General features: G+C 64.7%; 865 protein-coding genes, 12 tRNA genes, 1 other RNA gene, 4 pseudogenes and 2 riboswitches (1 of these 884 cut by a window edge). Of the genes and pseudogenes, 419 read left to right on the top strand and 463 right to left on the bottom strand.

Translation table 11 applies throughout. The features are described from left to right. A partial coding sequence (locus tag OXR00_RS05850) for a hypothetical protein (protein ID WP_267387097.1) occupies positions 1 to 457 on the bottom strand: 457 nt, incomplete at its 3' end. Between the two features lie 176 nt (positions 458 to 633). Here OXR00_RS05850 and OXR00_RS05845 point away from each other — a divergent pair. The 4 genes from OXR00_RS05845 to OXR00_RS05830 all read left to right on the top strand — a co-directional run bounded on the left by OXR00_RS05845 (position 634) and on the right by OXR00_RS05830 (position 3,566). Then, entirely contained in the window at positions 634 to 879 is a 246-nt protein-coding gene (locus tag OXR00_RS05845) for a substrate-binding domain-containing protein (protein ID WP_267387162.1), read from the top strand. 92 nt (positions 880 to 971) lie between these two features. Then, the gene (locus tag OXR00_RS05840; RefSeq protein WP_267387096.1) at positions 972 to 1,820 is read left to right on the top strand and encodes an acyltransferase; all 849 of its coding nucleotides are present in this window, start codon (positions 972 to 974) and stop codon (positions 1,818 to 1,820) included. Beyond that, entirely contained in the window at positions 1,745 to 2,119 is a 375-nt protein-coding gene (locus tag OXR00_RS05835) for an acyltransferase family protein (RefSeq protein WP_267387095.1), read from the top strand. Before OXR00_RS05840 ends, OXR00_RS05835 begins: the two co-directional genes overlap by 76 nt. A gap of 340 nt (positions 2,120 to 2,459) precedes the next feature. Next, complete coding sequence (locus tag OXR00_RS05830; protein WP_267387094.1) at positions 2,460 to 3,566, top strand: hypothetical protein; 1,107 nt, start codon at positions 2,460 to 2,462, stop codon at positions 3,564 to 3,566. On the opposite strand, the pseudogene OXR00_RS05825 reads toward OXR00_RS05830, so the two are convergent. After that, positions 3,513 to 3,773: pseudogene (locus tag OXR00_RS05825) on the bottom strand (hypothetical protein); the annotation flags it as partial. The gene OXR00_RS05830 and the pseudogene OXR00_RS05825 overlap by 54 nt on opposite strands. Before the next feature lie 151 nt (positions 3,774 to 3,924). Between OXR00_RS05825 and OXR00_RS05820 the strand changes: the two are divergent. After that, positions 3,925 to 4,437 (top strand): GAF domain-containing protein, encoded by a 513-nt coding sequence (locus tag OXR00_RS05820; protein ID WP_267387093.1) that lies wholly within the window; start codon positions 3,925 to 3,927, stop codon positions 4,435 to 4,437. Then, positions 4,434 to 6,488 (top strand): EAL domain-containing protein, encoded by a 2,055-nt coding sequence (locus OXR00_RS05815; RefSeq protein ID WP_267387092.1) that lies wholly within the window; start codon positions 4,434 to 4,436, stop codon positions 6,486 to 6,488. Before OXR00_RS05820 ends, OXR00_RS05815 begins: the two co-directional genes overlap by 4 nt. A 452-nt stretch (positions 6,489 to 6,940) precedes the next feature. On the opposite strand, the gene OXR00_RS05810 is transcribed toward OXR00_RS05815, so the two are convergent. Then, the gene (locus OXR00_RS05810; protein WP_267387091.1) at positions 6,941 to 7,303 is read right to left on the bottom strand and encodes a hypothetical protein; all 363 of its coding nucleotides are present in this window, start codon (positions 7,301 to 7,303) and stop codon (positions 6,941 to 6,943) included. Between the two features lie 350 nt (positions 7,304 to 7,653). On the opposite strand from OXR00_RS05810, the gene OXR00_RS05805 reads away from it, so the two are divergent. The 3 genes from OXR00_RS05805 to OXR00_RS05795 are packed head-to-tail and all read left to right on the top strand — an operon-like array spanning position 7,654 to position 12,118. Then, positions 7,654 to 9,093: an aldehyde dehydrogenase gene (locus OXR00_RS05805; RefSeq protein WP_267387090.1), complete on the top strand. Its 1,440-nt coding sequence runs from the start codon at positions 7,654 to 7,656 to the stop codon at positions 9,091 to 9,093. 23 nt (positions 9,094 to 9,116) lie between these two features. Then, positions 9,117 to 9,953 (top strand): p-hydroxycinnamoyl CoA hydratase/lyase, encoded by an 837-nt coding sequence (locus OXR00_RS05800; RefSeq protein ID WP_267387089.1) that lies wholly within the window; start codon positions 9,117 to 9,119, stop codon positions 9,951 to 9,953. Between the two features lie 35 nt (positions 9,954 to 9,988). Beyond that, complete coding sequence (locus OXR00_RS05795; protein WP_267387088.1) at positions 9,989 to 12,118, top strand: acetate--CoA ligase family protein; 2,130 nt, start codon at positions 9,989 to 9,991, stop codon at positions 12,116 to 12,118. 88 nt (positions 12,119 to 12,206) lie between these two features. On the opposite strand, the gene OXR00_RS05790 is transcribed toward OXR00_RS05795, so the two are convergent. From OXR00_RS05790 to paoA, 4 genes are all read right to left on the bottom strand, one after another. Next, positions 12,207 to 12,812, bottom strand: a complete 606-nt coding sequence (locus OXR00_RS05790) for a cysteine hydrolase (protein ID WP_267387087.1) — start codon at positions 12,810 to 12,812, stop codon at positions 12,207 to 12,209. A gap of 99 nt (positions 12,813 to 12,911) precedes the next feature. Continuing rightward, complete coding sequence (gene paoC / locus OXR00_RS05785) at positions 12,912 to 15,128, bottom strand: aldehyde oxidoreductase molybdenum-binding subunit PaoC (RefSeq protein WP_267387086.1); 2,217 nt, start codon at positions 15,126 to 15,128, stop codon at positions 12,912 to 12,914. Positions 15,129 to 15,132: 4 nt separating this feature from the next. Then, positions 15,133 to 16,092: a xanthine dehydrogenase family protein subunit M gene (locus OXR00_RS05780; RefSeq protein WP_267387085.1), complete on the bottom strand. Its 960-nt coding sequence runs from the start codon at positions 16,090 to 16,092 to the stop codon at positions 15,133 to 15,135. Beyond that, positions 16,089 to 16,742 (bottom strand): aldehyde dehydrogenase iron-sulfur subunit PaoA, encoded by a 654-nt coding sequence (gene paoA, locus OXR00_RS05775; RefSeq protein WP_242153747.1) that lies wholly within the window; start codon positions 16,740 to 16,742, stop codon positions 16,089 to 16,091. Before paoA ends, OXR00_RS05780 begins: the two co-directional genes overlap by 4 nt. Before the next feature lie 342 nt (positions 16,743 to 17,084). Between paoA and OXR00_RS05770 the strand changes: the two genes are divergently transcribed. Further along, positions 17,085 to 18,275: a Gfo/Idh/MocA family oxidoreductase gene (locus tag OXR00_RS05770; RefSeq protein ID WP_267387084.1), complete on the top strand. Its 1,191-nt coding sequence runs from the start codon at positions 17,085 to 17,087 to the stop codon at positions 18,273 to 18,275. A gap of 19 nt (positions 18,276 to 18,294) precedes the next feature. On the opposite strand, the gene OXR00_RS05765 is transcribed toward OXR00_RS05770, so the two are convergent. The 9 genes from OXR00_RS05765 to glpK form a co-directional block, all read right to left on the bottom strand. Continuing rightward, on the bottom strand, positions 18,295 to 19,137 hold the full coding sequence (locus OXR00_RS05765; protein WP_267387083.1) for a hypothetical protein: 843 nt from the start codon (positions 19,135 to 19,137) through the stop codon (positions 18,295 to 18,297). 11 nt (positions 19,138 to 19,148) lie between these two features. Next, positions 19,149 to 20,042, bottom strand: a complete 894-nt coding sequence (locus OXR00_RS05760) for a VOC family protein (RefSeq protein WP_267387082.1) — start codon at positions 20,040 to 20,042, stop codon at positions 19,149 to 19,151. A 128-nt stretch (positions 20,043 to 20,170) separates the two neighbouring features. Further along, a complete protein-coding gene (locus tag OXR00_RS19755) occupies positions 20,171 to 22,294 on the bottom strand; it encodes a right-handed parallel beta-helix repeat-containing protein (protein ID WP_267387081.1) in 2,124 nt (707 codons plus the stop codon). A gap of 175 nt (positions 22,295 to 22,469) precedes the next feature. Continuing rightward, positions 22,470 to 24,335, bottom strand: a complete 1,866-nt coding sequence (locus OXR00_RS05750; protein WP_267387080.1) for a sodium:proton antiporter — start codon at positions 24,333 to 24,335, stop codon at positions 22,470 to 22,472. A 96-nt stretch (positions 24,336 to 24,431) separates the two neighbouring features. Next, complete coding sequence (locus tag OXR00_RS05745) at positions 24,432 to 25,037, bottom strand: class I SAM-dependent methyltransferase (RefSeq protein ID WP_267387079.1); 606 nt, start codon at positions 25,035 to 25,037, stop codon at positions 24,432 to 24,434. Beyond that, complete coding sequence (locus OXR00_RS05740; RefSeq protein WP_267387078.1) at positions 25,034 to 25,681, bottom strand: PIG-L family deacetylase; 648 nt, start codon at positions 25,679 to 25,681, stop codon at positions 25,034 to 25,036. Before OXR00_RS05740 ends, OXR00_RS05745 begins: the two co-directional genes overlap by 4 nt. Further along, entirely contained in the window at positions 25,678 to 26,658 is a 981-nt protein-coding gene (locus OXR00_RS05735; protein WP_267387161.1) for an acyl-CoA dehydrogenase, read from the bottom strand. The genes OXR00_RS05740 and OXR00_RS05735 overlap by 4 nt, the downstream gene beginning before the upstream one ends. 2 nt (positions 26,659 to 26,660) lie before the next feature. After that, positions 26,661 to 27,737 (bottom strand): glycosyltransferase, encoded by a 1,077-nt coding sequence (locus OXR00_RS05730; RefSeq protein WP_267387077.1) that lies wholly within the window; start codon positions 27,735 to 27,737, stop codon positions 26,661 to 26,663. A gap of 192 nt (positions 27,738 to 27,929) precedes the next feature. Then, on the bottom strand, positions 27,930 to 29,450 hold the full coding sequence (glpK, locus tag OXR00_RS05725; protein WP_267387076.1) for a glycerol kinase GlpK: 1,521 nt from the start codon (positions 29,448 to 29,450) through the stop codon (positions 27,930 to 27,932). A 160-nt stretch (positions 29,451 to 29,610) separates the two neighbouring features. Between glpK and OXR00_RS05720 the strand changes: the two genes are divergently transcribed. Together OXR00_RS05720 and OXR00_RS05715 are read left to right on the top strand one after the other, a co-directional pair. After that, positions 29,611 to 31,485, top strand: a complete 1,875-nt coding sequence (locus tag OXR00_RS05720) for a glycoside hydrolase family 2 TIM barrel-domain containing protein (RefSeq protein WP_267387075.1) — start codon at positions 29,611 to 29,613, stop codon at positions 31,483 to 31,485. Between the two features lie 113 nt (positions 31,486 to 31,598). After that, the gene (locus OXR00_RS05715; RefSeq protein ID WP_267387074.1) at positions 31,599 to 32,606 is read left to right on the top strand and encodes an NAD(P)-dependent alcohol dehydrogenase; all 1,008 of its coding nucleotides are present in this window, start codon (positions 31,599 to 31,601) and stop codon (positions 32,604 to 32,606) included. A 50-nt stretch (positions 32,607 to 32,656) separates the two neighbouring features. On the opposite strand, the gene OXR00_RS05710 is transcribed toward OXR00_RS05715, so the two are convergent. After that, positions 32,657 to 32,845: a hypothetical protein gene (locus OXR00_RS05710; RefSeq protein ID WP_267387073.1), complete on the bottom strand. Its 189-nt coding sequence runs from the start codon at positions 32,843 to 32,845 to the stop codon at positions 32,657 to 32,659. Between the two features lie 157 nt (positions 32,846 to 33,002). Between OXR00_RS05710 and OXR00_RS05705 the strand changes: the two genes are divergently transcribed. Next, a complete protein-coding gene (locus OXR00_RS05705) occupies positions 33,003 to 33,545 on the top strand; it encodes a TetR/AcrR family transcriptional regulator (RefSeq protein WP_267387072.1) in 543 nt (180 codons plus the stop codon). Positions 33,546 to 33,603: 58 nt separating this feature from the next. On the opposite strand, the gene OXR00_RS05700 is transcribed toward OXR00_RS05705, so the two are convergent. Genes OXR00_RS05700 through OXR00_RS05690 form a run of 3 tightly spaced genes read right to left on the bottom strand, consistent with a single transcriptional unit; the run spans position 33,604 to position 37,698 of the window. Then, entirely contained in the window at positions 33,604 to 35,064 is a 1,461-nt protein-coding gene (locus tag OXR00_RS05700; protein ID WP_267387071.1) for an efflux transporter outer membrane subunit, read from the bottom strand. Next, on the bottom strand, positions 35,064 to 36,608 hold the full coding sequence (locus tag OXR00_RS05695; RefSeq protein ID WP_267387070.1) for an MDR family MFS transporter: 1,545 nt from the start codon (positions 36,606 to 36,608) through the stop codon (positions 35,064 to 35,066). The genes OXR00_RS05700 and OXR00_RS05695 overlap by 1 nt, the downstream gene beginning before the upstream one ends. Beyond that, positions 36,601 to 37,698 (bottom strand): HlyD family secretion protein, encoded by a 1,098-nt coding sequence (locus tag OXR00_RS05690; RefSeq protein ID WP_267387159.1) that lies wholly within the window; start codon positions 37,696 to 37,698, stop codon positions 36,601 to 36,603. Before OXR00_RS05690 ends, OXR00_RS05695 begins: the two co-directional genes overlap by 8 nt. A gap of 342 nt (positions 37,699 to 38,040) precedes the next feature. Between OXR00_RS05690 and OXR00_RS05685 the strand changes: the two genes are divergently transcribed. Beyond that, positions 38,041 to 40,794, top strand: a complete 2,754-nt coding sequence (locus OXR00_RS05685; RefSeq protein ID WP_267387069.1) for a Tat pathway signal sequence domain protein — start codon at positions 38,041 to 38,043, stop codon at positions 40,792 to 40,794. An 87-nt stretch (positions 40,795 to 40,881) separates the two neighbouring features. Here the strand turns inward: OXR00_RS05685 and OXR00_RS05680 are convergent, their stop codons facing one another. The 4 genes from OXR00_RS05680 to OXR00_RS05665 form a co-directional block, all read right to left on the bottom strand. After that, positions 40,882 to 42,273, bottom strand: coding sequence for a glycosyl hydrolase family 28 protein (locus OXR00_RS05680; protein WP_267387068.1), 1,392 nt, complete (start codon positions 42,271 to 42,273; stop codon positions 40,882 to 40,884). Then, positions 42,270 to 43,397: a PKD domain-containing protein gene (locus tag OXR00_RS05675; protein ID WP_267387067.1), complete on the bottom strand. Its 1,128-nt coding sequence runs from the start codon at positions 43,395 to 43,397 to the stop codon at positions 42,270 to 42,272. Before OXR00_RS05675 ends, OXR00_RS05680 begins: the two co-directional genes overlap by 4 nt. Positions 43,398 to 43,549: 152 nt before the next feature. Beyond that, complete coding sequence (locus OXR00_RS05670; RefSeq protein WP_267387066.1) at positions 43,550 to 46,603, bottom strand: TonB-dependent receptor; 3,054 nt, start codon at positions 46,601 to 46,603, stop codon at positions 43,550 to 43,552. 45 nt (positions 46,604 to 46,648) lie between these two features. Further along, complete coding sequence (locus OXR00_RS05665; protein ID WP_267387065.1) at positions 46,649 to 47,980, bottom strand: oligogalacturonate lyase family protein; 1,332 nt, start codon at positions 47,978 to 47,980, stop codon at positions 46,649 to 46,651. 193 nt (positions 47,981 to 48,173) lie between these two features. Between OXR00_RS05665 and OXR00_RS05660 the strand changes: the two genes are divergently transcribed. Further along, positions 48,174 to 49,487, top strand: a complete 1,314-nt coding sequence (locus OXR00_RS05660; protein WP_267387064.1) for an MATE family efflux transporter — start codon at positions 48,174 to 48,176, stop codon at positions 49,485 to 49,487. A gap of 1,081 nt (positions 49,488 to 50,568) precedes the next feature. Here OXR00_RS05660 and OXR00_RS05655 read toward each other — a convergent pair. After that, a complete protein-coding gene (locus OXR00_RS05655; RefSeq protein WP_267387063.1) occupies positions 50,569 to 53,847 on the bottom strand; it encodes an NACHT domain-containing protein in 3,279 nt (1,092 codons plus the stop codon). A gap of 229 nt (positions 53,848 to 54,076) precedes the next feature. On the opposite strand from OXR00_RS05655, the gene OXR00_RS05650 reads away from it, so the two are divergent. After that, positions 54,077 to 54,661 carry a recombinase family protein gene (locus OXR00_RS05650; protein WP_267387062.1) on the top strand — a complete coding sequence of 195 codons (585 nt, stop codon included), beginning with the start codon at positions 54,077 to 54,079 and terminating at the stop codon, positions 54,659 to 54,661. Here OXR00_RS05650 and OXR00_RS05645 read toward each other — a convergent pair. Next, entirely contained in the window at positions 54,658 to 54,879 is a 222-nt protein-coding gene (locus tag OXR00_RS05645) for a helix-turn-helix transcriptional regulator (RefSeq protein ID WP_267387061.1), read from the bottom strand. The two genes, OXR00_RS05650 and OXR00_RS05645, sit on opposite strands and share 4 nt — an antisense overlap. 154 nt (positions 54,880 to 55,033) lie before the next feature. Here OXR00_RS05645 and OXR00_RS05640 point away from each other — a divergent pair, with 154 nt between their 5' ends. Further along, positions 55,034 to 55,651: a hypothetical protein gene (locus tag OXR00_RS05640; RefSeq protein ID WP_267387060.1), complete on the top strand. Its 618-nt coding sequence runs from the start codon at positions 55,034 to 55,036 to the stop codon at positions 55,649 to 55,651. A 598-nt stretch (positions 55,652 to 56,249) separates the two neighbouring features. On the opposite strand, the gene OXR00_RS05635 is transcribed toward OXR00_RS05640, so the two are convergent. The 3 genes from OXR00_RS05635 to OXR00_RS05625 form a co-directional block, all read right to left on the bottom strand. Then, entirely contained in the window at positions 56,250 to 57,647 is a 1,398-nt protein-coding gene (locus OXR00_RS05635; protein ID WP_267387059.1) for a hypothetical protein, read from the bottom strand. A gap of 258 nt (positions 57,648 to 57,905) precedes the next feature. Continuing rightward, positions 57,906 to 58,172 (bottom strand): hypothetical protein, encoded by a 267-nt coding sequence (locus OXR00_RS05630; protein ID WP_267387058.1) that lies wholly within the window; start codon positions 58,170 to 58,172, stop codon positions 57,906 to 57,908. Then, positions 58,169 to 58,366, bottom strand: coding sequence for a helix-turn-helix domain-containing protein (locus OXR00_RS05625; RefSeq protein ID WP_267387057.1), 198 nt, complete (start codon positions 58,364 to 58,366; stop codon positions 58,169 to 58,171). Before OXR00_RS05625 ends, OXR00_RS05630 begins: the two co-directional genes overlap by 4 nt. A gap of 300 nt (positions 58,367 to 58,666) precedes the next feature. On the opposite strand from OXR00_RS05625, the pseudogene OXR00_RS05620 reads away from it, so the two are divergent. Next, a pseudogene (locus OXR00_RS05620) lies at positions 58,667 to 59,605 on the top strand (tyrosine-type recombinase/integrase); the annotation flags it as partial. A gap of 160 nt (positions 59,606 to 59,765) precedes the next feature. Here OXR00_RS05620 and OXR00_RS05615 read toward each other — a convergent pair. The 14 genes from OXR00_RS05615 to hisB form a co-directional block, all read right to left on the bottom strand. Continuing rightward, positions 59,766 to 59,841, bottom strand: a tRNA-Phe gene (locus tag OXR00_RS05615). Between the two features lie 31 nt (positions 59,842 to 59,872). Next, entirely contained in the window at positions 59,873 to 60,076 is a 204-nt protein-coding gene (yacG, locus tag OXR00_RS05610; protein WP_267387056.1) for a DNA gyrase inhibitor YacG, read from the bottom strand. Continuing rightward, positions 60,076 to 61,023, bottom strand: a complete 948-nt coding sequence (locus OXR00_RS05605) for a ribonuclease (RefSeq protein ID WP_267387055.1) — start codon at positions 61,021 to 61,023, stop codon at positions 60,076 to 60,078. Before OXR00_RS05605 ends, yacG begins: the two co-directional genes overlap by 1 nt. After that, entirely contained in the window at positions 61,016 to 61,591 is a 576-nt protein-coding gene (locus OXR00_RS05600) for a nucleoside triphosphate pyrophosphatase (RefSeq protein WP_267387054.1), read from the bottom strand. Before OXR00_RS05600 ends, OXR00_RS05605 begins: the two co-directional genes overlap by 8 nt. A gap of 46 nt (positions 61,592 to 61,637) precedes the next feature. Further along, positions 61,638 to 61,856, bottom strand: a complete 219-nt coding sequence (gene infA / locus OXR00_RS05595; RefSeq protein WP_003049127.1) for a translation initiation factor IF-1 — start codon at positions 61,854 to 61,856, stop codon at positions 61,638 to 61,640. 572 nt (positions 61,857 to 62,428) lie between these two features. Beyond that, positions 62,429 to 63,997, bottom strand: coding sequence for an amino acid permease (locus OXR00_RS05590; protein ID WP_267387053.1), 1,569 nt, complete (start codon positions 63,995 to 63,997; stop codon positions 62,429 to 62,431). Between the two features lie 104 nt (positions 63,998 to 64,101). Further along, positions 64,102 to 64,482 (bottom strand): HIT domain-containing protein, encoded by a 381-nt coding sequence (locus OXR00_RS05585; RefSeq protein ID WP_267387052.1) that lies wholly within the window; start codon positions 64,480 to 64,482, stop codon positions 64,102 to 64,104. An 84-nt stretch (positions 64,483 to 64,566) separates the two neighbouring features. Then, a complete protein-coding gene (locus OXR00_RS05580; protein ID WP_267387051.1) occupies positions 64,567 to 64,884 on the bottom strand; it encodes a phosphoribosyl-ATP diphosphatase in 318 nt (105 codons plus the stop codon). A 5-nt stretch (positions 64,885 to 64,889) separates the two neighbouring features. Next, positions 64,890 to 65,069: a hypothetical protein gene (locus OXR00_RS05575; RefSeq protein ID WP_242153702.1), complete on the bottom strand. Its 180-nt coding sequence runs from the start codon at positions 65,067 to 65,069 to the stop codon at positions 64,890 to 64,892. Positions 65,070 to 65,097: 28 nt separating this feature from the next. Beyond that, a complete protein-coding gene (gene hisF / locus OXR00_RS05570) occupies positions 65,098 to 65,868 on the bottom strand; it encodes an imidazole glycerol phosphate synthase subunit HisF (protein ID WP_267387050.1) in 771 nt (256 codons plus the stop codon). Next, positions 65,865 to 66,107: a hypothetical protein gene (locus tag OXR00_RS05565; RefSeq protein ID WP_267387049.1), complete on the bottom strand. Its 243-nt coding sequence runs from the start codon at positions 66,105 to 66,107 to the stop codon at positions 65,865 to 65,867. Before OXR00_RS05565 ends, hisF begins: the two co-directional genes overlap by 4 nt. Continuing rightward, positions 66,104 to 66,838 (bottom strand): 1-(5-phosphoribosyl)-5-[(5-phosphoribosylamino)methylideneamino]imidazole-4-carboxamide isomerase, encoded by a 735-nt coding sequence (gene hisA, locus OXR00_RS05560; protein WP_267387048.1) that lies wholly within the window; start codon positions 66,836 to 66,838, stop codon positions 66,104 to 66,106. The genes OXR00_RS05565 and hisA overlap by 4 nt, the downstream gene beginning before the upstream one ends. Before the next feature lie 10 nt (positions 66,839 to 66,848). After that, positions 66,849 to 67,454: an imidazole glycerol phosphate synthase subunit HisH gene (gene hisH, locus OXR00_RS05555; RefSeq protein WP_267387047.1), complete on the bottom strand. Its 606-nt coding sequence runs from the start codon at positions 67,452 to 67,454 to the stop codon at positions 66,849 to 66,851. Beyond that, positions 67,455 to 68,042, bottom strand: a complete 588-nt coding sequence (gene hisB, locus OXR00_RS05550) for an imidazoleglycerol-phosphate dehydratase HisB (RefSeq protein ID WP_267387046.1) — start codon at positions 68,040 to 68,042, stop codon at positions 67,455 to 67,457. Positions 68,043 to 68,149: 107 nt separating this feature from the next. Here hisB and OXR00_RS05545 point away from each other — a divergent pair, with 107 nt between their 5' ends. Next, positions 68,150 to 68,632: a ClpXP protease specificity-enhancing factor SspB gene (locus OXR00_RS05545; RefSeq protein WP_242153694.1), complete on the top strand. Its 483-nt coding sequence runs from the start codon at positions 68,150 to 68,152 to the stop codon at positions 68,630 to 68,632. Between the two features lie 259 nt (positions 68,633 to 68,891). Here OXR00_RS05545 and pncB read toward each other — a convergent pair whose 3' ends face one another. Beyond that, the gene (pncB, locus tag OXR00_RS05540; RefSeq protein ID WP_267387043.1) at positions 68,892 to 70,196 is read right to left on the bottom strand and encodes a nicotinate phosphoribosyltransferase; all 1,305 of its coding nucleotides are present in this window, start codon (positions 70,194 to 70,196) and stop codon (positions 68,892 to 68,894) included. A 123-nt stretch (positions 70,197 to 70,319) separates the two neighbouring features. On the opposite strand from pncB, the gene OXR00_RS05535 reads away from it, so the two are divergent. Continuing rightward, on the top strand, positions 70,320 to 70,913 hold the full coding sequence (locus OXR00_RS05535; RefSeq protein WP_267387042.1) for an isochorismatase family cysteine hydrolase: 594 nt from the start codon (positions 70,320 to 70,322) through the stop codon (positions 70,911 to 70,913). Between the two features lie 4 nt (positions 70,914 to 70,917). Here OXR00_RS05535 and OXR00_RS05530 read toward each other — a convergent pair whose 3' ends face one another. The 5 genes from OXR00_RS05530 to dapE all read right to left on the bottom strand — a co-directional run bounded on the left by OXR00_RS05530 (position 70,918) and on the right by dapE (position 75,914). Continuing rightward, positions 70,918 to 71,652 (bottom strand): dienelactone hydrolase family protein, encoded by a 735-nt coding sequence (locus tag OXR00_RS05530; RefSeq protein ID WP_267387040.1) that lies wholly within the window; start codon positions 71,650 to 71,652, stop codon positions 70,918 to 70,920. Beyond that, positions 71,645 to 72,898 carry an MFS transporter gene (locus tag OXR00_RS05525; protein WP_267387157.1) on the bottom strand — a complete coding sequence of 418 codons (1,254 nt, stop codon included), beginning with the start codon at positions 72,896 to 72,898 and terminating at the stop codon, positions 71,645 to 71,647. Before OXR00_RS05525 ends, OXR00_RS05530 begins: the two co-directional genes overlap by 8 nt. 5 nt (positions 72,899 to 72,903) lie before the next feature. Beyond that, complete coding sequence (locus tag OXR00_RS05520) at positions 72,904 to 73,293, bottom strand: MarR family transcriptional regulator (protein ID WP_267387039.1); 390 nt, start codon at positions 73,291 to 73,293, stop codon at positions 72,904 to 72,906. A 251-nt stretch (positions 73,294 to 73,544) separates the two neighbouring features. After that, positions 73,545 to 74,699, bottom strand: coding sequence for an SET domain-containing protein-lysine N-methyltransferase (locus OXR00_RS05515; RefSeq protein ID WP_267387037.1), 1,155 nt, complete (start codon positions 74,697 to 74,699; stop codon positions 73,545 to 73,547). 78 nt (positions 74,700 to 74,777) lie between these two features. Then, positions 74,778 to 75,914, bottom strand: coding sequence for a succinyl-diaminopimelate desuccinylase (dapE, locus tag OXR00_RS05510; protein WP_267387036.1), 1,137 nt, complete (start codon positions 75,912 to 75,914; stop codon positions 74,778 to 74,780). Positions 75,915 to 75,926: 12 nt separating this feature from the next. Between dapE and OXR00_RS05505 the strand changes: the two are divergent. After that, positions 75,927 to 76,249, top strand: a pseudogene (locus OXR00_RS05505) (cupin domain-containing protein); the annotation flags it as partial. 97 nt (positions 76,250 to 76,346) lie between these two features. Here OXR00_RS05505 and OXR00_RS05500 read toward each other — a convergent pair. The 6 genes from OXR00_RS05500 to rpmH all read right to left on the bottom strand — a co-directional run bounded on the left by OXR00_RS05500 (position 76,347) and on the right by rpmH (position 80,419). Then, entirely contained in the window at positions 76,347 to 77,009 is a 663-nt protein-coding gene (locus tag OXR00_RS05500; protein ID WP_267387035.1) for a glutathione S-transferase family protein, read from the bottom strand. A 168-nt stretch (positions 77,010 to 77,177) separates the two neighbouring features. Continuing rightward, complete coding sequence (gene yihA, locus OXR00_RS05495) at positions 77,178 to 77,828, bottom strand: ribosome biogenesis GTP-binding protein YihA/YsxC (protein ID WP_267387034.1); 651 nt, start codon at positions 77,826 to 77,828, stop codon at positions 77,178 to 77,180. Continuing rightward, positions 77,825 to 79,585 (bottom strand): membrane protein insertase YidC, encoded by a 1,761-nt coding sequence (gene yidC / locus OXR00_RS05490; protein ID WP_267387033.1) that lies wholly within the window; start codon positions 79,583 to 79,585, stop codon positions 77,825 to 77,827. Before yidC ends, yihA begins: the two co-directional genes overlap by 4 nt. Before the next feature lie 42 nt (positions 79,586 to 79,627). Continuing rightward, positions 79,628 to 79,840, bottom strand: coding sequence for a membrane protein insertion efficiency factor YidD (gene yidD, locus OXR00_RS05485; protein ID WP_267387031.1), 213 nt, complete (start codon positions 79,838 to 79,840; stop codon positions 79,628 to 79,630). A gap of 67 nt (positions 79,841 to 79,907) precedes the next feature. Next, positions 79,908 to 80,261, bottom strand: coding sequence for a ribonuclease P protein component (gene rnpA, locus OXR00_RS05480; RefSeq protein WP_267387030.1), 354 nt, complete (start codon positions 80,259 to 80,261; stop codon positions 79,908 to 79,910). Between the two features lie 23 nt (positions 80,262 to 80,284). Continuing rightward, complete coding sequence (gene rpmH / locus OXR00_RS05475; protein ID WP_083224946.1) at positions 80,285 to 80,419, bottom strand: 50S ribosomal protein L34; 135 nt, start codon at positions 80,417 to 80,419, stop codon at positions 80,285 to 80,287. A gap of 178 nt (positions 80,420 to 80,597) precedes the next feature. Here rpmH and OXR00_RS05470 point away from each other — a divergent pair, with 178 nt between their 5' ends. Next, on the top strand, positions 80,598 to 82,106 hold the full coding sequence (locus tag OXR00_RS05470) for a YifB family Mg chelatase-like AAA ATPase (RefSeq protein WP_267387026.1): 1,509 nt from the start codon (positions 80,598 to 80,600) through the stop codon (positions 82,104 to 82,106). An 11-nt stretch (positions 82,107 to 82,117) separates the two neighbouring features. Next, a complete protein-coding gene (locus tag OXR00_RS05465) occupies positions 82,118 to 82,528 on the top strand; it encodes a DUF805 domain-containing protein (protein ID WP_267387025.1) in 411 nt (136 codons plus the stop codon). Here OXR00_RS05465 and OXR00_RS05460 read toward each other — a convergent pair. The 3 genes from OXR00_RS05460 to OXR00_RS05450 all read right to left on the bottom strand — a co-directional run bounded on the left by OXR00_RS05460 (position 82,512) and on the right by OXR00_RS05450 (position 85,200). Beyond that, positions 82,512 to 82,973 carry a GreA/GreB family elongation factor gene (locus OXR00_RS05460; RefSeq protein WP_267387024.1) on the bottom strand — a complete coding sequence of 154 codons (462 nt, stop codon included), beginning with the start codon at positions 82,971 to 82,973 and terminating at the stop codon, positions 82,512 to 82,514. The genes OXR00_RS05465 and OXR00_RS05460 overlap by 17 nt on opposite strands. 75 nt (positions 82,974 to 83,048) lie before the next feature. Continuing rightward, complete coding sequence (locus OXR00_RS05455; RefSeq protein ID WP_267387023.1) at positions 83,049 to 84,164, bottom strand: metallophosphoesterase; 1,116 nt, start codon at positions 84,162 to 84,164, stop codon at positions 83,049 to 83,051. A gap of 58 nt (positions 84,165 to 84,222) precedes the next feature. Beyond that, positions 84,223 to 85,200, bottom strand: a complete 978-nt coding sequence (locus tag OXR00_RS05450; RefSeq protein ID WP_267387022.1) for an SDR family oxidoreductase — start codon at positions 85,198 to 85,200, stop codon at positions 84,223 to 84,225. A 104-nt stretch (positions 85,201 to 85,304) separates the two neighbouring features. Here OXR00_RS05450 and OXR00_RS05445 point away from each other — a divergent pair, with 104 nt between their 5' ends. Further along, positions 85,305 to 85,817, top strand: coding sequence for a TetR/AcrR family transcriptional regulator (locus OXR00_RS05445; RefSeq protein ID WP_267387021.1), 513 nt, complete (start codon positions 85,305 to 85,307; stop codon positions 85,815 to 85,817). Positions 85,818 to 85,883: 66 nt separating this feature from the next. Next, positions 85,884 to 88,271, top strand: coding sequence for a membrane-bound PQQ-dependent dehydrogenase, glucose/quinate/shikimate family (locus OXR00_RS05440; protein WP_267387020.1), 2,388 nt, complete (start codon positions 85,884 to 85,886; stop codon positions 88,269 to 88,271). 4 nt (positions 88,272 to 88,275) lie between these two features. On the opposite strand, the gene OXR00_RS05435 is transcribed toward OXR00_RS05440, so the two are convergent. Next, a complete protein-coding gene (locus OXR00_RS05435) occupies positions 88,276 to 89,133 on the bottom strand; it encodes an oxygenase MpaB family protein (protein WP_267387019.1) in 858 nt (285 codons plus the stop codon). Between the two features lie 142 nt (positions 89,134 to 89,275). Between OXR00_RS05435 and OXR00_RS05430 the strand changes: the two genes are divergently transcribed. After that, positions 89,276 to 90,148 (top strand): type 1 glutamine amidotransferase, encoded by an 873-nt coding sequence (locus tag OXR00_RS05430; protein WP_267387018.1) that lies wholly within the window; start codon positions 89,276 to 89,278, stop codon positions 90,146 to 90,148. A 14-nt stretch (positions 90,149 to 90,162) separates the two neighbouring features. Here the strand turns inward: OXR00_RS05430 and OXR00_RS05425 are convergent, their stop codons facing one another. The 5 genes from OXR00_RS05425 to OXR00_RS05405 all read right to left on the bottom strand — a co-directional run bounded on the left by OXR00_RS05425 (position 90,163) and on the right by OXR00_RS05405 (position 94,725). Further along, positions 90,163 to 90,735: a DNA-3-methyladenine glycosylase gene (locus OXR00_RS05425; RefSeq protein WP_267387017.1), complete on the bottom strand. Its 573-nt coding sequence runs from the start codon at positions 90,733 to 90,735 to the stop codon at positions 90,163 to 90,165. An 11-nt stretch (positions 90,736 to 90,746) separates the two neighbouring features. Continuing rightward, positions 90,747 to 91,172, bottom strand: coding sequence for a MerR family DNA-binding transcriptional regulator (locus tag OXR00_RS05420; RefSeq protein ID WP_267387156.1), 426 nt, complete (start codon positions 91,170 to 91,172; stop codon positions 90,747 to 90,749). A gap of 133 nt (positions 91,173 to 91,305) precedes the next feature. After that, on the bottom strand, positions 91,306 to 92,964 hold the full coding sequence (locus tag OXR00_RS05415) for a long-chain fatty acid--CoA ligase (protein ID WP_267387016.1): 1,659 nt from the start codon (positions 92,962 to 92,964) through the stop codon (positions 91,306 to 91,308). A 15-nt stretch (positions 92,965 to 92,979) separates the two neighbouring features. Beyond that, positions 92,980 to 94,278 (bottom strand): outer membrane protein transport protein, encoded by a 1,299-nt coding sequence (locus OXR00_RS05410; protein WP_267387015.1) that lies wholly within the window; start codon positions 94,276 to 94,278, stop codon positions 92,980 to 92,982. Positions 94,279 to 94,323: 45 nt separating this feature from the next. Next, the gene (locus OXR00_RS05405) at positions 94,324 to 94,725 is read right to left on the bottom strand and encodes a DUF2147 domain-containing protein (protein WP_267387014.1); all 402 of its coding nucleotides are present in this window, start codon (positions 94,723 to 94,725) and stop codon (positions 94,324 to 94,326) included. 184 nt (positions 94,726 to 94,909) lie between these two features. Here OXR00_RS05405 and OXR00_RS05400 point away from each other — a divergent pair, with 184 nt between their 5' ends. The 6 genes from OXR00_RS05400 (at position 94,910) to OXR00_RS05375 (ending at position 101,986) form a co-directional block, all read left to right on the top strand. Beyond that, positions 94,910 to 96,046 (top strand): thiolase family protein, encoded by a 1,137-nt coding sequence (locus tag OXR00_RS05400; RefSeq protein ID WP_267387013.1) that lies wholly within the window; start codon positions 94,910 to 94,912, stop codon positions 96,044 to 96,046. Continuing rightward, a complete protein-coding gene (locus OXR00_RS05395; RefSeq protein WP_267387012.1) occupies positions 96,043 to 98,364 on the top strand; it encodes a 3-hydroxyacyl-CoA dehydrogenase/enoyl-CoA hydratase family protein in 2,322 nt (773 codons plus the stop codon). The genes OXR00_RS05400 and OXR00_RS05395 overlap by 4 nt, the downstream gene beginning before the upstream one ends. A gap of 12 nt (positions 98,365 to 98,376) precedes the next feature. After that, positions 98,377 to 100,167: an acyl-CoA dehydrogenase C-terminal domain-containing protein gene (locus tag OXR00_RS05390; RefSeq protein WP_267387011.1), complete on the top strand. Its 1,791-nt coding sequence runs from the start codon at positions 98,377 to 98,379 to the stop codon at positions 100,165 to 100,167. Continuing rightward, positions 100,164 to 101,060 carry a nitronate monooxygenase gene (locus OXR00_RS05385; RefSeq protein ID WP_267387155.1) on the top strand — a complete coding sequence of 299 codons (897 nt, stop codon included), beginning with the start codon at positions 100,164 to 100,166 and terminating at the stop codon, positions 101,058 to 101,060. The genes OXR00_RS05390 and OXR00_RS05385 overlap by 4 nt, the downstream gene beginning before the upstream one ends. Then, positions 101,057 to 101,491, top strand: coding sequence for a PaaI family thioesterase (locus OXR00_RS05380; RefSeq protein WP_267387010.1), 435 nt, complete (start codon positions 101,057 to 101,059; stop codon positions 101,489 to 101,491). The genes OXR00_RS05385 and OXR00_RS05380 overlap by 4 nt, the downstream gene beginning before the upstream one ends. A 410-nt stretch (positions 101,492 to 101,901) precedes the next feature. Beyond that, positions 101,902 to 101,986, top strand: a tRNA-Leu gene (locus OXR00_RS05375). A 106-nt stretch (positions 101,987 to 102,092) separates the two neighbouring features. Here the strand turns inward: OXR00_RS05375 and OXR00_RS05370 are convergent. Further along, the gene (locus tag OXR00_RS05370; RefSeq protein ID WP_267387009.1) at positions 102,093 to 103,952 is read right to left on the bottom strand and encodes a M1 family metallopeptidase; all 1,860 of its coding nucleotides are present in this window, start codon (positions 103,950 to 103,952) and stop codon (positions 102,093 to 102,095) included. Between the two features lie 180 nt (positions 103,953 to 104,132). Between OXR00_RS05370 and OXR00_RS05365 the strand changes: the two genes are divergently transcribed. Together OXR00_RS05365 and OXR00_RS05360 are read left to right on the top strand one after the other, a co-directional pair. Next, a complete protein-coding gene (locus OXR00_RS05365) occupies positions 104,133 to 104,543 on the top strand; it encodes a hypothetical protein (protein ID WP_267387008.1) in 411 nt (136 codons plus the stop codon). Between the two features lie 108 nt (positions 104,544 to 104,651). Beyond that, the gene (locus tag OXR00_RS05360) at positions 104,652 to 105,779 is read left to right on the top strand and encodes an energy transducer TonB (protein ID WP_267387007.1); all 1,128 of its coding nucleotides are present in this window, start codon (positions 104,652 to 104,654) and stop codon (positions 105,777 to 105,779) included. Positions 105,780 to 105,908: 129 nt separating this feature from the next. Here OXR00_RS05360 and OXR00_RS05355 read toward each other — a convergent pair whose 3' ends face one another. The 3 genes from OXR00_RS05355 to OXR00_RS05345 are packed head-to-tail and all read right to left on the bottom strand — an operon-like array spanning position 105,909 to position 108,642. Beyond that, the gene (locus OXR00_RS05355; RefSeq protein ID WP_267387006.1) at positions 105,909 to 106,286 is read right to left on the bottom strand and encodes a nuclear transport factor 2 family protein; all 378 of its coding nucleotides are present in this window, start codon (positions 106,284 to 106,286) and stop codon (positions 105,909 to 105,911) included. Continuing rightward, the gene (locus OXR00_RS05350) at positions 106,283 to 106,741 is read right to left on the bottom strand and encodes a YaiI/YqxD family protein (RefSeq protein WP_267387004.1); all 459 of its coding nucleotides are present in this window, start codon (positions 106,739 to 106,741) and stop codon (positions 106,283 to 106,285) included. Before OXR00_RS05350 ends, OXR00_RS05355 begins: the two co-directional genes overlap by 4 nt. Before the next feature lie 38 nt (positions 106,742 to 106,779). Beyond that, positions 106,780 to 108,642, bottom strand: coding sequence for an ATP-binding cassette domain-containing protein (locus OXR00_RS05345; RefSeq protein ID WP_267387003.1), 1,863 nt, complete (start codon positions 108,640 to 108,642; stop codon positions 106,780 to 106,782). Positions 108,643 to 108,804: 162 nt separating this feature from the next. On the opposite strand from OXR00_RS05345, the gene OXR00_RS05340 reads away from it, so the two are divergent. Beyond that, positions 108,805 to 108,951 carry a hypothetical protein gene (locus tag OXR00_RS05340; protein ID WP_267387002.1) on the top strand — a complete coding sequence of 49 codons (147 nt, stop codon included), beginning with the start codon at positions 108,805 to 108,807 and terminating at the stop codon, positions 108,949 to 108,951. Positions 108,952 to 109,028: 77 nt separating this feature from the next. On the opposite strand, the gene OXR00_RS05335 is transcribed toward OXR00_RS05340, so the two are convergent. The 3 genes from OXR00_RS05335 to OXR00_RS05325 all read right to left on the bottom strand — a co-directional run bounded on the left by OXR00_RS05335 (position 109,029) and on the right by OXR00_RS05325 (position 111,838). Beyond that, the gene (locus tag OXR00_RS05335; protein ID WP_267387154.1) at positions 109,029 to 110,333 is read right to left on the bottom strand and encodes a HAMP domain-containing sensor histidine kinase; all 1,305 of its coding nucleotides are present in this window, start codon (positions 110,331 to 110,333) and stop codon (positions 109,029 to 109,031) included. Positions 110,334 to 110,374: 41 nt separating this feature from the next. After that, positions 110,375 to 111,094 (bottom strand): response regulator, encoded by a 720-nt coding sequence (locus OXR00_RS05330; protein ID WP_242146905.1) that lies wholly within the window; start codon positions 111,092 to 111,094, stop codon positions 110,375 to 110,377. A 90-nt stretch (positions 111,095 to 111,184) separates the two neighbouring features. Further along, positions 111,185 to 111,838: an EF-hand domain-containing protein gene (locus OXR00_RS05325; RefSeq protein WP_267387001.1), complete on the bottom strand. Its 654-nt coding sequence runs from the start codon at positions 111,836 to 111,838 to the stop codon at positions 111,185 to 111,187. Positions 111,839 to 111,988: 150 nt separating this feature from the next. On the opposite strand from OXR00_RS05325, the gene OXR00_RS05320 reads away from it, so the two are divergent. Further along, entirely contained in the window at positions 111,989 to 112,141 is a 153-nt protein-coding gene (locus OXR00_RS05320; RefSeq protein ID WP_242146901.1) for a DUF2256 domain-containing protein, read from the top strand. A gap of 53 nt (positions 112,142 to 112,194) precedes the next feature. On the opposite strand, the gene OXR00_RS05315 is transcribed toward OXR00_RS05320, so the two are convergent. Both OXR00_RS05315 and OXR00_RS05310 read right to left on the bottom strand, forming a co-directional pair. Further along, positions 112,195 to 113,463 (bottom strand): MFS transporter, encoded by a 1,269-nt coding sequence (locus OXR00_RS05315; protein WP_267387000.1) that lies wholly within the window; start codon positions 113,461 to 113,463, stop codon positions 112,195 to 112,197. A 13-nt stretch (positions 113,464 to 113,476) separates the two neighbouring features. Then, positions 113,477 to 114,262 (bottom strand): sulfite exporter TauE/SafE family protein, encoded by a 786-nt coding sequence (locus tag OXR00_RS05310; RefSeq protein WP_242146897.1) that lies wholly within the window; start codon positions 114,260 to 114,262, stop codon positions 113,477 to 113,479. Between the two features lie 367 nt (positions 114,263 to 114,629). Here OXR00_RS05310 and OXR00_RS05305 point away from each other — a divergent pair, with 367 nt between their 5' ends. The 5 genes from OXR00_RS05305 (at position 114,630) to OXR00_RS05285 (ending at position 120,328) form a co-directional block, all read left to right on the top strand. Beyond that, complete coding sequence (locus OXR00_RS05305) at positions 114,630 to 115,874, top strand: membrane dipeptidase (protein ID WP_267386999.1); 1,245 nt, start codon at positions 114,630 to 114,632, stop codon at positions 115,872 to 115,874. Between the two features lie 262 nt (positions 115,875 to 116,136). Continuing rightward, positions 116,137 to 116,892, top strand: a complete 756-nt coding sequence (gene otsB, locus OXR00_RS05300) for a trehalose-phosphatase (RefSeq protein ID WP_267386998.1) — start codon at positions 116,137 to 116,139, stop codon at positions 116,890 to 116,892. Continuing rightward, complete coding sequence (locus OXR00_RS05295) at positions 116,889 to 118,685, top strand: glycoside hydrolase family 15 protein (protein WP_267386997.1); 1,797 nt, start codon at positions 116,889 to 116,891, stop codon at positions 118,683 to 118,685. Before otsB ends, OXR00_RS05295 begins: the two co-directional genes overlap by 4 nt. Then, on the top strand, positions 118,682 to 120,055 hold the full coding sequence (locus tag OXR00_RS05290) for a trehalose-6-phosphate synthase (RefSeq protein ID WP_267386996.1): 1,374 nt from the start codon (positions 118,682 to 118,684) through the stop codon (positions 120,053 to 120,055). The genes OXR00_RS05295 and OXR00_RS05290 overlap by 4 nt, the downstream gene beginning before the upstream one ends. Before the next feature lie 105 nt (positions 120,056 to 120,160). Then, a complete protein-coding gene (locus OXR00_RS05285) occupies positions 120,161 to 120,328 on the top strand; it encodes a hypothetical protein (RefSeq protein ID WP_242146887.1) in 168 nt (55 codons plus the stop codon). Positions 120,329 to 120,346: 18 nt separating this feature from the next. Here the strand turns inward: OXR00_RS05285 and OXR00_RS05280 are convergent, their stop codons facing one another. Next, positions 120,347 to 121,636 (bottom strand): MFS transporter, encoded by a 1,290-nt coding sequence (locus OXR00_RS05280; protein WP_242147178.1) that lies wholly within the window; start codon positions 121,634 to 121,636, stop codon positions 120,347 to 120,349. 136 nt (positions 121,637 to 121,772) lie between these two features. On the opposite strand from OXR00_RS05280, the gene pgsA reads away from it, so the two are divergent. The 3 genes from pgsA to OXR00_RS05265 are packed head-to-tail and all read left to right on the top strand — an operon-like array spanning position 121,773 to position 123,021. After that, complete coding sequence (gene pgsA, locus OXR00_RS05275) at positions 121,773 to 122,324, top strand: CDP-diacylglycerol--glycerol-3-phosphate 3-phosphatidyltransferase (RefSeq protein ID WP_242146885.1); 552 nt, start codon at positions 121,773 to 121,775, stop codon at positions 122,322 to 122,324. 2 nt (positions 122,325 to 122,326) lie between these two features. After that, positions 122,327 to 122,584, top strand: a complete 258-nt coding sequence (moaD, locus tag OXR00_RS05270; RefSeq protein ID WP_267386995.1) for a molybdopterin converting factor subunit 1 — start codon at positions 122,327 to 122,329, stop codon at positions 122,582 to 122,584. After that, complete coding sequence (locus tag OXR00_RS05265; protein WP_267386993.1) at positions 122,581 to 123,021, top strand: molybdenum cofactor biosynthesis protein MoaE; 441 nt, start codon at positions 122,581 to 122,583, stop codon at positions 123,019 to 123,021. The genes moaD and OXR00_RS05265 overlap by 4 nt, the downstream gene beginning before the upstream one ends. A gap of 196 nt (positions 123,022 to 123,217) precedes the next feature. On the opposite strand, the gene OXR00_RS05260 is transcribed toward OXR00_RS05265, so the two are convergent. The 11 genes from OXR00_RS05260 to OXR00_RS05210 form a co-directional block, all read right to left on the bottom strand. Continuing rightward, on the bottom strand, positions 123,218 to 123,910 hold the full coding sequence (locus OXR00_RS05260) for a fasciclin domain-containing protein (RefSeq protein WP_267386991.1): 693 nt from the start codon (positions 123,908 to 123,910) through the stop codon (positions 123,218 to 123,220). An 88-nt stretch (positions 123,911 to 123,998) separates the two neighbouring features. Next, positions 123,999 to 124,901 carry a hydrogen peroxide-inducible genes activator gene (locus OXR00_RS05255; RefSeq protein ID WP_267387153.1) on the bottom strand — a complete coding sequence of 301 codons (903 nt, stop codon included), beginning with the start codon at positions 124,899 to 124,901 and terminating at the stop codon, positions 123,999 to 124,001. Between the two features lie 97 nt (positions 124,902 to 124,998). Then, positions 124,999 to 126,591, bottom strand: a complete 1,593-nt coding sequence (gene ahpF, locus OXR00_RS05250) for an alkyl hydroperoxide reductase subunit F (RefSeq protein WP_267386990.1) — start codon at positions 126,589 to 126,591, stop codon at positions 124,999 to 125,001. Positions 126,592 to 126,679: 88 nt separating this feature from the next. Continuing rightward, complete coding sequence (gene ahpC, locus OXR00_RS05245; protein ID WP_267386989.1) at positions 126,680 to 127,243, bottom strand: alkyl hydroperoxide reductase subunit C; 564 nt, start codon at positions 127,241 to 127,243, stop codon at positions 126,680 to 126,682. 224 nt (positions 127,244 to 127,467) lie between these two features. After that, a complete protein-coding gene (gene queE / locus OXR00_RS05240; RefSeq protein ID WP_267386988.1) occupies positions 127,468 to 128,100 on the bottom strand; it encodes a 7-carboxy-7-deazaguanine synthase in 633 nt (210 codons plus the stop codon). Next, positions 128,100 to 128,783: a 7-cyano-7-deazaguanine synthase QueC gene (gene queC, locus OXR00_RS05235; RefSeq protein ID WP_267386987.1), complete on the bottom strand. Its 684-nt coding sequence runs from the start codon at positions 128,781 to 128,783 to the stop codon at positions 128,100 to 128,102. Before queC ends, queE begins: the two co-directional genes overlap by 1 nt. Before the next feature lie 160 nt (positions 128,784 to 128,943). Further along, positions 128,944 to 129,354 carry a DUF3617 family protein gene (locus OXR00_RS05230; protein ID WP_267386986.1) on the bottom strand — a complete coding sequence of 137 codons (411 nt, stop codon included), beginning with the start codon at positions 129,352 to 129,354 and terminating at the stop codon, positions 128,944 to 128,946. Between the two features lie 106 nt (positions 129,355 to 129,460). Then, a complete protein-coding gene (locus tag OXR00_RS05225; protein WP_242147174.1) occupies positions 129,461 to 130,366 on the bottom strand; it encodes an Hsp33 family molecular chaperone HslO in 906 nt (301 codons plus the stop codon). 176 nt (positions 130,367 to 130,542) lie between these two features. Continuing rightward, complete coding sequence (argF, locus tag OXR00_RS05220; protein ID WP_267386985.1) at positions 130,543 to 131,466, bottom strand: ornithine carbamoyltransferase; 924 nt, start codon at positions 131,464 to 131,466, stop codon at positions 130,543 to 130,545. A 75-nt stretch (positions 131,467 to 131,541) separates the two neighbouring features. After that, positions 131,542 to 132,738, bottom strand: a complete 1,197-nt coding sequence (locus OXR00_RS05215) for an aspartate aminotransferase family protein (RefSeq protein WP_267386984.1) — start codon at positions 132,736 to 132,738, stop codon at positions 131,542 to 131,544. Between the two features lie 99 nt (positions 132,739 to 132,837). After that, positions 132,838 to 133,692: an ABC transporter permease gene (locus OXR00_RS05210; protein ID WP_267386983.1), complete on the bottom strand. Its 855-nt coding sequence runs from the start codon at positions 133,690 to 133,692 to the stop codon at positions 132,838 to 132,840. A 62-nt stretch (positions 133,693 to 133,754) separates the two neighbouring features. Between OXR00_RS05210 and OXR00_RS05205 the strand changes: the two genes are divergently transcribed. Continuing rightward, positions 133,755 to 134,474, top strand: a complete 720-nt coding sequence (locus OXR00_RS05205) for a GcrA family cell cycle regulator (protein ID WP_267386982.1) — start codon at positions 133,755 to 133,757, stop codon at positions 134,472 to 134,474. A 625-nt stretch (positions 134,475 to 135,099) separates the two neighbouring features. After that, positions 135,100 to 135,369: a hypothetical protein gene (locus OXR00_RS05200; protein ID WP_267386981.1), complete on the top strand. Its 270-nt coding sequence runs from the start codon at positions 135,100 to 135,102 to the stop codon at positions 135,367 to 135,369. Positions 135,370 to 135,423: 54 nt separating this feature from the next. Here the strand turns inward: OXR00_RS05200 and OXR00_RS05195 are convergent, their stop codons facing one another. After that, on the bottom strand, positions 135,424 to 136,581 hold the full coding sequence (locus OXR00_RS05195) for an N-acetyltransferase (protein WP_242146859.1): 1,158 nt from the start codon (positions 136,579 to 136,581) through the stop codon (positions 135,424 to 135,426). Positions 136,582 to 136,773: 192 nt separating this feature from the next. Between OXR00_RS05195 and OXR00_RS05190 the strand changes: the two genes are divergently transcribed. Continuing rightward, complete coding sequence (locus OXR00_RS05190) at positions 136,774 to 137,814, top strand: fatty acid desaturase (RefSeq protein ID WP_267387152.1); 1,041 nt, start codon at positions 136,774 to 136,776, stop codon at positions 137,812 to 137,814. Between the two features lie 18 nt (positions 137,815 to 137,832). Here OXR00_RS05190 and OXR00_RS05185 read toward each other — a convergent pair whose 3' ends face one another. The 15 genes from OXR00_RS05185 to OXR00_RS05115 all read right to left on the bottom strand — a co-directional run bounded on the left by OXR00_RS05185 (position 137,833) and on the right by OXR00_RS05115 (position 153,464). Beyond that, entirely contained in the window at positions 137,833 to 138,132 is a 300-nt protein-coding gene (locus tag OXR00_RS05185; RefSeq protein WP_242146857.1) for a putative quinol monooxygenase, read from the bottom strand. A 5-nt stretch (positions 138,133 to 138,137) separates the two neighbouring features. Next, positions 138,138 to 139,235: an LPS export ABC transporter permease LptG gene (gene lptG, locus OXR00_RS05180; RefSeq protein ID WP_267386980.1), complete on the bottom strand. Its 1,098-nt coding sequence runs from the start codon at positions 139,233 to 139,235 to the stop codon at positions 138,138 to 138,140. Then, positions 139,232 to 140,428: an LPS export ABC transporter permease LptF gene (gene lptF, locus OXR00_RS05175; RefSeq protein WP_267386979.1), complete on the bottom strand. Its 1,197-nt coding sequence runs from the start codon at positions 140,426 to 140,428 to the stop codon at positions 139,232 to 139,234. The genes lptG and lptF overlap by 4 nt, the downstream gene beginning before the upstream one ends. 106 nt (positions 140,429 to 140,534) lie before the next feature. After that, positions 140,535 to 142,514 (bottom strand): ATP-binding protein, encoded by a 1,980-nt coding sequence (locus OXR00_RS05170; RefSeq protein ID WP_267386978.1) that lies wholly within the window; start codon positions 142,512 to 142,514, stop codon positions 140,535 to 140,537. A 51-nt stretch (positions 142,515 to 142,565) separates the two neighbouring features. Then, on the bottom strand, positions 142,566 to 143,828 hold the full coding sequence (locus OXR00_RS05165) for an aminotransferase class I/II-fold pyridoxal phosphate-dependent enzyme (protein WP_267386977.1): 1,263 nt from the start codon (positions 143,826 to 143,828) through the stop codon (positions 142,566 to 142,568). Positions 143,829 to 143,877: 49 nt separating this feature from the next. After that, the gene (locus OXR00_RS05160; protein ID WP_242146848.1) at positions 143,878 to 144,120 is read right to left on the bottom strand and encodes an acyl carrier protein; all 243 of its coding nucleotides are present in this window, start codon (positions 144,118 to 144,120) and stop codon (positions 143,878 to 143,880) included. A 64-nt stretch (positions 144,121 to 144,184) separates the two neighbouring features. Then, positions 144,185 to 145,090, bottom strand: coding sequence for an NAD-dependent epimerase/dehydratase family protein (locus tag OXR00_RS05155; protein ID WP_267386976.1), 906 nt, complete (start codon positions 145,088 to 145,090; stop codon positions 144,185 to 144,187). Positions 145,091 to 145,145: 55 nt separating this feature from the next. Beyond that, positions 145,146 to 146,252: a glutamate 5-kinase gene (gene proB / locus OXR00_RS05150; protein WP_267386975.1), complete on the bottom strand. Its 1,107-nt coding sequence runs from the start codon at positions 146,250 to 146,252 to the stop codon at positions 145,146 to 145,148. A 21-nt stretch (positions 146,253 to 146,273) separates the two neighbouring features. Further along, positions 146,274 to 146,966, bottom strand: coding sequence for a phosphate regulon transcriptional regulator PhoB (gene phoB, locus OXR00_RS05145; RefSeq protein WP_242146843.1), 693 nt, complete (start codon positions 146,964 to 146,966; stop codon positions 146,274 to 146,276). A 4-nt stretch (positions 146,967 to 146,970) separates the two neighbouring features. Then, positions 146,971 to 147,672 (bottom strand): phosphate signaling complex protein PhoU, encoded by a 702-nt coding sequence (phoU, locus tag OXR00_RS05140; RefSeq protein WP_242146841.1) that lies wholly within the window; start codon positions 147,670 to 147,672, stop codon positions 146,971 to 146,973. A gap of 10 nt (positions 147,673 to 147,682) precedes the next feature. Continuing rightward, positions 147,683 to 148,462 carry a phosphate ABC transporter ATP-binding protein PstB gene (gene pstB / locus OXR00_RS05135; protein ID WP_267386974.1) on the bottom strand — a complete coding sequence of 260 codons (780 nt, stop codon included), beginning with the start codon at positions 148,460 to 148,462 and terminating at the stop codon, positions 147,683 to 147,685. Beyond that, complete coding sequence (gene pstA, locus OXR00_RS05130; RefSeq protein WP_267386973.1) at positions 148,459 to 149,733, bottom strand: phosphate ABC transporter permease PstA; 1,275 nt, start codon at positions 149,731 to 149,733, stop codon at positions 148,459 to 148,461. Before pstA ends, pstB begins: the two co-directional genes overlap by 4 nt. After that, positions 149,726 to 151,102, bottom strand: coding sequence for a phosphate ABC transporter permease subunit PstC (gene pstC / locus OXR00_RS05125; RefSeq protein ID WP_267386972.1), 1,377 nt, complete (start codon positions 151,100 to 151,102; stop codon positions 149,726 to 149,728). Before pstC ends, pstA begins: the two co-directional genes overlap by 8 nt. 6 nt (positions 151,103 to 151,108) lie before the next feature. After that, positions 151,109 to 152,164 (bottom strand): substrate-binding domain-containing protein, encoded by a 1,056-nt coding sequence (locus tag OXR00_RS05120; RefSeq protein WP_267386971.1) that lies wholly within the window; start codon positions 152,162 to 152,164, stop codon positions 151,109 to 151,111. Positions 152,165 to 152,246: 82 nt separating this feature from the next. Next, on the bottom strand, positions 152,247 to 153,464 hold the full coding sequence (locus OXR00_RS05115) for an ATP-binding protein (protein ID WP_267386970.1): 1,218 nt from the start codon (positions 153,462 to 153,464) through the stop codon (positions 152,247 to 152,249). A gap of 128 nt (positions 153,465 to 153,592) precedes the next feature. On the opposite strand from OXR00_RS05115, the gene OXR00_RS05110 reads away from it, so the two are divergent. The 4 genes from OXR00_RS05110 to OXR00_RS05095 are packed head-to-tail and all read left to right on the top strand — an operon-like array spanning position 153,593 to position 156,150. Beyond that, complete coding sequence (locus tag OXR00_RS05110; RefSeq protein WP_267386969.1) at positions 153,593 to 154,003, top strand: hypothetical protein; 411 nt, start codon at positions 153,593 to 153,595, stop codon at positions 154,001 to 154,003. Between the two features lie 4 nt (positions 154,004 to 154,007). Then, positions 154,008 to 154,298, top strand: coding sequence for an HPr-rel-A system PqqD family peptide chaperone (locus OXR00_RS05105; RefSeq protein WP_267386968.1), 291 nt, complete (start codon positions 154,008 to 154,010; stop codon positions 154,296 to 154,298). Then, on the top strand, positions 154,295 to 155,155 hold the full coding sequence (locus OXR00_RS05100; protein WP_267386967.1) for an HprK-related kinase A: 861 nt from the start codon (positions 154,295 to 154,297) through the stop codon (positions 155,153 to 155,155). Before OXR00_RS05105 ends, OXR00_RS05100 begins: the two co-directional genes overlap by 4 nt. Next, the gene (locus OXR00_RS05095; protein WP_267386966.1) at positions 155,152 to 156,150 is read left to right on the top strand and encodes a nucleotidyltransferase family protein; all 999 of its coding nucleotides are present in this window, start codon (positions 155,152 to 155,154) and stop codon (positions 156,148 to 156,150) included. Before OXR00_RS05100 ends, OXR00_RS05095 begins: the two co-directional genes overlap by 4 nt. Before the next feature lie 36 nt (positions 156,151 to 156,186). Here OXR00_RS05095 and OXR00_RS05090 read toward each other — a convergent pair whose 3' ends face one another. The 3 genes from OXR00_RS05090 to OXR00_RS05080 form a co-directional block, all read right to left on the bottom strand. Next, positions 156,187 to 156,552: a DUF4440 domain-containing protein gene (locus tag OXR00_RS05090; protein ID WP_267386965.1), complete on the bottom strand. Its 366-nt coding sequence runs from the start codon at positions 156,550 to 156,552 to the stop codon at positions 156,187 to 156,189. Positions 156,553 to 156,625: 73 nt separating this feature from the next. Next, positions 156,626 to 156,982, bottom strand: a complete 357-nt coding sequence (locus OXR00_RS05085) for a hypothetical protein (protein WP_242146822.1) — start codon at positions 156,980 to 156,982, stop codon at positions 156,626 to 156,628. Then, a complete protein-coding gene (locus tag OXR00_RS05080) occupies positions 156,979 to 157,644 on the bottom strand; it encodes an HAD-IA family hydrolase (protein WP_267386964.1) in 666 nt (221 codons plus the stop codon). The genes OXR00_RS05085 and OXR00_RS05080 overlap by 4 nt, the downstream gene beginning before the upstream one ends. Positions 157,645 to 157,705: 61 nt before the next feature. On the opposite strand from OXR00_RS05080, the gene glmU reads away from it, so the two are divergent. Continuing rightward, positions 157,706 to 159,073 carry a bifunctional UDP-N-acetylglucosamine diphosphorylase/glucosamine-1-phosphate N-acetyltransferase GlmU gene (gene glmU / locus OXR00_RS05075; protein ID WP_267386963.1) on the top strand — a complete coding sequence of 456 codons (1,368 nt, stop codon included), beginning with the start codon at positions 157,706 to 157,708 and terminating at the stop codon, positions 159,071 to 159,073. 47 nt (positions 159,074 to 159,120) lie between these two features. Continuing rightward, positions 159,121 to 160,944, top strand: a complete 1,824-nt coding sequence (gene glmS, locus OXR00_RS05070) for a glutamine--fructose-6-phosphate transaminase (isomerizing) (RefSeq protein ID WP_267386962.1) — start codon at positions 159,121 to 159,123, stop codon at positions 160,942 to 160,944. 122 nt (positions 160,945 to 161,066) lie between these two features. Here glmS and OXR00_RS05065 read toward each other — a convergent pair whose 3' ends face one another. Further along, the gene (locus OXR00_RS05065; protein ID WP_267386961.1) at positions 161,067 to 161,474 is read right to left on the bottom strand and encodes a hypothetical protein; all 408 of its coding nucleotides are present in this window, start codon (positions 161,472 to 161,474) and stop codon (positions 161,067 to 161,069) included. Between the two features lie 247 nt (positions 161,475 to 161,721). Between OXR00_RS05065 and OXR00_RS05060 the strand changes: the two genes are divergently transcribed. The 3 genes from OXR00_RS05060 (at position 161,722) to OXR00_RS05050 (ending at position 165,848) form a co-directional block, all read left to right on the top strand. After that, positions 161,722 to 163,626: an EAL domain-containing protein gene (locus OXR00_RS05060; protein ID WP_267386960.1), complete on the top strand. Its 1,905-nt coding sequence runs from the start codon at positions 161,722 to 161,724 to the stop codon at positions 163,624 to 163,626. Continuing rightward, positions 163,626 to 165,500, top strand: a complete 1,875-nt coding sequence (locus OXR00_RS05055; protein ID WP_267386958.1) for a CHASE4 domain-containing protein — start codon at positions 163,626 to 163,628, stop codon at positions 165,498 to 165,500. The genes OXR00_RS05060 and OXR00_RS05055 overlap by 1 nt, the downstream gene beginning before the upstream one ends. 183 nt (positions 165,501 to 165,683) lie before the next feature. After that, positions 165,684 to 165,848 carry a hypothetical protein gene (locus OXR00_RS05050; protein WP_242146805.1) on the top strand — a complete coding sequence of 55 codons (165 nt, stop codon included), beginning with the start codon at positions 165,684 to 165,686 and terminating at the stop codon, positions 165,846 to 165,848. 219 nt (positions 165,849 to 166,067) lie between these two features. On the opposite strand, the gene rpsU is transcribed toward OXR00_RS05050, so the two are convergent. Further along, entirely contained in the window at positions 166,068 to 166,268 is a 201-nt protein-coding gene (gene rpsU / locus OXR00_RS05045; protein WP_130159038.1) for a 30S ribosomal protein S21, read from the bottom strand. Between the two features lie 178 nt (positions 166,269 to 166,446). Between rpsU and OXR00_RS05040 the strand changes: the two genes are divergently transcribed. Continuing rightward, entirely contained in the window at positions 166,447 to 167,049 is a 603-nt protein-coding gene (locus OXR00_RS05040; RefSeq protein WP_267386953.1) for a twin-arginine translocation pathway signal protein, read from the top strand. 171 nt (positions 167,050 to 167,220) lie between these two features. Here the strand turns inward: OXR00_RS05040 and OXR00_RS05035 are convergent, their stop codons facing one another. The 3 genes from OXR00_RS05035 to OXR00_RS05025 form a co-directional block, all read right to left on the bottom strand. After that, positions 167,221 to 169,743: a hypothetical protein gene (locus OXR00_RS05035; RefSeq protein ID WP_267386951.1), complete on the bottom strand. Its 2,523-nt coding sequence runs from the start codon at positions 169,741 to 169,743 to the stop codon at positions 167,221 to 167,223. Positions 169,744 to 170,335: 592 nt separating this feature from the next. Beyond that, a complete protein-coding gene (locus OXR00_RS05030; protein WP_242146800.1) occupies positions 170,336 to 170,812 on the bottom strand; it encodes a vgr related protein in 477 nt (158 codons plus the stop codon). After that, positions 170,812 to 171,249 carry a copper chaperone PCu(A)C gene (locus OXR00_RS05025; protein WP_267386948.1) on the bottom strand — a complete coding sequence of 146 codons (438 nt, stop codon included), beginning with the start codon at positions 171,247 to 171,249 and terminating at the stop codon, positions 170,812 to 170,814. The genes OXR00_RS05030 and OXR00_RS05025 overlap by 1 nt, the downstream gene beginning before the upstream one ends. A gap of 162 nt (positions 171,250 to 171,411) precedes the next feature. On the opposite strand from OXR00_RS05025, the gene dnaK reads away from it, so the two are divergent. Both dnaK and dnaJ read left to right on the top strand, forming a co-directional pair. Continuing rightward, entirely contained in the window at positions 171,412 to 173,310 is a 1,899-nt protein-coding gene (gene dnaK, locus OXR00_RS05020; RefSeq protein WP_267386946.1) for a molecular chaperone DnaK, read from the top strand. Positions 173,311 to 173,373: 63 nt separating this feature from the next. Further along, positions 173,374 to 174,501, top strand: coding sequence for a molecular chaperone DnaJ (gene dnaJ / locus OXR00_RS05015; RefSeq protein ID WP_267386944.1), 1,128 nt, complete (start codon positions 173,374 to 173,376; stop codon positions 174,499 to 174,501). Positions 174,502 to 175,137: 636 nt separating this feature from the next. Here dnaJ and purB read toward each other — a convergent pair. The 3 genes from purB to radC all read right to left on the bottom strand — a co-directional run bounded on the left by purB (position 175,138) and on the right by radC (position 179,048). Beyond that, complete coding sequence (purB, locus tag OXR00_RS05010) at positions 175,138 to 176,451, bottom strand: adenylosuccinate lyase (protein ID WP_267386942.1); 1,314 nt, start codon at positions 176,449 to 176,451, stop codon at positions 175,138 to 175,140. An 83-nt stretch (positions 176,452 to 176,534) separates the two neighbouring features. Further along, positions 176,535 to 178,331: a tetratricopeptide repeat protein gene (locus tag OXR00_RS05005; protein ID WP_267386941.1), complete on the bottom strand. Its 1,797-nt coding sequence runs from the start codon at positions 178,329 to 178,331 to the stop codon at positions 176,535 to 176,537. A gap of 33 nt (positions 178,332 to 178,364) precedes the next feature. After that, positions 178,365 to 179,048, bottom strand: a complete 684-nt coding sequence (radC, locus tag OXR00_RS05000) for a DNA repair protein RadC (protein WP_242147169.1) — start codon at positions 179,046 to 179,048, stop codon at positions 178,365 to 178,367. Positions 179,049 to 179,118: 70 nt separating this feature from the next. Between radC and OXR00_RS04995 the strand changes: the two genes are divergently transcribed. The 10 genes from OXR00_RS04995 (at position 179,119) to OXR00_RS04950 (ending at position 190,493) form a co-directional block, all read left to right on the top strand. Then, positions 179,119 to 182,289, top strand: a complete 3,171-nt coding sequence (locus tag OXR00_RS04995; RefSeq protein WP_267386940.1) for a YdbH domain-containing protein — start codon at positions 179,119 to 179,121, stop codon at positions 182,287 to 182,289. Positions 182,290 to 182,336: 47 nt separating this feature from the next. After that, positions 182,337 to 182,519, top strand: coding sequence for a YnbE family lipoprotein (locus tag OXR00_RS04990; protein WP_242146787.1), 183 nt, complete (start codon positions 182,337 to 182,339; stop codon positions 182,517 to 182,519). After that, positions 182,519 to 182,890, top strand: coding sequence for a YdbL family protein (locus OXR00_RS04985; protein ID WP_242146785.1), 372 nt, complete (start codon positions 182,519 to 182,521; stop codon positions 182,888 to 182,890). Before OXR00_RS04990 ends, OXR00_RS04985 begins: the two co-directional genes overlap by 1 nt. A gap of 237 nt (positions 182,891 to 183,127) precedes the next feature. Further along, on the top strand, positions 183,128 to 183,415 hold the full coding sequence (locus tag OXR00_RS04980; protein WP_267386939.1) for an AtpZ/AtpI family protein: 288 nt from the start codon (positions 183,128 to 183,130) through the stop codon (positions 183,413 to 183,415). Then, positions 183,412 to 184,191, top strand: coding sequence for a F0F1 ATP synthase subunit A (locus OXR00_RS04975; protein ID WP_242146783.1), 780 nt, complete (start codon positions 183,412 to 183,414; stop codon positions 184,189 to 184,191). Before OXR00_RS04980 ends, OXR00_RS04975 begins: the two co-directional genes overlap by 4 nt. 59 nt (positions 184,192 to 184,250) lie before the next feature. Further along, entirely contained in the window at positions 184,251 to 184,463 is a 213-nt protein-coding gene (locus OXR00_RS04970) for a F0F1 ATP synthase subunit C (RefSeq protein ID WP_010164404.1), read from the top strand. 16 nt (positions 184,464 to 184,479) lie between these two features. Further along, entirely contained in the window at positions 184,480 to 184,974 is a 495-nt protein-coding gene (locus OXR00_RS04965) for an ATPase (RefSeq protein WP_242146782.1), read from the top strand. Continuing rightward, complete coding sequence (locus OXR00_RS04960) at positions 184,967 to 185,518, top strand: hypothetical protein (RefSeq protein ID WP_267386936.1); 552 nt, start codon at positions 184,967 to 184,969, stop codon at positions 185,516 to 185,518. The genes OXR00_RS04965 and OXR00_RS04960 overlap by 8 nt, the downstream gene beginning before the upstream one ends. Before the next feature lie 188 nt (positions 185,519 to 185,706). Continuing rightward, positions 185,707 to 187,623: an excinuclease ABC subunit UvrC gene (gene uvrC / locus OXR00_RS04955; RefSeq protein WP_267386935.1), complete on the top strand. Its 1,917-nt coding sequence runs from the start codon at positions 185,707 to 185,709 to the stop codon at positions 187,621 to 187,623. 77 nt (positions 187,624 to 187,700) lie between these two features. After that, positions 187,701 to 190,493, top strand: a complete 2,793-nt coding sequence (locus OXR00_RS04950; RefSeq protein WP_267386934.1) for a DUF3857 domain-containing protein — start codon at positions 187,701 to 187,703, stop codon at positions 190,491 to 190,493. 10 nt (positions 190,494 to 190,503) lie between these two features. On the opposite strand, the gene OXR00_RS04945 is transcribed toward OXR00_RS04950, so the two are convergent. Together OXR00_RS04945 and OXR00_RS04940 are read right to left on the bottom strand one after the other, a co-directional pair. Beyond that, entirely contained in the window at positions 190,504 to 191,613 is a 1,110-nt protein-coding gene (locus OXR00_RS04945; RefSeq protein WP_267386933.1) for an NADH:flavin oxidoreductase/NADH oxidase, read from the bottom strand. A gap of 98 nt (positions 191,614 to 191,711) precedes the next feature. Next, positions 191,712 to 192,014, bottom strand: coding sequence for a UBP-type zinc finger domain-containing protein (locus OXR00_RS04940; RefSeq protein ID WP_267386931.1), 303 nt, complete (start codon positions 192,012 to 192,014; stop codon positions 191,712 to 191,714). 91 nt (positions 192,015 to 192,105) lie between these two features. Here OXR00_RS04940 and OXR00_RS04935 point away from each other — a divergent pair, with 91 nt between their 5' ends. The 7 genes from OXR00_RS04935 (at position 192,106) to OXR00_RS04905 (ending at position 198,432) form a co-directional block, all read left to right on the top strand. Continuing rightward, positions 192,106 to 192,696, top strand: coding sequence for an NAD(P)H-dependent oxidoreductase (locus OXR00_RS04935; RefSeq protein ID WP_267386930.1), 591 nt, complete (start codon positions 192,106 to 192,108; stop codon positions 192,694 to 192,696). Positions 192,697 to 192,749: 53 nt separating this feature from the next. Beyond that, a complete protein-coding gene (locus OXR00_RS04930; protein WP_267386929.1) occupies positions 192,750 to 193,235 on the top strand; it encodes a GAF domain-containing protein in 486 nt (161 codons plus the stop codon). A gap of 139 nt (positions 193,236 to 193,374) precedes the next feature. Then, positions 193,375 to 194,439: an RcnB family protein gene (locus OXR00_RS04925; protein ID WP_267386928.1), complete on the top strand. Its 1,065-nt coding sequence runs from the start codon at positions 193,375 to 193,377 to the stop codon at positions 194,437 to 194,439. Between the two features lie 71 nt (positions 194,440 to 194,510). Then, the gene (recO, locus tag OXR00_RS04920; protein WP_267386927.1) at positions 194,511 to 195,242 is read left to right on the top strand and encodes a DNA repair protein RecO; all 732 of its coding nucleotides are present in this window, start codon (positions 194,511 to 194,513) and stop codon (positions 195,240 to 195,242) included. 58 nt (positions 195,243 to 195,300) lie between these two features. After that, positions 195,301 to 196,353 (top strand): 3-isopropylmalate dehydrogenase, encoded by a 1,053-nt coding sequence (leuB, locus tag OXR00_RS04915; RefSeq protein WP_267386926.1) that lies wholly within the window; start codon positions 195,301 to 195,303, stop codon positions 196,351 to 196,353. Further along, entirely contained in the window at positions 196,350 to 197,453 is a 1,104-nt protein-coding gene (locus OXR00_RS04910) for a glycosyltransferase family 2 protein (RefSeq protein ID WP_267386925.1), read from the top strand. Before leuB ends, OXR00_RS04910 begins: the two co-directional genes overlap by 4 nt. 19 nt (positions 197,454 to 197,472) lie before the next feature. Continuing rightward, positions 197,473 to 198,432: a 2-hydroxyacid dehydrogenase gene (locus OXR00_RS04905; protein ID WP_267386924.1), complete on the top strand. Its 960-nt coding sequence runs from the start codon at positions 197,473 to 197,475 to the stop codon at positions 198,430 to 198,432. Between the two features lie 12 nt (positions 198,433 to 198,444). Here OXR00_RS04905 and OXR00_RS04900 read toward each other — a convergent pair whose 3' ends face one another. From OXR00_RS04900 to OXR00_RS04890, 3 genes are read right to left on the bottom strand one after another with little or no spacing between them, the layout of a single operon-like run. Continuing rightward, complete coding sequence (locus OXR00_RS04900; RefSeq protein WP_267386923.1) at positions 198,445 to 199,395, bottom strand: glycosyltransferase; 951 nt, start codon at positions 199,393 to 199,395, stop codon at positions 198,445 to 198,447. A 26-nt stretch (positions 199,396 to 199,421) separates the two neighbouring features. Further along, positions 199,422 to 201,065 (bottom strand): lipopolysaccharide biosynthesis protein, encoded by a 1,644-nt coding sequence (locus OXR00_RS04895; protein WP_267386922.1) that lies wholly within the window; start codon positions 201,063 to 201,065, stop codon positions 199,422 to 199,424. Positions 201,066 to 201,125: 60 nt separating this feature from the next. Next, positions 201,126 to 202,433, bottom strand: a complete 1,308-nt coding sequence (locus OXR00_RS04890) for a phospholipid carrier-dependent glycosyltransferase (protein ID WP_346731979.1) — start codon at positions 202,431 to 202,433, stop codon at positions 201,126 to 201,128. Positions 202,434 to 202,512: 79 nt separating this feature from the next. Between OXR00_RS04890 and OXR00_RS04885 the strand changes: the two genes are divergently transcribed. The 6 genes from OXR00_RS04885 to OXR00_RS04860 are packed head-to-tail and all read left to right on the top strand — an operon-like array spanning position 202,513 to position 206,048. Beyond that, positions 202,513 to 203,721 carry an aminotransferase class I/II-fold pyridoxal phosphate-dependent enzyme gene (locus OXR00_RS04885; RefSeq protein ID WP_267386921.1) on the top strand — a complete coding sequence of 403 codons (1,209 nt, stop codon included), beginning with the start codon at positions 202,513 to 202,515 and terminating at the stop codon, positions 203,719 to 203,721. Positions 203,722 to 203,732: 11 nt separating this feature from the next. Next, positions 203,733 to 204,131: a Co2+/Mg2+ efflux protein ApaG gene (gene apaG, locus OXR00_RS04880; RefSeq protein WP_242146755.1), complete on the top strand. Its 399-nt coding sequence runs from the start codon at positions 203,733 to 203,735 to the stop codon at positions 204,129 to 204,131. Between the two features lie 16 nt (positions 204,132 to 204,147). Next, positions 204,148 to 204,939: a LysR family transcriptional regulator gene (locus OXR00_RS04875; RefSeq protein ID WP_267386920.1), complete on the top strand. Its 792-nt coding sequence runs from the start codon at positions 204,148 to 204,150 to the stop codon at positions 204,937 to 204,939. Continuing rightward, positions 204,936 to 205,463, top strand: coding sequence for a GNAT family N-acetyltransferase (locus OXR00_RS04870; RefSeq protein WP_267386919.1), 528 nt, complete (start codon positions 204,936 to 204,938; stop codon positions 205,461 to 205,463). The genes OXR00_RS04875 and OXR00_RS04870 overlap by 4 nt, the downstream gene beginning before the upstream one ends. Beyond that, positions 205,460 to 205,720: a hypothetical protein gene (locus OXR00_RS04865; RefSeq protein ID WP_242146749.1), complete on the top strand. Its 261-nt coding sequence runs from the start codon at positions 205,460 to 205,462 to the stop codon at positions 205,718 to 205,720. Before OXR00_RS04870 ends, OXR00_RS04865 begins: the two co-directional genes overlap by 4 nt. Then, entirely contained in the window at positions 205,713 to 206,048 is a 336-nt protein-coding gene (locus tag OXR00_RS04860) for a hypothetical protein (RefSeq protein WP_242146747.1), read from the top strand. The genes OXR00_RS04865 and OXR00_RS04860 overlap by 8 nt, the downstream gene beginning before the upstream one ends. A 42-nt stretch (positions 206,049 to 206,090) precedes the next feature. Here OXR00_RS04860 and OXR00_RS04855 read toward each other — a convergent pair whose 3' ends face one another. The 3 genes from OXR00_RS04855 to parE all read right to left on the bottom strand — a co-directional run bounded on the left by OXR00_RS04855 (position 206,091) and on the right by parE (position 209,193). Then, positions 206,091 to 206,459 carry a hypothetical protein gene (locus tag OXR00_RS04855; protein ID WP_267386918.1) on the bottom strand — a complete coding sequence of 123 codons (369 nt, stop codon included), beginning with the start codon at positions 206,457 to 206,459 and terminating at the stop codon, positions 206,091 to 206,093. Further along, positions 206,428 to 207,045, bottom strand: a complete 618-nt coding sequence (locus OXR00_RS04850; RefSeq protein WP_267386917.1) for a division/cell wall cluster transcriptional repressor MraZ — start codon at positions 207,043 to 207,045, stop codon at positions 206,428 to 206,430. The genes OXR00_RS04855 and OXR00_RS04850 overlap by 32 nt, the downstream gene beginning before the upstream one ends. A gap of 162 nt (positions 207,046 to 207,207) precedes the next feature. Continuing rightward, on the bottom strand, positions 207,208 to 209,193 hold the full coding sequence (gene parE, locus OXR00_RS04845; RefSeq protein WP_267386916.1) for a DNA topoisomerase IV subunit B: 1,986 nt from the start codon (positions 209,191 to 209,193) through the stop codon (positions 207,208 to 207,210). Between the two features lie 271 nt (positions 209,194 to 209,464). Between parE and epsC the strand changes: the two genes are divergently transcribed. Together epsC and OXR00_RS04835 are read left to right on the top strand one after the other, a co-directional pair. After that, positions 209,465 to 210,145 carry a serine O-acetyltransferase EpsC gene (gene epsC, locus OXR00_RS04840; protein WP_267386914.1) on the top strand — a complete coding sequence of 227 codons (681 nt, stop codon included), beginning with the start codon at positions 209,465 to 209,467 and terminating at the stop codon, positions 210,143 to 210,145. Next, positions 210,145 to 210,498, top strand: a complete 354-nt coding sequence (locus OXR00_RS04835; protein ID WP_267386913.1) for a DUF2794 domain-containing protein — start codon at positions 210,145 to 210,147, stop codon at positions 210,496 to 210,498. The genes epsC and OXR00_RS04835 overlap by 1 nt, the downstream gene beginning before the upstream one ends. Positions 210,499 to 211,032: 534 nt before the next feature. Here the strand turns inward: OXR00_RS04835 and rpoC are convergent. Next, positions 211,033 to 215,319: a DNA-directed RNA polymerase subunit beta' gene (gene rpoC, locus OXR00_RS04830; protein WP_267386912.1), complete on the bottom strand. Its 4,287-nt coding sequence runs from the start codon at positions 215,317 to 215,319 to the stop codon at positions 211,033 to 211,035. Positions 215,320 to 215,523: 204 nt separating this feature from the next. Beyond that, a complete protein-coding gene (gene rpoB / locus OXR00_RS04825) occupies positions 215,524 to 219,705 on the bottom strand; it encodes a DNA-directed RNA polymerase subunit beta (protein ID WP_267386910.1) in 4,182 nt (1,393 codons plus the stop codon). Positions 219,706 to 220,063: 358 nt separating this feature from the next. Here rpoB and OXR00_RS04820 point away from each other — a divergent pair, with 358 nt between their 5' ends. The 4 genes from OXR00_RS04820 to OXR00_RS04805 all read left to right on the top strand — a co-directional run bounded on the left by OXR00_RS04820 (position 220,064) and on the right by OXR00_RS04805 (position 222,753). Further along, complete coding sequence (locus OXR00_RS04820) at positions 220,064 to 221,212, top strand: hypothetical protein (RefSeq protein ID WP_267386909.1); 1,149 nt, start codon at positions 220,064 to 220,066, stop codon at positions 221,210 to 221,212. A 74-nt stretch (positions 221,213 to 221,286) separates the two neighbouring features. Then, a complete protein-coding gene (locus OXR00_RS04815) occupies positions 221,287 to 221,808 on the top strand; it encodes a DUF2975 domain-containing protein (protein WP_267386908.1) in 522 nt (173 codons plus the stop codon). Position 221,809: 1 nt separating this feature from the next. After that, positions 221,810 to 222,025 carry a helix-turn-helix transcriptional regulator gene (locus OXR00_RS04810; protein WP_242146728.1) on the top strand — a complete coding sequence of 72 codons (216 nt, stop codon included), beginning with the start codon at positions 221,810 to 221,812 and terminating at the stop codon, positions 222,023 to 222,025. Further along, positions 222,022 to 222,753 (top strand): hypothetical protein, encoded by a 732-nt coding sequence (locus OXR00_RS04805; RefSeq protein ID WP_267386907.1) that lies wholly within the window; start codon positions 222,022 to 222,024, stop codon positions 222,751 to 222,753. Before OXR00_RS04810 ends, OXR00_RS04805 begins: the two co-directional genes overlap by 4 nt. 176 nt (positions 222,754 to 222,929) lie before the next feature. Here OXR00_RS04805 and rplL read toward each other — a convergent pair whose 3' ends face one another. From rplL to OXR00_RS04790, 3 genes are all read right to left on the bottom strand, one after another. Beyond that, positions 222,930 to 223,307, bottom strand: a complete 378-nt coding sequence (gene rplL, locus OXR00_RS04800; RefSeq protein WP_242146724.1) for a 50S ribosomal protein L7/L12 — start codon at positions 223,305 to 223,307, stop codon at positions 222,930 to 222,932. Between the two features lie 65 nt (positions 223,308 to 223,372). Next, positions 223,373 to 223,900 (bottom strand): 50S ribosomal protein L10, encoded by a 528-nt coding sequence (gene rplJ / locus OXR00_RS04795; RefSeq protein ID WP_242147164.1) that lies wholly within the window; start codon positions 223,898 to 223,900, stop codon positions 223,373 to 223,375. A gap of 530 nt (positions 223,901 to 224,430) precedes the next feature. Beyond that, positions 224,431 to 224,637, bottom strand: a complete 207-nt coding sequence (locus tag OXR00_RS04790; protein WP_267386905.1) for a hypothetical protein — start codon at positions 224,635 to 224,637, stop codon at positions 224,431 to 224,433. 102 nt (positions 224,638 to 224,739) lie between these two features. On the opposite strand from OXR00_RS04790, the gene OXR00_RS04785 reads away from it, so the two are divergent. Continuing rightward, on the top strand, positions 224,740 to 226,656 hold the full coding sequence (locus OXR00_RS04785; RefSeq protein WP_267386904.1) for an AsmA-like C-terminal region-containing protein: 1,917 nt from the start codon (positions 224,740 to 224,742) through the stop codon (positions 226,654 to 226,656). Positions 226,657 to 226,746: 90 nt separating this feature from the next. Here the strand turns inward: OXR00_RS04785 and rplA are convergent, their stop codons facing one another. Then, complete coding sequence (rplA, locus tag OXR00_RS04780; RefSeq protein ID WP_267386903.1) at positions 226,747 to 227,445, bottom strand: 50S ribosomal protein L1; 699 nt, start codon at positions 227,443 to 227,445, stop codon at positions 226,747 to 226,749. Between the two features lie 4 nt (positions 227,446 to 227,449). Beyond that, positions 227,450 to 227,881 carry a 50S ribosomal protein L11 gene (gene rplK / locus OXR00_RS04775; protein ID WP_242146715.1) on the bottom strand — a complete coding sequence of 144 codons (432 nt, stop codon included), beginning with the start codon at positions 227,879 to 227,881 and terminating at the stop codon, positions 227,450 to 227,452. Positions 227,882 to 228,124: 243 nt separating this feature from the next. Here rplK and OXR00_RS04770 point away from each other — a divergent pair, with 243 nt between their 5' ends. Both OXR00_RS04770 and OXR00_RS04765 read left to right on the top strand, forming a co-directional pair. After that, entirely contained in the window at positions 228,125 to 229,189 is a 1,065-nt protein-coding gene (locus OXR00_RS04770) for a catalase family peroxidase (RefSeq protein WP_267386902.1), read from the top strand. Continuing rightward, entirely contained in the window at positions 229,186 to 229,779 is a 594-nt protein-coding gene (locus OXR00_RS04765; protein WP_267386901.1) for a cytochrome b/b6 domain-containing protein, read from the top strand. Before OXR00_RS04770 ends, OXR00_RS04765 begins: the two co-directional genes overlap by 4 nt. A 32-nt stretch (positions 229,780 to 229,811) precedes the next feature. Here the strand turns inward: OXR00_RS04765 and OXR00_RS04760 are convergent, their stop codons facing one another. Next, positions 229,812 to 230,072 carry a hypothetical protein gene (locus tag OXR00_RS04760; protein ID WP_267387149.1) on the bottom strand — a complete coding sequence of 87 codons (261 nt, stop codon included), beginning with the start codon at positions 230,070 to 230,072 and terminating at the stop codon, positions 229,812 to 229,814. Positions 230,073 to 230,092: 20 nt separating this feature from the next. After that, positions 230,093 to 230,169, bottom strand: a tRNA-Arg gene (locus tag OXR00_RS04755). An 80-nt stretch (positions 230,170 to 230,249) separates the two neighbouring features. Here OXR00_RS04755 and OXR00_RS04750 point away from each other — a divergent pair. Together OXR00_RS04750 and OXR00_RS04745 are read left to right on the top strand one after the other, a co-directional pair. Then, the gene (locus tag OXR00_RS04750) at positions 230,250 to 231,023 is read left to right on the top strand and encodes a queuosine precursor transporter (protein ID WP_267386900.1); all 774 of its coding nucleotides are present in this window, start codon (positions 230,250 to 230,252) and stop codon (positions 231,021 to 231,023) included. 128 nt (positions 231,024 to 231,151) lie between these two features. Then, positions 231,152 to 231,994 carry a GGDEF domain-containing protein gene (locus OXR00_RS04745; protein WP_267386899.1) on the top strand — a complete coding sequence of 281 codons (843 nt, stop codon included), beginning with the start codon at positions 231,152 to 231,154 and terminating at the stop codon, positions 231,992 to 231,994. Positions 231,995 to 231,998: 4 nt separating this feature from the next. Here the strand turns inward: OXR00_RS04745 and purQ are convergent, their stop codons facing one another. The 3 genes from purQ to purC all read right to left on the bottom strand — a co-directional run bounded on the left by purQ (position 231,999) and on the right by purC (position 233,921). After that, on the bottom strand, positions 231,999 to 232,667 hold the full coding sequence (gene purQ / locus OXR00_RS04740; protein ID WP_267386898.1) for a phosphoribosylformylglycinamidine synthase subunit PurQ: 669 nt from the start codon (positions 232,665 to 232,667) through the stop codon (positions 231,999 to 232,001). Next, positions 232,664 to 232,894, bottom strand: coding sequence for a phosphoribosylformylglycinamidine synthase subunit PurS (purS, locus tag OXR00_RS04735; protein ID WP_242146704.1), 231 nt, complete (start codon positions 232,892 to 232,894; stop codon positions 232,664 to 232,666). The genes purQ and purS overlap by 4 nt, the downstream gene beginning before the upstream one ends. 247 nt (positions 232,895 to 233,141) lie before the next feature. Next, positions 233,142 to 233,921, bottom strand: a complete 780-nt coding sequence (purC, locus tag OXR00_RS04730; protein ID WP_242146702.1) for a phosphoribosylaminoimidazolesuccinocarboxamide synthase — start codon at positions 233,919 to 233,921, stop codon at positions 233,142 to 233,144. Positions 233,922 to 234,082: 161 nt separating this feature from the next. On the opposite strand from purC, the gene parC reads away from it, so the two are divergent. Then, positions 234,083 to 236,338 carry a DNA topoisomerase IV subunit A gene (gene parC / locus OXR00_RS04725; protein ID WP_267386897.1) on the top strand — a complete coding sequence of 752 codons (2,256 nt, stop codon included), beginning with the start codon at positions 234,083 to 234,085 and terminating at the stop codon, positions 236,336 to 236,338. A gap of 154 nt (positions 236,339 to 236,492) precedes the next feature. After that, positions 236,493 to 238,160, top strand: a complete 1,668-nt coding sequence (locus tag OXR00_RS04720; protein WP_267387148.1) for a bifunctional diguanylate cyclase/phosphodiesterase — start codon at positions 236,493 to 236,495, stop codon at positions 238,158 to 238,160. Here OXR00_RS04720 and OXR00_RS04715 read toward each other — a convergent pair. The 4 genes from OXR00_RS04715 to OXR00_RS04700 are packed head-to-tail and all read right to left on the bottom strand — an operon-like array spanning position 238,130 to position 241,047. Further along, complete coding sequence (locus tag OXR00_RS04715) at positions 238,130 to 239,329, bottom strand: CCA tRNA nucleotidyltransferase (protein ID WP_267386896.1); 1,200 nt, start codon at positions 239,327 to 239,329, stop codon at positions 238,130 to 238,132. The genes OXR00_RS04720 and OXR00_RS04715 overlap by 31 nt on opposite strands. Continuing rightward, positions 239,317 to 239,919, bottom strand: coding sequence for a CoA pyrophosphatase (locus OXR00_RS04710; RefSeq protein ID WP_267386895.1), 603 nt, complete (start codon positions 239,917 to 239,919; stop codon positions 239,317 to 239,319). Before OXR00_RS04710 ends, OXR00_RS04715 begins: the two co-directional genes overlap by 13 nt. Beyond that, positions 239,916 to 240,500 (bottom strand): DUF1285 domain-containing protein, encoded by a 585-nt coding sequence (locus OXR00_RS04705; RefSeq protein ID WP_267386894.1) that lies wholly within the window; start codon positions 240,498 to 240,500, stop codon positions 239,916 to 239,918. The genes OXR00_RS04710 and OXR00_RS04705 overlap by 4 nt, the downstream gene beginning before the upstream one ends. A gap of 37 nt (positions 240,501 to 240,537) precedes the next feature. Then, positions 240,538 to 241,047 (bottom strand): N-acetyltransferase, encoded by a 510-nt coding sequence (locus OXR00_RS04700; RefSeq protein WP_267386893.1) that lies wholly within the window; start codon positions 241,045 to 241,047, stop codon positions 240,538 to 240,540. Between the two features lie 172 nt (positions 241,048 to 241,219). Between OXR00_RS04700 and OXR00_RS04695 the strand changes: the two genes are divergently transcribed. Further along, complete coding sequence (locus OXR00_RS04695) at positions 241,220 to 241,591, top strand: dihydroneopterin aldolase (protein WP_267386892.1); 372 nt, start codon at positions 241,220 to 241,222, stop codon at positions 241,589 to 241,591. 11 nt (positions 241,592 to 241,602) lie between these two features. Here the strand turns inward: OXR00_RS04695 and OXR00_RS04690 are convergent, their stop codons facing one another. Further along, positions 241,603 to 242,259, bottom strand: a complete 657-nt coding sequence (locus tag OXR00_RS04690) for a hypothetical protein (RefSeq protein ID WP_267386891.1) — start codon at positions 242,257 to 242,259, stop codon at positions 241,603 to 241,605. 400 nt (positions 242,260 to 242,659) lie between these two features. On the opposite strand from OXR00_RS04690, the gene OXR00_RS04685 reads away from it, so the two are divergent. The 4 genes from OXR00_RS04685 (at position 242,660) to OXR00_RS04670 (ending at position 245,199) form a co-directional block, all read left to right on the top strand. Next, entirely contained in the window at positions 242,660 to 243,325 is a 666-nt protein-coding gene (locus OXR00_RS04685) for an energy transducer TonB (RefSeq protein WP_267386890.1), read from the top strand. Positions 243,326 to 243,386: 61 nt separating this feature from the next. Next, entirely contained in the window at positions 243,387 to 244,151 is a 765-nt protein-coding gene (locus tag OXR00_RS04680) for a MotA/TolQ/ExbB proton channel family protein (protein ID WP_242146681.1), read from the top strand. A gap of 90 nt (positions 244,152 to 244,241) precedes the next feature. Continuing rightward, on the top strand, positions 244,242 to 244,727 hold the full coding sequence (locus OXR00_RS04675; RefSeq protein ID WP_267386889.1) for a biopolymer transporter ExbD: 486 nt from the start codon (positions 244,242 to 244,244) through the stop codon (positions 244,725 to 244,727). A 46-nt stretch (positions 244,728 to 244,773) separates the two neighbouring features. Next, complete coding sequence (locus OXR00_RS04670; protein ID WP_267386888.1) at positions 244,774 to 245,199, top strand: biopolymer transporter ExbD; 426 nt, start codon at positions 244,774 to 244,776, stop codon at positions 245,197 to 245,199. Between the two features lie 292 nt (positions 245,200 to 245,491). Here the strand turns inward: OXR00_RS04670 and dcd are convergent, their stop codons facing one another. The 4 genes from dcd to OXR00_RS04650 all read right to left on the bottom strand — a co-directional run bounded on the left by dcd (position 245,492) and on the right by OXR00_RS04650 (position 247,950). Then, positions 245,492 to 246,046: a dCTP deaminase gene (gene dcd / locus OXR00_RS04665; protein WP_267386886.1), complete on the bottom strand. Its 555-nt coding sequence runs from the start codon at positions 246,044 to 246,046 to the stop codon at positions 245,492 to 245,494. 257 nt (positions 246,047 to 246,303) lie between these two features. Continuing rightward, complete coding sequence (locus OXR00_RS04660) at positions 246,304 to 246,747, bottom strand: cytidine deaminase (RefSeq protein WP_267386884.1); 444 nt, start codon at positions 246,745 to 246,747, stop codon at positions 246,304 to 246,306. Between the two features lie 26 nt (positions 246,748 to 246,773). Beyond that, complete coding sequence (locus tag OXR00_RS04655) at positions 246,774 to 247,466, bottom strand: GH25 family lysozyme (RefSeq protein ID WP_267386882.1); 693 nt, start codon at positions 247,464 to 247,466, stop codon at positions 246,774 to 246,776. Position 247,467: 1 nt separating this feature from the next. Beyond that, entirely contained in the window at positions 247,468 to 247,950 is a 483-nt protein-coding gene (locus OXR00_RS04650; protein ID WP_267386881.1) for a UPF0262 family protein, read from the bottom strand. Positions 247,951 to 248,068: 118 nt separating this feature from the next. Between OXR00_RS04650 and OXR00_RS04645 the strand changes: the two genes are divergently transcribed. Beyond that, positions 248,069 to 249,562, top strand: a complete 1,494-nt coding sequence (locus OXR00_RS04645) for a replicative DNA helicase (RefSeq protein WP_267386880.1) — start codon at positions 248,069 to 248,071, stop codon at positions 249,560 to 249,562. A 13-nt stretch (positions 249,563 to 249,575) separates the two neighbouring features. On the opposite strand, the gene OXR00_RS04640 is transcribed toward OXR00_RS04645, so the two are convergent. The 8 genes from OXR00_RS04640 to OXR00_RS04605 all read right to left on the bottom strand — a co-directional run bounded on the left by OXR00_RS04640 (position 249,576) and on the right by OXR00_RS04605 (position 256,807). Next, entirely contained in the window at positions 249,576 to 250,334 is a 759-nt protein-coding gene (locus OXR00_RS04640; RefSeq protein ID WP_267386879.1) for a phosphoadenylyl-sulfate reductase, read from the bottom strand. Next, positions 250,315 to 250,755 carry a DUF934 domain-containing protein gene (locus tag OXR00_RS04635; protein ID WP_267386878.1) on the bottom strand — a complete coding sequence of 147 codons (441 nt, stop codon included), beginning with the start codon at positions 250,753 to 250,755 and terminating at the stop codon, positions 250,315 to 250,317. Before OXR00_RS04635 ends, OXR00_RS04640 begins: the two co-directional genes overlap by 20 nt. A 45-nt stretch (positions 250,756 to 250,800) precedes the next feature. Continuing rightward, positions 250,801 to 252,432, bottom strand: coding sequence for a nitrite/sulfite reductase (locus OXR00_RS04630; RefSeq protein ID WP_267386877.1), 1,632 nt, complete (start codon positions 252,430 to 252,432; stop codon positions 250,801 to 250,803). Between the two features lie 65 nt (positions 252,433 to 252,497). Continuing rightward, positions 252,498 to 252,788 (bottom strand): DUF2849 domain-containing protein, encoded by a 291-nt coding sequence (locus OXR00_RS04625; protein WP_267386876.1) that lies wholly within the window; start codon positions 252,786 to 252,788, stop codon positions 252,498 to 252,500. Beyond that, positions 252,785 to 253,576, bottom strand: a complete 792-nt coding sequence (cobA, locus tag OXR00_RS04620) for a uroporphyrinogen-III C-methyltransferase (protein WP_267386875.1) — start codon at positions 253,574 to 253,576, stop codon at positions 252,785 to 252,787. Before cobA ends, OXR00_RS04625 begins: the two co-directional genes overlap by 4 nt. A 141-nt stretch (positions 253,577 to 253,717) precedes the next feature. After that, positions 253,718 to 253,933 (bottom strand): hypothetical protein, encoded by a 216-nt coding sequence (locus tag OXR00_RS04615; protein ID WP_267386874.1) that lies wholly within the window; start codon positions 253,931 to 253,933, stop codon positions 253,718 to 253,720. Positions 253,934 to 253,974: 41 nt separating this feature from the next. Then, positions 253,975 to 255,390, bottom strand: coding sequence for a succinylglutamate-semialdehyde dehydrogenase (gene astD, locus OXR00_RS04610; RefSeq protein ID WP_267386873.1), 1,416 nt, complete (start codon positions 255,388 to 255,390; stop codon positions 253,975 to 253,977). Between the two features lie 55 nt (positions 255,391 to 255,445). After that, a complete protein-coding gene (locus tag OXR00_RS04605; protein ID WP_267387147.1) occupies positions 255,446 to 256,807 on the bottom strand; it encodes a protein adenylyltransferase SelO in 1,362 nt (453 codons plus the stop codon). A 37-nt stretch (positions 256,808 to 256,844) separates the two neighbouring features. On the opposite strand from OXR00_RS04605, the gene OXR00_RS04600 reads away from it, so the two are divergent. The 5 genes from OXR00_RS04600 (at position 256,845) to OXR00_RS04580 (ending at position 262,277) form a co-directional block, all read left to right on the top strand. After that, positions 256,845 to 257,717, top strand: coding sequence for an alpha/beta hydrolase (locus OXR00_RS04600; protein ID WP_267386871.1), 873 nt, complete (start codon positions 256,845 to 256,847; stop codon positions 257,715 to 257,717). A 33-nt stretch (positions 257,718 to 257,750) separates the two neighbouring features. Then, positions 257,751 to 258,509, top strand: a complete 759-nt coding sequence (locus tag OXR00_RS04595; RefSeq protein WP_267386870.1) for an SDR family oxidoreductase — start codon at positions 257,751 to 257,753, stop codon at positions 258,507 to 258,509. 4 nt (positions 258,510 to 258,513) lie between these two features. Beyond that, on the top strand, positions 258,514 to 259,626 hold the full coding sequence (locus OXR00_RS04590) for a glycosidase (protein WP_267386869.1): 1,113 nt from the start codon (positions 258,514 to 258,516) through the stop codon (positions 259,624 to 259,626). A gap of 41 nt (positions 259,627 to 259,667) precedes the next feature. Continuing rightward, complete coding sequence (locus OXR00_RS04585) at positions 259,668 to 260,804, top strand: glycosyltransferase family 4 protein (RefSeq protein ID WP_267386868.1); 1,137 nt, start codon at positions 259,668 to 259,670, stop codon at positions 260,802 to 260,804. A 69-nt stretch (positions 260,805 to 260,873) separates the two neighbouring features. After that, a complete protein-coding gene (locus tag OXR00_RS04580; RefSeq protein WP_267386866.1) occupies positions 260,874 to 262,277 on the top strand; it encodes a nitronate monooxygenase in 1,404 nt (467 codons plus the stop codon). Positions 262,278 to 262,320: 43 nt separating this feature from the next. Here the strand turns inward: OXR00_RS04580 and OXR00_RS04575 are convergent, their stop codons facing one another. Both OXR00_RS04575 and OXR00_RS04570 read right to left on the bottom strand, forming a co-directional pair. Beyond that, positions 262,321 to 262,605 (bottom strand): hypothetical protein, encoded by a 285-nt coding sequence (locus tag OXR00_RS04575; protein ID WP_267386864.1) that lies wholly within the window; start codon positions 262,603 to 262,605, stop codon positions 262,321 to 262,323. Between the two features lie 106 nt (positions 262,606 to 262,711). After that, positions 262,712 to 263,506, bottom strand: coding sequence for an RNA methyltransferase (locus OXR00_RS04570; protein WP_267386863.1), 795 nt, complete (start codon positions 263,504 to 263,506; stop codon positions 262,712 to 262,714). A 112-nt stretch (positions 263,507 to 263,618) separates the two neighbouring features. Between OXR00_RS04570 and OXR00_RS04565 the strand changes: the two genes are divergently transcribed. Continuing rightward, positions 263,619 to 264,587, top strand: a complete 969-nt coding sequence (locus tag OXR00_RS04565) for a magnesium and cobalt transport protein CorA (protein ID WP_242146654.1) — start codon at positions 263,619 to 263,621, stop codon at positions 264,585 to 264,587. A gap of 68 nt (positions 264,588 to 264,655) precedes the next feature. On the opposite strand, the gene OXR00_RS04560 is transcribed toward OXR00_RS04565, so the two are convergent. From OXR00_RS04560 to gltX, 3 genes are read right to left on the bottom strand one after another with little or no spacing between them, the layout of a single operon-like run. After that, a complete protein-coding gene (locus OXR00_RS04560) occupies positions 264,656 to 264,865 on the bottom strand; it encodes a hypothetical protein (RefSeq protein WP_267386861.1) in 210 nt (69 codons plus the stop codon). Further along, positions 264,855 to 266,138: a citrate synthase gene (locus OXR00_RS04555; protein WP_242146652.1), complete on the bottom strand. Its 1,284-nt coding sequence runs from the start codon at positions 266,136 to 266,138 to the stop codon at positions 264,855 to 264,857. Before OXR00_RS04555 ends, OXR00_RS04560 begins: the two co-directional genes overlap by 11 nt. Positions 266,139 to 266,156: 18 nt before the next feature. Continuing rightward, the gene (gene gltX / locus OXR00_RS04550; RefSeq protein ID WP_267386860.1) at positions 266,157 to 267,599 is read right to left on the bottom strand and encodes a glutamate--tRNA ligase; all 1,443 of its coding nucleotides are present in this window, start codon (positions 267,597 to 267,599) and stop codon (positions 266,157 to 266,159) included. 27 nt (positions 267,600 to 267,626) lie between these two features. On the opposite strand from gltX, the pseudogene OXR00_RS04545 reads away from it, so the two are divergent. Beyond that, positions 267,627 to 269,201, top strand: a pseudogene (locus tag OXR00_RS04545) (ComEC/Rec2 family competence protein); the annotation flags it as partial. Positions 269,202 to 269,772: 571 nt separating this feature from the next. Here the strand turns inward: OXR00_RS04545 and lexA are convergent. The 6 genes from lexA to OXR00_RS04515 form a co-directional block, all read right to left on the bottom strand. Next, positions 269,773 to 270,453 carry a transcriptional repressor LexA gene (gene lexA, locus OXR00_RS04540; protein ID WP_267386858.1) on the bottom strand — a complete coding sequence of 227 codons (681 nt, stop codon included), beginning with the start codon at positions 270,451 to 270,453 and terminating at the stop codon, positions 269,773 to 269,775. Between the two features lie 69 nt (positions 270,454 to 270,522). After that, positions 270,523 to 271,707 carry a gephyrin-like molybdotransferase Glp gene (gene glp, locus OXR00_RS04535; RefSeq protein WP_267386857.1) on the bottom strand — a complete coding sequence of 395 codons (1,185 nt, stop codon included), beginning with the start codon at positions 271,705 to 271,707 and terminating at the stop codon, positions 270,523 to 270,525. Continuing rightward, a complete protein-coding gene (moaC, locus tag OXR00_RS04530; protein WP_267386856.1) occupies positions 271,708 to 272,193 on the bottom strand; it encodes a cyclic pyranopterin monophosphate synthase MoaC in 486 nt (161 codons plus the stop codon). Then, positions 272,190 to 272,975 (bottom strand): indole-3-glycerol phosphate synthase TrpC, encoded by a 786-nt coding sequence (gene trpC / locus OXR00_RS04525; protein WP_267386855.1) that lies wholly within the window; start codon positions 272,973 to 272,975, stop codon positions 272,190 to 272,192. The genes moaC and trpC overlap by 4 nt, the downstream gene beginning before the upstream one ends. Further along, entirely contained in the window at positions 272,972 to 273,967 is a 996-nt protein-coding gene (gene trpD, locus OXR00_RS04520; RefSeq protein WP_267386854.1) for an anthranilate phosphoribosyltransferase, read from the bottom strand. Before trpD ends, trpC begins: the two co-directional genes overlap by 4 nt. Further along, the gene (locus tag OXR00_RS04515; protein ID WP_267386853.1) at positions 273,964 to 274,548 is read right to left on the bottom strand and encodes an aminodeoxychorismate/anthranilate synthase component II; all 585 of its coding nucleotides are present in this window, start codon (positions 274,546 to 274,548) and stop codon (positions 273,964 to 273,966) included. The genes trpD and OXR00_RS04515 overlap by 4 nt, the downstream gene beginning before the upstream one ends. 135 nt (positions 274,549 to 274,683) lie before the next feature. On the opposite strand from OXR00_RS04515, the gene OXR00_RS04510 reads away from it, so the two are divergent. After that, positions 274,684 to 275,196: a hypothetical protein gene (locus tag OXR00_RS04510; protein WP_242146644.1), complete on the top strand. Its 513-nt coding sequence runs from the start codon at positions 274,684 to 274,686 to the stop codon at positions 275,194 to 275,196. Between the two features lie 58 nt (positions 275,197 to 275,254). Beyond that, positions 275,255 to 275,638: a hypothetical protein gene (locus tag OXR00_RS04505; protein WP_267386852.1), complete on the top strand. Its 384-nt coding sequence runs from the start codon at positions 275,255 to 275,257 to the stop codon at positions 275,636 to 275,638. 26 nt (positions 275,639 to 275,664) lie between these two features. On the opposite strand, the gene trpE is transcribed toward OXR00_RS04505, so the two are convergent. Together trpE and OXR00_RS04495 are read right to left on the bottom strand one after the other, a co-directional pair. Continuing rightward, positions 275,665 to 277,290 (bottom strand): anthranilate synthase component I, encoded by a 1,626-nt coding sequence (trpE, locus tag OXR00_RS04500; RefSeq protein WP_267386851.1) that lies wholly within the window; start codon positions 277,288 to 277,290, stop codon positions 275,665 to 275,667. Then, the gene (locus OXR00_RS04495; protein WP_267386850.1) at positions 277,175 to 279,133 is read right to left on the bottom strand and encodes a peptidylprolyl isomerase; all 1,959 of its coding nucleotides are present in this window, start codon (positions 279,131 to 279,133) and stop codon (positions 277,175 to 277,177) included. The genes trpE and OXR00_RS04495 overlap by 116 nt, the downstream gene beginning before the upstream one ends. A gap of 134 nt (positions 279,134 to 279,267) precedes the next feature. Between OXR00_RS04495 and tpiA the strand changes: the two genes are divergently transcribed. Further along, the gene (gene tpiA / locus OXR00_RS04490) at positions 279,268 to 280,017 is read left to right on the top strand and encodes a triose-phosphate isomerase (protein WP_267386849.1); all 750 of its coding nucleotides are present in this window, start codon (positions 279,268 to 279,270) and stop codon (positions 280,015 to 280,017) included. Positions 280,018 to 280,024: 7 nt separating this feature from the next. Here tpiA and OXR00_RS04485 read toward each other — a convergent pair whose 3' ends face one another. From OXR00_RS04485 to rimO, 4 genes are read right to left on the bottom strand one after another with little or no spacing between them, the layout of a single operon-like run. Beyond that, positions 280,025 to 281,413: a leucyl aminopeptidase family protein gene (locus tag OXR00_RS04485; protein ID WP_267386848.1), complete on the bottom strand. Its 1,389-nt coding sequence runs from the start codon at positions 281,411 to 281,413 to the stop codon at positions 280,025 to 280,027. After that, the gene (locus tag OXR00_RS04480; protein WP_267386847.1) at positions 281,410 to 282,807 is read right to left on the bottom strand and encodes a serine hydrolase domain-containing protein; all 1,398 of its coding nucleotides are present in this window, start codon (positions 282,805 to 282,807) and stop codon (positions 281,410 to 281,412) included. The genes OXR00_RS04485 and OXR00_RS04480 overlap by 4 nt, the downstream gene beginning before the upstream one ends. Further along, on the bottom strand, positions 282,804 to 283,454 hold the full coding sequence (locus OXR00_RS04475) for a YiiX/YebB-like N1pC/P60 family cysteine hydrolase (RefSeq protein ID WP_267386846.1): 651 nt from the start codon (positions 283,452 to 283,454) through the stop codon (positions 282,804 to 282,806). The genes OXR00_RS04480 and OXR00_RS04475 overlap by 4 nt, the downstream gene beginning before the upstream one ends. Continuing rightward, entirely contained in the window at positions 283,451 to 284,782 is a 1,332-nt protein-coding gene (rimO, locus tag OXR00_RS04470; RefSeq protein ID WP_267386845.1) for a 30S ribosomal protein S12 methylthiotransferase RimO, read from the bottom strand. Before rimO ends, OXR00_RS04475 begins: the two co-directional genes overlap by 4 nt. Positions 284,783 to 285,294: 512 nt before the next feature. Here rimO and OXR00_RS04465 point away from each other — a divergent pair. Further along, the gene (locus tag OXR00_RS04465; protein WP_267386844.1) at positions 285,295 to 285,861 is read left to right on the top strand and encodes a DOMON-like domain-containing protein; all 567 of its coding nucleotides are present in this window, start codon (positions 285,295 to 285,297) and stop codon (positions 285,859 to 285,861) included. Here the strand turns inward: OXR00_RS04465 and OXR00_RS04460 are convergent. After that, entirely contained in the window at positions 285,858 to 286,304 is a 447-nt protein-coding gene (locus OXR00_RS04460) for a DUF4126 family protein (protein WP_267386843.1), read from the bottom strand. The two genes, OXR00_RS04465 and OXR00_RS04460, sit on opposite strands and share 4 nt — an antisense overlap. 217 nt (positions 286,305 to 286,521) lie before the next feature. On the opposite strand from OXR00_RS04460, the gene OXR00_RS04455 reads away from it, so the two are divergent. Continuing rightward, complete coding sequence (locus OXR00_RS04455; protein WP_267386842.1) at positions 286,522 to 287,724, top strand: DUF1343 domain-containing protein; 1,203 nt, start codon at positions 286,522 to 286,524, stop codon at positions 287,722 to 287,724. A gap of 397 nt (positions 287,725 to 288,121) precedes the next feature. On the opposite strand, the gene OXR00_RS04450 is transcribed toward OXR00_RS04455, so the two are convergent. Further along, a complete protein-coding gene (locus tag OXR00_RS04450; protein ID WP_267386841.1) occupies positions 288,122 to 288,679 on the bottom strand; it encodes a CHAP domain-containing protein in 558 nt (185 codons plus the stop codon). Between the two features lie 105 nt (positions 288,680 to 288,784). Here OXR00_RS04450 and OXR00_RS04445 point away from each other — a divergent pair, with 105 nt between their 5' ends. Then, the gene (locus OXR00_RS04445) at positions 288,785 to 289,048 is read left to right on the top strand and encodes a hypothetical protein (RefSeq protein ID WP_267386840.1); all 264 of its coding nucleotides are present in this window, start codon (positions 288,785 to 288,787) and stop codon (positions 289,046 to 289,048) included. Between the two features lie 174 nt (positions 289,049 to 289,222). Here the strand turns inward: OXR00_RS04445 and OXR00_RS04440 are convergent, their stop codons facing one another. The 5 genes from OXR00_RS04440 to OXR00_RS04420 form a co-directional block, all read right to left on the bottom strand. Then, entirely contained in the window at positions 289,223 to 289,879 is a 657-nt protein-coding gene (locus OXR00_RS04440; RefSeq protein WP_267386839.1) for a hypothetical protein, read from the bottom strand. 106 nt (positions 289,880 to 289,985) lie between these two features. Then, entirely contained in the window at positions 289,986 to 290,858 is an 873-nt protein-coding gene (locus OXR00_RS04435) for a hypothetical protein (protein WP_267386838.1), read from the bottom strand. Between the two features lie 144 nt (positions 290,859 to 291,002). Beyond that, on the bottom strand, positions 291,003 to 293,033 hold the full coding sequence (gene rpoD, locus OXR00_RS04430) for an RNA polymerase sigma factor RpoD (RefSeq protein WP_267386837.1): 2,031 nt from the start codon (positions 293,031 to 293,033) through the stop codon (positions 291,003 to 291,005). After that, positions 293,033 to 294,925 carry a DNA primase gene (gene dnaG, locus OXR00_RS04425; protein WP_267386836.1) on the bottom strand — a complete coding sequence of 631 codons (1,893 nt, stop codon included), beginning with the start codon at positions 294,923 to 294,925 and terminating at the stop codon, positions 293,033 to 293,035. The genes rpoD and dnaG overlap by 1 nt, the downstream gene beginning before the upstream one ends. A gap of 49 nt (positions 294,926 to 294,974) precedes the next feature. After that, positions 294,975 to 295,427, bottom strand: a complete 453-nt coding sequence (locus OXR00_RS04420) for a GatB/YqeY domain-containing protein (RefSeq protein WP_242146627.1) — start codon at positions 295,425 to 295,427, stop codon at positions 294,975 to 294,977. A gap of 166 nt (positions 295,428 to 295,593) precedes the next feature. On the opposite strand from OXR00_RS04420, the gene carA reads away from it, so the two are divergent. The 4 genes from carA to greA all read left to right on the top strand — a co-directional run bounded on the left by carA (position 295,594) and on the right by greA (position 301,004). Further along, positions 295,594 to 296,760 (top strand): glutamine-hydrolyzing carbamoyl-phosphate synthase small subunit, encoded by a 1,167-nt coding sequence (gene carA, locus OXR00_RS04415; RefSeq protein ID WP_267386835.1) that lies wholly within the window; start codon positions 295,594 to 295,596, stop codon positions 296,758 to 296,760. Continuing rightward, positions 296,757 to 297,116 (top strand): ribonuclease E inhibitor RraB, encoded by a 360-nt coding sequence (locus tag OXR00_RS04410; RefSeq protein WP_267386833.1) that lies wholly within the window; start codon positions 296,757 to 296,759, stop codon positions 297,114 to 297,116. The genes carA and OXR00_RS04410 overlap by 4 nt, the downstream gene beginning before the upstream one ends. Next, a complete protein-coding gene (carB, locus tag OXR00_RS04405) occupies positions 297,116 to 300,436 on the top strand; it encodes a carbamoyl-phosphate synthase large subunit (protein ID WP_267386832.1) in 3,321 nt (1,106 codons plus the stop codon). Before OXR00_RS04410 ends, carB begins: the two co-directional genes overlap by 1 nt. A 91-nt stretch (positions 300,437 to 300,527) precedes the next feature. Beyond that, positions 300,528 to 301,004 (top strand): transcription elongation factor GreA, encoded by a 477-nt coding sequence (gene greA / locus OXR00_RS04400; protein ID WP_242146623.1) that lies wholly within the window; start codon positions 300,528 to 300,530, stop codon positions 301,002 to 301,004. A gap of 136 nt (positions 301,005 to 301,140) precedes the next feature. Here the strand turns inward: greA and OXR00_RS04395 are convergent, their stop codons facing one another. Continuing rightward, positions 301,141 to 301,359: a DUF4170 domain-containing protein gene (locus tag OXR00_RS04395; RefSeq protein ID WP_242146622.1), complete on the bottom strand. Its 219-nt coding sequence runs from the start codon at positions 301,357 to 301,359 to the stop codon at positions 301,141 to 301,143. Between the two features lie 106 nt (positions 301,360 to 301,465). Next, entirely contained in the window at positions 301,466 to 303,199 is a 1,734-nt protein-coding gene (locus OXR00_RS04390) for a DUF885 domain-containing protein (RefSeq protein ID WP_267386831.1), read from the bottom strand. A gap of 117 nt (positions 303,200 to 303,316) precedes the next feature. Between OXR00_RS04390 and OXR00_RS04385 the strand changes: the two genes are divergently transcribed. Continuing rightward, the gene (locus tag OXR00_RS04385) at positions 303,317 to 304,225 is read left to right on the top strand and encodes an alpha/beta hydrolase (RefSeq protein ID WP_267386830.1); all 909 of its coding nucleotides are present in this window, start codon (positions 303,317 to 303,319) and stop codon (positions 304,223 to 304,225) included. 100 nt (positions 304,226 to 304,325) lie between these two features. On the opposite strand, the gene OXR00_RS04380 is transcribed toward OXR00_RS04385, so the two are convergent. Further along, complete coding sequence (locus OXR00_RS04380; protein WP_267387146.1) at positions 304,326 to 304,652, bottom strand: septum formation initiator family protein; 327 nt, start codon at positions 304,650 to 304,652, stop codon at positions 304,326 to 304,328. 69 nt (positions 304,653 to 304,721) lie between these two features. After that, positions 304,722 to 305,999, bottom strand: a complete 1,278-nt coding sequence (gene eno / locus OXR00_RS04375) for a phosphopyruvate hydratase (RefSeq protein WP_267386829.1) — start codon at positions 305,997 to 305,999, stop codon at positions 304,722 to 304,724. A 142-nt stretch (positions 306,000 to 306,141) separates the two neighbouring features. Here eno and OXR00_RS04370 point away from each other — a divergent pair, with 142 nt between their 5' ends. The 14 genes from OXR00_RS04370 (at position 306,142) to OXR00_RS04305 (ending at position 325,834) form a co-directional block, all read left to right on the top strand. After that, on the top strand, positions 306,142 to 306,660 hold the full coding sequence (locus OXR00_RS04370; protein ID WP_242146618.1) for a hypothetical protein: 519 nt from the start codon (positions 306,142 to 306,144) through the stop codon (positions 306,658 to 306,660). Positions 306,661 to 306,683: 23 nt separating this feature from the next. Beyond that, entirely contained in the window at positions 306,684 to 307,031 is a 348-nt protein-coding gene (locus OXR00_RS04365) for a phage holin family protein (RefSeq protein WP_267386828.1), read from the top strand. Then, complete coding sequence (locus OXR00_RS04360) at positions 307,028 to 307,342, top strand: DUF3618 domain-containing protein (RefSeq protein ID WP_267386826.1); 315 nt, start codon at positions 307,028 to 307,030, stop codon at positions 307,340 to 307,342. Before OXR00_RS04365 ends, OXR00_RS04360 begins: the two co-directional genes overlap by 4 nt. Continuing rightward, positions 307,339 to 307,809, top strand: coding sequence for a hypothetical protein (locus OXR00_RS04355; protein ID WP_267386825.1), 471 nt, complete (start codon positions 307,339 to 307,341; stop codon positions 307,807 to 307,809). Before OXR00_RS04360 ends, OXR00_RS04355 begins: the two co-directional genes overlap by 4 nt. A 184-nt stretch (positions 307,810 to 307,993) precedes the next feature. After that, positions 307,994 to 310,108 (top strand): BamA/TamA family outer membrane protein, encoded by a 2,115-nt coding sequence (locus tag OXR00_RS04350; protein ID WP_267386824.1) that lies wholly within the window; start codon positions 307,994 to 307,996, stop codon positions 310,106 to 310,108. Next, a complete protein-coding gene (locus OXR00_RS04345; protein WP_267386823.1) occupies positions 310,108 to 314,373 on the top strand; it encodes a translocation/assembly module TamB domain-containing protein in 4,266 nt (1,421 codons plus the stop codon). The genes OXR00_RS04350 and OXR00_RS04345 overlap by 1 nt, the downstream gene beginning before the upstream one ends. 432 nt (positions 314,374 to 314,805) lie before the next feature. Then, positions 314,806 to 315,444, top strand: a complete 639-nt coding sequence (locus OXR00_RS04340; protein WP_267386822.1) for a CerR family C-terminal domain-containing protein — start codon at positions 314,806 to 314,808, stop codon at positions 315,442 to 315,444. Beyond that, the gene (locus OXR00_RS04335; protein WP_267386821.1) at positions 315,441 to 316,667 is read left to right on the top strand and encodes an HlyD family secretion protein; all 1,227 of its coding nucleotides are present in this window, start codon (positions 315,441 to 315,443) and stop codon (positions 316,665 to 316,667) included. Before OXR00_RS04340 ends, OXR00_RS04335 begins: the two co-directional genes overlap by 4 nt. 2 nt (positions 316,668 to 316,669) lie before the next feature. Then, positions 316,670 to 318,271 (top strand): DHA2 family efflux MFS transporter permease subunit, encoded by a 1,602-nt coding sequence (locus tag OXR00_RS04330; protein ID WP_267386820.1) that lies wholly within the window; start codon positions 316,670 to 316,672, stop codon positions 318,269 to 318,271. Then, positions 318,268 to 319,764, top strand: a complete 1,497-nt coding sequence (locus OXR00_RS04325; RefSeq protein WP_267386819.1) for an efflux transporter outer membrane subunit — start codon at positions 318,268 to 318,270, stop codon at positions 319,762 to 319,764. Before OXR00_RS04330 ends, OXR00_RS04325 begins: the two co-directional genes overlap by 4 nt. A 72-nt stretch (positions 319,765 to 319,836) precedes the next feature. After that, complete coding sequence (gene argE, locus OXR00_RS04320) at positions 319,837 to 321,003, top strand: acetylornithine deacetylase (protein WP_267386818.1); 1,167 nt, start codon at positions 319,837 to 319,839, stop codon at positions 321,001 to 321,003. 599 nt (positions 321,004 to 321,602) lie between these two features. Next, entirely contained in the window at positions 321,603 to 322,847 is a 1,245-nt protein-coding gene (locus tag OXR00_RS04315) for an EAL domain-containing protein (protein WP_267386817.1), read from the top strand. 54 nt (positions 322,848 to 322,901) lie between these two features. Further along, a complete protein-coding gene (locus tag OXR00_RS04310) occupies positions 322,902 to 325,382 on the top strand; it encodes an ATP-binding protein (protein ID WP_267386816.1) in 2,481 nt (826 codons plus the stop codon). A gap of 62 nt (positions 325,383 to 325,444) precedes the next feature. After that, positions 325,445 to 325,834, top strand: a complete 390-nt coding sequence (locus OXR00_RS04305) for a response regulator (RefSeq protein WP_267386815.1) — start codon at positions 325,445 to 325,447, stop codon at positions 325,832 to 325,834. Between the two features lie 103 nt (positions 325,835 to 325,937). Here the strand turns inward: OXR00_RS04305 and OXR00_RS04300 are convergent, their stop codons facing one another. Further along, the gene (locus tag OXR00_RS04300) at positions 325,938 to 326,771 is read right to left on the bottom strand and encodes a methyltransferase domain-containing protein (protein ID WP_267386814.1); all 834 of its coding nucleotides are present in this window, start codon (positions 326,769 to 326,771) and stop codon (positions 325,938 to 325,940) included. Between the two features lie 42 nt (positions 326,772 to 326,813). Here OXR00_RS04300 and OXR00_RS04295 point away from each other — a divergent pair, with 42 nt between their 5' ends. The 5 genes from OXR00_RS04295 to OXR00_RS04275 all read left to right on the top strand — a co-directional run bounded on the left by OXR00_RS04295 (position 326,814) and on the right by OXR00_RS04275 (position 329,225). After that, complete coding sequence (locus OXR00_RS04295) at positions 326,814 to 327,539, top strand: ComF family protein (protein WP_267386813.1); 726 nt, start codon at positions 326,814 to 326,816, stop codon at positions 327,537 to 327,539. Between the two features lie 35 nt (positions 327,540 to 327,574). Continuing rightward, the gene (grxC, locus tag OXR00_RS04290; protein ID WP_267386812.1) at positions 327,575 to 327,832 is read left to right on the top strand and encodes a glutaredoxin 3; all 258 of its coding nucleotides are present in this window, start codon (positions 327,575 to 327,577) and stop codon (positions 327,830 to 327,832) included. After that, positions 327,829 to 328,650 carry a carbon-nitrogen hydrolase family protein gene (locus tag OXR00_RS04285; protein WP_267386810.1) on the top strand — a complete coding sequence of 274 codons (822 nt, stop codon included), beginning with the start codon at positions 327,829 to 327,831 and terminating at the stop codon, positions 328,648 to 328,650. Before grxC ends, OXR00_RS04285 begins: the two co-directional genes overlap by 4 nt. Continuing rightward, positions 328,647 to 329,099 (top strand): DUF1178 family protein, encoded by a 453-nt coding sequence (locus OXR00_RS04280; RefSeq protein WP_267386808.1) that lies wholly within the window; start codon positions 328,647 to 328,649, stop codon positions 329,097 to 329,099. Before OXR00_RS04285 ends, OXR00_RS04280 begins: the two co-directional genes overlap by 4 nt. A 49-nt stretch (positions 329,100 to 329,148) precedes the next feature. After that, a tRNA-Arg gene (locus OXR00_RS04275) sits at positions 329,149 to 329,225 on the top strand. A 72-nt stretch (positions 329,226 to 329,297) separates the two neighbouring features. Here the strand turns inward: OXR00_RS04275 and OXR00_RS04270 are convergent. Then, on the bottom strand, positions 329,298 to 329,573 hold the full coding sequence (locus OXR00_RS04270; protein WP_242146599.1) for an SWIB/MDM2 domain-containing protein: 276 nt from the start codon (positions 329,571 to 329,573) through the stop codon (positions 329,298 to 329,300). Positions 329,574 to 329,923: 350 nt separating this feature from the next. Here OXR00_RS04270 and folE point away from each other — a divergent pair, with 350 nt between their 5' ends. The 3 genes from folE to OXR00_RS04255 are packed head-to-tail and all read left to right on the top strand — an operon-like array spanning position 329,924 to position 331,699. Then, positions 329,924 to 330,544, top strand: a complete 621-nt coding sequence (folE, locus tag OXR00_RS04265) for a GTP cyclohydrolase I FolE (protein ID WP_267386804.1) — start codon at positions 329,924 to 329,926, stop codon at positions 330,542 to 330,544. Between the two features lie 5 nt (positions 330,545 to 330,549). Beyond that, entirely contained in the window at positions 330,550 to 331,314 is a 765-nt protein-coding gene (locus OXR00_RS04260) for an SDR family oxidoreductase (RefSeq protein WP_267386803.1), read from the top strand. Next, positions 331,307 to 331,699 (top strand): dihydroneopterin aldolase, encoded by a 393-nt coding sequence (locus OXR00_RS04255; RefSeq protein ID WP_267386801.1) that lies wholly within the window; start codon positions 331,307 to 331,309, stop codon positions 331,697 to 331,699. The genes OXR00_RS04260 and OXR00_RS04255 overlap by 8 nt, the downstream gene beginning before the upstream one ends. Before the next feature lie 40 nt (positions 331,700 to 331,739). Here the strand turns inward: OXR00_RS04255 and leuA are convergent, their stop codons facing one another. Then, positions 331,740 to 333,401 (bottom strand): 2-isopropylmalate synthase, encoded by a 1,662-nt coding sequence (gene leuA, locus OXR00_RS04250; RefSeq protein WP_267386800.1) that lies wholly within the window; start codon positions 333,399 to 333,401, stop codon positions 331,740 to 331,742. A gap of 259 nt (positions 333,402 to 333,660) precedes the next feature. Between leuA and OXR00_RS04245 the strand changes: the two genes are divergently transcribed. Next, positions 333,661 to 334,059 carry a BLUF domain-containing protein gene (locus tag OXR00_RS04245; RefSeq protein ID WP_267386799.1) on the top strand — a complete coding sequence of 133 codons (399 nt, stop codon included), beginning with the start codon at positions 333,661 to 333,663 and terminating at the stop codon, positions 334,057 to 334,059. On the opposite strand, the gene OXR00_RS04240 is transcribed toward OXR00_RS04245, so the two are convergent. The 6 genes from OXR00_RS04240 to miaA form a co-directional block, all read right to left on the bottom strand. After that, complete coding sequence (locus tag OXR00_RS04240; RefSeq protein WP_267386798.1) at positions 334,047 to 334,673, bottom strand: TMEM175 family protein; 627 nt, start codon at positions 334,671 to 334,673, stop codon at positions 334,047 to 334,049. The two genes, OXR00_RS04245 and OXR00_RS04240, sit on opposite strands and share 13 nt — an antisense overlap. After that, positions 334,673 to 335,299, bottom strand: a complete 627-nt coding sequence (locus OXR00_RS04235; RefSeq protein ID WP_267386797.1) for a YceI family protein — start codon at positions 335,297 to 335,299, stop codon at positions 334,673 to 334,675. The genes OXR00_RS04240 and OXR00_RS04235 overlap by 1 nt, the downstream gene beginning before the upstream one ends. Before the next feature lie 173 nt (positions 335,300 to 335,472). Further along, on the bottom strand, positions 335,473 to 336,492 hold the full coding sequence (gene ilvC, locus OXR00_RS04230; protein ID WP_267386795.1) for a ketol-acid reductoisomerase: 1,020 nt from the start codon (positions 336,490 to 336,492) through the stop codon (positions 335,473 to 335,475). Positions 336,493 to 336,597: 105 nt separating this feature from the next. Continuing rightward, positions 336,598 to 337,113, bottom strand: a complete 516-nt coding sequence (ilvN, locus tag OXR00_RS04225; protein ID WP_242146591.1) for an acetolactate synthase small subunit — start codon at positions 337,111 to 337,113, stop codon at positions 336,598 to 336,600. Positions 337,114 to 337,121: 8 nt separating this feature from the next. Next, the gene (locus tag OXR00_RS04220; protein ID WP_267386794.1) at positions 337,122 to 338,879 is read right to left on the bottom strand and encodes an acetolactate synthase 3 large subunit; all 1,758 of its coding nucleotides are present in this window, start codon (positions 338,877 to 338,879) and stop codon (positions 337,122 to 337,124) included. A gap of 77 nt (positions 338,880 to 338,956) precedes the next feature. Continuing rightward, positions 338,957 to 339,898 carry a tRNA (adenosine(37)-N6)-dimethylallyltransferase MiaA gene (miaA, locus tag OXR00_RS04215; RefSeq protein ID WP_267386793.1) on the bottom strand — a complete coding sequence of 314 codons (942 nt, stop codon included), beginning with the start codon at positions 339,896 to 339,898 and terminating at the stop codon, positions 338,957 to 338,959. Here miaA and serB point away from each other — a divergent pair. Continuing rightward, positions 339,897 to 340,778 (top strand): phosphoserine phosphatase SerB, encoded by an 882-nt coding sequence (gene serB / locus OXR00_RS04210; RefSeq protein ID WP_267386791.1) that lies wholly within the window; start codon positions 339,897 to 339,899, stop codon positions 340,776 to 340,778. The two genes, miaA and serB, sit on opposite strands and share 2 nt — an antisense overlap. A 100-nt stretch (positions 340,779 to 340,878) precedes the next feature. Here the strand turns inward: serB and OXR00_RS04205 are convergent, their stop codons facing one another. Further along, the gene (locus OXR00_RS04205; protein ID WP_267386790.1) at positions 340,879 to 342,048 is read right to left on the bottom strand and encodes an SPOR domain-containing protein; all 1,170 of its coding nucleotides are present in this window, start codon (positions 342,046 to 342,048) and stop codon (positions 340,879 to 340,881) included. A 172-nt stretch (positions 342,049 to 342,220) separates the two neighbouring features. Between OXR00_RS04205 and OXR00_RS04200 the strand changes: the two genes are divergently transcribed. The 3 genes from OXR00_RS04200 to OXR00_RS04190 are packed head-to-tail and all read left to right on the top strand — an operon-like array spanning position 342,221 to position 344,665. After that, positions 342,221 to 342,934: a ParA family protein gene (locus OXR00_RS04200; RefSeq protein WP_242146586.1), complete on the top strand. Its 714-nt coding sequence runs from the start codon at positions 342,221 to 342,223 to the stop codon at positions 342,932 to 342,934. A gap of 1 nt (position 342,935) precedes the next feature. Continuing rightward, the gene (locus OXR00_RS04195) at positions 342,936 to 343,376 is read left to right on the top strand and encodes a hypothetical protein (protein ID WP_267386789.1); all 441 of its coding nucleotides are present in this window, start codon (positions 342,936 to 342,938) and stop codon (positions 343,374 to 343,376) included. Further along, positions 343,373 to 344,665 (top strand): SPOR domain-containing protein, encoded by a 1,293-nt coding sequence (locus tag OXR00_RS04190; protein WP_267386788.1) that lies wholly within the window; start codon positions 343,373 to 343,375, stop codon positions 344,663 to 344,665. The genes OXR00_RS04195 and OXR00_RS04190 overlap by 4 nt, the downstream gene beginning before the upstream one ends. A gap of 110 nt (positions 344,666 to 344,775) precedes the next feature. On the opposite strand, the gene OXR00_RS04185 is transcribed toward OXR00_RS04190, so the two are convergent. From OXR00_RS04185 to OXR00_RS04160, 6 genes are all read right to left on the bottom strand, one after another. Next, complete coding sequence (locus OXR00_RS04185) at positions 344,776 to 346,002, bottom strand: amidohydrolase family protein (RefSeq protein WP_267386787.1); 1,227 nt, start codon at positions 346,000 to 346,002, stop codon at positions 344,776 to 344,778. After that, entirely contained in the window at positions 345,999 to 346,982 is a 984-nt protein-coding gene (locus OXR00_RS04180; RefSeq protein ID WP_267386786.1) for an aspartate carbamoyltransferase catalytic subunit, read from the bottom strand. The genes OXR00_RS04185 and OXR00_RS04180 overlap by 4 nt, the downstream gene beginning before the upstream one ends. Before the next feature lie 702 nt (positions 346,983 to 347,684). After that, on the bottom strand, positions 347,685 to 349,229 hold the full coding sequence (locus OXR00_RS04175; RefSeq protein WP_267386785.1) for a methyl-accepting chemotaxis protein: 1,545 nt from the start codon (positions 349,227 to 349,229) through the stop codon (positions 347,685 to 347,687). After that, on the bottom strand, positions 349,226 to 349,519 hold the full coding sequence (locus OXR00_RS04170) for a hypothetical protein (RefSeq protein WP_267386783.1): 294 nt from the start codon (positions 349,517 to 349,519) through the stop codon (positions 349,226 to 349,228). Before OXR00_RS04170 ends, OXR00_RS04175 begins: the two co-directional genes overlap by 4 nt. A 119-nt stretch (positions 349,520 to 349,638) precedes the next feature. After that, the gene (gene ruvX, locus OXR00_RS04165; RefSeq protein WP_267386781.1) at positions 349,639 to 350,100 is read right to left on the bottom strand and encodes a Holliday junction resolvase RuvX; all 462 of its coding nucleotides are present in this window, start codon (positions 350,098 to 350,100) and stop codon (positions 349,639 to 349,641) included. Between the two features lie 51 nt (positions 350,101 to 350,151). After that, a complete protein-coding gene (locus OXR00_RS04160; protein ID WP_267386778.1) occupies positions 350,152 to 351,252 on the bottom strand; it encodes a DUF3089 domain-containing protein in 1,101 nt (366 codons plus the stop codon). A gap of 102 nt (positions 351,253 to 351,354) precedes the next feature. Between OXR00_RS04160 and gatC the strand changes: the two genes are divergently transcribed. From gatC to OXR00_RS04135, 5 genes are all read left to right on the top strand, one after another. After that, on the top strand, positions 351,355 to 351,642 hold the full coding sequence (gene gatC, locus OXR00_RS04155; RefSeq protein ID WP_242147146.1) for an Asp-tRNA(Asn)/Glu-tRNA(Gln) amidotransferase subunit GatC: 288 nt from the start codon (positions 351,355 to 351,357) through the stop codon (positions 351,640 to 351,642). Then, entirely contained in the window at positions 351,639 to 353,123 is a 1,485-nt protein-coding gene (gatA, locus tag OXR00_RS04150; RefSeq protein ID WP_267386776.1) for an Asp-tRNA(Asn)/Glu-tRNA(Gln) amidotransferase subunit GatA, read from the top strand. The genes gatC and gatA overlap by 4 nt, the downstream gene beginning before the upstream one ends. 198 nt (positions 353,124 to 353,321) lie before the next feature. Continuing rightward, the gene (gene gatB, locus OXR00_RS04145) at positions 353,322 to 354,797 is read left to right on the top strand and encodes an Asp-tRNA(Asn)/Glu-tRNA(Gln) amidotransferase subunit GatB (RefSeq protein WP_267386775.1); all 1,476 of its coding nucleotides are present in this window, start codon (positions 353,322 to 353,324) and stop codon (positions 354,795 to 354,797) included. After that, positions 354,794 to 355,426 (top strand): peptidylprolyl isomerase, encoded by a 633-nt coding sequence (locus OXR00_RS04140; RefSeq protein WP_267386774.1) that lies wholly within the window; start codon positions 354,794 to 354,796, stop codon positions 355,424 to 355,426. The genes gatB and OXR00_RS04140 overlap by 4 nt, the downstream gene beginning before the upstream one ends. Beyond that, on the top strand, positions 355,423 to 356,022 hold the full coding sequence (locus OXR00_RS04135; RefSeq protein WP_267386772.1) for a hypothetical protein: 600 nt from the start codon (positions 355,423 to 355,425) through the stop codon (positions 356,020 to 356,022). Before OXR00_RS04140 ends, OXR00_RS04135 begins: the two co-directional genes overlap by 4 nt. Before the next feature lie 46 nt (positions 356,023 to 356,068). On the opposite strand, the gene OXR00_RS04130 is transcribed toward OXR00_RS04135, so the two are convergent. Together OXR00_RS04130 and OXR00_RS04125 are read right to left on the bottom strand one after the other, a co-directional pair. Then, positions 356,069 to 356,272, bottom strand: coding sequence for a hypothetical protein (locus tag OXR00_RS04130; RefSeq protein WP_267386770.1), 204 nt, complete (start codon positions 356,270 to 356,272; stop codon positions 356,069 to 356,071). Next, positions 356,269 to 356,445, bottom strand: coding sequence for a hypothetical protein (locus OXR00_RS04125; protein ID WP_267386768.1), 177 nt, complete (start codon positions 356,443 to 356,445; stop codon positions 356,269 to 356,271). The genes OXR00_RS04130 and OXR00_RS04125 overlap by 4 nt, the downstream gene beginning before the upstream one ends. A 134-nt stretch (positions 356,446 to 356,579) precedes the next feature. Here OXR00_RS04125 and OXR00_RS04120 point away from each other — a divergent pair. The 5 genes from OXR00_RS04120 to clpX all read left to right on the top strand — a co-directional run bounded on the left by OXR00_RS04120 (position 356,580) and on the right by clpX (position 361,669). Beyond that, a tRNA-Leu gene (locus OXR00_RS04120) sits at positions 356,580 to 356,664 on the top strand. Between the two features lie 60 nt (positions 356,665 to 356,724). Then, complete coding sequence (tig, locus tag OXR00_RS04115) at positions 356,725 to 358,365, top strand: trigger factor (RefSeq protein ID WP_267386766.1); 1,641 nt, start codon at positions 356,725 to 356,727, stop codon at positions 358,363 to 358,365. A gap of 62 nt (positions 358,366 to 358,427) precedes the next feature. Then, positions 358,428 to 359,369 (top strand): glycosyltransferase family 2 protein, encoded by a 942-nt coding sequence (locus OXR00_RS04110; protein WP_267386764.1) that lies wholly within the window; start codon positions 358,428 to 358,430, stop codon positions 359,367 to 359,369. 86 nt (positions 359,370 to 359,455) lie between these two features. Further along, positions 359,456 to 360,175 carry an ATP-dependent Clp endopeptidase proteolytic subunit ClpP gene (gene clpP, locus OXR00_RS04105; protein WP_267386761.1) on the top strand — a complete coding sequence of 240 codons (720 nt, stop codon included), beginning with the start codon at positions 359,456 to 359,458 and terminating at the stop codon, positions 360,173 to 360,175. A 225-nt stretch (positions 360,176 to 360,400) separates the two neighbouring features. Further along, positions 360,401 to 361,669, top strand: a complete 1,269-nt coding sequence (gene clpX / locus OXR00_RS04100) for an ATP-dependent Clp protease ATP-binding subunit ClpX (protein ID WP_242146571.1) — start codon at positions 360,401 to 360,403, stop codon at positions 361,667 to 361,669. A gap of 178 nt (positions 361,670 to 361,847) precedes the next feature. Here clpX and OXR00_RS04095 read toward each other — a convergent pair whose 3' ends face one another. Together OXR00_RS04095 and OXR00_RS04090 are read right to left on the bottom strand one after the other, a co-directional pair. Further along, positions 361,848 to 361,979 carry a hypothetical protein gene (locus tag OXR00_RS04095; RefSeq protein ID WP_267386758.1) on the bottom strand — a complete coding sequence of 44 codons (132 nt, stop codon included), beginning with the start codon at positions 361,977 to 361,979 and terminating at the stop codon, positions 361,848 to 361,850. A gap of 418 nt (positions 361,980 to 362,397) precedes the next feature. Next, positions 362,398 to 364,101: a M1 family metallopeptidase gene (locus OXR00_RS04090; protein ID WP_267386757.1), complete on the bottom strand. Its 1,704-nt coding sequence runs from the start codon at positions 364,099 to 364,101 to the stop codon at positions 362,398 to 362,400. A 100-nt stretch (positions 364,102 to 364,201) separates the two neighbouring features. On the opposite strand from OXR00_RS04090, the gene lon reads away from it, so the two are divergent. The 3 genes from lon to OXR00_RS04075 all read left to right on the top strand — a co-directional run bounded on the left by lon (position 364,202) and on the right by OXR00_RS04075 (position 367,265). Then, positions 364,202 to 366,628: an endopeptidase La gene (lon, locus tag OXR00_RS04085; protein ID WP_267386756.1), complete on the top strand. Its 2,427-nt coding sequence runs from the start codon at positions 364,202 to 364,204 to the stop codon at positions 366,626 to 366,628. Between the two features lie 151 nt (positions 366,629 to 366,779). Further along, positions 366,780 to 367,052: an HU family DNA-binding protein gene (locus OXR00_RS04080; RefSeq protein ID WP_242146566.1), complete on the top strand. Its 273-nt coding sequence runs from the start codon at positions 366,780 to 366,782 to the stop codon at positions 367,050 to 367,052. A 138-nt stretch (positions 367,053 to 367,190) separates the two neighbouring features. After that, positions 367,191 to 367,265, top strand: a tRNA-Val gene (locus OXR00_RS04075). Between the two features lie 31 nt (positions 367,266 to 367,296). Here OXR00_RS04075 and OXR00_RS04070 read toward each other — a convergent pair. Beyond that, positions 367,297 to 370,059, bottom strand: a complete 2,763-nt coding sequence (locus OXR00_RS04070) for a glycosyl hydrolase 115 family protein (RefSeq protein ID WP_267386755.1) — start codon at positions 370,057 to 370,059, stop codon at positions 367,297 to 367,299. A gap of 191 nt (positions 370,060 to 370,250) precedes the next feature. Continuing rightward, positions 370,251 to 370,919, bottom strand: coding sequence for a 2OG-Fe(II) oxygenase (locus OXR00_RS04065; protein ID WP_267386754.1), 669 nt, complete (start codon positions 370,917 to 370,919; stop codon positions 370,251 to 370,253). A 142-nt stretch (positions 370,920 to 371,061) separates the two neighbouring features. On the opposite strand from OXR00_RS04065, the gene OXR00_RS04060 reads away from it, so the two are divergent. The 13 genes from OXR00_RS04060 to OXR00_RS04000 all read left to right on the top strand — a co-directional run bounded on the left by OXR00_RS04060 (position 371,062) and on the right by OXR00_RS04000 (position 382,477). After that, positions 371,062 to 371,904: a type II secretion system protein N gene (locus tag OXR00_RS04060; RefSeq protein WP_267386753.1), complete on the top strand. Its 843-nt coding sequence runs from the start codon at positions 371,062 to 371,064 to the stop codon at positions 371,902 to 371,904. Continuing rightward, positions 371,901 to 374,126, top strand: a complete 2,226-nt coding sequence (gene gspD, locus OXR00_RS04055) for a type II secretion system secretin GspD (RefSeq protein WP_242146562.1) — start codon at positions 371,901 to 371,903, stop codon at positions 374,124 to 374,126. Before OXR00_RS04060 ends, gspD begins: the two co-directional genes overlap by 4 nt. A 62-nt stretch (positions 374,127 to 374,188) precedes the next feature. Beyond that, entirely contained in the window at positions 374,189 to 375,706 is a 1,518-nt protein-coding gene (locus OXR00_RS04050; protein ID WP_276592918.1) for an ATPase, T2SS/T4P/T4SS family, read from the top strand. A gap of 77 nt (positions 375,707 to 375,783) precedes the next feature. After that, entirely contained in the window at positions 375,784 to 377,010 is a 1,227-nt protein-coding gene (gspF, locus tag OXR00_RS04045; protein WP_242146560.1) for a type II secretion system inner membrane protein GspF, read from the top strand. Between the two features lie 30 nt (positions 377,011 to 377,040). Next, on the top strand, positions 377,041 to 377,478 hold the full coding sequence (gene gspG, locus OXR00_RS04040) for a type II secretion system major pseudopilin GspG (RefSeq protein WP_267387144.1): 438 nt from the start codon (positions 377,041 to 377,043) through the stop codon (positions 377,476 to 377,478). Then, on the top strand, positions 377,453 to 377,956 hold the full coding sequence (locus OXR00_RS04035; RefSeq protein WP_267386752.1) for a GspH/FimT family pseudopilin: 504 nt from the start codon (positions 377,453 to 377,455) through the stop codon (positions 377,954 to 377,956). The genes gspG and OXR00_RS04035 overlap by 26 nt, the downstream gene beginning before the upstream one ends. Then, complete coding sequence (gene gspI, locus OXR00_RS04030; RefSeq protein ID WP_267386751.1) at positions 377,949 to 378,362, top strand: type II secretion system minor pseudopilin GspI; 414 nt, start codon at positions 377,949 to 377,951, stop codon at positions 378,360 to 378,362. Before OXR00_RS04035 ends, gspI begins: the two co-directional genes overlap by 8 nt. 77 nt (positions 378,363 to 378,439) lie before the next feature. Continuing rightward, a complete protein-coding gene (gene gspJ, locus OXR00_RS04025; RefSeq protein ID WP_267386750.1) occupies positions 378,440 to 379,087 on the top strand; it encodes a type II secretion system minor pseudopilin GspJ in 648 nt (215 codons plus the stop codon). Beyond that, a complete protein-coding gene (gene gspK, locus OXR00_RS04020) occupies positions 379,080 to 380,066 on the top strand; it encodes a type II secretion system minor pseudopilin GspK (protein WP_267386749.1) in 987 nt (328 codons plus the stop codon). Before gspJ ends, gspK begins: the two co-directional genes overlap by 8 nt. Next, positions 380,063 to 381,160, top strand: a complete 1,098-nt coding sequence (gene gspL / locus OXR00_RS04015) for a type II secretion system protein GspL (protein ID WP_267386748.1) — start codon at positions 380,063 to 380,065, stop codon at positions 381,158 to 381,160. The genes gspK and gspL overlap by 4 nt, the downstream gene beginning before the upstream one ends. Next, positions 381,157 to 381,633: a type II secretion system protein GspM gene (gene gspM / locus OXR00_RS04010; RefSeq protein WP_267386747.1), complete on the top strand. Its 477-nt coding sequence runs from the start codon at positions 381,157 to 381,159 to the stop codon at positions 381,631 to 381,633. Before gspL ends, gspM begins: the two co-directional genes overlap by 4 nt. Next, on the top strand, positions 381,630 to 382,352 hold the full coding sequence (gene gspN, locus OXR00_RS04005; protein ID WP_267386746.1) for a type II secretion system protein N: 723 nt from the start codon (positions 381,630 to 381,632) through the stop codon (positions 382,350 to 382,352). Before gspM ends, gspN begins: the two co-directional genes overlap by 4 nt. Before the next feature lie 48 nt (positions 382,353 to 382,400). Next, positions 382,401 to 382,477: transfer RNA gene (locus OXR00_RS04000), tRNA-His, on the top strand. Between the two features lie 60 nt (positions 382,478 to 382,537). On the opposite strand, the gene moaB is transcribed toward OXR00_RS04000, so the two are convergent. The 3 genes from moaB to OXR00_RS03985 are packed head-to-tail and all read right to left on the bottom strand — an operon-like array spanning position 382,538 to position 385,438. Further along, entirely contained in the window at positions 382,538 to 383,065 is a 528-nt protein-coding gene (moaB, locus tag OXR00_RS03995) for a molybdenum cofactor biosynthesis protein B (RefSeq protein WP_267386745.1), read from the bottom strand. After that, the gene (locus tag OXR00_RS03990; RefSeq protein WP_267386744.1) at positions 383,055 to 384,839 is read right to left on the bottom strand and encodes a lytic transglycosylase domain-containing protein; all 1,785 of its coding nucleotides are present in this window, start codon (positions 384,837 to 384,839) and stop codon (positions 383,055 to 383,057) included. Before OXR00_RS03990 ends, moaB begins: the two co-directional genes overlap by 11 nt. After that, positions 384,836 to 385,438 (bottom strand): uracil-DNA glycosylase, encoded by a 603-nt coding sequence (locus OXR00_RS03985; protein WP_346731978.1) that lies wholly within the window; start codon positions 385,436 to 385,438, stop codon positions 384,836 to 384,838. Before OXR00_RS03985 ends, OXR00_RS03990 begins: the two co-directional genes overlap by 4 nt. A gap of 259 nt (positions 385,439 to 385,697) precedes the next feature. On the opposite strand from OXR00_RS03985, the gene OXR00_RS03980 reads away from it, so the two are divergent. The 6 genes from OXR00_RS03980 (at position 385,698) to OXR00_RS03955 (ending at position 393,231) form a co-directional block, all read left to right on the top strand. Next, the gene (locus OXR00_RS03980) at positions 385,698 to 387,359 is read left to right on the top strand and encodes an electron transfer flavoprotein-ubiquinone oxidoreductase (RefSeq protein ID WP_267386742.1); all 1,662 of its coding nucleotides are present in this window, start codon (positions 385,698 to 385,700) and stop codon (positions 387,357 to 387,359) included. A gap of 66 nt (positions 387,360 to 387,425) precedes the next feature. Continuing rightward, positions 387,426 to 388,259 (top strand): 4-(cytidine 5'-diphospho)-2-C-methyl-D-erythritol kinase, encoded by an 834-nt coding sequence (locus OXR00_RS03975; protein WP_267386741.1) that lies wholly within the window; start codon positions 387,426 to 387,428, stop codon positions 388,257 to 388,259. Positions 388,260 to 388,525: 266 nt separating this feature from the next. Further along, positions 388,526 to 390,247 (top strand): dihydroxy-acid dehydratase, encoded by a 1,722-nt coding sequence (gene ilvD / locus OXR00_RS03970; protein WP_267386739.1) that lies wholly within the window; start codon positions 388,526 to 388,528, stop codon positions 390,245 to 390,247. Beyond that, entirely contained in the window at positions 390,234 to 390,632 is a 399-nt protein-coding gene (locus tag OXR00_RS03965) for a hypothetical protein (RefSeq protein WP_267386738.1), read from the top strand. Before ilvD ends, OXR00_RS03965 begins: the two co-directional genes overlap by 14 nt. Then, positions 390,629 to 392,050: an NAD(P)H-hydrate dehydratase gene (locus tag OXR00_RS03960; RefSeq protein WP_267386737.1), complete on the top strand. Its 1,422-nt coding sequence runs from the start codon at positions 390,629 to 390,631 to the stop codon at positions 392,048 to 392,050. The genes OXR00_RS03965 and OXR00_RS03960 overlap by 4 nt, the downstream gene beginning before the upstream one ends. Further along, positions 392,047 to 393,231 carry a class I SAM-dependent RNA methyltransferase gene (locus OXR00_RS03955; protein ID WP_267386736.1) on the top strand — a complete coding sequence of 395 codons (1,185 nt, stop codon included), beginning with the start codon at positions 392,047 to 392,049 and terminating at the stop codon, positions 393,229 to 393,231. The genes OXR00_RS03960 and OXR00_RS03955 overlap by 4 nt, the downstream gene beginning before the upstream one ends. A 9-nt stretch (positions 393,232 to 393,240) precedes the next feature. Here the strand turns inward: OXR00_RS03955 and truA are convergent, their stop codons facing one another. Beyond that, positions 393,241 to 393,981: a tRNA pseudouridine(38-40) synthase TruA gene (gene truA, locus OXR00_RS03950; RefSeq protein WP_267386735.1), complete on the bottom strand. Its 741-nt coding sequence runs from the start codon at positions 393,979 to 393,981 to the stop codon at positions 393,241 to 393,243. Then, positions 393,978 to 394,880 carry a methionyl-tRNA formyltransferase gene (gene fmt / locus OXR00_RS03945; RefSeq protein ID WP_267386734.1) on the bottom strand — a complete coding sequence of 301 codons (903 nt, stop codon included), beginning with the start codon at positions 394,878 to 394,880 and terminating at the stop codon, positions 393,978 to 393,980. Before fmt ends, truA begins: the two co-directional genes overlap by 4 nt. Positions 394,881 to 394,935: 55 nt before the next feature. Between fmt and recR the strand changes: the two genes are divergently transcribed. The 3 genes from recR (at position 394,936) to rmuC (ending at position 397,772) form a co-directional block, all read left to right on the top strand. Continuing rightward, positions 394,936 to 395,532 carry a recombination mediator RecR gene (gene recR / locus OXR00_RS03940; protein WP_267387143.1) on the top strand — a complete coding sequence of 199 codons (597 nt, stop codon included), beginning with the start codon at positions 394,936 to 394,938 and terminating at the stop codon, positions 395,530 to 395,532. A 44-nt stretch (positions 395,533 to 395,576) separates the two neighbouring features. Next, complete coding sequence (gene def, locus OXR00_RS03935; RefSeq protein WP_267386733.1) at positions 395,577 to 396,116, top strand: peptide deformylase; 540 nt, start codon at positions 395,577 to 395,579, stop codon at positions 396,114 to 396,116. A 114-nt stretch (positions 396,117 to 396,230) separates the two neighbouring features. Beyond that, positions 396,231 to 397,772 carry a DNA recombination protein RmuC gene (gene rmuC / locus OXR00_RS03930; RefSeq protein ID WP_242147138.1) on the top strand — a complete coding sequence of 514 codons (1,542 nt, stop codon included), beginning with the start codon at positions 396,231 to 396,233 and terminating at the stop codon, positions 397,770 to 397,772. 3 nt (positions 397,773 to 397,775) lie between these two features. Here the strand turns inward: rmuC and OXR00_RS03925 are convergent, their stop codons facing one another. From OXR00_RS03925 to OXR00_RS03915, 3 genes are read right to left on the bottom strand one after another with little or no spacing between them, the layout of a single operon-like run. Further along, a complete protein-coding gene (locus OXR00_RS03925; RefSeq protein ID WP_267386732.1) occupies positions 397,776 to 398,306 on the bottom strand; it encodes a hypothetical protein in 531 nt (176 codons plus the stop codon). A gap of 38 nt (positions 398,307 to 398,344) precedes the next feature. Beyond that, positions 398,345 to 401,797: a transcription-repair coupling factor gene (gene mfd / locus OXR00_RS03920; RefSeq protein ID WP_267386731.1), complete on the bottom strand. Its 3,453-nt coding sequence runs from the start codon at positions 401,795 to 401,797 to the stop codon at positions 398,345 to 398,347. 43 nt (positions 401,798 to 401,840) lie between these two features. Next, positions 401,841 to 402,107 carry a succinate dehydrogenase assembly factor 2 gene (locus OXR00_RS03915; protein ID WP_267386730.1) on the bottom strand — a complete coding sequence of 89 codons (267 nt, stop codon included), beginning with the start codon at positions 402,105 to 402,107 and terminating at the stop codon, positions 401,841 to 401,843. A 75-nt stretch (positions 402,108 to 402,182) separates the two neighbouring features. On the opposite strand from OXR00_RS03915, the gene recG reads away from it, so the two are divergent. The 3 genes from recG (at position 402,183) to dapA (ending at position 405,576) form a co-directional block, all read left to right on the top strand. Continuing rightward, positions 402,183 to 404,240: an ATP-dependent DNA helicase RecG gene (gene recG / locus OXR00_RS03910; protein WP_267386729.1), complete on the top strand. Its 2,058-nt coding sequence runs from the start codon at positions 402,183 to 402,185 to the stop codon at positions 404,238 to 404,240. A gap of 129 nt (positions 404,241 to 404,369) precedes the next feature. Continuing rightward, positions 404,370 to 404,648: an acylphosphatase gene (locus tag OXR00_RS03905; protein ID WP_242146535.1), complete on the top strand. Its 279-nt coding sequence runs from the start codon at positions 404,370 to 404,372 to the stop codon at positions 404,646 to 404,648. Between the two features lie 43 nt (positions 404,649 to 404,691). After that, complete coding sequence (dapA, locus tag OXR00_RS03900) at positions 404,692 to 405,576, top strand: 4-hydroxy-tetrahydrodipicolinate synthase (protein ID WP_267386728.1); 885 nt, start codon at positions 404,692 to 404,694, stop codon at positions 405,574 to 405,576. Between the two features lie 3 nt (positions 405,577 to 405,579). Here the strand turns inward: dapA and OXR00_RS03895 are convergent, their stop codons facing one another. Continuing rightward, entirely contained in the window at positions 405,580 to 405,738 is a 159-nt protein-coding gene (locus tag OXR00_RS03895) for a hypothetical protein (RefSeq protein WP_267386727.1), read from the bottom strand. A 358-nt stretch (positions 405,739 to 406,096) separates the two neighbouring features. On the opposite strand from OXR00_RS03895, the gene smpB reads away from it, so the two are divergent. The 7 genes from smpB to OXR00_RS03860 all read left to right on the top strand — a co-directional run bounded on the left by smpB (position 406,097) and on the right by OXR00_RS03860 (position 414,237). Beyond that, complete coding sequence (gene smpB, locus OXR00_RS03890; RefSeq protein WP_242146532.1) at positions 406,097 to 406,579, top strand: SsrA-binding protein SmpB; 483 nt, start codon at positions 406,097 to 406,099, stop codon at positions 406,577 to 406,579. Further along, positions 406,579 to 407,109, top strand: coding sequence for a DUF2062 domain-containing protein (locus tag OXR00_RS03885; RefSeq protein ID WP_267386726.1), 531 nt, complete (start codon positions 406,579 to 406,581; stop codon positions 407,107 to 407,109). Before smpB ends, OXR00_RS03885 begins: the two co-directional genes overlap by 1 nt. Positions 407,110 to 407,185: 76 nt before the next feature. Next, complete coding sequence (locus OXR00_RS03880; protein ID WP_267386725.1) at positions 407,186 to 409,240, top strand: M13 family metallopeptidase; 2,055 nt, start codon at positions 407,186 to 407,188, stop codon at positions 409,238 to 409,240. 38 nt (positions 409,241 to 409,278) lie between these two features. Further along, positions 409,279 to 411,693 carry a response regulator gene (locus tag OXR00_RS03875; protein WP_267386724.1) on the top strand — a complete coding sequence of 805 codons (2,415 nt, stop codon included), beginning with the start codon at positions 409,279 to 409,281 and terminating at the stop codon, positions 411,691 to 411,693. Positions 411,694 to 411,709: 16 nt separating this feature from the next. Beyond that, a complete protein-coding gene (locus tag OXR00_RS03870; protein WP_267386723.1) occupies positions 411,710 to 412,066 on the top strand; it encodes a response regulator in 357 nt (118 codons plus the stop codon). A 243-nt stretch (positions 412,067 to 412,309) separates the two neighbouring features. After that, positions 412,310 to 413,398, top strand: a complete 1,089-nt coding sequence (recA, locus tag OXR00_RS03865; RefSeq protein ID WP_276592857.1) for a recombinase RecA — start codon at positions 412,310 to 412,312, stop codon at positions 413,396 to 413,398. Between the two features lie 212 nt (positions 413,399 to 413,610). After that, positions 413,611 to 414,237, top strand: coding sequence for a glutathione S-transferase (locus OXR00_RS03860; RefSeq protein WP_267386722.1), 627 nt, complete (start codon positions 413,611 to 413,613; stop codon positions 414,235 to 414,237). 27 nt (positions 414,238 to 414,264) lie between these two features. Here OXR00_RS03860 and OXR00_RS03855 read toward each other — a convergent pair whose 3' ends face one another. Continuing rightward, entirely contained in the window at positions 414,265 to 415,581 is a 1,317-nt protein-coding gene (locus tag OXR00_RS03855) for a dicarboxylate/amino acid:cation symporter (protein ID WP_267387142.1), read from the bottom strand. A 95-nt stretch (positions 415,582 to 415,676) separates the two neighbouring features. Here OXR00_RS03855 and OXR00_RS03850 point away from each other — a divergent pair, with 95 nt between their 5' ends. The 4 genes from OXR00_RS03850 to OXR00_RS03835 all read left to right on the top strand — a co-directional run bounded on the left by OXR00_RS03850 (position 415,677) and on the right by OXR00_RS03835 (position 421,033). After that, complete coding sequence (locus OXR00_RS03850) at positions 415,677 to 416,945, top strand: Xaa-Pro peptidase family protein (protein WP_267386721.1); 1,269 nt, start codon at positions 415,677 to 415,679, stop codon at positions 416,943 to 416,945. A gap of 97 nt (positions 416,946 to 417,042) precedes the next feature. Beyond that, complete coding sequence (alaS, locus tag OXR00_RS03845; protein ID WP_267386720.1) at positions 417,043 to 419,700, top strand: alanine--tRNA ligase; 2,658 nt, start codon at positions 417,043 to 417,045, stop codon at positions 419,698 to 419,700. Positions 419,701 to 419,892: 192 nt separating this feature from the next. Further along, positions 419,893 to 420,114 carry a hypothetical protein gene (locus tag OXR00_RS03840; RefSeq protein ID WP_267386718.1) on the top strand — a complete coding sequence of 74 codons (222 nt, stop codon included), beginning with the start codon at positions 419,893 to 419,895 and terminating at the stop codon, positions 420,112 to 420,114. 34 nt (positions 420,115 to 420,148) lie between these two features. Next, positions 420,149 to 421,033 (top strand): bestrophin family ion channel, encoded by an 885-nt coding sequence (locus OXR00_RS03835; RefSeq protein WP_242146523.1) that lies wholly within the window; start codon positions 420,149 to 420,151, stop codon positions 421,031 to 421,033. Positions 421,034 to 421,345: 312 nt separating this feature from the next. Here the strand turns inward: OXR00_RS03835 and rplI are convergent, their stop codons facing one another. The 4 genes from rplI to OXR00_RS03815 all read right to left on the bottom strand — a co-directional run bounded on the left by rplI (position 421,346) and on the right by OXR00_RS03815 (position 423,171). Continuing rightward, the gene (rplI, locus tag OXR00_RS03830; protein ID WP_267386716.1) at positions 421,346 to 421,942 is read right to left on the bottom strand and encodes a 50S ribosomal protein L9; all 597 of its coding nucleotides are present in this window, start codon (positions 421,940 to 421,942) and stop codon (positions 421,346 to 421,348) included. 12 nt (positions 421,943 to 421,954) lie between these two features. Continuing rightward, positions 421,955 to 422,179 (bottom strand): 30S ribosomal protein S18, encoded by a 225-nt coding sequence (gene rpsR / locus OXR00_RS03825; RefSeq protein ID WP_010543816.1) that lies wholly within the window; start codon positions 422,177 to 422,179, stop codon positions 421,955 to 421,957. A 13-nt stretch (positions 422,180 to 422,192) separates the two neighbouring features. Beyond that, entirely contained in the window at positions 422,193 to 422,636 is a 444-nt protein-coding gene (gene rpsF / locus OXR00_RS03820; protein ID WP_242147133.1) for a 30S ribosomal protein S6, read from the bottom strand. A 163-nt stretch (positions 422,637 to 422,799) separates the two neighbouring features. Beyond that, positions 422,800 to 423,171 carry an RcnB family protein gene (locus tag OXR00_RS03815; protein WP_267386715.1) on the bottom strand — a complete coding sequence of 124 codons (372 nt, stop codon included), beginning with the start codon at positions 423,169 to 423,171 and terminating at the stop codon, positions 422,800 to 422,802. A 171-nt stretch (positions 423,172 to 423,342) separates the two neighbouring features. Here OXR00_RS03815 and fabD point away from each other — a divergent pair, with 171 nt between their 5' ends. The 5 genes from fabD (at position 423,343) to mltG (ending at position 427,757) form a co-directional block, all read left to right on the top strand. Next, positions 423,343 to 424,278: an ACP S-malonyltransferase gene (gene fabD, locus OXR00_RS03810; protein ID WP_267386713.1), complete on the top strand. Its 936-nt coding sequence runs from the start codon at positions 423,343 to 423,345 to the stop codon at positions 424,276 to 424,278. A gap of 37 nt (positions 424,279 to 424,315) precedes the next feature. After that, a complete protein-coding gene (gene fabG / locus OXR00_RS03805; protein WP_267386712.1) occupies positions 424,316 to 425,053 on the top strand; it encodes a 3-oxoacyl-[acyl-carrier-protein] reductase in 738 nt (245 codons plus the stop codon). A gap of 86 nt (positions 425,054 to 425,139) precedes the next feature. Next, positions 425,140 to 425,376 carry an acyl carrier protein gene (locus tag OXR00_RS03800; protein WP_069207325.1) on the top strand — a complete coding sequence of 79 codons (237 nt, stop codon included), beginning with the start codon at positions 425,140 to 425,142 and terminating at the stop codon, positions 425,374 to 425,376. Between the two features lie 149 nt (positions 425,377 to 425,525). Next, on the top strand, positions 425,526 to 426,785 hold the full coding sequence (gene fabF / locus OXR00_RS03795; protein ID WP_267386709.1) for a beta-ketoacyl-ACP synthase II: 1,260 nt from the start codon (positions 425,526 to 425,528) through the stop codon (positions 426,783 to 426,785). 6 nt (positions 426,786 to 426,791) lie between these two features. Continuing rightward, complete coding sequence (gene mltG, locus OXR00_RS03790; protein ID WP_267386708.1) at positions 426,792 to 427,757, top strand: endolytic transglycosylase MltG; 966 nt, start codon at positions 426,792 to 426,794, stop codon at positions 427,755 to 427,757. Positions 427,758 to 427,778: 21 nt separating this feature from the next. Here the strand turns inward: mltG and OXR00_RS03785 are convergent, their stop codons facing one another. The 9 genes from OXR00_RS03785 to OXR00_RS03745 all read right to left on the bottom strand — a co-directional run bounded on the left by OXR00_RS03785 (position 427,779) and on the right by OXR00_RS03745 (position 435,580). Then, on the bottom strand, positions 427,779 to 428,216 hold the full coding sequence (locus OXR00_RS03785) for a DUF2501 domain-containing protein (RefSeq protein ID WP_267387141.1): 438 nt from the start codon (positions 428,214 to 428,216) through the stop codon (positions 427,779 to 427,781). A 29-nt stretch (positions 428,217 to 428,245) separates the two neighbouring features. Next, positions 428,246 to 428,854 (bottom strand): bifunctional 4-hydroxy-2-oxoglutarate aldolase/2-dehydro-3-deoxy-phosphogluconate aldolase, encoded by a 609-nt coding sequence (eda, locus tag OXR00_RS03780; protein ID WP_267386707.1) that lies wholly within the window; start codon positions 428,852 to 428,854, stop codon positions 428,246 to 428,248. Then, complete coding sequence (gene glk, locus OXR00_RS03775) at positions 428,851 to 429,819, bottom strand: glucokinase (protein ID WP_267386706.1); 969 nt, start codon at positions 429,817 to 429,819, stop codon at positions 428,851 to 428,853. Before glk ends, eda begins: the two co-directional genes overlap by 4 nt. Then, positions 429,819 to 431,633 carry a phosphogluconate dehydratase gene (gene edd / locus OXR00_RS03770; protein WP_267386705.1) on the bottom strand — a complete coding sequence of 605 codons (1,815 nt, stop codon included), beginning with the start codon at positions 431,631 to 431,633 and terminating at the stop codon, positions 429,819 to 429,821. Before edd ends, glk begins: the two co-directional genes overlap by 1 nt. Before the next feature lie 109 nt (positions 431,634 to 431,742). Beyond that, a complete protein-coding gene (gene pgl, locus OXR00_RS03765; RefSeq protein WP_242146512.1) occupies positions 431,743 to 432,450 on the bottom strand; it encodes a 6-phosphogluconolactonase in 708 nt (235 codons plus the stop codon). 56 nt (positions 432,451 to 432,506) lie between these two features. After that, positions 432,507 to 433,976, bottom strand: a complete 1,470-nt coding sequence (zwf, locus tag OXR00_RS03760; protein ID WP_267386704.1) for a glucose-6-phosphate dehydrogenase — start codon at positions 433,974 to 433,976, stop codon at positions 432,507 to 432,509. A gap of 44 nt (positions 433,977 to 434,020) precedes the next feature. Further along, on the bottom strand, positions 434,021 to 434,950 hold the full coding sequence (gene argC / locus OXR00_RS03755; protein ID WP_267386703.1) for an N-acetyl-gamma-glutamyl-phosphate reductase: 930 nt from the start codon (positions 434,948 to 434,950) through the stop codon (positions 434,021 to 434,023). After that, positions 434,947 to 435,135, bottom strand: coding sequence for a hypothetical protein (locus tag OXR00_RS19750; protein ID WP_346731977.1), 189 nt, complete (start codon positions 435,133 to 435,135; stop codon positions 434,947 to 434,949). The genes argC and OXR00_RS19750 overlap by 4 nt, the downstream gene beginning before the upstream one ends. Before the next feature lie 88 nt (positions 435,136 to 435,223). Further along, positions 435,224 to 435,580: a MarR family transcriptional regulator gene (locus OXR00_RS03745; protein ID WP_242146508.1), complete on the bottom strand. Its 357-nt coding sequence runs from the start codon at positions 435,578 to 435,580 to the stop codon at positions 435,224 to 435,226. A 228-nt stretch (positions 435,581 to 435,808) separates the two neighbouring features. On the opposite strand from OXR00_RS03745, the gene secG reads away from it, so the two are divergent. Beyond that, positions 435,809 to 436,219: a preprotein translocase subunit SecG gene (gene secG, locus OXR00_RS03740; protein ID WP_267387140.1), complete on the top strand. Its 411-nt coding sequence runs from the start codon at positions 435,809 to 435,811 to the stop codon at positions 436,217 to 436,219. A gap of 112 nt (positions 436,220 to 436,331) precedes the next feature. Further along, positions 436,332 to 437,966, top strand: coding sequence for a CTP synthase (locus OXR00_RS03735; protein ID WP_267386700.1), 1,635 nt, complete (start codon positions 436,332 to 436,334; stop codon positions 437,964 to 437,966). 61 nt (positions 437,967 to 438,027) lie between these two features. Here the strand turns inward: OXR00_RS03735 and OXR00_RS03730 are convergent, their stop codons facing one another. Together OXR00_RS03730 and OXR00_RS03725 are read right to left on the bottom strand one after the other, a co-directional pair. Further along, positions 438,028 to 439,413 (bottom strand): RNB domain-containing ribonuclease, encoded by a 1,386-nt coding sequence (locus tag OXR00_RS03730; protein ID WP_267386699.1) that lies wholly within the window; start codon positions 439,411 to 439,413, stop codon positions 438,028 to 438,030. A 120-nt stretch (positions 439,414 to 439,533) separates the two neighbouring features. Continuing rightward, a complete protein-coding gene (locus OXR00_RS03725) occupies positions 439,534 to 440,013 on the bottom strand; it encodes an Hsp20 family protein (protein WP_242146505.1) in 480 nt (159 codons plus the stop codon). 262 nt (positions 440,014 to 440,275) lie between these two features. Here OXR00_RS03725 and OXR00_RS03720 point away from each other — a divergent pair, with 262 nt between their 5' ends. The 6 genes from OXR00_RS03720 to dnaE all read left to right on the top strand — a co-directional run bounded on the left by OXR00_RS03720 (position 440,276) and on the right by dnaE (position 449,729). Next, positions 440,276 to 442,717, top strand: coding sequence for a TonB-dependent receptor (locus OXR00_RS03720; protein ID WP_267386698.1), 2,442 nt, complete (start codon positions 440,276 to 440,278; stop codon positions 442,715 to 442,717). A gap of 435 nt (positions 442,718 to 443,152) precedes the next feature. Continuing rightward, positions 443,153 to 444,403, top strand: coding sequence for a lipoprotein-releasing ABC transporter permease subunit (locus OXR00_RS03715; protein ID WP_267386697.1), 1,251 nt, complete (start codon positions 443,153 to 443,155; stop codon positions 444,401 to 444,403). Beyond that, positions 444,396 to 445,067: an ABC transporter ATP-binding protein gene (locus OXR00_RS03710; RefSeq protein ID WP_242146503.1), complete on the top strand. Its 672-nt coding sequence runs from the start codon at positions 444,396 to 444,398 to the stop codon at positions 445,065 to 445,067. The genes OXR00_RS03715 and OXR00_RS03710 overlap by 8 nt, the downstream gene beginning before the upstream one ends. A 17-nt stretch (positions 445,068 to 445,084) precedes the next feature. Further along, positions 445,085 to 445,669: a GNAT family protein gene (locus tag OXR00_RS03705; protein WP_267386696.1), complete on the top strand. Its 585-nt coding sequence runs from the start codon at positions 445,085 to 445,087 to the stop codon at positions 445,667 to 445,669. Continuing rightward, a complete protein-coding gene (locus OXR00_RS03700; protein WP_276592856.1) occupies positions 445,666 to 446,145 on the top strand; it encodes a glutathione peroxidase in 480 nt (159 codons plus the stop codon). Before OXR00_RS03705 ends, OXR00_RS03700 begins: the two co-directional genes overlap by 4 nt. A 101-nt stretch (positions 446,146 to 446,246) precedes the next feature. Beyond that, positions 446,247 to 449,729: a DNA polymerase III subunit alpha gene (dnaE, locus tag OXR00_RS03695; protein ID WP_267387138.1), complete on the top strand. Its 3,483-nt coding sequence runs from the start codon at positions 446,247 to 446,249 to the stop codon at positions 449,727 to 449,729. A gap of 26 nt (positions 449,730 to 449,755) precedes the next feature. Here dnaE and OXR00_RS03690 read toward each other — a convergent pair whose 3' ends face one another. Then, positions 449,756 to 450,826: a PA0069 family radical SAM protein gene (locus OXR00_RS03690; RefSeq protein WP_267386695.1), complete on the bottom strand. Its 1,071-nt coding sequence runs from the start codon at positions 450,824 to 450,826 to the stop codon at positions 449,756 to 449,758. A gap of 52 nt (positions 450,827 to 450,878) precedes the next feature. Here OXR00_RS03690 and OXR00_RS03685 point away from each other — a divergent pair, with 52 nt between their 5' ends. From OXR00_RS03685 to OXR00_RS03645, 9 genes are all read left to right on the top strand, one after another. After that, positions 450,879 to 451,229 carry a VOC family protein gene (locus OXR00_RS03685; RefSeq protein WP_267386694.1) on the top strand — a complete coding sequence of 117 codons (351 nt, stop codon included), beginning with the start codon at positions 450,879 to 450,881 and terminating at the stop codon, positions 451,227 to 451,229. A gap of 52 nt (positions 451,230 to 451,281) precedes the next feature. Next, entirely contained in the window at positions 451,282 to 452,004 is a 723-nt protein-coding gene (ccmC, locus tag OXR00_RS03680) for a heme ABC transporter permease CcmC (protein ID WP_267386693.1), read from the top strand. 114 nt (positions 452,005 to 452,118) lie between these two features. After that, positions 452,119 to 452,553: a cytochrome c maturation protein CcmE gene (gene ccmE / locus OXR00_RS03675; RefSeq protein ID WP_267386692.1), complete on the top strand. Its 435-nt coding sequence runs from the start codon at positions 452,119 to 452,121 to the stop codon at positions 452,551 to 452,553. Positions 452,554 to 452,634: 81 nt separating this feature from the next. Beyond that, entirely contained in the window at positions 452,635 to 454,596 is a 1,962-nt protein-coding gene (locus OXR00_RS03670) for a heme lyase CcmF/NrfE family subunit (protein WP_267386691.1), read from the top strand. Next, the gene (locus tag OXR00_RS03665) at positions 454,593 to 455,111 is read left to right on the top strand and encodes a redoxin family protein (RefSeq protein ID WP_267386690.1); all 519 of its coding nucleotides are present in this window, start codon (positions 454,593 to 454,595) and stop codon (positions 455,109 to 455,111) included. Before OXR00_RS03670 ends, OXR00_RS03665 begins: the two co-directional genes overlap by 4 nt. Beyond that, on the top strand, positions 455,108 to 455,515 hold the full coding sequence (locus OXR00_RS03660) for a cytochrome c-type biogenesis protein (RefSeq protein WP_267386688.1): 408 nt from the start codon (positions 455,108 to 455,110) through the stop codon (positions 455,513 to 455,515). The genes OXR00_RS03665 and OXR00_RS03660 overlap by 4 nt, the downstream gene beginning before the upstream one ends. Beyond that, positions 455,515 to 456,141, top strand: coding sequence for a hypothetical protein (locus tag OXR00_RS03655; protein WP_267386686.1), 627 nt, complete (start codon positions 455,515 to 455,517; stop codon positions 456,139 to 456,141). Before OXR00_RS03660 ends, OXR00_RS03655 begins: the two co-directional genes overlap by 1 nt. Positions 456,142 to 456,166: 25 nt before the next feature. After that, entirely contained in the window at positions 456,167 to 457,537 is a 1,371-nt protein-coding gene (locus OXR00_RS03650) for a deoxyribodipyrimidine photo-lyase (RefSeq protein WP_267386685.1), read from the top strand. 42 nt (positions 457,538 to 457,579) lie between these two features. Further along, positions 457,580 to 458,848, top strand: coding sequence for a cyclopropane-fatty-acyl-phospholipid synthase family protein (locus tag OXR00_RS03645; RefSeq protein ID WP_267386684.1), 1,269 nt, complete (start codon positions 457,580 to 457,582; stop codon positions 458,846 to 458,848). 32 nt (positions 458,849 to 458,880) lie between these two features. Here the strand turns inward: OXR00_RS03645 and OXR00_RS03640 are convergent, their stop codons facing one another. Together OXR00_RS03640 and purF are read right to left on the bottom strand one after the other, a co-directional pair. Beyond that, complete coding sequence (locus OXR00_RS03640; RefSeq protein ID WP_267386683.1) at positions 458,881 to 459,594, bottom strand: SDR family NAD(P)-dependent oxidoreductase; 714 nt, start codon at positions 459,592 to 459,594, stop codon at positions 458,881 to 458,883. 58 nt (positions 459,595 to 459,652) lie between these two features. Next, complete coding sequence (gene purF / locus OXR00_RS03635) at positions 459,653 to 461,119, bottom strand: amidophosphoribosyltransferase (RefSeq protein WP_242146489.1); 1,467 nt, start codon at positions 461,117 to 461,119, stop codon at positions 459,653 to 459,655. Positions 461,120 to 461,361: 242 nt separating this feature from the next. Between purF and hisI the strand changes: the two genes are divergently transcribed. Together hisI and OXR00_RS03625 are read left to right on the top strand one after the other, a co-directional pair. Next, positions 461,362 to 461,724: a phosphoribosyl-AMP cyclohydrolase gene (gene hisI / locus OXR00_RS03630; RefSeq protein ID WP_267386682.1), complete on the top strand. Its 363-nt coding sequence runs from the start codon at positions 461,362 to 461,364 to the stop codon at positions 461,722 to 461,724. Between the two features lie 8 nt (positions 461,725 to 461,732). After that, complete coding sequence (locus OXR00_RS03625; RefSeq protein ID WP_267386680.1) at positions 461,733 to 462,227, top strand: hypothetical protein; 495 nt, start codon at positions 461,733 to 461,735, stop codon at positions 462,225 to 462,227. 60 nt (positions 462,228 to 462,287) lie between these two features. Here OXR00_RS03625 and OXR00_RS03620 read toward each other — a convergent pair whose 3' ends face one another. From OXR00_RS03620 to OXR00_RS03610, 3 genes are all read right to left on the bottom strand, one after another. After that, positions 462,288 to 463,574 carry a cell wall hydrolase gene (locus tag OXR00_RS03620; RefSeq protein WP_276592855.1) on the bottom strand — a complete coding sequence of 429 codons (1,287 nt, stop codon included), beginning with the start codon at positions 463,572 to 463,574 and terminating at the stop codon, positions 462,288 to 462,290. Positions 463,575 to 463,820: 246 nt separating this feature from the next. After that, positions 463,821 to 464,741, bottom strand: a complete 921-nt coding sequence (cysK, locus tag OXR00_RS03615) for a cysteine synthase A (protein WP_267386678.1) — start codon at positions 464,739 to 464,741, stop codon at positions 463,821 to 463,823. Next, a complete protein-coding gene (locus OXR00_RS03610) occupies positions 464,738 to 466,042 on the bottom strand; it encodes an MFS transporter (RefSeq protein ID WP_267386677.1) in 1,305 nt (434 codons plus the stop codon). Before OXR00_RS03610 ends, cysK begins: the two co-directional genes overlap by 4 nt. A 210-nt stretch (positions 466,043 to 466,252) precedes the next feature. On the opposite strand from OXR00_RS03610, the gene pdhA reads away from it, so the two are divergent. Further along, the gene (pdhA, locus tag OXR00_RS03605) at positions 466,253 to 467,299 is read left to right on the top strand and encodes a pyruvate dehydrogenase (acetyl-transferring) E1 component subunit alpha (protein ID WP_267386676.1); all 1,047 of its coding nucleotides are present in this window, start codon (positions 466,253 to 466,255) and stop codon (positions 467,297 to 467,299) included. Position 467,300: 1 nt separating this feature from the next. Then, the gene (locus OXR00_RS03600) at positions 467,301 to 468,722 is read left to right on the top strand and encodes a pyruvate dehydrogenase complex E1 component subunit beta (RefSeq protein WP_267386675.1); all 1,422 of its coding nucleotides are present in this window, start codon (positions 467,301 to 467,303) and stop codon (positions 468,720 to 468,722) included. Positions 468,723 to 468,828: 106 nt separating this feature from the next. On the opposite strand, the gene OXR00_RS03595 is transcribed toward OXR00_RS03600, so the two are convergent. Continuing rightward, the gene (locus tag OXR00_RS03595; protein ID WP_267386674.1) at positions 468,829 to 468,987 is read right to left on the bottom strand and encodes a hypothetical protein; all 159 of its coding nucleotides are present in this window, start codon (positions 468,985 to 468,987) and stop codon (positions 468,829 to 468,831) included. A gap of 246 nt (positions 468,988 to 469,233) precedes the next feature. On the opposite strand from OXR00_RS03595, the gene OXR00_RS03590 reads away from it, so the two are divergent. Beyond that, positions 469,234 to 469,953: a squalene/phytoene synthase family protein gene (locus tag OXR00_RS03590; RefSeq protein WP_267386673.1), complete on the top strand. Its 720-nt coding sequence runs from the start codon at positions 469,234 to 469,236 to the stop codon at positions 469,951 to 469,953. 65 nt (positions 469,954 to 470,018) lie between these two features. After that, entirely contained in the window at positions 470,019 to 470,495 is a 477-nt protein-coding gene (locus OXR00_RS03585; RefSeq protein ID WP_267386672.1) for an EF-hand domain-containing protein, read from the top strand. Between the two features lie 48 nt (positions 470,496 to 470,543). Here OXR00_RS03585 and trmFO read toward each other — a convergent pair whose 3' ends face one another. Further along, positions 470,544 to 471,866, bottom strand: a complete 1,323-nt coding sequence (gene trmFO, locus OXR00_RS03580) for a methylenetetrahydrofolate--tRNA-(uracil(54)-C(5))-methyltransferase (FADH(2)-oxidizing) TrmFO (RefSeq protein WP_267386671.1) — start codon at positions 471,864 to 471,866, stop codon at positions 470,544 to 470,546. A 79-nt stretch (positions 471,867 to 471,945) separates the two neighbouring features. Here trmFO and OXR00_RS03575 point away from each other — a divergent pair, with 79 nt between their 5' ends. Continuing rightward, positions 471,946 to 473,208, top strand: a complete 1,263-nt coding sequence (locus OXR00_RS03575) for an MFS transporter (protein WP_267386670.1) — start codon at positions 471,946 to 471,948, stop codon at positions 473,206 to 473,208. Positions 473,209 to 473,317: 109 nt separating this feature from the next. Here the strand turns inward: OXR00_RS03575 and rsmD are convergent, their stop codons facing one another. Both rsmD and OXR00_RS03565 read right to left on the bottom strand, forming a co-directional pair. Continuing rightward, the gene (rsmD, locus tag OXR00_RS03570; RefSeq protein ID WP_267386669.1) at positions 473,318 to 473,860 is read right to left on the bottom strand and encodes a 16S rRNA (guanine(966)-N(2))-methyltransferase RsmD; all 543 of its coding nucleotides are present in this window, start codon (positions 473,858 to 473,860) and stop codon (positions 473,318 to 473,320) included. After that, positions 473,860 to 475,161 carry a pseudouridine synthase gene (locus tag OXR00_RS03565; protein ID WP_267386668.1) on the bottom strand — a complete coding sequence of 434 codons (1,302 nt, stop codon included), beginning with the start codon at positions 475,159 to 475,161 and terminating at the stop codon, positions 473,860 to 473,862. The genes rsmD and OXR00_RS03565 overlap by 1 nt, the downstream gene beginning before the upstream one ends. A gap of 141 nt (positions 475,162 to 475,302) precedes the next feature. On the opposite strand from OXR00_RS03565, the gene OXR00_RS03560 reads away from it, so the two are divergent. Then, complete coding sequence (locus tag OXR00_RS03560) at positions 475,303 to 475,734, top strand: response regulator (protein WP_267386667.1); 432 nt, start codon at positions 475,303 to 475,305, stop codon at positions 475,732 to 475,734. A 121-nt stretch (positions 475,735 to 475,855) separates the two neighbouring features. Further along, a complete protein-coding gene (locus OXR00_RS03555; protein ID WP_267386666.1) occupies positions 475,856 to 477,514 on the top strand; it encodes an MFS transporter in 1,659 nt (552 codons plus the stop codon). A 250-nt stretch (positions 477,515 to 477,764) separates the two neighbouring features. Here OXR00_RS03555 and OXR00_RS03550 read toward each other — a convergent pair whose 3' ends face one another. The 12 genes from OXR00_RS03550 to OXR00_RS03495 all read right to left on the bottom strand — a co-directional run bounded on the left by OXR00_RS03550 (position 477,765) and on the right by OXR00_RS03495 (position 486,422). Further along, positions 477,765 to 478,196, bottom strand: a complete 432-nt coding sequence (locus OXR00_RS03550; protein WP_267386664.1) for a DUF6628 family protein — start codon at positions 478,194 to 478,196, stop codon at positions 477,765 to 477,767. A gap of 59 nt (positions 478,197 to 478,255) precedes the next feature. Further along, positions 478,256 to 479,602, bottom strand: a complete 1,347-nt coding sequence (locus tag OXR00_RS03545; RefSeq protein WP_267386663.1) for a folylpolyglutamate synthase/dihydrofolate synthase family protein — start codon at positions 479,600 to 479,602, stop codon at positions 478,256 to 478,258. A gap of 63 nt (positions 479,603 to 479,665) precedes the next feature. Then, the gene (accD, locus tag OXR00_RS03540; RefSeq protein ID WP_242146472.1) at positions 479,666 to 480,523 is read right to left on the bottom strand and encodes an acetyl-CoA carboxylase, carboxyltransferase subunit beta; all 858 of its coding nucleotides are present in this window, start codon (positions 480,521 to 480,523) and stop codon (positions 479,666 to 479,668) included. Then, complete coding sequence (gene trpA, locus OXR00_RS03535; RefSeq protein ID WP_267386662.1) at positions 480,520 to 481,335, bottom strand: tryptophan synthase subunit alpha; 816 nt, start codon at positions 481,333 to 481,335, stop codon at positions 480,520 to 480,522. Before trpA ends, accD begins: the two co-directional genes overlap by 4 nt. Positions 481,336 to 481,422: 87 nt before the next feature. Continuing rightward, complete coding sequence (locus tag OXR00_RS03530) at positions 481,423 to 481,614, bottom strand: hypothetical protein (RefSeq protein ID WP_267386661.1); 192 nt, start codon at positions 481,612 to 481,614, stop codon at positions 481,423 to 481,425. A gap of 115 nt (positions 481,615 to 481,729) precedes the next feature. Then, positions 481,730 to 482,959: a tryptophan synthase subunit beta gene (gene trpB, locus OXR00_RS03525; RefSeq protein WP_267386659.1), complete on the bottom strand. Its 1,230-nt coding sequence runs from the start codon at positions 482,957 to 482,959 to the stop codon at positions 481,730 to 481,732. Between the two features lie 51 nt (positions 482,960 to 483,010). Beyond that, positions 483,011 to 483,241 (bottom strand): hypothetical protein, encoded by a 231-nt coding sequence (locus OXR00_RS03520; protein WP_267386658.1) that lies wholly within the window; start codon positions 483,239 to 483,241, stop codon positions 483,011 to 483,013. Between the two features lie 167 nt (positions 483,242 to 483,408). Continuing rightward, positions 483,409 to 484,047, bottom strand: a complete 639-nt coding sequence (locus OXR00_RS03515) for a phosphoribosylanthranilate isomerase (protein ID WP_267386657.1) — start codon at positions 484,045 to 484,047, stop codon at positions 483,409 to 483,411. Positions 484,048 to 484,145: 98 nt separating this feature from the next. Then, positions 484,146 to 484,652 (bottom strand): GNAT family N-acetyltransferase, encoded by a 507-nt coding sequence (locus tag OXR00_RS03510; RefSeq protein WP_267386656.1) that lies wholly within the window; start codon positions 484,650 to 484,652, stop codon positions 484,146 to 484,148. Between the two features lie 13 nt (positions 484,653 to 484,665). Further along, positions 484,666 to 485,340, bottom strand: coding sequence for an orotidine-5'-phosphate decarboxylase (gene pyrF / locus OXR00_RS03505; protein WP_267386655.1), 675 nt, complete (start codon positions 485,338 to 485,340; stop codon positions 484,666 to 484,668). Continuing rightward, positions 485,337 to 485,678 carry a hypothetical protein gene (locus tag OXR00_RS03500; RefSeq protein WP_267386654.1) on the bottom strand — a complete coding sequence of 114 codons (342 nt, stop codon included), beginning with the start codon at positions 485,676 to 485,678 and terminating at the stop codon, positions 485,337 to 485,339. Before OXR00_RS03500 ends, pyrF begins: the two co-directional genes overlap by 4 nt. Positions 485,679 to 485,726: 48 nt before the next feature. Further along, a complete protein-coding gene (locus OXR00_RS03495; RefSeq protein WP_267386653.1) occupies positions 485,727 to 486,422 on the bottom strand; it encodes an endonuclease/exonuclease/phosphatase family protein in 696 nt (231 codons plus the stop codon). A gap of 114 nt (positions 486,423 to 486,536) precedes the next feature. Here OXR00_RS03495 and OXR00_RS03490 point away from each other — a divergent pair, with 114 nt between their 5' ends. Continuing rightward, positions 486,537 to 487,052, top strand: coding sequence for a flavin reductase family protein (locus OXR00_RS03490; RefSeq protein WP_267387136.1), 516 nt, complete (start codon positions 486,537 to 486,539; stop codon positions 487,050 to 487,052). 4 nt (positions 487,053 to 487,056) lie between these two features. Here the strand turns inward: OXR00_RS03490 and OXR00_RS03485 are convergent, their stop codons facing one another. From OXR00_RS03485 to serS, 3 genes are read right to left on the bottom strand one after another with little or no spacing between them, the layout of a single operon-like run. Next, the gene (locus OXR00_RS03485; protein ID WP_267387135.1) at positions 487,057 to 488,154 is read right to left on the bottom strand and encodes a M23 family metallopeptidase; all 1,098 of its coding nucleotides are present in this window, start codon (positions 488,152 to 488,154) and stop codon (positions 487,057 to 487,059) included. Between the two features lie 39 nt (positions 488,155 to 488,193). Next, positions 488,194 to 488,958, bottom strand: coding sequence for a 5'/3'-nucleotidase SurE (gene surE / locus OXR00_RS03480; protein ID WP_267386652.1), 765 nt, complete (start codon positions 488,956 to 488,958; stop codon positions 488,194 to 488,196). 25 nt (positions 488,959 to 488,983) lie between these two features. Continuing rightward, positions 488,984 to 490,255: a serine--tRNA ligase gene (gene serS / locus OXR00_RS03475; protein ID WP_267386651.1), complete on the bottom strand. Its 1,272-nt coding sequence runs from the start codon at positions 490,253 to 490,255 to the stop codon at positions 488,984 to 488,986. Positions 490,256 to 490,791: 536 nt separating this feature from the next. On the opposite strand from serS, the gene OXR00_RS03470 reads away from it, so the two are divergent. The 3 genes from OXR00_RS03470 to OXR00_RS03460 all read left to right on the top strand — a co-directional run bounded on the left by OXR00_RS03470 (position 490,792) and on the right by OXR00_RS03460 (position 492,860). Beyond that, positions 490,792 to 491,463, top strand: coding sequence for a hypothetical protein (locus OXR00_RS03470; RefSeq protein WP_267386649.1), 672 nt, complete (start codon positions 490,792 to 490,794; stop codon positions 491,461 to 491,463). 459 nt (positions 491,464 to 491,922) lie between these two features. Then, positions 491,923 to 492,408: an RNA polymerase-binding protein DksA gene (gene dksA, locus OXR00_RS03465; RefSeq protein WP_267387134.1), complete on the top strand. Its 486-nt coding sequence runs from the start codon at positions 491,923 to 491,925 to the stop codon at positions 492,406 to 492,408. Between the two features lie 77 nt (positions 492,409 to 492,485). Further along, entirely contained in the window at positions 492,486 to 492,860 is a 375-nt protein-coding gene (locus tag OXR00_RS03460; protein WP_267386648.1) for a PilZ domain-containing protein, read from the top strand. Positions 492,861 to 492,909: 49 nt separating this feature from the next. Here OXR00_RS03460 and OXR00_RS03455 read toward each other — a convergent pair whose 3' ends face one another. Beyond that, positions 492,910 to 493,065 carry a DUF465 domain-containing protein gene (locus OXR00_RS03455; RefSeq protein WP_267386647.1) on the bottom strand — a complete coding sequence of 52 codons (156 nt, stop codon included), beginning with the start codon at positions 493,063 to 493,065 and terminating at the stop codon, positions 492,910 to 492,912. A 205-nt stretch (positions 493,066 to 493,270) separates the two neighbouring features. Between OXR00_RS03455 and OXR00_RS03450 the strand changes: the two genes are divergently transcribed. The 3 genes from OXR00_RS03450 (at position 493,271) to OXR00_RS03440 (ending at position 494,653) form a co-directional block, all read left to right on the top strand. Continuing rightward, on the top strand, positions 493,271 to 493,468 hold the full coding sequence (locus tag OXR00_RS03450) for a DUF465 domain-containing protein (protein WP_242146457.1): 198 nt from the start codon (positions 493,271 to 493,273) through the stop codon (positions 493,466 to 493,468). Between the two features lie 79 nt (positions 493,469 to 493,547). Next, the gene (locus OXR00_RS03445; RefSeq protein WP_267386646.1) at positions 493,548 to 494,009 is read left to right on the top strand and encodes a DUF1465 family protein; all 462 of its coding nucleotides are present in this window, start codon (positions 493,548 to 493,550) and stop codon (positions 494,007 to 494,009) included. A 248-nt stretch (positions 494,010 to 494,257) separates the two neighbouring features. Further along, positions 494,258 to 494,653: a BLUF domain-containing protein gene (locus OXR00_RS03440; RefSeq protein WP_267386645.1), complete on the top strand. Its 396-nt coding sequence runs from the start codon at positions 494,258 to 494,260 to the stop codon at positions 494,651 to 494,653. 653 nt (positions 494,654 to 495,306) lie between these two features. Here the strand turns inward: OXR00_RS03440 and OXR00_RS03435 are convergent. The 3 genes from OXR00_RS03435 to moaA form a co-directional block, all read right to left on the bottom strand. Then, positions 495,307 to 495,381: transfer RNA gene (locus OXR00_RS03435), tRNA-Asn, on the bottom strand. 56 nt (positions 495,382 to 495,437) lie between these two features. Next, complete coding sequence (locus OXR00_RS03430) at positions 495,438 to 496,226, bottom strand: NAD kinase (RefSeq protein ID WP_267386644.1); 789 nt, start codon at positions 496,224 to 496,226, stop codon at positions 495,438 to 495,440. A 1-nt stretch (position 496,227) separates the two neighbouring features. Beyond that, positions 496,228 to 497,223 (bottom strand): GTP 3',8-cyclase MoaA, encoded by a 996-nt coding sequence (gene moaA / locus OXR00_RS03425; protein ID WP_267386643.1) that lies wholly within the window; start codon positions 497,221 to 497,223, stop codon positions 496,228 to 496,230. Positions 497,224 to 497,414: 191 nt separating this feature from the next. Here moaA and OXR00_RS03420 point away from each other — a divergent pair, with 191 nt between their 5' ends. After that, a complete protein-coding gene (locus OXR00_RS03420; protein ID WP_267386642.1) occupies positions 497,415 to 499,415 on the top strand; it encodes an EAL domain-containing protein in 2,001 nt (666 codons plus the stop codon). A 65-nt stretch (positions 499,416 to 499,480) separates the two neighbouring features. Continuing rightward, the gene (locus tag OXR00_RS03415; RefSeq protein WP_267386641.1) at positions 499,481 to 500,833 is read left to right on the top strand and encodes a glycosyl hydrolase family 28 protein; all 1,353 of its coding nucleotides are present in this window, start codon (positions 499,481 to 499,483) and stop codon (positions 500,831 to 500,833) included. Here the strand turns inward: OXR00_RS03415 and OXR00_RS03410 are convergent. Next, the gene (locus OXR00_RS03410) at positions 500,830 to 501,828 is read right to left on the bottom strand and encodes a D-glycerate dehydrogenase (protein WP_267386639.1); all 999 of its coding nucleotides are present in this window, start codon (positions 501,826 to 501,828) and stop codon (positions 500,830 to 500,832) included. The genes OXR00_RS03415 and OXR00_RS03410 overlap by 4 nt on opposite strands. Before the next feature lie 141 nt (positions 501,829 to 501,969). Between OXR00_RS03410 and OXR00_RS03405 the strand changes: the two genes are divergently transcribed. The 4 genes from OXR00_RS03405 (at position 501,970) to OXR00_RS03390 (ending at position 503,963) form a co-directional block, all read left to right on the top strand. Next, a complete protein-coding gene (locus tag OXR00_RS03405) occupies positions 501,970 to 502,410 on the top strand; it encodes an SH3 domain-containing protein (protein WP_267387133.1) in 441 nt (146 codons plus the stop codon). Positions 502,411 to 502,505: 95 nt separating this feature from the next. Next, on the top strand, positions 502,506 to 502,760 hold the full coding sequence (locus OXR00_RS03400) for a hypothetical protein (RefSeq protein WP_242146448.1): 255 nt from the start codon (positions 502,506 to 502,508) through the stop codon (positions 502,758 to 502,760). Next, entirely contained in the window at positions 502,753 to 503,508 is a 756-nt protein-coding gene (locus tag OXR00_RS03395; protein WP_267386638.1) for an A24 family peptidase, read from the top strand. Before OXR00_RS03400 ends, OXR00_RS03395 begins: the two co-directional genes overlap by 8 nt. After that, positions 503,505 to 503,963, top strand: coding sequence for a hypothetical protein (locus OXR00_RS03390; protein ID WP_267386637.1), 459 nt, complete (start codon positions 503,505 to 503,507; stop codon positions 503,961 to 503,963). Before OXR00_RS03395 ends, OXR00_RS03390 begins: the two co-directional genes overlap by 4 nt. On the opposite strand, the gene OXR00_RS03385 is transcribed toward OXR00_RS03390, so the two are convergent. Both OXR00_RS03385 and OXR00_RS03380 read right to left on the bottom strand, forming a co-directional pair. Then, on the bottom strand, positions 503,935 to 504,396 hold the full coding sequence (locus tag OXR00_RS03385) for a c-type cytochrome (RefSeq protein WP_267386636.1): 462 nt from the start codon (positions 504,394 to 504,396) through the stop codon (positions 503,935 to 503,937). The genes OXR00_RS03390 and OXR00_RS03385 overlap by 29 nt on opposite strands. A 5-nt stretch (positions 504,397 to 504,401) precedes the next feature. Then, positions 504,402 to 504,788, bottom strand: a complete 387-nt coding sequence (locus tag OXR00_RS03380; protein WP_267386634.1) for a cupin domain-containing protein — start codon at positions 504,786 to 504,788, stop codon at positions 504,402 to 504,404. 198 nt (positions 504,789 to 504,986) lie between these two features. On the opposite strand from OXR00_RS03380, the gene OXR00_RS03375 reads away from it, so the two are divergent. Beyond that, positions 504,987 to 505,307 (top strand): hypothetical protein, encoded by a 321-nt coding sequence (locus OXR00_RS03375; protein ID WP_242146443.1) that lies wholly within the window; start codon positions 504,987 to 504,989, stop codon positions 505,305 to 505,307. Positions 505,308 to 505,618: 311 nt separating this feature from the next. Beyond that, positions 505,619 to 506,332: a phosphatase PAP2 family protein gene (locus OXR00_RS03370; RefSeq protein WP_267386633.1), complete on the top strand. Its 714-nt coding sequence runs from the start codon at positions 505,619 to 505,621 to the stop codon at positions 506,330 to 506,332. Here the strand turns inward: OXR00_RS03370 and OXR00_RS03365 are convergent. Further along, entirely contained in the window at positions 506,322 to 508,634 is a 2,313-nt protein-coding gene (locus OXR00_RS03365; RefSeq protein WP_267386632.1) for a UvrD-helicase domain-containing protein, read from the bottom strand. The genes OXR00_RS03370 and OXR00_RS03365 overlap by 11 nt on opposite strands. Before the next feature lie 160 nt (positions 508,635 to 508,794). On the opposite strand from OXR00_RS03365, the gene OXR00_RS03360 reads away from it, so the two are divergent. Then, positions 508,795 to 510,438, top strand: a complete 1,644-nt coding sequence (locus OXR00_RS03360) for an inorganic phosphate transporter (RefSeq protein ID WP_267386631.1) — start codon at positions 508,795 to 508,797, stop codon at positions 510,436 to 510,438. Positions 510,439 to 510,561: 123 nt separating this feature from the next. Further along, positions 510,562 to 511,188, top strand: coding sequence for a peptidylprolyl isomerase (locus OXR00_RS03355; protein WP_267387132.1), 627 nt, complete (start codon positions 510,562 to 510,564; stop codon positions 511,186 to 511,188). On the opposite strand, the gene OXR00_RS03350 is transcribed toward OXR00_RS03355, so the two are convergent. The 4 genes from OXR00_RS03350 to OXR00_RS03335 are packed head-to-tail and all read right to left on the bottom strand — an operon-like array spanning position 511,175 to position 514,948. Further along, positions 511,175 to 512,320, bottom strand: a complete 1,146-nt coding sequence (locus OXR00_RS03350; RefSeq protein WP_267386629.1) for an aminotransferase class I/II-fold pyridoxal phosphate-dependent enzyme — start codon at positions 512,318 to 512,320, stop codon at positions 511,175 to 511,177. The genes OXR00_RS03355 and OXR00_RS03350 overlap by 14 nt on opposite strands. Before the next feature lie 55 nt (positions 512,321 to 512,375). Further along, positions 512,376 to 513,161 (bottom strand): SDR family NAD(P)-dependent oxidoreductase, encoded by a 786-nt coding sequence (locus OXR00_RS03345; protein ID WP_267386627.1) that lies wholly within the window; start codon positions 513,159 to 513,161, stop codon positions 512,376 to 512,378. A gap of 12 nt (positions 513,162 to 513,173) precedes the next feature. After that, a complete protein-coding gene (locus tag OXR00_RS03340) occupies positions 513,174 to 514,361 on the bottom strand; it encodes a zinc-dependent alcohol dehydrogenase (protein WP_242146437.1) in 1,188 nt (395 codons plus the stop codon). Continuing rightward, positions 514,361 to 514,948: an SRPBCC family protein gene (locus OXR00_RS03335; RefSeq protein WP_267386625.1), complete on the bottom strand. Its 588-nt coding sequence runs from the start codon at positions 514,946 to 514,948 to the stop codon at positions 514,361 to 514,363. Before OXR00_RS03335 ends, OXR00_RS03340 begins: the two co-directional genes overlap by 1 nt. Before the next feature lie 414 nt (positions 514,949 to 515,362). Between OXR00_RS03335 and OXR00_RS03330 the strand changes: the two genes are divergently transcribed. Further along, the gene (locus OXR00_RS03330; protein WP_267386624.1) at positions 515,363 to 517,639 is read left to right on the top strand and encodes an FdhF/YdeP family oxidoreductase; all 2,277 of its coding nucleotides are present in this window, start codon (positions 515,363 to 515,365) and stop codon (positions 517,637 to 517,639) included. A 123-nt stretch (positions 517,640 to 517,762) separates the two neighbouring features. On the opposite strand, the gene OXR00_RS03325 is transcribed toward OXR00_RS03330, so the two are convergent. Continuing rightward, positions 517,763 to 519,844: a catalase gene (locus OXR00_RS03325; protein ID WP_267387131.1), complete on the bottom strand. Its 2,082-nt coding sequence runs from the start codon at positions 519,842 to 519,844 to the stop codon at positions 517,763 to 517,765. 297 nt (positions 519,845 to 520,141) lie between these two features. Here OXR00_RS03325 and OXR00_RS03320 point away from each other — a divergent pair, with 297 nt between their 5' ends. After that, positions 520,142 to 520,333 carry a hypothetical protein gene (locus OXR00_RS03320; RefSeq protein WP_267386623.1) on the top strand — a complete coding sequence of 64 codons (192 nt, stop codon included), beginning with the start codon at positions 520,142 to 520,144 and terminating at the stop codon, positions 520,331 to 520,333. 376 nt (positions 520,334 to 520,709) lie between these two features. Here OXR00_RS03320 and OXR00_RS19745 read toward each other — a convergent pair whose 3' ends face one another. Genes OXR00_RS19745 through OXR00_RS03285 form a run of 6 tightly spaced genes read right to left on the bottom strand, consistent with a single transcriptional unit; the run spans position 520,710 to position 528,237 of the window. Then, complete coding sequence (locus OXR00_RS19745; protein ID WP_346731976.1) at positions 520,710 to 522,791, bottom strand: NAD-dependent epimerase/dehydratase family protein; 2,082 nt, start codon at positions 522,789 to 522,791, stop codon at positions 520,710 to 520,712. After that, positions 522,788 to 523,876, bottom strand: coding sequence for a glycosyltransferase (locus OXR00_RS03305; protein ID WP_267386622.1), 1,089 nt, complete (start codon positions 523,874 to 523,876; stop codon positions 522,788 to 522,790). The genes OXR00_RS19745 and OXR00_RS03305 overlap by 4 nt, the downstream gene beginning before the upstream one ends. Further along, positions 523,873 to 524,979: a glycosyltransferase gene (locus OXR00_RS03300; protein ID WP_267386621.1), complete on the bottom strand. Its 1,107-nt coding sequence runs from the start codon at positions 524,977 to 524,979 to the stop codon at positions 523,873 to 523,875. The genes OXR00_RS03305 and OXR00_RS03300 overlap by 4 nt, the downstream gene beginning before the upstream one ends. Then, complete coding sequence (locus OXR00_RS03295; protein ID WP_267386619.1) at positions 524,976 to 526,076, bottom strand: glycosyltransferase family 4 protein; 1,101 nt, start codon at positions 526,074 to 526,076, stop codon at positions 524,976 to 524,978. The genes OXR00_RS03300 and OXR00_RS03295 overlap by 4 nt, the downstream gene beginning before the upstream one ends. Then, positions 526,073 to 527,125 (bottom strand): SDR family NAD(P)-dependent oxidoreductase, encoded by a 1,053-nt coding sequence (locus OXR00_RS03290; RefSeq protein WP_267386618.1) that lies wholly within the window; start codon positions 527,123 to 527,125, stop codon positions 526,073 to 526,075. The genes OXR00_RS03295 and OXR00_RS03290 overlap by 4 nt, the downstream gene beginning before the upstream one ends. Then, positions 527,122 to 528,237 carry an NAD-dependent epimerase/dehydratase family protein gene (locus OXR00_RS03285; protein WP_267386617.1) on the bottom strand — a complete coding sequence of 372 codons (1,116 nt, stop codon included), beginning with the start codon at positions 528,235 to 528,237 and terminating at the stop codon, positions 527,122 to 527,124. Before OXR00_RS03285 ends, OXR00_RS03290 begins: the two co-directional genes overlap by 4 nt. 276 nt (positions 528,238 to 528,513) lie before the next feature. On the opposite strand from OXR00_RS03285, the gene OXR00_RS03280 reads away from it, so the two are divergent. The 6 genes from OXR00_RS03280 to OXR00_RS03255 are packed head-to-tail and all read left to right on the top strand — an operon-like array spanning position 528,514 to position 533,104. Then, positions 528,514 to 529,110: a histidine phosphatase family protein gene (locus tag OXR00_RS03280; RefSeq protein ID WP_267386616.1), complete on the top strand. Its 597-nt coding sequence runs from the start codon at positions 528,514 to 528,516 to the stop codon at positions 529,108 to 529,110. Next, positions 529,107 to 529,904, top strand: coding sequence for a TIGR04290 family methyltransferase (locus OXR00_RS03275; protein WP_267386615.1), 798 nt, complete (start codon positions 529,107 to 529,109; stop codon positions 529,902 to 529,904). The genes OXR00_RS03280 and OXR00_RS03275 overlap by 4 nt, the downstream gene beginning before the upstream one ends. After that, entirely contained in the window at positions 529,901 to 530,914 is a 1,014-nt protein-coding gene (locus tag OXR00_RS03270; RefSeq protein WP_267386614.1) for a glycosyl hydrolase, read from the top strand. The genes OXR00_RS03275 and OXR00_RS03270 overlap by 4 nt, the downstream gene beginning before the upstream one ends. Then, entirely contained in the window at positions 530,911 to 531,168 is a 258-nt protein-coding gene (locus tag OXR00_RS03265; protein ID WP_267386613.1) for a hypothetical protein, read from the top strand. The genes OXR00_RS03270 and OXR00_RS03265 overlap by 4 nt, the downstream gene beginning before the upstream one ends. Further along, a complete protein-coding gene (locus OXR00_RS03260; RefSeq protein ID WP_267386612.1) occupies positions 531,168 to 532,121 on the top strand; it encodes a zinc-binding dehydrogenase in 954 nt (317 codons plus the stop codon). Before OXR00_RS03265 ends, OXR00_RS03260 begins: the two co-directional genes overlap by 1 nt. Further along, the gene (locus OXR00_RS03255; protein WP_267386611.1) at positions 532,118 to 533,104 is read left to right on the top strand and encodes a Gfo/Idh/MocA family oxidoreductase; all 987 of its coding nucleotides are present in this window, start codon (positions 532,118 to 532,120) and stop codon (positions 533,102 to 533,104) included. The genes OXR00_RS03260 and OXR00_RS03255 overlap by 4 nt, the downstream gene beginning before the upstream one ends. Positions 533,105 to 533,110: 6 nt before the next feature. Here the strand turns inward: OXR00_RS03255 and OXR00_RS03250 are convergent, their stop codons facing one another. Beyond that, a complete protein-coding gene (locus tag OXR00_RS03250; RefSeq protein WP_267386610.1) occupies positions 533,111 to 534,334 on the bottom strand; it encodes an NAD(P)/FAD-dependent oxidoreductase in 1,224 nt (407 codons plus the stop codon). Positions 534,335 to 534,490: 156 nt separating this feature from the next. Between OXR00_RS03250 and OXR00_RS03245 the strand changes: the two genes are divergently transcribed. The 16 genes from OXR00_RS03245 to OXR00_RS03170 all read left to right on the top strand — a co-directional run bounded on the left by OXR00_RS03245 (position 534,491) and on the right by OXR00_RS03170 (position 550,593). After that, positions 534,491 to 534,826 (top strand): DUF2934 domain-containing protein, encoded by a 336-nt coding sequence (locus tag OXR00_RS03245; protein ID WP_267386609.1) that lies wholly within the window; start codon positions 534,491 to 534,493, stop codon positions 534,824 to 534,826. A gap of 244 nt (positions 534,827 to 535,070) precedes the next feature. Next, positions 535,071 to 535,301: a hypothetical protein gene (locus OXR00_RS03240; protein WP_267386608.1), complete on the top strand. Its 231-nt coding sequence runs from the start codon at positions 535,071 to 535,073 to the stop codon at positions 535,299 to 535,301. Further along, the gene (treZ, locus tag OXR00_RS03235) at positions 535,298 to 536,998 is read left to right on the top strand and encodes a malto-oligosyltrehalose trehalohydrolase (protein ID WP_267386607.1); all 1,701 of its coding nucleotides are present in this window, start codon (positions 535,298 to 535,300) and stop codon (positions 536,996 to 536,998) included. Before OXR00_RS03240 ends, treZ begins: the two co-directional genes overlap by 4 nt. Then, positions 536,995 to 539,400, top strand: a complete 2,406-nt coding sequence (gene treY / locus OXR00_RS03230; RefSeq protein ID WP_267386605.1) for a malto-oligosyltrehalose synthase — start codon at positions 536,995 to 536,997, stop codon at positions 539,398 to 539,400. The genes treZ and treY overlap by 4 nt, the downstream gene beginning before the upstream one ends. A gap of 130 nt (positions 539,401 to 539,530) precedes the next feature. Further along, positions 539,531 to 540,133 (top strand): cytochrome c3 family protein, encoded by a 603-nt coding sequence (locus OXR00_RS03225; RefSeq protein ID WP_267386604.1) that lies wholly within the window; start codon positions 539,531 to 539,533, stop codon positions 540,131 to 540,133. Next, positions 540,121 to 542,820 carry a molybdopterin dinucleotide binding domain-containing protein gene (locus tag OXR00_RS03220; RefSeq protein ID WP_267386603.1) on the top strand — a complete coding sequence of 900 codons (2,700 nt, stop codon included), beginning with the start codon at positions 540,121 to 540,123 and terminating at the stop codon, positions 542,818 to 542,820. Before OXR00_RS03225 ends, OXR00_RS03220 begins: the two co-directional genes overlap by 13 nt. After that, positions 542,820 to 544,178 carry an NrfD/PsrC family molybdoenzyme membrane anchor subunit gene (gene nrfD, locus OXR00_RS03215; RefSeq protein ID WP_267386601.1) on the top strand — a complete coding sequence of 453 codons (1,359 nt, stop codon included), beginning with the start codon at positions 542,820 to 542,822 and terminating at the stop codon, positions 544,176 to 544,178. The genes OXR00_RS03220 and nrfD overlap by 1 nt, the downstream gene beginning before the upstream one ends. Beyond that, positions 544,175 to 544,687, top strand: a complete 513-nt coding sequence (locus OXR00_RS03210) for a quinol:electron acceptor oxidoreductase subunit ActD (RefSeq protein ID WP_242146414.1) — start codon at positions 544,175 to 544,177, stop codon at positions 544,685 to 544,687. The genes nrfD and OXR00_RS03210 overlap by 4 nt, the downstream gene beginning before the upstream one ends. An 8-nt stretch (positions 544,688 to 544,695) precedes the next feature. Beyond that, positions 544,696 to 545,175, top strand: coding sequence for a cytochrome c (locus OXR00_RS03205; RefSeq protein WP_267386600.1), 480 nt, complete (start codon positions 544,696 to 544,698; stop codon positions 545,173 to 545,175). Continuing rightward, complete coding sequence (locus OXR00_RS03200) at positions 545,172 to 546,035, top strand: hypothetical protein (RefSeq protein ID WP_267386599.1); 864 nt, start codon at positions 545,172 to 545,174, stop codon at positions 546,033 to 546,035. The genes OXR00_RS03205 and OXR00_RS03200 overlap by 4 nt, the downstream gene beginning before the upstream one ends. Beyond that, positions 546,028 to 546,315 carry a hypothetical protein gene (locus tag OXR00_RS03195; RefSeq protein WP_267386597.1) on the top strand — a complete coding sequence of 96 codons (288 nt, stop codon included), beginning with the start codon at positions 546,028 to 546,030 and terminating at the stop codon, positions 546,313 to 546,315. Before OXR00_RS03200 ends, OXR00_RS03195 begins: the two co-directional genes overlap by 8 nt. Then, positions 546,312 to 547,067 carry an SCO family protein gene (locus OXR00_RS03190; RefSeq protein ID WP_267386596.1) on the top strand — a complete coding sequence of 252 codons (756 nt, stop codon included), beginning with the start codon at positions 546,312 to 546,314 and terminating at the stop codon, positions 547,065 to 547,067. The genes OXR00_RS03195 and OXR00_RS03190 overlap by 4 nt, the downstream gene beginning before the upstream one ends. Further along, positions 547,064 to 547,978, top strand: a complete 915-nt coding sequence (coxB, locus tag OXR00_RS03185; protein ID WP_267386595.1) for a cytochrome c oxidase subunit II — start codon at positions 547,064 to 547,066, stop codon at positions 547,976 to 547,978. Before OXR00_RS03190 ends, coxB begins: the two co-directional genes overlap by 4 nt. A gap of 49 nt (positions 547,979 to 548,027) precedes the next feature. Further along, positions 548,028 to 549,698 (top strand): cytochrome c oxidase subunit I, encoded by a 1,671-nt coding sequence (ctaD, locus tag OXR00_RS03180; protein ID WP_242146408.1) that lies wholly within the window; start codon positions 548,028 to 548,030, stop codon positions 549,696 to 549,698. Then, positions 549,695 to 550,315 (top strand): cytochrome c oxidase subunit 3, encoded by a 621-nt coding sequence (locus tag OXR00_RS03175; RefSeq protein WP_267386594.1) that lies wholly within the window; start codon positions 549,695 to 549,697, stop codon positions 550,313 to 550,315. Before ctaD ends, OXR00_RS03175 begins: the two co-directional genes overlap by 4 nt. Next, positions 550,312 to 550,593, top strand: coding sequence for a cytochrome C oxidase subunit IV family protein (locus OXR00_RS03170; protein WP_267386593.1), 282 nt, complete (start codon positions 550,312 to 550,314; stop codon positions 550,591 to 550,593). Before OXR00_RS03175 ends, OXR00_RS03170 begins: the two co-directional genes overlap by 4 nt. Before the next feature lie 3 nt (positions 550,594 to 550,596). Here the strand turns inward: OXR00_RS03170 and OXR00_RS03165 are convergent, their stop codons facing one another. The 6 genes from OXR00_RS03165 to OXR00_RS03140 all read right to left on the bottom strand — a co-directional run bounded on the left by OXR00_RS03165 (position 550,597) and on the right by OXR00_RS03140 (position 558,990). Beyond that, positions 550,597 to 551,664 carry a carotenoid 1,2-hydratase gene (locus OXR00_RS03165; RefSeq protein ID WP_267386591.1) on the bottom strand — a complete coding sequence of 356 codons (1,068 nt, stop codon included), beginning with the start codon at positions 551,662 to 551,664 and terminating at the stop codon, positions 550,597 to 550,599. After that, complete coding sequence (locus OXR00_RS03160) at positions 551,661 to 554,150, bottom strand: ABC transporter permease (RefSeq protein WP_267386590.1); 2,490 nt, start codon at positions 554,148 to 554,150, stop codon at positions 551,661 to 551,663. The genes OXR00_RS03165 and OXR00_RS03160 overlap by 4 nt, the downstream gene beginning before the upstream one ends. Next, the gene (locus tag OXR00_RS03155; protein WP_267386589.1) at positions 554,150 to 554,824 is read right to left on the bottom strand and encodes an ABC transporter ATP-binding protein; all 675 of its coding nucleotides are present in this window, start codon (positions 554,822 to 554,824) and stop codon (positions 554,150 to 554,152) included. The genes OXR00_RS03160 and OXR00_RS03155 overlap by 1 nt, the downstream gene beginning before the upstream one ends. Before the next feature lie 2 nt (positions 554,825 to 554,826). After that, a complete protein-coding gene (locus tag OXR00_RS03150; RefSeq protein WP_267386587.1) occupies positions 554,827 to 556,215 on the bottom strand; it encodes a PepSY domain-containing protein in 1,389 nt (462 codons plus the stop codon). Positions 556,216 to 556,227: 12 nt separating this feature from the next. Beyond that, positions 556,228 to 558,423, bottom strand: coding sequence for a TonB-dependent receptor (locus OXR00_RS03145; RefSeq protein ID WP_267386586.1), 2,196 nt, complete (start codon positions 558,421 to 558,423; stop codon positions 556,228 to 556,230). A 114-nt stretch (positions 558,424 to 558,537) separates the two neighbouring features. Further along, complete coding sequence (locus OXR00_RS03140; RefSeq protein ID WP_267386585.1) at positions 558,538 to 558,990, bottom strand: DUF2946 family protein; 453 nt, start codon at positions 558,988 to 558,990, stop codon at positions 558,538 to 558,540. A gap of 933 nt (positions 558,991 to 559,923) precedes the next feature. Here OXR00_RS03140 and OXR00_RS03135 point away from each other — a divergent pair. The 3 genes from OXR00_RS03135 (at position 559,924) to OXR00_RS03125 (ending at position 561,237) form a co-directional block, all read left to right on the top strand. Beyond that, the gene (locus OXR00_RS03135; protein WP_267386584.1) at positions 559,924 to 560,607 is read left to right on the top strand and encodes a TIGR02281 family clan AA aspartic protease; all 684 of its coding nucleotides are present in this window, start codon (positions 559,924 to 559,926) and stop codon (positions 560,605 to 560,607) included. Positions 560,608 to 560,683: 76 nt separating this feature from the next. Beyond that, entirely contained in the window at positions 560,684 to 560,971 is a 288-nt protein-coding gene (locus OXR00_RS03130) for a UvrB/UvrC motif-containing protein (RefSeq protein ID WP_267387129.1), read from the top strand. Then, positions 560,968 to 561,237 carry a DUF3253 domain-containing protein gene (locus OXR00_RS03125; RefSeq protein WP_267386583.1) on the top strand — a complete coding sequence of 90 codons (270 nt, stop codon included), beginning with the start codon at positions 560,968 to 560,970 and terminating at the stop codon, positions 561,235 to 561,237. The genes OXR00_RS03130 and OXR00_RS03125 overlap by 4 nt, the downstream gene beginning before the upstream one ends. 65 nt (positions 561,238 to 561,302) lie before the next feature. Here OXR00_RS03125 and OXR00_RS03120 read toward each other — a convergent pair whose 3' ends face one another. Both OXR00_RS03120 and OXR00_RS03115 read right to left on the bottom strand, forming a co-directional pair. After that, positions 561,303 to 561,815 carry a YdcF family protein gene (locus OXR00_RS03120; protein WP_267386580.1) on the bottom strand — a complete coding sequence of 171 codons (513 nt, stop codon included), beginning with the start codon at positions 561,813 to 561,815 and terminating at the stop codon, positions 561,303 to 561,305. Between the two features lie 149 nt (positions 561,816 to 561,964). Beyond that, positions 561,965 to 564,046 (bottom strand): hypothetical protein, encoded by a 2,082-nt coding sequence (locus OXR00_RS03115; protein WP_267386578.1) that lies wholly within the window; start codon positions 564,044 to 564,046, stop codon positions 561,965 to 561,967. Between the two features lie 307 nt (positions 564,047 to 564,353). Between OXR00_RS03115 and OXR00_RS03110 the strand changes: the two genes are divergently transcribed. Continuing rightward, positions 564,354 to 565,061: a dienelactone hydrolase family protein gene (locus tag OXR00_RS03110; protein WP_267386577.1), complete on the top strand. Its 708-nt coding sequence runs from the start codon at positions 564,354 to 564,356 to the stop codon at positions 565,059 to 565,061. Positions 565,062 to 565,428: 367 nt separating this feature from the next. Here the strand turns inward: OXR00_RS03110 and OXR00_RS03105 are convergent, their stop codons facing one another. Next, positions 565,429 to 565,941: a DUF3237 domain-containing protein gene (locus tag OXR00_RS03105; RefSeq protein WP_267386575.1), complete on the bottom strand. Its 513-nt coding sequence runs from the start codon at positions 565,939 to 565,941 to the stop codon at positions 565,429 to 565,431. Between the two features lie 361 nt (positions 565,942 to 566,302). On the opposite strand from OXR00_RS03105, the gene OXR00_RS03100 reads away from it, so the two are divergent. Further along, positions 566,303 to 566,464: a DUF6771 family protein gene (locus OXR00_RS03100; RefSeq protein WP_267386573.1), complete on the top strand. Its 162-nt coding sequence runs from the start codon at positions 566,303 to 566,305 to the stop codon at positions 566,462 to 566,464. A 144-nt stretch (positions 566,465 to 566,608) separates the two neighbouring features. Here OXR00_RS03100 and OXR00_RS03095 read toward each other — a convergent pair whose 3' ends face one another. Next, positions 566,609 to 567,202 carry a TetR/AcrR family transcriptional regulator gene (locus OXR00_RS03095; RefSeq protein ID WP_267386572.1) on the bottom strand — a complete coding sequence of 198 codons (594 nt, stop codon included), beginning with the start codon at positions 567,200 to 567,202 and terminating at the stop codon, positions 566,609 to 566,611. Positions 567,203 to 567,303: 101 nt separating this feature from the next. Between OXR00_RS03095 and OXR00_RS03090 the strand changes: the two genes are divergently transcribed. The 4 genes from OXR00_RS03090 (at position 567,304) to OXR00_RS03075 (ending at position 573,700) form a co-directional block, all read left to right on the top strand. Continuing rightward, complete coding sequence (locus tag OXR00_RS03090) at positions 567,304 to 568,491, top strand: efflux RND transporter periplasmic adaptor subunit (RefSeq protein WP_242146392.1); 1,188 nt, start codon at positions 567,304 to 567,306, stop codon at positions 568,489 to 568,491. 6 nt (positions 568,492 to 568,497) lie between these two features. After that, a complete protein-coding gene (locus tag OXR00_RS03085) occupies positions 568,498 to 571,704 on the top strand; it encodes an efflux RND transporter permease subunit (RefSeq protein WP_267386571.1) in 3,207 nt (1,068 codons plus the stop codon). 6 nt (positions 571,705 to 571,710) lie between these two features. Next, positions 571,711 to 573,291 (top strand): efflux transporter outer membrane subunit, encoded by a 1,581-nt coding sequence (locus tag OXR00_RS03080; protein ID WP_267387128.1) that lies wholly within the window; start codon positions 571,711 to 571,713, stop codon positions 573,289 to 573,291. Between the two features lie 100 nt (positions 573,292 to 573,391). Next, positions 573,392 to 573,700 carry a hypothetical protein gene (locus tag OXR00_RS03075; RefSeq protein WP_242146390.1) on the top strand — a complete coding sequence of 103 codons (309 nt, stop codon included), beginning with the start codon at positions 573,392 to 573,394 and terminating at the stop codon, positions 573,698 to 573,700. Between the two features lie 217 nt (positions 573,701 to 573,917). On the opposite strand, the gene OXR00_RS03070 is transcribed toward OXR00_RS03075, so the two are convergent. Beyond that, the gene (locus OXR00_RS03070; RefSeq protein ID WP_267386570.1) at positions 573,918 to 574,871 is read right to left on the bottom strand and encodes a polysaccharide deacetylase family protein; all 954 of its coding nucleotides are present in this window, start codon (positions 574,869 to 574,871) and stop codon (positions 573,918 to 573,920) included. A 197-nt stretch (positions 574,872 to 575,068) separates the two neighbouring features. Between OXR00_RS03070 and OXR00_RS03065 the strand changes: the two genes are divergently transcribed. After that, positions 575,069 to 576,076, top strand: a complete 1,008-nt coding sequence (locus OXR00_RS03065) for a cupin-like domain-containing protein (RefSeq protein ID WP_267386569.1) — start codon at positions 575,069 to 575,071, stop codon at positions 576,074 to 576,076. A gap of 23 nt (positions 576,077 to 576,099) precedes the next feature. Here OXR00_RS03065 and OXR00_RS03060 read toward each other — a convergent pair whose 3' ends face one another. Genes OXR00_RS03060 through OXR00_RS03045 form a run of 4 tightly spaced genes read right to left on the bottom strand, consistent with a single transcriptional unit; the run spans position 576,100 to position 581,756 of the window. Beyond that, positions 576,100 to 577,122 carry a cupin-like domain-containing protein gene (locus tag OXR00_RS03060; protein WP_267386568.1) on the bottom strand — a complete coding sequence of 341 codons (1,023 nt, stop codon included), beginning with the start codon at positions 577,120 to 577,122 and terminating at the stop codon, positions 576,100 to 576,102. A 28-nt stretch (positions 577,123 to 577,150) separates the two neighbouring features. Beyond that, positions 577,151 to 578,770 carry a tryptophan halogenase family protein gene (locus OXR00_RS03055; RefSeq protein WP_267386567.1) on the bottom strand — a complete coding sequence of 540 codons (1,620 nt, stop codon included), beginning with the start codon at positions 578,768 to 578,770 and terminating at the stop codon, positions 577,151 to 577,153. Then, on the bottom strand, positions 578,767 to 580,239 hold the full coding sequence (locus OXR00_RS03050; RefSeq protein ID WP_267386566.1) for a tryptophan halogenase family protein: 1,473 nt from the start codon (positions 580,237 to 580,239) through the stop codon (positions 578,767 to 578,769). Before OXR00_RS03050 ends, OXR00_RS03055 begins: the two co-directional genes overlap by 4 nt. Beyond that, a complete protein-coding gene (locus OXR00_RS03045; RefSeq protein ID WP_267386565.1) occupies positions 580,236 to 581,756 on the bottom strand; it encodes a tryptophan halogenase family protein in 1,521 nt (506 codons plus the stop codon). The genes OXR00_RS03050 and OXR00_RS03045 overlap by 4 nt, the downstream gene beginning before the upstream one ends. Before the next feature lie 435 nt (positions 581,757 to 582,191). On the opposite strand from OXR00_RS03045, the gene OXR00_RS03040 reads away from it, so the two are divergent. Continuing rightward, positions 582,192 to 585,464, top strand: a complete 3,273-nt coding sequence (locus OXR00_RS03040) for a TonB-dependent receptor (protein WP_267386564.1) — start codon at positions 582,192 to 582,194, stop codon at positions 585,462 to 585,464. 82 nt (positions 585,465 to 585,546) lie between these two features. Here OXR00_RS03040 and OXR00_RS03035 read toward each other — a convergent pair whose 3' ends face one another. Continuing rightward, positions 585,547 to 586,638 carry an endo-1,4-beta-xylanase gene (locus tag OXR00_RS03035; RefSeq protein WP_267387127.1) on the bottom strand — a complete coding sequence of 364 codons (1,092 nt, stop codon included), beginning with the start codon at positions 586,636 to 586,638 and terminating at the stop codon, positions 585,547 to 585,549. A gap of 234 nt (positions 586,639 to 586,872) precedes the next feature. On the opposite strand from OXR00_RS03035, the gene OXR00_RS03030 reads away from it, so the two are divergent. Continuing rightward, entirely contained in the window at positions 586,873 to 587,925 is a 1,053-nt protein-coding gene (locus OXR00_RS03030; protein WP_267386563.1) for a LacI family DNA-binding transcriptional regulator, read from the top strand. A gap of 208 nt (positions 587,926 to 588,133) precedes the next feature. On the opposite strand, the gene OXR00_RS03025 is transcribed toward OXR00_RS03030, so the two are convergent. The 5 genes from OXR00_RS03025 to OXR00_RS03000 form a co-directional block, all read right to left on the bottom strand. Next, a complete protein-coding gene (locus tag OXR00_RS03025) occupies positions 588,134 to 588,838 on the bottom strand; it encodes an NTP transferase domain-containing protein (protein ID WP_267386561.1) in 705 nt (234 codons plus the stop codon). Then, the gene (locus tag OXR00_RS03020) at positions 588,835 to 589,929 is read right to left on the bottom strand and encodes an inositol-3-phosphate synthase (RefSeq protein WP_242146379.1); all 1,095 of its coding nucleotides are present in this window, start codon (positions 589,927 to 589,929) and stop codon (positions 588,835 to 588,837) included. The genes OXR00_RS03025 and OXR00_RS03020 overlap by 4 nt, the downstream gene beginning before the upstream one ends. Next, a complete protein-coding gene (locus OXR00_RS03015) occupies positions 589,926 to 590,801 on the bottom strand; it encodes a CDP-alcohol phosphatidyltransferase family protein (RefSeq protein WP_267386560.1) in 876 nt (291 codons plus the stop codon). Before OXR00_RS03015 ends, OXR00_RS03020 begins: the two co-directional genes overlap by 4 nt. A 677-nt stretch (positions 590,802 to 591,478) precedes the next feature. Beyond that, positions 591,479 to 592,159: an alpha/beta hydrolase gene (locus tag OXR00_RS03010; protein ID WP_267386559.1), complete on the bottom strand. Its 681-nt coding sequence runs from the start codon at positions 592,157 to 592,159 to the stop codon at positions 591,479 to 591,481. A 657-nt stretch (positions 592,160 to 592,816) separates the two neighbouring features. Next, positions 592,817 to 593,152: a PilZ domain-containing protein gene (locus tag OXR00_RS03000; RefSeq protein WP_242154852.1), complete on the bottom strand. Its 336-nt coding sequence runs from the start codon at positions 593,150 to 593,152 to the stop codon at positions 592,817 to 592,819. Positions 593,153 to 593,566: 414 nt separating this feature from the next. Between OXR00_RS03000 and OXR00_RS02995 the strand changes: the two genes are divergently transcribed. From OXR00_RS02995 to OXR00_RS02985, 3 genes are all read left to right on the top strand, one after another. After that, positions 593,567 to 593,755 (top strand): hypothetical protein, encoded by a 189-nt coding sequence (locus tag OXR00_RS02995; RefSeq protein WP_267386557.1) that lies wholly within the window; start codon positions 593,567 to 593,569, stop codon positions 593,753 to 593,755. Between the two features lie 197 nt (positions 593,756 to 593,952). After that, positions 593,953 to 594,144, top strand: a complete 192-nt coding sequence (locus OXR00_RS02990; protein WP_267386556.1) for a hypothetical protein — start codon at positions 593,953 to 593,955, stop codon at positions 594,142 to 594,144. Further along, entirely contained in the window at positions 594,144 to 594,776 is a 633-nt protein-coding gene (locus OXR00_RS02985; protein ID WP_267386555.1) for an SOS response-associated peptidase family protein, read from the top strand. The genes OXR00_RS02990 and OXR00_RS02985 overlap by 1 nt, the downstream gene beginning before the upstream one ends. 99 nt (positions 594,777 to 594,875) lie before the next feature. Here OXR00_RS02985 and OXR00_RS02980 read toward each other — a convergent pair whose 3' ends face one another. Further along, entirely contained in the window at positions 594,876 to 595,166 is a 291-nt protein-coding gene (locus tag OXR00_RS02980) for a hypothetical protein (RefSeq protein ID WP_267386554.1), read from the bottom strand. Between the two features lie 381 nt (positions 595,167 to 595,547). On the opposite strand from OXR00_RS02980, the gene OXR00_RS02975 reads away from it, so the two are divergent. Continuing rightward, entirely contained in the window at positions 595,548 to 596,147 is a 600-nt protein-coding gene (locus tag OXR00_RS02975; RefSeq protein WP_267386553.1) for an FxDxF family PEP-CTERM protein, read from the top strand. A gap of 175 nt (positions 596,148 to 596,322) precedes the next feature. Here OXR00_RS02975 and OXR00_RS02970 read toward each other — a convergent pair whose 3' ends face one another. From OXR00_RS02970 to OXR00_RS02795, 36 genes are all read right to left on the bottom strand, one after another. Further along, complete coding sequence (locus OXR00_RS02970; protein ID WP_267386552.1) at positions 596,323 to 596,961, bottom strand: PEPxxWA-CTERM sorting domain-containing protein; 639 nt, start codon at positions 596,959 to 596,961, stop codon at positions 596,323 to 596,325. Between the two features lie 129 nt (positions 596,962 to 597,090). Continuing rightward, positions 597,091 to 598,200, bottom strand: a complete 1,110-nt coding sequence (locus OXR00_RS02965; protein WP_267386551.1) for a cellulase family glycosylhydrolase — start codon at positions 598,198 to 598,200, stop codon at positions 597,091 to 597,093. A gap of 280 nt (positions 598,201 to 598,480) precedes the next feature. Next, positions 598,481 to 600,604 (bottom strand): hypothetical protein, encoded by a 2,124-nt coding sequence (locus OXR00_RS02960; protein ID WP_267386550.1) that lies wholly within the window; start codon positions 600,602 to 600,604, stop codon positions 598,481 to 598,483. Further along, positions 600,604 to 601,131, bottom strand: a complete 528-nt coding sequence (locus OXR00_RS02955; RefSeq protein ID WP_267386549.1) for a hypothetical protein — start codon at positions 601,129 to 601,131, stop codon at positions 600,604 to 600,606. Before OXR00_RS02955 ends, OXR00_RS02960 begins: the two co-directional genes overlap by 1 nt. A 141-nt stretch (positions 601,132 to 601,272) precedes the next feature. Continuing rightward, entirely contained in the window at positions 601,273 to 602,040 is a 768-nt protein-coding gene (locus OXR00_RS02950) for a hypothetical protein (RefSeq protein ID WP_267386548.1), read from the bottom strand. Next, a complete protein-coding gene (locus OXR00_RS02945) occupies positions 602,033 to 602,476 on the bottom strand; it encodes a glucosaminidase domain-containing protein (RefSeq protein ID WP_267386547.1) in 444 nt (147 codons plus the stop codon). Before OXR00_RS02945 ends, OXR00_RS02950 begins: the two co-directional genes overlap by 8 nt. Before the next feature lie 15 nt (positions 602,477 to 602,491). Then, the gene (locus tag OXR00_RS02940) at positions 602,492 to 603,013 is read right to left on the bottom strand and encodes a hypothetical protein (protein WP_267386546.1); all 522 of its coding nucleotides are present in this window, start codon (positions 603,011 to 603,013) and stop codon (positions 602,492 to 602,494) included. After that, positions 602,998 to 603,408: a hypothetical protein gene (locus tag OXR00_RS02935; protein WP_267386545.1), complete on the bottom strand. Its 411-nt coding sequence runs from the start codon at positions 603,406 to 603,408 to the stop codon at positions 602,998 to 603,000. The genes OXR00_RS02940 and OXR00_RS02935 overlap by 16 nt, the downstream gene beginning before the upstream one ends. Beyond that, on the bottom strand, positions 603,408 to 606,083 hold the full coding sequence (locus OXR00_RS02930) for a cellulase family glycosylhydrolase (RefSeq protein WP_267386544.1): 2,676 nt from the start codon (positions 606,081 to 606,083) through the stop codon (positions 603,408 to 603,410). The genes OXR00_RS02935 and OXR00_RS02930 overlap by 1 nt, the downstream gene beginning before the upstream one ends. 74 nt (positions 606,084 to 606,157) lie before the next feature. After that, the gene (locus OXR00_RS02925; RefSeq protein WP_267386543.1) at positions 606,158 to 606,748 is read right to left on the bottom strand and encodes a hypothetical protein; all 591 of its coding nucleotides are present in this window, start codon (positions 606,746 to 606,748) and stop codon (positions 606,158 to 606,160) included. Continuing rightward, positions 606,748 to 606,933 carry a hypothetical protein gene (locus OXR00_RS02920; protein ID WP_267386542.1) on the bottom strand — a complete coding sequence of 62 codons (186 nt, stop codon included), beginning with the start codon at positions 606,931 to 606,933 and terminating at the stop codon, positions 606,748 to 606,750. The genes OXR00_RS02925 and OXR00_RS02920 overlap by 1 nt, the downstream gene beginning before the upstream one ends. Continuing rightward, entirely contained in the window at positions 606,933 to 609,245 is a 2,313-nt protein-coding gene (locus OXR00_RS02915) for a hypothetical protein (protein ID WP_267386541.1), read from the bottom strand. Before OXR00_RS02915 ends, OXR00_RS02920 begins: the two co-directional genes overlap by 1 nt. After that, positions 609,242 to 614,056 carry a hypothetical protein gene (locus tag OXR00_RS02910; protein ID WP_267386540.1) on the bottom strand — a complete coding sequence of 1,605 codons (4,815 nt, stop codon included), beginning with the start codon at positions 614,054 to 614,056 and terminating at the stop codon, positions 609,242 to 609,244. The genes OXR00_RS02915 and OXR00_RS02910 overlap by 4 nt, the downstream gene beginning before the upstream one ends. Before the next feature lie 16 nt (positions 614,057 to 614,072). Further along, positions 614,073 to 614,483 carry a hypothetical protein gene (locus OXR00_RS02905; protein ID WP_267386539.1) on the bottom strand — a complete coding sequence of 137 codons (411 nt, stop codon included), beginning with the start codon at positions 614,481 to 614,483 and terminating at the stop codon, positions 614,073 to 614,075. A gap of 17 nt (positions 614,484 to 614,500) precedes the next feature. Further along, positions 614,501 to 614,923 (bottom strand): hypothetical protein, encoded by a 423-nt coding sequence (locus OXR00_RS02900; protein WP_267386538.1) that lies wholly within the window; start codon positions 614,921 to 614,923, stop codon positions 614,501 to 614,503. A 107-nt stretch (positions 614,924 to 615,030) separates the two neighbouring features. Further along, entirely contained in the window at positions 615,031 to 615,477 is a 447-nt protein-coding gene (locus OXR00_RS02895; protein ID WP_267386537.1) for a hypothetical protein, read from the bottom strand. 64 nt (positions 615,478 to 615,541) lie between these two features. Beyond that, positions 615,542 to 615,730, bottom strand: coding sequence for a hypothetical protein (locus tag OXR00_RS02890; protein ID WP_267386536.1), 189 nt, complete (start codon positions 615,728 to 615,730; stop codon positions 615,542 to 615,544). Positions 615,731 to 615,744: 14 nt separating this feature from the next. Then, the gene (locus OXR00_RS02885) at positions 615,745 to 616,146 is read right to left on the bottom strand and encodes a hypothetical protein (protein ID WP_267386535.1); all 402 of its coding nucleotides are present in this window, start codon (positions 616,144 to 616,146) and stop codon (positions 615,745 to 615,747) included. Then, a complete protein-coding gene (locus OXR00_RS02880) occupies positions 616,143 to 616,667 on the bottom strand; it encodes an HK97 gp10 family phage protein (RefSeq protein WP_267386534.1) in 525 nt (174 codons plus the stop codon). Before OXR00_RS02880 ends, OXR00_RS02885 begins: the two co-directional genes overlap by 4 nt. Further along, on the bottom strand, positions 616,667 to 617,020 hold the full coding sequence (locus tag OXR00_RS02875) for a head-tail adaptor protein (protein WP_267386533.1): 354 nt from the start codon (positions 617,018 to 617,020) through the stop codon (positions 616,667 to 616,669). Before OXR00_RS02875 ends, OXR00_RS02880 begins: the two co-directional genes overlap by 1 nt. Beyond that, positions 617,020 to 617,604 (bottom strand): head-tail connector protein, encoded by a 585-nt coding sequence (locus OXR00_RS02870; protein WP_267386532.1) that lies wholly within the window; start codon positions 617,602 to 617,604, stop codon positions 617,020 to 617,022. The genes OXR00_RS02875 and OXR00_RS02870 overlap by 1 nt, the downstream gene beginning before the upstream one ends. Before the next feature lie 22 nt (positions 617,605 to 617,626). Next, positions 617,627 to 617,893 carry a hypothetical protein gene (locus OXR00_RS02865; RefSeq protein ID WP_267386531.1) on the bottom strand — a complete coding sequence of 89 codons (267 nt, stop codon included), beginning with the start codon at positions 617,891 to 617,893 and terminating at the stop codon, positions 617,627 to 617,629. A gap of 65 nt (positions 617,894 to 617,958) precedes the next feature. After that, positions 617,959 to 619,329, bottom strand: coding sequence for a phage major capsid protein (locus OXR00_RS02860; protein WP_267386530.1), 1,371 nt, complete (start codon positions 619,327 to 619,329; stop codon positions 617,959 to 617,961). 11 nt (positions 619,330 to 619,340) lie between these two features. After that, positions 619,341 to 620,330, bottom strand: a complete 990-nt coding sequence (locus tag OXR00_RS02855; protein WP_267386529.1) for a head maturation protease, ClpP-related — start codon at positions 620,328 to 620,330, stop codon at positions 619,341 to 619,343. Then, positions 620,327 to 621,463, bottom strand: a complete 1,137-nt coding sequence (locus OXR00_RS02850; protein ID WP_267386528.1) for a phage portal protein — start codon at positions 621,461 to 621,463, stop codon at positions 620,327 to 620,329. The genes OXR00_RS02855 and OXR00_RS02850 overlap by 4 nt, the downstream gene beginning before the upstream one ends. A gap of 196 nt (positions 621,464 to 621,659) precedes the next feature. Then, positions 621,660 to 623,270, bottom strand: a complete 1,611-nt coding sequence (locus OXR00_RS02845) for a terminase TerL endonuclease subunit (RefSeq protein WP_267386527.1) — start codon at positions 623,268 to 623,270, stop codon at positions 621,660 to 621,662. Between the two features lie 106 nt (positions 623,271 to 623,376). Further along, the gene (locus OXR00_RS02840) at positions 623,377 to 623,790 is read right to left on the bottom strand and encodes a hypothetical protein (protein WP_267386526.1); all 414 of its coding nucleotides are present in this window, start codon (positions 623,788 to 623,790) and stop codon (positions 623,377 to 623,379) included. Positions 623,791 to 624,069: 279 nt separating this feature from the next. Next, complete coding sequence (locus tag OXR00_RS02835; protein ID WP_267386525.1) at positions 624,070 to 624,417, bottom strand: HNH endonuclease signature motif containing protein; 348 nt, start codon at positions 624,415 to 624,417, stop codon at positions 624,070 to 624,072. 334 nt (positions 624,418 to 624,751) lie between these two features. Continuing rightward, positions 624,752 to 625,336: a hypothetical protein gene (locus OXR00_RS02830; RefSeq protein ID WP_267386524.1), complete on the bottom strand. Its 585-nt coding sequence runs from the start codon at positions 625,334 to 625,336 to the stop codon at positions 624,752 to 624,754. Positions 625,337 to 625,386: 50 nt separating this feature from the next. Then, positions 625,387 to 625,854 carry a hypothetical protein gene (locus tag OXR00_RS02825; protein ID WP_267386523.1) on the bottom strand — a complete coding sequence of 156 codons (468 nt, stop codon included), beginning with the start codon at positions 625,852 to 625,854 and terminating at the stop codon, positions 625,387 to 625,389. A 561-nt stretch (positions 625,855 to 626,415) separates the two neighbouring features. Next, positions 626,416 to 626,637, bottom strand: coding sequence for a hypothetical protein (locus OXR00_RS02820; RefSeq protein WP_267386522.1), 222 nt, complete (start codon positions 626,635 to 626,637; stop codon positions 626,416 to 626,418). A gap of 68 nt (positions 626,638 to 626,705) precedes the next feature. Continuing rightward, positions 626,706 to 626,900, bottom strand: coding sequence for a hypothetical protein (locus OXR00_RS02815; protein ID WP_267386520.1), 195 nt, complete (start codon positions 626,898 to 626,900; stop codon positions 626,706 to 626,708). After that, positions 626,897 to 628,021, bottom strand: a complete 1,125-nt coding sequence (locus tag OXR00_RS02810) for a hypothetical protein (protein ID WP_267386519.1) — start codon at positions 628,019 to 628,021, stop codon at positions 626,897 to 626,899. Before OXR00_RS02810 ends, OXR00_RS02815 begins: the two co-directional genes overlap by 4 nt. Then, the gene (locus OXR00_RS02805) at positions 628,018 to 628,203 is read right to left on the bottom strand and encodes a hypothetical protein (RefSeq protein WP_267386518.1); all 186 of its coding nucleotides are present in this window, start codon (positions 628,201 to 628,203) and stop codon (positions 628,018 to 628,020) included. The genes OXR00_RS02810 and OXR00_RS02805 overlap by 4 nt, the downstream gene beginning before the upstream one ends. Positions 628,204 to 628,242: 39 nt before the next feature. Then, a complete protein-coding gene (locus OXR00_RS02800; RefSeq protein ID WP_267386517.1) occupies positions 628,243 to 628,713 on the bottom strand; it encodes a hypothetical protein in 471 nt (156 codons plus the stop codon). Then, positions 628,710 to 628,865 (bottom strand): hypothetical protein, encoded by a 156-nt coding sequence (locus OXR00_RS02795; RefSeq protein WP_267386516.1) that lies wholly within the window; start codon positions 628,863 to 628,865, stop codon positions 628,710 to 628,712. Before OXR00_RS02795 ends, OXR00_RS02800 begins: the two co-directional genes overlap by 4 nt. 85 nt (positions 628,866 to 628,950) lie before the next feature. Here OXR00_RS02795 and OXR00_RS02790 point away from each other — a divergent pair, with 85 nt between their 5' ends. Next, complete coding sequence (locus OXR00_RS02790; protein WP_267386514.1) at positions 628,951 to 629,271, top strand: hypothetical protein; 321 nt, start codon at positions 628,951 to 628,953, stop codon at positions 629,269 to 629,271. A gap of 6 nt (positions 629,272 to 629,277) precedes the next feature. Here the strand turns inward: OXR00_RS02790 and OXR00_RS02785 are convergent, their stop codons facing one another. Next, positions 629,278 to 629,490, bottom strand: a complete 213-nt coding sequence (locus OXR00_RS02785) for a hypothetical protein (RefSeq protein ID WP_267386513.1) — start codon at positions 629,488 to 629,490, stop codon at positions 629,278 to 629,280. Between the two features lie 99 nt (positions 629,491 to 629,589). Between OXR00_RS02785 and OXR00_RS02780 the strand changes: the two genes are divergently transcribed. From OXR00_RS02780 to OXR00_RS02750, 7 genes are all read left to right on the top strand, one after another. Continuing rightward, complete coding sequence (locus OXR00_RS02780; RefSeq protein WP_267386512.1) at positions 629,590 to 630,276, top strand: S24 family peptidase; 687 nt, start codon at positions 629,590 to 629,592, stop codon at positions 630,274 to 630,276. Positions 630,277 to 630,327: 51 nt separating this feature from the next. After that, a complete protein-coding gene (locus OXR00_RS02775; RefSeq protein ID WP_267386511.1) occupies positions 630,328 to 631,239 on the top strand; it encodes a hypothetical protein in 912 nt (303 codons plus the stop codon). Positions 631,240 to 631,460: 221 nt separating this feature from the next. Further along, positions 631,461 to 631,826 carry an HIRAN domain-containing protein gene (locus tag OXR00_RS02770; protein WP_267386509.1) on the top strand — a complete coding sequence of 122 codons (366 nt, stop codon included), beginning with the start codon at positions 631,461 to 631,463 and terminating at the stop codon, positions 631,824 to 631,826. A 199-nt stretch (positions 631,827 to 632,025) separates the two neighbouring features. Beyond that, positions 632,026 to 632,337, top strand: a complete 312-nt coding sequence (locus OXR00_RS02765; RefSeq protein WP_267386508.1) for a hypothetical protein — start codon at positions 632,026 to 632,028, stop codon at positions 632,335 to 632,337. Then, on the top strand, positions 632,334 to 632,765 hold the full coding sequence (locus OXR00_RS02760; protein WP_267386507.1) for a hypothetical protein: 432 nt from the start codon (positions 632,334 to 632,336) through the stop codon (positions 632,763 to 632,765). Before OXR00_RS02765 ends, OXR00_RS02760 begins: the two co-directional genes overlap by 4 nt. A gap of 133 nt (positions 632,766 to 632,898) precedes the next feature. Beyond that, entirely contained in the window at positions 632,899 to 633,252 is a 354-nt protein-coding gene (locus OXR00_RS02755) for a hypothetical protein (protein ID WP_267386506.1), read from the top strand. After that, positions 633,249 to 633,374, top strand: a complete 126-nt coding sequence (locus OXR00_RS02750) for a hypothetical protein (RefSeq protein ID WP_267386505.1) — start codon at positions 633,249 to 633,251, stop codon at positions 633,372 to 633,374. The genes OXR00_RS02755 and OXR00_RS02750 overlap by 4 nt, the downstream gene beginning before the upstream one ends. Before the next feature lie 148 nt (positions 633,375 to 633,522). Here the strand turns inward: OXR00_RS02750 and OXR00_RS02745 are convergent, their stop codons facing one another. Then, positions 633,523 to 634,089 carry a nucleotidyltransferase domain-containing protein gene (locus OXR00_RS02745; RefSeq protein ID WP_267386504.1) on the bottom strand — a complete coding sequence of 189 codons (567 nt, stop codon included), beginning with the start codon at positions 634,087 to 634,089 and terminating at the stop codon, positions 633,523 to 633,525. Between the two features lie 14 nt (positions 634,090 to 634,103). Between OXR00_RS02745 and OXR00_RS02740 the strand changes: the two genes are divergently transcribed. Beyond that, positions 634,104 to 634,340 carry a hypothetical protein gene (locus OXR00_RS02740; protein ID WP_267386503.1) on the top strand — a complete coding sequence of 79 codons (237 nt, stop codon included), beginning with the start codon at positions 634,104 to 634,106 and terminating at the stop codon, positions 634,338 to 634,340. Beyond that, entirely contained in the window at positions 634,340 to 635,629 is a 1,290-nt protein-coding gene (locus OXR00_RS02735; protein WP_267386502.1) for a hypothetical protein, read from the top strand. The genes OXR00_RS02740 and OXR00_RS02735 overlap by 1 nt, the downstream gene beginning before the upstream one ends. Positions 635,630 to 635,779: 150 nt before the next feature. On the opposite strand, the gene OXR00_RS02730 is transcribed toward OXR00_RS02735, so the two are convergent. The 6 genes from OXR00_RS02730 to OXR00_RS02705 form a co-directional block, all read right to left on the bottom strand. After that, positions 635,780 to 635,855 (bottom strand) — tRNA-Lys (locus OXR00_RS02730). An 86-nt stretch (positions 635,856 to 635,941) separates the two neighbouring features. Then, positions 635,942 to 637,054: a rod shape-determining protein RodA gene (rodA, locus tag OXR00_RS02725; protein WP_267386501.1), complete on the bottom strand. Its 1,113-nt coding sequence runs from the start codon at positions 637,052 to 637,054 to the stop codon at positions 635,942 to 635,944. Beyond that, positions 637,051 to 639,135: a penicillin-binding protein 2 gene (gene mrdA, locus OXR00_RS02720; protein WP_267386500.1), complete on the bottom strand. Its 2,085-nt coding sequence runs from the start codon at positions 639,133 to 639,135 to the stop codon at positions 637,051 to 637,053. Before mrdA ends, rodA begins: the two co-directional genes overlap by 4 nt. Continuing rightward, the gene (locus OXR00_RS02715; RefSeq protein WP_346731975.1) at positions 639,132 to 639,494 is read right to left on the bottom strand and encodes a rod shape-determining protein MreD; all 363 of its coding nucleotides are present in this window, start codon (positions 639,492 to 639,494) and stop codon (positions 639,132 to 639,134) included. The genes mrdA and OXR00_RS02715 overlap by 4 nt, the downstream gene beginning before the upstream one ends. Before the next feature lie 146 nt (positions 639,495 to 639,640). Next, entirely contained in the window at positions 639,641 to 640,528 is an 888-nt protein-coding gene (mreC, locus tag OXR00_RS02710) for a rod shape-determining protein MreC (protein WP_267386498.1), read from the bottom strand. Between the two features lie 115 nt (positions 640,529 to 640,643). Next, positions 640,644 to 641,690, bottom strand: a complete 1,047-nt coding sequence (locus tag OXR00_RS02705; RefSeq protein ID WP_242146373.1) for a rod shape-determining protein — start codon at positions 641,688 to 641,690, stop codon at positions 640,644 to 640,646. A 157-nt stretch (positions 641,691 to 641,847) separates the two neighbouring features. Here OXR00_RS02705 and mutL point away from each other — a divergent pair, with 157 nt between their 5' ends. Continuing rightward, on the top strand, positions 641,848 to 643,665 hold the full coding sequence (gene mutL / locus OXR00_RS02700) for a DNA mismatch repair endonuclease MutL (RefSeq protein WP_267386497.1): 1,818 nt from the start codon (positions 641,848 to 641,850) through the stop codon (positions 643,663 to 643,665). Between the two features lie 117 nt (positions 643,666 to 643,782). On the opposite strand, the gene OXR00_RS02695 is transcribed toward mutL, so the two are convergent. Together OXR00_RS02695 and OXR00_RS02690 are read right to left on the bottom strand one after the other, a co-directional pair. Next, complete coding sequence (locus tag OXR00_RS02695) at positions 643,783 to 645,555, bottom strand: cation:proton antiporter (protein WP_267386496.1); 1,773 nt, start codon at positions 645,553 to 645,555, stop codon at positions 643,783 to 643,785. Positions 645,556 to 645,683: 128 nt separating this feature from the next. Further along, positions 645,684 to 646,907 carry an NADP-dependent isocitrate dehydrogenase gene (locus tag OXR00_RS02690; RefSeq protein WP_267386495.1) on the bottom strand — a complete coding sequence of 408 codons (1,224 nt, stop codon included), beginning with the start codon at positions 646,905 to 646,907 and terminating at the stop codon, positions 645,684 to 645,686. A 123-nt stretch (positions 646,908 to 647,030) separates the two neighbouring features. Between OXR00_RS02690 and OXR00_RS02685 the strand changes: the two genes are divergently transcribed. The 21 genes from OXR00_RS02685 (at position 647,031) to OXR00_RS02585 (ending at position 668,214) form a co-directional block, all read left to right on the top strand. Then, positions 647,031 to 647,759 (top strand): phosphatidylserine decarboxylase, encoded by a 729-nt coding sequence (locus tag OXR00_RS02685; RefSeq protein WP_267386494.1) that lies wholly within the window; start codon positions 647,031 to 647,033, stop codon positions 647,757 to 647,759. A gap of 27 nt (positions 647,760 to 647,786) precedes the next feature. Next, the gene (locus tag OXR00_RS02680; RefSeq protein ID WP_267386493.1) at positions 647,787 to 648,599 is read left to right on the top strand and encodes a phosphatidylcholine/phosphatidylserine synthase; all 813 of its coding nucleotides are present in this window, start codon (positions 647,787 to 647,789) and stop codon (positions 648,597 to 648,599) included. Between the two features lie 400 nt (positions 648,600 to 648,999). Further along, positions 649,000 to 649,848 carry a 30S ribosomal protein S2 gene (gene rpsB, locus OXR00_RS02675; RefSeq protein ID WP_267386492.1) on the top strand — a complete coding sequence of 283 codons (849 nt, stop codon included), beginning with the start codon at positions 649,000 to 649,002 and terminating at the stop codon, positions 649,846 to 649,848. Positions 649,849 to 649,935: 87 nt separating this feature from the next. After that, on the top strand, positions 649,936 to 650,874 hold the full coding sequence (tsf, locus tag OXR00_RS02670; protein ID WP_267386490.1) for a translation elongation factor Ts: 939 nt from the start codon (positions 649,936 to 649,938) through the stop codon (positions 650,872 to 650,874). A gap of 221 nt (positions 650,875 to 651,095) precedes the next feature. After that, positions 651,096 to 651,767 carry a UMP kinase gene (pyrH, locus tag OXR00_RS02665; protein ID WP_267386488.1) on the top strand — a complete coding sequence of 224 codons (672 nt, stop codon included), beginning with the start codon at positions 651,096 to 651,098 and terminating at the stop codon, positions 651,765 to 651,767. Between the two features lies 1 nt (position 651,768). Continuing rightward, positions 651,769 to 652,326 carry a ribosome recycling factor gene (gene frr, locus OXR00_RS02660; protein WP_242146364.1) on the top strand — a complete coding sequence of 186 codons (558 nt, stop codon included), beginning with the start codon at positions 651,769 to 651,771 and terminating at the stop codon, positions 652,324 to 652,326. 26 nt (positions 652,327 to 652,352) lie between these two features. Further along, on the top strand, positions 652,353 to 653,063 hold the full coding sequence (locus OXR00_RS02655) for an isoprenyl transferase (protein ID WP_267386487.1): 711 nt from the start codon (positions 652,353 to 652,355) through the stop codon (positions 653,061 to 653,063). 35 nt (positions 653,064 to 653,098) lie between these two features. Beyond that, the gene (locus OXR00_RS02650) at positions 653,099 to 653,854 is read left to right on the top strand and encodes a phosphatidate cytidylyltransferase (RefSeq protein WP_267386486.1); all 756 of its coding nucleotides are present in this window, start codon (positions 653,099 to 653,101) and stop codon (positions 653,852 to 653,854) included. Next, positions 653,854 to 655,011, top strand: a complete 1,158-nt coding sequence (locus OXR00_RS02645; protein WP_267386485.1) for a 1-deoxy-D-xylulose-5-phosphate reductoisomerase — start codon at positions 653,854 to 653,856, stop codon at positions 655,009 to 655,011. The genes OXR00_RS02650 and OXR00_RS02645 overlap by 1 nt, the downstream gene beginning before the upstream one ends. After that, the gene (rseP, locus tag OXR00_RS02640) at positions 655,008 to 656,141 is read left to right on the top strand and encodes an RIP metalloprotease RseP (protein WP_267386483.1); all 1,134 of its coding nucleotides are present in this window, start codon (positions 655,008 to 655,010) and stop codon (positions 656,139 to 656,141) included. The genes OXR00_RS02645 and rseP overlap by 4 nt, the downstream gene beginning before the upstream one ends. Before the next feature lie 247 nt (positions 656,142 to 656,388). After that, positions 656,389 to 659,013 carry an outer membrane protein assembly factor BamA gene (gene bamA / locus OXR00_RS02635; RefSeq protein WP_267387126.1) on the top strand — a complete coding sequence of 875 codons (2,625 nt, stop codon included), beginning with the start codon at positions 656,389 to 656,391 and terminating at the stop codon, positions 659,011 to 659,013. Further along, a complete protein-coding gene (locus OXR00_RS02630; protein ID WP_242146359.1) occupies positions 659,013 to 659,735 on the top strand; it encodes an OmpH family outer membrane protein in 723 nt (240 codons plus the stop codon). Before bamA ends, OXR00_RS02630 begins: the two co-directional genes overlap by 1 nt. 8 nt (positions 659,736 to 659,743) lie before the next feature. Then, positions 659,744 to 660,220: a 3-hydroxyacyl-ACP dehydratase FabZ gene (fabZ, locus tag OXR00_RS02625; protein ID WP_242146358.1), complete on the top strand. Its 477-nt coding sequence runs from the start codon at positions 659,744 to 659,746 to the stop codon at positions 660,218 to 660,220. 8 nt (positions 660,221 to 660,228) lie between these two features. Next, positions 660,229 to 660,447, top strand: a complete 219-nt coding sequence (locus tag OXR00_RS02620; protein WP_267386481.1) for a hypothetical protein — start codon at positions 660,229 to 660,231, stop codon at positions 660,445 to 660,447. 82 nt (positions 660,448 to 660,529) lie between these two features. Then, entirely contained in the window at positions 660,530 to 660,763 is a 234-nt protein-coding gene (gene rpmE / locus OXR00_RS02615) for a 50S ribosomal protein L31 (RefSeq protein ID WP_242146356.1), read from the top strand. Between the two features lie 82 nt (positions 660,764 to 660,845). Then, on the top strand, positions 660,846 to 661,169 hold the full coding sequence (locus OXR00_RS02610) for a PilZ domain-containing protein (RefSeq protein WP_267386478.1): 324 nt from the start codon (positions 660,846 to 660,848) through the stop codon (positions 661,167 to 661,169). 219 nt (positions 661,170 to 661,388) lie between these two features. Then, a complete protein-coding gene (locus tag OXR00_RS02605; RefSeq protein ID WP_267386477.1) occupies positions 661,389 to 662,681 on the top strand; it encodes an amidohydrolase family protein in 1,293 nt (430 codons plus the stop codon). Positions 662,682 to 662,959: 278 nt separating this feature from the next. Beyond that, entirely contained in the window at positions 662,960 to 663,481 is a 522-nt protein-coding gene (locus OXR00_RS02600) for a 2Fe-2S iron-sulfur cluster-binding protein (RefSeq protein ID WP_267386476.1), read from the top strand. Continuing rightward, complete coding sequence (locus tag OXR00_RS02595; RefSeq protein ID WP_267386475.1) at positions 663,478 to 664,461, top strand: xanthine dehydrogenase family protein subunit M; 984 nt, start codon at positions 663,478 to 663,480, stop codon at positions 664,459 to 664,461. The genes OXR00_RS02600 and OXR00_RS02595 overlap by 4 nt, the downstream gene beginning before the upstream one ends. Next, positions 664,461 to 666,713 (top strand): xanthine dehydrogenase family protein molybdopterin-binding subunit, encoded by a 2,253-nt coding sequence (locus OXR00_RS02590; protein WP_267387125.1) that lies wholly within the window; start codon positions 664,461 to 664,463, stop codon positions 666,711 to 666,713. The genes OXR00_RS02595 and OXR00_RS02590 overlap by 1 nt, the downstream gene beginning before the upstream one ends. A 103-nt stretch (positions 666,714 to 666,816) precedes the next feature. Further along, entirely contained in the window at positions 666,817 to 668,214 is a 1,398-nt protein-coding gene (locus OXR00_RS02585) for a methyl-accepting chemotaxis protein (protein WP_267386474.1), read from the top strand. Between the two features lie 37 nt (positions 668,215 to 668,251). Here OXR00_RS02585 and OXR00_RS02580 read toward each other — a convergent pair whose 3' ends face one another. From OXR00_RS02580 to OXR00_RS02560, 5 genes are all read right to left on the bottom strand, one after another. Further along, positions 668,252 to 668,743: a hypothetical protein gene (locus tag OXR00_RS02580; RefSeq protein WP_267386473.1), complete on the bottom strand. Its 492-nt coding sequence runs from the start codon at positions 668,741 to 668,743 to the stop codon at positions 668,252 to 668,254. Next, positions 668,725 to 669,171, bottom strand: coding sequence for a hypothetical protein (locus OXR00_RS02575; RefSeq protein ID WP_267386472.1), 447 nt, complete (start codon positions 669,169 to 669,171; stop codon positions 668,725 to 668,727). The genes OXR00_RS02580 and OXR00_RS02575 overlap by 19 nt, the downstream gene beginning before the upstream one ends. A 25-nt stretch (positions 669,172 to 669,196) precedes the next feature. After that, entirely contained in the window at positions 669,197 to 669,550 is a 354-nt protein-coding gene (locus tag OXR00_RS02570; protein WP_267386470.1) for a hypothetical protein, read from the bottom strand. A gap of 41 nt (positions 669,551 to 669,591) precedes the next feature. Then, entirely contained in the window at positions 669,592 to 670,047 is a 456-nt protein-coding gene (locus OXR00_RS02565; RefSeq protein WP_267386468.1) for a LuxR C-terminal-related transcriptional regulator, read from the bottom strand. 322 nt (positions 670,048 to 670,369) lie between these two features. Beyond that, a tRNA-Ser gene (locus OXR00_RS02560) sits at positions 670,370 to 670,459 on the bottom strand. Between the two features lie 226 nt (positions 670,460 to 670,685). Between OXR00_RS02560 and OXR00_RS02555 the strand changes: the two genes are divergently transcribed. The 10 genes from OXR00_RS02555 to mazG are packed head-to-tail and all read left to right on the top strand — an operon-like array spanning position 670,686 to position 679,558. Further along, on the top strand, positions 670,686 to 671,666 hold the full coding sequence (locus OXR00_RS02555) for a lytic murein transglycosylase (protein WP_267387124.1): 981 nt from the start codon (positions 670,686 to 670,688) through the stop codon (positions 671,664 to 671,666). After that, complete coding sequence (locus OXR00_RS02550) at positions 671,666 to 672,610, top strand: SPOR domain-containing protein (protein ID WP_267386467.1); 945 nt, start codon at positions 671,666 to 671,668, stop codon at positions 672,608 to 672,610. Before OXR00_RS02555 ends, OXR00_RS02550 begins: the two co-directional genes overlap by 1 nt. Before the next feature lie 25 nt (positions 672,611 to 672,635). Then, complete coding sequence (locus OXR00_RS02545) at positions 672,636 to 673,799, top strand: D-alanyl-D-alanine carboxypeptidase family protein (protein ID WP_267386466.1); 1,164 nt, start codon at positions 672,636 to 672,638, stop codon at positions 673,797 to 673,799. A gap of 4 nt (positions 673,800 to 673,803) precedes the next feature. Continuing rightward, the gene (tmk, locus tag OXR00_RS02540) at positions 673,804 to 674,445 is read left to right on the top strand and encodes a dTMP kinase (protein ID WP_267386465.1); all 642 of its coding nucleotides are present in this window, start codon (positions 673,804 to 673,806) and stop codon (positions 674,443 to 674,445) included. Next, positions 674,442 to 675,434 (top strand): AAA family ATPase, encoded by a 993-nt coding sequence (locus tag OXR00_RS02535; RefSeq protein ID WP_267386464.1) that lies wholly within the window; start codon positions 674,442 to 674,444, stop codon positions 675,432 to 675,434. The genes tmk and OXR00_RS02535 overlap by 4 nt, the downstream gene beginning before the upstream one ends. 9 nt (positions 675,435 to 675,443) lie before the next feature. Further along, positions 675,444 to 677,018 carry a methionine--tRNA ligase gene (gene metG / locus OXR00_RS02530; RefSeq protein ID WP_267386462.1) on the top strand — a complete coding sequence of 525 codons (1,575 nt, stop codon included), beginning with the start codon at positions 675,444 to 675,446 and terminating at the stop codon, positions 677,016 to 677,018. After that, positions 677,018 to 677,794, top strand: a complete 777-nt coding sequence (locus tag OXR00_RS02525) for a TatD family hydrolase (protein WP_267386460.1) — start codon at positions 677,018 to 677,020, stop codon at positions 677,792 to 677,794. Before metG ends, OXR00_RS02525 begins: the two co-directional genes overlap by 1 nt. Then, positions 677,791 to 678,555 carry an MBL fold metallo-hydrolase gene (locus tag OXR00_RS02520; protein WP_267386459.1) on the top strand — a complete coding sequence of 255 codons (765 nt, stop codon included), beginning with the start codon at positions 677,791 to 677,793 and terminating at the stop codon, positions 678,553 to 678,555. The genes OXR00_RS02525 and OXR00_RS02520 overlap by 4 nt, the downstream gene beginning before the upstream one ends. After that, positions 678,552 to 678,767 carry a hypothetical protein gene (locus OXR00_RS02515; RefSeq protein ID WP_267386458.1) on the top strand — a complete coding sequence of 72 codons (216 nt, stop codon included), beginning with the start codon at positions 678,552 to 678,554 and terminating at the stop codon, positions 678,765 to 678,767. The genes OXR00_RS02520 and OXR00_RS02515 overlap by 4 nt, the downstream gene beginning before the upstream one ends. A gap of 38 nt (positions 678,768 to 678,805) precedes the next feature. Then, positions 678,806 to 679,558 (top strand): nucleoside triphosphate pyrophosphohydrolase, encoded by a 753-nt coding sequence (mazG, locus tag OXR00_RS02510; protein ID WP_267386457.1) that lies wholly within the window; start codon positions 678,806 to 678,808, stop codon positions 679,556 to 679,558. A gap of 20 nt (positions 679,559 to 679,578) precedes the next feature. Here the strand turns inward: mazG and hflX are convergent, their stop codons facing one another. The 7 genes from hflX to dusB all read right to left on the bottom strand — a co-directional run bounded on the left by hflX (position 679,579) and on the right by dusB (position 688,565). Beyond that, positions 679,579 to 680,865 carry a GTPase HflX gene (hflX, locus tag OXR00_RS02505; RefSeq protein WP_267386456.1) on the bottom strand — a complete coding sequence of 429 codons (1,287 nt, stop codon included), beginning with the start codon at positions 680,863 to 680,865 and terminating at the stop codon, positions 679,579 to 679,581. A 10-nt stretch (positions 680,866 to 680,875) separates the two neighbouring features. Beyond that, positions 680,876 to 681,442, bottom strand: a complete 567-nt coding sequence (hfq, locus tag OXR00_RS02500; protein ID WP_267387123.1) for an RNA chaperone Hfq — start codon at positions 681,440 to 681,442, stop codon at positions 680,876 to 680,878. Between the two features lie 33 nt (positions 681,443 to 681,475). Then, a complete protein-coding gene (locus OXR00_RS02495; protein ID WP_242146335.1) occupies positions 681,476 to 682,849 on the bottom strand; it encodes a sigma-54 dependent transcriptional regulator in 1,374 nt (457 codons plus the stop codon). 3 nt (positions 682,850 to 682,852) lie between these two features. Beyond that, entirely contained in the window at positions 682,853 to 685,063 is a 2,211-nt protein-coding gene (locus OXR00_RS02490; RefSeq protein WP_267386455.1) for an ATP-binding protein, read from the bottom strand. 88 nt (positions 685,064 to 685,151) lie between these two features. Then, the gene (ntrC, locus tag OXR00_RS02485; protein ID WP_267386454.1) at positions 685,152 to 686,570 is read right to left on the bottom strand and encodes a nitrogen regulation protein NR(I); all 1,419 of its coding nucleotides are present in this window, start codon (positions 686,568 to 686,570) and stop codon (positions 685,152 to 685,154) included. Further along, positions 686,567 to 687,664 (bottom strand): ATP-binding protein, encoded by a 1,098-nt coding sequence (locus tag OXR00_RS02480; RefSeq protein WP_267386453.1) that lies wholly within the window; start codon positions 687,662 to 687,664, stop codon positions 686,567 to 686,569. Before OXR00_RS02480 ends, ntrC begins: the two co-directional genes overlap by 4 nt. Continuing rightward, positions 687,633 to 688,565, bottom strand: coding sequence for a tRNA dihydrouridine synthase DusB (dusB, locus tag OXR00_RS02475; RefSeq protein ID WP_267387122.1), 933 nt, complete (start codon positions 688,563 to 688,565; stop codon positions 687,633 to 687,635). The genes OXR00_RS02480 and dusB overlap by 32 nt, the downstream gene beginning before the upstream one ends. A gap of 166 nt (positions 688,566 to 688,731) precedes the next feature. On the opposite strand from dusB, the gene OXR00_RS02470 reads away from it, so the two are divergent. The 3 genes from OXR00_RS02470 to OXR00_RS02460 all read left to right on the top strand — a co-directional run bounded on the left by OXR00_RS02470 (position 688,732) and on the right by OXR00_RS02460 (position 690,949). Then, positions 688,732 to 689,880: a bifunctional 2-C-methyl-D-erythritol 4-phosphate cytidylyltransferase/2-C-methyl-D-erythritol 2,4-cyclodiphosphate synthase gene (locus OXR00_RS02470; protein WP_267386452.1), complete on the top strand. Its 1,149-nt coding sequence runs from the start codon at positions 688,732 to 688,734 to the stop codon at positions 689,878 to 689,880. Positions 689,881 to 689,969: 89 nt separating this feature from the next. After that, positions 689,970 to 690,419, top strand: coding sequence for a hypothetical protein (locus OXR00_RS02465; protein ID WP_242146330.1), 450 nt, complete (start codon positions 689,970 to 689,972; stop codon positions 690,417 to 690,419). Between the two features lie 2 nt (positions 690,420 to 690,421). After that, on the top strand, positions 690,422 to 690,949 hold the full coding sequence (locus tag OXR00_RS02460) for a CinA family protein (protein WP_242147097.1): 528 nt from the start codon (positions 690,422 to 690,424) through the stop codon (positions 690,947 to 690,949). Here the strand turns inward: OXR00_RS02460 and OXR00_RS02455 are convergent. Continuing rightward, the gene (locus OXR00_RS02455) at positions 690,883 to 691,368 is read right to left on the bottom strand and encodes a type II toxin-antitoxin system RatA family toxin (protein WP_267386451.1); all 486 of its coding nucleotides are present in this window, start codon (positions 691,366 to 691,368) and stop codon (positions 690,883 to 690,885) included. The genes OXR00_RS02460 and OXR00_RS02455 overlap by 67 nt on opposite strands. Positions 691,369 to 691,386: 18 nt before the next feature. Beyond that, positions 691,387 to 692,343, bottom strand: a complete 957-nt coding sequence (gene lipA / locus OXR00_RS02450) for a lipoyl synthase (RefSeq protein WP_242146328.1) — start codon at positions 692,341 to 692,343, stop codon at positions 691,387 to 691,389. 121 nt (positions 692,344 to 692,464) lie between these two features. Between lipA and OXR00_RS02445 the strand changes: the two genes are divergently transcribed. Beyond that, the gene (locus OXR00_RS02445) at positions 692,465 to 693,094 is read left to right on the top strand and encodes a carbonic anhydrase (RefSeq protein ID WP_267386449.1); all 630 of its coding nucleotides are present in this window, start codon (positions 692,465 to 692,467) and stop codon (positions 693,092 to 693,094) included. 36 nt (positions 693,095 to 693,130) lie between these two features. Here the strand turns inward: OXR00_RS02445 and OXR00_RS02440 are convergent, their stop codons facing one another. From OXR00_RS02440 to aspS, 3 genes are read right to left on the bottom strand one after another with little or no spacing between them, the layout of a single operon-like run. Then, positions 693,131 to 694,144, bottom strand: coding sequence for a cell wall hydrolase (locus tag OXR00_RS02440; protein WP_267386448.1), 1,014 nt, complete (start codon positions 694,142 to 694,144; stop codon positions 693,131 to 693,133). 36 nt (positions 694,145 to 694,180) lie between these two features. Continuing rightward, positions 694,181 to 694,963 (bottom strand): polyphosphate kinase, encoded by a 783-nt coding sequence (locus tag OXR00_RS02435; RefSeq protein ID WP_267386447.1) that lies wholly within the window; start codon positions 694,961 to 694,963, stop codon positions 694,181 to 694,183. A gap of 51 nt (positions 694,964 to 695,014) precedes the next feature. Then, entirely contained in the window at positions 695,015 to 696,808 is a 1,794-nt protein-coding gene (gene aspS, locus OXR00_RS02430) for an aspartate--tRNA ligase (protein WP_267386446.1), read from the bottom strand. Between the two features lie 113 nt (positions 696,809 to 696,921). On the opposite strand from aspS, the gene rnd reads away from it, so the two are divergent. Further along, complete coding sequence (rnd, locus tag OXR00_RS02425; protein ID WP_267386445.1) at positions 696,922 to 698,103, top strand: ribonuclease D; 1,182 nt, start codon at positions 696,922 to 696,924, stop codon at positions 698,101 to 698,103. Positions 698,104 to 698,115: 12 nt separating this feature from the next. On the opposite strand, the gene OXR00_RS02420 is transcribed toward rnd, so the two are convergent. From OXR00_RS02420 to OXR00_RS02405, 4 genes are read right to left on the bottom strand one after another with little or no spacing between them, the layout of a single operon-like run. Next, complete coding sequence (locus OXR00_RS02420; protein ID WP_267386444.1) at positions 698,116 to 699,600, bottom strand: Ppx/GppA family phosphatase; 1,485 nt, start codon at positions 699,598 to 699,600, stop codon at positions 698,116 to 698,118. Between the two features lie 2 nt (positions 699,601 to 699,602). Then, a complete protein-coding gene (locus OXR00_RS02415) occupies positions 699,603 to 701,780 on the bottom strand; it encodes an RNA degradosome polyphosphate kinase (protein ID WP_267386443.1) in 2,178 nt (725 codons plus the stop codon). Then, positions 701,780 to 702,412 (bottom strand): DnaA/Hda family protein, encoded by a 633-nt coding sequence (locus OXR00_RS02410; protein WP_267386442.1) that lies wholly within the window; start codon positions 702,410 to 702,412, stop codon positions 701,780 to 701,782. The genes OXR00_RS02415 and OXR00_RS02410 overlap by 1 nt, the downstream gene beginning before the upstream one ends. After that, positions 702,409 to 703,671 carry a heavy-metal-associated domain-containing protein gene (locus OXR00_RS02405; RefSeq protein ID WP_267386441.1) on the bottom strand — a complete coding sequence of 421 codons (1,263 nt, stop codon included), beginning with the start codon at positions 703,669 to 703,671 and terminating at the stop codon, positions 702,409 to 702,411. Before OXR00_RS02405 ends, OXR00_RS02410 begins: the two co-directional genes overlap by 4 nt. A 62-nt stretch (positions 703,672 to 703,733) precedes the next feature. Here OXR00_RS02405 and purM point away from each other — a divergent pair, with 62 nt between their 5' ends. Genes purM through OXR00_RS02385 form a run of 4 tightly spaced genes read left to right on the top strand, consistent with a single transcriptional unit; the run spans position 703,734 to position 706,417 of the window. Beyond that, the gene (gene purM, locus OXR00_RS02400; protein ID WP_267386440.1) at positions 703,734 to 704,825 is read left to right on the top strand and encodes a phosphoribosylformylglycinamidine cyclo-ligase; all 1,092 of its coding nucleotides are present in this window, start codon (positions 703,734 to 703,736) and stop codon (positions 704,823 to 704,825) included. Between the two features lie 28 nt (positions 704,826 to 704,853). Beyond that, positions 704,854 to 705,420 carry a phosphoribosylglycinamide formyltransferase gene (gene purN, locus OXR00_RS02395; protein ID WP_267386439.1) on the top strand — a complete coding sequence of 189 codons (567 nt, stop codon included), beginning with the start codon at positions 704,854 to 704,856 and terminating at the stop codon, positions 705,418 to 705,420. After that, the gene (locus OXR00_RS02390; protein ID WP_267386438.1) at positions 705,417 to 705,794 is read left to right on the top strand and encodes an MmcQ/YjbR family DNA-binding protein; all 378 of its coding nucleotides are present in this window, start codon (positions 705,417 to 705,419) and stop codon (positions 705,792 to 705,794) included. The genes purN and OXR00_RS02390 overlap by 4 nt, the downstream gene beginning before the upstream one ends. Further along, the gene (locus OXR00_RS02385; RefSeq protein ID WP_267386437.1) at positions 705,791 to 706,417 is read left to right on the top strand and encodes a hypothetical protein; all 627 of its coding nucleotides are present in this window, start codon (positions 705,791 to 705,793) and stop codon (positions 706,415 to 706,417) included. Before OXR00_RS02390 ends, OXR00_RS02385 begins: the two co-directional genes overlap by 4 nt. A gap of 41 nt (positions 706,418 to 706,458) precedes the next feature. Here OXR00_RS02385 and ndk read toward each other — a convergent pair whose 3' ends face one another. From ndk to OXR00_RS02370, 3 genes are all read right to left on the bottom strand, one after another. Then, complete coding sequence (ndk, locus tag OXR00_RS02380) at positions 706,459 to 706,881, bottom strand: nucleoside-diphosphate kinase (RefSeq protein ID WP_267386436.1); 423 nt, start codon at positions 706,879 to 706,881, stop codon at positions 706,459 to 706,461. 130 nt (positions 706,882 to 707,011) lie between these two features. Next, positions 707,012 to 707,452, bottom strand: a complete 441-nt coding sequence (locus OXR00_RS02375) for a DNA polymerase III subunit chi (RefSeq protein ID WP_267386434.1) — start codon at positions 707,450 to 707,452, stop codon at positions 707,012 to 707,014. Between the two features lie 19 nt (positions 707,453 to 707,471). Beyond that, on the bottom strand, positions 707,472 to 708,944 hold the full coding sequence (locus OXR00_RS02370; RefSeq protein WP_267386433.1) for a leucyl aminopeptidase: 1,473 nt from the start codon (positions 708,942 to 708,944) through the stop codon (positions 707,472 to 707,474). 227 nt (positions 708,945 to 709,171) lie between these two features. Here OXR00_RS02370 and lptD point away from each other — a divergent pair, with 227 nt between their 5' ends. The 4 genes from lptD (at position 709,172) to rsmA (ending at position 714,705) form a co-directional block, all read left to right on the top strand. Beyond that, entirely contained in the window at positions 709,172 to 711,409 is a 2,238-nt protein-coding gene (gene lptD, locus OXR00_RS02365; RefSeq protein WP_267386432.1) for an LPS assembly protein LptD, read from the top strand. Positions 711,410 to 711,537: 128 nt separating this feature from the next. Beyond that, on the top strand, positions 711,538 to 712,875 hold the full coding sequence (locus OXR00_RS02360; RefSeq protein ID WP_242146310.1) for a peptidylprolyl isomerase: 1,338 nt from the start codon (positions 711,538 to 711,540) through the stop codon (positions 712,873 to 712,875). Positions 712,876 to 712,891: 16 nt separating this feature from the next. Next, positions 712,892 to 713,887, top strand: coding sequence for a 4-hydroxythreonine-4-phosphate dehydrogenase PdxA (pdxA, locus tag OXR00_RS02355; protein WP_267386431.1), 996 nt, complete (start codon positions 712,892 to 712,894; stop codon positions 713,885 to 713,887). Further along, entirely contained in the window at positions 713,884 to 714,705 is an 822-nt protein-coding gene (gene rsmA, locus OXR00_RS02350; RefSeq protein ID WP_267386430.1) for a 16S rRNA (adenine(1518)-N(6)/adenine(1519)-N(6))-dimethyltransferase RsmA, read from the top strand. Before pdxA ends, rsmA begins: the two co-directional genes overlap by 4 nt. Before the next feature lie 37 nt (positions 714,706 to 714,742). Here rsmA and OXR00_RS02345 read toward each other — a convergent pair whose 3' ends face one another. From OXR00_RS02345 to guaB, 3 genes are all read right to left on the bottom strand, one after another. Then, the gene (locus tag OXR00_RS02345) at positions 714,743 to 715,246 is read right to left on the bottom strand and encodes a tetratricopeptide repeat protein (RefSeq protein WP_267387121.1); all 504 of its coding nucleotides are present in this window, start codon (positions 715,244 to 715,246) and stop codon (positions 714,743 to 714,745) included. A gap of 27 nt (positions 715,247 to 715,273) precedes the next feature. Then, entirely contained in the window at positions 715,274 to 716,467 is a 1,194-nt protein-coding gene (locus OXR00_RS02340) for an RsmB/NOP family class I SAM-dependent RNA methyltransferase (protein WP_267386429.1), read from the bottom strand. A gap of 167 nt (positions 716,468 to 716,634) precedes the next feature. Then, complete coding sequence (guaB, locus tag OXR00_RS02335; protein ID WP_242146305.1) at positions 716,635 to 718,092, bottom strand: IMP dehydrogenase; 1,458 nt, start codon at positions 718,090 to 718,092, stop codon at positions 716,635 to 716,637. Positions 718,093 to 718,338: 246 nt separating this feature from the next. Between guaB and OXR00_RS02330 the strand changes: the two genes are divergently transcribed. The 7 genes from OXR00_RS02330 (at position 718,339) to OXR00_RS02300 (ending at position 723,364) form a co-directional block, all read left to right on the top strand. Next, complete coding sequence (locus OXR00_RS02330) at positions 718,339 to 719,046, top strand: response regulator transcription factor (RefSeq protein WP_267386428.1); 708 nt, start codon at positions 718,339 to 718,341, stop codon at positions 719,044 to 719,046. After that, a complete protein-coding gene (locus OXR00_RS02325) occupies positions 719,015 to 720,583 on the top strand; it encodes an ATP-binding protein (protein ID WP_267386427.1) in 1,569 nt (522 codons plus the stop codon). Before OXR00_RS02330 ends, OXR00_RS02325 begins: the two co-directional genes overlap by 32 nt. Further along, positions 720,580 to 721,002, top strand: a complete 423-nt coding sequence (locus OXR00_RS02320) for an HPr kinase/phosphatase C-terminal domain-containing protein (protein ID WP_267386426.1) — start codon at positions 720,580 to 720,582, stop codon at positions 721,000 to 721,002. The genes OXR00_RS02325 and OXR00_RS02320 overlap by 4 nt, the downstream gene beginning before the upstream one ends. Continuing rightward, the gene (rapZ, locus tag OXR00_RS02315) at positions 720,999 to 721,937 is read left to right on the top strand and encodes an RNase adapter RapZ (RefSeq protein ID WP_267386425.1); all 939 of its coding nucleotides are present in this window, start codon (positions 720,999 to 721,001) and stop codon (positions 721,935 to 721,937) included. Before OXR00_RS02320 ends, rapZ begins: the two co-directional genes overlap by 4 nt. A 16-nt stretch (positions 721,938 to 721,953) precedes the next feature. Continuing rightward, on the top strand, positions 721,954 to 722,361 hold the full coding sequence (locus tag OXR00_RS02310; RefSeq protein ID WP_267386424.1) for a PTS sugar transporter subunit IIA: 408 nt from the start codon (positions 721,954 to 721,956) through the stop codon (positions 722,359 to 722,361). Continuing rightward, a complete protein-coding gene (locus OXR00_RS02305; RefSeq protein WP_267386423.1) occupies positions 722,358 to 722,633 on the top strand; it encodes an HPr family phosphocarrier protein in 276 nt (91 codons plus the stop codon). The genes OXR00_RS02310 and OXR00_RS02305 overlap by 4 nt, the downstream gene beginning before the upstream one ends. Positions 722,634 to 722,779: 146 nt before the next feature. Continuing rightward, positions 722,780 to 723,364: a hypothetical protein gene (locus OXR00_RS02300; RefSeq protein ID WP_267386420.1), complete on the top strand. Its 585-nt coding sequence runs from the start codon at positions 722,780 to 722,782 to the stop codon at positions 723,362 to 723,364. A 45-nt stretch (positions 723,365 to 723,409) separates the two neighbouring features. Here the strand turns inward: OXR00_RS02300 and secA are convergent, their stop codons facing one another. Next, entirely contained in the window at positions 723,410 to 726,139 is a 2,730-nt protein-coding gene (gene secA, locus OXR00_RS02295) for a preprotein translocase subunit SecA (protein ID WP_267386419.1), read from the bottom strand. 112 nt (positions 726,140 to 726,251) lie between these two features. Then, a complete protein-coding gene (locus OXR00_RS02290) occupies positions 726,252 to 726,515 on the bottom strand; it encodes a hypothetical protein (protein WP_267386418.1) in 264 nt (87 codons plus the stop codon). A 141-nt stretch (positions 726,516 to 726,656) separates the two neighbouring features. On the opposite strand from OXR00_RS02290, the gene argJ reads away from it, so the two are divergent. Continuing rightward, a complete protein-coding gene (gene argJ / locus OXR00_RS02285; protein WP_267386417.1) occupies positions 726,657 to 727,886 on the top strand; it encodes a bifunctional glutamate N-acetyltransferase/amino-acid acetyltransferase ArgJ in 1,230 nt (409 codons plus the stop codon). A 92-nt stretch (positions 727,887 to 727,978) separates the two neighbouring features. On the opposite strand, the gene trxA is transcribed toward argJ, so the two are convergent. From trxA to OXR00_RS02240, 9 genes are all read right to left on the bottom strand, one after another. Beyond that, positions 727,979 to 728,302: a thioredoxin TrxA gene (gene trxA, locus OXR00_RS02280; RefSeq protein ID WP_267386415.1), complete on the bottom strand. Its 324-nt coding sequence runs from the start codon at positions 728,300 to 728,302 to the stop codon at positions 727,979 to 727,981. 75 nt (positions 728,303 to 728,377) lie between these two features. Continuing rightward, the gene (gene addA, locus OXR00_RS02275) at positions 728,378 to 731,833 is read right to left on the bottom strand and encodes a double-strand break repair helicase AddA (protein ID WP_267386412.1); all 3,456 of its coding nucleotides are present in this window, start codon (positions 731,831 to 731,833) and stop codon (positions 728,378 to 728,380) included. Further along, a complete protein-coding gene (addB, locus tag OXR00_RS02270) occupies positions 731,817 to 734,795 on the bottom strand; it encodes a double-strand break repair protein AddB (protein ID WP_267386411.1) in 2,979 nt (992 codons plus the stop codon). Before addB ends, addA begins: the two co-directional genes overlap by 17 nt. Then, entirely contained in the window at positions 734,788 to 735,549 is a 762-nt protein-coding gene (locus OXR00_RS02265; protein WP_267386410.1) for a nucleotidyltransferase family protein, read from the bottom strand. Before OXR00_RS02265 ends, addB begins: the two co-directional genes overlap by 8 nt. Then, positions 735,546 to 736,511, bottom strand: a complete 966-nt coding sequence (locus OXR00_RS02260; RefSeq protein WP_267387120.1) for a phosphotransferase — start codon at positions 736,509 to 736,511, stop codon at positions 735,546 to 735,548. Before OXR00_RS02260 ends, OXR00_RS02265 begins: the two co-directional genes overlap by 4 nt. Then, complete coding sequence (gene tsaE, locus OXR00_RS02255) at positions 736,508 to 736,960, bottom strand: tRNA (adenosine(37)-N6)-threonylcarbamoyltransferase complex ATPase subunit type 1 TsaE (RefSeq protein WP_267387119.1); 453 nt, start codon at positions 736,958 to 736,960, stop codon at positions 736,508 to 736,510. The genes OXR00_RS02260 and tsaE overlap by 4 nt, the downstream gene beginning before the upstream one ends. Before the next feature lie 2 nt (positions 736,961 to 736,962). Continuing rightward, complete coding sequence (locus OXR00_RS02250) at positions 736,963 to 739,323, bottom strand: PAS domain-containing sensor histidine kinase (protein WP_267386409.1); 2,361 nt, start codon at positions 739,321 to 739,323, stop codon at positions 736,963 to 736,965. A 146-nt stretch (positions 739,324 to 739,469) separates the two neighbouring features. Further along, on the bottom strand, positions 739,470 to 740,885 hold the full coding sequence (gene ahcY, locus OXR00_RS02245; protein ID WP_267386408.1) for an adenosylhomocysteinase: 1,416 nt from the start codon (positions 740,883 to 740,885) through the stop codon (positions 739,470 to 739,472). 296 nt (positions 740,886 to 741,181) lie between these two features. Further along, complete coding sequence (locus tag OXR00_RS02240) at positions 741,182 to 741,742, bottom strand: YqgE/AlgH family protein (RefSeq protein ID WP_267386407.1); 561 nt, start codon at positions 741,740 to 741,742, stop codon at positions 741,182 to 741,184. Between the two features lie 96 nt (positions 741,743 to 741,838). Here OXR00_RS02240 and OXR00_RS02235 point away from each other — a divergent pair, with 96 nt between their 5' ends. From OXR00_RS02235 to OXR00_RS02220, 4 genes are all read left to right on the top strand, one after another. Further along, positions 741,839 to 742,318, top strand: a complete 480-nt coding sequence (locus OXR00_RS02235; protein WP_242146287.1) for a peroxiredoxin — start codon at positions 741,839 to 741,841, stop codon at positions 742,316 to 742,318. Positions 742,319 to 742,389: 71 nt separating this feature from the next. Next, the gene (locus OXR00_RS02230; RefSeq protein ID WP_267386406.1) at positions 742,390 to 742,737 is read left to right on the top strand and encodes a hypothetical protein; all 348 of its coding nucleotides are present in this window, start codon (positions 742,390 to 742,392) and stop codon (positions 742,735 to 742,737) included. 62 nt (positions 742,738 to 742,799) lie between these two features. Then, positions 742,800 to 744,248: an AMP nucleosidase gene (locus tag OXR00_RS02225; RefSeq protein WP_267386405.1), complete on the top strand. Its 1,449-nt coding sequence runs from the start codon at positions 742,800 to 742,802 to the stop codon at positions 744,246 to 744,248. A gap of 61 nt (positions 744,249 to 744,309) precedes the next feature. Then, entirely contained in the window at positions 744,310 to 744,768 is a 459-nt protein-coding gene (locus OXR00_RS02220; RefSeq protein ID WP_267386404.1) for a hypothetical protein, read from the top strand. A 48-nt stretch (positions 744,769 to 744,816) separates the two neighbouring features. Here OXR00_RS02220 and OXR00_RS02215 read toward each other — a convergent pair whose 3' ends face one another. From OXR00_RS02215 to ffh, 13 genes are all read right to left on the bottom strand, one after another. Further along, positions 744,817 to 746,637: a M2 family metallopeptidase gene (locus OXR00_RS02215; protein ID WP_267386403.1), complete on the bottom strand. Its 1,821-nt coding sequence runs from the start codon at positions 746,635 to 746,637 to the stop codon at positions 744,817 to 744,819. Positions 746,638 to 746,696: 59 nt separating this feature from the next. Further along, the gene (locus tag OXR00_RS02210; protein ID WP_267386402.1) at positions 746,697 to 747,467 is read right to left on the bottom strand and encodes an alpha/beta fold hydrolase; all 771 of its coding nucleotides are present in this window, start codon (positions 747,465 to 747,467) and stop codon (positions 746,697 to 746,699) included. Next, the gene (locus tag OXR00_RS02205; RefSeq protein ID WP_267386401.1) at positions 747,448 to 747,912 is read right to left on the bottom strand and encodes a GFA family protein; all 465 of its coding nucleotides are present in this window, start codon (positions 747,910 to 747,912) and stop codon (positions 747,448 to 747,450) included. The genes OXR00_RS02210 and OXR00_RS02205 overlap by 20 nt, the downstream gene beginning before the upstream one ends. Positions 747,913 to 747,916: 4 nt before the next feature. After that, positions 747,917 to 748,942, bottom strand: coding sequence for an aspartate-semialdehyde dehydrogenase (locus OXR00_RS02200; RefSeq protein WP_267386400.1), 1,026 nt, complete (start codon positions 748,940 to 748,942; stop codon positions 747,917 to 747,919). A gap of 61 nt (positions 748,943 to 749,003) precedes the next feature. Further along, a complete protein-coding gene (locus tag OXR00_RS02195; protein WP_267386399.1) occupies positions 749,004 to 749,720 on the bottom strand; it encodes an MgtC/SapB family protein in 717 nt (238 codons plus the stop codon). Positions 749,721 to 749,724: 4 nt separating this feature from the next. Continuing rightward, positions 749,725 to 751,917, bottom strand: coding sequence for a S9 family peptidase (locus OXR00_RS02190; protein WP_267386397.1), 2,193 nt, complete (start codon positions 751,915 to 751,917; stop codon positions 749,725 to 749,727). 230 nt (positions 751,918 to 752,147) lie between these two features. Next, a complete protein-coding gene (locus OXR00_RS02185; protein ID WP_267386395.1) occupies positions 752,148 to 753,494 on the bottom strand; it encodes a DUF418 domain-containing protein in 1,347 nt (448 codons plus the stop codon). Between the two features lie 89 nt (positions 753,495 to 753,583). Then, complete coding sequence (locus OXR00_RS02180; protein WP_267386393.1) at positions 753,584 to 754,156, bottom strand: manganese efflux pump MntP family protein; 573 nt, start codon at positions 754,154 to 754,156, stop codon at positions 753,584 to 753,586. A gap of 267 nt (positions 754,157 to 754,423) precedes the next feature. Further along, entirely contained in the window at positions 754,424 to 754,816 is a 393-nt protein-coding gene (gene rplS, locus OXR00_RS02175) for a 50S ribosomal protein L19 (protein ID WP_242146275.1), read from the bottom strand. Between the two features lies 1 nt (position 754,817). Beyond that, a complete protein-coding gene (gene trmD / locus OXR00_RS02170; RefSeq protein ID WP_267386391.1) occupies positions 754,818 to 755,549 on the bottom strand; it encodes a tRNA (guanosine(37)-N1)-methyltransferase TrmD in 732 nt (243 codons plus the stop codon). A gap of 10 nt (positions 755,550 to 755,559) precedes the next feature. Further along, positions 755,560 to 756,060 (bottom strand): ribosome maturation factor RimM, encoded by a 501-nt coding sequence (rimM, locus tag OXR00_RS02165; protein ID WP_267386389.1) that lies wholly within the window; start codon positions 756,058 to 756,060, stop codon positions 755,560 to 755,562. Further along, positions 756,060 to 756,479: a 30S ribosomal protein S16 gene (gene rpsP, locus OXR00_RS02160; RefSeq protein WP_242146272.1), complete on the bottom strand. Its 420-nt coding sequence runs from the start codon at positions 756,477 to 756,479 to the stop codon at positions 756,060 to 756,062. The genes rimM and rpsP overlap by 1 nt, the downstream gene beginning before the upstream one ends. Positions 756,480 to 756,524: 45 nt before the next feature. Then, complete coding sequence (ffh, locus tag OXR00_RS02155) at positions 756,525 to 758,039, bottom strand: signal recognition particle protein (RefSeq protein ID WP_242146271.1); 1,515 nt, start codon at positions 758,037 to 758,039, stop codon at positions 756,525 to 756,527. A gap of 232 nt (positions 758,040 to 758,271) precedes the next feature. Here ffh and OXR00_RS02150 point away from each other — a divergent pair, with 232 nt between their 5' ends. The 4 genes from OXR00_RS02150 (at position 758,272) to OXR00_RS02135 (ending at position 762,883) form a co-directional block, all read left to right on the top strand. Next, positions 758,272 to 759,888, top strand: coding sequence for an EAL domain-containing protein (locus OXR00_RS02150; RefSeq protein WP_267386386.1), 1,617 nt, complete (start codon positions 758,272 to 758,274; stop codon positions 759,886 to 759,888). A 61-nt stretch (positions 759,889 to 759,949) separates the two neighbouring features. Beyond that, the gene (mtaB, locus tag OXR00_RS02145) at positions 759,950 to 761,293 is read left to right on the top strand and encodes a tRNA (N(6)-L-threonylcarbamoyladenosine(37)-C(2))-methylthiotransferase MtaB (protein ID WP_267386384.1); all 1,344 of its coding nucleotides are present in this window, start codon (positions 759,950 to 759,952) and stop codon (positions 761,291 to 761,293) included. Continuing rightward, positions 761,290 to 762,231 carry a signal recognition particle-docking protein FtsY gene (ftsY, locus tag OXR00_RS02140; protein WP_267386383.1) on the top strand — a complete coding sequence of 314 codons (942 nt, stop codon included), beginning with the start codon at positions 761,290 to 761,292 and terminating at the stop codon, positions 762,229 to 762,231. The genes mtaB and ftsY overlap by 4 nt, the downstream gene beginning before the upstream one ends. Beyond that, on the top strand, positions 762,224 to 762,883 hold the full coding sequence (locus OXR00_RS02135; protein ID WP_346731974.1) for an inner membrane-spanning protein YciB: 660 nt from the start codon (positions 762,224 to 762,226) through the stop codon (positions 762,881 to 762,883). Before ftsY ends, OXR00_RS02135 begins: the two co-directional genes overlap by 8 nt. Before the next feature lie 11 nt (positions 762,884 to 762,894). On the opposite strand, the gene OXR00_RS02130 is transcribed toward OXR00_RS02135, so the two are convergent. The 3 genes from OXR00_RS02130 to pspF form a co-directional block, all read right to left on the bottom strand. Beyond that, the gene (locus tag OXR00_RS02130; RefSeq protein WP_267386381.1) at positions 762,895 to 763,290 is read right to left on the bottom strand and encodes a hypothetical protein; all 396 of its coding nucleotides are present in this window, start codon (positions 763,288 to 763,290) and stop codon (positions 762,895 to 762,897) included. 115 nt (positions 763,291 to 763,405) lie between these two features. Next, positions 763,406 to 764,017, bottom strand: a complete 612-nt coding sequence (locus tag OXR00_RS02125; RefSeq protein ID WP_267386380.1) for a superoxide dismutase — start codon at positions 764,015 to 764,017, stop codon at positions 763,406 to 763,408. Between the two features lie 96 nt (positions 764,018 to 764,113). Next, the gene (pspF, locus tag OXR00_RS02120) at positions 764,114 to 765,136 is read right to left on the bottom strand and encodes a phage shock protein operon transcriptional activator (RefSeq protein WP_267386379.1); all 1,023 of its coding nucleotides are present in this window, start codon (positions 765,134 to 765,136) and stop codon (positions 764,114 to 764,116) included. A gap of 168 nt (positions 765,137 to 765,304) precedes the next feature. On the opposite strand from pspF, the gene pspA reads away from it, so the two are divergent. The 8 genes from pspA to OXR00_RS02080 all read left to right on the top strand — a co-directional run bounded on the left by pspA (position 765,305) and on the right by OXR00_RS02080 (position 768,315). Beyond that, complete coding sequence (gene pspA, locus OXR00_RS02115; RefSeq protein ID WP_267386378.1) at positions 765,305 to 765,973, top strand: phage shock protein PspA; 669 nt, start codon at positions 765,305 to 765,307, stop codon at positions 765,971 to 765,973. A 1-nt stretch (position 765,974) separates the two neighbouring features. After that, positions 765,975 to 766,247 (top strand): envelope stress response membrane protein PspB, encoded by a 273-nt coding sequence (gene pspB, locus OXR00_RS02110; protein ID WP_242146263.1) that lies wholly within the window; start codon positions 765,975 to 765,977, stop codon positions 766,245 to 766,247. Between the two features lie 3 nt (positions 766,248 to 766,250). Beyond that, on the top strand, positions 766,251 to 766,631 hold the full coding sequence (pspC, locus tag OXR00_RS02105) for an envelope stress response membrane protein PspC (RefSeq protein ID WP_242146262.1): 381 nt from the start codon (positions 766,251 to 766,253) through the stop codon (positions 766,629 to 766,631). Positions 766,632 to 766,659: 28 nt separating this feature from the next. Next, positions 766,660 to 766,956, top strand: coding sequence for a hypothetical protein (locus OXR00_RS02100; protein ID WP_267386377.1), 297 nt, complete (start codon positions 766,660 to 766,662; stop codon positions 766,954 to 766,956). Between the two features lie 83 nt (positions 766,957 to 767,039). Next, positions 767,040 to 767,165 carry a hypothetical protein gene (locus OXR00_RS02095; protein ID WP_267386376.1) on the top strand — a complete coding sequence of 42 codons (126 nt, stop codon included), beginning with the start codon at positions 767,040 to 767,042 and terminating at the stop codon, positions 767,163 to 767,165. 28 nt (positions 767,166 to 767,193) lie between these two features. After that, a complete protein-coding gene (locus OXR00_RS02090) occupies positions 767,194 to 767,463 on the top strand; it encodes a hypothetical protein (RefSeq protein WP_267386374.1) in 270 nt (89 codons plus the stop codon). A 26-nt stretch (positions 767,464 to 767,489) separates the two neighbouring features. Next, on the top strand, positions 767,490 to 767,732 hold the full coding sequence (locus OXR00_RS02085) for a hypothetical protein (protein WP_267386373.1): 243 nt from the start codon (positions 767,490 to 767,492) through the stop codon (positions 767,730 to 767,732). 172 nt (positions 767,733 to 767,904) lie between these two features. Then, on the top strand, positions 767,905 to 768,315 hold the full coding sequence (locus OXR00_RS02080; protein ID WP_267386372.1) for a SufE family protein: 411 nt from the start codon (positions 767,905 to 767,907) through the stop codon (positions 768,313 to 768,315). 4 nt (positions 768,316 to 768,319) lie between these two features. Here OXR00_RS02080 and OXR00_RS02075 read toward each other — a convergent pair whose 3' ends face one another. The 13 genes from OXR00_RS02075 to OXR00_RS02015 form a co-directional block, all read right to left on the bottom strand. Continuing rightward, positions 768,320 to 768,739 (bottom strand): hypothetical protein, encoded by a 420-nt coding sequence (locus OXR00_RS02075; protein ID WP_267386370.1) that lies wholly within the window; start codon positions 768,737 to 768,739, stop codon positions 768,320 to 768,322. 5 nt (positions 768,740 to 768,744) lie between these two features. Further along, entirely contained in the window at positions 768,745 to 769,095 is a 351-nt protein-coding gene (locus OXR00_RS02070) for a hypothetical protein (RefSeq protein WP_267386369.1), read from the bottom strand. Then, entirely contained in the window at positions 769,092 to 769,634 is a 543-nt protein-coding gene (locus OXR00_RS02065) for a J domain-containing protein (protein WP_267386368.1), read from the bottom strand. Before OXR00_RS02065 ends, OXR00_RS02070 begins: the two co-directional genes overlap by 4 nt. 80 nt (positions 769,635 to 769,714) lie before the next feature. Then, positions 769,715 to 770,099, bottom strand: an RNA gene (rnpB, locus tag OXR00_RS02060) — RNase P RNA component class A. Positions 770,100 to 770,109: 10 nt separating this feature from the next. Continuing rightward, entirely contained in the window at positions 770,110 to 770,799 is a 690-nt protein-coding gene (locus tag OXR00_RS02055; RefSeq protein ID WP_267386367.1) for an N-acetylmuramoyl-L-alanine amidase, read from the bottom strand. A gap of 45 nt (positions 770,800 to 770,844) precedes the next feature. Then, positions 770,845 to 771,702, bottom strand: coding sequence for a protein-glutamate O-methyltransferase CheR (locus OXR00_RS02050; protein ID WP_267386366.1), 858 nt, complete (start codon positions 771,700 to 771,702; stop codon positions 770,845 to 770,847). Beyond that, positions 771,699 to 772,763, bottom strand: coding sequence for a chemotaxis-specific protein-glutamate methyltransferase CheB (gene cheB / locus OXR00_RS02045; RefSeq protein WP_267386365.1), 1,065 nt, complete (start codon positions 772,761 to 772,763; stop codon positions 771,699 to 771,701). The genes OXR00_RS02050 and cheB overlap by 4 nt, the downstream gene beginning before the upstream one ends. A gap of 14 nt (positions 772,764 to 772,777) precedes the next feature. Then, entirely contained in the window at positions 772,778 to 773,143 is a 366-nt protein-coding gene (locus OXR00_RS02040) for a response regulator (RefSeq protein ID WP_242146250.1), read from the bottom strand. 70 nt (positions 773,144 to 773,213) lie between these two features. Then, a complete protein-coding gene (locus tag OXR00_RS02035) occupies positions 773,214 to 773,639 on the bottom strand; it encodes a chemotaxis protein CheW (protein WP_267386364.1) in 426 nt (141 codons plus the stop codon). Then, a complete protein-coding gene (locus OXR00_RS02030; RefSeq protein WP_267386363.1) occupies positions 773,639 to 775,939 on the bottom strand; it encodes a chemotaxis protein CheW in 2,301 nt (766 codons plus the stop codon). Before OXR00_RS02030 ends, OXR00_RS02035 begins: the two co-directional genes overlap by 1 nt. A 54-nt stretch (positions 775,940 to 775,993) precedes the next feature. After that, on the bottom strand, positions 775,994 to 776,638 hold the full coding sequence (locus OXR00_RS02025; protein ID WP_242146247.1) for a histidine phosphotransferase family protein: 645 nt from the start codon (positions 776,636 to 776,638) through the stop codon (positions 775,994 to 775,996). Positions 776,639 to 776,707: 69 nt separating this feature from the next. After that, positions 776,708 to 777,391 carry a lysozyme inhibitor LprI family protein gene (locus OXR00_RS02020; RefSeq protein ID WP_346731983.1) on the bottom strand — a complete coding sequence of 228 codons (684 nt, stop codon included), beginning with the start codon at positions 777,389 to 777,391 and terminating at the stop codon, positions 776,708 to 776,710. Beyond that, a complete protein-coding gene (locus OXR00_RS02015) occupies positions 777,391 to 777,798 on the bottom strand; it encodes a M67 family metallopeptidase (protein WP_267387117.1) in 408 nt (135 codons plus the stop codon). The genes OXR00_RS02020 and OXR00_RS02015 overlap by 1 nt, the downstream gene beginning before the upstream one ends. Before the next feature lie 20 nt (positions 777,799 to 777,818). Between OXR00_RS02015 and OXR00_RS02010 the strand changes: the two genes are divergently transcribed. The 7 genes from OXR00_RS02010 to OXR00_RS01980 all read left to right on the top strand — a co-directional run bounded on the left by OXR00_RS02010 (position 777,819) and on the right by OXR00_RS01980 (position 785,650). Beyond that, positions 777,819 to 778,766, top strand: a complete 948-nt coding sequence (locus tag OXR00_RS02010) for an RluA family pseudouridine synthase (protein ID WP_267386361.1) — start codon at positions 777,819 to 777,821, stop codon at positions 778,764 to 778,766. 57 nt (positions 778,767 to 778,823) lie between these two features. Beyond that, entirely contained in the window at positions 778,824 to 779,726 is a 903-nt protein-coding gene (rpoH, locus tag OXR00_RS02005; protein WP_242146243.1) for an RNA polymerase sigma factor RpoH, read from the top strand. 112 nt (positions 779,727 to 779,838) lie between these two features. Continuing rightward, on the top strand, positions 779,839 to 780,513 hold the full coding sequence (gene mtgA / locus OXR00_RS02000; protein ID WP_267387116.1) for a monofunctional biosynthetic peptidoglycan transglycosylase: 675 nt from the start codon (positions 779,839 to 779,841) through the stop codon (positions 780,511 to 780,513). Between the two features lie 74 nt (positions 780,514 to 780,587). After that, on the top strand, positions 780,588 to 781,829 hold the full coding sequence (locus OXR00_RS01995) for a putative DNA modification/repair radical SAM protein (RefSeq protein ID WP_267386359.1): 1,242 nt from the start codon (positions 780,588 to 780,590) through the stop codon (positions 781,827 to 781,829). An 8-nt stretch (positions 781,830 to 781,837) separates the two neighbouring features. Next, positions 781,838 to 783,214, top strand: a complete 1,377-nt coding sequence (locus tag OXR00_RS01990) for a UdgX family uracil-DNA binding protein (protein ID WP_267387115.1) — start codon at positions 781,838 to 781,840, stop codon at positions 783,212 to 783,214. 299 nt (positions 783,215 to 783,513) lie between these two features. Beyond that, positions 783,514 to 784,764: a D-amino acid dehydrogenase gene (locus tag OXR00_RS01985; RefSeq protein ID WP_267386358.1), complete on the top strand. Its 1,251-nt coding sequence runs from the start codon at positions 783,514 to 783,516 to the stop codon at positions 784,762 to 784,764. 13 nt (positions 784,765 to 784,777) lie between these two features. After that, on the top strand, positions 784,778 to 785,650 hold the full coding sequence (locus OXR00_RS01980; RefSeq protein ID WP_267386357.1) for an NAD(P)-dependent oxidoreductase: 873 nt from the start codon (positions 784,778 to 784,780) through the stop codon (positions 785,648 to 785,650). 103 nt (positions 785,651 to 785,753) lie between these two features. On the opposite strand, the gene msrB is transcribed toward OXR00_RS01980, so the two are convergent. The 3 genes from msrB to OXR00_RS01965 all read right to left on the bottom strand — a co-directional run bounded on the left by msrB (position 785,754) and on the right by OXR00_RS01965 (position 787,258). Next, positions 785,754 to 786,200 carry a peptide-methionine (R)-S-oxide reductase MsrB gene (msrB, locus tag OXR00_RS01975; protein WP_267386356.1) on the bottom strand — a complete coding sequence of 149 codons (447 nt, stop codon included), beginning with the start codon at positions 786,198 to 786,200 and terminating at the stop codon, positions 785,754 to 785,756. Between the two features lie 67 nt (positions 786,201 to 786,267). Continuing rightward, positions 786,268 to 786,588, bottom strand: a complete 321-nt coding sequence (locus OXR00_RS01970) for a DUF2218 domain-containing protein (protein WP_242146237.1) — start codon at positions 786,586 to 786,588, stop codon at positions 786,268 to 786,270. An 82-nt stretch (positions 786,589 to 786,670) separates the two neighbouring features. Further along, positions 786,671 to 787,258 carry a PadR family transcriptional regulator gene (locus tag OXR00_RS01965; protein ID WP_267386355.1) on the bottom strand — a complete coding sequence of 196 codons (588 nt, stop codon included), beginning with the start codon at positions 787,256 to 787,258 and terminating at the stop codon, positions 786,671 to 786,673. Positions 787,259 to 787,366: 108 nt separating this feature from the next. Here OXR00_RS01965 and OXR00_RS01960 point away from each other — a divergent pair, with 108 nt between their 5' ends. From OXR00_RS01960 to OXR00_RS01950, 3 genes are all read left to right on the top strand, one after another. Next, positions 787,367 to 788,686 carry a replication-associated recombination protein A gene (locus OXR00_RS01960; RefSeq protein ID WP_267386354.1) on the top strand — a complete coding sequence of 440 codons (1,320 nt, stop codon included), beginning with the start codon at positions 787,367 to 787,369 and terminating at the stop codon, positions 788,684 to 788,686. Continuing rightward, the gene (locus OXR00_RS01955) at positions 788,676 to 789,536 is read left to right on the top strand and encodes a hypothetical protein (RefSeq protein ID WP_267387114.1); all 861 of its coding nucleotides are present in this window, start codon (positions 788,676 to 788,678) and stop codon (positions 789,534 to 789,536) included. The genes OXR00_RS01960 and OXR00_RS01955 overlap by 11 nt, the downstream gene beginning before the upstream one ends. Before the next feature lie 74 nt (positions 789,537 to 789,610). Next, positions 789,611 to 789,683 (top strand) — tRNA-Thr (locus OXR00_RS01950). A 31-nt stretch (positions 789,684 to 789,714) separates the two neighbouring features. Here the strand turns inward: OXR00_RS01950 and OXR00_RS01945 are convergent. Then, positions 789,715 to 790,038, bottom strand: coding sequence for a hypothetical protein (locus tag OXR00_RS01945; protein ID WP_267386353.1), 324 nt, complete (start codon positions 790,036 to 790,038; stop codon positions 789,715 to 789,717). A 133-nt stretch (positions 790,039 to 790,171) separates the two neighbouring features. Between OXR00_RS01945 and OXR00_RS01940 the strand changes: the two genes are divergently transcribed. Both OXR00_RS01940 and OXR00_RS01935 read left to right on the top strand, forming a co-directional pair. Continuing rightward, positions 790,172 to 790,570 (top strand): hypothetical protein, encoded by a 399-nt coding sequence (locus OXR00_RS01940; RefSeq protein ID WP_267386352.1) that lies wholly within the window; start codon positions 790,172 to 790,174, stop codon positions 790,568 to 790,570. A gap of 41 nt (positions 790,571 to 790,611) precedes the next feature. Continuing rightward, positions 790,612 to 791,451: an SDR family NAD(P)-dependent oxidoreductase gene (locus OXR00_RS01935; RefSeq protein ID WP_267386351.1), complete on the top strand. Its 840-nt coding sequence runs from the start codon at positions 790,612 to 790,614 to the stop codon at positions 791,449 to 791,451. Positions 791,452 to 791,614: 163 nt separating this feature from the next. On the opposite strand, the gene OXR00_RS01930 is transcribed toward OXR00_RS01935, so the two are convergent. Further along, positions 791,615 to 793,027 carry a YbhB/YbcL family Raf kinase inhibitor-like protein gene (locus tag OXR00_RS01930; protein ID WP_267386350.1) on the bottom strand — a complete coding sequence of 471 codons (1,413 nt, stop codon included), beginning with the start codon at positions 793,025 to 793,027 and terminating at the stop codon, positions 791,615 to 791,617. Positions 793,028 to 793,142: 115 nt separating this feature from the next. On the opposite strand from OXR00_RS01930, the gene OXR00_RS01925 reads away from it, so the two are divergent. Beyond that, entirely contained in the window at positions 793,143 to 795,812 is a 2,670-nt protein-coding gene (locus OXR00_RS01925; RefSeq protein ID WP_267386349.1) for a glycosyl hydrolase, read from the top strand. Positions 795,813 to 795,851: 39 nt separating this feature from the next. Here OXR00_RS01925 and OXR00_RS01920 read toward each other — a convergent pair whose 3' ends face one another. Further along, positions 795,852 to 796,469, bottom strand: a complete 618-nt coding sequence (locus OXR00_RS01920) for a DUF4142 domain-containing protein (protein ID WP_267386348.1) — start codon at positions 796,467 to 796,469, stop codon at positions 795,852 to 795,854. 164 nt (positions 796,470 to 796,633) lie between these two features. Between OXR00_RS01920 and OXR00_RS01915 the strand changes: the two genes are divergently transcribed. Next, positions 796,634 to 797,038 (top strand): DUF3597 domain-containing protein, encoded by a 405-nt coding sequence (locus tag OXR00_RS01915; protein ID WP_267387113.1) that lies wholly within the window; start codon positions 796,634 to 796,636, stop codon positions 797,036 to 797,038. A 40-nt stretch (positions 797,039 to 797,078) separates the two neighbouring features. Here the strand turns inward: OXR00_RS01915 and uvsE are convergent, their stop codons facing one another. Beyond that, positions 797,079 to 798,242, bottom strand: a complete 1,164-nt coding sequence (gene uvsE, locus OXR00_RS01910; protein ID WP_267386347.1) for a UV DNA damage repair endonuclease UvsE — start codon at positions 798,240 to 798,242, stop codon at positions 797,079 to 797,081. Continuing rightward, complete coding sequence (locus tag OXR00_RS01905) at positions 798,239 to 798,841, bottom strand: YbhB/YbcL family Raf kinase inhibitor-like protein (protein WP_267386346.1); 603 nt, start codon at positions 798,839 to 798,841, stop codon at positions 798,239 to 798,241. The genes uvsE and OXR00_RS01905 overlap by 4 nt, the downstream gene beginning before the upstream one ends. An 89-nt stretch (positions 798,842 to 798,930) precedes the next feature. On the opposite strand from OXR00_RS01905, the gene OXR00_RS01900 reads away from it, so the two are divergent. The 4 genes from OXR00_RS01900 (at position 798,931) to OXR00_RS01885 (ending at position 802,398) form a co-directional block, all read left to right on the top strand. Next, positions 798,931 to 800,226, top strand: coding sequence for an MFS transporter (locus OXR00_RS01900; protein ID WP_267386345.1), 1,296 nt, complete (start codon positions 798,931 to 798,933; stop codon positions 800,224 to 800,226). Positions 800,227 to 800,314: 88 nt separating this feature from the next. Next, positions 800,315 to 801,175, top strand: a complete 861-nt coding sequence (locus tag OXR00_RS19740) for a glycoside hydrolase family 75 protein (protein ID WP_267386344.1) — start codon at positions 800,315 to 800,317, stop codon at positions 801,173 to 801,175. 5 nt (positions 801,176 to 801,180) lie between these two features. Continuing rightward, positions 801,181 to 801,501: a hypothetical protein gene (locus tag OXR00_RS01890; RefSeq protein ID WP_267386343.1), complete on the top strand. Its 321-nt coding sequence runs from the start codon at positions 801,181 to 801,183 to the stop codon at positions 801,499 to 801,501. A 117-nt stretch (positions 801,502 to 801,618) separates the two neighbouring features. Further along, complete coding sequence (locus OXR00_RS01885; RefSeq protein WP_242147081.1) at positions 801,619 to 802,398, top strand: FadR/GntR family transcriptional regulator; 780 nt, start codon at positions 801,619 to 801,621, stop codon at positions 802,396 to 802,398. A gap of 23 nt (positions 802,399 to 802,421) precedes the next feature. On the opposite strand, the gene cobU is transcribed toward OXR00_RS01885, so the two are convergent. The 10 genes from cobU to OXR00_RS01835 all read right to left on the bottom strand — a co-directional run bounded on the left by cobU (position 802,422) and on the right by OXR00_RS01835 (position 811,100). Then, positions 802,422 to 802,928 (bottom strand): bifunctional adenosylcobinamide kinase/adenosylcobinamide-phosphate guanylyltransferase, encoded by a 507-nt coding sequence (cobU, locus tag OXR00_RS01880; RefSeq protein WP_267386342.1) that lies wholly within the window; start codon positions 802,926 to 802,928, stop codon positions 802,422 to 802,424. Then, positions 802,925 to 804,385, bottom strand: a complete 1,461-nt coding sequence (locus OXR00_RS01875; RefSeq protein ID WP_267386341.1) for a cobyric acid synthase — start codon at positions 804,383 to 804,385, stop codon at positions 802,925 to 802,927. The genes cobU and OXR00_RS01875 overlap by 4 nt, the downstream gene beginning before the upstream one ends. Next, positions 804,373 to 805,311 (bottom strand): adenosylcobinamide-phosphate synthase CbiB, encoded by a 939-nt coding sequence (cbiB, locus tag OXR00_RS01870; RefSeq protein ID WP_267386340.1) that lies wholly within the window; start codon positions 805,309 to 805,311, stop codon positions 804,373 to 804,375. The genes OXR00_RS01875 and cbiB overlap by 13 nt, the downstream gene beginning before the upstream one ends. Beyond that, positions 805,304 to 806,254: an aminotransferase class I/II-fold pyridoxal phosphate-dependent enzyme gene (locus tag OXR00_RS01865; RefSeq protein WP_267386339.1), complete on the bottom strand. Its 951-nt coding sequence runs from the start codon at positions 806,252 to 806,254 to the stop codon at positions 805,304 to 805,306. Before OXR00_RS01865 ends, cbiB begins: the two co-directional genes overlap by 8 nt. Before the next feature lie 26 nt (positions 806,255 to 806,280). Beyond that, positions 806,281 to 806,982 (bottom strand): adenosylcobinamide-GDP ribazoletransferase, encoded by a 702-nt coding sequence (locus tag OXR00_RS01860; protein ID WP_267386338.1) that lies wholly within the window; start codon positions 806,980 to 806,982, stop codon positions 806,281 to 806,283. After that, positions 806,979 to 807,548 (bottom strand): histidine phosphatase family protein, encoded by a 570-nt coding sequence (locus OXR00_RS01855; RefSeq protein WP_267386337.1) that lies wholly within the window; start codon positions 807,546 to 807,548, stop codon positions 806,979 to 806,981. Before OXR00_RS01855 ends, OXR00_RS01860 begins: the two co-directional genes overlap by 4 nt. Beyond that, entirely contained in the window at positions 807,548 to 808,555 is a 1,008-nt protein-coding gene (gene cobT / locus OXR00_RS01850; protein ID WP_267386336.1) for a nicotinate-nucleotide--dimethylbenzimidazole phosphoribosyltransferase, read from the bottom strand. Before cobT ends, OXR00_RS01855 begins: the two co-directional genes overlap by 1 nt. Next, the gene (locus tag OXR00_RS01845; RefSeq protein WP_267386335.1) at positions 808,552 to 808,956 is read right to left on the bottom strand and encodes a DUF1636 domain-containing protein; all 405 of its coding nucleotides are present in this window, start codon (positions 808,954 to 808,956) and stop codon (positions 808,552 to 808,554) included. The genes cobT and OXR00_RS01845 overlap by 4 nt, the downstream gene beginning before the upstream one ends. A gap of 167 nt (positions 808,957 to 809,123) precedes the next feature. Continuing rightward, positions 809,124 to 809,317: riboswitch (cobalamin riboswitch) on the bottom strand. A gap of 20 nt (positions 809,318 to 809,337) precedes the next feature. Further along, on the bottom strand, positions 809,338 to 810,114 hold the full coding sequence (locus OXR00_RS01840; RefSeq protein ID WP_267386333.1) for an ABC transporter ATP-binding protein: 777 nt from the start codon (positions 810,112 to 810,114) through the stop codon (positions 809,338 to 809,340). After that, the gene (locus tag OXR00_RS01835) at positions 810,108 to 811,100 is read right to left on the bottom strand and encodes an iron ABC transporter permease (protein WP_267386332.1); all 993 of its coding nucleotides are present in this window, start codon (positions 811,098 to 811,100) and stop codon (positions 810,108 to 810,110) included. Before OXR00_RS01835 ends, OXR00_RS01840 begins: the two co-directional genes overlap by 7 nt. 50 nt (positions 811,101 to 811,150) lie before the next feature. On the opposite strand from OXR00_RS01835, the gene OXR00_RS01830 reads away from it, so the two are divergent. Next, the gene (locus OXR00_RS01830; protein WP_267386331.1) at positions 811,151 to 811,978 is read left to right on the top strand and encodes an ABC transporter substrate-binding protein; all 828 of its coding nucleotides are present in this window, start codon (positions 811,151 to 811,153) and stop codon (positions 811,976 to 811,978) included. 83 nt (positions 811,979 to 812,061) lie between these two features. Here OXR00_RS01830 and cobO read toward each other — a convergent pair whose 3' ends face one another. The 3 genes from cobO to OXR00_RS01815 all read right to left on the bottom strand — a co-directional run bounded on the left by cobO (position 812,062) and on the right by OXR00_RS01815 (position 816,566). Next, on the bottom strand, positions 812,062 to 812,670 hold the full coding sequence (cobO, locus tag OXR00_RS01825; protein ID WP_267386330.1) for a cob(I)yrinic acid a,c-diamide adenosyltransferase: 609 nt from the start codon (positions 812,668 to 812,670) through the stop codon (positions 812,062 to 812,064). After that, a complete protein-coding gene (locus OXR00_RS01820; RefSeq protein WP_267386329.1) occupies positions 812,670 to 814,565 on the bottom strand; it encodes a TonB-dependent receptor in 1,896 nt (631 codons plus the stop codon). Before OXR00_RS01820 ends, cobO begins: the two co-directional genes overlap by 1 nt. A gap of 180 nt (positions 814,566 to 814,745) precedes the next feature. Beyond that, positions 814,746 to 814,957: riboswitch (cobalamin riboswitch) on the bottom strand. A 67-nt stretch (positions 814,958 to 815,024) separates the two neighbouring features. Next, positions 815,025 to 816,566, bottom strand: coding sequence for a DUF4403 family protein (locus OXR00_RS01815; RefSeq protein WP_267386328.1), 1,542 nt, complete (start codon positions 816,564 to 816,566; stop codon positions 815,025 to 815,027). 163 nt (positions 816,567 to 816,729) lie between these two features. On the opposite strand from OXR00_RS01815, the gene OXR00_RS01810 reads away from it, so the two are divergent. From OXR00_RS01810 to OXR00_RS01795, 4 genes are read left to right on the top strand one after another with little or no spacing between them, the layout of a single operon-like run. Beyond that, a complete protein-coding gene (locus OXR00_RS01810) occupies positions 816,730 to 817,170 on the top strand; it encodes a hypothetical protein (protein ID WP_267386327.1) in 441 nt (146 codons plus the stop codon). Beyond that, positions 817,167 to 818,618, top strand: coding sequence for a PepSY-associated TM helix domain-containing protein (locus OXR00_RS01805; protein ID WP_267386326.1), 1,452 nt, complete (start codon positions 817,167 to 817,169; stop codon positions 818,616 to 818,618). The genes OXR00_RS01810 and OXR00_RS01805 overlap by 4 nt, the downstream gene beginning before the upstream one ends. Then, entirely contained in the window at positions 818,612 to 818,944 is a 333-nt protein-coding gene (locus OXR00_RS01800) for a DUF3325 family protein (RefSeq protein ID WP_267386325.1), read from the top strand. The genes OXR00_RS01805 and OXR00_RS01800 overlap by 7 nt, the downstream gene beginning before the upstream one ends. A 56-nt stretch (positions 818,945 to 819,000) precedes the next feature. Continuing rightward, complete coding sequence (locus tag OXR00_RS01795) at positions 819,001 to 820,368, top strand: L-serine ammonia-lyase (RefSeq protein ID WP_267386324.1); 1,368 nt, start codon at positions 819,001 to 819,003, stop codon at positions 820,366 to 820,368. 79 nt (positions 820,369 to 820,447) lie between these two features. Here the strand turns inward: OXR00_RS01795 and OXR00_RS01790 are convergent, their stop codons facing one another. Beyond that, positions 820,448 to 823,612: a TonB-dependent receptor gene (locus OXR00_RS01790; protein WP_267386323.1), complete on the bottom strand. Its 3,165-nt coding sequence runs from the start codon at positions 823,610 to 823,612 to the stop codon at positions 820,448 to 820,450. 198 nt (positions 823,613 to 823,810) lie between these two features. Here OXR00_RS01790 and OXR00_RS01785 point away from each other — a divergent pair, with 198 nt between their 5' ends. Together OXR00_RS01785 and OXR00_RS01780 are read left to right on the top strand one after the other, a co-directional pair. Then, positions 823,811 to 825,724, top strand: coding sequence for a rhamnogalacturonan lyase (locus OXR00_RS01785; RefSeq protein ID WP_267387112.1), 1,914 nt, complete (start codon positions 823,811 to 823,813; stop codon positions 825,722 to 825,724). 275 nt (positions 825,725 to 825,999) lie between these two features. Beyond that, the gene (locus OXR00_RS01780; RefSeq protein WP_242146207.1) at positions 826,000 to 826,182 is read left to right on the top strand and encodes a CsbD family protein; all 183 of its coding nucleotides are present in this window, start codon (positions 826,000 to 826,002) and stop codon (positions 826,180 to 826,182) included. Between the two features lie 494 nt (positions 826,183 to 826,676). Here OXR00_RS01780 and OXR00_RS01775 read toward each other — a convergent pair whose 3' ends face one another. Further along, a complete protein-coding gene (locus tag OXR00_RS01775) occupies positions 826,677 to 828,557 on the bottom strand; it encodes a YhjD/YihY/BrkB family envelope integrity protein (RefSeq protein WP_267386322.1) in 1,881 nt (626 codons plus the stop codon). Positions 828,558 to 828,654: 97 nt separating this feature from the next. Then, positions 828,655 to 829,941 (bottom strand): glycoside hydrolase family 130 protein, encoded by a 1,287-nt coding sequence (locus OXR00_RS01770; protein ID WP_267386321.1) that lies wholly within the window; start codon positions 829,939 to 829,941, stop codon positions 828,655 to 828,657. On the opposite strand from OXR00_RS01770, the gene OXR00_RS01765 reads away from it, so the two are divergent. Together OXR00_RS01765 and OXR00_RS01760 are read left to right on the top strand one after the other, a co-directional pair. Beyond that, positions 829,919 to 830,302: a DUF2945 domain-containing protein gene (locus tag OXR00_RS01765; RefSeq protein WP_267386320.1), complete on the top strand. Its 384-nt coding sequence runs from the start codon at positions 829,919 to 829,921 to the stop codon at positions 830,300 to 830,302. The genes OXR00_RS01770 and OXR00_RS01765 overlap by 23 nt on opposite strands. A gap of 68 nt (positions 830,303 to 830,370) precedes the next feature. Continuing rightward, positions 830,371 to 830,838: a DUF3429 domain-containing protein gene (locus tag OXR00_RS01760; protein ID WP_267386318.1), complete on the top strand. Its 468-nt coding sequence runs from the start codon at positions 830,371 to 830,373 to the stop codon at positions 830,836 to 830,838. Positions 830,839 to 830,880: 42 nt separating this feature from the next. Here the strand turns inward: OXR00_RS01760 and OXR00_RS01755 are convergent, their stop codons facing one another. From OXR00_RS01755 to OXR00_RS01715, 9 genes are all read right to left on the bottom strand, one after another. Further along, on the bottom strand, positions 830,881 to 831,081 hold the full coding sequence (locus OXR00_RS01755) for a hypothetical protein (protein ID WP_267386316.1): 201 nt from the start codon (positions 831,079 to 831,081) through the stop codon (positions 830,881 to 830,883). Positions 831,082 to 831,192: 111 nt separating this feature from the next. Then, the gene (locus tag OXR00_RS01750; protein WP_267386313.1) at positions 831,193 to 831,768 is read right to left on the bottom strand and encodes an alpha-ketoglutarate-dependent dioxygenase AlkB; all 576 of its coding nucleotides are present in this window, start codon (positions 831,766 to 831,768) and stop codon (positions 831,193 to 831,195) included. A 47-nt stretch (positions 831,769 to 831,815) separates the two neighbouring features. Further along, positions 831,816 to 833,513 carry a cation acetate symporter gene (locus OXR00_RS01745; protein ID WP_276592890.1) on the bottom strand — a complete coding sequence of 566 codons (1,698 nt, stop codon included), beginning with the start codon at positions 833,511 to 833,513 and terminating at the stop codon, positions 831,816 to 831,818. Between the two features lie 5 nt (positions 833,514 to 833,518). Beyond that, positions 833,519 to 833,845 (bottom strand): DUF485 domain-containing protein, encoded by a 327-nt coding sequence (locus OXR00_RS01740; RefSeq protein WP_267386310.1) that lies wholly within the window; start codon positions 833,843 to 833,845, stop codon positions 833,519 to 833,521. Between the two features lie 72 nt (positions 833,846 to 833,917). Further along, positions 833,918 to 835,285, bottom strand: a complete 1,368-nt coding sequence (locus OXR00_RS01735; protein WP_267386309.1) for a HAMP domain-containing sensor histidine kinase — start codon at positions 835,283 to 835,285, stop codon at positions 833,918 to 833,920. Further along, positions 835,282 to 835,947, bottom strand: a complete 666-nt coding sequence (locus OXR00_RS01730) for a response regulator transcription factor (protein ID WP_267386308.1) — start codon at positions 835,945 to 835,947, stop codon at positions 835,282 to 835,284. Before OXR00_RS01730 ends, OXR00_RS01735 begins: the two co-directional genes overlap by 4 nt. Before the next feature lie 131 nt (positions 835,948 to 836,078). Further along, positions 836,079 to 836,501: a hypothetical protein gene (locus tag OXR00_RS01725; RefSeq protein WP_267386307.1), complete on the bottom strand. Its 423-nt coding sequence runs from the start codon at positions 836,499 to 836,501 to the stop codon at positions 836,079 to 836,081. 78 nt (positions 836,502 to 836,579) lie between these two features. Continuing rightward, positions 836,580 to 837,713, bottom strand: coding sequence for a PHB depolymerase family esterase (locus OXR00_RS01720; RefSeq protein ID WP_267386306.1), 1,134 nt, complete (start codon positions 837,711 to 837,713; stop codon positions 836,580 to 836,582). A 138-nt stretch (positions 837,714 to 837,851) separates the two neighbouring features. Continuing rightward, a complete protein-coding gene (locus OXR00_RS01715) occupies positions 837,852 to 838,958 on the bottom strand; it encodes an aromatic ring-hydroxylating dioxygenase subunit alpha (protein WP_267386305.1) in 1,107 nt (368 codons plus the stop codon). 108 nt (positions 838,959 to 839,066) lie between these two features. On the opposite strand from OXR00_RS01715, the gene OXR00_RS01710 reads away from it, so the two are divergent. Beyond that, complete coding sequence (locus OXR00_RS01710; protein ID WP_267386304.1) at positions 839,067 to 840,023, top strand: LysR family transcriptional regulator; 957 nt, start codon at positions 839,067 to 839,069, stop codon at positions 840,021 to 840,023. A gap of 19 nt (positions 840,024 to 840,042) precedes the next feature. On the opposite strand, the gene OXR00_RS01705 is transcribed toward OXR00_RS01710, so the two are convergent. The 5 genes from OXR00_RS01705 to OXR00_RS01685 form a co-directional block, all read right to left on the bottom strand. Next, entirely contained in the window at positions 840,043 to 840,978 is a 936-nt protein-coding gene (locus tag OXR00_RS01705; protein ID WP_267386303.1) for a BadF/BadG/BcrA/BcrD ATPase family protein, read from the bottom strand. Continuing rightward, positions 840,975 to 842,117, bottom strand: a complete 1,143-nt coding sequence (locus OXR00_RS01700) for an SIS domain-containing protein (RefSeq protein WP_267386301.1) — start codon at positions 842,115 to 842,117, stop codon at positions 840,975 to 840,977. The genes OXR00_RS01705 and OXR00_RS01700 overlap by 4 nt, the downstream gene beginning before the upstream one ends. After that, on the bottom strand, positions 842,110 to 843,399 hold the full coding sequence (locus OXR00_RS01695) for a D-tagatose-bisphosphate aldolase, class II, non-catalytic subunit (protein ID WP_267386300.1): 1,290 nt from the start codon (positions 843,397 to 843,399) through the stop codon (positions 842,110 to 842,112). Before OXR00_RS01695 ends, OXR00_RS01700 begins: the two co-directional genes overlap by 8 nt. Positions 843,400 to 843,471: 72 nt before the next feature. Beyond that, positions 843,472 to 844,386, bottom strand: a complete 915-nt coding sequence (locus OXR00_RS01690) for a DMT family transporter (RefSeq protein ID WP_267386299.1) — start codon at positions 844,384 to 844,386, stop codon at positions 843,472 to 843,474. Beyond that, a complete protein-coding gene (locus tag OXR00_RS01685; protein WP_267386298.1) occupies positions 844,383 to 846,464 on the bottom strand; it encodes a glycoside hydrolase family 36 protein in 2,082 nt (693 codons plus the stop codon). The genes OXR00_RS01690 and OXR00_RS01685 overlap by 4 nt, the downstream gene beginning before the upstream one ends. Positions 846,465 to 846,598: 134 nt before the next feature. Here OXR00_RS01685 and OXR00_RS01680 point away from each other — a divergent pair, with 134 nt between their 5' ends. Beyond that, positions 846,599 to 847,702: an amidohydrolase family protein gene (locus tag OXR00_RS01680; protein WP_267386297.1), complete on the top strand. Its 1,104-nt coding sequence runs from the start codon at positions 846,599 to 846,601 to the stop codon at positions 847,700 to 847,702. Positions 847,703 to 847,755: 53 nt separating this feature from the next. Here the strand turns inward: OXR00_RS01680 and agaR are convergent, their stop codons facing one another. Together agaR and OXR00_RS01670 are read right to left on the bottom strand one after the other, a co-directional pair. After that, complete coding sequence (gene agaR / locus OXR00_RS01675; protein WP_267386296.1) at positions 847,756 to 848,574, bottom strand: transcriptional repressor AgaR; 819 nt, start codon at positions 848,572 to 848,574, stop codon at positions 847,756 to 847,758. Positions 848,575 to 848,642: 68 nt separating this feature from the next. Continuing rightward, complete coding sequence (locus OXR00_RS01670; RefSeq protein WP_267386295.1) at positions 848,643 to 850,472, bottom strand: NPCBM/NEW2 domain-containing protein; 1,830 nt, start codon at positions 850,470 to 850,472, stop codon at positions 848,643 to 848,645. A gap of 364 nt (positions 850,473 to 850,836) precedes the next feature. Between OXR00_RS01670 and OXR00_RS01665 the strand changes: the two genes are divergently transcribed. The 4 genes from OXR00_RS01665 to OXR00_RS01650 all read left to right on the top strand — a co-directional run bounded on the left by OXR00_RS01665 (position 850,837) and on the right by OXR00_RS01650 (position 855,618). Then, on the top strand, positions 850,837 to 853,752 hold the full coding sequence (locus OXR00_RS01665) for a TonB-dependent receptor (protein ID WP_267386294.1): 2,916 nt from the start codon (positions 850,837 to 850,839) through the stop codon (positions 853,750 to 853,752). Between the two features lie 158 nt (positions 853,753 to 853,910). Further along, positions 853,911 to 854,453: a DUF1003 domain-containing protein gene (locus tag OXR00_RS01660; protein WP_267386293.1), complete on the top strand. Its 543-nt coding sequence runs from the start codon at positions 853,911 to 853,913 to the stop codon at positions 854,451 to 854,453. A gap of 99 nt (positions 854,454 to 854,552) precedes the next feature. Then, on the top strand, positions 854,553 to 855,287 hold the full coding sequence (locus tag OXR00_RS01655; protein WP_346731982.1) for a Crp/Fnr family transcriptional regulator: 735 nt from the start codon (positions 854,553 to 854,555) through the stop codon (positions 855,285 to 855,287). 88 nt (positions 855,288 to 855,375) lie between these two features. Continuing rightward, positions 855,376 to 855,618: a hypothetical protein gene (locus tag OXR00_RS01650; RefSeq protein WP_242146181.1), complete on the top strand. Its 243-nt coding sequence runs from the start codon at positions 855,376 to 855,378 to the stop codon at positions 855,616 to 855,618. 104 nt (positions 855,619 to 855,722) lie between these two features. Here the strand turns inward: OXR00_RS01650 and OXR00_RS01645 are convergent, their stop codons facing one another. Further along, complete coding sequence (locus tag OXR00_RS01645; protein WP_267386290.1) at positions 855,723 to 857,519, bottom strand: thiamine pyrophosphate-requiring protein; 1,797 nt, start codon at positions 857,517 to 857,519, stop codon at positions 855,723 to 855,725. 184 nt (positions 857,520 to 857,703) lie between these two features. Between OXR00_RS01645 and OXR00_RS01640 the strand changes: the two genes are divergently transcribed. Continuing rightward, complete coding sequence (locus OXR00_RS01640; RefSeq protein ID WP_267386289.1) at positions 857,704 to 860,370, top strand: M1 family metallopeptidase; 2,667 nt, start codon at positions 857,704 to 857,706, stop codon at positions 860,368 to 860,370. 67 nt (positions 860,371 to 860,437) lie between these two features. Here OXR00_RS01640 and pip read toward each other — a convergent pair whose 3' ends face one another. From pip to OXR00_RS01625, 3 genes are all read right to left on the bottom strand, one after another. Continuing rightward, positions 860,438 to 861,529, bottom strand: coding sequence for a prolyl aminopeptidase (pip, locus tag OXR00_RS01635; RefSeq protein WP_267386288.1), 1,092 nt, complete (start codon positions 861,527 to 861,529; stop codon positions 860,438 to 860,440). A gap of 168 nt (positions 861,530 to 861,697) precedes the next feature. After that, positions 861,698 to 862,159 (bottom strand): hypothetical protein, encoded by a 462-nt coding sequence (locus tag OXR00_RS01630; RefSeq protein WP_267386287.1) that lies wholly within the window; start codon positions 862,157 to 862,159, stop codon positions 861,698 to 861,700. 44 nt (positions 862,160 to 862,203) lie between these two features. Further along, the gene (locus tag OXR00_RS01625) at positions 862,204 to 863,583 is read right to left on the bottom strand and encodes a glycoside hydrolase family 47 protein (RefSeq protein ID WP_267386286.1); all 1,380 of its coding nucleotides are present in this window, start codon (positions 863,581 to 863,583) and stop codon (positions 862,204 to 862,206) included. Positions 863,584 to 863,746: 163 nt separating this feature from the next. Between OXR00_RS01625 and OXR00_RS01620 the strand changes: the two genes are divergently transcribed. Next, complete coding sequence (locus OXR00_RS01620) at positions 863,747 to 864,592, top strand: transglutaminase family protein (protein WP_267386285.1); 846 nt, start codon at positions 863,747 to 863,749, stop codon at positions 864,590 to 864,592. Between the two features lie 112 nt (positions 864,593 to 864,704). On the opposite strand, the gene OXR00_RS01615 is transcribed toward OXR00_RS01620, so the two are convergent. Beyond that, complete coding sequence (locus OXR00_RS01615; RefSeq protein ID WP_267386284.1) at positions 864,705 to 865,712, bottom strand: alpha/beta hydrolase; 1,008 nt, start codon at positions 865,710 to 865,712, stop codon at positions 864,705 to 864,707. A 186-nt stretch (positions 865,713 to 865,898) separates the two neighbouring features. Here OXR00_RS01615 and OXR00_RS01610 point away from each other — a divergent pair, with 186 nt between their 5' ends. The 3 genes from OXR00_RS01610 (at position 865,899) to OXR00_RS01600 (ending at position 872,687) form a co-directional block, all read left to right on the top strand. Next, complete coding sequence (locus tag OXR00_RS01610) at positions 865,899 to 866,324, top strand: MerR family DNA-binding protein (protein ID WP_267386283.1); 426 nt, start codon at positions 865,899 to 865,901, stop codon at positions 866,322 to 866,324. Positions 866,325 to 866,745: 421 nt separating this feature from the next. Continuing rightward, positions 866,746 to 869,880 carry a TonB-dependent receptor gene (locus OXR00_RS01605; protein WP_267386282.1) on the top strand — a complete coding sequence of 1,045 codons (3,135 nt, stop codon included), beginning with the start codon at positions 866,746 to 866,748 and terminating at the stop codon, positions 869,878 to 869,880. A 200-nt stretch (positions 869,881 to 870,080) separates the two neighbouring features. After that, the gene (locus OXR00_RS01600) at positions 870,081 to 872,687 is read left to right on the top strand and encodes a glycosyl hydrolase 115 family protein (protein WP_267386281.1); all 2,607 of its coding nucleotides are present in this window, start codon (positions 870,081 to 870,083) and stop codon (positions 872,685 to 872,687) included. 53 nt (positions 872,688 to 872,740) lie between these two features. On the opposite strand, the gene OXR00_RS01595 is transcribed toward OXR00_RS01600, so the two are convergent. The 3 genes from OXR00_RS01595 to OXR00_RS01585 form a co-directional block, all read right to left on the bottom strand. After that, positions 872,741 to 872,816: transfer RNA gene (locus OXR00_RS01595), tRNA-Ile, on the bottom strand. A gap of 46 nt (positions 872,817 to 872,862) precedes the next feature. Then, positions 872,863 to 873,876 (bottom strand): polysaccharide deacetylase family protein, encoded by a 1,014-nt coding sequence (locus OXR00_RS01590; RefSeq protein WP_267386280.1) that lies wholly within the window; start codon positions 873,874 to 873,876, stop codon positions 872,863 to 872,865. A 3-nt stretch (positions 873,877 to 873,879) separates the two neighbouring features. Further along, positions 873,880 to 875,637 carry a HAMP domain-containing sensor histidine kinase gene (locus OXR00_RS01585; protein ID WP_267386279.1) on the bottom strand — a complete coding sequence of 586 codons (1,758 nt, stop codon included), beginning with the start codon at positions 875,635 to 875,637 and terminating at the stop codon, positions 873,880 to 873,882. A gap of 183 nt (positions 875,638 to 875,820) precedes the next feature. Between OXR00_RS01585 and OXR00_RS01580 the strand changes: the two genes are divergently transcribed. Then, on the top strand, positions 875,821 to 876,288 hold the full coding sequence (locus tag OXR00_RS01580; protein WP_242147073.1) for an Lrp/AsnC family transcriptional regulator: 468 nt from the start codon (positions 875,821 to 875,823) through the stop codon (positions 876,286 to 876,288). A 98-nt stretch (positions 876,289 to 876,386) separates the two neighbouring features. Here OXR00_RS01580 and OXR00_RS01575 read toward each other — a convergent pair whose 3' ends face one another. Beyond that, positions 876,387 to 877,697, bottom strand: a complete 1,311-nt coding sequence (locus tag OXR00_RS01575) for a hypothetical protein (protein ID WP_267386278.1) — start codon at positions 877,695 to 877,697, stop codon at positions 876,387 to 876,389. Positions 877,698 to 877,873: 176 nt separating this feature from the next. Here OXR00_RS01575 and yaaA point away from each other — a divergent pair, with 176 nt between their 5' ends. The 6 genes from yaaA (at position 877,874) to dinB (ending at position 884,306) form a co-directional block, all read left to right on the top strand. After that, the gene (gene yaaA / locus OXR00_RS01570; RefSeq protein ID WP_267386277.1) at positions 877,874 to 878,626 is read left to right on the top strand and encodes a peroxide stress protein YaaA; all 753 of its coding nucleotides are present in this window, start codon (positions 877,874 to 877,876) and stop codon (positions 878,624 to 878,626) included. Continuing rightward, entirely contained in the window at positions 878,623 to 879,318 is a 696-nt protein-coding gene (locus tag OXR00_RS01565) for an SDR family NAD(P)-dependent oxidoreductase (RefSeq protein ID WP_267386275.1), read from the top strand. Before yaaA ends, OXR00_RS01565 begins: the two co-directional genes overlap by 4 nt. Positions 879,319 to 879,417: 99 nt before the next feature. Then, positions 879,418 to 879,696, top strand: a complete 279-nt coding sequence (locus OXR00_RS01560; protein WP_242146165.1) for a hypothetical protein — start codon at positions 879,418 to 879,420, stop codon at positions 879,694 to 879,696. A 254-nt stretch (positions 879,697 to 879,950) separates the two neighbouring features. Further along, positions 879,951 to 882,710 carry a DNA gyrase subunit A gene (gene gyrA / locus OXR00_RS01555; protein WP_267386273.1) on the top strand — a complete coding sequence of 920 codons (2,760 nt, stop codon included), beginning with the start codon at positions 879,951 to 879,953 and terminating at the stop codon, positions 882,708 to 882,710. Further along, entirely contained in the window at positions 882,707 to 883,060 is a 354-nt protein-coding gene (locus OXR00_RS01550; RefSeq protein WP_267386271.1) for a DUF952 domain-containing protein, read from the top strand. The genes gyrA and OXR00_RS01550 overlap by 4 nt, the downstream gene beginning before the upstream one ends. Before the next feature lie 163 nt (positions 883,061 to 883,223). Beyond that, on the top strand, positions 883,224 to 884,306 hold the full coding sequence (gene dinB / locus OXR00_RS01545) for a DNA polymerase IV (protein WP_267386270.1): 1,083 nt from the start codon (positions 883,224 to 883,226) through the stop codon (positions 884,304 to 884,306). 111 nt (positions 884,307 to 884,417) lie between these two features. Here dinB and OXR00_RS01540 read toward each other — a convergent pair whose 3' ends face one another. The 3 genes from OXR00_RS01540 to OXR00_RS01530 all read right to left on the bottom strand — a co-directional run bounded on the left by OXR00_RS01540 (position 884,418) and on the right by OXR00_RS01530 (position 886,276). Then, complete coding sequence (locus OXR00_RS01540) at positions 884,418 to 884,885, bottom strand: hypothetical protein (protein WP_267386269.1); 468 nt, start codon at positions 884,883 to 884,885, stop codon at positions 884,418 to 884,420. 171 nt (positions 884,886 to 885,056) lie between these two features. Then, positions 885,057 to 885,263, bottom strand: coding sequence for a hypothetical protein (locus OXR00_RS01535; RefSeq protein ID WP_267386267.1), 207 nt, complete (start codon positions 885,261 to 885,263; stop codon positions 885,057 to 885,059). After that, a complete protein-coding gene (locus tag OXR00_RS01530; RefSeq protein WP_267386265.1) occupies positions 885,260 to 886,276 on the bottom strand; it encodes a bile acid:sodium symporter family protein in 1,017 nt (338 codons plus the stop codon). Before OXR00_RS01530 ends, OXR00_RS01535 begins: the two co-directional genes overlap by 4 nt. A 254-nt stretch (positions 886,277 to 886,530) precedes the next feature. Here OXR00_RS01530 and cysD point away from each other — a divergent pair, with 254 nt between their 5' ends. Genes cysD through tyrS form a run of 6 tightly spaced genes read left to right on the top strand, consistent with a single transcriptional unit; the run spans position 886,531 to position 893,698 of the window. After that, positions 886,531 to 887,433, top strand: a complete 903-nt coding sequence (gene cysD / locus OXR00_RS01525; RefSeq protein WP_267386263.1) for a sulfate adenylyltransferase subunit CysD — start codon at positions 886,531 to 886,533, stop codon at positions 887,431 to 887,433. Continuing rightward, entirely contained in the window at positions 887,433 to 889,358 is a 1,926-nt protein-coding gene (gene cysN / locus OXR00_RS01520) for a sulfate adenylyltransferase subunit CysN (RefSeq protein WP_267386262.1), read from the top strand. Before cysD ends, cysN begins: the two co-directional genes overlap by 1 nt. Then, the gene (locus tag OXR00_RS01515) at positions 889,355 to 890,080 is read left to right on the top strand and encodes a 3'(2'),5'-bisphosphate nucleotidase CysQ (RefSeq protein WP_267386261.1); all 726 of its coding nucleotides are present in this window, start codon (positions 889,355 to 889,357) and stop codon (positions 890,078 to 890,080) included. The genes cysN and OXR00_RS01515 overlap by 4 nt, the downstream gene beginning before the upstream one ends. 37 nt (positions 890,081 to 890,117) lie before the next feature. Next, on the top strand, positions 890,118 to 890,957 hold the full coding sequence (locus OXR00_RS01510; RefSeq protein ID WP_267386260.1) for a CoA ester lyase: 840 nt from the start codon (positions 890,118 to 890,120) through the stop codon (positions 890,955 to 890,957). Continuing rightward, complete coding sequence (locus tag OXR00_RS01505; protein ID WP_267386259.1) at positions 890,954 to 892,444, top strand: AMP-binding protein; 1,491 nt, start codon at positions 890,954 to 890,956, stop codon at positions 892,442 to 892,444. The genes OXR00_RS01510 and OXR00_RS01505 overlap by 4 nt, the downstream gene beginning before the upstream one ends. Positions 892,445 to 892,456: 12 nt before the next feature. Beyond that, on the top strand, positions 892,457 to 893,698 hold the full coding sequence (gene tyrS / locus OXR00_RS01500; protein ID WP_267386258.1) for a tyrosine--tRNA ligase: 1,242 nt from the start codon (positions 892,457 to 892,459) through the stop codon (positions 893,696 to 893,698). Positions 893,699 to 894,084: 386 nt separating this feature from the next. Here tyrS and greB read toward each other — a convergent pair whose 3' ends face one another. The 3 genes from greB to ettA all read right to left on the bottom strand — a co-directional run bounded on the left by greB (position 894,085) and on the right by ettA (position 898,467). Beyond that, on the bottom strand, positions 894,085 to 894,576 hold the full coding sequence (gene greB, locus OXR00_RS01495; RefSeq protein ID WP_267386257.1) for a transcription elongation factor GreB: 492 nt from the start codon (positions 894,574 to 894,576) through the stop codon (positions 894,085 to 894,087). Positions 894,577 to 894,591: 15 nt separating this feature from the next. Continuing rightward, positions 894,592 to 896,589, bottom strand: a complete 1,998-nt coding sequence (locus OXR00_RS01490) for a lytic transglycosylase domain-containing protein (RefSeq protein ID WP_267386256.1) — start codon at positions 896,587 to 896,589, stop codon at positions 894,592 to 894,594. Positions 896,590 to 896,787: 198 nt separating this feature from the next. Continuing rightward, positions 896,788 to 898,467: an energy-dependent translational throttle protein EttA gene (ettA, locus tag OXR00_RS01485; RefSeq protein WP_242146149.1), complete on the bottom strand. Its 1,680-nt coding sequence runs from the start codon at positions 898,465 to 898,467 to the stop codon at positions 896,788 to 896,790. Positions 898,468 to 898,673: 206 nt separating this feature from the next. Between ettA and OXR00_RS01480 the strand changes: the two genes are divergently transcribed. The 6 genes from OXR00_RS01480 (at position 898,674) to OXR00_RS01455 (ending at position 904,699) form a co-directional block, all read left to right on the top strand. Next, positions 898,674 to 900,089: a M20/M25/M40 family metallo-hydrolase gene (locus OXR00_RS01480; protein ID WP_267386255.1), complete on the top strand. Its 1,416-nt coding sequence runs from the start codon at positions 898,674 to 898,676 to the stop codon at positions 900,087 to 900,089. A 141-nt stretch (positions 900,090 to 900,230) separates the two neighbouring features. Continuing rightward, positions 900,231 to 900,500, top strand: coding sequence for a hypothetical protein (locus tag OXR00_RS01475; protein WP_242146148.1), 270 nt, complete (start codon positions 900,231 to 900,233; stop codon positions 900,498 to 900,500). 105 nt (positions 900,501 to 900,605) lie between these two features. Beyond that, positions 900,606 to 901,355, top strand: coding sequence for an HAD-IIB family hydrolase (locus tag OXR00_RS01470; protein WP_267386254.1), 750 nt, complete (start codon positions 900,606 to 900,608; stop codon positions 901,353 to 901,355). A gap of 435 nt (positions 901,356 to 901,790) precedes the next feature. After that, positions 901,791 to 902,315 (top strand): gamma carbonic anhydrase family protein, encoded by a 525-nt coding sequence (locus OXR00_RS01465; RefSeq protein ID WP_267386253.1) that lies wholly within the window; start codon positions 901,791 to 901,793, stop codon positions 902,313 to 902,315. 204 nt (positions 902,316 to 902,519) lie between these two features. After that, the gene (locus OXR00_RS01460) at positions 902,520 to 903,686 is read left to right on the top strand and encodes a pyridoxal phosphate-dependent aminotransferase (RefSeq protein WP_267386252.1); all 1,167 of its coding nucleotides are present in this window, start codon (positions 902,520 to 902,522) and stop codon (positions 903,684 to 903,686) included. A 182-nt stretch (positions 903,687 to 903,868) separates the two neighbouring features. Continuing rightward, positions 903,869 to 904,699, top strand: a complete 831-nt coding sequence (locus OXR00_RS01455) for an MOSC N-terminal beta barrel domain-containing protein (RefSeq protein ID WP_267386251.1) — start codon at positions 903,869 to 903,871, stop codon at positions 904,697 to 904,699. A 145-nt stretch (positions 904,700 to 904,844) separates the two neighbouring features. On the opposite strand, the gene OXR00_RS01450 is transcribed toward OXR00_RS01455, so the two are convergent. The 4 genes in view from OXR00_RS01450 to hpnK are tightly spaced (at most 16 nt apart) and all read right to left on the bottom strand, a layout consistent with a single transcriptional unit that may run on beyond the window. Next, complete coding sequence (locus OXR00_RS01450) at positions 904,845 to 906,215, bottom strand: hypothetical protein (RefSeq protein ID WP_267386249.1); 1,371 nt, start codon at positions 906,213 to 906,215, stop codon at positions 904,845 to 904,847. Beyond that, the gene (locus OXR00_RS01445) at positions 906,212 to 907,201 is read right to left on the bottom strand and encodes a lysylphosphatidylglycerol synthase domain-containing protein (protein ID WP_267386248.1); all 990 of its coding nucleotides are present in this window, start codon (positions 907,199 to 907,201) and stop codon (positions 906,212 to 906,214) included. Before OXR00_RS01445 ends, OXR00_RS01450 begins: the two co-directional genes overlap by 4 nt. Further along, entirely contained in the window at positions 907,198 to 908,091 is an 894-nt protein-coding gene (locus tag OXR00_RS01440; protein WP_267386247.1) for a ferritin-like domain-containing protein, read from the bottom strand. Before OXR00_RS01440 ends, OXR00_RS01445 begins: the two co-directional genes overlap by 4 nt. A gap of 16 nt (positions 908,092 to 908,107) precedes the next feature. Beyond that, positions 908,108 to 908,656 carry the 3' portion of a hopanoid biosynthesis-associated protein HpnK gene (hpnK, locus tag OXR00_RS01435; protein WP_267386246.1) on the bottom strand. The gene runs 276 nt beyond the window's last position, so only the last 549 of its 825 coding nucleotides appear in the window; its start codon lies beyond the right edge, outside the window — the gene reads right to left on this strand; its stop codon occupies positions 908,108 to 908,110.

Raw genomic sequence — 908,656 nt, 5'->3', positions numbered from 1 at the left:
TGAAGCATACAACAGTAAGTCGTATAGTTTGTCCTGCCAAGGCGTTGCCAGTGTATGTCGAGTTGCTTGCCGTATATTGAAAATCTACTTGGTGCTTGGCGTAGTTTATGCCGTAGATGTCTATGAGTCCTGATCCGTCCTGCGTGTCAGCGACATTGCTAATGTTGAAGTGCAGATCTTGGAAGGTGCCACCGGGCGTTATATTGTCGTAGAAGTTCCCGGCGGTACTAATAGTGTCAGTTCTAACGATCCCATCCGCATCCGTGATCGAATAGCTTCCCGTCACAGACGTGACATGATAAGCAGTGGCATAGCCCGTATCGCCGCCAACATAGAGATTTGTCGAAGCGTTTTCGTTGTAAGTGACTGTGAAATTCACCTCCCGTCCTCCGGACGCAAGGGGCATATTGTTGAGATCCAAGTACGTTTGGGAATAGTGAAACTGTATCTCGCCCATGGTCTATCCCCAGTAACGCGCACAAGCGGCCGCCAGCGCATTTAGATCCTGACTGTAGAGAGTGTAAGCCACGCTTCAGAATACGCAATCGACAAGCGGCGCGCCGAGAATGTCTGGTTCTGGGCGACTGCGGAAGGGCAGCTTTGTCGTCCGAAAGCAGTCACTGCGTGGCTAACATGGCAGCGGGCGCACTTTGGGCCGCGCATCGGCGAGGTCTGCGCTTGCCGCAGGATCTAGCCGTCACGGGATTTGACGACAGTCTCGTCGCCAGTCGCGTCTGGCCGGCATTGACGACGGTTCGCCAGCCCATCGATGCAATGGCGGCGTGCGCTATTGAAATGCTGTTGGAAAGCCTGGCTTCACCGGAAACGCAGTCACCCCCCAACAGTGCGAGACAAACTGTTCGATTTTATCTTGATTGAGCGAGCCTCGACAAGAGTCGAAAAAGCGCTTGTGCTTTAGATTTAAATCACTGAACTGGCCTCTCCACGTGCTATCTGCGCGAGGAGAGATCATGAATACATCATCGGCTGCGACCTCCACTTCCGCCGTGGCGCCGGGGAAAAGCCACTACGTCGTGCTTGATGGTTTGCGCGGCGTGGCATCGCTGCTTGTGTTGACATTTCACATCCTGGAAACCTTTTCGAATAACGATCCGACCAAGCAGATCATCAACCATGGTTACCTCGCCGTGGGTTTCTTCTTTCTGCTTTCAGGCTTCGTGATCGCCTATGCGTATGATGATCGCTGGGGCCGCATGACCCAGTGGCGGTTCTACAAACGCCGGCTCATCCGCCTGCAACCTATGGTGGTGCTGGGAAGCCTGTTCGGCGCAGCACTCGTCTACCTCCAGGCAAGCTCCGTCTTTCCGAAGATCGGCACGACGCCCGTCTGGGAAATGCTGCTGGTGATGCTGCTGGGCTGCACGTTGCTCCCGCTGCCCAAGGCGTTTGACATCCGGGGCTGGAACGAAATTCACCAGCTCAACGGCCCCGCGTGGTCGCTCTTCTACGAGTACCTCGCTAATATCGGCTACGCGCTGGTATTCCGAAAGTTATCTGTCCGCTGGCTGGCTGTTTTGGCCGCCTGCGCTGCGGCCTTGCTGCTGGAGGTCGCGCTCGGCGGTGAGCGCCGCGATCTTATCGGCGGCTGGGCGCTCGTCTTCGACGGTATCCACGTCGGTTTTGCCTGGCCGTTGTACCCATTTCTAGCAGGCATGCTGCTGATGCGAGTGGGTAAGCGCATCGCAAGCCGCCACGCCTCGCGATTAGCAGCCTGCTGCTGGTCGTGGCGTTGGCGCTTCCGCGCTTCGGCGACACGCCGCACCATTGGAGCAACGGCTTGTACGACGCTCTATGCGTGATCCTGCTGTTCCCGCTGATCGTGGCGATCGGTGCCAGCGACAAGCGGGCAGATGGCACCACCGTGCGGATCGCCCGCTTCTTCGGCGATCTATCGTTCCCGCTCTATATAACCCATTATCCGCTGATCTACCTCTACACCGCCTGGGTTGTGGAAAGCCATCCGTCTGCGGCTCAAGGCGTAGTTTGGGGCGTAGCGCTGCTCATCGCGGCGGTGACGTTCGTCTATGCCAGCCTAAAGCTTTACGACGAACCAATGCGGCGATGGCTCAGCGCCCGGTTCCTCAAACGGCAAGCCTGAACCTGCCAAGCGCGGCTCCACAGCCGCGCTAAGCACAGAGTTTCGACGATCTACCTCCACCGGGAGCTCGCGACGTCCTCCCATCTAAGAAGTGTTCAATGTCTGAAACCGCAGCAGGGTCACGCCTCGCCACTCGTCTAGCCTTTCTCGTTTCCGGCTTTGCCCTCGCATGCTGGGCACCGCTCATCCCGCTCGCCAAAGCTCGGTTGGAGATCAGCGATGGCACTTTGGGGGTTCTGCTACTCTGCCTTGGCCTCGGGTCGGTCGGTGCGATGCAACTAGCTGGGCCGCTGACCGATAGGCTGGGTGCTCGGCCAGCGATCCTGATCGGGGGATAGGTTTGATACTGCTGCTGCCATGTCTCGCACTTGCACCGACTTTGCCGACGATGGCGGCAGCATTGTTGGTGTTCGGCGCATCCCTTGGTTTGATCGAAACCGGCATGAACGTGCATGCGGTCGAGGTGGAAAAGCGCGCCGGCTGTCCACTTATTTCAGGGTTCCATGGCCTGTTCAGTGTTGGCGGTTTTGCCGGCTCGCTGTCGCTTACTGCCGTCCTTTCAGCCAAAGCGAGCCCGATTACCGGCACTGTTGCCGCGTCGGGGCTCATGCTCGCGGCGCTGATCGTCGCCGTACCGCGCCTGGTCGCCACGCCGAAAGCAGAGGACACTTCACTGTTTGTGATGCCGCGTGGCGTAGTTGCGGTACTTGCTGGGATTACCTTCCTGAGCAAAGGCGCCATGCTCGACTGGAGCGCGTTGCTGCTGAGTGGTAGGAATCTGTTGCCGATCACGCAAGCGGGCATTGGCTATAGTGTCTTCGCCGTAGCGATGACGGCCGGTCGCTTGTCTGGTGACACGATTGTCGCGCGTCTCGGCGATATGCGGACGATGGTGTGGGGCGGCCTGCTCGCGATCACCGGCTATGCCGTCATCCTGCTGGTGCCATTCGCCTCGGTCTACTGCTGGGCTTTTCCCTTATCGGGATTGGCGCCTCCAACACCGTGCCGATCCTATTCCGCCGGGCCGGAGCGCAGACCGGCATGCCTGCCGGCCTCGCAATCGCGTCAGTCACTACGGTCGGCTATGCCGGTGTTCTCGCAGGGCCTGCCGGCATGGGTTTCATTGCACAGGGAATTGGATTGCCAGCAGCGTTCTGGCTGTTGGCCGCGTTGCTCTGCTCCGTTCCGCTCTGCGCTCGGGTTGCTACATCCAGCAGTGAAAAAGACTAAATGCGAGGTCTTGACGCCACAACTCCTCAGCAGTTGTGACAGGAAGCATGAGGCCGTCCCAAATCCGGTCGGACTATGCTGCTTTACCAGCGAAGCGAAGGCCTGGAAGGTCCGGAGGTGGGGGCGCTGCCGTCGGTCTGCGTTTCGACGGACAGCAATCCGGCTACCCGCAGATACGAGGAGCCGATGCCGGATCAGACCTGACGTCCGCTGCTAAAAACGAGAGCATCTTCACATCCGCGCTAAGGTAATGGACGGCGTTTTCATTCTTGGCATGCCCGGACAGGGCTTGCACCGCTCGCAGGCTCCCCGAAGCCTTGTAGATGATCGACACCTTGGTTCGTCGAAGTGAATGCGTCCAATACTCTTCTCGGCGTAGGCCTTCCCATTCATCAACAAGTCGGGCGTACTGACGCGTGCTGAGTGAGCGAGCATGATCCGACCGACGCGGAGGCACTGAAACGGCTTCAGTTCGTGGTGAACGGAACGGTGGCACTCAAAAGGGTGTCTGAATAGGAACCTTCTTTAACGGTTTTGCGACAATAACGCTTGGGATTGTGCACCGTGGCGAACTTATGCTGAAAACCCTTTTCCAGGAGCGAAAACGCACTCAGGCTGTACGTGGCCTCAGTATTGTCGGTTCGGCGTCCGAACCGATATATGATCGCTTCGTTTCCGCTGCGGCTCGTGCGTTCGACGCGCCGATCGCGCTGCTGTCGTTAATCCACAACGATCAGCAATGGTTCAAGGCCGGTCACGGCTTGGTCATCGACTGCATCCCACGCGATAGTGGGTTTTGCAGCTTCACGCTTGATCGTCCCGAGGTTCTGGAATCGATCGACCCCGAAGACGACCCGAGATTTGCTCAGCTTCCGGTTGTTGTGGGTGAACCGCATGTCCGATACTACATCGGGGCGCCGCTACGTCGAATGAACGGCATTGATGTCGGTGCACTGTGTGTCTTGGACACGAAGCGCCGCTTACCGGCTTCAGCAGATCAAAAGGCCTATCTCATCGGCCTAGCTCGCCAGGCGTCCACCGCGATGGAGGCTCGTTTAGATCTGTTGAACAGGGGAGATGCGGCATGATGCGGGTCGCGCTATGCATCGCTCAAGAGCATGATCTGCGTCTGGTGCTGCTGGCTTTGCTGATCTGCGTCATCGGCTCTGCAGCCACGGTCCAGCTTTTCAGCCGCGTGACGGCAAGCGCTAAGCGTAGCCGTATCGGTTGGATCGTGCTGACGGCGGTTGCAACCGGTACGATGGTGTGGGCCACCCACTTCGTCGCGATGATGGCGTTCCGCACAACGGCACCCGTGATACTCGACCCTATTCTAACATTGTTCTCGCTTCTCGCGGTGATCTTCCTGGCTATTCCCGGCCTGTCGATCGCTGCACGTCGTCGTCGCTGGGGCGGTGCGGTGGGCGGTGCGATCATCGGCGCTGGGATTTCGGTCATGCACTATGTCGGTATGGCGGCGTACCGCGTTGACGGCATCGTCACATGGGAGTGGGGCTACGTCGTTGCCTCCGTGATACTCTCCAGCGTGCTCGCCGCGTTCGCGTTCCACGTACTCACTGGCCGCGGGAGAACCCGAAGCATCAAGGCGGCAGGCCTTCTATCCACAGCCGTAGCCGCGCTACATTTCACAGGCATGGCAGCGATGGACATCACCGTGCTGCAAACTGGACAGGGTCTATCCCACGTTACGATGGTGGCGCTCGCGGTCACCACGACCGTTGCGACCTGCATCATCGTGGGATGCGCGGCGATCAGCGCCCTGATCGACGGGCATACCCAAACGGAGGCCTATCGCCGGCTGCGACGTATGGCGATGCACGACGGCTTGACCGACCTTCCCAATCGCACCAGCTTCATCGAAGAACTGGAACAGCGCTTCATGATAAAAGGCGGCTATGCTTGCATGGCCGTCATCATGATGGACCTGTCGCGCTTCAAAGTGGTCAATGATACGTATGGTCATCAGGCGGGCGATCAGCTTCTCGTCGCACTCGCCGCGCGCATGGCGGCATTGCTGGAGCCCGGCGAATGCGTAGCGCGCCTCGGCGGCGACGAGTTCGCGGCGGTCGTGTCATATCACAACGACAATGAGCTTACAGGCTTCTTGAGCAGATTGCAGGCCGCTTGCACCGAGACATTCGTCTTCGATCGGTTCAGCGCGGCAATCAGCGCCAATATCGGGGTGGCACTCGCCGTTCACGACGGTTTCGACGCTGACGTTTTGCTCGCCAAGGCAGATCTCGCAATGTACCGGGCGAAGTCGGCGCACTCGGATACGCCGTGTTTCTACGACAGTCAGATGGATGATGCAGTTCGAGAGCGTCGTGAGCTGATTGCCGACTTGCGCAAGGCGCTCGACACATCAGCGCTTGAACTCCATTTTCAGGTACAAGCCGCGATACCGTCTGGTGACATATCGGGCTATGAAGCTCTCGTGCGCTGGAAGCATCCGGTCAGGGGCATGGTGCCGCCCGGTGTTTTCATTCCTTTAGCCGAAAAGAGCGGCGACATCGTTCCGCTCAGCATCTGGATACTGCGACAGGCGTGTTTTGAAGCGGCGTTATGGCCAAACCGGCATCCCGTTGCCGTCAATATTTCGCCGATACATCTGGCTGATCCCAGGCTGGTCGAGACGGTAAGGTCAGCGTTGATCGACAGCGGCCTTCCGCCCGAACGACTATCGCTCGAGCTGACAGAGAGCGCGATCATTCATGATCGCCGGTTCGCGCTGCAGCAGCTCACCGCGTTGAAAGCGATGGGAATCGCGATCGCACTGGATGACTTTGGTGTCGGCTACTCTTCGCTGGATGTCCTGCGGTCATTTCCCTTTGATCGCATCAAGCTGGATGCGTCTTTTGTTGCCGAGATCGATACGGACGAGCAAGCCGTCTCGATCTTGCGATCGGTGGCGGCGTTGGGAACCGTCCTCAACATGCCCGTTCTGGCGGAGGGTGTTGAACATCCGGCTCAACTGTCGATCGTGGCCCGGGAAGGATGTTCAGCCATCCAAGGCTATCTGGTTGGCAAACCGTCGCGTGTGCTTGCCGACCCAGAACACGTTCGCAGAATCGTGTCGCTGAAGCCACGGAGCATTGAGGCGGATGCTGCCGTGGCATGATCGTGGCGTTTGGCGCTGCCGCGAGCCGCTTGGTTTGCAATGTGTAAGGGCGGCGCTCGATAGCGTTGTATCGAGCGCGACCGGCTCAATCTTCGCCGCGCGTTAAGTATGCAGCGCGCCGCTTCTGCGCGCCTTGGTGGCGACCACGGGATTCCTTCTCCCTCCCAGGCTTCTGGCCCATAGTGCAGCGTGTTTTCCGGCTATGTCCCGCGTTGTCGACACCGTTTTGTTGTTCGAAGTCCGTGATGCGCGTCAGTTCGGCAATTATGGGATTCAAGCGGTACACGCTGCGGTGATCGAGCTCCGGTTCGGCCAGCGCGCCCTGGCTCGGCATGGCGATGTTTAAAGATCGGATCGGTGAACCAGAGCGATCCGCCAGGCGCCACTGTCACGTCGAGCGGCGCGTTGAGGGGATTGCCCTCAAAGTGTGATGACCGGCTTGGGGCCACCCGTCAGATGTGCGGAGGAGCGGCTGATACGGTGACGGCCCGAGACCAAGCCATCAGGCGCGACAGCGTTATCGTTCGTGGAACCAGGTCGCGTCGATCGAGACCCTCCACTCGGCCGTCGTCTTCATACCACGCGTTCAGCCGGCGGTTTGGGACTTTGGAGAACAGGAGACGGCCGTGAGACGCCTGCCACGCCGATCCCTCGGCGCGGATTGTCGCTTCGTGCAACACGAGCAAGGGCGCGTCGGGGGAGAGCACCTCCGCAAGCTCAGGATCATCAATTTGGCCGCCTCGAAAATAAGCGTCTCGCTTTATCAATTCGAGCTGCCGCAGCAGGCGGCCAGGCAGGAGGTCAACGTCGCTCACAGCAACTCCTTGGATGTCGGTGCCGATGCTAAAACTGACTCATGCAGCAGCTGGCAGAAGTGCAACCTTTGGATTGATTTGGGAACCTCAATGCGGAGGAACGGGTCCGCAAACCCCGGGTAACGAGAAGATGAGGAACCGTGGAGGCTGCCATAACTGCAAACCTGCGCAGGGTTTAGAGCGCGGACACTGCGCGGTGACTCGCACGGCCGCAGTGAGGAACAGCGATTCCAGATAAACCGGCAGGTGTGACCGATCCGAGCGCCTTTCCGACAGATGTTTTGCCATCGCCAACCCTTGCGAGGCCACAAACATTAAGCTATGGAACATAGCAATAAAAGGAGAGGGTAATGACTGAACATCACGCGCTTGCAGAGCGCGCAGATAGCGCTGCGACCTTCGATCGCCATGACCCGGTGACGGGCGTGCTTGCGAGTACGACGCCCGCCGCAACCGTGGCGGACGCCGATGCTGCTTGCGCCGCCGCCGCGAAGGCGTTTCCCGCATGGGCGGCGCTTGGCCCGAATGCGCGTCGCGCTATCCTCAACAAGGCGGCCGATGCGCTGGAGGCGCGTGCTCCCAAATTCATCGAAGCGATGATGGGCGAGATCGGCGCCACGCAGGGCTGGGCGGCCTTCAACTTAATGCTCGCTGCGGGGATCGTTCGCGAAGCTGCGGCGATGACGACCCAGATCGGTGGCGAGGTCATCCCCTCTGACAAGCCGGGCTGCATCGCGATGGCGATCCGCGAGCCGGTGGGCGTAATCCTCGGGATCGCACCCTGGAACGCGCCGATCATCCTGGGTGTGCGCGCGATCGCGATGCCGCTGGCGTGCGGCAACACGGTGGTGCTGAAGGCGAGCGAGCAATGCCCGCGCACGCATGCGCTGATCGTGGAAGCGTTCGAGGAGGCCGGCATGGGCGAGGGGATCGTGAACCTCGTCACCAACGCGCCGCAGGATGCGGCCGAGATCGTCGGTGCGTTGATCGACCATCCCGCCGTTCGGCGCATCAACTTCACCGGATCGACTGCCGTCGGCAAGATCATCGCCAAACGTGCGGCCGAGCATCTGAAGCCCGTCCTGCTCGAACTCGGCGGCAAGGCCCCGCTCATCGTGCTGGACGATGCCGATCTCGACGAAGCGGTGAAAGCGGCAGCGTTCGGTGCGTTCATGAACTCGGGGCAGATCTGCATGTCGACCGAGCGCATCATCGTGGACGAGCGTGTTGCCGATGCCTTCGCCGCCAAGTTCAAGGAAAAGGTCGGCGGTATGGCGGTCGGCGATCCGCGCGAAGGCAAAACCCCGCTCGGCGCGGTCGTCGATCAGAAAACCGTCGATCATGTCCGTGCCCTCGTGGACGACGCGCTTGCGGCGGGTGCGCAGGCGCTCGTCTCCGGCAGTGGGGACGGGGTACTGATGCCCGCTCACGTGATCGATCACGTCACGCCGGCGATGAAGCTGTTTCGCGACGAAAGCTTCGGCCCTGTGGTCGGCATCAGCCGCGCCAAGGATGAAGCGGATGCGATCGCGCTTGCCAACGACACCGAATACGGCCTGTCGGCGGCGGTGTTCACGCGCGACACTGCGCGCGGTCTTCGCGTTGCCAAAGCGATTAAGTCCGGCATCTGCCACATTAACGGCCCGACCGTGCATGACGAGGCGCAGATGCCGTTCGGCGGCACCAAAGCCTCCGGTTACGGCCGGTTCGGCGGCAAGGCCGGGATCGACAGTTTCACGGAGTTGCGCTGGATCACCATCGAGACCCAGCCGGGCCACTACCCGATTTAAATCCATTCGTTCGAGGAAAATTCATGACCGAAACATCTACCAACAGCACTGTCGCCTATGATGTCGCCGATCGCATCGCCTGGGTGCGCTTCAACCGGCCGGAAAAGCGGAATGCCATGTCGCCGACGCTCAATCGCGACATGATGGAGGTGCTCGACCTGCTCGAATTCCGAACCGACGTCGGGATTCTGGTCCTATCGGGGGAAGGCGTCGCATGGTCCGCCGGCATGGACCTGAAGGAGTATTTCCGCGAGACGGAAGCCAAAGGCATGGGCGCGACCCGCCAGGCACAGCGTGAGAGCTATGGCTGGTGGCGGCGGCTGCGCTGGTATCAGAAGCCAACGATCGCGATGGTCAACGGGTGGTGCTTCGGCGGCGGCTATGGCCCCTTGTTCGCCTGTGACCTTGCGTTCGCGGCCGAGGATGCGCAGTTCGGTCTCTCCGAAATCAACTGGGGCATCCTCCCCGGTGGCGGGGCGACCAAAGTCGCGACCGAACTGATGCCGTTCCGCAAGGCGATGTACCACGCCATGATGGGCGAAAACGTCGACGGCAAGACGGCCGCCGATTGGGGGCTGGTCAACGAGGCGGTGCCGCTGGCGGATTTGAAAGCGCGCGTGACGGCGGTTGCCGAAGTCCTGCTCAAGAAAAATCCGGTCGCGCTCAAGGCCACCAAGGACGCGGTTCGGCGCGTCGGCGTGTTGAGCTACGACGATGCCGAGGATTATCTGATCCGCGCGCAAGAAGCCGCCAATTCCTACGACAACGAGGGTCGCAAGGAAGGCATCAAGCAGTTCATCGACGACAAGACCTTCAAGCCGGGCCTTGAGGCCTATGATCTGAACAAGCAGCGCGGCTGAACGCTGCCACGCAACATACGGCGAGAGGATGAGGGATGAGTGGAAATACGGCTGGACGGGCGCCGGTGCGGTCGCTCGAGCGACTGTTGCGTGCGCGCTCCATCGCGATCGTCGGCGCTTCGGAAAAGCCGGGGGCGCTGGGCAACGCGGTGTTGCGCAATTTGGAACGGCATGGCTTCGCCGGCGATATCCACCTCATCAATCCTAAACGTCCGGTAATCCGCGGCCGCCAGGCTTGGGGGGCAATCACCGAACTCCCTGACGGCGTCGACGCCGCGGTGCTCGCTGTTCCGGGGACGGCGGTGCTCGACACGGTCCGCCAACTGGCGGCAAAGCATGTCGGGGCCGCCGTGATCTTTTCGGCAGGCTTTGCCGAGGGCGGCGAGGCGGGGCTGGCCGCGCAGGTAGAGGTGGCAAGGCTGGCGGCCGAGTCCGGAATGGTGATCGAGGGGCCAAATTGCCTCGGCATGGTCAACTATGTGGACGGGGTGCCGTTGACCTTCGTCGAGACGCCCGTCCGCCGTCCGGAGGGCAAACCCGCCATCGGTATCGTCTCGCAAAGCGGCGCTATGGCGGTCGTGCTCGGCACGACGCTCATGGCGAAGGATCTTGACATCTCCATGTCGATCTCGACCGGCAACGAAGCCGCCTCCGGCGTAGAGGATTATGTCGAGTATCTGCTCGACGATCCCCATACCCATGCGATCGGCATGATCGTCGAGCAGTTTCGCGCGCCCGCGCGGTTCCTCGCACTGGCGGCGCGGGCGAGGTCTGCCGGCAAGCCGATCGTGCTGCTACACCCGGGCAAAAGCAGCGCCGCGCGGGAGTCCGCCGCGACACACACTGGCGCCATGGCGGGTGATTACGCCGTCATGCGTGCCAAGGTCGAACGGGCCGGGGTATTGCTGGTCGACAGCCTCGAAGAACTTGGCGACGTTCTCGATCTGGTGTTGCGTTGCGGTGGCGTTTGGGCGGGCGGAACCGCCGTGCTGACCGAATCCGGGGCGTTCAAGGCGCTGGCGCTTGATGTGTGCGAAGCGCTGTCGCTGGATCTTCCTGTTATGGCGACCGAGACCGCGGCGGTAATGCGCAGCGCCATCCCCGACTTCATCCCGGTCAGCAATCCCATGGATCTCACCGCGCAGGCGCTGGTCGATCCCGACCTGTATCGGCGGACCCTGGCGCCCTTGCTGGATGACCCCGCGTTCGGCAGCATCGTTCTCGGCATCATCCAGACCGATGAAGCGACGGCGCGGCTAAAATTCGGCCCGATCATAGAAGCGGTGCGACAGCTGCGACCGGCCAAGCCGGTGATCTTCGCCGGACTGGATGACGGGGCCGATGTGCCAGCGGACTTCATACGGGACCTGCGCGGTCTCGGCGTGCCGTATTTCCCGTCGCCCGACCGTGCGTTCCGCGCGATTGCACAGCTTACGCGATGTGCGAAGCGGGACGTTGTCACCGCGCAGGCGGCGGCGGTCGTGGCCGAACTGCCAGCCGGTGGCGGCGTGATCCCCGAATACCTCGCCAAGACGTTGCTTGCCCCATTGGGCATACCGTTTCCCGAAGGTGGATTTGCGCGCAGCTCTGCCGAGGCCAACGCCATCGCGGCGCGGGTCGGCTATCCGGTCGTCCTCAAGGCACAGGCGTCCGCCTTGCCGCACAAGAGCGACGCCGGCGGCGTGATCCTGAACCTGGCCGACGAGGCGGCGGTCGAAGCGGGGTGGGCGCAATTATACGCCAATGTCGCGCAGCGCGCGCCGCACGTCACGCTTGACGGTGTGCTGGTTGAGGCCATGTCCACACGCGGCACCGAGTTGATCGTCGGCGCAAAAAACGATCCCGAATGGGGCGCGACGATCCTTGTCGGTATGGGCGGCGTGCAGGCGGAGGTATTGCAGGATGTCCGGCTGCTGGCGCCCGACCTTGCGCGCGCGGCGATCATCGCCGAACTCGGCAAGCTCAAAAGTGCGGCAATCCTCGCAGGCTATCGCGGGTCGCCCCCGCTGGATGTGGCGGCAGTGGCAGACATCATCGTCGGCCTCGGGCGTGTGCTGGCAGGTACCCCGGCGATCCGTGAAATCGATCTCAACCCGGTGATCGTGTACCCGGTGGGGCATGGCGCGATGGCGCTCGACGCGTTGATCCTTGCTGATCCCGCCTGACGAGACAGCCGGACGCGGCGGCGTCCGGCTGACGTGGCGGTTGGGTGCTGGACGCGGAACTCGCTCGCGCCCAGCGGTGTCGCGAGTGTCAGGCCCGGCTCAGCGCGTTGAGGAAGACATCATGCGTCATCGGACGCGAGAACATGGGAAAGTTCTTGGCGACAGACGCCTGCTGCTCTTCAGGACTGAGCGTTGCGGTGCAGTCGGTTAGCGTCACCACGTCATAGCCGCGTTCATAGGCGGAGCGCATGGTCGACTCGACGCAGCAATTGGTCAGGAATCCTGCGATAGCGAGATTGGTGATGCCGCGCTGGCGCAGGATGAAGTCGAGGTTGGTGCTGGCGAAGCAGTCGAGCCCGCGTTTTCCTTCCACAACGATATCGCCCGTGGCAGGCATCATCTCGGGTGCGAATTCGGCACCCCAACTGCCTTTGCGAAAGGCCTTGGCGGCCACGATCCCGGCGAGAATGCCATAGGCGTCGGTGCCGATTTCAGGATAGCCGTCGGCAAAGCTGATCGGCGCGTGCAGGATCGTGGCACCGGACTTGCGCGCCGCCTCGACCAATGTCTTGCTGTTGGCCAGCATCTTCGTTTGCGCCATGACGTTGCTGACGGCATCGTGCTGTGCCCCGCCATCGCTGACGAAGTCATTCTGGTATTCAATTAGCAACAGCGCAGTCGTGCTCGGGTTCATGGCGTTTCCTTCCCGTTGTTGCAGGATGACAGCAGGCGCGCATCTCCATACCGCCCAGCGATATCGCGAGATGGCCCTGCGTAATCGTCCCGCGTGAAATCAGGCGGCCGTCGGCAGGTGCTCAAAATGCTTGTCGAGCGTGATCGGATAATCACGCACCCGGACACCTGTCGCATTGTAGACCGCGTTGGCGACGGCCGCGCCGACGCCGCACAGGCCGAGTTCGCCGACACCCTTTGCCTTCATCGGGTTGGCGAGCGGGTCGGCTTCTTCCAGGAAAACGACCTCCTGATGCGGGATGTCGGCGTGAACCGGCACCTCATACTGGGCGAGATCGTGGTTGATGAACAGGCCGAACCGCGTGTCCACGGCCAACTCCTCCATCAGCGCGCCACCAACGCCCATCGTCATCGCGCCGATCACCTGGCTGCGCGCGGATTTCGGGTTGATGATCCGACCCGCTGCGCAGACCGCCAGCATGCGCCGCACGCGGGTCGCGCCGGTGAAGCTGTCGACGCCGACCTCGACGAAGTGCGCGCCAAAGGTTGAGAGCTGGTACGACTTGTCGATGTCGCCATACTCGATCTTGTCCTCGGCCATCAGCTCTCCCGACGCGGCCGCCTGGCGCAGGTCGGCGGAGCGATTGCCGCTCGTAACCTTGCCGTCCGCAAACACCGTATCGGCCGAGTTGAAGCCGAGCCGCTGCGCAACCTGATCGCGCAGCTTTACGCACGCGGCATATACGCCTGCGGTCGAGTTGGCGGCGCCGAACTGACCACCCGAACCGGCCGATACCGGGAAAGCGGAATCACCTAGCTTCACCAACACCGCTTCGGCGGGAACGCCCATCATCTCGCCCGCGGTCTGCGCGATGATGGTGTAACTGCCGGTGCCGATATCCGTCATGTCGGTTTCGACCGTTACCACGCCATCCTTGCCGAGCCGAACGCGCGCGCCGGACGTCATGTTCATGTGGTTGCGAAATGCGGACGCCACACCCATGCCGACCAACCACTTGCCATCGCGAACCTGGCCTGGCTTCGGGTTCCGTTTGGACCAGCCGAACCGCTGTGCGCCCTCCTGCAAGCAGCGCACCAGCTGACGCTCCGAGAAGCGGCGCTCCGGCTTTTCAGGGTCGACCTGCGTGTCGTTCTTCACGCGGAAAGCGACAGGGTCCATGGCCAGCTTCTCGGCCATCTCGTCCATCGCGATCTCCAGCGCCATCAGGCCGGGTGCTTCGCCCGGCGCACGCATCGCGTTGCCTTCGGGCAGGTTGAGCACCGCAAGCTGCATCGAGATCTTCCGGTTGGCGCCGGCGTACAGCAACTTGGTCTGGCTCGTCGCGGTCTCGGGCTGGCCGTTCGGCTGGTCGCCGGAACCGCTATGATGCGCGATGGCCGTGATCGTCCCGTCCTTTTCCGCGCCGATCTGGATGTGCTGCGCGGTGGCTGGGCGATGCGTGGAATTGTTCGGCATCATCGGCCGGGTAATAGCGACCTTCACCGCACGCCCGGCCGCCTTTGCGCCGAGCGCCGCCATGACCGCGTCGGTACGCAGGAACAGCTTGCCGCCGAAACCGCCGCCGACATAGGGCGACATGAAGCGGATCTTTTCCTTCGCTATGCCGAGTGTCTTGGCGAGATCGCCACGGCCCCAGTCGATCATCTGGTTCGACGTCCACAGCTGAAGCTCGTCGCCGTTCCACGCCGCGATGGAGGCGAACGGCTCCATCATCATGTGGCTCTGGTCGGGTGTCGTATAATGCTCGTCGAGTTTGACCGGCGCGGCCGCGAAGGCAGGCTCGAAGGTGCCGACGCGATCGATCGCGGGCGAACCGCTGCCTTCCTTGCTGGAGCCGCCGGTCAGCGGCGCAGTCTTGAGCGCTTCCGCCAAGTCGAACTGGCCGGGCGTACGAGCATAGTCGACACGCACCAGCATCGCCGCGCTGCGGGCTTGCTCGAACGTGTCCGCCACCACGATCGCGACTGCCTGGTGGTAGTGATCGACATCCGGCCCGGCGAGCAGCTTCACCGTGTTGAACTTGCCCTTGCCGAGCTTGCCCGCGTCCTGCGCGGTGACGATGGCGAGCACGCCCGGTGCCGCCTTTGCTGCCGCGAGATCGATCGATGTGATCCGGCCCTTGGCGATCGCTGAGCCGACCACATCGCCATAGGCTGGCTTGGGAGGATCCTGATGTTCATAGGCATAGGGAGCGGTGCCGGTGGTCTTGAGCGGACCGTCGATCCGGTCGTGCGCGCGGCCTACGACCTTCATGCGATCGATCGGGTTGGTACCGGCGGGAGTGTCGAACTTCATGGGATCAGGCCCCGATCTTCTGTTGCGATTCGGCGATGACGGATGCCAGCGCACGGGTGGCGAGCGGCAGCTTGAACTTGTTATCTTGCGTCGGCGTCGCGCCCTGGAAAGCGCGCGCCGTCACCGCCGCGGCACCCTGTGGTAGCAGTGCGTCGGCCGCTTCGACCCGCCACGGCCTCGGCGCTACGCCGCCAAAGGCGACCCGACCGGTGCCGTCGGGCTGGATCACCGCCGCCACGGAGACGAGCGCATAGGCATAAGACGCCCGATCACGTACCTTCTCATAGAAGTGCTTGCCGCCAAGCGGGCGGGGCAGCGTCACCGCCGTGATGAGCTCGCCCGGCTTCAATACGGTGTCCTGCTCGGGATGGTCGCCCCACAACCGATGGAACTCGGCGATTGGGATGGAGCGGTGCTGGCCGGTCGCATCGACCGTCTCGACCGCGGCATCGAGCACGCGCATCGCCACGGCCATATCGCCGGGGAAGGTCGCGATACATTTGTCGCTCACGCCGATCACGCCGAGCTGGCGCGAGACCCCGCCAATCGCGGCGCAGCCCGAGCCGGGCTTGCGCTTGTTACACGGCATGTTGATGTCATAAAAATACGGGCAGCGCGTCCGCTGTAGCAGGTTGCCGGCGGTCGAGGCCTTGTTGCGAAGCTGTCCGCTTGCCCCCGCAACGATGGCGCGGGTGAGCACGGCATAGTCGCGGCGCACACGAGTGTCCGTCGCAAGATCGGTGTTGGTGACGAGCGCGCCGATGCGTAGCCCGCCATCCTTTGTGTTCTCGATCTTGTCGAAACCCAGATTCTGTACATCGACAAGGTGGGTCGGGGTCTCGACCTCGATCTTCATGAGATCGAGCAGATTGGTACCGCCGGCAATGAACTTGGCGCCCGGCTGTGCCGCCGCGCGTGCCGCAGCGACGGGATCGTGCGCGCGTTCGTAAGTGAAGGCCCTCATGCCCGCTGCTCCCTGAAGTCGTCTCCAGCCACTTCCGCCATCGCATCCGCAATGTTGGAGTAGGCGCCGCAGCGGCATATGTTGCCGCTCATCCGCTCGCGCATTTCGATGTTGGTCACCTGCGGCTTTGCGCCGACATCTGCCTGAACGTGGCTGGGAACCCCGCGCTTGATCTCGTCGAGCACTGCGACTGCCGAGCAGATCTGCCCGGGCGTGCAATAACCGCACTGATATCCGTCATGCTTCACGAACGCGGCCTGCATGGGATGAAGCTTCTCGGGCGTACCCAGTCCCTCGATCGTGGTGACGTCGTCGCCCTCGTGCATCACGGCAAGGCTCAGGCACGAATTGATCCGCACGCCGTTGACCATGACCGTGCAGGCGCCACACTGTCCGTGGTCACAGCCTTTCTTGGTGCCCGTGAGATGCAGATGTTCACGCAGTGCGTCGAGCAACGTCGTGCGCGGGTCGAGCGACAGCGTCTGTTGCTTACCATTCACCTTCAGGCGAAGCGGTAACGCGGGCGAAGCCTCGGTGCGATGCGCCGGCTGCGACACGGCGGACGCGGGCGCGGCGGCTACCATCGCAGTGGCAGCGCCCCCCGCAAGAATGCCGCGCCGCGACAATTCGAATTCGGACGTATCCGACATCAAAGATTTCCTCGTTGAACGACTTGGCGCCGAATTGCCGCGCAGCGGCGCTCCGGATCATACCCCTAACGCTTGTGTAAGCTGATCGGACCCACCCTACAACGCATTGAAACGATGATAATGCTTCAATGACACGATGATAATGCTTCAAAGTCGGCGTAATCGACGGGCTTCCGATTGTAGAGCCAAGGCCGGTTTGCGCGTGACGCCGTCGCCGGAGCCAGGTTCCCGCAGCATTTCGCAGGTCACGGTGGTGCAATGTGGTTCTTTCCGGCACCAAGCTGCGTTACACCGCCGGCACGTAGGAAGATAAACGGCCGACGTCACAGGATGGAGGATGCGATGGAGCGCGAAGTAACGAGACGCGGCGTGATCGAACTTGGCATGGGCGCCGCTCTGGCGATCCCGGCCGCCGGCGCGATGGCGGATGCCGCGCAGGCGCAGCAGAAATCGCCCGGATCGGTCGGCTATGCGGTGGTCGGCTTGGGCAAGCTGAGCATCGGGCAGATCCTGCCCGCACTGAAGCGAACCAAGAACGCACACCTTGCCGCCTTGGTGAGTGGAAGCCCTGAAAAGGCGAAGCGGCTCGCCGCCGAATATGGCCTGCCCGAGACCGCGATCTACAGTTACGACACGTTCGACAGCATCGCCAAAGACCCCAACATCCAGGTCGTCTACATCGTTCTGCCGAACTCGATGCATGCCGACTTCACCGTGCGCGCGTTCAAGGCCGGCAAGCATGTGCTGTGTGAGAAACCAATGGCGGTCACGCTGGCGGAATGCGAGCGCATGATCGCTGCCGGCAAGGCCGCGAACCGGCAGTTGATGATCGCCTATCGCTGCCAGTACGAGCCCGTGAACGTCACCGCGATGCAGATTATGCGCAAGGGCACGCTTGGCACGCCGCGGTTGGTGAGTGCGGTGATGGGCAAGCAGACCGACCTGTCCGATCCATCCGACGTCTGGCGGCTGGACATGGCGATGTCCGGCGGCGGCGCGCTCGCCGACATGGGCATCTACGGCATCAACGCCACACGGTATCTGCTGCTGGAAGAACCGGTCGAGGTGCGCGGCTGGGCACGGACCGACCGGAACGATCCACGCTTCAAGACGGTCGACGATCTGATCGCGTGGCAGATGCGGTTTCCCTCCGGCGCAATCGGGGAGGGGTCGTCCTGCTTCTCGCAGCCGGGCACGATGTCGTGGCAGGCGATCGGCAGCGATCGTCGCATGGTTGCCGATCCGGGATGCTTTTACGGCGGCAATTCCCTGCGCATCGTCGGTGGCAAGAACGACCCTCAGCCGCAGGTAAAGGAGATGGATCAGTTCGGCAATGAGATGAACTGGTTCGCAGACGTGGTGCGCGGCAAGTCGCCCAACGTCTCGCCGGGGGAGGAGGGGCTGCAGGACATGCGGATCATCCACGCCATCCAGCAGTCGGTCGCGAACGGCGGTGCATCGGTGAAGATCGCCGGCGGCTACCGGCGCGCGTATGATCCGGCCACGACCGTCGGCATTCGCACCTCGGTATGATGCGGCGCCGGCCGCGTGCTCAGTGCACGCGGCCGGCGCGGTTCTCCAGCACCACGTTGGACAAGGTCGCCGTTTCCGCAACACCGGGCAGGTGCGACGAGAAGCCGATGCCGACATAGAAGGGTGCGGTGATGTCGAGCGTGATCGGCGCACCGAACTGATGCATTGGCTCACCCTGTTCGCTTACCCACAAGGTGAACTGGTTGCCCTTCTTTTCGATGCCGATGCGCTTGGCGTTGAGCGTAACCAGGCTGTCGGGCGACTTGCCGCCGGGCAGGCCGCCGCGACTGCCGATGCGATATTCCATGTCGCTGATCCGCCGGCCGGGCTCCGGCCGCTGCGCGAGGTGGAACATGCCATCGCCGTGCAGCGCAACGAACGCTTCCTTGGCATCGTCGTCCAGCGACTGGCGGATGACGAGCAGCGCCTTGTGATCGCCGAAGCCGCCGTTCGGGTAAGCGATGTCCGCCGCCAACGAAACATCGCCAGACATCTTGTTGAACAGGAAGCGGAACTCGTCGCGCGTGTACCACACGTTATAGCCGGCCGAGTGGATCGTGTAGGTGCCGTTCGCGAAGGTCGCGCTGCCGGGTGCGACCGCCCCACCGACATCAGCCTGCGCGGAGAATACACCAATCGCGCGATTATCGACCCGGGTCGGGCGGTGAAAGCCGGGCGCAGGCCCAACCTGATTGTGCACTGTCGATTGCGGGTACGCCCAATCGGGCGCGATCGGCGCACCCGGCGGGCTGTTGGCGACGGAACTGCCGGGAACGTCGGCATGCTCCTGCGCGCGTGCGGGGGTTGCAGCAGGCGCGGCACCGATCGCCGCGATTGCTGCCAGGCTCAGGATCTTGCGCATAGACACCTCGCTCACTTTTCGGGATCGGGCGCGGCGAAGGGGGAGCAGCACGGCTTGCCGATCGCGTGGAACTCCATCAACTCCGCGCGCGTGCCGTCCGGATCGAGCAGGTTGAGCTGCCATTTCGCGTCACGACCGATCTTCGGAACCTGATCCTGCCCCTGTAACCGGTCGCCGTTCCACAGCAGGGTATAGGCGGTGCGCGTGTCAGGCACGCCCAGCGCGAAATGGTTGAGTACGCCGAGATTTGCCGCACTCATGTCGGCAGGAATGCCTTTGGTGTCAGGCGTGCCGACGACCATATATTCGATCCAGTCGCGCCCGTCGGGCAATTGGAGCGAGATCCAGGTCGGGTGATCTTCCTTCATCCCGCCCTCCCAATAAGGTTTCAGGCGAAGGATGCCCTTGTAGAAGCGATCCTCGTTGGCGCGATTGTGGACGATGAAGCCGAAGTGCATGATGTGGCTCGACAGCGGGTTGACCGGCACCGTCGGCAGCTTGGCGGGCGGCTGCATGAACTGCACGACCGTACCCTCGGGATCGGTGACCGAGAACCAGCGGCTGCCATCGGGCGCGGTGCTGAGCGCGGCAGGCACCGTGACGCCGTGTGCGGCCAGATACGTGCGCATCTGCGCGGCATTGGCGGTGCTGAAGGCGACGTGCGCGAGCCGGTTGATCGAATGGTCGCCGGCTGGCAGCGGCAACACCTCTACGAACTGGGTGGGGGAGAAATAGTAGCGCGCGCCGGAGGATTGTTCCGGGTCTGGCTGTTTCACCGCGCCGAGATCATGGACGTAGAACCGCTCGCTCTTGGCCGGATCGGCGGCATAGACCGCGATGTGCGAGACGCTGGCGAGCGGCGGTCGTGCCGGCCCTTGCGCCGAACTCGCGGTGGGCAACAGCATGGCAAATGCCATGCCGGCGCAGGCTAATGAACGTCGTTTCATGGTCTGCTCTCCTGGATTGCGCTACTTACGCTTGGTGTAACATCAGATGGCGAGTGCCGGACGCCGTGGTGTGGGGGCGAAGGCCGTCAGGATTGTCTGCGCGGGTCGATTGGTCGCGATCGTACCGCGCGCAGGCTGGCGAGCGGACCCGCGACCCGGACCGCGCCGGTCGGTTTGCCAAGCATGTCCGTCTCGCCTGCCGGTCCCGCAGCGGATCGCGGCAGTGGCGCTTCGGACGAGAGCGTCAGCGTCAGCGCATCGGGATCGAACGTGATCCGCAGGTCGGCGATCACGGAAGTCCGGTCCCAGCCATGCGCCGCGCGCCAGCCCGCCAGGGTCTCGTAGCGGATGTAGCGCCACGCGTCCGGCAGGCGGGCGGTGGCGGGCATGCTCGTCAGCAGACCCTGGAAGGCGTCGGGCATATCGACATAGACGTTGCCGTCCGCCGTATTGTTGGTGCTGAGAAAGACGATCCCGACCTTGCACTTGGCGAAGATGTTGCCGGAGATGGTATTGCCCTCCGCGACCGGCCGGCCGCGATCGGGTCGGACGATGGTGAAGACGCCGGCATTGTCGCAGCGGCCGATCAGATTGTGCGCGATGACGAGGTTGCTGGTGGCATTGTCGAAAATGCCCGAACCCGCACAGCCGCGCTGCCCGGGCGTGCCGGGTTCGGCATTGCGCACGTCCCAGATGATGTTGTTGTCGATCATGTTGCGCGCCGGGTTCATCTCGAAATGCACCGCGGCGCTGACGGTCAGCACGTCGGTGAAGACGTTCTGCGTTACCCGGCAATTGTCGTTGCCGACGTCCCACCAAGCGGCGGCACCGTGGCGAATGTGGCGGATGACGTTGCGGCGGAACAGCATGCCGCGCGCGCGGTGGAACTTGGCGCCGGCCGCCTCCCAGCCGCGTTCGGCATCGGCCCAGCCGCACCACTCGATCAGATTGTCCTCGATCAGCGCGTCGCTGGTGCCCATGCCGCCGATCCCCTCGACACCGCAGTAGCGTAACGTGTTGCCGCGCACGATGATCGCCGTGCCGGCCCGCGGCGCGCCGGCGCTATCGCCGTCGCTGCCGATATCCAGGCCGATGCCGTTCGCCCACTCCAGCACGTTATTCTCAAGGATCCAGTGGTCGCCGCCCGCCAGCGACACCATGCCGAACTGCGGGAACGGGTAGGCGTTGCCGACCTGCTGTAAGGTGAGGCCCTTCACCCGAATGTAGCCGGTGCCGCTCTGCGCCGGGATGAAGGCGTGTTGACGGGTGGTCACCTCCATCATGTGATCGGCGGGGGTTCCCGCCGCGAGCCGCACGTAGATCGCAGTGCCGCTATGATCGGTCCAGCACCGTGCGGTCGGCGTGCCACCGATCTCCTGCATGATCGGACCGCCGCGACGGCGTGGCGGCAGCCCGTTTTGCGGCTTCGCAGGTTGGGTGAAATCCGGCATCGGCGGCAGGTCGGGCATCACCAGTTCGCGAAGCTGCTCCATCGGCTCCAGCGGCTTGCCGTCGGCGAACACCAGCCCGCGCCGCCGCAGATAGGGGCCGAGATCGGTGGTCGCGCCGTCCAGCCACTCCCACGATCCCATGATGCTGGGCAGCGCGAACGGGTTGTAGCCGTCGGGGAACAGCGTGCCGGGCAGATCGTGTCGCCACACCGCGACATCCGACGCATCGCTGGCGCCCCACGCCGGGCCGCGTGGAACTGCCACCCGCCGCCAGCCATCGCCAAGCACTTCCGAACCACGGATGCAGACCTTCGCGCCGGGTGCCGCCTCGTAACTGATCATCTCGCCTGGGCCAGTACCGCCGCGCGCCGGGCGGACGCACTCACGGTACACGCCGGCGGCGATAACGACGCGCTCGCCCGGCTGCAGGATTTCGGCGGCGCGACCAATCGTGCGGAACGGTCGTGCGGCGTCGCCCGGGCCAGCGTCGTCGGCGGACCGGGACGCGATGTCGACGTAGTAGGTTTTGGAAAAGGTAAGCGGCTGTTCCCAGCGGGGGAAGGCCGTCCCGTCGGGCAAGCGCGTGTCGGTTGTGGCGCTGCCGTCCCGCGCGGTCGCCGTGCCGGTCGTGCCAAAGCCGAGGCCGGAGGCGGCGGTTAGCCACGCGGCAGTTCCGATAAAGGCGCGCCGGTCACAGCCTGTTTCGGGGCCGTTCGACGCCGGCTGTCTCTGCGCCGATCGTTCCTGTCGTGCCGCCACCGTCCCGCTCCTGCTTTCGCGTTCCTACGTCGAGCTTGCTGCCCGCCGTTGACGCGGCGCCAAGATGCCGATGTAAACGGGTTTAAGGCAAGTGGTTTGTCTGAGTAATCGGTTCTTCTTCAATCTATCACCGGCGCTGCCGGTGCTGTCGGCACCTTAGCCAGGCGCCAGCCGGTCAGGCGCCGTGTTTCTGTTCGCGCGGGGCCGATCGCAGCCGGCCCGTGAGCAGGGTGATGAGCCTCCGCTTGCGGTGTACCGGTTCGACCGCCAGCACCGGTTGATGTAGCACCACCACCAGACCGTCCGTGGGCGGCGGCGCTTCCTGTTCGGGGCTCACCAGCGTGAAGTCTCCGTTGGTGGCGATGGTCGCGACGACCCAGCTATGCTCGTCGTCACCCGAGCGTTGATCGGCGGGCTCGACGAGAAAGGATGCACCGGCCTGCATCAGGTCGGACAAACGCGCGTGCGCCATGTCCATGGCGACCGCGATCTTACCGCGCCATTCACGCGCAGAGGCGTAGCGCCCGGTGCTGTCGTCCGGCGCGATCTGGCAGACCCGCTCGCGCCCAAGCTCCGGCGCGAAGCGTGTGCAGACCAGCGCGTTGTAGGCGTCGTCGGGCGTGGCGGCGAGGAGATGCTCGTAATCGCGCAGGTCGACCACCTCCTCGCCGATGACGGACAGGATTTCGACGCGGAGGGTCTGGAGGCCGGCAAGGCGCGCCGCCCGCAGCGCGTTGGCGGAACGGTCGACCAGCAGCACCGGTATGCCGGCACCGCGCAGCGCCTCGCCAAGGCCGATCGTCCAGGCGGACGCGCCGACGATGAGTACACCGCCGCGACCGCCGCTGGCGAGCTTCAGCCGGCGGGCGAGCGGAGCGAGTGACAGGCCGTGGAGCAGGACGGTGGACGCGATCACCGCAAAGACGAGCGGCAGGACGAGGTTGGCGTCCGGGTAGCCCGCCTTGGCGAGCCGTTCCCCCGCGACACCGGCGATGGCGGCGGCGACGACGCCGCGCGGCCCGATCCAGCCGACGAGGAGACGCTCGGACCAGCTCACCTTGGCGCCGAGCGTGGCGAGACCGATCGCGAGCGGGCGTGCCACGAACAGGATCGCTAGGGTCGTGGCGGCGATCGGCCAGCTCAACATCATCACGGTCTGCCGGTCGATATTCGCGGTCAACAGGATGAACAGGCCCGACACCAGGAACACCGTTAGCGATTCCTTGAAGCGGCGGAGTTCCTGAAGCCCGGTGACGTCGATGTTGGCCAGGACTACGCCGAACAGCGTCGCGCCCACCAGACCGGTTTCCGGCTGGATCGCCTCACCAGCGGCGTAGACGCCCAGCGCGCCGGCGAGCAGGATCGGCGTTTTCAGATACTCAGGGGCGAGATCCCGCCGGAACAGCGTGCGGATGCCGAACGGAACCGCCAGCCCGAGCGCGGCCGCGATCCCGCCGCCGAGCAACGTCCGCCACGCAAGCTGCAGGACGGCGTCGGTGTTGCTCATCGTTGTCGATAACGTCAGGAAGCTGAGGACGAGCAGGGTGATGGTCGCGCCGATCGGATCGTTGACGATCGCTTCCCATTTCAGGAACGCGGCGGAGCGCGGTTCCAGCTTCGCCTGCCGCAGCAGCGGCATGATGACGGTCGGGCCGGTCACCACCAGGATCGCCCCGACCAGAATCGATACCTGCCACGACATGCCCGCCACGAAATGCGCCGCCAACGTACCGAACAGCCAGTTGAGCGGCAGCGCGACCGCGACCAGCCGCAGTACGCCCGAGCCTGCCGACCGAAGCTCACGCAGGTTGAGGTTCAGGCCGCCCTCGAACACGATGATCGCGACCGCCATGCCGATCGCCGGACGCATCACCTCGCCAAGCGCGACCGATGGTTTGACGATTCCGGCGATCGGCCCGGCAATCGCGCCGATCACCAGCAGCGGGATGATGGCGGGAAGCTTCAGCCGCCAGCCGAGCCACTGGCCGAACACGCCCGCGACGGCAACGCCGACGACCAGCAGCAATATCGTGTCTTCCAAAGGTTTATCTCCGAGCGAGCGCCTCGCCTAAACGGCGGGCGATCCATTTAGTCGCGTGTCTGAAGCAGGAATGCTGGGTCGTTCGGCTGACCCGCATCAGCGATCGGCGGCGGGTTCCTGCAACCGGGGTACGGGGGTTGCCACGATGACCTGCCAGCGGCGGCACGACCGCACCCGCCTGATGTGCCAGCCGCCGCCGGCGAACCGCAGGAACCGTTCCTGTATGCCGCTGGCGTGCTGCGCGAAGTCGTAGAAGTCGATCGCGTGGTGCGCCAGCACCAGCCGGCCACCTGGGCGCAGTGCGGCGGCGACATCCTTCGCCACCCGCGCCATGTCCGCCGGCGACAGATAATAGAGCAACTCCGCGACGATCACCGCATCATAGCGGGTGCGGGGCAACCGGCCCGGCAACGGTAGCATGATCGCGCGTGCACCCGCGTAGTCGCGGATCGCCGCAGCGGTCAGGCGCGTGCCCTCGGCGGTGCCCTCCGTCGCGTCGAGGCGCAGCGCGCGCCGTGCTAGCGCCCTGCTGTTCGACCCGTTGCCGCTGGCCAGTTCCAGCACCCGCCCGACCGGCCCGGGGCCGAGCGCGTGCAGGATCGCCGCGCGTTTGACGGCCTCGTCCCGGTTGGTGAAGGTGTCCCAAGGGTCGTCGCTTTGCGCGAACTTGTCCGCGAAACCGTCAAGACCGATCGCCTTCATCGGCGCACCTCCACGAAGGTTTCGAGCGGATGCGCGAACGCGGCGAGTTCGTGGCGTGCAATCGCGAACCCGGTGGGGTCGTCGGTGATCGCGCCGAGTTGCGTGCGGTACAGGCGGAGGAGCGACCGTTTCGCCGCATGCCCCCCCAGCATCGGCACGGTCCGCGCCCGTGCGATCGCACCGGCGCGGGGCGGCCAGACGTGGTAGCTGAGCTGCCGGACCGCGCCGAAGCCGCGCCCAAGCGCCATCGCCACCGCGCGATGATCGGGATGCGCGTCAGTCTCCGCCGGGCCGACGATCAGGTCCTGGCCCAGTCCCACCGCGCGGCGGACGCGCTGTCGGCAGCGGGGCAGGTGCTGGGGTAGCGCCCCATCGGGCAGGCCGAGGAAGCGGACGTCGCCGGCCGGGATGCCGAGGCGGCGGAGCGCGAGCAGACTTTCACGCCGCCGCGCACCGACCAGTCGCTTGGCCGGCCATAAGCGGCTGCCGGGATGCGATGCGGCGCCGTCGCTGACGACGACGACCCGGACCCGCGCGCCACGTTGCTTCAGCGCGAGCATCAGACCGGCCGCGCCGATGATCTCATCGTCCGGGTGCGGCGCGACGATCACGGCGCGCCGTACGCGCGTGATATCGAGCTTCACAGCGCCGGCACCAGCAAACCGTCCTTCACCGCGCGCCCGACGCGGAGCCGCTGCGCATCCGGCGCGGGTTGCCGCAGATAGACGGACAGATCGGTAATCATCGCCGCCAGCGGATGATCGACGAAATGCCCGGCAAGGCCCACGGCGTTCTGCGCGATATCGATCGCGCGTTCGGCGGCTTGAGCGACCGCCATGCGCGCGGCGGCGACTCTGGCGAGCCGTTCCTCGCCATCGGTTTCGAAGAATGCGACGGCAGCCCGGCGCACGAACGACGCGGCGGTATCGGCCAGCCAGAACAGTTCGGCCAACCGAGCCGTCTGAAACGGATCGTCCGCGCGGCCGGTGGCGACGAGATGGTCGCGGGTACGGTCGCACAGCCCCGCGATGCCGCCGGCGTGGACCGCCACGAAGCGCAGCGCGCCGCCGCTGAAAAACGGCTCTGTCGCATAGACGTTGGCGTCACCGATCTGGCCTGCCGCGTCGATGACCGCGTCCGACCAACGGACCTGATGCGTTTCGGAGCGCTGCATACCCGTCATCCGCCACCAGCTTCGGTCGATTACCGGTGGCGTGGCGGCGAGATCGACCAGGATCAGCCTCGTGCCGCCAGCCTCCTGCGCGGTGACCAGCGCGTGCGTCAGCACGCCGGCGCCCGACGCGTAGCTTTTGCCGCCGTTCAGCAGCCCTCGCTCGAGCAGCAGCGGTTCGTCCGGCAACGCGGCGTTCCACACGCCCAGCATCGCGCCGCCGGCCAACGCCTGTCGAAGCGCGCCGATCTGCGCGTCGTTGCCGTAGCGCTGCACGATCTGCGTGGCGTCGACATGCCCTTCCAGAAGCCGGCCGAGCGGCAGATCGGTTCGACCCTGTGCGTACAGCGGTTTCAGGATCGCCATGCTCTCCTCCGCTGTGCGCGGGTCGGCGGCCGGACTTTGCGCCCAGCCTGCGGCCGCGATCGCCCCTCGCAGTTGCGCCGCCATCTTCACGCCGCGATCTCGCTGGCGCCGGTTTCAAGCGCCAGAAGTGCCTCCTCGGCGGCGGCGAGGCTGACCACGCCGAAGCCGGCCGGTGCGGCGGGCACGATCCGGATCGCGAAGGCTTCGGCATTGGGACAATCCCGCGCAACGCCGAGGACATGATCGACGGTGAGGTCCAGGCGGGCAGCCAAGCTCTTGCGAACGTCAGGGGATCCGATCGTCGCGAAGGCGGCGCGGGCCGCCGCGTGCGCTTGCCACTGCCATGCTGCTCCACCAGGATGGGCGACGTGCGGCGGCAGACCGGAATCGAGCGCGAGCAGCGTGCTCGCCAAGCCGCTGGACGCGCGCCCGATGCGCCGCGAGGATGTTTCGACCACCATTGCGGCGTCCCGGCGCACCCGCAGACCGGCGCGTGCCGCTTCGTCGAGGATCGTGGCGTCTTCGCCCGAGGGCAGGGCCGGAAACCCGCCGAGCGCGCGGTAGGCGGACGCACGAAACGCCATGTTCGCGCCGCCCGTGAAATGATGGGTGTCGCGCGCTTCCCACGGGATCGGATCGAGCAGGCGGCGGTACCGATACAGACGATCGTAATATGTCTCGATGCGGCACTGCGCGGGATCAGCGGACCCGTTGCGGCGAACGATCCGTCCCGCCACGGCGTCGGCTTGCACCAAGGCGGCGTAGCCGGCCCGGATCCAGTCATGGCGCGGTCGGCTGTCCGCATCCGTGGTGAACAACAGACCCTCGGCGTCGCCCAGGACGGACAGCGCCATCGCCATTGCGGCCCGCCTTGCCGCACCCGCGTTTTCCGCGTGTTGGGTCGGGCTGCCCGCGATGACGAGTTCGAACGGCAGCCGGCCCGCAGCCTGTCGCAGCAGGGTCTCGCTGCCGTCGCTGCAACTGTCGAGATAGATGCAGACGATCAGCCGTCCACCCTGAACATCCAGCGCGCAAAGTGCCTCGAGCAGCGCGGGGAACAACTGTTCCTCGTTTCGCGCGGGGATCGCCACTATGGCGGGAGCAGTGTCAGGCAGGTTTGCTATCACGGTTTTCAGGCACTCCGGGCGCAAACGTATCTGCAAGATCGACATCGGCGTTTAACCCATGCGATCCCGAGCGCCAGCGGCTAATGCGCTGATTTGGATCAAGTGGTATGATGCTTGCGGCAAGCACACACTGTGCAGCGGAGCGTCGGGCGCGGAGCTAGGGTTCGATCTTGTCGGATGGGTGAATGGAGCGGAACCGACCGGTGCGAACAACACCGGTGGTGATCGCTAGCGCATTTCGCTTTGCCGCGGCGGCATCACGGGAGACCCTAACGTGCGATGCAGCGCGTCGCGCCATCCTGCGACCAGTGTTTCGCGGTGCTCTGCCGTCATCTTCGGTTCGAAGCAGCGGTTTCGCGACCACAGCCCCTCAAGCTCGGTGAGGTCCGTCCACAGCCCAACCGCGAGGCCCGCGAAAAAGGCAGCGCCGCGCGCCGTGGTCTCCAGGTCGCCGGGACGCTCCACCGTCGTCTCGAGCAGATCGCCGAGGAACTGGCAGAGCCAGTCGTTCGCGGCCATGCCGCCATCCACGCGGATCACGGCGGGGCGGGTAGCACCGTCGGCGATCATCGCCTCCAGCAGGTCGCGCGTTTGGTAGCCGACCGCTTCCAGCGCGGCGCGCGCGAGATGCGCTGCCCCCGCGCCCAGCGTTAGCCCGTGGATCGCGGCGCGGGCGTTGGGCTCCCAGTGCGGCGCGCCGAGGCCGACGAACGCCGGCACCATGTAGACGCCGTGATTGTCCGGCACCTGTGTCGCCATGTCGTCGGTCTCGCGCGCATGGGTGATTACGCCGAGCCCGTCGCGCAGCCACTTCACCGCCGCGCCCGCGACGAAGATCGATCCCTCCAGCGCATAGGTGGTTTGGCCATCAAGCCGGTAGGCCGGGGTGGTGAGCAGGCGATTGGTCGAGCGGAGCGCGTCGCTGCCGGTGTTGAGCAGCATGAAACACCCGGTGCCGTAGGTGGATTTGGCGGTGCCGGGCGCGAAACAGGCCTGCCCGAACAGCGCCGCCTGCTGGTCGCCGGCCATGCCCGCGATCGGGATGGTGGTATCGAACAGGCCGGGCGCGGTCTCGCCGTACAGGTGCGCGTTGTCGTGCACCTCGGGCAGCATCGCCATCGGCACGTCGAACAGGCGGCATAGCTCCGCGTCCCAACATCCTTTGCGGATATCGAACAGCAGCGTGCGCGCGGCGTTGGTGATATCGGTTGCGTGGCTCCCGCCGCCGGTCAGGCGCCAGAGCAGGAAGCTGTCGATCGTGCCGAAGGCGAGTTCGCCGGCTTCGGCCCGCGCGCGGGCACCCGGGATCGCGTCGAGCAGCCACGCGATTTTAGTCGCGGAGAAATACGGGTCGAGCAGCAAGCCGGTACGGTCGCGGACGAGCGGCTCCGCGCCGGCGGCCTTCAGCGTCCGGCAGCGATCGGCGGTGCGACGGTCCTGCCAGACGATCGCGTTGTGAATCGCGGCGCCGCTCCGGCGATCCCAGACCACGGTGGTTTCACGCTGGTTGGCGATGCCGATCGCGGCGATGCCGGCTGCACCCACACCGCTTGCCGCGATCGCCTCGCGCGCGGTGGCGAGCGTGTCGCGCCAGATGTCCTCCGGGTCGTGCTCGACCCAGCCCGGTTGTGGATACTGCTGTGGCAACTCGCGGTGCGCGGACGCCATGCGGCGGGCATGGCGGTCGAACACGAGGCTACGGGTCGACGTCGTGCCTTGGTCGATTGCCAGGATATGTGTTCCGGTCACCTGGTTCTTCCTTGCTGCATGTTCGACAGTGTCGCGTTTTCGCACGCCCGTTCAACGTCGAATTGCGCAGATCGGTGCGTCGGGAAGGGCTTCCGGTCAGGCGGAGCGGCTGGCATGATGTCCGATACGCAAGCCCGCCATGACGGGTCGGGAGGAAACCATGACGACGCTGCTCCGCACGATAGCCCTGTTGATTCCGGCGACGATGGTGGTCGCTCCGCTCGCCGCGCAGGACACGCCGTCCGCGTCTCCGGCATCCGGCCCGGTGCTGGTCGCGGCCGATCTGCGCGCCGGCACCGACCTGTCCGGGCCGTGGCATTATTCGATCGATCCGTTTCGATCGGGCATCGCCGGTTTTCACGGCGAGGCACCCGATAAAGGTCAGCAGCGTTGGCTCGACATCGATCCGCGCGCGGCGATGGCGACCGACAACCGCGTGCTCTACGAATTCGATCTTGGCCATTCGCCCGTCACCACGCTGCCCTCGTCCTGGCTGACCGAGGCGCCGGAGCTGCGCCATTATCAGGGCCTGATGTGGTACCAGCGCACCTTCCCGGCGCCGGTGCAGCGCCGTGGGCGATATTTTCTGCGCTTCGGTGCAGCCAATTATTCTACGGTCGTGTATCTCAACGGTAAGGCGGTCGGGCGGCATGAGGGCGGGTTCACGCCGTTCGCCTTCGAGGTGACCAAATTGCTGCGCGATGGCGACAATCAGGTCACGGTCGGCGTCGATTCGCAGGCCACCGAAACCACCGTGCCGCCGCCGGTGACCGACTGGGAGAATTATGGCGGTATCACTCGGCCGATCCGGCTGATCGCCACGCCGGACACCTATGTCGACGATGCGTGGGTGCGGCTGCAACGCGACGGCAAGCTGGCGGTGGACGTGCATCTCGACGGGCCGCAGGCGGCGAACCAGGCGGTGCACCTGAAGGTCGCCGAACTGCACCTCGACCGCGCCGGTGTCACCGACGCGCATGGCGACTGGCGCGCCACCGTCGCCGCGCCGCGCGCGCTGGTGCGCTGGTCGCCGGAGCGGCCGAAGCTGTACGACGTCGCGGTTGATGCCGGCGAGGACCAGTGGCACGACCGCATCGGTTTTCGCACGATCGAGACGCGTGGGGCGGACATCCTGCTCAACGGCAAGCCGATCTTCCTGCGTGGGATTTCGATGCATGAGGAAGAACTCGGCACCGATCCAACCCGCGCGATGACACCCGCGGCGGCGCGCGCGCTGCTGAGCGAAATCAAGGATGGGCTGCACGGCAATTACGTGCGGCTGGCGCATTACCCGCATGCCGAGGTCACGCTACGGCTCGCCGACGAAATGGGTCTGCTGGTGTGGAGCGAGGTGCCGGTCTACTGGCGCGTCGCGTGGGGAAATCCGGACACGCTGGCGCGCGCGCGTGCGATGCTGGCGGAGAACATTCGTCGCGACCGCAACCGCGCGGCGATCGCGATCTGGAGCGTTGCCAACGAAACGCCGGTGACGGACGCGCGCAACGCCTTTCTGCGCACGCTGGTGGCGGATGTCCGGCGGCTCGACGATACCCGTCTGGTCAGCGCGGCGTTGCTGGTGGAACGCGACAAGACGGCCGACCACCCGGTGATGGCGCTGGCCGATCCGCTGGCGGGTGCGCTCGATGTGCTGGCGATCAACACCTACAACGGCTGGTACACGTCCGACCGGTTGAACACCCTTGCGACCAGCGAATGGCGCGTGCCCGCCGACAAGCCGCTGATCTTCTCGGAACTGGGCGCCGACGCACGCGCCGGCTTCCACGATCCGGTCAAGGAGCAGAAGTTTTCCGAGGAGTTCCAGGCCGACTATTACCGCGCCACGCTCGGCATGGCGGACCGTGTGCCGACCCTGCGCGGCCTCTCACCGTGGATCCTCAAGGATTTCCGTTCGCCACGCCGGCAGAATCCGGACTTCCAGCAGGGCTGGAACCGCAAGGGGCTGATTTCCGAAACCGGACAGCGCAAACAGGCGTTCGACGTGCTCGCCAACTATTATGCCAACCGTGCCAAGTAGCGGCGTGTAGCGGCCCGTCGGCGACCAGTTGGGCTCACAAAAACGCTGTCACGCTCGGCGCTAACTCGCGCCGCCGCGCGTTCGTGGGCCGCACACGTGGAAGGATTTTCAATATGAAGGCAATGGTGCTGCGCGCGCCGATCGATCTCGATCGGCTGGTTATGGACGATCGCGCCGATCCCGGCGATCCGGGGCCGGGCGAGATCCGGGTGGCGTTGCACGGCAGCTCGCTCAACTACCACGATCTCGGCGTGGCGACCGGACGGATGCCGACCGAGGACGGCCGCATCCCGCTTGCCGATGGTGCGGGCGTGGTCGAGGCGGTCGGCTCGGGCGTAACCGAATTCTCCATCGGCGACATGGTGGTGTCGTGCTTCTTCCCCGACTGGCAGGACGGCACCCCGACGGTGGGCGACTTCAGCCGCACGCCGGGCGATGGCATCGACGGCTTCGCGCGCGAGTATGTCGTCCTGCCGGCGACGGCCTTCACGCATGCGCCGAAGGGCTTCGACGCGGTGGAAGCAGCGACCATCACCACGGCCGGGTTGACCGCATGGCGCGCGCTGATCGTCGACGGCAAGCTGAAGGCCGGCGACACGGTGTTGTTGCTCGGCACCGGTGGCGTGTCGATCTGGGCGTTGCAAATCGCCAAGTTGATGGGTGCGACGGTGGCGATCACGTCGTCGTCGGACGAGAAGCTGGAGCGCGCGCGTGGCCTCGGCGCGGACTTCACGCTCAACTACCGTGAGCAGCAGGGCTGGGGCGCGGCAGTGCGGGACTGGACCGGCGGACGCGGCGTCGATCACGTGGTCGAGGTCGGCGGGCCGGGTACGCTCGCCCAATCGATCGACGCGGTGCGGGTCGGCGGTCACATCTCGCTGATCGGCGTCTTGACGGGCGCGAGCGGCGAGGTGCCGACCGCGGCGTTGATGGCAAAACAGGCACGCTTGCAGGGGCTGATCGTCGGCAGTCGCCGTGAGCAGCAGGATTTCGTCCGGGCGCTCGACAGCGGCAAGATACGCCCGGTCGTCGACCGGCGATTCCCGCTCGATCAGCTTGCCGAGGCATTCCGTTACGAGATGGCCGCCGGGCACTTCGGCAAGATCGGCGTCGAATGGTGAGGGCGTCCGGCGCGGCCTGTCAGGTGTTGGCAGGCCGCGCCGGGTTTACCTCATGAACTTCGCGGCGCCCGCTCGATCAGTCCGCCGGCCCATTCGATCTCGCCCGCGTCCGGTGCCTTCACCGTCTGTCCGTTACCGGATGGATCGGCCGTCTGATCTTCGGTAGCATCCGCCTGATCCTCTTCGGTGCCCTGCACGCCGCCGATGGCGTTGTCGATCTTCTCTTCCGGGGTGTCCATCGTCCGTCTCCTTCTCCAGCCGGATCAACGCGCGAGTCGATGAATCGGTGCGTCATCGCCAGCGCGCCGGGCGTGCCGCGCCCGCACCCCCTGGCGTGCGGTTGCGCGACGCGTTGGAATGCGCAAAAGGTGGATGCAAGCGAAAGAAGGTACTTACATGCGACGCGACGCGCTCGAACGCCGTGAGGCGCTGATCCGCGCGGCGGCGGCGTGCTTCGCCGAAAGCGGCTATGACGTGCCGCTGGAGGACATTGCCGATCGTGCCGGGGTCGGGCGGGGCACGCTCTACCGCAATTTCCGCGATCGGCTCGACCTGCTGCTGGTGATCTTCGAGCGTGAAATCGATGCGATCGGCGCCGAACTCGATCCTGCGGCACCGCTGCCGGTGCTGCTGCGGCAGATCGTGCGCAGGACGCTGGGCACGCGGCTGCTGTTCGCGCGGCTGACGCTGGATCTGGCGAAAGACGACGCACACTTCGCCGCCTTCCACGCGCTGCACGGCCGAATGACGGCGATCCTCCACCCCTTTGTCACACGTGCCCGCGAGCGCGGCGAAATCCGCGCCGACGCCACCACCGAACAGGTGATGCTCGGCATCCGCATGATCAGCGCACTGCTGAAGTCTCCCTTGGCGGAGCGCGACCCCGATGCGCTGATTACCGAGGGGCTGGACCTAGTGTTGCGCGGATTGGCGCACTGACGCGGCAGCCGGAACGAACATCCGCCGCTGCCGGCTCCGCCCGGTCCAACCGCCCCGATCAGGGTGCCGGCGACGTGGCCGGTTCGCTCCAGCCGAGCCCGAGACTCTTCTGCACACCGATATAGGCGTTGGTCAGCTGCGCCTTGGCCTGCGCGACCGACAGCGCGGCGGAGAGCTGCTGTCGGTCGATATCGAGCTGGTCGATCAGCGTGCTGGTGCCGGCCTGATAGCGCTGCCGGTTGAGCAGCGCCGCCTGCGCCGCGGTGCGCTCCGCCTCGCTTAACTGGCCGAGTTGCTGGCGGACGTTGCCGAACAGCGACAGGTTCTGCTCGGCATCCTGTAACGCCTCCAGCACCTTTTCGCGGTACTGCGCATCGGCCTCGTCGCGCTGCGCTTCTGCCGATCGGATCGCCGCGCGGGTGCGGCCGAAATCGAGGAACGACCAGCTCAGCATCGGCGCGGCCAGCGTGGTGAGCATGCTCGGATCGAACACGTTGCCCGGACTGGTGCCGCCCAGCCCGATGATGCCCATGAAGTTCAGCTTCGGGAACAGCTTGGCCTTCTGCACGCCGATATTGGCATTGCCCGCCGCCAGCCCACGCTCGGCGGAGCGGATGTCGGGGCGGTGCGACAGGAGCGTGGCCGGGTCGCCGATCGGCACCTGCGCGGGCGGGAGCGGCACCGGCGCGGGCGTATCCAGTGTCGCGTCGAGCGACCCCGGCTCGCGCCCGGTCAGCATCGCCAGTTGATCTTTATATTGGTCGATCTGCGCGGCGAGCGGCACGTTCTGCGCATCGGTATTCTGCGCCTGCGTCTGCAAACGCTGCACGTCGAGCAGCGAGGCGGTGCCCGCCTGATAGCGCTGCCGCGTCAGGTCGAGCGCCTGATGCTGCAACTTGCTCGATTGCACGTTGATCTGCTGCCGCGTCTGTACGTCGCGCAGATTGACGTACGCCTGCGCGACCTGCGCCGACAGGCTGACCTGCGCATCGGCGAGGTCGGCGAAGCGCTGGCCGACGGTAGCGCGCGCCTGTTCGATGCCGCGCCGGCCGCCGCCGAACAGATCCGCCTCCCACGAGACTTGCCCGCCGAGATTGTAGAAGTTCAGCGACGAGATATCCGACCCAGAACCGCTGGTGTCACCACTGTTCGAGGCGTTGCCGACGCTGGTGCCGGGCAGCTCGGCATGCAGATAGGTGGCGTTGGCGCTGACGCTCGGCAGTTGGCCGGCACGACGCGAATCCACCTGCGCGCGCGCTTCGCGGATGCGCGCCTGTGCGAGGTCGATGTTGGGGCTGTGCGCCAGCGCATCGTCGACAAGCCGGTTCAGCGTCGCGTCGCCAAGCGATTCCCACCAGCGCGCGAGGCCGGGTGTCGGCGTGAACGCGGTGTCCTTTGCACGCACGAACGTACCGCGCGCGACCGCATCGGACGCGGCCTTGGGCGGTCCGGCATAATTCGGCCCGACCGTACACGCGCCGAGCAATATCAAAGCGGCAAGGGGGGAAGTTTTCAGCATCAGTGCATCGCCGCCGGTTCGGAGTGTTTCGGCAGGGGCCGAAGGAACAACACGAGTGGCAGCACGATCAACGTGCCGCACGCCATGATGAAAAAGATATCGTTATAGGTCATCACCAGCGCCTCGACCTGGATCTGCCCGCCTAATTGCCGATAGGCCGCCGCCATGCTGCCGGCGCGCTGCGCGCTTCCGGCCATATAGTCCTGCACCATCACCGAATTGGCGTTGAGCGTTTCCTCCATCCGCCGCGAATGGAACCACGTGCGCTGATCCTGGATGATCGAGATGCCGGCCAGCGCGAAACTGCCGCCGAGATTGCGCATCGCGTTGAACAGCCCGGAGGCGTCACCCGCATCCGCCGGCGGCACCGACTGCACCGCCGCCTGGCTGAGGAACAGCATCGCCAGGATCTGGCCAACGCCGCGCAGCAACTGTGATTCGGTAAAGTCGCCGCCGGTCGCGAACGCGTTGAGGTTCGCATCGAAATACGCCGACATGCCCATGATGAGCAGCCCGCCGCCGACCGCGATGCGGATATCGATCCGCCGCAGCAGGATCGGCACGATCGCCATCAGCATCAGGCTGGGGATACCCGACAGCATGACCACCTTGCCCGATTGCAGCGAATTGTAATCGGCGATCGAGGCGAGGAACTGCGGGATCACATAGGAGGTGCCGTACAGCACGATGCCGAGCACCACGCCCATCAGCGCGACCGAGCCGAACTGCCGGTCGAGCAGCAGGCTGAGCTTGATGACCGGCCGCCGCGCGACGAACTGCCCGGTGAACAGGCAGATGAAGCCGATTGCCGAGATCGCCGCCACCGTGCGGATCAGGCTGGAGGCGAACCACAATTCGCGTTGCCCTTCCTCCAGCATCACTGTCAGCCCGCCAAGACCCAGCGCCAGCCCGATAATGCCGAGAAAATCGGCCTGCGCGAATTCGCTCAGCTTGGCCTTCTGGTGCGGCAGCCCGATCAGCAGCAATCCGACGAGGAGCGCACCGATCGGCAGGTTGAGGAAGAAGGCGTAATGCCAGCTCACGTTCTCGGTCAGCCAGCCGCCGATGACCGGGCCGATCACCGGCCCCATGATCGCGGTGACGCCGAACGCGGCAATGCCGACCGGCTGCTGGCTGCGCGGCAGCCGCTGCGCGATGATGGTCTGCGCGGTCGGGATCAGCGCGCCGCCGGTGAAGCCTTGCCCGACGCGGCCGATGATCATCTGCGTCAGGTTCGTCGAAATGCCGCAGATCATCGAAAAGCCGGTGAACAGCACCACCGCGATCAGCAGGAAGGTGCGCAAGCCCAGCATCCGCGTCAGCCAGGCCGACAGCGGGATGATGACGATCTCAGCGACGAGATACGCGGTCGCCACCCACGTCCCCTCGGTGCCGCTCGCGCCGATCTCGCCCTGGATGGTCGGCAGCGAGGAATTGACGATCGAGATGTCGAGCGTCGCCATCAGCGCGCCGAGCGTGCCCGCCGCCACCGCCAGCCACGCCGCCGCATCTGCACGTTCGGGCGCGGCGGGGGTATCAGCCATGTTTACGAGCCTCGTCGCGCTGCTTTTCCTGCCGCTGGATCTGCTTCAGGTCGTTCTTGGCGCTGATCGTGTCCACCGACACCGTCACCGACAGGCCGGGGACGAGCAGGCGCCGCGCAGCGGGCGTCGCCTCGATCGAGATGCGGACCGGCACGCGCTGTACGATCTTGGTGAAGTTGCCGGTCGCGTTTTGCGGCGGCAGCAGCGAGAATTGCGCGCCCGTTCCCGGCGACACGCTCTCCACCCGGCCATGCACGTCCGTTCCTTCGAGTGCGTCGACCGAGATCGTCGCGGGCTGGCCAGGACGCATCAACGCAAGCTGCGTCTCCTTGAAATTGGCGGTGATGTAGAGCCGGTTGAGCGGCACCACCGACATCAGCCGCGTGCCGGCCTGCGCATACTGGCCGATCACCACCGTCTTGTCGCCGATCCGACCGTTGATCGCCGAGCGGATCAGCGTCGCGCCGACATCGACCTGGGCGGCGGAAAGCTGGGCGCGCGCGCCTTCACCCTGCGCGCGTGCCTGACCGACCTGCGCGCGCAACGAGGCGATCTTGCGCTCCTGCGCCACCAGCGTGGCGGCCTGCGCGCGGGCATCGTCGGCGGACTGGCGTGCGGTGACGGTAAGCTGCGCGAGCTGCTGGCGGGTTTCCGCGCCGCTCGCCGCGAGCGGGGTGTAGCGGGCCACCTCGGCGGCATCGTGCGCCGCCTTGGCGCGCGCGGCCGCAAGCTGCGCGCGGGCCTGTTCGATCGCGGCATATTGCTCGGCAATCCCGGCGCGCGCGTTCTGCACGCTGGCATCCGCCTGGGCGATCTGCGCCTGCGCCTGTTCGGACTTGGCGCGGTAATCGCGCGGATCGATCCGGACGAGCGGATCGCCCGCCTTTACGTCCTGATTGTCCACCACCAGCACTTGTTCGACATAGCCGCTTACCTTTGGCGCGACGACGACCGCATCGGCCTGGATCGTCGCGTCGTTGGTCGATTGCAGGTACTTGCCGGTCGTCTGGTAGTGAATGAACCAAAGTACGCCGACGACGATCAGCACCAGCACCACCACGATCAGCACCAGTTTGACGACCGGGCTCATCTTCTTCTTCGGCTTGGCGTCCTTTGCGGGCGCGGGATCGGTACCGCCATCGCCGTTGCCCTGTGGCGTCTCGGACGTTTCGATCCGATCCTCGTCATTCTGGCTCATCGCTGCACCCGGAAACTCACAAGCGGACACTATGTCCGAATCTCACCATCCCTAAGCAGAAATCGTCACGGTGATCCAGCGAATACCGCAGTGCACAACAACCTAGGCAGAACAATCCCAGATAATGTGATGTGAACTCGTATGTTGTAAGTTCCAGTCACGTCGTGCGATGCTGCGACAGCCGGAGTCGCCAGCGGTGCGCGCCGATACAATGATGATGAGGGAGAGGGTTCGATGAACGGCACCCGTTTGCGACGTCGCGACTTTCTGGCGAGCGCCGCCGCCACGGTGACTCTGGCGACCTTCCCGGCGCGCGCGTTCGGCGAAACGTTCGCAGCGGTCGGCGGCGACGACGTGGCCTGGCTCGACGAAACACTCCCGACCGGCCACGAAGGTTTGAGCTGGGGACAGCCGTGGCCGCGCGGCACACGCTATCGCAGCGGCGGTTATGCGTTGGCGGGTGAAGGCGGCGCGCGCGAGGCGCTGCAGAGCTGGCCACTGGCATGGTGGCCGGACGGGTCGATCAAATGGACCGGCCACGCGCTCGCCGCCGGTGGCGGTCGCGCGAAGGGACTGAAGATCGTTGCCGGCATCAGCCCACGGTCCCGCGACGGGGTGAACGTGCACGAAACCGCCGACGCGATCGAGGTGACGGTCGGCGATGTGCGCTGGCAGATCGGCAAGCACGGCGAGGCGGTGATCCGCTCCGCTGAGGTCGGCGGGCGCGAGGTGATGCGCGCGGTGCGCCTCGTCGCCAGCGCACAGGACCGGTCGGACGACGACGCCGATGGTGCAGCCACGTTGTCGCACGCGAGCAGCGCGATCCGAACCGCCACGATCGAACAGCGCGGGCCGGTGCGCGCAGTGGTGAAGCTCGACGGCACGCATCGCGGCAGCAGCGGCGACTGGCTCCAGTTCACCATGCGCCTCTATTTCCACGCCGGTTCCGCCTCGGTGCGGATCGTCCACAGCCTGATCTTCGATATCGACCCGGCCAAGCTGTTCGTGCGCGGTCTCGGTCTGGAGGGGCAGGTGCCCTTGAGCGACCCGCTGCACGACCGCCACGTCCGCTTCGCCGGGGAGAACGGCGGCCTGTGGGGGGAGGGCGTCCGCCCGCTCACCGGCCTGCGCCGCGACCCCGGCGCGGCGTTCCGCGAAGCGCAGATCGCCGGCCGCGCCACCCCGCCGCTCGCTTCGGCGTTGCCTGCGGTGCGCGACGAGGCGCAGTATATTACGCCGTGGGGCGAGTTCCGCCTGCGCCAGCCCAATGCGGACGGCTTCGCCATTACCAAGCGCACTGGTCCCGGCCATGGCTGGATCGACGTCGACACCGCCGGTCGCGCGCCCGGCCTCGGCTATATCGGCGGTGCGACCGGTGGCGGCGCGGCGTTCGCGATGCACGATTTCTGGCAGCGCCCGCCGGTCGGTCTCGATGTGGCGGGTGCCACCGGGGACGCCGCCACCTTTACGCTCTGGTATCATGCGCCCGACGCGCCGGCGATGGACCTGCGCTTCTACCACGATACCGAAGGCATGGCGGATTACGCGCACCAGAACCTCGGCCTCGACATCACCTATGAGGATTTCGAGCCTGGCTGGGGCGACGCGCACGGCATCGCCCGCACTACCGAATTCCGGCTGTGGGCGCTCCCCGCCACGCCGGAGCGCGCCCGCCTCCTCGAGATGGCCGCGCAGGTCGCGCAGCCGCCGCGCCTCGTCGCGCGGCCCGAGCGCGTCCACGCCGCCGAGCTGTTCGGCATCTGGGGACCGGTGCAGCAGGGCGGACCCTTGCGCGCGAAGATCGAGGGCCGCGCCAAGCGGGAGCTCGATTTCTACATCGGCCAGGTCGACCAGCGCCGCTGGTACGGCTTCTGGAACTATGGCGACGTGATGCACACCTACGATACCGATCGCCACGTCTGGCGCTACGATATAGGCGGCTTTGCGTGGGACAATAGCGAACTCTCCACCGATCTATGGTTGTGGTACGCCTTCCTGCGCACGGGCCGCGCCGACGTGTTCCGCATGGCCGAGGCGATGACGCGCCACACCGGCGAGGTCGACGTGTACCACACCGGCCGCTTCAAGGGGCTGGGCACGCGTCACGGCGTGCAGCATTGGGGCGACAGTTCCAAGCAGCCGCGCGTTTCGAACGCCGCCTTCCGCCGCGTCTATTACTACCTCACCACCGATGAGCGCTGCGGCGATTTGATGCGTGAACTGATCGACAGCGATCGCGCGCTGCTCACCGTCAACATCGGCCGCAAGGTCGAGGATCGCATCGGCGACAATCGCCCGCCCGGCGGCAATGCCGCGGTGTCCGCCGGGCAGCTGCCCGCGGGCCAGGTGTTCATGTCGTTCGGCACGAGCTGGGCAGCGCTGGTCGCGGCATGGCTCACCGAATGGGAACGCACCCGCGACCCGCATTGGCGCGACCGGATCGTCGCCGGCATGCGCTCGATCGCGGCGCTGCCGAAGGGCTGGTTCGCGGGCGGCGCGCCGTTTGATCTGGCGAGCGGTCGCTTCGTCGGCGGTGGCACGGAGGTCAGCATCTCGCACCTGAACGGCGTGTTCGGCGTCTTTGAGATCACCGCCGAACTGCTCAGATTGGTCGACGTACCGGCCTACCGCGAGACCTGGCTCGATTACTGCGCGTTCTACAACGCCCCCGCCGACGCGTTCCGCGCCAAAACCGGCGCCAGCGGCAAGGGACGCGGGCTGACACAAGCGCACTCGCGCTTTACCGCCTACGCCGCCGTCGAGCGCAAGGACCCCGCGCTGGCGCAGCGCGCGCTGGCCGAGTTCCTCGGATCGGGTGACCGCGCCGCGCGCGACCCGTGGCGCACGCTGCACCATGTCGAGGGTGCGGTGGTGCTCAAGCCGGTCGACGAACTGAGCGACGTCTCCACCAACGATGCCGCGCAATGGGGCCTCGCCGCTACCGCCAACCTCGTGCTGCTCGGCGATCTGATCGACAAGGCGCGTTAGGGCGAAGGAGTGCTGACGTGGCCTGTGGCGCTTTGACCTTGTCCACCATCTACCTTCCCCGGTGCGCCGGGAAGGTCGAAAGGCGTTTCACTCCCGTACCACCGCCGTCATCCCGGCATGCGCCGCGCCACCAGCAAATCCCGGCAGCGTCAGCCCGGTCACATTCACCGCCTGCACCGCGTTGGAGAAGCCCACGGGCGGTCGGTCCCACGCCACCCGGCAGCGGTCCAGCACCACGCGATCGACATGCCGCAGGAAGAACCCCGGCGTGTCATGCGGCTCCTCCGCCGCTACCGCGCTGGTCGGCCGGTTGTCGAACACCCCGCCGGGATAGCGCGTCCACCGCCCCAGCGTCACCGCCACCTGCCGGAAGGTGATGTCATGCGCGCGTGCGCCCGCGCTGCCCTCGATCCGCACGCTGTTCTCCGCGCGGCCGGTGACGCGCTCGACGGTGATGTGGTGCAGCGTCCCCACCCGCGTGGCGGGGTCACGAGGAATGGCGGTGAAGGAGATCGCCTCGCCGCGCCCCCACCATGGCGCGGAATAATGCCGCGCGGTAAAGCGGATATCGCGAAAGGTGATGCCATAGACGTTGCCCGCGTCGCGCAACTGGATGCACAGGCCGCGACTGGACGTGACGATTTCGCAGCGTTCGAACAGTACGTCGTGGATGTCCTGCACCGTCTCGGTGCCGATCTTCAGCCCGGCGTCCTGCGTCTCCAGCACGCAATCATACACATGGATGTTGCGCGACGGGCCGTACCGCTCATGCCCGCGCGTAGTCTTCACCACGATCGCATCGTCGCCGCAGCGGATGTGGCAGTTTCTGATCACCACGTCCTGGCAGTGATCGGGGTCGATGCCGTCGCAATTCGGCACATCGAGCTGGTTGTCGATACGGATGCGCTCGATCAACACTTTGCGGCAGCCGATCATGTGCACCGTCCAGAACGGCGCGCGGGCCAGCGTCAGGTCGCGGATCGTCAGGCCGGCGCAATCCTCCAGCACGAGCAGGCGCGGGCGAAACGCCTTGGGCACGTACCATTCGCCTGCCGCATCATAGCGTTCCATGAAGGCGGGCGACTGGCCGTCGATCGTTCCCGTGCCGGAAATGGTCAGGCCGGCCGCGCCGTTCGCGTGGAGCAACCCGGCGAGCGGATCGGCATAATCCTCCGCGCGCGTGGCGGCGAGCAGGGTGCCGTCGACCCGCAGCTCCATCCCGCCCTTCAGCGTCACTGGCCCGGTCACGAAGCGCAGCCCCGCCGGCACCAGCACGCAGCCGCCCGGCGCGGCGGTATCGATCGCGCGTTGCAGGGCGGTGGTGGCAAGCGTGCGGCCATCGCCGACCGCACCGAAATCGCGAATGTCGAGCGGGCGCCCCGCCGCGCCCGCGCGCGTGGCGATGCCAGCGGCGGCGAGCGCGCCGGTGGCGATCAGGCTACGACGGTCGATGGCGGGGGCAGGGGCGGGGTTGGTCACTTCGGCGGATCTCCTGCGAACGAGACGTCCCACACCTTGGCAAGCGTCGACGTCCCCGCCGGCCCGGTCGCGCGCAGGCTCACCACGAACTTGCCGGGCGTGGTGTAGCTGTGCACCGGGTTCTGTTCGGCGGAGCGGGTGCCGTCGCCGAAATCCCAATCCCAGCGGTTCCGGGTTCCGAGCGTATCGTCATGGAACGCCACCGTCCGCCGCGCCCGGTCGAGGATCGCGAACGACCAGTCCGCCTTGATCGGCGGGCGCTGGTCGCTTTCCAGCGGCATCAGCCGGAAGCCGCACAGTTCGGACGCCTGGCCGTACATGGTGTGATGCGGCGACAGGTTCCAGAACTGGCTCTTCTTGTCCGGTCCGTCATAGTCGATCACCGCCCATGACAGGCCGATCACCTTGCCCTCGCTCAGATCGCTCTCCACCGAATAGGCCGCGCCGCGTGCATCGGCATGGTCGAATGGGGTGATCCAGAACTCGGCGGTGAGTTTGCCCGGCTGGCCGGGTTTGAAGCTGTACTGGTAGGCGATGTTCGATGACGGCAGCCGCTTGATCCACGCCGCCTGCGGCCCCCATGCCATCGCCCAGTCCTTATCCTTTGCGGGCGTGAAGATGTGGTAGTTCTGCGCGTCCTGGTTCTGGAAATCGAACCATGCCTGATCGTCGCTCACCCCCGGCCCGGTATCGCCATCGCCGGCTTTGAGCGGGTGGAACCGCGAGATGAACGGCCCGCCCGAACGGTTCCCGTCCACTGCAATTTCGAACGTGTCGTTGTGCAGGCCGGGGCCGGCGAAATCCCAATAGTCGTCATACGCTTCGTACAGGACATAGAGCCGGTTCAGCCCCTTTACCCAGCCGACCTTCACCGAAACGTCGAGGCTGCGACGGTCGGGCTTGGTGCCGCTGCCGGTATCGGCGGCAAGCGCATCGGTGCCGATTGCGTAGCGCGCCGGCACCTTCGCCCAATCGTCCGCGCTGCCGTCGATGCGCGGAATGGCGTCGGCGGGGAACTGATAGATCGGATAGCCTGCCGCCGGGCAGCCTAGCCCAAAGGTGGGAAGCGGTAGCCCCGCGCAGACTGCCGCCAGCATGACGCCTGGCGTGCGTAGCCACGTCACGCGTGACCACCTTCGTTCGCGAAAGGCTTCACATCTTGCCACGGTTCGCCCCTCTCGAGCGCAGATACAAAAGCGCCGCCCGGCATATGTGACGGACGGCGCAAGTGGGAGGGAGATCGCGCCGCCCGATGAGGAGCGGCGCGAGGATCACGTCAGAACTTGTACCGAGCGCCGAAGAAGAACTGCCGGCCCGTCGAGCTATAGGTCTGCTGGTCGCGACGCTCTTCACCGTCCCAATAGCTGGTCGGCTGATTGGTGAGGTTGATCGCGTCCACCGTCAGCGTGACATGCGGGGTGAGCTTGTACGAAGCCGACATGTCGAAGTTCGTGCTCGAATACGAACCGGCCGTATCGGCGTACCCGGCGCGCAGCGGCACCGTCCGCAGATATTCGTCACGATACGCGAGCGAACCGCGGATCGAGAACTTGTCATCCTCGTAATACAATGTCGCGTTTGCCGAATTCGGCGAGACGTTGACCAGCGGCGCGCTGAACGTCGGGCCGGCCGCATTGGTGGTGAGAATGTAGCTGATGTTCGACTTGATGTGCGTATAGTTCAGGATCGTGCCGAAATGCTTGAGGAAGCCGGGCAGGAACGTAAACGGCTGCTGATACTGGATCTCGACACCCTTGATCTTGCCGCCTGAAGAGTTGGCGTAGGAGGTGACGGTTGTCGTCGTATTCGGATCCTGCGCTGCGGTCAGCAGCTCCAGCGGCAGTCCGGCGGCGGCATAGGTCGTCGTCGAGCTGATCTGCTGCACGAAGCTCGACACGTCCTTGTAGAAGAACGACGCCGACAGCAGCGCGCCATGCTGGAAATACCATTCCACCGACGCATCGAGGTTGGTCGCTCGGTACGGATCGAGGTTCGGGTTGCCCACCGTCGCCGAGAACGGCGGGTTGGCGGTGGAGATCGAGCCGCCCGGCGTCAGGAAGCTGAGCGAAGGGCGCGACATCACCTTGGCAGCGGCGAACCGCGCGGTCAGCTTCGGCGTGACATCGAGCGCGAGGTTCAGCGCGGGCAGCCAATCTTCATAGTTGCGCGTGAAGTTGACCGCCGTGCCGATGCCGACATAGCCTTCCGAATATTGATGCGTGTGCGCGTAGCGGATGCCGGCATCGCCGCGCAGCGCCATGCTGCCGAGATCCATGTTGAAGTCGAACTGGAGGTACGGGCTGACGTCCTCCTCCTGCACCGCGCGGTTGTCGCCCTGCGCACCGGTGCCGAGGCTGCCGAGGCGGAAGTCGCCGTACTGGTTGACGCAGTAGCAATCGACCCCGAAGGCATCCATGATCTTGCCGATGTTCGGCACGATAAAGCTGGAGGTCGATCCGTTCGACAGGCCGATCGTGTCGATGTTGATCGGCGCGGTGCTGACGTCGCCGATCGTCAAGCCAGCGGAAGACAGCGACGGAACCGTGCCGGTCGAGGCGATGCGCTGCTGCCGGCGCGAGATGAAGTTGAAGCGTTTGTACGCGCCGCCGAACTTCACCGTGAACTGGTCGTTCACCTCCCACTTCAGGTCACCCTTTACCGTGTGCAGCCGGTTTGTGACCTTGTTGGTGTATTCGCGGATCTGATCGTAGCCGTTGAGGAACTGCCAGTTGTTCGGATTGGTGGCGTCGAACCCATAATTGAGGATCGGTCGCGTCGGGTTGGTGCGCGCGTCGTACACGAAGCCATCACTGTCGAAGCGGCTGAACGTCACGAGCCGCGAGTACGGATTGTCGAAGATCGATTCGCTCTGCCCGTATTGTAGGTGCAGATTGACCTTCTCCCCGATCTTCTGATCGATGTTGATGCCGGCCTGATAAAAGCTGGTGGTCGAGCGGTTCTCGCTGTTCGTCACGCTGAAATCGGTGTCGTCGAACACCCCGTAGACCAGCTGTCCGCTGGCATCGACCTGCGCATCCCGGATCTTCATGTTGGGGCGGCCGGTCAGCTGCGCGGCGGTCAGACCCGCCGTCGCCGTGCCGTTGGCACGATTGAGGCTGATCGGGTTGGTGGCGAGATCGTTCTGATCCTGCTTGTAGCGCGCGTACACGCCGTCGATCGTGATGAGCGTCGTGTCGGTCGGCTTGGCTTGGAACGTACCCGCGAAGCCCATCCGCTCTTCGCGGTCGAGGAAGCGGCCATAACCGGGCAGCTTGGGCACGAATACGTTGGGCTGGTTGACCGTGTTGTACGCCGACGGGGTCGAACCGGGATATTGGCCGGTTGCGGGGATGCACGGGTTGGTGACCGGCTTGGAGCCGACCAGCGGATCGACCGGGGTGACCGGCGTGTTCGGCACCACCGGGCAAAAGCCGCCGTTCACGCCGCCGAAATCCGCGAGCGCGGTGTCGGAATAGGCGTCTTCCTGCACGTTGCGCTTGCTGTAGGCGCCCGACAGCATGATGCCGATGCGACCATCCGCGAACGTCTTGCTGACCGATCCGGCTAGACGCGGTTCGACGTTCTTGTTGATATCGTAATAGGCGGTTTGAGCCGAGAACGCCGCCTGCCAGCCCTTGGGCAGATCGAACGGCCGCGCGGTCTGGAGATCGACCGTCGCGCCAAGCGACCCCTCGTCAATCTCCGCGGACTGCGTCTTGCGCACGACGATCGAGTTGAACAGCTCGGACGCGAGCACGCTGTAATCGAAGCTGCGCCCCTTGTTGACGCCTGCGCCCAGCGTCGAGCCGGTCGTTGCGATCGTCGATTCAAGGCCATTGAGGCGGGTGCGGCTGAAGTCGCCGGACAGGCCGCGCACGGTGATCTGGCGACCTTCGCCACCGTCACGCTCGATCGAGATGCCGGGAATGCGTTGCAGCGAGTCCGCGAGGTTAGCGTCCGGAAAGGAGGCGATGTCGGACGCATTGATCGCATCGACCACGCCGTTCGACTGTTTCTTCACGTTGAGCGCGGAGACGAGGCTCTGGCGATAGCCGGTGACGACGATGTCCTGCACCGGCGCGGCCGTGGCGGGCTGCGCGGCGGGGGCAGGGGCGCTCGAAGCTTCGGCTGGCGTCTGCGGGGTCGGGGTTGGTGTCGTCGTGGCCGTTGGCGTGGCGAGCGGGTCGGCGCTCGGCTGCGCGGCGGTGGCGGTCGCGGGGGCGGCCGTGCTTTGCGCGAACGCCGCGGCCGGCATCGCGAGCATACCCGCCATCGCCAGCGTGGAGGTGCATGTCACCAGACTTTGCCGCGTCGCGAAGATCTTCGTCATCTCGTTCTTCCCTGCACTGATTCTTGTACGAAACCGGCGGTCGGTTCACTTCGCCTTGGCGATTTCAACCGCGTAGACCTGCGTGCCGCCGTACATGTTGGAGCGGAACACCAGCCATTTGCCGTCCGGCGTGAAGTTGCCGTTCGGCTCCAGGCGGTAATCCTGCTTTGCCATGTTCACGAGCTTCTCGGAGGTGAAGTAGCCCGGCTTGATGAGCGAGGCGGCACCGGGCGCATGGATGCCGGCGACATCGGGAATGCCATGCGGCGTGAACAGGTAGAGGTACTTTCCGTCCGGTGCGTGCGCAACCATCTCGGGATCGCCGCCGTCACCGGAGAAGTGCTGACCGTCGGGTGCGCTGTGGTAATGTACCGACCATTCGTTGCGCTGGAGGTGGTAGCGCGTGCGCGCACCGGTCGCGACGTCATAGCCCGCCACCCAGAAATCCTCGCCACGCGGCGTTTGCAGGTCGTACCAGATCGTCTTGCCGTCCTGGCTGAACCATTCGTGCCCGGCAATTTCCATGTTCATGATGCGGTGGTGGAGGGCAAGCGGCGGCGTCTCGGGATGGTCGAGCCGCATCAGCCATAGCCGGTCGACCTTGTGCCATGGCCCCTCGTGGCAGAACATCAGCAGCTGCGGATCGGTGGGCGAGAACTGCAGATGGTTCAGCCAGTCGGTCGCGCGGTGGATCACGCGCTTTTCACCGGTGCGCGTGTCGATGGTGAACATCGTCATCGGGATCTTGGCCTCGAGGCGCTCGTTCATGCGCACCTCCTTGGACTCGGCGTAGCTGAGCGGTTTTCCGTCCGGGCCGTTCGCCTTGTAATCGGCCTGATCGTAGCGGGTATCGCGCTTCTTGAATGCGTCGAGTGCGCCGCTGGTCGAGGCGGGATCGGTGTCGACGCCGGCCAGCAAGGTCTCGTCCGAATTGATCGTCTGGATGTCGCCCCGGTCCAGCGTCGCGACCTTGCGCACCTTGCCGCTATCCACATCGGCGGCGAACACCGTCTTTGGGCCGGTGCCGTCGGCGGATTGCGTCTGGTAGAATGCGGTGCGGGTGCGGTGGCCGACGAACAGGAAACGGAACGGCGTGGCGATCTTGACGAAGGTCGTCAGCTTATGAGTCTTGAGGTCGACCCTGGCGAGACCTTGCGGTGTGGAAATGACGAGCTGATCGCCCTGTGGGGTGTAGCCGTTAAAGTTGAAATAAAGGCTGGAACTGCCCGGTTCGTCGGACAGGCGGACGACGCGGTGCCCGGTTGAAGGGTCGATCCACGCGCGCGGCACATTCTGCGCCTGCGGCTGTGCGTGCGCGGCGATGGGGGCAAGCGCGATGATCGTTGCCGATATCATCCGTTGCGAGATGCGCCCCATGATCGATCCTCTCATATGTTCATATTATGGGACGATCTTCTATATAATGCCTTACTTATTGTCAACCCAGATTGGCGGTATTTGATGTACCGGGTCGCCGAAACTTGCGCTTGCCGTTCCATCCGGCTCCGTTCATCGCCGGATGATGCAGGCGTCGGGGGATACACATTGGTGGTGGCGCGAAGTGCGTGCGATGGTCGCGCTCGCGTATCCGCTCGTTCTGACCAATCTTGCACAGGCGCTGATCGCAACTACCGATGTGGTGCTGCTCGGCTGGGCCGGGGCGCACACGCTGGCGGCGGCGTCGCTCGGCGTTAATCTCGTCAACGCCTGCGTGTTCTTTGGCACCGGACTGGTCAGCGCAGCCGCGCCCATGATCGCGCAGGCGCTCGGTGAGCGGAGCAATGCGGTGCGCGACGTGCGGCGCACGGTTCGGCAGGCGATGTGGGTGTCGGTCGCGCTCGCCGTGCCGATGTGGCTGTTGCTGTGGCAGGCCGAACCGATCCTGCTGTTGTTCGGCCAGCAACCGGATCTCGCGCACGACGCGGTTCGGCTGGTGCACCCGATGATGATCGGACTGCTGCCGCTATTCTTCTATTACGTGCTGCGTGCGTTCGTCTCCGCGCTCGAACAGCCGATGTGGGCGTTCGTGATCGGCGCGGTCGCGGTGGTGCTCAATGCGGTGCTTAACTACGCGCTGATCTTCGGGCGGTTCGGCCTGCCGCCCCTCGGCCTGTTCGGCGCGGGGTTGGGGAGCGCATTATCCAATCTGTTCATGTTCGTCGGAATGGTTTTGGTGGTGACGCGGCAGCGCCGCTTCCGCCGCTTTCACCTGCTCGGCAACTGGTGGCGGGCGGATTGGGCGCGGTTTCGTGGATTATGGCGGATCGGCCTGCCAATCGCGGTGACGGTCGGGTTCGAGGTGACGATCTTCAATTGCGCGGTTTTCCTGATGGGGCTGATCGGTACCGCCGAACTCGCCGCGCACGCTATTGCCATCCAGCTTGCCGCCTTGTGCTTCATGATCCCGCTCGGGCTTGCTCAAGCGGCGACGGTGCGGGTCGGGCTGGCCTTCGGGCGCGGCGATGCGGCGGGCGTGTCCCACGCCGGGCGCGCGGCCTTGGCGATCACGATGGTGGTGATGGCGGTGACCGCATCCATCCTGCTGGTCCTGCGGTCGGAACTGGTTGCTTTGTTCCTTGAGCCGCATAGCCTCGCGGAACAGCGCGTTGCCACGCTTGCGGTGTCGTTCCTCGGCGTTGCGGCGCTATTCCAGTTCTTCGATGGTGCGCAGGCTGTGGGCGCGGGGATGCTGCGCGGGCTTCAGGATACCTTCGTGCCGATGCTGCTCGCACTGGTGGGGTACTGGATCGTTGGCTTGGGAACGGCGGTGGCGCTTGCATTCTGGTGGGACTGGGGCGGCCTTGGGGTTTGGATCGGGCTTGCCGCAGGGTTAGCATCGGTAGCGGTGCTGATGGTGGGCCGCTGGACGCTGCGCGTACGTTGATACCGCTACCAGTTGCAATCTTTGCAACCGGTAGCGTGGTGTTCGCACTTGCAGCATGATCCGCAGCGCCGCATGTAAACGGTGCCTTTCAGGCATCCTCTCCTAAAACTTACAAAAGCCGGTCCTTTTGGGGATCGGCTCTTTTTTTGCTCGCGCCGCACTAGTAGATCGCTCGGCAGGCCAGCTTGGGGCGAGCGATGCGCTAGAGCTTCTACTGCTCCGGCTTCATCATGCCATGACCGTGTAATCCCGATCCCGGCCTGCCTGCTGCCCGCGCTGGCTTTGCTAACGTGCAGGATCACAGTTTTGATGGGGGGGGGGGGTGCCCGAGGACGGAGTCGAACCGCCGACACTGCGATTTTCAATCGCGGACGAGGATGTTCCCGGCGCATCCCAAAACTTCCTAAGTCTCTATAATGATGAAGAATTGTGATATTTATCAAGTTGACCGCTTACCCGGATTGGCCCTCCATTTCCTCCAATTTCCCGGCTTGATTACACAGGATTTACACACGATCGCGTACGAGAGCCGCGATACGAGGGGGTATGCTGTACGGAACGGATGCGCGGAAACGCTACGATCACGCATCGTAAGCAGCGGCTTTGAAGACACAGCGTTGCGCATCGCTATGTCGTGTTCAGGTTAAGCGCATGGAGAAGCTGCAACGCAACCCACCCTGGTCACGCGATGAATTTATACTGGCGCTCGACCTGTACTTTACGAACCCCGCTAGCCCGCCTGAGAAGGGCAGTAGCGCGGTTGCCGAGCTCCGCGATCCTCAACAAGCTTCATCGGTTAAATGGTGTCAGCGGCGCTCCTACGCTTCGTAACGAAAACGGCGTTTATCTTAAGATGATGAAACTGCGCGCACTGGACCCTGCCTACACCGCACAAGGCAAGGTGGGGATGCAATCGGGTGGCGCGCTCGAAGAGGTTGCATAGGCTGATTACAAGGGCCAAAGGGCTCTCAAGGCAAAAATTGCGGCACTCATCTACGAAGTGTGATCGACCCATGAGGCACGCACAAGCCGTCCTACAATAAGGAAAAGCGGGCCTTGAGAGGTTTGGCAGTGTTAATTCTTAAACATGAGACACCTTGACACCCGGCTTGCCATTTAACTCACTAATTTGATGCTGATATCCAAGAGAGATGGATTTCAGGTTCGGAGAGTCTACTAAAAACCTCAAATCTGCTTCTTTACTTATACTCAAAGTCAATTCTTGCAAACTTTCAAGTTCTTGAATAGCCTGCACGTCGATTAGGTTTGGTGCGCGGATAATTCGAAGTCTTTTCAAGTTTTTTAAATTTGATAGCGCCCGAATGTCTTTTAAGTTTGGCGCTCCCGTAATGCGAAGAGTAGTGATACTTAGAGCATCTTTGAGGCCCTCAAGAGTCTCGATTGCCTCAGAAAGCGAGCCGAGCACGACATTAGCAAGCGACTGGCATTTTGAGAGAACTAGAAGCTCTTCCTCCAAGTGTATGTTGTGGATCGTCAAAATTTTGAGTTTTGCAAAGCCTTGAATATAAGAAAAATCATCGAAGGGCGACCTGTTGTAAAGCTGGACCTCTCTGACCGAATTATCTGCTCTAGGACTCCCTAATACTGATTTCCCGATGTTCTGGGCACCGAAAAAAGTTATCGATGATGGGAGGCTCTCAATGTTGAATGGCTCATTGGTTTCCCCTGCAAATAACAGCCGTTGCAAGTTAGTAAATGCGGAAACATCATTGATGTTGTCAATGATCTTTCCAGTAACGGTTAGCGCTCTCAATTCTTGAAGTGAAACAATATTGCGAATGTCAATGCTCCCCTCACTATATATTGAGAGCCTAAATAGTTGTCTCAGGCTGGCAATCTGATGCATAGCCCACTCGGGCAGAACTTGTCGTCTTAGAGCTACCACTAGGCCGGTGGTTTTCAGAAGATATTGGATACCCTTTAGGTAATCGGCGTAGTCAATTCTTATGCTACCAAATACCCCGGAACTCTGCGAGAGAACCTCTTTTGCGTATTCCTCCGCATCGAAAAATGGCCAAGCAGAAATCACTTCTTTGGCAACCGTCACGCGGGGATCAGGGGCGAAGTCCGCTATATACCTAAGCGCCTCTGGTGTTCCAATAAGCCTCAAAGCCCGCACACACGACGCAGCCGTTCTTGCGTAAAGCCCGCTACCGTACTTCAAGAGCGGCAGCGCCAGCTCACCTGCTGCGCTTAGGGAACGGGCTTCGGTGAAGGTGCTTGGCGCTGACATGCTCGCAAGACGGTTTTTTATTCCCAGCTGGAGAATGGGATCGAGCTGTGTGCAAGTCTCCAAACACCTGACCGCCAGCAGATGAAAGGTTGCCCTTCGCGCTCCGCTGGTATCGCCAGCTTCAAGCAAACTGGTAATGAATTCCGCGCGCCTGCGCTCGTCGGTCATCGCTACAGCGAGAACGGCCACTTCTCTCCAAGCTTCATTTTCAATGACAGATTGAAGGAAACCGAATCTATCTGCCGCAGTTACAGCTTTCGCACAGAGATATTCCTTGAAAGCGTTGTGAACAAAGTCAACCTTCCCCTCAACTGGCGATCTAATAAGGCCACTTCTTTGTATCAAAGCCGCAACTATCTCCTTAGAAGTCACTGTGGACGAAAGCTTCGTAAACGCCGGCATAATAGATGATACGAAATCCTCAATTCGCCATTGGTCCGCCATGGACGTACCATTCTGCATCATCCAGAATGCAATCTCTTGTATTAAACTTTGCTTGGTCTCAAAGTCTAATCTGACGATGGATTCGACCTTTATGCGCCTTTCCTCGTCTCTTCCGTGAAGAATCATTTGCACGGCCGCATCATATAAAGCGATTCGATTGTTTGGTAAGACCTGCTTTCTGTCGCGATTCATTGCACAAAGCATTGCGCATAGTAGTGGCGTGCCCGCTAGCTCGCGCAATGCGCGGTCAACTCGAATCCGTTCCTTTAGCGGGGCGATCAGCGCCATTACAGCCGTCCGCTTAGGCAAGTCCTGTTCTTCTCCGGCTACTGCTTCATGCCAATGCTCGATGAAAACTGCTACGTCATCAGGTGACATAGGCAATAGTTCAAGTTGCTTAAATCCTTTTTGCGTAAGCCACCCATCTGGTATTGCTGTTGGACGACTCGTCACCACGACTCGTATGGCCTGAAACTCGTTTAATATACTTTCAACCCACTTGCGTGTAGCTTCGCGCCTCTCGTAAGAAACTTCATCAAGCCCATCGATTAAAACCAATCCGCGACCATTCCGTAGCTGCTGATGAACCCATCCGCTTGGCATAGTTCCAGATATCATAGGGGCCACTAATGCTGGGAGGTCTTCCGGTGCAGGCAGGGTGCTGCCCGTTAGCGCGCGCAGTCTTACGAAAAATGGGATTAGTTGATTCCAAGAATCCATTTCTGCTTCGAAAGAGGCGGTAGCGCATCGAACCGCTAGAGACTGTAACAGGGTTGTCTTGCCTGACCCAGCCTCCCCCTTGATCACCACCAGCTTACTTAAGTTCGCGGCTTCTTCCGCGCGCACCGAAAATGCTAACTTTTTTAGGATCGCATTGTCGCCTTCCGAATCTTGCTCTGTTTCCTCATTTTCCTGCGCAGTTTCGATACCGCCGCTTACATTGAGGCTAATGTATGCAGTAGATAGACTATGTTGCCTACTAGACTGCCGTAGGCCGGAATCCAATCCAAATAATTCTATCCGGTCTAACTCACGGGCAATAGATCGCCTATAGTTCTCTTCGAACCACTTGTATGCCGCATCGGAAGAGTCTCTAATAGACACCTCTCTTATAGACTTAACCTCATCAAAAACCCTGTCCAGTTTATTTATCATCTCAGCTTCGCGCTTCAAAACCTCGGCAAAGGTATCTCGGTGAAACTCCGGAAATGAAGAAACTAGATCGGAGATAAGTTGAGCTGCTTCACTCGCCAACACTTTCGCCAGCTTTTGGCCCTCCGAGGTTAGCCCTCCGTCTATAAGCCTTCCACTAATTAGCGCGGTTAATCGATCAGTATTGAAGTCAAGGGCTGCCATTAAAGAAGAATTTATGTCAATTTGGTCGATTGTGTTTTGCACAACATTAATTGCAGCTATCTTTTCCTCGTCCGGTAACGTCGCCCATTCGAACCGGATGTAAGCCTCCAAGACATCAGAGGCGCTCTCGCTAATTCGAGCAAGCTGGCGCTCCGCCGCACCCCGTGCGCGTCGGTCGGTTATGACGGTCTTTAGCCAATCAGCGGCGGTTTCGGAGGCGCTAGACGCGAACTCGTTATCCTTAAACCAGGCCTTGAACACTGCTTTCCCCACGGCATAGCCTAGGATCGTCGTTACCGGTTCCATCGCGTAGCTCCCCAACTCTCGTCAGGCCGGGATGCCTGATTTTCGGTGGCGAAGAAAGGTGCATGCGGCCGGCGTCGGTAACGCACCGCGATTGATAACTGGAATATGTAAGTGGCTCTAAATCGGTCCTTTCAGATACAATAAGCAGAACACTAACGGAAATTAGAGTCGACTATAAAAGATACAGCTATTAGTTACGTGACACGATTCGGATACAGAAGGTGTCAGCATGAGCCGCGTTTTTGCATATTGCCGGGTTAGCACAGGCGATCAGACGACCGACAATCAGGTACGCGAGATTGAAGGGGCGGGCTTTGCAGTCGATGCCAAGCGTATCATCACCGAGACGGTATCCGGGTCGGTGGCGGCGTTGGAGCGTAAGGGCTTCGCTAAGCTGGTGGACCGGCTTGAGGCTGGCGACGTGCTGATTGTTACAAAGCTTGATCGGCTCGGCAGGAACGCAATGGACCTGCGCGCCACCGTTGAACGCCTTGCGGGTGAAGGCGTTCGGGTTCATTGCCTCGCGCTTGGCGGCGTCGATCTTACCAGCGCGGCAGGCAAGATGACGATGGGCGTTATCGCCGCAGTTGCCGAGTTCGAACGCGACTTGCTGATCGAACGTACACAGTCAGGTCTTGCCCGCGCCAAGGCGGCAGGAAAGGCTCTAGGAAGGCCACAGGCCCTCAGCAAACAGCAGCAAGAGCAAATCATAGCTGCGCGTGCGCAAGGTGTCTCCTTGGGCGTCTTGGCGAAGCAGTACAATGTATCGCGTCCTGCAATTCAGCGCGTCGAAAAGCGATCGGCGTCGGCCTAGAGGGGTAAAGCCTCGGGAAGTTCAAGCCGCAGGATGCGAAGCAACTCCCCCGGCTGCCTGCCCAACGCCTCCGCGATGACGATAAATTCGAATAGGTCGAGCCGTCGCTCTCTCAATTCGATTTTATTAACAAAGGACGGCGGCTTGCCGATACGGCGTGCCAGTTCGCGCTGGCTGATGCCCTCTTCCTGCCTAATGGCCGCAAGGTGGTCGATCATGCTCTTATATTCTGACGACGCCACCCAACCGCGTTGCATTCGATGGCCTCGATTAATCCGGGGCAATCGAAATATCCCTCCTTGCGATTGTCCCCATGATGGGGACATAAGCCGAGCACGGGTGGGAACACCGTAGCAAAAGAATGGGGGCAACATGCTCGTCGGCTTCGTGTTTGTCGTAATAGGCTTCATCGCCATCTGTATTGTGATGGCACGGCGAATTTCGGCGGTGCAGCGCGCTAAGGTTGCGACGCTATCTACCATCGAAGGCTTCACCCCAGCCGTCACCTACGACGGTCTGCCCGGCTGTTACGGGGTTAGCATTGACACTTCATCCGAGCAGATCGCACTTATCGGAGTGGGTGTCCCGCCAAAGGTTTTCCGCTTTGACCAACTTATCGAAGTTGGTGTTGAGCGCGATGGAAATACAGTTACCACCACGAACGGGCGGAGCGGGATAGCTGGGGGTGCGGTCGGTCTGGCGTTAATTGGGCCGCTCGGACTTGCTCTCGGTGGTGCAACGCGATCCGTTGGCACAACTACGTCCAAAGTGACCGAGTTGTCGCTAAAACTCTATTTCAGCGACTTGGTGACGCCGTTCTGTAAGGTGGAGTTCTACAAGAACTCGGCGGGCGGCGGGCCGAACAATGGCGCGCTAACATTGCGGGCGAAGACCTTGGAAGAGTGGTACGGGCGATTTCGTACTATATTGTCGCAAGGACACCAGCGCGTAGATGAGGTTACTATGTCTGCGCTTACCGCACAAAGCTGACCAGCGGCACCGGCAAATAGCAGGTCGAAGTCCTAGGTGTATCGCATACACAATACACCTTTCAACGTGCATTTTTATGCCGAGATTATGCTACCCTCACACTTCTAAAACGCTGACGGCAATTGCGTCGCGGTTGCTAAGATCACACGGGCAAGCTCCTTTGCGGCTTCTGCCTTATGCGTTCATTGGGTGCGGTAATGCCGACACGCGACCAACCGGCCCCCATAATTGAAGTTGGAGTGGTTCCGAGTCACTCGGTTATGTCAGTTATCTGCATCCGCCTGCCTGAATGCGGACGGACTGCTTCCCATCACATTGATACGTTCGCGCGCTTCACCCTCTGTAGAGCAAACCCTGGCGAACCGACGGCACCGGTTTGGATATGCCTATATTCGCCCGCAGAAGCTCGCACAGCGTGATTGTCGGCATCTATTTATATATCCCGGACAAAAACCAGTAGGCCTTCTGTACGGGGCTTAAAACTGACATTCTCCTAATTGCAATGATTCTATTAGTTCCGGTGGCATGGAAGCTGTGTACCACCGTATCGTTTCTAGTAAGGTAGGTAGTGGAAGGGAGGGGGGTTGCTATATATATTCTATATTGGAATCAGATTTTGGTGATGGGGCTTAAGATCAGGCTTGATGCCAATCTCCTTCTCAAACTCCATAGAGAATACATACGAAGCAACTGCCATGTTCATGAGGGGGAATCTGATCGAGTCATGTACGGGCAAGGTCGTTATTCCAAGATCATTAAGCTTCAGGACGGTATTGATGATGACTTCGCTTTCAATGAATTGAAGATCAGCCCAATCCATATTTACAGATGCACGATCGAATAAGAATGGATGTTTGGTGTAAACTCTCTCTTGTACCTCGCGGAATGGGTAATCAGCCGCGATGTCTCTGCCAAACTCCTTGAGATAATCCTTCTTAGTCTCACGCGGCCACATCGTCGGTATCTTCTGGCGGCTAAGCGTAAGGTTGAACATCAATTTGACGATGTTGCGATCCAAGCCGGGTACGCGGTACAAATCTTCGTTATGGTTGAACGGTATGCCGTTCATCGTCAGGTAAATTACTGGGTGGCTTGAACGGATATCAAGTTCCACAGTGGGCTGGCCGTTGATGGTGATGCCCTCGCGATCGGCTTTGCTAAGGGCTTGATAGCCTCCCCCGACAGACCAGATGCGGCCGCCTTTGCGGTAGCCGTGGCCGGGTATGTCACCCTGATTGAAGATGCAGTGGAAATAGGCGTGGTCCGCGCCACCGATCATCTGCTCGGACGTGAAGGCATTGATACGCTGCAATTTGGCAATGCGGGCCGCAACTTCCGGGTGATCGTAGTCGATCGGTATCCGCTTGCCCGAAATGCGCCGCCCATCTTTCCAGTGCGATGCATCATTAAGGAAAACCAGATCGGCGGCCTTCTTCGGCATGATGTGCCGTGCGAAATGAATATGCTGATTGTCGGGTGTGATGCCGAACTCTGCCAAGTACGTCAGAAGGCGGGGCGCCGGGGTGATCCGCGTAACCGCACCGCTTCGGGTGTCGCGATCAAAATACCCGCTGACACGAACCACCAGCTTCGCTTCGTGCAACCTATTGAAGACCAGCTTGGCGTTGCGGTATCCGATACGAGCGCCGTTGAAAGAAGCTGCCGCCATCTGGCGACAACACGCTCTAACGGGCTGATGCACGGCGGCGCGCAACAGGTCGCAAACTATCGCGCCGATTGCATTGCGGAAGGGGATTTTGCTTTTAGCGGCAAGACCGTTGCCGCCAAGGAAATTAACAAGGCTGTCCACCGCTTGCTGTGCGGACACGGAGGTAGGGTAACCCTCTAGACTCATGCGGATGGTCGGTTCATCCCAATAAGGTAAAGTCGGGGAAACGGACACTAGACCGATACCGGCATCGTTAGCCGGGGTGTACCCCCGATCTGTTGCTAGCTCACGGCGCTTAAGAAGTGCTGGTGATAACGCGGCTGTCATACTGTCACTGCCTGCGTGAACATTGTATGCTCGGTTTATATGTAAATTCTACGGCTAATATATTTAGGTATATATAAGTTTTGTTTAGATAAAACATGAATTTTTGACATAGTAGGCATGGAATACGTTTAAAAGCTGATTGAATTAACATAGCAACTTCGCTTCATTACATTCTGCCGAGGAGGAATAGCGCCATGTGACGGTTGGAAGGGCTCCTTGGTCATTGATCACCTCAAAATAAGCAGCCCTCACAAAGTATCAGATGAGCGAGACGATCATAGCGCCCGGATGATGCATTAGGTAATAACCACCGAGCATCGAAACACAGAGGCCACGCACCCTAGCCATAAGCAGTAATTTCGCCTCAGATGACTTAGTGCCGACCGTTGCGATCTTCCGATTAACCATTCCAGTAGGCAGATCCAAGGCAGCAGCTTCAAAAATAGCGTTAAGATATCTGGCCTCTGAAATCGGAATGATGCCGCCTAGCCATCCGCATGCAACGGTGCGCGCACGCCGGCTCATGAGATCCATCCTTGGTGAATGAATGAGTTCAGATCGTCTTGGAAGTAGAACACGCGCCCGCCCACCTTGCCGCACCGGGGTCCGAGGCCCCGAACGGCGTAGTTCGCAAGAGTTTTGGCGCTAATCCCGAGATATGCAGCCGCCTGCTGGCGGTTGTAACGCCCGTCTGGCGTGCAGTTGACAGTACAATTCATTGGTATAGGTTCCTCCATGTTAAGCGTTGCGGCGATTCTAGGTCGCCGTCAGCTCCAATACGTGGGGTGAAATCGCAGAACAACGGCTTGTACCTGTAATTACTAGTACAGCTACTGTCGATTAGAATTACTACGCTTCTTAAAGCAACCATCTTAATCACGGTTTCTACTATATCTCTTAGATACGAACGGCTCACCCGCGAGGGTATTAAGCGCCTCGCACCAGCGGGCAAAATCACCGAACACGGCATCACGGTTGAGCGAAGGGGAAACGGCGATCTGGTTTACCGCATCAACATTATGGTGGATGGCAGACGCATTCATCGCGTCATCGGTCGGGAGAGCGAAGGCGTCCGCCGAGAGCAAGCCGAGCGTGCGCTCGAAGCCGTGCGGACCAAAGCGCGCGAAGATCGTCTAGACCTCCCGACAGGGCGTAAGGTCGCCAAGTCCTTCCTGCTCTCGGGCCAAGATTACATCGCACGCCTTCGCCTTGAAGGTGGCAAATCTATCGAGCGGAAAGAGCGTTCGTTCGCGTTGCACCTCAACGCGTTTTTTGGTGCCAAGCCGCTTTCGAAAATCTCGCACTCGGATTTGCAGCGGTATCGAAAGCACCGGCTGGGGCAGGGCGCAACCGATGCTACGATCAATCGTGAGCTAGCCGTCGTGTCCCATCTTTTCGGGAAGGCGGTGGAATGGGGTTGGATCAGCAGCAGGCCGGCGAGAATACCACGCGCGCAAGAAGGCGGTGGCCGGATCGTCTACTTGACCACAGAACAGTGTCAGGCGGTCCTTAAAGCGGCGCAACGGGACAGCAGTCCGCATATCTACGCCTTTACGCTAATTGCGTTATCCACGTCGATGCGAATGAGCGAAATTCTATCAATCCGAAGGTATGACATCGACTTGCCGTTGAAGCGTATTTTTATCCCCTTGGCTAAAGCCGGAAAGCGCGAACAACCGATTACCTCCGATCTCGCGTGCTTTCTAAATTCGTACTTGAAAGGTCTTACCGATAAGACGGATTGGCTTTTCCCGAATCCTAACAGCGCGACTGGCCGCTTGATGGGCATCCGCAAAGCCCATCGAAGGGTGGTAGCAGCGGCGGGGTTAGACCCTGATGTGGTGGTGCGTCATACGATGCGCCACACGGCGATAACCCACCTCGTTCAGGCCGGAGTGGATTTGCCGACCGTACAAAGGGTGAGTGGTCACAAGACACTTTCGATGGTCGCTCGCTACGCTCATGCAAACGGAGCGCATATCGATTCGGCAATGCGAAATTTGGAGTTGCGGATCGGGGATGGGGTTGCTTCTTCGCAACCCACCTACACCAAAATTACACACGATCTTCCAGCAGCGAATGACGATGCGGCTAACCCACTAGAATCAAACAAAAAAGTGGTGCCCGAGGACGGAGTCGAACCGCCGACACTGCGATTTTCAATCGCATGCTCTACCAACTGAGCTACTCGGGCCTAATCCATATCGGATCGGGGAGGCGCGTCCTTAAGCGGGCTTTTCTTCGCTGTCCAGCCCGGTTTCATGTCCGCGCTCAACATTATCCGCATCTTGCGCAGGACCGGCTGGAATTGCGTAGCCCTCGCCAAGCCATTGCAGCAGATCGCGATCGCGGCAGCCCTGGCTACAGAACGGCGCATGTTCGGCAGCGGGTGTTTTGCCGCATAGCGGGCAAGGCTTGGTTCTGGCCATCATCGTACCTCGAATCGGATGTCGGCGCCGGTACGCCGTGCAAGCGCATCGCGCCAGTCCGGGCGTGCTGCCAGTGCGGCATGCAGCGGCGCAGGCACGAGATGAAGCGCCGGCACCGGTGGCGGCGTGCGTTCGATGGCGCGCAGCAGTGCCCGGGCGCGCGCTGCCGCCGGATTGGCGCGAAGCAGTTCCGGCAGCGATTCGCGCGTGCGACGGCGAATGATTTGCAAGAAGCCGAAGCCGTTTACCGCGGTCCGTTCGAACGGTTGCGGCAGCCCCGCGTCGATCGCTGCCGCCACCGCCTGGCGCGGCGCCTTGCCGGCGATCGTCGGAAAATCAATCCCGATCGAGCCGCCGATATCATGTCGCATGATCGCCGCGGCGATCGCCTGCGCCGCCGCCACCGCGAGCGGCTCGAGCGGGCCGGAGCCGTCCACATCGAACAAGGTCATCGCCGGCGTCGGGATCATCCGCAGCATACCGCCGGGGAAAGCGATGTCGCCGGTGATTGCCTCCTCCAGCACCTCCGACCAGCCGGCCGCTTCGAATGCGTCGCTCTGATGCGCAAGACAGGTGCGGACGGGCAGGGCATCGGCCCCGATCCGCTCCAGCAGCGTCGGCGCAGCGCGCGGGTGCGCGTCGGTCGGAGCGGCGCGGGCGAGCTTGTCACGGCCGGCCTCCCGGATTGGCTCGCGGAGTATTTCGACGGTCAACGCCGCGCCCTGGGTGATGCCGGACGGGAGCGAAACCAGCATTGCCTCACCGCCGTCGAAGCGCACGCGTCCCTCGCGTCCTTTCGCGGTAATCTCGACAAGGCGCGCGGCCAAGACGGCGCCACAGCGGGGATGCACGTCGTCCCGTTCGATCCTGGCTTTGACGATCGCGCCATCGATCACCAGCGCGGCACGCGCCTCACCGATGCCGCTCTCGTACAGCCACTCAGCCAAGCGGGATGCCGGAGGCGATCAACAACGCGCGCGTTTCGAACAGCGGCAGGCCGACCACGCCGGAATGGCTGCCCGCCAGATAGCGGACATAAGCCTCGGCGCGACCCTGGATCGCATAACCGCCTGCTTTGCCGAGTCCCTCGCCACACGCGACATATGCGTCGATCTCGGCGGATGACAGTGGCTTGAACGCGACGATCGTGTCGACGATGCGCGTGCGCACCTTTCCGATGGCGTCGATCGCGCAAATCGCGCTGATGCAATGATGGCGCCGGCCCGACAGCAGGCTGAGCAGTTCGCGCTGTACGTCCTCGCTCTCTGCAGGAGGCAGGATACGCCTGCCGACCGCGACGGTGGTATCGCCTGCGATCACCACCTCACCCTCGGCGCGCGTCACCGCCTCCGCCTTCTCCTGCGCGAGCCGTAACGCATAAGCGCGCGGCACTTCGCGCGGATGCGGACTTTCGTTGATGTCGGGCGACGCAACGCGCGTGGGCACAACCCCGATCCGAGCCAGCAAATCGCGCCGGCGCGGCGAGGAAGATGCGAGAACGAGATCGGGCGTCATAGACTGCGCCGCATGCCGAACGATCCGCCGGCGGTGCGTGCGTGCATCACTTGAAGCGGTAGGTGATGCGACCCTTGGTAAGATCATACGGCGTCAGTTCAACCAGCACCTCGTCGCCGACCAGCACGCGGATGCGGTTCTTGCGCATCTTGCCGGCGGTGTGACCAAGGATTTCGTGATCGTTCTCGAGCCGGACGCGGAACATCGCGTTGGGGAGAAGCTCCACCACTTGACCGCGCATTTCGAGCAGTTCTTCTTTTGCCAAACAAACCTCTGAATACATTCTGGTGATCGGGGGATTTCCCAAACGAAGCGCGCACATAGCCGGAAAGCGCTCCAAAGGGAAGCAGTCGCGCCCACAACGCCTGCGCGGACGCTCAGGCTGGATTACTGCGGGATGTCTCGAGTTCTGTGGGGGGCTGGACTCGGACAGCTACGGAAGGGGAGATGGTGATCGCCGCCGGATTGTTCAACATAGCGGGTACGTCCTACCCGCCGCCTTCAGGCGATCGCTACAGAGGAGGGCGCTGTCGTCATGGATCAGTCCCGGCATATCTCAAATGTCCGCAAACGACATGGCGCAGCCATAGATGCCAGTGTCATACCGTGCCGCGCGGAGTGCCGTTAAACCGCGTAGGAGCCGCCACGATGCACAGCGCTTCGCGTCGGCGAGCTCCTCATGGGACTGTCCATGCGACCGTGCCGGTTAAATAGTTCCGTATCGATAGCCCAGCGCCAGCCCCTGAAACACCGTCGCCGACCTATCGCTGCAGAGCGATGGGTCGGCGAGAGAAAGCGTAAGTCGAAGCAAGCAACCGGGCCTACCGTGCCTAGCGTTTAGACAAGCGGTGCCGAACCGGTTTCATCATCGGAGTCCATTACGCCCCGCGCGATGTTTGAGCGGCGATAGCCATACAGATAGTACAACACGAGTCCGATCGCGGTCCATGCAAAGAACAGCACCTTCGACTGGATGTTGAGGCTGAGGAACAAGACCACGCAGCCGAGGATCGACAGCGGCGCCACCACCCATACGGCCGGCGTGCGGAACGGACGTTTGCGATCCTTGTCCGTTACGCGCAGCACCATCACCCCCACGGAAACCATGGCGAAGGCGAACAACGTGCCGGAGTTCGAATAATCGGCGAGCGTCCCAACCGGCAGGAATGCAGCGGCCACCGCGACAACCACGCCGGTGACGATCGTCACCACATACGGCGTCTTGTAACGCGGATGCACCTTGGACAGACCGGCGGGCAGCAGGCCGTCACGCGCCATCACGAAGAACACGCGGGTCTGGCCGAACATCATCAGCAACACCACCGAGGGCAATGCGATGGTGGCGGCGAGTCCGACGATCTGGCCGAAGATCGGCGTGGATACCTGACGCAGCACATAGGCGAGCGCCTCCTTCGAGCAGACCAGCGGCGCGGTCGCCGACTGGCAGGCGGCGCTGGCATAGAGCTCGGGCGAACCCTCGACGAAATACTGGCCGGTGGCGGGGTTCATGACCGGTTGTGCGCCGTAGGCGCCGATCGCACCCGCCGCGACCACGATGTAGAACACGGTACAGATCGCGAGCGACGCGATCAGGCCGATCGGCACATTACGCTGCGGGTTCTTGGTTTCCTCCGCCGCCGTCGAAACCGCGTCGAAACCGACATAAGCGAAGAAGATCGAGGCGGCCGCGCCCAGCACGCCGGTGCCGGTCGAGCCGAGCGGATTGCCCCAGCCGCGCGGCGTGAACGGCGCGAAGTTGGCCGTGTGACCAAAGATCATCGGCACGGTGATCGCGGCGAACAGCGTCAGTGCGATGATCTTGATCGCGACCAGCACCGAGTTCACGGTCGCGCTTTCCTTGGTGCCGATCACGAGCAGCCACGTCACGAAGCCGGTGACGAGCACCGCCGGCAGGTTGATGAACCCGCCGACCTCGCCGCCCTCCAGGAAGCCCCAGTCAATCTTGGGGCCGACCGTGAGGGCGTGGGGTAAGTGTATCCCGAACCCGTCTAGGAAGCCGACGATATGGCCGGACCACCCGACCGCCACCGCGCTTGCCCCCAGCGCGTATTCCAGGATCAGCGCCCAGCCGACCAGCCAGGCCATCAACTCGCCCATCACCGCGTAGGAATAGGTATAGGCAGATCCCGCGACCGGCACCATCGAGGCGAGTTCGGAGTAACACAGTGCCGCAAACACGCAGACCGCGCCAGCGACGACAAACGACATGATCATGCCCGGCCCGGCCTTCTGCGCCGCGGTCGCGGTCAGCACGAAGATACCGGTGCCGATCACGGCGCCGACGCCAAGCATTGTCAACTGGAACACCCCCAACGACCGGTGCAGCGATTTCTTTTCCGCCGTAGCGAGAATCGAATCTAGAGATTTAACACGCCCAAAAATCATCAACGAACCCCCGGGTGGATGGCGATTGGCTTTCGAAAGCCCGCTCTATCGGAATGGCGCGGAGCGTACCGGCAAATTCCTGCCACGCAATCCCCTTTACCCGTTCATCCGTTCGCGAGCATCGGCCCAAGCGGGTGCCCGCCAAAGATATGAACGTGGAGATGTGGCACCTCCTGATGCGAATCGATGCCGGTATTGGCAAGCAGACGATATCCCGGCGCGACCAGTCCCGCCGCGCGCGCGACTGCCCCAACCGCCCGCACGAAGCCGGCGATCTCCGCATCGCTCGCACGCGCGCTGAAGTCGTCCCACGACACATACCGCCCGCGCGGGATCACCAGCAGATGCGTCGGCGCCTGCGGGGCGATGTCGTGAAAGGCGACCGCGAAATCGTCTTCGTAGACGCGCTTCGCCGGAATGTCGCCGCGCAGGATCTTCGCGAACACGTTCTCGTCGTCATAGGGCAGGGTGGCGTCGATCGGCATAAGGCTTCCTTATGAAATCCGGGTCAGATCCTGTTGAGCTGGTCTCGAGCGGCGTCGCGGCACCTGCGCCACGCGCGGTGAGGTTCAGGCGAGGCGCGCTGCCTTCTCGGCTAGTCCCGACAAACCTTCACGGCGGCGCAGTTCAGCCCGCACATCCTCGAGACTCAATCCGGCGTCGGCAAGCAGCACGAGCAGGTGGAACAACAGGTCCGCCGCCTCGCCGGTCAGCGCTTCCGGCGTTTCGGAGACGGCGGCGATCACCACCTCGGTCGCTTCCTCGCCGACCTTCTGCGCGATCTTGGCGCGTCCCTTGCCGAATAGCTTGGCGACGTAGGAGGATGCGGGATCGGCACCCTTGCGCGCGCGGATCGTCGCTTCGAGCGTGTCGAGGATGTCGTCCATCTCTATCACTCCCGATCGATCGGTGGCTTGTGCCGCGGTTTCAGGAAGCGTTTGCGCAGTGCGCGGCGTACCAAAAATACACCGATCGCCGCCATCACGAATAAAGCGATGTCCGACGCGGCAGGGCCGGTGCGCTCGACCGGCGTGCCGGTATGCGCGGCGGATGCTAGAAACAGGAGTGACATGGCGACGCCTTAGCAGGGGCGGATGGGATTACGCCAGCACCGGTCGACGCACGGGAATACCCGCCGCCGCCAGCGCCGCGTGCGCGTCCGCGATGCTCGCATCGCCGAAGTGGAAGATCGAGGCCGCCAGCACCGCGCTGGCATGTCCCTCGACCACGCCCGCGACGAGATCGTCCAGCCCGCCGACACCACCAGAGGCGACCACCGGCACGCTGACCAGATCGGCGATCGTGCGGGTCAGTTCCAGATCGAAGCCGCTGCGGGTGCCGTCACGATCCATCGACGTGACGAGCAATTCGCCCGCGCCAAGCTCCGCCAGTCGCCGCGCATGTGCCACCGCGTCGATGCCGGTGCCGCGGCGGCCGCCGTGCGTGAAAACTTCCCAGCCGGAGCCAGAGCGCCGGGCGTCGATCGAAGCGACGATGCACTGGCTGCCGAAGCGATCCGCGATTTCCGCCACCACCTCCGGCCGCGACACCGCCGCCGAGTTCACTGCCACCTTGTCCGCGCCGGCCAGCAGCAGCGCGCGCGCATCGTCGGCGGATCGCACGCCGCCACCGACCGTGACCGGCATGAAGCACACCTCCGCCGTGCGCCGCACCACGTCGAGGATGGTGCCGCGCGCCTCATGGCTGGCGGTGATGTCGAGGAAGCAGAGTTCGTCCGCACCGGCGGCATCATAAGCGCGCGCCTGTTCGACTGGATCGCCGGCGTCCTTAAGATCGACGAAGTTGACGCCCTTGACGACGCGGCCGTTCGCCACGTCGAGACAGGGGATCACGCGCGCGCGGACGGTCATGCGTGGGTTGGCAGAATAAGGGCTGCAACCGCGCCCAACAGGATGAGCCCAATGAGCATGACGTTTACGATGGTCGATCCCCAAAAAAACGCAGGGTCAGCATAGCGTCGGAAGGTGAACATATCGATGCCGCCCGAAAGCCAGAAGCGCGATACGCCGTTACGATAGTCCTGACGCGTCATGAACGCGCCCGGCACCACGATCAAGAGCGCGAGCCCCCCGGCCAGATGCGCGTTCACGCTGCCGCCGCCACCGCCAGCGCGGTCGCCAGATCGAGCCGCCCGTCATACAGCGCGCGTCCGGTAATCACGCCCTCCACGCCATCGCGCGCATGCAGCGCCAGCACGTGTATTTCGCCGATCCCCGCGACGCCGCCGCTCGCGATCACAGGGATGCGCACAGCACGCGCAAGATCGACCGTAGCCTCGACGTTGCAGCCCTTTAACAAACCATCGCGGCCGACATCGGTGAACAGCAGCGCCGCCACGCCGGCATCCTCGAACCGCCGCGCCATGTCGGTGACGGTGACAGTCGACACGTCGGCCCAACCCTTGGTCGCGACGAAGCCGTCGCGCGCATCGACCGCGACGACGATGCCGCCGGGGAAATCGCGCGCGGCATCCCGCACCAGATCGGGGTTTTCGAGCGCGGCGGTGCCGATCACCACCCGCGATACGCCAACATCGAACCAGCCCTCGATCGCAGCGCGCGTGCGGATGCCGCCCCCCAATTGCACATGGCCTGGAAAGCGTTCGACGATGCCGCGCACCGCGTCGCCGTTGACAGATGCACCCGCGAACGCGCCGTCGAGATCGACGACGTGGAGATATTCCGCACCCGCATCGGCGAACAGCATCGCCTGCGCGGCAGGGTCGTCACCGTATACGGTCGCGCGGTCCATATCGCCCTCGGCGAGGCGGACGACCTGACCACCTTTGAGGTCGATGGCGGGGAAGACGATAAGGGTCATGCCAAAAGACTCACGGATGCCACTTCAGAAAACGGTTGAGGAACTCCAGCCCGTAACGCTGGCTCTTTTCGGGATGGAACTGCACGCCGACGATGGTGTCACGTCCAATCGCCGCCACGACCGGCCCGGCATGATCGCTCGTCGCCAGTACGTGTTCGCCCTCGAATGCGAAACTATGCAGGAAATAGGCCTCCCCCGGTACGATCATCGGGTGCGCCGTCACCGCGCGCACGTCGTTCCACCCCATGTGCGGCACCTTGGCCGCAGCGTCCGCAGGGGTCAGCCGCCGTACCGTGCCGTTGATCCAGCCTAGGCCGGGATGCACGCCGAACTCCTCACCGGTACCAGCGAGCAACTGCATGCCCACGCAGATGCCGAGGAACGGTACGCCGTCTGTGTGGACGCGTTGCTCCATCGCCTCGATCATCCCCGGCACCGCGCGAAGCGCGGCTGCGCAGGCGGCGAATGCACCGACGCCCGGCAGCACGATGCGGTCCGCCTTTGCGACCACGTCGGCATCGGCGGTGATCGCGATGTCCTCAGCACCCGCCGCCTTCAGCGCGTTGGCGACCGAGTGGAGATTGCCTGCGCCGTAGTCGATCAGCGCCAGCGCCACCTACAGGATCCCCTTGGTGCTGGGGATCGCATCCGCCTTGCGCGCGTCGATCTCGGTCGCGGTGCGCAATGCCCGTGCGAGGCCCTTGAACGCACCTTCCGCAATATGGTGGTTGTTGGTGCCGTACAGTTTCTCGACATGCAGCGTGATGCCGGCCGCGCCGGCGAAGCTGTGGAAGAAGTGGCCGAACATCTCGGTATCCATGTTGCCGAGCCGTTCCATCGTGAAGTCGCACTTCCACACCAGATACGGCCGCCCGGAAATGTCGATCGCGACCCGGATCAACGTCTCGTCCATCGGCGACAGCGCATCGCCGTAGCGGCGGATGCCCTTCTTGTCGCCCAGCGCCTTCGCCACCGCCTCGCCGATTGCGATGCCGGTATCCTCGACCGTGTGATGCTCGTCGATATGCAGATCGCCGACCGTCTTGACGGTGAGGTCGATCAGCGAGTGCCGCGAAAGCTGCTCCAGCATGTGATCGAAGAAGCCGACTCCGGTGGAAATCTCGTAAAGCCCGGTGCCGTCCAGGTTGACGGTCACGTCGATCGACGTCTCCTTGGTGGAGCGTGAGATGGTCGCGGTGCGCATTGTTTCCACTTAGCGTGAATGGCGCGTCATGCAATCGTGAGGGTTAGGGGCGGGAAACTTGGCCGTCGAACCTTGACCCCCCGGCAAACCCCGCTACCCAAGGGCGCATGAGCGATGGATTACCCGACAGCCTGATTCCGTACGACGATATCGTACAAGAAGCGCTGCGCGCCGTGGTCGGCCGCGTGCTCGGCTCGGTCGCGTCGAACGGTGGTTTGCCTGGCGACCACCATTTTTACATCACCTTCAAGACGCAGGCGCCCGGCGTCGACATCCCGCAGCGCCTGATCGAGCGGTTCCCGGACGAGATGACGATCGTCATGCAGAATCGCTTCTGGGATCTGCTGGTCGATGATTCAAAATTTTCGATCGGGTTGAGTTTCAATCAGGTCCCATCGAAGCTGGTGATCCCATATTCGGCGATCACGGGTTTTCATGATCCAGCGGTCAATTTCGAGTTGCGCTTTCAGGCGCAGGAGGGACCGGAGGGTCCGGATCCGCAGGACACGGCAGAGAACGACGGCCCGACCGTCACGCCGGTCGAAGATGGCTCGAACGTCGTCGCGGTGGACTTTAAGCGCAAGAAGTGAGCGTGCCGGGCTCGGCTTGCTCGGGCTTGGTATGCGGCAGCCGATGCGGTGCTGCCGACGCAACCTCGACGATTGGTACTCGGGATTGGCGCGCGAGCGTCGTCGCGCACGTCCGATTGTCCGCGAGCGAGCAGAGCGATCAGCGAGACTTTCAAGCAGACGTCTCGCAGCGGCAATTAGCGGACTCGCCAAGCCGCCTGGTGTGACGCCGATGCGTACAGCGAAACGCGTGAGCCAGACGTGATCGGCTCACACGTCTTTAAACGCTTACCTGCGCTTCCGCTCGCCCGTCACCGCCGAACACGCGCAGGTAGCGGGCAATCTCGTCGGGCTCGCCGGTCGCCTTGGCAGGATTGTCGGACAGTTTCACCGCAGGCCGCCCGTTGGCGCGGATAACCTTGCAGACCAGCGAAATCGGTTCCAGCGCACGACCGCCGCGCGGATCGCAGCCACGGAAATCATTGGTGAGGTTGGTACCCCAGCCGTAGCTCATCCGGACGCGACCGTGAAAGTGGCGGTAGGTCTGCTCGATCGTGTCGATGTCCATGCCGTCGGAGAAGATCAGCAGCTTCTCGCGCGGATCCACGCCCTGTTGCTGCCACCAGCGGATGATCTCCTCGCCGCCCTCGATCGGCGGGGCGCTGTCGGGGCGGAAGCCGGTCCATTCCGCCAGCCACGCCGGCGCCTGTTTGAGGAAGGCTGTGGTGCCGAACGCGTCGGGCAGCGCGATCAGGAGATTGCCGCCGTAATGCGCGCGCCATTGCTCCAGCACGCGGTATGGCGCCTCGGCGAGTTCGGCATCGCCATTCGACAGCGCCGCCTCGACCATCGGCAACTCGTGCGCGTTGGTACCGATCGCCTCCAGGTCCGCGTCCATCGCCAGCAATACGTTGGACGAGCCGACGAAGCGCGTGCCGAGGCCTTCCTTCAACGCCTCGACGCACCAGCGCTGCCACAGGAAGCCGTGCCGCCGCCGCGTGCCGAAGTCGCTCAGCACGAGATCGGGCAGGTCGCGCAGCCGTTCGACCTTCTCCCATAGCCGCGCCTTGGCGCGCGCATACAACACGTCGAGCGCGAACTTCCCCATGTCGCGCATCGCCGCGCGCGATTTTAGCTCGTTGATGATGGCGAGTGCCGGTATCTCCCACATCGAGGTGCCGGTCCACGGTCCGTCGAAGTGCAGTTCGTATTGGCCGTCGACCTTGCGGAGATCATATTCGGGTAGCTGAAAATCGCGGAGCCAAGCTAGAAACTCGGCCGAGAACATCTGCCGCTTGCCGTAGAAGCTGTTGCCGGCCAGCCAGATCAGCTCCTTGCGGCTGAACCGCACGGTGCGGGCATGATCGAGTTGCGCGCGCAGTTCGCCCTCGTCGATGATTTCCGCGAGCCGGACCGACTTGGTGCGGTTGATGAGCGAGAAGGTCGCGTCCACATCCGGATGCACGTGGCGGATCATCTGCAACATCAGCAGCTTGTAGAAATCGGTGTCGAGCAGGCTCCGTACGATCGGGTCGAGCCGGAAGTTATGCTCGTAAGTGCGGGTTGCGATATCGGTGAAAGCCATGGGTGCGACCCTTATCCGATCCGCGTGCCAAGGGAACCGCTCGTCAAACGCTGACAGGACCTCGCGCAATTCCTATGTTCATGCGGATTTAAGGCGGAACGCCGCTGACAGGGAGCGTAAGGGATGCAGCAATTCGTGGTTGTCGTGGACACGCAGCGTGACTTCATGGCGGCGGACGGCGCGCTCAGTGTCGCTGGCGCGGACGCGCTGGTCGCGCCGATGCGGGCGTTCCTTGCTGGGCTGGAGGCGGAGCGAACGGCGGGCGTTTTGTTCACGTTCGATACGCATGTGCCGACAGCCTACGCCGCATCGGAAGAGGCGAAGGCGTTTCCGGCGCATTGCGTTAAAGGCACGCCAGGCTGGGCGAACCTGCTCGATCCGGCGCTGATCGATCGCGGCATTCCGGTGTGGCGAATCGAAAAGGGCGTGTTCGACATGTGGGCCGAGGACGGGCTGCTGATCGAAGATGCGCGCGGTGATGCGATGTCGCCGGTGCCGCGGGAGGCGTTTTTCGAACGGTTGCGGGATGCCGGCGTGCGCCGCGTGACGGTGATCGGCGTCGCGGCCGATTATTGCGTGCGTTGGGCCGTGGCCGGGCTGGTGGAGCGCGGCTACGAGGTGACGGTGCCGCCTGACCTGACGCGCGGCATTACCCGTCAGATCGATGCGGTGCTGGCGGAGGAGTTCGCGGGCGCACGGGTCAGCGCGCCCGCGTGACTGCTTACTTCAACACGCGTCCGAACAACGCGAGCATCTCGGCCCAGCCGCGTTCGGCGGCGGCTTCGTCATAGACCGGAAAATCGGGCTTCATCCAGCCATGCGCCGCGCCCTCGTACGTTTCGGCGCGGTAGGTCACGCCGGCATCGTTCAGCGCCTGTTCGAATTTGGCGGCCATTTCTGGCGGATAGCTATGGTCGTTGTCCGCCGCCGCGATGTAGAGTTCGGCGGTGATCTTGGGCGCGAGCAGGTGCGGGCTGTCCGGCTCGTCCGTTGCGAGGCGGCCGCCGTGGAAGCTGATCGCCGCTGCGATCCGGTCCGGGAAGGTGCCCGCCGCCGTGATCGCCATGCCCCCGCCCATGCAGAAACCGACCGTGCCGATCTTGCCGGCGACATCCGCACGCGTGTCGAGATACGCGAGGAACGCTTGCGTATCGCTCGCTGCCTTGGCGTTGTCGGTCGTCGCCATCAACGGGCCGATCACTTCGCGGAAGCCCTGCGCGAACACCGCCTTCGGGTCGAATGGCGCGTAGGGGCCGTAGCGGTAGAACAGATCGGGCAGCAGCACGACATAGCCGTTCGACGCGAGCCGCTGGCCCATTTCGATGATCGCGGGGCGGATCGCCAGCGCGTCCATGTAAAAGATCACTGCCGGCCACGGGCCGTCGCCTTCGGGCGTCAGCACGTGCGCGCTGCATTCGCCGTCGCGCGTCTGGATCGTCACCTGTTGGTCACTCATTCGTTTGCTCCTGTGGGGAAGAATCGGGGGTGCGCCGCATGTGCCGCAAACCGACCAGTGCCGCCAGCAGGCCGGACAGCGCGCCCACGCCAAGCGCCCAACGCGGACCGAAGTGATTGGCCACCGCACCGACCAACGGAGCGCCGATCGGTGTCCCGCCCAGCGCGACGCCGAGCCGGATCGCCATCACGCGGCCGCGCATCGCCGGCTCCGTGGTGAGCTGCATCAGACTGTTGGAGCTGTTGGTGAAGGTAAGCGCGGCGACGCCGATCACCACGAGTGCAGCGGCGAACAGCCAATAGCCCGGCGCCAGCGCCCCCGCCGCACAGCCGAACGCGAACACGCCTGCTCCGACGGTGAGATACATGAAGCGCGGGCTCTCACGTCCTGCGGCCAGCAGCGCGCCTGCTACCGTTCCGATCGCCATGATCGAACTCAGCAGGCCGTAGCCTGTCGCGCCGACGTGGAATACGCCGACCGCCATCGTCGACACGAAGATCGGAAAGTTGAGCCCGAAGGTGCCGATCAGGAACAGCATCAGAACGATGGCGCGCAGATCCGGCCGCCCTGCGACATATCGGAAGCCCTCCGCGAGGCTGCCGCGTTTACGCACCGCGTGATCGCGCGCGTGGAGTTCGCCTTGCCGCAGCAGCATCAGCGAGCCGAGCACTGCGATGTACGACAGGCCATTGACGATGAACGCCCAGCCGGTGCCGACCGCGCCGATGCATTGGCCCGCCGCGGCTGGTCCGACCATGCGCGCCGCGTTAAAGGCGGTGGAGTTGAGCGCAACTGCGTTGGCCAGGTCGCGCTCGCCCACCAGATCGGCCACAAACGTCTGGCGAACCGGCGCGTCGAATGCGGCCGCGCAACCGAACAGGAGCGCGAACAGGTCGACTTGCCACAAGGTGACGACGCCGGTGATCGTCAGCGCACCGAGCGCCAGCGACAGCAGCCCCATCGTCGCCTGCGTCGTCATCAGCAGCTTGCGCCGGTCGTAATGGTCAGCGGCGAAGCCGGTCCACGGCAGCAGCGCAAACTGTGGTCCGAATTGCAGCGCCATGACGATTCCGACCGACGCGGCGTTATGATGCGTCAGTTGTGTCAGCACCAGCCAGTCCTGCGCGGTACGCTGCATCCACGTACCGACGTTGGAGACGAGCGCGCCGCCAAACCATATGCGATAATTATAGGTGCGTAGCGACACGAACGCTCCACGGCGTTTCGCGCGCACCGGGGCCAGCATCGCGGTCACGCCTCGGCCAGCTTGCGGATCGTTTTCAGCGCCACCGCAAGCGACGCCTGTTCCGCAGGATCGAGCCCGGCCATCGCCGCCGCTAGCCACGTGCGCTTGACCAGGCGCTGGCGTGCTCGGGTTTCGAGGCCGAGCGGGGTGAGATCGTACAGCGCCTGTCGCCCGTCGGTGGGATGCGGCGCGCGCGCGACGAGACCTTCGCGTTCGAGCGCCGCCATGGTCGCCCCCATCGATTGCGGCTTGATGCCCTCAGTGCGCGCAAGATCGGCGGTGGTGGCGGGGCCGCCGCGCGCCAACCGGCCGAGCGTGGCCGATTGCGAGAAGGACAGTTCGGCTGGGTTGCCCTCGGAGCGCAGGCGACGCAGCAGCAGGCCAGTAGAATGCATTAGGTCCTCGACAAGCACTTCCAGAGGCTGGAGATCGGGCGAGTCCATCCGCGCACGATACCGGATTGGAAGGTTGGCTTGCAAGGTATGCTGTCGAACCATGCGCTCACTGTCTGGTTCGCGGAGCACGCTGCCGTCCAGTGCCGGAGCGCTGCTGCGGGCCGCATCGCGACAATCTCAGAGTTCGCACCTTGGTCTTCGCCCGGCATGGAGTGCGGGCGGACCCGACGAGGAGGCGAACGGCGCGCCGATCAGGCCGCGCGTTCGTCGGCCGTGATCGGCACACTGGCGCGCAGATATGGCGCGACCAGCCCGCGTGCGCGGAACCAGGCCTGGCGTTCGGGCGGCAGCGTGTCGAAATTGCCGATCACGCGGCGGCAATCCGGGCTGCGGCACTGGCAGACCATATACCAGTCGGACCCGCTGAGCGTCGTCGAATAGTCCCAGCTGATTTCCTCGCCCGGCCCAATTGCGCGGATCGCGACGAGCATCACCGTGTCGCCGTCGAAGCGCAGGCCGGCATTAGGCTCGCAACTATGGTTGATAAGGTCGTCGATCCGTCCCGATGGCCCCATGTAATGATTTGGCGTGATCTGCACGAACCGGTCTCGCGCACCGTGCAACATGCCCGGCACTTTATCGGCACGGAAGCGCCGGCCGGTGAAGCGCACGATTTCCGCACCCTCCGCAAATCCCGCCGCCGCATACACCGCCTTGCCGAGATGCGTCTCGCCGACCGAGAACAGGTTGGCGGCGGGGGCATATGCGTCGAGCACGTGGAAGCGTCCGCTCCAGGATCCCAGCGATCGTAGCGGGTTTATCGTCGCCAGTCCGATCATGAACCACACGCCTGCGTGGCACAGCAGCTCGGTCAGGATATAGGCATATTCACCGACCCGAGCAGGGCCGCCCGCGACGCTGACGTGCGTCGCCACCAGCAGCGTGGCGAGATCGGCGATCGTCCACAGCCCCCACGCTGGCGAACGTTCGCGCGTGCGGTCCTGCCAGACACTTACCCAGGTCGGCCAGAAGCCGAGCGGCACCACCGCGACGATCAGCATGTGTGCCCAGAACGTCTCGCGGAATGCCAGCCAGATCGCCAGCGCGACGAGGTTCGCGGCCATACACGCCGTTTCGCTGACGCTTGGCGTCTCCCATGCGCCACGCCGCCATATCGCGACGGTGACGATGATGCAGGACGCAGCGGCGAGCAGGAAGACCCAACTCTGTACCGCATGCGGGTTGAGGGCGCGGTAGGTCGCAGCCTCAACGGCGGTCCCTGCGCTCCAGATCAACCAGGAGGCGCGGTTGGGCTGAACGAGGTGCCGTCCGAGCCCGACCAGATACGCACCATAGCCCCCCAGACTGCACACCATCGCAACAAGGAACCAGGCGTCGATCGGCATATCCGCTACCATCAGGGTAAGGCCATGTTAACCAAAATGGCCAGAGCGTCCATTGAAATGATCGGCGGCGACGCGCGCCTAGAGTTCCGCTACCCGGGCGAGGATGTCGGCATAGACCGTGGTAAGCGCGACGAGATCGTCGATGGCGACGGCTTCGTCCAGCTTGTGCATCGTCGCGTTGACGAGACCGAATTCGACCACTGGGCACAACGCCGACAGAAAGCGCGCGTCGGATGTGCCGCCAGTCGTCGACAACTCCGGTCGGTGGCCGAGCCGCGCCTCGATAGCGTCGCCGATCAATGTCGAGAAGGCACCCGGTGCGGTCAGGAACGCCTCGCCCGAAATACGCCCGGTGACCGTAGCGTTGGGCGCGTGGGTGTGCACGATCGTACGGACGCGTTCGATCAGATCAGCGCCGCGATGTTCGTCGTTGAAGCGGATTGACAGCCGCGCCGAGGCGTGATCGGGGATTACGTTGGCGGCGGTATTGCCGACGGTGATGTCGGTCGCCTCGATATTGGACGGCTGGAACCAGGCGTTACCTTCGTCCAGCACCACCGCGTCGATCTCCGCGAGGATGGCGACCAGCTTGGGGATCGGATTGTCGGCAAGATGCGGGTAGGCGACATGACCCTGCTTGCCCGGCACGTCGATCCAGATGTTGACCGAGCCGCGCCGCCCGATCTTCACCATGTCACCAAGTTTTGTGACCGAGGTCGGTTCGCCGACCAGACACAGATCGGGCCGAACGCCGCGCTCCGCCATGCGCGCCATCAGCGCCTGCGTGCCATAAGTGGCGGGGCCTTCCTCGTCACCGGTGATGATGAGCGAGACGGGCGCGCCCGGTGTGGCCGGGATCGCCGCCACGAACGCGGCAATCGCGCCCTTCATGTCGACCGCGCCGCGCCCGTATAGCAGTCCGTCACGCTCGGTGGGGGAAAAGGGATCGTCGCTCCACCCTGCACCCGGCGGCACCACGTCGAGATGGCCGGCAAAGGCGAGGTGCGTCCCGGTTCCCGTGCGGGTGGCAAGCAGGTTCTCGACTGGGCCGTCCGGCGCCTCGCCCTCGATAAACCGTGCGACGCTGAAGCCGAGCGGCAGCAGCGCGGCCTCCAGCACGTCGAACACGGTCCCGCGCGCCGGCGTAACGCTGTCGCAGGCGAGCAGGGCCTTGGTGAGTGCGATCGGATCGGGCAGATTGGTCGTGTCATTCATGGGGAGAGGGCATTGCTCAAGCGCCATCTCGATACAATCCCGCAGAGCAATCGTACCGGCTATCCCTCGCAATTTGCCGATGTGGTGGCGGGGCGCTGGTATCGCCGGCTCGGCTCCGTTGCCGGCCTGACGCACATGGGAGTCATGTTGTGCTGAAGCCCGGCGCGCAATCCTCCCAGCGCCACTGGCATGATGGTGAGGACGAGTTCGTGTGGATGCCGTCAGGCGAGGCGGTGCTGATCGACGACGCTGGTGAGAATCCGATGCGCGCGGGGTTTACTGGCGGAGTGCGCAACGGCCACGTCCTTGCCAACTGCAGCGATGCCGACTGCGTGCCATCCCGGTAGGGGAAGGGCCGAACCTCGGCGGCGGCTATTCCGCCATCGACATGCTGTGTACCGTCGACCGGCGCTATGCCACCAAGGCGCCGGATCAGGCGGCCGGTTGCTCGAACTGTTCGATCACCCATTCCTCTTCCTGTGCGGCGGCGATCCAGTCCTGCATGAACGGGTGTTGGATCACCGCATCCATGTAGCTGGCGGCAAAGCGTGCGATCGGCAGGCTGTAGGTTATGATCCGCGTTACCACCGGCGCATACATGATGTCAGCCGCGCCAAACTGTCCAAACAGGAACTGGCCGTCACCGCCGAACCGCGCGCGCGCCTGCGCCCACAATTCCATGATCCGCGCGAGATCGCCGAGCACGTCGTCGTCCGGCCGCTTGGGCGGGAAAGCCTGACGTATGTTCATGCTGTGTTTTTTTCGCAGCGCGGTGAAGCTGGAGTGCATCTCCGCCGACATCGACCGCGCCATCGCGCGCGCGGCGGGGTCGGCCGGCCAAAACAGGTCGCGGCTGGTCTTCTCTGCGAGGTATTCGATGATAGCGAGACTGTCCCACACCACCGCATCGCCGTCCCACAGGATCGGCACCTTGCCCGAGGACGGTGCGAACTCATCGCCCTCGCGGCGTCTGTCCCACTCTGCATCGTAAAGCGGCACCACGACCTCTTCGAACAGAAGGCCGGATTGCTTGGCGGCGAGCCAGCCGCGCAGGCTCCACGAGGAATAGGCCTTGTTGCCGATGATGAGTTTCATGGCGGGGGCTTAGCGGGGCGGGCGAGCGCGGTCTAGGCGGATTGCCGCTGCGTCCTGTGCCGGCAACGGCGGAGATCCAGCCGAACGCTTACGGTTGTCGCCGCACGTTGTGCATTTGCACAGACTCGGAACTGGGCTCCGCTCCCACGGGGAAGCGCGACGATGCGGTCAGCCGATCGCCTCGATCACCGCCGCACGCAATTCCGGGATGCCAAGCCCGGTTTCCGATGACGTCTGGAGGATCTGCGGGTGCGCGGCCGGTCGCTTGCGCGCTTCGGCGGCGGTTGCGGCGGTGACGTCGGCAAGGTCGGTCGCCTTGATCTTGTCCGCCTTGGTCAGCACCATGCGGTAGCTCACCGCCGCCTTGTCGAGCATCTCGAGGATTTCGCGGTCGACATCCTTCACGCCGTGACGCGCATCGATCAGCACCAGCGCGCGCTTCAGCACGTCACGCCCGCGCAGGAAATCGTTAACCAGGAAACGCCATTTCTTGACGACGTCCTTGGGTGCCTTGGCAAAGCCGTAGCCGGGCATGTCGACCAGCCGCATGTGCAGCGGGTCGCCGCCGACGTTGAAGAAGTTCAGTTCCTGCGTGCGGCCCGGCGTGTTCGACGTGCGCGCCAGCGAATTGCGCCCGGTCAGCGCGTTGAGCAGCGACGACTTGCCGACGTTCGACCGACCGGCGAATGCCACCTCCGGCACGATCGCATCGGGGATGAACTCCAGCGACGGGGCCGATTTCAGGAAGCTGACCGGGCCGGCGAACAGCTTGCGCGCCGCCTCGATCGCATCTTCGTCGAAGGTGCCGTCGTCGCTCACTTTTCCGCCTTCACGCGCAGTTCGGGGTGCCGCGCATACAGCAGCCGCTGCTGAAGGATGGTCAGCGTGTTCGAAGTGATCCAGTAGATCTGGAGGCCAACCGCGAACGGCGCCATCACGAACATCAGCACCCACGGCATGATCTTGAAGACCTGCTTCTGCGCCTCGTCCATCGGGGCGGGGTTGAGCTTGAACTGGAAGAACATCGAGATGCCGAGCACGACCGGAACGACGCCGATCGCCAGCATCGGCGGCAGATGCCACGGCAGATAGCCGAACGCGTTGAGGATCGTCGCCGGGTCGGGCGCGGACAGATCGCGGATCCACAGCACGAACGGCTGGTGACGCATTTCGATGGTCAGCAGCAGCACCTTGTAGAGCGCGTAGAGGATCGGAATCTGCAGGAAGGTGGGCAGGCAGCCAGCGAGCGGGTTGACGCCCTCCGCCTTGTAGAGCGCCATCACTTCCTGCTGCGCGCGGACCTTGTCGTCCTTGTAGCGTTCCTGGAGCGCCTTCATCTTGGGCTGGATCGCGCGCATCTTCGCCATCGAGGCGAACTGACGCTGCGCGATCGGGAACAGCAGGCCACGGATGGTCAGCGTCAGCGCGATGATTGCCACGCCGAAATTGCCAATCACGCGGAACAGGAAGTCGAGATATTTGAAGATCGGCTTCTCGACGATCTCGAACCACCCCCAATCGATCGCCTTGCCGAAGTGGCGGATGTTGAGGTTGTCCTCGTAGGCGTCGAGCGTGTTGGTTTCCTTGGCGCCCGCGAACAGCTTGGCGGTGGTGACCAGCGCCTTGCCGGCGGGAACGACGCTCGGCTGGAGCGCAAAATCGGCCTGGAATGTATCGCCCGATGCGGCGCGGAAGCCGCCGTGCATCTTCGCACCCGAATCGGGGATCAGCGCGGCGAGCCAGTATTTGTCGCCGAAGCCGAACCAGCCGCCGGTCGCGTCGAAGTAATTGTCGCCGGGCTTGCCGATGTTGCCGAAGACGGTCTTGCCGATCAGGCTGGCGTCCTTGCCCTGCAGATTGGCGAAGGTGATGTCGTAGGTCGCACCATTGTCGAACACGCCGATCGGGCCGACGTGATCGGTCCAGGTATCGGGATCGGGCGAGACGCCGGCGCGCGACACCAGCCCGTAGGGGCGCACGGTGATTGGCGTGCCGGTCGGGTTGGTGACGGTCTGGCGGACCGTGAACATGTAGCGCTCGTCGACCGCGATGCGGATTGCGAAACGCTGGCGCTGCGCGTTGGTCCACGCCAGCGTGATCGGCTGGGCGGGGGTGAGCACGGGCGCGCTTGCGGTGAAGACGGTGTTCGCGTTCGGCGTCGTCACCCCGTCACCCGACCAGCCGAAGCCGGCGAAATAGGCGTGATCGGTGCCGGCCGGCGAGAACAGGCGGATCGGCGGCGAATTCTTGGCAACGGTTTCCTTGTACTTGCTCAGCACGAGGTCGTCGATGCGGCCACCCTTGAGGTTGATCGAGCCTTGCAGGCTGCGCGTTTCGATCCGCACACGCGGGCTGTCGGCGAGGACCTGCTGGCGGTCGCGCACCTTTTCGGGTGCGGCGGCGCCCGGGCCGGCGGGGCCGGTGGAGGTGGCGACGGGCTTGCTCTTGCCGTCGACGATCTTGGTCGCCGGCGGGTTGGCGGCGGGGAGATACTTGGAGGCGAAGAACTGCCAGCCGAACAGGATCAGCGCGGCGAACACCGCGAACAGGAGGAAGTTTCTGCTTTCGTCTTTCACCTGGAAATCCCGTCGTAAGGTCTTGGGCGTCGTGTCACCGGATCAGGGCACCGGGTCCGGGCCATGTCCGCCCCAGGGGTGACACCGTCCGATCCGTTTCGCCGCGAGCCAGCCGCCTTTGACAGCGCCATAGCGGCGAAGCGCGGTGATTGCATAGGCGGAACACGAAGGCTGGTATCGGCACGAGGGCGGCAGGATGGCGGAAGGGCCGATCTGCCATGCGCGCACCAGGATGATGAGGATGCGCGTCAGCATGAGGGCAAGCAAATGCGTGTTTCCGCGACTGGTAAAGTGCGTTTGCAGACAGGCAACGCGTCGGCCATCACCGCGCTACCTTCGCCAACGCCTTGGCTAGCTCGCTTTTCAGCAGGCTATAGTCGCGTTCGATGCCGCCATTCCGACCGATCAGCACATGATCCGCGCCGGGCACCCCCGCAGTCGGCAGCAGCTCACGCGCCAACGCACGCAACCGGCGTTTCATCCGGTTGCGGACAACAGCGTTGCCGATTTTCTTGGTGACGGTGTAGCCGATCCGCATCGCCGAATCGTCATCGCCACGTGGCCGCATCAGCAGGACGAAGCCCGGCATCGGTGCGCGCTTGCCATTGTTCGCCGCCAGAAAGTCCGCGCGGCGCGATAGCGTGTGGATATCGACAGCGCCGGGGGCCGTGGGCACGCCGGCGCTGTCGACCGCGTGAATTACGCCGACAGCTTCTTGCGGCCGCGCGCGCGGCGTGCGCGAATCACGTTGCGGCCGCCCGGCGTTTCCATCCGTGCACGGAAGCCGTGACGGCGCGCCCGCACCAGATTGCTCGGCTGAAAGGTCCGCTTCATGAGTCATTCCCTGATCGTCTGAATAGAAAAGGGCCACCCCGAAAGGCAGCCTCGTGACGGAGGCCTGTAGGGTGACGGACAGGTGAAGTCAATCACATGACGTCGCGCGCGACGTGCGTGAAGAACGTCCTTGCCCTGTTCGTGCGCGCCGCTAAGCGCCGGGGCAGGGGGTTTTCACATGGTCGCAAGCGTATCGACGGTCGCGTATCTGGGGCTGGAGGCGCGCGCGGTCGAGGTGCAGGTGCAGCTCATTCCCGGCCTGCCGGCTTTCAACGTTGTCGGCCTCGCCGACAAGGCGGTGGCGGAGAGCCGGGAAAGGGTGCGCGGGGCGATCGCGTCGATGGGGCTGGCGCTGCCGCCCAAGCGGATCGTCGTCAACATGTCGCCGGCCGATCTGCCGAAGGAAGGTTCGCACTTCGACCTGCCGATCGCGCTGGCGCTGCTTGCGGCGATGGGCGTGGTTGATGTCGAGCAGCTTGGCGACTTCGTCGTGGTCGGCGAACTCGGCCTCGATGCGCGGATCGCGTCGTCGCCGGGGGTGTTGCTCGCAGCGCTACATGCCTCAGCGGAGGGCAAGGGGCTGATCTGCCCGGCCGCGCAGGGCGCGGAGGCCGCGTGGGCGGGGTCGGTCGGGGTGCTGGCGGCGCCCGATATCCTGTCGCTGGTCAACCATTTCAAAGGCCACGGCCTGATTAGCGCGCCGGAGCCGGGCGAGGCGATCGACGTCGCGCATGGCCCCGATCTCAGGCAGGTGAAGGGGCAGGAGAGTGCCAAGCGTGCGCTCGAGATCGCCGCGGCAGGCGGGCATAATTTGCTGATGATCGGCCCGCCCGGCGCGGGCAAGTCGCTGATGGCGGCGTGCCTGCCGGGCATCCTGCCGCCGCTGGACGCTGGAGAAGCGCTGGAGGTGTCGATGGTGGCGAGCGTCGCGGGCACGCTCGCGGGCGGGCGGCTGACGCGGGCGCGGCCGTTCCGCGCGCCCCATCACTCCGCGTCGATGGCGGCGCTGACCGGCGGCGGCCTCAAGGTGAAGCCGGGCGAGGTCAGCCTCGCGCATCTCGGCGTGCTGTTCCTTGATGAGCTGCCCGAGTTCCAGCGTGCGGTGCTCGATTCGCTGCGCCAGCCGCTCGAAACCGGCACGGTCAGTGTGGCGCGGGCCAATGCGCACGTCACCTTCCCGGCGCGCGTACAACTGGTCGCGGCGATGAACCCGTGCCGCTGCGGGCACCTCGGCGATGCGGCGCTGGCGTGTTCGCGTGCACCGAAATGCGCGGCGGATTATCAGGCCAAGGTGTCGGGGCCGCTACTTGACCGGATCGACTTGCATGTTGAGGTGCAGGCGCTGTCCGCCGCCGATCTGGTACTGCCGCCTGCAGCGGAAGGTTCGGCGGAGGTGCGCGGGCGCGTTGCGGCGGCGCGGGCGGTGCAAACCTACCGGTATGCCGGCCAGCCGGTGCGGACCAACGCAGAGGCGGACGGTGTGTTGCTCGATACGTTCTCTACGCCCGATGACGCGGGGCGTGCCTTGCTCGCGCAAGCGTCGGAGACGATGCGGCTCTCAGCACGCGGCTACACGCGCATCCTGCGGGTCGCGCGCACGATCGCCGATCTGGCGGGGAGCGAGCGCGTTGGGCGACTACACATCGCCGAGGCGCTCAGCTATCGGCGGCGTGCGCCGGTGAATTAGAAGGACGCCGGATGGTGTTGATAATACGTCCGTTCAGACACTATGCCGACTTCTCGGGACGATCGCGTGCTGCGGAGGTCTGGGCCTTGCAGGCGGTTCAGATCACCGTGCTGGCAGTCGGATATGTGCTGCTGGCCACAATCGTCGGTTTCGAACAGGGCGCGGGCACCGGCCGGCCGGTGCTTGCCTTCCAGATCTTCATGGCGCTGCTTTTGCTGTTCGCGCTCGGCACACTCATCCCGTCCGTCGCGGTTCTCGTGCGGCGCTTTCACGATCAAGACATGTCGGGCTGGTTCCTGCTGCTGTACCTCGTGCCGTATGTCGGTACGCTGATCGTGCTGTTTTTCCTGTGTCGGCCGGGCACCGGCGGCGCAAATCGTTACGGCGCCGATCCGCGCGGGGAGGTCAGACGGCCGGCGTGATCGACATCACTTCGATCGCATCGGCCTTGCCAGCGAAATCGATGGTCTCGCCCACTTCCGCCCCGATCATCGCGCGGGCGAGCGGCGCGGAGAAGGCGATGCGACCGGCCGCCGGGTCGCTTTCGTCAAAGCCGACGATCTCGATCTCGCGGGGCGCGCCGTTCAGGATAAAGCCGACCCGGGTGCCGATCGCGACCGCATCGCCGGTTGCCGGGGCGGCGACTTCGGCCGTCGTTTCGCGCGTCGCCCAATAGCGCAGGTCACGCTCGGCAAGGGCGCGGTCCTCGCCTTCGCTCGCGGCGACACGGGCGCGGAAATGCACGACCTGCGCGCGGATTCGTTCCAGCCCGCGAGTGGTGACGAGGTTGGCACCGGGTGGGATCGGCAGCTCGAACCGGGGTTCCTTATGCTCCTCGTCGCTTTCGCGTCGGAATGCCACGCTCACTTTTGTTTCTCCTGATCGATCATCGCGGCTTGTCGCTGGTTTGCGACAGCGCGTCCAAGATATTCCGGTGCGGAGTCATGCCCGGCGCAGCGTGATCCGGGTCAGTTCGGATGGCCTGCCGAGCCGCAGCGCGAAACCGGGCCAGATGCCGGTACCGTTGTTGACGTATAACGTCATCCCGCCGACCGCGTAGCGCCCCGAAACGAAGCCACCGTTGGCCCGCGCGACAATCCGGTCGAGGCCGACGATCATGCCGCCATGCGTGTGGCCGGACAGTTGCAGCGCGACGCCGCGCTCCGCCGCCTGTCGCGCGCGCGAAGGTTCGTGGTCGAGCAGCACGATGGACGCGCCGACCGGCGCACCGGCCAGCGCGGCTTCTAAATCGGGCAGCGGCTTGCCGGCGCCGCGCGCCGACGGATCGGTGACGCCGGCGAGTACCAGCGTCGCGTCGCCACGCGTCAGCGCGACGTGGGCGTTGGCGAGGATACGCATGCCAAGGCCGGCGAGATGCTGCATCCACGGATCGTAGCCGGAGAGGTATTCGTGATTGCCGGGGATCAGGTACACGCCCTCGCGCGCGGCAAGGTCGCGTAGCGGCGCAACTGCGGCGCGGCGGTTGGCGACGCTGCCGTCGATGACATCGCCGGTGACGACGATCAGGTCCACACCGAGCGCGTTGGTGGCGTCCACAACCGCTTGCGTCCAGGCGGGCGGGAACAGCCGGCTGATGTGCAGATCGGTAAGTTGCACCAGCGTGTAGCCATCGAACGCTTCGGGAAGGTCGGCGATGCCGACCGTTATCTCTTTGAGGCGCGGTACGCGCGCCGCCTGCGACACGCCGAACCCGGCGAGCAGAAAGGCGGTGGCGCCAGCGATGTATCGCGGCATGACCCACACGCCACCGGCGCCGATACGGAAGATGATCGCGAGCAGATGGGCGAGATCGAGGGCGATCTGAAACGCGGCGAGCAGGACCACGGCGCCGAATGCCCAGTTGAACGCGATCACCACCGGGCGCGGAAATTCAGGTGAGAACACCGAGCCGGACGACAGCTTGCTCCAGTAATGGAATTGCGAGCCGATCAGCAGGACCAGCGCGACCGCGAGCTTGGCGGTGACGTCCCACGGCAGCGGCCAGATCGAGCGCGTGGCGACGTAGAGCCAGGGTAGCGCAAACACCAGATTGAACATCGTGTTGGGTCTCTTGATGAAGGCTATGGCCGGGCTACGAGCAGTGCGGGTGAGGGGATCAGCCGAACGTCACGCCGGTCAGCGCTTCCGATTGCACCCACAATTGTGCGGCAACCGCCGCGTCGGATGCCTGCGGCGCAGCCTTGGCGATGCCCGGTGCGCCCTTCAGTTCCTTCCAGCCGCGGGGCCCGAAATATGTCCCGCCGACCGCCATCGGGAGGGTCGCCGCCATTAGCTGCGGCAAAGCGCCGAGGCGCGCCGGCTGGCCGATCAGATTTACGGCGACCCGGCTGGCCATCGCCATCAGCGAATTGCCCGCCGCCGGTCCGTTGGTCATCAGGTTGGTGGTCGCGATGCCGGGATGTGCGGCGACGCTGGTCAGCCCCCAGCCGTGCGCACGGCTACGACGGTCGAGCTCGAGCGCGAACATCAGCATCGCCAGCTTTGATTGCGAATATACCGGCCACGGCTTGTAGCCGTGTGCATAGTTGAGATCGTCGAGACGGATCGTGCCGGCGCGGTGCGCGATGCTGGAGAGTTGCACGATCCGGGCGCTGCCGGCGATCAGCAACGGCAGCAGCCGGCCGGTCAGCGCGAAATGGGAAAGGTAGTTGGTGCCGAACTGCCGCTCAAATCCGTCTGCGGTCGTCTCGCGGCTGGGTAGCGCCATCACGCCGGCATTGTTGACGAGAATGTCGATCGGCTGCCCCGCCGACAGCATCCGATCGGTGAACGCCGCCACCGACGCGAGGCTGGCGAGATCCACCGGCTCAAAACGAACGCTGGCGTCGGAATGGCGCGCGCGGATCGTCGTTTCGGCGGCATTGCCTTTCGCGGTGTTGCGGCCGGCGAGGATCACCTCCGCACCCGCGCCCGCCAACGCCATCGCCGTTTCCAGCCCAAGTCCGCCGGTCGCCCCGGTCACGATCGCACGTTTGCCCGATAGATCCGGGATGTCGTCAATGGTCCAGTTCGCCAACGTCGCTACCCCTTGCATGATCACGCGCCACGGCAGCGCGGTTGCAATATCATGCATTGAGTGCAAACATGCAAGAAGTGCAAAAAGCAGCTACTTCCGCTTCGGCCTCCTTGCGGGCGCGCAAACGTGCGGAAACGCATGTCCGTATTCAGGGAACGGCGTTGCGTCTGTTTTTGGAGCGTGGCTTCGAACCGACGACGATGGACGACATCGCGCGCGCCGCCGATGTCTCGCGTCGCAGCCTGTTTCACTATTTCGCCTCCAAAGAAGAGATCGTTTTTTCCGCAAAGGCCGACTTTCCCGATCACCTCGGGCAAGCGGTGGCGGCGAGGCCGGCGGATGAGCCGCTGCTCGACATGGTCGAGAACGCGCTGATCGACATGGCGCGGCGGCATCTGTCCGCACAGACCCGCGATCTGGCGAGACTGATCCGCGACACCCCGGCGCTGAGCGCGGGCGATCAAGCGAAATACGAGAAGGTCGAGCGCGTGCTTGCCAAGGCGCTCGCCGATCGCAAGGGGCTGCCCGATACCGATATCCGCTGCCGTGTCACCGCCGCTGCCGCGATCTCCCTTCTCAAGCTGGCCACTGCGGCGTGGCTGGAGGGGGAGGAGGCCAGCCCGGAAATCTACGGTCGTGCCGCCTTTGCCGCGCTGAAGACGGTCGTGCGGTAGTATAGGACGTCTCACCGGAACATTGCCGCGCCATGAGAGTCCTAGCGGCGAATTCGGAGATTGATGATGAACCACGCTCGACGCCCTGCGCGGTGGCCTCGCATTCTCGCCGGCGTCATCGGTGTGGCGGGCGTGGTGAACCTCGTCGGCGGTGGCTGGCTGGCGTTACTCGGCGGTAGCCTGTTCTATGTGGTGGCGGGGCTGGCGATGCTTGCCACCGCGGTGCTCTTGTGGCGACGGCGGACGGCGGCGCTGTATGTGTTCGCCGCGCTGGTGCTGGGTACGGTCATCTGGGCCTGGGCGGAGATCGGCGCGGATTGGTGGCCGCTGGTGCCACGCGGCGACATCATCTTCGTGTTCGGTGCGTTGCTGGTGCTGCCGGGAACGGTCAAGCGGCTCACGCCGGCTGCCGGCTGGGTGCACGCGGGCGGGCCGCTCGCCATCGCGTTGGTTGTAGCGGCGCTGTTCGGCGCGGTGTCGCTGACACGCGATGTGCACGATCTCGACGGAACGTTGCCGGGGCCACGGGTCGCGCTGGCTGCGAGCCTGCACGGCGTAGCTGACGATGACTGGCAGGCATATGCGCGCAGCTGGTTCGGCGATAAATTCTCACCGCTGGCGCAGATCACGCCCGCCAACGTCGGCAATCTCAAGGTCGCGTGGCAGCTGGAAACGGGTGACATCAAGCGCGAGAGCGATCCCGGCGAGACTACCTACGAAATGACACCCATAAAGATCGGTGACACGGTGTACCTCTGCACGCCGCACAATTGGGTGATTGCGGTGGATGCGGAAACCGGCAAACAACGCTGGCGCTTCGACCCGCATATCGTCGCGTCCAAGAAGAATATGCAGCACCTAACGTGTCGCGGCGTCTCCTACTGGGATAGCACCAAGGCGGGCGCGAGCACGGCGGATTGCCCGCAGCGCATCTTCCTCGCCACCAACGACAGCCGCCTGATCGCGCTCGATCCGCGCACCGGCGCGTTGTGCCGAAGCTTCGGGCAGAACGGTACGGTCAGCCTGCTGCCCGGCCAGCCGCATTACAACCAGGGCTGGTATCAGGTGACCTCCGCCCCGCTGGTGGCGCGCGGAATGGTCATCACCGGCGGCGCGGTGTTCGACAATATCTCCACCAAGGTACCCTCGGGCGTGATCCGTGGCTATGACGCCGCCACCGGTAAACTCGTGTGGAACTTCGATCCGGGCAACCCCGGCGACACTGCCCCGCTCGGTGCGGGCAAGCAGTATACGCCATCGTCGCCGAATACGTGGAGCACGCCGGCTGCCGACGAGACGCTCGGGCTGGTGTATCTGCCGATGGGGATGGGCGCGGTCGACCAGTGGGGCGGCAACCGCCCCGCAACGACCGAGCGGTTCGCCACGTCGGTGCTGGCACTCGACATCGCTACCGGCAAGCCGCGCTGGATCTACCAGACCGTGCACCATGACCTGTGGGACATGGACGTGCCCGCGCAGCCGGTATTGATCGATCTGAACCTGCCCGGTCGGGGCAGCGTGCCGGCGCTGGTGCAATCGACCAAGACGGGCAATCTATTCGTGCTAGATCGGCGCACCGGCCGGCCGATCTTTCCGGCCCCCGAACGACCGGTGCCCGCCGGCGCCGCGCCGGGCGACCACACGTCGCCGACGCAGCCGTTCTCGTCCGTGTCGCTGATGCCCGCACCGGTGCGCGAGAAGGATATGTGGGGTGCGACCATGATCGACCAGTTGTGGTGCCGCATCCGCTATCGGTCGCTCGACTATCGCGGTGCGTTCACGCCGCCGTCGCTGAAAGGCTCGTTGGTGTTTCCGGGTAATTTCGGGGTGATGGACTGGGGCGGCATTTCGATCGATCCGGTCCGGCAGATCGCCTTTGCGCACCCGAACTACGTCGCGTTCGTCGATCGGTTGGTGCCGCGCAAGGACGATGCCGGCGGGCCCAACGAACGCGGCCCAGCGGGCGGCTCGGATCGGCGTGGATCGACGGAAGAAGGCTACAACCCCAACACGGGCGCGCCGTTTGCGGTCGATATGAACCCGTTCCTGTCATTCACCGGCCTGCCGTGCCAGCAGCCGCCATGGGGCTATGTCGCAGGCATTGATCTCACCACCGGCGAAAAGGTGTGGGAGCATAAGAACGGCACGATACGCGACGAAACGCCGCTGCCGATCGCGCTGAAGCTCGGCGTGCCATCGCTTGGCGGACCGATCACGACGGCGGGCGGCGTCGCCTTCATGGCAGCGGCAATCGACAACTACGTGCGCGCATACGACACCCGCACCGGCAAAGTGCTGTGGCGGGCACGGCTGCCGGCGGGCGGTCAGGCGACGCCGATGTCGTACCGTTCGGCGGCGAGTGGTCGGCAGTTCGTGGTGGTGGTCGCAGGCGGACACGGTTCGCTCGGCACCAAGCTCGGCGACTCGGTGATCGCCTACGCATTACCGAAATAAAGCCTTAGGGTGTCGCGAACGCCCACCGCAGCGTCTTGGCGAGGCCTAGCGCGCCGGTGCTGACGATCGGGCGCACCAGCGTCGGGGAGGCGGGGAGGCCATGCATCCGGCGTGCCCAGTCGGGCAGCAGATCGACCGCCGCCTGCATCGTCACGCGTTGCAGCGGTATGGCCAGCGGATTGTCCGGCATGTGTCCGAGCACGAGCCGCGCGACCTCGCGCGTGCGATCATCCGCGACGAGCTGCGGCCGGGCAGATTCCAGCGCGCGTGCGGTGTGTGCCTTATCGACCGGGAGATCGCTCGCCCCCAGTGCCGCCCCGACCTTGGCGAAATCCGCGAAATAGCGGTCCTCCGCCGAGCGTGGAAGCCGCCGGTTGCCGTAGCGTTGCCACGCCGCAAGGAAGCACCACGCCTCGCTGATATGAACCCACGCAAGCAGATCGGGATCATCCGCGCGATAGGGCGTGCCGTCCACCAGCGTGCCGCCGATATGGCTGTGAACCGCACGCACGCGAGCAATTGCCGCGGCAGCATCGGCGCGATCGCCGTAGGTCGTGGTCGACACGAAGCGCGCCGTTCGCCGGAGCCGGCCGACCATGTCCTTGCGGAAGTTGGAATGGTCCCATACCCCTGCCAGTACCGCCGGATGCAGCATCTGAAGTAACAGCGCCGAGACGCCGCCGATCATCATCGTGGTAACGTCGCCGTGCACGCGCCAGATCACCGAATCGGGTGTGAACAGCGCGTTGGCACTGCGCACGACGGGCCGCTCGCCCCGGGATGTATCGTTGAACAGTCCAACGACCTGCCGGACGATGCCGTGCTTGGCGTGTGCGCGTAGCGAGAAACTGCGGTCGATCATCCTTGGCTGAACGCGCCCTCGGGCGTTTCGTCGCAGGCGGTTGGTTCTTACATGCAGAATATTGATATTCTTGAGGAATGGCGGTCTTTGCGGACCTGAACCACTGTTGGACCGTTGGTGCCTGCTCCGACCGAGCGAGCCTATGACAAGCAGACAGTTGAACTTCCTCATCGCCGAAAGCGAACCACCGGCCGCGCGCGACAAACGCCGCAAGAGTGTCGGCAAAAGCTCTGGCGAGACCTATGAAGCGCTGCTCAGCCATGTCGCGCCCGGCGCGCGGTGTACGCGCATTGCGCCGGCCGACGATTGCGATGCACCACTCGGCAGCGACACGCTTGCCGACTACGACGCTGTCTTCATCACCGGATCGCCGTTGCACCTTTACGAGGATGCGCCGGAATGTCGGCGGATCGTCGACTTCATGCGCGCGGTGTTCGCCTCCGGCACGCCGGCGTTCGGATCGTGCGCCGGGCTTCAGGTTGCCACGGTCGCGGCGGGCGGCAGCGTGCGGCCGATGGGCGAGCGGCGCGAGGCGGGCTTCGCGCGCCGCATCGTCGCGACGGACGTCGGGCGCGACCATCCGCTACTTGCCGGGCGGGCGGCGAGTTTCGACGCACCGGCGATCCATACGGACGAGGTCGAGCAACTGCCCGATGGTGCCACGCTGCTGGCGTCGAACGGCACCACGCACGTCCAGGCGGCCGAGATCCGCTACGGCAAGGGTGTGTTCTGGGGTGTGCAATATCACCCCGAGATCAGCCTGTTCGAAGTGGCGGCGGCTCTGCGCCGGCAGACGGATGATCTGCTTGAAAATGGACTCGCTAGCGACGCCGGCGCGATCGAGGAGCACGCCGCGTTGATCGAGGCGCTGCACGACGCGCCCGATCGCCGCGACCTCGCGTGGCGGCTCGGTCTCGATCGTGAGGTGACGGTGCCAGAGCAGCGCTCGGTTGAAATCTGCAACTTCGTCGAACAACTCGTGGTGCCGACACGTGCGGAACGGGGCCGCGATTGAGGAGCGAGCTGGTGTCAGGCGCTGCGTCGCGGCCGGCGCGCACCGGCGGGACGGCTTAGAAACCGTGATCCGTCCAGACAGAAACGCCTCGGCAGTTCGACCGCGACGCTGATGCCGATCCGTGGGCCCGCAGTGATTATGGGTTCGGCCTCTCGCAAACCGAACGTGAAAGGTGGCTGGTCAAGCGGCAGGCCGTCGAAGCGGCCGTCGATGCCGAGTGCCTGACACAGCCGACCCGGCCCGGCGCACAACAGCCGGTCATCGACGGCACCGCGCCGCGCGCGCATCGCCGCGACGCCGGCGTCCGGCGTGATCGCGCGGATCAACACGCCGGCGCCGTGCCCGCAGGTGACGTTCATGCACCAGTGCAGGCCGTGGCTGCGATAAACATACGCGTGGGCGGCAGGGCCGAACATGCTTGCGTTGCGCCGCGTCGGTCCGCGAAACGTGTGCGCGGCGGGATCATCCGAATCATACGCTTCGGTTTCGACGATCGCGCCGCCTACACCGCAGACGTAGATCGAGACGCCGATCAGATCGCGCGCGACCTGTTCCACGTCACGCTGGAAGAAGGTGTGGTCGAGCACGGCGCAGGCGCTCAGTCGCGGCTTTCGGCTCGCCCGATCTGCCGGACGCGCGCCGATGCTTCCTGTTCGATCTGGCGCAACTCCTGAATGGTTTCCTCGATCGCCGCACGCTGGTGTTCGAGATCGTCGATCCTCTCCCGCACACGGCCGGCGAGCCGCGCCATCTGTTCGATGTGATCCGGGTCGACATCGTACAGGTCGAGGAATTCCTTGATTTCCCGGATCGAGAATCCGAGCCGCTTACCGCGCAGGATAAGCTGCATTCGGCCGACGTCGCGTTTCGAGTAGACGCGTGTGCTGCCGATCCGCTGCGGTTCGACCAGTCCCTTGTCTTCGTAGAAGCGCAACGTCCGCTGCGTGACGCCGAGTTGGCGTGCGACCTCCTGAATACCCTTACCGGCATCGTCGCCCGCGTGTTTGCGCACGACGGCCCGCATCGTATCGAGCGAGCTTTCCACGCGCGTGGTCATCGCGTCATCCAAAGAATGTGCCCCGGCATGTTCCGCGTTCCTGCTATCCAACGTCTTGCCCGATCCGTGGCGGAACACCAAACAAGCGCCTGCCTGCCCGTCAAGCGAGTCGCGCCCGTTCTTCCTCGACCAATTCCTTCTTGGAAAGTTTGCCGATCAGCGTTTTGGGCAGGCTGTCGCGGATCTCGAACGCGCGGGGTACCTCGATCTTGTTGAGCCGCTCCTCCAGGAAGCGTTGCAGGTCCGGGATGGCGAGTTCCATGCCTTCATGCAGCGCGACGAACAGCTTCGGCGACTGTCCGCGATAGGCGTCGGGGATCGCGATCGCGATCGCTTCCTTGATGGCGGGGTGCTGATAGGCGGCATCCTCGATCATGCGCGGGTAGACGTTGTAGCCGCCGCACAGGATGACATCCTTGATACGATCGACCAGGAACAGATAGCCATCAGCGTCGAGATAGCCGATATCGCCGGTGCGCAGCGCGCCATCGACGAATACCGCCTCGCTCTCCTCGGGCTTGCGCCAATAACCCTTCATGATCTGCGGCCCGCGCGCGCAGACCTCGCCGCGCTCGCCCTCCGGCAGGATGGGGTGCGGAGCGGCTAATGCCCGGATTTCGAGGGTGGTGCCGGGAAAGCGTGGCCCGCAACTGTCATCCTTGACCAATCCGTCGAGCGGGTTGCACGCGATGATCGGCGCGCTTTCCGACAGGCCGTAGCCCTCGACCACCCGCGCGCCGGTGCGCCGCTCGAACGTCTCGCGGATGTCGAGCGGCAGCGGCGCGCCGCCCGAAATACAGGCGCGGACATGCGAAAGGTCCGGAATCTGGTGCTTAGGCAGTTCGTTCATCGCGCCATAGATCGTCGGTACGCCGAAGAACTGTGTCGGCGGTTTGCGCTTCATGGTGGCGAGCATCTGCGCCATGTTGAAACGCGGCAGCAGCACCATCTCCGCGCCGATTTCGACCGAGAAGTTGAGCACGGTGGTGAGCGCGAAGACGTGGAACATCGGCAACACGCCGAGCGTGCGGTCCTGGTACGGCTTGCGGCCGCCGACATGCACCAGCATCTGCGCGCTATTGGCGGCAAGATTGGCGTGGGTCAGCATCGCACCCTTGGGCGTGCCGGTGGTTCCCCCGGTATATTGCAGCACCGCGACATCGTGCGGGCTCATCTCGACGCGATCGGGCGCGGTATGGTTCGACAGCAGCGCGCGCAGCCGAATGGTATGGCTTTCGTCCGCGACGTGCGCGTGATCCTTGCGTTTGAAGAACTGGAAGCCGATCGCCTGCAAGGTCGGCAGCATATCCGTCATGCCGCACAACACGATCTGTTCGATGCCGGCGGCGGAGGCGACCGCCTGCACCTTGCCATGGATCACGTCGAGATCGGGCACCGCGATCATCCGCGTGCCGGAGTCGCGGATCTGATGATCCAGCTCCGGCTTAGTGTAGAGCGGGTTGAACGGCACGACAATCGCACCCACCCGCAGCGCCGCGAAATACAGCACCACATAATAAGGACAGTTCGGCAGGCAGAGGCCGAAGCGGTCGCCCGGCTTCAGCCCCCGGTCCTGAAGCCCACGCGCCGCATGATCGACCAGTTTGCCGATCGCCTTGTACGTCCAGGTGCGTCCAAGGAAGTCGACCGCGATCCGCTCGGGCCATGTGGCAACCGCATGGTCGAGCAGATCGGTCAGCAGGCGCGGCCGAAACTCCGGTTTCGGCGCGCCCAGGTGCGAGGATGCGAGCGTGGGCATGTCAGCGTTCCTGCATCAGAACCGCAACCGGCCGCCGAGCGACAGCACGACCGCGCTCGCCTTCTGCAACTCGCCGTTGACGAGGATGGGCGTTTGCGCGGCGGTGCCGGCGTATGCGGCGGTCAGCCGGTCAATCTTGGCATTCTTGAACATGATGTACGACACCGCAGTGTCGAGCGTGAACGCCTTGGTGACGGCGATGCTCGCGCCGGTCGCGAAGTTCCAGCGGTCGGCATCCGGTACGCGCGCATCGCGGTCGCCGTCGCTGGTTGGGCTGTCGTCGTGCTGCACGCCCGCACGCAGGGTCAATTGCGGCGCAACCGCGACGTCGACGCCGCCGGCATAGCTCCATGTGTCGTGGTAGCCTTCGGGGATCGCAACGTTGAGCGGCGCGCCGATCCGGATCGCGTCGAACTCCGACCAGCCGGACCGCACCGCCTGCGCGTTGAGCGTGACCTTCGGCGATACCGCCGCGCGCGCGCCGAACGTCACCTGCCAGGGGGTGCTGAACCGCGCGTCGGTGGCGATCCGGCTGTTCTGCGCGGCGAGCGGCCCCAGCAACCCGGTGGTCGTCACCGAACCTTTCAGGTTATGTTCAATTTTGGACTTGTAGCTCGCCGCGAGCGTGATCGGCCCGGTGCGGAACTGCGCGCCGACCGTGTAGCCGAAGTCCCAGCCGTTGCCCTTCAACTCCTGATGCCCATCGGCGAGAAGGGGCGACAGGTTCGGCAGCGCGTTCGACAATTGCGCATCGGAATATTCGGCGTTGAGCGCCGCGCCGATCGCGATCTGCGGTGTGACCATGAACGCGACCGAGGGCTGGAGATCGTAGGTGCGCAGCTTGGTGCGATCGGCGGTGTAGCGTACCCAGCTCGTCAGCGGGTAATCCGTCGTGAAGCTGAACGGCGAAGTCGCGGCCAGGCCGATGCTCAGGCGCGGCGTGATCGCGCAGGAAATTGCGCCTGAGGGTAGTACGCCGTTGCGGATCGGATTGGCGGAGCGGGCGTCGCCACCCACCGCGCGCGGCGCCTGACCCGGACGTACGATCACCGTGCCTTGGTTGACGACATTGCCCTTGGGCAGGATGCCGCTGACGCCGAGCGAGCCGGCGCAGCCCTGCTGGTCCGCGATCGACGCCGGGTTCCACCACAGCGACTCCGGCCCCTGATCGGCGACTTCGCCGGAGAAAGCGCGACCGGCGCCTTTCACCGACTGTTCCTGGAGATAGAACGCACTCGCGTGCGCCGCGCTGGAATAGGCAAAGAACGCCACCGGCATCACCGCGAGCGAGGAGATCTTCCGAAAATTGCGCATGTAATCCTCCATCCTACGTCTTTTCTTATGTCCGTGATCTTCGGATCAGCGGATCCGCGTCCAAACCTGCGTCTTGCACAGCGGCCACACGATGCAGCCTTTCAGCTTGATCTGGTTGGCGCTCGTCGGGGTGAGCGTGGCGGTATAGGTGCCGCCATCGTCGGCGTTGTAGATCGTGCCATCCGCCCACGCGTTCGACTTCCACGCGAACCCTTCAAGGATCACCAGCCCCTTCAGCGCGCGCGACCTTTTCGAGGCATCCTTGTTCTTGATGTCCTTCAGGTGCGGATCGGCGCGCAGGCCATCCGAATCCATCAGCGATCCGCAGATCGATGCGCCGCATTTCGTGATCTCCACGACGCCGTGCCGCACCGGCGTCTGCCAGCGACCGATCGCCACATCCGGGCTGGCCGTATAGGCCGCCGCTGCTGCCAAAAGCTCTAACATCCTCTCTCCTTCGACCATCGCGATACCGGTTGATCCGGCGTGCTGGCGCAGACGGTTCCGCTGTTTACGAAATCCGCGAATCGCAGTCTGCCGCAAAAATCAGTTGACGTATAGGTCAATTATCGCACCATTAGGGGATGGTGAGCGGGACGGTGATTCCCGCGTCCTTTGGAGAGGCTGTTCGATGCGCGACGTGGTTATCGCGGGCTATGCCCGCTCTCCCTTTCATCTGGCCAACAAGGGTGCGCTGGCGCGGGTTCGCCCGGACGATCTCGCCGCAACCGTGATCCGCGGGCTGATCGAACGCACCGGCGTGAAGGCGGAGGATATCGAGGATATCATCCTCGGCTGCGCCTTTCCCGAGGGCGAGCAGGGCTTCAACATCGCGCGGCTGGTCGGGCTGCTGGCCGATTTGCCGCTGTCGGTCGGCGGCATGACGGTGAACCGCTTTTGCGGATCGTCGATGAGCGCGATCCACATCGCCGCCGGGCAAATCCAGCTTGGTGCGGGCGAGGCGTTCATCTGCGCTGGTGTCGAGGCGATGAGCCGGGTGCCGATGATGGGCTTCAACCCGCTGCCCAACCCGGCGCTTGCCAAGAAGAGCGACGCCTACATGGGCATGGGCGACACCGCCGAGAACGTCGCGACCAAGTATCAGATCACGCGCGAGCAGCAGGAAGCGTTCGCGGTGACGAGCCAGGACAAGGCGGTGGCGGCGATCGCGGCGGGCAAGCTCGACGCCGAGATCGTACCGGTCACCACCAAGGCGGGTGTGGTCGACAAGGACGGCACGCCGCGCCCCGGCACGACGGCAGAGGCGCTCGCCGGGCTCAAGCCCGCGTTCAGCCAGGACGGCACGGTGACGGCGGGCACCGCTTCGCCGCTCACCGATGGCGCCAGCGCGGTGCTGGTGACAAGCGAGGAGTATGCGCGCGCCAACGGGCTGACGATCCTCGCGCGGATCAAGTCGGTGGCGGTATCGGGCTGCTCGCCGGAGATCATGGGGATCGGCCCCGTCGAAGCCTCGCGCAAGGCACTAGCGCGGGCCGGGGTCGAGGTTGGCCAGCTCGATGTGGTCGAACTGAACGAGGCGTTCGCCAGTCAGGCACTCGCCTGCATCGGCGATCTCGGGCTGGATCAGACCAAGGTCAATCTCGACGGCGGCGCGATCGCGATCGGCCATCCGCTCGGCGCGACCGGCGCCCGCATTGTCGGTAAGGCGGCGGCGTTGCTCCAGCGCGAGGGCGGCAAGTATGCGCTCGCCACGCAGTGTATCGGTGGCGGGCAGGGCATCGCCACCGTGCTGGAGTCGGTGGAATGAGCGACGGAATCGCAAAGGTCTGCGTGATCGGCGCGGGCACGATGGGCGCGGGCATCGCCGCACAGGTCGCCAATGCGGGGGTGCCGGTGCTGCTGCTCGACATCGTCCGCGATCCTGCGGATCGCAACGCGGTCGCGGCAGGCGCGGTGGCGAAGATGCTCAAGACCGAGCCCGCGCCGTTCATGTCGAAGGCGGCCGCCAGACTGGTCGAGGTCGGTAATATCGAGGATGATCTCGCCCGCGTCGCCGAGTGCGACTGGATTGTCGAGGCGATCGTCGAGCGGATCGACCTGAAACAGGCTCTTTACGAGAAGATCGAGGCGGTGCGCCGCCCCGGCACGGCGGTGTCGTCGAACACCTCGACCATCCCGCTCGCGCATCTCACCGAAGGGCGGTCGGAGGCCTTCGCGCGCGATTTCCTCATCACGCACTTCTTCAACCCGCCGCGCTACATGCGCCTGCTCGAGATCGTCTCCGCGCCGCAGACCGACGCCGCGCTGGTTGCGCGCGTCGCCGATTTCGCCGATCGCCGCATGGGCAAGACGATCGTCCACGCCAAGGATACGCCAGGCTTCATCGCCAACCGGGTCGGCACGTTCTGGATCCAGGCGGCGATCAACGCGGCGTTCGAGCTTGGCCTCACCGTCGAGGAGGCCGATGCGATCGCCGGCAAGCCGATGGGTGTGCCGAAGACCGGCGTGTTTGGGCTGGTCGATCTGGTCGGGATCGACCTGATGCCGCATCTGCAAAAGAGCCTCACCGGAACGCTCGCCAAGGACGATCCGTATCAGGCGATCTCGGCGATCCCGCCGCTGATCGAGCGGATGATCGCGGATGGCTATACCGGCCGCAAGGGCAAGGGCGGTTTCTACCGGCTCAACCGCGAGGCGGGCAAGCGCAAGGAAGCGATCGACCTCACCACCGGCGACTATCGCCCGGTCGTCACGCCCGCATCGCTGCCGGGCGCGGCGGCGAAGGGCGATCTTGGCGCATTGCTGAGCGTGACGGGCAAGGTCGGCGCCTATGCATGGGCGATCCTCGGCGCAACGCTCTCCTATGCCGCCAGCCTCGTGCCGGAAGCGGCGGACGACGTGGTGGCGGTCGATACCGCGATGAAGCTTGGCTACAATTGGACATACGGCCCGTTCGAGTTGATCGACAAGATCGGCGCGGCCAAGCTCGCAGAGCGGCTGGCGGCAGAGGGCATGCCGGTGCCGCCGATTCTCACTCTGGCGGGGGAGCGCAGCTTCTACCGGGTGGAGGACGGCAACCGCCAGTTCCTCGGCCTCGACGGCAATTATCACGATGTGGCGCGCCCCGAGGGCGTGACCCTGCTCGCTGATGTAAAGCTCACGTCGAAGCCGCTGGTCAAGACCGGCTCCGCCGCGCTGTGGGATGTCGGCGATGGTGTCGCCGCGCTTGAATTCACCGGCAAGATGAACGCGCTTGATGGCGAGGTGATGAAGGCGATCGGCCTTGCCATCCCGATCGTGGCGGAAAAGTTCAAGGCGCTGGTGATCTACAACGAGGGCAGCAACTTCTCGGCCGGCGCAAACCTAGGCCTCGCCATGTTCGCGCTCAACATCGCGGCATGGGGCGAGATCGACAAGCTCGTCGCGGGTGGTCAGGAGGCGTACAAGGCGCTCAAATACGCACCGTTCCCGGTGGTGAGCGCGCCGTTTGGCATGGCGCTGGGCGGGGGGTGCGAGATCCTGCTCAACAGCGATGCCATACAGGCGCATGCCGAGACCTATACCGGCCTGGTCGAATGCGGCGTCGGCTTAGTCCCCGGCTGGGGCGGTTGCGGCGAGATGATCGACCGGATGCGCCAAGCGCCCGGCATGCCGAAAGGCCCGATGCCCGCCGTCGCCAAGGTGTTCGAAACCGTCTCGACCGCGACCGTCTCCAAATCCGCCGCGCAGGCGAAGGAGATCGGCTTCCTGCGTACCAGCGACGGCATCACCATGAACCGCGACCGGCTGCTCGCCGACGCCAAGGCCAAGGCGCTGTCGCTGGTCGACGGCTATCAGCCACCCAAGCCGCCCGAGTTCCGCCTGCCGGGGGCGAGCGGCCGCACCGCGCTCGACATGGCGGTGAAGGGCTTTCAGTCACGCGGGCTCGCCACCGACTATGACGGCGTTGTGTCGGGCTATCTCGCCGACGTGCTGACCGGCGGCGAGGCCGATCTGGTCGATACCGTCACCGAGGCGGACCTGCTCGCGCTCGAACGCAAGGCGTTCGCCAAGCTGGTGCGCGACCCCCGCACGCAGGCGCGGATCGAGCACATTCTCGACACCGGCAAATCGCTCCGCAATTGAGAGACCGCACCAATGCAAGTCTATGACGCCCCTTTGCGCGACATGCGCTTCGTCCTCAACGAGCTGCACACCGACGACGGCTTCGGCGACATCCCCGCGCTCGCCGAGTTCACGCCCGATCTGACCGATGCCGTGCTGGAAGAGGCCGCGCGGTTCAGCCGCGAGATACTCGCACCGCTTAACCGGTCGGGAGATGAGGAGGGCTGCCACTACGAAAACGGCGTCGTGCGAACGCCCGAGGGCTTCAGGCAAGCGTACCAGCAGTTCGCCGACAGCGGCTGGACCTCGCTTGCCGCCGATCCGCAGTGGGGCGGGCAGGGCTTGCCCGAGGCGCTCAACAAGCTGGTCGAGGAGATGAGCTGTTCGGCCAACCTGTCGTTCGGCCTGTATCCCGGCCTTACCGCCGGCGCGACCACGGCGATCATGGGCTATGCCAGCGAAGACCTCAAACAGGCCTATCTGCCCAACATGGTCAGCGGCAAATGGTCGGGCACGATGTGCCTGACCGAGGCGCATTGCGGCACCGATCTCGGCCTGCTGCGCACCCGCGCGGTGCCGCAGGACGATGGCAGCTATCGTATTGCCGGGTCGAAGATCTTCATCTCGGCGGGCGAGCACGACCTGACCGAGAACATCGTCCACCTCGTGCTGGCGCGGTTGCCCGATGCGCCCAAGGGCGTGAAGGGGATCAGTCTGTTCCTGGTGCCCAAGTATCTACCCAAGGACGACGGCTCGGTCGGCCCGTCGAACGCCGTGCTGTGCGCCAATATCGAGCACAAGATGGGCCTCAAGGCGTCCGCCACCTGCCAGATGAATTTCGAGGATTCGACCGGCTGGCTGGTCGGCGAGCCGAACAAGGGCATGGCGGCGATGTTCACGATGATGAACACCGAACGCGTCTCGGTCGGCATCCAAGGCCTCGGCGTCGGCGAGGCGGCGTATCAGGCGGCGGTCTATTACGCCAAGGACCGCTTGCAGGGCCGCGCGCTGTCGGGCGTCAAGAACCCGGACGGCGCCGCCGATCCAATCATCGTTCACCCCGATGTGCGCCGCATGTTGATGACGATGCGCGCCTATAACGAAGGGTGCCGCGCGCTGTCCGCTTGGGTGTCGCGCGCACTCGATGCGGAGAAACACTCGCCCAATCCCGAGGTGCGGCAGCGCGCGGAGGATTTCGTCGCGTTGATGACGCCGGTGGTGAAGGCGCTGTTCACCGATCTCGGCCATGAAAGCGCGCACCTCGCGGTGCAATGCTATGGCGGCCACGGCTACATCCGCGAAAGCGGCGTGGAGCAATATGCTCGCGATGCGCGGATTGCGATGATCTACGAGGGCACCAACGGCATCCAGGCGCTTGATCTGGTCGGGCGCAAGCTCGGCGCGCATACCGGGCGGTACCTCCGCAGCTTCTTCCACCCCGTGTCGCAGTTCATCGAGGAAAATAGCGGCGAGGGACCGCTCAAGCCGATGGTCGACGGCCTCGCCCGCGCGTTCGGGGCGTTGCAGCTTTCCACCGCGACGATCGCACAGCGCGGGCTGGCCGACCCCGAGGAAGCGGGTGCTGCCTCGACCGATTACCTGCGGCTGCTGGGGCTGGTAGCGATCGCCTATTGCTATGCCAAGGCGACCAAGTTGTCGGCGTTGAAGCTGATGTTCGGCGCGGAGGACAAGGCGTTCTACGACGCCAAGATCAAGACCGCCACGTTCTTCTACGAACGCATCCTGCCACAGACCGCCGCCCTGTTCCTCCAGATCAAGGCGGGCAAGAAATCGATGATGGCGCTCGACGCGGAGGCGTTCTGAGCCTTCCTGCAACCCTGGTCGAGCGGCTCGCCATCCCGGCGATGGTCGCGCCGATGTTCCTCGTCTCAGGCGTGGAACTGGTGGTGGCGTGCTGCTCGGCGGGGCTGCTCGGCACGTTTCCGGCGCTCAACGCGCGGACGGGTGAAGACCTCGATCGCTGGCTGGACGAGATCGCGGCACGGCTCGACGGGGCGGCCGCGCCGTTCGGGGTCAATCTCATCGTCCACAAGAGCAACACGCGGCTTGAGGCCGATCTCGCCCGCATCGTCGCGCACAAGGTGCCGGTGGTTATCACCTCGCTCGGCGCGGTGCCCGATATCGTTGCCGCGGTGCATTCTTACGGCGGCATCGTGCTGCATGACGTCATCAACGTCCGCCATGCGGAGAAGGCGATCGCCGCCGGTGCGGACGGGCTGATCGCGGTGTGCGCGGGTGCGGGCGGTCATGCCGGCACGCTCAGCCCGTTCGCCTTGGTTGCGGAAATCCGGTCGTTCTTCGCCGGACCGCTCGCGTTGGCAGGCGCGATTACCGAGGGGCGGCACATCGCCGCCGCGCGGATGATGGGCGCCGATCTCGCCTATCTCGGCTCCCATTTCATCGTGGCAGAGGAGAGCATGGCAAGCGACGCGCAAAAGGCGATGATGCTCGGTGCGCGCGCCGCCGATATCGTCCATACCGACCGCGTAACCGGCGTTGCCGCCAATTTCCTCAAGCCCAGCCTCGACGCCGCGACCCTGCCGGGCGCGCACGGCGGCCTGTCGCTTGCCGAGGAAGCCCGCGCTTGGAAGTCGATCTGGTCGGCGGGGCACGGCGTCGGCGCGGCGCAGGCGGTACAGCCGGCGCGCGCGCTGTGCGCAACGCTGATCGCGCAGTATCAGGAGGCGTGTGCATGAGCGGGCTGGACGAGATACGCGCGATGATCGCGGCCGGCGAACGCCCGCCGATGATGGAATTGCTCGACATCGACCTTGCCGAAGTCGATCACGGCTACGTCGTCTTTACCGCTACGCCGAGCGGATTGCATTACAACCCGCTCGGCATCGTGCACGGCGGCTTTGCGGCGACGCTGCTCGATTCCGCCTGCGGTCTCGCCGCAAGCAGCGCCACCGCTGTCGCGATGAATTGCGTCACGCTGGAGATCAAGATCAGCTACCATTCCGCGTTGACCGCACGGTCCGGTGAAGTGCGCGCGGTCGGTCGGTTATTGTCGATCGGCAAGCGGGTCGCCTATACCGAGGCGAAGCTACTTGGGGCGGATGACAAGCTGTATGCCTCCGCTACGTCGACTTTGCTGCTGTCAGAGCGACGTTCGGACTTCGGCTAGATAACCGCGCCGAAATACTTGCAGCCCTGCCGATACTCAAAGCTGCCGTCCGAACAGACGTTCAGGCCGCGCGGGCAACCTGCCGCGCTTCGGCATCGTTGGCGGCGGTAGGTGCATCGACCACGTTTTTGCTCCGCATCGAGAGCAGCAGGTAGACAAGCGTGAACATCTTAGACCTCTGAGTTTGCTGCATTGCGACGTCACCGGCGATATGATCGGCCGAGGGTGCCGTGACAAATGCGAAGATCGCGTTCGCAGTTGCACAATATGAGTTCAGCGATGATTGCGAGGTGATCGTCCGCCGCGCTCGATGACGCACGTAAGCGTCACGATCTTTCGATTGGCTCTGGAAATCCGCGCCAGCTTTGCATATAGGCCGCGCTTCGCTGTCCGGCTAAGCCGGTTGCCTTGCGGGCGTGGTGAAATTGGTAGACGCGCGGGACTCAAAATCCCGTTCCGAAAGGAGTGTCGGTTCGACCCCGACCGCCCGCACCAAAGCCGAAGACTTGAAGTGGCCCAGGCCCGAGGCGCCTGCAGGGTTCGCTAAGTGTACGCAAATCGGCTGCCACGGTACTCTGCGGCGGTTATGGACAGGGTCTCATCAAGACGGTTTGGTGATGATGCTGTCGAGTGCGGCGGCAACCGTTGGGTGATAGGTTGCGCGCGCGGTCGCGAAGATGCGGCGAGCGATCGGTTGACCCCATGGGCCTTGCGCTATCAGCCCACGGTACAGTGGGAACACGAACAGCCCGCGTCCGATCGTGTGGAGATAATAATCCAAGGCCGGCACCACCGGGTCGTAGTGATTGGAGATCGCAAGGCTGAACCACGCAAAGCCGATATAGGCGCTCGGCGATCTGGACAGGCCCCACGCCGAATCCATTTCGGCGAGCCGGGCGGGCGACTGCTTGCGCGGCAGCCCGTTCAGGAAGCGCAGCCACTCCTGCGTGCTCCATTTCGACGTATCGATCGACGTCGCCGGCGCACCGGCGTCGAACGCGGCGAGCTTCGTGTCGATCGCCGCAAGAGTCGCTGAACGGACATGGACGGCATTGTCGGGCAGGCCCGGTTGATAGGCCCAGCGGTCGAGTTGCAGGTCTTTCTCCAGCGCGGCATCGCCGTGGATCAGATTGGCGCGCAGATCGGCAAGGAAGCCGGCGGTCGTCTGCGGCTGGAAAGCGTGACGATCGAAATAGCTGCGCAGATACGCGTCCCATTTCGCCCGTCCAACGCGGTACTCGATGGTGCGCAGGAAGGTCGCGCCCTTGTTGTAATCGAGCTCGCCGTAGGTGCCGTTCGGGTCGCCATGCAGGCGTGTCGAAGCGGCATCCGGTCCACCGGCACCCTTCAGATCCCGCTGCAGGTTATCCCAACTCAGATCCGCCAGCGTTGCCGCGCGCTCCTTTCCGTACACCGCTTCGTCGATGCGGTTTTCGAAGTAGGTGGTGAAACCCTCGTTCAGCCAAACGTCCGACCAGGTCGCGTTGGTGACCAGATTGCCCGACCAGCTATGCGCGAGTTCGTGCGCGATCACGTCGACGTTTGACTTGTCGCCGGTCAGGATCGTCGGCGTGGCGAAGGTGAGGGTGGGATTCTCCATACCGCCGTAGGGAAACGACGGCGGCAGCATCAGGATGTCGTAGCGACCCCAGCGATACGGCCCGTACAGCGCACTCGCCGCCGTCACCATCTTCTGCGTATCGTCGAGTTCGGCGGCGGCGCGTGCCAGCGTGGCGGGTTCGGCATAGATTCCGGTGGTGGGACCTAGCGGCTTGAACGCGAGATCCCCGACCGCGAGCGCGATCAGATACGGCGGCACCGCGTGCGGCATGTCGAACGCGAAGCGCTTCTCGCCCTTGTCCGCCGGCTCGCCCTCGGGCGTGAGGCGGTTTGCGCTCATCACTGCCATCATGCTGGCGGGGACGGTGATGTGCGCGGACCAGGTCTGCCGGATACCGGGACTGTCCTGCGTGGGGATCCAGCTCCGGTTGTTGGTCGGCTCGCCCTGGCTGAACAGGAACGGCTTTGACTTGCCGGCGGTGAGCGCAGGCGGCAGCCATTGCAGCGCGCTCGCTTTCGGCGCGGACGTGTAGGTGACGATGATCCGCCGCGCCGCGCCGATGCGAACGGTGAGCGGCGCGCCTTTTTCCGGTACGCTCGCGCCGACGGTATACGGCAGCGCATGGCCGTTGGTGTCTGTGATGCGGGCGATGACGAGCCCGTCGTCGTCCAACACGATCCGGTCGGCGCCCGGTTTGGCGAGGATGTCGAGCGTGGCGGTTCCGCTCAGGCGCTGCGTGGCGAAGTCGGCGGTGAGATCGAGATCGACATGCGTGACGCGCGCCGTTTCAGGTTGCGCAAAGGACAGCGTGTCCCGCGCTTGCGGCGTGGTGAGGATCGGAGCGGGGATGGGGAGCGATGCTGGCGCGGCGGCTGCGAGTACGAAAAGAGCTGGAACCATGGCGCCAATGCTATCCGGTTTTGCGCCGTGCGCAAAGTGGGCTGCAGAAGGTGCGCACGTACCAGGATGATCGTTCGTTGATGATCCGTTTAGAGACTGATGCCGTTCAAAAGCGGACATCGACTTCATCAAAACGTTAACCTGATTGCAGACGTTTGTTCACGGCGTCATGCTGTTCGGATGAGCAAGGCCGATCGATTATGGGCACGTTACTGGGGCATTCGAGACAGCAACCGGATCGGCCACCGGATGCCTATTTTGTGGCATCTGGCACTAAGCGGCGACACGGATGCCATGGTGGAGTTGGGAAACGAACTGGGGGAGGGTGGTCGCATTGCAAATCGGTTCAGCCAAAGCGGCCTAGCTTACGCGGCATATCGCCGTGGCAATCCTGTTGGTGCACAGCATTTGGCTATGGACGCGTTCAACCAGAATGACCTACGAGGTTATCGACACTGGCTCAACAAGGCTGCGAGGTTAGGAGATCATGATGCCGGGCGGGAGCTACGGCGCTTCGAGGTTCGACTGGCCCATGGGAATGCCGCTTTGATCCACAGGAAACGTCCGCTTAGGAAGTCGGAAATCCTGTAAGCCGTCCGTCCGCTCCCACCATCTCAAGCCATTCACGAGCGGCGATGCGCGCGCTAAACTTCGAACTGTAGCGGGACGACTCGAGCTACGTTGATCGGAGATCAAGGCATGCTTGTCGCGTTGCTCGCCTCACTCAGCGTTCCTGCCCCGCCGGCCCCGCCGGGCTATTCTCGCGCGGAGATCGTTTCTTTCAAGGCCGAGCAAATCTCTTGCGCTGACGGTCCCGTCGCGACTGGTGGTCTTGTCCGGCCGCGGACGACTGTCTGGACGCGGTACGGTTCCGTTTCCGATGCGGCACCGCCGCCGACCTACCAGTTCGATTTCGCGATCGACGGGCAAGGGCGCGCGCGCACGATCCGGCGCGATGCTACTCCGCCACCAGCCTATTATTTCGACGCGAGCGATCTCGCGCCCTCTCTTGCCGCATCGCATTTTCCTGCCGGCGCCCCACACGACAGATGCTCCATTCGCTATAAAGCGTCATTTGATCCAATCGAAACGGCGGCCATTTCGGACCTGTACGAACTGGCAAGCCGGCCCGAGCCAGCGGGGAACGCGCCAAGCCTGTACGAGCGGGTGCGACCTGCGGGATCAACCTGCCCCCGGGAACCGGGCCAATACCGCCGGCTGAACCTGCCGGCGTTCGAAAGAATGCGGCCAATTTCCGGCGATCCGGCTTGGGTGTTCTTTGCCTTTGACGTCGATGCCCGCGGCAAGCCGGCCGATGTGCGTGTTCTTGGAACATCCGGCGATGCAGAACTGGACGCAGCGGGGCGCCATGCCTTGCTTGCGAACCGCTATGTGCCCGGGCCTGGCTACCGCGGCTGCACGTACCACTTCCACCTGTCGGACGTGACCGAACATCCTGCGCCCGACTTACCTGCCGACGCACCTGGCGGTCTAGCAGATCAACCCGGATGCATGATCGACCCGAAGTCGATTTCCGGCCTGCTAAACGGAAGCGCTTATCCAACGCCGTTCGCGCGGCGTCGGATCGAAGGGGTGGCGATCGTCGGTTACGACACGGCACCGTGGGGTGCGGTCGGGAACGTAAAGGTGCTTCTGTCGGAACCGGATGAAATGTTCGGTGCCGTAGCGCGCGATGCCTTCATGAACGCCCACGTGGCAGAGGGCGCCACCGGGCAGCGGGGATGCGTTCAGCGCGTGAAGTTCAAGTTGCCGCCCGCGTACTCCGCAAGGCGCAGTCTTCCTGTCATCGCCAGACACCCTGATTAAAACGGTTGCCGATGTTTTCCGGCAAGCTCGCGGGATCACCGTAGCCGCCTGTTCTTGCACCTATGTCAGACCGCAGGCTTTTCGCGCTCGTTGCAACGGGATCGGACTAGCTCTTCGGCTATGTCGGCCTCAGGCAAGCGTGAGGTAGATCTCCGCCTCCAAGACCCACGCACCGGCTGTCGCACGCCACTTGGCGGAGTAGGCACCGGACGCCACCACGGTGCCCGCAACGGCGCCTTGCCAATGGCCATGTTCGAGCGCGATCGGTTCGACGGACGAGGCGACGACCGTGTCGGGCGTGCGAATATAGATCGTCCGCGAGGGCGCCGCGAACTCGCGTTTCCATGCCGCGAGCTGCGCCTTGCGACCAGAGATGACGGCGCTGTCGGTGCCGGTAATGAGGATCACGTCCGCTGCCAGCAAAGGTCCGATCGCGGCAAGGTTCGCTTCCGCCAGCGCGCGGTTGAAGGCGGCGCGGCGCGTCCGGATGGCAAGATCGGCACTCACCGGGCGAGCTTCACCAGCGCGGTGTCGAGCGCTTGCAGGAAGCGCGAACGGTCGGTCTTGGCGAAGGGTGCTGGGCCGCCGATCACGTCGCCGCCGGCGCGCAGATCCGCCATGATCGCACGGGTGGCAATCGCCCCGCCGATCGAGCTGGCGGTGAACGGCTTGCCGGTGGGGGCGAGCACCGTCGCGCCCGCCTTCAGCGCGCGATCGGCGAGCAGGATGTCGGCGGTGACGACGATCGCGGAGGCATCGGCCTGTTCGGCGATCCAGTCATCGGCGGCGTCGAACCCGTCCGACACCACCACGCGGCTGACCAGCGGGTGCTGCGGAATACGGAAGTGGCTGTTGCTGACGATCACCACCGGGACTTCGCGGCGGTAGGCGACCTTGTAGATCTCGTCCTTGACCGGGCAGGCATCGCCATCGACGAGGATGCGGGGGGTGGCGGCCGTCATGCGTGTCTCCCGGAGGTTCATCCAAAAGGAGGCGGGTGTTACGCCGCGATCCCCTCCAGCGATTCGCTGATCTCGAACCACACCGCCTCGGCGGCTTCCAGCTTCTTCGAAACCGTCGCGTGCTCCTTCTTGCGCGCATGTTCGTTCATCCGCGCCAGCCAGGGCTCCGCCGCCGACGGATCGGCGATCGCGCGGTCGATTGCATCGCGCTGGCGGGTCAGCTTGGCGACGAGCGCCTCCGCCTCGTGTGCGCGCTTCTTGAGCGCGTCGGCCTGACGGCGCGCCTCGTCGGCGGCCTTGTCGACCGGCTTGGCCTTCTTGGCACCTTCGCCGCTCGTCGGATCGCCGGCCAGCACGAAGGCGATATAATCCTCCATGCTGCCGTTATATTCGCGTGCCGTGCCGCCATCGACCAGCACCAGCCGGTCGGCGGTCAACTCGACCATGTGGCGATCGTGGCTGACGAGGATGACCGCGCCGTCATAGGCGTTGAGCGCCTGCACCAGCGCCTCGCGCGCATCGACGTCCAAGTGGTTGGTCGGCTCGTCGAGGATCAGCATGTGCGGGGCGTCGCGGGTGATGAGCGCGAGTGCGAGGCGGGCGCGTTCGCCGCCCGACAATTTGCCGACCTTGGTAACGGCCTTGTCGCCCTGAAAGCCGAACCGGCCGAGCTGCGCGCGCACTGCCGCCGGGGTCTTGCCCGGCATCACGCGCACCATGGTTTCCAGCGGCGTGTCGTTGCCGTCGAGTTCCTCGACCTGATACTGGGTGAAGTAGCCGACGCGCATTTTGCCGCTGGAGGTCATGCCACCGTCGAGCGGGGCAAGCTGGGCGGCGAGCAGGCGGGCGAGCGTGGTCTTGCCGTTGCCATTGCGCCCGAGCAGCGCGACGCGATCATCGGGATCGAGCCGCAGGTTGAGGCGCTGGAGGATCGGCTTTTCGTTATAGCCAACCGCCGCCATGTCGAGCGTGATGAGCGGCGGCTTCAGCTCGTCGGGGCTGGGGAACTCGAAAGACAGCGTGGGATCTTCCGCCATCGACGCGATCGGCTGCATCTTGGCGAGCATCTTCTGGCGCGACTGGGCCTGTTTCGCGGTGGAGGCGCGCGCGGAATTCTTGGCGATATATTCCTGCAGCTTCGCACGCTGCGCGTCTTGCGACGCCTTCGCGGCCGCCAATTGCGCGGCGCGTTCGGCGCGTTGCCGTTCGAAGCTGTCGTAATTGCCCGAATACATCGCGACGCGCCCGCCCTCGACGTGAAGGATCGTGTCGACCACGTTGTTGAGCAGATCGCGCTCGTGGCTGATGACGACCATCATGTTGGGGTAGGACTTGAGGAAGTTCTCCAGCCACAAGGTCGCTTCGAGATCGAGATGGTTCGACGGCTCGTCGAGCAGCAGCAGATCGGGCTCGGAGAACAGCAGCGCGGCGAGCGCGACGCGCATCTTCCAGCCGCCCGAATAGCTGTCGAGCGGGCGGTTCTGCATCTCCTCGTCGAAGCCGAGCCCGACCAGGATCGAGGAGGCGCGCGACGGCGCGGTATAGGCATCGATCGCGCCCAGCCGCTCGTAGATTTCGCCGAGGCGGTCGGCATCCTCGCACGTTTCGGATTCAGTCAGCAGCGACGCGCGTTCGACATCGGCGGCGAGCACGGTTTCTACCGGCGTGGCGGTGCCCTGCGGCGCGTCCTGCTTCAGATAGCCGATGCGCGTCTTGCGCGGCATCTCGATCTCGCCGTTGTCGGGGTCGATCGAGCCGATCATCACCTTCATCAGTGTCGACTTGCCGGCGCCGTTGCGGCCGATCAGCCCGACGCGGCTCTTGCCGGGAAGCGCCGCGGACGCATTGTCGAGGATCGTCCGCCCACCGAGGCGCACCGTGATACCGTTGATATTCAGCATGGCGCAGCGCTTATCATGCAGCGCAGCATTCGTCACCCCGCCCTCGACTCACCGCGATTGAGGACCGGAGGTGGAACAATACTTCAGTCTTAGCGTTAAAACGTGCAGTATCGTCGATGAGGTGAGTAGGAGGTTCGCCCATCGCCATGAGGGAGTACCGCTATGAACGGTGTCATCTATTTCCGGGCCGACCATGAACTGATCGGCCGCGTCATCGCCGAGAAGCTGCGCCGCCGCACCGATCGGAACCGGCTCGACGACAGTTTCAGTGTGGCCGGCCCGCGCCAGAAGAGTGCGCTCGCCGCCTGATCGTGGGTGTCGACGTCCATCCCGCCAGCTTCACGCCCAGGCCTTCCTAACCGCCAGCATGGCGACTCGTGGGGTGTTTAGCGCCGCAACGTGATGGTCGCCGCTAATCCGCCGCCGACCCGGTTGGCGAGTAGAATGTCGCCGCCCGCCTCGCGCACGATCGCACGCGCGAGCGCAAGGCCGAGCCCAATCCCTCCGGTATCCTTGTTGCGCGAGTTTTCGAGCCGGGTGAACGCCTCGAAAACGTCGTTCAGGCGATCCTCGGGGATGCCGGGACCGCGATCGCACACGATGATGCGAACCTGATCGGGTTGTTCGGCAAGCTGCACCTCCACCTCGCTGCCGTACTTCAGCGCATTCTCGATGAGGTTGCGCAAAGCCCGCCGCATCAGCGACGGGCGCAGCCGCATCCGCAGCCGCGCGCGCTCCTCGAACGCGACATCCTCGCCGAGATCGAGGAAATCGTCGACCACCGCCTCGACCAGCGCAGCCAGATCGACTTCGGTAAGGGGTTCGCTCGGCCGCCCAAGCCGCGCGAGCGAGAGGATATCGTCGAGCATGCGATTCATCTCGGCGATGGTCTCGGCCATGCGCAGCCGGTCGGTATCGTCATCGACGGACTCAATGCGAACCCTCAAGGCCGCAAGCGGTGTGCGCAGATCGTGCCCGATCGCCCCGAGCATCCGGTCCTTCTCGTCCAGCATGGCGGTAACCCGCAGCCGCAGCGCGTTGAATGCGGCGATGACGTCGCGCACGTCCTGCGGCCCGGCTTCAGCGAGCGCGTCGACCGATCCGCCGGGGCGAAACCCGCGCGCCGCGACGGCGAGTGTGCGCAGCGGCTTGGAAATCTGCCGCGCGGCAACCAGCACTGGCACCAGCACGACGATGTAGAGAATCACCGTTTGCCAGATCAGCCGCCAGAAGATCCAGTCGTTGCCGCCGAACCACGGCACCGACAGCACCAGCCAGTCCTTACCCGGCCGTTCGACGGCGATCATCAACTCGCCACCCGCGCGGCGGAAACGTTCGCGGCGCTCCTTACCTGTGTAGCGCAGGCGGAAGTCGTCCGGCACGAACCGATGTACTTCCGTTTCAACGCGTCCGGTGTTTAAACCGGCTTCGCCAAGCGCGGTCCGCAGACTTTGTTCGATGTCGCGGCGATGCTCGCCCGTCGGCGACACGGGCGAGCTGGCGGCATTCCGCACGCGTCCACGATCGAAGCGGGTAGGCTTGGCAAACGTATTGCGCTCGATCGCGTCGGCAATGCGCGCGACCACCGGCCCGGTAGTGCCCTCGATCCGCGCGCGTTGACGTTCCTGAAGAATGAGCGCGAAGTTGATCGCCTGCGCCACGAACAGCGCAACCGCGATGACAAGCGCCATCTGACCCGACAGGCTGCGCGGCCACAGGCGCGGGCGGAACCTCAAAGGCGGGTAACCTCCGCAGCCAGCGTGTAGCCACCGCCCCAAACGGTCTTGATGAGTTCGGGATTTTTTGGATCTTCTTCGATCTTGCGGCGCAGGCGGCTGACCTGATTGTCGATCGCGCGGTCGAACGCCGCCGCCTCGCGCCCCTGCGTCAGATCGAGCAACTGGTCGCGCGTCAGAACCTGGCGCGGGCGCGTCACCAGTGCGTGGAGCAGGTTATACTCGCCGGTCGACAGCGGCACCGACACGCCGTCGTGATCGACCAGCGCGCGTTCGCCCGATTTCAGCACCCATCCGGCAAAGGCGAACGAGCCAGCAGCGGGCGCGTGTTGCCGCACGCCGCCGGCAGCGGCGCGGCGCAGGATCACCTTGATACGCGCGGTGAGTTCGCGCGGGGAAAACGGTTTCACCACGTAGTCGTCGGCGCCGATCTCCAACCCGACGATGCGGTCGGTCTCCTCCGTCTTGGCGGTGAGCAGGATCACGGGCGTGTCGCCGGTCGCGCGGATGTGACGGCACAGGCTGAGCCCGTCCTCGCCCGGCATCATGATGTCGAGGATGACGAGATCGATCGCATACGCCGCCATCCGCATCCGCGCGCCTTCGGCGTCACCGGCCTGCGTGACGCGAAAGCCCTGCTTGGTGAGAAACTGCGCGAGCGGTTCGCGGATCGAACGCTCATCGTCGACGAGCAGGAGATGCGGCGTGTCACCCATGGGATCGGGGCTTAGCATAATGCTCCAGTCTGCCAAGTTCGCCGGGCGGGCAGGGGGAGTACCCGCCCGGCAGGCCTGACCAGTCGGGGGTTACTGGCCGGCATCTCGATCCGGTGCGCTTGCATCCGGCGGTGGCATGTCGCCACCCCGCATCGGCGGCCGACCGGCGCTCATCTCCGCCTGATCGATAAAACCGTCGTGGTTGGTGTCCATCTTGTCGAAGCGGCGGTCGGAGGCTGCGCGCATCTCCTCGCGACTGATCCGGCCGTCGTGATTGGTGTCGAGCCGTTCGAGCCGATCTTCGCCGCGTGGGCCGCCAGGGGGCGGGGCCATGGCACGATCACCGGCCGGCTGACCGCCATTCTGCTCGCGGCGATCCCGGAACGCTTGCATCATCGCCTGCATTTCGTCCTGCGTGATGCGGCCGTCGTGATTGGCATCCATCTTCTGAAAGCGCGCGTCGGCGTCGGCCATGAACTGCGCCTTGGTTATGACGCCGCCCTGCGCGCGCTCCGCCATGCGGCCACGCAGTTCGTCGCCGGAGAGCTTGCCGTCGTTGTTGGCGTCCATCCGCTGGAACCGCTGTTCCGCCTGAGCGGCGAATTCCTCGTGTGTGATGATGCCGTCGCCGTTGGCATCCGCGTTCGTCATCATGCCACCGCCGCGCTGCGCCACCGCCGCCGTGCCAGCCACCCCGGCGAACACCGATCCGGAAAGCGCTGCGGCCAGGAAAAGCCTTTTCATGGTATGTCGTCCCTTATCGCTGAACCCGGGCTGATCCGGATCGTCGAGCATGGTCTAGACAAAGCCTGTGCCGTCGGTGTGTCAGCGGGCGGGGATAAGTGTCGCAATTTGTCGTCGGCGCCCAATTGGGCGATCGCGCGTTGGAGCGGCATGGCGCACAAGAAAGCTCATCTTCCAACCAAACTTTGTGTGGCCTGCGAGCGCCCCTTCGCGTGGCGCAAGAAGTGGGAGCGGGATTGGGAGAACGTGAAGTTCTGCTCGGATCGCTGCCGGGCAAGCGGTGCGAAGGCCAGCCCGCAGTGAGCGGATCAAGGCCGTAGCATCCGCGGCTCGATCACCAGCGCACGCCGTCACGCCTAACGAAATTGCGCCACCGTCGGTCGCTTCAGCCGAACAATACCCCACCACAGCACCGCGAGCGCTACTGCCGCCAGCGCCGCCGCCAGCAGAAACGCCGCGCCCGGTGCGCCATGCTCCGCTCCGAATGCGAGCGTTTGGGTCATCGCCAGCGGCCCGATCACCTCCGCCACGCTGCCGAGGCTCGCCATGCCGCCTTGCAACGCGCCCTGATTGGCGGAATCCACACCGTTCGACAGCAAGGCGTTGATGCCCGGAAATACCAGTCCCGTCAGCGAACCAAGCGCGATCAGTGCAAAGACCATCCACCCCGTCGTCGCGAAGGTGATCGCAGTGAACGTCGCGACCGCCACCGAAATGCCGATCATGACCGTGCCCAACTCGCCAAAGCGGCGGATCGCGCGTCCGGTGACGAACACCTGCGTCAGCGCCATCGTCACGCCCGAAGCCGCGAGCGACAGGCCGATCAGGTGCGGGCTCCAGCCGAAGCGGATCTCGCACCAGAATGCCCAGGTTGCGGGATAGACCATCTGGCCAAGCTGCCAGCAGAACGCGACGATCAGCAAGGGCGCGGCGCCGCCGGCGTGGAAGAGCGGTTTGAACGCCCCGAACGCATTCGCGCGCCGCCACGCGAACGGGCGACGATCGGCGGCCTCGAGCGTTTCCGGCATCGCGGCCGCCATCCAGCACGCGTTCAACACGGCGAGCGCTCCTGCGACGAGAAACGGCGCGCGTGGCCCGAAGCCGGCGAGCAACCCGCCGATCGCGGGGCCGATGATGAAGCCCGTACCGAACGCCGCGCCCATCAGCCCGAACGTTTCGCCACGTTTCTCCGGCGGCGTCACGTCCGCCAGAACCGCGTTCGCGGGGCCGTAGATCGCGCCCGCTACGCCGGCGATAATGCGGCCAAGGAACAGCCAGCCGATCGTCGGCGCGAACGCCATCAGCGCATAATCGATCGCGAAAGCCACCATCGCCGTCAGCAGCACCGGCCGTCGCCCGAACCGGTCGCCAAGATTGCCGAAGATGGGGCCGGCGAAGAATTGCGCGGCGGCGAACGCGATCAGCAACGCTCCACCGGTCCGCGCCGCATCGGCGAGGCTGCCGCCCTTCAACTGCACGATCAACGTCGGCAGCACCGGCATGACGATGCCGAAGCCGATCGTGTCGATCAGCACGGCCGCCAGCACGATCGGCACCGCACGATGTTGGAAGCGCATGATCGTTACGAACCTCTCCGCCCCCGCGCCAAGTCTGGGCGCTACCATGGCGCGCCGTCTATTAGAACAGCAGCTTGGCGCCAACGATGATGAGCGTCACCGCCAGGATCGCGCGCAGCACACCGTCCGGTACGCGTGTTGACAGCAGGCTGCCGATGATGATGCCGGGCACCGATCCGACCAACAGCGCGCCAAGCAGGCTGAAATCGACCGCGCCCATCAGCCAGTGACCGATTCCGGCGATGAGCGTCAGCGGCACCGCGTGCGCGATGTCTGATCCGACGAGCCGGTTGGTCGGCAGCTTCGGGTACAAGGCCAGCAGTGCCGTCATGCCGATGGCGCCCGCACCCACCGAGGTCAACGCCACCAGCACGCCAAGCAACACGCCAAGGCTGATCGTCAGCGCAGCGATGCGCCCGGGCTGGATCTGGTCCATGACCGGCGCGAACCGCGCGACGATCACACGGCGGAACACCATGGCGATTGCAGTGAGGATCAGCGTTACGCCGAGGATCACGGTCACTGCTTTTCCGGTTTGCTGATAATGCGATCCGGCGAAACCGAGCACGAGCAACGTCATGATGGTGGCGGGCATGCTCCCGATCGAAAGCAGGCGTACCACGCGCCAATCGACCGTGCGGTTGAGACCATGAACCCCCGTACCCACGGTTTTGGTGGCGGAGGCGTAAAGCAGGTCGGTGCCAACCGCGGTCACCGGGTGGAAGTTGAACAAGATCACCAGCAGCGGTGTCATCAGCGATCCGCCGCCAACCCCGGTCAGGCCGACCAGCATGCCGATCATGAGGCCCGCCACCGAATAAAGCGGATTATAACCGGCGAGAATCATTCAAAAGCCTCTGTTGCGATCGCGCTTGCCATCCTTACCGGCATGCACTGCCGATCGCGACCCCGCAACAAACAGAAGCTTTTGAAGCGCCGCGCCTGGGTTTGGGAGGCGACGCGCAGAGGGTTGCGCCGTCACCGTCAAGATCGCCGTAACGCCCGCTGGTCTTGGTGCGGCCGAGCGCGACATGTGTCTACTCCGCACCTTAATAACGGTCGTGAATTGGCGGCGCCGCTGGTTGCGGTGCGGTATGATCAAAGCCGAGAATGAGCCGACTAAAGCCGCTCCGCTTGACGAACCCTGCGCCGCACTCAATGCTGCACCTGCAAACAAAAGGGGTGGTGCTGTGCTCAATCGACGGACTCGACACGTGATCGCGCTTTGCGGAGGCGCGGCGCTCACTCTTGCGACAACCAACTCCGTCACCGCCCGAAAGGCCGCTGTTGATTCGGCGCGCGCGATCCACGAACAACTCGTCGTGCTCGACACCCATTTCGATACGCCCGCCAACCTGGGACGGCCGGGCTGGAGTATCATGGACCGGCACGCCACCGATAGCGACGGCGATCAGGTCGATTACCCGCGCATGGTGCAGGGCGGCGTGGATGGCGGGTTCTTCGCGATCTACACGCCGTCCGGTCCACGTACGCCGGCGGGAGATATCGCCGCGCGCGATTTCGGCATACAGCGCGCGGTGCAGATCCGCGAAATGGTTGCCAAGCACAGCGACGTCTTCTCGCTCGCGCTGAATGCCGACGATGCGGCGCGTGCGGTTGCCGCGCACAAGCGTTTCGTTTTCATGAGCATGGAAAACGGTTATCCGTTCGAGGGCGATCTCACGCTGATGCGCACGTTTCGCGGCCTCGGCGTGACGATGATGGGGCTCGTCCACTTCAAAAACAACGATCTCGCCGACAGCGCAACCGATGCTCCCGAGTGGCACGGCCTTTCACCCAAAGGCAAGGATGCTGTCGCGATGGCGAACCGGCTCGGTGTGGTGCTCGACGTCAGCCATGCGTCGGACGACGTGCTGCGCCAGATCGCGCAATTGTCGAGCGCACCGATCATCCTGTCGCATTCCGGCATGCGCGCGGTCCACAACAACCCGCGCAATGTGTCGGATGACGATGCCAAGCTGGTCGCGGCGAAGGGCGGCGTCATCCAGATCAACGCGTACAGCGGCTACATGGTCGATGCACCGGCCGCGAGTGCCGCGCGGGACGCGGCGATGAAGGAATTGATGACCGGCTATGAAAAGGCCGACACGATGACGGTCACGGAACGCCGGGCACTCATCGCGCGACGCAAGGCGATCCAGACGCAGTTCCCGGCACCGCGCGCGACGTTTGACATGTTCATGGCGCATCTGCTGCACGCGATCAAACTGGTCGGCATCGACCATGTCGGGATCAGCGGCGACTTTGATGGCGGCGGCGGCGTGGATGGCCTGAACGACATCACCGCTTATCCTAAGGTGACTGCGGCTCTGTTGAAGGCAGGCTACAGCCCGGCGGACATCGGCAAAGTTTGGGGTGGGAATGCGCTGCGCGTGTTGAAGCAGGCGCAATCGCTGGCAGACCCCGTGCTCGTGCCGAAGGTGCCGATCACCAACTGACGGTGTGTGCGCGGCCGAGGCTGATCGAAGCGAGGTTTGCCGTGCCAGCCGCTCGCCCATTGGTGTGCACGAGGCGAAGGTCGGGTGCACACCGGCTTCAGCCGCACGCCAAGCTGCGTCATGGCGGCAGGCACCGCACGCTGTCTTTTGCAGCGGTGCAGCGGAACCCTTTGCGCCGCCACTCGTCCAATGAATGCTAGATCATACCTGATCCGTAACGACGCGTCTCAGACCGCACGGATCATCACCGAAGGAGAAACGGATGTCCGCCGCCACGGACGCAACGCTTTTGCCCGCCCCGCCGCGCGATCTGCTGGATTCCGCAAGTCTCCTCCTCGATTTCGATGGCACGCTCGTCGATCTTGCCGATCGCCCGGACGACGTCACGGTCGATGCCGCGCTTGCCGAGCTGCTGACCAAGCTGGCCAGGCAGATGGGTGGACGCATCGCCATCATCAGCGGGCGCTCGATCGCTCAGCTCGATACGCTCCTCGGGCCTGTCGCGCAGATGATCGCGCTGTCGGGAAGCCATGGTTGCGAACATCGCTGGCACGGCATTTCCGCACATCCGGTTCGACCGGATAGCCTGCTCGACGTTGCTGCCGAAATGCGAGCGGCAAGTGCAGGCCAGGCGGGTGTCATCATCGAGGAGAAGAGCTTCGGTGTCGCGTTGCACTTTCGCCTTGCGCCCGAGTTCGAGACACGTGCGCTGCTGCTCGCCGAAAGGCTCGGCGCGGAGCATGAACTCGCCGTCCAGCATGGCAAGATGATGGTCGAGTTGCGGGTGGCCGGTAGTGACAAGGGCATTGCGGTCGCGCGGCTGATGAAGCGGCCGGAGATGCAGGGCACGACGCCGTTGTTCATCGGCGACGATGTGACCGACGAAAGTGCCTTCGTGGCAGCGCGTGCGGCTGGCGGGCACGGCATTCTCGTCGGACCTCCGCGCGCCACGGCGGCGGACTATGGCCTTCCCGATCCGGCGGCGGTGCGGGCATGGCTTAACGGTGGAGGGGCATGACCGCGTCGCTCGACCTGTGGCCGATCGGAAATTGTCAGGTATCCGCACTGGTCGACCGGATGGGTCGCTTTTCCTGGGGATGCGTGCCGCGCGTCGATGGCGATCCGGTGTTCTGTTCGCTGCTCGATGATGCCCCACGCAGCGGCGAGGGCGCGCGTGGCTTCTGGGAGATCGACCTCGACGGTGCGACCACCACCACGCAACGCTACGTCCACAACACGCCGATCCTGATAACGCGGCACGAGGACGACGCGGGCAACGCGATCGAAGTCACCGACTTCTGTCCGCGCTACGTGCGTCACGGTCGCACCTATCGCCCGGTTGCGTTCGCACGGATCGTGCGGCCGGTAGCGGGTAGCCCGCGTATGCGCACCCGATTGCGCCCGGCGCGGGACTGGGGCGGCGCCGATGTCGAGCAGACGCAAGGTTCCAACCACGTCCGCTATCTCAACGACAAGATGACGCTGCGGCTCTCCACCAACGCCCCGGTGGACTGGGTCCGCGAGGAGCGGCTGTTCCGGGTGGAGCGCCCGATCTACTTCTTTCTTGGCCCAGACGAGAGTTTTGCAGGCGAGCTGCCCGCTACGATCGAGGTGATGCTCGAGCGTACCGCCGATGAATGGCGACACTGGGTGCGTGGCCTTGCGACACCGCTCGAATGGCAGGAGGCTGTCATCCGCGCCGCGATCACGCTGAAGCTGTGCCAGCACGAGGAAACCGGCGCGATCGTGGCGGCGCTCACCACCTCGATCCCCGAGCACGCCAATAGCGAGCGCAACTGGGACTATCGTTACTGCTGGATCCGCGACGCCTATTACACGGTGCAGGCGCTGAACCGGCTCGGCGCGCTCGATGTGCTGGAGGGATATCTCGAGTATCTCCGCAACATCGTCGACAGTGCGAAGGGTGGGCATATCCAGCCGCTATACGGCGTGGGGGGTGAGGCGACGCTGGAGGAGCGGTTCGCCCCCGCGCTCAACGGCTACCGTGGTATGGGGCCGGTCCGCGTCGGTAATCAGGCGTACGAACAGATCCAGCATGACGCGTATGGTCAGATCATCCTGTGCAATGCGCAGGCGTTCTTCGACAAGCGACTGTTTCGCAGCGCCACTGTCGAGGATTTCCGCGCATTGGAGGCGATCGGCGAACGGGCCTGGGCGGTCTACGACAAGCCGGACGCTGGCCTGTGGGAGTTGCGCACGCGCAGCCACGTCCACACCTATTCCGCCGCGATGTGCTGGGCGGCGTGCGACCGGCTCGGCAACGCCGCTTTCGCACTCGGGCTGGAGGAGCGGCGACGCTTCTGGTGCGCGCGCGCCGCGACGATGCGAGAGCGGATCGAGAGCGCGGCTTGGCGTGAGGACAGACGGCATCTCTCCGCCACGTTCGGCGGCGACGATCTCGACGCAAGTCTGATCCAGCTGCTCGACCTGCGCTTCCTCGCGCCTGACGATCCGCGCTTTCGCGGCACGCTGGAGGCGGTCGAGGCGGGGCTACGGCGTGGATCGAACATGCTGCGGTATGCAACGGAGGACGATTTCGGCCTGCCGGAAACCGCCTTCAACGTCTGCACGTTTTGGTTGATCGAGGCGTTGCACGCCACCGGCCGCGACGCCGATGCACGCGCGCTGTTCGAGGAGATGGTATCGCGCCGTACCGCCGCGGGCCTGCTCTCGGAAGACATAGATCCAACCAGCGGCGAGTTGTGGGGAAACTACCCGCAAACCTATTCGTTGGTCGGGTTAATCAACTGTGCCGGGTTGCTCAGTAAACCTTGGAGTTCTGTGCGATGAGCCGCCTGATTGTTATCTCGAACCGCGTTTCCGCACCAAGCGGCGGTGGCGCGCAGGGCGGTCTTGCCGTAGCCTTGTCCTCGGCGTTGCGCGAAAGCTCAGGGCTGTGGTTCGGCTGGTCCGGCGAGGAGACCGACGTCTTCACCGGCCAGATCAACTTCCAGCGCAACCAGGGGGTCGCTACCGCAACGATCGACCTGGAGGCACAGGATGTCGACGAATATTACAACGGCTTCGCCAATCGCACCTTGTGGCCGCTGTTCCACTACCGCATCGACCTTGCCGAATACGAACGTGGGTTCGCCGGCGGGTACGAACGCGTCAACGCCCGCTTCGCCGAGACGGTGGCACCGTTGATCGAGCGCGATGACCTCATGTGGGTCAACGATTACCACCTTATTCCGCTCGGCCGCGAGTTGCGGGCACGCAAGTGCAAGAACCGGATCGGCTTCTTCCTCCATATACCCTGGCCGCCGACGCGGTTGCTGCTGTCGCTGCCGAGCCACCGGCAGCTGGTCGAGTCGATGTTCGCCTACGACGTTATCGGCTTCCAGACCGAGGATTCGCTCGACGCGTTCCGCGATTATGCGCGCTCGCAGTTCGGTGCGGAGATCGATGAAGGCGGCGTGATGACGTATGACGGCCACAGCGTCCGCCTGATCGCCGACCCGATCGGTATCGACACCAAGGATTTCCGCGACAGCGCCACCAGCGAAACCGCTCGCGTGCGCTTCAAGCGGATGCGCGACAGTGCCGATGGCCGCACCATGATGATCGGCGTCGACCGGCTGGACTATTCCAAGGGCTTGCAGGAGCGGTTCCTCGGCTACGAACGGTTCCTGAGTGCCAATGCCGAACAGCACGGCCACGTCTTCCTGCTCCAGATCGCGCCACCTTCGCGGGGGGAAGTGCAGAGCTATCAAGAGATCCGCGCGACGCTGGACTCCTTGTCGGGACGCATTAACGGCGAGTTCTCCAACGTGGAGTGGGTGCCGATCCGCTACGTCAACAAAGGCTATCCGCGCGGGGAGCTTGCCGGCATGTACCGGGCGGCACGGGTCGCTCTGGTGACGCCGCTGCGGGACGGCATGAACCTCGTCGCCAAGGAATATGTCGCCGCGCAGGACGAGGACGATCCCGGCGTGCTGATCCTGTCGCGTTTCGCGGGTGCCGCCGAGCAGCTTACCGATGCATTGCTGGTCAACCCGCACAGTCCGGAGGAAGTCTCCGACGCGATCGCCACCGCACTCGCCATGCCGCTTGCGGAGCGAAAGGCGCGGTGGCGCAAGTTGATGGACAATATCGAGCAGGAAGACGTATTCTGGTGGCGGCGGCGTTTCACCGACATGCTCGAAGCGGTGACGCGCTAATTGTAGCGCATGGCGGAGAGCGCGCGGGAAGTGCTCCAAAACGGGATAGGTATTAACCGCAAGTTGTGATGGTCGAAAGTGTAAACGGCGCGTTAACACTTCGCCATGCAGACTCGCTATAGCCTTCCCGCCCCGGCGCCACGCCACCCCCTCCGCCAGTCGCTCGCGATCGCACACGCCCTCGAGGCGCGGCGTAGCGAAGACACCGACCTGAAGCTCTTCGTGTTGAGCTTCACGGCGTTCTTCATCTGCTTTTACACGTTCATCTTCTGACCAACTGAGCGGTGTCGCTCAGTCGCAGGCGAGGTGCAGCTTGTACGCGAGCAGCGCCGAGATCGGCGACATCGCCGCGACCACGAACAGCATGTTTTCCGGTGTGATCCCGGTCAACGTCAATGCCTGAACCAGCAGTGCGCCGACCACCATCGCGCCGGAATTGACGACGTTGTTTGCGGCGACGGTTCGGGCGGTCTGGTCCTTGGCGACGGTGGTCGTGAGGAACGCGTAAAGCGGCACCACGAACATCCCGCCGGTCACCGCGACGGCCATCAGCGCGATCACGATCAACACGCCGTGTGGCGTCTCCAAAAACGCGGTGAGGCCGTAAAGCGTGCCGTCAGGCGCATGCGGGAAGGTTCGCGTCAGAAGCGAAAATACGACGATGCACCCGCCCATCGCCAGCACGCAGAACGGCGCGAACTTGGCCGAGGTCTTGCCGCCCAGCATCGCGTTGATCGCAACCGAACCGATCGCCACGCCAACCGAGAACAACGCGATCACGAAGGTTGAAACCTGCTTGTCTGCGGTCAGCACGTTCTTCACCAGCGGCGGGAAGATGATGATGAGGATCGCGCCCATCGTCCAGAAAAAGCTGATCGCGCAGATCGCCATGAACAGTCGCGGCACGTGCATGGTGGCGTTGATGAGCCGCCAAGACGACGTGAACGGGTTGAAGTTCACCTTCAGCGCCGGTCCTTGTCGCGGCGCGGTCGGCACCAGCAATCCCATCAGCCAGCCCACGCCCGCCACCACCAGAACGGTGATCGCGGTGCCACGCACAGACAGCAGCCCGGCGGCGACGGTGCCGATCAGAATGGCGAGATACGTGCCCGCCTCGACCAGCCCGGTACCGCCCAACACCTCGTGATCGTCGAGATGCTGCGGCAGGATCGCATATTTGATCGGCCCGAAAAACGCGGAGTGGACGCCGAGGCACAGCACGGCGGACAGCATCATCACCATGCCGAGCGTGGTCAGCCCGGAATACGCTACCAGCAAGCCGCCCGCGCCGAGCAGCATGATGCCGACCTCCGCCGTCTTGACGATGCGGATGATCGTTGCCTTGTCGTGCGTGTCCGCCAATTGCCCGGACAAGGCCGACAGCAGGAAAAACGGGATAATGCCGATAGCGGTGGCGAGCGCATTGAAATTCTGTTCGCCCGACGGATTGTGATAAATCTGGTAAGTCGCGAACAGGACCATGGCGGTCTTGAACAGATTATCGTTGAAGGCTCCCAGAAACTGCGTTGCGAAAAGTGGGAGGAATCGGCGCTCCTTCAGTAAGCCGAGCGCGTTGAGCATGTAGGGGTCCGTGGTCTGTGAATAGCGAAAAGATGGCAACGCATAGCCGAGCGCGCACGGCAGCGGCAACCCGCTTGTCATGTGCCGTTCATGCGCGGCGGCTTTCGCAGGGCGCGCGGCGAGGCTAGGGAGGGGGATGCTGACGCTACCCAACCTGCTTACCTTGTCGCGAATCGTCGCCGTGCCGTTGCTCGTCTGGGCGCTTTGGTGGCCGGCATGGACGCCGGGTTACGGCATCGGTTTTGCGCTCTACTGCCTGATGGGGATCACCGACTATTTCGACGGCTATCTCGCGCGTGCGCAGGGTGCCGTGTCGAAGCTCGGTATCTTTCTCGATCCGATCGCGGACAAGATCATGGTCGCGGCGGTCATCCTGTTGCTTGTCGCGGATCGCGACATCGCCGGTGGCAACCTGATCGCGGGCCTCATCATCCTGCTGCGCGAGATCGCCGTTTCGGGTCTGCGCGAGTTCCTTGCGCAGTTGCAGGTGTCGGTGCCGGTGTCGCGGCTCGCCAAGTGGAAGACGACGCTGCAACTGATCGCGCTCGGCGGGTTGATCCTGGCGGGTGCACTGCCGGAATGGCCGGTGCTGCACCTTATAAGCCTCGTCGCCTTGTGGGGTGCGGCGGCACTTACCCTCATCACCGGCTGGGATTACCTCCGCGTCGGTTTGAAGCATATGGACTGAGCATGGCGACCGAGATCCTGTATTTCGCGTGGGTTCGCGAGAAGATCGGCGTGGGCGCGGAAACGCTGAACCTGCCGGACAGCCTTTCGACCGTTGCCGACCTGGTCGGGTGGCTTGCCGGACGCAGCGATGGCCATGCCGAGGCGTTTGCGGAACCGGCGCGGCTGCGTGCGGCGATCGACCAGGTTTTCGTCCCGCTTGAGGCAACGCTCGGCCACCCACGCGAAATCGCGATCTTTCCACCGGTGACGGGCGGATGATCGCCGTGACCGTAGATCCCGCGCCTATCGAGGTCGGCGCGGAACATGCCGCGATTGCCGCAAGCGGGGCAGGGGGTGTCGCCACCTTTACCGGCATCGTGCGTGCCGACGACGGCGTGGCGGCGCTGACGCTTGAACATTATCCCGGCGCGACGGAAGCGGCTCTGCAGGTGTTGGCCGAGGCCGCTGCGGCGCGTTGGGATCTGACCGGCGTGCGTGTGACGCATCGCGTGGGACGGATGGTGCCTGGTGATCTGGTGGTGTTCGTCGGAACTGCGGCGCGGCACCGCGCGGCCGCGCTGGAGGCGTGCGCGTTCCTGATCGACCGGCTCAAGACCGAAGCGCCGTTCTGGAAGAAAGAAACGCTCGCCGCCGGAGAACGATGGGTCGAGCCACGCGGCAGCGATGATGCGGCCGCGGCGCGGTGGATCGATTAAGCCTCACCGCCAGCACATCGTTCGCCACGCTTGAAGTGCCGGGGTGCCGGTGTCCAGACAAGGCTCGGAAGGGTAGTTTACCTGACGTCGATCCGCCCCGCGAGCAGACAGGGATTCGCTGCTCGCGCCCCAAACGGTTCGGGGCGCGTGCCACCCGACACGCGCCCCGAATTTTAGCCAGTCACCTGTTCGGTGATTAGCCCAGTTTGGGCAGCAACACGCCGTTGACGACATGGACGACACCATTCGACTGCATCACGTCGGCGGTCGAGATGTAGCTCTTGTTGCCGTTGACGTCGGACAATTCGACGACGTTGCCGTTGACGGTCACCTTGAGCGGTTCACCCTCGACCGTGGTCAGCGTGGTGGTGCCGCCGGCGGCAGTGGCCTGCGCGGTCAACTGTGCAATGGTGATCTTGCCGGGCACGACGTGATAGGTCAGCACCTTGGTAAGCGTCGCCTTGTTTGCCGGCTTCAGCAGCGTGTCGACGGTGCCTGGGGCAAGGCGGGCGAACGCCGCGTCCGTGGGTGCGAAAACGGTGAACGGACCCGGCCCGGACAGCGTCTGGACGAGCCCGGCGGCGGTAACGGCCTTGACCAGCGTGGTCAGGTTCGGCGCAACGCTGGCGTTCGCAACGATCGTCTTGGTCGCGTCCATCGCGACGCCGCCGACCATCGGGTTCGGCGCGGTTTGGCCGGCGGGGGCGGTGCCAGTCGCGGGGGCTGCCGGCATCGTCGTGCCGGTCTGAGCGGTGCCCGTAGCAGCGGTGCCGGTGGTGGCCTGACCCGTGGCGGGCGTGCCGGTCTGGGGCGCCATCTGCGCGGTGCCGCTCGTGGCCATCATCAGTGCGCTGATCGCGGCGAGGCTAAGCGTGGTGGTGCGGATCATCGGTTTCTCCATACAAAAACGGTAGCGCCGATGTGGGCGCTCACAGGAAATACGGATCAGGGCCGAAATGGTTTCTTCGCGGTGTAGATCAATGTGACTCCGCCAATGCATCGGCAAGCAACTGGAAGTCTTTCTCGCGTGGTGAAGCACGCCGCCAGACCAACGCGATTGCGCGGGATGGATTGGCCGCAGACAAAGGCCGCGCGACCAGCCCGGTATGGTCGAGAATACCTGCGGCAAGCGCCATTTCCGGTAACATCGTCACGCCGAGACCATTGTCGACCATCTGCACGATCGTATGCAGCGACGTGCCGAGCATCGTCGCCTCCGCGCGCAACTCCGGTCGGTTGCACGCCGCGAGCGCATGGTCTTTCAGGCAATGCCCGTCCTCAAGCAACAGCAGGCGTGTTTCGTCGATTGCGTCGGCACCGACACTGACGCCGCTCTTGCCGATCTCGCTTTCCGAACCCGCCAGGAACAGCCGATCCTCGAACAACACCTGCGAGGTCACCTCACCGCACGCATAGGGCAGCGCCAACAGCACGCAATCGGTGCGACCGTGGCTAAGCCCCTCGCACGCTTGGCCGCTGGCTTCCTCGCGCAGAAACAGGCGCAGCTCAGGGTAATCGCGGCGCAGGCGCGGCAGGATCCGTGGCAGCATGAAGGGTGCGATCGTGGGGATCACACTCATCCGCATGTCGCCGGACAGCGGACGGCCGGCCGCGCGCGCCATGTCGCCCAGCTCCTCCGCCTCGCGCAGCACGCGCCGTGCCTTGTCAGCGATCCGGTCGCCCAGCGGCGTGAAGCGCACCACCCGCCGCGTCCGCTCGACCAGCACCACGCCGATCAGCGTCTCCAGCTCGCGAATGCCGGCCGACAGCGTCGACTGGGTAACGTAACACGCATCCGCCGCCCGGCCGAAATGGCCGTGATCCTGCAATGCGACGAGATATTGCAGTTGTTTCAGCGTAGGGAGGTAGGTGGCAGCCAGCGGCTTCGCTCCGTTGCTTGGGGTATGCCCTTGTAACGCAAACCGCCGCGCCAGCCAAAGCCGACGCGGCGGTGTCGGTCCCCGACGGGTCGGGTGCTTATTCGGCCGCGATCAATTCCTGCTCGGCGGCATTGACCGGCTCGTTGCGGATCAGGAAGTCGAACGCGGACAGCGCCGCCTTCGCGCCTTCGCCCGCCGCGATCACGATCTGCTTGTAAGGCGTGGTGGTCGCATCACCCGCCGCGAAGATGCCGGGGCGCGACGTCTCGCCGCGATGATCCACCTCGATCTCGCCGCGCGGGGAGAGTGCCACCGTCTCACGCAGGAACTCGGTGTTGGGCACCAAGCCGATCTGCACGAAGATGCCTTCCAGTTCGATCTGGTGAAGCGTGTCGTGGTTGCGGTCCTTATAGGTCAGGCCCGCAACCTTCTCGCCGTCGCCGATCACTTCGGTGGTCAGTGCCGACGTGATGATCTTGACGTTGGGCAGGCTGGCGAGCTTGCGCTGCAACACTGCATCCGCGCGCAGATCGGAATCATATTCGATCAGCGTGACATGGCCGACGATGCCGGCAAGGTCGATCGCCGCCTCGACACCGGAGTTACCGCCGCCGATCACCGCGACGCGCTTGCCCTTGAACAGCGGGCCGTCGCAGTGCGGGCAATAGGCGACACCTTTGTTCTTATACTGCTCCTCGCCCGGCACGCCCATCTGCCGCCAGCGCGCACCGGTCGAGAGGATCAGCGTGCGCGTCTTCAGCATCGCCCCGTTGGCGAGGTGGACTTCGTGCAGACCGCCGAGCTCGCTGGCGGGGACGATCTTCTCGGCACGCTGGAGGTTCATGATGTCGACGTCATAGTCGCGCACGTGTCGTTCCAGATCGTTGGCGAAACGCGGACCTTCGGTCTGCGGCACCGAGATGAAGTTCTCGATCCCCATCGTGTCCATAACCTGACCGCCGAACCGCTCGGCGGCAATGCCGGTGCGGATGCCTTTCCGCGCGGTATACACGGCTGCCGCCGCGCCGGCCGGGCCACCACCGACGATCAGCACGTCGAACGGAGCCTTGGTCTTGATCTTCTCGGCGGCGCGCTTCTCCGCGCCGGAGTCGATCTTGGCGACGATCTGCTCGAGTTCCATGCGGCCGCTCGCGAACGGTTCGCCGTTGAGGAATACCGTCGGCACCGCCATGATCTTGCGCTCGTCGACCTCGGCCTTGAACAGGCCGCCGTCGATCGCGGTGTGCTTGATGCGCGGATTGAGAACCGCCATCAGGTTGAGCGCCTGCACCACGTCCGGGCAGTTCTGGCAGGTGAGCGAGAAATACGTCTCGAAGGTGAAGTCGCCGTCCAGGTTCTTGACCTGCTCGATCACGTCTGCGGCGGCCTTGGACGGATGCCCACCGACTTGCAGCAGCGCCAGCACCAGACTGGTGAACTCATGCCCCATCGGCAGGCCGGCGAAGCGCACGCCGATGTCTGTGCCGGTGCGATGAATCAGGAAGCTCGGCTTGCGTGCGTGGTCTCGCGTCACGACCGTGATCTTGTCGGACAGCGCGGCGATATCATCCAGCAGGGCACCCATTTCCTTCGACTTGGGCGAGTCGTCGAGTGACGCGACCAGTTCGATCGGCTGCGTGATGTTGACCAGATAGGTCTTGAGCTGCTGGGACACATTGGCATCAAGCATGGGTGAAATCCTCAAGTGTTTACAATAAAATGGCCCGGGGCGGAGGTTGATCCACCCCGGGCCACATGCGACCCCGAGGGGCTATTGGTTAGATCTTGCCGACGAGATCGAACGACGGGGCAAGCGTGGTCTCACCCTCTTCCCACTTGGCCGGGCACACTTCGCCAGGATGCGAAGCCCAGTACTGCGCGGCCTTGATCTTGCGGAGCAGTTCGGCAGCGTTGCGGCCCACGCCCTCGGGCGTGATCTCGACGAGCTGGACGACGCCGTCCGGATCGGCGACGAACGTGCCGCGATCGGCGAGGCCGACGCCTTCACGCAGGATATCGAAGTTGTTCGAGATCACGTGGTTCTGGTCGCCCAGCATGTAGTAGTTGATCTTGCCGATGGCCGGCGACGTGTCGTGCCATGCCTTGTGGCTGAAATGCGTGTCGGTCGACACCGAGTAAACCTCAACGCCCATCTTCTGAAGCGTCGGATAGATATCGGCGAGGTCTTCGAGTTCGGTCGGGCAGACGAAGGTGAAATCGGCCGGATAGAAGAAGAAGACCGACCACTTGCCCTTCACGTCGGCATCGGTGACGTCGACGAACTTGCCTTCTTTGTACGCGGTCGCGGTGAACGGTTTGATCGCCTTGCCGATAATCGACATACGCATGCTCCTTTGCAGTGACCAAGCTGATATAGGGCGGGATGCTGCGGTGCAGAAATTGGGATGTTCATTCGACACGATCGAGGAAAACGATCAATGGCCTAATATTGATTGATTGCACAAGGCTTTGCCGCACGCGCGAGCGCCGGTTAGACGACGCGCTATCACTACGCGAAGTTATCGGAAACGTAGCTGGAAATCAGAGTATACCCGCTGGCTGACGCTCAGCGGAGGCCGAGATATTTGTGCGTCTGGAGACTAAGCCGCCACTTCGGGCGGGCCATCGCGAGCGCGATCGCCTCTGCCTGGTTTTCCGCCGCACGCACGTCGTCCATCGGCTGGACGAGGAAATGCGCGAAGTTCCAGTTTTCCATCGCGAGCGGATCGCTGCCGGCTTGCGGCCACACCAATTTCAGTTCGTCGCCCGAGCGCTGCACGACATCGCTACCGGCCTTGGGGCTGACGCAGACCCAATCCACACCCGGATGCACCGGCAGTGTTCCATTGGTTTCGATCGCGATGGTGAAGCCGGCCGCGTGCAGCGCCGCCACCACCGCATCATCGACCTGAAGCATCGGCTCGCCCCCGGTCAGCACCACGAACCTCGCCTCCGCACCCTCTCCCCAGAACGCGGCGACCGCAGACGCCAACGCGACGGCATCCGCGAAGCGCCCGCCGCCGAGCCCGTTCATACCGACGAAATCGGTATCGCAGAATTTACAGATCGCGCTCGCCCGGTCTTCTTCACGCCCTGACCAGAGGTTGCATCCCGCGAAGCGCACGAACACGGCGCGGCGGCCGGCATTTACCCCTTCGCCTTGCAGCGTGAGGAACATCTCCTTGACGGCGTAGGACATCAGGCGGCGTAGGCGGTGGGATCGGGCAGCCCCGCGTCGCTGAACCCCTTTGAGCGCAGCCGGCAACTGTCGCACTGGCCGCAGTGCAAACCGCCCGGCGCGGGATCGTAGCACGACCAGCTCATCCCCGCGTCCAGCCCGAGCCGGGCCGCCTCGCGCACGATATCGGCCTTGGTCATATGTTGCAGCGGGGCCTGGATGCGAAACGGCGAGCCTTCGACCCCAGCCTTGGTGGCGAGCTCGGCCATGTCCTCAAACGCCTTGATGAATTCGGGTCGGCAATCCGGATAGCCTGAATAATCCAGCGCGTTGACGCCGATGTACAGGTCGCGCGCGCCCGCCGCCTCCGCCCAGCCAAGCGCCAGGCTAAGGAAGATCGTGTTGCGTGCCGGCACGTAGGTGACGGGAATGCCGTCGCCAACGCCGTCTTTCGGGACGTCGATGTCCGCTGTCAGCGCGGAGCCGCCGAACGCCGACAGATCGAGCGGCAGCACGACGTGACGTTCCGCGCCCAGCGCGCGTGCGATCTCCCGGGCAGCCGAGAGTTCGATGTGATGGCGCTGGTTGTAATCGATCGACAGTGCCAGCAGCCGGTGCCCGTCCTCACGTGCACGCGCGGCCGATACCATCGAGTCGAGTCCGCCCGAGATCAGGGCGACCGCCAAAGTCTTACCGTTTGTCATGATCCCATCGATTTACGACACGGCGCCATTCGGCGCAATGCCGCGCATGAAAAGTGGGCCGCCCGAAGACGGCCCAAGGAGTGCCCTAGGTCGGGCGCTATGGGAAAAAGCATGCCAGAAGCATACCTCACCCTGCTAGACGAAACGCGTCACCAAAGCTTTAACGTGCGGCAGTGGACCGCGGCCCACACGCGCCAACCCGCCGCCCCTGATAGTCGATGTCAAAGGGTGCGCCGCTCGAAATTCCCTGTGTCTGCAGGTCGAAGGATCTGGGCGTGGTGATCGTCACCACCGTGCGGCCATGGCCGCCACCAACGCACGTGTAGTTGATCGTGGTGCTGTCGGCGCCATCCGCGACGATCAGGCGTGAACATTGCGTGTCGGGTTGCTGAAGTTGGATCAGCATGGCCGCGTCGGCCAGACAAACCACCCGGGGTTCAGCCAGCGAGCCGACCTCTTTCAATTCGTACCGACCGGTCTGGAGCCGCGAGAGCGCGGTCGATGCTGTCCGTTGAGGCGCTGCCGCCATCGTGGCGCCGCCCACCAACAGCGCGCCCACGGCCGCGCTCAAAACCCGCCACATTCGCATCGTCATAACCCCAAAACCCCCTGCGCATCCGCAGGCGCTACCGCTTGGTACAGAACTTAGGGTTTTGTGTGGCAGGTTTCAATGTCGTTCAGCTTTCGCAACGATCTTCGATCATAATCGGGAATTTTTGCGCGCAGAACGCGCAATCCACCGTGATCACACCGGCCTCGTCGGCCATTTCGCGCTGTTCCTCGACCGGAAATTTGCCAAGCACCTGGGCAATGTAATCCGGCGAACAGCGGCAGCCGCGCACGATCGGCTGCGCGGTTAGGGTGCGCACCTCCGGCTCCTCGTTGAACAGCCGCCACACTAAGGTTTCCAGCGGCAGCGCTGCGTCGGTAAGCTCGTCGGCGCCCATCGTCTGGCCGAGCAGTGCGACATGCTCCCATTCGGGATGGTCCTGCCGGACATGCAACCGCTCGCGGCCTTCCTCGCCCTCGGGCAGATGCTGCAGGAACAGCCCACCGGTCACGCGACCGCTCGCTGCGCGACCCAGCCGGATCAGCGTCGGGATTTGCTCGGACTGAACGAAATAGTTGGCGGCGGCATCCGCGATCGAATCGCCGTCGAGCGGGACTATGCCCTGGTAGCGCTCGCCCGTCGTCGCCTGATCGAACGTGATCGCGAGGTAGCCGCTGCCGAACAGCGCGAACAGACTCGGGTCCACCGGCGCGTCGGCCAGCCGGCCGGCGTCGTATTGCACGTAGCCGCGCAGTTCACCGCCGCGATAATCGCACACCAGCAGGCTGACGATGCCGTTGTCGGTCTGCGCTTGCAGCGTGAGCTGCCCACCCGCGTCCTTCAGGGTAGAGCCGATCAGCGCGGTCAGCGTCAGCGCGTCCGCCAGCAGCGCTTCGATCGGCGCGGGGTAGGCGTGCGCGGAAAGGATACGCTCCAGCACCGGCCCGAGCCGTACGATGCGGCCGCGGGCATGGCGAGCGGGAATGGTGAAACCGAGCGCGAGGTCGAGATCGGGAGAGGTCTGGTCAGTCATCATGGTCTTTCGTCATCGCAGGCGAACTGGCTGCGACAACGCCGTCCGCCAGCCACCGCGTCACCCCAGCGCAAGCTGAGGTCCCCCGAAGTCGTGAGTGCCCTGGCCGCGAAGACCCGACCGACGCCGGGGTGACGATTGTGTGGACGGCTATGTGGGGTAGCCGCTCGCTGCGATCAACCGATCTGCCCGAAGCACCAGCGCAGGATGGACTTCTGCGAGTGCAGCCGGTTCTCCGCCTCCGGCCAGATCAGCGATTGTGGACCGTCGATGATCTCTGCCGTGACCTCTTCGCCGCGGTGCGCGGGTAGACAATGGAGGAACTTCGCATCGGGCTTGGCGCGCGCCATCAGCGCGGCAGTAACCTGATACGGCATCATCGCGGCGAGCTTGGTCTCGGCATGAAGCTGCCCCATCGAAATCCAAGTATCGGTGACGATTATGTCGGCATCCTCCACCGCCTCGCGCGGATCGGCAACCACGCGCGCGCGGCCTTGCCCCAGCGCAAGATCACGCTCGGGCGGCATGAAACCCTGCGGGCAGGCGGCGACGAGGTCGAACTGCATCAATCCGGCCGCTTCGATGATCGAGGCGAGCACGTTGTTGCCGTCTCCCAGCCACGCGACCTTGAGGCCGGGCAGGGCCTTGCCGCTTTCGATGATCGTCAACAGGTCGGCCATGATCTGGCATGGGTGCGATCCATCGGTGAGGCCGTTGATGACCGGCACCGTGGCATACTGCGCCATTTCCTCGAGTTTGGCGGGGTCGTCGGTACGCAGCATGATCGCGTCGCAGTAGCCCGACAGGACACGCGCGGTGTCGGCCACCGTCTCGCCGCGACCGAGTTGCGTAGTCCCTGAGTCGAGCACCACCGGCGCGCCGCCGAGCTGGCGGATCGCCGCATCGAACGAAACGCGGGTGCGGGTCGAACTCTTCTCGAACACCAGTGCCAGCGTGTGGCCGGCGAGCGGGGCGTCGGCATCGGCCTTGCCCTTCGGCCAGCCGGTGCGCGCCGCCTTGCGATCGAGCGCGTCGGCCAGCATCGCGGCGATACCATCGGCGCCCGCATCGGAGAGGCTGAGGAAGTGGCGTATGGTCATTGCGTCACGCTTTCTATCGGCCTTGAACCGTTCGGGGCAGGGGCTGCTACCGCGCTCGGGCGAACGAGGGGAGGATCAGTCGTCGCTTGCCGGCACGTAGGTGCGTGCCGCTTCGCTCAGCTTCTCGATCGCCTCGGCGACGTGGCTTTCCTCGATCACCAGCGGCGGCAGTACGCGCACGACGTTCTCGCCCGCCGACACCGTCAGCAATCCGTGCTGATCGCGGGCGTGTGCAACGAAATCGCGTGCCACCACCGCATCCTTGAGCTTGAGGCCGAGCATCAGCCCCTTGCCGCGCACGCTGTCGAATACGCCGTCGTGGTTGGGAATCATCTGTTCGAGCGCGCCGCGCAGCCGCTCGCCCATCGCGGTGACGTTCTCGAGGAAACCGGGTTCGAGCATCACGTCAAGCACCGCTTCACCCGCCGCCATCGCCAGCGGGTTGCCGCCGTAGGTCGAGCCGTGCGTGCCGAATACCATGCCTTTCGCCGCCTCCTCGGTGGCGAGGCAGGCGCCGAGCGGGAAGCCGCCGCCGATCCCCTTGGCCGACGACATGATGTCGGGGGTGATGCCGTAATGCTCGTAGCCCCACATCTTGCCGGTGCGGCCATATCCGCACTGCACTTCGTCGAGCACCAGCAGCAGGCCGTGTTCGTCGCACGCCTTGCGCAAGCCTTGCAGAAACTCCGGCGTGGCGGCCGACACGCCGCCTTCGCCCTGGATCGTCTCGACCATGAAGCCGGCGGTGGTCTCGTCGATCAGAGCGAGCGCTGCCTCGAGATCGTTGAACGGCGCATAGGCGAAGCCCGGCAGCAGCGGCTCGAACCCGTCACGCATCTTCGGCTGGTTGGTGGCGGAGATCGCGCCCATCGTGCGGCCGTGGAACGCGTTGTTGAAGGTGATGAGCGTGGTGCGCTCAGGATTGCCGTTGACGAAATGGTAGCGCCGCGCGGTCTTGATCGCGCATTCCACCGCCTCGGTCCCCGAATTGGTGAAGAACACCGTATCGGCAAAGCTGTTGTCGACGATGCGCTGCGCGAGGTGTTCGCCCTGAGGGCTGCCGTACAGGTTCGAGACGTGCATCAGCGTTGCCGCTTGCTCGGCGATCGCCTTGACGAGATGCGGGTGGCCGTGGCCGAGCGCGTTGACCGCGATGCCCGCCGCCATGTCGAGATAGCGCGTGCCGTCCTCGCCGATCAGATAGCAGCCCTCGCCTCGCACCGGGCGCACGCCGCAGCGCGGGTACACGGGCATGAGTGGGGTGACTGTCATGGCGACGACCTCCTGAAACGAAAAAGGCGGCCCCAACAGGGCCGCCGGAGAGGGCATTTACTTGGCATGCCCCCAAGCCGTCAACACCGGTGAAGCGCCTCAGCTCTTCAGCCGCCAGCCGCGTGCCAGCAATTGATAGCACAGCACAAACAGTGCAGCGTCAACACAGAACACGACGATGCTGCCGATCAACACCGGCGAGTCGGCGGTGCCGAGGAAGCCGTAGCGGAAGCCGGAAATGAGGTAGAAGAACGGGTTGGCGTGGCTGAACGCGCGGAAGGCAGGGGCGAGCCGGTCGACCGAATAGAACGTGCCAGACAGCAGCGACAGCGGCGCCACCACAAAGTTCGTCACGGCGGCGGCATGGTCGAACTTCTGCGCCCAGATCGACGTCAGAACGCCGAGCAGCGACAGGAAACCCGCGCCGAGGAAGCCGAACCACAGCACCGCCAGCGGGTGCGACGGCGTGACGTGCACACCCGGATACAGCGCCATTGCGCACCACACCACGAAACCGACGATGAACGCCCGCGTCATCGCGCCGCCGAGCAGCGCGGCAAGCACCTCCAGCGTCGAGAGCGGCGGCATCAGATAATCGACGATGGTGCCCTGGATCTTGCCCGCGAGCAGCGAAAAGCTCGCGTTGGCGAAGGCGGGCCCCATCATCCCCTGGCTGATGATGAGGCCGGGGGCGATGAAATCGGCGAACGGAACGGTGACTCCACCGACCAGGACCGGTCGTTTTGCGCCGGTCGCGATGGTGAAGACGATGAGGAACAGCAGCGACGTGATCGCCGGCGCCCAGATCGTCTGGAGGTGGACCTTGAAGAAACGGCGCACCTCCTTGATATAGAGCGTTCGCAGGCCGCCCCAGTTCACGTCCTTGATGACGGGAACGCCGGGAGCGTTGCGAACCGCCGACTGGATTTCACCGATTGGGGGCTGGCTGCTCATGGCGCGATCGGTTAGTCGCTGCCGCCACTGCCCGCAACCCGGCACGTAGGGAAGATTGTTGAATGGCCTGGACCGACGAACGGATCGATACGCTGAAAAAGATGTGGGAGGACGGCCAGACCGCCAGCCAGATCGCGGAGGCGCTTGGCCAGGTCAGCCGCAATGCGGTGATCGGCAAGGCGCATCGCCTTGGTCTGCAATCGCGCCCGTCGCCGGTCAAGCCGAACGAGCCCGCCGCTGCCGCCGTCGAAGCTGCGCCCAAGCCGGCCGCCGAGGCGCCCACGCCAAAACCGGTCGTCGCTGCGCCACCACCACCACCACCGCCGCCGCGACCCGCCGAAGTCGCGCCGGAGCCTGCTGTGCAGCCGGTCGACACGGATGAGATCGACGACGAGGACGAAATCGAGGAGCGCACCGCCGCGCCGGCACCCGTCGCAGCCCCGCAGCCGGTGTTGCGGTCGGTTGGCCCCGGCGGGTTCCTACGCCAATCGCCCGGCGAACAGCAGGCGCCGATCACGCCCGCGCCGCCGCGCCGGCTGGTTCCCGCCAAGCCCTCCGCCGACATGGCAGGCAAGACCAGTCTGCTCGATCTTAGTGATCGAATTTGCAAATGGCCGCTCGGACACCCCGGCGAACCGGACTTCCACTTCTGCGGTGACAAGGTGAATCCTGGTTTTCCGTACTGTGTGGCGCACTGCGGCCATGCCTATCAGGCGCAGCTCCCGCGCCGTGATCGCCGCCCCCCGCCGCCGCTGCCGTTCGGCGGTCCGCGCGTTCGGTGAATTGCATACGGGATCACCGCATTACCTGCGGCGATCCCGTTTCGAGTGCCGTCGCCGAGTGCGCTTCCGTGGGCGCAGATTTGATACTTCAGTCCACGTTCCGTGGGTATTAGGTCTGCCGTTGCGCATGACCTGGGCGAATCTCGTCTAGATTTGAACCGTTAAGATACTCATTATTACAGTATGATCCTGACGGTCTGCGCGGCGTATCGAGCCGTCTCATCAAAGTTCGGTTTTGCTAACGGCGGTTGATATTTCGACCGCGAGAGCCAGTCTGCGTAGGGCCCGCTTCGATGCTTTTTAAAACACGTTGGCGCAGCTCGTGATCCGACGGCTGTTCGGTCGAGTGCCGTTGTTTCACCGTAGAACTTGGCACCGCAAGCTGGCCCGCGCAGATGATCCTAGCGCACTATGGTCGTACCGTGGCTGGCTTACGACGACGGCAGCCAACCTAATTTGCTGACCAGCCAACATTTAGCGAAAAACGCTACTGATTCGCCGCCTACACCTGTAGTCAAAAGCGTGTGCATAGCTAACTCATTGAAATTACTCGATACAGAAAGTTGGCACGGCGCGTGCAACTCCCATGTCGTGGCGCAATTCGCCACGACACGGAGGAAACGTCATGTTCAAACTTACCTTGCTCGCCGCTGCTGCCGTCGCTTCGCTCGCTGCAGCACCCTCGATCGCCGCCCCCGTCAGCGCCGGTGCGAACCTGATCGACGGCGCTCCCGTCATCACTCCGACGACCCCTGCTTCAACCATGCAGCGCGTTCGCGAGACGCGCTACTGCATCATCGCGACGGTCACCGGCTCGATCATCCCGCACAAGGAATGCCGCACCCGCAAGGACTGGATCGACCTGACCGGCATCGACCCGCTCGCCAAGAACTGAGGGCGCAGGGATGTCGTTGCGGCGCCCGGCTCACCCCAGGCGCCGCGCCCCGGCTTACAGAGCCTTTTCGTAGACCTGATAGATCTTGTTGATGTCGCAGTTGATCGTCTCAGCGATCGACCGCATTCCTTGATTGTCGTCGAGGATCCAGCCGATCTCGCTGCGGGTCGATCCATAGTTCGCTACCGATGTACGGCGGATATATTCGATCATCATGAAGGCGAGCTGGCTCGCCATGCGCGATGCCTGCAATTCCTTCACGACACCCATCAGCGGCACGCGCATCGTCCGTACCTTGGGTTTGCGCAGCCACCACAGCAGCTTGATGACGTTGAACGGGAACAGATTGCCCTTGAACGGGGCGATCGCCTCGTTGAGATCCGGCAGCGTAATCATGAACGCCACCGGCCGGCCATCCAGCTCGGCGATGCGGATCAGGTCGTTGAACACGATCGGCTTTAGCTTGACGCCGACATCCTTGATTTCGGGCGGGGTGAGGGGAACGAACCCCCAATTGTCCGACCATGCATCGTTGAGAATGGCGAGAATGATCGCTGCCTCTTCATCGAATTTGTTCTTGTTCACCTCGCGCACGACGATGCGCGGGTTCTTTTCGCCCGATTTGATGATGCGCTGCACGATCGGCGGGAATTCCTTGCGGATGTCCAGCTCGTAGGTGAGCAACTGCTTGACCGAATGGTAGCCCGCCCGCTCGATCCAGCCGCGATATTCGGGTTTGGCATGGCCCATCATGATCGTCGGCGGATGGTCGTAGCCTTGGATCAGCAGGCCCGGCTCCTCCCAGATCGACATGCTGATCGGTCCCAGCACGCGGTTCATGCCTTGCCCGCGCAGCCAGTCCTCCGCCGTCTCGATAAGTGCTGCAGCGATCGTTTCGTCTTCCGCATCAAGCAGGCCGAACTGACCGCAGCCCGGGCCGAAGCCCTGATCGCTCGGCATCTCCAGCGCGAGCGTATCGATATGCGCGGAGATGCGGCCAACGACGGTACCGCCGCGCTCGGCGAGGAACAGTTGCGCCTTGGCGTGGCTGAACCAGCCGTTCTTCGCCGGCGTGATGAGCCCGAGCGCTTCACCCTTCAGCGGCGGCACCCAGTTGGGATCGTCCTTGTACAGCCGGAAGGGCAGGTCGATGAATTTCTTGCGATCGGCCTTGCTGTCGATCGGCCGGATCTTGAAATCTCGTGTAGCCACGGTAGTCCCTCTCGCTGCAGCGTCGCGCACTCCCGTCGCGCGCGCTGCACAAGCCGCAGCGCGCGCGCTACGTCAAGCGGTTACCGGCTGCCCCTGTCACTGCCACCATAAAGCCACTATGTTAGGGCAATGGATACACCCATGACGAGCACGACCTTCACTCCACGCGACACCGCCGACGTCGCACCCGTGATGCGCACGGTTCCCGGCCGCACGCTGGACGACAAGGCGATGCTGCGCGCCGCCGCCGATCTCACGCGCGAGCTGCACACCCCTAACCCGGCGATCTACTGGACCGATTTCCTCGGCTCGGCGGCGGTCGGATATGCGGCGCTGGCGGTGGCGATCCTGTGGGTGTCGCCCTGGGCGATCCTCGCCGGTGTCGTGGCGGTGCTTGCGCTGTACCGCGCGGGCAGTTTCGTTCACGAGATCACGCACATGAAGGCCAGCGCTGTTCCCGGCTTCCGGCTGGGTTGGAACCTGCTGTTCGGCATCCCAATGATGGTGCCGTCGTTCATGTACGAGGGTGTCCACAACCTCCATCACTCGCGCACGCGCTATGGCACCGTCGAAGATCCCGAATATCTTCCGCTCGCGCTGATGAAGCCCTGGACGCTGCCGCTGTTCGTGCTGACCGCGCTGCTCGCGCCGGTTGCGCTGGTGCTGCGCTATGCGGTACTGGTGCCGCTGGCGCTGGTGTTCCCGCGCTTGCGCAAATGGCTGGTTGAACAGGCATCGTCGCTGGCGATCAATCCGGCGTTCCGGCGTCGTCCGGCTGAGGGTGATGCGCGCACGCGCTGGCTGTGCATGGAGGGGGCGGCGAGCGTTTGGGCTGTCTCGCTGGTAGCGATGGTGGCAACGGGGGTGATACCGCTTCGCGCGTTTGCGATCTTCCTTGGCATTTATGCGATGTCGACCCTGCTCAATCAGGTTCGGACGCTCGTTGCCCATCTATGGGAGAACGATGGCGAGGCGATGAGCGTCACCGCGCAATATCTCGACAGCGTCAACGTGCCGCCGCCCAGCTACCTGCCGTTCCTGTGGGCTCCGGTCGGCTTGCGCTACCATGCGCTGCACCATCTCGTGCCGAGCGTGCCGTATCACGCGCTCGGCGAGGCGCACCGGCGCCTGGTCGCTGTCGTTGGCGAGGCATCACCATATCACGGCGCGAACCACGCAGGGCTTGGCGTGCTGGTGCCGCGACTGGTGCGCAGCACGATGCGGCGGCGCTAAAGCGTCCGCGCCGTCAGGTCAGATCGCTCGGCCTGCGTCGATTTCGTATAACGTCAGCGACCGCTCACCGATGCCGAATGTCGGCCAGGCTGCGCGCCACGCCGCGATGTGTGGCGCCTGAAAGTGCGCGTCGAGTGCGGCGCGGTCGCGCCAGCGTTCCTTGACGTGGATCAGGCCTGGATCGAGCACGTCCTCGGCATAGCCATATTCGATACAGCCATCCTCACGCCGTGACGCCGTCGCCATTGCCGTCATCGCGCCTCGCGCGGCGGCGACATTCTCCGCCGGAAGCCGGATCGTGCCGATGATGAGCAGCACTGCCGTTATTCCTCGGTGCGGATCAGCACAGTCTCGCCGATCATCAGGAACAGCAGGAACGCACCCCAGGCAGCGAGGAACGGCGGGTAGGCGCCGAGATTGCCCATCGCCAGCGCGAAATTATCGGCGACGAAGTACAGAAACCCGAGGCCCATGCCGATCACCGCACGCACGAAGAGCTTGCCCGATCGCGCGATGCCGAACGCCGCCACCGCACCGAGCAGCGGCATCAGCATCGCCGAAAGCGGTCCCGACAGTTTGTGCCACAACGTGCCCTCCAGCGATGCTGTAGGCCGGCCAGCGGCGTTCAGGTCGTCGATGGCGGAATGCAGATCGGCAAAGGAAAGGCCGTCCGCATCGACGCTGGCGAGCGAGAATTGATCCGGCCGCACGCCGTGCCCGATCACGATCGAGCCGACCGCGACCGCCTTGTCAGCGGCGATGTCGAACCGTGTCGCCGGCCACACCCGCCAGCCGTCACCCTCGCGCTTGCCATGCGGTGCCTTGATGATTCGCTCGAGCGAGCCGCCCTCACGATCGAACAGCGTAACATCGCCGAGGATCGCCGCATTGCCGCGTCCCTTGATCTGGCCAACCTGGATCAGATCGTCGCCATCGCGGACCCATACGTTCGACCGGTCGCCGCGGTCGATCGGCAGTGGGCCGTAATTGACCTTCTGCCATTGGTCCAGCGTGGCGGTCGCGCGCACGACGATCCGGTCGTTGAAGCCGAACGACAGGATCGCGACACCGAAGCTCGCCACGATCAACGGCGCGAGGATCTGATGCGCCGACAGACCGGATGCCTTCAACGCGATGACCTCGCTGTTTTGATTTAACGTCGTCAGCGTGATGATCGCGCCGAGCAGCACAGAATAGGGCAGGAAGGTCGAGAGGATCTGCGGAATACGCAACCCGATATAATGCCAGATCTGGGCATCGCCATTGCCGTGGTAGGCGAGGACTTTGCCGGATTCGGTGAGCAGATCGAGCGACTGCAGGATCAGCACCAGCACGCCGAGGATGGCGAAGGTCCGTACCAGGAACAACTTCGCCATGTAGATCGCGATCGTCCGCGACGGGAACAGCGAGGACGCTTTCATGCCTTTGCCCCCCGGCGGCGGTTGGGCAGCAGCCGGCGGATCGCCTTGGCCGCTTTGGACGCGCCACGTTCCAGCGCACCGATCGGCTGTCCGCCCGGCACGAACGCGATCGTATAGAACATCCAGAGCACGAGGCTGGCGAATAGCAGGAACGGTCCCCACAACGCGATCACCGGGTCGATCTTGCCAAGCCCGCCGACCGCCATGCCGTATTCGTTCACCTTGTGATACGCCACGATCATCACGATGCCGAGGATCACACCGAGCGCGGAGGACGACCGTTTCGGTGGCACGCCCAGCGCAAGACCGAGCAGCGGCAGCAGGAACATCGTGAAGACTTCGACGATGCGGAAGTGGAACGCGGCTCGACTGGTGTCGCGTACCTGCTTGTCGGCGCGTGGATCGTGCCCATTATGCGCCAGGGTCGGCAGCGTCATCTCCAGGTTGCTGCTGCCCTGGCTGCGGAAATTCTCCATTTTCGGCAGCGCGATCGGCAGATCGTGCGAGGTGAAGGTCAGCACGCGCGGCGTTGCAAAAGTGGCCGCCTTGTTGACCATCGTACCCTGCGTCAGCCGGAAGATGATCTCGTCCGGGTTGTCGGTGGCGAGGAACTGTCCGGATTTCGCGGTGACCGCATACCACGCGCCCTTCTTGTCGGCATATTGCACGAAGATACCCGACAGCTTGCGTCCGCCCTCCCGGCTTCGCTCGATCCGTACCGTGCCACCGTTGGGAAAGTGCGTGAATTCGCCCACCTTGATCGACGCACCTAGCGCACCCGTGCGCAGCTCGAACCGCAGCTTTTCGTAGGAGTAGCGCGCATCCGGCTGGATGAAGCCGACGATCGCGAAGTTCACCGCCGCCAGTGCGATGGCGTAGAGGAACGGGACAAACAGCATCCGCGGATAGCTCATGCCGACTGCCCGCATCACATCGAGTTCGGACGTGGTGGCGAGCCGGCGGAACGCGAGCAGCACGCCGAGCAGAAGCCCGATCGGAATGCCGAGGCCAAGATATTCGGGCAGCAGGTTGGCGAGCATCCGCCACACCACGCTGATCGGGCCGCCCTCCGTCGCGACGAAATCGAACAGCCGCAACATACGGTCGAGCACGAGCAGCATCGCGGAGATGATGAGCGTCGAGAACAGCGGCACTGCGATCAGCCGGGCCATGTAGCGGTCGATGGACTTCATGGGGCGGGCTGCGACGCCTTTTGCGAAAAAGAGGGAGTGCAGAGGAACCGAGGGGTCCGGAAGCGCCGGGCTATATCGGCCTATCGCGTGCGCGTCAGCTACGAAATCATTCGGCGGCGATGTCCTGTTCGGCGTTCGCCTCCGCGCCTGCGCCTGCGCCTGCGCATGTCGCGGTGGCGGCGGCATGGATGGCGGCTTCCAGTGCCGCGATGGTGAAGGGTTTGCGTAACATGCCGTGGCCGCCGAACTCCGCCTCGTTCGCCTCTCCCGCGAAGCCGGTCACGAACAGCACCGCGAGATCGGGGCGTTGCCGTAGCAGGCCGGCGACCATCTCAGGACCAGTGCGGCCCGGCATCAGCACGTCGGAAATCACCAGCGAGAGCGCAGGGTTGCTGGCGAGCACGTCCGGCGCGACAAGCGGATCGTCACACGCGGTCGCGCGGTGGCCGAGTTCCTCCAGCGCACCGATCGTCGCCGCCAGCACCCGTGGATCATCCTCCACCACCAGAATGTCCAGTGCCGCTGCCGGAGTTGCGTCGTGCGCGGCAGGTGCGGCTACGGCCGACACAGGCTCGGCGGCGTGGCGCGGCAGGTACAGCGTCACGGTCGTGCCCTCACCGGGCGCGGAGCGAAGCGCGACCTCGCCTTCGGCCTGGCGGACGAAGGCAAACACCTGGCTAAGGCCAAGCCCGGTACCCTTGCCGATCGGTTTGGTCGTGAAGAACGGCTCGAACACGCGCTCCATGACCGCAGGCGTCATTCCCGCGCCGCTGTCTGACACGGCGATGCTGACATACTCGCCGGCAGGACATGCGCCGACCGCACCGGCGCACAGTGCGGTGCCGGCGGTGGTTATGGTCAGTTGTCCACGGCCGTCCATCGCGTCGCGCGCGTTTACCGCGAGGTTGAGGATCACGTTCTCAAGCTGATGCCGGTCGATCCGCGTGTGCCAGCCGCCGCCTGCGTCGATGACTTCCACCCTGATCGCATCGCCCAGCGTGCGGTCGAGCAGGTCGGACATGCCGGCCACCAGCGCGCCCGGCTCTATCGCTTCGGTCCGCAGCGCCTCCTCGCGTGAGAAGGCGAGCAGGCGTTTGGTCAATGCCGCGGCCCGGTGAGCACCCTCAGTTGCGCTGTCGATGTGGCGGACGGCGGCCTCACTATCGCAGGCGATCTGCCGCCGCGCGAGTTCCAGCCCGCCGAGAACGACCGCGAGCATGTTGTTGAAATCATGCGCGATCCCGCCGGTAAGCTGGCCGATCGCCTCCATTTTCTGGACCTGCCGCAGTCGCGCCTCCTGCGCACGCAACTCGGTCGTGGCCTCCGCGACGGCGATCTCCAGTTCCTCGGCCCGCGCGCGTTCGGCAGCGGTCTCGGACTGCGCCATCGCCTCGAACCGCAGCGCCTGCACCATCAGCCAGCCGAGCACGATGGCCCCGATCACGATCAGCACGCCGAACATCGCCAGCACCTTGGCGACGTCATTGGAGCGTGCGACTGCCTGCATCGCCCCCGTAGTCCGCCGGTCGAGCAGGGCATGTTCGCGCGCGGAGATCTGGTCGAGCGAGGCGGTGATCTGGGCAAGCGAGGGCGCGGTACCGGCGCGGTAGAACAGGCCGAGCGCCTGATTGTTCTTCTTGTAGCGCGTGCTGAGCGCGATCAGATCAAGCTCCGCCCCGCGCGCCTGATATGCGGTGTCGAGTTGAGCGATCGTCTGCGTCTGATCGGGATTGTCGATCGTATCGCGGCGCAGTTTTTCGATCTGCGAACCGGCAACCTGCCAGCGTTCCGAATATTTTGCGCCCCAGTTGCGGTCGCCGCTGATCACGTAACGGCCAAGTGCAGCCTCGGCATCGGCGATGGTACCGGCGAGCGTGCGGGTGAGGATCATCACCTCGTAACTGTCGCTCTGCCGCTGTCGCGCCTCGTCGCGCTGGCGGTTGGCGTTGGACAGCGTGAGGATCAGCCCGACCAGCACCGACACCCCGAGCAGCGCGATGACCGCCAGCGTGACGGTGCGCCACGCCGCGGCAGAGCTTTGCTCCACCCCGAAGTCGGGCGTCGCATAGGCTTCGGTCCCACTCATGGCGTTGGTATTTACCCTGTCGCGCGCTCTGGGGAAAGCTACGACTTCCCCCTAGGCAAGCGCGCCGACCGCATGTCCGGCGGTGTGGAACATCGTGAGGATCGTCTCGACCTGCTCCGCGCTATGTTCCGCGCATAGCGAGCAACGCAGCAGATACGTGCCGGCCGGCGTTGCGGGCGGGCGTGCCATGTTGACGTACAGCCCGCCCTCCAGCAGCGATTGCCACAGCGCCACCGCCTGCGTCTGGTCCTTGAGGATCACCGCGATGATCGCCGATTGCGGCGTATCGGTGCCGAGCGTGTAGCCCATCTCCTTGAGGCCGCCGTGCAGCCGCTTCGAGTTGCGCCAAAGGTGCGCGCGCTTCTCGCCAGCGTGCATCAGCTTGCGGATCGAGGTGGCGGCGGTCGCCACCACGGAGGGGGGCAGCGATGCGGTGAACACATAGGGGCGGCACACCAGCCGCATGACGTCGAACTTGGGGTGGTTCGACACGCAGAACCCGCCGACCGTGCCGACCGATTTGGAGAACGTGCCCACCACGAAATCGACGTCGTCCGCGACACCCTGTTCCTCATACACGCCGCGACCGTTCGGCCCGAAGAAGCCCATGCCGTGCGCCTCGTCGACCAGCACCATCGCGCCGTGCTTCTTGGCGACCGCGACCATTTCCGGCAGCGGTGCGATATCGCCGAGCATCGAATAGACGCCCTCCAGCACGACGAGCTTGCCCGGCTCCTTCGGCAGACGGCCGAGCCGCTTGTCGAGGTCCTCGACCGAATTGTGGCGGAAGCGAACGATCTCGGCATTGCCGAGCGCGCAGCCATCGTAGATCGAGGCATGGCTGTCGGCATCGAGGATGATGTACTCACCCTTGCCCGCGATCGTCGAGATGATGCCGAGATTGGCCTGATATCCGGTCGAGAACACCATGGCGTGGTCGGTGCCGTAGAACTCCTTCAGCGCATCCTCGCAATCCTTGTGCGGGGAGTAGGTGCCGTTGAGCACGCGGCTGCCGGTGGTGCCCGCGCCAAACGTGTCGAGCGCGGCCTTGCCGGCGGCGATCACGTCGGGATCGAACGTCATGCCCATGTAATTGTAGGTGCCGAGCAGGATGGTTTCCTTGCCCTTGATGATCGCCTGCGTCGGCGATTTCACCTCGTCCATCACAATCGCGAACGGGTCGCGCACACCGGTCGCCATCAACGCCTCGCGTTCGGCGATCAGCGCGTCGAATTTCGCGAACAGGTCGTGCTCCGGCGCGACCGCGGCAGGCGAGACGGGCAGGGCTTCGGCGGTGGCAGCGGCTTCGGTCATGTCATTCTTTCCCGGACCGTTCGTCCAGCAGGACGAACGGGTAAGAGGTTCAGGCCTTGAGGCTCATCACGGCGTCGACCAACTGACCAACGGTCTCGATCTCAGCCTGCATGTTCATCGTGATGATGATGTCGAACTCGTCCTCGATCGCCGCCACGAAGTCCATCACGGTCAGGCTGTCCCACTCAAGATCGCCCTGAAAGGTCGTGGCGTCGGTCAGCGCGACGCCCTTCTTGTTGAACGGCGCGATCTGGGCGGTGACGGTTTCGAAAACTTGGGCGCGGTCGCTCATGAAAATCCTTTGGAGTGTGGCCGCTCGGGTGTTGCCAAGCAAATGCGGCGGCATTCGGACAATTCTATAGCAGGCCGTGCGCACGATACCATGCCGCCGTCGCGGCGAGGCCGTCGGGCGTGGCGATTTGCGGGACCCACAGCGCAGGATCGGGTGCACGGGCCGGGTCGATCGTCCAGTCGGGGTGGCAGAAATAGCCGACCCGATCCGCCGTCAACTTGGCCTTGGTGCCACGCGTCAGCCGGTCGATCCGTGCGGCAGCGAGCATCACCGGTTTGGGCAGGCTGAGTGCCAGCACCTTGCGCCCGACCGCAGTGCCGATCGCGCGCGCGAACGCGCGGTGCGTCCAGCCGCCTGGGCGGCCATCATCCGCCTCGTAGATGCCGCGCCCGGGATCATGCGCGACCAGCGCGAGCAGCAGCCGGACGAGATCATCGACGTGAATCACCGCGAGCTTGCCGGGCGGCGGCAGCAGCGCGAGGCCAAGCTTCGCCACCCGGAACATCTCGCGCATCTCCATGTCGCCGGGGCCGAACACGGCGGTCGGGCGCACCATTGTCCAGTCCAGGTTGGAGGCGGCGACCACCTCCTCCGCGCCATGCTTGGACCATCCATAGGCGGAAAGCTGCGGCTCGCGCGCGGCAAGAGAGGATACGTGGACGAAGCGGCCTATGCCGGCCGTACGCGCTGCATCCACCAACGCTTGCGTGCCAGCGATATTACCGGCGGCGAACGCCGCGCGGTCCGGCGCGTTGACCACCCCTGCGACGTGGATGACGGCATCCGCGCCGGTGACCAGTCCCGCCAGCGCGGCGCCATCGTCTAGCGCGCCCGCGATCCACGCGACGCCCTCACGCGGTGGTTGCGCACGACGGGTGAGGGCGCGCACCCGATACCCGTCGGCAAGCGCGCGTTCGATCAGCCGCGTGCCGACGAAGCCGGTTCCGCCGGTGATGGCGAGGGTGGTCATGGCCTGATGCGTCCTTCCCGGGCGGAGGTGCTAGCGGATGAGCGGAGTGCGCGCGTCACAACAGCGCCATGTAATTGCGATGGACGAGCGCGGCACGCGGCGCATAACCGAGGATCTCCGCCAACTCGCCACTGCGCCGTCCGGTAATCAGCCCGGCCTCCTCGGCATCATATTCGGCGAGGCCGCGCGCAAGCGCCCGCCCGTCGGCTTCGCAAATCGCCACCAGGTCGCCGCGCCGGAAATGACCCTCCACGCGTGTCGCTCCGGCGGCAAGCAAACTCGCGCCGCTGCGCAACGCAGTCGCCGCGCCGGCATCGACATGGATCGTGCCGCGCGCGGTCAGCCCGCCCGCCAGCCACGCTTTCCGCGCGGGGGCCGACTTCTCCGCCACGAACACAGTATGCCGCGCCTCGACGGATAACGGCCGTTCGATCCGCCCGCTGGCGATGGCGAGGTGTGCGCCCGCCCCATTGGCGATCCGGGCGGCGGCGATCTTGGAGACCATCCCGCCCGAACCCATCCCCGATGCAGAGCCGCGATCCGCCATGCCCTCGATACGATCGTCGATCCGTTCGACCCGCGCGATATGCTCGGCGCCGGGCAGGGCAGGGTTGCGGTCGTAGAGTCCGTCGATATCCGACAGCAGCACGACGCCCTGCGCGCCCGCCGCCTGCGCCACCCGCGCGGCGAGCCGATCATTGTCGCCGAAGCGGATCTCGGCAGTCGCTACGCTGTCGTTCTCGTTGAGCACCGGCACCACCCCGAGCGACAGCAACCGGTCCAGCGTGGCGGCGGCATTAAGATAGCGGCGGCGATCCTCGAGATCGTCCAGCGTGACGAGGATCTGCGCGGCAGTCAGCCCTTCGTCGCCCAACGTCTCCGCCCAAACCTGACTGAGCGCGATCTGCCCGACCGCCGCGGCGGCTTGCGCATCCTCGAGACTGGCGCGGCCACCTTTGGCCAGCCCAAGCCGGCGCGCGCCCAGCGCGATCGCGCCCGAGGACACGACCGCGACCTGTTGCCCGGCGCGGGTCCGCTCGGCGATATCGGCGGCGATGCCGGCCAGCCACGCCCGCCGCACCCCGCCAGCGCTCTCGACAAGCAAGGCCGATCCGATCTTGACGATCAGGCGCGGGCAGGTGGCGGGCGGAAACAGATGCATCGCCCTGCCGCTTAGCGCCCCTTACGCGCCCGAGTCGAGCGCGTAGCCCGCCGAACGCACCGTGCGGATGATATCCTGCCGGTCGTCGCCGTTGATCGCTTTCCGCAACCGCCGGATATGCACGTCGACGGTGCGGCTCTCGATATCGCTGTCGTGTCCCCACACCGCGTCCAGCAATCGTTCGCGCGAGAACACCCAGCCGGGATGTTCTAGGAAATGCTTGAGCAGGCGGAACTCGGTCGGCCCGAGCGGGATCACCTCGCCCGCGCGGCGCACCTTATGCCCCACCGTGTCCATCTCGATATCGGCATAGGTGAGCTGTTCGCCCGCCAGCGCCGGGCGCACCCGGCGCAGCACCGCGCCGACGCGCGCGACCAGTTCACGCGGCGAGAACGGCTTGGTGACGTAATCGTCCGCGCCCGTTTCCAGCCCGCGCACGCGGTCCTCCTCCTCGCCCCGCGCAGTCAGCATGATGATCGGCACGTTCGCCGTCTCCGGCATGCGGCGCAGCCGGCGGCACACCTCGATACCGGACAGGCTTTCCACCATCCAGTCGAGCAGCACGATATCCGGCGTCGCCTCCTTGGCGAGCAGCAGCGCCTCCTCACCGTCGGGCGTCTGCTTCACGTCGAAATCCTCGCGCTTGAAATGCCAGATCAGCAGTTCGGCGAGCGCGGCATCGTCTTCCACCAGCAACATCTTGACGCGAGCCATGTGCTTACTCCCCTTGTTGCAATACGAAGGCGCCGCGATCGCGCTCGGCCATGTGCGTGCCGGTCGCGGCGAAATAGACCATCTCGGCGACGTTGGTCGCGTGATCGCCGATCCGTTCCAGGTTCTTGGCGATGAACAGCAGGTGCGTGACCTGGCCGATCGTCGCCGGATTCTCCATCATGTGCGTGACGAGCACGCGGAACAGGCTGTTGTAGAAATCGTCCACCGCGCGGTCGCGCGCGCACACCTGTTGCGCGGCGGCAGCATCGCGCGCGGCGAACGCGTCGAGCACGTCGTGCACCATCTCGATCGCCAGCGCGGCCATCGCAGGCAGCACCGACAGCGGCTCGATATCGCCGTGCGAGTCGATCAGCGGGGTGCGCTTGGCGATGTTCTTGGCATAATCGCCGATCCGCTCGATCACGCCGGCGATTTTCAGCGCCGCCACCACCTCGCGCAGATCGTCGGCGAGCGGCGCGCGCAGCGCGATGATGCGCACCGCCAGCTCCTCCGCCTGATGTTCAAGCGCGTCGAGCTTCTTGTCGTTCCGCACGATCTCAGCGGCGGTTTCGAGGTCGTGGTTCTTCAGTGCCTCGATCGCATCGCCGATCGCCTGTTCGGCCATGCCGCCCATCTGCGCGATCAACCCGCGCAACTGGCCGATCTCGTCGTCAAAAATCTTGATGGTATGTTCGTAGGTCGCCATTGCTCGTTCCTCAGCCGTACCGGCCGGTGATGTAATCCTTGGTGCGTTCCTGCCGCGGATTGGTGAAGATGTCGGAGGTCGTGCCCGTCTCGATCAGCGCGCCGAGGTGGAAGAAGGCGGTCCGTTGCGAGACGCGCGCCGCCTGCTGCATGTTGTGGGTGACGATCACGATCGCGTAGCGGCCCTTCAGATCGTGGATCAGCTCCTCGATGCGAGCGGTGGCGATCGGGTCGAGCGCGCTGCACGGCTCGTCCATCAGGATCACCTCCGGATCGACCGCGATTGCACGCGCGATGCACAGTCGCTGCTGCTGACCGCCGGAGAGGGCGGTGCCGCTGTCGGACAGACGATCCTTGACCTCATCCCAAAGCCCCGCGCGTTTCAGCGAGCGTTCGACGATCTCGGCAAGCTGGTTGTGGTTGGCCGCCAGCCCATGGATGCGCGGACCATAGGCTACGTTTTCAAAGATCGACTTCGGGAACGGATTGGGCTTCTGGAACACCATGCCGACGCGCGCGCGAAGCTGCACCACGTCCATGTCGGGCGCGTAGATATCCTCCCCGTCGAGGTCGATCTCGCCCTCGACGCGCGCATTCGGGATCGTGTCGTTCATGCGGTTCAAGGTGCGCAGGAAGGTCGATTTGCCACAGCCGGACGGGCCGATCAGCGCGGTCACCACGTCGCGGTCGAAATCGATCGACACGTCGCGGATCGCCTGCGCGTCGCCGTAGAAGACGTTGACGTGGCGTGCGGAGATCTTGTGCCGCGTAATGGAAGTTTCAGCGTTCACCAGCGGCTCTCGAAGCGGTTGCGGAGGTAGATCGCGACGCCGTTCATCGCGAGCAGGAAGACGAGCAGCACCAGGATCGCCGCGCTGGTCTTCTCGACGAAGCCGCGATTGACCTGATCCGACCACAGGAAGATCTGTACCGGCAGCACCGTCGCGGGATCACGCAGGCTACCCGGCGGCGCGGTGATGAATGCGCGCATGCCGATCATCAGCAGCGGCGCGGTCTCGCCGAGCGCGCGCGCCATGCCGATGATCGTGCCGGTGAGGATGCCCGGCATCGCCAGCGGCAGGACGTGGTGGAACACCACCTGCACCGGACTCGCGCCGATCCCGAACGCCGCCTCGCGGATCGACGGCGGCACCGCCTTGATCGCGTTGCGGCTGGCGATGACGATCACCGGCATCGTCATCAGCGCAAGCGTCAGCCCGCCGACGATCGGCGCGGAGCGCGGCAGGTGGAAGGTATTAAGGAACACCGCGAGCCCGAGCAGCCCGAAGATGATCGACGGCACCGCCGCAAGGTTGTTGATCGAAACCTCGATCAGGTCGGTCCAGCGGTTCCGCGGCGCATATTCCTCAAGATACAGCGCGGAGAACAGCCCGACCGGGAAGGCGATCAGCAGCGTCGCCAGCATTGTGAACAGCGAGCCTTTGAGCGCGCCCCAGATGCCGACCATGGTCGGATCGGTCGAATCCGAGCCGGTGAGGAAGAACAGGTTGAAGCTGGTTGTGATCGCATGAGCGGCGGTCAGCTTCGCGACGATCGCCTCGTCGGCGGGCGCGCCCTCGCGCTTGGCGGCGATGTCGATCCGGTCGGCGGCGGGCACCCACAGCCGCACCCGCTTGCCGAGCAGCGACGGGTCGGCCTTGAGCTGGTCGCGTACCCGTGTCCACGCACCGTCTGAAATCAGGGTCTCGCCGCCCGGACCGTAGGCGGCGATCGCGGCGGCATCGGTGGCGCCGGTCAGGTCGGCGGCGGCGAGCGCGAGATCGGCACCGGGTCCGCGCAGCTTGGCGGCATCCACTGCCAGATGCGTGGCGGGGAAGTCGATCGGCAGCGCGATCTGTGTCTGCACGAAGCCGTTCAGCCCGCCGGCCAGCATCGACACCAGCAGCATGACGAGGAACCCGGCGGACAGCAGCACCGCCGTCAGCCCGAGCCGGCGGAAGCGCCGCTCGGCGGCATAGCGTTTCGCCATGCGGCGCTGGTGCAACGCGCCGCGCCAGTCGGTCGGCGCGGGCACGCCGGGCAGGGGCGTGCGCTCAGTCATACGCCTCCCGGTAGCGCTTCACTACGGTGAGCGCGACGATGTTGAGCAGGAAGGTGATGACGAACAGCGTGAGGCCGAGCGCGAAGGCGGCCAGCGTCTTGGGGCTGTCGAACTCCGCCTCGCCGGTGAGCAGATCGACGATCTGCTTGGTGACGGTGGTGGCGGGTGCCAGCGGGTTGAGCGTCAGCGTCGCCACGCCCGATGCCGCCATCACCACAATCATCGTCTCGCCGATCGCGCGGGATACGGCGAGCAGCACCCCGCCGACCACACCGGGCAGGGCGGCGGGCAGCAGCACGCGGCGGATCGTCTCGGATTGCGTCGCGCCCATCGCCAGGCTGCCGTCGCGCATCGCCGGTGGCACGGCGGTGAACGAATCGTCCGCCATCGACGAGACGAACGGGATGATCATGATACCCATGACGAGGCCAGCGGCAAGCGCGCTTTCCGAACTTGCCCAGCGCACGCCGATCGCGACGGCGGCATCGCGCACCAGCGGCGCCACCGTCAGTGCGGCGAAATAGCCGTATACCACGGTCGGCACGCCGGCGAGCACCTCGATCACCGGCTTGACCCAGCGCCGCACATGCGGGGTGGCATATTGGGTGAGATAGATCGCGCTCATCAGCCCGAGCGGGATCGCCACGATCATCGCGATCACCGCACCGATGAAGAACGTCCCCCAGAACAACGGCACCGCGCCGAGCGACGCGCCGGGGTCACGCGGATCGACCACTTGCGGGCTCCAGTGCGTGCCGAGCAAAAAGTCGCCGATCGGCACCATGCCGAAGAACCGCGCCGATTCGAACAGCAGCGACACGACGATCCCCATCGTCGTCACGATCGCGACCAGCGCGGCGGCGAGCAGCAGCGCCATGATGAGCCGTTCGATCTGGGTGCGCGCGGCGAACCTCGGGCCGACGCGGGTGAACGCCCACAGCCCGAACGCGATGGCGAGCAGCAACGCAACGCTGCCGCCGATCCAGTTCGCCCGCGTCTGCGCGGCGGCATAGGCGGGGGCAAGCACGACGGCGAGCGGGCTGGGCGTGCCGAAGCCGTTGCCGCGCGCCAGATCGCGCGCCTCCGACAGGATCGCCGCACGCTCGAACCCTGGCGGCGGCAGGTGGATCGCGGCGGGCTGGTGCACCACCCGGTCGGTCACGAGGCCGGGCGCGCAAGACGCCCACACCACCAGGAAGATCGCGGCGGGCAGCACCGTCGCGATCGCCACGAAGCCGCCGTGGTGCGACGGCAGCGAACTGAACCGCGCCTTGCTCGCGCGGCGGAAGCGGGTCGCGCGCATCCGCGCCGCCAGCCAGGCGATCAGGCCAAGCCCCGCGATCAGGAAGAAGAGGATGAGGAACGACACGGCCGGTCAGTGCAACTGGCGCGGGTCGAGCGGGGTCTCGCCCGTCACGACCGCGGCGGCGCGGGCGCGCACGTCGGCAGGCGAGGCGATCAGCCCTTTGGCGATCAACGGGCCATCCGGGTTCCACAATGTGGCGTATAGCCTGAGATATTCGCGCAAGCCCCGGATCGCGCCGAGATGCGCCTTCTTGACGTACACGTAGAGCGGCCGCGAACCGGGGTAGCGGTTCTGCGCGATCGTCGCATAGGTCGGCGCCACGCCATCGATGGCGATGCCGTTCAGCTTGTCGCGGTTCTGCTCCAGATATGAGTAGCCGAAGATGCCGATCGCATCGGGATTGGCCTGCAGCTTCTGGACAATGAGATTGTCGTTCTCGCCCGCGTCGACATAGGCGCCATCCTCGCGGATGCGCGTGCAGCGTTGCGCGAAAGCATCGGGGTCGCGCAGCTTCAACGCGGTCAGTTCCGGGTGCACGCCCTCGCAACCGCGCGCGAGGATCAGCGTGGCGAGCGCGTCGCGCGTGCCGCTGGTGGCGGGCGGGCCGTAGATCTGGATCGGCGTGGCGGGCAGCGCCGGGTTCACGTCGTGCCACACGCGCGCGCTGTTGGGTTTGCCATCGGGGGCCGCCGCCATCGCGCGGTACAGATCGGCGACCGTCAGCCGCACGTCCGGCCCGTTCTTCGCTTCGGCAAAGGCAATGCCGTCGACGCCGACCTGCACCTCGATCACGCCGTCCACGCCATTGGCCTTGCAGCGGGCATATTCCGCCGCGGTCATCCGGCGTGAGGCATCCTCGAGATCGGGATGCGCGGCACCGATGCCCGCGCAGAACAATCTCATGCCACCGCCGGTACCGGTCGACTCGATCACCGGCGATTTCACGCCCGGCGTCTGCTCCACGAACTGTTCCGCCACAACGGTGGTGAAGGGGAACACAGTGGAGGAACCGACCACCTTGATCTGGTCGCGCGATCCCATGCCGCCACCATCGGCCTCGTCGGTACAGCCGCACAGCAGGATCGCGAGCGCTGACGCGGCGACAGTCGCAACCCTTCCGTGCATGAGGACGTCTCCCGAGCGGGTCGTTGATCGTCCCCGAACGGATGCGCTAGCACCCGCGAGGCCAGTCTGTGTGACGGTTCGGTTACCGTTTTATGACAGCGTTTCCGTGCGCGGGGATCAGCACCGTCACCGTCGTGCCGTGCCCCTGTACGCTTTCGATATCGAGCCGCCCGCGATGCCGCTCGACGATGTGCTTGACGATCGCAAGGCCGAGCCCGGTCCCGCCCGCCGCGCGGCTGCGACCGGGGTCGACGCGGTAAAAGCGTTCGGTCAGGCGCGGGATGTGTTCAGGCGGGATCCCGTCGCCTTCGTCCCGCACCGCCAGGCGCACCATGCCGGTGGCGTGCTGTTCAAGCAGGATGGTGACGGGCGCGCCCTTGCGCCCGTATTTGCGCGCGTTGCCGACCAGATTGTGCAGCACCTGGCTCAACTGCGCGCGGTCGCCTGACACCGGCGGCACGTCTGCCGCGACCTCCGCCACGATCGGCGCGCCACCTTCGCCCTGCGCGTCGAGGATGCTGCCGCGCACCTCGGCGATCAACTCGGCGAGATCAACCGCGCGGTCAGGCAGGCGGTATTTTTCCGCCTCGATCCGCGACAGCGAGATGAGATCCTCGACCAGCCGCTGCATCCGCCGCGCCTCGTCGAACATGATCTTGAGGAAACGGTCACGCAGGCCCTTCTCGTCGCCCGCCTCGTCGCCCAACGTCTCGATATAGCCGAGGATCGAGGCGAGCGGGGTGCGCAGTTCGTGGCTTGCGTTGGCGACGAAATCGACGCGCATCCGCTCCGCCGCGTAACTGCCGGTCTGGTCGATCAGGTGGACGATGCGCTGCCCGTCTGGAGTGTCGCCGATCCGCATTTCCCAGCGCTGTTCGCGCGCGCCAAGCCCGACGAGATTGACCGAGGGTTGCCGCACGTCCGAGGGCGGGCTCATCAGCCGCTCGGCCGCGCCGGGATGCCGGATCGCCAGCCGCACGTCCTGCCCGACGATATGCCCGCCCAGCAGCGCGCGCGCCGCATCGTTGGCATGGCTGACCTGACCGCCGGTGACGATCAGGATCGGCTCGACGATCGCGCCAATCACCGTCGGTATCGGGTCGGCGGGCGCAAGCGGCGGGGCGGGCGCTTCCGCCCCGTCCGCGTCGTCGTCCGTGCCGACGGCGGCGAGCACGGCGGCAACCCCGCCGACCAGCATCACCAGCGTCGCCTGTACATCGCCGAGCAGGAACACCGCGCACGCCGCGACGAGGACGATCGCGAGTGCCGCCAGTGTGCGGAGACCGAAGCCGTTGATCATTGCCCGTCTCACCCGCCCGTCATGCCCCAATCCGGAACGTCGCCCTAGTCTAAACATCGTTAACCGCGATAGCCTTGCTTGCCAGCGTTTTGCGAATGTGAAAGGGCTTGCGGGATAAAGGATCGTGGATGAGCGAAGAGCCTGAACAGCCGAACGAAGACGTGGAGCGTGACGGCGCGACCAGCCGGCGCGCGCTGATGCTCGGCGCGGTCGGCGCGAGCGCGATCGTGTCGATCCGCCCCGCGCTCGCCGCGACGGCGGTGTCGATCGTGCATTGTTCGATCCCCGTACCCGATCCGAGCCGTCGTGCCGGCTGGATCGCCGCGGATGGCTCGGTGGTGAACAGCGGCACCGCCGGTGCCTTCGCCCCGCCGACCCGGCCGCTTAAGGGTCAGGACGTCAAGCAGGCGCTGGCCGGCGGCAACCTGCCCGGCGTGGAGTATGAACGCAGCCAGGCGTATATGAACTACGTCCGCAACCTTCATTCGGGAACGAGCGGCTTCACCTGTTTCGCATCGTTGCAGATGCCGCGCGGCTGACGCCGTGTCTTGCCCTGCCGAACACGATCCCGTCTACCGCGCCGCGTCGCCTGACGTGCTGCGCATCGTCCCGCTCGACGCCTTCACCGCGATCTATCACCGCGCGTCGGGCATCACCCACCTCGTCGCACCGCCGGCACCCGAAATCTTGGCCGCGCTGGCACCTGCCGGACTGACGCTTACCGGGCTGATCGTGCGGCTCGCGCAGGACTACGATCTGCTCGATGCGGACGAAGACGCACTCGCCGCGCGGCTCGACGAACTCGTCGCCGCCGGATTGGTCAGCACCGCGTGAGGCATGTCTTCACGGTGCGGATCGGCCCGGTCGGCTTTCGTGTCGGTTCGGACTGGCGCGCGCCTATCCGCCAGCTTGAAACGCTGTATGCCGGCTACCCGAAGCCCGATGACTGCGTGCCCGATTTTACCGTGCGGCTGTTCGCCGCGCGCCCGTGGCGGCGGGTGATCCGCCCGGCGGTGATGCTGGGGGGCGACTTCGTGCTGCCCGACGCTGCGCCGCTACCGCTTGCGCAGGGGTTGCTCGCCGCCGAGATGGCGATGAACCTGCAGATGGCGCTCGGCCAGCGACACTATCTGCTGCTCCACGCATCGGCCGTCGAGCGTGACGGGCGGGTGCTGCTGATGACGGGCGAATCCGGCTCGGGCAAATCGACGCTGGCGGCGTTGCTGTCGCAGGCCGGCTGGCGTTTTATGGGGGACGAATTCGCGCTGATCGACCCGGTGACCGGCGCAGTCCAAGCCTTCCCGCGCCTCGTCAGCCTGAAGAACGCCGCGATCCCGGCGGTCGAGGCGGCCCTGCCGGGTGCGCGGTTCGGCCCCTTGCTGGAGGGCACGCCGAAGGGCGCGATCCGCCACCTCGTCCCCGATGCGCGCGCGGTCGCGGCGATGGACACGCCCGGCACGCCCGCGTTGCTGCTGTTCCCGCGCTACGGCTTCGCGCCGGATGTGCGCCCGGTTGCGCCAGGCGAGGTCTTCGTGCGGCTGACCCAGGCATCGACGAACTATGTGGCGATGGGTGAGCGTGGGTTCGACGCGCTCACCCGGCTGGTACGGAGCATACCGGCGCAGGCGATCGACTATCCCGACACCGCCACCGCGCTCGCGCAGGTCGAGGCCGCATGGCGCGCCCAATGAACGGCGCTGTGGGCGACGGCTGGCTGCTCGCCCGCGTGATGCGCACACCTGCTGAGGCGGCGACGCTCGATGCCGACGATTGGACCGCACTCCTCGCCATCGCGCGGGCGGAACAGATGATTGGCACGCTGGCGTGGCGCTTGCAGGGCGCGGCAATGCCGCCGGCGGTGGCGCGCATCCTCGCCGATGCGCGTGCCTCCCACGATCACGGCCGCACGCTCGCCTTGTGGGAGGCGGAGGCGGCGAGGCGCGCGCTGGCACCGCTTGGGATCTCGGTGGTGGTGTTGAAAGGCACCGCGTTCGTCGCCGCCGGGCTTACCGCCGGGCAGGGGCGTTCCATCGGCGATCTCGATATCCTCGTGCCGCACGCGCATCTGGATGTGGTCGAACAGGCGCTGCTCGCCGCCGGGTGGGAATGGGTCAAGCCCGACCCGTATGACGATGCCTATTATCGCCGCTGGATGCACGAACTGCCGCCGCTGATCCACCGTGACCGCGACCGAATGATCGACGTTCACCACACCATCCTGCCGCTCACGGCGCGCATCACCCCGGATGCCGACGCACTGCTGGCCGATGCAATGCCGCTGCGGCCGGGTCTGGCGATGCTTTCGCGCGCCGACGTCATCGTCCACGCCGCCGCGCACCTGTTCGCCGACGGCGACCTGGCGGGCGGAATGCGCAACCTGTGGGACGTGCACTGCCTGCTTGACGATTACGGCGTCGAGGGGCTGGTCGAGCGCGCCGAGCATCACGGCCTTGCCGATGCGGTCAGCCGCGCGGTGCGTCTTGCTGCGGCGCTCTACGGTGACGGTGCCACGCTCTCGCCCGGCGATCGCATTTGCCTGCGCCGCGTAACCGCGCGCGACGGTTGGGGTAGGGCGACCCGCCCCTTCACGCGGCTGGGGTTTTACATCCGCTCGCACTGGCTACGGATGCCGCCGGCAATGCTCGCGCGGCACTTGTGGACCAAGTGGCGCGGGGCGGCGCGCTGAAGCCGGCCACGACCGCGCGTGGCCGGCCCGTGGCGGCTAGCTGGTGGCGGACTGGGCCAGAACCGGCGTCTGCTGATGCTGCACGACGCGCCACACCTCATGCTCGATCCGTCGGATCGTGGAGGTACAATGCGCCTCATAGGCTTCGCCGTCGCGGCTTGCCTTGACGCGGTAGCCGATCACGATCAGCCCTTCCTGCGGGCGCGAGACCTGCCGCTCGGTCAGGTCCGCCTGCGCCCACACCGGTGTCGCGGCCACGGCGTCGATCGCCGCGTCGCCGTTATAGACGAAGGGCGGGTGCGGCAGCACCATCACCACCTCGGCATCGACCTTTTCACGGTAATTGTCCGGACCTTCGGTCCATAGGCTTTGCTCGAAGCTCCACAGGCGGTCGTCGTCCATTCGTCATCTCCCGATGTTACCAGCAGATAATCAGCGGCGACCGCGCATGTTCCCCGCCAAGCGTCGAACCAGGCTAACGCCGCCGCCAACGTAGCCGGAACAGCCCTGCGATCAACAACACCACTGTAATCGCCAGCGTGTCGGCGGCCCAGTCGCGGACGTCGCAGTCGCGGTGCAGTTCAGGGATCGACTGCACTACTTCGATCATCGCGCCGAGGAACGACAGCCGCTCCCCGATGCGGAATAACGGAAGGCGCGGGTAAGCCGCCGCTGCCAGCGCCGCCATGGTCGAGAAGGCAAGCATATGTTCGAACTTGTCACCAAACTGGTCCGCTGGGGTGTGCGGAGGTTGCGGCAGCAACGCCATCGTCACCGCGAAGAGCAACGCCGCCCAGAACAGCAACCTGAGCATGAGGGTTTGCTTGCTCACGCCAGCCGCTCCAACGCGGGGATCAAGGCGTCGAAATGGTCGATTACCGCGTCCGCCCCGAACCCGCCTACCGGCTCGCGACCGAAGTTCACCACGACGACCGGCATGCCTGCCGCCTTCGCCGCGGTCACGTCGAACATCGTGTCGCCGACGAACGCGGCGCGACCGCCGCCCAGCCGCCGAACCATCTCGTACAGCATCGCCGGATCAGGCTTTTGCTTGGCGCCAGCCAGCGTGTCGCCGCCGATCAGTGTGTCGAAAAGATGCCGTAGCCGCAGCGTTTCGAGCAGCTTTTCGGCCAGTTCCGCCAGTTTGTTGGTCACGATCGCGGTACGTACCCCGCGCGCCCGTAACCCCTCGATAGCCGCTACCGCACCCGGATACGGCCGCGTCAGCACCGCGATATTGTCCGCGTAGGATGCCAGCATCGCGCCCTTGAGATGCTCTGTCTCCGCCGGCGTTGCGCCCCCGGTCGCCTCCAGTGCAAGCGCCACCAGCCGCGCCACGCCGCCGCCCGTCATCGCCACGATCTCCGCCACGCTCAGCGTCCGGCGCCCGTCGCTTGCCAGCATGACGTTGACCGCCGCCGCCAGATCGCCGCTGCTGTCGACGAACGTGCCGTCGAGATCGAATCCGACCAGGTCGAAGGAAAAATCTGTCATGTCGGCGCGACTGGCACCGGCGCTATGGAATTGGCAACCCTGTCGTGGCAGGGCTGTGCGCATGGACGCGAAAAACCACGCCGCCGCCGTCGCCGCGATCATCCTTGCCGCGGGCAAGGGCACGCGGATGAAATCCGATCTGCATAAGGTGCTGCACCCGGTCGCGGGGCGTCCGATGCTGCTCCACCTGCTCGCCAGCGTCGACGCGCTCGCGCCCGAACGGGTGGTGGTGGTTACGGGGGCCGGTCGCGAACAGGTCGAGGCGGCGGTCACGCCGCTTGGCGCTGTCACGGCGCTTCAGGCTGAGCAGCTCGGCACCGGACATGCGGTTGCGCAGGCGCAGGCGGCGCTGACGGGCTTCGAGGGCGCGGTGCTGATCCTGTATGGCGACGTGCCGCTGGTCGGTACCGCGACGATGCGGCGGATGCTCGACCGGTTGGCTGGCGACGATGCGCCGGCGTGCGTTGTGCTCGGCTTCCGCCCCCCCGATCCCGCCGCCTATGGCCGCATCATCGCCTCGCCCGAGGGGCGCATCGCCAGAATGGTCGAGTATAAGGACGCTTCTACGGCAGAGCGGGCGGTCGATCTGTGCAACTCGGGGCTTATGGCTGTGCGCTCGGCCGATCTGTTCGCGCTGCTCGCGCGCGTCGGCAACGACAACGCGGCGGGCGAATATTATCTGCCCGATATCGTCATGCTGGCGGCCGCTGATGGCCGCACCTCGGTGGTGATCGAAACGGACGCGGCCGAGGTCGCCGGCGTCAACAGCCGCGCGGAACTGGCCGTGGTGGAGGGCGCCTGGCAGCAGGCGCGTCGTGCTGATGCGATGGCGAACGGCGCGACGCTGATCGCACCGGAAACGGTGTGGTTCGCGCACGACACGGTAATCGGCCGCGATGTGGTAATCGAACCCAATGTCGTGTTCGGTCCTGGCACCACCATTGCCGATGGCGTGACGCTGCGGGCGTTCAGTCATATTGAGGGTGCGAGCGTCGCCACCGGCGCCATCGTCGGCCCCTATGCGCGGCTGCGGCCGGGCGCGGTGGTGCGTGAAGATGCGCACGTAGGCAATTTCGTCGAGATGAAGAAGGCGGTGCTAGGCAAGGGCGCCAAGGCCAACCACCTTACCTACCTTGGTGATGCCGAGGTCGGCGCGGGCGCGAACATCGGCGCGGGCACGATTACCTGCAATTACGACGGCTACAACAAGTCGCTGACGCGGATCGGCGCGGGCGCGTTCATCGGTTCCAACAGCGCGCTGGTCGCGCCGGTGTCGATCGGCGATGGTGCTCTGGTGGCGGCGGGCTCGGTCATCATCGACGATGTGCCGGCGGACGGATTCGCGATTGCGCGCGGCCGACAGGAAACGCGAGAGGATTGGGCGCCACGATTTCGCGCGGCGGCCAAGGCAAAAAAGGCCGGCAAGTAGCGCGACCTGCTGGCCCGGACAGAATAGAGCATTGAAGGACGTTACCCATGTGTGGAATCGTTGGAATTGTTGGTAAGGAGCCCGTCGCGGATCGTCTGCTCGATGGCTTGCGGCGGCTAGAATATCGCGGATACGATTCGGCCGGCATCGCGACCGATTTCGAGGGGGCGATCGAGCGGCGGCGCGCCTCGGGCAAGCTCGTCAATCTCGCGCGCGAACTCGCCGAGCATCCGCTGCCGGGCGCAACCGGCATCGCGCACACCCGCTGGGCAACGCATGGCGGACCGACCACCAACAACGCGCACCCACATGCCACCGGCGAGGTCGCGCTGGTCCACAACGGCATCATCGAGAATTTCAAGACCCTGCGGGACGAACTGGTCGCGCGCGGCCGCGTCTTCACCAGCGAGACCGACACGGAAGTCGTCGCGCATCTGGTGAGCGAGAAGGTCGAGGCTGGGCTCGCTCCCGCCGACGCGGTGCGTGAGGTGTTGCCGCGCCTGCACGGGGCATTCGCTTTGGCGATCCTCTTTCGGCAGCATCCCGATCTGCTCATCGGTGCGCGGCTCGGATCGCCGCTGGTGGTCGGTTATGGCGATGGCGAAACCTACCTCGGCTCGGACGCGCTGGCGCTGGCACCGCTGACGCAGCGCATCGCCTATCTCGACGAAGGTGACTGGGTGATCATCACCCGCGACGGCGCGCAGATCTTCGACAAGGACAACAACCCTGTCGAGCGGGCGATCACCATATCCGGTGTGACCGGCGAGCTGATCTCCAAGGGCAATCATCGCCACTATATGCTCAAGGAGATTTACGAGCAGCCGATCGTCGTCGCGCAGACGTTGCGCTCATACCTTCAGCGCATGGAGGACAAGGTCACGCTGCCGATCCCGGACTTCGATCTCAGCGCAATCAGGCGCGTGACAATCGTCGCGTGCGGGACGAGCTTCTATGCGGGCATGGTCGCCAAATACTGGTTCGAACAGTTTGCGCGCGTGCCGGTCGATATCGATGTCGCATCCGAGTTTCGCTACCGCCAGCCGGTAATGGAGGAGGGCGGTCTGATGATCGTCATCAGCCAGTCGGGCGAGACGGCGGATACGCTCGCCGCGTTGCGCCATGCCAAGGCCGAGGGGCAGAAGATCGCAGCCGTCGTCAACGTGCCGACCAGTTCGATGGCGCGCGAGGCGGATCTGTTGTTGCCGACGCATGCCGGGCCGGAGATCGGCGTTGCCTCTACCAAGGCGTTCACCTGCCAACTCGCAGTGCTGGCGGCGCTGGCGGCGAACCTCGCGCGCGCCAAGGGTAAGCTCAATGCCGCCGAGGAGAAGGCGATCGTACGGCATCTCGGCGAGGCTCCGGCTGCGCTCAACGCCGCGCTTGCCTATGACGAAACCATCCAGGCGATGGCGCATGTCATCGCCAGCGCACGTGACGTGCTGTATCTCGGGCGTGGCACGGACTATCCGCTGGCGCTGGAAGGTGCGCTGAAGCTCAAGGAAATCAGCTACATCCACGCCGAAGGCTACGCCGCGGGCGAGATGAAACATGGGCCGATCGCGCTGATCGACGATGCTGTGCCAGTGATCGTGATCGCGCCGTCAGGGCCGTTGTTCGACAAGACCGTCAGCAACATGCAGGAGGTGCAGGCACGCGGCGGCAAGGTTGTGCTGATCTCGGATTATGACGGGGTGCAGGCGGCCGGCGACGGGTGCATCGCCACAATTACCATGCCCAAGGTCCACCCGCTGATCGCACCGCTCGTCTATGCCGTGCCGGTGCAGTTGCTGGCGTATCATGTTGCCGTGGCGAAGGGCACGGACGTCGACCAGCCGCGCAATCTCGCCAAGTCCGTCACGGTCGAGTAGAGGCATACCGACACAAAACAGCCACGCTACGAGGCGGCTAATGCGCTACGTAACGTGGCTATTTTGCTTATAGCTTGAGCAAGCGGGAGGCTGTCGCTGGTCGACAGCCTCCCGCTCGCGGATCAGCAGCCGTTCCGGCGATTCTGCGCACGATCATGATTTTTGTCGAGCGTACGGCCGACCAGTGCGCCGCCGACACCGCCCGCGATCGTGCCGAGCGTACCGCCGCCGAGCACGCTACCCAGTACCGCACCGCCCGCGCCTCCGGCGATCGTGCCGGTGGTGCCGCTGCTGCGCTTGCAGTCTTGATAATAGCGGCGATCGTTTCCGCGATAGTTGTTGTTCCGGTAGTTGTTATCCCGGTAATCGCGACCACGGTAGCGGCGTCCGCCGTTGTTGTAGGCCGAATCGCGATCGGCCTGATCACGCTGCCACTGGCTGCCGTGGTCGTAATCCTGAACCCCGGCGAACGCGGTGGTGGGGAGGGCGACAGTGGCGATCAGCGTCGCCATGGCAAGTTTCTTAAACATGACTGGTTCCTTGTGTTTGAGCGGTGGCGTTGCGGACAGAACCCACGAAGGTGGTGGGAAGTTCATCGGGCACGTAACGAATATTTCCGAGGCGGCCATTTCGCACCCTATTCCGGGTCAACCTGACGCCCTCGGCACCGTTTTCATCGAAGCGGTGGCAAGCATTTACGGCGCTTTAACCCTGTCCGCTTACGCCCGTGCAACGGAGTGAAGGCTCCCTTCTTTCAAGCTTCAGGCGGTGCGGTACATGCGGATTCTGATCGTCGACGACGAACCGGCAATGCACGACAGCTATCGGCGCAGCTTCGCAGGCAGCGCGGCTGCGGAAAGCGACGCGCTCGATGCCATGGCCGTCGAGCTGTTCGGCGATGATGCGACGACGAACGATGCAGATCCCGCAGCCGATTTCGCGCTGACGCACGCGCTGCAGGGGCTGGATGCGGTGGCACAGATTGAGGCGGCGCAGGCGGCGGGCAACCCGTTCGCGGTGGCGTTCATCGACGTGCGAATGCCGCCAGGTATCGACGGGAAGGAGACCGCGACTCGCATCCGCGCGCTCGATCCCGACATCCAACTTGTCATCGTCACCGGCTTTTCGGATTTTTCGCCGGCGGAGATCTCGCGGGCGGCCGGCCCCGCCGACAAGATCTTCTATATCGCCAAGCCGTTCGAGGTCGCCGAGGTGACACAGATGGCGACCGCGCTTGCGAACCGTTGGCAGCTCGACCACGAGATGGCCGAGATGCGCCGCGCGCTCGCGCGGCAAGTGGTGCAGCTGGAGGAGCAGGGTCTCGAACTCGCCGCCAACGAAAGCAAGGCGACGCACATCGCCAACCATGATTCGCTCACCGACGCGCCCAACCGTCTCGCCTTCATGCGCGCGCTCGCCGACCGTGCGCGTAGCGGCGGGGATTTCGCGGTGGCGATGGTCGATCTCGATCGCTTCAAGATCGTCAACGATACGCTCGGCCATCTTGCCGGCGACGAATTGATCCGCCAGATTTGCGGCATCCTCCACGCGTCGGTGCCGGAAGGCGGGCTGGTCGCGCGGTTGGGCGGCGACGAATTCGGCCTGTTGTTCGATTCGCCCGGCGCGGAAGCTGCCGCGATGGCGTGCGATCTGGTGATCCGCAACTGTTCGACCACCTTCAAGCTGTTCGGTCACTCGGTGCAGGCCGGCGCGTCGGTCGGTCTCGTCCATGTCGGCACCGTCGAGCGCGGCGATGGCCACCGCGAGTCGGTCGACCTGATCCGCCGCGCCGATCTCGCGCTGAACGACGCCAAGCACAACGGCCGTGGCACCGCACGGGTGTACGACGACACGATGGACGAATCGATCCGCTTCCGCCGCCAGATTGAAGGCGGGCTCGGCCAGTCGATCGCACGCAATGAACTGAAGCTGGTCTATCAGCCGATCGTTGCGCGCGACGGGCTGGAAGTGGTCGGTTTTGAGGCGCTGCTACGCTGGCATACCGCAGAGTTCGGACCCGTAAGCCCGGCGCTGTTCATCCCAATCGCGGAGGAATCCAATCTTATCCACGAACTCGGCGACTGGGTGCTGAACGAGGCGCTGAGCGTGTTGAAGGACTGGCCGGGGCAGTACGTCTCGGTCAACTTTTCGCCGCGCCAGTTCCGCCGGCATAATTTTGTCGGTCATGTCGTCGAATGCGTGCAGCGCGCCGGGGTCGCGCCTAATCGCGTACAGATCGAGATTACCGAAACCGCGATCTTCGACGATGCCGATCGCGCCGCGGATACCCTCTACAAATTGCGCCAGATGGGCTTCCGCATCGCGCTGGATGATTTCGGCACCGGCTATTCGAGCCTGTACAACATTCGCAAGTTCGCGCTGGATTGCCTCAAGATCGACAAGAGCTTCATCGACGGCATGGGGCGTGAGCGCGAGAGCGCGGCGATCGTCCATTCGATCGTCCACCTCGGCCGCTCGCTCGGCCTCGGCGTGATCGCGGAGGGCGTCGAAACGGCGGCGCAGGTGCAGGCGCTGCGGCTGGCGGGGGCTTCGCACCTTCAGGGGTATTACTTTGCGCGGCCGATGGCGGCCGACGATGCGCAGGCGCTGGCGCATCAACGCTTCATGGTCGATGAAACCAGCGCAGCGGCGACGACCGCCGGAAACGGGACGCACGGCTGATGCGCACCCGGTTCCGCGCGGCGCGCGGCCGGATCGAGACGCAGGTCACCACGCTGCGCAATCCGCGCTCGCTCGGCGCCAAATTGCTGCTGATCCTCACCGCGATCGGGCTTGCCGGATCGATCGCGATCACGCTGCTGCTGGCGAGTGTCATCACGCCCAGCTTCAACCGGCTCGAGGCGAAATCGGTCGACGGCCATATCGAGCGGACGCGCGCGGCGCTGCACGAATACGCGTCCAAGGTGGAAAGCGCGGTGCGCGATTACGGCGACTGGAACTCCAGCTACGATTACATGGGTCACCCGACGCGCGCGTTCGAGGCGGAAAGCTTTTCGCCACTGGCGATGGAGAATCTCGGCGTCAATGGCATGGCGTATATCGCCAACGACGGCCATATCGTCATCGCGCGCTGGCGCGGCACGCGTGGCGACGATGCCGTGTTGCGGGCGGCATTGGTGGCGCAGATCGCGCGCGTCGATTTTCGACGGGCCTTGAAGGCGGGCAGTTCTGCCAGCTTCTATGTGCGACTCGGGCAGGTGGTCGCCGCGATCGGCATCGCCGAGGTGCGGCGCAGTGACGGCACCGGCGACCCGCGCGGTTTCGTGCTGATGGCGCGGCAGATCACTTCGGGCCAGTTGTCCGGTCTGCTCCAGCTTGGCGCCAAGCTCGATCTGGCTGACGTGGCGGATCAGGACCGTATCACGTCCAGCGCGACCAAGACGCGAATCGCGGTGCCGGTCTACGGCGTGGACCATCATGCGGTGGCGAGCGCCGCCTTCACCGTCCCGCGTGACCTGTCGGTCCTGGGTCGGCGCATGCTGCTGCTGGCGGTGTGCGGGTCGACCGTGTTGTTGCTGATCGTGCTGGTGATGCTGCGACGGATGATCGATCGGTTGGTGCTGCGCCCGCTTGCACGGGTGGAGCGGCATATGCAGATGGTGCGCGCGTCCGGCTCGCTCGGGCAACTGGCGGAGGATGGGCGGCAGGACGAGATCGGTTCGCTCGGCGCGAGCTTCAACGCGATGCTCAGCCAGTTGCAGGACCTGCGCGAACAGATCGAGGCGCAGAGCTTCGCGCTCGGCCGCAGCGAAAGCGCGGTGGCGGTAATGCACAACGTCCGCAACGCGCTCAATCCGATCAGCACGATCCTGTCGCAGGGCATTGCGCAGGCGCCCCCGGTCGACCGCGCGATGCTCGATCGCGCGGTCGCCGAACTGGCGCGCGAGGATCTTCCGGCGACACGGCGCGGTAAACTCGTCGCCTTCGTGGCCGCGGCGGTCGAGGCGGACGCGAACGACCGCACACGCCGGCGTGGCGAACTTGAGATCGGCCGCGAGGCGATGGCGCATGTGCTCGAGATCATCGGCGCACAGCAACGCGCCGCGCACGAGCGGCCGGACCTGGAGGTGTGCGACGTCAGCGAGATCCTGGCGCGCAACGCGACGATCGCGCGTTATTCGGGCGACCTGTCGATCGCGTTCGTTTTTCCGGGCGAGGCGCATCTGGTGATGGCGAGCCGCGTGATCCTGAGCCAGGTGATCGGCAATCTGCTCGGCAACGCGGCGGAGGCGATCGCCGCCACGGGCACCCGCAGCGGGACCATCAGCGCGACCGTTTCCGAAGAGGGTGGCGAGACCCGCATTGCCATCCGCGACGACGGCGAGGGCTTCGACCCCGCAAACGCGCCGACCTTCTTTCAGCGCGGCTTTTCGACGCGCGCGCACAAATCGGGTGGCCTCGGCCTGCACTGGTGCGCGAATGCGATGGGGGCGATGCAGGGCGCACTACGGCTGGAGAGCGAGGGCCGGGGGCGCGGCGCGATCGCGGTACTGACGCTGGCGCGGGTGGACGGAGAGGTCAGGGTGGCGGCCTAGGCTTTGCAGGACGAGGGTTCCGCGCGGCAGTCGAAGATGCCGCGACCGACGGCGTCGCACCGTTACTGAAAACCGGCCAGATCGGCGGCAGTAATTCTGCGAGACGACCTGCCTAAGGGCACGATGAACCCGCGCGGCGGTTCATGGGTTGAACACGGACAACGACCGCGAAAGGCACCCACAATGAATCAGGAACCGCTCAACCCCGGCGATGACGCTGCCCCCGGCACCCCTGGCACCGGCGAGGATATCTGCCCGGTCTGCGGCGGCACCGGCACCATCGGCGACGCCGCTTGCACGAATTGCGGCGGCAGCGGCAAGGTCATCCACGGTATCGGCGGCGCCTGAACCGCTCACGTCGAATCAGCTCGCGTGCCGGTCGGGCATGGCCGTATGGTCAATCCCCTTGCACGCAGAGCGTTTACAGTAACAGAAGACTGCACCTTCCCGGATCAGCGTACCAACGTCGTCCACGCGAGCGCGTGTTACTGACATGTTGATTTCACGGACCGGCTTCGGTTCGGCATGCGGCGGGCGATTTCTACCCGCCGCAGGAAAGATCGCGGGTCAGCGATCCCGTTCGGCGCGCTTGCGGTCTGCCTTGCGCGCCCGGCTGATCGCCGCTGCGCGTTCACGTGCGCGACGTTCGGACGGCTTCTCATAGTGACGGCGCAGCTTCATCTCGCGGTACACGCCCTCGCGCTGCAGCTTTTTCTTTAACGCGCGCAATGCCTGGTCGACATTGTTGTCACGGACGATGATCTGCATGAGGTAGCTTTCAGAGTGGGTAAAACTTTGCAGCCCCTTAGAGCAGGTGGCCCGCCGTGCCAAGTCGTTAGCGTATCCGATGCGCCACAAGGCTGGGGACCCACCCGGAAGGGTACGGCAGACGCCTTATTGCTACCGCCATCCGAGTCCCGGATGTGGGCGACGGGAGATCGCCTGTATGATGAAGTTCATTCCATGGTGGGTGCTGGCATTCACGACTTTCGCTTCTCCGCTTGCCGCTCAACAGCAGCCGCCGGTACCAGCGATCAGGCTGAAACCCGAGCAGATACGGCCCTTTGTTCCAGAGGCTTTCGATCCTCCGAAGCTGGTCGAAACAGCGCGGTTTAAAATCGTGCCGCTTGGTCCTGCCATGGTGGACCGGGACTATCAGGCGTATATGTCCTCGATCGAGCATCTCCAAAAGACGTTCTCGCGCAGCACCACGTGGCCGCATGAGGGGATATCCCATGGCGATGCGGTGAAAGATATGGAGAACGAGCAGGCTCGGTTCACCAGGCGCCAATTCTTCGATTATGCCGTGCTGACGACGGACGGCAGCCGCGAGATCGGCAGCGTCTATATCTCGCCAAGTCACGTCGCGGGATATGATGCGGTTGTGCGAATGTGGGTGACCAAGGATGCGTATGACGCCGGGTTGGATGCGGAACTCTACGCCTGGCTGACCAACTGGATGCAGACAGCGTGGCCGTTCAAGAAAGTCGCTTACCCCGGACGGGCGATCGACTGGCAGACCTGGGATAATCTCAGGGCAACGCATTAGGTTTGCCGTTCAACAGCGCGGCCGTTGGCAATCGTCGCCAAGCCTAAGCCATAAAACGTCAGTTTTGAACATCGTACTCCCGCTCCGGGTGGTTGGCCCCGACATTTGGTAATTTGGAGTATCGATGATCCGAAGGCGAAGGTGGCGGCACGTGCGATCACCCGAAGCGGGTCACAGCGCCTTGCGCAGCGTAAGCGAGACCCTCCGGCCGACCGGATCAAGCAAGTCGGCCTGATATCGATATGGCGTTGTGTTATCGGCGGCGCGAACGCTCGGGTGGGCATCGAACAGATTATCGACCGATAGTTTGACGATGAAATGGCGCGTCCAGGTCTGGTGCGAAAAGACGTGGTGGAGGCTGAGCGATCCGCTGACGTTCAACCGACACAATGCGCCAAACGACAGGTCCGCTGCGGGTACGGCGCCGCGCACCCGGCCACCACCAAGGCAGTAGAAGTCGAACGTACCGCCATTGCCGAGATAATTCAGACCGCCGTAGCCATAGCCCGCGATTCGCGGCGTGGTCGCTCCGGTCAGCGTATCGCCCGCCAGAAGATTGAGCGGCGTGGTACCTGGACGAAGCGTCAGCCGGTCGGCGAAGCGAATGGACGGGCCAAGGCCGCCATAGAAACTCGGCCGCTCGGCCGGCGTCCCATTCGGCTGGGCAGGGGGCTTGGCGTGGCCGAGCTGGCCGTTGGCGTTGAGCGTGATGTTGAGCGTCTGCTGTTCCTCTCGGGCGACGTTGACGGGGCGAAACGCTACGGAGGTGAGCGCACCCGATGCATCGCGCACGAACAGATCGGGCAACCCGGCGAGGGTTGCGGGTGTAAGCGCGTAAATCGTTTGCACGCCGTTGCGGACCGTCGTTGCTTCATAGGTGGCGCCGAGGCGCAGCTCGGACTTCGCGAACGGCTTCAACGTCACGCCCAGCGAACGCACCCGGCGGCGCTCGGCGACAAGGTCGGGATTGCCACCCGTCAGCAGCGTCACGATGTCCGAACGGCCGGTCGCGAAGTTGAAGACGTTGGCCTGAAGCGCCACCGCCTGCGGCGTCGCCACTTGGTCGAGGGTTGGCGCGGCGGCGGACGTCTTGTACTGGAGGAGGAACTGAATGGGCGTAAACGGTGCCCAGGTGATCCCGGCGGTGGAGTCCGACAGGTCGCCGAAACCCTCGACATGGCGGCGTGCCGTCGAGGCGTTGATGGACATTTCGCCCAGCCAGGACAGCACACCCGCCTTGCGCGAGGCGACGGGTACGTCCAACGTGGCCGCGCCCTCGATCCGGGTGCGGGCGAACGCGATGTCGTAGGTGGTCGCGCCCGTCGTCCTGCCCGACGAGCCGGTGCGCTCAACCTCCAGCGTCGCCGTGACGGTGACAGGCCCGGCGGGCAGCCGCACCGGACGGTTGTTTGTGACGAACTTGGCAGCAGCGCCGTGCGTCGTCTGGACGGTGTGATTGGCACGCACGTCGCCCACAAGCGCGCCGGGCAGCGGCTGGAACGGGTTGGCGCCGGCAGCGATGGCGGCGTTCGCGAGCGCGGTGTCGGTATAGGCATCGCTCAGGCCAACCCGGCGCTGGCCATCGAGCGTGCCGGTCAGGTCCCACTGCCACCCCCGCCACGCGCCGCGCAGCAGCCCACCGGCGTGGAGCGTGGTGGTGTCCAGACGCGCCCCGAGTAACGGCCCTTCGGTGAAGTAGCGCTGTAGCAGCACGTCATTACTGAATGGCGAGAAGGGGTTGTCTGCCGGAACGAGCAGCGTGGCACTGGAGGGGCCGTAGACGCTTCGCTCATGCGCGTGGTCGGCCGTCAAGGTCAGCGATCCGGCGATGCCGTGGCCGATCCGGTTGGCCATGACGAGTTCGCCATGCAGCGTGTCATTCGCCGGCGCCAGATCGTGAAAGGGCGACAGGTCGTAGAGCCGCGGCATGTTCGCCCCGGCCGCAAAACCGGAAAGCGTCGGAGCGGCTCCGGTTGGAACGGGCGCGATCGTGGTGACCTGACCGGCCAGTGCCGACAGCGTCGGATCGATCTCGCCGCCGGCGCGCACGCCTGTCACATTGCCGACCGCGTCGAACGGGACGTCGGGATCGGGCAACACGTGCCGCGACGATTGTGACAGCGCATCGGTGTGGCGCGCGTCTAGCGACAGGGTGAGCCGCTTGTCATCGCGGAGCCGCGTCAGGTCGAGATGCGGGTTCACGGTATCTGCGCCGCCGCGCGTGGCGGTACCGACGACGTATTTCAGCGACAGCTGGCGAAACCGACGCTTGGTGATGAAGTTCACGACGCGGCGGGTCGGCGGGTAGCCGTATCGCAACGCCACTGGTTCGGGCAGGACTTCGACCTTCTCGATCGCCTCGGGCGGTAGATTGCCGATCTCTTCATACCCCGACACGCGCTGCGCGTTCAGCAGGAAGATCGGCGGCTCGCCATCGGCCGCCTGGGTGATACCGCGAATGGTCCGCAGCAGCTCGTCGATCGAGGTTGCGCCCGTTGCCTCGATCGCACGTGCGTTGAAGGTCGCGAGCGGCTCGATGTCGGTCACCACCTCGCCGCGCTGTCCGATCACGACGATGTCGGACGTCAACTGGTCGGGCGCATCTTCCCTCGCGCCGGCATCTGTATGGGTGTGCGCGGCCTCCTGAGATATTGCGGGATGCGGCGGTGCCAGCAGCGCCGCTGTCAGTGTCACGGCGGCACGGGAGGCACCAAACGCAGAAACCGATCGGCGCGTCACGCTGGCACCGAGCCGACGCAAGCTTTGCCCGTGAGGCGAGGCCGCAGTGCAGCCTTGGGCTTGCAGACGTTTGGGGTGTGTTCGCCTAATCGGAGTGCATTGATCGGCGGCGGTTCGGAGGCAAGCCGCCTCGAGCTAGTCGTCACGATGGCGGCCCCCTCCCGCTAGATCCGCGTCCCCATCGTAAGAGTGAAGCATTGCGCTAAGACTTGAAAGGCGAATCGTAGTTTAAGTATTGCCGTAGATGTCGAAGCGATCGGGCGGACGCATTCGTTCGCGAATGCGGCGACCGATGGGCGATGGTGACGTCGGCACCGCAAAGGCTGCCTCGAAAGACTGGGACGTTGCGATAACGGCGGCGATTGCCACCTTACATGAAGCCATGTCGCTAGGCGGTTGCTGGTCGACTATCTGGACGAAGGGTTTACGCTGTAGCTCGGCTTAGGCGTCGTGCCCCAACACCGGATATTAGACACAGCCAAACCGTGGAGCAATCCGCCACGAAAGCTTCCGCTGCGAGCCGGCGCTTGCCGGTTTCGTCAGGCGCTCAGGCTGCGGCTGGCCTGCGCGGTCCGAAGGGCAAGATCGCCTCGTACACGTTGCGTTCCGGTGCGCCGATCACATGACCGCCGCCGCGCAGCACAAAGGCGTGCCGGACGATCTCCGCCTGCTGCTCGATCCCGTAGCCGGTCAATGCCACGCCGGGCCGGATCGCGTAGTCGTAGCGCGAGAAGGGGTGGCGCCGCAGTGGCAGGAACACGCCCGACTGGTGCTGCCAGACATGCACCATCTCGTGGATGAACAACCCCTGCGCGCTGAGCGGCGCGACCGAGAAGTCGTCGCAGTACGCGGTGCCTTTGGGATGAAAGTGGATCGCACCGCGCGGTGCCATCACGGTATTACGCGGCTGGAAAAATGCCCATTTGCCCAGCACGATCCGCACCGCCGCATAATCGATGGCGTCTCCGAAGATACTGCGGGCGAGTGCGATCTCGCCGAGGGTCAGCGGGCGGGCGGCGGGCATCAGAACTTCGGCGCGGGATCGCCCGGCGCAATCACCAGCGCGTCGTAATCGTAGCGATTGCCGTCCGCGAAGGTGAACTGAAGCGTCATTGTCTTGCCAGGTTTGATGACTGGATTGAGACCGAACAGCATCACATGCATGCCGCCGGGCTTGAACGCGACTTTGCCTCCGGCGGGCAGCGCGACCTGATCGAGCGGCTTCATCGCGGCCATGCCGCCGCTGGTCATCGACTGGTGCAGCTCGGTCCGGAGGGAGAATTCTGAATGAACCGCGACCAGAGTCGTATCCGTAGGGCCGCCGTGCAGCGTGAAATACGCCACCGCCGGTCGTCCGGGCGCAGCGGCGAGGCGCACATAACCATGATCGATGTAGAATTGCCGAGCGCTGCAACCGCTAATGCCGAGCAGCAGGACGAGGAGAAGACCTAGGATGCGCACAGGAACTCCCACTTCGGGAAACGATGATTTGTTCCTAGGCGTGTCGAAATCTTGCGACAAGCAAAAGCCCCCCTATATCCGGCGAGTAGAGCGCGGTGTCGCCCATTCGGGGGCGCCGCCACATGTTGCAAACCTGAACAAGACGGGGGCCGTAGAGGACCAATGGCAAAAGTAATCGGTATCGATCTGGGCACGACCAATAGCTGCGTCTCGGTGATGGAGGGCGGCAAGCCCAAGGTTATCGAAAACGTTGAGGGCGCGCGCACCACACCGTCGATCGTCGCATTCGCCAAGGATGGCGAGCGGCTGGTCGGCCAGCCGGCCAAGCGGCAGGCGGTGACGAACCCTGAGAACACGATCTTCGCGGTGAAGCGCTTGATCGGCCGCCGCTTCGACGATCCGATCACCAAGAAGGACACCGAGCTGGTGCCGTACACGATCGTGCGCGGCAACAACGGCGACGCATGGGTCGGCGCCGGCGGCAAGGATTACTCGCCTTCGCAGATCAGCGCCTTCACGCTTCAGAAGATGAAGGAAACCGCCGAGGCATATCTTGGCGAGACGGTGACGCAGGCGGTCATCACCGTGCCGGCGTACTTCAACGACGCACAGCGCCAGGCGACCAAGGACGCCGGCCAGATCGCCGGTCTCGAAGTGCTGCGCATCATCAACGAGCCGACCGCGGCGGCGCTCGCCTATGGCCTCGACAAGGACACCAACAAGACCATCGCGGTCTATGACCTTGGCGGCGGTACGTTCGACATCTCGATTCTCGAGATCGGCGACGGCGTGTTCGAGGTGAAGGCCACCAATGGCGACACCTTCCTCGGCGGTGAGGATTTCGACAACAAGCTGCTCGATTTCCTCGCGGCGGACTTCAAGAAGGCCGAGGGGATCGATCTCACCAAGGACAAGCTGGCGCTCCAGCGTCTGAAGGAAGCGGCCGAGAAGGCGAAGATCGAGCTGTCGTCGGCGGCGACGACCGAGGTTAACCTGCCGTTCATCACGGCGGACGCGACGGGGCCGAAGCATCTCGTCAAGGCGATCACCCGCGCCGACCTCGAGCGTCTGGTCGAGGACCTCATCCAGCGCACGCTTGAGCCGTGCAAGAAGGCGATGAAGGATGCCGGCATTTCGGTCAGCGAGATTTCGGAAGTTGTCCTCGTCGGCGGCATGACGCGCATGCCCAAGGTCCGTCAGGTCGTGAAGGATTTCTTCGGCAAGGAGCCGCATTCGGGCGTCAACCCGGATGAAGTCGTCGCGATGGGCGCCGCCATTCAGGCGGGCGTGTTGCAGGGCGACGTCAAGGACGTGCTGCTGCTCGACGTGACGCCGCTGTCGCTCGGCATCGAGACGCTGGGTGGCGTGTTCACCCGCATGATCGACCGCAACACGACGATCCCGACCAAGAAGTCGCAGACCTACTCGACCGCGGACGACAACCAGAACGCCGTGACTATCCGCGTCTTCCAGGGCGAGCGTGAAATGGCGGCGGACAATAAGATCCTCGGCCAGTTCGACCTCGTCGGCATTCCGCCCGCACCGCGCGGCGTGCCGCAGATCGAAGTGACGTTCGACATCGACGCCAACGGCCTCGTCAACGTGTCCGCCAAGGATAAGGGCACGGGCAAAGAACAGCAGATCCGCATCCAGGCCTCGGGTGGCCTGTCGGATCGTGACATCGAGCAGATGGTGCGCGATGCCGAGCAGTTCGCCGATGACGACAAGAAGCGTCGTGAATCGGCCGAGGCGAAGAACAACGCCGAGAGCCTGGTCCACACGACGGAGCGTCAACTTGCCGACAATGGCGACAAGGTCGACGCGTCGCTCAAGAGCGAGATCGAGGAGGCGATCACCGCCACCAAGACCGCGATCGAGAGCAACGATGCCGAGGCGATGAAGGAGAAGGCGGCAACGCTTGCTCAGGTCGCGATGAAGCTTGGTCAGGCGATCTACGACAAGCAGGCCCAATCCGAGGCTTCGCCATCGGCCGGTGCCGAGGCGCCGCACGAGGACGTGGTCGACGCGGAATTCTCCGAAGTCGACGATACCAAGGCGTAACCTGTTGCGCTTGCCCGGCTGTCCCCGCATCGTGCGGGGGCAGCTGGGGGGCGGGGGCCATATATGACGACTGAAGTCGATTTTTACGAATTGCTCGAATGTGAGCGAACCGCCGACGATGCCACCATCAAGGCGTCGTACCGCAAGCTGGCGATGAAATATCACCCGGATCGTAATGCCGGATGCAAGGATTCGGAAGGTCGCTTCAAGGCGATCAGCGAAGCCTATGATTGCCTCAAGGATCCGCAGAAGCGCGCGGCCTACGATCGTTTTGGCCATGCCGCGTTCAAGAACGGCGGCCCCGGCGGCGGGCGTGGCGGCGCGCAGGATTTCGGCGGCTTCAGCGATATTTTTGAGAACATTTTCGGCGAATTCATGGGCGGCGAGCGTGGCGGCGGTGGCCGCAGCGGGCCGCGTCGGGGCGCCGACCTGCGCTACGACATGGAGATCACGCTGGAGGAGGCGTTCACCGGCCGCTCCAGCGAGGTGACCGTTGATGTGTCGGCGGTGTGCGACACGTGCGAGGGTAGCGGCGCCAAGCGCGGCACCAGCGCCAAGACCTGTACGACCTGTGCCGGCCACGGCAAGGTGCGCGCGCAGCAGGGGTTTTTCGTGGTGGAGCGGACCTGTCCGTCGTGTCATGGCGCGGGGCGGGTGATCTCCGATCCGTGCTCAGCCTGCCACGGCGAAGGCCGGGTCGAGCAGACCAAGACGCTGACGGTCAACGTGCCGCCCGGCGTCGACGAAGGCACGCGCATCCGCCTCACCGGCGAAGGTGAGGCTGGCTTGCGCGGCGCACCGGCGGGCGATCTTTACATCTTCCTGCACGTCGCCCGCCATGCGGTGTTCGAGCGTGAGGGCACGACGTTGCTCGCGCGTGCGCCGGTCAGCTTTGCCACGGCGGCGCTGGGAGGTGAGTTCTCGATCACCGGCCCGGACGGCGAGACGCATGTGTTGAAGATCCCGGCCGGCACGCAGCATGGCCGTGAACTGCGCCAGCGCGGCGCGGGTATGCCGGTGTTGCAAGGGCGCGGGCGCGGTGATCTCGTCGTGCGCGTCGAGGTGGAGACGCCGACCAAGCTCTCCGCCCGGCAGCGTGAGTTGCTGGAGGAGCTGCGCACGCTCGATGCCGGTGCGGATGGCTCGCACGGTGGCGGCTTCTTTCAGAAGGTGAAGGGCGCCTGGGGGTGATGCTCGGCGCGGCGGCCGGGTGTTCCGGTCGCCGCGTTGGGACGGGGCGTTGCGTCGAACTGCTTAAAAGAGCGCGGCCATGAGGTCACACCGGCCTTCGCAGTCCTTATTTCCCGGCAAAGGCCCGGTTCCAGTTACGGGGCGGATGTAAAAGTAGCGTCGTGCTCAGTTACGTAAGCCTCCGTAACTGAACCCCGGCCGGGGAAATGCTATGAGCGTGGTGGATATTTGCGTGATACCGCGCTGACAGACTCTTGAGACAATCTCGCAAATTGCCGTCCTGATAGCGGTACGCCATCGCCAAAAAATCAGATCCCGTCCGGCCGTTCCGCCCCCTCGCAAAAAGGGGCGGGGTCGGCCGATGGATCAGAGGATGAGAACCTCGACCACCAGCGCGATACCCGCAACAGCAAAGATGCCGCCGGCGAGGTTCTGGAAGATGCGCATGGTAGGGTCTCCGGCCGGTCAATTCCGGCCTGAGCGTCATTTGGATATTATTGCGCGTTTACGCAATTTTATTACTCGCATTCGCAGATGCAGCATTTGCACGTTGAACCGTGCACCGCGCACGACCAGCCGTTTATCTCAGCGAAACGAAGTTGCGGCGGGAGGTGATAGCAACCGCCCGCCGCGCCCTTACTCGCCGAACACCCGCGTGAAGATCGTGTCGACATGCTTGAGGTGATAGCCGAGGTCGAACTTGTCCTCGATCACCTCGGGTGACAGCGCGGCCGTTACTTCGGCATCGCCCTTGAGCAGTTCGAGCAAAGACAGCTCGCCGTCGCTCTCCCACACTTTCATCGCGTTGCGCTGGACGAGGCGGTATGAATCCTCGCGGCTCACCCCAGCCTGCGTCAGCGCGAGCAGCACGCGCTGCGAGTGGACGAGGCCACCCATCTTATCGAGGTTCTTCTGCATGCGGGCGGGATAGACCAGCAGCTTCTCGATCACGCCGGTCAGCCGCGCCAGCGCGAAATCCAGCGTGATCGTGGCGTCGGGCGCGATGTAGCGCTCGACCGAGGAGTGGCTGATGTCGCGCTCATGCCACAGTGCGACGTTCTCCAGCGCGGGCGTGACATAGCCGCGCACCATGCGGGCGAGGCCGGTCAGGTTCTCGGTCAACACCGGGTTGCGCTTGTGCGGCATCGCCGACGAACCCTTCTGGCCGGGCGAGAAATACTCTTCCGCTTCCAGCACTTCGGTGCGCTGGAGGTGGCGCACCTCGACCGCGAGCCGCTCGATCGAGGAGGCTATCACGCCCAGCGTCGCGAAATACATCGCGTGGCGGTCACGGGGGATGACCTGCGTCGACACCGGTTCGACCGTCAGGCCGAGCTTGGCGGCGACATGCGCCTCCACCACCGGATCGATATTGGCGAAGGTGCCGACCGCGCCCGAAATCGCGCAGGTGGCGATATCCTGACGTGCGGCGACTAGCCGTTTGCGGCAGCGCGCGAACTCGGCATAGGCTTCCGCCATCTTGAGACCGAAGGTGACCGGCTCGGCGTGGATGCCGTGGCTGCGGCCGATCGTCGGCGTCATTTTGTGCTCGTAGGCGCGCGTCTTGAGCGCGGCGAGCAGCTTGTCGAGATCGGTGAGCAGGATGTCGCTGGCCTGGGCGAGCTGTACCGACAGGCAGGTGTCGAGCACGTCGGAGGAGGTCATGCCCTGATGCATGAAGCGCGCCTCGTCACCGACCTGTTCGGCCACCCATGTGAGGAAGGCGATCACGTCATGCTTGGTGACCGCCTCGATCGCGTCGATCGCAGCGACGTCGATCGCGGGTTCGGTCTTCCACCAGTCCCACAGCGCCTGCGCCGCCGATTTCGGCACCACGCCAAGCTCGGCGAGCGCGTCGGTGGCGTGGGCCTCGATCTCGAACCAGATGCGGAAGCGCGCCTCCGGCGTCCAGATCGCGGTCATGTCGGGGCGAGAATAGCGGGGGACCATCGGGGTTCCTTTGTACGGGCAGGCGTGTCGCCCGCGCGGTAGCAGGGACCGGGCGAAGCTTCAAACGTGTCCGGCTGGGCGGTTTATCCGATGCCGTGCTGCTTCGCCTCGCGCGCGATATTCGGGGCGATCGCCAGCGCGGCGGCCTTGTCCGCTTCACCCGCATCCTTCTGGCCCAAGGCGATCTTGGCAAGCCCTCGGCAATATAGCGACCACGCCAGTTTCGGCGCGACCGCCAGCGCCGCGTCATAATCGGCGATCGCGGCGGCATATTTGCCCTGCCGCAGATAGACGAGGCCGCGACTGTCGAGGAACGCTGGCTGAGCACCAGCGCGTTTGAGCGCGCGGTTACAATCGTCGAGTGCGGCGTCGAGTTCGATGCCGGCCTGCGCGCGCATCCAGCAGCGCGCGTTGAGCAGGCTGCCAAGCTGCCTGTCGTCGGGATGGCTGGCGATCACCGGCCCGAGCATGGCGATGCCGCGCGCGGGCTGGCCCAGCCGCGCGAACAACTCGGCCAGCGTGACCATTTCCAGCGACGTGGGTGGGGTGACGCGGACGGCAGCCTCGGCATCGGCAAGCGCGCCGGTATGATCCTGTTCGCGCATGCGCAGCATCGCGCGGATGCGCAGCAGGCTGCCGTCGGTCGGCGCAAGGTCGACGGCCTTTTCGATATCGGTCCGCGCGAGGCCACGCTGGCCGGAGGCGGCATAGGCCAGCGCCCGGTCGCGGTAATAGTCCGCGTTGGTGGGGGCGAGCGCGATCGCGTGGTTGAAGTCGGCCAGCGCATCGGCAAGTTGCCGCTGCGCGACACGGGCATTGCCACGCCGCGCGAAGGCATCGGCAGTGGTCGGCGCCGCTTCGCTGACCGGAGCGACGCGCTGGATATCGGCGGGGAGGGGCGCACCGCTTGCCGCAGCCAGTGGGGTTGTCGCGGAACTGCGGAACGCCTTGCCGCCGTTGTAGGTGAAGTAGATGCGATGCTGGCTACGCGCGACATAGATATGGTGGGCGAGCATATAGTCCGCGCCGATCAGCATGTCCGGACCGGTGTCGCCGGCGAGCGTGGGGCTGTCGATCACGTCGAGTCGGGTCTTCAGGATGGTCTCGTCCCCGATCGCGACGCTTTCCACCGGCACCGTCCAGCCCGGCCGCGAACGCTTGCCGAGCCCGCCGATGCCGTGGATCGGCGTGACGGCGGGACCGTTCAGGTCTATCCCCGCCTTCTGCGCGGCGCGGCGCGAGAGCAGCGTGGTCGGCGAGCCGCTGTCGTAGACGGCGGTGACCTGTGCGCCGTTGATCCGCACCAACACCTGAAAACGGTGGTCGCCGGCATTCTCACCGATATCGAGCGGGGCGGTGAAGTACGGCTTACCCGGCGCCCAATATGCGATGGCGGCGTTGTTGCAGTCGTGCGGGCGGATCAGCTTAACCGAACCACCGCCGAGATTGAACTCGGTGTCCTCGATACCGAGCAGGTTGCGGCCGATCAGCCCGTTACCGACATCGCTGCCGCCGACGAGGAACTGCACGGTGTCGAGCGTCTTGTCGGCAATTCCGAACTTTTTAACGGTGACGAGATCGGGCGTGGAGGAGCCACCGATCCCGACGAGCGATAGGCCGAAGGGCGCCGCGCCGATCTTCAGGCCAAGTTCCATCGCCTTGGCGCGCGGCATCAGGCTGAAGAACGCACCGCTGTCGAGCCACAGCCGCGTGTTCTTGCCGTCGATGGTGACCGGCACGCTGGCGCGCATGCCCTCCATCGTCACCGGCAGGTCGGCCATCACGCCGAGCTTGCAGGTGCCGGCGTATGCCGGGGCGGCCGATAGCGCGGTGTTGATGAGGAGGGCGGTGGCGAACAGGCAAATCGAAGAGCGCGTCATGCAGGCCAGTCCCTCTCGAGTTTTATCGTTCTATCAGATCAGCCCCATCGCGCGCAGGCTCGAATGCCCCTCGCTGCCGATAATGATATGGTCGTGCAACGCGATGCCAAGCCGCTTGCCGGCTTCGCCCACCTTGCGCGTGATGTCGATATCGGCACGGCTGGGCGAGGGGTCGCCGCTCGGATGGTTGTGAACGAGGATGATCGCCGCCGAACCAAGATCGATTGCGCGGCGGATCACCTCGCGCACGTACATCGGCGCCTCGTCGACCGAGCCTTCGTTCATCACCTCGTCGCGGATCAGCATGTTGCGCGCGTTGAGGTGGAGCACGCGCACTCGCTCGATCGTGTGGTGCGCCATGTCGGCGCGCAGATAATCGAGCAGCGCTTGCCAGTTGGCGAGTACGGGCCGCGCCGCCACTTCCGCCTTGACCAGCCGGATCGCGGCGGCATGCGCGATTTTGATCGCGGCGACCGACGTTTCGCCCATGCCGGACACGCGCGACAGCGCCTCCGGATCGGCCGTCAGCAAACCGCCGATCCCGCCGAACTCGGCAAGCAGCGCCTTGGCGAGCGGCTTGGTATCGCGACGCGGAATCGCGAGCGCGAGCAGATATTCGATCAGCTCATGGTCGAGCAGCCCCTCGCCACCCTGCTCGTTGAGGCGCTTGCGAAGCCTTGCGCGGTGGCCGCTGTGGTCGGATTCGGGAACGCTCATCGGTGGCAAAGCGATTACGGTGTCGTTGCCACGCGTGCAATCGGCGGCGATGTTGCCTAAACGATTTGACATGAACGGACGCAGCGTGACGGCGGGAGAGACCGAGCAGCCTGACGAGCCGCCGCGTCGGCGCATCGGTTTCGGACGGCTGCGGCGCGTCCTGCTGGTGGCGGCGGGGCTGCTGCTGGTCGCGCTGCTCGTGTTGTGGAGCCAGCGCAAGCAGATCGCGCGTGGCTATGCCGACCGCTACCTCGCCGCGCACGGCGTCGCCGGGCGCTATGCGATCGCCGATCTCGGTTTCAATCGGCAGCGGCTTACCGACGTGGTGCTGGGTGATCCCGGTCATCCCGATCTGGTGGCGGACTGGATCGAGATCGAAACGTCGGTTGGCACCGGCGGGGTCGAAGTGACGGGGGTACGCGCCGGGCATGTCCGGTTGCGCGCGCGTCTGGTGGACGGCAGGCTGTCGGTAGGCACGCTCGACCGGCTGATCCCGAAGTCGGGCGGCACGGGAGCGTTCACGCTGCCGGCGATCCGGCTCGATCTGGCGGACGCGCGCGTGCGGTTGGAAACGCCTTACGGTCTCGTCGGCGTGAAGCTGTCCGGGCGCGGACGGCTCGACGACGGCTTCGACGGACAAATCGCGGCGGTAAGCGATCATCTCGCCCAAGCCGGTTGCACGCTGGCGGACGGCGCGGTGGCGCTGACGGTAACGACACGAAACGGCCGCCCGACGCTGCAGGGGCCGGTGCGCGCGGTCCGCATCACGTGTAACGGCGTCGCCGCGACGCGCCCCGCCGCAACGATCAAGGCGACGTTGGGCGCGGGGCTTGATCGCTGGAACGGATCGGTGCGGCTGGCAGCGGATGCGGTGCGCGGCGCGGGCATGCAGGTTGCGGATGTGGGCGGGGTGGTGGACTTCACCGGCTCGCCACGCGCGACCAGCGGCACGGCGGACGTGCGCAGCGGCACCGCGGCGGTGCCCGGTGCGACCGCGCAAGCACTAGGTTTCGAAGGGACGTTCACGGTCGCGGGCGGTACGAGCCGGCTGACCGGCACGGCGCGCGGCACCGGCGTCGCGGCGGGAGAGGTGTTGCGGCGCCAGCTCGCCGCGTATCGTAAGCCGGATGCAAGCACGCCGGTCGGTCCGATCCTCGCCGGGTTGGCGACGGCGGGGGAGGCGGCGTTGCGGTCCGTGTATGCCGAAGCGGATGTCGCGGCCGAAATGCATGGCGCGCGCGGGCGGCTGGCGCTCTCTCGGTTCGCTGCACGAAGCCAGTCTGGCGCGCGGCTCACGGTGTCTGGCGGCCAAGGCATTGCCTACGGCTGGCCGGGCCACGGCACCTCGATCGACGCCAGTGCCACGCTGAACGGCGGCGGTATTCCCAGCACGCGCGTTCATCTCGCGCAGGCGAAACCCGGCGGCGCGATTACCGGTACGGCCACGCTCGATCGCTACACCACCGGCGGCGCGACGCTGGCGCTATCGCCGGTGCGGTTCACTGCGACGCCTGGTGGCAACACGCATGTCGAGACGCAGGTGGCGCTGTCCGGCCCGCTATCGGGCGGCCGTGTCGAGCAGCTGACCGCGCCGCTGTCGCTCTACTGGAACGGGCGTGACCGCGTCATCGTCAACCCGTCGTGCACGCCGCTCGGCCTGCAACGGCTGTCCGTATCGAGCCTCACGCTCGCGCCGACCCGGCTGACCCTATGCCCGACCGTCGCGGGGCTGGTGACGCTCGCCGGCGGACGGATCGGCGGTGGAGCGCGGCTGGCCGCCACCACGCTTACCGGCAGTCTTGGCGGATCGCCGCTGACGCTGTCGGCGAGCGGCGGGAGCGTGCGGCTCGGGCAGACCGGCTTCGCCCTCACCAACGTGACCGCCAGGATCGGCCCTGCGGATCGCCAGACCCGGCTCGACTTCGCGCACCTGGATGGCGCTGTCGTGGACAACGGCCTCGGAGGCGGCTTTACCGGTGGTGGCGGGCAAATCGCCAACGTGCCGCTTGCGCTCTCTGCCGCCGATGGACGCTGGCACTTCGTTGGCGGTAAACTCATGGTCGACGGCGCGCTGACGGTCGCTGACACCGCCGCGAGCCCACGCTTCAAGCCGCTTGCCGCGCGCAACGTCGCGCTTACGCTGGCGGGTGGCACGATCACCACCACCGGCACCTTGGTCGAACCGGCCAAGCAGGTGAAGGTGGCGGAGGTCAGCATCGTTCACGATCTCGGCGATGCGACCGGTCATGCCGATCTTGCCGTGGCGGGCATCACCTTCGGCAAAGCGTTTCAGCCGGACGCGCTGACGCCGCTCACCTTCGGCGTAATCGCCGACGTCGCAGGCATCTTGACGGGCGAGGGGCATATCCGCTGGACCAAGACGGGCGTTACCAGCGACGGCACGTTCGCCACCAAGGGCATGAACCTCGCCGCCGCGTTCGGCCCGGTGACCGGCATCGCGGGCGAGATCCACTTCACCGATCTGCTCGCGCTCGAAAGCGCGGCCGGGCAGATCGTGACCGTCAAGACGATCAATCCGGGCGTGCCCGTGAACGACGGCACTATCCGCCTGCAACTGCGCGCCGGTACGCAGGTGATGGTGGAAGGCGCGCGCTGGCCGTTCGCGGGTGGTGCGCTGGTGCTGGAGCCGACCTTGCTCGACTTCTCGCAGCCGGTCGAGCGGCACATGACGTTTCGTGTCACCGGCGTGGACGCCGCGCTGTTCCTCCAGCAGTTCGATTTCAAGAACCTCGATGCGACCGGCACTTTCGATGGCGTGCTGCCGATGATTTTCGACGCGACCGGCGGCCGGATCGAGGGGGGGCGGCTGACGGTGCAGGAAAAGGGCGGCACGATCGCCTATGTCGGAGAGATCAGCCAGAAGGACCTTGGCACCTGGGGCAATTTCGCGTTCCAGGCGCTGAAGTCGCTGCGCTACCGCAGCCTCGGCATCGTCATGAACGGGCCGCTTGCGGGCGAGATGCTGACCGAGGTGAAGTTCGCCGGGGTCGGACAGGGCAAGGGTGCCAAGCGCAACTTCCTGTTCGATCGGCTCCAGAAACTGCCGCTGGTCTTCAACGTGACGATCCGCGCGCCCTTCCGCCAGCTGATCGATTCGGCGCAGTCGTTCTACGATCCCAAGCGCCTGATCGCCCGAAATCTGCCCGCTTTGATCGACCAGCAGAAGAAGGCCGCGCAACCTCCATCCGTTCAGCCTCCCGCAAGCGAGACCGTGCCATGACCGAAACAGGATTGACGAAGCTGATGCGGAGACCGACGAGTCACCCGATGACGAGAGCCTTGATGATCGCCGGCATGCTGGCGCCGATGTTGACTGCCGCTTGCGTCAACGTCACCGCGCCGGACAAGCCGATCGTCATCAATCTCAACATCAACGTGACGCAGGAGGTCGTCTATCGCCTCGATGGCGAGGCGAAGTCGTTGATCCAGTCGAACCCGGGGATTTTCTGATGAATACCGTTCGTAGCATCGTCCTGATCGCCGCCTCGCTCGCGGTGGCGACCCCTGCACTGGCGCAGCGCGACCCCGCCTATCAGGCGGCGCGCTCGGCCGGGCAGATCGGTGAGCAGCCCGACGGCTATCTCGGGGTCGTCGGCGGCGGATCGGCGGAACTGCGCGCGTTGGTCAACAGCATCAACATCCAGCGCAAGGCCAAATACACGGAAAGCGCGGCGGCCGGCGCCACGGTCGAGCAGATGGCGTTCACCTCGGGCTGCCGTTTGATCGCGGCGACTTCGCCAGGTGAAAAGTACAAGACGCCCGGCGGCAGTTGGGCGACTCGCACCGCCGCCGCACCGGAGCGCGACTCGCGCTGCGTGTAATGGGTGCGTTGACGCAGCCGGTATCAGCCGGGGCGCCAGCATCACCCTATACGCGGCACTGCCGGCCCGGCCGACACGGATCGCGATAGCGTCGGCAAATCGCCGAATTGCACTGTTCTCCGTTGCGGTTGACTTGCCCGCACCCCTTTTCTAAACGCACCGGCAACGGGGGCGACGCTCCATGTTTTCGTCGTCGCGCGCCGCGCGGCGGCGTTTTCTTATCGGGGTGCTTGGGTGTTGGCCGAACTTCGTCACGACGACGATCTTGATCACCGTATCGCGCAAGCGAAGGCGGCTGACGAGGCGCGTGCGGCGAAACCGGTGACGCCGCAGCCCAAAGGCTACGCCCAGGGCTCGCGCGTGCTGATGGAGTTGATCGGTGCGCCGCTCGGCGGTGGCATTCTCGGCTACGCGATCGATCACTGGCTCGGTACGTCGCCTTGGGCGCTGCTGATCCTCATCACGCTCAGCATCATCGTCGCTTTCCGCAACATCTACCGCATTTCGAAGGAGCGCGCCGAATGAGCGCCGGCAGAATCGACCCGATGGAGCAGTTCCACGTCGCGCCTTTGACGCGGCCGATCCATCTGGGCGCCTTCGACATCTCGTTCACCAACTCGGCGCTGTTCATGGTCGTCGTCGGCGCGCTGCTGGCGGTGCTGGTGAGCGGCGGGCTGAAGCGTCAGCTCATTCCTGGCCGCTGGCAGGTGATGGTCGAGATGATGGTCGGCTTCATCGACAATATGGTCGACACCAGCATCGGCAAGGGCGGCAAGAAGTTTGCGCCTTACATCTTCTCGCTGTTCTTCTTCATTCTGCTGTCGAACTTGGTCGGCGTGCTGCCGCTCGCGATCGTGCCCGGTCTGCACACCTTTGCGGTAACCAGCCATATCACGGTGACGGCGATCCTCGCCTTCTTCTCGTTCGCGATCGTGCTGGTGGTCGGTTTTGCCAAACATGGCCTCAAGTTCTTCTCGCTGTTCGTACCGCACGGTGCACCCGCGTGGCTGATGCCGATCATCATCCCGGTCGAGTTTGTCTCGTTCATGGTGCGCCCATTCAGCCTCGGCCTGCGACTGTTCGTCGCGATGACGGCAGGGCACATCCTGCTGGAGGTGTTCGGCAGCTTCGTGGTGCAGGGCCTCAATGCAGGCGGTGCGCTCGGCCCGGTGGTGGCGATCCTCAGCTTTATCATGATCGTCGGCGTCAGTGCGCTCGAACTGCTGGTCTGCGCAATTCAGGCCTATGTGTTCGCGCTGCTGACCTCGCTTTACCTTCACGACGCGGTGCATCTGCACTAAGTCTGATCCATTGACCTTACGTATTTCTCAGGGAGTTTATCATGACTGATCTTGGCGCAATGTACATCGGTGCCGGCCTCGCAGCGATCGGCGTCGGCCTTGCAGCGCTCGGTGTGGGCAACGTGTTCGGCTCGTTCCTCGAAGGCGCGCTGCGCAACCCGGGTGCCGCAGACGGCCAGCAGGGCCGCCTGTTCATCGGTTTCGCTGCTTCGGAGCTTCTCGGCCTGATCGCGTTCGTCGTCGCGATCCTCATCCTCTTCGTCGTCAAGTAAGCGAAGAGAGACCGCCATGCCGCAGCTATCCCAGATCACCGAGATCTACGCCTCGCAGCTTTTCTGGCTCGCGATCGTATTCGCGCTGATCTACTTCGGGATCGGCAAGGCGATGGTCCCCAAGATCGAGCGGACGATCGACGATCGTAACGCCCGTGTCTCGGGGGACCTCGCCGCGGCGGCGGCCGCGCGGGACACCGCGCGCGCCGACGAGGAACGCTATCAGGCGGGTCTCGATACGGCCCGGTCGCAAGCCGCCAAGGCGGTGGCCGAGGCCAAGACGACTGCCACCGCGCATGCCGAGACCACGCTGAAGGCGGGTGACGCAGCCGCGGCGGAGCGGCTGGCGCAGGCGACCCAGGCGGTCGCCGCGTCGAAGCAGACTGCGGTCGCGGAGATCGAAACCACGACGGTGGACGCGGTGGAGTCGATCCTCGCCAAACTGTCGGGCGTGTCGGTTGATCGTGCCCGCATCGAACATCAGGTGAAGACGGAATTGGCGCATGGCTGAAGGGCATCCCATCATGGCGACGCGAACCGGCACCGTGGAACTTCATCATGAACTGAACTTCTTCGGCGTCACGCCACCGATGTTCGTCGCCTTGTCGATGCTGGTGGTCGTGGCGATCATCATCGCCGCCAAGGTGCCGAAGGCGATCGCGAACATGCTCGACGCGCGCATCGCCACCATCAAGGTGCAGCTTGACGAAGCCGCCAAACTCCGTGCCGAGGCGGAAGCCGCACTGGCGCAGGCAAATGCCCGCAACGCGGCGAGCGAGGGCGATGCCGCCGCGATCGTCGCGCACGCGCACGCCGAGGCTAAGGCGCTGCTCGCCAGGGCGGAGACGGATGCCGCAGAACTGGTGCAGCGCCGTCAGCAGATGGCTGAAGATAAGATCGCTGCCGCCGAACGTGGCGCAATCGCCGAAGTCCGTGCGATTGCCGCCGATGCGGCCACGCGTGCCGCAGCGACCATCCTCGCCGAGCGGCACGGCGCCGACGCCGACAAGGCATTGGTCAACCGCACCATCGCCGGGCTTGGCCGGCTGAACTGATCGTGCAGGCGCGGGTAGTCCCGCGCCTTCATGCTTCGAGCATATTGTACCCCGCGGTTAGCCAGCACCAACTTGCGTTTTGCCGGTCCGGTAAAACGCATTAGCCATCGCGTAGCCTCGCGTTTCGGCATGGTTTGAGCGTCAGGACGCTGGTGTCGGACAGGCATCGCGCCTAGATCAGCGGCATCATGTCCGTGCCAAATGCCCCCGATCGTTTCAACGAAGACAAATCCACTTACGCCGTGCGCGGCACCGACGTGCCGGACCTAGAAACCGGCGTAGCGGCGATCCGCAACGTGTTGAGAACGCTTCCGGTTCGCCCCGGCGTGTACCGCATGCAAGATGCGCGGGGCGACGTGCTGTACGTCGGCAAGGCCAAGGCCCTCAAGAACCGCGTCACCAATTACACGCAGATCGAACGCCTGTCGAAGCGGTTGCAGCGCATGGTCGCGCAAACACGCTCCATGACGATCGTCACGACCAACAACGAGGCCGAGGCGCTGCTGCTCGAGGCGCAGCTTATCAAACGGTATCGCCCTCCGTACAACGTGCTGCTGCGCGACGATAAATCGTTCCCTTTCATCCTGTTACGCGCGGATCATGAGTATCCGCGTGTCCAGAAACATCGCGGCGCGCGAAAGATCAAGGGCGATTACTACGGCCCGTTCGCCAGTGCGGGGTCGGTCAACACCACCCTGAATGCGTTGCAGAAACTGTTCCTGCTGCGGTCGTGCACCGACACCTTCTTCAAGACCCGCGATCGACCGTGCCTGCTCTATCAGATCAAGCGTTGCTCGGCGCCATGCGTCGGGCGGATTGAGCAGGATGCGTATCTGGAGCTGGTCGCGGATGCCAAGGCGTTCCTCGGCGGCAAATCGACCGAGGTCCAGGCGAAGCTGGGTGCGCAGATGCAGGTCGCGGCCGAGGCGATGGACTTCGAGCTGGCGACGATCCTGCGTGACCGGTTGCGTGCGCTGACCTTCATCCAGGGCAGCCAGGCGATCAACGCGGAAGGGGTAGGCGATGCCGACATCTTCGCGATGGCGTGCAAGCAGGGCGTGATCGGCATCCAGGCGTTCTTCATCCGTGGGGGCCAGAACTGGGGCCATCGCAGTTTCTTCCCCGCACACACCGCCGACGTGCCCGAGGATGAGGTGCTGACCAGCTTCCTGACGCAGTTCTACGAGGAGGTGCCGCCCGCCAAGACGGTGTTCGTCGATCGCGAGTTGCCCGAGGCCGAGTTGCTGGCCGAAGTGATGGCTGCGCAGGCCGGTCGAAAGGTCGACCTTTCCGTGCCGCAGCGGGGCACGCGGCGGCGGTTGCTCGATCAGGCGAAACGCAACGCCGAGGAAGCGCTCGATCGGCGTCTCGCGGAGAGTACGACGCAGGCCAAGCTGCTGCGCGAAGTGGCCGATCTGTTCGGGCTGGGGGAGCCGCCCGACCGGATCGAGGTCTACGACAACAGCCATATCCAGGGCACCGCTGCGCTAGGGGCGATGGTGGTGGCGGGGCCGGAGGGCTTCCGCAAGGGCCAGTATCGAAAGTTCAATATCAAGCAGGCCGCGACCAACGACGATTTCGCGATGATGCGCGAGGTCTTCCAACGCCGATTCGCGCGCGCCCAGAACGAGGACCCCGATCGCGATGGTGGCGACTGGCCCGATCTCGTCCTGATCGACGGCGGTAAGGGACAGCTCAACGCCGCGCGCGAGGTGCTGGAGGATTTGGGGATCGAGGACGTGTGCCTGGTCGGGATCGCCAAGGGGCCGCACCACGGTCGCGACGGGCGCGAGGTGTTCCACATGCTCGATGGGCGCGAGTTTCAGTTGCCGGTCAATGCGCCGGTGCTGTTTTACCTCCAACGGTTGCGTGACGAGGTCCACCGCTTCGTGATCGGCGCGCACCGGGCGAAGCGCAGCAAGGCGATCGTGACCAGCCCGCTCGATGAGGTGCCGGGCATCGGGCCGGCGCGTAAGAAGGCGTTGCTGATGCATTTCGGCACCGCGCGGGCGGTGCGTGGTGCAAGTCTGGAGGATCTCCAGAAGGCACCCGGCGTGTCGAAGGCGATGGCGCAATCGCTGTACGATTTCTTCCACACGAAATGATGGTTTCTGCACGGGATCTTGCTTGCCGGTAAACCGCGCCACGCTACGATACATGCGGGGTAACTGGGGGTAATATCATGATGCGGCGGTTGATCTTCGTCCTGCTGGCGTCCGCCGGCGGGGCGGCGCAGGCGAGCGACAAGCCGGTCTATGCGCCAGTACCGGACTGGGTGAAGCCGGCGCCGCCGATTGACGCGACCGCGCTAAAGGACAGTGATCCGGTGGTGCTGTCGATGGACACGCAACAGCGGCTTAAAGATGGTCAGGTGTGGGGCTATGTCGAGACCGCGACGCGCGCCGCCTCGCCGCAGGTGCTTGACGCGATCGGCACGATTAAGCTGCCGTGGCAACCCGACAAGGGCGATCTGATCATCCACAAGGTCGAGATCATCCGCGGCAAAGAGCATATCGACCTGATCGCCGGACGTGACCCGTTCTCGGTGCTGCGGCGCGAAGAGGGGCTTGAGCAGCGGATGCTGAGCGGCATGCTGACGGCGACGATGCCGGTCGAGGGGTTGCGCGTCGGCGACGTGCTGCACGTCGCCATTTCGATCACGCAGAAGGATGGCGCGCTCGGCGGGCATGTGCAGGCAATGAACGGAGTGCTTGTCGATCCCTTCCGCATCCAGTTCGCGCGGGTGCGGATGTTGTGGCCGCAGGGCGACAAGATGACGTGGAAGACCACCGCCGTCGGTGCCGTCCCGCAGGTGAGCGACGCGGGCGGGTGGCATCAGGTCGAGATCGAGATGCCGCTTGCCAAGCAGCCCGACATGCCCGCTGATGCGCCGCTGCGGTACCGCGCGCCGCGCCTGATCGAAGCGACCAACTTTGCCGACTGGCAGGACGTTTCGAAAACGATGGCGCCATTGTACCGCACCGATGGGATGATCGCCGCGGGCAGTCCGCTCGCGGCCGAGGTCGCGAAGATCAAGGCGACCGAAACTGACCCGATCAAGCGCGCAGAACTCGCGCTGGAGCTGGTGCAGGGCAAGGTACGCTACCTGTTTCGCGGCATGGAGGGCGGCAACTATGTTCCGCAGACGCCGGCGCAGACCTGGTCGGCACGCTACGGTGACTGCAAGGCCAAGACGCTGCTGCTGATCGCGCTGCTACGTGCACTCGACATCACGGCGGAGCCGGTCCTGGCGAACAGCCAGTTGGGGGATATGGTGCCGGATCATCTGCCGCTGCCGGGCGCGTTCGATCACGTCATCGTCCATGCGACGATCGCCGGCGAATCGCTGTGGCTGGACGGTACCAGCAGCGGCGCGAGGCTGACGGATATCCATGATACGCCGCCATTCGGCTGGGTGCTGCCGGTACGCTCAGAAGGTGCCGCGTTGCTCAACATCGCCTATCGCCCGCCCGCGCGGCCGGATGTTCGAGTCGATCTGGCTCTCGATGAGCGGGCCGGGGTCGGCATGCCGGCATCGTTCAAGATGAGCGCGGTGTATCGCGGGCCGATCGCGCAGATGATCCGCGCGGCAAGCCAGCAGGCCAGCAAGGACGATCTCGATACGTTCGCGACGCAGCAACTCAGCGGCTTCTACGGCAGCGGCAAGGTGGTAACTCGCACGCTAAACTATGACGAAGCGACCGGTGAGTTCACTTTGGCGGCGACTGGGATCGCCTATCCCGACTGGAACCGGGAGGAGGAACGATATCGTGCAACGCTCGACAAGAGCGTCACCGGGATCACCTTCGAGCCCGACCGTGCGCGCGCGGCTTGGCGGACCATCCCGGTGCTGGCGGGGAGTGATGGCAACCTCCTGCTCCGTACCACCATCACGCTTCCCGAAGCGGGTGCGGGCTTCACGCTCGACGGCGATCAGGCGATATCCAACACGCTGGCGGGGGTACGCATCGATCGAACGACGCGACTGGCGGGCGATACGCTGACGGTTGAAGACCGGGTTCGCGGCACCCGCTCCGAAATCGCCGTATCGGACATCGCCGCCGCGCGGGCGCGACTGACCCAGGCCAAGTCGCGTGTGTTGAGGGTCGCGGCGCCCAAGGACTATCCGGCATCGTGGCAGGTCATCGACGCAGATAAGCGCGCACGTCGGTTCGACGCTTTACTCGCTTTGTACGCGGCCGATGTCGCGGCGCGGCCGGACAAGGCGGAGGCGCTCACCGATCTCGCCTGGTTCCACGAGAAGATCTATGCCCGCAAGGAGGCGATCGACGATCTGACCAAGGCGATCGCGCTCGATCCGTCCGCCGACAGCTTTATCTCTCGTGCGCGGATCGAGGCGGCGCTTGGTGACCGGGCGAAGGCCGTTGCCGACCTTGGCGAGGCGCTGAAACTGGATCCGGGATCAGGCGCGGCCGATCAGATGGCGAGGCTCAACGCAGACCGCGGCGAACTGGATGCCGCGCTGGCGATGCTGGACGAGCGGATCGGAGCGGGCGGCAAGCAGAAGAACGACTACCTCGCCGCGAAGGCCGAGGTGCTGGCGCGTGGCGGAAAGAAGGACGAGGCGATCACCACGATCGACAGCGCGGTGACCGCGAGCCCCGGCAACCCGAACCTGCTCAACACGCGGTGCTGGGTTAAGGGGATCCTCAACACCGCACTCGACACCGCATTGAAGGATTGCACGCGCGCGATCGAATTGGGCGATTCCGCCACAGCTGCGCTCGACAGTCGGGCATTGATCTACTTCCGGCTCAATCAACTCGATAACGCGCTTACCGACCTGAACGCGGCGCTAGACCTCGACCCCGATCTTGCCGCCAGCCTGTTCATGCGCGGCGTCGTCCACAAGCGCATGGGTGACGTGAAAGGCAGTGCCGCTGATCTGACCGCCGCGCACCTGCTGTCCCCGACGGTCGAGCAGGACTACGCGAAGCTCGGCGTCGTCCCATAGGCAGCGCGGATCAACCGCGCCCCTTGAGCAGATCGCGGTATTGCCGGGGCTGCGATCGCAAATACTGGTTCGGCGCAGTCACCGTCGCGCCAAGCGCGGCGGCGGCGTGCCACGGCCAGCGCGGATCGTAAAGAATGGTGCGTGCAAGCGCGATCATATCGGCGTCGCCGGTCGCCACGATGGCTTCGGCCTGCTCGGGTTCGGTGATAAGGCCGACCGCCACCACGGGCAGACCGGTCGCCTGTTTCACCGACCGGGCGAGCGGCACCTGATAGCTCGGGCCGGCCGGGATCGCCTGGCGCGGATCGAGCCCGCCGCTCGATACGTGGATGGCGGCGCAGCCACGCGCCTGCAGCGCCTGCGCGAAGGCGACGGTCTGCTCGATGTCCCAGCCGTCCGGGACCCAGTCGGTGCCGGAGACGCGCATCGTCACCGGCTTGTCGGCTGGGAACGCCTCTCGCACCGCGTCGAATACTTCGAGTGGAAGGCGCATGCGGTTTTCCAGCGAGCCGCCATAATCGTCCTCGCGCCGGTTCGACAGCGGCGAGAGGAACTGATGGAGCAGATATCCGTGCGCGCCGTGCAATTGCACCGCGTCGATGCCGATCCGCGCCGCACGCTTGGCGGCTGCCGCGAAGGCATCGCGCAGCCGTTTGAGATCGTCGAGGCCAAGTGCCTGCGGTGGAGTGTCACTGGCGGCGAACGCCGCTGGCGAAGGTGCGAAGGTCTGCCAGCCATTCTCGGCGCTGGGGGCGATCTGCTTGCCGCCAGCCCACGGCAGATCGGTCGACGCCTTACGACCGGCGTGAGAGAGCTGGATCGCGACCGGCATGTCGGAGTGGCGGCGTACGCTCTCCAGCGTGCGCGCCATCGCCGCTTCGGTGGCATCATCCCACAGCCCGACATCGGCGTAGGTGATGCGCCCCTCCGGCACGACGGCAGCCGCTTCGATCGTCAACAGCGCCGCGCCGGATAGCGCCAGTTGGCCGAGATGGATGAGGTGCCAATCGGTCATGCAGCCGCCGACCGCGGAATATTGGCACATCGGTGCGATGATGATGCGATTGGCGAGGGAAAGGCCGCCAACGGTGACGGGCTCGAAAAGTTTGGGGTCGCTCATGATTGTTCGGTTCCTGACACTACGTTTCGCCGGCTCGGCCGGCCTCCACGGTTGCGAACGCACCGGGTTCGCAACCGCTCCCGGTCGCGTCGCGCCGTTCAGTAAAAGCGCAGGATCGGGCCGCGCTGTGGGGTCTGGTCGGGCAGGTCGATCTCCACCGCGTCGACATAGCACCAGCCCCAGCCCTCGGGCGGGTCATAACCTTCGATGATCGGGTGGTGCGAAGCGTGGTAATGCGCGGTCGCGTGGCGGTTGGGCGATTGATCGCAGCAGCCGATATGCCCGCAGGCGCGACACAGCCGCAGGTGCAGCCATACGTCGCCGGTCTTCAGGCACTCCTCGAACCCTTTCGCGCTGGGCGTCACGTCGTTGATGGTCATGCTGTGCTGGCAACTGGTCATGTCCGCCTCCCTTCGATATCGCGACGTGGTACCGAACCGTCCCAACTCCAGAAAGGGTGTCGATGCCGAATTCCCCGATCCCGGCGCAGTCATGAGCGACCGTGTCCTGATCTTCTACGGATCGTATCGCGCCGACCGTCAGGGCATCAAGCTCGCGCGGTATCTCGTGCAGGCGTTCGCCGCACGCGGGGCGGATGCCGAACTGATCGACGCCAGGGCAGTCGACCTGCCAATCCTCGACCGCATGTACAAAGAGTATCCGCCGGGCACCGCGCCGGAGAAGCTGGAGGCGCTGGCCGGCAAGATCCGCGCGGCGGACGCCTTCGTGTTCGTGACGGGTGAGTATAATTGGAGCGTTCAGCCCGGCCTCAAGAACCTGACCGACCATTTTTTGGAGGAGTGGTTCTGGCGGCCCGCCGCGATCGCCAGCTATTCCGCCGGGCGCTCGGCCGGCGTGCGGGCAGGCACCGCGTGGCACGGCATCCTCTCGGAGATGGGGATGGTGGTCGTTTCCAGCACGCTCGCGGTCGGTGGGATCGGCGGCGCGTTCGATGCCGCAGGCGAGCCGACCGGGGAAAGTGGCGCGGCGGTGGCGCGGGCGTTCCCCCGCTTCGCCGACGATCTCGCCTGGTGGACCGAGGCGGCGCGGGCGCAACGCGCACGGCAGGCGCCGCCATATTGATGCCGAGCGCACCCGACCCGACATAGCGCGCCAACGACTCGGAGCTTCCCGCCATGTATGCCTTTGATATCGACGCTACGTCGAAGACCGAACTGTATCGCGACCTTTCCGCTGCGCTCGATGCGCTGACCATCGACGAAACCGACCCGATCGCCAACATGGCGAACATGGCGGCGTTGCTGTGGGAATATCTGCCCGATCTCAACTGGGCCGGGTTCTACCGGCTGGTCGGGGGTGAACTGGTGCTCGGGCCGTTTCAGGGCAAGGTGGCGTGCATCCGTATTCCTATCGGCAAGGGCGTCTGCGGCGCGGCGGCACAAACGTTGGAAACGCAACGGGTTGCCGATGTGCATGCGTTCCCTGGGCATATCGCCTGCGATGCGGCGAGCCGCTCCGAACTGGTGGTTCCGATCTTGGATCAGGGTCGGCTGATCGGTGTGCTCGACCTCGACAGCCCGCTGCCGTCCCGCTTTGACGCCGGTGACGCGGCAGGGTGCGAGGCGCTCGTCAGGCTGATCGCGCCGCGTCTCGCCGGCTGATCGCCAATCCCTTTTCGGCACAATCCTTAACCAAGCGTGCTGCTGGTGGAAAAGGCACCGATTAGGTAACTGGTACGTTAATCAAATCGACGGTGCGCGGGGGTTTGCGGCGTCCTGAACGGGAGTGTCTATCTTGAGCATGCGAAACCATACCATCACCGCGTTGGCCCTGATCGGCGCCGCTGTCGCGATGCCCGCCGATGCGCAACGCGCCGGCGGCGCGCAGGGTATGCCGAGCCGCCCGATGGCGGGACAGATGCCGGCGATGGGCGGCGGCGCGCCGCGCCCGACCATGCAGGCTCCTGGTCCGCAGCAAGGGCATTGGAACGGCGGCGGGCAGGGTGGCTGGAACAGCCACGGTGGCGGTGCGCGTCCGCACTGGAACGGTAATGGCGGGCAGCCGGGCTGGAACGGCATCGGCGGCGGGCAACAGCATTGGGGCGGCCAGCCGCATGGCGGTGGACAGGTCGGCTGGAACGGTGCTGGCCGGCCCGGCGGCTGGAACGGTGGTGGCGGCTACAACGGCGGTCGCTCAGGCGGGTGGAACGGTGGCCTTCATGCCGGCGGCGGTTCGCGCTGGGGCGCGCGCTCCGGTGGTCGCTGGTCGGGCGGGTGGAACGCTCCGGGCGGTTGGAACGCCTATCGTCGCCCGTCGCGTGGCTGGCGTCTGCCCGGCTACTGGTTCACGCCTGATTTCTTCATCAGCGACTACGGACTCTATGGTCTCGCGCCGCCGCCCTATGGCTACAATTGGAGCCGCTATTACGACGATGCGGTACTCGTCGATGGCTCGGGCCGGGTGCGGGATTATGTCGGCGGCGTCGATTGGGACCGTTACGACAACGCCTATGACGGCGGCTACGACGAGAGTTACCAGAGCGAAAGCAGCTACGGCGCCGGTGCGTCTTACCCTGCGCCTGTTGGTGGTCCGGCTTACGGCGGACCACCGCCCGTATCGGCTGGCAGCGGCGTGACGACCTATTCGTCGGGCGGCTATTACGCCAACGGATATTATTATCCCGGTTCGACCACCACCACCGTCACGGTGCAGACCGCACCGTCGGTGACGACGACCACGACCGAATATGTCGAGACGACCAAGACCCGGTATGTCGCACGCAAGGCGTGGCGACCGGTGCGGAAGTGGCACCCGAAGCCGAAATGGCACCCCAAGCCCAAGGTCGAGTGCCTCTGCGGCAGCTAATCTAGGTTCGATGATGCACGAGGGCCGCAGCGCGTTTTCGCGCAGCGGCCTTCTGTATATAGAACGGTGCGATGCAGTTCCGCGCCGAAGCCATCGTCCTCGCCGTTCGCCAACATGGCGAGCATGGCGCGGTGGTGCGTGCGCTGACTGCCGACCACGGCCTTCAGCCCGGCTACGTCCGGGGTGGCCGCTCGCGGCGGCTGAGGCCGATCCTGCAACCCGGCAACCTCGTCCTCGGTGAATGGCGCGCCCGTGCCCCCGATCAACTCGCGCAGCTATCGGTGGAGTTGATCGAGAGTCACGCCGCTTCGCATGCCGAGCCGCTGCCGGCGGCTGCGCTGGAATGGGTGACGGCGCTTACCGCGACCGCGTTGCCGGAAGCACAACCCTATCCCCGGCTACACGCCGCGCTCAGCGGAGTGATCGGTGCGATCGCGGCGGCGCCGGCGGCGCGCGGCTGGGCGTTGGCGCTGGCACGGTACGAATTGCTGATGCTCGCCGAACTCGGCTTCGGGCTCGATCTTGGCGTATGTGTGGCGAGCGGGGCGAGCGAAGAGCTCGCGTTCGTCAGCCCGAAAAGCGGTGGCGCGGTAAGCCGGGGTGCAGCGTTCGGTTATGAAGACAGGCTGTTCCCGCTGCCTTCCGCGCTGCTGAGCGGCGGCGATGCGGAATGGGGCGACATCCTTGCCGCCCTGCGCATCACCGGCCACTTCCTCGACCGCGATATTCTCGCCGACACGCGCACCGATCCGCGTGACGCGCGGAACCGGCTGGTGGACCGGCTGAAAAGGGCGGTTGCGTGATACGCATGGCGGCGGCAAGAGCATGGCCGCAAACAGCTCCAGCCCGAACGGAACTCATGTGAAGACGATCGCGATCCTCGCCGGCGACGGCATCGGCCCCGAAGTCACCGCGCAGGCGCGCCGGGTTCTCGAAGCGCTCAATCTTGATTTCGCCTTTGAGGAAGCACTCGTCGGCGGTGCTGCGTATTTCGCGGCGGGTCATCCGCTGCCGCCGGAGACGCTGGACGTGGCGCGGCGTGCGGATGCGATCCTGTTCGGCGCGGTTGGTGATCCGCGCTGCGATGCGCTGGAGCGGGCGCTTCGCCCCGAACAGGCGATCCTCGGCCTGCGCGCCGCGCTTGGGCTATTCGCCAACCTGCGCCCAGCCACGCTGTTCCCCGGCCTTGAAAATGCCTCTGCGCTTCGTCCGGAAGTCGCCCGCCAGATCGACATGGTGATCCTGCGTGAGTTAAACGGCGATGTCTATTTCGGAGAGAAAGGCTTCAGAACCGCTGCGAACGGAACGCGCGAAGGCTTTGATATCATGTCCTATAACGAGGCAGAGGTGCGCCGTATCGCGACTGTCGGGTTCGAGATGGCGAAGCGCCGAAAGGGCACGCTGCATTCGATCGACAAGGCCAATGTGCTGGAGACCTCGCAGCTGTGGCGCGACGTGGTGACGGCGATGGGCGCGGACTATCCTGAGGTCAAGCTCACCCACATGTACGTCGACAACGCCGCCATGCAGCTGGTTCGCAACCCGGGCCAGTTCGACGTGATGGTCACGGGCAACCTGTTCGGCGATATCCTGTCCGATCAGGCGAGCATGTGCGCCGGCTCGATCGGCATGTTGCCGTCCGCGTCACTGCGGGCGTGGAGCGGTGACAATGGCCTGTACGAGCCGATCCACGGTTCCGCGCCGGACATCGCGGGGCAGGGCAAAGCCAATCCATGCGCGGCGATTCTGTCGGCGGCGATGCTGCTGCGCCACTCGCTGGATGATGAGGCGGCGGCAAAGCGCGTCGAAGCGGCCGTGTCGGCGGCGTTGATCGGTGGCGCCCGCACACCCGATCTTAGCGGCACCATGACGACAGGCGAAATGGGAGACGCAGTGCTGGCAGCACTGGTGTGACCCAGACGCTCGACGTCGCCGTCGTTATCCCGACCTTCAACGAGGTACGCAACGTCCCCTTGCTGGTGGCGCAGCTTGATGCGGCCTTGGCCGGGCGCGTTTGGGAGGCGATCTTCGTCGATGATGACAGCCCGGACGGCACGGCGGATGCCGTTCGCGCGATCGGGCGGGTCGACCCACGCGTGCGCGTGATCCAGCGGATCGGGCGGCGCGGTTTGTCTTCGGCCTGTATCGAGGGGATGTGCGCTACCGCCGCACCCCTGGTCGCGGTGATCGACGGCGACCTTCAGCATGACGAAACGATCCTGCCCGCGATGGTCGAAGCGCTGAACGCAGATGCCAGCGTTGACGTGGTGATCGGCTCGCGTTTCGTAAATGGCGGCGGAACCGGTGACTGGGACCGTGACCGTGTGGCAAAATCCGCTTTCGCAACAAAGCTTTCGCGGCATGTTCTAAAAGCGGACCTGAGCGATCCGATGAGCGGCTTCTTTATGATACGGGCGCGGATCGTACGGGATCTCGCGCCGCATCTCGCCGCGATCGGTTTCAAGATCCTGCTCGACATCATGACGGGATCGCCGCGACCGCTGAAGTTCGTCGAACTGCCATACATCTTCCGCACCCGCACCGAGGGCGAGAGCAAGCTCGACCATGTCGTCGCGCTGGAGTTCCTGATCGCCTTGTACGATCGCATGTTTGGCAGGATCGTGCCGGTGCGGTTCGCGATGTTTTCCGCGATCGGGTTGATCGGCGTGGGCGTGCATATGAGTGTGCTGACGCCGATCCTGCTCGGCTGGGGTGATCGCGCCTTCCTGCTGGGGCAGGTTATCGCGGCTGTGGTGGCGATGACGGTGAACTTCTTTCTCAACAACGCGCTCACCTATCGCGACCGGCGCCTACGTGGCTGGCGGCAGCTGCTGGATGGCTGGGTGTCGTTCTGCGTCGTTTGCAGCGTCGGCTTGGTCGCGAACGTCGGTGTCGCTGGGTTTCTGCACGAAGCCCGCGAGGGCACATGGGCGACGGCCGCCTTGCTGGGCGTGCTGGTAGGTGCAGTCTGGAACTATGCGCTTTCCTCACGCTTTACGTGGGGACGTTACTGAACTTTTGAAAAGCGCCATCATGCAACCTGAGATCATCATCGGCGGACCGATGCCGGACACCGTGACCGCCGCACTCGAAGCGGCGTTCACCGTTCACAAGCTCTGGCAGATCGAGGATCAGGACCGCTTCTTCGCCGATGCCGGCAGGCGCGTGCGTGGGTTTGCCGCCAATACGCTTGCCGGCCGGATCGACGGCGCCCTGATGGACAAGCTGCCTGCGCTGGAGATCATTGCGGGCTTCGGCGTCGGCTATGATAGTATCGATGCGGTAGCCGCGGCGAAGCGTGGCGTGATCGTCACCAACACACCGGGCGTGCTCGACGATGAGGTCGCGGACCTTACCATCGGGTTGTTGCTTGCGACGTTGCGGCAGCTCCCGCAGGCGGATCGCTTCGTGCGGGAGGGTAAATGGCCGCAGGGCGCGTTCCCGCTGTCCCCAACGCTGCGCGGGCGGACGGTCGGCATCCTTGGGCTTGGCGCGATCGGCAAAGCGATCGCGCACCGGCTCGACGCGTTCGGCGTCGCTGTCGAATATCATGGCCGCTCGCGGCAGGCGGGTGTGGCGTACACGTACCATGACACGTTGGTCGGCCTCGCCAAAGCGTGCGACGTGCTGATCGCGATCGTGCCGGGCACGGCGGAAACCCGTCATCTCATCGACGCGGAGGTGCTGGCCGCGCTCGGGCGTGAAGGCGTGCTCATCAATGTTGCACGCGGCAGCGTAGTGGATGAGGCGGCACTGATCACGGCGCTGCAAGCCGGTACGATCCTTGCCGCGGGCCTCGACGTTTACGAGGACGAGCCGCGGGTGCCGGCGGCACTGGTCGCGATGGCGAACGTCGTTTTATTGCCGCACATCGGCTCAGCCTCGGTAAAGACGCGGGCGGCAATGGGGCAGCTCATGGTCGACAACCTCGGCGGATGGTTCGCAGATCGCAAACCGCTGACCCCCGTGCCTGAGGTGCAGCATCTTGTTTAACGGTTGCCGCCGCTAAATAGCGCGACGACGCAAGCTCTGATACGCCGCGCGCATCTGCGGCAGCATGGGTACGTGCGCGCCGATCGTGGCGGCGAGCCCTCGCGCGGTGACGGCCTCGTCGATCGCGGCCGCGACGAAGGTGCGCGCACTGTCGCGGTCACCACGCCAACTCGCCTTCATAGCTTCCTGCGCGAACTCGTTGGCCATCAGGCGCGATCGCGGGCGCATGAGTGCGGCTCCAGGCCCGAAGGATTCGAGTGGGTCGCTGCGGCCTGCACGGCGTTCCGACGCGCAATATACCGCGAATTCCCGATAGCGCCGCGCCAGCAGCCGCTTGTCGGGCTTGACCGAAACGCTTTCGCTATGCCGAAGCACCGTCACGAGAATCTCTGGCACCACCGCAAACGCGTGACGCTCCGACAGCCGCAAGAGCAGGTCGAGGTCCTGTCGGTAGCGGAAGAACGCGCGGTAGCCGCCGACGGTATCGTAGGCGCTTTTGCGGTACAGCGTGCCCGAATGCGGAAACGGGTTGTGCGTCAGCAGCGTATCGGCGGCGCCTGTCGCATCCGGCCGCGTCTCCCGCGTCCAGCTCTTGTCTACCCCGACGGAGCGCGATTGGCAGGACACGACGCCGCAATCCGGCTCCGCCTCGAGGCGCGCGATCTGGCGCTCCAGCCGGTCGGCACGGTAATCGTCGCCAGCCTCGTGATAGGCGAGATAATCCGAGTCAGCATCGGCGAAACCGTTTTTCAGCGCCGCACCCAGGCCCTGGTTAGCCTGTGCAACGATCCGCACGCGACGATCGCGATAGGCGTGCAGGCAGGCAAGCGTGTCGTCGGTCGAGCCGTCGTCGACGCAGACAACCGCGATGTCCCGTTCAGTCTGCGACAGGATGGAATCGAGCGTGTCCTTAACGTGCCAACCTTCGTTGTAGAAGGACGAGACGACGGTTACTTTGGGCATGATAGTTTTCTCACTGTGCGATCACGCTACGCTTCTCTTTTCGCGCTGAAGCGACCAAGCTTTGTATGCAAGGCCAGGGCGATCTTCATACCAACATCCCCAAGGATCCATTGCGACTTCACAGCGGCCAGGGCGACCCCGACGAGCGCGATTGATATGCCCGAGGCGGCGAGGGGAACGAAGCCATGGAGCGCATTGTGGTGACACAGGTCGAGAACGCCGCCTGTGACGAGTGCGACGATAGCGGCGACTTTCAATCCGGCGAGATGCGCTGAGAAGAACGTCGGGAGATCAACATCGACCGACCGGAAAGCGAAGCCCGTGATGATGAAAAACGACAGGACTAGCACGAGACTGACAGTAGCCGACATCGCGATCAGGCCAAAGGGGATCGCTATGCTGCACCCGATCACGGTACCCGCAGCATAGATGATCTGAGATATGAACAACCCTCTCAAGTTGCCGGTCGCTCTCAGGAGTGAACTGCTCGTCCGCGTCGAAAATCTCGCGAATATGCCGAGCGATAGCGCCGCGAAGATCGGTGTCGCGGCGCTCCACTTAGGCCCGTAGAAGAACAAAATCAGATCCGGCCCAACCAAGGCAATCACCACCGAGATTGGCAGCCCGATCAGCGCCGCGAGCGCGGTGGCCTCGAGATAGGCCTTGCGCAGTCGCTCGGGCTGGCCTTGCAGGCTGGCCATCGCCGGGAAGACGACCTGATCGGCAATTTTAGAATACAACGTGGTCGGGAAACTCATCAGCTTGAACGCGCGTGAGTAGAGGCCCGTCGAAACCGCATCGGTTGCGCGTGCGACGATAGCCGTGTCACCGTTGAGCGCGATGAAGTTCACGATGTTGATCCCGGTGAACCCCGCGCTGCTTGAAAAAATGCGGCGCAAGCCTCGGCCCGACAGCAACAGCGAAAATGGGATTCGCGCGATCGCGTAAATGCCGCTCGCACGCAGCGCCTCCTCGATCAACGAGCCGTAGACGAGCGACCAGTAGCCATAGCCGTGCCATGCGAAGATCGCCGAGAACAGCCCGTAGCCAAACGTTCGCGCGCCCAACTGTACGAGCCGCACCTCCTTGACGTGCAGGTCGCGCGTCAACTTCGCTTCGGACACCAGCGATATCCCGCGCAGCAGGAAAACACCGCCCAATACCTTCAGCACGTCGCTGAGTTCAGGCATGTGGAAGATCGTCGCCACCAAAGTCGAGCCGCACCATGTCGCCACCGCACAGCACAGCGAAAGATACAGCGATACGGTAAGTCCGGTGCGCAGATCGTCGCGGGTCAGATCGGGCATTTGGATGATGGTGGGCGCGACACCGACCTCGGAGAATACGTTGACCAGCCCCATGAACAACATCGCCGCCGCCACGATGCCGAATTGCGCCGGCGACAGCAGGCGGGCAAGCAGCGCCGTGATTGCCAGCTCGATGACCATTGATGCGCCGTGCAGAGCGGCAGTCCATGTGGCACCGCGCGCCACCTTTTGCCGAAGTTGGTTCATGTAACCCTCTGATCGTGCATGGATGGCACCGGCTGATCTATCGTTAACGTCTATGCCGGCACGATATAACTGGGGACGTGATATTCGCACGTCCCCTGCCACCACCTTGTGTGTTTCACAGGTTGTAACGCGTTTACTTTCGCGGTTCCAGCGCATCACTGCTGCGTTACAGCGGAAATGCGGGTTGTTACTTCCGTTCTGGATGTAACTCGGCGATCAGGGCCAGGTTGGCAGCCACATCCAGCGGTGGAAGCTTTGCGCGGTGGCGAGCGGCGCGGCCGAAAGAATGGGATAGAAGAACGCGAACAGCGCCAGCGCCGCCAGAAAGGCGTAATCGTCCCACCGAGCGAACCGCCCTTTGCAGAAGCGTTGCAGCGCGGCGGCGATCGCGACCGGCAGGAAGATGCTCGGCAGATAGTAATAATAGAAGAAGCCGAGCGATTTCGGGATAACAATCCACGGTAGAAACGCTCCCGCCCACAATGCTCCCGCACCGATCAGGCGGAGCGAGCGATCATGCCAGCCGGCATATGCACATGCCGCTACCGCCATCAGTCCCCCCCACAGCACCACCGGGTTGCCGATCATCAGCACACCGCGGTTCGCCCCGTCGACATATTCGTACAAATACCAGATCGGCCGGATCATCAGCGGCCAACTCCACCATTGCGACTGGTAGGGGTGGCGTGGCAGCACCTGGATCTGCTGCGCGTACATGTCCCGTTGGAAGCTCAGCAATCCATTGAGCCGCAGCGGCATATCATGGTAATACAGTGCCGGAGTGAAGGTCGCGAAATAGACGCCGATTGACACCAGCCCCAACGTCAGCAGCGCCGGCACTGCGGCCAGCCCCGGCCAGTGGCGGTGCCCGCGCGCGTTGAGACCCCACCAGACCGATCGGCGGCTGCGGTGTGCGTCGGTCAGTCGGACGATCAGGAACGCGGCACCCGCGTAGCCGACGAACGGCACCGCCGTCCATTTCGCGCCCACCGCAAGGCCGAGCAGCACGCTCCCCAGCAGCCAGCGTGGCCACGCACCCCAAGCCGTCCGCGCCCGCATCGACCAGAGCAGTACCGCTGTCGCCAGCACCACGAATGCCGCCATGAAACCGTCGAGCATGGCGATACGCGCCTGCACGAACACGGTGAAGTTGAGCAGCGCAAACGCTGCCGCGAGCGCGGCAGTCCGCGTGCGCCCGAACGTCAGCCACGCGATCCAGAACACGCCCAACACGGTCGTCGTGCCCGCCAAGGTCGAGAATGCACGCCAACCGAGTGGCCCATCCCCGAACAGCGCGATCCCGGCGGCGATGATCTCCTTGCCGACCAGCGGGTGCTCGGTATTGGCGGGCATCGCCAGCGTCAGCAGTTTGCGCGCGGCGGGGACGTAATGCACCTCGTCGAACATGATCTTGCCCGGCGTGGTGAGCCGGTAGCTGAACAACGCCTGCGCCACCACACCGATCAGCACAGCGACTCGGCCCGGATGGGACAGGAAAGCGCGAGGCTGCGGTTCGGTCATCATGCAAAGCTATCCGGTGTTAACGAGCAGGTTTCAAGCGGGGCATTGACGGGGAGGGACCGCGGGCGGCAAAGCGTGGCCCATGAAACGTCGTACCGGCCAGGACCAGAGCATCACCCGCCAGTGGCGCCCCGCCACGCAAGCCATACGTGGTGGCACCGCACGCAGCGAATTCGGCGAAACGTCGGAGGCGATCTTCCTCACCTCGGGCTACAGCTATGATTGCGCGGGCGACGCCGCCGCGCGCTTCGCGGGCGAGCAGGTCGGCATGACCTATTCGCGGCTCCAGAACCCGACCGTGGAGATGCTGGAGAACCGCATCGCATTGCTCGAAGGCGCCGAGGCGTGCCGGACGATGACGACCGGCATGGCGGCGATGACCGCCGTGCTGCTCTGCCAGTTGCAGCAGGGCGACCATATGGTCGGCGGGCGCGCCGCGTTCGGATCGTGCCGCTGGTTGACAGATGCGCTGCTGCCCAAGTTTGGCATCGAGACGACGGTGGTCGACGCGCGCGATCCACAGGCGTGGGCCGACGCGATCCGCCCCAATACCAAGGTGTTCTTCTTCGAGACGCCCGCCAACCCAACGATGGACGTGGTTGATCTGAAGGCCGTGTGCGACATCGCGCGCACGCACGGCATCACCAGCGTGGTCGACAACGCCTTCGCCACGCCAGCCTTGCAGCGGCCGATGGAGTGGGGCGCGGACGTCACCGCCTATTCTGCCACCAAGATGATGGACGGGCAGGGGCGCGTGCTGGCGGGTGCGGTGTGCGGCACATCGGCGTTCATCAACGACGTGCTGCTGCCGTTCACGCGCAACACCGGGCCGACGCTCAGTGCCTTCAATGCGTGGGTGGTGCTGAAAGGGCTTGAGACGCTCGACCTGCGCATCCGTCGGCAGAGCGAGAACAGCCTCAAGGTTGGCGCGTTTCTAGAGGCGCGTGTACCGCGAATCCTTCATCCGGGCCTCGCCAGCCACCCGCAGCACGATCTCGCGATGCGGCAGATGGACGCGTGCGGACCGATCTTCGCGTTTGAGGTCGATGGTGGGCGTGCGCAGGCACACGGGCTGCTCGACGCGCTCGAACTCGTCGACATCTCGAACAACATCGGCGACTCCCGCTCGCTGATGACGCATCCCGCCTCCACCACCCACTACGGTGTCGCCGAGGAAAAGCGGATCGAGATGGGCGTGACTGACAATCTGCTGCGCCTCAACGTCGGTCTCGAAGATCCGCAGGACGTGATCGACGATCTGGACCAGGCACTGACGAAGGTCGGGCTGTGACAAGTGACGCGATGAAGTCGCTGTTCCCGCACGTCGCGGAGACGGACGGCGTGGTGGTGCGCGTGTCGGTCAGCTATTTGCCCGAACAGTCCGAGCCGGCGCGTGGGCGCTGGTTCTGGGCCTATCACATCCGCATCGAGAACGACGGCGCACAGGCGATCCAGCTGCTTACCCGCCACTGGGTCATCACCGATGGTCGCGGCGCGCGCCACTCGGTCGAGGGGGAAGGGGTGATCGGCGAACAACCCACGATCGCGCCGGGCGGCAGCTACGACTATGTGTCGGGTTGCCCGCTCGCTACGCCCACCGGCGCGATGCAGGGGCATTACCATGTCGTCGGTGCGGATGGCGCCGGGTTTGACGCGGCGATTCCGCGCTTCGCGCTGCTCGCCCCGGCGGTCGGCGCGTGATCGCCGCCACCGCGCGATGAAGCGCACGCACCTTCCGCTCAACGGCCTGCGCGTGCTCGATGCCGCCGCGCGGCACCTGTCGTTCACGCGCGCCGCCGACGAACTGGCGGTGACACCGGCGGCGGTCGGCCAGCAGATCCGCGCGCTGGAGGACACGCTCGGCGTCGTGCTGTTCCGCCGCACCACGCGTGGGCTGGAACTGACGCCGGAGGGCGAGGCAGGCCTTGAGGCATTGCGCACCGGTTTTCTCCAGTTCGAGGAAGCGGTACGCGCGATGCAGGCGGGGCAAACCTCCAAGTCGCTCACCATCGCCGCGCCGCGCGACCTGACCGAGAAGTGGCTGATGCCGCGCCTCGCCGAGATCGCGCGCGGCGACGGCGAGTTGCGCTTCGTGTTGATCTCCGCCGACGAGACGATCGATTTTACCGAAGCCAATCTCGATCTCGCGATTCGCTGGGGCGATGGGCCGGGCGAGCATGAGGGTGAGGCGATTGAATCGGACGGTATGGTGACGATCGAACGCCCCGGCGGCGGCGTCGATACGCGCATCTCCTGGCCGGGATGCCAGAACGACGATGCGGTATCGCTCGTGCGCGTGGGGGACGCGGGGCTGGCGATCGACGCGGCGGCGGAGGGGCTTGGCCGCGCGACCGTGCCGGAACTGCTCGCCGCCGCGGACATCGCCGCTGGCCGCGTGGTGGTCACGGGCGGGCCGAACCCGTTCGCCAAGGGATACTGGCTGATTGCGCCGTTACCGCAGTGGCGCCAGAAGAAAGTTCGTGCGCTGGTCGCGGCGCTGACCGCGTGAACGGTACGCTCGCCAGCGCCCGGCTCATGTTGCGGCCGCAGCGGATCGACGATGCCGAGGCGCTCCATGCAGCCTATGGCGACGTCGATCTCATGCGCTATTGGTCTCACGCGCCGCACGCCGATGTGGCGGAGACGCGCGCGTACCTATCCGAGCGGGTCGGCAAGGGAGACTGGCGGACGTGGTCCGTGACGCTAGCCAGTGATGATACCGCGGTTGGTCTGGTCGCGGCGGGGACGAAGCGGCCAGGTGTGATAGAGATCGGCTACCTGCTTGCCCGTGCGTATTGGGGGCATGGCTATGCACGCGAGGCGGTGTCGCGCGTGCTCGATCAGCTGTTTCGTGAGGAAGGTGCGCGTCGCGTGTTCGCGGACACCGATCCTGAAAATGACGGCTCCAACCGGCTGCTCAAGGCGCTCGGCTTTACGCTTGAGGGACATCTGCGCGCCGATTGGGAAACCCATATCGGCGTGCGTGACACGCATCTATGGGGCTTGCTCGCGTCGGAATGGTCGACACGATGACACCGCCCGACCTGACCGACCCCGCCGCGCGGTCCGCATACCAACGCGAACTGCGCGCAATCGCACGGCCGATACGCCTGATGGGTGTGGCGCTGTTGGTCGGTGGCGCGTTACTCGCCGCTCTCCAGCGTACGCGCTTCCCGGCGATCCCGACGGTGCTGCCGTTGGGATTCGTGGCGCTCGGCGCGCTGCACATGCTGGCCGGTATGGCGGTGCGCCTGAAATACCATCAGCGACGGATGAAGGGCGATGGCTAAGGCAGATCGCCTCGAACGGATCGACCTGCGGCGCGCAGACCTCGAGGTGGAATATCACGCCGCGCTCGTCGCCGCGCTGCGCACCACGGCGAGCGGGGTATGGGGTCTGTTCGATCATCAGCAGGATCGGCGCACCCGTGCCAAGCTCGCGCCAGTGGTCGATGCGCTGATCGAGACCGGGGATGCCATCGCCGCCTTGCGGGAACACCTCGGCATGGAGCCGTTCGCGCTGCACCGTGAATTCCTCGCCTCGCGCGGGCCGGTTGCTTCGAGCGCGGTGGGCGAGCCGAAGCAGGCGCAGGCGTGGCTCGCACGCCTGGGCGTATAGCGCTGCGTCGATCCGGTTAGCCTCGCCGGATCGCCTGACGCGTCACGCCGCCAGAGCCTGCGGTTGATATAACGATTCACCTTTACGGCCACGGCCGACGTTGATCTGCACGCTGACGTTCCAGTTCGGCTTGGGCTGCGACACGCGGATCACGCGGCCGGCAGCGTCGCGGGTGCGTCTGGCATGACGGTCCGAGCCGCGCAGCCCGTCGACCATACGCCACAGCAGCACCGAAACGCCGATCCGGACGGCACTGGCAACCAACGCGACCGCATTAGTTGCCGCCTTCACCTGCATGACCAGCCAAGGCTTTTTGTTGAACAATTCAAGGTCGGTCACACCCCAGTCGACGCGAAACCCCTCCGGCACAGGCTTCCACTTAGCGCCGTCCGACGCCGTCGATCGGATCATGTCGTGGCTGCAACGCGCGCAGCGGCTGAACTGGAAGCCCTGGTTGGTCACCGACGCAGGCGCCGCGACGTGACCCGACATATTGCAAAGAAACTTCATGGCTGGCTCCCTGTTGATTCTGTGTGTTGAGAAGATCGAGATGAAGATTGGCGAGCTGCTGAAGATCGCGCGCGCCGTGATTGAGGACATAGTCGAGATCCCAAACCTCGAAGCAGTGACCCATCCCGATGAGCAGGATGTGGCGAGCCGCACCGCGCCGCTCGTCGAGCCACTCGGGGATTTGCAGCCGTCCCTCGCCGTCAACGCGCGCTGAGGCGGCGAAACCGAAGTGTCTGCGCAGCCGGTCGAGCGGGTCGGTCGCATCGGTCAGACTGCCGATGACGGTATCGCATGCGAAGCGCTCGAGCCGTTCGTTCAGCACCACGCTGTCGAACACGACGAGGCAATTAAGCTGATCGTGCAGACCGACATGCACCTCATCGCGCGCACCGCGTGCGGTCACGGTGCCAAGAAACGGCTCGGGCAGCTTGACGATGCCGCCGCTGCCGACCGCACAGATCGCACTCCCTACAAACAGTCGACTCACGTTCGGTCTCCCCGGCTGTTGAGCAAGGTTTAACCGTGGTTAACGAGTCGTTGGAAGATTGTAGGATTACCCTAGGGCCATCGCCGATAAGGGTATCCCCTGACAGTAAAAGCCTGCTAAGTCTTTACCGGTATTCGACTTTGGTAGAATATAGGATGTCGCTCAAGCATCGAGCTCCGCAACATCCATCCGAGCTGCATTCTCCTGAATGAACGCGAAGCGGTGCGCCGGGTTGGTGCCCATCAGCCGATCGACCAAGTCTTTAACGCCAGCCCGTTCCTCATATTCCTGTGGTAGCGTGATGCGGAGCATCTGCCGCGTTGCGGGGTCCATCGTCGTCTCACGCAACTGCATCGGGTTCATTTCGCCAAGCCCCTTGAAGCGTGCGACATCAACCTTCTTGTTCTTGAACGGCCCTTTCTCAATACGCGCGCGATCCGCATCGTCCATCGCGTACAGGCTCTTGGTACCGGCGGTGAGGCGGTAAAGCGGCGGTTGCGCGAGGAACAGATGCCCGCGCCGGACCAGATCCGGCATCTCCTGGAAAAAGAAGGTCATCAGCAAGGTCGCAATGTGCGCGCCATCGACATCGGCGTCCGTCATGATGACGATCCGCTCGTAGCGCAGATGATCCGTGTTGCAGTCCTTGCGCGTTCCGCAGCCGAGCGCCTGGATGAGATCGGCAATCTCCTGATTGGCGAGGATCTTGGCCGAGGTGGCCGACGCGACGTTCAAGATCTTGCCGCGGATCGGCAGGATCGCCTGCGTCTTGCGGTCACGCGCCTGCTTGGCCGAGCCGCCCGCCGAATCGCCTTCGACGATGAACAGTTCGGTACCTTCGGGGCTGTCTGCGGCGCAGTCGGTCAGCTTGCCGGGCAGGCGCAGTTTTCGCGCGCTGGTGGCGGTCTTTCGCTTGACCTCGCGTTCGGCCTTGCGCCGCAGGCGATCGTCCATCCGGTCGAGGATATAGCCGAGCAGCGCCTTGCCGCGCTCCATATTGTCGCTGAGGAAGTGGTCGACATGGTCCCGCACCGCGCGTTCGACCAGCGCCGCCGCCTCGGCGCTGGTAAGCCGGTCCTTCGTCTGGCTCTGGAACTGCGGATCACGGATGAACACCGACAGCATCAGCTCGCTGCCGGTCATCACGTCCTCGGGCGCGATGTCCTTCGCCTTCTTCTGCCCGACGAGATCGGCGAACGCGCGGATACCCTTTACCAGCGCCGCACGCAGGCCCTGTTCGTGCGTGCCGCCATCGGGCGTGGGGATGGTGTTGCAATACCAGCTATAGCTGCCGTCGCTCCACAGCGGCCACGCCACCGCCCATTCGACCCGACCCTGCTCGTTCGGGAAGTCCTGCCGCCCGGTGAAGAAGTCGGCAGTGGCGCACTCGCGACCGCCGATCTGCTCGCGCAGGTGATCGGCCAGCCCACCGGGGAACTGGAAAACCGCCTCGGCCGGCGTATCGTCGGCAAGGAGCTCGGGCGCGCAGTGCCAGCGCACCTCGACGCCTGCGAACAGATACGCCTTGGATCGCACCAGCTTGTAGAGCCGCGCTGGCTTGAACAGCATCTCCGGCCCGAAGATCTCGGTGTCGGGCGTGAACGCAACCGAGGTGCCACGCCGATTCGGCGTCGGCCCCAGCGCCTCCAAAGGTCCGAGCGTCACGCCGCACGAAAAACGCTGGCGATAAAGCGTCTTGTTACGCGCGACTTCAATAACCGTGTCTGACGACAGCGCGTTGACCACGCTGATGCCGACGCCGTGCAGGCCGCCGGCTGTCTGATATGCCTTGCCTTCGAACTTGCCGCCGGAATGCAGCGTCGACAGGATTACCTCCAACGCCGACTTGCCGGGAAATTTCGGATGCGGATCGACCGGAATGCCGCGTCCGTTGTCGACGACGGTCAGACGGTTGCCTGCTTCCAGCACGACCTCGATGCGGGTGGCGAAACCTGCGACCGCTTCGTCCATCGCATTGTCGATCACCTCCGCGGCGAGGTGGTGGAGCGCGCGTTCGTCGGTGCCGCCGATGTACATGCCCGGCCGGCGGCGCACCGGCTCCAACCCTTCGAGCACCTCGATCGAGGAAGCGTCATACTCATGGCCACCCGGCTTGGGTTGGGCGGCGAACAGATCTTCGTCGGACATAGGAAACGGAATAGCGCACGCTGTGCGTGCCGGCTAGAGCGCGCCAGAACAAAACGGGAGCGCGGCTACTGCGCCGGCGCCTGCCAGACCGATCAGGCGCGAGAAAGTCGGGCATCGCTTGGTCCGTACGTTAAGATGATGCGCCGGAAAGGCCCGATATCATTTTCCCGTGGCAACGACCGGTTTTACAAGAGTCAGTCGCTACGCATCGGTTCTTTTATTCGTCGGTGCCAAGTCTTAGATAACCCGGAAGGACAAGGGGACGCGTTTAATGTTGCAGCGCTTGGTCGCTTATCTCGACTCGATCAAGGCGCGTGACCCCGCGCCGCGCTCACGTGTCGAGATTCTCACCTATCCTGGTGTGTGGGCGCTGGCGTGGCATCGCGTCGCGCACAGGCTGTTTACGGCACGGCTGTTCTTCCTCGCGCGGCTGGTGAACCATTTCTCGCGAATGACGACCGCGATCGACATCCATCCCGGCGCCACGATCGGCCGCCATCTGTTCATCGATCACGGTTTTACCGTCATCGGCGAGACAGCGGAGATCGGCGACAACGTCACCATTTATCAGTGCGTCACGCTAGGCGGCACCGCGCCGGATAATGGCATCGCGGGCAAGCGCCATCCGACCCTGTGCGATAATTCGATCATCGGCTCGGGCGCGCAGGTGCTGGGGCCGATCACGGTTGGTTCCGGCGCACGCGTCGGTGCGAATGCGGTGGTTACGCGCGACGTGCCCGATGGCGCGGTGATGGTCGGCATCCCCGCCCGGCCAACGATGATTGAGGGCGGACAGTCCAAGCCGAGCTTCCTTGCCTATGGCACGCCGTGCAGCGAAGTATTCGATCCGCAGACGCAGAAAATCGAACTCCTGCGCTGCGAGCTCGAAACGATGCGCAAACGTCTCGACACGCTTCTCGCCGAGCAACAGGACCTGCGCAACCGGGCCTGATGGGTACGGTAACGCCTTTTCCGGTGCCGCAAGGCGGCCGTGCAGGTCCTACACAGGTCGCGTTCGATCGGCCTGAACTTTCGCGTATTCTCGATCTCTACGGGCGGATGGTCGCGGCGGGCCATTGGCGAGACTATGCGATGGATCTTGGCAGTGAAGCGGCGGTGTTCTCCTGCTTCCGCCGCGCGGCCGAACGACCGGAGTTTCGCATCGAAAAACGTCCGGCGCTGCGAAACCGGCAGGGTATGTGGGCGCTGATTGGCGAACAGGGCGCCGTATTGAAACGCGGTCACGAGCTTGGTCCGGTCCTCGCGCCGGTAGAGCGACGGCTTATGAAGCTCGTCGAGGAGTAGCTTATACCGGCGAGGCCTGGCGTCATTCGCGGCCAGTGCCGTCGTCCTCAACAAGCGCGGCGAACACCACCCCTGTTGGCGCCTTACGGCAGACGGCATTTCTGCCAGACAGTCTATTCTCGACCGGGCGCAAGCTGAGGCGCCTGGTGTTCCGCACGCCGCTCCCGCTCGCGACCGGTTTCTCCAAATCCGCATGCAGTGCATCGGCAGCATGTCTGACGGGCAGGGGCGGGAGCATCGCGCGTGGAGACTGCCGAGATCGGCCGCAGTAAGCTGGGCGGGCGCTAGGGCTTAACGGACGGTTGCTCTGCGGACGATCACGGATGCATCGCTCGTCCACCTTTCCGTAACGCCGCGAAGATGCGACGCGAAAGGGATCTGCCGCGAGCTAACGGCGTATTCTCCAACGCCGCGCGGTATGCAGCGTTCCATCACACGACGAGAAACCTCGGCTGGCAACAACGCTGTGCAATGAAAAACCGCCGCCCGGGTATCCCCGGACGGCGGCTTTCGTCTCTCGATCAGGCGCGCCGATCAGCTCTCCAGGTAATCACCCGCATCGGCATCGGTGCCGGTGCCCGACGTCTCGACATCCGCCAGCGCATCGCGCGTACCACCGGCATCACGCGGGCTGCGTGCCAGTTCGGCAGCATGCTCTTCGGCGGCAGAGTTCGGCGCAACGAACGCCACCTCGGCCATCCGTCGCATCGATACGCGCTGTGCCGCATCGCGCGAGGAGGCCGCGACCCGCAGGCGGTTGATGCCCGCGCCGGTGCCTGCCGGGATCAGCCGGCCGACGATAACGTTCTCCTTCAAGCCGATGAGCGTGTCCTGCTTGCCCTGGACGGCCGCCTCGGTGAGGACGCGGGTGGTCTCCTGGAACGACGCCGCCGAGATGAAGCTGCGGGTCTGCAGCGACGCCTTGGTGATGCCGAGCAGAACAGGCTTGCCCTGTGCGCGGACCTGGCCCTTGTCGAGCTTGTCGTTGATCGCGTCCATCTCGTCACGATCGACCTGCTCGCCGGCGAGCAGCGTGGTGTCGCCGCCCTCGGTGATCTCGACCTTCTGCAGCATCTGACGAACGATCGTCTCGATGTGCTTGTCGTTGATCTTCACGCCCTGCAGACGATAGACCTCCTGGATTTCCGCGACGAGATATTCCGCCAGCGGCTCGATGCCGAGCACCTCCAGAATGTCGTGCGGATCGGGGCTGCCGCCGATCAGGTTGTCGCCACGCTTGACGTAGTCGCCTTCCTGAACGTCGATCACCTTCGACTTGGGCACCAGATACTCGACGACCTCGCCGCCATCCTCGGGCTGAATGCCGATCTTGCGCTTCGCCTTATAGTCCTTGCCGAACACCACGCGGCCCGAGACCTTGGCGATGATGGCATTTTCCTTCGGCTTGCGTGCCTCGAACAGCTCGGCCACGCGCGGCAGACCGCCCGTGATGTCGCGGGTCTTGGCACTCTCGCGGCTGACACGCGCCAGAACGTCGCCGCCCTGAACCGTCGCACCATCCTCGACCGAGAGCGTAGCGCCCGGCACCAGCATGTAACGGCCAGCCTCTTCCGCGCTTTCGCCGGTGAGGGTGAGGCGCGGGCGGAGATCTTCCTTCGCCTTGCTGGTCGCACGATACTCGATAACGACCCGCTGCGAGATGCCGGTCGCTTCGTCGGCCTGCTCCGTAAGCGTCTTGCCCTCGATCAGATCGACATACTTCACGATACCGGGGTTTTCCGTAATCACCGGCATGGTGAACGGGTCCCATTCGGCAAGACGATCGCCCTTCGACACGATCGCACCATCGTCGTGCAGCACGTACGAACCGTACGGCAGACGATCGACCGACCGCTCGCGACCGTCCATGTCGACGATCGCGACTTCGCCTGAACGCGACAGAACGACACGACGGCCGCGCTGATCGGTGATGATGCGCAGGTCACGATATTCGAGCGTACCGTCCGTCGCCGCTTCGAGGTTCGACTGCTCGTTGAGCTGCGCCGCGCCGCCGATGTGGAACGTCCGCATCGTCAGCTGCGTGCCCGGCTCACCGATCGACTGCGCCGCGATGACGCCAACCGCCTCGCCGATGTTCACCGGCGTACCGCGGGCGAGATCGCGCCCGTAGCACTTGCCACAGACACCGATCTTGGTCTCGCAGACCAGCGGCGAACGGATCTTGCACGATTGCGTGCCGATCGCCTCGATCCGCGCCACCATCGGCTCGTCGAGCAGCGTGCCGAGCGGGATCACCACCTCGCCGGTCTTGCTGTCGATGATGTCCTCGGCCGTGGTGCGGCCCAGGATACGCTCGCCGAGCGATGCGATGGTCGAACCACCCTGGACGATCGCGCGCATTTCCAGCGCCCGTTCGGTACCACAATCCTCTTCGATGATGACGCAATCCTGCGACACATCGACGAGGCGGCGGGTCAGGTAACCCGAGTTCGCGGTCTTCAACGCCGTATCCGCAAGACCCTTACGGGCGCCGTGGGTGGAGTTGAAATATTCGAGGACGGTCAGGCCTTCCTTGAAGTTCGAGATGATCGGCGTTTCGATGATCTCACCCGACGGCTTGGCCATCAGCCCGCGCATACCGGCAAGCTGCTTGATCTGCGCCTGCGAGCCACGCGCACCGGAGTGCGCCATCATGTAGATCGAGTTGATCGGCTTCTCGCGACCCTTGTTCGGGCCATCCTCGTACTTCTTGACCGCCTTGATCTCGTTCATCATCGAGTTGGCGACCTGGTCACCGCAGCGCGACCACGCGTCGATAACCTTGTTGTACTTCTCCTGCTGCGTGATCAGGCCGTCCTGATACTGCTGCTCGAAGTCCTTCACCTGCTCGCGCGTCTCGTCGACCAGCTTGTCCTTGTCCGGCGCGATGATCATGTCGTCCTTGCCGAACGAAATGCCTGCCTTGAACGCATGGCGGAAGCCGAGGCTCATGATCGCGTCGGCGAACAGCACCGTGTCCTTCTGGCCGGTGTGACGATACACCTCGTCGATCACGTCGCCGACGTCCTTCTTGGTGAGAAGGCGGTTGACGGTGTCGAACGGCACCTTGGACGACTTCGGCAGGCACTCGCCGAGCAGCATGCGACCGGGGGTGGTCTCATAGCGCTTGAGGTACGGCTCGCCATTCTCGTCGGTCTGCGGCACGCGGCTGATGATCTTGGTGTGGAGCGTCACCGCGCCGGCCTCGATCGCCTGATGCACTTCCTGCATGTCCGAGATCAGCATGCCCTCGCCGGGCTCGCCTTCCTTCAACATCGACAGATAATACAGGCCCAGCACCATGTCCTGCGACGGCACGATGATCGGCTTGCCGTTGGCGGGGCTGAGGATGTTGTTGGTCGACATCATCAGCACGCGCGCTTCGAGCTGTGCCTCGAGGCTCAGCGGGACGTGCACGGCCATCTGATCGCCGTCGAAATCGGCGTTGAACGCGGAGCAGACCAGCGGGTGAAGCTGGATCGCCTTGCCCTCGATCAGCACCGGCTCGAACGCCTGGATGCCGAGACGGTGGAGCGTCGGTGCGCGGTTGAGCATCACCGGATGCTCGCGGATCACCTCGTCAAGGATGTCCCAGACTTCCTTGCGCTCCTTTTCGACCCACTTCTTTGCCTGCTTGAGGGTCATCGACAGACCCTTGGCGTCGAGGCGCGCGTAGATGAACGGCTTGAACAGCTCGAGCGCCATCTTCTTCGGCAGGCCGCACTGATGCAGCTTCAGCTCAGGCCCGGTCACGATCACCGAACGACCCGAATAGTCGACGCGCTTGCCGAGCAGGTTCTGGCGGAAGCGGCCCTGCTTGCCCTTGAGCATGTCGGACAGCGACTTGAGCGGACGCTTGTTGGCGCCCGTGATCGTGCGACCACGACGACCGTTATCGAACAGCGCGTCGACCGCTTCCTGCAACATGCGCTTTTCGTTGCGGACGATGATGTCCGGCGCGCGCAGTTCCATCAGCCGCTTGAGGCGGTTGTTGCGGTTGATCACGCGGCGATACAGATCGTTGAGATCCGAGGTCGCGAAGCGGCCACCGTCGAGCGGCACGAGCGGACGCAGCTCCGGCGGGATGACCGGCACGACCTCGAGGATCATCCACTCCGGGCGGTTGCCCGAATCGATGAAGCTCTCGACGACCTTCAAGCGCTTGATGATCTTCTTCGGCTTCAGCTCGGATTTGGTGACCGCGAGCTCTTCGAGCAGATCCTTGCGCTCGCCCTCGAGATCGAGGCTTTCGAGCATGATGCGCACTGCCTCGGCGCCGATGCCGGCCGAGAATGCGTCCTCGCCATATTCATCCTGCGCGTCGAGCAGCTCGTCTTCGGTGAGCAGCTGATACTTCTCGAGCGGGGTCAGGCCCGGCTCGATCACGATATACGCCTCGAAATACAGCACACGCTCAAGCTGCTTGAGCTGCATGTCGAGCAGCAGGCCGATGCGCGACGGCAGCGACTTCAGGAACCAGATGTGCGCGACCGGTGCTGCCAGTTCGATATGGCCCATCCGCTCGCGGCGGACCTTCGAGACCGTGACTTCGACACCGCACTTCTCGCAGACGATGCCCTTGTACTTCATGCGCTTGTACTTGCCGCACAGGCACTCGTAATCCTTGATCGGACCGAAGATGCGCGCGCAGAACAGGCCGTCACGCTCTGGCTTGAACGTGCGATAGTTAATGGTCTCGGGCTTCTTGATCTCGCCGAACGACCACGAGCGGATGCGGTCCGGGGACGCGATGCCGATCTGGATCTGGTCGAAGGTTTCCGGCTTTACGACCGGATTGGCGAAGTTGGTCAGTTCGTTCATTCTCTATTCCTCACTTGGAGGGGAAAATCAGCGGCGTCAGAGTTGTAACTCAAGCGCCAAGCTCGAAGGGAGCAGGCGACACCAAGCAAGATCAGGATAGCGCCCAGGGGAACGCGTCCTGCGCCGGAACCATAAGCGAGCGTGATCCCTGCGATGAGCAGGTTCACGCCGCCTAAAACGGCAAACTTGCTTGATGCCTCCATATCACTCCGCCGCGATCGCGACGCCGTCGGTGTCGAACTCTTCGACCGTCTTCAGCTCGACATTCAGGCCCAGCGAGCGCATTTCCTTGACGAGCACGTTGAAGCTCTCCGGAATGCCGGCCTCGAACGTGTCGTCACCCTTGACGATCGCCTCGTAGACCTTGGTGCGGCCGACCACGTCGTCCGACTTCACCGTCAGCATTTCCTGCAAGGTATACGCCGCGCCGTAGGCCTGGAGTGCCCAGACCTCCATCTCGCCGAAGCGCTGTCCACCGAACTGCGCCTTACCACCCAGCGGCTGCTGGGTGACGAGGCTGTACGGTCCGATCGACCGGGCGTGGATCTTGTCGTCGACAAGGTGATGCAGCTTGAGCATGTAGATGATGCCCACCGTCACCTTGCGATCGAACATGTCACCCGTGCGACCATCGAACAGGTCGGACTGGCCCGACGTGTCGAGACCCGCCAGCGTCAGCATGTCAGAAACGTCCGCCTCGCGAGCACCGTCGAACACGGGGGTGCCCATCGGCACACCGGTCTTCAGGTTCTCGGCCAGTTCGATGATCTGGTCGGCGGAGCGGCCCTTGATGTCGTCGACGTAATGCTCGCCGTACACCTCGAGCAGACGGGTCTTCACCGCGTCCGGCATCGCGCCACCTTCGGCCTCGGGGTTGGCTTCACGCCAATCCTCCAGCGCGCGGTGGACCTGCTGGCCGAGATTGCGCGCCGCCCAGCCGAGATGCGTTTCGAAGATCTGCCCGACGTTCATGCGCGACGGCACGCCCAGCGGGTTGAGCACGAGATCGACCGGCGTACCGTCGGCGAGGAACGGCATGTCCTCCGCCGGCAGGATGCGCGAGATGACGCCCTTGTTGCCGTGACGGCCGGCCATCTTGTCGCCCGGCTGCAGCTTGCGCTTCACCGCGACGAACACCTTGACCATCTTGAGTACGCCCGGCGGCAGCTCGTCACCACGCTCCAGCTTCTCGCGACGATCGTCGAACTTCTCGCGGATCAGCTTGGCGGCCTCGTCATACTGGCCCTTCACCGCTTCGAGGTTCGCCTGAACCGCGTCGTCCGCAACCGCGAACTTCCACCATTCGTGACGATCGACCGAGTCGAGCACGTCCTGATCGATCACGACACCCTTCTTGGGGCCGTTCTTCGGCACCGCGGTAGCGGTCTGGCCGATCAGCATCTCGCGCAGTCGTGACCAGGTCGCGCGGTTGAGGATGGTGCGCTCGTCGTCCGAGTCCTTCTTCAGGCGCTCGATCTCCTCGCGCTCGATCGCCATCGCGCGCTCGTCCTTGTCGATGCCGTGGCGGTTGAACACCCGCACCTCGACAACCGTGCCGGCAACGCCCGGCGGCAGACGCAGCGACGTGTCGCGCACGTCCGACGCCTTTTCACCGAAGATCGCGCGGAGCAGCTTCTCTTCCGGCGTCATCGGGCTTTCGCCCTTCGGCGTGATCTTGCCGGCGAGGATATCGCCCGGCTCGACCTCGGCGCCGATGTACACGATGCCAGCCTCGTCGAGATTGCGGAGCGCTTCCTCGCCGACGTTGGGGATATCGCGCGTGATGTCTTCCGGCCCGAGCTTGGTGTCGCGCGCCATGACCTCGAACTCCTCGATGTGGATCGAGGTGAAGACGTCATCCTTCACGATACGCTCGGAAATGAGGATCGAATCCTCATAGTTGTAGCCGTTCCAGGGCATGAACGCGACGAGAGCGTTGCGGCCCAGCGCCAGCTCGCCGAACTCGGTCGACGGGCCATCGGCGATCACGTCGCCGACGTTGATCACGTCGCCCACCTTCACCAGCGGGCGCTGGTTGATGCAGGTGTTCTGGTTCGAACGCTGGAACTTCATCAGCGTGTAGATGTCGACACCCGACTGGCCGGCCTCGACTTCACCGGTCGCGCGAATGACGATACGGGTCGCATCGACCTGATCGACGATGCCCGAACGCTTGGCGGCGATCGCCGCGCCGGAATCGCGCGCGACGGTTTCTTCCATGCCGGTGCCGACGAACGGCGCTTCCGCCTTCACCAGCGGCACGGCCTGACGCTGCATGTTCGAACCCATCAGCGCGCGGTTGGCGTCATCGTTTTCCAGGAACGGAATGAGCGATGCGGCGACCGAGACGAGCTGCTTGGGGCTGACGTCCATCAGCGTGATGTTCGACGGCAACGCCATCAGGAACTCGCCCGCCTGACGCGACGAGACCAATTCCTCGGTGAACTTGTCGTCTGCGTCCAGTTCGGCGTTGGCCTGCGCGATCGTGTGCTTGGCCTCTTCCATCGCCGACAGGTACACGACCTCGTCGGTGACGCGGTGGTCGATGACCTTGCGGTATGGCGTCTCGATGAAGCCGTACTTGTTGACGCGGCTGAACGAGGCGAGGCTGTTGATGAGGCCGATGTTCGGGCCTTCCGGCGTTTCGATCGGGCAGATGCGGCCATAGTGGGTCGGGTGAACGTCGCGGACTTCGAAGCCGGCGCGCTCACGCGTCAGACCGCCTGGTCCAAGTGCCGAAACACGACGCTTGTGCGTCACTTCCGACAGCGGATTGGTCTGATCCATGAACTGCGACAGCTGCGAGGAGCCGAAGAACTCACGCACCGCAGCGACGGCGGGCTTGGCGTTGATGAGGTCGTTCGGCATCACCGTCGACACGTCGACCGACGACATACGCTCCTTCACGGCGCGCTCCATGCGGAGCAAGCCTACGCGGTACTGGTTCTCGAGCAACTCGCCGACCGAGCGCACGCGACGGTTGCCGAGGTTGTCGATATCGTCAATCTCGCCCTTGCCGTCCTTCAGGCCGACCAGCGTCTTCACGACCTCGAGGATGTCCTCGGTGCGCAGCGTGGTTACGGTATCCTCGACGTCGAGGTCGAGGCGCATGTTGAGCTTCACACGACCGACCGCCGACAGATCGTAGCGATCCGGATCGAAGAACAGGCCAGAGAACAGCGATTCTGCCGTCTCGAGCGTCGGCGGTTCGCCAGGGCGCATGACGCGGTAGATGTCGGACAGCGCCTGCTCGCGCTCCTCGGCCTTGTCGGCCTTGAGCGTGTTGCGGATCCACGGGCCGGTCGCGACGTGATCGATATCGAGCAGCTCTATGCGGTCGATGCCGGCCTTGTCGAGCAGTTCGAGGTTCTCGGCCGACACTTCGTCGCCCGCCTCGATATAGATCTGGCCGGTGGTCTCGTTGATGAGATCATAGGCCGAATAGCGCCCGAAGATCTCCTCGGTCGGGATCAGCAGGTCGGTCAGACCGTCTTTGCCGGCCTTGTTGGCGGCGCGGGGGCTGATCTTCTGGCCGCTGGCGAACACGACTTCGCCGGTCTTGGCGTCGACGATGTCGAACATCGGCTTCTGGCCCCGCCAGTTCTCGGCCTGATAGGGGACGATCCAGCCGCCCTGACCGCGCACGAACGTGACGCGGTTATAGAAATAGTTGAGGATTTCTTCGGAGTTGAGGCCGAGCGCGTACAGCAGTGCCGTGACCGGCAGCTTGCGCTTGCGGTCGATGCGGACGTTGACGATGTCCTTGGCGTCGAACTCGAAATCGAGCCACGAACCGCGATACGGGATCACGCGCGCCGCGAACAGATACTTGCCCGAGGCGTGCGTCTTACCGCGATCGTGATCGAACAGCACGCCCGGCGAGCGGTGCATCTGCGAGACGATCACGCGCTCGGTACCGTTGATGATGAAGGTGCCGTTGCCCGTCATCAGGGGCATGTCGCCCATGTAGACGTCCTGCTCCTTAATATCGAGCACAGAGCGTGCCTCGGTATCGGCGTCCACCTCGAACACGATCAGGCGGAGGGTAACGCGCATCGGCGCCGCATAGGTGATGCCGCGCTGGCGGCACTCATCGGTGTCGAACTTCGGCGGTTCGAGTTCGTAGTTGACGAAGTCGAGCTCGGCGGTGCCGGCGAAATCGCGGATCGGGAACACCGAACGCAGCGTCTTTTCCAGACCGGACACATAGCCGATCGACGGGTCGGAGCGCAGGAACTGTTCGTAGCTCTCGCGCTGCACCTCGATCAGGTTCGGCATCTGCACGACTTCGTGGATGTTGCCGAACACCTTGCGGATACGGCGCTTCGCGGTGCCTTCGCTCCCGCGCTGCTTTACAGCGCCGCCGTCGATCGGGTTGGTTGCCATGTGTGTTAGCCCTCACGTCAAAATTTCGTGCCCGGATCGCCCGGGCGGGCACGCCGAAAGACGCAAAAAGCCGCTTGTCCTCCGGTTCGGGAAAACAGCAGCTTCTCGGCGTCCTCGTTGAACCACGACTTTCTATTCGATCGACATGCTGCGCGACGGCATGTCATTTCCCGAAAGCTGTGGCGAAGTCAGCCATATAGGCGCGGTGTTGGATTCTGTCAAACCACTCGCCCGGAACAAACGCGGTGGCTGGTAGTGAGGCGAACTCGCCTCGTCGCCGGGATGCTTGTCTTATACGGATGCGGTCGTATTGCGGTGACCTGATGATGGCACCGGGGCGACGCTCGTGATTTCTGTAATGACTGTGGGCCGCCGGGTCGGTGCCATCATGCTGGTGATGCCCGCATCCGCTGCCATCGCCCAGACGCAGAACGTGCAGGCGCCCGCGACGGTGCCCGGCCTCGACGATTACCGGCTGCCCGCGCAACCCGATCGCCCGACACCGCTGGTGACGCCCGAGCCGAAGATCGCGCCACTTCCGCGCCCCACGCCCACCGCGACACCGGTGGCGATCCCGTCCCCGGCGCCACTGGCGCCGCCGGTGACTACGACACCGCCGCCCGCGCGCCCGAAGGTGCGCCCCACGCCGCAGCCGACGCCGGCCGCCGAACCGACCGCCGCGGTTGCCGTGCCGACACCAAGCGCAACCCCAACGATCGCTCCCAGCCCGACGCCGGCCCCCACGCCAAGCCTGTCGCCGTCGCCCACGCCGACGCCAGTAGCCGCTGCGCCGGCGACCGAACCACGATCGGGTGGTTGGCTATATTGGGTGCTCGGTCTTGCCGTGGTGGCGCTGGCGGCTGCGCTGCTGATCTTGCGCCGGCGCGGACGTGAGACAGACGTAATCGAACCACAGCCGGTCGCCTCGCCGCCACCGCCGCCGGTCATTCCGGCAGCACCGCCCGCGCCGTCTCCGTTGGTGGAAGTCGCCGCGCCGCGCCCGCATGTCGAGATCGCGTTGGAAGTGAAGCGCGCCGGTACCAACCTGCTCAGCGCCGCCGTCGAATACCGCGTCATCCTGCGTAATGCCGGCGATGTGGATGCACGCGATGTCGCGCTCGATATGCGATTGTTCGGCGTCGGGCCGGGGCTGGAGGCCGCGCTCGACGCGCTGTTCGCCGGGCCGCTCGGGCCGCCGGCGGTGGCGCGGTTCGACCTCGCCGCCGGAGCCTCCGCCGCGCTGGAGGGCACCGCGATGCTGCCGCGTGGCGCGATGCCGCCGCTGCCGATCCAGGGCGCGGGGGAGGACAGGGTGCTGTTCGTGCCGGTGATGACCGTCAATCTGCACTACGGCTGGGACGGCGGGAATGGGCAGAGCGCGGCGTCCTTCGTCGTCGGCGTCGATCGCGGCGCCGATACCAAGCTCGGGCCGTTCCGCCTCGATGGCGCGCCGCGCATGTATGACCGCGTACGGCAGCTTCCGTTCACCGTCTCACGGGTCATCTAATATCGATATTCGATATGTAACTTGCCGGTAATCGATAAACTACCTAGCATATTCCCCAACCAAAGGGGAAAGCGATGGCACGCGATTCGGTGATATCGGGCACGGCAACGGTGGTACGGGTGCTGGCGGTTCTTAACGTGGCTGCAGGTGTCGGTTTTGCCGCCGCTCTCTTGGTAAGCTGGCCGGCCGGGACGTTGCTGATGGCGCGGTTGCTGGGGAAATACCACGATCCCACCGTGGCTTTCGCAGGGTTGACCGGCATCCGGCTGGTGCTGGCGATAGGGCTGATCGCGGTGTGGGCCGTGTATCGTTTGTTCACCGCATTGGCCGCGATCCTCGCCAGCCTGCGTCGCGGCGATCCGTTCCTGCCGGACAATGCCGCGCGGGTGCGCACCATCGCCTGGGCGATGCTCGCGCTGCAAGTGCTTGATACGGCGCTCGGCGGCTTGGAGTTCTGGCTGGCCTCCCTGCATATCGACGTGCTGACCTGGACGCCGTCGGTCGGCGGATGGCTGTCGGTGCTGGTCGCATTCGTGCTCGCCCATGTATTCGCGCGCGGCGCGGCGATGCGCGACGATCTCGCCGGGACCGTCTGACATGCCGATCCGCGTCAGGCTCGACGATATGCTGCACGCCCGCCGCATGTCGCTCACCGATCTTTCCGAAGCCGTCGGCATCACGCTCGCCAACCTGTCTGTCCTCAAGACCGGCAAGGCCAAGGCGATCCGATTTTCGACACTGGAGGCGATCTGTCGCGTGCTCGAGTGCCAGCCCGGCGACCTGCTCATCGCCATCGAGGAGGACGAGGCATGAGGTTCCGGCACGCGCTCACAGCGACCTATCGCGGCAGCATCGCCTTCATCGTCGCGTGTCCGTTGCTCGCGCTGGTCCCCGTAGCGTTCGAACTGCTCCAGCATGCCGTAGAGGTCCGCATCGGCCTGTACGCCAGCCCCGCCGCCGCTCGCCTGCATGAACATGACGCGTGGCGGATGGGGTTCGGCATGGTCAAGGTCCTCGCGCTGGTCCTGCCGGGCTATTGGATCGTGCGCTATCTCGCGTGGCGTGATCCGGCCCGTGCGGTGCGCGCCGACCCGCACGCGCTGCGCATGTTTGCGGGGTTCGTCACGGTTCAGCTCGCCGTCGCGGCGATACAAGTGTTCGCGCTGCCGGCGAATATGGCGGTGACGATCGCCGGGTTCTTGGTCGCCACGGGGATCGGCATCCTGATGCTGGCGTGGGGCGTGGCGGCAGTGCTCGGCAACGCGAAGGTTGGTCCACGCGCTTCGGTGGCGATCATGCGCCGGCACGTGCCGTGGACGTTCGTCTTTTCGCTCGCCGCGATGCTACCACTGATGGTCCCGCATTACGCGTTTGCGGCGCTTGCCATTCTCGGCCCGAAGCGGTTGCTGTGGACGGTGCTGATCGCCGACTCGCTGCTGGTCGGCTGGCTCGCGGTGGTGATGCAAGCGAGTGGCTATTTCGCCGCCACGCGCGCGGCTGGCAAAGCCGGCGTGGCGCTTGACGCTGCCGAAGCCGGTTAACGCGCGACGCTATCCATCAACGCAGAAAGGGGCGGCATCCGTGTGGATGCCGCCCCTTTCTGTTTGGCAAACCGTCACGGGCGAAGCCCGTGACGTCGGACGCGAGCTTTGCTCGCGCCGGCCGGCCTTGCGGGAGGGGCGATTTGGTAACGCCAAACCGCATCCCCCGCTGCGGCTTACTTGACTTCGACAGTCGCGCCGGCGGCTTCGAGCTGTGCCTTGATCTTGGCAGCCTCGTCCTTCGACACGCCTTCCTTGACGGCCTTCGGAGCCGACTCGACCAGCGTCTTGGCTTCGGTCAGGCCGAGCGAGGTGATCGCGCGGACTTCCTTGATGACGTTGATCTTCTTGCCACCGTCGCCGGTCAGGATGACGTCGAATTCGGTCTGCTCTTCAGCAGCCGGGGCAGCAGCGCCGCCAGCAGCGGCAGGTGCTGCTGCAACAGCAGCGGCAGCCGAAACGCCCCACTTCTCTTCGAGCATCTTCGAAAGCTCAGCGGCTTCGAGGACGGTCAGTTCGCTCAGGCTCTCAACGAGCGCGTTCAGGTCAGCCATGTGTAGTCTCCATCTTGGGGCGTCGCCCCGGTCTGTTCAGTGTGAAATCTCGAAGCGGATGCCGATCAGGCGTCCGCGCCTTCCTTGTCCTTGTCGGCGTAAGCCGCGAGAACGCGGGCGAGCTGGGCCGCCGGAGCCTGCGTGATCGTCGCGAGCTTGGTTGCCGGGGCAACAAGCAGGCCGATGATCTTGGCACGCAGTTCATCCAGCGACGGCATCGTCGCCAGCGCTTTCACGCCTTCCACGTCGAGGACGGTCGCGCCCATCGATCCGCCCACGATTTCGAACTTGTCGTTCGTCTTCGCAAAGTCGACGGCCACCTTGGCGGCCGCGACGGGATCGATGGAGGTGGCGAGACCGACCGGACCGGTGAGCATGTCGCCCAGACCGGTGTAGTCGGTGCCGTCGAGCGCGATCCTGGCAAGCTTGTTCTTCGAGACCTTGTAGCTCGCGCCAGCATCCCGCATGGCGTTGCGCAGTTTGGTCGACTGCGCGACGGTCATGCCGAGGTTGCGGGTGACGATCACCGCGCCGACTTCGGCAAAAGTGCGGTTCAGCTCGGCGACGAGCTCGGTCTTTTGAGCACGATCCATGCCATTCTCCACGTTGGACCCGCCGCAAGCGACGGGCCGGTTAACCCGCAAGCGCACGACCAAAGGATCGCGTGCCGACGGGGGCTGTCCAGCGATGGGGTTTGGCGGACCGGCGACACGTCGCTACGGACCGAGGGCAGGGGCTTGCGCACCAGCCGAAATACCATTCCCCGTCTCGGTAGGAGATTAAGCGACGGCAAACCCGGCGCACCTACTGTCTCGGACGGACCCGGCGGGCGCGAACGCCTGTCGGGTTGAGATCGCGCTCATACAGGGAGACGGCGGTAAGTCAACCGACGCCCTGCCAGCATCACTGAACCGGCCCGCCGGGGCATCGGACACGCCAGTCCGCACGAAATTGTCGCCGAACGGTCACCACCGCTAAGTATTTACACGTAAACCCGGCTTATAACTGAACACAGCATTGCCCATGCGACTGGATCGGCTTAGCGCATCACGGGTTTGAACGGTTTGCCCTGCTACGGCGCAGGGCTGCAAGTCAGGAGAGGGGGGCCGGGCCAACCGGCCCCTTAACCTGCCGCCTTCACCGTCACCCACACCGACACCGGCACGACCACCTTGCCGGGCGCGGGCTTGCCCACCTCTACCCGGTCCGCCGTCACCAGTTCACCGGTCGCGAGGTTGAAGGATGCCCATGGCTTGGGCATGCGCCCGAACGTCATTTTCTGAATGGGTTGGCCGGTGGCCGTGTTCATGATGGTTGCGATAACTGCCATGCCGGGCCGATAGCGAGGAACGGTCCGCGCTGTCCAGCCGACGCGATCGTAAATCAGACATTCGGTTCCTGCAGTTGGCAGTATGAAAAGGGTGATTGCAGCATGGCGATGACACCGGCGACGCGGTCGCTCCTAAGCCGGGTGGGACTGGCCGGCGCGGCTTTGCTGCTCGTTGTCGCATTGTTCGTCCTTGCATTGGGCATGCTACCGTTCGGTCTGCTTCGCCCGGTGCTGGAGGCGCGCATCGCCGCTCAATTTGGCGCGGCAGTTCATATTGGCTCGATCAGCCGCAAGCAGGTGTTCTCCTACGCGCCCGACATTTCCATCAACGATCTGCGGATCGCCCAGCCCACATGGGTCCGTGGTGGCGATTTCTTGACCGCGCGATTGGTGACGGTCCGCCTGCCGGTGCTGCGACTGCTGTTCGGGGAAGTGCATCCCGATGCGGTGACGATCGACGGATTGACGGTTGCGTTGGTCCGCGATGCGCACGGCCGCTCCAACTGGAAAAGCCAGCACGCGCATAACACTCGCGTAGCCACGCACGGACCGGCCTTCACCCGCCTCGTCATTCGCGACGGCCATCTTAGCCTGCGCGATATGAGGCGTAGGCTGTTCGTAGCCGGCCCATTCGATGCGATGGGCGCAGCCGGATTGCGGCTCGCAGCGAACGGCACCTTTCTCGACACGCCTGCTCGGCTGGATTTACGCGGCGGTCCCATCGATGGCGTGGACCCGGCGGCACCCTGGCCAGTTGAAGTTCATCTGGCGTCCCCCGCGCTGGATCTCGACGCAAGGGGCGCTACCGACGGTGTGCTCAACACCCACCGATTCCACGCCACCATGACCGCGCGAGCGCCAACGCTGAAGAATTTGGACCGGGTGATCGAGGCGGGGCTGTTCGGCACGCAGCCGATCGCGCTGATCGGCGAGGTGCGGCACGACGGCCGTGATTGGTATCTCGACCGGATCGGCGGCGGGGTCGGTCGCTCCCGCTTCGTCGGCAAGGCTAGCGTTCTGAAGCGCGATGGCCGCACCCGGATCGACGGCGGTTTCCGGGCCAGTCAGTTCGATTTCGACGATCTCTCCGATGCCGCCGGACGAGCGCGGTCCGCCGCCAGCCGCGCGGCAATCGGACCACGCATCCTGCCGCCGACGCCAATCAACCTGTCCCACCTCGCGCGCACCGACGGCACGCTGACGGTTCGGATCGACCGGCTGCTGGCGAGCGGCGGCACCGTATTCCGCAGCCTCGCCGGGCGTCTCAACCTCGATCACCGTGTACTGAGCGTCGATCATATCGTCGCCACGCTAGGAGGCGGGCAGATGACCGGGCTGCTCCGGGTGGATCACCGTAGCGGGCGCCCCAAGCTGTCGACCGACCTCCGGCTGGAGGGGGTGGCGCTCGACACGTTGATCGGCATGCCCGACGATGTGGCGGGCATCCTGCGCGGCCGCATCGCGCTGTCGGGAGAGGGCGACACCTTGCGAGCGGCGCTGAGCCATGCCGATGGCAGGGCGGCGATCGTGTCTAACCACGGTACGATCAAGGCGACGGTTGCGGACGTGCTGGGGCAGGATCTCGGCGGGACGATCCAGCAGGCGATCCTTAACCCGTCCGACCGCGAGCCGCTTCGCTGCCTGGTCGCCGATTTCCGCGCACGCGGTGGTATCCTGACGCCGGACCCGCTGGCGATCGACACCGGCAATGCGGTCGGTCACGGCAGCGGGCGGATCAACCTTGCGGACGAGACGATCGCGCTGACGCTTGCGGGGCGCACGCGGGGCAATCCAGCGCTACGCATCGTCGATCCGATCCGGCTTGGCGGCACCCTCAGCAAACCGTCGATCGTAATCGCGGGGAGCGGCACCGCATCGGGCAAACCGAGTGTCGGCGGTATTTTCAAGGCGCTTGGCCGCTCGATCAAGGACGCGCTCGGCTTTGGTGACGATGCTCCGCCGCGCCCTGTCTTCGCGCCGCTCGATTGTCGGCGGCTGAGTGCGGCGGCGCTGCGCTGAACACGGTTTAGTAAAGAGCCGATGAGGAATACGAAAAGGGCCGGGAGATCGCTCTCCCGGCCCTTCGTTACATCAGCTGGGGAACGTGGCTTACGCCGCGCTCACCTCGGCTGTGTCGACCTTGATGCCCGCGCCCATCGTCGAGCTGACGGCGACCTTGCGAACATACTTGCCCTTGGCGCCCGACGGCTTCGCCTTGACAACCGCATCGACCAGCGCGTCGAAGTTTGCGCGCAGATCTTCCGCCGGGAACGACGCCTTGCCGATGCCCGAATGGATGATGCCGGCCTTCTCGACGCGGTATTCGATCTGGCCTCCCTTGGCGTCCTTGACCGCCTGCGCGACGTTCATCGTAACGGTGCCGAGCTTCGGGTTCGGCATCAGGCCCTTCGGACCCAGAATCTTGCCGAGCCGGCCGACGACGCCCATCATGTCCGGCGTCGCGATGCAGCGATCGAAATCGATCTTGCCGCCCTGCACGATTTCCATCAGGTCTTCCGCACCGACGACGTCGGCACCGGCGGCGAGCGCCTCCTCCGCCTTCGCGCCCTTGGCGAACACGCCGACGCGCACGGTCTTGCCAGTGCCCTTAGGCAGCGTGACGACGCCGCGGACCATCTGGTCGGCGTGGCGCGGATCGACGCCGAGGTTCAGCGCGACTTCGATCGTCTCGTCGAACTTCGAGGTGGCGTTGGCACGCGCGAGGTCGATCGCCTCGTTGATGCCGTACAGCTTGTCGCGGTCGATCGCGGTGGCGAGGGTCTTCGCCTTCTTGGTCAGCTTTGCCATGGAATCAGCCCTCCGTCACTTCGAGGCCCATCGCGCGGGCCGAGCCCTCGATGATGCGCGTTGCCGCTTCGATATCGTTCGCGTTCAGATCCTTCATCTTGGCCTGCGCGATTTCCGACAGCTTCGAGCGGGCGATCTTGCCCGCCACCGTCTTGCCCGGCTCCTTCGAACCCGACTTCAGGCCGGCGGCCTTCTTGATGAGGTAGGTCGCCGGCGGCGTCTTGGTCTCGAACGAGAAGCTGCGGTCGGCATAGACGGTGATGACGGTCGGCAGCGGCGTGCCGACTTCCTCATTGCCCGTCGAGGCGTTGAACTGCTTGCAGAACTCCATGATGTTCACGCCGCGCTGACCCAGCGCAGGGCCGATCGGCGGCGAGGGATTCGCCTTGCCTGCAGGAACCTGCAGCTTGATGTATCCGGTAATCTTCTTTGCCATGTCACTCTCTTTCCATCTGGGCGCGCGCGGTGGCGAACCCGGATCAAGTCTAGCGGTTCAGTCGGGCACGTCTGAACGCACCCTCCCGCAACGATTCCCATTGCTGTCGCTCTGGAAGCGCGGGCGCATAGCGCAAGCCGGGTTGGGGTGCAATGCTGATAGTCGCGACGCACGATCGTTTCGGACTTGGATCAATAGCCGTTGCGGCGTAGATCGGTTCGATCCGATCCGAAGGTGTCGCCTATGCCAACGTCCGGTCAGACCATCGCTCGCCTGGGAATCATCGCCGCCATCTTAGGTGCGGCGGTGCTGGTGTTCGCCTGGGTAGCCGGGTTTCTTTCGCCGGAGCGGATCAGTGGCAGCGCTGTCGCCGACGTGCTCCAGGCCGCGAACGGCAAGGTCTATCCCGGTTTCCGCCGCGCGCACGCCAAGGGGCTGTGCGTGTCGGGCCAGTTCGAGGCGAATGGTGCCGGCGTCGCGGTTTCGCGCGCCGCGCTGTTCCCGCGCGGCAGTGTGCCGGTGATCGGCCGGTTCTCGACCGGCGGCGGCAACCCGCTCGCCACCGACGGGCGCAACGTGTTCCATGCGCTCGGCCTTCGCTTCGCGTTGCCCGGCGGTGAAGAATGGCGGATGGCGATCGATCATACCCCGATCTTCATCGTCTCGAACCCGGCAGATTTCGTCGCGCTCCAGCAGGCGAGCGTGCCCGATCCGAAGACGGGTAAGCCCGATCCGATGCGCGTTAAGGCTTTCGCGGCCGCACATCCTGAAACGCAAGCGTTTCTCGCGTACATGAAAAGCGCGCCACTGCCGTCGAGTTTCGCCAACGGCACCTACTACAGTATCGACGCCTTCCGCTTTGTCGACGCCGCAGGGGTAACCCGACCCGTGCGCTGGCGCTTTGTGCCGGAGGCCGCGTTCAGCGCGCTCGACAAGGCAAAGCTTGACGCGCTACCCTCTAACGCGCTGTTCGACGAAGCGCGATCGCGGATCGCAAAGGGTCCGCTTAAGTGGCACATGATGGTGACGCTCGCAAATCCCGGCGATCGCACCGACAATGCCACCGTGCTTTGGACCGGGCCGCATCGCGAGGTCGATGTCGGAACGCTGGTGCTCGATCACGCCGCGACGGAAGCGGCCGGCGACTGCCGTGATTATAATTTCGATCCGCTGATCCTGCCACGCGGCGTCGCCGCTTCGGACGATCCGCTGTTGCCGGCCCGGTCCGCTGCTTACTCCGCGTCGTTCCGCAGGCGCACTATAGAGGGTCCGCACCCGGACGCGATCAGCCAGGAGGCGAGCCGATGAGCCGCCCGGACGTTTTCGCGCTCCCGGCCCGCGTGCTGCACTGGACGATGGCGGGACTGATCCTGGCGATGCTGCTGATCGGTGCCGGTATGGTGTCGACGACAACCGCGCGGTACCCCGAACTTCTCGCATGGCATCGGCCGATCGGCATCGCGATCCTGGTGCTCGCGCTAGTACGGCTCGCAGTCCGGCTAACCCACCGTCCGCCACCGCTTCCCGCCGATCTCCCGCCGCTGATGGCGGCCGGTGCAACGGGATCACACTATCTGCTGTATGGCCTGATGATCGCGATGCCGCTGATCGGATGGGGTATGCAGTCGGCTGGCGGCTACCCTGTGCTGCTGTGGAAGGGCGCCGCGTTACCGCCGATCCTGCCGCATGAACCGCTGCTCTATGGCTGGCTTCGCTATGCGCACGGGCTGTTCGCCTATGCCTTCTTCTTGCTGATCCTGGGGCATGTCGGCGCGGCCCTGTTTCACGGGTTGATCCGTCGCGATGGCGTGCTGGAGAGCATGACCGGCGCCGCTGCGCGGTCAACCATGCCAGCGGAGCCGTTGCCGCCCGAACCGTTAACCGAGCCAATCGAGTAAGGCAGGACGCGGCGACGGCGTTGTCGCGTGTCTCAGGCCAGCGTCTCGGTCAGCGCGACGATCTCGAACGCATAGCTTTTCCAGCCGCGTTGCGTGGCAGCCTCGCGCGCTGCGGTGGTCTTGCCGCTCGCTTCCTTGAGCGAGCGGGCGTGGCCCCAGAACACCTCCGGACGGCGCCCCTCGATCTCGGCGACGATGCGCCAGTAGTGGGTGAACGGCGCCGCTGTCGGCCCGATCGTCTTGACATAGCCGTCCGACATCGTCGCGGTGAGGTAACGCTTCTTCTTCGCCATGCGCCGGTCCGACAAGGTCTTGGCGCGCCCGGAGGGATTCGAACCCCCGACCAAGGAGGTAGAAGCTCCTTGCTCTATCCAACTGAGCTACGGGCGCGCGCTGTATCCCGGTTAGCGGGATTTGCGGGATTGCGAAACGGCGATATGACATTCGCCGCGTGAAAGGGGCGCGCTATCATGCTCGACAAGGTGACGGCCGCCGATCTGCGCGGCAGGCAACTGCGCTATTACGACTTTGTCATGGTCGCGTTCGTGGTCATCCTCGTGCTGTCGAACGTCGTCGGCGCTGGCAAGCGCGCGGTGATCGACTTGCCGGTCATCGGGCTTTGGCCGTTTGGTGCGGGCATCCTGTTCTTTCCGCTGTCCTATATTCTCGATGACGTGCTGACCGAGGTTTACGGCTACGCCCGCGCTCGGCGCGTCGTGTGGGCAGGCTTCGCGGCCATGGCGTTCCTGGTGGTGATGGAGTGGACGACGGTGGCGCTGCCGCCCGCAGCGGACTGGGCGGGGCAGGCGCATTATGAATATGTGTTCGGTGCGCCACCGCACCTTATTGCGGGGTTTCCGTATGTCAGCGTCGGTATCGGCGGGCGGATTGCTTTTGCTTCGCTCTGCGCCTTCTGGGTCGGCGACCTGCTCAATTCCTACGTGCTCGCGCGCATGAAGATTCTGACGGACGGTAAGTGGCTGTGGACCCGCACGATCGGCTCCACGATCATCGGGGAAGGGACGGACAGCCTCGTTTTCTATCCACTCGCGTTTTACGGGCTGCCCGACTGGCCTTTGCAGGCCATGCTGACTGTGATGCTCAGCCAGTTTGTCCTGAAGGTGAGTTGGGAGGTTTTGTTGACGCCCGCGACCTATTTGGTTGTCGCTTTCCTCAAAAGACGCGAGGGCTTGGACGTTTATGATCGCGGAACCGATTTTTCGCCATTTCGCACGGGCGTCTGAAATCCCGCGCTTCGGTACATCGTCCGCATCGCACTGCCTGACGCTGCGTTAAGGATTGTGAAACCATGGTGACGTACCTGCGGCGGCCAATCCGGTAAGACTGGGTCAGCATCGCCGGGAGATACTGAATGCGTTTCTATCGGGCGACGAGCTTTCTGTTCCCGCGCAACTTCCACCTGCGGTTGTTCACACTGTGCTTTGTCGCAGTGCATCTACCGCTGATCGCGTTCTGCGGTACCGAGGTTGCACTCGGCCGTTGGGATTGGCGCGTGTTTGTGCCGTTGCTCCTCGCCACCGTTGTCGGCAGCGCTGCCGCAATCGGCTCCGTCTGGGCGTTGCTTGCTCCGATTTCGCGTGCGACCGCCATGCTACGCGCCCTTCAAAAAGGAGAACGGATCGCAACCGCGCCCGAAGGTGGCGCAGATTTGATCGGAGACCTGCTGCGGGGCGTCTCACATGCTGCGGCCGAGACAACGGCTCGCATCGAGCGGCTCAGCGACGCGGCCGAGACCGACGTGCTGACCGGTCTACGCAATCGCCGTGGCTTCCTTGATGCGGTCGCGCCATTGCTCCAGCGCGAGCGAACGTCGGTTATGGCGATGCTGGATCTTGATCACTTCAAAACAGTAAACGATCGCTTCGGTCATGACACTGGCGACCGCGTGTTGCGCGCCTTTGCGCAACGGCTTGAGGGAGGCGTGCGCCGCTCGGATCTGAGCGCGCGTTGGGGTGGCGAGGAATTCGCGGTGCTGCTGCCCGATACGGCGCTCGACGAAGCCCGGGATCTGATCGAGAGGATACGCGCCGGGTTGCGCATCAATCCCTTGGAGGCAGGCCCTGGGTTTCCGGTCACCTTCTCCTGCGGACTGGCGGTCGCGCGTGATTATGGGACGCTGGCGCAGGCGATGCGCAGGGCGGACGAAGCGCTCTACGAAGCCAAGCGCATGGGCCGCGACCGCACCACGGCCTGAGCGCTTACGCTCCGACTGTCTCGAGCAGACCTTCGAACAACCGACGCCCGTCATCGCCGCCGTGTGCGGCTTCGATCCGGCGCTCCGGGTGGGGCATCATCCCGAGTACGTTGCCGCCGGCGTTGAGAACGCCTGCGATCCCGCGCGCCGACCCATTGACGGCGCCGGCATAGCGGAACGCGACGCGTCCCTCGCCTTCAAGCCGATCAAGCGTATCAGCATCGGCGAAATAATTGCCGTCGTGGTGAGCGACCGGAATCGTAATCGTCTCACCCGCCGTATACCGACAGGTGAAGGCGCTCTGCGCGTTCTCCACCGTCAGCGATGCCGGGCGGCATACGAAGTTCAGCCCCTCGTTCCGCATCAGCGCGCCAGGCAGCAGACCCGCCTCGGTCAATACCTGAAATCCGTTGCAGATGCCGAGTACCGGCAGCCCGTTGTCGGCCGCCTCCACAACGGCGCGCATGATCGGCGAACGCGCCGCGATTGCTCCGGAGCGCAGATAGTCGCCGTAGGAAAAGCCCCCCGGCACCGCCACGAGCCCAACGCCGTCGGGCAGGGCGCTGTCGCCGTGCCACACCATCTCTGGCTTTGCTCCCGTCACATGCTCCAGCGCGACGGCGATGTCGCGGTCGCAGTTAGAACCGGGGAATACGATGACGGCCGTCTTCATGCGCGTTCGACCCGGTAGTTTTCGATCACCGTGTTCGCGAGCAACTGGCGGCACATCGCGTCGATCTGGGCATCGTCGGTCTGATCCGCGACATCGAGTTCGATAAGCTTGCCCTGGCGAACGTCGTTTACGCCGGCGAAGCCAAGGTTGTCGAGCGCCTTGTGGATGGCCTTCCCCTGCGGATCAAGCACGCCCGGCTTCAGCGTGACGAAGATGCGGAGCTTCATGAGCATGGTCCTGCTTACGGAAAAGATGGCGCCGCTATGACGGCGGCGAAGGTGCGCCGCAAGTCTTTCGGACAGTTCGCCTGTTTCGATCGCGCGCCTGTATTGTCTCATCCGCGAAATGCCATGACGCCTGGATGCGCCGGCTATGTCGCGAACAGGTGCACGGTGGCGAGGCTATAGCACGTCCGGCTTGCCCGAAACCGCGTCCAGCCGCCGGTACCCCGTGGCACCGGCGAAGACGCCGGATCTACTTGCCGCGATTCTGCCGATGCTGTTCCAGATCCAGCACAGCGTTGTCAGCGCCCTCGGGTAGCAGACCTAACCGGCGAGCGACTTCCTGATAAGCCTCGACCTCGCCGCCGAGGTCGCGGCGGAAGCGGTCCTTGTCGAGCTTCTCGTTGGTGGCGATGTCCCACAGCCGGCAACCGTCCGGGCTGATCTCGTCCGCCAGAATAATGCGGCCGAAATCATTGTCCCAGATCCGGCCGAACTCGAGCTTGAAGTCGACCAGGCGAATACCGATCCCGGCGAACAGGCCGCTCAGGAAATCATTCACACGGATCGCCAGATCGGCGATGTCGTGCATCTCCTCCTGGCTTGCCCAGCCGAACGCGGCGATATGCTCGTCGGTAACCATTGGGTCGCCGAGCGCATCGTCTTTGTAGTAATATTCGATGATGGTACGCGGAAGCTGGCCACCTTCCTCCATACCCAGCCGCTTGGCGAGGCTGCCGGCGATGACGTTGCGGCAGACCACCTCGATCGGCACGATCTCGACTTGGCGGATCAACTGCTCGCGCATGTTGAGGCGGCGGATGAAGTGCGTCGGGATGCCGATATTGCCGAGCAGGGTGAAGATATGCTCGGAAATCCGGTTGTTGAGCACACCCTTGCCGTTGATCGTGCCCTTCTTCTGGGCATTGAACGCGGTCGCGTCGTCCTTGAAGTACTGGATCAGCGTGCCCGGCTCCGGACCCTCGTAGAGGATCTTGGCCTTGCCCTCGTAAATCTGGCGGCGGCGAGCCATGCGGCATTACCCTTAAAATGATCGGCCCCGGCATCGCGGACGCGCGGCCGGGGCGGGAAGGCTTGGGCTATATCGAATGCGTCGGCGGCGTGCAATCGTCGCTTCGGTATCGATGCCGGGAACCACTTCCCACGCGCGGCAAAGCCGATTAACCGGAACGTATGGCCAACACCGACCTGCCGCCCGACAACCCGCCCGTGGGCATCCTCGACGCGCCGTTCGATAGCGCGCTGTCGGACCGGTATCTGGTCTACGCGCTTTCGACGATCACCGCGCGCTCGCTGCCGGATGTCCGTGACGGGCTGAAGCCGGTGCACCGGCGACTGCTCTGGGCGATGCGACTGCTGCGGCTCGACCCCGCGCAGGGGTACAAGAAGAGCGCGCGCGTCGTCGGCGACGTGATCGGCAAATATCATCCGCATGGCGATCAGTCCGTGTACGATGCGATGGTGCGGCTCGCGCAGGATTTCGCGATGCGCTACCCGCTCGTCGACGGGCAGGGCAATTTCGGCAACATCGACGGCGATAACGCCGCCGCGTACCGGTATACCGAGGCCAAGCTGACGCAGGTCGCGATCGACCTGATGGATGGGCTGGACGAAGATGCGGTCGATTACCGGCCGACCTATAACGGTGAGGATCACGAGCCGGAGCTGTTTCCCGGCGCCTTCCCGAACCTGCTCGCGAATGGTGCGGCCGGCATCGCGGTCGGCATGGCGACGAGCATCCCGCCGCACAACGTGGCGGAGCTGTACGAGGCGGCGATCCTGCTGGTCGATCAGCCGGAGGCGGAGGATGCGGCGGTCAACGGGCTGGTACGCGGGCCGGATTTCCCGACCGGCGGCATCGTCGTCGATTCGCCCGCCGCCATTGCCGAGACCTACCGCATCGGGCGCGGCGGTTTCCGCGTGCGGGCGCGCTGGCATGTCGAGGATCAGGGGCGCGGCGTGTGGAACGCTGTCGTCACCGAAATTCCCTACGGCGTGCAGAAAGGCAAGCTGATCGAGCAGATCGCCGGCATCATCAACGAAAAGAAGCTGCCGATCCTCGCCGACATCCGCGACGAATCGGATAGCGAGATACGCGTGGTAATCGAGCCGCGCAGCCGCACGGTCGATCCGCAGATGCTAATGGAAAGCCTGTTCCGCCTTTCCGACCTCGAATCGCGTTTCAGCCTCAACCTCAACGTACTCGACAAGACACGCACGCCGCGAGTGATGAGTCTGCGCGAGGCATTGCTGGCGTGGGTCGAGCATCAGTTCGTCATCCTGCGCCGTCGCAGCGAGCACCGGCTCGGCAAGATCGCCGACCGACTGGAATTGCTCGACGGCTATCTGATCGCGTTCCTCAATCTCGACCGGGTGATCGAGATCATCCGCACCGAGGATGAACCCAAGCCGGTGATGATCGCTGAGTTCGGCCTGACCGATCGCCAGGCCGAAGCGATCCTCGACATGCGGCTGCGGCGATTGCGCAAGCTGGAGGAGATGGAAATCCGCAAGGAGCGCGACGGGCTGGAGAAGGAGCGCGTCGGGCTGGAAAAGTTGCTCGCCGAACCGGCCGCGCAGCGCCGCCGGCTGAAGAAGGACTTCGGGCGGCTGCGCGATCGCTACGGGCTCGACACACCGCTCGGCAAGCGCCGCACCACCATTGAGGAGGCCGCGCCCGCGCGCGAGATTCCGATGGAGGCGATGATCGAGCGTGAGCCGATCACCGTGATCCTGTCGCAGCGCGGCTGGATCCGCGCGATGAAGGGGCATCTCGACGCGGCTGGCATTGAGGCGGTGAAATTTAAGGAAGGCGATGGCCCGCTGTTCCACCTCACCGCGCAGACCACCGACAAGATTCTGCTCGCCGCTGATAACGGGCGGTTTTTCACGCTGGGCGCGGACAAGTTGCCAGGCGGGCGTGGATTCGGTGAGCCAGTGCGGGTGATGATCGACCTCGACGGGCAGGTCGAGATCGTGGGGCTGTTCCGGGCCAGCCAGGCCACCAAGCTTCTCGTCGTGGCGAGCGATGGACGCGGTTTCATCGTACAGATCGCGGAGACGCTGGCCGAGACGCGCAAGGGCAAGACGGTCGTCACGCCGCGTGCGGGCGCGAAGCTGAAGGTGGTGCGTGCGGTCGATCCAATTGCCGATGCGGTCGCGGTGATCGGCGAGAACCGGCGGCTGCTGGTATTCGCGCTGGCGGAACTGCCCGAGATGGCGCGGGGGCAGGGGGTGCAATTCCAGCGGTATAACGATGGCGGCATATCCGACGCGATGACGTTCGTGCTGGCGCAAGGGCTGAGCTGGACGATGGGCGGCGACAGCGGGCGTACTCGCAGCGAAACCGATCTGACCTTCTGGCGCTCTGCGCGCGGGGCGGCGGGGCGAATGCCGCCAAATGGATTTCCCCGCGACAACAGGTTCTAGGCCTTGGCGTGCTCGCCTGTTGCAGAAGCAAACCAGGCATTCACGGGCGAAACCTTCAGTCTGTCTTAACCAACGCGCCGTAACACAGATTGTAATGGCACTGGAAAAATCTGCCGCGTCAGTCGCTCGGTCACCGCTCGGCCTGGTCGAGCGGATGTTCGGCATTATTCCGTCGACCGACGTTTCCGCCAGGCTGATCGGACTGCTGCCGATACCGGCGATGGTCGTGCGTGCGAAGGATGGCGCGATCCTCGTCGAGGCGACCAACACAGCATGTCGTGAGGCCGGACTCGCGAACGCGAATGATCAGCAAGTGCCCCGGCTTCCGCTGCTTGATGCCATCGGGGCGAGGATCGGCGCGTTTGTCGAAAGCGATCGGCTGAGCGAGGATTTCCCGCTGCAGTTCGGCAGCAGCGTCGAGTGCCGTCACTTCCGCGTCGCGATGGCGCGGCTTTCTCGCAATGCCGAGGGACGGTGCGTCGTCACCTTCGTTGATCAGACCGCCGAGTTGCGCACGGAGGATAATCTGCGGCGCGAAATGCTGACCGACAGCCTTACGGGTCTGCCAAATCGAGCAGGTTTCAGCGAGCGGACCGAGCAGTTGCTGGAAGCGGCGGCGCCGGGCTTCCGCTACGCCATCTTGATGGTCAATCTTGATCGGTTCAGCCGCGTCAATGCGTGTCTAGGGTCGATGTCGGGCGACGAGTTGCTTATCACGGTTGCACGTCGCCTGAAGGGCATCCTGCGCGCGAATGACGTGCTCGCCCGTACCGGCGGCGACGAGTTTGCGATTTTTCTGGCAGTGGAGGAGGGCGGCAACGACGTTGCCCACGTCACCAAACGGATCAGCAGCGCCCTCGCCACACCGTTTAGGCTTTCCGGCTACGAGATCTGCGTCTCGTGCTCCATAGGCGTGGCGTTTGGCGCAAGGCGGGTCGACGACCCTGAGGACTTGATCCGCCACGCGCAATTTTCGGTCAAACGCTCGAAGAGCAGCGGCCACGCGGAGGCCTATCAACCGCAGGCATTCGACATAGCGCGTGAACAGTTCGGCATGGAAACCGCGTTGCGCCGTGCGATCGATCGCGGCCAGCTTCGGCTTAACTATCAACCGATCTATGATCTTGCGAGCGGACGGCTGGTTTCGTTCGAGGCGCTGGCCCGTTGGCGGGACGAAGACGGCGTGGAGCATCTGCCCTCCGCCTTTATTCCGGTCGCTGAGGAATCCGGGCTCATTGTTCCGCTGGGGCGATGGGCCATCAGAGAAGCTGTGCGCACGCTCGCCGGCTGGGACGCGCAGTTCGGCGGCGATTGCGGCGTCAAGATCGCGGTCAACCTGTCGGCGATCCAGCTTCAACGCGATGGAATCGCGCCACTCCTGCAAAGCGCGCTCATCGCGCACAACCTGCCGGGGTCGCGCTTTACGCTCGAATTGACCGAGAGCGCTCTCGTCACCGACCCCGATCGTATCGCCGGCATCATGCACGCGCTGAAAGGCTTGGGGACCACCATCGCGATGGACGATTTTGGTACCGGGTATTCAAATCTCGCCTATCTCCAGAAGCTGCCGATCGACATTCTCAAGATCGATCGCAGCTTTGTGACAGGCATGCTCGTCGATCGAGACAAGGTCGCGATCGTACGCGCGATCCTCAGCCTGTCGCAGGCGCTAGGCATGCAAACCACGGCTGAGGGGATCGAAACCAACGAACTCGCACAGACGCTCGCGGCGCTCGGCTGTACCTATGGACAGGGGTTCGCTTATGCGAAACCGCTCGAAGTCGACGACGCCTATGCGTTGCTGGAATCCCGGCGCCACTGATCGAGCGCGGCTGCAACGATACCGTCCATTTGATCCTCGCCCGGGAAACCTGCCCGCACCCACTCCGCCTCGATCGTGCGGAGCAGCGTCGCCACCTCCGGCCCTTTGCGCACGCCGCGCTCGACCAGAACGCCGCCGCTCACCGGCAGGCGCGGTGCCTGCCAATCTCCAATCGCCTGCGCATCCGCCCTGGGCCGGTCTGACAGCAGCAGCCGGTCGATCGCGAGATCGGTACCGAGAGTGTAGGCGATCGCCTGTGGCGGTTCGGTTCCGGCCGGAAAGGTCGCGCTGACCAGTCGGCGGCGATCGAGTTTGGAAAGCTTCAGCCGTGCGCCGACGTCCTCGGCAGTCGCGGCGTCGGGCGGTAGCAATGCAGCCAGTCGGCGGATCGCATTGGGGGCGATGCCGGCTCCGATCTCGCGATCGACCAGAGAGGCCAAGCGATCGACATTCGTGATCTCCGGCAGGACCGGGCGAAAGATCCCCTGTTTTATCATCAACAGCACGGTCGGAACCGCGCGATCCGCGAGCAGCAGTTTCAACAGCTCCGCCGCGATCCGCTCTCGAGAGAGCGCCATCAGGTCGTTGGCGCGAACAGTACAGGCGGCCAGCCCATCCGCGTCCACCTCTGCCCCGAAGCGTGCTTGAAAGCGGAAGAAGCGCAGGATGCGAAGATGATCCTCCGCGATTCGTTTGAGCGGATCGCCGATGAACCGCACCCGCCGCTCGGCGAGATCATCGACCCCGCCGAAATAATCAAACACCGTGCCGCTGACCGGATCGGCGTAGAGCGCGTTGATCGTGAAATCCCGTCGCGCGGCATCTTCTTCCCACGCGCGGGTGAAGGCCACGGTGGCGTGGCGGCCATCAGTCGCCACGTCGCGGCGGAGTGTCGTCACCTCAACCGGGCCGTCCGGTAGAACGACAGTGATCGTACCGTGGGCGAGGCCGGTCGGCACCGCTTTCATGCCGGCCGCGCGCACCTGATCGAGCACATCTTCCGGCGGTAGCTCGGTGGCGAGATCAACGTCCGCCACATCCAGCCCGAGCAACGTATCGCGCACCGCGCCTCCGACGAACCGCGCCGCATCCGTGCCGAGCACCTCGCACAGCTGGTCCATGCCCGCTCGCCTTCGCCATGCCGCCTGCGGGAGGATCAGGTCGCCCATCGCAACCTCCGCGAGAGGTTGACGATCATGGCTGCGGTCGCGCCCCAGATCCGGTAATCGCCCCAAAGGATCTCGTAATAATGCCGGACGTGGCCCTGCCACTCGACACTCGCCTCCAGATGATTGCCCGAATCAAGCAGGAAGGCGAGCGGCACCTCGAACAAGTCGGCAACCTCGGCAGCACTCGGCACGAGGACAAGATCAGGCGGCACGACGCCGATCACTGGTGTGACGAGGTAGCCGGTGACGGTACGATACTGGTCGCTCGCGCCCACCAACGTCACTTGCTCCCGCGGAAGCGCGATCTCCTCCTCTGCCTCGCGTAAGGCAGCTGCGACCGCGTCGTGATCTTCGGGGTCAACCCTCCCACCCGGAAACGCGACCTGGCCGGCGTGGCGGCTCATCGTTTCGGTACGACGTGTCAGGATCACGCCCGGTTCGGGGCGATCGGTGACCGGCACCAATACGGCGGCCTGGACCAGTGTGTCCGGATAGATTGGATCGTGATCGGCAAGATCGCCGGTGAGCAGCGACACGTGCGTGGCATGACCGGCCAACAACGCGTGGTGAAGGCGTTCCGCCAACATCATGCGTGACCTCTCGCTGCAACCGTTTGCTCCATCGCGAAGAACACGCCTTTGCTCCAGACGCCCGGTGGTGTCTCGCCATCCTCGATGGCTAGATTGGCCAATTCGTAATAGACAGAGCGCGCGACCAGCGCATCCATCCCGCCGCGCACGGTGAGATACGGGCGGGGACCGTCATCGCCTTCATTGAAGCGGAGCGGTTGTTCCGGTCCGGCGATTACGAGATCGCCGGTGTTGAGCCTGAACGTAAGCGTTTGCGCTGGCCCGCTTCCCTCCGCTTTCATCTCGACGGCGACGAAGGGCGTATCCTCGACCAGGATGTCGAGCTTTTCGACAGGCGTGACGAGTACATAGCTGCCATCCTCCTCGCGCCGCAGGATCGTGGAAAACAGCCGCACCATTGCTTCGCGCGCGATCGGCGTGCCCTGGTGATACCAAGTGCCGTCGCGCGCGATCCGCATCTGGCTGTCCCCACAGTGCGTGGGGTTCCAGCGATCGATCGGCGGCAGTTTCTGATCTGCGGCCATCCGCGCAATCTCGGCAAGCGACAGTGCGGACAAGTCGGGCATCGGGTCCATCGGCATGCGCGACGCGGTAGGGCAGGGCTGCCGATCCGTCCAGTCAGGCGGGCGTTGGGAAGCGCGGCGCGAGCATCCCTGCCGCCAAGGGTATGGTTCCACGCGCGAGCAGCCGACGCTGCTCTACCGGACCGGGTGCGCGCCACCGCGCAGTCGCGGTGGCATCGAAACCGAAGAACCGGCCGTAATATTCGGGATCGCCGATCAGCATCATGGCCGCGGCATCGTCGCTTTGTTCGGCGCAGCGAATCGCGTGATGGGTCAGCCGCTGTCCTATGCCTTCACCTTGTCGCGTCGGCTCGACCGCGATCGGACCGACCATCACCAGCGGGATGCTGCCGCCATTGTCGCGGACCAGTTGTACCGGCCAGCACTGGATCGTACCGATGAGCATATCCCGATCAAGCGCCGCGAAGCTCAGGTGCGGGATCGCGGCAGTGCCCTGGCGGATCAGATAGGCAGTGCGGCGGTGTCGATCCGGCCCAAAGGCGCGGTCGAGGAGTTGCTCCACGGCATCGTCTGCGGTTCCGGCAAGAGGCGCAATCGTTGTCATGGAGCTTGGCATCGTCACGGGGTCGTTCCGAACAGGGCTGGCAAGGGCGCCGGGGCCGCGCGCTGTAGCGTTGACGCGTGCGAACGCAAGCTGAATGCGCAACGGGACGCAGTTCCCCTCTGCGCCGCTTCTGCTATGGGGCGCGCTTTCTCGCTGAACCAAGGACGCCGCGTTGAACGATCGCCTCACCCTGGAAGTGCACGACCTTGAAGTGCAGGTGCTGACCGGGATCTATTCCGAGGAAACGCATCTGCCCCAGCCGCTGCGGATATCGCTGACGGTCGATCTCGAGTGTCCGGCGCATTTCGCACCGGGTGATCCGCTCGATCGCTCGAAGAATTACTTGGACTTAAAACACGCCGCCACCGGCGCGCTGCCGGCCGGCGTGCACTTCACTCTGATCGAGGCGGTGGCCGATCATATTGTCGACACGCTGTTTCTGCAGGACAAGCGCGTGCTGCGGGTGATGGTCAAGATCGTCAAGCTCGCCATCGCTGAGGACGGCGAATCGATCGGCATAACGCTGATCCGTCATCGCCGCTGACGCGCGCGAATTCAGCGCTCGCAGCGGCCGAGCGAATCGAGCACGATCTTGTAATCTTCACGTGCCGCCGCGACGTCTGCAGCGTCGACCCCGTCGAAGCTCACGTCGGGTATCGCAGCGGGAAGGCCGCAGGCGAGACGATACCATAACAACGTGTCGCGCGCGGGCGGCTGCGCGTTAGGATCGGCAAGATCTCCGATCGAAGATGACCAATGCGGCGGTTCACCCTGCCGGCGGACGACATTCAAAGATATCGGACTGCCATCGGCGGTGGTCAAAAAGATTTGCGTCTCACCTTCGCCGGGAAGAGCGCCTGGCGTGTGAAAGGCGTGCCCAATACCCGTGATAGCTGGCGGCGCCCCGGGCGCGACCAGCTCCGTGGCGATTTTGCGGGTCAGTGCATCCACCTCGGGAGACCACGGCTGCTGCCCATCGCGCGAAACGAGCTGGATCTGGCCGGGCTGCTGAGCAGGGCGGGCGAATAGCAGGACGCGAGCCTTCCGAAGCTTAGGTATGCGACCGCGCGAATCGAGCGGGATGTCGGCGACGTAACCCACCGTCGGCGGCAGCGCGTCGGGTCCGCGGATAAGCGCTGCGACATCTGCTTCCACATACGCGCGCGCGAAGCCGGGCTGAACGCCGGCCGCGTCAGGACCCTTGAGCGGCACGACGTCATGGATCGCCGCGTCGACGATAGTAGGTGCCGCCACTACCAGATCGGCGAATCGGGTGTAGGGTAGCGGCGCTGCCGATGCTTGTTCAGACGATTGTATCGGCTGTGGCGCCGCCCAAACGGGGCTGGATAATGCTGCAAACGTACAAAGCAGCGCGATTGCGGGAGGGGTGGCCATATTGTCGGACTAGCGGAACGACCGCTGCCGATACAGAAATAATTCTGCCATCGGGACGCACTAAGGGCTTTTGCGGGGACAAAGCGTTTGCTTCGCGGTTTTCCTCACGATACAGAATTGGCCTGTCCAGGATACACTAGCCCATGCAAGGGTTGCACGAGCGGACATTGCGGCACGGCATAACAGCCGTTTCGTTATAGAGGAGTTTCGTTACTGAATGGCTTACGCTGATCGAGATACAAGTGGCAGCCGTATTGTCTCGATCGTGATCGTTTCGATCGTGGTCGCTGCATTCGGCTGGGCATTCGTGAACGGGCTCGCCTTCAAATATATCAAGAAGGCGCAAGAGAAGCTCAACACGTTCGACGTGGCACCACCGCCACCGCCGCCGCCCGACAAACCGCCGCCCCCACCGCCGCCAGACCAGCCGCAGGTGCAGCCGCCTCCCGTGGTCTCGCCGCCGCCGATCGTGCAGGTGCAAACCCCGCCGCCGGTGATCCAGACGGTTCAAACGCCGCCGCCGGCGATCCAGCTCACCCCGAAGGCAGCTCCTCCGGCACCGCCCGCGCCGCCTGCGCCGCCGGCCGTGTCCAAGGCTGCTGGTCTGAAGGGTAACCCTGGCCAGTTCTTCGGTCCTGACGCTTATCCTGCTGCGGCGCTTCGTGCCGAGGCGCAGGGTCGCGTTGTGGCGAAGCTGACCGTAGGTACCGACGGCCGTGTGACAGATTGTACCGTGACGACCTCGAGCGGCAATTCGGATCTCGATTCGACGACGTGCAGCATCGCGAAGCGTCGGGTGAAATACTCGCCCGCTCTTGATGCATCCGGCACGCCGATCACGTCGACCGCCGTCTTGCCCGTCAAATGGGTCCTGCCTGAATAACCATTTTCCCCGGCGCGCCGCTGATCGGGCGCCGGGGGTTTCTTGAGAGGGAAGTTACCGCATGATCACCACCATTCTCGCCGCAGGGGCGACGCCGCCCGAGAACAATTTCGGCCTGATGAACTCGCTGAACGAAGGCGGTCCGGTTACCTGGACGGTCGCGATCATCCTCACCATCTTCCTGTTCTTCACGCTCTACATCCTGTTCACCAAGCTGTTCGAGCAACAGAAGGTTATCAACCAGGGCAAGCGTGTCGGTGCTCAGTTCTGGGCTGCCAACAGCCTGCGCGAAGGTGCTGCCAAGCTCGAGAAGAACTCGGCCTACAAGCAGATCGTCGACGACGGCCTGCAGGCGCAGGACCAGCATGGTCGCCTGACTGATCCGGTCGAGGCGCATGACTGGGTGCACGGCTCGCTCGCGCGCTCGGAAGCCGCGATCAACTCGCAGCTGGGCGGCGGTCTCGCCTTCCTCGCAACGGTGGGTTCGACCGCGCCGTTCATCGGTCTGTTCGGTACGGTGCTCGGCATTTACCGCGCGCTGATCAAGATCGGTCAGGCTGGTCAGGCTTCGATCGACAAGGTCGCAGGCCCGGTCGGTGAGGCGCTCATCATGACCGCGTTCGGTCTGGTCGTCGCGGTTCCGGCCGTGCTGGCCTTCAACTTCCTGCAGCGTCGCAACAAGGCGATTGCAGAGAACCTCAGCGCGTTCTCGAACGACGTACTCGGCTACATCGCGTCGAACGGCGCAGTGAAGCCGACGGTTGTTCGCAAGGCTCCGGCGGCTCCCGTCAAGCCTGCCACGACGACCACCGCCACCAAGGCGTAAGCAGCATATGGGAGCCGTCATGCGGCGGCTCCCACCCTCGCTGCCGGAAGTGGTTCCGGCAGTAGACTGTTGAGAATAGGATAGCCGTCCATGGCGATGAGCACTGGCGCACCAACTGACAGCGATGCACCGATGTCGGACATCAACACGACGCCGCTCGTGGACGTCATGTTGGTTCTCCTCATCATCTTTCTGATCACCGTTCCGGTGGTGGTTCAGAACATCAAACTGAAGTTGCCGGACGTGAAATACGATCCGACGACGACCAAGCCCGAAAACGTCAGCCTGTCTGTCATTCAAGACGGCAGCGGCAATTGTGCGGTGTATTGGAACCTGACGCGCGTGACGCACGATGAACTGCTGAAGCGTGCGGTCGATAAGCTGACTGCCGAAGTGAAACGACTCGGTGGCGCGGCCAATCTGACGCCGGACGATCTGCCCGAGGCACACATCCGCGGCGATGTGGACGTGCCTTACAAGTGCATCGGTGGTGCGATCTACACGATGCAGATGGCAGGTTTCGCAAAGGTCGGCTTTATTTCGCAGCCGCCGCCTAACGTCGTCGCAGGCGATTGATTACGTCGGCGGCCCTTTGGGACCGCGGTTTTAGGGAAATTTCAATATGGCAATGAGTTCCGGTCGCGGTGAAGGCGATCCCATGATGGACATCAACACGACGCCGTTGATCGACGTCATGTTGGTTCTGCTGATCATGTTCATCATCACCATCCCGCCGCAGACGCACGCAGTTAAGGTTGATCTGCCGATCAACTCCAAGGACAGCAGGCCAGTTGTCGATTCGGTTAAGAACAAGGTCATCGTCGATCCGACTGGTACCGTTCAGTGGAACGGAAGCCCGGTCGATCTGGTGACGCTCCAGCAGTATCTCGAGCAGACCAAGACGATGAACCCGGAACCGGAACTGCACTTCCAGCCTGATCCGGCGGCGAAATACGAGAAGGTTGATACCGTTTTGGCGGTTATCAAACGCTCGGGCATTTCCAAGCTCGGCTTCATCGGAAACGAGCAGTATCGCAACGATTTCTGATCACGCTCCGATCTATAGCCTACGCAAAGGCGGCCCCTGCGGCCGCCTTTTTTGTGTAGCGTGGTTGCGTGCGGCGGTGTCCGTTAGCACCCCGCTATCGCAAGCCTCCCTATCTTCCCAGAGGCTGCCGCAGACCTGCCAATCTGCGCTTACGCTGCTGGCTCCACTGCGGCACCCTGCTGCCTTGTTACTCACGACAGGTAGACGGGCGCGTCAACGCTTTGTGCGCGAGCGAGAAGGGCGCATGCTGGCACATCCGTAAGGTCAATCCTTTGGGCCTTAGGTGCGGTTCCTAAAGTTTTGGAAGCGTCACGCCGCGTTGGCCCATGTATTTGCCCGCACGATCGGCGTAGCTTGTCTCACAAGCCTCATTACCTTGCAGGAACAGGAACTGGCACGCCCCTTCGTTGGCGTAGATCTTCGCTGGTAGCGGCGTTGTATTGGAAAACTCTAACGTGACGTGACCTTCCCACCCCGGCTCGAGCGGCGTGACGTTCACGATGATGCCGCAACGCGCGTAGGTGGACTTGCCGAGACAGATCACCAGAACGTCGCGTGGCACGCGGAAATACTCGACGGTTCGCGCGAGCGCGAAGCTGTTTGGTGGGATCACGCACACATCGGTCCTGCGATCGACAAAACTGTTCGCCGCGAAATCCTTGGGATCGACGATCACGCTATCGATATTGGTGAAAATCTTGAACTCATCGGAAACGCGTGCATCATATCCGTAGGAGGAGAGGCCGTATGAGATGCAGCCATCGCGCTTTTGTGCATCAACAAACGGCTCAATCATGCCGGTTGCGAGCGCCTGCTCGCGAATCCAGCGGTCTGACATGACGGACATGATGTTTTCCCCTTACCCGGCCCGCTTTTGCGGGAATAACGGGCAAGAACAAGAGGGCAGTAGAGTTATAGAGGTCGACGTCATCGAGCGGGACGCGCGGCCTGTCTGCCGGAGGGGTGCACCGCCAAGGCATGATGCCGCAACGACAATGCGTAACCCGGTGTGCATTCGACCACGCTTCGCTTCAAAGACAATTCGGTCAAACTACAAAGAGGATCGACAATGCAAGACGAGCTATCGCGAGGACAGCCCGACGACTAGTTGCCGATACCAAGATCGCTGGGCCCGAACGCGTGCGGCAGCAGCTCCGATAGTAGGTAGCGCTCTATCGCTTCGCCCTCGGCAGCAGCGCACCATACGGTAATATCCCGCCCGCCCAGTTGCGCGGCTTCGTTGATGACCTGGCGACAACGTCCGCACGGGCCGACAACCGCGACGCCACGTGGCACGCCGTTCGCGTCAATGACGCCGCCGATTACGGCGACCGCGACTGCGTCGGTCAGATGCCCAGCGCTGCTTGCTGTCGCCAGCGCGACGGTCTCGGCGCAAAGAGACAAGCCGTAGCTGGCATTTTCGAAATTGGCGCCGGTGATGACGCTGCCATCGGCGAGGAGCACCGCGGCACCAACGCCGAAGCGCGAATAGGGCGCATGCGCCTTCAACGCTGCTGTCCTCGCCGCCGCCACCAGACGGTCACGCATCCCGTCATCTAGAACCGGATCATTCATCATGGTCGTACCACATCCCAATGTACCGACCCATCAACACCGTCGATATGCCGCATGTCGTTTGCCTGCCAGATCTGCCACGGTCTGGCGGTATAAGTCGGTGGAAAGAAGTTGCCGACCGCCCACACCGGTCGGCGTAGTTCGGACGTGACACCATAAGTCCTATCGAACGCGCGACTGATCTTGAGCAGCACCGGTGTGCCGGTAAGTGCTTCCACCATTGTAAGGAACCGCCGCAGATCCTCGACCAGTGTTTTCGCCTCCGGACGTGCAGTGCAATCGTCCGTGAAGTCGAGCTCCACAGCCGCCGGAAGTGCGGCGCGTGTACGCGGCACCGTGGTGTTGAAGTTGTTCGCCTGATCGACCGCCGAGTTGCAAAGCGAGTATCGGTGCATCGCGCCGCGCCGCAGCCGCGTCTTGGCCAATTCCTCCCAGTTTGCGGCGAAACGCATGTCGCGTCCCGCCGCTCCGGTGGTCGCGCGGACATAGGCGAAGTCGGCGCCAGCCGACTGAACCGACCACCAGTCGATCTCGCCAGCGTCGTCCGACACGTCGATGCCTTGGATCGGGTATTTGCCGCTCGGCTGCCATTGCTGAGCCCATAGCCATAGCACGCCCGCAGTGACGGCCACGATCACAAGGATTGCCGCAGCCGCGATGATGCGTTTGCCCCAGGTGTTAAGCCGAACCATGTCAGTTGCGGATGTGCAGCACGCAGATGAGCGTGAAAAGCCGCCGTGCGGTCGCAAAATCAATATCGATTTTGCCGGAGAGTCGCTCCTTCAGCAAGGTCGCGGCCTCGTCGTGAACGCCGCGCCGGGCCATATCTATCGTCTCGATCTGTTGCGGCGTCGCAGCGTGGATCGCCTGATAATAGCTGTCGCAAATCGCGAAATAATCTTTGATCGGTCGCCGAAACCGCCCCATCGCCAGCACATAGGTCTCGAGATGCGATCCGTCCTCGCGATGAATGGCGATACCGATCCGACCCTCCTCGACCGCCAGCTCGATCCGATACGGCCCGGCGTAGCCGTCCGCGTAAATCCGCTGCGGCGCGAAATGGTTTTCCTCGATCAGGTCGAAGATCGCGATCCGACGTTCCTGTTCGCTATCCGCCGATCGCCACGCGATGGTGGCCTCGTCCAGAGAGACGTGGATGATGCGCGGATCCGCCATCCCGCATCCCCTATCGGGGAAGGGGGCCTTCGACAATGACTCGCTTATCCACGTTTTGCACGTTCGGTTTGGCGCAAGCGGGTTTGAGTGCGAGGCTGCCGGCGCGTAGAGAGCGCGAATGGCAACCGCATTCGCAAACCCCGTTTCGCCCGTACCCGAGGCGCTCGCACTCCCACAAAACGTCGAGGCCGAAGCAGCGATGCTCGGCGCGATGATGATCGATAACCGGCTTGCCGACGATTTGATCGACAAGCTGGAGCCGGAGCATTTCTTCGAGCCGCTGCACGGCCGCATTTTTGCGGCGATCCGCAAGCTGCGCGGGGCCGACATGCTCGCCTCGCCGGTAACGCTGCGGCCGCTTTTCGATGCCGACGCGGGGATGCGTGAACTAGGCGGCCCGGCCTATCTCGCGCAGTTGACCGGCAGCGGCGCCGGCCTGATCGGCGCGCGCCAGTTCGCCAAGCAGATCTACGATCTTGCCATGCTGCGCACGCTGGTGACGGTTGGGCGCAGCTTGGTCGACCGCGCGCTCGATACCTCGGAGGAGGTCAATCCGCGCGCGCAGATCGAACTGGCCGAGGAGGAACTGTTCAAGGTCGCGGCAGATGGTGGCAGCGAGAGCGCGGTCAAGAGCTTCGCGCAGGCGACCACGCTGGCGGTGAAGATGGCGCAGCGTGCGCTCAATTCCGGCGGTCACCTGTCGGGGATCACCACCGGGTTCGATTCGATTAACGGCAAGATCGGTGGTCTGCACCATTCCGACTTGATGATCCTCGCCGGGCGGCCGGGCATGGGCAAGACCGCGCTTGCCACCAACATCGCGTTCAACGCGGCGCAGCGCTACATGCGCGACCGCTCGGATGGCCTGCCGCACAGCGAATCGGTCGGTGCCAAGGTCGCGTTCTTCAGCCTTGAAATGTCGGCGGATCAGCTTGCCACGCGTATCCTCGCCGAACAGGCGCGGATCAGCGGCGAGGCGCTGCGCATGGGCAAGATCAGCAAGACCGAGTTCAACCAGCTCGCCGCCGCCGCTGCCGAGCTGGAGAATCTGCCGCTGTTCATCGACGATACCGCCGGTCTTTCGATCGCGGCGCTGCACACGCGCATGCGGCGGTTGCAGCGGCGGCATAACAACGAGATCGGTCTGGTGGTGGTCGATTACCTTCAGCTTCTGACCGGTTCGGCCAAGGCGTCGGGCGACGGCCGCGTGCAGGAAATCTCGGAGATTTCGCGCGGGTTGAAGACGCTCGCCAAGGACATGAACGTGCCGGTAATCGCGCTGTCGCAGCTCAGCCGTCAGGTCGAGCAGCGCGAGGACAAGCGCCCACAGCTGTCCGACCTTCGCGAATCCGGCTCGATCGAGCAGGACGCCGATATGGTGATGTTCGTGTTCCGCGAGGATTATTACGTAGCCGCCAAAGAGCCGAAGCGCCCGGTCGAGGGCGACGGCGCCAAGATCTTCGAGGATCACGCCGGCTGGGCGAGCGAGATGGAGCGGGTGTTCGGTCTTGCCGAGTTCATCGTCGCCAAGCAGCGTCACGGCGCGACCGGCAAGGTGATCCTGAAATTCGAGCCGATGTTCACGCGTTTCAGCGACTACATCGGCTACTGAACGGACGCGGCGCCTAGAAGACCGGTTCTTCGCCCGGCTTCTCGGCGACGTGGATACCGCATTCGACTTTCTGCCAACCGCGCCAGCGCCCGGCGCGCGGGTCCTCGCCTGGTAACACCTTCGAGGTGCAGGGCTGGCAACCCACCGACAGATAGCCGTCCGCTTCGAGCGGATGGCGGGGCAGGCCGTGGGCAGCGAAATACGCTTCCAGATCGGCCTTCACCCAATCGCCCAGCGGGTTGATCTTGAGCCGACCGTCCTCGATCTCGAAACGGGCGATGTTCTGGCGGGTGGAGGACTGGAATGCTTTGCGCCCGGAGATCCAGCTATCAAGACCCTGTTTGGCGCGTTTGAGCGGCTCGACCTTGCGGATCTCGCAGCAGCCGTCGGGATCATAGGACCAGCGCAGGCCCTTGTCGTCCTTGGCAGCGAGCACCGCCATATCGGGTTCGACCGCGCAGCTGTGCGTCAGGCCAAGCCGGGATACCAGCGCCGCACGGTAGGCGAGCGTCTCCGGAAACATCTTTAGCGTATCGACGAAGATCACCGGCACGTTCGGGTCGGCCTTGGCGACGAGATCGAGCAGCACCGCGCTCTCCGTGCCGAACGACGACACCACCGCGATGCGACCGACCAGCCCCTCGGCAAACACCGTCGCCAGCATCGTCTGCGCATCAATGCCGGCGAAGCGAGCGCTCAGCGCATCGGCATCCGCCTGAGTAAAGGCGGGTCGCGTGTCGATAATGTCGAGCTTACGGGCGGGGCTGGCCATGACGGAGTTTCCAAACAGGTACGGCGCCATCGGCCGCCCCCTGATATACGTGCTCGTAGCGGGACAACGAAGCCTCCAGCGTGGCAGAATCGATTTCAGCACGGGGAGCAAAACTATCGAACCCGCACCGCCGCATCAGCGGGAGCTGATCGACCAGCACGTCGCCCTCGGCACGCAGTTCGCCGGTGTAGCCGGCCTCGCGCAGGATGCGCGCCGCCGAATAGCCGCGCCCGTCGCGGAAGCCGGGGAAGGCGACCTCGACCAGTGCGATCCGGTCGAGGTGCGGCAGCAGCGCGCGCGCGTCGTCGCCGGGCTCGACACGGACGGCGGTGGCGTTGCTCTGGCCAAGGAATGCGTCGAGCGTGACGGCAGGCTCCTCATGCGGCGCGTCGTCGCGGAAGCGTAGGGGCGATTCGGTCATGCTAACGGGCTTTCCGAGAGGGCTGTCGGGACGCTGCGGGTGGTCTTACCCATAGAGCGCGACCTTAAACGGCTCCATGCCGACCCGGCGATAGGTATCAAGGAAGCGCTCGCCGCTCGTGCGGTGGGCGAGATAGACATTGGTCACCGTCTCGACCGCGTCGACGATCCCGTCTTCGTCGAAGCCGGGGCCGGTGATCTTGCCGAGACTGACATCTTCCGCGCCCGACCCACCGAGCGAAAGCTGGTAATTTTCGATGCCTTTCTTGTCGACGCCAAGGATGCCGATGTGGCCGGCATGGTGGTGGCCGCAGGCGTTGATGCAACCGCTGATCTTCAGCTTCAGCTCGCCGAGATCGCGCTGCCGTTCGAGGCTGGCGAAGCGATCGGCGATCTTCTGCGCGACAGGGATCGAGCGGGCATTGGCGAGCGCGCAATAATCAAGCCCTGGGCAGGCGATGATGTCGCCGATCAGGTCAAGATTGGCGGTGGCGAGGCCGGCCGCGTCGAGCGCCTGCCACACTGCATACAGATCGGCCTTGCGGACGTGCGGCAGGACGATGTTCTGCGCATGGGTGACGCGCAGCTCGTCGAACGAATAGCGCGTGGCGAGATCGGCCATCACGTCGATCTGGTCGGCCGAGGCGTCGCCCGGGATGCCGACGGTCGGCTTGAGGCTGATGTTAACGATGGCATAGCCCGCTTGCTTGTGCGCGCGTACGTTCTGGTCGAGCCAGACCGCGAAGTCCGGATCGCTGCGATCCACCGTGTCAGTGGCGGCTGTGTCGAACGCAGGGGGCGCGAAGAAGGCGGTGATCCGCTCCAGCTCGACAAGCGGCGGGTCGATGCCGAGTGTCTTGACGTGCGCGAACTCCTCCTCGACCTGACGCGCATATTCTGCCGCGCCGATCTCGTGGATGAGGATCTTGATGCGCGCCTTGTAGATGTTGTCGCGCCGGCCGTAGCGGTTGTAGACGCGCAGGCACGCCTCGAGATAGCTCATCAGGTCTTCGGCGGTAATGAAGTCCTTGATCTCAGGGCCGATCATCGGCGTTCGGCCCATGCCGCCGCCGACGAAGATCTTTGCACCGAGCACGCCGTCCCGCTTGAGCAACTGGATGCCGATATCGTGCAGCCGCATTGCCGCGCGGTCCTCCTCCGCCGCGATGACCGCGATCTTGAACTTGCGCGGCAGGTAGCTGAACTCGGGGTGGAAGGTGCTCCACTGGCGCAGCAGCTCGGCCCAGGGGCGCGGATCGGCGACTTCGTCCGCGGCGGCACCGGCAAACTGGTCGGACGAGATGTTGCGGATGCAATTGCCGCTGGTCTGGATGGCGTGCATCTCGATAGTCGCCAGTTCGGCGAGGATGTCGGGTGCCTCGTCGAGCTTGATCCAGTTGTACTGGATGTTCTGCCGCGTGGTGAAGTGGCCGTAGCCGCGATCGTACTTGCGCGCGATGTGCGCCAGCATGTGCATCTGCTTGCCCGACAGCGTGCCATACGGCACCGCAACGCGCAGCATATAGGCGTGCAACTGAAGATAGAGGCCGTTCATCAGCCGCAGCGGCTTGAACTGATCCTCGGTCATTTCCCCCGACAGGCGGCGCTTCACCTGATCGCGGAACTCCTCGACGCGAGCGTCGACGATCGACTGGTCGTATTGGTCATACTGGTACATGGCTTACCTCGTCGCGCCGGTCGGCGCCGGGAACGTGGAGTTCTGGTGGATCAGGCCGCGCGCGGTCACAGCACCACCTGCGGCGAGATGTCCGGCGCGAGCGTCAGGTCCATCCGCACCGTTGGGCCGAGCGCGCGGATACGATCCTTGATGTGGTCGGGGCGGGGGCCTTCCGGCGTGGCGGCCGCCTCGATCACCACCGGCCCGTTGACGCGGCGCGCGGCCTCCTCGATGCGGCCCAGCGCCTCGCCTTCGCTGCCGACATCCGCCGAGTCCGCGACGTGGCGGGACCAGCCAGAACCGGTCCACCAGATCACATCGCCCGTCGCCAGATCGTTTCCCGTCAACAGCTTCACGCAAAGTTTCCTTCAGCAACATTCGCCCAGCGGCCGAGCCGATCCTCGGCATCGGACAGTTCGACAACCTCGCCGACGACGATGATCGCCGGGCTGCCGACAGCCTCCCGCGTCACCATCGCGCCGAGATCCGCCAACAGGGTACGCAGCGCCCGCGCGCCCGACAACGTGCCGCGTTCCAGCACCGCCACCGGCATGTCCGGGGCGACACCGTCGCGCATCAATTTGTCGGCGATATCGTTTGCGGTGGCGACGCCCATGTAGATGACGAGCGTTCGGCCCTTGCCGGCGAGACCGGACCAATCCTGATCGGCGAGCCCCTTGCACTGGCCGGCGACGAAGCTGACCGCGCTGGAATAATCGCGGTGGGTGAGCGGCAACATCGCCTCCGCCGCGCACCCGAGCGCGGCCGATACGCCGGGGATCACCTCGACCGGCAGCCCGGCGGCGCGCACCGCCTCGACCTCCTCGCCGCCGCGCCCGAAGATGAACGGATCGCCGCCCTTCAGCCGCACTACGATCGCGCCGGTCTTCACATGCGCGACGATAAGCGCATTGATCGATTCCTGCGGCAATGTGTGACGCGCGCGCCGCTTGGCGACGGAGATGCGCTGTGCGGCGGCGGGCGCGATCTCCAGCACGCGTGAATCGATCAGCCCGTCATGCACCACGACATCGGCAGATTTCAGCGCCGCGACCGCGCGTACCGTTAACAGGCCCGGATCGCCCGGCCCCGCACCAACGAGGATGACGCGCCCGCGCGCGGTAGGATCGAGCAGAGTAGCCATGCCTGCCAGATGCGCGAATTGGCGTGTGGGTTCAACCCGACGCCTGCTATTGGGCGAGGTAGGATAACTTGATGGTCGCGCAACGCGTGGTGAGTGGTGTCGGCGGGTGACGATGAAGCGGGCAACGAGAAGCCCGCAGCATCACCGCTTCGCAACTTCCAGTTCACGTGCCCGGCGGGAGAGGCGAATAGCCTCGTCGATCAGGTCGGCCGCGAAGTCGGGTGTCTTTTCGCGAACCGCGATCGACAGGCAATTGGTGGCTTGCTGACGCAATTTTGCGGAGCGGGTAAAGCGAACTGGGGCAGAATCGTCGGTCGTCACGATCGGTGTAATCACCGGTTTGAACAGAGGTTCCACGGTTCGTCGCACGGCAACACTATGATGCGATCAACGGTTCGTCAGCTGTCGCGAAGGCCGACGCCGATGCTGGCGCGGGCTTGTTCCGATTCGCTGGAAACCACTGGATACGCACAATAATCCGCCGCATAAAAAGCGCTGGGTCGGTGATTGCCGGACCAACCGATACCGCCGAACGGCGCGCCAGACGATGCGCCGTTGGTCGGCTTGTTCCAATTCACAATACCCGCGCGCGCGTTTGCCCAGAACTGGTTGTAGAGCGCTGGGTTCTGGCTGAGCAACGTCGCCGACAGGCCATAACGGGTGTTGTTCGCCTCGGCGATGGCATCCTCAAAACTGCGCGCGCGGACCACTTGAAGGATCGGACCGAACAGCTCGATATCGGGGCGATCGTTCATCTCGGTCACGTCGATCAGCGCGGGAAGGAGGAACGGCAGATCGGGCTTCGGCCGTTCGAGGTGGCGGATCGGGCGACCGCCACGGATCATCAGCTCGAGAAAGCTTTCGGTCAGAAGATCGGCGGATTCGTTGTCGATCACCGGACCCATGAAAGGTTGCGGCTTGGCGTGCGGCTCATCGACGATGATGCGCGCAATCAAGCCGTTCACCGCCTCGATAAGCTGATCGTGCACGCGCTCGTCTACGATCAGCCGTCGTGCGGCGGTGCAGCGCTGGCCCGCGCTCATGAAGGCAGATTGCGCGATGATGATAGCGGCGGCGTGAACGTCGGGCGATTCCCACACCACGATCGGATTGTTGCCGCCCATCTCCAACGCCAGGATCTTCTCGGGCCGGTTGGCGAACGCGCGGTTGAGCGCGATGCCGGTCCGTGCCGACCCTGTGAACAGCAGCCCGTCGATGCCGTCATGCGCGGCGAGTGCCTTGCCCTCGTCCGGACCGCCTAGCAGCAATCGCACGCAGCCTTCCGGCACGCCGCCTTCGTGGAAGCAGGAAACGAGAAACTCGCCGACCGCTGGCGTTTTTTCGGAGGGCTTGAACACCACCGCATTGCCGGCGAGCAGCGCGGGAACGATGTGGCCATTCGGCAGATGCGCGGGGAAATTGTAGGGGCCCAGCACCGCCAGCACACCATGCGGCTTGTGGCGTAGCGCGATGCGGCTGCCCATCGGCGCGTCGAGGCGGCGCTGCGCGCTACGCTCGGCATAGGCTTTCACCGAGATGTCGACCTTTGCGATGACCGACTCGACCTCGGTATGCGCCTCCCAGAGCGGCTTGCCGGTTTCGCGCGCGATCAGATCGGCGAACGCGTCGGCGCGGCGGCGAACGACATTGGCGAAGCGGCGAAGCGCCTCGGTGCGATAGGCGAGCGGGCGTGCGGCCCAATTCGCCCAGCTTTCGCGCGCAGTCGCCACCTCGGCGTCGACATCGCCGCTATGCCCACGCCAGAGAACGGCACCCGTGGCCGGTTCGATCGAAGTTAGTTCTGTTGCGACCATATTGGTGCGGTCTTGCCCGACTTCGCGGCGCAAATCCACTCCGCGCATTACCACCTCACGCGAGTGCTGCGCCCATGTCACGGATTGCATCGACCTTCGCGTGCAGGAGCGACCAATCGTCCCGCTCGGCAATCGCCGACCAGATTGCCTCGACTTCGCCGATCAGCATCGAACAGGGCGTGTCGTCGCGCCAGTACGCGTGGGTACGGCTTTTCCGCGCAGCGTAGGGTGCGGCTAGGGTGCGGGCCTCGGCAAAAGCTTCGGTATCGGGCAGGGCGCCGCCGAACGCGTCGAGAAAGAAGCGATCGACCTGGAGGTTGTCGGAGCGCAACCCGCGTTCGACCGCGTTGACAAGGGCGGCGTTGTCCTCAGGCCCCCGCGAAACGAGGCCGAGCCGCCACAGAATCGCGTCGCCCACCGCCGGCTGATATCGCGCGCCGAACGTGTCGAGCACCGCGATCAGCGGCTCGGCCGGGCTGATCGCGCGCAAGCTGACCGCAAGTTGCATCGCATCCCAGTGGATCGCCTCGGGCTGGCGACCGAACGCGTAGAGGCCGGCGTGGTCGAAATAGGCGGCGGTGAAGCCTGCGTCCCACGTCGGCAGAAAGCGCCACGGGCCATAGTCGAAGCTCTCACCCGTCACGTTGATGTTGTCGGTATTCAGCACGCCGTGCACGAAGCCCGCCGCCATATAGCTTGCCGCCAGCTTCGCAGTGCGTTGCACGACCAGGTCTAGCAGCCGGGTGGCAGGTTCCGCGCCGGGTTCTTCGCGGTAGAGGTTGCGCAGCACGTAATCGACGAGGCGGCGCATATTGTCCTCGTCGCGGTGATAGGCGAGCCGCTGGAAAGTGCCGATGCGGATGTGACCGTGGCTGAGCCGCACCATCACCGCCGCGCGCGTGGGCGAGGGTTCGTCGTTGCGATCCAGTGCTTCGCCGGTTTCGATCAGCGAGAAGGTACGGGACGTTTCGACGCCCAGCGCCTCCAGCATCTCGGTCGCGAGAATTTCGCGCACCCCGCCCTTCAGCGTGAGGCGACCGTCGCCGAAGCGGCTCCACGGCGTCTGGCCGCTGCCCTTGGTCGCGAGGTCCATGAGGCGCCCGTGGGTGTCGCGCATCTGCGCGAACAGAAAGCCGCGCCCGTCACCAATGTCCGGGTTGTACACGCGGAACTGATGGCCGTGGTAGCGCAGCGCGAGCGGCTGCGGCAGGTTTCCCGGTAGTGGCGTGAACCGTCCGAAATGGCGGATCCAGTCGCCATCGCTCAACCCGTCAAGTCCGACGCCGGTGGCAGCGCGGTCGTTGCGGAAGCGCAGCCGGGTCTCGGGGAAGTTGGCCGCCGTCACCGGATCGTAGAAGGCGTCTCCCAGATCAAGGATGCGCGGATCGGGGCGATATGCTTGCGGGAAGTCTGCCATACCGCGATATGGGTGCGCCGCAGCCGAGGACGCAACCATGCCCGCTTACGAAAACCGCTATTGGTGGTCTAACGACGGGCTGCGGCTGCACTACCGTGACTATGCGGGCGGCAATGGGCGCCCCCCGATCGTCTGCATCCCCGGCTTGACACGCAACGCGCGCGATTTTGACGATCTCGCGATGCGCTTGTCGCCCCAATGGCGGGTGATCGCGCTGGATCTGCGCGGGCGCGGCGAGAGCGCCTATGCGAAGGACCCGATGACCTACGTGCCGATGACGTACGTGCAGGATATCGAAGCGTTGCTCGCTGAATTGGGGCTTGAGAGTTTCATTGCGTTCGGAACTTCGCTCGGCGGCATCCTGACGATGCTGCTGGCGGGCGCGGCGCACGAGCGGTTGGCCGGTGCGCTCATCAACGATGTGGGGCCGGAGATCGAAGCGGCGGGCATCCTGCGCATCCGTGGCTACGTCGGCAAATCGAACAGCTGGCCGACCTGGCTGCACGCCGCACGTGCGGTCGCCGAGGCCAACGCCGATGCGTTTCCGGCTTACGCCATCGAGGACTGGCTGGCGATGGCCAAGCGGCTGTACCGGGTGAACAGCGCCGGCCGCATCGTGCTCGATTACGACATGAAGATCGCCGAACCGTTTCGCGTGCCGGGGAACGAGGCGGGGCCGGATATGTGGGGCGCGCTCGCGCGGCTGCAGGGCGTACCGACGCTGGTGGTGCACGGGGGCCTGTCCGATCTGCTGTCGGCGCGCACGGCGGCGCGGATGGTGGCGACGCTGGACCGGGCCGAACTCGTCACTGTGCCCAACGTCGGCCACGCGCCGAGCCTGTGCGAACCCGAAGCGGTGGCGGCGATCGACCGTTTGCTGGCCCACATCGGGGAACCGGAGGCGGGCTGAACCGTCTTCCCCGGGACTTTACGGGAGCTGTACATGCTTGATCTCGCCGACGCGCACACCGCCGTTTCCAACCTGTCAGGCAAGCGCATCCTCGTGACCGGCGGCACCACCGGGATCGGTCGTGCCATCGCGGTGCTGCTGGCGAGCGAGGGCGCGCGCCTCCACGTTTGCGGCCGCACGCCCGAACATCTCGCCGATGCGGTCGGGCGGCTCAACGAGGTTGGCGCGGGCGCCGGCACCACCGTCGATCTCGCGGAGCAGGGCGCGCCCGAGCGTTACGTGAAGGCGGCGACCGAATGGCTCGGCGGACTGGACGTTGCGGTCATTAACGCGGCGATCCCGGCGGAGGGCCTGTCGGACATGAGCGACAGCGACTTGCGCTATGCGATCGCCACCAATTTTACCGCATACCTAACCAGCGCGCATGCCGCAGTGGAGGCGATCGGCGAGGCAGGTGGTGACATCGTGCTGATCGGCTCCGTTTCCTCGCACATCCTCGGGCCGGGTTCGACGGTGTACGCCGGCATCAAGGCGGGCATCGCCGGGTTTGCCGAAGCGCTTCGAAGGGAACTCGGCCCGAAGAACATCCGCGTTACGCTGGTCGAGCCAGCGCTGACCCAGTCCGACATGCACTACCCCGACAAGGATGCCGACGCGCAGAAGGAGATGGTGCGTAACGACAAGATGCTCCGGTCCGAGGACATCGCGGTCGCAGTGTATTATGCACTGACGCAGCCGCGCCGGGCGGTGGTGCAGACCGTCGTCGTCGCCCCTCGCATCAGCGAGGAGTAAGGGGGTGGCATTCGACCAGATCGTGTTCGACCCGCGCGACGTCGATCTCGCGCGGTCTCCACTGGCGGGGAAGGTCGATGCGGAAACCTATGTGCTGGGCGCGTTCAACCCCGGCATGACGCGGCTTCGAAACGGCAATCTGCTGTTGATGGTGCGGGTGGCGGAGGCGTTGAAGCGGCCGATCGTCAATCAGCATATCCATGCTATCCGCTGGGACGAGGGCGCTTACGTGCTCGACGCCTGGCCGATCGACTATGTCGATACCGCCGACCCGCGTAAGTTCATGATGCGCGGCGGCGGGTGGAAGGTCATGGCGCTGACCTCGCTTTCCTGGTTGCTGCCGGTCGAGCTGTCCGCAGATGGTACCAAGGTCGTGGACGTGCATTATGACCGCGCCATCGCGCCGCGCGCATCGTACCAATGCTACGGGGTGGAGGATGCGCGGATCAGCCAGGTCGGCGATCGGTACCTGATGACGACCTGCTCGGTCAGCCCGGAGCGACATTCGACCACGCTGTATACGTCAGACAATGCGCTCGACTGGCAGCTGGAGGGGATCGTGCTCGATCACCAGAACAAGGACATGCTGATCTTCGAAGGGCAGATCGACGGCAAGTATTTCGCGCAGACCCGGCCGTTGGGTGACCTCTACTTCGCCTATCCTCCCGGCAGCGAGTGGCGGGCAGGACCGTCGATCAATCTCGCGTCATCACCCGACGCACTGCACTGGAAGCCGTACGACAAGCCCGGCATTCGTCCGCATGCCAAGACGCTTGCGACCGCGCGGATGGGAGGTGGTGCGCCGCCGGTGCTGACCGACCGTGGCTGGCTGACGCTCTGGCATGGCGTCGAGCCGTCAGGGGTGGTGGGCATCTATCGCACCTATTGGTCGGTGCTAGAGCGTGACGATCCTTCTGTGGTGGTGGCGACCAGCGACACGCCGCTGCTCGAGGCATCCCCCGAACTGACCGAGCCGATCAAGGATCTGATGTACCTTAACGATGTGGTGTTCACGACCGGCATCGCTGATGCGGGCGATCACTATGTCGTGGCGAGCGGCGAGGCGGATCTCGCCTGCCGCATCACGCATGTCGATAAGGCCGTTTTTTCCGCCTGAGCCTTGAAAGCCGAGAGAGAAAGCGGGCAGGAGGCTTCGCGATGCCTGCGGTCCACATCCTCCACCTCCATTCCAGCTTTAGCCTCGGCGGCAAGGAGGCGCGCGCCGTCCGGCTGATGAATGCGTTCGGCGAGCGGGCGCGGCACACCATCGTCTCATCGATGCCAGACCAATATGGCGCGTGCGACGCGATCGCGCCGGGCATCTCCTATGAACTCGCGCAGGCTGCGCCGCCGTTGACCGGCCGGCCGTCGGTGAAGCGCTATGAAGAGATCGCGCGTTTCATGCGACGCTTCGATCTCGTTCTGACCTATAATTGGGGCGGTATCGATGGGGTGATGGCGCGTCGGGTGGTGGGATCGAAGGGTCCGCCGGTCGTTCACCACGAGGACGGCTTTAACGAGGATGAAGCGGACGGCCTGAAGCCCCAGCGCAATCTATACCGCCGCATCGCGCTCGGCGCCGCATACGCGCTGGTGGTACCGTCGAAGACGCTTGAGACGATCGCGCGAAAGACATGGAAGCAGCCGGAGACGCGCGTTCACCGCATCGCCAACGGCATCGCCACCGCACGCTACGCGGTAGCGCCAGCACCGAACGCGATCCCCGGTTTCCGCCGCAAGCCGGGCGAGATCGTGATTGGCACGCTCGCCGGACTCCGCGCGGTGAAGAACCTGCCCCTGCTGGTGCGCGCGGTCGGCGGCATGGCGTCGCGCGCGCGACTGGTGGTGGTGGGCGAGGGGCCGGAGCGACAGGCAATCCTCGACACGGCCGAGGCGATGGGGCTGGCGGACCAGTTGGTGATGCCGGGCTTCCTGCCCGAGCCGCACCGCTATGTCGGGCTGTTCGATATCATGGCCTTGTCATCCCGCAGCGAGCAGTTTCCCATATCGATCCTGGAGGGCATGGCGGCGGGTTTGCCGATCGTCGCGCCGCCGGTCGGCGACATTCTCGACATGGTCGCACCGTCAAACCTGCCGTACATCCAGCACGCTTCGGATGAAGTGCGAATCCGTGACGCGCTGCAGTCGATCGCGGGGGCGGACGCGGCAGCGCGGATCTGGCTGGGCGAGCAGAACCGCGTGAAAGCGGTCGCCGAATATGACGAGGCGGTGATGATCGCGCGCTACGCCGCGCTCTATTCCGGGGCAATGGGTCGGCCCGGCGCCTTGGGGTGAGCCGCAAGCCTCTCGTCAAGCGTTGACGATCCGCTATAGGACGGTTTGAGTTGTTTCCGGGAGAGTTCGGTGTTCAAAGGTTTGAAGCCCATCATGTACAACGGCCGCGAGGTCTGGCCGTTGGTGGAGGGCGGAAAAGGCGTCGCCGCGACCAATCACGCGAGCGCGGGCGCCTGGGCGGCGGCAGGCGGGATCGGTACCGTGTCGGCGGTCAACGCCGACAGCTACGATCCCGACGGCAAGATCATTCCGCAGGTGTATAAATCGCTGACCCGGCGCGAGCGGCATGAGGAACTGATCGAGTTCGCGATCGAGGGTGCCGTACAGCAGGTGCGCCGTGCATTCGACATCGCTGGCGGCAAGGGTGCGATCAACATCAACGTCCTGTGGGAGATGGGCGGCGCTCAGCGTATCCTGCATGGCGTGCTGGAGCGCACGCGCGGCCTCGTTGCGGGCGTAACCTGCGGGGCGGGCATGCCGTATAAACTGTCCGAGATCGCGTCGTCCTACGACGTCAGCTATCTGCCGATCGTCAGCTCGGGCAGGGCATTTCGCGCTCTGTGGAAGCGCGCCTATTCCAAGGCGTCCGAGTGGCTGGCGGCGGTGGTGTACGAAGACCCGTGGCTGGCCGGCGGGCATAACGGCCTGTCCAATGCGGAAGATCCGCGCAAGCCCGAAGATCCTTATCCGCGCGTGAAAGCGCTGCGCGACACGATGCGCGAGGGCGGCATTTCCGACGAGGTGCCGATCGTGATGGCGGGCGGCGTCTGGTACCTACGCGACTGGAGCGACTGGATCGACAATCCCGAACTCGGCACGATCGCCTTTCAGTTCGGTACGCGCCCGCTGCTGACCAAGGAAAGCCCGATTCCCGAGGCATGGAAGGCGCGGCTGACCAATATCCAGGAAGGCGAGGTGCTGCTGCACAAATTTTCGCCGACCGGTTTCTATTCGAGCGCAGTGCTTAACCCGTTTCTCCGCCAGCTCGAAGCGCGGTCGGACCGGCAGATCGCCTTCTCGACGCAGGAAGCGGGCGACCACGTGTTCCAGCTTGATGTCGGCGTGAAGGGCAAAAACTTCTGGGTGACGCGTAACGATCTGCTGCGCGCGCGCGAATGGTTCGGCGCAGGTTTCACCGACGCGCTCAAGACGCCGGACAATACTTTGGTTTTCGTGACTCCCGCAGAGAAAGGCATTATCCGCAAGGATCAGGCGGATTGCATGGGCTGCCTCAGCCAATGCTCGTTCTCGTCCTGGGCGGATAGCGAGACCAACTCGACCGGGCGTTTGGCCGATCCGCGCAGTTTCTGCATCCAGAAGACTTTGCAGGATATCGCGCATGGCGGCGACGTCGAACAGAATTTGATGTTCGCCGGGCATGGTGCCTATCAGTTCAAGCGTGACCCGTTCTACTCGAACGGCTTCGTGCCGACGGTGAAGGAACTGGTCGACCGCATCCTGACCGGCGACTGATGTAAGAAGGGCGGCGGATCGCTCCGCCGCCCCCCTGTGCTTCTTAGCGGTAGCAGACCGTCACGGGGCGGTGATACCGATAGGTCGTCCGGCAATCGCGCCGGCCGTGCCAACCGCGATTATAACCATAGCCGCTACGGCCATAGCCGTAGCCGCGATCATGGCCGTAATAGCCACGACGAGCATCGCGCCAGTCCCGCCCGTCATGATGGCCACCGCGCCAGTCGCGCCGATCGCCATGATCGTAACGCTGCGCATCCGCGCTGGTGGAGACGCCCACGCCAGCAACCATCAGGCCAACAGCGGCCGCGATTTTCAGACTCTTCATCGAACGATCCTTTCCAAGCTCATCGAGTAACTTGGTTCTAAGCACCGCGATTCGTATCGTTGCTGAATGTCATTGTAGTGTCAGGTACAGGTTTGCCGTGCGCCGCTTACCCGCGGGCCAACACTTCATAGGCCATCACCGCGGTCGCCACCGCCGCGTTCAGGCTGTCCGCCTTGCCAAGCATGGGAATCTTGACGAGCAGATCGCAGGCGGCGGCATATTCCGGCGGCATGCCTTGCGCCTCATTACCGGTCAGGAGGAATGTTGGCTTCGCGTACGTCGCGGTTCGGTAATGTTGGTCGGTATCGAGGCTCAGCCCGACGAGCTGCCCCGCACCGGCGCGTAGCCAGGCGAGAAACGCGTCCCAGCCGCTCTGCACGATCGGCACGGTGAACAACGCTCCCATGCTGGCACGCACAGCCTCGACGGAAAACGGATCCACGCATTCGCCGATCAGGATCAGCCCGCCTGCGCCGACTGCGTCTCCCGTGCGCAGGATCGTGCCGAGATTGCCGGGATCGCGTAGCCGCTCCGCTACCAGCCAAATACCCGAGCTTTGACGGTCAAGCGCGGTGAGAGGCTGTGTGAACTCCTCGAACACGCCAACCACGGCCTGCGGGTTGTCCTTGCCGGACAGCTTCGACAGGATGTCAGCCACCGTCTCGATCGCTTCGCCACCGGCAGCCTCGACCTGCTCGATTAAGGTGCGAACCAGCGGATGCGCGGCACTTTCGCGAGCGTAGAAAAGGTAGATCGGCAACCGGCCGCTCTCGCGTGCCTCGGTCAGGATGCGCAATCCCTCGGCGAGAAACAGCCCTTCTTCGCGGCGGTGACGCTTTTCTCGAAGCGCACGCATGCGCTTGATGAGCGGATTGGAATAAGCGGTGATCTCGCGCGGCATCGCGCCGCTATGCCGCAACCTGACGTCCGCGTCGATGTTTTGCGCGAAGACGCTGACGGCACGCTAACGGTCTGCTACCGCGCGCCATACTGGACTACCAAGGGCTTTGCCGATGAGCGTGATTGCCGCCTATTTGTACCGCCACGGGGCGCGGGTGCGGGAGATTGACATCGAAGAAAAGGTCGACTGCGCGCACGACAAATCCGAATTCGTGTGGATCGGGATCGCAGACCCGGACGAGGCGGAACTGCGGCGTCTGCAAAAAACGTATGATCTTCACCCGCTCGCGATCGAGGACGCGCTCAAGGCGGATCAGTTGCCGAAGGTCGACGTCTATGGCGATCAGGTCTTCGTGGTGGCGCGCACCGCGCATCTTGAGGGTGACAAGATCATCTACGGCGAAACGTCAATTTTCGTCGGGCACAGCCATATCATCAGTGTCCGACACGGGTCGCCGCGCAAGCATGTCAGCCTGCGCGACAATCTTGAAAAAGCGCCGACCCTCCTCGCGCAGGGTGTCGACTACGTGCTGCACGCGATCCTCGACTTCATCGCGGATGGCTATTTGCCCATTGTCGAAACGATCGAGGAGGATGTGATCGCAATGGAGCGGCGTGCACTCGATACGTTTCTCAACCGCGGCGAGGTGGCGCGCATCTTCGCACTGCGCCGTGAACTGATGCGGTTCCAGCGCGTGCTGGTGCCGATGGGCGAGGTGGCGGGCAAGTTCGTTCGGCTCGAGCTGCCGTGTATCGACCCTGAGGCGCGGCCGTATTTCAGCGACGTGCTCGACCATATTCGGCGCGTGCAATCGATGGTCGACGGCTTGCGGGACGTGCTGACGTCGGTGTTCGAGATCAGCAACCTGCTGGAGGGGCAGCGTACCGGCGACATTACGCGACAGCTTGCCGCCTGGGCGGCGATCCTGGCGGTGCCGACCGCGATCGCCGGCATCTATGGCATGAACTTCGAACATATGCCCGAGCTGAAGTGGGAATATGGCTACCCGCTGACGCTCGTCATCATCGTGGTAGTGTGCAGCGTGCTGTACTGGCGGTTCAAGCGGCTGAACTGGCTGTAGGATCGCTGCGCCAGGCAGTATGTCGGTCAGCCCGAGCGAGTCAGCCGCTTGGAACCAGCTCCCTAGGTTCAGCGGATGCGCCGGTTCCTGGCGATCAGCAGCACGCCCGCAACGACCAGCACCGCGCCGTACAGCGTCCAGCGGCGCTCATCGATCATGAAGCTCGACGCCGGCCAGCGGATCAGGCCAAGCCCTTGACCGATCCACAGCAGCCCCATCGCCAGCGCAGCCACGCCGGCGATGAGGAGCACGACGCGGATCGCGTTCTTAGCGGCCACTGACGGGCACGTAATCGCGCTGGGTGGCGCCGGTGTAGAGCTGGCGCGGACGGCCGATCTTCTGCGCCGGATCCGAGATCATCTCGTTCCACTGCGCGACCCAGCCGACGGTGCGGGCGAGTGCGAACAGCGCGGTGAACATCGTCGTCGGGAAGCCGATCGCCGAGAGGATGATGCCCGAGTAGAAATCGACGTTCGGGAACAGCTTCTTCTCGATGAAATACGGGTCGCTGAGCGCGATTTCCTCAAGCCGCAGCGCCGTCTCGAACACCGGATCGGTGACGTTGAGCGACTCGAACACCTCGCGCACGGTCTTCTGCATCACCGTCGCGCGCGGATCGTAGTTCTTGTACACGCGGTGGCCGAAGCCCATCAGGCGGAACGGATCGTTCTTGTCCTTGGCGCGCGCGATATACTCCGGGATCTTGTCGGGCGTGCCGATCTCACGCAGCATGTTGAGCGCCGCTTCGTTGGCGCCGCCATGCGCCGGGCCCCACAGGCAGGCGATACCCGCCGCGATGCACGCGAACGGGTTCGCACCCGACGAACCGGCAAGCCGCACGGTCGAGGTCGATGCGTTCTGTTCATGATCGGCGTGGAGAATGAAGATGCGGTCCATCGCCTTTTCGACGATCGGGTTGACCTCATACGGCTCGGCGGGAACGCCGAACGTCATCTGGAGGAAATTGCCGGTGTAGCTGAGGTCGTTGCGCGGATGCATGAACGGCTGACCGACCGAATATTTGTACGCCATCGCCGCAATGGTCGGCATCTTGGCGATCAGGCGGTGGCTGGCGATCATGCGCTGCATCGGATCGGTGACGTCCGCCGAATCCTGGTAGAACGCCGACAGCGCGCCGACCACGCCGCACATCACCGCCATCGGGTGCGCATCGCGGCGGAAGCCCTTGTAGAAGGTGGCGAGCTGTTCGTGCAGCATCGTGTGGCGCGTGATAGTGTGGTCGAACTTGGCAAGTTCGTCTTTCGACGGCAGTTCTCCGTTGAGGAGCAGGTAGCACGTCTCCATGAAAGTCGACTGTTCCGCCAGTTGGCCGATCGGATAGCCGCGGTGGAGCAGCACGCCCTCGTCGCCGTCGATATAGGTGATCGCGGAGTCGCAGCTCGCCGTCGAGGTGAAGCCGGGATCGTACGTGAACATGCCGGTCTGCGCATACAGCTTGCGGATATCGATCACGTCGGGGCCAACCGTGCCCGAAAGCACCGCGTTCTCAACGTCCTTGCCGGCTACACTCAGTTTCGCGGTGTCGGTCATCGGTTTCAGTTCCTCTATTCAGTTCTTTATCTGATCGGCGATCCGGCCCAGGCTTTCATCGCACCCAAGCAGCACAAGCACGTCGAAGATGCCGGGCGAGGTCTTGCGGCCGGTCAAGGCGACGCGCAGCGGCTGCGCGACCTGGCCAAGCTTGACCCCCGCATCCTCGGCAACCTGCCGAACCGCAGACTCGGTACTCTCCGTATCCCAGCGGTCGAGCGCGTCAAGCGCCGTGTGCAGTGCAGCAAGGAGCTGTGACGCGTTTCCGGCGAGCAGCGGCGCAGCCTCCGGTGCGATCTCAAGCGGGCGGCTGCGGAACAGGAATTGCGCGCCGTCCGCCAGCTCGATCAGGCTCGCCGCGCGGGGTTTCAGCGAAGGCATCGCCTGCTCCAGCACCGCGCGTTGCGCGTCCGCGAGAGGGGGATCGCATCGCCCGGCGACGAGGTCGGCCAATCGCGCATCATCCGCCTCGCGGATGTAATGACCGTTGAGATTTTCCAGTTTCTTGATGTCGAAGCGCGACGGCGATTTCCCGATGCCGGACAGGTCGAACCATTCGACAGCCTGCGCACGGCTGATGATCTCGTCATCGCCGTGCCCCCAGCCGAGCCGCAGCAGGTAATTGTCGACCGCCTCGGGCAACATGCCGAGTTCGTCGCGGTAGTGTTCGACACCGACAGCGCCGTGCCGCTTGGAAAGCTTGCCGCCGTCAGGTCCGTGGATCATCGGCACATGCGCATAGACCGGTTCGGGCCACCCCATCGCTGTAATGATGGGAAGCTGGCGAAACGCGTTGTTGAGGTGATCGTCGCCACGGATGACATGCGTCACGCCCATATCGTGATCGTCCACCACCACCGCGAGCATATAGGTCGGCGTGCCGTCCGAGCGCAGCAGGATGAGATCGTCCAATTCGGCATTCTGGACGGTAATGCTGCCCTGTACCTGATCGACAATCGTGGTGGCACCGTCAGTCGGCGCCTTGAGGCGCACCACGTACGGCTTGTCGCCACCCTCGGCAGGGTCGCGGTCGCGCCAAGGGCTGCGCACGCGTAACGGCCGCTTGGCCGCTTCCGCCTCTGCGCGCATTTCGGCGAGTTCGTCCTGCGTCATGTAACAGCGATAGGCATGACCGTTCGCGACCATCTGGTGTGCGACCTCGGCATGCCGCCCGGCACGCTGGAACTGGAACACCGCGTCGCCGTCCCAATCAAGGCCGAGCCAGCGCATCGAGGTTAGGATCGCGTCGATCGCCGGCTGGGTCGAGCGGGCGCGGTCGGTATCCTCGATCCGCAGCAGGAACGTGCCGCCCATGCGCTTGGCGTAAAGCCAGTTGAACAACGCCGTACGGGCGCCGCCGATGTGCAGATAACCGGTCGGTGACGGCGCGAACCGGGTGACGACCTTTGCGGTACGGGGCGTGGCGATTTCGGCCGACGCGCTATCAGATATTGCGCTCAACCGCGCTGTCTCCCAGACGTGAAAACGATGGCCAGTTCAGCCGACGCCGCCCCTAGCACGCGACCCCGGCCGCTTCAAATCGGCTGGCACGTCGCATTTGGGGTCGCGATCGAGCGCTGGCTAGAGGCCGAGCGCGATCAGTTGGTGCTGTGGCTGCCGGTGATGCTGGGTTTCGGCATCGCGCTGTGGCTCGTGCTGCCCGATCCACTTGCGTGGAGCGTCGTTGCGCTGGTGGCAGGCGGGGTGTCGCTTGCCGCGCTCGCGGTGGGGCGTGGCGGACGGGCCGGGCGGGCGCTTGCCGCGGGAGCCATGCTGACCGCTTTTGGGGTTCTACTGATATGGGCGCGCGCTGAGTCCGTCGGTGTGGTGCCGATCGCCGCACCGGTCATCGCGCGGTTCGAGGCGCGGGTGGAGCGGATCGAGCCGCTTGCCGCGCGCGACCTTGTACGGCTGCGGCTCGCGCCACTGCGCGTCATCGGTGATGGCAGACGCCCTGAGCCCAGTCTGCCCGCGCACCTCCGGATCAATCTTGCAAGCGGCGATGTGCCAGCGGGGATGAACGAGGGGGCGACGATCCGGCTCGGCGCGCGGCTGATGCCGCCGCCTGGTCCGGCGGTGCCTGGCGCGTATGATTTCGCGCGTGTCGCCTGGTTCGACGGGATCGGCGCGACCGGTCGCGGGCTCGCGCCGGTGACGGTGCTGACCCCCGGAACGCGCGGCAGTGGATTGGGGCTAGGCCGCCTTCGCGCGGCGCTATCGCTTCATATCCAGCATAGCGCCCCCGGAGGAGCGGGCGCGATCGCGGCAGCGCTGGCGACAGGCGACCAATACGCGATTTCAGAGGGCGACGCCGATGCGATGCGCAGATCGGGGTTGGCGCATCTGCTGTCGGTCAGCGGGCTGCACATAACCGCCGCAGTCGGTGCCGTGATGCTGATCGTCGGGCGGTTACTGGCGCTCAGCCCCTGCGTCGCCTTGCGCTGGCGCGTGCCGATGATCTCGGCTGGCGCCGGAGCGGTCGCGGCGATCGGCTACACGCTGCTGACCGGGGCGGAGGTGCCGACGGTGCGATCATGCGTGGCGGCGCTGCTGGTGCTGACGGCGCTGATGATGGGGCGTGAGGCGATTACGTTGCGACTGGTTGCGGCAGGTGCGTTCGTGGTGCTGGTGCTGTATCCGGAGGCACTGGCTGGCCCGAGCTTCCAACTGTCGTTTGCGGCGGTCGCGGCGATCGTGTCGCTGCATGAACATCCGGCAGTGAAGCGCTGGTTCGGCCCGCATGAGGAGAAGCGGTGGCAGGCGATGGCGCGTGGGCTGCTGTCGTTGTTGTTCACCGGCGCGGTTGTTGAACTGGCGCTGATCCCGATCTCTGCGTTCCATTTTCACCGGGCCGGCGTGTATGGATCGGTCGCCAACATCATCGCGATCCCGCTCACCACGTTCGTCACCATGCCGTTCGAAGCGCTCGCGCTGGTGTTCGACGAAATTGGCGCGGGCTGGCCGTTCTGGTGGGTGACGGCCCGTTCTCTCGACCTGCTGTTGTGGATCGCGCACTCGGTCGCCGCGCTGCCGGGAGCCGTTGCCTCCATCCCAGCGATGCCGACCGGCGCCTACGCGCTGATGGTCGTGGGCGGCTTGTGGATCGCGTTGTGGCGGACGCGGTGGCGGCGTATCGGTGCCGTGCCGCTGGTGATCGGCGCGACTTGGGCGCTGCTCACGCCCGTTCCGGATTTGCTGGTAACCAGCGATGGTCGACATGCTGCTATTCGCACAGCCGGCGGCAATCTCGCCGTGCTGCGCGACCGAACTGGCGACTACACCGCAAACACCTTTGCCGAGAATGGTGGTATAGTGGGCGTGCCGTTGCTGCTGTCCGAGCAGCCAGATGCGCGGTGCAGCCGGGACGTGTGCCTCGTTCAGCGCAGCAGCGGCGGTCGGCGCTGGCGCATTCTGGCGACACGAAGCGGCTACTTCGTTCCAACCGAACAACTCGTGCCGTTATGCACGACCGTCGATATCGTCATTAGTGATCGCAACCTGCCACGTGCCTGCCGCCCACGCTGGCTCAAGCTCAACAAGGCGATGCTGGCGAAAACCGGTGGCGTGGCGGTGACGTTCTCGACCGCTACCGTGACCACCGTTAACCAGCCGGGCGACCGCCACCCATGGCGGATCAATCGTAGCGGCGCAGCAACCCGGCGAGCTTACCCTGGATCCGCACCTGCGCGGGTGCGTAGCGCTGCGGGTCATAGGAGCGATTGGCAGGATCAAGCCGAACCATCGCGCCCTCGCGGCGGAAATACTTAAGTGTGGCTTCCGCCTCTTCGATCAGCGCCACCACGATCTCACCGTCCCGCGCAGTCTCAGTGCGCCGGATCAGCGCGTAGTCGCCATCCAGGATGCCGGCGTCGACCATCGAATCGCCGGCGACTTCGAGCGCGTAATGTTCACCACCGCCCAGCAAGGCAGCTGGGACTGCAAGCATAGACTGCCCCTCGAAAGCCTCGATCGGCACACCGGCAGCGATGCGGCCATGCAACGGGATTTCGATCACATCGTTCGCAGGTTGCGGCACGGTGCGGACGTTGGAAGCGGCGGCCGGGTCAGGCAGCGAAGCCACTTTCTTTGCCGGTGCGATCCGCTCCGGCATACGCAGCACTTCGAGGGCGCGTGCTCTGTTGGGCAGTCTGCGGATGAATTGCCGCTCCTCCAGCGCGCTGATCAGGCGATGGACGCCAGATTTCGACTTGAGGTCGAGCGCCTCCTTCATCTCCTCGAAGGAAGGAGAGACGCCGGTCTCCTCAAGGCGATCATTGATGAAGCAAATCAGCTCGTGCTGCTTGCGAGTGAGCATCGACGTTCCTCCATCCGAACAGATGAGGAACCAATATGGAACGAAATTACCCTCGTCAAGGCCGATCCATCACGAAAGCGGCAGGATTTCCACCGAGTCGGCGGCTTTTGCCGCCGGAGCATTGGGCGGGCGGATAACCAAGCAGTCAGCGCGCGCGAGCGTGCGTAACATCGAACTGTCCTGAATTGCGGCGACGTACACGCGACCGCCGCGCGTTTCGGCGCGTAGATAGTCGGCGCGGTGATCGTTGGCAGGCAGATCTTCGCCCAACACTGCGCAAGCGCGGCGCGGCAGGGGTTGGGCGGCCCCAGCCATATGGGCAATGAGCGGACGCAGGAACAATGTCGCAGTGACGAAAGCGGACACGGGATTGCCCGGGAGGCCGAGCACGACCACGTCGTTCAATCGCCCCGCGAGCATGGGCTTACCCGGCCGCAACGCGATTTTCCAGAAGTCGAGCTTCCCACCGGCAGCTTCGAGCGCCGGTCGGACCAGATCGTGATCGCCAACCGATGCGCCACCCGTGGTGACGAGAATGTCCGCGCGAACCGCCGCAAATGCCTGGGTGATGGTGTCGAGACGATCGGGTAGAATGCCGAGGTCGACGATCTCGACAGGGAGATCGGCAAGCATCGCCGCGAGCATTGCACCGTTCGATTCCGGCAGCGCGCCCGGTGACAGCGGCGCGCCTGGAACCGCCAGCTCGTCTCCTGTCGCGACCGTAGCCACGCGCAACGGCCGGTGCACAGGCAACGTGCCGTGTCCGCCGGTGGCCGCCACGGCGATCCGCGCCGGCGTGAGCCGCTCACCCCGCGCGACCAGTATGTCGCCCGCGGTGAAATCCAGCCCCTTACGCCGAACGTTACGGCCGAGCCGCGCCGGGCCGTCGCCGGTCACGATCAGGCGTTCGCCGTCTCGACGTGCTTCTTCCTGTACCAATACGGTGTCGGAGCCGTCGGGCATCGCAGCCCCAGTGAAAATACGGACGGCTTCGCCCGGGCGAAGAGCCTCGTCGAATGGTCTGCCGGCGGCGCTTTCGCCGATCACGGACAGCGGGCCGTTTAGATCAGCAAAACGCAGCGCATAGCCGTCCATCGCGGACAAGTCGCTCGCCGGTTGCGTGCGGAGCGCAGGTACGTCGGCGGCAGCCCAGCGGCCGGCAGCGAGCCGGATCGGGGCATCCTCACGTGTGACCGGAGCCGCCAACGCCAGCAATCGCGCAACAGCCTCATCAACCGGTAGTAGCGCTGCCATTCAGGCGGACACCTGGGTCGGAGCGTTCCAGTCGCCCGACTTGCCCCCGCGCTTCTCGAGCAGGCGGATGCCGGAGATCACCATCGCCTTATCGATCGCCTTCGCCATGTCATAGATCGTCAGCAGGGCCACGCTCGCCGCGGTGAGCGCCTCCATCTCGACGCCGGTCTTACCCTCGGTTGCGGCGGTGGCGGTCACGGTCACGCCATCTGTCTCGGGTACGAGATCGATCGCGACCCGGGTCAACGGCAATGGATGACATAAAGGGATCACCTCACTGGTGCGTTTCGCCGCCATAATACCAGCGATGCGAGCGACGGCCAGCACGTCGCCTTTCAGCGCGGTGCCTGAGCGAATCGCATGCGCCGCCTCTGGCGACATGGTGATGCGGCCGGTGGCGATTGCCTGTCGCGCGGTGACGATCTTGCCGCCGACATCGACCATGTGCGCGGCACCGCTCTCGTCGAGATGCGTCAGATTACTCATCCGACCAGCGCCCGCGTTGCGGCTTCGAGATCGTCCTGCCGCATCAGCGCCTCGCCGATCAGGAAGCATTTGATAGCGTGTTCGGCCATCGCGTCGAGATCGGCACGCGTCGTCAGACCGCTTTCGGCGACGAAGGTGCAGTCCTTCGGTGCTCTCGACACCAGTTCATAGGTGCGGGCGAAATCGACAGTGAAGTCGCGCAGGTTTCGGTTGTTCACGCCGATCAGCCGCGACTTGAGCTTCAAGGCGCGCTCCATCTCCTTGGCGTCGTGGACCTCGACCAGTACGTCCATGCCGCACTCCATCGCGCTCGCTTCGATATCGGCGAGCAGACCATCGTCGAGCGCGGCGACGATCAGCAGGATACAGTCCGCTCCCAAACCGCGCGATTCCGGCGCTTGCCATGGATCGACCATGAAGTCCTTGCGCAGCACCGGCAGCGTGCAAGCCGCACGTGCGGCGGTGAGATAGTCGTCGCATCCCTGGAACCATGGCTCATCGGTTAGCACCGACAGGCATGCCGCGCCGCCGGCTTGGTAAGCGGCCGCATGGGCGGGCGGATCGAAATTCTCGCGGATCAGACCCTTGGACGGGCTGGCCTTCTTGATCTCGGCAACCAACGCATAGCCGGTTTGCGCCTTCGCATCGAGCGCGGCGCGGAACCCGCGCGGTTTCGTGCGCGCGGCAATGCGCTGATCCAGTTCGGCGAGCGACGTGGTCGCCTTACGCGCGGCGACATCGGCGCGCTTGGTTTCGAGGATACGGTCGAGCACGTCGGTCATCGGTAAGCGATCCATCTGTCGAGCAGCGCATTCGCGCGCCCATCGTCGAGCGCGGCGGCGGCGGTTTCCGCGCCTTCGCTCAGGGTATCCGCGGTGCCTGCGACGATCATTGCGGCTGCGGCGTTGAGGAGAACGGCGTCGCGGTACGGCCCGCGCTCGCCTTGCAGTAACGCGCGCAGCGCGCGCGCGTTGTGGGCCGGATCGCCACCACGAATGGCGGAAAGCGGATGGCAGGGCAGGCCGGCATCCTGGGGCGTAATCCGGTCGCCGAGGCCGAGCGGCCCGATCGCGACCGCGACGCTCGATCCGGCACAGGACAGCTCGTCGAGCGAGTCCTCACCTGCGACGACCAGCGCGCGTTCGGTCCCGAGATCGCGCAGCGCTTCGGCATAGGTGGTGGCGTAATCCGGGCGGGCGATGCCGATCAACTGGCGCGTCACGCGCGCCGGATTGGCGAGAGGACCCATCAGATTGAAGATTGTGCGTCGGCCGATCGCGCGCCGGATCGGCGCGAGGCGCTTCATCGCGGGGTGATGACTGGCGGCGAACAGGAACGCGATGCCGATGTCGGCAAGGCTCCCCTCGGCATCCCGCGCCGCGCGGTCGAGATCGAGTCCCAGCATCTCCAGCGTGTCGGCAGCACCCGCTTTTGAGGAGGCTGCGCGGTTGCCGTGCTTGGCAACGGGCACGCCGCACGCGGCTACGACGATCGAAACCGCGGTTGATACGTTGAGCGTGTGGTGCCCGTCGCCGCCGGTGCCGCACACGTCGATCGCGTCTTTAGGGGCGTCGATCGCGATCATCCGTTCGCGAAGCGCGCGGGCGGCGGCGGCGATTTCGATGCTGGTCTCGCCGCGGATCGCCAGACGGGTCAGAAAGTCCGTGGTGAGATCGTCCGGCGCGGCGCCATCGAGGATCGTGGCGAACGCCTCGCCAGCGCTTTCGCGCGACAGCGGCGTCTCCGGGTCGGGGAGCAGAGCGATCGTGGTCACGCGAGCGCCCTCACGTCGATGCCTGACAGTCGCACGAAGTTGGCGAGCAGCGCGTGGCCGTGTTCGGTGGCGATACTCTCGGGGTGAAACTGTACGCCGTGGATCGGCAGGGTTTCATGCCGCACGCCCATCACCGATCCATCGTCGGCGCGCGCGTTGACGATCAGGCCGGCCGGTAGATCCTCGACGATCAGCGAATGATATCGGGTGGCGGTGAACGGGGAAGGCAAGCCTTCGAAGAGGCCGGTCCCGTCATGGGTGACGGGGGAGGTCTTGCCGTGCATCAGCCCGCCGCGCACCACGCTGCCACCGAAATGCTGGCCGATCGCCTGATGCCCGAGGCACACGCCCATCAGCGGTTTGCCGGCGTCCGCGCAGGCGGCGACGAGATCGAGGCTGATGCCGGCCTCGTTGGGGGATTTCGGGCCGGGCGAGATCAGGAAACCTTGCGCGTTGCTCGCGACCGCGTCGGCGGCGGTGAGCGCATCGTTGCGCACGACCTTAACCTCGGCGCCCAGTTCCATCAGGTAATGGACGAGGTTCCAGGTGAAGCTGTCGTAATTGTCGATGACGAGGATCATGACGCTTGCCATAGCCTTTGTGACACACAGCGCAACACCGCCCCGATTTGGCCGCGTTTTCGGCGGCGTTCTGCTCTATTCCGGATGGAGCGTTTCGCCGGGTCCGAGCGTTCGGGCCGCAAGGAGATTATCACGATGGTTCGCGCCCTGATGTTCGTTGCTGCCCTGACCTTGCCGATGATGGCCGCCGCGCAGGCACCGGCTACGACCGCCAAGCCCGCCGCGCAATCGGGCGACACCATCACTGCCGCGGACGTGATGGCACGCGAGGATCACGCCGGCGTGGCAGAGCAGGCGGAGACCGGACAGCCGGTGAAGCGCATTCGCAACATCGCGCTGACCGGCACGACACCATGCCCGAAGGCGAGCACCCCGGATGAGGTGGTGGTATGTTCACGCGTTGACGAGCCGTTTCGCATCCCCAAGCCGCTGCGCGACAAGAAGCCGATCCCGGCGCAGAATCAGAGCTGGGTCAACCGCACGGCGATGATGGATCAAGTCGGTCGTGAGGCAGGTGGCCTGCCCGATACCTGTTCGCCGGTAGGCACGGGCGGGCAGACCGGGTGCACCACGCAGATGCTGCAAAACTGGACAGCAGAGCGTGTCGCCAAGCGCAACGGTCAGTCAATCGACCCGACCGCACCATAATCGCGGCATTAATCTCCTTCATGTACCGGGGCAGGATGAGTAGCCGGGGCGAACCGACATGCTGACTATCGAGACGGATACATCGCGGGCGTTAGTTCGGGCGACGCTCGAAGGGTTCCTCGAGGTGGAAGAGGTCGCCGCATTCTTCCGTCAGGAGCAGGAACTGGTCCGTTCCCTCGGGTACAGGTCGGGCGATTACGTGTTGTTGTTCGATGCGCGTAAAGCTGTGATCCAGTCGCAAGACGTGGTCGGGGCGTTCATGACGCAAATGCTGGCGGTGCCGTTGAAAGCACGTCGGGTCGCGGTGGTCGGTGGCGCGTCGCTGGCGCGCATGCAGGCACAACGCGTCGCTCAGGTGCGTCAGGATGCGGCAACCTTCTCGAGCATCGAAGATGCAGAGGCGTGGCTGTTCGCACCCGTGCCGAACCAGCCGCTCGCCTGATCGCGGAGCGCCGCTTCGCTGCGGCGCTACTGCCCGAAGCCCGTCTCGCCCGCGCGTGCGATCGCCTCCCGTGCGGCGGCAAGCAGGGCACCCGCCTTCGCCTCGCACTCGCGCTGTTCGTAAGCAGGCACCGAGTCGGCGACGATGCCGGCTCCGGCCTGGACATGCATCACGCCGTCCTTGACGATGGCGGTACGCAGCACGATGCACGAATCCATCGACCCGTCCGGTGAGAAATAGCCAACGCCACCGGCATAGGCGCCGCGCACCGTGCCTTCGAGTTCGGCGATGATCTCGCACGCACGCACCTTTGGAGCGCCGCTGACGGTACCCGCAGGAAAGCCCGCGAACAGCGCGTCGAGCGCATCGGACTCGGGAGCCAGTTCGCCAACGACGTTGGATACGATGTGCATGACGTGACTGTAGAATTCGGTCGTGTAGCTTGCGGTCACCTGGACGCTACCCGCCTTTGCGACCCGGCCGACGTCGTTGCGGCCAAGATCGAGCAGCATAAGATGCTCGGCACGCTCCTTGGCATCGGCGAGGAGGCTGGTGCGATTGGCCTCGTCCTCGGCCGCGGTCTTGCCGCGTGGGCGGGTGCCGGCGATCGGGCGTATCGTGATCTCGCCATCGCGCACGCGGACGAGGATCTCCGGCGACGAACCGATCAGCGCAAAGCCCGGCAGATCGAGATGGTAGAGGAAGGGTGACGGGTTGATCCGACGAAGCGAGCGATACAGCTCGAACGGCGGCAACGGGAACGGCGCGGTGAAGCGCTGCGCCAGTACGACCTGGAAGATGTCACCGGCGACGATGTACTCGCGCGCCCGCTCGACCATCTCGGTGTAGCGGCCTGCTGGCAATGTCGGCTTGAGCGCGAGATCGGGCAAATCGTTCGCACGCACCGGCGCGGGCAGGGTGGTGGTGGCGAGCCGCGCGGCGGTCGCGTCGATCCGCCCCGCTGCCTCGGCGACGATCGCGTGCGCGTCGCGCGTCGGGTCGGGCCAGACCGGCGCGACCACGAACAGCGCGTCGGCAAGCCGGTCGAAGATCAGGATTACGGTCGGCCGCACGAAAACCATATCGGGCAGGCCAAGCGGATCGGCTGTCGGGCGCGGCAGCGTCTCGACCAGACCAACGGTTTCGTACCCGAAGTAGCCGACCAGACAGGCAAGCGCGCGGGGCAGTTCCGCAGGCACGTCCATCCGGCACGATGCGACGAGGTCGCGCAATGCCGCGAGCGTCGCCTTCGCGGCGGGGGCGAACGCCTCCCGATCGCTTAGCCAGTGCGGATTGATTTCCGCCGCTTGTCCGCGTGCGCGGAACACCAGATCGGGCGCGAGGCCGATCAGGCTGTGCCGCCCGCGCGTCTCGCCACCCTCCACCGATTCGAGCAGGAAGTCGCCCCGGCCCGGCTCGATCAGCTTCAGCGCGGCGGCGACAGGAGTTTCTGTATCGGCGATCTGGCGCCGCCACAGCAGGGCAGGCCGTCCGGCGCCAAGCGCCGCGATCGCCGCTGCCGTGCCGTCATCGCGATCAGGGCTGATCGGTCGTCTCCTGCCCGAGCATTGCTGCCTTGAGTTTGGCGAGACCGGCGGCGTCCACCTTCGCCTTGACCGTACCGCGCACCGCTTTGACGAATTGCTGCACATACTCGCCACCGACCGCCTTGCCGACGTCCGACTGGGTCGCTGCGATGATGTCGGGCCGATTGGCGGCGTTGCCCCGGTCGATCCGATCGAGCCAGATCACGAACCAGCCGTTGTTGCCGGGTGCGGCGATCACCTTGGCCGAGTGCGCCGCCATGCCGAACATCAGCGCGAGCGGCGCCGGAACGCCACCCTGCGCAGCGGCCAGTTCCGCACGCGACTTGTCGAGCGGCTGGATCGGCGGCAGCTTCAGCCCGGTGGCGGCCACCGCCTTGGCGAGCGGCGTGCCGGCGTTAGCCTGCGCCATCACCTTGCGCGCGACATCACCCGCAGCCTTGGCGGCACGTTCCATCGTCAGATCGTGCGCGACCGCGTCGTGAATGGCGGCAAGTGGCGGCGGCGCGGCGGGGAACACCTTGGCGGTCGACACGACGGCGAAAGTGTCGGCGTCGATCGGCACCAACTGCGGTGCGTCGCCCGGCTGGCTGGCGAACCCGGCGTCGACGATCGCCTTGGCCGCCGGCGGTACCTTCGCATCGGGATGCGCTGGATCGGCGCCGCTCGCCACCACAGGAGGGGAGGTTTCCGCCGTCAGCTTTTGCCGCGTGACGAGCTGATCGAATGTGGCATGGTTCGAGATCGCATCATCGAGCGCGTCATGGATCTTGCGAAGCTGATCGTTCTTCTTCTGCGTGGTGAGTTGCTCGCGCAGTTGCTGCGTCGCGGCGGCGAGCGATACCTCGCCGCGATCGTCGAAGCTGTCGACGCGGCCGACCACATAGCCGAGCGTGCCCTTGACCGGTCCGACCACCGCGCCCTTGGCGGCGGCGAAGACGGCATCGGCGAACGCGTCGGAGGTCTGGGCGGCGATCGCGCTCTTTTCCGCCGCCTTCAGCGTCGCGGGTTCGAGCCCGGCGGCACGCGCGGCGGCGTCGATCGGCGTGCCCGACTTGACCTTCGCGGCCAGCGCGTTCGCAGCGGCGGCATCGCCGACGATAACGCGCGTGACGGTACGGCGCTGCACCGCACGGAAGTTCGCGATCTGCGCCTGATAGGCCTTGGCGATCTCGGCATCGCTGACCGTGACTGGATCGGTCAGCGTCTTGGCGGAGACGTTGGCGTAGCGGATCGTGCGCCGCTCGGGCACCGAATAGCGGGCCGCGTTGGCGTTGTAATACGCAGCAAGGTCGGCATCGCTCGGTGCGGGGCCGGTGGCAAGCGCGGCACTCGGGATCACTGCGATCTGTGCATGCCGCTTCTCCAGCAGCAACCCGGCATAGATCTGCGCGATCGACTTCGGCACGGGCGTATTGTCGGCTTGCAGCGGCGTGACGAGCAACTGCGCCATCATGCCCTGCTTCATATCGGCGCGCAGAGCGGCGTCGGTCTGATGCGATTGTTTCAGCGCGCGGTCGTAGGCGTCCTGGCTGAACTTTCCGTCCGGCCCCTGCAACTGCGGGATGCTGGCGATCCGCCCGTCGACCAGCCGATTGCTGATGACCATGCCCTGCTTGTGTCCGAACACCTCCAGCGAGATCGTGTCGACAAGGCGATTGAACACACCGTCAACCCCGCCGCCGGTGACATATTGCGCCATATCGACGTTCGGGTTCTGCTGGCGATACGCTTCAAGCTCGCGTTGCGCGCGGGAGCGCACGTCGTTCGCGCCGATCTTCTGGCCACCGACGCTGGCAAGCGAATCACCCGAGTTGGCGCTGCTGACCGCACCGCCCATCACGCCGGTCACGTCGCTGAGCAGGAACATCAGCGCGAGCACGATCAGCCCGCCGATGGTGATGACGACGCCAACCTTGGAGTGGGTCAGGCGACGAAAGAAACTGAGCATAAGGGCGATGGGCCGATCTATTGAAGGCGAACTCGGCGGCTGCTTTACGGGCGGAGGCGTGCCGCTTCAAGCTTGTGCCGCTCACCAGGCACGTTATCGCACTGCAACAAACATCGAAAAGGGGAACGCTCGCGATGGCGCGGAGGAAATTGATCGCCGGCAACTGGAAGATGAACGGCGATCTTGCCGCGCTCGCCGAAATCGACGCCATCGCTGCGGCGGCGGCCGCGACCCATGCGGTGGACGTCGGCATCGGCGTGCCGGCGACCCTGATCGGGCCGGCGCACGCCCGCGCACCAAGGCTGGCGATCGGCGCGGAAGACGTTCACGCGATCGATCACGGTGCGTTCACCGGCTCTATTTCAGCGCCGATGGTGCGCGAGGCGGGGGCCAGCTTCGCGATCATCGGGCACAGCGAGCGGCGGGCCGGGTGCGGCGAGACCGACGCCGATGTCAAAGCCAAGGCGGAGGCGTTGCTGCGCCATGGACTCGCCGCGATCCTGTGTGTCGGTGAAACGTCGGATCAGCGGAACGCAGGCAAAGCGGTGGCGACGGTGACCGGGCAGGTACGCGCATCGATGCCGTGGGGCGCGGCCTCGGGCTGGCTCTCCGTCGCTTATGAGCCGATCTGGGCGATCGGCAGTGGCCATACCCCGACGCTGGAGCAAATCTCCGCCATGCATAGCGCGATCCGCGCGATGCTGACCGAACTGCTCGGCGCCGATGCAGCGTCGATGCGCGTGCTGTACGGCGGCTCGGTCACGGCCGAAAATGCCACCGAGCTACTCGGTGGGCCTGACGTAGACGGTGCTCTGGTCGGCGGAGCGAGCCTGACCGCGGCCAAGTTCGTGCCCATCATCGAAGCCGCAGCCGCGCTGATCTAGCGTGCGCTCACGTGCCGTACCGGGCGCGGAGCATTCCCCATGTTGCGCGCAAACCCAGCGCCTCGCCACCTTTCGGGCGACCCGCTTTGCGAGAGGGTCGCCACGCGAATGTGTCGAGATGTGCCCAGGCGGTGCCCTCCGGCACGAAGCGGCGAAGGAACAAGGCGGCGGTCACCGCACCTGCAAAGCCGCCGTCGGGGGCGTTGACCATGTCGGCGATGTCGGAACTCAGCATCTCGTCATACCCGTCCCACAGCGGCATGCGCCACAGCGGGTCTTCGCTGGCGGTGCCGGCGGCGAGCAGCGCCTCGGCAAGCGCATCGTCGTTGACGAACGTGGCGGGCAGATCAGGGCCAAGCGCTACGCGTGCTGCGCCGGTGAGCGTCGCGAAATCCAGGATCAGTTCGGGCGTATTTTCGCCCGCGCGGGTGAGCGCGTCGCCGAGGATCAGGCGGCCTTCCGCATCGGTGTTGGTGTTTTCCACCGTAATGCCCTTGCGTGTGGCGAGGACGTCGCCCGGGCGGAAGGCGTTGCCGGCGATGCTGTTTTCGACCGCCGGGATCAGCAGATGCAGGCGCACCGGCAGATGCGCGTCCATGATGAGGCGAGCGAGCGCGAGCGCATGGGCCGCGCCGCCCATATCCTTCTTCATCAGCCGCATGCCCGAGGAGGGCTTGATGTCTAGCCCGCCCGAATCGAAGCATACGCCTTTGCCGATAACGGCGATGCGCGGATGCGCCGGGTTGCCCCATTCGAGTTCGATCAGCCGCGGTTCGCGACCCTGTGCAGCAGCCTGACCGACAGTGTGGATCATCGGATAGCCACTGGCGAGCGCACTCCCTTTGGTGATGGCGAGCGTCGCGCCATGCGTGTCGGCCAGCGTCCTGGTTTCCCCTTCCAGTTCGGCAGGGCCAAGATCGGCGGCGGCGGTGTTGACGAGATCGCGCACACTGGCGGTCGCGCGGGCGAGCGCCACCGCTTCCGCTATTCGCGCTGGCTCCGTCGTCAGCAGTATGCGGCCGGGTACGCGATCCGCCGGCTTGTAGCGGGTGAAAACGTGCTGGCCGAGCGCCCAGCCAAGCAGCGCCGCGCCCACACCCGCACCATCAACCCGGTAGCTGCCGTCGGGCAGTGTCTCCGCAAGGCTCGCCAGATCCCACGTGCCGAGCGGTACCTTACCGACGCACAGCAGCACCGACCAGTCTTCGGCGTCCTCTCCGGGGAGGATCAGGCTGGCGCCAGGTTTGCCGTCGATCCGGGCAGCATCGAGCGCTGCGCGAACCCGGGGCGGCTGCGCGGATCGCCAATCGTCGAGGCCTTGCTTCGCGATCACGTGGATGGTGCGCGCGCTCTGCCCGCGATCGGGCTGGAGCAGAAGGGCGGGATCGTAGGTCATTGGCTCGGCATCACCAAAAATTGTTCGTAGCGCCCGGTGTCGCCGGGTTCGGCATAGGTTACGATGTTAAGCGTGCAATCGGCGAAAACCGCGCGGTAGTTCCGGTTGACGAAGCCGCCGCGCAGCTTGGGCGGTTGCGCGAGTTCGAAGCTCTTCGGCTCGCCAAGCGGGCCGAGTGTCGCCTTGTAATCGGCAAGCGCGGTGGGGGTGAAGTAATAGTTCGAATCGTCCGTCATGGTGTTGCGGTCGAGCGTTCCCATGCGCAGCATCTCGTAAAGGCGGAGCGCCTTTGCAGTGTTAGCGACTTCGGCGCGCTGGGCTTGCGAAGGCGGCAGGATGACGTCCGCGATCTTGCCCGCGATATCGGTAAAGGCGCCGCTGAAATCCGCGTTGACCAGTACCACCACCGCCGCCTTGTCGTCCGGGAAGACAGTGTTTTCGGACAGGAAACCAACCGCTTCGCCGCTATGTTCGATGTAGGCGTGGCCGGCCTGCTCATGCGCGGAAACACCGAGGCCGTAGCCGTTGGTGGTGCCGTCGGCCAGCTTCACCGGGGTTTCCTGCGTAGTCCAGTCCTCCGCCGGAAGCAGCGTGCGGTTCATGCGCGCGATGTCCCATTTTGCCAGATCGCTCGCCGACATCGCCAGTTCGCCGGCGGCAAACAACCAGCCGGGCGCGGCGGGTCGCTCTGGCCGCACCGGGCCGAGCGCGAAGCGTTGATAACCCTGTGGATAACCTGGACCGTTGGCCTTGTCCTGGTCGACCGGATCCATGCCGAGCGGCGTGAATACATGCAGCTTCAGGAAGTCGAGCAGCGGCATCCCGGCGACTTTTTCGACAATCAGGCCGGCGACGACATAGCCGGTGTTGGAATATTGCCACTTGGTGCCGGGGGTAAAGTCGAGCGGCTTCTTCGCCCAGCGGTCGAGGATTTGCTGCGGGGTAACCGAATTACGCATTGCGGCGAAGCTGTAATCCTGCGGCCAGTAGTCCTGTAGACCGGAGGTGTGGCTGAGCAGTTGTCGAATGGTGATGACATCGCCGTCGCTGATACCGGGCACGTACTTCGAAACGTGATCGTCGAGGCTGAGCTTGCCCTCGTCCTCCAGCAACAGCATAGCGGCAGCGGTGAATTGTTTGGAGATCGAGGCGATCGGGTATTTCAAGTCCGCACGCGCCTGCGGTATCGTCTCGGATTGCTTGCCGTAAGCCTTTGCGAAAACCGTCTTGCCGCCACGTACGATCGCGATCGAGGCGGAGGGGACGCCAGTGCGGGCGAGGCTCTGCGTGACGATCGCATCGACCTTTGCCGCTTCGCTTGGCGTCAGGTTTTGCGCGTAAACCGGTGTGGCTAACGCCAGCAAAGCAGTGGCTAACGACAGGCTAATCTTCATTCGTCATCCTCTAACGGCCCCTCGCGGAAGGGAAAACGTGACACCCGCATCACCGCCTGCACTTGCGGAGCGCGCGCGAAGTTGGACGGCGCGATAAAGCCGCGGCCGTCCCACGGTATCTTCACGCCAAGCTGTTGGTAACATTCGTCGAGATATTCCGAACAGAAATATTCTTTGTTGGGCTGGATCATGCGCGGCAGTCGCACACCGAAGAGGCCCAGGCCGATCCGCACCGCGATCCTGACGAGTTGGCCAGCGTCGAACGGGCAACCGAGCTGGTCGGTGGCGAAGCCGCTCATGCGCCGGAACTGCTCCGCGCTGGCCCCGGCCACCACATCGTGACGGGCGACGACGACCTTGCCGTTGAAGGGTTTGTCGTGCGGCTGGAAATCGGTGATCCAACGGCTCAGCGGCACGACGCGCACACCGATCTTCTGCACCGCCTCCATCACGAACACGCGGTCGATCTCGTCGAGGCGGACGACCATGGCGATATGGCTCCACGGGCTGTTCGTCGCCCACTGGATTACGCGCGAGAACGCCTGATTGCCTGAACAGATCAGCAGATCACCGGTGCGGACGCCCGCGCGGACCGCCGCATAGCGTTGCGGCGTCCAGTCCTTGAGCGCTTCGGCCGGGGTCGTCACGCGGGGAGGGGAACCCCGTACAGATCGTGTTCGTCGGCATCCTCAATCTCGACCCGCACGATATCGCCGGCGGCGAGGTGGGCGGCGTCGCGCAGGAACACCTCGCCGTCGATCTCGGGTGCGTCGGCCTGCGAGCGGCCGGTTGCACCTTCCTCACCCACTTCGTCGATGATGACGTCGAGCGTGCGGCCGACCTTGGCCTGCAACTTCTCCGCCGAGATGCGCGCGGTGAGGTCCATCAGGCGGGCGTAGCGCTCCTCCTTAATCTCCTCCGGCACGTGGTTGGGCAGCGCGTTGGCGACGGCACCTTCGACCGGTTCGAAACGGAACGCGCCGACCCGGTCGAGCCGGGCCTCCTCCAGCCAGTCCATCAGATAGGCGAAATCGTCCTCGGTCTCACCGGGGAAGCCGACCACAAAGGTCGAGCGGATCGCGATATCGGGGGCGATCGTGCGCCAGTGCTTGATGCGCTCGAGCACTTTAGTTTCGTTGGCGGGGCGCTTCATCAGCTTCAAAACGTTGCGGCTGGCATGCTGGAACGGAATGTCGAGGTACGGGAGGATCAGCCCCTCCGCCATCAGCGGGATGACCTGATCAACGTGGGGGTAGGGGTAGACGTAATGCAGCCGCACCCATGCGCCCAGACGCCCGAGTTCGCGCGACAAGTCGGTCATGTGCGCGCGGACTTCATTGCCCTTCCAGTCACGCGGCTGGTGGCGGATATCGACGCCGTACGCCGACGTATCCTGGCTGATGACGAGCAGTTCGCGCGTGCCCGCCGCGATCAGCTTATCCGCCTCGCGCAGGATCGCGTCGGGGCGACGGCTGACGAGATCACCGCGCAGCGCCGGGATGATGCAGAACGAACAACGGTGGTTACAGCCCTCGCTGATCTTCAGATAGCTGTAATGGCGCGGCGTGAGCTTCAGTCCACTGTCCGGCACGAGATTGAGGAACGCGCTCGGCGGCATCGGCGCCGCTTCATGAACAGCGCCGACCACTTCCTCATACTGATGCGCGCCGGTGACGGCGAGGACGTTCGGAAAGCGCGCGCGGATCGTCTCGGCTTCCTTGCCCATGCAGCCGGTGACGATGACGCGGCCGTTTTCAGCAATCGCTTCGCCGATCGCCTCCAGCGATTCCTCCTTGGCGGAATCGAGAAAGCCGCAGGTGTTGACCAGCACCACGTCCGCACCCGCATAATCGGGCGACATCTGATAGCCGTCGCTGCGCAGCTTGGTGAGGATACGCTCGCTGTCGACCAAGTTCTTGGGACAGCCAAGCGAAACCATGCCGACACGCGGCGGGGAGGGGAGGATCGTTGCCATGGGAGCGCGCCATGTAGGGGATTGGGGGAGAATTTGCCAGTGTCGTGGAATTGCGGGGGCTGGGGGGTGAGTGCTTGCGTCTCTGCGGCATCCGCAGATCGCGGGTTTCGCGGCGTTGTCGCCTGATCGCGTGAGACGCCGTCACTGGACTCCGCGTCCGGCGAAAAGTGCACGTCGGTTAGAAAGTGTTCTTCCTCGGCCGGCGAAGGCCAGGGATCAGGTACGAACCGTTGCCGTGGATCGGGAGGCTTCCGTTACATCATGGGGCGTACACGCATCGGAAGCGCGCTTCGCATCGCACAACCATCCTGCTCGGCGCGGTGGGGCAATCGCACTGCTGCGGCTGATGCCGTTAGCAAATGCTATGCCTTCAACCTGCTCGTCTGATACGAGGAACTTAGTGATCTCGCTCTGGCACGCGAGCAGGAGTTTCAGATGAAGCGTTGGCAGCAGGTCGCGAAAAAGCGGGAGCATCAGGACTGGGCCGAGCCGTGCCTCGAAGTCGCACAGCCATGAGCGATGCCGTAGCCAGACCGCGCCCTGCGGCAGCAAAGGGGGAGTGGGCATTGGTGCCACACCCCGACACGCCGGCCAGCGCGGTCGAGTACGTCCACGCGTCCGTCAGGCAGAGCGAATATGGCCTGGATCTCGCCTACGTCATCGGGTGCCCGACCGATCGACTCGTCGTGCCGGCAGCCGTCATGCCCGCCCGCGCGGATGGGCTGTGGCGCAGCACCTGCCTCGAACTGTTCGTGCAGACCGGCGCGCCGGGTTATCTCGAATTCAACTTCTCGCCGTCCAGCGCGTGGGCAGCATATCGTTTCACCGATTACCGCACCGGCATGGCGGAGATGCCGCTCGATGTAGCACCGCGCATCATGGTGAGCGCCGACGGCGATGCGCTGATCGTGATCGCGCGTATTGCTCCGCCACTGTCGGTCGCGAGCGTGGCCGGCCTCAGCGCGGTGATCGAGGAGGCCGATGGCACCAAATCCTACTGGGCGCTCGCGCATGGCGACGGGCCACCGGATTTCCACAACGCCGAGGGGTTCGTCGCCGCGCTGCCAGCGCCCGCCTAGCGCGTTGCCGCTGCCACCGCGAGCGGAACGATCACCGCATCCTCGATGAAGCCGGTGATCGCCTGTCCGCCGCCGCCCTGCATCGCGCGCATCCGCAGCCGCCAGCTCACATAAGCGGCGGCCGCCGCGGTGCCACCGGCTAGTGCCGCGCCGAGCCAGCGCTTGTCGCGGGGCGCTACCGCCGCCCCCGCCAGCGCGGCGTTGACGGTGCGAACCACCACGGCTGGGGTGATGACCCGATCCGGCGCACTCGCCTGCTTGTCGCCGGCGAGTTCGTACGCCGCGAGCGCCATCGTGCTGGCGGAGATCAACGGGCTGGCCAGGAATTCGGGAGCGGCGCTGTCCTTCGGCAGCTTGCCGGTGCGCGCGGCGTTCGCCACAGCCGCAACGGGCGTCATCGCGCGCGATCCGGCGACCAGACCCATCAGGACAGAGCGTAGCATCGTGTTTCCTTCCTTGTTGCGGGCTGAACCCGCCAAACGGGTTTTCGCTCCGTTGGTGTGGTGCGGAGTTGCTGTGGCCTGCGGGCATTTCGGTTGGCGCATGCCTGACAATGCTTGACCCATCATCCTTGCCCGGCGAAGGCTGCCCCATGGTCGCGGGCGGCGTGCAATGGGATTTCGGCCGTCACCGGGAGGCACGGACGGGAGTGATATTGCAGTGAACTTCGGAATAGATCGCCTCCTCGCCGATCCAGTCCTGCGCAAGCCGCTGGAGGGCAAACGCGTCGCGCTGCTCGCGCACCCCGCTTCGGTGACGGCGGATCTGACGCATTCGCTCGATGCGCTGGTCGCTTGCGGGCTGAACATCTCGGCGGTGTTCGGGCCGCAACATGGCGTGCGCGGCGACCTTCAGGATAACATGATGGAGTCTCCGGACTTCACCGATCCCACATACGGCATGCCGGTGTTCAGCCTGTATGGCGAGGTGCGCAGGCCAAGTGCGGAATCGATGCAGACCTTCGATGTCATGCTGGTCGATCTTCAGGACCTTGGCACGCGGATCTACACCTTCATTACCACGCTGCGCTACGTGTTGGAGGCTGCGGCCGAACACGGCAAGACGGTCTGGGTACTCGATCGGCCCAATCCCGCCGGCCGCCCGATCGAGGGACTGACGCTGCGCGACGGTTGGGAGAGCTTCGTCGGTGCGGGCGCGATGCCGATGCGGCATGGCCTGACGATGGGGGAACTGGGTGGCTGGTTCATAAAGACGCTGGGTCTCGACGTCGACTATCGCGTGATTGCGATGGATGGCTGGACGCCGGACGCCGCGCCGGGCTTCGGCTGGCCCGTGGACCGGGTGTGGATCAACCCCAGCCCGAACGCACCTAACCTCAACATGGCGCGCGCATACCCCGGCACGGTGATGCTGGAGGGGACGACGCTGTCCGAAGGGCGCGGCACGACGCGGCCACTCGAACTGTTCGGAGCGCCGGATCTCGATGCCAAGGCGGTGATCGCCGGGATGCACCAAATCGCCCCGGAGTGGATCGCCGGCTGCGCGCTGCGCGACATCTGGTTTCAGCCGACCTTCCACAAGCACGTCGGTGAATTGTGTAACGGCGTGCACATCCATGCCGAGGGGCGGTTCTACGATCACGCCGCTTTCAGGCCGTGGCGATTGCAGGCGCTTGCGTTCAAGGCGATTCGCGCCATCGCGCCCGACTATCCGCTTTGGCGCGACTTCCCCTACGAATATGCGTTCGGGAAACTGCCGATCGACGTCATCAACGGCGGTCCTGCGCTGCGAGCGTGGGTGGACGACTCGGGCGCTCTACCCGGCGATCTCGACGCGCTCACCACGCCGGATGAGGCCGCCTGGGCGCTGGAAAGCGCAGCCTTCCACCTTTATTCAGGTTAATTGCGCCACTTGCCGCGCCGCAGCGCCATTTTGTCACAAAAGCTTATGATCTTGGTCATAACGCGCGCAGTAGCGTGAGCATCTTGGAACACTTGGTGGCAAGGGCGGATCAGCACCTATGGAGTCGAATGTTCATTATTATGCACGGCGTGCCATGCAAGAGAATGTCGCGGCACGTACTGCCGTAACTGAGGAAGCCCGCAAACGCCGCCTTGAACTGGCGCAGATGTTCGAGGCGAAGCTCGTCGCGATTCGCGGCTAATCACGGTATGGATAAGCTTTGAGCGAGGTGCACGGTAGCGTGGGCGCAGCGTCCCCGCACCGTTTTGCATCCAGCACTGATGTTTGCGGCGGGGCGAGGGCCGGCAGTTCGCGCCGCCACTAAAGCGACCGGATCCTAGCGATATACGTCCAGCAACGCCCCGACATAGTCCGGGTCGCGGCCGGTCAGTTCAGGCGCAACATGAGCGCGTCGCGCCCCATCGACCGCGCTGCCATAGATGAAGCCCGAAACCGGATAGGTGGTGCTGCCGAGTCCGTCCATGTCGCGGTACCATACCTTCACCTCTCGCCACGTATTGTCGGCGGAAACGTCGGTCAGCGTCACGTCCTGTTCGGCGTGGCCGCGTTTGCCATTCTGGCGCGACCAGTTGGCGTGGGTCACCATTACCACACGCGGATCGACGATCCGGCTGATGACCGCGACGTGCCCCATCGGCAGTCGCGACGTTTTTGAGAACACGATGACCGAACCGACCCGAGGGACGTCGCCGCGTTGATAGTGTCCGGCGGCTTTGGACCACCACGTCCAGGCATCGCCGTAGATCTGGATGCCCGAGGCCGCGCGCGCGAACGGCACGCACTCCCCGACATAATCGAGAAGAGAACCCGCACAAAGCGGGGACGCCGCCAAAAGCGCGGCCGAGCAAGCCAACAGGCGAAATACACATCGCATACAGGCACCTTACAAGGCACCCCCCAACCGCCGGGTAAGCGAAGCTGGTTTAAAAGCAGGTTACCAAACCGCAGCAAACTCTAACCGTCCGTTGCTTGGCGCTTGTTGACTGTCGTTCCGATCGACAAGAGCGCCGAGTACATTGGTCAGGTTCATGATCGTCGCTACCGGCGCAAGCCACTCTGGAAGGTCGTACGGTCCGACCAGGACAAGGATCACATGCGCATGGATGTGCTGAAGGTCGACATGTCGCATTGCCAGCAGAAGCCGTCGAACAAGCGAACAATCAGCGGCCAGCTTGACCCGTCATTGCGCCTTCAAATGGATGATCCGTCCGCACCCGAGCGCCGGACACAAGGCTGCCTGTGACACTAGCTGCGCCGAACCATGATCCGGCCGCCCCCGGCAGGTCGGCGTTGCGATTGCCTCGTCCGGCACCTGATACGGTGCTGCGTCGCATCGGTGTAGTCTACCGGCGCTCGTAAACGCCGGATGTGCGACCGGATCTCGCAGGCAGAGCAACTGGAGGCGAAATCGCGCCGGTCAGGCGTGATCGCGCGCGCTCGCCCGCGCTTCAAGCAGGCTCCACAGACCGCGATGTTGGGCAAACACCTGCTCTGCGCCAAATGCGATCGCGCGCTGTGTCGCAGGCGTATCGCCAAGCGTCACGGCGAGCGCGGCGATGCCGTCCATGTCGGGCAACTCGCGGGGGGGTACCGTAACACCGAAGCGCTCTGCTGCGGCGTCGAGCACGCCGCGAATAGCGCGCCAGTCGAGGATCAGCGCGAGCGCCGCGCCGATCGCGCAGCCCTTGCGGCTGGAGCGGGCGAGCATGTCGAAGGCGTGGCGCTGATTGGCGAACGCCGCGTCGGCCTCGGCCTGACCTGGCGTGGAGGGCAGCGGCCCGGCGGCCGCCGTCAGGTGCGCGAGATACGTGCGCTCGGCGGTGAAAGCCTGCGTAACGGCGGCGAACCACTCGGCGGCAGTGTCATCCTCAGGCAGCGCAACCTGATCGAACAGATAGCGGCCGTGGATCGTGCAGATCGCGTGAATCGCGTCCGCCAGATCTCGTTTGGCGGCGGCAGGCGTGATGAGCGTCGCGACCAGCGGGTGCGCGGCGCTGCCATCTGCCGCTGCCAGGGCGGCGAGTACTTGCCACACGCCCTCGGCGCGGTTCGTTGATGCGGCTTGTAACGCCATTGAAGTCTGCCCCTGTCCGGACCGTAAAGGCCGCCTGCCGCACGGTTTGCCCGTCGGGTTTATACGAAGCACGTAAAGACGTGGTTTAAAGCGGTTTAAGCCTGTCTCAACCTACTCGTGTAATCAGAACGGCGGCTATGCCGGAAACGCTGGCGCCGGTTCGGCGCGCGGCAAAACCAATTCGCACGGCCGCAGGCACCGCCAGATTGGCGAGCAGCAAGGCATTGATCTGCAACGCTTGTCCGGTGCGGATCACACGATCGATGGCGTCGCGAATTGCATTTTGGGACGACCCGTCGAACAGGCTGGCGAACGGCACCGCTGCGAGTGCGTCGGTGCGAAGGTTGCACCATGCGGCCAGAGAGGATGATCCGCTTTCGAGCCGCCCGCGCAAATCGATCCGGACTGGAGCTATTGCGTCACTGGCCGTAATCGCTTCATCCAGTGCCGCGCGTTCGGCCATTTCGGCATCGCCAGCAGCATCGCGCGCGACGAGCATCACACCGCCGGGCCAGGCATCGATCAACAAGGTCATGCTCTCGATCGGCGGCGCACGTGACGGCAGATCGAGCGAGACGGCGACGCCTGTGCGGGAGACACGATCAATTCCGGCGGCGAGTTGCGTCTGAACGTCTTCCGGTACGATCCGCACCAGCGCACGGCCGATCTCCGCGAGATCACCGAAATCGCGACGCGCGGTATCGCTGGCGGCGATGATCTGTTGGCGGTCGTTGGCGATGAGCACCCGATCCTCGACGCGTTCCAGCACGGCCGCGAGATCGGGACCGCAGCCTTGGCCGGAGAAATGCGGCGCGCACAGCGCATCCATGATTTCAACCGAGGTGAGCACCAGTCGGGGGCGACCACGGTGAAGGATATAGACCGGCGTTCGCGCGGCGCGGTCCTGCCAATAGCCGAAGTGGCGGACGAGATCGGAAGACGTAACGATTTGACGGGGAGGTGGAACCGGATCGAGCATAGCGACGGCTTACGGGATCTGCCGTGGTTTACGATGACTCCGCGCCGGAACGGAGCAAGTCACGGCAATTTCATGATTTGCCGTCAGGATACGCGAAGGCCGCGCCAATTGCCCGGCGCGGCCTTCCACTGTTCGTCAGCTTGATTACTGGTCGAGGAACGAGCGCATCTTGCGGCTGCGGCTCGGATGTTTGAGCTTGCGCAGTGCCTTTGCCTCGATCTGGCGGATACGCTCGCGCGTCACCGAGAACTGCTGGCCGACTTCCTCCAGCGTGTGATCGGTGTTCATGCCGATGCCGAAGCGCATGCGCAGCACGCGTTCCTCACGCGGGGTGAGCGAGGCTAGCACGCGGGTGACGGTTTCCTTGAGGTTGGCCTGGATCGCGGCATCGACCGGGATGATCGCGTTCTTGTCCTCGATGAAGTCACCCAGGTGCGAATCCTCCTCGTCGCCGATCGGCGTTTCGAGGGAGATCGGCTCCTTGGCGATCTTCATCACCTTGCGGACCTTTTCGAGCGGCATCGACAGACGCTCGGCCATTTCCTCGGGCGTAGGCTCGCGGCCCTGCTCGTGGAGGAACTGGCGGCTGGTGCGCACCAGCTTGTTGATCGTCTCAATCATGTGCACCGGGATGCGGATCGTCCGCGCCTGATCCGCGATCGAGCGGGTGATCGCCTGACGGATCCACCACGTCGCATAGGTGCTGAACTTGTAGCCTCGGCGATACTCGAACTTGTCGACCGCCTTCATCAGGCCGATGTTGCCCTCTTGGATCAGATCCAGGAACTGAAGCCCACGGTTGGTGTACTTCTTGGCGATCGAAATCACGAGCCGCAGGTTCGCCTCGACCATCTCCTTCTTGGCGATGCGCGCCTCGCGCTCACCCTTCTGGACCATGTTGACGATACGGCGGAACTCGCCAAGCGCCATGCCGGTCTGTTGCGAGATTTCCGAAATCTCGTTGCGGATACGGTCGGCGGCGTCGCTTTCGTTGGCGACGAAGGCGGCCCACTTCTTGTCGACCTTGGCCGCGCTCGACGGGAACGCCTCGTCGAGTTCGTGACCGATGTAGCGATCCAGAAAGTCCTTGCGGCTGACCTTGTGACGCTCGGCCAGACGCAGCATCTGGCCGCCCAGCGCGGTGAGGCGGCGGTTGAAGGCGTAGAGCTGATCGACGAGATATTCGATCTTGGCGTTGTGGAACTGGACGCTCTCGACCTCGGCGGTGAGTTCCTCACGCAGCTTCTGGTACTTGCGCTCATCCGCCGCCGACAGTTCGCCGCCTGCGCTCATCTGGTCGAGACGCTGCTGCTGCATCTTCGAAAATTTCTTGTAGATCGCCGTGATGTTGGCGAACCGCTCGAGCGCGATCGGCTTGAGCTGCTCCTCCATCTGCGCAAGGCTGAGGGTATTGTCCTCCTCCTCGTCGTCCGACGGGCGCGGGGTGCGCCGCTCGGTCATTGAATCCTCGTCCTCGTCGGCGGAAGCCTCCTCGGGCTCTTCCTCTTCCTTGAACGAAGGGCCGGCGGTCTTCTCGCTGATCTCGCCGTCGGCCTCTTCGCCGTCCTCGGTCAGGCTCTCGGGCGCGGGATCCTTGGAGAGCATCGCGTCGAGATCGAGGATTTCGCGAAGCTGCATCGTGCCTTCGTTGAGCGCGGTCGACCAGTCGATGATCGCGTTGAAGGTGATCGGGCTTTCGCACAGCCCCAGGATCATCGTGTCGCGACCCGCCTCGATCCGCTTGGCGATGGCGATCTCGCCCTCGCGGCTAAGCAGCTCGACTGCACCCATCTCGCGCAGGTACATGCGGACGGGGTCGTCGGTGCGGTCGACGACCTCCTTCTTCTTGACGTCGATGTTGGGCGCGCTTTCCTCGGCGGTATCCGCCGGTTCGGCCTCGTCCTCGGGCTGATCCTCGGTTTCGCCGTCTTCGCCCTGCTCGTCGTTCTCGACGATGTTGATGCCCATCTCGTTCAGCGCGGACATCACATCCTCAAGCTGATCGGAAGACATCTGATCCTGCGGCAGCGCTTCGTTGAGCTGCTCGTAGGTGATGTAGCCGCGCTTCTTCGCACGGGCGACAAGCTTCTTGATCGAAGCATCGTTGAGGTCGATCAACGGCGCGTCGCCACCCTCGTTGGTGTCGGAAACGTCCGCCATGTCGGTCTTAGCCATCAATTGCCCTCGGCTCTAATCATTCTGGCGTCTTCCTTCGCTTGCAAAAGATTTGCAAGGCGAGCGTTGAGCGCCTGCTGTTCTCTAATCAATGCGACCTGACGTGCAAATGCTTCGTCGGATCGGCTGACTTCATCGTGGTTCACGGCGGCCAAAGCCTTGTCGATTTCCGGCCGCGTCACCAAAATCGCGATCGCTTCATCCAAATCCTCCCGCGCTGCCACCGGATCTGCATCACGCTGGTTGAACGAGTAATTGAATCCGGAAGGCGCCAGAAGATCGGATGCGATCGTGTCGAAACCGGATTTAGCCAATATGGTGACGAGACGGTCGCTATCAAGCGTCTGATCCTCGATCGCGAGGTCGACCACCGCCTCGAACAGCCTACCAAGCGTACCATCGACCAGCCTGAGCGAGCCCAACACCTCCATGTGCCGCGCGATTTCGGCCGGGTGACGGATCAGTCCGGCGAGCACCGCCTTGGCAAGAATCGGATCGATCCCGGCGGCGCGCACTCCTTTGGTCTGTTCGACCACCGGGCCGATCGGCGGCTTCCACGGCTGCCCGCCGCGACGACCGCCGCCGCTACGACTGCCGGCAGGACCGGGCGCGCGCGGCACGAACGGCGTACGTTGCGGGCGGAACATTTCATCGAAGCGGCGACGAAAATCGGCGAGATATTCGTGCTTTACGTCGCTATCCGCGATGCTGTTGGCCAGTTCGGTGAAGCGCGCCTTGAGGCCCGCCTTCTGTTCGGGCGTGGCGGTCGGCTCGGCGGCGACCTCGTGCGCCCACAGCCGATCGACCAGCGGCTGCGTATCGCGCAGCAGCGCCTCAAATGCGCCAGGCCCCTTGGCCCGCACGAGATCGTCCGGGTCCTGACCCTGCGGCAGCGTGACGAAGGCGAGGCTGCGGCCGGGGGTGAGCATCGGCAAGGCACGGTGCGCGGCGCGGATCGCCGCCTTCTGCCCGGCGCCGTCGCCATCGAAGCACAGGATCGGCACGTCGTGCATCCGCCACAGCCGTTCGAGCTGCGCCTCGGTCAGCGCGGTGCCGAGCGGGGCGACCGCCTCGCCGAACCCCGCCTGCGCCAGCGCGATCACGTCCATATAGCCTTCGACCACCAGCACGCGGTTGGCCTTCCGCGCAGCCGGGGCGGCCTTGTCGAGGTTGTAGAGCGTGCGGCCCTTGTCGAACAACGGCGTCTCGGGCGAGTTGAGGTACTTGGGCTCACCATCACCGATGATGCGGCCGCCGAACGCGATCGCGCGGCCGCGCTGGTCGCGGATCGGGATCATCAGCCGCCCGCGGAAGCGGTCGTACGGATCCTTGTTCTCGACCGAGATCAGCAAGCCGGCCTCGACCAGCAGGGAGTCGCCATAATCCTTCAGCGCGGTCTTCAGCTTGCCCCGCGAATCCGGCGCGAACCCGAGGCCGAAATCCCGCGCCGTCTCCGCGCGGATGCCGCGCTTTTCCAGCACGGCGCGCGCGTCCGCCCCGCCGAGGCCATGAAGCTGCTCGGTGAACCATGCCGATGCATCCGCGCAAGCTTCATGGAGCCCCTTGGCGACCTCGGCACGCTCGGCGGAGCGGGCGTCCATCGCAGGCAACTCCATGCCCGCCGCCTGTGCGAGTTCTTTCACCGCATCCATGAAAGGTAGCCCGCGCTGTTCGGTCAGCCAGCGGATCGCGTCGCCGTGCGCGGAACAGCCGAAGCAGTGATAGAAGCCCTTGTCGTCGTTGACGTAGAAGCTCGGGCTCTTCTCGTTATGGAACGGGCAGCATGCGCGATATTCGCGACCGGCCTTTTGCAGCTTGGTCGTGCGCCCGATCAGCGTCGACAGCGTCGTGCGGGAACGCAGTTCGTCCAGAAAGGCGGGGGATAAACTCACGCTCTATGATACCACGCAATATCCCACACGCCGCCCGATTTGCAACCATTTACGAAAGCGCCGCCTTCACCAGCCCGCTCGCCTTGCTCATGTCGAGCGTCTGGGCGTGGCGCGCTTTCAGTTCGGCCATCACGCGGCCCATGTCCTTCATTCCGCTCGCGCCGAGTTCGGTCTTGATCGCCTCGATCGCCGCAGTCGTCTCGGCTTCGCTCATCTGCTGCGGCAGGAAGCGTTCGATCACCGCGATTTCGGCCGCCTCGGCATCGGCGAGTTCCTGACGGCCACCTTTTTCGAACATCTCGATCGATTCGCGGCGCTGCTTGACCATCTTCTGGAGCACTTCGACCACCAGCGTATCGTCATCGTCGGGCGCCTTGCCGGTGCGCGCCTCGATGTCGCGGTTCTTGATCGCCGATTGCACGAGGCGCAGCGTGGCGGTGTCGGCCTTTTCGCCCGCCTTCATGGCGGTGACGAGCGCGGCCTTGATGTCGTCGCGAATCATATGCGTATCCTTGTCGTCGAGCGCGGGGCGGGATGGTCGCCCGCGCATCCAAACCCGTCGCTTAGCCGAACCGCCGCGCCGATAACAGATTGACGCTACCCCCCGCTGGTTCTAGCTGCCGCGCCTTAGCGACATCGCCAACCCAAACGAGGAGTGCCCGCCGATCATGGCCGACGCCAAACCCATTTCCGCGCCCGAAGGCGCCACCGGCGTATTGGTTCTGGCATCCGGTGACGTGCTGTGGGGCCGTGGTTTCGGTATCGAGGGGGCGGCGGTCGGCGAGGTCTGTTTCCACACCGCGATGACCGGGTATCAGGAGATCATGACCGATCCCTCCTTCGCGGGTCAGATCATCACCTTCACCTTCCCGCACATCGGCAACGTCGGCGCCAACCCCGACGACATCGAGGCGGACGAGCCGCACGCGCTCGGCATGATCGTGCGCGAGGACGTGACCGAACCCTCCAATTTCCGCAGCGTCGAGCGGCTGGATGACTGGATGCGCCGCCACAACCGCATCGGTCTTGCGGGCATCGACACGCGCGCGCTGACCAAGCGTATCCGTGCCGGCGGCGCGCCCAACGGCGTGATCGCGCACGACGCAGACGGCGTGTTCGACATTCCCGCGCTGCTCGCGCAGGCGCAGGGCTGGCCAGGGCTGGAGGGCATGGACCTCGCCATCGAGGTGACGCGCGAAACGCATGGCGGCTGGGAAGGCGGGCTGTGGCGGCTCGGCTTCGGCTATGACGGGGGTGTCGGCGAGGACGCACGTCCGCATGTCGTCGCGATCGATTACGGCTCGAAGCATAACATCTTTCGCAACCTCGTCGCCGCCGGTGCGAAGGTTTCTGTAGTGCCTGCCACTGCCACTGCCGCAGAGGTGATGGCGCTCGCCCCCGATGGCATCTTCCTGTCGAATGGCCCCGGCGATCCCGCCGCGACCGGCGCTTACGCGGTGCCGGTGATCCGCGACCTGCTGGAAACCGGCAAGCCGCTGTTCGGGATCTGTCTCGGCCACCAGTTGCTCGCGCTCGCGGTGGGGGCTGAGACTAGCAAGATGTTCCAGGGCCATCGCGGCGCCAACCATCCGGTGCAGCGGCTGAGCGACGGCGTGGTCGAAATCACCTCGATGAACCACGGTTTCTCGGTGCTGAGTGAGACATTGCCGGCCAACGCCAAGGCGACCCACGTCTCGCTGTTCGACGGATCGAACGCCGGGCTGGAACTGACCGACCGCCCGGCCTTCTCGGTACAATACCACCCCGAGGCATCGCCGGGCCCGCAAGACAGCCTGTATCTGTTCGAAAAGTTCGTGGGGAGTTTGACGGCATGACCCTTCCAGACGTCGATCCCGCCCGCGTCGAGGCGGAATGGGCCGCTGACAAGGAGGTGCTCGCCAGCCTCGCCGAGAATGGTGACGTTGCCGGGATCGTCCGCCTCGTCGATGTGAGCTTTCGTGGCGAGGAGGCCGCGCTCGAACGGCTGGAGGACGATGCCGAAAGCCTCGGCTTCAGCTTCATCGAACGCGAGGAGACCGAGGACGGCGAACTCGCCACCTTCCTGGGCAGCGAGCAGACCGCCGAGGCCGGCGCGATCCGCGCGCTGACGGTGAAATGCCTGCAGATCGAACTCGCCTACGACGTTGAATATGACGGCTGGGGTTGCACCGCCGAGACCGGAAAAGACTGATGCCAAAACGCACCGACATCTCCTCCATCCTCGTCATCGGCGCGGGGCCGATCGTCATCGGCCAGGCCTGCGAGTTCGATTATTCGGGCGTGCAGGCGATCAAGGCGCTGCGCGAGGAAGGCTATCGCATCGTCCTGGTCAATTCGAACCCGGCGACGATCATGACCGATCCCGAGTTGGCGGATGCGACCTATGTCGAGCCGATCACGCCCGCGATCGTCGCCAAGATCATCGAGAAGGAGCGGCCCGACGCGGTGCTGCCGACGATGGGTGGGCAGACCGCGCTCAACACCGCGCTGGCACTGTATAACGACGGCACGCTGGCAAAGTTCGGCGTGCAGATGATCGGCGCCGATGCCGCCGCGATCGACAAGGCGGAGGACCGGCTCAAGTTTCGCGATGCGATGGACAAGATCGGGCTGGAATCCGCGCGCTCGGCGATCGCGCATACCGTCGAGGAGGCACTGGTCGCGCTGGAGCGGACCGGGCTGCCGTCGATCATCCGGCCGAGCTTCACGCTTGGCGGTACCGGCGGCGGTGTGGCGTACAATCGCGAGGAATTCATCGCGATCGTGCGCTCGGGGCTGGATGCCTCGCCGACCAACGAGGTGCTGATCGAGGAGTCGCTGCTCGGTTGGAAGGAATATGAGATGGAGGTCGTGCGCGACCGCCACGACAATTGCATCATCATCTGCGCGATCGAGAATATCGATCCGATGGGGGTGCATACCGGCGATTCGATCACGGTCGCGCCAGCGCTGACGCTGACCGACAAGGAATACCAGATCATGCGAAATGCATCGATTGCGGTGCTCCGCGAAATCGGTGTGGAAACAGGCGGTTCCAACGTTCAGTTCGCAGTCAATCCGAAGGATGGCCGACTGATCGTGATCGAGATGAACCCACGCGTCTCGCGATCCTCGGCGCTGGCGTCGAAGGCGACCGGCTTCCCGATCGCCAAGGTCGCCGCCAAGCTTGCGGTCGGCTACACGCTTGACGAGATCACCAACGATATCACCGGCGCGACCCCGGCGAGCTTCGAGCCGACGATTGATTACGTCGTTACCAAGATCCCGCGCTTTGCCTTCGAGAAGTTCAAGGGCGCCGAGGAGGTGCTTGGCACCGCGATGAAGTCGGTCGGCGAGGTGATGGCAATCGGCCGCAACATCCACGAATCGATGCAGAAGGCGTTGCGCGGGCTGGAGACCGGGCTGTCCGGCTTCAACATGGTCGAGCGGCTGTCGGGGGCGCCGCGGGTCGAGATCGAGGCGGCGCTGGCCAAGGCGACGCCTGACCGGCTGCTGGTGGCGGCGCAGGCGCTGCGCGAGGGCTTCACCGTCGCCGAGGTGCATGCGATCGCCAAATACGATCCGTGGTTCCTGGAGCGGATCGCCGAGATCGTCCGCGCCGAGGAAGAGGTTTGCCACAACGGGTTGCCGCGCGATGCGGGCGGCATGCGCAAGCTGAAGGCGATGGGCTTTTCCGACAAGCGGCTCGCGTATCTCGCGCTGAAGTCGGCCAATCTGCGCGGCAATGCCAGCGGCATCGCGCGTGGCCGTGGGCTGATCCACGAGGCGGTCAAGGCGATGACCGGCGGCGTGACCGAGGCGGAGGTGCGTGCGGCGCGCCACAAGCTCGGCGTACGGCCGGTGTTCAAGCGCATCGACACCTGCGCCGCCGAGTTCGATGCCAGGACGCCGTATATGTATTCGACCTACGAGGCGCCGACCTTTGGCGAGCCGGAATGCGAGAGCATGCCGACCTCCGCCAAGAAGGTCGTGATCCTCGGCGGCGGCCCGAACCGGATCGGGCAGGGCATTGAATTCGATTATTGCTGCTGCCACGCGTGCTTCGCGCTGGCGGATGCGGGCTATGAGACGATCATGGTCAACTGCAACCCGGAGACGGTCTCGACCGATTACGACACGTCCGACCGGCTGTATTTCGAGCCGCTGACGGCGGAGGATGTGCTGGAAATCCTGCATGTCGAAATGTCGAACGGCACGCTGCACGGCGTGATCGTCCAGTTCGGCGGGCAGACGCCGCTCAACCTCGCGCAGGCGCTCCAGGATGCGGGCATCCCGATCCTTGGCACTTCGCCGGACGCGATCGACCTTGCCGAAGATCGTGAACGGTTTGCGGCGATGATTAACAAGCTCGGCCTGCGCCAACCGCTCAACGGCATCGCGCGCAGCCGCGACGAGGCGGTCGCGGTGGCGGAGCGGATCGGCTATCCGGTGCTGATGCGGCCGAGCTACGTGCTGGGCGGGCGGGCGATGGAGATTGTCGACTCGCTGGTGCAGCTCGACGATTACATTCAGACGGCGGTGCAGGTGTCGGGCTCGTCGCCGGTGCTGATCGACCAGTATCTCCGCGATGCAATCGAGGTCGATGTCGATGCGATCAGCGACGGCACCGATGTCGTGGTGGCGGGTGTATTGCAGCATATCGAGGAGGCCGGCGTCCATTCGGGCGACAGCGCCTGCTCGATCCCACCCTACAGCCTCTCGCCTGAGATCATCGCCGAAATAGAGCGCCAGACGCGCGAGCTTGCCAAGGCGCTGTCCGTAATTGGGCTGATGAACATTCAGTTCGCGATCAAGGACGGCCTCGTCTATCTGATCGAGGTCAATCCGCGCGCCAGCCGCACCGTTCCCTTCGTCGCCAAGGCGATCGGCGCGCCGATCGCGAAGCTCGCGGCGCGAGTGATGGCAGGTGAAAAACTGGCAGATCTGCCGGCGATTGACCGGAACATCAGTTATTATGCGGTCAAGGAAGCGGTATTCCCGTTCGCGCGATTCCCCGGAGTCGACCCTGTGCTGTCGCCGGAGATGAAGTCGACCGGCGAAGTGATGGGAATTGACCCCGATTTTGCGATCGCGTTCGCCAAGGCGCAGCTCGGCGCGGGCACCGTGCTACCCAAGTCGGGCACGTTGTTCGTCAGTGTGAAGGATAGCGACAAGGTCGTCATCCTGCCGGCGATGCGGCAGTTGGCGAGCCACGGTTTCACTGTCGTCGCCACCGGCGGCACCGCCGATTTCCTCGAGCGCAACGGGGTCGCGGTGGAGCGCGTCAACAAGGTAGCGCAGGGGCGGCCGCATATCGTCGATCGTATCAAGGACGGCGGGATGGACCTGATCTTCAACACCACTGAGGGCTGGCAGAGCCTGAAGGACTCGCAGCCGATTCGCGCTGCGGCGCTGACGCAGCGGATTCCGTACTTCACCACCGCTTCGGCCAGCGTCGAGGCGGCGAACGCGATCGTGGCGCTTGCGACACGAAACCTTGAAGTGCGGCCACTCCAATCCTATTATTCCTGATCGCACGATTACTCCCCGACAGTTGAACTACGGTGCGGGCCGGTTCGGAAGGACCGGCTTGGGGACAGATTTCGGGACGAAGGACTAAGGGATGGCGACCGTCGACAAGATGCCGATGCTGCAAGAGGGCTACGACACGCTCACTGCGCATTTGAAACAGCTGAAGGCGGAGCGTCCGCTGATCGTCGACGCCATTGAGGAAGCGCGCGCACATGGCGATCTGTCTGAGAACGCCGAATACCATGCCGCCAAGGAGCGGCAGGGTCAGATCGAGGCTTCGATCTCCGACATCGAGGACAAGCTGAGCCGCGCGCAGGTTATCGACCCGCGCGATCTGTCGGGAGACAAGGTCGTGTTCGGTGCGACGGTGACGCTGATGGACGAAGACGACAAGCCGGTTAAGTATCAGATCGTCGGCCAGACCGAGGCGGATGCCAAGGGCGGTCGGATCTCGTACAACTCGCCGCTCGGCCGTGCTCTGATCGGTCGCAAGATCGAGGATGAGGTCGAAGTAACGGTACCGTCGGGTGATCGCTACTATGTCGTCGAGAAGATCGAGTTCATCTAAGCCGCGACCGCTCGGCGCTACGGCACCGTACGATCGAGCGGGACCGATTATCGCAGCGGGGTTGCTGGTGCGAGGCGCCGCCGGTCGAGACGCAGCACCTCGCGCACCGGCGTTGCCTCGCCGGTGCGCTTTCGCTTTAGGCCAGTAGGTCCGGCTCGAGTAGCCGGTGCATGTGTACGATGACGTACTTCATCTCCGCATCGTCGACGGTACGCTGCGCGGCGGCGCGCCATGCTTTTTCGGCGCTCGCATAGTCGGGGAAAATGCCGACCACGTCGAGCGACGCGGTGTCGTTAAAGTCGAGGGTTTGCGGGTCGCTGACGCGGCCGCCGAAGACGAGGTGAAGTTTGCTCATGGCCGATCTTTCCGTGAAAGGTGTCGGCTTCCTCTTAGGATAGCGCGTTACGAAAACCAACCTGCTGCGCTGCGGCAGAGGTTGGTTTCGCATCGCTGTAGCGCGGTTAGAACACCGCCTTGCCATCGCCGCCAAGCATCGCCTTGCGAACCAGCGGGATCGGCGGCCCCCCAAAACTGAGGAAGGTGTCGTGAAATGCCTTCCAGCTTGCCCGGCCGCCATGCTGCGCCGTCCAGTCGGCGCGCAGGCGGCGGATCATCAGCTTGCCCATCGTGTAGTTGAGGTACGCCGGATCATAGGTGCCGCGCGCCGATTGCTGGCGGGCGTTGCCTTCATCCTGATAGCATTGCTCTACGAACATTTTCCGCGATTGTTCCTGCGTCATGTCGCGCGCATGCAGGCCGATCGCAGACAGGAAGCGACAATCCCGCAGCAAGGCATTGGAAAGCTGACCGATATGCGTTTCGGCATCGCCTTTGTGTAAGCCCGCTTCCCACATCATCTCCTCGGCATAATGCGCCCAGCCTTCGGCGAAGGCGTAACCGACGAACAGCCGGCCGAACAGCGACGGCGAGTGGTTGGCGTGGCGGAACTGTAGGAAGTGGCCGGGCATCACTTCGTGCACGGTGGTGAACAGCAGGTCATCCTTGCCGGGGATGAAGTCCGCTTGCATCTGCTTGCTCCACGCCGGATCTGGCGGGGAGATGTAGTAGATCGACGGTACGCCTTTCTCGAATGGCCCGGGCGGATCGATGTAGGCGGAGTTCTGCCGGTTATACGGCGGGCTCTCCTCGACCAGCGCCTGTTCGGTGTCGGGAGTCGAGACGATGTCGTTGGCGAGCACGAACGCACGCAGTTCGGGGATTTGCTTGCGCGCCTCCGCGACGGGATCGTTGTTGGCGGGTTTGTCGGCGTTCATCTTGACGACGCAGGCGGGCACGGTCGCGCCCGGCGCGAACTGGCCGCACGCCGCGACCAGCGCCGTTCGGTTGCGGGCCAGATCGGCCTTGCCTGCCGCTTCCAAGGTATCGAGCGACACGTCGACGCCCTCGGTCATGCTCAGCATCCGCGAAAAGCGCGCTGCGCCGAGGGCAAAGTCCTGCGTCTGTGTCGCGCGCTGGCTTTGCAGCCAGGTGGCAAGATCGGCCATCGCCTTGCTGGCGGCGGCGGAGGACTTGGCGAATTCATCCTGCAGCGCGGGGCTTTTCACCCCGGCGAACGCCTTCTTGGCGTCGCCGCCGTAATAGTCGGCGAAGCCTTTGAACGCGGCGACCCCATAATCGATGTAACTCGCCGGCATCGGCGTCTTGAGGTTGGCGCGAATGTTGGCGGCGGCCTGCGGGATCTTGCGGAACAAGGTGATGGTGGCGCGCATCCGCGTCGCCGGATCGGCATAGTTGCGCGCGATGTAGACGTTCGGGTCAAGGCCTGCGCCGACATACCATGCCGGGTTGGTATGCGGCTGGTCGGCATCCTCCAGCCAGAACAGCTTCCCCTGCGCGACGGTGATAAGATAGGCGCGCTCGAACGCGCCCTGCTTGTCGAGCTTCGCAGGATCGAATGCCTTGGCCTTGGCGATCGCGTCGCGCAGGAAGTCACCCTGTTGCTTGAGGCCGGCGGCACTCCAGTCGCCCAGACCGCCGTCGAAGTCATGCCGGCCCTGATACACCGCATCGGCGGGCGATACCTTGAACCAGCCTTCAATGAAGGCGTCGCGGAAGGCGGGCCAGCTCGTCACCGGCAGCGGGCTGATCGCGGCAGTGGCGGATGGGGCAGGGGCCTTGGCGGTGCAGCCGGCGATTGCGAGTGCGGCAGCGCCTGCCAGCCAGAGTTTGCGCATGATCTCTCCGATTCGGTGTGGCCGGGATGCTGGCAGCTTGCGCGCGCCCGCGCCAGCCCGGCGGAACGCCGCGCCGTGGCGCACGTTCTTGCTCACGATCCGAACAGGAGACGATCAATGCCCTATATCAAGACGCGCGACGGCACCGACCTCTATGTCAAGGATTGGGGCAGTGGACGCCCAGTGGTGCTAATCCACGGCTGGCCGCTGTCGTCGGACAGCTGGGACGCGCAGGCGATGGCGCTGGCCGAATCCGGTTTCCGGGCGATCGCCTATGATCGGCGCGGTTTCGGCCGGTCGAGCCAGCCGTTCACCGGCTATGACTATGACACGTTGAGCGATGATCTCGCCGACGTGCTGGAAGCAACCGGCGCGCAGGATGCGACACTGATCGGCTTCTCGATGGGCGGCGGCGAGGTTGCGCGCTATATGAGCCGCCATGGTGGCAAGGGTGTGGTCGGCGCTGGGCTGATCTCGTCGGTGGTGCCGTACATGCCGCAGACGGACGACAATCCGCACGGCGCGCCGGTCGACCAACTCACCGGCATCGTCGATGGCATCAAGGCGGATCGCTACGGGTTCTTCGCGACGTTCTTCAAGCAGTTCTTTGGTGTCGGGTTCATCTCCTCGCCGGTCAGCAACGAGACGCTGGACTGGGCGCAGCAGCAGATGAGCATGGCGGGTCTGAAACCGATCCTTGCCTGCGCGGAGTCGTTCGCCTTTACCGATTTCCGGCCCGACCTGTCGGCATTCCGTGTGCCGACGCTGATCGTTCACGGCACTGCCGACAAGACTGTGCCGATCGATCCCACCGGTCGCGCGGCGGCGGCGGCGATCGGCCAATCGCAGCTGGTGGAATATGACGGCGCTCCGCATGCGCTGACGCTCACCGAGAGCGACCGATTCACGCGCGATTTGCTGACGTTCCTCGGACATCGGCCGGCAGTGGATGTGCCGGGCACGGTCGAGGAGGAAGTGCAGCGCGAACAGTTCCTGCACCCGCAACTGGCGCCAATCGTGCCGTAAGCTGGTTTGGAGAAGTGGGGTGACCAAGTCACTCCACTTCCGTCGTCGGATGAAGCAGTAAGACGCGGCTCTGAACGTGCGTGCACGTCTTTCGTGCGGCTTACTTCAGCGGGACGATGACCTCGTCGGGGTGCGCGACGTTAAGATCCTTGCGCACCAGTTCGTCGACCATATCCGGATCGGCGTTCTTCGGGTCGAGCAGGCCGACCCGGTTCTTCAGAACGTCGCGCTGCTTGGTGAGCAACGCGAGTTCCGTCTTTTTACGAGCGAGGTGCTTCTCGATATCGCCGTAAGCGAGCGCGCCGTTCGGACCGATAATCGCGTAGGCGCCAAAAAACGCGCCTACGGTCAAAAGGGCCGCCGGCGGTCCCGCTTTACGGAGGACCGCCCGGAACGAGGTCCGTTTCGGAGATGCGCGCTTTGCCATACGCATCGTAATCGCGCATCGCGACTCGTCGATCAACCCCTTTAACGATATTCTTTACGGAGCGGGTAACTACTTACGCAGCACCGAACGGCCAGCGTAATAGGCTGCGTCGCCCAGTTCTTCCTCAATGCGGATAAGCTGGTTGTACTTGGCGAGCCGGTCCGACCGCGCAAGGCTGCCGGTCTTGATCTGCCCGCAATTGGTGGCGACCGCGAGATCAGCGATCGTGGCATCCTCGGTTTCGCCGGAGCGATGCGACATGACCGCAGTATAACGCGCGCGCTGCGCCATCGACACAGCTTCCAGGGTCTCGGTCAGCGTGCCGATCTGGTTGACCTTGACCAGCAGCGAGTTGGCATATCCGCCCTCGATACCGCGCTTGAGGCGCTTCGGGTTGGTGACGAACAGATCGTCGCCGACCAACTGGCACTTGTCGCCAATCATGTCGGTCAGCGCCTTCCAGCCCTCCCAATCGTCCTCGCTCATGCCGTCCTCGACCGAGAAGATCGGGTAGCGGGCGACGAGATCGGCGAGGTAGCCGGCCATTTCGTGGCTATCGAGGATCTTGCCCTCGCCCGAGATGTCATACTTGCCGTCCTTGTAGAATTCGGTAGCGGCGCAATCGAGCGCGATCATCACATCGTCGCCGGGCTTGTACCCGGCCTTCTCGATCGACGACATGATGAAGTCGAGCGCATCGGTCGTCGAGGCGATGTTGGGCGCGAACCCGCCTTCATCACCGACCGAGGTGGCGAGGCCCTTGTCGTGCAGACCCTTTTTCAGGGTGTGGAAGATCTCCGAGCCGCACCTTACCGCCTCCATGATCGACGAAGCGCCGACCGGAACGATCATGAACTCCTGAAAATCGATTGGGTTATCAGCGTGTTCGCCGCCGTTAATGATATTCATCATCGGCACCGGCAGAACATGCGCGGAGACGCCGCCGACGTACTTGTACAGCGGCATGCCACGCGCGTCCGCCGCCGCCTTGGCGACCGCGAGGCTCACGCCAAGGATTGCGTTGGCGCCGAGCCGTCCCTTGTTCTCGGTCCCGTCGAGCGCGATCATCGCCGCGTCGACATCGGCCTGATCCTCGGCGTCCATGCCGATCACTTCATCGGTGATCTCGTCGTTCACCGCGTCGACCGCGCCTTGCACGCCCTTGCCCAACCAGCGGCTCTTGTCACCATCACGACGCTCGACGGCTTCATGTGCACCGGTCGATGCGCCTGAAGGTACGGCGGCGCGACCGAAGCTGCCGTCTTCCAGCATCACATCGACTTCGACGGTAGGATTGCCCCGACTGTCTACGATCTGACGGGCGTGAATGTCGATGATTGCGGTCACGAAACGATCCTTCTATCGTGGGCCTTGGGCGGCGTTCGCCCGGCCTCTACCGGCATATCACGTCGCCCGCAATTCGTAGCGCCGATGGAACCGGCTCCGTCGCTGCCGGTTGAGCGCACGACAGTTCGAGAAAGGGCATTCCATGGCCGACGACACCATCAATAAACCGACCCCCGCCGTGCTGAACGATCTGCCGCTCGACGAGGACACGATCGCCCCGGAGCGTGACGCGCCCGAAGCCAAGGTCGAGACGGCAAGTCCGACGCAGACGCTGAAAGACAGCGCCGCAAAGCTTAGCAAGGAAGCAACCGATCGCGCTCGCAGCTATGCTGAGGATGGCAAAGCCCGCGCCGGTGGTGCGCTCGACGAACTGGCCCGCATGGTTTCGGACGCAGCTGCGCAGGTCGACGAGAAGGTCGGCCCGCAATACGGTCAATATGCCCGTACGGCCGCCGAGACGATCACCGGCTTCTCCGACCAGATCAAGGCAAAGGAGCTCGATGAATTGATCGAAGACGCGCGCGGCTTCGTCAGCAAGAGCCCGGCGATTGCCATCGGTGCGGCTGCGGCGATTGGTTTCGTGCTTGCGCGACTGGTCAAGTCAGGGCTCGAGCCGGAAGGTTCAGCACCCTCGGCTGCGCCCGTGGACGAACAGGTCTGATCGCGCGTTTGCCAGAGGATAGCATGGCCGAGAACACAAACGACGAAGACGGTATTGGTACGCTGGTTAGCCGTCTGGTCGAGGACGCCAAGGCCTTTGTGCGGGCCGAGATCGCGGTATACCAGGCCAAAGCGCTCAAGTTGGTGGCCGATTATCGCACGGCAGCAATCCTGTGCATCGTCGCGCTGATCCTCGCGCATGCCGCGATCATCGCGCTGCTGGTTGGCGTTATCATGAGCATTGCGCAGACGCTGGGACCAATTTGGGCGACGGTTATCACGATCGGTGGCACTTTTGCCATCGTTGGGCTGCTAGTTGTCGTCGCGCTGTCGATGGTCCGTAGCGCCGGCCGGAAAGGAGTGTCGCAATGAGTGCTGCCGATGAAAATCTGGCACTTGCGCAGACGCAGGCGCGCGCAGCCAAGGCCCGACTTGATGAGACGGTCGGCGCTTTACGTGACAGGGTCGATCCGCGCACGATCGCCAGGCACGCGGCCGATGGCTTGCGTGAGCAGGGCGAGGTAGCGGCCGCGGTGGCGCAGCGAAACCCGGGGGTGGTTGCTGCCATACTGACGGCGGCTGGGGTGTTGCTGATACGGCGACCGATGATGGCGCTGTTCCGCCGAAAGAAGAAATCTGTTCCTCACATCACCCGCAAGGGCGCGAAAGGATATCCGCAATGACCGTTCAGACCCACGAGGCCGCGCGCAAAGGAAACGAAACCAGTCAGAAGGCCGGGGTGCGCGACACGCTAGAAACGACGTTGGAGAACGCCAAGGATTCTGCCAGCAAGGCGCTCGCTTCGGCAGGCGATACCGCCAAGGAATCCGCTCGGAAAACGGCTGAGGGTATCGAGGCGAACCCGCTTTCGGTGTTGGTCGGTGGTGTCGCGCTCGGTGTACTGGCAGGCGCACTGATCCCACGCAGCGACCGTGAGGCGCAGCTGCTCAAGCCGGTCGGGCAACGCCTCACCGATGCGGCGCGAGGTGCAACCGATGCTGCGAAGGAGGCCGGCCTTGCCGAACTTGACGGGCTTGGATTGAGTCCGAACGCTGCGAAAGATACTGCAGGCAAATTGATCGAAGGATTGCTCAAGGCGCTGTCGACTGCCGGTTCGGCGGCGGCAAAAGGGGCGATGGGCAAAAACTAAGCCGACCTTGCAGTGCGGCGAACTTTGCCGCACTGCCGCTAAAGTACCTTTTTACCGTGAAACCAATTTGGTAGAGGCGCGTTTGCGGTAACGAGGGGCGGGATCAAAACGGTTCGCTCTTGCTAAGGGGTAGAGCTGTTTGATTTCGCCGGGTTTCTCGACAAGTTGGTTAGCGATCGCAGTTATGGGCGCTGCGCCTCAGCAGTCGCCGCCAGCCGCGCCAGTGCCTGCGACGCAGCAGATGCCCGATCCTGCCGCCGATCAGCCGATTGTTCCCGAGGCGGAATTCGACAAAGCGCTGCCGCCGCTAAGCAGCGATATCAACGCCCCGCTTGAGCCGATGGCTCTGGAGCCGGTCGGGACGTTGCCTCCGCCTCCAGTCACTCCAGCTACCGGCGTAGTCGCAGCCACCCCGAAGTCGGCGCAGCCCGCGCCATCCGGGATCAGCAGCGCGGCGGGCACGCCTACGACCCCCCAGGACGTTTCTGCCGAGCTTGACCGGCCGCTGCCGCCGCTGGCTACCTTTGATTCGACGCCATTCGTTACCGTGGCCGACAAGACCGAGAAAAGTCCGGAGATCCGCTACGACACGGTTGTGAACGGGCTGGACAAAGTCGGCCTCCTGGATGAATTCCGCGCCCACTCCGTGCTGAAGAAGAGTGGCAAGGCCGCCAATGCGGCGGTCGTTTCAGCGCGCGCTCATGAAGATGAGGAATTGGCGGGACGCGTAATGCGGTCGATGGGATATTACGACGGTACCGCCGTCGCCACGATCGAGACCATCCCGAACGAGCAGGGTCGTGTCCGCGCTATCGTCAACGCGACACCGGGCAAGCAGTATCATCTCGGGTCGGTTAAGGTGGTTGCTGATCCGACTGTTCCGCCCGACCTGATCGAGAATGCACTTGCTCTCAAACCGGGCGATCCGATCGAGGCTGGTCGTGTGCAGGGATCCGAAGCGAACGTCGCCTTGGTGCTGCCGCAGAACGGCTACCCCTTCTCGAAGGTCGGGCAACGCGACATCCTGCTCGATGAGCAGACCTTGACCGGCGCCTATACGTTGCCAGTCGACATCGGTGCGAGATCGTCGTTCGGCGGTTTCACGACTACGGGCAAGCTGGCGTTCGACGCACATCATGTCGGCGTGTTGTCGCGTTTCAAACCGGGTGAGATCTACGACAGCCGCAAGGTCGACGATCTCCGGCAGGCGCTGATCGCGACCGGTCTGTTCTCGACCGCCTCGGTTGAGCCTGTGAAGACCGACCGAGTTGGCCCGGACGGTACGCAACAGGTCGATCTGCTCGTAAGGCAGGTGGCCGGTCCGAAACGGTCGCTGGCCGTGAGTGGTGGCTATAGCACTGGCGAGGGATTCAAGCTCGAGGGTTCGTGGACCAACCGCAACCTGTTCCCGCCCGAGGGTGCGCTGATCCTCAACGTGACCGGCGGTTCGCAGGAGCAGGGTGCGGGCGCGACGTTCAAACGGTCCAATGCCGGCAAGCGCGATCGGACGTTCAGTTTTGGCGTCGCCGCAGACCATTCCAACTATGACGCCTATAATGCGTTCACGGGTACGGTATTCGCGCGTCTGTCGTACGATTCGACGCCGATCTGGCAGAAGAAGTTCACCTGGGCGTTGGGCGCCGAACTGACTGGCACAAACGAAAGCGTATACGACTTCGGCAAGCCGGGTAACGTTCGTCGCACTTATTTCATCGCGGCCTTGCCCGGTCAGGCGCAATGGGACACTACCGACAGCCTGCTCAATCCCACGAAGGGTTACCGCGTCAAGTTGAGCCTCAGTCCTGAGACGTCAGTTCAAGGCAAGGTTAGCCCGTACATCCGCGCTCTGACTGAGGTCAGCGGATACTATCCCATCAGCGATAGCATCGTGCTGGCCGGACGCGTCCGCGCCGCATCGATCGATGGTATTTCGCGCGACGACCTCGCACCATCCCGGCGGTATTACGGTGGCGGTGGCGGTTCGGTGCGTGGCTATGGCTATCAGCGGCTGGGGCCGTTCGATCCAAACGGCAACCCGGTCGGTGGTCGATCGCTGAACGAATTCTCGCTCGAAGCGCGTTACAGGTTCGGCAATTTCGGCATCGTGCCGTTCTTCGATGGCGGCAACAGCTACGAGAGCAGTATCCCGAAGGGCAGCGACATGCGCTACGGCGCTGGCATCGGCGGCAGGTTCTACACCAATTTCGGCCCGCTGCGCTTTGACGTCGCGACGCCTCTCAACAAACGCAAGGGCGACGGTTTGATCGCACTCTATATCTCGATCGGGCAGGCATTCTGATGGCCAGCGAAGCCCCATCCGAGCAGGTTGTTATCGCCAAGACGCCGTTGTGGCAGCGGATCCTCAAGTGGGTCGGCGTCGCGCTTGCGGTGCTGGTGCTGGCGGCGGTTGCGTTGGTGTTCGGCATCAACACGCAACCGGGACGTCGGTTTCTCGTCAATACGATCAACGGTTATACGCTTGCGTCCGGGCTGAACGTGAAGGTCGGTCGGATCGATGGGTCTATCTATGGCGCGATGGTGCTGCGGGATGTGCGCGTACGCGATACGAAGGGCGTATTTCTGACCTCGCCGGCGATCGCCGTCGACTGGCGGCCGTTTGCTTTCGTCAACAATCATGCCGACGTGCGCAGCGCCTCGGCCGCGCTCATCACCATGATGCGCACGCCTGTGCTGAAGGCGACACCGAGCGACCCCAACGCGCCAACTTTGCCCAGCATCGATATCGACGTCGGCCGGCTCAAGATCGACCGTTTCGTGGTGCAGAAGGCGGTAACGGGACAGACTCACATCATCGGCATCGACGGGGTGGCGCACATCGCCGATCGGCGTGCGCAGGTAACCGCCAACGTAGCGGCGTTGGCGGGTGCGGGTGTTGCCGGCGGCGACCGGCTCGCGCTTAAACTTGACGCTGTACCGGACGACAACAAGCTCGACATTGACGCGAAGCTCAACGCCCCCGCGGGCGGCGTGGTGGCGACGCTTGCCAAACTTGGCGCGCCGCTCGACCTGACGATCGGCGGCAAAGGTAGCTGGAAGGCCTGGAATGGCCGAATTGCCGGCACGTTAGGCGGCGCTTCGCTGGCCGATCTCACACTGGCCGCCAACAACGGCACGTTCAAGCTACGTGGCAACGCGCACCCCGGTCTGTATCCCGGTGGAGCGCCAAAGAACGCCGCAACGCCGGTCAACCCCGTTGCCGCCTTGACCGCGCCGCAACTCGACATTGCGCTCGACGCGACGATGAACAAGCGTGTCGTCGATACGATGCTGACGCTCAAGTCCGATGCTCTGGCGGTGGCGGGGCAGGGGCGGCTTGACCTTGCCGCAAGCAAATTCGGGCAATTGAAGATCTCCGCAAAGCTGTTGCGCCCCGGCGCGATCGCGCCGAATCTGAACGGCCGCGATGTGGCTGCGAACGTGGTGCTGGACGGACCATTTGCCACGCCAACGGTCAACTACGTCGTACAGGGTGCACAGATCGGCTTTGGCGCGATCCGTGTCGATAACGTTTACGCCTCTGGGCTGGCGACCGTCGATGCCAATCACATCCTGATCCCGGTCAACGCGCGCGCTGCGCGCGTGGTCGGACTCAATGCGGCGGCTGGTGGTCTGCTCCAGAATGTTGCGATCAACGGTAACTTCGCGATTCAGAACGGGAAGGTGCTGTCCGATAACCTGCGCATTCGCTCGTCGAAGATCGATGCGACCGCGCTGGTCGTGGCAGACCTCGCAACCGGCATGTACCGGGGTGCGCTCAACGGCAAGGTCAACAATTACCGGGTCGAGGGCTTTGGGATCGTCAGCCTGGCAACGAACGCGAAGCTGGTGACGGCTCCGAAAGGGGGTTTTGGTATCACCGGCCACGTCGTCGCGCGCACGTCGCAAATCTTCAACGAGGGCGCACGCAATTTCCTCGGCGGCAACGCGATCGTAAAGGCGGATGTCGGCTATGCACCTGACGGGATCATAACCTTCCGTAATCTGAAGCTGGCCGCGCCAGATTTCCAGGTGACGCGCGGTGAGGGGCGCTATGATCCGGCGGGCCCGCTGTTGGTGAACGCCGACGCATTCTCGAAGCAATATGGCCCGTTGACCGCTCGCGTCACCGGTACCGTGGCGAAGCCGGTCGTACTGCTGCGTGCACCACGTCCGGGTGTCGGCGTTGGTCTGGTGAATCTTGAGGCACAGGTGCGTGGCACCGGGTCGGCTTACGCGATCGTGGCGAAGGGCGGCACCAATTACGGGCCGTTCACCGCCGACGTGGTCGCCGCGACCGCGCCGACGCTGACCGTCGACATCCACCGAGTACAGTTCGCTGGGGTAATGGCGAGCGGCAAGGTGCAGCAGTTAAAAGCAGGTCCGTTCGCCGGTCGCGTTCAATTCGCCGGATCGGGGATCAACGGCGCGGCGATCTTGGGTGGCCAGGGTTCGGTGCAGCGCGCGGACATCGCGGCTACGGCGACCAACGCCAAGATACCGGGCGCTACCGAGTTCACGATCGGCCGCGCGATCATCAAGGCGCAGGCGATCCTGTATCCGAAGGTGCCGCAGATCATCGCCGACGCGCAGATCGGCAACGTCCGTTATGGCGCTGCCGTCGTCACCGCGGCCCGCGCCAAGGTAAACTATGCCGGTGGGTCGGGGACGGCGCAGTTGCTTGCCAACGGATCGAGCGGCGTGCCGTTCAAGCTGGCTGCCAATGCAAAGCTCAGCCCGACGCTGTGGCTGGTTGCGACACAGGGACAGGCCAACGGCATCGACTTCAAAACGGCCGCGCCGGCGCGCATCGGGATCGCTGGCAGCACCTATACGCTGCAGCCGACCCGGATCGACTTTGGTGGCGCCGCAGCGGGTGGCTCGGCACGACTGGCCGGCACGTATGGCAAGGGCATGAGCGTAAAGGCGCGACTGGACCGGATGGACTTGTCGATGGTCAACGCGCTGGTGCCGAACCTCGGCCTTGGCGGCACCGCAAGCGGCGGCGTCGACTTCAGCCAGCCTGCGGGCGCGAGTTTCCCGCAAGCCAATGCACAATTCCGTATCACCAACTTCACACGCGCCAGTCTGGCAACCGTGTCGGAGCCGGTCGACATCGTGTTTTCGGGCAAGCTTTTGCCGGACGGCGGTGATGCGCGCGCGCTTATCACGCGTGCCGGTACGACGGTCGGGCGCATGGTCGCGACGTTGCGGCCACTGCCGCCAGGGTCGGGCAGCTGGACAACGCGACTGATGTCTGCGCCGCTCGGCGGCGGGATCCGCTATAACGGCCCTTCTGCGGTGCTGTTCTCACTGGCAGGTCTCGCCCAGCAGCAACTCAGCGGACCGATCGCCGTTGCGGCGGACTTCTCCGGTCGCGCTTCCGCGCCGCAGCTCAACGGTCTGATCCGCGCTGACAACCTGACGTATGACAATGATGTCTACGGAACGCGGCTGACCAACATCAGGATTGCCGGGCGGTTCACCAACGATCGTCTCGAAATCACGCAGCTGAATGCCAAGGCCGGCAGCGGTACGGTTCAGGCGCAGGGGTCGGTCGGGTTTGCGGCGGACTCGGGTTTCCCGATCAACATCAAGGCGACGCTCGACAATGCTCAGCTCGCCAAGAGCGATGCGCTCGGCGCGACGGTAAGCGGCACGCTCGCGATTACCAACAGCAAGGCGGCGGGCGGGCAGATCACCGGTGATCTGCGCATACCGAACGCCCGTTACGAGATCGTCACGCAGGGCCAGGCCGAGGTGCAGGAACTGACGGGCGTGCGCCGCAAGAGCGATGTGGCGAAGGCCGCAGCATCCGGCGAGGCAAAGCCTGCCGCCGGTCCGCCGGGATTGTTCAAGCTGAACATCCACATCCGCGCGCCCGAACAGCTCTATGTGAGCGGCATGGGCCTGGAGTCTGAATGGTCTGCTGACATGCGGGTCAGCGGTACGTCGGCCGATCCCAAGGTCGTCGGCAAGCTGGAGATCGTGCGCGGCACGTACACCTTCTCGGGCAAGCGCTTCGATATCGACCATGGCGTGGTACGCTTCAACGGTGGTCCGCTCGCCGATCCGGAGCTGGATATCAGCGCATCGACGACGGTGGACTCCGTCTCGGCGATCATCGCAATCGGTGGCACCGGGCAGCATCCTCAGATCACCTTCACGTCGACGCCAACGCTGCCGCAGGATGAGGTGCTGAGCCGGTTGTTGTTTGGAACCTCCGTCACCAACCTGTCCGCTACCGAGGCGATCCAATTGGCGGCGGCGCTCAACTCGCTACGCGGGAGCGGTGGAGGCGGACTGAACCCGCTCGGCAAGTTGCGTTCGGCGACCGGGTTCGATCGGTTGCGGATCGTCGGTGGCGACAAGGCGACGGGTCAGGGCACGTCGCTCGCTGCGGGCAAGTACATCACCAAGAACATCTATGTGGAGATCATCACCGACGCGAAGGGGTTCACCGCCACGCAGCTCGAAATCGCGCTGTCGAAGGGATTGAGCGCCCTGTCGCAGGCGGGCACGTTCGGTGGTTCAAACGTAAGCCTGCGCTACAAGAAGGATTACTGATCGCCGGTTCGCTTATCACTGTCGAGACGACTTCAATCTCCAACATAGCCGATGCCGGAATTTCAGCATCGGCTATGTCACTGCCACAGTCAGCGCAGCCACCACGTTCGTTTGATATGGATTGCGTCGGAGATATAGGACGTCTGCCACGTCCCAAGCATCGTTCCGGCTGTGATGATGCCCACGCTTGGTCATCGTATACAGTCGTCGCCGGTTGAACGTTCTCGACATGCGGAGGATTTTTCCCTTGCAGGCTGGCGTCGCAATCTAGTCCTACTGTGCCGATCTGCTGTGCTTCACTTCCCGGTTACCGAGAAGGACTCCGATAGATGACTGCTCAACGCCGACTGCGGAATGCCGTGAGCCAGAAATCGTCTGCTGCACTGCACACAACCTAATTGTATCGTTCGGTCGAACGAACTAGAAAGGTTCGTGGTTCACGATCGTCTTCTCGACATTGCGATTCGCGAGTTCGGCGAAAAGGGCCTGGACGGCGCGAGCACGCGTAGCATCGCCAGCGCCGCCGGCACTGCGATGTCGTCGATTACCTATCACTATGGTAGCAAGCAGGGCCTGTATCTCGCCGTGGCGGATTACATCGCCGAGCATATGGCGAGTGAGATGCTGCCGGTGCTCGATCTGGCGAATACCGCCCCCCTTCGTGATCCACAGGCCGCACGCGCCAAAATTCACCACATCCTGAATGCTTTCGCGCAGCGGATGATGGGACAAAAATCCGCTGCACTGTCGATGTTTATCATGCGCGAGCAGCTTCACCCTGGCGAGGCGTTCGATCGGTTGTACGAAGCGGCAATGGGGCAAGTGCTTGATTACCTATCCGATCTTGTAGCGGTTGCGACGGGTGCGCCGGCTGACGAGCGCACGCGCCTCTTCGCCTTTCTGCTTGCCGCACAGGTGTTTTCACTTCGCTCCGCGCGTGGCGCGCTGTTACGAGTGGCCGGGCAAACCGCCACCGAGGGGCCGTTCGCGCAGTCGCTGACGAGTCTCATTTCCTTCAATACTGACGCGATGCTCGACCGGCTGCATGCCGATCGCCAGGAGACCGCATGACCGAAGATCAGGCCCCGAAGTCCGGCAATGGATCGGACGACCGCAATGACGATCAGGGCGACGAGCAGGAGTCCAACGCACCGTCGTCGGACAAGCAGCGCGACGGCGGTCAGGACAAGCAGAGCGACCAGTCTGATGACGCTGGCGATGATAAAGGCGACGACAAGCCGAAAAAGCCCTCGCTTGTTCGGAAACCGCTGTTTTGGATCATCGTGGTCGTGGTGGCTGCGATCATCGTCATTGCCGGAGTGTTATACTACCTTCACGCGAGACAGTTTGAGTCGACCGACGATGCGTTCGTTGATGCACACATTGTGCGGATTGCGCCCAATGTCGCCGGTACGCTGGTGCAGGTCGCGGACGTCGATAACCGCCACGTCGAGCCGGGGCGGTTGTTAGCGGTGATCCAGCCCAACGGCCCCGAGGCAACGCTATCGGAGGCGCAAGCGAACGTCAGCCAGGCAACCGCGCAGGCCGAACAGTCGCGAGCGCAGGTCGTCGCGGCGCAGGCCGCCGCTGCGAAGGCCGAGGAACAGGCGCGCGGCCCACTCGCCGATGCGCAGAAGGCTGCGCAGGATCTCGGCCGCTATCAACAGCTCCAGCGGATCGATCCGCAGGCGGTTGCCGGGCAGCAACTCGATCAAGCGCGTGCCACCGCGCGTGCCACCGCGGCGAATGCCGCCGCCGCCCGTCGCGAGATCACCAGTGCGCAGGCGCAGGTAGAGGTCGCACGACGCCAGGTCGCGGCATCCGAGGCAGTCATCGCCGCACGTCAGGCGCAGGTGAAGCAGGCCAACGTGACGATCGGCTATCTGCGTCTCACTGCACCGGTGTCGGGGCAGGTCGTCAACCGTCAGGTCAATCTCGGCTCCTATGTGGGGCCGGGTACGCAGTTGATGGCGATCGTGCCCGACCACGTCTGGGTAACGGCCAATTTCAAGGAAACGCAGCTGCGTAACATGAAGATCGGCCAGCCGGTAGAGATCAGGGTCGATGCCTATCCGGACGTCAAGTTCCACGGCCATGTCGATTCGGTGCAGCGCGGGGCGGGGCAGGCGTTTGCGCTACTGCCGCCGCAGAATGCGACCGGCAATTACGTCAAGGTGGTGCAACGCGTTCCAGTCCGCATCGAATTCGATCGCAACGGCAAGGATGCGCCCGATCCGCGTAAATACCCGATCGGTCCCGGCATGTCGGTCATCCCCACCGTCAAGGTGCGCTGAGCATGGCGAGCGCGGCGAAACGCGCGGACGGCTGGGATCCCAGCCGTTCGGCGGCCGGATCCTATAACCCGTGGATGATCGTGGCGCTCATCAGCATCCCGACGTTCATGGAGGTGCTCGACACATCGATCGCCAACGTGTCGCTCGACCATATCGCAGGTGGCTTGTCGATTTCGAGCGATCAGGCGACATGGGTGCTGACCAGCTACCTCGTCGCCAATGCAATCGTCATTCCGATCAGCGGCTGGCTGTCCGACGTGATCGGCCGCAAACGCTATTTCATGATTTCCATTGCATTGTTCACCATTTCCTCGCTGATCTGCGGGCTATCGCCCAACCTCAGCACGCTGGTGATCGCGCGCGTATTGCAGGGGATCGGTGGCGGCGGTCTTGCTCCGGTCGAACAGTCGATGCTGGCCGACACCTTTCCGCCGAGCAAACGCGGTATGGCGTTCGCCGCGTTCGCGATCGTGGTGGTGGTCGGGCCGGTGCTCGGGCCAACGCTCGGCGGCTATATCACGGAAACGTGGACATGGCATTGGGTGTTCCTCATCAACGTGCCGATCGGCATTCTCTCCCTGTTCCTCGTCAATCTGTTCGTGGACGAGCCCGATACGATCAAGAAGGATCGCGAGAAGCTGCTGAAACGCGGTATTCGGATCGATTATATCGGCGTGCTGCTGGTCGCGCTCGGCCTTGGTTTTCTCGAGGTCACGCTTGACCGCGGCCAGCGTGAGGATTGGTTTTCAAGCGGGTTCATCATCGCCACGGCGACAATCGCGGTGATATCGCTGATCGGTTTGGTGTTGTGGGAAACCCATACCGATGAGCCAGTCGTCGACCTGAAGCTGCTGCGTAATCGCAATTTCTCGGCGACGTTGCTGGTGATGGGACTGACAGGCATGATCCTGTTCAGCACGACACAGCTCATTCCGCAGATGCTCCAGCAGGTGATCGGCTATACGTCGTTCGATGCGGGTCTTGCCCTCACGGCCGGCGGCATCGCGACGTTGGTGATGGTGCCGATCGCGGGGCGCCTCAGCGGAGCGGTCGATGTGCGAATGCTGCTGTTCCCGGCACTACTGGGGCAGGCGTTCGCGCTTTGGAACATGTCGCATCTGAGTGCGGACATCAGCTTCGCCGATGCGGCGATCGCGCGGCTGTATCAATCGATGTTCCTGCCGTTCCTGTTCGTGCCGCTGAATGCGGTCGCCTACGCGGGCCTCCCGCAGAACAAGACGGCGCAGGCATCCAGCCTGCTTAATGTCGCGCGCAATCTCGGCGGGACGATCGGGATTTCGAGTGCGCAGTCCATGCTGGCGAATGCGATGCAGCGCCACCAGACGGAACTGGTCCAGGGGCTGAACCCGCTGAATTTCAACTACAGCGAGTGGCTCGCCAAGGCGCAAAATGCAGTCGGCAGCGTCGGCGATACCACGACGCCGCTGGCGTTACTGTACAGTCAGGTGCAGCGGCAGGCGTCGATGCTGGCGTTCCTCGACGTGTTCCGGTCGTTGATGATTATTGTGCTGATCGTGTCCCCTGCGGTGTTTCTGATGAAGCCCAGCAAATCGGGCGGCGGCGGCGGAGGAATGGCGCATTGAAGAAGACACGCAATCTTTCCGCACTGGCAGCGGCGCTGCTGGCTGGCGCCTGTACGGTCGGGCCGAACTATCACGCGCGCGACCTGCCGGTGCCGGCGACCTTCGCAGAACCGCAGGCTCAGATGCCAGGCGCCAGCATCGATCCGGCGCGGTGGTGGACGGGCTTTGGCGATCCGCAACTCGATACGCTGGTCGAGCGGGCGCTGGACGGTAATCCCGACATGGCGATCGCCGCTTCGCGGGTGCGGCAGGCGCGCCTTTCGGAGGTGGCGGCGCGCGGGGTCGGCCGGCCGACGATCGATGCCACCGCGAATGCCACCCATATCGAGCTGAGCAAAAACAGCGGCATCTCCAGCATCGCAAAACTGTTCTCAGGCGGATCTGGCGGAAGCGGGTCGAGTGGTGGCGGCTCCAACAGCGGCGGCGTCGCACTTCCTGGTAGCGGCATCACCACCTACGCGGTCGGCTTCGATGCGAGCTGGGAACTTGATATCTTCGGCGGCGGCCGTCGGCAGGTCGAGGGGGCGGTCGCACGGACCAGTGCCGCCGTTTGGAACCAGCGAGACGCGGCGGTGACGCTCGCCGCTGAGGTCGCGCAGGCGTATTTTTCCCTTCGGCTCGATCAGAACCAAATCGCCATCGTCACGGATGAGATCGCCCGCGAGAACCGAGCGCTGGAGATCGCCGGCCACATCGCCAAAGCCGGCCTCGTGCCGCAGAGCGACGTAACGCGGCAGCGCGGCACCTTGACTGCGCTGGAAGCGCGGCTGGAGCCGCTAAAGGCGGACGTACGCGTGCGCATCCATGCGCTCGGCATCCTGATCGGCGAAGCGCCCGCGACCCTCGATACCGAACTGGCGGTGGCGCCCGGCCTGCCGCTGGGCTTACCGGGCGTGCCAGCAGGGCTGCCGTCCGACCTGCTGCGCCGCCGCCCGGACATTCGCGCTGCCGAGCGCAATCTGGCGGCAGCGACAGCGGATATCGGCGTAGCGGTTGCGGATCTCTATCCGAAGTTGCAGCTGACTGGCCTTGGCGAACTGCTGTCCACCTCGCTTGGCAATCTGTTCAGCAAGGACAGCTTGCAAGCGACCGCGACCGGCGGGATCAACTTCCCTTTGCTCGATTGGGGTCGCCGCCGCGCAACAGTGTCGATCCGTAAGGAACAGGCAGAAGAGGCGTATGCGCAGTACAAGGCAACGGTGCTGGGGGCATTGCGCGACGTCGAGGACCCGCTCGCCCGGCTTGACGCCGAGCGGCGGCGCAACGCCACGTTGCGACGTGCCGTTCAGGACCAGGAGAGCACGGCGCGCTCGATCGAAGCGCGCTACCGCACCGGCTTTGTCACGCAGGATGAACTGCTGAACGCGCAGGTGAACGTCTTGTCCGCGCGTGAACAGGTCGCGGCGAGTGACATGCAGTTGCGCGAGAATACCGCGTCGCTGTTCAAGGCCATCGGCGGCGGGTGGAGCGAAACGTCGCCGGCTATGTCCTGATGCTCGCCAGGGGCGGCGTTGCTGGTGTCGTGACCTTTTGACGTGCCCGGCACAGCCGGTAAGGTACCGGCCATGGACACATCGCACATTGCCACCGCCGCGCTTGCACATCTCGAACGGCTAATCGCGTTCGACACGACTTCGCGGGATTCGAACCTCGCGTTGATCGGCTATGTCGAGGCGTTCCTCGGAGGTCATGGCGTCGCGTCGCATCGTGTTTCCAACGCGGATGGTCGTAAGGCGAACCTGTATGCGACGATCGGCCCTGCCGTACCCGGTGGTGTCGTGCTTTCCGGCCATACCGACGTGGTACCGGTCGACGGGCAGAACTGGACCAGTGACCCGTTCACGCTGACCCGGCGAGGCGATCGTATGTACGGGCGCGGCACGTGTGATATGAAAGGTTTCTTGGCGCTCGCGTTGGCGATCGTTCCCGAAGTCGCGCGCGGGCAGGTTGCGCGCCCGCTGCATCTCGCGTTTTCCTACGACGAGGAGGTCGGTTGCCTGGGTGCACCCTCGATGATCCGAGAGCTGGTGCGCGATCTACCGCCGCCGCTTGCCGTGATCGTCGGCGAGCCTACCAACATGGAGGTGGTGAGCGGCCACAAGGGTATCTCAAGCTGGCGCGTGGTCGTGCGCGGGCACGAGGCGCATTCCAGCCTGACGCATCTCGGCGTGTCGGCGAATATGGTCGCGGTGAAGCTCATGCACGCGCTCAGCGAAATTGCCGACGGATTGGAGCGGCACGCCGATCATAACTCGCCCTATCACCCGCCACATGCGACGCTGACGATCGGGGTGGTGAAAGGCGGCACCGCGGTAAACATACTGGCGCGCGAATGTGAATTCATCTTCGATCTACGCACACCGGCCGGCACGGACCCGCAGACGATCATCGCCCCGTTCGAGCTACTATGCGCCGCAGAGGATAAAGCGATCCGCGCCCGGTTTCCGGACGCTGGCGTGGAAATCGTACGCCGGTCGTCGACACCCTCGTTCGCGCTCAAGCCCGACAGCCCTGCCGAGGCGCTCGCACGACGGCTGGCGGGCGATAATGGGAGCGCGCGCGTGGTGTCTTATGCGGCAGAGGCAGGTCAGTTTCAGGAAGCAGGATTCTCGACAATTATCTGCGGCCCCGGCTCGATCGAGCAGGCGCATCAACCGGACGAGTATCTCGAGGTTGCACAGTTCGAACGTGGATTAGCTTTCATGGCACGATTGGATGAAGCGCTACGGTAACGCTAGGCCTGATCATGTGCATCGTAAGCAGCTTACGTACGAATACGTATTTCGCGTAAGCGACCAAAGTAACCATTGCAGTCGCGGCGTTATCCGCGACCATCCTATCAACAGAGATCCGGCTGTGTGCTTTGATCGCGATCTAGCCGATGTCCCGTCGGAAGATCAGCCCGACGCGGAAACTAACTCACTGAAATATCAGCTTGTTGTTTCCGCGCCGAGCCGGGTTAAGCGATTACCAAGGGCGGATATTGTCGCCGTAGATCAGCGCGAGAACGAAACGAAGCATGTACTTTCTCCCTATAGGCACCTCGTTGGGTGCCACGCTTCATTAATCCAAATTTAACGATATCTCAATCGCCTCTGCGAGATCGTTACGAAAATGGAGGTGTTGTTTAACGCTTCGTTCAAGCCTCTCGTTCTAAGCTATTTCCATGGCCCGTGCTCTCCAAACCGAGGATCTTCCAGCCATTTGGCGCTATTCTCATGCCGGCGTGGTGCCGATGCGGAGCGAAGCGCCGTTAAGCGGCCTTCCGATGCGTTCCGATTTGGGACATGTTCGGCAGTGGGCACGTAATGATCAATCGGGCGGACCGTCGGTGACCGTTGCCTGGCGCGTGGTTGCTCTCGCCGAGATCGCCAACTTCGCAAGTTTGCGTCGACACCTGGGACGGCTCTGCGCCGATCGCCTGTCCACGGCACTGGTTGACCGGGCGACCGGGTGTATCGCCGGGCTGCGCGCAACTGCGGTCGCACGCAGCCTCGTCGAATTCGAGCTTGGCTCGACAGATCTCGCCGCGATTGAGACGGCAGTCGAGATGTTGCGCGTTGCGTTCGAGGCACCCTTTGAGTTCGAGGGCGATCGACACAAGCTCGAAATCACCTTTGCTGCTGCCGCGGCACCGGTGGGCAGCACGGAAGATGTGCGGCTTGTCGAGGAGGCCGAGGGCGCTCTAGAACAGGCACGGGCAGAGTTTCGTACCGTCTTGCGCGATTTGTCCGCTGGCACGCCGGCGTTTGACCGGCTGTCGCTGATCCGCGATCTGCCCGATGCGATCGCACGTGGCGAGATGTTCCTGCAATATCAGCCTAAGGTACATGTCCGTCGCCAGGAAATCGCGAGTGCGGAGGCGTTGGTGCGCTGGCAACATCCGCGCCGCGGACTGATCCTGCCGGGTGACTTCATCACCCTCGCAGAGGAATCGCGTCAGATCGACGCGCTGACGCTCTGGACGCTGGATCGCGTCATCGCAGACCAACGCATTCTGCGCGCCGAGGGTCGCGACCTGACGATCTTCATCAATATCTCCGGTCAGTTGCTGAGCGATGCCGAGTTTGTCGCCAGCGCGTGTCGCAAGGTGCGCGAGGGCGGCGCCAAGATCGGCTTCGAGATCACCGAGACAGCGGTGATCCGCGATCCGCAGAGCGCGATCGCCAACCTGCGCAAGTTTGACGAAGTTGGAATCACGATTGCGATCGACGATTATGGTGCTGGCCTCTCGTCCTTAGCGTACCTCAAGGAGTTGCCTGCGCGCGAGTTGAAGATCGACAAGATGTTCATACTCCAGCTTACCAGCAGTAACCGCGACCCGCTGATCGTGCGCTCCACCATCGATCTCGCACACGCGCTGGAGATGGAGGTTACCGCCGAGGGTGTCGAGACGCAGGCTGCGCTCGCATTGCTGACCGTGATGGGGTGTGACATGGTACAGGGATACCTGCTTAGCCGGCCGATCTCGATCGAGGCCTTTCGTGCGTTCTTGCGCGACGACAAGCTCAAGCTGGGCGGCGACGGGCGTGACTCCATGTTCAAGCGCCCCGCAAGTTTCTGGCGCACTGCCTGATCGCCATGGGTGCGTAGCGCCACCTTAACGATCCAGGGAGTAAGACGTCCGGCGATGGGCTGTAGTTCTCCATATGTGCGGCTGGCGCGCCTGCTCGCTCCGTTGTTGCTGGCGTGCGGCCTGCTGCTTGCTCCGCAAGCGTCATGGGCGTCGGCTGGCGACGACCGCTTCGATGCGCTGATCGCAACAGCCCGCGCGGCGATGCTGGTGAACCCAAGCGAAACGATCGAGAAGGCGAAAGTCGCCCAACGCGCCGCGGAGACCTTGCCGGCCAACCGTCGTGCAATCGGTGTCGCCACTGCGCAATGGCTGCAGGGAGAGGCCTATCTGCGCTCGGACGACGTGACGCATGCACGTCCGCTGATCGACAGCGCCTACGCGTTGGCAACAGCAGCCGGGCCGGCGACAAAATTAACCGGTGACATTTTGTTGTCACGCGGCGGGCTGCATACAGCCACTGCACAAGTTGCCGCTGCGCTTGCCGATTACCAGCAAGCGCACAATCTGTTTCGCGACATCGGCGAGACGCGCAGTCGGGCGGTTGCGTTGTTGTACATCGCGCTGCTGTACCAGGAAGCCGGCGACTACGGTAACGCGCTACGCTATTACGATCAGGCGCGGGACGTTTACAGTGCTGATCCACAACTGCTGTTGTCGATCTTCAACAATCGCGGCAACGCACTCAAGGAACTCGGCCGTTTTCGGGAGGCCGAGCAGCAGTTTCGCGAAGCGTTTACGCTGGCCAAGACGTTGCACAGCCCTGCGTTGGAAGCGCGGGTCCTGAGCAACATCGCGCGCAGCGAGCTTCGCGCTGGCAAGGTCGCCGACGCCGATCGTACAATTGCTTTAGGCTTTGGCTATAAACAAGATCCGGATGCAGCCGCCGCGACCGTGCAGTTCTGGGCGCTGGCTGCGCAATCCGCGCTCCAGCATGGCGATGCGCGGCGTGCGGCCGCACTCATCACGCACGCGTTCGTGAACGTCGATCAGGCGCATCCAACGCTGTCGGATCGGGAGGCGCACGAAACTGCATACAAGGCATTCAAAAGCGTCGGCGACGAGAAGCAGGCGCTCGAACACCTCGAAGCGCTCAAGCGTTTCGACGACCAGACCTCTACGCTTGCCGCCTCGACCAACACCGCGCTGGCCGCCGCCCGTTTCGACTTCGCCAATCAAGAACTGCGCATCGCCAAGTTGCGCAACGAGGAACTGGCGCGCACCAACGCCTTCGAACATTCACGCGCGGAATCTCAGCAACTGATCTTCACCGGCGCAGCGATTGTCACCCTTGTTGTCATAGCCTTGCTGGCGACCAACCTGGTCGTGATCCGCCGTAGCCGCAACGATGTCTGGGCGGTCAACCTCGATCTCGCCCAAACCAACACCGCGCTTGGCAAGGCGCTCGCCGCCAAGACCGAGTTCCTTGCCACTACCAGCCACGAGATCCGCACGCCGCTCAACGGCATCCTGGGGATGACGCAGGTGATGCTTGCAGATCAGGCGCTTGCCGGCACGTTGCGGGACCGCATCGGCATCGTACACAGCGCGGGCGTGACGATGCGCGCACTCGTCGACGACATTCTCGACGTTGCCAAGATGGAGACCGGCAACCTTTCACTCGAGCAGGCGCCGTTCGACCTCGCCGCCATGCTACAGGAGGTAAGCCAGATGTGGCAGGAGCAGACGCGCGCCAAAGGACTGGTCTTCGCGCTCGACCTGAACACGTCGCCGCGCTGCATCGAAGGCGATGTGACGCGGCTGCGGCAGATCGTGTTCAACCTCCTGTCGAATGCGATCAAGTTCACCGAGCGTGGCACGATCAGGCTCGCGGTGACCACCGCGACCGCCATCGACGGGGAGCGCGTGCGGATCGTGATAAGCGATAGCGGCATCGGGATCCCAACGGATAAGTTTGACCTGATTTTTGAGTCCTTCCGACAGGTTGATGCGGGAACCACGCGTCGCTTCGGCGGCACCGGTCTCGGTCTGTCGATCTGCCGCAATCTTGCGCGCGCGATGGGTGGGGACGTGACGGTCACCAGCGAGGCGGGCGAGGGGTCTACCTTCACCATCGACCTGCCGCTGGTACATGTCACCACGCCCGACACCCTGCCGGTGGAGCCGTCGACGCCGGGATTGCTGATCGTAGACCGCAATCCCATTACGCGGGCGATGTTGCGCACTGTCCTCGCGCCACACGCCGGCACGGTAACGTTTGCAAGCAGCGTAGTGGAGGCGGTAGCGCAAATCGACGCTGGCGGTGTCGCGCAGGTGCTGATCGACGACGCCACGCTCAAGACCGACGAGGACGTAACGACCGCGCTCCGCCAAATCGCGAACTCCGCCCGGTCTTCTGGCGCGGGCAGCACTTTGTTGTGGGCTACACCCGAAATGGGTGATTATAGTCGCGCCGAGCAAGCTGGTATCGACCGGCTGGTCGCGAAGCCGGTTGCCGGCACGCGTCTGGCGGACATGATGTACGGCGGAAATCTGCGAGATGAGCCTACAAGCAGGCTTGTAACGCAAGCGGTATGATCCGATAATGAGCATGGCATGAAGCGTGAGCAAATCTTGAAGTTCTTCGCCGGCCACCGGCCATGAAGATTCTGTTCATCGAAGACGATGCGATGAATCGTCGGGTCGTGAACGATATGCTCGATGTGGCTGGCGCCACCATGATCGGAGCCGAAAGCGCCGAGATCGGACTGGGCCTGATCGATGAGAATGATTTTGACATCGTGCTGCTCGACCTTCGGATGCCGGGCATGGACGGATTGACCGCGCTTGGCCATATTCGCGCACGCGGCGATGCGAAGGCAGATCTGCCGGTAATCGTAATCACTGCCGACACCGCGATCGACTTGCGCGAACGGTGCATCGCGGCTGGCGCGGACGAGGTGCTGTTCAAGCCCGTCGCGATGGATTCACTGTTCGATGCGATCGGTCGCATGCTCGCCAAGGGCGCTGGCGAAGGCATGATCGGCTGACGTTCAGGCGCTGATGCGACGGACGGAAAGCGTGTTCCAGCGCCTCTCAATTGCCTGCTTGTATACGGCCTGCGTTCCTGATCGTGGCGTTTATCAGCGTTGCTTAAGCGTCCGGTATCTTCAGCGCCGCCGCCAGCGAGGCCGTGGCGCTGCCACGTCGCGCGGGCTGTGGCTGCGATGGCGCGGGTGCCCAGCCGGTCATGAAAATAATTTCGAAACGCTCCGGTACGCGTCCGTCCGTATCGGCAAGGTCCGCGAATGCTTGATAAGCTCTCGCTAGGGTATCGCGGCGTAACGGCCGCCGCCCGACCATCGCGTTGCTGGCGCCCATGCCGCGCAGATCCCGCAACAACCCCCCGAGATCCCCGTACCGCACATTGAGTGTTTCGCTGTCCGCTACCGGCAGCGCGAACCCTGCGCGCATCAGCAGATCGCCGGCCGAGCGCACGTCAATTTGCGGGTGTAAGCGCGCCGCTGGCCGGTCGCCTTCTGCCACACGTAACGCGGCGCGGAGCGTGGTGAGCGACCCTGCGCCGACGAACGCCGCGAGGAACAGCCCGTCGGGTCGAAGTGCGCGCCGCGCCTGGATCAGTGCGCCCGGGAGATCGTTCACGCTGTCCAGCACGCCTGCCGATACGATCAGGTCGAAGCTCGCCTCCGCAAACGGCAGGGCGTCCTCCTCGGCAACGATCCCGCCTGCCGCCGCCGCGAAGCGTGGACCGGCGTCGCAGCGCGTGATTGCTCGATCGGGCATAAAGCTGCCGTCAAAACATCCGAGGTCGAGAACGTCGGCAAAGCTGCGCTTCACACTGTCGAGGCGCTCTTGGATGCCATCCAGCATGACCGCGCGCACGAAGTCATGGCCAGCAAAGCCGGGTGCTGCGCGGTCGCGGTGCTGACGCCGGGCGGCGCGATCGAAGATGTCGGGTACGCTCACGCTGCGGCTTGTGCCGGTTCGCCGCGCACGCGACAAGGGGCTGTGTCACGGCTTGCTGCACCTTTGCGTTTCGTTGCCGGTCTTGCGCTGCCGCCACGCTGCCCGGGGTGTGGGGCGGTGACCGGGGCGGATCACCGGTTTTGCGCCACTTGCTGGGGTGATCTTCGTTTCCTCGCGCCGCCGTGGTGCGCGGGGTGCCAGATGCCGTTCGAGCATGATTATGGCGTTTCCGAACAGTGCGCCGACTGTCTAGCCGAACCGCCTGTCCACGCCGGCGTATTCGCGGCGGTTGCCTATGGCAAAGTCGCACGCACGCTGGCGCTACGGCTGAAATATGGCGGCCGGATCGCCTTTGCGGAAACGGTTGCGCGGCAGATGGCGCGGCTGGTGCCGGCGGGCGCGGACCTGCTCGTGCCGGTGCCTCTGCACCGCTGGCGGCTGTGGTCGCGCGGTTTCAACCAAGCGGCGCTGATCGCGGACACGCTGGCGAAGACGATGCAGATCGAGGCCGATCCGATGCTGCTACGGCGTGTACGTGCCACGCCGATGCTGCGTGGTCTGGGGGTGAAAGGACGCGCCCGGGCGGTCCATGGCGCGTTTGCCGTGGACAAGCCTGAACGGTTGGCGGGACGGGCGGTCGTGCTGATCGATGACATCTACACCACCGGCGCCACGACCGATGCTTGCGTCGACGCATTGCTATCGGCGGGTGCCGCTTCGGTGGCGATTCTGTGCTGGGCGCGGGTGATCGATTCGGATGCTGCATGATTGACAAGCGGCGACCGACTGCACACGTTAAACCTATGGCAAAGACACAAATTTATACCAAGGCGTTCTGTCCCTATTGCTCGCGCGCGATGCGGTTGCTTGCGTCGAAGGGCGTCGAGGTGGAAGAGTTTGACATTACCATGGGCGGCCCCAAGCGTGCCGAGATGTTAGGCCGCTCTAACGGTCGCACCACGGTGCCACAGATCTTCATCGGTGATACGCACGTCGGCGGATCGGACGATCTCGCCGCGCTGGAAGCCGCCGGCAAGCTGGACGCGCTGCTCGCGGCATGAAGATCGCGCTGCTCCAGATGACGAGCGGGGTCGATCCGCTTGCCAACGCACGCACCATCGTCGACGCGGCGGCGGAAGCGGCGAGGAGCGGGGCGGCGATGCTGTTCACGCCGGAAATGTCCGGCCTGATCGATCAAAACCGGAAACGCGCTGCCGCTTCGCTCCACGCGGAAGGTGATGATCCGGTGCTGGCAGCGACCCGCACGGCGGCGAGGGAACATGGCATTTGGGTGCACCTCGGCTCGCTTGCGGTACACGGCAATGATGGCAGGCTGGCGAACCGCGGCTTCGTGATCGATGACGCCGGTGAGGTCCGGGCGCGTTACGATAAGCTACATTTATTCGACGTCGACCTGCCAAGTGGTGAAAGCTGGCGTGAATCCGCTGCTTACGCTCCGGGTGCCAATGCGGTGGTGGTCGATACACCGGTCGGCGCACTCGGTCTGTCGATCTGCTACGATCTGCGCTTTGCCGCGCTGTTCGCGGCGCTGAGCGATGCCGGCGCGACGGTGCTGGCGACGCCGGCCGCGTTCACGCGGCCGACCGGTGCGGCGCATTGGCATATCCTTCAGCGCGCGCGTGCGATCGAGTCGGCTGCCTATGTCGTTTCCGCTGCGCAGACCGGCACGCATGAGGATGGCCGCGCAACGTACGGCCATTCGGTGGTGATCGACCCGTGGGGCACGGTGCTGCTCGACATGGGTGAGGCTGCCGGACTCGGGTTTGCTGACATAGACCCGGCACGGATCGCCGATGTGCGCGCACGCGTACCGGTGATCGCGCACCGCCGACCCATCCCCGAAGTGTCGACCACATGATCGTCTTTGACCTGCGCTGTTCGCAGGCGCACGTCTTCGAGGCATGGTTCGGATCGAGCGCTGCTTATCAGGAGCAGCGCGAGCGTGGCCTGCTGTCTTGCCCGTTTTGCGGGGACGGCGATGTGGTCAAAGCCGTCATGGCGCCGAACGTAGCGGCTAAGGGCAACACCCGTCCCGCCGCTTCTTCGGCGACCGATGCACCGCCAGACCCGGCAGCGATCAAGGCGGCGATGCGCGCAATGGCGGCAGCGCAAGCGAAGGCGCTGGCCGGTTCCGAATGGGTCGGCACCGCTTTTCCGGAGCGGGCGCGAGCGATGCATGCCGGTGATTTGCCGGCGGGGCCGATCCACGGCCAAACGTCGCTGGCAGAAGCCAAATCCTTGATCGACGAAGGCGTCGCGGTCGCGCCGCTTCCCTTTCCGGTTCTGCCGCCTGAGACGATCAACTGATCGACACGCTTGAGCGCGCGAGCGCAGCAGGTTAGGGGGAGGGCAGCGTGGTTCCGTAGCTCAGCCGGATAGAGCGCCACATTCCTAATGTGGGCGTCGGGGGTTCGAGTCCCTCCGGGACCACCAATTCCGCCCCGTGTAGCGACTGCCCTTGGTACTGCGGGGCGTCAGCCATGAGCCGGCGCCCCGTCGGGCCGTTCAGGCCTTCATGTGACCGGCGAGATGTTTGTTCATCTCGAACATCGTCACCCGATCCTTGCCGAAGATCTTCTTGAGATTCTCGTCCGCGACGATCTCGCGCTTGTTCTCCGGGTTCTGGAGATCGTGTTTCTTGATATATTCCCAGACCTTGCTGATGACTTCGCTGCGCGGAAGCCGATCGCTGCCGACGATCTTCGCCAGATCTTCCGAAGGCTGGATCGGCGCGTGGATGCCGCCTGTTTTTGGCGCTGCTGCGGTTTCGGTCTTTGCCATTCTTTGGTCCTTCCTGCTGTGTCGTTCTTCGCGACATCGGTTGCGCGCTGGCGCGCAGCGTGGGTGCGCTTGTGCGCCGCCTTTGGTTCGATGTCGCGCGTCCTGACCGCTATGGCCCGTGTCGTTACGGAAGCGGGCCGGGGCGCGCTCGATAAAGAGAGACGCCGGGGGTTGCAAATTCTGATCGCTCAGGCGGCTTGATCTCAGGTGAGCCGCGCCGCAAGAACCCTATCTGCCCGCCACCATTGCGGAGCCCGCAGGCAGACCGTATCTGCTCTGTACGTCGCAGATAAACGCGCCCGAGCGTCGGGCGCGCGTCGCACCGTGAAGCTAATCACTGAGGATGTGCAATGAACCAACGATCGGGCGCCGCAACATCCGGAGATCTGATCGGCGACGACGGCAAGATCGTCGTTCCGGACGATGTCGCCGACGCGGTGCGAACGCTCATCCGCTGGACCGGTGACGATCCCGCGCGCGAGGGGCTACTCGATACGCCCAACCGCGTTGCCCGCGCCTGGCGGGAATATTGTGCCGGGTACGAGGACGATCCAGCCTATCACCTCTCGCGCGTTTTCGAAGAGGTTGGCGGCTATGACGAGATCGTGCTGCTGAAAGACATTCCGTTCCAGTCGCATTGCGAACATCACATGGCGCCGATCATCGGTAAGGCGCACATCGCCTATCTGCCGAAAAACCACGTCGTCGGCATCTCGAAACTGGCGCGCGTGCTGCACGCCTTCGCGCGGCGCCTGCAAGTGCAGGAGCGGCTTACCGCCGAGGTAGCGGACTGCATCTGGGACAATCTCGCGCCGGTCGGCGTGGCCGTCGTGATTGAGGCGAGCCATGCGTGCATGACGGCACGCGGCGTGCGCACGCCAGGCGTGTCGATGACGACAAGCCGGATGATGGGCGTGTTCCGCGATGACGACCGCAGCCGGAAGGAAGTGCTTGCGCTGATGGGGCTTTGATCCGCATGCGACGTACCGTTCTCGTCACCGGCGCGGCGCGTCGGATCGGCGCGGGGATCGCCAGAACCCTGGCGGGAGCAGGACACCGGGTCGTCGTCCACCATTTCCACTCGACCGAGGATGCCGAAGCACTGGTGAGCGATTTGCGCGCCGGCGGCGCGGACGCATGGTTGATCCACGGCGACATTTCGGTCGATGCCGACCGGGTGTTCGCGGACGCGCGTGCGGCGGCGGGGGGGATTGTCGATGGGCTGGTGAACTGCGCGTCGCTGTTCGACTTCGACCGGCCGCCGCACGAGAAGCCGGATCTGTTCGCGACGATGATCCAGATCAACCTTGCCGGGCCCATCGCGCTGGCGACGGCGCTGGCGCGGCAGGACGGGATCGCAGATGGCGCGATCGTCAACGTGCTCGATCAGAAGATTGCGAACCTCAACCCGGATTTCTTCTCCTACTCGCTCAGCAAGACTGCGCTCGACAGTGCGACGGTGATGCTCGCACAGGCGCTCGCTCCGCGCGTACGCGTTAATGCGGTTTCGCCGGGGCTGACGATGGTGAGCCACGACCAGAGCACGGACGAATTCAATGCGGTGGCGCGTGACAATCTGCTGCGCCGCCCCGTTTCACCAGAGGATATCGCTGGTACCGTGGCATGGCTGCTGATGTGCGGCGGCATCACCGGACAGAACATCTTCGTGGATTGCGGGCAGCGGTTCATCACCCGCGACAGCGATGTGATGTTCGCGACTCGGGAGCGTGCGCTTGACTGATTTTCGCGATCTGGACGATCCCGCCGCAGGTCGGGCGCGTTACATCACGTTGCTCGACACGCTGGAGATCGCGGTGGGCCTGGGCATCCATCCGGCGGAACGCGCCGGGCCGCAGCGCGTGCTGGTCAGCGTGTGGCTGTACTGCGATTACGGTGAAGCCCCCCCGGCCGACCGGATCGACGCAGTGGTCGATTACGATTTCCTGCGCACTGGCATCCACGCGCTCGCCGGCTCGCGCCATTTCGAGTTGCAGGAGACGTTGTGCGAGGCGATCGCCGCACTGGCGATGACCGATCGTCGCGTGGTTGGCGTGCGGGTGCGAACTGTGAAGGCGGACATCTACCCCGACGCGCGGATCGGCTGCGAAATCCTGCGGCGGCGGTGACGGCTACCCCCCAAGGAGTGAGGCGGGTAGCCGCGATCGCTTACAACCGGTTCGCCGCCGACAGCACCGCTCGAACAGAGGCAGTGGCTATATCCTCGTCAATGCCAACACCCCAAACCGTCCGCCCTTCGACGGTGCGGCACTCGACATAGGCGGCGGCGCGCACGTCCGACCCCTTGCCGATCGCGTGTTCGACGTAATCGGCCACTTCAAGGTTCACACCAAAGCCATCGGCGAGCGCGGCGGTTACGCTAGAGATCAGGCCGTTGCCGCGCCCGCTCACCGAATGATGCTCGCCAGCCACTTCAATATCGCCGACGAAGATGCGCTCGTTGCCCAGTCCCCGCGTTTCGTCATACGCGCCAAGCACGAACCGGTCGCCGGACTTGGCGAGATAGGTCCGCTCGAACGCGCCCCAGATATCGGCGGCGTTCAGTTCGCGGCTGGTTTCGTCCGCCAGCGCCTGAACGTGACGGCTGAAATCGGCCTGCAAGCGCTTGGGCAGCTTCAACCCCTTGTCCTGCTCGATCACCCAGGCGACGCCGCCCTTGCCGGACTGCGAGTTGACGCGAATCACCGCTTCGTAGCTGCGGCCAAGATCGGCGGGATCGATCGGCAGATAGGGCACCTCCCACAGCGGATCGTTCTTGGCTTCTTGCGCGGCGAGACCCTTCTTAATCGCGTCCTGATGGCTGCCTGAAAACGCGGTGAACACCAGATCGCCAGCATAGGGCGTGCGCGGATGCACCGGCAGTTGCGTGCAATAGTTCACCGTGTTGACGATCTCGTCGATGTCCGACAGGTCGAGCTCCGGCGACAGGCCTTGCGTGTACATGTTGAGCGCGACCGTCACGAGATCGCAATTGCCGGTCCGTTCGCCATTGCCGAGCAGACAACCCTCGACCCGGTCCGCGCCCGCCATCAACCCGAGTTCCGCCGCGGCGACGCCGGTGCCGCGATCGTTGTGCGTGTGCAGGCTGATCGCGATGGCATCCCGATTGCGGATATTCTTGCCGAACCATTCGATCTGGTCGGCATAGACGTTGGGCGTCGCCGCCTCGACCGTGGCGGGCAGGTTAAGGATCAGCTTGTGGTCGGGGGTAGGACGCAACACCTCCATCACCGCCTCGCAAACCTCGACCGAGAAATCGAGTTCGGCGGTGGAGAACGTTTCCGGGCTGTATTCGAAGAACCAGTCGGTGTCGGGCTGCGCGGCGGCACAGTCGCGCAGGATTTTCGCACCCTCGATCGCGATCGCGCGGATCTCGTCACGCGTCATCCCGAATACGATCTTGCGCCAAGCCGGGCTGACCGCGTTGTAGAGGTGGACGATCGCCTTGGGCGCACCGCGCAAGGATTCGAAGCTTTTCTCAATCAGGTCGCGGCGCGACTGCGTCAGCACCTGCACGGTCACGTCATCGGGAATGCGGCCGGTCTTCACCAGCCCGGAGATGAAATCGAACTCGGTCGCGCCGGCGCTTGGGAATCCGACCTCGATCTCTTTGATGCCGACCTTGCAGAGCAGGTCGAACATCCGTGTCTTCTTCTCGGCATCCATCGGGTCGATCAGCGCCTGGTTGCCGTCGCGAAGATCGGTCGACAGCCAGCGCGGGGCCTGCGTGATCGTGCGCGAAGGCCATTCGCGATTGGGCAGATCGATCTGCGGGAAGGGGCGGTATTTGGTCGAAGGATCGCGCAGCATGGGCGTATCTCGCTTGCTGAAGGGTGGGGAACTCGGTCTTGCCCTCAGGCGCGTCGTGCGTCGGCAAAGCCGCGCAACGGGACGGTCGCGCCTAAGGGCGCGTAAGTCGAAGCAGCAGGCCGGTCCCGATCGTCATCCTTGATATCGATAGCGTCGCGTTACGCGGTTTGTCCAGCCGGATCGGCGCGATAAATCCCCCGGTGTTAACCATTCGCTCAAACACCGTCGATAAATCCTCTCAAGACAAGGAGATGCACCGATGTTGCAGTTGATTTACATCAGTACCGCCACACCGGCGATGCGCGAACCGGAACTCACGCGCATCCTGTCCGCATCGCGCCGCAACAATGCGCGTGACGGGATCAGCGGACTGTTGTTCTTTAATGGCCGGCGTTTTCTGCAAGCGCTTGAAGGGCCGGCGGCGGTGGTCGAGACGGCGATCGCGCGGATCAAGGCGGACGATCGCCACGCCGCGGTTGTCACGCTGTCGCGGCGTGAAGTCGATACCCGCGAGTTTGGCGAATGGGCGATGGCGTCGCTCGGTGCGGGCGAGGCGGCGGGACAGGCGGCGATCGACCGCGTCGATGCGCTCACTATCGACGCGTCGCCCAACGTCCGCGCGCAATTCACCAGCTTCGCGCGACTTCAGTCCGCCTGACGGCCCGAGAACCAGCCGTCGACACGGCTCTGCGGCAGGAACCACAGCAACGCCACGACGGCTGCGCAGCCGATGCCCAGCCACGGCGATACGAAGGTGAGCGGGATGCCCAGCGCATAGATCAGCGAGGCGGCTATCCCCTTGCGATTGCTGGCGATGTAGAATCGCGTGGCAGCGGCGCCGCGGAGACCAGTGTGGCGGATCGTCGCCTGTAGCCACGTATAGCACAGCGCCGGGAACAGCATCGTCGCGAGATACAGCCACGTCGCCTCGCGGTTAAAGTGATGCTCGCCGAGATACGAGGTCGAGAACGGCACCAGCGACAGCGCGAACAGCAGCAGCATATTCGACCAAACCAGGCCGTTGGTGACATACGTGGCGTGGCTGAATAGCCGGTGGTGGTTAACCCAGTAAATCGCCACGTAGGCGTAGCTCAGCACATAGGCGAGGAATACCGGCCACAACGTCCACAGCTTCGCCATTCCTTCCGAAATCGGCGGGTGCAATTCCAGCACCATGATCGTGACGATGATGGCGATCACGCCGTCCGAGAATGCCTCGACCCGGCCGACGCCGGGCCGGCCTTCGACTTCTTCGGACGGCGTGTCGGTCATTATTGCAGTTCGAACGCGGCGTTGATGACTAGCACAGTCTGGTCGGACACCAGCGGCACGTACTTGGTCACGCCGAACTCGGAACGATTGAACGAAAGCCGGCCGAGGAACCCGATCGACGGCTTCTTGCTCATCGGGTTGGTCGCCGCGCCGAAGAAGCGCGCGTCAATCACGGCCGGCTTGGTAACGCCGTGTAGCGTGAGCTGACCCTCGATCCGTGCGGCGTCTGGGCCGAGCGCGGTCACCTTGGTCGAGCGGAAGGTCGCGGTTGGATACTTGCCCGCATCCAGCCAGTCGGCGCTCTTGAGTTCCTCGACCAGCTTGCCGCTGGTGGTCTGCACGCTGTCGACGGGGATTGAGACGCTGAGCGTGGTGGCGTCAAGATGGGCTGGGTCCAGCTTCATCGAGCCGCTCGCGCCCGAGAACCAGCCGGCGAAGGGCGAGATGCCCATGTGGCTGACGCTGAACGCGACCTGGGTATGGCCCGGCTCGACCGCATAGGTGCCGGCCTTGACGTCAGCGGGTGCGCCGGCACCGTGGAGCATGTCGGGGCGGTGCATCTGCGCGGTCAGCGGCACCGCGATGGCGGCGGCAGCGAGCGAGGCGGCAAGAACGAAACGGCGCATCACGAAGGTCTCCTGTTGAGGTGCGCGAGCCTTGGGCGAGCGGAACGTGCCCGTCAAAGCCAGAGTCCGCAACCGATCGTTTCGCAGGTGCCCCGTTTGTGGCGATTGCGCCGCTGCCCGCAGGCTTCGCAATCGAAGCGCCGGGTCGCCACGACGGCGACCCGGCGCGGAGATCAGTTCTTCGCCTTGTCGACCAGCGCGTTGGCGCCGATCCATGGCATCATCGCGCGCAGCTTGGCGCCGGTCTCCTCGATCGGGTGGCGCTGCGCCGCACCGCGTGCCGCCTTCAGTTCTGGCTGACCAGCGCGGTTGTCGAGCACGAAGTCCTTGACGAAGCGACCCGACTGGATGTCGGCGAGGACGCGCTTCATCTCCTTCTTGGTCTCGTCGGTGATGATGCGCGGGCCGGTCTTGATGTCACCATATTCGGCGGTGTTCGAGATCGAGTAGCGCATGTTGGCGATGCCGCCTTCGTACATCAGGTCGACGATCAGCTTGAGTTCGTGCAGACACTCGAAATAGGCCATTTCCGGCGCATAACCTGCCTCGACCAACGTCTCGAACCCGGCCTGCACCAGCGCGGTGGTGCCGCCGCACAATACGGCCTGTTCGCCGAACAGATCGGTCTCGCATTCCTCGCGGAAGTTGGTCTCGATGATGCCCGAACGACCGCCGCCCACGCCCGATGCATAGGCGAGGCCAATGTCGTGCGCGTTGCCGCTCTTGTCCTGGTGGATCGCGATCAGGCACGGCACGCCGCCGCCGCGCACATATTCGCTGCGCACGGTATGGCCGGGACCCTTGGGCGCGATCATGATGACGTCGAGGTCTTCGCGCGGCTCGATCAGCCCGAAGTGGATGTTGAGGCCGTGCGCGAACGCGATCGTCGCGCCCTGCTTGAGGTTGGCGTGCAAATCGTTCGCATAGATCGCCGCCTGATGCTCGTCGGGCGCGAGGATCATGGTGATGTCGGCCCAGGCAGCGGCCTCGGCGGTTGTCATCACCTTAAAGCCAGCGTCGGTCGCTTTCTTGGCGGTGGCGGAACCCTCGCGCAGCGCGATCGCGACCTCCTTGACGCCCGAATCGCGCAGGTTCTGGGCATGGGCGTGGCCCTGTGAGCCATAGCCGACGATCGCGATCTTCTTGTCGCTGATGAGGTTCAGATCGGCGTCGCGATCGTAATAGACACGCATGTTCAGTCCCTTTGCTTCAAGATCGTCATGCCGGCCGGGCAGCGCGCCCGACCGTCGATCCCGGCGGACACCGGGGAGACGAGGGTGGTTGTTCGGTGAAATGGATCAGGCGGCTTCGCGCCCGCGCGAGATCGCGACGATGCCGGTGCGCGCGACCTCGATCAGGCCGACTTCCGCCATCAGCTCGACGAACTTGTCGATCTTGGCGATCCCGCCGGTCACTTCGAAGACGAAGCTGGAGATCGTCGCATCGACCACCCGCGCGCGGTACACTTCGGCGAGGCGCAACGCCTCGATACGCTGGTCGCCGGTGCCGATCACCTTGATGAGCGCCAGTTCGCGCTCGACGTGATTGCCCTCGGCGGTCAGGTCGCGGACCTTGTGCACCGGCACCAGCCGGTCGAGCTGCGCGACGATCTGTTCGAGCACCGGCGGGCTGGCCGACGTCACGATGGTGATGCGGCTGACCGACTTGTCGTCGGTGATCTCGGAAACCGTCAGGCTCTCGATATTATAGCCGCGCGCGGTGAACAGGCCGGCGATCCGGGCGAGAATGCCCGGCTCGTTATCGACGATCACTGCGAGCGTGTGCCGTTCGGCGATCTGCTGCTGGATGTGCATGTCGTCCCTCACACCAGTGCCCTCGCGCTGTCGTCCATCTCGCCCGACACTTCGCTCGAATAGAGCAGCATGTCGGTATGCGCGGCCCCGCTCGGGATCATCGGGAAGCAGTTGGTGAGCTGTGCTACCCGGCAATCGACGATCACCGGCCCATCATGAGCCAGCATGTCGGCGATGCCGCTTTCCAACTGGTCCGGCCCTTCAATCAGAATACCCTTCCAGCCATATGCCTCACCCAGCTTGACGAAGTCGGGCAGCGCATCCGAATAGCTTTCCGAATAGCGGCTCGAATAGGTCAGTTCCTGCCACTGGCGGACCATCCCCATATATTGGTTGTTGAGGATGAAGATCTTGACCGGCAGCCGGTATTGCGTCGCCGTCGCCAGTTCCTGGATGTTCATCTGGATCGAGGCTTCGCCGGCGATGTCGATCACCAGCGCGTTCGGGTTGCCGAGCTGCGCACCAATTGCGGCGGGCAGGCCATAGCCCATCGTGCCGAGCCCTCCGCTGGTCAGCCACTTGTTCGGCGCCTCGAAATCGAAGTGCTGCGCCGCCCACATCTGATGCTGGCCGACTTCGGTGGTGATGATCGGGTTGCGCGCACGCGTCGCCTCCCACAGCGCGCGGACGGCACGCTGCGGCATGATCTCCTCGATTGAGGGCGGGTACGACAGGCTCTTCACCGCGCGCCATTCCGCGATCCGCTCCCACCACGCGGTGAGATCGGGCTTGGGATGCTGACGCGCCTTGAACACGCGCACCATGTCCTCGAGCGCACGGCCGACATCGGCGACGATCGGCAGATCGACCCGCACGTTCTTGTTGATCGACGAACGATCGATATCGACATGAACCTTGCGGCTGTTGGGGCTGAATGCATCAAGCCGTCCGGTCACCCGGTCGTCGAAGCGCGCGCCTAGGCAGACGATCAGATCGGCCTGATGCATGGCGTGATTGGCCTCATAGGTGCCGTGCATGCCGAGCATCCCCAGCCACTCCGGCGCGGAAGCCGGCAGCGCGCCCAGACCCATCAGCGTCGAGGTAACGGGCGCGCCGGTGATCCGCACAAGCTCGCGCAGCAACTGGCTCGCCTGCGGCCCTGCGTTGATGATGCCGCCGCCTGTGTACAGCACCGGCCGCTCCGCCGCTGCCAGCATGTCGACCGCCTGCTCGATCAACGCCTGATCGGCCTTCACCTGCGGGCGATACGTTTTGTGGACGATCGTGGAGGGCACCGGCCCAGTGCGGGTATAGCGCGCAGAGGCGACCTGCACATCCTTGGGGATATCGACCACCACCGGGCCGGGCCGCCCGGAGGTGGCGATATGGAACGCCTCCTTCACCGTATCCGCGAGTTTGGCGGGGTCCTTCACCAGATAGTTGTGCTTCGAACAGTGGCGCGTGATGCCGACGGTGTCGGCCTCCTGAAACGCGTCGGTGCCGATCAGCGTGGTCGGCACCTGACCGGTCAGGACCACCATTGGAATCGAATCCATCAGCGCATCGGTGATGCCGGTGACGGCGTTGGTCGCGCCCGGCCCCGAGGTGACCAGCACCACGCCGGGTTTTCCGGTCGAGCGAGCGTAACCCTCGGCAGCGTGCGTCGCCGCCTGTTCGTGGCGGACCAGGATATGCCTGATCTTCCCCGAACGGAACATCGCGTCGTAGATCGGCAGCACCGCGCCACCGGGATAGCCGAATACGACGTCCACGCCGAGATCGCACAGCGTCTCGATCAGGATGTCGGCTCCACTTTTCTCTGTCACGGCAGGTCTCCTTGCGCGGTACCGCATAGCAGTATCGGAGCGGCGCTGCTAACCGCATGAAACATTCGCGTCAACCGTTACGTGCGTAATAAAGTTGCTATTAGCGGCATTTGCTGGACTGTTTCTGTCTCGTCGATGCGCAGCCATGTGGCGGGCGGCTGATTTCGGAACCACGTATATTGCCGCTTGGCGTATTGCCGCGTCGCGGTCGCGCCCGCTTCGGCGGCGGCGCGGGCGTCGATCTCACCCGAGATCAGCCGCGCGATCTCGGCCACACCAATCGCACGTCGCACAGGCGCTTGTGGCGGGATCTCTGTCCGCGCGAGCAACGCGGCGACTTCATCGACACCCTCATGCGCGATCATCTCGAAGCGGGCGTCGATCCGCGCGTGCAGCCATGCGCGGTCGGGCAGCAGCACCAGCGCGGCGACGTCGATCCGCGCGCCGATCCCGCCGGTCGTCGCCGCGCGCCAGTCCGCAATCGAACGGCCGGTCGATCGCACCACCTCCAGTGCGCGCGCGACGCGGGTGGTGTCGGCGGGGTTGAGCGCAGCCGCCATCACTGGGTCGAGCAGCGCCAACTGTGCATGATTCCGCGTCGCCGGCATCGCGCGCACCTCCTCGCGAACCGCTGGGTCGATCGGGGGGATTGGCGCGATCCCGTCTAGCAAGGTGCGCAGGTACAGTCCGGTGCCGCCGACCAGGATCGGCAGCTTGCCCGCTTGGTGCGCCGCGTCGATCTCCGCCGCTGCCTCCTTCGCCCAGCGCGGCGCGGAATAGTCGGCATCGGCGCCGTCGACATGGCCGAACAGCCGGTGCGGCGCGCGGGCTTCCTCCGCGATCGATGGGCGCGCGGAAACGACACGCAGATCGCCATAAACCTGTGCGCTATCCGCGTTGATGACGATACCGTCGTGCCGTTCTGCCAAGGCGAGCGCGAGCGCGGACTTGCCGCTTGCGGTCGGCCCTGTAATGAGCGCGACCTTGGGGCGTGACGCGCCGGGCAGGGAGTTGGACATGTTCATCGCGACGCTGATAGCACCGGGTGCGCTTATGGCAGGTCATATTTCGGAAGGCCGCGACCGGCTCAACGCGGCGGGCTGCGAGAGCGCGGGCGGCGGCTGGATCGACGAAGGCGCGGCGATCGATCTGGCCTTTGCGATTTCGCCCGATGCGGCACGCGCCGCTCTGGAGGGCGCGTTCGCGGGCGTCGATGTGGTGGTGCAGGCGGCGGAAGGACGGCGCAAGCGGTTGATCGTCGCCGACATGGATTCGACGATGATCACGGTCGAATGCATCGATGAACTCGCCGATTACGCCGGCATAAAGCCGCAGATCGCCGCCGTCACCGAAGCGGCGATGCGCGGTGAACTCGATTTTGAATCCGCGCTCGATGCGCGTGTGGCCTTGCTCAAGGGGCTGGATGAGGCCGTGATTCAGCGTTGCCTTGACGAGCGCGTGACGATCATGCCCGGTGCCGAGGCGCTGGTGAAGACGATGCGCGGCTGGGGCGCGAGGGCGATCCTCGTGTCGGGCGGCTTCACCCGCTTCGCCGAGCCGGTCGCCGCGAAGATCGGCTTCCACCGGGCGATCGCCAACCGGCTGGAGATCGCGAACGGCATGCTGAGCGGCACCGTCACCAAGCCGATCGTCGGCGCGCAGACCAAGCTCGATACGCTGCGTGGCGCGATCGCGGAACTGGGCCTGCCGGCGGAGGCGACGCTGGCGGTGGGCGACGGCGCCAACGATCTCGCGATGATCGGCGCGGCCGGGCTGGGCGTGGCCTATCACGCCAAGCCGATCGTCGCGGCGGCGGCGGCGGCGCGGATCGACCATAATGATCTCACCGCGTTGCTCTACGCCCAGGGCGTGCCGCGCGCCGAGTGGGTGACTGCCTGACCGTTCGGTAGGCCAACCCGCACCACGCGTGCCGAGACGGAGTAGGCGCGAAGCGGCGCGCGACGTCTTTAAACGACGCCGATCACACGGGGAGCGACCTTTACGGCGCGACCGGTACGCAGCTCGACCGCGCCGCCGCACACGCACGCGACGCCGCCGCACCCGATGCAAGCGGCCCCGCCTGAAGCCGGGTCACACCGCCGCTTTTGACGTAGAACGGCTGCAATCCGGTGAGCCGCCCCTGGAGCGACCGCCACATCGTCCGCGCATTGTCGTCATCCCGGAACGCGCCGAGCTGGATCCGCCAACGCCCGGTACTGGCCAGCGATGGTGCCGCAGCCCGGACGGGCGCGGTCCGGCGCGGCGGTGGCGTAGCGCGATCCCGCGTCGCAGGCGGTACATGGCGATCCTGCAACGGGGCCGCCTGATCGCGCGGCGGCGCATCCGGCTCGTCGGCCGGGTCGATCGACGGGCCAAGCGCGGGGCGGGTATCGCGCACCGGCGGTGTCGCGTAGCCCGGTGACGGACGGCTGTACCCGGCACCGGGCCGGGCGTCTCGCTCCGGCCTTGGCGTTGCGACTACCGGCGAGCGGCCAGCGTTGGGATCGTATGACGACGGCGGCAGATCGGCGCCGCGCATCGCGGTTTGCGCACCGACGTTGGCGATTTCCGGCGGCAGTTGCGGGCGTTGGGCATCCGCCTCGTACTGCCGAGACAACGTCATGCCCCGCTGACGATCCTCGGCGGAGAGATACTGGTCCATCTGCGCCTGCACCTGTGGTGCGCGGGCCTGGCCCTGCGCTGCCGAACGCAGGATCAGCGCATAGGCGCGCGGCCAGTCCTTCGGCACGTTGTCGCCGTTGAACAGCATCGTGCCGAGCACCAGCTGCGCGCGCGGCTCGCCCCGCTTCGCGGAGCCTTCGAGCCATTGCACCGCGTCGGCGCGCTTGTTCTCGTCGAACAGGATCAGCCCGTAATTGTCCTGCGCCTGCTGGTGGCCCTGCAACGCGGCCTTGCGATACCAACTTTCCGCCATCGGCATGTCGACCGGCACACCGCGGCCGAGCTTGTACGCCTGCGCGAGATTGAATTGCGCATCGGCATCGCCGCGAATCGCGAGCGGCCGCCATTCATCGATCGCCTTGCGGTAATCGCCCCGGCTCCATGCATCGACGCCCGCCTTGACGTCGGCAAAGGCTGGTGCCGAGAGGATCATGCCGCCCCCTACGCCGCTCAACGTCGCCGCGATCATCAAAAGCCCGTGCTTCATATGCTTCAAACCCTTCGCCCCCGCTCGCGCGAGATAAAGCCGAGTTCGCGTAAATAGGCAAAGATTTCGTTAGCCACATGTCCTGAAACAGGCTGCCTGAAGTCCTGTTAACCGCTTCTTGACCCATCTCGGGGCATAAGCACCGTCCTACAGCCGGGAGTTCAAGGGGCACATGCGCGTTCTCGCGATGGCATCACAAAAAGGCGGGTCGGGGAAGACCACGCTGTCGGGGCATCTGGCGGTTCAAGCCGAACGCGCCGGGGCAGGGCCCGTGGTACTGATCGACATCGATCCGCAAGGATCGTTGTCGGACTGGTGGAACGATCGCAACGCCGAGACGCCGTCGTTTGCGCAGACCACGGTCGCGCGGCTCGCCGCCGATCTCGAGGCATTGCGCCAACAGGGCTTCAAGCTCGCGATGATCGACACGCCGCCCGCCATCACCATGGCGATCCAGAGCGTGATCGCGGTCGCCGAACTGATCGTCATCCCGACGCGCCCCAGCCCGCACGATCTGCGCGCGGTCGGCGCGACGGTCGACTTGTGCGAGCGTGCCGGCAAGCCGCTGATCTTCGTCGTCAACGGTGCCACGCCCAAAGCGCGCATCACCACCGAGGCCACGCTTGCGCTGGCGCAGCACGGCACGGTCGCACCCGTCATCGTGCATCATCGCACCGATTTCGCCGCCTCGATGATTGATGGTCGAACCGTCATGGAACTCGACGCGCGCAGCCGTTCGACCGGCGAGGTCGAGGCGCTGTGGACCTATGTGTCCGACCGCTTGGAAAAGAACTTCCGTCGCACCGTGTTCGCGGCACCGGCATCGACCAGCGCGTTCGCGCAGCGGCCGACCGGCGGCGGCTTTGGCCGTCGGGTGGTGAGCTGAGATGAGCGACGGCCCCGCCCGGCATGGTTCGCTCTCCTCCGGGCTGCTCGCCCGCAAGGGACACGCGCGCCCGGCGATGCGCCCGCAGACGGCGGCACTGGAGCCCGAGGACGATCTCGGCTGGAACGACATGGGCGGCCCCTCTCCCGAGGAGGCGCTGCCGCCGGTGCTGCTCCAGCAGAAGGCGTTGCGCGCCGAGTTCCCAGGCGAGGAGCCCGAAGGCGACCTTTCCGTCATCAAGACGCGAGCCGCCTTCACGCTCCGGCTCGATGCCGAACGCCATCTACGCCTGCGGCTTGCCGCGACGGTCGCGGGCGTGTCGGCGCAGACGCTGATGACGCGCGCACTCGATCAATTTTTGCAAACCATTCCTGAAGTCGAGGCGCTGGCGACGCAATTGCCAGCCCGGCCAAGGCGATCATCCGTGGGAAACGTTCGATGAAGAAACGGTTAGCCGTATCGTTGGGATTGTCCGCACTGCTGCTCGGCGGCACGCTGGCGGGGGGAGCGCTCGCCGGTGGTCAATCATTGTCGGGCGATGCGCGCAAGGCGATTGCGGAAGCCGGCAAGGCGCGCGCGCTAATCGCGCAGGGCAAGGGCGCTGCCGCCGTCGGCCATGCCGAACGCGCCGCGCTTGCCGCGCCCGAGTCGGCGGATTTCCGAATGCTGCTCGGGCAAAGCTATTTGAAAGCCGGGCGCTTTGCCTCTGCGCGCGATACCTTTGCCGACACGCTGGCGCTGGATGCCGGCAATGGCAAAGCCGCGCTCAATCTCGCACTGATGCAGATCGCCACAGGCGACTGGGGTGCTGCGCGGAAAACGCTCGATGCGCACGCTGCCAACATTTCCGTCAGCGATCGTGGCCTTGCCGTCGCACTGGCCGGCGATCCGTCGGCGGCGGTCGATCTGCTCGCTGCGGCTGCGCGTGTCGACCCCGCCGGGGTCAAGACCCGACAGAACCTTGCGCTCAGCCTCGCGCTTGCGGGCCGCTGGACGGAGGCACGGCAGATCGCCGGCCTCGATTTGGCACCGGGCGACGCCGACAAACGGATCCTCGAATGGGCGGCGTTCGCGCGTCCCAAGGCTGCCTCGGATCAGATCGCGACGCTGCTTGGCGTCACGGCGGTGCGCGACAAGGGACGTCCCGCCGCGCTCGCGCTGAATGCGACCACCGCTTCGGTCTCGGTGGCGAACGCCACGCCTGCCGCGCCGGCTCCGGCAGCGGTTGTGCCTGCGCCGGTCGAGGTCGCCACCACCGCGCCGGCCCCGACCGTACCGGCGGCAATGGCGGCTCCGTCGCTCGACACCGGCGTACAGTTCGCGGCGCGTCAGGAAGTCGTGCAGCCGCTGCCGGCATCCAAAGCCCTCGGTCGAACGGCCGTTGCCAGGAACGCAGTTGCCGTCGCGGACGAGGCTTCCCCCGCTGCGCTCGCCAGCGGCAGGTTCTACGTTCAGCTTGGCGCGTATGACAGCGCCGGCGTGGCTCGCGACGCGTGGAAGCGCGCGGCTCGCACCTTCCCGAGCTTATCCGGTCACGAGCCGCAGGGTGCCAGCATCAAGACCGCGGCGGGAAGCTTCTATCGCCTCTCGGTCGGCGGCTATACGCGGACCGATGCGGTAAAACTCTGCCTCGCCTACCGGGCGAGCGGCGGCCACTGCTTCGTGCGCGCGAACGCGGGCGATCAGGTGGCGAGCTGGATCAAGCCCGGGCAGCAACTGGCGTCACGCTAAGCGCTGTGAAGATTAAGTGCAGCACCGCCGCCTGATCGGACGGCGGCCCAGAGGTTTTCCTAAAAGCCGTGCCATGCGAGAGCTTGGCACGGCGCGGTGAGCCGAGCGGATCACACCAGCGCCGCGCCGCCCTTGAACAGGCGCAGCACTTTGCCCTGCACGGGCAGGCCATCAAAGGGCGTGTTGCCGGCCTTCGCCGCCATCTGATCCGAGTCGATCCGCCACGGTGCATGTTCGTCGAGCAACACCAGATCGGCGGGTGCGCCCGCGGTCAACGTGCCGGTTGGCACACCCAAAACCTTGGCGGGGTTCCGCGCGAGCAGCGCGAACAGCCGGTCGATCGTCACCACCTCATCGCGCACCAGCCCAAGCGCGAGCGCAAGCAACGTCTCCGCGCCGGCGACGCCGGGCGTCGAGTCGGCGAAGGGAAGGCGCTTCTCCTCCGGCCCCTGCGGGTCGTGACCCGAACACAGCACGTCGACCGTCCCATCCGCCACCGCCAGCAGTGCGGCGCGGCGATCGCTTTCCGAGCGCAGTGGTGGCGACAGACGCGCGAAGGTTCGGAAGTCGCTCATCGCAATATCCGACAGGAACAGATGTGCGGGCGTGATCCCGCATGTCACGCGCACGCCGCGCCTTTTGGCAGCACGGACAAGATCGAAGCCGGCCGCCGTCGTCACCTGCCGGATGTGCAGCGCGGCTCCGGTTTCTTCCGTCAGCATTAGGTCGCGCGCGATGGCGAGCGGCTCGGCGATGGCAGGCGCGGCGGGCAGGCCCATCCGCGTCGCGGTCTCGCCCGCAGTCGCCACGGCCACGCCGACGATGCCGGCATCTTCCGCATGTGCGATCACGGTGAGACCAAGGTCGCCGGCATAGGCCAGCACCTTCCGCATCACGCCCGAATCCGCGATCCAGCCCGCCCCGGTGCCGACCGCGCGCGCGCCTGCTTCGCGGTTGATCGCCATTTCGGCAAGATCTTTGCCGGCCAGCCCGCGCGTGGCGGCGGCGATCGGGTGGATCCAAAGGTCTGGCCGACCGATCAACGCCGCACGCTGAACGAGGCCGGGGTTGTCGAGCACCGGCCGCTGATCCGGCATCAGCCCGACGCGGACGATCCCGCCCTTATGAAACGCAGGCAGATCGATCGCGAACACGCCGAGGTCGACGATCGCGGGCGCGAGCAGCTTGCCCTTGCAGTCGATTGTCTCTGCGCCCTCGGGCACCGCGAAGGTGCCGGTCGCGGCGATGCGATCGCCCGCGATCAGAACGCCGCCCTTCGATACGCCCGAATCCGGGCAGACCAGCGTCGCGTTCAGCAAGGCAATCGTGCGGGTCATGCCCAACCCTCCACACCGCGCGACCGTCTGGTCAGCACGTCGAGGCACGCCATCCGCACCGCCACGCCCATCTCGACCTGTTCGGTGATCGCGGACTGTTGGGGGTGGTCCGCCACCCCCGAATCGATCTCGACCCCTCGGTTCATCGGCCCCGGGTGCATCACCAGCGCGCCAGGCACACGCTCGAGCCGGCCAGGGGTTAGGCCGTAGCGCAGGTTGAACTCGCTGTTCGAGGGGATGAAGCCGCCGGTCATGCGTTCGTTCTGGAGGCGCAGCATCATCACCACGTCCGCCCCCTCCAGCGCCGCGTCGAAATCGGTGTACGCGCTCACGCCCATCCGCTCGATCTCGGCCGGCATCAGCGTCGAGGGCGCACAGACCCGTACCCGCGCGGCAAGCGCGGTCAGCGCGAGGATGTTCGACCGCGCGACCCGGCTGTGCAGGATGTCGCCGCAGATCACCACCGTCTGCCCGGCGATGCTCCCCCGCCGCCGCCGGATCGTCAGCGCGTCGAGCAGCGCCTGCGTCGGGTGTTCGTGCTGCCCGTCGCCCGCGTTCAGCACCGGGCAATCCACCTTGCCTGCGATCAGCCGCACCGCGCCCGACGACATGTGTCGGATCACGATAACGTCGGCGCGCATCGCGTTCAGTGTCATCGCCGTGTCGATCAGCGTCTCGCCCTTCTTCACGCTCGATTGCGCGGCGTGCATGTTGACGACATCCGCGCCGAGCCGCTTGCCGGCAATCTCGAAGCTCAGCAGCGTGCGCGTGCTGTTCTCGAAAAACGCGTTGATCTGGGTGACGCCCTCCAGCCTTTTGTCGCTCTTGGCGCGACTGCGGTTGGCCTCGATCCATTGCTCCGATTCGTCGAGCAGGAACATGATCTCGTGCGGCTGTAGGCCATCGATACCGGTGAGGTGACGATGCGGGAAGACGGCGCTTCCGGCGATCTGCGAAGCGGGGCGGTGGTCGGATTGCATCAAAGCTGCGGCCTAACGGCGGCGGGGCAGGCGCGCAAGCGGTGGCGGCGGGACTCGCCGCGTCGCGAATACAGCGTGCGGGTGTAATCCCCACCGCATCCACAGGCGAGGCGCCACAAATGCTGATTGTAGCTTCGCTGCAACGCAGGCCGTTTCGGGCAAGCGTATTTTTTTAACGATCGGATCTGGCGGTCACTTCCTGTCGTGCGCTGCGACGAGACATCCGAGCAGCCAAACCTCCATGGTCTCGTGTCGCTCATGCTAGCTCTAATAAGCGTCCGTGATCCGCAGCGGTCGGCAAAACGCCAGCTAAGGCCCGGTTCGGATGTTCGTGGCAATCCGCAGCCGAACTTAGGGCAGCGGTCGTTCGCGAACCAAGGTTAACACGAGCCGTTGCGTCGCTTTGCGTTCACCGCCAAACGCCAGCCCACAAAGCTGACCCAGGCAATCAGCGGCAGCGTACAGCAGATCGCGCCGACCAACCCGATCGGACGGCCACTTACTTGCCTCACCGCCGGGCCGATCAACAGCAACACCGCAGCCGGCGATGCCAACGATAAGCGGACAGCCACAGATTCGTTGGTCCAGCGTTCGCCAATCACAGCGGCACCTCATCGCTAAGCGTTATTGGGCGATGATAGGAGCGGAGCAGTGAGCGATCAACGCCCGCATAGAACATTGCCAGAGAGTATCGCGCCGCCCTCAACCCGCCTTCAACTGCGCGACGAACTGCTCGGTCGCCTGTCGCAGCGCCTGCGCGGTGCTGGAGAGCGTGGTCGCCGCACCGGACACCCGCGCGGACAGCGTCTCGGTGGTGTTCGCCATCGCCGCGACTTCGCTGATCTGGCGGACCATCTGCGTAGCGCCAATCGCCGTGTCGTAAGCGGTCGCTTCGATCAGCTTGGCGGTGCCGCGCTGCTCGTCGACGGCGGCGCGGATCGCCTTCGCGCTTTGCGCCAGCGCGCCCACGCGCGCGGCGATGTCGCGCAACGCGCCGTTGGCGATGTCGGCGCCGCCGGTCACCGATCCGGCGAGACTCCGTATCTCGTCGGTTGCACCCGAGGCCTGGCCGGCGAGTTGCTTCACTTCCTGCGCCACCACCGCAAAGCCACGCCCGGCATCGCCGACCCGCGCCGCCTCCATCGCCGCGTTGAGCGCGAGCAGGTTGGTACGGCCGGCGATATCGCTGATCGAATCGGCGAAGCCGGCAATCGCGCTGGACCGCTGCGCGAGTGCGATCACTGCCTGATGCCCCGAATCGGAAATCGAGGCGGCATCGCCGCTCAAGCTGGCCTGATGATCGACGGTGCTGGCGATGGCACCGATCGAGCCGGTGAGATCCTTGATTCGCGCTGCCAGCAACTGGGCGGTTTCCGACGATTGCGACGCGACCAGCGCGGTGTCGGACGTGTCCTTACTTGCACGGCGGGCAAGATCGTTGAGCGCGCGGGCCGAGCCTTCCAGTTCGCCGGACGCCGCGCCAACCGCGCTGACGATGTCCGATATCGAGGCATGAAAGGCGTTGGCGAGGGTGTGCATTTCGCCGCGTCGACGGTCGGCGGCGGCTGCCTCCAGAGTTTCGCGACGGCCGCGCTCGGTCGATTCGCGGGCTTCGGCGGCGCGGACGGCGGCTAACGCGGCCTCGGTCTCATGGCTGCGCGCGATCGCTTCGGCGGCGAGCCGCTCGCTTTCGCGCCCGGCCTCTGCCTGGCGCACGAGCAGCGCGCGCAGCTTGACGGTAAGATAGCTCAGCACCGCGAATTGCAGCCCGACTGCCAACGCGTGGATCAGGACGCGGTCGAGCGCGCCGGTGCCGGTGAACACCCACTCCGGCGCCGCGAATTCGAGCAGGAGGTGGTGCACCGCGATCAACCCGGACGCGAGGGCGATCGGTTTCCAGTCGCACAGCACGGCAAGCCCGGCGAGCGCGACGAAAAAGAACATGTGCCCGTCCATCTGCCAGGGATGACCGGTGAGCAGATAGACGCCGAGCGCGGGCTGGATCGCGGCAAGCGTGCCGATCAGGATGCGCGCGATCTCGTCGTGGCGACGGCGCACGGCCATCCAGGTTGGTGCGACATTCGCGAGTGCCGAAAGGATCACGACGACATGCGTAAGATCGGAACCCAAAGCCAACCCAACGATCAGTAGGGCGATCGTGCTGGCAAGCCCCGCCACCGCCAAGATTTCCATGCCGCGCATTCGCAACCGGTCGAGCTCGACCACGGCGTCGTCGTGCTGATTCATGCCTGCGCCTGCGCGCCGGCACCGCACACAGCCGGGGGCGCGGCGAGGATCAGCACCGCGCTTCCGGCGAGCACAGCCGACAGCCGCCGCCGTTCGCCCGCCACCACGAGCGAGCCACGCAGCGGTCCGGTCGCGATCAGCGCGGTGCCGCCCAGAAGTGCGAGCGGCGCGACCCGGGCGGCCGCGCCCGGGGTAAGCGGGATCAGCAGCATCTTGCCGGTGGCGGGCGGGTAGAACGCGAGTGTCGCCAAGGCTACCAGGACGCCCAGGATCTGAACCCCAACAAGCACGCGCGATGACCACATGCCGCGTCGATACCAAAGCGCGGTTAACAGTGGCTTAGACAGCGCCTCGGTAAAGCAACATAGCACGGGATATCCGATGCGTATCGGATCGACCCATTGGCGCGTTAAGCTTGTACCAATGCGTCGATCGCGCCTTGCAGGATGTAGCTGGCAGCGAGTTTGTCGACGCGCTCGGCACGCTTGGCGCGGCTGATATCCTCCGCGATCATCTGCCGCTCGACCGCTTGGGTCGACCAGCGCTCGTCCCACAGCAGGATCGGCAAGGCGAGATCGGCTAGGTTGCGCGCGAACGATCGCGTGCTCTGCGACCGAGGGCTCTCGCTGCCGTCGAGGTTGATCGGCAGGCCGAGGACCAGACCGGCGACATGTTGCTTGGCAATCATTGTCACCAGCACGGCCTTGTCCGAGGTGAACTTGGCGCGGCGTATCAGCACGGCGGGCGAAGCGAAGCTCCACCCGGCATCGCACAGCGCGGTGCCGATCGTCTTCGTGCCGAGGTCCAGCCCGAGCAGTCGTCCACCCGAGGGCAAGGCATCACGAAAGGCGATGCGGTCGGTTGTAATCATCGCCGCTCCTCTACCCGCTCGGCGCGTACGAAGTCGAGGCGCGATGGCGCCTCATCGCGTCTGGAACGCCTTCAGCCGTCGTTCGGCGTCGGCGCGGACGTTCGCCCAGAACAGGCTGTAGTCGTAGACATGATAGTTGTTGCCCGGCAGCACATAGCCGTTCAGCCCCGCCGGTGGCGCCCCGATCGACAACAGCCCGCGTCCGGTACAACGCGCGCCAACCCGCCCGGCGGCAATATCGGCGGTTGCGAGATCGCTCGACGGATACAGCGTGCCGAGGTTGGCGCTGGCCGGAGCGGCGGCGTCGGGCGTGCCGGTCAGCGGGTTGGTGCAGATCATCTGCGTATCCTTGCGGCTTTGCCCGGTGTAGCCGGTCGAGGCATCGTACGTGTCTAGGATCAGCGACGGCTCGGCCGGTTCGGCGAAGGTCTGCCACGACAGGATGCACCCGGCTTGATCCGCGCGCGTGCACTCGGGCAACCCCATGCGCGGCAGATCGGCTGCGCGCGACACCGGCCACCCCACCACATACGCCGCGACGATGCGGCGGGCGAGCGGCGTGCCGGCGATCCGCTCGCGCAGCAACCGCGACAGATGCAGCGCGCCCTGCGAATGCCCGGCGAGGATGATCGGCCGGTCGCCGCTTTCGCGCACGAATTGGTCGAACGCGGCGAGCACGTCACGATAGGCGAAATCAAGCGCCTTCTGCGCGTTCGCCTGTGTCGTCAGGAACGCGCCGAACGCCGCCTGACGGTAGCGCGGCGCCCAGACCGTACCGACCCCGTTGAACGCGCTCGCCTGGCCCCGCAGGAAGATCGCCGCGCGTGCGTTGGCCTCCGCATCGTCCAGCGGCGCGTTCCAGTGCGTACGGGTGAGGTAGGAGGTCGGGTGGATGAAGAACACCGCCGCCTGCGGGCTGGGGGAGGGGGCATAGCCGGCGGGCGCCCACAGCGCGGGGTTGCCCGGTTTGTCGGGCCGCGCCAGCCACATGTTTGCGCTCGCGTAGGACGGCGGCGGCGACAGCGCGGCCACGTCTTCGCCCGGCACCAGCGCCATCCGCATGAACGCGCCCGGAAATGCGTTGAACGCAAACGCCCCCGCCACCGTCAGCAGGACGAGCGCCGCAACCACGTACAGAAATTTCCGTGCCATTGTGCCGTACCGCTCCCGCAACTTGCGCCAAAGGGGTGGCGCATCGCCGTGCAGAGCGCAATCGGGTTGATGGTGCGCCTGCGCGATGCTAGCCGCTGGGGCATGTCAGTCGATATCGCCACCGTAAAGAAGATCGCGAGCCTCGCGCGCATCGCCATCTCCGAAGAAGACGCCGCCCGGCTCGCGCCGGAACTGGACAACATCATGGGCTGGATCGAGCAGCTCGGAGAGGTCGACACCGCCAACGTCGCACCGATGACCGCCGTGATCCCCAACCACCTGCGCCTGCGCGACGATGTCGTCACCGACGGCAACGTGCGTGATCTGGTGCTCGCCAACGCGCCTCAGGCCGAGCATGGCTTCTTTACCGTTCCCAAGGTGATCGAATGACCGAATTGACCGACCTCGGCGTCGCCGCGCTCCGCGACGGCGTGCGCGACGGCAGCTTCTCCGCGCGTGACGTGGCGCAGGCGTTCATCGCGAAGGTGAGTGCGGCCAAGGCGCTCAACGCGTTCCTGGTCGAGACGCCCGACCATGCGCTCGCCGCTGCGGACGCCGCCGATACGGCGAAGGCAGCGGGCGAGGATCTCAAGCCGCTCGCCGGCGTGCCGATCGGCATGAAGGACCTGTTCTGCACCAAGGGCGTGCCGGCCACCGCCGCCAGCCTGATCCTCGAAGGCTTCACGCCGACCTACGAATCGACCGTGTCGGGCAAGCTGTTCGCGGCCGGCGCAGGGATGCTCGGCAAGCTCAACATGGACCAGTTCGCAATGGGCTCGTCCAACGAGACCTCGGCGTTCGGCAACGTCATCTCGCCGTGGCGACGCAACGACGGCGGCAACGCCGCGCTCGCGCCGGGTGGCTCGTCGGGCGGCTCGTCCTCGGCGATCGCGGCGCGGCTGTGCCCGGCGGCAACCGGCACCGACACCGGCGGCTCGATCCGTCAGCCCGCCGCCTTCACCGGCATTGCCGGCATCAAGCCGACCTACGGCCGCTGCTCGCGCTGGGGTGTAGTGGCATTCGCGTCATCGCTGGATCAGGCAGGACCAATGGCGCGCGACGTGCGCGACTGCGCGATCATGCTGGAGGCGATGACCGGCTTCGACGCCAAGGATGCGACCTCGCTCGACCTGCCGGTGCCGAATTGGGAAGCCGGCCTGTCGCCCGACCTCAAGGGCAAGACGATCGGTATTCCCAAGGAGTACCGCGTCGACAACATGCCCGCCGAGATCGACGCATTGTGGCAGCAGGGCATCCAGTGGATGCGAGATGCCGGCGCCGAGATCGTCGAGGTGTCGCTCCCGCACACCAAATACGCGCTGCCGGCTTATTACATCATCGCCCCGGCTGAGGCATCGTCCAACCTCGCGCGGTATGACGGCGTGCGCTTCGGCCTGCGCGACCTGCCCGAGGGCGCCAACCTTCAGGACATGTACGCCGCCACTCGCGCCGCCGGTTTCGGTGACGAGGTGAAGCGCCGCATCATGATCGGCACCTATGTGCTGTCGGCGGGCTTCTACGACGCCTACTTTACGCAAGCTTCCAAGGTCCGCACGCTGATCGCCCGCAACTTCGAGCATGCGTTCGAGAAGTGCGATTACCTGCTTACCCCGACCGCGCCCTCGGCGGCGTTCGCGCTCGGCGAGAAGCAGGCCGATCCCATCGCGATGTATCTCAACGACGTGTTCACCGTGCCCGCCTCGCTCGCCGGCCTGCCCGCGATGAGCGTGCCGGGTGGCCTCGACGCGCAGGGGTTGCCGCTAGGCTTGCAGATCATCGGCCGACCGCTCGATGAGCAAGGCGTGCTCAACGCCGGCCTCGCCATCGAGCAGCGGGCGGGGTTCGTGGCGCGGCCTGAGGTCTGGTGGTGACAGAGCCGCGCGAGACGCACTATCATCGGATGGAGCGTCATCGCGCGGACGCCGCAGCGAAGCGTGGTTCTGTGCTTGCGAAACTGATGCGGCCCAAGACGCCTCATGATACGAGAACGGGCTACCAGTTTATCGGACTGATACCAGCAGTGAAAGAATGGCTCGACGGCGTTCGTCGTCGACGGGAAGAAAACAGAAATGGCTGACGCAGCAACATACACGATCACAGGCGAAACCGGCGAGTGGGAGGTCGTGGTCGGCCTCGAAGTCCATGCGCAGGTGACGTCGAACGCCAAGCTGTTTTCGGGTGCGGCCACCGCGTTCGGCGCGGAGCCGAACACGCAGGTCAGCCTGGTCGATGCGGCGATGCCCGGCATGTTGCCCGTGCCCAACCGCGAGTGCATCCGTCAGGCGGTGCGCACCGGCATGGCGATCGACGCTAAGATCAACAAATGGTCGCGGTTCGATCGCAAGAATTATTTCTACGCCGATCTGCCGCAGGGCTATCAGATCAGCCAGCTCTATCACCCGATCGTCGGCGAGGGCTCGCTCGACATCAGCCTCGACGACAAGAATCCCGATGCGGACGTGAAAACCATCGGCATCGAGCGCATCCACGTCGAGCAGGACGCCGGCAAGCTGATGCACGACCAGCATCCGACGCGCTCCTATGTCGATCTCAACCGCTCCGGCGTGGCGCTGATGGAGATCGTGTCGAAGCCCGACATGCGCTCTCCGCAAGAGGCGGGCGCGTATCTCGCCAAGCTGCGCTCGATCCTGCGCTATGTCGGATCGTGCGACGGCAACATGGATCAGGGGTCGATGCGCGCCGACGTCAACGTTTCGGTCCGCAAGGCGGGAGACGAATTCGGCACTCGCACCGAGACCAAGAACGTCAACTCGGTCCGCTTCGTGATGGCGGTGGTCGAGCAGGAGGCGAAGCGTCAGGTCGCGGTGATCGAGGGCGGCGGCCGCATCATGCAGGAAACCCGCCTGTACGATCCCGATCGTAACGAGACGCGTTCGATGCGCTCGAAGGAAGATGCGCATGATTATCGCTATTTCCCCGATCCCGATCTGCTGCCGCTCGAACTCGACGACGCGTTCCTCGAGGAATGCCGCGCGAGCCTGCCCGAACTCCCGGACGCCAAGCGCAAGCGTTACGAAGTGGCTGGCATCACGCCCTATCAGGCGGCGGTGCTGACCGCCGAGGTCGAGGCGGCGCGCTGGTTCGATGCGCTGCTGGAGGCGGGCGCCAAGCCGGTCGCGGCGGCGAACTGGACGACCTCCGAACTGTTCGGCGCGCTCAACCGCACTGGCAAGAGCATCGAAACCTCGCCGGTCAGCCCGGCGCAGGCGGCGGAATTGCTCGGCCTCGTCGCGGACGGCACGCTGTCCGGCACGCTTGCCAAGCAGGTGTTCGAGATCATGCTCGAAACCGGGCAGGGCGCGGGTGCGATCGTCGAGGAACGCGGCCTTAAGCAGACCAGTGACACCGGCGCGATCGAGGCGGTGATCGCCGACATCCTGGCCAAGAACGCCGAAAAGGTCGCGCAGTACGAGGGCGGCAAGGAGGCGCTGTTCGGCTTCTTCGTCGGCCAGACGATGAAGGCGATGGGCGGCAAGGCCAACCCGCAGGTCGTCAACGAACTGCTCAAGAAGGCGCTGGTATGATGCGGCGGCTGGCGCTGGCGGGGCTGCTCGCGGCGGTGGCGCTGCCGGCGGCGGCGCAGGTGCCGGCCCCGGACGCGACGCCCGCCGCCACCTTGCCGCGCGTGGCGCTCGACACCACCGCCGGCCGTATCGTCATCGAACTGGAAACGGTAAAGGCGCCGATCACCGCCGCCAATTTCCTGCGTTACGTTGACCAGAAGAAGCTCGACGGCATCGTCTTTTATCGAGACGTGAAGGTTGGCGATCGCTTCGGCTTTGTTCAGTTCGGCACCGACGGCGATGCCAAGCGTACGCTCCCGCCGATCAAGCATGAACCGACAACGCTCACCGGTCTGCACCACACCGACGGTACGATCTCGGTCGCGCGTCTCGGTCTCGGCACTGCGCGCGGCGATTTTACGATCAGTGTCGGCGATCAGACGGCATCGCTCGATGCCGGTCATGGCCAGCCCGAGGACGGGCAGGGCTATGCCGCGTTCGGCCATATAGTCGAAGGCATGGATACGGTGGTGAAGATCCTCGACGCGCCCGTCTCGCCAACTGCAACCCGCCGCGGTGCTTTCAAGGGGCAGGTGCCGGTCGCCCCGGTGACGGTCCTGACCGCGCGGCGGGTGGCGGCTCCGGAGTGAAGATCGCGCGGCGTCTGTCGCTGCTCCTCGGCGCCGCGATCGCCATGCCGGCAATCGCGGCACCCACTCCGATTGCCGAGCGGTACGCGATGGGCGCGGTGAAAGCCGACTTCAAGGCGCGTCAGCGAATCGGTGCCAAGCGTGCCGGGATGGTGTGCCTGCCGGCCGGCAGCTTCCTGTGGAGCGATGCCCGCGCCGGTCTGGATAATGCCAGTGCCAGCGTCGCAACCATACTGCACGATGCCGCACCGGCCGTAGTCGACACCGCCGACGATCCGTTCAGCGACGAAGCCGGCGCCACTCGCTACAAAATCATCGCGACGATCGTGGATTTTCAGCTGAATGGCTGCGTGCGCAACCGGGGCATGGCCGCGCGGCTGTCGCACAAGCATGCATTGTCGGGGCGCGCGCATCTGTCCGTCGCTTGGGACGTGTTCGACCGCACGACGCGGGGCAAGGCGGACCACCAGACGATCGACACCGAATTCGATCTGACTTCGGATGTCGATGATGCGGCAGGGGCATTGTCCGAGGGGTTGAAACGCAACGCCGCAGAGTTCGCCAAACAACGCCTTTCGGCTGCACTGCACCGATAATGACCGGCGCGGTCCTGTGTGGACCGCGCCCGTTTTGCAGTACGTCTTACTGCGCGTCGCTACCTTGGTTCTTCACCACGCCGCCGGTGCCGCCGACGCCGTCCGCGTCACCCTGGCGGGCAAGCGGATCGGGTTCGGGACCACCTTCGCCACGCTCGACCGCGTCCTTACGCGCCTCGACGACCTGCTGGATGTCGCTGCGCTCGTCCTTGCGCGGCGGGTACGTGTCGGGCGATTCCGGCGCACTCATGCGAAATCACCGAGATCGGTGGGGGAGGCGGGCGCGACGTCGGGCGTGTCGGTCGGCGTCGGTGCGGGCACGTCGATATCGGGCGTGGTCGGCGCGACTTCCGGCGGCGCGGTGACCGGGGCCTCCGGCTGGCTCGGCTGCGGGGGGAGTTCGGTGGGTGGGGTGGTCGCCATGTATCGTCTCCTTCATATGCATAAACGAACCGCATGCGTGTGAAGTTTCACGAAGATGTCACCAACCGGCAGAGCGTGGCTTGCCCCGCGCGCGATCCTTGCTATAGACGCCCCCCACACCGGCGGTGTCCCATGCGGGCGTGGCGGAACTGGTAGACGCAGCAGGTTTAGGTCCTGCCATCGCAAGATGTGGGGGTTCGAGTCCCTTCGCCCGCACCAGGACCCGCCGAGCGTGAGGGGCATCGCGATCCTGATTCGCGAAGAGGCCCGAGAAGACCCATGCAGACTGTCGAGACGCTGAACGAGGGGCTGAAGCGCGCCTACACCCTGACCATCACGGCCGCCGAGATTGATTCGAAGGTCGATGCCGAGCTGAAGCGCGTCGCACCGCAGATCAAGATGCCCGGCTTCCGCCCCGGCAAGGTGCCCGCCAACCTCGTGCGCAAGATGCACGGCCCGGCGCTGACCCAGGATGCTCTCAACACCGCGATCCAGGAAGGGATCCAGACGCTGATCGCGGAACAGCGCCTGCGCCCGGCGATCCAGCCGTCGGTCAGCCTCGACGAAGCGTTTGAGATCGGCAAGGATGCCGAGATCAAGGTTGCGCTCGAAGTGCTGCCGGATGTGCCCGCGCCCGCGATCGACGGTCTCAAGCTCGAGCGCCTGATGGTGCCGGCCGGGGAAGCGGAAGTCGACGCGCAGGTCGCCAAGTTCGCCGAGCAGCAGAAGAAGTGGGACGATGCGGCTGAGGACCATGCCGCTGCGCAGGGCGATCTCGTCACCGTCGATTTCGTCGGCAAGACCGAGGACGGCGTTGCCTTCGAGGGCGGCACCGGCACCGACATGGGCGTCGAGATCGGCTCGGGCCGTCTCATCCCCGGCTTCGAGGATCAGCTCGTCGGCGTGAAGGCCGGCGAGGAGCGCGTGCTTAATGTGACGTTCCCGGCGGATTACCCGGCCGAAAACCTTGCCGGCAAGCCCGCCACGTTCGAGATCACCGCGACCAAGGTGCAGACCCCGGGCGAGACCGTGATCGACGATACGCTCGCCACCTCGCTCGGCCTCGAAAGCCTCGAGCAACTGAAGGGCTTGCTGAAGGGCCAGATCGAGCAGGAGCTGAACGGTCTCACCCGCACGCACATGAAGCGCAAGCTGCTCGACCAGCTTGCCGAGGGTCATGATTTCGAAGTGCCGCCGACGATGGTCGAGGCCGAGTTCGACCAAATCTGGCAACAGCTTCAGCACGAAGCGACGCACGAGGCCGACCCGGCCGCGGCGATCGAGGAGATGGAAAAGGAGCGCGACGATTACCGCGCGATTGCGGAGCGCCGCGTGCGCCTCGGCCTGCTCCTGTCCGAGATCGGCCAGGCCAATGGCGTCGAAGTCAGCCAGCAGGAAATGAACCGGCTGATTTCGCAGGCAGCGCAGCAGTACGGCCCCGAAGATCGCCAGCGCTTCCTTCAGTACGTCCAGCAGGAGCCGATGGCGGCCGCCCAGCTGCGCGCGCCGCTGTACGAGGACAAGGTCGTCGACTTCCTGTTCGAGAAGGCTGAGATCACCGATCGTGAAGTCACCCGCGAGGAACTTCAGGCCGCGATCGAGAGCGAGGACGGTTTCGCCAGCGGCACGCACGTCCATAATCACGATCATGACCATGAGGGCCACGATCACGAAGCTCACGACCACGGTCACGATCATGCCGATCACGACCATGCTCATGGCAACGACCACGCCGAGCCTGCGCTCGACGACTCGGCGGAGCCCGCTGCTGACGAAGCCGTCGCGGCGGAACCGGTGAAAAAAGCCGCGACGCGCAAGCCTGCCGCCAAGAAGGTCAAGCCCGAGGGTGAGGACGCCGAGGCTCCGGCAGAAGCGAAGAAGCCCGCCAAGAAGTCTGCGGCCAAGAAGACCGAAGCCTGATCCGAATCGCCCCGCCGCGCCTTGCGCGCGGCGGGGTGCAGCCTTGGTCTTTGGGGGGCGACTTGTCCGAACTGCGCATCGCCGTCCTATTGCCCTGCTATAACGAGGAAGCCGCCATCGCGGCTACTGTTGCGGGGTTTCGCGCCGCACTGCCGGGCGCGGAAATCTACGTCTACGATAATAATAGCCACGACCGCACCGTCGAAGTCGCGCGCGCGTCGGGGGCAATTGTCCGAACCGAACGCATCCAAGGCAAAGGCGCGGTGGTGCGCCGCATGTTCGCGGATGTCGATGCGGACGTCTATGTGATGGCCGACGGGGATGCGACGTACGATGCAGCGTCGGCTCCGGCGCTTGTCGCGCGGCTGGTGGACGAGCAACTGGACATGGTCGTGGGCGCGCGCGTCACGCAGATCGAGGCGGCATACCGGCGCGGCCACCGCTTCGGTAACGCGCTGCTTACCGGTATGCTCGCGCGACTGTTCGGGCGCAGCTTTACGGATATCCTGTCCGGTTACCGGGTCTTCTCACGGCGGTTTGTGAAGAGTTTTCCGGTGCTGTCCGCCGGCTTTGAGATCGAGACCGAGATCAGCGTTCATGCGCTTGAACTGCGCATGCCCGTCGCTGAGATCGCCACGCCATATTACGAGCGGCCCGAGGGATCGACCTCGAAGCTCAGCACCTATCGGGATGGCTTCCGAATTCTGCGAACGATCCTGCAACTATACCGGATCGAGCGCCCGGTGCTGTTCTTCGGCGCGATCGGCGGGGTGCTGGCGTTGCTCGGCGTGCTGTTCGCGATCCCGCTTGGGCTCACCTATCTCCACACGCACCTCGTCCCGCGTCTTCCGACGGCAGTGATGGTGACCGGACTGATGATCCTTGCCGCGTTGTGCCTGTTCGCAGGGTTGATCCTCGATACGGTGGTGCACGGTCGTCGCGAGGTGCGGCGGCTCGCCTACCTCTCGCACCGCGCGCCTGGGGTGGAGCGTCGCGAGTCCTGACCGGCTTCGGCGGCGGCGGGCTTGCCAAGTTCGGGCGGAGTGCCGATGTAGGCCATCGCAAGGGCATAAAGGACGTACAGAACATCATGCGCAACCCGTTTGACACCGGCGATTTCATGGCTCCCCTCAGCGCGGCCGGAGTAATCTCGCCCGGATATCAGGGGCAGCCGACGCAGGCGGGCCTCGTTCCCATCGTTATCGAGCAGTCCAATCGTGGCGAGCGCAGCTTCGACATCTATTCGCGACTGCTGCGTGAGCGCATCATCTTCGTGACCGGCGGGGTCGAGGATCATATGGCGTCGGTCATCACCGCGCAGCTGCTGTTCCTGGAATCGGAGAACCCGAAGAAGGACATCTTCATGTACATCAACTCGCCGGGCGGTGTCGTCACGGCGGGCATGGCGATTCACGATACCATGCAGTACATCCGGCCGCGTGTCGGCACGGTCTGCATCGGCCAGGCCGCATCGATGGGCAGCTTCCTGTTGTCGGCGGGTGAGCCGGGCATGCGGGTCGCGCTCAGCAACTCACGCATCATGATCCACCAGCCGTCGGGCGGTGCGCAGGGCATGGCCAGCGACATCGAGATTCAGGCGCGCGAGATCCTGCGGATGCGCCATTTCCTCAACTCGCTCTACGCCAAATACACCGGCAAGCCGATCGAGGAGATCGAGAAGGCGATGGACCGCGACAACTTCATGTCCGCGGAAGAAGCGAAGGCATTCGGCTTGATCGATCAGGTGTTCGACAAGCGTCCGGCGCTGCCAGACGACGGCTCGACGCCGCCGGCGCTGCCCGCCGCCTGAACCGGGATGCTCCCCGCCCGTGCAGGCGGGGAGCTACTCTGCGGAAATCACACGTTTTTCCGACCGTGTAGACACCGCTTGTTCCGCCGCAAACCTTTCCCATATCTGCTTTCAACACGAACCGGCAGCGACGGTAATTGGATATTCGGCATTGCTCGATAGCCAGAAACGCGCCAAGTCTGTTATGCTATCGTCCCCGTCTGGGGCCATGGGACACGAGATTTTATGACCAAGCTGAGTGGCGGCGATTCGAAAAGCACGCTGTATTGCTCGTTCTGCGGCAAGTCGCAGCACGAAGTTCGCAAGCTGATCGCCGGGCCGACCGTGTTCATCTGCGATGAATGTGTCGAGCTGTGCAACGACATCATCCGCGAAGAGACCAAGTCAGCGCTGGTGTCCAAGAAGGACGGCGGCGTACCGACCCCGCAAGAAATCTGCGACGTGCTCGACGATTACGTGATCGGCCAAAAGCGCGCCAAGCGCGTCCTGTCGGTGGCGGTGCACAATCATTACAAGCGCCTCAACCACGGCCAGAAGGGCGCGGATGTCGAGCTTGCCAAGTCGAACATCCTGCTGGTCGGGCCGACCGGGTGCGGCAAGACGCTGCTCGCGCAGACGCTCGCCCGCATCCTCGACGTGCCGTTCACGATGGCGGATGCGACCACGCTCACCGAGGCGGGCTATGTTGGCGAGGATGTCGAGAACATCATCCTCAAGCTGCTGCAGGCTTCCGATTACAACGTCGAGCGGGCGCAGCGCGGCATCGTCTATATCGATGAGATCGACAAGATCAGCCGTAAGGCCGAGAACCCGTCGATCACGCGCGACGTGTCGGGTGAGGGCGTGCAGCAGGCGTTGCTCAAGCTGATGGAGGGCACCACCGCGAGCGTTCCGCCGCAGGGCGGCCGCAAGCATCCACAGCAGGAGTTCCTCCAGGTCGACACGACCAACATCCTGTTCATCTGCGGCGGCGCGTTTAGCGGCCTCGAGAAGATCATCGCCGATCGTCAGCAGGGCAAGTCTATCGGCTTCGGCGCCTATGTCGCCACGCCCGAGGAACGTCGCACCGGTGACGTGCTGAAGGCGGTGGAGCCTGAGGATTTGCTCAAGTTCGGCTTGATCCCCGAATTTGTTGGCCGTCTGCCGGTGATCGCGACGCTGGAGGATCTCGACATCCCGGCGCTGATCACCATCCTGACCGAGCCCAAGAATGCCTTGGTTAAACAGTACCAGAAGCTGTTCGAGATGGAGACGGTCAAGCTCGGTTTCACCGACGATGCACTGACCCAGGTCGCCAAGAAGGCGATCGAGCGCAAGACCGGCGCTCGCGGTCTTCGCTCGATCCTCGAGGGCATATTGCTCGACACGATGTTCGACCTGCCCGGTATGGACGGGGTGGACGAGGTGATGATCGACAAGGATGTGATCGAGGGACGCAAGGAACCGATCCGCGTCTACGCGAAGAAAGACAAGGCTGGCGCAGGCGCGGCCTGAGCAGCGATCTTCAATGCTTGAATGGGCGGCTCGCTGACGCGGGCCGCCTTTTTTCGTTAAAGCACGCGAGCCGCTGCCTGCCTCGGCGCAACGGCTAGAATAAACCCGGCACGAACCGCTTAACCCGCGCGGCATAAGCATCGTGTTCGGCGCCGAACATCGCGCGCACCAGCGCCTCCTAGTGCCGGACGCGCAGCCAGGTGCCGATCGCATAGACCGGTACCGCGAAAATTATGCCGGTTAAACCGCCATGTTTGATTGCTATCGCCAGCAGGAAGCAGGACAGCGCGACGTAGATCGGGTTGCGCACGTACGCGAATGGTTTGCCTTGCATGAGGTCGTGGTCGACGCGCGTGCGGGCGACCAGCGCCTACGTCTTGCGCATGGTGCGGGTCGCCCAATCGAACGGCGCGATGCCGCTGCCCATCAGCAGAAGGACCACGCTTGCCTTCGCCAGCCCTCAAACGATAGCGGATCGAGTTTCATGGTGATCGGGCCAGCCGCGACCCAGGCGATGCCGAGCCCTTGCACGTCAATCCACAGCCAGGAGGCGTTGCGCTGGCCCCGCGTGGGGGCATTGGCGATCGCACCGGCCCACACGCGCACCGCGATCAGCAGCAGGAAAACAGGGAAGCGGAGCGCTAGGATGGTGACGCCGGTTAGGTCGACCGGGTCGTGACGGAATATGCTCCACGCCTATCTTTGGCGGTGTCGCCTGTCGTCACGGATCAATGCGCCGCCTTGCGCTGTGTGTCCTGCCACGCCTGATACGCCTCCACCGCACGCGAGCGGCGCAGCACCCGCGCATCGGGATCGATCACGACATGGGCATCGGCACGCGCCGTCACCCGTCCGATGCCGCCTGCCATTGCCAGCCGAACCAGCTTGCGGTCGATCTGTACCACGATCGGCATGGGAAACACGCGCCCGCCCGGCGCCACCCAGTGTAGGTCGAGCATTGTGCCGCGCCGTTCGGTCACCAAATCGGGTAGCGCGGCCTGACGCAGATACATGTCGAAGAACCAGCCGTAATCCCTGCCGGTGACCTGCCGGACGATCGCCTGATAACCGGCGGTGGTCAGCGTGCGCGGCACGAAGTTGCCCGGCTTGGGATCGTCGCGGCCATAGACCGCCAGCCGTGTCACCCGCGCGAACGCGGCGTCGCCGATCAGCCAGCGCAGGCTGTGCAGCATCCACGACGCCTTAAAATAGATGTCCTGACCCGGCCCGCCGCGTTCGGTGCGGTATACGTCCTCCTCGGTGCGGGACACGCCCGAGACGATCGGCTGGAGGTTGGCGATCTTGTCGCGTTCTTCGTCCAGCATAACCGCGTAGCGCGCGTTGCCGTCGCGCCACAGGCCGTAGAACGGCTGCATGTAGGTGGCGTACCCCTCGTGCAGCCAGAAGTCGTCCCAGTCCGCCGCCGATAGCTGGTTGCCGAACCATTCGTGCGCAAACTCGTGCTGGAACAGCCAGTCGAACCCCTCAGGCGCTTTCGCATAACCGTTGCCGTAGGCGTTGATGGTCTGATGCTCCATGCCCTTGTGCGGCGTCTCCACCACGCCGACCTTCTCGTCGCCAAAGGGGTAGGGGCCGACCTCGCGCTCGAAGAAGTCCAGCGTCGGGGCGAATTCGGCGAACAGCCCTTTTGCCTGGCGCTCTTCGCCCGGCAGATACCAATAGAACATCGGGATCGTATTACCGAACCGGCTCTTGTAGCTGCCTGACAGTTCCTCATACGGCCCGATGTTGAGCGCAATGCCGTAGGTGTTGGGGTGTTTTACCCGCCAGTTCCAGGTGGTGCGCCCATCACTCAGCGTGTCCACGCCGAGCAGTCGCCCGTTGGAGGGCGCCTTCAGCCCCGCCGGCACGGTGATGTGCAACGTCGCCACCGCCGGTCGCCCGGTCGGGAAATCGAGGCACGGCCAGAACAGGTCGCAGCCATAGCCCTCCGCCGTGGTCGCCACCCACGGCCGCCCGTCCGGCGTCTTCGACCAGACGAAGCCGTCGTCCCACGGCGCCTTCACTGCGACGTGCGGCGTGCCACCGTAGCGGATACGCGCGGTAACGCGCCTGCCGGTTGCGAGTGGCTGAGGCAGCGTGATCGCGAGCTTGCCTTCCGGGTTTGCCCAAGCATTCGCCGGCAGCGTCACCCCGTCGATCGCGATCTCGCGCACCGGCAAATTGCGGTCGAGATCGACCACGACACGGGTCAGCGGCGCGCGCGCGGTGAAGGTCAGCGTCGCCACTCCGGCGATCCGCTCCTCCGCCGGGAACACCTCGAAGGCTAGATCGGCGGCATCGAACGCCAGCTTGGCCTGTTCGGGATCGACCGGTCCCCCCGACCTCGCGGTCTGCGCGGTCAGTGCGGGTTCGCCTGGGCCAGGCAGACGGCTCGCCGCCATCAGCAGCCCCGCGGCGGGCAGCAGCATCGCAACTATCAGCGGCTTACGCGATGGTAGATTGATGGAAAGGTTCCGCGCACCATATAAGGAAGAACTGGCGCATGGTTCGCGCCGCCCCGGAGTGTTCATGACCCAAACTTACCCTGTGTTGCCGCTTCGCGATATCGTTGTGTTTCCGCATATGATCGTGCCGCTGTTCGTGGGTCGCGACAAGTCGGTCGCCGCATTGGAAGCCGCGATGGCTGCCGACAAGGAGATTTTCCTGGTCGCACAGCTCGACCCCGCCGAGGATGATCCCGAGCGCGACGACCTGTACGATATCGGCGTCACCGCCACCGTCCTGCAATTGCTCAAGCTGCCCGACGGCACCGTCCGCGTGCTGGTCGAGGGCAAGCGTCGCGCGAAGTTCAGCGATCTTGAAACCACCGATGGTTACCTTGTCGCTGCGGTCGATCTGCTTGAAGGCGACGTGGGCGAGGAGGAGCTTGCCGACGCGGGCAAGCAGGTCGCGACCGAAACCGCCGCGCTGATGCGTTCGGTGGTCGACCAGTTCGAGAATTACGCCAAACTCAACCGCAAGTTGCCCGCCGAGACCGCGGTACAGCTTGGCGAGATCGAGGAGCCGAGCCGGCTCGCCGATTCGGTCGCCGCCAACATCTCGGTCAAGGTATCGGACAAGCAGGCACTGCTGGTCGAACTCGACGCGGGCAAGCGGCTGGAGATGGTCTACGCCTTCATGGAGGGCGAACTCGGCGTGTTGCAGGTCGAGAAGAAGATCAAGAGCCGCGTCAAGCGCCAGATGGAGAAGACGCAGCGCGAATACTACCTCAACGAACAGTTGAAGGCGATTCAGCGCGAACTCGGCAACGAGGGCGAGGAAGGCGAGGGCGACGAGATCGCCGAGCTGACCCAGAAGATCGCCACGCTCAAGCTTTCCAAGGAAGCGCGTAGCAAGGCTACCGCCGAGCTGAAGAAGCTCAAGACGATGGCACCGATGAGCGCCGAGGCGACCGTGGTGCGCAACTATCTCGACGTGCTGCTCGGCCTGCCGTGGGGCAAGAAGTCCAAGATCAAGCGCGATATCTCGGCAGCGCAGGCGGTGCTCGACGAGGACCATTACGCGCTTGAGAAGGTCAAGGACCGGATCATCGAATATCTCGCGGTGCAGGCGCGCACCAACAAGCTGAAGGGGCCGATCCTGTGCCTCGTCGGCCCGCCCGGCGTCGGCAAGACCAGCCTCGGCAAGTCGATCGCCAAGGCTACGGGCCGCGAGTTCATCCGCCAGTCCTTGGGCGGTGTGCGCGACGAGGCCGAGATCCGCGGGCATCGCCGTACCTATATCGGCTCGCTGCCCGGCAAGATCGTCACCAATCTCAAGAAGGCCGGCACCAGCAACCCGCTGTTCCTGCTCGACGAGATCGACAAGCTTGGCCAGGATTTCCGGGGCGATCCGGCGTCCGCGCTGCTCGAGGTGCTCGATCCCGAGCAGAACAGCAAGTTCAACGACCATTATCTCGAGATCGACGTTGATCTGTCCGACGTGATGTTCGTGACGACGGCGAACACGCTCAACCTGCCGCAGCCGTTGCTCGACCGCATGGAGATCATCCGGCTGGAGGGTTACACCGAGGACGAGAAGGTCGAGATCGCCGAGCGGCACCTGATCGCCAAGCAGATTGGGGCGCACGGCCTCAAGCCCGGCGAGTTCACGCTCACCACCGAAGGCCTGCGCGCGCTGATCCAGTACTACACGCGCGAGGCGGGCGTGCGGACGCTGGAGCGGGAAATCGCCAAACTAGCGCGCAAGGCGCTGCGGCGTATCCTTGAGGGCAAGGATACCACCGTCACGATCACGCCCGACAATATCGGCGATTTCGCGGGCGTGAAGAAGTATCGCCACGGTCTCGGCGAGGAGGAGAATCAGATCGGCGCCGTTACCGGCCTCGCCTGGACCGAAGTCGGCGGTGAGCTGCTCACCATCGAAAGCGTGACCGTGCCGGGCAAGGGTGCCGCAAAGGTGACCGGCAAGCTCGGCGATGTGATGAAGGAATCGATCGAAACCGCGTTCAGTTTCGTCAAGGCGCGTTCGCCCAGCTATGGCATCAAGCCGAGCCTGTTCGCGCGGAAGGATATCCACATCCATCTGCCCGAGGGCGCGGTGCCGAAGGATGGTCCGTCGGCCGGTATCGGCATGGTCACCTCGATCGTCTCGACGCTGACCGGCGTGCCGGTGCGGCGAGAGGTGGCGATGACCGGCGAGGTGACGCTGCGCGGCCGCGTGCTGCCGATCGGTGGCCTCAAGGAAAAGCTGCTCGCAGCGCTTCGCGGCGGCATCACCACCGTGTTGATCCCTCAGGAGAATGAGAAGGATCTCGCCGAAATCCCCGCCAATATCCGCGAGGGGTTGAAGATCATTCCTGTCAGTCACGTCGACGAGGTGCTGCGCCTTGCGCTCACCGCGCCGATCGAACCGATCACGTGGAGCGAGGAGGATGATCTCGCCGCACAGCCGCCCGCCGGGGTCGCGCCGATTGGCGGTGAACGGCGCCACTGATCTTGGTTAAAAGGCCGAAGTGGCAGTATTCCGCCGCTTTTTGCCGGGGGTAGTCGCAAATTGCTTTGACAGCCCCGGTTTGCCTGCCCTTACTGCTTCACCGGCTTTCGCGGCCGAGAATCAGTTTCAATATCACGGGGGTTCCGCAGGCATGAACAAGCAGGAGTTGATCGGCACGGTTGCCGACGCATCCGGTCTGAACAAGGGCGACGCGAGCAAGGCGGTCGAAGCCGTATTCGACGCGATTGGAGCTGCGTTGAAGAAGGGGGACGAGGTTCGGCTGGTCGGGTTCGGCACGTTTTCCGTCAGCAAGCGCAAGGCATCCACCGGTCGCAACCCGCGTACCGGCGAGCCGATGACGATTGCAGCATCGTCGCAGCCGAAGTTCAAGGCCGGCAAGGGCCTCAAGGACTCGGTGAACTGACGATTTGATGACGGTGGGACTGGACAAGTCCCGCTGGCATGTCCTAAAGGGCAGGCAACAGGGCGGCGGCGAGCCGCCCTCTTTCGTTGGCCGGATTGGCCGACAAACTTCGCGGTTCGCATACGGAACCAAGGCGATGGGCGCGTAGCTCAGCGGTAGAGCACACCCTTCACACGGGTGGGGTCACAGGTTCAATCCCTGTCGCGCCCACCATCGCCTCCCGGCAGCGGGGCTGTACCCCGCATCACCGCACCAGCGGTGCTCCATAGCGCGCCGCCGCGCCATCACGCCGCACCTCGATCCGGTCGAGCAGGAAGCCGGGGTCGAGCGCAAACACGCGCACGTCGTGCGCGCCGGCAGTGAGCAGCGGCAGGCGTATCGATTGGCGCGCGGTATTGCTCAGCACGTTCTGCTTCCACACGTCGCTGCGGCCGTGCGTATCGAAATCCAGCGTCTGCACTGCACCGTCATCGATCTGTACCGCAATCCGCAGATGATCGGCAGATGTGAGCGGGTGCGTCGGCAGCGCGACCATCTCCAGCGTCGCATCGCCCGTCTCCGCCGTGGCGAAGCTGTAGCGCAGCGGCTCCACCGCGCTGGCCGATCCGCGCGAGGGCGTATCCAGCCTAACCCGCAGCGCCCGGCCATAGGCGCCAAGCTCGCCGATAGGCTCCCAGTCGCGGCTCATCCGGTAGGGGGTGGTTAGCGTGATGACATGGCCGATCTCGACCGGTGCGTCGGGGCGGGCCGGGGTCACGAACTGCACCGCCAGCTTCACCGTCTTGCCTGCGCAGGTTACGACACCCGGCGACAGGGCGCGCGCTATCCCGTCGTAGTGGATCGCGATCCGCTGCTGAAAGCCGTTGCCGCCATCGAGCCGTCCCGAATTCGCTGCCGACACGATGCCGCTCTGCCCTGCCATCGACCAGTCCGCTGCATCACCGAAGCTGTAGATCGTCAGCGCGTGGTTGGCGGCACGCCCGGCCACGAAAGTGAGGTCAGACGGATCGACTACGCAACCCGGTCGCGCGGCAAACGTCGCGTGCGGGTAGAGCGGTTCGGCGAACACCGGCAGCCCGCGCGGCGCCATGTTCATGATGCCGCGCCATTTGCCACCGTTGAGCGCATTATATTCGGCAGTATCTGTGACGATGCGGGCGTGCGCCGCCCTGGCCTCATCGGCGAGCAGGTTCGCAACCGGGCGGCCCTGCCGCATGTACAGCGCTGCTAAATCGAGCTTCAGGTTGCGCTCGTTAAGGCTGGCGGCACCGCGCACCGGATACAGAACCAGTTCGAAAAACGCTGCGCGTCGGTCGGCAGGCATTCGCGCGGCGAGCGCCTCTGCACGTGCGCGCAACGCGGCATAGCGGTCGATTCGCTGCTCAGCCTCCGCCCCGCCGCCACGCACGTAATCGCCGATGGTGATGGGCGTGGTCGGCTCGACCTGGTTGAAGCCCATGAATTCGGGGCGCCGCTCGAACGCGAGATCGTAGTAATCGCTCATCACCGCTGCGATCTCGCCTGCGAAATCCGCACCGAACTGCGTCGCCGCCCAAGCGGTGAGGTGATCTATCGGGCGTACTCCGAACGTTTCCGCGTCGAAGGCGAGATCGAGGAAATACTGCGTCAGATACTCGCCGGGCTTGATGTCGCCGACGTTGACCACCCACAGCCGCCGCGCACCGGTCTGCCACGCCCGGTCCATCTCCTCGCGAATCAGCGCGGGGTGCGTCGTCGCCAGCCACAGATAATCGTGCGGACGGCCCCAATAGGAGATGTGGTAATAGACGCCGCCGCCACCGCTGCGCCTGCGCTCCTGCGCGGTCGGTAGTTGGCTGATATAGCCGAAATTATCCTCCGGCCACACCAGCGTCACATCGTCGGGCACCGTCAGGCCGAGGCCATACAGGTCGAGAACTTCCTTATAGAGCGTCAAGGCTTGCGGGATCTGGCTAGCGGGTTTGCGCTGCGTTTCGCTGAGCAGCGTGTGCTGCGCGGCGATCGCGTCGGCCAGCGCGTCGCGAGCCATGACCGGCGACCTCGCGCCCTCCATTGCCGAATCGTGTTTGCCGCGCAAACCTACCGTATAGACGGTCTCGTCTTCCTTCACGGCCTCCGCTCGGGTTCGCCAGTAGTCGAGCATCGCCTTGCGGTTGGTGAAGAAGTTGAACGGGCCGCGCTCGGCCTCATCCCATTCGCGCACATTGTTGCGCATCATCGGCTCGGCGTGAGACGTGCCGACGATGATGGCGTGGTCACGCGCCGCATCGGCGTTGCCGGGGATTTGGTAGAACGGCTTCGTGCTGTCGTGCATCGCCGGCCAGATCAGATTGGCTTTCAGCCGCCATAGCAGCTCGAAGATGCGCGCGTAGGTCTTGGGGCCGATATCTCCGGTTTCAGGCTCGAAGGTCTTGGCCGCCCACGGTTGCAGGCCCCAGTCCTCGTCATTCAGGAAGATGCCGCGATATTGTACCGATGGCGCTTTCGAGAACCGCAGCGTGCCGTCGACCGCGATGCTGTCGCGGTGGCGCGGCGTTACATCGGCCCACCATTCCCACGCCGAGACCCCGATTTCCCGACTGAGATCGACCACGCCCCAGATCGCGCCGCGCGGGTCCGATCCGGCGATCAGCAGATACCGCCGCCGCGGTCGGCTCCGCGACTCCACCGCCACGCGGGCGTAGCGTTCCCATTGTCGGTCAAGCGCGGTGAGGTCGATGCCGGCATCGCGTGCCACCTTCGCCACCAGCGGCGAGCCGCGCTTTCCGACGATGATACAGATTTGCGGACACGATTCGAGATCGGTCGATACGACAGGTCGCGCTCCTGTGACCGACTGGACATCTTGCGCCAGCATTTCGGCGGCGAGCGTCAGCGGGCGATCGGGATCGTGGACGATGCCGGCGATTGCGCCATGCGCGGCAAGGAGAACCGGCTGTGCGCTCGCCGCCGATGATGCCAACAACAGCGCGACGAGCGTCGGTACCCCGGCAGCACATAGCCTCATTATCTTTCTCCCCGGTTGGGGAAGGCTAGCACACATTCTGCAGCGTCGTACCACTATCTGTAATGACGTCCCGTTGGAGGTGGTCGATGCCTTTCAAGGCCTCACCCCATCCGGTCCAGCCTAAGCTTGGCAGTGCTACGCGTTGCGCGAGCCAGGGCATCGTCTCGTGGTCTGACGTATAAACGGGGAACTCAGCCCCAAGGCCGCTCGCGAAACCATTTCGTCACGACATATTTCGTGCCGGCGCGCACCTTCATGCCGTGGTGGATCGACGCTGGGTTGAGCGTTCCATCCGGTCGCCGATTATTCCAGATCACCAGCTTGCCCGCTTCGGGTTGAAGGATCTTGTCAATCGCCTTGAATCGCGTCGCGCCACCCGCTTCCGGCGCGTTGAGATAGATCATCGCCGTCCATGTGCGATTGCCCGCCACGCCACAGAAGCGCTCGTAATCCAGGCCGTTCGGCTCGAAATAGTCGGTATGCTGCTTGAACTCCTGCCCCACGGCGTAGCGCTGACCCTGCATCGGCTCGCCGTACCGACCGTCCAATCCGGTCAACGCGAGGATCGCCGCTTCGACCTGCGCGACCAGCGGGTCCGCCGCGTCGAGGTCGCACGTCTCACTGGTCCGGTAGGTCGCATCGCCATTATGATCCGAAACGGTGGAAGGTCGACGTGTCTGGTCGATCCGCGAACACAGCGCCGTACACGTCGCGTCGTCCAGCAAGCGTCTGCGGACGAATAGCGAAAGCTTGGGCGATGGTACCCGCTGCACCTGCGGTTGCGCTGCGAGATGCGCGGTGATCCCGGCCGATGGCTCGCCCGATCCGAACGGCGCCGTGGCGAAAACATCGGTTTGCATGGCGCTGTTTAACGGAAATCCGATGGCAATGACCAGAGTCGAATGATCTCACACGAATGGTCGCGGAAAAGGTTCACAGGATCGCCGCGTCGCTGTAACAAACCTTTCCTAGCGGTGCTGGTGTGTGGGGTGGGATTCTCGAATGCGGTTGGTTCTCGATCCCCGCGCGCGCGCGCTGCTGCGCCGGTTGCCCAGGGTGACGGTGTATTCCGTTGCCGAACTGGTGCTGCTGGCGGTGCTGGCGGTGCAATGCGCACGGCTGGTCTGGGCGGTGGTGACGCCGGTCGGACCGCTGGGGGACTGGCGACCAGCGGGTGTGTCGGTCCCGGGAGCACCGGGAGACCTGCTGCGCGGCTTCGATCCGTTCTTCCGGTTGAGTGGCGGCGACGCGCAGCCATCCACTGTTACCTCGCTGCAATTGACGCTGTTCGGCACACGTATCGACGGTGCGATGGGCGGCGGGTCCGCGATCATCGCCGGGCCCGACGGCGTGCAGAAGAGTATTGCCGTCGGTCAGGAGGTAGCGCCCGGCGCGACGCTGAAGGCAGTCGCATTCGATCATGTCACTATTGCCCGCGGCGGCGGCAGTGAGGAACTGTTCATCGCGCAGGGCGACGCCGGCAGCGCTGCGCCGCCCGCACCCGTGCCCGCCGGCGCTCCGCTGCTCACGCCGCCTGCACCGGTTGCACCAGCATCCAATGGTACCACGATCTCGCAGTTGCGTGCCGATATCGGATTTATCCCGCGTATCGATGGCGGTCGGATCAGCGGCCTCGCCGTGCGTCCGCAGGGTGGCGCCACCGCGTTCCGTCAGGCCGGCTTTCGTGAGGGTGACGTGATTACAGCGATCGGCGGTCGGCCGATTACTGGTGCGGCTGATCTCGAACGGCTTGGCGCACAATTTGCCAACGGCGGCAATCTTTCGGTTACGGTCGAACGCGGCAGCCAGACGCTGCCGCTCGCCATCACGATAGCAGGTCCATGAACAAACTGATTTTTGCCCCCATGTTGGCACTCGTCGCGGTCGCTCCGATCTCGGCGCAACAGACGATGAATGTGCGCGATGCCGACATCCGCGCTTTCATCGCAGATGCCGCTCGGGTGACGGGGCGCACGTTCATCATCGACTCGCGGGTGCAGGGCAAGGTGACCGTCGTCACCGATCGGCCGCTGTCGCGCACCGAGTATTTCGAGGTGTTCCTCTCGACGCTACGCGCCAATGGGCTGGTCGCGGTGCCGAGCGCCAACGGAGCGTTCCGGATCCAGCCGCTCGACAACTCTGCCTCGCAACCAAGCCGCGTCGGGGTTGGCGGGGCGGCGCGCAACAGCCTGGTGACCGAAATTGTGAGGCTGCGCTCGATCGACTCGGCGTCGGCCGTGGACACCGTGCGCGGGCTGGTCAGCGCGCAAGGCTCCGTCACGGCGAACCGCGCCGGCAATTCGATCGTCATCGTCGATTTCGCCGACAACGTGCGGCGCGTGCGCGAGGTTTTGCGGCAAATCGATACGGACAACGCCTCGACCCGGGTGATCGCGCTCAAGAATGCGGGTGCGCGCGAGATCGCGACCGCGCTCCAGGCGCTGGTCGGGCAGGGCAGTAATGGTGCTGGCGGGCAGGCGGGGAGCCCGTCCTCGGTCAGTGTCGTTGCGGTCACCAGTTCCAATTCGGTAGCGCTGCGTGGTGATCCGTCGAGTGTCTCACGCTTGGCGGCGGTGGCGCAGGATCTCGATGCGCGAGCCAAGAACGGCACCGAGATCAAGGTGATCTTTCTTGAAAATGCCGATGCCGAGCAGCTTCTGCCGGTCTTGCAGCAGCTCGTCGGTCAGGCGCCGACGCCGATCCAGACGCAGCAACTCTCCGCCTCCACCTTTGGGGGAACCGGCAGCAACGGATCGAACGGGTCGTCGAGCGGCTTCGGCGCGGGTTCGCCCAACACCAACATCGTGCCGCCGCAGACGCAGACCAGCCAGGCCGGCAACGCTCCGACACAGGCCGCCGTCACCGCCGAGGGCGGCAAGACCGCCGCGGTCGTCACGCGGTTTGCGGGCGCGAACGCGATCGTGATCGCGGCGCCGGCAGAGGTGCAGCGGCAGCTGTCCGACGTGGTGCGCCAGCTCGACACCCGACGCGAGCAGGTGCTGGTCGAGGCGATCGTCGCGGAGGTGTCGGACGCGACCGCCAGCAAGCTCGGCGTGCAGTTCCTGCTCGCCGGCTTGCCCGGCAGTGGTGTGCCGACGTTCGCGACGAGCTACAGCAACTCGTCCCCGAACCTGCTCACCATCGCCGGAGCGATCGGTGCACGTTCGCTCAACAACAACACCACGACCGTCAACGGCACCACCACCGTTACGACCAACGGGAGCGCGGTAAGCGACACCCTAGCACAGTCCGCGCTTACCTCGATCCTCGGCGCGACGGGTGGCTTTGGCGGCGGCGCGTTCAACATCGGCAAGAACGCGATCTTCGGCGCGATCATCAATGCGGTGAAGTCGGATACCACCTCCAACCTGTTGCAGGCGCCGTCGCTCACCACACTCGACAATCAGGAGGCGCGCATCCTGGTCGGGCAGGAGATCCCCGTCACAACGGGACAGGCGCTTAGCCAGAATTTCGATAACGCCTTCCGCACCGTGCAGCGCGAGAATGTCGGCATTCAGTTGCAGGTGCGCCCGCAGGTCAATTCGAGCGGGTCGATCAAGCTGATCCTGCATCAACAGGTCAGTTCGATTGCCGGGCCGGTGTCGAGCGACAACAGCGATCTGATCCTCAACAAGCGTGAGGTCGAGACGACCATGACCGTGGACGACGGCCAGATCGCGATCATCGGCGGGTTGCTCAGCGACGACGAGCGCCGCACGATCGAGAAGATTCCGCTGCTTGGTGACATCCCCGCGATCGGCCAGCTGTTCCGGTCCAAGGCGAAGCAGCGTACCAAGACCAACCTGATGATCTTCATCCGCCCGACCGTGCTTCGCAGCCCCGAAGACACGCAGCGCGTCACCTCGCAGCGCTACGGCTATCTGCGGCTCCAGCAGGGTCAGCAGAACCCGGTCGACGAGCCATCGATCGATGAATTGGTGCGCGATTATATGGGCGCCGCTCCGCCGATCCCTAGCGCGCCCGTACCCGGCAACATCGAGGATCCGCGCATCGGCGTGCGGGTGGTCAAGAACACCACGCAGATCGTCCACCCGGAGAACCAGTGATGGCCACCGCTGCCGACATCTCCGCGTTTGAGCTTGCCGAACCGCTGGCGCTGCCGACGGGGATGATGGCAATCCCCTACATGTTCGCGCGTCGCTTCGGCGTGGTGCTGGGGGATGCAACGGACGGCCGCTTGTCGGTAGCGATGCGCGAAGGCGGCGATCCCAAGGTGTTGCTCGAATTGCGGCGTCACCTCGCACAGCCGTTCGACGTCGGCATTGTTCCGTCCGAGGCGTTCGACCGGTTGCTGTCGGATCGCTATGCGATGGACGGCCAGGCGGCGGCGCTGGCGGCTGGCGGCATCGGCATGGGCGACGAGCTCGATATCCTCGCGGGCGACCTGCCCACCGCCGACGATTTGCTCGACACCGCCGACGATGCGCCGGCGATCCGTCTCATCAACGGCATCATCGCCGATGCCGCCCGCAATGGCGTGTCGGACATTCACATCGAGCCGTATGAGACAGGCCTCGTCGTGCGGATGCGGATCGATGGTGTGTTGCGTGAGACGCTGCGCATGCCGCCGCACGTCGCGCCGGTGGTGGTCAGCCGCGTGAAAGTCATGGCGCGGCTCGACATCGCCGAGCGGCGCATCCCGCAGGACGGCCGCATCGGCCTGACGCTAGGCGGCAAGCTGCTCGACGTCCGCGTCTCGACGCTGCCGAGCCGCGCGGGCGAGCGGGTGGTGCTGCGAATCCTCGACAAGGAGAATGCCGGCATCACACTCGACGTGCTCGGCATGACGCCGGCGATGAACGAGATGCTGAAGGCGACGCTGACCGAGCCGAACGGTATCGTCCTCGTCACCGGGCCGACCGGTTCGGGCAAGACGACGACGCTATACGCCGCGCTGCGGCTGTTGAACGATGGCAGCCGCAACGTGCTGACGGTGGAAGACCCGGTCGAGTATGCGGTCGAAGGCGTCGGCCAGACGCAGGTCAATGCCAAGGTCGGCCTGACCTTCGCGGCGGGTCTGCGCGCGATCCTGCGGCAGGACCCGGACGTGGTGATGGTCGGCGAGATCCGCGACCGTGAGACCGCAGAAATCGCGGTGCAGGCGTCGCTTACCGGCCATCTCGTCCTCTCCACCGTCCACACCAATGACGCGGTCGGCGCGATCACGCGGATGCGCGACATGAAGATCGAGCCGTTCCTGCTTGCCTCCACGCTGCGCGCGGTGATCGCGCAACGACTGGTGCGGCGGTTGTGCGAGCATTGCCGGCGGCCGGTGCAGGCGTCCGGCTCTGTAGCGGCGCTGCTCGGCTTCGATGCGGGAACGGTCGTGTACGAGGCGGTCGGCTGCGAACAGTGCAACCACACCGGCTATAAGGGGCGGATCGGCGTGTTCGAGGCGGTGCGCATCGACGAGACGATCCGCCGTTTGATAAACGATGGCGGCGATGAGTCGTTGATCGCACGCCACGCTTTCCTGCACGCGCAGAACCTCGGCGCTGCGGCGCGGCAACTGGTGCGGGACGGCAGGACTACGCCCGAAGAAGCCGTGCGCGTGTCACGCCGCGATATGGCCGATGCCGAGGCTCCGGTCCTGGCGCCAAAGCCGGAACCGGTCGACAATGGCTGAACGCGGCCTTCACCGGTCGCACGTGGTGCCGTCGGCCGAGCCACCTCACCGCGAAGCGCGGCTGGGCGTGCCGCGACATGGCTGATTTCGATTATCTTGTCATCGACGCCAAAGGCCGCGAGGTTCGCGGTCATCTCGCCGCCGCTTCGGTAGACTCCGCGCGTGCCGCACTTGACCGCAGGGGGCTCTACGTCCTGAAGCTGGAGCCAGGCGCGCCACCACCACCCCGAAGCAAGGCGTTGCTGTCGGACCTGCGCATCGGGCGGCGGCGGATGAACACCAAGAGCCTTACGCTGTTCACGCGCCAGCTCGCCACGCTGAACCGGGTTTCGCCGCTCGAGGAAGCGCTCCGCACGATCACGAGGCAGACCGAGCAGGATCATGTCCGCGAGATCGTTCAATCCGTGCATGCGGGGGTGACCGAAGGCCGGCGGCTCGCCGATTCGATGGCACGCGAACCGAAGAGCTTCCCGCCGCTGTACCGCGCGATGGTCGCAGCGGGTGAGCGGTCCGGTGCGCTACCGTCGATCCTCGAACGGCTATCGGTGCTGCTCGAGCGGCAAGCGGAGATCAACGGCAAGATCATCACCGCGATCGCCTACCCTGGGGTGTTGGCGCTGGTCGCCACCGCAGTCGTTACCGCACTGATGATGTTCGTGGTGCCGCAGGTGGTCGAGCAGTTCGATACCGTTGGCCAGCAGCTTCCGCTGCTGACGCGCATCGTGATCGGTATCTCGCATTTCCTGGTTGGCTGGTGGTGGTTGATCCTGCTGGCGCTGGGGCTGGTGGGCGTCGCCTTTTGGCAGGGGATGAAGCAGCCGGCGATCAAACTCGCGTTCGACACCCGCATGTTGCGATTGCCGCTGATCGGGCGGTTGCTGCGCGATCTGCATGCGGCGCGGATGGCGCGCACGCTCGCGACCATGGTTGCAAGCCGGCTACCGTTGCTGGACGGGCTGGCGCTGACCTCCGGGACGATCCATAACGCGCGGCTGAAACAGGCTACGGACGAGATCGTCGAGGCAATCCGCGGTGGTGGCAGCCTGTCCGCGGCAATGCGACGGGTCGGCGTGTTCCCTCCGTTGCTGACCTATCTGGTTGCTTCGGGCGAGGCGGCGGGGCAGCTCGACGAGATGCTCGCGCGTGCCGCTGAATATCTGGAACGCGAATTCGATCGCTTTACCGCGACCGCACTATCTCTGCTTGAGCCGCTAATTATCGTTGTGATGGGGGGTGTCGTCGCCGCGATCGTGCTATCGATCCTGTTGCCGATCCTCCAGCTCAACACGCTGGCTGGCCAGTAGTATTCGACATGAAGGACTGACATGATCCCGATGCGCTCAATCCGCAAACGCCGCCGCAAGGAAGACGGCTTCACCCTCGTGGAGTTGATGGTGGTAATCGTCATCATCGGCCTGCTTGCGGCGATCGTCGTCATCAACGTGTTTCCGAGTGGCGACAAGGCGCGCATCACGCGGGCGAAGGCGGACATCTCCACGATCGAACAGGCGCTGGAACTCTACAAGCTGTCGAACGGCAGCTACCCGTCCACGTCCGACGGGCTGAACGCGCTCGTAAATGCACCGGCTGGCGCGGACGCCTCAAAATATCAGAAGGGCGGTTACCTCAAGAAGATCCCGCTCGATCCCTGGAACCATCCCTATCTCTACGCCTCGCCCGGCCAGCATGGCGAGGCTGATGTCTGGACGCTTGGTGCGGACAACAAGGAAGGCGGCGAGGGTGTCGATGCCGATATCGGTAGCTGGCAATAAGCCCGATCTCGAGAACGGCTTCACGCCCGTTCGGCGCTCTGCCGAACACGGCTTCACGCTGGTCGAATTGATGATCGTGGTGACGATCATCGGACTCGCCTCGGCGGCGGTAGTGCTGAGCCTGCCGGACCCGCGCGGGCGCTTGGCCGACGAGGCATCGCGGTTTGCGCTGCGCGCGCGGGCGGCGCACGACCTCGCCATCGTTCAGGCACGGCCCGTCAGCATCTGGGTGACGGCGGGGGGGTACGGTTTTGACGTGCGGCGCGATGGGGCATGGACGGCGGTCGCCGACAAACCGCTCCAGGTCACGAAATGGGGCGCAGGTACCCAGGCGGTCAGCGGGATCGCCGGACGTGATCGCGTGGTGTTCGATTCGACCGGCATCGCCGATCGCCCGTTCGATGTACGGCTGCTGCGCGACGGGCAGGCAAGCGACGTTCATGTCGGTGTGGACGGGACGGTCAAGGTCGATGGATAGGGCGATCGCCGGCAAGCCTGCTGTCGGGAGCATTGGCGCCGGAGGCGCGGCGAGAGGTTTCACCCTGATCGAGATGATGGTCGCACTCGCGGTCTTTGCGCTTGCTGCACTCGCGCTGATCCGGCTCGAGGGCGCGACGATCCGGGGCGCGGGCATCCTCGATTCCGCGCTGACCGGGCAGATCGTCGCGCGCAACGTCGCGATCGAGGCGGTGACGGATGCCAAACCGCCGACGCTCGGGATCGCCACCGGCACCGAACAGAATGACGGCAAGGCATGGACGTGGACGCGCACGGTCGCCGCGACGGGTGATCCGCGCATCCTCCGCATCGACGTGGCGGTACGGGATGTCAGCGGCCGCGCGGCCGGCAAACTGACGATGGTTCGCGCGGCAAGCACGTCGTGAACGATCCCGCTCTTTCCTTCGCAAGGCGAAGACCGGCTACCGGCCCGGGAACGGCGGCACCTGCGTGTGATCCGGGTTTGGAACCATGTGACGGTTTCCCGCAGGCGCGCGCGAGGGAGGCCGGGCAGGCCGGCTTCACGCTTGTCGAGATGATGGTCTCGCTGCTGATCTTCGGCATGCTTGCCGCCGCCGGCGTTGCGCTGCTGTCGTTCAGCGTCCGCGCGCAAGGGGTGATGGCGGGCAAGCTCGACGATACCTCCGCGCTGGCCCGGCTGTCGTCCGCGTTGGAGGCGGACCTCGCACAGGCATCGTTGCGACAGACGCGTAACGATCGCGGCGATCTGCTCCCTGCGTTCACCGGGGAAAACGGGTCGGGCGCGGTGCCGATGTTGCGGCTGGTGCGGGGTGGCTGGAGCAACCTCGACGGGGCACGGCGGCCGGGCGAGCAGAAGGTAGAATACCGGCTCGATGGTGATACGCTGATGCGCGTTGCCTACCCGCAGCTCGACGGCGCGCAATCCTACCCACCGACGGCGATGCTGACGAAGGTGCGGCAGGTGGCCTTGCGCTACCGCGTCAACGGCGCGTGGAGCGACCGATGGGAAGGGTCCGCGAAAACGCCGCTGCCGCAGGCACTGGAAGTGCGGCTGGTCCGCAGCGACGGCACGCAGGTCCGCGAACTGTTCCTCGTTGGCACCGGCTACGGCGAGCGCAAAAGTGGCTGAGCGCAAACACTCCGAAACCGGCGCGGCGTTGCTGACGGTGCTGCTCCTCGTCGCGGTGATCGCGGTATTGGCGGCAGGCGCGCTCGAACGGCTGCGCATCGCCACAAAGCTCGGCGGCAACGCGGTCGCGCTCGATCAGGCGCGCGCCTTCGCGGTCGCGGGTGAAGCGCTCGCGGTTGATCGAATCAGCGATTTGCTCGGGCGGGACGCGAGCCGCGTGTCGCTGGCCGGTGGGTGGAGCAACACGCCGATCCCGTTGCCGGTGAGCGGCGGCATCGTCACGCTCCGCATCATCGACGGTGGCAATTGCTTCAACCTCAACGGCCTTGTGACAAAGGGTGAAAACGGCCGCTACACGGCCAACCCGACGATCGTGGATCAGTTCGCGAAACTGATCCGCCTTGTCGGCGCGCCCGCGCGATCGCCGGAGGGGATTGCGGCGGCGGCCGCCGACTGGATCGACAGCGACACCACGCAACTGCCCGGCGGTGCCGAGGACAGCGATTACAGCGGCCTCGAAACGTCATACCGCACCGCCAACACGCTGATGAGCGATCCCAGCGAATTGCGCGCGGTGATGGGCGTCACGCCCGAAGTGTACGAGAAACTGAAACCGTGGATCTGCGCGCTCCCGATTGCGGATGCGGCCAAGATCAACGTCAACACCCTGCAGCCCGAACAGGCGCCGTTGCTGGCGGTGCTGTTGCCCGGTACCCCCAACGTCTCGGCAGTGCGGCGTGCGTTGCTTGAGCGGCCCGCGCTGGGATATGAAAACACCGTGAAGTTCTGGCAGTCTTCATCGTTCGGGGCGGCGGGGGACACCGGCGATGCTCCGTCACAGACCGACGTGACGACCAAATGGTTCGATCTGCGTATCGACGTCACCGTCAGTGGCACGGACCTGCAACAAAACAGCCTGATCGACGCATCGACGCTTCCCGCGCGGCTCGTCTCGCGGCAATGGGGCGAAGCATCATGAGGCAAACTCTCGTCATCTTTCTGCCACCCGGGGACATGCCCTGGCGGTGGCTGCGCATCACCGGCGATCAGGTCTCCGCGCGTGGCGAGGGCCTGCCAGTGCCCCTGGAAGACGATTCGCCGTTGCCGGTGGTGGTGACGCCGGCTGACGCCGTTACACTGCATTGGGCAGACCTGCCCGATCGTTCGCCGGCGCAGGCCGTAACGGCCGCGCGCATCCTCGCCGCAGAAGCGAGTGCGGCGCCGATCGGCGATCTGCACGTCGCGGTCGGGCACGAGGAAGGCGGCAGCGAACGGCCGATCGGCGTGGTGGCGATGGCGCAGATGCGTAGCTGGCTCGACACCTTGGCGGCGAACGGGGTGGAGGCTGGCGCGCTGGTGCCCGCGCCGATGCTGCTGCCGCGACCCGAGAGCGGTTTCGTGGCCGGCGATCTTGGCGGCGAGAGTGTCGTGCGCGGTGCGACGACCGGGTTCGCCGACGATACGGTGCTGACCGGGCTTATCACCGGCGGCATCGCGCCCGAGCGGCTGGACCGCAGCGTGCTTGAGGCAGCGATCGTAGCGGCGGTGGCGGCACCCGCGCTCGATCTGCGGCAGGGTGCGTTTTCACGGCGGACACGCTTTGCGGTGGACTGGGCGTTGGTGCGGCGGCTCGGGTGGCTTGCGCTTGCGATCCTGGCGGCCAGTCTGGCGATCTCGATCGTGCAGATCGTCCGCTACAATGTCGCGGCGGGCGAGCTGGAACAGCGTGCCGACATCGCCGCGCGCGCCGGCTTGCCGCAGGGCGAGACGATCAGCGATGCCGACCGGCAGCTCGATCAGCGGCTGGCGCGGCTGCGGGGGCCGGGGCTTGGTTTCAGCCGCACCGCCGCGACCGTGTTCGGCGCGGTGCGGGCGGTACCGGGGGCGGAGGTGACGAGCCTGGCCTTCGACACCACCGGAGCCTTGCGGGTGGGGTTCGCAACGGAAGGTGAGGGCGCGGCGACCGATCTCCAGCAGCGGCTGCGCGCGGCCGGGCTGTCGGTCGACCCGGGCGGCGCGTTCACCGCCACCGGCGGTCGGATCACGGGAACGCTGACGGTGAAGCAACCATGATCGCCAATCTGAAGACGTGGTTCGACGGCCGCGCGCCGCGTGAGAAATACATGCTGATGGTCGCTGCCGCGCTGTTCTGCGTGACGGTGATATGGGGCCTGTACGTACCGATCGGCGACGCACTCTCATCGGCAAAGACGCGGCACACGGATGCCGTGATTCGGTACGGCGAGACGCAGGCGCGGGTGCGTGCGATCGAACAGATCGGCAAGGGCGTACCGGCGCAACTCGCCGGGCCGCTCGACACCCTGATCCGTGACCGCGCCAACGAGGCAGGCTTCGAACTGGCCAGTGTCGGACCGGCAGCAGGCGGCGGTGTGCAGCTTGCGATCGCCAAGGCCAAGCCTGCGGCGCTGCTGGGCTGGGTCGCAACGCTGGAGAATGGCGGCATGCTGGTCGACTCGTTCTCGGCGACCGACAACGGCGACAAAACGGTGGCGGTGCAGATGACGGTAAAGGCGCAAGGGCGATGAGGCGTATTCGGCTGACGACTGGCCCGGCGGCGATCTTTGGCGCGGTGTTCGTGCTGGCGCTGCTGGTACTGCTGCCGATGCGGCTGGTGCTCGGCGCGATCGGCGTGGGTGAGCAGGGGCTGAGCGCACGTGCGGTCGAGGGTAGCGTGTGGGGCGGTGATCTGCGCGAGGCGCAGGTCGGCCGGATCGCGCTCGGGGATCTTGGCGTGGGCGTGTCGCCGCTCGCGCTGCTGCTTGGCCGGGCGCGGATCAGCGTGTCCGGCCATGCCACCGATCTTGGCCGCAACGTACACGGCGCGATCGAGATGAGCCGCCACAGCGTCGGCATCGACGGCATGACCGCAACGCTGCCGGCGGGCAACATCTTCGCACCGGTACCGATCTCCTCGCTGGATCTCGATTCGGTGGACGTGAAGTTCGACGGCGGCCGCTGCCAGCGCGCAAGCGGCCGGGTCACGGCAGCCCTGAGCGGCGACGTGGCGGGCATCAGCCTCGCCCACGGCATGGCGGGCGACGCGCGCTGCGACGCCGGTGCGTTGCTGCTGCCGCTCGCTAGCCAAGCCGGCACCGAGCGCGCCGTAGTGCGGTTGTGGCAGGACGGGCGGTTCCACGCGGACCTTACGATCCAGTCGGACGACCCCGCCGCGCAGAAGCTTTCGCTCGTCGGCTTCCAGCATGGCGAGACCGGATATACGCTTTCGCTCGAAGGAAAGCTTTGACGCCTTGACGGGCGCCCCTCCTCCCCGCTAGGAGCGCGCTTCCTAACGGCGATCGTAGTTCAATTGGTTAGAGCGTCGGCTTGTGATGCCGGATGTTGCGGGTTCAAGTCCCGTCGGTCGCCCCATTTTCCCTGTAGTCTGTTGGTAGTCCGCAGCTTGCGTCAGTCGGTGTGCGGTGGCTGCGCTTAGCGTTCCAGCAAGCGCGGCATCAGTTCGACAAAGTTGCAGGGCTTGTGCCGGCTGTCGAGCTGGTCCTTGAGGATGCCGTCCCACCCGTCCTTCACCGCACCGGTCGAACCCGGCAGCGCGAAGATGTAGGTGCCGCGCGTCACGCAGGCGCAGGCACGCGACTGAACGGTCGAGGTGCCGATCGTCTTGAAGCTCAGCCAGCGGAACAGTTCGCCAAAGCCGGGGATCATCTTGTCGGCGACCCGCTCGATCGCTTCGGGTGTCACGTCGCGACCCGTCACGCCGGTGCCGCCGGTGGTGATGATGCAGTCGACATCCGCATCGTCGATCAGCGTGTGCAACCGCGCGACGATCAGGTCGGCATCGTCCTTGATGATCTCACGCGCGGCAAGGACATGGCCAGCCTCGCTCAGCCGCGCGACCAGCGTGTCGCCGGAACGATCGTCGGCGAGCGACCGCGTGTCGGAAATAGTGAGTACCGCGATCCTGACCGGCAGGAACGTGGCGCCAAGGTCAATTGGCACTGGCGATCGACACTGGCTTGGCGCCATATGCGGTCATCCGGACCGCCGTAGCGCCCGGCATGCCCGGAAAGCGCGGCCACAGGCCCTGCGCCAGCGCGGCGCGGCTCGGCGAGGCTTTCTTGCCGGTCTGGCCTTCGTAGACCCAGTAGTTGCGCAGTACGGTCGTCACGTAGCCGCGCGTCTCCCAATAGGGAATGGATTCGATGTAGAGCAGCGGATCGCCCCCGTCGTGGCTTTGCGCGTTCCACAGGGAAACCGGCACCGAACCCGCGTTATACGCCGCAATCACCTTCGGCAGCAGGCCGCCCGTGCAGGGCTGGTCGCGCAGTTGCTCAAGATAGGACTGACCAACCTCCATGTTCGCGCCCGGACGCGTGAGTGCGGCGCGATCGTAGCTGCGGCCCTGCTTGCGGGCGATATCGCTGGCGGCAGCGGGCATCACCTGCATCAGGCCGTATGCGCCCGCCGGACTGGTGACGGTGGTGCGGAATCGCGACTCCTGAAGCGCATGGGCGTAGACCAGCGCCTTGTCGACGCGCCAGCCGCCGTCGGGCGTCCAGTTCGGCGCGGGGAAGCGCGCCTCCACCGGCGGCGTCGCGCCGACCGGTCCGTTATGCGACAGCCAGACGAGCGTGCCCGGCAGATTGAGCGCCTCGGTAAAGCGCACCAGCGCGGGGAACTCGGATGGAGAGCCGATCCGCGCCTGTTGGCGAATCACCTCGTCGGCAAGGTCGTTTTCGCCGATCTCGACCAGCGCGGCCGCAACGCGGATGTTGGGGCGGCGCGACAACAGATCCCAGTCGCGCGCGAATGCAATCGGGCTGGCTTTCGCGAGCGGGTCGTGGATCGCCAGCGCCTGTCGCGCGAGCAGGCCGTAGAATGTCTCCTTATACTGCGCCGCGCTCTTCAGGCGGGCCTCGATCCGGTCGGGCCGGGCGCAAACCATGTCCGCGCGCGATGCCCAGTACAGGCCGGCGGCTCGCATATCGACGTCCGAGGCGCGCGCGGCGACCGTCTCGAAACCGGTATCGGCGGCGGCACAATCCTTCTGCCGCCAGGCGGCGAGCGCGCCGACCCAGTTGCCCTGTACCGCCCAATCACCATAACCGCCCGCGGCCTTGGCTGCCATCATGCGCGCATTGGTGTCATCACCGGACAGGAAGTACATCCAGGCGATGCGCTGCTGCCACTCGGTCACGGCATCGCTTGACAGGTTCGGAGTCGAGTCGAGCAGTGCTTGCGCGGATGCGCCATCGTCCGCCTTGACGAAAGGTTGCATGCGGATGGCGAGTTCGCCCGCGACCATATCGCTCCTGATCGCCTTGGCGCGCTTGCGCTGCGGCGCGCCGTCGATCCAGGTGAGCTTGTTCGCCTCGGGCAAAGCCGGCAAGCCGACGCCACCGCGCGAGGAGGCGAGCGCGTAGATCTGCTGCGCCTGCGGCAGTTCGGGCGCATCGGCGAGCAGCTTCATCAACGGATCAAGATCTGCCTTGGGCGAGCCCTTGGCAGTGACCATCTCGGCACGGGCGATGGCGTGGAGCGGGCCGGGCTTCATCGCGTCGAGCTGGAGTTGCGCGTCCTGCCACTTCTGCGCGCGAATGCTGGCGAAGACAGCGGAGTAGCCGGCGCGCTGCTCGGCATCGAGCTGGACCGGCACGCCAGCGGCGAGTGTTTCGACCTTGCCGCGCGGCGCGGCCGGTTCGGCGTGCGCGGCGACAGGGGCTACGATGGGCAGCAGGGCCAGCGTACAGGCGAGTGCGAACTTCGCGGTCACAGGTCGGATCCCCCGATCAACAATTGCAAATCTCTCCAGGCTTCCGCTTTCTGCGCAGGCCGTTCGAGCAGGAGGCGGGGGTGAAAGCTGACCACCGCTTCTGTTATAGAGTCTCTTATGTCGGTTGGCTGGTTAATCCGATGTAAACCGTTGCGCGCCCGGGTAACGTCCGTCGCAAGCAAGGCTCGGCTCGTCGCGTTGCCGAGAATGAGCAGCCGTTTCGGTGCGATCAGCGCGACGTAATGGCGTGCGATGTCCGCAAGACGCACTTCCACTTCCGGCGCGACCCGGCCAGCTAACGGTCGTACCGTACAGAGCGACGCGAGATACACGTCGTCGCGACTGCGCCCGATCGCCGCGAGCATCCGGTCGAACAGACGACCGGCAGGACCGTCGAGCAGACGCCCTGCTGCGGCATCATCCCGCTCCGGGGTGTCGACGAGGATCATGAGGTCGCTGTCGGCTTTGCCCTGCGCGGCGAGCGGCGGGCCTCCGCTCCAGGTTGCTTCGGGCGCATCCGGGCCAACCCGCCAGGCGAGAAACGCATCGAGGGTCGCGGGCAGCGGAACGACTATGGCGGCGGCGGGTTGATCCGCCATGATCCGCTTGGGCGGTGCGGGCGGCGGCGCGGGTGCCGCGAACCAGTCGCGCGGAGCCTCATCGGCGAGCGAGTCGATGCCGGCGTCGCGCCACCACTCCAGCGCGCTCGCGATTGCATCCGACCACGCGATATTTTGGTCCGCCCCCATGGCTGGCCTTAGACTCCATAGTTGACGTAACCGTCAACTCGCTGGCACGCGGGGTTGGACGAGATGGTGCGAGCGCGCGACGAGTATCCGTGCCGCCAAGGAGAAGACGATGAGTAACCGGGAGTCGATGCCGTATGACGTCGTGATCGTGGGCGCGGGGCCGGCTGGCCTCAGCGCGGCGATCCGGCTGAAACAGCTGGCTAATGCCGCCGGGGCCGAACTGTCGGTGTGCGTGCTGGAAAAGGGTTCCGAAGTCGGCGCGCACATCCTGTCGGGTGCGGTGGTCGATCCGAAGGCGCTCGACGAACTGCTGCCGGACTGGCGCGATCAGGGCTGCCCGCTCGCCGAGGTGCCGGTGACCGACAACCAGCACTGGATCCTGTCGAAGACCGGTAAGTTCGCGGTGCCGCACTTCATTACGCCCGGTTTCATGCACAACACCGGCACCTATACCGGTAGCCTCGGCAATCTGTGCCGCTGGCTGGCGGGGCAGGCGGAAGAACTCGGTGTGGAGATCTTCCCCGGCTTCGCGGCGGCGGAAATCCTCTTCGATGAAAGTGGCGCAGTGCTCGGTGTCGCTACCGGCGACATGGGCGTAGCGCGCGACGGCACGCACAAGCCGGACTACACGCCCGGCCTCGAACTCCACGCGAAATATACGTTTTTCGCGGAGGGGGTGCGCGGGCATCTCTCCAAGGAAATCATCCGCACCTTTGATCTGGCCAAGGACGCCCAGCCGCAGGTCTACGGTCTTGGCATCAAGGAATTGTGGGACATCCCCGCCGACCAGCACGTGCCCGGCCGTGTGGTGCATACGCAGGGCTGGCCGCTGAAGGAGACGCCGGGTTCAAATGGTGGCGGCTTCATCTACCATCAGGCCGGCGGGCAGGTCGCGATCGGCTTTGTGACGTGGCTGTCGTATACCAACCCGTATCTCTCCCCGTTCCAGGAGATGCAGCGCTGGAAGATGCATCCTGAGATCGCCGCGCTGCTCAAGAGTGGCAAGCGCGTATCGTACGGCGCGCGTGCGATCAGCGACGGCGGTTTGCAGTCGCTGCCCAAACTGACGTTCCCGGGCGGCGTACTGGTGGGCGACAGCGCCGGGTTCCTCAACGTGCCACGTATCAAGGGCACGCACACCGCGATGAAGTCGGGCATGATGGCGGCGGAGGCGGCGTTCGCGGCGGTGCAGGCGGGGCGCGCGCAGGATGAACTGGCGGCGTATCCCGAGGCGTTCGACGCGAGTTGGGTGAAGAAGGAGCTGTCGATCGTCCGCAACGTCGTGCCGCTGGTCGAGAAGTTCGGTGAGCGGGTCGGTGCCGCGCTCGCCAATGCGACGATGTGGCTGGAAAGCTGGGGCATCAAGATGCCGTTCACGATGAAGCATCACCCCAACCACGAGAGCCTGTGGCGTAAGGATCAGGTCAAGCCGATCGATTACCCCAAGGCCGATGGCGTTCTGACCTTCGATCGCCTGTCCTCGGTGTTCCTGTCCAACACCAACCATGAGGAGGACCAGCCGGTTCACCTCACGCTCCGCGATCCCAACATCCCGGTCGAATACGATCTGCCGATGTTCGACGAGCCCGCGCAGCGCTATTGCCCGGCTGGCGTGTACGAGATCGTCGGGCAGGCCGAAGGCGACCCGAAGTTCGTCATCAACGCGCAGAACTGCGTCCACTGCAAGACCTGCGACATCAAGGACCCGACCCAGAACATCAATTGGGTGGTGCCGGAGGGCGGCGGTGGACCGAACTATCCCAACATGTGATGCGCGGCGGGCAGCGGAGGGATGCACCGCCGCGACGCAATCGATAAGCCGAGTAAACACCACGCAATGACCCAGACGATCACCGAACGCGCGCCCGCCAAGATCAACCTCGCGCTACACGTCCGCGCGCGGCGGCCGGACGGGTACCACGCGCTCGAAACGCTGTTTGCCTTTCTCGAAGACGGTGACGAACTGCACTTCACCCCCGGCGCGGCCAGCTTCACGATCGAAGGTCCGTTCGCGGCGGCGTTGTCCGGTGAAGGTGACAATCTCGTCCTGCGTGCGGCACGCGGCTTTGCGGCGACGTTCGGTGTCGCGGTCGAAGGCGCCTGGGTGCTGGAGAAGAACCTCCCCGTTGCCTCGGGGATCGGCGGCGGTTCGGCGGATGCCGCTGCGGCGCTGCGCATTCTCGCACGGCGGTATGACGTCGCACGGAACGACCCGCGCCTTTTCGCGGTGGCCGATGCGCTGGGCTCGGATGTGCCGGCGTGCCTGCTTGGTGAGCCTGCGCTCGGCACCGGCCGGGGTGAACAGCTCGATCCACTCGGGCAGTTGGGTGGGGTACCCGTGCTGCTGGTGAACCCTGGCGTCGCGGTGTCGACCGGCCCGGTGTTCAAGGCGTGGGACGGCGTCGACCATGGTCCGATCATGACAGGCGCAACGCTCGACCGAGCGTTGGCCGGTCGCAACGATCTGGAAGCACCGGCCCGCACGATCGCGCCGGCGATCGGTGAGGTGATCGACCTGTTGCAAAGCACCGCGCCGACGCTCGCCCGCATGTCCGGTTCGGGCGCGACGTGCTTCGCTTTGTACGCGTGCGATGACCAGCGCGCGGCAGCCGCCGATCGGGTTCGCGCGGCCCAACCCGGTTGGTGGTGTCTCGAATCGCGACTGTCGTGACACTTTGCCGTCTCGAAACGGCACATCGCCTATCGATTGCCGCATGTCGCTGGCGACAAACGCACTTGGCACCCAACGTGCAAAGCGGTCGCTGAACGGGTCCGCCGCTCAGCGCGCCGCGCCCGCCGATGGTCCTCGGCCGATCCGAGCGCCATTTCGGTCGGAGGCGGCGGAAGCGATTCTGCCGCCTCTTCCGGCGCTTCATAACTATCAGGTGCGCAACAGACTTGCGTCCAAAGCGCGTTTCGCGACATAGGGCGCGCATTATGAGCAATGTTTTCGACAAATCCCGTCTGCCGAGTCGCCATGTCTCGGTCGGTCCCGAGCGCGCGCCGCACCGCAGCTATTACTATGCGATGGGCATTCCGGAGGAGGATATCGCCAAGCCTTTCGTTGCCTTGGCGAGTGCTGGCAACAACTCCGCACCGTGCAACACCACGCTCGACGGTCAGGCGGATGCCGCGCAGCGCGGCGTGATCGCGGGCGGCGGCCTGCCGCGCCGGTTCAATACCATCACCGTCACTGACGGCATCGCGATGGGGCATCAGGGGATGAAGTCCTCTTTGGTTAGCCGCGAAGTGATCGCCGACTCGGTCGAACTGTCGGTGCGCGGCCATTGCTATGACGCTCTGGTTGGGTTCGCCGGGTGCGATAAGTCGCTGCCCGGCATGATGATGGCGATGCTGCGCCTCAATGTCCCGTCGATCTTCGTCTACGGCGGGTCGATCCTGCCTGGCCGCTTCCACGATCGCGACGTCACTGTCGTCGATGTGTTCGAGGCGGTCGGCAAATACGCCGCCGGCGCGTGTCCATTGTCGGAGGTGCATGAACTCGAAAAGGTCGCCTGTCCCGGTCACGGCGCTTGCGGCGGGCAATTCACCGCCAATACGATGGCCTGCGTGGGCGAAGCGATCGGTTTGTCGTTGCCGAACAGCAACATGGTGCCTGCACCCTACACCACGCGTGAACAGATCGCGGTCGCTGCCGGCGCGCAGGTGATGGAACTGATCGCCCGCAATCTGCGTCCTCGCGACATCTGCACGCGCGAGGCGTTCATCAACGCCGCTCGCGTGGTGGCGGCTACGGGCGGATCGACCAATGCTGCGCTGCATCTGCCTGCGATGGCCAATGAAGCTGGTATCGACTTCGATCTCTTCGATGTCGCCGAAGCTTTCAAATCAACACCTTACATCGCCGACCTCAAACCTGGTGGTCAGTACGTCGCGAAGGATATGTACGAGGCCGGGGGCGTCTACATGCTGATGAAGACGATGCTCGGCGGCGGCTTTCTGGACGGCAACTGCATGACCGTGACCGGCAAGACGCTTGGCGAGAATATCGACGAGGTAACGTGGAACCCCGACCAGAAGGTGATCTACGACATCGCCACCCCGATCACCGCGACTGGCGGTGTGGTCGGCCTGCGTGGCAGCCTCGCGCCAGACGGGGCGATCGTTAAGGTGGCGGGTATGCACCGGCTCGTATTTGAGGGGCCGGCGCGCTGCTTCGATCGTGAGGAGGACGCCTTTGCCGCCGTCGAAGCGCGCGCGATCAACGAGGGCGAAGTCATCGTCATCCGCTACGAAGGGCCAAAGGGTGGCCCCGGCATGCGCGAGATGCTCTCTACCACTGCCGCGCTGTACGGGCTTGGCATGGGTGAGAAGGTTGCGCTGATCACCGACGGACGTTTCTCGGGCGGCACGCGTGGTTTCTGCATCGGCCATGTCGGACCGGAAGCGGCCGAGGGTGGCCCGATCGCCCTGGTCGAAGATGGCGACGCGATCCGGATCGACGCGGAGGTGGGCACCATCGACCTGCTCGTCGCCGACGATGTGCTCGCCGCGCGCAAGGCGGCGTGGGTCGCGCGCACCAATGATTATCAGGCGGGAGTGTTGTGGCGCTATGCGCGGAACGTCGGTCCCGCTTATAGGGGCGCGGTGACGCACCCTGGGGCAAAGGCCGAAACGCATGTCTATGCGGATATCTAGCGTATTGTTGCTGGCGGTGGCGCTTGCGGCATGCGGCGAACGGAACACTGATAACGAGACACTCGCCAAGGTCGAGGCGCAGCAACGCGCCGCGGCGGACGACGACGGAATGATCGAATGTGCCGTCAAAGGCGCGGGCGCGTTCACGCGCTCTTGCACGGTTGATCGAGCGGAAAGCGACCAAGGGCTGGTGCTGACGCTCCGGAACAAGGATGGTGCATTCCATCGTTTGCTGGTGACTAAGGACGGGCGCGGCGTCATCGCTGCCGATGGCGCGGAGATGGCGGTGGTGACGGTGCTCGACGCTGGCCGGATCCAAGTCGCGCTGGCCGGCGATCGCTACCGACTGCCGGCGACGGTGAAGGGCGTGGCCAAGCCATCATGATCCGACCCGAAGGCCAGCCGATCCTCACCGCCGCCGCGATGCGGGCGGCGGAAGAGCGCGCAATTGCAGCGGGATCCAGCGTGGCTGAGTTGATGGAGCGCGCCGGCGCCGGCGTTGCGGAGGCGGTGCGCCGGCTTGCCGCGGGCGCACCCGTGCTGGTGCTCTGCGGCCCCGGCAACAATGGCGGCGACGGCTATGTCGCGGCGCGGATCTTAAAGGCAGGCGGCGCAGACGTGCGCGTCGCCGCGCTTGCCGTCCCGAAGACCGAAGCCGCGTCGGCGGCCCGCGCGCGCTGGGATGGCCCGATCGAACGGTTCGACGATTGTGAGCCGGCGCCGATCCTTGTCGACGCGCTGTTCGGCACCGGATCACGACCACTCGACCCGATGGTCGGCGACCGGCTTGCTGCGCTCGTGGGTGCCGCGCGCTTTTCTGTCGCTGTCGATTTGCCAAGTGGCATCGATGGCGATCAAGGCGCCGATGCGCGAGCGCTCGAGCTGATCAGCTACGACCTGACGCTCGCTCTGGGAGCACTGAAACCAGCGCATGTGCTTGAGCCGACAGCCGAACATTGCGGCTCGGTGCGGGTCGTCGAGATTGGTCTCGATCTGCAACTGGATCGGGAGGCGAGCACTGACTGGACGATCTCGCGCCCCTGGGTCGCGCCGCCGTATCGCTTCGACCATAAATACTCTCGTGGGCTGGTGATCGTGCTTGGCGGTGCGATGCCGGGCGCGGCGGCGCTCGCGTCGGGGGCGGCGATGCACGCCGGCGCGGGATACGTGATGCTGTTCGCCGATGAAGCCACAGGCGGGGCGCCGCATGCGCTGGTGCGGCGCTCCTGGTCCGCGCAGGCGTTGGTCGGGATGCTGGATGGAAAGCGACCGGACAAGACCGTGATCGTGGTCGGACCGGGGCTGGGTAAGGATGACGCCGCGAGCGCCAAGCTGGAGGCGGCGCTTGGCGGCACGCATAAACTGTTGATCGACGGTGACGCCTTGCATCTGCTCGACGAATCGGCGTTCACGCGCATCAAGGCGCGGAGCGGGATGGTGGTGCTGACCCCGCATGCGGGCGAGTTCAAGGCGCTGTTCGGCAACTTCACCGGAAGCAAGATGGAAGCGGCACGCAACGCCGCCGCACGTTCCGGAGCGGTGGTGGTGTTCAAGGGCCCTGATACGGTCGTCGCATATCCGGACGGGCGCACCCGCGTCGGGCTTGGCGCAAGCGCGTGGTTGTCGACTGCCGGAACCGGTGACGTGCTGGCCGGTACGATCGCGACGATGCTCGTTGCGGATACGCCCGCGCCGGCCGAGGCGGGCGTTTGGATGCACGGCGAAGCGGCGCGACGGCTTGGCGGAGCGTTCATCGCCGACGATCTCGCGCGCGAACTGGCAGCGGTGCGGGCGGCATTATGACGGACACGATCGTGCGCGTTGCGGCACGGGGCGACGGCGTGACCTCGAACGGTCGTCATGCCGCGTTCGCCGCGCCGGGTGACACGCTGACCGAGACGGGTGAGGTCATTCCCGGCCCGCATCATCAGGTGCCACCGTGCCGGCATTTCCCGGCTTGTGGCGGGTGCCAGCTCCAGCATCTCGACGATGCGGCGTATGCGCGCTTCCTGATCGATCGCATCGCCGGAGCGCTGGCGGCGCAGGGGCTAGAGGCGCCGATCCGCGCACCATTGTTGTCCCCGCCGCGTAGCCGTCGCCGTGCCGCGCTACAGGCGGAAATGCGCGAGGGGCGCGTATGGATCGGCTTTAGCGAAAATGCCAGCCATGCCATCGTCGACCTGCTCCAATGTCATGTGTTGACGCCGAAATTGTTTGCGATCTTAGCACCTTTACGCAAAATGCTCGCAGCATGGCTTAAGAAGGGGCGGCGTGCTCGCCTGCACCTGACCGAGGCGGATCAGGGTGTGGATCTGTTGATCGAGGGCGTCGAAGCAGAAGGCCTCGCAGCGGCCGAGGCGATTACCGCCTTTGCGCAGGCGAATGGTGTGGCGCGGCTTTCGATCGACTCCGGTCTCGGCCCGGAAACGCGCTGGGAGCCGGAGCCGGTGACCATCACGCTCGGTGGCGTGCCGGTGCCGATGCCACCCGCTGCGTTTCTGCAAGCGACCCGCGAGGGCGAAGATGCGCTGGTGACAGCGGTGCGGGAGGGGGCGGGTGCGGCACGGACGACTGCCGATCTGTTCGCGGGCCTGGGTACCTTTGCGCTGTCGCTATCCGGGAAAGTCTATGCCGGCGAGGCGGCGCGCGACGCAGTCCTCTCGCTCAAGGCGGCTGCCGCGCGCACCGGTCGCGCTGTATTCGCCGAACACCGCGACCTGTTCCGCCGCCCGCTCACCAGCGGCGAGTGCGATCGGTTTGATTGCGCGGTGCTCGACCCGCCGCGTGCGGGCGCGCACGAACAGTCGCTGCAACTGGCGCAATCGAAGGTGCCGGTGATCGTGTATGTTTCGTGCAATCCGAGCAGCTTCGCACGGGATGCCGAGCTTCTGTGTAAAGCGGGATACCGGATCGATTGGGTGCAGCCGGTCGGACAATTTAGCTGGTCGACGCATGTCGAGTTAGTGGCGCGGCTCGGTCGCTGATCGGGACGGTCAGGGGTAGTCGGCGCGCAGGAAGTACAGACCGTCCGGCGGCGCGTTGAAGCCGAGCGCGGTTCGATCCCGCGCCTGCAAAGCATCACGTAGATCGTCCGGCGTCCACTTGCCCTGGCCGACCAGCGCGAGACACCCCACCATCGAGCGGACCTGATGGTGCAGGAACGACCGTGCCGAGGCCGAGACGACGATGCGATCGCCGCTGGCGTTCACCTCCAGCCGGTCGAGCGTGCGTATCGGGCTGTCCGCCTGACAGTGCGCAGAGCGGAAGGTGGTGAAATCGTGCCGGCCGACCAGTTGCCGCGCGCCCTCCGCCATCGCCGCCACATCGAGCGGTTGGGGCACGCGCCACGCCAGTCCGCTCTCGAACGTCAGCGGAGCGCGCCGGGTGACGATGCGATACGCGTAATGCCGCGCGATGCAGGAGAAGCGCGCATGCCAGTCGTCCGCCACGGCATCGCATGTGAGGATCGCGACCGGGTGCGGTCGAAGTTTCGCATTAAGGGCTTCCATCAGGCGAAACGGGGCGATGTCGCGCTCGATTTCGACGTGCGCACGCATACCGGTGGCGTGGACCCCGGCATCCGTCCGCCCGGCCGCCTGCACGCTGACCGTCTCGCCGGTGATTGCGTGTGCGGCGGTTTCAATCGCCTCCTGCACGCTTGGCCCGTGCGTCTGGCGCTGCCATCCCATGAATGGCCGCCCGTCATACTCGACCGTCAGCGCGAACCGGGTCACAGGCGGGTGCCGGGCGGGATCGGGAAGCCGCGCAGCAGGTCGCGTGCCGTCATGGCGCCACGACCGGCACGCTGGAGCAAGGTCGGCCGCAACGCGCCGCTTCCGCACGTGATAGTGAGGTGGTCGTCCAGAACCATGCCGGCCTCACCCGAGGCGCGGATCGGATCGGCGGCGAGAAGTTTCACACGTTCGCCCGCGATCTCGAAGAACGCGCCCGGCACGGGGTTGAACGCACGCACCTGCCGCTCGACCTGTTCAGCAGGTTGCGACCAGTCGATCCGCGCCTCAGTCTTGTCGATCTTTGTGGCGTAGGTGATGCCGTCCTGCGTTTGCGTGACCGCCGGGTGTCCGTCGTAATCCCCCAGTACCGTCACCATCAGCCGCGCACCCATGGCGCTCAATTCGTCGGTCAGTGCGCCAGCGGTCTTGCCGTCGATCGGCGTACGTCCTTCCAGCCGCACCGGGCCGGTGTCGAGCCCAGCCTCCATCTGCATGATGCCGACGCCCGTTTCGAGATCCCCGGCAAGGATCGCGCGTTGGATCGGCGCCGCCCCCCGCCAGCGTGGCAGCAGGGAGGCATGGACATTAAGACAGCCCAGACGTGGCGCATCCAGCACCGCGCGCGGCAGGATCAGGCCGTAAGCGGCCACCACCGCAACATCCGCGTCCAGTGCCGAAAACGCAGCCTGCACCTCGGCATCGCGCAGCGAGACCGGCGTACGCACGTCAATTCCCATCGCCTCTGCCGCGAGGGCGACCGGCGTAGGGGAAAGCGCCTTGCCGCGACCGGCCCGGCGCGGCGGCTGGCTGTAGGTGGCGACGATGTCGTGGCCCGCTTCCACCAGAGCGCGCAGCACCGGCACCGAGAATTCGGGCGTTCCCATGAAAATGATCCGCATGGGCGATGCTCTGGCCGCTTGTCGGGGGGCACTGCAACCCCCTATCTGTTCCGCAATGGCCTCTCCCGAAATCGACGCGCTCACGCAGGCGCTTTCCCGTCTGCCGGGGCTGGGCCCCCGCTCGGCGCGGCGCGCGGTGCTGCATTTGCTCAAAAAACGCGAGGGCGCGCTCGGTCCGCTGCTTGCCGCCCTGACCGCGGTGGAAGCGCGGCTGACCGACTGCCACCTGTGCGGCAACGTCGATACGACCGATCCCTGCGCGATCTGCGTCGATCCGCGCCGCGATCCGCGCGCGCTTTGCGTCGTGGAGGAAGTGGCGGACCTGTGGGCGCTGGATCGTTCGCGGCTGTTTCCGGGGCGTTTCCATGTGCTTGGCGGGCGGCTGTCGGCGCTCGAGGGCGTGCGGCCGGAGGACCTGAGCATCGACGCGCTCGTCCGCAGGATCGAGTCCGGTAGCATCGATGAGGTGGTGCTGGCGATGAACGCCACGCTGGAGGGGCAGACCACCGCACACTATATCGCCGAGCGGATCGAGCGTTTTCCCGTGCGCGTGACGCAGCTTGCTCATGGCCTGCCGGTGGGTGGGGAGCTCGACTATCTTGACGAGGGTACGCTGGCGCAGGCGCTGCGCGCGCGGCGGCCGGTCATGTAACCACCCGGCTTGACGAACGCGCGGGCGGTTCCTAGCTGCCCCGTATGGCCATTATGGAAATCCTCGAGGTTCCGGATCCTCGTCTGAAGAAGATCGCAAAGCCCGTCGACACGATCGACGATGGTGTGCGCAAAATCGTGTCTGACATGTTCGACACGATGTACGATGCGCGCGGCATCGGGCTTGCCTCGATCCAGGTCGGTATCGAGCAGGCCGTCGTGGTGATTGACCTTCAGGAAGACGAGCCGCCCCTCGAAGAAGGCGGTGAGCCGCGCCCCGCACGCCAGCCGCACGTTTTTATCAATCCTGAAATCGTGTGGCAGAGCGAGGATCTCAACACCTATACCGAAGGCTGCCTGTCGATTCCGGAGAATTACGCGGATGTCGAGCGGCCGGCGCGCTGCCGGCTGAAGTGGCTGGACCTCGACAGCGTCGCGCACGAAAAGGAGTTCGACGGCTTGATGTCGACTTGTGTCCAGCATGAACTGGATCATCTCGCCGGCATCGTTTTCCTCGATCACATATCGCGGCTGAAGCGCGATATGATCCTCAAGAAGCTCGCCAAGGCGCGTAAGGCCGCCTGATCGCGCACGCATCGCTTGGCTGCATGACCAACGGTCCGTCGCAGCGTGGTTGATCGCCGCGCGGCGTCGCAGTAGGTTCGCCGTTCGTTCCGGGGGAGCAAGCGGTTGGATTTGATGTTCGGTATGGTCGTGATTTTCGCGCTGTTGATCGGCGTCGGTCTGGGCTGGTGGGTCGGGCAGCGCGGTCTCGCGGCGATGCAGGCCGAGCGCGACACGCGCGAGGCCGATTTCAAACGCGCAATCGTCGATCTCGCCGGTGCGGAGGAGCGCGCGCGCGCGGCCTTTGGGTTGCGTGAGGAACTTGCCGAGGTCCGCGCTGACCTGTCGGAAATTCGCGAAGATCGCGATCGCGCGCGGCTGGAGAATACCGCGCTGAAGACGCATGCCGCGTCGTTCGAACATCGTTTGTCCGAGCGCATCGCGGAGGAAGAAACCCGGCTAAAGATGGCGACCGATGCGCATGATGCGCGCGAACGCGCGCTGCGCGAGGCGTTCCAGGCGCGCGAGCAGACCAGCACTGAAACGTACGAGGCGCGGATCGCCGGGCTGCTCCACGCCAAGGATTTGCTTGCGACGCAATTCGCCGAAGTCTCGAACAGGCTGCTGGTCGAGGCGCAGGAAAACTTCCTCAAGCGCGCTGACGAACGCTTCCGCCAGTCCGAGGAGACGGCAGGGCAGAACCTCAAATCGATGCTCCAGCCGGTCAGTGATCGCCTGTTGCGATATGAAGAGACGGTCGGCAAAATCGAGGCGGAGCGGGTCAGCGCGTTCGATCAGTTGAAGGGCCAGCTCGAAGGCCTGCGCGTCGGCCAGGAGAAGGTGTCGAGCGAGGCGGCCAAGCTGGTCAATTCGCTACGCAATGCGCCAAAATCACGCGGTCGCTGGGGTGAGCAGCAACTGAAGAACGTGCTGGAAACCTGCGGCCTGTCCGAACACACCGACTTCCAGACCGAAGTCAGCATCTCCGGCGGTGACGAGGGCGGGCGACTGAGACCCGACGCGATCGTCAAGGTACCGGGCGGCCGCAGTCTGGTGATCGACGCCAAGGTTTCGCTCAACGCGTATCAGGATGCGTTCGGCGCGGTCGACGAATCGGAGCGAAAGGTTGGGCTTGCCGCCCATGCCGCGTCTATGCGTGCGCACGTGAATGGCCTCGGCAACAAGGCGTATTGGAACCAGTTCGCCGATGCGCCCGATTACGTCATCATGTTCGTGCCGGGCGAACATTTCCTCACCGCGGCGCTCGAATATGATCCGAGCCTGTGGGACTTCGCGTTTGAAAAGCGCGTGCTGCTCGCAACACCGACCAACCTGATCGCGATCGCGCGAACGGTCGATGCGGTATGGCGGCAGGAGAAGATGGCCAAGCAGGCGCACGAGATCGGCGCGCTCGGCAAGGAATTGTACGAGCGGCTTGCCAAGGCGGCGGGCGATCTGCGCAAGGTCGGCGGCGGGCTGACCTCGGCGGTCAACAACTACAACACCTTCGTCAGCAGTTTCGAAAGCCGTGCGCTGGTGACGGCGCGGAAGTTCCGCGATCTCAACATTGATACCGGCGCGAAGGAAATCGACGAGGTTCAACCGGTCGAGGCGCTGGCGCGGTATGGCGACGCCACACCCGCGCTGGCTGCGCCGGTTGAGGAACCTGCGGAATAAAGCTCAGCCGATCTGCCGGCCGATGAACGCGCCGGCGAAATGCCAAGTCAGTTCCGTGGCGAGTTCTCGGTCCTGATCGGAAACGAGATCGTCAGGCCACGGTACCGCCACCAGCAGCGGGCGCTGGTCGAGCGTCGGGATCATCGCAAAGGGGGTGGCGGCCGGGTCGTCACCGTGGACGCTTGCGGTCGCCTCGCGGATCGAATCCGCAAACATCGTGAGGACTTGCGTTTCGGTCGCTGCCGATACGCCGCATACCACCACCGCTGATGATGCCGGCCGATCGCGACTGTAGACGAGCAGCAGGGCAGCGCCCGCGGTCGAGGTGCATTTCACCCGGATATGGCTGAGCGGGCCCTGCAGATTGACGTCGAACACGACACCGTGCCGGTCGATCAGCCCGCGCCATACGTCGAGCCATTCGCTCGAGAGATTGGCGATCGCCATCTCGCCGATACCGACCAGACTGCCATCAACCTCGAACGCCGCGACCGCGAAGCCGGGCGCCTGATCCTGTTCCGTTTCGTCTTGCATGATCGTCCCCTACGTCCCTCTGACATCCGGGGCGGGTATCACCCCGCCGCCTTCGCGAGCCCCTTCGCCAGTTGCAGTGCGCCGTTGAGCCGCGCCTTCGGGTCACCCCAGGCGCGCGTCACCACCAGCTTGCTGTCGGGACGCAGCTTTGCCACATCGCCGACGCGCTTTAGCCATGTGAGCAGCCCGTCCACGTTGGGTGGCTTGTCGTCGTGGAACGATACCAACGCGCCGCGCGGGCCGACGTCGATCTTCGCGACGCAGGCTTTCTTGGCGTGAAGCTTGATCTCGATGATGCGGATCAGGTTCTCGGTCGGGTCGGGCAGCGGCCCGAACCGGTCGATCAGTTCGGCAGCGAAGGCATCGACCTCGATCGCATCCTCGAGATCGTTGAGGCGGCGGTACAGCCCCATGCGCAGGTCGAGATCGGGCACGTAATCCTCAGGGATCAGGATCGGCGCATCGACGGTGATCTGCGGCGAGAAGTCCTTCGGGCGGATGCGCATGCCGCCGGCCTTCGCCTCCATGATCGCCTCCTCCAGCATCGACTGGTAGAGTTCGTAGCCGACCTCCTTGATATGCCCGGACTGTTCGTCGCCGAGCAGATTGCCGGCACCACGAATGTCGAGATCGTGCGCGGCAAGCTGGAACCCGGCGCCGAGGCTGTCGAGGTCGGACAACACCTTGAGCCGCTTTTCCGCCGTCTCGGTGAGTTTCCGGTCGGCGGGCGTGGTCATATACGCATAGGCGCGCGTCTTCGATCGCCCGACGCGGCCGCGCAACTGATAGAGCTGCGCAAGGCCGAAGCGATCGGCGCGATGCAGGATCATCGTGTTGGCGCTTGGGATATCGAGACCGCTCTCAACGATGGTGGTGGAGACCAGCACCTCGAACTTCTTGTCGTAGAACGCTGACATGCGCTCCTCGACCTCGGTCGGGGACATCTGGCCGTGCGCGACGACGTAGCGGATCTCCGGCACGCCTTCGGACAGAAACTTTTCGATATCGGGCAGATCGGCGATACGCGGGGTGACGACGAAGCTCTGCCCGCCACGGTAATGTTCGCGCAGCAACGCCTCGCGCAGCACCACCGGGTCCCACGGCATAACGTAGGTGCGCACCGCCAGGCGATCGACCGGCGGCGTCTGGATCACCGAGAGTTCGCGTAAGCCCGACATCGCCATCTGCAAGGTGCGCGGAATCGGCGTTGCGGTGAGGGTGAGGACGTGAACGTCGGACTTGAGCGCCTTCAGCCGCTCCTTGTGCGTAACACCGAAGCGCTGCTCCTCATCGACGATGACGAGGCCGAGCCGCTTGAAATCGATCCCCTTGGCGAGGATCGCGTGGGTGCCAACCACCACGTCGACGGTGCCGTCGGCGAGGCCAGCCTTGGTCGCCTTGGTCTCGGCGGCGGTAACGAGGCGGGAGAGCCGGCCGACCTTGATCGGGAAGCCCTCGAAGCGCTGCGCGAAGTTGTTGAAATGCTGGCGCGCGAGCAGCGTCGTCGGGCAGACGATCGCGACCTGCTTGCCCGCCATCGCCGCCGCAAACGCACCGCGCAGCGCGACCTCGGTCTTGCCGAAACCGACATCGCCGACGACGAGCCGGTCCATCGGTGTGCCCTTGGCGAGATCCTCCAGCACGTCGCCGATCGCGCGGTCCTGGTCGTCGGTTTCCTCATAGGGGAAGCGGTCGACGAACTCGGTGTACCCGCTGTCCGCCTCGATCACCTCGGCGGGACGGAGCGCGCGTTCCGCGGCGGTCGCGATCAGCTCGCCAGCAATCTCGCGGATCCGCTCCTTCATCTTCGACTTGCGGCGCTGCCACGCCTCGCCGCCGAGACGATCGAGGCCTGCGCCTTCGCTATCGGAGCCGTATCGTGAGAGGACGTCGATATTTTCGACGGGAACGAACAGTTTGTCGCCGCCCGCGTAGCTCAACGCGACGCAATCGTGCGGGGATTTGCCCACGGGGATCGAGGTCAGCCCCTCGTAGCGGCCGATACCGTGATCGACATGAACGACGAGATCGCCCGGCGTGAGCATCGCCAGTTCGGCAAGGAACGCGTCGGCGGATTTCTTGCGCTTGGCACGGCGCACCAGCCGGTCGCCGAGCATGTCCTGCTCGGTCAGCAGCGCGATGTCTGGCGTGGTGAAGCCGTGGTCGAGCGGCAGGATGAACAGCGCCACCCCGCTGGCAGACTGGCCGAGCGCCTCCTGCCAGGTGTCGACCTTGGTCGCCGCCTTGAGCCCGTGATCGGCCAGCAACGTCGCCAGCCGCTCGCGCGAACCGGACGAATAGCTGGCGAGGATCGGCTTCTTGCCCGCCTTGCGCAAGCTCCCGACGTGATCGACCACCGCTTCGTATACGTTCGATCCGCTCACCCGGTCCGGCGCGAAGTCGCGCGGGCCGTCGACGCCAAAGTCGAGCACGGTGGCGCTTTCCGGCTCATGGAACGGCGTGACGAGGTGCGCGCGGGCGGCGGCCAACGTCTCGCCGAACTCCTTCTGCATCAGGTACAGCGCGCTCGGCGGCAGTGGGCGGTAGCTGCCCGGGTCCGCGCTCAGCGCCTTGACGCGGTTGGCGTGGTAATCATTGATCGCCTCGAAGCGCTGCTCCGCCGCCGGCTCCACGCCGGTATCGCGCACCACCACCGCATCGCCGCCGACATGGTCGAACAGCGTGACCATCTTGTCCTCGAACAGCGGCAGCCAATGCTCCATGCCGGCGAGGCGGCGTCCGTCGCTGATCGCCTGGTACAGCGGATCGCCGGTCGCGGTCGCGCCGAAGCGCTCGCGGTAACGGCTGCGGAAGCGCTTGATGCTCTCCTCATCCAGCAGCGTCTCGGACGCTGGCAGGAGGGTGAAGCCGTCGATGCGACCGGTGGTGCGCTGGTCGGCGGGGTCAAAGGTACGGACCGATTCGATCTCGTCGCCGAAGAAGTCGAGCCGCAGCGCCGCCTCCGATCCGCTCGGGAACAGATCGACCAGCCCGCCGCGCACCGCGAACTCGCCCGCATCCGCGACCGTCTCGACCCGCACATAGCCGTTCGCCTGGAGCAGCACGGCAAGTTTGTCGCGCCCGATCCGCTCGCCGGGTGCAAGCTTTGCGACGAGTTGGCGGATGCGGAACGGCGTCAGCGTGCGCTGCGCCACCGCGTTGGCGGTGGTGACGAGCAGTTGCGGACCCTTCGGGCTCGTCTGCAGGCGGTGCAGCGTCGCCATCCGCTCCGCCATCACCCGCAGTGTCGGCGAAGCGCGGTCGTAGGGAAGGCAATCCCACGCCGGGAACATCAGCACTTCGAGATCGGGCGCAAACACCGGCGCGTTTGCCGCCACCGCGCGCATCGCAGCCTCGTCGGGCGCGACATACACCGCACGGGTAGGCGCGGCACGGGCGAGGTCGGCTAGCAGCCACGGTGCGAAACCGTTCGGCACGCCGGCGAGGGTAAGCGGCGCCTTGGCGGCGAGGATGGTCTTCAGATCGGGCATAGGGTCTTCTGGTTGCACCTTCCACGGGGAAGGGGAGGCGAGGTCAGCGTGCCACCGGCACGTAGTTGAGCAAATGCATCGCCTGCATGATCGATCCGGCATAGCGGTCCGGCACCGGCTCCATGCCGATCGCCCAAGCCATGATGTCGACGTCCTGTTCCTCGATCAGTTCCTCGAACAGCGTGATTTCGGCATCGTCCCAGTCATGGGCGCGCGCATCGAAGAAGCCGCCGATCAGCAGGTCGGCTTCCTTAGTGCCACGGTGGTGCGCGCGGAAATGCAGGCGCTTGAGGCGGATTTCGCGGTCCATGAGACTCCAACGGCGATTGGCCGACGGGCGCTGGCGGTGCGCGTCGGCTGGGGGTAAGGCACGCCACAGATAGTCATGCGCCCCGATATCCTCAATCCATTGTTCGCCGAAGTGACGGCGCTGAAGGGCATCGGCCCCGCACTTGCCAAGCCGCTCGAGCGACTCGGCCTCGCTCGGATCGCCGATGTCGCATTCCATCTGCCCACCGGCTATGTCGATCGCATCGCCCGCGACGAGCTCGACATTGCCGATGCGGGTCGCACGATCGCGATCACGCTCACCGCGCGCGAGGTGCGATCCGGCAACGGGCGCGGGCCGACGCGCGTGCTGGCGAGCGATGCGGCGGGCAACACCGTCAGCCTGCTCTATTTCGGCGGGCATCCCGGCTGGGCGAAGAAGCTGCTGCCGATCGGCGAGCCGCGCCGCGTGTCGGGCAAGCTCGAAACCTACGGGCAGGATCTCCAGATCGTCCATCCGGATTACGTCCTGCCGCTCGACGAGGCTGAGCCGGGTGGGCGCGAGGCGATCTATCCACTGTCCGAGGGGATCACCTCGCGACGGATGGGGCAGCTCACCGCGCAGGCGGTCGAGCGCGCGCCCGATCTGCCCGAGTGGATCGAACCGGGTCTGCTCGCGCAGAAAGGCTGGCCGGCATGGCGGGAGGCGCTGGCGCGTATCCATGCCGACCCATCGGACGCGGTCGCCCGCACCCGCCTCGCCTATGACGAACTGTTCGCAAATCAGCTTGCGTTGATGCTGGTGCGGCAATCGTCGCGCGCTCGAAAGGGGCGGGCGCTGGCCGGCGACGGGCGGCTGCGCGACATGCTCAAGCTGCCGTACAGCCTCACCGGCGCACAGACGCGAACGGTGGCGGAGATCGAGGGCGATCTCGCACAGGCGCAACCAATGCTCCGCCTGCTGCAAGGCGACGTCGGTGCGGGCAAGACTTTGGTCGCGGCGATGGCGATGCTGGTCGCGGTCGAGGCGGGCGCCCAGGCGGCGTTGCTCGCACCCACCGAAATCCTCGCGCGGCAACATTTCGAATCGCTGCGTCGACTGTTTGCCGGGCTGCCGGTCGAGATCGCGGTGCTGACCGGGCGCGACAAGGGCCGCGCGCGCGAGGCCACACTGATGGGCTTGGCCGACGGCACCATCAACATCCTGATCGGCACGCACGCAATCTTTCAGCAGGGCGTCACGTACCGCGATCTCGGGCTGGTGGTGGTGGACGAGCAGCACCGCTTCGGCGTGGCGCAGCGCATGATGTTGCAGGCCAAGGCGCAGACCGCGCCGCACCTGCTGGCGATGACCGCGACGCCGATCCCGCGCACACTGACGCTCGCGAATTACGGCGAGATGGACGTCAGCCGGCTCGACGAGATGCCGCCCGGCCGCCAGCCGATCCAGACCACGGTGATCTCGCAGGATCGTCTGGCAGATGTGGTCGAGGCGCTCGGTCGCCACCTCGCCAGCGGCGGGCAGGCGTACTGGGTCTGCCCGCTGGTCGAGGAAAGCGAGAAGAGCGACCTCGCTGCCGCAGAGGATCGCGCTGAGATGTTGCGCGCGCGCTTCGGCGACAGGGTGGGATTGGTCCATGGTCGCATGAAGGGGCCGGACAAGGATGCGGTGATGGCACGCTTCTCCGCCGCCGATCTTGGCGTGCTGGTGGCGACGACGGTGATCGAGGTCGGGGTCGACGTACCCAACGCCACGCTGATCGTGATCGAACACGCCGATCGCTTCGGCCTCGCCCAGTTGCACCAGTTGCGCGGGCGGGTCGGGCGCGGCACCGGCAAGTCTAACTGCCTGCTGGTGCGCAGCGGTGCGCTCGGCGAGACGGCGCGTGCGCGGCTGGCGCTGATGCGCGAGACCAACGACGGCTTCCGTATCGCCGAGGAAGACTTGCGGCTGCGCGGCGCCGGCGAACTGCTCGGCACGCGGCAATCGGGCGAGGAGGGGTTCCGGCTTGCCACGCCGGAGCTGCTCACCGAGCTGCTGCCGGTCGCCGCCGATGACGCGCGCCTGCTGATCGACCGCGACGGCGGTCTGAGCGGTGCACGCGGAACGGCGGCGCGGCTGGCGCTATATCTGTTCGAACGCGACGCCGGCGTCGCCTTGTTGCGTTCCGGCTGAGTCGCCCAAGCGACCAAGGCGGCGCGCTTTGCGACAAGCCGCACGCGTGGCTATGGCCTTGACGGCCGTGCGTGCTAGGCGTCGCCGCTCACCCGCGTCGGGCGCGGACCCAAGGGAAGCAAAGTCGCAATGCAAGTCGTTCAGCGTGTTTACGTCAGTGGCAAGGTTCAGAACATCGGGTTCCGTGATTGGGCGGTACGCCGCGCACGCGATTTCGGCGTGGCGGGCTGGGTCCGCAACCTGCGGGACGGGCGGGTCGAACTGCTGATCGCCGGCGAGGAAGAGGCGGTGGAAGGCATGGTCGAGGCGGTGCGCGAGGGGCCGGAGAAGGCGCGGATCGACAATGTCGAGGCACGCGCGGATCAGGAGCGTGCCCCCAAAGGCTTCACCAAGCGTTTCACCGCCTGATCGGGCTTTCGTTTCATCGGTGGCGCGGGTAGGGGCTGGAGCCATGTTCACAGGCTCGATCCCCGCTCTCGTTACTCCGTTTGCCGAAGACGGCAGCTTCGTCGAAACAGCGTTTCGTGATTTTGTCGAATGGCAGATCACCGAAGGCTCGACCGGTCTGGTGCCGTGCGGCACCACCGGCGAATCTGCGACGATGGATTTCGAAGAGCATTTCCATGTCGTGAAGGTCTGCGTCGATCAGGCGAGGGGCCGCGTGCCGGTGATCGCCGGCGCCGGCAGCAACGACACGCGCGTCGCGATCCGCAATATCAGGGCCGCGAAGGATGCCGGTGCCGACTGCGCGCTGATGGTGCCGCCTTATTACAATCGCCCGAGCCAGGAGGGGATCTTCCGCCATTTTGCGGCGGTGGTCGAGGCGTGCGATTTGCCCGTGATGCTCTATAATGTGCCCGGTCGCACCGTGACAGACATCCTGCCTGAGACAATGGGTCGGCTCGTCCAGGCGTTTCCCGACAACGTCGTAGCGGTGAAGGACGCGACCGGCACGCTCACCCGTGTGTCGCAGCAGCGCGCGACGTGTGGGGTCGCGTTTGCGCAGCTTTCCGGCAACGACGAGACCGCGCTCGCCTTCAACGCGATGGGCGGGGTGGGTTGCATCTCGGTTACCGCCAACGTTGCGCCGCGGCTATGCGCGCAGTTCCAGGCAGCGATCGACGATGAGGATTACACGGGTGCGCTGGCATTGCAGGATCGCATGTTCGCGCTGCATCTGGCGATGTTCACCGATGCTTCGCCGGGACCGGTGAAATATGCGGTCGGCAAGGTCATCCCCGGTTTTCCGACCGGCCTGCGCCTGCCGATGACTTGGCCGGGCGACACGGCGCGCGCGGCCGTCGACGTGGCGCTGGCGGCGGCTGGCATTGCCTAGGCGTTAGTTCGCGTCCGGGTCGACGACCTTCTTGGCGATACGCGTTATCACGGTCAACGGATCCCGACCGTTTCCATAGCCATATTCCGCAGCCTCCTTCTTGTTGCATTGCCGCTCACCAACGAACACCCCGCATGGGCCGGCGGGCGTCAGTGCGGCCATGCCTGTCTGCGCACGGCTGTGCCAAATCGAGCGATTCGTTCTCACGCGGCAAGGGTAACCGGAATTGATTATGAGGGTTTCCACATACGACGATCACGTCCTCCCCGTCGCGCTGCTTTCCACAACGATCCATGGCGCTGAGGTCGGCTGATTTTGAGCTGGTCGCGAGATCGAAGTCGCCGGTGACCATATCAGAATGTGCCATTTGCAGCGTAGCGGCAAGCCATATAGACATTTCAGCATCCCACCATGTCCCGATCATTGTCGCACGAATTGCCGATCACACCAGTGGTATCGCGACCTTCCGGAAATCTCCGCCTTCCCATAGCGGGCACTGCCGCTTACATGCCGTTCGCTTATGGCCCGTCCCAAACCCCCCGCATTCGAGAAAACCAAGATCGTCGCTGAGAACCGGCGCGCGCGGTACGATTACCTAATCGAAACCGTGTACGAAGCCGGCATCGCGCTGACCGGAACCGAGGTGAAGTCGTTGCGCTCCGGCACCGGCTCGATCGCGGAGAGCTATGCCGAGGTGAAGGACAATCAGGTTTGGCTGATCAACTCCAACGTGCCCGAGTTCAGCCACGGCAATCGCTTCAATCACGAGCCGAAGCGGCCACGTAAATTGCTTCTTCACGAGCGTGAGATCAACAAGATGCACGGTGCCGTCGCCCGCGATGGGATGACGCTGGTGCCACTGATGGTCTATTTCAACTCGAAGGGGCGTGCAAAGGTGGAACTCGCGCTCGCCAAGGGCAAGAAGGCACATGACAAGCGCGAGGCGACCAAGGAGCGCGACTGGAAGCGCGAACAGGGCCGCCTGATGCGCGATCGCGGCTGATGTTCACGCGCGCGAGCCGTTGGCTACGTGCCAACCTGCCCACGCGTGAAAGCATCGAGCGCAGTCGTGTCCTGCGCCCGGTCGCCCACCGCGTGCTGGCGCCGGAACTGTGGCGCTTCACCCGCCGATCCGTGCCGCGTGGCGTGGCGCTTGGGATGGTGACGGGTATCCTGTTCCCGGTCGCGCAGGTGCCGTTGTCGGCGCTGCTCGCGCTGCCGGTGCGGGCGAACATCCCGGTTGCGGCGCTGACCACGCTTATCACCAATCCACTTACGACGCCGCCCTTGTGGGTTGCCGCGTATTGGATCGGTAGCCGGCTGTTGCACTACAGGCATGCGGCCGGGACGATGGTACGTGCGAGCGAAAGCTGGCTGCACTGGATCTTGTCGGAAGCGGGGCCGGCATTGGTGCTCGGACTGGTGACGATTACGATCGTGTTCGCGGTCACGGGCTTTGCCGCGAGTGCGCTAGGCTGGCGCTGGTGGGTCGTTCGTAAGTGGCGGGCGAGGGCGCTTGCTCGCGCACGGTGACCCGCGCGTCGCGCACTGGACCGGGCGTGTCACTTACGCTTACAACGATGTATCCAAGCGCTTTTAGAGGTTTTTGATGATCCGCTCCTCGCTTTTCGCGGCCTTGCTGTCCGCCACGGTTCTGGCTGGCGTTACGTCCGCGCCTGCCGCCGACGCGCCGCCCGCACCCGCCGGAGCGCCTGCACCGGCCGGCAAGCCGGAGTTCGGCACGTTCGGCTTCGACGAGGCGGGCATGGATCGTTCGGTCGCGCCGGGCGACGACTTCTACCGTTATGGCAACGGCACATGGGCGAAGACGACGCCCATCCCTGCCGACAAGTCGAACTATGGTGCTTTCAACCTTTTGTCGGATCTCTCCGAAAAGCGCACCCGCGGCATCCTCGAGGCCGCCGCCAAGGACCCGACGTCCAAGATCGGCATCGCCTACGCGACGTTCCTAGACCGTCCGGCGATTGACGCCAAAGGCCTCGCGCCGATCCAGCCCTGGCTCGACAAAGTGAAGGGGCTGAAGGCGAAAGGGGCCTATGCCGCGCTGGTCGCCGAGGCGGCCAAGGCCGGTATCGACGGTCCGTTCGGCTCCGGCGTCGGGCAAGATGACAAGAACCCCGAAATGTATGCGCTGAGCCTGTCACAAGCCGGGCTCGGCATGCCCGATCGCGATTATTATCTCAGCACCGATCCCAAACTCGCCGAGGCCAAGGCGGCTTACGAGGCGCATATCGCGAAGGTGCTGACGCTGGCAGGCGAGCCGAACGCTGCGGTACGCGCGAAAGCATTGGTCGACTATGAGACAAAGATTGCGGCGATCAGCTGGACGCGCACCGAGAGCCGCGACGCGGACAAGACCTACAACAAGATGACCGTGGCGGCGCTTGCCAAAGCCGCACCCGGCTTCAACTTCGCCACATACTTCGCCGGCATCGGCACGCCGGTCGACAGCGTGATCGTCGCGCAGCCGACGGCCGTCGCCGGTATCGCGCGCGCGATCGCGGCCGCGTCGTTGACGGTGCTGCGCGATCAGTTGTTGGTGCGCTCGCTCGATACCTATGCTGACGTGCTGCCAAAGCCGTTCGATGACGAGCATTTCGCCTTTTACGGTCACGTGCTGTCCGGCACGCCCGAGCAGGAAGCACGGTGGAAGCGCGCCGTGCAGTTCACCACCGGCGCAATCGACGACGAGGTAAGCAAGCTTTACGTGGCGAAGTATTTTCCGCCTGAAACCAAGGCGGCGGCCGACAAACTCGTCCACAACATCATCGCGGCGATGGACGCGCGCATCGACAAGCTTGACTGGATGACGCCCGCCACCAAGACGCGCGCGCATGCCAAGCTGGCCGCGTTCACCCCCAAGATCGGCTATCCTACCCAGTGGAAGGATTATAGCTCGCTGACGATCACGTCAGGGGACGCGTTCGGCAACGCATGGCGCGCCAACCAGTGGAGCCATGCTTACAACGTCAGCCACCTCGGCAAGCCGCTCCAGCGTTGGGAATGGGGCATGACGCCGATGGAGGTCAACGCCTACGCCAACCCCCCGATGGTGGAGATCGTCTTCCCCGCTGCGATCCTCCAGCCGCCGTTCTTCGATCCCGCCGCGGACCCGGCAGTCAACTATGGTGGCATCGGTGCGGTGATCGGCCACGAGCTGACTCATCATTTCGACGATCAGGGCGCGAAATACAACGAGCATGGCCAGCTCGCCAGCTGGTGGTCGCCAGCCGACGTGAAGGCGTTCAACGCGCGCACCGAGGCGCTCGCCAAGGAATATGATGCGTACGAGCCGCTGCCGGGCGTGCACCTGAACGGCCACCTCACACTGGGGGAGAATACGGCTGATCTGGGCGGGCTGACGATCGCCTATGACGCTTACCACACCTCGCTTGGCGGCAAGCAGCCGCCGGTGATCGACGGCTTCACCGCGGATCAGCGCTTCTATCTCGGTTGGGCACAGGTGTGGCGGCGCAACTACCGGGAGGCGAACCTCCGCCAGCGGCTGCTGACCGATCCGCACAGCCCCTCCGAACAACGCGCCAACATCGTCCGCAACCTCGATCCGTGGTATGCCGCGTTCAAGCCGAAGCCGGGCGAGAAGCTGTATCTCACGCCCGAGCAGCGCGTCCGCATCTGGTAGCTTGACGCTGGCCCGGATCGAGCCACTAAGGGGTGAGAATGGCCAGCCTTCCTGCCCTGACCGGTAACCCTGCCAGCGCGGCCCGCAGTGCCGCGCTGATCGCCCTTGCGAGCGGAGTTGCCGCCGCGTTGGTGATCCTGCTGCTGCTCGGCAACATCGTGATCGCGGCGGCGTTCCTCGCCACTGCTATCCTGATCGGCGGCGGCGCGCTTGCCTACCGACGCATCTTCCCCGCCAGCGGTGGTGAGGGCGCCGAGCCCGACTGGGCGCTCGCCCGCGTGCTCGCCGGTGCCAGCCCGGATGCGGTGGCGGTGACCGACCGTGCCGGTCGGCTGGTCTGTGCGAACGATCGCTACGAAGTGCTGTTCGGCGGTTTTCCGACGCCACCTGATCTGCCGCTCGACAGCAACGGTGCGGAGCGGCTCGGCGTGGCCGGACGCAAGGCATGGCGCGATGGGACCGCGACGATCGACCGGCTGTTCGCGCGCGGCACCGCCATCACCGGCGAAGTCGCCTGCGCGGGCACGGACGGCGACCTGCTGGTCTGGCGCTTCCGCGAGCCGACCGGCCTCAATCTAGCTGCGACGGTGGAGGATCTCGTCGCGGGCCGTACTGGCGATCAGTTCGGCCGTTCCGGCATCATGGTTGCGCTGATCGGGCATGACGGCCGCGTCATTGCGGCGAACAACGTGTTGCGCGCTCGCGCCATGGGGCATGAGGACGCGGCGATCGTCGGCCGCGACTTCGCTCGCTTCCTGATGACGGACGAGCGCGGCATGGTCCGCTTCGAGCGGGAAGGGATGCTCAAGAACCCATTGCGCGTCCTCCAGATCCCATTTCTCGACGGCGATGCCGCGCCGATGCTGATCGCGCTGATCGACGAGGAACAGAGCGCCGCTCCCGCGATCGGCGCGAGCGCGTCGGCGCATGTCCAGACGCTGGTGGCGCTGATGCCCTTCGGCGTTGCGCTGGTGGGGGCCGATGGGCGCTTCCTGCAGATGAACGATTCGTTCGCGCGTGCGGCCGCAGTCGATCCGGCCGCACCGCCGGTCTATCCGGGCGATCTCGTCGTGCGCGAGGACAAGGGCGTAGTGTCCGACGCGGTGCGGCGTTTCGCCAGCGGTGCGACGCACTCGACCGATCTAGCCATCCGCCTGAAGGATCATCCCGACGAGCCAGTCGCGCTGTCGATCGCCGGCGCGCGCGGGCTTGGTGATGCGGCGGTGCTGCTCAGCCTCAAGGACAATGGCGAGGAAACCCGGCTCAAGCGCGAGGTCGCGCAGGCGACCAAGATGCAGGCGGTGGGCCAGCTCGCCGGCGGTGTCGCGCACGATTTCAACAACATCCTCACCGCGATCATCGGGCATTGCGACCTGATGCTGATGCGCCATTCGCCGGGTGACAGCGATTACGACGACATCCAGCAAATCCGTGCGAATTCCAATCGCGCCGCATCGTTGACGCGGCAGTTGCTTGCCTTTTCGCGCCAGCAGACGCTGCGTCCGCAGGTGCTGCAACTCCCCGATATCGTCTCGGAGGTGTCGCAATTGCTCAAGCGGCTGCTTGGCGAGACGATCACCCTGCACGTCAAACATGGCCGCAGTCTGGCACCGGTGCGCGCCGATCCGGGTCAACTCGAACAGGTGGTCGTCAACCTCGCGGTCAATGCGCGTGATGCAATGCTGGCCAAGCTTCCTCAGGGTGGAGCGGTGCTGTCGATCCGCACCTTCGCCGTTACGACGGCCGATGTCAGACGCATGGGGTCGGACATCCTGCCGATCGCGGATTACGTGGCGCTGGAGGTTGTCGACAACGGCGCCGGTATCCCGCCCGAGATACTACCGAAGATTTTCGAGCCGTTCTTCACCACGAAGGAGGTCGGCAAGGGAACCGGACTGGGACTCTCGACCGTGTATGGCATCGTCAAGCAGTCGGGCGGCTATATCTTCGCGGAATCCAAGGCGGGGCAGGGTGCGGTGTTCACCATCTACCTGCCGGTCCACACCGCGTCCGCGCCGGTCGCCGATACGGTGATCGTTCCGCCCAAGAAACCGATCGACCTGTGGGGCAGCGGCACCATCCTGCTGGTCGAGGATGAGGACATGGTGCGCGCCGTCGCCGAACGGGCGCTCACGCGACAGGGTTATACCGTGCTGACCGCCGAACATGGCGAGGCGGCACTGGAACTGCTCGCCAGCCATCCGCGCCCCGATCTGCTCGTCTCCGACGTGATGATGCCGTTGATGGATGGGCCAACGATGGTACGGCACGCCCGCAAACGCTATCCCGATCTGCCGATCCTGTTCATGTCGGGCTACGCCGAGGAGACGCTGCGCAAGTCGATCGACCTAGACAATGTCGCGTTCCTCGCCAAACCCTTCTCCGTCCAGCAACTCGCTGAAGGGGTCCGTTCGGTGATGGCCGCGAAAGAGCTTGGCGCGGGGCCGCGTTGATGGTTATGGACCCGATATGACCGCGCCCACCAACATCCTGATCGTCGAGGACGAACCCCTCATTGCGATGATGCTCGAGGATTTCCTCGAGATCCTAGACAAGGTTCCGGTAGGCACAGCCGATTGCGTGTCGGCTGCGCTCGATCTGGTACAGGCCGGCGGCATCGATGCGGCGATCCTCGATCTCAATTTGCGTGGCGGAGAAACAAGCCTGCCGGTGGCGGATGCCTTGGCGGCTGCGAACATCCCGTTCGTGTTCGCGACCGGTGGCTCGCATGACAGCGTCACGGAACGCTTCCGCGATCGCCCGTCTCTCGCCAAGCCTTTCACGATGGACAGCGTCGCGAAAGCTTTGGAAAATCTAGGCGACTGAATTCGCGTGGGAAGTTGCCGCATGAACCGTGCGCTTGGTTCTCCGCCATGGGTGCCGAGCGCGTCGCGGTTTCGCGAGAAACATCGGTCATCCCGTGCAAAGTCGATTTGCGCCGTGATGCGAAAGCCTGCTGTCTTTACGATAAAAGATACGTTCCGCTCTTGTTCTCGTAGAACAAACAGAATACATGGTGTCCAACACGATTGAACGTGCGATCACATCAGTCTAGCGGTGGAGGCTCCAATGGCGGCATCTTTGAAGGTCATCGACAGCAAAATGGCAGCTTCCAATACCAAGGCCGCCGACGAGCGGCAAAAGGCTCTTGAAGCAGCGCTCGCGCAGATCGATCGCGCGTTCGGCAAGGGTTCGGCGATGAAGCTCGGCTCGAAGGAGGCGATGCAGGTCGAGGTGATCTCCACCGGTTCGCTCGGGCTTGATATCGCGCTCGGCGTCGGCGGGCTACCGCGTGGTCGCGTGATCGAAATCTACGGGCCGGAAAGCTCGGGTAAGACCACGCTCGCGCTGCATGTCATCGCCGAGGCGCAGAAGACCGGCGGCACCGCCGCGTTCGTCGATGCCGAACATGCGCTCGATCCGGTCTATGCCAAAAAGCTCGGCGTCAACATCGACGAACTGATCGTGTCGCAGCCCGATACGGGCGAGCAGGCGCTCGAAATCGTCGATACGCTCGTGCGTTCAAACGCGATTGACGTGCTGGTGGTCGATTCAGTTGCCGCACTCGTGCCGCGTGCGGAAATCGAAGGCGAGATGGGCGATAGCCACGTCGGCCTTCAGGCGCGCCTGATGTCGCAATCTTTGCGCAAGCTGACCGGATCTATCAGCCGGTCGCGCTGCATGGTGATCTTCATCAACCAGCTGCGCATGAAAATCGGCGTGATGTACGGCAACCCGGAGACAACGACGGGCGGCAACGCGCTGAAGTTCTACGCCTCGGTTCGTCTCGACATCCGCCGCACCGGCCAGATCAAGGACCGTGAGGAGATTGTTGGCAACGCCACGCGCGTCAAAGTCGTGAAGAACAAGGTCGCGCCACCATTCAAGCAGGTCGAGTTCGACATCATGTACGGTCAGGGCGTCTCCAAGATCGGCGAGATCCTCGATCTTGGCGTTAAGGCCGGGCTGGTCGAAAAATCGGGAGCGTGGTTCAGCTACGACAGCGTCCGCATCGGCCAGGGGCGTGAGAATGCCAAGACCTTCCTCAAGGAAAACAGCGAGATGTGCGATCGTCTCGAAAAGGCGATCCGCTCGCGTACCGACAAGGTGGCCGAAGAGATGATGGCCGGCCCCGAGGATGATGACGCCGAAATGTAAGCGGGTGGCGCGTCGTTGCGCCGCCACCATGCGAACGACACGGCTGGCGCTGTGTCGCAAAACCGGAAAGGCCCGCGCATGTTGCGGGCCTTTCAGTATGTGACACCGAAGTTTCCATGTGGCCCGCCTGTGCATGGGCCGGTCGCAGCATTGGCGCCACGCCGGAACCACGGCCGGCGGCATGCGCTAAGCGCTCCGCATAAGGAGCCGGCATGACGATCACACTCCATCATCTCGAAAACTCTCGGTCGCAACGCGTGCTGTGGCTGCTCGAGGAACTCGGCCTGCCCTATAACGTGCGGCGCTATGCGCGCGACGCGAAGACGATGCTCGCGCCGGAGGCGCTCAAGCGCATCCACCCGCTCGGCAAATCGCCGATCATCGAGGATGACGGGCGCATCCTCGTCGAAACCGGCGCGATCATCGAATATCTGGTCGAGAAGGGCGACGGCCGCTTCGCGGCACCCGCGCACCGTGACGACGCGCTACGCTACCGGCAGTTCATGCATTATGCCGAAGGATCGCTGATGCCGCCGTTGTTCGTGCTGCTCGTGCTGAGCCGTGTGCCCGTGTTCGGCAAGACGGCGATCAGACGCTTCCGCCCGATGGTCGACGTGCATCTCGACTACGTGGAGACGGTGCTTTCGGAGCGGCCGTGGTTCGCAGGCGACACGATCACCGCCGCCGACGTGATGATGAGCTTCCCGCTTGAAGCCGCCCGCAGCCGCGCCGGCCTCGACGGCTCGCGTCCCGCCACAATCGCCTGGCTGGACACGATCCATGCGCGCCCCGCCTATCAGGCCGCGCTCACGCAGGGCGGGCCGTACGCCTATGCCTGAAGGTGCTCGCAGACCCGCCCCGACCCGCTAGACGTGCCGGGCCAGACCGTGGCTTGGCGCGTGCGGCGGTTCGATCTCGGGGGCAAGCGGTTCCTCGAAACCACCCTCCCACTTCGCCACCACGCTGGCGGCGATCGCGTTGCCGACCACGTTGGTGGCGGATCGCCCCATGTCGAGGAACTGATCGACGCCGATGATAAGCAGCAAGCCAGCCTCCGGGATGCCAAACTGCGACAGCGTGGCGGCGATCACCACCAGGCTGGCACGTGGTACGCCGGCGATGCCTTTGGATGTCACCATGAGCGTCAGCAGCATGACGATTTGCGTGCCGAGCGCGAGGTGGATGCCGTACGCCTTGGCGATGAACAGCGCCGCGAACGTCATGTACATCATCGACCCGTCAAGGTTGAACGAATAGCCGAGCGGCAGCACGAAGCTGGCGATCTTGGCGGGTACGCCGAACCGGTCGAGCGCCTCCAGCGTGCGCGGGAAGGCTGCTTCCGACGAGGCGGTGGAGAAGGCGAGCAGCGCCGGCTCGCGAATATAGCGGAACAGGGTGCTCACGCGCCGTCCGATCACCACGAACGCTGCGAGCCCGAGTGCCACCCACAAAGTCGCAAGGCCGAAATAAACGCTACCCATGAAGTAGGCGAGCTTGAAGATCAGCGCCGGACCGTGTTCCGTCAGGGCCGCCGTAATCGCCGAAAACACCGCAATCGGCGCAAGTCGCATCACATAATCGGTGATCTGAAGCATCACCGCCGCCAACCCCTCCGCCGCCGTCACCAGCGGCGCGGCGCGTGGCCCGACCGCCGTAATGGCGACGCCGAAGAATACGGAGAAGATCACGATCTGGAGGATTTCGTTGGTCGCCATCGCGTCTACGATGGAACTAGGCACGATGTGGGTGATGATCTTGGCGACGTCGAAGCCGCTCGCATCCAGCCCGACAGCAGCATCGACTGGAGGCGGGGTGAGATGCGGGCTCAGCCCCAACGCGTCGCCGATGTCGGAGGTGACGTGGAACAGCAGCAGTCCGAGTGTCAGCGAAACGAGACTGGCGCCGACGAACCAACCCAAGGATTTCAGACCCACACGCCCGAGCGCGCCGGTGTCGCCCATGTGCGCGATGCCGACGACGAGGGTCGAGAACACCAGCGGCGCGATGATCATCTTGATGAGGCGCAGGAATACCGTGGTCAGGATCGAGAACCAGCCTGCGATCGCCTTCAGCCTTGCGGCTGCTGCGGGCGTCCCGTCGTCCACTCCCGCGTGGATCGCCCAGCCCAGGACGATGCCGAGCACCAGACCGCCCAGGATGTACCACGTCAACCGTTTCGCCAAAGTCATTCTCCCGTCCGCCGTTGCGTCGCAGCAAAGGCCCCCGCGAGCAGCGAAGGGCATTGCCCCCGCGCCGTCAAGCGCCGTAACGTCATCTCATGGACGAACCCATCCTTTCTGTCGGCAGGCGTGCGGTGTTGCGCACCGCCGCGACGCTGCCGCTCCTTGCCACGTCAGCCATGCTGCGCGCTGCCGAACCCGACCTTGCCGCGCTTACCGATATAACCACCGGCGCGAGCCCGATATCGCCTGCCGAGCGCGAGGCGCGAATCGCGCGTGCGCAGGGGTTGATGAAGGCCAACGGCATCGGCGCGGTGCTGATAGAATCGGGTTCTTCGCTGGTTTATTTCACGGGCGTCGAGTGGCATCGCAGCGAACGCCTGACCGCAGCGGTGCTGCCGGCGGAGGGAAAACCCTGCATCGTCACGCCGTTCTTCGAGGAGCCGTCGGTTCGCGAGACGCTTGCGATCCCGTGCGACGTGCGGGTGTGGCAGGAGGATGAGGACCCGCTCAAGCTCGTCGCCGCGTTCCTGCGGGAGCGCGGCGTCGCGGCGCAGCCGGTCGGCATTGAGGAAACGGTGCGGTACTTCGCGGTGGACGGGCTGCAACATGCCTTGCCGGGCGCGCGGATCGTATCGGCAAACCCGATCGTACGGGGATGCCGCATGATCAAGACCGCGCCCGAGATCGCGCTGATGCAACTGGCGACCGACGTGACGATCGCCGCGTATCGGTGGGTCTACCCGCGCGTCGAGAAGGGCATGACGCGGGATCAGATCGCGGGGTTGATGAACGCGGCCACGCGAAAGCTCGGCGGTATGCCTGAATTCTCGCTGGTGTTGATCGGTGAGGCTGCCGCCTACCCGCATGGCAGTCGCGCACCCCAGATAGTGGCAGAGGGGCAGGTGGTGCTGATGGACTGCGGCTGCACGGTGCAGGGCTACCAATCCGATGTGTCGCGCACCTTCGTGCACGGCACCGCTAGCAAGGAGCAGCGCACGGTTTGGGAGCAGGTCCGCACCGGCCAGGCAAAGGCGTTCGCCGCAGCGCGCATCGGCACGCCGGCCGGCGCGGTGGACGATGCGGTGCGCGGATATTACGCGAGCCTCGGCTACGGTCCCCGCTACCGCCTGCCCGGCCTATCGCACCGCACCGGCCATGGCATCGGGCTGGACGGGCACGAACCCGTCAACCTCGTCCACGGCGAGGCAACGCGGCTGGCGGTGGGGATGTGTTTCTCGGACGAACCGGGCCTGTACCTGCCCGGCAAGTTCGGTGTTCGGCTGGAGGACTGCTTCCATATGACACCGAGCGGCCCGAAATGGTTCTCGGTTCCGCCGCTGTCGATCGACGCGCCGCTCGGCTGATACAGCGGAGGTGGTGCGTGGCAGGCGGCATCGACCCGCCACCCGTCGCATATCTGCCACGCTTGAGAAGATCTGCGCGCTCGCCTAAGTCGTGGCGATGATCTCGACCAACGACATTCGCCGCAGCTTCCTCGACTATTTCGCTGCCGAGGGGCATGCCCGCATTCAGTCCGCGCCGCTGGTGCCGCAGAACGACCCGACGCTGATGTTCGTGAACGCCGGGATGGTGCCGTTCAAGAACGTCTTCACCGGTCTTGAATCGCGAGCCTATTCGACCGCCACGTCCTCGCAGAAGTGCGTTCGCGCCGGCGGCAAGCACAACGATCTCGACAATGTCGGTTATACCGCACGTCATCATACGTTCTTTGAAATGCTCGGCAATTTCTCGTTCGGCGACTATTTCAAGGAACGCGCGATCAAGCTCGCGTGGAACCTGCTGACGAAGGAATGGGGGATCCCGGCGGAGAAGCTCACTGTCACCGTGTACCACACGGATGACGAGGCTTTCGACCTGTGGCGCGAGATCGCCGGGCTGCCGGAAGAGCGGATCATCCGCATCGGCACGAACGACAATTTCTGGTCGATGGGCGACACCGGGCCGTGCGGGCCGTGCAGCGAAATCTTCTACGATCATGGCGACCATATCTACGGCGGCCCTCCCGGAAGCCCGGAGGAGGACGGCGACCGGTTCGTTGAGATCTGGAATCTCGTGTTCATGCAATATGAGCAGGTCGACAAGGAAACGCGCAACCCGCTGCCGCGCCCGTCGATCGATACCGGCATGGGGCTGGAGCGGGTCGCCGCGGTGTTGCAGGGCGTCACCGACAATTACGACACCGATACGTTCAAGGCGCTGATCGCCGCCTCGACCGCGCTCACTGGCACGCAGGCCGAGGGCGACGCCAAGGCAAGCCACCGCGTCATCGCCGATCACTTGCGCTCGTCCGGCTTTCTGGTGGCGGACGGCGTGCTTCCCGCCAACGAAGGGCGCGGCTACGTGCTGCGCCGGATCATGCGACGGGCGATGCGGCATGCGCATCTGCTCGGCGCGAAAGATCCGCTGATGCACCGGCTGGTGCCGTCACTCGTGGCTGAGATGGGCGCTGCCTTCCCCGAACTCGTCCGCGCGCAACCGCTGATCGAGGCGACGCTGCTTCAGGAGGAAACCCAGTTCCGCCGCACGCTGACCAACGGCCTGCGCCTACTCGACGAGGCGACCGCGGATTTCACCGAAGGCGCGGTCCTGCCCGGTGCGACCGCGTTCAAGCTCTACGACACGTTCGGCTTTCCCTATGATCTTACCGAGGATGCGTTGCGCACCAAGGGGTTCACGGTCGACCGCACCGGCTTTGATGCGGCGATGGCCGAACAGAAGCGTCAGGCACGTGCGGCTTGGAAAGGGTCGGGCCAGCGCGCGTCGGACGATCTGTGGTTCGATATCGCCGAGGAGCATGGCAGCACCGAGTTCATCGGCTACGCGACCGATGCGGGCGAGGCGCAGGTGATCGCCATCGTCAACGACGGTGTTCGTGTCGAGCGCGCCGAGGCGGGCGACACCGTCGACATCCTCGTCAACCAGACCCCGTTCTACGGCGAGAGCGGCGGCCAGATGGGCGATGCCGGTACCATCATTGGTGACGCGGTCGCCATCACCGTAGAGGACACTGCCAAGCCGCTCGGTCGCCTGTTCGCACACCGAGCACGGATCGACAGCGGTGCGGTCGCGGTCGGGGATACCGTGCGGCTGGCGATCGACGTGGATCGCCGCGCGCGCATCCGCGCCAACCACAGCGCCACGCACCTGTTGCACGCGGCGCTGCGCCGGCGGCTCGGCGGGCATGTGACGCAGAAGGGCAGCCTCGTCGCCGAGGACCGGCTGCGGTTCGACTTCTCGCACAACAGCGCGATGAGCGCGGCCGAGATCGCTGATGTCGAAGCCGATGTGAACCGTCACATTCGTGGCAACGATGCAGTTACGACCCGACTGATGACCCCCGACGATGCGATCGCCGCTGGCGCAATGGCGCTGTTCGGCGAAAAGTACGGTGACGAGGTCCGGGTGTTGTCGATGGGCCGTCACGAAGATGCGAGCTATTCGGTCGAGCTGTGCGGCGGAACCCACGTAAACGCGCTCGGGGATATCGCCTTGTTCGAGATCGTTTCGGAGAGCGCGGTTTCCAGTGGCGTGCGACGGATCGAGGCGCTGACGGGAGAGGCGGCGCGGGCGTATCTCAGCGCGCGTGACGAAAAGCTGCGTGAGGCCGCAGCGGCGTTGAAGGCGACGCCTGACGATGTGCCGGCGCGTGTGGCGGCGCTGGTCGAGGAGCGGCGCAAGCTGGAGCGTGAGCTGGCGGAGGCCAGGAAGGCACTGGCGCTGGGCGGCGGCGCGGGTGCTGCGCCGGCCGGGCCGGAACAGATCGGCGGCGTCAACTTCGTCGGGCAGGTGATCGACGGGCTCGACGCGAAAAGCCTGCGCGGCGCGGTTGACGACGTGAAGGGGCGGATCGGATCGGGTGTAGCGATGATCGTCGCGGTGAACGAGGGTCGCGCCTCGGTGGCGGTCGGGTTGACCGCAGACGTCGCAACGACGCGGAGCGCGGTCGAGTTGTTGCGTGTCGCCGTCAATGTGTTGGGCGGGCAGGGCGGCGGCGGCCGCCCGGACATGGCACAGGGTGGCGGTCCCGACGGTAGCAAGGCGGCGGACGCGGTTGCGGCGGTGCGTGCGGCACTGGCGACGGAACACGCGCCAGCCTGATCCTGCAGGCCCGGGCGACGTGACCGCAGAAGTTTGATAAGGCGCGCAGACTCCGTACTCGCGCGCCTTATCTGTGTATTGTCTCGGTTCAGCGCTGTGCTGCGACGCAGCAATATTTCGTCACTGGCGGTTTACGCGCGCCGGTTTGCAGATGTCTATTTTGCTTTCTCCACCTCGTGCCGGAGACGCAACATGCCCCCATCCGATCAACGTGACCGCCATGCCGTTCTCGAAACCTGGCGCGGATCCTGGATGTTCCTCGCTTTCGGTTTGACGATCCTCGCGTATCTCGTCGCGATCGAACATCCGCACTGGTTCGTGCTGCGACCTGCTTCCGGTACCGCGGTCGCGATGGCGAGTGCTGCGCAAGACACATCGGCGAAGAACGTCGGGGCCGTTTCCGCCAAGCCATGATAAGGCCGCTCGCCTGCACCATATCTGAGGTTCTATGATCGTCACTGCCGTTCCGGGTGCCAAGCAGGTGATCCGCGAAATCTGGAAGCCGCTCGCGGTGCTGTTCGTGTGGGATGTGACTGTTACGGTTACCTACTACTGGCTGCCCTTCACTGCGCCGTCGCTGCCGTTGACTTTGTTTGGTTCGGCGCTGGCGCTCGTGCTGGGGTTTCGCAGCAATTCGGCCTATCAGCGCTGGTGGGAAGGGCGTGGCCTTTGGGGTGCGATGATCAATGCCAGTCGCAGTCTGGCACGGCAGGCGCGTAACTTCCTGCCGGATGAAGCCACCGATCTCAAACGGACGATTGTGCTTCGGCAAATCGCCTATGTGAATGCGCTACGGTGCCAATTGCGCAGGCAAACTCCTGACGGCGACGTGCTGCGCTTCCTTTCGGAAGGCGAAGCGACGCCGGCACTTCACCGTACCAACGTCGCCAATGGGATCGTCGACGGCACCGGGCGTCGGATCGACCAGGCGCGTCGTGACGGGCTGCTCGACACGATCCAGCAGACCGCGATGGAGCAGATTCTCGTCGACATTGCCAACGCGCAGGGTGGTATGGAGCGGCTGAAGAACACACCGTTGCCGAACCAGTATCGCTTCTTCCCGATGGTTTTCACGCACATGCTGTGCATCCTCTTACCGATCGGGTTGGTTGACACGCTAGGCTTCGCAACGCCGCTTGGATCTACGATTGCGGGGCTGATGTTCCTCGCCATTCTCGCGATCGGTGACGATCTGGTCGATCCTTTCGCCAACACGCTGCACGATGTGCCGCTTTCAGCGATGTGCCGCACGATCGAAATCGATCTTCTGCAGGCAATCGGGGATGACGCGCCCAAGCCGCTCACGCCCGACAAGGACGGTGTGTTGTGGTAAGCCGCTAAGCAACGCAACGTTTCAACTTGGGAGCGGTGTCGCGTTCATCTAGGCGCAACCTTTCCGGTAGCGTGGGCATTGTGACGTCAACACGTTCATCGTTTTGAAAGTTGTCGTCATGAACAAGATCGGCCCCGTTCTCCTCGCGCTCATCCCGCTCGCGTTCACCGTAAGCGCTTGTGTGGTGACACACTGAGCCAAGCCTGACCTGCGCACGGCTCAACCCGGCGCATAATCGGATCCGAAAAGAAAAGGGCCGCCCGGATCACTCCGGACGGCCCTTTTTCCTGGAACCCAGCAGGGCGAAGGCGATCAGCCCTCGGCCTGCTCCGGCTCGTCCGACGAGACCTCAGCGGTTGCGCCTGGCTCGGCGTTGGGGTCGTATGCCTCGACGAAGCCGGCTTCGTCCTTCTCGAACATCGCCGCCATGACGTCGACGCCCTGCGCCTGCATCTCGGCCTCTTCGGGCGAGCGTGCGACGTTGACCTTGATCGTCACCGAGACTTCCGGGTGCAGCGAGACCTTGACCTCGTACAGGCCGATCGCCTTGATCGGCTTGTTCAGCACTATCGCCGACTTCGAGACCTTGTGGCCCTCGGCCTCCAGCGCGTCGATCAGATCGCGAACCGCAACCGAACCGTAGAGCTGGCCGGTGTTCGACGCCTGACGGATCAGCGTGACGGTGATGCCGTCGATCGTCTTCGCCTCGGTCTCCGCCTCGCCGCGACGTGCGGCGTTGTCGGCGACGATGCGCTCACGGTTCTTCTCGAACACCTTGCGGTTGGCTTCGTTCGAACGAAGCGCCTTCTTGTTCGGCAGCAGGAAGTTACGGGCGAAACCGTCCTTCACCTTCACCACGTCGCCGATGTTGCCGAGCTTCTCGACTCGTTCCAGCAGGATCACATCCATGTCGGTCGCTCCTTACTTAACGATGTAGGGCAGCAGGCCCAGATGACGGGCGCGCTTGATCGCCTGGGCGAGTTCGCGCTGCTTCTTCGCGCTCACCGAAGTAATGCGCGAGGGGACGATCTTGCCACGCTCGGACACGAAGCCCTGGAGCAGCCGGACGTCTTTGTAATCAATCCGGGGAGCGTCTTTTGCGGAGAACGGGCAGCTCTTGCGGCGGCGGAAAAATGGGCGTGCCATTGTCTATAACTCCTTATTCGCCGTCGAAATCGCGACGCGGGCGCTCTGCGCGCTCGGGACGATCACCGCGGTCACCACGATCGGGACGGTCGCCACGGCCACCCTCACGATCGCCACGACGCTCACGGTCGCGCTCGCTCTTGCGCATCATCACGGTCGGGCCCTGCTCGAGCTCGTCGACCTTGACGGTCATGTAGCGGATGACGTCTTCGTTGATCTGGGTCTGGCGCTCCAGCTCGACCACGACCGAGCCCGGGGCGTCGATCTCGAGCATCACGTAATGCGCCTTGCGGTTCTTCGCGATCTTGTACGCGAGGCTGCGCAGGCCCCAGCTCTCGGTCTTCACGACCCGGCCGTTGTTGTCTTCGATGATCTTGGTGGCGGTTTCCGCCAGTGCATCCACCTGCGCCTGTGCCAGATCCTGGCGCGCAAGGAACACGTGCTCGTAAAGAGCCATGTCTCGTCCTTCGTCTTGGCCGATCGCTGACGCCCGCACCATGCGAACGCCCCTCCGGCTGTCGTCTTCAAAAGCTACCGCTTGAATAGCAGCCGGGGCGGAAAGCGTGCGCTTACCACCCCGGTGGTTCGTCCCTTAGCGAATTGCATCGCAAAGGCAATGTTTAGTTGAACGCGCCTGACAGCACCGAGGCGATCAGCCCGCCCGACAGCGCGACCAGCACCGCGTCGTTGCCCGAGCGGACCCAGTGATAGCCGCGCGGCGGCGCATAGAGGCGGCGGCCGCGATAGGCGCGCCAGTCGCCAATCTCGCGGTAGTTCTGCGCGTAGCGACGGTCGAACCGCTGGCCCTTGTTCCAGCGGCGATACTGGTTGCGGTTGTTGACCACGGTGCGGTTGGTCACGACCGTGTGGCCATGCGGCCCTTCGCGGACGGTGGTGGTCCGCCGCTCATGCATCTGCGCCTCGGCGGGCGCGATCGCAAGCGAGCTGGCGAGGATTGAGGTTGCCAGTGCGGCGAGAATGAACTTTTTCATGTGTCAGCTCCTGTTTTTCAACGGCGCCTTGTCTCCCGGCGTCCAGAACAATCTAGGGTGCGTTTGTCGCAGACCCGTCCCAGCAATCTGACAAAACCGTCACAAAGTGTCGCAGCTTGCGTTCGTCCGTTCATCTTTCTAGTCCGACGCGCCTGATCGGAAGGACGAACGATGCGCGCATTCATTTTCCCGGGGCAAGGCAGCCAGGCGGTCGGCATGGGCAAGGCGCTGGCCGAGGCCAGCCCGGTCGCACGTGAAGTGTTCCAGGAGGTCGATGACGCGCTTGGCCAGCATCTCTATCGGCTGATGACCGAGGGACCGGCCGAGGAACTGCTGCTGACCGAGAATTCGCAGGCCGCGATCATGGCGAACGCGATCGCGACGCTCCGCGTGCTGGAGCGGGAGGGCAACGTGCGGCTCGCTGACAAGGCGGAGTATGTCGCAGGGCATTCGCTCGGCGAATATACGGCGTTGTGTGCGGCGGGGGCGCTTGATGTGGCGACCACGGCGCGGCTGCTGAAGCTGCGCGGCCTCGCCATGCAGGCGGCGGTGCCGGTCGGCGAGGGTGCGATGGCGGCGCTGCTTGGCGCGGACCTCGACAAGGCGCGCGCTATCGCCGAAGCGGCGAGCGAGGGCGAGGTCTGCACCGTCGCGAACGACAACGATCCGTCGCAGGTTGTACTGTCGGGCGCGAAAGGCGCGATCGACCGCGTGATCGCGATCGCCAAGGAGCATGGCGCGAAAAAGGCGGTGCTGTTGCCCGTATCCGCGCCGTTCCACTGCCCGCTGATGCAACCCGCCGCCGATGCAATGGAGAAGGCGCTGGCCGACGCGAGGATCGAAGCGCCGCTGGTGCCGGTGTTCGCCAATGTGACGGCAGCGGCAGTGGGTGATCCCGACACGATCCGCCGTCTGCTCGTCGAGCAGGTGACCGGCATGGTGCGCTGGCGCGAGTCGGTGTTGGCGATGCAGGATGCGGGTGTCGAGCAGTTCGTCGAGTTTGGTGCGAAGGTGCTGACCGGCATGGTCAAGCGCATCGCCCCCGATGCCGCGACGGTGAGCATCGTGTCGATGGACGACATCGAGGCTCTGCTGAAGACGCTGTGATCGTCTAGCCCGGCCAACACATTTCAAGGAGCAATCAATGTTCGACCTTACAGGCATGACGGCACTGGTGACGGGCGGGAGTGGCGGGATAGGCTCGGCGATCGCGCAGGCGCTCGTCGAGCGCGGGGCAAGGCTGGCGGTTTCCGGATCGAACGCCGACAAGCTGAATGCCTTTCGCGACACGCTCGGGGCGGATCATGTCGCGCTGCCGTGCGATCTGTCGGATGCGGCGCAGGTCGACGCGCTGGTGCCGCAGGCGGTGGCGGCGCTCGGCAAGCTCGACATTCTCGTCAACAATGCCGGCGTCACGCGCGACAACCTCATCCTGCGCATGAAGGATGACGAATGGGATCAGGTGATCCGCGTGAACCTGGAGGCGGCGTTCAGGCTGATGCGGGCCGCTGCCAAACCGATGATGAAGGCGCGGTTCGGTCGCATCGTCTCGATTACGTCGGTGGTCGGCACTACCGGCAATGCGGGCCAAGCGAATTATGCTGCGTCCAAGGCCGGGCTGGTCGGCATGTCCAAGGCGCTGGGGCAGGAACTGGCGGCGCGTAACGTGACGGTGAACTGCGTCGCGCCCGGCTTCATCCGCACCGCGATGACGGATGTGCTGCCGGACGCGCAAAAGGAAGCGCTCAACGGCAAGATCCCGGCCGGCCGGATGGGCGAGGGTAGCGACATTGGCGCGGCCGTCGTGTATCTGGCCAGCAAGGAGGCCGGGTACGTCACCGGCCAGACGCTGCACGTCAACGGCGGGATGGCGATGATCTGAACGCGATCACAACCCCTTGCGCGGGCCGAAACCGCGCTCTACGTGCAAAACGGTAATTTAGACCACTCATGAAGAGGGACATGAACATGAGCGAGACCGCCGATCGCGTGAAGAAGATCGTCGTCGAGCATCTCGGCGTCGAAGCCGACAAGGTGACCGAGGATGCGAGCTTCATCGATGATCTGGGCGCCGACAGCCTCGACATCGTCGAGCTGGTGATGGCCTTCGAAGAAGAGTTTGAAGTCGAGATTCCGGACGACGCCGCCGAGAAGATCGCGACCGTGAAGGATGCGATCACCTTCATCGACGAGCACAAGGGCTGATCGAGCGGGCGTCGCCGGTCGTGCGATGCCCGGCCCGCACAGGGCCCCGCTAGAGATAGATTCGGCTCCCCGTCCCAGGGTTCTCAACCGGGGCGGGGGGCCGTTTCGTTTTGAAGTACAGATCAAGAGCAAGAAGAACGGAGAAGGCCATGCGCCGTGTCGTCGTAACCGGATTGGGGCTTGTCACGCCGCTTGGCGCCGACGTCGAAACCGCCTGGCGCAACCTCATCGCCGCCAAATCGGGCGCGGCGACGATCACGCGCTTCGACGCAACCGACTTCCAGATGAACTATGCGTGCGAGGTGAAGGCGCCGGACCACGAATACGGGTTCGATCCGAACAAGCGCGTCGATCATAAGGTGCAGCGCCAGGTCGATCCGTTCATCATCTACGGCATCGACGCCGCCGGTCAGGCGATCGAGGATGCCGGCCTGCTCGATATGACTGAGGAGCAGCGGTACCGCGCCGGCTGTTCGATCGGCGCCGGGATCGGCGGCCTGCCGGGTATCGAAAGCGAATCGCTGGTGCTGGCCGCCAAGGGGCCGAAGCGGGTTTCGCCGCACTTCGTGCACGGGCGGCTCATCAACCTGATCTCGGGTCAGGTTTCGATCAAATACGGGCTGATGGGGCCGAATCATGCGGTCGTCACTGCCTGCTCGACCGGCGCGCATTCGATCGGCGATGCCGCACGGATGATTGCGATGGACGATGCCGACGTGATGCTGGCGGGCGGCGCGGAGGGCGCGATCTGCCCGATCGGCATCGCCGGCTTCGCGCAGGCGCGCGCGCTCTCGACCGGCTTCCGCGACGATCCCACCAAGGGCAGCCGCCCCTACGATCGCGACCGCGACGGCTTCGTGATGGGCGAGGGTGCGGGCGTCGTCGTGCTGGAAGAGTATGAGCACGCCAAGGCGCGCGGCGCGAAAATCTATGCCGAGGTGATCGGCTATGGTCTGTCGGGCGATGCCTACCATGTCACCGCACCGCACCCGGAAGGCTCGGGCGCGTTCCGCTCGATGCAGATGGCGGTGCGCAAATCCGGCCTCGCGCTTGAGGATATCGATTACATCAACGCGCACGGCACGTCGACGCCGCTCGGCGACGAGCTGGAACTGGGCGCGGTGCGGCGGCTGTTCGGCAGCGCGATGGATACGACGTCGATGTCGTCGACCAAGTCGGCGATCGGGCATCTGCTCGGCGGCGCGGGCGCGGTGGAGAGCATCTTCTGCATCCTCGCGATGCGTGACCAGATCGTGCCGCCGACGCTCAACCTCGACAATCCGAGCGAGAATTGCATCGGTGTCGATCTCGTGCCGCACAAGGCCAAGGAGCGGAAGGTGAAGGCGGTGCTGAACAATTCTTTCGGCTTCGGCGGCACCAATGCCTCGCTCATCATGCGGGCGATGTAACGCCAGGTGCGCAAGCTCGGGTGTCTGACGCTGCTGATCGTCCTGACGTGCATCGTCGGGTTTTTCGGCGTGCTGCATGTGTGGAGCGGTCGCGGGCCGCTCACCCACAACGTCACCGTCTCCGTGGCGCAGGGTAGCACGCTGGCGGCGACGTCCGAGCAGTTGCAGAAGGCCGGGGTCATCACCTCTGCGAGCCGGTTCCGCGTGCTGGCCAAGGTGCTGGGCTCCGGCGCACCGATCAAGGCCGGCGAATATCGGCTCCCCGCGCACCTAAGCCAAGCCGACATTCTGAAGGTCTTGCAGGGCGGCAAGACGCTGCAACGCTTCATCACCGTGCCGGAAGGCCTGCCATCGGTGATGGTGCGCGACGTGCTGATGAAGGCGACAGAGCTGAAGGGCAACGTCGTCGTGCCGGTTGAAGGCACCGTGCTGCCCGACAGCTACAGTTACGACCGCGGCGATACCCGCATGGGCATCGTCGCGCGTATGCAGAAGGCGATGGACCGCTACCTCGCCGGTGCATGGGCGAAGCGCGCGCAGGGGCTGGTGGTGAAGACCCCGCGCGAAGCGTTGATCCTGGCTTCGATCATCGAGAAAGAGACCGGAAAACCGAGCGAGCGCGCGATGGTGGCGGCGGTCTATTCCAACCGGCTCAAGCGCGGCATGATGCTTCAGGCCGACCCGACGATCATCTACCCGCACACATTCGGGCGTCCGCTCGGGCGGCGTATTCCGCCGCCGTGGATCCACGAGGTCAACGCCTACAACACCTATGCGATGGTCGGTCTGCCGAGCGGACCGATCGCCAACCCCGGCCGGGCAAGCATCGACGCGGTGCTTCATCCAGCGCGATCCAATGCGCTCTACTTCGTGGCGGACGGCTCAGGTGGGCATGTCTTCGCCGATACGCTTGAACAGCATAACGCCAATGTCGTGAAGTGGCGCGCGTTCCGGAAGGCGCACGGGATCTAGAGCCGCGCGCTATTCTGCACCTTACAGGAAGGATTGCGCCTTGCTCAGCACCAGGTCGCATGCCTTCGACTTGATGCCGGAGGGCAGCGCATCAAGCGATAATCTGTTGCCGCCCTGCTGCAGCAGCCCTTTTTGACCATCAAGAAAACCGCGTGTGGACTCGACCGCCGGTTCCTGTCCTGTCAGCTTGCCGATCAGACCGCCCGCGACGTTCTGCTGCTGGCGGAGCAGCTTATTCTTAACGCAGTAGCTCAGCACGCCGACGGCATTGCCTTTGCCGACCGCGTTGAGGTTGAGGCCATTGGTCAGGCCGCCCAATCCGCCGCCGAGATTTCCCAAGCCGCCCAGCCCGCCAAGCAGGCCCTTGCCGCTCGGCACATCGGGCTGACTCTGCGTCTGCGCGACGGCTGTTCCGCTCAGGATGAACGGCAGAGTCGACAGGATCAGGGCTCGCATCATGCGTTTCAAACCTTTACCAACGTGGGACCTCAGCCGCGAAGCGCCATCGCCGCGCGTGCCTTCGCCTCGATTTCGGCCGGCGTGCCGCCGAGCACCCAGCTGCCGCCAACGCACAGCACCGGATCGAACGCGAGCCACTCGGGTGTGGTCGCTTCGGTGATGCCGCCGGTCGGGCAGAAGCTGCACTGATTAAACGGTGCTGCCAACGCCTTCAACGCGGGCAGGCCACCCGCTGCCATCGCCGGGAAGAATTTGAAGTGCGTCAGGCCCATGTCGAGACCCAGCATGATGTCCGCCGCATTGGCCGTTCCGGGCAGGAACGGCACGCCGCTGTCGATAATCGGTCGCGCCAGCCGCTCGGTCAGGCCGGGCGAGACGATGAACTCCGCGCCCGCGTCCACCGCTTGCGCGAACTGGTCGGGGTTGATGACGGTGCCGGCGCCGACGATCGCGCCGGGCACCTTCTTCATCTCACGCATCGCGTCGAGTGCGGCAGGGGTGCGCATCGTCACCTCCAGCACGCGAATGCCACCGGCGACCAGCGCCTGCGCCGTGGCCTGCGCGGTCGAGGCGTCGTCGATCACGATGACCGGAATGACGGGAGCGATCAGCATCAGGTCGCGGACGGTATAGCTCATTGATGATGCTCCTGCGCAAAAGCCGCCGCGGCGCCGAACAGGCCGGGCTGGGGATGGGTGATGAGTTTGACCGGGATCGCCTGCATCATCGAGCGGAACCGGCCCTTGGCGGCGAACCGCTCGGCAAAGCCGGAGCGCACGATGTGATCCTTGATGCGCAAGCCGAGGCCGCCGGCGATGACCACGCCCTTGGCGCCCTGACAAATCGCGCGATCGCCCGCCGTCGCGCCGAGTGCAAGGCAGAACCGGTCGAGGGCGGCGAGCGCTAGGCTGTCGTTGCTCTCCAGCGCCAGCTGCCAGATCGCCTTGTCGTCGAGCCGTGGCACCGCGCGCCCGTCGATCTCGGCGAGCATTTCGTAGATCGCGACGATGCCCGGGCCGGACACGACGCGCTCCGATGAGACGCGATTGTGCGCCTTACGCAGCCGCTGGAGCAGCGCATCCTCGAAGCTGTCGAGCGGCGGGAAATCGCTATGGCCGCCTTCGGTTTCCAGCACGTGATAGCCGCGCTTCTCCCGCAGCAATTGCGCTACGCCAAGGCCGGTGCCGGGGCCAACTATCGAGATGATGCCGTGGTCGGGCAGCGGCACGTCGGGGCCGGTGATATGCTCGAACATCTCGGGCGGCACCTGCGCTACCGTGTGGCCGATCGCACCGAAATCGTTGACCAGCACGAACTGATCGACTTCGAGCCGTTCCTTCACCAGCGCGCGGCGGATGATCCACGGATTGTTGGTAAGCTTGATGATATCGCCGTCCACCGGGGAGGCGACCGCGATCGCCGCGGCCCGTGGCATCGGGTGATCGAGCGTCTTGCCGAACGCCTGCCACGCAGTCTGCAGCGAGGCGTGTTCGGCGGTCTTGAGCGTGACCGGCTCACCGAGTGAGGTGACGCGGCCGCCCTCCACCTCTGCGATGGCGAAGCGGGCGTGGGTGCCACCAAGGTCGACTGCGACGACTTCCATTATGCCATCTCCGCCAGCATTGCGGATGCGCCCTTTTCCGCCTCGTTTGCAAGGTTACGGAACATGCCGAACAACTCGCGCCCCATGCCCTGTGCGGGCGGTGGCCCTTCGACCGGAACCCGCGCGTCCCACTCTGCAGGATCGACCAGCGCAACCAGTTCGTTGCTCTCCGCTGACAGCCGCACCACGTCGCCGTCGCGCAGCCTCGCGAGCGGGCCGTGGCCGAGTGCCTCGGGCGAGCAGTGGATCGCGGCGGGCACCTTGCCGCTCGCGCCCGACATGCGCCCATCCGTGACCAGCGCGACGCGGAAGCCGCGATTCTGGAGTACGCCGAGCGCGGGGGTGAGCTTGTGCAGTTCGGGCATGCCGTTGGCGCGTGGCCCCTGGAAGCGCACCACCACCACGACGTCGCGGTCGAGTTCGCCGGCCTGAAACGCGGCGAGCACCTCGGCCTGCGTCTGGAAGATGCGGCACGGTGCTTCGATCGTCCAGCGGTCGCGATCGACCGCCGAAACCTTGATGCAAGCGCGGCCGAGATTGCCGGTGAGAATGCGGAAGCCGCCTTCGTCCGAGAAGGGCGTCGCGGCAGGGCGCAGGATCGTGTCGTCGCCGCTCGCGCCGGGATCTTCCCAGACGAGGCCGTCGCCGTCCACCACCGGACGTTTGCCGTATTCGGTCATATCACCGGTGCCGATCGTCAGCAGGTCGCGATGAAGCAACCCCGCGTCGGCCAGCTCGCGGATCACGAACGGCATGCCGCCGGCATCCTCGAACCCGTTCACGTCCGCCGACCCGTTGGGATAGACGCGGGCCACCAGTGGCACGACGCGAGACAGGCGATCGAAGTCCTCCCAGTCGATGACGATACCGGCCGATGCCGCCATCGCCGGCAAGTGGATCATGTGGTTGGTCGATCCGCCGGTGGCGAGCAGGCCGATCGCGGCGTTGACGATAGCCTTTTCATCCACGCAATGGCCGATCGGGCGGTAGTCGTTGCCGTCCCAGCCGATCTCGGTCAGCCGGTGCACGGCGGCGCGGGTCAGTTCCTGGCGCAGCTTGGTGCCCGGATTGGCGAACGCCGCGCCGGGAATGTGGAGGCCCATCATCTCCATCATCATCTGGTTGGAATTGGCGGTGCCATAGAAGGTGCAGGTGCCCTTGGAATGATACGCCGCGATTTCGGCGTCGAGCAGGTCCTCGCGGCCGACTTTCCCTTCCGCAAACGCCTCGCGCACCGCCGCCTTCTGCTTGTTGGGGATGCCGGTCGCCATCGGGCCGCCCGGGATCAGGATCATCGGGAGGTGGCCGAACCGCAAGGCGCCGATCAGCAGCCCCGGCACGATCTTGTCGCAGATACCGAGCAAAGCGGCACCCTCGAAGAGCCCGTGGCTGAGCGCGATCGCGGTCGACAGTGCGATGGTGTCGCGGCTGAACAGTGACAGCTCCATGCCGGCATAGCCCTGCGTCACCCCGTCGCACATCGCCGGCACGCCGCCTGCAACCTGTGCGGTCGCACCCGCCTCACGCGCCCAGACCTTCATCTGTTCGGGATAGCGATAGTAGGTCGCATGCGCGGACAGCATGTCGTTGTACGAGGTAACAATGCCGATGTTCATCGCCTTCGCGGCACGCATCGTGTCGCGGTCTTCCTCGGTACCGGCATAGCCGTGCGCGAGGTTGGCGCAGCTCAGTGCGGGGCGGGCGACATGCTGGTCGCGCTCCCGCTCGATCAGCGCGAGATACGCGCCGCGCGTCGGCTTCGAGCGGCTGATGATCCGGTCGGTAACCGCCGCGATCTCGGGGTGAAGCGTCATGATCTGGTTCCCTTGGGGGTCGCGCACGGCGACGCGCACCCCCTCATAGCGCGCGTCATTGCAGCGCGAAACAAGGGGGTGGTCGTAGGTGGAACGATTTACAGGAGTGTCACGGCGCCCAGTGGATGTCGGCCGGCAGTTCGGCATCCGCCAGCACACGGCCGATCGGGTATTTCGAGGCCGGGCCTTGCTTGATCGCGGTCTCGATCACCTTGCGCTTGGCGTCACCGGTTACCGCCAGCATCAGCGCGCGTGCGGTGGTGATCGCGGCGAGGCTGAGCGTGACGCGCGGTACCGGTGCTTCGGGCGGCAACGGATCGGGCATCACGCCAAGCGCGCGGCGTTCCTTGGGGCCGCTCACCGCTTCCTCATAGTCAGGGCCGGGGAAGATCGAGGCGGTATGCCCGTCGCCGCCAACGCCGAGCAGGCACAGGTCGAGCGGCCAGTGCAGATCACCCAGCCGCGCGTCCGCCGCCTTGCCGGCCGCCTTATAGTCCTTCGCCGCCTCGCTGATGAGCGGGATGACGCGCGCGCCCTTGGGAATGAAGATCTTGCCGATCGCGGTGACGTTCGACAGCGGATCGCCCAGCGGCACGATGCGGTCGTCGCCCGGCACGATCGTCACGCGTTTCCAGTCGATCTTGCTGGCGGCGAGCTTTTCGTAGATCGGCATCGGCGTCTTGCCGCCCGCGAGCGCGATGACGGCGGCGCCGCGCGCGTCGATCGCGCTTTCGATGATGAAGGCGATGTCGCCGGCGACCGCGGCTGCCATCTCCTCGGCGTCCTCATAGTCCCACCATTCGACTTCTTCACTCATACGTATTTCCTTGGTCTTGATACGGAACGGGAGGGGCGAAACGCCCGCTCCTGATGTTAGTCGTCCTGCCAGGTCACGCCGTCACGCTCGGTCAGCGCGATGGCTGCACTCGGGCCCCAGCTTCCGGAGGGATAGCTCTTGGGCTTGGTGTCGTTCGCGGTCCAGCCGGCGCGGATCGCGTCGATCCACGTCCACTGCGCCTCCACCTCGTCGCGGCGCACGAACAGCGTCTGATCCCCCTCAATCAGGTCGAGCAGCAAGCGTTCGTAAGCGATCCGGCGCGGCTTGCCGGCAAAGGCGGCGTCGAGGCTGAGGTTGAGCGGCAGTTCGCGCAACCGGATGCCGTCGCGGTCGAGGCCCGGCTCCTTCGCCATAACGAGGATCTGGATATATTCCTCGGGCTGCAAACGAATCACCAGCACGTTGGGCTGGAGCATCCCACCGCGATTGCGGAACATCGAATGCGGCACCGGCTTGAACTGGATCGCGATCTCGCTGCGACGCGTCGTCATGCGCTTGCCGGTGCGAAGGTAGAACGGCACGCCCTGCCAGCGCCAGTTGTCGACATGCGCCTTGATCGCGACGAACGTCTCGGTGGTGGACGGCTTGCCGAGTTCGTCGATATACCCTTTGACGATCTTGCCGTCGACCGCGCCCGAGCCGTACTGCCCGGTGACGGTCTGTGTCGGCACGTCCTCCGGTGCGATCGGGCGGAGCGAGCGGAACACCTTGGCCTTCTCGTCGCGGATCGCAGCGCCATCGAACTGAGCGGGAGCCTCCATCGCCACCAGCGCAAGCAACTGGAGCATGTGGTTCGCCACCATGTCGCGAAGCGCGCCGGCTCCGTCGTAATAAGACGCGCGATCCTCCAGCCCGACCGTCTCGGCGATCGTGATCTGGATGTTGTCGATGCCTTGCGCGTTCCAGATCGGCTCGAAGAACGAATTACCGAAACGCAGCGCCATGATGTTCTGGACAGTCTCCTTGCCCAGATAATGGTCGATGCGGAACGTGCGATCCTCGCTGAACGCGGTCGCGACGGTGTCGTTGATCTCCTGGCTCGACGCGAGATCATAGCCGAGCGGCTTTTCCAGCCCGATCCGCACCGTCTCGCCAGCAAGGCCGGCGGAGGCGAGCCCCTTGATGACCGGCTCGAACAGTGAAGGCGCGGTCGACAGGAAGATCGCTAAACCGCCGGACACGTCGCCAACCTTGGTGGCGAGCGCCTTGTACCCTTCCACGTCCGCCGCGTCGTGCGGCTGGTAGCCGAGCCGTTCGAGGAAGCTCTTGATCTTGTCCTTGTCCTTGCGGTCGTCGGGCAGAAACTGGTTGAGAGCCTTTTCCGCAAACTTCTGGTAGTCCGCGTCGTCATGCTCGGCGCGGGCAGTGCCGGTGATGGTGAGGGTTTCGGGCAGCAGGCCATCGGCATGGAGGCCGTAGAGCGAGGGCAGCAACATGCGCTGAGCGAGATCGCCCGTTGCGCCGAACAGCAGCAATTTTCCGGCAGGCTGGCGAATTCCTGGCATCAGACGATCTCCTTTGTTCGCGAACGCGAAACGAAACGGGCCGCTTAAAGCGTAAGGCCTGCAACGGGGTCCAGCCCCGCCATCAAGTTCAGATTCTGCACGGCCGCCCCGGCCGCACCCTTGCCAAGATTGTCGAGCGTGGCGATCAGCCGCGCCTGACCGTTCTCCGCGTTGCCGCAAACGCGCAAAGTCAGCCGGTCGGTGCCGGCATCGTCCTTGATCGCGACGGTCGCAATATCGCCATCGACGACGCGGACCACCTGAGATCCACGATATGCCTCACGCAGCGCCGCCTCGCAGGCGGCGAGCGTCGGACGGCGTGGGAAGGCGTGCAGCGGCAGCGGCACCTCGACCAGCATCCCACGATAGGTGTTCACGACGCTCGGCATGAAGATCGGCGCATGTTCGACGCGGGCGTGCTTTTGCATTTCGCCGACATGCTTGTGCGCGAGCGCGAGGCCATAGGCCCGCGCAGCGGGGGCAGGGGTGCCGTCCTCATATTCGGCGATCATCGCCTTGCCGCCACCCGAATAGCCGGAAGCAGCGTTAACGGTGAGAGGCCAATCGGCCGGAATCAGCCCCGCTCGGACCAGCGGGCGCACCAGCGCGAGGAAGCCGGTGGGGTAGCAGCCAGGATTGCTGACCCGCGGCGCCGACGCCACGGCTTCGGCCGCGCCCGGCTCCAGTTCGGGGAAGCCGTAGGTCCAGCCATCCGCAGTGCGGAACGCGGTGGACGCGTCGATCACGCGGGTGCGATCGTTGGCGATCAGCGAGACCGCTTCGCGTGAGGCAACGTCCGGCAGGCACAGGATGACAAAGTCGGCATCGTTGATCGCCTCCGCGCGCGCCCGAGCGTCCTTGCGGCGATCCTCGTCAAGGATGATCTGGCTGATGTCGCCGCGACCGGCCAATCGCTCACGGATCTCGAGACCCGTTGTTCCGACCGCACCATCGATGAAAACGCGTGCGCTCATGCGACGATCCTCGTCAAAACCGATTCGTCGAGATAGCCGACCAAGCCACAATCGGGCGCCTTGCCCCAGGCTTTGCCCCCGGCAAGTTCGAACACTTCAAACACAACATTGGGGCCGAGCGCGATCAGTACCTCCGAGTCGCCTTCGCGGGCGACACGCAGGTCCGTCGCGCGCGCGATCACCATTTCAACAGGTGCCGCATAATGCGGCGCGAAAACGCGATCCGCCAGACGCACGTCTGCGAGATCGCGGCGCACCGCATTGTAACGGGGGTCAATCTCGACCGAGTGCCCCGACAGCGCGAAGCTCCTGCGGGGCGGCCCTGCGAGGCTTTGGCTGCTCTGACTCGCCGATAAACTGGCCGAACTCTTCAAGAAAATCTGCCCCCTCGGACGTTTGCGCAATGAAGATATTGCGCTTGTCGGTATCGTCACGTTGACGGCGCAGATAGCCGAGGGATCCCAATCTGTTCAAGGCGCGCGTGACCACCGGCTTGGAAACGTTCAAAACGCGCGCCAGACCGCGCACGGTATGCGGCCCGGGAGTCAGATAAACGAACAGGAGCAGCGCCATTTGCCGATTGGTCAGGTCTGGTTCACCAGACCGGACGTAATCGACCAGCGCTTGCATCCAGCTATCGAGTGTACGATTGAATACAGAGGCCACGGCGAGACTTTCTGTTTGGCAACGCTCACATCCCGAAGTTCGGGGTGCAGTATCGTTGTAACGAACCGAAATCGCTCTGGTTTCAGTGCGAGGCCGAAATGTCTCGGGTCTGAACATGCGGCGGTTGATCGCCCGCGCTGCCGGCTCTATGTGCGCGGCTTAAATGTCCCCGCAGGGTAGCCCGATTTCATGCTGTTTCAGTTCATCCTCGTCGTCCAGGCTATCATTGCCGCCATGCTGGTGGGGGTGATCCTCGTGCAGAAGTCTGAGGGCGGCGGGCTCGGTATGGGTGGTAGTCCGTCCGGCCTGATGTCTGCGCGTGGCGCCGCCGATTTCCTGACGCGCGCGACGACCGTGCTGGCAACCCTGTTCATCGCCTTCAGCGTCGTACTCGCCGTCCTCGCGGCGCGCGGTCACACCGCGAAGATCGACACCTCGCTGGCGCGCGGTGCGCCCGCGCCGGCGGCGCAACTGCCCGTACCGCAGGCGCCGGCCGATGCGGGTGCGCCATTCTCGTCGGCCGCCCGGCAGGCGATCGGCAACCAGGCCGCACCGGTGACACCGGCACCGGTCGGCAACAACAGCGTTCCGCTCGCCCAATAAGCAGCCGCATCCGAGACGTAGTCGCGCGGGGGCTCAGGCCCCCGCTTTTTTGTAATTTGCCGGAGTCGCGCGCTTGTCGCGCCACGGCGTTTGACGGTAGGCGTTTTCTCCCATGGCGCGGTTTATCTTTATCACCGGCGGCGTGGTCTCCTCGCTGGGCAAAGGTCTCATGGCGGCGAGCCTCGCGGCTCTGCTTCAGGCGCGGGGCTACCGGGTGCGGATCCGCAAGTTCGACCCGTATCTGAATGTCGATCCCGGCACGATGTCGCCTTACCAGCACGGCGAGGTCTATGTGACCGACGACGGCGCCGAAACCGATCTCGACCTCGGCCATTACGAACGCTTCACCGGCGTTGCATCGCGGCAGTCGGATAACATCACTTCGGGCCGGATCTACCAGCAGATCATCACACGCGAGCGGCGTGGCGATTATCTCGGCGCAACCGTGCAGGTAATCCCGCACGTGACGGACGCGATCAAGGAATTCGCGCAAGCCGAGACGGACGACCTCGATTTCGTTCTGTGCGAAATCGGCGGCACGGTCGGCGATATCGAATCGCTGCCGTTCATCGAGGCGCTGCGCCAGCTCAAGAACGATCTCGGTCGCGGGCAATCGATCAGCGTTCACGTGACGCTGGTGCCCTATATCGCAGCGGCGGGTGAGTTGAAGACCAAGCCGACGCAGCATTCCGTCCGCGAACTGGCGGCTTTGGGCGTGCAGCCGGATGTACTGGTGTGCCGCTGCGAACAACCGCTGCCGGAGAGCGAACGCGCCAAGATCGCGCTGTTCTGCAACGTGCCGAAGGAAGCGGTGATCCCCGCGCTCGATGCGAAGAGCATCTACGCGGTGCCGGTGCAATATCATGCCGAGGGGCTGGACAGCGCAGTGCTCAACGCGTTCGGCATCGCGCCGGGCAGCGCCCCGAACCTGTCGCGCTGGACCGACATCATGGATCGGGTCACCAACCCGGAAGGCGAAGTCACTATCGGCGTTGTCGGCAAGTATGTCGGCCTGCAGGATGCCTACAAGTCGCTGAACGAGGCTTTGGTGCATGGTGGCATCGCCAACCGGGTGAAGGTCAACGTTCAGTGGATCGACGCCGAACTGTTCGAGGCGGAGGACAGCGATATTGCCGCACGTCTCGAGCCGATGGATGCCATCCTGGTACCTGGCGCGTTCGGATCGCGCGGCGCGGAGGGCAAGATCGCCAGCGTGCGCTTCGCACGCGAACGGCGGGTGCCGTATCTCGGCATCTGTTTCGGTATGCAGATGGCGTGCGTCGAGGGCGCGCGCGATCTCGCCGGCATTGCACAGGCCAGTTCGACCGAGTTCGGCCCGACGCCCGAGCCGGTGGTCGGCATGATCACCGAATGGATGAGCGAAGCCGGGCTGGAAAAGCGCGAGGAGGGCGGCGATCTCGGCGGCACCATGCGGCTCGGCGCGTACGAGGCGAAACTCGACGGCAACAGCGTCGTCGCCTCGATCTATGGCGGCGAGACGATCTCCGAACGCCACCGCCACCGCTACGAGGTCAACACCTCCTATCGCGAGGCGCTGGAGCGGGGCGGGCTGGTGTTCAGCGGCATGTCGCCCGACGGGATGCTCCCCGAGATCGTCGAGCGGCCGGATCATCCGTGGTTCGTCGGCGTGCAATTCCATCCCGAGCTCAAGTCCAAGCCGTTCGATCCGCACCCGCTGTTCAAAAGCTTCATCGAAGCGGCGGTCAAGCAGAGCCGGCTGGTATAAGCCGCATCGGCTCGGCTGGCGTGTCCGACGCAACGCACCACCGCGTTGCGGCGGGTTGGCTTCAGTCGATTCGCTCGAACGTGATGCTGCGTTTCTCCACATCCACACCGGTCAGTCGCACCTGCACGGCGTCGCCCGGAGCCAGCTTGGGTGCGAGGACGCGGGCCATCACTGGAGCATCGCTCAACTGGATGCGTCCGCCACGCTCATCGGCGTCGGTGACGACCGCAGCGAAGGGCCGGCCGACTTCGTTGCTCAGCATCACCGCCTCGGCGAGGTCGATCACCGAGCGGTCGATCTGGCCGGCGAGAGCATCGGCCTTGGCCATCACCTTCGACAGTGTCTCGAACGCAGCGGTCACCGCATCCGGAATGGCGCGGCCATTGGCAACCGCGAGCGCGGCCTGCACGACATAGCGATCGGCCAGCCGGCGCAAGGGGGCCGTAGCATGCGCGTAGGTAGCGGCCATCGCCGCATGCCACGGCGTCACGCCCTCCCGGTACGGCGCATAGCTGGCACCTTGCCCGGCACGTCGGATCGCAAGCATGAAGGCAGCCTGATGCGGGTCGGCAGCGTTCAGCGTGCGGGCAAAATCATCCAGCGTCACCTCGGCAGGCCATGCGAGCCGATACGCCTGTGCCGTGTTGCGAAGCCGGGCGATCGCTCTGGCGTCTGGCGCGGCCATCACCCGGAATAAACCGGTATGGTGCGCGACCAGCGCATCGGCGACCGCCATGTTGGTGGCCAGCGACAGCGCGGCGTTTTGCTCCTCCGCGGTGAGGCGCGGTCGAAAGGCGAGTTGGTAGTCGCCGGGCGCAACGGCGCTTACCTCCTGCTCGGGCGGGTCGACGCGGGCCGCGCCGCGCGCCTGCTCGGCGGCAGCGATCCGGCGCGCGAGTTCGGCGAAGCCTGCGGGGAGATCGGCGTCGGTCGCGGTTTCGTAGGCAAGTTTGGCGCGGCTGCGGATGATTGCGCGTTCGACGCCGTCGAGTTTCACCGCGCCGTCGGCCGCGACGCGGATGGTGAACACCACGGCGGGGCGTGTGACATCGGGGAGCAGGCTCGCCGCGCCCTGGCTCAGCACCGGCGGGTAGAGCGGTGCCTTGCCGTCCGGCAGATATAGCGTCTCACCGCGTCGCCATGCCTCGGCATCGAGCAGGTCACCGTCGGCGACGAACCACGCCACGTCGGCGATGGCGTAGTGCAGTAGTAGATCGCCGCCGGCGGCCTCGATCGCGAACGCCTGGTCAAGATCGGTCGAACTGGCGGGATCGAGCGTGACGAATGCACGGTCTGTATAATCGACATGGTCCCTCGGCACGCGTTTCGCGGCAACCTCGGCGGCAGCGAGCACCTCGGGCGTGAAGTCCTGCGGCACCTGATATTGCGCACGGATGGCGCCGAGGCCGCGCGCCAGGGCATGTGTCGGATCAACGAGCGTCTTCATGGTGTGGCGTTACACCCGCCGCACTAATCACGCAAAAAAAGGCGCCCGGATTGCTCCGGGCGCCCGCTTGCGGCGCCTTCCTTTCAGAGCGAAAGAGAGCGCCGCGACTTCGAAGCGCGCTTACGCGGCCTGAGCCTCGTCGCTGCTGCCGATACCGCCATCGATCGCGGCGAGCGGTGCGCCGGTCTTGATCGCGATCGTCTTCGGCTTCATCGCCTCCGGCACCTCACGCACGAGGTCGATCACGAGCAGGCCGTCGTTCAGCCGCGCATCGTCGACACGCACGAAGTCGGCCAGCTCAAAGCGACGCTCAAAGCTGCGATTGGCGATGCCGAGGTGCAGGAAGGTGTTCTGACCTTCCTTGTCGTCCTTCTTGCCCTTCACTTGCAGCAGGTTCTGCTGCGCGACGATCTCGATCTCGTCGCGGCTGAACCCGGCAATGGCGAGGGTGATCCGGTAGCGATCCTCAGCAACCCGCTCGAGGTTGAAGGGAGGGTAGTTATCCGCTGCCTGCTGGCGCGCGCTGGCTTCGAGCATGTCGAACAGGCGGTCGAAACCGATTGCGGAGCGGCGGAAGGGAGTAAGATCGAACTGACGCATGTGTTTGTCCTCATGTTGAGCGTTAAACGTGTCAAATGGCGTCCGCACAACGGCGCGACACCCGGCTTTTTTCGCGGCCCTGACGGCGCCGCGTGACGCAGATTTGGTGATGGTTCATGTCGCTTCAAGAGGTTTGTAGGCCGTTTTTCAACGTTGCCGACAAGCTCAGCTTTAGGCGCAAGAAGAAGGATACGGATGAAGTCCTACCAAGAGACTGGATATTCAGTATCGACTCGCCAATCTTGTCGACAAAGGGGACATGATGCTCGCTCACCTCTCGCTTCTGCTCGCATCAGCTGCCGCCGTGCCGCAAGCGCAACCCGACCTCGCTCCGGCCGCGCCGCAGGCCGAACCAGCCGCCTCCTCCGGCGACGTGGTGGTGACCGCACGCCGCCGTGAGGAACGCGCGCAGGACGTGCCGATCGCTATATCCGTGATCGGCGCGGATACGATCGACAAGACTGGCGCGTTCAACGTCAATCGACTTCAGCAGCAGCAGCCGGCGTTGCAATTCTATTCGAGCAATCCGCGCAATTCGTCGATTAACATTCGCGGGCTAGGCACGCCCTTTGGCCTCACCAACGATGGGATCGAGCAGGGCGTCGGCTTCTATCTTGACGGCGTCTACGTCGGGCGGGTCGGTGCATCGACGTTCGATTTCGTGGACGTAGACCGGGTTGAGGTGCTGCGCGGGCCACAGGGCACGCTGTACGGCAAGAACACGACAGCGGGTGCGGTCAACATCACCACGCGCGCGCCGAGTTTCTCGCCCGAGGCCAAGTTCGAGGCGAGTGGCGGCGACTACGGTTATGTTCAGCTGAAAGGCTCGGTTTCCGGGCCGATCGTGAGCGATACGCTGGCGGCACGCATCTCCGCGTCGTTTACGCGGCGCGGCGGCACGATCAAGGACACCGCGTCCGACAGCTATGTGCAGAAGCTCGATAATTTCAGCGTACGCGGTCAGTTGCTGTGGAAGCCGCGCGCCGATCTCGACTTCCGCCTGACCGGCGATTTCAACGTTCAGAATCCCTTGTGCTGCGTGCAATATTACGCCCGGCTCGCGCCGACGCAGCGCGCCGCCAACCGGCAGTATACCGCGCTGGCGACGGCGCTCGGCTATACCCCGCCCAGCACCAACGCGTTCGACCGCGTGACCGATCTCGATGCTGACATCAACTCGCGGCAGGAGATGGGCGGCGCGTCGCTGGTCGGCAACTGGGATGTCGGCCCGGCAACGATCACCTCCGTTTCGGCGTGGCGCTATTGGGACTGGCAGCCGGCAAACGATCGCGACTACGTAGGCCTGCCGATCACCACCATCTCGCAGAACCCGTCGCAGCAGAAGCAATGGTCGCAGGAACTGCGCATCGCCTCCAACGGCAAGAACACGCTCGATTACACGGCGGGTGTGTTCTACTTCCATCAGAAGATCGATACACAAGGATCGCAGGTTCAGGGCGCCGCGGCGAGCCGCTGGTTGCTGTCCGGGGCGGATGCCTCCAATCCGAACGTGCTGAACGGACTTACCAGCACCAACGACATTCACTTCAGCAACGACAGCTTCGCAGTGTTCGGGAAGCTGAACTGGCAGCCGGTAACGGGGCTGCACTTCGCCCCCGGCCTTCGCGTCAATTACGACAAGAAGTCCGGTTTCTACGATGCAATCGTGAGCATTCACAACAGCCAGTACGATTTCGTCGCGACGGCGGACAACGTCGCCTCGTTGCTCGCATCGAAGACCGGCGCAGCACGGACGACCTTTGCCAACCAGATCAACACGCTCGCCCCGCAGCGCTACAGCCCGAGGTTCAGCCAGTGGAACGTTTCGGGCGATTTCACCGCTTCGTATGACATCACGGCCGACGTGCACGCCTACGCGACCTATGCGCGGAGCTTCAAATCGGGCGGTATCAACCTGTCCGGTCTGCCGCTCGATTCGACCAATACCGTCGTCGATCTGACCAAGCAGACGGTGAAGCCCGAGAGCGAGGACCATTTCGAGGTCGGGCTGAAGACCCAATTCCTCGAACGCAAGCTGACGCTCAACCTCGCCGGGTTCTGGACCGACGTGCATGACTATCAGGCGACGGTGAACAACGGCCAGACGACGGTGATCCGCGGCTACCTGGCCAATGCCGGGCTGGTGCGGGTGCGTGGCGCCGAGTTCGATTCGAGCTATCGGCCGAGTCAGCGCGTCAACCTGTACGTCAACGGCGCATATACCGACGCCAGGTACTTGCGCTTCACAAACGCGCCGTGCCCGCCCGAACTGGCGGGCGGTAACGCTGCGCTGAACGGTGCGATGCCGGGTGCGGCCGGAGTTGCCGGTGCGCTGAGCCCGCTGACCTGCGACATTTCGGGGCAGGTGCTGCCCGGCATCTCGAAATGGGCCTTCGCGTTCGGCGGCGAGGTCAACGTGCCGGTCGGAAAGGGGCAGGTCTATGCCGGCTATGACGGCAGCTATCGGACGCGGTTCTCGTCCAACCCGTCGGCCTCGGCGTATATGTATATCGACGGCTATTCGCTCTCGAACCTCCGGCTGGGTTACCGGCAGGACAGCTTCAACGTGTTCGGTTGGGTGCGAAACGCGTTCAATCAGAACTATTACGAACTACTTTCGGCGCAGTCCGGTTCGACCGGGTTGATCGTCGGCCAGCCGGGCGACCCACGCACGATCGGAGCGACCATCTCCAAGGCGTTCTGACCCATACTGGCGGGGCAGCCGACGCGCTGCTCCGTTTCTTCGCACATTTGAAAGGCGAGCATCCTTTTCGTGTGACCAAAAGGAGGCGGTCGTACCGGCTACAAAGCCGTCGCGAGCCTTTGCCACAACGGCAAACGCCCGGGCCGTTTCCGACCCGGGCGCCTGCGTGACGATCGCTCGTCAGCCCCCAAAATGTTTCCGTCCGCACGCCTTTTGACGGGACTGGAAACGCTCCCCGAACCACGGCCGTTGCCTGTGTCTCAGTGATTGTGTTGCTAAGTCCGCATGAGTGTTTTGTCACATGCATTGTGACTTCCGCGCGGCGATTGCGGCAGCGCTGTGGCGTATACGCAACAGGGCAATGCAGTTGCCAGCACGCCGCCTGCGACCTAGAGCGGGCGACTTCATCCCCGGGGGCCGGGCAGACACTGTGATATGATCCTTTCCCGTTACGAACGCATGATCGCCAAGCGGTACCTGTTGCCGGGGCGGGGCGAGGCATTCATCTTCCTCGTTGCCGGCATCAGTCTGGTCGCGGTCATGCTCGGCGTGGCCGCGCTCATCATCGTGATGAGCGTGATGAATGGTTTTCGCGCCGAACTGTTCGACAAGATCGTCGGGCTGAACGGCCATGCGGTGATCCAGGGGATAGGGCCTGACTTGCCCGACTGGCGTAATATCGCGCGCATCGCGAAGCAGACGCCGGGCGTGACGAGTGCGATCCCGTTGATCGAGCAGCCGCTGGTCGTCACCTATGGCGGTCGCGCCGAGGGCGTGCTGGTACGCGGCATGCGGGTTTCCGACATCCGCTCGAATTCGACGATCGGCGGCAAAATCGTGATGGGCTCGCTCGCCACGATAAACCCCGGCAGCGGCCGCGTTGCGATCGGCAGCCGTCTGGCCGAAGCGCTCGGCGCCCAAGTCGGCAGTCAGATCGCGCTGTTGAACCCGCTCGGGCAAGCGACCCCGTTCGGAACCGTGCCGCGGATCATCAACTACACGGTCGGCGCGATCTTCGAGGTGGGGGTGTACGACTATGACGTCAAATACATCATCATGCCGATCGAGGATGCCCAGACGCTGACGCTGGCAGGCGATTCCGTGGGGATGATAGAGGTGAACACGACCGATGCCGACCGCGTCGACGCGATTTTGAAGCCGGTCGCCGATCAGATCGCCGGCCGCGCCGTTATCACCAACTGGCAGCAGATGAACGCGCAGTTGTTCCAGGCGCTGGCGGTCGAGCGGGTGGCGATGTTCACCGTGCTGTCGATCATCATCCTAGTCGCGGTGTTCAACATCCTGTCGTCCCTCATCATGCTGGTGCGTGCCAAGACGCGCGACATTGCGATCCTCCGAACGATGGGGGCGACGCGCAGCGGGATGATGAAGATCTTCATGGTGGTCGGCACGACGATCGGCGCGCTTGGCGTGGTGGCGGGGCTGGTGCTGGGGTTCGTGTTCCTTTTCTTCCGTCAGAACATCGTCGACTTCGTGCAATTGGTGACGGGACAGAACCTTTGGGACCCATCGGTACGCTTTCTGACGCAACTGCCCTCCAAGACCGACCCGGTCGAGGTGACGGTGATCGTGCTGATGGCGATGATCTTCAGCTTTCTCGCAACTTTGTACCCCGCGTTCAAGGCGGCGAGTACCGACCCGGTACAGGTGCTTCGCTATGAGTGATCCCGTTCTCGCCGTCAGTGGACTGTCGCGCAGTTTCGAGCAGGGCGGCGTCAAGATCGAGGTGCTGCGCGGGGTCGATCTCATCGTCGGGCGGGGTGAGATCGTCGCGTTGCTGGGGCCGTCCGGTTCGGGCAAGTCGACGCTGCTGCAGGCGGTCGGGCTGCTCGAAGGGGGCTTCCAGGGCTCGATCCGCATCGAAGGGGCGGAGGCTGCCAATCTCGATGCGGACGGGCGGACACGGGTGCGGCGGGAGTCGCTCGGCTTCGTCTACCAGTTCCACCATCTGCTGCCCGATTTCAGTGCGGCGGAGAATGTCGTCCTGCCGCAGATGATCAAGGGCGAACAACGCAACATCGCCGATGCGCGCGCGGAGGCGCTGCTGACCGCGCTTGGTCTCGGCCACCGTCTGACGCACCGGCCTAGCCAGCTCTCCGGCGGCGAACAGCAGCGCGTCGCGGTGGCGCGCGCGCTTGCCAACCGTCCGGCGCTGGTGCTGGCGGATGAGCCGACCGGCAATCTGGACGAGGCAACCGCCGACGTCGTGCTGGCCGAGTTCTTGCGGCTGGTGCGCGGCGAGGGGTCGGCGGCGCTGGTGGCCACGCATAATGAGCGGCTTGCGCTGAAGATGGACCGGGTGGTGCGGCTTCAAGACGGTATGCTGTGACGACGCTATGGCGTTCGGTGCCGACGCTAACGGGTCGTCACGTCACGCTACGGCCGTTGACGCGCGCGGACGGACCGGCGCTGGTGGAGGTCGGCCGGACGGACGGGTTGTGGGATCTGTTCTACGCCAACGTCGCGCGCCTGAAAGACGTCGACGCCTTCATGAATGAGACCTTCGCCGAGCAGGACCATGGTCGCGCGCTGCCGTTTGCGGTGCTCGACGCAGATGGCGATGTGGTCGGCACCACGCGCTATTTGCGGATGGCCGAGAAGCACCGGCGGCTCGAGATCGGCGGGACCTTTTATGCGACCGCAGTACAACGCACCGGCGTCAACACCGAGACCAAGCTGCTACTGCTCGGCCACGCGTTCGACGTGCTCGGCTGCCAGTGCGTGCAGATCCGGACGGATGCGCTCAACAAACGGAGCCAAGCCGCGATCGAGCGGCTCGGCGCAACGCGGGATGGCGTGCTGCGCGGGCATCAGGTGATGGCGGGCGGCCGGTTGCGCGATACTGTGGTGTACTCGATCCTGGACCGGGAATGGCCGGGGGTGCGCCAGAACCTGCACTATCTGTTGGCCAAGCATGAGGGTGCGCGATGAGCGGGATGACGGACTTCGTGGTGGCGGCGTCGAACGGTGCGCCGGCGGACCTGTCGGTCTACGCGGGCGAAGTCCTTCTGATCGTCAACACCGCCTCGAAATGCGGGTTTACGCCGCAATATGAAGGGCTGGAGGATTTGTACCGGCGCTATGCCGCGCGCGGCTTCACGGTGCTGGCGTTCCCATGCAACCAGTTCGGTGCGCAGGAGCCGGGCGACGCGGCCGAGATCGCCAACTTCTGTTCGCTGACCTATGACGTGACGTTCCCGGTGTTCGCAAAGATCGACGTCAACGGGAACAATGCCGCACCGCTGTTTACTGCGCTGAAGACGGCGGCGCCTGGGCTGCTCGGCAGCAAGGGAATCAAATGGAACTTTACCAAGTTTCTGGTCGACCGCAGCGGCAAGGCGGTCAAACGCTACGGCCCGCGCACAATGCCGGAGGGGTTGGCGGCGGATATCGAGCGGTTGCTGTAAGGCTCCGTCGCGCCGGTCTGCGGAACGCGGAGGGGGGCATTTGAACCCGGAGCGCCATTATGACGGTTTCGCGAATCGGTGATCCCGCGCATAGTCTGCCGATGTCCCATTCCGCGTTCGTTCCGCTGCGTATCTTCTCGTGTTACACCATGCTCGACGGCGCGATCGAGCCAAAGGCAATCGGCAAACATGCGCAAAAGCTAGGGTTTCCCGCCGCCGCGCTGACCGACCGCAACGGCCTCTATGCGGCCATGTCGTTTTCCGACGCCGCCAAGAAATCGGGGGTGCAGCCGATCATCGGCACGATGCTGGGCGTCGCCCGGCCCGACATGCCGGACACGGTTGAACCGGTGTTCGACTGGCTGGCGCTCTATGCGCAGGACGAGGCGGGCTATCGCAACCTGTGCGAAGTGGTGTCGCAAGCGCATCTCGACCGGCCGCTTGAACACACGGCGCATGTTTCGTTCGAGACGTTGGCGAAACACACCGATGGCCTGCTCGCGCTCACCGCCGGTCGCGAAGGTGGTCTGGCGCGTTTGTATGCCGAGGATCAGCCAGCACGTGCGCTCGCCTACGCGGACCGGCTGCAACACCTCTTCCCCGATCGCCTGTATGTCGAACTGACGCGGCGGAGCGATCCGGTCGAGACGAAGGCGGAAGCCGCGCTGCTCGATCTTGCCTTTGCCAACGACCTGCCGATCGTCGCAACCAACCCGTGCTGCTACGCCGAGGCCGATTTCGTCGAGGCGCACGATGCGATGCTGTGCATCGCCAGTTCTTCGTACATCGTCAGCGAGGATCGCCCCCGCAGTTCGCCCGATGCATGGATGAAACCGGCGGATGAGATGCGGCGCCTGTTCGCCGATCTGCCCGAGGCGATCGAAAACACGCTGGTGGTCGCGCAGCGCTGTGCGGTGTCCGCGCCGTACCGCAAGCCGATCCTCCCGAGCCTTGCCGGCGACCGCGAGGGCGAGGCCGAGGCTTTGCGCGTGACGTCACGTGCCGGGCTCGAAGCGCGGCTTGCCAAGGCGAAGATCACCGACCTCGAAACGCGCGAGAGCTATGCCAAGCGGCTCGAGTTCGAGCTGGACGTCATCATCTCGATGGGGTTCCCCGGCTACTTCCTGATCGTCGGCGACTTCATCAAATGGGCCAAGGACAACGACATTCCGGTTGGGCCGGGACGCGGTTCCGGCGCAGGCTCGGTGGTGGCGTGGGCGCTGACCATCACCGATCTCGATCCGATCAAGCTCGGGCTGCTGTTCGAACGCTTCCTCAACCCGGAACGCGTGTCGATGCCCGACTTCGACATCGACTTCTGCGAAACGCGGCGCGGCGAAGTGATCCGCTACGTCCAGCAGAAATACGGCCGCGATCAGGTCGCGCAGATCATCACCTTCGGGACGATGAAAGCGCGCGCGGTGCTGAAGGATACCGGTCGCGTGCTCCAGATGAGCTATGGTCAGGTCGACCGGCTCGCCAAGCTGGTGCCGAACCTGCCGGCTGACCCGTGGACGCTGCCGCGCGCGCTCAACGGCGTCGGCGAACTCGACGCCGAATATAAGGGCGACAGCGGCGTCAAATACCTGCTCGATCTTGCAATGAAGCTCGAAGGGCTGCCGCGCCATTCCTCCACGCACGCTGCCGGCGTGGTGATCGGCGACCGACCGCTCGCGCAGTTGGTGCCGCTGTATCGCGATCCGCGCTCAGACATGCCGGTGACGCAGTTCGACATGAAATATGTCGAGGGCGCGGGGCTGGTGAAGTTCGACTTCCTTGGCCTGAAGACGCTGTCGGTGCTGCAGAAGGCGGTGCAGATGCTCAGCGATCGTGGCGTGGCGGTCGACCTGTCGGCGCTAGAGTGGGACGACGAGGGCGTCTACAAACTGCTCCAGAAGGGCGACACGGTCGGCGTGTTCCAGCTTGAATCGGAGGGGATGCGGCGCACGCTCGCGGCGGTGAAGCCGTCCAACTTCGGCGACATTATCGCGCTCGTCTCGCTGTACCGGCCGGGGCCAATGGACAACATCCCTTCGTTCGGCAAGCGCAAGAACGGGCAGGAGGAGATCGTTTACCCGCACGCGCTGCTCGAACCGATTCTGGCGGAGACCTATGGCATCTTCGTCTACCAGGAACAGGTGATGCAGGCGACGCAGATCCTGGCGGGCTATTCGCTGGGCGGCGCCGATCTGCTGCGCCGCGCGATGGGCAAGAAGATCAAGGCGGAGATGGACGCGCAGCGCGCGATCTTCGTCGAGGGCTGCGCCAAGCATAACGACATCCCCAAGGCCAAGGCCAACGAACTGTTCGATTTGATCGACAAGTTCGCGGGCTACGGCTTCAACAAGTCGCACGCGGCCGCCTATGCGCTGCTCGCGTACCAGACGGCGTGGCTGAAGGCGCACCACCCGCACGAATTCTTCGCCGCCTCGATGTGTTACGACATGGCGCTGACCGACAAGCTCGGCGTGTTCGTGGACGATATGCGGCGGCTGAACGTCGACATCCTCCCGCCCGACATCAACCGCAGCGAGGCGGAGTTCTCGGTCGAGGATGCCGGGGACGGCCTCGCGGTACGCTACGCGCTCGGCGCGCTGAAAAGCGTGGGCGAGGCGGCGATGGAGAAGCTGGTCGTCGAACGCGAGGCGCACGGCCGTTTCGCGACGCTCGACGATCTCGCCCACCGCGTCGACCCGCGCCTGCTCAATAAGCGCCAGCTCGAGACGTTGGCCAGCGCGGGCGCGTTCGACGCGTTCAATCCCAACCGCGCCGGTGTTCACGGTGCGGCGGAGCTGATCCTCGCCACCGCATCGCGCGTACAGGCGATGAAGGCCAGCGGGCAGGGCGGGCTGTTCGGCGGCGAAGATGCTGCCGAGCCGCCGATCCGCCTGCCGAACGCGCACTGGGCGCTGGCCGACCGGATGGAGGCGGAGAAGGAGGCGTTCGGCTTCTATTTCTCGGCGCATCCGGTTGATCGTCACGGCCATCTCGCGCGGATGCATGGTGCGCGATCGTTCGCGACGCTGGGCGAACTCGACATTCCCGACGACGGCAAATCGCGCGCCGGCGCGACCATGGCGGTGCTGGTTGAGGAGGCGCGCTGGCGCACCTCCGCGCGTGGGCGTCGGTACCTCATGGCGACGCTGTCCGATCCTTCGGGGCAGTTTTTCGCGACCTGCTTCGACGACATGGTTGCGGCCGATCTGGAAGAGGCGGCGCGCGAGGGCGCGTGCGGGCTGTTGACGGTGGAACTGGACCGCCGGCCGGGCGAGGAGACGCCGCGCGTATCGGTCAAACGCCTGCAACGCTTCGATTCGCTGGCAACGGCGGCGCGCTTCGTGCTGGAACTGACGGTGGAGACACCGGCGACGATGGCGGTGCTGGCGTCGGTTTTGTCGGATTATCGAGGTGCGCGGGGCGAGGTGTGGGCAAAAGCGGTGCTGCCAGAGGGTGGTCATGTCCGCGTGTTGCTCGGTCGCGATTTCCTGCTCGACCAGGAACTGGCGACGCGGATCGAGGGGCTGGCGGGGATCAGCGGGGTCGCGCTGAAATCATCGGAAACGCGACTGGCGCTGGTCGGGTGATGGAAGCTTGGCTGCACCGTTAACGGTTAGAACAATTCTCCCTGCGGGCCGGCGGGTGGGCGGAACAGATCGGTGCGCAGCGTCATGCGCTCATGCACCATGCCGTGCTTGCGGCGCGCGATTTGTATGCGGGTTTTGAGCAACTCCGCCCATGGGCCTTGCCCCTGCATCCTTGTGCCGAAGGTGGGATCGTTGTCGCGCCCGCCGCGCAGCGACTGGATCGTCGACATTACCTTGGCGGCGCGGTCGGGAAAATGCTCGTCCAGCCAGGCGCGAAACAGCGGTGCGACCTCATGCGGGAGGCGCACCGGGATAAAGCTGACGCTGCGCGCACCCGCCTGCGCCGCGCGGGCGACGAGATGCTCGATTTCGTGATCGGTGATCGCCGGGATGACGGGCGAGATCGACACATAGGTCGGCACGCCCGCATCGGCGAGCGTCTTCACCGCCGCCAGCCGCCGTTCGGGCGTAGGCGCGCGTGGCTCGACCGTCATGGCGATACGCCGGTCAAGCGAGGTGACCGAGATCATCACCGCCGCAAGCCCGCGCTTCGCCATGGGCGCGAGCAGATCGAGATCACGCACCACCCGATCTGACTTGGTGGTGATGGTCAGCGGATGGCCGGTCTCGGCCAGCACCTCCAGGCACGCGCGGGTGATCCGCCAGTCGCCCTCGATCGGCTGATACGGATCGGTGTTGGTGCCGAACGCGATCGGCTGCACGACATAGCCGCGCCTGCCGATCTCGGCGCGTAGCAGGACGGGCGCATCCGGCTTGGTGAACAGCTTGCTCTCGAAATCGAGGCCGGGCGACAGGTCGTGAAAGGCATGCGTAGGCCGCGCGAAACAGTAGATGCAACCATGCTCGCAGCCGCGATACGGGTTCACCGAACGATCGAACGCAACGTCGGGCGAGGTGTTGCGGCTGATGATCGTGCGCGGCCGTTCGACCGTGATGGTAGTCCGCAGCGCGGGTGGCGCATCATCGACACGCTCCCGATCGTCGAGCCAGTCGCCATCCGCCTCCCGCGCGGGCAGATTGAAGCGGCGGCTTTCTTGGTTGATGGTGGCGCCGCGTGAAGGACGAGTCTTTGCCATTGCATGGCAGTAGCTGGCAGCTTAGAACATATCAAGAACATGGGGGGGTAAGTTGGCGCGGATCAATTATGTGGAGCTGCCGGTCGCAGACACTGAACGGGCAAAACGTTTCTACGGATCGGCCTTCGCATGGGATTTCGCTGATTTCGGGCCAAGCTACGCCGCCACCGTCAGCGGTGATACTGATATCGGCTTCCAGGCCGATCCGGCGGAGAGGACTAAGGCAGCACTGCCCGTCATCGATGTCGAGAACATCGCCATCGCGCTGGCGGCGGTGCAAGTGGCAGGCGGCGAGATCACCGCGCCGATCTTCGGCTTTCCTGGCGGGCAGCGCTTCCACTTTCGCGATCCCGATGGGCACGAACTGGCGGTGACGCAAACGGCCGGTCACGCATCGGCGTGACAGCGTGCTTGGGCGTTGAGTGTCGGCGCGCAAGCGCCTAGACGCTGAAATCGTGGCGTCCCTTCATGCTCTTGCCAATCCCGCGCGCTTTTCAAAGCTGGCGCGGCCGCTTACGCCCGTGTTGTTCTGGGTGGGCGTCGTGTTGATCGCAATCGGCGGCTGGGCCGGGCTGACGCAGACGCCCGCGGATTACCTGCAGGGTGAGACGGTGCGTATCCTGTACATGCACGTGCCCGCCGCCTGGCTTGGCATGGGCGGGTGGAGCGGTATCGCAGCGTGCGCGATCACTTTCCTGATATGGCGGCACCCGCTCGCGATGATCGCGGCGCGTGCGATCGCGGTGCCGGGTGCGGTGTTCGCGGGCCTGTGCCTTGTCACCGGCTCGATCTGGGGCCGGCCGACCTGGGGGACGTGGTGGGAGTGGGACGGGCGGCTGACATCGATGCTGCTGCTGTTTTTCGTGTACCTCGGCTTCATGGCGCTGCTGCGCGCCGATGCGGATCGCGGCGGTGACGGGCGTATTCCGGCGCTGTACGGTGTCGCTGGCTCGGTGTTGTTGCCGATCATCCGCTACTCGGTGGTGTGGTGGAACACGTTGCATCAAGGGGAGAGCATCGGCCTGACCCGGTCGAGCATCGATGCTTCGATGCTGTGGCCGTTGTGGCTCACGCTGACCGGTTTCTCCTGCTTCTTCGCGGGGGTGGTGCTGATGCGGATGCGGACGATCCTTGCCGTCAACAAATCCGAAGCCCGAATGCGGCGGATGGCACGATGAGCGTGTCGGCATGAGCCCATGGCCGTTCGTGTTTGCGGCGTATGCGATCACCGGGGCTGGCGCGACGGCGCTGGCGGCGTGGAGCTACCTTGCGATGCGGCGTAGCGAACGACGATGAAGCCGAAGCAGCAACGCCTGATGCTGGTACTGCTCGGGCTTGGCGCGGTTGCGGCGGCGGCGCTGCTGGCGCTATCCGCGCTGAAGGATCAGGCCGCGTTCTTTTATGCGCCTGGCGATGTGAAGCGCACCGGCTTGCCGCTCGGCCGGGCGGTTCGGCTTGGTGGCATGGTCGAGGATGGCTCGATCAAACGGCAGGCGGACGGCGTGTCGATACGCTTCGTCGTGACGGATGGCGTGGCGACGGTGCCGGTGGCCTTCAGCGGCATCGCACCCGATCTGTTCCGCGAGGGCTCCGGCGTGGTGGCGGAGGGTCGGTTCAGTCCGGACGGCAGCTTCACCGCCACCAATCTGCTCGCCAAGCACGACGAAAAGTATATGCCGCCGCAGATGGCGGGCAAGATGCACGAGACGAAGACGTTGCGGCAATGAGCGGCGATCTACACTTCCGGGGGCGTTCGTTGTGGTGGATCGGCGGAGCTGGGATACGGTTCTCCTCATGGCTGCACTATCATGACGGCTGAGGCGGGCCTTGCCGCGTTGTGGTTCGCGGCCACGCTTGCGGCGATGCAGCTAGCGCTCGCGGCGCTCGGCGTGCGGCGTCTGCTCGCCGCGCAGGAGGCGCGCGGATTAACCGCCGATCTGCTCGGCGCGGTGCGACCGATCGCGATCGTGCAGGGTGCGCTTGCGGCGGTCGCGATGGCGTTGCTGATCGCGGTGTTCGTGCGCAGCGACATGTCGGTGCTGCTCGTCGCCGAGAACAGCCATTCCGAAAAGCCGCTGCTGTACAAATTCGCCGGCGCATGGGGTAACCACGAAGGCTCGATGTTGCTGTGGGTGACGATCCTGGGGCTCGCCGGCGGCGCGGTTGCGATCTTCGAACGCACGCTGCCGCGAGTCACGCTGATCGCGACCTTGGGCGCGCAAGCGGCGATCGCGCTTGGATTTTATGCCTTCCTGCTGTTCGTCTCCAACCCGTTCGCGCGGATCGATCCGGCGCCACTTGACGGGCAGGGCCTCAACCCGCTGCTGCAGGATCCGGGTTTGGCGTTCCACCCGCCGACGCTTTACATCGGCTATGTCGGCATTTCGGTGGCTTTCTCGTTCGCGGTCGGTGCGCTGGTAGCGCGCGATGTCGGGCCTGCGTTTGCGCGGGCAATGCGGCCATGGGTGCTGGGCGCATGGGTATTCCTGACGCTCGGCATCACCGCCGGCAGTTACTGGGCCTATTACGAACTCGGCTGGGGTGGCTGGTGGTTCTGGGATCCGGTCGAGAATGCCTCGCTGATGCCGTGGCTCGCGGCGACCGCGCTGCTCCACTCGGTGACCGTGCTGGCCACGCGCGACGGGCTGCGGGCGTGGACGGTAATGCTGGCGGTGGTCGCATTTTCCATGTCGATGATTGGTACGTTTCTGGTGCGATCGGGCATTCTCACCAGTGTGCATGCCTTTGCGGTCGATCCGTCGCGCGGTACGTTCATCCTTGCGCTGCTGGTGCTGTATATCGGCGGTGCGCTGGCCTTGTTCGCCGCGCGGATCGGGACGGTGCGTGCGGGCAACACCTTCGATCCGGTCAGCCGCGAGGGCGCGCTCGTCGCCAACAACCTGCTGCTTTCCGTCATCCTCGGCGTGGTGCTGATCGGCACGCTGTATCCGATCGTGGCGGCTGGCTTCGGTGTGCAGCTATCGGTTGGGCCGCCGTTCTTCGACAAGGCGGCAGGACCGGTCGCGTTGCTGCTGGTGGTGGCCATGGCGGCGGGACCGCTGCTGCGCTGGCGGCGCGACGATGCGCGCGTGCTGGTGGTCCGTATGGCGCCGCCGATCGCAGCGTTCGGTTTCGTGCTGGTCGCGGTGTTGTTGCTTGGGGGCGGTGTCGCGCTGCTGCCGCTGCTCGGTATCGCGTTGGCGGCGGCGCTGGCGGTGGCGAGTGTCGCGCCGCTATGGGGTCGTAATCTGCTCCGTGTCCCGCTGTTCACCTGGGGCATGGTGGTCGCGCATCTCGGCATCGCGGTGAGTCTTGCCGGCATGGCGTCGGAGAGCGCGTTCACGCGTGCCACGCTGGTGGCGGCGCGCGTCGGCGAACCGCAACGGGTCGGGCCCTATACGGTTACACTTGACGGTATCGCGCCGACGATAGGGCCGAACTGGTCGGCGCTGGAAGCGCATCTCTCCGCCCGGCGCGGTAGCGGCACGGTGATCCAGTTGCGGCCGCAGTCGCGGTTTTTCACCAGCCCCGTCACGGTGACGAGCGAATCCGCGATCGCGACCGTGCTCGATGGCCAGCTTTACACGGTGCTCGGGCAGGCGGATGGGCAGGGGCGCGTGCAGTTGCGATTGTGGTGGAAGCCGTTCGTTACGCTGATCTGGCTTGGCGGTGCCTTGGTCGCGATCGGCGGGGCGCTGTCGCTAATCGGTCGGCTGCGGCGCGAGCGGCGGGCGCGGCGTCGCACGGGGGACGAGGAGGCATGGGCATGAGGCTGTGGTTGCCGCTCGCCGTGTTCGTCGCGGTGCTCGCGATTATCGCCGTTGCGCTGTATCGCCCGGCCGATCGCACGGTCTATTCCGCGATGGTTGGCAAGCGTCTGCCCGACTTCACCGTGCCGGCGCTGCTGCCCGGCAAGCCCGGCCTTGCCAGCGCGGCGTTCGCCGATGGCAAGCCCAAGCTGCTCAACATCTTCGCCAGCTGGTGCGTGCCCTGCGCGGCCGAGGCGCCGCAACTGATGACGCTGAAGACGGCGGGCGTACCGATCGAAGGTGTTGCGATCCGCGATACGCCGGAGGCGATGCGCGACTTCCTGGCGCGCGGCGGTGATCCTTATATGGCGATCGGCGACGACAAGACGAGCGCGGTGCAACTCGCGATCGGCTCTTCGGGTGTGCCGGAGAGCTTCCTGATCGCCGGGGACGGCACCATCCTGCTCCAGCATGTCGGCGACATCCGTTCCGATGATGTGCCGGCAATTCTCGCCAAGCTAAAGGCGGCCAAATGAGGCGAGTCGTGCTGTCCGCGCTTTTGCTCGCCGCCACGCCGGCTTTGGCGGACAGCAACCTGCCACCCGCGCCGCTTGCCAACACGCAACTGTCCGATCCCACGCAGGAGGCGAAAGCGCAGGCGCTGATGGTGACGCTGCGTTGCCTCGTCTGCCAAGGGCAGTCGATCGCCGACAGCGACGCGGAAATGGCGGGAGATATGCGCGCACTCGTACGGGAGCGCATCCGCGCCGGTGAGCAGCCCGCTGCGATCCGCGACTGGCTGATCGCGCGTTACGGCGACTATGTGACCTACGATCCACCGTTCGGGCTGCTTACCGCGCCGTTGTGGATCGCGCCGCTGGTCTTGATCGGGTTCGGCGTTTGGTTCGCGCGCGGCAGTTTCCGGAGGCGGCGCGGCTAATGGGGTGGATTGCACTTGGCCTGATCGGCGTTGCAGCGGCGGCGGCGTTGTGGCTGCTCGGCGTGGCGCGGCCGCTGTGGAGCTTCATCGGTGCCGGGCTGATGCTGGGGGCGACCGGTTACGCTTTGCAGGGGCGCCCGGACGTGCCGGCGCATCCGGTGGTCGCATTCGCGCGACCGATCGAGCTGGATCAGGGCCTGATCGACCTGCGCGGCGACATGCTCGGCCGCTTCTCAGGCGAGGCCGCGTATCTGACGCTGGCCGACGGCATGACGCGCGCTGGCAACCCGAAGGCGGCGGTGCAGGTGATGCTCGGCGGGGTCGCCTATGCACGGACCAACTTCGTTCTGTGGACGTGGCTGGGCATGGCCTACGCGCAACACGATGGCGGCATGGTTTCGCCCGCCGCCCGGCTCGCTTTCACGCGCGCGATGCAGCTTGCGCCGACCCAACCGGGGCCACCATTCTTTTTAGGCGTCGCACTGATCCAGAGTGGTAATTTCGCGGCTGCCCGGCCGTACTGGGCGCGTGCGCTGGCGCTGACCCCGCCGAACGTGTCGTATCGCGCGGCGATCGCCGTGCGGCTGGCGATCCTCGACAAATATCTCGCCGCCGCGAAGCCGTGAGCGCGCGGTCGGCGTTGTAACGGCCATGACCACACCCACGATCCTTTGGCTCCGGCGCGACTTGCGGCTGGCCGATCAGCCCGCGCTCGCCGCTGCTATAGCAGAAGGGCCGGTGATCCCCGTCTACGTGCTCGACGATGCCGCGGCTGGCGATCACGCGATGGGCGGCGCTTCACGGTGGTGGCTGCACCACAGTCTCGCCGCGCTCGACACGGCGTTGCGCAAGAACGGCTCACGGCTAATCCTGCGGCGAGGCGATGCGGCGGCGGTGTTGGCCGCGCTTGCCGTCGAAACCAAAGCCACTCGGGTCCACTGTCTGCGACATTATGAGCCGTGGTGGCGCAAGGCGGAGGAGGCCGTCGCCGCGCATATCAATCTCGTATGTCACGACGGCAACTACCTCGCGCCGCCGGGCTCGCTTACGACCGGCAGCGGCGGACCGTACAAGATCTACACGCCGTTCTGGCGCGCGCTCCAGCAGCGCATGCCCCCGCCCGAGCCACAGCTGGCTCCCGATGTGATCCCCGCGCCACCGCACTGGCCACATGGCGAACGGCTGTCGGACTGGGCGCTGCTGCCGACCAAGCCCGACTGGGCGACCGGTTTCAGCGAGTGGGAGTCGGGCGAAGCGGCAGCGCACCGGCAACTCGCTGCCTTTCGCGACGCGGCAGCCAACTATGCCAATACGCGTAACCTCCCGTCGCTCGACGGTAGTTCGCGCCTGTCGCCGCACCTGCACTTCGGCGAGCTGTCGCCCGCGCAGGTCTGGCACGCACTCGCCGAGGAGGGAGGGTCGGTTGATACCTTCCTTGGCGAGATTGGCTGGCGCGACTATGCGCAGACGGTAATCCTGCAATACCCCAATTACGGTATCGTGAACGCACGGCCGGCGTTCGACCGGCTGCCGTGGCGTAGCGGCGCGGCTGCACGTGCCGATCTGCGTGCATGGCAACAGGGCCGGACCGGCTATCCGATCGTCGACGCCGGGATGCGGCAACTTTGGGCGACCGGGTGGATGCACAATCGGGTGCGGATGATTACAGCCTCGTTCCTCATCAAGCATTTGCTGATCGACTGGCGCGAGGGGGAGCGCTGGTTCTGGGACTGCCTCGTCGATGCCGACTATGGCAGCAACGCGGTGAACTGGCAGTGGACCGCCGGTAGCGGCGTGGATTCGAACATGTTCCCCCGCATCATGGCGCCACTGACCCAGTCGGCCAAGTTCGACGCGGCCGACTATATTCGCCGCTGGGTGCCCGAACTTGCAAAGGTCGGTGACGAGGCGATCCATGATCCCGAACAAGAGGGTGCGCGGCCCGCAGCCTATCCGGCCAAGCTGATCGGCCACCGCGAGGCGCGCGAGCGTGCGCTGGCGGCGTACCGCCGCACGAAATGAGGACTTGGCGAGAGCGGTGGCGGCGGTGCATGGGCTGACTCCATGAATGCACCCGCGCCGTCGTCCGGGCGCCAGCACGGCGCCGCTACCCGCAACCGAACCACGCTCGATGCCCTGCTCGCCCGGTTCGCGCCGCTGTTCCACAAGATCCTCGATCGCATCGACCACGGGCTGGCCGCCGGGTCGATCGAGACGAGCTTGCCGGACGGTCGCGTGCGCTTGCTGGGCGGGCGCGCGCCCGGGCCGGCTGCGGTAGTGAAACTGGTAAGCTGGCGTGCGCTGCTACGGCTGGCGACGCGTGGCTCCATAGGCTGGTATGTCGGCTGGTCACGGGGCGAGTGGTCGAGTCCCGATCCGGTCGCACTATTCGAGCTGTTCGTCCTCAACCGTAACACGCTCGGCAACGCCGGGCGGGCATCCGGACTGTGGCGGCGGCTGCAACGCGTGTGGCACAGGCTGCGTGAAAACGATCGCGCCGGTGCGCGGCGGAACATCGAATTTCACTATGATCTCGGTAACGATTTCTACAGCTTATGGCTGGATCCGACCATGAGCTATTCGAGCGCACTCTTCGCCCGACCAATGTCGGAAGCGGAGTCGTTGGAGGTCGCACAACAGTTCAAGCTGGAGGCGATCCTCGCGCGGACGGAAACTTTGCCAGGCGAAACGATACTGGAGATTGGGTGCGGGTGGGGTTCGTTCGTCGCGGTTGCGGCGCGTGGCGGACGCAAGGTGCATGGCATCACGCTTTCGCCGGAGCAAAAACGCGCAGTCGAGACACGCGCCATGCAGGACGGTCTTCAGGATGTAACGGTTTCCCTGACCGATTACCGTGACGTCACCGGCGTTTACGACGCGGTCGCCAGCATCGAGATGGTCGAGGCGGTGGGGCAGGCGTTCTGGCCGACATATCTCGCGTCGATCTCGCGCGCACTAAAGCCGGGTGGTCGAGCGGCACTGCAATATATCGCGATCGATGATGCGATTTTCGAAGCGTATGCCGGCAACGTCGACTTCATCCAACGCTACGTGTTTCCGGGCGGCATGTTGATCTCGGAGAGCCGTTTTGAAGCGATCGCGGCGGAACAAGGGTTGGCATGGCGCGATCGCCGCGGCTTTGGGCTAGACTATGCCGAAACCCTTCGGCGCTGGCGCGTGGCGTTCGATGCTGTTGTGGCCGACGGGCTGCTACCCGCGAGATTCGATCGTGAGTTCATCAACTTGTGGCGCTATTATCTGATGTACTGCGAAGGTGGCTTTCGCGGCGGCGGGATCGATGTTGCGCAGGTGACGTTGGTCAAGATTCCATAATCCAGCGGCTCCGTGCTCGTCGCACCAAGCGATTACGCTTCGACCGTTTCGAAGTGACCGGTTTTGAAATCGTCCGTCACCAGTGCGGCGATGTGGCTGCCGACCACCTCCGGCGCCTTGACCGTATCCGGGTTCTCGCCTGGATAGGCACGCGCACGCATTGCGGTACGGGTCGCGCCGGGATTGATGATCGCGGTTCGGATGGTGCTGATCTGCTCCATTTCATCGCCATATGCGCCGATGAGCGTCTCGAAAGCGGCCTTGGACGCACCGTATAGCCCCCAATAGGCGCGCGGTTTGCGGGCTACACTGGATGTAACGCCGATCACGCGTGCACGCCTCGAGCGGCGCAGCATCGGGTCGAATGCACCGATCAGCGCGGCTTGCGCACTTACGTTGAGCGTCAGGACGCGCGCGAGTTCCTTCGGGTCGATCGCTGGCACCGCGCCGAGCGTGCCGAGCATCGCGGCGTTCAGCACCAACACGTCGAGCGCCTGCCAGCGTTCGCCGATCGCGACCGCCAGGCGGGCGATGCTGTCGGTCTCAGTCAGATCGAGCGGAGCAATCGTCGCGGAACCACCGGCGGCGAAGATCGCATCCTCGACCTTCTCCAGCGCGGCACCGGTACGCGCGGTCAAAACGACATGCGCACCCGCCTCCGCCAATGCCATCGCGGTGGCGGCACCGATGCCTCGGCTCGCACCCGTGACAAGTGCGAGTTGATCGGCGAGCGGCTTGTCGGTCATCGTTTCACTCCGGACTATCGCGGCAGCGATTGCACCACCGGAGCGAGCAGAACAACCCTCAGACCACGCGTTCCGCCAGCAGTGCGAACTGATCGACCGAAGCAACTTCGTCCTGATCCGTCAGCGTCGTGGGATAATCCCCGGTGAAGCACGCGTCGCAGTGGCTCGGGCGGATATCGGCACGGCAGGGTTCGCCGAGCGCCTTGTAGAGCCCGTCGATTGAAACGAAGGCGAGGCTGTCGGCGTGGATGTACGCGTTCATCTCGGCCACGTTCTTGCTGTGTGCGAGCAGCTTGGCGCGTTCGGGCGTATCAACGCCGTAATAGCAACTGTGGCGCGTCGGCGGGCTGGCGATGCGCATGTGCACTTCGGCTGCGCCAGCGTCGCGCATCATCTGGACGATCTTGAGCGAGGTGGTGCCACGCACGATCGAATCGTCGATCAGGATGACGCGCTTGCCCTCAATCAGCGCCCGATTGGCGTTATGCTTGAGCTTTACGCCGAGATGGCGGACCTCATTGGTCGGCTGGATGAAGGTGCGGCCGACATAATGCGAGCGGATGATGCCAAGCTCGAACGGGATACCCGACTGCTGGGCATAGCCGATCGCGGCCGGCGTGCCCGAATCGGGAACCGGGATGATGAGATCGGCGTCGACCGGGCTTTCGATCGCGAGTTGCGCGCCAATCGCCTTGCGCACCGAATAGATGCTCTGTCCCGCCGAAATCGAATCGGGGCGCGAGAAATAGACATGCTCGAAGATGCACGGGCGCGGTGAAACTGGCGCGAACGGGCGATGCGAACTGATCTCGCCGCCCTTGACGATCACCAGTTCGCCCGGCTCGATCTCGCGCACGAACGTCGCACCGACGACGTCGAGAGCGACGGTTTCCGAGGCGAAGATGATCGCCTCACCAACCTTGCCCATCACCAGCGGGCGAATGCCGAGCGGATCGCGGCAGGCGATCATGCCCTCCGGCGTCATCACGATCAGCGAATAGGCGCCCTCGACCTGCTTCAACGCGTCGATGAACTTGTCGAGGAAGGTCCGATACTTGGACATCGCGACGAGGTGGATGATCGTCTCGGTGTCCGAGGTGGACTGAAAGATCGAACCGTTGCGGACGAGATCCCGGCGCAGCCGCATCGCGTTCGAGATGTTGCCATTGTGCGCGATCGCGAACCCGCCGGACGCAAGGTCGGCGTAGAGCGGCTGCACGTTGCGCAGCGCCGTCTCTCCAGTGGTCGAGTAACGGACGTGCCCGCAGGCGACATGGCCGCGTAGCGGGACCATCACATCCTCGCGGTCGAAATTGCCGGCGACGTGTCCCATCGCGCGGTGCGTGTGGAAGTCGACACCATCGAAGCTGGTGATGCCGGCTGCCTCCTGCCCGCGATGCTGTAGCGCATGCAGGCCGAGCGCGACGAGTCGCGCGCCATCGGGTGCCCCGGCGACGCCGAAGACTCCACACTCCTCACGGAGTTTGTCGCCATCGACGACATCGAACGGATTGGTTGTAAGCATGGCGCCCTTCGAAGGGGTGTGCGTGTGAATTGCCATATAGGGGCATCGGACGGGTTTGTCGCGCTTTTGTCATATCGAAACGCACGCCATTGGTCGCACAAGCGGAAAAGCTTTGTTTCCGCACATACTTAGGAGCGATTGCTGCGTTGCTGAGCGCGGTAATGGGCAGGTGTGGGCGTCATCTCTACCACGCTGATTCGCCGTGCTTCCGCTCTCCCGGCGACACCGCTATGGACGGTCTTATGACCGATCTTCGCGATAGCACGCTCGCCCTAGACCCAAAGTATGATGCCAATGGGCTTATCACCGCAGTCGCGACCGATCGTGCCACCGGGGCGCTGCTGATGGTGGCGCATATGAACGCAGCGGCGCTCGCCGCGACGATCGAAAGCGGGCAGGCGCACTTCTGGTCGCGTAGCCGCGCGAAGCTCTGGAAAAAGGGCGAGACATCGGGCCACGTCCTCACCGTCCGCGATATCCGCATCGACTGCGATCAGGATGCGGTGTGGCTGATCGTCGATCCGGCTGGCCCGGCTTGCCATACCGGCGCGCCTAGCTGCTTCTATCGTCGCATCGACGGCGATCGGCTGATCCCGGTCGAATGAGACGGGCGTTGCCGTTGTTGCTGCTGTTGGCCGCTGGTTGCTCACGCGCGGTCACGCCGGGATCGAGCAACGTTGCCGCGCCGACCGGGCTAGAGGCGGCTGCGATCGAGGCGGGCGTGATCCCCGATCCGCAGAATGCCGACATCACCGGACTCTATACCCGCGACACGGACCGGGTCTGCATCGTGCCGGCCGCGAACGCATACCAGATCGGCGTGTTCGTCGACTACGGCGACGATCAGCATTGCAGCGGCCTAGGTACCGTGTCGCGGGTAGGCGAGACGCTGCACGTCGGGTTTAGCGATGCCGATGGTTGCCGCTTCGATGCCCGCTTCGAAGGTGACCGCGTCGTTTTTCCGGGCACGGTACCGGAGCCATGCCGCAAGCTGTGTTCGCAGCGCGCATCGATCGCCGGGCTGACGGTAGATCAGTTGAGCAACTCCGCCGCCGAAGCCGCGACCTTGCGCGATGCGCGCGGGCGTTTGCTTTGCCCGAGCGGGTGAGGCTGGCAGCGCGCTGACGCTGAACCGACCGCGACGCAATGATAGCGCGCCGCTCGTGGCTCAGTGGCTCTCCTGCGGAACGTGTGATTCCGGCTTTGCGGGTGTGGCCGGCGCGCTTGGCGTCGGTACTGACACAGGCTTGCGGCGGACGCCGGTTAGGTTGTCCGTAGTCGCCGGGATTGTGGTTGCCGCCGGCGCTTTGATAACGACCTCCTTGGCGGGAAGCAAAACCTGGGTCTTCATGCACTCGCTCGGATCTGGGCGCTTGAACGTTGCGCAATTCCACAGCGCCTTGTCGTAATGATAGGTTCGATCGCGCATGTAGCTGAACGCCATCGTGTCAATCTGACCGGCATCCAGCGGCATCGCACCCGGCGTGCGTGCCTTGTCAGTCCAAGCCATCACCTTGCAACGCGGCCGGTCGCCGCACGCTCTGGTCGCAAACAGCGGGTAGGAATCCGGCGGGAGGTGCGGGTCGATGGTGACAAGGAAGGTCTCCAGATCGCCCGGGAGCGGCGAGGGCAGCGCTTCTGGCGCAAGCGCGGCAACGACAGCCTCAACCGTCAACGGCGGCCCGAACACGCCACCACCTTTGTGGGCGTCCGAGTAATACGCCAGCGCGGGGATCACCGGCTCGTCGGGAGACACCGTGCGGTTGAACGCAGGCGGCGTGCCCCACCATCCGCTCCACCGGAAGAATAGATGGGTATGAACGGCGGCGACCTTGTCGAGGCTGGATTGCCAGTACGGCACCACCCAATCGGTGTGATAATGCGTGGCATAGCCGACTGCGCCATACACCTGACCGCCCAAGGACTTCGCCGCCTGCGTGCGGGCGCGCGCCCATTGCTCCGGTCGCCAGCGGTGGCGTGTCAGCGCGCCGTCACAGGTGAAGGTGAACTGGCAGCCGGTGGACCGCTCCGAGCCTTGGAACACCACCCCGCAGATCGTCTTGGGGAATGCTGGGTGACGAACGCGGTTGATGATGACCTGACCGACCGCGCGCTGGCCTTCGTTATCGTCACCCGCTTCGTACAGCATCGCGGCGGCCATGCAGTCGGTCGCGCGAGCCTGCTCGTCGGGCGTGCCGGACAGATGGAAGGGTCGCGCCGCGGGGTTTGGATCGGCCGAGAACGGCACCCCGGCGTTGTACGCGCGCGCGTCGCCTGGGGCGAGATCCTGAAAGGTGACGGGCTCGACCGGTGGCAGTTCCGCCTTAGGCACGACGTGGCGGTGCGGCGCGCGAACGATATGTCCGTGCACCACCACGACCCGCGGCCCGAAATGAACCAGCAAAGCCGGCGCAGCGATCGCCACGATTGCGATGACGAGCAGGATGATGCGCAACACAACATCGTTAGGGCGATGCACTGCGGACTTTGGTCCGTCAGGGAAACGCCGAACAAGGCGCGAAAGCAAATTGCGGCGCACGGCGGATTAAAGAGCGGGCAGGAGGCGAACGAGGAGACGCATGGCGCCCGATGCGCCAACCGACTGCCTTCGGTCAACCTTTCGCGTGTCCCACGACGGGAACCGCAGAAGGCCGGGCGACCGTCCCGATCGGGTCGGCCGCCCGGCGCAAGCTAAGTTGATTTACGACTCGGGCAGGAAATCCGGCACGGACAGGTAACGCTCGCCGGTGTCGTAGTTGAAGCCGAGCACGCGCACGTCGTCGGGCAGATCAGGCAGTTTCTGCAGGATCGCGGCCAATGTCGCACCCGACGAAATGCCGACCAGCATGCCTTCTTCGGTCGCCGAACGGCGCGCCATGTCCTTGGCGACGGCGGCATCGACCTTGATTGCGCCATCAATCGCCTGCGTATGGAGATTGGCCGGTACGAAGCCCGCGCCGATGCCCTGGATCGGGTGCGGCCCGGGCTGCCCGCCCGAAATGACCGGTGACGCATCCGGCTCGACCGCGAACACCTTGAGGTTCGGCCACACCTTCTTCAGCGTTTCCGCCACGCCGGTGATATGGCCACCGGTGCCGACCCCGGTGATGATGACGTCGATCGGCGAATCGGCGAAATCGTTGAGAATCTCCTGCGATGTCGTGCGGACATGGACGTCGATGTTGGCGGCGTTTTCGAACTGCTGCGGCATCCATGCGCCGGGCGTCTGCGACACGATCTCGAGCGCGCGTTCGATCGCACCCTTCATCCCCTTTTCACGCGGGGTAAGGTCGAAGCTCGCGCCATAAGCGAGCATCAGGCGACGACGCTCGATCGACATGCTTTCCGGCATGACGAGGATCAGCTTGTAGCCTTTCACCGCCGCGACCATGGCAAGACCCACGCCGGTGTTGCCGCTGGTCGGCTCGACGATGGTGCCGCCGGGCTGGAGCAGGCCGTCGCGCTCGGCCGCCTCGATCATGGCGAGCGCGATCCGATCCTTGATCGAGCCGCCGGGGTTCGAACGTTCGGACTTGATCCACACTTCCTGCCCCGGAAACAGCCGCTGCAGCCGGATGTGCGGGGTGTTGCCGATCGTATCGAGGATCGTGTTGGCTTTCATGCTTTGGCCTCCATCTCAAGGTCTGCCGCGTCCTGAAGCGACTTGGGCGGTTCGAACGTCTTGGCGTTGCGAATGCTGGGGAAGAGATAGGTCCACAGGATCGTCACTACAATCGCGCCGCCGCCGCCGATCAGCACCGCGCCTACAGGTCCGAGCGCGGCGGCAAGGAAGCCCGACTCGGCCTCGCCCAGTTCGTTGGAGGCCGAGATGGTGAGCTGCGACACCGCGCCCACCCGACCGCGCTTGTCGTCCGGCGTATAGAGCTGGATCAGCGAGGAACGGATATAGACCGAGAACATGTCCGACGCCCCCGCCAGCACCAGTGCGCCGAGGCTGAGCGGCATCCAGGTCGACAGGCCGAAGATCACGGTCGCGGTGCCATACACCAACACCGCGCCAAGCATCTTGACGCCGACATTGGTCTTGATTGGCCGGAACGAGAAGAACACCGCCACCACCATTGCGCCGATCGCCGGCGCGCCGACCAGCATGCTCAGCCCCTGCGGCCCGACCTTCAGGATATCGTGTGCGTAGATCGGCATCAGCGCGCTGGTGCCGGCGAGGAATACCGCGAACAGGTCGAGCGTGATCGCGCCGAGCACGAGTTTGTTCTGCCCGACATAGGCCAGACCATCGATGATCTGCTTGATCGGATGATCCTTGCTGATCGCGATGGTGCGCGGCACCTTGCCGATCAGCAGCATGCAGACCAGTGCCAGCCCGAACAGCGCGGTCGAGAGGAAGTACGCGCCCGACGGCGCAAGTGAATAGGCGAACCCACCGATCGCCGGGCCGATGATCGCACCGACCTGCCATGACGTGGAGGACAAGGCGATCGCGGTCGGCAGCGACTCGCGTGGTACCAGATTGGGCGCGAGCGCGCCGAACGCCGGCCCGGCGAACGCACGGCCGATGCCGAGCAGCACCGCCACTGAGAAGATCACCGGCAGCGAAATCCACCCCTCCACGGTCGAGATCGCAAGGATCGCCGCACACAGCACCTGGAGCGACAAGGTGACGCGGGTGATCATCCGCCGGTCGAACCGGTCCGCCACCAGCCCGGTGATCGGCGTGGAGATGAACAGCGGCAGGAACTGCAGCAACCCGATCAGCCCGAGCTGCGCCGCCGACGCGCTTGGCGTCATGGTCGCCCGCGCGATCGTATAGGTCTGCCAGCCGATCACCACGATCATGCCGTTCTGCGCTAGCGTCATGCAGAAGCGTGCCGCCCAGTACGCCCGGAAATTGGCGATGCGCAGCGGGTGGATGGAAGGGGCGGTTGCGGGGGGCGATTGGGCCATTGCGTGTGGCTTTAGGCCCGGCCGCCCGTTCCGGGCAATCGACGATTTGCCGCCACGTGGAAAACACGCCGACAAGACTGCGCACGCACCCTGCGCAAGCGATCGTACCGAAAACGAATGCTGACACCGGGCGCGGGACCGTTGATGTTTTCCCCGCAACCCGCCTATAGCGGCCCGCAGCGTACCCGAGGACAAAGAGGTTTCGATCACGTGGCCAAAGCCCCAGCGACCAGAACAGCCGAGCCGCCCGCATCCAATCGCGAGCGCCCCAACGAGCCGACGCCGTTTGCGGCATCGAAGGAAGAACTGCTCGATTTCTACAAGCAGATGCTGCTCATTCGCCGCTTCGAGGAAAAGGCGGGGCAGTTGTACGGCCTCGGTTTCATCGGCGGCTTCTGCCATCTGTATATCGGCCAGGAAGCGGTCGCGGTCGGCCTCCAGTCCGCGCTGGACGGCGAGAAGGACTCGGTCATCACCGGGTATCGCGATCACGGCCACATGCTCGCTTACGGTATTGATCCCAAGGTCATCATGGCCGAGCTGACCGGCCGCGCCGCCGGCATCTCGAAGGGCAAGGGCGGCTCGATGCACATGTTCTCGACCGAGAAGAAGTTCTACGGCGGGCATGGCATCGTCGGCGCGCAGGTATCGCTCGGCGCAGGCCTCGCTTTCAAGCACAAGTATAGCGGCGACGGTGGCGTTGCGGTGTCGTACTTCGGCGATGGTGCTGCGAACCAGGGCCAGGTCTACGAATCGTTCAACATGGCCGAGCTGTGGAAGCTCCCGATCATCTTCGTGATCGAGAACAACCAGTATGCGATGGGCACCAGCGTCGGCCGCGCATCGTCGGAAGACCAGTTCTACAAGCGCGGCGAAAGCTTCCGCATCCCCGGCATCCAGGTCGACGGCATGGACGTGCTGGCGTGCCGCGGCGCTGCCGAGGAAGCGCTGGCGTGGGTGCGCGCCGGCAAGGGGCCGATCATCCTCGAAATGAAGACCTACCGTTATCGCGGCCACTCGATGTCCGATCCGGCCAAGTACCGCAGCCGTGACGAAGTGCAGGCGGTGCGCGACAAGTCCGACCCGATCGAGCACGTCAAGAAGCTGCTCGAGGAGCAGGGCGTAGTCGAGGACGAGCTGAAGACGATCGAGCAGGCGATCCGCAAGACGGTCAACGAAGCCGCCGACTTCGCCGAACAGACGCCCGAGCCGGATCCGGCCGAATTGTACACCGACGTGCTGGTGGAGCGCTACTGAGATGCCGATCGAGATCAAGATGCCCGCGCTTTCCCCGACCATGGAGGAAGGCACGCTCGCCAAGTGGCTCATCAAGGAAGGCGACACCGTCAAGTCCGGCGACATCATGGCCGAGATCGAGACCGACAAGGCGACGATGGAGTTCGAGGCGGTCGATGAAGGCACCGTCGGCAAGATCATGGTCGCCGAAGGGTCCGAAGGCGTGAAGGTCGGCACCGTCATCGCCACGCTGCTTGCCGAGGGCGAGGAAGCCGGCGCGGAGCCGACGCCCGCCAAGACCGAGGAAGCCGCCGAAAGCGCGGCCCCCGACGCGCCCAAGGGCGAGGCCGAGGTCGGCGCCAGCCCGGCGCAGGACAAGGTCGATACCGGCGCGCGCCAGATGTTCGAGGCGGCGAAGAACGACGCGCAGATCGCCGATCCGGCGATTCCCGAAGGCACCGAGATGGTCCGCACCACCGTCCGCGAAGCCTTGCGCGACGCGATGGCCGAGGAAATGCGCAGCGACGACCGCGTGTTCGTGATGGGCGAGGAAGTCGCGCAATACCAGGGTGCGTACAAGGTCACGCAGGGTCTGCTCGACGAGTTCGGCGAGCGCCGCGTGATCGACACGCCGATCACCGAATACGGCTTTGCCGGTATCGGCACCGGCGCGGCGATGGGTGGTTTGAAGCCGATCGTCGAGTTCATGACGTTCAACTTCGCGATGCAGGCGATCGACCACATCATCAACTCGGCGGCGAAGACCAACTATATGTCCGGCGGCCAGATGCGCTGCCCGATTGTGTTCCGTGGTCCCAATGGTGCGGCCAGCCGTGTCGGCGCGCAGCATTCGCAGAACTACGGCCCGTGGTACGCGAGCGTGCCGGGCCTGATTGTGATCGCGCCATATGATGCGGCCGATGCCAAGGGCTTGCTCAAGGCGGCGATCCGGACGGAAGACCCGGTCGTGTTCCTCGAAAACGAACTGCTCTACGGCCGTTCGTTCGACGTGCCCAAGCTCGACGATTACGTGCTGCCGATCGGCAAGGCACGCATCATGAAGCCGGGCAAGGACGTCACCATCGTCAGCTACTCGATCGGCGTGGGCCTCGCGCTCGAAGCCGCCGAAACGCTAGCCGGCGAAGGCATCGATGCCGAGGTGATCGATCTGCGCACGTTGCGCCCTCTCGACACGCAGACGGTGCTGAATAGCGTCGCCAAGACCAACCGCCTCGTCGTGGTGGAAGAGGGCTGGGCAACCTGCTCGATCGCGTCGGAAATCAGCGCGGTGGTGATGGAGCAGGGCTTCGACGATCTCGATGCGCCCGTCATCCGCGTTGCCAACGAAGATGTGCCGCTGCCCTATGCGGCCAACCTCGAGAAGCTTGCGCTGATTACCGCCGACAAGATCGTCACCGCGGTGAAGAAGGTGACCTACCGCTGATCGGAAGAGGGCGGGGCCGTGAGGTTCCGCCCTTTCGCCGCCAACGTGCGGTAAAGGTGGCGCCTGCCAGTACGTCTGCCTCGTTCCTCAGACGTAGGCGTCGCTGTCAGACCTTGTGCAGGTTGCGCGTCGACCAGTTCACCCCTAGCGACCGAGGGGAGACATGGTCGCGCACGGCGAAACACGCACTGTAGTTGCTGTCCTGCGGCGTACTCAGCCACGCGTCGACCAAGGGTTTGGTGCGATAGTTGATCGCCAGGTACATAACGCCAGCCCACCCGGAGTATCGAGCGGCGCGCGACTGCTGTTCCGCTTATCATCGGACAGCAGGCAGTCCAGCGGACCGGCCGTATCGACTACGAACATTGCGTCTGTATCCCCCACGTCGTGACGCGGTTGGCAGGTGACCGCAAGGGAAGTGCGCGTAACCGCGACCGTCTTCATCACCGGCAAAGCCAGCGTTCAACGGCAGGGCCGATAAGGTCGAGCGACATAAAACGGGCCGATGCCTATGGACCGGGCCGATGCCTATGGACCGGGCCGCATACCGCCGGGTAGGGCGCTGCAGATGCAGGACGACCCGGAGCGCGCGCTCGCGCTGAACTATGCCCCAACGGGGGCTCGCGATGGACTGCACGCGCTGTTCGCGCTTGACGACACATTTGCGCATGTTCTCCGCACCACCACCGAGCCGATCATCGGCCAGATGCGCCTCGCGTGGTGGCATGATGCGCTGCAACGGCTGGACGCTGCAGCGCCACCCGCGCAGCCGGTGTTGCAGGCGCTTGCGGACGCGGTCGTGCCGCGCGGCGTTGCGGGGCATACGCTCGCCGAACTGGTCATCGGTTGGGAGGCGCTGATCGAGGCCGACGCCGTGGACGCCGCGGCGATGTCGGCGCATGCCGAAGGGCGAGGGGCGGCATTGTTCACGGCGGCCGCGTTGCTGCTTGGCCGGTCGGACGCGCGCGTCGAGGCGGCGGGCCGGGGTTGGGCGCTGGCCGATCTGTCGCGGCATCTCCGCTCGCGCGAGGCGGCAACGCAGGCCCGAACGCTGGCAGCGGCCGCGTTGGACGAGGCGCTTGTGGGAGCGTGGCCGGCGGCGCTGCGTCCACTCGGCGCGCTAACGCTGATCGCGCGGATGAACCTTGCGGTGCCGGAGAGCATGCCCATCCCCGCCGGTGCGCCGCGCCGCGTCGCCCGCTTGATGTTGCATCGATTGACTGGTCGCTGAGCCTTTCGCCGGGGCTGAGACCGGGATAGCGTCGCTTCGACAGGGCAGAGGGGGATTCGGGCAACATGTGGAGATCTGTGGCGGGTGGGCTGGCAGCATTATTACTGCTGGCGGCAGGCTTCATCTATTTCACGGCGCGCGGCGGTGTCGCAGGGCTACCGCTGGCTGCGGTTCAGGCGGCACCGGCAAGCCAGGCCGATGCGCCGCTGCCCGACACCGTGCCCGAGGCAAGCGAGAAGACGCGCGAGCAGAAGCGCCTGTCGCGCTACGACAAGGATCATGACGGCAGCGTCACGCGCGAGGAGTATCTCGCATCGCGGCGTAAGGCGTTCGCCAAGCTCGACGTGAACCATGACGGCCAGTTGTCGTTCGACGAATGGGCGGCGAAGACCGAAGCCAAGTTCGCCGCCGCCGATATCGACAAGTCCGGCGCGATGAACGCGGCGGAGTTCGCCACCACTGCACCAAAGCGCAAGTCCAAAGTGCGCGCGCGTTGCCCGGAAAACCAGCAGACCCAGCCCGCCAAGGATGAGGAGAGCTAAGGAACGGTCCGCTTGGCGGCAGACCGTTCCGGGTTCATCGTTCAGGCTTCAACCAGCCGTCGCGAGCCAGCCCTGCATCGCCGTGCGCGCACGGTCGGTGTACATTTTTTTGCGGTCGGCCTTCTTGGTGCGACCGGGGATCGGCGGCATCAGCCCGAAATTGACGTTCATCGGCTGATAGGTCTCCGCGATCGCTGCGCCGGTGATGTGGTGAAGCAGCGCGCCGAGAGCGGTCTCGACCGGCGGCGCCGCGAGCGTTTCTCCACGGAGTTCCGCGATTGCGAAGCGCCCGGCCATCAGCCCGACCGCCGCGCTCTCGACATAGCCTTCGCAGCCGGTGATCTGCCCGGCGAAGCGGATGTTCGGGCGGTTCTTCAGCCGCAGCGTCGGGTCGAGCAGTTCGGGCGAGCGCAGGAACGTGTTGCGGTGCAGCCCGCCCAGCCGCGCGAACTCGGCGTTTTCCAGGCCTGGAATGGTGCGGAACAGCCGTACCTGCTCAGCATGTTTTAGCTTGGTCTGAAAGCCGACGATGTTCCACAACGTGCCCTGCGCGTTGTCCTGCCGAAGCTGCACCACCGCGTGCGGCCAGCGCCCGGTACGCGGATCATCCAGCCCAACCGGCTTCATGGGCCCGAACCGCAACGTATCGAGGCCCCGCTCGGCCATCACCTCGATCGGCATGCAGCCTTCGAAATAGGGGGTGTCGCGCTCCCAGTCCTTGAACTCGGTCTTTTCGCCACCGATCAGCCCGGCATGGAAAGCCTCGTACTGCTCGCGGTTCATCGCGCAATTGATGTAATCCTTGCCCTCACCTTTGTTCCAGCGCGACTGGAACCAGGCGGTCTCCATATCGATGCTGTCGAAGTGGACGATCGGCGCGATCGCGTCGAAAAACGCGAGTGCGTCCGCGCCCGTTGCGCCGGCGATGCTGGTGGCCAGCCCGGACGCCGTGAGCGGACCCGTTGCGATGATCGTGGGGCCATCCGCCGGCAAGGCATCGACCCGTTCGCGCACGATCGTGATGTTGGGATGTTGCGCCAGCGCCGCGGTGACGCCGGCGGAGAAGCGATCGCGATCGACCGCGAGCGCCGAACCGGCCGGCACCTTGTGGACGTCCGCCTCCCGCAGGATCACCGAGCCGAGCCCGCGCATTTCGGCGTGGAGCAGCCCGACGGCATTGCTCTCCGCATCGTCCGAGCGAAAGCTGTTGGAGCAGACCAGCTCGGCCAGACCGTCGGTGTGGTGGGCAGGCGTTGCCTCGCCAGTGCCGCGCATCTCCGAAAGCTTGACCCGGAAGCCTGCCTCGGCGAGTTGCCATGCCGCTTCAGAACCGGCGAGGCCGCCGCCGATGATGTGAATGTCGTGTGTCATGCGGAGCCGATAGCGCGTCCGGCGTCATCTTACAAAGCCGCGCGCTTGACCGCCGGTTGGACCCGCGCGATCAAGTGGCATGCCTCGCCATTCCATGACCCAGCACAGCCGCGTGTTGCTCGCCAGCCTGACCGGCACCACGGTCGAGTTCTACGATTTCTACATCTATGCGACCGCCGCTTCGCTGGTGTTCGGGCCGCTGTTTTTTCCGACGGCGGACGCGTCGGTTCAATTGTTGTCGTCTTATGCGGTGTTCGGGGTCGCGTTCATCGCGCGACCGGTCGGGGCGGCGCTGTTCGGACACTTCGGCGACCGGATCGGGCGCAAGTCGACTCTGGTCGCCAGCCTGATGCTGATGGGCGGATCGACCGTAGCGATCGCGTTCCTGCCGACCTATGCACAGATCGGCTGGACCGCGCCCGCGATCCTGTGCGTATTGCGGTTCGGGCAGGGGCTCGGGCTTGGGGGCGAATGGGGCGGGGCGTCCTTGCTCGCGGTGGAGAATGCGCCGAAGGGTTGGGAGATGCGCTACGGCATGTTCCCGCCGCTGGGCGCGCCGGTCGGATTTGTGGCTGCGAACGGCTTTTACCTGATCCTCGGAAGTGTCTTGAGCGATGAGCAGTTTCTCGCCTGGGGTTGGCGCCTCCCGTTCCTGACCAGTGCGGTGCTGGTGCTGCTGGGGCTGTGGGTCCGCCTCAAGCTGACCGAAACGCCCGCGTTCCTGGAGGCGGAGGCGCACGATGCCATACCGCCGGTACCGTTCGCGGAACTGCTGAGCGATCATCTGTGGCCGGTGCTGGCGGCGACCTTCTGCGTGGTGGCGTGTTACGCGCTCTTCTACCTCGGCACCGCCTTTGCGCTTGGCTATGGTACCAGCGTGCAGGGACATGGCCGGCAGGAATATCTCGCGATCGAGATGGCGGCGGTGCTGTTCCTCGCCATCGGCGTGATCGTGGCGGGCGTGCTGTCCGACTGGTACGGTGTGCGGCGGATGATGGGCTTCGGCTTCCTTGGCTGCATCGTCGCCGGATTGACGATGGCACCCGGCCTGGGCGCGCACTCTCTGTATGGCGTGTGGCTATGGCTGGCCGCATCGTTGTTCGTGATGGGCTTCACCTACGGGCCACTTGGCGGGTTCATCCCTGATCTGTTCCCCGCCGGGGTGCGCTATACCGGTGTAAGCCTTGCGTTCAGCATGGGCGGCATCATCGGTGGCGCGCTGACGCCGATGGGAGCGTCTGCGCTGGCGAGGGCAGATGGTTTATGGGCCGTGGGAATGCTGCTGGTCGCGGCCGGAGTACTAAGCCTGATCGGCCTGGCGATGTCGCGCCGGGCGCTTTGATAACGGCGAAGCGAGGTCTCGAACTGCCGGTCGGATATCCGACAACGCCGGCTGATATGCACCATGGCGGCGACAGCAGGCTGTCCGGCAGGCATGTGCAAGCGCTTCGTCAAGCCTGACCGCGCCGCAGCAGCGTGATCCGTCCCTTGCCGTATACCCGCGCCGCATCCTCTACAAAACCGGCAACCTCAAGCGGCTCGCGCTTGGCGGTTTCCACGCTGATGATCGTCGCATCGCTGACCCAGCCGAGCCGCGCGAGCTTGTCGAGCGCCACCGCGCCTGCGCCGCTATCGTAAGGCGGGTCCATCAGGATCACGTCGAGCGGCACCGCCGCCGGCCCAAGCGCAAGTACCGACTGTGCACGCACGTCCGCCTTCGCACCGAGTTTCGTGATGTTGGTGCGCAGCGCGTCCAGTGCTGGCTTGTCCTGCTCGACGAACAGGCACGAGGCCGCGCCACGCGATAGCGCCTCCAGCCCAAGCGCGCCCGACCCCGCGAACAGATCGGCGACTGCCAGCCCCTCGAAACTGCCGAGCCGACTCGTCAGCATCGAGAACAAGGCCTCGCGAACGCGGTCGGCGGTGGGGCGAGTGGCTTCCCCCTTGGGCGCGATGAGCGCGCGACCGCGCCATTCTCCAGCGATGATGCGCATTATTTACGAGTCCGTGGCGGGCGGGGTTTGGACGGGCGGGCAGGGCCACGCGGCGGGGCGGAGCGATCGGCGGGTGCACCGTCTCGCTTCGAACGGGGATCGGTCGCGGTGCGGCGTGCACGCGACGTGCCTTCGCCGCGCGCGGGTGCTGCCGCGCCCGACTTCGGCTTGGCGTCGTAGAACCGCTTCGGCTTGACCGGTGCCGGAGTCGCGGCACGATCCTCGGCCGGTCGGCTGTCGCGCGGCGACCAGCCCTCTTCACGTGCTGGCGAGGCGGCCCGTCGCAGCGCGGGTTTATGTGGGTTGCGTGGCACGTCGGATGCGGCCCCGGCCCGGGGTTTTCTCGCATCGCGGGAAGGTCGCGCATCGGCAAAGGCGGCACGGTCAGCCTTGGCGGCGGTTTCGCGGGTGATGCGCGGCGCAGCGGCCGCACGCGGTCTGCCTAGCGCGGGGCGATCATCGCGGACGACGCGCGGCGTGTCGTGACTGTCGCCCCGTTCGATCCGAAGCGGTTCGGACGCGCGCGCCCGTGCCGGCTGCGGCAGATCGAGCCGGGTCGGATTTTTGCGGAACGACGCGACGTCGTGCCCGCGAACCTCGCCCACTGCCCCCGGCGCGAGGTCACCCAATACGAACGGACCGTAGCGGGTGCGGATCAGCCGCGACACACGCAGGCCAAGATAGTCGAGCACGCGGCGCACTTCACGGTTCTTGCCCTCGGTCAGGATCATCTCGATCCAGACGTTGGCGCCCGTGCGTCGCTCGAGATTGGCGTCGATCGAGCCGTAGCGGACGCCTTCGATCTCGACGCCGTGGATCAGATCCTCAAGCTGCTGTTGTGTGATCGGGCCGTATGCCCGCGCACGATAGGCGCGCTGTACGCCGGTTGCCGGCAGTTCGAGCTGACGCTTCAGCTCGCCGTCGGTGGTCAGCAGCAGCAGGCCTTCGGTGGCGAGATCGAGCCGCCCGACCGGCATGACACGCGGCAGGCTCTGCGGCAGCCGGTCGTAGATCGTCAGCCGCCCGGCAGGATCGCGCTCGGTCACGAGCAGCCCCGGCGGCTTGTGGTACAGGAACAGCCGCGCGGGTGCCGCCGCCTCAACCGGAGCGCCGTCGACGGTGACACCGTCCAGCGAGGCAAGGATGGTGGCGGGCGTGTCGATCACGGTGCCGTCGAGCGCGACGCGACCATCGGCGATCATGCGTTCGATCTCGCGGCGCGAGGCAATGCCGGCGCGGGCGAGCAGTTTGGCGATGCGCTGCGGCGCGCCGGCGGCTGAGGTGGGGGTAGGGCGTTGCACCGCGACCCCATAGCGAATTTCGCATCGTCCGCGCGTAAAAATTCGTGAGACCCTTTCTGTTGCCGCGCGTTAAGAGACGGATGCGTAACGAGGGCGCGCATCGTGGGCGGCGATGCAGCCAGGAAAGCGGGTGGACCGATCATGCTGTTCGGAAAGAAGAAGCGGCGGATCTGTCGGTTGCTCATCGTCGAGGACGAGCCGCTGGTCGCGTTCGATACCGAACATTTTCTGCGTGAGGCGGAATATGAGATCGTCGCGACGGTCGACCGGGTCGCTGACGCTCTGGCAGTGCTACGCCGGCCAGACGGGGTCGATCTGGTGCTGGTCGATGTTCGGCTATCCGATGGTAGCGGCATCGACGTGGCGCGCGCGGCGCATGATGCGGGCGTACCTGCGATGTTCGTCACCGGGCAGTGCCCCGCCGGCGGGCGCGAAGTCGCCGCCGGCTGTCTTGCCAAGCCGTATTCGCCGCGTGATCTGCTTGCCGCGATCAGCGTGGTCGAGGGAATGCTGGACGGCAAGCCGCCCAAGCGTACGCCAGCGGGTTTCACGCTGTTCGCACGGCCCGAGTAAAGCTGCGCTCTGCTCCCCACCCAGTCGCCCGTTGCCCTGATCGCCGCTGCCGCCTAGACCTGCCGCATCGGCGCACATTCGCGTCAGGGGGTGAAGGTTGGCGGTTACACGACCCAAGGGCATGCGGCTGTTCGTCGCTGCATTACGCACACGCAAATCGGCGTCGATGCTGGCGCTGGGCTTCTCCTCGGGATTGCCGTTCGCGCTTCTGATCGGAACGCTGAACGCATGGCTGGGCGAGGTCGGCATTGCGCTGGCGACGATTGGCGTGCTGTCGTGGATAGGCCTCGCCACCGCGTTCAAGTTCCTGTGGTCGCCGCTGGTCGACCGCGTGCGCCTGCCATTGCTCGGCCGCCTTGGTCGGCGCAAAGGCTGGATCGTGCTGTGTCAGGCGTTGATCGTGGTTGCGCTGATCGGGCTGGTGGTGACCGATCCGACCCTCGACATCGGCCGCTTCGCGGCTTTCGCGTTTTTGGGCGCGGTGAGTTTCGCGACGCAGGATATTGCGATCGACGGCTGGCGGATCGACGTTGCCGATGACGACACGCCGGTCGAGTTGCTGTCGGCGATCAACCAACTCGGTTACCGGGTGGCGAGCATCGTTGGCGGAGCGGTCGCGCTCTACATGGCGTCGCGGATGTCGTGGCCGACCGTCTACGCCGTGATGGCCGGGGTAATGGCGGTGTTGATACTGTTCGCACTCGCCGCACCCGACACGCAGCGTCCGCCCGATATCGCGGTGAGTGCGCTTGCCGCGCCGGGTGAAGTGCGGCCGGGCCTGCGCGCCGTCGCGTTAGCAATCGTCGGCGCAAGCTGGACGTGGGCGATCGTGACTCTGGTCAGGTTCATGGTGTCGATGCTGGCGGAGACACCGCCCGGCGCGCCGAGGCCATCACCCGGCGACTTCCTCAAATATCATGGTCCGGCGATCGTCGTGGCGACGGTGCTTGTGCCCCTGGCCGTGGCGGGCTGGATCAATTGGCTGAAGGCGCGCGGACGTGGCGTGCAGACCGTCGCGGATACCGGTACCTCGGCGATGCGGACTGCGGGGAATCACCTGTACGGCGCGCTGATCGCACCGCTTGCCGACTTGGCGCAGCGGCTCGGCTGGGGTGTGCTGATCGTGATCGGACTGATCCTCACCTATGCCTTGTGCTACAACGTCTGGGCCTCGTTCGCCTATCCGTTCTACCTCGACTATCTGCACTATACCAAGGACGAGGTGGCGTTCGCGTCAAAGCTGTTCGGCATCATCATGTCGATCCTCGGCGTCAGCCTTGGCGGCTATCTGTTCGTCAGGATCGGCCGCTTTCCGACCGTGCTGGTCGGTGCGATCCTGCCGATCTTCGGCAACTTCCTGTATGCGGATCTTGCCGACGGCGCCCCGTATATCGATCTGGTGCTGGGCACGCTGCGGCTGGATCATCTCGCCATCGCGCTTGGCAGCGACGAGCGAATGGCGCGGCTGTTGCTGACGATCTGTTACGAGAATATTTCGACGGGTCTCGCGCTCGCCGCGTTCGTTGCGTACCTTTCCAGCATCGTCAGCAAGCAGTTCGCCGCCGTGCAATATGCGGTGCTATCGTCGTTGACCTTTCTGATCGGATCGCTCGGCCGCGGCGTCGCTGGCGAGATGTTCGACACGCTCGGCTATGCGACGGTGTTTCGCTACGTGGCGGCGGTGGGGCTGCTGGCGATCGTGTTCGTGTTGCTAGAATGGTGGCGTGCGTCGCGCGTGAGCGCAACGGCGGAACTGGGCGGCACCGGCGAGGCGGCGTGATGGACTGGGTGTGTTTCCTGGTCCGCTTGCCGCTTGGCGATTGCCTAGCGACAAGCGGATGAGTGGGATGGGACCGGCGTGATGTGGCAGCACTTCATCGGTGTCGCCGTCGCGGTGTCTTTTGCTCTTGGCCGGATGATGCTGCGGCGCCGCCGTGTCCGCCGGGCTGCGCAGGACAGCGTCCTGTCACAGCGGCCGGTCCGCCCGCCACTCGGCGATTACCGTGATCCGTAACGGCTGACACGCGCGATCATCCCTCGGCGACGGGACGTCCCGCATCCGCGAACGCGCCGGCCACGGCGGTTGCGCTGGACAGCAATCCATCGATGTGGCGGACGCCGAGCAGGTCCGACAGCAACAGCGCCGCGGCTGCAGGCTGGCGCTCGGCGCGGGAGATTACCGTCAGCATCGCCACTTCCGCATGGGTGATGCGCGTGAAGCAGCACGGTGCGATCGCGATCGTGACATTGGTCTGGGTCGCCACGTCGGCCATCAGCGCGCGCATCAGCATGAGTGGCCGCCGATACGCCTTTCTGAAGACTCGCAACATCGCATGTGCGGCGATCGCATCGTTCAGGCCGTGCGCGCCCATCCGACGAAACACGAACAGGAATAGGCGCGCATTATCGCATGCGGGCATGTCGTGAAGGGTCAGCGCGCTGGTGGTCGGGGCGATCGTCATCAACTGCTCTCCTGCAATGGGGGCAGACTGACCTCTCAGCTATTGCGAGTCAATCGCAATTAGTCGAGATGCTCCAGATTGGCGGCGAGCACCGTGCCAGCAAGGTAAAGCGAGCCGAGGATCAACACGATCGGCGGTTCCGCCGGATCGCCGATCTGCGAGATATCGGCCAGCGCCTGCGGAACGTCGCTTACGGCGTGGGCCGGGATGCCGAGTGAACGGGCGACGCCGGCAAGCGCCATGGGCGCGTGGTGATCGTGATCGGCCACCGGCACCGCGTGCAGCGTTGTCGCCAGTCCGACGAACGGGGCGAGCAATCCGGCCGGATCCTTGTTCGACAGCATCCCGAGCACGAGGTGGACGTCGCCCCGCCCGGTCCCCGGGTGCGCGATCCTCTCCAACGTGGCGGCGATCGCACCGGCTGCGGCAGGATTGTGCCCCCCGTCGAGCCACACCTGGCTGCCCGGCGGCAAAAGATCGACGAGCGGACCGGGCGAGAGCCGCTGCATCCGCGCGGGCCATGTCGTGCCGGTGGCGGCGGCATGGATCGCCTCAATCGGTATCGCAAGCGCGTGCTGGTGGCGCAGCATCGCAGTGGCGAGCGCCAGATTACCGGGCTGGTGCGGTCCTGCCATTTTTGGCAATGGCAGCGCGAGGATGCCGTCGGCATCTTCGTAGACGATCTGATCGCCCGCCTTGTACCGCCATTCCCGCCCAAGCGCGATGATCGTACCGCGCGCCGCCGCCGCGACGCTCCCGACTCGTTCGGTCACGCTTGGCGCATAGGCCATCGTCACCAGCGCAACATCAGGTTTGGCGATCCCGGCTTTCTCGGCGGCGATGTCTTCGGCGGTGTCGCCGAGAAACGCCTGATGATCGATGCCGAGTTGCGCGATGCCGGTCACCACCGGCGCCGGGATCACGTTGGTGGCGTCGAGCCGCCCACCCAGACCGACCTCGATGATGCAGGCATCGGCCGGTGTCCGCGCAAAGGCAAGGAACGCGCACGCGGTGGTCACTTCGAAGAAACTCGCGCCGATGCCGTCCGGACCATCACCCGCGGCGTCGAGCACTTCGGCGAGCAGGGCGGCAAGCGCGTCGTCCGCGATCAGTCTGCCGGCAACTCGGATCCGTTCGTTGAAGCGGACGAGATGTGGGCTGGTATAGACGTGCGCGGTAAAGCCAGCCGCCTCGATCGCCGATCGCAGGAATGCACAGGTCGAGCCTTTGCCGTTGGTGCCCGCGACGTGGAACACCGGCGGCAGCCGCAGGTGCGGATCGCCGAGCCGTGCGAGCAGCGCCGTAATGCGTTCGAGCCCGAGAATGTCCGTGCCCGGAGACAGCGCCCACAACCGGTCGAGTTGCGCCTGAACGGCGACCGAGGTGGAGGTGGCGTTATCCGGCATCGATCCACTCCTGATCGTTTCTGTGATTCGCGTCGGAGCGCCGCTGGCCTGCACAGGCGCAGGCTAGGCCGCGGCCCTCGCACCCAGGTAATCCACCACGCTCGCCAGCGTTGCGCGCATGTCCTTGCGGTGCTTCACCATGTCGATCATGCCATGTTCGAGCAGATACTCCGCCCGCTGGAACCCCTCGGGCAGCTTTTCGCGAATGGTCTGTTCGATTACGCGTTGGCCGGCGAACCCGATCAGCGCGCCGGGCTCCGCGATCTGTACGTCGCCGAGCATCGCGTAACTCGCCGTCACGCCGCCGGTGGTGGGATCGGTCAGCACCGCGATATAGGGCAAGCCCGCATCGTGCAGCATCTGGATCGCGACGGTCGCACGTGGCATTTGCATAAGGCTGAGGATGCCCTCCTGCATGCGCGCGCCGCCAGCGGCAGTGAAGATGATATACGGACATTTGTCCGCGATCGCCGCCTCGACACCGCGGATGAAGGCTTCGCCGACGGCTAACCCCATCGAGCCGCCCATGAAGGCGAAATCCTGCACGCCTACGACGACCTTTAGCCCTTCGATCTTGCCGCGCGCGGTGGCAAGCGCGTCGGTTTCATCGGTCGCCGCACGCGCGGCCTTGATGCGGTCCGAATAGCGTTTGGTATCGCGGAACTTGAGTGGATCCTCCGGCACCTTGGGCATCGGTAGCATCGTGTAGCCTGTGTCGAGCGTGTACTCGAACCGCAAGTTCGGGCCGATCCGTTCGTGGAAATCGCAATGCGGGCAGACGTGGAGGTTTTCCTCCAGTTCCTTCACAAACACCATCTGCCCACAGCCCTTGCACTTGTGCCAGAGGTTGTCGGTGCTCGTATCTTCTTTTTTCGTAACGACGAGCGACAGGGCGTTACGAACGTTGCTGAGCCAACTCATGCTGCGATTTCCTGACGGGCCGAGGCGATGGCATCGGCGAGGGAGGCGATATAGGCGCGAGCCGGTTCGGGTGCATGGGAACCGTGTTGCGCGACGATCTCTACGATCGCGGAGCCGACCACGACCGCATCGGCGACACGCGCGATGGCGGCAGCCTGTTCGGGTGTACGCACGCCGAAGCCGACGGCGACCGGTATGTCTGTTGCCGCCTTCAACCGTGCGACGGCCTGTTCGATGGAAGCCTGCGCGGCCTGTTGCTTGCCGGTGATGCCGGCGACGGAAACATAATACAGGAAGCCGGACGCTCCATCCAACACCTGCGGCAAGCGAGCAGCGTCGGTGGTCGGGGTGGCGAGGCGGATCAGATCGATGCCCGCCGCACGCAGCGCGGGGCCGAGTTCGGCATCTTCCTCGGGTGGGATGTCGACGCAGATCACGCCGCTAACGCCGGCCGCCTTCGCAGCCTGCGCGAACCAGTCTGCGCCGCGCACCGTCATCGGATTGGCATAGCCCATCAGCACCAGCGGGACATGCGGGTGGCGTGCGCGAAAACCGGTTGCGATGGCGAGTACGTCGGCGGTCTTGGTGCCGGCTGCAAAGCTGCGGATGTTGGCCGATTGGATCGCCGCGCCATCGGCCATCGGATCGGTAAACGGCATGCCGAGTTCGATCACGTCCGCGCCGCCAGCGACCAGTGCGTCCAGGATAGCGGGTGTGTCGGCCGGCGTCGGATCGCCCGCCGTTACGAACGCGACGAGCGCGGCGCGTCCTTTGGCGAAGGCGGCGGAGAGGATAGTGTCACGCGGAGTCATGTCGCGCGCTTCACCACGAACGCCAGCCGAGTGCAAGCCGACGGTTGGTCAAACGAGTTCGCACGGCTTCGGCGTTGCAAAGACGGTTCAGTGTGCTCCTGGCGCTGCTGCCATGCTCTCAAGCGCGCGCGGGCCATAGCAGGTGGCGACTGCGCCTATCACGGCAATCAGGAACGAACGCAGCTGATCCGGCGCGCCGAGCCACCGCGTCACCATCATCGCCGCAGCCGCCGCCGTCAGCGCGAAACATGCTACCACGATCCAACCCAAGACCTTCATACCGTCACCTGCGCTCAAGTTCTGAAGAATATCCGTAGGTATGGGAACCAACGGCTTTCCAGTGCTTTATAGCGCGCTTCTGCGGGCGTGGTTAACGGCTCGTCCCGGTTTCGCGTCAGATCGCCACGCCCAGCGCGTCGGCAACAGTGAAGATGTCCTTGTCGCCACGACCGCAAAGGTTGGCGAGGATGATGCTGTCGCGCGGCATCTCGCGTGCGCGCTTTGCTACCGCCGCGATCGCGTGGCTCGGTTCCAGCGCGGGGATGATGCCCTCGGTCCGGCACAGCAACTGGAACGCGTCGAGCGCTTCGGTGTCAGTGATCGACGTGTATTCCACCCGGCCGATCGAATGCAGCCAGCTATGCTCAGGGCCTATGCCGGGATAGTCGAGCCCGGCCGAGATCGAATGCGCCTCGGTGATCTGGCCGTCCTCGTCCTGCAACAGATAGGTCTTGTTGCCATGCAGGATGCCTGGCGCGCCGCCGGCCAGCGAAGCGGCATGTTCCTTGTCGAGTCCACGTCCGGCCGCCTCGACGCCGAGCATCGCCACATCGGCATCGTCGAGGAACGGGTGGAACAATCCGATCGCGTTCGACCCGCCACCGATCGCCGCGACGAGCAGATCGGGTAGCCGGTTGATTCGCGACAGCATCTGCGCACGCGCCTCGGTGCCGATCACGCTCTGGAAATCGCGCACCAGTTCTGGGTAGGGGTGCGGGCCGGCGGCGGTGCCGATGATGTAGAACGTGTCGTGGACGTTAGCGACCCAGTCGCGCAGCCCCTCGTTCATCGCATCCTTCAGCGAAGCCGAGCCGCTGGTGACGGGGCGCACCTCCGCACCGAGCAGTTTCATGCGGAACACGTTCGGCGCCTGCCGCTCGATATCCTTGGCGCCCATGTAGATCACGCACGGCAAGCCGAAGCGCGCGCACACCGTAGCGGTGGCGACGCCGTGCTGACCCGCGCCGGTTTCCGCGATAATGCGGGTCTTGCCCATCCGCATCGCCAGCAGGATCTGGCCGATGCAATTGTTGATCTTGTGCGCGCCGGTATGGTTGAGTTCGTCGCGCTTGAACCAGACTTCCGCGCCGGTCCCGTCAGGAGCCGACTCGCGAAGTGCTTCGGTCAGGCGCTCGGCATAATATAGTGGCGAGGGGCGGCCGACATAATGCTCCAGCAGATCGTCGAACTGTGCCTGAAAAGCCGGGTCGGCTTTGGCCGAGCGATAGGCGGTGTCCAGTTCCAGGATCAGCGGCATCAGCGTTTCGGCGACGTAGCGTCCACCGAAAGCGCCGAAATGCCCGCGCTCGTCAGGCTGGGTACGGAAGGAGTTGGGGGCGTTCATGCGCCGTGTTTAGCAGGCTGGGCGGGGGTGCCAAGCCTCGACGGGCCGTCGTCACCGCCGGACCGGACCGACCGCGCGGTAGGACACCGCCACGCCATCGGCCGAGGGACGCATCTTGAACACGCGCGCGCCCGACGCATAGGCGACGTTCAGCCGGCCGCGGTCTACCCACGCAACGTTGATCCAGATCGCATCACCCATCCCGGGGGCAGCGGTACCGTGGTTCGAGTCGGCGACGAACACTTCTTGAGCAGCACTCTGCGCCTGTCGTGCGTGACCCACTCTGAGCGTCGTGACGAAATCGGTTGTCGCGCCACAGTTTCGCACTTCGACGACGGCGTATCCGTCGGTTCCAGTCTCGCGGACAACGTGTACGACCTGAGACGAGCAGAACGGCTCATCGTGGCATGCTGCCAGCAGCACTGCCACCAACATCGTACATCGCCGGGTCAGCGTATGCCGACGGCCTTCAGAAACGCTGCGATCTTCGCTGGGTCTTTCACCCCCGGCGCATTTTCCACGCCGGACGACACGTCCACCAACGTCGCGCCCGTTCTCGTGATCGCCTCGCGAACGTTGGCGGAGTCGAGGCCTCCCGACAGAGCCCACGGCAAGGGGTGACGGAAGCCGTCGAGCAGCGTCCAGTCGAAACGTACCCCCATGCCGCCGGGCAGCGCCGCGCCCGGCGGGGTCTTGGCATCATACAGGATACGGTCCGCTGCCCCTGTGTAGCTGGCGGCGGTGTCGAGATCGGCGCGGGTGCGGACCGCGACTGCGGCCCAGACCTCGCGAGCGGTCTTCGCCCGGATCGCGGCGGCGCGGGCGGGCGCGACCTTGTGGAGTTGCAGCACGTCGAGTTGTCCGGCGACGAGCGCGGACTCGACCAAGGCGTCGTCGGGATCGACGAAGACGCCGACACGCGCGACGTGCGGTGGCACACGCGCTGCCAGTTCGGCAGCACGCTCGCGCATCAGGTTGCGCGGTGAGGGTGCGAAGAATACGAAACCGACATGGCTCGCGCCGCCAGCGATCGCGGCGTCCAGCGTATCAGCAGTCGAAAGGCCGCAAATCTTGGCGGTTACCGGCATGAGTCCAGCCTATCTCGAGTGGCATCAAAAGCGACGGTGGAAGGACGATCTCAATCGCTCATGCGGCACCATCGCCAGCTATACAATTGCAACGCCGCTCAGAGCGGCTTCGCCAACACTGCCATGAACAACGGCGGCTCCACCGCAATCGGAAAGTCACGGCGCTCGCCGGTCCGCGCATAGCCGCGCCGCACATAATAGCTGATAAGCTCGGCACGGTTTTCGATAACGGTCATCTCTATCCGCACCGCACCAAAGGCGTCGCGCGCATGGCCTTCGGCGGCTGCGATCAATTGCCTGCCGAGGCCAGCAGCCTGCAAACGCGGTTCGATGCACAGCAGGCCCAGATATGCGGTACCGCCGCCATGATCGCTGACCTGAACGCAGCCGATCGGCGCATCCTCGTCAAATGCGATCAGTAGCTTCATTGTCCGGTCGGCAAGGATCGTCTGTAACGTCGAAAGGTCGGTGCGTTGGCCGTCGAGCAGATCGGCTTCGTGCGTCCAGCCGACGCGCGCCTCTTCGCCACGATAAGCGCGTTCGATAACAGGGTGCAGGCGGGTCAGGTCGTCCGCACGACCCGCACGGATTTTGATGTTCACCATATCATTCGACGCATCAGAGCGTTGCGCCGATCGCGCGGGCGGCGGCGTCGGGGTCGTCCGCGTTGGTGATCGGTCGACCGACCACCAAAATCGAGGCGCCGGCATCGAGGGCCGCACGCGGTGTAACGACGCGCTTCTGGTCGCCGGCTTCGCCGTTAGCGAGCCGCACCCCCGGCACGACGAAAAATCCTTTCGGCCATAGCTTGTGCACGGCCGCGACTTCTTCGCCCGAACACACCACCCCGTCGACCCCGGCCTCGCAGGCGAGTTCGGTCAGTCGCAGCACCTGCGCGCGCGGTTCGTTCACGCAGCCGATCGCGTTTAAATCGCCTGCATCGAGGCTGGTCAGCGTCGTCACCGCGACCACTTTGGTGCCGAGCGGCGCCGCAGCCTTCGCGTCCTCCAGCATCGCGCGTCCGCCGGCCGCATGCACGGTCAGGATCGCCGGGTCGAGCCCGCGCAACGCCTGTATTGCCTTGGCGACGGTGTTGGGGATGTCGTGCAGCTTCAGATCGAGAAAGATCGGCAGGCCGAGATCATGCATTTCCATGACGCCGTGGCGGCCGTTCGCCATGAAGAATTCGAGGCCCAGTTTGATACCGCCGACATGATGGCGCACCCGCTGCGCGATGGCCTTGGCGCGCGCCATGTCGGGAGTGTCGAGCGCAACGAAGATCCGGTTGGTCATGCGTGCGTCTCCGGCGTTTCTGCGACAACGGCGACTGATGCCGCATCAGCCACGACCGGCGTTCCAATCATTGGCGCCGGTGCGATCACGTCGCGAAGGGTGCCAATGGTCCGCTCGGACGTCGCCAACCGGCTGCGCAGGCGCCAACGGACCGCATGGTGGTAGGCGAGCATCGGCAGCAGACCGCACAGGAACACGATCAATAGCAGCAGCGGCAGATTGATCTCCGCGATCAACCCTCCCCACAGATTGACCGGAACGGTCGTCCAGTTGTTGCGCGTGAACATCGCCGCGACGAACGCGAGGAGGCACCAAAACAGCGTCTTGAGGAACTGCATAGCCGTAACGACTAGACCGCTTTGCCGCGCTTTGCCAGTGGTCAGCGTTCAGGCCGGCTCCACCACGGCCCAGATCGGCAGATGGTCGGATGCGCGGCGCGCGGTGGCACTGCAATGCACGCCGCATTCCACCACGCGAAGATCCCGAGAAACCATGATCCGATCTAGCCGCCCGATCGGCCGGCGGGCGTGGAAACTCGCGCCGGTCGCCGCGCTAGGATAATGATTGCCGAAATCGCGCAGGCAGCCGCCGTTCGGCGTCCATTCGTTGAGGTCGCCCATCAGCACCGCCGGCATGGCGTGGGTGCTCGATTCGACATGGGCAATGATCGCATGCGCTTGCCGTCGCCGCCACAGGCCGGAAAGGTCGAGATGCATGCCGACGACGCGGATCGGCGTGCCGTCGATGCGAAGATCCGCCGATACCGCACCACGCGGCTCCAGCGCAGGCAGGTGAATGGTCTCATGATCGATCACCTGCGCCGCCTTGCGCACGAGGATCGCGTTGCCGTGCCATCCCATGCTGGCCGTGTTCCGCCCGAACGGTACCGCCTGCCAGCCGCTATGCTCCTCAAGCAGATGTTGCGGGATCACCCGCGCACGCGCACCGTACCGCCGGTCACATTCCTGCAAGGCGATGACATCGGCATCGATTTCGGACAGCACATCCAGGATGCGACGCGGGTCGCGCTGCCGGTCGAGACCGACGCCCTTATGCATGTTGTAGCTGGCGATCTTTATCATAATCTCGTTGGCCAACGCGCGACCATCGGAGTTGGTGCCGTGTCCGCAACGATTACCCGCAATGGCGCGAAAGGGATTGATTGGGGCGGCGCGGATGCGCATGGCCGGGCGAAGATGACGTTCAGGGGAGCCGACGTGGTGAGCACCAGTTTCGATAATGCCACCTTTCGCCGCGTACTTGGCCATTACCCGACCGGGGTGTGCGTTGTGACGACCTCGGATCCGGAGGGCACGCCGACGGGGATGGTGGTCGGCTCCTTCACGTCGGTCTCGCTCGATCCGCCGCTGGTGGCCTTCTTCCCGGATCGCAAATCCTCAAGCTGGCCGCGTATCCAGAAAGTCGGCAAATTCTGCGTCAATGTGCTTGCCGCCGATCAGCAGGATCTGTGCCGCCGCTTCGCCACGCCCGGCGTCGACAAGTTCGCCGGCGTAACGCACCGCACTTCGGCAAACGGCTCGCCCATCCTCGACGGGGTGGTGGCGTGGATCGACTGTGACCTCGACGTAGTGCACGAAGCGGGCGATCACTTCATCGTACTCGGGCGCGTCGTCGCGCTTGAGGTGGAAGGGCCGGGTGCGCCATTGCTGTTCTTCCAGGGCGGTTACGGTGCCTTTTCGCAGCTTGAATAGCTGCCTAGAGTCTCGGTAGCTGCGCCATCGGATCGACGGGCGTCCGGCCCTTGCGCATCTCGAAATGCAATTCGGGGCGATCGGCAAGGCCCGTATCGCCCGACATGGCGATGGTCTGGCCGCGTTTGACTGACTGGCCACGCTGCACGAGCAGGCGACTGGCGTAGCCGTATACCGTGGTCCAGCCGTCGCCGTGCTTGATGATGACGAGCCCGCCGAGCGTCGGCACTTCGCTGCCGGCATAGGCGACCACACCGTCGGCCGCGGCGAGGACCGGCGTTCCGGTCGGCACCGCGATCTTGATGCCATTGTAGCGTTCGCCGCTCGCGCCGCTCGGTCCGAACTTCGCGACGATCCGGCTATGCATCTGCAACGGCCAGTCGAACCCGCCGCGCAGGCGCCCCGGTTCGGTGATCGCCTGGGTAGGCGCAAGCACGCGGCGCGGGGAGCGGGAGGGCGGCGCGGTGCGCTGGTTGCTCGCCAGCGCCGGCTCGCTGCCGGTCACGATATCGTCCACGTCGAGGCGGAACGCGGCGGCACGCTCGGCCGCGCTGCTCCTGCCCGGCGCGGGATCAGGGATCAGCACACGCATCCCGACGCGCAACGTGTACGGTTCGCTCAGCCCGTTGGCAGTGACGATGCGCGACCAGTCCACACCGTAAGCGCGGGCGATCGCAATGCCGGTCTCGCCCGGGCGAACCGGGTGGTAGCGTCCGCCGGGGATCGTCAGCCGCTGTCCGCTGCGGATCACGAAGGGCGCGGTCAGGCCGTTGGCGCGCGCGATCGCCTCGGATCCGGCACCGGTCCGATCTGCGACGGCGCGGAGCGTGTCGCCGGGTTGCACAACGTAGGTACTCGCATCGACGTAGCGGGCCTGTGCGGTGACCGGACGGGCCTGCCACGCGGGCGGCGGTGCAGGCAGGGCTGCAACACCCTCGTCAATGCGGTGCGGCTGGTACCGCTGATCGTCGGGCGGCGGGGGGTTATCGTACCGCTGGTGCGTTTCCTGACGCGGACGGTAGCGCGAGGGATATGATGCCGGCGCATCGACCTGCGGGATGCACGCGGCAAGTGCCGGCAACAGAACAACCAGCGGCGCCATGTTGCGCAGCGCGACGATACGAACTTCCATCACCTACCCTTATCGGAAGACGTCGGTAAGCATACCGAGCGATGCGCGATGTGTCAGGTCGAGATGCAGCGGCGTAACGGTGATATAACCCTGCTCGATAGCCTCTAGATCGGTGGCCGCGCCCGGGATGTGCGCGATCTGGCCGAGCCGCAGCCAGAAATAATCGTAGCCGCGTGGATCGGTGCGGCGATCGAGCTGCAACCGCCCGTAATCGCGCATGCCCTGCGCCACCGCGCGAACGCCCGAAACCGCAGCGCCCGCGATCGGCGGAAAGTTGACGTTTACGAGCGTGTTGGCCGCGAGGGGCGCGCCCACCAGCTTGCGCAACACGCGCTCGCCCCAAAGCTCGGCCGCATCGAACGTGACCGCATCGCCCTGACCGCCCTTGGCATAACGCTGGCTCAGCGCGATCGAGCGGATGCCGGCATGCGCGCCTTCCATCGCCGCGGCGACCGTGCCCGAATAGCTGACATCTTCAGCCAGATTGGCGCCACGATTGACTCCGGACAGGATCAGATCGGGCTTCGCGTCCTTCATGATCTCGGCCAGCGCGATCATCACCGCATCGGTTGGCGTACCCGTCACCGCCCAACGCTGTTCGCCGAACTGTCGCAGCCGAACCGGCTCGGTCAGCGTCAGCGACCGGCCCTTGCCGGATTGCTCCGAGATTGGGGCGACGACGGTGATGTCGTCAGATAGAGTGCGGGCGAGCTTTTCAAGCACGGCCAGACCGGGCGCGTGGATACCGTCGTCATTGGTGAGCAGGATACGCATCAGCGCGCTCGCGCCACCAGCTGCATCACTTTGGCTCGAGCCGGTTCAGCCCCTTGAGATAGGGCTGTAAAGCCTCGGGAACGGCAACCGATCCGTCTTCCTGCTGGTAGTTTTCCAGCACAGCCACGAGCGTCCGCCCGACGGCAAGGCCCGAACCGTTGAGGGTATGGACGAACCGCGTACCCTTCTCCTCGGCCGGGCGATAACGCGCGTTCATGCGCCGCGCCTGGAAATCGGTGCAGGTCGAGCAACTGGAAATCTCTCGATAGCGAGCCTGGCCGGGCAGCCACACTTCGAGATCATAGGTACGCGCGGCGGTGAACCCCATGTCGCCGCTGCACAACTTCATGCGACGGAACGGCAGGCCGAGCGCCGTCAGGATGCTTTCGGCACAGGCGGTCATCCGCTCGTGTTCCTCCTCCGACCGTTCGGGTACGACGATCGAGACCATCTCGACCTTTTCGAACTGGTGCTGTCGGATGAAACCACGCGTGTCGCGTCCGGCTGCGCCCGCTTCGGAACGGAAGCACGCGGTGAGCGCGACGAAGCGCAGCGGCAGTTCCGCCTCTCCGAGGATCTTGCCGGCGACGATGTTGGTGAGCGGCACCTCGGCGGTAGGGATGAGCCAGCGACCGTCGGTGGTCCTGAACTGGTCCTCGGCGAACTTCGGCAACTGGCCGGTCCCGAACAGCGCCTCATCGCGCACCAGCAGCGGCGGCGCGACTTCTTCATAGCCGTGTTCGCCGCTGAGCGTGTCCAGCATGAACTGGCCGAGTGCGCGGTGCAGCTTGGCGGCGGCTCCGCGCACTAGCGTGAAGCGTGCGCCCGACATGGCCGCACCGGCCTCAAAATCGAGGCCCAGCGCTGGGCCGATCGCGTCGTGCTCCTTGGGCGGGAAGGCGAACGCCGGCTGCTCGCCGTGCGTCGACACGAGCGCGTTGTCCTCCTCGTCACGGCCGAACGGCACGTCGGCAAGCGGCAGATTGGGGATGGCGGAAAGTGCTGCGTTCAGCGCATCACCGGCCGCCTTCTCCTCGGCTGCGATTGCGGGCAGCCGCTCTTTCAGCGCGGCGACCTCTGCCATCAGATCGGTCGGATCGTCGCGCCGCGCCTTGGCCGCGCCGATCGCCTTCGACGCTTCGTTGCGGCGCGCCTGTCCAGCCTGAGCTTCGGTAATCAGCGCGCGGCGCTTCTCGTCGAGCGCGATCAGGCCGGCGGCGGCGGGAGCAATGCCACGGCGGGCAAGTGCGGCGTCGAAGGCGGCGGGATCGTCGCGGATCAGGCGGATATCATGCATGGCGAGGCTATGCCGAGCCGTCCGCGCTCGCGCAAGTCACCCCGGCTGGTGTAAACCTGCATGGGTGCCGAACCTAGCTAGTGGCCCAAAGAGGTTGCCGGGCAAGCGCGCCGCGGACCGAGGCTAACGTGTTCCAAAACGCCGCAACGATGCCCGTCCGGTCTCGAGCGAAACGCGAAGGTGTCAGGCAGATCGCATCCGAACGACAGTGCGTGGTCGGGCGGGGTCGGACCTCAACAATGCTCCGAACATCGTGAGCTTGCGCCACGATCTGAGGTGAAGGTGGCGAAACCGCTTCGACGAGTCGTCAATCCTCGGCGATTGGCCGCTTGGCGAAGCGCTTGCGTGCGACCAGCGCGGCCGCTGCCGCACCGAACAGCAGCACCATCGGTGGCGCAGGCACCGGGGCGGGATGATCACCGCCGTGGCCACCCCAGCCGCCGTGGCCACCCCAGCCGCCGTGGCTGCTGCTCGACGGGAAACCGTGGCTGCTCGAGGCATAGCTGCTCGATCCGCTCGATGCGCTTGACGTCGAAGTGGAAGTAGAACCCGACGTCGATGTCGAAGACGATCCCGATGTAGAGCTGGAGCCAGACGTCGAGGATGATGATCCACCGGTGCTGGTCGAAGTCGAAGACCCGCCGGTCGAGGTCGACGACCCGCCGGTTGAGGTCGAGGAGCCACCCGTCGACGTGGACGAACCGCCTGTCGAGGTGGATGAGCCACCGGTCGAAGAGCCGCCGGTGGACGTGGATGAGCCACCGGTGGAGGAGCCACCCGTGGATGAACCGCCCGTGGACGTAGACGATCCCCCGGTCGACGATCCACCAGTGGATGACCCGCCCGTCGAGGAGCCGCCCGTCGACGTCGAACCGCCACTCGTAGAAGTCGACCCTCCACTGGAAGTCGACGAGATCACGATAGCGCCGCCCGAACTGCCGCCGCCACCGCCGAAGAAGCCCCCTCCGGAAAACCCGCCGCCGCCAAAGAAGCCGCCGCCGCCACCAACCACGGCGAGTCCACCGCCGCCACCGCCCATCGCCGGGACATCAGCCGGCGGAAGCGGGATCGGCGCCCCTTGGGTCGTCATTGTGACGACCGCCGGCGGACAGACCGCCCGCGTCTGCGTTACAACACGCCGGATCCGGCTGGTGGGCTGGTGCACGGTACGTCGCACGACGCGTTTGGTTTTCTGCACATACGTGTGACGTGTCTTAGATGCTTCAGCGACGTGCACGGCGCCTCCACCAACAATCGCGCCGCCGCATGCGCAGGCACACAATTTAGCCAAGGCCATCCGCACCGACATGATCTTGCTCTTTCGTTCCCGACAGGGTTGCTACCGGATATGTATCACGCAGCGGGTTAGCTGCTCTTCGCCCAAAGTGTCGAACAAAGCGTTAAGTTCAAGCTCGTTAACCATCCTAACAGCGTCCTGCAGCAGATTTTACCTCGTGAAGGCAGCGACAATATGGTTAACGTACCGCGACGGTACAGATTACTGATGCCACCTCCGCCACGATCAATCGGTGGCGGCGATTTTGGCAATTCGGGTCTATCGCGGTGTGACCGACCTCGGGTTGCTTGTGGTGGACGAAGGGCATGGCTATAGGCCCGCTCATTACGGGATTGGCCCTCAATGAGACGTGCGCACGCAGCGCCGCACCATGGGCAGCGATTGGATAGCCACTGTCTTGAATCGATTAGAAGAATCCGCGAAACTCGATACGCCACCAAGCGTAATCGATTCCTTTGACGGCTATCGGCCCAGCGCTGACGAACCGTTCATGAACCCGCGACAGCAGGCATATTTTTGCGAAAAGCTGCAAGCGTGGAAAGAGGCAATCCTGCGCGAATCGGCTGGTACGCTGTCGCAGCTCCAGATCGACTCGCTGCGTGAAGCGGATCTCACCGATCGCGCATCGAGTGAAACCGACTGGTCGATCGAACTGCGCACGCGTGACCGGCAGCGCAAGCTGATCTCCAAAATCGATGCGGCATTGCGCCGGATCGAGGACGGCGAATACGGGTATTGCGAGGTTACGGGCGAACCCATCTCACTCGGCCGGCTGGAAGCGCGTCCGATCGCCACGATGACGGTCGAGGCGCAAGAACGCCACGAGCGTCACGAAAAGGTGTCGCGCGAAGATTGATTCGCCGCGTGGCGGTTAAGAAGTTCGACACGAATTCAGGCTAACGCCGAATCGAGCATATATTTTCGGCGAGAGCGATGGACCAGTTCTCCAGCGAACCCCTGTATGAAGTGGCACTGAGCGATGACGCGCAGGATCGCAGTGCGTCACGCGACAGCCTGTTCCTCATGGCGGAATTGCGCGTCGACGAACAGGTAACGACGGTGCGTATCCGCAACCTGTCGGCAGGCGGTCTGATGGCGGAGTTCCCGCAGGGGCTGGATCAGGACACCGAAGTCACCTGCGAATTGCGGGGTGTCGGCATTGTGCACGGGAAGGTCGCATGGTCGGCGGCCGGCCGGGTGGGCATTGCGTTCGATCGCCAGATCAACCCGTTGATGGCGCGCAAGCCGGTAGGCATTGCGGTAAAGCCCAAGATGGTTCCTAACGTCGCTGTTCCGTCACGGCGGTGAACGACCTGGATGGTGGCCCGGGCGGCGATGCCGCCCGGACGCGCTACAGCTAAAGAATCTGCATCTCTTCCTTCAAGCGAAGCTTTTGCTTCTTGAGCTCGGCGAGCATGGCGGTATCAGGCACCGGTCGATGTGACTCGTCGCTGATCTTCTCTTCGAGGACCGCATGCTTGGCCTCCAGGGCCGCATAGTGCGCGTTCTGCATTGAGGAATGTCCTTTCCCATTTGTGGCGGGGAGGGGAAGTAAGCATGCGCGAGGTTAATTGTCTGCCCCCTTGCCGCGGTGGATACGACGTACCGACGCGGAATTTGCGACGATCAGCTTTTTGCCGTTCGCGTCGCTGCTACGATTTGCTAGGCGTGGCTTAGGGCGGGGCCGGCTGACCGGGTCGGGGCAGAACGGGGAACGAATGGACGGTTCGCAGATCGCCAAACGGCTGGAAGTGCTGAAGATCGAACATCGTGATCTCGATGCCGCCATCTCGGCGTTGATCGGCTCCGGCACACCCGAGCAGATGCAATTGGCGCGTTTGAAGAAGCGCAAGCTACGGCTTCGCGACGAGATATCCATGCTTGAGGATCAGCTGATCCCCGACATCATCGCGTAATGTGGCGCGATCCGGAACGGGACGGTTGCGCGGTTGATTTACGATTCTCGCCGATCATATCTTGTGTCATGACGCCGACATGAGGGGCCTGCCAACCGAATCGCGGATTCATCGCCGCCTGATCGATGTGTTGTATGTCGACGCCATGGTGTTGGCTGACGAGGCCCGTAGCTATTTTGACGAGGGCGGCCGTAGTGATCGCGATGCGTTGCCGCCGCTCGCCCGTGTATCGTTCAGCTGTGAGTCGCTGAAGGTCACCACCCGCCTGATGCACGTGATCGCGTGGCTGCTGACGCAACGCGCGGTGGGCGCCGGCGAGATCGCGCCGCGCGACGCCCTCGACCCGTCGCGACGGCTTGGCCCGGCACCGCGCAGCGATGCCGCAGCGCTGGCAGAACTGCCGGCGCGTGCACGGACACTGATCGATTCGAGCGCGGAGCTGTACCGTCGTGTCGGTTTGCTCGACGAAGCTCAGGCGCGTGAACTGGTCGTGGAAAGCCCGGCGCGTTCGATGCTCGAACGGCTGGCAATGGCGTTCTAGCACTGCGCAGTGTGTCTGTTTCCACCGACGACTGAACCGACCCTTCCCGGATCCGGATCCTCCACGGCGCCGCGCGCGTAACCGTTTGGCTTAGGAGTGGAATAGTTCATGTGCGGTATGCGGTGTGGTGCTCGAGTCGCGGGCGGCAGTGCTCATCACCCCAGCGGCATGAACGGCAGTTGCCGACCCTTTCGGACAGTCACATTTTGCACTTGGAACATCGGAGGCGTTGCCGCAATTTACCGTCGATGCGACGCCTCATTTACATCAGCCTTGTCACCGCAAGTCTTTGCGACGATCAAATGGACACGCTCGTATCCACGTCCTCACGGCGGAATACTGAGTCCGGGATCACCGGCATGCTCTGGTTCAATGGCATTCACTTCGCCCAGGTGCTCGAAGGCGACGCGGAAGCGGTCGACGCAGTTATGAGGCGCATCGTGAAAGACCAGCGTCATACCAATATCCAGATCATTACTGACGTGACCGACGATCGGCGAATTTTCGGTACTTGGGGAATGACCTTGGCAAATGACGGTCCAGAGCGACTGGCGATGAGCATGCTATTGCTGGGCAGCGCGCGCGGAATGGCAGCGCCTGACGGCGATCGGATCAGCGACATCGTGATTTCAAGCCTGGATTGATCAACGGTCCGGCGTGGCGACCGGCCGAACCTGTTCGACACGGATCGTGATCCTCCCCGTCTCTTCGCGCCGACAACCGGGTCTTGGCTATCCGGATAGTGGGATGATTTGTCTGGGCCGGGGGCTCAACTAACTGGAGCAGGGGATCGCGTAAACGACCCCATCCCGCATTCCTTCGATACCAGCAGAAGGGCAGAGCACATTACATGTACTCGCGTCTGAGGCGGCTGCGGTGTGTCGGCGCCTCGAAACTCGCGCGGCTCGGCCAGCCGCACCATACACGGCCGTGGCGCCGTCAACGACAGCGGGCACGAGGCAAAATTTGTGGACCGAAACGACTGTTCGTCCTCCACGCGGCGCAGCACGATCCGTGCGGCCGGAGTCCCGAGCGTGGCGGGCGCAGACCCTTCTCGAGCGACTTCCGCACGCTTGACCGCCGGACCGGCAACACCAGCGATACCTTGATCTGTGAAATTAGCAGCCAGCCGATCACCTGCTTTTGGCCAGATCCGACAGCATGGAGAGACCCTGCGGTGCTCCGCAGTTCAACAGATTCCTACGCTTTGGCGGTCTGCTATGATCGGCTAATCTGCTGACGTTCCTTGCCTAAACAAGGGCTATACGCAGCCGTGATCGGCTCTGATCTATGAGTGTGGCTCCCTGAGTAGGATTCGAACCTACGGCCGCTCGATTAACAGTCGAGAGCTCTACCGCTGAGCTATCAGGGAACATCGTGGAGGGCGTCTATAACCGGCTGAAACGACGATGCAACCCCTCTTCTTGGTCACGCGATAAATTGCTCCATGGTGATGCGATCATCGAGTGCGTGCTCGGGATCGAACAGCAGGATCAACTCGCGCGAACGATCGACCGCGATCTCTACGCTCGCGACGTCGCGCACCTCGCGCTGGTCGGCGACGGCGCTGACCGGGCGTTTACCGGGGTCAAGCACGCGGACCACGATACGCGCCTTGTCCGGCAGGATCGCACCACGCCAGCGGCGGGGGCGAAACGGGCTGATCGGCGTGAGGGCCAGCAAAGCTGAGCCGAGCGGCAGGATCGGCCCCTGCGCGGACAGATTGTACGCGGTGGACCCAGCGGGCGTCGCGACCAATATGCCGTCACAGGCTAATTCGGGCAGGACGACACGATCGTTGACGGTGAGCTCCAGGTTGGCGGTCTGCCGCGTCTCGCGTAGCATCGACACCTCGTTGATCGCGGGCAGTGTGTGAACAGCACCATCGATCGTGGTCGCGCTCATGGACAGGGCGGTGACCTTGAACGGCTTGGTGCGCGCGAGTCTGCCTTCGAGATCGAAGTGGCGCCACTCGTTCATCAGGAACCCTACCGTACCGAGGTTCATGCCAAACACCGGAATCGGCGGCTTTCGGCGCTCCAGAATCGCATGCAGCGTCTGGAGCATGAAGCCATCACCGCCCAACGCGACGATCAGATCGGCCTCCTCCGGCGCAACCCAATCGTAAGCATCGGCGAGCGTCTCGGCCGCAGCCTGCGCAGCGGCAGCAGGCGAGGCGACAAGCGCGCGCTTCTGCGGTGCTGCGGCGTAGGTCATGTCAGCCGCCTGTCACACTCATGTGGCGGCTCACGGCGGGAGTTGTGGCTGTGATATCAAAATCGTGCCGTGCGGGCTTGCTCGCCATCGCGCTGTCCAATGCGGCATCAAGACCGACGATTCCCTCGCTACGCAGCACCTGCTTGAGGTCGACGCAGTCATCGTGGCCCAGGCACGTGTAGAGCAGCCCCTCCGTCGTAAGCCGCACGCGGTTACAGGTATCGCAGAAATTTCCCGTCAGCGGCGAGATCAGCCCCAGCCTGGTGGTGCTGTCTCCCACGCGCCAGTAGCGTGCCGGACCACCGCTGCGATGTGAATCCCGAGCGAGCCCGAAGCGAGCGGCAAGATCATCCAAGACTGCGGTAAGAGGAAGAAAACGGTCGGTGCGATCCTCGTCAATGGCGCCGAGCGGCATCGTTTCGATCAGCGTGAGGTCCAGTCCTTCGGCGACACACCACGCCAGCATCGGCGCGATTTCGTGCTCATTCAGCCCCTTGAGCGCGACCATGTTGATCTTGATCGCGAGCCCGGCGTCGCGCGCAGCCATGATGCCACCGATCACCTGCGCAACGTCGCCATGCCGCGTGATGTAACGGAACACCTCGGGATCGCGACTGTCGAGGCTGACATTGAGGCGACGGACACCAGCCTCCATCAGCGCGGACGCATGTTCGGCGAGGCGGGTGCCGTTGGTCGTCATGGTGAGTTCGTCGAGACCGGTGCCGACATGCCGGCCGAGGCGCTGTACCAGCTGGCCGACATCGCGGCGTACCAGCGGCTCCCCACCACTCAGGCGAATTTTTCGGATGCCGCGCGCAATGCAATGTTCGGCGATGACCGCGATTTCCTCGAGACTTAGCAAAGCCGCCTTGGGGAGGAACGTCATCGTCTCGGACATGCAATAGCGGCAGCGCAGGTCGCAGCGATCGGTCACAGAAATGCGCAGGTAGCTGATTGTCCGTCCGTGCCGATCGATCAGGGGCGGGGCAACTTCCATGATGCTGAACTAAGCCTTCCACCGGTAACGAACAAGGGGCGAACGCGCGGCTGTTCATATTGGATGCGTGGCAAACGGACATGGAACGCCCGCTGCGAAAGGCAATCGTCGCGATTGCACTTCTTCTTTAACGATCGACAAGGCAGTAAGGAGCGCGCGGCCGATTGGGGCGGCCCGGACGGGGAGTTTGCGTGGGCGAAGAAGGGGTGCGCGCTGGCAGCGGAGCTACGCCATTGTTCATCCTGTCGTTCAGACAGCGTGACGAGCTGGCGGCGCTGGCGGGTGGCGCCGGCTGGCAGGTGGTTGCGGCACGGCGCGCGGCTGGGGTCGAGCGACGGTTCCTCGCCAGCGGAGCGGCGGTGGCTGTTATCGATGCGCGCGGCGCGCTGGACGATGGCCTTGCGGGCGCGCGGATGCTTGGTGGTGCGATCGAAGCGAATGGCGGTGCGATGCTGGTGCTGGTCTCGCGTGGTGACCATGATGCGATCGGTACGCTGTACGAGGCGGGGGCGACGCATTTCCTATCCAGCCCCTTTGGCGAGACCGAGTTCATCCAGGCGCTGCGGTATGCGGCGCGCCACGCCGCCCGCATGGCGGGCGAGTGGCGCGCGACCGGCGTCGTCGAGCCGCTCGGTTGGCGGCTCGATCTAGCCGAACACAGCGTGCTGCTGACGCCGGCGTTTGCCCGTTTGCTGGATATCGAGGAGCAGCCTGGCCGAAACGCATTGTTGCGACACATAGAGCCGGCCGAACGCGGATCGGCGCTGGCGGCGCTGCGGCGCTTGTCACCCGCACGGCCGACGACGGCTTTCGCGCATGACGTGGCGGGGATCGGGCGGGTGGTGCAGCACCTTCACTACGATGCGGTGACGCGGCGGATCGACGCGCTGATCGAACCGCTCGGCAGCGCGCCAGAGCCGACTGCGGAGCTGCGCGAGGCTTTGGCCGGCGCGCGGGATGCGGGCAGCGCGCGGCGATGGATCGGGCGGCGGCTGCGCGAGGGTGGTGAGGTGCCGCTGTACGCGATGCTGGTGGCGCTCAACCGGTTCGACATGATCAACACGGCATATGGTCGCAGTGCTGGAGATACGCTGCTCCGTGGAGCGCTTAAACGGATCGAGGATGCGGTTCGTGACGTGTTGGGGCGCGAGGCATTGATCTCGCGCCTGAGTGGATCGTCGTTCCTGGTCGCCGCGCGCGCACCGCGCCCCCGGATCGAACTGGCGGCGGAGCGGATCGCGGGGGAACTGACGCGGCCGTTCGTAGCGGGGGAGACGATCGCGGTACTGGGCTGCCGGATCGGCGTGGCGCGGGATCAGGCGGGGGACGAGGCGGCGGTGCTGCTGCGCCGCGCCAGCGAAGCGCTGGCGGACGCGCGCGATTCGGACAGCGCGACCGTGCGCGTCGCCGAGCCGAGCGGAGCGGAGGCGCCGATCGAATCGCTCGCGGTCGCGCTTCACCATGCGATCGAACGCGGCGAGATCGACATCCTGTTCCAGCCGCAGGTTTCGGTATCGAGCGGCGCGATCATTGGTGTAGAGGCGCTGGCGCGGTGGGAGCATGGCACCCTCGGCACGATCGGCGCGGACACGCTGTTCGCCGCTGCCGCCCGTGCCGATCTGGAGATCGCGCTGTCCGACCATATCCAGCGCATCACGCTGGAGCGCGCCGCGACGTGGCGGGCGGCATTGCGTGGGCTGCGGCTGTCGCTCAACCTCACCGCCGGCGATATCGCGCGGCCGGGGTTTGCCGATCTGTTCCTCGACCGCGTAGACAGCAGCGGTTTCCCACGCGGGCGGCTGACGCTGGAGATAACCGAGAGCGGGCTGATCGAAGATCTCGGCATTGCCGCCGGGCTGTTGTCGGCACTACGCAACGCCGGGTGCAGGATCGCGATCGACGATTTCGGGACGGGCTATTCGAGCCTTGCATACCTGAAGGCGTTGCCGCTCGATTACCTCAAGATCGACAAGAAACTGGCGCAGGACATCACCGGCACGGCGCGTGATCGCATCGTGGTACGCGGTGTGATCGACATGGCGCGCTCGCTCGGGCTGACCGTGATCGCGGAAGGCGTGGAAACGCAGGAACAGCTCGAACTGCTCGCGAAGGAGGGGTGCCAAGTGTATCAGGGCTTCCTCTGTTCGGAGGCGGTTCCGGTCGCCGCACTTGAGGCTTTGATGCTGGGCTGACGCGGATTGAACTGCGCGCGCGATCTGGCATGACACCGGTTGCAACAAGACGTGCAGGAGAGTGTATGCCGGTCCCGATCCTCACCCGCCGCAGCTTCACGCTGTCCGCGCTGTCGACACCATTCCTGACCACCACCGTGTGGGCGCAGTCGGTCGGCGGAAAGCAGGCCGTGATTACGGCATTCGGCGCGAAAGCGGATGGCGCGACGATCAACACCAAGGCGATTCAGGCGGCAATCGATCATCTCGCAGGTCGCGGCGGCGGCACGGTGGTGGTGCCGCGCGGCGTGTTCGTCAGCGGCGCGCTGTTCCTCAAGCCGCGCGTCAACCTGCATCTGGATGCGGGTGCGATGCTGAAATGCACCAATGCGATGGAAAACTTCCCGCCGCGCCGTACCCGAATCGAGGGGCATTTCGAACCGAGCTTCACACCTGCGCTCATCAACGCCGATGGTTGCCACGGGTTGAAGATCACCGGCGAGGGCACGCTCGACGGATCGGGGCGGCCGGTGTGGGACCTGTTCTGGAAGATGCGCGCTGCCGCGCCCGACCCAAGCGCCTTCAAGAACGTCGGCCTGCCGCGCGCCCGGCTCGCACTGATCGAGAACAGCAAGGACGTGACGATCGAGGGTGTGACATTCAAGGATTCGCAATTCTGGAACCTGCATCTCTACCGCTGTGACGGTGTGGAGGTGCGGCAGGCGCATTTCCACGTGCCTGACGATTACAAGCAGGCGCCGAGCACGGACGGGATCGATCTCGATTCGTGCCGCAACGTGTTGGTCGACGGCTGCACCTTCTCCGTCACCGATGATTGCATCGCCGCCAAGGGGTCGAAGGGGCCGCACGCGCTGGAGGACAAGGACAGCCCGCCGGTTGAGCATATCCGCGTGCGCAATTGCCATTTCCGGCGCGGGCATCAGGCGTTCACCTGCGGCAGCGAGGCCACATTGGTGCGCGACGTGGTGGTGGAGAATTGCCGCCTGACCGGTGCGATCAACCTGCTGATGCTCAAGCTACGCGCCGACACGCCACAGCATTACGAGGACATTCATCTGCGCAATATCACGCTTGATGCGGATGGCGGGCGGCTGCTGTTGATCGAGCCGTGGGCGCAATATGCCAACTTGCAAGGCATGAGCCCGCCCAAGTCGCTTGTGCGCAACGTGTCGTTAAGCGACGTGACCGGACGGTTCGGCGCGTTCGGGATCATTCGGCCGAACCCGGGGCAGACCGATATCGGCGGTATCCTCGTCCAGCGCGTTCATGTCGATCTGAAAGACCCGCAGCTTGCCGTGTCCGGCATGCACGACCTCCGTTTCGAGGATGTGGTGGTGAACGGCAACCCTATGCCGACGCCGGTACCCGGTCCTGCCGCACCCGCGCCCGCCGGTGGCTACCGGGCGAGCGGAGCTTAAGCCCAGCCCTCCAGCACCTGATCGGGCGGGCGGTGGCCGTCCGCCCAAGCGCGGATGTTGCGGATCACCTTCTCACCGGTCGCGCTGCGGCTCTCGAACGTGGCGGAGCCCATGTGCGGGGTCATCACCACGTTGGGCAGCGCGAGCAGGCGCGGGTCAATCTCGGGTTCGTGTTGCCACACGTCGAGGCCCGCGCCCGCCAGCCGCCCGGCTTCGAGCGCGCTCACCAGCGCGTCCTCATCGACGATGCCGCCGCGCGAGGCGTTGATGAGGTAGACGTGGGGGCGCAGCAGCGACAGGCGGTGCGCGTCGAGCATCCCCTTGCTGTCGGCGTTGAGCGGCGTGTGGATGGTGAGGATGTCGACCGCCTCCAGCATCGCGTCGAGGCTGCTGTGCCACTCGGCACCGAGTTCGCCCTCCAACACCTTCGGCAGGCGCGAGCGGTTGTAGTAGTGAATGGCGAGCCCGAAGCAGCGCGCGCGCCGCGCCACCGCTTGCCCGATCCGCCCCATGCCGATGATGCCGAGCGCCTTGCCGCCGATGCGGTGGCCAAGCATCCCGCCCGGGCTCCACCCTGTCCACTGGCCGGAGCGGACCAGCTTCTCCCCTTCAGCAAGGCGACGCGGGACGGAGACGATCAGCGCCATCGTCAGATCCGCCGTATCCTCGGTCAGCACGCCCGGCGTGTTGGTGACGATGATGCGGCGCGCGCGTGCGGCCTTGAGATCGATATGGTTCACGCCCGCGCCGAAGTTGGCGATGAGCTTGAGGTCGTCGCCCGCGCCGGCGATCAACTCCGCATCGATCGTATCGGTGACGGAGGGAACCAGAACCTCGCACGTCGCCATTGCGGCGGCGAGGTCTTCGCGGGTCAGCGGGCGGTCTTCGTGATTGATCGTCGCGTCGAACAACTGCTCCATCCGCTGCATCACCGCATCGGTGAGCTTGCGCGTGACGGTGACCTTCGGGTGAGCGACGCGTCTCGTTTCGGGCATAGTCGCGGCTTGGCGAAGCGCGGTGCCCGCGTCAACGCTGTTGAAGCCACCGTGCCGCACGCGCTAAGCGGACGTGACCAGTAAGGAATGTGTATGCATTGGCGAGATCGAACGGTTTTGGCGGTGATAGCGGCGGCAGTGATGGCCGCTCCCGGCATCGCGGCGGGCAAGCAGACGCCCTATTACGGGTCGATCGCGGCGGCGAAGGCGCGGATGCGGAGCGGTCCCGGGCGCACCTATCCGGCGATCTGGCTGTATCAGCGCGCCAACCTGCCGGTGAAGGTGCTCGACACCTATGATCACGGCACCTGGGTGAAGGTGGAAGATCCAGCCGGCACGCAGGGGTGGATGATGGGTGCGCTGGTGAAGGAAACGCGCACCGGCTTCGTGATGGGAACCCCGGTCGACATGCTCGACCAGCCGGAGGCGGGCAGCCGGGTGCGTTGGCGCGCTGCGGCAGGCGTGGTCGGGAAACTCAGCAAATGCGCGAACGGCTGGTGCTACTTCGACGTGCACGGGCAGGGCGGTTACGTCGAGGCGATCCACCTGTGGGGTGTCGAACCCAACGAGGCGGTGCCCTGACACGTACGTCGATCGCGCTGGAGCGAGCTCGGCGATCCTCCGACTTGCCGTGTATCAAGCTGGTGCATGATGGCGCACGCCTGTAGGCCGCTGGCATGGACACACTCACCAACGTACTGAAGTGGACCGCTTCGGGCGGCGGGATCATCGCGGCGGGGATGGTGTCGCTCGATCTCGGACGGCGATTGACCGGGTGGGGGCAGGTGCTGTTCGCGGTGTCGGCATTGTGCTGGATCGGCGGCGCGGCGTTGACCAAGGATTTCGCGCTTGGCACGCAGAACGTGGTGTTGCTGGTGATCGATGTGTTCGGCGCATATCGTTACCTGATCCGAAAAAAGCCGAATGGCTGAAGCGGTCATATGGTCGCTGCTGCTCGGGCTGCTCGGCGCGGTGATCGGCAGTTTTGTTGCAACCCTGGTGATCCGCTGGCCGCAGGGACGGTCGGTGTTGCGCGGGCGCTCACATTGCGATGGGTGCGCGCGGGTGTTGGGTCCGCGTGATCTCGTGCCTTTGCTGAGCGCGGCATTGTCGCGCGGCCGGTGCCGGCGCTGTGGTGCCGCGATTGACCCGTTGCACTGGCGGATCGAGGCGCTCGCGCTGATGATCGGTCTGGTCGCCGGGCTGGTGGTGCCCGGGCCGGCCGCACTGGCAGGCGCGGTGTTTGGCTGGCTGCTGCTCGCGCTCGCCGCCTTGGACGTGACGGAGTTCTGGCTTCCTGATGCCTTGACGCTGGCGCTGGCGCTCGCTGGTTTGGTGAGCGGCGCGATCGGCGTTGATCCGCCGCTTGCCGACAGGTTGATTGGCGGCGCGGCCGGATTTGCGGCTTTATGGGCGATCGCGTTCGGCTACCGGCTGGTTCGCGGGCGCGCGGGGCTTGGCGGGGGCGACCCCAAACTGTTTGGCGCGATCGGATTGTGGCTGGGCTGGCGAATGTTGCCGGTGGTGCTGTTCCTTGCGGCGCTGACCGGCCTTGCACTCGTGCTCGTCGGCATGGTGCGCGGGCGATCCGCACGGCTAGACGACCGGGCGCCATTCGGGGCGTTGCTCGCGGTGGCGGCTTACCCCGCGTGGCTGTTCCTGCTAGGCTCGACGCTATGATGCTCCTGCTTCTGTTGGCCGTCGCCATGCCGCGCGACGTGATCAAGCCCGCGCCACCCCCGCCACCGCCTGCGCAGATCGATGGCCTGCCGATCGGCGCACTGCCGCGCCAGTCACTGCCCGCGACCGGGTGCGCGGCCTATCTGTGGAGTGCGACGCAGACCCGCACGCTGGTGGCGATGGTTTCGGCTGACGATCGCCGGCTGCGGATAGCGCTGGACGGCGCGATCGTCGACTTGCCGCGCGTCGGTCAAAGCGGCGCCAGCGCCTTCGGGCTGAGCCAGTCTGCGCAGTATGCGGTCGCCGGTACGCACGCAACGCTCGACCTCACCATCGAAACGCGCGGCGATCTGGTAAAAGGCGGGGTCGTCTCCGATGGATCGCTGCGCCTCGACCGCGACGGCAAAGACGGCCTAGTGCTTCCCGTCACCGGTCTGGTCGGGTGCGCTGGCTGACCACCGGCGGCAGTGGTAGCTTCGATCCGTTGTCGTTGAGGAAGCGGATCACGTCGGCACGGTCCATTCCGTCATTCAGGCCTGCGAACATCATGTTGGTGCGGGGCGCGAAATGGGCTGGACTGGTCAGCCATGCGTCGAGCCGATCGAACGTCCAGACGCCACCGATCGAACGCAGCGCAGCGCTGTAGTTGAAGTTAGGGCTGCCCTGCGCGATCGCGCGACCGGGGACGGCGTACAGGTTAGGTCCGGCCCGATCGCCCGTGCCCTGTGCGATGCTGTGGCAAGCAGCGCATTGCGCGAAGATCGCGCTGCCAGCGCGGGGGTCCGCCGCCGCCAGCCGTTCGGGCAGGGGGGCGTTGGCGAGACGCGGATCATGTTCGACACGCGGTCCGCATCCGGCCAAGGCGATCAGGCCGAACAGGGTTGCCATGGCTCTCATCGCGGCGACCAGCCGGGCGCGGCCAATTCGAAGCCGGCGAAGTCGAAACCTGGCGTTACCACGCAACTCACCAACGCCCAGCCATGTCGCGCCTCCGCGGATTGCCACGCGTGGGGTGGCACCAGCCCCTGCGGGGTTCCACCGTCGAGAAGTATTTCACGGTCGTCGATCATCAGCGCGAGCGGTGATCCGCTATGCCAAAGCCACAGCTCGGCAGCGTCGATCCGGTGCCAGTGCGACCGCTCGCCGGTGTCGAGCAGGAACAATATGGCCGTCGTCAACGCTCGGCCGCCGGTGGGTGCGGGCAGGCGCATCGTTTCACGATACCAGCCGCCCTCCGGGTGGGGCGCGAGACCGAGCTTGGCGACGAGCGGGTGCGGCATGGACGGTCCGTTGTGTAAGGTATGTGCGGCGAGAAACCGGCGATATGGGCCGGCAGATACATTGTCCAACGTCTTGCAACACGCGACTTGCGATTGCGCCACGCGCACGCCGACGGCTGACTCGTGCGCCATCGACACTTGCTGCATCGCGGAACTTCGCGCTAAGGGCGCGGCCAATCCTACATCGAAGAAAATGCCGTGAACAACTCTCCCGCAGGCGACGTCCCCATCGTTTTTGAAGGCATCGTGCGCCAGCGCTGTCTCTCCGCGACCTATAACCGCACCGAGGTGACACTCGCGCCGCACGTGATCTACACCCGTCATGGTGACCTGTTTATCGACGGGGTCGTGCTGGAGCGTGACGGTCGGCCGCCAAAGGAACTGAAGCTCGGGACCTTCAAACTTGCCGGGCTGACCGCGCTGAGACTGACGCCGCGCGCTTTCAAGGCGAACCCGCTGTTTTCGCCGAGCGACCCGAAATACGGCGATTCGGTACTGATGACGGTCGAGCTGGGCTGATACCCCAAGTTTGCGATATGCCCCCGAGGACTAGCGCACCGATCTGACGTCGGCGCGGAAGGCGGGAACGCGTAGCGACCGATGCCTTCCCATTCGGTGCGCGCTGCGGGGCAGATGCAGTCCCGATCTCTTCAGATTGCAGACACTGCCGTGATCGTGGCGACGGAGCGAGCGGTATCACGGGCTTGTCTCCGACGCAGCTGGGCAGGGTTCAGAATGCGTGCCGACGCGTGAGTTCATCCTCACCCGTATGGTCGGCAGTTTTACGGTGAGGGCTGGCCGAACCTGGCGCCGGGTGGCAAGCGGGCACGATGACGAACCCGAATGAAGTTGATGGCGACAGGTCTGGCGTGCCGCGTGCGATAGCGTGGCTGTGGCCGTTGGTGGTATTGTTCGCGGGCTCGGTGTTGCTGCTCGGCGCGCATATCGCGGCGGTGCTGGTGACGGGCCGAAGCTTCGGCTTCGACGCGCCGATCTTGCTCGCATTGCGCGTGCCCGGCCATCTCGACGTGCCGATCGGGCCGGTGTGGCTGCGTCAGTCGGCGATCGATATCTCGGCGTTGGGCGGCTTCACGTTGATGTGGCTGTTCGGCGGGTCGGGCATCGCCGCGCTGATGATGCTGCGACGCCGGGCCGAGGCGGCGTGGGTCGCGGCGTCCCTGGTCGGCGCCTCATTGATCTCGACCGGGTTGAAGGACATCATCCACCGCCCGCGCCCGGCGCTGGTGCCGCACCTCGTTTGGGTGGACAACGCCAGTTTCCCGAGCGGCCACGCATTGATCTCCGCCGCCACCTATCTGACGATCGCGCTGATGCTCGCTGGGCTGGTGCGCCGCCGCGCGGCGCGCGCGGCAATCGTCGCGTTCTTCAGCGTGGTGGTGGTGCTGATCGGGTGCAGCCGCGTGTACCTTGGCGTACACTGGCCGAGCGACGTGGTGGCCGGCTGGTGTTTCGGCACGGTGTGGGCGATCGCTGTGTTCTGGGTGAACCGGTGGCTTCGAGCGAAGGTGCGGATCACCCCATAGTCACGAACGTATCGATCACGCGCTTGCGGCCGGCCTCCTCGAAATCGATCTCGAGCTTGTTGCCTTCGATCAACGCTATCGCGCCGTAGCCGAACTTCTGATGGAACACGCGCTGCCCGACCTCCAGGTCGCTGCGCCCTTTGTTGCCCAGGCTGACCGCGCTGGCCTTCGCCTCGATCACGCGGCTTGGTTCGCGCGAGAAGGTGCGGGTCGTGAAGCTGCCGCCGTCGCGCACGGTGTTCTGCACCCCCGCCGCGCGCTGCCAGCCGGGGCCGCGTCCGGTGCCGCGCGCGACATCGGCGAACGGGTCGGCACGTTCGGACCAGTTGGCGCGCCACAGGCTTTCGCCGCCCGACATGCTGTTCTCGGACTCGATATGCGCGGGCGGAAGTTCGGCGACGAAGCGGCTCGGGATGCTGCTCGTCCACTGGCCGTAGATCCGGCGGTTGGCGGCGTGGAGGATCACCGCCTTGCGCCGCGCGCGCGTGATCGCGACGTAGGCGAGGCGGCGTTCTTCCTCCAGCGAGGCGTTGCCGCCCTCGTCGATCGCGCGTTGCGAGGGGAACAGCCCTTCCTCCCAGCCAACCAGGAACACGGTCTCGTATTCGAGGCCCTTGGCGGCGTGGATCGTCATGATCGTCACCTTGGCCTCGTCGGCCTGCGCCTCGTTGTCCATGACGAGGCTGACGTGTTCGAGGAATGCGCCGAGGCTGTCATATTCCTCCATCGCACGGATTAGTTCGGTGAGGTTCTCGAGCCGTCCCGCCGCCTCGACCGACTTCTCGACCTGTAGCGCGCCGGTGTAACCGCTCTCGTCGAGGATTTGCCGCGCGAGTTCGGCGTGCGGCAGTTCGCCCGCCATCTTGCGCCAGCGCGCCATGTCGATCACGAAGTTACCGAGCGATTTGCGCGCGGCGCCGGTGAGTTCGTCGGTATCGAGGATGCGCGCCGCCGCCGTGCTCAACGGGATGCGCTCGGCGCGTGCGAGCATGTGCAGCTTCTGCACCGCCTTGTCGCCCAGGCCGCGCTTCGGCACGTTGACGATCCGTTCGAAGGCAAGATCGTCGGCGGGCTGGTTGACGACGCGCAGATAGGCCAGCGCATCGCGGATTTCGGCGCGTTCGTAGAAGCGGAAACCGCCGATGATGCGGTAGTTCATGCCGATCGCGATGAAGCGATCCTCGAACTCGCGGGTCTGGTGCTGCGCTCGCACGAGGATGGCGATACGGTCGAGCGACTGGCCGCCCCGCTGCGCCGCCTCGATCTCCTCACCGACGCGGCGGGCTTCTTCCGGCCCGTCCCATACGCCGAACACCTTGACCTTGTCGCCGTCCGGCTCGTCGGTCCACAGCGTCTTGCCGAGCCGGCCCGAATTGTTGGCGATCACGCCGGATGCGGCGGCGAGGATGTGCGGGGTGGACCGATAATTCTGTTCGAGGCGGATCACCTTGGCACCGGGAAAATCCTTCTCGAACTTGAGGATGTTTTCGACCTGCGCACCGCGCCACGAATAGATCGACTGATCGTCGTCACCCACGCAGCAGATGTTCTTACGCTCCTGCGCGAGCAGGCGGAGCCAGAGATATTGGACGCTGTTGGTGTCCTGATACTCGTCCACCATGATGTATTTAAAGCGGCGTTGGTAATCGGCCAGCACCTCGCGATTGCGCTTCAGGATGGTGAGCATGTGGAGCAGCAGATCGCCGAAATCGCACGCGTTCAGCGCGGCGAGCCGGGTCTGGTATTGCTGGTACAGCTCGCCCCCGCGTCCGTTGGCGTAGCGTTCGCTCTCGCCCGCGTCGATGTCGGCGGGCACCAGCCCCTTGTTCTTCCACTCGTCAATCAGGCCGGCAAGGCTGCGCGCAGGGAAGCGCTTCTCGTCGATGTCGGCGGCGATGACGAGTTGCTTCAACAGCCGCAACTGATCGTCGGTATCGAGGATCGTGAAGTTCGAGTGCAGCCCGACCAGCTCGGCATGGCGGCGCAGCATCTTCGCGCCGATCGCGTGGAACGTGCCGAGCCACGGCATCCCCTCCACCACATCGCCGACCAGCCGACCGACGCGTTCCCGCATCTCGCGCGCGGCCTTGTTGGTGAAGGTGACCGAAAGGATCTCGCCCGGCCACGCGCGCTTGGTGGCGAGCAGGTGGCCGAGCCGCGCGGTAAGCGCCGCGGTCTTGCCGGTGCCGGCGCCGGCGAGCACCAGCACCGGGCCTTCGGTGGTGAGCACGGCGTCACGCTGCGGCGCGTTGAGGCCGGTGATGTAGGACGGTTCGGCGGAATTGGTGACGGGGAGACTCATCCGTGAACAGGTAGGGAACGCAGGCGCGAAGGGCAATCGTTGATGCACGCGCGGCTTGGCGGGGATCGGCCGGTGGCGTTCGCTCGACATGGGCAGGTGCGGACCTCGCACTGCCGCTATTGTCATCACATGGTAACACAAGCAGCCCACGCGCACCGCCATGGACACAGCCACAACCGTCTCGCTCCCGGCGAGCGAACGTCCCGCCAGCGGGCCGCATCTCGATCGGCCGCTTCATCCGGTCGCGCGTTGGGTCTTCCTCGGCGTGCTGATCGGCGCGCTCGGCTATGCCGGGGGGAGCATCCTGTTCGACACGCGCGAGGTCGGCGAGGGGATGGCGATGGCGACCTTCGCGTTCCTCGGCCTCGCGCTGCTGATCGCTTTGGGGTTTGAGTTCGTCAACGGCTTCCACGATACCGCCAACGCCGTCGCGACGGTGATCTATACCCACTCTCTGCCGGCGCCGATCGCGGTGCTATGGTCGGGGTTCTTCAATTTCCTCGGCGTGATGTGTTCGAGCGGCGCGGTCGCCTATGCGATCGTGACGTTGCTGCCGGTCGATCTCATCCTGCATGTCGGATCGAGCGCGGGGTTCGCGATGATCTTCGCGCTGCTGCTCGCGGCGGTGATGTGGAATCTGGCGACATGGTTCGTCGGCCTGCCCAATTCGTCCAGCCACGCGCTGATCGGCTCGGTCCTCGGCGTTGGCCTCGCCAACCAGTTGCTGCACGGCGGCGACGGATCTTCGGGCGTGGACTGGGGGCAGGCGCAGAAGGTGCTATCGGCCTTGCTGTTCAGCCCGCTGGTCGGGTTCGTCGGCTCGCTGGTGCTGCTGCTGGTGATGAAGCGCCTGCTGCCCAACCCGACCTTCTACAAGCAACCGGCGAGCGACGCGCCGCCACCCCGCGGCATCCGCGCGACGCTGATCGCGACGTGCACCGCCGTATCGTTCTTCCACGGCAGCAACGATGGGCAGAAGGGCATGGGCCTCATCATGCTGATCCTGATCGGCTGCGCGCCGACCGCCTATGCGCTCAACCGCACCATGCCGGCGAGTCAGACGCCTGCGTTCATCACCACCGCTAACGCCGCGGCTGCTGCGTTCCGCGCGCATGGCGGGCAACCCGGGGGCAATGTCGCGGCAGCGCGCGCGGTTCTGACCCGCGCGCTGGAGACGAAGAAGCCGATCGCCACGCCGGCATACGGCGCGATCGAGACGCTGGCGCACGATGTCAGTCTGCGGATCAGCAGCTACGGCTCGCTCGACAAGGTGCCCGCCGCCGCCACGCCGAACCTGCGCAACGACATGTATCTGCTGCAAGGCATCTCGCAGGTGGTGACCAAGGACAAGGCTTCGGAGAAGACCTTCTCGCCCGAGCAGTTGAAGGCGATCGGGGCGTATCAGAAGATGCTGGAACAGGGCACGCGCTTCATCCCGGTGTGGGTGAAGATCATCGTCGCGGTCGCGCTCGGGCTCGGCACGATGGTCGGCTGGAAACGGATCGTGGTGACGGTCGGCGAGAAGATCGGCAAGTCGCACCTCACCTATGGCATGGGCGCCTCGGCCGAGATCGTTGCCGCCTTCACGATCATGACCGCCGATCTGTTCGCCGCGCCGGTTTCCACGACGCATATCCTGTCGAGCGGTGTGGCCGGTGCCTCCGTGGCGAACGGCAGCGGGTTGCAAGCGCGCACCATCATCAACATGGTGCTGGCGTGGGTGATGACTCTGCCGGCGGCGATGCTGCTGTCAGGCGGTCTGTACTGGCTGCTGCTCGGCGTGGTGAAGTTCAGCGCCGGCTGATCCGGGTAGAACACTGCCGCGCTCCGGCTTTTGCGCAACCGAACGCCGGGGATTGCGTAGAACCGTTACCCGCGCGACAGCATCGGGCGATGGTCCGGCAGTTGGAGATGGTCGTTGCGGATTTTGGGTGTTGCGTTGGCTGCGGTGGCGCTCGTCGGGGCAGCGCCTGCCGAGCCGCCGATCGTGCGGGTACGGCTGGATACCTCGGCCGGGCCGATCACCTTGGCGATCGACTATCGCCATGCGCCCAAGACAGCGGCCAATTTCCTGCGCTATGTCGATGACGGGCGGCTGGACGGTACCGATTTCTACCGCGCCTCGCGCAAGGCTGGGCATCCGGACTTGGGTTTCGTGCAAGGCGGCATCGGCACCGATGCACGCCGCAAGCTCGACTTGCTGCCGCTCGAGCCGACCAGCAAAACCGGGCTGCGTCATGTGAGCGGTGCGATCTCGATGGCGCGCTATGCTGATCCGTCGTCTGGTTCGGCGAACTTCTCGTTGCTGGTGGGGCCAAGCCCAAATCTCGATGCGAAGCCCGGTTCGCCTGGGTACGCCGTGTTCGGGCATGTCGCGAGCGGGATGGACGTGGTGAAGCGGATGCTGGCGATGCCGACCTCACCTGGCGGGGACGAGGAGATGAAGGGTCAGATGCTGGTGCATCCGGTTACGATCGTGCGCGCGGTGCGTCTGGACGGAACGCCGAAGCCGACCGGACGTCCGAAGGTGTGGATCATGTTCAAGAACCTGTAAGCGGTTCGCGTGCGGCGAACCACGGCGTAATCCGGCGCAGCGCCTCCTCGATCCGGTCGGTGGAGACCGCGAAGCTGAACCGCATGTACCGGTGGCCGTCGACGGGATCGAAGTCGATCCCAGGTGCGGTCGCTACGCCGGTATCCAGCAGCAGCTCCATGCAGAACGCCATGCTGTCCTGCGTCAGGTGGCCGATATCGGCGTAGATGTAGAAGGCGCCGTCCGGCGGCGCGATCCGCCGCAGGCCGAGCGCGGGCAGCGCATCGAGCAGCAATGCACGGTTGGCGGCGTAGGTACGGATATGCCCTTCGAGTTCTTCGTGGCAATCGAACGCGATCAACCCGGCATGCTGGGCAAGCGACGGGGGCGTGAGGAACAGATTGCCCATGCGTGCCCGCGCCGCATCGATCAGGTCGGGCGGCACCACCAGCCAGCCGAGCCGCCACCCCGCCATGCTGAAATATTTCGAAAAGCTGTTGACGATCAGCGCGTCCGGCTCATCCTGCAAGACCGAGCGCGCCGGGCCGGTGTAGCTGAGGCCGTGGTAGATCTCGTCCGAAACGATGCGGATGCCGCGTCGGCGGCACACCGCCACGATCGCAGACAGTTCCTCCGGCGCGATGATGGTACCGGTGGGATTGGCGGGGCTGGCGAGGATCAGCCCGCTAGGCGCGGGATGGAGCGCTTCGATCGCGGCCGCTGTGATCTGGAAGCCCTCCGCCTCGCCGCAGCCAATCTCCGCCGGTTCTAGATACAGCGCCTTCACCGTGTTGCGATATGCGACATAGCCCGGCCGGGCAAAGGCGACCCGGTCACCGGGCGCGAACAGGCAGGAAAGCGCGAGCACCAGCGCAGGCGATGCGCCGCAGGTCAGGATCACCTGCTCCGGGTCGATGGTGACGGAATACCGCTCGAGGTAGTGGCGGGCGATCCGTGCTTTCAGCGGGACGCTCTCCCAGTAGCCGAGACCGTCGCGGTCGAGCACGAGATGCGCTTCGGCAATCGCAGCGGCAGGCGCGCCGGTCGAGGGCTGGCCGAATTCCATGTGGATCACGGATCGGCCCTCCGCAGCGAGGCGGTGCGCCGCGCGGCTGATGGCAATGGCGTGAAACGGATCGATCTTTGCGGACATACCGCCTGCTTAGCGACCCGCGCGGCGGACACAACCACCGCGCGGGTGAACCGCGTTACGAGTCCGCGCTGCCGGGCTCGGCCATCTTGCGGTGCTGTTCGGCGAGGAACGACTGCGGCAGGACGCCCGAGGCCGCGACCTGGAGCTTGTTGCCGACGCCGGACACGATGTGCCCCTTGCCGGCCATCAGCGCGTTCCAGCCATCCGTTGCTACCTTGGCGGGATCGGACTTGCTGTCGTCCTGACCCACCTGCGTATCGAGCAGACCCGCGCGTGCGAAGAACTCGGTCTCAACCGGGCCGGGCATCAAGGTGGTGATGGTGACGCCTTCGTGTTCCTTGATCTCGTTGCGAAGCGCCTCGGTGAAGTTGTCCACGAACGCCTTGGTCGCGTTGTATACCGCGTTGAAAGCGCCCGGAATGTAACCGGCGATCGATCCCGTCACCAGCACCTTGCCTTCGCCACGCGCGACCATCTGCTTGAGCACCTTCTGCAGCAGATAGACGGTCCCAGTGATGTTGGTATCGACCGAATGCCGCCACATCGTCACGTCCTGATCGAGGAACGGACCACCGGTGCCGATGCCGGCGTTGGCGAACAGCAGGTCGATCGTGCGGCCCTGCGCTGCAGCCAGCAGTTTATCCACGCCGTCGATCGTGGAAAGATCGGCCTCGATCGAGAAGACCTGCGTGCCATGCCGCTCGAAATCGGTGGCGGATGCCTCGATCAGCGGCTCGTCGGCAACAACGAGGATGTCATAGCCGTTTTCCGCCGCACGGTGGGCAAGTTCAAAGCCGATGCCGGTAGAGGCACCGGTGATGATCGCAAAACCCTTGCTCATGTCATTCTCTCCTTATGCGGCGAAAGTCTGGCCGGGCTTCAGCACGACCTTGGTGACTTCGTTCTGGTGGTTCTTGAACATCTCATACCCCTTGGGCGCATCTTCCAGGCCCATGCGGTGCGAGATCAGGAAAGTGGTATCGATCTTATCTTCCATGATCGCGTTGAGCAGGCCGGGCAGGTAACGCTGAACGTGCGTCTGGCCGGTCTTGAGCGTCAGACCCTTTTCCATGAATGCGCCGAGCGGGAACTTGTCGACGAACCCGCCGTATACCGCCGGCATCGACACGCGCCCGCCCTTGCGACACGCAATGATCGCCTGACGGATCGAGTGGGTGCGGTCGGTGCCGAGGAAGGTCGACGCCTTGATCTGGTCGACGATGTTGTCGAAGAACATGCCGTGCGCTTCGAGCCCGACCGAGTCGATGCAAGCGTCCGGCCCAATGCCGCCGGTCATCTCCATCAACGCTTCGTAGGTTTGCGATTCCTCGAAATTGATCGTTTCCGCGCCAAATTTGCGCGCGAGTTCGAGGCGGTGCGGGAAGTGGTCGATGGCGATGACGCGCTCGGCACCCATCAGGAATGCCGACTGTACCGCGAACAGGCCGACGGGGCCGCAACCCCATACCGCGACGGTGTCGCCGGGTTCGATCTGCGCGAACTCCGCCGCCTGCCATCCGGTCGGCAAGATGTCGGAGAGGAACAGCACCTTGTCATCGTCAATGCCATCCGGAATGACGATCGGGCCGACGTCCGAGAACGGAACACGGACATATTCCGCCTGACCACCGGCATAGCCGCCGGTCATGTGGCTGTAGCCGAACAGACCCGCCATCGGGTGGCCGTACACCTCCTGCGCAATATCCTGATTGTCCGCCGGGTTGCCGTTGTCGCATGCGGAGAATTGCTGCTTGCCGCAGTGGTAGCAGCTGCCGCAGGCAATGGTGAACGGCACCACCACGCGTTGGCCTTTCTTCAACGTCGAGCCGGAGCCGATCTCGACGACCTCACCCATGAATTCATGGCCCAGGATGTCGCCCGCCTTCATGGTAGGGATATAGCCGTCATACAGGTGGAGGTCTGACCCGCAGATCGCCGTCGAAGTGATCTTGATGATCGCATCGCGCGGGTTGAGGATTTCGGGATCGTCGACCGTATCGACGCGGACGTCATGCTTGCCGTGCCAGGTGAGTGCGCGCATCAGTTATGCTCCCGATCGGATTCGGCGTCGCGTTGCGCGAGCGTCCAGGATGAGGTGGCGATCTCGCCGGTTTCCATCAGCTGCTTGAACCGGCGCAGGTCGCGGCGCGCCTGCACTGCGGGTTCGCGCTGGAACATCTTGGCGATGATCTTCCCGATCGTTCCGCCGGGCGGATCGTAGTTGATGGTCGCGGTGACGACCGTTCCGCGCGTGCCTGCATCGCGAAATTCGATCCGGCCGCTATTGGCGACCTCGGCCCCTTCGGCAGATGCCCAGGCGATCATCTCGCCCGGAGTCTCATCGGTGATGATCGCGTCCCACTCGACGGTGCGTCCAGCCGGCGCTTTCACTACCCAGTGCGTGCGACGATCATCCAGCACGTCGATACGTTCGACGTTGTCCATGAAGTTTGGCAGGTTGGTGAACTCCCGCCAATAGGCGAACAGTTCATCATGCGGCCGGTTGATCGTGACCGAGCGCGCAAATAGTGTATCGCCCTTCGGCTCTACTCCGACGTGTGTGACCGCCTCTTCGGTATCACCTTTCTTCATCGTGGTTAGCGGGGCGTCATCTTGGCTAATGGTCATCGCCACCTCCTGTGTTGGTTACAGGCATAACCGTCACCTAACGCGCTCTGTTCCAACGGTGTTTTCAGGCTGACGCAGAATATGATCGACTGGCGGTCTTAGGATGACGGCGGCTTTAACCTAGATCATCATTGCAGTGATTAATCCCAACATGAGCCACACTGTTGCGCTTCAATCCGGCGCATCCTCCAGCATCTTGATCGCATGGGGCGGCCATTGGCTGACGTTGGCGGCAGGGCAGTGGTATGTCTCACGCCTGACGCGATTTTACGATCCGCAGTGGTGTGCCGATCGGCATTTGCCACGAAACGACATCTCCTTGCGACCGGTGCGTCGCTGCTCAGTGTTGACCCATCATGGATTAGCGTGGCCTAGCGAGGATCCGGGGTACACTCTCTGCCAGAGGAGACGACGATGACTGCTGAGAAGGACACCGTCCATTACGAGGGCTCCGAAGGCGGCTGGGGTTCTGTTCGCGGGATCTTCGAGACGGCTCTGCGCGAGCGCACCTCGCCCGGCGCGCTCGATACGCTGCGGCGGCAGAACAAAGTCGGCGGCTTCATGTGCGTGTCGTGCGCATGGGGGAAGCCTGCCAAGCCGCACGCTTTTGAGTTCTGCGAGAACGGCGCCAAGGCAACCCTGTGGGAACTCACCAGCTTGCGCTGCACGCCAGATTTCTTCGCCAAGCACACGCTGACGGAACTGCGCACGTGGAAGGATTACGACTTAGAACAGCAGGGTCGGCTGACCCACCCGATGCGCTACGATGCGGCGACGGACAAGTATGTACCGTGCGGCTGGGACGAGGCATTCGGTGCGATCGGAGCGGAGTTGAAGGCGCTCGATCCGGGGTCGGCGGTCTTCTACGCCTCCGGTCGCGCCAGCCTTGAAACCAGCTACCTCTATGCTTTGTTCGCGCGGCTGTACGGCCACAATAACCTGCCCGACAGTTCCAACATGTGTCACGAAACCACCTCGGTCGCGCTCAAGAAGGTGATAGGCTCTCCGGTGGGCACCTGCGTGCTTGATGATTTCGAAACGTGCGACGCGATCTTTTTCTTCGGGCAGAACCCGGGCACCAATTCGCCGCGGCTGCTGCATCCCTTGCAGGAAGCGGTGAAGCGGGGGTGCAAGATCGTCACCTTCAATCCGGTGCGGGAAAAGGGGCTGGAGTCGTTCAAAAACCCGCAGAGTCCACTCGAAATGCTCACCCCCAAGGCGACGCAGATTTCGACGTTGTACCTTCAGGTAAAAACCGGCGGTGACATCGCCGCGATCATGGGCCTTATCAAATATGTCCTTGCCGCCGAGGAGAAGAAGTGGGCGGAGGAGCAGCTGCACGTTCTGGACGTGGACTTTATTGCGCAGCACACCGCCGGCTTCGACGAGATGAAGGCACAGGCCGACGCGACAAGCTGGGACGATATCGAGCGCGAAAGCGGTCTCGCGCGCGTCGATATCGAGGCGGCGGCGGAAATTTACGTCCAGGCCAAGCGTTCAATCTGCATGTACGGCATGGGACTGACCCAGCATGTCCATGGCTTCCATAATCTCGCCACGCTGACCAACCTTTGGCTGCTCAAGGGGAATATCGGGCGCGAAGGTGCCGGCATTTCACCGGTGCGTGGCCACTCCAACGTTCAGGGCCAGCGCACCGTCGGCATCTCCGAAAAGCCCGAATTGGTGCCGCTCGACACACTCGCTGAGCAATTCCGGTTCGAGCCGCCGCGAGAGGAGGGGATGAACACCGTCAAGGCATGCGAGAACATCATCTCTGGCGAAGTCCGTGCGTTCATTGGCCTTGGCGGCAATTTTATCCGCGCGATCCCCGAGCGTGAGAAGATGGAGGACGCCTGGTCGCGATTGCGGCTGACCGTACAGATCGCCACCAAGCTGAACCGCAGCCACCTCGTCCATGGCGAAGTGACGTATCTGCTGCCGTGCCTTGGCCGTTCGGAGGAGGATAGGCAGGCGAGCGGCGCGCAGAAGGTGACGATGGAGGATTCGCTGTCCTGCATCCACGGCTCGTTCGGCAAGAACACGCCGGCCAGCAAGGACCTGCTGTCAGAGCCTGCGATCGTCGCTGGGCTGGCAAAGGCCACACTGCCGGAGAACCCCAAGGTGCGCTGGGACGAGTGGGTCGGCAATTACGACCTGATCCGTGACTTGATCGAAGCAACCTACCCTGAGCAGTTTCACGACTTCAACAAGCGGGTGTTCACGCCGGGTGGCTTTTACCGCGGTAACTCCGCGCGCGAGCGGGTGTGGAAGACAGAGAGCGGGAAGGCGAACTTCACCGTGGCGACATCCTTGTCGGCGATCGGTGTCGGCGATGCGCCGGGCCGCTACCGGCTGATGACGATGCGATCGAACGATCAGTTCAATACGACGATCTACGGCTATTCGGACCGGCTGCGCGGTATCGAAGGCACGCGCGACGTGCTGCTGATGAACCCGGAAGACATTGCGGCGGCCGGGCTGACGGTCGGGCAGGTGGTCGGACTCGCCTCGGATGCGGAGGACAATGTCGACCGGCAGGTCGTCGGATTGACGGTGACGCCGTTCCTGCTGCCGCGCGGGTGCATCGGTGGTTACTATCCCGAGATGAACCCACTGGTGCCGTTATGGTATCATGACGAAGAATCGAAGACGCCGGCCAGCAAGGGGGTGCCAGTGCGTATCGTCGCCTAGGCGGGATCGGCGCAGCGACGGAAAAAGCAAAAGGCGGGATCACCTGAGTGATCCCGCCTTTCTTTTTACGCCGCTAGCGGCGGCAGGGCAGCACGCGCCCATTAGGCCGCGCGCTGCTGTCGATTACGCTACCGCGTCGAGATCGACCTGCGCTTCGCGCGGCCAATACCGCAGCGGCGCAAGCGCGCTCAGGAACGCCTTGGCATCCGCCTTGGTCTTGAGTGGCAGACACCCATCGTCGAGATCGGTCGCAAGGCCTGCCTTTTCCACCAGCGGTGCGGTTTCCTCCGACAAACCGATGAACTTGCAGTGCGCGAAGGCGTCGGTGAGGAAATCCTTAGCCGCAGCGTCGATTGCCAGCAGCTTGGCGCCTGCGTCGGATGCAATCACGGCGACCGCATCGTACAACACGGACGGCCCGCCATCGATCTTCTGCTTGGCGACGAGCAGCGTGCCGTCGGACAAGATCGCGCCGCCCACCTTCGGGGCCACGATCTCGACCATGGCTTCCGCCGCCCCAAACGTGTCGATCACCGCGTTGACCAGCGCCGCATCCGCGCCGTCCGTGACCAGCAGGCCAAGTTTGCGACCCGCGAAACTTTGCGGTCCGTTCTTCTGGATGCTGAGCTTGTCGGATGGAGCCAGATCCATGATCGTCGGCTTGGCGGCCTTGGCAGCCTCGGGCAACGGCAGGGCGAGACCGTTCGCGACGGTCTTCGCAAGATCGGCGTCGATATTGAGGAGGTGCGACACCATGCGCGACCGGATGTCCGGGCGCTCCACCTTGGAAAGTTCGAACACCAGCGCATCGCCCATATGCTTCTGTTCAATCGCCGTCTGGCTCATGTAGAACTGCCGAGCCTGGCTGTAATGATCGGCAAAGCTCTCCGGTCGAACACGCAGCGCGTCACCCTGCGGGGGTTCAGGGAAACTGACGTAACCACGCTTCGGATCTTCGCGCGGGCCGCCTTGTGCGCCCCAGCTGTTCGGCTCGTAATTGGCGCGGCCAACCGGATTGCGCATGGCCATGTGACCGTCCTGCTGGAAATGCGCGAACGGGCAGCGCGGCGCATTGATCGGCAGGTGCGTGAAGTTCGGCGAACCGAGTCGCTTCAACTGCGTGTCGAGATAGGAGAAATTGCGACCCTGAAGCAGCGGATCGTTGGTGAAGTCGATTCCCGGCACCACGTTCTGCGTGCAAAACGCGACCTGTTCGGTCTCGGCGAAGAAGTTATCGACCAACCGGTCGAGCACGAGCCGACCGACGATACGAACCGGTACCTGCTCTTCCGGGATGAGCTTGGTCGCGTCGAGCACGTCGAAGTCGAAGCTGTCGGCGAATTCCTGGTCGAACAACTGCACGCCGAGCTCCCACTCGGGGAAGTCACCGTTCTCGATGGCATTCCACAGGTCGCGGCGGTGAAAATCGGGATCGGCGCCATTGACCTTGACCGCCTCGTTCCAGACAACCGATTGCAGACCCATCTTCGGCTTCCAGTGAAACTTGACGTAGGTCGACTTGCCCTCGGCATCGACCAGTCGGAACGTGTGGACGCCAAAGCCCTCCATGAAGCGGAACGAGCGCGGTATGGTGCGATCGGACATGATCCACATGATCATGTGCATGCTTTCGGGGCTGAGGCTGATGAAGTCCCAGAAGTTGTCGTGCGCGGTCTGCGCCTGCGGGAAGGCGCGGTCCGGCTCCGGTTTGGCGGCATGGATCAGATCGGGGAACTTGATTGCATCCTGGATGAAGAACACCGGGATGTTGTTGCCGACGAGATCCCAGTTGCCCTCCTGCGTGTAGAGCTTCACTGCAAAGCCACGCACGTCACGCGCCAGATCGGCAGAGCCCTTCGAGCCGGCGACCGTCGAGAAGCGCACGAACGCCTCGGTCTTCTCTCCGACGCGCTGGAACAGATCCGCACGGGTGACATCGGCAAGGCTGTCGGTCAGCTCGAAATAGCCGTGCGCACCATAGCCGCGCGCGTGGACGACGCGCTCCGGGATACGCTCGTGATCGAAGTGGAACATCTTCTCGCGAAAATGAAAGTCCGACAGCAAGGTCGCGCCGCGCGCACCCTGCTTGAGGCTGTTCTGGTCGTCAGCGACCGGGATGCCTTGGGCGGTGGTCATCACCGCAACGTCGCCACCAGCGATCTGGTGCGTCTCGCCGCCGTTACCGACCGGCTCCGCAAAGCTCATCGAGATCTCTGCGGTCGGTGTGCCCGCTTTCGCATCCTTGGTGGTGGTCGATGCTTTCGCGCGTGTGGTCTTGGCCATCCGAAACTCCCGGTATGCTGATCGCCCGGGCGCAGGGGGGCAGCACCGGTCACGCACTCAACCACCAGCGGGGGATCAAGTTGCTCTGGAAAACCATGATTAATTTCGATCAATACGATTGTTGGTGTTCGTTGGTGCGATTGCTCAAGCGAGGTGGCCATGACGCGGAACCGACCGGCGGCTGAAGCGATCTTGCCGGGCAAGACCTAGGAGGACGACGTGGCCGATACGCTCAAGAGCTTTACCCTCGCGCAGAGCGAAGGACATTACCTGCTGACGTTGCATTCCGACAATGGCGACGAAAGCGAGTTTCTCCTCACATACGATCAACTCGATCTCATCGCCGAGGAGATCGACACGCAGTTGAACGCCGACGAGGAGGAGGAACTCACGGTCGACGAAGAAGAATGACGTGGCGCTGGCGAATGTGATCGGAAGGTGACCCCGGCAGCCCGCCATGCGGCATTGTTGCTGATCACCGTGATCGACCCGTTAGACGTTTAGGGCGCCGAGGTTTTTGCTCGGCGCCATTTTTTTGCGTTGGCTCACCCTCTCGTACGGGTGCGCGCGGTGCCTGATACAGCAGAGGTGCCGGTAATCTACGTTGACGACCGCCAAACCAGTAACGTTCTCTCCGCGCCCTGATCGAGGCCGTGGTCGACGAGAACGCTCGGGCAAGGCTCTCACCGGACAGTTTGCCCCAAACGACACGGATTATCTGTTGTACGTCGGCCGCCTGACGACCAAGAGTGCTGCGACGCGCGCTTGGTCGTAAATCCGTGTGGGATTATTCCGCGGCCGCCAATACCGGCGTTTTCGGCGAGACGCCTGCCGAACCGATTTCCTCCGCAAACCACGCACAGGTGCGTTCCAGCCCGGTAGCCAGATCGACGCGTGGTTCCCAGCCAAGCAGGGCCTTGGCACGGCCGATGTCGGGCTTGCGCCGGCGGGGGTCGTCGATCGGCAGCGGCAGGCGTGTCACCGTGGCCTCCGTTCCCGTCATCGCGATCACCCGGTCCAGCAGATCGTTGATGGTAAGTTCGTTCGGGTTGCCGAGATTGATCGGCTCCAGCCCGTTGATGTCGCTTTCCATCAGTCGCATCAGCCCGTCGACCAGATCCGACACATAGCAGAAGCTGCGCGTCTGCGAGCCGTCGCCGTAGATGGTGATATCGTTGCCCGACAGCGCCTGACAGATCAGATTGGACACGACGCGTCCGTCATCCGGGTGCATTTGCGGTCCATAGGTGTTGAAGATGCGCGCGACGCGCACCTCTGCACGTCGCATGCGCTGGAAATCGAAGGTCATCGCCTCGGCGGCGCGTTTGCCCTCGTCATAGCAGGCGCGCGGGCCGGTGCAGCTTACGAAGCCACGGTAATCCTCATGCTGCGGGTGCATCTCGGGATCGCCATAGACTTCGCTGGTCGATGTAAGCAGGAATCGAGCACCTGCCGTCTCCGCCAGCCGCAACAGGTGGTTGGTGCCCGTGACGTTGGTCAACATCGTATGTTCGGGATCAAGCTGATACTGTGGCGGCGAGGCCGCGCAGGCGAGGTTGTAGATGCGCTTGATCCGGGCGGCGCGCGCGGTGATGCTGGCGGGCAGCGGATTGACGATATCCCCTTCGACGAACTCGAAACGCGGATGATCGATCAGCGCGCGCAGGTTTGATTCCCGCGACGTCTGCAGGTTGTCTAGGCACACCACGGTTTCGCCGCGCGCGAGAAGGGCGGCGCACAGATGTGAGCCGATGAACCCGGCCCCGCCTGCAACGAGGGTGATCTGGGGTGGCATGGCCTGTCTCCTGTTTGCGTCCGCTCGCGGTGTCGCGACCGCGTTGAGGTAGGTTTCGAGTTCTGCGGCGCGGTGCGCTGCGGTGTGGCGCGCCAGTACGCGGCTCTGCGCGGCAGCGCCGAGCGCATCGGCATCGCGCGCGATCGCGGCGATCACGTCCTCGGTCGTATCGGCGAGCAGGATCTCGTGGCCGGGCATGAACAGCGTATCGATTCCCTCCCACCGGTCCGAGATGATCGGCGTACCGCACGCGCCTGCCTCGAACAGCCGCACCGACGGCGACCAGCCCGACGCGATCATGTCGGCGCGCGTCACGTTCAGGGTGAAGCGCGACGCCGAGTAGAAGGCGGCATGGTCTGCGGGCGGCAGGTGGTCGATCCGCTCGACGTTGGCTGGCCAGTCGATATCCGCGGGATATTGCGGGCCCGCCACGGCAAAACGCCGGTCCGGGCAAGCGCGGGCAACCGCCAGCAGCAGCCGCTCGAGCGTCGGCTGGCGATCGGGGCTGTAGGTGCCGAGGTACGACAGGTCCCACCGCTTCGCCACATCGGTCTGGTAGTACTTATCCGGGTCGACCGAGCAGTATAACGCGCGTGCCGCCTGTGCGCCGTAGTCGCCTTCGAGGCGGTCGAGCGTCGGACCGCCGGTGAACGACAGGTACACGTCGTAGCCCGGGATGACGTCTGGTGAGAGATACTCGAAGTCCCCACGCGCCAGCTTGGCCAGGGTGACAGGCGTGTCGATGTCGTAGAACGCGCATCTACGGGCATGATCCTGGACGAACCGCGCGACCGCGACGCCGTCCGGCACGTAAGAGCCGACGATGACCGCATCGGCCTCCGCGATCTCCGCGCGCCATTCCTCCAACGCGGGCAGGTCGGCATAATATTCGAGGCGACAGAAATCCGGGTTGGGCAGATCACGGTGCGCACCGGCGTACCACGGCACTTCCCGTTCGAGAAACAGCACGTCATGCCCGCGCGCCGCGAACGCCTTCAGCAGCGCGCGAAACGTGGTAGCGTGACCGTTGCCCCAAGACGAGCCGAGGCTGAGGCCGAGAACGACGAGTTTCATGCCGCCACCGTCGTGTTCGCGCGCTGTGTGCGGAACAGCGCATCGACCTGCGCACCGCGCAACGCATAGGTGTGTTCGGCCAGCACGCGGGCAAGTGCCGCCTGGCCGATCTCCTTCGCCCGCTCGGGCTCGAGCGCGGCGAGATGATCGGCGACGTCCTGCCCGTCCCGGGCGACCAAAACTTCCTTGTCGGGTATGAGGAACTGCTCGATTCCCTCCCACGCATCGGTGATGAGGCAGGCAGCGGCGCCGGCTGCCTCAAACACGCGCGTCGCGGGCGAGAAGCCGACCTCCGCCATGCTGTCGCGCGCGACGTTCAACACCGCGCGCGGCGTGCAGTTGAACGCGTTGTGCTGGTGCGTGTAGACGTGGCCAAGATGGCGCACGTTGCCGGGCATGTGCTTGCTGTCCCAACCGTTACCGCCGATCAGAAACGCGCGGTCGGGCAGGGCGGCGGCGGCCTTGAGGAAGAACTCCTCCACGCGCGCCTCTCGATCGGGCAGGCGATTGCCGAGGAAGGCGAGATCGCTCGCAAAACGCGGATCGGGCTCGACCGGAAAGTGCGTCTCGGGGTCGAGCGCGTTGTAGATCGGCTCACACGCTGCCGCGCCGAAGCCCCGATAGGCTTGGATCACGGGCGGACCGCCGCCATAGGTCAGCACCAGATCGATGTCGGGCAGGGCGCGGCGGACTGGATGCGACAGGTCAGCCCGCATCTCATCGAGTGTGGCGGCGGCATCGACGTCCCAGAAGATCTTTATCGCATCCGGCCGCGCCCGCGCGATGATGCCGTCGAGCAGTTCGGCATCATACACACCCACTCCATTCGCCTTCACGACGATGTCCGCGTCGCCCGCCTCGGCCAACACGCTGCGCAGGCCCTCGTCCGTGGCGGGATACACGACCGATCGTACCCACTCTGGCGGGTCGATGTCGCGGTGCTGCTGCCGCTCGAACGCGTCGGGTTCGTAGAAAGTGATGTCGTAGCCATGGCTCGCCAGCGCCTTCAGCACGCCGCGATAGTAAGTCGCCGCGCCGTTCCAGTAGGAGGACAGCAAGCTGGACCCGTAAAAGGCGATCTTCATGCGAGTTCTTTCTGAGTAACGCCGAGCGATGCGGTGATCGCGAGCAGTTCCTCGACGCGGTGCGCGCAGGTGTGGCGAGCACGGATCGTTTCCAGGCCATGCGCGACGAGGCTCTCGCGCAACGCCGCATCGTCGCGAAGCGCGGTTAGGTGGCGGGCCATCTCGGCGCCGTCTGCTGCGATGAGATAGTCGGTGCCGGGCCGGAACAGGTGCTCCGCATCGTCCCAAGGCGCCGACACCAGCGGGATGCCGCACGCGAGTGCTTCGAACACGCGGATCGTCGGGATACCGGGCAAGATCGTCGCGTAATAGCGCCGCGGTACGTGCACGGTGGCGAGCGCCCGCGCGAAGATCGCCGGAGCGCCGGCATTGGGTGCCCAGCCATGATAAGCTGCGCCGTGCCGCGCCAGCATCGCACGCGCTTCCGTCGGGTAGCGCACGCCATAGATGTCGAGCGGCAGGCCAGCGGCAGCGGCGGGCGCGAACAGGAAGCGTTCGAGCTCCTCGGTCCGCTCACCGTCCCCCCAATTGCCGATCCAGACGAGGCCGCTACGCTTGCCTTCGGTCAGGGATGGATGGAAGCGGCGCGTGTCGGCGGCTTCGTGCCACGTCCACACGCGACCCTGCCAGCCCCAGCCGCGATAGACCTCGGAAAGCGTCTCGCCGAACGCCAGCACGCCGTCATAACCGGACAGGTCATATGCGCGCATCTCTTCCGGCGCGCTCACCGCACGGTGGTGCGTGTCGTGGAACAACAGGGTGAAACCTGCGCCATGTTTGCGCAGGTCACCCACGGCTTTGACCAGCGCAGGTTCGTTCCATTCGTGCATCAACACGAGATCGGCGCCTTCGGTCATAGCCGCCGCCTCCATCTCCGCGCCATAAGTGCGTGACGCGAGTTCGGGATAAGCAGCTCGGTAGGCGGCGAGACCATCCTCGCCATGATCGCCAAGCAGATTGGCGAGGCTCCATGCGCCTTCCGGCTCCCAGACGGTGACATCATGTCCGCGCGCGATCAATTCGCTCAGCACACCGCGCAGAAAATGGGCGTTGCCGTGGTTCCAGCATGACGTGAGGCTGTGCGTGAAGTACGTGATTTTCATGCGGCAACCCTCGTGACGTCTCCGGAGAGCAACGCGCGATAGTGTGTTGCCATGGCCCGCGCGGCCGCCGCCGGCGTGTAGCGCGCCGCGCGCACGCGCGCTGCCTCGCCGAGCGTGTGCCGGCGTGCCGGGTCGGCGATCAACGCCTCGACCGCCGCGGCCCACGTCTGTGCGTCATCGCCCGAGACGAATACAGCTGCGCCGTCCCACAATTCGCGGAACGTTGCGATGTCGGAGAGCACCAACGCACATCCCGCTTGTGCGGCCTCCAACACCGCCAAGCCGAACGGCTCGAAGCTGGCCGCGGAAACGAACACCGGGCGCCCGGCAAGCCGCCGCCGCACCGTATCGCCATCGATTTCGCCCAGCGTTTGAAGATGGTTGAGCGTGACCCGCTCATTGTGTGGGCCGACCAGAGCGCCCGCCGCATAGAACGGTACGGCCAGCCGCGCGGCGACCCGATCGAGCAACGCCGCGTTCTTTACGCTGTCCCACATCCGCCCGACCGTAATCGCCTCATCGCTGAGCGGACCCGGCTTGATTTCGGCCGGCGCGTTACGGCCGTTGTGAACCGCGACAGGCGCAAGCGGCAGTCCGTAAAGTGCGGCGACGCTCTCGCCATAGGCGCGTGTCGGCGCGACGACGCGATCCACAGCGCGCAGACCCTCCAGCATGAGGGAGCGGTGCCAAAGGTAAGCCTGGTCGAGTTGGGATCGCTTAGCAGCCGCCCACCACGTCGAAACGCAGCCATGCGTGACCGCGATCGTTGGCAGTCCCGCCGGTGCGGCGGCAAGCGTGGGCATGTTATATTGGATCAGATCGACCGCGTGTTCCCGCGCCAGATCGGCGATCGCGGCGCCTGCCGCCCTCACGGGTGCTGCATCTTCGCACAACCAGTCGACCGGCAGCCCCGTGTCGACCAACGTCACGCCGGGTATCGCATCCGCCGCTCTGCGTTGATCGGCACTTGGCGCGGGCCCGAGCAGCGCTATCACCGTGTCCACCCCGAGCGGCGCAAGCGCGCCGGCAAGGTCGGTTGCATATTGCCAGACACCCCCGATCGCGTCCGCGGTCATCAGCAACCGCAATGGCTTCATGAAACGCGTTCCAAGGCCGGTGACGGCGCATGCTGCTCGGTTAGCCACTTGGCGAGTTTGGCCACGCCGTCGCGCCAGCCGACCCGCTGCGCCAGGCCGAGCGTCGTGTCGAGCAACCGCGTGTCGGCAACGAAATAACGCTGGTCGCCCGCACGCCAATCGGAGAAGCTCACGTCCGGCTCGCGACCGATCAGCGTGCCGATGTAATTGAGCAGCACGCGCAGGCTCACCGCATTGTCGGTCCCCCCGCCGAGATTGAAGGCGCGGCCTTGCACCCGGTCGATCGCACGCCATGCGGCGAGATATGCCGCGACCGCATCTGACACATCGCAAATGTCGCGCACCTGATGACCGTCGCCGTACAAGGTGATCGCTTCGCCCTTCAGCGCGCGGATCAGGAAGTGCGCGACCCAGCCCTGATCTTCGGTCCCCATCTGGCGCTGGCCGTAGATGCAGCTCATCCGCAACACCGTTGCGGGCACGCCATAGCTGCGCGCGTAGTCGAGCATGTACTGGTCGGCAGCGCCCTTCGACACGCCATAAGGCGTATGGAAATCAAGCGGGCGATCCTCGCCGATACCATGATCGCGGATGCGCGGCTCGGTCGGCGCATAGCCGCCCGCACCCAGCGCGAAGTCGAGGTCTAGCAGGTCGCCATAGACCTTGTTGGTCGAGGCGAAGATCACCGGCGTCGCGTCGCGCTTTGCCCTTACGGCTTCGAGCAGGTTGAACGTGCCGAGCAGATTGATCTCAAAATCGTCACGCGGATCATTAAGGCTGGTGGTTACCGCGACCTGCGCGGCAAAGTGGAACACGGCCTGCGCTTCCGCCACCGCCCGCCGCAATTCGGCGTCCTCTCGGATGTCGGCCTTGATGAGCGTCACCCGGTCGCCATGCCGCTCCTGCAACCACGCCGCGTTGCGCTCTACGCCGGGGCGGCTGAGCGCATCGTACAGCAACACGGCGTGGCCGTCAGCGGCAAGCGCATCGGCAAGGTTCGATCCGATGAAGCCCGCGCCACCAGTGACGAGGATCGGCGCGTCGTTCATGCCACCAGCCCACGCTTTTCGAGTTCGGCGCGAGCGTGCGCGACGTTATCTTGAGCCGTTTGCCTGCCAACCCATTCGGCAAGTTCGGCGAGACCTTCGATGAAGTCCTGCCGGGCGGTGAAGCCGAGCGCCTCGGCCGCCAAGGTGGTGTCGCAGAAACAGTGGCGGATATCGCCGATCCGTGCCTTGCCGACGATCTCGGGCGCGGTATCGTTCTTGCCCATCGCGCGCGCCAGCGCCTCGGCCACTTGCGTCACCGAACGATCGTTGCCCGAGCCGATGTTGAAGGTCTTGCCGACCGCCTTGCCATCGACCAGCGCGTCGGCGAAAGCGCGCGCCACGTCGGTGACGTGGACGAAATCGCGACGCTGCTCGCCATCCTCGAAGATCATCGGGCGCTGGCCGTTAAGCAGCCGTGCCGCGAAGATCGCCAGCACCCCGGTGTACGGGTTCGACAGCGCCTGACCGGGCCCATAGACGTTGAACAACCGCAGGCACACGCTCTCGATCCCGTAAGGCGCGCCCATGATGTGGGTGGTACGCTCCTGCACATATTTGTTGAGTGCGTAGATCGAGGCGAGACTGGGGCGTTTCCACTCGGGCGTCGCCATGGGCGTGAGCGGTCGGCCCTGCGCATCGACCGGCTCCCAGTTCGCCTGTCCGTCCCGGACGATGCCGCGCTCGGCATTCTCGACGATCGCACCGTCCGCATCGCGGTACAGACCTTCGCCGTAGATCGACATCGAGGAGGCGGTGACAACGCGGCGCACGGGATTGTCGATCAGCCGCTCGAACAGTACGGCGGTGCCGACATCGTTGACGCTGGTATAGCGTTCGACCTCGTACATCGACTGACCGACGCCGACTTCTGCGGCGAGATGAATTACGCTATCCACGCCGCTCAGCGCACGCACCACCGCGTCGCCATCACGCACATCGGCGTGGATCAGCTCGACGTCTTCGGCGAGCTGCTCGGGACGGCCGCCTTCGCCATGAACCTGTGGAATCAATGCATCGAGTACGCGCACCGTGTTACCGCGCCGTAGCAGCTCGTCGCAAACAAAGCGACCAATGAACCCGGCCCCGCCGGTAACAAGAACAGTCTCGCTCATGCGGGGACTCCATCGGCAATCACATCAGAAACGTCAGCAGGGGCAGAATTGATCGAGATCAACAAAGTAGGATATTGGTCTCGATCCGATTTGCCATGCATATGCTGCTCTCCAAAGACGCAGGTGTTTCGATACGACAACGATAATGCTTCTTCTTCTTCTAAGTTCCACCTTTCTGCCACAAATACAACACGAATGAGGAACTTAGAAGCTGGGGATGGGTTTCGCCTTCGTAACGACCCAGCCTGCAATCCGTAGGCGCCTGCGGGAGCTTGCGTGACTGCCACTCTGTACTTGATCCGGCACGCGCCGCACGATCACCTCGGCCGTATTCTGTCTGGGCGCACGCCTGGCATCCCGCTCAGCGACGACGGGCGCGGCCGGGCGCGACGGCTTTCGGCGGCGCTCAGCGCGCGCCGCTTCGCCAGCATATGGTCGAGCCCTGTTCAGCGTGCACGCGAAACGGCACGGGAGATCGTGACCGGGCGGGGGCTGGGCGTGCAGGTCGACAACGCTCTAGACGAGATTGATTTCGGTGACTGGACGGGCAAGACATTCGATACACTCGCCGTTGACGACCAATGGGCCATATGGAACAGCGCGCGCGGCGAGGCGCTGACACCGGCCGGCGAGAGCATGTCGGCGGTGCAGATGCGCGTGGTGACGTTTGCGCGCACTGTCGCGCTCGCGCATCCGGGTGAGGCGGTGGTGCTGGTCAGCCACTGCGACGTGATCCGCGCGGCACTTGCGGGCTGGTTGGGCCTGCCACTCGGCAACGCGCTCAACTTCGATGTCGATCCCGCTTCGGTCAGCCGCGTCGCGGTGGGCGACTGGGGCGCTCGGGTTCTTTCCATTAATGAGGTGTTTGCATGAGCGCGCATGATGATACGGGTTTGCGCGATCGGGTCGAGGCGCTTGCGCCGTGGTTCCACAACATGGATCTCGGCGGCGGCCTGTGGACCGCGCCCGACCATTTTCTCGGCAATTATCCGCGCTTCAAATTTGAGCGCTTCGCCTCGGCGCTGCCCGCCGATCTCACCGGCAAGACCGTTCTCGACATCGGTTGCAACGCTGGCTTCTATGCGATCGAAATGGCACGGCGCGGAGCGTCGCGAGTGGTCGGTATCGATAGTGATCCGCGCTACCTCGCGCAGGCGCAGCTTGCCGCCGAGGCCTTAGGCATCAACGGTATCGAGTTCCGTGAACTGGACGTCTACCGCGTCGCCGAACTTGGTGAGCGCTTCGACCTCGTGATCTTCATGGGGGTGCTCTACCACCTCCGTCACCCGCTGCTCGCGCTCGACCTGATCCGCGAACATATCGCGGGCGATCTTCTGCTGTTCCAGACGATGCAGCAGGGCGGCGATGCGGTGTATGATGTGCCGGAAGATCACCCGTTCCACGTGCCGGGTACCTTCGATGCGCCTGCCTACTTCACGGATCCGGGCTATCCCAAAATGCACTTCATCGAGCGTCAATATGCCGGCGACTGGACCAACTGGTGGGCGGCCAACGCCGCATGCAGCCAGGCAATGCTCCGCGCCGCAGGTTTCGCGATTGAGGCGCAGCCCGAATCCGAAGTCTATATCTGCCGCGTCGCGCCGGTGCCATTCCAGGAATGGCAGAATGGTCCGATGGCGGCATATCCCGCGAGGAAGCCCGCATGATCGAAGCCGCTATGCTCTGGAACGAGCCCAACAACAAATCGCACTGGGACCCGTCGCTTGACCCCGATTGGTCGCGCTTTGCCGATCATGTCTCACATGCCGGCAACGCGATCCACGCGATCAATCCCGCCGTCACGCGCGTACTGGGCGGGATGTCGCCCATCGATCCGCACTGGCTCGGGCGGATCGAGGGTTACGGCGCGCTTGACGCGGTCGACGCGGTGGCGGTGCACGGCTTTCCGCTCGACTGGAATCTGTGGCCGCTCAGCGCGTGGCCCGACAAGATCGACGAGATACGCGCCGTCACCGACAAGCCGGTGTGGGTGACGGAAGTAGGCGTAAGTTCTTTTGGTGCGGAAGAAGTACAGGCGTTCGGGCTCGAGCGCACCGTACAACTTCTCGAGGGCCGCGCGCCGCGTGTATTCTGGTATTCGCTGTTCGACCTGCCACGCAGCTGGGGCGCCGAAACACGCCACCGTGAGGCGGAGGGTTCGTCCTACTACCGGCACTTCTACCTCGGGCTGATCCGCGAGGATGGGTCGCCCAAACCGGCGCTCGACATCTACGCCAAGCACGCGGCCGAAATCGGGCTGATGCAGTGGTTCCATTATAACGACCCCCGGCTCGACGAGGCGGTCGCGTGGATGAAACGGCTCGGCACGCGGCGTATCCGTACTGGCCTGTCGTGGGCAGACAGCTTCCGCCCGGATGCGGTCGGGTGGTTCGACCGGCAGATGGAAGCGCTCGCCGACTTCGACGTGACCGTGACCTTCTGCTTCACGCCCGAGCATCTCGGCCTCGCGCCGCATCACACCAGTCCCGCGCAGGATCCGCAGGCGTTTGCCGATTTCTGTGCGTGGATGATCGACCGTTATGCCCCAGGTGCCGGTGCTTCGCCCGCCGTAGCCCCACCGCAGCCTGTCGCAGAACATGCGCTAGAGCGGCCCGAACTCTCCCCTTTGAACTTCAACCGCGACGAGCGCCTGGCTGCCGAACGGAGCATCGCATGACGCTTTCTCCGCAACAACGCGGCGTTGATCGATTCACCCATCAGACGCGCAACCATTCCGAACCGCTGGTGAACGGGCTAGAAAGTCACCGCGCGCGATTCAATTACTCGAGCAGACGGATGAACCGCTATCCCGGTAAGTGCGAAACGAACACGCCCCGCGTCTTGTCGGCGTGGAACGGCCGCGTGATCGCGTCGATCGGCGGCGGGCAAAAAGGCAAGGCATCGATGCTGCGTACCGAGGTGGCAAACTAATGCGCGCGGCGATTTTGGCGGCACCGGGCGAGATCCGGGTGGAAGACGTTGCGGTTCCCGAACCCGCTGCGGGCGAAGTGCGCGTACGGATCGAAGGCTGCGGCGTATGCGCTTCGAACCTTGAGCCCTGGGGCGGCAACCCGTGGACGCAATACCCCGGCGAGCCTGGTGGCCTCGGCCATGAGGGCTGGGGCATCGTCGAGGCAGTAGGTGCAGGTGTGGCTGGCCTTGTGACGGGCGACCGCGTTGCCGCATTGTCATACCGCAGCTTTGCAGAGAGCGATATCGCCAGCGCGGAAATGGTGGTGAAGCTACCTGAAAGCCTCGCCGGTAAGCCGTTTCCGGGTGAACCGCTCGGTTGCGCGTTCAACATCTTCCGCCGCAGCGACATTCGCCCGGGCGATACGGTCGCAATCGTCGGCATCGGTTTCCTCGGGGCAGTGCTGACGCGGCTGGCAAGCGAAGCGGGCGCGCGGGTCATCGCGATCTCTCGCCGCGCGGAATCGCTTGATCTGGCGCGGCATTATGGTGCGGCGGAGACGATCGTCATGGACGATCACTACCGCATCATCGAACAGGTTCAGGCGCTGACCAACGGCAAGGGTTGCGAACGCGTGATCGAGTGCGTTGGTAAGCAATGGCCGCTCGACCTGGCGGGCGAACTGGTCGGGTTTGGCGGACGGCTCGTGATCGCCGGCTATCATCAGGACGGGCCACGCCAGGTCAGCATGCAGATGTGGAACTGGAAGGGCATCGACGTCATCAACGCGCACGAGCGCGATCCGGCGGTACAGCGGCGTGGCGTGGAGGAAGCGGTCGATGCAATAGCGAACGGGCGGCTCGATCCGACTCCGCTCTATTCACACACTTACCCGCTGGAACAGCTTGGTGAGGCGCTGGATGCAACCCGCGACAAGCCGGAAGGCTTCGTCAAGGCGTTGGTGCTGCTATGAAAAAGCTTGGTTTCCTCGGTACCGGCTGGATTGGACGCCACCGCATGGCGGCGATGCTGGACACCGGGCTCGCCACCGCAGTCGCAATTTGCGACCCGTCGGCTGATTGCCTGGCGGATGCCGCGGTGCTCGCCCCGAATGCAGTGCGGGTGCGCTCGCTCAAAGAGATGCTCGCGCTCGATCTGGACGGGATCGTGATAGCGACTCCGAGTGCGCTGCATGCCGTTCAATCGGTGCAGGTGCTTGAAGCCGGCGTGGCGGTGTTCTGTCAAAAGCCGCTCGGTCGCGACTTGGCTGAAACGCAAGGCGTGATCGACGCGGCGCGCAAGGCGGATCGGCTTCTGGGCGTTGACCTGTCCTACCGCCATACGGACGCTATGCGCGCAATCGCGCCGCTGGTGGCAGGCGGCGATCTCGGTAAGGTGTTCGCGGTCGATCTTACGTTTCACAATGCCTACGGCCCGGACAAGCCGTGGTTCTACGATCCGGCGCAGTCGGGTGGCGGTTGCGTCGTAGACCTGGGCGTGCATCTGGTCGATCTTGCCTTGTGGGCACTTGGCTTTCCCGAGGTGACCGATGTCAGCGCAACGTTGCTGTCCGCCGCCGCCCCCCTGAAAATCGGGCTGGTTGAGGATTATGCGGTGGCGTCGTTCGTCGCGGGCGGCGTCTCGGTACGCCTCGGATGTTCGTGGCGACTTCATGCCGGGCGGGACGCTGTAATCGAGGCAGCGTTCTATGGTACTGCCGGCGGCGCTGCGCTGCGCAACGTTGATGGATCGTTCTACGACCTCAACGCCGAGCGTTTCGACGGCACCGGGCGTACGGTGTTGTCAGAGGCGGGCGACGTTTGGGGCGGTCGCGCGGCGGTCGCATGGGTCGAGGCATTGGAGCGCTCAAACACGTTCGATCCTACGGCTGAGACGTTTGCGGCCAGCGCACGCGTGCTGGATGCGATCTATGCCGCAGGTCTGTCGCAAGGCTGAAGCCGGTCACGGTCGGCTATCGATCACCTCGTTGGCAGCACGAATGCCGCTTTGCCACGCGCCGTGCGCGGTCGAGAAGTCTGTCGGATGCGTCGCCTCGCCGGCGAAAAAGATGCGTTCTTCGATAGGTCGGGCGAGGATCGCGCGCGCGCCAGCGTGGCCGGGTAGAGCGTGACTATAGGAGCCATTGATCCAGTCGGTTCGGCACCATTGCGATCCACCGAGCGGCCTTAGCTTCGCGCGGACCTCGCTGCCAAGCAAGGCGGCAAGTTCATCGATCGCGAGGCGCGCCGCCTCGGAAACCCCGACGCGCTCTAAAATGTCCGCACCCGGACCGCCGTAAAATGCCTCGATCACCGGCATCCCGAATGGGCGGATATAGTAGCTGCCGGTGTTGGGGTCGCGTGGGTTGCCGATCAGGTGCGTTTCTGTCTCGAATGCTTCCGGGGCAAGGATCTCCAGAAACACCTTGTCCGCGAGGCCGAGCGGAAGCTGCGTGGCGGCGTGAAGATGCTCGTTTGCGGATGCACCCAACGCGATCGCGCCGCTGGCGAGCAGGTTGGTGGAGACGGTGACGATCGCGGCTCTCGCCTCGACGGTGCCACGGCCGGTATCTAGCCGTACGCCGCGACCGTCATTCGCAATGCCGCGCACAGGTGTGCCGAGGCGGAGGTCGAGCTGTGGCAGGCTCGCGGAAAGCAACGTGCCATAGCCCTCGCGCACCCGCCAGTTGTGCTCGGTTGCTGCGTCATCATAGGCGAGGAAGTCCGCAACAGAGAGCCGATCTAGATCCGCGCCGTTCATGTAGCCGCTTAGCGCACGGCAGAAGGCGTTCCATTCACCGGCAGGCGCCAACGCATCGGATGCGCGATCGCTGGCGGGTGGGCTATCGTGCAGCCGCTGCTCCAGAGCGGCCCAGGCGTCGCCGGCGGCGGCCTTCTCCTCCGCATCGAAGCCGAGACCACGCCATTGCTTCGTCCAAGCGGAGGTGCCGCGCACGATCGTGAAGCCGGCTTCCTCGCCAATACCGACAAGTGGATTGCGATCGGCCGAGTGCAGCCAACCGCATCCGAAATCGAGAGCCATTCCGGCCAGCCCGACCGTGCAACCGCGTCCGCCAAGGCGGCTGCTTGCCTCCAGCAAGATGACGGACCTGTGCTGCGCAACCAACGTTCGCGCCGCCGCGATGCCCGCAGCGCCGGCCCCGACAATTGCAACGTCGTATTCCATTGCTTCATCCGCCCGCAGTAAAGGCGTTTCTATCTAAGGGGATGGGCGTTATGGCAACCGAGGAAAATCAGCATTGCACAGGTTAGGGCACGCATCCTTATGCGCCCTAAAGCATTGCTACGATCAAACCGCTTTAGCTGAGTAAGGGGAAGCGACATGCAACAGGATCGAGAATCGCAGGTCCGCCAACGCGCACACGCGATCTGGCTCGAAGAAGGAATGCCCGAAGGGCAGTCCGAGGCTCACTGGGATCGTGCTCAGTCGGAAATTGAGGCAGACGCCGCGAACGCTGCGCCCGCACCCGCGAGTGAAACAGCCGAGCCGGAAACCGCCGCGCCGGCCGTTGGAACCGAGCCTGAGTTCCAGAACCCGGATCCAGCTCCCGTGCCACCTGATGTCGAGGCGATTACCGATCCCGCTACGGCACGCGCGCCATCGGCTGCTAAAAAGCAGCCCCGCCGCAAGGTAAAGCCGGTCACGCCCGTTCGCTGAGCTTGCCCGCCGTGTTGCGGGTATCACTTGGTCTATCTTGATCCTGTTTTCTTAGGGAGTATATTTTGCGCCCATACTCCGACCGCTTAGAAGGCGGTTCCCCTTATCCTTTGGGTGCAAGCTTTGACGGCTTGGGCGTAAATTTCGCGATCTTCTCCGCCCATGCCGAGATGATCGAATTGTGTGTGTTCGAGGCCAGTTTGATGGCCTCGCTCGGTACGCCGATGATCGTCGCGCGCCCGCGATGCGGCGTGCGATCGCGCTCGACGATGGCCGGATCGAGGCGATCACCATGCTGATGAACGCGACCGATGACGCGATCACCTTTGCGTTGCCGGGGCCTTCCGCGGACCGGCATTTGTTGATCGACAGCGCGCAGCCTGATCTCGAACCGGTCGCGGTCGGGGACAATTACGAGGTGCAACCGCACGCGGCGGTCTTGATCCGCTGGATCGCCGAGCAGACTGGAGAATGACGATGTGGGGCCCTGAAGTCGGAACCGACGGGAGAACGCTGTTTCGCCTGTGGGCACCCGATCGCAAATCTGTGACGCTGGAATTCGACGGCGGCGAAACGCTGGCGATGACCGAAGCTGGCGGCTGGTTCACCGTGCATGCGGCGGCTTCGGCGGGAACACGCTATCGCTTCAGGCTCGATGCGGACCTTGTTGTGCCCGATCCCGCGTCGCGCTTGCAAGCGGGGGGCGTGCATGGCTGGAGCGTCGTTGCTCCGCCGCTTTCCGGTTCGGCTGATGAGTGGCGGGGTCGTCCGTGGGAAGAGGCGGTGATCCAGGAGGTTCATGTCGGTGCGCTCGGCGGCTTCACCGGCGTGGCAGACGCACTGCCGGCGATGGCCGAACTCGGCATCACCGCCGTCGAACTGATGCCGATCGGCGCGTTCGCCGGCACGCGCAACTGGGGTTATGACGGCGTGCTGCCGTTCGCGCCGGCCGAGGCTTACGGATCGCCGCAGGAGCTGCGCGCTTTGGTGAAGCGCGCCCATGAATTCGGCATGATGATCCTGCTCGACGTGGTGTACAATCACTTTGGTCCCGACGGCAACTTCCTTGGCGCCTATGCCAGCGGCTTCTTCCATGCGCGCGATACGCCCTGGGGCGGCGCGGTCGCGGTCGACCGGCCTGAGGTGGCGGCGTATTTTCGAGAGAATGCGCTGATGTGGATCGAAGACTACGGGTTCGATGGCTTGCGCTTCGATGCGGTGCACGCGATCGACAACCCCAAGTTCCTCGATGCGCTAGCCACGGACATCCGCGCCGCCGTCCCCGACCGCTCGGTGCATCTGATCCTCGAAAACGAGGAGAATGACGCTGACCGCCTGTCCGGTGGCAGGTACGACGCTCAATGGAACGATGATTTCCACAATGTGCTGCATGTCCTGCTCACCGGCGAGAGCGAGGGTTATTACGCTGCTTTCTCGGAAGATTCGACGGGCAAGCTGGCGCGCTGTCTTGGCGAAGGGTTCATCTACCAGGGTGAGGGCATGCCGCATCAGGACGGGCGGCCGCGTGGTAAGCCGAGCGGGCATCTGCCGCCGACGGCGTTCGTATCGTTCCTGCAAAATCATGATCAGGTCGGCAACCGCGCGCTCGGCGAGCGGCTGACGACGCTGGTCGCGCCGGAGCGGCTACGCGCGGCGGCCGCGCTGTTGCTGCTCTCACCGCAAATTCCGTTGTTGTTCATGGGCGACGAAACCGGCTCACGCACGCCGTTCTTTTTCTTTACCGATTTTCACGATGAACTCGCCGATATCGTGCGGGAAGGGCGGCGCAAGGAGTTCGCGCATTTCGCCGCGTTCGCGTCCAAAGATGCACGCGCCCAGATCCCGGACCCCAATGCCGAGACGACGCTGGAAAACTCCCGGCCCGTGCCCGGCGAAGACTCCGAGGACTGGCGCGGTCTCTACCGTGAGTTGCTGGCGCTGCGCCACGCTGAGATCGTGCCACGGTTGCGTGGCAGCACCGCGCAGGGTGCGCGCGTGCTGGGGCAGGGGGCCGTTGAGGCCGCATGGACGCTCGGCGACGGTGCCGTCCTGACTGTCGCCCTGAACATCGGCGACGTGGCAGTCGATGTTCGAGCCACCGCGCCGTGGTATTCACTCGGCACGCCGGGTGCCCCGGCGAGCTTCGCTGCATGGCTGGAGCCAAACGTATGACTGCTTTCCCACCCCGCGCAACGTACCGCATACAATTCAACCGCGATTTCACGTTCGCGGCGGCGGAAGCGATCGTGCCGTATCTTCATCGGCTCGGCATCAGCCATGTCTACGCATCGCCAATCACCACGGCTGTGTCGGGATCGCCGCACGGCTACGACGTCATCGATCCTACCCAGATCAATCCCGAACTTGGCGGCGAGGATGGCTTCCGCAGTCTTGTCGAGGCGCTGCACGCACGCGGCATGGGCGTTATCATCGATATCGTTCCCAATCACATGGGCGTTGCTGGCGGTGAGAACGGTTATTGGAACGACGTTCTGCGTAACGGTGCCGGTAGCCGTTACGCGCGCTGGTTCGATGTCGATTGGGATCAGCCGCTGCTATTGCCGATCCTCGGCGCGACGCTGGGTGAGGTGATCGATGCGGGCGACCTTCGGTTGGTCGACGGACGCCTCGAACTCTACGGCAGCGAGGGGCCACCGCTGCGCCCAGACGTCGCCGCGGAAGGCGATCTGCGCGCGCTGGTCGAAGCGCAGCATTATCGGCTCGCCTCCTGGCGTACCGCCAACGACGAACTTAACTGGCGCCGCTTCTTTACCGTCAATGACCTCGCTGGCGTCCGCGTCGAAGAGCCGGAGGTTTTCGACGCCACCCATGCGCTGTATTTCACGCTCTACGAACAGGGTCTGATCGACGGCGTCCGTGTTGACCATGTCGACGGGCTCGCCGATCCCGCCGGTTACTGCCGCAGCCTGCGCGAACGCTTCGACGCGATCGGCAGCGCCGATCGCCGCTGCTACATCGTCATCGAAAAGATCCTTGCCGGGGATGGACCGTTGGCGACCGACTGGCAGACCGATGGAACCAGCGGCTACGACTTCATGCGGGAGGTTACTGGCGTCCTCCATGCACCGGAAGGCGAGGCGCCGCTCGGTACATTGTGGCAGCAGATCAGCGGCCGGCCGGCGGATTTTACGCAGGAAGCGTTGACCGCTCGCCAGCAGTTGCTTGGCTGGAGCTTCACCGCGCAGGCGGATGCGTGTGTGGCGGCCTTCGCGGCGTTGGCGAACTCGGCCGCACAGTCCGACACCGCGTTCGAGGCGGTGACCTCCGGAATGCTGCGCCGCGCGATCGAGCGATTGCTATGGGTGTTCCCGGTGTACCGTAGCTACGGCCTTGGTGATTACGGCCCCGCCAGCGACGGCGTTGTACTCGATCGCGCCCTTGCCGACAGCGAGGCGTTCTGCCCGCCAGGCGAAACGGAGATCGCGCGCTACATCGTCGACTGGCTTGCGGGACGAGGCCCCGGCGACGCTTCGCTTGCCGCCGAAGCGGTCCGTCGTTTCCAGCAGCTTTCCGCACCGATCGCGGCCAAGGCTGTGGAGGACACCGCCTTTTATCGTCACGGTGTGCTGCTCTCCACCAACGATGTCGGTTTTGCTCCGGAGCACTTCGCGCTCGACATCCAGGCGTTCCATGCCGCGATGGCAGAGCGCCATTCCCACTTTCCGCATGCCATGCTGGCAACTGCCACGCACGACCACAAGCGCGGTGAAGATGTCCGGGCCCGGCTCGCGGCGATCAGCGGCATCCCCACCCTGTGGAAGGAGCATGTCGAGCGCTGGACCGCATTGGCAGAACCGCTCGCGCCCGGTGTCGACGCGGGCGACCGGTACGTGTTGTTCCAGACCCTGTTCGGGGCGTGGCCCGCGTCGGACGTTGGCGATGATTTCGCCGACCGCATCAAGGCGTGGCAGATCAAGGCGCTACGCGAAGCAAAGTTGCGATCTTCGTGGGAGGCGCCCGACGAGGGTTACGAGGGGCAGTGTACCGGGCTGGTGGATGCCTTGCTGGGTGACGCGAGCTTTGTTGATGACATGTCGGCGTTCGTGCGGCTGACCGCGCCAGCCGCGACCGCCAACAGCCTCGCTATCGCGGTGCTGCGCAACACGGTGCCCGGTGTTCCGGATTGCTACCAAGGCTCGGAATTGGAGGACCTCAGTCTCGTCGATCCGGACAATCGGCGGCCGGTCGACTATGCCAAGTGCGCGGCGGTGCTTGACGGGGCGGAAGACCCACTGTCCAAGCTGCAACTCATTGCCCGCCTGCTGGGCGCGCGTCGGGACACACCGGCGCTATTTGCAGAGGGCGATTACCGGCCCATTCCCGTGGTGGGCAAGCGTGCCGAGCATGTCCTCGCCTTCTCGCGAACGTTCGCGAGTTCGCGGCTTGATTGCGCGGTACTGGTCAAGGCCGCCGGTTTCCTTGTCGAGGCCGGCCGCACGACCCCGGACGCAGAGTGGTGGGGCGACACAACAGTGCAGTTCGAGCAACCGGTCCGCGCTGCCGATCTGTTTTCCGCCGCGCCGTATCATTTTACAGTGGCAGGTGGCCTATAAGCCACGCTAAAGGATCAACTTAAATGCTGGCGCGTAGTTTCGCCAACGGGTTGCATGAACAAGGGGAATAATGCCGCAGCTGTTCCAACCCGGAGCGAACACGCTGGCACGGATCGCGATCGCCGCGATCATGATCGTGCCGGCGTTGTTGCTTCTGGTCGGAGCGGTGGTGGCGCGGACAGATGCGGGCACGAACGAGGGCGCGTTTGTCGAACAGCCGGTGCCGTTCAGCCATCAGCACCATGCAGGGGAACTCGGCATCGATTGTCGGTATTGCCACACCGGCGTCGAAAAAGGCCCGATCGCCGGCGTGCCGCCGACGCACACCTGCATGACCTGCCACTCGCAACTCTGGACCAACGCCGCCCTGCTTGCGCCGGTGCGCGAGAGCCTCGCCAGCGGCAAACCGCTCGCTTGGGCGCGTGTCAACAAAGTGCCGGACTACGTCTACTTCGATCATCACGCGCATGTGAACAATGGTGTGCCGTGTGCGGCGTGCCACGGCGATCTGCGCCGCATGCCACTCACCCGGAAGGCCGCGCCAATGACGATGGAATGGTGCCTGGACTGCCATCGCGCGCCCGAGGACAGGATCGTCGCATCTGATCGCCGCTTCCAGTCCGCCCCCTACGACAAGCGCACCGACGCCGATCGCAGCGCCGCCCGTCAGACGATGCTGCGGATCGTTCATTCGGGGCGCAACCTCACCGATTGTTCGACATGTCACCGGTAGGCGGTGATGCGATCGGGCGGCGCGCGCTGCTCAAACTGCTCGCGGCGGGTGCGGCGGCCAGCGTGGCGGCATGCAGTAAGCCCGACGAGACGATCCATCCGCTCGTCGATCAGCCGGACGGCACGCTGCCGGGCCAGGTGCGTCGCTATGCAAGCGCGCTGCCGCTTGCCGGCTATGCGCGCGGCGTGACAGGGTTGGTCGTCAACGAGCGGCCAGTGAAGCTGGAGGGGCTTGCCGCGCATCCGGCGAGCCTCGGCGCGACCGACGTGTTCACCGAAAGCGCGATCCTCGACCTCTACGACCCGCAGCGACTGAAGGCGGTGAACGGGCCGTCCGGTCCATCTAACTGGCCGGCGGCGGCGCGCGCACTCTATGGCCGCGTCGCGCACCGTTGCGGCTCGGGGCTGGCGCTGCTCACCGGCCGCGTGACCTCGCCGACGATGCTCGCGCGGATTGCGGCGCTTAAGGCGGCGCTGCCGGATACGCGCCACGTCCGGTGGGAGCCGTTTGATGACGATGCCGCGCTCGCCGGCGCGCAGGCCACATTCGGGCGGCGGTTGACCGCACGCCCCCGCCTGGCCGAGGCCGACGCGATCCTGCTGCTCGATGCCGATCCGCTCGGACCGGGGCCGGAGCAGGTCGCGCTCGCCCGCGCGTGGTCGCAGCGGCGACGGACCGCGCCGATGCCGCGCATGATCGCGTTCGAGGGCTCGCCGAGCATCAGCGGCGCGATGGCGGACCTGCGCGTGCCCGCCGGCCCGCAGGCGATCGCGCTGGCCTGTCACTATCTCCATGCCGCGCTGACCGATGCGCCGCGCCCGCCGGTGCCGTCCGACCTTGCCCGCGCGCTGATCGCCGCCACCGCGATGCTGCGCGCCGGTGGCAAGCCGCTGGTGCTGGCGGGGGATCACCAGCCGGCCGAGGTCCATGCCTTCGCCGCGTGGCTCAACGCGCAGGTCGGCGCGCCGGTCGATTACCTCGCACCGGTCGACACCGATGCGACGCCGCACCGCGCGGCGTTGGCCGGGCTCGCGCGCGACATGCACGCCGGGCGGATCGACACGCTCATCATCATCGACGCCAACCCCTGCTACGCCGCGCCGCCGGGGCTGCGCTTCGCCGACGCAATGGCGAAGGTGCCGCTCACTGTCGCGGCGGTGCGCATTCCGGACGAAACCAGCGCGCGCGCGACATGGCAGGTGCCCCTGTCGCATCCGCTGGAAGGCTGGCACGACTGGCGTGCCGCAGACGGCACCGCCAGCATCGCGCAGCCGCTGATCCGCCCGATGTGGGATACGCGCTGCCCGAGCGATGTGGTCGACCTGATCCTCGATCCCGCGGCCGCACCGCAAAGCTATGCGCGTGTGCGTGAGACATGGGCGAGCCTTGGCGCGGACGGTTGGCGCAAGGCCGTGGCGGCGGGGGTCGTGCCGGACACCGCCGCCGCGCCAGTTGTACCGGGTGCGGCAAGGTTGGTGCTGCCGGTGATCCCAACTGCCGGCGCGAGCCTTTCGATCGTACCCTCGCCGACGCTGTACGACGGCCGCCTCTCGGCCAACGCATGGGCGCAGGAATGCCCTGAACCGCTCACCAAGGAAGTGTGGGGGTCGAGCGCGCGGATGCACCCCGACGACATGGCTGCGCTGGGTGTGGTCGACGGCGACATGGTGCGGATCGAGCGTGGCGGCGTTGTCACGCTGCCGGTGCGCGCGGTCCCCGGGCAGGCCCGCGGCGTGACGACGCTGCTGGCGGGCTATGGCCGCGACGGCACTGGTGCTGTGGCGGACGGGATCGGCGCCAACGCGTTCGTGCTCGACGCGCATGCGCCGCTCAAGATCACCAGGGCGGAAGGCCGCATCGCAGTCGTCACCACGCAACATCAGTTCGCGCTGGCCGGTGAACTCGAAAAGGTGTTTCCCGTCCTCGCCCCCGGCGCGGCGATGCCGGTGCCGGACAAGCACCCCTCGCTGCTGCCCAACCCGCCCGCGAAGGACAATGCACCGCCGCAATGGGCGATGGCGATCGATACGGATGTGTGCATCGGCTGCAACGCCTGCGTGATCGCTTGTCAGGCCGAGAACAACGTGCCGGCGATCGGCCCGCACGAGATGAGCGTCGGCCGCGACATGCACTGGCTACGCGTGGACCGTTACCAGACAGGGCAAGGCGAGGGCTTCCAGCCGGTGCCGTGCATGCAGTGCGAGGCGGCGCCATGCGAGCCGGTCTGTCCGGTCGAGGCATCGGTCCATGATGCGCAGGGGCTTAACGTGCAGGTTTACAACCGCTGCGTCGGCACGCGCACGTGCGAGGCGAACTGCCCGTACAAGGTGCGCCGCTTCAACTTCCTCGATTACGCCGGCGCGTCGCTGTGGGGCGATGCCGAGGATGCGTCGGTGACGGCGCAGCGTAACCCGGATGTGACCGTCCGCGCACGCGGTGTGATGGAGAAATGCACCTATTGCGTGCAGCGTATCGCCACCGCCACGCATGAGGCGGATGCCGGTGGTACGCCCGCCGCGCCCGTCACCGCCTGCCAAGCTGCCTGCCCGACACGCGCGATCACGTTTGGCACGCTTGCCGACGCGAGCATCCAGACCGCGCGCGCCGACCCGCGCCACTATGCGCTGCTGGAGGAACTCGGCACGCGACCGCGCACCACCTATCTCGCCAAACGGAAGAACGTCTGATGGAGGCGCATACGCGTCCTTCCGGCCGACGCTGGACGCTGCCGTCGCTGCGGACGCTGGAGGACGTGACCGAGACGGTCGCCGCGCCGCTGATGGACCGTTCGCCCGGCCGCTACTGGTGGATCGCCATGGCGGTGTGCGCGCTCGGAACCGGCATTGGCGCGCTCGCGGTCGGCTTCAGCTTCGTCTACGGGCCGGGCCTGTGGGGCAACAACACCGCTGTGGTGTGGGGCTTCCCGATCGCGAACTACGTGTGGTGGATCGGCATCGGCAACGCCGGTACGCTGATCTCCTCCCTGCTGCTGCTGACGCGGCAAAAATGGCGCGGTTCGATCAACCGCTTCGCCGAGGCGATGACGCTGTTCGCGGTGGCGATGGCCGGGTTGTTCCCGATCCTCCACCTGGGCCGGCCGATGTATTTCTATTGGCTCGCGCCTTACCCCAACACCATGGCGCTGTGGCCGCAATGGCGGTCCGCGCTGGTGTGGGATTTCTGGGCGATCCTCAGCTACCTGCTGTTCTCGGTGATGTTCTTTTACGTCGGGCTCGTGCCGGATCTGGCGACGTTGCGTGATCGGCCCGGCAGGCGCGGTTGGCGGCGGTTCTACGGACTGCTCGCGATGGGGTGGCAGGGCAGCCCCGCCCAGTGGCGCGCGCAGGAAAGGCTGCACCGCACGATGGCTGCGGTTGCGGTGCCGCTGGTGTGCTCGGTCCATTCGATCGTCGGCCTCGACTTCGCGGCCAGCTTGATGCCCGGTTGGACCGAGAGCGTGTTTCCGCCGTATTTCGTGGTCGGCGCGCTGTTCTCCGGCTTCGCGATGGTCGTGTTGATCGCGCTGGTGCTTCGCCGTGCGATGGGGCTGGAGGCGATGATCGTCCCCGCCCATTTCGATGCCATGGCGCGGATCATCCTTGCCGCGGGGATAGTGATGGGGGCGAGCTATGCCGCCGAGTGGTTCGGCGCACTATGGGGCGGCGAGGCTGCGGACGTGCGCGTGGTGCGCTATGAGTTCACGGGCGATTACTGGCCGTATTACGCGGCGATGCTGGCCGGCAACGTGCTTGCGCCCCAGCTGTTCTGGGTGCAGCGGCTGCGGACGTCGGTGCCCGTACTGGTCGGCGTTTCGGTCGCGGTGCTGATCGGGATGTGGCTGGAGCGTATCCTCATCATCCTCAACACGTTGTCGATCGGCTATGACCCAAGCTTCTGGCGGACCTATGCGCCGACCCTAGTCGATTTCCTGATCCTTGGCGGCACGGTGGCTGCGTTCGTGATGCTGTTGCTGATGTTCGCGCGCATATTGCCAGTCGTATCCATGCACGAGATGCGCAAACTGGTGGCGGAGGAGCGGGCATGACCGCGCTCGCGCTCGCGTGTTTCGAAGATGAAGGGCCATATTTGCGCGCACGCGTGCGACTGGTCGCGGACGGCCGCCGCGTGGTTGGCGAGTGGTTGCCGTATGCTGCGGAGTCGCTCGGCGAGGGCGTCGGTCGCGCCGGGGTGCGGGCGGCGGTGATCTGGGTGGGCTTGGCTGGCGCGATCGCGCTGTTCGCGCTCGAGGTTTGGAGCGCCGTTTGGGCTTACCCGTTCAATGAAGGCGGCCGGCCGTTGTTCAGTTGGCCCGCCTTCCTAGTCGCACCGGTCGAGGTCGGCGCTCTGGCGGGTGCGATTGGCGGCGTGGCTATGCTGTTCCGTAACGCGGGGCTGACCAAACTCCATCACCACGCCTTCGACATCGACGAGATGCTGCGCGCCAGCCAGGGCGCGTTCGTGCTCGCCATCGCCTGCGATGCGCAGGACGCGACCACCGTATTGGGGATCATGGCGCAAGCCGGCGCCACGCACAGCAGGCTGGTGACGTCATGAGGGCGGCGATGCTCGTCCTTGTATCGGTGCTGCCTTTGCTTGGCGCCTGTGATCTGTCGATGCAGAAGCAGGAGAAAGGCAGTCCGCAGTCGAGCGAGGCGTTGTGGCCGGGCGGGCCGCCGCGCGCCGCCCCACCCGAAGGTACGATAGCGACGGATCAGGCCGCGCGAGATGCGGCGCTCGCTACGCCGCCGCCGCTCACCGCCGCGCTGATGGACCGTGGACAGGAGCGGTACGAGATCTTTTGCACGGAATGTCATGGTGCGAAGGGCAGGGGCGACGGCATGATCGTGCGGCGCGGCTTCCCGCAGCCGCCTTCCTTCCACACCGCGCGACTGGTCGCGGCGCCGCCGGCCTATATCGTCGATGTCATCACACATGGTCACGGCTTGATGTATTCCTATGCCGACCGGGTTGATCCGCGCGATCGTTGGGCGGTCGCGGCTTACGTAAAGGCTTTGCAACGCCTGCCGGAACGGGCGCGATGAACATCGCCCCCGTCCTTGCCGCCGCGTGGCGCGTGCTGTTCCTGACCGCGAGTGCGCCGCTGATCGGTGGCGTGCTGCTTGCCGCGATCGGCCGGGTGACAGGCGCGCGATGGACGGATGCGCTGGCGCCGCCCGCGGCGACACGGCTGGTGATCGTCGGCGCGGCGGTACTTGGCTTCGCGCAGATGGCGACACCGCTGCCGCCGCATCTCGCATTGTGGATGAACCCCGGACTGGTCGGCGTACGCGCGGTGATCGCGTGCGGAATGCTCGCCTTTGCCGGCGTGCGGCTGACGGGCGGGGCCTCCGTGACGTTCGCGGCAGTGATACTGGCGCTGTATGCGGCGCTCGTCACCCCCGTGGCGATGGACTGGCTGTTGGGTGAGGTGCCGGGCCATACCGTGTCGTCGGCGGGGATGATGCTGTTTGTCGAGCAGATCGCAGGCGCCTGTGCGCTCGTGCTCGTGCTGGGGCGTGGTGACGCGCGTTTCCGCGCGGACATGGCGAAGCTGATGGTCGCGGCCGCGCTCGGCCTCGGCTATCTGATCTTCATGGATTATCTGATCCTCTGGTTTGGCAACCTGCCATCGCGGGTGGGCTTTTACGTCGTGCGCAGTTCGCCGTGGGGTGCGGTCGCGGTATGGGTGGCGCTGATTGCGGGGCTGGCAACGCCGGTCGCCTTGCTGATGCTGCGGCCAGGGCGTGGCGGCGAGCAGGCTGCCGGCGTGGCGGTGCTGATCGCGCTGTTCGTCACCAACGGCTGGTGGGTCGGCGGTGGGGTCGCGGTGTGGCTCTCGGCTGCGGCCGGGCTCGCGTTGATCGCTGCCGGGGTCGGATGGTGGAGCCGTGCCCATGGCTGATGATGCTCCGGAGGGCTGGCAAGTGCCGCAGCGTCGCGCAATGATCGCTGCGGTCACGATTCCGGTGACGTTGCTCGCGCTGGTCGCGGCGGCGGGCTGGCTCTACGAACGAGATTTCGCGGTTCGCCATCACCCGGTTACGCCGTTCCCCGCCCCCGGCGTGGAAAGCTATGTGCATGACGGCGCGCTCGACCCCGTTCGCCCTGCGCCACCGCGGCGGACCGACGCGCAGGTCGATGCCGCCAAACAAGCTGTTGTCGCCGCAGGATGGCCACGATGATCGCTTGGCTGCTGACCATCGTGATGCTGCTCGCCGCCGCACCGGCGTCGGCCGCGCTGACGCCGGATCAACTCGCCCGCGCAGTGGCGCGACCGGGGATTAAGGCAGCGCTGCCGGTGGACCTGCGCTTTGCCGATTTGGCGGGCCGGCAGGTCACGCTCGGCGCGGTCGCGGCGGGGCATCCGCTCGTACTGATCTTCGCGGATTATACCTGTGCCCACATTTGCGCGCCGGGGCTGCGGCTGACGCAGAATGCGCTTTCCCAGACCGGCCTACAGGCTGGCACCGATTACCGCGTCGCGGTGGTCGGCCTCGATCCGAAGGACGGTGCCGCGCAGGCACGCGCGATGGGTGAGAAGATGAGCGTGGACGCACGCGTCACCCGCGCCACCACCTTGCTGCTCGGCGATGCGGATGCCACGCCGGCTGCGGCTAAAGCGCTTGGCTACGGATATGTCTATGATGCGGACAACGATCAGTTCGCGCACGATGCATCCGTGTATGTGTTCGGTGCGGACGGCCGGCTACGCGCGCTCTTGCCCGAGATGGCGCTCACCGCCGCTACGATGAAGGCCGCGCTCGTCGGTACCACGGCTCTTAGCTTTACCGAACGGGTGGCGCACCTCTGCTACGGCTTTGCCTCCGCGCACGGACTATACGGGCGGGCGATCGTGGTCGGTATGCAGGCGCTGTCCGTACTTCTGCTGGCGGCACTCGCGATATTCCTGTTCAGGCGGAGGCGTCCGATATGATGGAGCAGGCCTCCACGCTCGCACCACAGGTGGACCGCATCTTCTGGATGCTGACGGGCATTTCGATCGCGATCATGCTGCTCGTCGGCACCCTCGTACTGCTGTTCAGCTTCCGCTACCGGCGCGGCACCAACGTCCCACGTGGGCCGGTTCCGGAGCGACTGTCGGGGGAGATCGAGATCGGCTGGACGGCGGCGACGTTGTTCGTGTTCATCTTCCTGTTCTGGTTCGCCGCTGCTCTGGATACCGAGCAGTTCAAGGTGCCCAAGCACGCGATGGAGATACACGTCGTCGCAAAGCAATGGATGTGGAAGCTAGAACATCCGAATGGCGCGCGGGAGATCAACGCGCTGCATGTGCCGGTGGGCGTGCCGGTGCGTTTGGTGATGACCAGCCAGGACGTGATCCACAGCTTCTTCGTGCCCGCCTTCCGCATCAAGCAGGACGTGCTTCCGGGCCGCTATGTCGAAGCGTGGTTTCAGGCGTCGAAGGTCGGCACCTATCATCTGTTCTGCACCGAGTATTGCGGGACCGACCACAGCCGGATGATCGGCGGCATCATCGTGCAGAGCGCGGCCGACTACGCGCGCTGGTCGAGCGCGCAGCCGCAGGGTGACAGCCTTGCCGATCAGGGTGCCAAGCTGTTCGTGCAGATGGGGTGCTCGGGGTGCCACGGCGGGTCGGCGGTGGTGCGTGCGCCGAGCCTCGCCGGACTGTACGGCAAGCCGGTGCCGATCACGGGCGGTGGCTTCGTGACCGCGGACGAGGGGTACCTACGCGACTCGATCCTGATGCCGCAGAAGCAGGTTGTTGCAGGCTATGCGCCGATCATGCCAGCCTACGAGGGCACGGCGAGCGAGGACGACGTGGTCAAGCTGGTAGCGTATCTGAAGTCGGGCAAGGTGAAGTGATGGACCTGTTTTCGCCCTCCCGCTGTGCCGAACGGCCGGAGCGGGTCGCATGACCGAAACGCCGGAAGTCGGCCTGCTCGCTCGCGAACCTGGCGAGCGCAATTACCTTACCAATGGTACCACTGTGCGCTCGTGGCTGCTCACCACCGATCACAAGCGTATCGCTTTGCTGTATGCGGCGGGCATCACTTTCTTCTTTTTCCTCGGCGGCGCGGCGGCGACGCTGATCCGGGCCGAACTCGTCACCCCCAAGGGCGATCTGCTCAGCGCGGATACCTACAACCGCGTGTTCACGCTGCACGGTGTCATCATGGTGTGGTTCTTCCTGGTGCCGTCGATCCCGACCACGCTCGGCAATTTCCTGCTGCCGCTGATGATCGGCGCGGACGAAGTGGCCTATCCCAGGCTCAACCTGTTCAGCTGGTATCTGTGGCTGTCGGGCGGTCTGCTGACCTTGTTCGCGTTGCTTGCCGGCGGGGTGGATACCGGTTGGACCTTCTACACGCCATTCTCCACCCTCTATTCCAACAGCCACGTGCTGCTGGCGGCGGCGGGTGTGTTCGTGGCGGGCTTTTCCTCGATCGCGACCGGCATCAATTTTCTCGCCACCATCCACCTGCTGCGCGCCAAGGGCATGACGTGGATGCGCCTGCCGCTGTTCGCGTGGTCGATGTATACCACCAGTCTCGTCATGGTGCTGGCGACGCCAGTGCTGGCGATGGCGCTGCTGCTGGTGTTCGCGGAGCGCGCATTCGGCATGCCGATCTTCGATCCACGATCGGGCGGCGACCCGATCCTGTTCCAGCACCTGTTCTGGTTCTACAGCCACCCCGCCGTCTACATCATGGTGCTGCCGGCGATGGGCGTGGTGAGCGAGGTGATCGCCTGCGAGGCGCGGCGTCGCGTGTTCGGCTATGAATTCATGGTCTACGCGATGCTGATGATCGCGCTGATCGGCTTCATGGTCTGGGGCCACCACATGTTTGTCAGCGGGCAGTCGCCGTTCGCAAGCCTCGTCTTCTCCGCTTTGAGCTTCGTCATCGCGGTGCCGAGTGCGATCAAGGTGTTCAACTGGACCGGCACTTTGTACCGCGGGCAGATCCGGTTCTCGACACCGATGCTGTACGCGTTGGGCTTCGTCGGGCTGTTCACGCTGGGCGGGCTGACCGGGCTGTTCCTCGCCAGCCTGCCGGTCGATGTCGAGCTGACCGACACCTATTTCGTGACCGCGCATTTCCATTACATCATGGTCGGCGGATCGGTATCGGCGTTCTTCGCCGGGCTGCACTTCTGGTGGCCGAAGATCACGGGGCGGATGTATTCGGAGACGATGGGCAAGTTCGCGGCGGTGAGCATGTTCTTCGGGTTCAACTTCACGTTCTTCCCGCAATTCATCCTCGGCTACATGGGCATGCCGCGCCGCTATCACGAATACCCACCCGAGTTTCAGCCGTGGCAGGTGATGAGCTCTACGGGAGCGGTGGTGCTGGCGTTCGCCTATCTCTGGCCGCTGTTCTACCTGACGTGGAGCCTCGTTAAAGGGCCACGCGCCGACGACAACCCGCATGATGCGACCGGTCTGGAATGGCAGACCAGCTCACCGCCGCCGACGGAGAACTTCGCGAGCCCTCCGATCGTGACCGAGAAGCCGTACGGCTATCACCCGGAAGGGTTCGCGCCGCACTCCGCCGCGCCGACCGACCAGGCCCAAACGCCGTGACCGACACCGCACTGCAAAAACCGTGGGCGGATGCCGAGCGCCAGCGCGTCGCGACGCAGTTCGGCGTATGGATGTTCCTCGCCACCGAAACGCTGTTCTTCGGCGGCATCTTCCTGTTTTACACCGTGTCACGCGTCGAACACACCGCCGGCTTCATCGTCGGCGCGCGCCATACCGATGTGTGGTTCGGCAGCATCAACACGGTCGTGCTCCTCACCAGCAGCCTGACGATGGCGATAGCGGAGCGGGCGGTGCGTGTCGGTGCGGTACCGCTGGCGCGCGCAATGTATTTTGCTACGATCGCGCTTGGCCTGTGTTTCGTTACCGTAAAGGGCTTTGAATATTGGCAGGACGTCAGCGAGCATCTGCTGCCCGGGCGCGACTTCCCGATAGCGCAGACCGGCGCGAGCGAATTCTGGGCGTTCTACTGGACCGTCACCGTCGTCCACGCCATCCATCTGACGATCGGCCTCGGCATCGTGGCGCGTATGTTGCTGATCCCGCGCGACCAATTGGCCGCGCGCTGGACCACTGCCGAGGGTACCGCGCTGTATTGGCACCTCGTCGATGTGGTGTGGGTATTCCTCTACCCTTTGTTGTATCTGGCCGGGCGATGACGCGAGAGGAGCGCCACCACGTCCTCGTCAAGCCGCTGCGCATCTGGGCGGCGCTCATGGCGCTGCTGACGCTGACGATCGTCTATGCGTTCGTGCCGGGACTGCCGCTGAAGACCGAGACGGGGCTGGCCATCGCGCTCGCCAAGGCGCTGCTGATCGCACTGTTGTTCATGCAGTTGAAGGGTGCCAGCGGGATTGTGCGGATCGCTGCCGTGGCCGGTTTGGTATGGGCCAGCTTCCTTTACGTACTGACGTTCGCCGATCTGCTCACGCGCTGACGGCTACATGCGCAGCCGATCGGCATAGCCGGTCAGTTCGAGATAGCCGCGCCCGCCCTCGGTCCGCACCGCGCCCTCCCAATACACCGGCATGCCGCTGCGTCGCGCGTCGAGCTCCTGATCGGGGAACAGCGGCCGCAACGTGAAGCTGCGCATCCCCTCCGGTAGTTTCACCGTCAAACGCTGCGCAACCGGGTAAACCGCGCCGGTCCGTGGCGAACGCCAGCGTGCAACGGGATCGAACTGGACGTCTCCGCGCGCAAAGCGGGTGAGGGTGCCATCCTTGCGGCGCAGCGATCCGCCGGCCCACAATGTCCCGCCGTCTGCGCGCCGGATGCGGAACGCCATCAGCGCACCGCCATTATCGAGGTTCAGCCCGGTCCAGTCCCAGCCGGTCGCCGTGCCGCCAAGATAGTCGGACGACCATTCCCGATCGAGCCACGCCTTGCCCGTGACCGGTTCGGCCTTGCCGCCGCGGGTCAGCCGCCCTGCTGCGGCAAGATGCGGCAGCGAGTAATAATAGCTCGCCTGCTCCGGCTTCGGCCCCTTCTGGCTGTAACCGTTCTGCCCTTGCAACATTACGCCCTGACGCGGGGCAAGATCGAGGGTCAGCGTGAAGTCGGGCGTGGCAACTTTAGTCGCGAAATGCCCGTCCGGCCGCCGCACGATCCGCCAGTCGCGCAGGCTCACGTCGGTATCGCCGATCCGCGCCTGCGCCACGCCGAAGCCGGCGCGCGCGGCGCGCTCGCCGTGGAGCAGATGGCCGGTGGCGGGATCGGATAGCGCGGCGTGCGCGAAAAGGATCTGGCGCGGCGCGAAGCGGCTCGGGTTCGTCTCGCCAACACCGGGGCGGGTGCGGAAGAACGTCACCTGAAATCCGAGATCGTTGCCCGTCTTAGTGCGAAGCCAACCCGTGACGTACCACCATTCGGTGCGAAACGCCGGATGCGCGCCATGATCGGTCGGAAAGGCGAAGGCGCGACCGGGGCGCACCACTGGGTAAGGTGCGGCGGTCGGACTGGCCGCCACCATCGCGGCGGCGGCGAGCAGCAGGGCGGCGGCGCGGATCACCAATCCTCCCGCACGGCGCGCACCGCATCGATTGCCGTGGCACGCCGACCGGCAAGGATCGCCGTCACCGATGCCGCGATCACCAGCGCCAGCGCCACGCACCCGATCGTCCTCCACGGCACCAGCGTCGCCATTGTCCAGTTGAACGATTGCGGATTGATGACCCGGATCAGCACCTGCGCCAGCACCGCGCCAAGACCGATGCCGGCGATCCCGCCGATCCCGCCAAGCAGCGCGCCTTCGCTCGCGAGCATTGCGGTGACCTGCCGCCGCGAGACGCCGATGTGGCGCAACATCCCGAACTCGCGCGTGCGGGCGATCGTTTGCGCCGACATGGTGGCCGCCACCCCGGACAAGCCAACGAGGATGGCGATCGCCTCCAGCAGATAGGTCACGGCGAAGCTGCGATCGAACAGTTGCAGCGCGAAGCGGCGCAACGTCGCAGGCTCGGTGATTGCCACGCCCGGCGCGGCGGCGCGCAAGGCAGCGGTGACGGTGTCGCCACGCGTACCCGGTCGCAGCATGATCGCGGCCTCGTCACGGCTGGCGTCGCCGGTCAGGCGCGTGTAGTCGCCGTCGCGCATCACGATCGCGCCTTGTTGCCGCGCGTAGTCACGCCACACGCCCGAAACGCGAAAGTGCGCGTGGAACGGCAGTGCGACCACATCACCGACTTGCCACCGGTATAGCCGCGCCGCTGGTTCCGACACCCACACCGGCACCGCGCCCGGCTGAGCCGTGGTGGAGCCGGCGATCAACACAAGGCTCGGGTCCGCTTCCCCGGTCGCAACGGGCCGTGCGATCAGCACTACCGGCGGACGATCGGCGGCGAGCGACAGCGGGATCTGGCGGCTGAAGGCGATGCGCGCGATGCCGGGGATCCGCGCAAGCTTCGCCTGTGCCTGCGGGTCGAGCGCGCCGCCCTCCGTGCGGAGGTACAGATCGGCGGAGAGCACCTGCCCGAGCCATGTATCGACCGCACCACGAAAGCTGAACACCATCATCGCCATCGCGATCATCAGCGCGGTACTGGCGACGATGCCGCACAGTGCGGTCGCGGCCTGCCCCGGCGCGCCGTGGAGATGGCGTAGCGCAAGGCCGAGCGGCACGTTGCGACCGTCCGCACGCGCGAGCGGCGCGAGCAGCGCCCGCGCCAGCCACGGCATACCGGCAATCCCTCCGGCGAGGATCAGCGCCATAGCAGCGAAGCCGAACAGCGGCAGTCCGCCCACCGCCGGCAGCAACGCCGCCACGCCGCCGCAGACGATCAGCACCAGCGCGGGCGCCCACGAGATCCGCGCGCGCGGATCTATCATGTCGCCCGTGTTGCGCAACGCCGCCGCCGGAGCGGCGCGCGCGGCGATCCGCGCCGGCACGACGCTGCCGCCGATCGCCGCGACCAGCCCAAGCGTGAAGAACCCCGCCGCCGCCCATGGCGCGAACACCAGATGTGCGCCGCCCCCGTCGAAATACCCGGCGCCAAGATCGCCGCCGAGCATCGACAACGCGGCCCACGCCAGCGCGTAGCCGATCGCCAGCCCCACGCTCGCGCCGATCAGCCCGATCACCAGCCCTTCCGCCGCGACGGTCGCGACGATGCCGGCGCGCGGCAAGCCGAGGGTCCGCACCAGCGCGAACGCGCGCAGCCGCCGCGCCACCGACAGCGACTGCGCGGAGAACACCAGGAACCCGCCGGTCAGCAGCGCGACGAGCGCCAGCATGTCTAGGTTGACGCGGTACGCACGCGACAGCGCATCGGTGCGGCTGCCGTCGCTACGCGCGGTGCCGAGTACCGCGTCGGCCGGCAGGCGTGTGGCAAGACCCGTTTCGTCCGCTCCGTCCGCGCGCTTCAGGTCGATGCGGTCGAGCCGCCCGAGCCGCCCGAACCGCCACTGCGCGACAGCGATATCGATCACGGCTATGCTCTGCCCATCCGCCACACCGGGCAGCGTTCCCGCCACGCGCAGCGGCACGGCGTGGCCATTGGCGGTGATGGTCACGTGCGCTCCGGTCTTCACGCCCAACGCCCGCCGCGCGGTCTCGGAGAGGAACAGCGCATCCTCCGCGAACGCATCGCCGGGGCTGGCGCCGATACCGATCAGCGACGGCGTCACCTGCGCGGCACGGATCGCATCGAGGCCGAGCAGCGTCAGCCGCACCGCGCCCGCGCGCGCGTCGAGCTTCACCACCGGGCTGGCGTCGGCGATACCGCGCGCAGCGAGCAGCCGCGGATACAGGCGTTCGTCGAAGCCGAGCGGGGTGCGCGCATTGACCTGTAGGTCCGCCGCGCCGTTGACGCTGTTGAGCGCCCCCTCGAACGAGGCCAGCGCCGAGCCGTTGACGAGATGCACCGCGAAGCCGAGCGCCACGCCGATCGCGATCGCCACTGCCGTCAGCAGCCAGCGCGCCGGGTGGGCACGCCATTCGCCCAGGATCAGCCAGCCGAGCGCGAGCCGCGCCCGCAGGAAGCCGCTGTCCGGCCGCATCAGGCCGGCATCAGGCCGGCTGGGGTGAGGACGAGCGTGCGGTCCGCGATGGCGGCGGCGGCGTGCGAATGGGTGACGAGAATGGCCGCCGCGCCGCCCGCGCGCACGCTGTCTGCAAACAGCGCGAGGATGCGCGTCGCCGTCTCGGCGTCAAGGTTGCCGGTCGGTTCGTCGGCGAGGATCAGCGCCGGGCGATGGATCAGCGCGCGCGCGATCGCCACGCGCTGTAACTCGCCGCCGGACAGATCGCGCGCATAGCCGTCTCCGCGCGCACCCAGGCCAACCCGTTCCAGCATCGCCTGCGCGCGTTCCGCCACCGCCTTGCGATCGGCCGAGACGAGCGCGAGCGGCAGCGCGACGTTCTGGCGCAGGCTGAGATAGGGCAGGATGTGAAAGGCCTGGAACACGAAGCCGATCCGCTCACGCCGCAGCCGGGTGAGCGCCGCTTCGTCCAGCGTGCCGAGGACCGTGCCCTCGACGGCGATCTCGCCTGTGTCCACGCCGTCCAGCCCGGCGAGCATGTTTAGCAAGGTCGATTTGCCTACCCCCGAATCACCGACGATCGCGACCAGCTCGCCGGCCGCGATATCGAGGTTGAGCCCCTCGAACAGCCGTCTGCCACCTGGCACCGACTTGGCGACACCTGACACGCGGAGGAGGGGCGGGGGCGGCATCGTCACCTGCCTAGCCGAACCACGTCGCCGGTCAACGCGCGTTTGCGCCCGAACAGCACGACCGCGCGATCGATCAGCACCACTACGATCAGCGATGTGCCGAGCAGCGGCATCACCACGCCCGCCACCACGATGATCGCGATCAGTCCCGCAACCGGCGCGCCGGCCACGCGCGGCGGTACGGCGAGGCGACCGGCCGGGCGCCGCTTCCACCACATCGCGAAGCCGCTCACCACCAAGGTGATGACGGCGAGGCAGGGGATCAGCATCACGATCTGGTTGGCGAGGCCGAAGTAGTTGCCCATGTGCAGCTGCACGCCAAGCTCCACCGCGCGGCCGACGATGCCGTACTCTGCGAAATCGACCTCGCGGATCAGCTTGCCGCTCCACCGATCGACGTAGAGCGTGCGTTGCCCCTCCGGCTGATCGGGATAGGTGTAGGCGGTGTAGACGCCGGTCGGCCCGGCGGGAAGGAACAGCCGGTAGCCGCTTAGGTGATGCGCGCGGAACACGGCGGCGGCGCGGTCGGCGCCGGTGATGGTCGCCGCGTCGGACGCGCCCGCGCCCATCGCATGCCCGGCGTGTCCGGCATGTTCGCCGGAGATCGGCATCGGCATCGTTTCCAGCGTCCACGGCGCCGCGCCCAGCGCCTGCTTCATCGGCACGCTTTTGGGCGGATTGTGGGTGGAGTGCGACGGTGGATAGCCGACCCCCGCCGCTGCGCTTATACGCTGGATCAGGTCACCCTCTATCCCCGCCCACGGCAGGCCGGTGACGAGCATGAAGGCGATGAACGCAACGGTCCAGATGCCGACCACCCCGTGCAGATCGCGCCAGAATGTCCGCCCGGTAGTGCGCGGTCGCAGCCGGAACGCGGCGACGGAGCGCCCGCGCGGCCACCACAGATACACCCCCGACGCGATCAGCAGCAGCGCCCAGCACGCCGCCAGCTCGACGATACGGTCGCCCAGCGTGCCGATGGTGAGAGAACCGTGCATCGTATCGGCAAAGCCGACCAGCGTGCGTTCGTACACGATGCTGCCCAGCACCCGCCCGCTGCCGGGATCGACCGAAACGCGGAGCGGCGCGCCCTCGGTCGGAGTTACAAACACCACTGCGGATCGGTTCGGCGCGGTCGGCATGTCGATCCGCGTCGCGCCACCGGGATGCGCGGCGAGCGCGGCGCGCAGCATCGTCGAGACGGCCACGCTGGCGGCATGCGGTGCGACGAAGCGTTGTTCGGGATAGATCCGGTCGTTGATCTCGTCGTTGAACAGGTAGATCGAACCGGTCACCGCGAGGATCAGCAGGAACGGCGCGACGATCAGCCCGGCATAGAAATGCCAGCGCCAGATCGTCCGGTACAGCCGCGAAGGGGGCAGGGTCGCCATGGCGGTTCCTTCTCAGAAGTGCGTGGCGAGCGCGACGTCGAAACTGCGCGGCGCGGCGATGTAGACGTTGGTGGCGGGATAGCCGGAATATTCTCCGTAGAACGCTTGGGTGAGGTTCCGGCCCCGCACCGTTAGCGTCGCCTGTGGCGCGACGCGGTAGCTGATCGATGCGTCCAGCGTGGTATGGCCACGCACTAGGATCGTGTTGGCCGTGTCGGTGTAGAAGCCCGAGGCATGTCGCACGAATGCGCCGAGCGTTACCGGCAGCGGCTTGAGCGTGTAAAGCGCGCTCGCGTTCAATGTAGTCGAGGGCACGTTGATCGGCCGGTTGCCGGCGCGGTCGAAGCGGGTGGTGCCGATCACCTCGATCAGTTCGTCATACTGCGCCTTCACGTACGATGCGCCGCCCGATAGCTGGAACTGCGGCGTGACATTGGCGCTGATCGTCAGCTCCGCTCCCCGCGACGACTGCCGCCCGCCCTGGATGCTTTGGCTGGGGTCGTTGGGGTCGCGGGTGAGGATGTTGCGCTGCTCGATCCAGTAGCCCGCGCCCGTCACGCCGATCCGGTCGCCCCACAGCGACGCCTTGAAGCCGCCCTCCGCGCTGCGGCCGGTGGTGAGCCGGTAGGCGGTATTGGCGATCGACTGGAGCAGGATCGAGGACACCGGCACCACGGCGGTGGTATATTGCCCATATAGCGTCACGCCCTTGATCGCCTCCCATGTCGTGCCGATCCGCCACGAGAACGGATTGTAGCTCGGATGCGCCTGCGTCAGCGCACCGCCCGCGTTGAGGTTAGTGATGTAACGATCGAGATCGATATGATCGTAACGTGCCCCGCCGACGATCAGCCAGCGCGGGGTGAGGTTCAGCGCATCCTCCGCGAACACAGATTGCTGGTCTAGGCGCGAACGGTAGACCACGTTGGTGGTGGTATAGACTCCGCGCATCGGGAAGCTGCCCACCACCGGCGCATAGGGATCGACCGGGGCGACCGCGCCGACCGGGCTTTGCTGGCGCGGGTTGACGAACCAGGTGTGGTCATACTCGCCGCCGAGCGTAAAGCGGTTGCGCAGGCCGCCGATCACACTTTCGTTGCTGAAGGCAAGCCGCTCCGTCCAAAATCGCTGATCGTGGAAGATGCGCTGTACCGATCGCGCCAGGCTGCCGTTGGGGAAGGCGGGCGTCGGCGCGGTGTAGTTCTGGTCGCCGCTCAGCACGAAATCGCGCTTCGCCCAATAATATTGCGCATCGTTGGCGAGTTTCCAGCCGCCGCCCAGCGACCAGTCGATCCGCGAGCGCAGCGTCGTCTCGTTCGCGCCGGAATAGCCGCCGTACGGATTGTAATTCTCGCGCCGCATCGCCCGGTCGAGCACCAGCCCGTTGGTGGTGCGCACCGCATCGCTCGGCGCGCGCGCAGTGGCGAGCGCGACCAACGGCGCACCCTGATAACTCGAATCGTAGCGATCCGCGAAATGATCGACGCCGATCAGTACCGACAGGTCCGCGCTCGGCTTCCACAGGGCGGAAGCGGTCAGCCCAGTCGAACGCGTGTCGTTGTCCTTCACGTCGTACAGGCTGTCGCTGCGCTGGTAACTGGCGTCGGCACGCACCGCCAGCGTGTCCGACAGGGTGTAGTTCACGCCCGCCGCCGCCTCCAGCGTGTCGAAACTGCCGAAGCTGAGCAGTCCATCCATATGCGTGCCGTCGAACACCGGCTTGCGCGTCACCTTGTTGACCACGCCCGCCAGCGCACCCTCGCCGTACAGGACGGATGCCGGGCCTTTCAGCACCTCGATCCGGTCGTAATGCCAGGTGTTGATGTCGCGCGTGACGACGGTGGAGGTGGAAACCCGCACGCCGTCCTGCAAAATCGACACCGCCGACCCGGAAAATCCGCGCAGGCTGATGACCGCCGGGTTGCCCGGCACGTTGCCGGCGATCGCACCGACGATATCGTTGAACGCCTCCTTCGAGGTGCGAAGCCCGCGGATCTGGAGATCCTGCTGCGTCAGCACCTCGGTCGAGGCGGGCGTCTCACGCACCGACAGGCCAAGGCGGCTGCCGGTATCGGTCGGCTGGTCGAGATCGGGCAGGTCGGGTTGACCCGTTACGATGATGTCACGCTGCGGGGCGACGTCTTCGGCAAAGGCCGGCGCGGTGAACGTTATAAGCGAAACGCCCGCAGCGAGTATGGAGTAGGACATGCGATAACCCTGTTGATCGGGCCCGCGGTGCATCACCGCCGGCCGCGCCGAAGAAAACCGTCGCGGCATGTGCGACGGTCGATCACTCTCGGTCCGGCGCGATGTCGCGGCCGGTCAGGCGGGCAAGGGAGGTCCGGTTCGCGGCGGCCAGCCGAAGCGTATCGGCGCAACCAGCGGTGGCGGTGTCCGGCGGAACACGGTTGCGACGATGAACAGGATGGCGAGCGCAAGTACGACCGGATCGACCGCCGCTGCCGCAGCCATCGCGACGCCGGCAAAGCCGCAAATGCCATCCGCCATCGGCTTAGGATCGTGGTGATCGCCGGCATGATCCATACCGGGCATCGTCGCATGCGCCATCGGCATCGCACCTTGGCCGGGGCAGAGCGCCATTACGAAGCTACTGCCCTGAACGACCGGCATATATCCGGTCGGAATCAGCATCCGAGCAAGCAGCGCAGCGACCACCAGCACAAGCGCAAACATGCGCTGTTGGTGGAGTGCGAGGCGGTAGCCGGTCATCGCGCTCCAGTACGGCGCGACCGTGGCGCCGTCACGCCAAATCACCTTAAACTGCAGCAGGAGATTGACCGGCAGGAGCCAGCATGACCCTGCCCGCGCATTGGCGGAGCATTAACCAGCGCTTGCTCGTCCGTCATCGCCCGCCAGAGAACGTGTGGCGGAGCGGCGTCTGCATAGCCGCCTGATTTTGGCCAATAGGTCTGGCTTTGTGGCTGGGAAACCAGCGACACGCGACCCGTCATGCTCTACCACGCCAAAAGCGACAGCCGCAGTTAGGATGTCGCGCTACCTACCTTGGGGCGCTCACGTATGTCGCGCCGCTCTGTGCGAACACGGGCGATATAATGAGTGGCCGGCTGCTGACAGGAGACCGGATCAGCAGCGTCGCTTTATCAAGTGTGTGCCTCGCGAATTCAGCGGTATTTAGCCAATCCTCGTCGTCGGATAATCGAAGAGCCGCCCTTTGCAGGACGGCCCTTCCATTGTCAGCCGATCACGGAGGATCGTCAGGCGCGGATATCCCCCGCAGCGGAGGTCGCGTCCATCAGATGTGCCGCGAGCGGCGTGAGACAATGAGACATTCGACCACCTCCTTTCCGTTGTTGAACAGTGAGGGAGATATGTGGCCATGTTCCTGAGAATCAAGGACGCTGCAGACAAATATGAATGCTGCGTGGTTGCGAGACGCGCATGGTTCGTCGAGATGCGCCAGCTTGGCGGACCCATTCATCAGGCAGACCAGGTTCGGCGTTCAGGCGACCTTGGGAACCGCTGAAGAAGCGGTCTGTTAACAGCCTAAGCTAGGATGGTGACCGGAACCGAACCGCCGGGAGTGAGGCACAGCAGCGTATCGGTCTGGCAACCGTTATGATGCGCGCGGAGGATCGGCAGCGCTTCGATTTTCATGTGCAGTCATAGCCGACGAAACGTGGAGGCGATGCAAAGCAAGTTTCGCGGGCGTCCAGGCATGCAGCGATAGTGAGGGCCGGCCAGATCGACACGATTTCCAACATCGCGGACAGAGGCATTGTCATCGACCCGCAGTGGCAGCATCTTGCGCTATATGCCCTGGGTGCTGCCGTATTGCTCTCGCTGTTGTTTCGCGTTCCTTACGTAGGCCGCATACTTCGGGCGCTGTTTTCCGTGACGTTGCTGGCGCTGTGCCTGTTTATGGTTTTGCAGCAGGCCCCATACGAACCTGGTCTTGCCCGAATCAGTTCGCGGCTGGGGCTGGATACCCAAACGGTCGCGGGCCGCGAGGTTCGCGTTCCCATGGCGCTGGACGGCCACTTCTGGGCTACGGCGGCCATTAACGGAGTGCCGCGTCGCATGTTGATCGACAGCGGTGCGACCGTGACTGCTCTGTCGAGCGAAACGGCTGATCTCGCATCGGTTGCGCAAAATACGGGCTTGATGCCGGTGATGATGCAGACCGCAAATGGGATCATCCGCGCCGAGACAGGCACGATCAATCATCTCAGCCTCGGTGGCATCAGGGCGCGCGGATTGAAGGTCGTCATCTCGCCTGCGCTCGGGCATACCGACATTCTCGGCATGAATTTCCTGTCTCGACTTTCATCGTGGCGTGTCGAAGGGCGGACGTTGATCCTCGTGCCTGTGGCGAAGACCGCGCCAGTGCACAAAGGTCGCCATGCAAGCTGAACAGTTGAAGCGCCCGCGGCTTAGCGGCGCGTGAGCATTGCGGCCAAAGGTGTTGGTCGCGCGTTTCGCCATCATGATGGAAACGATCGAGGATCTGCAACAGCGCATGGATGCTGCGGCCCAGGCACTGGATTTCGAGGAAGCGAAGCGGTGCCGCGACCGGATCAGCCTGATGCGCGGCGGCGCGAGCGCGAATGAAGCTGAACAGGCCATCGGTGCGGGTCTGGAACGCCAGCAACCGGGGTCAATGGGGCTCGGGACCAGCCAGCAACGCGTTGTACCTCCTCAGGGCTGGCAACCGCCGCCCAAACCTGACCTGATGACAACCGGCCATACTTCGCGTGGCCGGTCCCGCCGGCCGTGAACCCGGCGGATGCGCGGGCGGCGACGCTCGCGCTACTCGCCGCGCGTGCGCCCGAAGCGACGGTCTGCCCGAGCGAGGTCGCGCGCGCAATCGCGGCAGGAGACACGCAGGGCGCGATTGCTACGTGGCGGGACGCGATGCCCGTCGTCCACGATGCGGTTGATGGTTTAGTGACAGATGGGCTTGTACGCCTTTCCTGGAGAGGGAAACGCCTTTCAGCGCGGGCTGGTCCATACCGAATAGCGCGAGACACGCGAACACGCTGACGGGCGCCACCCCCGTTAAATGGACGAAGGGCGGCAGCAGCCTTGGTGATTGTCAGCTATGCATCCTATGCTCGCTCGCGCCACGCCGCGCTGATACCGGCGACGAGATCATAGGGAATTGCCGCCCCTTCGCGGAGCCACATCTTCAAGCGTAACTGTCGCGGCCCGCGTGCGGCAAGACGAACCGGCCGGCTGGCGAACCCGAGCAGCCGGAACAGCATGCCTACCCGCGGTTGATGATAGGCGTCGGTGCAGGTCAGGATCATCGCGTAACCGTTGGCACGGGCATGAGCGGCTACGGCGCGGACCGTCTCCAGCGTGTCGCCGCTGTCCTCGTCCAGCGTCAGCCGCTCGGCAGAGACTGCGCCAGTCAAAAGGTTCGCCATCACCGCCGCCTCGGATGGCGGGTATGCGCCAGTCCCGCCAGAAAGAAACAGATCCACGTTTGGATCGGCTTGGGCAACTGCTGCGGCATAGCCGACGCGGCGCGCCAACGCAGGGCTCGCGCTGCCGTCCGGGCGCACCGCAGCGCCAAATACGACTGCGAGCGTGCGCTGGCCGGAAGGTGGTTTGGGCATGAGGACTTTCCAGCTATGTCGATGGTGCCTGAGAACGGCTTCTGGTACGATGCGGTTGCGTAACGATGCGGTACGACGAAATGACGGACGTCAGTGCTGCGCCTTAAGATGTCCACGGGTTTCGTTGTCGCTCCAAAATGCGATCCGCATCACTGGATCGTGACGGGAAGATCACGACCGGTCGCAGCGACATTGCCGGCATGATCGGCGGCATAGATCCGTATGGTGTAGTCACCATGTGGCAAAGTCGCAGGGTTCCAGCCGACCCGTTCGGCGTGGCCGTGCCGGATGACGTTGGACACGACGTATAGAAAGCGTGTTCGTTGCTCGCTGTGCACGGTATCTCCGCTGGCGGGGGCATAGGCGATCTTCGCGGCATCCGGCGCGGTGGGCATGCGGTCGAATTTGATGGTGATGCGAGGCCGCTCGAAACCGGGCATCGGCGTCCCACCGGCAGTGAGGATCTGATAGCCTGCGGCATACAACCCAAGGCGGCGACGCGCCGCGTTGCCGTCCACCTGATCCCAGGCGTCCGCGACGATGCTGATCGGACCGGCGGTCGCGGGCACGACAAGGCGGCCGTCCTGCCGTGCGGTCAGGCGCATGCCCGCGGCGTCGAAGAGTTGTACACCGTCGATATGCGGCGCGACGTGGTCGGCGAAGCCGGGGAAGTGCAGCAGCAGCGCATTGATCTTGCCGCGAGGCACGCCGAGTTCAAGATGGACATGCGCCATCCGATTAATCGTGCCGAGCGGATCCCCGACGCCAAAGCGCGTGCCACGCTTGACCCGGACGCGAGTGACGCGCCCCGACGCATCGCGCAGCAGTTCGAAACGCGCGAGGTCAAGCGGGCCGCCGTTCGCGGAGCGGCCGACACGCATGTGGATGTACGTCATTGCGTCGATCCGCAGACTTTCGGTCAAGCCATCGAAATCGGAGGTCGGCAGCGGATCTCGCACCGTCTCGGCAGCGGCGGCGAGCACCGTTTGTCCCGGTGGAGCACTGATGTCGAGGCCGGCGTGAAGGTGATCACGGCTCTCACCCGTGTAATTGCCGCGTACCTCGCCGAGATCGCCGACCACTTCGTGCCAACTCATCTGCGGTGCAACGGGCCATGGAACCGCCCGCGCATGAATTAGGGTCGGTGCCGGGACGAGTGGAAATGCCGTCGCGACGGGCCCCGCATTGGTGCGTCGCGGGCTGAGCTTCGCAACGAGACGCGCCGAAGCGTCGGCAACGTAGAGCGTGCCTGCCTGGTCGATCGCGACCCCGGAGGGACCAACGAAGCGGACGGCGGCATTGCCGGCGGGCAATGCTCCTGGCCCGGTCAGCACGCGGAGTGCACCCGACGGCGACACCTGTACGATCCGCCCCCGTTTGTAGGAAGCGACATAGATGAAGCCGTCCCACGTGGGTGCCAGACCGACCACACCATTCAGCAGATCGGCACCATCATCGGTGTCGGTGCGAGCGAGCGTCAGGACGTCGCCGTTCGGCGCCACCCGCCGGATTGCGTGATTGCCGCTGTCCGCGACCAGCAGCATGCCTTCCCGGTCCAGTGCGATGCCGGTCGGTGTGTCGAACGCCGCCGATGCGCCCGGTCCATCCGCAAAGCCCGGTACCGCCTGACCCGCGAGCGTCCGCACCTGGCCATCGGTGGTGATGACGCGAATACGATCGTTGTAAGTATCCGCGACATACACGTTCCCCTTGGCGTCGGTCGTGACCCCGATCGGACCGTCGAAACGTGCCTGTCTTGCTGCGCCGTCGCGATACCCGGCGGTTCCGTCTCCCGCCAGCGTGGTCACGATACCGTCCGGGCTGATCTTGCGCACGGTGTTGGCGGCGGTATCGGCGACCAAAATATCGCCTGCACGATCGAGCGCCAAGCCGGAGGGGCTATCGAATTTGCCCGGTAGCGTCGTGACCGTGCCATCTCGATCGATCCGCCGGACCCGGCCGATCGCTCCCGCATCCGCCACGTACACTGCGCCGCGGGAGTCGATCGCGATTCCGAATGGGTCGCCAAAGCGTGCCTTTGTGCCCAAGCCGTCCGCGTCGCCGTTGGTACCGTCTCCTGCCATGATGGTGAGCGAGGCCGGCCAACCAAACGGCGTCGGCTTCGTCCTGAACCAGCCGAGCGCCAGCATCAGCCACAGTCCGGCCGCGACCAGCGCCACGGTGACCAACGCAAGAAGGATGAAGAAGGGACGGCGATCGTTACGGGACATACCGCATGCGCCTTAGCAGCAATCAGAGACATATTGTCCACCGGCAGCAGAGCTGGAGCGTTACAAGAAGCCGATCCTCCTGGCGATGCGGTGGCAGGTTCAGCGATTCGTCGGCTTCGGTGCGCTGTTCTGTTACCTCACCGAGCTTTTCGCCGCGTCCGGTGCGGTTTGGCCCAGGCAATGGTGACTAGACGCCGATAGTCGCTGCCGCTTGACGATGTTTGCCTGAAATAGCACGCGCTGCCGGAACCTCGAAGGCGGAGAGCGGCAGATGATCCTACGCAGCGATGAAACGCAGGACGTAATCATGGGCGAAGGGCAGGCGATGCGTATGCACATTGCGAGGCCGGCGATTGACGGGCGTTTCCCAGGCGTCTTGCTGTTTTCGGAAATTTACCAGGTCACGTCCCCCATCCGACGGCTCGCGGCGATGCTGGCCGGCAACGGCTATGTCGTCGCGGTGCCGGAAGTGTATCACGAGTACGAGCCGGCGGGCACGGTGTTGCAATACGACGCGGTCGGCACCGAACGCGGCAATGCGCTGAAATTTTCCAAATCGATCGCCGCCTATGATGCCGATGCCAAAGCGGGGCTGACCGCGCTGGCGGAGCACCCAGCCTGTGACGGTCGGCTGGCGACCCTCGGCGTCTGCCTTGGCGGGCATCTCGCTTACCGCGCAGCGCTCGATCCACGTGTTTCGGCCGCCGCCTGCTTCTACGCAACCGACGTTCATTCGGGAACACTCGGTGAGGGCTCCCATGACGACAGCCTGGCTCGCATGGCGGAGCTACGAGCGGAGGCGATGTTTGTTTGGGGCCGACAAGATCCGCACGTGCCGTTCGCCGGGCGGGAGCGCATCCGCGCGCGGCTTGAAGAGGTCGGGGCCCGCTACACGTGGCACGAGTTCAACGCGCAGCATGCCTTCCTGCGGGATGAGGGGCCGCGCTACGATCCCGCGTTGTTCCTCCAAGCCATGACCATGACGCTGGAGCTCTACCGCCGCGTCCTTGGGTGATCGTAACGCACGGGAGTACTATGGGGTATCGGCGCCGGCCGCAGCGACAGTTCCGCAAGCGCGCAAGACCGATGCCGATCTCGGCGCCGTCGTCACCGTGCCCGTAACGGTCAAATTTGCGGCAACTGCTGGCGTTAGTCCAGTACGTGGAGCCCGAACGTGCCAGTTTGATTATGGACTTTGCATAGCGGCAAAGACCTTGGATGGCGTGGCACGCGGCTCGTTAGCAGGAGGAGAGCGTCGCACCGGCTGCGCAGCAGACATGCGTCTCGACCCGCATTGCCGCGGCGGGCAACAGCGTCAGGCCTGTTTCGCCTTCTGTCTGTGACGGTGCGAAGACCACGATCGTCACAGATGCGTCGCACCGTCATTCGACAGCGAAGATATGTATCTCGACGTGATCCGGTTTGCGTATGCCGCGCCCGACGAACACGGTCAGTCGCAGCCATTCGTGTCGCCCCGCCGCAACATCGAAGCGCGGGCTGGTCCGGAAATAATAGGCGCCTTCTTCGACCGGTTCACCCCGGACGAGCTGATCCGTCACCTCAGGCGACGCTGTCCGAACACCAAGGTTGCTGACATCAATCACCGTCCCGTCCTCGGACTTCAACGCGTAGCGCGCGTAGACCTCGGTGCGGCCGGTCGGATCAATCGTCTGCCAGTCGCCGCCACCCGCCAGAACGACACCCTGCAAACGCGGTCCATCGACGCGGCCGCCGCTGATCGCGATGAACCTTTTGCGCATGCCGTCAACGACGCCTTGCTCGACCGGCGGCATAAGGTCGGCGCGTATCGAGAAAACGTGTGTCAACGCGGGCGCCTCTGGTGCCGGCCTTTGCGCGGACGTTTCTGTAGGGAGTGGTATGCTGGATGTGGGCATCAGATCGACGAAGGAGCGGCCTGCGCCTCGTTAATCATTCGCCGCATACATATTGCCCCCAACGTGCGTCATAACACACGCTATCGCTGCCAAGCCCTAGGGCGACTGTGAAGGGGTCGCAAGCTTCAGTTGACACGTTGTCGTACATCGCCGCTGGCACCGCGCGGCAGCCCCACGCTGGTCGCTCGGGCCAGGAACCGCTTGCCCAACTGGGAAGCCGGTATCGATCCAGCCCGTGGGAAGGGGCGCTTCCTCTTCGCGTCCCGAAATTGTTGCCGTTGTGCACCAGTCAGGTTTTATGACCGCGCAGGACAGTCTTCACAGTTGCTGCGTCGAGCCATATGATTGCATAGCGTGCGTGATGAACGAGACACTCCAAGCTACCACGATGGCAGTTATCGCACGGCTCCCGGAATGGGTGCGGCACGACCTCACCTCCAAGGATCAGAGCACTCGCGCGCGCGCCGAGGAGACGATCGCCGCCATGATCACGAACGCCTTGACGGAGGCTGGCAGGAGCTGAGGTGATTGCGCATACGCGTCATGTACGTCTGTAAAGCTTTGCGGGCGCTGATCGCTGGGCAAAACTTAATCTGCCGCACGCCCATTTCGTAATCGGCTGTTTTGCGAAGGCAGCGGCTCTCGGCAATCACGCATGACGTGAGCCTTACCCCACTTCTCCGTCGATCAGGCAGGATATTAATTTGATGCTTGAGTCAGGAGACTCGTAGCCGTGCAGGGCTCGGACACATACCGAACCCATCGAAGCAATAAGTAGCGACTCCGCAAGCATTCGATGATGGTCCAGCGCAACCGAATGGCCTGTTAAGCCAGCAAATGCCCTGCTCATATTCGAAAGCATTGCGGTTCGAACGTTTGAAAAAATAGATCGAATGCGTTCGTTACGTGCGGCTTCGGCAGCGATTTCAAGAAACAGGCGATCTCCTTCAGGATCGCACCTTGTTACTGCCGAAATTAGCCAGTTCCGTACTGCTTCTCGATCCTCTTGCGTCAATGCCAGTTCAAGAGCGGCCAGATTCGCAAATCTGCCACAATCCTCTTCTACGATCGCAGCAATGATGTCTTCTTTGGCGGGGAAATCTCGATACAATTGTTGAACCGCGACGCCAGAAGTCTTTGCGATCAATGCGATACCTGTCCGATGGAAGCCATGTTCCACGAACAATCTTCGCGCGACCTGTTTGATATTTTGCCGACGCAACTCAGCACGTGTTAACGAGAGGCATTCGGCAAACGGCAATTCACGGCCTTTCTGGAGCTTGTTGACGCATGCGCACGACGCGACTAACGGCTGCATTCGTGAGTGATCGCTCTCTTTCTTTTTTTCAAGCGGGAAATTCTATGGTCTCCAAGCGGCTGATGAGCTGTGTGTTGGCATCCAGCGCTTTGCTCGCCCTTTCGGCGTGTGGCGGTGGCAAGCAGCAGCAGGCTCCGCAAGGCCCGCCCAGCGTCGGCTATGTCGTTGCGCGCGAGGCGCCGGTGACTCTGACCACGGAGTTGCCCGGCCGCACGACCGCGTTCGAGACGTCGGAGGTGCGGCCGCAGGTGAACGGGCTGGTGCTCGACCGGCTGTTCGTCGAAGGGGATGTGGTCCACAAAGGGCAGCCGTTGTACCGGATCGATCCGTCGCCGTATCAGGCGCAGGTCGCCAGCGCCCGCGCCGCGTTGACCCGCGCCCAGTCGGGCATCGCATCCAGCGCGGCGCTTGCCCGCCGGTACGGCGAACTGGTCAAGATCAACGCGATCGCCCGCCAGGAATATGAGAATGCGCAGACCAGCGCGGCGCAGGCGCGGGCCGATGTAGCCGCGCAGCAGGCGGCGCTTCGGACAGCGCAGATCGACCTTGGCCGCACTACTATTCGCGCGCCGATCACCGGCCGGATCGGCCGCTCGCTATTCACCACCGGCGCGCTGGTGTCCGCATCGCAGGCGAACCCGCTGGCAACGATCCAGCGGATCGACCCGGTCTACGTCGACATTCAGGAATCGAGTGCCGACCTGCTGAAGCTGCGCCAACAGATCATCAGCGGGCAGTTGACCCGCGATGGCAATGCCAAGGTCACGCTGAAGCTGGAAGACGGCAGCGATTATGGCTCGACGGGGACGCTGCGCTTCGCCGACGTTACGGTCGACCCGACGACTGGTTCGCAGATCATCCGCGCGCTATTCCCCAACCCCAACGGTCTGCTACTGCCGGGCATGTTCGTCCGTGCGTCCTTGGCGGAGGGAACGCGGGCCAACGCAATGCTCGTTCCGCAGCGCGCAGTCAGCCGCGACGAGAAGGGCGAGCCGACCGTCATGGTCATCGGTGCGGGCAACAAGGTCGAGGTGCGTTCGATACAATCCAACCGCACCAGCGGCGATAACTGGATTGTGACGGGCGGGCTGAAGCCTGGCGACAAGATCATCGTCGAAGGCGGCATGCTGCTGCGTCCCGGTATGCCCGTGCAGGGCAAGCCGTGGGATCCCAATGCCAAGCCCGCGGCTGTGCAGCCGCCAGCGGGTGCGGCCAAGACGCAGGCGAAATAACCAGCCATGTCACGCTATTTCATCGATCGCCCGATCTTCGCCTACGTGTTGGCGGTGATGATCGTCATCGCCGGTCTGCTGGCGGTCCGCACATTGCCGATCGCACAGTTCCCGGCGATCGCGCCGCCCGCCGTGTCGATAACCGCGACCTATCCGGGTGCCGACGCGCAGACCCTAGAAAATACGACCACGCAGATCATCGAGCAGCAGCTCAAGGGCCTCGACCACCTACGCTATTTCTCGTCATCGTCGTCGTCGGCCGGCACGGTCACGATCACGATTACGTTCGAACAGGGCACGAATCCTGATATCGCGCAGGTCCAGGTCCAGAACAAGTTGCAGGCGGCGACGCCGCTGTTGCCGCAGGAAGTGCAGCGCCAGGGCATCATCGTCGCCAAGGCCACGCAGAATATTCTGCTCTTCGTCGGCCTGTATTCCGAAAATGGCCAGCACGACGCCGACGATCTCGCCGATATCGTCGCCTCCAAGATCCAGGACCCGCTCGCCCGCGTGACCGGCGTCGGCGACACGCAGATCTTCGGGTCGCAATATGCGATGCGCATCTGGGTCGACCCGCTGAAGCTCAACAATTACGCGCTGACCATGACCGACGTGACCAACGCGGTGACGGCGCAAAACGCGCAGATATCGGCAGGGCAGATCGGCGCGCAGCCCGCCCCCAAGGAGCAGATGCTGAACGCGACGGTCTCCGTCTCGTCACGGCTGACCTCGCCGGCGGAATTCGCGAAGATCCGACTGAAGACGAACACCGATGGGTCCGTTGTGCGGCTGGGTGATGTCGCCCGCGTTGCGATCGGCGCCGAGAACTACGGCTTCTCCGCGGAGTGGAACGGGAAGCCCGCCTCCGGCATCGCGGTCAAGCTGGCGCCGGGTGCCAACGCGCTCAACACGGTCGTCGCGGTCAAGGAGCGGGTTACCGAACTCGCCAAGCAGTTTCCGCCCGACGTGAAGGTCATCTTCCCGTACGATACGTCGCCGTTCGTTCGCCTTTCCATCGAACAGGTGATCGAGACGTTGTTCGAGGCGGTCGTCCTCGTCTTCCTCGTCATGTTCCTGTTCCTCCAGAATTTCCGCGCGACGCTGATCCCGACGATCGCGGTGCCGGTGGTTTTGACCGGCACGTTCGCGGTGCTCGCCGCATTCGGCTATTCGATCAACACGCTCACGCTGTTCGGCATGGTGCTGGCGATCGGTCTGCTCGTCGACGATGCGATCGTCGTCGTGGAGAACGTCGAGCGATTGATAACGACCGAGCATCTGTCGCCGAAGGAAGCGGCGCGTAAATCGATGGACGAGATCACCGGCGCGTTGATCGGCATCGCGCTGGTGCTGTCGGCTGTATTCCTGCCGATGGCGTTCTTCGGCGGATCGACCGGCGTGATCTACCGTCAGTTCTCGATCACGATCGTCTCGGCGATGGTGCTGTCGATCGCAGTCGCGTTGATCCTGACGCCGGCATTGTGTGCGACGATCCTGAAACCGCATGATCCGAACAAGCACGCGGGCACGGGGCCGCTCGCGAAGTTCTTCCGCTGGTTCAATGATAAATTCGACCGGGGCCGGGCACGCTATGAAACCGGTGTACGCTCGACCACGCGCCGCTGGGGCCGTTCGCTGATCGCCTATGCGTTGATCGTCGCGGGCATGGTGCTCCTGTTCGCGCGCCTGCCGACCGGGTTCCTGCCCGATGAGGACCAGGGCGTGATGATCGCGCTGGTGCAGGGGCCGGCAGGGTCCACCACCGCGCGCACCCAGAAGGGGCTGGACCTGGTCCGCGACCACTTCCTGCGCGATGCCGGCGACGCGATCCGCGGTGTGTACACCATCAATGGCTTCAGCTTTGCGGGTACCGGGCAGAATACCGGCATCGCCTTCATGCCGATGAAGGAATGGAAGGATCGTCCGGGCGCCAAGAACAAGGCGCAAGCTGTGGTCGCGCGCGCAATGGGCGTGTTCTCGAGCTACAAGGACGGGCTGATCTTCGCGGTCATCCCGCCGGCTGTGCAGGAACTGGGCAATGCGACCGGCTTCGACCTCCAGCTGGTCGACGAGGGCGGGCTTGGCCATGCCAAGCTGCTTGCCGCGCGCAACCAGTTGCTCGGCATGGCATCGCAGAACAAGTCGCTGGTCGGCGTCCGTCCGAACGCGCTGGACGATGCGCCGCAGCTCAAGGTCGATATCGACCAGGACAAGGCAGGTGCACTCGGGCTCGATCTGGCGACGGTGAACAACACCATCTCGACCGCGTGGGGCGGCGCCTATGTCAACGACTTCATCGACCGTGGCCGCGTCAAGCGGGTCTACATCCAGGCCGATGCGCCCTATCGCATGGCACCTGAGGATCTTGGCGATCTGTTCGTACGCGGATCGAGCGGCACCATGGCGCCGTTCACTGCCTTCTCCAATCTGTCCTGGCGGCAGGGACCGATGCAGCTGACCCGCTATAACGGTCAGCCTTCGATGGAGATCCTTGGCGCGCCGGCACCCGGCGTCTCGTCGGGCGCCGCCCTCAAGGCGATGCAGGACATGCAGGCCAAGCTCCCGCCGGGCACACGGCTCGACTGGACCGGGCTGAGCTACGAGGAGCAGCTTTCGGGCGGTCAGGCGCCGGCGCTCTATGGGCTGTCGCTGCTGATCGTGTTCCTGTGTCTTGCCGCGCTGTACGAAAGCTGGTCGGTGCCAATCTCGGTGATGCTGGTGGTGCCGCTGGGCGTCGTTGGCGCGCTGCTGGCGGCGTTCCTCACCGGACTGAACAATGACATCTACCTTCAGGTCGGTCTCATCACCACGATCGGCGTGTCGGCGAAGAACGCGATCCTGATCGTTGAATTCGCCGAGGAGAAGATGCGTGAGGGGTTGGCGCCGTTCGACGCTGCGATCGAGGCGGCGAAGCTGCGGTTGCGGCCGATTCTGATGACCAGTCTCGCGTTCATCTTCGGCGTGTTCCCGCTGGCGATCGCGAACGGCGCCGGTGCGGGCGGACAGAATGCGATCGGTCGCGCGGTGGTCGGCGGGATGCTGTCGGCGACGATCCTCGCGATCTTCTTCGTGCCGATGTTCTTTGTGGTGGTGCTGAGCCTGTTCCATAAAGGCGATCAGACAAAAGACGACGTAGCAGACCGCCGGCACGGTGATGACGGACGGCATGATGACGGCGAGCGTGGGGCGACCCCCACCCCGCAGGGAGCCTGAGTTGTGATGAAGAGCAAATGCGTCCTCGGCCTGCTTGCGGCCACTGCGCTCGCCGGTTGTAATTTGGCGCCGAAATATGTCCGCCCTGTCGGTGAAGTGCCCGCGGCACTGCCGGCCGGGGGCGTCTACCCCGCAGCGGAAAACGACGCGCCGGACGTCACCAAGATCGGCTGGCGCGCGTTCTTTACCGACGATCGCCTTCGCAGCACGATTGCGCTGGGTCTGGAGAATAACCGCGACCTCCGTATCGCAGCGGCGAACGTGCTACAGGCGCGTGCGCAGTATCGGATCCAGCGTGCCGATCTCTTACCGACCGTGGCGTTGTCCGGTTCGGCGACGTACACCAACAACGTCCAGGGTGCGGCCGGCGCGTTGGGCGGGGCCGCGAGTGGCGGGGCGGGAACCGGAACGGGTACCGGGGTTGGCACGGGCACCGGTACCGGAGTTGGTACCGGGACCGGCGCAGGGACCGGGACCGGGGCCGGCGTCGGAACTGGCGCGGCGATTGGGTCGGGATCGTCCGATCTTCAGTTTTACTCGCTGAACGCCGGCGTATCCGCATACGAGGTGGATTTGTTCGGGCGGGTGCGCAATCTCAGCCGGGCCGCACTGGAACAGTATTTCGCGACCGAAGCCGCGCAGCGCGCCACGCGCATCAGCCTGATCGCCGAGATTGCGACGGCGTGGATGACGTTCGCGTCCGATCAGGACCAACTCAGGATCTCGCAGCAATCGCTGACGTCATTCCAGCAGTCGCTCGAATTGACGCGCGCGCAGTTCCGCATTGGCGTCGCTTCGGAGCTCGAAGCGCGGCAGGCGGAAACCACCTACCAGACCGCCCGCAACGACATTGCGGTGCTGAAGACGCGGCTGGCACAGGACAAAAATGCGCTTGACCTTCTGGTCGGGGCGCCGATCGGACCCGATTTGCTTCCACAGGGGCTTGGCAGCGGTGACTCCGCTCTCAATGTGCTTCCGGGCGGCATTTCCTCTGACGTGCTGCTGCGCCGGCCCGACGTGTTGCAGGCCGAGCACCAGCTGGTCGCGCAGAACGCCAATATCGGCGCGGCGCGCGCGGCGTTGTTCCCGACCATCTCGCTTACCGCGACGGTCGGCACGATCAGCACTGCGCTCAGCGGCCTCTTCGCTGGTGGCAGCTTTACGTATACCGGTGCCCCGTCGATCGCGTTGCCGATCTTCGATGGGGGGCGCCGACGCAGCAATTTACGATCCGCTGAAGCGCAACAGCAGGCTGCGGTCTCGACGTACGAGCGGGCAGTGCAGACCGCGTTTCGCGAGGTTGCTGATGCCCTCGCGCAACGCGGCACGATCGATGAGCAGGTGTCGGCGCAGACTGCGCGCGTGAATGCCGCGACAGCAGCCCTGCGGATTTCTGACGCGCGCTATCGCGCCGGCGTGGAATCCTTCCTCAACACGCTCGATTCCCAGCGCACCGCCTACGCCGCGCAGCAGCAACTGGTCACCACACGGCTGAACAGAGAAAGCAATCTCGTCGAACTATACCGCTCGTTGGGCGGTGGACTCGAAGGGGATGATCCTGCTGCCCGCGACCCGCTCAGGCGGTAAGCCTGACCTGCCGGTAAGAAGCCTCGGCGCTTGAGTTGCATGCCGGGGGTGGCGTAAACTGCTCTTCAGCGCCTACGATCGCGCTGGAGAGGAAAACAGTATGTCAACGTCTTACGACCAGCAGAAACGGCTGCACTGGGAGCTTACCAACGTCGAGCTGCGCGCCCACGCGACGGCGATCGGCCTTGTGCAGCTGTGCATCGAACTGCGCCGCGCGAACGTGCTTGAGGAGGCCGCGCTCGAGCGGATCAAGGATGCGATCGCGGATCAGGTTTCGGTATCGGCGACGCGCGCCATGGCATCGAAAAACTATCGACGCGACGTGCGAAGTCGATTGGACCGACTGTTCGCAGGCGATCAGGAAGTCGGCTCAGCGGAAGAACTGTCGTTCGGCGCACCGCAAGAGTGATCGGGAGCAAGGCGACTGACGGGTGAAGCGACACACCCGCGTGTGATATCACGGACTCGGCTGACCATGCGCGGATGGTGTCGCCCTCGAGCGTTACCGATGCTTCGATATCACGCATCGTTTCACGCCCAACGTATTGTTGGTATGGCTCGGGTTACGCATCGCCGCTCATGGCGTCGATCCAACGATTCCGATCTGGATATGAGGCTGCGCGCCATCACGCGCACACGGAGGCAGCCGGAACCGGCGCGTTGGCAGGGATGGGCAAGTGCTTTGCACGCGCCGCTGCTTCCAGGGTCGCTGTCGGCCCTGGGATCGTCAGATCGCGGGCTGCGCGATAGAAGGGGCCAGCTTCCGCCGCGGGCAGCGTCGTAAAGCCGAAGCCCATCTGCTCGTACAGGTTCAGCAGTCGTGGCAGCATCCGGGCGTCGAACGCGCCGAGATGCATCAGCAGGACGTACGGGATGTCATGGCCGAGCGCCGCCTGTGCGAGATCGCGGGATCGTTGTGCCTGGATGCGCGCTGCTGCAAGGTAGCTCGTTTCCAGTGCGGCGATCGCCGGCTCGTCATGGTGCGCGGTGCAGCGCGCGAAGGCATCGTTCCAGGCGTAATCGCCAAAGCTCATCGTGACGGCGGCGATGCGATACCCACGCTCGCGCAGCCCAGCGCGCACAGCCTCACGCACCGTGTCCGATTGCCCCTCGACAAGAAACGGGTAGCGGAACCAGTGCCAGTCGGCCCTACGGGCGACCGCCGACAGCGCTGGTTCGTTGCGCGCCACGTCCGCCAGGAAGGCATCTGCTCCTACTGTGTCGAGATTGACATGGCCGAACGTGTGATTGCCGATCGGCAGCCCGGCGGCACGCCAGGCGGCAAGCACTTTCGGCGCATTTGGATCGCCTGCGCCGAAGCTCGCGTTCATAAAGCCGAACGCCGGCGCATGATGCGCGGCGAGCGCGGCGATGATGGTCTTACCGATTACGAGCCGGTCGCCCCCCTGAGGTAATGGGCCATGCGCAGGCAAGTCGTCGAACGTCAGCGCGATAAGCGGGCGGGCAGGTGACTTATGCTGCGTCAAAGGTCGTGGTGCGGCGTTGCTGAGCGGTGCGGCCACACCCGATCCGGCCAAAAGCGCCAGCGCCGCCACGACCGGAATTGTCCACCCGCGCATAAAACTCTCCTGCTGCTTCGACTATCTTCCGTGGATGCGATAGCGATAATGTTAACGGTATCACACTGTGCCGTGCGCATCCTGTCAATCCGCACCGTTACACGTTGGTAGGCGAGATGCGGGCTGATCGCGCTGAGCCACTGTCGCTTTGCGTCACATCCAGCTAGCGTGGCGACGATGTTCGCGGCGCCCATCCTTTGACTACACCGATTTCCGAACGCTCGGCGGTCGACGCGGCGACCTTTGCGCGGGAGGTGGTCAATACCTTCCAGCCGGTCGTGCTTCGCGGCCAGGTCGATCATTGGCCGGCGGTTGCTAAAGGGCGAGACGGCGATCGTGCGATGGCGGGTTACCTCGCAGGGTTCGGCTCCGGAGGCAGGCCGCTTGAGGTGCTGATCGCGCCACCTGAAGCGAATGGGCGTTTCTTCTACGCAGACGACACGCTGACCGGGTTCAACTTCCATCGCCAGCAAGTTCCGATCGGCACGCTCGTCGCCGAACTGCTGCGGTTCTCCGAGGATGCTGCGGAGCGCCCACACACGCTGTATGCGAATGCGGCGACGGCACCCGAGCATCTGCCCGGCTGGGAGGGTGCGAATCCGCTGGGGCTTGGCATCGGTGCGCCGGCGCGACTGTGGATCGGCAACGCAACGCGGATCGCGACGCACTACGACACGTCGATCAACATTGCTTGCGTCGTGGCAGGCCGGCGCCGCTTCACGCTTTTCCCGCCAGAGCAGCTCGCCAACCTGTATGTCGGGCCGCTCGACAACACGATGGCCGGGCCGCCGTCGAGCATGGTCGATCCCGATGCGCCGGATCTGGAACGCTACCCGCGCTTTGCCGAGGCGATGGCGCATGCACAGGTTGCCGAACTTGGTCCGGGCGACGCGATCTTCATTCCACCGATCTGGTGGCATCATGTTCGCGCCTTCGACCGCCTCAATGTGTTGGTCAATTATTGGTGGGAACATCGCTCCGGCGCCGCGTTTGTGGCGCTCGTCCACGCAATCGAGGCAGTGCGCGATCTTCCGCTCGCGGAGAAGGCGGCCTGGCGCAGTTGGTACGATCATCTGGTTTTCGCGCCGGACGCGGCTCGAGCGGGGGATCATCTTCCGGCGTCAGCGCGGGGCATCCTAGGTGCGCAGAGTGCCGAGCGCACGGGCAAGATCCGCCAGTTCCTCATCCGAATGCTGCAGCGGTAGCCGTACACCCCGAGGCCGCGCAGTCACGCCCGGCCGAGGCTCTGCAATAGCGTCGTACGCATGCGCTCCAGGCCGGTCCGATCGGCTTGACCCAGCACGCCCCGAACCTGCGGCGGCAGATGTTCGGACGGATCACCGTGCGACTGGAATACGAGATGGTCGAACATCGCCTGCCACGCCCGTCGCTGGTCGTCCGGCAACGTGCGCAGCGCATAGAGCCCAAGCAGCAACGCGTCATAAGGATTCGGCAGACCTTGCGGCGCCGGGTTCCACCAATAGTTGCACAGCACGTTGACCGGGGAGAGCGAGGCAACCGCATGCCACCAGTGGAACGGGATGTAGAGCGCATCGCCCGGCTCCAGGGTCGCCTCGCTCGCATGCGCCAGCGCCTCGGCAAAGCGCGGATAGCGATCCAAGTCTGGCGCATCCGGATCGACCATGCTGACCGGTGTCCCGGCCGGAGTCAGTTCGTAGGGGCCCATGTAGAGGTTCGCGACCTGGTCGGGCGGGAACAGCGTGAAGCGGCGGCGCCCGGCGACAACCACGGCGATGTTCTCCATCAGGTCGTAATGGGTCGCCACGCGAATGGCGTTGCCGAGCCAGAGGCGCGGAACGACGCTGTCATCCAGCAGCGCCATCGGATGCTCCGCTACGAAGCCCGGCAACAAGTCCGGCGCCGGGATCGACTGGACCGCCATCGCATAAGGGCGCGCGGCGGTGCGGTCGCGCAGCAACCGATCGAGAAAAGGGTCGAGTTGTGAGCGGCCACGCGTGAAGTTGAGTGCGGTAAGATCGGGCTCGTAAAAAAACCGCCCATCGATTTCGGGCGCGCCGACGATCGCGCCCACCGGCTCGGCATGGCTGAAGGTCTTGAGGTATGTGACCAGCGCCTCATCCGATCGGCGTGCCGCACGGACCGCAGGCCAGTCGTCGGCCAGACCGCGCAGGATCACCGGCTGAGCGGAAGCGCGAACGTCGGCATCGAAGCGGGCGCGGTCGATGCCGTGCACCTCCGCGATCGGCGCGGGGCGGGGGCTGCTCGTCATCGCGCCGTCACGGCTGCGCGCAGGCCGCTCACAATGGAGAACCGCCGCCGTTTACGTCGAAAGGCGATTCCGCGGTGAAGGCGAAGAACGGGACGTCTTCCGCCGCAGCGGGGGTGGAGGCGGGCACTGGTGCCGCCAGTGGCGACAGAGCGGTTCGTCTGAGAAAATCGCCATGCGTCGGCAGGCGCTGCGCGGTGTCCGCATAGCCGCGCCGCATCTGTTCGAGCGCGATCGCGACCTTTTGCTCGTCCAGCGCATCCGCGGCCGGCTCCCATCTTCGCGGAACTATACCCTGACCCATGAAGACGGCGATCCAGCTCGGGTCGGTGAACAGGTCGTAACCTTCCCGGAACACCCGGCCCTTGCCCGCGAACAGGTCGATCTTGCGTTGCAGGCTGTCAGGTATGTCCATCGTGCGCACCTGATCCCAGAACGGCGAATCATCGCGCCGGGTCGCCTTGTAATGGAGGATGATGAAGTCGCGGATGTCCTCGTACAGATCGTGCATCTGCCGGTTGAACTCGTTCCGTTCCGCCGGGTCGAACCGCTTGTCCGGGAATAGCGCGAGCAGCCGTTGAATCGCCGCCTGCACGAGATGGATGCTCGTCGATTCCAGCGGCTCGATGAACCCGCTCGACAGGCCGAGCGCCACTACGTTGCGGTTCCAGGACTGGCGGCGGCGACCGGCGGTGAAACGCAGCCGGCGCGGCGGCGCGAGCGGCTCGCCTTCGAGGTTCGCGAGCAACTGCGCCTCGGCGGCATCGTCGTCGAGATATTGGCTGCAATAGACCAGACCGTTGCCCATCCGATGCTGGAGCGGAATACGCCACTGCCAGCCCGCCTGATGCGCGGTCGAGCGGGTGAACGGGTCAGGCTCAGCCGGATTGGGCAATGCGCACGGGACCGCTACGGCGCGGTCGCACGGCAGCCAGTGCGCGTAGCTTTCGTAGCCGGTCTGCAGCGTTTCTTCGATCAGCAACCCGCGGAAGCCCGAGCAGTCAATGAACAGATCGCCTTCGATCCGTTGCCCGTTTTCAAGTGTCACGGCGGTCACGTAGCCATCTGCGGGACGTTGATCGACCGCAGCGATCTTGCCCTCGACGCGGTTTACGCCGCCCTTTTCGGCATAGTCGCGCAGGACGCGCGCGTAGAGCGATGCGTCGAAATGGAAGGCGTAGAAGAGATCGCGTACCGGGGACCGGGCGTCTTCGGCGGCGCGACCGAACGTGCCGTGCGCCGCCGCCATTGCGCTCATCGACCAGGCGGAGATATCTTCGATCGGCCGCCGCGCCTTCTCGCGCAGCCACAGCTGGTGGAAATGAATACCTTGCAAGTCGTGGCCGAACTTCCCGAACGGATGGAAGTAGCGTTCGCCGACCGCGCCCCAGTCGACGAATTCGATCCCCAGCTTGAACGTCCCCGCCGTCGCGGCGAGGAACGTGTTTTCATTCAGGCCCAGCATCTGGTTGAAATTGATCAGCGGCGGGATCGTCGCCTCGCCGACGCCGACGGTGCCGATCTCCTCCGACTCGATCAGCGTCACCTGCGTATAGCCGTTGTTGAGAAAGCGGGCGAAGGCGGCGGCAGCCATCCAGCCGGCGGTGCCGCCCCCGACAATGACAACACGGCGGATCGAATGCTCGTTCATCGGGTCAAGTGTCTCATCTGGGCCGCCCGGTAGGCGGCGTGGGTCGGGAATTTCGGAACCTCGGCAGCGATCATGGCCGCGTGGCGCGCCATCGCGGCCCGCGCGCTTGCTTCAGGGATGCCGGAAACCAGCGGGTCCACTCGGCGTGGCAGGAACCCCTGGCCGATCAGCACCGCGACCCAACTGTCCCGTGCGAACGTCTCTTCCTCATAAAAGGGAAGGCGGCCCCGTTCGGCGAACTGCGCGAGAGTATGGGCAAGACTGGCGGGAGGTTCGACAGCGGCGATGTCTCGCCACAACGGCTCGCCGCGCCGGGCGGTTCGGTAATGCATAACGAGGAAATCGCGGACCCGCTCGGCTTCAGCTAGCGTCTGGCGATTGAACTCTGCTGTTTCAACCGGGGCAGCGACACGCCCGGGCAGCATCGTGATCAACCGGTCTATCGCGCTCAGCGCAAGATGCAGGTTGCACCATTCGAGCGGTTCGATCTCCGTCGCGGCATCGCCAATCGCGACACAGTTGGCGCGCCACGGCTGCCGCCGCGTGCCCGCGCGCACGTGGATCGGTTCGTCCGCTGTGGTTCCGGTCGCATTTCGCAGCACGCGGGCCGCCTTACCATCGCTGATCGCGCGGGAGGCATAGGCGAAACCGCCCTGCACGCCACTAGCCCAGCGCCAACCGGCTTCGTGCGCGGTAATGGTGGTAAGAACCATCGGTTCGTCATGCGTTCTGGAGATCAGCACTCGATCGCATGGCAGCCAAGCGCTCCAATCGTCCCGTTCATCGTCAATCGCGTTGCGCAACGTCGCCTCGGGTCCGGTGGCATCGACGAACAAATCGGAATGGAGCGAAGGGCCGGCGGTGAGATCGACCGACGCGATCGCCCCGGTTGCACCCAGCGAAACGCCACTGATCTCGCCCGTGATTTCATGAACGCCGACGTGAAGCGCAAATGCGCGCAGCATCAACGCATGGCGCGCAAGATCCAAGGTCAGTCCGAACTCATGGTCGCCAAAGGGCGTGCCCGGCGTCGGCGGCGCGAACCGTCCCGCCCGTGCCATGACAGCCGCAGGGGAATGGTCGTCGAACGCCACCGCCGAACCGTCCTGAGCGGCGCGAAGCCAATGATGGTGGAACGCGGTGGCCCCCGGCGACGCTCCGTACCGGCTGTAGGCGTGGACATAATCCGGCATCCCGCCTGACCAGCCGGTGAAAAGCGTTCCCAGTCGGTAACCGCTGCCGGCCCGGATAACGCCATCCGCCGTGCCGATGCCGAGGTCCTCCTGAAAGCCGAGGAGCGAGGGCAGGGTACATGCGATCTGGTCGGCAACCGCGTGCCGCGAAGGCGCACACGACAGGATGGTCACATCCAGAAACGGTGCGCGGCGTTTCAGTGCGGCGGCGGCGCACCACCCCGTAATGCCGCCCCCCGCCACCAGCACGCGTCCGAGCCGCTGCTGAGGCATCATGCAGCCTGCGCCATGGCACAATACCGCTCGATAAAGCTGCGGTGATCAGGGCGGCGGGCGACATCGCCACCGATATCGTTGCGCAGTGTCTCCAGATTGCGCAGCAGAACGTCGGGAGCCATTGAGTCGACCCGCGGATCCCATCCTTCCGGCACGACGCCTTGCCCAAGATAGACCGCCACCCAGCTTGGATCCAGGAACACGCCCTCGCGGTATTTCACAAGCCGGCCCCGCGTGCGCCACAGGTCGAGTTTCTCAGACAGGCTGTCCGGCACCGTCATGGTGCGGACATGATCCCAAAACGGCGAGTCGTCGCGGGTGGTCGCATGATAGTGAAGGATCAGGAAGTCACGTATCCGATCATATTCGAGGTCGATGATACGGTTGAACTCGTCCCGGTCGCTGGCGGCAATAGCGCGTTGCGGGAATAGCTCGATCAATGTGGTGATCGCCTGCTGGACGAGATAGATGCTGGTGGACTCCAGCGGCTCCAGGAAGCCGCTGGCGAGGCCGATCGCAACACAATTGCCGACCCAGCTGCGCCGCCGCCGCCCGGCTTTGAACCGCAAGATGCGTGGCGTAGCCAACGCCTCGCCCTCCACAGCGGATTCCAAGGCGCGGCGCGCATCGTCGTCCGACACGAAGGCGCTTGCGTAGACATAGCCGTTGCCGGTGCGGTGTTGCAGTGGAATCCGCCACCGCCAGCCCGCCGGCATCGCGATCGCACTCGTATACGGCGTCACGGCGGTATGGGTCCGGCACGGCATGGCCACCGCGCGGTCGGTTGGCAGCCACTGCGACCAGTCGACGAAGGGTTCCTCCAGCGTGTCACCGAGCAGCAGCGAGCGAAAACCCGAGCAGTCCACGAACAGATCGCCGGCAATCCGATCACCGTCGTCGAGGACGACTGCGGTGATATCGCCAGTCTCGCTATCGCGCTCGACGGTGGCGATCCTGCCCTCGGTACGAACGGCGCCACCTTCTTCGGCGATCTTGCGCAAATATGGCGCGAACAACAGCGCGTCGAACTGATAAGCGTAACCGAAGGTGCTCGAAAGCGACGCTCGGTCTGTTGTCGGATGATCGAACTTGCCACTCCGCGCCAGTGCGCACGCGTAGGATACCGTATCGAGCGACGGCAACGCCGCACCCTCACGCAACAACCGCGTCCAGTAATGCTGGAAGTCGACTGCGCCGGTTCCTCGCCCGAAAGTGCCGAATGGATGAATATAGCTGTCGCCGATCCGCCCCCAATCACGAAACTCGATGCCGAGCTTGAAGGTCGCGCGGGTGCGCGCCATGAAATCCGCTTCATCGATGCCGAGACGTTCATTGAACGCGCGGATGTGCGGCAACGTCGCTTCACCGACGCCGACCACGCCAATCGCTTCCGATTCGACCAGCCTGACCGAGCAATGGTGGGGTAGAAGGCGGGTGAGAGCGGCAGCGGTCATCCAGCCGGCGGTCCCTCCACCCACGACCACAACCTGAACCTTCGACTCCGCCGGCACCGGCATTGCTGCTCTCCACGAGACGCCTCAGACGTGCGCTCCGGGCGACTGCTCCCTCATTCACGGCGCGACGTCAACCGCAGGCGGATTGTTACAACAGCGTTGCCGGATTGTCACAAAGGTCGAAACTTTGTGTTTGATTTCTCATAAATGTTACCGCAAACATAATCGGGCCGGATCGGGTGGGTCCGGCGGGTAACAAAATGATCAGACGCGATAACAGCGTCGACTTCTAGGGAGGGGTTCTCAATGCGCCGTATTGCGCCATCTACAACTGCTGTTCGCCACTTCGTTCGCTTCCTTCACGGTGCGTCTGCCACGGCGCTGTGCGTCGCTATTGCCGGCACTGCGCACGCGCAGACGAACGCCGACCCGGCTAATCAGACGTCTCCTACGGGGGCGGTTGCTGGGCAGGGGACTGCGGGTTCGTCCGGCACGACGTTGTCTTCTACCGAAGCATCGAGTTCCGATCCGCAGGCCGCCCCGCTATCGAGTGGCGGCAAAGCGTCAGACGACGACATCGTCGTAACCGGCATCCGCCAGAGCCTGGCGAACGCACAGAATATCAAGCGTAACTCCGACACGGTCGTGGATGCGATCACCGCGCAGGACATTGGCGCGCTGCCGGACCGGTCGGTGACCGAGGCGCTTCAGCGCGTTCCGGGTGTGTCGATCAGCCGCTTCGCGGCGTCCAACGATCCCGATCACTTCTCGGTCGAAGGATCGGGTGTCGTGATCCGCGGCCTCAACTTCGTCCGCTCCGAATTTAATGGCCGTGATGCTTTTTCCGCCGGTATCGGCGGTCAGTCGATCAATTTCTCCGACGTGCCCGCCGAACTGCTCGGATCCGTCGAGGTGTACAAGAACGTCACCGCCGCTTCGATCGAGGGCGGTCTTGCCGGCACCGTCAACCTCAACACACGCAAGCCTTTCGACAACAAGGGCCTGCATGTCGGTGTCGACGCCGAAGGCAGTTACGGCGACCTGCAGAAGAAGTGGGCGCCGACCGGATCTATCCTGATCAGCGACACCTGGAACACCGGCATCGGCACGTTCGGCCTGCTTGGTGACGTTTCCTATTCGCGCGTGCGCAGCCGCGCCGACGGCTTGCAGATCACCAATTTCCAGGCGCGCGACAATACTCTGGTCACATACCAGAGTCAGGGCGGCACCACGATCTGCCGCAATCCGCTGCCGGGTAATGGCGATACGACGACGTTGCCGGCAGCTAACTCCGCGTGCGGTGCCGCCTCGACGGCGGGAGCGGATGGCTTCGCAGATCCGATGGCTGGCCTCTATTCGCCTCTGGGCGGCCAGTATCGTACGCAGGATTTTGACCGCAAGCGTGATGGTATCGCGCTGGCGGCTCAATACGAAACCAACGACGGCCGCTTCCTGCTGACGGGTCAGTATATTCGTTCGCACACGACCAACCTGTCGGACGAGCATACGTTCGAGGCGGCTCCGGATCTGTCCGAGTACAGCACCTATCCGATCGGCTGCCAGCAGAACAATGCTGGCCCGCTGACCAACCCGACCGACGTAAATTCAGGGACCGTGCGCGCGCAGTGTCCGGTCGGTCAGTTCACCAATTACAAGTATGACAGCAACGGACTGTTCCAGAGCGGGTACATCACCACGCCGGGTACCGGCTATCGCAGCAGCCTCAGCGGCACGCCGATGCAGACGTTCATCCCGACCGGGGGCGCGCCGATCTCGCTGTCACGCGGCCAGACTTACGAGCAGAACACGGTCAACGACTATGGCTTGAACGCGCTGCTCCATCCGACCGAGCGGCTGCACATTGCGCTTGATGCCGACTATACGGAATCGCACCATCAGGTCAGCCAGCTCAACATTTTCGGCGAAACCTATGCCGATCAGGAACTGAACCTCACCGGCAACCTGCCGACGGTCATGTCGCACAAGCCCGCGACGCTGGCAGCCGGCTGGGCAGGGCCTGCCAACCCGACGCTCGTCGGCGAAAACGATCAGCAGTATTTCGCCGATCCGAACGTAGAGTTCTGGCGCGCAGCCATGGACCATTTCGAAGACAGTCGTGGCAAGGAGTTCCAGTTTAAGGGTGACTTCACCTACGATGTAGACGGCGATTTCATCGACAAGATCCGGTTCGGCGCACGATATGCCGACCGCGACCAGACGGTGAAGTACTCGGCGTACAATTGGGGGATGCTCAGCGAGGTCTGGGCCGGCACGCCTGTTTCGATCAACCAGGTCAACGGCGGCAACGCGAGCTTCTACAACTTCAGCAACTTCTTCCGGGGTGCGACGCCGGGGCCGGCTGGTGCCTATTACTACAACGGCAACATGATCGACGGCTACAACAAGACTGTCGGGTTCATTAACCAGATCGAGGCGGTCGGCGCTGCGAGCCAGGATAATCCGTCGACTCGCTGGACCCCCGCGGCTCTCCGCGCAGGCGTCGGTGCGGATTCGCCTTACCTGCCGAACGAGGTGACGCGTGTGCACCAGCGCGATAGCGCCGCTTACGCAATGGCGTCGTTCAACAGCAAGACGCTGGTCCAGGGTCTGGACATTGCCGGCAACATCGGTGTCCGCTTCGTACACACCGACATGGACAATTTCGGCGGCAGCATCATTCCTAGCCAGTCCACCCTCGGGATCGCCGACAGCTACCAGAGCCGTTGCGTTCCCGCTGCGGCGACCAACCTGCCGGCCGGTTACGCTCCGGCTGCACCGGGTGGCGTCTGTCTGCTCGGGGCTGCAGGGTATGCGCGCCTGCAACAGTTTGCCGCTCCGAACCCAACGATCGTTCTCGGCCAGGCAACCAACAAATACACCTACTGGCTGCCGAGCTTCAACTTGAAGGTCGGTTTGACCCCGCAACTTTTGGTGCGCTTCGCAGGATCGAAGGTGCTGACGCGGCCGGACACCAATCTGGTGCGCAATTTCCAGCAGATCTCGATCGATGGAAACGGCAACTTCCAGAGCCAGGTCGGCAATCCTTACCTGAAGCCTGCGACAGCGTGGCAATTCGACGCCACGGCGGAGTGGTACTTCTCGCGGGTCGGGTCGTTGACGGCTGACGTGTTCTACAAGGACATCACCGGCTTCTTCTACCAGTCGCTGGTCAGCCTGCCGCTCACCAGCAACGGGCAGACGTTCGACTTGCTGACGCGCGGCCCGGCGAACTACAGCGGACACGGCAAGGTGAAGGGAGCGGAGGTCGCTTACCAGCAGACCTTCAATTTCCTTCCGGGCTTCCTGAGCGGTTTCGGCTTCACCGGCAACTACACGTTCATCCAGAGCAACGGCTTGCCGAACTCCTTCCTGAACGGCGGATCACCGGTGACGAACGTCGCGGCGCAGACCAAGACGGGCAGCTTGCCGCTGGAAGGGCTGTCCAAACACAATGTGAACGCCACGCTGTTCTACGAAAAGGGTCCGATCTCCATCCGTGCGGCCTACAACTGGCGCTCCAGCTACCTGCTGACCGCGGCGGATGTGATCTATCCATACACGTCGATCTTCCAGGATGCGTCCGGTCAGCTCGATGCCTCGGCGTTCATCAACATCAACAAATACGTGAAGATCGGCGTGCAGGGGGTGAACCTCACCAACTCTGTAACGAAGACCTTGCAGGCGTATAGCGGTGATCCGAACGTACTCGCGCCGCGTTCCTACTTCGTCAACGACCGCCGCTTCTCGTTCATCCTGCGCGGCAACTTCTGAGATCCCGGCCCCGGCGCATGCGTCGGGGCCGCGAGGTTGGGGGTCGGGGTCGGTTCGCTGGCCCCGCAGCTCGCGTCGCGTCTCAGCGCGAGGTCGCGGTGGCGAACGCTGCCGCGACCGCTTCGCGCATCGGCTTCGGCCGGAACTGCGTGTCGTAAAGACTGGGCCTGCGACGGGCTCCATCCTTGCGCGGTTCGAACCCCTCGATCCAGCTGTACCGATCACACAGCCCCCAGCTCAGCACATCACGCACCGCGGGATAGCTCAACGTCACGTCGAGATAGCCTCGCGTGTACTCCGCGACCGCGCGGTCGCGGACGGCGATGTCCGCTGGCAAGCCATTATCACGAACGTCCAGTTCCGTGATCAGCAAAGCATAACCCATCTGCGTCACCGCATCGAGGAACTGCCGCCAGTCGCGTTGCAACCGCGTTACGCTTGCCGCGACATCCGGCCCCTGTGTGACGAGATGCGACTGGATGCCAAGAGCGTCGATCGGCACGTTGCGCCGTCGAAATCCTTCCAGCAACCTCAGCACCCCGGCGCGATGTGCGGCATTGCCGGGCTCCCAGCTCATATAGTCGTTATAGACCAGCTGCGCGTGGGGAGCGGCGACGCGCGCGGTGTGGAAGGCGAGATCCAGCGTCGGCTCCGCACCGCCGAGCGCCCGCGACAGCGAGGTGTCGTACAACACGCCGTCAGCAGGGCGGACCGCTTCGTTGACGACGTCGTAGCTACCGATCCGTTGGCCGTAGCGCCTCAAAACGGTATTGATATGCGTCGTCAGCAGCCGTTCCGCTTCGCGGTGCGGCGTTGTTCCGAAGTCGTACGTGTTCAACCAAGCTGGCAACCACTTAGGCTGATGCCACAGCAGGTTGTGCCCACGGACCGCAAGGTGCTGCCGCTCGGCCCAACGCAGAATGGTGTCGAACCGTTCAAAGGCAAAGGTCGTCGGCGTCGGCCGTAAAGCCTGCCACTTCATTTCATTCTCGGCGACAACCAAACCGCATTGGCTCGCCACCAGATTGGCATAGGCAGGGTTTGCGACCGAGCCCCGATCTGCACCGGGCGCGCCAGACGCGATCGCGGATCCAAAGCGCAGGCCTTTTCGGGTGGCGATTGCGTTCAGCGATAAGCTCGAAGCACTTTTTCCAGCAAGCGGCGCTGCCACCATTCCCCCAAGCGCGCCGAGGACAGCCTCGCGTCGTGTCAACCCTAGCATGCGCGCACCTCTCCGACTTCTCCGTAGCGCTAGTCTCCGCGCCTGAAGCTGCACCGTCAAGCGCCGGCTCTTTCGGCGGATGTGAAGCCGAACTTTTAATGAATGCTATGGGCCATACTATAAATCTGGTTCAGGATGCATTGCGCAAGTCGGTGAGAGACCGTAACGATCTCGCGGAAGGTGCCAATGACGTCTCAACCACCCCAGCGCGCGATCAAAGCTGCAACACTTCGCGACGTCGCAAAAATGGCCGGCGTTTCCGCAATGACCGTATCGCGTGTGGTCAACAAGGACGGGAGCGTCAGGGAGGAGACGCGCGATCGCATCCTCGATGCGATCCGGCGGCTGAAATACTCCCCAAATCTCGCCGCGCGTAATCTGACCGGTGCGCAACAGATGCGGATCGGGCTCTTATTCACCAACCCCAGCACGAACTACCTAAGCGCCCTGCTGATCGGCGGGTTGGACATCGCGAGTCAATTGAACGTCCAACTGGTCGTTCAGAAATGCCGGCCGGACGAGGATGCGGTGGTTGTCGCCAGGAGAATGGTCGCGGATGGCGTCGATGGGCTGGTTCTGCCATCGCCGCTTTGCGATACGGCAGACCTGATCGCGATGACCGTCAGCGAAAGCGTGCCCGCAGTCGCGATCGGCAGCGGTATGCCATCGCGCAACCTCCTGGCGGTGAACATTGACGAGTTCGGAGCCGCGATGGAGATGATGCGACTTATCCTCTCGCTCGGGCATCGTCGGATCGGCTTCGTCGTAGGCGACCGCGGACACAGTGAAAGCATCCGCCGCCTTGAAGGGTATCATGCGGCTTTAGCCGAGGCCGGGATCGCGCTCGATACAACCCTGATTGCGGAGGGACTTTTTACCTATAGATCGGGACTGAAGGCCGCAGAGGCACTGCTCGACCTCGCCGACCGGCCAACCGCCATTTTCGCCAGCAACGATGACATGGCGGCGGCCATTGTCAGCGTAGCGCACCGGAAAGCCCTAAGCATTCCCGGCGATCTCACCGTGTGCGGATTCGACGATACGACGCTTGCAACGGCGATCTGGCCGGAACTGACGACCATCCGTCAACCGATTGCCGACATGGCGAGAGTCGGCATCAAAGCATTGTGCAACGAAATCCTGTCGCGGCGTGCTGGACGTCCTGCCCATTCCAGCCACTCCGTACTTGATCACCGTCTCATTCGGCGTCAGTCCGATGATGTCTGGGCGCAACGCTGACCGACTTTGCTTCGCTCGCCGCCGCGCCGGTTACCGGATGGCCGGCAGCATCAGTCAGCATGCCGGCCATACACGCGGTCACGCCGGTACGGTCCAGCGCCACCCGCACCGGTCTTGACGGAGCGGCACGCGCGTAAGGCGTAGTATTTTCACTGCCGTAGTGATGTGAGCTGCTCCCGACGGAGCCATGCCCCAGACAAAGCCGAAATTATCTTCTGCCGCGCCACCATGCCTCTGCCTTGTCCAACGCAGCCTGATCATCAACGTCGATCCAGTCGATGTCGCTGCAGTCCAGAATCAGCGCGTTTCGTTGTTCCGCCAAAATGCGCATGCCCTCTGTGAGGGAGGGGTCCTTCAGGCGGTGGAGCGCGTCGAACAGCTCAGGCCCGATCGCGAACACACCTGTATCGAAACAGTCGTAGCTGGAGAGACCTTTGCCGATCGCGACGATGCGCTCGCCTTCCGTCTGAACGCATGTGACATCGTCCAGATCGATCAAGTCGCTGCCGATGCGGCGGTCGATTGCCAACCGTGCTCCGCCGGCAGCCCCGGCTTCGGCGGTACGGCGATACAGGGCGGGGTCGACGAGATGGTCGCACATGGCGAGCACCGCCTCGGTGCTCGCGACAAGTGCTTCCGCCGCGAGAACCGACACGCCATTCGGCTTCAGGTGATCGCCAGTCCGCACCGTCTGCACGGTGATCGGCCATGCCGACGACGCGAGGTGCGCCTCGATCTGCTCCGCGCCGTGCCCCAGAACGACTACTACCCGCTCCAGTCCGGCAACGGCCAAGCCGTCGATCGCATGGTCGATCAACGGACGGCCGCCGACCGGACACAGCGGTTTGAGCGGGGCTGCGGAGCGGAGGCGGGTGCCTTCGCCCGCCGCCAACAAAATTGCGGTGCCGATCATCCCCGTTGCGTGATGAAGTCTTCCACCGCCTGCGCCGCCAAGTCGTCGGTCATCTGCGTACGTGGATGCTTGCAGAAGTAGGCGGATGCCCCGTCGATCGGCCCCGCCAGACCACGATCCTTGGCCAGTTTGGCGCAACGGATCATATCGATCGCAACGCCCGCGCTGTTCGGGCTGTCTTCGACCGAGAGGCGCAGTTCGAGGTTCATCGGAACCCCGCCGAACATCGTGCCTTCCATGCGCAGGAAGCAAACCTTGTTATCGTTCTGCCACGGTACGTAATCGGATGGTCCGATATGCACATTCTCGTCGTCGAGCCGCTCGGCGGCGACGGACTGTACGGCCTCGGTCTTGGAAATCTTCTTGGAGGCGAGCCGGCGGTGGTTCGACATGTTGAGGAAGTCCGTGTTGCCGCCGGTGTTCAGCTGGTAGGTACGCTCCAGCTTCACGCCGCGCTTGGCAAACAGATCCGTCAGCACGCGGTGGACGATCGTCGCGCCCAACTGTGCCTTTATGTCGTCGCCGATGATCGGGACGCCGGCCTTGGTGAAGCGGTCGGCCCATTCGGGGTTGCTGGCGATGAAAACGGGAATATTGTTGACGAACGCCACGCCGGCCTCAAGCGCGCATTCTGCGTAGAACTCGCTCGCGATCTGCGATCCGACCGGAAGGTAGTTCATCAGCACATCGGTCTTGGACGCGCGAAGTGCCGCTACCACGTCCTGCTTGCTGGGCTGCGGTGCATCGGCGAGCATGAAGGTGCGGTCGTCAGCATAGTCAGCCATGTGCTCGGCCACGCCGTCGAAAACCGCGCCCATCTGCACGATGGCACCAGTGGGTTCGATCGATGGGCAAAACACCGTCGTGCAGTTGGGCTTGGCGAAGATCGCCTCCGCTACGTCCTTGCCGACCTTCCGTTTGTCGACGTCCCATGCCGCAACGACCTTGATGTCGCTGGGGCGGTAGCCGCCGAGATCAAGGTGCATAAGCCCGATCGTCTCGTTGGCACCGTCGCGGTAATGCGACAGACCTTGAACGAGGGAACTTGCGCAATTGCCGATGCCGACCACGGCGACGTTGATGCTCGTCATTGAGTGTTCATGTCCTTCGAGTGAAATGGATTTTCAGGATTGACGCTGCGCGCAGAAGCGCTGCGAACCAGGCGTGCCTCGACCCTGCGATGCCAGACGAGGCCGACAAGGAGGATGACGGAAAGCGGGATGAGCTCGAACCACCAGAACCAGCGCGGGTCACTGGCAAGACAGGCGAAAAAGATCGCATAGACGCGGACGTTGGCACTGAGCAGGCTCATCAGGCGCATTGGCGCGGCCGCCGCTGCACCATAAGCGTTTGCCAAATCTGCCGGAGCCGCTTGGCCTGCCAGCACGGCGTCGAAGCGACCGGCGAAACGCTCCAGCATCCCCGCGACGTGATCGTAGAGGCCGACAAGCGGGTTGCCGCTCGATACTGGTCGAGCTGCGACCGCCACGCCATTGCACCTGCGGTGGAAGCGCGCACGCTCACTCTCGTAGAGGTTGGACTGGATCGCGTGAGCGGCGCCTGCTGCGAAGGTTAGCGCCCAGCACGCGGCCGTGCCGATCGAGGATGCAAGTACGACGTAGATCAGCGTAAACACGCCATGGTCGCATAAACCATCCAGTACGCGGCCGAGTGGGCTGGCAGTTCCCGTGGCGCGCGCCACCATCCCGTCGAGACCATCCGCCACCAGCCAAGCGATCGACAGCGCGAGGCCGAGTACGGCGAACGGCCAGCTCTCCCACTGAGCGTAAGACAGCGCCGCCAAGCCGCCGAGCGCCAGCCCACCAAGAGAGACGGAATTGGCTGAAATACCGCGCGCGACGAAGCCTGGCAGCATGGCACGTGCCGCCGGGTGTATGATCCAAAGGTTGGTCGGATCCTCGATCCGGCGATCCCGCGACCGGTCCGTGGGAGGAGCTGTCATTTGATTGTCACGTACAGCGGGACCCGGATGCGCAGCAAGCGATTTAAAGTGGGTAATTTCGCAGCTTCGCGGGCCGCGCCAAAATGCCCGTTAATGTCTTGCCCGCGTCATCTGCACCGCAACGCCTGGCAGAGTCCCGGCGGACGATGCAAAGTGTATCAGCAAGTATGGAGGTGGTGGACGCACTTGGGCTCGAACCAAGGACCCGCTGATTAAGAGTCAGCTGATTCATCAATGTTTTCAACAAATCTTACGTCATTTTCTTGCTCTGTACCGCAACGCTACCCCGACGCAACTGAGAATTTGTCGGAAAGGCCGAAAGTCAGCCGCGTTACGTCATGAGCAGCTGATCTTTGCGCCTGCCTACCGCATCGTCTCCCCCACCCCCGCAGGAGCCGAGCGGTGAGCGGGGGGCGAGATAGCGGCGCTCTATGTCGAGACCGGCGGTTGCTACTTTGGCTTGCCTGGCGTGATCGTGGTCGGACACGGCGGGAACCGCAGCTTTTTGTCGATACTTTGAATCAAATAGAGGAAATTGTGACTGTGGAAGAGCGTCGCCACATCGGACGAGTTATCGTTGATGACCTCGCCGCGAGGCTTGGCGGTGCGGCGCAGGAACAAGTCGCTGCGCCGCTTTGCGGAGTTCGACCCGGCCTACCTCTACCTCGACTGACGCGTCAGACGGCGCGGTCGCCGAGGTAATGGCTCTGCGCGGCGTCGGTCGCGTTGATCGCGAGGATCGAACGCGCGTCGCTCGGTGCGCGCGGCTTGCCCTTGCGATCGGCGGCGGCATGGACCACCCGGTCGAGCAGGTCGCGCCCTTCGTTCCACCAGCCGATGCCGCTTGCCGCGTTGAGATGCCCCTGTGCACCGGCATCGACGAAGTGGCTGCCCCAGTCGACCGCCAGACTGTGCGCGCGGTCGATATCGATCCACGGATCGTCGGTGCTCGCCACCACGATCGAGGGGAACGGCAGCGGCGTGCGCGGCGAGGGGGCGAGTGCCTTCAGCTCGGCCTGCGCGCCGTCGCGATCGACATCGGCGGGGGCGACGAGCAGCGCGCCCGCCACCGGCCAGCCATAGGGCTGGCGGCTGAGTTCCGCCCACCACGCGACGGCGAGGCAGCCAAGGCTGTGCGCGGCGAGGATCACCGGCGCCTGCGCGGTGCGGATCGCCTGATCCAGCTTGGTCACCCAGGCGTTGCGATGCGGCGTGTTCCACATGCCGAGTTCGACGCGGACGGTGTCGGGCCGCGCCTCCTCCCACAAGGTCTGCCAGTGCGATGGCCCGGAGCCGCCGAGGCCGGGCACGGTGAGGATCGTCGGCTGTGTCGGGTCGTAGTGCGAAAAGCTACCCATCTTGCCTCTCCTTGGTTCGTAAGGAAACGTGGCCGTCCGTTGCTCTAGGGGGACGCCGGCAGACCACGCTTCCTAGAACTCAAGGTATTCCTACTCAGCCGGTAGGCAATAAGCTCTGCGCCAAATCGAATACGCGTTGCGACAGGGCGAACTTTGCGTCGGTGAAGCGGTGTGTTTAGGGAGGCGAACGCCGCCCATACCGACGAACGGCTCCACATACGTCTCGTGCGGTATTGCACCGATGAGGTCGACAAGGCGCCGTGAAAGGTTGCGCTTGCCGCCTAGGTAAGGCGCGGCCGGGCTTACCGGCCGGATTGCGGTCGTTATTGATTCATAGTTGTTGAGGTCCAGATGGCCCCGCCCGTTGCACCCGCGCCACCCGCTCTACGTCAAAGGCGATCAGCCCTTTATGCAGTTCGGTGCGCTGTGACCGCCTCCATGGAGCTTCGTGGGGGTGAGGCGGGACGTTCGATTAACAGTCGAGTGGAACGCCAGTGTTTTCAACGTCAATTATCACATTTTCTGCGTCTGTTCACCCACTGTATCCCGCCGGGTCGCGCTAAATGTAATAACGCCCGATTACCCGCGCACCGTATCGTCTCCCCCACCCCCGCAGGAGCCGAGCGGTGGGCGGGGGAGAGAAAAAGGCGAAAAGCCTCAATGCGCTCGCTTGCTGATCGCGACGATGTAGTCGACAACTTCATTTAGAACCGGATTTGCAAACTCAAGTCCCGCGAAGCCGTAGCCACACCAGGTGACAGCACCAACGAAGATCATTGCGCCGTCAATTGTTATCGCGACGGCGGAACCGGGGCGTAATTTCACGGGCGTTTCAATAAGAACACCGGTTCTCGATAAGTTAGAAAGAATTACCACGAAGTCGCCGATTAGCGATGTAGTAGCCGTTCGGGTCAGACGGAGCTGATGACGCTCCGCACGGCGCTCGTCGAAAGATGCGCTGCCGCCATATTGCGCAGCCGTAGATCCGATCATAGAGGCGCTCCGGCTCGGTGAATTTCTTGCGCTCTGACGATCACCTAATCGGAAAGGTCATGACGCATCATCTCGTGCAAGTTGCTCAACGTGATATGGATCTGTTTCGCTTTCTCCGCAGTCGAGCGGCGCGCCAATTGGCGCTCCTGCTCCGCACGTCGAAAATGAATTCACGATCCGAAGCATAACGCTCCAGCATCGCACCCTCTTCCTATTCTCTTGTTGAATGAACTTTGCCACGAGAACGATAACGTTTGGTGGAGAAGTGCGGTTAATACCTAGGCTTGCCAACGACCGCAGCGATTTGACGAGAATGGGATCATCCGGCAGCGATCCCAAGCACGGCAGGCCGGAGCAATGCGGACCCACCCGCACCATCTTGGCCCTGATCGGAGGGAGTGATGCAGGTAGCGCATGACGCATGACGAAGAACGCTGGGCCGAGGCACTTGCGATCGAGCAAATCCACGGCGACGGTGCGCACGACTGGGTGATTGAGCGCATCACGCAGTTGGGCGCCGACGGTGACGAAGCGGGAGTGGCGCGGTTCATGGAGATCATCGATCGGCTCGATGTGCTTCGACAGCGCAGGGCAGTGCACTGAGACAGCTAGACTTTCCGCTGCGCGTGCGACAGCATTCATCGCGAAGTAGATGGACTGCCGTGTTTATCGAGCGCTATCACCTTCAGAGGCGAAAGGGCTGGGGCGCAATGAAGCTTCGTGTGGTACTTGATGTTGACGTTTTGCTTCACAAGAGGCAGCCTGACGTTAGTTCTGAGGGCTGCTCCAAGAACAACGTCATGCATGACCTGCCGCCAAGACGCGATGCTACGGAGATCGCGCAGCTCCTCGTGACGATGTTGTGCGTATCCAGTGGGGCTGATTTCGAGCGCTTCGTAATCAATAATGAGCAGTTTGGGCTAGTGGCTGCGGCAGAGGTTGTAAGCGCGGAGGAACTACCTTTTCACGCCATGCCTTCGAACGACATCTGATGTGCAACCGCGCTCGCATGAGCCATGAGCCGGAGGCCCTGTGGGGCTCCGCATCCCAGTTATTCGACGAGCGGCCGCGCGACAACCGCTTTGATCCGCGCGAGCTGCGCCCGAAATCACGAAACTACGTTATCCGCGAGTGGGACGGTGAGCGTGCATGGGACGTCATGCTGTGGGATGTGCTTGGAGGCGGCGCGGCGTGGCCAATGACGAACGTCCGCCAGCTCGGCCTAAAGCAATGGCGCGCACTCGCGGCGAACCCAGAGAACCGCTGCATCATCCCGCTGACGGAGTTCTGCGAGTGGACGCCTGAGCCCGTCGATCTGGGCGACGGCAAGAAGCCGCTCAAAGGCGAAATGTGGTTCCAAGTGACGGACCAGCCCGTCTTCCCCGTCGCCGGCTTCTGGCAGCGGACAAAGGAGGGGAAGTGCTTCACGATGGTGACGTGCGATCCGAACGAGCTGGTCGCGCCGATCCACCCCAAGGCGATGATCACGATCCTTGAGCCTGAGGACGTCGATACGTGGCTGCGCGGCAGCTATGACGAGGTGGTTGCGCTTCAGCGGCCCTATTCCGCCGAGAAGATGACTGTGCGGGGTCCGGTGTTCCCGACGAGAGATGGGATCAAGTGAAAGCGAGCCGGGTAGGCTGGAAGCCCACCCGACTCTGACCGTCAACGTCTTGGGGATCGCAGTCGGCTTGTTTCACTATAACAGGAATTGGACGACCGGCTAGCGCCCCGAGTGCAGGTCGTTCTCCGCGTCAATCGCAAACCCGGCCTGCTTGAGGCGTGCGACGATCGCCAGATAGGGCTGGATGCAGGCCTGATGCGCAAGCCGATGCTTGTTGGTCGCGATCGTCCAGAACTCGACGAGGGCAGGGCAGTCGGTGATGTGCGTTAATATGACCCGTAGTGCCAAGCGCAGGGACGTAGGGTCGCCTTGAACTTGCGACGACGGCACGATTGCCCGCAGCACCTGAAGCGCGACGTTGACGTTCGTGGTATCGTAGCGGCTTGGCATAGCTGCACATGAGAACGAAAGCAGAACTGTAGGAAAGTGATTCGTTCAACGTAGCAGCAGGCGACGCTCCATCAGTCCTGCCTCCGTCAGCCGCTCGAACTGAACCTCTGGTGCCTTCGGGGAACATTGAGGACGAAAACCAGGCCGAGACAAGGGAAATGCCTCGGCCTGGCAACCGCGTTCAAGCGGTTCGTCCTAGCTGACGAGGGGTCGCCTAGCGAAGCTGATCACCTTGAGAAACCCCTCAGACCCATAACGGGTACCCAGTTATGGTTAACGATGTGTACATATTTTTATGGCCCCGTTAGCGACACTGCATCTGCGGGTTGTGGAGCTCTCCGATGGCGAAGAGCACTCGTCTTGCTGGCAAAGGGAATACACATGAACAAGATGATCACGACTATCGCCGCGCTAGCGGCGGCCACCGTTGTTGCCGCTCCGGCCTATGCAAACGTCACCTGCGAGCCAGGTGATTGCGTTGTAACCGGCACCTCGAAGCTTGCCCCGAAGGCTAGCTTCATCGTGACCCCGGGTAATGTAGACGCGTCCTATCGCGGCCCGATCTCCGCTAGCTTTGGCAACACAGTTATGTCCAAGGGCAACTTCACCGACACTTTCAACTTCCTGTTGCCAACCAGCGGTGTGGGCGGTGGTACGGTGACGACCGTCGCCGCTAAGTTCCACAACGCGACCGATCTGGATTTCACGTCGGTTCTGATCAACGGCACCGCTGCCGCTATCACGAAGTCGTTTAACGGGATCGTTGAGTTTGCCTCCTCCGCGGGCGTGGCGCTCCCTGGCGGCATGAACTCAATCGTTATCAACGGCCTGTCGCGCGGCAACGGTTCGTACGGCGGCAGCCTGAGCTTCACACCTTCGGTTCCGGAGACGGCGACCTGGGGCATGATGATCCTCGGCTTCGTCGGCATGGGCGCTGCGATGCGCTATCGTCGCAAGTCGACGAAGGTCGCTTTCGCATAATCTTTACAGCCTAATGAAACGAGAGGGCCGCCGGGTAACCGGTGGCCCTTTTCGTATCGCGGAACAACGGCAACGGAGTGCAGTCATCACGCGACGATGCGAACGCGATTGAGGTAAAAAGAGCGCCCGGGCCGATGCCCGAAGGCTCTTAATGTCGCAGGTTCGTCGCAGCGGTTTATAGAGCGTACGATACTCCCGTGCTGACCTTTTGCCGGCGCCGACGAGCGGCGGCACCTGCAAGACCGAGGCCGACGATCATCATCGCCCAAGTTGCGGGCTCGGGTACGGACGAGATCGCTGCTATATTCGCGATCCCTTGAACTTGGAAGCCGCCGAAGTAGTTGTCCGAGAACGTGAAGGCACCGCTCTTGCCAAACAGACGACTCGGATCGAAGCTATTGCTGGCGCCAAGGTTCAGATCGATCGACAGCTGACGCCCGAAGTCAGGTCGACCACCGATGATTGACGTGCTGCCGTCCGACAGGGAGCTATAAGCCTCGCCGAGTGGCCCTTCGAAGTTCTCAGTGTAGCCAACCCTTGGCAGGTTGAAGGATATTGAGCTGAGAGGGGCTTCAGCGGTTCCCTGCCCATCATCCCCGATAAAGTTCGTATCAATAGAAAATGCACCGAAAAACTTATCGCCGACATGTATGTCAGGTGAGGCCGGGTAATCCGGGTCGGGATCTGGAAAACTGGTTTGCGCCACGACACCGCTGTAGTTGAAACTATAGAGCGCCGCATTGGCAGCCGCCGGAGCGGCTACAAGCAAGATGGCAGCGCACACGCCACTAACAGATAGTTCGGTCACTTTCATACTAGCCTCCCTATTATCCGCTTCCGTGCTCACCTTGCGACTCGGAATTGGTTAACAGGAGGCTGACGTGAATCTGAACTGAAGGCAATGGCGCTGCTGGCGATGTATCAAAGCTGACGGCAGCGCGGGTCAGTGACCCGTCGTCATCTTGATATACGGAGACGCGGAGTTCGGCAGCGCGCGAAACATGTAGCTGCCCCAGCGCGTGCCACCGCCCCAAAGCGTTACGCCGTACAGGTTCGGCGAAGCCTTGATCTCGGCCATGATCGAGGGCGCAAGCGCGGCGCAAGTGTCCTTCATGTGAGAGTCGCTACCGAACGCGTACTCGCCGTACAGGACCGGCATGCCGAACGGTACGGCAGCGCGTGCGGCCGAGGCGAGCATTACATACTTGTCGCAGTTCATGCTCGAACCGGAGCCGTTGCTGTCGAAGTAACGATGAATATCAAGACCGGTCTTCCGGATCGGATCGACAATCGTGCCGCCCGGTAGTTTCGACATTGCGCATGCGACCGAGGCGCAAGCCTTTGGAGCGCGGTCGCCCTTGTCGAAGCGCTGCGCGCCACTGGAACCGGGATAGTCAAGCCACAGGAAGCGGGTGACGCCGGCAGTACGAACGCCCGTGACGATCGCCTGTGCATCCTTCGCCCACTGATCCCAATCCTTGAAGTTCGGTTCGTTCTGCAATCCATACTGGATCAGCGACGACTTCGGCAGAACGCTATCGGCTTTCACCACCTGGGCGACTTGTACGGCCGGCGCAGGCCACGCGTAGGAGTGGTTCTCGAACACGCACGGCGTTCCCAGCTTGATGCACTCGGTTGCCAGCGCGTTCAGCTTCGGCGCGGAGTTGTCGAACTGCACGAACTTTACCGGGATGCGGAACATGCGGTAGCCGACTGCAAAATAGGCATCGAGATCCGCCGGCGTCGGCAGGAATTGTCCGCTGTCCATGTTGGCGAACTCGCCACCTGACACGTTTATGCCGTAGAGCGGCGTAGAGGCTATGGGCAGTGCGGGTTGCGTGGTCAGCACCGGCGCGGCCGGCGCAACTACGCCGGGCGTTCCGTCAAGCACCTGATAGGTGAATCCGTTGTCTTTCGAGTAGCCGACCTTCGGCTTCGTCAACACCTTCAGCTTCGTCGCACCACCGGACATGGTGAAATTGCCGCGCCCCATGCGGTTCGGGCAAGTGCCATTGACGCACGTGATAATGCCGCCCTCCGGCGTGCTCTGCACCGCCTTCCCGGAGGTGAGAATATCACCTGTACTAACCGTCAGCGGACCGATTTTTAGGAAATGTTCACATTTCGCGACGCTTTCCTCCTGCCCCTCCGCGCCACAGCCGCAATTTCCAAGTGGTGTGCAAAGTGCGAAGTTGACTACCGGGAGCGCGTCGCTGAAGAAAAGCGGCGGGAGAGCTTAGGCATCTGCGTTGTGTGCGGTGACGACGATGCGTTCCAGACTACCCGGTGCGCCTCGTGCCAAGACGTGATGTAGATCCTTTCGGTGCCGAGTATCAGCCCGGCACCGTAGCGGTATCGAACGAACGGAAGTTCGGACCGCCGTTGGCACCTGAAATCGCAGCGTAGCGCAGCGTCTGCTCTGCCGAGGCAAAGCGCGAGGTGACACCCGCCGAAGCGCTGCCGCAGTGGGCGGCGGGGCTGATCGAGACGCTGCCGAGCTTGCCGGTACGGATGTCGATACCGCCGGTGAGCGTCGCCGGGTCTGCCGTCGCCGATCCGTTCCAGTTGGTATAGGTGCCGGTCGCTGCCTTGAAGGTACGGAACCATAGCAGCCCAGTGTCGGCATCGAAGCAGTACTGCACGATATCGCCATTTTGCGGATAGTAAGTGCCGCCGTTGAGGATCGTGTTGTTGAACTGCACGATATCGCCCCAAGCGGCGATGGCGAGACCGCCTGAATTGATAGCATTAACAAGACTACCATTCTTTGCGTAAATGTACGGCTCGAACGCTTCAGTACAGAGGCCGATTTGGTTGGGGCCGTTGCTGTTAGTGATGATTTCCCAATACCACTTACCCGATCCTACCGGCATTCGCGGCAAGCCGCGCACCATCGAAGATGTATTGCCTGTGGTGGTGACGGAGAAGGTCTTGAGATCCGACGACAGCTGCCCGTTGCCACCCACGTCGTATTTGGAGAAGGTCAAGCCCTGGACACGAGGGGTTCGGGTGGCCTGATTGATGACCGCCTGCAATCCAGTCTGATAGATCGCCGCCATCCGCGCATATCCAGCATTACTCGGGTGCGTGCCATCCGGGGTGTTCGGAGCGTAGTGTGCCTGTGTGTCGTATGCAGGGTCGGCCGCGTAATCGCACAGGTAATCGTAGCCTAGATCGCTGCTCCAATAGGCGCGGATCGCAAGGTTGATTGGCGCGGTATTGCCGTCGAAGTTATGATCAACGCCCGTATCCGTTGAGGTGTACGTGACGTTCGTGCGCGAGATGATCGTGCTGCCGATGCTCCGCTGATAGCCGGTTGCACGAGCCTGCCGCTGATATGAGCGGAGCGCGCGGTAGATCTGATATTCCGCGCTGATCGTATTGTCGTTCGTGCCGGCGTGCATCGTGACGATGTTCATGGCTTTGGTGGAGTCATAGGACGGTCCCGCACCGATGCCTTGACCGCCTGCGCCGCCTGCCGGGCCTGCGCCCGGCGCGAGAATGGCGGAGCCGCCAGTGCCATTGTAACCATTCGCCATGCTGAGCGCGGTCTCGCCACTCTGCGACACCTTGCGATATTGGTATGTGGTCGAGCCGGTGTTGCCCGCAGCGTAACCGGGCAGCTGGAACGGGTTGGCGTTCATCACCTGATCGACATACGAGGTGATCCCGCCGGTGCCCTGCAAACCGGTCGTGATGCTGTCGCCCTCGGCAACGATCAGGACCGACGCTGGCAATGCGCCAGCGGCGACGTCGTCATTTAGGATCGTGCCCGTCGCACTGGTAGCTGCTCCCGCGACGTAGCCGGCCGGCGTTGAGATCAGCACGGTGAACGTCTCGTCGCCCTCGACGACGGTATCGCCGTTGACACTGATCGAGAACGTGCCGCTGGCCTGTCCATCGGCGAGTGCGACCGACCCGCCAGCCGGGTATGTCCCACCAGTGAAATCGTCTGCACTGGTGTTGCCCGCCGTGAAGGACCACGGAACAGCCACCGCGCCGGCTGCGACCGATCGGGTGACGGTATAGGTATACAGGGTCGCACCGCTATTACCCTCCGACTTAGACTGCGCCCCGGAAATCGTGACGGTCGGCGATTGCGCGGCCCCCACCGTCACAGCCGCGGACGTGCTTGTGATCGTGCTGCCATTGGTGCCGGTCGCGGTGTTCTCAAGCACCAAGCTACCCGCCACCTGCGGAACGACAACCGTGCCGGTGCCGATCGCCGTACCGCCAAGCAGCCAACGTCGTGCGGTCACCGAGCCATTCGACACAATGCCATCTGTCGCCGTGAAGGTTGTCGTTCCGGCCACGCCGCTGCCTGGGCTGATCGAAGGCGCTTGCGTGAAGGCCGGCGAGGGCGTCGGGGTGGGGGTGCCGCCTCCCGCCCCGCCGGTAATCAGTCCTAGCAGGCTTGATAGGATGTTGCTCCCGATCGAGCCGATGCTGCCAACCATCAGTTGAGCCCTCCCGCCGCGATCCACGTGTCGGGACCGACGTTGACGAGTGTGATGATGCTGTTGACGCCGGCAGAGTTGAACGTTGTCGAACGCTTGTAGATCGTTGCGCCCGAGCCGGCCGCGATCGACACCGCGCCGGTGCCGAGCTGCACGATGGTGATCGTGTTACCGACCGCCCACCGCGTCAGGCCCGACGGAATGGTGACCACCTGCGCAGACGTGCTGTTCATCAGGAAAAACTGAGACGGGTCGTTCGGGATCGCGAGCGTCGATGCAGTAACGGTCGTGGGTGTCTGCCGGACGCCCACCTGCGCCAGAACCGTCGTGATCGGTGCGGTGACAGCCTCCCGCGACTGACGGAAGTTCATCCACTCGCTGCCGTCGAACGGGAACGGCCCGGGGAGGCCAATCACCGAGGCGTTCGGCGTGACGATCCGCGACTGCGCCAGTGCGGGCGCGGTCGGCGAGGCGAGCAGGATGCAGGCGAGCGCTAGGGCGCCCGCACGACGGAGCAGGTTCAGCATGTCAGATCCTTTGGAAATTTACTGGATGTTCACACGCAGCTGCCAGAGCAGCTGCAGGTCGGCTTGCCCTCGGGACAGCCTTGTCGGCGTAGAGAGCGGGCGCGAGGGTTGAGACCGTCGCGCCCGTTATTCGTCAGAGGCTTATGCCGCGACCTTCTGCTCGGTGGTGAGCAGCAGCGGCGCGGAGGCAGCGCGGAAGTCGTTGAACACCGACTGGCCGAATTCCTTAGCGAAATCCTCCACCGAGGTTTCCAGCCCCTTCAAGCCGTCCGACGTACTCAGGATCGACAGGGCAGGGGTAACGGCTCCGATCAGGGCCACCATCTTCTCAGGCCCGCTCGCGTCGTGGCTTTCCAGCGCGGACACAATGTTCATCGCTATTGTGCCGACCGGCAGCGTCTTCGCCTGGGCGACGAGCTTCTGGCATTCGGTAACGGCGAAGGACTCGATGAGATGGCCAGCCGCCTTGAGCGCGGCGATGGCTGTGTCTTCAGCTTCGATGAGGAAGGTCTTGAGCGTCACGGGGTCTTCTCCTTGGGTGAGCAGGTTGCCGGCCGGGGCCGGCGTAGGAACGGGATCAGGGAGCGGCGCGGCGTCGGGCACCGGGGCAGCGGCTGGCGCGGCCGGGCGCGCGAGGTCGGCAGGTACGCGGGGGTTGATTGCCAGCTGCCAAAGCCGGCTGTGCTGAAGCCGGACACGTGCCCACTGCCAGACCGAGGCAATCGCAATCATCACCAGCGCGGACAGGGCATCCAGTACGGTATCGCTGCCGAGCCATGACGGCAGGACGTGTCGGCCGATCAGCGCGCCGGCGAGGGCTGCGAGGATGATGCGGACTTGGCCCTTGATCTGGATCTTGACCGCGCTCGGGTCGACGACGATCGGCGTCGTGGCTGTCTCGTCAGCCATGATCGTATGCCGTCAGGCTGGAGCCACGGATCACCGCGGCGATCGAGGCACCGTAATTCGGGTCGGTCGCGTAGATGCCGGTAAGCGCGGCTGCGAAGGCGAAAGGGTCGGGCAGCTTCATCCGCGCCTTGGCATAGGCCCCGGCCGTCGCAAGCAGCTTGCCGTGTGCGTCGAACGCTTCCACGTCGGAGGCGAAGGCGCGGAACGACTGCTGCACCAGCAAGCGCACGCCTTTGTAGACCTCATGCGTGGGGATGGTGATCTGCGGCTGGCCGGTCAGCGCCTTCATGCCGAAGTAGTTGTGCGGCCCGCTGGTGGCTTTGCCCCAGGCGCTCTCCAGCGCGAACTGGGCGAGCTGGACGCTCGCCGGGATATTCCAACGCTTCTGCGTCAGGCGCGCAGCGTCGATCGCCCAGGCGGGCGGTTGCGTGCTCATGCCGATGTCTCCTGGTTAGGTGTCGGGGTCGTCGAGATCGCGCAGCGCATCAATCTGGTCGGCCGGGGGCCGCCGGCTAATGCTGGTGCGATAGGCTTCGCGAAGCGCCGCTCCCGTTCGAGCTGTTTTACTGTCCGCCGCGCCGGGCATGATTGCGACCGAATCCGGTTCGCCGATACCAGCAGGCACTCGCGCAGCGATGGACGGCGCGGTCTTGATCGTAGCGCCCAAGTCGCTCTCGACCTTTTTCATGAAACGATCGCGCGCGAGGCGCACCAGGCGGTCAGATGAAACAGCGGATAGGGCTCCGACGAGCACGCGCGCGTTGCCGGTCAGGTTGCACCAGTCGGCTATGGTGACCGCAAGCAGGCCAAGCATCCCGAGCAACAGCATGTCGGCGACGAGGGAGCGCACGTTAAGCTTGCGGCCCTCAGACAATGTGAGGCCGTACTTTGCGGCGGTACCAATGCCGAGGCCTACCATTATCGGGGCATTGCGGGCGATCCAGTCGGAGAGCGCGCCTACCGGGTCAGCCATGCCGCACCAACGACGGCAAACAGGATACCGACGTTGACGCGCATGCCATGTCGCACCCTTTCCCATGTTAGACCGCGCATCAGTCCGCGATAGGCGATCAGTTGAATGAACGTGGCGCAGGCCAGCCCGGATGCGACTGCATCCATGGCCTTGCTAATCAGGTGCGGAAGCGGGTGACCCATCAGCCAGCTGGCATGAGCAGGTGAATAGGAAATGACCGACCAGCCGAGCATGAACCATGCTCGGTTATTCAGCTTCTGCGCGGTCATACGTCGCGCATCGGTGAGGGCGTCCGGTGCCCATTTTCCGATGGTTAGCAGGCTCATGACTGCGAGCAGCGTGAGGTCAATACGAAGTCCCGCTGCGAGCTGACCAAAGACGTCGCTTGGTGCCATCACGTCGCTACCTTGTTGCCGGTTTTCCAGTAGCCCGACACCATCGACAGGTTCGGGGTGTCGACCGGCGAGAGGTAGTTGCCGTTGCTTGGGTCGAGCGAGAAGGGATAGCTCGCCCCAAAGCCCGACGCCCACCAGCAGAAGCCGAGCCATACGTCAGCGTTATCGAGCAGGTATTGCAGTTCGCCGGTGATAAGCGGGCCGCAGCTTTCCTGCCCTTGAACCGTCGGTGAGCCTGCCGCCGTCTCGCCGAGAAACAGGCCATAGCCGTTCGCGCGCGTAAAGCCGTTCGCCTTGGCCCAGTTCGTGATGTCGGTGATCCGGCTCTTCCCGGCGCCTGCCACGCACGTACCGGACGTCCCCGACGCATCCTTGTCGTTATAGCCGTGGACGTGAAACACCATGTTGCGGCCTGGGTCGTAGCTCAACAGGTTGGCGTCGGCGTTGCCGTTCTTGTTGAAGTTTTGCGCCGAGGCGTATTCGGTGGCTTCGCGGTGGATGATGCCGGTGAAGCCGGTGCGCGCGCGGATCGCGTTGGTGATCCACTGCATCGTCGCTGCCCAGTAGGCGGGCGCGACGGTTGAGCCGACGTCCTTGGGCTCGTTCACCGGATCAATGTCCCAGCCGACCGGGCCGATCGCCTCGATCATCGTCGGCACGAACTTGGTCCAGAAGTCGACCAGCGAGGCCGGGGTCGCCTCGGCTAAAGGGTTGTCGAATTGATACCGGCTCGTGTCCACCGACATGACGCCATCAACGAGCTGGAGGTTCACGTATCGCTCTCCAAATACGTGGCCGTCGAACATGATGCGGGTGCCCGGTAGCGACAGCCAGTAGCGGGCCACCTCGATCACGCGCCGCATATCTTGGCTCGCGAACTTGGCGAACGGCAGCGGGTCGCCATAGTACAGGTCGCCGAACGGGACGCGTTGCAGCCGCTGGATTTTGAAAGGCAGCCGCATGTAGCGCGCACCGTTGCGATAGAAATAATCCATCTGCTGGTGCTGGTTGGCGGGGTCAGCCTCTTCCGGCTTGGACGGGTAGTAATAGCGCCCGCCGTTGTACATCATGAAGCTGCCAGGCGGCGCGTTGCCCCAGGTCGCGGCGGGCTTATCGCTCGTGTAGTTCGGCGTGTAGAGATCGCCGAACTCGCCGCCCGATGCGTTCCAGCCGTACAGGTTCGCAACGGTATCCGACACCATCGGCGTCAGGAACACGCACGCGTCACCGATGATGATGTAGCTGTTCGTGGTGCCTTGCAGGTCGGTCAGGCGCAGGCTGTGCTTGCCAGACCCGGCGAATGGTACGGTGAAGGTTACCGCACCTTGAGCCTGGATGGTGTTCGTCGTCGCCAGGCGGCCGTTCGTCAGCGTCATGAACCCGCTGGCGCTGATGGCCTGCTGTAGCGCGGCATCGAACCCCGGCGGGGCACCGGTGCTGGTGAAAGCCACCGTGCTATCCGAGTGGTCTGGGCCTTGGATCGTGTACGTGATGTTCGTGTCGTCAGCGGTCGCGCGCAGTTCCCAGTAGCGCGGCGGAAGGTCAATGATCGTGTGCGAGTTCGAATTACCTGACAGGGCGGTTGGGAAATACTCCTGCCAGTAGTCGGTATCGTATGTCTGTCCGCTATCGGTCGGCGGGGACATTCCTTTGGTAGACAGCTTCGCCTTGTAGAAGAACTTGCGGCCGGTCGGCGTGTAGTAGACCCAGTCGTTTTGCTTGTAGATCGTGTTCGCATCCCAGTTGCCGGCGAAGTTTGCCACGCCGCCGTAGGCGATCACGTCGCCTTCCAGCAGGATCGACGACAGATAATAGATGTTCTTCGGCGGGCCGGGGTTGAAGTCCTGGGTCGCGATGAAGTCCATTATGATTGGCGTGCCGGAAACATAGCCGTCCGGGAATGTGATGTTCCCGCCGTTGAACCACTGGGCGGACGTCGCCGGCGTCCACGCCTTTACCACCCCCACGCAGCCAGCCTTGGCCGCCGCTCCCGGAATGATCTGCCTCAGGCTGGGCGTCGTGCCGTCGTTTGATGACTGCGCATCGTTCGCCGCGTAGATCTTGAGCACCGTCCCAGGCACGACGTTGTAGCCGACGATCTGGATGCGGAAGCCGTCGCCCTTCTTGATCGTGTAGACCAGCGGCCCGCCCCCTGCGCCGAGACTCTGGACCTGGATTGATGGCAATCCAGCCGGGGTGCGTGAGGTATCGCGCACATAGTTGTACGACCCACCCTTCTGACTGATCAGGCCGTCGGCCGCGACGCCGCCCTGCTGCGAGGGAATTGTGCGCAACAGGATCTGGACGTCGCGGCCCATCGTCTTGTCGGGCAGTACAAGATCTTGATTGTCGGCGCGGTTACGCCGCGTCGCGTTCGTGAAATTGTACAGCGTGCCCGGAACGTATGCCGAGGTCAGCGTGAACAGCACGTCGAGGTAGCCCTTGCCGGTCGGCGGGCCAGCGGGCTGCTTCGCGTCGAGCGGCAGACGCTGGCATGTGATGCCACCTTTCGCCGCGCACTCGGCGCTGATGACGTTGAACCAGTCGTTTTCCCAGTTGCCGGACGGCGCGAGCGGATCCGTAAACCAGATGACGCAGCGCATGTTCGGCACCATGTTAAAGCCGCGCAGCTGCACCGTGATCGGATCGCCCTCGTTGGTGATCTGGGACGTCATGCGCTCCATGATCCACGTCGGCTTGACGTCCTGCGGCTTGATAGCCGCACCCAAGAATATCGGCCACATGCCAGTCATGCTGCAACGTCCCCGGCGATCGTGAAGAAGTTGTTTGCCTTGGCCGAGTTGATGCTTTCGCACACAGCTATCGCCAGAGACCCTTTGCCCGCCGTCGCGTAGAAGTTTTGGCGGTTGCGCAGATTCGAGTTTGTCGTGTTCGTCAGGTCATTTGCCTTGCGAAAACGCAGCCGATTGTCGCTGTATTGAATGACGGCAACATTCCAGCCAGCTGGCAGATTGTCCGGCAGCAACAGCAGGATATCGTTTGAGCCGCCCGCGTTCGACAGCATGATGAACACCTTGCCGGTGTCACTCGCCTTGAACGTGTACTGGTAATTGCCCTCGGCGTTGTACCCGGCAGTCTGCCCGACCTGAATCGTTCCGCCGTTGGCAACGGTCATCTTCTGGCTGTCCACCGCCTGTTGAGCGGGGCATGCGACCAGCGTGTATGCGCCGAGGGAAATTGGGAGCGGGTATTTGCCATCGCTGTTTGGCCCGCCGCCAGCAACGCCAGCGGCCCACGCGCCGAGTTTGGTGCCGAAGTCCGCGATCAGCTGGTTGAGCTTCTGGATCGCCGCGTTGAGATCGTCCTGAGTGACGGCCATCAGCCTTGCCCCCCCTGCGCCGGGACGAGCTTGCCGTCCTCGACGCGGTACTTGATCGCGTAGCTTGCATCTGGGGCGTCAACGATCAGGTAGGGCCGCTTTGTGCGGATCGCCTCCTGCTCGGGCATGTCACCGATACCGTCGATCACGCCTGTGTCTGCCTGATAGAATACCACAGCGGGCATCAGCTCACTCCATGAAGCGCAAATGCGCGCATCGTCCGATTGTCGACCGTGTCGGCGGAATCGATGTTGCCGACGACGCGGACGGTGTAGGTTCCGGGGTTTGGCATGAAGCGCGCCCAAAGGAGCGGCACCGTGTCCTGCTTGGACCCGATGCCGTTAGCTGGAGGCCCGGCGACGCCATCGATCTCGACCCAGATCGACCAAGGATTCGCGCCGTTGCGATCAAAGTTGCACACCGCCGCCACGTCGACGGTGCCGGGACCGTACAGCGTCACCGTGCCGCTAAGCAGCTCATCGTTTACGCTACCGCCCTTGCCACCGTAGCGGTTCAGGTTGGTAATGATCGTCGGCACGCCAGTGGTGCCACGCGTGCCGGGTCGAATAACAGCGATTTCAGCTTCCGGTATCTTGACGATACCGTCTGAAATATCGAGCCAATCGTAGACTTTGCCGCTACCATCCTTGCTCGTGATCCGGAGTTGATCCGTCTGGAAAACCAGGTCGCTGCGAGCATTCGTCAGGGTGTTGTAGATGCCAGTTGTGACGCCATCTTCGTTCAGCTCGAAAACGCCGCGAAGCACTGCCGAACCGTCCTGCCCTGTCACGACTTCCCGCAGGAACGTGAGCGTCTGCTCGTGACCGCCAACCTGCCCGATGATCTGGTCTAGGATCTGCCCGATGACCTGATCGGGGGTGCCTAGAGCCGTGCTCCTGCTCACGACAAATATCAGACCGCCTTTGCCGTCCGGCTGCGTGGCGCCGAGGACGCTCAGCGACTGCTTGCCGTTGGCATCAGGGCCGCTGACCGTCTCGACGAGATCGTTGATCTGCACCGTCAGCGCCGAGCCATCTTGCAGGTTCTTCAGCGCGTCGAGTTCAGCGCCCTTGTTGGTCGTGAAGATTGACGCGAAGAGTGCGTCTGTCGAAGACTTGTCGAGCGTGCTGAGAAGATCGTCCGCAGGCCTGCCGCCAACCGCATGCGTATCCTTGGACGTGTTGTTCCCGGTGACGTCCGCGTTGTCGTCTGGCTTGGTTCCCGTTGGGTCGGTCACGTCCGGCCAGCTGACCGACGTGGCGAGCGGCGCGATCTTGGCCGCCGTGCTCAAGCCCTCGATCGACAGCGACAGCTTGCTGGTGGTCTCGCTTACCTCGATCGAGAAGTCTTTGAAGAACCCGTACACGGTTAGGCTGTCGACGCCGGCCTGTCCGATCCACAGCGAGGGCTGGGCACGAACGGAGGCGATGCGGTTCGCGACGAGATCGACGGCGTCCGTGCGGATCAGCGCCTTCGCGGTCATCCGCTTGGCCCATGCGCGCTGCACGATGGTGACTGCACCGAAGTCGTCGATGTCCTTGCGGCTGTAATCCGTGATGCCGGCACCCGGCGACGCCTCGGTGACGCCGAGGTCGACGACCTGGCCGATCAGGAGCGTGCCGCACGATACAGCGCCGTCGCCGGTGATCGTGACGGTGACCTGTCCATTGCCGCCGGGCAGATCGAGGAAGGTCGTCGCGCCGGCGCCGATCGCCGTGGTGACGTCATAGCCGGGCGCCTGCACGCGCGCGGTCGCGCCGATCGTGTCGAGCAACGCCACCGCCGTGACAGCCCCAGCGGCGAGGGTGACGACGATTGAACCGTTCGCATCCGTGGTGGTGCCGAGCGCCTGGTCGAACATCGCCCAGCGGCTCGTCGGCCCGACGTCGAGCCATTGCGTCGTTGCCGCCGCCGTCGGATCGTTGCCGGTGTTGCCAGCAACCAAGCTCTCGTACAGCCGATGCGATGCCGCCTTCATGATACGCGCGCCGAGCGGATATACCGTCGCTGCCGCCCATTCCGGCGCGTCGGTCTCGGCAACGCTGCTGTTGACGAGCACCGCGTCGGTGACCTCGGCCGGCTGAAGCAGCCGCAAGGTCGACACCGAGCCGTCCAAGGCCGGGTCGCCGCCGGGATCGGCAAGGGTCTCGGTCTCGGCGAACCCTTCCACGGTCAGCGTGCAATAGCTCAGCGGCGGCACCGACAAGTCGATGTCGAAGTCTTTGAAGAACCCGGTCGGGCTCAGCCAGGCGAACCGATCGTCGGCGATCCATCGGGCAGGGGTTGCGCGCACCGTGGCGAGGGTCTGTTGAACCAGATCGACCGTGTCGAATGGAAGGCCGAGGCGCACCGACAGCGTGCGCGAGAAGCCCCGCTGCACGACGGTGGTGACGCCGAAGTCGTCGGTCACCCGTCGGCTGTAATCGACGATGCCAACCGTGGGCGCGGTCTCCACGTCGCCAAGCTCAGCGGTGAGGTCGCCTGCGACGATCCTCATGCCGCAGACGCCACGGTGACAGCCTCGCCGCCGCTCGGCGCCGTCACATTGTCGAGGATCTTGGCGACCTTGCCGGTGTTGCCGGCGATCGTCGCGTTGCCCGCGTTCACGTCCGCGCGCAGACCCGCAAGTTCGGCACGAAGCGCGTCGATCTTGTCGGCCACGTCGTCGTTTGCCGCCGCCGGCGTGCTCGACGCCTGCGACGCGGTAGCTGCTGCCGCCAGCGTGTCCGAGGTCGGAGCGGTGCCGCCCTTCGCCAGCGCCGTCACCACGCCATAGGTCGCCTCAAGGCTGGCGGCGGTCTGCGCCTGGATGCGGTCCAGTTCCTGCCGGCTGGTGGCCGCGTTGGCGGCGGCGGTGAGCAGCGACTGCGAGAGACCGGGCAGGTTCTTCGCCGCATCCTGATCGCCGCTCCGCGCTGCCGTGGTGGCCGCGTTGAACTGGCCCATGAGCGAGGCGAAGCTGCCGTCGCCGTCGGTGCTGCTCAGCCCACGGATGCGATCAATCTCGGTCTTGATGCTGTCGCCGACCGACGACCATGCCGATGCGAGGTCTGCGGCGGCCTTGGCGGCGTCCTGAGCATCGGAGATCGCCCAAACCTGCTCCTGTAGCGCGCGGTTGCTCGGATCGAGTTGAGCGAGCTGAGCGGCGCGGATCGCGGCGGTGTTGCCCTGAAGCTGCCAGAGCTGGTTCATCAGGCCCTGCTGCTCGCTGAGCGTGTCCGCCGCCGACTTCGCGCCGCTCAGTGCCGTTTGCAGGTCCGCGAAGGCCGGGGCGATCTTGAGCAACGTCGCATAGGCCTGCTGGCCGGAAGCCGTGGTGAGATCCTGCGCTTCGACAAGCGACCGGAAGCCCATCAGCGTGTTCGGCATCGCAAGGTTCAGGCTTGCGAACACCTGCGCCATCTCTGACGTCTGCGCAGCCGTCTGCTCGGCGGTGCTGTAATACGTCTTGAAATAGGCGTCCGCGGCGGTCGTGAAGTCGCTGACGCTGTCGAACATGCCAGCCACCCCCATGTCGACGTCGATGCTCATCGAGGTGCTGGTGCGCCCGAGCTTCTGGAACTCAGCCTCAACCGCGACGACGGTGGACGCGACCCGTGCAAGCGTTTCGAAGAGGCCCTCACCGACCTTCTGGAACTTCGCGATGCCCGGCAGCACAGCAGCGGTCATCTGATCGCCAACGGTCGAGAAGATCGCGTTCAGCTGATCCTCGATGCCCTTGGCGTCCAAGCCGTTGAACGACACCTTGCCGATGCTGACGTTGAAGTTGTCGAGCATAGCCTTGGCGCCGGTGATGCCGATCGAGCCGGCCGCCGTGACGATCCCTGTCTCCAGCGCGCCGATGACGCTCTGGATCGACTGGGTGATGTCCGTCGGAAGCGCGCCGCTGGTGGTTGAATAGCTGGTCTTCGTGCCGCCGCCGATTCCAAGGAAGCCGCTCGACTTCTTCACCTGCTGCACGATCTGGTAGGTCTGACCCGAAATCCCGTTGGCGACGATGTTGCCGACCATGTTCGCGGCTAGGGTGATCCCGGCATCGTACAGCGTGCGCGTGGTCGACGACGAGAAGAGGCCGAGGAAGCCGGCGCTGCCCGACGAGCCGATATTGAGCTTCGAGGTGTCGTAAAGCGATCCCGACACGTTGATCTGCTTCGCCACCGTCGCCGCCAACGCGCCGATCGAGGCGTCGATCGACTTGAGCGAGACGAGCATCTGGTTGCTATACTGAAGGTTTCCGCTGGTATTCTTCGCCACAAGCGCCAGACTGTTCGCGATGCTGGCGCTCTTGTCGTCTGGCGATCCCAGCACCGTTCCGGTGCCAGCGGCACTCTGCAAGTCCTTCGATGAGGTCGGGGCTGTCTGCGTGCTGGTGCCGCCGCCGAAGCCGAACCCGGCCATTAGGGCGACCATCGCGGCAATCGCCGGAAATGCGAAGATGCCGAGCTGGCTGAACATCTTGGCGGCTCCGGCGGCGACGCTCTTGATCGTGCTGATCGCCTGGATGATCGCGAACGCTTTTTCCGCTGCCGCCATCGCCTGATAGCCAGCGCTATGTTCGGCGAACATAGACTTCAGGCCGCCGACGAGCTGCGCTGTCCCGGCAAGCTGATTGTTCTGGGAGGCCTGTCGGTAGAGGTCGACTTCCTTCTGATCCGACAGACCGGCCTGAAGCGCCGCTTGGTGATCCTTATCCAGCTTCGCCTGCTGCGCAGCATAGCTGCTCATCGCGGTCATCGCCTGGCCTAGCCCGGAGCCGAGGTTGCCGAAGGCGCTGGAGAGCGTCGTCGCGATCGTCTGTGCCCGATCGCTAAGGAGGCTCATCAGATCGGCAGTGTACGACAGCGACTTGTTGTACGTCTCCTGCGCCGTCGCATTGTCAGCCGTCAGCTTCGCGACGCGCATCTGGCCTTCGACATAGGCCTGCGCCTCCTTGTCGGACGCACCTGGGTGCGCGTCGAGATACTGCTTCGCCTCAAGCTGGGCGATAGCGACCGCGCGCGCGGCGTTCGTCGCTCCGATGAGTTGCGCTTCGAGCTGGAGGCGTGCGATCTGATCGGCGCCGGCGGCCGTCGATGTCAGAACCTGAGCACGTTCCGCTTCGGCGTTTGCTCCGGCCTGCGTCGTCGCCAGCTTGGCCAGCTCGCCGCGCAGCTTGGTGACCTGATCAGTCCAGCCATTTTCCTGCGCGATCGCAATCGCAGAAAGCAGCTGCCGCTTCTCGGTCGCCTCCTGAAGAGCCTTGGACATCTGCGAGGCCGGGAGGACGCCGGCCGCCACGGCATCGTTCACCGATTTCTGGGCGCCAGCTTGCGCAGAGAGGTCGGCGATGTGCTTGGCGGCATCGGAGGCCGATTTGGCGACAGCGAGCGCAAGCTCCTTCTCATAGTAGAGCGCGGTGTCGCCTTTGTGCTTGATCGCCTGCTCTTCGGCCTTCTGAAGCGCTTCCGCCTTGATCGCCGCGGCATCGCTGACCTGATAGGCCTCCGCCAATGCCCACTGGCCTTTGATCTGAACGTCGAGCTGCGCAAGCGAATCGGCGAGGCCGTGGTCGCTCTGCTTCTTCGCCTTCTTCGGCGTCTCGTTGTCCTTCAGCGCCTGCGCTTCAGCCGACATACGATCCTTGGCATGCTGCTTCGCGTTCGTGCCGACTTGCGCCCAGAAAGCCGCATCGGCTTTTCGGGCGTCTGAGTAGGCCTGCTTGTAGCCGTCACCGATCGACTTCGCCGCCTTTGCCGCCGCGCCTGCATTCGCATTGTCGAGCGGGCTGACTTGCGGCGCGCTCACTTGGCCAAGGTTGACGCCAGGAACCTTGTTGACCGTCGTGATCAGGCTGTTCAGCTGGTCGACGCCCGACTTGACCAGCTTGTTCAGCGCCTCGATCGCGAGGTTTACGCCTTGAACGAAGAGGTCGCCGAACACGGCTGGGAAGCTGCTCCAGACGGTCTTAACCGCATTGAACGTGCCGTAGATGCCTGCGGTGATACCGGCAGATGTGATGTTCCATGCCTCTAGGACATAGTGGAAAGCCGTTGCTGCGCCGCTTTTGATTGCGTCCCAAGTTCCGCCGGTGTCCGCGCCGTCCTGAATAGTTTTCCACAGGCCCGCCATGACGTCACCCACCGTGACGGTGACATCGGTCAGCTTCTTGATCTTACCTTCGGCCTTGTCGACCCCGTCGGTGAGCTGAAGCATCTCTTTGTGCGTGAGACCAAGGCCATCACGAAAGCGGGTCAGCTCGCCGCTGTCTTTGACCTGCGTTTGGAACTGCTTGATCGCTCCGAAGGCTACCCCGGCGACGACGGCCAAAGGCGCAAGAACAGCTGTCGTCGCACCGACAACCGTCCTGGTGGCAGCTGCCGATGCCGTTGCGGCTTCCGTCGCGCGGCCCTGCGCCACGGCAAGCGCGTTCTCAGCAATGACCAACTGGGCGGTCGCTGCCGTTTCAGCCTCACGCGCTGCGGCGAGGCGAGCCGCGGCAACCGTATTCTCGGCGTCCGTCGTGGCCACGCGCTGACCGGCAAGCGCAAGCTCGATTTCAGCGCCAGCAGCCGCAATTGCACCCTTGGCTTTCTCCGCCACGGCGTTGATCGATGCAGCCTGGCTGGCCGCAGTGGCTGCTGCCGCAGCAAGTTCTGCGTTTTCGACAATCTTGATGATGCCCAGCAGGCCGGCGAACTGCTTGATAAAGCCGCCGACGCCAGCGCCGCCGTACTGAATGGCGGTCATCAACCGTCCCGACTCCATCGCCAGGGCGCGGAACGGGCTGACGCCGGTTGCGATCTGCTCCGTCAGGTTCCGCGCAATGTGCGTCATTTCGAGGAACTCGATCTGCGCGCCCTGCGTGGTGCGGGCCATCCCCGCCATCCCCGACGTCAGACCCGCCGTCGCGCTCGCAGTCGCAGTGATCTGCGAGGCGCTTGCCCGGCGCAGTGCGTTGAGCGACGCCTCTGCGGCGGTCAGCGCTCTTGCGGCATCGGTTGCGCCGACCTGCTCGGCGCGCCAAGCGGCAGCAGCCGCGCGCGTCATGCCGAAAGTTTCCGCCTGCTCCTTCAGGCGGAAGGTCATTTGCTCGGCCGCCTTTTCAGCGCGATTGAAAGCGGAGGTCGTCGAGGAGGCGAACGCATCCACGCCGGCCGTCGCACCCCCGAGCCTCACCATGCCAGTCGTTGAGCTTTCGATGCTCTGCGCATCGCGCAGGATCCGAGCTTCAAGCGTCTGCATCACCTGGGCCAACTGTTCGAGCTGCTGGGCCGAGGTTCCGCTGTCGATTGCGAAGCCGATTTCGAGTGCGGGAGAGCCGTCTTCCATCGTCACTGCCCTTCCGTTATCCCAGCACCAGCCTGAGCCGTGCCTCCGCGATGTCGCGCTCGCGTTGCGTCACTTCTGCGCGCCAGGGTGGCGGGCAGGTCTCGGCTTCGGCGCGCCGGCCTTCAGCGAGATATTCAACCGAAAGGTGCCGAATGAGACGGCATTCCCAAGGCGAGAGCTCCACGGACGAAACCCGCTGCCACGCCTCAAGTGTCGCCCAGCTAAGCGGTGCAGCACCCATGCCCGCCACTTCGAACAAGCCGATCTCAACCAGTCTCTCGATTACGACCGACAGCGGGTTAGGCGGCATGGGGCGAGGTAGGCCATCTTTCTTCAGACGGTCGCCCCGGCTGATCTTGTCGGCCTCGCCCCGCTGCGCCCGCTTCGAACCGTCGGGCGGCTTCGGCACGGCGTTGAGCCATGCCATCTGCCGCACCACGAGTATTAGATCCCGGCGGAGCCGGGCTTGAAGTTTCCCCAGTCAGCGAGGAACTTCGTGACCTGCTTGGTGATGAAGCCAAGGCCAGGGTCGGAGTAGACCGCGACGAACAGTTGTTCGCCCTGAGCATCGCCGGCAGGTGGATATTCAAGGTTCTCGAATGCGATTGTGATCGCGGCCAGATCCTCGGCAGTCTCGGCGCGGCGTTCGTCGGCCGATGCAGCGGTGACCTTGCCCTCATTGTCATTGAGGCGTTTGACGGCGCGCGCGGTCTGCCGGCTCTCGACCGTGCTGAATGGCTTGCTGCCAGGGCTATGCACAAGGATGCAAACCGGCTTGCCCCCGTCAAACAGCAGCTCGCCGTCGGCGCCCTTGAGATGGATCTTTGCCGCCGCAGCGACAGCTAGAGAAGCGATATTCAAAGCCATGAGGGTTACCTTCGCGGGAGGTGGTGCACCGACACGCCACGCCGACCCGCGACGAGCGGGAGTGCCGGTGCATAGAAAGGCCAGCGTCGCGGGCGCCGGATCAGGGATTATGAAGCTGCGACCTTCACCACCTTGGTGCTGATCTCGATCGTCGGGTTCGCCATCAGGATAGCGTCGGCGCCGTCGGTGTTTTCGGGATAGCCGAATACGCGGCCCTGAAAGTAGCGCTTCGAGCCATCCTGATAGGTGACCATGAAGCTGTAGAGCTTGTTGGTCTCATCGTCGGACGCGGTACGCAGCAGCGTCTGACCGGCGTCGGTCTCGACGTGTGCGATCGACGGCGCGAGCGAGCCATAGTCGGCCGAGCCCTTCAGCTTCTGCTTCGGACCCTTCAGCGGCTGGAACTCGACCTTTGCATAGGTCGCGCCGATCGTGCCGATCTTCTCAACGTTGAAGACCTCGGTCATGGTGAGGGCGGCAAAGCCGGCGGCATCCTGGGTGGCTGGCGGGGCAACGGAGAGTGCGAGCGCTGAGCCCGCGGCGGTCTGTGTCATGGATAGTCCTTTCAGGGTGTCGACGCGGGTCGGGAGGGTGCGCCCGCTCGCGCGGGCGCGGGGATCAGGCTGCGGTCTGCTCGACCGACGCGGCGGTATCCGCGTCCGGTTCGGCGATCAGGCCGGCATGCAGATAATTGGCGTGCGCACCGGCCTCGAAGTCGTGCAACTTGCCGGCGGTGAAATGCTCGCCGGTGCCGGCATCGCTGAAGTCTTTGGTCGGAATGCCGGCCTTGGTGGTCTTCTCGGTCATCGTCGTTCTCCTGGTTAAGCCGGCTCGTCGAACGAGACGCGGAAATCTTGGGTCTGCTCGAAGCTGTCAGCCGGACCGTTGACGTCGGGGCCGATGCCCGCCGTGAGGATCGAGACGCGTAGCGCGCCGCCCAGATCACCGACGCGGCCGGCGCAACAGGTGCGCACCAGCTTGATCGCGGCGACCTGGTCGCGGTAGCTCGCCGCGCGCACGGTGACGGCGACACGGTCAGTCACGCGAACCAGAGGGCCGCGCTTCAACGGCTGGTTGTCGACGGAACTGACGGTGCGTACCAGCAGCACAGGCAGGGTGATCGCATCCGGCAAGCGGCCGAGCTTGATGCTGCCGGCTGCTATCAGGCCGCCGACATTCTCGTCGGCAATCAGCAGCGCGGCGATGATGTCGGCGCCGGTCATTCCTCGTCGACCTCTTCTGTGTCGCTGGCGATGCCACCGCGTGACACGCGCGCATCGATGTAGCTCTGAGCAGCGGCGATCGCCTCGGCTTCCTTCATGTCGAGCGACACGCGCAGGAACGGATGCGGTCGCGCCCCAGGGTGGTGGATAGCTGCGCCGACAAACTGGCCGTTGATGACCAGCGAACCCTCTTTGATCTTCCGGTTTATCCGGCCGGCGCTCATCCCGGCTTTCTTGCTGTCAACACTGATGACGTGCGGGTGCGTGCCATACTCCAGCCAGATACCGACAGCTCGACCCCAGCCAGGCTTGACGCTGATCTTCGCGGCGACACGGCGCTCTTCAGTCTTCGTGACCACGGTGATCGCATCGCGCGTCGCCTCAGATGTGACGGTTTGCTTCGCCTCCTCGGCGATGACGTTTGCGCCGGCGCGCGCCGCGCCGCGGAGAACGTTTTGCATCTTGGCTGGAATAGAGGCCATGAAACTGCGAACCTCCGGCCCGCCGCGTGAGGTCGCCATCAGGCGGCGTTGCCGGCCGAGGTGTAATCTTCGACCATGAACTCAAGCCCGGCGCGTCGGCCAAGTTCAGCCGGCCCCGCGACAATCTGCATGATGCGCGGTCCCATGACGAAGCGGCAGGCCGGGGTCACGTCGTCGCGATAGTACATTCGCACCCGCGCAGGCCGTGCGGCTACGTTGACGCCGTCGGCGAGCCGCTCGGAACGGCTGGGCAGGGCATCCTGCACCTGGGCATACACGCCCTCCGCTACCAACTCCCACTTGCCGGAACCGGCGCCATCTGCCGACAGATCAGGCACCGGTCGTTCGATGTTGATGACCTTGTCGAGGTCGCCGCTGTTGATGATGGCCATCAGATGCGGGCCAGCTTCAAGCCGCGGATCAAATCCGCGACGCCAAGCGGCACCTCGATCGCCGCTGCGCGCTGTCCGGTCTCCACACCTTCCCGGTTCGCAAACCAGTGGGCAATCAGCAGGTGCATAGCCTGCTTCGCCCGCATCGGCACAGTCTCGGGCGTTTCGAAGCCAGCGGTCACGTCGATCTCGACCGGTACAGATGATCGCCCGATGCTGCCGTAGCCGGCACCTACACCCCAGCCGACAATCGCGGGAATGATCCGGATCGGCCGGCGCTTAAGGCTCGTGGCCCATGCCGAGCCATCAAGCGCTACCAATCCGGCTCCGCTCGGTATCCGGATCACGTCGATGCTGGCGACAGGCCACGAGGCGAGCTCAATCCAGCGGCCCAAGCTCGCGGCTGTCTCCGTCACCGTCCTCCGGGTGAGAACGAGGCCGCTTTTTTCCTCAACGTATTCGCGCGCGGTGACGATGAGATCCGTGAGGCGGTCGTTTTCCTGAACCGGAGGCTGCCGCAGGTTCGCGCGCACCTGGTCGAGCGTCAACGGTTCCGCAGGAGCGGACGGAGGCTGTGTCGCCATGGATTAGCCTCCGTCCGACCCGTCAGGCCTTCTGACCGTCGAGCATCTTTGCGGCTGCCTCGGCGCCGCTGATGGTCGGATCGTTGAAGTCGATCCGGTTCATGAGCGCGGTCGTGTTCGCGCGCGGGTTGTTGTCGACCGCCGGGTGGTCGGGATTGACGTCGGGAACGACCTGAACCGGAGCGCCGCTGGTGCTGAAGGTCGTCGCTGCGGCGATTTCGGCCGGGCCGGAATGGTCGAGGGCAGCCACGCCGGTGATGATATTTGCAGTTTCGGTGGTGTCGGCCATGATCGGCCTCCTATTTCACGAGGGAGAAGGGTTGGCCGAGCGCGGCAGCGCCCGGCCGATGCAGCTCAGAGCTGGAGCGCCTTCATGGCATCCGGGTTCTTCACGCCGCCGCCGACACGCTTCGTGCAGTAGAAGCTGATGTACGGCTTGTTCGTGTACGGATCGCGCAGCACGCGGAAGCCGATCCGATCGATGACGAGATAGGTCTCGCGCATGTCGCCGAACAGCAGCGGCACGGCTCCTGCACCGACGTTCGGCATGTCCGGCACGTCGACGATCGATGCCCCGAGCAGGGTCGAGGGTTGCCCCACCTGATAGGTCGGCTGCCACAGATAGCGGCCCTGCCCATCCTTGAGCAGCCGGATGGTGCTCATGGTCTGCCGGTTCATGAAGAACTTGGCATTCGGCTGATACATCGCAGCCAGATCGTAGATGAGCTGCGACACCGCATCGGCGTCAATCGTACCAGCCTTGGCGACGGCGCGCACTGCAATGGCGCCCCAAGGGTGGCGGGCCGCCGCCGAGCCGCCGGTAACGTAGCTGAGCACGCCGTACGGCTTGTTCGCCCCGTCGCCCCCGATGAAGGCAATGCCTTCCTGCCGCGAGAACTCGGTCTCGATCTCGTTCGGGAGCCAGGTCTCCATGTCGACTTCGCTGTCGTCGAGCAGATCCTGCGAGGCCGCGGCGTTTGCATAGATCTCGCCCGGCACGAATGGCAGCGCGGTGAACTGCGGCGTGCTGGTTGCCGGCCGGCTGGCGGTCTCACCGACCCAGCCGGAACCCAGCTGGCGGTCGGTAAACAGCTTGATGAAGCCGGCCTTGCTGATCGACTGCACCGTCGATTCCGCGCGGAGCGGCGAGATCAGCTTCAGCCGCTCGGTGACGGTGCGATCCCACTCGATCGGCGCCGTCAGGCCGCCATCTGCCGGCGAACCTTCCGACATTGCGGCGCGCACGCCGACCTTCTGCTCAGCCTTCAGCTTTTCTTCCTGCTCGCGCGTGCCTTCGCGCATGTAGGATCCGAACAGGCCGGTGTAGGCGGCATCGACCGGCTTCTTGCTGCCGAGCAGCAGTTCGGCTGCGGCGGCTTTGGCCTGGTCGTCGATCGCCTTGGTGAGGTCGTTCAACGTGGCGTTGATCGCTTCGAGCTTCGTGTCGACGAGCGCATCGACCTTGCCCTTGATCTTGTCGTCGTGGGTGGTCTTGAACTCTTCGAACGCCGTGTTCAGCGCGGCGATCATCGCCTTCGGGTCGCCGGTCGCATCGGCGCGCACGCTGACACCGACGAGCGCCCGCGGCATCGGGCGCGCGGCGATCGCCTCGACGTCTAACGTCGGAGCAGTGAGGGTCAGGCGGGACTTGGGGGCGAGGGTGCGAAACGGGTAGGCGAGCACCGTCGCCACCGCCGCGAGGGCGGCCATGTTCATCTTACGCATGGGTTGAGCTCCTAGCTCTTGAGGGTGGTCAGCATGCCGGCCATCAGGGCCGACAGCTCGGGATCGCCGCCAGCGCCTGGCGTGTCGGCTACAGGGGCAGCGCCTGGCGTGCCCTTGATCTTCTGAATGTGTTCACGGGCCTGCGCGCGGGTGTCGCCGCCGGAGACGAGCTTGAGTTCAAGAGCGGTGATGGCCGCGCGCTCTCGATCGGAGGCCTTGGCCTTCTCATCACGCTTCGTCTGGTCTGCGGCGAGCAGGGCCGAGGCGAAACCGCGCTCGATTGCGGTCGCGCCGGACATATAGGTCTCGGCATCCATCCACTTCTGCACGTCGGTGAGCTTCTGACCCGACACGTTCGAATAGACCTGCGCCATTGCGAGATCGAATGGCGCGAGGAAGTCGGCAACCTCCTGGAAGTCGTGCCGATTGCCGACCGCGCCGCACCAGCAATTGTGGATCATCAGAAATGCAGCCGCGCCGATCTCGACGCTGTCACCGGCCATTGCGATGACGGAAGCCGCCGAGGCGGCCATGCCCATGATCTTGACGGTGACGGCCTGGGGATGCTCGCGCAGCACGTTGAAGATGGCGAACCCTTCGAACACGTCGCCGCCGGCAGAGTTGATCTGCACTTCAACCGGTCGGTCACCGATCGCGCGCAGCTGCGCGGAGATGCCCTTCGCCGTGACGCCGCCACCGGTCCAGAAATCTTCACCGATGTCGCCGAACATCGTCACGACGTTGTCGCCGGTCGCGACGGCGCGCACCCCGGCCGCCTCCTCGGCCCAACGATCAAGCACAGCCGACTTGGTGAAAGCTGACACGCGGCGATCAACCGGAACTGGCAGGGCCGATGGCCGATCATGCCCGTTAACCCGACCGACGAGACCGCGCGGGAGCGTCCCCGCCGCCGGCATGGGTGATGGACGACCCGGCACCGGGCGGCCCTCGATGGTCTTAACGGCTGCCGGCTTTCCCGGGGCGGTGGGCTGGTCGGTCATTTGGCGGGTTCCTTGGGCGGTACGGGCGTGACTTCCGGATTTGCGGGCGCGGGGGCGGCTGCCTTCCCCCCGATCGGCAGTTCCTCGCCGCCCTTGGCTCGGTTGAGGTCGAAGTTTCCGCGGACCTCGTTCTGAGTCATCCACGGGTTCGTGTTGCCAAGCGCCTTGGCGAAGAAATCGGCCTGATCTTTCAGCGAGCCGCGCAGCAACGCGCCGTCGTTGAACTTGGCGTAGAGCGTGTCAGGCTCGTTGCCGGTCATGCAGCGCTCGACCGCTTGTTCCCACGCCACAAACCAGCCGAGCAGGCAGTATGTGACGAAGAACTGGCCGAGCACCTCGGTTCCGGTACCCCAGGTCGTGTCATCAAGCATGGCGAGCGGACGAGGCACGCCGGTGAAGCGGAGTAGCTCTTCAGACTGGCGCTGCCGGGTCTCAAGGTGCTGGGTCTTGTCGGGATCGCTGGTGAGAGCGTTGGCTTTCAGGCCTTCCTCAAGGATCATGTACTTCTGGGCGTTCTCCGCCGACGCATAACGCTCTTCGAGGCTCTCCCGCAGCCGCGCATATGCCGTGTCGGAGAGGCTGCCCGCTGTTTCAAGCGCGCCGCCGGCCATCACACCCTGCTTGAACAGCCTGCCGGCCGCATGCTCGGCCTGAACGGCAATGCCGATCGCCTGGGCCGCGACATCCAGCAGCGAGATGCCGCGCAGCCCGTCGAGCGTGACCATCGAACGGAAGTGAAAGACATCGGAGGCGGGCAAGATGCGTGATCCGCCGCCGACCGGGTTATAGCGAAACGACAGCTCGTATGTGTCCGACAGCAGCGGGGTGATCGTACCCCGCTTCAACGGAATCAGCGAGATGATGCGGCCACGAAAGCCCCGCACCACCAGCGCATAGGCGTTGCCGTCCAGCAATGCTGCGGTCTGCATCTGGCTCTTGAACTCAAGAGCGGTCTGATAGTCGTTCGGCTTGCGCTTTAGGACCGGGTACAGCGGGTGGTCGGTCGCCTCTTCCGTATCGCCATTCGCCAGCCGCCGCATCAGGTGGATCGGCAGCATGCCAATCGACATCGCGATCAGGTTGACGGACCGGAAGAACGTCGAATTGCGCATCGCTAGATGCTCGCCGACCATGATGCCGGCCGAGGTCTGTCGTCCGGCACCGATAAAGGCGGACAGCCGCGGGTCGGTCAGATCCTCGAAGACATACCCTTCGCTGGCGGGGTTGTTCTCATAAGCCCAGCTGGCATGCGGGATTGTCAGGCCGCCGGCTGACGAACGGCGATAGTGGGCCGCGGCGCGGTATGCGTCAGGGGACATCCGCCCTCCTTCAAATCATGCGGATGCCGCGCGTTTCATAGACAGAGGCGCCACGGGCGGCCGGGTTGCGGCTCATGAGCATCACGGCGTTGAACAGCGCGATGAGGGGATCGATCTTCGCCTTGCCAGCGACCTGCTTGGTGATGAGCACCGCGTTTCCGCGCTGCTCGGCCTTCGCGTTGCCAGCGCACCAGGACATCAGCGCTTGCGCAGCGTGGAGCAGCGTGCCGTCCTTCAACTTGCGTTCCGCGCCCCACACCGCCGAAGAAAGCCGAAACCCCTGGCTGATCGCCAGCATCTGCTTCTCGGTGAAGCCCCGACCTGCCAGCTCGTCGACCAGCGCGGCGATGCCGGCCGGATCCAGCCCGATCGCATATTCGTCCGGGAACAGCCCCTCGGCCTGCACCTGGACAAGGATGTCGGCGAGCTCGATCAGATCCTGCGTCGGCGCCGTGCAGCGGGTGAGGGTGCCCTCGGCAATGAAGTCGCGCAGCTTGCTGACGATATCCTTGCGCCGCTCGAAAACGTCTTCCTGCGCCCAGGCATGCGACCAGCTGAGCCACTGTTTCGTCACGCGATGCCTGCCGATCAGGGTCAGACCGAGCAGATCGTCCAGACCGCCGCCGTCGATTCCGGCGACCACCACTTCGACGATGGCAAGGAACTGCTCAAAGGTGCCGTCCCAAACCATCGGCGCGGCGGTTGATGCCTCCCAATAAAGCGCGCCGACCCAGGCATCATGCCGGAGGCCGACGCCGATCTCCACGTTGAGGTGCTTGGCGTAGAAGACCTGCTTTGTGCCGTCCTCGGCGTTCTCGACCTGCCGGAACTCAGCCTCCAGCCACTTCTGGCTGACTGACCGGCCAAGGTTCGGGTTCGTGACATAGAAGTTCGCCGGATCGAGGTGCTCGCTGGCGGCGACCATCTCATCGGGATATTCGTACAGGACCGGCAGGAACTCCGGGTCGATCGTGATGCCGTCGCGGACGTCGCGAGCGTAGTTGAGCAACTCCTTGAACACGCCGGCGGGAGGTTCGTCCGACTGCGTCGTCAGGTAGAGGGTGTATCCCTCCGGCCGCGATACCTGCCCGCCAGTCGCCTCGCGTAGCATAGCGTCCGCGTTCGGCTTCTTGCCGAACAGCCATAGCTCGTCGACCAGCACCCGACTGGCCTTCTTGCCCGACACCGTGGCCGCGTCGGCCGCCACCACCTTCAGCGTCGCCTTCGTATTCCGGTTCGTGATGAGCCGCACATGCTCCTGGATGTGGAGCAGGTCGGTCAGCTCTTCGTCGTTCCGGATCATGTCGCAGGCAGGCTTGAAGCTGTTGCCGGCCACCTCGATCGTGGGCGCGAGGATCAGGTTTTCGTCAGACGGTCGCCAGCCGCAAATCAATTCGGTGAGCATGACGCCCGCGGCAATCGTCGACTTCGTGTTCTTCTTCGAGACGAGCAACAGACCCTTGCGGATCATCTGCTGCCCGGTGTCCGCATCATAGGCGCCGAAGATCGCCGCGACGAAGTCGAGCAGCCACTCATCAGCGCTTTCGCCGATTGTCCAATGCTCGTCCGTTGCCGGGTTGATGCCGAGGTCGACGATCTTCAGCGACGTGAAGACCGCCATTTTCATCTCTGCTGAGGCAGGGAAGAGCGGCGTGAACGGCACCAGCGAGCGGCGTTCGCGTATCCGGCGCTTCCAATCCAGGCACGCCGTTGACCAGGTTGGCACCCTATGGCTTTACGACGGCCAGCCGGGGCGGCCCGATCGGCGCGAAGCGGCTGCCGCCACCGACCGCCTTGGCCTTTTCGTCCCGCTGCGCCTTCTTGCCCTGCGGCGCCGAAGCCTCGTTGACCGTCTTCAGCGCGGTGACCAATTCCTTCAGCGTCTTTGCACGGCTCGGCAGGCTGATCGCGCCGAGCATACCGTTGCGGCGATTGCCGTCACGGTCGCCCGTGGTCTCGGCCTCGATCATTTCTTCGAGCTGACCGGCATGCGTCGTAGTGGCGTCGAGCTCGTCGAGCATGCGCGCCACCAGCTGCCGGCCGCGCTCGCCAATCGCTGCCGCCTCGACCGGCTCGGCCGCCGCGCGCGGCGGGGAGGGCGATGCCTCGGCAAAGTTCGCAGGTTCGCGGGTGCGAACCACGCGGACCCATCCCTGAGCCTTCGCGCGCTTACGAATAGCCGTGTCTGAAATGCCGTAACGATCAGCTATTTCGCGGACAGATACTTCGCCCGCCAAGTATTCAAGCTCGATCCGATCCCATTCGGCATCAGTTTTGCGGGTCACCATTGAGCACCGCCTCCGGCGAAAGTTCGCACGCCGACCGTCCGAACAGGAAAAAATCTGCGCGTGAGGACGATGCGGTATTGGCCCCAGGCACCCGGTAGACTTTCGACCCACCCCCCTCGGTCGGCGGCGGGGTCAGCCTCTACCGCCCGCCTCGGCGCGCTGCTTGCGGCTGTCGTGGCAGTGCTTGCACAGGGTCTGGAGATTGGTCTCGTCCCAGAACAGGCGCTCATCGCCGCGATGTGGACGCTTATGATCGGCCACCAGCAACGCACTGTTTGGCTCGACGCGTCCGCAGGTGAGCCACTGACAAGTGAAGCCGTCGCGCACCAGCACTGCCCAGCGCAGCTGACGCCAGCGCTTGGTGTTGTACCATGCGCGCCATGGGCTGGCCTGTGCGCGGCCACGCTCGCCACTTTCGATGTGCGTCAGTCTCGACTGCAACGATGCGAGCCGTGGAGGTAGCGCCTTCAGCTTACCCACGGAAGACTGCGCGTATGGCAGCCGCGATGCGCTCACCCTCGCCGATTATGCGTTCCGCTCTACCGGAACAGCGCGATGGTTCAGCCGCGTCAAAGGCCAGAGCATGCAGGTCGCCAGCGAGATGCTCAAGCGTCTGAGCGCGGGCGATGTGGGCCGGCTGCTGCTGCATCGCATCCCCCGATACGACAAGAGCCGCAGCCCTTGCGGGTGCGGCAATGTGGTGATTTCAATTGCACCATACCGTAGGACAACCCCCGGCAAGCGCTCGCGCTCTTAGGTTGGGGACGAGGGCAGTAAGGCGATTCGCCAGCCGGTCACGCTCGTCGCGGGCTGCTCATGCAGCATCTTCATGTGCTGGTACATTACGCGAACGAAGCTGTAAAGTCGGCACCTTCACTCCCTGTTCACGACCGAACAATGTCACCATCACCTCTGTCGTCAGTCCGTCACTGGCATTGACGTATCCGGTGAAGCCAGTGAACGAACCTGTTCGGAACGTGATCGGATCGCCAACCTTGTACGGCAGTCCTCGATCCTTGCACGGTGGCTTGCCACTGTTCGGCAGCGATGAAGCATAGCTCTGCTGCTGTAGGTTGCGGAGCGGGTGCAACGAGCTGTGTCGCACGAAGATCGGTGCGCCACAGTGCCGGAAGATTGAGAACCGAGGGTGCGGCGTGATGTCGGCGCGCTCTATGCGCTGCAACGCCGGAAGATAGACGCCGCGCACGAACACGTAGGTCGGCGCAAGCGGGGCTAGGCGGTGCTCGATGGCTTTGGTGCGCGGCATACGGCGCTTCACATGTTCTGTTGGCGTCCATGCAAAAAAGCCCGCCTCCTGTAGGGAAGCGGTCAGTCGCATTGTTGATGGACCGGAGGTGCGCAAGATGCACCAGCCCTCCTGATCATTCCCCCCGCGCATGATAACCGTACTCCCTTACCCCTAGAACATAATCAGAACGCAACGTGCTGTCACCGCACTCGGACGACGCTCCGGTTCGGCGCCGTCCCCGCCACAACCCAGTGCCAGTCGACGTTCTTCGCGTTGAGGGTGTCGCACTGGCGCTGAAGCTGGTCGTCGCCCGATGCGGTGCCCTTGGTGCGCTCGCCCTGAATGCGCCGCGCTACGTCTCGGATCTCGCTGGCGCGCGGCATAAACTTCTCTTCCTTGGCCCAGCGCCGCGCCGCCTCGTCGAGAAGCTGTGCAGGTACGTCGGCGAGATCCTCGCCAAGCAGCAGCAACGATTCCGCATGCGCCTCACGGTCAGCCTGTCCAGAGGGCAGGTAGCGCAAGCCCAGCTTCGCCACGATCTCGGCGATCACCGGCGGAACGTTCGTCCTGCTGCGCCCGCTGGGATGCTCGCAGTAGGTCGAGGGCTGGCTGCGGTCGTGATCCTCGATGACCGTTACCCGGCTGAGTACTGGGCTGATGTGATCCATTTCGGCTGTCCCTCAAAATTCTGTCGTGCTGGTCTCGGATGCGGTTCCACCAAGTGCGGTCCCAGTCGGTGCGGGCAGCGTTCTTCGCGAGGCTGACCCAGTAGTCGCGAAAGCCGGCAAGCTCCCGATCGTAACGACCTGGCGGCCATTGCGCGCATAGCTTCGCGACCTCTGCCGGCAGCGGCTTGGTGGGCATCCACTCGGGATTGATCCGGGACGGCCTAGCGGGCGCGTCACCCACACGGGGGGTAAGATTAATTTCTTTGATAGGGGGTCTGGGGGAAAGGGTTTCTTTATCAAGTGAGGGGGGCGATTCTGGACTGTCCGCGCCGTATCCTTGGACAGTCCGTGGATCGTCCACGGACAGTCCGTGGACATATGAGGTTCGGGCGGTCTCGCGCTCCTCCCGCTTCCGCGCAGCGTCCTTATCGCGCTTCGCCTTCGCTGCACCGTCGCGCGCCGCGATCTCGGCATCCTTATCCTCAAGCGCGCGCACGGCGATAAGCACCGCGGCCATGGGAGCCCCCGCTGCAAGCATATCTTCCATGAGCGAGGCGATGCTCACGCGGCCACGCTCTCCGAAGCGATCTCGGCACGCATCTTCTCCGCCAGTCCGAAGATACGACGCGCGTTCGCCTCCAATGCGGCCGCAGCCAGCGTGATGTCCTCGTCCGAAACACCGCGCTCGCCGCTGATCTTGTAGCGCAGGGTCCGTCGATCTATCCCCATGGCCTCGGCGAGCGCCGTCTGCCCGAGCAATTCGCCCGCCGTGGTGAGCCCCATCATCCTCCGGATATTGACGGGAAGGCCGCGCCGTTCCGGTATTGTGGAACGGATTGCAGCTGCCGCAGTCACGCGACGGTCCGCTTTGCAGCGTAGCGCGCCTGCTCAATCCATTCGGCGATGTCGCCATCGCGTTTGAAAAGGACTGCGAGCTCGACCAGCGCGTCGTTCGCGCGGCCAGCAACAATCGCTTTCACCACAGGAATGATGTCCGTGCGGGTCACCGTCTCGCGTTCACGGTCTTCGGTCACGATGTCGATCATGCTGCAATCCTCTGCTCTTGGATTTTGGGGATGAAGGGCGCGACCAGCGCACGGACGTCGCCGCGCCTACCGGAGGTGATGGCGGTCGGCTCAAGCGGCGCGCCCATCGACCATTCGATCATCTCTTCGCCGAACAGCGCCAGCGCATCGCGCACTGGGCGCAGCGCGAAGGTGATGTCGAATGGCCGGCCTTCCCACTGAGCCAGCAGCTCAACCTGGCCCTTGTCGCCGTTCTGCGCTCGCGCCGCGGCGAATGACGTCGCTCCAAGCGACAGCCGGAACTCACGCTCTCGGCTATCGGCGACCGTTGCCACCATCTCAATGTCGGCGAGCAGATGGTCGGCGCGCGCGCGGAGCGTGTTCGGCATTGGGGCTGCGAACTCCTGCGCTGTGGCAGGGTAGGCGCTGTCGATCAGCGGCGACGCTACACGCGTACCGTCGAAATCGAAGGCGATGCTGCGCTCGTCGATCGTGATGCCGACCGGCTCCGTCCCATTGGGCAGCACGGCCAAGAGTAGGCGCGCCGTCCCATTGGGCAGCACGGCGCGGACGTCGCTCCCGCCGGCGGACGTGATTTCGTGGATGCGGCTGGAGTCCGTCGCGATAAAGCCGAGTTGCTCGCCGCTGCCGTGTAACAGCACGGCGCCGAGGTATGGCTTTACCAGATCATCCTTAGGCACCGAGACCACTGCCTCAAGGCCTGCGCGCAGCAGATCAGCACGCGCAGTCGCCACCGCGCCACGCGGATCGCGGGCAGGGTACAGCGGCTTCTCGAAGGTCGGCAGCGTCGCGCGCGCGCGCCCAGCAACAAGCGTCACCGATGGCCCGTTGTCGGTGATCTCAATGCGCGCGCCCGTCGGAGCCTTCTGAGCCCAGCCAGATAGTGCGACGAACGGCACCGTGATGCCGAGGCGCAAACCGTCGACAGCAACGCGCTTTGAAATCGAGCGGTCGGGGTTTGCGCTGGTGATAGTAGCGAAGCCGTCAGTTGCCTCAATGCGGACCAGCCCCAAAGGCGCGGTGTTCGTCGACACCGACCACGGCGGCGCCCAAGGCGGCACGCTTCCGGCAACGGCGAGAGCAGCGACGAACGCCTCCCGCTCGACGGTGATCGTCGTCATGCTCTTGCTCCTTGATTATGGAAGGCAGTGCGCTGGCCGTCCGCCCAGTATTCGAGGCGCGCGTTCCAGTGCGGTGTCACCGGCGTCGGTACGGCGCAAAGCAGAAGCCGCTTGCCGCGCAGACGCAGTTCTACGTTCGCGGAACCAGCCCTCGCTGATGCCGCGCCATTGCTGACGTTCATTTCCGTTCTCCTGTGACCGGTTGTGCGGTCGTCAGATCCTCAGTTCGAAGAGATTAAAGCGGGCCGGCGTCGATCGCGCAGGCGGTCGATGTGCTTGCCGGCAGTGTTCAATACGCGGCTCATGTCGGCTAGCTTGTCGTCGTGGATATTGCCGTCGCGCTCGACCGCTGCACCGACTTTCGCGAGCAACTCCGCCAAAGCGGTGACGATCTCGCGATCCGCGCCTTCGCCTGTCTCGATCGGAATGAGCTTCATGCCGACCAGAGCCAGCGCATCGTTCGCGAAGCGGCCGTCCCACTTGCCGCATGCGCGCAAGAACGAAACGACGCCCATGTCACCCGCACCCTTGCGGTAGGCCTCGGCGCGATCAGGGCTCTTTCCAAGCACTGCGCCGAGATCAGCGTCGGTCGCCTCATCCTCGCGCTTGATCGTCGCAAGGCTTCGCCCCAGCGTATCCAGCAGTAATGACGCGGAAACGGTTCGAAAGCGGGAGTGGATATGCCCGGTCATTTTGCTGCACCTGCACTTTTATGAATGAAGACACACTCAACACCGCCCCGAAGGCTGTTCGGCTTGCGATCGCCCGTGCGATTGTGCGGAGCAGCGCCGCAGCGTGGAGAGATGAGCTCCAGATCGCGACGATGGTCGATGAGCGCGCTCATGCCGATGGTCCTCCACTGGGGGCGCTTGCGACGCCCCCGGCTTCGGCTATCGTCGAGCTTCCAGACACCGACGAAGGCGAAAAAGATGGATGCGGCCGAAGCGACAGAGGCTTTTGCTCAGGCGATTCTGAAGGCGGTAGATCAACTGACGCCTGCGGAGGGCATTCGATTGCCGTTGCGCGCGCAGATATGCCTAACACTGCTGGCAGCCACGGAAACGCTTCTGGAGCAGTCAGAAATGCAAGGTCCAGTAGCTGTTCTAGGCGCTCAACTCGGAGCGCGAGCGCGTGACGCTCTTGTTGAAGAAGGCGCGCTTGGCTCTGCTCGCGCTCAAGAAGTCGGAGAGCACATTGGACGTCTGTTGGCCGAAAACGACCGGCTTGACCGCGAGCATGGCGCGGGCTGATCGCGCTCATGCTGCTACCTGCTCTGCGGGGCGCGAATACGCGGCCATATACTGCCGCACCTTCTGCTCGGTTTCGCGGAACGTGCGCCGGCCATTGCGCACGTCGCGCACGAAATGAGGGTCTCGCATCGCCTCGCGACCGAAGGTGATCGGAGACATCGCGTGATCGGTCAGAAAGGCGTCGATCTCGGCGACGAGCGGGGGCGGATCGGTTTTCATGACGAATGCTTGTACGTAGGACACGCCCTACAGTCAACTAGTTTAAGTAGGGCTGATCCTAGTCTTCTCGCGGAGCCGTTCATGTGGGACGGGGCCTACATGACGCCTGACGAACGTACCCCTCTTCAAACCGCGATTTACGAAGCGATCGCGCGCAGTGATAAAACTCGTGATCACTTCGATGGGCTACTGCGTAAGAAGCTCGGGACGACCGGCAAGCCGCTGTGGGATGTTGAGCGAGGAAAAACGAAGCGACCTGGCCCTAAAACTCTCCGCGCCATAGAAGACGTGCTCGGCTTTGGGCCGGATTTTCTTGTCGATCTCGTGCACCCACGTGAAGCTCGGGCGACCACGCCCTCGCAGCCGGATGACGACGGTATCGACATGGTCGGCATCCAGCTCGCCGACCTAGATCTCGGTATGGGCGCCACGTTCATCGACAACCACGTCGAAGCGGAGGTGCTCCAGTTCCCGCGCAAGTGGATCGAGACGATCACGTTCTCGCCGGCCGAGCTGCTCACGTGGGCACGCGGGCGAGGAGACTCCATGTTTCCGACGATCAGTGATGGCGACCTCGTGCTGCTTGATCGATCACAGACCAGCGTTCGTGAGCAGGACGCGATCTGGGCTTTCACCGTTGGCGATGTCGGCTCGATCAAGCGCCTCCGCGTGAAGGGCGACCGGTACGTCATTCTGTCTGATAATTCATCGGTGCCGGCGGATGAGGAGCCTCAGGACTTCGTGCGGATCGTAGGGCGGGTGGTGTTCGTAGGGGCGAAGAAATAGCCATTGTAGTTGGTATAGCCGCAACTGGCGCGGAAGAGGCGAGGGAATAAAATGCTGTTCGATGAGGAGGTTATTCCTGAAGCGGGAAGCCCCATCACTCTTTACTTCGCCTTGGAAGATGGGCGTTCTGCAGATATGGAAGTGGCGGCAAGGGCCGCCATAGCTTTCGCGGAAACCATACGCGAATTAGCTTTGATGTTCGACCCGTTCTCTGAAGTTAGGGTCGAGTTGGAGAGTGGCTCGCGGGGCAGCCTTGGGCTGAACGCGCTTATTAAGAGGGTGAAAGGCTTCGCCGGCTCGCACCCTGGTTGGACAGCATTTCTCGCAGGCGCGTTGCTTCAGGTTGGAGGTGATGTTCGCGCTTGGACCGTCGGAGAAATCATGACCTTGCTTAAAGGTGGGGACGCGCCTGCCGAGGTGCAGCATTTGTCGGACGACGAGCATCACCGGATTGCGGAAGAAGTGGTTCGACAGTTGAACAACCCGACAGTGCGAGAATCATCGAGACAGATTTTTCGCGAGGTTCAAAAGGATCCGGCAATCAAGGGTGTTGGGGTTACCTCTACTCCAGGTAAAATACCGGACTTTATTGTGCCTCGAGAGCTATTTGAGTACGCCAGAGGCGAACACATTGCAGAAATAATAACGCCGAAAAGCAGGGTTGAACTCGAAGAGCTTCGCGTCACCGTGAAAAAGCTGCGGCTCGAAGCGGTCGTCTCAAGCTGGCGATTCCAATACGGATCTTTGCCCGAATTTTCGGCCGAGATGAGAGACAAAGACTTCTTGCGAGCTTTTGGTGATGGGCGAATTGATCTGCCACTTCGCATTGGCACTGAAATGGTGGTGGAATTGGAAACCGAGCAACAATTCATCGGCGGCGTTTGGGTGACCCATAAAAGGGTGATAAATCGCGTTTTATGGCCCCGATCGACACCCGCTGGGCTTGAATTATTCCCGGATTGAGGATCGGGTAACCGTAATCACCGTAACGATCACCAACGAGATCGCAACGAAGGGCGGTATCCGGGTGTCCATCATGTGTGCCGCGGCCATCACCGCAGTTCCGCACGCTAGACCAAAGACGATGCGCGCGATCAACCAAATTTTCCCTCGCGCGAACATGCCTTTGAATCGCATGCGTTGATCAAGTTCGCAATACCATGAGAATTTTATCTCTTGCTGTCGTGGGCGCCCAGCACCCGAACGCCCACAAGCGCGCGCCTACCCGCCGCTTCGCGATAGACCTTTGCCGCCCCGGCGATCCGGTCGAACTGCGGCCAGAGCCCAAGAACCCGGCCGACGAATACGCGATTGCGGTGCACAACCGCGAGGGCATGCAGATGGGCTATTTGACGGCCGAGCGCGCGCCCTGGATCGGCGCTCACATCCGCAGCGGGCGGGAGATCATCTGCATCTTTCAGGAGAGCACGCAGCACGGCGCGGTGATCCGCGCAGCGTTCGACGGCATCGCGCCAACGCTCCCAGCGCCTCGCGATCCGCCGCCCGCGGCACCAGACTTTTACCCAGATGAAGTCTACTCGGATGATTAGTAGGTAGCTCCCTACTTTCTAATTGACACGGTAGGACGTATCCCACTAGACTTACCTCATCACCTGATGCCCGCACCCTGCGGCGCGACGGTGTTGAGGAGCGACAGCGGTGCGTCTGCCGAGATCAGCATTTCAAACCCGTAAGCCGCCAAGGGCAGGGCGCCCAGCGTGGAAGTGCGCCGAGGAGTTCAAGCGCTGGTTGCGCAAGCTGCCGTGCGCGTGCTGCCAAGCGCCAGCGGGCGACCTCGAAAACCCGATGGTGGCTGCGCATGTCGATCATGCGGGCGGGAAGGGCGTCGGTACTAAGGTAGCTGATCGCCATTGCGTTCCGCTCTGCGCTGCCTGCCACAAACGGCAGCACAATGTCGGCTGGATGGCGTTCGAGAAGGCGCTGCCGATGGCGGATGCCGTCGCGCTGTCGTCGGTCTACTGGATCGAGTGGCCGGCCCGAGTTGCATGGGAACGCGACCTGTCCGCTAATGCGGAACACCAGCGCGGAGCGCTGGCATGATCCGCGACGATCCCGATCTTCGGCAGACGCTGATCGACTTGGCGCCAGTGTACGCCGCCTACCGCAAAGCGAAGGGCGATGCTGGTCGCCTCGATCCGGTTGAGAAGTTCCAAGCGCACCACGCCGCCAACGCGCATGCCGGCGATCTGTTTGGGACGATCCTTGGGCGCGCTGATCGCTTCCACTGGGATGGCAACGGTCTTGTCATCATCCTGGCGGCTCAGGCAGCGTTGCGCGCCAAGCTGAAGCGGCGACCCTCGATCGTCCAAATGAGCAAGGCTCTCGAAGAGGAGAGCAACACCCTGCTCATGGCGGCACGCAAGGCCAAGGCTGACGCGGACAAGGCGGCGCGCGTTGTCGAGGTCGCCGAACGCAAAGCCGCTGCCGCTCAGGCCGCACGGCTCCTCTACACAGGATATTCCGCATGAACCCATACAAGGGGACGCCGGTCTACGCTTGGACCTGGCGGGTGATCGCCGCCTATTTCGGCATGCTCGTCCTGCTGATCGCGCTGACGATCGTCCGCTGGTGCGTGCTGTGACGTGCGAACCGCAACCACCGGTGCTGCACCCTGCGCACTTCATCGTGACGCCGTCCAAAGCGCCGAGCCCGTGGATCGGCACTTGGGGGAAGGGCGCGCGCTACTCGCACGAGCAACTGCACACGATGGTCGTGCGCGGGCTCAACCCAGAGACGGCCGAGGCAATCCGCGTGAAGCGGAAGGCCGTCAGTTCGGAGACGTGGTGGCCGACGATCTTACCGGCGCCCGTGCACGAATACGACTGCCCGATCATCCAGCACCGCGCCGACGGTCGGCTGGTGGTGCTCGGCCCGGCCGGGATCACGACGACTGTCTTTGCCGATGGCTGGGCCCGGCAACCGAAGAAACGCAAATGGGGAAGGCAAGCAGCATGATGCATTTCCGTGAGAAGGTGGCGGCAGCCGTGCGCGCCTCCGATGAACCGGTCTACGTGTCCGTTCTGCTGTGGATCGGCCTCGCCGCCAACGCTGCGATGTTCTGGGCAGCATGCGCATGAACAGGCTCATCTACTTCCGTGCCGATCATGAGTTGATCGGGCGCGTGCTGGCGGAGAAGCTGCGCCGCCGCGCCGATCGTGATCGCCTAGGCGATAGCTTCTCCGTTCTCCCGTCCCAAAGTGCTCGGCAACCGTCGAGGGCGCCATGCTAGGCGGAATACAGGAGGATGCCTTCTCGCTTCACTGCCGGCAGGACCGTCTCGTCATAGCGGGTTACAGCATTCAGGTGGACTTTGAGCGGGGTCATCATCTGGAGCCTTGCCTTCCAGAAACGCCCTTCGCTGAGCCAGATCGAAAGTGCTTTGTTCTGAGCGTCTTCGTTTTCGCTGTCCCAGCCTTTGATCCCGACTGCAAGATCGACGTCGCTGTCGATGTCGTGAGTACCTCTGGCCCGAGATCCATAAAGCCACAGATGGCTGATCTCCGGCATGTTTGCCGCCCAGCGTTGGAACTGGCCGGCTACGCCATCAGGAATCCCCACCATGAACGATCGCTCCATCATCTTCAGTGGCTCGATGGTGCGCGCGCTCCCGGCGAGGTGCAAGCTATGAAGCGCACCTGCCGCCGCCGCGCGTCCGCCCAGGTCCGCCGGGAGCAGGACGAGAGCCTCGCCCGCTACCTCGACGATCATGCGGAGAAGCTCGGCACAGCCCATCAGCCGGACGAAGCGGTAGCCCTGCGCGCGGTCGCGGGGATGATCCGCGCCGGATTTCATGAAGGGCAGGGGTAATGACCGCACTCGCAAGCCTGCCGGACTGGCCGGCCGCCCTCACCGAGTCCGAAGCGCTGGACTATACCCGCGTGAGCGCGGCGCAGATGAAGGAATGGCGCGACCGTGGCGCGGTGTGTTTCGTTCCTCGTGGGCGGAACGGCGCGGCCATCGCGCGGCGCGTGGATCTCGACGCCGCCGTGGCCGCTATGTTCGAGAGCAGTGCCGCCACCGACACCGGCCAGTGGTTCGACTGATGCTCGGCAAGCGCCTCCCTGCCTTCGATCGGCTGCCCGCATACGTGCGCAAGGTGAAGAACGCCGCCGGCGATCCCGTCTACTATTGGGAGCTGCCCGCCTGGGCGCGCCCGGTGAAGGACGAGAAGACCGGAGAGGTGACCCCGGCCATGCGCCACGGCAAGGCGATGCTGCTGACGTCGGAGAAGCTCGGCAGCGACATCGCCGAGATGCGCCGCAAGGCGGACGTGCTCAACAAGGCGCTCGCGGACTGGCGCGCGGGCGCGGAGGGCGCGACGATGGTGCCCGGCTCGGTCGAGTGGCTGTTCCAGTGGTATCGCAAGCAGACGCGGTTCACGTCGAAGAAGGCGAAGACCCGCGCCGACTATGGCAAGCTGATGGATATGCTCGCCGCGCGCGAGACGAAGAAGGGTGCCCCGCCGTTCGGGAAGCGCAAGGCTGGGGACGTCGATGCCGCCGCTGCCGATCGCCTGTACGAGAAGCTCGCCGCCGACACCGGACCGCGCCAGGCGAGCTACGCCATGCAGGTCTGCCGGCTGGTCTGGTCGTGGGCGGCGCGGCACCACCGCGTCACCGGCGTGAAGGAGAACCCCTTCATGGGCATGGGGCTCAAGAGCACCGCAGCCAAGGGCAACCGCGCGACGACGCGCGCCGAGTACAACCTTTACAGGGCCAAGGCCGTCGAGCTGGGCTTCCAGTCGATGGCGACCGCCGCCGCGCTGTGCTTCGAGGGCTGCCAGCGCGTGTCCGACGCGTTTGGCTATGTTGATCCGGACGAGCCCGACCGAGCCTCGATAGTGTGGGAGGGCTACCAACCCGGCGCCGAGATCACGCTCGTGCAGTCAAAGACCGGCAACCCGGTGACCCTGCCGCTGTTCGAGGAGGTGCCGAGCGAGGAGGGCGGGGTCGAGCACGTAGCGCTGTACCCGGAGCTCGAGGAGGAGCTTGCCCGATCGCGCGCCGCCGCCAAGGCGATCACCGGCCCGATCGTGGTCGAGGAGCGCAACGGCCAGCGCTACGCCGAGCGGCGCATGTCGAGCGTCCACCGCAGGATCTGCGAAGCCGCCGGGCTGCCCAAGGACATGACGTTCACCGGCTTCCGGCATGGCGGCATCACCGAGATCGGCGATTCAGGTGAAGACGATGTGCGGCCGGTGTCCGGTCACAAGACGCTCGCCGTCACCCGAATTTACAACAAGGCGAACGCCGAGAAGGCGCGCCGGATCGCCGCCACCAGGCGGAAGCATATCGCTCAGATTGGTGCGCTGGATGAGGCTCGTGAGAAGTGATCACTCAGCCGCTTCGCGCGTGCGATCAGGCTCGATTTGCAGCCTTCGAACGGATCACGAACAAACCAAGCTTGTCGGAAAGCGTGTCGGAGAACATGTCGGACGGCAGCGCCGTCGCAACGAAAAAGTGAGGTATTTCAACGTGGAGGATGGTGGACGCACTTGGGCTCGAACCAAGGACCCGCTGATTAAGAGTCAGCTGCTCTACCAACTGAGCTATGCGTCCGTACCGTTTTAGCGGAAAGCGTTGGTGCGCTTCCCCGTCGGGAGGCGCGCTGATACCATCCGCGCCGCACGATGCAATCCCTTTTATTACCAGCGGACGGTTTTTTTATTCTGGCGGTCGATCGACATCAGCACGCCCAAACACAGCATCACCGTCATCTGCGCGGAGCCACCGAAACTGATGAGCGGCAGCGGCACACCGACAACCGGCGCCAACCCCATCACCATCGCCATGTTGATCGAGACGTAGAAAAACAAGGTCGTCGCCAAACCCGCAGCGGTAAGCCTGGCGAAGCGGCTCTCGGCCTGTTGCGCCACGTTCATGCCCCAGTAGATGATGGTGAAGAACGTGACGATCAGCAGCACGCCGCCGACCAGCCCCCATTCTTCCATCATCGTCGCCAGGGCGAAATCGGTGTGACCTTCGGGCAAATAGTCGAGATGGCTCTGAGTGCCGTTCAGAAACCCTTTCCCGAATACTCCACCTGATCCGATCGCGATTTTCGACTGGCTGATGTGATAGCCAATGCCAAGCGGATCACTCTCCGGATCAAGGAAGACGAGGATACGGTTGCGCTGGTAACCGTGCAGGACGAAATTGACGGCGAGGGGTACCGCAGCGCCGACCGCGAGCGCGCCGCCTATGAACAACCGCAGCGGTATCCCGGCCAAGAACATGACGGTGATGCCACTCGCCATGATCATCAATGCTGTGCCAAGGTCCGGCTGTTTCATGACCAGCGCAGCGGGTGCCAGGATTAGGCCTGCCGCTGGCCAGACCGCACTGAACCGACGTGTTTCTCCTGCTGGCAGGCCGTCGTAGAACTTCGCGACCGCGAGAACGATCGAAAGCTTCATGAGTTCTGATGGCTGCAAACGGATGATGCCGAGATCCAGCCACCGCTGACCACCTCCGCGCACGGCGCCGATCAGTTCCACCAGCACCAGAAGCACCACAAGGACGCCATACGCGGGGAAGGCCGCTTTGCTCCACATCCGCTCCGGCACACGCGACAGCGCCACCGCACCGCAGAGAAACACGAAGAACCGGATCCCCTGCGAAAACGCCCATGGCCGAACGCTGCCGCCAGCCGCCGAATACAGGACGAGCAGATCGAAACAGCCAATCGCAAGCGTCAGCAAAATGATCAGCCACGGCAATTGCGAGATCGGCTTCGGTACGTAATCGCGTGCACTCATGGATCACGCTCCGTGGTACCGTCGGCGGCGATGCTGTTGCCGGCCGGGGTGGTGTGGGCGACCGACTCGGCGGTCGACGTGTCCGCAGCGGTTGCAGCGTGGACAGCCGGCGCCTCGGTGGGCGCGGTCGCATTTAGCTCAGTCTGCACCGCCTGCGCCGGCGGCGGCGCATTGGCAGCGGCGCGGTATGCCGCCGCCTCCGCTGTCATGCGCGTGCGGATGTCCCCGCCCCAGGTTGGCTCGTACTCCGCTAACGTCGCCATCGCTTTGTCACGGTCGAACAGATAGGTCATGATATCGCGGCCGATGCCGGGCGTGTCGAGGTTCCGCACGGTATGGCCGCCATGCTCCAGCACAACGGCGACGGCGTAACGCGGCTTGTCGGCCGGTGCGAAGCCGATGAACAAAGCGTGGTCACGCAGTTTGAAGGGCAATGACGCGTTTTTAAGGACGCCGGTACTGCGCTCCGCCATTGAAATGCGGCGAACCTGAGCCGTGCCGGTCTTGCCCGCGATGGCGATGCCGGGGATCTGCATACGGGCGGCGCCGCCGGTGCCGCCCCCGTTCACCACCCCGAACATGGCATCGCGCACAACCGCAAAATGTTCGGGCGAGATCGACAGATCCGCAGCAGCTGGAGCGTGGCCGGCGAGGATGCTAGGATGGAGTGCCTTTCCGGACGCGAGTCGCGACGCCATCACCGCGAGTTGGAGCGGGTTCGCGAGCACATAACCCTGACCAATCGACGCGTTCAGCGAGTCGGCCACGGTCCATTGAGCCTTATATTTCCGCAACTTCCATGCGGGGTCTGGCACGGTGCCGTAACGCTGCGAAGCAAACGGCAAGTCGAATTTCTGACCAAGACCCATCGCGCGCGCGACGGGAGCGATTGCGCCATAACCGACCCGCCGCGCCATCTCATAAAAGTAGATGTCGCAACTCTGCATGATCGCGTTCTTGAGGTCGAGTGGCCCGTGGCCACGTTTTTTGTGGCAATGAAAGATCCCGTTGCCGACACGCAGCGCACCCGTGCAGTTGACCCGGTCGCTCGCGCTGACGCCCGCCGCCAGCAAGGCGAGGCCATTCATCGGCTTAACCGTCGAGCCCGGTGGATAGAGCCCTTGCAACACCTTGTTCATCAGCGGAACATGGTCGTTATCGGAAAGCATCTTCCATTCGAGATGGCTGATTCCGTCGGAGAAGCTGTTGGGATCATAAGCCGGCATCGAAACCATGGCCAGCATCTCACCGGTAAGGCAGTCGATCACCACAGCCGAACCAGAGTTCGTGCCCAGCCGGCGAGCGGCATAGTCTTGAAGGCCGGCGTCGATCGTCAACCGCGTTGTTTGCCCCGGCGTGTCGGGGCGAGTCGCTAGCTCGCGCACCAGCTTGCCGCGTGCGGTCACCTCGACCCGCTTGGCACCGGGCTCGCCGCGCAGTTGCTTGTCCAGTGTTTTCTCAAGGCCGTCCTTACCGATCTTGAAACCTGGTACGAGAAGAAGGGGGTCCTTGGTCTTGAGATACTGTTCAGCCGATGCGGAGCCCACATAGCCGGTAAGATGCGCAACGGCAGCACCAGCCGGATAGCTGCGCGCGAATGCGCGGGTCGGCGCGACGCCAGGAAGTTCGGGCAGGTGGACGCTAACCGCCGCGAACCGTTCCCAGTCGAGGTCGTCGGCGACCTGCACGGGCTGGAACCCGGCGGCGTGTTTTAGGTCGGCGACGATGCGCGTCATTTCCTCCGGCGGCAGGCTGAGCAGGCGCTGCAATGCCGCGAGGGTCTTGTCCTTTTCCTCGATCAAATCCGGGATGAGATCGACACGAAAATCCGTGCGATTGTTTGCGATTGGCGCACCATTGCGATCAACGATCCAGCCGCGCCGTGGCGGTACCGGGGTCGTGTTGACCCGATTGCTTTCCGACAACGAACTATAATGCGCGTTTTCGGCAATCGCGAGCCATGTCATCCGTCCCGCCAGCAATAACGCCACACCACCCTGCGCGGCGCCAAGCATTATAGCACGACGCGAAAAGCTATAGGTTTGCGTAGCGTCGTTTACGATCCGTCGTGGTCGGCTCATGCCGGTTCGTAGTCCCGATCGAGCCACGCGCAAAGCAGCGATATGACAGGGAACAGCATGATGGACGCGAGCACCTGCAACAATAGCACGGTATCGACAGGTGCCCCGAAGCGCACGGCGGTGAGACGCCCAACCACAAGGTAGAACGCCGTACCGCCCGCCGCGATCAACCAGTTCTGCCAGAAATCACGGAACATCAGCCGCTCGTCGATCATGTCGATCATGAAGAAACAGATCGTCCAGGTCGCAATGCCCAAGCCGAGCGGTTGCCCACTGACCAGATCATCGAACAGCCCAAGCGCAAGCGGTGCCCAGATCGGCAGTGCGTCGGCACGGATCAAGCGCCAGGCCAGCAGCATCAGCAAACCAACAGGCGGCAAGAATGGAAATTCCGCTATCGTCGGCCATATCGTCACGCACGAACCAAGCATAATCGCAATCGCGGGCAGAAGTCGGGACAGCCGCGTCTCGGGCGCTTCCTCGAACGGGCCGCGATGTCGCGCTCTCATGGCTTTGCCACCGCTACCGGCGTGGCAACCGGTCGGGGCGGGGCCGGCAGAAACGCGCGTTGAACCAACGCGAAATCAAGCGTGTTGGGTCGCATCACCGCCTCGGCTAGCACGATATCGCGGCCGTGACGCAGGATCTTGGCCACGGGTATGTTGGGCGGGTAAACACCCCCGGCGCCGGAGGTGACAAAAACCTCGGCCGGCGCGAACGAAGCTGCGGCGTTGCTGACCGAACGGATGTCGATCAGACCGTCACCTCGGCCAACCGCAAGAGCGGGCAGGCCATCACGTGTACGACGGACCGGCACTGAGCTTTCCGGATCGGTCAGCAGCAGTACGCGCGCCGTATTTGGACCCGCTTCGACAACCTGACCGATCAGACCGTCCGGCCCGAGAACAGGCTGCCCTCGTTCCACACCCTGCCAGGAGCCGGCGTTAAGGGTGGCGAAGCGTCGCGTGCTGGTCGGTGATGAGCTTACGAGTCTGGCCGAGACGACCGGTACCCCGATCCGCTCCCGCAGGCCGAGCAATGCCTTCAATCGCCGATTCTCATAGTTGATGGCGCGTGCGCGCATCGTCACCGCATGATCGTCGGCGATCTGCTTGCGGAGCGCGATGTTCTGATCGTGGATCATGAAGTAGCTCCCGATCCCGTTCGGTACCGCTCCCACTGTGCGCCCCACAGAGGACAACCCCGATGAAACCGGCGCAGTCACCTCAGCCACGGCGGTCCGCGCGGCGCCGAAAGTGGTGGGATCGAAATACGACAAGGCAAGCAGGATCACGCCCACCAGCATGCCCGCCACCGCGAACACGTAACTCCAAAATACGCCATGTTGCGCCCGGCGCGAAAACCCCGGACGCCGATTATTCGACGGCGCCATCAAACCCTCGTCCAAGGCCCACAAGGGCAGTTAGAAGCATGCCGCCCCTTACACTTAGCGGACGATCTTGCGTAGCCGGTATCGCGCCTCGCCACGATGACCGGCCACGCCATCGTCAGGCGCTGTGCAGCACCCCGCGGAAGATCGGATCTTCGAGCGCGCGGCCTGTGCCGAGCGCAACGCAGGTCAGCGGATCGTCGGCGACGGTAACGGGGAGGCCGGTCTCGTCGCGCAACACTTCGTCGATGCCTTGCAGCAGCGCGCCGCCGCCTGTGAGAACGATACCTTGATCAACAATGTCGGCGGCCAGTTCAGGCGCGGTGTTCTCAAGCGCGATGCGAACGCCCTCGACGATCGTGCCGACCGGCTCGCTGAGCGCTTCGGCGATCTGACCCTGGTTGATCTGGATCTCCTTCGGCACACCGTTGACGAGATCGCGACCTTTGATGTGTATCGTCAGGCCGATGCCATCCGCCGGGGGCTTGGCAACGCCGACTTCCTGCTTGATCCGCTCCGCCGTCGCGTCGCCGATCAACAGATTATGATTGCGACGCACGTAGGAGACGATCGCCTCGTCCATCTTGTCGCCACCGACGCGCACGGACGTCGTGTAGGCGAGCCCGCGCAGCGACAAAACCGCCACTTCCGTCGTGCCGCCGCCGATGTCGACCACCATCGAACCGATCGGCTCGGTAACGGGCATGTCGGCACCGATCGCGGCCGCCATCGGCTCCTCGATCAACCACACCTGCGAAGCGCCTGCGTTGGAGGCGGCGTCGCGGATTGCGCGTCGCTCGACAGACGTCGAGCCTGACGGCACGCAGATCACGATCTGGGGCCAGCGCATGAAGCGTCGTTGGCCACCATGCACCTTGGTGATGAAGTGCTTGATCATCTGCTCGGCGACGTCGATGTCGGCGATCACGCCATCGCGCAGCGGGCGGATCGCCTGAATACTGTCCGGGGTCTTGCCCATCATCAGCTTGGCATCGTCGCCGACCGCCTTCACGCGCTTAACACCGTTTAGCGTCTCGACCGCGACGACCGATGGCTCGTTGAGCACAATGCCGCGTCCGCGCAGATAAACGACGGTGTTCGCGGTCCCGAGGTCGATCGCCATGTCATGCGACATGAATTTGAAGAAACGCGAGAAGAAGGCCATTGATCGTTCCGTTCTGGGCCGCCCCTAGCGCAAGGTTGCGGCAATTCGCACTCCCCCGGTCGTCGTTTTCATGGTCAAAGCGATCAGAGCATTTGCCCTGATCGCGAATGATGAATGCGGGTCGCGGGATGGCTGCGCTTGGGCTAGAGCATGACTCATGTCAATACGGCGCCTGCCCGAACATCTGGTCAATCGAATTGCAGCGGGCGAGGTGGTCGAACGCCCCGCCAGCGCGCTGAAGGAACTGGTCGAAAATGCGATCGATGCGGGCGCATCGCGCATTTCCATTCGGCTCGTCGCAGGCGGGACAGAACTCGTCGAAGTGACGGACGATGGTTGTGGCATGGCACGCGACGACATGGCGCTCGCGTTGGAACGGCACGCCACTTCGAAGCTGCCGGATGAGGCGATCGAAGCAGTTGCAACGTTGGGTTTTCGCGGTGAGGCGTTGCCTTCGATTGCGAGCGTGGCGAGGCTTTCGTTGGAGAGTCGCGTTTCTGGCGCGGAAGGCTGGAGCCGAATCGTCGATAACGGCGACTTGGCGGGGGAGGGTCCGGCCGCGATTCCTCCCGGCACACGCGTGAGGGTGGAGGCGTTATTTGAACGCGTGCCGGCGCGGCGCAAGTTCTTGCGGTCGGCTCGGTCGGAATATGCCGCCAGCCTTGATGTGGTGAAGCGGCTGGCGATGGCGCGACCCGACATCGGCTTTACGCTCGAACATGACGGCCGCCGCGTACTGACTGTACTGGCCGGTGAGATGTTGCCTGACCGCGTGGCCGCGCTGACTGATCGCGGTCTGGTTGAGAACGGGATCGGTATCGATCTGGAGCGCGACGGTGTGAGGCTGGGAGGAGTCGCCGGTCTGCCCACTTTCAACCGTGGCATCGCCGATCATCAGTATCTGTTCGTCAATGGTCGGCCGGTGAAAGACCGGCTTCTGGCAGGCGCGGTGCGCGGTGCCTATGCGGAGTTGCTCGCGCGCGATCGTCACGCCGTCGTCGCGCTGTTCCTTGATGTGCCGGGCGAACTTGTCGACGTTAATGTCCACCCGGCAAAGACCGAAGTGCGCTTTCGCGATCCTGCGCTGGTGCGCGGCCTGATCGTCAGCGGTTTGCGGCGGGCGCTGGACGCCGCCGGGCATCGCAGCGCGCAGCGGCCGGAGGTCGCCGCGCTCGAACTGTGGCAAAGCGAACCGGTGGCGCCTGCTGAACCGCGCCTGTGGCAAAGCGGACCAGTTGCGACTGCCGGGTCCGGGTGGGGCGAGGAGGGCAGCAACACGGCGGAGACCGACTTCGTACACAGCCACGCGTTGCATGATCGTCGTCCGAGCTTCACGGCGCCACCGCCCCAGGCGCGTGCCGAGGCGGCGTATCAGCCGCCGCCGCAAATCGAACGCCACCCGCTGGGCGTGGCGCGTGGACAGGTTGCGCGCACGTATATCGTCGCCGAGGCGGAAGACGGGCTGGTGCTGGTCGATCAACACGCCGCGCACGAGCGTCTAGTGCTGGAGCGAATGCGCAATGCCATGGCGGGCGGTGGTGTCGCCTCGCAGGCGCTGCTGTTGGCAGAGGTCATCGAACTTGACGAACCGGCCTGCGACAGGCTCGAAGCGCGGGCGGCGGAGTTGGCGGAATTCGGGCTCGATCTCGATCGCTTCGGACCGCGCGCGATGTTGGTGCGCGGGGTGCCCGCATTACTGGGGCAGGGAGACGTTGTCGGTCTGGTTACCGACATCGCCGACGAACTCGCCGCATTCGACGAGGCGCTGAGCTTGAAAGAAAGGATCGATCATGTCGCGGCCACGATGGCGTGTCACGGATCAGTTCGTGCAGGACGTGTGCTGTCGGTTGCGGAGATGAACGCCCTTTTGCGGGAAATGGAGGTGACGCCACACTCTGGTCAGTGCAACCACGGCCGGCCGACTTGGGTGAAGCTCGCGCACGGCGATATCGAAAAGCTGTTCGGACGGCGGTGACACTAAGATCAACGATTGCTCGCCAACTTGCGCGCACCAGATGGTTCGTCTTCGTTGCTGCTTTACAGTGCCGCGGAGTTGCCGGTGAGGGGCTGCTTGTCGGCCGTGCGGCAGAAGTCAGCCCTCATTTACGCGCACACGTTTAAGGCGCGGCAATCGTTCCAGATCCGCGGCTTTCTTGATACCCTTGCGCAGCTCATCACGCTTTTCGTGGATCGAAGCGATTACCGGGCCGACCGCGACGCCGAGATCGCTCAGTACCGCTTCCGACAGTTGTAGCGAGCTTTCCAGTGTCTCCGGCACAGCGTCGGTTACCCCCGCCCGGTACAGTTCAGCGGCATGATCCACATCTCGCGCGCGTGCGATGATTGTCAGATCGGGAACCCAGCCGCGCACCCGGCGCGTGAGTTGTACGGTCAGTACTGGATCGTCCATCGTCATGATGAGCGCCCTGGCTCGACCGAGATTGAGGCGGTCTACCAGTTCAGGCCGCGCGACATCCCCGAAAATAAGGGGGTAGCCATCGCGTCGTGCCGCCGTAACGGTGTCGATATCCGCCTCGACCGCAACATAGGGCTGTCCGTGCGTGGTGAGCATATCCGCTACCATCCGGCCCACGCGCCCAAAGCCGATGATGACTGTGCCAGGTCCTTCAAGCGGGATCATCAATTCCGGAGCGTCACCGCCGCCGCTGCGACGTTCGATCCGTACCGCCATGCGCCGCCCCGCCCAGGCGAGCAGCGGTGTGATCGTGAGCCCGACCGCCGTAATCGTCTGCCAGAACGCGGCAGTGGAGGGTGCGATCAACGCAGCCTGCGCTGCGGTACCGAGAACGATCAACGTCGTTTCGGACGGGCTCGCCATCAACAGGCCGGTCTCCGCTGCGATTCCCGACTTGACGCCGCCCAGCTTCAGCAAGGCAAACGTCACCAGCGTCTTGGCGGCGATCACGCCCAGAATGCCGAGCAGCAACGATTCCCAATTCTCCGCCACGGTGCGGAGATCGAGACTCATGCCGACCGTGATGAGGAACACGCCCAGCGCCAGCCCCTTGAACGGCGCGGTCATCACCTCGACCTCATTGTGATAATCGGTCTCTGCGATCAGCAGTCCGGCGAGCAATGCGCCAACGATCGGCGACAGGCCCGCCGCCGCCGTGGCAAGGCTGGCCGCAATAACGATCAGCAGCGAGGCCGCGAGGAACAGTTCCGGGCTTTTGGTCCTAGCGGCCTGCGCAAACAGGCGTGGCAGGATGAACCGGCCTCCAACGAACATGGCCGCGACCGTTACGATTCCGCGCCCGAGTACGCCGATGAACGCCCAATCATCGCCCGCCGCATTGGGCGAGAATGCAGCCAACACGAAAATTATCGGGACCAATGCAAGGTCTTCGAACAGCAACATGGCGAATGCGGATCGCCCGACGGCGCTGGCCGTCCCCGCTATCGGGATGACCAGCGCAGTGGAGGAAAGCGTCAGCGCAAACCCCAGTCCGATCGCGCCCGGCCAATCTTGGCCAAGCAGGTGCAACGCCGTGCCAATGATGACTCCCGAACCGATGAGTTCGGCCGCACCGGTGCCGAACACCTGCGCCCGCATCGCCCATAATCGCTTGAAGGACAGTTCGAGACCGATCGAGAACAGCAGCAGAATGATGCCGAATTCGGCGAACGGCTCGATCGCGTGCGCGTCGGAGATGGTGATGTAGTAAAGCCACGGATAGCGGCCGACCAGCGAACCCAGCCCGGCCGGACCGACCAGAACGCCGACAAGGATGAAGCCGATGACCGGGCTGATCCGAAAACGCGCGAACGTGGGGATTACAAGCCCGGCGGCGCCGAGGATGACGAGCGTGTCGCTCAGTCCGTTATTGTCGAGCGCCAGTGCCATTAGGCTATGTAATCGGATCGTGACCGGTTTGTCAGCCGGCGACTGCGGCGATTGCGTGGATATTCAAACAAAGAAGCCGCCCGACCCGACGGCGAGCGGCTCCTTTGATGCTTCGCGAAATTGGCAAATCAGGCGGTGATCGCACCCATTTCAGCTTCCAGGTTCACGCGAACGGCCTCGAAAAACTGCTCGGTCGTCATCCACGCCTGGTTCGGGCCGATCAGCAGCGCGAGATCCTTGGTCATCTTGCCGCTCTCGACCGTCTGGATGCAGACCCGCTCCAGCGTCTCGGCGAACTTGGTAACCTCGGGCGTACCGTCAAACTTGCCACGATAGATCAGGCCGCGCGTCCACGCGAAGATGGATGCGATCGGATTGGTCGAGGTCGCCTTGCCCTGCTCATGCATACGGAAGTGGCGCGTAACGGTGCCGTGCGCGGCTTCGGCCTCGACGGTCTTGCCGTCCGGCGTGAGCAGCACCGAGGTCATCAGGCCCAGCGACCCGAAGCCCTGCGCGACTTGATCCGACTGCACGTCGCCATCGTAATTCTTGCACGCCCACACGAATTCGCCGCTCCACTTCAGCGCCGATGCGACCATGTCGTCGATCAGGCGATGCTCGTAGGTGATGCCGGCTTCCTTAAACTTGTCCTTGAACTCGGTCTCGTACACTTCCGCGAACAAGTCTTTGAAGCGACCGTCATAGGCCTTGAGGATGGTGTTCTTGGTCGACAGGTACACCGGCCACTTCAGGTTCAGACCGTAGTGCATCGAAGCGCGTGCGAAGTCGCGGATCGAATCGTCGAGGTTGTACATCGCCAGCGCAACGCCCGGCGACGGGAAGTCGAACACCTCCTTATCGATCTTGGTGCCGTCAGCACCGTCGAACACGAGGCGTAGCTTGCCGGGGCCGGGGACGAGGAAGTCGGTGGCGCGATACTGGTCGCCGAAGGCATGACGGCCGACGACGATCGGTTTGGTCCAGCCCGGGATCAGGCGCGGCACGTTCGAGATCACGATCGGCTCGCGGAAAATCGTGCCGCCAAGGATGTTGCGGATCGTGCCGTTTGGCGACTTCCACATCTGCTTGAGACCGAATTCTTCGACGCGCTGCTCGTCCGGAGTGATCGTCGCGCACTTTACGCCGACGCCGTACTTCTGGATCGCCTTGGCCGAATCGATGGTGATCTGATCGTTGGTCTCGTCGCGCTTTTGCACGCCGAGATCGTAATATTCGAGATCGATGTCGAGGTAGGGAAGGATGAGCCGCTCGCGGATCCACTGCCAGATGATCCTCGTCATCTCGTCGCCGTCGATCTCCACGACGGGCGTCTTCACCTTGATCTTCGCCATTGATGTCTCTCTTGCAGGAGGAGGTTTGGCCAGCGTCTACGGGTATGGTGGCGCGGGATCAACCGCTTGGGCGCACGCGACAGGGAATTGTGTTGAGGTGCGTGAGCGCCTAGGTCAGCCGCTATGCCTTCTCTCGATAAACCCGAAATCGCGACCTCGACCGTCAAATGGCGTTTTGCCGACATGCACCCGGAGGGTCGCAAGTACGTCGCGATCGCTGCCGTCATTACCTTTGTCGCGTGGCTGTTCGTGCCAATTTTGACGTGGCCACTCGTCGCCGTCACAGCATGGGTGGCGTTGTTCTTTCGCGACCCGATCCGCGTTACCCCGCAGGGCGAGGGGCTGGTGATTGCGCCGGCCGACGGCCTCATCACCATGATCGAGCGGGTGCCGGTACCGCGCGAGATCGCCGGACCGGGGGGACTGGGAGAACTCCCGCTAGTCCGTGTGTCGATCTTCATGTCGGTGTTCGACGTGCATATCAATCGCACGCCGATCGCGGGGACAATCCGGCAGGTGGTCTATATCTCGGGTAAGTTCCTGAACGCCGACCTCGACAAGGCGAGCGAGGAGAACGAGCGCCAGCATATCGTCGTCGAGGACCGTAACGGCCAGCGGGTCGGGTTTACGCAAATCGCAGGGTTGGTCGCGCGTCGGATTGTGCCGTTCGTCAAGGCCGGCGACATCATCGCTCGCGGTCAGCGGGTCGGCCTGATCCGGTTCGGCAGCCGCGTAGATGTCTTCCTGCCCGAGGATTGTGCCTGCCAAGTGGCACTTGGACAGCGCAGCATTGCGGGCGAAACGGTATTGGGTCGCTTGGGCGGTACCGTTGCTGTCGGGATTTCGCAGTGACGCGCCCGTTCAAGGCGCGTGGCTGAGATGCGGCGTCCGCTACGTCAATCCCGGCGCGGTTTACCGCTTCGCGCGGTTGCTCCAAATGCCGTAACGGCGTTGGCCTTGTGCTTCGGCCTGACAGGCATCCGTTATGCCATTTCCGCAGACTGGGAGGCGGCAGTGGCGATGATCATGATTGCTGCCGTTCTGGATGGTCTTGACGGTACGGTCGCGCGATTGGTGCGTGGCGAGAGTCGCTTCGGGGCAGAACTCGACTCCTTGTCCGATGCGATTTCCTTTGGTGTCTCACCCGCGATCATTCTGTATCTCTGGTCGCTTAAAGATGTGCCCCGTGTCGGCTGGCTGTGTGCGTTGGTTTTCGCGGTGTTCTGCGGGCTGCGACTGGCACGCTTTAACGCTAACATCGATGTGCGCGAACAACCTCATAAATCTGCTGGATTTCTGACCGGCGCGCCCGCGCCGGCTGGGGCGGCACTGGCGATGCTGCCAATGTATGTGTCGTTCTGGAGTGCTCAGACGTGGTTAAGGTCGCCTGTGTTCGTCATACCATGGGTCGCCGCGATCGCTATTCTGATGATCTCCAGTGTCGCGACGTTCAGCTGGAGTTCGTTGAAGCTTCGCGATCACATTCGTTTCGAGGCGATTGCCGTGGTGGTACTGCTCGGCGCGTCGCTCATCTCGGCACCATGGTATACGCTGTCCGCATTGTGCGTAGCGTATCTTGCTACGCTGCCGTTCAGCATCCGGAGTTATCGCCGGGTCAAGCGGCTTCGCGAAACGATGCCGACCGGATCCGTTGCACCGGACGTGCTCGCGTCCGCACCCGGCGATCACTGATTGCCACGAACGCGTTAGCAGCCTCGTACTCTGCTTCGCCGCGCAAAATCGCCGCGATCCGCGGAAGCGCCGGTACCAAGGTGAATGCGAACACCCAAACCGAAACCGCAAAGGCAACGGCGAACGTCATGCTGTCGATAACTGCGATCATCGCTCAAATCCTTGATTACGCCGTTAAAAATCTGATGGTTAAAGCAACTTACCCACAGGTTTGTTCCCCGTACCGCTGTTGAGCCGGTTATGTTCCGCATTTGTACTTAGTGTCAAGCTTGATTTTGGTGGCGACGCACGCTAACGGCCGCCTCTCAACACCGCATGGGAAGCACATATACCGGTGTCCAGAGGGTAGCCCTCACGGATCACACGCTTCCCAGAGGCATAACCGGAAAGGAAAATCACCATGGCGGCACCTGTCGTTTCCATGCAGCAATTGCTCGAAACGGGCGCACACTTCGGCCACCAGACGCACCGCTGGAACCCGAAGATGAAGCCTTATATCTTTGGCGACCGTAACGGCGTCCACATCCTCGATCTTTCGCAGACCGTTCCGCTGCTCGCACGCGCGCTTGAATTCATCAGCGCATCGACCGCCGCTGGCGGCAAGGTTCTGTTCGTCGGCACCAAGCGCCAGGCGCAAGAGCCGGTTGCGGATGCGGCGCGCCGGTCGGGCCAGCATTTCGTCAACCACCGCTGGCTGGGCGGCATGCTCACCAACTGGAAGACGATCTCGAACTCGATCAAGCGCATGAAGGCACTCGAAGAGCAGCTTTCGGGCGACACGCACGGCCTCACCAAGAAGGAAGTGCTGCAGCTCACCCGTGAAAAGGACAAGCTCGAGCTGTCGCTCGGCGGCATTCGCGACATGGGCGGCATCCCCGACGTGATGTTCGTGATCGACGCGAACAAGGAAGAGCTGGCGATCAAGGAAGCCAACACGCTCGGCATTCCGGTCGTCGCGATCCTCGACTCGAACGTGTCGCCGGACGGCATCGCCTTCCCGGTTCCCGCGAACGACGACGCCAGCCGCGCGATCCGTCTGTACTGCGAAGCAATTGCGATCGCCGCGACGCGTGGTGGTCACGAGCAGGCGACCCGTCGGGGCACCGACTTCGGTTCGATGGAGCAGCCTCCGGTCGAGGAAGCACTGACCGTTGAGACGCCGGCGGCTGAGCCGGGCGACGTGCCCGCAGTTGCCGAGCCGGTCGCTGCCGAGATGGCTGCCGAGACCGAGCGCCAGCTCGACGCCTGAGCGTCGTTGAACTGACATATGGGCGGGGTAGGGCGCGACCTTACTCCGTCCATTCTCATATCTGCAAAACCTGATGAGGAATTAGACATGGCCGATATTACAGCCGCTGCGGTGAAGGACCTGCGCGAAAAGAGCGGCGCGGGCATGATGGATTGCAAGAAGGCGCTGACCGAAGCGAACGGCGACATGGATGCCGCGATGGACTGGCTGCGCGCCAAGGGCCTCGCTGCCGCCGCCAAGAAGTCGAGCCGCACCGCGGCCGAGGGTCTGGTCGGCGTGGAAGTGTCCGGTACCAAGGGTGCTGCGGTCGAGGTGAACTCGGAAACCGATTTCGTTGCAAAGAACGTGCAGTTCCAGACGTTCGTGCGCGATGTCGTTTCAGTGGCGCTCGAAATGGGCGACGATGTCGAGACGATCAAGGCGACCTCGCTCGGCGAGAAGACCGTTGAGGAGACGCTCGTCACCAACATCGCCACGATCGGTGAGAACCAGGCAATCCGTCGGGCCAAGCGCCTCGAAGTGACCGCCGGCGCAGTCGTGCCTTACATCCACAACGCGCAGGCCCCCGGCCTCGGCAAGATCGGCGTTCTGGTCGCGCTGGAGAGCGAAGCGGGCGCCGACGTGCTCGAGCCGCTCGGCAAGCAGATCGCGATGCACATCGCCGCTGCATTCCCGCTCGCGCTCAACGCCGAGGGCATCGACCCGGCCGTGATCGAGCGCGAAGCTGCGATCTTCAAGGAGAAGAACGCCGACAAGATCGCCGGCAAGTCGCCGGAAGTCGCCGAGAAGATCATCCGTGGCCCGGTCGACAAGTTCATCCGCGAAAACGCGCTGCTCACGCAGGCGTTTGTGATGGACGGCAAGACGCCGGTGCAGGACGTGATCGCAGCCGCCGCTAAGACCGCCGGCAAGCCGATCACGCTGACCGACTATGTGCGCTTCCAGCTCGGCGAAGGTATCGAGAAGGAAGTCAGCGACTTTGCGGCGGAAGTCGCCGCTGCTTCGGGCGTTCCTGCCAAAGCGTAAGCCCGCACCTGAGTGCCGGTACGCCCGCTGTCGTACGACGACAGCGGGCGTACGGTTTCGCCTGCACGACATGCCGAAAATGTCTGCACGGTTTCCGCGCTTCCAATCGCGGAAGGCCGCGACTAAGGTCCGGCCCGCATCCAGCCCCTTCAGCATGATGGAATCCCGTGAGCGATCCTAGATTCAAACGCATCTTGTTGAAATTATCGGGGGAAGTCCTGATGGGCGAGGGGGGCTTGTCGATCGACCCCGTCGTCACCGCTCGCGTTGCCGGTGAGATCGCCGATGCCCGCGCTGCCGGATATGAAATGTGCGTCGTGGTCGGTGGCGGCAACATTTTCCGTGGCCTGTCTGCCGCTGCCAAGGGCATCGAGCGCGCGACTGCCGATTACATGGGTATGCTCGCCACCGTGATGAATGCGCTGGCGGTACAGAACGCGCTTGAGCAGATCGGCGTCGACACCCGCGTGCAATCGGCGATCCCAATGCAATCGGTGTGCGAACCCTTCATCCGCCGCCGTGCCGAGCGCCATCTGGAAAAGGGTCGGGTGGTGATCTTCGCCGCCGGCGTGGGCAGCCCGTTCTTTACCACGGACAGCGGCGCCGCATTGCGCGCGGCCGAGATGAAATGCGATGCCCTCTTCAAGGGTACATCAGTCGATGGTGTTTATGATGCCGATCCGAAAAAGGTGCCGGCCGCGAAGCGTTTCAAAACCGTCGGTTACAGCACCGTGCTCGCGCAGGATCTGAAGGTGATGGACGCGAGCGCGATCGCGCTGTGCCGCGACAACAACATTCCGATCGTCGTCTTCAACATCCGCGAACACGGCAACTTCGCCGCCGTGCTGCGCGGTGAGGGCGTTTCGACGGTCGTTCAGGCTCAAGGAGAATAACATGGCCGCTTATGACAAGGCTGATCTCGAACGTCGCATGAGCGGCAGTGTCGAAGCGCTCAAGGGCGATCTCGGCGGTCTGCGCACCGGGCGTGCGTCGGTCTCGCTGCTCGATCCCGTTACGGTCGAGGTGTATGGCGCGCACATGCCGCTCAACACTATCGCTACCGTGTCGGTGCCCGAGCCGCGCATGATTTCGGTGCAGGTGTGGGACAAGACCAACGTCGGCCCGGCCGACAAGGCGATCCGTTCGGCCGGCCTCGGTCTTAACCCGATCGTCGACGGCCAGACGCTGCGGCTACCGATCCCGGATCTCACCGAGGAGCGCCGCAAGGAGCTTGCCAAGCTCGCCGGCAAATATGCCGAGGGCGCTCGTATCGCCGCGCGCAATGTGCGTCGCGACGGCATGGACAGCCTCAAAACCGACGAGAAAAAGGGCGTGATTTCGGAAGACGAGCGCAAGCGTCTCGAAACCGAAGTGCAGAAGTTGACCGACGCTACGATCGCCGACATCGATGCCGCGGCGACGGCGAAGGAAAAGGAAATCCTGGGCAAGTGAGCACCAGGCCCGCCCCGGCTGCGCAAATGGCCGACGGTGTGGCGATTCCGCGCCACGTCGCGATCATTATGGATGGCAACGGCCGTTGGGCGAAGAAGCGTTTTCTACCGCGTGTCGCCGGGCACAAGGCCGGTATCGATGCGGTACGCCGCGTCACCCGCGCCGCCCGCGCGATGGGGATCGACGCGCTGACACTCTATGCGTTTTCCTCGGAGAACTGGCGCCGCCCGGAGGATGAGATCAGTGATCTGATGGCGCTGATGCGCGTGTTCATCCGATCCGATCTCGACGAACTGGTCCGCGAGAACGTGCGGTTGCGGGTGATCGGTGACTATCGGCGGTTTTCGCCCGACCTGGTGGTGATGGTGGATGATGCGATCGCCCGCACCGCCGGCAACACCGGGCCAATCCTTGCCGTCGCGCTTAATTACGGGTCGCAGGCGGAACTCGCCAACGTGGCGCGGCGCCTTGCCGAGCGCGCGATGCGGGGCGAGATCGACCCGGCCGAGATCGATACCGGGCTGATCGAATCGCAACTCGACACCTATGATCTGCCGCCGCTCGACCTGCTGATCCGTACGTCGGGGGAGGTGCGGTTGTCGAACTTCCTGCTGTGGCAGGCGGCTTATGCCGAACTGCTGTTCACGGAAACGCTGTGGCCCGATTTCGACGGTGACGCGCTCGCCGATGCAATCGCTATCTTCGGCCAGCGGCAGCGCCGGTTCGGGGGCCTGTGAACGAGCGGTCTACGCCGAAGCGGCCTTCGGAACTGATGCTCCGGATCGTCGTCGGCATCGCGCTCATCGCGATCGCGCTGGCGACGATCGTCGCGGGTGACATCGCTTTTTGGGTGGTGTGCGTCGCGCTGGGTCTGCTGATGATGGCCGAGTGGTCAGATCTGATGAAGACCCCGCCATCGCTGAAGCGGCTGGCGCAGTTTGCACTGTTCGTGCCCCTGTCCGTGATGGCGCCGATCATGGCGGGGCCGGGGTTCTTTACCCTTGGCCTGCTAATCGGCGCTGCGTTTTTTATCGTAATCGTCACGCAGCGCCCGATGCTTGCGGCCGGCGCAATCTACGTCGGCATGCCGACTCTCGCGTTGCTGGCGATCCGCGAACAAAAAGAGGGTATTGTCTTCACGCTATGGGTGCTGGCTTCGGTCTGGGCGTGCGACATCGGTGCCTACACCGCAGGCCGGTTGATCGGTGGGCCAAAGATCGCACCGGCGATCAGCCCCAACAAGACGTGGGCCGGGCTGATCGGCGGCATGGCGTTCGCGGGCGTGTTCGGCGCGGCGATGCATCACGCTTACGGCCTACCGCTACGGCTGACGCTGACGACGCCGTTCCTAGCGGTCGTCGCTCAGGCCGGTGATTTCTATGAAAGCTGGCTGAAGCGCCGCGCTGGCGTCAAGGACAGCGGCAACATCTTCCCCGGCCACGGCGGTGTGCTAGACAGGCTCGACGGGTTGGTTCCCGTAGCGCCGGTGGCCGCGTTTCTGGTCATTTTGCCGAGATTCTATTTCTGATGAAGACGGTTACGATTCTGGGCGCGACGGGTTCCGTCGGCTCCTCGACGCTCGACCTGATCGAGCGCGAACCCAATGCGTTTCAGGTGCTTGCGCTCACCGCGCATCGCGACGTCAACAAGCTTGCCGAGGCGGCGATCCGCACTCGTGCAAAGCGCGCTGTTGTCGCGGACGAGGCGTGCCTCGGCGCACTTCGCGCGGCGCTGGCCGGTACAGATATCGTGGCGGCGGGCGGCGCGCAGGCGGTCCGCGATAGCGCCGAGCTCGGCGCGGATATCACGATGGGTGCGATCGTAGGCTGTGCTGGTCTGGAACCGGTGCTGGCGGCGATCGAACAGGGTCGCACGGTCATCATCGCCAACAAGGAGCCGCTGGTCTCGGCCGGCGAGATCGTGTTGGCGGCGGCGGAAACCAGTGGCGCGACGCTGTTGCCGGCGGATTCCGAACACAATGCGATCTTTCAATGTTTTGATGTGGCGCGACTGAGTCGCGTACGCCGGATCATTCTGACCGCGAGCGGCGGCCCGTTTCGCGACTGGTCGCTCGATCGGATGCGTGAGGTCACGGTGGCGCAAGCGGTTGCGCATCCGAACTGGTCAATGGGCGCCAAAATCTCGATCGATTCGGCAACGATGATGAACAAGGGGCTGGAACTGATCGAGGCCGCTCGGCTGTTCCCGGTGCCGCACGACGCGATCGAGATCATCCTGCATCGCCAGTCGGTGATCCATTCGATGGTCGAATATGTCGATGGCTCCACGCTAGCGCAGCTTGGACCACCCGACATGCGCGTGCCGATCGCGAGTTGCCTTGCCTGGCCCGACCGGATGATGACGCCGATGGCACCGCTCGATCTCGTCAAGATCGGCCGGCTCGATTTCGAAGCGCCTGATGTCGAGCGGTTCCCGGCACTGAGGCTGGCTCGCGAGGCGCTCGATGCGGGCGGTGCGCGCCCGGCTATCCTCAACGCCGCCAACGAGATCGCGGTGGCGGCGTTTCTTGATGGTCAGATCGGCTTCCTCGAAATTGCCGCAATCGTCGAAGATACGCTGGAGCGCTACGATCCGCCCGCGCCTGGGGCACTCGCCGACGTGCTTGCCGTCGACGGGGAGGCGCGCAGGGTCGCGGCCGAGCGAGTGAAGGATTGCGCCCAGTGACCCATAGCCCCGGCTTCCTGCTGACCGTGCTGGCGTTCGCGCTGGTGATCGGCCCGCTGATCTTCCTGCATGAGATGGGGCATTACCTCGCCGGGCGGCTGTTCAGGGTGAAGATCGATGCGTTCTCGGTTGGTTTCGGGCAGGAAGTGTTTGGCGTAACCGACAAGCGCGGCACGCGGTGGAAATTTTCTTGGATGCCGCTGGGCGGATACGTGAAGTTCGCCGGCGACATGAACGCGGCGAGCCAGCCTGGCGAAGAGTGGCTGATGCTTCCACCGGAGGAGCGCGCACGAACGTTGCAGGCAAGACCGGTGTGGCAGCGCGCGATCGTAGTCGCGGCCGGGCCGGTGACCAATTTTATCGTCGCCGTCCTGATTCTCGCCGGTTTCGCGCTTGCTTACGGCGTTGACGCGACACCCTCCATAATCGGTACGATCGAACCCAAAAGCGCGGCGGCGGTGGCAGGATTGCAGCCGGGTGACCGCCTCACCAGTCTCGGCGGACGTGCTGTCTCGACGTTTTCCGATCTTGCGCAATTTACCGCCTTGCGCCCCGATGAGCGCGTCACGGTGCGTTTCGTGCGGGCCGACAATATCATGAGCCGCGAGGTGACGATCGGCGCGCTCGTTCAGCGCGATGCGTTCGGCAATGAGTTCCGGCGGGGGCTGCTGGGTATCGGCCCAACCAATCCGGTGCTGCGTCCGGTTGGCGCACTCGAGGCACCGTTCACCGGGATCAGAATGACCGGCGAAATCTTGCGTGGGACGCTCGATGGCCTCGGTCAGATCCTGACTGGCCGCCGGTCGGTGGACGAGCTTGGCGGCCCATTGCGCATCGCCAAGGTGTCCGGCGAGCAACTGTCACTAGGCGTACCCGCTCTGATCTGGATGATCGCGGTGATCTCAATTAATTTAGGATTCATCAACCTGTTGCCAGTGCCGGTGCTCGACGGTGGCCACCTGTTCTTCTACGCGATCGAGGCAGTGCGACGGCGGCCCGTCCCCGTGCAGGTGCAGGAATGGGCGTTCCGCGGCGGGCTCGCGGCGATGCTAGCACTGATGCTGATGGTGACATTCAATGATCTGGGCTCGTTTGGGCTCTGGAAGAACCTCGCCGGCTTGATCGGTTGACGAAGGTGAGGCAGGGCGGTTCCGCGGTGTTGCGGTCCGCGAGTATGGTTTCTCCGATTTGGGGTGGGAAGTGACAGCGATCAAGGTTTCGACGTTCGGAAAGCATGCGCTCGTCACGCTTCTGGCGGGTACAGTGCTTTCCACGATGCCGAGCGCGGCCGATGCCCAGGGCGGGATGCGCGGCGGCGGTCACCGCGGTGGTGGCCAGCGTGGCGGCGCACCGCGCGGCGTGGCCGAACCGATCCCGATGCCGCCGGCACCTTCCATCGGGCCGGCGGTCGTCGTCAGCGATCCGAACGCCAAGAAGATCCTGACGCTGCGCGTCGAAGGCTCGCAGCGGATCGAGCCCGAGACGGTGTTGTCCTATACCAAGCTGCGCGTCGGCATACCCTACAACAACGAACTGCTCGATCAGGCGATCAAGGATCTGCTCGCCAGTGATCTGTTCGCCGACGTGTCGATCAGCGGTGTCGAAAGCGGCAACATCGTGCTGCGCGTCCGCGAAAACCCGATCATCAACCGCGTTATTCTGGAGGGCAACAAGCGCCTGAAGGACGACAAGATCACCAAGGAGATCAAGCTCAAGCCGCGCCAGATCTTCACGCGTACCGCAGTCCGCCAGGATGTCGCGCGCATCGTCGAACTGTATCGCCGGCAGGGCCGCTTCGCCGCCGCGATCGAACCGAAGATGGTCACGCTCGACCAGAATCGCGTCGACGTGATCTTCGAGATCAACGAGGGGCCGAAATCCAAGGTCCGCCAGATCAACATCCTCGGCAACGAGGTGTTCTCCGACAAGACGCTGCGTGGCCAGATGGCGACCAAGGAGGCACGCCTGACGACCCTGCTCAGCTCGAACACGAGCTACGACCAGGATCGTCTCGCCTACGATCAGCAGAAGATGCGTCAGTTCTACCTGACCAACGGCTATGCCGACTTCCGCGTGACCTCCGCCGTGGCCGAGCTGACGCCGGACAAGAAGGACTTCATCATCACCTACGTGGTGGAGGAAGGGAAGCGCTACAAGTTCGGCGACGTCACCGTCGACAGCGACATTCGCGATTTCGACAATAAGAAGGTCGCCGCCGGCCTGACCATCAAGAAGGGCGATTGGTACGACGCCAAGAAGGTCGAGGATACGGTAGACAGCCTGAACCAGTCGGCCGGTCTGGTCGGCTACGCGTTCGCGGATACAAACCCCGAGTTCACGCGCGACAAGGAAGCGCTGACGATGGGGATCAATTTCCACATCGCCGAAGCCAAGCGCACCTATGTCGAGCGCATCAACGTCACCGGGAATACGCAGACACAGGATAAGGTGATCCGCCGCGAAATTCGTCTCGCCGAGGGTGACGCATTCAACAGCTTCCAGGTCAAGCGGTCGCAGGACCGGATCAACTCGCTCGGTTTCTTCCAGGACAAGTTCGAGATCAAGCAGAGCCAGGGCTCTGCGCCGGACCGCGTGGTGCTGGACGCGAACGTCGAGGAGAAGTCGACCGGCGAACTATCGCTGTCGGCGGGCTATTCGAGCTTGGAGAGCTTCATCATCCAGGCGTCGATCACCCAGCGCAACTTCCGCGGCAAGGGGCAGGAGCTGCGCGCCAGCGTCAACTATTCCTATTATTCCAAGTCGATCGATCTCGGCTTTACCGAGCCGTATTTGTTCAACAAGAACATCGCGATCGGCGGCGATATCTTCCGGCGCGATTACAACGCGTTCAACTTCGCTGGCGATACGCGTCAGACCACCTATACGCAGGTCTCGACCGGCTTCCAGCTTCGCGCCGGCATCCCGCTCACCGAATATTGGTCGCTCGCGGCGCGGTACGGACTAACCTATGACGAGGTCGGCCTCGCATCGACGTATTTCAATGCGGACGGCACCTGTAACGTGCTCACGGCGGGTTCGTATCTGTGCAGTGCGCTTGGCAACCGTTGGACCTCGTCCGTCGGCTATTCGCTGATCTTCGATTCCACCAACAGCCGGCTTCGACCGACCGCAGGCCAGAAGTTCAGCGTCAGCCAGGATTTCGCCGGCCTGGGTGGCGATGTGCGCTACATCCGCACGCGCGTCGACGGCACCAAATACAAGAACCTCGGCAGCGGATTCATCGTCTCCGCGCATGTCGAGGGCGGCTATATCTTCTCGCTGGAAGGCAAGAAGCCCGCTGGCGTCGATCCGATCCGTATCACCGATCGCTTCTATCTGGGCGAACCGGATTTCCCCGGCTTCGACATTCGCGGTATCGGCCCGCGTGTGAAGCGTACTCCGTACACCACGGACGCAGCCGGCAACCAGACGCTCGTCACCGATCGCAACAGCATCGTCGACGACGCGCTTGGTGGCACCAAATACTATAATGCCAGACTGGAAATGCAGATCCCGCTTGGCTCGGGCGCGCGCGAACTTGGGCTTCGTCCGTCGATCTACGTGCAGGCCGGCGCGCTTTGGGGGGTTACGCGTCCGCTGCCGAGCGCGACGTTCCCGACGACGATCGATCCGGTTACCGGTCGCGTGACGGTTCTGCCGCTGAACTCGCCTGGGTTCGCCGCGAACGGCCAGCAACTTTACGTCGTGCCGTCGACCGATGCAGGCGCGCCGAACGCAACGACGACGTGTAAGGTCGGTTATTCCACGGTCGCGGGCGGAACGTGCGTCGGCTCTTCGATCAACACGCTTTACACCACCCCCACCTCGCCCTTCCTCGAGGAATTCCTCGGTGACTCGCCGAAGCCGCGTTTGTCGATCGGCACCGGGGTAAACTGGAATTCGCCGTTCGGGCCGCTGCGGATCGACATTGCATACGCGCTCCTGAAGGTTAAGGGCGACGACACCAAGCTTGTGACATTCAACGTAGGGACACAATTCTGATGAACACGTTCAAGAAGGTATTGCTCGGTTGCGCGATCGCCGCGCCGGCAGCGTTCATCGCCGCGCAGGCGAACGCGCAGGTTTCCGGCATCGGTTTTGCCGATCCGGAGTCGGTGATCCTCGGCGCCAAGGCGCTCGACGCCGCCAACCAGACGATCGCGACGACCTACAAGGCACAGCTTGATCAGGCGCGCACGCGTCAGCAGGCGCTCGACACGGAACTCGCCACGATCTGGGCGCCGCTCGACACGAACAAGGACAAGCAGTTGTCCGATGCCGAGGTTCAGGCAGCACAGGCCGCCAAGAGCCCAGTGCTGGCGCGCCTCGAAGCCGCGCAGAAGGCCGGTCAGCAGGAAGTCAGCCGTCTGCGCGCACCCGCAACGCTGGCGCAGGCTTATGCGATCGAGCAGATTTCGATGAAGTATGAGACCGCGATGAAGTCGGTCGTCGCCTCGCAGAAGGTCAGCCTGCTGCTCTCGGCCGGCGCAGTGCAGTATAACACGCCCGCCGCCGACCTGACTGACGAAATCAAGGCCGAGCTCGATCGTCAAACGCCGACTGTGTCGGTCACGCCGCCCGCCAACTGGCAGCCGAGCCAGCAGACCGGGCAGCTGTTCCAGCGGTATCAGCAGCTCGTTTACTACAGCGCGATGCAGCGTCAGCAGGGCGGTGCCGCTGCTCCCGCCGGTGCGGCGCCGAAGAACGCGCCGCAGGGCCGCTGATCGTCACGATGAGCGACGACGCAGCACAGCGCGCCACTGGACCGCTCGATATCGGGCGGGTCATGGCGGCGTTGCCGCACCGTTATCCGATGCTGCTGGTCGACCGTGTCGAGGAGATCATCCTCGACCGGTCGATTACGGCGATCAAGGCGGTGACGATCAACGAGAACTTCTTCCAGGGGCATTTCCCGGGTCGTCCGATCATGCCCGGCGTGCTGATCGTAGAGGCGATGGCGCAGGCCGCCGGCATCCTCGCGGTCGAAAGTCTCGGCCTCGCGGGGTCGGGCAAGCTCGTCTACTTCATGGCGATCGATGGTGCGAAGTTTCGCAAGCCGGTTGAGCCGGGCGTGCTGCTCAAGCTCGAGGTCGAGTTCGTGCAGAAGCGTGCCAGCGTCTGCAAGTTCGCTGGCCGCGCTACCATCGACGGCCAGCTTGCTGCCGAGGCGAACTTCACCGCGATGATCGCCGATCCGCCTAAGGTTTAGGACACCAGATGGATGGATTGACGTGCTTCGGGCTCGTCTCGCTGTCTTTCACGTTGCTTTGCTATGCCCTTGAAGCGCGATCGACCTGGTGGATACTGGGCTTCGCGGTTGGCTGTGTGCTGGGTTCGATCTATGGCTTCCTGCAAGGGGCTTGGCCGTTTGGCGTGGTCGAGGCGATCTGGTCGGTCACGGCGTTGATCCGCTGGCTGAAGGCGCGAACGGCCTGAGTTGCACATACCGCGCGGCTCTGATACGGGCCGCGCCTTCGTGGCTGGTCGGTAACCAGCGACATTTTCCCGGAGATACGACGTGAAGAGCAATACGCACCCCGACTACCACATGATCAAGATCCAGATGACCGACGGCACCACGTTCGAGACGCGCTCGACCTGGGGCAAGGAAGGTGACCTGATGCAGCTCGAGATCGATCCGCTCGCGCATCCAGCATGGACGGGCGGCAAGGGCCAGATGCTCGACGCCGGTGGTCAGGTGGCACGCTTCAACAAGCGTTTCGGCGGTATTTCGCTGAGCGGCAAGAAGTAAGCACTACATCACGTTAGCGGCACGTTAACCGTCGCGGATTAGCTTCTCCTTCCGTCGCAGCGCTTGCACGGGAGGGGAAGCCATGATAGCCGCCGAATACGAGCCTGCCCAACGCGATGGTCGCCGTCGCAGCCCCCGTGCACCGGTTTCGCTGGATGCCAAGATTGGGCGGGGCGGGCTTGATCGCACGCTTTGCAAGATCACGGACCTTTCCCTTCACGGCGCGCGGCTGCACACCTACTCCCCGATGAAGGCGGGATCGATGATCTGGCTTACGCTTCCCAAGGTCGGCCAGATCAGCGCGACGATCATGTGGGCTGACGATTACGTCGCGGGCTGTCAATTTCATCAGCCGCTTGGTCACATCGCCTTCGATAGTCTTGCCGCAGCGCATGGACGCGGCTGATCGCTCGGCGGTCATCATAAATCACTTGGGTAGCCTTTTAAGAGGCGATGGTGCCGGAACAGCCATGCTTTCCATGCCATCACGTCGTCTGCTGAGGCCAGGCACCGCGCGACCTTCGTGCCCCTCCTAAATAGTTACCGCTCGTGCACGTCCGGGCGTTGCGTGCCGGGCAAAGCGCCTTATCGTCTGCTCCGCGAAGTAAATCAGGGGGGATGGTCTATGCGTTTGCTGACGATCATGGTGGCGATGATGTTGGCAACTCCGGTCGTAGCAAGGGCGTCCGACCCAGTTTCGATCGTGCTGAAACCCGCAGGGGTGTTCGACGGCGTCGACGGGAAGGTGCACGCCGGGTGGCAAGTGCTCGTCACCGGAGACAAGATCGTCGCGGTGGGAGCCGATCTGCCGGCGCCCGCAGGGGCGCAGATCATCGATCTCGCAGGCGACACCCTGATGCCCGGCATGATCGAGGGGCATAGCCATCTGTTTCTCCATCCGTACAACGAAACCAGCTGGGACGATCAGGTCCTGCACGAGCCGCTGGCGCTGCGCACGGCGCGCGCGGTGGCGAATGCCAAGGCAACTCTGCTGGCTGGTTTTACCAGCGAACGCGATCTCGGCACGGAAGGAGCAGGCTTTGCGGATGTCGGGTTGAAGGCAGCGATCGATCAGGGGATCGTGCCCGGGCCACGCCTGTCCGTTGCGACGCGCGCTATCGTCGCGCTCGGCGCATATGGCCCCAAGGGTTTCGAACCCGGCGTCGTCATCCCACAGGGCGCCGAAGAGGTTTCGGGCGTCGATCAGATCGTCGCCGCAGTGCGCAGGCAAATTGCGGCCGGCGCGGACTGGATCAAGCTATACGCCGACTACCGCTGGCGCCCGGGCGAAGAAAGCCGCGCGACGCTGAGTCTCGAAGAAATGCAGGCAGCGGTCGCGGCTGCGCATGATGCGGGCAGGCCGGTGGCGGTCCATGCCGCCACGGCCGAGGGCATGCGCCGGGCGGTGGCTGCGGGCGTCGACACCATCGAACACGGGTACGGCGGCACGCAGGAGATTTTCGAGAGCATGGCCGCCAAGCATATCGCGTTATGTCCGACGCTCGCCGCGTCCGATGCGACCGCGCGGTATCGCGGCTGGAACGGTAGCAAACCCGCGCCGCCGTCGGTCGAACTGAACCGAACGAGCTTTCGGCTGGCGATGGCGGCAGGCGTGCCGATCTGCATGGGCGGCGACGTCGGTGTATTCGCGCATGGCAGCAACGCACGCGAACTCGAACTGCTGGTTGCCGCCGGAATGCAACCAGCCCAGGCGCTGATCGCGGCAACCTGGGGCAATGCGCGTTGGCTGCATCTCTCCGACAGGGTCGGCGCTGTGAAGCCGGGCTTGCTCGCCGATCTCATCGCCGTGGAGGGCGATCCAACCGTGAACGTCGGGGCGGTTCGTCATGTCCGATTGGTAATGAAGGGCGGCCATATTTTCCCCGACAGTGCCGGCACCGGTATGCCACGATTATAGTGATAGGCTGCGAAACATCGTCACCGCACATGCTCGCACTTTCGTGCGCCAGTGCCGCGCGATAGCCCGCGTATCAATCGGCGGGCTTGGACCGCATAGCATCGCACTGGGTACCGGCGGAAGCAACCGACGGCGGCTTCGTGAGTTACTCTCTGGTCAACGGATTAGCACGTGGGGCAGCGTTCCGGGAGGTTGCGGCTCCACGCCTGATCCGACCCACTAAATTCCGCGGGCAGTCGGCGTCAGCGTGTCTGACATGCCATAGGGGAGCAACAAAGATGCGCTTCAACATCAACGGACAGGTTCACGAAGTGGACGTGGACATCCGAACCAGCCTCCTCGATCTGTGTCGGGAGCATCTGTCCCTCACCGGTTCGAAAAAGGGGTGTGATCACGGCCAGTGCGGGGCGTGCACCATGCTAGTTAATGGCCGCCGTGTGAACAGTTGCCTGTCGCTCGCGGTGATGCACCAGAACGATGAGATCACGACGATCGAAGGGTTGGGCAATCCCGAGGCGCTTCACCCGATGCAGGAGGCGTTCCTGCATCATGATGGTTATCAGTGCGGCTATTGCACATCGGGCCAGATCTGTTCGGCGGTTGGTATGCTCGACGAGGTTGCAAAAGGTTGGCCGAGCCACGTGTCCGCCGATCTGGAGAACGTCACGCTCGATAACGCTGAGATATCCGAACGGATGAGTGGCAACCTTTGCCGCTGCGCCGCGTACCCGAACATCGTCGATGCGATCACCGAAGTCTCTCTCCGTGACGCTGATGCCAAAGAGGGGGTCGCCGCATGAAGACGTTCGACTATCTGTTGGCGGAAAGCCCAGAACAGGCGGCAGCAGCGGCGACCGAGCCGACCACGCGTTTCATTGCCGGTGGTACGAACCTGCTCGATCTGATGAAGTTGCAGGTCGAAACACCCGCGCGACTTGTTGACGTCAGCCGTCTCGACCTCGCCCAGATTGTAGAACGGGATGACGGTGGCCTGACGATCGGCGCGATGGTCCCGAACAGCGATCTTGCCGCCGACCCGCGCGTGATCTCGCGCTACCCTGTGCTGAGCCGGGCGCTGCTGGCTGGTGCAACCGGACAGTTGCGGAACAAGGCGAGCACCGGCGGCAACCTGCTGCAACGCACGCGTTGTTACTATTTCTACGACGTAGCTACGCCGTGCAACAAGCGCGATCCTGGCAGCGGCTGCTCCGCGATCGGCGGCGTCAATCGCATTCTGGCGGTGCTGGGCACCAGCGACCAGTGTATCGCGACCCACCCGAGCGATATGGCTGTGGCGATGCGTGCGCTCGATGCGACGGTCGTCACGGTGAACGCGGATGGTGGCAGCAATCGTATCGCGATCGGCGACTTTCATCGCCTGCCAGGCGAGACACCCCATATCGATACGGTGCTGGAACAGGGCGAACTCATCACCCACGTCGAGCTGCCCGCTCCACCAGCGGGCCGGCAGGCGTACCGGAAGGTGCGAGATCGCGCGTCCTACGCCTTCGCGCTGGTTTCTGTCGCCGGTGTCGTCGACGTGCAGGATGGCCGGATCGCCTCGGCTGCGCTTGCTTTCGGAGGGCTGGCGCACAAGCCGTGGCGCGACACGGCGGTTGAAGCGGCGCTGATCGGGCAAGCGCCGACCGCGTCGGTCTTCAACGCGGCGGCAGATGCGCTCGTCGCTGAGGCCCGCGGCTTCGGCGATAACGATTTTAAAATCCCGCTCGCCCGGCGGACTCTCGCGGCGGCGCTCCATGAACTGACGGGAGTTGAATGATGTTCGGGTTCGGCCACACCAACAAACTGCGCATGGACGAAGCGCAGCCCACCAGCCTGCTCGACATTGGCGCGCAAAACGTCATCGGCAAACCGCTAGATCGCTACGAAGGGCCGCTAAAGGTCACGGGCCAAGCGCCTTATTCGGCAGAGTACAGCTTCCCCGACATGGTGCATGGCGTGCTGGTCGGCGCCCGGATCGCATCGGGCCGTGTCGTGTCGATAGATGCCGAAGCGGTCAAATCGCTACCGGGCGTGATCGACGTCGTCACGGACTACAAAGCTTTCATCCGTAACTCCGGGCAGGGCGGCGAGACCAAGTCGCCGACGCAGGGTGTGGAAGAAATCGCGTATTTCGGTCAGGTGATCGCGATCGTGCTGGCGGAAAACTATGAGGCCGCGCGCGACGCAGCGATCCAGCTTCCCGTAGCTTATGAAAACGGGGAAGGGCGCTTCGACTTCGCGGCGCACAAGAGCGAAACGGATACGCCGCCACCGAACAACACGCCCGCTCACTTCTCGCAGGGCGACCTGGCGGCGGCAATGTCTGAAGCAGCCACTATCGTCGACGAGACGTTCACCACCCCCAGCCAGAACTCGGCTGCGATGGAGCCGCACGCATCGGTGGCGATGTGGGAGGACGACAAGCTGATCGTCTATGGCGCGTACCAGATCCCGACCAAGGATGCGATGCAGCTTGCCGATGCGCTCGGCTTGTCCAAGGACAAGGTGCGGATCGTCGCGCCCTACATCGGTGGCGGCTTTGGTTCGAAGCTTGGCATTGCGCCGGAGACGACCGCAGCGGCAATCGCTGCCAAGCGGCTTGGTCGTCCGGTAAAGGCGGTGATGCTGCGCCAGCAGGTGTTCGACGCCACCGTGCGCCGCTCGAACACCGAGCAGCGCATCAGGCTGGCTGCCGATGCCTACGGGCGACTGATCGGTATCGGTCATGAGACGCTGACGTCCAATCTTCCGGGCGAAGACTTCTTTGAACCGTCGGGTATCGGAACGCACTTCCTGTACCCGGGCGAGAACCGGCTCATCACGCATGATCAGGTGCGATTGAACCTCGTCCTGTCTGGCTCGATGCGCGCGCCGGGAGAAGCATCGGGCATGCTGGCGCTTGAAGTCGCGATGGACATGCTTGCCGAGAAGATGGAACTCGACCCCATTGAACTGCGGCGCCGCAACGAACCACTCGTCGACCCCGAGAAGAACATTCCGTATTCGTCCCGGTCGCTGCGCCAATGTCTTGACGAGGGTGCCGAGCGTTTCGGCTGGGACGCGCGGCACGCGCGGCCGGGTCAACGCCGCGAAGGCGAATGGCTGATCGGTATGGGCGTCGCCAGCGCGGCTCGCAGCAACATATTGCAGCAGGAAGAAGCCCGCGTGCGGATAGACGCCTCCGGGCACGCGACGATCGAAACAGCGATGACGGACATCGGCACTGGAACCTATTCTGTGCTGTCCCAGGTGGCCGGTGAGTTGCTCGGCCTGGACCCGCGCGCGATCGAGATCCGGATGGGCGACAGCGATCTGCCCGCGTCTAACGGGTCTGGCGGGTCATGGGGCGCGTGTGGCTCCGGGTCGGCCGTATATCTCGCGTGCGAGGAACTGCGTCGCCAAATCGCGAAGGCACTTGGTGTGGAGCCGGAAGCGATGACGCTGAAAGATGGTCATGCCATCGCGGGCAACCGCTCCGTCCCGCTTTCGGAGATCGTCGGCGAAGGGATGGAGGCGACGGGTTCGATCAGTCCCGGCAAGCAGAAGGATGCAGTGACCCAGGCATCGTTCGGTGCGCATTTCGCGGAGGTCGCCGTTAATGCGGTGACCGGCGAAACCCGAGTTCGCCGAATGCTCGGGGTTTTCGCTGCCGGGCGGATCCTCAACGAGAAGACCGCCCGGTCGCAGTGCCTCGGCGGAATGACCTTCGGCATCGGCGCGGCGCTGACGGAGGAGGTTCTGCACGACACGCGCAACGGCAAGCTCGTCAACCACGACCTTGCCGAATATCACATCCCGGTGAACGCGGACGTTCCTCAGCTGGAAGTCCACTTCGTGTCAGAGCGCGACCACCACGCTAACCCGCTGCATGCCAAGGGCATTGGCGAGCTCGGCATCTCGGGTGCGGGCGCGTCGATCGCCAACGCGATCTACAACGCGTGTGGGGTGCGGGTGTGCGATTACCCACTGACGCTCGACAAGGTCCTTCACGGGATGATGGAGCTTGAACAAAAGGGTCAGCCCGTCTGACCCGATCGCTCCGGCCACACGGAAACGCGCGGATGCCCTTGCGACGGGACATCCGCGCGCCTGCTTAAGGTCATCTTAGTTGATCGAGGCTAGGCAATGGGTCATGACCATCCGTGCCGATGTAACCGAGACAACGATCAAGCAGGCCGCGCGCATGTCGGGCGAGCTGGGCATCCGTACGCTCGACTTGCAAGCCGATATCGCGGCGCTTGCCGAACGGGTGACAGCGCAAGCAGCGACGATAGACAACGTCGGACAGGATGCGAACATCCTGTCCGGGGACGTCGATGACGTCGCGGCAGCCGCCCGCGAGGCGCGTAATGACACCGCCGCTGCGAAGATCGTCATCAAGGATTCGACAGCGCAGCTCGGCACCGCAACCGGCGACGTTGTGGACCTGATTGGTCAGGTCAGCCGCATTCATGATGGGCTAGGTTCGTTCAACGATGCCTTGAACGAAGTCGGCTACATCAGCGCCAGCATCAACGTCATCGCCAAACAGACCAATCTTCTTGCCCTGAACGCGACGATCGAAGCCGCGCGAGCGGGCGACGCGGGCCTCGGCTTTGGCGTAGTCGCGAGCGAGGTGAAAAAGCTGGCGGGCGAAACCGCATCCGCTACCAAGCGGATTGAGCAGTCGATCACCAAACTGACCCAGGAAGCCGGCGGCATGCTGGAGCGGATCGGGCAGGGCGTGGCCAAGGCGCAGTCCGCACATCGCAGCGCGCAAGGGATCGAGGCGCTCGTCGATCATCTGAGATCGCTGATGCTGGGGCTGGAACGCAATAGCGACAGCGTTGCCGAGCGGGTCGAATCGATGGTTCAGGCGGTCGACCGCGTCCGCGCGGGTCTTGTTGCGCTGACCAGCGCCTCCTCGCAGAACGCGGCCGGCCTCCAGCAGCTTTCCACGCGGGTCTCCGGCGTGAGCGACGATACCAATGCGTTGCTTCAGATGCTGGCGGAGAGCGGGTCGGAGATGCCCGATTCTCCCTACATCCGCTTCGGTCTGGATGTCGCGCGTTCCGTCGGAGAGGGGCTTGCCGCAGCCGTCACATCGGGAGAGATCGCGCTTGGAACGATACTAAGCGATAGCTACGCCCCGGTAGCGAACAGCAACCCACCGTTGTTTACGCACCCCGCGCAACCGCTGCTGACCCGGCTGGCGAGACCGCATCAGGAGCATGCGCGTCAGTTGCCGGGCTTCTTCGGCATGAGCTTTACCGACCGGAACTGTTTCGGAGCGGTCGCGATGCCGGAACGATCGCTGGCCCAGCGGCCGGACGATCCAACCTGGAACCAGGAATATTCGCGCGCCGGCCTGATCTACAGCTACCCGGAAACGCGGATCCAGGTCCGCACCGAAACGCCGTTCTGCCTCAAGGCGTACCGGCGCCCGCTTACCAAAGGAGGCGTGGTGTTGCTGAAGCAGGTGATTGCCTCAATCTGGGTTGAGGGTCGCCATTGGGGCGTTCTGCAACTCGCCTACGAAAATCAGGACTGACGCTGCCGCAACCCTCGCATGCACCTCACGTGCTTTTTCACGACAATGGCCGAGCCTGAAACTCCGGGCCGGAGAAATATCGGATCAGCCGTTGCCGGACGCTATCTTCCAGCCGGATGTTGCGCCGGCGGCGGTCTGTGGGATCCGCGCGGACGTTCACGAACCCGCGCTGCTGTAACGCCGCAAGATGGCGCAAGCCCGTTGAACCCGGCACCGTCGCGCCAACGCAGACGCTGGTGATCGATACATCGCCACGCTCCTCTCCGGTTATGAACAGGTCCAGGAGAAGATCCCACGCTGGGTCTCGGAACAGGTCGGCGACTTCCGCCAGCTCGGTGTCACGCCGCCGCCGCGCGCGTGCCACCCGCTTTGCGGAGGCGAGGGCGCGTTCCGCATCCGTGCGGGGCAGCTCGGGGACGATCGGCTCGCCACGTCGCCGCTGCTCGTCCGCAAACTGCAAGCTGAGGTCGCGGGTCGCCGCCTCAACGCGCGCAAGTGCTTCATGAATACTCATCGTGACGGTGACCATGATTGATCTACCTTGAAAGAACGCAGACGCAGCTGGTGGCGGATCGCCCCAACAGCTGGCAACGCTGTGATAAGATAAGCCCACTTCGTCAGAATGACGTAGTACGCGAGCGGATCCAGCTGAGTAAGCGCGAGCTTCGCAATATGCCCCATCACAACACACAATTGTAGCGAGGCAAGAAGCATGGTCCACATGCGGTTTGCTTTCAGGGCGAGACCGAATAGAGCCGCGGCTAGAGCGATATCTAGAAGTACCACGATTGGATTTGCCGTTTGGTAGGTCAGGTTCATGCCCTCGACCGCAAGTTTCGTCACGATCACGGCGATCCCGATCAACACGGCCGCCGTCCGCTCAGGTCCGCCGCCTTTCCAAAGCGGCGGAACCATGCATGCGATCAACCAAAAATCGAATATTTCAAAAGAGCGCATACACACCTGTCGCAGATATTTGTTTCTAGCTCGCGATCCGGAGTGGCTGCGCATCTTCGACCGGCGTGACCGAAGGCTTGTCTCCATAGTCGCCCAAAGCCGTGGCCGGCAGACCGAAGTCAGCGCGAAGTTCGTCAAGCGAGATATGCAGCGCGTCGATCGACTTGGCTGCGTCGACCATCGAGTTAAGGCACAGGTTGATCTGTTCGATCGCCTTCACACCGACGCCGAACGGCGCCCGTGCCTTCAGGCGACCTTCACCGATGGCGGTCATCAAACGTCCGGCATTGGCGAAAGCGGACTCGAAGTCGCCTTCAAGTGCACGGAGTGGCGGCGCGATCTTTTGCCCGACATGCAGGCGGTCATTGAGCTTGGACATGGTTTCTCCCCGCCGCGCGGTTGGAAACCGGCGCGACTGCGTTAGCGGTGCGGTGCTGAACTTTCGCTCCTGAGTACGCGGGCGACGCTTTCTCCACCTGCGATCAGAATGAAGACCGAGAAGATGAGCCCTATGGTCAGACCGAAAATCAACGCCGATCGTTGCCATAGGCCCAGCGTTATCAGCCGTCCCTGCGAAGCCGGTTCAGACTTCACCGGCAAGGGGGACACTGCCGGCTCAACCTCCTGTATTTCTATCCGGTTTTCACCCGTCCGTAGATTTCCCGGTGTCTCGCGTTCGTGTTCCGCGAGCAGCCGCGCGGCTTCCAGCGAGCTGCCCGCACCGATCCGCCGGGTGGCCTCCGCGAGGTGATCCTCCACCGTTCGCGGAGAAAGCCCCATGGCGGCGGCCACTTCCTTGGGCCGCATCGGGGCAGCCAAAAGCCTCAGCGCTTCGCGCTGGCGTGATGTAAGTGTGTCGATTCGCGAACGGTCCATTGTGGGGATTGTTGCGACAATCCCGCTGGATAGGGAAGCTCTCGCCGTGCGGTCCGGTGTGCGTGCGGCACCGACTTAGGTGGCTCTTTGGTGCTGCCGTGTGACAAAATGCGCCATCAACGTCTGAAACGCGCACACCCGCTCAAGACGGCGGTCGGCAACCTCGCCGAACCGGCATCAACATGACGCCCGTAAGAATTCAAATCGCGGGTTCTGGTGACAGAACGCCTGCCGCCATCGATCCGCGGAAGGCATGAACGGCACTCTCTGTGCTGCGGGTCCTGCATTCTGAACCGCTTGCCGTGACGCGATACCACACGGCTGGCGGAAGAGGTGGGATTCGAACCCACGGAACGGTTGCCCGCTCGCCGGTTTTCAAGACCGGTTCCTTAAACCACTCGGACACTCTTCCATACCACAGCCGACCTGCAGGGTCAGACACTTGGGGCTGCCCCCTCACGCCGTCCGATCAACTGCCGTCCGCCTGCGCCCGCTTACGTCGAGAACGGCAATTTGTGCAAGAGGTGCGGTCTTTGGGGGTTCATGTCGGCGTGGGCTTGTGCCAGTGTCGCCGCATGTGGGGCTTACCAAAAACCTTGACGATATTGGGTGCGGCGTTGGCGCTGCTTGGCTGCGGAATGCCGGTGGCGCCGGCACACGCCCAGGACGATGCCAGCTTTCAGAGCTTTCTCGCGCAGCTGCGTGTGCAGGCACGTTCGCAAGGCGTATCGGAGCGGACGCTCGATGCGGTGCTGCCGAGTCTGACGTTGAACCAGCGCGTGATCGATCTCGATCGCCAGCAACCAGGAAATCCCGCCAGCACGGCGGTGCCGCCCTATGCGCCGTACCGGATCGCCCACGTCGATGCGCAGCGGATCAGCCGTGGCCGGGCCGCCTATCAGGCGCAGCGGTGGCGGTTGCGCAAGATCGAAGATGAGACGGGCGTGCCCGAATCGATCATGGTGGCGATTTGGGGTAACGAAACCAATTACGGCGTGGTGATGGGCGGCTTCGATCTGCCACGTGCGCTGGCATCGCTAGCGTTTGAAGGGCGCCGCCGTGCGCTGTTCACGGAAGAGTTCATCGGCGCGCTGAAGATGATCGATAACGGCGTGCCGCGTTCCAAGCTGGTAGGAAGCTGGGCCGGCGCCACCGGCGGACCGCAATTTCTGCCATCCGTCTACAATCGGCTCGCGCGCGATGGTGACGGTGACGGGCGGGCGGACATCTGGACGAGCGACGCCGACACGCTCGCCTCGATCGGCAATTACTTCGTCAATGCCGGTTGGCGGCGTGGTCAGCCCTGGGGCGTGGCGGTGAACGTGCCAGCGGGGTTCGATCGGTCGCAAGCGGTCAATCGCATGGTCAGCCCGCGCTGCCCACGTGTGTTCCAGCGGCACAGCGGTTGGAAGACGATGGCGGAGTGGCGCGCGCTTGGCATTACGCCGCAGAGCCGCTCATGGCCGGCGGATAACGTGCTCGCCACCTTGATCGAACCGGATGGCGCCGGCAACACCGCTTATCTCCTGACCGGGAATTACCGCGTGATCCTCGATTACAATTGCTCGAACTTCTACGCGTTATCGGTCGGGCTGCTCTCCGACGCGGTTGCGCAGTGATGCTGTTGCTGATCGCCGTGTCGGCCGCACTCGGTGGTGCGGATCGCCACCATGCGCCGGCCGCGCCCGCAGACACGCCGCGCGCCGGCTGGTCACAGCCGATGCAACCCGCACCACCCGTTCAGGATGCGCCGCCGCCGGATATGCCGCAAGGCGCCGGACCGCGCGCGACTTCAGGCGGGCAGGTGTTCGATACGGTCGCGGTGGCGCAGCCGGATGACGGCGGCGCGCGAGGCGTCTCGGTTGCGGCGGCGGGCGCGGCCCCGGGCAGCTTCGTCGAACTGACCGAACTTGGCGGCGGGCGCACTGTCCTCGCAATGGTCGCGGCCAGTCAGGCGCCTGGCGGCGTCGTGTTGTTGTCGGAAGGTGCGCTCCACGCGCTGGGGATCGCGCCCGGCGTGGGCGTTCGTGTGCGGGCCGCCCTGCCGAGCCCGCAGGACCAGACCGCGCTTCGCGCTGGCGCTCCGGCTTCGGCGCGCATCGACGCGCCCGAGGTTCTGCTCAAGGCGTTGCGCAAGCGCGTACCGCAAGCGAGTGCGTCTGCACCCGTGCATCTCCCGCCGAGGCGCGACCAGTCCCAACCACATGTGGACGAGGTCGCGCCTGCGCAGGTGGTCCCGCGCGCCGTCGGCCGATCACCACTTCGGGAAAGCGCCACCAGTCCGACCGCACGCGATCCGGTATTGCCGACACGTGCGGCGCGGGCGGCGCCGCGTGCGGCGGCTCCGGTGCTGCGCTCCGGCTACATCGTGCAGGTCGCGGCGCTCTCGGCCGCCGCACGTGCCAACCAGCTCGCCCGGACGCTCGGCGGGCGGGTCGTCGGCGGTGGTGGGCTGTACCGCGTGCAGCTCGGGCCTTACGGCGATGTCGCATCGGCCAATCGCGCGCGTGACGGCGCGGCGCGGCGCGGCTATCGCGACGCGCGTGTCGCGCACACCGAATAGACTTCCAGCGTAACAGGACCGTCCCATGAAGAAACTGATCGCCGCTTCCGTCATCGCGCTCGTCGCGGTGCAGCCCGTCCTCGCCGCCGCGCCGGTGTTCGATACGCCCGCCCCGGTTGCGTATATGGAGGATATGTCGTCCGGCTCGATCCTGTACCAGAAGGATGCCGATCGCCGCATGCCGCCGGCGTCGCTCGCCAAGATGATGACGGTCTATGTCGCGTTCAGCCTCGTGAAGAGCGGCGACCTCAAGCTCGACCAGATGATCGAGATGCAGCCCGAAACGTGGCGCAAGTGGCATTCGCAAGGCTCGACCATGTTCCTATCATCGGGCGAAAAGGTCAGCGTGGCCGATCTGCTGTACGGCATCGTCACGCTGTCGGGCAACGATGCCTGCGTCGTGCTGGCGGAGGGCATCTCGGGTTCGGAACCGGCGTTCGTCGAGCGGATGAACCGTGAGGCAGCGAAGATCGGCCTCAAGAACAGCCACTTCGGTACGTCGAACGGTTGGCCTGATGGCGGCGTGACCTATGTCACCGCGCGCGACCTCGCGACGCTGGCCAAGGCGACGATCACCAATTTCCCCGATCTTTACAAACGCTTCTATTCGCGACCCGACTTCACCTGGGGCAAGACACTGGGCGCGGGCGCCGCGATCAAGCAGGATAACCGCGATCCGCTGCTCGGCCGTGTCGCCGGCGCGGATGGCCTGAAGACCGGCCATACCGAGGAGGCGGGCTACGGCTTCACCGGCTCGGCGATCCAGAACGGGCGCCGGCTGGTGATGGTGCTGGCCGGGCTTGGCACCTACGGCCAGCGCGCGGACGAATCGGTCAAGTTCATGAACTGGGGCTTCCGCGCATGGCAGGCCAAGCCGATCGTCGCGAAGGGCAAAAAGGTCGAGACCGCCGAGGTGCAGGGCGGCAGCACCAATCACGTCGATCTGGTCGCCGGTTCGAACCTGACCGCGACTTTGCCGGCGGGCGTCGGCTCGGAAATATCGCTGAAGGTCGCCTATGACGGCCCGATCAAGGCGCCGATCAAGGCCGGTCAGCACATCGCCGATCTGATCGTCACCGCGCCCGACATGCCCGCACAGAAGCTGCCGCTGGTCGCCGCAACCGACGTGGCCGAGGCGGGCTTCTTCGGTCGGGCCTGGGCCGGGCTGATGGGCCTGTTCGGCGCCTGACACCATGAACACACGCGGACGCTTCATCTCGCTTGAGGGCGGGGAGGGCGCTGGCAAATCAACGCAGGCACGACTGATCGCCGAGGAGCTGCGCGCGCGCGGCCTGGAGGTGGTCGTCACCCGTGAACCCGGCGGCAGCGAGGGCGCGGAGGCTATCCGCGCGCTGCTGCTGCAAGGCGCGCAGGGTCGATGGAGCGTACGCAGCGAAGCCTTGCTCTTCGCTGCGGCGCGCGCCGATCATATCGAGAAGACCATTGCTCCCGCGATTCGCTCCGGCGCGTGGGTCATCTGCGACCGGTACATCGACAGCAGCCGCGCCTATCAGGGGCTGGCCGGCGGCATCGACGATGCCGAGATCCTCGCCCTACACGCGTTCGGCGCCGGCGGGTTGCTGCCTGATCGTACCTTCGTCCTTGAGGTGCCCGTGGAGCAGGGCCGCGCCCGCGCGGAAAATCGCGATGGTGCCGCGGCTGATCGCTTCGCCGCACGGGGGGACAATTTCCACGCCGATGTCGCCGCTGCCTTCCGGCGGTTCGCAAGCAACGACCCGGGGCGCTTCCGGATTGTCGACGCCGTAGCCAGCCCGCAAAGCATCACACAGGCGTTGCTGGATGGTCTTGCCGACCTTCTGCCTACCGTAGCATGACGCCCGCCTTACCCATCGGCAACGATTCCGCACACGCTGTGTTCGCGGCCGCGATGGCGAGCGGTTCGCTGCATCATGCGTGGCTGTTCGCCGGTCCGGAAGGAACCGGAAAAGCGCGTTTCGCCCGCGCCGCGGCGCTGCGCCTGCTGGCCGAGGCGGCGACGCCGGGCATGCTCCCCCCCGGCTTCGACGTACCGGAAAGCAACCAAACACGCCGGTTGATAGAGGCGGGCTCCCATCCTGACTATCGCGAAATCAAACGCTTACCGAAGGAATCCGATAAGACGGGTCAGGAGCTGGCACGCAGTATCACCATTGCGCAGGTGCGCGGATTACTGCCGATGTTCGCGATGAAACCGTCGCTTTCACCCCGTCGGGTTGTCCTGATCGACGCTATCGACGATGTCGAGCGACCTGGCGCATCTAACGCGCTGCTCAAGAGTCTTGAGGAGCCGCCGGCGGGAACCATCTTTATCCTCATCAGCCATGCGCCAGGCCGCCTGCTGCCGACGATCCGATCCCGATGTCGCACGCTGCGCTTCGATCCGCTCGGGAGCGTGGATATGCGCTCGGTCATCCAGGCGAATCTCGGGCAGGCTACGGATGCCGAAGTCGCGGCGTTGGTGCGGGCAGGGGCCGGGTCGCCGGGGCGAGCGCTTGGGTTTGCCGGCCTTGATCTCGCTGCGCTGGATGATGCGCTCGCCGCGATCGCGCGCGATGGTGACCGCAGCAACGCACGGCGGGTGAAGTTGTCCAAGGCGCTTGCTCCGAAAGCCGCACAGCCCCGCTACGAGGCATTCCTGGATCGCGCACCCGCTTTCATCGCGGCGATGGCGCGTGGCCAGCATGGCGAGCGCCTGCGCGTCGCGCTCGACAGCTACGACGCGGCACGTGCCTTATCGACGACTGCACGCGCACTGTCGTTAGACGCACAGGGCACGGTGTATGAAATGGCCGGCCTCGTTGCGAAGCTCGCCGCGCCGGCCTAGAGGATCGGCATGGCCGAACCCTATTACATCACCACCGCAATCAGCTACCCCAACGGCAAGCCGCACATCGGCCACGCCTATGAGGCCATCGCCGCCGACGCGATCGCGCGTTTCCATCGGCAGGCCGGCCGCGACGTCCGCTTCCAGACCGGCACCGATGAACACGGCCTCAAAATGGTGCAAACCGCCCGCGACAAGGGAGTCGAGGTACGCGCGCTTGCAGATGAGATGTCCGGCCTTTTCAGGGCCATGTGTGATAGCCTTGATATCTCGTATGATCGCTTCATTCGCACGACTGAACCGGACCATCACCGCGCCAGCCAAGCAATCTGGCAAGCGATGGCGGACGCCGGTGACCTGTACCTAAGCCGTTACGAAGGCTGGTACTCGGTTCGCGACGAGGCGTTCTACGATGAAAAGGAACTGATCAACGGGGACGGGGGCACGAAGCTGTCGCCGCAAGGCACGCCTGTCACCTGGACGGCGGAGGAGAGTTGGTTTTTTCGCCTTTCGAAATACCAGCAGCCTTTGCTCGACCACTATGCCGCGCACCCAGACTTCATCCGCCCTGACAGCCGTCGTAACGAGGTGCTGCGCTTTGTGGAAGGCGGCCTTGCCGACCTGTCGATTTCCCGCACCAGCTTCGATTGGGGCGTCAAGGTGCCGGGCAGCGATGGTCACGTCATGTATGTCTGGGTCGATGCGCTAACCAACTATCTCACCGGCGCGGGCTATCCCGATGACGGTCAGACACTTGCGCGATTCTGGCCAGCCGATCTCCACCTTATCGGCAAGGATATCGTGCGATTTCATGCAGTTTACTGGCCGGCATTCCTGATGAGTGCGAAGCTTGCGCTTCCGAAGATGGTATTCGGACACGGCTTCCTGCTCAACCGTGGTGAGAAGATGTCGAAGTCGCTCGGCAACGTCACCGATCCGGCCGACCTGATCGCCCGCTTCGGGGTCGATGCCGTGCGCTATTTCCTGTTGCGCGAGGTCAGCTTCGGTCAGGACGGCAGCTATTCGGCCGATGCGATCGTCACGCGCATCAACGCCGATCTCGCCAATGGCTTCGGCAATCTCGCCCAGCGCACCCTGTCGCAGATTTTCAAAAACTGCGATGCCGCGCTGCCGGCAATCCACGGCGATGATCCCGCAGACGAGGCGCTCTTGGAGGTTGTCGGCAAAGCCGTGCAACAGGCGATTCCGGCGGCATTCAGCGATCTTGCGTTGTCGCACGCCACGGAACACTGGATGCAGGCGGTATACGCCTGCAACGCCTATATCGACGAACAGGCCCCCTGGAAACTCCGCAAGACCGATCTTGCGCGTATGGAGACGGTGCTGGCGACGCTCTACATCTGCATCGCGCAGCTTGCAGTCGCTATCCAGCCGATCATCCCGCGCAGCGCCGCGACCTTGCTCGACCGCATGGGTATTGCCGCAAACCTGCGGAATTTTGTCGCAATCGGGACGCCTTGGTACGCCGAGCTTGCCAAGAGCGGCTTCCGCCTGGAACAGCCGGTCGGGCTGTTTCCGCGGTTGGAAATCCCGGTAGAAGACGTAGGCGAGGGCGCTGCTTGATGTTCGCCGATAGCCATTGCCATCTTGATTACAAGGGATTGGGTGAGCGCCAGCAGGAGGTGCTTGCCCGCGCCCGTGCCACAGGTGTCGAGGTGATGCTGAACATCGCAACGCGGGAAAGCGAATGGGATCAGGTACTCGGCACCGCCGAGCGCGAGCCGGATGTCTGGGCGACGGTCGGCATTCACCCGCACGAAGCCGATCAGCACCCCGACGTCGGCACAGCGCGCCTGATCGAGCGTGCGCAGCATCCACGGGTTGTCGGCATCGGCGAAACCGGCCTCGATTATTATTACGACAAGAGTGACCGCGAACGTCAGGAGGCAAGTTTTCGTGCGCATATCGCCGCGGCGCGGGAAACGCAGTTGCCAATCGTCGTACATACCCGCGAGGCCGAGGATGATACTGCGGCGATCCTGCGTGAGGAGATGGAGCAGGGGGCGTTCCCCGGCGTGATCCACTGCTTTACCGCAAGCGACGCCTTTGCTGATATCGCGCTGGACCTCGGTTTCTATATTTCGATTTCGGGTATCGTGACGTTCAAGAACGCGCAGGCGTTGCAGGCGACAGCGAAGCGCCTGCCGATCGAGCGGTTGCTGATTGAGACCGACGCGCCGTTCCTCGCGCCCGTGCCGCATCGGGGTAAGGTGGGGGAACCCGCGTTCGTTGCCGACACGGGCGCGTTTCTGGCTGGGTTGCGGCAGGATAGTCTCGCCGCGCTGGCGGCGGCAACCGCCAGCAATTTTTACACGTTGTTCAACAAAGTACGCATATGAAGGTGCGGGTTCTCGGATCGGGCACGTCGTCCGGTGTGCCACGGATCGGCAACGACTGGGGCGCATGCGATCCTGCTGATCCGCGCAACGCCCGCACGCGCGCGTCAATCTTGGTAGAAACTGGCACCACGCGCATCCTTGTCGACACCGGGCCGGACATGCGAGCGCAGCTGCTGGCAGCGCGGGTCGGCACGGTCGACGCGGTGATCTGGACGCACGACCATGCCGATCACACGCACGGCATCGACGATTTGCGACAGGTGTATCACGAACTCGGCCACCCGGTGCGGGGCTTCGCGCGACCATGGACAGCCACCACGTTGACCACGCGCTTCCCTTATGTTTTTGCCGGCGCGGGCGGCTATCCACCGACCGCCACGATGGAACATCTGGCTGATACCCTCATCGTGGGAGACATCGCGATCGGTGTTGTCGATCAGCCGCATGGCGCGATTACCTCTGCCGGATTGCGCTTCGAAGCCGATGGCAGGAGCCTCGGCTATGCGACTGATATCAAGGCAATGACGGAAGACGCCGAGCGGCTTTACAATAAGCTTGACGTCTGGATCGTTGATGCCCTGCGGGAGCGCGTTCACCCGTCTCATGCCGAGCTTGCGACGACGTTGGGCTGGATCGCGACGCTGAAGCCGCGGCGCGCGGTGCTGACGCACATGGATCAATCGCTAGATTATGCGACGCTCGCCGGGCGGCTGCCGCGCGGGGTGGAACCAGGGCATGACGGGCTGGAGATCACGCTGTGACGGGGGACGTGCTGCTTTACGTGGTCATGCTGATGCTGCCGGTCGCTGCGTTGATCTCGCGAAGACTACCGGTCGGTGAGATGGTGAAAATGGCGCTCGCATGGCTGGCGATCTTTGCGTTGCTGTATCTGGCGATCGCGGCATGGCAGCAAGCGACAGGCACGGGTACCGCAGCAAGAGAGCAGCCGCGGTACACTGGCAATTTAACATAATACATATTATCGAACTGGGGAATTAGGAAGGTTGGATGATGATTGAGCGACTGCTAACCATCATGTCTCGCCTGCGCGACCCTGCGCACGGTTGTGAATGGGACCGCGCGCAAACCTTCGCCTCGATAGCGCCGTACACGATCGAGGAAGCTTACGAAGTCGCCGACGCATGTGAGCGCGGCGATATGGCGGAGTTGCGCGATGAGCTTGGAGATCTGTTGCTCCAGGTCGTGTTCCATAGCCGGATGGCCGAAGAAGCCGGGCATTTTACATTTGCCGATGTCGTCACGTCGATCAGCGATAAGATGGAACGGCGTCACCCTCATGTCTTCGGCGATGCGGCGAATGGCGGCGATCACCTCTGGGAACAGATCAAGGCTGACGAGCGCGCTGCCAAGGCGTCGTCAGGCGCACTGGATGGCGTGGCGATCGGCCTGCCCGCGCTGCTCCGCGCGGAAAAGTTGCAAAAGCGCGCGGCGCGGGTCGGCTTCGACTGGCCTGATGCAAGCGGTCCGCGTGCAAAGATCGACGAAGAGCTGTCCGAAGTGGCCCGCGCAACAACGCACACCGAACGCGCGGAAGAGATCGGCGATCTCCTGTTTGCAGTGGTTAACTGGGCAAAGCACCTCGGCGTCGATGCGGAAGCCGCCCTGCGCGCTGGGAACGCGAAGTTCGAGCGACGCTTTCGCACAATGGAAGCACTCGACCCCGCGATGGCGTCACGAGATCTCGACGCGCAGGAGGAATTGTGGCGCCAAGCCAAGTCCGCCGAAAAGCAAGACCAAGCGTGATCGACGTACGCCGTTCCGTCTCAGCCTCGCGTCAGAAAGCGTTCGTGGTCGCTAGGTGACATTCTGACGTCGTACACCGCGTGGTCGCTATCCACATCCTGACCAAGCACCTCACCGTGCGCGTGCAGCCACGCCGCGCCAGCGCCATCGGCAGCGTCGAGCGTGATCGAGTAACGGCGATGGCCCTGCGTCAGCAGTGCACCAATTGTTGCGACGAGCGTATCCACCCCTTCCCCGCTCAACGCCGAGATCGCCACCACATCACGCCGCGAAGCCTCCGCGAGCACGTCGGCATGTGCCTCACTTTCGAGCAGATCGAGCTTGTTCCATGCCTCAATCCGCGGCGTGGTGTCCGCTACACCTAAATCACGCAAAACCTCCTCGACGTCGGCGCGCTGGGCCTGCGTGTCGGGATGCGCGATGTCGCGAACGTGAATGAGCAGATCGGCCGACACGACCTCTTCGAGCGTAGCTTTAAAGGCGGCAACGAGCTGGGTGGGCAGTTCCGAAACAAACCCAACGGTGTCCGACAGGATTGCCTTGTCGATTCCGGGGAGGGAAATCTGCCGCAAGGTCGGATCAAGGGTGGCGAACAACAGATCCTCCGCCATGACATGCGCACCGGTGAGCCGATTGAACAGTGTCGACTTCCCCGCATTGGTATAGCCGACCAGCGCAATCACGGGCCACGGGGCGCGCTGGCGCCGTTCACGGTGCAGACCGCGGGTGCGGCTGACGGACTCAAGTTCCTTGCGGAGCCGCGCCATACGGTCGCGGATCAGGCGGCGATCCGCTTCGATCTGTGTTTCGCCCGGACCGCCCAGGAAGCCGAAACCGCCACGTTGCCGCTCCAAGTGGGTCCAGCTACGCACCAGCCGGCCGGCCTGATAATCGAGATGAGCAAGTTCAACCTGCAACCGCCCCTCGGCCGTTGCTGCGCGTTCGCCGAAGATCTCCAGGATCAATCCGGTACGGTCGATCACCTTTGCTTCAAGCGCCGTTTCCAGGTTGCGTTGCTGGACCGGCGTGAGCGCGGCATCGAACACGACCAGCCCCGCTTCCTCCATACGTACCGACGCAGCGAGCTGTTCGACCTGCCCGCTGCCAATCAGCGTCGCCGGTTTAGGCGCGCGCACCCGCAGCGGCACCTTTTCCACCACCGTCACGCCAATCGCGGCGGCAAGTCCGGAGGTCTCTTCCAGCCGCGCCTCGGCATCCCGTGCCGAGGCGCCATGATCGGGATACACGACGATTGCGCGCGCACCGCGGGCAAATTCATCACGGTCGCGCTCGAAACCTGTCGTCAAGGTCTTGCTCTCATTCTTCGTCAATATCCGCCTGTTCGTCGGCGAGGTTCAATGGGTGCGCCGGCTGGATGGTGGACACCGCATGTTTGTACACAAGCTGGGACATGCCATCACGCTGAAGCAACATGCAGAACAGATCGAACGCCGCGATATGTCCCTGCAACATCACGCCGTTGACCAGGAACATGGTCACATTGTCGTTCGATTTACGCACCGCGTTCAGGAAGATTTCCTGCAACAACGGCGCCTTACGCTGCGCTTCTCCGACGGCGTTGATGATTGCGGCGATATCAACCGCGCTCGACGGCATGATCGTCGAGATGGCGTGCTTGTAGATCAGTTGGGACTGGCCATCACGACGCAACAGCACGGAGAAATTGTCGAACCACGTCACTATGCCTTGCAGCTTGACGCCCTTGACGAGAAACATCGTCACCGGCGTCTTGGAGCGACGGAGCGCGTTGAGGAAGAGGTCCTGGAGGGAGGCTTGTTTGTCGGCCATCGGTCGATCCTTTGTTCTTGGCGGGTTTTTTCCCGCAGCGCGCCATTTACGGCGTCGGTTGTGCGATTGTCGCAGCGCTAATCTAGGTACGGTTGGCGATTTCGTCCACTATTCGTCGCGACCTTCCGTGATGCCGAGCAACTTCAATTTGCGGTGCAGTGCGGAACGCTCCATGCCGATGAAGTTCGCCGTGCGCGAGATGTTACCCGAAAACCGCTTGATCTGCACCCGGAGATACTCACGCTCGAACGTCTCCCGAGCCTCTCGCAGCGGTGAGCCCATGATCGCCGTTCCGCCGCTGCCCAATTCGCCGGGGTCGCCCAGCACCTCGCTCGGCAGCATGTCGAGATCGATACGACCGATCCGGTCGCCCGGTGCCATGATGATGACACGCTCGACGATGTTGCGGAGTTGCCGGACGTTGCCGGGCCACTCGTAGGATTGCAGCGCGACCATCGCATCCGGCGCGATCTCCGGCGTCGGCACCCGCCGATCCGCGGCGTAATGTGCGACGAAGTGCGAGATCAACGCCGGAATGTCCTCGCGGCGTTCTGCCAGCGCGGGGATCTGTACCGGCACGACGTTGAGCCGGTAGTAGAGATCCTCGCGAAAACGACCTTCGGATATCTCATGGGCGAGATCGCGCGCCGTTGCCGACACCACCCGGACATCTACCTTGACGATGCGCGTGCCGCCGACGCGCGTGAAGCTCTGGTCCGTCAGCACGCGGAGTATGCGGGCCTGCGTGGCGATCGGCATGTCGGCGATCTCGTCGAGGAACAACGTCCCGCCATGCGCCTGTTCCAGCAGGCCGGAACGGACGAGATCACCCCCCTCCTCCACGCCGAACAATTCTTCATCGACCCGCTCGGGCGTCATGCGCGCGGCGTTGACGATGACGAAGGGTGCGTCGACACGCTGGCTCCAGCCGTGGAGCAACCGCGCGGCGATCTCCTTGCCGACACCCGCCGCGCCCATCACCAACACGCGGCTGCCGGTCGCGGCAACCCGCTTGAGCGTGGCGCGGACCGCGTTGATCGCGGCAGAGTTGCCGGTGAGATCGGCGTCCCGAGCGGCCACGGCGCGAAGCGAAGCGACCTCCCGGCGCAAGCGCTCGGTTTCGGTCGCGCGCGCAACCATCAGCAACAGCCGCTCGGCTTCAAAGGGTTTTTCGATGAAGTCGGCCGCACCCCGGCGGATCGCAGCGACCGCAGTGTCGAGATTGCCATGGCCGGAGATCATCAACACGGGAATGGTGGAGTCGCGACGCTTGATCTCGTCGAGCAGATCCAGCCCGTCTAGCCGCGAACCGTGCAACCACACGTCGAGCAATACCAGCGAGGGACGACGCATCGAGATCGCCTCCAGCGCTCCGTCGCTGTTCGCGGCACTACGGGTGCCGTAGCCCTCGTCTTCCAGCACGCCCGCCACCAGATCGCGGATGTCATGCTCGTCGTCGACGATGAGGATATCGAGTGCCATGTTCTATGTCCGGTTCTGAGAAAGTTCGGGCGCATGCTGGTCGGTCACGGGCGCGTTCCCCTGATCGAGAGCGGCGAGCGCACTGGTGTCGAAGCGAATGGCTACGCACGTGCCGCCGCCGGGATTGTCGGTGAAGGTGATCGTGCCGAAATGCTCCTCGACGATCTTGGTAACAATCGCGAGCCCTAGGCCGGTGCCGCGCGCGCGCGTCGTGACATAGGGTTCGACGATGCGGTCGCGGTTCGCCGGCAGACCGACGCCAGTGTCGCGCACGACAATCGTGGCCGACATGCTATCGTTCGAAAGCGCCATCGAGACCGCACCCTCGGCGGATTCTCCCTTCGCTTCAATCGCTTCTACCGCGTTCTTGACGATGTTGGTCAGCGCCTGGCTGATCTGGCGTCGGTCACATATCAACGCCGGACCGGGTTCGTCATACTGAAGCACGAAGCGGATCTGCGGATGTGCGACTTCGTGCAGGAACAAGGTCTGTCGCGCGAGGTCGAGCAGGGACTCGCGGCGGAACATCGGCTTTGGCATGCGCGCGAACGACGAAAACTCATCGACCATCCGCCGCAGATCACCGACTTGGCGAACGATCGTATCGGTCAGCCGCGCGAATGTGCCGTCGTCAGCCACGATCTGCTTACCATAGCGGCGCTGGAGCCGCTCGGCGGCGAGCTGGATCGGGGTCAGCGGGTTCTTGATCTCGTGCGCGATCCGCCGGGCGACATCCGACCAGGCAGCCCGCCGCTGGTCGAGCAACTGCCCGGTGATATCATCAAACGTCAGGATCGGGCCTTCGGCGGCGCGGGTGATCTTCACCGCCAAGGTCTTGGCCTCACCGCCGGCGTCGACCTCGACAATCGCTTCACGGTCCTCGCTGGCGATCAGCGCACCCAGTTCTGGCGCCATCAACGAAAGCTGCCGGCCGACTGGGTTGCCATCGCCGGTCTTCAGCAAGGTTGCAGCCGATCGGTTGATCAACCGGATCATCCCGTCGCGGCCGATCGAAATAACGCCAGCGGTGACACCAGACAGCACCGCCTCGATCAGCGCGCGGCGGCTTTCAAGCGCGCTGGTTTGCTCCTGCAGACGGCTGGTCATTTGGTTGAAGGCGTTGGAAAGCGTGCCGACTTCATCGCGCTCCTCGCGTTCGGGAACGCGCGCGGTGAGGTCGCCATCCGCGATCAGGCGGGCGGCGCCGACCAGTTCGTCGATCGGGCGCACCAGTCGATCGGCCACGGCCAGCGCGATCCACACCGCGACGCCCACGATCAGCAAGGCGACGGCGAACAGGGCTGCGTTGAACAGGAGCTGCAGCTTGCGCGCCCGTGACTGAATGTCACGATAGTCCTTCAACACATCCTCGGCAGCGACGTGCTGCCGGTTGAGGAATTCGGCATTGGCCACCGTGCCGACGTAAAGATAGAGGTCGTCCGACCCAGGCAGCGGTGTGATGACCCACACCATGTCCTTGGCGAGATCGGCATAGGCGCGGTGCTGCCGCTTTACGATCTCAAGGATCGCGCGGTCGGCACGCCGGCTGAGCACAGACAGATCGGGTATCGCAACCACGGAGATCGGCTCGATGGACCCATTCGGCATCGCACGAAATACTGCAGCCTGACTGAGGCTGCGCGTATATGCCTGGGTCAAAAGGAAGGTGGGGAAGCTACGGGAATCAATCGGGATCTGTGCCGATTGACCAGCGATGTCAGCCGCCATCGCACGACCTTCATCCGACCAGCGCGTTATGATCTGACGTTGCGAGTCTCGGACCATGTTCATGGATGCTTCGAATGAACTGCGCGCGCGGTCCGACACCCAGAATTCTATGCCTGATTGGAACATGAAGGACGCCGCAATCACCGTCAGAACGATGGGGATGCTGGCGAGCAGCGAGAAGATCGCGACCAACCTGACGTGAAGCTGTCCCCCGCCCGCGACGGCCGAACGTTGTGCGCGATGGCGCGCAATCCGCCGTCCAAGCAGGATAATGACCGCGACAAGCGGCAGCAAATTCGCGAGCAATAGAAATGCGCTGAGCGCCGGCGGCACCATGCGTTCGGCAACCGCATGTGAGTGGACGACCGAGTATGTCGCCAACGCGATGGCCACCGTCGTGCCTAGCGCGGCGACCTCAACCGCAGCAGTCGGCCCGGGAACGCGGAGCCTGTGCCGGCTTGAATTTGGTTCGACGCGCGTCACCATCGTGTCAAAGGTACAACGTAACCGTTGCAAAGAAAACACACTAAACGTTCATGTCAGCCGGTCACCGGCTCGGCTCGCCGTCGCTGCACTAGCCGATGCCAAGTGTATCAAGCCGCTTGCGCAGAGTGTTGCGATTGATCCCCAAGGCGCGCGCCGCCCGCAACTGGTTGTTGCCATGCCGTTCCAGCAGTGCCTCTATCAGCGGTCGTTCCACTTCACCGATGATGCGGTCGTACAGCGAACCGTCATCGAGTGCGGCAGGCTCCTCGACGGCGAGACGTTCAAGTCGTGCGCGGATCGCGGCGGCGATACCGGGATCAACCTCTTCGGGCGTGATCGCCGAATAGGCGCCGCCGAGCAGTACGCGCACCTCCCCCGAGCCGATCGTGTCATCACGGCTCAGCACCGCCATGCGGCGCATCATGTTCTCGAGTTCCCGAACGTTGCCGGGCCAATCGTGACTCTCCAGCACGGCTACTGCTTGCGGGTCGAGTTGCTTACGCGGCAAACCGCTTTCGGCAGCGCGATCGAGGAAGTGGCGGGCCAGCAAGGCAATGTCCTGCCGCCGGGCACGCAATGCGGGCAAAGTCACCGGAACGACGTTGAGCCGGTAGAACAGATCTTCGCGAAACTGGCCGTTCGCTACCAGTTGCGACAGATCACGATTGGTCGCCGCCACGATCCGAACGTCGGCGCGGATCGTGCGCGCGCCGCCGACCGTGGTGAACTCGCCCGATTGCAGCACGCGCAACAGCCGGGTCTGCGCTTCCATCGGCATGTCACCGATCTCGTCCAGGAACAACGTCCCGCCCGCGGCCTGCTCGAACCTTCCGGCCGAGCGGGCCTGTGCACCGGTAAAAGCACCGCGTTCATGTCCGAACAGTTCCGCCTCGATCAGTTCGCGCGGGATCGCGGCCATGTTGATCGCGATGAACGGTGATCGGCGGCGGGGCCCGAGATCGTGGATCGCACGGGCGACGAGTTCCTTGCCGGTGCCGGATTCTCCTGACACCAGGACGGTAAGATCGTTGGAGACCACGCGGGCGATGACACGATAGACATCCTGCATCGCCGGGGAACGGCCGATCAGCGGCAACGCGCGGTCTTCCTCACCGATCGGCTCGATCACGCCGCCGGAGCCCCGCGCGAGCGCGCTTTGAACGGCAGCCGCGAGCGTGTCGATATCGAACGGTTTGGGCAGATAGTCGAACGCGCCAACCTCAGTGGAGCGCACGGCCGTCGTCAATGTGTTCTGCGCGGACAGCACGATCACCGGCAGGCCGGGATGTTCGACCAGCAAGCGCTCTACCATGTCGAGGCCGTTGCCGTCGGGCAGCACCACGTCGGTAATAAGGACGTCGGGCATGCCGGACGCCATCCGCATCTCCATCTCGGCGAGCGTTGCGGCGGTGGTCAGGCGGTGGCCGTCGCGTTGCAGTGCATGGACGACAACCGTGCGGATCGCATTGTCATCATCGACGACGAGGATGTTGCCGGCTCTGGTCACGCGGAACCTCTGGGAAGCAGGATGCGGAAGACGGTGGAGAGCGGCGACCCCTCGCGTGCATATTGGACGATGCCGCCCATGTCGCGCACCAGCTTGTCAACCAGAGACAGGCCAAGCCCCTGCCCCTCCGGCTTTCCGGAGATAAACGGGTCGAACAGGTGATCGGCAATTTCCTCCGGCGCGCCGGGGCCATTGTCGATCACGCACACCTCAATGGGTAGCGGCCGGCGTGGGCGGCCCGGTGACGGACTGACCGCCATCCCATGTCTATATGCGGTGGACAGCAGAATGCGGGGATTCGCGATTGCGGTCAGCGCCTCGCAGCCGTTCTTGAGGAGGTTCAGCACAACTTGCAGCAGTGCGTCGGGATCGACCAGCACCGGCGGCAGCGACGGATCGAACCGTTCCTCGATCGTGACATCGCGACCGAACCCCGCGAGCGCCACGCGTCGGGCATGGTCGAGCAGTGGGTAGATGTTGGACGGCTCAATGTTAAGCGGTCGCGTGTCGGTAAAGTCCTGCATCCGATCGATTAGCGCGGCGATGCGATCGACCTCGGTGGTGATAAGCGTCGTCAACTGATTGTCGGTTCTTGGCCCCGCCAGCAATTGCGCGGCGCCCCGTATGCCCGACAAGGGATTCTTGATCTCGTGCGCGAGCATCGCCGCGGCGCCGATTGCGGCGCGGGCGGCAGACGCGCGATCCGACGAATGCCCCAACCGTCGCGACCCGGCGACGTGATGCAAAGTGATGGTTCGCCAGCCCGGCCAGTCTGTCACCGCAGCTTCGATATAATCGAGACGAATTCGGCCGCCGCGGCGCAAGTCGATCTCGGTATCAAAGGCGGCGAACAGCCGATCGTCGCGGTTATCGGGTGCGCGTGGCGCATCGAGCACACTGCCCAGCGTCTGGCCGCGCATGAGCCGTTCGGAGAGATTCAGCAACGTCTCGCATTCAGCGTTGGCGTAGGTGATCCGAAACTCAGGATCGACCACGATCACCGCAACGGGGAGGGTTGCAAACAACTCGGCGAAGCTCGGCCCCGCCTCCACCATCATGACGTCATGCCGCCGCGCGGCTCCGATACGGCGCATAGAATTCGGCCAGCATCGCCTTGACCTGATTGGGATCGGCGATCTGGTTGGTCTTGTTGCGGAACTCGGCCGATCCATGCAGCCCGCGCGTGTACCAGCCAATGTGCTTGCGCATCATGTTGACGCCGGTCTCGTTGCCATAATGCTCCAGCATCGACTCATAATGCGCTGCAATCAGGCTATATTGCTCGTCCAGCGTAGGATCGGCAACCCGGCGGCCGGAGCGGAACCACTCCATCACCTGACCGAGCAGCCACGGCCGCCCGTACGATCCACGCCCGATCATGATGCCATCCGCTCCGGACTGATCAAGCGCCGCCTCGGCATCCTCGATCGAACAGATGTCGCCATTGGCGATGACCGGCACGCGCACCGCGTCCTTGACCTTGCGGATGAACGCCCAGTCGGCGCTGCCCTTGTACATCTGGTTGCGGGTGCGGCCGTGCACGGTAATCAGTTTCACCCCGAGATCCTCGGCGATATGGGCGAGTTCCGGCGCGTTGAGACTGGAATGATCCCAGCCCATCCGCATCTTCAGCGTGACCGGCACCTTCACCGCATCGACCACGCCTTTGACGATCGCGGCAGCGCTGACGAGATCGCGCATCAGCGCCGATCCGGCATCGCCGTTGGTCACCTTGCGCACCGGGCAGCCCATGTTGATGTCGATGATCGCGGCGCCACGGTCCTCCGATAGCTTGGCGGCCTCGCCCATCTCATGGGGCGTACAGCCGACAAGCTGCATCGACACCGGGTCTTCGATCGGATGCCATGCCGCCTTCTGCAACGACTGGCGCGTTTCGCGAATCGCCGCTTGGCTCGCCACCATCTCGGTGACGTTGAGCCCGGAGCCGTAGCGCCGTACGATCGTCCGGAATGGCATGTCGGTCACGCCCGTCATCGGCGCCAGGATCACTGGCTGCGAAATCGTGACGGGGCCGATCTGAATAGGAGCGAGGGTGCGCGCTGTCACTGTGGGTCTGCCTGAAAAACAGGCAGTCTATACGCGAAGGGCGCCGATGCGGCAAGGTTGGCAGTCGCGGCGGCTTGGGCTAGGCGCTGGCATCATGTCGTCACCCAAAACATACGCGATCATCGTAGCCGCCGGGCAGGGCCTGCGCAGCGGCAGCGCGCTTCCCAAACAGTTCGCCTCCCTCGCCGGCAAACCGCTACTCGCACACAGCCACGCCGCGTTCGCCGCGCATTCCGCCATTGCGGGCGTGCTGGTGGTAATCGGCGCCGGTCAGGAGGCGCTGCTCGCCGAGACTCTCGGTGACGTGCCGTTCGTCATTGGGGGCATGACCCGCCGCGATTCGGTTTGCAACGGCTTGCAGGCGCTCGCCGCCGAAGCGCCCGATCGCGTGCTGATCCATGATGCCGCCCGCCCGTTCCTCTCGGCCGACGTGATCGACCGGCTGGTCGCCGCGCTCGACTCGGATGTCGGTGCGATTCCCGCGCTTGCCGTCGCCGACACGCTGGTGCGCCACGACGGCACGCTCGGGGAGACGGTCTCGCGCGATTACCTTTACCGGGTGCAAACTCCGCAGGCGTTCCGCTTCGCCGAGGTGCTGGCCGCACACCGCGACTGGCCCGAACATGCGGAAGCGACCGACGACGCGCAGATGGTCGCGCGATCCGGCTATAATGTCTCCATCGTCCAAGGCGACCCGATGCTCGAGAAGATCACCCACCCGTCCGATTTCGCCGCCGCCGAAGCGCGCCATGCCGCCACCCTGCGCGTGCGTACCGCCACCGGCTATGACGTTCATCGCCTCGTCGAGGGCGAGGAGCTGTGGCTGGGCGGGTTGTTGATTCCGCACGACAAGGGGCTGTCGGGCCATAGCGATGCCGACGTCGCGCTCCACGCGGTCACCGACGCGTTGCTGGGTACGATCGCGGATGGCGATATCGGCATGCACTTCCCGCCGAGCGATCCGCAGTGGCGTGGCGCGAACTCGGCGCAGTTCCTCCAGCATGCCGCCACGCTGATCGCGCGCCGCGGTGGGATCATCGACTTCATCGACCTTACCATCATCTGCGAGGCCCCCAAGATCGGCCCCCACCGCGAGGGTATGCGCACACGTATCGCCGATCTGCTGCAGGTGGCTCCCGGTCAGATCAGCGTCAAGGCGACCACGACCGAACGGCTCGGCTTCACCGGTCGTGGCGAGGGCATCGCAGCGCAGGCGGTGGCGACGATCAGGATCGCGGCATGATGAGAACCCGGCGTCTTCTCGCGGTTGCCGCTGCCGCGTGCGCGCTTGCCTCAAACGCTGTCGCCCAGCCGCTTCGTGCACGCGCTTGCGTGACTGCGCCCGAGGCGGAATCGCTGCTCATCACCGTCATCCCCGATGCATTGGAGGAGGTGGGCCGCACCTGTGCGACGCAGCTGCCGCCTACCGCGCTGTTGCGCTCGCCCGGACGGGCGTTTGGCGACAATTACCGCGCGCTTGCCGATGCGAATTGGCCGAATACGAGACGGGCGTTGGCCAAAATCCTGCCGCCCGAAGCGACGCCGATGCTCGATAACGATCTCGCCCGGCTGATGCTAATCTCGCTTGCGGGGCCGATCGTTGCGCAGCAGGTGACGCCGGCGGATTGCGGTCCGGCCAACCGGTTTCTCACCATGATCGCGCCGTTGCCGCCCAAGAACGCGGTCGGTGCGATCGTTGCGGCGATGCAGATCGCGGCAACCGACCGCAAGAACGGCGTCAAGCCAGCCGCTATTCCCATTTGTCCGTTCGGAGCCCAGTGACGATGCTGACCATCCTGCCTGCCGAACTCGTCGCCGCCGCCCAGAAGGCGGTCGATACCAACCTTGCGGCCGGCCGCACGATCTGCGTCGCGGAAAGCTGCACCGGTGGCCTCGTTGCGGCTGCGATTACCGAAATCCCGGGTTCGTCCGCCATGTTCGAACGCGGCTACATCACGTATTCCAACGACGCGAAGGTCGACACGCTCAACGTCAGCCCGGATGTGCTCGACACGTTCGGCGCGGTTTCGATCGCGACTGCGTGGAGCATGGCGCAAGGCGCGTTGGAGGCAAGCGGCGCGGATATCGCCGTGGCGATCACCGGCGTCGCGGGCCCCGATGGCGGCACCGAGAAGAAACCGGTTGGTACGGTCGTGTTCGCGCGCGCCGAGCGGGGCGCGGACCCGCAGCATGTCGTCGCGGATCGCAAGCAGTTCGGCGATATCGGCCGCGGCGGCATCCGCCTTCAGGCGGCGTTATGCGCGCTCGAATTGTTGCTGCCGTCTGCAACAGAGCGGGACGAAGCCCCGTAAAGCATGGCGGCGCGTTCCTCGAACGCACCGATCATCTTGCGGAGCGCAACACCGAACACCTGCCCGGCCAACATCTCGAACACGCGATTCTTGAACGCAAAATCGACCGTGAAATCGACCGCGCAACCAGTGCCCTCCGGGCGGAAAACCCAATCGTTACGCAGATATTTCAGCGGTCCGTCGACATAATCGACATGCACCCGGTTTGGCCGTTCCTTATCGATCTTCGAGGTGAACGTCTCGCGCAGGCCCTTGAAGCCGACGATCATGTCGGCAACCATCTGCGTATCGGTGTTCGACCGCACCCGCATCGCGGATACCCACGGCAGGAACTCCGGGTATCGTGCGACATCGGCGACCAGCTCGAACATCTGCTCTGGCGTATACGGCAGGCGGCGCGTTTCGTGATGCTTAGGCAAAGTGTGCTACCCCGGCCATCACACCCGCACCATCGCCAGCTTTGCCTCCCGCGCGGCACGCAGGCGGGCAAAGTCATCCCCAGCGTGATAGCTCGACCTCGTCAACGGCGAGGATGCGACCAGCAGGAAGCCCTTCGCGCGCGCGATCTGCGCATAGGCGTCGAACGCCTTGGGCGTCACAAAATCGATCACCTTGGCATGGCGCGGCGTCGGCTGGAGATACTGCCCCATCGTCAGAAAATCGATGTCGGCGGAGCGCATGTCATCCATCACCTGATGCACCTCCAGCCGCTCCTCACCCAGCCCGAGCATGACCCCGGACTTGGTGAAGATCGACGGGTCGTGCCGCTTCACGCTTTCCAGCAGTCGCAGCGACGCGTAGTAGCGCGCACCGGGGCGGATCGTCGGATAAAGGCGCGGCACTGTTTCCAGGTTGTGGTTGTACACGTCTGGCCGGGCGGTCACGATCGACTCGACCGCAGCCTGCGTCTTGTTGCGAAAATCCGGCGTCAGGATTTCGATCGTTGTCGTCGGCGTGGTGCGACGTAGCGCCTCGATCACCTTGACGAACTGCGACGCGCCGCCATCCGGCAGATCGTCACGATCGACGGAGGTGATAACGATATGTTCCAGCCCCAGTTCGGCGGCGGCATCGGCGGTGTGTTGCGGCTCCAGCTTGTCGACCGCGCGCGGCATGCCGGTCTTCACGTTGCAGAACGCGCAGGCCCGGGTGCAGGTGTCGCCCAAGATCATCACCGTGGCGTGCTTCTTGGTCCAGCACTCGCCGATGTTCGGGCAAGCCGCTTCCTCACACACCGTGTTGAGGCCGAGCCGCCGCATCAGCCCCTTGGTCTCGTTATACACCGCACCCATCGGTGCCTTCACCCGAATCCAGTCCGGTTTGCGCTGTCGTCCTTCGGGGCGCGGCTCGGCAGGCGTCAGGGCAGGATGGGCGATCGGCGTAATGTCGTTCATGTGGGTCAAATAGCGATCAAGGCGGCTCCCCACAACTGCCGGGCGCATCATCGCGCTTGCGCTTGTCGGAAGCGCGGGTTTGCCGTTAGGAACCGCCCATCACTTTGCCTGGAGAGCAAGCATGAGCGGTTTCGACGATCTGATCGACGGGTATCAGCGGTTCCGCGTGGTCGACTGGACGCGACAGCGCGCACGCTGGGCCGAACTGCGCGAGGGCCAGGCGCCGCGCGTGCTGGTGATCGCCTGTTCGGACAGCCGGGTCGATCCTTCGCAGATTTTCGACACCTCGCCCGGTGAGATTTTCGTGGTGCGCAACGTCGCCAATCTGGTCCCGCCATTCGAACACGACGGGTCGCGCCACGGCGTTTCGGCCGCACTCGAATTCGCGGTGACACAACTCAACGTCACCGATGTGGTGGTGATGGGTCACGGCTCCTGCGGTGGCGTGAAGGCGGCCCTCACCCATGCTTTCGAGGGCAAGGAACCCGGCGAAGGAGGCTTCATCGCACACTGGGTCGACATGCTGGACGCGGCGCGCGACCGGATCGTCGCCCAGCACGGCACCGGCCCGGAGGCGATCCGCGCGCTTGAGCTGGAGACGGTCCGCGTCAGCCTTGCCAACCTGCGCACCTTCCCCTTCATCCCCGAGCGCGAGGCGGCGGGCACGCTAAAGCTGCGCGGCGCCTATTTCGCCATCGCCGATGGGGTGTTGCACGTCATGAATGACGACGGCACTTTCGCTCCCGCGTGAGAAGCGCCGCAGGGTGGCGCGTTCGGTTGCCGATGATCAGGCCGGGTCTGCCCGCGCCATGCTCGCTTGTGAAACGGTGATATGGCGCGGCTTGCCTTCACTTTGGGCAATGGCCGGGATCGGCGCCGAGGATGGATCTGCGTTGCCGCGATGCACCCGCACGCCTCCCACACCGCTCTCCGCGACCGCCGGGGAAGCTGTTATCGCACGAGCAGGCGTGTCATCGCCCATGCTGCGGTGGATCGTCACCGAACCCACCACCTGGATTCCGCCATTCACGGCGCTCGACGGGGCGAAATCGCTGGTGTCGGTCGCGGCTAACAACGGGGTGCTGTCGCCAGGCAGACTCTCGCTCCCAGAGTAGGTCTGGCGGAACGCCAGCGCATTCTCCATTGCACCGCGCCAGCGGTAGAAGATATGCGCGCCGACCGAGGCGACTTGCTTCATGCTGCCCGCCCACCACGGCGACACGTAATTGGCGTGGTAGAACGTCGCCGAACCGACCGGGGCGTAGACCAACCCGGCCAGCGCGCCCATCGCCACCGCGCGCGCGCGCGCCCAGGCGCGTGACTCAATCGGCCGGTTGAGCGAACCATCGCAAGTGAAGCTGAACTGGCATCCGGTGCGGCGAGTCGACCCCTGATATACGACGCCGCAGATGCTGCGCGGAAACGCGCGATCCCGCACACGGTTGAGCACTACCTGCGCAACGGCGCGTTCGCCCTCGTCACCTTCCGATCGCGCCTCGTAATAGACCGCCGCCGTCAGGCAATCGAGAGCGCGGGTGGCATCGTCGGCGGTCTGTGCCTGCGCGAAGAACGCAGGCGCGGCCTGATCCTCGAACGCGGTCGCGTCCTCCTTCATCGAGGCGTGGATCACATCCCCCGGCACGTTGAGCGCGAGCCGCTTGAGCAGATCGGGCGCTCGGACGACCGGCGGGATGTCCATCACCACCTGCATCCGCGGCGCGCGCGTGCAGGATGGCGCGAGCAGGATCGCCGGCAGCATCAGCAGCAGACACGACAACAGGGAAAAGCGGCGCCAGTTCATCCGGCACACGCTTAGCGTGAAAGGTTTAGGCTCCGGTTAAGGACACTCGCCCTTCAGCGCGGCGCGCGCGACTTTCTCAACCTCCGGGTCGAGCACCGGCGGGGTCATGTCCACGCCTGCCTCCAGCGCATCCGCAATCAGCGTGAGAGCGGCAATCCGCGCGGATTTCTTGCGGTTACCGTCAACGACGTGCCAAGGCGCCGCGCGTGTATCGGTGCGGCAGAACATGTCGTGCATCGCCTCGAGATATGCGTCACGCTTGGCGCGGTTGCGATAATCGTCCAGCCCGGTCTTCCAGCGTTTCCAAGGATGGTCGAGCCGGGCCGCGAGCCGCTTGTCCTGCGTTTTCTGGCTGGTGTGGACGAACAGCTTTACGATCGTCGTGCCCGATTCGACCTGCTGCGCCTCGAATGCGTTGATTTCGTCATAGCCACGCTTCCAGTCGTCTTTGGAAGCATAGCCTTCGACACGTTCGACCAGCACGCGACCATACCAGCTGCGATCGAACACGGCGATGTCGCCATTGGCGGGCAGCCGCTGCCAGAAGCGCCACAGGAAGTGCCGGTCGCGTTCCGCGTCGGTCGGTGCCTTGATCGGCCAGACCTCGAAATTGCGCGGGTCCCATTCGCCGGTCAGCCGCTGGATGATGCCGCCCTTCCCCGCCGCGTCCCAGCCCTCGAACAGCACGATCGCGCGCTTGCCGTGGACGATATGCGCGACCTGGATGTGCGCGAGCCGCTTTTGCAGCTTGGTGATGGCGTGCTCGTAATCGCCGTCGAAATCCGAACCGGATTCGTAATCTCTGAGATCGATGGTCATCACCGCTCAATCCCGCCGCGCCGGAACAGTTCCGGCGCGGCGGTCAAAGCGTTACTTGGTACCCGGACCGTCGACCAGCTTGATGTGCAATTCCTTCAACTGCTTGGGGCTGGCGAAGTTCGGCGCGCCCATCATCAGATCCTCCGCCTTCTGCGTCATCGGGAAGGTGATGACCTCGCGAATGTTCGGCTCGTCCGCCAGCAGCATGACGATACGGTCGACGCCCGGCGCGGAGCCGCCGTGCGGCGGGGCGCCGCACTTGAACGCGTTGATCATACCCGCGAAGTTGGTATCGACCTCGGCCTGCGTATAGCCGGCGATCTCGAACGCCTTGTACATGATCTCGGGCTTGTGGTTCCGGATCGCACCAGACGACAGCTCCACGCCGTTGCAGACGATGTCGTACTGATAGGCGAGGATATCGAGCGGGTTCATCGTTTCCAGCGCCTCCATCTCGCCCTGCGGCATCGAGAACGGATTGTGGCTGAAATCGACCTTCTTGAGGTCCTCGTCATATTCGAACATCGGGAAATCGACGATCCAGCAGAACTCGAAGCGCTTGTCGTCGATCAATCCCAGCGTTTCCGCGACACGCGTGCGGGCGAGACCGGCGAGCTTGGCGGCCTGCGCTTCCTTGCCGGCGGCGAAGAACATGCCGTCATCCGGGCCGAGGCCGAGCGCGTCGGCCATCTCGGTCATCTTCGCCTCGCCGTGGTTCTTGGCGATCGGGCCACCCCATTCGCCGCCCTTTCGGGTGGCGTAGCCGAGCCCGGCAAAGCCTTCGCCCTGCGCCCAACTGTTCATATCGTCGAAGAATTTGCGGCTCTTGTCCGCCGTGCCCGGTGCCGGGATCGCCCGCACCACGTCACCCGCTTCTACGATCGACGCGAACCGACCGAAGCCAGAACCGACGAACTGCGCCGACACGTCCGAGATCAGGATCGGGTTGCGGAGATCGGGCTTGTCGTTGCCGTACTTGAGCATCGATTCGCGGTAAGGGATGCGCTTGAACGGCAGCGGGCTGACGGTGCGGCCCTTGCCCTGCCAGTCGGCGAATTGCTCGAACACGCCGTGCAGCACCGGCTCGATCGCGGCGAACACGTCGTCCTGCGTGACGAAGCTCATCTCGAAATCGAGCTGGTAGAACTCGCCCGGCGACCGATCGGCGCGGGCATCCTCATCACGAAAGCACGGCGCGATCTGGAAATAGCGGTCGAACCCGGCCACCATCAGCAACTGCTTAAACATCTGCGGCGCCTGCGGCAGCGCGTAGAACTTGCCCGGATGCACCCGGCTCGGCACCAGATAATCGCGCGCGCCTTCGGGGCTGCTCGCGGTCAGGATCGGGGTCTGGAACTCGGTGAAGCCCTGCCCGATCATCCGCTGGCGCAGCGACGAGATCACCTGCGAGCGCAGCAGGATGTTGGCATGCAGCCGCTCGCGCCGCAGATCGAGGAAACGATAGCGCAGGCGGATATCCTCAGGGTACTCGTTCTCGCTCGCCACCGGCATCGGCAGTTCATGCGCGACCGACTGCACCACCGCGGAGGTCGCCCGCACCTCAATCGCGCCGGTCGGCAGGTTGGGGTTCACCGCCTCGCCCGCACGCGCCACGACGGTGCCGGTGATCGTCACCACGCTCTCACTGCGCAGGCTCTCGATCACCTCGAAAACCGCGCCGCTCACGTCGGTCACGATCTGGGTAATGCCGTAATGGTCGCGCAGATCGACGAAGACGAGATCGCCGTGGTCGCGCTTCTTGTGGACCCAGCCCGACAGGCGGACTTCCTGGCCGACGTGTTCGGCGCGAAGTTCGGCGCAAGTGTGCGTGCGATAGGCGTGCATGTGCTGTCTCTACGGTCTGCGCCCCGGCCAAGCGGAGCGTTGGGAATATGGTCGCGCACCTCCCTTTACGACACGCCTTTGTCAAGGCGCGCATCCCTCGCTAAGGGGTGAAGATGCATATCCATCCGCTCATTACCGACAGCGCCACGCTCGCGAATCTTTGCGCTCGCCTCGCCGAAGCCGACTTCGTCTGCGTCGATACCGAGTTCATGCGCGAGAACACGTTCTGGCCGGAACTCTGCCTGATCCAGATCGCCGACGAGAACGAGGCGGCGGCGATCGACCCGATGGCCCCCGGCCTCGACATGACGCCGCTGCTCGACCTGATGGTCAATAACGAGGACGTGCTGAAGGTCTTCCACGCCGGCGGGCAGGATCTCGAGATCGTCTACAACCTCACCGGCAAGACCCCCTACCCGCTGTTCGACACGCAGGTCGCGGCGATGGCGCTCGGTCAGGGCGAACAGATCGGCTATTCGAACCTGGTCGACGCGTATCTCGGCATCAGCGTCGACAAGGGCGCGCGCTTCACCGACTGGAGCCGTCGTCCGCTCGATGCGCGGCAGATCGAATATGCGATCGGCGACGTGACGCATCTTGCGAAGATCTTTCCCAAGATGCTCAATCGCCTGCGCAAGACTGGGCGTGGCGCGTGGCTCGACATCGAGATGGAGCGAATCGGCGATCCCGCCAATTATGCGAACGATCCCGACACGGCATGGCGGCGCATTCGCGTGCCAAGTCGCAAAGCCGACATCCTCGGCCGCCTCAAGGCCTTGGCGCGCTGGCGCGAGTTGGAGGCGCAGGGAAAGAACCTGCCGCGCGGCCGCATCGTCAAGGACGAGACGATCGCGGATATTGCCGGTCACCCGCCGCGTAAGCAGGCGGATCTCGCCAAGGTGCGCGGCCTGTCCCCCACCTGGGCGACCAACGACATCGGCGGGCGGATGATGGCCGCGCTGGAGAACGCCGAACCGATGGCGGCGGACGAAATGCCCGCGCGCGACGATCGCAAGCCCGGTCTTGGCAAGGACGGCGCCTTGGTGGCGGACCTGCTCAAGTTGCTGCTCAAGATCCGTTCGCGCGATATCGACGTCGCAGCGCGGCTGCTCGCGCGCGGTGACGATCTCGACGCGCTTGCCGCCGGGCAGCGCGAGGGGCTGTCGATCCTCGAAGGCTGGCGATTCGACCAGTTCGGCCGCGACGCGCTCGATCTGGTTGAGGGCCGGCTTGCGTTCGCAGTGGTGAACGGCAAGCTCAAGATGACCCGTACCGAGGCCGTCGTCACCGAGTAACGGCGGCGGGCCTCAGGCCGAGAAGATCGCTTTTCGGCCGAGTGCCGTCGCCAGTGCGGCATGCCGCCGCTCCACCGCCTCGCTATACAGCGCGCGGTCGGCAGCGGGCATCGTCAGCACCGCCGCTCCGTTCTCATCGCTGAGTCGGGTGCGTCGCAACGGCCCCTCCAGCCCGCCGCTCAGCCGCTGGCCGAGCCGCATCGCCAGCCCCCAGCCGATCGCGCGTTTCAGCTCGGCGGGGGGTGCCAGTGCGCCGACCGGGGCCGGTGCCTCCATCCCACCGCCGAGGCTGGTGAACAACGCCTGCGCCATCAGCGCCCGCCCGCGTGCATCAATGCCGACCCAATTGCCGTGCAGCGCGATCTCGACACCGCGCTCTGCCCGGAAATCGGGGTTGGCGCGCCAGCCGACATCGGCGAGCAGACACGCGGCCAACCGGAGCCGCGCCATCGCCGGCGCATCGGTCACGAACAGCGGCGCGATCCACCGGTCTAACAAATCGCCATGTTCGGCGAAACGGCCATGCCGCCGGCCCTCGTCGCGCGCCGCCACGATCAGCGGATCGAGTGCGCGTGTCTCGGCATCCAGCGCCTGATAGAGCAGCCCCTCGCGCAAGCCATAGGCGGAGACAATCGTACGCTCGCAGCCCAGTTGCTTGAGCAAAATCGCCAGTAACGACGTCGCATCGCCGAGCGACCCCGCTCGACCCGATTGCAACCCCGGCACGGCGCGCAGCCAGCCCTTGTTGACCTGTGCGATCGTTCGTCCCATCCGCGTGATCGACGCGCGAGGCATGGCATATTGGTGGATCACCGGGAGCGGATATTCGCCAAGGTGCATGTCTAGCCGCGCCATCGATCGCCACGAGCCGCCGACCAAATACAGCGGCAGCCCCTTGCCACGCCCGGCCCAGCCGGCATCCTTGATGAGTTTCGTGACGCGCCTTTGCAACGCGCCCGGCCCCTCTCCCCGAATTGCCGCGACACGCAACACGCCGAGCGGAAAAGAAACTCGGTCCTGCACCGCACCACCGCGTACGCGGATCAGTTCGAGGCTGCCCCCGCCAAGATCGCCGACGATGCCGTTGGCATCGGGAATGCCCGACAGCACGCCATAGCCCGCGCCGACCGCCTCCTCCTCGCCCGACAGCAACTCCACCGTCAGTCCCGCCGCCTTGGCGATCGCCAGCAACGCCTTGCCGTTGCTGGCATCGCGCACCGCCGCCGTCGCGACGGTGCGAAGCTGATCGACCTCCATTTCGCGGGCGACGGCGGCGAAGCGGTCCAGCGCATCCTCCGCCATGCGCAACGACGATGGCGAGATCGCGCCGGTATCGGCAAGGCCACGCCCCAGCCCGGCCATCACCTTTTCGTTGAACAAGATCGCCGGCAATCGCGCCGGTCCCTGATAGACGACAAGTCGGATCGAATTCGAGCCGATGTCGATGATGGCGGTGCGCGGCTCGAGCGCCACCGGCGTTTTGCCGAACAACGCCATGTTCAGCGGTTACGTCGCAGCGACAGTTTGGGCACCGCATCGCTCGCGGTCAGCGCAGTACCGCGTCCGGACAGCGACGGATTGGTCATGAAGTAACGATGCAGGTTGAACGGCCGGTCGCCCGGTTCGTCGCGCACATAGCTGCCGTCACTCTGCAATTCCCAGCTCTGTTCGTTGTCGATCAGGTTCGCCACCATCACCTGGTCGAGGACTTGCCGGTGCACCGTCGCATTCTCGATCGGCAGCATATATTCGACGCGCCGGTCGAAATTGCGCTGCATCCAGTCGGCGGAGGAGATGAACACCTTGGCGGTGTCGCTCGGCAGTTCGGCACCGTTGCCGAAACACCAGATCCGGCTGTGTTCGAGGAATCGCCCGACCACCGACTTCACGCGGATGTTCTCCGACATGCCCGGCACGCCCGGTCGCAGGCAGCAGATGCCGCGGATGATGAGGTCGATCTCGACACCGGCGTTGCTCGCCTCGTACAGCTTCTCGATCACCTGCGGGTCGACCACCGAGTTCATCTTAGCCCAGATCGCGGCGGGCTTGCCGCCCAGCGCGTTGGCGATCTCCGAATCGATCAGCGCCATCAGGCGCGGGCGCAGGTCACGCGGGGAAAGGCTCATCTTCGCCATGCCAGTCGGCTCGATATAGCCGGTGACGTAGTTGAACATCTGCGCGGCATCTCGGCCAATTTCGGGATCGGCGGTGAAGAAGCTCAGATCGGTATAGATGCGAGCGGTGATCGGGTGGTAATTGCCGGTGCCGAAGTGGCAATAGGTGCGGTATTGCCCAGCCTCGCGGCGAACCACCATCGATACCTTGGCGTGCGTCTTCCAGTCGATGAAGCCATACACCACCTGCACGCCCGCTCGCTCCAGCGCGGAGGCCCACAGCAGGTTCTGCTCCTCGTCGAAACGCGCCTTCAGCTCGACCACCGCCGTCACCGACTTGCCCGCTTCGGCGGCGGTAATAAGCGCGTTGATGACGGCGGGCTGCTTGCCGGCGCGGTACAGCGTCTGCTTGATCGCCACCACGTCGGGGTCGTTCGCCGCCTGTTTCAGGAAAGCGAGCACAACCTCGAACGTCTCATACGGATGGTGGACGATGATGTCCTTGCTGCTGATCGCCGCGAAGCAATCGCCGCCGAATTCGCGGATCCGCTCCGGAAAGCGCGGCGAGAACGGCGGGAACTTCAGGTCCGGCCGATCCTCGTCGACCAGCGCGCTGAGATCGCCCACGCCGAGGAACGCGCCGCTTTCGGTGACGAACGCATTGGTCCCGCCCAATTCCTCGCGCAGCACCGCGCCCAGCGCTTCGGGCATGCCGCTTTCCAGCTCGAGCCGGATCACGCGCCCGCGCCGCCGCCGCTTGATTGCATTGGCGAAGTAGCGGACGAGATCCTCGGCATCCTCCTCGATCTCGATATCGCTGTCGCGCAGCACGCGGAACTCCGCACCGCCGACCACATGATAGCCCGGAAAGATCAGCGGCGCGAACCGCTTGACCAGCGATTCGACTGCGACGTAGCGCACCGTCTCACCCGGCACGCGCAGAAAACGCGGCATCGGCGCGGGCAGCATCACCAGCTCGCGAATCGGCTGATCGTCGGACTGGCGCACCAGATCGAACATGACCGCCAGCCCCTGGTTGGAGATGAACGGGAAGGGATGCGCGGGGTCAAGCGCCTGCGGGGTGAGGATCGGGAAGATCTGCTCGCGGAACTGCGTTTCCAGCCAGCGGAGTTCCTCGGCTGTGAGCGACTCGTCAATCGTGCGCGAGGTGAGAATTTCGATGCCGGTCTCGGCCAGCAAGCCGCGCAGTTCGCGCCACACGGTGCGCTGGCGTTCGATCAGCTCGTCCGCCTCCCCGACGATCGCAGCAAGCTGCTGGCTGCTGTTGAGGCCATCGGCGGAGAGCCGGTCGACATCCTGCAACTGCTGGCCCTTCAGCCCGGCGACGCGCACCATGAAGAACTCATCGAGGTTCGATCCCGAGATCGACAGGAAGCGCAACCGTTCCAGCAGCGGATGCGCCGGGTTGCGCGCTTCCTCCAGCACGCGGCGGTTGAATGCCATCCACGACAGCTCGCGGTTGAACAGCCGGTCGGTGCCCTCGATTGGGGCGAACGGGTCCTCGTCATTGTCGAGACGGGCGAGATGCGCTGGTCTGTTCATCAGAATCCTGCCAGTTCGTGTTGCAAACCGTCGATCAGACCAGCTTCGGTCAGGGTAGCGCGCGCCAGTGGGATCGACAGGCGCTTGCGGCTTTCCAGCACCGCTTCATCGAGCACATCCACCGTCCGCAACAACGCGACGTGGGTCCGTTCGATCCGCTTGGCGAGCCACTCGATCAGGTCAGGCCGCGCGTCGAGACCGCGCCGGAAGAACTGCCGCTCCAGCACTGCCAGCATCAGCGCCTCGTCGGGCGCACCGATTCGCACGGTCGGGCTGGCCGCCAGTCGCGAGCGCAGATCGGGCAGCCGGATTGTCCATTCCGGTGGGGCTGCATAGGCGACGATCACCACCGGCAGGCGGGTTTCCTGCGCGCGGTTCCACGCGTGGAAGATGTCGGCCTCGCCCTGCTGCTCGGCATCGTCCACCAGTTGTCCGCCCGTCTTCGCGGCGAAGATCCGCGCGAGCAGGCTGCGCCCCGATTTGCGCGGGCCGGTGATGACCACTGCCGCTACCGGCCAGCTGGTCCATTGCTCGAGTTGCTGAACGGCGCGCTGGTTCGATTCGGTTACGAGAAACTCATCGTCATGCGGGTCCGCCGGCCATTCGAACGGCAAAGCCAGTTGTGCGCTCACCCCGGGGTACCGTCGGTTGCGCCGGCACGGCGGATGCGGACGGTCGTGCCGCTGCCGCTCACCGTCCAGCCCTTTGCCTCAAGCTCGGCGCGGAACAGCGCGGGGTCCGCATCGAACGCGACACGCATCACCGAAACGCCGCCGAGCGCGAGGCTGGTGGTGACTGCGCTGCGCACGCCGGCGAGGCTGCGCAGCGATGCCTCGGTTGCAGTGACGGCAGCGGCGCCCGGCGTATCGACCTGTACGGTGATCGTCACGGTGGCGGTATCGCCCGGCGCGATCGTGATCGGCGCGGTACCCGGGACGACCGGCAGATCAGTCGGCGTCTCGGTCGGCGTAGGCGTGGGAGTCGGCGTCGCATTGACCGGCGGCACGTAGGCAAGGCTCGAATCGGGTTGCAGCCCGCCACTGCGCAATTCCGCCTGGTAGGCCGCGTCGATCCGCTTCACGCCCTCGTCGAGCAGCAGCGGCAACGCATCGGCATTGCCGACCCGCAACGTGAAATGCGTAATGAGGTGATTGTCCGGCCCATGACGCGCCTGGAACGCACCGATGATCGGCCCGCCCGGCCACTGCCGCGACAGCCGCACGATCGGCACCAGCACGTCGTTCGAGCCATATTGATCGAGCACGGTGCGCCACCACGCCCGCCCCGGTCGCGTCGTCTGGCCGAGGTTGAGCAGCAGCGAATCGCTGCCGGTGCCGCTTGGCCGCACGTAGTCGATCGCGCTGTTGCCGGTGCGGAACCGGCCCCACGCCTGCACCCACGGGTTATCCTGCTCGAACGCGATTGCAGCGCCGCCGGAATAGGCGATCGGGATCGTCAGCATCGAGGTCGAGCGTTGCTCCTGATCCGCCACGCCGAGCAGCGCGCCCGCCCGCGCGCGACTGAACAGCACACCGAGGCGGCCGATATAGCGGTTCGGCCCGATCTCCTCCTTCTCGATGATGATGCCGGACACCATCGAATCGAGCGTCCCGTCGGACACGCTGCCCACACTCGCGCCGAGCCGCTGTGCCAGCATCTGCCAGCCCTTGCGCTGCGCCAGCCGCCAGCCGGCATAACGCGCGGCCTCGGCGTTGCCCGCGCTCACGTCGACACGGATGCCGCCGACCTCGTAACTGCCCGACCCGTCGCCGATCGCACCGGAGGAGGCGGGCACGGGCGCCGAGGCATCCTGGGCAAGCAGCAGCCCACCGCTGGCGACACAGGTCGCGGCGATGAGCAACTGGAACGGGCGGGAAAGGCGCGAGGGCATGTCGGCGCCCTTTTGGCGAAGCAGGCGTGGAAATCCAAGCAGGATATGTCTACTCGGCGTTCATGAGCGACAAACCTTATACTTACGCACAGGCCGGCGTCTCGATCGAAGCCGGAAATGCCCTCGTCCGCGCGATCGCGCCGCTGGCGAAAGCAACCCGCCGTCCCGGCGCGGACGCCGATCTCGGCGGATTCGGCGGATTCTTCGATCTAAAGGCGGCGGGCTTCGTGGATCCGCTGCTGGTCGCCGCCAACGACGGCGTCGGCACCAAGCTGAAACTGGCGATCGAGCACGACCGCCACGACGGCGTTGGCATCGACCTCGTCGCGATGTGCGCCAACGACCTGATCGTACAGGGCGCGGAGCCGCTGTTCTTCCTCGACTATTACGCGACTGGCAAACTTGAGGCCGGCGTCGCAGAACGCGTCGTCGCATCGATCGCGGACGGATGCCTGCAGGCCGGCTGCGCGTTGATCGGTGGCGAAACCGCCGAGATGCCGGGCATGTACGCAGCCGGCGATTACGATCTCGCCGGCTTCTGCGTCGGTGCGGTTGAGCGCGACCGGGTGCTGACCGGACGCGAGATCTCGGCTGGAGACGTGGTGCTCGGCCTCGCCTCGTCGGGTGTACACTCCAACGGCTTCTCGCTGGTACGCCGCCTCGCCGCCGACAAGGGCTGGAAGCTGGACCGTCCCGCGCTGTTCGATATGGACATGCTGCTGATCGACGCATTGATGGCGCCGACCCGTATCTACGTGAAGAGCCTGCTGCCCGCACTCCGCGTCGGGCGGATCAAGGGGCTGGCGCACATCACCGGTGGCGGCCTGCTCGAAAACATTCCGCGCGTGCTGCCCGAAGGGATGCACGCGATGATCCACGCCGACGATTGGGAACAGTCGCGATTGATGGCGTTCCTGCAAGCACAAGGTGGCATTGAACCCGGCGAAATGGCACGCACCTTCAACTGCGGCGTCGGCATGGCGGTGGTGGTTGCAGCCGAAGCGGTGGCCGACGTGACCGCGATGCTGGAAGGCGCGGGCGAAACCGTGCTGCGCATCGGCGAGATCGTCGCTGGCGAACGGGGCTGCACGGTCAGCGGCCGGATCGAAACGTGGAGCGCGCGCGAAGCGTGGTCGGCGACGCACAATGCCTGAGGGGCAGAGTCCCGCTGTCGCCGGCCCTATGAAGCAGCGGGTCGGCATCCTCCTGTCCGGGCGCGGGTCGAACATGATGGCGCTGGTCGAGGCCGCACGCGATCCTAACGCCCCCTACGGCGTCGCGCTGATCGCAAGCGACAAGCCGGACGCTGCTGGAATCGCATGGGCGCAGGCGCAGGGTCTCGCCACCTGGGCGCTTGCCCCCAAAAATGTCGGCAAGCCTGCATACGAAGCAGCCCTCGACAGCGCTTTGCGCGAGGCACAGGTCGAGACGATCGCACTGGCGGGCTACATGCGCCTCCTTTCAGATGATTTCGTCGCGCGCTGGCGCGGCCGTATCGTCAACATCCACCCCTCGCTGCTGCCCAAGTACAAGGGCCTCGACACGCACGCCCGCGCCATCGCGGCGGGGGACGCGCACGGCGGCTGCTCGGTCCACATCGTCACCGAAGAACTCGACGGCGGCGATGTGCTCGGGCAAGCCGAGGTGCCGATCCTGCCCGGCGACACGCCCGAGGCGCTTGCCGCGCGCGTGCTCGAACAGGAACACCGTCTGTATCCCCGCACTCTGGCCGAGTTTGTATCGCGATGACCCAAGACGCCGAAACCGCCCTAGCCCGCCTTCGCGATCTCTGCCTCGCGATGCCGGGTACCGCCGAGCGCGTGTCGCATCGCGCACCCGTGTTCGTCGTCGCGGAAGACAAGATGTTCGCCTATTTCTGGCACGATCATCACGGCGATGGCGAGACGGTAGCGGTGGTCCGCACCAGCGGTGCCGAGGAACAGCGCATGCTTATCGACAGCGAGCCAGAGCTTTATAGTCTGCCCACGGAACTCGCCGCCTTCGGCTGGATAGCGATCCGGCTGAGCGGCGCCGCCACCGATTGGGACCGCGTGGGCGATCGCGTCGCGGTGAGTTGGGAACTGGCGGCACCGCGCGATCTGCTCGAGGCGGGCGGCCGGTGAGCGGTACCGGACCAAGGCCGAACGCCAACGAACGCGCGGAGGCGCGGGCGATCCGCAAGCGCTGGGTGACGCTGGCGGAGATCGTGGCCGTGGCCGGGCTGCTGATCTCGGCGACGGGCCTGTGGCTGACCTATTCGGAGCGCCGCAACGATGATCACGAGAAGCAGGTCGAGAAAGTTACCGAGGCGCGCACCCGCTCCCTCGTCCGCCTGTCCGCGACGCCCGAGCATGGCGGTGAAAGTCTCGCGCTCAAAGATGCCGAGCACGACGTGCAAAGCGTCGACTTTCGTTTCCCCAGGGCACTCGGCATCGCGGCGCAGACCAGCATCCTCACGCCGCACATCGAAGCGGCATGGATCAAGGATGCGCTAGTGGATGCCACTAAGGATGGACCGGACAAGCGCGACGGTCGCCTGCCGGTGCTGGTGAGCGCAAGCTATTGGGATGGCGACCAACAGCGTACCGATACCGCAATCTACGACGTGGTGTGGAGCATCGAGGGCAAGCTGCTCGGCGGTCACACTCTCAAGCTGAAAGGCATGCTGCTACGCGAGCGTACCGCCTCGGCGGCGCGGCTCGATGCGGTATGGTCGAAGGAAAAGCCGAAGCCCGTCGCTTCGTAACAACGATCCCCGGCATAGGCCGGGGATCGCAAATACTCAGATCAGCCGACGATCTCTTCCGGCTTGAAGAAGAACGCGATCTCGGTCGCGGCATTCTCGTCGCTGTCCGAACCGTGCACCGAGTTCGCCTCGATCGATTCGGCGAGTTCCTTGCGGATCGTGCCGGCATCGGCATTGGCCGGGTTGGTCGCGCCCATGATGTCGCGGTTGCGCTGCACGGCGTTCTCGCCTTCCAGCACCTGCACGACGACCGGGCCGGAAATCATGAACGTGACCAGATCGTTGAAGAACGGGCGCTCGCGGTGAACGCCGTAGAACTCCTCGGCCTGCTCGCGACTCATGTGGATGCGCTTGGAGGCGACGACGCGCAGGCCGGCTTCCTCCAGCATCTTGGTGACCGCGCCGGTGATGTTGCGGCGGGTTGCGTCGGGCTTGATGATCGAGAAAGTGCGGTTCGCGGCCATGACCGAGAAGCTCCTGTGGTTGAAATGCGGGAAGTCGCGGCTCCCTAGTCGTGCGCGCTTGGCGATGCAAGCGGCGGGACGTGCCAGTTCCGCAGGAGCGCGACCCGCCCGCCGCTGTTCGGTTACACGGCTAAGCTGCCTGCTCCCACCGACCACTGTCGCTCTGTTTCCAGTAACGCCGCTCCACATCCGCTTTGTCGCCAAGCGCGCGCCAGGCGGCACGCGCCTCGACAATGCGATCATCGTCGAAAAAATGGAACGCCCGCTCGAATTCAAGCGCGGCATCGCGCCACATGCCGTCCACCAGCGCGATATTGCGCGCGCCGTTACCCGCATCGGCGACGGCCGTGATCAGCACCGGCTGATCCGCGTCGTTTACTTCACCCGCCTGGCCATGTGGCAGGAAGCTCTCCGGACTGTACGTCCATAGCAAACGATCGAGCACACCGCGCTGCGTTTCACTTTCTGCAACGATCAGCAGCCGGCCACCGCTCGACAGCACCTTCTCCGCGATTTGCGGCAAGGCGCGGTCGAGCGGCGTGACGGTCAGGTGGTAAAAATCAACCTTCACGTCACCCCTTCCCCGTCGTTCAGCCCTCGAAATGATTCGCGACGAATCGATCGAGCAGCCGCACGCCGTATCCGGTCGCGCCCTTGTCATAGGTCGCGCCCGCCTTGTCGGACCAGACCATGCCGGCAATGTCGAGGTGAGACCACCGCACTCCCGGCTCCACGAAACGCTGGAGGAACTGCGCGGCGGTGATCGAGCCGGCGCCGCGCGGCCCGACGTTCTTCATGTCGGCAATCGGCGAATCGATCAGCTTGTTGTACGCGTCGGCCAATGGGAAGCGCCACAGCAGGTCACCGGTCGCCTTGCCCGCGGCGAGCAATTGATCGGCCAGTGCATCGTCGTTGGCGAAGCAGCCGCCATGTTCGGTGCCGAGCGCAACGATCATCGCGCCGGTCAGCGTGGCGAGATCGACAATCGTTTTCGGGCGGTGCGTACGCTGTACCCAAGTCAATACGTCGCACAGCACCAGCCGGCCCTCTGCATCCGTGTTGATGACCTCGATCGTCTGACCCGACATCGACGTCACCACGTCTCCGGGACGCTGCGCGTTACCGTCGGGCATGTTTTCGACCAGACCGCAAACGCCGATGACGTTGGCCTTGGCCTTGCGCGAAGCGAGCGCCTTCATCGCGCCGACCACCGCGCCGGCGCCACCCATGTCCCACTTCATGTCTTCCATGCCGGCTGCGGGCTTGATCGAGATGCCGCCGGTGTCGAACGTCACCCCCTTGCCGACCAGCGCCAATTCAGGGTCACCAGCTCCTGCGCCGTTCCACTTCAGCGCGAGGATCTTCGCTTCGCGTGGCGAACCCTGGCTGACGCCCAACAGCGCCCCCATGCCAAGCTCGCGCATATCCGCTTCGCCGAGTACCGTCGCCTCCAGCCCCAATCCCTCGACGGAGGCGAGCACACGATCGACGAAGCTTTGCGGATAGAGGATGTTGGCAGGCTCCGCGACCAGCGTCCGGGTCAGTTCCAGGCCCTGCGTTATAGCATCCTGTCGCGCCCACGCAGCGTCGGCGCCATCGGGCGCGCGGTGCAGCGTGATGCTAATCAGCGTCGGCTTGTTCTTGGCCGGCAGGGTCGTGCGATAGGCGTCATGCCGCCACGCCCGCTGGTTTGCGGCAGCAGCCAGGCGGGCGGCCGCCGCTGGCGTCGGCGCTGAATTGCCGAGGTCCACCGCCACCGCCGTCTCGCCTGAGGTAAGCAGTTTCGCCGTCAAAGCACCGCCTGCACGTTCGTAATCAACCTCACTGCCCGCCCCCACGCCGAGCAGCAGCAAGCGACGTGCCTCTCCGCCGTTCGCGACGAACAGTTCGACCACGCCACCCGCTTCCCCCTCGAAACGACTCGCCCGCGCCGCAGATTGCGCCAGAGCGATCGTGGCAACGTCCAGCGTGGACGAGGCGAGGCGCGAAAGACCGTCCTTCTCGATCGTCAGGGCAAGCGGCGTGTTGGCATCGGGAGTTGCGGCGGAAAACGCGATCTTCATACGGACGAAGCCTCAAATATGTTCATTGTATCTACCGCCATATCTAGGGAGGGTGGCCGGGCGCGGCAACACGCGTGCTGGCGCAAGCATGCGAACGCAGCGGGCGCAAAGCCAAACGATGCCCCGTCTGCCGTTCGTGAGCAGTGCCGTTGCAGCATCGCCGCGCCGGTGCGATAGGGCAGCATCATTCACCGCCATTCGCGCGGACACCGGGGTTCAGTGCCGACGTGAAGCGTTCCTTCTTTCTTGCCACCTGCGCGCTGCCGTTTGCCGTCCCGATCGCCGGAGCGCACGCGCAGGATCTGCAAACGCGCGCCATCGCCCCGCCGCCGCCATCCGCAACGCCGAGCGCGGGCGCCGATCAGGTTCAGTTCAGTGCGGATTCGCTTGATTACGAAGGTAGCGACGACACCGTCACCGCCACCGGCGACGTCCGCATGTACCGCACGGGCGACCGGCTACGCGCGGACAAGGTGGTCTGGAACCGCACAACCGGCAAGGTCATGGCCAACGGCAACGTCGTCGTTACCAATCCCGGCGGCGACACCGCTTATGGCGATTCGATCGAATTGACTGATTCGCTGAAGGACGGCGTGGTCGACAACATGCTGATCGTTCTCGAACATGGCGGCCGTCTTGCCGCGCGCAAGGGAACACGCGCACCCGACGAAACGGTTACGATGGAAGACGCGGCTTACACGCCGTGCGCGGTCGCTACGTCGAGCGGCTGCCCGAAGGAGCCGTCGTGGAAGATTACCGCGGTACGCGTCACGTATCGGCCGGACCGGCAGCGCATCTATTATAAGGGCGCGCGTATAAACCTGTTCGGCTTGCCTACGTTGCCGCTACCGGCGTTCTCGAACGCGGTGGGTGGCGGCAACCAGAGCGGCCTGCTAGCGCCCGATGCGCGGTACGACCGGGTCAACGGGTTCGAGATCGCGCAACCCTATAACGTCGCGCTTGGCCCGAACCGCAGTCTCGTCGTGACGCCGATGCTGTTCACTGCCACCGCGCCGATGTTGCACACCGACTTCAGCGCATTGACCGATCACGGTGCATACCGGATCGGCGGCTATGTGACCGTCAGCCGGCGCAGCGACGATCTGCAAACCACCGCGCCGCTTTCCACCGAAAGCGCGCTGCGTGGCTATGTCGACGGTGTCGCAAACTTTCAGCTTAGCGAAAACTGGAGCCTGTCGGGATCGCTGCGCTACGCCAGCGACAAGACGTTCCTGCGGCGCTACGACATATCGCGCGACGACAGACTGCGTTCGACCGCCAGCCTGGAGCGGATCAGCCCCAATGCGTACTTCGCGATCACCGGCTGGTACGTGCAGACGTTGCGCGCCAACGACAGTCAGGGTCAGCAGCCGATCGCGCTGCCTGAGATCGATTGGCGCTATCGCTTCAACGATGGCATCCTCGGCGGCAAGGTATCGTTGCAGGCGAACAGCCTGGCCATATCGCGAACTGAAGGGCAGGATACGCAGCGCGCTTTCGCCAGCTTTCAGTGGGATCTGCGCAAGCTGACGCCTTGGGGTCAGGAGGTCACGTTCACAGCCTTTGGTCGCGGCGACGTCTATCACGCCAGCGACGTCGGCTCGACCGATATCGCCAGCTATCGCGGGCTCGACGGTTGGCAGACACGCGCGATCGGTGCGCTTGCCGTGGACGTGAAGTGGCCCTTCATCGGCACCTTCCTCAGCGGTACGCAGCGATTGACCCCGCGGGTCCAGATCGTCGCTTCGCCGCAGATCGCGAACATCAATATCCCGAACGAGGACGCACGCGCGATCGATCTCGAGGATTCCAATCTGTTCGCGCTTAACCGTTTCCCCGGCTACGATCGCTTCGAGGATTCGAGCCGCATCACCTATGGCGCGGACTGGGCGGTAGATCTGCCCGGCCTGTCGGTCGCCGCCAACATCGGCCAAAGCTACCGGTTGGATCAACGGCCGAGCCTGTTTCTCGATGGCACCGGGCTGACCGACCGTTTCTCGGATATCGTCGGACGGACCGACGTGCGCTTCCATGACATCTTCTCGCTGGCCTTCCGCTACCGGCTCGACAAGGACACGTTCGCGCTGCGCCGCAACGAGGTGGATGCCACGATCGGCTCGCGCAGTACGTATTTGTTGCTTGGCTACCTGCGCCTCAACCGCAACATCAGGCCGATCATCGAGGATCTTCAGGACCGTGAGGAGGCCCGGGTCGGTGGTCGTGTGCAGGTCACACGGTTCTGGTCGGTGTTCGGCTCGACTGTCGTCGACCTGACCGACCGGAAGGAGGATCCGCTATCAATCGCCGACGGCTTCAGCCCGGTCCGCCATCGGCTCGGTTTCCAGTATGAGGACGATTGCCTCCGCCTCGGATTGACGTGGAAGCGCGATTATCGGAACACCGGCGATGCGCAAGCAGGCAACAGCTTCCTGTTGACGCTGGCGTTCAAGAACCTTGGCCGCTAAGCGATGGTTCAGGTGCGATCGACGATTTTACGAGTGCCGCGCGGTGCCGCGGGCGCGATTCCGCGCGGGGATGGGACAGTGATCAAGTGAAGCATGCGTCGATCAAGGCGGCCCGTTTAAGCCGCATCATGGGATATACCGGTGTCGCGCTCGCGGCGATGTCGATGACGGCGTCGTCGATCGCGCAGACCGTCGCTGACGACAGCACACCACAAACCTCGCTCAATATCCCGAGCAATCTGCAGATTTTCGGCAAGGTCGATCCAAACGTCCGCAAGGCGACCGCGATCGTCAACGACAGTGTCATCACCGGCACCGACGTCGACCAGCGCGTCGCGCTTATCATGGCCGCGAACCAGTTGAAGCTGAGCGACGAGGACAAGGAGCGGCTGAAGCTCCAGGTGCTACGCTCGCTGATCGACGAGACGCTCCAGATTCAGGACGCCAAGGCGAACGAGGTGACGATCTCCAAGGAGCAGATCGATCAGGCGTTCAACCGCGTCGCCGCCAATTTCGGCAAGACCACCGCCGAATTCCGCGCGTTCCTGCGCCAGTCGGGATCGTCCGACCGGTCGCTGCGCCGCCAGATTGAGGCGGAACTGGCGTGGAGCGGCTATCTGCGCCGTCGCGTCGAGCCGATGGTCAACGTGGGCGATGAGGAGATCAAGCTGATCCTCAAGCGGATGGAAGAGAACAAGGGCAGCGAAGAATATCACCTCAAGGAAATCTATCTTTCCGCTTCGCCAGAACGCCAGCAGCAGGTTTTCGAGCAGGAAAAGCAGATGATCGCGGATATTCAAAAGGGCACGAAGCCGTTTGAATATTACGCGCAATTTTCGGAATCCTCGACGCGTAGCACGGGCGGCGATCTCGACTGGCTGTCGCAAAGCCAGCTCAGCGCCCTGCCGCAAAGCCTCGTCGAAGCCGCGAAGCAGATGCAGGTCGGTCAGATCGCCGGACCGATCGAGGTTCCAGGCGGATTTTCGATCCTGTATCTGGTGGACAAGCGCAAGGTGCTCGAAGCCGATCCACGTGACGCCCGCCTCTCGCTCAAGCAGGTGAGCGTGAAGTTCGCCGCCGGCCTTACCCAGGCGGACGCTAACGCGCGGGTCGCGCAGTTCGCCAAGGAACTTGGCAGCATCCATGGTTGCGGCGGCGTTGCCAAGGTCGCCAGCGCGATCGGTGCGGACGTGGTCGACAACGACGCGGTGAAGATCCGCGATCTGCCGACCCAGCTTCAGGACATCCTTCTCAAACTGCAGGTCGGCGAAGCGACACCTCCGTTCGGATCGCAGAAGGATGGCGTGCGCGCGCTGGTACTTTGCGGGCGTGACGATCCCAAGATGAACACGGCTCTGCCGGGTGTCGACCAGATCCGCGACCAGATGGAGCAGCAGCGCGTCAACCGCCGCGCGCAGCAGATGTTGCGCGATCTGCGCCGTGACGCCATCATCGAATATCGTTGAACAGAGAGCTACGCCGATGATCCAGCCGCTCGCCGTTTCGATGGGCGATCCGGCCGGAATCGGTCCGGAAATCATCGCCAAGGCATGGGAGCGACGGACCGGGCATGCGCTGCCACCGTTTTTTGCGGTCGGGGACGCGCGCGCGGTGCAGGCGGTATGGCAAGGACCGATCTGTCAGATTCGCGAACCAGCCGAAGCCGCAGCCGCGTTCGACCGCGGACTTCCGGTGCTGGGCGTCGCCGATGGCGGCGAGATTGTGCCGGGGCACCCAGATGTCGATGGCGCACGATGTGCGCTGCACGCGCTTGAACTCGCGCAAGGGCTGGTGCGGTCCGGCGCAGCGGGCGCGTTGGTGACTGCGCCCGTTTCAAAGGCTCAACTGTACCAGATCGGCTTTACCCACCCGGGCCAAACCGAATTCGTGGCGGAGCGGTGCGGTATCGCCGGCGAGAATGCCGTGATGATGCTGGCCGGCCCGGACCTTCGGGTGGTGCCGATCACCACCCATATCCCGCTGAGCGCGGTGCCCGGGCAGCTTACGATCGAGCTGATCGCCGCCAAGGGTCGTGCGACCGCGCGCGGCCTGATGCGCAATTTCGGCATTCTCAACCCGCGTCTCGCCTTCGCGGGGGTCAACCCGCATGCCGGTGAGAGCGGCAAGATCGGCCGCGAGGAAGTCGATATCCTGATCCCCGCGATCGAGCTGCTGCGTAGCGAGGGGATCGATGCGACCGGCCCATTCGCCGCCGACACGATGTTCCACGCGCGCGCCCGCACTGGCTATGACGCGGCGATGTGCTGCTATCACGATCAGGCGCTGATCCCGATCAAGACGCTGCACTTCGATGAGGGCGTGAATATCACGCTCGGCCTGCCGATCGTGCGGACCTCGCCCGATCACGGCACCGCCTTCGGCATCGCCGGCCAGAACATCGCAGAGCCAGGCGCAATGATCGCCGCCATCGCAATGGCGGCAGATGCTGCGACACGGCGCGCGGCAGCGACGGCGTGACGCCCGATCTGCCGCCCCTGCGCGATGTCATCGCGCGCCACGGCCTTGCCGCGAGCAAGGCGCTTGGCCAGAACTTTTTGCTCGACGCGCAGTTGCTCGCCCGCATCGCGCGCGTTCCCGGCGACCTGACGGACGCCGAAGTGCTGGAGATCGGCCCCGGCCCCGGTGGCCTTACGCGGGCACTGCTTGCAGCGGGTGCGCGGGTGACCGCGATTGAACGGGACCATCGCTGCATTCCGGCGCTTGCCGAACTGGGCGAAGCCTACCCCGACCGGCTACGCGTGATTGAGGGCGATGCGCTGGAGATAGATGCGGCATCGCTGTTCGAAGGCAAGCCGCACATTGCCTCGAACCTGCCGTACAACATCGGCACTGCGCTGCTGGTACGTTGGCTCAGCACGGACTGGGCGCCGTGGTGGCAGAGCCTGACGTTGATGTTCCAGCGTGAAGTCGCGGAGCGGATCGTCGCCGGCGTCGGCGATGATGCCTACGGCCGCCTCGCGATCCTGTCGCAGTGGCGCAGTACCGCCAAACTGGCGATGCCGGTGCACCGCTCGGCGTTCACACCGCCACCCAAGGTCATGTCGGCGGTCGTCCACATCGTGCCGGCCGAAGCGCCGCACGGTGTTGACCTCGGCGTGCTCGAGCGGCTGACGGCGGCTGCGTTCGGTCAGCGTCGCAAGATGCTGCGTCAGAGTCTCAAGCCGGTCCCCGGTGCACTGGCCGCGTTGGAGTCGCTCGGCATAGACGCGGCGCGACGTGCGGAAACCATCTCGGTTGCGGAGTTCGCCGCTTTGGCAGCCAAGGTCGGGTCGTGAACACCGCAGCGTTGCTGCCCCGCGTGACGAACCGGCGCTAGTTCTTCGTCGCGCTGGCCGCCGACGTCACGGAGGCTGTTACCACAGGCGGACCCTTCGCGATCGCGGCGGTCAGTTGAGCAACCTCCGGACAGGCTTTCTTGCTGCAAATCGCGCGTAATTTGGTGAGGTTCCCCTTGGCGCGATCGACGGCGCCCTGCTGGACCAGCGCTTCACCTTGTTCCGTCAGCGCCGCCACGTCGTCCGGCTGCAACTCGAGCGCCTCGCGGTAGTAGCGGATCGCCTTGCCGGGCAGATCATGCACTCGAGCGATCTCGCCAAGCCCGATGAAACCTTCGCGATTGCGCGGGTCGACCGCGAGCGCGCTCTCATACGCGTCGGTGGCGCCGGCCAGATCACCGGATGCCTGCGCAGCCTTGCCCTTTGCGACCCAGGCCGAAGAGCGCGCGTCGATTGCACTGTCAGGCCGCTGGCCCTGTACCGCAGTCGATATCGTCAGCAGCGTCATCGCGGCAGCAGCGGCGACGGGCAGATAGCGCATGATCAGCTCCAGCTTCGGCACAATACGTTAGGGTAGCACGCGATGTGCGGCCATGCGAACAAAACGTGCGAGAAAAAAGCCGTCGGTATCATCGTGCGCAGGCGTCAACCGCGTGCCGGCGCCATGCGTGCGACCGGCTGGCAGCTTGAGCGGCTCGGCCCTCCATTCGGGATTGGCGGCTAGGAAGCGCGCCGCCTGCGCGGTCCCTTCCCCATCGAGCAGCGAACATACGATGTAGACTAACGCACCGCCCGGCTTCACCAGTGCGGCGCCGACGTCGATCAGCCGCGCCTGCGTCTCGACCAGCCGCGCGAGCCGGTCGGGCGTGAGCCGCCAGCGTGCTTCGGGGTTGCGCCGCCATGTGCCGGTACCCGAACAGGGCGCGTCGATCAGCACGCAATCGGCCCGCTCCGCCCAATCGGTCAACGCCTCCGCTTCGCGGTTCGGATCGAGCAATCGGGTGGTGACGATCGACACACCGGCACGCTGAGCGCGCGGCGCAAGTCGCGAGAGCCGCGCACGGTCGCTGTCCGTGGCGAGGATCTCACCGGTGTTCGCCATTGCCGCTGCGAGGGCGAGCGTCTTGCCGCCCGCGCCCGCGCAAAGATCGACGATGTGTTGTCCAGGCAAGGCCTGCGCCGCCGATGTTACGATCTGACTGCCCGCATCCTGCACCTCGATAGCACCGGTCTGCCATGCTTCGAGGGTCTCGACGTTGGTGCCGCTCGGAAGCCGCAATGCATCGGGGAGGCCGGGCACGACGCCCGCGCCTTCTATTGAAACGCTGTCACCCCGCAGTCGATTAATCCGAACATCGAGCGGCGCCCGCGCTATCAGCGCAGCACGTTCCGCTTCATCGATACCGGAAGCGTTCAACGCCTCGCCAAGCCAAGCCGGAGTGGTGCCGATGGTTGCGGGAATCTCACCCGCGCCGACAGGCGCCGGGCCATGCCCCTCCCCGGAGAAATGTCCGGCGATCTCGACCTGGGTGTTGGCGAGCGCCAGCATGGCGGCACGGCCGCTCGCCGGAATCTCACCGCACAGCCGGATCGCGGCATAAGCGAGTTCGCGCACCGCACGCCGGTCTTTCGAGCCGGCGTAGCGCCGGCTGGCGAAGTAGCGCGCGATCAGCGTATCGGCTGCGGCACCACCTGCGCGCGCGGCGGTAATGATTTGGTCGAGCAAGTCGATGGCGGCTTGCGTACGAGCGGCGGGTGTCATCGGTTCGTCCAGACGATTGAAGAGGGTTTGGCGATTGCCACGCTCGTCCCGCCGCAACCGCGCCACCACGGTCGGCGTACGTTGCGCACCATGCACATTAAAGGCCGAGCCTCCCTGAGCTTCCTACCGCTTGAGGCGGCAGGAAGGTACAATCGGACCAGCCTGCCCTACCGCGTTGGATAGTTGGGTGCCTCGCGTGTGATCGTGACGTCGTGAACATGGCTCTCGCGCAGACCTGCCCCGGTGATCTGCACGAACCGGGCGCGCTGCTGCAGATCCTCGATCGTCGCCGATCCGGTATAGCCCATCGCTGCACGGATACCGCCGACCAGTTGATGGATGACGTCACGTGCCGGCCCCTTGTAGGCGACCTGCCCCTCGATCCCCTCAGGTACCAGCTTGAGCTGATCTTTGATGTCGCCCTGGAAATACCGATCCGCCGACCCACGGCCCATCGCGCCGACCGAGCCCATGCCGCGATAGCTCTTGTAGGCACGGCCCTGATACAGGAACGTCTCGCCCGGTGCCTCCTCCGTGCCGGCCAGCAGCGAACCGATCATCACCGACGATGCGCCCGCCGCGAGCGCCTTGGCGATATCGCCCGACGTACGAACGCCGCCGTCGGCGATTACTGGCACGCCGAGTTTCTGGCCAACCTCGGCGCAATCCATCACTGCCGTCAGCTGCGGCACACCCACGCCGGCCACGACGCGGGTGGTGCAGATCGACCCCGGCCCGATGCCGACCTTGATGCCGTCCGCGCCCGCGTCGATCAGCGCACGCGTCGCCTCACCCGTGGCGACGTTCCCGGCGATGACCTGCACGGAATTGGAAAGCTTCTTAACCCGCTCAACCGCACGCGCGACGTCGCGATTATGGCCATGCGCGGTGTCGATCACGACGAGATCGAGTTCCGCGTCGATCAACGCGGCAGTCCGGTCGAACCCCTTGTCGCCGACGGTCGTCGCGGCGGCGACCCGCAGGCGCCCGGTGCCGTCCTTGGTGGCGTTCGGGTAGGTGACGGCCTTCTCGATATCCTTGACGGTGATGAGGCCGATGCAGCGATAGGCGTCGTCTACGACGATCAGCTTCTCAATACGGCGCTGATGCAGCAACCGGCGCGCTTCCTCGGAGGTGACGCCGGGCGAAACCGTGGCGAGATTGTCGTGCGTCATCAACTCGGCGACCGGCTGCGCGGGATTTTCGGCGAAGCGCACGTCGCGGTTGGTAAGGATGCCAACCAGCCGGCCGTTCGCCTCGACCACCGGGATACCGCTGATCTTGTGGCGCTTCATGATCGCCTGCGCCTCGGCGAGCGTAGCGGACGGCGCGATGGTGATCGGATTGACCACCATGCCGCTCTCGAACCGCTTGACCGCGCGGACCGCGGCGACCTGATCCTCGACGGTGAGGTTGCGGTGGAGCACGCCGATGCCGCCAAGCTGCGCCATCACGATCGCCATGTCGGCCTCGGTCACGGTGTCCATCGCCGAGGAAAGGATGGGAATGTCGAGCGCGATGCCGCGCGTCAGTCGCGTCGCGGTGTTCGTCTGCGACGGAACGATATCGCTCTCGGCCGGATACAGCAGGACATCGTCGAAAGTGAGACCGAGGCGAATGTCCATGGAGTGCCGTGTCCTGCGCGAAGGGGAAAAGCGAGTCGTGGCGGTCCATGTAAACAACGGCCCTCGCCAGCGCTAGGGGTGTGGCGTCGAGGTTTGTTCACGCAGGCCACCCGCACCACCGCACAGCTTCGACCCGGCCCGTGCGTCTGCCACGTCGCCGCGATCCTCCACGCCCAGTTCGCGCGGTGGTTGAGCACTGCTCCGCTTTGCATTAACGCAGACGCCCAGCAATGAAGGTTTCCGCCGATGACGGCTACGATCGCGCTCGTCGATGATGATCGCAACATCCTCACCTCCGTCTCCATCGCGCTTCAGGCGGAGGGATTTTTGACGCGGGTGTATTCGGATGGAGAGACGGCGCTGAAGGCGCTGATCGAGAACCCACCCGACCTCGCGATTTTCGACATCAAGATGCCGCGCATGGACGGGCTCGAACTGCTGCGGCGGATGCGTGAGAAGAGTATGGTGCCGGTGATCTTCCTCACCTCGAAGGACGATGAGCTGGACGAGGCGCTCGGCCTGGCGATGGGCGCGGACGACTATATCGCCAAGCCGTTCTCGCAGCGGCTGCTGATCGCCCGCATCCGCGCGATCCTGCGGCGTAGCGAAGCCTCGCATCCTGGTACGTCAGAGAGCGCCGATCCAGCCGAGACGGTGCTGGTTCGCGGCCGGCTTTCCATGGATACGTCGCGGCACAAGGTTACATGGAGCGGCGGCGACGTGACGCTGACCGTGACCGAATTCCTCATCCTGGAGGCGTTGGCGCAGCGGCCGGGCGTGGTGAAGACGCGCAATCAGTTGATGGATGCCGCTTATCAGGACGACATCTACGTCGACGATCGCACGATCGACAGCCACATCAAGCGCGTACGGCGCAAGTTCCGCCAGACCGATCCCGATTTTGACGCGATTGAAACGCTTTATGGTGCCGGTTATCGCTTCTCCGAGGAGTGAAGACCGCGAACTGACGTTACGCTGGTCCGCGCGGGTCTCGCTCACGCCGCGCATCCTGTTCGTCAACGTCTTCGCGCTGGCGCTGCTGGCGGGCGGTTTCTTCTATCTTGATTCCTACCGCAGTCGCATCGTCGACAGCCGGGTCGCCCAGGCGCAACGGGAGGCGCGACTGATTGCGGAGGCGATGGGCGCGGTCGACCTCCCTGAACGGACGGCGGTGGCGGTCCGGCTTGGGCGCGATACCGGCACGCGGATACGCCTGTACGACAACGCAGCGCGTCCGGTGCTGGATACACAGATGCTCGGGCTCCGCAATTTCGTGCTGGCCGATCCGGACAAGCAAGGCTGGGGTTTGACAGCGGCGCGTTTCCTCGATGCGGTGATCGATACGGTCGTGGCGGCGCCTCGGCCGCCCCTGTACCGCGAACTTCGCAGCGGCAACGAATGGCCGGTCGTCCGCATCGCCCGCACCACCGGCACCGCCCCCGCCAACGTATGGCGAGCGCCCGATCGCACCCCGGTCATCACCGCCGCCGCGCGGGTACCCGGCGTCGGCGTCGTGATGACGACGATCAACGCGCGCGACATCACCAAGACGGTGCGGGTCGAGCGTTTTCGGCTTGGCGTGGTGTTGGCGATCGTGTCGATCGTGTCGGTGCTGCTCTCGCTGTTCCTCGCACGCACCATCGTCCGCCCGCTACGACGTTTGGCGCGCGCCGCCGTGCGGGTACGGCTCGGGCGGGCACGGGAAGTGGTGGTGCCGCGCCTCCCCTCCCGCCGTGACGAGATCGGCATGCTTGCCCGCGCGCTTTCCGACATGAGCCTTGCACTGCGTGCGCGGATCGACGCGATCGAGGCGTTCGCGGCGGACGTGACGCACGAAATGAAAAATCCGCTCGCATCTTTGCGGTCCGCGGTGGACGGGCTGTCGCGCATACACGATCCGGAGCTTCAACAGCGGCTGCTCGCGATCGTCCGTGACGACGTGCACCGGCTCGACCGGCTCATCACCGACATAGCCGAGGCCTCGCGCCTCGACGCGCAGCTCAGCCGCGCGAAGTTCGAAAGCGTCGATCTCGGCGCGCTGATCGCCGCGCTGATCGCGCAGCATGAGGAGCGCGGGCTGGAGCGAGACGTGGCGCTGCGGTTCGATCGTCCGCCGGCGACACCGCTGATCATCGCCGGCGAGGGCGCGCGGCTGGAGCGGGTGTTCGAGAACCTGATTACCAACGCGGTATCCTTTTCACCCGAACACGGTCTGATCGTTCTCTCGGCGATGGTCGAAGCGGGCGAGGTGGTGATCCGCGTCGAGGATGAAGGTCCAGGCGTGCCAGAGGAATCGCGCGAGACGATCTTCCACCGGTTCAACTCGTTCCGGCCGGCTGACGAGTCGTTCGGCAAGCATTCCGGACTGGGCCTCGCCATCGCCCGTACCATCGTGGAGGCGCACCACGGCACGATCCACGTCGAGGCGCGAGACGATCGGCTGCACGGGGCGCGGTTCGTGGTGCGTCTGCCACTCGGCGCACAGCCGTGACGCGCGTGCATGGCACCTGCGTGGCGATTGACGGGCGCGGGGTTCTGCTGCTCGGCGCCTCGGGCAGCGGGAAATCCGACCTTGCGCTACGGCTGATCGATCGCGGCGCGGTGCTGGTGAGCGACGATCAGACTGAACTGAGTACCGCACACGGTCTCCTGTTCGCGTCTGCACCCGCAACCATCGCCGGCCTCATCGAAGTGCGCGGTATCGGTATCGTCACCCTGCCCTTCGTGACGCAGGCACAGGTCGCACTCGCGGTGCGGCTTGGCGAGCGGGTGGAACGCATGCCGGAGGCCGGGCTGATCGAGGAACTTACCGGACTTGCTATTCCGCTGTTGCGTGTCGATTCTCGTGAGGCGTCGGCAACGATCAAGATTGAACTGGCGTTGAAGAGCGCGACACACGAGGCGACATGACACACGAGCGCAAGGATATCCTACTCGTCACCGGAATGTCGGGCGCGGGCAAATCGACCGTGCTGCGCACACTGGAGGATCTCGGCTGGGAGATCGTCGACAATTTGCCGTTGGTGCTGCTCGACCGGTTGCTGAGCGCTCCGCTGCCGGAGGGTGCGGACGGTTCGTCGCAGCCGCTTGCGATCGGTATCGATGCACGCACCCGCGATTTCGATCCCGCCAAGATCGTCGCGCGGATCAAGTCGCTGCGTCAGGATCATGATCTTGATATCGGCACGCTGTTCCTCGATTGCGCGGGCGGTGAACTCGCGCGGCGCTATTCGGAGACGCGGCGTCGCCATCCGCTTGCGCTCGATCGGCCGGCATCGGACGGCATTGCACGCGAACGCGAGTTGCTCGCCCCGCTCAGAAGCTGGGCGAACCGGCTGATCGACACCACCGATCTTGCCGCCAACGAACTCGCCCAGCAGGTCCGTGCCACCTTTTCGGGCGAGCGGCTGGGCGAGCCGACGTTGCAGGTGATGTCGTTCGGCTTTGCACGCGGTATTCCGCGCGGGGCCGATCTCGTGTTCGACATGCGTTTCCTGCGCAATCCGCACTGGGTGCCGGAACTCCGCCCCGGCACCGGGCTGGATGCCGACGTGAGCGCTTATATCGCCGACGATCCAGCCTACGCGGCCGCGGTCGGGCAGATCGAATCGCTGCTCTTGCTGTTGCTGCCACGCTACAGGGCGGAGGGGAAATCCTACGTCACCGTCGCATTCGGGTGTACCGGGGGGAGACACCGCTCCGTTCACGTCACGGAACGGGTGGCGTCAAGGTTGCGTGACGCCGGTTTTTCCCCCACGGTCCTGCATCGCGATCTTGCTGCAGCGCCGCAAGACTCGCTTGAAGGGGCCCATGCGGCAGCCGACGGGGACGGGAAACAGGATTGATGATCGGGTTTGCGCGATGATCGGGCTCGTACTGGTGACACATGGCCGGCTTGCCGACGAATTCGTGACCGCGATGGAGCATGTCGTCGGCAAGCAGGAGCACGTCGCCACCGTTGCGATCGGGCCGGATGACGACATGGAAGCGCGTCGCAACGACATCGCGGAAGCCATCAAGACCGTTGATGTCGGGCGTGGCGTCATCGTGCTGACCGATTTGTTCGGTGGCACGCCCTCCAATCTCGCGATCTCGCTGATGGAGCGCGGCCGCATCGAGGTGATCGCCGGCATCAACCTGCCGATGCTGATCCGGCTGGAATCTGCCCGCAAGGCCATGAAAGTAGTGGACGCGGTCGCCGCAGCGCGCGAAGCTGGCCGCAAGTATATATCGGTTGCATCCGAAGTGCTGGGAGAAGCGGCGGCGTGAGCCAGATTACCCGAACCGTCCTGATAACCAACAAACGTGGGTTGCACGCGCGCGCAAGCGCCAAGTTCGTGACGCTGGCATCAACGCAACCGTGCGAGGTTGCGGTGGAAAAGGATGGATCGGGATCGGTGACGGGCACGTCGATCATGGGATTGATGATGCTTGGCGCGGCGATGGGCGATACGATCGTCATTCATGCCGAAGGCGAAGGTGCCGAGCAATCGGTCAGCGCCCTGGTCGAACTCGTCGAGGGGCGTTTCGGCGAGGACTGAGCCGCACCGTTGCGCCGGACATCAGGCGTAGCTGTCGCATTTGTCACGAGACTTTACGCCTCGCCACCGTATGTTGACCGACGCGTTCTGTCCTCCGGCGGCGGCGGCCGTCGTTCGACGCGAGCGCGTTGAACTGGAGGCTCCCCATGTTGAAAACTCGAACTTTGCGCCGCGCGGCGACGGGCGCGCTACTGGCGGCGACACTGCTCGCCGGGGGCTGTGCGACGCAGACCACATACCGCCCGGCCACCGCCTCCCAACGCACCGGCTACAGCGATCGGCAGATCGAGGCGAACCGCTTCATGGTAAGCTTTGCCGGCAACGGATATACGCCGCGGGATACCGTCGAACGATATCTGCTGTACCGGGCCGCCGAACTGACGGTGCAGCACGGCTTTGACTATTTCGTGCTGGCCGATCGCGGCACCGACAAGAGCACCCACACCTTCGCGACACCCGAGCCCTTTGCCGGCGGCCTGTATGGCGGCTGGGGTCCAAGCTGGCGGTATCGTGGTCGTGGCTTTGGATGGCGTAGCTGGGATCCGTTCTGGGGCGGTCCGTTCTGGGATCAGGGCCTGGACGTCCAAACGATCGAGCAGTTCGAAGCGCATGCCGAAATCGTGATGGGCCACGGACCGAAACCGGAGCGCAACATTCACGCATTCGATGCGCGCGATGTCCTTCAACATCTCGGTCCGACCATCGTGTTGCCGACACCCGGCAAACGATAATGCCGGCCAGTGGCGGAGCCCGAACCGGACTCCGCCTCATCCGGTTCAGACCTGCCCGTGGCAGTGCTTGTACTTGAGCCCCGAACCGCATGGGCACGGTGCGTTGCGGCTGACGTTGCCAGCCCACTCTGCTGGATCCTGGCCGATCTCGTGACCGTCCGGCCGCGGGATCGACAGCGTCGGTAAAGCGCTCGTCACATGGCCACCGTCGAAGGTGTAGCTGTCGTCCTCACCGGTGAACGGATCGAAGTGCGTGGTGATGAAATCCGGCAGTTGCGGCAGGTCAGGTACCGGCTCGAGCTGGAACTCGGCATAGGCGATCGTGCGGGTTACTTCCTCCCGGATCATGTCGAGCATCCGCTGGAATAGCTGGAAGGCCTCCTGCTTATACTCGTTGATCGGCGTCTTCTGCGCATAGGCGCGCAAGTGAACAACCTGACGCAGCGCCTCGATCGTGGCGAGATGCTCCTTCCAGTGATGGTCGAGGTTCTGGAGCAGGATCGACTTTTCGATCTGCACCCACGTCTCGGGGGCGAGTGCTCCGGCCTTCTCCGCCACCTGCGCATCGGCGGCGGCGCGAACGCGCTCCTCGACGATCTCGGGATCGATCGCCTCTTCGGCCAGCCAGTCGTCGATCGTCGGCGCGATGTTGAGTTGAGTCTGAAGCTTCTCCTTCATGCCCGCGATGTCCCACTGCTCGGGATAGGTTCCCGGCGGGCAGGCTTCACCGACGATCGCGTTGACCGTCTCGGCGCGCATGTCCTCGACAACGTCGCCGACGGTGTCGGCGTCCATGATATCGGAGCGCTGGTCGTAGATTACCTTGCGCTGATCGTTCATCACGTCGTCATATTCGACGACCTGCTTGCGGATATCGTAGTTGCGCGCCTCGACCTTCTTCTGCGCGGTCTCGATCGCTTTCGACAGCCACTTCGATCCGATCGCTTCGCCGTCGCCAATGTTCGAGCGCATCATCCGCGCGAACAACGTGTCCGGTCCGAAGATGCGGAGCAGATCGTCATCGAGGCTGAGATAGAAGCGCGACAGGCCCGGATCGCCCTGGCGCCCCGAACGGCCGCGCAACTGGTTGTCGATACGGCGGCTCTCATGCCGCTCGGTGCCGAGCACGAACAGACCACCGGCGTCGAGCACCGCCTTCTTCTCGGCGGCGATCTCCTGCTTGATCTCGGCGGCGCGCGCCTCATACTCGGGCGTACCCTCGACCAGATCGGGATGCTCATCAAGCATGCGGAACTCGAGGTTGCCGCCGAGCTGGATGTCGGTGCCGCGCCCTGCCATGTTGGTGGCGATCGTTACCGCCGACTTCCGCCCCGCCTGCGCGACGATGTGCGCCTCCATCTCGTGGAAGCGCGCGTTCAGCACCTTGTGCGGCACCTGCTCCTGCACGAGGAACTCGCTGAGCAGTTCGGATTTTTCGATCGACACGGTGCCGACCAGCACTGGCTGACCCAGCTCTGCATGGACGCGGATCTTCTTGGCGATCGCCTGGAATTTGTCCTGCGTATCCTTGTAGAACTCGTCTTCCTCGTCGACGCGCTTGACCGGCACGTTGGTCGGGATCGTCACGACGTTCATCTTGTAGATGTCGTAGAACTCGGCCGCTTCCGTGGCCGCCGTGCCGGTCATGCCGGCAAGCTTCGGATACATGCGGAAATAGTTCTGGAAAGTGACCGAGGCCATCGTCTGGTTCTCGGGCTCGATGGTGACGCCTTCCTTTGCCTCGACCGCCTGATGCAGGCCGTCGGACCAGCGGCGGCCGTCCATCATGCGGCCGGTGAACTCATCGATGATGACGACCTTGCCGTCCTTGACGATGTAATCCGTGTCCGCCTTGAACATCATGTTCGCCCGCAGCGCCTGATTGACGTGGTGAACGACCTGCGTGTTCTCAAAATCGTAAAGGTTCGCGCCTTCCAGCAGCTCAGCCGCCTCTAGCATCCGCTCGACCTTCTCGGTGCCATCCTCGGTGAGGATGATCGACTTCTGCTTCTCGTCCTTCTCGTAATCCTCAGGCGCGAGCTGCTTCACCACCAGATCGACGCTGCGGTACAGATCGGTCTTGTCGTCGGTTGGCCCGGAGATGATGAGCGGCGTGCGCGCCTCGTCGATCAGCACCGAATCGACCTCGTCGACAATCGCCATGTTGAATGCGCGCTGCACCATCGAGCCGCGATCGTACTTCATGTTGTCGCGCAGGTAATCGAAGCCGAACTCGTTGTTCGTGCCGTATGTAATGTCGGACGCATAGGCGTCGCGGCGCTGTTCGTCGCTGAGGTTCGGCACGATCACGCCCGTCGTCAGCCCGAGGAAGCTGTACACCTGCGACATCCAGCCGGCATCGCGCGCGGCGAGATAGTCGTTGACGGTGATGACGTGAACGCCCGTGCCCGGTAGCGCGTTCAGGTATGTGGCGAGCGTCGCCACCAGCGTCTTGCCCTCGCCGGTACGCATCTCCGCGATTTCGCCGCGGTGGAGGACGATGCCGCCAACCATCTGCACATCGTAATGCCGCTGGCCGAGCGTACGCTTGGCGGCCTCGCGAACGGTCGCGAACGCTTCTGGCAAGATGCTGTCGAGCGTCTCGCCGTTCCCCAGCCGCTCGCGGAAGGCGATCGTCTGCGCGGAGAGCTGTTCGTCCGACATCGCGGAGATCGTGGGCTCGAAGCCGTTGATCTTGTTGACGATCGTACCGAGCGATTTGACGTAGCGTTCGTTCGAGGAACCGAACAGGGTTTTGGCAAGGCCGCCGAGCATGGGTGTGTCCAATATATTCAAGAGTGGTCGCGCACGGGGCGAGCCCGGCTGCAATGCTGTCGAAACGGATGTCGTGCGCGGTCGAAACGTCGAGAAGCGCGCCGTCGAGCAACTACTCGCGCCGACGTTCGCCCCGCGCGGAAATGCCATCGTCGAAGGAGAAAGAACGTGGTGTCGCGATGTTCCGCAGCGCAAGAAGCGTGGGCGCGCGTTGAGCCCAAACGATTGCGGCTACCGTCCGCACCGCCGCCGTCGCAACGGTACCGGCACCTTGTGAAACGCGCTCGATCTGAACGTCGAGATCCGGCGAGCGGCTGCCGGTGATCGCACCGGTCAGCGCCGACAGCGCGGCACAGAGGAAGAGCAGGAACTCCATAGTCGGGGTGGGCTTTAAAGCGGTTCGACGCACGCGTCCAGCCGAGCGATGTGCGTGACGGATCGAGCGCGACCGCAATCATCTTCCAGCACCGCTGCCGTAGGCCTTGTATCCGGCCGCTCACGATCTAAGGAACCGAACATGACCTATGCCCGCTCGCCACTCGCGCCCGCCGCGTTCCCTGCCTTGCCGCCAATCGCCGGAGTGACCGCACATGTCGCCCGCGCGGGGTACAAGGCATGGGATCGCTGCGACCTGACCTTTGTCAGGCTCGATCCCGGCACCACAGTCGCGGGCGTGACGACGCAGAGCCGCTGCCCCTCCCCCGAGGTGGAATGGTGCCGCAAGGCGCTGACACTCGGTGCTGCGCGCGCGTTAGTGGTGAACGCCGGTAATGCCAACGCGTTCACGGGCGGCCGCGGCCGTGCCGCCGTGGAGGCGATCGCGGCACGCGCGGCCGGGTCGCTCGATTGCCAGCCATCGGACGTGTTCGTCGCCTCGACCGGCGTGATTGGCGTACCGCTGCCGATCGACAAGGCCGAAGCCGGGATCGACGCCGCACTGGCTGCACCTGCCTGCGGTTGGGAAGATGCCGCGCAGGCGATCAGCACGACCGACACCTTCACCAAGGGTGCCGTCACCACGGCGGTTGTGGATGGCCGCACGGTGACGCTGGTCGGCATCATCAAGGGTTCGGGCATGATCGCGCCCGACATGGCGACGATGCTCGGCTTCATCTTCACCGACGCGGCGGTGGATGCGGCTTTCCTGCAAGCCGCCCTGGCGGAGGCCAACCGCAGCAGTTTCTCGTGCATCACCGTCGACAGCGACACCTCGACCAGCGACACGGTGCTGGCGTTCGCGACCGGCAAGGCCGGCAATGCTCCGATCGCCAGTTCGGAAGACACCGGCGCGGATGCGTTCCGCGCGGCGCTGTCTGACCTATGCCTGCAATTGGCCCATCTGGTGGTCCGCGATGGTGAAGGCGCGACCAAATTCATCGAGATCCAGGTGACCGGCGCGGAGAGCGACCGCAGCGCGCACCGTGTCGCGCTGTCGATCGCCAATTCGCCGCTGGTGAAAACCGCGATTGCCGGCGAGGATGCCAATTGGGGACGGGTCGTCATGGCGGTCGGCAAGGCGGGCGAGCCGGCGGAGCGCGACCTGCTTTCGATCCGGTTCGGCGACACGCAGGTCGCGAGCGGCGGCCTGGCAAGCGAGGGGTATGATGAGGCGCCCGTCGCCGCGCACCTTAAGGGTCACGAGATCGAGATCGGTGTCGATCTCGGCCTCGGCGAAGGGCGCGCCACCGTGTGGACCTGCGACCTGACCCACGGCTACATCTCGATCAACGCCGACTACCGGAGCTAAGCGGGAGACGGACGGCACGTTCAGAAGTGTGCCGTCCGCAACGGTAGAGCGAAGCGCGCGCTGGTCGACAACTCAGGCGCGCTGTCGGACGATCAGGCGAGTTCGCCCTCCAGCCAGGCCTTCAGTCTGCCCTTCGGCTCCGCGCCGACCTTGGTTGCAGCGGGCACGCCGTTCTTGAACAGGATCATCGTCGGGATACCGCGCACGCCGTACTTGCCCGGCGCATCGGGGTTCTCATCGATGTTGAGCTTGGTGATCGTCACCTGCTCGCCCAACTCCTCGGAGATCTCCTCCAGGCTCGGCCCGATCATCTTGCACGGCCCGCACCACTCCGCCCAGAAATCGACCAGCACAGGCCCGTTGGCGTTGAGCACGTCGGTGTCGAAGCTGGAATCCGTAATCTGCTTAGTCGCCATGATGAAGTCTCCTTGTTTGCAATAACGTAAGACGCCGGCCCGCCCGGCTCAAGCCGTCGCGCTTACTCTTTGCAGCTAGCTTTGCTGCGCGACAGCAAAGCGCGGCTTGTGCTCGGCCAGCAGCGCCGGCGCCAGCACGAGCAGGATCGGCGCTCCGGTATACAGCAACGCCGCCTCCACGGATCGACCAGGAAAGATCACGCCGAGCGCCTCGACATAGGCCGCCATCTGCCGGACATGATAGGGCGGCACGTCTGCCAGCGACTGCGGCGCGCGTCGTCCGGTCTTGAAATCGACGACGGTGATCCGCTCCGGCGTGACGAGCAGACGGTCGACCGTGCCCGACACCACCACACCGTCCCCCACGACCGCCGCGATCGGCGCCTCCGCCAGCGCATCGGGGCCGAACAAGGCGGCAAATGCCGGCTCGGCAAGGATCGTCAGCACCGTCGTCGCGATCTCGGCCCGCGTCGCGGCGTCCGCGACGCCGCCCCCACCCGCCAACCACCGCTCGGCAGCATCGGCGCGGCCCTCCGGCGGCACCGCCGGCAACCGTTCGAACAGCGCATGGATCAGCCGCCCACGCTCGGCCGCATCGCGCATCGCGGGCGTCGGTGGCGGATCGGCCACCGCATCGTCGCCCAGCGACGATGGCGCGAGCGGACGCGGCGGCCGCGCTTCGAGTGGCGCGGCCTGATACGCCCAATCCGGCACGGGTGGGTGGGGATCAGCCATCCCCACATTGCGCTCGCGCCGCTTGACCGGCTTCAGGTCACCGCCGCCGACGTAATCGCGCGCGCCATCCTCTGCCGCCGCGACGCCCAGATCCGCCATCGCCTGCGCGGCGGCGGCGTACCAGCTTGCGGGCGGCGGCTCGCCCTTGGCAAGCGGACCAAGCGACCCGGCGATCACCAGCCGTTCCTCCGCGCGCGTTGCCGCGACGTAGAACAGTCGCCAATGCTCCTCCAGCTCGCGCTGCGCGGTCTGCTCGATCAGCTCGGCAAGCGGCCCCGCTTCCTCCTTGCGCGGGCGGAAGATCGGCAGCGCGGCGTCGATGTCGTCAACCGGCCACTTCAGCGTGTTGCGCGGCGATTTGGTGGGATCGACCGCCGCATCTGCCAGGATCACCAGCGGTGCCTGCAAACCCTTGGCGCCGTGCGCGGTCATCACCCGCACCGCGTCGAGCGGCGCGGACGGGTCGCGCTTGATCTCGACCTCGCCGCGATCGAACCAATCGAGGAAACGTTGCAGCGACGGCGTACCCTGCGTTTCGAACTGCAGCGCGGCGGTGAGCAGTTCCTCGATCGGATCACGCGCCTCCTGCCCCAGCCGCCGCAGCAGCGCCCGTCGCCCGCCAAGGTGCCCCGACAGGAGTTCCTCGAGAAACTGGTACGGCGTGGCGATGTCGGCCCGGTCGAGCATGGCGCGGAGGGGCCCGAGGTCATCCGGCCGTTCACGATCGAGATGCCGCCACAGGCTTTCGGACTCACGCGGTGCCGCCTCCAGCAACAGCTCCTGCGACCACCCGATCAGCGGCGAGACGAGCAGCGACGCCAGCGACAAGTCATCCTCGGGTTGCAGCACGAAACGGATCGCGGCGAGCAGATCCTGCACGCTGAGCGGCGCGTTCAGCCTCAGCCGGTCGACGCCCGCCACCGGCACCCCTTCCGCATAGAGCCGCGCGACGATCAGCGAGGCGAGATCGCCGCGCCGTTTCACCAGGATCATCACGTCCTGCGGCTCCAGCAGGCGCCCCTTGCTTTCCAGCATCAGCGTGCCGATCCAGCCCTTGATCGTGCGCGCGATCCGCTTGGCGAGTTCGCGGGTGGAATCGGCGATCCAACCTTCCTCATCCTCCTCGCTGCCACCCGCGACGACCAGCGGCCACAGTGTCACCGTGCCCGGCCCGGGCACCTCGCTCGCGTGGCGTTCCAGTTGCGCGACCGCGCCGAGGCCGGGTTCGGGCAGCCCCGCCATCGCGGCATCGACGAACTCCAGCACCGGTCGGGTCGAGCGGAACGATTGGGTCAGCGACAGCCGGTTCCACGCCCCCGCGAACGTCTCGCCACCGCGCCGGCGCGTTTCCTCCGCCGCCGCCCATGCGCCCCGCGCGAGACGGCCGAAACGCTCCTCCGCCGCGCCGAAAAAGCGCGGATCGGTACCCTGAAAACCGAAGATCGCCTGCTTGAAGTCGCCCACCGTGAACAACGTGCGCACCGCGCCGCCATGCGCGCCCTCGCCCGCGAAGAATTCATCGGCGAGCGCGCCGATGATCGCCCATTGCTCCGGATTGGTGTCCTGCGCCTCGTCGATCAGGATGTGCGAGGTCTCGCGGTCGAGCTTGAAGCGCACCCACTCGCCGATACCGGGCTGGCCAAGCAGGTCGATCGTCGCAGCGATGAGATCGTCGAAATCGACCGCCCCCAGCCGCCGCTTGGCGCGCGTATAGGCAGCGGCGTAGTCGCGTCCGACATCGAGCGCATCGGCGAGCAGGTCGGCATAAACGGCCCGATGCCGTAGCGACAGCAGAGCGGTCGCCGCCTCGCCGACCGCCTGCGCGAGTTCAGCATAGTCCGGATCGGCATCGAGCAGCTTCTTGGAATATTTGCGCGGCTCGCCCTTGGCCGTGAACGGCACGCCCACAAGGTCGATCAGCATGCGCGCCCGCATTTCCGCACTCGCCTCGACCCAGCATTCGGCAACGTCGGCGTGGTTGCCGCCGGTCGCGGTCCCCCACGCCCGGTTGGCGGCGGCGAGGCGCGCGACGGCGTCGCAGTCGAACGCATCGTCGTCGCAGCCGGCGACGATCGCCGCCTCGACATCCCCTGCCGGCAAATCGAGCTGCCGACGCACGAACGCCGCCACACCGTCATACGTCCCCGGCAGCGCCGCCATCGCCTTGGGCGCACGCGCGCAGGCGATCAGAAACTTTTCCGCCTCGCCCTCGCCCAGCCGCACGCTGAGCGCGCCGACCGCCTCGATCGGACGGGTCCGTCCCTGCCCATCCGCCTCGACCAGCAGTTCCGCCAACGCCTCACGCGCCAGCACCGCTTCCTCACGCGCCTCGATCGGCCGGAAGCCGGGCGTCAGTCCAGCTTCGACCGGAAAGGCGGCGAGCAGGCTCTGGCAGAAGCCGTGGATCGTCTGGATACGGATACCGCCGCCCGGCGCATCCAGCACCTTGGCGAACAACGTCCGCGCCCGCGCCCGCAACTCCGGGGTTGGATCTTCGCCCAGCGCGATCAGGTCGCTGCCAAGCTGCGCGTCGGGCATCCGCACCCACGCCGCCAGTCGCGCGCCGATCCGGCCGGCCATCTCCGCCGCGCCCGCCTTGGTGAAGGTCAGGCACAGGATCGCCGACGGATCCACGCCGCGCAGCAGCAGCCGGTATACCCGCGCGGTCAGCACCTGCGTCTTCCCCGTGCCCGCCGACGCGGACAGCCACACGTGCCCGTCCGGCGCACTCGCCCGCGCCTGATCGTCCTTCAACGGCGGCAGCGCGGAGAAGCTGCCGCTATCGCTCACGGCCATACCATTCGTCGCGGCGCATCAACTGGTCGTACTCGCTGTAAGGGGCGAACTCCGGGTGGAGCTTTGCGGTGAACGCATCGCTGCCGGTCAGCCAACGTCCGGCCACGCCTGCGAAATTCTCGGCGGCGATGGCGGTGAACTGTTCAGGAAGGATTTTATCGTTCTTGCCCGCCGGGTCGACCGGCGAGGTGACGTAGCCGAACTGATCGCTGCGTTTGCCGAGCGACCAATATTCGAAGCCGCGCGTTATTCCGCTGATGCCGTCGAAACCGCCGCGCTCCGCGATCAGCCCGAGCAGCCCCAGTTGCAGGCTGAACCCAGCGCGTACCGCGGCCGGCGAGGGCGGCGTGCCGGTCTTGTAATCGATGACCGCCAGCGTGCCATCCGGCATCCGGTCGAGCCGGTCGAACGTGCCGTTCAGCGTCACGCCGGCGATGTCGATGCTGCCGCGCCGCTCCACCGCGATAATGCTGCGACCCGCCTCGCCCTGTTCGGCGATCGTACGCGCGATCCAGTCGATCGCCTGCATAAGCCGCGGCTGCCACAAAGCGCGCATCATCGGGTGCGTGCGTTCGTCGTTGAGCATCGCGCGGGCACGATCGTGCAGCTTGTCCGGGTGGCACGCATCCTCATGAGCCCATTCCTCCAAGATCGCGTGGACGGCGGTGCCGCGCCACGCCGCACTTGGATCGGCATCGACCGGATCGAGTGCTGCCAGCCGCAGGATCGCACGCGCGTAGAAAGCATAGGGATCGGCCTTGAGGCGATCGACATCGGTGACCGCGATCTTCTTGGGGCGCAGCAGCGCACTCGGCATCGGCGCGGGCTGGTCGGCGGGTTCATGGATGGCCGGATCGTCGAGATCGCGCGTCCACCGTTCCAGCGGTAGTGCGCGGCCGCGCGCCCAAGTCTCGCCCGCCAGAGCCTGCAACCGCAGCCAGAAGCGCGAGGCGATCGCAGGCTGCGTCGCATCGCGCCGGGCGCGTGTTAGCAGTGCCCGCGGTGCGCCGAGCGCTCCGGCCAGATCGTGCGCCGCCATGCCGATACCACGCTCCTGCCCCGGCAGCCCGAGCGCAACCCGGATGCGGGGCGCGAGCCACGGGTCAGGCGCGCTCTGCCCCGGCCATACGCCTTCGTTGAGCCCGCCCAGGATCATCAGGTCGGCAGGCTGCAACCGCGCCTCGATCAGGCCATAGATCGCCAGACGCGGATGACCGCCCTGCGGCGGCCTAACTGCGATCTCATCCATCAAGGTGCGCAGCAACGCCGCGAGCGAATCGGGGTCGACCAGCGCAGGTCCCTCACCGGCGCGGCCTTCAAGATCCGCGAGAAAGTCGGATGCTGCGCGCCCGGCCGGACCACTCCAGAGGAAGTCCCCGCACAGCGCCTGCGCCGTTTCACGCAACGCCGCCACCAGAGCGGCTAGCTGCTGCTCTCCGCCCGCGAACACCCGCTCCATCGGCGCGAGCAGAACGCGCGCATGCGGCCACCATGCCGCCGCCGAAGCACGCCGTGCGACCTCGCGTCTGGGTGCATCAGCGAGGTGCGCGTCGATCCCGTCGAGCCCAGCCGCCGGACGCGGGCCACGCAACACCCGGTCGAGCTTGCGCGCGCCGTCAAGCCAAGGCCGCCGCCCCTCGCCGGCACACACCAACGGATGTTTGAGCAAGGTCAACAACGCGAGCGGCGCGAAGCGTTGCGCGGCGGCATCGGCTAGCGCGAGCAGCAACGTGCCCGACGGCAGGATCGACAGCGGCCGCCCGGCGCTATCGTCGATCTCGATCCCCCAACGCCCGCAATGCGCCGCCACCCGCCGCGCCAATGCCCGATCCGGCGTGACGAGCGCTGCGGTACGCTCGGGCGTTTCCAACGCCTCCCGCAACGCCAGCGCGATCGCCTGCGCCTCCTCCGCCGGGGTGGCGAGTTCGGCGGCGGCGATACCGGCGAGGCGGCGTTCGGCGGCGGGCAAATCCGTCCACTTGCCGGTGAAATCAGCGGGGGCGAGTGCGTTGGCGATGGCTGTGCCGCGCGCCGGCGTCGCGTCGAACTCGCTCGCGTCGCGCCAGCGCATCACCTCCGCGCGATTGAACCCCATCCGTTCAAGCAGCAGCTTTAGGTGAAACTGCGGATGCGTTTCGATCGAGCGCTTGCGTGTACCGGTCACCGGGTCGGGCGCATGGGGGCCGAGCGCCTGCCACTCTTGGTCCTCCATACTGGTCGCGAGATCGGCAATCACCACCATCCCGCGCGGCATCGTCGCGACCCGCCGGAGCAGCATGGCTACCGCCGGCGCAGTGTCAGTGATACCGGCCGCGCACACGAAACCGGGGGGCGGCGTATCCCTCCAGCGCAGCGCGAGCCGACGGAGCAGCCGCGCGCGCCGATCCGCCAGATCGATACAGCCAAGCCGCGCCAGTTCGCCCGGCCAGCGATCCAGCACGATCTCGAACAGGTCGAGCGCGCGCCGCCAGTGCGCCGAAAGCTCCTCGCCCAAGTCGATCTCGCGAAGCGCACGCGGCGCCACCTCCTCCACCAGCAATTGATCGAGCGTGTGGGCCAGATCGCCCGCCAATCGCACCGCCTCGGCCGCGTCGACGGGCTGGCGGGTCCGTGCGCGCTCCTCGACAACGAGCCGCGCGAGGATTAGCCGGCGCTGCATCGGCGCGACTGCCGGCGGCACGGGATCAACGGCGTCGGCAGGGTCGAGCGCCGCGCCTACCGCCTCGTCCAGCGCGGGATCGCCGATCGCCACCATGCGCGGCAGCAGCAGCCCGCCGCCGCTCGCCCGCACAAACGCGTCGGTCACGGCACGCTTGGCGCGGTTGTTGGGCAGCAGCACCAAACCCCGCGCCAGACCGAGCGGATCTGCCCCGAACTGCCGGATCAAGCCCGCCGCCAGCGCATCCGCGAACGCGCGGTGGGCCGGGATCGTATAGAGTTGCGGACGGCCCCGCTCAGCCATCGGCGAGGATCGCTTCGGTCCTGCCGATCGCGGCAGGCGAGCCGACGTCGAACCATAATCCCTGGTGCACCATGCCGAAGCCACGTCCCGCTTCGATCGCGCGCTCCCAGAACAACCGGGTCGAGAACGGTCCCGCCGGCCAATCGCGGATCACGCGTGGTGACAGGATCTGCACGCCGGTGAAGACGAACGGCGCAGGCTTGCCGGGGATCCGCCAGCCGGTGATCCGTCCGTCCGGTGCCAGGCGGAAGTCGCCCTGTCCGCTATGATTATGCGCACGCGCCAGCGGCACCATCAGCAGCAGCGCGTCCATCCGCTCGTCGTCCCACTGTCGCGCGAGCAAGCGGATCGCGTCGCTCGGCCCGTCGATCCAGAGGTTGTCGCTGTTCGCCACCACGAACGGCTTGTCGCCGATCAGGTCGCGCGCCTGCACGAGGCCGCCACCGGTCTCCATCAACTCAGTGCGTTCGTCCGAAACGACGATATCGATCCCCTTCACGCGGTTGCGCAGATGCGCCTCCAGTGGGTCGGCGAGATAATGCACGTTGACGACCGCGCGCTTCACCCCTGCCGATCGTAGCCGGTCGAGCACATGGTCGATCAGCGGCTTGCCCGCCACCTCGACCAGCGGCTTGGGCCGCGTGGCGGTCAGTGGGCGCATGCGCTTGCCGAGCCCCGCCGCCATTACCATCGCCGTTTCAGGCACAATCGCGTCCGGCACCGGGCGCAGCGCAAGCGTCTTCTTCGCGGTCATGCCTGTGCGACCACCATTGGATCGCCGCGCAGTGCAGGCGGGATATGCGCGTCGAACCAAGCCTTCACCGGCGCGAGATCGGGGTGCGCGAGATCGCGCTCGAGATACGCCCAAACGCGCGGGCACAGCGCAGGATAGCGCGGCTTGCCGTCTCGCTTCCAAAGCCGCGTGAAGATGCCAATGATCTTCGCATTCCGCTGCGCGCCCAGCACGCGGTAGGCAGCGTCGAACGCCGCGTCGGCCCCCGTTGCCGCGCGGTAGCGTTCCAGCATTTCTGTCTCGATCGCCTCCGGCACGTCCCGCCGCGCATCCTGAAGCAGCGACACGAGATCATAAGCCGGATGTCCGGCCAGTGCGTCCTGAAAGTCGAGCAGGCCAAAGCCTTGCTCGGTCAGCATCAGGTTCTCGGCATGATAATCCCGCAACACCATCACCGGCCGGCTGGCGCGGGCAAGGTCGAACACCGCGTCCCAGGCAGCGGTATAGCCGGCACGATCCGGCTCGATCCCAACGGCGGGACAATACCATTCGACCAGCAGATCGGCTTCACGGTGCAGCACGGCACCGTCGTACGGCGGTACGTCACCGGCATGGTGGCGATGCAGACCGACAAGGATGTCGACCGCCGCGCCGTACAGATCACGCTGCCGCTCCGGTTCTGCATCCGCGGTTTCGCAAAGCCGTTCGTCACCAAAGTCCTCGATCAGCACCAGACCGTTGGCCAGATCGCGGCCGAGTATCGCAGGTGCGTGGAAGCCGCGCTCGGCCAACCAGCCGGCAATGGCAATGAACGGGCGCGGATCCTCGTGAGGCGGCGGCGCATCCATCAGCACTGCGCGGCGCGCCGGTTCGACGACACGAAAGTATCGGCGGAACGATGCGTCACCAGCAAGCGGCAGGATCTCGGCGTCACCCCAGCCTAGCGCGCGCAGGAAGTCGCGCGCTTGCGGCGGCGGGATCATGTTGGAAACAGGGGAAAGGGCCATCGCGCCTTCCATGCCGCCGGCACCTGCGCTGTCAAGCGGCGGCCGCCACCGGGGGCGAAATCCAGGGTGAGCGCCAGCGCATGCGGCCATGCGCCGGGCGCGCGGTCCGGCCATTCGACGATCAGCACCGAGTCCGCCAGCGCTTCGTCCAAGCCCAGTTCCGCGATCTCCTGCGGTTCTTCGATCCGGTAGAGGTCGACGTGCAGCACCGGCATGCTAATTTCAGGCGGTTCGTAAGGCTGCACGATCGCGAAGCTGGGCGACGGCGCCTCGCCCTCCAGACCCAGTGCGGCGAGCAAACCGCGCGCGATGCTGGTCTTGCCCGCGCCAAGCGTTCCGGTCAGCGTAATGACGTCGCCCGGCTGCACCAATCTGGCAAGACGCGCGCCGAACGCCGCGCTCGCCGCTTCGTCGGGCAACTCCATCCTCATCGGTTACGCGGCAGCAGCACGGTGATGGCTGTCCCCTCACCGGGCTCCGACATAAGCTCGATCGTGCCGCCGTGCGTTTCGACGAACTGCTTGGCGAGCGGCAGGCCAAGGCCGAGCGCCCGCTCGCCATCGCGCGTCACCTCCGGTTGGGCAAAGCGATCGAACGCGCGCGCGACCGCCTGCCGGCTCATGCCAGCGCCATCGTCCGACACGACGATCCGGGCGCCGTTCGAATTGCCGTCAACGCGGAGCAGGATGCGCCCCCCCGTTGCCGTGCCTGCCACGGCATGACGGAGCAGATGCTCGATCACCTGCCGGATGCGTTTGCCGTCGCCACGCACAACGCCGGCAGACGGCATGACCTCGACCGCGAACTCCAGCCCGCGCCTCTCGACCATCGACTGGATCGTCTGCGCGGCACCGCGTGCGAGCGGCACCAGATTGACCTCCTCGCGCACTACCACGGGATCGACGGTGTCGCTCTGCGTGAGATCCAGAACGTCATCGATCAAGGCGCCGAGACGCTGCACCGAATCCATGATCGCCTCGACATAGGTCGTCGCGTCGTCGCCGAGCTTGCCACCGTAACCCGCGCTCAACATCTCCGCGAACCCGCTGATTGACGTGAGCGGCGTACGCAGTTCGTAGCTCATGTTGGCAACAAACGACGTCTTGACGCGATCCGCCGCTTCCAGCGCTTCGTTGCGATCGCGCAACGCAGTCTCGATACGGCGTCGATCCGTGGTGTCGAGCATCGTGAAAAGCCCGTTGCCGTCGGGCAGCGGCACGGCCGCGAACTCGAAATAGCGCCCATCGGCAAAACGCACCTGTCCGCCGCGCTGCTGCCGCTCGACCGTGGCGGCGCGAACCAATTCGCCGATCAGCGCCGCCCGATCCGGATTGGCGAGTTGCGAGGCCGCTACTTCCGCGAGCGCATCGACGCGCGGGTGCGTCGCGAGGAACGCCTCATCGAAATTCCACAAGGTCCGAAACTTGTTGTTCCACAGTTGCAGCTTGCCATCGGCGGCGAACACGCCGAGCGCCTCGAACAGGTTCTCGAACGTCGCCGCCCGCACCCGCAACAGGGTATCCATTCCGCTGGCAAGCTGGACCTGCTCGGTGCGGTCCTCGAAGATCAGCAGCAACCCTCCATCCGGCAGCGGCTGCGCGACGACGCGCAGATGAACGCCACCGGGCAGGTGCCATTGCTCCTCGATCGCGCCGCCGGTCGCGACGAACCAAGCACGCCGCTCGGCCTTCCAGCCGGGGAAGTCACGCACCTCCGGCAGCCGGTTCGCCTCGCGCATGCGTTCCAGCACGCGATCAAATTCCGGCGAGTCCGCCAGCCATTCGCTGCCGATCCCGAAAATCCGCTGGAATGGCTGATTGAAGAAGATCAGCGCCCGGTCCGACCCGAACTGCGCGACCCCGGCCGAAAGTCGATCAAGCGTCGCGCGCTCGGTGTCGCCCAGCCGTTTGATCGTGGCGCGCGCCTGTTCGAGATCCTCGACGTCGACGGCAAAGCCAGCAACGCCGCCATCCGGCATCGGCACGTCGTACACGCGCAACATCCGCCGCTCGCCCTTGATCGTCGCGGGCATCGCCTTGACCTGCAACCGGCTGCTCTCCCGCGCGGCGATCGCCCCGGCGAGCGGGCCGCCGAGCCCCCCACTCTCGACCAGTTCCAGCCCCCGCACAACCGCGTCCTCGGGATCGGCGGCATCGACCGCGTCCGCGTAATGGCTGTTGACCATCGCCAGCCGCATGTCGCTCCCACGATACCACATCGGCATCGGCGCGGCCTGGATGAGGCCGGTCAGTACGTCGAACGCGCGGTGCGCGGCGGCAACCTCGTCGTTCAATCGCGCGATTTCTGACAGGCTGTCGGTTGCGTCGAACAACCACAGCACCACGCCGCCGGGCGCGCGAAGATCGCCCGCGGCTTTGGCCCCACGGATCAGCAGCGCACGGGCGGCACCTTGTGCCTGCACCGATCTGGTAAAGCCTCGGCCGGATTTTTGCGCGGCGGCGATGTCGTCGGCGAGGCCGCGCGCGTCGGCAGGGCCGAAACCCGCTGTGCCGTCCCCCGCCAGATCGGCGACGTAGCGCGGCGTTGTCGCCAGCCCGAGCCACTCGCCAAGCCGCTCCGACGCGTCGAGCCGCCCGTCCGCACGTACCACCACTACGAGCGCCGGCGAGGATTTCAGCAGGGCTGCCAGTCGGACGTTTTGGTCCAGCGCTTCCGCGGCATCGCGCCTCGCGCGCAGACCGACGAAAAGCGCCCATGTGGTCGCGACGATCAGCGCGGCCAGCACCACGCCCGACAGCACTAGTTCAAGCGTCGATGTGCCGTTCATTGCAGGCCCCTGATCATCGGCACGTCGTCGCGGCTCCCTTGCTGATCGCAAGCCCTAGCGTGGCGCCGGGCTAACGCAAAGCACGGCAACGAAAAAGGGGCCGTGGATCGCTCCACGGCCCCTTTCCGATCGCGCTTGCGCAGCGATCAGTAGCGGTAGTGATCCGGCTTGAACGGGCCTTCGACCGGCACGCCGATATAGTCGGCCTGCTTCTTGGAAAGCGTCGTCATCTTCACACCGAGCTTTTCGAGGTGAAGTGCCGCCACCTTCTCGTCGAGATGCTTCGGCAGGACGTACACGTCGTTGCCGTAGTTCTCGGCCTTGGTGAACAGCTCAATCTGCGCCAGCGTCTGGTTGGTGAAGCTCGCCGACATCACGAACGACGGGTGGCCGGTCGCATTGCCGAGGTTGACCAGGCGACCCTTCGACAGGACGATGATCTGCTTGCCGTCCGGGAACTCGACAAGATCGACCTGCGGCTTAACCTCGGTCCACTTGTAGTTCGACAGCGCGGAGATCTGGATCTCGCTGTCGAAGTGGCCAATGTTGCAGACGATCGCCATGTTCTTCATCGCCTTCATGTGATCGGCGGTGATGACATCGGCGTTGCCGGTTGCGGTGACGAAGATGTCCGAGCGGGTAACCGCCTCTTCCATCGTCACGACCTCAAAGCCCTCCATCGCCGCCTGAAGCGCGCAGATCGGATCGATCTCGGTGACGAGGACGCGCGCGCCGCCGTTGCGGAGCGACTGAGCCGAACCCTTGCCGACGTCACCGAAGCCGGCGACCGTGGCGACCTTGCCGGCGAGCATCACGTCGGTGCCGCGACGGATCGCGTCGACCAGCGATTCCTTGCAGCCGTACAGGTTGTCGAACTTCGACTTGGTGACGCTGTCGTTGACGTTGATTGCCGGGAACGGCAGCTCGCCCTTCTTGGAGATCGCGTACAGGCGGTGGACGCCGGTGGTGGTCTCTTCCGACACGCCCTTGATGTTCTTGACGGTCTCGGTGAGATAGCCCGGCTTCTTGGCGATGAACGCCTTGAGCGCGCGCTGCATCTCGACCTCTTCCTCGTTCTCGGGCTCGGGCATCGTGTGGCCGGCCTCGAGCTTGGCGCCCCAGAGCGCAAACATCGTCGCGTCGCCGCCATCGTCGAGGATCATGTTGCAGGTCTGACCGGTGCCATCGTCCCAATCGAAGATCGAGCCGACATAATCCCAGTAATCCGCCAAGCTCTCGCCCTTGATCGCGAACACCGGCACGCCGGTTGCGGCGATCGCGGCGGCGGCATGGTCCTGCGTCGAGTAGATGTTGCAGGTCGCCCAGCGCACGTCGGCGCCGAGCGCGGTCAGCGTCTCGATCAGGACGGCGGTCTGGATTGTCATGTGCAGCGATCCGGTGATGCGCGCACCCTTCAGCGGCGCGGACGCGCCAAACTCGCTGCGCAGCGCCATAAGGCCCGGCATTTCGGTTTCGGCGATGTTGATTTCGGCGCGGCCATAATCGGCGAGGCTGATGTCGGCGACGACATAGTCGTTCTTGCGGTCGAGTACGGTGGCCACGTGGGAGTCTCCGAATAACGCGGTTGGATGCGCAGCCCCGTAGCGCGGGTTCGCCAGAGGATCAAACATAAAGATATCTTTATATCAGGGTTCCGCGTGAAAAGGTCGTCGCTACGTCCCATTTCGCGGCGCTGTCCGCATCTACTAACGATTCGCCGATCTACCCCGACGGCGGCGACAGACGCAGGTGGCTGCAATTTTCCCCATGTCGCCGAAATCCTGCGCAGCCATGTCGCGATTGCACGGCTCGCGCGAGGGCGAACTGGACCTCTCTGCGCAAGAACGCGCCGCGCCGCCTAAGCCCTCCCGGTTTCGCTGCCGAGCATGCGCGGATCGATGCCGATGCGCTTGAAGCCGCTCTCCCAACGCTTAGCCGGAGCGCTTCCGAACAGCAGGTCTGCGTCGGCCGGTGCGTTGAACCATCCGTGGCGCGTGAGTTCTCCCTCCAGTTGCCCCGCGCCCCAGCCTGCGTAGCCCAGCGCGACCAGCCAGCGGCTTGGCCCTTTGCCTTCGGCAATCGCGCGCAACACATCGATCGTACCCGACAGCGACCAGCGGCCGGCGACGTCGATCGTGTCCTGCCCCGCCCAATCCGAGCTATGCAGAACGAAACCGCGCTGCGGCTCGACCGGACCACCGAAATGCACCGGCGCATCGGGTGCAAGACCGGATTCGATCTCGAACTGCGCGAGCAGTTCGTGCAGGCCCAGATCGGCGATCACCGCCCCGGTGCCGATCCCGATCGCGCCATTCTCGTCATGTGCACACATCGCGATCGCCGCGCGTTCGAAGCGCGGATCGCCGATGCCGGGAAGCGCGAGCAATAGCTGCCCCGTGAGAAAAGCGGCCGATTCCATGCTCGGATAATAGCCGCCGTTCCGTGCGCGTCACGCTTGAATTCGTCGTTCAATGCGACGACCTAATCGACGTCCTATCTTCAACCGGAGAATTTCATGACGATCAGCGTCGGCGACCGCATCCCAAGCGTCACTCTCACCAAGGTCACCGCAGACGGCCCCGATCAGGTCAGCTCGGACACGTATTTCGCGGGCCGCAAGGTCGCGGTGTTTTCGGTACCCGGTGCTTACACGCCGACCTGCTCGGCTCGCCACCTGCCCGGCTATATCGACAAGGCAGCCGACCTGAAGGCGAAGGGGGTGGATGAGATCGCCTGCACTGCCGTCAACGATCCGTTTGTGCTCGCTGCGTGGAGCAAGGATGCCGGCGCGGACGGCATTACCATGCTTGCCGACGGCAGCGCAGATCTCGTCACCGCGCTTGGCCTGACCATGGATGCCGCGAAGTTTGGCATGGGCACGCGTGGCCAGCGCTTCTCGATGCTCGTTAACGACGGCGTGGTCGAACAGCTCAATGTCGAGGCGCCGGGCGAGTTCAAGGTTTCTGCTGCGGAATATCTGCTGAGCGAGATCTGATAAGCCGTTGCGGTCATGGAACGCTCTCGCCCGCAAGCCGTTTGTTTCGGTGAAGCAAGGAGGGCTGTTCCATGACCGACACTACCAGCGAAGCCACCAACGAATCCGCGGCCAAGACCGATTCGATCCTGCACTCGGCGACCACGAGCGCGCAGGAAGCCGCAAAGACAGCAACCGCCGCTGCTCAGGATGCGGCCAAGACCGTGACTGAAACCTCCTCGTCCTTATACGCTCAGGCGAAGGACGCGATCGGCCAGGCGGTCGAGACCACGATCGAAGCGGTGAAGGAACATCCTGTTGCCGCAGCAGCGATCGGCGCCGGCGTTGCCGCCACCGTCGCCGGTGCAGCGTTCGGCGTATCGAAGCTGCTCGAAGACGACGCGCCTGCGCAGGCCGGCAAGGCGAAGTCGAAAGCCTGAACCCATTGCCAGCACCGTTACGCTGCCTTGCCAGCGTAACGGTGCTGTTATAGCGCCCGTGAATGACGACAATCGCCACCCCCGCTGCCGCTATCGTTGCCGAACTCGATCGGCTCTACTCCGCATCCGTCGAACGATTGCAGGCTGCGTTGACCGCCTATCTCGACGGCGGTGTCGTACCCGACCCTGCCAGCCGTCGCGATGGCAGCTTTGCATATCCTGAAATTCACGTCCGCTACAGCGGTGGCGCCACGACGGTTCCGCCAAGGTCTTTCGGGCGCTTGGTATCGGCAGGCGAATACCGCATCAGCGTCACCAAACCAGCGATCTTCGCGGATTATCTGATCGAACAACTGACGTTGCTGATCGAGGATTACGACGTCGAAGTCGTCGCCGTCGCGGGACGACAGGAGATCCCCTTCCCGTACGTGATCGACGCTGGTCATGCACTTCGGCTCGATACCGTATCCACTGCGGAACTGTCCCGGCATTTTCCCGCCACCGAACTCGCCCATATCGGCGACGAGATTGCCGATGGCCTTTACACCATAGCCGACGATATTCGTCCGCTTGCGTTGTTCGACGGCTTGCGCACCGACTTTTCCCTCGCACGGCTGCGGCATTATACCGGCACGCCGCCCGAGCATGTTCAACGTTTCGTTCTGTTCACCAACTATCATCGCTATGTCGATGAATTCATCCGGTGGGCGTTCGATCAGCTTGGCGAAGGCTCGCGCTTTTCAGCGCTGTCGGGCGCAGGCGGGCGGATGCTGCATGTCGGCAACGACGTGGAGGCGTTCATGGCCGATACCAGCGCGTGGCGCCGGCACCAGATGCCGGCCTACCACCTCATGGCGGCGGACGGCACCGGCATTACCCTTGTCAACATCGGTGTCGGTCCCGCCAACGCGAAGACGATCTGCGATCACCTCGCCGTGCTACGCCCTGAAGCCTGGCTGATGATCGGCCATTGCGGCGGTCTTCGCCCTAGCCAGCGGATCGGCGACTATGTGCTCGCGCATGCATATCTACGCGACGACCATGTCCTTGACGATGTGCTGCCGCCGGAGATCCCGGTGCCGGCGATTGCCGAGGTGCAACTCGCAATGGCGCGCGCGGCCGAGACGATCTCCGGGCAATCGGGCGAAGAGCTTAAAAGGCGCCTGCGCACCGGCACCATCGTCACCACGGACGACCGAAACTGGGAGCTGCGTTACTCCAAGTCAGCGCTGCGCTTTTCACTGAGTCGCGCGGTCGGCATCGACATGGAATCGGCAACGATCGCTGCGCAGGGCTATCGGTTCCGCGTGCCATACGGGACGCTTTTGTGCGTGTCGGACAAGCCGCTGCACGGCGAGTTGAAGCTGCCGGGGCAAGCCAACCGCTTCTACGAACGTGCCATCGCCGAGCATCTCAAGATCGGTATCGAGGCATGCGAGGAATTGCGGCGGGAAGGCGCAAAGCTTCACTCACGCAAACTGCGGGCCTTCAACGAACCGCCGTTCCGCTGATCGAACACGCAACCGCGAAGAGTTCCATGCGTTACGCCACCTCAACGATTAGGATCGCGTGATGGCTGACGAAGACACCTCCAAGTCCGATACCACCGCCAAGAGCGCCGGCCGCAAGTCCGTCGCCAGCAAATCGACTTCGACGAAAGCGGCTGCGCCGAAAGCCGCCGCCGCGAGGGCATCCGCCGCAAGGTCCGCAGCAGGCAAGCCCGCCACGCCGGCAAAGGCGCAGCCTGCAAAGAAGCCAGCAACGCCTGCCAAAAAGTCCGCAACCGCAGCCAAACGTCCGACCAAGGCTAAAGCCAGCCCGCCCAAAAAGCCGGCGACTCGTTGGCCGGCGCTTGCCGGTGGCGCGGTTGCTGCCGTGGCGGCGGCGGGTGCCGCGGTGTTCGCGTTGCGCAAACCGAAGTCGGTCGAAGCCATCGTCGGCAAGATCGAGGATGCGGTTGGTGCCGAGGGAGAGAAGAAGCCGGACGCGGTCGTCACCGGTACCAACGCGGCAACGTCGACCAACGGCTAACCGCACGCTGCCGGTGCCGCCCCAAACGACACCGGCAGCGCGCCGAAATCACCAACCGGTCGGATGACCCTTGTTCTGCTGATCGAGCCAGCTTTTCAGCGGCGCGAAATAGTCGACCATCGCTTGCCCCGACATCTCGCGGCTGCCGGTGAACGCCTGTAGCGCATCTGGCCACGGCTTCGACTGCCCCATCGCCAACATCGTATTGAGCCGTGCTCCAACCTCCTTGTTGCCGTAGAACGAGCAACGATGCAGCGGCCCGGTCCAGCCGGCTTGCTTGCACGCTGCCTGGTAGAATTGGAACTGAAGCAGGCGCGCGAGGAAGTAGCGGGTGTACGGCACGCCAGCGGCCACGTGCATCTTGGCGGCCGGATCGAACTTGCTCTCGTCGCGGGCAACCGGGGGTACTACGCCCTGATACTTCAGGCGCAGATCGTTCCAGCCCTTCTCATACTGGCTCTCCGGGATCGCACCCGAGAAGACGCCCCAGCGCCATTTGTCGATCAGCAGGCCGAACGGCAGGAACGCGACCTTGTCCATCGCCTGCCGCAGCAGCAGACCAATATCCTTGTCCGCGCTCGGCACCTTGGCAGGATCGAGCAGGCCGATCTTCACCAGATAATCGGGCGTGATCGACAGCGCGATGAAGTCGCCGATCGCCTCGTGGAAGCCATCGTTGGCGCCATTCTTATAGAGGAACGGCTGGGTGTTGTACGCCCGCTGATAGAAATTGTGGCCCATCTCGTGATGGATGGTGGTGAAATCGTCCGAGTTCACCTTGGCGCACATCTTGATGCGCAGATCATCGACATTGTCGACGTCCCACGCCGAGGCATGGCACAACACGTCGCGATCGGCCGGCTTGACGATCTGCGATCGCTTCCAGAACGTGTCGGGCAGCGGTTTGAAACCGAGCGAGGTGTAGAAACCCTCACCCGTTTTGAACATTCGGACCGGATCGTAGCCCTTGGCCTTGAGCAGATCGCCGACATCATAGCCGAGATCGCCCGCTCCCTTGGGCGCAACCACATCGTAGATGTTGCCCCATTCCTGCGCCCACATGTTGCCGAGCAGATCAGCGCGGATCGGGCCGGTCTTGGCCTGCACCGCGTCGCCGTACTTCTCGTTCAGCTTCCAGCGGACATAGGTGTGCAGCGCGAGATAGAGCGGCTCGACCTGATGCCACAGCTTGTCAGTGAGTGCAGCAAATTGGTCAGGCGTCATGTCGTAGCCGGCGCGCCACAACGCGCCAGTGTCTGCATAGCCGAGTTGCTTCGCGCCCTGATTGGCGATCACCACCTGCCGCGCATAGTCCTTGCGCATCGGCGCGCCGACTTGATCGTGCCAGCTGACCCACATCTCCTTCAGCCTGGCGGGATCGCGCGTGGTACCCATCGCCGCTTCGATATCGCTGCCGTTGATCGGCTTGCCGTTGAGCGTGCCCATGCCCTTGCCGTAGGCGGAGGACATGCGTGTCACGATGGTGGAAAGTTCGGTGGCCGCGCCCGGCGTGGTCGGCGCAGGTAGTGTCAGCCCGCCGCGCAGCAGATCGAGCTTGCGCTTGGTATCGAACGAGAGGCCGGGAAGCGTGGCGAAGGGTGCCGCGCCGAGCGCATACTTCACCTGCATTTCGGTGCTTTCCGCGCCGAACCGTGCGGCGATCGCATCGCTGTCATCGGTTATGTAGGTTTCGTTGATCCACGTTGCCTGCTGCGTCGGCGTGGAAAAATCGGCGAGATTTTTCTCGGCGTCGGCGACGAAGGCATCGGCTTGCGCGATTGTCGGTTTCGGTGCGGTGGTCTGCGCGAACGCGGGGGTAACCGCGAGCGCAAGCGCCAGCGCGGCGGTGGAAATGCCGGTGCGGATCATCACAATGTCCCTTTTTTATCGTCCTGATTGCGGCAGACTGTGCCGCCCGCCCGTCGCGGTCAAGCGGCGAGGAAGTTGGCGATTTCTGCGCCGAGCTCGGGCTTCATCACCGCGTTCATGTGGTTGCCGGGGATCTCGCGGAAGCTGCCGTTCGGCAGTGCCATCGCCAGTTCCGCGCCGGAACCGTTGTCGTGATCCTCAACACCAGTCAGCACCAGCGTCGGCGTGGCGATACCGGCGATGGTAGCGGGCGGCGTGTCGACGAACGTGTCGAGAATGCGGAGCAGCGCCTGCGGGTCGCCTTTGGTGGTCTTTAGGAACGCCTCCGTCATCCACTCGGTGGTGCCGCGTTCGAAACTGCCAAGATTGGTAAGGACGTTGCGGAAATATCGCCCCCGCCCGTGGGTATCGATGATCCCCTGATAGCCCATGCCCGACAAAACCGCGCGGCGCGGTGTCGCGCCGTTTGCCAGCATCCGCATCACGGTGCGCCCGCCCAGAGAATATCCGGCGAGATCGTAATTGCTTAGCGCCAAATGCTCGACCAGCGCGAAAGCATCGCGCATCAGCACGTCGGGCGGGTAGCTGGCGGCATCGTGCGGCTTGCCGCTGCTGCCGTGCGCGCGCAGATCGGGCATGATGACGCGGAAGCCGCGCGCGGCGATCACCCCGGCGTGGCCGTAGCGGATCCAGTTGGTGAACGCGTCCGAGAAATAGCCGTGGATCAGGACGAGCGGCCTGCCCTCGCCCATCTCGTACCAGGCAATTCGCTTGCCGTCGAAGCTGTCGAAATATTGCGGTTCGAGTCGGTCAGTCGGGGAGCTTGCCAACGGCGTCCATCCAGCGGTTCGAGGTCGAGGGGTTATCCTCGCTCCTTATCCGCGGCAGGGTGTGCGTGTCGATCCATGCTTCGTGCAGACTTTCCGTCGCGAAATTGTGGCGCGGCACGAAGCGACCGGGGTGATCGAAGCTGCCCACCGTAACGTCCATCGTCTCATCGGGCGACACGAACTCGAAGGTCAGCGGGGTGCCGCATTCCCGGCAGAACCCGCGCTGCGCGATCGGTGAGGACCGGTAGCGGTCGGGCGCTTGCGTCGTCCAGGTGAGATCGGCGATCGCCACGCCCTTCAACGCGATCGACACGCCGCCGGTGGCGCACTGGCACATGCGGCAATGGCACAGATACGCGTCGTCGCTATCGATCTGCACCGCATAACGGATGCGACCGCACTGGCAACCGCCGGTCATCATTTCAGGAGGACCGGCGGTCGCCATGACATCAGTCCTTTTGCAGGTGGCGGCGCCCGAGCAACTCGGCGATCTGCACTGCATTAAGCGCCGCACCCTTGCGGAGGTTATCCGACACACACCACAGCGACAGGCCGTTCTCCACCGTAGGATCTTCGCGCACGCGGCTGATGAAGGTGGCATATTCGCCGACGCATTCGACCGGTGTGACGTATCCACCGTCCTCGCGCTTATCCACCAGCATCACGCCGGGGGCTTCGCGCAGGATCTTCTGCGCATCTTCGGCGGAAAGCTCGTTCTCGAACTCGATGTTGATCGCCTCGGAATGGCCGACGAACACCGGCACGCGTACGCAGGTGGCGTGGACCTTGATCTTGGGATCGAGGATCTTCTTGGTCTCGACCACCATCTTCCACTCTTCCTTGGTCGATCCGTCGTCGAGGAAGCTGTCGATGTGTGGGATCACGTTGAAGGCGATCTGCTTCGTGAACTTCTTCGCTTCGGCGCTGTCGCCGACGAAGATGTTGCGGCTCTGCTCGAACAGCTCGTCCATGCCGGCCTTGCCCGCGCCTGACACCGATTGATAGGTCGCGACGATGACGCGCTTGATCTTCGCGGCGTCATGCAGCGGCTTCAAGGCGACGACCATCTGCGCGGTCGAACAGTTCGGGTTGGCGATGATGTTCTTGGCGCGATAGCCCTCGATCGCCTCCGGGTTCACCTCCGGCACGATCAGCGGTACGTCCGGGTCCATCCGGTAATAGGACGAGTTGTCAATCACCGTGCAGCCGGCGGCGGCGAAGCGCGGTGCGTGGATCTTGGTGGCGTCCGAACCGATCGCGAACAGCGCCATGTCCCAGCCGGTCGGATCGAAATGCTCGATGTTCTGGATCTTGAGTTTCTTGCCGGTCTCGCCAAAATCGACCTCGTCACCCTGGCTGCGCGAGGAGGCGACGACGGCGATCTCGTCCGCCGGAAATTCCCGCTCCGCCAGAATGTTCAGCATTTCGCGCCCGACATTGCCAGTGGCCCCTGCGACGACGATCCGATAACCCATGATGTTCTCCAATTCGGGCGCTGCGCGTAGCGAGATTGCGTCGCCACGTCCACCCGCTTTCCTAATCGTGCGTGCGCGCCTGCCATGTTGCATGAGTGATGCCATGCACGTTGGCGAGATGATCGGTGAGCGTATCGAGTTCGGCGGCGTCGACGTTGGTGCTGACCAGCTTGGCGACGATCTCCACCCGGTCCTCGCCGCGCGGGACGATATCGAGTTCCGCTACTGGCAATTGCGCGGTATCGAGATGCTCGGTGAGGAGGTCGCCCATCGGCCCCGCCGCCTCCGGTACGGTGGTGATGGTGACGCTGTACGTGGCCTCGACGCTGCGCCCCTCGATTGGGATGCGGTTGATCGCATCGACCAGCGGCCGCAGCACGGTGTTTACGAGAATGACGCAGACAGTGAGCAACACTGCTTCCGCGATCATGTCGCTACCCGCAATCGAGCCGACGGCGGCCGAGCACCACAGGGTCGCCGCGGTGTTGAGGCCGCGGACGTTCATCCCCTCCTTCATAATGACGCCCGCGCCGAGGAAGCCGATCCCCGACACGACATAGGCGATGATGCGGATCGACTCGACGTCGCCGCCGAGCCGCTGGCCGAGATCGACGAACGCCGCCGATCCCAGCGCCACCAGCGCGTTGGTGCGCAAGCCCGCCGTGCGCTGGCGGTATTGGCGCTCGGCACCGATCAGGGTGCCGAGCACGAAGGCGGTAAGATAACTGACGACCGTGTCCAGAAACGGCCACAGGTGGAAGGTCGTCAGGAAACGCATAGACTTACGGCTTATTCTTCACGTTACGATCTAGGAAGTTGAGGATCGTGTGCCAGAGATGCTCGCTGATCCCCGGACCGCCGACGCGGTGGGTGTAGCCGGGGTAGAACATCATCTCGAACGGGCGATCGTTCTTCTGCATCTCGGCGGCGAACGCGGTCGAGTTCTCGAACACGACGTTGTCGTCGGCCATGCCGTGGATCAGCAGCAGCGGATCGGCGATCTTGGTGGCGTCACCCAAAGCGTCGGACTTGGCGTAGGCGGCGGCATCCTTGGTCGGGCTGCCCATGTAGCGCTCGGTGTAATGGGTGTCGTACAGCTCCCACTTCGTCACCGGCGCCCCGGATACGCCCGCCGCATAGACGCCCTGGTTCGCCTCCAGCATCTTCAGCGTCATGTAACCACCATACGACCAGCCGTAGATCGCCACCTTGTTCGGATCGACGAACGGCTGGCTTTTGATGAACTTCGCACCGGCGAGCTGATCCGCCACCTCGACCGTACCCATCGCGCGATAGATCTGGTCTTCGAACGCCTTGCCGCGATTGTATGACCCGCGATTGTCGATCTGGAAGAAGATATAGCCGTGCTGCACGAGGTACTGCGGCAGCGCCCCCAACCAGTTGTGCATGACCTGCTGCCCGGTGCCGGGGCCGCCGTAATGCTGGAAGAACACCGGGTATTTCTTACCCGGCTCAAGCTTGGGGGTAATCATCTCGTAATACAGCGTGGTGCCGTCATCCGCCTTGATCGTGCCGAACTGCGTGCTCCGGTGCGCGGCGAGATACGGGTAATAGGGGTGGCCCGGCACCACCGCATTCTCGTTGATCCAAGCCACGCGCTTGCCGGCGGTATCGGCGAGGTAGGTCTGCGGCGGCTGGTTCGGGCTGGAACGGGTGACGATGATGCGGCTGGCCGCACCGTCCATCGTCGCAGTGTTCCAATATCCCGCCTCGGTCAGCCTGGTGACGGCGTTGCCGTGCTTCATGTCGAGCGCATAGACGTGCTGTTCGAGCGGGCCGTCCTTGTTGGCGACGAAATACACCTTGCCCGCCGCCTGATCGACCCCGATCAACGATTCCACCACCCAGTCACCATGCGTCAGCGGCGTCCACTTGCCCTTCGCGTAGCGGTAGAGCTGGCGGTAGCCGGTGCGCTCAGACGACCAGATCAGGCTGCCGTCATCGAGCATCCGGTAGGCATCGCTGAGGTTGAGCCAGCTGCGCACGCCCGATTTCTCGGTGAACAGCACCTTCGATGCGCCGGTGGCTGGATCGACGCTGAGCATGTCGAGCGTCTTCTGGTCGCGGCTCTGGCGCTGGACGAGCAAGGCGGAACCGTCCGGCGTCCAGTCGACGCGGGCGAGGTAGATGTCGCGGTTGCTGCCGAGATCGACCTTCACCTGTTTGCCGTCGAGGCCGACCACGTAGAGATCGACCAGCGCGTTGGGCGTGCCCGCCGCCGGATAGCGCTGATCGTAGACCTTGGTGCCGTTCGCGCCGATCGCCGCGCGGGTGACGACGCCGACCGGGGCCTCGTCGAACCGCTCGACCGCGATGCGTTTGTCGTCGGGCGACCACCAATAGCCGGTGAAGCGGTGCATTTCCTCCTGCGCGACGAACTCGGCCTCGCCCCAATGCACGGTCTTGCCGCCATCCTGGGTGAGCGCGCGGGGCGTCCCACCGGCGAGCGGCTGGACGTACAGGTTCTGATCCCGCACGAAGCCGATGAAGCCGCTGTTCGGCGATACGGTGGGGTTGAGCTGGCCGCCCGGCTGGTTGGTCAGCTTGCGCACCGTGCCGTCGAGCGTGGCGAGGTAGAGATCGCCATCGAGCGGCACGAGGATCGACTTGCCGTCGGGCGCCCAGTCATAGGCGACAATGCCCTTGCTGCCGGCGATGCGGGCGCGTTCGCGCTGCATCTTCTCGGTCTCGCTGAGTTCGGCGCCGCTGCCGACCTTGCGCGAATCGACCAGCATTCGCTCCGCGCCGGTGCGAGTGTCGCGCGCCCACAGGTCGAGCCGCTCCTTCTCGTCAGCGCGCGGACGCAGCGAGGTGAGCAACGTGCCATCCGGCGAAAGTTGCAGCGCGCGCGGCTGCGGACCGGCGAGATCGGGGCTGCCGAACATGCGCGACAGGGTGAGCGGCTGCTGCCCCTGCGGCTGGGCCGGCGCGGGCGGGGTCGCCTCAGCGGCCATGAGGGGCGCCGCTGCCGTCATCAACAACAGCCCAGCGATCAAAGCGCTTTTCCGCAAACCACATCTCCGCAACTCTCAGGTGATCGTCGCCCGCGCGAACGGCAGGCGGATGCGGCCTTATCGCGGGCGGCGCGGTGCGCGTAAAGGGGTGGCCTGTTCTACGATCGCCTTCTTTGGCGAAGGTCGGGGGCTAGCTGCAAAGGTTGCGGGCTACCAAGCGCAACGCCAGTTTATCCGCGTTGCACAACTGGGTCCCGGCCTGCGCCGGGGGAAGGCTTGGGACTCCGCCAAGGCAGCCGCCGCCCCTCCAGCAGCGAACGCCACGCCCATTCCACTGGCGCGATATCGAAATGCCGAAGGTAGACGTTCGCCGCCCACAGCAACACCGCATCGACGGCAACCGCAACCAGCATCAGCGGCGCCCAACTCAACTGCCCATAAAGGTTCAGCGCGAACGGCGGAAACAGCACCCAGAGACAGATGATCGTCTGCGCGATGTAGAGCGTCAACGCAGTCCGCCCCGCCGACACGAACGGGCGCAGCAACCGCGCGCCGATCACCGTCATCGTCAGTGCGTTGATCACGCCGAGATGACCGAGCGTCATCGCCAGCCGCCCGACCTCGGCCGTCGCCCAGTCGATTTGTGGCGCCGTATCAAACTGCATGACCTGCCACGCCGCGACCCCGCGCAACGCGATGCCGACCGCATAGCCGATCGCCGCCATGCCGAGGTAAAAACCGCGCGACCGCCCGCCCTGCAACACGCCGAGCTTGAACAGCCCCGCGCCGATCAGCATCGTCGAGGCGGCTTCCCACACATAGAGGACCTCAAGACCATAGCCCTCGATCACCATGAAGGTGCGCCATTGCGCCTGTGCCCATGTGAGAGGGGTACCACGCCGGTCTCGATCCTCCCGCGTGACGAGCGCCGCCATCTCCCGCGTGATGGCAGTCTTGCGCGCGCGCGCCGTCGCCGCATCGGCGATTATCTGCCGGTCGTCGCCGCTCAGCGGCAAGCCGGCACGCTGTTCGACCACGACTCCGGCAAGCGCCGCGTTACGCCGCGTGGCGACACTGAAGTCCGATACGCCGCTAATGAAGGTGAACACCGCCATGTTCAGTCCCACCACCACCAGCCACTTGCCCGGCAGTTGGACGAACAGAAACGCGATCAGCGCGGCGATCCCGTATGTGTGGAGGATATCGCCCGGCCATAACAGCACGAACACATGGACCAGGCCGAACGCCAGCAAGATCATGTTGCGCAGGTAATAGCGGCCAAGCACCTGATACTGCCCCGCTGCTTCGGCCGCACGATTGGTGAGGATCACCATACCCGCGCCGAACAGCATCTCCAGCAGGCAGCGTGTGGTGCCGTTGGCGAACACCTCACGGACAATCCATGCGATCCGGTCCACCGCGCTCCAGCCGAGGTGTCGGATATCGTTGTACGAGGCGAATACCGACTGGCCCATGTCGTTGATGTTCATAAACAGGATGCCGAGGATCGCGACACCGCGCAGGATGTCCAGCACCGCGATACGGGGCGCGCCGTCCGGCTCGACGGCGGTCGTCATCGCTATGTCGCTCATCCGGTCCCTACTCTTCGCAGGCGGTGCCGTAGACCGGCCGCATGTGTGTTGCAAACATAATACGCATTACTGGGTCAGCCCGGCAGATAGCCGAGGTGTTCGGCCAGAATGCCGGTGCCGATCAGCACCAAAGCCACCCCGCCGAGCAGCTCCGCGATCGCGCCGAAGCGACCGCCCACCGCCCGGCCGATCAGCAGGCCGATCGTGGCCATTGCAAACGTCGACAGTCCGATCGAGGCGGAGACGACCAGGATCGGCACGTCGAGCAACGCCAGCGACACCCCCACCGCTGCTGCATCGATGCTGGTACCGACTGCGGTGAAGATGAGCGACCAGATGCCATTGCCCTCGGTCCCGGTCTCGTTCCGCTCGCCGTCGCGGCGGATCGCCTCCCAGATCATCTTGCCGCCCACTGCGGCCAGCAGCACGAACGCGATCCAGTGATCGATCGAGGCGACATAGGCACTGGCGGCGACACCCACGGCCCAGCCGACCAGCGGCGTCACTCCCTCGATCATGCCGAACACCATGCCGCTGCGCAGCGCGCCCGCAATGCTCGGGCGGCGCGCGGCACCGCGCCCGATCGCGGCGGCGAACGCATCGGCGGACATGCTTAACGACAGGATGGCGATGGAGACGGGGCTCATAGCGAAACTCACCGGACGCGCGACAGCACGCCCCATACCGGCCGGTGCGGTGTGAAGCGTGCTGGTCTCGCAAGGCGGTATGCTCCGCTGGCCGTGCCATGCGCCACGCAGGCGCAAGTATGTTGACACGTCCCCGGCGTGGGCGGCCGGATGCTACTCCCCAACTGCGGCGCGGGGTATCAGCGCGCCGCCTCCGTAACAACAAAAAAGGGCACCGGAACCTTCGTCCCAGCGCCCTTTTCGTAACGCCTCGCGGGCGTTCGCGGCTTATTCGGCCGCGACGGTGCCCTTGGCCGGACGGTTGTCGCGGCGCTCGGCGATACGTGCCGACTTGCCGGTGCGGCCACGCAGGTAATACAGCTTGGCACGACGCACCGCGCCCTTGCGAACGACTTCGATGCTGTCGATGTTCGGCGAATACAGCGGGAACACGCGCTCCACGCCCTCGCCGAAGCTGATTTTCCGCACGGTGAAGTTCGAGCCCATGCCCTTGTTCGAACGCGCGATGCACACGCCTTCGTAGTTCTGAACGCGGGTACGGTCGCCTTCGACCACCTTCACGCCGACCTTGAGCGTGTCGCCCGGGCGGAATTCAGGGATCTTCTTGGCTTCGAGGAACTTCGCGATGTTCTCGGCTTCGATCGTCTGGATGAGATTCATCTCATTCGTCCTTCATCAGTCGCCGCGCGCCAGAGGGAGACTGGACCCGAACGCCGTCGTAGCGTTCCCAAAGGTCCGGCCTCCGTAGCCGTGTCTCGGTCTCGGCCATGTGCTTTCGCCAGGCCGCGATCCTCGCATGATCCCCCGATCGCAGCACTTCGGGGATCGTGCGCCCTTCCCATTGCTGAGGTCGGGTATATTGCGGGTATTCGAGAAGGCCGCTTTCGAAGCTCTCGTCATCCCCGCTGGAAGCCGCGCCCATTACGCCGGGGAGCAGCCGAATGCAAGCGTCGAGCAGCACCAACGCCCCCATCTCGCCGCCCGACAGGACATAGTCGCCGATCGACACTTCCTCGATCGCACGAGCGGCGAAGATGCGCTCGTCGAACCCCTCGAACCGGCCGCACAGGATGGTGACGCCGGGGCCGGCAGCGAGCTCGCGTACTCGCGGTTGGCCGAGCGGCTTCCCGCGCGGAGTCATCGCGATCAGCGGCGCATCGGTGGCGACGCTGTCGATCGCGGCGGCAAGAACATCGGCGCGCAGCACCATCCCCGCCCCGCCCCCGGCCGGCGTATCATCGACAGTGCGATGCCGGTCGGTCGCGAAGTCGCGGATGTTGCGTGCATCAAGGCTCCACCGCCCCTCTGCCAGCGCGCGCCCGGCGAGCGAAAACCCAAGCGGACCGGGGAACATGTCCGGGTATAACGTGAGGATGGTCGCGGCGAAGGTCATGCCTGTCGGTTCAGACCACGAATGCGGCGTCAATCACCAGCCGCTCCGCGTCCCATTCGGGCACGGCGTCGGCGTTCATCGGCACCATGAAACGGGCGCCAGGTTTGTCGTCCACCGCAGGGCGCTCAACCTCGATCACGTCGCCTGCGCCAAAGTCTTCGACGCTGACGACATGGCCGAGCGCTTCGCCCGTGGTGGATACCGCCGACAGGCCGACCAGATCGGCGTGGTAATATTCGCCCGGCTCAAGCGGCGGCAAGGCGGAACGCGGCACGGTCAACTCCGTGCCACGCAGCGCTTCCGCCGCGTTGCGATCGGTCACTTCAGCGAAGCGCGCGATCGTGCCGTTGCTGCCGGGGCGCGCCGACTTGAGTGTCAACGCAATCCCGGTGCTGGCGCCGAGCGTCTTGTAGCGGCCAAGGTCCTCGGTGAAGACCTTGAGCCGCACTTCGCCCGTCACGCCATGCGCGCCGATGATGACGGCCAGCGTGACCGGGCGATCTACCGACATTATGCTTCAGCCGAAGCCTCTTCAGCGGCAGGCGCTTCCTCGGCCGGTGCGGCTGCTGCTGCCTTGGCGGCTTCCTCGGCCTCGGCGAGCTTGGTGGCACGCTCCTCGGCGCGCTCGGTGGCCTTCTCGCCCGGCTTGCCCTTGTTCGGGTTGTTGCGTGCCGGACGCTCCTTGACGCCGGTCACGTCGAGGAAGCGGGCGACGCGGTCGGTCGGCTGCGCGCCGTTGCCGAGCCAGTACTTCGCACGCTCGGTGTCGAGGATGATGCGCTTCTCGTCGTCCTTGGCGAGCAGCGGGTTGTAGGTGCCGATCTTCTCGATGAACTTGCCGTCGCGCGGGCTGCGCGCATCGGCAACAACGATGCGGTAGTACGGACGCTTCTTGGAGCCGCCACGCGACAGACGAATGCTGATTGCCATTACGATAGTTCCTTCTTCTTCAATTGGAAAGGTAATATTCTGTGATTATTTCTTGCGATTCATGAGGTTCTCGAACCCCGGCGGCAGCTTGGCCTGACCGCCGCCCAAGCCCGGCAGGCCGCCGCTGTTGCCGCCGATCAGGCTGCCGATATCGGGCGCGCCGGCACCGCCGAGGCCACCCATGCCGCCACCACCAAGACCACCCTTGCCGAACATCGCCGCCATGCCCTTCAACCCGCCCATCTTGCGGATCTTCTTCATGGCGTTCGCCATTTCCTGGTGCATCTTCAGGAGCTTGTTGACGTCCTGCACGGTGGTGCCGGACCCTTTGGCGACGCGGATCTTGCGTTTGGCGTTGAGCAGTTCGGGCTTGGCGCGCTCCTTGGCGGTCATCGAGCCGATCATCGCGTCCATCTGGATCAGCACCTTATCGCCGCCGACCTGCTCGACCGCCCCCTGCGCCTTCTTGAGGCCGGGCAGCATCCCCGCGAGCGCGCCGAGGCCGCCCATCTTGCGCATCTGCTGAAGCTGCGCGCGCAGATCGTTGAGATCGAACTGGCCCTTGGCGAGCCGCGCCGCGATCTTCTCGGCATCTTCCTGCTGGATCGTCTCCGCGGCGCGCTCGACCAGGCTGACAACGTCGCCCATGCCAAGGATGCGGCCGGCGACACGGCTCGGGTGGAACGGCTCGAGCGCGTCCATCTTCTCGCCGGTGCCGGCGAACTTGATCGGCTTGCCGGTGACCGCGCGCATCGACAGCGCCGCACCACCGCGCGCATCGCCGTCCATGCGGGTCAGCACCACGCCGGTCAGCGGAACTTGGCTCGAGAAGCTGGTGGCGACGTTGACCGCGTCCTGACCCGTCAGCGCATCGACGACGAGCAGGATCTCCGCCGGCTTCGCCACATCGGCGACGGCACGCATCTCGTCCATCAGCGCCTGATCGACATGAAGACGACCCGCCGTATCGAGCATCAGCACGTCATAGCCTTGCAGCTTGGCAGCCTGCATGGCGCGGCGCGCGATATCAACAGGCTGCTGGCCCGGCACGATCGGCAGCGTCGCCACCTCGGTTTGCGTGCCCAGCGTGGCGAGCTGTTCCTGCGCGTTCGGGCGGTTGACGTCGAGCGACGCCATCAACACCTTCTTGCGCTCGCGACCGGCCTGCCCGTTAGACAGGCGCCGCGCGATCTTGGCGGTGGTGGTGGTCTTGCCCGAGCCCTGCAGGCCCACCATCATGATGACGGCAGGCGGCGAGACGTTGATCTCGAGTTCGGCGGCGTTGCCGCCCTCCGCGCCGCCGAGCATCTCGACCAGCGCGTCATTGACGATCTTGACGACCTGCTGCCCCGGCGTGACCGAGCGCAACACGTTCTGGCCGACCGCAAGCTCGGTCGCCTTGTCGACGAACTCGCGCGCCACCGGCAGCGCGACGTCGGCTTCGAGCAGTGCGACGCGCACTTCACGCATCGCCGCACGCACGTCCGCCTCGGTCAGCGCACCACGGCCGCGCAACCGATCGAACACACCGCCAAGACGATCGCTGAGACTGTCGAACATCGATAAACCTTCCGCTTTGAACGCCTACCCGCCGGAAAACGCAAAAGACGCCGGCGGACGAAACCTCGTCGGCCGGCGTTACCCCATGGGGCGAGCCTTTCACGAATCCCCGCAAGGAAACGAACAGCCGTTCCCTTAACGGCTCCGTGTCCCTCCGGCAAGCCGCTAGCGCTTAACCTGAAATACACTGCTCGCTGGCATGAACCGGTGGCGGAGATTTCAGGAAAAAGTAATGGGATTGGAACACGGCGAGGAAGGCGCAGGCCACAAGGCGATGCCTCGTCGCAAGCTTTGGATCGACGCGATCACCGTGTCGGCGATCATACTGTTCGTCGGTATCGGCAGCGCGGTGCTCTCGAAGGTGCTTAGCGCTTATGTGTCGGGCGGGTCGCAGATCGATCGAACGCTTGTCATCGCGCTGTTGCTGAATGTCGCATTGATCCTGTTCGGCTGGCGACGCCAGCGAGACTTGTCCACCGAAGTCGCCGTTCACACCGCGGCCGAGCAACGTGCCCACCTGCTCGCCGCGCGCGATCCGCTGACCGGATTTCTGAACCGTCGAAGTCTGGCCGAGGACGGCGGTACCATGCTTGTCAACGCCGCCCGCCGCTACAAGGCGGTGGCGCTCGTGATGATCGATCTCGATCATTTCAAGGAGATCAACGACATGCACGGACACGCCGTCGGCGATGCGCTGCTGCGACAGGTCGCTGGCGCGATCGCCGAGGTCCTCCCGACAGGCGCATTGTCGGCGCGGATCGGCGGGGATGAATTCGCCTGCACTTTCCTGTTCGACTCAACCCACCCCGGGCCTGTCGAGCGCGTGGCCGATCGTATCATCAGCAAACTCGCGCAGCCTTTCAGATGCGAGGAACTGCTGCTCAACATCAGTGCTTCGGTAGGGATCGCGCGTTCAGATCATGGTTGCGCAAGCATCGATGCGTTGCTCCGCAATGCCGACAGCGCGCTCTATGCCGCGAAGAACGCCGGCAGAAACCGCTTCGCCTGGTTCGATCGCTCGATGGAGCGCGAGCAGGAGGCGCGCATCGCGCTGGAAACGAGCCTGCGCGAAGCGATCCAGCGGCAGGAGATCGCACCGTATTTCGAGCAGCAGATCGATCTGATGACTGGAAAGTTGTGCGGCTTCGAGGTGCTCGCGCGCTGGGAGCAGCCCAACGGCTCGATCATCGTTCCGGCGATGTTCGTGCCGATCGCGGAACGCACCGGCATGATCGCCGATCTTTCGCTGTCGGTAATGCGGCAGGCATTCCTCGCCGCGCGCGATTGGGACCCGACGCTGACGCTTTCGATAAATCTCGGGCCGCGCCAGCTCAAGGACGCATGGCTCGCACAGAAGATCATCAAGGTACTGACGGAGACGGCTTTTCCGGCAAATCGGCTTGAGGTGGAGGTAACGGAGGCTGCGCTGTTCGACAATCTGCCGCTGGTGCAGTCGATCCTCACCAGCCTGAACAATCAGGGTGTGAGGCTGGTGCTCGACGAGTTCGGCAGCGGCTTCTCCAGCCTTGCGCATCTGCGGGCCGCCGCTTTTGACCGGATCAAGATCAACCACGACTTCATCGGCGCCATGGCCGACGATCCGGACCGTGCGGTCACGGTCAACGCCGTCGCTAGGCTTGGAGAATGTTTTAATCTGCCGATCACCGCCGTCGGCATCGAAAATGCTGCCGCTGAGGAGCGGCTGCGCCTACTCGGCTGCGCGCGCGGTCAGGGGTATTTTTATGCCCAACCGGCGAACACTGCGAACACGCGCCGCCTTCTTGCGCAGCGCGGACTGTTGCGTCAGCCCGCTCAGCCGATTGGACACAACCGGCGTAGCCTTGGCTAGATGGACATGCGTGCCCGTGATCCCTAGATCACCCGCATGAACGACCGCCCCGGCCACGCTGATGGCTGATCCCCATGTCATCAGTCTCGGCTGTCGGCTCAACATCGCCGAGAGCGAGACGATTCGTACGCTTCTGGCCGGGCAGGACCTGGTGGTAGTGAACAGTTGCGCCGTCACCAACACCGCCGTCGCGGAAACGCGCGCTGCGATCCGCCGCGCGCGCCGCGAGCGGCCGGGTGCGGAGATCGTCGTGACCGGATGCGCCGCGCAGATCGACCCGGCCGGGTTTGCCGCGATGGCCGAGGTGGACCGGGTGATCGGCAACGCCGAGAAGCTGACCTCGTCAGCCTGGGCAGCCGCCGCGCCCGTCATCGTCGGCGACATCATGCAGGTACGCGAGACGGCGCCGCATCTCGCCAGCGCCTTCGCCGCACACGCCCGCGCGTTCGTGGAGGTGCAGAACGGCTGCGACCACCGCTGCACCTTCTGTGCGATCCCGTTCGGGCGCGGCAACAGCCGCTCGGTGCCGGCAGGCGGCGTGATCGACCGGATCGCCGCGCTGGTCGATGCCGGCTATCGCGAGGTGGTGCTGACCGGGGTCGATCTCACCAGTTATGGCCCGGATCTGCCGGGTGCGCCATCGCTGGGCATGCTGGTCGAGCGGATCCTCGCATACGTGCCGGGGCTAGCGCGACTGCGGCTGTCGTCACTCGATTCAGTGGAGATCGACGATCTGCTGTTCGAGTTGATCGCCTATGAGCCGCGCGTGATGCCGCATGTCCATTTGTCGTTTCAGGCTGGCGACGACATGATCCTCAAGCGCATGAAACGCCGCCATAGCCGCGCGCAGGCGGTGGCGCTGGTCGCGCGATTGAAGGCGGCGCGCCCGGAGATCGCGATCGGCGCCGACCTGATCGCCGGCTTCCCCACGGAAGACGATGCGATGTTCGCCAATACGCGTGCGCTGATCGAGGATTGCGATATCGTCCATGCGCACATCTTCCCCTACTCCCCGCGCACCGGCACCCCGGCGGCGCGGATGCCGCAGGTGCCGGTCGCGATCGCCAAAGCACGCGCGGCGGAGCTTCGCGCTGCGGCGGCAGCCCGCAAGGCGGCGTGGCTGCGCGGTCTGATCGGCACGACGCAGGACGTGCTGGTCGAGCGGCCGGGCGATCGTGGCCACGCCGGCAACTTCGCCGAGGTGCGGATACCCCCGACGGACGTCGGCAGCGTCGCACGCGTGATGATCGACCGTGTAGACGACTCCACCCTTATCGCATCCCCGGCGCAGGTCGGGGTCCGGTCGGGGGACGCCCCTGACCAAGCGCCGCGCTCGGTTACCTCCACCTCCGCAACTGTATCCCGGTCTGCGCCGGGGACGGTACAGAAAGACGTTTTCGCATGAGCACCACTCCCGGCTGGCACGAGCGCCTGCTCGGCGGCTTCAAACGCACCTCTGATCGGTTGATCGGCAATCTCGTCGGCCTCGGCACCGCACCGCTCGACAACGAGACGCTCGACGAGATCGAGGAAGCGCTGATCGCCTCCGATCTCGGCCCGCAGACCGCCGCGCGCATCCGCGACCGGCTGTCCGCGGGCATCTACGAGCGCGACATGGAGGATCTCGGCATCCGCCTGACCGTCGCAGAGGAAATCGAGAAGGTGCTCGAAACGGTCGCCAAACCGCTAGAGATCGAGGCGTTTCCGCGTCCGCAGGTGATCCTCGTCATCGGCGTCAACGGCTCGGGCAAGACCACCACCATCGCCAAGCTCGCGCACTGGCTGAAGGAGCAGGATTACGCGGTGATGCTGGCGGCGGGCGACACGTTCCGCGCCGCCGCGATCGGTCAGCTTGCCACCTGGGCCGAGCGCGCCGGCGTGCCGCTGGTGCGCGGCAAGGAAGGCGGCGACGCCGCCGGCATCGTCTACGAGGCGGTGAAGCAGGCGACCGAGATCGGCACCGACGTGCTGATCGTCGACACGGCCGGCCGCCTCCAGAACAAGCGCGAGCTGATGGACGAACTGTCCAAGATCCGCCGCGTACTGGGGCGGCTAAACCCCGCCGCGCCGCATGACGTGGTGCTGGTGCTCGACGCCACCACCGGCCAGAATGCGCTCAGCCAAATCGAGGTGTTCAAGGAGATGGCAGGTGTCACCGGCCTCGTCATGACCAAGCTCGACGGCTCGGCGCGCGGCGGCATCCTGGTGGCGGCGGCGGAAAAATACGGCCTGCCGATCCATGCGATCGGCGTCGGTGAAGGTATGGGCGATCTGCGCCCATTCGACCCTAACGAAGTGTCGCGTATTATTGCCGGTGTCGATGGAGTACGCACCCGTGGCTGAGTATCCCTTTACCAGACATACCTCAGCGCCCGTCAACGCGCCGATGCTGCGCATGGCGGTGGATTACGGCCCGCTCGCGGTGTTCTTCGCGGTCAATTTCCTCGCGCCCGGCCCGGTGGTCGCCAAGGCAATCGCGGCGACGATCGCCTTTATGATCGCCGAGGTGGCCGCGCTGATATTCTCGCAGATCAAGCTCGGCTCGATCTCGCCGATGCTGTGGATCACCGGCGCGCTGGTGCTCGTGTTCGGCGGGCTGACGATCTATTTCCACGATCAGCAGTTCATCCAGATGAAGCCGACGTTCGTCTACGCGCTGTTCGGCGGCATCCTGCTGTTCGGCTGGATGACCGGGCGACCGCTGCTCCAGCAGTTGCTCGAAACCGCCTACCCCGGGCTGGATGCGGCAGGCTGGCGCAAGCTGACGCGTAACTGGGCGGTGTTCTTCATCCTGATGGCGATCGCCAACGAAGCGGTGTGGCGCGGTACGCTCGCCGCCTGGGGCAAGGACGCCGGCTGGAACGCGTGGGTTTGGTACAAGATGCCTGGCTGCGTCATCATCACGCTGCTGTTCGCGGTCGCCAACGTGCCGATGCTGATGAAGCACGGTTTGACGCTGAGCGATGACAAGCCGCCGATACCGCCCGAGGGTTAAGCTTCGCTGCGTTAATCTCGCGCAATAAGCGGCAGGAACTTCGCATAGCCCTTGCCATGAAGCGCGGCGACCGCCTGACCAAGGCAAGCCGCAGGCGCGCCGCGTTCCGCCACAACGAGGAACGACTGGCTACGTCCGATCGGGCCTAGCGCTCCGGCCTGATCGGCGGACACTCGCTTGCCCTTGCGCGCCGCCCAGCAATCGCCATCGTCGGTGCCACCAACCGCAATCGCGATCCCGCGCGACGACCGCGTGTTCATTGACGAGGATAGCGCAGGAAAGGTGGCAGCCTCTACCCGCTGCGCTTCGCCAGCGCGAAACGCTTCATCGGCGTCGGTACGTTGCTGCGCGGCGACCGGAACAGCGCAACCGGTCATCGCAAGTGCGAACAGTCCATAGCGAAACATAGCCACTCTCCTGACGATGGTGACGATGTAGATCTGTCGCCGTACTTTTTCCAGCCTCTACTTCCGAGAACAAGGGAAAGAGCCTCCCCCAGAAAGCAGGGGAGGCTCACAACACTTACGCGACGGCGGCTTCGTAGAGCTTGCCGGCGGCGTCCCAGTTCACGACGTTCCACCATGCCTTCAGATAGCCTGGGCGGTCGTTCATATAGGTCAGGTAATAGGCGTGTTCCCACACGTCGTTACCGAGGATCGGCGCGCCCTTGTCCTTAGCGTCGTCCATCAGCGGATTGTCCTGGTTCGGCGTCGAGACGACCTTGAGCGCGCCGCTCTGGTCGGCAATCACCCACGCCCAGCCCGAGCCGAACTGGCCCGCACCCTTGGTATTGAAATCTTCCTTCAGCTTGTCGAGGCCGCCGTAGGCGTCGATCGCTTCGGCGAGCTTGCCCGATGGCTGCGTAGTGCCTTCCGGACCCATGATCTTCCAGAAGAAGTCGTGGTTCCAGAAACCGCCGCCATTGTTGCGCACCAGCGGCGGCAGCGACGAGATCATGCCGAGAATCTCCTCGATCGTCTTGCCCTCAAGCTTCGGGTCGGCGGCGACGCCCTCGTTGAGCTTGTTGGTATAGGCGGCGTGATGCTTGTCGTGGTGGAAGGTCATCGTCTCTTTCGAGATCGTCGGCTCCAGCGCGTCGTAGGCGTAGGGGAGCGGGGGGAGTTCGAAAGCCATGGTCTTCTCCTTTGGAAACTCGGATAGGCAAACGTCAGGCTGGTCAAATGGGTCCGCCGAACTCGTTACGCAACCGATTCCCTGCGGCAGCGCGTGTCAGCCGCCCGCCGAGATCAACCCGTGTCGTTTCAGCGCATGGCGCAACTGGTCGTAGCTGAGGCCGAGCGCGTCGGCGGTGGCGCGCTGGTTGAAGCGGTGCTCCGCCATCGCCTTCTTGAGCAGGTCGCGCTCGAACCGGGCGGTACGGCTTTTGAAGTCGCCGGGCTCGTCCGTCGTCTCGGCGGGAGCCGTTGCGGTGGCGGTGGTTTCCGCCGCTACGGGCGCCCCGCCCGCGACCGTTCGCGGGCGGTGTGGCGACTGGAACGGATCAAACTCGATCGCGTCGATCGGTGTGTCGCGTTCCCAGCGGTACACGGCGCGCTCCACCACGTTGCGCAACTCGCGGACGTTGCCGGGCCAGTCGTAGGCGATCAGCTCCGCCATCGCCTCGCGCGAGAAGCCGGGCCAGTCGAGCCGCCCCATTTCCGACGCCATGCGCCGCCCGTAATGTTCCGCCAGCACCGGCACGTCGCCGGTCCGTGCGCGCAGCGGCGGCAGGGTCACTACCTCGAACGACAGCCGGTCGAGCAGATCGGCGCGGAACTGGTGCCGCGCCACCTTGTCGGGCAAATGCTCGTTGGTAGCGGCGACGATGCGCACGTTCACCCGCAGCGGACGCGACGAGCCGATCCGCGTCACCTCGCCATACTCGACCGCGCGCAGCAGTCGATCCTGCGCCGCCATCGACAGCGTGCCGAGTTCGTCGAGGAACAAGGTGCCGCCATGCGCCTCCTCGAACCGGCCGACCCGCGCTTTGGCCGCGCCGGTGAACGCGCCCGCCTCGTGCCCGAACAGTTCGGCCTCGATCAGCGTTTCCGGCAGCGCCGCGCAGTTCATCACCACCAGCGGCTGATCCCAGCGCGGGCTGAGACGATGCAGCCGTTCCGCGACCAGTTCCTTGCCCGTGCCGCGTTCGCCGATCACCAGCACCGGGCGATCAAGCGCGGCGGCGCGGCTGGCGCGTTCCAGCGCATCCAGAAACGGGCCGGACTGGCCGATGACCTGAGTAGTTCGCTCCATTGCCAAGGCTTGGCGTAAAATCCCAAGGCTTGGCAAGTGTGCTGTTTGGTCATGCTGCTACACCGATGACAAGAACGTCGGAAATCCGCCATTTTCAAAACTGGCACGCACCCTGCAAAGCTGTTCGGGTACGCACCGAGTATCGCGTTTAGCCAAGGAGTTTTTTGGATGGGTATCTTTTCCCGCACCCGCGACATCGTCGCCGCCAACTTTACCGATCTGCTCGACAAGGCGGAAGACCCGGCGAAGATGATCCGCATGATCATCCTCGAGATGGAGGAGACCCTGGTCGAGGTCCGCGCCTCCGCCGCGCGCACCATCGCCGACCAGAAGGAGATGCGCCGCCACGTCGACAAGCTCGGTAAGTTACAGGACAGCTGGACCGAGAAGGCCGAACTGGCGCTGTCGAAGGGCCGTGAGGATCTCGCCAAGGCAGCGCTGGTCGAGAAGCAGAAGGCCGCCGATATGGCCGGCCAGCTTGGCGACGAGATCATCCTGCTCGACGAGACGCTGCGCGCTTCGGAGGAGGACATCAACAAGCTGCAGACCAAGCTGCGCGAGGCCCGCACCCGCCAGAACCAGATCGTCACCCGGCTGGAAAGCGCGCAGAACCGCTTCAAGCTGCGCGAGATGGTCAACGGGCCCCGGATGCAGGAGGCGTTCTCGCGCTTCGACATGCTCGATCGCCGCGTCGACATGGCCGAGGGGCGCGCTGATGCCGCCGGCTTCGGCGCCGCGCCGAAGACGCTGGAGGAGGAGATCGCCGAGCTGAAATCCGCCGACAAGGTTGATGCCGAACTCGCCGCGCTGAAGGCGCGCATGGGCAAGGAGGGCTGATATGGAGGACGTTTTCCTCCCCATCGTGATCTGCGGCATGCTGTTCGTCGGCGCGCCGTGGGTGATCCTGCACTACGTCACCAAGTGGAAGCAGGCACCCAAGATCACCAACGAGGACGAGAAGTTGCTCGATGAGCTCCACCTGCTCGCGCGCCGGTTGGAAGACCGGTTGCAGACGGTGGAGCGGATCATCGCCGCCGACAATCCCGACTGGCGCCCCGGCATGAGCCCTGCCGAACCGCGCCCTTCCTATGACCTCGCCAAAAGGAACTGAGCGATGACCGCCAGCCGCACCAAATTCTACGTCGACAAACCGAACGGCAAATGGCTCGGCGTTTGTGCCGGGATCGCGGACTACACGGGGATGGACGTCACCCTCGTCCGCGTCGGCCTGGTCGTGCTGACCGTGGTCGGCGGGTTTCCGTGGACCCTGCTCGCCTACGGGCTGGTCGCCTGGATGGCCGATGCCAAGCCCTACGGCCTGTACGACAGCCCCGAGGACGAGAAGTTCTGGCAGGGCGTCCGCACTAACCCGACGCGATCGACCGCCGAGGTTCGCTCGAAGTTTCGCGATATCGACCGTCGCCTCGCCGATATCGAGACGATGTACACCAGCCGCCACAGCCGCCTCGCCGACGAGATCGACAGCCTGCGCTGATTGATCCAGCCAAAAAGGGATTAGAACGATGGAATGGGGTATGATCGTGCCGGTTGCGGCGATCACTATCGGCCCGATCAGCTGGGCCTTCACCACCTGGGTGCGCGCCAAGCACGGCTACCCGATCGCCGACAAAAAAGGCAACACCGTCTCTCGCATCGACGCGAACACACAGCGCACCATCGATCTGCTGTCGCAGGACAACGACCGGCAGGCCGCGCAGATCAGCCGGCTGGAGGAGCGGATCGCGGTGCTCGAACGCATCGCCACCGACCCCGCCGAGCGCACCTCCCGCGAAATTGAGGCGTTGCGCGCGCTCCCCTGAGCCGCCCGTCCACCTACCCTTTACATCGCTGAACATCCACCCGCGTGCGGCCACCGGCCGCGCCGACAGGAAAGGTCTGTCTTATGATCGTCACCGGTTTTCTTCTCATCCTCGCCGCGTTCACCGCGATCGGCGTGTTCGCCACCGAAAGCGTCGATCGCCCGCGCCGCCGCAAGGAACGGCTCGCCGGGCAGCCGATCGCACAGTAACATCGCAAAAAGTTGAGGGGAGTTTCACATGAATCCGTTTGAGATGGTCGTTGCCATCATCGTCGTCATCACCGTCGGCCGCGTCGCAATGGCGCGGTTCGGGGTGGTCCACTCCAAGCCCGGCGAGAGCGTCGCTTTCCGTGACGACAATGCTACCCGCGCCGAAAACGAGCGGCTGCGCGACGAGCTGCGCGGCATGAAGGAACGGCTCGCCGTCCTCGAACGCCTCGCCACCGACAACGACACGAGCAGCGCCCGCCTCGATCGCGAGATCGAACGCCTGCGTGACCCGAAGTGACCCTCATGAACGCAGGAGCAGGGATCATGACCGACCCGACCCTAGCCATCACGATGGCCGCCACCGCGCTCGCCGGGCTGGCGATGCTGACCTACGCGATGCTCAACGGCTGGCGCGGCTGGCTCGCGCTGAAGCAGCAGGAACTGCAACAGCATTTCGGGGATCCCGCCGCCCTGACGCTGCCCAACGCAAGCGCGCGCATCGAGATCGCAGATCTCAAGGAGCGTATTCGCAAACTCGAGGCGATCGCCGCCGGGGTGGACCTGTGATTGTGAGTTGCCACGCCGCGCTCCCGTCCCGGGCCAGGGCAGGATTGGAATGGCCACGGTCTGGAAGCGCTCAGCCGCTTCACGCGGCTGCCACGACTCGGCACCGGCCTTTGCCGTGGGCGCAAACGGGATCAGTGGACGCGTAGCTACAAGACCGTTACCGCGCTACGCCATGACCACCCTTACTGACCTGCAAGACGAATATAGCTTCCTCGATCAGGACGACCGATATCGCCTGCTGATCGACCTTGGCAAAACGCTTGAGCCGATGCCCGATCCGCTCAAGACCGATGCGACGCTGGTGCGCGGCTGCTCCGCGTCGGTGTGGGTCTATCCGATGCGGCGTGACGACGGCACGCTCCACTTTCTTGCCGATTCGAATGCCGCGATCACCAAGGGCATCATCGCACTCGTGCTGCTGACGGTGCAGGACCAGCCCGCGACATTGATAAACGAAACCGACATCACTGCTGCGCTCGCGCCGTTCGATCTCAAGAACCAGCTAAGCTCCAACCGTACGCAAGGCATTCCCAACATGATCGCGCTGATCCGTGAAACCGCCGAACGCTATGCGGGCGGCTGAACGGTCAGCCCGCCTTCGGCGGCTTGGGCGGCTTAGAGTAAGGTACAAAGTCGTTTAGTCCGACCGAGCCGCTCGGCATCCGCGAACCGCGATCGATCAGCCGCACGATGTCGATGCGACACGCCTGACCGTTATATGGCTCACTGACGAGGATGTCGTCATCGTCGAGGAAATTGGCACCGCTCGGCCGATTCACATAGATCGTGCCATTGCTGGCGGTGTAGGCGATTGCGGTGTGATCGATAATCTCGGTCGAGCGGATCTGCGTGATCGGAACGCAATCGACCGGTTTGCCGGCAGTGCGTCCCTCGATCATCTTGGCGAGCTTGGCCTCTCCGCTAAGCCGATCGCGCGCCTGCAGCGGGGCGGTGGCGCCGATCGCGGCGATCGCGGCGAAGACGGTAAGACACTGGATTGCACGCATCTCGACTATTCTCCGAAGGGTTCCGGCACGTTAGTCCAATCACTCTGAACGGGCGCTGACGCGTTCAGTTCCAACTCTTTAATGGCCGCTGCAGTCGATACACCTGCCGCGACGATCTTCCATTCATGCACGTCGCGACTGTCCACCACCGTCACCGCGTTCTTGGGGCAAACCTTGAGGCATTTGACCTCGACGATCCCCATCACTGCCTTGCGACCGAATTTTAGCCCGAGCTCCTTGCGCAGGACCTTGGCGAGTGGATGCTTTCCTTTGGCACCGAACCCACCGCCAATCTTCTTGGTGCATTTCGCGCAGATCATCAGCGTGTGCGACCAGTCCGAGCGAACCGTCTTCATGCCTCGGGTTTCCATTGGCGATGTTCCTCGGCGACACGGATCACGTCGTAAGCTGCCTGGATCGCCTGAAACCGCGTGGCCGCATCCTTGTCGCCGGGGCGGACGTCCGGGTGGTTCTGCTTGGCGAGTCTCCGCCAGGCCAGCCGGACCGCCTCGAACTCGGCATCGACGTCGAGGCCGAGCACCTCCAGCGCGCGCAGTTCGTCGCGCGAACGCGTGCCGTCGCCCGAGCCGGCCCATTGCTGATGGCGGGAGGTCGTGTAGCCGTCCGCCGTGCGCGTTTCCGCCGCCTCGCGATCGGCCGCCTCCTCCGCGCTCAACCCCTCGAAGTAATTCCAGCCGCGATTGTACTCGCCGGCATGTTCCTGGCAGAAATACCAGCGATCCGGACTGTTGGGCGATTTGGGCGCCGGGCAGTTGCCGGGTTCGGTACAGCCATGCCGGTCGCACAGGCGCACCTTCGCCGTCTCACGGCTGGATTCGCCATAGGCCCGCCAGCGGGGGAAGCCCCAATCGTCTTGTCTCGTCGCACGCGCCATAGCCGTCCATTTAGGCACACGGGCACGGCAATGCCATGCCCGAATGGCCGAGCCGCAGATTTTGAGTTGACGCGCGTGAAAGTACCAGAGGGTCTGTAAGCCGGGTTCTGTCCACCCTCTTGCAAGGGATAGGCGACCATTCCTCTAGGGCGACGTTTGCACGCCGCCTCAAGCAACCAACCCGGACGACGAGCAGAAACGATGCCCATATGCCGTCCCTATTCGGTCTTGCTCCCGGTGGGGTTTGCCTTGCCGCCTGCCGTTACCGGAGGCGCGGTGCGCTTTTACCGCACCCTTTCACCCTTGCCTGTCGCCCCGCTTGCGCGCGGCCCATCGGCGGTTTGCTCTCTGTGGCACTGTCCCTGGGGTCGCCCCCGCCGGGCGTTACCCGGCACCGTCGTTTCGCGGAGCCCGGACTTTCCTCGGCATGCAACAAGCACATGACGCGGCCGCCCGACCCTCTGGTGGAGCTGCCTTAGTCGTCGCCCTGCGGTTTCGGCAACAACAAAGCGAGCAGGATGCTGCGACATTCGCCGTCGATCTCGCCGTCGATCAGCTCCGGGCGGTAGCGGCGCTGGAAGGCAACCACCGCCGCGAGCTTGTCCTTCACGTCATAACCAAAGCGTTCCAATGCGATCAGGAAGCCGGCGTCGGTCCACATCGGGTCCAGCAGGTTGCGGGTCGGGCGCGGCAGCGCAAGCCGCAGCCGGGCAAGGCGGTGCCAGGGGAACAACTCGCCCGGATCCTGCTTGCGCGTCGGCGCGATGTCGGAATGGCCGACGACGTTACCGCGTGTGATGCCATGGCGTTCCTTGATCTCCGCCACCAACCCGACCAGCGCATCGACCTGCGGCTCGGCAAAGTCACGGTACCCATGCTCGTGCCCCGGGTTGACCAGTTCGATGCCGACGGATGCGCTGTTGACGTCCTCGATCCGCCGCCAGCACGATGCACCGGCGTGCCAGGCGCGCTTGTCCTCGGCGACAAGGCGATGAACCGTGCCATCCTCGTCAATCAGATAATGTGCCGACACCTTGGCGGCGGGATCGCACAGCCGCTCCAACGCGGACGCCGCATCGACCATGCCAGTATAGTGGAGAACGATCATGGTGACCGGCAGCGTGCGCTCGTCGAAATTGGGGGACGCCGTCTCGATGATCGTCATGCTGTCTCCTGCACACGCCCCCCACGCGGGTACGGCGCAGGCGGATCAGGCAGCAGCGATACCCGGTCTGGCGGCGTTCGCCAACTCATACAGGCCCCGGTAGCGCGCGCTTGGCCGGAAGCAGTCGCTCTGCCCTATCACTGTCTCGCCCGCGCCGAGCACGAGCAGTCCGTCCGCCCGCAGCGTCGACGCGATCCGTTCGAGCACCAGACGGCGCGAATCCGGTGATAGATACAGCAGAACGTTGCGGCACAGAACGATATCGAAGCGTCCGCCGGGCAGCGGATCAGCGACGAGGTTCATACGGCGATACTGAAGATGGCGCAGCAGATCGCGCTTGACCGCCCATTCGTTACCATGTGGCTCAAACCAGCCGATCATGCGGCGAATGGACAGCCCACGTTGGATCTCGAATTGCGAGTAGATGCCAGATCGTGCTCGCGCGAGCGCCACGTCGGACACGTCCGTCGCGATGATTTCCGCCGCATCCTCGTCGAAACCCGTCGCGGTTTCGGCGAGCGTAATCGCCAGTGACACCGGCTCCTGCCCGGTCGAGCAGCCGGCCGACCAGACGCGCAGCCGGCGACGGTGACCGACCGCGGCAGCACGATAGTCGCGCGCCGCCTCCGCGACCACGTCGAAGACCTGACCATCGCGGAAGAACGAGCTTTCGTGGTTCAGCATCGCATTCACGGCGGCCGTGGCAAGTTCGCTGGCTCCGGCCGTCGCAGCGGCCAGCGCCTCGATCGTCTCGTAACCCCGCTCGCGCATCAGCGGTTTCAACGCACTTTCGATCCGCCACGCGCGGTCGTGGCCGATCTGCTGACCGGTACGCGCTTCCAGCAAAGACGCCAGAAGGTTCAACGCCCCACGTGCCGGCGAGGCGGCCTTTGGCGGCATCATGACGGTCTCCGTCCGGTGATGATAAGCTTCGCAATCTCAGCGGGTGGCAGGATAGCGTGCGCAGATCCCGACCGAGCGACCGCACCGGGCATACCCCAGACCACGGAGCTTTCACGATCCTGCACGACCACCGCACCGCCGGCATGGGCGATCTGGGCCGCGCCAGCGCTGCCGTCGCGGCCCATGCCACTGAGCACGATGGCAAGCGCGCGGGCGCCATACACCTCGGCGAGCGACTCCAGCATCGGATCAACCGAAGGCATGCATCCGCTCGGCGCGGCTTTGTCTATCAGCCGAACCGCCGCGCCATCCCCTGCACTCACGATACGCATGTGGGCATCACCGGGCGCCACGTATACGTGGCCGGCGCGAATCCGCATCCTGTTCTCGGCGACGACGCACGGCCGGTTCGCGAGCACGGCGACCTGCGCTGCAAAATAGGGCATGAACGATTCCGGCAGGTGCTGGGTAATGAGGATCGGTACGGTAAAGCTCGCCGGCAGTTCGGTGAGAATGAGTTTGAGCGCGTGGATGCCCCCGGTCGAAGCACCGATCCCGACGATGTCGAAACCACCGGCTGCCAAACGCGGTGGCGCGGCGCGAACCGGGTCGACGGCTCGCTCGCCGGTGCAGAGCCGCCCCAGTTTCTCGACCAGATCGACGGAGAACCGACCGGCAAAGCCACCGACCGCCGGCTTGACCAAAGTGTCGGCTGCACCCAGCGCCAGCGCCTCGATGGTTGTCGACGCGCCATCACCGGCGGAGGAAGACACGATCAGCACCTTGGCGCCCTGTCCTTCCGCAATCAACGACGGCAGCGCCGCCAAACCACTCACCCCGGGCATCTCGATATCGAGGACCAGCGCGTCGGCGCGATTGGTTTTCAAAAAACAAAGCGCAGCGGCCGTGTGCGGAACCGCGCCGACCACCTTGAAGCGCGGGTCGGCTTCGATGGCACGGCCGATTACCGCCCGCGCGACCGCGGAATCATCGACGATCAGGATTCGCGTGGGAGGCGCATCGGCAACGCTCGGCCGCGCGATGGCGCTGACGGGTGGCACCGATGAAACTCCGCTCAGGCCATGCCGACGATTTGCAGCTTGCTTTCCAACGTCTCGCGGTCGAACGGCTTCATGACATATTCGTCGGCCCCCGCCTCGATTGCGGCACGGATATGAGCCATCCCGTTCTCGGTCGTGCAGAAAACCACCTTAGGGCGACGTGCGACGCTCGAATCGCGCAACGCGCGCAGGAAGTCCATCCCGCTCATTACCGGCATGTTCCAATCGAGCAGCACCACGTCGGGCACCGACTCCAGGCAACTGTCGAGCGCCTGACGGCCATCCCCAGCCTCGGTGACCCTGAAATTGAGTGTTTCCAGGATGTGCCGCGCGACCTTGCGGATCACCTTCGAATCATCGACGACCAGGCAGGTTTTCATTATTGACCCCGTTTTACGCTTTACATGTCCGTTTTGGCGCAAAAACCTTCGAGTCCGGTTAATTGCGCCCTCAGGCGGTGACCGGAGTTGCGCACGGTACCAAAGCCCGCAGATCGACGGCCAGGATCGGCTCTCCATCCATTTCCACGGTGCCGTAGCCGATGCTGCTCCACGCGCCGTCCAGCACGACGCCGGATGCGAGCGGGCGGAAGTCGAACGGTGCCACGTCTTCCAGCGTGTCGACCAGAATGGCGTAATGATGCCCGTCGATCCGGGTGATGACCGCGCGATTGCCGACGCTTTCGCCGACGCCGATCGCCGCGCGCGGATCGATTACCGTAACCACCCGGCTGCGCAGCGCGGCGAGCCCGCGTACCTGCGCATCGGCGCGCGGCACCGGCACGATCGTGCCGATATCGACGACCGAGTCGACCTGGGCCGAGTCGATTGCCACGGCACGCCCGGCGAGGTGGGCGATCAGGAACAGGCCACTCATCACCGGGCTCCGCTGGAAAGGTTGAGTGCCGCGAGCAATCCCTCACGGTCATATCGGTACACAGTGCCCGAAGCCGCACCATCGCGCTCGCGGCGTAGCCGGACGACCGGCACCGATGTGCCGACCGCAAGTACGGTAGCGTCCATCGTCAGCACCACATCGGGGCGGTCGGCGCCCTTCAACGTGGTGGCGACCCGGTAGCCGGCACTCTCCAGCACCGGCTTGAGGAAGCTCGTCATCCACGCCGTTTCACTGCCGTCGAGCAGGCATAGCGGCGGCGCGGCATGCTGCGGCAGGGTGCCATGCTCACTAAACAGCCAGAACAGGTCGAGCACCTCGATTTGCTGGCCGTCGATCGCGGCCACGCCTGCGATTGGGCCAGGCACGCTCGCGGGCATCACCACCTCGGGCAGATCGACGATGTCGATTGCATCGCCAATCGCATAGCCAACCTCGCTGTTGCCGTCGCGCAGGCGCAGGATGTGGACCTGTGCACGGTCAGCCCAATCACCGTGCGCGACAAGCGGGATGATGCGGTCGTCCAGCGAGAGGCGCAAACGCCCGGCCGAATAGCGGATCGCACGTGTCGATACCGGTTCGATCCGGTCGATCGCGGCGAGCGCCACCAAACGGCGTGCCCCGTCCAAATCGTCGAACAACAACGCGGATGCGGCGTTCGTCTCGGCCTGCGCTTCGGCGTCTTCCGTCACGGTCTCGCGCCAGAAGCGGATACCGGCGTGCGCCGCGATGCCCGCGCAATCCAGCAGCAGCATCGGCACGCCGGTATCAGGAAGGGTTTGGCCGGCGTAGACGCCGGTCGCCATCACCGCAGGCGCGGCCGGCTTGATGACCAATTCCTCGTGATCGAGCACGTCGTCCACCGCCAGCGCGAAGCTGCCGCCGGGGATGCTGAGGATGGCGAGCTTGCCCGCCTGGCGTTCCCGTACAATACCCAGCAGGCCAGCGAGATCGACTAGCGGCATCCGTCGGTCGCGGACCGTGGCGACCTGCGTGCTGCCGAGCAGATCGATGCGGATCGACTCGCCCTGCACAGAAACGATCTCCTCGATCGCTTGCCGTGAGATCGCGAAACGCTGATCGCCGGCGCTGACGCCGATCGCGGCGATGATCGACAGCGTGAGCGGCACGTGGATCGCGATCGAAAGACCCTTGCCGGGCACGTTGGTGAGATCGATGCGCCCGCCGATCTGTTCGACGTTGGCGCGCACCACGTCCATGCCGACGCCACGCCCCGACACTGACGTGACGGTGTCCTTGGTGGAGACGCCTGCCTCGAACACAAGATCGAGCTTCGCACGATCGCTCATCTCGCGGAGTTCCGCATCCGTGCGGCTACCGCTGCGTGCGGCCTTTGCGACTAGCGCGGCGGTGTCGATGCCGGCGCCATCATCCTCGATCACGACGATGATCTGGTTGCCCGACTGGCGCGCGGACACGGTCAGCCTACCATTTTCGCGCTTGCCTGCGGCGCGACGCGCGGCAGGCGCCTCGATCCCGTGATCGATCGCGTTACGGACGATATGGACGAGCGGGTCGCGCATCATCTCGATCATCTCGCGATCGAGTTCGACGTCGCTTCCCTCGACATGCAGCGTCACCGACTTGCCAAGTTCGGCGGCGGTATCCCGCACCATGCGCGGCAGTGCGGAAAACAATGCATCGATCTTCTGCATGCGCGTGCGCGTCACCGTGTCACGCATTTCGGCAACGGTGGCGGAAAGCCGTTCGAGCGCCGCTTCGATCGCTGGATCGGCACCCTCGTCGCGTAAACGCCGCGCAAGTTCATTACGCGCCAGCACCATGTCGGACATGCCGCTCATCATGCGATCGAGCAGGTCGACGTTGAGGCGTACACTGCGCGTCGGCGCGGTGCGGGGCACCGGCGCGATCGTTGCAGGCGCCGCCGCTTCAGCGCCCTTGTCGAGGGCGGCGATCAGCAGTTCCTCGCCGCCGTCGTCCAGCGCGATGCCACCGTCGATCGCTTCCACGATCTCACCGATACGATCGACGATCGCGAGCACGGCGTTGACCAGCCGTGTGTCGGGCGTGCGTTCGCCGGACCGGACCGCCGCCAGCACATCCTCGGCGGCATGGCTAAGCCGGCTGAGACGTGGCAGATCGAGGAAGCCACAGCTCCCTTTGACGGTGTGGACGAAGCGAAAGATCGCATCGAGCCGTTCGCGATCGGCCGGAGCCGATTCCCACGCAACGATCTCACCGGAAAGCGCTTCCAGCGTCTCGCGCGTTTCTGCGATGAATTCCTGAAGAAGATCGTCCATGTGCCCTCGGCGTGCGCGAGGGCCTCTTTGCAGGACTAGCCGTTAAAGCTGGGTTTACGCTACCGTCAGGGTGGCGCCGAACAGCAGCACCGGATCTTCGGGGTCGGACACCTGGATGGACCCCTTGCCCTCGGCCACGATCGACTGGACCAGATACGCCGCCGCCGCACGCGGTGTGATCGCGGCGACCGCGCCGACGCCGGTCAACGCGGTGCGCAGTTCGTTGTCGAGCACGATGCGCGGGCCATCGGCACGCACTACGATCTCCATCTGCTTGCCGACGCATTCCGCGCCGACATCGAGTTGCCCGCCTCGGATCAACGCGTCGCCCGCGATCAGCGCGAGGTTGAGCAGCACCTTGATGCCGGATTTTGGAAGGCTCGGGTCTTCGACCAACCAGCCGAGCTTCACCCGGTGGGTATCGCCGAACAGCCCCTCGATCGCGGCGCGCGCCTCACGCGAATCGATCGTCTCGCCGAAACCGCCCGCCGCACCGAACGCCAGTCGGAAAAACTTCAGCTTGTTGGCGGATGCTTTCGCGCTCTCACTAAGCAGTTCCAGACAGCGCGCACGCATGTCGGGATCATGCTCGTCCGCGAGCAGTTCGAGCCCGTTGTTGAGCGCGCCCACCGGGCTAAGCAGATCATGGCAAAGGCGCGAGCACAGCAGGCTGGCGAAGTCGACGGCGTTGATAGTCAAAGGACAAGGCTCCCGCGTGTCGGGCCTCTTTGGCGTAGCGGCGGCGTTGCCGCAAGTCGTGTGCGTGTATCAGGCGCCGCCGCACATATGCTGAGAATCGTACAGCTGCCAGTGTTCGCCGGTGCGCAGGTTGGTGACGGCATACTGCCGCCCGCGATCGTCACCGGGCGGGCAGTTGCGCGGGATCGACACTAGGCACACCTTCGCCGGATCGCCGATCCGCGAGCGTGCGACCGGCTTTTCAAGATCATACGACACCTGATGCACGCCGTTGGTGAAGCTGACGCTGGTGCCGGTTGCGTCGGGGCGACTGTTCAGGTCGCTGCCATCGCCCAGACGCGGGCCGATCTGGTCGATCTTGGCGACGGCGCATTGTCCGATCCGCGCGACCCCGCGCCGCAAGACCGCATCGCGCGCTTCGAGTTGCGGATACAGAGCGGTGGTGCGGGCATCGTACAGGTTCCGCAGGCATGTCGTGTCGCGACACTGGTCCCGTCGCGCCAGCCAGACGCGTTGCCCGTTACGGACCACGGCTTGCTGGGATGGCGTGCTATGCTGGATCAAGCGGCTGTAGACAGTCGCGAGCCCTGCATCGCCCTCCACTAGCCGCGCATTGCCGCAGATCATCTTCTCCGTGGCGCTCATAGCGCGCGCGCAGTTGGCAGCGGACGACGCATGTTGCCCGATGGCCGCGCTGCCGAGAAGGACCACGAAGGGCACCACCATCATCAGCGCGATCATCTTCGAACGCATCACGTGATCTCTCCCACCCGGTACGGTATAGCATCGAAACGCACCGCGCCCGCCCGGTTTCCCGCCCGCCACATGCCGATGGTAGCGCCGCTGACGATTAGCCAGATCTTGCCGTCCGGCGCCGCCATCGCCGCATCGGTAGCGGACGGCCGCACGTCGCCGCTGGGATGCGAATGCCAATAGCCGACGATCGTCGCACCGCTTGCTCGTTCGGCACGCAATGCCGCGAACAGCGCGACGGGGTCGATCTCGAACGTACGCGCCGGATCGGCCGCGACGTTGGCGCAGACCGAGGCGTCGGCGATCCGATTGTCGCCGCCGAACAAGATCCCGCATCGCTCTCGCGTGGGGTCGACAGCCGCATCGGCGACAATACGTTGCAGTGCAGCGCTTGAAATCTCCAACATAACGCCCAATTTCTTACTCTATGGACCGGGGGGTTTCCACTATCGAAGCGCGCGTCGCCGACGCTGAAGGGCTACGGCTCGACCGGGCGCTGGCCGATGCGTTGCCGACGATCTCGCGCGAGCGGCTGAAGGCGCTGATCTCGACCGGCGAGGTGACCGACGAGGCCGGCGTGCTGCGCCGCGATCCGGCCAGCAAGGCGGCGCCGGGCGGCCTCTACCGCGTCAACGTCCCCGCCCCGCGCCCGGCGCATAACGAACCGCAGGACATTGCGCTCAACATCGTGTTCGAGGACGACCACCTGATCGTCATCGACAAGCAGGCCGGGCTGGTCGTGCATCCGGCGGCGGGCAATCTCGACGGCACGCTGGTCAACGCGCTGCTCCACCATTGCGCGGGGCGGCTGTCGGGGATCGGTGGCGTGGCGCGGCCGGGCATCGTCCACCGCATCGACAAGGACACCTCCGGCCTGATGGTCGCCGCCAAGACCGATCGTGCGCATGAGGGGCTGGCGAAGCAGTTCGCCGCGCACAGCATCGACCGGCGCTACAAGGCGATCGTCGGTGGCCGTCCGACCCCGAGCGAAGGCAAGGTCGACGCCCCGCTCGCGCGGAGCCCGCAGAACCGCAAGAAGGTCGCGATCGTGTCAGGCGGCAAACGCGCGGTCACGCATTTCAGCACGCTCGCTCGGCTGCGCGACGCCGCGCTGGTCGAATGTCGACTGGAAACGGGGCGCACCCATCAGGTGCGCGTGCACATGGCATCGATCGATCATCCCTTGTTGGGCGACCCGGTCTATGGTAGAACAAAAAAGGTTCACCGGCATGTTCTGGAAATGTTGGATTTCCGCCGGCAGGCGTTGCACGCCGCAAGGCTCGGGTTCATTCACCCGCTAGAAAGCAACGCTTTGGCATTTGATAGCGAAATGCCGTCGGACATGCAGGAACTGTTCGATAGTCTTAACGTATAGGTTTCGTATGCGCGTCGCCACGGTACTCGGGACGCGCGATTTTATGGGAGATTGATCATGGCCTCCGGCAATTTACCGGCGACGATCCCCGCTCTTGGCGGTGAGGCAAGCCTCAACCGCTATCTGTCTGAGATCAAGAAGTTTCCGATCCTCGCGCCCGAGCAGGAATATATGCTCGCCAAGCGTTTCGAGGAACATGGCGATACCGATGCGGCAGCACAGCTCGTCACCTCGCACCTCCGCCTCGTTGCCAAGATCGCGATGGGCTATCGCGGCTATGGCCTGCCCGTGTCGGAGCTGATCTCGGAGGGCAATATCGGCCTGATGCAGGGCGTGAAGAAGTTCGAGGCCGATCGCGGCTTCCGCCTCGCCACCTACGCGATGTGGTGGATCCGCGCGTCGATCCAGGAGTTCATCCTGCGCTCGTGGAGCCTCGTGAAAATGGGCACCACCGCGGCACAAAAGAAGCTGTTCTTCAACCTGCGCCGCATGAAGTCCAAGCTCGACGCGTTCGAGGATGGCGATCTATCGCCCGAGCATCTCGCCAAGATCGCGCACGACCTCGGCGTGACCGAGGCCGAGGTCACCAGCATGAATCGCCGCATGTCGATGGGCGGGGACACCTCGCTCAACGTGCCGATGCGCGAAGATGGCGACGGCCAGTGGCAGGATTGGTTGCAGGACGATTCGCCCTTGCAGGACACGATCGTCGCCGATGCGCAGGAGGCGGACGTCCGCCACACCATGCTCGAAAACGCGATGACCGACCTCAACGAGCGCGAGCAGCACATCCTAACCGAACGTCGCCTCACCGACGAGCCAAAGACGCTTGAGGAACTGAGCCAGGTCTACGGCGTCTCGCGCGAGCGCGTCCGCCAGATCGAGGTGCGTGCTTTCGAGAAGCTGCAAAAGGCGATGATGCGGCTGGCCGGTGACAAGCGGATGCTGGTCGCCGCCTGATCGCTCTTGCGAAGTGGCGTCCGGCGGGTGATGGCAGTGCATGCCACCCGTCGGAGCGCCACGGCGCAGGAACCCGCTGTATGACACCACCCCGCCCCGGCGCCGTCCGATGATCTTTCGCCTGATCGGCTGGGTCATCAAGATCGTCATCGGTTTCCTGATGCTTTCGGTGGCGATTGTGCTCGTGTACCGGTTCGTGCCGCCACCCGTTACGCTGACCATGCTCGGCGATATGGCGAGCGGTCACAGCATCTCGAAATCGTGGATGCCGTTGTCGCAGATCGATCCCGATATGCCACGCGCGGCGATCGCGGGAGAAGACTCGCGGTTCTGCTCGCACCACGGTTTTGATATCGCCGCGATCGAGAATGCCTATCGCCGCAACGCGCAGGGCGGCCGCATCCGCGGCGGCTCGACGATAAGCCAGCAGACCGCCAAGAACGTCTTCCTGTTCCAGGGCGGCGGCTATGCGCGCAAAGCACTGGAAGCGTATTTCACCGTGCTGATCGAGAACCTGTGGGGCAAGCGCCGCATCATGGAGGTGTACCTCAACGTCGCGGAAACCGGTATCGGCACCTACGGCGTCAACGCCGGCGCGATGCGCTACTTTAACCATGACGCCTCCTCGCTCAGCCCCTCGGAGGCCGGACGCATCGCCGCCGTGCTGCCGCAGCCGAAGAAGCGCGCAGCGATCGATCCGCACGGTTTCGTGCGGCGGCACGGCAACGTGCTATCGCGCCGGGTCGGCGTGGTGCGTAACGACGGGCTGGACGCTTGCTTGCGCTGATCGTGCGGTAGCCATCGTTGATGTTGATGCGTTGATCGCTCGACATCCAACAATAAAGAACATATACCGAACGTATGGCCCAGCTCGATACCCGCGCGAAGCTCGAAATCCTTGCTGACGCTGCAAAATATGACGCAAGCTGCGCCTCTTCCGGCACGGTCAAACGCTCGTCGCGCGATGGCAAGGGGATCGGCTCGACCGATGCCGGCATGGGAATCTGCCACGCCTATGCGCCCGATGGCCGCTGCATCAGCCTGCTCAAGATCCTGCTGACCAACAGCTGCATATTCGACTGCCATTATTGCATCAACCGCAAGAGCAGCAACGTCCGTCGCGCGCGCTTCACCGCCGAGGAGGTCGTGCGCCTCACCCTCTCGTTCTACCGGCGCAATTATATCGAGGGGCTGTTCCTATCCTCCGGCATCATCGGCTCATCGAATTATACGATGGAGCAGATCGTCGAGGTCGCGCGGAGCCTGCGGGAGGATCACGACTTTCGTGGCTATATCCACCTCAAGACGATTCCCGATGCCGATCCCGAGTTAATCCATCAGGCGGGTATGTTCGCCGATCGTATCTCGATCAACGTCGAGCTGCCGACCGCGAGCGGCCTGAAACGGCTCGCTCCCGAGAAGACGCAGGAGAGCATCGAGGGCGCGATGGCGGGCATGTCGGATGCAATCATCGACACCGCCGACGCCAAGAAACATTACAAGTCCGCGCCGCGCTTCGCTCCCGCCGGGCAATCCACACAGATGATCGTCGGCGCGGACGCCGCGACCGATCGCGATATCGTGTCGCGCGCGGCCAATCTTTACGGGTCGTTCAATCTCAAGCGGGTATATTACTCCGCCTTCTCGCCGATCCCGGACGCGAGCGCGGTTCTGCCGCTGCAACGCCCGCCACTAATGCGCGAACACCGGCTGTATCAATCCGACTGGCTGATGCGTTTCTACGAATATCAGCCCGGTGAGGTCGCGGCGGCGGCAGACGACAACGGCATGATGCGGCTCGACATCGACCCGAAGCTGGCGTGGGCTCTCAAGTTTCGCGGCTGCTTCCCGGTCGACGTCAACAAGGCCCCGCGTGAAATGCTGCTGCGCGTCCCCGGCCTCGGCACGCGCGCGGTCGACAAGATCCTCGCCGCGCGGCGCGGGCGCACGCTGTCGCTCGCGGATATCGGACGGCTGACCTCCTCGATCAGCAAGGTCCGGCCGTTTCTGGTGGCGAGCGACTGGCGGCCGATCGCGTTGTCCGACAAGGCCGATCTGCCGCTGCCCAAGCCGGCGGCCAAGCAGATGGAATTGTTCGCGTGACGGACGCGATGCGCACGGTCACGCTCGACAGCGAGGATGATTTCGACGGCTGGCGCGATGGCGTCCGCGCGGCGGTACTGGATGGCATCCCGCCCGATCGCATCGTCTGGCGGGTCGGCGCGGACCCGCGCGAGTTGTTCGGCAGCGCCCCCCCGCCGCCGGCCCCCGCCGCCGGGTTCAGCGTACCGCGCGCGTTCGTCGATCTCGCCAAGAAAGCAATTTTGCATACCGACCGTGAGCGATTCGCGCTGCTCCACACGTTGCTGGTGCGGATGCGTGAGCGGCCGAGCCTGATCGACGACGCCGCCGATCCGCTGGTGCGGCGTATTGAGGGGCTCGCCCGCACGGTGCGCCGCGATATCCACAAGATGCGCGCGTTCCTGCGCTTTCGCGAAGTGGATGACGAGGACACGCCGCGTTTCGTCGCGTGGTTCGAGCCGGAGTTCCACATCGTGCGCGCCAATGCCGGGTTCTTCATGGACCGGTTCGCGGCGATGCATTGGTCGATCCTCACTCCGGAAGTGTCGATTCACTGGGACGGCGCGGTGCTCACCGAAGGTCCGGGCGCGACCAAGGCGGATGCGCCCGACGGCGATCCAGTCGAACAGATGTGGCACAGCTATTATGCGGCGATCTTCAATCCCGCGCGGCTGAAGGTCGGCGCGATGCTGAAGGAGATGCCGCGCAAATACTGGAAGAACATGCCCGAGACAGCGCTGGTGCCGCAGATGATCGCGGGCGCACAGGCACGGGAGGCGGGTATGGTGGCGACGGCACAGGCGAAGCCGGGTGGCAATATCGACGCGGCCTGGGCCGCTTTGCGTGAGGAGGCGATGAGCTGCACGCGGTGTTCCCTGCACGAACACGCCACGCAAACCGTTTTCGGCGAAGGGCCGATTGACGCGGCGATGATGTTCGTCGGCGAACAGCCAGGCGATCAGGAGGATCTTGCCGGCCACCCGTTCGTTGGCCCCGCCGGGCAATTGTTCGACCGCGCGATGGCGGAAGCCGGGGTGGACCGCAGCACCGTCTACGTCACCAACGCGGTCAAGCATTTCAAGTTCGAGCAGCGTGGCAAACGCCGCATCCATGCCAAGCCCGACACCGGCGAGATCACCGCGTGCCGCTGGTGGATCGAGCAGGAACGCGCGATCGTCCGCCCGAAGCTGACCGTCGCACTCGGCGCCACCGCCGCACGCTCGCTGCTCGGCAAAGCGGTGACGATCAGCCGTGAGCGTAGCCGCCTGATCGACCTGCCCGGCGGCGGTGCTGGCTGGATCACCGTCCACCCGAGCTTTCTGCTGCGTCTGCCCGATCCGGCTGCCAAGGCGGAGGAATATGCGCGCTTCGTCGATGATCTGAAAACGGCTGCGACGCATGTTTGATGGGCAGCATGAATGCTTCCGCATCGACGCTTTGGCACGAACGTGGTCACCCGGAGGATCGGCGAGCCCGCCGCTGACGTCGTGGCGCGTCGTGGATGCTGCGGCGACATGCACGGGCAAGCCCCGATCGCCAGATATGTCATGAGGAACACTTGAACCGCGAGAATGGCGTGTTGAATCATCAAGATGTCGGCTATGACGGTGTAGGTGTTGACCAAACCGGCAGCGGTCGGCGATCTGACCGCGCGCGTCGCTCGTTTGCTGCACGATGGAACGGCCGCGCACCTGGAGAGTGAAGAATGAAAGTGGTCGTCCTCGGCAGCGGTGTGATCGGCGTCACCTCCGCTTGGTATCTGGCGCAGGCCGGGCATGAGGTGGTGGTGATCGACCGGCAGGCGGGGCCGGCGCTGGAGACGAGCTTCGCCAATGCGGGCGAGATTTCGCCGGGCTATGCCTCGCCCTGGGCGGCGCCCGGCATCCCGCAAAAGGCGGTGAAGTGGCTGATGATGCGGCACGCGCCGCTCATCCTGCGGCCGCAGCCGGATGTCGCAATGCTGCGATGGCTGTATGCGATGCTGCGTAACTGCACCGCAGAACGCTATGCTATCAACAAGGCGCGAATGGTGCGGGTGGCGGAATACAGCCGCGACCGGCTAGATGCGCTGCGACAATTCACCGGCATCCACTACGACGAGCGGATGCAGGGTACGCTGCAACTGTTTCGCGAGGCCAAGCAACTCGACGGCACCGCCAAGGATATCGCGGTCTTGCAGGAAGGCGGCGTGCCGTTCGAGCTGCTCGACCGTGCCGGTTGCATCGCCGCCGAACCCGGCCTCGCCAACAGTGACGTGCCGATCGCGGGCGGCCTGCGCCTGCCGCACGACGAGACTGGCGACTGTTTCAAGTTCACCAACGCGCTTGCCGACTTGGCGGCGGCGGCGGGGGTGACGTTCGATTACGGTCGCACGATCGAGCGGCTTGATGTCGAGGGTGGACGCATCACCGGTGTCGTCACCGATCGCGGTCGCGTCACCGGCGACGCGTATCTGGTCGCGATGGGCAGCTATTCGCCGCGGCTGGTTCAGCCGCTCGGGCTGCGGCTGCCGGTGTATCCGGTGAAAGGCTATTCGATCACCGTGCCGATCACCGACGCGGATCGTGCGCCTGTATCGACGCTGCTAGACGAAAGTTACAAGGTGGCGATCACCCGGCTCGGCGACCGCATCCGCGTCGGCGGCATGGCGGAGATTTCCGGCTTCAACAATCACCTGCCCGAAGCGCGCCGCGCCACGCTCGAACATTCGGTCGGCGGGCTGTTCCCCGGCGCAGGCGATCTGGCGCGGGCGAGCTACTGGTCGGGCCTCCGCCCGATGACGCCAGACAGCGTTCCGGTGATCGGCAAGACGCGCTTGCCCAATCTGTTCCTCAACACCGGCCACGGCACGCTTGGGTGGACGATGGCGTGCGGATCGGGGCAGGTCATCGCCGATCTCATCTCCGGCCGCACCCCCGAAATCGAAACGGGCGATCTCTCGCTCGACCGCTACTGACGAGGATATGACGATGCAGGTAGGTTTGATCGGACTGGGCGCGATGGGGCGCGGCATGGCGGACAATCTCGTACACGCCGGCCATGACGTTACGATCTGGAACCGCTCGGGCGACGGTGGCCGGCCGATCGCCGGCGCGCGCATGGTCGATACGCCAGCCGAGATCTTCCAGGCCGAACTGGTGCTGACCATGCTGGCCGACGATGCTGCGATCCGCAGCGTGATCCTCGATGCCGGTCTGCTTGACCATGCCCGCGCCGGGCTGATCCATGCGGTCACCGCGACGATATCGGTCGCGTTCGCGGATGAACTGGCGGCGGCGCACGCGGCGGCGGATCTGGGCTATCTCTCCGCCCCGGTGTTCGGGCGACCCGATGCGGCAGCGGCGGGCGCACTCAACATGGTGGTGGCAGGTGACGCCCGCGTGATCGAGACGGCGCGCCCGGCGTTCGAGGCGATGACGCAGAAGATCTGGACGCTCGGCAACGAACCGCATCAGGCCAACGCCGCCAAGATCGCCGGCAACATGATGATTACCTTCGCGATCGAGGCGATGGCGGAGGCGCTGGTGCTGACCGGCGACAATGGTGTCACGCCGGACGCATTCTTCGAACTGATGCTCGGCACGCTGTTCCCCGGCCGCATCTATCAAACCTACAGCGCCAAGATCGCAAGCGGCGACTACGAGCCGGGCTTCCGCATGAAGCTCGGCCTCAAGGATCTGCGGCTCGCCACCGAAGCGGCGGAAAAGGCGGGCAAGCGCCTGCCGATGCTGGACACCGTGCGCGGCCGGATGGGCGAGGCAATCGATGCCGGCATGGGTGAGCAGGACTGGTCGGGCATCGCCAAGCTACTGCTGGAACAGAATGGCAAGGCGACGGACTAACAGCCCGGTCCCCGGCCCCAGCCTTCGCCGTTGGCAGACCACGGCTCTGCACATAAAAAAAGGGCCGCGAAACGCGGCCCTTCGTATCAGATCGGCAAACGGCTCACGCCACCTCTTCGACCTGCGGCAGATAGTCGCCGTAGCCCCCCGCCTCCATGTCATCGCGGTGGACGAAGCGAAGCGACGCCGAGTTGATGCAGTAGCGCAGCCCACCGCGATCGCGCGGGCCGTCGTCGAACACGTGACCGAGATGGCTGTCGCCATGCTGCGACCGTACTTCGGTACGAACCATGCCATGCGTTACGTCGCGCAGTTCCGCGACATTGGCCGGCTCAATCGGTTTGGTAAAGCTCGGCCAGCCACAGCCTGACTCGAACTTGTCGGACGAAGCAAACAGCGGCTCGCCCGAAACGATGTCGACATAAATCCCCGGCTCCTTGTTATAGAGCAGCGGGCCGGTGCCGGGGCGTTCGGTGCCGGACTGCTGCGTCACGCGGAACTGTTCGGGGGTGAGCGCCGCGACGGCGGCGTCAGTCTTCGCATAGGCCATGGGAGAGATCCTTTCGCCGCCGGATATAGGGAGGCGTCAGGCCCGCTGCCAGTCACCCCGGCCGCGGCTATGCGGCCTTCCAGTCGAACGCCAGCGGCGCCTCGCGGAAGGCGAAGCGATCGATGTGGCGTGCGACCGCCCCCTTCAGCCCTTCGAGCTGACCGTCCGAACTGGCGTCGATCCGCACCTCCAGCGCGGACGCGCCGGCGTCGAACGTCACCAGCCCGTCGGCCGGCCAGTCCGCGCCGCGCGCATCCTTGGGGAAGACGATCGTGCCGTGATCGGGCGTGAACTCCACCGCAAGATTGTGCTGCCAATGTTTGCACACCTGCTGGAGGTATTTGCTCGCGCTGTCGGTCGGCACCGTCGCGGTTGCACTGATGGTCATGTCTTTGTCCTTTCCCGCCGGCGCATGCGGCGCCGGCGTATCGATCGAAAGCCGCTTCCGCAGCAGCTGCAACCGGGTCATGTCAGAGGCGCTCGATCTTCTGCGTCACTTCGTCGAGCAGCGCGGCGATCTGGTGCAGCGTCTCAGGGTCGGTATCGTCCTGCATCACACGGTTCTGAAGCGCCGCGCGCAGGTTGCCGACCGCCCGCCGGACCGGACCGCCATCGCTCCGCGCGCTGTGCTTGCCGACTTCCACCAGCCGCGCGAACAGCGCCTCGACCAGTTCGGCGTTTTCGGCGAGGTTCGCCGTGCCCGCTTCAGTGACGGTAAACAGTCTCTTGGCGCCCTCGCTCTTGCCCGCTTCGATCAGGCCCATGTCGTCGAGCAGCGTCAGCGTGGGGTACACCACGCCCGGGCTGGGCGCGTAGGCGCCGCCGGTCAGTTCCTCGACTTGGCGGATCAAGTCGTAACCATGGCGCGGTTCGTCGGCGATCAGCTTGAGCAGCACCAGCTTCAACTCGCCGCCGTCGAACATCCGGCGTGCACGCCCGCCGCCCGGCCCACCGCGACCTTCGCCCCAGCCGCCCTCGAAACCGCGACCGCCGAAGCCGCCGCCGATGCCGTGATGATGATGGTGGTGGTGGCCACGCCCCCCACCGCGTTTATTCATTCCAAACATCTCGTTTCCTTCTATAACACGATGCAGCGAAGATATATCTTGATAGCGTCTACGCAAGTCCCCTCGTGCAATTTTTCTGAGCGGCCCTATTTGGCGGTGATGGCCGACCTCTTCGCCGCGTTCGATCCCCCCGCCCCAGATGCGCTGCCCGACACTGCGCCGCTCGCCGACCGCTTGCGCCCGCAGCGACTGGCGGATGTCGTTGGGCAGGATCACCTCACCGGTCCCGAAGGCGCGATCGGCCGAATGGTCGCGGCGGGGCGACTGTCTTCCATGATCCTGTGGGGACCGCCCGGTACCGGTAAAACCACCATCGCCAGGCTGCTGGCAGATGCGGTAGCCTTGCGTTTCGTGGCAATCTCGGCGGTGTTTTCGGGTGTAGCCGATCTGAAACGGGCGTTTGCCGACGCCAAAGAGCATGCAAAACTCGGCAAACGCACATTGTTGTTCGTGGACGAAATCCACCGTTTCAACCGCGCGCAGCAGGACGGCTTCTTGCCCTATGTCGAGGATGGCACTGTCACCCTGATCGGTGCGACCACGGAGAATCCTTCATTCGAACTCAACGCCGCGCTGCTCAGCCGCGCGCAGGTGCTGATCCTGCGCCGCCTGGATGCAGCGGCGCTCGAACTGCTGCTCACGCGCGGCGAGGCGCTGGAGGAACGGCCGCTGCCGCTCACGCCGGAGGCGCGCGAGGCGATCGTCGCCAGCGCCGACGGCGACGGACGTTTCCTGCTCAATCAGGCGGAGACGTTGTTCTCGGTCGATCTGCCACAACCGCTTGATGCGGCCGAGTTATCCGCGTTCCTGCAACGCCGCGTCGCGGTCTATGACAAGGACCGCGAGGGGCATTACAACCTCATCTCCGCGCTCCACAAATCGCTGCGCGGGTCGGACCCGCAGGCGGCGCTCTACTACCTCGCTCGGATGCTGACGGCGGGCGAGGAGCCGCTGTACGTGCTCCGCCGGATCGTCAGATTCGCGAGCGAGGACATCGGCTTGGCAGATTCGAACGCGCTGGCGGTATGCCTCGCCGCCAAGGATGCCTATGAGTTCCTCGGCAGCCCCGAAGGCGAACTCGCCATCGCACAGGCATGCCTGTACTGCGCGACCGCTCCGAAATCGAACGCCGCCTACACTGCGCAAAAGGCGGCATGGCGTGTGGCGAAGGAAACCGGCTCGCTGATGCCGCCGCAGAACATCCTCAACGCGCCGACGAAGCTGATGAAGGACATCGGCTACGGCAGGGGTTACGCTTACGATCACGATACCGACACGGGCTATTCCGGCGCCAATTATTGGCCCGAAGAGATGGCGCCGCAGACCTTTTACGTCCCGACCGATCGCGGCCTCGAAAAGCGCATTGCCGAGCGCATGGCTTGGTGGGCGGACCTGAAGGCGGCCGACGATCGCACCTGATCGCTTCACCCGGTTCGCCGCGATCGACTGGTCGGGCGCGAAAGGTGCGCGTCACCCGGGGATCGCACTCGCGGTGTGTAACGCAGGCGACGCCGCACCCGTGCTGGTCGCACCACCCGGTCGGCTATGGTCCCGCAGTGCGATCCTCGCGTGGCTGCAGGCGCAGCGGGATGAACCGCTGCTGGTCGGCTTCGACTTCAGTTTCGCGCCGCCTTTTGTGGAGCGTGGCGCGTACCTGCCGGGCGAGGACACCCCTGCCACCGCCCGCGCGTTCTGGGGGTATGTCGATGCGCACAGCGCCGATGTGGATCTTGGTGCGGCGTCGTTTCTCGAACAGCGACGGGGCACGCATTTCTACCTTGGCGCAGCGGACGGGGCCAAGGCCGGTTTCCTGCACTTCCGCCGTTGCGAGGCGCGGTACAACGCCAATGGCGGCGGCAAACCCTCCACCGTATACGACGCGATCGGCGCGGCGCAGGTCGCCAAGGCCAGCTTCGCCGGCATGCGCCTGCTCCATCACCTCGGGACAGCGGTACCCGTGTGGCCGTTCGATCCGGTGCCACACGCAGGCGCAGTGGTGGTCGAGATCTATACCACCATCGCGGCGCGTGCCGCTGGCCTCCGCAAAGGCTTGAGCAAGTTGCGCGATGCCGCAGCACTCGACAGCGCGCTGGCGACGATGGGTTCACGACCACACGTGCCGCTCGCCCGTTACAGCGATCATGCCACCGATGCGCTGCTGACGGCGGCTTGGCTGCGAGTCAACGCTGGTCGCGCGGCGTTATGGCAGCCGGAACCCTTAACGCCGACCATCGCCGGCACGGAAGGCTGGACCTTTGGCGTCACCTGACCTGCGACAAATCGCATCGGCGGCGTCATGCCGGTCTTGGCGAGCGCGCCGACAGCGGTTATGGGCGAACGCCTGCCCGTATAGCTCAGTTGGTAGAGCGCCACCCTTGTAAAGTGGATGTCCGGGGTTCGATTCCTCGTGCGGGCAGGGTTTACCGGGGAAGCGACGCCCCGTGAGCTCAATCCTCCAGGATCTTCACGTTGCGATCCGCCCACGCCTTGCCGTCGTCGCCGCCCCACAGCAGCCATGCGATGAAGCCGGCCGAAGGGTCATCGTCCGAATCCCATTGGTGAGTCTTGGTTTCCTTATCGACCGCGTGACGGGCGAAATAGCTGTGCATTGCCTTGACGTCCGCCACCGAAACGTCGGCGCGGTCGGCAAGCTGATGCGCGCGGTCGACGCCGACCTGAGTGCCACCACGATTGAAAGTCTCTCGCAAGCGCAGTCCGCGTCGTGCTGCTGCGGCCATGCGCTGGGTCGGTGTGAAATGTTTTTCGGCCATCGTCGCCTCTCGTATCTACGGTGCAAGTGTCGCACCAACGCCGATGCCGCCGACGTGGGTCCGACAGCCTTGGCGGGGAACGAAGCATCGGCTCGCACATTTGCCCTGCATGACGACGATCCGGAGATATCGAATGAAGACCTTGGTTCTCGCACTTGCCGTGTTGGCAGCCCCCGCCGCCGCGCAAGCCCCCAACTGGACAAAGGCGCAGCCGATCTCGATCACGATGACCGATCATGGCTTCATCCCGCGCCGCATCGCGGTGCAGCGTAACGGGCTTTATGTTCTCCGCGTCACTAACCGGTCGGGCAAGGGCCATAATCTGACGCAGAAGGCCTTCTTCGCCAACGCGCGGATCGCGCGGCAGGATCGCGGGTGGGTTCGTGATGGTCAGATCGTGCTCGACTCGGGCCGGCGCGCCACCGTGCATTTGCAGGCACCCGCCACCCGCCGGGGCGGCACGTATGAGTTCAGCAGCACCACGCTCGCTGATGCGGACGACGATTACAAAGGCGTGTTCGTGATCCGCTGATCGGAATTGCAAATTGTCGCCGCGACCGGAGGAGTAAAGCCATGACTGACGTGTTCCAGCAGGGCGGCGTTGCCGTCATCACGGGCGGGGCCAGCGGCATCGGCGCGGCGGCGGCATGCCGGTTCAGCGAGATGGGCATGAAGATCGTGTTGTTCGATCGCGACCATGACGCGCTGGAGGCGCTGGCCGCGACCCTGTCGGGCGAGGTTCGCGTGCTTGCAGGCGACGTCGCGAAGCTCGCCGATGTTGAACGGTTGCGCGACCTAGCTGTGTCGGCATTCGGGCGGGTGGACGTGTTGATGAACAACGCCGGCATCGGCGGCAGCGACGACGACAACTGGAGCGGCCTGGATGCGTGGCGGCAGATTCTCGATGTTAACTTGTGGGGGGTGGTCCACGGCGTCCACACGTTCGCACCGCTGATGCTTGGGCAAGGTGGTCCTTCAGCGATCATCAACACAGGATCGAAGCAGGGTATCACCAACCCACCGGGTCACCCGGCATATGCAGTGTCGAAGGCGGGCATCCGCACTCTGACCGAACAACTCGCGCACGGCCTGCGCGCTGAGGGCGATCAGGTAACGGCTCACCTTCTGGTGCCGGGCTGGACGTTCACGGGCATGAGCCGCGACCCGCAAGGACCGAAGCCTGACGGCGCATGGACAGCAAAGCAGGTCGTCGATCTGATGATCGCGCGAGTCCAGGCAGGTGACTTCTACATCCTATGCCCCGACAACGCGGTCGCACCGCAAGTCGATGCGGCCCGCATCCGGTGGAGCACAGGTGACATGACCGACAACCGCCCTGCCCTGTCACGGTGGCATCCCGACTGGGAGCAGGCTTTCGCCACCTACGTCGCAGCGGAAACGCCGCAAACCTGAACAGTTTCAGCGGCGGCGATCAACAAAGCCACGTTCGTGCGCTCGGCCCGGCCGCTAAGACGCATGGTCAAGAGGTCGTCCGGCTACAGCGGGTAAGCTGTTGTTCCCGGCATGAGGTGACATGGTGATGCGGCAGGCGAACGACGCCTGCCGCTGATGCCGCTCAGGCAGATGGATCATCGCCAAAGGTGAGCACGATCTTGCCCCGGACGTGTCCCTGCTGCGCGCGATCATAGGCGTCACGGACTCGTTCGATCGGGAAGGTTTCGGCGACAGAGATACCAACCTCACCAGCATCGATCAGTTTGGCGACCTCGCCCAGTTGCGCGGCATTGGGCTCCGCCAACCAGCGTGGAGCGGCGCGGACGTTGTGGGCCTTGGCCTGCGCCTGATCGGGTTCGGCGAGCGTCGAGACAAGGATGCCGCCCTCCCGCAGCACGGCCCAAGAGCGTTCGGTCGTATCGCCGCCGACAAGATCGAACACCACATCCACGCCGCGCGCGATATCCTCGAACCGCTGATTTTTGTAATCGATCACCGTGTCCGCGCCGAGGCTTGCAACGAAATCAAGATCGTCCGGGCCGGCGGTGGCGAACACCTCCGCGCCGCGTGCGTGTGCGAACTGCACCGCAAGGTGCCCCACGCCGCCCGCGCCGCCGTGGATCAGCACGCGCTGCCCAGCTTCCAATCCACCATGATCGAACAGCCCCTGCCACGCGGTCATCGCCGCAAGTCCGATACCGCCGGCCTGTACCAGATCGATCGACGCGGGGGCGGCAACCAGTTCGACTGCCTTGACGACCACATAGTCGCTCTGCGCGCCGCGATCGAAGCCGATGTGCGCAAACACGCGATCGCCTTTGCTGAGCATGTAATGTGCGCGCGTACCGACTGCCTCGATCGTACCGGCGAGATCGCGGCCCAGCACGATCGGCAAATCGCCCTCACCCACCGGCGGAAACTCGCCTTGCATCGTCTTGTAGTCGACTGGGTTGATGCTGGCCGCGACGACCTTCACCAACACCTCGTCGTCCTGCGCCTGCGGAATCGGTACTTGGCCGAGTTCCAGCACGTCCGTCTCGCCGAACCGGCGCAACCGCACCGCGCGGTTGATCGGGCCAACGGCTTTCGTCTCATACCGGCAGACCAGTTCGGCCTCCGCGATGACATGACCTTCGATCGCGCGGATCAGCTCCTCGGGCGCGGCACCTGTATCGATCGCGAGAGTGGCCGTATCGAGCGCCAGCAATCGAAAGTGATATCGGTGCGCACCGTCCCCGGCCGGCGGACGCGGGCCACCCCAGCTGGCATCGCCAAAGACGTTGCGACAGACCAGCAGGCCATGGAGCGGTTCGCCTTCCTCAAGTCCGCTGCGGTCAACGCTTATCCCGCCCACCGCAAGGTGGCAGACGGTACCGTGGGGCGCATCCGGATCCTGGACGATCAGCGCAAAGCTGGCGGTACCATCGGGTGCGCCGGTCCAGTGGAGAGCAGGCATGATATTGCCGTGGTTCTTCGCAAAACGATCGAGAAGCATATCGCCGTCGGCAAAGTATGGGCTGCTCAGTTCCAGCATGGTCATCTCCTGATAAGCGTCCGCCCCCGAACGGTTCACACGCCGAGACGATCCCACAAACACTGCGGCATGAGGCGCTTGCCCGGCCGCACCGCTTTGGGGCATGTCTCGTTATATGGAGAGGATCTGGAAAGCGTTCGCGATCGCGCCGCTCGTCTTGGTTGCGCTTGCGTCTCCGTCCGCAGACGCCGCCCCCGCCGCATCGACGTTGTGGCAGACGTTCACGCACCCGCCTGAGGATGCGCGGCCGATGGTGCGCTGGTGGTGGTTCGGCCCCAGCGCGACACCGGTCGAAATCGATCGCGAGATTGCGGCAATGCGCGCGGAGGGCTTCGGCGGATTCGAGGTGCAGGCAACCTACCCTTTATCGCCTGACGATCCGACCCGCGGCATCCACAACGTACCCTTCCTGTCACCACCGTTCCTGGCGGCGCTCCGTCATGCGGGCGAGACCGCACGCGTGAGCGGCATGCGGATCGACGTGACGCTCGGCAGCGGTTGGCCGTATGGCGGGCCATCGGTACCAATTACGCAAGCGTCCGCCAGCGTACGCCTAATCACGATTACCGCGCCGGCTAATGTGAGCAGGCTCGCGCTACCAGCCCTCGGCCCAGGTGAAAGCGTTCTGGCAGCGTTTGTCGAGGGTCGGCGGGTCGCGGCGATCAACGGTGTCTCTGCGTCACTGACACCGGTATCTTCGGCTCGACCTGTCACGGTGTTCATCGCCGGGCGGACTGGACAACAGGTCAAGCGTGCCGGTGTCGGCGCCGAGGGCTATGTTATCGATCATCTCAACAAAGCGGCAATCACCGACTACCTCGACCATGTCGGACAGCCCTTGCTTTCCGCCTTCCAAGGCGCACCGCCGCCCTATGCGATGTTCTCCGACAGCCTCGAAGCCTATGGCGCGGCCTGGACGGACGATCTGCCTGCCGAGTTCCGGCGGCGGCGTGGCTATGATCTGCTCGACTACCTGCCGGCACTGTTCGACGAAGCGGACGCCGGTGCAGCGGTGCGGTTCGATTGGGCGCGCACGCTGACGGAATTGCTCAACGAACGGTATTTCACGACGATTACCGCCTGGGCCCACGCTCACGGAACGCGTTTTCGGACGCAGGCTTACGGCACGCCGCCCCCGATGTTGTCGAGCAACGCGCTCGTCGATCTGCCCGAGGGCGAGGGTTCTGACTGGCGTGCCTTCACCTCGACGCGCTGGGCAACATCCGCCGCGCATCTTTACGGTCGCCCGGTCGTGTCGGCGGAGACTTGGACGTGGCTGCATTCGCCCGCATGGGCAGCAACGCCACTCGACATGAAGATGGAGGCGGATCGCATGTTCCTCCAGGGCGTCAACCAGATCATCGGCCACGGCTGGCCCTATTCGCCGCCGGATGTGCCCGAACCGGGTTGGGCGTTCTACGCAGCGGCCGCGCTTAACGATCATAATCCATGGAGCCCGGCGATGCCGGCGGTGACGCGATATCTGCAGCGAACCAGCGCGATGCTGCGCATGGGCGCGCCTGCCGCCGACGTTGCCATCTACCTTCCAAGCGAGGACGGTCTGGCGGCGATGCGCCCCGGCCGAGCCTCGCTGAACGACGGCATGCGCGCCCGGCTGGGTCAGGCGGTGATCGACGGCGTGCTGGATGCGGGGCAGACCTTCGACTTCATCGACGCGGCGGCGATCCGCGCCGGCGCGCTGAAGTACAAGGTGTTGGTACTGCCGGCCCTGAGTCGCATCGACCCCGCCGCATACCGCATCGTTGCCGCGTGGGTGGCGGCCGGCGGCGAGGTGATCGCGACCGAACACCTGCCCGAACGAGGCGGCGGGTTGATCGACGGGGACAGCGCCAGCCGCAGCGTGCAGGAAACCGGCGCACGATTGTCAGCGCCGAACGTACGTGAGCAGGTGTCGGTCGTCCCGACAGCGAGGCTCGAAACCGCGTTGCGCGCTATGCTGCACCCGGACATGGCACTGGCGCGTCCCGATCGAGACGTCGGTTTCGTTCATCGGCACCTGCCGGAGGGGGACGTGTATCTCGTTGTCAATTCTGGTCCGCGACAGTTGCAGACACACGCTACCTTCGCCGCCGACAATGGACATGGACAATGGTGGGATGCCGTGAGCGGCAGTCGCTTCGGCGCTGGACATGGGCTGATCGCCATAAACCTCGCGCCATACCAGAGCCGCTTCCTGATCTTCACGCAGTCGCCACCAGTAAAACCGATAGAAACACGAATAGATCAGATCGCCGATCTGTCGACGGGATGGGTCGGCGTGGCAGCGGCCGGCCTGCCGACGCCACCAAAACCAAGCACATCGTGGACTGATGATCCGGCTTATGCCACGTTCTCTGGCAGCATTACCTATCATCGCACGGTTCATTTGCGTAAAAATGCCCTATCCTTGTCGGGCCACATCTTTCTCGACTTCGGTAAAGATCAGCCGCTCGATTTACCCGTCGCCGCGCGCCCTGCCGCCGCGATCGCCGCGCCGGTGCGGGATGCGGTGCTGGTCACCGTGAACGGCAAGCCGGCAGGAGCGGTGTGGGCGCCGCCATGGCGTATCGACGTGACAGATTTACTGCGACCCGGCGCGAACGTGGTCGAACTGCGGATAATGAACAGCGCGATCAACGCACTTTCTACGCGACCGAACGCGGACCGACGATTGCTGACCGCACGCTACGGCGAACGGTTCCAAGATCAGGATCAGGATAAGGTGCTGGGCCGACCCGCCGGTCTGCTCGGCAGGATCACCTTGTTGCAAACCAGGATACAATAGACGCGGCCTGCCCACCTGTGGCGGGCAGGCCGCCCGACATCAGGCGTTCAGACCCTTCGCCATGTTGAGGTGCGCCGCGACGATCGGCACCATGTTGGTTGCGAACGTCTTCAGCGCAGGTACGTCGCCGCTTGCCGCATAGCTTTTCAATTCGTCCAGCGTCTGCTGATGACCGGCGACCTGCGCATCAATATACGCCTTGTCGAAGTCGGCACCGGACATCTTCTTCATCGCGTCAAGCTGCGTCTGCTGATCCGGCGTCAGCGTCGGATCGGGCGTGATCGCCGGGCTCAGGCCAGCGGTGATCGTCTTCAGCTTGGCGGTCGACGTGGTGTGAGCGTCGATCATCTTCTGCGCGAACTTCTTGACCGCAGCCGATTTCGACATGTCCAGCGCTGCCTTGGACGAGGCGATCTCGAATGCGTCGCTTGCAGCCGCGGTGTTGGCGAATGCCTGACCGCCGGTGGCCGGCGCCATGGCGTTGTCGGTCATCGTCATGCCGTTATCGGCCATCGCGCCGTTCGCCATCATCGAGTCATTCGTCTCGTTATCGACGATGGTGGTATTGCTCGACGTATCGGCGGTGTCGGTTTTATGCCCGCACGCAGCCAGTGACAATGTAGCCGCTGAAAGCAGGGTCAAGGTTCTGATTTTCATTGCATCCTCCTGTTGATCGCAAAGTGCACAGGCGCACCAACGATCTGCCTTGCTCAGCGTTCCCCGCTGTGTCGCAACCACTTTGCGACGGACCTTTTGCGTCCATCATGTCGTTTGTCATGCTCGAAGCCGCATGGTGGCGGCTGGTAAGGAGACACTACGCGATGAGCATCTTCGGCAACATCATGGGTAAGATTTTCGGCCACAAGACTGCAAGCACGGCCGGCAACGCAGCCCCGGCAGCTGCTCCAGCCGCCACGCCCGCCGCAGCGCCGGCCCCAACCGCTACACCGGATGCGGCTCCCGCGCAGGCGGTCGATGTCGGCGCGGTGCTGTCGGAAATGGCGTCGATGAAAGATGGCGGCGGCAACTACCAGACGTCGATCGTCGATCTGCTCAAGTTGCTCGATCTGGATTCCAGTCTTGCCGCACGCAAGGAACTGGCCGACGAACTCAACGTCCATGTCGGTGCGGACGGTAGCGCGGAGGAGAATATCGCGCTCCACAAGGCGGTCATGGCAAAGCTCGCCGAGAACGGCGGCGTCGTGCCGGACAGCCTGCGCGGCTGATCCGCATCGCGAGGTGCCGCCCGCGCGGGCGGCACCTCCGTTATTCGGCCGCCTCGGCAAACCCCTCGTCGACATCGGGCTCGCCTTCGGCATCGACGCCCCGGTCGAGCCTTGCTTCATCCGCCGCTAACTCGGATGCATCCTGTTCGGTGATGCCGAACCGGGCCGCAACGTCGGGCGCGAACCGGAGCAGATCCGGACGTAGCCGCAACAGGCTAAGATCTTTCGATTTACCCTCAAGCATGACGTCGAACTCCAGCCCCTCCGCCATGCGCATGAAGGTGGCGAACTCGAACGGATTGGTAAAGTCGGCGTGGCCGGTCCACACCGGCGGGCGGAGCACCGTCTTCACGCGGGCCGTTGCCTTTACCGGCGCCTTCAGCAGTTCGCCCGATTTGCGCTTAGGTGAACCCGCCTTGGCGGCGGCTCGCTCGGTCGCGCTGATCTTCTGCTTGATCTCGCGAAGCTCGGTGCGCGGCGATGAGAAGTGGATCTTCGGCCGCACGCCTCCTGGCCATGTGGCAAGGAAGCGTTCGAGCGTGTCCCGCATATCGAGCCGCTCCGGGTTAAGGCACCAGAAATGCTGATAGTCGAAGATCAGCCGAACGCCGGTGCGTTCATGGATCCACAACGCATCCGCCGCCGCAAAGCGGATGTCGTCATTCTCCAGCACCAGCCGCCGACGGACATGCTCCGGGCACTGCTCCCAACCCGCGATCCAGCGCGCCCGGCTCGCCTCGTGGTCGCCATAGACGCCACCGACGTGAGTAATCATGACCGCTTCGTCATTCAGGCCCATGCGGTCGAGCATCTCGGCCTGGCTGGCGAGATCCCAGATGCTCTTGCGCGTCAGCTCGGGATCCGGCGCGTTGAGCAGCACATACTGCGAAGGGTGGAATGACAGGCGAATGTCGTATGCCCGCGCCTTCGCGCCGAACGCCCGCAGTTCCGCTTCGCTCTCCGCCACCATGTTGTGGAACTGCGGCATGTCCGGATGCGTGGCGTAGGGCGCGATGTCCGACGACAGCCGGTACATGTCGAGCTTCTTCGACTTGAGATAGTCAAGCACCGGATCGAGCAATTCCAGCGAGCATTTCAGGTGCGGGTTCTTCTGCCAGCGTCGCGTGTCCTGCGATTTAAGGCCAGGCTGACCCATCACTTTCACCGGGAAGCCAAGCCGCAGCGGGCGAGCCGCTGCCGTCATGCCACCACCGCGCCCTGCGGAGCGACCGTGTCCGTCTCGCCGCGCGAATACGTGCCGATCAACACGCCCGTCGCGAGCACCCGTCCGGCGATCGCCTCGACGAAAGCGCCACGCCCAGCACCCTCATCGAGTTCCGGCAGCGAAGAAAGTGCGAACATCTGGAATACGTAATCGTGATCGCCGTGGCCGGTCGGTGGATCGGGCGGTAGCCAACCCTCGCGCAGGTAGCTGTTGCGGCCGGTTTCGCCGGCATCCGTCGCGCCGATCGCGCCCTCCGCGAGACGTCCGGTTTCGGCCGGCAGATTCCAGATCAGCGCGTGTACAAGCGGAGCGGTGGTCGGTGCGTCGGGATCTTCGACGATCAGCGCGAGGCTGACGGCAGCTTCCGGCACGCCCGTCCAGACGAGCGGCGGCGACACGCCCTCACCATCGGCAGTGAAGCGCACTGGCAGACGGCCGCCGGACGCGAACGCCGGACTGGTCAGATTGATCGCATCGGCGCCGACCGTCAGCGCCGGATCAGCCGCGACGAGCTTCTCGTGCCCGGCGCGACGGCCGCGCAACAGATTGCCGAGCCAGGCGGGAACATGTTCAAGCATCTTGAGACCTCCTCTCTTCAAAGCGCACGAGCCGCCGGTTCGTTCAATCTCGCCTCGACACATCGGGCAGCAACGCGCATGGACCGCGCATGGCAGCCGAGACCTCCTCCGGCCGCGCGACGAGTGCGGGCGACGTGTTCCGCATCGCCAGCGGCAACTTCCTCGAAATGTACGATTTCATGGTGTTCGGCTATTTCGCCGCCGCCATTGGTCAGGCGTATTTCCCGGCCGGCGACGCGGCGAGCGGGCTGCTCAAATCTCTGGCAACCTTCGGCGCCGGCTTCCTGATGCGGCCACTCGGCGCTCTGGTGCTGGGCGCCTTTACCGATCGGCACGGGCGCCGTGCCGGGCTGCTGCTGACGCTGGCGCTGATGAGCGTCGGCATCGTCACGCTGACCGTCACGCCGGGCTACGCGACGATCGGCGTGCTGGCACCGATCCTCGTGCTGGGCGGGCGGCTGATCCAGGGCTTTTCGGCGGGCGCAGAACTGGGCAACGTGTCCGTGTACCTGGCTGAGATCGCACCGCCGGGACGCACCGGCTTTTACGTTTCGTGGCAGTCCGCCTCGCAACAGGTTGCGGTCATCGTCGCAGCGCTCGTCGGCGTGGCGCTGTCGTTCGTGCTGGGGCCGGCGCAGCTTGCCGATTGGGGCTGGCGGCTTCCGCTCGGACTCGGCTGCCTGCTCGTGCCGCTTCTGTTCGTGTTGCGCCGCCACCTGCGCGAGAGCGACGCGTTCGAGACGCGCTCCGCACCCGACAGCATCGCCACCATCGCACGGCATCTCTGGGCGGCGCGCGGCATCGTGTTGGCCGGGCTCGGGCTGGTGCTGATGACGACGGTGAGCTTCTACATGATTACCGCCTACACACCGACCTTCGGCAAGATCCTGCATCTTCCCGAACAGGCGAACCTACTCGTCACCGCCGGCGTCGGTGCCTCGAACCTGCTGTGGCTGCCGGTAATGGGCGCGCTGTCCGACCGGATCGGGCGCCGGCCGATCCTGATCGCCTGCACCGCGCTGATGATGCTGACCGCCTATCCGGCAATGGCATGGCTGACCGGACACCCCAGCGTGCTGCGGCTGATCGCGGTCGAACTGTGGTTGTCGGCGCTATACGCCAGCTACAATTCTGCGATGGTGGTGTACCTGACCGAGATCGTACCGCCGGCGGTACGCGCCTCCGGTTTCAGCCTTGCCTACAGCCTTGCGACCGCCGTGGGCGGCTTCACGCCGTTCATCGTCACCTGGCTTATCACCGTGACCGGCAACCGGGCCGTGCCGGGTTTGTGGTTGACGGCGGCGGCGGGGATCAGCCTCGCCGCAGTTTTCGTGACCGGGCACTCACAGCGGCGAGCCGCGTCGCAGAAGCGTGGGGCGCTGTAGCGCGGGCGTCCGTACCGCCACGGGGAACAGTCGCGCCCGCGCCACGTTCGGCAGCGGACCCGTCAACAATCCAAGGAAGCCGTTTCCCGTGTCTGCGTTCCGGTGGTTGTGCGCCACCGCTTTGTCGTGCTGCCTTGCACCGACCATCGCCCCTGCGGCCGCCTCTACCGAGTCCGTCTGCCCCGCTGGCAACACGTTCGACTATATGGGCGTGCCGGTTTCCGTGCTTGCCGACCGCTCGGCGTATTATTTCGCTAGCGAGGACAAGCTCGTCGATGCCGATGGCGCGCCGAACGCCTACCACCCCGACGATGTGCCCGACTCCTGCCCCGACACCGGTCGCGGCATCGATTGCCTCGCCTCTGCCGGATATCCCAACGGATCCTGGTGGCAGACGGTGCTGGCCGCCGACCCGCTCGCCCCAGACCGGCCGGCGGTGCAGCAGGACGGACCGTACAAGGGCTATTTCGTCTCGATGACGTCGCTGCGCAACACCGCCTTCGCCGGCCCAGCCAGTCCGAGCAGCTATGTCGATGCCGTGCGTATCCCGTATCTGGTGCTGCCAGCGCCAATCTACCGCACCAATGGCATGGGCGAGATGGGGGACATCGGCTGGGCGATCAATCTCGACAATGGGCGCACCACCCCGTTCGTGATCGCGGATGAAGGACCTATCGAACAGTTCGGCGAAGCGTCGGTCGCCTTCTGGCGGGCGCTCGGCACCGAGGCGCCCAACCCGCGCAACGGTAAGGGCCTCCCCAGTGGTCGGGTCGCCTATGTGGTTTTCCCCGGCAGCGGCAAGACGGCAGCGATCGGCTGGCCGATCGACACCGCGGCACTTGCGCGTGAGGCACAGACCCGGCTTGCCGCGATCGGCGGCCCTGCGATGTTGCGGGCCTGCGCCGACGCTCAGCCCTCCAACGGCGCGCTGCCGCCGATTGCGCAGTGATGCGGATGACTGTGTGGCCTGTATTGCTCGCCGCGAGCGGCCTCGCCATGCCGGCGCACGGGCGGGACTGGACGCCGCACAGCGCCGCCGCATTGCTGGATACGACCTTCCCAACTGCTGACGCCTGCGTGCACGCGCTCAACGACGCGCGCCGGCGGGAGAGCCGCGCGCATCTGGTTCGCGGTCTCAGTTACACCCACTTGTTCGAACAAGGCGCGTGCCGCAGCTTCCGCCATCACGGCGACACCGCATGGCGCATCCGCATGGAGTGGAAATCACTTCGCCCATCGGATACCGCCCGTAGCAAGCGGACGCCCGCACCATGATCGACGCTTGCGACGCACGGGTGGACGGTCTAGCATTTGGCTGGAATTGGCTTGGCCGCTTGCAGCGTATCAAGCTTCGTCAACGGGGATGGCCGGATTGGTGCGATCATGAACGTCATGGGGAAGTCCAAGCCGAAGGCGTCCTCTGCCGAGCAGGGTGAAGACCGGCTGTACCAGCAGCTTGCCCGTCGCCTGTTCGACCAGATCGCGGGTGGGCAATATGCCATCGGAGACCGTCTGCCAGCGGAGCGCGAACTCGCCATCGAACACAACGTCAGCCGCCCGACCGTGCGGGAGGCGATCATCGCGCTTGAAGTTCAGGGATTGGTCGAGGTAAAGATCGGCTCAGGCGCGTATGTGCGCAACATTCCCGGCCGCAGCGAGGCGATGGGCTTCAGCGTCACCGCGTTCGAGTTGATCGAAGCGCGTGCCGCGATCGAGGGCGAGGTTGCCGCGCTGGCGGCGGTACATATCAGCGATGCCGAACTCGATGCGCTGGATGCGCTGGTCGATCGCATCGCGGTCGAGGCCGAGCCGGAAGAATGGCTTGAGGATGCCGATCGCGAGTTTCACTTCCTGATCGGCCGGGCGACCCGCAATGCCGCGCTGTCGCATACCGTCGAACAATTCTGGGCGCTGCGGGCAAGCGAGCCCGATACGGCTCTGCTGCTGGCGAAGGCGCGCGCCGCCAAGGTCAAGCCAGTCGTGGCGGAGCATCGCGCCATCGCCGAGGCGCTACGGTCTCGCGATCCCGCACGAGCGCGTAACGCGATGCGCGCGCACATGGCGGCGGTGCTCGATCATCTGCTGTTCGCGACGGAAGAAGCCGCAGTGGAGCAGGCACGCATCGCGGCGCTGACGACGCGCCGGCGCTTCTCCGCGACGCAATCGGTGTAGGCACCGCGCAGCCAGACCAATCGTTACTTCAGCTTGATCGGTAAGCCCGCCGCGATCAGCACCACCTCGTCGGCAGCGGCGGCGACGCGCTGGTTCAAGCGGCCCGCGCAATCGCGAAAACGCCGGGCAAGCGCGTTGTCGGGAACGATCCCCAACCCGACTTCATTGGCGACGATTACCAGCGCGCCTAGCGCGGCGTGGATGGCGGTGACAAGCGCCTCGGTCGCGGCGTCCATGTCCTGTTCCGCCAGCATCACGTTTGACGTCCACAACGTCAGGCAGTCGATCAGCAGCACATGCCCGGCGCCGGCATGCGCGGCGATCGCTTCGGGCAGCGCGAGTGGTGCGTCGATCGTCGTCCAGCGGCTGTCGCGGTCCGCCTGATGGCGGGTGATGCGTTCGGCCATCTCCGCGTCATACGCTTGGGCGGTGGCGACGAACATCGACACACCACCCATGGCCTCGGCACGATCCTGCGCATAACGGCTCTTGCCGGAACGCGCCCCGCCAAGCACGAACAGACACGTCATCGCGCCGCCTCCGAAGCGACGGCCATGATGGCGTCGATGTCCAGATATCGTTCCAGCGCGTCGGCGATCTCGTCGAGCGCGGCGTCGACCGATGCGTCATAGTCGGCCCCGCCCCCCTGCGCCCCGATCCGCCCGAGCAGTGCGGTCCGTTGCGCCGCATCGGCAAGCAGCCCGTGAACATAGGTGCCGATCACGCGACCATCCGTACTGACCGCGCCATCCACACGCCCGTCGTCGAAGCGTGCGAACGGGCGCGCCGCATCCGGCCCGAGCGTTTCGCCGATGTGCATCTCATACCCGTGAAACGGTGCGTTCAGCGCCTGACCGCGCACCGGCCGCAAGGCTTTGCCCGGAGCCAACGTCGTCTCCACATTGAGGAGGCCGAGCCCGGCTGCTTCCCCGGCCGGTCCCTCAATGCCGTCCCGGTCGATCACACGATGGCCGAGCATCTGATAGCCTCCGCACAGCCCGAGGATCGCGCCACCGCGCCGATGGTGCGCACGTACGTCCACGTCCCAACCCTCATGTCGCAACGCGGCGAGATCGGCGAGCGTCGCCTTCGAGCCCGGCAGCACGATCAGCGCCGCTTCGGCGGGAATCGGCCTCCCGGGTGGCACCATCTCCAGATCGACGGCGGGTTCGAGTTTCAAGGGATCGAGATCATCGAAGTTGGCGATGCGCGGCAGGATCGGGCACGCCACCAGCACTCGCCCGGCCCCGACGGGAGACGCTCGCTCCAGCACCACGGCGTCCTCACTCGGTAGCCGCGCGGTCGCCGCCAGCCAGGGCACCACGCCGAACCCGCGCCAGCCGGCCAGTGCCTCGATCTGCCGGTAGCCATCCTCGAACAGCGCCGGATCGCCACGAAACTTGTTGATGATGAAGCCGCGGATCATCGCCGCATCTGCCGGATCGATAACCGCTCGTGTACCGACGATCGCTGCGATCACGCCGCCGCGGTCGATATCGCCGATCAGGATCACCGGTACGCCCGCAGCTCTCGCGAAACCCATGTTGGCGATATCGCCGCCGCGCAGATTGATCTCGGCAGGCGAGCCGGCGCCCTCTACCACCACCACATCGCAGCCGGCGCGCAGCCGGTGGTAGCTCGCCAGCACGTCGCCGAGCAGCGCAGCCCGGCCCGCCCGGTAATTGCCCCCGCCAAGTGTCCCGCGCACGCGACCGTGGACGATCAGTTGCGAGCTGTGGTCGGCCTGTGGCTTGAGCAGCACCGGGTTCATGTCGGTATGCGGCGCCACGCGGCAGGCGATCGCCTGCAACGCCTGCGCGCGACCAATTTCGCCACCGTCGCTGGTGACGGCGGCGTTATTCGACATGTTCTGCGGCTTGAACGGCCGCACACTCAGGCCTCGGTTGACGAGCGCACGGCAGATCCCCGCGACCAGCACCGATTTGCCCACGTCCGAGCCGGTACCCTGGAACATCATTGCAGCCATGCCACACCTCCCGCGATCAACCACAAGGCGAGGCACGCGCGCACGTACAAGCGGAGCGCACGGGTGATATCCTCCGCATCGGCTGAAGTCCGACCGTCGCCGATCCACGGCTTGTCGGTACAAATGCCGTCGTAGACGATCGGGCCGGCGAGGCGCAGGTGGAGCGCGCCGGCCATAGCTGCCTCGCTCCAGCCGGCGTTGGGGGAGGCGTGACGGCGCGCGTCGCGCCACAAAACGCGCCAGCCGCCACCACCGCACAGGCACAGCAGCGGCCCCGCCAGGCGCGCGGGAATGAGGTTAAGCACATCATCGCTGCGGGCCGCCGCCCATCCGAACGCGCGCCAGCGTGGCTCTCGGTGGCCGATCAGGCTGTCGGCGGTGTTGACCGCCTTGTAGATCCACAGTCCCGGCAAGCCGAACAGCAGCAGCCAGAACAGCGGCGCGACAATACCGTCGCAGAAGCTTTCCGCCAGACTCTCGATCGCCGCGCGTGCGACCCCCGTCGCATCGAGCCTCGCCACATCGCGACCGACGATCCGCGCGACTGCTATGCGAGCGGCTGCGAGATCGCCGCTCGCCAAGGCTATCTGCACCGCGCGAACATGATCGAACAGGCTGCGTTGCGCCAGGCCGGGAACTGCCAGTAGCGCGCAGCCGAGCCAGGCCCACTGCCCCATCGCCGCCGACACGATGGCTGTCGACCCGGCCGCCCCGCCGCCCGCCACTAAACTTAGCCCTACCACCAAACCGACACCGGCGAGACGTCGCCTTGCAAACGTGTGGTGCGATCCATTCCACCGCGCCTCGCAGGAGGCGATGATCCGCGCGAACGCACCAACCGGATGGCCGACGCGGCGATAGAGCGCGTCCGGCCAGCCGAACGCCGCCTCGATCGCGAGCGCTACCAGGGCAACCGGCTCAGCCATGCGTCAATGCGCGTTCAAGGCGCGCCAGTGCGGCCGCATCGGCTGGCAAGCCCACGCGCAGACGGTGCGGATCGTCGTCGAAAGGACGGGTCAGGATGCCCGCGTGGGCAAGACGTGTGAACACGCCGGCGGCATCGCCGACCGCGATCATCCGAAACAGCGGGCATTTCCCTATTGGCATCAGCCCGCACCCGATCAGCGCCGCATCGAGTGCCGCTGCCTCCGCCACGAGTTGCGCGCGCATCGCCACGATCCAGCCGGCATCGCCATAAGCAGCGGTCCCGATCGCGATCGCCGGCGCGGAGACCGGCCACGCGCCCAGCAACGATCGCAACCGCGCGACGATCGGCTGCGGCGCGATCACGAAACCGAGCCGCACCCCAGCCAGACCGAAGAACTTGCCGAACGATCGCACCACGATCAAACGCGCGGCATCATGCACCTGTGCGCCGACGCTGATGATCGGATCGGCATCGACGAACGCCTCGTCCACCACCAGCCAGCCGTTACCGCTCCGCAGTCGTTCATGCAGCGCGAGCAGGTCGTGCGCGGCAACGGTGCGTCCATCGGGGTTGTTTGGATTGGCGACCACGACCGTTCCCGCCGCCACGCCCGCGAGCGCATCGACCTCAAGTCGCGTGCTGGTCGGGAACATTTCCGCATGGGTGCGATATGTCGGTGGGACAAACCGCGCCGGCCCTGGCAACAGCGTACCGAGCATCCGCAGACCGATTTCGCTACCGGGCACTGCCGCGACATACGCGCGATCGACGCCGAAATAATCGGCGGCCACGGTCTCCAGTGCGGTCAGCGCGCGCTCGTCCGGCAGTCGGCGCCAGTCGATCGTGACGGTTTCCGTCGGCCAGCAATGCGGGTTGATCCCCGTCGACAGGTCGAGCCACGCCGCCGCCGCGTCACCGAACGCCGCGCGCGCCTCGCTCAAGCGCCCGCCGTGATGGGTCCAGCCGTTCACAGCACTACCGCAGCGAGCAGCAGCGTCTCGACCAGCTCGATGCCCGCACCATGTCCATCACCTGAAATCCCGCCGATCGCGCGGCGGACGTACAGCCCCCAGCCTGCCAGCAGCAGCGGCGTGATGAGGACCATCGGCCATCGCAACGCGGCGACGCTCAACGCGAGCGCCCACAGCACCAGATCGATGGGACGCACCGCGTCGCGGAACCGCGCGGCCAGTCCGGCGTGCAGCGGCGGTAACCAGCGCGTCCACACCAGCGGCCCGATTCGCGCGGCAAACGGGATCAGCAGCAGCGGCCACCATGCCGCCTGCGCGATCGCCGCGTGCAGCAGCACCAGCTTGGCGATCAACTGCAGGCCAATCGCGACCACGCCGAAACTGCCGACGTGCGGATCGGCCAAGACCGCGAGCAGACGCGCCGGATCGCCGTGCGCCGCGCCCCGCGCATCGGCAAGGTCGGCCAGCCCGTCGAGGTGGAGCGCCCCGCTCACGCCGACCCAGACCACCAACGCCGCAAGCGCTCCGACCCACGCGTCCCCACGGCCGGCCACCGCCGCACCCGCAACCAGCGCGCCGATCAGCAGTCCGACCAAGGGGAACCAGCGCATCGACGCGGCGAACTCGGCATCGCTCGCCACGAAAGCTGGTAGCGGCAGTCGCGTCAGGAACTGGATGGCGAGCAGCAGGCTCTTCACGGGTACAGCGCCGCGATCTGCGCCGAAGGCGACGCGCCTGGCCACACGCGGAGGCTGAGCAGCGCGGCATAGGGCAGGTCGAACGCCCACAGCTCCCGTTGCGCAAAGCCGCACAGATGCGCGAGCGCCGCACGCATCGCGCCGCCATGCGTGACCACCAGCGTGTCCCGCGCCGGCAACGCCGCAATCGCCGCCGCGACACGCGTCACCAACGCGGACCAGCGTTCACCCTGCGGCGGCGGCGCGGCGTCGGGATCGGCCCAGAACCGACCCAGGGCAGCCGGGTCGATCACGTCGGTCGACAACCCCTCCCAAGCGCCGAAATCGAGCTCACTCCAGCGCCGATCGACCGCGACGGGCAGCGCGAGCCGTGCCGCGATCGTCTCGGCAGGACGTTGCGCCCGCGCGAGATCGGAACAGATCACCGCTTCGACACGAAGGTTCTCGACCTGTGCCATGCAGGCGGCGATGCCCTCGGTTGTCGGCGACGCATCGGTGCGGCCGATCAAGCGGCCGGTACCTTCGGGCGCACCATGGCGGAGCAGATGGAGCGCGAACGCAGCCATCAGCCCGCCGAAACGCCCGCTTCGGCGAAGGTCGCCATGCCGTCATGCGCGGCCAGCGCTGCGCGTACGATATTGACCGCGACGGCGGCGCCGCTCGCCTCGCCCAGCCGCATATCCAGCCGCAGCAACGGCTCAAGCTTCAGCGCCGAAAGCAGCCGGGCATGACCGGGTTCCGCCGAACAGTGCCCGGCGAGGCAATGCCCGATTGCGCCCGGCACCGCCGCCAGCGGAGCGACCGCCGCACAGGTGATGAACCCGTCGAGCATCACCGGCACCCGCAACTGCCGCGCCCGCACCACAGCGCCGGCGATCGCGGCGATCTCCCGCCCGCCCAACCTTCGCAGCGTCTCGAACGGGGTGGCAGGCGCATCGCCGTGGCGGGTCAGCGCGCGATCGATCACCGCGACCTTGCGCGCGATGCCGAAACGGTCAACGCCCGTGCCCGGCCCGACCCAATCGGCGCCGTTGCCACCGATGCTGCGAGCGGCAATGGCGGCGGCCGCAGTCGAATTGCCGATCCCCATTTCGCCGACGACGAGCAGATCGAGATCGTTGCTCACACTGTCCGCACCGGCCGACATCGCGGCCAGACACTCCGCTTCGGTCATCGCCGGGGCTTGCGTGAAGTCTGCGGTCGGGCGATCGAGATCGAGCGCTACGACCTTCAACTCCAGCCCCGCCGCGCCGGCGAGCGCGTTGATCGCCGCGCCGCCCGCCTCGAAATTGGCCACCATCTGCGCGGTGACCGCCGCCGGGAATGCGCTGACGCCATGCGCCGTTACGCCGTGATTGCCGGCGAACACCACCGCGCGCGCGCGCCGGATCTGCGGTCGCGCTTGCGCCTGCCAGCCGGCGATAAACACCGCCAGATCCTCAAGCCGGCCAAGCGAGCCGGGCGGCTTGGTCAGGCTCGCCTGCCGTGCCCGCGCGTGCGCGATCGCAGCTTCATCAGGAACGATGGGATCGGCCAGTGCCGCCGCGAACGCCGCCGGCGTCGGGAACATCATTGCGCGACGAAACCCGGCGGCGGCGTGCGCGTGATGAAATGTCCCTTCACGCCCTGCGGCCACTGCGCGAACGGCACGCGTCCATGTTCGCTTGCCGCGTAATGCACCGCATAATCGAGGATCGCGCGTGCCGATGCCTCATCCGGCGTGAACCGGCCCAGCACGTAGCCGACCTTCTCAGGTGCGCGCAGATGCACGGTGCAATGTTCGGTGCAGGCGAACAGGCACGCCATCTCCTGCACGGCGACATCGGCGTATTTGGGATCGGACGCCTTCACCGCGTTCAGCGCCCCGACCAGCAGCGCGCCGCCGCGCACGCCATCCTGTTCGCGCGCGTCCGCCGAATGGCGGCAGGTGTTGCAGGCGACCACCGCCGGACCGTCCTCGACACGGGTCAGCATGGCGCGGCCGCCGCACGGACGAAGGAAGAATAGAACTGTGACATCGAACGGGCACCCTGCGACACGGGCCGCGTACCGGGCATGTCTTGCGACACGCCGCGTCCACGCGGTCCAACCATGTCGCCACTCGGGTTCACACCCCGCCCGCCCAGAACACCCTGTCCGCGCGATGGACGACTGCGACGGGCAGGTCTCCTGGCTTACGGGTCAACGCCGGTTCGGACCGCCTTCTCAGGATCTTGCAATCCCAATGGCGTGTGGCCCGATGGCTCGCCGCTTACAGTTGCAGGGGCAGCCGGGGCATCGAACCCCGTTCCCTTTTCATCCCCGTCTCCGGGGAACCTTTCGCACCCGCAGCGTTAGCTTTGGCGCGGTGCCGCGTCAATTCGCCGCGCGCGCGGTCGGCACGATGGTCAGGATATCGCCGTGCCGTTCGATCGCGGCGGTGATGCCGTACACCTCGCGCAGCCGCTCCGGGGTCAGCACCGCAAGCGGCGTATCGTCGGCGACGAGCGCGCCGTCATCGACCAGCAGCAGCCGGTCGCAATACCGCGCCGCCATCGTCAAATCGTGCAGCACCGTCACCACCAGCGCGCCGGCGCGCGCCTCGGCGCGGAGCAGCTCCATCACGTCGAGCTGATGGCCGGGATCGAGCGCGGCGAGCGGCTCGTCCGCGAGGAGGGCCGGCGCCCCGACCGCAAGCGTGCGGGCGAGCAGCACGCGTGCACGCTCGCCACCGGAGAGTTCGGTTGCAATCCGGCGCCGCAAGCCGGTCACGTCGGCCCGCGCCATCGCAGCCTCGATCGCTGCCGCGTCGGGGGGCGACAGCCCGGACATCGGCGCGAGATGCGGCAACCGGCCGAGCGCGACGAGCCGTTCGACGCTCAGCGGCCAGTGCAAGGTCTGCCCCTGCGGCAGATAGGCGAGTTTTCGCGCCAGCGCCCCACGCGCCATGCCGCCGAGCGGCGCACCGTCGATGCGGATCGTGCCAGTGAACGGCAGCAACCCGAGCATCGCGCGCAGCAGGGTGGATTTGCCCGCGCCGTTCGGGCCGATAATGCCGACCAGCCGCCCCGGCGTCAGTACCGTGCCGATGCCCCGCAACACCGCGCGCCGACCCATCGTGACGCTCACGTTCTCAAGCGTGATCGTCACCATATCCGTCGCTCGCGAAGCAGATAGGTCAGGAACAGCGGCACGCCAAGGAACGCCGTCACCACGCCCAGCTTCAGTTCGTTGGTGGACGGGATCAACCGCACGCCAATATCCGCCAGCGTCAGCAGCACCGCCCCGGCCAGCGCCGATGGCACGAGGATCGCCGACGGGCTGCGATCGGTCAGCGGGCGCACCAGATGCGGAACGATCAGCCCGACGAAGCCGATCGCGCCGGACACCGCCACCGCGCCACCCACCCCGATCGCCACGCCGAGCAGCAAGCGCAGCCGCACCGCGCGCAGGTCAACGCCCAGCGCGCGCGCGCCGTCCTCCCCCAGCGTCAGCGCATCGAGCGCGCGGCCATCGAACACGAGCAACGCCGCCCCGACCGCGATGCATGGCAGCGCAATCCAGACATGCGCGAACGACCGGTTCTCGATCGAGCCGAGCAGCCACGTCATGATCTCCATCGCCGCGAACGGGTTGGGCGACAGGTTGAGCGTGAGGCTGATCGCCGCACCGCCGAGCGTCGACACGGCGATACCGGCGAGGATCAGGGTGAGCGGGCTTTCGGATCGGCCGGCAAGCGTGAACAGCAACGCCAACGCCACCAGCGCGCCGAGCACCGCCAGCGCCGGCAGCACCGCCGGGTGCAGTTCCGCCAACCCGAAATAGATCGCGCCGACCGCCCCCAGCGCTGCCGCGTTGGACGCACCCAGCACCGATGGTTCCGCGAGCGGATTGCGGAGATAGCCCTGCAGCGCCGCGCCAGCGAGTCCAAGCATCGCGCCGACCGCGAGCCCGATGATGGTGCGTGGCAACCGCAGTTCTATGACGATCGCGGAGGCGACGGCATCGCCGTGCCCGGCCATTGCGGCCACGACGCGGGCGGGTGCCAACGACACCGCCCCGATTGCCAGCGAGGCGAGCGCCGACAGGATGATGAGCACGATCAAGCCGCCGATCAGTACCGGGCGTGGCAGTGTCATGCCAGCGCCGCGCGCTTGTGTCGCGGCACCGCTCGCGTATGGGTCACGCCATGTCGCATCGTCGCTTGATCCCGCTGCTGTTGCTCGTCTGCGGCGCTGCAGCGCCGGCGCCCCCGCACGTGCCAACGCCGCGTCGGATCGTCTCGCTCAACCTCTGCGCCGACCAGCTTGTCGTCGATCTCGCCGACCGGTCGCAGATCGCGGGGCTGACGCACAACGCCCCCGATGTGGAGATGTCGGCGGTGGCGGGGCGTATCGGCGGGCTGCACATCCTCGGCCAGTCCGCCGAGGAGATTCTCGCGATCGATCCCGACCTGATCGTCGGCACACCACCCCGCAGCGGCGGGATGCTGGCGGCACTCGCCCCGCATCACTATCGCACCGTGGATCTCGGTTGGGCCAACAGTTACGGCGATATCGTAGCGCAGATCCGCCAGGTCGCCGCTGCTGTCGGTCACCCGGCGCGTGGCGAAGCGCTGATTGCCCGAATGGACCGCGCGCTTGCGACCTTGCCGCGCGTGCCGGGTCATCCGGTCGCGGCCTACTACCAACGCCGTGGCTTCCTCACCGGTACGGGTACGCTCGTGGACGAACTGATGACGCGCATCGGCCTGATCAACCTCGCCGCCAAGCTCGGCAAGCCGGTGCTGTCGCAGGTTTCGCTCGAGGAGATGATCGCCGCGCGGCCGGATTACCTGATCGTCGAGACGGCGAGCGACCATGTCGTCGATCAGGGCACGGAAATGCTGCACCATCCCGCGCTGGACCGTATTCCGCGCCTGCACCTGCCCGAAGCGTGGACGGTGTGCGGCAGCCCCGCTTACGTGCGGGCGGCGCAGAGCCTGGTGCGGCAAGTCACGGCTTCGCGAGCACGCTAGAACACCGCTGGCGCCGGGCAACGTCGAGGGATGCACCCGAATCGCGCATCCTTTGGCGTAATCCGGCACGAACGCACCGTGGGTCAAAATTCGACCCCCGCCTGCGCCTTCACGCCCTGTTCACGGAACGGGTGCTTCACCAGCGTCATCTCCGTCACCAGATCGGCCGCCTCGTTCAACCCGGCCGGAGCATTGCGGCCGGTGATGACGACGTGCGTCATCTCGGGTTTCGCGGCAAGCGCCGTCAGCACCTCGTCCAGTGGCAGGTAATCGTAGCGCAACACGATGTTGAGTTCGTCCGCGATGACCATACCGTAGGACGGATCGGCGACCATCCGCTTCACCTCCTCCCAGGCGGTGCGCGTGACCGCGATATCGCGCGCGCGGTCCTGCGTATCCCAGGTAAAGCCCTCCCCCATCGGCTTGAACTCGACCAGATCGCCGAGCCGATCGAACACCGCCTTCTCGCCGGTCGTCATCGCGCCTTTGACGAACTGGACGATCCCGACCTTCATGCCGTGGCCGACCGCGCGCACCGCCATCCCCAGCGCGGCCGTGGTCTTGCCCTTGCCCGCGCCGGTGTGGACGATCACCAGCCCCTTCTCGATCGTCTTGGCGGCGACGATCCGTTCCTGCGCGGCTTGCCGCTTGCGCATCTTCTCGGCGTGCTCGGCCTCGGTGCGATCCGCCATCAGATCCGCGCCTTTATGCCGCCGTAGCCCGCGCGCGGCGAACCCCGGAAACCGACGTTCTCGCGGAAGTCGGTGTCGAGCAGATTTTCGACCCGCCCGAACACCGAAATGCCGCGTGCCACCGCTACGTCCGCGCCGAAATTCACCAGCGTGTAAGCCTGCAACGTCTCGGTCTGATATGTCGCAAAGTTGGTGTCGAGCGCATCACCGTTGTAGCGCACCGTCACGTTGGCGCCGAACCGGTCGTCCTTTGACCTCCACGCCAGATTGGCGCTGCCGATATGCGCCGGACGGCGGATCAGCGTCATGTCGGCCTCGTCGTGTGCGTCGAGATAGGTGTAGCTGCCATCGAAGCGGAAGCCGGCTGGAAGGTCGAAATTGAGCGCCACCTCGACCCCCTGATGCGGCGACGATCCGGTCGCGTTCACCACCGTATAGACCGGATCGAACGTGCTGACGATCTTGTGGCGCAGCACCGCGTTGAAATAGGTCACGTCGATGCGGCCGTGCCCGGCGAGGAAGCTCTGTTCGACACCAGCCTCCCAGCCGGTCGATTCCTCGGGCTTGAGGTTGGGGTTGCCGACGAAGCCGCTGGTCGGGGAATAGCCGAACAGTTCGGAGAACACTGGTGCCTTGACCCCGGTGCCCCCCGCTGCGTGGATGCGCGTACCAGTGTCGAACCGGTAACTCGCCTGCAGATGCCAAGTGGTCGCATCGCGGAACCGCTGGTTCACGTCATGCCGCACCGCTCCACCAAGGCCGAGCCGGCTGCCCACCGTCACCTGATACTGGCCGACCAGACCCCAGTTGTTGGTATCGCGAAACGGATTGCTGCCGGTGATGAACGCCGACGTGCCCTGATAGGATTCATGCTCGTAATCGACCGCACCGGTGATGACGTGGCTGGCCGCATCGCCGCCAAGCTTCAGCGCGGAGACGAACGACACTTTCTTGCGCCGGCCGGTATCGCCGCTCGTCTCGGTACCATTGTCGTCGAGGAAGCGGCGCTGCGATTCCTGCAACTGTGCGCTGAGGTCGTTGCTCCAGCGCCCCTCCAGCGCGCTGTAGTGCGCGCCGACCAGCGCATAGACCGCATCGTTCAGGTAGCTACCGCCGCTGTCGATCGCGTTGCCGGTGACGGCGTAATCCTGATCGTTCACGTCGGCGTCGATATGCGTGTAGCGCACCACGCCGCGCAAACCGAAGTCCTCCGACTGATAGCCGAACTTGCCATTGACGGTGCCGATCTTCGACCCGATCCGCCGGTCGCCTGCCGGCGCGACGACATAGCCGCCGATGCCGGAATAGGATCCGCCGACCGCATAATCGAAGTCGCCCGCAGTCCCTGCCCCGCGCACCGCGCCGTCGACTGTGTTGAACGATCCGGCCTCGATCCGGCCCGCGAAGCCCGGCATCTCACGCCCGGTCGGCGTGATATAGTTGATGACGCCGCCGATCGCATCCGATCCGTACAGCGCGCTCTGCTCACCGCGCAGCACCTCCACCCGCGCGCCGGGATCGGCGGTGAGCGAGGCGAAGTCGTACTCGCCGTAGTAGGGGTCAGCCGCCTCGATGCCGTCGATCAACACCAGCGTATGGTTGCTCTCCGCGCCCCGGATACGCACCTGCGTCATGCCGCCGACCGCACCGGTACGGTTGACCGAGATGCCGGGTACGTCGCGCAGCACGTCCGAGACGATCACCGTCTGGCGATCAGACAGGTCCTGCGCGGTTACCACCGTCGCCGACGAGCCGAGCGTCGCGGTGGATATGCCGCCGGGCGCCCGGGCGGCGGTGACGACCACGGTGTCGGTGGCGGTGCCGTCATCGGGCGCGGTCTGCGCGAGCACCGGCGTGGTGGCGATCAGCGCGAACAGTGAGATGGCAATCTTCATCAGTCTTCCCCCGGGCGTCGCGACAGATCGGCGGGAGCGAACCGTCCTTCGACGACCGGTCACGCACGGGCGGGCGGACGCCAGTCGGCACCCGGTCCAAGCGCAACCCTTGCGGCCCCCACCGCTTTGGTTCGTCGCTCAGACGGAGAACCGTGCCCTGGCCTGTTCCTGGACCACGACAAGAGCGACCAGAACGCCGGCAGGTCTCCTGGCTCACGGGTCAGGGCTTGATGCACGCCTTCCCGAAACCGCGGCTTCAGTGGCTGCCCTTTCGGGCCCGTGCATCGCGCTCGCCGCTTACAGTTGCAGGGACAGCTGCGGATTAGGGCGACGCGCCCGCACCACATTCCCGTTTAAGCCCCTTGCGGGGCACCGACGCGATCCTGAACGACAGCGGTTGCCCGCCGCGTTCGTGACGGCCATATGCCACATCTCGGTCGCCGCCAATCGCCTTTGACGCTATCGCCGCAGCGGCGCGTAGGTGATCGTCGCCTGCCCCGCCGCGCGCACCGGCAGGAACAGTCCCTTGCCGGTTACCGCCAGCGTGCCGTTCTCAACGCGCGTCACGTCAGCGGAGAGCAGGAAATCGCCCTCGCGCCGCGCGCCGATCGCCTTGCGCGCGGATCGCAGGACCTTCTGGTAATCGGGCGCGAAATCGTGCGCTAGTCCCTCGGCGATCGTGTCGCGAACCGACGTGTCCTTGAACAGCGAGACCAGCAGGTTGACCGTCTCGCTGTCGGTATCGGTGGTGATCGCGACATCGCGCGCGCGGATCAGTTGCGAATTGGGTACGTTGTACGGCACCGCCGTCAGCCACACCTCGCCCTTGGTGGCGAGGAGCGAGGTGTTACGGGCCTTGGCCTTTGCCTGCACGCCGATCGCGAGCCGCCCCCCGCTGGTGGCATAGATCGTCACCTTGCCGAACGCGACGTCCACCGGGCCGATCCCGGCGAGCGTGATGCCCTTTTTCGCGCGCTTCACCAGCACACGGTGCACCACCGGCTCGAGCTGGGCATAATCCGCCAGCACGGGTATGAAGAAGTTAAGGCCCTGCTTGCCGACCGAGGCTGCGGGCGGCGGCAAAGGCGTTGCGGCAGGATCGGCAGGCCGAGCGCCGACGAACGTCTCGGTCAGCGCATCGGCGGAGAGCGTCAGCACCAGCGTGCGGCGATCGACCGTGTAGCCGCCGAAGCCGAGCCGCTTGGGCGTGACCCGCATCCACGCCGGTGGGCGCTCGCGGTTGAGCATGATCGAGGTAAAGCCCTGCCGCCACGCCGAGGCGAGTTTCGCGCGCAGATCGAGCTTGTTGAGTTCACGTGGCAGGCTGCGTTCCAATCCCGCGATGACCGGTTTCAGCCGTGCGTCTGCCTTGCTCGCGAATTCGATGCGCTGACCGAGGAAGTCGATGCCGGGCGGCGTCGTCCAGTCATACGCAATTCGCACCTTCGCGCTCGGCGACCAATTGCCCGTGATCGAAAGCTGCGCGACGGCATGCACGATCGCGTCGCCGGTCGCCGTCTTGGATACCACGCCGCCAACCTTCTGCGCGGCGATGGTCGCGTGAACCGGGATGTCGATGGTCAGTCGATTGCCGCTGCCGCCGAGTTTCAGATGGCCACGCGTGACCTCGCCAACGATGCGGCAGCCAAGCTTGGGAAGCACCCGCACATGAGCGATGCCGAGATCGACGCGCTTGGCGGCGACACAGGCGTCGAGTTGCTTGTCGATTCCCCACAACCGCTTTGGCGTCTGCCGTTCAAGTGCGCGGGCAAGATCATCGAGCGAGCCCGAGATCGGCACCACGATCGAGGATGTTCCAAGCGGAAAGTGCGGTTCGCTGGTGATCCGTGGCGGCGCGGGGGAATGAACCTTGTGGCTGCATCCACTCGCCAGCAGCACGGCGATAAGCACGCTCGTCCCGGCGCGCGACGCCCTCACGCCCGAAGCGCGTGTTCCGATGGTGCGAATACCCTGCCCCTCCCAAACAGCCTTAATCGGCATCGATGGCGAACCTCATCATCTCACACCGTAAAACGCAATGATGTCAGCGCACAGTTCGCGCAAAGTGTCACGGCGCCGTTGCTTTACGCAATCGCAGACGTACGTGATAATGCGATTGACTCGCAAAAGTGAACTTCGTATTCGGGGCCGGAGAAGGAACGCGATGAACCGGCATTTCACCCTCACGCTCGCAAGTGCCGCAACGGTCGCTCGTCGCGAGCGCGCACGTGCCGATCTGCCCGGCGCGGCTTTGCGTCGGGTTGGAACGGTACGGCACACCTTCACCGCGTTTCCCGCACCGGTCCGCGGCGTTGTGCGCGATCGACACTGCTCGGCATACCGGATCAATATCGCCGCTCGAATGATCGCGGGCAGCTTCGGCGCCTATGCCGTCGTTGCTGCGCTTGGTGCCCTGCTCGCACGACTGCTGCCGATGGCGCGGCCGGAGGCGGTAATGACCGGGATGCTCGCCGCGCTGCTGGTTTTTCCGGCGGTGACGATTTGGGCGTTTCTGGCACGCAGCCCCGCGCGCGCACTTGGCGGCGTCGCGATCGCTGCGTTCGCGCTTGCAACTCTGGCGCTGACACTCCCGCTCCCGACATGAACCGCCTTCACGATGGGGCACGCCAGACAATGGCGTGGCTCCACGGCTGGACCGGGCTGTTGCTCGGTCATGTGCTGTACCTGATGGCATTCGCCGGCACGCTCAGCATGTTCAAACCCGAGATCAGCCGCTGGATGCGGCCCGAGAATACCGCGCAGGTCGATGCCGTTCGGGCAATCACAGCGGCGACGGACTGGCTGTCGCACAACGCCGCCGATGCGCCGGCCTGGTATCTCACTGCCCCCGACGCGCGCGCCAACACGATCGACGCCTATTTCACGCAAGGCGGCAAGATCGCGCTGCGCGCGCTGGACCCGACCACCGGCGCGCCGGTGTTGCGCGAAACGCTGGGCGGTGAATTCTTCTACCGTCTGCATTTCGAGCTTGAACTGCCGTACCCATGGGGCCGGATGCTGGCCTCGCTGGCGGCGGCGACGATGCTGATCGCGCTGATCTCCGGCATCGTGGCCCACCGCCGTTTCTTCCGCGACTTCTTCACCTTCCGCGCCGACAAGGGGCAGCGATCGTGGCTGGACGCGCACAACGTGCTCGGCGTGTTCGCGCTGCCGTTCCACCTGATGATTACGCTGACCGGCATATTGACGCTGCTGTCGCTCAGTATGCCGTGGCCCGGGGTCTCTGGTTACGGCGCCGATATGCCAGCAATGTTCCACGAACTTGCGCCGGGCGGGGTCGATCGCCCTGCGGCCGGTCGGCACGCAAGGCTCGGTTCGGTCGCGGACATGATGCGCGACGCACAGGTTCGTTGCGGCGGCGCGGTCGGCCGCGTGACGATCATCAATCCTGGCGACGCCGCCGCTGTGGCGAGTTTCACCTGCGCGGATGCGGCGCAGATCGCCACCAACGCCGGTGTCGCCAGCTACGACGCGGTGAGCGGGCGGCTGCTCAACGCCTGGATCGAACATCGCCCGGCGATCACCGCCTATAGCTGGCTGTACGGTCTGCACGTCGCACGGTTTGCACCGCTGCCGCTACGTTGGCTGTATTTTCTCGGCGGCGCCATGCTGACGCTGGCGATCGCCACCGGGCTGATCCTTTGGACGGTCAAGCGGCGCGACCGTCTGCCCGACCACGCCAACCGCCTGCTCGCGCGTATAAACGCTGGCGTGATCGTCGGCGTGCCGGCGGGTGCGCTTGCGTTGCTTTGGGCCAATCGCCTGCTGCCGCTCGCCAGTGGCGGGCGCGCTGGAGCGGAGGTGGCGGCGGCAATGGCTACGGCCGGCATTGTGCTGGTGATCACGAGCGCGTTGCCGGATCGCTTGCGCTGGCCGCTGCCGTTTGCAGGACTGGCGACCGGGCTGATCGCGCTGCCGTTCCTCGGCGGGTGGATCGGTGACGGTGATGCGGTGCTGGTCGCAGGCAATCTCCTGCTGCTTGCCGCAGGTGCACTGTGTGCGTGGGTGGCGTGGCGGAGCGCGCGATGCTGATCGCATCGGCCGCTTTGCTGTATCTCGCGCTGTTCGCGCTCGCGATTGCGCAACCGCAACATGGCGATGTGCTGACCGGGCGGCGGCTGGCGGTCGCGCGACAACAGCAGGCGCGCTTCTTCGGTTGGGTGCTGCTCGCTGCATCCCTGGCGATCGTGCTTGTCACGGCGCAACCGGTCTACGCGACGCTGTGGTGGATCGGCGCCCTACCTGCGGTCGGTCTGCCGCTGGTGGCGGCGCGCAGCTACCGGCCGGAGTTCGCAAGGGCCGGTGCCGCCGCTGCAGTGGTGGCAGTGCCGTTCGGACTGATCCTGGCGGCGATCTAGGCGTGCAAAGCCTTGCGGAAATGGCGTAAGCGGACGCTCCATCCGAAAGGCCGTCCGTGCTTGATAAGAATAGTGCTCCGCTCAGCGTCGTCGATCTGTTCACCATCGGCATCGGGCCGTCCAGTTCGCACACGGTCGGGCCGATGCGTGCGGCCTTTGCGTTCGCACGGATGCTGGTCGAAGAGCAGGCGAACCCGGTCCGGGTCACGTGCGACCTGTACGGCTCGCTCGCGCTGACCGGGCGCGGACACGGCACCGACGGCGCGGTACTGCTCGGCCTTGCTGGCCACACACCGGAGGGCGTCGATCCTGACCGGGTGCCGGCGATCCTCGCCGATATTCGCGCGCGTGGCGAACTGCCGCTTGGTGGCGATGCGCCGATCCGCTTTGACGAGCCTAACGACCTGATCTTCCGCGCAAGCTTCCTGCCCGGCCACCCCAACGGCATGGCCTTTACCGCGACGCTGTCGGACGGCAGCGAGATCGTGCGGCGGTATTACTCGATCGGCGGCGGCGCGATCCGCATGGAGGGCGAGGCAGCGGCGCGCGTCAACGTGGCACCGCCCCACCCCTTTTCCTCCGGTGACGAACTGCTGGAAATCGGCACCGCGACCGGCCTTTCGATCGCCGACATCGTGCGCGCCAACGAAGCGGCGTGGCGCGACCCGGAGGAGACCGATGCGTTCTTGGCGTCGGTGCGCGCCGCGATGTTCGCGTCAATCGAACGCGGCTGCCATGGCGAAGGCGTGTTGCCGGGTGGCCTCCGCGTCACACGGCGGGCGCGGGCAATGCGTGAAAAACTGATCGAACGCGGTCCGCGCGCCGATCCAAGCCTGGTATTCGAGTGGGTCAGCCTGTGGGCGCTGGCGGTCAACGAGGAAAATGCCGCCGGCGGCCGCGTCGTGACCGCCCCGACCAACGGTGCCGCCGGTGTGATCCCGGCGGTGCTGAAATATTACGAGACGTTCGTTCACGGCGCCACGGCGGACGGTTCTCGGCGGCTGCTCTACACCGCGTCGGCAGTGGGGTTCCTGTACAAGCAACGCGCATCGATCTCGGCCGCGGAAATGGGGTGCCAAGGCGAGGTCGGCGTAGCGTGTTCGATGGCGGCGGGTGGTCTCGCGGCGGCACTAGGCGCGACCAACGCGCAGATCGAAAACGCCGCCGAAATCGGCATGGAGCACAACCTCGGCCTCACCTGCGATCCGATCGGCGGCCTGGTGCAGATCCCCTGTATCGAACGCAACACGATGGGCGCGATCAAGGCGGTTAATGCGGCCTATCTCGCGCTGCACGGCGATGGCCGCCACATCGTCAGCCTCGATCAGGTGATCGAGACGATGCGCCAGACGGGCGAGGACATGAAGTCGAAGTACAAGGAGACAAGCCTCGGCGGGCTGGCGGTGAACGTAGTGGAGTGTTGAGCATTCCCCACAGCCTGGCGCAGCATCCCGCGCCAAGGCTGTCAAGGAAGCGCAACCTCGGCGTGTCTCCCTGCCCCGTTCAGAACTTTGCCTGGATGCCGGTGAAGAACCGGCGGCCCGGATAGTAAAGGTCGATCGGCCCGAGGTTCTTGATGTAAGTCTGCTGATATTCCTTGTTGATGTTCTGCATCTCGACGAACACGCTGAAATGGTATTTCGGCACGCGTACGGTGATCTTCCCGTCCAGGTATCCTTCCGACTTGCGATAGATCGGGTTGTTGCCGTTGTTTGAGTCCGAAGTCATTTGCAGCCAGCTTGAACGGAAGTTGTAGTTCACGCGGACGTTCAGCCAATCCTTGTCGTAGAACACGCTGGCGTTCCAGGTGTACTTGGACAGACCAGGATAATCGTTGAGCGGCTGGTTGGTGGCGAGATTCGTGAGATTGGTGGTCAGCGCGCGGGCATAGGTGAAGTTGCCGCTCGCCCCGAAACCGTCGAACGGACGGGGCAGGAATGTGAACACCGTCTGCGCGCTCGCCTCAAATCCATCGAGCAACGCACCAAACCCATTGACCGGCTGATTGACCGTGTAGAGGATACCGTCGCCGAACAGGTTAACGTCGTTGCGGGTGACACCGCCGATGACGAAGCTCGACTCGAACTTCTTGTAATAGCCGAGGCTCACCAGCGTATCGCGGTTTGCGTACCAGGCGAGGTTCGCTTCCCACTGGGTTGCGCGATATGGCTTCAGGGCCGGGTTGCCGGCCTTGCAGGCATCCTGCCCGAAGATGCCGGTGGTCTGGTCATCCACGCAGTTGATGTTCGGCACCAGATCGAGCGGCTTGGGCCGCGCGAGGTTCTTGGCCCAGTTGCCGCGTAGCGTCAGGTTGGGCGTGATATCCAGCGCAAGGTTGAACGCCGGCAGGAAGTCCGCATAATTGTTGCGGATGCTGATCTGCTGCGATGCAGTCACCGTCGTCACCGCCGTACCCGCCGCGTTCAGAGCCGTGACCCGCGCGACGTTGGTGCCGGTGCCGACATCGCGCGTGTTCGTATACCGCACGCCGCCGTTGCCGCTGAGATGCATGCCGAACACCTCGGTATCCAGGTTCAGCCGCAGATAGGCCGAAGCGACACGCTCATCGATTTGCGCGTTCGGGATCTGCGGGAGGCCGTTGGCAGACCGGATCTGGCCCTGATTGAAGTTCGACAGATCATAATATTGGCCGAGCACGCCTCGATCGAACAGCGGCACCGCGAACTGTCCGGGGATACCGCCCGGCGCGTTTTGCAGGCCCGCGAACAACGGCGCTCCGCCGGGAACGAGCCCGTTGGCGGATTGCAGGATGCCGATATATTCCGCCGGGGTGAGTTGATAGGTCGCGGTGTTGTTGCCGCTACCCGTGGCGCCGATCGTCTGGCGTGCGGTCACGTTCTTCACGAGGTTGGTCGTGTAGCTGTAATAGGAGGCCGTCTGGTACTGGCCGTTGTCCAGCAGCCGCGAGCCACCGCCGAGATATTGGAAGTAGCTCTGCCAGCGCGCCTGCCCGCCGAGCTGGATGCTCTTCAGCAGCGGGAGATCGGTATCGTAGGTCGCATCGACCTTGCCCTGGTTTTCGGTGTTGCCATAGTCGTTGGGGCGCCACTGGATGCTCGGACCGGCCTGATATGGATCGGTCGCGGCATTGTTGGTGTAGATCGTGTAGTCCGCCGGGTTGACCGTGCTCGGGAAGATGAAAGCCGGAATGCCGAGCGAATTGCGCCGGTCTACCGTGACGCCCGGCACCGACGTGGTGATCGAGATCAGCGCGTTATTGCCGATGTCTCTTGCCAGCGAGTGCGACCCGAGTGCCTTCACGTGCAGCCGATTCAGATCCCAGGTGAAGCCGCCCTGGTAATAATAGGAATATTGTTCGTCAGTGTAGTCGCGGCGCTGGATGCCGAGGATGTTGGCATCGCCGCTGGTGACCGTGCTGCTTAACACGTTCGGCTTCAGCGCCGTCGTGTAGCTGGTGACGACGTGATTGTCGTCTACCGTCGCGCTTCCGGCTTTAATCTGCGCCTGCGACACGCCACCGTTCAAGCCAACCGGCAGCGTCGGGTCGAGCTGATAGCGCTGGTAGCGGCCCATATCGAGCGAGTAGTTCGCGTCTTGCAGGGTCTGGTCGCGGTGGTTGATCGTTGCCTCTACATAAGCGCGGAAGTTGGGGGCGAACTCATACTGGAGCTGCGCGTCGCCGGAGATGCGCTTGTCGTGGCGGACCCAGTTGCGATAGCGCGGCACGGTTGGCGCCCAGTCGAAGAACTGCGTCTCGCATGCCTTGCGCCGCGTGGTGGCGTTGGCGGCGTTGGCACCACCGACACCCGCGCAGCTCGCATACGTGTTATAAGCGGCATAATTCGGATCGGCGACAGTCTTCTGATCGGAATGGTCGAAATCCGCGAGCCGCGACCAATTGGTGTTGCTGATGTAATCCTGCCGCGTCGTTACGTTATCGTAGGTCACGTTGATGAGCGCGCCCAGCCCGTCAAGGAACAGCTTGGGGGTGCCGGCGACAAGCGTGATGCGCGGCTTCCAGTCCTGTGTAGTGTCGAGCCGCTGTTCAGAGAACACCACGCTCGCCAGCGCCTTCTTCAGCTCGAGCGGCCGACGCGTTTCGATGCTGACGGTGCCGCCGAGACCACCCTCGGTAAGGTCGACCGAATAACCCTTGTAGACGTCGATCGACTTGACCAGTTCGGTGGCGAGTTCGCGGAAATCGCCCGAACGGCCGCCCTGTGTCGATGCCTGGCTGACGCCGTTGATCTCGACACGGTTGAGGTCGGGTTCGACGCCACGGATCGAGACGTTCACGCCCTCGCCGAAATCGCGGTTGAGCTGCACGCCGGTAATGCGCGCGAGCGAGTCGCCCACGTTCTTGTCGGGGAAACTGGCGATATCGTCCGCGACGATCGAATCGACAATGGTGCCGGCGTTGCGCTTGCGGGCGATACCCGATTGCAACGACGCGCGCGTTCCGACGACGATCACGTCCTCGGCGTTTACCGCCTTGTCAGCACCGGCGGCAGCGCTGCTAGCGGTGTCATTCTTAGGCGTGGTTTGATCGGCGGCGGGTGGCGTTTCGGAGGTCGCGCTGCTGGCGCTCTGTGCGGCGGCAGGCGACGCGGCGAGCATCAAACCAGTTGCAAGCGCAAGCGAGGACACCGCAAATCTGGTGGCGGATAGATGCCGAAGCGTAGTCATATTCCTCTCCCCTGTTCGGCCTTTGCGGCCGTTCCTACGCCTTCGATCTCGACGGCTGGAAGGTTGTTGCCCCCTTCTACCTGCCGATCACGGCGTCCCGAATTACATCGCACACCTTCAATACCATTGACAATATGCAAAACTTTAAAACATTATGTGGGACGACAAAGAAGAAGATCAGGTGCGGGAGAGGTCATGATGCGCGACGCTTTTACCAAGTCTGTGGCGGTACTGCTCGCCTGCGCCGCAACCACGCCGTTGTTCGCAGGTCCGGTACGTCAAATCGAGCAGCTCGACCGTGGTGCAGTGGTGTCACCGGCCAAGGGCGGCGGTGCGATCGTCAGTTGGCGGCTCCTTGCGACCGATCCCCGCAACGCACGCTTCGAAGTCTTACGCGACGGCAAGCGGATCGCGACGACCACTGCGACCGGCGCGACCAACATCGTCGACCAGCACGGGACCCCGCGCCAAGGTTATGCAGTTCGAATGATCGGCGGACGTGAACCGCCCTCGCCCGCGCTCGCCTTGCCGGACGGTTTCTGGCGTATCCCGCTCGACGTGCCGCCGGGCGGCACCACCCCGGACGGCGTCGCCTATACCTACACCGCCAACGACGCGAGCGTGGGCGATCTCGACGGAGATGGTCGGTATGAGATCGTGCTCAAATGGGATCCGACCAACAGCCACGATAATAGTCAGGGGGGGTATACCGGCCCGGTGCTGATCGACGCCTACACGCTGGAGGGCAAGCGGCTGTGGCGGATCAACCTCGGGCCGAACATCCGGGCAGGCGCGCACTATACGCAGTTCCTCGTCTACGATTTCGACGGTGACGGCCGCGCCGAGATCGCGATGAAAACGGCCGATGCCACCATCGACGGGACCGGCCAACCGATCGGTGATGCCCATGCCGACTGGCGCGAGAAAGATGGCGAGGTGCCGCAGGCCGACCGCACAGGTGCCGCCTATACCGCTGACGGCAAACGGGTCGCCAAACTGGCTGGGCGCATTCTGAAAGGCCCGGAATATCTCACCGTGTTCGACGGCCGCACCGGCCGCGCGCTCGCCAGCAAGCCCTATGATCCACCGCGCTACCCCGGCGGCAACCCGACTTTCGAACAGCTACGCGACACCTGGGGTGACGGCTATGGCAACCGCGTCGATCGCTTCCTCGCAGGTGTCGCTTACCTCGACGGAGCGCGGCCGAGCATGGTGTTCGGGCGCGGCTATTACGGGCGGACCACTGTCGCGTCATGGGATTACCGCGACGGCAAACTCACCGAGCGTTGGCTGTTCGATTCCAACGCTCCGGGCAACGAGAAGTACGAAGGCCGTGGCAATCACCAGTTGAGCATTGCCGATGTCGATGGCGATGGCCGCGACGAGGTGATCTACGGTTCGATGGCGATCGACGATGATGGCAAGGGGCTGTGGACAGACCCGCTGTTCCACGGCGACGCGATGCACGTCGGCGATCTCGACCCGGCCCGCCCCGGCCTCGAGAAGTTTGGCGTGCATGAGGAAATGGACCGCAACGGTGGCATCGGCTCGGCGTTGCTGGATGCGCGCACCGGCGAGATCCTGTGGCAGAAGCCAGCCCAGCACGACACCGGTCGCGGTCTCGCCGCGGACATAGACCCACGCCACGTCGGTGCGGAGTTCTGGGGTTCCAATTCGCGTGACTTGTTTGACGTACATGGTCAGGCGATCGGCCCCGCACCACGCCAGACCAACTTCGCGATCTGGTGGGACGGCGATCGCCTGCGCGAGTTGCTCGACGGGACCACCATCTACAAATGGGATTGGCAAGCGGGTCGCACGGTGCCGCTGCTGGAAACGACCGGTACGGCGTCGAACAACGGCACGAAAGCCAATCCGGCGCTGCAGGCGGATCTGTTCGGCGATTGGCGCGAGGAGGTCGTGCTGCGTTCTACCGATAGTCGCGAATTGCGGATTTATGAAACGCCCTTCCCGACAACACACCGTTACGTCACGTTGATGCAGGATCCCGTATACCGTCTCGGGGTCGCGTGGCAGAATACCGCGTATAACCAACCGCCGCATACCAGTTTCTACCTCGGTGAGCCGACCGCAACCGAGCATCCGCAATGATGCGATTGCGCAGCAGTCGATCGGCGCGAAGCTCGCTGGAGCAACGGATACGCTGATCCGCCACGACTGCCACCCACGTGCTGCCGCTTGCAGCGGGCGGGTTCCCCCTGCGCGGGGCTGCGGCTCGGCTTCGGTGATGGTGTTGGGCTCATCCGTCCGACCGGGTAAGCGGCATCCGTGATCGTTTCGGAACCGAAAACCCGGCCAAGCGGTTGTATCTGCGTGCGAGAGAGCCGGGGCGGTATTCGTTTTCGGGATCGCAAGAGGAATTTCTCATGGGTGAATTCACCGACAAGCTGGACGCAGCCGGCAACAAGATCGCGGGCAAGGTCAAGGAAGTAATTGGTTCGGCAACCGGCAACGAGCAGCTCGAAGCCGAAGGCGATGCGCAGCAGGTCAAGGGCACCGCGCAGGACGTCAAAGGCAGCGTCAAGGGCGCACTCGGCGACAAGATGTAAATACGCCTGCCGGGTCGGAGCGATGGCAACATCGGTCCGACCCGCTTGATGACTCGGCCAGTCGGCAAGCCGATTGGCGAAGGTTCGCCTGGGCCTTCATATGGCGCGAACGCTTAAGCAAGCATCGCTACAAAGGTGTTTCCGCTTTCGCCCGCTATATCAATCACGAGCAACGTTTGCCCAGCGCACGCGATCTGCCGAAGAAAGTTTTCTGATATTCAGCGGCTGACACCGGGCCTTCTCTTGCCCGGAGTTTTATCGCTCCCTGTGAACCCGCCATGCACTAAGCCTGCTGCTGCACTCTACCGTGAGCGAACCGCGTCACTACTCTGCCCAGACGCAATGTCGCACGGTGACACAGCGTGCCGCAGCCTTGTTGCAACCGAGCATGTCATCTGCCGAGGTTCACGCCGCGCTCCTTCCCCAATAGCTGATCTACCGCGTTTCTTGCGGATCTTAAACGCCGCTGAAGCAGCGGCACTGACAATCTTCCATCACCGCCCGCTCAGTGGCGATTGCTCATAATGCGCCAGCAAATCCGCCGCATCGTCATACAGCGCGATGGCGCCAGCCTTACGCAACACTGCATCGTCGAACCCGCCGGAACGTAAGCCTACCGTGCGTATGCCGCATCGGGCCGCTGCCTCGACATCGTAGGGCGTGTCACCAACCACGATGACCTCGTGGGGTGAAAGCGGCTTCACCTTCGCAAGCGCGGATTCGAAGATATCGCCAGCGGGTTTGGAGGTTTCGACATCATCGATACTGGTCGTGTCGTCGACAGCGTTACCGACGCGCAGCAAGCCGACGTAGTGTTTCACCTCCTTGGCGTCCGCCGATGAGGCGAGAACCACCCGCTGGCCGCAAGCGTGAACATGCTGGAGCAGCGCTGTAGCGCCCTCGAACGGGCGCACCGCGTTGAGATAGAGCGTCTTGAAGATTGCACCATGGCGGTCGCTCAACGTTTCTCGCATATCGTCGGATATACCCGGAAGAAGCGTCGGTACGAGCAGATCGCCGCCCTTGCCGATCTGCCCCCTGATCGCGTCCCGCTCCACCGCAAGACCTTGCTCGCGAAACGCCTGATTCCAGGCATCGACATGATAGTCGTTGCTGTCGACCAAGGTGCCATCCACGTCAAAGAAGATGGCCTTGACCTTCCGGTCTGCGGCGCGGTCCCGCGCCAGCCACATCGCAGCCGCTGTCCCGCCGAGCAGAGCGGCACCTTGCACACCGCGACCGCGGCGCATCAGCGACAGGCCGAGCGTCGCCGCCGCCGAGGGTGCCCAGCCGATGCGTGGCAGTCCCGCCACGGCGCCAACGCGTGTCGCAATCCTGCTGGTGACGAAATCGGAAAGGGCGGATGGCGCTGGATCGGGTCGCCGGGCACTGGCGGCAGGCGCGGCAGGCGATTTAGAGTTGTGCCCAGACTTCGCATCCAGGGCGACATGATCGGCCACCCAGGCGCCACGCTCCCCCAATGGTGCATCGGCGTTAGTCGTGTCTTTTGCAGTCTGGTGCTCCAGTTCGGCGTTCAGTTCGGCACCGAACAGTAGGATGTAGCTGGACAGGTACAACCACGTCAGCGTCACCACTACCGCGCCAAGCGAACCATAGGTCGCGTTGTAATTACCGAAATTGGCCACGTAGACGCCGAAGCCGAACGTCAACAGCAGCCACATCAGCGCCGCGAACAGCGATCCGGGCGTCAGCCATGCCCATCGCGCGTGGGTCCGCGCCGGACCATAACGGTACAGCGTGGCCGCCGCGGCCGCACCTGCGGCGGTGAACAACAGATAGGTCACGACCTTCCCGGCGGCGACGACCGCTTCCGGCGCATCTGGCAACAGGCTCTCGAGATGACCGAGCGCCGCCACCGCGACCAGAGCGATCATCGCGACTACGACGCCGGCTGCCGTGATCAGCAGCGACAGCGCGTTCACCCGCAGGAAGCTGCGCGTCTCATGCTCTTCGTATGCGATATTGAGCGCGGTCACGACGGCGCCCGCGCCGTTGCGCGCGCCGAACAAAGCCAGCGCAAGCGCAAGCAGCAGACCGAACCCCTTCTTGTCGTCTGAAGTCTTGACGACGTTCATCAACTGCTCGCCGATCAGATGCGCGACATCTTTTGGCATGATCGCAGCTAGCTGGGTCATGTCATGAATGACGGTCTTCGGGCTCGCTGCGATGCCATACACGAGCACCACAGCGCCGAGCAGCGGCACCAGCGCCAGAAACCCGTAGAACGCCACCCCGGCGGCGATCAGACCGATGTTGTCGTCCGTCGTTTCCGCATACGCACGCTTCAACACCGCGATCCACGCCGCACGCGGCATCTGCCACGGCGTCGCGGCGTTGCGTCCCTGTTCGTCCAAAACAATGCCCCGTTACTTGTCGTGCCGCCAAGGGCCGCACCGCTTCTGTCGCATTTTCTAACCGTCGAGCAACGGGGTCGTTCCGCCGCAGCCTCGGTCAGCGCAGCTCCGCGATCAGATCGTCGAGTGCGACGTCTGCGAACGCCGCGAAATTATCCGCCACGCCGTAAGGCAGAAGCAACCGGCGATTGTGAACGATCCCGCCACAACTATAGACGACGTTGGGAACGTAACCGTCGCGCTCCTTGGGGCTGGGGTGGACGAGCGGGAGCGCCATTCGGCCAAGTACCTTGCGCGGATCGTCCCGGTCGAGCAGCGCGGCACCGATACAATAGTTCCGTACCGATCCCACGCCGTGGGTCAGCACCAGCCAGCCTTCATCGATCTCGATTGGCGATCCGCAGTTGCCGATCTGCACGAACTCCCAGAAGTACTTCGGCATCAGGATGCGTTCACCGCCCTCCCAGTGGGTCAGGCTGTCCGAGCGCAATAGCCACAGGTTCTCATTATCCTGCCGCCCGAGCATCGCGAATTGACCGTCGATCCGGCGTGGGAACAGCGCCATGCCCTTTCGAGAGGCAGCCTCGCCAGTCATTTTGCGCATCGTCAGGCTGCGAAAATCGAACGCCTCGACCAGTTCACAGCGGGCATCCATGCCGCTGAATGCGGTGTACGTGCCCAGATGCCGCACGGTACCGTCGTCCTCGACAAACTGGACCAGTCGCATATCCTCGATGCCACGCTGCTGCGCCTCGGTAACCGGAAACAGGATCGTCTCCGACGGGTTCTGGCTGCCTTCGCACAGGATGCGGACCGCACCATCGCCTTCGTCGGCTTCGATCCGTGGCGCGACGGCGAATTCGCTCGGTGGATCGACGCGGAAACCGCCCTTCGGATCCCAACTGCCAACGCGGAACGTAACAGACGAGAGATGCCCCTCCCCGATCCCGCGTAACGCCATGACGAAGCGCACGCCCCCTTCGGGTGCGTCGGACTGATCTTCCAACCGGATCATGCTGGGATTGAACAGCGCCGCCGCTTCGAAAGCATATTCCTCAAGGAAATACGCACCGATCAACCGCGCCTGGTCAGGCTCGACATCGACGCAACCCGCCGCCACCTTCACGTCTTCGTACCGCCGCAGGATAGCGGCATCGACGTCGCGGTGGCGCTGCACGAGGCCGTCCATCACGCGCGCCAGTTCGCTTTTCACCATGTCCGCATCGAGACTGAGTATGCGTGCGACGATGCGCTGCGGGCGACTGTGCTGCTGCTTGTCAAAGCCAGTGGGATCGCTGACATCAAACGGTCGCAGCACCGTACGCGCCGGATCAGGGCGCAGGATCAGGTCCGAGTGGTTCATGATGTCGGTGCCGTGCTTCATTGCGATCTCCCTGGCAGAACCGCCCCAACGCGCGACGCCAAAAAATGACACTACCGAAATGACGTTCGTTCATCTTTCCCCGGCGGATGCAGCGGGTGGGAACCGAAGCGGCAGTTGCCGGGTCTTAGCCAGGACTGACCGGGAGATAGACCAGATGGCAATTCACCTGAAAAAAGGCGACAAGGTTTCGTGGAAGAGCCACGGCGGCACCGCGCATGGCAAAGTCGTGAAGCAGCAGATCAGCGAAACCCATATCAAAGGCCACAAGGTCGCTGCGACCAAGGACGATCCACAATATATCGTCGAAACCGAGGACGGTAAGCAGGCCGCTCACAAGCCGGATGCGCTGAAGCGCGACTAAGCGCGCCGTCCTGCACAGCAACGGACATCAGCTACCGCAGCGAACGGCTGCTTCACAGGTAATTGGCGATGCACGCGAACAAATCAGCCATACCACTCGACAGCATCATCTTCGGCTATGGTCCGATGGTTCCGCTCGTCGCCGCAGCACTTGGCGCGTGGACCCTGCCGCAGCCGTGGCCCACGCATGCGACTGGGCTGGCGATCATATGGGGGGGACTAATCCTGACGTTCGTCGCCGGGGTTCGACGCGGCTACGGCTTCGGCAATGCCGAGGCGTCCAAACTGCGCGAGATCACTATCATGATCGTCTATTTCGTACCGGCTGGGCTGGCGCTGGTATGCGGAGCGATCGGATCCTGGCTGGTGGCGCTGGCGCTGCTGTCCATCGGCTTTGCGCTGGTGATCGTGCTGGATCATGACGGTGCCGCCAAACACGACGTGCCCAAGCATTTCGCGCGCTTGCGGCCACCACAGATGGCGATTGCGGTGGCCGCGCTGCTGGCGCTGATCGGGCGGATGCTGGTCCACCTGTAAGGTGTCGTGCCGCCCGCCCGCAGGCCGGCGGCACGGCCGTAATCAGCTTCGGACGCCACGCAGGGAATTCAGCACGGCGATCGCCGCGACGCCCAGGAAGGCGGCAGCCGTGACCGGGCGCGCCTTTGCAAAGCTCTTCGCCTTTTCGGTCAGCGGTGCGTCGCCCGAAAAATGCTCGCGAAACGCATCGGAGAGACTGGTCTTGCCGTTGGAGGGTGTGGCGTCGGTCTTCGTATCGGCCATGTTAAATGTCCTTATGTTCGGGGTGGTGCGGAAGGCGTAACGCGCGGGACGCACACCAGTGCCAGCGAAGACACGAGATTCGCTATGCGAGCGGTGAGCGCGCCAAGGCAATTATGCGCCACGGGGTGGAGCCCGATCCGCGAAGCTACGCATCGTGATCGAATACCGTCGCTCCCTCATCGGCAGGATGCTGTGCTCCCACGCATGCCGTACCTCCCCTGATAGTCGGTAGGCTCCGCGCGGTGCGAGCGGCACGGTCACCCTGCGCCAGCCGCGATCGGTTCGTTTGCGAAAGCGCATGTCCGCCGGTGCGCCGAGCGAGATGCCAACGACATGCTCGTAAATCGGTCGATCGCGGTGCCAGCCAATCCCGGCACCGGGATCGTAACGGGTCAGCAGCACCTGCACGAGGTCTGCCGGTGTGAGACCGGCAAAGGCGGCCGCAGCCGCACGCACCTCCATCAGCCAGTCGGGGATCGGATCTGCCGTGCTGATTGCCCCGGTCTGAAAATCGTACTTCCAGCCGAAGCTGTGCGTCAGTCGCTTCCCTTGCCATTGCTGAAATTGGAAAGGCGTCAGATCAAGCGCGTCGATCCGGCCGAGCAGCGTTCTCTCCTCTGGGGCACTCAGCAAGGCCGGTTCGGCGGCGAACCCCGGGATAGGCGGCGTATCGAACAGGTCTAACATGGTTCGTGCCCTACACCTCGAGGGCATTCAGCCCACGCGAACTGCCGTCAGTGCACGGCAGCCGTGTGGACCCCAAGCCCGGTTTCGGAACGCAAGCGCTGCTCGGCATAGCCCGCCTTGTCGATAGCGGCGCGCGGTGAGCGGTCCATCAGCGAAATCAGCCAGATCGCGATGAACCCGGCCGGCACCGAGAACAAAGCGGGGGAACTGTACGGGAAGATCGCATGGCCGAACCCGAACACCGCCACCCAGATCACCGGCGACAGCACGGTTAACCCGAACGCGGTCACCAGTCCGATCGCGCCACCCCACGCTGCGCCCCTGGTCGTGCAACCGGACCACAACAGGGACATGACCAGTACCGGAAAGTTGCCCGATGCGGCGAGCGCGAACGCGAGGCTGACCATGAAGGCGACGTTCTGCTTCTGAAAGACGATGCCAAGGATAATCGCCGCGATGCCGAGCAGGACGGTGGTGACCCGCGACACCCGCAGTTCCTTCACCGGATCGGCCGTCCCCTTGCGGATGACGCTGGCGTAGATGTCGTGCGAGATGGCCGAGGCGGCCGACAGCGTAAGCCCCGCCACCACCGCCAGGATCGTCGCGAACGCCACGGCAGAGATGAAGCCGAGAAACAGATTGCCGCCGATCGCATGGGCCAGATGCATCACCGCCATGTTGCCGCCACCGATCAGCGCGCCACTGGCATCGACATAGGCGGGGTTGAAGGAGATCATCACGATCGCGCCGAAGCCGAGTATGAACGTCAGCGCGTAGAAATAACCGATCCACACCGTTGCCCACAGGATCGATTTGCGCGCCTCGCGGGCATCGGGAACCGTAAAGAAGCGCATCAGGATATGCGGGAGGCCCGCCGTCCCAAGCATCAGCGCGAAGCCGAACGACAGTGCGGAAATCGGATCCTTGATGAACCCGCCCGGGCCCATGATCGCGCGGCCCTTCACCGCCGCGTCCGTCGGCGACAGGCCACTTTCCGCTGCCAGCTTCGTTTTCACAGCGACGGCCTGCGCGAACAGCGTTTCGAACGAGAACCCCACATGCGCCATGACGCCCAGCACGAGGAACGTCGCGCCACACAGCAACATCACCGCCTTGATGATCTGCACCCACGATGTCGCGCGCATGCCGCCAAACAGCACGTATACCATCATCAGCCCGCCGACGACGACGATGGCGTAAAGGTAGGGAAGTCCGAACAGCAACTGGATGAGTTGCCCGGCGCCGACCATCTGCGCGATGAGGTAGAAGGCGACGACAAATAGCGTACTCACGGCCGAGAACGTCCTGACCGGCCCCTGCATGAACCTGTACGACGCAACGTCGGCGAAGGTGAAGCGGCCGAGATTGCGCAGCTTTTCCGCAACAAGAAACAGCACGATCGGCCAGCCGACGAGGAAGCCGATCGCGTAGATCAGCCCATCATAGCCATCGTTGAAGATCTGCGACGTGATACCGAGGAACGACGCGGCCGAGCAATAATCGCCCGCCATCGCCAATCCGTTCTGAAAGCCGGTAATGCCGCCGCCGGTGTAGAAGTCGGACACGGTGCGCGTCCGCCGCGCCGCGACACCGGTGATCCACAACGTGATGCCGACGAAGCCCGCGAACATCAGAATCGCGGTCCAGTTGGTCGGCTGGCGTTGAACCGCACCGCCTATCGCCGCTCCCGCGACGCTCGACCAGCCGAGCAGCGCTATCGCCGTCGCCGTCGCGCGCAATGCCAGCCGCCTCACGACCGCACATCCGCAAGCACTTCTGCCAGCCGCGCATCATAGCTGCCGTTGGCGCGCCAGACGTAGATCGCGCAGATCGCGACGGTACCGATCAGCATCGCCACACCCGCCACTACCGCTATACTGGTCGTGCCACCGGCCATCGGCTGCGCCATCAACGGCTTGTCGAACGCGATGAACGAGATGAAGCTGCTGTAGACGACCACCGTGATCGCGGTAAGCACCCAGGAAAACCGTTGCCGATCCCGCACCAGCGCGATGTAGCGGGGATCGGCGGCAATCCGCGCTACGCGCTCGCGGTCGTGTTCTGGGGGCATCGACATACCCTCTCATCGCCGAGCATTCCGCCAATGGCAATGCCTGCGGTCAGGCCGCCTCTGTTTCGGACTTCAGCGCTACCCGGCCAACTCCGTCGGGACTGCCGGCAGTGTCAGGGTCGCGCACAAACCACCGGATCGCGCTGTGGAAAGCGCCAGCCGCCCCCCGTTCAACTCCGCAAGTTCCTCGGCGATCGGCAAGCCAAAGCCGTGCCCATCGCCACGTTCGTCCAGCCGCCGCCCACGCGAGAGCGCGTCGGCAAGCGCCTGCTCTGCAATTCCGGGACCATCGTCCTCGATCCGAACCTCGACGCTGGCGCCGATGCGCGTAGCATTGATCGTAATCGCCGTAGCAGTGTGTCGCCACGCATTGTCGAGGAGGTTGCCGAGCATTTCGCTCAGATCCTGCGCATCGGCCACCACCACCAGCGTCGACGCAACGTCAATCGAGAGCACAACCGGTTTGTCGGCGTGGACCCGTCGCAGCACGGCGACGAGATCGTCGATCGTCAGTCTCAACGCAGTACGCACGCGTCTGGCACCGCCAGGAGCCGCCGCCCTTGCCCGGCCAAGGTGGTGGCGGATGCGGCGGTCGATATCCGCCACCATCGCACCAAGGCTTCCGTCCGGGTCCCGTCCGCTTTCCGCCAGCTTGAGGCTCAGCGCGGCAAGCGGTGTCTTCAGGCCATGCGCCAGATTGGCGACATGGCGTCGCGCGTGTTCCAGCCCGGCCTCGTTCTGGTCGATCAACGCGTTGAGTTCCGCCGCCAGCGGGGCAAGCTCATCCGGCTGGTCAGCGGGCAACCGCCCCGCCCGCCCGGCGCGCACGTCGGCAAGCGAAGCGCGCAGCGTACGCAGCGGCCTCAACCCGAAACGCAGTTGCAGGACGGTCGCGACCACCAGCCCGACACCCAGCAGAGCCAACGAGCCGAGCAGCGGCACCAGCGCATCGCGAAGCGGCGCAAGCGCAAGGTGTCGTGGTCCGCTCACCGTCACGACCGCCGGTCCTGCAGTGGTGGCGATCGTGCTCTGGCGCACATGCACCCGCTCTCCGGAACGCGCGACGCCTTCGCCGGGGTGCACGCCGGAACGCTCGCCACCACGAGGGAGGAGCGCACGGTCAGGTCCAGCGATCGGCACATCACCTTCGATCGGATCGCCGCCGGTCCAGCGTCCGCGTGCACTCTCGACACGCCAACCCCACCCTGCGCCCGGCGTATCGAAGACCGGCAGGTCGACCACACGAGCACGGTCCAGCGTACCATCGCCGCGCACCGCCCTGACCAGCATCGTCACCTCGGCATCGAGTTGTTGATCGAGGCCCTGAATCACGAAACGCTCCAGCACATGCCCGATGCTGAACGCAGCGAACACCAGCGCCGCCAGTGTCGTCAACGTGGCGATACCAAGCAGCCGCCCGGCGAGCGAGCGCGGCACCAGTCTCATGCGCCGGTCGCCGTCACGCGGTAGCCGCGCCCGCGCACCGTTTCGATCATCGTCGGCCCGATCTTTTTGCGCAACCGTCCGATGATGACTTCGATCGAATTGGAGTCCACATCCGCATCGCCCTCGTACACACGCTCGATCAGATCGGCGCGGTCGACGACCACTTCCTTGCGCAGCATCAGCGCAGACAGAACGCGCCATTCGAACGCGGTGAGCTTGAGCGGGAGCCCCTCCAACTCGAACGTGCCGAGTTGGGCGTCGAAAACGAGCTTGCCGCAGGTCAGGATCGCGCCAGCGTGACCAGCAGCACGCCGGACGAGCGCACGCAATCGCAACACCACCTCCTCAACGCGAAACGGCTTGGTGAGATAATCATCGGCGCCGGCCTTGAACGCGGCGACCTTCTCCGACCAGCCATCGCGCGCGGTCAGGACTAGAACCGGCATGTCGCGCCGTTCCGCGCGCCATTCGCGTAGCACCGTCACGCCATCCTTGATCGGAAGGCCGAGGTCCAGCACCACCGCGTCGTACAGTTCGGTCGCGCCGAGATGGCCGCCGTCGAGGCCGTTGCCAGCGTGGTCAACCGCGAAGTTCTCGGCACGAAGCGCCCGTGCGATCCCATCGGCCAATACATTATCGTCTTCGACGAGCAGAATGCGCAAGCGACTGTTCCTCCCCCTCAACCCCTATGGCTGCAAACTAAACGCAATCTGAACGGCGTGGTTCAGCGGTGCGCGGGTGCCGAGTCGTAAAAGGGCTCCACCAACCAAGAAGGACCCAGCAAATGACTGATCTACTCGAATCGCACGATCACCCGCAGCATGGCGCTCGCAAGAAACGCCAGAGCAAGTTTGCCGTGATCGGCGCCGCACTTCTCGTGCTCGGCGGTGCGGCCGGTGCAGCGGTGGTGTCGGAAACCCGACCCGCCGTAACGATGGCGCCGACGACGCCGGTGGCGATCCGTTCGCTCACCTCCGGCAACATCGTCACCATTCGCGGCCAAGTCGCCGAAATCTACGGCAACAAGTTCATCGTGGCGGATGCAAGCGGGCGCGCGCTGGTCGATGCCGGCCCGGAAGGGGACGATCGCGCGCTGGTTACGGCCGGTGAGCCGGTGATGGTGCAGGGTCGCTTCGAACGCGGACTGGTTCACGCCGCGTTCCTGGTCGGCCCGGACAAGAAGGTGCTCGCGCTCGGGCCACTCGATCATCCCCATGGGCCGCCGCGCGGTCCGCATGGTCCCGATGGTCCCGACGGCCCGCCGCCGCCTCGGATCCGGCACATGCGCTACCCGTTAACGCATCAGCCCTGCGGCCCGAAGCGCATCCTCGATCACCTTGCCGATCCCGGCTGCGCCACGCGCCGCATCAGGCTCGACCTTTCGCCCCTGCGGCCGGCGCGGCTCCGCGCGCATCGGCAGCGTGGCGGCATCGCGCGTTTCGGGGCGGGGCTGCGGCACAACGGATTCCCCCGCGGGTGCAATGCCCCAGAATTGGGCGATCCGCAGCGTAGACGAGATGCCAACGTCGAGCATAAACGGTGCGGCCGCACCATAAGCACCTGCGCCCTTGGTCTTGAGCGGCGTACCGTGCCCCATGCCGGGAATGATATACTCCTCGACAAGCACTTGCCCGTCCGCGCCGCACCACACCCGATGCGGCATCTGATCGACCTGATCGGCCCGCGTAGGCTCGGCTGGCAAGCCATGCACGCCGCGCCACTGGGCTACGATCGCATCGGCGTTGGCCGCGCTGACGGTCGCGTCCTGGTCGCCATGCCAGACGGAAAGCTTCGGCCACGGGCCGCGATGCGCGGACGCCTCCGTTACCGCTGCCGACAGCGTGTCCCCGCTCGGCAGGCCATGCCCACGCATGCGATCAAACGCCTGCACCATATCGCGCGCGACGCCATATGGCAGGCCCGCGATGATCGCGCCCCCAGCGAACAGCTCGGGGTAGCACGCCAGCATCGCCGCCGTCATCGCGCCGCCAGCGGACAGGCCGGTGATGTAGATCCGGCGTGGATCGATCGCGTGCTGGCGTATCACCGCCCGGATCATATGGTGGATCGACTCGACCTCCCCGGACCCGCGCCGCGTATCTCCCGCCTCGAACCAGTTGAAGCACGTGTTCGGATTGTTGCCGCGCTGCTGCTCGGGATACAGCACGGCAAAGCCCTGCTCGTCGGCCAATCGCGACCAACCCGATGCCGCATCGTAGCCCGCCGCCGTTTGCGTGCAGCCATGAAGCACGACGACCAACGGCGCTGCGGCGGGCAGATCGTCCGGGAGATGCAAATAGCCGGCAAGTCCACCGGGGTTCGACCCGAACCCCGTCAGCGAGCGCAAGCTGGTCACGGGCTGCCCCGTAACACCGGCGCGGGCCGCAGCGGCGTTGAGCCGTGCGATCGTATCAGAAATGCCGCGCATCATGCAGTCTCCAGCGCCGGCACTGGCCCGGCACGACAACAGACATCGGCATGCTGCACTGCACAATCAACCGCGTCCAGGCCACGCCGCGATAATAAACGTCATCTGATGTGTTGCCGCTCGACTGCTGCCAGTCCGTCAGGCCACCATTGCCGTCTTCACGACTGGGACGCCCTGTTCGCGCGCGATGGCACGCTCGATCGCCAATCTCGAGCGCGCACCACCGGCGTCGATGTTCAGCTTCAGCAGGCGCCGATCGGGATAGCGCGTCAGGTTACGCTGCTGCTGCTCGAGCATGTCGAGGTCTTCGCTGAAGATCTTGCCCTGTCCCGTCCGGATCGTGTCGGTGAGTGCTGCGTCCGTCACCGCGAACTGACGTGCCATCCCCCAGAAATACCAATGCGACGTCTCGGTTTCCGGCGTGATGAAGTCGACGACGATGCTTGATGCTTTCTTGGAAGGATCGGCGTGGTAGCCACCTTCTCCGGTCAGCGCCACGCCAACCTCGATCATAACGTGGCTCGGCAGATTGAAGCGGCAGATCTGCCACCGATCGACCACCGCGTCTTCCGGCAAGCCCGCGCCCCGCAACGCCATCCGCCAGAACGGTGGCGCGCTGACCTTCTCCATGAAACGGCTGGTGATGACCTCGTCGCCCTCGGTGTGTGTCTTTACCGGCGCCTCGTCGATTTCCTTCTGGCCGATGCTGCTCGCATGGACATAGGTCTCGTGGGTGAGGTCCATCAGATTGTCGATCATCAGCCGATAATCGCATGCGATGTGGTAGCGGCCGCCCCCGTAAGCCCATGCGTCGCTCTCCCCCCAAGCAAGATCTGGTAGCGCACTCGGGCTGGCTTGCGCCTGATCGCCCGGCCACACCCACACGAAGCCATAGCGCTCGATCACGGCAAAGGCGCTGACCGGGGGGAAGTTCTTGACGCGCTGCCCCGGCATGCTTTCGACGGCGCCTCGACAGTCGACCGCGAGGCCGTGGTAGCCGCAAACCAGCGTCTCCCCGCGAACGAAGCCCAACGACAGCGGCGCGCCGCGATGCGGGCAAAAATCCTCGAACGCGACGGGTGCGCCCCCCGCCGGGCGGTAGAACACCATGCGGACGCCGCAGATCTGACGCGCAAACGGTGTCGTGCCGATCTCGTCCGAGCTTGCCGCGACATACCAGCTATTCCGTGGCCAGCCCGGCGTGACCGTGCTTCCATCGTGGCGCTGATGCTGAGACGCTTCCATAATCCATCTCCAACGGCTCGCGGCCGCTCTTGTTTTCGCTCCCGACCATATCACAGCCAACATCATCACCGCTGCATATTTGCCAAATAGCTGGTATAAGCTGCGGAAATGGCGCCGCTCGATCTCAACCTGTTGCGCGTTCTCGACGCGCTGTACGCTCATGCCAACGTTTCGGCGGCGGGGCGTGCGCTTGGCCTAACGCAGCCGGGCGTTAGCCTCGCGCTGCGTCGCCTACGGCAGCACTTCGGTGACGAGCTTTTCGTGCGGCAGGGCGGTGTGATGGCGCCGACCGCCTTTGCTGAACAGTTGCGGGAGCCGGTGACGCGCACCATCGCGACCATCCGCTCGGACATCGTGTCGGTGGCAGTGTTCGACCCGGCTCGCGCCAAGCGCCGGATCGCGATCGGCTTGTCCGATCTGGGCGATCTGGTGTTCCTGCCCGACCTGATCGCGGTGCTGCGAGTGAAGGCGCCCGGCATCACGATCCGTTCGGTCGCAGCCGAGCCGGTCGATCTTTTGCGCGGGCTTGCGGACGGCACGATCGACCTTGCGATCGGCCACCTCATCGACCCCAACACGGCGGGGCATTACGAACAGACGCTGTTCGAGCAACCCTTCGTCTGCCTCGTTCGGCCTGACCATCCGACGATCGCCGACGACCTCTCGCTAGACCAGTATCTCGCGGCCGATCATGTCGTCGTGACGCAGGAGGGCAGAAGCCAAGAACGCTACGAACACCGCGTTCGGGAACTCGGGCTGGAACGTCGGATCACGTTGCTCTCGCCTCACTTCATGAGCGTACCACTGCTGGTGGCGCGATCGGACATGTTAACGGTCGTGCCGCTTGCGGTGGGCCAGATCTACGTGCGGCTGCTCGGCTTGCGCACGCTGCCCGTTCCATTCGATGTTCCGGCGGTGGAGTTGAAGCAGTTCTGGCATCGCCGCGCGCATACGGATCCGGCCGTGGCGTGGCTGCGAAAGGAGGTCGCGGACCTGTTCCTCGGAAAGGATCCGACCCAGAGCCGCCAATCGCCCTTCTGGGCCGAATTTCTGGATCCGCTCTGAGCCGCGACCCGGCACCGCTTTAGCGCGTGGCAGAGCGCCCGAGCAGCGCCGCATACAATGCGGCCCCCATCCCAGGATCATGACGCGGCGCGACCAGTTCGTACGGGGCGAGTTTCTGCAAGGTACGCAGGAACGGCTCTCGCACCGCATCCAGTTTGGTCAGGATGCTGCCGGACCACGACAGCAGCACCGTCTCATCCTGCCCGAACGCCAGTTGCCGCCGCAGAGCCTGCGCGATGCCCGCAAGTTCCGTAGCCGCCTGCTCAAGGATGGCGGCCGCTTCCCAATCGCCCTGCTCCGCCGCCCGCGATACGATCGGCGCGAGTGCGGCGATCTCGTCGCGGGCCATACCGCGCTCACCCATCACCCGTGCGCAAATGTCGAGGTCCGTACTCAGATCGAGCGCGTCGATAAACCCTTGCCTGAGCGGCCCGATCGGCAGTCGCCCGTCGCTCATCCGCGTGAAGACGTTGAGCCCCCGCAGCGCGATCCAATAGGCCGACCCCTCGTCGCTGAACACCTCTCCCCATCCGCCAGCGCGCGCCTTGCGGCCCTGCCGCTCACCGTAGCCGATCGACCCCGTTCCCGCGACCAGATTGATTCCGTCCGCACACGCCAGCGACCCTGCCCAGCCGCATACCATATCGTTGTCGCATTGGTAGCGGTCATGCCCCAACAAACGCCCGCACGCGGCGTCGAGCAGCGGATCGATCCGCGCGTCCTCGCCAAACGCCGGCAAACCGAAGAACGCGTAACCAAGGTCGCTGCAGGACACCGCTAGTTGCGCACACACCGCACCGATACCTTGGGACAGCCGCGCCACCGCTCCATCCAGCCCGACTTGCAAATGATAGGTGGTGCCGGTCAGCGCCCGCGCCACCACTTGCCCGCTATCGTCGATGGCGACGAACTCGGTCTTGGTACCGCCGCCATCCACACCAAGGTAGAACGTCATGCGGTTGGCGTATGGATGCGCACGCCTTGTACGACGCGGTTGACAGTGCCGCTGGCGTTGGGCTGATCCGGCGTACGACCGAGCCGCAACGAGCAATGCAGGCCGTAAAGCTGTGCAAACGTGATGTACGGGAACAGCAGGTCGGCATCGGCCAGGTCAGCCGCGTTCTCGACCAGCAGCGTCTCGCCGCTGGTGTCTTGCGCGGCGATCACCACCACTGCGCCGCAGCGGCCATCGCCACGCAGTTCCTCGATGATGTCGAGGTCGTAGAGGCGGGTCAGCGGATCGTTCGACACGAACACCACCACCAGCGTGCGCGGCGTCACGATCGTCTTGGGACCGTGGCGGAAGCCGAGCGAGGAGTCGAACGCGGTCGGGATCGTGCCATCGGTGAGTTCGAGCAGCTTCAGCGCGGCTTCGCGGGCGAGACCCTGGAACACACCGCTGCCCAAATACACGACACGCTCGAAATCCGCGCCGGCAAGTGTTGCCGCCTCGACATCGGACCGGCCGAGCATCGCCTCGACGGCGCTGGCGATCGCCTCGACGCGAGCGGGCATCGTACCCCGCCCGGTGAAGATCGACAAGGCCGACAGCATCATGGCGCTAAAGCTCGACGTCATCGCGAAGGCTCGGTCGTGCGTCTCCTCGGGCAGCAGCACGACGTGGTTGTTGCCGGTGACGCGGCGCGACAGCGCGCCGTCCGCGTTGCAGGTGATGATGAGGTGGTGGACCGACGCCACGCGCGCGTCGGCGAGTTCCACGGCGGCGATGCTCTCCGGGCTGTTGCCGGAGCGGCCGAACGATACCATCAGGGTCGTGCGATCGGCCGCGAGGTACAGGTGCGGCGCGCTGACGATGTCGGTGGTCGCCACCGCCTCGACCGGCCGGCCGAGCGTCGCCGACAGCCACGGTGCGAGGCATTCGCCGATAAAGGCGGACGTGCCCGCACCGCATAGCATGATGCGGAGGTCGGGCCGTGCGAGCAGCGGACCTAAAAAGCCGTCGATCTCGGCATGAGAGGCGTCGAGGATCGCTTGCGTCGCGCGTAGCGTAGCGGGCTGCTGGAGGATTTCGCGCCGCGTCCAGCTATCGTCGCTCGTAGCCGACTGGTCGAGCGCGAGGTTGGTATCAAGCATTGGGATTGCAGGCTCCGTAATAGGCGTCGAGCGTCGCACCGATGTGCGCGACGATCAGGTCGATGGGGTCGAGCGTCGCGATACCGGCGCGAACCGCTGCGTAAGCGACCGGCAAATACTGGCTGAGCAGCGGCAATGGCGGAGTATGCGCGCGCAAATTGTCGAACAGCCGAGCCTGCGCTTCACTGATCTCCGCGTCCGGCCAATAATAACGGATGCGGTCGCTCAGCGAGTATTGCAGTTGCAGTTCGAGGGCGTCGCCGCTCTCGTGATAATATTTCCGCCAGTTGCCCGGCTCCGCCTGCATCCGGGCAATAGCGGTGGCACGCAGGTTGGCGCGCTGCTCCGCCGGCACGGTCTCGCGTTCGATTGCATCGAGCGCCCACAGCGCCTCACGCAGCGCGAAGGTCACGCCGGGGCCGACCTTCAGGATGGCGAAATGGTCGCGCACCAACGCGGCGAGTGCGTCGGCAGTCTGGTAATCGGTCGAGTGCGCCTCAAAGACGATATGATCGACCGGGACGATAGCCTCGCTGAGCGCGGTGGCGGCGGCGGGATCATAATCGACCACCTTCATGTGATCGAACTCGACGCCGGGCTGGACGACGGTGGCGATCACGCGTTCCCACGCGTCCTTCAAACCGGCTTCGGCGAACAGGCTGCGGTGCATGTCGAGCGTGGCGAGCGCAGCCTCCGGTGTCGTCACGGCGAGCGTGTCGAGGTCTTCCGCGGCGCCGCCAGGTACGGGGACTTCTGTGCCGATGACGTAGACCGGTGCATCGGCGGGATCGCCCGAATAGGCATCCTCCGCCACGCGGCACAGGCGCGCGGCGCGTTCGGCGACGGTGCGTTCCGGCAGCGGCGTCGGGTCACCTTCACAGGACATCGAACAGTCGAGGTGAATCTTCGCGAAACCGGCACGCACGTAATCACCGATCATGATCTCCGCCTTGGCCATCGCGGCATCTGCCGGCAGGCTGGTCCAGGCGTTGGGACCGAGATGGTCACCGCCAAGCACGAGACGGTCTCGAGGGTAGCCGATCCGGTCTGCGATGCCCTCCACGAACGCGCGGAAGTCGGCCGGAACCATGCCGGTATAGCCGCCATCCTGATTGACCTGATTGGATGTCGCCTCGATCAGCACGAAGCGCGCATCGCGTCGCAGCGCGTGAACAAAGGTCGCCTCGATCACAAGCGGATGCGCCGAGCACACCGAGGTGATGCCCACCGTCCTGCCACGTTTGTGATCGGCGACGAGGTTTCGAATCGTCTCCACCGACATTCTCCTTTGACGGCTTGCTACAAGCTATCACGCTATAACGCTATAACGCAATGTAATGATGCGAAACGAAACCTATATGGCCGCAGTGACAGCCGTATCGTCTTTCGTGTCAGGTTCGACCGCGAGCAACAGCGACGCGATGACGGCAAGCACGATGCCGACCAGTTTCACCGGGCCGGGCATGACACCCAGCGCAACCAGCGAGATGATCGCGGTGGCGAGCGGTGCGCCCGCGTTGGTGAGTGGCGCGACGATGATCGCCTTGCCGTAGCGGAAGGCGAACACCAGCGTCAGCGCACCGATCGCGTTCAACACCTGGATCACCGCCGCGAGGCCGGGTCCATCCGCGCCGTAGTTGATCGGGCGGCTGAAATCGGTGAGCGACAGCGCCACCGGCACCAGCGCCAGCCCCGTCGCCGTCATGTAGAAAAAGATGCTCTCGCCCGACATGATCGTGTTGGCGGCCTTCATGAAATAGGCCTGCAAGCCCCAGCACAGCATCACGATCAGCGCGAGGATCAGCCAGCCGCCGCCCTGCGCATCGCCACCGGGCGCGAAATCGAACGTCGGCAGCGCGAGCAGCGCGAGCAGGATGCCGACCGCTCCAAGCCGGCCGGTGCGCTCCCCCATGAACAGGAACGACAGCGCGATGGTGACGACCGGCGACAGCGAGATGACCGGGAAGATCAGATAGGCCGGCCCACGCGTCACCGCGTAGAACAACACCATCTGCCCCCCTGCCCCAAGCGCACCGACCGCGACGCCGTACGCGATGGCGCGCGGGTTCAGGTCGAGCTTCCACTTGGCGAGCGCGAGCACCACCAGCGCGGGCGGGATCATCGTTAGCGCCCACACGCAATAGACCAAAGTTTCGGGGAAGCCGTGCTGCGGCGACAGACCGGAAAATGCGCCCCAGATGCCCCACAGCACCACCGTTGCCATCGCGTTGAGCAGCCACGCGCGGCCGCCGGGAGAGGTTGCGGTCATGCGGTGGCCTTTCCGTCGAGGGGCGTGGTGTCGAGCACGAGGAAATGCTCGAACGTGGCGGGCAAGGTCGCCTCCGGGCCTGAGACGGTGCCGAGCGGTTGCCCGGTGAAACTGTCCGTCACGCGGTGGCGGCCCGGCGGCAGACCGCGCAGGGTAACCGCGCCGGCCCAGCGATCCGCGTAAAAGGCGTAATGCATGCGCCCGTCCTTGCGGATCGCGTGGCCCTCGGGCTTGTCGAAGCCGATGTCGTACAGTCCGCCGAGATATTCGCCCTTGGAGAGCATGTTGACACGGTACAAAGCGATCCACTTGCGCCACAGCGCCTCTTTCGCCGGGTTCAGCACGATGCCGCCCGGCGGCAGCGGATCGGTGGTGTTGACCGGATCGTGCGGCCAGGTGAACTTGGTCGAGGGGATCGCGCCGATGCCGTAATGCGAGGCGAAGTCGTTGTGGCGATCGCTCAGTTCGACATGATCGCCCGCAAACGGCGCGGACGGCCCCATCATCGCCTTGAACGTCTTGCCCTTCAGGCGGATCTGCCATGACGACGTCGGATCGGACGCGGGCGTGTGGTTCATGCCGGGGATGTTGTGGAACGCGAAGGAGTCGCCGCACGGGCAGATTTCCATCACCGCGTTTGGATTGATCGAGATCGCCTCGTCGTACAGCGCCTTCCAGAAATCCTGGAGCTTCTCGTACGATTCCTCCGGCCGCTTGTGGTTGTGCGCGGGGTTGTAGCAGGGCGCAACACCGTTGAGATGCTGGCCATCAAGCTTTAACCCCTCGAAACCCCACCCGAGGATGCGGCGGATTTGCCCGCGGAAATAGTCGACCACCGGCGGATAGGCCGGGCACAGCGTAAACGCGTCCCAGAAGCTGACGTTCTGCGCCGCGCCGTCCTTGTCGAGCAGCAGCATGTCAGCGTGATCGCGGAGCAGATCGGTGCCGGGATCGGCGGCGAGTGGCGCCAGCCACAGGCGCGGGCGCATGCCGCCCGCCTTGATCGCGGACGCGAAGGCTTTCATGTCGGCCTCGCCGTGCGGGAACTTGGCCGGGTTGAGCTTCCAGTCGCCTTCGGAGGTCTGCCAGCCGTCGTCGAGCACCGCCCATTCCAGACCGATCTCCTTCGCCTTGCCCATCGCCGTCAGCACTTCGGCGATCTTGAAGTCGCGGCCATAGCCCCAGGCGCACCACACCGGTGCATAGCTCGGCTCGGGGATGGCGGGCGCGGCGATGCCACGGGTCGCCATCAACCGGCGATAGGCATCGAGGGCACGGAAATGATCGCCGTCGTGCACCATGAGGAACACCGGCGGCAGGGTCAGCGTGCCGCCGGGCCGCAGCACCGTCGCCTCGTCACCCGCAATGGCGATGCGCGTTCCGGTCGGCTGGCCGGCGACCGGCAGCGAGACGAGGCGCGGCACGACATCGACGTGGCCGACAGCGATGCCGGCATCGCGTCGCCACACCACCGCGACAGGCGTGCCGCCGCCGTAATCCGACGCGTTCATGCCCATGAAGTTACGCTGCCCGGTGCCCGGGCGGATCGGCTGCACCCAGTCTCGGCGATCGGGGTAGGACGCACCGGAGAAGCTCCATGCGCCATCAGGATGCGCGAGCAGATCGTGCGTCGCGGCCTGCCAGCCATTGACGGCGAGCGGCGCCGTGCCGGTATTGCGATAGCGGATGTCGAGCAGCGCGAGGCCGGGGTAGGCCTTGAGAAACGTCACCGACACGCGCTTCTCGATGCCGCCCCCGGCGGTACCGCGCAGGTGATGGGCCTGGCCACCGGGCACCGTTTCCTGCGTCTGTTCGACCAGCAGGAAACGATCGACGATGCGCTGGTCGCCGAGGCGGATTGCCTCTCCCGGCTCCATCGCGGTCAGCGCCTTACCCGCTTTTGATATGAGCGAGTGCATGCCCGAATCGAATTCGATGGTCAGCACGCTGTCCGACAGCGAGACGACCGGCGCCTGTTTGATGGCGACGCGCGCGGCGGCGGGGCCGGCGATCAAGGCGGCCGCGGCGCCCGACAATTTGGCGAGCGCGCTTCGGCGGGACAGATGAGGGTATGACACGGACTAACCTCTCAGGAACGCCGCTTCATCTCTGGCGAGCGGCTTCGTACACAAGATGTGCCCGAAGGTTATGGCTTGCGCAAATCAAAACGCAACATAGGATGCATTTCGTTACGTTTCGTTTGGAGAGAATAATGCGTGTATCAACGATGTTGACGCCGCTGGCGGCGATCATGCTTGCCGGCGCCGCGCCGGCGCAAACCACCTATAGCGAGGCTGATTTCACGCGCGTTGCCAAGCTTGATGCGCATGTCCACGCCAATCGCGACGCGCCCGACTTCCTCGCTATCGCCCGTAAAGATGGGTTCGAACTGCTGTCGATCAATGTCGACTATCCCGATTTCCCGCCGCTGCCGGTGCAGGCGCGGATTGCGTACAAGATGCACGCCGCCGATCCCAAGCGCTTCCACTTCGCCACCACCTTCTCGATGGACGGGTTCGGCGGCAAGGGCTGGACCGCGCAGGCGACGCGTCAGATCGACGATGGCTTCGCGCATGGCGCGGTGGCGGTGAAGGTGTGGAAGAACATCGGCATGATCGCCAAGGATACCGCGGGCAAGCGCGTGTTCCTCGACGATCCGCGCTTCGATCCGATCATGGCGCACATCCAGGCCAAGGGCGTACCGCTGATCGCGCATCAGGCCGAGCCGAAGAACTGCTGGCTGCCGCTCGACCAGATGACCACCGACAATGATCGCACCTACTTCAGCGAACACCCCGAATATTACATGTACAAGCACCCCGAGGAGCCGGGCTACGAACAGTTGATGGCGGTGCGCGACCGGTTCGTGGCGCGCCACCCGAAGCTCGCCTTCGACGGCGCGCATCTGGCGAGTTTGGAGTGGAGCGTCGACCGGATCGCCAAGTTCCTCGACAGCTATCCCAATGCGGTCGTCGATCTCGCCGCGCGGATGAGCCAGGTGCAGGTCCAGTCCAACCAGAACCATGCCAAGGTGCGCGACTTCTTCATCAAGTATCAGGACCGGCTGATGTACGGAACCGATCTGACCGACAGCCCGCCCGACCCCAAGGCGCGCGCGCAGAACCCGCCGACCACCGGCAACTTCAGCAAGGAAGCGGACGATATGTGGCGTTCGGATTGGCGCTATCTCGCCACGCCGCTGTCGCAGCCGATCGCGGCGATCAAGGCGGACGCGCCGGGCCTCGCGCTGCCGCGCGCGGTGATCGACAAGATCTATTATACCAACGCGCGCCGGTTCTTTCACCTCAAGGGGTGAGCGCGCGATCCTGCCGGGCGAACGCGCCCGGCAGGGTCAGGGCCGACGCGCGCTTACGCCTCGTGGACCTTGAAGCCGAGCCGCTGCGACGCGGCGTGGATCTCCGCAGGTACATTCTTGTCGGCGATGAGGTGGTGGATATCGTCGATCTTGACGATGCGGTGCAGGCAGACGCGGCCGAACTTCGACACGTCCGTCACCGCAATCACCTCACGCGCGGCTTCGACCATCTTGCGGTTGAGCAGCGCCTCCGGCTCATAATGCGTGGTGATGCCACATTCGATGTCGAACCCGTCGACACCGAGGAACAGCTTGTCGACACGCAGGTTCTCCAGCGCCGCCACCGTCTGCGCGCCGTAGAATGCCCGGTTCTTGCGGCGCAACATACCGCCGAGCATGACGATGTTGAGCCGCTCCTTGGTGGCCAGCACCGACAGGATGTCGAGATCGTTGGTGAGGACGGTGATATCCTCGTCATCGGGCAGGAAGTGCGCGATCTGCAGCGCCGTAGTGCCCGAATCGAGCACGATCGATTCGCCGGGGCGCACCATCGCCGCCGCGAGCTTGCCGATCCGCATCTTCTCGTCGGCGTGGCTGGAGCGCTTGACCTCGACCGCCGGCTCGGCAGTGACATTGACCGCGTCGGCGCTGATCGCGCCACCATAGGAGCGCTCCATCACGCCGCGCGTTTCCAGATACCGCAGGTCCTTGCGGATCGTCTGCATCGATACGCCGAAGCGCTGAGCGAGCGGCGCGACCTGCACGCTGCCGCGTTCGCGGACCATCGTGCTGATGCGCAGCCGCCGTTCACTGGTGTCGCGGACCATGCCGCCGTCCTCCTTGGTCACGTCCGTCTTTCCGCCCATCGGCATCGCGCCGCTTGTCCCTCTATGTCGCGCCGTCGTTCCCGGGGGAAGCGGCTTCGTTGCTGCAAATGCTTTCAGCGGCGCAAGGCTGCATTGCCCCAACCGATCATCGGCGGCCGGCCCGTACCGCCACTTGCGGCGACCGCGACGAGTTCGACGATTTTCGCACCCGCCACGTTCGCATCGATCGGCTGCGGTGGTTGTGTCGGCGTGACCGAAACCTCCCGTACCAGCTTGCGATCCGCATAAACGCGGAAGCGTACCGGCCGCTTGCTCCCGAGCACCACCGGAATGGCGACGAAGCGGCGGAAGTCGCCACCCGCGCGCAGCTCGATCCGGGAATTTGCGAACAGGCCGATTCCGTGCGCGAACGCCTTCCCCGCAGCCACGAGCGGCGTACCGTCCGGCGCAGTAGCGATGCGGGCGGGGAACTTCCCCATCGCCAACGCAGTCTCAGGCGTGAGACCGTCGGCGGCGATGTTCACGCGCGCCGGCATCTCGTCGAGGAACGTCGTGGATGGATCGGCAGGCGTGCCGGCAAGGCGCAACAGCACGGAGCCGTGCGCGGGCAGCGTTGCGGTGATCGTGTCGGTAGCAGGCTCACGGTCTGCCCTCGCCCACACATCGCGAACGGTGGCGCTGCTGCCGGGCGCGAAGCCGAGTTGCGCCCACGTGACGCGCGCCGTCACCGGCTGCGCACCGCGATTGAGCAACGCAACCGCGCGCTGGCCAGTACCGGAGAGCGTCCGCACCACCGTCATCGCATCGCCGTCGCGGTACGGCACGCCCTGATTGCCAGCGGCGTCCTGATCGATCGCGATCATCTCGGTATTGCCGACCAGATCGAGCAGCACGGGCGGGGCATTCCGCAGATCGAACCCGAGCAGCAGCGGCGCCGCGGCGATCGCCCACATCGTGACGTGGCTGCGTGCCTCGGTCAGGTGATGCACGTCGAAATCGCCGTGACCGACCGCGAGCATATCGGGATCGTTCCAGTGGCCAGGGCCAGCATAGAGCGCGCCGTCGACCACGCTGTCGAAATTGCCGAGCATGCTTTTCCACGTGAACTCGACATCGGGGCTGGTGCGCCACAGATTGCCCCGCACATGCCCCCAGATCGGCGACAGCGCTTCGCCCCAGGCGCAGATCGACAGCGTGGCCGCGTCCCCGCCGAAGCGGTGCGCCGCCTCGCCCAGCGTCGCGTAGAGCGCCTCGACCGCGCGCGGATCCGACTTGGGAATGTCGCCGCGCACGATCATCGGTGCGAACGCCTGATAGTTGCCGGACGTGACCGGAGGATCGGCGGGCGTGTAGTCCGCCACCCCGCAGGCATCGATCTTCACATAGTCGAATTTCCAGTCGGCGAACATGGTGCGCATGTCCTGCTCGGCATGGCCGAAGCTGCCGACCTGCCGTTCGGCGATGGTTCCTTCCGGCAGATTGGGGCTGTCGGCGTCCCATCGCTGCGCACAGGTGTTGCGGCCGATGTCGGTGTATAGACCCGCCTTCAGACCGAGGCCGTGCAGGAAGCCGGTGAACGGCAGGAAGGAGCCGGTATCGCTGCCCGTCTTGCTCGACGGGAACATGCTGTCGCGGATACGCAGGCGGCCGTCCGGCAGGCGCTTCAGCGCCCAGCCGTCGTCGATGTTGACGTAGGTGTAACCCTTGGCGGCGAGCCCGGTGGTGACCAGCGCCTGCGCCGATGCGCGGACCTTTGCCTCATCGACATCGGTTCGAAACGCATTCCACGGGTTCCAGCCCATCGGCGGCGTTTGCGCGGCTCGGCTCGGGTAGACGGAGAAGCGGCCCGATGGTTCGAGCGGGGCCACCTGCGCCATCGCCGGTTGTGCCGTGATGGTGACCGAAAGCGCGATCGCGGCGCGAATATGTCGCGTTCTCGGCAATGTGTGCGCCATATTCACGATGTTCCTGTCGGCTACGAAGCTATTTTGGAAGGCAAACGCGTGAAGTGCGGAGGCGACCGGCGATATTGCGCCCGCTACGGATCGCACGCGAACGCGAATCGATGGTGACGATGCTATCAGCGATTTGGTGGTAGCGCTACATAACGAAGCTATAGGCATTTATCGAGCTCCCCGCCGACGATGCCAAGCGGGCTAACGCAGCACTGTAACCGTTCAGCAACACCTTGCACGTTTCGTTTTAAAGCGTTTGACAACTTTGTTTCGTGCGCGTTAGCAAAGCGCAACAAAGCGATCGTCTGAATTAGAGTTCCGGCGGTTGTATCGCGAAATGGGAGGACGGAACATGGGCAACGCGAAAACGTGGCGGAATGTGGTTTGCACGGGTATCAGCTTCACGGCGCTGATCGCAGGATCGCAGGCGATCGCGCAGACTGCGCCGACGACCGAGCAGCAAGGCCCGGTGGCGGGCGCGCCGACCGATCAGGTCAACCTCGGCTCCACCATTCAGTCCGGCCCCGGTGGCACGAGCGACGCCACCAGCGGCGACGCCACCGCGACGCAGGCGGCCGCGGGCGGACCCGACATCGTGGTGCGCGGCGTGCGTGGCAGCTTGCTGCGCTCGATCGATACCAAGCGTGATGCCTCCACCATCGTCGATGCGATCTCGGCCGAAGAGCTCGGCAAGTTCCCCAACCGCAACGTCGCGGAAGCGCTCTCCAACATTCCCGGCGTGACGGTGGGTCGTGATGGGCGCGGCGAGGGCCGCAGCGTGACGGTGCGCGGTCTTGGCGAGAACTTCGCGCTCACCACCCTAAACGGCCGCGTGCTGCCGACCGACGGCCCCGACCGTTCGTTCGCGTTCGACGTGCTCCCGTCCGAAGTCATTTCCGGTGCGGAGATCCAGAAGGCGGCGCAGGCGTCGCAGCTCGAAGGCAGCGTCGGCGGCAATATCGACCTGCGCACCGCGCGGCCGTTCGATCACAAGGGCTTCCACGCCGCCGGCTCGCTGGAGGGCCAGTACAACCAGTTCGCGGAGAAGGGCGGCATCAAGGCGTCGGGCGTGGTCAGCACCACCTTCGCCAACGATACGATGGGCTTCCTGATCTCGGGCACGTACAACAAGTACAAGTTCCGCACCGACAACCTCGGCGAATATTCCAGCAACGACGTGTACGACATCGTCACCGGCCCCGGCGGCCAGCGCAGCGTCATCAACGCGCCGGGTGGTGCGGGCGGCGTGATCGAGCCGTATTTCTACAGCGTCGGCTACGTGCTGGGCGAGCGCCAGCGCTGGGGTGGATCGAGCGCATATCAGTGGAAGCCATCCGATCGCTTCGAGCTGCGCGTCGACGGCATCTACAGCAACTATACCGATACCGAACACAACCACCGCGTCTCGGTCGGGCTAACCCCGTTCGATAACGACGGCAACGTGCGCTACGATCTTAACAACGTGCAGATCGACAAGAACAAGGTTCTCACCAACTACACCGTCAACGATGCGACGATCGACGTGCTGTCCACCGACGAGCCGCGCAACTCGATCACCTATCAGCTTGGCGGCCATATCGACTGGAAGGCGACCGACCGTCTGACCGTCAACGCCGACGTAGCGTATGGCAAGGCCACCAACAACACTGGCGGGCAGGATCGCTTCGTTGTGGCGGGCATTCCGGGATCGCGCGCGCAGGTCGCAACGCGCAGCAACGGCCTGCCCGATCTGATCCTCACCATCCCCAATGCCGATGGCACCGTCACCAACCGCACGCTCGACCAGGCCGGCAATGACGACCTGCGCGCGCATTACATCGGCATCCAGGGCCAGAACATCGCCGACCGTAGCACCGCCGCCAAACTCGACCTGCTGTACGACGCGGACAACGGCCTGCTCCGCTCGATCGCGTTCGGTGGCGCGTATAGCGACCGCAAGAAGACGGTCGACGTGATCGACAACCAGTACACCACCGCCAACAATTTCGGCGGCTATCCGTTCGCCTTCTCGCAGATCGGCGCGAACGTGGTGCAGCCGCCGGAGTTCACCAACATCCTGCCCAACCTGACGGGCAACTTCCCGCGCTCGATCCCCGCGTTCGACATCAACACCTATCTGTCGTCGCTACAGAAGGCGGAGAACAACCCGAACGTCATCAATCCCAACACCGGCCAGCCATACCCGACCGGTTATGCCACGCAGCAGGTCGTGCCGGATCAGCTCGCATCCTATGCGATCACTGAGAAGACGTGGAATGCCTACGCGCAGATCAACGTCGGCGGTGACCGGTGGAAGGGCGACTTCGGCCTGCGCTATGTCAACACCACGGTGAACTCGCTGGGCTATGGCACCACCGTGCGCAGCTATCAGGTGGTCGGCGTCGGCACCGCCAACGTGGTGTTCAACCCGATCGCGCCGATCACCGGCGGCGGCAGCTACCAGCGGCTGCTCCCTTCGGCGAACTTCTCCTACGATATCGCGCATGGCTTCCGCGTCCGTCTCGCCGCATCGCAGGCGATTTCGCGGCCGACCTTCGGGCAGTTGTCCTCCGCCAAGGATTATTCGGCGGCGCAGTCCAACACGCCGGTGGTCACGGATGCGGGCAACCCGAACCTGAAGCCGGTGTCGGCGGATCAGGCGGACATCTCGCTCGAATATTATCCGAACCGCACCATCGCGCTGACGCTGGCGGGCTTCTACAAGCACCTCACCAATTTCGTGACGACGCGCGCGGTGCCGTTCACGCTGACGCCGACCAACCAGGTGGCGGGTGCCCCGGCGAACTTCCCGTTCACCGAGCTGACCTATGTCAACGGCGACAGCGCGACCGTTTACGGCATCGAGGCGGGCGCCCAGTATTTCCTGGAGAATGGTCTCGGCTTCCAGGCCAACGCGACCTACAACCGCTCGCGCGCCAAGAGCGAGGGCTTCCCGACCACCGACTTGCAGGATGCGGTGCCGTTCTCGGCCAACGCCAAGATCTTCTACGAAAAGCATGGCATCAACGCATCGGTATCGTACCAGTATCAGTCTAGCTTCACCTCGTCGCAATACAGCTACATCAACACGCTGGCGATCAAGCAGCGGCCCTATCACGAACTGGCGAGCAGCATTTCGTACGATATCCTGCCGCAACTGACCGTGTACGTGCAGGGCTCCAACCTGCTCGACAGCGCAACGCAACGCTATTCGACCTATAATAACGTACCGGCGTTCTACGAATACACCGGTCGCGCGTTCTTCTTCGGCGTGCGCGCGCGCCTCTGATCCGTCTGCCCCTCCCCAGCCCCGCCCGCCCGCGCATCCCCATGCGGGCGGGCGGCAACGATCTTCACGGCTATTGCGACGCCAAGGCAACGTTGCCTTGCGAGATGGGTTAAAGCCCAGGACGGCGCCTGCGCCACCCTTCGCAAGGACTTCAGCCCGTGTCAGACGCGTCGCTCACCCATTCACCACCGGCGCCAGCAGGCCTCACCTCCGTGCTGGAACGCAACATGCATCGCATGGAAGAACGGCGCGCGAATGAGGAGCGCCACGCCACGGTGTCCGAGCGGGTTTCGGATGCGATCACGCGGTTCGCGGGCAGCATGACGTTCGTCATTATCCATGCGCTTGCCTATGGCGCGTGGATTGCGGTCAACCTCGGGACGGTACCGGGGGTAAAGCCGTTCGACCCGAGTTTCGTGGTGCTGGCGATGGAGGCGAGCGTCGAGGCGATCTTTCTTTCCACCTTCGTCCTCATCAGCCAGAACCGCATGATGGGCGCAGCCGCCAAGCAGGCCGATCTCGACCTTCAGATCAACCTGCTTGCCGAACATGAATTGACCCGTCTCGTAACGCTGGTCGATGCGATCGCGCGCAAGATGGAGGTCAACGTGCTGCCCGATGCGGAAGTCGCCGAAATAAAGCAGGACGTTTCGCCCGAAGCGGTGCTGGACGGGCTGGAGCACGACGCGCCGCGCAACTGATCTCGCTGCGGCATAGATCCGGAAGCACCAGCATATCGATACAGATCAGACCGCGAAACCATCCGGCGGTATGTCCGTTTGAACGCGGACCCCTGGGAGATGCGGATGTCGAACTCTGCGGCACATCTGGACAAGTTCGTTTCGAAACTGAACGCGCTCAATATGCTGACAGCAGAGGAGGTCGCCGCTATACAGGCGCTACCGTTGCGCGTGCAGTCGGTCCGGGCGCGGACCTCTGTAGTTACAGAGGGTCAGCTAGTCTCGGAATGCTGTGTCCTGGTCGAAGGGTTTGCCTGCCGTCACAAATTGGCAAACGACGGCGGCCGGCAGATCGTCTCGTTCCATATCCCCGGCGATATCCTCGATGTTCAGCACCTGCTGTTCAATCGTGCCGATCACAACGTGCAGACGATCACCGACGCGACGCTGGCGTTCGTGCCGATGGACGCGATGCGTCAATTGACCGACGATCGGCCGGAGATCGCCCGTGCCTTGTGGCGGGACTGCCTGGTCGAAGCATCGGTGTTCCGCGAGTGGGTGCTCAACGTCGGACGGCGTAGCGCGAAGACCCGCATCGCCCACATGCTGTGCGAGTTCGCGGCGCGAGCGGAGGCCGCCGGCATCGGATCACCCGCACACTTCTCGTTGCCGATGACGCAGGAGGATATCGCCGACGCGACCGGGCTGACGGCCGTGCACGTCAACCGCATGTTGCGCGAATTACGCGAGGAACGCGTGATCGAGCGCGAGGGCCGGCAGATCCGGATCGCCGATTGGCCGAGAATGAAGCGGATCGCCGACTTTTCACCTGCTTATCTGCACATCGCAGCTTGAACAGGTCTTCTCGAGGAGAGCGTTCCCGGCGCAAGGCTGGGGCTAAATTTCACGTCCGTAGACACGGCATACCGGCTGAGAGATGAGAATGGCTCGCTATTACATGAATCTCCACGAATGCGGGGTGGTGACGGAAGACCTCGAGGGCGTCGATCTTCCGGACGCCAGCGCCGCTGCGGCGAACGCGATGATTGCAGCCCGCGACGTGATGGCCGGCGAGGTAAAGAGCGGCGCGTTGTGCCTGTCCTGCAAGATCGTCGTGCTGGATAAAGACGGGCATCAGGTCGCCGAAGTGTACTTCCGCGACGCGCTGAACGTCAGCGGCCTATAGCACCTTGGCAGGGGCCGAGTGGCCTCGGATATGGGGGGACCCGATAGATGATGCGGTGCCGGTCCGCCGGATGACCGGTCCGTCTTGCCCCCCCCTGTTAGCCCTCACCCTCCTTTGCCGGGCAGCACCTCGCGCACGAGTTGCCGTGCGGTTTCCGCCATTACGTGCACCGCACCCTCGTCGCCCTTCATGATCGAGGACATGAAGGTCTTGGCCTGCTCGAATGTGAGATGCGGCGGGAACGGCGCGACCTCCGGATCGGTCTTCACCTCCAGCACGACCGGCCGATCCGACGCCAGCGCCTGCGCCCATGCGTCCGCAAGCGCCTCGGGCGTGTCGACGTAGATACCCCGCAACCCGATCGACTCCGCGAACTTCGCATAGGGCACGTCGGGCAGATCCTGCGTGGTGGCGAAGCGCGGGTTGCCCTCCATCACGCGCTGCTCCCACGTCACCTCGTTGAGGTCCTGATTGTTGAACACGCACACGACGAAGCGCGGGTCGGCCCAGCGCTGCCAGTATTTCTGCACGGTGATGAGTTCGGCCATGTTGTTCATCTGCATCGCGCCATCGCCGACCAGCGCGACGACTGGGCGCGTCGGATGTGCGAACTTCGCCGCGATCGCATAGGGCACCGCCGCCCCCATCGAGGCGAGCCCGCCGGACAGTGAGCTGCGCTGGCCCTTCTTGACCGCATAATCCCGCGCATACCAGTTGGCGCACGACCCCGAATCCGACGTGACGATCGCGTTGCCAGGCAGCAGCGGCGACATTTCCCAGACGACGCGCTGCGGGTTGACCGGGTTGGCGTCCGCCATCGCACGCGCCTCCAGCGTCTTCCACCAGTCGCGCACGCCAGCGGCGATGCCGTCCTGCCAGCCGCGATCCGTCTTGCGCTCCAGCAACGGCAGCAGCGCCTCCAGCGTTTCCAGCGCATCGCCGTGGAGGTTGACGTCGACCGGGTAACGGAGGCCGAGCATCGCGGGGTCGATATCGATCTGCACCGCCTGCACCGCGCCGTCCTTGGGCAGGAACTCCGACCACGGGAAGCCGGTGCCGATCATCAGCAATGTGTCGCAATCCGCCATCATGTCGGAGGACGGCTTGGTGCCGAGCAGGCCAATCGCACCGGTCACGAACGGCAGGTCGTCGGGCAGCACGTCCTTGCCGAGCAGCGCCTTCGCCACGCCCGCACCAAGCGTCTCCGCCACCTCAACCACCGCATCCGCCGCCTCGCGCGCGCCGGCGCCGATCAGGATCGCCACCTTCTTACCGGCGTTGAGGATGTCTGCGGCGCGTTGCAGGTCGGCGGGATAGGGCACGACGCGCGGCGCGGTGTAGCCGGTGCCAGAGCGGGTGAAGCCGTGCGCCTGCTTCGGCTCTTCCCACGGCAGGTCCTGCACATCCTTGGGCAGGATCAGCACAGTCACGCCATTGCGCGCCTTCGCGATCCGCAAGCCCCGGTCGACGAGGTGGCGGACCTGCGCGGGGACGCTCGCCTCCTGCACGAAGTTCGCGACGTCCGCAAACATGCGATCGAGGTTCAGTTCCTGCTGGTAGCTGGCGCCGCGCACCGACGCTTCCGCCTGGCCGGCGATCGCGAGGACCGGCACGTGATCGCTCTTGGCGTCGTACAGCCCGGTGATGAGGTGGGTCGCGCCAGGGCCGCCGGTCGATAGGCAGACGCCGAGTTCGCCGGTGAACTTGGCATGCGCGGTGGCCATGAACGCCGCCATCTCCTCGTGCCGGACCTGGATGAAGTCGATCCCCTCACCCGCCTTCTCGGCGCGTTGCAGCGCGCCCAGCACACCGTTGATGCCGTCGCCGGAATAGCCGAAGATCCGGGTCACGCCCCAATCCTTCAGCCGTTGTACGAAGAAGTCGCTGGTCATCTCGGTCATGTGGTTTTCCTGGCGTGCTGCGATTTGGACGGTGGAAGGCTGGCCGGTCTCAGGTACCGGGCGCTGCCCCTACAACCCTGCGTGCCGTCGGGCGTTCCAAGCCGCCGGACGAGGCGCCCGAGGCACGCGATTCCTTAGCCGACATGACTTGCGCGGCACCCGGCGCGCTCATATCCAGTGGCCGATGAACCACCTTGCAAAAACCTTGATGCGAACCGTCGCGCTTGCGGCGATCTCCCTGTCCATGCCGTCGGCCATCGCGCTCGCCGCACCGACGCAAGCGGTGCCGGAGGGCATCCTGCCCGACGCCGCGACGCCGAGCGCCTACCGGCTCGACCTCGTGGTGCAGCCCGACCAGGATCGCTTCTCCGGTCATGTCGAGATCGACGTGACGCTGAAGGCGCCGACCAGCAGCCTGTACCTGCATGGCCGCGAGCTTCACGTCGCCAGTGTCAAGGCGCGCGGCGGCGCGGTGCAGACGACCGCCACGTACACGCAGGTCGATCCGCTCGGCGTGGCGCGGGTGGACTTCGCCAAGCCGCTTCCGGCCGGCAAGGCGACCCTGGTTTTCGACTATGACGCACCGTTCGGTGCCGGTCCCGCCGGCCTGTATCACGTCAAGGTCGGCGACCAATGGTATGCCTGGACCCAGTTCGAGTCGACCGATGCGCGCGCCGCCTATCCGAGCTTCGACCAGCCCGGCTACAAGACGCCGTTCACCGTATCGCTGACCACCCGCCCCGGCCTGACCGTCTACAGCAACGCGCCGGAAACCGGCAGCACGCCGTCTGCCGCCGGGGGAACTGCCGCGATGGTGACGCATCGCTTCGCACCGACCAAGCCGCTGCCTACGTATCTCGTCGCGTTCGGCGTCGGGCCGTTCGCGAGCGTGAGCGGAACCGCCGCGCCGACGCCGGAGCGCGCCACGCCCATGGCCGTGCGCGTGATCGGCACGCAGCCCAACAAGGACCAGATGGACTTCGCGCTCCAGAATACCGGGCCGATCGTCGGCCTGCTGGAACGCTATTTCGGGCGCCCCTTCCCGTTCCCCAAGCTCGACCAGATCGGCTCGCCGGTGATGCCCGGCGCGATGGAGAACGCCGGCGCCGACACTTATGGCGACAGCCTGCTGTTCCTGAACAAGGGCGCTTCGACCCGCCAGAAGCAGGCGTTCGGCATGGTCGTCGCGCACGAACTCGCGCATCAGTGGTTCGGCGATCTCGTCACCCCCGCCTGGTGGGACGACATCTGGCTGAACGAAAGCTTCGCCAACTGGATGGGTTACCGCATCGGCAACGAGTGGCGGCCTGATCTCAAGATCGGCGTCGGCGCAATCGACGAAGCGTTCCGCGCGATGAACATCGACGCACTGAAAGCCGGCCGTCCGATCCACCAGCCGATCGTCAACAGCGGCGAGATCGACAGCGCGTTCGACGCGGTGACCTATGGCAAGGGTGGGCAGGTCGTCGCGATGATCGCCTCCTATCTTGGCGACGAGAAATTCAAGGCGGGCGTGCGGTTGCACCTGAACCGCCACGCCTACGGCAACGCATCGACCGAACAGTTCTTCGCCTCGCTGGCGGAAGCCGCACACGATCCGCGCGTGCTGACTGCGATGAAGAGTTTCGTCGACCAGCAGGGCGTACCCGTCGTCCATGTCGCGCGCGGTGCCAACGGCGCGCTGACGCTGCAACAGTCGCGCTACGCGATGCTCGGCAGCACGCTTGCGCCCGAGCGCTGGTCGATCCCGTTCTGCTACCGGATCGGTACCGCGCGCAATTGTACGCTGCTGACCGACGCGTCCGCGACCATCCCGACGGCCGGAGCAGGCGCGATCATGCCCAACGCCGGCGGCACCGGCTATTATCGCTTCTCGATGGCCGACCCGGACTGGCGCGCGCTGATCGCGACGTCACCGACGCTCGCGCCGGGCGAGGCGCTGGCGACGATCGACAGCCTGTGGGCGGGCTACCGCGCGGGTGAGGTGTCTCCGGCGCTGCTCGTCGCCGCTGCCAAGGCGATGATGGCGAACCCGTACTCCGGCGCGGCGACCGCAGGCGGCCACCGCCTGGCCGAGTTGCGCGCGCACGGCATGGTGCCGGACGCCGCGCTGCCCGCGTATCGTAAGCTGATGGCGAGCCTCTATGCGCCGACGCTCGCGCGGCTCGGCTTCAGCCCGAAGGCAGGCGCCTATTTGAGCGAAGACCCCGACCAGCAGAGATTGCGTTCGGAGACGGTCGCGCTGCTCAGCGGCGAAGCGATGGACTCCGCCGTGCGTAGCCAGCTTTCCGCTGCCGCGACCGGCTACCTTGGCGGCGACAAGACCGCACTCGATCAGTCTTTGTACGAGCCGGCGTTCGGCGCGTACCTCGACAGCGGCGGCGAAACCGCGCTTGCAAAACTGTTCGCACAGGCGGCGACCAGCGACGATACATTGTTCCGCGACGCTGCGATCCGGGCGCTCGGCGGCACCGGCGATGTCGGGACCGGCACTTGGCTGATCGCGCACCTCGACGATGCGCGCTTGCGCCCGAGCGACCGGCTCAGCCTGCTGCGCGGCATGACCAGTGAGCCGGCCACGCGCGATCGCGCGTTCGACTGGCTCGTCAGCAATTACGACATGTTCGTGAAGGGCAACGGCATCTTCACCGCGTCCTCGCTGCCGGCGATGGGTACCGGCTTTTGCTCGGTCGAGAAGGCGGCGATGATCGAGACGGCGATGCGGCCCAAGGTCGACCAGTACAAGCGCGGCGGCCTGTCGCTGGATCGCACGGTCGAGCAAGTCCACGACTGCGGCGTGCTGAAGCAGGCCCGTGGCAGCGAGCTGACCACCGCGCTGATGGCGGGATAAGCGGACGATCACCCGCTTCGCGAGCGGCGTCCTGGCATCCCGGTGGCGCTGCTCGCGAGGGAGCCAGTCACGCGATCGGCGCGAGCCCGTCCATGATCGCGGTGAGCGCCAGCGCGGTTTGCAGTTCCATCGCGCTGTGACCGGCGTTGGTCCTGACATACGTTACCGGCGTCGCCCCCACATCCGCAAACGCTTCGATCAGCCGCGAGGACTGCGTCAACGGGCAGACCTGATCGAAGCGCCCGTGGACGATGTGGATCGGCAGGTGCGCGATGCGACTGACGTTGCCGAGGATGTAATCGGGTTCGAGGAACAGGTGATTGGCGAAAAAATGCGCCTCGATCTGCGCGAAAGAGAGCGCGAACTCGGCATAGCCGTATTTGCCGGGGTCATCGTCCTGCGGGATCATGTTCGAGATCCTGCCTTCCCAGACCGACCAGGCCAGCGCCGCGCGAAGCTGGTGCGCACGGTCCTCGTCGCTGGTCGGAACCGCGTCGAAGACCGCTTTGTAGGCGTGCATCATGTCGGTACGCGCATGCGGCGGGATGACCTCGACGAACGCGCGCCACTCATCGGGATAGGCCACGTAGCTGCCCGGTGCGGTCAATGCGAACGGCGCCTCGGCAAAGGTCGCGGCGTTGCCCTGGTACATGTACTCGAGGTCTTGCCGAGCGCCAATGAAGATGCCGCGCAGCACCAGCGATGCGACGTTGTGCCGATGCCGGATCGCATAGACCAGCGCGAGCGTGCTGCCCCAGCTGCCGCCGAATACATGCATCGGCCCGGCGATGCCGAGCGCGTCGCGAAGCGCGTTGATATCGTCGACGAGATGATCGGTGGTGTTGCGGACCAGCGCGACGTCCGGCCCGGCCTGCGCGACGGTCGGCTCGCTCCTGCCGCAGCCGCGCTGATCGAACAGGATCACGCGGTACCGCTGCGGATCGAAGAACCGCGACATCACCGGCGAGCACGCACCCCCCGGGCCGCCATGGAGGAACATCACCGGTTCGCCCGCCGGGTTGCCGTATTCCTCCCAGTAGAGCCGATGGTCGGGTGTCCGATCGACCTGAAGATACCCGCTGCGGTTCGCCAGCCGCTGGGGGTATTTCCAGGCGTCGCCGACGGTGCTGGCGTGCTGAAGTGCCGAGAAATCGATCATGTCCGTGGTCCTCGTCTCGCCCGCTCGACCGGGTGCGGCATCGCTCGTATTGTCATCGTGACAACCGCTGTCAAAGACAACAGTCGTGGAGCATAACCGGAGTGCGGGCGCGCAGCGCAGCTCCGGCTTTACAGGATGAGCTTGCGGCGAGTTTGTCAGCGGGGCCGATCAGCCCGCCGGCCCATCCCGCAAGTCGGGAAACAGCCGCTCGATTTCACCCTGAAGATCGCTCGCGCCGTGGAGCAGTTCGTAATGGTCCAGCAGCGCCTTCACCAGCCGCGCCCGGTGCGGACCGATACCCGGCAGCGTCTCGATCCCCGGCAGGTCGGCGTCGTCCAGCCGATCCGCCAGATCGCCGAGTGTGCGGTAGCCTGCGTCGATAAGGCACCGGCGCAGCCCCGCCGGCAGCACCGAACGGCTGACCAATAGGTCTCGGTCGGTCGCGTTCGGCATCGTTGCCCGCAGCCGCGTCCGCCCGGCCTTTTCGCGCTTCAACGATCGGCGGACAAGGCCGAGCTGTGCGGAGGAAAGCTGCAACCGGCGGCCGATCTGCCGATACGACAGACCCTCCGCACGCAACCTGCGCGCTTCCGCGATATTCGCGGCAGCGTGCTGCGACTGGCTCAGCACGCGCGGCCACCCCTGCCACCACGACGATCAGCCGACATGGCAGGTCACCGTCTGAAGCCCAACAGAACGTTGCCTTCGGTCGACAGATAGTTGTTTGCGTAATCGAACCGCGGCGTGTCGGAGAACAGCAGATAGTAATATTTCATCTGTTCGGACCACCAGTAGCCGGGGCAATGATCCGCCTGAAGCATCGGTCGCGCAGTCACATCGGCGATATCGGTATAGCCATAGGCTGCCCTGTTCCACCGCTTCATGGCGAGGAAATGCGTGCGGCCGATTTCGCGCCAGCGCGGGTTGCGGTCGAGCAGCCACAGATTGAATGCGGCGTCCGCCAGCTCCGGCCGCAGCGCGTTGCCGCGTTGCGTTGGCTGTGCCGCCGCATAGTCGTACCCTTCCGGCAGGACACCGTAGCGGTCCTGCACCTTGGCCCAGCTTTCCACGTAAGCGGCGCCGATCCTCGCCGCTCCGCCCTGTGCGAGCAGGCCGCCGTAAAAGGCGGCAAGCTCGTCCTGTTCCGCGCTGACGACCTGCCCCGTCTCGAAATCGACGTCGGCGAACCACAGGCTGCCGTCACGCCAGACCTGCTGGTGCTTCAGAATGGCGGCGGTGCAGACATCGTACATGCGTTTGCACTCGGCATCGCCGAACAACTGCCAGCCGTCCCACAGATATTCGAAGAAGCTATCGCAATAGGAGCCGACCGTCGCGCGCCGCGACTGCCACGCGCCATTGAGGACGTTGATCTGGGTCGCGACAAGGTCGAGCCTGGAACGGCGATCGAACACCGCGGTCGCCGCTTTCCTGGCCGTGTCGGCGTAACGCGGATCGCCGGTCAGGCGGCTGAGCGTGCCCCATTCGGGCAGATAGGTGGCGATATCGGCGGGGCTGGTGACAGACTCGCGCACGGCCCCGGTCTTCAGGTTGACGAAGCGATACGGCATACCGGTTGGCGTGGCGAACGCCGGCAGCAGCCGATCGGCGAGATCGCGCGCCTTGGCAAGCAGCACCGCATCGCCGCAGGCATGGTGCGCCGATAACAGGCCGCCGATCAGCCGGATCGAGGTTTCGAACACCGACACCTCGCCGTCCACCGCGAAGTCGAGATCGGCCTTTACCCACGCGACCCCATCCTCGAACCGGCTATCGAGCCCCATCACCCATAAGGTATCGAGCGCCTCGACCAGACTGAGCCCGAGATGATGCGTCTTGAGCGGAAAGCTGGAGAACGTGCCGCTGACCGGCTTGATCTCGTCCTTGCCCCAGGCGTGCGCTTTGTACTGATCCCATGCCCACGCCATCTGCGCCTTCACGTCCTGCGCCAGCGCTTGCCAGCCGGTCGCATCCGCGCCGTGCGCCGCGCCGCATGCTACCATGCCGCTCGCGGCGATGGTCCCCGCCATTATCTCGCGTCTGCTCATCCGCATCGAAGCACCTCCCTTGTTTGCGCTCCCGCACGGATCGCGCGCGGGCGCACTTCGCACCGGAATGTTCCGTACAACGCAACCAATGTGCTTATCATGCTTTACAGTATCGTGTGTCAGGCTCGAGAGCCGCGCCGTCAACGCCCGAGATGCTGGAGCCCAGTCGATGTTGATCCGAGCTGGATATGACCTGACGTTTGCTGCCGACATGCCGACGCCGATGGTCGCGATGCTCAACCTCCACCCCTCGCGCCGCGCAGACCTCAGGACCGAACACCGCATCGTTGCCGATCGCCCGGTGACGATGGAGGATTTCGTCGACGGCTTTGGCAACGTCTGCACGCGCCTGGTCGTACCGGTCGGCGGGATCACCTTGTCGTGCGATTTCGTCATCGCGGATTGCGGAGAACCCGACCGCCAGTCGCCACAGGCCGATCAGCATACGCCCGACTTGCTGCCTCCCGAAGTGCTGCCATTCCTTCTCGGTAGCCGCTATTGCGATACCGACCGGCTCTCCGATACCGCCTGGTACCTGTTCGGCGGGATCGAACCCGGCTGGGCGCGCGTGCAGGCGATCGTCGACTATACCCATGCCCAGCTTACCTACGGGTATCAATATGCGCGTGCGACCCGCACCGCCTGGGAAGCCAATGGCGAGCGCGTCGGCGTGTGTCGCGACTTCGCCCATCTGGCGGTGGCGCTGTGCCGGTGCATGAACATCCCGGCACGCTATTGCAGCGGCTACCTTGGTGACATCGGCATCCCACCAGTCGACATCGCGATGGATTTCCACGCATGGTTCGAGGTGTATCTTGATGGCGCGTGGCACAGTTTCGACGCCCGGCACCGGGTCCCCCGTATCGGGCGCATCCTGATGGCGTGTGGGCGAGACGCGGCCGATGTGGCGCTCACCACCGCGTTCGGTCCGGCGTGGCTGACCGGCTTCCACGTCCACACCGACGAAATCAAAGAGTCGGCAACCAAAAGCGGTACGCTGCCCCTGGCGGCTTAGGATCGTGCGCGGCGGGCCGCCCTGATCACGTGGCGCGGCACGTAAGTGACAGTGACAATTCGCCCGCCTGCATACGCGGTCGCGCTGTGCGGTCGTAGTCTGCCGCCCAATCTCATCGCGTGTCCAAGACTTGCAGCAAAGTGTCCTGAAAGCGGGCGGGCGCCTCGACCTGCGGCGCATGACCGAGCCCCGCCAGCCGTATCAATCGGGCATGCGCAAAGCGCTTCACCGCCAGCTCAGCGGCTTGAGGAACCGTGAGGATTTGGTCGCGCCTGTCCGCAGGTGCGCTGGACGCGCGGAACGCGGTCTTGTCCGCCTGACCGATGATGAGTGTCGTTGGCATGGTGATGCGCGGGATTTCGGTAGCCACCGGCTGGGTTTCGATCATTTCGGACAGACGTGCCTGCGCGGTCCGCACCCTATCGCCATCCGGGCTCGCATATTGGCCGGCGAGCATCATCACCCAGCGATCGTACCGCGTCTGCCATGTCCCGTGATAGTAATTGCGCATTTGATACGCCTTGATCGAGGCCGCATCCGTCTTTGCTTCCTCCGCCAGCAGCGCGCCGAGTGGTGCATATGGCACGCCTTCGGTCAGCGTATCGTTAAGCCCGAGGGGATTGACCAACACCAGCGACGCGACCTCTTTCGGATACAGCAGAGCATAGCGCATCGCGATCAACCCGCCCGTGCTATGCCCGACCAGAACCGGTCGTACCACACCGATACTGTCGAGCAGGTCCCTTGTCAGCGTTGCCAGCCCGGCGATGGTGTACTGGAACCCGCCCGGCTTGGATGACTTGCAGAAGCCCACCTGATCGGGCGCGATCACGCGGTAGCCCCGCGCTGCCAAGGCGCGTGCGGTATCGCCCCATGTGGCTGCGCAGAAGTTCTTGCCGTGCAGCAACACGGCCACGCGCCCGTTTGCGGTAGTGATTGGTGGGATGTCGAGATACGCCATACGAACCGGCACACCGGGCGACCGGCTCTCGAACCATTTCACCGGATAGGGATAGTCGAAACGTTGAAGGTCGGCGCCGAGCGGCAGCGTCTGCGCGGTGGCTGGCAACGGCGCGAGGCCGAACAGGATCGACGCGAGGATGTATTGAATTTTGGCCATCTTGCTACATCGCACGACCGGGCCGAACGATCCGCCTGTGCGTCACTCTCATCAGCTACGTCATGCGCGATCCCGCGCGCATACTGAACCGTTCGCGCCAGCGAGGCGCGGCGCCGTTCGTTCGCACGCCTGTACGTGGCCGCCTTTCGACTGGCACTGCAAACCTCCCGATCATAGAGTGCGCGCATGGTACAGCATCACGACGTGCAGGCGCTCACCATTTCCGGTCTGGCGCGCCGGGGCGATGTCGGCGTGGAAACGGTGCGCTACTATCAGCGGCGCGGTCTCCTGCAAACGCCCGAGCGGTGCGGTGTTGCGGGGCTTGGCGGGGGTATACGCCGGTACGGCGACGAGGACGTCCGCCGCTTGCGTTTTATCCGCGCAGCACAGGCCGCAGGGTTTACACTGGAACAGATCGGCGAGCTGATGGCGCTCGATGCGACCGATGACCGGGCGCGAGCGCGCGAGCTTGCCCGCGAACGGATCGCCGCTCTGGACACCAGGATCGACGAACTGGAGAAAGCCCGTGCTTCACTGAAGCGTCTCGCTTCGGAATGCGCCAGCAGTTCGGCCGGTCCCTGTCCGATCCTGACGTCCTTTGATACGCCCTGAGACCTGAGTTCTTCTCGCCGCCGGCATTACCAATTCAACAAAGACAGTTGCCCGATCACGCCAGCTTCCGTTTGCTGCTTTGGCGCACAAGCCGTTCATTTGCCGCGCGAGCAGATCAACGGTGCCGACACGGCGCCGGAAAGCCATCCGACTATTGGCAAGGCATTTTACCGCAATCGGCCTGACCGGCCGGTTGACAATGCAAGATTGATTTAGGTAGGTAGCGCTAACAGACTAAAGGGCAGAACGGGCGTGCGGAGCAGACAGAGCGGCTGACCGTATCATTTTTAAAGCGTCACGGTGAATGCCTTCCCAGTGGGGGGGGGGGGCTCATTCACCCGCTCGCTATCCGAAGACGCACCTTAGTACCAAGTATTCAGCGCACTGATCGACAATACGTCGGCGACTCAGGGAGAGAAGAATGACCTCGCATTCGTCACGGCAGAACAAGAAGCGTATCGCTCTATGCTGCGCGACCGCCTTTGCCGGACTGTATAGCTCAGCGGTGTACGCTCAAAGCGCTACTCCGCAGACGCAGGTCACCGATCCGCAGACCACGAACCTGCCGACCGTAGCGGATCAGGCTGCTGATGCGACTGCCCCTGATATCGTCGTGACCGGCTATCGCTCGAGCCTTGCGAAATCGACGAATGCAAAGCGCGAGTCGACCGGCTTTACCGATTCGATCTTTGCCGAAGATATCGGCAAGTTTCCCGACACGAACATCGCGGAATCGTTCAACCGCATCCCCGGCATCACCATCACGCGTGACATCACCGGCGAGGGTGTGAACGTCGCGATCCGCGGACTGGGTTCGAACTTCACCAACGTCACGCTGAACGGCGCGCCGATCGCTGTCGCCTCCTCCGGTGCGACCGACGCGCAGGGCACCGATCGCTCGGTCGATCTGAGCTTCTTCCCGACCGACCTGTTCACCAAGTTGACCGTCAACAAGAGCTACACCGCCGACCTTTTGGAAGGTGGCGCTGCCGGTAACGTTGATCTGCGTTCAGCGCGCCCGTTCGACAATTCCAAATCCTATGTCGCCTACAATATCCAAGGTTCGAACCAGAGCCCGGATGATCGTATCGGCGTGCGCGGCTCGATGATCGGAAGCTGGCACAACGACACGATCGGCATCCTCGCCGGCGTGTCAGGGCAGCGCTTGCTCACCGACACGCGTGGCTTTGAAACGATTGGCTATACCAACCCCGCGCTTACTGCGGCGCAGTGCGGCGCGGCGACGGGCTGCAACACCACGGGTGGCGGCAACTGGACGATCCCGGCGGTGGTTCCGGTCGGTGCGGGCGCCGGCTTGGTCGCGGGGACGCCGATCGACCAGGCATTCCTGCTCGCGCACAATCCGGGCGCTACGATTCAGCAGATCGACAACGCGCTGCTGCCGCGTCTCGGCCGCACATCGGACGAGCGCGGATCGCGCGATCGCATCAACGCAATTGTCAGCGCCGAGTGGCGGCCGACCGATACGTTGCGTTTCTATGTCGATGGCCTGTACGGCTATAAGCACAACAACCTGATCCGCGAGGATATGGCGTGGATCGTCCGCAACAGCGCGATCATCCCCACCAACCTGACGTTCGACAAGACGGACTGCAGCGCCGGATGCAGCGTGACCGGCGGCACCTTTGCCAACGCACAATTCTTCGACGAATTCCGCCCCTACATCGAAACCACGAAGCTGGTCAGCGTCAACCCTGGCGGTGCATGGGAAATTTCGGACACGCTGAAGCTGAACCTGCAGGGCAACTATTCGCGCTCCACGTTCCATCGTGAAAGCCCGACCGTTGGTGCCACCACCCCGCTCGGCGTCGGCAACACCGTCACTTATGCCAACACGGGTGACGGCGCACCGACGATTCAAAGCGGGCTGGACCTCAACGATCCGAACAACTTCGGGTGGTACGCCGGCAGCCGCCTCAACCTTCAGGATGAGCGTCGCGTCAACAAAACCAAGGGCTTCCGGGGCGATTTGACTTGGGGTGGCACCAAGCTGAACCTCAAGGTCGGCGGCGCTTTCGACGACGTCTCGCGGATGATCCAGGGCTATGACAACAGCCAGGCCTGGCAGAACGCGGCGTGCGGCAACAATCCCAGCGTCTTCGTACCCTCGCCAAACACGCAGCCGCCGTGCGCAGGACTTAACGCGCCGGGCGCGGCTCCGGCCGGCTATCCGAGCTATCCGGGGTACGGCACCGGGTCGACCGCAGGCATGACCGGTCCGGTGACCTACGGCGGTTCGCTGGTGCCAAATTCCGCCTTCCCGAGCTATCTGTCGCCCGGTCCGGCCGGCTTCGTGACGGTCAACTTCCCGGCGTTTGCCAATGCGACCAATTACCAGTCGTTCCACGACACGGCGCCAGCCAACGGCGCATCGAACACCAGCGCGATGAGTGGCCAGATCCGCGAAGTCGTGAAGTCGGCATTCGCCACCCTTAACGGCGCGCAGGAACTCGGCGAAGGCACGGTGCGGTTCAACGTCGGCCTACGCTACGTCGATACAATCCAGCTCATCACCGGCACGACCTCGCTGCCCGACCCACGCAACACCAACGCCGCCGGTGTGATGTTGCCCGATGGCAGCCGGTATCCCAACCTGACCGGATCGGTGACCACCCGCAACCACTACACCAACTGGCTGCCGGCTGCGACGTTCGCCTATGATCTGGGCGAGCATGCGGTGGTGCGCGTCGCAGGATCGCGCACCATGACGCGGCCAGACCCTTCGGCGCAGTTGCCCGGCGTGTCGTTCCCCGCACCATCGGCGGATCAGGCGTCGATCGGCAACCCAGCATTGAAACCGTATCTGTCGACCAACCTCGATCTCGGTTTCGAATACTACACCGGCCGCGAGGGCGTGATCAGCGTCAACGCGTTCCGCAAGTCAATTAACGGGTTCACCACCACCAACATCACGACGGTGCCGTTCACCGATCTCGCGCAGTACGGCATCACCTACGATACGCTGAACCCGACGCAGCAGATCGCGCTGAACTCGCGTGGCGGTCCGACCGCAGCGCAGGTGCAGATCACCTCGCAGATCAACGTGCCCGACAAGCTGACCATCAACGGCCTCGAATTCCAGTGGGTTCAGCCGCTTGATTTCGTGACCAAGCTGATCGGTGTGACCGGCTTCGGCTTCAACGCCAACGCTACGATCGTCGACCAGACCAGCAAGGGCGCAGCGGTGGCGTTCGGCGTCGCGCCGTTCACCTACAACATCACCGGCTATTACGAGAAGCACGGCGTCATGCTGCGCGTGTCCACCACGTCGCGTCGCGGCTCGCAGAGCAGCGGTCTGGCGCAGAACGGCATCCCGGCGGCTGGCCTCTACAACTTCGACTACACGAGCTACGACTTCTCGTCCGCATTCGATCTGGACAAGATCTTCAACATTCCACACGCGCCGCAGTTGACCATCAATCTGTCGAACTTCACCAACGCGACGTTGAAGTCTTACTTCCAGTTCACCAACGACACGTTCACGCAGTACAAGCCTGGGCGCCAGTTGCTCATTGGTCTGCGCGGAACGTTCTAGGCCCCGCCCCCTCCCCGGTTGGGATCCTCAGGGGCGTTGCTTTGCAGCGCCCCTTTTTTATCGTTAGCGGGTGCGATCGCTGCTGATCTCGACCGCGCGGCAGTGCGGTCGGGCGGGTTCATGAAACACACGCGGGCGGGCGAAGCCGCGCCAAGCGAACGACGTCGGAGAGTGGGATGCGGGCAAATTCGATACCGGCTGTGTCACGCCGCACTTTGCTGGCAAGCGCGGGATTGGGAGCGGCCATCGGTGCGCTAGCCACCCCAGCGCTCGCAACGCCCGCTTTAAAGAGTGCCGTCGACCCGCGCACCGCGTTCCCGCTGATCGGGAACGGAACGGCGGCGACCGTCTTCGTCGATGCTGGCGCGGACAGCGCCGTGCGGCGGGTCGCAGCGAGCTTCGCCGACGATCTCGGCCGTGTGTGTGGAACCCGCCCGACGCTTATCGAAGGGCATATCGCGGACGTACGCGGTCCGGTGGTGGTGATCGGCGTGCTTGGCCAAAGCGCGACGATTGACCAGCTCGTCCGCGCAGGCCGCATCCAGGCGGCCGACCTGCACGGAGAATGGGAAGCGTTCCGCCAGATCGTCGTCGACAATCCCCTGCCCGGCGTAGAGCGGGCGTTGGTCATCGTCGGCGCGGACCGGCGCGGCGCTGTGTTCGGCACCTATGACCTGTCGCAACGCATCGGGGTCTCCCCATGGCACTGGTTCGCCGACGTGCCGGTGCGCCGCCAGCGCGACATCCTGATCCCGGCGGGTAGTCGGCGCGATCAGCCGAAGGTGAAGTATCGCGGCTTTTTCATCAACGACGAGGATCCGTGCCTCTCCGGCTGGGCGATCAAGAAATTCGGCGGGGTGAATTCCGCCATGTATGCGCATGTGTTCGAACTGCTGCTGCGCATGAAGGGCAACTATCTATGGCCCGCGATGTGGGGCAAGGCGTTCGCGGATGACGATCCCGCCAGCATGGTGCTGGCCGACGCGATGGGCGTGGTGATGGGCAATTCCCACCACGAACCGATGCTGCGCGCGCAGGAGGAGTGGCACCGCCACCAGGATCAGGGGATCACGGGCGGCGCCTGGGACTATACGAAGAACGGCGATCATCTTCGCGCCTTCTGGCGCGGCGGGATCGAACGGATGATGTCGAAGGGCGACGGCAAAGCGTATGAGTCCGTCGTGACGGTCGGCATGCGCGGGGATGGCGATCAGGCAATGGCCGAAGGCACGGCCACCGGGCTGCTCGAGCAGGTCGTGACCGATCAGCGCAGGATCATCGCGGACGTCACCGGCAAGCCCGCCAGCGAAACGCCGCAGGTGTGGGCGCTCTACAAGGAGGTGCAGGACTATTACGACCACGGCATGAAGGTGCCGGACGACGTGACGCTGCTATTCTCCGACGACAATTGGGGCCAGCTTCGCCGCTTGCCAGACCCTGCAGCGCCGCCGCGCAAGGGCGGCTACGGCATCTATTATCACTTCGATTACGTCGGTGGCCCGCGCAACTACAAATGGATCAACACCAACCAGATCGAGAAGGTCTGGCAGCAGATGGACCTCGCGTACCAGCACAACGTGCGCACGATCTGGATCGTCAATGTCGGCGATATCAAGCCGATGGAATATCCGCTCGGCTTCTTCCTCGCACAGGCATGGGACCCGGAGGCGATGACGCCAGAGGCGCTCGCTGATTACCCGCGCGCCTGGGCAGCCGCGACGTTTGGCCCGGAACAGGCCGGCTCGATCGGGGAGATGATCACCGCGTACAGCCAGTATACCGCGCGGCGGAAACCCGAGTTGATCGACCAGTCCAGCTTCAGGCTTGGCGGCGTAACCCCGGCGGGGCTGGATGGCGGCGAGTTCGGCATGATGGTCGCCGCATGGGATACGCTGGAGGCCCGCATGACCGCCGTGCGTGCGCGGCTGTCGGCGGATCAGCATGACGCCTATTACCAGCTGATCGAATACCCGATCGCGGCGATGGCGAACCTGTACCGGCTGTACTACGGCACCGCCTGGAACCGGCTGCTCGCGTCCAAAAATGACGCGCGCGCCAACTATTTCGCCGACATGGTGGAGACGGCGTTCCGCCGCGATGGCGAACTGGTGCAGCGCTACCACAGCATCAACGGCGGCAAGTGGGATGGCATGATGGCGCAGGTCCACATGAGCTACGTCATCTGGAACGATCCGACGCAGCAGACCATGCCGAGCATCATGCGTGTCGGCGCCGACACGCCAAACGATCGCCGTCGGCTTAAACCAAAGTTTGTCGATCGCGCGGGCGCCCCCCCGGGGGTCGTCGCACGCGAGGCCACAGCGTTCAGCCGCGCGCACGATGGCAAGGGGCTCAGGTGGACCCCGATCGCAGATCTCGGACGCACCGGCGGCGGCATGATCGCGCTGCCGCAGGGGCGGGCCGCCACGACGCAGGACGATGCCGTTCACCTCGACTATGACATGGTGATCCAGAAAGCAGGCCCGGCCACGCTGACGCTGTATCTGGCCCCGACCCTAGACACGACAGGTCGCGGCACATCGCGCATCGGCGTATCGATCGATAACGGGCCGGTTCAGGTTCTACAGGTGTCGCTGGAGCCGACCGGTGGCGAGCATAGTTCTGCGGCGACGAAGCGCTGGGCCGACGCGGTGTGCGACAACGTGGTGCGGCTACCCGCGCAACTGGGTGCGATCAGTGCAGGTCGTCACACCGTCTCGGTGTGGCGTCTGGACGATAACGTCGTGCTGCAGAAGCTGGTGCTGGCGACGGTCGCCGAGGCTGAGTCGTATCTCGGGGCGGTGTAAAGCAGAAACGAGCGACAGAGAGCACGGTCGCGCCGAGCCGTGACGTTAGGCGTTGGTGGGCCCGGCAGGACTCGAACCCGCAACCTAGCCGTTATGAGCGGCCAGCTCTAACCATTGAGCTACAGGCCCCACCCGCGCGGCACCGTTAGCGGAAGCGGAGGCGCGGTGGCAAGGTTCAGCGTGCGTTGGCGATCAGTGCATCGAGCGACGCCGGGCGGACGCCACGTCGGGCCAGGTCGGTCAGCACCGCATGCCACCACCCATGAAAGCGCGCGAGATCGGCCGCGTCGCGCACGTACGGCGTATGACCGGGCGCGAGCGAGGGCGAGTGGAACGCGAAGTTGAGCACCCGCACCCCCTCGCCGACCGCGACGGCTATCGCCTCGAGCGCTTCCGCCAGAGGCATATCTTCGGGCGTGAGCGCGACGCGAGACAACAGCCCGGCATGCGCGAACAAGCCGCGCGCCCTCGGCACCCGGCCGAGCGGCCCGTACAAACGGGCGCCGCCGCTTCGCAGAACACCGGTGAACACCGTCGTTAGCGGCAGCTCGATGATCGTGCCGTCTGGCCCGCAGCGGAACGCGGCGTTGCCGATCGCACTGAAGTCCGGCCCGCCATCCGCCGTGTAGCGGTAACGGGAGCGCATCGAACTATCGAGGCGATACCCACGCGCCGCCAGCAGCCCGAGCGTCTCAGGCCCAATGCCGTAACGACCCGCCCGATAGGCGATCGGACGCTGCCCGAACGCCGATGTAATCGTATCAGTCAGGAGGTCGAGCTTTGCCGCCTCGACAGACTGCTGCAGATTGCCGGCATAGCTGTTCGCAGCGCTAAGCACTTCGTCGAAGGGTGGGTTAACCCAGGCGTGCAACTGCGTCCCGATCGCCGACACGCCATCGCCAAGCAGTTCGCGCAGGATATCACGTGCCCACCCGTCGGTCGCGATCGGATAGTCGACCATGTAGGTAAGCGGGACGCCATGGTCAGCGAACCGGCGGTGCGCCTCCGGGATCGCCGCGACCGAGGCGAGGGTATGACCTTCACGCGCGAGCGGTGCAGCCCAGTCGAACTCTTCCTCGGTATCGATGAAGACGGTGAAGCGCGTGCCGAAGTCGGCAGGCCAATCGATAAGGTCGGCGGATTTTGGCGATTCCGGCCTGAACCCTGATGGCGAGCGAGCAGGCGCCACGGATTAGTTGAAAGAAGCCTGTCCCATCCCCGCAGTAACGGCGGCAGGCAGCCGCAAAGTCAAGGCCGTGTCGCCAAGCATAAGCGCACCGCCGAGTTCACTTGCCAGATTGCGCGCAAGGCGCAGGGCGAACCCGGTGCCGAGCAACGGCGCACCGGCCTGCTCTGCCGCATGTTCCGCGTCGATCTGGAGCAGCGCTTCGGCGGTATAAGCGGCGAGCGACTGCGGCCGATCGAACATGATCACCACCTGCGCATCCTCGCGCACGGCTGCAACGACGATCCGCTCGCCCGCCTGAGCCGAAGCGACCAGCGTGGCGAGCAAGCGTCCGATCAGCCGTTCGACCGCGCGATCATCACCAGAGACCACCGCGTCGGGGGCCGCCCGACACTCGATCACCGCCGAGCGGAGCCCTGCAAGTGGGCCGAGATCACCGGCGATGCGCGCTAGCAAAGGAGCGAGCACCACCACGTCCGGACGTAGATCAAGCGCGCGCGAATCAATCCGCGCAGCCATGTCGATATCATCTATCGCGCCGAGCAGCGCGTGAACCTGTTCGCGGATCATCCCGGCCCGCCCGCGATAGGTTTGCGGAACCGAACCGAGCATTTCGGATTCGATCATCTCGGCAAAGCCCGCGATTGCGTTGGCGGGCGTGCGCAGTTCGTGGACGAGCTGGCGCAAAGCATCCGACCCGGCGCTACGGCGATCGCGCGCGATCTCCGCGCTTTCTTCCGCGCGCGGGCGGCGGCCGGTGCCGCGATAGCCGGTGAAGCGGCCGCTTGCCCGGTCGAACATCGGGGCGCCGCCAATGCGCCAATGGCCGGCCGCGTCGGACGTTCCCACGATAACGAGACGTGCGTTGGCGAAGCCGGACCGGCGCCGGAATGCACCTGAGGCGACGCCGTCCACGGCCGCATCCTCACCCGTAGCATCGAGCGACAGCCCGATCAGTGCCGCACGGGATGCACCCTCGACCCAGCGGATCACGCCGCGGGCATCGGTTTCGAACTGGAAGCCGCGCGATTCCTGCGGTTCGGCCGGAAGCAGTTCCGCCTGAAGCTGCGGCCCCTGTTCGTCCCGCTCGCGGTGAAAGGCGTCGAGCCGTGCGACAATTTCAGCGATCTGGAAGCTGCCATCGGCTGGCGGCGGCGTTGCCGGATCGGTTGTGCTTTGTCGCAGCGCTTCCGCCACGACCGGCAAGCCATTGGCGATGCTGGCGATCGAAGCGAAAGACGATTCCGGCGCGACAACCGTCTTTACAGGCGCCGGCGCGACCGGTCGCAGGAAGCGTACTGATGCTGCCTTGCGTACCGCCTCAGGCGACGCCTGGAGTACGAAGTCGACGCTGCCGAACGCCTCCAGCGCGCGCTCCACGCCGGTCGGCAAATCGCGACGGTGGCGCAGGACGGATCGACCGACCGCCGACAGGTTTGGGAGCAGAGCGATCCAGTCACGCTCGGCGATCCGTGCGCTGCGCAACACGGGGGCCGCGATGACCGAATCATCTTCTGCGAACAGCCGAACCACTTCGGCCGGCGGATCGGCATAAGCCAGCGCACGTGCACTGGCGGCCCTTACGGCAAGCGGCACGCTTGGGCGAAGCGCCCGCAAGCGCGCGATGGTCGCGGGGTCCGCCTTTGCCCGGCGTCGTCCGAGAAGATCGACCAACTGCCGCCATGTCGACTGCGCGCCGAAAGGAGTCGACACGTCGGCCGAAAGCACCGTTTCGAGACTGTCGTCGAACCGCAAAGCAACCATCCTCGAGCCCCTGGCCGCGCGAACCGCCGCACCGTAACCAATTCTTAACCTGATACGCGCGGTGGCGGAATAGCCGATTTTCGGGCGTAACATTGTGGGACAATTGCGTTCCCTCGCAATTATCTTATGCTAAAGACCTCTTCGACTATGGAAATAAATCTACCCTTTTTGGAGCGGTCTGTAATGGCGTTTGACGTAATCGACCGGCGCATTCTCGAGTTGCTACAGCGTGACGGCCGGATGACCAACGTTGAACTTGCCGAACGTGTCGGTCTGACTGCCCCACCCTGCCTGCGCCGCGTGCGGGCGTTGGAGGAAGCCGGCGCGATTAAAGGCTATCACGCGGATCTGGATGCCGCAACGCTCGGCTATCCCATCACGGTGTTTGCGATGGTCAGCCTACGCAGCCAAGCCGAGCAGGATCTTGCCGCGTTCGAAGCGCATGTCGCGACGATTCCGGAAGTGCGCGAGTGCCACATGCTGAACGGCGAGATCGACTTCATTCTGAAAATTGTCGCAAGTGATCTGAAGGGCTTTCAGGATATCCTGATGACGCAGCTGACGCCCGCGCCGAACGTCGCCAGCGTCAAAACGTCGCTGACGATCCGCACCGCAAAGTCACTGCCGGGCATACCCGTGCGTGTAGAATAACCGGCCTGCGGCGTAGCCGGTGACTGACGCCCTGCCGCGGCGGGCAAAAGAAAGGCCGGGCGGCACGCCTGCCACCCGGCCTCTCGATCAACCGTCGCTTATGCCGCGACGGGCGGCGAAGCGAGCCAGGTCATCCACAGCTTGGCGATCTCGGAATTGGGTGACGTCGTCACCTTCATCAGCGTCGCCTTGGCATTTTCCTTGTCACCACCCAGCGCCTGCGCGATGCCGAGGTGGAGGTTCAGGCGATCCATGTCCGCCACGCCCTTTGTCGCGGCAAGCGTGTAGAGCTGCGCGGCCTTCGCGTAGTTGCGCTCACCAAGGTATGCGTCACCAGCCTGCGAGGCGAGATCGCCCTTGGCAGCCGCGGCGGCAGCCTTTTCCTGCGCGGCAAGCGGCTTGTCCGAGGCAATCGACTCGCTGGCCTGCTTGGCGATGTCCGTCGCAGTTGCGTTGCCGGCGGGGATAATCTTCGAATCGAAGCCTTCCTTGATGACCGCTTTGGCTTCGGTCGGCAGACCGATCTTGTTCGACGCGTCGGCGTAGTCGATATATTCCTTCGCACCGGCAAGCGAGTTGGTCACGCGCATCAGGCGGTACAGATCGATCCGGTTGCGATCGTTCATGCGGGTGGCACCCGGGCCCGAGAAGCCGAACGTGTAGATCACCGTCCGCCAGTTTTCCTTCGTGCCGTAGTCGGCAAGCCACATCTGCGTCCAGGTGTTGGTCTGCTCCGGCAGATTGGCCTTGATCGCGTGCGACACGGCATATTTGTACCAATCCTGCGGCGGCTTGCGGCCGGCTGCCTGCTCGGCCTTCACGGCCGTGCCGAGTTCGGCGATACCGCCGGCGACGTCACCCGCTTCGACCTTTGCGCGCGCGAGGTTGAGTGCCAGATCGTCCTTGTTGTAGCCGAGGCTGCGTGCCGAGGCGAAGAGCGTCGCCGCCTTGGCATAGTCCTTGTTGTTGTAGGCGATCGTGCCGCGAATGTAGGTGAACTGCGCCTTTTCCGCCTGCGGCGTGATCGAGTTGGCGATCAGCGCGTTGAGCGGATCGGCGAGCACCATGTCGTTACGCTGGTTCTCCGGCATCGCCTGCATCTTGTTGTTGAGCACCTGCAGGCGCATCTTGGCGATGATATAGCGGTCCGATTCGTTCTTCGCGGCGGCATCGGCCTCGGTCAGCTTCGCTTCGGCGGTCGCGAGATCGGGCGGCGTCGCGGCGAGCGCGGTCTGCACCGCCATCAGCGACGGACGCGCCTCGTTCGACAGGTTCTTTGGGTTGAAGCCTTCGGCCGGCGCGGCTTCCACGGGCTCTTTCTTCTTCGCACCGGCGGGAAGCGCGATCACCGTGCTGCCAAGGCCGAGCATGAGCGCCCCGGCAATCGCAATCCTCGAAACACCCTGCATCTAAAATTCTCCTAAAGTGCGGCATAAGCCGATCGCCGCGCCGCTCTACCATAGCCTTCGTCGCGTTCAAGCGACCGCGCGTATCCCGGCATCTGGCCGGTGCGGGCTGAACAACGGTTGAACTCGCGTGCGGCTCCCTTTGACGCTTCGCGCGTGCACCGCTACCCGCTCGAGCCATGATCGCCCTGCTCTCCCCCGCCAAGACGCTCGATTACGACAGCGTGATTCCCGACCTCAAGCCGACGCGTCCGCGCTTCGCTGAGGAGGCCGGCACGCTCGCCGCCGCCGCGTCACGGCTCAGCCAGAAGAAGCTGGCGGAGCTGATGCACATCTCTCCCAAACTCGCCAAGCTGAACGCCGATCGCTTCGCCGCGTTCGAGAGCAACCCGGAGCGGCCGGCGCTGTTCGCCTTCGCTGGCGACGTTTACACCGGGTTGGAGGCGAAAACGCTTGAAGAGCCAGCGATCCGCTTCGCGCAGGATCATGTGCGGATGCTGTCCGGCTTGTACGGGCTGCTCCGCCCGCTCGACCTGATGAAGCCGTACCGTCTCGAAATGGGCACGCGCTGGGCACCGCGCCGCAAGAGCTTGGTCGAATGGTGGGGCGACCGCGTCGCGGCGCTGGTCCGAGAGGATGTCGCGACGGAGGGTTCGGGCGTGGTGCTGAACCTTGCCAGTCAGGAATATTACGCAGCCGTCGACGGGCGGCTCGGCGAAATCCGCGTGATCGACGTGGATTTTCGTGAGCCCGGCCCGGATGGCCCGCGTTTCGTCAGCTTTCACGCCAAACGCGCGCGCGGCCTGGTCGCGCGCTGGCTGTGCGAGCATCGCATCACCAAGGTGGAAGACGTGAAGGGCTTCGACAGCGACGGGTACCGGTTCGATCCTGACGAGAGCGACGACAACCGCTGGCGGTTCTTGCGGTCGTGAGCAGCGCGGTCGTCATCGGAGCCTCGGGCGGGATCGGCGCGGCACTGGTGCGCGCGCTGGAGGACGAGGGCACGTTCGACGTGGTGCACGGCTTTGCGCGTGCCTTCGAGGGCGCGTATCATTTCGACCTGGAAGACGAGGCGAGCATCGCCGCCGCTGCCGCCACCGTCGCGAAGGGGCCGGCGCCGACGCTGATCCTCGTCGCCACGGGCCTGCTGCACGACGATACGCATGGTCCGGAAAAGGCGCTGGGCGATCTCGACCCGGCATGGCTGGCGCGCAACTTCGCAATCAACGCGATCGGCCCGGCGATCGTCGCCAAGCATTTCCTGCCGCTGCTGCCGCAGGGTGGGCGTGCGCTGTTTGGCGTGTTGTCGGCACGGGTGGGGAGCATCACCGACAACCGGCTCGGCGGATGGTACGGCTATCGCGCGTCCAAGGCGGCGCTAAACATGCTGGTGCGGACGATCGCGATCGAGGAGAAGCGCCGCAACCCCCGCGCGATCGTGGTGGCATTGCATCCGGGCACGGTCGACACCGCGCTGTCGAAGCCCTTCCAGGGCAACGTCGCTGCCGGGCATCTGTTCGATGCGGACCGCGCGGCGGTGCAGTTGCTCGACGTGATCGACGGCATCAAGGTGCCCGATACGGGCAAGCACTTCGCCTGGGACGGCGCCGAAATCGCTCCATGACACAAACGTCATTTGCGGTTCGGCATATCCGGAGCAGAATAGGCCCAGACCGGGCCTGAGGCGTGCATCCACGTCGACCCGCGTCGGAGGAGACCTGATATGAAGATTCTCACCCCGCTGTTCGCCGTCGCCGCGCTGGTCGGCAGCCAAGCCGCCATCGCCGCACCCACCGGCCAGATGACCGCCACCAAGACCACCGTCACCACCGCCAAGCCGATGGCGACGACGAACAAGACCACCGTGGCCAAGACCACGAAGATGACCAAGGCCACCAAGACCACCGGCGGCCGCATGGTCACCACCAAGACGGCAAGCGGCAAGACTATCACCTACGATTGCTCGAAGGCCGGCAACGCCAGCAAGAAGGCGTGCAAGTAAGCACCGTATTTTCTCTCATTCACCCGGCACCGGCCGAGATCCAGTTACGGAGCGCGCGTCCCGTGACGTCGCGCTCCGTAACTTTACCCGACGGAACTGGACCCCGCCCTTCACCGGGGACAAAGCATTTGGCGAAAATACCGCTACACCCCGCCCCCTCGCGTGCGCGGGCGCGCGTGCAGGTCGCGCGTGACAGGGGTGGCCGGCTCGGCTAGGGTTCGTCATCCAAACGAAACAATCCCGGAAGACCAATCTTGACCGACGAGACGATGCTCGCCGACCCATCGGACATTTCCCCGATCTCGATCGTCGAGGAAATGAAGACCTCGTACCTCGATTATGCGATGAGCGTGATCGTGGCGCGCGCGCTGCCCGACGTGCGCGACGGCCTGAAGCCGGTGCACCGCCGCATCCTCTATTCGGCGCAGGAGAGCGGCTTCCACTATAACCGGCCCTATCGCAAATCGGCGCGCATCGTCGGTGACGTGATCGGTAAATACCATCCGCACGGCGACAGCTCGATCTACGAAGCGCTGGCGCGAATGACGCAGGACTGGGCGATGCGCCTGCCGCTGATCGACGGCCAGGGCAACTTCGGCTCGATGGACCCGGATCCGCCCGCCGCGATGCGCTATACCGAGGCGCGTCTCGCCAAGGCGGCGAGCTTCCTCATGCAGGATCTCGACAAGGATACCGTCGATTTCGTGCCGAACTACGACGGTTCCGAAAGCGAACCGTCGGTGCTCCCTGCCCGCTTCCCCAATCTGCTCGTCAACGGTGCGGGCGGCATTGCGGTCGGCATGGCGACCAACATCCCGCCGCACAATCTCGGCGAGGTCATCACCGCCTGCCTCGCCTATATGGACGACGGCGCGATCACGACCGAGCAGTTGATGGAGATCGTGCCGGGCCCGGACTTCCCGACCGGGGCGATCATCCTAGGCCGCGCGGGCTGCCGCTCAGCCTACGAAACCGGGCGTGGCTCGGTGATTGTGCGCTCGCGCTACACGATCGAGGAAGCGCGCGGTGACCGCCGCTCGATCGTGCTGACCGAAATCCCGTTCCAGCAGGGCAAGAACGCGCTGGTCGAAAAGATCGCCGAGGCCGCCAAGGACAAGCGCATCGAAGGCGTCAGCGATATTCGCGACGAATCGAGCCGTCATGGCGTGCGCGTCGTCATCGATCTCAAGCGCGATGCCACCGCCGACGTGGTGCTCAACCAGTTGTGGCGGCATACGCCGGCGCAGGGGTCGTTCCCGGCCAACATGCTGGCGATCCGCGGCGGCCGCCCCGAACTGCTCAACCTGCGCGACTTCATTCAGGCGTTCATCCAGTTCCGCGAACAGGTCATCACCCGCCGCTCGAAGTTCGAGCTGAACAAGGCGCGCGAGCGGGCGCATATCTTGCTCGGCCTCGTCATCGCGGTGACCAACCTCGACGAGGTGGTGCGGATCATCCGGGGATCGGCCTCGCCAGCGGAAGCACGCGCAAAGCTGATCGCGCGCGACTGGCCGTCGAGCGAGATCCTGCCGTACCTCAAGCTGGTCGAGGCGTTCGACGTCGAGGCGACCGGCGACAGCTACCGCCTGTCCGAAATCCAGGTCCGCGCGATCCTCGATCTGCGGCTGCACCGCCTCACCGCGCTCGGCCGCGACGAGATCGGTGACGAGCTGAAGGGGCTGGCCGATTCGATCGCCGAGCTGCTCGAAATCCTCGGCAACCGCGTGCGCCTATACGAAGTGATGCGCGAGGAACTGGTCGCGGTGCGCGACGAGTTCGCCACGCCGCGCCGAACCGAGATCGCCGCCGCCGCCGACGGGATCGACGACGAGGATCTGATCGAGCGCGAGGACATGGTCGTCACCGTGACGATGCAGGGCTATATCAAGCGCACCACGCTCGACACGTTCCGCTCGCAGGCACGCGGCGGCAAGGGTCGCGCGGGCATGGCGACCAAGGACGAGGATGTCGTCACCAACCTGTTCGTCACCTCGACGCACACGCCGGTGCTGTTCTTCTCGACGCTCGGCAAGGTCTACCGCATGAAGGTGTGGAAGCTGCCCGAGGGCGGCGCCGCCACGCGCGGACGGCCGATGATCAACCTGCTGCCGCTGGCCGAGGGGGAGGTCATTTCGACCGTGCTGCCGCTGCCGGAGGACGAGACCGAGTGGAGCGCGCTCCACGTCATGTTCGCGACCGCCAAGGGTAACGTTCGTCGCAACTCGATGGACCTGTTCACCAACGTGCCGACCGCCGGCAAGATCGCCATGAAGTTCGAGGGCGAGGACGAGGACGACCGACTGATCGGCGTCGCGCTCCTTGACGAGAGTGACGACGTGCTGCTCGCGACACGGCAGGGCAAGGCGATCCGCTTTGCCGCCGATGATGTGCGGGAGTTCCAGAGCCGCAACTCGACCGGCGTGCGCGGAATGCGCCTCGGCGCTGGCGACGAGGTGATTTCCTTGTCCACGCTGCACCGCGTCGGCGCGACTCCAGAGGAGCGGGAGACCTATCTGCGCTTCGCGCCGTGGAAGGGCGAGAAGGAAGGCGAGCCGAGCCTGGAACAGGCGCGCTACGACGAACTGGTGTCGCGCGAGCAGTTCATCCTCACCGTCTGCGCGAACGGCTATGGCAAGCTGTCGAGCGCCTATGATTACCGGCGTTCGGGCCGTGGCGGGCAAGGCATCACCAACATCGACAATATCGGCCGCAACGGTCCGGTGGTGGCGAGCTTCCCGGCATCCAAGGGCCATCAGTTGATGCTGGTGACCGATCAGGCCAAGCTGATCCGCATGTCGCTCGGTTCGCTGCGCGTTATCAGCCGCAACTCGGCGGGCGTGCGGCTGTTCGATGTGGCCAACAACGAGCATGTCGTTTCGGCCGCGCGGATCGAGGAAACCGAAGGCGAGGCCGAGGCCGACGTGCGCGATCCGCTCGCCCCGTTGGAAGTCGCGCCGGACGATGGCGCGATCGTCGGTGAGGATTCGATCGCTGGACCGGAGGATGGCGAATGAGCGAACAGCCGATGACCGCCTACAAGGTGCTGACCGCCGCGCAGATGGCGGAGCTGGAAACGGGCAGCTTCGCCGGCGCGCCGATTGATCTGGAGGATGGCTACATCCACTTGTCGACCGCCGCGCAAGTGACTGAAACGGTCGACAAGCATTTCGCCGATCAGCACAATCTTCACATCGCCGCAGTCGACCTTGAAGCGCTGGGCGATGCGGTGAAGTGGGAGGCATCGCGCGGTGGCGCGCTGTTCCCGCACCTGTATGGTGGCCCGCTGCTGCTGGAAACGGTGGTTGCCTATGGCCCGCTGACCCGCCATGACGACGGCAGCGTGGCGTTGCCGGTGGCCGGTTGAGCTGCCCCCGTTAAGCTCCCCCGGCGCAGGCCGGGGCTCAGGTACGGAACGCAGGTAAACTGGCCGTAGCGTTCCCGCGCGATAGAGTTCCCATCTGAGGGCCGGGGACGCGCTAACGCTTGCGAGCGTTCCCTTTTCGTTCGGGGCTCGCTATACCGCCCGCATGGACTCGGCCGCCGTCCGCAAAATTATCCACATCGACATGGATGCGTTTTTCGCGTCCGTAGAGCAGCGCGATAATCCAGCGTTGCGCGGCCTGCCGGTCGCGGTCGGCTCCGCCTCGGCGCGCGGGGTGGTGGCAGCGGCGAGTTACGAGGCGCGGGTGTTCGGCGTGAAATCCGCACTGCCCTCGGTGACCGCGCTCAGGCGTTGCCCAGATCTGGTGTTCGTGCGGCCGCGCTTCGACGTCTACAAATCGGTTTCACGGCAGATCCACGCGATCTTCGCCGAGTTCACGCCCGTCATCCAGCCGCTGTCGCTGGACGAGGCGTACCTCGACGTCACCGCCAATCCGCGCAACCTGCCGACCGCATGGGCGACCGCCAAGGCGATCCGCGCGCGTATTCTGGAGGACACCGGCCTCACCGCCTCCGCCGGCATTTCATACAACAAGTTCCTCGCCAAGCTCGCCTCGGACCACCGCAAGCCTAACGGCCAGTTCGCGGTGACGCCGGACATGGGCGCGGCGTGGGTCGAAACGCTGCCGGTGTCACGCTTCCACGGCGTCGGCCCGGTCACCGCGCGGAAAATGGCATCGCTCGGCATCGAAACGGGGGCGGACCTGCGCGCCAAATCGCACGCCTTCCTCGCCCGCCATTTCGGCAGTTCGGCGGACTGGTATCACGCGATCGCGCGTGGGATCGATCACCGTCCGGTTAACCCGGACCGGGTGCGTAAATCCTCCGGCTCCGAAACCACCTTTCGCAGCGACCGCACCGAACCTGCCGAGGTCGAGGCGGGTGTGCTGGAGATGGCGGACGACGTGTGGGAATGGTGCGAGGCCGCACAGGCGTTCGGCCGTACCGTGACGGTGAAGGTGAAATATAACGACTTCCAGCAGATCACCCGCAGCCGCAGCGCCACCCGCCCGGTGCGCAGCCGCGACGATCTCCATGCCGCCGCGCTTGCGCTGGTGCGATCGGTGTTGCCGACCGACAAGGGTATCCGGCTGGTCGGCGTGACGGTCTCGAATTTTGAGGCCGCTGAGGACAATACGCTGCCGCTGTTCGACGCCGTCAGTGACTAGACTTCGAACTCGGTGACCGCCGCCCGCTGACCGAGCGCGGCGAAACCATGCAGCCGGCAGAACGGACGCGCCGATTGCGTGCAGCAATCCGACCTAGTCGCTCAGTCTGTATCAGGGCACCGACACCGGCGCGGGGAGCTGCCTCGGGAATTGCGCGAACAGCGCATCCGCCAGTTTTCCGGCGACCGCTTCGGGCGTTCCTGCGCGGGTGCCGTCGACCTGCGCCGTCACCGCGCTGCCGCTCCAGACCGGATGATTGTCGCTGCGCACGAGAAACGTGACCTTGAGTTCGGTGACGATCAATCCGTGGAGTTGATCGTCTTTCTTCGGCAGACCCACTGCCAGCCCCGTACCCCAGTTCGACACTCCGAAGGCGGGTCGAGACTTGGTGCCGGACGTCACCGCGCCACGCACGGTGTGGGTCACGACGACCGTCGCGACGTACCGGCTGTGGCTGGGCTTCGGCAGCGGGGTAAAGCCTGCGCGCAAGATCGCAGCTTGAACCGCATCGACAAACGCGGGCTCGCTCTGCGCGGGTGTTGCGGCGTCGGCAGGCTCGATCGTAAAGGTGCCTGGCATGACATCGTTCGCCTCCGATGCCGATGACACAGCGAGCGCAGCAGTCGCTCCAGCGGAAATCAATAACAAGAACATCGACTTGCCTCGTGACTTTGAGAGCGGTGATGCGGCGTATCGGTCGCTACACCCGGATTCAGTTCGGGATCGTCGCTCGACGATGTACCCTCCTCCTCAGGGATCAAGCGATTGTGCGCCGGTCCGGACCGCGACATGGACCAGCACAGCGGTCGAAAGCAGCACGGTCGACACCAGCCCCGCGATCGAGATCAGCCCGCCGCTCGTCACTTTCACCGTTGCACTCAGCCCCGCGTATCGACCAAGCGCCAGTGTCACGTTGGCGCGGTGGTGGGCGGGTCTTCGGCCAGGCTTCCTGTTCATGCCGGTGCAACGCCGCTGCGGCCCTCGGGTTCATCGCTGCCCGTCATAACCGCGTCCGCGCGCGCGCCATAACGCCGGGCTAGCGTCGCGCAGACGAACAACTGCGCCTGATGAAACAGCATCAGCGGCAGGACGATCAGGCCGACCGCGTGGCCGGGGAACAGGATCGCCGCCATCGGGATGCCGCCCGCCATGCTCTTCTTGGAGCCGCAGAACACGATGGCGATCTCGTCCTGTGTCGAGAAGCCGAGGCGGCGGCTGACGACGGTGGTCGCGGCCAGTACGAACGCGAGGATGGCAAGATCGACAGCCAGCACCGCAACGATGCTCGACGGTGAAAGCTGATACCAGATGCCAGCGACCATGCCCGCACTGAACGCGGCGTACACCACCACCAGCACCGATCCCCGGTCTACCACCATCGTCAGCAGCGGGTGACGCAGCAGCCACGCACCGATCAACGGGCGCAGCGCCTGCCCGACGACGAAGGGCAGCAGGATCTGCATGGCGATATCCTCCAGCGCGCCAAGCGAGAAGCCACCGCTTGCCACCGGCAACAGCTGCGACACGAGGATCGGCGTGATGATAACGCCGAGCATGTTCGAAAGCGACGCGGCGCATAGCGCGCCCGCCACGTTACCGCGCGCGATCGACGTGAACGCGATCGAGGACTGTACGGTCGAGGGCAGCAGACACAGGAACAGCAGCCCCGCGCGCACCTCGCTCGACAATATGCCGCGGAAGGCGAATGTAACGGCGAGGCCGACAAGCGGGAACAGCAGATAGGTGCTGGCAAAGATCAGCGCCTGCAACCGCCAATGCGACAGCCCGCGCCAGATCGCCTCGGGCTTCAATCGCGCGCCGTAGAACAGGAACAGCGCCGCCACCGCGACGTTGACGCCGCGATCGACCCAGATCGCCGCATCGCCCCGCGCGGGCAGCACAGCGGCAAGCACGACGGTGGCGATCAGCAACAGCAGGTACCGGTCAACCCGGCGGAACATGGCAAACATGGCAGAAATCCTTCCCCTCGGCCCGCGCCGCGTTCGATCGCGGCGGACAGGCGAAGTGTCGACGCGCATGTACGGTCCGCGCTGAGGGCATACAATGCGATAGCCGCGCCAGCGATCATCGCATATCGTGAGGCCATGATTTTGTGGCTCCAACCTAGCTGCGGTTGGGCGGCCCCTAGAAACGCTCGCTTGCCGAAATCCGCCGCACACCGACTTAGGCGTACTCTATCCTCTTCGCGCAATCGGAACCCCGTGTGACCACCCTCACCCATCTGCAACGGCTTGAATCGGAAGCCATCCACATCCTGCGCGAAGTCGTCGCCGAGGCGGAGAAGCCGGTGATGCTGTACAGCGTCGGCAAGGATTCGGCGGTGATGCTGCACCTTGCGAAGAAGGCGTTCTACCCCGCGCCGCCGCCGTTCCCGCTGCTTCATGTCGACACCACCTGGAAGTTCCAGGAGATGTACCGCCTACGCGACCGTGCCGCCGCCGAGGCGGGAATGGAGCTGCTGGTCTATCAGAACCCGGAGGCCAAGGCGCAGGGCATTAACCCGTTCGATCACGGCCCGCTCCACACCGACATGTGGAAGACCGAGGGGTTGAAGCAGGCGCTCGACCTGTACGGCTTCGATGCGGCGTTCGGCGGCGCGCGGCGCGATGAGGAGAAGAGCCGCGCCAAGGAACGCATCATCTCGTTCCGCACCGCCTCGCACCGCTGGGACCCGAAGGCGCAGCGCCCCGAACTGTGGCACCTCTACAACGTCCGCAAGGCCAAGGGCGAGAGCATGCGGGTGTTCCCGATCTCGAACTGGACCGAGCTCGACATCTGGCAGTACATCCATCTCGAGGACATCGAGATCGTGCCGCTGTATTTCTCCGCGCCGCGCCCGACGGTGGAGCGGGACGGCATGCTGCTGATGGTCGACGACGACCGCTTCCGCCTCGCGCCGGGTGAGGAGCCGGTAATGCGCTCGATCCGCTTCCGCACGCTCGGCTGCTATCCGCTCACCGGCGCGGTGGAGAGCGAGGCGACGACGCTACCGGAGGTGATCCAGGAGATGCTGCTCACCACCACCAGCGAACGCCAGGGCCGCGCGATCGACAAGGATGGGGGCGACGCCAGCATGGAGAAGAAGAAGCAGGAGGGGTATTTCTGATGACGCCCGCCGAAACGATCTACCGAACCGACGACCTCATCGCCGCCGACATCGACGCGTATCTCGACGTGCATCAGCATAAGACGATGCTGCGGTTCATCACCTGCGGCTCGGTCGATGACGGCAAGTCCACGCTGATCGGGCGGTTGCTGTACGACGCCAAGATGATCTTCGAGGACCAGCTCGCCACGCTGGAGGCGGACAGCAAGCGTGTCGGCACGCAGGGTGGCGAGATCGACTTCGCGCTGCTGGTCGATGGCCTCGCTGCCGAGCGCGAACAGGGCATCACCATCGACGTTGCCTACCGCTTCTTCGCGACCGAAAAGCGCAAGTTCATCGTCGCAGATACGCCCGGCCACGAGCAGTATACCCGCAACATGGTGACCGGCGCCTCCACCGCCGACCTCGCGGTGATCCTGATCGACGCGCGCAAGGGCGTGCTGACCCAGACGCGGCGGCATTCGTACCTCGCGCACCTGATCGGCATCCGCAACATCGTGCTGGCGGTGAACAAGATGGATCTGGTCGGCTACGATCAGGCGACGTTCGACGCGATCGTCGCGGATTACGCCGCCTTTGCCAAGTCGATCGGCATCGATGCGTTCGTCGCGATGCCGATCTCGGGCTTCAAGGGCGACAACATCACCGCCGCCAGCGCCAACACGCCGTGGTACACCGGGCCGTCGTTGATGGAGCACCTCGAAACCGTCGCGGTCGATGCGACGGTCGATGCCGCCAAGCCGTTCCGCATGCCGGTGCAATGGGTCAACCGCCCCAACCTCGATTTCCGCGGGTTCGCCGGGCTGATCGCGAGCGGGCGGGTGCGGCCCGGGGATGCGATCCGCGTGCTGCCCTCCGGCAAGACCTCAACCGTCAAGCGCATCGTCACCGCCGATGACGATCTTGACGAAGCGGTGGCGGGCCAGTCGGTGACGCTGACGCTCGCCGACGAGGTGGATTGCTCGCGCGGCGATGTGATCGCCGCCGCCGATGCGCCGCCGCAGGTCGCCGACCAGTTCGAGGCGACGATCGTGTGGATGGACGAGGCGCCGCTGCTGCCCGGTCGTGCCTATTGGCTCAAGATCGGCAGCCAGACCGTCTCCGCGACGGTGCAGCAGCCGAAATATCAGGTCAACGTCAATACCATGGAGCAACTCGCCGCCAAGACGCTCGATCTCAACGCAATCGGCGTGGCCAACCTCACCACCGACCGGCCGATCCCGTTCGAGCCGTACGCGGCCAATCGCGATTTGGGCGGCTTCATCCTGATCGACAAGATGACCAACGCCACGGTCGCGGGCGGGATGATCCACTTCAGCCTGCGCCGCGCCGACAACATCCACTGGCAGGCGGTCGACGTCAGCCGCGCCGCGCACGCCAAGCAGAAGTGGCAGCAGCCGCGCCTCGTCTGGCTGACCGGCCTGTCCGGATCGGGCAAATCGACGATCGCCAATATCGTCGAGAAGAAGCTGTACGCGCTTGGCAAGCACAGTTTCCTGCTCGACGGCGACAATGTGCGGCATGGCCTCAACAAGGATCTCGGCTTCACCGATGCCGACCGGGTAGAGAATATCCGCCGCGTGGGCGAGGTCGCCAAGCTGATGACCGATGCCGGGCTGATCGTCATCACCGCGTTCATTTCACCATTTCGCTCCGAACGCGACATGGTGCGCGCGATGCTGCCGGCGGGCGAGTTCATAGAGGTGCATGTCGACACCCCGCTCGCAGAAGCCGAGGCACGCGACGTCAAGGGCCTCTACAAAAAGGCGCGCGCCGGCGAGTTGCGCAATTTCACCGGTATCGACAGCCCGTACGAGCCACCCGAACACCCCGAGATCCGCATCGACACTACCCGAATGACTGCCGAACAGGCCGCCGACCTGATCGTCGAACAGATCGTCGGCATCTGGAGCCCCGACCTGTGAACGACGCCGAACTCGCCGCGCATCTCGCCAAAACCGCCGGGCGCATCCTGCTCGAAGTTCGCGCGAGCGGCGTGCTGACCGGCAAGGCGCTGGGGGTGGCGGGCGATCACACCGCCAACCAGTTCCTAGTCCATGCGATCCGCAGCGCACGGCCAGACGACGCGCTGCTTTCGGAAGAGATGCAGTGCGACGGCAGCCGCATCGGCCAATCGCGCGTGTGGATCATCGATCCGGTCGACGGCACGCGCGAATATGGCGAGGCGCGCGCCGACTGGGCGGTGCACGTTGCGCTGGCGATCGACGGCGTGGCAAGCGTCGGCGCGGTCGCACTGCCCGGGCTCGGCGTCGTGTTGCACAGCGACCGCCCCGCACCGGTGCCGCCCGCCCCGCCCGTGTTGCGGATGGTGGTCAGCCGCAGCCGCCCCGCGCCGGAAGCGGTGATGGTGGCGGAACGGCTCGGCGCGGAGCTGGTGCCGATGGGGTCCGCCGGCGCCAAGGCGATGGCGGTAGTGCGCGGCGAGGCGGACATCTACCTCCATTCCGGCGGCCAGTACGAATGGGACAATGCCGCACCGGTGGCGGTGGCGGCGGCGCACGGCCTGCATTGCTCGCGCATCGACGGCAGCCCGCTCGTCTACAATCAGACCGACGTGTACCTGCCCGATCTGCTGATCGCGCGGCACGACCACGCCGCCACGGTGCTGGCGCTGCTGCGCGGCTGAGCTTGCCAAGCGGGGCGACCGGGGCCAATCGGGCGGGATGACACAGCCGATCCGCCCGCGCCGCTCGATGCTCTACGTCCCCGGCGACAAGCCGCGCGCACTGGAGAAAGCCAGGACGCTGGCGTGCGATGCGATCATCTTCGATCTGGAGGATGCGGTGGCCCCGGAGAACAAGGCGCAAGCCCGCGAGGCGATCGCCGAGGCGGTAAGCGCCGGCGGCTACGCCACGCGCGAACTGATCCTGCGGGTAAGCGCGCCCGACAATGCCGACGATCTCGCGCTGGCGGCGGCGCTGCCGATCCACGGCGTGCTGTTACCCAAGGTCGAGACGCCTGCCACCATCACGAGCGTCGCGAGCACCTGCCCGCACCCAATCTGGTGCATGATCGAGACCCCACTTGGCGTGCTACGCGCGAGCGAGATCGCCGCCGCGTCCGATCGGCTCGCCGGGTTCGTCGCCGGCACCAACGATCTTACCAAGGACCTGCGCGCGCGGCATACGCCCTCCCGCACGCCGCTGCTCACCGCACTGTCGCTGATGGTGCTGGCGGCGCGGGCCTACGGCCTGGCGGTGATCGACGGCGTGCATCTCGATCTCGACGATCTCGCCGGGTTCGAGGCGGCGTGCCGGCAGGGCGTGGAGCTCGGCTTCGACGGCAAATCTTTGGTTCACCCCAACTCGATCGATATCGCCAACCGCATGTTCGGCCCCGCGCCCGAGGAGATCGCCCAGGCCCGCCGCATCGTCGCCGGCTGGGCGGAGGCGCGCACGCAGGGGTTGGGCGTGGCGCGGATCGACGGCGCGATGGTCGAGCAGCTCCATGTCGACGCCGCCGAACGGCTGCTCGCGCTGGCCGACGTGATCGCGCGGACATGACCAACATCTCCGACCTGCTCCACGCCGCCGACGCTGCGGCAGGCGAGCGCACCGCGCTGGTCTGCGAGGGCGAACGCTGGAGCTATGCCGAGCTATGGGCGGCGGCAGGTGGCGCGGCGAGGCTGTTCCGCGACAGCGGCGCGCAGTACGTCGCGCTGCTCGACGGCAACGGCGCAGCGGGCGTGATCGCGCTGTTCGGCGCGGCGGTCGCCGGATTGCCGTACGCCCCACTCAACTACCGCCGAAGCGACGCCGATCTGCGCGCGCTGGTTTTCCGCATCGCGCCGGCGTACCTGATTGTCGGCGACGGCCACACCGCCCCGCCGGGCGCGACCGTAATCGGTAGCACCACCTTCGTGGCCGCCGCGCGGCAAGCCACCCCGTTGCACACCCACACCGGCGACGGCGTGGCGGTGCAGATCTTCACCAGCGGTACCACCGGCGCGCCCAAGGCGGCATTGCTCCACCACGCGCACCTGCTCGCCTATATCGCCGCCACCGCCGCGCCGCTGCCGGCGGCCGCGCACGAAGGTTCGCTGGTCAGCGTGCCGCCCTATCACGTCGCCAACATCGTCGCGCTACTTACCGCGATCAACGCGCGGCGGCGGCTGATCCTGCTCCCCGCCTTCGACACCGAGGCGTGGCTGGCCCTCGCCGTGGCCGAAGCGCCGACCTACGCCTTCCTCGTGCCGACCATGCTTGCGCGTATCCTCGACCGGATCGATGATACCGCACCACTCGCCTCGCTCACCGCGATCTCGTACGGCGCGGGGCGGATGCCGGCGGATCTGCTCGACCGTGCGCTTACCCGTTTCCCGCTCGTGCGCTTCACCAACGCCTATGGCCTGACCGAAACCAGCGCGACGATCTGCTCGCTCAGCCCCGAAGATCATCGCACCGCTCATGCCGCAACCGATCCGGCGATCCGCGCACGCCTGCGATCGGCTGGGCGACCGCTGCCCGGCATCGACATCGCCATCCGCGACGCTGCCGGCGCCCCCCTGCCCGCCGGCCAGCGTGGCGAGGTCTACGCGCGTGGCGCGCAGGTGTCGGGCCTGTACCACGATCGCGATGCGCGCGATGCGGACGGCTGGTTCGCCACGCGCGATCTCGGCTGGCGCGATGCCGATGGCTATCTGTTCCTAGAAGGCCGCGCCGACGACGTGATCGTGCGCGGCGGCGAGAATATCTCGCCCGGCGAAATCGAAGATGCCTTGCTCGCCCATCCCGCCATCGCCGACGCCTGCGCGGTCGGCCTGCCGTCGCCCGAATGGGGCGAGACGATTGGCGTGGCGCTGGTGCTGCACCCCGGCCACGCCGCCCCGCCCGACGACGCGATCCGCGCGCATGTCCGCACGCGGCTGCGCTCCTCTCGCGTGCCGGAACGGATCGCGGTGCTCGATACGCTGCCCTATAACGAAATCGGCAAGCTGCTGCGGCGAGAAGTGCGCGCGTCCCCCCTACTCAGGAGCCGCGAGACCCTGTAAGCGGCGCAGACCATGACCGATTACAGCTCCGATCTGCTCCGCCTGCTGTCCGCGCGCGGCTATATCCACCAGGTGACCGACGCGCACGGCCTCGACGCGCTTGCGGCGAAGCAGATCGTGCCCGGCTATATCGGTTTCGACCCGACCGCGCCGTCGCTCCACGTCGGCAGCCTCGTCCAGATCATGATGCTGCGCCGGCTCCAGCAGGCCGGGCACAAGCCGGTCGTGCTGATGGGCGGCGGCACCGGCAAGATCGGCGATCCCTCGTTCAAGGACGAGGCGCGCAAGCTGCTTACCGACGATACGATCACCAGCAACGTCGCTTCGATCAAGCGCGTGTTCGAACGTTTCCTCACCTTCGGTGACGGGCCTTCGGATGCGGTGATGGTCGATAACGCCGACTGGCTCGACAAGCTCGAATATATCCCGTTCCTGCGCGAGATCGGCCAGCATTTCTCGATCAACCGGATGCTCAGTTTCGATTCGGTCAAGCTGCGGCTCGACCGCGAGCAGTCGCTGAGCTTCCTCGAATTCAACTATATGATTTTGCAAGGTTATGACTTTCTCGAACTGTCGCGCCGTTCGGGTGTGCGGTTGCAGATGGGCGGATCGGACCAGTGGGGTAATATCGTTAACGGTATCGAACTCACCCGCCGCGTCGCCGGCGAGACGGTGTACGGCCTGACCACCCCGCTCATCACCACCGCGGACGGCGCCAAGATGGGCAAGACGATGTCGGGCGCGGTGTGGCTCAACGAGGATGCGCTGCCGGCGTATGATTACTGGCAGTTCTGGCGCAACACGCAGGACGCCGATGTCGGCCGTTTCCTGCGGCTGTTCACCGACCTGCCGCTCGACGAGATCGCCCGGCTCGAAGCGCTGCAAGGCGCCGAGATCAACGACGCCAAGAAGATCCTCGCCGACGCCGCCACCGCGCTGTGCCGTGGCGAAGCCGCCGCCGCCGAGGCTGGCGAAACCGCGCGCCGCACCTTTGAGGAAGGCACCGCCGGCGACGCGCTGCCGACGTTTACGGTCGAAGGCGGCAGCATCGCCATTCTCGATGCGCTCGTCGCCCTCGGCCTGGTCGCATCGAAGGGCGAGGCCAAGCGGCTCATCAAGGGCGGCGGCGCACGCGTCGGTGACGACAAGGTGACCGATGAGACGCTGATCGTGACGGTCGGCGCCGCGCCAGTGCGGATCGCTGCGGGCAAGAAGCACCACGGGTTGCTCGTTGCTTCCGTGCCGTCAGCGTGAAGCACGGTTGAACAGCTTCGTTTTTCCGCAAGGTTCGGGACCGCCGTCTAGCGTCGATGCGGGTCAGGGAAACGAGGCAGCGACGATGTGCCAAGCAGCACGGGCCGGCTAGTAAGCACGCGGGCAGCCGCGCGACGCGCTGGAACATCCCGCATACGCGCGACCGCTGACGACGTCGCGGACTGTGGCTGCTGGTCGTGGCGCGCTGCGACCACATGGTCGGCGTGGATGAGCGGCTGCGGGTGATGCTGCCGATCATCGGAGAAGTGTCCGGCGTGGTGTGCGGAGGCGCTCGGTGAACGGATCGGCTGCGAACGCGATGCACCGAGCGGCGCACTAGGCTATTACCAGATGCTGCGAAAGGTGGGCCGCCGCGGACTGACGCGTCAGGCGCGCGCCTCGGGATAGTCAATTGCGATCACTTCATACTCTCGCTCGCCTGCCGGCAACGTCACTCGGCGCAGATCGCCCACCGTGCTCCCCCGCAAGGCGCGTGCGAGCGGTGCGTTCCAGCCGATCTTGCCGGCACCGGCATCGGTTTCATCGTCGCCGACCAGCGTCAGGTCGCGCTCGTTATCATCTTCATCGGCAATGGTGACGGTCGCGCCGAACCACACCCGGCTGCGATCGGCCTGTGCCGAGGGATCGACGATCTTCGCCGCCTTCATCCGCCGCGCGAGGAAGCCCAACCGTCGGTCGATCTCGCGCAGCCGCTTGCGGCCATAGATGTAATCGCCATTCTCAGACCGGTCGCCATTGCCCGCCGCCCAGGAGATCACGTCAACCAGCTTGGGCCGCTCGTCCCCCAACAGCGCGTCATACTCGGCGCGCAGCACCGCGTACCCTGACGGCGTGATGTAATTGGGGCGGTCGGTCATCGCGCGTGCGGAGGCTCAGCCCGGCCGGCCCTTGCCAAGATACCAGCTGATCCGGTTCGCGCCGGTCGAGCGCGCGTGTTGCGGGTTCATTAGATCGTACACTACCGCATTTTCCAGCACGCGCTGAACGTAGTTCTTGGTCTCGTAGATCGGGATCGCCTCGATCCAGTCTACGATGTCGACGCTGCCGGTGCGTGGGTCGCCATTGGCGCGCAACCACTTGTTCACGTTGCCCGGCCCGGCATTGTACGCGGCGACCGCCAACGGGTAGCTGCCATACAGATTGAAGATTCGCGCGAAATAGCTCGACCCCACCATGATGTTGTAATCGGTGTCGGTGGTCAGGCTGCCGGCATTGTAGCCGAGGCCGAGCTTCGTCGCGGTTTCGCGCGCGGTGCCCGGCATCAGCTGCATCAGCCCGCGCGCGCCGGCATGGCTGATCGCGGCGCGGTCGAACTGACTTTCCTGCCGCGCGATGGCATGGATCATCACCCAGTTGTCGTTGGCGCTGGCCGGCACGCGCACGGTCGGGAAACCGACTGTCGAATAATCGCTGAGACCGTTCTGAAGCGCGCTGCGCCCGACCATCACGCCGAGATCGGGGCGGCACAGCGTGCGCGACAATTCGGTGGCGAGGACGTGATCGCTGTCGCTCTTCGCGTCGATCGCAATCTGGCGGACGAACGCGCTCTGATCCTCCCAGTCGCCGGCGGTGCCGAGATATTGCGCGGCGCGCACCACTTCGCGGCCGTAGAAAGCATCGCGCGCGCTCGCATCGACCGGACGCATCACCGGTGCACCGGGTGCGGTCAGCGCGCGGCCCAGCCGCTCGGTGGCAAGCTGCCCGTAAAACAGATCGGGGGAGCCCGCAGCCTGCGTGTAATAGCTTGTCGCGACATCGCGCTGCCCCGCCGCCTCCGCAGCGCGACCCGCCCAGTACAGACCCTTGGACTGCGTGGTCGGCGTCTTCGAGGCATGGGCATACCGGGCGAACAGCGCCACTGCATCCGCCGGGCGGCCAAGCTGCTTCAGCGCGGTATAGCCGGCCAGCCAGACGAGGCTGGTATAATCGTCGCGCTCGCCATACGGCTGCGCGCTGACATCGGTGCCGAGCGGGTAGGCGTCATCCACCTGCCGCGCGATATCGTAGGCGGTGGCATATTGCGCGTCCGCCGCCGCGCCCTTGGCATTCGCGAGCAGCACTTCGTACCACTCCTCGACATTGCCCGGTCGTGTCGCCAGCGCCGGGCGTCGCGCCAGCAACTCGCGCGCGCCGAAGCCGCCGTTGTTACGCAACCACGTCGCGCGATCCGCCAGCCAGCCGGGATCGGCCGCGCCATAGGCTTGCGTTGCGATCGCCTGCGACGGCGCATCGGCCGCGTTGGTACGAAACGCCAGCCGCGCCGTGAACACCGGGCGACGCGTATAGCTGGTCAGCGCAAGCTGGCGCTGCGCCGCCGACGTCGCGCCCTGCCACAAGAGCGCATCCATACGCGCATCGTGATCCGCCGGCGTCAGCGCACCCGAGAAGCCGGAAATGATCGCCGCCTCGTCGTTCACGGACAAGTTGCCCGACACCCAGGCATTGCGCGCCGCAACGTTGGCCTCGTCACGGTAGCCGGCAGCGGCAAGGCTCTGCGCGAACCGCACCTTGCCGGCGGCGGTCAGCGGCGGAAAGCGGCGGAAGAACGCCACCGTGGTGCTTGGCGAGACCGGCGTCGTGCCGTCAAGCGTGCGTTCAGCGGCGCGCCGCAGCGCCATCTCGGCGGGCCAGCCAGGATGCGCGATGAGGAAATTGGCGTAGGTTTCGAACGGATAACCGCTGGTCTGCTGGAGCGACTTCCACTGCGCGATCGCCGCTGATAATGCCGCGCTCTGGGCCGGATATTGCTGCTGCGTCAGCGCCTGTGTGGCGCGACCCCAGCCGAGCTGCTCCTGCGCACTCCCGGCAACCGCCAGCGCGCCGGATGCACCGGCGGCCAGCAAAGCGATTTTGACGACACTTGGAACCATTCGCGACTTATAAGCGAAACACGCTAACCTGTCTCGTATCAAACGCGAAAACTGCGGTGGGCGGTTGAGCCGGGCACAGCCGCCGGCCAGATGCGATCAGCCGTACACCGTGTCGCCCAACCACCCCGCTATGGCGCCGCGACCATCGCGGGGCTGACGGCCGAGACGACAACGCTCCGACCATCAGCCCCGCGACTATCAGCGGGTCAGCTTTTTGTACGCCAGCCGGGTCGGGCGATCGGCGGCATCGCCAAGGCGACGGCGCTTGTCTTCCTCGTAGCTTTCGAAATTGCCCTCGAACCATTCGACATGGCTGTTGCCCTCGAACGCGAGGATGTGCGTGGCGAGGCGATCGAGGAAGAAGCGATCGTGGCTGATCACCACCGCGCAACCCGCGAAGCTCTCCAATGCCTCTTCGAGCGCGCGCAAGGTTTCGACGTCGAGATCGTTGGTCGGCTCGTCGAGCAGCAGGACGTTGCCGCCCTCCTTGAGCATTTTCGCCATGTGAACGCGGTTGCGCTCACCGCCGGAAAGCTGGCCAACCTTCTTCTGCTGGTCCTGACCCTTGAAGTTGAACGCGCCGACATACGCGCGCGTGCCAAGCTCCTGCTTGCCGAAGCGGAACACGTCGAGTTCGTCGGAAATTTCCTGCCAGACGTTCTTGTTAGGGTCGAGATCGTCGCGCGACTGGTCGACATAACCGAGCCGCACCGTCGAGCCGACTTCCAGCGTCCCCTCGTCGGGCTGTTCCTGCCCGGTGATGAGCTTGAACAGCGTCGATTTGCCCGCGCCGTTCGGCCCGATCACGCCGACAATGCCGCCCGGCGGCAGCGTGAATTCGAGGTTTTCGAACAACAGCTTGTCGCCGTACGACTTGGTCAGGCCCTTCGCCTCGATCACCTTGCCGCCAAGCCGCTCGGGGATCTGGATGAGGATCTGCGCCTTGCCGATCGAACGGTTTTCCTGCGCCGCCATCAGCTCGTCGAACGCGCGGATACGCGCCTTGGACTTGGTCTGGCGTGCCTTCGGGGTCTGACGCATCCAGGCCAGCTCGTCGGCGATCGCCTTCTGCTTGCCCTGCTCCTCGCGCTCTTCCTGCGAAAGCCGCTGCGACTTCTTCTCGAGATAGCCCGAATAGTTGCTTTCGTAGGTGTAATAGCGCCCGCGATCGAGCTCGAGCACCCAGTTCACCACGTTATCGAGGAAGTAGCGATCGTGGGTAACGAGGATGACGTTGCCGGTATATTCCTTGAGGAAGTTCTCCAGCCACTGCACGCTCTCGGCATCGAGGTGGTTGGTCGGCTCGTCGAGCAGCAGGATGTCGGGCTTCTCGAGCAGCAGCTTGCACAACGCCACGCGGCGCTTCTCACCGCCCGACAGGTTGGTGACCGGACTGTCGCCGGGCGGGCAGCGCAGCGCTTCCATCGCCTGTTCGAGTTGGCTGTCGAGGCTCCAACCGTCGGCCGCGTCGATCTTGGCCTGGAGATCGCCCATTTCCTCCATCAGCGCGTCGAAATCGGTATCGTCCTTGGGATCGCCCATCTCCGCCGAAATGGCGTTGAAACGCGCCAGCATGTCGGCGATCGGACCGGCGCCGTCGCGCACGTTGCCGATCACGTCCTTGGTCGGGTCGAGCTGCGGCTCCTGCGGCAGGTAGCCGACCTTGATGCCGTCCGCCGCCCAGGCCTCGCCGGTGTAATCCTGGTCGATGCCGCCCATGATCTTCATCAGCGTCGACTTGCCCGAGCCGTTGGGGCCGATGATCGCGATCTTCGCGTCAGGCAGGAATTGCAGGTGGATGTTGTTGAGAACGGGCTTTGGCGCGCCCGGGAAGGTCTTGGTCAGGCCCTTCATCACATAGGAATATTGGACGGCCATGCGGGGTCGTGCTCCAGGACTGCGTATTGGTGGAATTACCAGTGCATTTAAGAGGATCGCGACCAATTGGCAACGTGATCGCGGGAACGTGGTCGCCGCCTCCATATCGCCATTGCAGAACTGTGCGACCTTCCCCTACTCAACCCCGTCCGTCGGCAGTTCGTGACGGCGCGTTCACCCGTCCAACCGCCACTTCGGAAGACCTCATGAACCCTTCGCGCCTCACCCTGCTGTCCTGCGCCCTCACCCTGCCTGCCCTGCTCGGCTCGGCCGCAATCGCGCAGCGGGTGATGCCAGCCGCCGTTGCGCCCGACGCGAAGGTGGCGGCGCTGCGCGATGCGGCGCTGAACGACGACGTCGCGTGGGATATCGTCGAGGGCATCACCACCGAGATCGGCCCCCGTCCGGACGGGTCCGACGCAGAGGTGCGCGCGCGGACCTGGGCCGTGGCGAAGCTGAAAAGCCTTGGCTTCAGGAACGTGCGGATCGAACCCTATGATCTCCACAACGTGTGGGAGCGCGGCGCGGAAACGGCGGAGGTGGTAGCGCCCTACCCCCAGAAACTGCGCCTCACCGCGCTCGGCAACTCGGATGCGACACCGGCGGCGGGGTTGACCGCGCCGGTGTTGTATTTCGAGACGATCAACGATCTCATGCTCGCGCCGGCCGGCAGCCTCACCGGCAAGATCGCCTTCGTGTCCAACGCGATGCAGCCGACGCAGGACGGCTCGGGCTATGGCACCAACGGACTTGCGCGCTTCCTCGGGCCGAACCTTGCCGCCAAGAAGGGCGCGGTGGCGCTGGTGATCCGCTCGATCGGCACCGATCACGGACGCGGGCCGCACACCGGCACCACCAATTTCGAAGCCGGTGTCGCGCCGATCCCCGCCGCCGCGCTGTCGGTGGCAGATGCCGAGAACCTCGAGCGCATGCTCAAGCGCGGCAAACCTGTCACGCTGCACCTTACCCTCACTCCCCGCTTTATCGGCACTCGCCCATCGGGCAATGTTGTAGCGGAGGTACCGGGCACCGATCCATCAGCAGGGATCATCACCATCGGCGGGCACCTCGACAGCTGGGATCTTGGCACCGGCGCTATAGACGATGGTGCGGGTTTCGCGATCACCACGGCGGCGGCCAAGCGGCTGATGGAAGCCGGCAAACACCGCCGCACGATCCGCGTCGTGTGGTTCGGCGATGAGGAGACCGGCGGGTTCGGCGGCATCGCCTATGCCAAGGCGCATGCCGGCGAACGCCACGCGCTCGCCGCCGAATCAGACTCGGGCGCGGACAATGTGTGGCGCTTCAACACCCATTTTCCGGATGCCGCAAAGCCGGTGGCGGATCGCCTCGCCGTTGCGCTCGCGCCGATCGGCGTGGTGCGCGGGCATGAAACGGTTCATGGCGGCACCGATGTCGAGCCGACGCTGGCACTCGGTGCGAGTGGCATTGATCTCAACCAGTCTGCGCTGCGCTATTTCGACTGGCACCATACGCCGGAGGACACGCTGGACCGGATCGATCCCGTACAATTGCGGCAGAATGTCGCGGCCTGGACGGCGATGCTCGCGGTCGTCGCCGACGCCCCGGAGCCTTTGCTGGACGTAAATCCGCAAAAATAAGCCGAACCGAGGCAAAAACCGGATTTACAACCGGTGACTGGATTTGCGAATGGAACGTCACGGATGGGCGCAAGTTCATCCACGTTCGCGACGGCACTCAGGCCGGCCGCGAAGAATACAGACTGCTTTGGGAGCAATCGCATGAAGAAAATCGCCCTTGTTCTCGTCGCCGCCGGCCTGATGTCGCTCGCCGCCTGCAACAAGAACCCCGAGGCTGCCGCTATCGAGAACAACGCCGACATGGTCGCGGACAACATCGATTCGGCTGCCGACAACATGGACGCCATGGCCGACAACACGTCGAACGCCACGGCATCGGACGTTCTGTCGAACGCCGCTGACAACGCGCATGACATGGCTGACAACGTCCGCGCGGATGGCGACGCCAAGGCTGACAACGTCACCAAGTGATGTTTTCCGCTGGCCGGTTTCGATCGGTCGCGGATTGATGAAGGGCGTCCCCTCGGGGGCGCCCTTTTTTACGGTTCGGCGCTGCCGTCCAGGAGAATTTGTACCATGAAGACCATGATCGCGTTCGATCTCGACGGGACGCTGGCCGAGAGCAAGCAGCCGATCGGCGACGAGATGTCCCTGTTGCTCAAGCGCCTGCTCGACGTTGCACAGGTGGCGGTAATCTCGGGCGGCGACTGGCCGCAGTTCGAGAAACAGGTCGTCGGCCGCATGCAGGGCGACGCGAAGCTCGAACGCCTGTTCATCATGCCCACCACCGGCACCAAGCTGTTCCGTTACGACGGCACGACCTGGCAGACGATCTACAACGACGCCTTTACGTCCGAGGAGCGCGACCAGATTCTCGCCGCGCTCAACAAGGCGTGGGACGAGGCGGGCTTTGGCGGTGAGCAGACCTGGGGCGAGCGGATCGAGGATCGCGGTAGCCAGATCACCTTGTCCGCGCTCGGCCAGCAGGCCCCGCTCCATGCCAAGGAAGGCTGGGATCCCGATCAGGAGAAGCGCCGCAAGTTGCAGGGCATCCTGCGCGGCATGCTGCCCGAACATTCGATCAACATCGGTGGCGCCACTTCGGTCGACATCACCCGCAAGGGCATCGACAAGGCGTATGGCATGCGCCGTCTGTGCGAGCACGCCGGTATCGAGTTCGACAACATCCTGTTCATGGGTGACGCGATCTATCCGGGCGGCAACGACGATCCGGTCCGCGCGGCGGGTATCGATTCGATCAAGGTGCGCGACATGGCGGACACCGCCGTCGCGATCACGGCGGTAATCGCCTGCGTGAAAGCCTGAGCCACCGCGTCGCCCCGGCAATGTCGGGGCGACGCTATACCTAGCACTCGACCACCACGCGCTTCATCGGCGCGAGTTTGGCGAGAAAACGGTTCTTCGCGAGCATATCGGCGACATACAGCCCCATGTTCTTGTGCGCGTCGTGCCAGTTGCCGAAGATACGACCTTATCGTCACGACTGGTGACTGGGTCATGCAGGAAGCCTGCCGTCAGGCTTGCAGAGGGCCCGAACATGTCGGTGTTGCGGTCCACGTCTCGCCGCTCCAGTTCCGCAACCGCGAGTTCGCCAGCGTCATCTTTCAGGCTTGTAGCAGAGGTCTCTTCCCCCCGGCCGGCTTGAGGTCGAGATCAGCATCGACAAGTCGTTCGCCTCGATCCCCCGTCGAATTCACATCGGTGCCGTATACGGGTAGTTGATCCGCGGAAGGATCGCCCATGCCGCTCTACGCTTTTGATGGCCACCAGCCCACGCTTGCCGAAAACGTCTGGGTCGCTCCCAGTGCGGACTTGATCGGCGCCGTCCATCTCGCACCGGACGTAAGCATCTGGTTCGGCGCAGTGATCCGCGCGGACAACACCGCCATCGCCATCGGTGCCCGCAGTAACGTGCAGGATGGTGCGATGCTTCATTCCGATCCGGATGCGCCGCTCACGATCGGGGCGGATTGCACGATCGGGCACCGTGCGATCCTGCACGGCTGCACGATCGGGCCCGGCGTGCTGGTCGGGATGGGCGCGGTGATCCTCAATAGGGCGACGATCGGCCCGGGGTCGCTGGTCGGCGCGGGCGCGCTCGTTACCGAAGGCAAGAGCTTTCCAAGCGGCAGCCTGATCATCGGCAGCCCGGCCCGTGCCATACGCGAACTCAGCCCGGCCGAGACGAAGAAGCTTCTGGTCTCCGCGGAAGGTTACGTCGATAAGGCCCGACGTTTTGTAAGCAGCCTCATTCCACTAGCCTGATTTCTTCCGGAGAGATTTTTCTTCTCACCACTAGACAGTTGAGGACTGTTGTGGTGTGTTCCGACTCGAGGGAACAGGGGAGAGGTTCCTGTCCGGTCGCAATCGCCCGCGCACGTAACGCAGGCGTCGCGGTCGCCATCTCGTACGGCCGCCACGTGGGCGTGATGCGGCCTGATGTCTGGATATTGACAGGGGAGCATAGTGATGACGATCGACCTACTCGACCGCGAAGCACGCGAGGAACTTCAGGATCGCGGCTACTCACGCCGCCAGCTCGGCCGCATTGCGATGCTGCTCGGCGCCGGCGCCGCCGTAACGCAATTGTCGAGCGGCGCGCGCGCGCAGCAATCCGCCAAGGCGCTTGTCGGTGCAGTGCGGATCGGCTCGAACGAGTGCTGGACCGGACCGTTCACGGAAGGTGTGCAGGCCTCCGGCGCGATGGCGCAGCGTGGCAACCGTTACGAGCCAGACAATGAACACGCCAAACTCGTCGCCGCCGTTGCACAGGTTGAAGGCGTCACACCCGAATGCGTCCTCGCTTGGCCAGGATCGAGCGATCCGCTGAACCGTTCGGTCGTCACCTTTTGTTCCCCGCAAAAGGGGCTGGTGACGGCGAACCCGACGTACGAGCAGAGCTGGCGCACCGCCCAGTGGCTTCAGATCAAGCCGACACGCGTGCCGCTGACGCCTGACTACCGCCATGACGTCAAGGCGATGCTGGCCGCCGATCCCAACGCCGGCCTTTACTACATCTGCTCGCCCAACAATCCGACCGGCACGCTGACGCCGATCGCCGACATCGAGTGGCTGCTCGCCAATAAGCCGAAGGACTCGGTGGTGCTCGTCGACGAGGCGTACATCCACTTTGCCGGTACCCAGAGTGCCGCCAAGCTTGCCTGCACGCGCAACGACGTGATCGTGATGCGGACGTTCTCCAAGCTGTTCGGCATGGCCGGGATGCGGCTCGGCCTCACCATCGCGCATCCCGATCTCTACAAGCGGATGATGCGCTATGACGGTGGCCAGGTCACCAACATGCTGCCGATGACGGCGGTGGCGTGCGGCACCGCCGTCCTGCCACTTGCCGACAAGATCGCCGCGCGGCGCGCCGAAATGATCGCAGTGCGAGAGGAGACACTCGCCCACGTCAAGAAACGCGGGTTGAAGTATATTCCTTCGCAGGCAAACATGTTCATGGTCGACTGGGGTGCCGGCAAGGATCCCAAGGCAATGCAGGCGGCGCTGATCGCGCAGGGCGTGCAGATCGGCCGTTCATGGGACGCTTACCCGACGATGAGCCGCGTCACGGTGGGCTCGGCGGAAGACATGGCCAAATTCCGCAGCGCCCTCGATACCGTGCTGAAAGCGTAGCAAAGGAGCGCGGTCGGCGACGGCCGCGCTGCCCGTACTGATCCCGGGAGCCGTCTCCCGCAGCATGACGGCCCGCATTCGCCGCTTCGTCATCGGAATGGTTTGGAGACCCTGCGCGCGGATGCGAGACGCAGCGAACCAAAGCACTTTTGTCTGTCCGTCATCCTCTATAGGGGCGAAACGTGCCTCCGCCCACCGTCACCGACTTGTTCCGCTTCCCGGTGAAGAGCCTGCGCGGCCATGCCCTCGAATGCGCAAAGATCGGTCCGCGCGGGATCAGTGGCGATCGGCGCTGGATGCTGGTCGACGATAACGGCCGCTTCGTCACCAGACGTGAGGTGCCGGAGCTGGCGCTGTTCGACACTGTTTTGGACGGCAGTGCGTTGGTGATCCGGCACTTGGTCCACGGCTGCTGTCGTGTTCCTCAACCTGATGACGACGCGCCTACGATCGACGTTGGGATCTGGGGCGATACCGTGCGTGCAAGAACCACGGGCGAGGCCAGCACGAGGTATTTGTCGCGCGCACTCGAACGGTCGGTGCGGCTGGTGTATCAGGGCGACGATGGCGTCCGCCCGATCGATCCCGGCTTTGCGGTGCCGGGCGATCAGATCGCGCTGTCGGACGGTTTCCCGTTGCTGCTGGTTACAACCGCATCACTCGCCGCGCTCAACGCAGACCTGGCGGAGCCGGTGGCGATGGCGCGGTTCCGGCCCAACATCGTTATCGACGGTACGACTGCGTGGCGGGAGGATCACTGGCGGCGCATCCGCATCGGCAACGTAACCCTGCGCCTCCCTAAGCCATGCTCGCGCTGTATCGTCATCACGCAAGACCCGCTCAGCGGCGCGCGCGAAGATGGCAATGAACCATTATCGACGCTGATGCGCATCGGACGCATGGGCAAAGGTGGCGTGATGTTCGGCCAGAATGCCATACCCGAGAACAGCGGCACGATCAGCGCTGGCGACCGAATCGAAGTTTTGGAGGAAGGTGCCTCAAACCTGCGATGACGTGCCGAATCCTGATGCAGCGATCCGCGACCGAACTACGCTATCGAGCCTGAGATTAGGTCGGGGTTCAAAGCCGCGCGGGTCTCTGGAAGGCAGGTCAGTCCATGCGCGCTATCATGAGCCGCGCGTCAACTTGCACCCGGGATCACCAGAGTAGCCGGGCAGCGGTTCCGACAATCGCGACGATGATCGCCGGGGCGCTTGCCAGCAAGAGTCGGCGGAGTGGCACCGCATCGGCGACGACGGCGAAGGCGAGCCCGGCCGCAAGCATCGTCCAGAGATGATAGCGCAGATCCGACGCCACGCTCAGCAGGAGATAGCCGCCACCATACATCGCCGCCGACAGCGCAAGCGGCCTCGCCCCGGCCACGCGCCATCCGGCCCACAACAGCCCAAGCGCGAGCGTGATCCAGCAGATCGGCCAGCCAAGCGGCGTGCGGCATGTCTGCACCGCCAGCCAGTCGATCCAGCGTTGGGCCGGGTTCCGCGCGATGCGATAGCCCCAATCATTCGGCGCGGACTGCGGCTGCACCGGACGTTCGACATCATGGCCGATGATGAAGCGCAGGTTGTCGTTGGCGTGCCGAAAGCGATGTTCGGCATAGGCGAGTGGATGCGCGACGATCGCCTTCAGCCAGAACAGATAGGGGCTCTGGCGGTGCGCGGCGAAGGCGTCGCGAACGCCGGCAAAGCCGATCGGGCACGGCTCGGCCACCCACCACGCGTAGCTGTCCCACCGCACCGGATCATAACAACGGTGGTTGATCGCAACCGGGTCGGCCACCGCAAGCGGCGGAAACGCGTCGACACCGCTTTGCTCGGTGATCCCGCCGAGGTCGAAAATGACCAGCGATAGCGCGACGCCGCTCGGGCGCGCGCCGGTCGCTCGGTTGGCGAGCGGCATCGCCACCGCCAGCGCCAGCGCAGACACGACGATGCATGCAATCAGCCGCGTCGGCGTTCGCCGCCACGCACCCGGCAGCACCGCCACCAGCAGCGGCAGCGCGGCGAGCAGCGCGTTGAAACGCAGCGTCGCGGCAAACAACAGCAGCGCGATCGCGGCGCTACGCAGCCCCCAACGCCGCTCCTCACCGGCCCATGCCGTCAGGCCGGCGGCGGCAAGCAGCGCACCTGCCATCAGGCTGTCCTTGAGAACGGACCCAAGCGTCGCCAGCGCGAACGGCAACAGCGCCGGCAAGACGATCAGCACCGCGAGCCGCCGCCGACCCGCGCGCCACGCCGAGCCCGCAAGCAGCGCGAAACCCAACCAGTACAACCCGGTCTGAAGCAGCAGCATCGGCGCGGGGCCGGGCTGAAGCATGATCAGACGCCTCCACACCCACTCCATCGCGGGCGGATGCCAGTCATCGAAATGCCCACTCACCGCCTGACCGTATTGGCGCACGGCATCCCAATACATGATGCCCGGCCAGTAGGCGGCAAGCTGAAGCGCGGCCACCAACAGCAGCACGGCGGCAAGCGTCACGCCACTGCGGCGGGGTCCGTCCGCCGTCATGCGGTGCGGCGGTTCGCAACGAGGGCACCGACCTCGCCTGCCTGCCACAGAACGATCGCCGGCACCCCGATCATCAAGTCGCGCGCGCGCTTGAGCAGCGACAATGCCAGTGCGGTGGTCGGCGGAAGACCGAATATCGGACCGATCAGCGCGTAGGCCGCCTCCTGGATGCCGATTGCACCGGGCACCGCGAAGGCGACGCTGCGCAAGGTGAAGATCAGCGCCTCGATCGCTAGCACCGCCCACAGCGGCAGGTGCGAGCCCATGAACCATAGCGCCACCCACGCGCTCGCCGCGCTCGCGAGCCAGGCGGCGAGATTGAGCAGGAATGCAATCAGAATGCGACGGGGCTGGCGATACACCGCGTCAAGCTGCACCCGCACCGCGCCGACCGCCTCGGCAGAACCGGGGATCATGCGGGCCCCAACCCTGCCGACCAGCCGCAACACCGGCCGCTGCCCGGCGACGAAAACAATCATCAGCAGCGCCATCACGCCCAGCCCGCCGATCGCGAGCGGCGCGATCCGCGCCGTTTCCGGACCCGCCGTAAGCATCGCCAGCAAGGTTGCGACGCCACCAATCGTAAACAGCAGTTGCGCGGCCATCTCCGTCGTCATGTCGGCGACCATCGACGCATAGACCACCGAATCCCGCACCCCGCGCGCGCCGAGCGTGCGTGCGCCGACGACCAGCCCGCCGAGCTGCGAGAACGGCAGCACGTCGGTCGCCGCCTCGCGCGCGGTGCGCGCCCAGATGAACAGCGGCAGCCGGCGCAGCGGCTCGCCCGGCGCACAGGCCAGCCACGCGCCCCCAAGGAGCAACAAAACGCCGAGCGAGCACAGCAGAAACACTGCCATGCCCGCCCAGCCGATCGCACTCATCGCGGCAAATACGTGCCGCGCGCCGACCGCATCGACCGTCCAGGCCGCGACGCCGATACCCGCCAGGGTCGCCGCCAGCAGCCCGGCGCGGGCAAAGCGGTTCATGCCGCCGCCGGGGTCTTCCGCATGAAGCGCAACACCAGCCGGATCATGCCGGGCACGAACTTGGGACGGATCAGCCGCGCGTCATAAGGTGCCAGCCGCCGGTCGTTCTCGGACAGGCAGATCGCAGCCAGCTCAGGGAAGCTGACCTCCACGCCCAGATCCTTCGAGCCGTTGAGCGTGAAGTTGTTCTCCTGCGCCTTGGTGCTGTCGCCCATGCCCTTGGCCATGTCGATCCGCTCCCAGAACAGGAACACCCACACCGCCCAGACCTTCAGCTCGAAATACGGCCGGCGCCACCACGGCATGTTGCGCCGCCACCACGCCACCCAGTTGACGAAGAACAGGATGTGCCGCCCCTCCTCGCGCATCACCGGTTCGAACGTATCGATCAACTCGGGCGGGAAGAAGCCAGTGTCCTTGGCGATCTTGAACAACCCGAAGCCGAAGAAACTGTCGATACATTCCGAAAAGCCCGAGCGCATGAAGGCCCATTCGGCATCCTTGGGCTTGATGTACGGCGGTTCGGGTTCGAGCACGATGCCGTAATGCTGGACCATGTCGGCAAGCACGATCTTGTGCCGCTTCTCCTCGAACGCGTCCATTTCGAGCGCGGTCTTCAATTCGTGATCGGTTACGAAATCGGCGAAAGTCTGCACGAACAGACCGGTGCGGCCCTCCGTCTGCACCGCCATGTCCCAGATCGGCAGGGAGACGATCTTCTGGCGGGTTTCCTCCTCCAAGTCGGGCCAGTCGATCAGCGCGGGCGTGTACGGGTCGTGCGTGTCGAGCAGCGCGCGGCACAGCAGGATCTTGTGCGCCTCGCTGCCGAGCGGCACGCGCACGCCCGGAGGCGGGCCGGCGGCTTCGATTTTGCCGGGGATGTAATTCATCGAAGTTTGTTCCGTTTCACAGCTCGGCGAACCGCGCCAGCGTGATCCGGTCCCGCACGATGATCTCGCGCGCGACTGGATCGAGCAACGCCGCCAATTCATCCTGATACTTATAGCCCGGTGCTGCCAGCGCATAATCGCCGGTGGCCGGGTGCAGATAGATCTCGCTGATGCCCTCGGGCAGATGTTCGAGGATGCCACGCACGCGCGTACGCGTCATGGCGCCGGACCAGGCGAGGCCGAACACATGATCGGGCGCGGCCATGCCGGCGCGGCGCAGCTTGGCGCGAACGCTGCGCGCAAACGGCGCCGCGATGTCGACGCCTTTCACTGTCTCGACCTTGCGGATCACCGCGCGCGGCTCGGTCGGCGCGCGGCCCGCGCGCATGCCGAAGCGTTTACCCACCGCGATCACGGTGGAGGCGATCACCGGATGCATGTGCATATGCTTGTGCGAGTCGACGTGATCGAGCGGCAGGCCGGTCGCGTGAAACAAACGGAACTGCGCTTCAATCTCGGCGGTGAGTTGGCGCCGCACCGCCGGCCGCAGCAGAATCGCGATGCT

Source organism: Sphingomonas sp. GC_Shp_3 (assembly GCF_026540945.1).
In the GTDB taxonomy this organism is placed as follows: domain Bacteria; phylum Pseudomonadota; class Alphaproteobacteria; order Sphingomonadales; family Sphingomonadaceae; genus Sphingomonas.
The sequence above is the reverse complement of the archived record's forward strand: the minus strand, read 5'-3'. Positions and strand labels throughout refer to the sequence as shown.

Coding starts and splice junctions, on each gene's coding strand:
- OXR00_RS02825 (WP_267386523.1), bottom strand. CDS start 625,854: ATGGATCACATCAGCCCAGTACTCAGCCGGGTAACGGTCATCGAGGAT.
- OXR00_RS04965 (WP_242146782.1), top strand. CDS start 184,480: ATGCCGCAGCTATCCCAGATCACCGAGATCTACGCCTCGCAGCTTTTC.
- OXR00_RS04855 (WP_267386918.1), bottom strand. CDS start 206,459: ATGATCCGATCGACGGCGTCGGACGGCGCTAAGTGGAAGCCTGTGCCG.
- OXR00_RS05820 (WP_267387093.1), top strand. CDS start 3,925: ATGCTGAAAACCCTTTTCCAGGAGCGAAAACGCACTCAGGCTGTACGT.
- OXR00_RS05005 (WP_267386941.1), bottom strand. CDS start 178,331: ATGACGCGCTCTTCGATTTGCCTGTTCGCCACCGCCCTCCTCATCAAC.
- OXR00_RS02085 (WP_267386373.1), top strand. CDS start 767,490: ATGACCGACCCGACCCTAGCCATCACGATGGCCGCCACCGCGCTCGCC.
- OXR00_RS01445 (WP_267386248.1), bottom strand. CDS start 907,201: ATGAACCGCTTTGCCCGCGCCGGGCTGCTGGCGGCGACCCTGGCGGGT.
- trmFO (WP_267386671.1), bottom strand. CDS start 471,866: ATGACACACGACATTCACATCATCGGCGGCGGCCTCGCCGGTTCTGAA.
- trmD (WP_267386391.1), bottom strand. CDS start 755,549: ATGACCTTCGCCGCGACCATCCTCACGTTATACCCGGACATGTTCCCC.
- gspF (WP_242146560.1), top strand. CDS start 375,784: ATGGCTGATTTCGATTATCTTGTCATCGACGCCAAAGGCCGCGAGGTT.
- OXR00_RS02705 (WP_242146373.1), bottom strand. CDS start 641,690: ATGGCCTTCTTCTCGCGTTTCTTCAAATTCATGTCGCATGACATGGCG.
- OXR00_RS05110 (WP_267386969.1), top strand. CDS start 153,593: ATGAGCGAAGAGCCTGAACAGCCGAACGAAGACGTGGAGCGTGACGGC.
- OXR00_RS02325 (WP_267386427.1), top strand. CDS start 719,015: ATGGTGCCGGTTATCGCTTCTCCGAGGAGTGAAGACCGCGAACTGACG.
- OXR00_RS04990 (WP_242146787.1), top strand. CDS start 182,337: ATGACGAGAGCCTTGATGATCGCCGGCATGCTGGCGCCGATGTTGACT.
- OXR00_RS03145 (WP_267386586.1), bottom strand. CDS start 558,423: ATGTCCTACTCCATACTCGCTGCGGGCGTTTCGCTTATAACGTTCACC.
- OXR00_RS02745 (WP_267386504.1), bottom strand. CDS start 634,089: ATGAAATCCGGCGCGGATCATCCCCGCGACCGCGCGCAGGGCTACCGC.
- OXR00_RS04935 (WP_267386930.1), top strand. CDS start 192,106: ATGAGCGACCGTGTCCTGATCTTCTACGGATCGTATCGCGCCGACCGT.
- addA (WP_267386412.1), bottom strand. CDS start 731,833: ATGGCCGTGAGCGATAGCGGCAGCTTCTCCGCGCTGCCGCCGTTGAAG.
- OXR00_RS04390 (WP_267386831.1), bottom strand. CDS start 303,199: ATGCGCAAACTCTGGCTGGCAGGCGCTGCCGCACTCGCAATCGCCGGC.
- OXR00_RS04440 (WP_267386839.1), bottom strand. CDS start 289,879: ATGGCGTTACAAGCCGCATCAACGAACCGCGCCGAGGGCGTGTGGCAA.
- trpB (WP_267386659.1), bottom strand. CDS start 482,959: ATGAACGCCCCCAACTCCTTCCGTACCCAGCCTGACGAGCGCGGGCAT.
- OXR00_RS03645 (WP_267386684.1), top strand. CDS start 457,580: ATGAATGCACCCGCGCCGTCGTCCGGGCGCCAGCACGGCGCCGCTACC.
- OXR00_RS02915 (WP_267386541.1), bottom strand. CDS start 609,245: ATGAGGATCGTCGCAGGCGACCTCACCGCTGAGCTTGGCGACGTGGAG.
- OXR00_RS01740 (WP_267386310.1), bottom strand. CDS start 833,845: ATGTCGATGCCCCCAGAACACGACCGCGAGCGCGTAGCGCGGATTGCC.
- OXR00_RS05345 (WP_267387003.1), bottom strand. CDS start 108,642: ATGCTGAATATCAACGGTATCACGGTGCGCCTCGGTGGGCGGACGATC.
- hisB (WP_267387046.1), bottom strand. CDS start 68,042: ATGCGCACCGCGACCATCTCACGCTCCACCAAGGAGACGTCGATCGAC.
- radC (WP_242147169.1), bottom strand. CDS start 179,048: ATGAGCGTTCCCGAATCCGACCACAGCGGCCACCGCGCAAGGCTTCGC.
- OXR00_RS01885 (WP_242147081.1), top strand. CDS start 801,619: ATGGGGAAGTCCAAGCCGAAGGCGTCCTCTGCCGAGCAGGGTGAAGAC.
- OXR00_RS04785 (WP_267386904.1), top strand. CDS start 224,740: ATGGCGATGACACCGGCGACGCGGTCGCTCCTAAGCCGGGTGGGACTG.
- OXR00_RS04245 (WP_267386799.1), top strand. CDS start 333,661: ATGTTGCAGTTGATTTACATCAGTACCGCCACACCGGCGATGCGCGAA.
- OXR00_RS02610 (WP_267386478.1), top strand. CDS start 660,846: ATGATAGCCGCCGAATACGAGCCTGCCCAACGCGATGGTCGCCGTCGC.
- OXR00_RS02590 (WP_267387125.1), top strand. CDS start 664,461: ATGTTCGGGTTCGGCCACACCAACAAACTGCGCATGGACGAAGCGCAG.
- OXR00_RS05685 (WP_267387069.1), top strand. CDS start 38,041: ATGAACGGCACCCGTTTGCGACGTCGCGACTTTCTGGCGAGCGCCGCC.
- rplJ (WP_242147164.1), bottom strand. CDS start 223,900: ATGGATCGTGCTCAAAAGACCGAGCTCGTCGCCGAGCTGAACCGCACT.
- hisI (WP_267386682.1), top strand. CDS start 461,362: ATGACCGATCTTCGCGATAGCACGCTCGCCCTAGACCCAAAGTATGAT.
- OXR00_RS04810 (WP_242146728.1), top strand. CDS start 221,810: ATGCCGATCCGCGTCAGGCTCGACGATATGCTGCACGCCCGCCGCATG.
- OXR00_RS02580 (WP_267386473.1), bottom strand. CDS start 668,743: ATGGTCACCGTCACGATGAGTATTCATGAAGCACTTGCGCGCGTTGAG.
- OXR00_RS03170 (WP_267386593.1), top strand. CDS start 550,312: ATGACGCGAGAGGAGCGCCACCACGTCCTCGTCAAGCCGCTGCGCATC.
- cobU (WP_267386342.1), bottom strand. CDS start 802,928: ATGACGTGTCTGTTCGTGCTTGGCGGGGCGCGTTCCGGCAAGAGCCGT.
- OXR00_RS05765 (WP_267387083.1), bottom strand. CDS start 19,137: ATGCGCAAGATCCTGAGCCTGGCAGCAATCGCGGCGATCGGTGCCGCG.
- OXR00_RS04420 (WP_242146627.1), bottom strand. CDS start 295,427: ATGATTCGCGACGACATCAAGGCCGCGCTCGTCACCGCCATGAAGGCG.
- OXR00_RS01560 (WP_242146165.1), top strand. CDS start 879,418: ATGAAGATTCTCACCCCGCTGTTCGCCGTCGCCGCGCTGGTCGGCAGC.
- OXR00_RS04670 (WP_267386888.1), top strand. CDS start 244,774: ATGGCAATGAGTTCCGGTCGCGGTGAAGGCGATCCCATGATGGACATC.
- rapZ (WP_267386425.1), top strand. CDS start 720,999: ATGACACACGAGCGCAAGGATATCCTACTCGTCACCGGAATGTCGGGC.
- OXR00_RS02050 (WP_267386366.1), bottom strand. CDS start 771,702: ATGATGCCGCCAAAGGCCGCCTCGCCGGCACGTGGGGCGTTGAACCTT.
- OXR00_RS02265 (WP_267386410.1), bottom strand. CDS start 735,549: ATGACCGCGAAGAAGACGCTTGCGCTGCGCCCGGTGCCGGACGCGATT.
- OXR00_RS04270 (WP_242146599.1), bottom strand. CDS start 329,573: ATGGCAAAGACCGAAACCGCAGCAGCGCCAAAAACAGGCGGCATCCAC.
- OXR00_RS05700 (WP_267387071.1), bottom strand. CDS start 35,064: ATGCTGAAAACTTCCCCCCTTGCCGCTTTGATATTGCTCGGCGCGTGT.
- OXR00_RS01935 (WP_267386351.1), top strand. CDS start 790,612: ATGACTGACGTGTTCCAGCAGGGCGGCGTTGCCGTCATCACGGGCGGG.
- OXR00_RS05280 (WP_242147178.1), bottom strand. CDS start 121,636: ATGCTCAACGCGCTCGGCTTACTGAAGGAGCGCCGATTCCTCCCACTT.
- OXR00_RS02800 (WP_267386517.1), bottom strand. CDS start 628,713: ATGACCGGGCATATCCACTCCCGCTTTCGAACCGTTTCCGCGTCATTA.
- gspL (WP_267386748.1), top strand. CDS start 380,063: ATGAGGCAAACTCTCGTCATCTTTCTGCCACCCGGGGACATGCCCTGG.
- OXR00_RS02990 (WP_267386556.1), top strand. CDS start 593,953: ATGCATGACCTGCCGCCAAGACGCGATGCTACGGAGATCGCGCAGCTC.
- proB (WP_267386975.1), bottom strand. CDS start 146,252: ATGCATCTGTTTCCGCCCGCCACCTGCCCGCGCCTGATCGTCAAGATC.
- OXR00_RS01440 (WP_267386247.1), bottom strand. CDS start 908,091: ATGAATTACATCCCCGGCAAAATCGAAGCCGCCGGCCCGCCTCCGGGC.
- OXR00_RS02260 (WP_267387120.1), bottom strand. CDS start 736,511: ATGATCCCGCCGCCGCAAGCGCGCGACTTCCTGCGCGCGCTAGGCTGG.
- OXR00_RS02805 (WP_267386518.1), bottom strand. CDS start 628,203: ATGAACGTCAGCAATGGCGCGGCATCAGCGAGGGCTGGTTCCGCGAAC.
- OXR00_RS03015 (WP_267386560.1), bottom strand. CDS start 590,801: ATGACAGCTCCTCCCACGGACCGGTCGCGGGATCGCCGGATCGAGGAT.
- OXR00_RS05430 (WP_267387018.1), top strand. CDS start 89,276: ATGACAAGCAGACAGTTGAACTTCCTCATCGCCGAAAGCGAACCACCG.
- OXR00_RS05120 (WP_267386971.1), bottom strand. CDS start 152,164: ATGCACGGAAGGGTTGCGACTGTCGCCGCGTCAGCGCTCGCGATCCTG.
- OXR00_RS02415 (WP_267386443.1), bottom strand. CDS start 701,780: ATGAACAGACCAGCGCATCTCGCCCGTCTCGACAATGACGAGGACCCG.
- OXR00_RS04465 (WP_267386844.1), top strand. CDS start 285,295: ATGAGCGATGCCGTAGCCAGACCGCGCCCTGCGGCAGCAAAGGGGGAG.
- OXR00_RS02795 (WP_267386516.1), bottom strand. CDS start 628,865: ATGAGCGCGCTCATCGACCATCGTCGCGATCTGGAGCTCATCTCTCCA.
- OXR00_RS01535 (WP_267386267.1), bottom strand. CDS start 885,263: ATGAACAGGAAGCCTGGCCGAAGACCCGCCCACCACCGCGCCAACGTG.
- OXR00_RS03915 (WP_267386730.1), bottom strand. CDS start 402,107: ATGGACCGCGAAATCCGCCTCAAGCGCCTGCATTTCCGCGCGCACCAC.
- rplK (WP_242146715.1), bottom strand. CDS start 227,881: ATGGCAAAGAAGATTACCGGATACATCAAGCTGCAGGTTCCTGCAGGC.
- OXR00_RS05745 (WP_267387079.1), bottom strand. CDS start 25,037: ATGAAGGCGATCGGTCTTGACGGTTTCGCGGACAAGTTCGCGCAAAGC.
- tmk (WP_267386465.1), top strand. CDS start 673,804: ATGAACACACGCGGACGCTTCATCTCGCTTGAGGGCGGGGAGGGCGCT.
- treZ (WP_267386607.1), top strand. CDS start 535,298: ATGACGATGTGGGGCCCTGAAGTCGGAACCGACGGGAGAACGCTGTTT.
- OXR00_RS05690 (WP_267387159.1), bottom strand. CDS start 37,698: ATGAGCCCGGTCGTCAAACTGGTGCTGATCGTGGTGGTGCTGGTGCTG.
- OXR00_RS02905 (WP_267386539.1), bottom strand. CDS start 614,483: ATGGCATGGCTCAACGCCGTGCCGAAGCCGCCCGACGGTTCGAAGCGG.
- OXR00_RS02760 (WP_267386507.1), top strand. CDS start 632,334: ATGATCCGCGACGATCCCGATCTTCGGCAGACGCTGATCGACTTGGCG.
- OXR00_RS03275 (WP_267386615.1), top strand. CDS start 529,107: ATGAGCGCGCATGATGATACGGGTTTGCGCGATCGGGTCGAGGCGCTT.
- OXR00_RS02680 (WP_267386493.1), top strand. CDS start 647,787: ATGCGGCGTCCGCTACGTCAATCCCGGCGCGGTTTACCGCTTCGCGCG.
- fabF (WP_267386709.1), top strand. CDS start 425,526: ATGCGCCGTGTCGTCGTAACCGGATTGGGGCTTGTCACGCCGCTTGGC.
- OXR00_RS01750 (WP_267386313.1), bottom strand. CDS start 831,768: ATGTTAGACCTGTTCGATACGCCGCCTATCCCGGGGTTCGCCGCCGAA.
- OXR00_RS04050 (WP_276592918.1), top strand. CDS start 374,189: ATGATGGCAATCCCCTACATGTTCGCGCGTCGCTTCGGCGTGGTGCTG.
- rnd (WP_267386445.1), top strand. CDS start 696,922: ATGCATATCCATCCGCTCATTACCGACAGCGCCACGCTCGCGAATCTT.
- OXR00_RS03105 (WP_267386575.1), bottom strand. CDS start 565,941: ATGCCCACATCCAGCATACCACTCCCTACAGAAACGTCCGCGCAAAGG.
- OXR00_RS04605 (WP_267387147.1), bottom strand. CDS start 256,807: ATGGCAGACTTCCCGCAAGCATATCGCCCCGATCCGCGCATCCTTGAT.
- OXR00_RS04995 (WP_267386940.1), top strand. CDS start 179,119: ATGAACGGACGCAGCGTGACGGCGGGAGAGACCGAGCAGCCTGACGAG.
- glmS (WP_267386962.1), top strand. CDS start 159,121: ATGTGTGGAATCGTTGGAATTGTTGGTAAGGAGCCCGTCGCGGATCGT.
- OXR00_RS02885 (WP_267386535.1), bottom strand. CDS start 616,146: ATGACCGGCGCCGACATCATCGCCGCGCTGCTGATTGCCGACGAGAAT.
- OXR00_RS04240 (WP_267386798.1), bottom strand. CDS start 334,673: ATGACCGACACGCCGTCCGAAGAAGTCGAAGGCCGGCCCGGCGTCGGC.
- OXR00_RS03305 (WP_267386622.1), bottom strand. CDS start 523,876: ATGAAGATCGCCTTTTACGGGTCCAGCTTGCTGTCCTCCTACTGGAAC.
- OXR00_RS04195 (WP_267386789.1), top strand. CDS start 342,936: ATGAGCGACGGCCCCGCCCGGCATGGTTCGCTCTCCTCCGGGCTGCTC.
- secA (WP_267386419.1), bottom strand. CDS start 726,139: ATGCTCGGCGGCCTTGCCAAAACCCTGTTCGGTTCCTCGAACGAACGC.
- OXR00_RS05310 (WP_242146897.1), bottom strand. CDS start 114,262: ATGATTCTCGCCGGTTATAATCCGCTTTATTCGGTGGCGGGCCTCATG.
- OXR00_RS05465 (WP_267387025.1), top strand. CDS start 82,118: ATGGTGTTGATAATACGTCCGTTCAGACACTATGCCGACTTCTCGGGA.
- OXR00_RS04435 (WP_267386838.1), bottom strand. CDS start 290,858: ATGCTCGATCCGGTTCCACCTCCCCGTCAAATCGTTACGTCTTCCGAT.
- clpP (WP_267386761.1), top strand. CDS start 359,456: ATGCGCAACCCGTTTGACACCGGCGATTTCATGGCTCCCCTCAGCGCG.
- OXR00_RS04335 (WP_267386821.1), top strand. CDS start 315,441: ATGACCGAAGATCAGGCCCCGAAGTCCGGCAATGGATCGGACGACCGC.
- OXR00_RS05040 (WP_267386953.1), top strand. CDS start 166,447: ATGATGAAGTTCATTCCATGGTGGGTGCTGGCATTCACGACTTTCGCT.
- OXR00_RS03440 (WP_267386645.1), top strand. CDS start 494,258: ATGCGACGCCTCATTTACATCAGCCTTGTCACCGCAAGTCTTTGCGAC.
- OXR00_RS05590 (WP_267387053.1), bottom strand. CDS start 63,997: ATGATTTTTGGGCGTGTTAAATCTCTAGATTCGATTCTCGCTACGGCG.
- OXR00_RS02685 (WP_267386494.1), top strand. CDS start 647,031: ATGCCTTCTCTCGATAAACCCGAAATCGCGACCTCGACCGTCAAATGG.
- OXR00_RS04070 (WP_267386755.1), bottom strand. CDS start 370,059: ATGAGGCTATGTGCTGCCGGGGTACCGACGCTCGTCGCGCTGTTGTTG.
- OXR00_RS01785 (WP_267387112.1), top strand. CDS start 823,811: ATGCGCGACGCTTTTACCAAGTCTGTGGCGGTACTGCTCGCCTGCGCC.
- OXR00_RS04395 (WP_242146622.1), bottom strand. CDS start 301,359: ATGAGCAAACTTCACCTCGTCTTCGGCGGCCGCGTCAGCGACCCGCAA.
- OXR00_RS05155 (WP_267386976.1), bottom strand. CDS start 145,090: ATGACCACCCTCGCCATCACCGGCGGAACCGGCTTCGTCGGCACGCGG.
- OXR00_RS04345 (WP_267386823.1), top strand. CDS start 310,108: ATGGCCAGCGAAGCCCCATCCGAGCAGGTTGTTATCGCCAAGACGCCG.
- purQ (WP_267386898.1), bottom strand. CDS start 232,667: ATGAAGACGGCCGTCATCGTATTCCCCGGTTCTAACTGCGACCGCGAC.
- OXR00_RS03190 (WP_267386596.1), top strand. CDS start 546,312: ATGATCGCTTGGCTGCTGACCATCGTGATGCTGCTCGCCGCCGCACCG.
- recA (WP_276592857.1), top strand. CDS start 412,310: ATGGCGGCATCTTTGAAGGTCATCGACAGCAAAATGGCAGCTTCCAAT.
- OXR00_RS05200 (WP_267386981.1), top strand. CDS start 135,100: ATGTTCAAACTTACCTTGCTCGCCGCTGCTGCCGTCGCTTCGCTCGCT.
- pip (WP_267386288.1), bottom strand. CDS start 861,529: ATGATCGATTTCTCGGCACTTCAGCACGCCAGCACCGTCGGCGACGCC.
- OXR00_RS03150 (WP_267386587.1), bottom strand. CDS start 556,215: ATGGCGACCCTGCCCCCTTCGCGGCTGTACCGGACGATCTGGCGCTGG.
- OXR00_RS05795 (WP_267387088.1), top strand. CDS start 9,989: ATGAGTGGAAATACGGCTGGACGGGCGCCGGTGCGGTCGCTCGAGCGA.
- guaB (WP_242146305.1), bottom strand. CDS start 718,092: ATGGACATTCGCCTCGGTCTCACTTTCGACGATGTCCTGCTGTATCCG.
- OXR00_RS04035 (WP_267386752.1), top strand. CDS start 377,453: ATGCCGATATCGGTAGCTGGCAATAAGCCCGATCTCGAGAACGGCTTC.
- OXR00_RS01720 (WP_267386306.1), bottom strand. CDS start 837,713: ATGCGCGGCATTTCTGATACGATCGCACGGCTCAACGCCGCTGCGGCC.
- ffh (WP_242146271.1), bottom strand. CDS start 758,039: ATGTTCGACAGTCTCAGCGATCGTCTTGGCGGTGTGTTCGATCGGTTG.
- OXR00_RS01905 (WP_267386346.1), bottom strand. CDS start 798,841: ATGCTTGAACATGTTCCCGCCTGGCTCGGCAATCTGTTGCGCGGCCGT.
- fmt (WP_267386734.1), bottom strand. CDS start 394,880: ATGCGGATCATTTTCATGGGAACGCCCGAATTCTCGGTGCCGGTGCTG.
- OXR00_RS03575 (WP_267386670.1), top strand. CDS start 471,946: ATGCCTCGCCATTCCATGACCCAGCACAGCCGCGTGTTGCTCGCCAGC.
- carB (WP_267386832.1), top strand. CDS start 297,116: ATGCCAAAACGCACCGACATCTCCTCCATCCTCGTCATCGGCGCGGGG.
- OXR00_RS04750 (WP_267386900.1), top strand. CDS start 230,250: ATGCTCGACAAGGTGACGGCCGCCGATCTGCGCGGCAGGCAACTGCGC.
- OXR00_RS01900 (WP_267386345.1), top strand. CDS start 798,931: ATGGCAGCCGAGACCTCCTCCGGCCGCGCGACGAGTGCGGGCGACGTG.
- OXR00_RS05080 (WP_267386964.1), bottom strand. CDS start 157,644: ATGACAGATTTTTCCTTCGACCTGGTCGGATTCGATCTCGACGGCACG.
- OXR00_RS05715 (WP_267387074.1), top strand. CDS start 31,599: ATGAAGGCAATGGTGCTGCGCGCGCCGATCGATCTCGATCGGCTGGTT.
- gspI (WP_267386751.1), top strand. CDS start 377,949: ATGGATAGGGCGATCGCCGGCAAGCCTGCTGTCGGGAGCATTGGCGCC.
- OXR00_RS02330 (WP_267386428.1), top strand. CDS start 718,339: ATGACGGCTACGATCGCGCTCGTCGATGATGATCGCAACATCCTCACC.
- OXR00_RS02090 (WP_267386374.1), top strand. CDS start 767,194: ATGAATCCGTTTGAGATGGTCGTTGCCATCATCGTCGTCATCACCGTC.
- OXR00_RS03075 (WP_242146390.1), top strand. CDS start 573,392: ATGTCAACGTCTTACGACCAGCAGAAACGGCTGCACTGGGAGCTTACC.
- OXR00_RS03745 (WP_242146508.1), bottom strand. CDS start 435,580: ATGCAAGCGCTGGTCGATTACGTCCGGTCTGGTGAACCAGACCTGACC.
- OXR00_RS03345 (WP_267386627.1), bottom strand. CDS start 513,161: ATGAGCAAGGGTTTTGCGATCATCACCGGTGCCTCTACCGGCATCGGC.
- OXR00_RS01830 (WP_267386331.1), top strand. CDS start 811,151: ATGTCGCATCGTCGCTTGATCCCGCTGCTGTTGCTCGTCTGCGGCGCT.
- OXR00_RS02845 (WP_267386527.1), bottom strand. CDS start 623,270: ATGGCGGTCTTCACGTCGCTGAAGATCGTCGACCTCGGCATCAACCCG.
- OXR00_RS02595 (WP_267386475.1), top strand. CDS start 663,478: ATGAAGACGTTCGACTATCTGTTGGCGGAAAGCCCAGAACAGGCGGCA.
- OXR00_RS04970 (WP_010164404.1), top strand. CDS start 184,251: ATGTACATCGGTGCCGGCCTCGCAGCGATCGGCGTCGGCCTTGCAGCG.
- pspA (WP_267386378.1), top strand. CDS start 765,305: ATGGGTATCTTTTCCCGCACCCGCGACATCGTCGCCGCCAACTTTACC.
- OXR00_RS01715 (WP_267386305.1), bottom strand. CDS start 838,958: ATGGAAGCGTCTCAGCATCAGCGCCACGATGGAAGCACGGTCACGCCG.
- OXR00_RS04890 (WP_346731979.1), bottom strand. CDS start 202,433: ATGATGACCGAACCGCAGCCTCGCGCTTTCCTGTCCCATCCGGGCCGA.
- dcd (WP_267386886.1), bottom strand. CDS start 246,046: ATGTCCGTCATGTCAGACCGCTGGATTCGCGAGCAGGCGCTCGCAACC.
- OXR00_RS04930 (WP_267386929.1), top strand. CDS start 192,750: ATGTATGCCTTTGATATCGACGCTACGTCGAAGACCGAACTGTATCGC.
- OXR00_RS04460 (WP_267386843.1), bottom strand. CDS start 286,304: ATGCTACGCTCTGTCCTGATGGGTCTGGTCGCCGGATCGCGCGCGATG.
- OXR00_RS02495 (WP_242146335.1), bottom strand. CDS start 682,849: ATGGCACTCGATATCCTCATCGTCGACGACGAGCATGACATCCGCGAT.
- OXR00_RS02925 (WP_267386543.1), bottom strand. CDS start 606,748: ATGGCCGTCACTCAGGACGATCTCAACGCGGCGATCCAGAAGCTCAAC.
- OXR00_RS05625 (WP_267387057.1), bottom strand. CDS start 58,366: ATGAATTGTACTGTCAACTGCACGCCAGACGGGCGTTACAACCGCCAG.
- gspN (WP_267386746.1), top strand. CDS start 381,630: ATGAGGCGTATTCGGCTGACGACTGGCCCGGCGGCGATCTTTGGCGCG.
- OXR00_RS01490 (WP_267386256.1), bottom strand. CDS start 896,589: ATGGTTCCAAGTGTCGTCAAAATCGCTTTGCTGGCCGCCGGTGCATCC.
- OXR00_RS02225 (WP_267386405.1), top strand. CDS start 742,800: ATGACGACAATCGCCACCCCCGCTGCCGCTATCGTTGCCGAACTCGAT.
- OXR00_RS02920 (WP_267386542.1), bottom strand. CDS start 606,933: ATGCCCGCTGTGGTATTCTATCAGGCAGACACAGGCGTGATCGACGGT.
- OXR00_RS05515 (WP_267387037.1), bottom strand. CDS start 74,699: ATGCCGATCGACGCCTGGTTCCTTGTTGCGATGGTGTGCAGTCTGGGG.
- OXR00_RS03080 (WP_267387128.1), top strand. CDS start 571,711: ATGAAGAGCAAATGCGTCCTCGGCCTGCTTGCGGCCACTGCGCTCGCC.
- OXR00_RS02220 (WP_267386404.1), top strand. CDS start 744,310: ATGGCTGACGAAGACACCTCCAAGTCCGATACCACCGCCAAGAGCGCC.
- greB (WP_267386257.1), bottom strand. CDS start 894,576: ATGACCGACCGCCCCAATTACATCACGCCGTCAGGGTACGCGGTGCTG.
- agaR (WP_267386296.1), bottom strand. CDS start 848,574: ATGCCGATGGGCGGAAAGACGGACGTGACCAAGGAGGACGGCGGCATG.
- OXR00_RS05660 (WP_267387064.1), top strand. CDS start 48,174: ATGGTCGCGCTCGCGTATCCGCTCGTTCTGACCAATCTTGCACAGGCG.
- OXR00_RS05650 (WP_267387062.1), top strand. CDS start 54,077: ATGAGCCGCGTTTTTGCATATTGCCGGGTTAGCACAGGCGATCAGACG.
- OXR00_RS02185 (WP_267386395.1), bottom strand. CDS start 753,494: ATGACGACCGCCGTCGAGCCGGACGGCGCGCCCCGTATCGCGGTGCTG.
- smpB (WP_242146532.1), top strand. CDS start 406,097: ATGGCCCGTCCCAAACCCCCCGCATTCGAGAAAACCAAGATCGTCGCT.
- OXR00_RS01960 (WP_267386354.1), top strand. CDS start 787,367: ATGGCCGACCTCTTCGCCGCGTTCGATCCCCCCGCCCCAGATGCGCTG.
- pstA (WP_267386973.1), bottom strand. CDS start 149,733: ATGACTGAGCGCACGCCCCTGCCCGGCGTGCCCGCGCCGACCGACTGG.
- OXR00_RS02940 (WP_267386546.1), bottom strand. CDS start 603,013: ATGGCTGACCCGGTAGGCGCGCTCTCCGACTGGATCGCCCGCAATGCC.
- OXR00_RS05440 (WP_267387020.1), top strand. CDS start 85,884: ATGAACCACGCTCGACGCCCTGCGCGGTGGCCTCGCATTCTCGCCGGC.
- astD (WP_267386873.1), bottom strand. CDS start 255,390: ATGGTCGCAACAGAACTAACTTCGATCGAACCGGCCACGGGTGCCGTT.
- otsB (WP_267386998.1), top strand. CDS start 116,137: ATGTCCGCCGCCACGGACGCAACGCTTTTGCCCGCCCCGCCGCGCGAT.
- OXR00_RS04650 (WP_267386881.1), bottom strand. CDS start 247,950: ATGGCGGATCCGCGCATCATCCACGTCTCTCTGGACGAGGCCACCATC.
- OXR00_RS03090 (WP_242146392.1), top strand. CDS start 567,304: ATGGTCTCCAAGCGGCTGATGAGCTGTGTGTTGGCATCCAGCGCTTTG.
- tyrS (WP_267386258.1), top strand. CDS start 892,457: ATGACCGATTACAGCTCCGATCTGCTCCGCCTGCTGTCCGCGCGCGGC.
- OXR00_RS01475 (WP_242146148.1), top strand. CDS start 900,231: ATGAAGAAAATCGCCCTTGTTCTCGTCGCCGCCGGCCTGATGTCGCTC.
- OXR00_RS05655 (WP_267387063.1), bottom strand. CDS start 53,847: ATGGAACCGGTAACGACGATCCTAGGCTATGCCGTGGGGAAAGCAGTG.
- OXR00_RS04235 (WP_267386797.1), bottom strand. CDS start 335,299: ATGCGCCGTTTCGTTCTTGCCGCCTCGCTCGCTGCCGCCGCCATCGCG.
- pyrF (WP_267386655.1), bottom strand. CDS start 485,340: ATGACCAACCGGATCTTCGTTGCGCTCGACACTCCCGACATGGCGCGC.
- OXR00_RS01820 (WP_267386329.1), bottom strand. CDS start 814,565: ATGAAGATTGCCATCTCACTGTTCGCGCTGATCGCCACCACGCCGGTG.
- OXR00_RS01725 (WP_267386307.1), bottom strand. CDS start 836,501: ATGGGGATGATCGAGTGGCCCGAGCGCGAGCACCTTCTTGTCCGGGCC.
- OXR00_RS03285 (WP_267386617.1), bottom strand. CDS start 528,237: ATGAGCGAGACTGTTCTTGTTACCGGCGGGGCCGGGTTCATTGGTCGC.
- OXR00_RS04865 (WP_242146749.1), top strand. CDS start 205,460: ATGACACCGCCCGACCTGACCGACCCCGCCGCGCGGTCCGCATACCAA.
- OXR00_RS02605 (WP_267386477.1), top strand. CDS start 661,389: ATGCGTTTGCTGACGATCATGGTGGCGATGATGTTGGCAACTCCGGTC.
- OXR00_RS01735 (WP_267386309.1), bottom strand. CDS start 835,285: ATGAGACTGGTGCCGCGCTCGCTCGCCGGGCGGCTGCTTGGTATCGCC.
- OXR00_RS04365 (WP_267386828.1), top strand. CDS start 306,684: ATGGCCGAGAACACAAACGACGAAGACGGTATTGGTACGCTGGTTAGC.
- uvrC (WP_267386935.1), top strand. CDS start 185,707: ATGTCCGTGCCAAATGCCCCCGATCGTTTCAACGAAGACAAATCCACT.
- edd (WP_267386705.1), bottom strand. CDS start 431,633: ATGACGCTTCACCCCGAGATCGCGGCGGTTACCGACCGGATCATCAGC.
- OXR00_RS02130 (WP_267386381.1), bottom strand. CDS start 763,290: ATGTTTCGCTATGGACTGTTCGCACTTGCGATGACCGGTTGCGCTGTT.
- OXR00_RS05380 (WP_267387010.1), top strand. CDS start 101,057: ATGAGCGGGCTGGACGAGATACGCGCGATGATCGCGGCCGGCGAACGC.
- OXR00_RS02125 (WP_267386380.1), bottom strand. CDS start 764,017: ATGGCTTTCGAACTCCCCCCGCTCCCCTACGCCTACGACGCGCTGGAG.
- OXR00_RS05845 (WP_267387162.1), top strand. CDS start 634: ATGGCAGCGGGCGCACTTTGGGCCGCGCATCGGCGAGGTCTGCGCTTG.
- surE (WP_267386652.1), bottom strand. CDS start 488,958: ATGCGTATCCTGCTCACCAATGACGACGGTATCCACGCGCCCGGTCTG.
- OXR00_RS03955 (WP_267386736.1), top strand. CDS start 392,047: ATGACGGACACGATCGTGCGCGTTGCGGCACGGGGCGACGGCGTGACC.
- OXR00_RS03430 (WP_267386644.1), bottom strand. CDS start 496,226: ATGACCTACGCCGCAGCACCGCAGAAGCGCGCGCTTGTCGCCTCGCCT.
- OXR00_RS03365 (WP_267386632.1), bottom strand. CDS start 508,634: ATGAGTCTCCCCGTCACCAATTCCGCCGAACCGTCCTACATCACCGGC.
- OXR00_RS02980 (WP_267386554.1), bottom strand. CDS start 595,166: ATGCCAAGCCGCTACGATACCACGAACGTCAACGTCGCGCTTCAGGTG.
- tpiA (WP_267386849.1), top strand. CDS start 279,268: ATGGCGCGGAGGAAATTGATCGCCGGCAACTGGAAGATGAACGGCGAT.
- OXR00_RS01835 (WP_267386332.1), bottom strand. CDS start 811,100: ATGACACTGCCACGCCCGGTACTGATCGGCGGCTTGATCGTGCTCATC.
- OXR00_RS03880 (WP_267386725.1), top strand. CDS start 407,186: ATGATCCGCTCCTCGCTTTTCGCGGCCTTGCTGTCCGCCACGGTTCTG.
- OXR00_RS04685 (WP_267386890.1), top strand. CDS start 242,660: ATGGCTTACGCTGATCGAGATACAAGTGGCAGCCGTATTGTCTCGATC.
- OXR00_RS02095 (WP_267386376.1), top strand. CDS start 767,040: ATGATCGTCACCGGTTTTCTTCTCATCCTCGCCGCGTTCACCGCGATC.
- OXR00_RS02850 (WP_267386528.1), bottom strand. CDS start 621,463: ATGGTCGGCGAGCATCTAGCGATGCGCAATTCGACGTTCTTCCGGTCC.
- OXR00_RS04655 (WP_267386882.1), bottom strand. CDS start 247,466: ATGGTTCGGCTTAACACCTGGGGCAAACGCATCATCGCGGCTGCGGCA.
- OXR00_RS03700 (WP_276592856.1), top strand. CDS start 445,666: ATGAGCGGGATGACGGACTTCGTGGTGGCGGCGTCGAACGGTGCGCCG.
- OXR00_RS04060 (WP_267386753.1), top strand. CDS start 371,062: ATGCGGTTGGTTCTCGATCCCCGCGCGCGCGCGCTGCTGCGCCGGTTG.
- OXR00_RS05530 (WP_267387040.1), bottom strand. CDS start 71,652: ATGAGTGACCAACAGGTGACGATCCAGACGCGCGACGGCGAATGCAGC.
- OXR00_RS02555 (WP_267387124.1), top strand. CDS start 670,686: ATGCCGGTGGCGCCGGCACACGCCCAGGACGATGCCAGCTTTCAGAGC.
- OXR00_RS01655 (WP_346731982.1), top strand. CDS start 854,553: ATGCGGATGTCGAACTCTGCGGCACATCTGGACAAGTTCGTTTCGAAA.
- OXR00_RS02550 (WP_267386467.1), top strand. CDS start 671,666: ATGCTGTTGCTGATCGCCGTGTCGGCCGCACTCGGTGGTGCGGATCGC.
- OXR00_RS03815 (WP_267386715.1), bottom strand. CDS start 423,171: ATGAAAAAGTTCATTCTCGCCGCACTGGCAACCTCAATCCTCGCCAGC.
- OXR00_RS03725 (WP_242146505.1), bottom strand. CDS start 440,013: ATGCGTCAGTTCGATCTTACTCCCTTCCGCCGCTCCGCAATCGGTTTC.
- OXR00_RS03000 (WP_242154852.1), bottom strand. CDS start 593,152: ATGATCGGATCTACGGCTGCGCAATATGGCGGCAGCGCATCTTTCGAC.
- OXR00_RS02815 (WP_267386520.1), bottom strand. CDS start 626,900: ATGATCGACATCGTGACCGAAGACCGTGAACGCGAGACGGTGACCCGC.
- serB (WP_267386791.1), top strand. CDS start 339,897: ATGTTCATCGCGACGCTGATAGCACCGGGTGCGCTTATGGCAGGTCAT.
- OXR00_RS04205 (WP_267386790.1), bottom strand. CDS start 342,048: ATGAAGCACGGGCTTTTGATGATCGCGGCGACGTTGAGCGGCGTAGGG.
- OXR00_RS04585 (WP_267386868.1), top strand. CDS start 259,668: ATGCCTGCGGTCCACATCCTCCACCTCCATTCCAGCTTTAGCCTCGGC.
- OXR00_RS02570 (WP_267386470.1), bottom strand. CDS start 669,550: ATGTCCAAGCTCAATGACCGCCTGCATGTCGGGCAAAAGATCGCGCCG.
- OXR00_RS05095 (WP_267386966.1), top strand. CDS start 155,152: ATGAACGGCGCTGTGGGCGACGGCTGGCTGCTCGCCCGCGTGATGCGC.
- OXR00_RS04715 (WP_267386896.1), bottom strand. CDS start 239,329: ATGGGCGACCTGATCCTCCCGCAGGCGGCATGGCGAAGGCGAGCGGGC.
- OXR00_RS05815 (WP_267387092.1), top strand. CDS start 4,434: ATGATGCGGGTCGCGCTATGCATCGCTCAAGAGCATGATCTGCGTCTG.
- OXR00_RS03210 (WP_242146414.1), top strand. CDS start 544,175: ATGACCGCGCTCGCGCTCGCGTGTTTCGAAGATGAAGGGCCATATTTG.
- OXR00_RS03530 (WP_267386661.1), bottom strand. CDS start 481,614: ATGAAGGTCTTGGGTTGGATCGTGGTAGCATGTTTCGCGCTGACGGCG.
- OXR00_RS05170 (WP_267386978.1), bottom strand. CDS start 142,514: ATGAGTGGGACCGAAGCCTATGCGACGCCCGACTTCGGGGTGGAGCAA.
- OXR00_RS03905 (WP_242146535.1), top strand. CDS start 404,370: ATGCAAGTCGTTCAGCGTGTTTACGTCAGTGGCAAGGTTCAGAACATC.
- OXR00_RS03665 (WP_267386690.1), top strand. CDS start 454,593: ATGAGGCTGTGGTTGCCGCTCGCCGTGTTCGTCGCGGTGCTCGCGATT.
- hisA (WP_267387048.1), bottom strand. CDS start 66,838: ATGACCCTTATCGTCTTCCCCGCCATCGACCTCAAAGGTGGTCAGGTC.
- OXR00_RS05210 (WP_267386983.1), bottom strand. CDS start 133,692: ATGAGCAGCCAGCCCCCAATCGGTGAAATCCAGTCGGCGGTTCGCAAC.
- OXR00_RS01650 (WP_242146181.1), top strand. CDS start 855,376: ATGGCTCGCTATTACATGAATCTCCACGAATGCGGGGTGGTGACGGAA.
- OXR00_RS04885 (WP_267386921.1), top strand. CDS start 202,513: ATGAAACGTCGTACCGGCCAGGACCAGAGCATCACCCGCCAGTGGCGC.
- OXR00_RS04310 (WP_267386816.1), top strand. CDS start 322,902: ATGGGCTGTAGTTCTCCATATGTGCGGCTGGCGCGCCTGCTCGCTCCG.
- OXR00_RS04185 (WP_267386787.1), bottom strand. CDS start 346,002: ATGACCCGCACGATTGCCTTGCTGAACGCGACGCTGGTCTGCCCGGAT.
- folE (WP_267386804.1), top strand. CDS start 329,924: ATGAACCAACGATCGGGCGCCGCAACATCCGGAGATCTGATCGGCGAC.
- OXR00_RS01540 (WP_267386269.1), bottom strand. CDS start 884,885: ATGCCAGGCACCTTTACGATCGAGCCTGCCGACGCCGCAACACCCGCG.
- OXR00_RS03800 (WP_069207325.1), top strand. CDS start 425,140: ATGAGCGAGACCGCCGATCGCGTGAAGAAGATCGTCGTCGAGCATCTC.
- dnaJ (WP_267386944.1), top strand. CDS start 173,374: ATGACGACTGAAGTCGATTTTTACGAATTGCTCGAATGTGAGCGAACC.
- OXR00_RS05390 (WP_267387011.1), top strand. CDS start 98,377: ATGCAAGTCTATGACGCCCCTTTGCGCGACATGCGCTTCGTCCTCAAC.
- OXR00_RS05670 (WP_267387066.1), bottom strand. CDS start 46,603: ATGACGAAGATCTTCGCGACGCGGCAAAGTCTGGTGACATGCACCTCC.
- OXR00_RS02970 (WP_267386552.1), bottom strand. CDS start 596,961: ATGAAAGTGACCGAACTATCTGTTAGTGGCGTGTGCGCTGCCATCTTG.
- OXR00_RS04065 (WP_267386754.1), bottom strand. CDS start 370,919: ATGCAAACCGATGTTTTCGCCACGGCGCCGTTCGGATCGGGCGAGCCA.
- rpsB (WP_267386492.1), top strand. CDS start 649,000: ATGGCGGCACCTGTCGTTTCCATGCAGCAATTGCTCGAAACGGGCGCA.
- OXR00_RS05535 (WP_267387042.1), top strand. CDS start 70,320: ATGCAGCAATTCGTGGTTGTCGTGGACACGCAGCGTGACTTCATGGCG.
- OXR00_RS02775 (WP_267386511.1), top strand. CDS start 630,328: ATGCTGTTCGATGAGGAGGTTATTCCTGAAGCGGGAAGCCCCATCACT.
- OXR00_RS02445 (WP_267386449.1), top strand. CDS start 692,465: ATGAGCGGTTTCGACGATCTGATCGACGGGTATCAGCGGTTCCGCGTG.
- OXR00_RS05630 (WP_267387058.1), bottom strand. CDS start 58,172: ATGAGCCGGCGTGCGCGCACCGTTGCATGCGGATGGCTAGGCGGCATC.
- lipA (WP_242146328.1), bottom strand. CDS start 692,343: ATGAACGACATTACGCCGATCGCCCATCCTGCCCTGACGCCTGCCGAG.
- greA (WP_242146623.1), top strand. CDS start 300,528: ATGGCGACCGTCGACAAGATGCCGATGCTGCAAGAGGGCTACGACACG.
- OXR00_RS04305 (WP_267386815.1), top strand. CDS start 325,445: ATGAAGATTCTGTTCATCGAAGACGATGCGATGAATCGTCGGGTCGTG.
- OXR00_RS05260 (WP_267386991.1), bottom strand. CDS start 123,910: ATGATCCGCACCACCACGCTTAGCCTCGCCGCGATCAGCGCACTGATG.
- cysK (WP_267386678.1), bottom strand. CDS start 464,741: ATGAAAGCCAACACGATCCTCGATACGATCGGCAACACCCCGCACATC.
- OXR00_RS03085 (WP_267386571.1), top strand. CDS start 568,498: ATGTCACGCTATTTCATCGATCGCCCGATCTTCGCCTACGTGTTGGCG.
- OXR00_RS03960 (WP_267386737.1), top strand. CDS start 390,629: ATGATCCGACCCGAAGGCCAGCCGATCCTCACCGCCGCCGCGATGCGG.
- OXR00_RS02600 (WP_267386476.1), top strand. CDS start 662,960: ATGCGCTTCAACATCAACGGACAGGTTCACGAAGTGGACGTGGACATC.
- mutL (WP_267386497.1), top strand. CDS start 641,848: ATGTCAATACGGCGCCTGCCCGAACATCTGGTCAATCGAATTGCAGCG.
- dapE (WP_267387036.1), bottom strand. CDS start 75,914: ATGAATGACACGACCAATCTGCCCGATCCGATCGCACTCACCAAGGCC.
- OXR00_RS01930 (WP_267386350.1), bottom strand. CDS start 793,027: ATGCTGGAACTGAGCAGCCCATACTTTGCCGACGGCGATATGCTTCTC.
- OXR00_RS01700 (WP_267386301.1), bottom strand. CDS start 842,117: ATGCTTGATACCAACCTCGCGCTCGACCAGTCGGCTACGAGCGACGAT.
- OXR00_RS05295 (WP_267386997.1), top strand. CDS start 116,889: ATGACCGCGTCGCTCGACCTGTGGCCGATCGGAAATTGTCAGGTATCC.
- OXR00_RS03660 (WP_267386688.1), top strand. CDS start 455,108: ATGAGGCGAGTCGTGCTGTCCGCGCTTTTGCTCGCCGCCACGCCGGCT.
- OXR00_RS02200 (WP_267386400.1), bottom strand. CDS start 748,942: ATGGGTTATCGGATCGTCGTCGCAGGGGCCACTGGCAATGTCGGGCGC.
- parE (WP_267386916.1), bottom strand. CDS start 209,193: ATGTCCGACGAAGATCTGTTCGCCGCCCAACCCAAGCCGGGTGGCCAT.
- OXR00_RS05545 (WP_242153694.1), top strand. CDS start 68,150: ATGAGCGATGGATTACCCGACAGCCTGATTCCGTACGACGATATCGTA.
- OXR00_RS04370 (WP_242146618.1), top strand. CDS start 306,142: ATGGCCGACGACACCATCAATAAACCGACCCCCGCCGTGCTGAACGAT.
- OXR00_RS03850 (WP_267386721.1), top strand. CDS start 415,677: ATGGACGAACCCATCCTTTCTGTCGGCAGGCGTGCGGTGTTGCGCACC.
- OXR00_RS02040 (WP_242146250.1), bottom strand. CDS start 773,143: ATGAAAACCTGCCTGGTCGTCGATGATTCGAAGGTGATCCGCAAGGTC.
- OXR00_RS04555 (WP_242146652.1), bottom strand. CDS start 266,138: ATGACCGACACCGCGAAACTGAGTGTAGCCGGCAAGGACGTTGAGAAC.
- OXR00_RS04575 (WP_267386864.1), bottom strand. CDS start 262,605: ATGAAGAGTCTGAAAATCGCGGCCGCTGTTGGCCTGATGGTTGCTGGC.
- addB (WP_267386411.1), bottom strand. CDS start 734,795: ATGGCTGAGCGGGGCCGTCCGCAACTCTATACGATCCCGGCCCACCGC.
- OXR00_RS01995 (WP_267386359.1), top strand. CDS start 780,588: ATGGCCCAGCTCGATACCCGCGCGAAGCTCGAAATCCTTGCTGACGCT.
- moaC (WP_267386856.1), bottom strand. CDS start 272,193: ATGAGTAATCTGACGCATCTCGACGAGAGCGGTGCCGCGCACATGGTC.
- OXR00_RS01585 (WP_267386279.1), bottom strand. CDS start 875,637: ATGGTTGCTTTGCGGTTCGACGACAGTCTCGAAACGGTGCTTTCGGCC.
- rodA (WP_267386501.1), bottom strand. CDS start 637,054: ATGAGTGCACGCGATTACGTACCGAAGCCGATCTCGCAATTGCCGTGG.
- clpX (WP_242146571.1), top strand. CDS start 360,401: ATGACCAAGCTGAGTGGCGGCGATTCGAAAAGCACGCTGTATTGCTCG.
- OXR00_RS01695 (WP_267386300.1), bottom strand. CDS start 843,399: ATGTCGGTGGAGACGATTCGAAACCTCGTCGCCGATCACAAACGTGGC.
- OXR00_RS03400 (WP_242146448.1), top strand. CDS start 502,506: ATGGACACACTCACCAACGTACTGAAGTGGACCGCTTCGGGCGGCGGG.
- OXR00_RS02080 (WP_267386372.1), top strand. CDS start 767,905: ATGACCACCCTTACTGACCTGCAAGACGAATATAGCTTCCTCGATCAG.
- OXR00_RS04835 (WP_267386913.1), top strand. CDS start 210,145: ATGGGTACGGTAACGCCTTTTCCGGTGCCGCAAGGCGGCCGTGCAGGT.
- rpoH (WP_242146243.1), top strand. CDS start 778,824: ATGGCCTCCGGCAATTTACCGGCGACGATCCCCGCTCTTGGCGGTGAG.
- OXR00_RS04595 (WP_267386870.1), top strand. CDS start 257,751: ATGCTTGATCTCGCCGACGCGCACACCGCCGTTTCCAACCTGTCAGGC.
- OXR00_RS05055 (WP_267386958.1), top strand. CDS start 163,626: ATGCGCACCCGGTTCCGCGCGGCGCGCGGCCGGATCGAGACGCAGGTC.
- OXR00_RS03965 (WP_267386738.1), top strand. CDS start 390,234: ATGCGGATATCTAGCGTATTGTTGCTGGCGGTGGCGCTTGCGGCATGC.
- OXR00_RS03640 (WP_267386683.1), bottom strand. CDS start 459,594: ATGACCGACAAGCCGCTCGCCGATCAACTCGCACTTGTCACGGGTGCG.
- ftsY (WP_267386383.1), top strand. CDS start 761,290: ATGAGCACCACTCCCGGCTGGCACGAGCGCCTGCTCGGCGGCTTCAAA.
- OXR00_RS01610 (WP_267386283.1), top strand. CDS start 865,899: ATGGTACAGCATCACGACGTGCAGGCGCTCACCATTTCCGGTCTGGCG.
- miaA (WP_267386793.1), bottom strand. CDS start 339,898: ATGTCCAACTCCCTGCCCGGCGCGTCACGCCCCAAGGTCGCGCTCATT.
- OXR00_RS03300 (WP_267386621.1), bottom strand. CDS start 524,979: ATGAAAATCACGTACTTCACGCACAGCCTCACGTCATGCTGGAACCAC.
- OXR00_RS03010 (WP_267386559.1), bottom strand. CDS start 592,159: ATGGGTAGCTTTTCGCACTACGACCCGACACAGCCGACGATCCTCACC.
- OXR00_RS01665 (WP_267386294.1), top strand. CDS start 850,837: ATGGGCAACGCGAAAACGTGGCGGAATGTGGTTTGCACGGGTATCAGC.
- glmU (WP_267386963.1), top strand. CDS start 157,706: ATGGACGCGAAAAACCACGCCGCCGCCGTCGCCGCGATCATCCTTGCC.
- OXR00_RS03370 (WP_267386633.1), top strand. CDS start 505,619: ATGACGAACCCGAATGAAGTTGATGGCGACAGGTCTGGCGTGCCGCGT.
- yacG (WP_267387056.1), bottom strand. CDS start 60,076: ATGGCCAGAACCAAGCCTTGCCCGCTATGCGGCAAAACACCCGCTGCC.
- OXR00_RS03925 (WP_267386732.1), bottom strand. CDS start 398,306: ATGCAAGACGAAACGGAACAGGATCAGGCGCCCGGCTTCGCGGTCGCG.
- OXR00_RS04975 (WP_242146783.1), top strand. CDS start 183,412: ATGAGCGCCGGCAGAATCGACCCGATGGAGCAGTTCCACGTCGCGCCT.
- OXR00_RS05665 (WP_267387065.1), bottom strand. CDS start 47,980: ATGGGGCGCATCTCGCAACGGATGATATCGGCAACGATCATCGCGCTT.
- OXR00_RS01480 (WP_267386255.1), top strand. CDS start 898,674: ATGAACCCTTCGCGCCTCACCCTGCTGTCCTGCGCCCTCACCCTGCCT.
- OXR00_RS04765 (WP_267386901.1), top strand. CDS start 229,186: ATGAGCCGCCCGGACGTTTTCGCGCTCCCGGCCCGCGTGCTGCACTGG.
- dnaE (WP_267387138.1), top strand. CDS start 446,247: ATGTCCCATTCCGCGTTCGTTCCGCTGCGTATCTTCTCGTGTTACACC.
- OXR00_RS02955 (WP_267386549.1), bottom strand. CDS start 601,131: ATGCTGAACCTGCTCCGTCGTGCGGGCGCCCTAGCGCTCGCCTGCATC.
- OXR00_RS05405 (WP_267387014.1), bottom strand. CDS start 94,725: ATGTTAGAGCTTTTGGCAGCAGCGGCGGCCTATACGGCCAGCCCGGAT.
- rmuC (WP_242147138.1), top strand. CDS start 396,231: ATGTTCGGTATGGTCGTGATTTTCGCGCTGTTGATCGGCGTCGGTCTG.
- OXR00_RS01605 (WP_267386282.1), top strand. CDS start 866,746: ATGACCTCGCATTCGTCACGGCAGAACAAGAAGCGTATCGCTCTATGC.
- queE (WP_267386988.1), bottom strand. CDS start 128,100: ATGTCCTACGCCGTCAAGGAGATGTTCCTCACGCTGCAAGGCGAAGGG.
- OXR00_RS03835 (WP_242146523.1), top strand. CDS start 420,149: ATGATCGTCACTGCCGTTCCGGGTGCCAAGCAGGTGATCCGCGAAATC.
- OXR00_RS03220 (WP_267386603.1), top strand. CDS start 540,121: ATGTCACCGGTAGGCGGTGATGCGATCGGGCGGCGCGCGCTGCTCAAA.
- OXR00_RS05340 (WP_267387002.1), top strand. CDS start 108,805: ATGAACGGTGTCATCTATTTCCGGGCCGACCATGAACTGATCGGCCGC.
- fabZ (WP_242146358.1), top strand. CDS start 659,744: ATGAGCGACGACGCAGCACAGCGCGCCACTGGACCGCTCGATATCGGG.
- OXR00_RS03460 (WP_267386648.1), top strand. CDS start 492,486: ATGGACCAGTTCTCCAGCGAACCCCTGTATGAAGTGGCACTGAGCGAT.
- OXR00_RS01840 (WP_267386333.1), bottom strand. CDS start 810,114: ATGGTGACGATCACGCTTGAGAACGTGAGCGTCACGATGGGTCGGCGC.
- OXR00_RS05640 (WP_267387060.1), top strand. CDS start 55,034: ATGCTCGTCGGCTTCGTGTTTGTCGTAATAGGCTTCATCGCCATCTGT.
- OXR00_RS02785 (WP_267386513.1), bottom strand. CDS start 629,490: ATGAAAACCGATCCGCCCCCGCTCGTCGCCGAGATCGACGCCTTTCTG.
- queC (WP_267386987.1), bottom strand. CDS start 128,783: ATGACAAACGGTAAGACTTTGGCGGTCGCCCTGATCTCGGGCGGACTC.
- OXR00_RS03495 (WP_267386653.1), bottom strand. CDS start 486,422: ATGATAAAGATCGCCAGCTACAACATGCATAAGGGCGTCGGTCTCGAC.
- OXR00_RS02865 (WP_267386531.1), bottom strand. CDS start 617,893: ATGGCCGACACCACCGAAACTGCAAATATCATCACCGGCGTGGCTGCC.
- OXR00_RS05360 (WP_267387007.1), top strand. CDS start 104,652: ATGCTTGTCGCGTTGCTCGCCTCACTCAGCGTTCCTGCCCCGCCGGCC.
- OXR00_RS03035 (WP_267387127.1), bottom strand. CDS start 586,638: ATGGTGGCAGCGCCGCTTGCTGGAAAAAGTGCTTCGAGCTTATCGCTG.
- OXR00_RS02950 (WP_267386548.1), bottom strand. CDS start 602,040: ATGGCTGACGAGACAGCCACGACGCCGATCGTCGTCGACCCGAGCGCG.
- mtaB (WP_267386384.1), top strand. CDS start 759,950: ATGGCTGATCCCCATGTCATCAGTCTCGGCTGTCGGCTCAACATCGCC.
- OXR00_RS05395 (WP_267387012.1), top strand. CDS start 96,043: ATGAGCGACGGAATCGCAAAGGTCTGCGTGATCGGCGCGGGCACGATG.
- OXR00_RS03060 (WP_267386568.1), bottom strand. CDS start 577,122: ATGACGAGCAGCCCCCGCCCCGCGCCGATCGCGGAGGTGCACGGCATC.
- OXR00_RS03715 (WP_267386697.1), top strand. CDS start 443,153: ATGATCCTTTCCCGTTACGAACGCATGATCGCCAAGCGGTACCTGTTG.
- OXR00_RS03490 (WP_267387136.1), top strand. CDS start 486,537: ATGACGTTCAGGGGAGCCGACGTGGTGAGCACCAGTTTCGATAATGCC.
- OXR00_RS03510 (WP_267386656.1), bottom strand. CDS start 484,652: ATGGTGAACATCAAAATCCGTGCGGGTCGTGCGGACGACCTGACCCGC.
- OXR00_RS02020 (WP_346731983.1), bottom strand. CDS start 777,391: ATGCGTTCGAAGATGATCGCGCTGATGATGGTGGTGCCCTTCGTGGTC.
- OXR00_RS02490 (WP_267386455.1), bottom strand. CDS start 685,063: ATGGTGACGCGCGTCGAACCAAATTCAAGCCGGCACAGGCTCCGCGTT.
- moaA (WP_267386643.1), bottom strand. CDS start 497,223: ATGGAAGTTGCCCCGCCCCTGATCGATCGGCACGGACGGACAATCAGC.
- rpoD (WP_267386837.1), bottom strand. CDS start 293,033: ATGGCTAAGACCGACATGGCGGACGTTTCCGACACCAACGAGGGTGGC.
- argJ (WP_267386417.1), top strand. CDS start 726,657: ATGACCTATGCCCGCTCGCCACTCGCGCCCGCCGCGTTCCCTGCCTTG.
- OXR00_RS02420 (WP_267386444.1), bottom strand. CDS start 699,600: ATGGCGTTGTTCGGCAAAACGCCGGTGGCGCTCGAGCCGCGCACCGCC.
- ruvX (WP_267386781.1), bottom strand. CDS start 350,100: ATGATTACAACCGACCGCATCGCCTTTCGTGATGCCTTGCCCTCGGGT.
- zwf (WP_267386704.1), bottom strand. CDS start 433,976: ATGCCAGGAATTCGCCAGCCTGCCGGAAAATTGCTGCTGTTCGGCGCA.
- fabG (WP_267386712.1), top strand. CDS start 424,316: ATGTTCGACCTTACAGGCATGACGGCACTGGTGACGGGCGGGAGTGGC.
- OXR00_RS04680 (WP_242146681.1), top strand. CDS start 243,387: ATGATCACCACCATTCTCGCCGCAGGGGCGACGCCGCCCGAGAACAAT.
- OXR00_RS03860 (WP_267386722.1), top strand. CDS start 413,611: ATGACGATCACACTCCATCATCTCGAAAACTCTCGGTCGCAACGCGTG.
- OXR00_RS02010 (WP_267386361.1), top strand. CDS start 777,819: ATGGACCGGGGGGTTTCCACTATCGAAGCGCGCGTCGCCGACGCTGAA.
- rplL (WP_242146724.1), bottom strand. CDS start 223,307: ATGGCTGACCTGAACGCGCTCGTTGAGAGCCTGAGCGAACTGACCGTC.
- OXR00_RS03025 (WP_267386561.1), bottom strand. CDS start 588,838: ATGATCGGCACCGCAATTTTGTTGGCGGCGGGCGAAGGCACCCGCCTC.
- OXR00_RS02460 (WP_242147097.1), top strand. CDS start 690,422: ATGCTGACCATCCTGCCTGCCGAACTCGTCGCCGCCGCCCAGAAGGCG.
- OXR00_RS03120 (WP_267386580.1), bottom strand. CDS start 561,815: ATGCCCAAACCACCTTCCGGCCAGCGCACGCTCGCAGTCGTATTTGGC.
- OXR00_RS01755 (WP_267386316.1), bottom strand. CDS start 831,081: ATGGCCGATACGAAGACCGACGCCACACCCTCCAACGGCAAGACCAGT.
- OXR00_RS05735 (WP_267387161.1), bottom strand. CDS start 26,658: ATGGCGGCGCAACTGCGAGGGGCGATCGCGGCCGCAGGCTGGGCGCAA.
- OXR00_RS04515 (WP_267386853.1), bottom strand. CDS start 274,548: ATGATCCTCGTCATCGACAATTACGACAGCTTCACCTGGAACCTCGTC.
- paoA (WP_242153747.1), bottom strand. CDS start 16,742: ATGTCGGATACGTCCGAATTCGAATTGTCGCGGCGCGGCATTCTTGCG.
- OXR00_RS05710 (WP_267387073.1), bottom strand. CDS start 32,845: ATGGACACCCCGGAAGAGAAGATCGACAACGCCATCGGCGGCGTGCAG.
- OXR00_RS04385 (WP_267386830.1), top strand. CDS start 303,317: ATGCCCTATATCAAGACGCGCGACGGCACCGACCTCTATGTCAAGGAT.
- OXR00_RS01985 (WP_267386358.1), top strand. CDS start 783,514: ATGAAAGTGGTCGTCCTCGGCAGCGGTGTGATCGGCGTCACCTCCGCT.
- OXR00_RS05290 (WP_267386996.1), top strand. CDS start 118,682: ATGAGCCGCCTGATTGTTATCTCGAACCGCGTTTCCGCACCAAGCGGC.
- OXR00_RS02960 (WP_267386550.1), bottom strand. CDS start 600,604: ATGGTTGGCAGCATCGGCTCGATCGGGAGCAACATCCTATCAAGCCTG.
- OXR00_RS01620 (WP_267386285.1), top strand. CDS start 863,747: ATGTTGATCCGAGCTGGATATGACCTGACGTTTGCTGCCGACATGCCG.
- coxB (WP_267386595.1), top strand. CDS start 547,064: ATGATGGAGCAGGCCTCCACGCTCGCACCACAGGTGGACCGCATCTTC.
- OXR00_RS03335 (WP_267386625.1), bottom strand. CDS start 514,948: ATGACCATTAGCCAAGATGACGCCCCGCTAACCACGATGAAGAAAGGT.
- OXR00_RS02695 (WP_267386496.1), bottom strand. CDS start 645,555: ATGGCACTGGCGCTCGACAATAACGGACTGAGCGACACGCTCGTCATC.
- OXR00_RS04720 (WP_267387148.1), top strand. CDS start 236,493: ATGTTCGGCATTATTCCGTCGACCGACGTTTCCGCCAGGCTGATCGGA.
- OXR00_RS01925 (WP_267386349.1), top strand. CDS start 793,143: ATGGAGAGGATCTGGAAAGCGTTCGCGATCGCGCCGCTCGTCTTGGTT.
- OXR00_RS04160 (WP_267386778.1), bottom strand. CDS start 351,252: ATGGCACGGAAATTTCTGTACGTGGTTGCGGCGCTCGTCCTGCTGACG.
- OXR00_RS04760 (WP_267387149.1), bottom strand. CDS start 230,072: ATGGCGAAGAAGAAGCGTTACCTCACCGCGACGATGTCGGACGGCTAT.
- OXR00_RS03240 (WP_267386608.1), top strand. CDS start 535,071: ATGCGGCGTGCGATCGCGCTCGACGATGGCCGGATCGAGGCGATCACC.
- OXR00_RS04700 (WP_267386893.1), bottom strand. CDS start 241,047: ATGACAACGATTGCGCCTCTTGCCGGAACCGCAGACGATGCCGTGGAG.
- OXR00_RS04570 (WP_267386863.1), bottom strand. CDS start 263,506: ATGCCGCGCGAGATCACCGCTTATTCCAATCCGCTCATCAAGCGCATG.
- OXR00_RS02480 (WP_267386453.1), bottom strand. CDS start 687,664: ATGCGCCGTATCGGAGCCGCGCGGCGGCATGACGTCATGATGGTGGAG.
- OXR00_RS01965 (WP_267386355.1), bottom strand. CDS start 787,258: ATGAATAAACGCGGTGGGGGGCGTGGCCACCACCACCATCATCATCAC.
- OXR00_RS19750 (WP_346731977.1), bottom strand. CDS start 435,135: ATGGTGATCGCGCGCGCGACGGACCTGCGTGTCGCCCGCGAAGGCGAC.
- ilvN (WP_242146591.1), bottom strand. CDS start 337,113: ATGCACATCCAGCAGCAGATCGCCGAACGGCACACGCTCGCAGTGATC.
- OXR00_RS02860 (WP_267386530.1), bottom strand. CDS start 619,329: ATGCGTAAGATGAACATGGCCGCCCTCGCGGCGGTGGCGACGGTGCTC.
- OXR00_RS02100 (WP_267386377.1), top strand. CDS start 766,660: ATGGAATGGGGTATGATCGTGCCGGTTGCGGCGATCACTATCGGCCCG.
- OXR00_RS02345 (WP_267387121.1), bottom strand. CDS start 715,246: ATGCGCTATCTGCCCGTCGCCGCTGCTGCCGCGATGACGCTGCTGACG.
- OXR00_RS02650 (WP_267386486.1), top strand. CDS start 653,099: ATGCTCCGGATCGTCGTCGGCATCGCGCTCATCGCGATCGCGCTGGCG.
- cobA (WP_267386875.1), bottom strand. CDS start 253,576: ATGGCTACTCTGCTCGATCCTACCGCGCGCGGGCGCGTCATCCTCGTT.
- OXR00_RS03650 (WP_267386685.1), top strand. CDS start 456,167: ATGACCACACCCACGATCCTTTGGCTCCGGCGCGACTTGCGGCTGGCC.
- OXR00_RS05575 (WP_242153702.1), bottom strand. CDS start 65,069: ATGTCACTCCTGTTTCTAGCATCCGCCGCGCATACCGGCACGCCGGTC.
- OXR00_RS03735 (WP_267386700.1), top strand. CDS start 436,332: ATGGCGCGGTTTATCTTTATCACCGGCGGCGTGGTCTCCTCGCTGGGC.
- OXR00_RS02985 (WP_267386555.1), top strand. CDS start 594,144: ATGTGCAACCGCGCTCGCATGAGCCATGAGCCGGAGGCCCTGTGGGGC.
- OXR00_RS01690 (WP_267386299.1), bottom strand. CDS start 844,386: ATGACCGCAACCTCTCCCGGCGGCCGCGCGTGGCTGCTCAACGCGATG.
- gatA (WP_267386776.1), top strand. CDS start 351,639: ATGACCGAATTGACCGACCTCGGCGTCGCCGCGCTCCGCGACGGCGTG.
- pncB (WP_267387043.1), bottom strand. CDS start 70,196: ATGGCTTTCACCGATATCGCAACCCGCACTTACGAGCATAACTTCCGG.
- OXR00_RS04705 (WP_267386894.1), bottom strand. CDS start 240,500: ATGCCGATGGACCCGATGCCCGACTTGTCCGCACTGTCGCTTGCCGAG.
- OXR00_RS03410 (WP_267386639.1), bottom strand. CDS start 501,828: ATGCCCGAAACGAGACGCGTCGCTCACCCGAAGGTCACCGTCACGCGC.
- OXR00_RS04790 (WP_267386905.1), bottom strand. CDS start 224,637: ATGGCAGTTATCGCAACCATCATGAACACGGCCACCGGCCAACCCATT.
- OXR00_RS01450 (WP_267386249.1), bottom strand. CDS start 906,215: ATGACGGCGGACGGACCCCGCCGCAGTGGCGTGACGCTTGCCGCCGTG.
- purN (WP_267386439.1), top strand. CDS start 704,854: ATGAAGCAGCGGGTCGGCATCCTCCTGTCCGGGCGCGGGTCGAACATG.
- dinB (WP_267386270.1), top strand. CDS start 883,224: ATGGACTCGGCCGCCGTCCGCAAAATTATCCACATCGACATGGATGCG.
- OXR00_RS04350 (WP_267386824.1), top strand. CDS start 307,994: ATGGGCGCTGCGCCTCAGCAGTCGCCGCCAGCCGCGCCAGTGCCTGCG.
- OXR00_RS01460 (WP_267386252.1), top strand. CDS start 902,520: ATGACGATCGACCTACTCGACCGCGAAGCACGCGAGGAACTTCAGGAT.
- OXR00_RS03270 (WP_267386614.1), top strand. CDS start 529,901: ATGATCGAAGCCGCTATGCTCTGGAACGAGCCCAACAACAAATCGCAC.
- nrfD (WP_267386601.1), top strand. CDS start 542,820: ATGGAGGCGCATACGCGTCCTTCCGGCCGACGCTGGACGCTGCCGTCG.
- OXR00_RS03250 (WP_267386610.1), bottom strand. CDS start 534,334: ATGGAATACGACGTTGCAATTGTCGGGGCCGGCGCTGCGGGCATCGCG.
- phoB (WP_242146843.1), bottom strand. CDS start 146,966: ATGGCTCGCGTCAAGATGTTGCTGGTGGAAGACGATGCCGCGCTCGCC.
- OXR00_RS02435 (WP_267386447.1), bottom strand. CDS start 694,963: ATGACCATCGATCTCAGAGATTACGAATCCGGTTCGGATTTCGACGGC.
- OXR00_RS02810 (WP_267386519.1), bottom strand. CDS start 628,021: ATGACGACGATCACCGTCGAGCGGGAGGCGTTCGTCGCTGCTCTCGCC.
- OXR00_RS04895 (WP_267386922.1), bottom strand. CDS start 201,065: ATGCGCTGGAACCGCGAAAGTAAACGCGTTACAACCTGTGAAACACAC.
- grxC (WP_267386812.1), top strand. CDS start 327,575: ATGGCAAAGACACAAATTTATACCAAGGCGTTCTGTCCCTATTGCTCG.
- leuA (WP_267386800.1), bottom strand. CDS start 333,401: ATGCTGCGCGATCCTTCGACCAAATACCGCCCCTTCCCGCAGATCGAT.
- phoU (WP_242146841.1), bottom strand. CDS start 147,672: ATGGCGACCTACGAACATACCATCAAGATTTTTGACGACGAGATCGGC.
- OXR00_RS19745 (WP_346731976.1), bottom strand. CDS start 522,791: ATGAAACTCGTCGTTCTCGGCCTCAGCCTCGGCTCGTCTTGGGGCAAC.
- OXR00_RS02070 (WP_267386369.1), bottom strand. CDS start 769,095: ATGAAGACGGTTCGCTCGGACTGGTCGCACACGCTGATGATCTGCGCG.
- OXR00_RS03690 (WP_267386695.1), bottom strand. CDS start 450,826: ATGGCAAAGACTCGTCCTTCACGCGGCGCCACCATCAACCAAGAAAGC.
- def (WP_267386733.1), top strand. CDS start 395,577: ATGGCCATTATGGAAATCCTCGAGGTTCCGGATCCTCGTCTGAAGAAG.
- OXR00_RS01810 (WP_267386327.1), top strand. CDS start 816,730: ATGAACCGGCATTTCACCCTCACGCTCGCAAGTGCCGCAACGGTCGCT.
- OXR00_RS05770 (WP_267387084.1), top strand. CDS start 17,085: ATGGAGCGCGAAGTAACGAGACGCGGCGTGATCGAACTTGGCATGGGC.
- OXR00_RS03205 (WP_267386600.1), top strand. CDS start 544,696: ATGCTCGTCCTTGTATCGGTGCTGCCTTTGCTTGGCGCCTGTGATCTG.
- OXR00_RS03200 (WP_267386599.1), top strand. CDS start 545,172: ATGAACATCGCCCCCGTCCTTGCCGCCGCGTGGCGCGTGCTGTTCCTG.
- OXR00_RS02830 (WP_267386524.1), bottom strand. CDS start 625,336: ATGCGCGGGGGGAATGATCAGGAGGGCTGGTGCATCTTGCGCACCTCC.
- OXR00_RS03610 (WP_267386677.1), bottom strand. CDS start 466,042: ATGGCCCAATCGCCCCCCGCAACCGCCCCTTCCATCCACCCGCTGCGC.
- purM (WP_267386440.1), top strand. CDS start 703,734: ATGAGCGACAAACCTTATACTTACGCACAGGCCGGCGTCTCGATCGAA.
- OXR00_RS01705 (WP_267386303.1), bottom strand. CDS start 840,978: ATGACGTTCTACCTTGGTGTGGATGGCGGCGGTACCAAGACCGAGTTC.
- pgl (WP_242146512.1), bottom strand. CDS start 432,450: ATGAGTGAAGAAGTCGAATGGTGGGACTATGAGGACGCCGAGGAGATG.
- purB (WP_267386942.1), bottom strand. CDS start 176,451: ATGGTCCCCCGCTATTCTCGCCCCGACATGACCGCGATCTGGACGCCG.
- OXR00_RS04410 (WP_267386833.1), top strand. CDS start 296,757: ATGACCCTTCCAGACGTCGATCCCGCCCGCGTCGAGGCGGAATGGGCC.
- trpC (WP_267386855.1), bottom strand. CDS start 272,975: ATGACCGACGTGCTCGACCGTATCCTCGAAACCAAGCGCGCCGATGTC.
- cobO (WP_267386330.1), bottom strand. CDS start 812,670: ATGGCGGATCGCACCGAGGCCGAGCACGCCGAGAAGATGCGCAAGCGG.
- lexA (WP_267386858.1), bottom strand. CDS start 270,453: ATGCTCACTCGCAAGCAGCACGAGCTGATTTGCTTCATCAATGATCGC.
- OXR00_RS03325 (WP_267387131.1), bottom strand. CDS start 519,844: ATGAGCTTTGCGGAGCCGGTCGGTAACGGCGGCGAGACGCACCAGATC.
- paoC (WP_267387086.1), bottom strand. CDS start 15,128: ATGAAGTTCGACACTCCCGCCGGTACCAACCCGATCGATCGCATGAAG.
- OXR00_RS01875 (WP_267386341.1), bottom strand. CDS start 804,385: ATGGCTGCAATGATGTTCCAGGGTACCGGCTCGGACGTGGGCAAATCG.
- OXR00_RS02360 (WP_242146310.1), top strand. CDS start 711,538: ATGGGATATACCGGTGTCGCGCTCGCGGCGATGTCGATGACGGCGTCG.
- OXR00_RS05525 (WP_267387157.1), bottom strand. CDS start 72,898: ATGCTGGCCCCGGTGCGCGCGAAACGCCGTGGAGCGTTCGTGTCGCTA.
- OXR00_RS03290 (WP_267386618.1), bottom strand. CDS start 527,125: ATGAACGACGCGCCGATCCTCGTCACTGGTGGCGCGGGCTTCATCGGA.
- OXR00_RS03020 (WP_242146379.1), bottom strand. CDS start 589,929: ATGACGAGCATCAACGTCGCCGTGGTCGGCATCGGCAATTGCGCAAGT.
- OXR00_RS02250 (WP_267386409.1), bottom strand. CDS start 739,323: ATGAACGGCACATCGACGCTTGAACTAGTGCTGTCGGGCGTGGTGCTG.
- alaS (WP_267386720.1), top strand. CDS start 417,043: ATGATCTCGACCAACGACATTCGCCGCAGCTTCCTCGACTATTTCGCT.
- OXR00_RS05060 (WP_267386960.1), top strand. CDS start 161,722: ATGCGGATTCTGATCGTCGACGACGAACCGGCAATGCACGACAGCTAT.
- OXR00_RS02565 (WP_267386468.1), bottom strand. CDS start 670,047: ATGGACCGTTCGCGAATCGACACACTTACATCACGCCAGCGCGAAGCG.
- OXR00_RS05805 (WP_267387090.1), top strand. CDS start 7,654: ATGACTGAACATCACGCGCTTGCAGAGCGCGCAGATAGCGCTGCGACC.
- OXR00_RS05410 (WP_267387015.1), bottom strand. CDS start 94,278: ATGCGCAATTTTCGGAAGATCTCCTCGCTCGCGGTGATGCCGGTGGCG.
- trpA (WP_267386662.1), bottom strand. CDS start 481,335: ATGACTCCGCGTGACACTATCCTCTCCGCCGCCTTCGCCAAAGGACGC.
- mfd (WP_267386731.1), bottom strand. CDS start 401,797: ATGCCCGATCTGAAGACCATCCTCGCCGCCAAGGCGCCGCTTACCCTC.
- OXR00_RS05205 (WP_267386982.1), top strand. CDS start 133,755: ATGGCCTGGACCGACGAACGGATCGATACGCTGAAAAAGATGTGGGAG.
- OXR00_RS04815 (WP_267386908.1), top strand. CDS start 221,287: ATGGCACGCGATTCGGTGATATCGGGCACGGCAACGGTGGTACGGGTG.
- OXR00_RS01465 (WP_267386253.1), top strand. CDS start 901,791: ATGCCGCTCTACGCTTTTGATGGCCACCAGCCCACGCTTGCCGAAAAC.
- rpsP (WP_242146272.1), bottom strand. CDS start 756,479: ATGGCAATCAGCATTCGTCTGTCGCGTGGCGGCTCCAAGAAGCGTCCG.
- OXR00_RS04190 (WP_267386788.1), top strand. CDS start 343,373: ATGAAGAAACGGTTAGCCGTATCGTTGGGATTGTCCGCACTGCTGCTC.
- OXR00_RS02470 (WP_267386452.1), top strand. CDS start 688,732: ATGTCGTCACCCAAAACATACGCGATCATCGTAGCCGCCGGGCAGGGC.
- OXR00_RS01770 (WP_267386321.1), bottom strand. CDS start 829,941: ATGAAGCACGGCACCGACATCATGAACCACTCGGACCTGATCCTGCGC.
- OXR00_RS04630 (WP_267386877.1), bottom strand. CDS start 252,432: ATGTACCAGTATGACCAATACGACCAGTCGATCGTCGACGCTCGCGTC.
- serS (WP_267386651.1), bottom strand. CDS start 490,255: ATGCATGATATCCGCCTGATCCGCGACGATCCCGCCGCCTTCGACGCC.
- OXR00_RS04450 (WP_267386841.1), bottom strand. CDS start 288,679: ATGCGATGTGTATTTCGCCTGTTGGCTTGCTCGGCCGCGCTTTTGGCG.
- OXR00_RS05350 (WP_267387004.1), bottom strand. CDS start 106,741: ATGACGGCCGCCACCCCCCGCATCCTCGTCGATGGCGATGCCTGCCCG.
- OXR00_RS03455 (WP_267386647.1), bottom strand. CDS start 493,065: ATGCAGAACGCGCACTATGCGGCCCTGGAGGCCAAGCATGCGGTCCTC.
- OXR00_RS02895 (WP_267386537.1), bottom strand. CDS start 615,477: ATGACACAGACCGCCGCGGGCTCAGCGCTCGCACTCTCCGTTGCCCCG.
- OXR00_RS02205 (WP_267386401.1), bottom strand. CDS start 747,912: ATGGCGACCGCCGGTCCTCCTGAAATGATGACCGGCGGTTGCCAGTGC.
- OXR00_RS02405 (WP_267386441.1), bottom strand. CDS start 703,671: ATGCCCTCGCGCCTTTCCCGCCCGTTCCAGTTGCTCATCGCCGCGACC.
- carA (WP_267386835.1), top strand. CDS start 295,594: ATGGCCGACGCCAAACCCATTTCCGCGCCCGAAGGCGCCACCGGCGTA.
- OXR00_RS05090 (WP_267386965.1), bottom strand. CDS start 156,552: ATGGACGACGACCGCCTGTGGAGCTTCGAGCAAAGCCTATGGACCGAA.
- OXR00_RS04505 (WP_267386852.1), top strand. CDS start 275,255: ATGCTGACTATCGAGACGGATACATCGCGGGCGTTAGTTCGGGCGACG.
- OXR00_RS01550 (WP_267386271.1), top strand. CDS start 882,707: ATGAGCGAACAGCCGATGACCGCCTACAAGGTGCTGACCGCCGCGCAG.
- OXR00_RS04125 (WP_267386768.1), bottom strand. CDS start 356,445: ATGGCGACCACCCCACCCACCGAACTCCCCCCGCAGCCGAGCCAGCCG.
- OXR00_RS03785 (WP_267387141.1), bottom strand. CDS start 428,216: ATGATGCGAGCCCTGATCCTGTCGACTCTGCCGTTCATCCTGAGCGGA.
- OXR00_RS04280 (WP_267386808.1), top strand. CDS start 328,647: ATGATCGTCTTTGACCTGCGCTGTTCGCAGGCGCACGTCTTCGAGGCA.
- glp (WP_267386857.1), bottom strand. CDS start 271,707: ATGGCAGCGCTACTACCGGTTGATGAGGCTGTTGCGCGATTGCTGGCG.
- argF (WP_267386985.1), bottom strand. CDS start 131,466: ATGACCATACGCCACTTCCTCAGCCTCTCCGATGCGGGCGCCGATGGT.
- OXR00_RS02645 (WP_267386485.1), top strand. CDS start 653,854: ATGAAGACGGTTACGATTCTGGGCGCGACGGGTTCCGTCGGCTCCTCG.
- cobT (WP_267386336.1), bottom strand. CDS start 808,555: ATGATGTTCCCGACGCCGGCGGCGTTCGCGGCGGCACTGGCCGATCCC.
- OXR00_RS05065 (WP_267386961.1), bottom strand. CDS start 161,474: ATGTTTAAGAAACTTGCCATGGCGACGCTGATCGCCACTGTCGCCCTC.
- OXR00_RS01815 (WP_267386328.1), bottom strand. CDS start 816,566: ATGCCGATTAAGGCTGTTTGGGAGGGGCAGGGTATTCGCACCATCGGA.
- OXR00_RS05780 (WP_267387085.1), bottom strand. CDS start 16,092: ATGAGGGCCTTCACTTACGAACGCGCGCACGATCCCGTCGCTGCGGCA.
- OXR00_RS05635 (WP_267387059.1), bottom strand. CDS start 57,647: ATGACAGCCGCGTTATCACCAGCACTTCTTAAGCGCCGTGAGCTAGCA.
- OXR00_RS02055 (WP_267386367.1), bottom strand. CDS start 770,799: ATGACGATCATCGAGACGGCGTCCCCCAATTTCGACGAGCGCACGCTG.
- gspD (WP_242146562.1), top strand. CDS start 371,901: ATGAACAAACTGATTTTTGCCCCCATGTTGGCACTCGTCGCGGTCGCT.
- dnaK (WP_267386946.1), top strand. CDS start 171,412: ATGGCAAAAGTAATCGGTATCGATCTGGGCACGACCAATAGCTGCGTC.
- OXR00_RS01940 (WP_267386352.1), top strand. CDS start 790,172: ATGAAGACCTTGGTTCTCGCACTTGCCGTGTTGGCAGCCCCCGCCGCC.
- OXR00_RS02190 (WP_267386397.1), bottom strand. CDS start 751,917: ATGGCCGCTGAGGCGACCCCGCCCGCGCCGGCCCAGCCGCAGGGGCAG.
- OXR00_RS01890 (WP_267386343.1), top strand. CDS start 801,181: ATGACTGTGTGGCCTGTATTGCTCGCCGCGAGCGGCCTCGCCATGCCG.
- rplS (WP_242146275.1), bottom strand. CDS start 754,816: ATGAATCTCATCCAGACGATCGAAGCCGAGAACATCGCGAAGTTCCTC.
- recG (WP_267386729.1), top strand. CDS start 402,183: ATGCGCCCCGATATCCTCAATCCATTGTTCGCCGAAGTGACGGCGCTG.
- tig (WP_267386766.1), top strand. CDS start 356,725: ATGCAGACTGTCGAGACGCTGAACGAGGGGCTGAAGCGCGCCTACACC.
- OXR00_RS04805 (WP_267386907.1), top strand. CDS start 222,022: ATGAGGTTCCGGCACGCGCTCACAGCGACCTATCGCGGCAGCATCGCC.
- tsf (WP_267386490.1), top strand. CDS start 649,936: ATGGCCGATATTACAGCCGCTGCGGTGAAGGACCTGCGCGAAAAGAGC.
- OXR00_RS02630 (WP_242146359.1), top strand. CDS start 659,013: ATGAACACGTTCAAGAAGGTATTGCTCGGTTGCGCGATCGCCGCGCCG.
- eda (WP_267386707.1), bottom strand. CDS start 428,854: ATGAGCTATACCGTCCGCGACCTGATGCTGATCGCTCCCGTCATTCCG.
- frr (WP_242146364.1), top strand. CDS start 651,769: ATGGCCGCTTATGACAAGGCTGATCTCGAACGTCGCATGAGCGGCAGT.
- OXR00_RS03550 (WP_267386664.1), bottom strand. CDS start 478,196: ATGACGATCGCCCCGACCACCAGCGCGCTGACCCTTCACGACATGCCC.
- OXR00_RS05645 (WP_267387061.1), bottom strand. CDS start 54,879: ATGATCGACCACCTTGCGGCCATTAGGCAGGAAGAGGGCATCAGCCAG.
- OXR00_RS03895 (WP_267386727.1), bottom strand. CDS start 405,738: ATGGCCGCACTGACGCCCGCCGGCCCATGCGGGGTGTTCGTTGGTGAG.
- rpoB (WP_267386910.1), bottom strand. CDS start 219,705: ATGGCAACCAACCCGATCGACGGCGGCGCTGTAAAGCAGCGCGGGAGC.
- OXR00_RS02545 (WP_267386466.1), top strand. CDS start 672,636: ATGAAGAAACTGATCGCCGCTTCCGTCATCGCGCTCGTCGCGGTGCAG.
- OXR00_RS04640 (WP_267386879.1), bottom strand. CDS start 250,334: ATGGCCAGCCCCGCCCGTAAGCTCGACATTATCGACACGCGACCCGCC.
- accD (WP_242146472.1), bottom strand. CDS start 480,523: ATGAGTTGGCTCAGCAACGTTCGTAACGCCCTGTCGCTCGTCGTTACG.
- OXR00_RS05115 (WP_267386970.1), bottom strand. CDS start 153,464: ATGATCAACGGCTTCGGTCTCCGCACACTGGCGGCACTCGCGATCGTC.
- OXR00_RS03360 (WP_267386631.1), top strand. CDS start 508,795: ATGGACACAGCCACAACCGTCTCGCTCCCGGCGAGCGAACGTCCCGCC.
- treY (WP_267386605.1), top strand. CDS start 536,995: ATGACTGCTTTCCCACCCCGCGCAACGTACCGCATACAATTCAACCGC.
- OXR00_RS04645 (WP_267386880.1), top strand. CDS start 248,069: ATGGCAACCGCATTCGCAAACCCCGTTTCGCCCGTACCCGAGGCGCTC.
- OXR00_RS01970 (WP_242146237.1), bottom strand. CDS start 786,588: ATGACCATCAGTGCAACCGCGACGGTGCCGACCGACAGCGCGAGCAAA.
- OXR00_RS01580 (WP_242147073.1), top strand. CDS start 875,821: ATGGCGTTTGACGTAATCGACCGGCGCATTCTCGAGTTGCTACAGCGT.
- OXR00_RS04860 (WP_242146747.1), top strand. CDS start 205,713: ATGGCTAAGGCAGATCGCCTCGAACGGATCGACCTGCGGCGCGCAGAC.
- OXR00_RS01805 (WP_267386326.1), top strand. CDS start 817,167: ATGAACCGCCTTCACGATGGGGCACGCCAGACAATGGCGTGGCTCCAC.
- OXR00_RS03885 (WP_267386726.1), top strand. CDS start 406,579: ATGTTCACGCGCGCGAGCCGTTGGCTACGTGCCAACCTGCCCACGCGT.
- OXR00_RS05790 (WP_267387087.1), bottom strand. CDS start 12,812: ATGAACCCGAGCACGACTGCGCTGTTGCTAATTGAATACCAGAATGAC.
- OXR00_RS05450 (WP_267387022.1), bottom strand. CDS start 85,200: ATGCATGATATTGCAACCGCGCTGCCGTGGCGCGTGATCATGCAAGGG.
- OXR00_RS02240 (WP_267386407.1), bottom strand. CDS start 741,742: ATGGAATCGGCCGCTTTTCTCACGGGGCAGCTATTGCTCGCGCTTCCC.
- OXR00_RS02880 (WP_267386534.1), bottom strand. CDS start 616,667: ATGGCGACCTCACGCGGCGGGCCGGAGGTTCGCAGTTTCATGGCCTCT.
- OXR00_RS03450 (WP_242146457.1), top strand. CDS start 493,271: ATGGACGGTTCGCAGATCGCCAAACGGCTGGAAGTGCTGAAGATCGAA.
- OXR00_RS03260 (WP_267386612.1), top strand. CDS start 531,168: ATGCGCGCGGCGATTTTGGCGGCACCGGGCGAGATCCGGGTGGAAGAC.
- OXR00_RS03160 (WP_267386590.1), bottom strand. CDS start 554,150: ATGCGGCCGGACAGCGGCTTCCTGCGGGCGCGGCTCGCGCTCGGCTGG.
- OXR00_RS01615 (WP_267386284.1), bottom strand. CDS start 865,712: ATGGCCAAAATTCAATACATCCTCGCGTCGATCCTGTTCGGCCTCGCG.
- OXR00_RS01680 (WP_267386297.1), top strand. CDS start 846,599: ATGCGTGTATCAACGATGTTGACGCCGCTGGCGGCGATCATGCTTGCC.
- OXR00_RS04200 (WP_242146586.1), top strand. CDS start 342,221: ATGCGCGTTCTCGCGATGGCATCACAAAAAGGCGGGTCGGGGAAGACC.
- OXR00_RS03515 (WP_267386657.1), bottom strand. CDS start 484,047: ATGCCGGTAACCGCCAAGATTTGCGGCCTTTCGACTGCTGATACGCTG.
- OXR00_RS04285 (WP_267386810.1), top strand. CDS start 327,829: ATGAAGATCGCGCTGCTCCAGATGACGAGCGGGGTCGATCCGCTTGCC.
- OXR00_RS04905 (WP_267386924.1), top strand. CDS start 197,473: ATGCAACCTGAGATCATCATCGGCGGACCGATGCCGGACACCGTGACC.
- OXR00_RS03100 (WP_267386573.1), top strand. CDS start 566,303: ATGAACGAGACACTCCAAGCTACCACGATGGCAGTTATCGCACGGCTC.
- OXR00_RS02235 (WP_242146287.1), top strand. CDS start 741,839: ATGACGATCAGCGTCGGCGACCGCATCCCAAGCGTCACTCTCACCAAG.
- OXR00_RS02910 (WP_267386540.1), bottom strand. CDS start 614,056: ATGGAAGACGGCTCTCCCGCACTCGAAATCGGCTTCGCAATCGACAGC.
- lptF (WP_267386979.1), bottom strand. CDS start 140,428: ATGAAGTCCATCGACCGCTACATGGCCCGGCTGATCGCAGTGCCGCTG.
- recR (WP_267387143.1), top strand. CDS start 394,936: ATGGCCTCTCCCGAAATCGACGCGCTCACGCAGGCGCTTTCCCGTCTG.
- OXR00_RS01990 (WP_267387115.1), top strand. CDS start 781,838: ATGCGCACGGTCACGCTCGACAGCGAGGATGATTTCGACGGCTGGCGC.
- OXR00_RS03390 (WP_267386637.1), top strand. CDS start 503,505: ATGATGCTCCTGCTTCTGTTGGCCGTCGCCATGCCGCGCGACGTGATC.
- pyrH (WP_267386488.1), top strand. CDS start 651,096: ATGGGCGAGGGGGGCTTGTCGATCGACCCCGTCGTCACCGCTCGCGTT.
- OXR00_RS01780 (WP_242146207.1), top strand. CDS start 826,000: ATGGGTGAATTCACCGACAAGCTGGACGCAGCCGGCAACAAGATCGCG.
- OXR00_RS01505 (WP_267386259.1), top strand. CDS start 890,954: ATGACCAACATCTCCGACCTGCTCCACGCCGCCGACGCTGCGGCAGGC.
- rplA (WP_267386903.1), bottom strand. CDS start 227,445: ATGGCAAAGCTGACCAAGAAGGCGAAGACCCTCGCCACCGCGATCGAC.
- OXR00_RS04355 (WP_267386825.1), top strand. CDS start 307,339: ATGACCGTTCAGACCCACGAGGCCGCGCGCAAAGGAAACGAAACCAGT.
- msrB (WP_267386356.1), bottom strand. CDS start 786,200: ATGGCCTATGCGAAGACTGACGCCGCCGTCGCGGCGCTCACCCCCGAA.
- rpsF (WP_242147133.1), bottom strand. CDS start 422,636: ATGGCTCTTTACGAGCACGTGTTCCTTGCGCGCCAGGATCTGGCACAG.
- OXR00_RS01845 (WP_267386335.1), bottom strand. CDS start 808,956: ATGCTGACCCGTGTCGAGGACGGTCCGGCGGTGGTCGCCTGCAACACC.
- fabD (WP_267386713.1), top strand. CDS start 423,343: ATGCGCGCATTCATTTTCCCGGGGCAAGGCAGCCAGGCGGTCGGCATG.
- OXR00_RS05470 (WP_267387026.1), top strand. CDS start 80,598: ATGGTCGCAAGCGTATCGACGGTCGCGTATCTGGGGCTGGAGGCGCGC.
- lon (WP_267386756.1), top strand. CDS start 364,202: ATGACCCAAACTTACCCTGTGTTGCCGCTTCGCGATATCGTTGTGTTT.
- argC (WP_267386703.1), bottom strand. CDS start 434,950: ATGAGCGCACGCGTTTTCATCGATGGTGCGGTCGGAACAACGGGTCTC.
- OXR00_RS01855 (WP_267386337.1), bottom strand. CDS start 807,548: ATGGCTGCGTTCGCGCTCCATCTGCTCCGCCATGGTGCGCCCGAAGGT.
- aspS (WP_267386446.1), bottom strand. CDS start 696,808: ATGCACGCCTATCGCACGCACACTTGCGCCGAACTTCGCGCCGAACAC.
- OXR00_RS05190 (WP_267387152.1), top strand. CDS start 136,774: ATGCGCACGGTTCCCGGCCGCACGCTGGACGACAAGGCGATGCTGCGC.
- OXR00_RS05760 (WP_267387082.1), bottom strand. CDS start 20,042: ATGCTGTTGCCCACCGCGAGTTCGGCGCAAGGGCCGGCACGACCGCCG.
- OXR00_RS05325 (WP_267387001.1), bottom strand. CDS start 111,838: ATGAAAAGGCTTTTCCTGGCCGCAGCGCTTTCCGGATCGGTGTTCGCC.
- OXR00_RS05840 (WP_267387096.1), top strand. CDS start 972: ATGAATACATCATCGGCTGCGACCTCCACTTCCGCCGTGGCGCCGGGG.
- OXR00_RS02340 (WP_267386429.1), bottom strand. CDS start 716,467: ATGACACCCGCCGCTCGTACGCAAGCCGCCATCGACTTGCTCGACCAA.
- ahpC (WP_267386989.1), bottom strand. CDS start 127,243: ATGTCGATTATCGGCAAGGCGATCAAACCGTTCACCGCGACCGCGTAC.
- OXR00_RS01980 (WP_267386357.1), top strand. CDS start 784,778: ATGCAGGTAGGTTTGATCGGACTGGGCGCGATGGGGCGCGGCATGGCG.
- OXR00_RS02230 (WP_267386406.1), top strand. CDS start 742,390: ATGACCGACACTACCAGCGAAGCCACCAACGAATCCGCGGCCAAGACC.
- purS (WP_242146704.1), bottom strand. CDS start 232,894: ATGAAGCTCCGCATCTTCGTCACGCTGAAGCCGGGCGTGCTTGATCCG.
- OXR00_RS02690 (WP_267386495.1), bottom strand. CDS start 646,907: ATGGCGAAGATCAAGGTGAAGACGCCCGTCGTGGAGATCGACGGCGAC.
- OXR00_RS03380 (WP_267386634.1), bottom strand. CDS start 504,788: ATGCCGCACCCGCTCGTCGCCAAGCTCGGTCTCGCGCCCCACCCGGAG.
- OXR00_RS03485 (WP_267387135.1), bottom strand. CDS start 488,154: ATGGCGCCGCTGGTTGTTCTGTTGCCGGCACTTGCCGCGTGCATCCCG.
- OXR00_RS04710 (WP_267386895.1), bottom strand. CDS start 239,919: ATGATGTTGGCGGAACGCCTTCACCACGCGTTGTTGGCCGGTCATGCC.
- OXR00_RS02935 (WP_267386545.1), bottom strand. CDS start 603,408: ATGGCACCAAGCGACGTCTTTGGTCAGCTCGCAGCGGGACTTCGTATT.
- pdxA (WP_267386431.1), top strand. CDS start 712,892: ATGATCCAGCCGCTCGCCGTTTCGATGGGCGATCCGGCCGGAATCGGT.
- OXR00_RS04900 (WP_267386923.1), bottom strand. CDS start 199,395: ATGCCCAAAGTAACCGTCGTCTCGTCCTTCTACAACGAAGGTTGGCAC.
- cysN (WP_267386262.1), top strand. CDS start 887,433: ATGACGCCCGCCGAAACGATCTACCGAACCGACGACCTCATCGCCGCC.
- OXR00_RS05315 (WP_267387000.1), bottom strand. CDS start 113,463: ATGGTAGCGCCCAGACTTGGCGCGGGGGCGGAGAGGTTCGTAACGATC.
- OXR00_RS03670 (WP_267386691.1), top strand. CDS start 452,635: ATGACGGCTGAGGCGGGCCTTGCCGCGTTGTGGTTCGCGGCCACGCTT.
- moaD (WP_267386995.1), top strand. CDS start 122,327: ATGGCGACCGAGATCCTGTATTTCGCGTGGGTTCGCGAGAAGATCGGC.
- OXR00_RS04080 (WP_242146566.1), top strand. CDS start 366,780: ATGAACAAGCAGGAGTTGATCGGCACGGTTGCCGACGCATCCGGTCTG.
- pgsA (WP_242146885.1), top strand. CDS start 121,773: ATGCTGACGCTACCCAACCTGCTTACCTTGTCGCGAATCGTCGCCGTG.
- gspM (WP_267386747.1), top strand. CDS start 381,157: ATGATCGCCAATCTGAAGACGTGGTTCGACGGCCGCGCGCCGCGTGAG.
- OXR00_RS02065 (WP_267386368.1), bottom strand. CDS start 769,634: ATGGCGCGTGCGACGAGACAAGACGATTGGGGCTTCCCCCGCTGGCGG.
- OXR00_RS03385 (WP_267386636.1), bottom strand. CDS start 504,396: ATGGCAACCCTGTTCGGCCTGATCGCCTTGGCCGGATGCGGACCGCGT.
- OXR00_RS03545 (WP_267386663.1), bottom strand. CDS start 479,602: ATGCCGGATAACGCCACCTCCACCTCGGTCGCCGTTCAGGCGCAACTC.
- OXR00_RS03055 (WP_267386567.1), bottom strand. CDS start 578,770: ATGAACGAGCATTCGATCCGCCGTGTTGTCATTGTCGGGGGCGGCACC.
- OXR00_RS04940 (WP_267386931.1), bottom strand. CDS start 192,014: ATGACCAGTTGCCAGCACAGCATGACCATCAACGACGTGACGCCCAGC.
- OXR00_RS05800 (WP_267387089.1), top strand. CDS start 9,117: ATGACCGAAACATCTACCAACAGCACTGTCGCCTATGATGTCGCCGAT.
- OXR00_RS03840 (WP_267386718.1), top strand. CDS start 419,893: ATGCCCCCATCCGATCAACGTGACCGCCATGCCGTTCTCGAAACCTGG.
- tsaE (WP_267387119.1), bottom strand. CDS start 736,960: ATGGAGTTGCCCGACGAAGCGGCGAGCGCGGCGTTCGGCGCGCGTCTT.
- bamA (WP_267387126.1), top strand. CDS start 656,389: ATGCCGCCGGCACCTTCCATCGGGCCGGCGGTCGTCGTCAGCGATCCG.
- metG (WP_267386462.1), top strand. CDS start 675,444: ATGGCCGAACCCTATTACATCACCACCGCAATCAGCTACCCCAACGGC.
- OXR00_RS03560 (WP_267386667.1), top strand. CDS start 475,303: ATGCTGTTCGGAAAGAAGAAGCGGCGGATCTGTCGGTTGCTCATCGTC.
- purF (WP_242146489.1), bottom strand. CDS start 461,119: ATGCTTACAACCAATCCGTTCGATGTCGTCGATGGCGACAAACTCCGT.
- OXR00_RS02180 (WP_267386393.1), bottom strand. CDS start 754,156: ATGAGCCCCGTCTCCATCGCCATCCTGTCGTTAAGCATGTCCGCCGAT.
- rplI (WP_267386716.1), bottom strand. CDS start 421,942: ATGGATGTGATCCTGCTGGAACGAGTCGAGAAGCTCGGCAACATCGGC.
- cbiB (WP_267386340.1), bottom strand. CDS start 805,311: ATGGCTGAGCCGGTTGCCCTGGTAGCGCTCGCGATCGAGGCGGCGTTC.
- OXR00_RS03600 (WP_267386675.1), top strand. CDS start 467,301: ATGCCGATCGAGATCAAGATGCCCGCGCTTTCCCCGACCATGGAGGAA.
- pspF (WP_267386379.1), bottom strand. CDS start 765,136: ATGGAGCGAACTACTCAGGTCATCGGCCAGTCCGGCCCGTTTCTGGAT.
- dusB (WP_267387122.1), bottom strand. CDS start 688,565: ATGACGGGCGTGACCGACATGCCATTCCGGACGATCGTACGGCGCTAC.
- OXR00_RS04360 (WP_267386826.1), top strand. CDS start 307,028: ATGAGTGCTGCCGATGAAAATCTGGCACTTGCGCAGACGCAGGCGCGC.
- OXR00_RS02715 (WP_346731975.1), bottom strand. CDS start 639,494: ATGCTGCTGGCCTGGCGCTTGATCCGTGCCGACGCACTGCCGATCTGG.
- OXR00_RS05435 (WP_267387019.1), bottom strand. CDS start 89,133: ATGATCGACCGCAGTTTCTCGCTACGCGCACACGCCAAGCACGGCATC.
- OXR00_RS03445 (WP_267386646.1), top strand. CDS start 493,548: ATGAGGGGCCTGCCAACCGAATCGCGGATTCATCGCCGCCTGATCGAT.
- rpoC (WP_267386912.1), bottom strand. CDS start 215,319: ATGAACGAACTGACCAACTTCGCCAATCCGGTCGTAAAGCCGGAAACC.
- OXR00_RS02030 (WP_267386363.1), bottom strand. CDS start 775,939: ATGGACGATCTTCTTCAGGAATTCATCGCAGAAACGCGCGAGACGCTG.
- OXR00_RS03340 (WP_242146437.1), bottom strand. CDS start 514,361: ATGCGCGCACTCACCTGGCACGGCAAGCATGACGTCCGCGTCGATACG.
- OXR00_RS02440 (WP_267386448.1), bottom strand. CDS start 694,144: ATGAACTGGCGCCGCTTTTCCCTGTTGTCGTGTCTGCTGCTGATGCTG.
- OXR00_RS03030 (WP_267386563.1), top strand. CDS start 586,873: ATGACGTCTCAACCACCCCAGCGCGCGATCAAAGCTGCAACACTTCGC.
- OXR00_RS01530 (WP_267386265.1), bottom strand. CDS start 886,276: ATGTTTGCCATGTTCCGCCGGGTTGACCGGTACCTGCTGTTGCTGATC.
- OXR00_RS01765 (WP_267386320.1), top strand. CDS start 829,919: ATGATGTCGGTGCCGTGCTTCATTGCGATCTCCCTGGCAGAACCGCCC.
- OXR00_RS02390 (WP_267386438.1), top strand. CDS start 705,417: ATGACCCAAGACGCCGAAACCGCCCTAGCCCGCCTTCGCGATCTCTGC.
- trpE (WP_267386851.1), bottom strand. CDS start 277,290: ATGTGCAGCAATTCGTCAAAGCGGTGCGCGGTACGGTCAAGGCGAAGG.
- yidD (WP_267387031.1), bottom strand. CDS start 79,840: ATGCTGACGCGCATCCTCATCATCCTGGTGCGCGCATGGCAGATCGGC.
- OXR00_RS03980 (WP_267386742.1), top strand. CDS start 385,698: ATGAGTAACCGGGAGTCGATGCCGTATGACGTCGTGATCGTGGGCGCG.
- OXR00_RS04495 (WP_267386850.1), bottom strand. CDS start 279,133: ATGCTCAGTTTCTTTCGTCGCCTGACCCACTCCAAGGTTGGCGTCGTC.
- OXR00_RS05520 (WP_267387039.1), bottom strand. CDS start 73,293: ATGCATTCTACTGGCCTGCTGCTGCGTCGCCTGCGCTCCGAGGGCAAC.
- gatC (WP_242147146.1), top strand. CDS start 351,355: ATGTCAGTCGATATCGCCACCGTAAAGAAGATCGCGAGCCTCGCGCGC.
- OXR00_RS03710 (WP_242146503.1), top strand. CDS start 444,396: ATGAGTGATCCCGTTCTCGCCGTCAGTGGACTGTCGCGCAGTTTCGAG.
- OXR00_RS04675 (WP_267386889.1), top strand. CDS start 244,242: ATGGCGATGAGCACTGGCGCACCAACTGACAGCGATGCACCGATGTCG.
- OXR00_RS04745 (WP_267386899.1), top strand. CDS start 231,152: ATGCGTTTCTATCGGGCGACGAGCTTTCTGTTCCCGCGCAACTTCCAC.
- argE (WP_267386818.1), top strand. CDS start 319,837: ATGGACACATCGCACATTGCCACCGCCGCGCTTGCACATCTCGAACGG.
- OXR00_RS03295 (WP_267386619.1), bottom strand. CDS start 526,076: ATGAAGCCATTGCGGTTGCTGATGACCGCGGACGCGATCGGGGGTGTC.
- OXR00_RS03350 (WP_267386629.1), bottom strand. CDS start 512,320: ATGTCCGCAAAGATCGATCCGTTTCACGCCATTGCCATCAGCCGCGCG.
- OXR00_RS04090 (WP_267386757.1), bottom strand. CDS start 364,101: ATGCTGCTGCCCGCCGCGGGGCTGCTGATGGCGGCGAGCCGTCTGCCT.
- OXR00_RS03590 (WP_267386673.1), top strand. CDS start 469,234: ATGGACCGGGCCGATGCCTATGGACCGGGCCGCATACCGCCGGGTAGG.
- OXR00_RS05365 (WP_267387008.1), top strand. CDS start 104,133: ATGAGCAAGGCCGATCGATTATGGGCACGTTACTGGGGCATTCGAGAC.
- trxA (WP_267386415.1), bottom strand. CDS start 728,302: ATGGCGACTAAGCAGATTACGGATTCCAGCTTCGACACCGACGTGCTC.
- ndk (WP_267386436.1), bottom strand. CDS start 706,881: ATGGCCGCGAACCGCACTTTCTCGATCATCAAGCCCGACGCAACCCGC.
- OXR00_RS01640 (WP_267386289.1), top strand. CDS start 857,704: ATGAACCACCTTGCAAAAACCTTGATGCGAACCGTCGCGCTTGCGGCG.
- OXR00_RS05500 (WP_267387035.1), bottom strand. CDS start 77,009: ATGAAACTCATCATCGGCAACAAGGCCTATTCCTCGTGGAGCCTGCGC.
- OXR00_RS02875 (WP_267386533.1), bottom strand. CDS start 617,020: ATGGCCATCATCAACAGCGGCGACCTCGACAAGGTCATCAACATCGAA.
- OXR00_RS02995 (WP_267386557.1), top strand. CDS start 593,567: ATGACGCATGACGAAGAACGCTGGGCCGAGGCACTTGCGATCGAGCAA.
- purC (WP_242146702.1), bottom strand. CDS start 233,921: ATGGCTCGCCGCCGCCAGATTTACGAGGGCAAGGCCAAGATCCTCTAC.
- ccmE (WP_267386692.1), top strand. CDS start 452,119: ATGAAGCCGAAGCAGCAACGCCTGATGCTGGTACTGCTCGGGCTTGGC.
- OXR00_RS05720 (WP_267387075.1), top strand. CDS start 29,611: ATGACGACGCTGCTCCGCACGATAGCCCTGTTGATTCCGGCGACGATG.
- OXR00_RS01510 (WP_267386260.1), top strand. CDS start 890,118: ATGACACAGCCGATCCGCCCGCGCCGCTCGATGCTCTACGTCCCCGGC.
- OXR00_RS04330 (WP_267386820.1), top strand. CDS start 316,670: ATGGCGAGCGCGGCGAAACGCGCGGACGGCTGGGATCCCAGCCGTTCG.
- OXR00_RS04480 (WP_267386847.1), bottom strand. CDS start 282,807: ATGAAGATTAGCCTGTCGTTAGCCACTGCTTTGCTGGCGTTAGCCACA.
- rsmD (WP_267386669.1), bottom strand. CDS start 473,860: ATGCGCATCATCGCTGGAGAATGGCGCGGTCGCGCGCTCATCGCGCCC.
- OXR00_RS05600 (WP_267387054.1), bottom strand. CDS start 61,591: ATGACGCCCGATCTCGTTCTCGCATCTTCCTCGCCGCGCCGGCGCGAT.
- OXR00_RS02150 (WP_267386386.1), top strand. CDS start 758,272: ATGGGATTGGAACACGGCGAGGAAGGCGCAGGCCACAAGGCGATGCCT.
- OXR00_RS02370 (WP_267386433.1), bottom strand. CDS start 708,944: ATGAAGATCGCGTTTTCCGCCGCAACTCCCGATGCCAACACGCCGCTT.
- OXR00_RS03130 (WP_267387129.1), top strand. CDS start 560,684: ATGGAAACGATCGAGGATCTGCAACAGCGCATGGATGCTGCGGCCCAG.
- gatB (WP_267386775.1), top strand. CDS start 353,322: ATGGCTGACGCAGCAACATACACGATCACAGGCGAAACCGGCGAGTGG.
- OXR00_RS02015 (WP_267387117.1), bottom strand. CDS start 777,798: ATGTTGGAGATTTCAAGCGCTGCACTGCAACGTATTGTCGCCGATGCG.
- apaG (WP_242146755.1), top strand. CDS start 203,733: ATGAAGTCGCTGTTCCCGCACGTCGCGGAGACGGACGGCGTGGTGGTG.
- OXR00_RS04180 (WP_267386786.1), bottom strand. CDS start 346,982: ATGCAATCCGACCACCGCCCCGCTTCGCAGATCGCCGGAAGCGCCGTC.
- OXR00_RS03245 (WP_267386609.1), top strand. CDS start 534,491: ATGCAACAGGATCGAGAATCGCAGGTCCGCCAACGCGCACACGCGATC.
- OXR00_RS03870 (WP_267386723.1), top strand. CDS start 411,710: ATGACCGCGCCCACCAACATCCTGATCGTCGAGGACGAACCCCTCATT.
- OXR00_RS02740 (WP_267386503.1), top strand. CDS start 634,104: ATGACCGCACTCGCAAGCCTGCCGGACTGGCCGGCCGCCCTCACCGAG.
- rpsR (WP_010543816.1), bottom strand. CDS start 422,179: ATGGCACGCCCATTTTTCCGCCGCCGCAAGAGCTGCCCGTTCTCCGCA.
- OXR00_RS04770 (WP_267386902.1), top strand. CDS start 228,125: ATGCCAACGTCCGGTCAGACCATCGCTCGCCTGGGAATCATCGCCGCC.
- OXR00_RS04130 (WP_267386770.1), bottom strand. CDS start 356,272: ATGAGTGCGCCGGAATCGCCCGACACGTACCCGCCGCGCAAGGACGAG.
- OXR00_RS02035 (WP_267386364.1), bottom strand. CDS start 773,639: ATGAGTGGCCTGTTCCTGATCGCCCACCTCGCCGGGCGTGCCGTGGCA.
- OXR00_RS03405 (WP_267387133.1), top strand. CDS start 501,970: ATGGCCGCTCCCGGCATCGCGGCGGGCAAGCAGACGCCCTATTACGGG.
- OXR00_RS05030 (WP_242146800.1), bottom strand. CDS start 170,812: ATGCCCGCCGCCCGCCCGCTGACCCTCGGCGAGATCGCACTCGCCCGC.
- OXR00_RS03730 (WP_267386699.1), bottom strand. CDS start 439,413: ATGAAGACGCTCGTTGATCCGACACATGCCCTGGCGCGCGGCCTCGGC.
- gspG (WP_267387144.1), top strand. CDS start 377,041: ATGCGCTCAATCCGCAAACGCCGCCGCAAGGAAGACGGCTTCACCCTC.
- OXR00_RS02870 (WP_267386532.1), bottom strand. CDS start 617,604: ATGGCGACACAGCCTCCGTCCGCTCCTGCGGAACCGTTGACGCTCGAC.
- parC (WP_267386897.1), top strand. CDS start 234,083: ATGGCCAACACCGACCTGCCGCCCGACAACCCGCCCGTGGGCATCCTC.
- OXR00_RS05215 (WP_267386984.1), bottom strand. CDS start 132,738: ATGACAGTCACCCCACTCATGCCCGTGTACCCGCGCTGCGGCGTGCGC.
- OXR00_RS04660 (WP_267386884.1), bottom strand. CDS start 246,747: ATGCGTGACCGTCTGGTGGCGGCGGCGAGGACAGCAGCGTTGAAGGCG.
- OXR00_RS04510 (WP_242146644.1), top strand. CDS start 274,684: ATGGTTCGCGCCCTGATGTTCGTTGCTGCCCTGACCTTGCCGATGATG.
- rpmH (WP_083224946.1), bottom strand. CDS start 80,419: ATGAAGCGGACCTTTCAGCCGAGCAATCTGGTGCGGGCGCGCCGTCAC.
- OXR00_RS05165 (WP_267386977.1), bottom strand. CDS start 143,828: ATGACCGAAGCCGCTGCCACCGCCGAAGCCCTGCCCGTCTCGCCTGCC.
- pspC (WP_242146262.1), top strand. CDS start 766,251: ATGACCGCCAGCCGCACCAAATTCTACGTCGACAAACCGAACGGCAAA.
- OXR00_RS03155 (WP_267386589.1), bottom strand. CDS start 554,824: ATGCCGCCCCCGCCCCTCCTCCGCGTGTCAGGTGTCGCCAAGTCGGTG.
- OXR00_RS05580 (WP_267387051.1), bottom strand. CDS start 64,884: ATGGACGACATCCTCGACACGCTCGAAGCGACGATCCGCGCGCGCAAG.
- OXR00_RS03395 (WP_267386638.1), top strand. CDS start 502,753: ATGGCTGAAGCGGTCATATGGTCGCTGCTGCTCGGGCTGCTCGGCGCG.
- OXR00_RS01575 (WP_267386278.1), bottom strand. CDS start 877,697: ATGCAGGGTGTTTCGAGGATTGCGATTGCCGGGGCGCTCATGCTCGGC.
- OXR00_RS02520 (WP_267386459.1), top strand. CDS start 677,791: ATGAAGGTGCGGGTTCTCGGATCGGGCACGTCGTCCGGTGTGCCACGG.
- OXR00_RS05335 (WP_267387154.1), bottom strand. CDS start 110,333: ATGGCGCTTGTCATCGCGGTTGCGCTGTTCGTGGCGCAGGCGATCAAC.
- OXR00_RS03070 (WP_267386570.1), bottom strand. CDS start 574,871: ATGCGCGGGTGGACAATTCCGGTCGTGGCGGCGCTGGCGCTTTTGGCC.
- dksA (WP_267387134.1), top strand. CDS start 491,923: ATGGGCAGCGATTGGATAGCCACTGTCTTGAATCGATTAGAAGAATCC.
- OXR00_RS04925 (WP_267386928.1), top strand. CDS start 193,375: ATGCGAAACCATACCATCACCGCGTTGGCCCTGATCGGCGCCGCTGTC.
- OXR00_RS03045 (WP_267386565.1), bottom strand. CDS start 581,756: ATGCCGGTGCCGGCGGAGTCGAAGGTTCAGGTTGTGGTCGTGGGTGGA.
- OXR00_RS03265 (WP_267386613.1), top strand. CDS start 530,911: ATGACGCTTTCTCCGCAACAACGCGGCGTTGATCGATTCACCCATCAG.
- OXR00_RS02075 (WP_267386370.1), bottom strand. CDS start 768,739: ATGCGTGCAATCCAGTGTCTTACCGTCTTCGCCGCGATCGCCGCGATC.
- epsC (WP_267386914.1), top strand. CDS start 209,465: ATGTTGCAGCGCTTGGTCGCTTATCTCGACTCGATCAAGGCGCGTGAC.
- OXR00_RS02790 (WP_267386514.1), top strand. CDS start 628,951: ATGGATGCGGCCGAAGCGACAGAGGCTTTTGCTCAGGCGATTCTGAAG.
- ahpF (WP_267386990.1), bottom strand. CDS start 126,591: ATGCTTGATGCCAATGTGTCCCAGCAGCTCAAGACCTATCTGGTCAAC.
- OXR00_RS02310 (WP_267386424.1), top strand. CDS start 721,954: ATGATCGGGCTCGTACTGGTGACACATGGCCGGCTTGCCGACGAATTC.
- ettA (WP_242146149.1), bottom strand. CDS start 898,467: ATGGCCGTCCAATATTCCTATGTGATGAAGGGCCTGACCAAGACCTTC.
- ctaD (WP_242146408.1), top strand. CDS start 548,028: ATGACCGAAACGCCGGAAGTCGGCCTGCTCGCTCGCGAACCTGGCGAG.
- OXR00_RS03110 (WP_267386577.1), top strand. CDS start 564,354: ATGGGCGAAGGGCAGGCGATGCGTATGCACATTGCGAGGCCGGCGATT.
- OXR00_RS05160 (WP_242146848.1), bottom strand. CDS start 144,120: ATGAGCGACCGCGCCCAAGTTTTCGAAACCGTCACCGCCCAGATCGCG.
- OXR00_RS02900 (WP_267386538.1), bottom strand. CDS start 614,923: ATGGCTTTGAATATCGCTTCTCTAGCTGTCGCTGCGGCGGCAAAGATC.
- OXR00_RS02195 (WP_267386399.1), bottom strand. CDS start 749,720: ATGCGTTTCCTGACGACCTTCCACCTGTGGCCGTTTCTGGACACGGTC.
- OXR00_RS01645 (WP_267386290.1), bottom strand. CDS start 857,519: ATGACCGAGATGACCAGCGACTTCTTCGTACAACGGCTGAAGGATTGG.
- OXR00_RS03415 (WP_267386641.1), top strand. CDS start 499,481: ATGCCGGTCCCGATCCTCACCCGCCGCAGCTTCACGCTGTCCGCGCTG.
- ilvD (WP_267386739.1), top strand. CDS start 388,526: ATGAGCAATGTTTTCGACAAATCCCGTCTGCCGAGTCGCCATGTCTCG.
- OXR00_RS01710 (WP_267386304.1), top strand. CDS start 839,067: ATGGCGCCGCTCGATCTCAACCTGTTGCGCGTTCTCGACGCGCTGTAC.
- OXR00_RS04945 (WP_267386933.1), bottom strand. CDS start 191,613: ATGAGCGACCCCAAACTTTTCGAGCCCGTCACCGTTGGCGGCCTTTCC.
- hisF (WP_267387050.1), bottom strand. CDS start 65,868: ATGACCGTCCGCGCGCGCGTGATCCCCTGTCTCGACGTGGCGAACGGC.
- OXR00_RS02855 (WP_267386529.1), bottom strand. CDS start 620,330: ATGACCGACCAGCCCACCGCCCCGGGAAAGCCGGCAGCCGTTAAGACC.
- yaaA (WP_267386277.1), top strand. CDS start 877,874: ATGATCGCCCTGCTCTCCCCCGCCAAGACGCTCGATTACGACAGCGTG.
- OXR00_RS04140 (WP_267386774.1), top strand. CDS start 354,794: ATGATGCGGCGGCTGGCGCTGGCGGGGCTGCTCGCGGCGGTGGCGCTG.
- OXR00_RS01790 (WP_267386323.1), bottom strand. CDS start 823,612: ATGACTACGCTTCGGCATCTATCCGCCACCAGATTTGCGGTGTCCTCG.
- OXR00_RS03115 (WP_267386578.1), bottom strand. CDS start 564,046: ATGTCCCGTAACGATCGCCGTCCCTTCTTCATCCTTCTTGCGTTGGTC.
- OXR00_RS02655 (WP_267386487.1), top strand. CDS start 652,353: ATGGCCGACGGTGTGGCGATTCCGCGCCACGTCGCGATCATTATGGAT.
- OXR00_RS05225 (WP_242147174.1), bottom strand. CDS start 130,366: ATGACTGACCAGACCTCTCCCGATCTCGACCTCGCGCTCGGTTTCACC.
- mrdA (WP_267386500.1), bottom strand. CDS start 639,135: ATGAGCCGACCACGACGGATCGTAAACGACGCTACGCAAACCTATAGC.
- OXR00_RS03195 (WP_267386597.1), top strand. CDS start 546,028: ATGGCTGATGATGCTCCGGAGGGCTGGCAAGTGCCGCAGCGTCGCGCA.
- OXR00_RS02620 (WP_267386481.1), top strand. CDS start 660,229: ATGGATGGATTGACGTGCTTCGGGCTCGTCTCGCTGTCTTTCACGTTG.
- OXR00_RS05265 (WP_267386993.1), top strand. CDS start 122,581: ATGATCGCCGTGACCGTAGATCCCGCGCCTATCGAGGTCGGCGCGGAA.
- OXR00_RS01625 (WP_267386286.1), bottom strand. CDS start 863,583: ATGCGGATGAGCAGACGCGAGATAATGGCGGGGACCATCGCCGCGAGC.
- OXR00_RS04600 (WP_267386871.1), top strand. CDS start 256,845: ATGCCCGCTTACGAAAACCGCTATTGGTGGTCTAACGACGGGCTGCGG.
- rpsU (WP_130159038.1), bottom strand. CDS start 166,268: ATGCAGATCATCGTCCGTGACAACAATGTCGACCAGGCATTGCGCGCG.
- OXR00_RS03050 (WP_267386566.1), bottom strand. CDS start 580,239: ATGATGCCTCAGCAGCGGCTCGGACGCGTGCTGGTGGCGGGGGGCGGC.
- OXR00_RS03330 (WP_267386624.1), top strand. CDS start 515,363: ATGACTGCTGAGAAGGACACCGTCCATTACGAGGGCTCCGAAGGCGGC.
- OXR00_RS01945 (WP_267386353.1), bottom strand. CDS start 790,038: ATGGCCGAAAAACATTTCACACCGACCCAGCGCATGGCCGCAGCAGCA.
- OXR00_RS05455 (WP_267387023.1), bottom strand. CDS start 84,164: ATGTTCAATCTGGTGTTTGCGCTACCCTGGCTCTACGTCGCCACGCGC.
- OXR00_RS01800 (WP_267386325.1), top strand. CDS start 818,612: ATGCTGATCGCATCGGCCGCTTTGCTGTATCTCGCGCTGTTCGCGCTC.
- OXR00_RS02290 (WP_267386418.1), bottom strand. CDS start 726,515: ATGGAGTTCCTGCTCTTCCTCTGTGCCGCGCTGTCGGCGCTGACCGGT.
- mreC (WP_267386498.1), bottom strand. CDS start 640,528: ATGGCGCCGTCGAATAATCGGCGTCCGGGGTTTTCGCGCCGGGCGCAA.
- OXR00_RS03225 (WP_267386604.1), top strand. CDS start 539,531: ATGATCGTGCCGGCGTTGTTGCTTCTGGTCGGAGCGGTGGTGGCGCGG.
- OXR00_RS05695 (WP_267387070.1), bottom strand. CDS start 36,608: ATGGCTGATACCCCCGCCGCGCCCGAACGTGCAGATGCGGCGGCGTGG.
- OXR00_RS04260 (WP_267386803.1), top strand. CDS start 330,550: ATGCGACGTACCGTTCTCGTCACCGGCGCGGCGCGTCGGATCGGCGCG.
- OXR00_RS01920 (WP_267386348.1), bottom strand. CDS start 796,469: ATGAAAATCAGAACCTTGACCCTGCTTTCAGCGGCTACATTGTCACTG.
- OXR00_RS04820 (WP_267386909.1), top strand. CDS start 220,064: ATGACTGTGGGCCGCCGGGTCGGTGCCATCATGCTGGTGATGCCCGCA.
- OXR00_RS02975 (WP_267386553.1), top strand. CDS start 595,548: ATGAACAAGATGATCACGACTATCGCCGCGCTAGCGGCGGCCACCGTT.
- OXR00_RS01470 (WP_267386254.1), top strand. CDS start 900,606: ATGAAGACCATGATCGCGTTCGATCTCGACGGGACGCTGGCCGAGAGC.
- OXR00_RS03975 (WP_267386741.1), top strand. CDS start 387,426: ATGACCCAGACGATCACCGAACGCGCGCCCGCCAAGATCAACCTCGCG.
- OXR00_RS02890 (WP_267386536.1), bottom strand. CDS start 615,730: ATGACCGAGAAGACCACCAAGGCCGGCATTCCGACCAAAGACTTCAGC.
- OXR00_RS04175 (WP_267386785.1), bottom strand. CDS start 349,229: ATGAATCAGCACGACGACGCCGTGGTCGAGCTCGACCGGTTGCGAATG.
- OXR00_RS04380 (WP_267387146.1), bottom strand. CDS start 304,652: ATGGCAAAGCGCGCATCTCCGAAACGGACCTCGTTCCGGGCGGTCCTC.
- OXR00_RS02525 (WP_267386460.1), top strand. CDS start 677,018: ATGTTCGCCGATAGCCATTGCCATCTTGATTACAAGGGATTGGGTGAG.
- OXR00_RS03500 (WP_267386654.1), bottom strand. CDS start 485,678: ATGCAGTTCCTCAAGACGCTGTTTTGGTGCCTCCTCGCGTTCGTCGCG.
- ilvC (WP_267386795.1), bottom strand. CDS start 336,492: ATGCGTGTCTATTACGATCGCGACGCCGATCTGAACCTCATCAGCGAC.
- mazG (WP_267386457.1), top strand. CDS start 678,806: ATGATTGAGCGACTGCTAACCATCATGTCTCGCCTGCGCGACCCTGCG.
- OXR00_RS02575 (WP_267386472.1), bottom strand. CDS start 669,171: ATGCGCTCTTTTGAAATATTCGATTTTTGGTTGATCGCATGCATGGTT.
- OXR00_RS02300 (WP_267386420.1), top strand. CDS start 722,780: ATGTTGAAAACTCGAACTTTGCGCCGCGCGGCGACGGGCGCGCTACTG.
- OXR00_RS03655 (WP_267386686.1), top strand. CDS start 455,515: ATGGGGTGGATTGCACTTGGCCTGATCGGCGTTGCAGCGGCGGCGGCG.
- OXR00_RS04635 (WP_267386878.1), bottom strand. CDS start 250,755: ATGACCGAATCGCCCCTACGCTTCCGCGACGACGCGCCGCATGAGGAG.
- OXR00_RS05705 (WP_267387072.1), top strand. CDS start 33,003: ATGCGACGCGACGCGCTCGAACGCCGTGAGGCGCTGATCCGCGCGGCG.
- OXR00_RS03255 (WP_267386611.1), top strand. CDS start 532,118: ATGAAAAAGCTTGGTTTCCTCGGTACCGGCTGGATTGGACGCCACCGC.
- OXR00_RS02945 (WP_267386547.1), bottom strand. CDS start 602,476: ATGAGCACGCAACCGCCCGCCTGGGCGATCGACGCTGCGCGCCTGACG.
- rimM (WP_267386389.1), bottom strand. CDS start 756,060: ATGTCGGTAGATCGCCCGGTCACGCTGGCCGTCATCATCGGCGCGCAT.
- OXR00_RS02820 (WP_267386522.1), bottom strand. CDS start 626,637: ATGGGGCTCACCACGGCGGGCGAATTGCTCGGGCAGACGGCGCTCGCC.
- OXR00_RS04985 (WP_242146785.1), top strand. CDS start 182,519: ATGAATACCGTTCGTAGCATCGTCCTGATCGCCGCCTCGCTCGCGGTG.
- OXR00_RS03875 (WP_267386724.1), top strand. CDS start 409,279: ATGGCCAGCCTTCCTGCCCTGACCGGTAACCCTGCCAGCGCGGCCCGC.
- OXR00_RS01760 (WP_267386318.1), top strand. CDS start 830,371: ATGCACGCGAACAAATCAGCCATACCACTCGACAGCATCATCTTCGGC.
- OXR00_RS05285 (WP_242146887.1), top strand. CDS start 120,161: ATGCAGACTCGCTATAGCCTTCCCGCCCCGGCGCCACGCCACCCCCTC.
- OXR00_RS02585 (WP_267386474.1), top strand. CDS start 666,817: ATGACCATCCGTGCCGATGTAACCGAGACAACGATCAAGCAGGCCGCG.
- dapA (WP_267386728.1), top strand. CDS start 404,692: ATGTTCACAGGCTCGATCCCCGCTCTCGTTACTCCGTTTGCCGAAGAC.
- pspB (WP_242146263.1), top strand. CDS start 765,975: ATGGAGGACGTTTTCCTCCCCATCGTGATCTGCGGCATGCTGTTCGTC.
- OXR00_RS02780 (WP_267386512.1), top strand. CDS start 629,590: ATGACGCCTGACGAACGTACCCCTCTTCAAACCGCGATTTACGAAGCG.
- OXR00_RS02215 (WP_267386403.1), bottom strand. CDS start 746,637: ATGATCCGCACCGGCATTTCCACCGCCGCGCTGGCGCTTGCGCTCGCG.
- OXR00_RS04485 (WP_267386848.1), bottom strand. CDS start 281,413: ATGACCTACGATCCCGCCCTTCTGCTCCAGCCCGATCGCGGGCAGAGC.
- lptG (WP_267386980.1), bottom strand. CDS start 139,235: ATGAAAGCGTCCTCGCTGTTCCCGTCGCGGACGATCGCGATCTACATG.
- OXR00_RS01915 (WP_267387113.1), top strand. CDS start 796,634: ATGAGCATCTTCGGCAACATCATGGGTAAGATTTTCGGCCACAAGACT.
- OXR00_RS02930 (WP_267386544.1), bottom strand. CDS start 606,083: ATGACGTCCCAGATCACCAACGAGGGCGATCCGATCACGGTGCAGCTG.
- OXR00_RS03595 (WP_267386674.1), bottom strand. CDS start 468,987: ATGTACCTGGCGATCAACTATCGCACCAAACCCTTGGTCGACGCGTGG.
- OXR00_RS05585 (WP_267387052.1), bottom strand. CDS start 64,482: ATGCCGATCGACGCCACCCTGCCCTATGACGACGAGAACGTGTTCGCG.
- OXR00_RS04875 (WP_267386920.1), top strand. CDS start 204,148: ATGAAGCGCACGCACCTTCCGCTCAACGGCCTGCGCGTGCTCGATGCC.
- OXR00_RS02750 (WP_267386505.1), top strand. CDS start 633,249: ATGATGCATTTCCGTGAGAAGGTGGCGGCAGCCGTGCGCGCCTCCGAT.
- OXR00_RS05050 (WP_242146805.1), top strand. CDS start 165,684: ATGAATCAGGAACCGCTCAACCCCGGCGATGACGCTGCCCCCGGCACC.
- OXR00_RS04565 (WP_242146654.1), top strand. CDS start 263,619: ATGAGCGTGATTGCCGCCTATTTGTACCGCCACGGGGCGCGGGTGCGG.
- OXR00_RS05420 (WP_267387156.1), bottom strand. CDS start 91,172: ATGCGGGCCGTCGTGCGCAAACACGCGGGCGACGATGCCGGTAAGGGT.
- OXR00_RS04960 (WP_267386936.1), top strand. CDS start 184,967: ATGGCTGAAGGGCATCCCATCATGGCGACGCGAACCGGCACCGTGGAA.
- OXR00_RS05400 (WP_267387013.1), top strand. CDS start 94,910: ATGCGCGACGTGGTTATCGCGGGCTATGCCCGCTCTCCCTTTCATCTG.
- OXR00_RS04950 (WP_267386934.1), top strand. CDS start 187,701: ATGATGCGGCGGTTGATCTTCGTCCTGCTGGCGTCCGCCGGCGGGGCG.
- recO (WP_267386927.1), top strand. CDS start 194,511: ATGCAGTTCCGCGCCGAAGCCATCGTCCTCGCCGTTCGCCAACATGGC.
- OXR00_RS03555 (WP_267386666.1), top strand. CDS start 475,856: ATGCGGCTGTTCGTCGCTGCATTACGCACACGCAAATCGGCGTCGATG.
- OXR00_RS02735 (WP_267386502.1), top strand. CDS start 634,340: ATGCTCGGCAAGCGCCTCCCTGCCTTCGATCGGCTGCCCGCATACGTG.
- OXR00_RS05370 (WP_267387009.1), bottom strand. CDS start 103,952: ATGGTTCCAGCTCTTTTCGTACTCGCAGCCGCCGCGCCAGCATCGCTC.
- OXR00_RS05330 (WP_242146905.1), bottom strand. CDS start 111,094: ATGGGTGACACGCCGCATCTCCTGCTCGTCGACGATGAGCGTTCGATC.
- OXR00_RS02535 (WP_267386464.1), top strand. CDS start 674,442: ATGACGCCCGCCTTACCCATCGGCAACGATTCCGCACACGCTGTGTTC.
- OXR00_RS03585 (WP_267386672.1), top strand. CDS start 470,019: ATGTGGAGATCTGTGGCGGGTGGGCTGGCAGCATTATTACTGCTGGCG.
- OXR00_RS03720 (WP_267386698.1), top strand. CDS start 440,276: ATGCTCGCTCACCTCTCGCTTCTGCTCGCATCAGCTGCCGCCGTGCCG.
- glk (WP_267386706.1), bottom strand. CDS start 429,819: ATGGAAGTCGTCGCAGTCGACCTTGGTGGCACCCACGCCCGCTTCGCC.
- uvsE (WP_267386347.1), bottom strand. CDS start 798,242: ATGACGGCAGCGGCTCGCCCGCTGCGGCTTGGCTTCCCGGTGAAAGTG.
- rimO (WP_267386845.1), bottom strand. CDS start 284,782: ATGGCAACGATCCTCCCCTCCCCGCCGCGTGTCGGCATGGTTTCGCTT.
- OXR00_RS05320 (WP_242146901.1), top strand. CDS start 111,989: ATGGCGCACAAGAAAGCTCATCTTCCAACCAAACTTTGTGTGGCCTGC.
- OXR00_RS03985 (WP_346731978.1), bottom strand. CDS start 385,438: ATGGCGGATCAACCCGCCGCCGCCATAGTCGTTCCGCTGCCCGCGACC.
- OXR00_RS05415 (WP_267387016.1), bottom strand. CDS start 92,964: ATGCCCACGCTCGCATCCTCGCACCTGGGCGCGCCGAAACCGGAGTTT.